Annotated in this window: 893 protein-coding genes, 20 tRNA genes, 1 pseudogene, 3 riboswitches and 1 other annotated feature (2 of these 918 running past the window's edge); of the genes and pseudogenes, 442 read left to right on the top strand and 472 right to left on the bottom strand. The window is 61.2% G+C overall.

Annotation, left to right across the window (positions count from 1 at the left end; genetic code table 11):
* The 9 genes from V8Z65_RS10515 to flgF all read right to left on the bottom strand — a co-directional run.
* Positions 1-39, bottom strand: the 5' portion of a protein-coding gene (locus V8Z65_RS10515) for a curlin (protein WP_338719773.1). 375 nt of this gene lie to the left of the window's left edge; only the first 39 of its 414 coding nucleotides appear in the window; it begins with the start codon at positions 37-39; the stop codon falls past the left edge of the window.
* Positions 40-240: 201 nt separating this feature from the next.
* Positions 241-621: a curli-like amyloid fiber formation chaperone CsgH gene (gene csgH, locus V8Z65_RS10510; RefSeq protein ID WP_338719772.1), complete on the bottom strand. Its 381-nt coding sequence runs from the start codon at positions 619-621 to the stop codon at positions 241-243.
* Positions 622-678: 57 nt separating this feature from the next.
* Positions 679-1,110 (bottom strand): curlin, encoded by a 432-nt coding sequence (locus V8Z65_RS10505; RefSeq protein ID WP_338719771.1) that lies wholly within the window; start codon positions 1,108-1,110, stop codon positions 679-681.
* A gap of 175 nt (positions 1,111-1,285) precedes the next feature.
* Positions 1,286-2,782 (bottom strand): carboxypeptidase M32, encoded by a 1,497-nt coding sequence (locus tag V8Z65_RS10500; protein ID WP_338719769.1) that lies wholly within the window; start codon positions 2,780-2,782, stop codon positions 1,286-1,288.
* Positions 2,783-2,833: 51 nt separating this feature from the next.
* Positions 2,834-3,001 carry a hypothetical protein gene (locus V8Z65_RS10495; RefSeq protein WP_338724099.1) on the bottom strand — a complete coding sequence of 56 codons (168 nt, stop codon included), beginning with the start codon at positions 2,999-3,001 and terminating at the stop codon, positions 2,834-2,836.
* 227 nt (positions 3,002-3,228) lie between these two features.
* Positions 3,229-3,975: a flagellar basal body L-ring protein FlgH gene (flgH, locus tag V8Z65_RS10490; protein ID WP_338719767.1), complete on the bottom strand. Its 747-nt coding sequence runs from the start codon at positions 3,973-3,975 to the stop codon at positions 3,229-3,231.
* Positions 3,976-3,990: 15 nt separating this feature from the next.
* On the bottom strand, positions 3,991-4,938 hold the full coding sequence (gene flgA / locus V8Z65_RS10485) for a flagellar basal body P-ring formation chaperone FlgA (protein ID WP_338719765.1): 948 nt from the start codon (positions 4,936-4,938) through the stop codon (positions 3,991-3,993).
* A gap of 11 nt (positions 4,939-4,949) precedes the next feature.
* Complete coding sequence (gene flgG / locus V8Z65_RS10480; protein WP_338719763.1) at positions 4,950-5,735, bottom strand: flagellar basal-body rod protein FlgG; 786 nt, start codon at positions 5,733-5,735, stop codon at positions 4,950-4,952.
* Between the two features lie 18 nt (positions 5,736-5,753).
* On the bottom strand, positions 5,754-6,491 hold the full coding sequence (gene flgF, locus V8Z65_RS10475; protein WP_338724005.1) for a flagellar basal-body rod protein FlgF: 738 nt from the start codon (positions 6,489-6,491) through the stop codon (positions 5,754-5,756).
* Positions 6,492-6,778: 287 nt separating this feature from the next.
* Between flgF and V8Z65_RS10470 the strand changes: the two genes are divergently transcribed.
* The 5 genes from V8Z65_RS10470 to V8Z65_RS10450 all read left to right on the top strand — a co-directional run bounded on the left by V8Z65_RS10470 (position 6,779) and on the right by V8Z65_RS10450 (position 13,441).
* Positions 6,779-7,279 (top strand): flagellar basal body-associated FliL family protein, encoded by a 501-nt coding sequence (locus V8Z65_RS10470; RefSeq protein WP_338719761.1) that lies wholly within the window; start codon positions 6,779-6,781, stop codon positions 7,277-7,279.
* The gene (fliM, locus tag V8Z65_RS10465; RefSeq protein ID WP_338719759.1) at positions 7,279-8,472 is read left to right on the top strand and encodes a flagellar motor switch protein FliM; all 1,194 of its coding nucleotides are present in this window, start codon (positions 7,279-7,281) and stop codon (positions 8,470-8,472) included. The genes V8Z65_RS10470 and fliM overlap by 1 nt, the downstream gene beginning before the upstream one ends.
* Before the next feature lie 2 nt (positions 8,473-8,474).
* Positions 8,475-8,900, top strand: coding sequence for a DUF6468 domain-containing protein (locus V8Z65_RS10460; protein WP_338719757.1), 426 nt, complete (start codon positions 8,475-8,477; stop codon positions 8,898-8,900).
* A complete protein-coding gene (locus V8Z65_RS10455; RefSeq protein WP_338719755.1) occupies positions 8,897-9,913 on the top strand; it encodes a hypothetical protein in 1,017 nt (338 codons plus the stop codon). The genes V8Z65_RS10460 and V8Z65_RS10455 overlap by 4 nt, the downstream gene beginning before the upstream one ends.
* A 246-nt stretch (positions 9,914-10,159) precedes the next feature.
* Complete coding sequence (locus tag V8Z65_RS10450; RefSeq protein ID WP_338719753.1) at positions 10,160-13,441, top strand: hypothetical protein; 3,282 nt, start codon at positions 10,160-10,162, stop codon at positions 13,439-13,441.
* On the opposite strand, the gene V8Z65_RS10445 is transcribed toward V8Z65_RS10450, so the two are convergent.
* Genes V8Z65_RS10445 through V8Z65_RS10435 form a run of 3 tightly spaced genes read right to left on the bottom strand, consistent with a single transcriptional unit; the run spans position 13,438 to position 15,270 of the window.
* Entirely contained in the window at positions 13,438-13,893 is a 456-nt protein-coding gene (locus V8Z65_RS10445; protein WP_338719751.1) for a hypothetical protein, read from the bottom strand. The genes V8Z65_RS10450 and V8Z65_RS10445 overlap by 4 nt on opposite strands.
* Positions 13,894-13,895: 2 nt before the next feature.
* Entirely contained in the window at positions 13,896-14,624 is a 729-nt protein-coding gene (fliP, locus tag V8Z65_RS10440; RefSeq protein WP_338724004.1) for a flagellar type III secretion system pore protein FliP, read from the bottom strand.
* 28 nt (positions 14,625-14,652) lie between these two features.
* Complete coding sequence (locus tag V8Z65_RS10435) at positions 14,653-15,270, bottom strand: flagellar biosynthetic protein FliO (RefSeq protein ID WP_338719748.1); 618 nt, start codon at positions 15,268-15,270, stop codon at positions 14,653-14,655.
* 229 nt (positions 15,271-15,499) lie between these two features.
* Here V8Z65_RS10435 and flgB point away from each other — a divergent pair, with 229 nt between their 5' ends.
* The 8 genes from flgB to V8Z65_RS10395 all read left to right on the top strand — a co-directional run bounded on the left by flgB (position 15,500) and on the right by V8Z65_RS10395 (position 22,109).
* On the top strand, positions 15,500-15,898 hold the full coding sequence (flgB, locus tag V8Z65_RS10430) for a flagellar basal body rod protein FlgB (protein ID WP_338719746.1): 399 nt from the start codon (positions 15,500-15,502) through the stop codon (positions 15,896-15,898).
* 10 nt (positions 15,899-15,908) lie between these two features.
* Positions 15,909-16,319 (top strand): flagellar basal body rod protein FlgC, encoded by a 411-nt coding sequence (gene flgC, locus V8Z65_RS10425; RefSeq protein WP_338719744.1) that lies wholly within the window; start codon positions 15,909-15,911, stop codon positions 16,317-16,319.
* 21 nt (positions 16,320-16,340) lie between these two features.
* Positions 16,341-16,676, top strand: a complete 336-nt coding sequence (locus V8Z65_RS10420; RefSeq protein ID WP_338719742.1) for a flagellar hook-basal body complex protein FliE — start codon at positions 16,341-16,343, stop codon at positions 16,674-16,676.
* A gap of 169 nt (positions 16,677-16,845) precedes the next feature.
* The gene (gene fliQ, locus V8Z65_RS10415; protein ID WP_338719740.1) at positions 16,846-17,112 is read left to right on the top strand and encodes a flagellar biosynthesis protein FliQ; all 267 of its coding nucleotides are present in this window, start codon (positions 16,846-16,848) and stop codon (positions 17,110-17,112) included.
* A 1-nt stretch (position 17,113) separates the two neighbouring features.
* Positions 17,114-17,881 (top strand): flagellar biosynthetic protein FliR, encoded by a 768-nt coding sequence (fliR, locus tag V8Z65_RS10410; protein WP_338719738.1) that lies wholly within the window; start codon positions 17,114-17,116, stop codon positions 17,879-17,881.
* Positions 17,882-17,884: 3 nt separating this feature from the next.
* Positions 17,885-18,973: a flagellar biosynthesis protein FlhB gene (flhB, locus tag V8Z65_RS10405; RefSeq protein ID WP_338719735.1), complete on the top strand. Its 1,089-nt coding sequence runs from the start codon at positions 17,885-17,887 to the stop codon at positions 18,971-18,973.
* 112 nt (positions 18,974-19,085) lie between these two features.
* Positions 19,086-21,656 (top strand): response regulator, encoded by a 2,571-nt coding sequence (locus V8Z65_RS10400; RefSeq protein ID WP_338719733.1) that lies wholly within the window; start codon positions 19,086-19,088, stop codon positions 21,654-21,656.
* 57 nt (positions 21,657-21,713) lie between these two features.
* Positions 21,714-22,109, top strand: a complete 396-nt coding sequence (locus V8Z65_RS10395) for a DUF2237 domain-containing protein (protein ID WP_338719731.1) — start codon at positions 21,714-21,716, stop codon at positions 22,107-22,109.
* A 22-nt stretch (positions 22,110-22,131) separates the two neighbouring features.
* Here the strand turns inward: V8Z65_RS10395 and V8Z65_RS10390 are convergent, their stop codons facing one another.
* The 4 genes from V8Z65_RS10390 to araD1 all read right to left on the bottom strand — a co-directional run bounded on the left by V8Z65_RS10390 (position 22,132) and on the right by araD1 (position 25,210).
* Complete coding sequence (locus tag V8Z65_RS10390; RefSeq protein ID WP_338719729.1) at positions 22,132-22,623, bottom strand: SRPBCC domain-containing protein; 492 nt, start codon at positions 22,621-22,623, stop codon at positions 22,132-22,134.
* Positions 22,624-22,633: 10 nt separating this feature from the next.
* A complete protein-coding gene (locus V8Z65_RS10385) occupies positions 22,634-22,987 on the bottom strand; it encodes a metalloregulator ArsR/SmtB family transcription factor (RefSeq protein WP_338719727.1) in 354 nt (117 codons plus the stop codon).
* Between the two features lie 59 nt (positions 22,988-23,046).
* Positions 23,047-24,066, bottom strand: coding sequence for an aldo/keto reductase (locus V8Z65_RS10380; protein ID WP_338719725.1), 1,020 nt, complete (start codon positions 24,064-24,066; stop codon positions 23,047-23,049).
* A 148-nt stretch (positions 24,067-24,214) separates the two neighbouring features.
* On the bottom strand, positions 24,215-25,210 hold the full coding sequence (gene araD1 / locus V8Z65_RS10375; protein WP_338719723.1) for an AraD1 family protein: 996 nt from the start codon (positions 25,208-25,210) through the stop codon (positions 24,215-24,217).
* Positions 25,211-25,484: 274 nt separating this feature from the next.
* Between araD1 and recA the strand changes: the two genes are divergently transcribed.
* The 3 genes from recA (at position 25,485) to V8Z65_RS10360 (ending at position 30,079) form a co-directional block, all read left to right on the top strand.
* On the top strand, positions 25,485-26,558 hold the full coding sequence (gene recA, locus V8Z65_RS10370; RefSeq protein ID WP_338719721.1) for a recombinase RecA: 1,074 nt from the start codon (positions 25,485-25,487) through the stop codon (positions 26,556-26,558).
* Between the two features lie 176 nt (positions 26,559-26,734).
* Positions 26,735-29,374, top strand: coding sequence for an alanine--tRNA ligase (alaS, locus tag V8Z65_RS10365; RefSeq protein ID WP_338719719.1), 2,640 nt, complete (start codon positions 26,735-26,737; stop codon positions 29,372-29,374).
* Between the two features lie 123 nt (positions 29,375-29,497).
* Positions 29,498-30,079, top strand: a complete 582-nt coding sequence (locus V8Z65_RS10360) for a hypothetical protein (RefSeq protein WP_338719717.1) — start codon at positions 29,498-29,500, stop codon at positions 30,077-30,079.
* A gap of 5 nt (positions 30,080-30,084) precedes the next feature.
* Here the strand turns inward: V8Z65_RS10360 and V8Z65_RS10355 are convergent, their stop codons facing one another.
* Complete coding sequence (locus V8Z65_RS10355; RefSeq protein WP_338719716.1) at positions 30,085-30,969, bottom strand: DMT family transporter; 885 nt, start codon at positions 30,967-30,969, stop codon at positions 30,085-30,087.
* Positions 30,970-31,329: 360 nt separating this feature from the next.
* On the opposite strand from V8Z65_RS10355, the gene V8Z65_RS10350 reads away from it, so the two are divergent.
* Positions 31,330-33,003 carry a VWA domain-containing protein gene (locus V8Z65_RS10350; protein ID WP_338719714.1) on the top strand — a complete coding sequence of 558 codons (1,674 nt, stop codon included), beginning with the start codon at positions 31,330-31,332 and terminating at the stop codon, positions 33,001-33,003.
* Between the two features lie 86 nt (positions 33,004-33,089).
* Here the strand turns inward: V8Z65_RS10350 and V8Z65_RS10345 are convergent, their stop codons facing one another.
* Positions 33,090-33,509 (bottom strand): helix-turn-helix domain-containing protein, encoded by a 420-nt coding sequence (locus V8Z65_RS10345; protein WP_338719712.1) that lies wholly within the window; start codon positions 33,507-33,509, stop codon positions 33,090-33,092.
* A gap of 86 nt (positions 33,510-33,595) precedes the next feature.
* On the opposite strand from V8Z65_RS10345, the gene V8Z65_RS10340 reads away from it, so the two are divergent.
* Entirely contained in the window at positions 33,596-34,183 is a 588-nt protein-coding gene (locus V8Z65_RS10340) for a dihydrofolate reductase family protein (RefSeq protein ID WP_338719710.1), read from the top strand.
* A gap of 53 nt (positions 34,184-34,236) precedes the next feature.
* On the opposite strand, the gene V8Z65_RS10335 is transcribed toward V8Z65_RS10340, so the two are convergent.
* Positions 34,237-35,451: an NADP-dependent isocitrate dehydrogenase gene (locus V8Z65_RS10335; RefSeq protein WP_338719708.1), complete on the bottom strand. Its 1,215-nt coding sequence runs from the start codon at positions 35,449-35,451 to the stop codon at positions 34,237-34,239.
* A 145-nt stretch (positions 35,452-35,596) separates the two neighbouring features.
* Between V8Z65_RS10335 and V8Z65_RS10330 the strand changes: the two genes are divergently transcribed.
* Both V8Z65_RS10330 and fabF (V8Z65_RS10325) read left to right on the top strand, forming a co-directional pair.
* Positions 35,597-36,013: a MarR family transcriptional regulator gene (locus V8Z65_RS10330; RefSeq protein WP_338719706.1), complete on the top strand. Its 417-nt coding sequence runs from the start codon at positions 35,597-35,599 to the stop codon at positions 36,011-36,013.
* Positions 36,014-36,075: 62 nt separating this feature from the next.
* On the top strand, positions 36,076-37,362 hold the full coding sequence (gene fabF, locus V8Z65_RS10325) for a beta-ketoacyl-ACP synthase II (RefSeq protein WP_338719704.1): 1,287 nt from the start codon (positions 36,076-36,078) through the stop codon (positions 37,360-37,362).
* Here the strand turns inward: fabF (V8Z65_RS10325) and V8Z65_RS10320 are convergent, their stop codons facing one another.
* Together V8Z65_RS10320 and V8Z65_RS10315 are read right to left on the bottom strand one after the other, a co-directional pair.
* On the bottom strand, positions 37,363-37,698 hold the full coding sequence (locus V8Z65_RS10320; protein WP_338719702.1) for a TfoX/Sxy family protein: 336 nt from the start codon (positions 37,696-37,698) through the stop codon (positions 37,363-37,365).
* Entirely contained in the window at positions 37,695-38,171 is a 477-nt protein-coding gene (locus V8Z65_RS10315; RefSeq protein ID WP_338719700.1) for a GFA family protein, read from the bottom strand. The genes V8Z65_RS10320 and V8Z65_RS10315 overlap by 4 nt, the downstream gene beginning before the upstream one ends.
* 52 nt (positions 38,172-38,223) lie before the next feature.
* On the opposite strand from V8Z65_RS10315, the gene V8Z65_RS10310 reads away from it, so the two are divergent.
* The 4 genes from V8Z65_RS10310 (at position 38,224) to V8Z65_RS10295 (ending at position 41,819) form a co-directional block, all read left to right on the top strand.
* Positions 38,224-38,802 (top strand): GNAT family protein, encoded by a 579-nt coding sequence (locus V8Z65_RS10310; protein WP_338719698.1) that lies wholly within the window; start codon positions 38,224-38,226, stop codon positions 38,800-38,802.
* Between the two features lie 114 nt (positions 38,803-38,916).
* Positions 38,917-39,513 carry a GNAT family protein gene (locus V8Z65_RS10305; protein WP_338719696.1) on the top strand — a complete coding sequence of 199 codons (597 nt, stop codon included), beginning with the start codon at positions 38,917-38,919 and terminating at the stop codon, positions 39,511-39,513.
* 89 nt (positions 39,514-39,602) lie between these two features.
* Positions 39,603-40,379 (top strand): RNA methyltransferase, encoded by a 777-nt coding sequence (locus tag V8Z65_RS10300; protein ID WP_338719694.1) that lies wholly within the window; start codon positions 39,603-39,605, stop codon positions 40,377-40,379.
* Between the two features lie 201 nt (positions 40,380-40,580).
* Positions 40,581-41,819 (top strand): MFS transporter, encoded by a 1,239-nt coding sequence (locus V8Z65_RS10295; protein ID WP_338719692.1) that lies wholly within the window; start codon positions 40,581-40,583, stop codon positions 41,817-41,819.
* Here V8Z65_RS10295 and V8Z65_RS10290 read toward each other — a convergent pair whose 3' ends face one another.
* A complete protein-coding gene (locus V8Z65_RS10290; RefSeq protein WP_338719690.1) occupies positions 41,820-42,923 on the bottom strand; it encodes a phospholipase D-like domain-containing protein in 1,104 nt (367 codons plus the stop codon).
* Between the two features lie 237 nt (positions 42,924-43,160).
* Here V8Z65_RS10290 and rpsD point away from each other — a divergent pair, with 237 nt between their 5' ends.
* A complete protein-coding gene (gene rpsD / locus V8Z65_RS10285) occupies positions 43,161-43,778 on the top strand; it encodes a 30S ribosomal protein S4 (RefSeq protein WP_338719688.1) in 618 nt (205 codons plus the stop codon).
* A gap of 226 nt (positions 43,779-44,004) precedes the next feature.
* Positions 44,005-44,430 carry a VOC family protein gene (locus tag V8Z65_RS10280; RefSeq protein WP_338719686.1) on the top strand — a complete coding sequence of 142 codons (426 nt, stop codon included), beginning with the start codon at positions 44,005-44,007 and terminating at the stop codon, positions 44,428-44,430.
* 40 nt (positions 44,431-44,470) lie between these two features.
* On the opposite strand, the gene sbmA is transcribed toward V8Z65_RS10280, so the two are convergent.
* Positions 44,471-45,787: a peptide antibiotic transporter SbmA gene (gene sbmA, locus V8Z65_RS10275; protein ID WP_338719684.1), complete on the bottom strand. Its 1,317-nt coding sequence runs from the start codon at positions 45,785-45,787 to the stop codon at positions 44,471-44,473.
* 167 nt (positions 45,788-45,954) lie between these two features.
* Between sbmA and ttcA the strand changes: the two genes are divergently transcribed.
* From ttcA to V8Z65_RS10245, 6 genes are all read left to right on the top strand, one after another.
* A complete protein-coding gene (gene ttcA, locus V8Z65_RS10270) occupies positions 45,955-46,824 on the top strand; it encodes a tRNA 2-thiocytidine(32) synthetase TtcA (protein ID WP_338719681.1) in 870 nt (289 codons plus the stop codon).
* A gap of 4 nt (positions 46,825-46,828) precedes the next feature.
* The gene (locus V8Z65_RS10265) at positions 46,829-47,641 is read left to right on the top strand and encodes an inositol monophosphatase (protein ID WP_338719679.1); all 813 of its coding nucleotides are present in this window, start codon (positions 46,829-46,831) and stop codon (positions 47,639-47,641) included.
* Positions 47,642-47,744: 103 nt separating this feature from the next.
* Positions 47,745-48,035 (top strand): DUF4287 domain-containing protein, encoded by a 291-nt coding sequence (locus V8Z65_RS10260; RefSeq protein WP_338719677.1) that lies wholly within the window; start codon positions 47,745-47,747, stop codon positions 48,033-48,035.
* A gap of 42 nt (positions 48,036-48,077) precedes the next feature.
* A complete protein-coding gene (locus tag V8Z65_RS10255; protein WP_338719675.1) occupies positions 48,078-48,392 on the top strand; it encodes a metalloregulator ArsR/SmtB family transcription factor in 315 nt (104 codons plus the stop codon).
* Entirely contained in the window at positions 48,389-48,730 is a 342-nt protein-coding gene (locus V8Z65_RS10250; RefSeq protein WP_338719673.1) for an SRPBCC domain-containing protein, read from the top strand. Before V8Z65_RS10255 ends, V8Z65_RS10250 begins: the two co-directional genes overlap by 4 nt.
* Positions 48,731-48,778: 48 nt before the next feature.
* Positions 48,779-49,408: an ATP-dependent Clp protease proteolytic subunit gene (locus V8Z65_RS10245; RefSeq protein WP_338719671.1), complete on the top strand. Its 630-nt coding sequence runs from the start codon at positions 48,779-48,781 to the stop codon at positions 49,406-49,408.
* Positions 49,409-49,700: 292 nt separating this feature from the next.
* On the opposite strand, the gene V8Z65_RS10240 is transcribed toward V8Z65_RS10245, so the two are convergent.
* The 11 genes from V8Z65_RS10240 to purQ form a co-directional block, all read right to left on the bottom strand.
* On the bottom strand, positions 49,701-50,957 hold the full coding sequence (locus tag V8Z65_RS10240; protein WP_338719669.1) for a multidrug effflux MFS transporter: 1,257 nt from the start codon (positions 50,955-50,957) through the stop codon (positions 49,701-49,703).
* Positions 50,958-51,111: 154 nt separating this feature from the next.
* Complete coding sequence (locus tag V8Z65_RS10235) at positions 51,112-52,329, bottom strand: MFS transporter (RefSeq protein ID WP_338719667.1); 1,218 nt, start codon at positions 52,327-52,329, stop codon at positions 51,112-51,114.
* A gap of 388 nt (positions 52,330-52,717) precedes the next feature.
* Positions 52,718-53,053 (bottom strand): Grx4 family monothiol glutaredoxin, encoded by a 336-nt coding sequence (gene grxD / locus V8Z65_RS10230; protein ID WP_338719665.1) that lies wholly within the window; start codon positions 53,051-53,053, stop codon positions 52,718-52,720.
* Positions 53,054-53,146: 93 nt separating this feature from the next.
* Positions 53,147-53,770 carry an HAD family hydrolase gene (locus V8Z65_RS10225; protein WP_338719663.1) on the bottom strand — a complete coding sequence of 208 codons (624 nt, stop codon included), beginning with the start codon at positions 53,768-53,770 and terminating at the stop codon, positions 53,147-53,149.
* On the bottom strand, positions 53,767-54,159 hold the full coding sequence (locus V8Z65_RS10220) for an HIT family protein (protein ID WP_338719661.1): 393 nt from the start codon (positions 54,157-54,159) through the stop codon (positions 53,767-53,769). Before V8Z65_RS10220 ends, V8Z65_RS10225 begins: the two co-directional genes overlap by 4 nt.
* Complete coding sequence (locus V8Z65_RS10215) at positions 54,156-54,476, bottom strand: DUF6665 family protein (protein WP_338719659.1); 321 nt, start codon at positions 54,474-54,476, stop codon at positions 54,156-54,158. Before V8Z65_RS10215 ends, V8Z65_RS10220 begins: the two co-directional genes overlap by 4 nt.
* A 6-nt stretch (positions 54,477-54,482) precedes the next feature.
* Positions 54,483-54,716 carry a BolA family transcriptional regulator gene (locus tag V8Z65_RS10210; protein WP_338719657.1) on the bottom strand — a complete coding sequence of 78 codons (234 nt, stop codon included), beginning with the start codon at positions 54,714-54,716 and terminating at the stop codon, positions 54,483-54,485.
* Between the two features lie 92 nt (positions 54,717-54,808).
* On the bottom strand, positions 54,809-55,405 hold the full coding sequence (locus tag V8Z65_RS10205; RefSeq protein WP_338719655.1) for a hypothetical protein: 597 nt from the start codon (positions 55,403-55,405) through the stop codon (positions 54,809-54,811).
* A gap of 72 nt (positions 55,406-55,477) precedes the next feature.
* Positions 55,478-57,715, bottom strand: a complete 2,238-nt coding sequence (gene purL / locus V8Z65_RS10200) for a phosphoribosylformylglycinamidine synthase subunit PurL (protein WP_338719653.1) — start codon at positions 57,713-57,715, stop codon at positions 55,478-55,480.
* Between the two features lie 23 nt (positions 57,716-57,738).
* Positions 57,739-58,371 (bottom strand): Pr6Pr family membrane protein, encoded by a 633-nt coding sequence (locus V8Z65_RS10195; RefSeq protein WP_338719651.1) that lies wholly within the window; start codon positions 58,369-58,371, stop codon positions 57,739-57,741.
* Positions 58,372-58,519: 148 nt separating this feature from the next.
* A complete protein-coding gene (gene purQ / locus V8Z65_RS10190; protein ID WP_338719649.1) occupies positions 58,520-59,188 on the bottom strand; it encodes a phosphoribosylformylglycinamidine synthase subunit PurQ in 669 nt (222 codons plus the stop codon).
* Positions 59,189-59,395: 207 nt separating this feature from the next.
* On the opposite strand from purQ, the gene V8Z65_RS10185 reads away from it, so the two are divergent.
* Complete coding sequence (locus tag V8Z65_RS10185) at positions 59,396-59,518, top strand: hypothetical protein (RefSeq protein WP_338719646.1); 123 nt, start codon at positions 59,396-59,398, stop codon at positions 59,516-59,518.
* 105 nt (positions 59,519-59,623) lie between these two features.
* Here the strand turns inward: V8Z65_RS10185 and V8Z65_RS10180 are convergent, their stop codons facing one another.
* The 6 genes from V8Z65_RS10180 to purC all read right to left on the bottom strand — a co-directional run bounded on the left by V8Z65_RS10180 (position 59,624) and on the right by purC (position 65,402).
* Entirely contained in the window at positions 59,624-60,697 is a 1,074-nt protein-coding gene (locus V8Z65_RS10180; protein WP_338719644.1) for an acyltransferase family protein, read from the bottom strand.
* A gap of 113 nt (positions 60,698-60,810) precedes the next feature.
* Positions 60,811-62,214 (bottom strand): hypothetical protein, encoded by a 1,404-nt coding sequence (locus V8Z65_RS10175; RefSeq protein WP_338719642.1) that lies wholly within the window; start codon positions 62,212-62,214, stop codon positions 60,811-60,813.
* Positions 62,162-63,646, bottom strand: a complete 1,485-nt coding sequence (locus V8Z65_RS10170; RefSeq protein WP_338719641.1) for an NAD(P)/FAD-dependent oxidoreductase — start codon at positions 63,644-63,646, stop codon at positions 62,162-62,164. The genes V8Z65_RS10175 and V8Z65_RS10170 overlap by 53 nt, the downstream gene beginning before the upstream one ends.
* Positions 63,646-64,113 (bottom strand): GtrA family protein, encoded by a 468-nt coding sequence (locus V8Z65_RS10165; protein ID WP_338719638.1) that lies wholly within the window; start codon positions 64,111-64,113, stop codon positions 63,646-63,648. Before V8Z65_RS10165 ends, V8Z65_RS10170 begins: the two co-directional genes overlap by 1 nt.
* A 266-nt stretch (positions 64,114-64,379) precedes the next feature.
* Positions 64,380-64,622 (bottom strand): phosphoribosylformylglycinamidine synthase subunit PurS, encoded by a 243-nt coding sequence (gene purS, locus V8Z65_RS10160; RefSeq protein WP_338719636.1) that lies wholly within the window; start codon positions 64,620-64,622, stop codon positions 64,380-64,382.
* Positions 64,623-64,637: 15 nt separating this feature from the next.
* Positions 64,638-65,402: a phosphoribosylaminoimidazolesuccinocarboxamide synthase gene (gene purC / locus V8Z65_RS10155; protein ID WP_338719634.1), complete on the bottom strand. Its 765-nt coding sequence runs from the start codon at positions 65,400-65,402 to the stop codon at positions 64,638-64,640.
* Positions 65,403-65,609: 207 nt separating this feature from the next.
* Between purC and V8Z65_RS10150 the strand changes: the two genes are divergently transcribed.
* Positions 65,610-65,933, top strand: a complete 324-nt coding sequence (locus V8Z65_RS10150; RefSeq protein WP_338719632.1) for a DUF1476 domain-containing protein — start codon at positions 65,610-65,612, stop codon at positions 65,931-65,933.
* 295 nt (positions 65,934-66,228) lie between these two features.
* Here V8Z65_RS10150 and V8Z65_RS10145 read toward each other — a convergent pair whose 3' ends face one another.
* From V8Z65_RS10145 to rpe, 5 genes are all read right to left on the bottom strand, one after another.
* Positions 66,229-66,645 carry a GNAT family N-acetyltransferase gene (locus V8Z65_RS10145; RefSeq protein ID WP_338719630.1) on the bottom strand — a complete coding sequence of 139 codons (417 nt, stop codon included), beginning with the start codon at positions 66,643-66,645 and terminating at the stop codon, positions 66,229-66,231.
* Positions 66,645-67,196, bottom strand: coding sequence for an alpha/beta hydrolase (locus tag V8Z65_RS10140; protein ID WP_338719627.1), 552 nt, complete (start codon positions 67,194-67,196; stop codon positions 66,645-66,647). The genes V8Z65_RS10145 and V8Z65_RS10140 overlap by 1 nt, the downstream gene beginning before the upstream one ends.
* Entirely contained in the window at positions 67,193-67,603 is a 411-nt protein-coding gene (locus V8Z65_RS10135; protein WP_338719625.1) for a GNAT family N-acetyltransferase, read from the bottom strand. Before V8Z65_RS10135 ends, V8Z65_RS10140 begins: the two co-directional genes overlap by 4 nt.
* Positions 67,603-68,937, bottom strand: a complete 1,335-nt coding sequence (purB, locus tag V8Z65_RS10130; RefSeq protein ID WP_338719623.1) for an adenylosuccinate lyase — start codon at positions 68,935-68,937, stop codon at positions 67,603-67,605. Before purB ends, V8Z65_RS10135 begins: the two co-directional genes overlap by 1 nt.
* Before the next feature lie 177 nt (positions 68,938-69,114).
* Positions 69,115-69,798: a ribulose-phosphate 3-epimerase gene (rpe, locus tag V8Z65_RS10125; RefSeq protein WP_338719621.1), complete on the bottom strand. Its 684-nt coding sequence runs from the start codon at positions 69,796-69,798 to the stop codon at positions 69,115-69,117.
* 187 nt (positions 69,799-69,985) lie between these two features.
* Here rpe and rpsU point away from each other — a divergent pair, with 187 nt between their 5' ends.
* Positions 69,986-70,228 (top strand): 30S ribosomal protein S21, encoded by a 243-nt coding sequence (gene rpsU / locus V8Z65_RS10120; RefSeq protein ID WP_338719617.1) that lies wholly within the window; start codon positions 69,986-69,988, stop codon positions 70,226-70,228.
* 9 nt (positions 70,229-70,237) lie between these two features.
* On the opposite strand, the gene V8Z65_RS10115 is transcribed toward rpsU, so the two are convergent.
* The 5 genes from V8Z65_RS10115 to V8Z65_RS10095 all read right to left on the bottom strand — a co-directional run bounded on the left by V8Z65_RS10115 (position 70,238) and on the right by V8Z65_RS10095 (position 72,507).
* Positions 70,238-70,489 carry a hypothetical protein gene (locus tag V8Z65_RS10115; RefSeq protein WP_338719615.1) on the bottom strand — a complete coding sequence of 84 codons (252 nt, stop codon included), beginning with the start codon at positions 70,487-70,489 and terminating at the stop codon, positions 70,238-70,240.
* Positions 70,490-70,766: 277 nt separating this feature from the next.
* Positions 70,767-71,021 (bottom strand): hypothetical protein, encoded by a 255-nt coding sequence (locus tag V8Z65_RS10110; protein WP_338719613.1) that lies wholly within the window; start codon positions 71,019-71,021, stop codon positions 70,767-70,769.
* Between the two features lie 64 nt (positions 71,022-71,085).
* Positions 71,086-71,292 (bottom strand): cold-shock protein, encoded by a 207-nt coding sequence (locus V8Z65_RS10105; protein WP_338719612.1) that lies wholly within the window; start codon positions 71,290-71,292, stop codon positions 71,086-71,088.
* A gap of 266 nt (positions 71,293-71,558) precedes the next feature.
* Positions 71,559-71,912 carry a YciI family protein gene (locus V8Z65_RS10100; protein ID WP_338719610.1) on the bottom strand — a complete coding sequence of 118 codons (354 nt, stop codon included), beginning with the start codon at positions 71,910-71,912 and terminating at the stop codon, positions 71,559-71,561.
* A 136-nt stretch (positions 71,913-72,048) separates the two neighbouring features.
* Entirely contained in the window at positions 72,049-72,507 is a 459-nt protein-coding gene (locus V8Z65_RS10095) for a hypothetical protein (protein ID WP_338719608.1), read from the bottom strand.
* Positions 72,508-73,207: 700 nt separating this feature from the next.
* Here V8Z65_RS10095 and V8Z65_RS10090 point away from each other — a divergent pair.
* The 3 genes from V8Z65_RS10090 (at position 73,208) to V8Z65_RS10080 (ending at position 76,090) form a co-directional block, all read left to right on the top strand.
* A complete protein-coding gene (locus V8Z65_RS10090) occupies positions 73,208-73,852 on the top strand; it encodes a dihydrofolate reductase family protein (protein ID WP_338719606.1) in 645 nt (214 codons plus the stop codon).
* Positions 73,853-73,948: 96 nt separating this feature from the next.
* Complete coding sequence (locus V8Z65_RS10085) at positions 73,949-74,689, top strand: cytochrome c biogenesis protein CcdA (RefSeq protein ID WP_338719604.1); 741 nt, start codon at positions 73,949-73,951, stop codon at positions 74,687-74,689.
* 162 nt (positions 74,690-74,851) lie between these two features.
* Positions 74,852-76,090 carry a GNAT family N-acetyltransferase gene (locus V8Z65_RS10080; RefSeq protein WP_338719602.1) on the top strand — a complete coding sequence of 413 codons (1,239 nt, stop codon included), beginning with the start codon at positions 74,852-74,854 and terminating at the stop codon, positions 76,088-76,090.
* On the opposite strand, the gene radC is transcribed toward V8Z65_RS10080, so the two are convergent.
* Together radC and map (V8Z65_RS10070) are read right to left on the bottom strand one after the other, a co-directional pair.
* Positions 76,076-76,804: a DNA repair protein RadC gene (gene radC / locus V8Z65_RS10075; RefSeq protein ID WP_338719600.1), complete on the bottom strand. Its 729-nt coding sequence runs from the start codon at positions 76,802-76,804 to the stop codon at positions 76,076-76,078. The two genes, V8Z65_RS10080 and radC, sit on opposite strands and share 15 nt — an antisense overlap.
* Positions 76,804-77,634: a type I methionyl aminopeptidase gene (map, locus tag V8Z65_RS10070; RefSeq protein WP_338724003.1), complete on the bottom strand. Its 831-nt coding sequence runs from the start codon at positions 77,632-77,634 to the stop codon at positions 76,804-76,806. Before map (V8Z65_RS10070) ends, radC begins: the two co-directional genes overlap by 1 nt.
* 121 nt (positions 77,635-77,755) lie before the next feature.
* On the opposite strand from map (V8Z65_RS10070), the gene V8Z65_RS10065 reads away from it, so the two are divergent.
* Both V8Z65_RS10065 and gpt read left to right on the top strand, forming a co-directional pair.
* Positions 77,756-78,529 (top strand): molybdopterin-binding protein, encoded by a 774-nt coding sequence (locus tag V8Z65_RS10065; RefSeq protein ID WP_338719598.1) that lies wholly within the window; start codon positions 77,756-77,758, stop codon positions 78,527-78,529.
* 74 nt (positions 78,530-78,603) lie between these two features.
* On the top strand, positions 78,604-79,101 hold the full coding sequence (gene gpt / locus V8Z65_RS10060) for a xanthine phosphoribosyltransferase (protein ID WP_338719596.1): 498 nt from the start codon (positions 78,604-78,606) through the stop codon (positions 79,099-79,101).
* Positions 79,102-79,113: 12 nt separating this feature from the next.
* Here gpt and V8Z65_RS10055 read toward each other — a convergent pair whose 3' ends face one another.
* Positions 79,114-79,689, bottom strand: a complete 576-nt coding sequence (locus tag V8Z65_RS10055; protein WP_338719594.1) for a chemotaxis protein CheW — start codon at positions 79,687-79,689, stop codon at positions 79,114-79,116.
* Positions 79,690-79,932: 243 nt separating this feature from the next.
* On the opposite strand from V8Z65_RS10055, the gene V8Z65_RS10050 reads away from it, so the two are divergent.
* On the top strand, positions 79,933-80,313 hold the full coding sequence (locus V8Z65_RS10050) for a RidA family protein (RefSeq protein ID WP_338719592.1): 381 nt from the start codon (positions 79,933-79,935) through the stop codon (positions 80,311-80,313).
* Entirely contained in the window at positions 80,313-80,597 is a 285-nt protein-coding gene (locus tag V8Z65_RS10045) for a hypothetical protein (protein ID WP_338719590.1), read from the top strand. The genes V8Z65_RS10050 and V8Z65_RS10045 overlap by 1 nt, the downstream gene beginning before the upstream one ends.
* A 114-nt stretch (positions 80,598-80,711) precedes the next feature.
* Here the strand turns inward: V8Z65_RS10045 and V8Z65_RS10040 are convergent, their stop codons facing one another.
* A complete protein-coding gene (locus V8Z65_RS10040) occupies positions 80,712-81,371 on the bottom strand; it encodes an RluA family pseudouridine synthase (RefSeq protein WP_338719588.1) in 660 nt (219 codons plus the stop codon).
* 68 nt (positions 81,372-81,439) lie between these two features.
* Between V8Z65_RS10040 and V8Z65_RS10035 the strand changes: the two genes are divergently transcribed.
* Positions 81,440-82,435: a hypothetical protein gene (locus V8Z65_RS10035; RefSeq protein WP_338719586.1), complete on the top strand. Its 996-nt coding sequence runs from the start codon at positions 81,440-81,442 to the stop codon at positions 82,433-82,435.
* A gap of 35 nt (positions 82,436-82,470) precedes the next feature.
* Here V8Z65_RS10035 and V8Z65_RS10030 read toward each other — a convergent pair whose 3' ends face one another.
* On the bottom strand, positions 82,471-82,995 hold the full coding sequence (locus tag V8Z65_RS10030; protein WP_338719585.1) for a dihydrofolate reductase family protein: 525 nt from the start codon (positions 82,993-82,995) through the stop codon (positions 82,471-82,473).
* A 49-nt stretch (positions 82,996-83,044) separates the two neighbouring features.
* Here V8Z65_RS10030 and V8Z65_RS10025 point away from each other — a divergent pair, with 49 nt between their 5' ends.
* The 6 genes from V8Z65_RS10025 to V8Z65_RS10000 all read left to right on the top strand — a co-directional run bounded on the left by V8Z65_RS10025 (position 83,045) and on the right by V8Z65_RS10000 (position 87,762).
* Positions 83,045-83,653 (top strand): methylated-DNA--[protein]-cysteine S-methyltransferase, encoded by a 609-nt coding sequence (locus V8Z65_RS10025; RefSeq protein WP_338719583.1) that lies wholly within the window; start codon positions 83,045-83,047, stop codon positions 83,651-83,653.
* 3 nt (positions 83,654-83,656) lie between these two features.
* The gene (locus V8Z65_RS10020; protein WP_338719581.1) at positions 83,657-84,544 is read left to right on the top strand and encodes a CHAD domain-containing protein; all 888 of its coding nucleotides are present in this window, start codon (positions 83,657-83,659) and stop codon (positions 84,542-84,544) included.
* 3 nt (positions 84,545-84,547) lie between these two features.
* The gene (locus V8Z65_RS10015) at positions 84,548-85,033 is read left to right on the top strand and encodes a CYTH domain-containing protein (RefSeq protein ID WP_338719579.1); all 486 of its coding nucleotides are present in this window, start codon (positions 84,548-84,550) and stop codon (positions 85,031-85,033) included.
* A 36-nt stretch (positions 85,034-85,069) separates the two neighbouring features.
* Entirely contained in the window at positions 85,070-85,843 is a 774-nt protein-coding gene (locus V8Z65_RS10010) for a MerR family transcriptional regulator (RefSeq protein ID WP_338719577.1), read from the top strand.
* Between the two features lie 210 nt (positions 85,844-86,053).
* Positions 86,054-86,899: a DMT family transporter gene (locus V8Z65_RS10005; protein WP_338719575.1), complete on the top strand. Its 846-nt coding sequence runs from the start codon at positions 86,054-86,056 to the stop codon at positions 86,897-86,899.
* Between the two features lie 110 nt (positions 86,900-87,009).
* Positions 87,010-87,762, top strand: coding sequence for an SDR family oxidoreductase (locus V8Z65_RS10000; RefSeq protein WP_338719573.1), 753 nt, complete (start codon positions 87,010-87,012; stop codon positions 87,760-87,762).
* A 33-nt stretch (positions 87,763-87,795) separates the two neighbouring features.
* Here the strand turns inward: V8Z65_RS10000 and V8Z65_RS09995 are convergent, their stop codons facing one another.
* The 3 genes from V8Z65_RS09995 to V8Z65_RS09985 all read right to left on the bottom strand — a co-directional run bounded on the left by V8Z65_RS09995 (position 87,796) and on the right by V8Z65_RS09985 (position 90,224).
* Positions 87,796-88,821, bottom strand: a complete 1,026-nt coding sequence (locus V8Z65_RS09995; protein WP_338719571.1) for a saccharopine dehydrogenase NADP-binding domain-containing protein — start codon at positions 88,819-88,821, stop codon at positions 87,796-87,798.
* Positions 88,822-88,918: 97 nt separating this feature from the next.
* On the bottom strand, positions 88,919-89,482 hold the full coding sequence (locus V8Z65_RS09990) for a gluconokinase (protein WP_338719569.1): 564 nt from the start codon (positions 89,480-89,482) through the stop codon (positions 88,919-88,921).
* Positions 89,451-90,224 (bottom strand): SDR family oxidoreductase, encoded by a 774-nt coding sequence (locus tag V8Z65_RS09985; protein WP_338719567.1) that lies wholly within the window; start codon positions 90,222-90,224, stop codon positions 89,451-89,453. The genes V8Z65_RS09990 and V8Z65_RS09985 overlap by 32 nt, the downstream gene beginning before the upstream one ends.
* A gap of 81 nt (positions 90,225-90,305) precedes the next feature.
* Here V8Z65_RS09985 and V8Z65_RS09980 point away from each other — a divergent pair, with 81 nt between their 5' ends.
* The gene (locus tag V8Z65_RS09980; protein WP_338719565.1) at positions 90,306-90,791 is read left to right on the top strand and encodes an SRPBCC family protein; all 486 of its coding nucleotides are present in this window, start codon (positions 90,306-90,308) and stop codon (positions 90,789-90,791) included.
* A 41-nt stretch (positions 90,792-90,832) separates the two neighbouring features.
* Here V8Z65_RS09980 and V8Z65_RS09975 read toward each other — a convergent pair whose 3' ends face one another.
* On the bottom strand, positions 90,833-91,303 hold the full coding sequence (locus tag V8Z65_RS09975; RefSeq protein ID WP_338719563.1) for a nuclear transport factor 2 family protein: 471 nt from the start codon (positions 91,301-91,303) through the stop codon (positions 90,833-90,835).
* A gap of 337 nt (positions 91,304-91,640) precedes the next feature.
* Between V8Z65_RS09975 and gndA the strand changes: the two genes are divergently transcribed.
* Positions 91,641-93,059 (top strand): NADP-dependent phosphogluconate dehydrogenase, encoded by a 1,419-nt coding sequence (gene gndA / locus V8Z65_RS09970; protein ID WP_338719561.1) that lies wholly within the window; start codon positions 91,641-91,643, stop codon positions 93,057-93,059.
* 72 nt (positions 93,060-93,131) lie between these two features.
* Positions 93,132-94,436: a chloride channel protein gene (locus V8Z65_RS09965; RefSeq protein WP_338719559.1), complete on the top strand. Its 1,305-nt coding sequence runs from the start codon at positions 93,132-93,134 to the stop codon at positions 94,434-94,436.
* Positions 94,437-94,449: 13 nt separating this feature from the next.
* On the opposite strand, the gene V8Z65_RS09960 is transcribed toward V8Z65_RS09965, so the two are convergent.
* From V8Z65_RS09960 to V8Z65_RS09945, 4 genes are all read right to left on the bottom strand, one after another.
* Positions 94,450-94,932, bottom strand: a complete 483-nt coding sequence (locus V8Z65_RS09960; RefSeq protein ID WP_338724002.1) for a GNAT family N-acetyltransferase — start codon at positions 94,930-94,932, stop codon at positions 94,450-94,452.
* Entirely contained in the window at positions 94,910-96,247 is a 1,338-nt protein-coding gene (locus V8Z65_RS09955) for a TCR/Tet family MFS transporter (RefSeq protein WP_338719557.1), read from the bottom strand. The genes V8Z65_RS09960 and V8Z65_RS09955 overlap by 23 nt, the downstream gene beginning before the upstream one ends.
* 87 nt (positions 96,248-96,334) lie before the next feature.
* The gene (locus V8Z65_RS09950; protein WP_338719555.1) at positions 96,335-97,513 is read right to left on the bottom strand and encodes an FAD-dependent monooxygenase; all 1,179 of its coding nucleotides are present in this window, start codon (positions 97,511-97,513) and stop codon (positions 96,335-96,337) included.
* An 8-nt stretch (positions 97,514-97,521) separates the two neighbouring features.
* The gene (locus V8Z65_RS09945) at positions 97,522-97,767 is read right to left on the bottom strand and encodes a zinc-finger domain-containing protein (protein ID WP_338724001.1); all 246 of its coding nucleotides are present in this window, start codon (positions 97,765-97,767) and stop codon (positions 97,522-97,524) included.
* Between the two features lie 130 nt (positions 97,768-97,897).
* Here V8Z65_RS09945 and V8Z65_RS09940 point away from each other — a divergent pair, with 130 nt between their 5' ends.
* The 3 genes from V8Z65_RS09940 to V8Z65_RS09930 all read left to right on the top strand — a co-directional run bounded on the left by V8Z65_RS09940 (position 97,898) and on the right by V8Z65_RS09930 (position 99,911).
* Positions 97,898-98,668, top strand: coding sequence for an alpha/beta hydrolase (locus V8Z65_RS09940; protein ID WP_338719553.1), 771 nt, complete (start codon positions 97,898-97,900; stop codon positions 98,666-98,668).
* An 81-nt stretch (positions 98,669-98,749) separates the two neighbouring features.
* Positions 98,750-99,577, top strand: a complete 828-nt coding sequence (gene cysE / locus V8Z65_RS09935; protein WP_338719551.1) for a serine O-acetyltransferase — start codon at positions 98,750-98,752, stop codon at positions 99,575-99,577.
* Positions 99,578-99,692: 115 nt separating this feature from the next.
* The gene (locus V8Z65_RS09930; protein WP_220303588.1) at positions 99,693-99,911 is read left to right on the top strand and encodes a DUF3126 family protein; all 219 of its coding nucleotides are present in this window, start codon (positions 99,693-99,695) and stop codon (positions 99,909-99,911) included.
* Here the strand turns inward: V8Z65_RS09930 and V8Z65_RS09925 are convergent.
* On the bottom strand, positions 99,908-100,594 hold the full coding sequence (locus V8Z65_RS09925; RefSeq protein WP_338719546.1) for a hypothetical protein: 687 nt from the start codon (positions 100,592-100,594) through the stop codon (positions 99,908-99,910). The two genes, V8Z65_RS09930 and V8Z65_RS09925, sit on opposite strands and share 4 nt — an antisense overlap.
* A 102-nt stretch (positions 100,595-100,696) precedes the next feature.
* Here V8Z65_RS09925 and V8Z65_RS09920 point away from each other — a divergent pair, with 102 nt between their 5' ends.
* Positions 100,697-101,017 (top strand): hypothetical protein, encoded by a 321-nt coding sequence (locus V8Z65_RS09920; protein ID WP_338719544.1) that lies wholly within the window; start codon positions 100,697-100,699, stop codon positions 101,015-101,017.
* Positions 101,018-101,124: 107 nt separating this feature from the next.
* Here the strand turns inward: V8Z65_RS09920 and V8Z65_RS09915 are convergent, their stop codons facing one another.
* The 3 genes from V8Z65_RS09915 to V8Z65_RS09905 all read right to left on the bottom strand — a co-directional run bounded on the left by V8Z65_RS09915 (position 101,125) and on the right by V8Z65_RS09905 (position 103,430).
* Entirely contained in the window at positions 101,125-101,748 is a 624-nt protein-coding gene (locus V8Z65_RS09915) for a transglutaminase-like cysteine peptidase (protein WP_338719543.1), read from the bottom strand.
* 185 nt (positions 101,749-101,933) lie between these two features.
* Positions 101,934-102,566 carry a PilZ domain-containing protein gene (locus V8Z65_RS09910; protein WP_338719541.1) on the bottom strand — a complete coding sequence of 211 codons (633 nt, stop codon included), beginning with the start codon at positions 102,564-102,566 and terminating at the stop codon, positions 101,934-101,936.
* Positions 102,567-102,782: 216 nt separating this feature from the next.
* Entirely contained in the window at positions 102,783-103,430 is a 648-nt protein-coding gene (locus V8Z65_RS09905; RefSeq protein ID WP_338719539.1) for a PAS domain-containing protein, read from the bottom strand.
* Between the two features lie 205 nt (positions 103,431-103,635).
* On the opposite strand from V8Z65_RS09905, the gene V8Z65_RS09900 reads away from it, so the two are divergent.
* Positions 103,636-104,352, top strand: coding sequence for a rhomboid family intramembrane serine protease (locus tag V8Z65_RS09900; protein ID WP_338719537.1), 717 nt, complete (start codon positions 103,636-103,638; stop codon positions 104,350-104,352).
* Here the strand turns inward: V8Z65_RS09900 and hisI are convergent.
* From hisI to folE, 3 genes are all read right to left on the bottom strand, one after another.
* Positions 104,349-104,798: a phosphoribosyl-AMP cyclohydrolase gene (gene hisI, locus V8Z65_RS09895; RefSeq protein ID WP_338719535.1), complete on the bottom strand. Its 450-nt coding sequence runs from the start codon at positions 104,796-104,798 to the stop codon at positions 104,349-104,351. The two genes, V8Z65_RS09900 and hisI, sit on opposite strands and share 4 nt — an antisense overlap.
* A 65-nt stretch (positions 104,799-104,863) precedes the next feature.
* Positions 104,864-105,697 carry a helix-turn-helix domain-containing protein gene (locus V8Z65_RS09890; RefSeq protein ID WP_338719533.1) on the bottom strand — a complete coding sequence of 278 codons (834 nt, stop codon included), beginning with the start codon at positions 105,695-105,697 and terminating at the stop codon, positions 104,864-104,866.
* A 93-nt stretch (positions 105,698-105,790) separates the two neighbouring features.
* Positions 105,791-106,411 carry a GTP cyclohydrolase I FolE gene (gene folE / locus V8Z65_RS09885; RefSeq protein WP_338719531.1) on the bottom strand — a complete coding sequence of 207 codons (621 nt, stop codon included), beginning with the start codon at positions 106,409-106,411 and terminating at the stop codon, positions 105,791-105,793.
* 151 nt (positions 106,412-106,562) lie between these two features.
* On the opposite strand from folE, the gene V8Z65_RS09880 reads away from it, so the two are divergent.
* From V8Z65_RS09880 to V8Z65_RS09840, 9 genes are all read left to right on the top strand, one after another.
* The gene (locus V8Z65_RS09880) at positions 106,563-107,015 is read left to right on the top strand and encodes an iron-sulfur cluster assembly scaffold protein (RefSeq protein ID WP_338719529.1); all 453 of its coding nucleotides are present in this window, start codon (positions 106,563-106,565) and stop codon (positions 107,013-107,015) included.
* Positions 107,016-107,035: 20 nt separating this feature from the next.
* Complete coding sequence (yidD, locus tag V8Z65_RS09875) at positions 107,036-107,353, top strand: membrane protein insertion efficiency factor YidD (RefSeq protein ID WP_338724000.1); 318 nt, start codon at positions 107,036-107,038, stop codon at positions 107,351-107,353.
* Positions 107,334-107,735 (top strand): GFA family protein, encoded by a 402-nt coding sequence (locus V8Z65_RS09870; protein WP_338719527.1) that lies wholly within the window; start codon positions 107,334-107,336, stop codon positions 107,733-107,735. The genes yidD and V8Z65_RS09870 overlap by 20 nt, the downstream gene beginning before the upstream one ends.
* A 97-nt stretch (positions 107,736-107,832) precedes the next feature.
* Positions 107,833-109,824: a threonine--tRNA ligase gene (gene thrS, locus V8Z65_RS09865; RefSeq protein WP_338719525.1), complete on the top strand. Its 1,992-nt coding sequence runs from the start codon at positions 107,833-107,835 to the stop codon at positions 109,822-109,824.
* Entirely contained in the window at positions 109,824-110,048 is a 225-nt protein-coding gene (locus tag V8Z65_RS09860) for a hypothetical protein (RefSeq protein ID WP_338719523.1), read from the top strand. The genes thrS and V8Z65_RS09860 overlap by 1 nt, the downstream gene beginning before the upstream one ends.
* A gap of 50 nt (positions 110,049-110,098) precedes the next feature.
* Positions 110,099-110,530, top strand: coding sequence for an alternative ribosome rescue aminoacyl-tRNA hydrolase ArfB (gene arfB, locus V8Z65_RS09855; protein WP_338719521.1), 432 nt, complete (start codon positions 110,099-110,101; stop codon positions 110,528-110,530).
* 131 nt (positions 110,531-110,661) lie between these two features.
* Complete coding sequence (locus tag V8Z65_RS09850; protein WP_338719519.1) at positions 110,662-112,005, top strand: UDP-glucose/GDP-mannose dehydrogenase family protein; 1,344 nt, start codon at positions 110,662-110,664, stop codon at positions 112,003-112,005.
* Between the two features lie 18 nt (positions 112,006-112,023).
* Positions 112,024-113,028 (top strand): NAD-dependent epimerase/dehydratase family protein, encoded by a 1,005-nt coding sequence (locus V8Z65_RS09845; protein ID WP_338719517.1) that lies wholly within the window; start codon positions 112,024-112,026, stop codon positions 113,026-113,028.
* 3 nt (positions 113,029-113,031) lie between these two features.
* Positions 113,032-114,441, top strand: a complete 1,410-nt coding sequence (locus V8Z65_RS09840) for a phosphomannomutase (protein WP_338719515.1) — start codon at positions 113,032-113,034, stop codon at positions 114,439-114,441.
* Positions 114,442-114,474: 33 nt separating this feature from the next.
* Here the strand turns inward: V8Z65_RS09840 and V8Z65_RS09835 are convergent, their stop codons facing one another.
* On the bottom strand, positions 114,475-116,265 hold the full coding sequence (locus V8Z65_RS09835; RefSeq protein ID WP_338719513.1) for a hypothetical protein: 1,791 nt from the start codon (positions 116,263-116,265) through the stop codon (positions 114,475-114,477).
* A 630-nt stretch (positions 116,266-116,895) separates the two neighbouring features.
* Between V8Z65_RS09835 and gmd the strand changes: the two genes are divergently transcribed.
* The 7 genes from gmd to V8Z65_RS09800 all read left to right on the top strand — a co-directional run bounded on the left by gmd (position 116,896) and on the right by V8Z65_RS09800 (position 125,035).
* Positions 116,896-118,020: a GDP-mannose 4,6-dehydratase gene (gene gmd, locus V8Z65_RS09830; protein WP_338719511.1), complete on the top strand. Its 1,125-nt coding sequence runs from the start codon at positions 116,896-116,898 to the stop codon at positions 118,018-118,020.
* Positions 118,021-118,034: 14 nt separating this feature from the next.
* Positions 118,035-118,979, top strand: a complete 945-nt coding sequence (locus V8Z65_RS09825; RefSeq protein WP_338719510.1) for a GDP-L-fucose synthase — start codon at positions 118,035-118,037, stop codon at positions 118,977-118,979.
* Positions 118,976-119,938 (top strand): NAD(P)-dependent oxidoreductase, encoded by a 963-nt coding sequence (locus V8Z65_RS09820; protein WP_338719509.1) that lies wholly within the window; start codon positions 118,976-118,978, stop codon positions 119,936-119,938. Before V8Z65_RS09825 ends, V8Z65_RS09820 begins: the two co-directional genes overlap by 4 nt.
* Positions 119,935-121,191 carry a glycosyltransferase family 4 protein gene (locus V8Z65_RS09815; protein WP_338719508.1) on the top strand — a complete coding sequence of 419 codons (1,257 nt, stop codon included), beginning with the start codon at positions 119,935-119,937 and terminating at the stop codon, positions 121,189-121,191. Before V8Z65_RS09820 ends, V8Z65_RS09815 begins: the two co-directional genes overlap by 4 nt.
* Before the next feature lie 36 nt (positions 121,192-121,227).
* On the top strand, positions 121,228-122,307 hold the full coding sequence (locus tag V8Z65_RS09810; RefSeq protein ID WP_338719507.1) for a polysaccharide pyruvyl transferase family protein: 1,080 nt from the start codon (positions 121,228-121,230) through the stop codon (positions 122,305-122,307).
* A gap of 61 nt (positions 122,308-122,368) precedes the next feature.
* The gene (locus V8Z65_RS09805) at positions 122,369-123,628 is read left to right on the top strand and encodes a hypothetical protein (protein ID WP_338719506.1); all 1,260 of its coding nucleotides are present in this window, start codon (positions 122,369-122,371) and stop codon (positions 123,626-123,628) included.
* A 129-nt stretch (positions 123,629-123,757) separates the two neighbouring features.
* Positions 123,758-125,035, top strand: a complete 1,278-nt coding sequence (locus V8Z65_RS09800) for a hypothetical protein (RefSeq protein ID WP_338719503.1) — start codon at positions 123,758-123,760, stop codon at positions 125,033-125,035.
* Between the two features lie 28 nt (positions 125,036-125,063).
* Here V8Z65_RS09800 and V8Z65_RS09795 read toward each other — a convergent pair whose 3' ends face one another.
* From V8Z65_RS09795 to V8Z65_RS09785, 3 genes are all read right to left on the bottom strand, one after another.
* Positions 125,064-125,834 carry a hypothetical protein gene (locus V8Z65_RS09795; RefSeq protein WP_338719501.1) on the bottom strand — a complete coding sequence of 257 codons (771 nt, stop codon included), beginning with the start codon at positions 125,832-125,834 and terminating at the stop codon, positions 125,064-125,066.
* The gene (locus V8Z65_RS09790) at positions 125,834-126,094 is read right to left on the bottom strand and encodes a hypothetical protein (RefSeq protein ID WP_338719499.1); all 261 of its coding nucleotides are present in this window, start codon (positions 126,092-126,094) and stop codon (positions 125,834-125,836) included. Before V8Z65_RS09790 ends, V8Z65_RS09795 begins: the two co-directional genes overlap by 1 nt.
* Positions 126,095-126,158: 64 nt before the next feature.
* Complete coding sequence (locus V8Z65_RS09785) at positions 126,159-126,995, bottom strand: hypothetical protein (protein WP_338719497.1); 837 nt, start codon at positions 126,993-126,995, stop codon at positions 126,159-126,161.
* Between the two features lie 153 nt (positions 126,996-127,148).
* On the opposite strand from V8Z65_RS09785, the gene V8Z65_RS09780 reads away from it, so the two are divergent.
* A complete protein-coding gene (locus V8Z65_RS09780; RefSeq protein WP_338719495.1) occupies positions 127,149-127,514 on the top strand; it encodes a hypothetical protein in 366 nt (121 codons plus the stop codon).
* A 68-nt stretch (positions 127,515-127,582) separates the two neighbouring features.
* Here the strand turns inward: V8Z65_RS09780 and V8Z65_RS09775 are convergent, their stop codons facing one another.
* The gene (locus V8Z65_RS09775) at positions 127,583-128,557 is read right to left on the bottom strand and encodes a hypothetical protein (protein WP_338719493.1); all 975 of its coding nucleotides are present in this window, start codon (positions 128,555-128,557) and stop codon (positions 127,583-127,585) included.
* Between the two features lie 189 nt (positions 128,558-128,746).
* Here V8Z65_RS09775 and V8Z65_RS09770 point away from each other — a divergent pair, with 189 nt between their 5' ends.
* The 3 genes from V8Z65_RS09770 (at position 128,747) to V8Z65_RS09760 (ending at position 131,783) form a co-directional block, all read left to right on the top strand.
* The gene (locus V8Z65_RS09770; protein WP_338719491.1) at positions 128,747-129,352 is read left to right on the top strand and encodes a nitroreductase; all 606 of its coding nucleotides are present in this window, start codon (positions 128,747-128,749) and stop codon (positions 129,350-129,352) included.
* Positions 129,353-129,414: 62 nt separating this feature from the next.
* Positions 129,415-130,221: a transglycosylase SLT domain-containing protein gene (locus V8Z65_RS09765; protein ID WP_338719489.1), complete on the top strand. Its 807-nt coding sequence runs from the start codon at positions 129,415-129,417 to the stop codon at positions 130,219-130,221.
* Between the two features lie 356 nt (positions 130,222-130,577).
* Positions 130,578-131,783, top strand: coding sequence for a DUF2336 domain-containing protein (locus V8Z65_RS09760; protein WP_338719487.1), 1,206 nt, complete (start codon positions 130,578-130,580; stop codon positions 131,781-131,783).
* Between the two features lie 14 nt (positions 131,784-131,797).
* Here the strand turns inward: V8Z65_RS09760 and V8Z65_RS09755 are convergent, their stop codons facing one another.
* A complete protein-coding gene (locus V8Z65_RS09755) occupies positions 131,798-132,559 on the bottom strand; it encodes an NAD kinase (RefSeq protein ID WP_338719485.1) in 762 nt (253 codons plus the stop codon).
* A gap of 292 nt (positions 132,560-132,851) precedes the next feature.
* Between V8Z65_RS09755 and V8Z65_RS09750 the strand changes: the two genes are divergently transcribed.
* The 3 genes from V8Z65_RS09750 (at position 132,852) to V8Z65_RS09740 (ending at position 135,258) form a co-directional block, all read left to right on the top strand.
* A complete protein-coding gene (locus V8Z65_RS09750) occupies positions 132,852-133,415 on the top strand; it encodes a transglutaminase-like cysteine peptidase (RefSeq protein WP_338719483.1) in 564 nt (187 codons plus the stop codon).
* 346 nt (positions 133,416-133,761) lie between these two features.
* Positions 133,762-134,109: a hypothetical protein gene (locus V8Z65_RS09745; RefSeq protein ID WP_338719481.1), complete on the top strand. Its 348-nt coding sequence runs from the start codon at positions 133,762-133,764 to the stop codon at positions 134,107-134,109.
* A gap of 378 nt (positions 134,110-134,487) precedes the next feature.
* Positions 134,488-135,258 (top strand): exopolysaccharide biosynthesis polyprenyl glycosylphosphotransferase, encoded by a 771-nt coding sequence (locus V8Z65_RS09740; RefSeq protein WP_338719479.1) that lies wholly within the window; start codon positions 134,488-134,490, stop codon positions 135,256-135,258.
* A gap of 70 nt (positions 135,259-135,328) precedes the next feature.
* On the opposite strand, the gene V8Z65_RS09735 is transcribed toward V8Z65_RS09740, so the two are convergent.
* The 5 genes from V8Z65_RS09735 to V8Z65_RS09715 form a co-directional block, all read right to left on the bottom strand.
* Positions 135,329-136,114: a metallophosphoesterase family protein gene (locus V8Z65_RS09735; protein WP_338719478.1), complete on the bottom strand. Its 786-nt coding sequence runs from the start codon at positions 136,112-136,114 to the stop codon at positions 135,329-135,331.
* On the bottom strand, positions 136,114-137,526 hold the full coding sequence (locus V8Z65_RS09730) for an O-antigen ligase family protein (protein ID WP_338719476.1): 1,413 nt from the start codon (positions 137,524-137,526) through the stop codon (positions 136,114-136,116). Before V8Z65_RS09730 ends, V8Z65_RS09735 begins: the two co-directional genes overlap by 1 nt.
* 10 nt (positions 137,527-137,536) lie before the next feature.
* Complete coding sequence (locus V8Z65_RS09725) at positions 137,537-138,211, bottom strand: hypothetical protein (RefSeq protein WP_338719474.1); 675 nt, start codon at positions 138,209-138,211, stop codon at positions 137,537-137,539.
* Positions 138,212-138,271: 60 nt separating this feature from the next.
* Positions 138,272-140,413, bottom strand: a complete 2,142-nt coding sequence (locus tag V8Z65_RS09720) for a Wzz/FepE/Etk N-terminal domain-containing protein (protein WP_338719472.1) — start codon at positions 140,411-140,413, stop codon at positions 138,272-138,274.
* Between the two features lie 795 nt (positions 140,414-141,208).
* Positions 141,209-141,284 (bottom strand) — tRNA-Thr (locus V8Z65_RS09715).
* Between the two features lie 310 nt (positions 141,285-141,594).
* Between V8Z65_RS09715 and cysD the strand changes: the two genes are divergently transcribed.
* Positions 141,595-142,503: a sulfate adenylyltransferase subunit CysD gene (gene cysD / locus V8Z65_RS09710; protein WP_338719470.1), complete on the top strand. Its 909-nt coding sequence runs from the start codon at positions 141,595-141,597 to the stop codon at positions 142,501-142,503.
* Between the two features lie 3 nt (positions 142,504-142,506).
* Positions 142,507-144,393, top strand: a complete 1,887-nt coding sequence (gene cysN, locus V8Z65_RS09705) for a sulfate adenylyltransferase subunit CysN (protein WP_338719468.1) — start codon at positions 142,507-142,509, stop codon at positions 144,391-144,393.
* Positions 144,394-144,444: 51 nt separating this feature from the next.
* On the opposite strand, the gene V8Z65_RS09700 is transcribed toward cysN, so the two are convergent.
* On the bottom strand, positions 144,445-145,872 hold the full coding sequence (locus tag V8Z65_RS09700; RefSeq protein WP_338719466.1) for a mannose-1-phosphate guanylyltransferase/mannose-6-phosphate isomerase: 1,428 nt from the start codon (positions 145,870-145,872) through the stop codon (positions 144,445-144,447).
* Between the two features lie 194 nt (positions 145,873-146,066).
* Positions 146,067-147,299, bottom strand: coding sequence for an ROK family protein (locus tag V8Z65_RS09695; RefSeq protein WP_338719464.1), 1,233 nt, complete (start codon positions 147,297-147,299; stop codon positions 146,067-146,069).
* A 228-nt stretch (positions 147,300-147,527) separates the two neighbouring features.
* Between V8Z65_RS09695 and xylF the strand changes: the two genes are divergently transcribed.
* The 5 genes from xylF (at position 147,528) to V8Z65_RS09670 (ending at position 152,872) form a co-directional block, all read left to right on the top strand.
* Positions 147,528-148,562 (top strand): D-xylose ABC transporter substrate-binding protein, encoded by a 1,035-nt coding sequence (xylF, locus tag V8Z65_RS09690; protein WP_338719463.1) that lies wholly within the window; start codon positions 147,528-147,530, stop codon positions 148,560-148,562.
* A 206-nt stretch (positions 148,563-148,768) separates the two neighbouring features.
* Positions 148,769-150,088 (top strand): sugar ABC transporter permease, encoded by a 1,320-nt coding sequence (locus tag V8Z65_RS09685; protein WP_338719462.1) that lies wholly within the window; start codon positions 148,769-148,771, stop codon positions 150,086-150,088.
* A gap of 10 nt (positions 150,089-150,098) precedes the next feature.
* Positions 150,099-150,881 (top strand): ATP-binding cassette domain-containing protein, encoded by a 783-nt coding sequence (locus V8Z65_RS09680; RefSeq protein ID WP_338719461.1) that lies wholly within the window; start codon positions 150,099-150,101, stop codon positions 150,879-150,881.
* 51 nt (positions 150,882-150,932) lie between these two features.
* Positions 150,933-151,682, top strand: a complete 750-nt coding sequence (locus V8Z65_RS09675) for a DUF1345 domain-containing protein (protein ID WP_338719459.1) — start codon at positions 150,933-150,935, stop codon at positions 151,680-151,682.
* A gap of 62 nt (positions 151,683-151,744) precedes the next feature.
* Positions 151,745-152,872, top strand: coding sequence for an S-(hydroxymethyl)glutathione dehydrogenase/class III alcohol dehydrogenase (locus V8Z65_RS09670; protein WP_338719457.1), 1,128 nt, complete (start codon positions 151,745-151,747; stop codon positions 152,870-152,872).
* 137 nt (positions 152,873-153,009) lie between these two features.
* Here V8Z65_RS09670 and V8Z65_RS09665 read toward each other — a convergent pair whose 3' ends face one another.
* Positions 153,010-153,363, bottom strand: coding sequence for a cupin domain-containing protein (locus tag V8Z65_RS09665; protein WP_338723999.1), 354 nt, complete (start codon positions 153,361-153,363; stop codon positions 153,010-153,012).
* A 54-nt stretch (positions 153,364-153,417) separates the two neighbouring features.
* Here V8Z65_RS09665 and V8Z65_RS09660 point away from each other — a divergent pair, with 54 nt between their 5' ends.
* The 3 genes from V8Z65_RS09660 to V8Z65_RS09650 all read left to right on the top strand — a co-directional run bounded on the left by V8Z65_RS09660 (position 153,418) and on the right by V8Z65_RS09650 (position 155,372).
* Positions 153,418-153,966: an AAA family ATPase gene (locus V8Z65_RS09660; protein WP_338719455.1), complete on the top strand. Its 549-nt coding sequence runs from the start codon at positions 153,418-153,420 to the stop codon at positions 153,964-153,966.
* Positions 153,959-154,423: a YaiI/YqxD family protein gene (locus tag V8Z65_RS09655; RefSeq protein WP_338719453.1), complete on the top strand. Its 465-nt coding sequence runs from the start codon at positions 153,959-153,961 to the stop codon at positions 154,421-154,423. Before V8Z65_RS09660 ends, V8Z65_RS09655 begins: the two co-directional genes overlap by 8 nt.
* A gap of 79 nt (positions 154,424-154,502) precedes the next feature.
* Positions 154,503-155,372, top strand: coding sequence for a polysaccharide deacetylase family protein (locus tag V8Z65_RS09650; RefSeq protein ID WP_338719452.1), 870 nt, complete (start codon positions 154,503-154,505; stop codon positions 155,370-155,372).
* Between the two features lie 17 nt (positions 155,373-155,389).
* Here V8Z65_RS09650 and V8Z65_RS09645 read toward each other — a convergent pair whose 3' ends face one another.
* The 4 genes from V8Z65_RS09645 to V8Z65_RS09630 all read right to left on the bottom strand — a co-directional run bounded on the left by V8Z65_RS09645 (position 155,390) and on the right by V8Z65_RS09630 (position 158,046).
* Positions 155,390-156,637, bottom strand: coding sequence for an FAD-binding protein (locus V8Z65_RS09645; RefSeq protein ID WP_338719451.1), 1,248 nt, complete (start codon positions 156,635-156,637; stop codon positions 155,390-155,392).
* Positions 156,634-157,026 carry a hypothetical protein gene (locus V8Z65_RS09640; protein ID WP_338719450.1) on the bottom strand — a complete coding sequence of 131 codons (393 nt, stop codon included), beginning with the start codon at positions 157,024-157,026 and terminating at the stop codon, positions 156,634-156,636. The genes V8Z65_RS09645 and V8Z65_RS09640 overlap by 4 nt, the downstream gene beginning before the upstream one ends.
* The gene (gene rlmB / locus V8Z65_RS09635) at positions 157,023-157,778 is read right to left on the bottom strand and encodes a 23S rRNA (guanosine(2251)-2'-O)-methyltransferase RlmB (RefSeq protein WP_338719448.1); all 756 of its coding nucleotides are present in this window, start codon (positions 157,776-157,778) and stop codon (positions 157,023-157,025) included. Before rlmB ends, V8Z65_RS09640 begins: the two co-directional genes overlap by 4 nt.
* A gap of 194 nt (positions 157,779-157,972) precedes the next feature.
* A tRNA-Gly gene (locus V8Z65_RS09630) sits at positions 157,973-158,046 on the bottom strand.
* Positions 158,047-158,249: 203 nt separating this feature from the next.
* Here V8Z65_RS09630 and V8Z65_RS09625 point away from each other — a divergent pair.
* A tRNA-Tyr gene (locus V8Z65_RS09625) sits at positions 158,250-158,334 on the top strand.
* Between the two features lie 147 nt (positions 158,335-158,481).
* Here the strand turns inward: V8Z65_RS09625 and V8Z65_RS09620 are convergent.
* From V8Z65_RS09620 to V8Z65_RS09610, 3 genes are all read right to left on the bottom strand, one after another.
* Entirely contained in the window at positions 158,482-159,480 is a 999-nt protein-coding gene (locus V8Z65_RS09620; protein WP_338719446.1) for a LacI family DNA-binding transcriptional regulator, read from the bottom strand.
* 57 nt (positions 159,481-159,537) lie between these two features.
* Entirely contained in the window at positions 159,538-159,978 is a 441-nt protein-coding gene (locus V8Z65_RS09615; protein ID WP_338719444.1) for a VOC family protein, read from the bottom strand.
* A gap of 116 nt (positions 159,979-160,094) precedes the next feature.
* Positions 160,095-160,907, bottom strand: coding sequence for an aldo/keto reductase (locus tag V8Z65_RS09610; RefSeq protein WP_338719442.1), 813 nt, complete (start codon positions 160,905-160,907; stop codon positions 160,095-160,097).
* Between the two features lie 169 nt (positions 160,908-161,076).
* On the opposite strand from V8Z65_RS09610, the gene V8Z65_RS09605 reads away from it, so the two are divergent.
* The 6 genes from V8Z65_RS09605 to V8Z65_RS09580 all read left to right on the top strand — a co-directional run bounded on the left by V8Z65_RS09605 (position 161,077) and on the right by V8Z65_RS09580 (position 166,635).
* A complete protein-coding gene (locus V8Z65_RS09605; protein WP_338719440.1) occupies positions 161,077-161,958 on the top strand; it encodes a sugar ABC transporter permease in 882 nt (293 codons plus the stop codon).
* Positions 161,958-162,893, top strand: a complete 936-nt coding sequence (locus tag V8Z65_RS09600) for a carbohydrate ABC transporter permease (protein ID WP_338719438.1) — start codon at positions 161,958-161,960, stop codon at positions 162,891-162,893. Before V8Z65_RS09605 ends, V8Z65_RS09600 begins: the two co-directional genes overlap by 1 nt.
* A 5-nt stretch (positions 162,894-162,898) precedes the next feature.
* The gene (locus tag V8Z65_RS09595) at positions 162,899-163,993 is read left to right on the top strand and encodes an ABC transporter ATP-binding protein (RefSeq protein WP_338719436.1); all 1,095 of its coding nucleotides are present in this window, start codon (positions 162,899-162,901) and stop codon (positions 163,991-163,993) included.
* Positions 163,994-164,018: 25 nt separating this feature from the next.
* Complete coding sequence (locus V8Z65_RS09590; RefSeq protein ID WP_338719434.1) at positions 164,019-165,257, top strand: ABC transporter substrate-binding protein; 1,239 nt, start codon at positions 164,019-164,021, stop codon at positions 165,255-165,257.
* Positions 165,258-165,346: 89 nt separating this feature from the next.
* Positions 165,347-165,826, top strand: coding sequence for a VOC family protein (locus V8Z65_RS09585; protein ID WP_338719432.1), 480 nt, complete (start codon positions 165,347-165,349; stop codon positions 165,824-165,826).
* Positions 165,827-165,876: 50 nt separating this feature from the next.
* On the top strand, positions 165,877-166,635 hold the full coding sequence (locus V8Z65_RS09580; protein ID WP_338719430.1) for a sugar phosphate isomerase/epimerase: 759 nt from the start codon (positions 165,877-165,879) through the stop codon (positions 166,633-166,635).
* A gap of 231 nt (positions 166,636-166,866) precedes the next feature.
* Here the strand turns inward: V8Z65_RS09580 and V8Z65_RS09575 are convergent, their stop codons facing one another.
* Genes V8Z65_RS09575 through V8Z65_RS09560 form a run of 4 tightly spaced genes read right to left on the bottom strand, consistent with a single transcriptional unit; the run spans position 166,867 to position 170,498 of the window.
* Positions 166,867-167,796, bottom strand: a complete 930-nt coding sequence (locus tag V8Z65_RS09575; RefSeq protein ID WP_338719428.1) for an aldo/keto reductase — start codon at positions 167,794-167,796, stop codon at positions 166,867-166,869.
* Positions 167,797-167,805: 9 nt separating this feature from the next.
* Positions 167,806-168,717: an NAD(P)-dependent oxidoreductase gene (locus tag V8Z65_RS09570; RefSeq protein WP_338719426.1), complete on the bottom strand. Its 912-nt coding sequence runs from the start codon at positions 168,715-168,717 to the stop codon at positions 167,806-167,808.
* Positions 168,718-168,728: 11 nt separating this feature from the next.
* Positions 168,729-169,505, bottom strand: coding sequence for an SDR family NAD(P)-dependent oxidoreductase (locus V8Z65_RS09565; protein ID WP_338719425.1), 777 nt, complete (start codon positions 169,503-169,505; stop codon positions 168,729-168,731).
* An 18-nt stretch (positions 169,506-169,523) separates the two neighbouring features.
* On the bottom strand, positions 169,524-170,498 hold the full coding sequence (locus tag V8Z65_RS09560; RefSeq protein WP_338719424.1) for an aldo/keto reductase: 975 nt from the start codon (positions 170,496-170,498) through the stop codon (positions 169,524-169,526).
* A gap of 147 nt (positions 170,499-170,645) precedes the next feature.
* Here V8Z65_RS09560 and V8Z65_RS09555 point away from each other — a divergent pair, with 147 nt between their 5' ends.
* The 3 genes from V8Z65_RS09555 to V8Z65_RS09545 all read left to right on the top strand — a co-directional run bounded on the left by V8Z65_RS09555 (position 170,646) and on the right by V8Z65_RS09545 (position 172,945).
* A complete protein-coding gene (locus V8Z65_RS09555; protein ID WP_338719423.1) occupies positions 170,646-171,530 on the top strand; it encodes a LysR family transcriptional regulator in 885 nt (294 codons plus the stop codon).
* A 147-nt stretch (positions 171,531-171,677) separates the two neighbouring features.
* Positions 171,678-172,442, top strand: a complete 765-nt coding sequence (locus tag V8Z65_RS09550) for a FadR/GntR family transcriptional regulator (RefSeq protein WP_338719422.1) — start codon at positions 171,678-171,680, stop codon at positions 172,440-172,442.
* Between the two features lie 98 nt (positions 172,443-172,540).
* Entirely contained in the window at positions 172,541-172,945 is a 405-nt protein-coding gene (locus V8Z65_RS09545; protein WP_338719420.1) for an FCD domain-containing protein, read from the top strand.
* 45 nt (positions 172,946-172,990) lie between these two features.
* Here V8Z65_RS09545 and V8Z65_RS09540 read toward each other — a convergent pair whose 3' ends face one another.
* The 9 genes from V8Z65_RS09540 to V8Z65_RS09500 all read right to left on the bottom strand — a co-directional run bounded on the left by V8Z65_RS09540 (position 172,991) and on the right by V8Z65_RS09500 (position 185,828).
* Positions 172,991-175,087 carry an alpha-amylase family protein gene (locus V8Z65_RS09540; protein WP_338719418.1) on the bottom strand — a complete coding sequence of 699 codons (2,097 nt, stop codon included), beginning with the start codon at positions 175,085-175,087 and terminating at the stop codon, positions 172,991-172,993.
* Between the two features lie 73 nt (positions 175,088-175,160).
* Positions 175,161-176,036, bottom strand: a complete 876-nt coding sequence (locus tag V8Z65_RS09535) for a 2-hydroxy-3-oxopropionate reductase (protein ID WP_338719416.1) — start codon at positions 176,034-176,036, stop codon at positions 175,161-175,163.
* 3 nt (positions 176,037-176,039) lie between these two features.
* Positions 176,040-176,825: a 2-oxo-tetronate isomerase gene (otnI, locus tag V8Z65_RS09530; protein WP_338719414.1), complete on the bottom strand. Its 786-nt coding sequence runs from the start codon at positions 176,823-176,825 to the stop codon at positions 176,040-176,042.
* 12 nt (positions 176,826-176,837) lie between these two features.
* Positions 176,838-178,565, bottom strand: coding sequence for an ABC transporter ATP-binding protein (locus tag V8Z65_RS09525; protein WP_338723998.1), 1,728 nt, complete (start codon positions 178,563-178,565; stop codon positions 176,838-176,840).
* Positions 178,566-178,569: 4 nt separating this feature from the next.
* Entirely contained in the window at positions 178,570-179,745 is a 1,176-nt protein-coding gene (locus tag V8Z65_RS09520) for an ABC transporter permease (RefSeq protein WP_338719411.1), read from the bottom strand.
* Entirely contained in the window at positions 179,745-180,731 is a 987-nt protein-coding gene (locus tag V8Z65_RS09515) for an ABC transporter permease (protein ID WP_338719409.1), read from the bottom strand. The genes V8Z65_RS09520 and V8Z65_RS09515 overlap by 1 nt, the downstream gene beginning before the upstream one ends.
* A 4-nt stretch (positions 180,732-180,735) precedes the next feature.
* Complete coding sequence (locus V8Z65_RS09510) at positions 180,736-182,847, bottom strand: alpha-amylase family protein (RefSeq protein WP_338719407.1); 2,112 nt, start codon at positions 182,845-182,847, stop codon at positions 180,736-180,738.
* Between the two features lie 73 nt (positions 182,848-182,920).
* Entirely contained in the window at positions 182,921-184,846 is a 1,926-nt protein-coding gene (locus V8Z65_RS09505) for an ABC transporter substrate-binding protein (protein WP_338719405.1), read from the bottom strand.
* Between the two features lie 241 nt (positions 184,847-185,087).
* Positions 185,088-185,828 carry an FCD domain-containing protein gene (locus V8Z65_RS09500; RefSeq protein ID WP_338719403.1) on the bottom strand — a complete coding sequence of 247 codons (741 nt, stop codon included), beginning with the start codon at positions 185,826-185,828 and terminating at the stop codon, positions 185,088-185,090.
* Between the two features lie 129 nt (positions 185,829-185,957).
* Between V8Z65_RS09500 and V8Z65_RS09495 the strand changes: the two genes are divergently transcribed.
* Genes V8Z65_RS09495 through dgoD form a run of 4 tightly spaced genes read left to right on the top strand, consistent with a single transcriptional unit; the run spans position 185,958 to position 190,003 of the window.
* Entirely contained in the window at positions 185,958-186,980 is a 1,023-nt protein-coding gene (locus V8Z65_RS09495; protein ID WP_338719401.1) for a DctP family TRAP transporter solute-binding subunit, read from the top strand.
* A 52-nt stretch (positions 186,981-187,032) separates the two neighbouring features.
* Complete coding sequence (locus V8Z65_RS09490; protein WP_338719398.1) at positions 187,033-187,542, top strand: TRAP transporter small permease; 510 nt, start codon at positions 187,033-187,035, stop codon at positions 187,540-187,542.
* On the top strand, positions 187,539-188,813 hold the full coding sequence (locus V8Z65_RS09485) for a TRAP transporter large permease (RefSeq protein WP_338719396.1): 1,275 nt from the start codon (positions 187,539-187,541) through the stop codon (positions 188,811-188,813). The genes V8Z65_RS09490 and V8Z65_RS09485 overlap by 4 nt, the downstream gene beginning before the upstream one ends.
* Before the next feature lie 11 nt (positions 188,814-188,824).
* A complete protein-coding gene (dgoD, locus tag V8Z65_RS09480) occupies positions 188,825-190,003 on the top strand; it encodes a galactonate dehydratase (protein ID WP_338719394.1) in 1,179 nt (392 codons plus the stop codon).
* 55 nt (positions 190,004-190,058) lie between these two features.
* Here dgoD and V8Z65_RS09475 read toward each other — a convergent pair whose 3' ends face one another.
* Positions 190,059-190,814 (bottom strand): FadR/GntR family transcriptional regulator, encoded by a 756-nt coding sequence (locus V8Z65_RS09475; RefSeq protein ID WP_338723997.1) that lies wholly within the window; start codon positions 190,812-190,814, stop codon positions 190,059-190,061.
* 442 nt (positions 190,815-191,256) lie between these two features.
* On the opposite strand from V8Z65_RS09475, the gene chvE reads away from it, so the two are divergent.
* From chvE to mmsB, 3 genes are all read left to right on the top strand, one after another.
* Positions 191,257-192,333, top strand: a complete 1,077-nt coding sequence (chvE, locus tag V8Z65_RS09470; protein WP_338719392.1) for a multiple monosaccharide ABC transporter substrate-binding protein — start codon at positions 191,257-191,259, stop codon at positions 192,331-192,333.
* Positions 192,334-192,486: 153 nt separating this feature from the next.
* The gene (gene mmsA / locus V8Z65_RS09465; RefSeq protein ID WP_338719390.1) at positions 192,487-194,019 is read left to right on the top strand and encodes a multiple monosaccharide ABC transporter ATP-binding protein; all 1,533 of its coding nucleotides are present in this window, start codon (positions 192,487-192,489) and stop codon (positions 194,017-194,019) included.
* Positions 194,016-195,296 carry a multiple monosaccharide ABC transporter permease gene (gene mmsB, locus V8Z65_RS09460; RefSeq protein WP_338719388.1) on the top strand — a complete coding sequence of 427 codons (1,281 nt, stop codon included), beginning with the start codon at positions 194,016-194,018 and terminating at the stop codon, positions 195,294-195,296. The genes mmsA and mmsB overlap by 4 nt, the downstream gene beginning before the upstream one ends.
* 93 nt (positions 195,297-195,389) lie before the next feature.
* Here mmsB and V8Z65_RS09455 read toward each other — a convergent pair whose 3' ends face one another.
* Together V8Z65_RS09455 and V8Z65_RS09450 are read right to left on the bottom strand one after the other, a co-directional pair.
* Positions 195,390-196,139 carry a ribonuclease activity regulator RraA gene (locus tag V8Z65_RS09455; protein ID WP_338719386.1) on the bottom strand — a complete coding sequence of 250 codons (750 nt, stop codon included), beginning with the start codon at positions 196,137-196,139 and terminating at the stop codon, positions 195,390-195,392.
* Between the two features lie 70 nt (positions 196,140-196,209).
* A complete protein-coding gene (locus V8Z65_RS09450) occupies positions 196,210-197,559 on the bottom strand; it encodes a mandelate racemase/muconate lactonizing enzyme family protein (protein ID WP_338723996.1) in 1,350 nt (449 codons plus the stop codon).
* 524 nt (positions 197,560-198,083) lie between these two features.
* Between V8Z65_RS09450 and V8Z65_RS09445 the strand changes: the two genes are divergently transcribed.
* Positions 198,084-198,159, top strand: a tRNA-Trp gene (locus tag V8Z65_RS09445).
* A 299-nt stretch (positions 198,160-198,458) separates the two neighbouring features.
* Here the strand turns inward: V8Z65_RS09445 and V8Z65_RS09440 are convergent.
* The gene (locus V8Z65_RS09440; protein WP_338719384.1) at positions 198,459-198,725 is read right to left on the bottom strand and encodes a hypothetical protein; all 267 of its coding nucleotides are present in this window, start codon (positions 198,723-198,725) and stop codon (positions 198,459-198,461) included.
* A gap of 257 nt (positions 198,726-198,982) precedes the next feature.
* Here V8Z65_RS09440 and secE point away from each other — a divergent pair, with 257 nt between their 5' ends.
* The 8 genes from secE to rpoC all read left to right on the top strand — a co-directional run bounded on the left by secE (position 198,983) and on the right by rpoC (position 211,129).
* Positions 198,983-199,177 (top strand): preprotein translocase subunit SecE, encoded by a 195-nt coding sequence (gene secE / locus V8Z65_RS09435; RefSeq protein WP_338719382.1) that lies wholly within the window; start codon positions 198,983-198,985, stop codon positions 199,175-199,177.
* 42 nt (positions 199,178-199,219) lie between these two features.
* A complete protein-coding gene (nusG, locus tag V8Z65_RS09430) occupies positions 199,220-199,750 on the top strand; it encodes a transcription termination/antitermination protein NusG (RefSeq protein WP_297113154.1) in 531 nt (176 codons plus the stop codon).
* A 118-nt stretch (positions 199,751-199,868) separates the two neighbouring features.
* Positions 199,869-200,297 (top strand): 50S ribosomal protein L11, encoded by a 429-nt coding sequence (gene rplK, locus V8Z65_RS09425; protein WP_338719374.1) that lies wholly within the window; start codon positions 199,869-199,871, stop codon positions 200,295-200,297.
* Between the two features lie 6 nt (positions 200,298-200,303).
* The gene (gene rplA, locus V8Z65_RS09420; protein WP_338719372.1) at positions 200,304-200,996 is read left to right on the top strand and encodes a 50S ribosomal protein L1; all 693 of its coding nucleotides are present in this window, start codon (positions 200,304-200,306) and stop codon (positions 200,994-200,996) included.
* A 359-nt stretch (positions 200,997-201,355) separates the two neighbouring features.
* On the top strand, positions 201,356-201,874 hold the full coding sequence (gene rplJ, locus V8Z65_RS09415; RefSeq protein ID WP_338719370.1) for a 50S ribosomal protein L10: 519 nt from the start codon (positions 201,356-201,358) through the stop codon (positions 201,872-201,874).
* A 57-nt stretch (positions 201,875-201,931) separates the two neighbouring features.
* On the top strand, positions 201,932-202,312 hold the full coding sequence (gene rplL / locus V8Z65_RS09410) for a 50S ribosomal protein L7/L12 (RefSeq protein ID WP_338719368.1): 381 nt from the start codon (positions 201,932-201,934) through the stop codon (positions 202,310-202,312).
* Positions 202,313-202,723: 411 nt separating this feature from the next.
* A complete protein-coding gene (gene rpoB / locus V8Z65_RS09405; protein ID WP_338719366.1) occupies positions 202,724-206,863 on the top strand; it encodes a DNA-directed RNA polymerase subunit beta in 4,140 nt (1,379 codons plus the stop codon).
* Positions 206,864-206,944: 81 nt separating this feature from the next.
* Entirely contained in the window at positions 206,945-211,129 is a 4,185-nt protein-coding gene (gene rpoC / locus V8Z65_RS09400) for a DNA-directed RNA polymerase subunit beta' (RefSeq protein ID WP_338719364.1), read from the top strand.
* Between the two features lie 54 nt (positions 211,130-211,183).
* Here the strand turns inward: rpoC and V8Z65_RS09395 are convergent, their stop codons facing one another.
* Positions 211,184-212,278 (bottom strand): FAD-dependent oxidoreductase, encoded by a 1,095-nt coding sequence (locus V8Z65_RS09395; protein ID WP_338719362.1) that lies wholly within the window; start codon positions 212,276-212,278, stop codon positions 211,184-211,186.
* A 484-nt stretch (positions 212,279-212,762) separates the two neighbouring features.
* On the opposite strand from V8Z65_RS09395, the gene rpsL reads away from it, so the two are divergent.
* The 31 genes from rpsL to rplQ all read left to right on the top strand — a co-directional run bounded on the left by rpsL (position 212,763) and on the right by rplQ (position 231,168).
* Positions 212,763-213,134 carry a 30S ribosomal protein S12 gene (gene rpsL / locus V8Z65_RS09390; protein WP_035080811.1) on the top strand — a complete coding sequence of 124 codons (372 nt, stop codon included), beginning with the start codon at positions 212,763-212,765 and terminating at the stop codon, positions 213,132-213,134.
* 14 nt (positions 213,135-213,148) lie between these two features.
* Positions 213,149-213,619, top strand: coding sequence for a 30S ribosomal protein S7 (gene rpsG / locus V8Z65_RS09385; protein ID WP_338719348.1), 471 nt, complete (start codon positions 213,149-213,151; stop codon positions 213,617-213,619).
* A gap of 12 nt (positions 213,620-213,631) precedes the next feature.
* Entirely contained in the window at positions 213,632-215,722 is a 2,091-nt protein-coding gene (gene fusA, locus V8Z65_RS09380) for an elongation factor G (RefSeq protein ID WP_338719346.1), read from the top strand.
* Between the two features lie 66 nt (positions 215,723-215,788).
* Positions 215,789-216,979 carry an elongation factor Tu gene (tuf, locus tag V8Z65_RS09375; RefSeq protein ID WP_338719344.1) on the top strand — a complete coding sequence of 397 codons (1,191 nt, stop codon included), beginning with the start codon at positions 215,789-215,791 and terminating at the stop codon, positions 216,977-216,979.
* Positions 216,980-217,048: 69 nt separating this feature from the next.
* Complete coding sequence (rpsJ, locus tag V8Z65_RS09370) at positions 217,049-217,357, top strand: 30S ribosomal protein S10 (protein ID WP_035080820.1); 309 nt, start codon at positions 217,049-217,051, stop codon at positions 217,355-217,357.
* A gap of 81 nt (positions 217,358-217,438) precedes the next feature.
* Positions 217,439-218,134, top strand: coding sequence for a 50S ribosomal protein L3 (rplC, locus tag V8Z65_RS09365; protein WP_338719331.1), 696 nt, complete (start codon positions 217,439-217,441; stop codon positions 218,132-218,134).
* On the top strand, positions 218,135-218,755 hold the full coding sequence (gene rplD / locus V8Z65_RS09360; RefSeq protein ID WP_338719329.1) for a 50S ribosomal protein L4: 621 nt from the start codon (positions 218,135-218,137) through the stop codon (positions 218,753-218,755).
* Positions 218,752-219,045, top strand: coding sequence for a 50S ribosomal protein L23 (locus tag V8Z65_RS09355; protein ID WP_338719327.1), 294 nt, complete (start codon positions 218,752-218,754; stop codon positions 219,043-219,045). Before rplD ends, V8Z65_RS09355 begins: the two co-directional genes overlap by 4 nt.
* Positions 219,046-219,063: 18 nt before the next feature.
* Positions 219,064-219,903 (top strand): 50S ribosomal protein L2, encoded by an 840-nt coding sequence (gene rplB, locus V8Z65_RS09350; RefSeq protein ID WP_338719325.1) that lies wholly within the window; start codon positions 219,064-219,066, stop codon positions 219,901-219,903.
* A 3-nt stretch (positions 219,904-219,906) separates the two neighbouring features.
* Complete coding sequence (gene rpsS / locus V8Z65_RS09345; protein WP_338719323.1) at positions 219,907-220,185, top strand: 30S ribosomal protein S19; 279 nt, start codon at positions 219,907-219,909, stop codon at positions 220,183-220,185.
* A gap of 3 nt (positions 220,186-220,188) precedes the next feature.
* Positions 220,189-220,569 carry a 50S ribosomal protein L22 gene (gene rplV / locus V8Z65_RS09340; RefSeq protein WP_067453330.1) on the top strand — a complete coding sequence of 127 codons (381 nt, stop codon included), beginning with the start codon at positions 220,189-220,191 and terminating at the stop codon, positions 220,567-220,569.
* A complete protein-coding gene (gene rpsC, locus V8Z65_RS09335) occupies positions 220,569-221,306 on the top strand; it encodes a 30S ribosomal protein S3 (RefSeq protein ID WP_338719320.1) in 738 nt (245 codons plus the stop codon). The genes rplV and rpsC overlap by 1 nt, the downstream gene beginning before the upstream one ends.
* Positions 221,307-221,321: 15 nt before the next feature.
* A complete protein-coding gene (gene rplP, locus V8Z65_RS09330) occupies positions 221,322-221,735 on the top strand; it encodes a 50S ribosomal protein L16 (RefSeq protein WP_169194895.1) in 414 nt (137 codons plus the stop codon).
* A gap of 11 nt (positions 221,736-221,746) precedes the next feature.
* The gene (gene rpmC / locus V8Z65_RS09325; protein ID WP_104894180.1) at positions 221,747-221,941 is read left to right on the top strand and encodes a 50S ribosomal protein L29; all 195 of its coding nucleotides are present in this window, start codon (positions 221,747-221,749) and stop codon (positions 221,939-221,941) included.
* 12 nt (positions 221,942-221,953) lie between these two features.
* A complete protein-coding gene (rpsQ, locus tag V8Z65_RS09320) occupies positions 221,954-222,187 on the top strand; it encodes a 30S ribosomal protein S17 (protein ID WP_046104451.1) in 234 nt (77 codons plus the stop codon).
* A 64-nt stretch (positions 222,188-222,251) separates the two neighbouring features.
* Entirely contained in the window at positions 222,252-222,620 is a 369-nt protein-coding gene (gene rplN, locus V8Z65_RS09315; protein ID WP_104894182.1) for a 50S ribosomal protein L14, read from the top strand.
* Complete coding sequence (rplX, locus tag V8Z65_RS09310) at positions 222,620-222,931, top strand: 50S ribosomal protein L24 (RefSeq protein ID WP_183312493.1); 312 nt, start codon at positions 222,620-222,622, stop codon at positions 222,929-222,931. The genes rplN and rplX overlap by 1 nt, the downstream gene beginning before the upstream one ends.
* Positions 222,924-223,481: a 50S ribosomal protein L5 gene (gene rplE, locus V8Z65_RS09305; RefSeq protein ID WP_338719305.1), complete on the top strand. Its 558-nt coding sequence runs from the start codon at positions 222,924-222,926 to the stop codon at positions 223,479-223,481. The genes rplX and rplE overlap by 8 nt, the downstream gene beginning before the upstream one ends.
* 31 nt (positions 223,482-223,512) lie before the next feature.
* Entirely contained in the window at positions 223,513-223,818 is a 306-nt protein-coding gene (gene rpsN / locus V8Z65_RS09300) for a 30S ribosomal protein S14 (RefSeq protein ID WP_067453355.1), read from the top strand.
* Between the two features lie 13 nt (positions 223,819-223,831).
* Positions 223,832-224,230 carry a 30S ribosomal protein S8 gene (rpsH, locus tag V8Z65_RS09295; RefSeq protein WP_198875321.1) on the top strand — a complete coding sequence of 133 codons (399 nt, stop codon included), beginning with the start codon at positions 223,832-223,834 and terminating at the stop codon, positions 224,228-224,230.
* A 47-nt stretch (positions 224,231-224,277) separates the two neighbouring features.
* The gene (gene rplF, locus V8Z65_RS09290; protein WP_338719304.1) at positions 224,278-224,811 is read left to right on the top strand and encodes a 50S ribosomal protein L6; all 534 of its coding nucleotides are present in this window, start codon (positions 224,278-224,280) and stop codon (positions 224,809-224,811) included.
* Between the two features lie 12 nt (positions 224,812-224,823).
* Positions 224,824-225,186 carry a 50S ribosomal protein L18 gene (gene rplR / locus V8Z65_RS09285; RefSeq protein WP_338719303.1) on the top strand — a complete coding sequence of 121 codons (363 nt, stop codon included), beginning with the start codon at positions 224,824-224,826 and terminating at the stop codon, positions 225,184-225,186.
* Between the two features lie 20 nt (positions 225,187-225,206).
* On the top strand, positions 225,207-225,740 hold the full coding sequence (rpsE, locus tag V8Z65_RS09280) for a 30S ribosomal protein S5 (protein ID WP_104894188.1): 534 nt from the start codon (positions 225,207-225,209) through the stop codon (positions 225,738-225,740).
* Positions 225,741-225,761: 21 nt separating this feature from the next.
* Positions 225,762-225,950: a 50S ribosomal protein L30 gene (gene rpmD / locus V8Z65_RS09275; RefSeq protein ID WP_067453366.1), complete on the top strand. Its 189-nt coding sequence runs from the start codon at positions 225,762-225,764 to the stop codon at positions 225,948-225,950.
* 15 nt (positions 225,951-225,965) lie between these two features.
* Positions 225,966-226,466 (top strand): 50S ribosomal protein L15, encoded by a 501-nt coding sequence (gene rplO / locus V8Z65_RS09270; RefSeq protein WP_338719297.1) that lies wholly within the window; start codon positions 225,966-225,968, stop codon positions 226,464-226,466.
* Between the two features lie 133 nt (positions 226,467-226,599).
* Positions 226,600-227,937 (top strand): preprotein translocase subunit SecY, encoded by a 1,338-nt coding sequence (gene secY, locus V8Z65_RS09265; protein ID WP_338719295.1) that lies wholly within the window; start codon positions 226,600-226,602, stop codon positions 227,935-227,937.
* A complete protein-coding gene (locus tag V8Z65_RS09260; protein WP_338719293.1) occupies positions 227,934-228,503 on the top strand; it encodes an adenylate kinase in 570 nt (189 codons plus the stop codon). The genes secY and V8Z65_RS09260 overlap by 4 nt, the downstream gene beginning before the upstream one ends.
* Before the next feature lie 174 nt (positions 228,504-228,677).
* A complete protein-coding gene (gene rpsM / locus V8Z65_RS09255) occupies positions 228,678-229,046 on the top strand; it encodes a 30S ribosomal protein S13 (RefSeq protein WP_338719291.1) in 369 nt (122 codons plus the stop codon).
* Positions 229,047-229,200: 154 nt separating this feature from the next.
* On the top strand, positions 229,201-229,593 hold the full coding sequence (gene rpsK / locus V8Z65_RS09250; RefSeq protein ID WP_046104437.1) for a 30S ribosomal protein S11: 393 nt from the start codon (positions 229,201-229,203) through the stop codon (positions 229,591-229,593).
* 100 nt (positions 229,594-229,693) lie between these two features.
* Positions 229,694-230,713, top strand: a complete 1,020-nt coding sequence (locus V8Z65_RS09245; RefSeq protein ID WP_338719286.1) for a DNA-directed RNA polymerase subunit alpha — start codon at positions 229,694-229,696, stop codon at positions 230,711-230,713.
* A gap of 32 nt (positions 230,714-230,745) precedes the next feature.
* A complete protein-coding gene (rplQ, locus tag V8Z65_RS09240; RefSeq protein ID WP_338719284.1) occupies positions 230,746-231,168 on the top strand; it encodes a 50S ribosomal protein L17 in 423 nt (140 codons plus the stop codon).
* A gap of 40 nt (positions 231,169-231,208) precedes the next feature.
* Here rplQ and V8Z65_RS09235 read toward each other — a convergent pair whose 3' ends face one another.
* Both V8Z65_RS09235 and V8Z65_RS09230 read right to left on the bottom strand, forming a co-directional pair.
* On the bottom strand, positions 231,209-231,793 hold the full coding sequence (locus tag V8Z65_RS09235) for an AAA family ATPase (protein ID WP_338719282.1): 585 nt from the start codon (positions 231,791-231,793) through the stop codon (positions 231,209-231,211).
* A gap of 67 nt (positions 231,794-231,860) precedes the next feature.
* On the bottom strand, positions 231,861-233,042 hold the full coding sequence (locus V8Z65_RS09230) for a type III PLP-dependent enzyme (RefSeq protein ID WP_338719280.1): 1,182 nt from the start codon (positions 233,040-233,042) through the stop codon (positions 231,861-231,863).
* Positions 233,043-233,243: 201 nt separating this feature from the next.
* Here V8Z65_RS09230 and V8Z65_RS09225 point away from each other — a divergent pair, with 201 nt between their 5' ends.
* The 6 genes from V8Z65_RS09225 to V8Z65_RS09200 all read left to right on the top strand — a co-directional run bounded on the left by V8Z65_RS09225 (position 233,244) and on the right by V8Z65_RS09200 (position 238,917).
* Entirely contained in the window at positions 233,244-234,713 is a 1,470-nt protein-coding gene (locus V8Z65_RS09225; protein ID WP_338719278.1) for a Do family serine endopeptidase, read from the top strand.
* Between the two features lie 68 nt (positions 234,714-234,781).
* Positions 234,782-236,104 (top strand): replication-associated recombination protein A, encoded by a 1,323-nt coding sequence (locus V8Z65_RS09220; protein ID WP_338719276.1) that lies wholly within the window; start codon positions 234,782-234,784, stop codon positions 236,102-236,104.
* 3 nt (positions 236,105-236,107) lie between these two features.
* Positions 236,108-236,491, top strand: a complete 384-nt coding sequence (gene crcB / locus V8Z65_RS09215) for a fluoride efflux transporter CrcB (protein ID WP_338719273.1) — start codon at positions 236,108-236,110, stop codon at positions 236,489-236,491.
* Entirely contained in the window at positions 236,488-237,477 is a 990-nt protein-coding gene (locus V8Z65_RS09210; protein WP_338719271.1) for an RluA family pseudouridine synthase, read from the top strand. The genes crcB and V8Z65_RS09210 overlap by 4 nt, the downstream gene beginning before the upstream one ends.
* Complete coding sequence (locus V8Z65_RS09205; RefSeq protein ID WP_338719269.1) at positions 237,474-238,139, top strand: HAD-IA family hydrolase; 666 nt, start codon at positions 237,474-237,476, stop codon at positions 238,137-238,139. The genes V8Z65_RS09210 and V8Z65_RS09205 overlap by 4 nt, the downstream gene beginning before the upstream one ends.
* Position 238,140: 1 nt before the next feature.
* On the top strand, positions 238,141-238,917 hold the full coding sequence (locus V8Z65_RS09200; protein ID WP_338719267.1) for an ATP12 family protein: 777 nt from the start codon (positions 238,141-238,143) through the stop codon (positions 238,915-238,917).
* Between the two features lie 58 nt (positions 238,918-238,975).
* Here V8Z65_RS09200 and folK read toward each other — a convergent pair whose 3' ends face one another.
* The 11 genes from folK to V8Z65_RS09145 all read right to left on the bottom strand — a co-directional run bounded on the left by folK (position 238,976) and on the right by V8Z65_RS09145 (position 246,441).
* Positions 238,976-239,410 carry a 2-amino-4-hydroxy-6-hydroxymethyldihydropteridine diphosphokinase gene (folK, locus tag V8Z65_RS09195; protein ID WP_338719265.1) on the bottom strand — a complete coding sequence of 145 codons (435 nt, stop codon included), beginning with the start codon at positions 239,408-239,410 and terminating at the stop codon, positions 238,976-238,978.
* Positions 239,410-239,793: a dihydroneopterin aldolase gene (gene folB, locus V8Z65_RS09190; protein WP_338719263.1), complete on the bottom strand. Its 384-nt coding sequence runs from the start codon at positions 239,791-239,793 to the stop codon at positions 239,410-239,412. The genes folK and folB overlap by 1 nt, the downstream gene beginning before the upstream one ends.
* A gap of 2 nt (positions 239,794-239,795) precedes the next feature.
* Positions 239,796-240,656: a dihydropteroate synthase gene (folP, locus tag V8Z65_RS09185; RefSeq protein WP_338719261.1), complete on the bottom strand. Its 861-nt coding sequence runs from the start codon at positions 240,654-240,656 to the stop codon at positions 239,796-239,798.
* An 83-nt stretch (positions 240,657-240,739) separates the two neighbouring features.
* Entirely contained in the window at positions 240,740-241,546 is an 807-nt protein-coding gene (gene cysW, locus V8Z65_RS09180; protein ID WP_338719259.1) for a sulfate ABC transporter permease subunit CysW, read from the bottom strand.
* Positions 241,546-242,382: a sulfate ABC transporter permease subunit CysT gene (cysT, locus tag V8Z65_RS09175; RefSeq protein WP_338723994.1), complete on the bottom strand. Its 837-nt coding sequence runs from the start codon at positions 242,380-242,382 to the stop codon at positions 241,546-241,548. The genes cysW and cysT overlap by 1 nt, the downstream gene beginning before the upstream one ends.
* A 62-nt stretch (positions 242,383-242,444) precedes the next feature.
* Complete coding sequence (locus V8Z65_RS09170) at positions 242,445-243,443, bottom strand: sulfate ABC transporter substrate-binding protein (protein WP_338719257.1); 999 nt, start codon at positions 243,441-243,443, stop codon at positions 242,445-242,447.
* Between the two features lie 195 nt (positions 243,444-243,638).
* Positions 243,639-243,890 (bottom strand): GlsB/YeaQ/YmgE family stress response membrane protein, encoded by a 252-nt coding sequence (locus tag V8Z65_RS09165; protein ID WP_338723929.1) that lies wholly within the window; start codon positions 243,888-243,890, stop codon positions 243,639-243,641.
* Positions 243,891-244,089: 199 nt separating this feature from the next.
* The gene (locus V8Z65_RS09160; RefSeq protein ID WP_338723928.1) at positions 244,090-244,389 is read right to left on the bottom strand and encodes a hypothetical protein; all 300 of its coding nucleotides are present in this window, start codon (positions 244,387-244,389) and stop codon (positions 244,090-244,092) included.
* 432 nt (positions 244,390-244,821) lie between these two features.
* Entirely contained in the window at positions 244,822-245,109 is a 288-nt protein-coding gene (locus V8Z65_RS09155) for a GIY-YIG nuclease family protein (protein WP_338723927.1), read from the bottom strand.
* Positions 245,110-245,222: 113 nt separating this feature from the next.
* Positions 245,223-245,531 (bottom strand): chorismate mutase, encoded by a 309-nt coding sequence (locus V8Z65_RS09150; RefSeq protein WP_338723993.1) that lies wholly within the window; start codon positions 245,529-245,531, stop codon positions 245,223-245,225.
* A 226-nt stretch (positions 245,532-245,757) separates the two neighbouring features.
* Positions 245,758-246,441, bottom strand: a complete 684-nt coding sequence (locus V8Z65_RS09145; protein ID WP_338723926.1) for an aminoglycoside phosphotransferase family protein — start codon at positions 246,439-246,441, stop codon at positions 245,758-245,760.
* 292 nt (positions 246,442-246,733) lie between these two features.
* On the opposite strand from V8Z65_RS09145, the gene V8Z65_RS09140 reads away from it, so the two are divergent.
* Entirely contained in the window at positions 246,734-247,783 is a 1,050-nt protein-coding gene (locus V8Z65_RS09140; protein ID WP_338723925.1) for a hypothetical protein, read from the top strand.
* A 179-nt stretch (positions 247,784-247,962) separates the two neighbouring features.
* Here the strand turns inward: V8Z65_RS09140 and V8Z65_RS09135 are convergent, their stop codons facing one another.
* Positions 247,963-249,732, bottom strand: a complete 1,770-nt coding sequence (locus V8Z65_RS09135; RefSeq protein WP_338723923.1) for an SLC13 family permease — start codon at positions 249,730-249,732, stop codon at positions 247,963-247,965.
* Positions 249,733-249,867: 135 nt separating this feature from the next.
* Here V8Z65_RS09135 and V8Z65_RS09130 point away from each other — a divergent pair, with 135 nt between their 5' ends.
* Positions 249,868-250,779 (top strand): esterase, encoded by a 912-nt coding sequence (locus V8Z65_RS09130; RefSeq protein WP_338723922.1) that lies wholly within the window; start codon positions 249,868-249,870, stop codon positions 250,777-250,779.
* 172 nt (positions 250,780-250,951) lie between these two features.
* Here the strand turns inward: V8Z65_RS09130 and rimO are convergent, their stop codons facing one another.
* Positions 250,952-252,283 (bottom strand): 30S ribosomal protein S12 methylthiotransferase RimO, encoded by a 1,332-nt coding sequence (rimO, locus tag V8Z65_RS09125; RefSeq protein ID WP_338723921.1) that lies wholly within the window; start codon positions 252,281-252,283, stop codon positions 250,952-250,954.
* Between the two features lie 243 nt (positions 252,284-252,526).
* On the opposite strand from rimO, the gene V8Z65_RS09120 reads away from it, so the two are divergent.
* The gene (locus V8Z65_RS09120) at positions 252,527-252,904 is read left to right on the top strand and encodes a DoxX family protein (RefSeq protein WP_338723920.1); all 378 of its coding nucleotides are present in this window, start codon (positions 252,527-252,529) and stop codon (positions 252,902-252,904) included.
* Between the two features lie 69 nt (positions 252,905-252,973).
* Here the strand turns inward: V8Z65_RS09120 and V8Z65_RS09115 are convergent, their stop codons facing one another.
* Both V8Z65_RS09115 and lipB read right to left on the bottom strand, forming a co-directional pair.
* Positions 252,974-253,504, bottom strand: a complete 531-nt coding sequence (locus V8Z65_RS09115) for a DUF4282 domain-containing protein (protein ID WP_338723919.1) — start codon at positions 253,502-253,504, stop codon at positions 252,974-252,976.
* A 23-nt stretch (positions 253,505-253,527) separates the two neighbouring features.
* Positions 253,528-254,283, bottom strand: a complete 756-nt coding sequence (gene lipB, locus V8Z65_RS09110; RefSeq protein WP_338723918.1) for a lipoyl(octanoyl) transferase LipB — start codon at positions 254,281-254,283, stop codon at positions 253,528-253,530.
* A 74-nt stretch (positions 254,284-254,357) separates the two neighbouring features.
* Between lipB and V8Z65_RS09105 the strand changes: the two genes are divergently transcribed.
* From V8Z65_RS09105 to V8Z65_RS09095, 3 genes are all read left to right on the top strand, one after another.
* Positions 254,358-254,591 (top strand): FliM/FliN family flagellar motor switch protein, encoded by a 234-nt coding sequence (locus V8Z65_RS09105; RefSeq protein WP_338723917.1) that lies wholly within the window; start codon positions 254,358-254,360, stop codon positions 254,589-254,591.
* 143 nt (positions 254,592-254,734) lie between these two features.
* A tRNA-Leu gene (locus V8Z65_RS09100) sits at positions 254,735-254,819 on the top strand.
* A 119-nt stretch (positions 254,820-254,938) separates the two neighbouring features.
* Positions 254,939-255,244: a hypothetical protein gene (locus V8Z65_RS09095; RefSeq protein WP_338723916.1), complete on the top strand. Its 306-nt coding sequence runs from the start codon at positions 254,939-254,941 to the stop codon at positions 255,242-255,244.
* Between the two features lie 54 nt (positions 255,245-255,298).
* On the opposite strand, the gene V8Z65_RS09090 is transcribed toward V8Z65_RS09095, so the two are convergent.
* Entirely contained in the window at positions 255,299-255,601 is a 303-nt protein-coding gene (locus V8Z65_RS09090; RefSeq protein WP_338723915.1) for a hypothetical protein, read from the bottom strand.
* On the bottom strand, positions 255,594-256,130 hold the full coding sequence (locus V8Z65_RS09085) for a hypothetical protein (protein WP_338723914.1): 537 nt from the start codon (positions 256,128-256,130) through the stop codon (positions 255,594-255,596). The genes V8Z65_RS09090 and V8Z65_RS09085 overlap by 8 nt, the downstream gene beginning before the upstream one ends.
* Before the next feature lie 360 nt (positions 256,131-256,490).
* On the opposite strand from V8Z65_RS09085, the gene ugpB reads away from it, so the two are divergent.
* From ugpB to V8Z65_RS09065, 4 genes are all read left to right on the top strand, one after another.
* A complete protein-coding gene (gene ugpB, locus V8Z65_RS09080; protein ID WP_338723913.1) occupies positions 256,491-257,810 on the top strand; it encodes a sn-glycerol-3-phosphate ABC transporter substrate-binding protein UgpB in 1,320 nt (439 codons plus the stop codon).
* A 90-nt stretch (positions 257,811-257,900) separates the two neighbouring features.
* The gene (ugpA, locus tag V8Z65_RS09075) at positions 257,901-258,785 is read left to right on the top strand and encodes a sn-glycerol-3-phosphate ABC transporter permease UgpA (protein WP_338723912.1); all 885 of its coding nucleotides are present in this window, start codon (positions 257,901-257,903) and stop codon (positions 258,783-258,785) included.
* A 12-nt stretch (positions 258,786-258,797) separates the two neighbouring features.
* Positions 258,798-259,640: a sn-glycerol-3-phosphate ABC transporter permease UgpE gene (gene ugpE, locus V8Z65_RS09070; protein WP_338723910.1), complete on the top strand. Its 843-nt coding sequence runs from the start codon at positions 258,798-258,800 to the stop codon at positions 259,638-259,640.
* A 5-nt stretch (positions 259,641-259,645) separates the two neighbouring features.
* Complete coding sequence (locus V8Z65_RS09065) at positions 259,646-260,689, top strand: sn-glycerol-3-phosphate import ATP-binding protein UgpC (protein ID WP_338723909.1); 1,044 nt, start codon at positions 259,646-259,648, stop codon at positions 260,687-260,689.
* A gap of 74 nt (positions 260,690-260,763) precedes the next feature.
* Here the strand turns inward: V8Z65_RS09065 and V8Z65_RS09060 are convergent, their stop codons facing one another.
* Positions 260,764-261,117, bottom strand: coding sequence for a hypothetical protein (locus V8Z65_RS09060; RefSeq protein WP_338723908.1), 354 nt, complete (start codon positions 261,115-261,117; stop codon positions 260,764-260,766).
* Between the two features lie 117 nt (positions 261,118-261,234).
* On the opposite strand from V8Z65_RS09060, the gene mgtE reads away from it, so the two are divergent.
* From mgtE to V8Z65_RS09045, 3 genes are all read left to right on the top strand, one after another.
* On the top strand, positions 261,235-262,650 hold the full coding sequence (gene mgtE / locus V8Z65_RS09055) for a magnesium transporter (RefSeq protein ID WP_338723906.1): 1,416 nt from the start codon (positions 261,235-261,237) through the stop codon (positions 262,648-262,650).
* Positions 262,651-263,002: 352 nt separating this feature from the next.
* A complete protein-coding gene (locus V8Z65_RS09050; protein WP_338723904.1) occupies positions 263,003-263,680 on the top strand; it encodes a glutathione S-transferase family protein in 678 nt (225 codons plus the stop codon).
* Complete coding sequence (locus tag V8Z65_RS09045; protein WP_338723903.1) at positions 263,677-264,102, top strand: DUF1489 domain-containing protein; 426 nt, start codon at positions 263,677-263,679, stop codon at positions 264,100-264,102. The genes V8Z65_RS09050 and V8Z65_RS09045 overlap by 4 nt, the downstream gene beginning before the upstream one ends.
* Before the next feature lie 445 nt (positions 264,103-264,547).
* On the opposite strand, the gene uvrA is transcribed toward V8Z65_RS09045, so the two are convergent.
* The gene (uvrA, locus tag V8Z65_RS09040) at positions 264,548-267,442 is read right to left on the bottom strand and encodes an excinuclease ABC subunit UvrA (protein WP_338723902.1); all 2,895 of its coding nucleotides are present in this window, start codon (positions 267,440-267,442) and stop codon (positions 264,548-264,550) included.
* Positions 267,443-267,634: 192 nt separating this feature from the next.
* Positions 267,635-268,279, bottom strand: a complete 645-nt coding sequence (locus V8Z65_RS09035; RefSeq protein WP_338723901.1) for a LysE family translocator — start codon at positions 268,277-268,279, stop codon at positions 267,635-267,637.
* 279 nt (positions 268,280-268,558) lie between these two features.
* On the opposite strand from V8Z65_RS09035, the gene ssb reads away from it, so the two are divergent.
* Entirely contained in the window at positions 268,559-269,065 is a 507-nt protein-coding gene (gene ssb / locus V8Z65_RS09030) for a single-stranded DNA-binding protein (protein WP_338723900.1), read from the top strand.
* Positions 269,066-269,211: 146 nt separating this feature from the next.
* On the opposite strand, the gene V8Z65_RS09025 is transcribed toward ssb, so the two are convergent.
* The 4 genes from V8Z65_RS09025 to V8Z65_RS09010 all read right to left on the bottom strand — a co-directional run bounded on the left by V8Z65_RS09025 (position 269,212) and on the right by V8Z65_RS09010 (position 274,728).
* Positions 269,212-270,495 (bottom strand): sensor domain-containing diguanylate cyclase, encoded by a 1,284-nt coding sequence (locus tag V8Z65_RS09025; protein ID WP_338723898.1) that lies wholly within the window; start codon positions 270,493-270,495, stop codon positions 269,212-269,214.
* Between the two features lie 107 nt (positions 270,496-270,602).
* A complete protein-coding gene (locus tag V8Z65_RS09020; protein WP_338723896.1) occupies positions 270,603-271,130 on the bottom strand; it encodes a hypothetical protein in 528 nt (175 codons plus the stop codon).
* A 176-nt stretch (positions 271,131-271,306) separates the two neighbouring features.
* Positions 271,307-273,685, bottom strand: coding sequence for an efflux RND transporter permease subunit (locus tag V8Z65_RS09015; RefSeq protein ID WP_338723895.1), 2,379 nt, complete (start codon positions 273,683-273,685; stop codon positions 271,307-271,309).
* A gap of 161 nt (positions 273,686-273,846) precedes the next feature.
* Positions 273,847-274,728, bottom strand: coding sequence for an NAD(P)H-binding protein (locus V8Z65_RS09010; protein WP_338723893.1), 882 nt, complete (start codon positions 274,726-274,728; stop codon positions 273,847-273,849).
* Between the two features lie 157 nt (positions 274,729-274,885).
* Here V8Z65_RS09010 and V8Z65_RS09005 point away from each other — a divergent pair, with 157 nt between their 5' ends.
* The 16 genes from V8Z65_RS09005 to map (V8Z65_RS08930) all read left to right on the top strand — a co-directional run bounded on the left by V8Z65_RS09005 (position 274,886) and on the right by map (V8Z65_RS08930) (position 288,986).
* Positions 274,886-275,293 (top strand): helix-turn-helix domain-containing protein, encoded by a 408-nt coding sequence (locus tag V8Z65_RS09005; RefSeq protein WP_338723892.1) that lies wholly within the window; start codon positions 274,886-274,888, stop codon positions 275,291-275,293.
* A 1-nt stretch (position 275,294) separates the two neighbouring features.
* Positions 275,295-275,654: a bleomycin resistance protein gene (locus tag V8Z65_RS09000; RefSeq protein ID WP_338723891.1), complete on the top strand. Its 360-nt coding sequence runs from the start codon at positions 275,295-275,297 to the stop codon at positions 275,652-275,654.
* 97 nt (positions 275,655-275,751) lie between these two features.
* Positions 275,752-278,559: a DNA gyrase subunit A gene (gyrA, locus tag V8Z65_RS08995; protein WP_338723890.1), complete on the top strand. Its 2,808-nt coding sequence runs from the start codon at positions 275,752-275,754 to the stop codon at positions 278,557-278,559.
* A 76-nt stretch (positions 278,560-278,635) separates the two neighbouring features.
* Positions 278,636-279,253 carry a LysE family translocator gene (locus V8Z65_RS08990; protein ID WP_338723889.1) on the top strand — a complete coding sequence of 206 codons (618 nt, stop codon included), beginning with the start codon at positions 278,636-278,638 and terminating at the stop codon, positions 279,251-279,253.
* On the top strand, positions 279,253-279,723 hold the full coding sequence (locus V8Z65_RS08985; protein WP_338723887.1) for a GNAT family N-acetyltransferase: 471 nt from the start codon (positions 279,253-279,255) through the stop codon (positions 279,721-279,723). The genes V8Z65_RS08990 and V8Z65_RS08985 overlap by 1 nt, the downstream gene beginning before the upstream one ends.
* Positions 279,716-280,960: an MFS transporter gene (locus tag V8Z65_RS08980; protein ID WP_338723886.1), complete on the top strand. Its 1,245-nt coding sequence runs from the start codon at positions 279,716-279,718 to the stop codon at positions 280,958-280,960. Before V8Z65_RS08985 ends, V8Z65_RS08980 begins: the two co-directional genes overlap by 8 nt.
* A gap of 32 nt (positions 280,961-280,992) precedes the next feature.
* Positions 280,993-281,487: a pantetheine-phosphate adenylyltransferase gene (gene coaD / locus V8Z65_RS08975; protein WP_338723885.1), complete on the top strand. Its 495-nt coding sequence runs from the start codon at positions 280,993-280,995 to the stop codon at positions 281,485-281,487.
* Positions 281,484-282,065 carry a peptidylprolyl isomerase gene (locus V8Z65_RS08970; protein ID WP_338723884.1) on the top strand — a complete coding sequence of 194 codons (582 nt, stop codon included), beginning with the start codon at positions 281,484-281,486 and terminating at the stop codon, positions 282,063-282,065. Before coaD ends, V8Z65_RS08970 begins: the two co-directional genes overlap by 4 nt.
* Positions 282,066-282,251: 186 nt before the next feature.
* On the top strand, positions 282,252-282,764 hold the full coding sequence (locus V8Z65_RS08965) for a peptidylprolyl isomerase (RefSeq protein WP_338723882.1): 513 nt from the start codon (positions 282,252-282,254) through the stop codon (positions 282,762-282,764).
* 4 nt (positions 282,765-282,768) lie between these two features.
* Positions 282,769-283,152, top strand: coding sequence for a hypothetical protein (locus V8Z65_RS08960; protein ID WP_338723881.1), 384 nt, complete (start codon positions 282,769-282,771; stop codon positions 283,150-283,152).
* Between the two features lie 49 nt (positions 283,153-283,201).
* On the top strand, positions 283,202-283,567 hold the full coding sequence (locus tag V8Z65_RS08955) for a hypothetical protein (protein ID WP_338723880.1): 366 nt from the start codon (positions 283,202-283,204) through the stop codon (positions 283,565-283,567).
* 64 nt (positions 283,568-283,631) lie between these two features.
* The gene (gene queA, locus V8Z65_RS08950; protein WP_338723879.1) at positions 283,632-284,711 is read left to right on the top strand and encodes a tRNA preQ1(34) S-adenosylmethionine ribosyltransferase-isomerase QueA; all 1,080 of its coding nucleotides are present in this window, start codon (positions 283,632-283,634) and stop codon (positions 284,709-284,711) included.
* Positions 284,708-285,334, top strand: a complete 627-nt coding sequence (locus V8Z65_RS08945) for an exopolysaccharide biosynthesis protein (RefSeq protein WP_338723878.1) — start codon at positions 284,708-284,710, stop codon at positions 285,332-285,334. Before queA ends, V8Z65_RS08945 begins: the two co-directional genes overlap by 4 nt.
* A 100-nt stretch (positions 285,335-285,434) precedes the next feature.
* A complete protein-coding gene (gene tgt, locus V8Z65_RS08940; protein ID WP_338723877.1) occupies positions 285,435-286,562 on the top strand; it encodes a tRNA guanosine(34) transglycosylase Tgt in 1,128 nt (375 codons plus the stop codon).
* 24 nt (positions 286,563-286,586) lie between these two features.
* Positions 286,587-288,227 (top strand): glucose-6-phosphate isomerase, encoded by a 1,641-nt coding sequence (gene pgi, locus V8Z65_RS08935; RefSeq protein WP_338723876.1) that lies wholly within the window; start codon positions 286,587-286,589, stop codon positions 288,225-288,227.
* A 3-nt stretch (positions 288,228-288,230) separates the two neighbouring features.
* Positions 288,231-288,986 carry a type I methionyl aminopeptidase gene (gene map / locus V8Z65_RS08930; protein WP_338723875.1) on the top strand — a complete coding sequence of 252 codons (756 nt, stop codon included), beginning with the start codon at positions 288,231-288,233 and terminating at the stop codon, positions 288,984-288,986.
* Between the two features lie 114 nt (positions 288,987-289,100).
* On the opposite strand, the gene V8Z65_RS08925 is transcribed toward map (V8Z65_RS08930), so the two are convergent.
* The 4 genes from V8Z65_RS08925 to V8Z65_RS08910 form a co-directional block, all read right to left on the bottom strand.
* Positions 289,101-289,628, bottom strand: a complete 528-nt coding sequence (locus V8Z65_RS08925) for a hypothetical protein (RefSeq protein ID WP_338723874.1) — start codon at positions 289,626-289,628, stop codon at positions 289,101-289,103.
* A gap of 56 nt (positions 289,629-289,684) precedes the next feature.
* The gene (locus V8Z65_RS08920) at positions 289,685-289,909 is read right to left on the bottom strand and encodes a hypothetical protein (protein ID WP_338723873.1); all 225 of its coding nucleotides are present in this window, start codon (positions 289,907-289,909) and stop codon (positions 289,685-289,687) included.
* A 30-nt stretch (positions 289,910-289,939) separates the two neighbouring features.
* A tRNA-Lys gene (locus tag V8Z65_RS08915) sits at positions 289,940-290,014 on the bottom strand.
* 130 nt (positions 290,015-290,144) lie between these two features.
* Positions 290,145-290,945 (bottom strand): hypothetical protein, encoded by an 801-nt coding sequence (locus V8Z65_RS08910; protein ID WP_338723872.1) that lies wholly within the window; start codon positions 290,943-290,945, stop codon positions 290,145-290,147.
* Between the two features lie 138 nt (positions 290,946-291,083).
* On the opposite strand from V8Z65_RS08910, the gene glmU reads away from it, so the two are divergent.
* Positions 291,084-292,436 carry a bifunctional UDP-N-acetylglucosamine diphosphorylase/glucosamine-1-phosphate N-acetyltransferase GlmU gene (gene glmU / locus V8Z65_RS08905; protein ID WP_338723871.1) on the top strand — a complete coding sequence of 451 codons (1,353 nt, stop codon included), beginning with the start codon at positions 291,084-291,086 and terminating at the stop codon, positions 292,434-292,436.
* A 1-nt stretch (position 292,437) separates the two neighbouring features.
* Positions 292,438-294,264, top strand: coding sequence for a glutamine--fructose-6-phosphate transaminase (isomerizing) (gene glmS / locus V8Z65_RS08900; RefSeq protein WP_338723870.1), 1,827 nt, complete (start codon positions 292,438-292,440; stop codon positions 294,262-294,264).
* A 5-nt stretch (positions 294,265-294,269) separates the two neighbouring features.
* Here glmS and recG read toward each other — a convergent pair whose 3' ends face one another.
* Positions 294,270-296,378 carry an ATP-dependent DNA helicase RecG gene (gene recG, locus V8Z65_RS08895; RefSeq protein WP_338723869.1) on the bottom strand — a complete coding sequence of 703 codons (2,109 nt, stop codon included), beginning with the start codon at positions 296,376-296,378 and terminating at the stop codon, positions 294,270-294,272.
* Between the two features lie 143 nt (positions 296,379-296,521).
* Between recG and V8Z65_RS08890 the strand changes: the two genes are divergently transcribed.
* From V8Z65_RS08890 to V8Z65_RS08875, 4 genes are all read left to right on the top strand, one after another.
* The gene (locus V8Z65_RS08890; RefSeq protein WP_338723868.1) at positions 296,522-296,680 is read left to right on the top strand and encodes a hypothetical protein; all 159 of its coding nucleotides are present in this window, start codon (positions 296,522-296,524) and stop codon (positions 296,678-296,680) included.
* A gap of 90 nt (positions 296,681-296,770) precedes the next feature.
* Positions 296,771-297,049: a succinate dehydrogenase assembly factor 2 gene (locus V8Z65_RS08885; protein ID WP_338723867.1), complete on the top strand. Its 279-nt coding sequence runs from the start codon at positions 296,771-296,773 to the stop codon at positions 297,047-297,049.
* The gene (mfd, locus tag V8Z65_RS08880; protein WP_338723865.1) at positions 297,046-300,534 is read left to right on the top strand and encodes a transcription-repair coupling factor; all 3,489 of its coding nucleotides are present in this window, start codon (positions 297,046-297,048) and stop codon (positions 300,532-300,534) included. Before V8Z65_RS08885 ends, mfd begins: the two co-directional genes overlap by 4 nt.
* 144 nt (positions 300,535-300,678) lie before the next feature.
* Positions 300,679-301,410, top strand: a complete 732-nt coding sequence (locus tag V8Z65_RS08875) for an invasion associated locus B family protein (protein WP_338723863.1) — start codon at positions 300,679-300,681, stop codon at positions 301,408-301,410.
* Positions 301,411-301,467: 57 nt separating this feature from the next.
* Here the strand turns inward: V8Z65_RS08875 and V8Z65_RS08870 are convergent, their stop codons facing one another.
* Genes V8Z65_RS08870 through V8Z65_RS08860 form a run of 3 tightly spaced genes read right to left on the bottom strand, consistent with a single transcriptional unit; the run spans position 301,468 to position 303,550 of the window.
* Positions 301,468-302,628, bottom strand: a complete 1,161-nt coding sequence (locus tag V8Z65_RS08870) for an FAD-dependent monooxygenase (protein WP_338723862.1) — start codon at positions 302,626-302,628, stop codon at positions 301,468-301,470.
* Positions 302,625-303,098, bottom strand: a complete 474-nt coding sequence (locus V8Z65_RS08865; protein ID WP_338723861.1) for a DUF6691 family protein — start codon at positions 303,096-303,098, stop codon at positions 302,625-302,627. Before V8Z65_RS08865 ends, V8Z65_RS08870 begins: the two co-directional genes overlap by 4 nt.
* Entirely contained in the window at positions 303,098-303,550 is a 453-nt protein-coding gene (locus V8Z65_RS08860) for a YeeE/YedE family protein (protein WP_338723860.1), read from the bottom strand. The genes V8Z65_RS08865 and V8Z65_RS08860 overlap by 1 nt, the downstream gene beginning before the upstream one ends.
* Before the next feature lie 266 nt (positions 303,551-303,816).
* On the opposite strand from V8Z65_RS08860, the gene V8Z65_RS08855 reads away from it, so the two are divergent.
* The 8 genes from V8Z65_RS08855 to V8Z65_RS08820 all read left to right on the top strand — a co-directional run bounded on the left by V8Z65_RS08855 (position 303,817) and on the right by V8Z65_RS08820 (position 309,077).
* Positions 303,817-304,761 (top strand): TerC family protein, encoded by a 945-nt coding sequence (locus V8Z65_RS08855; RefSeq protein WP_338723858.1) that lies wholly within the window; start codon positions 303,817-303,819, stop codon positions 304,759-304,761.
* Positions 304,758-305,729: a quinone oxidoreductase gene (locus V8Z65_RS08850; protein ID WP_338723857.1), complete on the top strand. Its 972-nt coding sequence runs from the start codon at positions 304,758-304,760 to the stop codon at positions 305,727-305,729. Before V8Z65_RS08855 ends, V8Z65_RS08850 begins: the two co-directional genes overlap by 4 nt.
* Before the next feature lie 59 nt (positions 305,730-305,788).
* Positions 305,789-305,878: transfer RNA gene (locus tag V8Z65_RS08845), tRNA-Ser, on the top strand.
* Positions 305,879-305,897: 19 nt separating this feature from the next.
* Entirely contained in the window at positions 305,898-306,134 is a 237-nt protein-coding gene (locus tag V8Z65_RS08840; protein WP_338723855.1) for a hypothetical protein, read from the top strand.
* Between the two features lie 291 nt (positions 306,135-306,425).
* A complete protein-coding gene (locus V8Z65_RS08835; RefSeq protein WP_297112524.1) occupies positions 306,426-306,602 on the top strand; it encodes a hypothetical protein in 177 nt (58 codons plus the stop codon).
* Positions 306,603-306,718: 116 nt separating this feature from the next.
* Positions 306,719-307,405 (top strand): carboxyltransferase domain-containing protein, encoded by a 687-nt coding sequence (locus V8Z65_RS08830; RefSeq protein ID WP_338723854.1) that lies wholly within the window; start codon positions 306,719-306,721, stop codon positions 307,403-307,405.
* Complete coding sequence (locus V8Z65_RS08825; RefSeq protein WP_338723853.1) at positions 307,402-308,310, top strand: biotin-dependent carboxyltransferase family protein; 909 nt, start codon at positions 307,402-307,404, stop codon at positions 308,308-308,310. Before V8Z65_RS08830 ends, V8Z65_RS08825 begins: the two co-directional genes overlap by 4 nt.
* On the top strand, positions 308,307-309,077 hold the full coding sequence (locus tag V8Z65_RS08820; protein ID WP_338723851.1) for a 5-oxoprolinase subunit PxpA: 771 nt from the start codon (positions 308,307-308,309) through the stop codon (positions 309,075-309,077). Before V8Z65_RS08825 ends, V8Z65_RS08820 begins: the two co-directional genes overlap by 4 nt.
* A gap of 214 nt (positions 309,078-309,291) precedes the next feature.
* On the opposite strand, the gene V8Z65_RS08815 is transcribed toward V8Z65_RS08820, so the two are convergent.
* The 5 genes from V8Z65_RS08815 to V8Z65_RS08795 form a co-directional block, all read right to left on the bottom strand.
* Positions 309,292-310,047: an ABC transporter ATP-binding protein gene (locus V8Z65_RS08815; protein WP_338723992.1), complete on the bottom strand. Its 756-nt coding sequence runs from the start codon at positions 310,045-310,047 to the stop codon at positions 309,292-309,294.
* A gap of 14 nt (positions 310,048-310,061) precedes the next feature.
* Positions 310,062-310,826, bottom strand: a complete 765-nt coding sequence (locus V8Z65_RS08810; protein WP_338723850.1) for an ABC transporter ATP-binding protein — start codon at positions 310,824-310,826, stop codon at positions 310,062-310,064.
* Between the two features lie 11 nt (positions 310,827-310,837).
* Positions 310,838-311,977, bottom strand: a complete 1,140-nt coding sequence (locus tag V8Z65_RS08805; protein WP_338723849.1) for a branched-chain amino acid ABC transporter permease — start codon at positions 311,975-311,977, stop codon at positions 310,838-310,840.
* Position 311,978: 1 nt separating this feature from the next.
* A complete protein-coding gene (locus V8Z65_RS08800; protein WP_338723848.1) occupies positions 311,979-313,010 on the bottom strand; it encodes a branched-chain amino acid ABC transporter permease in 1,032 nt (343 codons plus the stop codon).
* 161 nt (positions 313,011-313,171) lie between these two features.
* Positions 313,172-314,530 carry a substrate-binding protein gene (locus V8Z65_RS08795; RefSeq protein ID WP_338723846.1) on the bottom strand — a complete coding sequence of 453 codons (1,359 nt, stop codon included), beginning with the start codon at positions 314,528-314,530 and terminating at the stop codon, positions 313,172-313,174.
* A 191-nt stretch (positions 314,531-314,721) separates the two neighbouring features.
* On the opposite strand from V8Z65_RS08795, the gene V8Z65_RS08790 reads away from it, so the two are divergent.
* Genes V8Z65_RS08790 through V8Z65_RS08775 form a run of 4 tightly spaced genes read left to right on the top strand, consistent with a single transcriptional unit; the run spans position 314,722 to position 319,722 of the window.
* Positions 314,722-316,350: a short-chain fatty acyl-CoA regulator family protein gene (locus V8Z65_RS08790; protein ID WP_338723845.1), complete on the top strand. Its 1,629-nt coding sequence runs from the start codon at positions 314,722-314,724 to the stop codon at positions 316,348-316,350.
* 57 nt (positions 316,351-316,407) lie between these two features.
* Positions 316,408-316,791, top strand: coding sequence for a response regulator (locus V8Z65_RS08785; protein WP_338723844.1), 384 nt, complete (start codon positions 316,408-316,410; stop codon positions 316,789-316,791).
* Entirely contained in the window at positions 316,775-317,008 is a 234-nt protein-coding gene (locus V8Z65_RS08780; RefSeq protein WP_338723843.1) for a hypothetical protein, read from the top strand. The genes V8Z65_RS08785 and V8Z65_RS08780 overlap by 17 nt, the downstream gene beginning before the upstream one ends.
* Positions 317,008-319,722 carry a sensor histidine kinase gene (locus V8Z65_RS08775; RefSeq protein ID WP_338723842.1) on the top strand — a complete coding sequence of 905 codons (2,715 nt, stop codon included), beginning with the start codon at positions 317,008-317,010 and terminating at the stop codon, positions 319,720-319,722. Before V8Z65_RS08780 ends, V8Z65_RS08775 begins: the two co-directional genes overlap by 1 nt.
* Here the strand turns inward: V8Z65_RS08775 and V8Z65_RS08770 are convergent.
* Together V8Z65_RS08770 and V8Z65_RS08765 are read right to left on the bottom strand one after the other, a co-directional pair.
* Positions 319,713-320,528: a potassium channel family protein gene (locus V8Z65_RS08770; RefSeq protein WP_338723841.1), complete on the bottom strand. Its 816-nt coding sequence runs from the start codon at positions 320,526-320,528 to the stop codon at positions 319,713-319,715. The two genes, V8Z65_RS08775 and V8Z65_RS08770, sit on opposite strands and share 10 nt — an antisense overlap.
* A 95-nt stretch (positions 320,529-320,623) precedes the next feature.
* Positions 320,624-321,388, bottom strand: coding sequence for a FecR domain-containing protein (locus tag V8Z65_RS08765; RefSeq protein ID WP_338723840.1), 765 nt, complete (start codon positions 321,386-321,388; stop codon positions 320,624-320,626).
* Positions 321,389-321,596: 208 nt separating this feature from the next.
* Between V8Z65_RS08765 and V8Z65_RS08760 the strand changes: the two genes are divergently transcribed.
* The 4 genes from V8Z65_RS08760 to V8Z65_RS08745 all read left to right on the top strand — a co-directional run bounded on the left by V8Z65_RS08760 (position 321,597) and on the right by V8Z65_RS08745 (position 325,235).
* Entirely contained in the window at positions 321,597-322,340 is a 744-nt protein-coding gene (locus V8Z65_RS08760) for a glycosyltransferase family 2 protein (protein ID WP_338723839.1), read from the top strand.
* A 94-nt stretch (positions 322,341-322,434) separates the two neighbouring features.
* Complete coding sequence (locus tag V8Z65_RS08755; RefSeq protein WP_338723837.1) at positions 322,435-324,390, top strand: flagellar hook-length control protein FliK; 1,956 nt, start codon at positions 322,435-322,437, stop codon at positions 324,388-324,390.
* Positions 324,387-324,659 carry an EscU/YscU/HrcU family type III secretion system export apparatus switch protein gene (locus tag V8Z65_RS08750; protein WP_338723836.1) on the top strand — a complete coding sequence of 91 codons (273 nt, stop codon included), beginning with the start codon at positions 324,387-324,389 and terminating at the stop codon, positions 324,657-324,659. Before V8Z65_RS08755 ends, V8Z65_RS08750 begins: the two co-directional genes overlap by 4 nt.
* Positions 324,660-324,716: 57 nt before the next feature.
* The gene (locus V8Z65_RS08745) at positions 324,717-325,235 is read left to right on the top strand and encodes a DUF2076 domain-containing protein (RefSeq protein ID WP_338723835.1); all 519 of its coding nucleotides are present in this window, start codon (positions 324,717-324,719) and stop codon (positions 325,233-325,235) included.
* 115 nt (positions 325,236-325,350) lie between these two features.
* Here V8Z65_RS08745 and V8Z65_RS08740 read toward each other — a convergent pair.
* A pseudogene (locus V8Z65_RS08740) lies at positions 325,351-325,710 on the bottom strand (cell wall hydrolase); the annotation flags it as partial.
* 278 nt (positions 325,711-325,988) lie between these two features.
* Here V8Z65_RS08740 and V8Z65_RS08735 point away from each other — a divergent pair.
* On the top strand, positions 325,989-326,312 hold the full coding sequence (locus V8Z65_RS08735) for a hypothetical protein (protein ID WP_338723833.1): 324 nt from the start codon (positions 325,989-325,991) through the stop codon (positions 326,310-326,312).
* A gap of 2 nt (positions 326,313-326,314) precedes the next feature.
* Here the strand turns inward: V8Z65_RS08735 and V8Z65_RS08730 are convergent, their stop codons facing one another.
* Positions 326,315-326,908, bottom strand: coding sequence for a 5'-methylthioadenosine/S-adenosylhomocysteine nucleosidase (locus V8Z65_RS08730; protein ID WP_338723831.1), 594 nt, complete (start codon positions 326,906-326,908; stop codon positions 326,315-326,317).
* Positions 326,909-327,032: 124 nt separating this feature from the next.
* Between V8Z65_RS08730 and V8Z65_RS08725 the strand changes: the two genes are divergently transcribed.
* Entirely contained in the window at positions 327,033-327,320 is a 288-nt protein-coding gene (locus tag V8Z65_RS08725) for a hypothetical protein (RefSeq protein WP_338723830.1), read from the top strand.
* 28 nt (positions 327,321-327,348) lie between these two features.
* Here V8Z65_RS08725 and V8Z65_RS08720 read toward each other — a convergent pair whose 3' ends face one another.
* Positions 327,349-327,528 carry a DUF2934 domain-containing protein gene (locus V8Z65_RS08720; protein ID WP_338723829.1) on the bottom strand — a complete coding sequence of 60 codons (180 nt, stop codon included), beginning with the start codon at positions 327,526-327,528 and terminating at the stop codon, positions 327,349-327,351.
* A gap of 148 nt (positions 327,529-327,676) precedes the next feature.
* Here V8Z65_RS08720 and V8Z65_RS08715 point away from each other — a divergent pair, with 148 nt between their 5' ends.
* The 3 genes from V8Z65_RS08715 (at position 327,677) to V8Z65_RS08705 (ending at position 329,955) form a co-directional block, all read left to right on the top strand.
* Complete coding sequence (locus V8Z65_RS08715; RefSeq protein ID WP_338723827.1) at positions 327,677-328,054, top strand: VOC family protein; 378 nt, start codon at positions 327,677-327,679, stop codon at positions 328,052-328,054.
* A gap of 74 nt (positions 328,055-328,128) precedes the next feature.
* Positions 328,129-328,506, top strand: a complete 378-nt coding sequence (locus V8Z65_RS08710; RefSeq protein WP_338723825.1) for a nuclear transport factor 2 family protein — start codon at positions 328,129-328,131, stop codon at positions 328,504-328,506.
* Between the two features lie 99 nt (positions 328,507-328,605).
* Complete coding sequence (locus V8Z65_RS08705) at positions 328,606-329,955, top strand: MFS transporter (protein ID WP_338723824.1); 1,350 nt, start codon at positions 328,606-328,608, stop codon at positions 329,953-329,955.
* A 15-nt stretch (positions 329,956-329,970) separates the two neighbouring features.
* Here the strand turns inward: V8Z65_RS08705 and V8Z65_RS08700 are convergent, their stop codons facing one another.
* Positions 329,971-331,194: an MFS transporter gene (locus V8Z65_RS08700; RefSeq protein ID WP_338723823.1), complete on the bottom strand. Its 1,224-nt coding sequence runs from the start codon at positions 331,192-331,194 to the stop codon at positions 329,971-329,973.
* Between the two features lie 134 nt (positions 331,195-331,328).
* Between V8Z65_RS08700 and V8Z65_RS08695 the strand changes: the two genes are divergently transcribed.
* The 6 genes from V8Z65_RS08695 (at position 331,329) to V8Z65_RS08670 (ending at position 335,115) form a co-directional block, all read left to right on the top strand.
* Positions 331,329-332,045, top strand: coding sequence for a VWA domain-containing protein (locus tag V8Z65_RS08695; protein ID WP_338723822.1), 717 nt, complete (start codon positions 331,329-331,331; stop codon positions 332,043-332,045).
* Entirely contained in the window at positions 332,042-332,749 is a 708-nt protein-coding gene (locus tag V8Z65_RS08690) for a DnaJ domain-containing protein (protein ID WP_338723821.1), read from the top strand. The genes V8Z65_RS08695 and V8Z65_RS08690 overlap by 4 nt, the downstream gene beginning before the upstream one ends.
* Before the next feature lie 171 nt (positions 332,750-332,920).
* A complete protein-coding gene (locus V8Z65_RS08685; protein WP_338723991.1) occupies positions 332,921-333,307 on the top strand; it encodes an NADH:ubiquinone oxidoreductase subunit NDUFA12 in 387 nt (128 codons plus the stop codon).
* Between the two features lie 50 nt (positions 333,308-333,357).
* Positions 333,358-333,735: a DUF2155 domain-containing protein gene (locus V8Z65_RS08680; protein WP_338723820.1), complete on the top strand. Its 378-nt coding sequence runs from the start codon at positions 333,358-333,360 to the stop codon at positions 333,733-333,735.
* 78 nt (positions 333,736-333,813) lie between these two features.
* Positions 333,814-334,599, top strand: a complete 786-nt coding sequence (locus V8Z65_RS08675; RefSeq protein WP_338723819.1) for an SDR family oxidoreductase — start codon at positions 333,814-333,816, stop codon at positions 334,597-334,599.
* A gap of 18 nt (positions 334,600-334,617) precedes the next feature.
* Positions 334,618-335,115, top strand: coding sequence for a GyrI-like domain-containing protein (locus V8Z65_RS08670; RefSeq protein ID WP_338723818.1), 498 nt, complete (start codon positions 334,618-334,620; stop codon positions 335,113-335,115).
* Between the two features lie 3 nt (positions 335,116-335,118).
* Here V8Z65_RS08670 and V8Z65_RS08665 read toward each other — a convergent pair whose 3' ends face one another.
* The 6 genes from V8Z65_RS08665 to V8Z65_RS08640 form a co-directional block, all read right to left on the bottom strand.
* Positions 335,119-335,895 (bottom strand): APH(3') family aminoglycoside O-phosphotransferase, encoded by a 777-nt coding sequence (locus V8Z65_RS08665; RefSeq protein WP_338723817.1) that lies wholly within the window; start codon positions 335,893-335,895, stop codon positions 335,119-335,121.
* Positions 335,892-336,524: a leucyl/phenylalanyl-tRNA--protein transferase gene (gene aat / locus V8Z65_RS08660; protein ID WP_338723816.1), complete on the bottom strand. Its 633-nt coding sequence runs from the start codon at positions 336,522-336,524 to the stop codon at positions 335,892-335,894. The genes V8Z65_RS08665 and aat overlap by 4 nt, the downstream gene beginning before the upstream one ends.
* Positions 336,525-336,563: 39 nt before the next feature.
* Entirely contained in the window at positions 336,564-337,910 is a 1,347-nt protein-coding gene (gene accC, locus V8Z65_RS08655) for an acetyl-CoA carboxylase biotin carboxylase subunit (RefSeq protein WP_338723815.1), read from the bottom strand.
* Positions 337,911-337,920: 10 nt separating this feature from the next.
* On the bottom strand, positions 337,921-338,421 hold the full coding sequence (accB, locus tag V8Z65_RS08650) for an acetyl-CoA carboxylase biotin carboxyl carrier protein (protein ID WP_338723814.1): 501 nt from the start codon (positions 338,419-338,421) through the stop codon (positions 337,921-337,923).
* Positions 338,422-338,454: 33 nt separating this feature from the next.
* Positions 338,455-338,892 carry a type II 3-dehydroquinate dehydratase gene (gene aroQ / locus V8Z65_RS08645; protein ID WP_338723812.1) on the bottom strand — a complete coding sequence of 146 codons (438 nt, stop codon included), beginning with the start codon at positions 338,890-338,892 and terminating at the stop codon, positions 338,455-338,457.
* An 82-nt stretch (positions 338,893-338,974) separates the two neighbouring features.
* A complete protein-coding gene (locus V8Z65_RS08640; RefSeq protein WP_338723810.1) occupies positions 338,975-339,835 on the bottom strand; it encodes a DsbA family protein in 861 nt (286 codons plus the stop codon).
* Positions 339,836-339,985: 150 nt separating this feature from the next.
* Here V8Z65_RS08640 and V8Z65_RS08635 point away from each other — a divergent pair, with 150 nt between their 5' ends.
* Together V8Z65_RS08635 and V8Z65_RS08630 are read left to right on the top strand one after the other, a co-directional pair.
* On the top strand, positions 339,986-341,137 hold the full coding sequence (locus V8Z65_RS08635) for an aminotransferase class I/II-fold pyridoxal phosphate-dependent enzyme (protein WP_338723809.1): 1,152 nt from the start codon (positions 339,986-339,988) through the stop codon (positions 341,135-341,137).
* A 37-nt stretch (positions 341,138-341,174) separates the two neighbouring features.
* Positions 341,175-341,639: a GNAT family N-acetyltransferase gene (locus V8Z65_RS08630; RefSeq protein ID WP_338723808.1), complete on the top strand. Its 465-nt coding sequence runs from the start codon at positions 341,175-341,177 to the stop codon at positions 341,637-341,639.
* Positions 341,640-341,734: 95 nt separating this feature from the next.
* On the opposite strand, the gene V8Z65_RS08625 is transcribed toward V8Z65_RS08630, so the two are convergent.
* Entirely contained in the window at positions 341,735-344,356 is a 2,622-nt protein-coding gene (locus tag V8Z65_RS08625; protein ID WP_338723807.1) for an Rne/Rng family ribonuclease, read from the bottom strand.
* A 669-nt stretch (positions 344,357-345,025) separates the two neighbouring features.
* Between V8Z65_RS08625 and V8Z65_RS08620 the strand changes: the two genes are divergently transcribed.
* The 3 genes from V8Z65_RS08620 (at position 345,026) to V8Z65_RS08610 (ending at position 348,865) form a co-directional block, all read left to right on the top strand.
* On the top strand, positions 345,026-346,147 hold the full coding sequence (locus tag V8Z65_RS08620) for an N-acetylmuramoyl-L-alanine amidase (RefSeq protein ID WP_338723806.1): 1,122 nt from the start codon (positions 345,026-345,028) through the stop codon (positions 346,145-346,147).
* A gap of 70 nt (positions 346,148-346,217) precedes the next feature.
* Complete coding sequence (locus V8Z65_RS08615; RefSeq protein WP_338723805.1) at positions 346,218-348,701, top strand: penicillin-binding protein 1A; 2,484 nt, start codon at positions 346,218-346,220, stop codon at positions 348,699-348,701.
* Between the two features lie 80 nt (positions 348,702-348,781).
* Positions 348,782-348,865, top strand: a tRNA-Leu gene (locus tag V8Z65_RS08610).
* 21 nt (positions 348,866-348,886) lie between these two features.
* Here the strand turns inward: V8Z65_RS08610 and V8Z65_RS08605 are convergent.
* Together V8Z65_RS08605 and V8Z65_RS08600 are read right to left on the bottom strand one after the other, a co-directional pair.
* The gene (locus tag V8Z65_RS08605) at positions 348,887-349,195 is read right to left on the bottom strand and encodes an AzlD domain-containing protein (protein WP_338723803.1); all 309 of its coding nucleotides are present in this window, start codon (positions 349,193-349,195) and stop codon (positions 348,887-348,889) included.
* A complete protein-coding gene (locus V8Z65_RS08600; RefSeq protein ID WP_338723802.1) occupies positions 349,179-349,907 on the bottom strand; it encodes an AzlC family ABC transporter permease in 729 nt (242 codons plus the stop codon). The genes V8Z65_RS08605 and V8Z65_RS08600 overlap by 17 nt, the downstream gene beginning before the upstream one ends.
* A 269-nt stretch (positions 349,908-350,176) precedes the next feature.
* Here V8Z65_RS08600 and V8Z65_RS08595 point away from each other — a divergent pair, with 269 nt between their 5' ends.
* Entirely contained in the window at positions 350,177-351,538 is a 1,362-nt protein-coding gene (locus V8Z65_RS08595) for an MATE family efflux transporter (RefSeq protein WP_338723800.1), read from the top strand.
* Positions 351,539-351,554: 16 nt separating this feature from the next.
* On the opposite strand, the gene V8Z65_RS08590 is transcribed toward V8Z65_RS08595, so the two are convergent.
* A complete protein-coding gene (locus V8Z65_RS08590) occupies positions 351,555-351,827 on the bottom strand; it encodes a hypothetical protein (protein ID WP_338723799.1) in 273 nt (90 codons plus the stop codon).
* 101 nt (positions 351,828-351,928) lie between these two features.
* Positions 351,929-353,494, bottom strand: coding sequence for a D-alanyl-D-alanine carboxypeptidase (locus V8Z65_RS08585; protein ID WP_338723797.1), 1,566 nt, complete (start codon positions 353,492-353,494; stop codon positions 351,929-351,931).
* Positions 353,495-353,833: 339 nt separating this feature from the next.
* Here V8Z65_RS08585 and clpS point away from each other — a divergent pair, with 339 nt between their 5' ends.
* Positions 353,834-354,250 carry an ATP-dependent Clp protease adapter ClpS gene (gene clpS, locus V8Z65_RS08580; protein WP_338723796.1) on the top strand — a complete coding sequence of 139 codons (417 nt, stop codon included), beginning with the start codon at positions 353,834-353,836 and terminating at the stop codon, positions 354,248-354,250.
* 9 nt (positions 354,251-354,259) lie between these two features.
* A complete protein-coding gene (gene clpA / locus V8Z65_RS08575; protein WP_338723795.1) occupies positions 354,260-356,599 on the top strand; it encodes an ATP-dependent Clp protease ATP-binding subunit ClpA in 2,340 nt (779 codons plus the stop codon).
* Positions 356,600-356,677: 78 nt separating this feature from the next.
* Here clpA and V8Z65_RS08570 read toward each other — a convergent pair whose 3' ends face one another.
* Positions 356,678-357,322, bottom strand: a complete 645-nt coding sequence (locus V8Z65_RS08570; protein ID WP_338723793.1) for a pyridoxamine 5'-phosphate oxidase family protein — start codon at positions 357,320-357,322, stop codon at positions 356,678-356,680.
* A 265-nt stretch (positions 357,323-357,587) separates the two neighbouring features.
* Positions 357,588-357,644: a sequence feature (sul1 is cis-regulatory element that is thought to sense ions involved in sulfur or methionine metabolism; They are found in Alphaproteobacteria), on the top strand.
* Between the two features lie 56 nt (positions 357,645-357,700).
* Here V8Z65_RS08570 and V8Z65_RS08565 point away from each other — a divergent pair.
* Entirely contained in the window at positions 357,701-359,182 is a 1,482-nt protein-coding gene (locus V8Z65_RS08565; protein ID WP_338723791.1) for a SulP family inorganic anion transporter, read from the top strand.
* Between the two features lie 32 nt (positions 359,183-359,214).
* Here V8Z65_RS08565 and V8Z65_RS08560 read toward each other — a convergent pair whose 3' ends face one another.
* The 7 genes from V8Z65_RS08560 to V8Z65_RS08530 all read right to left on the bottom strand — a co-directional run bounded on the left by V8Z65_RS08560 (position 359,215) and on the right by V8Z65_RS08530 (position 364,491).
* The gene (locus tag V8Z65_RS08560; RefSeq protein WP_338723790.1) at positions 359,215-359,862 is read right to left on the bottom strand and encodes a YoaK family protein; all 648 of its coding nucleotides are present in this window, start codon (positions 359,860-359,862) and stop codon (positions 359,215-359,217) included.
* A gap of 6 nt (positions 359,863-359,868) precedes the next feature.
* On the bottom strand, positions 359,869-360,288 hold the full coding sequence (locus tag V8Z65_RS08555; RefSeq protein WP_338723990.1) for an HIT family protein: 420 nt from the start codon (positions 360,286-360,288) through the stop codon (positions 359,869-359,871).
* A 136-nt stretch (positions 360,289-360,424) separates the two neighbouring features.
* Entirely contained in the window at positions 360,425-361,603 is a 1,179-nt protein-coding gene (locus tag V8Z65_RS08550; protein ID WP_338723789.1) for a GNAT family N-acetyltransferase, read from the bottom strand.
* Positions 361,604-361,620: 17 nt separating this feature from the next.
* On the bottom strand, positions 361,621-362,415 hold the full coding sequence (locus tag V8Z65_RS08545; protein ID WP_338723788.1) for an endo alpha-1,4 polygalactosaminidase: 795 nt from the start codon (positions 362,413-362,415) through the stop codon (positions 361,621-361,623).
* Positions 362,416-362,421: 6 nt separating this feature from the next.
* Complete coding sequence (locus tag V8Z65_RS08540) at positions 362,422-362,880, bottom strand: RidA family protein (RefSeq protein WP_338723787.1); 459 nt, start codon at positions 362,878-362,880, stop codon at positions 362,422-362,424.
* Positions 362,877-364,205 carry a DNA polymerase IV gene (locus tag V8Z65_RS08535; RefSeq protein ID WP_338723785.1) on the bottom strand — a complete coding sequence of 443 codons (1,329 nt, stop codon included), beginning with the start codon at positions 364,203-364,205 and terminating at the stop codon, positions 362,877-362,879. The genes V8Z65_RS08540 and V8Z65_RS08535 overlap by 4 nt, the downstream gene beginning before the upstream one ends.
* A 7-nt stretch (positions 364,206-364,212) precedes the next feature.
* Positions 364,213-364,491, bottom strand: a complete 279-nt coding sequence (locus V8Z65_RS08530) for a DUF3572 family protein (protein WP_338723784.1) — start codon at positions 364,489-364,491, stop codon at positions 364,213-364,215.
* Between the two features lie 130 nt (positions 364,492-364,621).
* Between V8Z65_RS08530 and V8Z65_RS08525 the strand changes: the two genes are divergently transcribed.
* Both V8Z65_RS08525 and V8Z65_RS08520 read left to right on the top strand, forming a co-directional pair.
* On the top strand, positions 364,622-364,993 hold the full coding sequence (locus V8Z65_RS08525) for a response regulator (protein ID WP_338723783.1): 372 nt from the start codon (positions 364,622-364,624) through the stop codon (positions 364,991-364,993).
* Positions 364,994-365,082: 89 nt separating this feature from the next.
* Positions 365,083-366,450 carry a PleD family two-component system response regulator gene (locus V8Z65_RS08520; RefSeq protein ID WP_338723782.1) on the top strand — a complete coding sequence of 456 codons (1,368 nt, stop codon included), beginning with the start codon at positions 365,083-365,085 and terminating at the stop codon, positions 366,448-366,450.
* Positions 366,451-366,938: 488 nt separating this feature from the next.
* Here V8Z65_RS08520 and rpmG read toward each other — a convergent pair whose 3' ends face one another.
* From rpmG to rnr, 3 genes are all read right to left on the bottom strand, one after another.
* On the bottom strand, positions 366,939-367,106 hold the full coding sequence (rpmG, locus tag V8Z65_RS08515; protein WP_046104197.1) for a 50S ribosomal protein L33: 168 nt from the start codon (positions 367,104-367,106) through the stop codon (positions 366,939-366,941).
* 150 nt (positions 367,107-367,256) lie between these two features.
* Positions 367,257-367,652: a DUF983 domain-containing protein gene (locus V8Z65_RS08510; protein WP_338723780.1), complete on the bottom strand. Its 396-nt coding sequence runs from the start codon at positions 367,650-367,652 to the stop codon at positions 367,257-367,259.
* A 3-nt stretch (positions 367,653-367,655) separates the two neighbouring features.
* Positions 367,656-369,950, bottom strand: coding sequence for a ribonuclease R (gene rnr, locus V8Z65_RS08505; RefSeq protein WP_338723779.1), 2,295 nt, complete (start codon positions 369,948-369,950; stop codon positions 367,656-367,658).
* A 161-nt stretch (positions 369,951-370,111) separates the two neighbouring features.
* Here rnr and plsY point away from each other — a divergent pair, with 161 nt between their 5' ends.
* Positions 370,112-370,720 carry a glycerol-3-phosphate 1-O-acyltransferase PlsY gene (gene plsY, locus V8Z65_RS08500; RefSeq protein ID WP_338723778.1) on the top strand — a complete coding sequence of 203 codons (609 nt, stop codon included), beginning with the start codon at positions 370,112-370,114 and terminating at the stop codon, positions 370,718-370,720.
* 14 nt (positions 370,721-370,734) lie between these two features.
* Positions 370,735-371,850 carry a DNA-processing protein DprA gene (gene dprA, locus V8Z65_RS08495; protein ID WP_338723777.1) on the top strand — a complete coding sequence of 372 codons (1,116 nt, stop codon included), beginning with the start codon at positions 370,735-370,737 and terminating at the stop codon, positions 371,848-371,850.
* Positions 371,851-371,888: 38 nt separating this feature from the next.
* On the opposite strand, the gene murB is transcribed toward dprA, so the two are convergent.
* Both murB and V8Z65_RS08485 read right to left on the bottom strand, forming a co-directional pair.
* Complete coding sequence (murB, locus tag V8Z65_RS08490) at positions 371,889-372,908, bottom strand: UDP-N-acetylmuramate dehydrogenase (RefSeq protein WP_338723776.1); 1,020 nt, start codon at positions 372,906-372,908, stop codon at positions 371,889-371,891.
* Between the two features lie 81 nt (positions 372,909-372,989).
* The gene (locus tag V8Z65_RS08485; protein ID WP_338723775.1) at positions 372,990-374,021 is read right to left on the bottom strand and encodes an aldo/keto reductase; all 1,032 of its coding nucleotides are present in this window, start codon (positions 374,019-374,021) and stop codon (positions 372,990-372,992) included.
* Between the two features lie 322 nt (positions 374,022-374,343).
* Here V8Z65_RS08485 and topA point away from each other — a divergent pair, with 322 nt between their 5' ends.
* Positions 374,344-376,965: a type I DNA topoisomerase gene (gene topA / locus V8Z65_RS08480; RefSeq protein ID WP_338723774.1), complete on the top strand. Its 2,622-nt coding sequence runs from the start codon at positions 374,344-374,346 to the stop codon at positions 376,963-376,965.
* Between the two features lie 35 nt (positions 376,966-377,000).
* Here topA and V8Z65_RS08475 read toward each other — a convergent pair whose 3' ends face one another.
* The 4 genes from V8Z65_RS08475 to ruvX all read right to left on the bottom strand — a co-directional run bounded on the left by V8Z65_RS08475 (position 377,001) and on the right by ruvX (position 380,921).
* A complete protein-coding gene (locus V8Z65_RS08475; protein WP_338723773.1) occupies positions 377,001-378,047 on the bottom strand; it encodes a dipeptidase in 1,047 nt (348 codons plus the stop codon).
* A complete protein-coding gene (pyrC, locus tag V8Z65_RS08470; RefSeq protein WP_338723771.1) occupies positions 378,044-379,342 on the bottom strand; it encodes a dihydroorotase in 1,299 nt (432 codons plus the stop codon). The genes V8Z65_RS08475 and pyrC overlap by 4 nt, the downstream gene beginning before the upstream one ends.
* Positions 379,339-380,307 (bottom strand): aspartate carbamoyltransferase catalytic subunit, encoded by a 969-nt coding sequence (locus V8Z65_RS08465; protein ID WP_338723769.1) that lies wholly within the window; start codon positions 380,305-380,307, stop codon positions 379,339-379,341. Before V8Z65_RS08465 ends, pyrC begins: the two co-directional genes overlap by 4 nt.
* Positions 380,308-380,456: 149 nt before the next feature.
* Positions 380,457-380,921, bottom strand: a complete 465-nt coding sequence (gene ruvX / locus V8Z65_RS08460) for a Holliday junction resolvase RuvX (protein WP_338723768.1) — start codon at positions 380,919-380,921, stop codon at positions 380,457-380,459.
* A gap of 54 nt (positions 380,922-380,975) precedes the next feature.
* Here ruvX and V8Z65_RS08455 point away from each other — a divergent pair, with 54 nt between their 5' ends.
* The 7 genes from V8Z65_RS08455 to V8Z65_RS08425 all read left to right on the top strand — a co-directional run bounded on the left by V8Z65_RS08455 (position 380,976) and on the right by V8Z65_RS08425 (position 385,984).
* Entirely contained in the window at positions 380,976-382,229 is a 1,254-nt protein-coding gene (locus V8Z65_RS08455; RefSeq protein WP_338723767.1) for an FAD-dependent oxidoreductase, read from the top strand.
* Positions 382,226-382,750, top strand: coding sequence for a hypothetical protein (locus V8Z65_RS08450; RefSeq protein WP_338723766.1), 525 nt, complete (start codon positions 382,226-382,228; stop codon positions 382,748-382,750). The genes V8Z65_RS08455 and V8Z65_RS08450 overlap by 4 nt, the downstream gene beginning before the upstream one ends.
* Positions 382,751-382,833: 83 nt before the next feature.
* On the top strand, positions 382,834-383,121 hold the full coding sequence (gene gatC, locus V8Z65_RS08445) for an Asp-tRNA(Asn)/Glu-tRNA(Gln) amidotransferase subunit GatC (protein WP_338723764.1): 288 nt from the start codon (positions 382,834-382,836) through the stop codon (positions 383,119-383,121).
* A complete protein-coding gene (locus V8Z65_RS08440; RefSeq protein WP_338723763.1) occupies positions 383,122-383,604 on the top strand; it encodes a GNAT family N-acetyltransferase in 483 nt (160 codons plus the stop codon).
* Positions 383,601-384,059 carry a hypothetical protein gene (locus V8Z65_RS08435; RefSeq protein WP_338723762.1) on the top strand — a complete coding sequence of 153 codons (459 nt, stop codon included), beginning with the start codon at positions 383,601-383,603 and terminating at the stop codon, positions 384,057-384,059. The genes V8Z65_RS08440 and V8Z65_RS08435 overlap by 4 nt, the downstream gene beginning before the upstream one ends.
* On the top strand, positions 384,052-385,536 hold the full coding sequence (gene gatA / locus V8Z65_RS08430; protein WP_338723761.1) for an Asp-tRNA(Asn)/Glu-tRNA(Gln) amidotransferase subunit GatA: 1,485 nt from the start codon (positions 384,052-384,054) through the stop codon (positions 385,534-385,536). The genes V8Z65_RS08435 and gatA overlap by 8 nt, the downstream gene beginning before the upstream one ends.
* A 130-nt stretch (positions 385,537-385,666) precedes the next feature.
* Positions 385,667-385,984, top strand: a complete 318-nt coding sequence (locus V8Z65_RS08425; protein ID WP_338723760.1) for a hypothetical protein — start codon at positions 385,667-385,669, stop codon at positions 385,982-385,984.
* A 91-nt stretch (positions 385,985-386,075) separates the two neighbouring features.
* On the opposite strand, the gene V8Z65_RS08420 is transcribed toward V8Z65_RS08425, so the two are convergent.
* Positions 386,076-386,333 carry a YjhX family toxin gene (locus V8Z65_RS08420; protein ID WP_338723759.1) on the bottom strand — a complete coding sequence of 86 codons (258 nt, stop codon included), beginning with the start codon at positions 386,331-386,333 and terminating at the stop codon, positions 386,076-386,078.
* A 108-nt stretch (positions 386,334-386,441) separates the two neighbouring features.
* Positions 386,442-386,597 carry a hypothetical protein gene (locus V8Z65_RS08415; RefSeq protein WP_338723758.1) on the bottom strand — a complete coding sequence of 52 codons (156 nt, stop codon included), beginning with the start codon at positions 386,595-386,597 and terminating at the stop codon, positions 386,442-386,444.
* Positions 386,598-386,628: 31 nt separating this feature from the next.
* On the opposite strand from V8Z65_RS08415, the gene V8Z65_RS08410 reads away from it, so the two are divergent.
* Genes V8Z65_RS08410 through gatB form a run of 4 tightly spaced genes read left to right on the top strand, consistent with a single transcriptional unit; the run spans position 386,629 to position 389,426 of the window.
* A complete protein-coding gene (locus V8Z65_RS08410; RefSeq protein ID WP_338723757.1) occupies positions 386,629-386,898 on the top strand; it encodes a chorismate mutase in 270 nt (89 codons plus the stop codon).
* Positions 386,899-386,937: 39 nt separating this feature from the next.
* On the top strand, positions 386,938-387,417 hold the full coding sequence (locus tag V8Z65_RS08405) for a GNAT family N-acetyltransferase (RefSeq protein ID WP_338723756.1): 480 nt from the start codon (positions 386,938-386,940) through the stop codon (positions 387,415-387,417).
* Positions 387,414-387,914, top strand: a complete 501-nt coding sequence (locus V8Z65_RS08400; RefSeq protein WP_338723755.1) for a GNAT family N-acetyltransferase — start codon at positions 387,414-387,416, stop codon at positions 387,912-387,914. The genes V8Z65_RS08405 and V8Z65_RS08400 overlap by 4 nt, the downstream gene beginning before the upstream one ends.
* Positions 387,915-387,926: 12 nt before the next feature.
* Positions 387,927-389,426: an Asp-tRNA(Asn)/Glu-tRNA(Gln) amidotransferase subunit GatB gene (gene gatB, locus V8Z65_RS08395; RefSeq protein WP_338723754.1), complete on the top strand. Its 1,500-nt coding sequence runs from the start codon at positions 387,927-387,929 to the stop codon at positions 389,424-389,426.
* Positions 389,427-389,713: 287 nt separating this feature from the next.
* Here the strand turns inward: gatB and V8Z65_RS08390 are convergent, their stop codons facing one another.
* The gene (locus V8Z65_RS08390; RefSeq protein WP_338723753.1) at positions 389,714-390,604 is read right to left on the bottom strand and encodes a DMT family transporter; all 891 of its coding nucleotides are present in this window, start codon (positions 390,602-390,604) and stop codon (positions 389,714-389,716) included.
* Between the two features lie 137 nt (positions 390,605-390,741).
* On the opposite strand from V8Z65_RS08390, the gene V8Z65_RS08385 reads away from it, so the two are divergent.
* Positions 390,742-391,332: a TetR/AcrR family transcriptional regulator gene (locus V8Z65_RS08385; RefSeq protein ID WP_338723752.1), complete on the top strand. Its 591-nt coding sequence runs from the start codon at positions 390,742-390,744 to the stop codon at positions 391,330-391,332.
* A 138-nt stretch (positions 391,333-391,470) separates the two neighbouring features.
* Positions 391,471-391,971, top strand: a complete 501-nt coding sequence (locus tag V8Z65_RS08380; protein ID WP_338723989.1) for a hypothetical protein — start codon at positions 391,471-391,473, stop codon at positions 391,969-391,971.
* Here the strand turns inward: V8Z65_RS08380 and purN are convergent.
* Positions 391,964-392,563, bottom strand: a complete 600-nt coding sequence (gene purN, locus V8Z65_RS08375) for a phosphoribosylglycinamide formyltransferase (RefSeq protein WP_338723750.1) — start codon at positions 392,561-392,563, stop codon at positions 391,964-391,966. The genes V8Z65_RS08380 and purN overlap by 8 nt on opposite strands.
* Positions 392,560-393,636, bottom strand: coding sequence for a phosphoribosylformylglycinamidine cyclo-ligase (purM, locus tag V8Z65_RS08370; protein WP_338723748.1), 1,077 nt, complete (start codon positions 393,634-393,636; stop codon positions 392,560-392,562). The genes purN and purM overlap by 4 nt, the downstream gene beginning before the upstream one ends.
* A gap of 134 nt (positions 393,637-393,770) precedes the next feature.
* On the opposite strand from purM, the gene V8Z65_RS08365 reads away from it, so the two are divergent.
* From V8Z65_RS08365 to V8Z65_RS08350, 4 genes are read left to right on the top strand one after another with little or no spacing between them, the layout of a single operon-like run.
* Positions 393,771-394,862, top strand: a complete 1,092-nt coding sequence (locus V8Z65_RS08365) for an AI-2E family transporter (protein WP_338723746.1) — start codon at positions 393,771-393,773, stop codon at positions 394,860-394,862.
* A complete protein-coding gene (locus V8Z65_RS08360) occupies positions 394,843-395,577 on the top strand; it encodes a hypothetical protein (RefSeq protein ID WP_338723744.1) in 735 nt (244 codons plus the stop codon). The genes V8Z65_RS08365 and V8Z65_RS08360 overlap by 20 nt, the downstream gene beginning before the upstream one ends.
* A complete protein-coding gene (locus V8Z65_RS08355; RefSeq protein WP_338723742.1) occupies positions 395,570-397,735 on the top strand; it encodes an RNA degradosome polyphosphate kinase in 2,166 nt (721 codons plus the stop codon). The genes V8Z65_RS08360 and V8Z65_RS08355 overlap by 8 nt, the downstream gene beginning before the upstream one ends.
* Positions 397,736-397,737: 2 nt before the next feature.
* A complete protein-coding gene (locus tag V8Z65_RS08350) occupies positions 397,738-399,273 on the top strand; it encodes a Ppx/GppA phosphatase family protein (RefSeq protein ID WP_338723740.1) in 1,536 nt (511 codons plus the stop codon).
* Between the two features lie 6 nt (positions 399,274-399,279).
* Here the strand turns inward: V8Z65_RS08350 and rnd are convergent, their stop codons facing one another.
* Positions 399,280-400,449 carry a ribonuclease D gene (rnd, locus tag V8Z65_RS08345; RefSeq protein WP_338723738.1) on the bottom strand — a complete coding sequence of 390 codons (1,170 nt, stop codon included), beginning with the start codon at positions 400,447-400,449 and terminating at the stop codon, positions 399,280-399,282.
* Positions 400,450-400,734: 285 nt separating this feature from the next.
* Here rnd and aspS point away from each other — a divergent pair, with 285 nt between their 5' ends.
* The 15 genes from aspS (at position 400,735) to V8Z65_RS08270 (ending at position 417,605) form a co-directional block, all read left to right on the top strand.
* Entirely contained in the window at positions 400,735-402,525 is a 1,791-nt protein-coding gene (gene aspS / locus V8Z65_RS08340; protein WP_338723736.1) for an aspartate--tRNA ligase, read from the top strand.
* 153 nt (positions 402,526-402,678) lie between these two features.
* On the top strand, positions 402,679-404,277 hold the full coding sequence (locus V8Z65_RS08335; protein ID WP_338723734.1) for an EAL domain-containing protein: 1,599 nt from the start codon (positions 402,679-402,681) through the stop codon (positions 404,275-404,277).
* A gap of 184 nt (positions 404,278-404,461) precedes the next feature.
* Positions 404,462-406,747, top strand: coding sequence for an NADP-dependent malic enzyme (locus V8Z65_RS08330; RefSeq protein WP_338723732.1), 2,286 nt, complete (start codon positions 404,462-404,464; stop codon positions 406,745-406,747).
* A gap of 87 nt (positions 406,748-406,834) precedes the next feature.
* A complete protein-coding gene (locus tag V8Z65_RS08325) occupies positions 406,835-407,806 on the top strand; it encodes a ribose-phosphate pyrophosphokinase (RefSeq protein ID WP_338723730.1) in 972 nt (323 codons plus the stop codon).
* A 57-nt stretch (positions 407,807-407,863) separates the two neighbouring features.
* Positions 407,864-408,262, top strand: a complete 399-nt coding sequence (locus V8Z65_RS08320) for a septum formation initiator family protein (RefSeq protein WP_338723728.1) — start codon at positions 407,864-407,866, stop codon at positions 408,260-408,262.
* A gap of 115 nt (positions 408,263-408,377) precedes the next feature.
* Complete coding sequence (gene pdhA / locus V8Z65_RS08315; RefSeq protein ID WP_338723726.1) at positions 408,378-409,397, top strand: pyruvate dehydrogenase (acetyl-transferring) E1 component subunit alpha; 1,020 nt, start codon at positions 408,378-408,380, stop codon at positions 409,395-409,397.
* Between the two features lie 8 nt (positions 409,398-409,405).
* Positions 409,406-409,798: a hypothetical protein gene (locus tag V8Z65_RS08310; protein ID WP_338723724.1), complete on the top strand. Its 393-nt coding sequence runs from the start codon at positions 409,406-409,408 to the stop codon at positions 409,796-409,798.
* Position 409,799: 1 nt separating this feature from the next.
* Complete coding sequence (locus V8Z65_RS08305; protein WP_338723722.1) at positions 409,800-411,194, top strand: pyruvate dehydrogenase complex E1 component subunit beta; 1,395 nt, start codon at positions 409,800-409,802, stop codon at positions 411,192-411,194.
* An 11-nt stretch (positions 411,195-411,205) separates the two neighbouring features.
* Positions 411,206-412,549: a pyruvate dehydrogenase complex dihydrolipoamide acetyltransferase gene (locus tag V8Z65_RS08300; RefSeq protein WP_338723721.1), complete on the top strand. Its 1,344-nt coding sequence runs from the start codon at positions 411,206-411,208 to the stop codon at positions 412,547-412,549.
* A 12-nt stretch (positions 412,550-412,561) separates the two neighbouring features.
* Positions 412,562-413,209, top strand: coding sequence for an SGNH/GDSL hydrolase family protein (locus V8Z65_RS08295; protein WP_338723720.1), 648 nt, complete (start codon positions 412,562-412,564; stop codon positions 413,207-413,209).
* Between the two features lie 24 nt (positions 413,210-413,233).
* The gene (lpdA, locus tag V8Z65_RS08290) at positions 413,234-414,673 is read left to right on the top strand and encodes a dihydrolipoyl dehydrogenase (RefSeq protein ID WP_338723718.1); all 1,440 of its coding nucleotides are present in this window, start codon (positions 413,234-413,236) and stop codon (positions 414,671-414,673) included.
* A 57-nt stretch (positions 414,674-414,730) separates the two neighbouring features.
* Positions 414,731-415,771: a Gfo/Idh/MocA family oxidoreductase gene (locus V8Z65_RS08285; protein WP_338723717.1), complete on the top strand. Its 1,041-nt coding sequence runs from the start codon at positions 414,731-414,733 to the stop codon at positions 415,769-415,771.
* A gap of 152 nt (positions 415,772-415,923) precedes the next feature.
* Entirely contained in the window at positions 415,924-416,877 is a 954-nt protein-coding gene (lipA, locus tag V8Z65_RS08280; RefSeq protein ID WP_338723716.1) for a lipoyl synthase, read from the top strand.
* Between the two features lies 1 nt (position 416,878).
* On the top strand, positions 416,879-417,322 hold the full coding sequence (locus V8Z65_RS08275) for a type II toxin-antitoxin system RatA family toxin (protein ID WP_338723715.1): 444 nt from the start codon (positions 416,879-416,881) through the stop codon (positions 417,320-417,322).
* A gap of 1 nt (position 417,323) precedes the next feature.
* On the top strand, positions 417,324-417,605 hold the full coding sequence (locus V8Z65_RS08270; protein ID WP_338723713.1) for an antibiotic biosynthesis monooxygenase: 282 nt from the start codon (positions 417,324-417,326) through the stop codon (positions 417,603-417,605).
* Positions 417,606-417,682: 77 nt separating this feature from the next.
* Here the strand turns inward: V8Z65_RS08270 and V8Z65_RS08265 are convergent, their stop codons facing one another.
* Entirely contained in the window at positions 417,683-418,066 is a 384-nt protein-coding gene (locus V8Z65_RS08265; protein WP_338723711.1) for a hypothetical protein, read from the bottom strand.
* 502 nt (positions 418,067-418,568) lie between these two features.
* Here V8Z65_RS08265 and V8Z65_RS08260 point away from each other — a divergent pair.
* From V8Z65_RS08260 to V8Z65_RS08250, 3 genes are all read left to right on the top strand, one after another.
* Positions 418,569-419,267: a hypothetical protein gene (locus V8Z65_RS08260; RefSeq protein ID WP_338723710.1), complete on the top strand. Its 699-nt coding sequence runs from the start codon at positions 418,569-418,571 to the stop codon at positions 419,265-419,267.
* 51 nt (positions 419,268-419,318) lie between these two features.
* Positions 419,319-419,915, top strand: a complete 597-nt coding sequence (locus V8Z65_RS08255; RefSeq protein WP_338723709.1) for a DUF1629 domain-containing protein — start codon at positions 419,319-419,321, stop codon at positions 419,913-419,915.
* Between the two features lie 121 nt (positions 419,916-420,036).
* Positions 420,037-420,549: a GNAT family N-acetyltransferase gene (locus V8Z65_RS08250; protein WP_338723708.1), complete on the top strand. Its 513-nt coding sequence runs from the start codon at positions 420,037-420,039 to the stop codon at positions 420,547-420,549.
* A 199-nt stretch (positions 420,550-420,748) separates the two neighbouring features.
* Here V8Z65_RS08250 and V8Z65_RS08245 read toward each other — a convergent pair whose 3' ends face one another.
* Positions 420,749-421,255, bottom strand: a complete 507-nt coding sequence (locus V8Z65_RS08245; protein WP_338723706.1) for a CinA family protein — start codon at positions 421,253-421,255, stop codon at positions 420,749-420,751.
* On the bottom strand, positions 421,256-422,446 hold the full coding sequence (locus tag V8Z65_RS08240; protein ID WP_338723705.1) for a bifunctional 2-C-methyl-D-erythritol 4-phosphate cytidylyltransferase/2-C-methyl-D-erythritol 2,4-cyclodiphosphate synthase: 1,191 nt from the start codon (positions 422,444-422,446) through the stop codon (positions 421,256-421,258).
* 198 nt (positions 422,447-422,644) lie between these two features.
* On the opposite strand from V8Z65_RS08240, the gene dusB reads away from it, so the two are divergent.
* The 7 genes from dusB to hflX all read left to right on the top strand — a co-directional run bounded on the left by dusB (position 422,645) and on the right by hflX (position 432,044).
* The gene (gene dusB / locus V8Z65_RS08235; RefSeq protein ID WP_338723704.1) at positions 422,645-423,625 is read left to right on the top strand and encodes a tRNA dihydrouridine synthase DusB; all 981 of its coding nucleotides are present in this window, start codon (positions 422,645-422,647) and stop codon (positions 423,623-423,625) included.
* Positions 423,622-424,761 carry an ATP-binding protein gene (locus V8Z65_RS08230; protein WP_338723703.1) on the top strand — a complete coding sequence of 380 codons (1,140 nt, stop codon included), beginning with the start codon at positions 423,622-423,624 and terminating at the stop codon, positions 424,759-424,761. The genes dusB and V8Z65_RS08230 overlap by 4 nt, the downstream gene beginning before the upstream one ends.
* Positions 424,758-426,209 (top strand): nitrogen regulation protein NR(I), encoded by a 1,452-nt coding sequence (ntrC, locus tag V8Z65_RS08225; RefSeq protein WP_338723701.1) that lies wholly within the window; start codon positions 424,758-424,760, stop codon positions 426,207-426,209. Before V8Z65_RS08230 ends, ntrC begins: the two co-directional genes overlap by 4 nt.
* A 305-nt stretch (positions 426,210-426,514) precedes the next feature.
* Positions 426,515-428,848, top strand: coding sequence for a PAS domain-containing sensor histidine kinase (locus V8Z65_RS08220; RefSeq protein ID WP_338723700.1), 2,334 nt, complete (start codon positions 426,515-426,517; stop codon positions 428,846-428,848).
* A gap of 2 nt (positions 428,849-428,850) precedes the next feature.
* Positions 428,851-430,233, top strand: coding sequence for a sigma-54 dependent transcriptional regulator (locus tag V8Z65_RS08215; RefSeq protein WP_338723699.1), 1,383 nt, complete (start codon positions 428,851-428,853; stop codon positions 430,231-430,233).
* A 183-nt stretch (positions 430,234-430,416) separates the two neighbouring features.
* On the top strand, positions 430,417-430,668 hold the full coding sequence (gene hfq / locus V8Z65_RS08210) for an RNA chaperone Hfq (RefSeq protein ID WP_104894367.1): 252 nt from the start codon (positions 430,417-430,419) through the stop codon (positions 430,666-430,668).
* 8 nt (positions 430,669-430,676) lie between these two features.
* The gene (hflX, locus tag V8Z65_RS08205) at positions 430,677-432,044 is read left to right on the top strand and encodes a GTPase HflX (protein WP_338723698.1); all 1,368 of its coding nucleotides are present in this window, start codon (positions 430,677-430,679) and stop codon (positions 432,042-432,044) included.
* Between the two features lie 100 nt (positions 432,045-432,144).
* Here hflX and mazG read toward each other — a convergent pair whose 3' ends face one another.
* Positions 432,145-432,954: a nucleoside triphosphate pyrophosphohydrolase gene (gene mazG / locus V8Z65_RS08200; protein ID WP_338723697.1), complete on the bottom strand. Its 810-nt coding sequence runs from the start codon at positions 432,952-432,954 to the stop codon at positions 432,145-432,147.
* A gap of 118 nt (positions 432,955-433,072) precedes the next feature.
* Complete coding sequence (locus tag V8Z65_RS08195; RefSeq protein ID WP_338723696.1) at positions 433,073-433,390, bottom strand: antibiotic biosynthesis monooxygenase; 318 nt, start codon at positions 433,388-433,390, stop codon at positions 433,073-433,075.
* A 78-nt stretch (positions 433,391-433,468) separates the two neighbouring features.
* Between V8Z65_RS08195 and V8Z65_RS08190 the strand changes: the two genes are divergently transcribed.
* Positions 433,469-434,206 (top strand): WYL domain-containing protein, encoded by a 738-nt coding sequence (locus V8Z65_RS08190; protein ID WP_338723694.1) that lies wholly within the window; start codon positions 433,469-433,471, stop codon positions 434,204-434,206.
* Positions 434,207-434,764: 558 nt separating this feature from the next.
* Here the strand turns inward: V8Z65_RS08190 and V8Z65_RS08185 are convergent.
* The 6 genes from V8Z65_RS08185 to V8Z65_RS08160 form a co-directional block, all read right to left on the bottom strand.
* Entirely contained in the window at positions 434,765-434,932 is a 168-nt protein-coding gene (locus V8Z65_RS08185) for a hypothetical protein (RefSeq protein ID WP_338723692.1), read from the bottom strand.
* 69 nt (positions 434,933-435,001) lie between these two features.
* Positions 435,002-435,955, bottom strand: a complete 954-nt coding sequence (locus V8Z65_RS08180; protein WP_338723690.1) for a glycoside hydrolase family 26 protein — start codon at positions 435,953-435,955, stop codon at positions 435,002-435,004.
* A 44-nt stretch (positions 435,956-435,999) separates the two neighbouring features.
* Entirely contained in the window at positions 436,000-437,415 is a 1,416-nt protein-coding gene (locus V8Z65_RS08175) for a UDP-glucose/GDP-mannose dehydrogenase family protein (protein ID WP_338723688.1), read from the bottom strand.
* Positions 437,416-437,441: 26 nt separating this feature from the next.
* Positions 437,442-439,298: a glycosyltransferase family 2 protein gene (locus V8Z65_RS08170; protein ID WP_338723686.1), complete on the bottom strand. Its 1,857-nt coding sequence runs from the start codon at positions 439,296-439,298 to the stop codon at positions 437,442-437,444.
* Complete coding sequence (galE, locus tag V8Z65_RS08165) at positions 439,295-440,284, bottom strand: UDP-glucose 4-epimerase GalE (RefSeq protein WP_338723988.1); 990 nt, start codon at positions 440,282-440,284, stop codon at positions 439,295-439,297. The genes V8Z65_RS08170 and galE overlap by 4 nt, the downstream gene beginning before the upstream one ends.
* The gene (locus V8Z65_RS08160; RefSeq protein WP_338723685.1) at positions 440,284-441,267 is read right to left on the bottom strand and encodes a UDP-glucuronic acid decarboxylase family protein; all 984 of its coding nucleotides are present in this window, start codon (positions 441,265-441,267) and stop codon (positions 440,284-440,286) included. The genes galE and V8Z65_RS08160 overlap by 1 nt, the downstream gene beginning before the upstream one ends.
* Before the next feature lie 475 nt (positions 441,268-441,742).
* Between V8Z65_RS08160 and V8Z65_RS08155 the strand changes: the two genes are divergently transcribed.
* A complete protein-coding gene (locus tag V8Z65_RS08155; RefSeq protein WP_338723684.1) occupies positions 441,743-442,783 on the top strand; it encodes an AraC family transcriptional regulator in 1,041 nt (346 codons plus the stop codon).
* 893 nt (positions 442,784-443,676) lie between these two features.
* On the opposite strand, the gene V8Z65_RS08150 is transcribed toward V8Z65_RS08155, so the two are convergent.
* Positions 443,677-444,069, bottom strand: a complete 393-nt coding sequence (locus V8Z65_RS08150) for a helix-turn-helix domain-containing protein (RefSeq protein ID WP_338723682.1) — start codon at positions 444,067-444,069, stop codon at positions 443,677-443,679.
* Positions 444,070-444,140: 71 nt separating this feature from the next.
* Here V8Z65_RS08150 and V8Z65_RS08145 point away from each other — a divergent pair, with 71 nt between their 5' ends.
* On the top strand, positions 444,141-444,776 hold the full coding sequence (locus V8Z65_RS08145) for a cation transporter (RefSeq protein ID WP_338723681.1): 636 nt from the start codon (positions 444,141-444,143) through the stop codon (positions 444,774-444,776).
* Positions 444,777-444,884: 108 nt separating this feature from the next.
* A complete protein-coding gene (locus tag V8Z65_RS08140) occupies positions 444,885-447,254 on the top strand; it encodes a heavy metal translocating P-type ATPase (RefSeq protein WP_338723680.1) in 2,370 nt (789 codons plus the stop codon).
* A 90-nt stretch (positions 447,255-447,344) separates the two neighbouring features.
* Here the strand turns inward: V8Z65_RS08140 and V8Z65_RS08135 are convergent, their stop codons facing one another.
* The 3 genes from V8Z65_RS08135 to V8Z65_RS08125 all read right to left on the bottom strand — a co-directional run bounded on the left by V8Z65_RS08135 (position 447,345) and on the right by V8Z65_RS08125 (position 449,662).
* A complete protein-coding gene (locus V8Z65_RS08135; protein ID WP_338723679.1) occupies positions 447,345-448,790 on the bottom strand; it encodes a multicopper oxidase family protein in 1,446 nt (481 codons plus the stop codon).
* A gap of 53 nt (positions 448,791-448,843) precedes the next feature.
* Complete coding sequence (locus V8Z65_RS08130; protein ID WP_338723678.1) at positions 448,844-449,185, bottom strand: hypothetical protein; 342 nt, start codon at positions 449,183-449,185, stop codon at positions 448,844-448,846.
* Between the two features lie 129 nt (positions 449,186-449,314).
* Positions 449,315-449,662, bottom strand: coding sequence for a hypothetical protein (locus V8Z65_RS08125; RefSeq protein ID WP_338723676.1), 348 nt, complete (start codon positions 449,660-449,662; stop codon positions 449,315-449,317).
* 135 nt (positions 449,663-449,797) lie between these two features.
* Positions 449,798-449,910, top strand: a riboswitch (TPP riboswitch).
* Here V8Z65_RS08125 and V8Z65_RS08120 point away from each other — a divergent pair.
* The 4 genes from V8Z65_RS08120 (at position 449,901) to V8Z65_RS08105 (ending at position 453,062) form a co-directional block, all read left to right on the top strand.
* The gene (locus V8Z65_RS08120; protein ID WP_338723675.1) at positions 449,901-450,509 is read left to right on the top strand and encodes a YkoF family thiamine/hydroxymethylpyrimidine-binding protein; all 609 of its coding nucleotides are present in this window, start codon (positions 449,901-449,903) and stop codon (positions 450,507-450,509) included. (Overlaps the previous riboswitch by 10 nt.)
* A gap of 14 nt (positions 450,510-450,523) precedes the next feature.
* Complete coding sequence (locus V8Z65_RS08115; RefSeq protein WP_338723674.1) at positions 450,524-451,318, top strand: ABC transporter permease; 795 nt, start codon at positions 450,524-450,526, stop codon at positions 451,316-451,318.
* Positions 451,315-452,064, top strand: coding sequence for an ABC transporter ATP-binding protein (locus V8Z65_RS08110; protein ID WP_338723673.1), 750 nt, complete (start codon positions 451,315-451,317; stop codon positions 452,062-452,064). Before V8Z65_RS08115 ends, V8Z65_RS08110 begins: the two co-directional genes overlap by 4 nt.
* 2 nt (positions 452,065-452,066) lie before the next feature.
* Positions 452,067-453,062 carry an ABC transporter substrate-binding protein gene (locus tag V8Z65_RS08105; protein ID WP_338723672.1) on the top strand — a complete coding sequence of 332 codons (996 nt, stop codon included), beginning with the start codon at positions 452,067-452,069 and terminating at the stop codon, positions 453,060-453,062.
* Between the two features lie 61 nt (positions 453,063-453,123).
* Here the strand turns inward: V8Z65_RS08105 and V8Z65_RS08100 are convergent, their stop codons facing one another.
* Together V8Z65_RS08100 and V8Z65_RS08095 are read right to left on the bottom strand one after the other, a co-directional pair.
* Complete coding sequence (locus V8Z65_RS08100; RefSeq protein ID WP_338723670.1) at positions 453,124-454,026, bottom strand: response regulator; 903 nt, start codon at positions 454,024-454,026, stop codon at positions 453,124-453,126.
* Complete coding sequence (locus V8Z65_RS08095; protein WP_338723669.1) at positions 454,023-457,184, bottom strand: ATP-binding protein; 3,162 nt, start codon at positions 457,182-457,184, stop codon at positions 454,023-454,025. The genes V8Z65_RS08100 and V8Z65_RS08095 overlap by 4 nt, the downstream gene beginning before the upstream one ends.
* A 239-nt stretch (positions 457,185-457,423) precedes the next feature.
* Between V8Z65_RS08095 and urtA the strand changes: the two genes are divergently transcribed.
* The 7 genes from urtA to V8Z65_RS08060 all read left to right on the top strand — a co-directional run bounded on the left by urtA (position 457,424) and on the right by V8Z65_RS08060 (position 463,985).
* Positions 457,424-458,689 (top strand): urea ABC transporter substrate-binding protein, encoded by a 1,266-nt coding sequence (gene urtA / locus V8Z65_RS08090; RefSeq protein WP_338723667.1) that lies wholly within the window; start codon positions 457,424-457,426, stop codon positions 458,687-458,689.
* A 79-nt stretch (positions 458,690-458,768) separates the two neighbouring features.
* Positions 458,769-459,695, top strand: coding sequence for an urea ABC transporter permease subunit UrtB (gene urtB, locus V8Z65_RS08085; RefSeq protein WP_338723664.1), 927 nt, complete (start codon positions 458,769-458,771; stop codon positions 459,693-459,695).
* Positions 459,696-459,709: 14 nt separating this feature from the next.
* Positions 459,710-460,852 (top strand): urea ABC transporter permease subunit UrtC, encoded by a 1,143-nt coding sequence (gene urtC / locus V8Z65_RS08080; protein WP_338723663.1) that lies wholly within the window; start codon positions 459,710-459,712, stop codon positions 460,850-460,852.
* Between the two features lie 10 nt (positions 460,853-460,862).
* Positions 460,863-461,624, top strand: a complete 762-nt coding sequence (gene urtD, locus V8Z65_RS08075) for an urea ABC transporter ATP-binding protein UrtD (RefSeq protein WP_338723662.1) — start codon at positions 460,863-460,865, stop codon at positions 461,622-461,624.
* 9 nt (positions 461,625-461,633) lie between these two features.
* Positions 461,634-462,323 carry an urea ABC transporter ATP-binding subunit UrtE gene (gene urtE, locus V8Z65_RS08070; protein WP_338723661.1) on the top strand — a complete coding sequence of 230 codons (690 nt, stop codon included), beginning with the start codon at positions 461,634-461,636 and terminating at the stop codon, positions 462,321-462,323.
* An 87-nt stretch (positions 462,324-462,410) separates the two neighbouring features.
* Positions 462,411-463,640 carry a formamidase gene (fmdA, locus tag V8Z65_RS08065; RefSeq protein ID WP_338723659.1) on the top strand — a complete coding sequence of 410 codons (1,230 nt, stop codon included), beginning with the start codon at positions 462,411-462,413 and terminating at the stop codon, positions 463,638-463,640.
* Positions 463,641-463,649: 9 nt separating this feature from the next.
* The gene (locus V8Z65_RS08060; RefSeq protein WP_338723658.1) at positions 463,650-463,985 is read left to right on the top strand and encodes a zinc ribbon domain-containing protein; all 336 of its coding nucleotides are present in this window, start codon (positions 463,650-463,652) and stop codon (positions 463,983-463,985) included.
* A gap of 52 nt (positions 463,986-464,037) precedes the next feature.
* Here the strand turns inward: V8Z65_RS08060 and V8Z65_RS08055 are convergent, their stop codons facing one another.
* The 7 genes from V8Z65_RS08055 to V8Z65_RS08025 form a co-directional block, all read right to left on the bottom strand.
* Positions 464,038-464,874 carry an MBL fold metallo-hydrolase gene (locus V8Z65_RS08055; protein ID WP_338723657.1) on the bottom strand — a complete coding sequence of 279 codons (837 nt, stop codon included), beginning with the start codon at positions 464,872-464,874 and terminating at the stop codon, positions 464,038-464,040.
* Positions 464,875-464,877: 3 nt separating this feature from the next.
* The gene (locus tag V8Z65_RS08050; protein WP_338723987.1) at positions 464,878-465,657 is read right to left on the bottom strand and encodes a TatD family hydrolase; all 780 of its coding nucleotides are present in this window, start codon (positions 465,655-465,657) and stop codon (positions 464,878-464,880) included.
* A 2-nt stretch (positions 465,658-465,659) separates the two neighbouring features.
* Entirely contained in the window at positions 465,660-467,210 is a 1,551-nt protein-coding gene (metG, locus tag V8Z65_RS08045) for a methionine--tRNA ligase (protein ID WP_338723656.1), read from the bottom strand.
* Positions 467,207-468,232 carry an AAA family ATPase gene (locus V8Z65_RS08040; protein WP_338723655.1) on the bottom strand — a complete coding sequence of 342 codons (1,026 nt, stop codon included), beginning with the start codon at positions 468,230-468,232 and terminating at the stop codon, positions 467,207-467,209. The genes metG and V8Z65_RS08040 overlap by 4 nt, the downstream gene beginning before the upstream one ends.
* A 19-nt stretch (positions 468,233-468,251) precedes the next feature.
* Positions 468,252-468,938 (bottom strand): dTMP kinase, encoded by a 687-nt coding sequence (gene tmk, locus V8Z65_RS08035; protein ID WP_338723654.1) that lies wholly within the window; start codon positions 468,936-468,938, stop codon positions 468,252-468,254.
* A gap of 171 nt (positions 468,939-469,109) precedes the next feature.
* On the bottom strand, positions 469,110-470,252 hold the full coding sequence (locus V8Z65_RS08030; protein ID WP_338723652.1) for a D-alanyl-D-alanine carboxypeptidase family protein: 1,143 nt from the start codon (positions 470,250-470,252) through the stop codon (positions 469,110-469,112).
* Positions 470,253-470,314: 62 nt separating this feature from the next.
* Positions 470,315-471,361, bottom strand: a complete 1,047-nt coding sequence (locus V8Z65_RS08025) for a septal ring lytic transglycosylase RlpA family protein (RefSeq protein ID WP_338723651.1) — start codon at positions 471,359-471,361, stop codon at positions 470,315-470,317.
* Between the two features lie 268 nt (positions 471,362-471,629).
* On the opposite strand from V8Z65_RS08025, the gene metH reads away from it, so the two are divergent.
* The gene (gene metH, locus V8Z65_RS08020) at positions 471,630-475,394 is read left to right on the top strand and encodes a methionine synthase (protein ID WP_338723650.1); all 3,765 of its coding nucleotides are present in this window, start codon (positions 471,630-471,632) and stop codon (positions 475,392-475,394) included.
* A gap of 150 nt (positions 475,395-475,544) precedes the next feature.
* Entirely contained in the window at positions 475,545-475,889 is a 345-nt protein-coding gene (locus tag V8Z65_RS08015; protein WP_338723649.1) for a hypothetical protein, read from the top strand.
* Positions 475,890-475,970: 81 nt separating this feature from the next.
* On the opposite strand, the gene V8Z65_RS08010 is transcribed toward V8Z65_RS08015, so the two are convergent.
* Together V8Z65_RS08010 and folD are read right to left on the bottom strand one after the other, a co-directional pair.
* Positions 475,971-476,519: a DUF1643 domain-containing protein gene (locus V8Z65_RS08010; RefSeq protein ID WP_338723648.1), complete on the bottom strand. Its 549-nt coding sequence runs from the start codon at positions 476,517-476,519 to the stop codon at positions 475,971-475,973.
* Positions 476,516-477,418, bottom strand: coding sequence for a bifunctional methylenetetrahydrofolate dehydrogenase/methenyltetrahydrofolate cyclohydrolase FolD (gene folD / locus V8Z65_RS08005; RefSeq protein ID WP_338723985.1), 903 nt, complete (start codon positions 477,416-477,418; stop codon positions 476,516-476,518). Before folD ends, V8Z65_RS08010 begins: the two co-directional genes overlap by 4 nt.
* A gap of 74 nt (positions 477,419-477,492) precedes the next feature.
* Between folD and V8Z65_RS08000 the strand changes: the two genes are divergently transcribed.
* Both V8Z65_RS08000 and V8Z65_RS07995 read left to right on the top strand, forming a co-directional pair.
* Positions 477,493-478,098 (top strand): DUF1176 domain-containing protein, encoded by a 606-nt coding sequence (locus V8Z65_RS08000; protein ID WP_338723647.1) that lies wholly within the window; start codon positions 477,493-477,495, stop codon positions 478,096-478,098.
* Positions 478,099-478,492: 394 nt separating this feature from the next.
* A complete protein-coding gene (locus V8Z65_RS07995) occupies positions 478,493-479,968 on the top strand; it encodes an AMP nucleosidase (protein ID WP_338723646.1) in 1,476 nt (491 codons plus the stop codon).
* 42 nt (positions 479,969-480,010) lie between these two features.
* On the opposite strand, the gene aqpZ is transcribed toward V8Z65_RS07995, so the two are convergent.
* The 3 genes from aqpZ to V8Z65_RS07980 form a co-directional block, all read right to left on the bottom strand.
* Positions 480,011-480,697: an aquaporin Z gene (gene aqpZ, locus V8Z65_RS07990; RefSeq protein WP_338723645.1), complete on the bottom strand. Its 687-nt coding sequence runs from the start codon at positions 480,695-480,697 to the stop codon at positions 480,011-480,013.
* A 118-nt stretch (positions 480,698-480,815) separates the two neighbouring features.
* On the bottom strand, positions 480,816-482,093 hold the full coding sequence (gene eno / locus V8Z65_RS07985; protein ID WP_338723643.1) for a phosphopyruvate hydratase: 1,278 nt from the start codon (positions 482,091-482,093) through the stop codon (positions 480,816-480,818).
* 100 nt (positions 482,094-482,193) lie between these two features.
* A complete protein-coding gene (locus V8Z65_RS07980) occupies positions 482,194-483,150 on the bottom strand; it encodes an NAD-dependent epimerase/dehydratase family protein (RefSeq protein ID WP_338723642.1) in 957 nt (318 codons plus the stop codon).
* A 90-nt stretch (positions 483,151-483,240) separates the two neighbouring features.
* Between V8Z65_RS07980 and V8Z65_RS07975 the strand changes: the two genes are divergently transcribed.
* Positions 483,241-483,672: a VOC family protein gene (locus V8Z65_RS07975; RefSeq protein WP_338723641.1), complete on the top strand. Its 432-nt coding sequence runs from the start codon at positions 483,241-483,243 to the stop codon at positions 483,670-483,672.
* 148 nt (positions 483,673-483,820) lie between these two features.
* On the opposite strand, the gene V8Z65_RS07970 is transcribed toward V8Z65_RS07975, so the two are convergent.
* The 5 genes from V8Z65_RS07970 to tpiA form a co-directional block, all read right to left on the bottom strand.
* Positions 483,821-483,997, bottom strand: a complete 177-nt coding sequence (locus V8Z65_RS07970; RefSeq protein WP_338723640.1) for a DUF4169 family protein — start codon at positions 483,995-483,997, stop codon at positions 483,821-483,823.
* A gap of 43 nt (positions 483,998-484,040) precedes the next feature.
* Complete coding sequence (locus tag V8Z65_RS07965) at positions 484,041-484,535, bottom strand: GNAT family N-acetyltransferase (RefSeq protein WP_338723639.1); 495 nt, start codon at positions 484,533-484,535, stop codon at positions 484,041-484,043.
* A 27-nt stretch (positions 484,536-484,562) separates the two neighbouring features.
* Positions 484,563-486,191, bottom strand: coding sequence for a CTP synthase (locus V8Z65_RS07960; protein ID WP_338723638.1), 1,629 nt, complete (start codon positions 486,189-486,191; stop codon positions 484,563-484,565).
* Positions 486,192-486,304: 113 nt separating this feature from the next.
* Positions 486,305-486,796 (bottom strand): preprotein translocase subunit SecG, encoded by a 492-nt coding sequence (secG, locus tag V8Z65_RS07955; protein ID WP_338723637.1) that lies wholly within the window; start codon positions 486,794-486,796, stop codon positions 486,305-486,307.
* Between the two features lie 144 nt (positions 486,797-486,940).
* A complete protein-coding gene (gene tpiA / locus V8Z65_RS07950) occupies positions 486,941-487,696 on the bottom strand; it encodes a triose-phosphate isomerase (RefSeq protein WP_338723636.1) in 756 nt (251 codons plus the stop codon).
* Between the two features lie 123 nt (positions 487,697-487,819).
* Here tpiA and V8Z65_RS07945 point away from each other — a divergent pair, with 123 nt between their 5' ends.
* From V8Z65_RS07945 to V8Z65_RS07900, 10 genes are all read left to right on the top strand, one after another.
* Entirely contained in the window at positions 487,820-489,694 is a 1,875-nt protein-coding gene (locus tag V8Z65_RS07945) for a SurA N-terminal domain-containing protein (protein ID WP_338723635.1), read from the top strand.
* Between the two features lie 30 nt (positions 489,695-489,724).
* A complete protein-coding gene (gene trpE, locus V8Z65_RS07940) occupies positions 489,725-491,233 on the top strand; it encodes an anthranilate synthase component I (protein ID WP_338723634.1) in 1,509 nt (502 codons plus the stop codon).
* Between the two features lie 253 nt (positions 491,234-491,486).
* On the top strand, positions 491,487-492,086 hold the full coding sequence (locus tag V8Z65_RS07935) for an aminodeoxychorismate/anthranilate synthase component II (RefSeq protein WP_338723633.1): 600 nt from the start codon (positions 491,487-491,489) through the stop codon (positions 492,084-492,086).
* Entirely contained in the window at positions 492,086-493,105 is a 1,020-nt protein-coding gene (trpD, locus tag V8Z65_RS07930) for an anthranilate phosphoribosyltransferase (RefSeq protein ID WP_338723631.1), read from the top strand. Before V8Z65_RS07935 ends, trpD begins: the two co-directional genes overlap by 1 nt.
* Positions 493,102-493,914: an indole-3-glycerol phosphate synthase TrpC gene (trpC, locus tag V8Z65_RS07925; RefSeq protein WP_338723630.1), complete on the top strand. Its 813-nt coding sequence runs from the start codon at positions 493,102-493,104 to the stop codon at positions 493,912-493,914. Before trpD ends, trpC begins: the two co-directional genes overlap by 4 nt.
* Positions 493,914-494,393, top strand: a complete 480-nt coding sequence (moaC, locus tag V8Z65_RS07920) for a cyclic pyranopterin monophosphate synthase MoaC (RefSeq protein WP_338723628.1) — start codon at positions 493,914-493,916, stop codon at positions 494,391-494,393. Before trpC ends, moaC begins: the two co-directional genes overlap by 1 nt.
* Positions 494,390-495,592 (top strand): gephyrin-like molybdotransferase Glp, encoded by a 1,203-nt coding sequence (glp, locus tag V8Z65_RS07915; RefSeq protein WP_338723626.1) that lies wholly within the window; start codon positions 494,390-494,392, stop codon positions 495,590-495,592. Before moaC ends, glp begins: the two co-directional genes overlap by 4 nt.
* Positions 495,593-495,719: 127 nt before the next feature.
* Entirely contained in the window at positions 495,720-496,436 is a 717-nt protein-coding gene (lexA, locus tag V8Z65_RS07910; RefSeq protein ID WP_338723625.1) for a transcriptional repressor LexA, read from the top strand.
* 1 nt (position 496,437) lies between these two features.
* Positions 496,438-496,824, top strand: a complete 387-nt coding sequence (locus V8Z65_RS07905) for a nuclear transport factor 2 family protein (protein ID WP_338723624.1) — start codon at positions 496,438-496,440, stop codon at positions 496,822-496,824.
* Positions 496,814-497,221, top strand: a complete 408-nt coding sequence (locus V8Z65_RS07900) for an NUDIX domain-containing protein (RefSeq protein WP_338723623.1) — start codon at positions 496,814-496,816, stop codon at positions 497,219-497,221. Before V8Z65_RS07905 ends, V8Z65_RS07900 begins: the two co-directional genes overlap by 11 nt.
* A gap of 137 nt (positions 497,222-497,358) precedes the next feature.
* Here V8Z65_RS07900 and V8Z65_RS07895 read toward each other — a convergent pair whose 3' ends face one another.
* The gene (locus tag V8Z65_RS07895) at positions 497,359-499,167 is read right to left on the bottom strand and encodes an IlvD/Edd family dehydratase (RefSeq protein WP_338723622.1); all 1,809 of its coding nucleotides are present in this window, start codon (positions 499,165-499,167) and stop codon (positions 497,359-497,361) included.
* A 289-nt stretch (positions 499,168-499,456) separates the two neighbouring features.
* Here V8Z65_RS07895 and V8Z65_RS07890 point away from each other — a divergent pair, with 289 nt between their 5' ends.
* The 3 genes from V8Z65_RS07890 to V8Z65_RS07880 are packed head-to-tail and all read left to right on the top strand — an operon-like array spanning position 499,457 to position 501,862.
* The gene (locus V8Z65_RS07890) at positions 499,457-500,368 is read left to right on the top strand and encodes a 2-dehydro-3-deoxygalactonokinase (RefSeq protein WP_338723621.1); all 912 of its coding nucleotides are present in this window, start codon (positions 499,457-499,459) and stop codon (positions 500,366-500,368) included.
* A gap of 10 nt (positions 500,369-500,378) precedes the next feature.
* On the top strand, positions 500,379-500,990 hold the full coding sequence (locus V8Z65_RS07885) for a 2-dehydro-3-deoxy-6-phosphogalactonate aldolase (RefSeq protein WP_338723620.1): 612 nt from the start codon (positions 500,379-500,381) through the stop codon (positions 500,988-500,990).
* Positions 500,987-501,862, top strand: a complete 876-nt coding sequence (locus V8Z65_RS07880) for an SMP-30/gluconolactonase/LRE family protein (protein ID WP_338723619.1) — start codon at positions 500,987-500,989, stop codon at positions 501,860-501,862. The genes V8Z65_RS07885 and V8Z65_RS07880 overlap by 4 nt, the downstream gene beginning before the upstream one ends.
* A 10-nt stretch (positions 501,863-501,872) precedes the next feature.
* Here the strand turns inward: V8Z65_RS07880 and V8Z65_RS07875 are convergent, their stop codons facing one another.
* On the bottom strand, positions 501,873-503,960 hold the full coding sequence (locus tag V8Z65_RS07875; protein ID WP_338723618.1) for a ComEC/Rec2 family competence protein: 2,088 nt from the start codon (positions 503,958-503,960) through the stop codon (positions 501,873-501,875).
* Between the two features lie 130 nt (positions 503,961-504,090).
* Here V8Z65_RS07875 and gltX point away from each other — a divergent pair, with 130 nt between their 5' ends.
* Together gltX and gltA are read left to right on the top strand one after the other, a co-directional pair.
* On the top strand, positions 504,091-505,506 hold the full coding sequence (gene gltX / locus V8Z65_RS07870; RefSeq protein WP_338723617.1) for a glutamate--tRNA ligase: 1,416 nt from the start codon (positions 504,091-504,093) through the stop codon (positions 505,504-505,506).
* Positions 505,507-505,689: 183 nt separating this feature from the next.
* Positions 505,690-506,979 (top strand): citrate synthase, encoded by a 1,290-nt coding sequence (gltA, locus tag V8Z65_RS07865; RefSeq protein WP_338723616.1) that lies wholly within the window; start codon positions 505,690-505,692, stop codon positions 506,977-506,979.
* 13 nt (positions 506,980-506,992) lie between these two features.
* Here the strand turns inward: gltA and V8Z65_RS07860 are convergent, their stop codons facing one another.
* The 18 genes from V8Z65_RS07860 to proS all read right to left on the bottom strand — a co-directional run bounded on the left by V8Z65_RS07860 (position 506,993) and on the right by proS (position 527,495).
* Positions 506,993-508,126, bottom strand: coding sequence for a lipid-A-disaccharide synthase (locus V8Z65_RS07860; protein ID WP_338723615.1), 1,134 nt, complete (start codon positions 508,124-508,126; stop codon positions 506,993-506,995).
* A 36-nt stretch (positions 508,127-508,162) separates the two neighbouring features.
* A complete protein-coding gene (gene lpxA, locus V8Z65_RS07855) occupies positions 508,163-508,969 on the bottom strand; it encodes an acyl-ACP--UDP-N-acetylglucosamine O-acyltransferase (RefSeq protein ID WP_338723614.1) in 807 nt (268 codons plus the stop codon).
* Positions 508,966-509,439: a 3-hydroxyacyl-ACP dehydratase FabZ gene (gene fabZ, locus V8Z65_RS07850; protein WP_338723612.1), complete on the bottom strand. Its 474-nt coding sequence runs from the start codon at positions 509,437-509,439 to the stop codon at positions 508,966-508,968. Before fabZ ends, lpxA begins: the two co-directional genes overlap by 4 nt.
* Positions 509,436-510,464: a UDP-3-O-(3-hydroxymyristoyl)glucosamine N-acyltransferase gene (gene lpxD, locus V8Z65_RS07845; RefSeq protein ID WP_338723610.1), complete on the bottom strand. Its 1,029-nt coding sequence runs from the start codon at positions 510,462-510,464 to the stop codon at positions 509,436-509,438. Before lpxD ends, fabZ begins: the two co-directional genes overlap by 4 nt.
* A gap of 73 nt (positions 510,465-510,537) precedes the next feature.
* Entirely contained in the window at positions 510,538-512,652 is a 2,115-nt protein-coding gene (bamA, locus tag V8Z65_RS07840) for an outer membrane protein assembly factor BamA (protein WP_338723608.1), read from the bottom strand.
* A 183-nt stretch (positions 512,653-512,835) separates the two neighbouring features.
* Complete coding sequence (gene rseP, locus V8Z65_RS07835; RefSeq protein WP_338723606.1) at positions 512,836-513,957, bottom strand: RIP metalloprotease RseP; 1,122 nt, start codon at positions 513,955-513,957, stop codon at positions 512,836-512,838.
* Between the two features lie 21 nt (positions 513,958-513,978).
* Positions 513,979-514,839, bottom strand: coding sequence for a phosphatidate cytidylyltransferase (locus V8Z65_RS07830; protein WP_338723605.1), 861 nt, complete (start codon positions 514,837-514,839; stop codon positions 513,979-513,981).
* Entirely contained in the window at positions 514,836-515,597 is a 762-nt protein-coding gene (locus V8Z65_RS07825; RefSeq protein ID WP_338723604.1) for an isoprenyl transferase, read from the bottom strand. Before V8Z65_RS07825 ends, V8Z65_RS07830 begins: the two co-directional genes overlap by 4 nt.
* 33 nt (positions 515,598-515,630) lie before the next feature.
* Positions 515,631-516,191, bottom strand: coding sequence for a ribosome recycling factor (frr, locus tag V8Z65_RS07820; RefSeq protein ID WP_338723603.1), 561 nt, complete (start codon positions 516,189-516,191; stop codon positions 515,631-515,633).
* Between the two features lie 104 nt (positions 516,192-516,295).
* Positions 516,296-517,015, bottom strand: coding sequence for a UMP kinase (pyrH, locus tag V8Z65_RS07815; protein ID WP_338723601.1), 720 nt, complete (start codon positions 517,013-517,015; stop codon positions 516,296-516,298).
* A gap of 193 nt (positions 517,016-517,208) precedes the next feature.
* Positions 517,209-518,135, bottom strand: coding sequence for a translation elongation factor Ts (gene tsf / locus V8Z65_RS07810; RefSeq protein WP_338723599.1), 927 nt, complete (start codon positions 518,133-518,135; stop codon positions 517,209-517,211).
* A 114-nt stretch (positions 518,136-518,249) separates the two neighbouring features.
* Positions 518,250-519,023, bottom strand: a complete 774-nt coding sequence (gene rpsB, locus V8Z65_RS07805; protein WP_338723597.1) for a 30S ribosomal protein S2 — start codon at positions 519,021-519,023, stop codon at positions 518,250-518,252.
* A gap of 319 nt (positions 519,024-519,342) precedes the next feature.
* Positions 519,343-519,711, bottom strand: a complete 369-nt coding sequence (locus V8Z65_RS07800; RefSeq protein WP_338723596.1) for a VOC family protein — start codon at positions 519,709-519,711, stop codon at positions 519,343-519,345.
* The gene (dnaE, locus tag V8Z65_RS07795) at positions 519,711-523,166 is read right to left on the bottom strand and encodes a DNA polymerase III subunit alpha (protein WP_338723595.1); all 3,456 of its coding nucleotides are present in this window, start codon (positions 523,164-523,166) and stop codon (positions 519,711-519,713) included. Before dnaE ends, V8Z65_RS07800 begins: the two co-directional genes overlap by 1 nt.
* A gap of 268 nt (positions 523,167-523,434) precedes the next feature.
* On the bottom strand, positions 523,435-523,728 hold the full coding sequence (locus V8Z65_RS07790) for a hypothetical protein (RefSeq protein ID WP_338723594.1): 294 nt from the start codon (positions 523,726-523,728) through the stop codon (positions 523,435-523,437).
* 368 nt (positions 523,729-524,096) lie between these two features.
* On the bottom strand, positions 524,097-524,783 hold the full coding sequence (locus V8Z65_RS07785; RefSeq protein WP_338723593.1) for an ABC transporter ATP-binding protein: 687 nt from the start codon (positions 524,781-524,783) through the stop codon (positions 524,097-524,099).
* Positions 524,776-526,131 carry an ABC transporter permease gene (locus V8Z65_RS07780; RefSeq protein WP_338723592.1) on the bottom strand — a complete coding sequence of 452 codons (1,356 nt, stop codon included), beginning with the start codon at positions 526,129-526,131 and terminating at the stop codon, positions 524,776-524,778. The genes V8Z65_RS07785 and V8Z65_RS07780 overlap by 8 nt, the downstream gene beginning before the upstream one ends.
* Before the next feature lie 14 nt (positions 526,132-526,145).
* Entirely contained in the window at positions 526,146-527,495 is a 1,350-nt protein-coding gene (proS, locus tag V8Z65_RS07775) for a proline--tRNA ligase (RefSeq protein WP_338723590.1), read from the bottom strand.
* Between the two features lie 348 nt (positions 527,496-527,843).
* Between proS and V8Z65_RS07770 the strand changes: the two genes are divergently transcribed.
* Entirely contained in the window at positions 527,844-528,158 is a 315-nt protein-coding gene (locus tag V8Z65_RS07770) for an MmcQ/YjbR family DNA-binding protein (RefSeq protein ID WP_338723589.1), read from the top strand.
* Between the two features lie 199 nt (positions 528,159-528,357).
* Here the strand turns inward: V8Z65_RS07770 and V8Z65_RS07765 are convergent, their stop codons facing one another.
* The 24 genes from V8Z65_RS07765 to V8Z65_RS07650 form a co-directional block, all read right to left on the bottom strand.
* Positions 528,358-528,609: a DUF1467 family protein gene (locus V8Z65_RS07765; protein ID WP_338723588.1), complete on the bottom strand. Its 252-nt coding sequence runs from the start codon at positions 528,607-528,609 to the stop codon at positions 528,358-528,360.
* Positions 528,610-528,788: 179 nt separating this feature from the next.
* The gene (locus tag V8Z65_RS07760; protein WP_338723587.1) at positions 528,789-530,462 is read right to left on the bottom strand and encodes a ribonuclease J; all 1,674 of its coding nucleotides are present in this window, start codon (positions 530,460-530,462) and stop codon (positions 528,789-528,791) included.
* A 75-nt stretch (positions 530,463-530,537) separates the two neighbouring features.
* The gene (locus V8Z65_RS07755) at positions 530,538-531,368 is read right to left on the bottom strand and encodes a biotin--[acetyl-CoA-carboxylase] ligase (protein WP_338723585.1); all 831 of its coding nucleotides are present in this window, start codon (positions 531,366-531,368) and stop codon (positions 530,538-530,540) included.
* Positions 531,369-531,469: 101 nt separating this feature from the next.
* Entirely contained in the window at positions 531,470-532,915 is a 1,446-nt protein-coding gene (nuoN, locus tag V8Z65_RS07750; protein ID WP_338723584.1) for an NADH-quinone oxidoreductase subunit NuoN, read from the bottom strand.
* Positions 532,916-532,924: 9 nt separating this feature from the next.
* On the bottom strand, positions 532,925-534,505 hold the full coding sequence (locus V8Z65_RS07745; protein WP_338723583.1) for an NADH-quinone oxidoreductase subunit M: 1,581 nt from the start codon (positions 534,503-534,505) through the stop codon (positions 532,925-532,927).
* Complete coding sequence (nuoL, locus tag V8Z65_RS07740) at positions 534,505-536,547, bottom strand: NADH-quinone oxidoreductase subunit L (RefSeq protein ID WP_338723582.1); 2,043 nt, start codon at positions 536,545-536,547, stop codon at positions 534,505-534,507. Before nuoL ends, V8Z65_RS07745 begins: the two co-directional genes overlap by 1 nt.
* Before the next feature lie 10 nt (positions 536,548-536,557).
* Positions 536,558-536,866 carry an NADH-quinone oxidoreductase subunit NuoK gene (nuoK, locus tag V8Z65_RS07735; protein WP_220307475.1) on the bottom strand — a complete coding sequence of 103 codons (309 nt, stop codon included), beginning with the start codon at positions 536,864-536,866 and terminating at the stop codon, positions 536,558-536,560.
* Positions 536,867-536,881: 15 nt separating this feature from the next.
* The gene (locus tag V8Z65_RS07730) at positions 536,882-537,490 is read right to left on the bottom strand and encodes an NADH-quinone oxidoreductase subunit J (protein WP_338723581.1); all 609 of its coding nucleotides are present in this window, start codon (positions 537,488-537,490) and stop codon (positions 536,882-536,884) included.
* An 11-nt stretch (positions 537,491-537,501) separates the two neighbouring features.
* Positions 537,502-537,990: an NADH-quinone oxidoreductase subunit NuoI gene (nuoI, locus tag V8Z65_RS07725; RefSeq protein ID WP_338723580.1), complete on the bottom strand. Its 489-nt coding sequence runs from the start codon at positions 537,988-537,990 to the stop codon at positions 537,502-537,504.
* On the bottom strand, positions 537,990-539,087 hold the full coding sequence (gene nuoH / locus V8Z65_RS07720) for an NADH-quinone oxidoreductase subunit NuoH (RefSeq protein ID WP_338723578.1): 1,098 nt from the start codon (positions 539,085-539,087) through the stop codon (positions 537,990-537,992). Before nuoH ends, nuoI begins: the two co-directional genes overlap by 1 nt.
* Before the next feature lie 9 nt (positions 539,088-539,096).
* Entirely contained in the window at positions 539,097-541,199 is a 2,103-nt protein-coding gene (gene nuoG, locus V8Z65_RS07715; RefSeq protein WP_338723577.1) for an NADH-quinone oxidoreductase subunit NuoG, read from the bottom strand.
* A 4-nt stretch (positions 541,200-541,203) separates the two neighbouring features.
* A complete protein-coding gene (gene nuoF, locus V8Z65_RS07710) occupies positions 541,204-542,511 on the bottom strand; it encodes an NADH-quinone oxidoreductase subunit NuoF (RefSeq protein WP_338723576.1) in 1,308 nt (435 codons plus the stop codon).
* Positions 542,501-542,716 carry a hypothetical protein gene (locus V8Z65_RS07705; RefSeq protein WP_338723575.1) on the bottom strand — a complete coding sequence of 72 codons (216 nt, stop codon included), beginning with the start codon at positions 542,714-542,716 and terminating at the stop codon, positions 542,501-542,503. Before V8Z65_RS07705 ends, nuoF begins: the two co-directional genes overlap by 11 nt.
* Complete coding sequence (nuoE, locus tag V8Z65_RS07700) at positions 542,717-544,039, bottom strand: NADH-quinone oxidoreductase subunit NuoE (RefSeq protein WP_338723574.1); 1,323 nt, start codon at positions 544,037-544,039, stop codon at positions 542,717-542,719.
* Positions 544,039-545,229, bottom strand: coding sequence for an NADH-quinone oxidoreductase subunit D (locus tag V8Z65_RS07695; RefSeq protein ID WP_338723573.1), 1,191 nt, complete (start codon positions 545,227-545,229; stop codon positions 544,039-544,041). Before V8Z65_RS07695 ends, nuoE begins: the two co-directional genes overlap by 1 nt.
* Entirely contained in the window at positions 545,229-545,858 is a 630-nt protein-coding gene (locus V8Z65_RS07690) for an NADH-quinone oxidoreductase subunit C (protein ID WP_338723571.1), read from the bottom strand. The genes V8Z65_RS07695 and V8Z65_RS07690 overlap by 1 nt, the downstream gene beginning before the upstream one ends.
* A gap of 9 nt (positions 545,859-545,867) precedes the next feature.
* Positions 545,868-546,449 (bottom strand): NADH-quinone oxidoreductase subunit B, encoded by a 582-nt coding sequence (locus tag V8Z65_RS07685; protein WP_297113400.1) that lies wholly within the window; start codon positions 546,447-546,449, stop codon positions 545,868-545,870.
* Positions 546,440-546,805, bottom strand: coding sequence for an NADH-quinone oxidoreductase subunit A (locus tag V8Z65_RS07680; RefSeq protein WP_297113399.1), 366 nt, complete (start codon positions 546,803-546,805; stop codon positions 546,440-546,442). Before V8Z65_RS07680 ends, V8Z65_RS07685 begins: the two co-directional genes overlap by 10 nt.
* A gap of 428 nt (positions 546,806-547,233) precedes the next feature.
* Positions 547,234-547,824, bottom strand: a complete 591-nt coding sequence (locus V8Z65_RS07675) for a hypothetical protein (RefSeq protein WP_338723569.1) — start codon at positions 547,822-547,824, stop codon at positions 547,234-547,236.
* Between the two features lie 324 nt (positions 547,825-548,148).
* Positions 548,149-548,700 carry an outer membrane beta-barrel protein gene (locus tag V8Z65_RS07670; RefSeq protein ID WP_338723568.1) on the bottom strand — a complete coding sequence of 184 codons (552 nt, stop codon included), beginning with the start codon at positions 548,698-548,700 and terminating at the stop codon, positions 548,149-548,151.
* Between the two features lie 225 nt (positions 548,701-548,925).
* On the bottom strand, positions 548,926-549,672 hold the full coding sequence (gene msrA / locus V8Z65_RS07665; protein ID WP_338723567.1) for a peptide-methionine (S)-S-oxide reductase MsrA: 747 nt from the start codon (positions 549,670-549,672) through the stop codon (positions 548,926-548,928).
* A gap of 189 nt (positions 549,673-549,861) precedes the next feature.
* Positions 549,862-550,950 (bottom strand): sn-glycerol-3-phosphate ABC transporter ATP-binding protein UgpC, encoded by a 1,089-nt coding sequence (ugpC, locus tag V8Z65_RS07660; protein WP_338723566.1) that lies wholly within the window; start codon positions 550,948-550,950, stop codon positions 549,862-549,864.
* Positions 550,951-550,983: 33 nt separating this feature from the next.
* The gene (locus V8Z65_RS07655; RefSeq protein ID WP_338723564.1) at positions 550,984-551,628 is read right to left on the bottom strand and encodes a ThuA domain-containing protein; all 645 of its coding nucleotides are present in this window, start codon (positions 551,626-551,628) and stop codon (positions 550,984-550,986) included.
* Positions 551,629-551,630: 2 nt separating this feature from the next.
* Complete coding sequence (locus V8Z65_RS07650; protein WP_338723983.1) at positions 551,631-552,851, bottom strand: ROK family transcriptional regulator; 1,221 nt, start codon at positions 552,849-552,851, stop codon at positions 551,631-551,633.
* A gap of 317 nt (positions 552,852-553,168) precedes the next feature.
* On the opposite strand from V8Z65_RS07650, the gene V8Z65_RS07645 reads away from it, so the two are divergent.
* From V8Z65_RS07645 to V8Z65_RS07630, 4 genes are all read left to right on the top strand, one after another.
* A complete protein-coding gene (locus V8Z65_RS07645; protein WP_338723563.1) occupies positions 553,169-554,425 on the top strand; it encodes an extracellular solute-binding protein in 1,257 nt (418 codons plus the stop codon).
* Between the two features lie 108 nt (positions 554,426-554,533).
* Positions 554,534-555,466 (top strand): sugar ABC transporter permease, encoded by a 933-nt coding sequence (locus V8Z65_RS07640; RefSeq protein WP_338723562.1) that lies wholly within the window; start codon positions 554,534-554,536, stop codon positions 555,464-555,466.
* The gene (locus tag V8Z65_RS07635) at positions 555,466-556,308 is read left to right on the top strand and encodes a carbohydrate ABC transporter permease (RefSeq protein ID WP_338723560.1); all 843 of its coding nucleotides are present in this window, start codon (positions 555,466-555,468) and stop codon (positions 556,306-556,308) included. The genes V8Z65_RS07640 and V8Z65_RS07635 overlap by 1 nt, the downstream gene beginning before the upstream one ends.
* A 96-nt stretch (positions 556,309-556,404) precedes the next feature.
* On the top strand, positions 556,405-557,562 hold the full coding sequence (locus tag V8Z65_RS07630; protein ID WP_338723559.1) for a mandelate racemase/muconate lactonizing enzyme family protein: 1,158 nt from the start codon (positions 556,405-556,407) through the stop codon (positions 557,560-557,562).
* A 32-nt stretch (positions 557,563-557,594) separates the two neighbouring features.
* Here V8Z65_RS07630 and V8Z65_RS07625 read toward each other — a convergent pair whose 3' ends face one another.
* The 7 genes from V8Z65_RS07625 to V8Z65_RS07595 form a co-directional block, all read right to left on the bottom strand.
* Positions 557,595-558,557: an ABC transporter permease gene (locus V8Z65_RS07625; RefSeq protein WP_338723558.1), complete on the bottom strand. Its 963-nt coding sequence runs from the start codon at positions 558,555-558,557 to the stop codon at positions 557,595-557,597.
* Positions 558,558-558,565: 8 nt separating this feature from the next.
* Positions 558,566-559,606 (bottom strand): ABC transporter permease, encoded by a 1,041-nt coding sequence (locus tag V8Z65_RS07620; RefSeq protein WP_338723981.1) that lies wholly within the window; start codon positions 559,604-559,606, stop codon positions 558,566-558,568.
* A 5-nt stretch (positions 559,607-559,611) separates the two neighbouring features.
* Positions 559,612-561,138: a sugar ABC transporter ATP-binding protein gene (locus V8Z65_RS07615; RefSeq protein WP_338723557.1), complete on the bottom strand. Its 1,527-nt coding sequence runs from the start codon at positions 561,136-561,138 to the stop codon at positions 559,612-559,614.
* Positions 561,139-561,207: 69 nt separating this feature from the next.
* On the bottom strand, positions 561,208-562,344 hold the full coding sequence (locus tag V8Z65_RS07610; protein WP_338723556.1) for a sugar ABC transporter substrate-binding protein: 1,137 nt from the start codon (positions 562,342-562,344) through the stop codon (positions 561,208-561,210).
* A gap of 94 nt (positions 562,345-562,438) precedes the next feature.
* Positions 562,439-563,188, bottom strand: a complete 750-nt coding sequence (locus V8Z65_RS07605) for an FCD domain-containing protein (RefSeq protein ID WP_338723555.1) — start codon at positions 563,186-563,188, stop codon at positions 562,439-562,441.
* Positions 563,185-565,134 (bottom strand): ABC transporter permease subunit, encoded by a 1,950-nt coding sequence (locus V8Z65_RS07600; RefSeq protein ID WP_338723554.1) that lies wholly within the window; start codon positions 565,132-565,134, stop codon positions 563,185-563,187. Before V8Z65_RS07600 ends, V8Z65_RS07605 begins: the two co-directional genes overlap by 4 nt.
* A 145-nt stretch (positions 565,135-565,279) precedes the next feature.
* Entirely contained in the window at positions 565,280-566,680 is a 1,401-nt protein-coding gene (locus V8Z65_RS07595; RefSeq protein WP_338723553.1) for an extracellular solute-binding protein, read from the bottom strand.
* Between the two features lie 337 nt (positions 566,681-567,017).
* Between V8Z65_RS07595 and ugpC (V8Z65_RS07590) the strand changes: the two genes are divergently transcribed.
* Complete coding sequence (ugpC, locus tag V8Z65_RS07590) at positions 567,018-568,076, top strand: sn-glycerol-3-phosphate ABC transporter ATP-binding protein UgpC (RefSeq protein WP_338723551.1); 1,059 nt, start codon at positions 567,018-567,020, stop codon at positions 568,074-568,076.
* A gap of 164 nt (positions 568,077-568,240) precedes the next feature.
* A complete protein-coding gene (locus tag V8Z65_RS07585; RefSeq protein WP_338723549.1) occupies positions 568,241-569,047 on the top strand; it encodes a FadR/GntR family transcriptional regulator in 807 nt (268 codons plus the stop codon).
* Positions 569,048-569,378: 331 nt separating this feature from the next.
* Here the strand turns inward: V8Z65_RS07585 and V8Z65_RS07580 are convergent.
* The 5 genes from V8Z65_RS07580 to V8Z65_RS07560 form a co-directional block, all read right to left on the bottom strand.
* A tRNA-Asp gene (locus tag V8Z65_RS07580) sits at positions 569,379-569,455 on the bottom strand.
* 205 nt (positions 569,456-569,660) lie between these two features.
* Positions 569,661-569,736, bottom strand: a tRNA-Val gene (locus V8Z65_RS07575).
* Positions 569,737-569,873: 137 nt separating this feature from the next.
* The gene (locus tag V8Z65_RS07570; protein WP_046104301.1) at positions 569,874-570,146 is read right to left on the bottom strand and encodes an HU family DNA-binding protein; all 273 of its coding nucleotides are present in this window, start codon (positions 570,144-570,146) and stop codon (positions 569,874-569,876) included.
* 201 nt (positions 570,147-570,347) lie between these two features.
* Positions 570,348-571,547, bottom strand: a complete 1,200-nt coding sequence (gene tet / locus V8Z65_RS07565) for a Tet(A)/Tet(B)/Tet(C) family tetracycline efflux MFS transporter (protein ID WP_338723547.1) — start codon at positions 571,545-571,547, stop codon at positions 570,348-570,350.
* A 148-nt stretch (positions 571,548-571,695) separates the two neighbouring features.
* A complete protein-coding gene (locus V8Z65_RS07560) occupies positions 571,696-573,168 on the bottom strand; it encodes an NAD(P)H-hydrate dehydratase (RefSeq protein WP_338723546.1) in 1,473 nt (490 codons plus the stop codon).
* Between the two features lie 302 nt (positions 573,169-573,470).
* Here V8Z65_RS07560 and V8Z65_RS07555 point away from each other — a divergent pair, with 302 nt between their 5' ends.
* Positions 573,471-573,980 carry a PilZ domain-containing protein gene (locus V8Z65_RS07555; protein ID WP_338723545.1) on the top strand — a complete coding sequence of 170 codons (510 nt, stop codon included), beginning with the start codon at positions 573,471-573,473 and terminating at the stop codon, positions 573,978-573,980.
* 99 nt (positions 573,981-574,079) lie between these two features.
* A complete protein-coding gene (locus V8Z65_RS07550) occupies positions 574,080-574,730 on the top strand; it encodes a PilZ domain-containing protein (protein WP_338723543.1) in 651 nt (216 codons plus the stop codon).
* Positions 574,731-574,815: 85 nt separating this feature from the next.
* On the opposite strand, the gene glnA is transcribed toward V8Z65_RS07550, so the two are convergent.
* Together glnA and V8Z65_RS07540 are read right to left on the bottom strand one after the other, a co-directional pair.
* Positions 574,816-576,225: a type I glutamate--ammonia ligase gene (gene glnA, locus V8Z65_RS07545; RefSeq protein WP_338723541.1), complete on the bottom strand. Its 1,410-nt coding sequence runs from the start codon at positions 576,223-576,225 to the stop codon at positions 574,816-574,818.
* A 71-nt stretch (positions 576,226-576,296) separates the two neighbouring features.
* On the bottom strand, positions 576,297-576,635 hold the full coding sequence (locus V8Z65_RS07540; RefSeq protein ID WP_067452386.1) for a P-II family nitrogen regulator: 339 nt from the start codon (positions 576,633-576,635) through the stop codon (positions 576,297-576,299).
* A 316-nt stretch (positions 576,636-576,951) separates the two neighbouring features.
* Here V8Z65_RS07540 and V8Z65_RS07535 point away from each other — a divergent pair.
* Positions 576,952-577,036: transfer RNA gene (locus V8Z65_RS07535), tRNA-Leu, on the top strand.
* A gap of 46 nt (positions 577,037-577,082) precedes the next feature.
* Positions 577,083-578,462: a trigger factor gene (gene tig / locus V8Z65_RS07530; protein ID WP_338723538.1), complete on the top strand. Its 1,380-nt coding sequence runs from the start codon at positions 577,083-577,085 to the stop codon at positions 578,460-578,462.
* Positions 578,463-578,562: 100 nt separating this feature from the next.
* On the opposite strand, the gene V8Z65_RS07525 is transcribed toward tig, so the two are convergent.
* Entirely contained in the window at positions 578,563-580,074 is a 1,512-nt protein-coding gene (locus V8Z65_RS07525; protein ID WP_338723979.1) for an ABC-F family ATP-binding cassette domain-containing protein, read from the bottom strand.
* A 266-nt stretch (positions 580,075-580,340) separates the two neighbouring features.
* Positions 580,341-580,511, bottom strand: a complete 171-nt coding sequence (locus V8Z65_RS07520; RefSeq protein WP_338723537.1) for a hypothetical protein — start codon at positions 580,509-580,511, stop codon at positions 580,341-580,343.
* 301 nt (positions 580,512-580,812) lie between these two features.
* On the opposite strand from V8Z65_RS07520, the gene parE reads away from it, so the two are divergent.
* The 3 genes from parE to V8Z65_RS07505 all read left to right on the top strand — a co-directional run bounded on the left by parE (position 580,813) and on the right by V8Z65_RS07505 (position 585,763).
* Positions 580,813-582,831, top strand: coding sequence for a DNA topoisomerase IV subunit B (gene parE / locus V8Z65_RS07515; RefSeq protein WP_338723536.1), 2,019 nt, complete (start codon positions 580,813-580,815; stop codon positions 582,829-582,831).
* A gap of 329 nt (positions 582,832-583,160) precedes the next feature.
* On the top strand, positions 583,161-584,555 hold the full coding sequence (locus tag V8Z65_RS07510; RefSeq protein ID WP_338723535.1) for a DEAD/DEAH box helicase: 1,395 nt from the start codon (positions 583,161-583,163) through the stop codon (positions 584,553-584,555).
* A 140-nt stretch (positions 584,556-584,695) separates the two neighbouring features.
* On the top strand, positions 584,696-585,763 hold the full coding sequence (locus V8Z65_RS07505; protein WP_338723534.1) for a GGDEF domain-containing protein: 1,068 nt from the start codon (positions 584,696-584,698) through the stop codon (positions 585,761-585,763).
* On the opposite strand, the gene aroA is transcribed toward V8Z65_RS07505, so the two are convergent.
* The 8 genes from aroA to V8Z65_RS07465 all read right to left on the bottom strand — a co-directional run bounded on the left by aroA (position 585,764) and on the right by V8Z65_RS07465 (position 594,169).
* Positions 585,764-587,041 carry a 3-phosphoshikimate 1-carboxyvinyltransferase gene (gene aroA / locus V8Z65_RS07500; protein WP_338723532.1) on the bottom strand — a complete coding sequence of 426 codons (1,278 nt, stop codon included), beginning with the start codon at positions 587,039-587,041 and terminating at the stop codon, positions 585,764-585,766. It lies immediately after the preceding gene.
* 105 nt (positions 587,042-587,146) lie between these two features.
* The gene (locus V8Z65_RS07495) at positions 587,147-587,527 is read right to left on the bottom strand and encodes an iron-sulfur cluster assembly accessory protein (RefSeq protein ID WP_338723531.1); all 381 of its coding nucleotides are present in this window, start codon (positions 587,525-587,527) and stop codon (positions 587,147-587,149) included.
* A 51-nt stretch (positions 587,528-587,578) separates the two neighbouring features.
* The gene (locus V8Z65_RS07490; protein WP_338723978.1) at positions 587,579-587,944 is read right to left on the bottom strand and encodes an SUF system Fe-S cluster assembly protein; all 366 of its coding nucleotides are present in this window, start codon (positions 587,942-587,944) and stop codon (positions 587,579-587,581) included.
* Between the two features lie 41 nt (positions 587,945-587,985).
* A complete protein-coding gene (locus tag V8Z65_RS07485; protein WP_338723530.1) occupies positions 587,986-589,206 on the bottom strand; it encodes a cysteine desulfurase in 1,221 nt (406 codons plus the stop codon).
* A 134-nt stretch (positions 589,207-589,340) separates the two neighbouring features.
* Complete coding sequence (sufD, locus tag V8Z65_RS07480) at positions 589,341-590,552, bottom strand: Fe-S cluster assembly protein SufD (protein WP_338723529.1); 1,212 nt, start codon at positions 590,550-590,552, stop codon at positions 589,341-589,343.
* A gap of 3 nt (positions 590,553-590,555) precedes the next feature.
* The gene (sufC, locus tag V8Z65_RS07475; protein WP_338723528.1) at positions 590,556-591,317 is read right to left on the bottom strand and encodes a Fe-S cluster assembly ATPase SufC; all 762 of its coding nucleotides are present in this window, start codon (positions 591,315-591,317) and stop codon (positions 590,556-590,558) included.
* Between the two features lie 112 nt (positions 591,318-591,429).
* Positions 591,430-592,959: a Fe-S cluster assembly protein SufB gene (gene sufB / locus V8Z65_RS07470; protein WP_338723527.1), complete on the bottom strand. Its 1,530-nt coding sequence runs from the start codon at positions 592,957-592,959 to the stop codon at positions 591,430-591,432.
* A 64-nt stretch (positions 592,960-593,023) separates the two neighbouring features.
* Positions 593,024-594,169, bottom strand: coding sequence for an aminotransferase class V-fold PLP-dependent enzyme (locus tag V8Z65_RS07465; protein WP_338723526.1), 1,146 nt, complete (start codon positions 594,167-594,169; stop codon positions 593,024-593,026).
* Positions 594,170-594,454: 285 nt separating this feature from the next.
* On the opposite strand from V8Z65_RS07465, the gene V8Z65_RS07460 reads away from it, so the two are divergent.
* Entirely contained in the window at positions 594,455-595,117 is a 663-nt protein-coding gene (locus V8Z65_RS07460; RefSeq protein ID WP_338723525.1) for an alpha/beta hydrolase, read from the top strand.
* Between the two features lie 133 nt (positions 595,118-595,250).
* The gene (gene tyrS / locus V8Z65_RS07455; RefSeq protein WP_338723524.1) at positions 595,251-596,489 is read left to right on the top strand and encodes a tyrosine--tRNA ligase; all 1,239 of its coding nucleotides are present in this window, start codon (positions 595,251-595,253) and stop codon (positions 596,487-596,489) included.
* 50 nt (positions 596,490-596,539) lie between these two features.
* Here tyrS and V8Z65_RS07450 read toward each other — a convergent pair whose 3' ends face one another.
* Positions 596,540-599,920, bottom strand: coding sequence for a DUF3971 domain-containing protein (locus V8Z65_RS07450; RefSeq protein WP_338723523.1), 3,381 nt, complete (start codon positions 599,918-599,920; stop codon positions 596,540-596,542).
* Positions 599,921-600,168: 248 nt separating this feature from the next.
* On the opposite strand from V8Z65_RS07450, the gene V8Z65_RS07445 reads away from it, so the two are divergent.
* Both V8Z65_RS07445 and V8Z65_RS07440 read left to right on the top strand, forming a co-directional pair.
* Entirely contained in the window at positions 600,169-600,651 is a 483-nt protein-coding gene (locus tag V8Z65_RS07445; RefSeq protein WP_338723521.1) for a peroxiredoxin, read from the top strand.
* A gap of 75 nt (positions 600,652-600,726) precedes the next feature.
* Positions 600,727-601,857 (top strand): M23 family metallopeptidase, encoded by a 1,131-nt coding sequence (locus tag V8Z65_RS07440; protein ID WP_338723520.1) that lies wholly within the window; start codon positions 600,727-600,729, stop codon positions 601,855-601,857.
* Positions 601,858-601,903: 46 nt separating this feature from the next.
* On the opposite strand, the gene prfB is transcribed toward V8Z65_RS07440, so the two are convergent.
* A protein-coding gene (prfB, locus tag V8Z65_RS07435; protein ID WP_338723519.1) for a peptide chain release factor 2 occupies positions 601,904-603,029 on the bottom strand; the annotation gives its coding sequence in 2 pieces (ribosomal slippage) (positions 601,904-602,959 and positions 602,961-603,029; 1,125 coding nt in all).
* A gap of 50 nt (positions 603,030-603,079) precedes the next feature.
* Positions 603,080-603,601 (bottom strand): peptide deformylase, encoded by a 522-nt coding sequence (locus tag V8Z65_RS07430; protein WP_338723517.1) that lies wholly within the window; start codon positions 603,599-603,601, stop codon positions 603,080-603,082.
* Positions 603,602-603,655: 54 nt separating this feature from the next.
* Between V8Z65_RS07430 and V8Z65_RS07425 the strand changes: the two genes are divergently transcribed.
* Positions 603,656-603,732 (top strand) — tRNA-Arg (locus V8Z65_RS07425).
* Here V8Z65_RS07425 and V8Z65_RS07420 read toward each other — a convergent pair.
* Positions 603,727-604,764, bottom strand: coding sequence for a carbohydrate kinase family protein (locus V8Z65_RS07420; protein ID WP_338723516.1), 1,038 nt, complete (start codon positions 604,762-604,764; stop codon positions 603,727-603,729). The genes V8Z65_RS07425 and V8Z65_RS07420 overlap by 6 nt on opposite strands.
* 300 nt (positions 604,765-605,064) lie before the next feature.
* Between V8Z65_RS07420 and V8Z65_RS07415 the strand changes: the two genes are divergently transcribed.
* Together V8Z65_RS07415 and V8Z65_RS07410 are read left to right on the top strand one after the other, a co-directional pair.
* On the top strand, positions 605,065-605,550 hold the full coding sequence (locus V8Z65_RS07415) for a CAP domain-containing protein (protein ID WP_338723514.1): 486 nt from the start codon (positions 605,065-605,067) through the stop codon (positions 605,548-605,550).
* The gene (locus V8Z65_RS07410) at positions 605,540-605,770 is read left to right on the top strand and encodes a sulfurtransferase TusA family protein (RefSeq protein ID WP_338723513.1); all 231 of its coding nucleotides are present in this window, start codon (positions 605,540-605,542) and stop codon (positions 605,768-605,770) included. Before V8Z65_RS07415 ends, V8Z65_RS07410 begins: the two co-directional genes overlap by 11 nt.
* Before the next feature lie 8 nt (positions 605,771-605,778).
* Here V8Z65_RS07410 and V8Z65_RS07405 read toward each other — a convergent pair whose 3' ends face one another.
* Positions 605,779-606,936, bottom strand: coding sequence for a D-alanyl-D-alanine carboxypeptidase family protein (locus V8Z65_RS07405; RefSeq protein WP_338723512.1), 1,158 nt, complete (start codon positions 606,934-606,936; stop codon positions 605,779-605,781).
* 166 nt (positions 606,937-607,102) lie between these two features.
* Between V8Z65_RS07405 and V8Z65_RS07400 the strand changes: the two genes are divergently transcribed.
* Positions 607,103-607,672 (top strand): DJ-1/PfpI family protein, encoded by a 570-nt coding sequence (locus tag V8Z65_RS07400; RefSeq protein ID WP_338723511.1) that lies wholly within the window; start codon positions 607,103-607,105, stop codon positions 607,670-607,672.
* Here V8Z65_RS07400 and V8Z65_RS07395 read toward each other — a convergent pair whose 3' ends face one another.
* Together V8Z65_RS07395 and V8Z65_RS07390 are read right to left on the bottom strand one after the other, a co-directional pair.
* The gene (locus V8Z65_RS07395; RefSeq protein WP_338723510.1) at positions 607,673-610,129 is read right to left on the bottom strand and encodes a glycoside hydrolase family 3 C-terminal domain-containing protein; all 2,457 of its coding nucleotides are present in this window, start codon (positions 610,127-610,129) and stop codon (positions 607,673-607,675) included.
* Positions 610,130-610,205: 76 nt separating this feature from the next.
* A complete protein-coding gene (locus V8Z65_RS07390) occupies positions 610,206-610,622 on the bottom strand; it encodes a DoxX family protein (protein ID WP_338723509.1) in 417 nt (138 codons plus the stop codon).
* Between the two features lie 96 nt (positions 610,623-610,718).
* On the opposite strand from V8Z65_RS07390, the gene V8Z65_RS07385 reads away from it, so the two are divergent.
* On the top strand, positions 610,719-611,135 hold the full coding sequence (locus V8Z65_RS07385) for a helix-turn-helix domain-containing protein (protein ID WP_338723508.1): 417 nt from the start codon (positions 610,719-610,721) through the stop codon (positions 611,133-611,135).
* 7 nt (positions 611,136-611,142) lie between these two features.
* On the opposite strand, the gene V8Z65_RS07380 is transcribed toward V8Z65_RS07385, so the two are convergent.
* A complete protein-coding gene (locus tag V8Z65_RS07380; protein ID WP_338723506.1) occupies positions 611,143-612,039 on the bottom strand; it encodes a division plane positioning ATPase MipZ in 897 nt (298 codons plus the stop codon).
* 148 nt (positions 612,040-612,187) lie between these two features.
* Here V8Z65_RS07380 and V8Z65_RS07375 point away from each other — a divergent pair, with 148 nt between their 5' ends.
* From V8Z65_RS07375 to V8Z65_RS07360, 4 genes are all read left to right on the top strand, one after another.
* Positions 612,188-612,454, top strand: coding sequence for a hypothetical protein (locus V8Z65_RS07375; RefSeq protein ID WP_338723505.1), 267 nt, complete (start codon positions 612,188-612,190; stop codon positions 612,452-612,454).
* A gap of 201 nt (positions 612,455-612,655) precedes the next feature.
* Positions 612,656-612,805 carry a DUF1127 domain-containing protein gene (locus tag V8Z65_RS07370; RefSeq protein WP_220306774.1) on the top strand — a complete coding sequence of 50 codons (150 nt, stop codon included), beginning with the start codon at positions 612,656-612,658 and terminating at the stop codon, positions 612,803-612,805.
* Positions 612,806-612,945: 140 nt separating this feature from the next.
* Positions 612,946-614,328 (top strand): methylenetetrahydrofolate--tRNA-(uracil(54)-C(5))-methyltransferase (FADH(2)-oxidizing) TrmFO, encoded by a 1,383-nt coding sequence (gene trmFO / locus V8Z65_RS07365; protein WP_338723504.1) that lies wholly within the window; start codon positions 612,946-612,948, stop codon positions 614,326-614,328.
* Complete coding sequence (locus V8Z65_RS07360) at positions 614,325-614,777, top strand: YiiD C-terminal domain-containing protein (protein WP_338723503.1); 453 nt, start codon at positions 614,325-614,327, stop codon at positions 614,775-614,777. The genes trmFO and V8Z65_RS07360 overlap by 4 nt, the downstream gene beginning before the upstream one ends.
* Before the next feature lie 99 nt (positions 614,778-614,876).
* Here V8Z65_RS07360 and V8Z65_RS07355 read toward each other — a convergent pair whose 3' ends face one another.
* The 4 genes from V8Z65_RS07355 to yajC all read right to left on the bottom strand — a co-directional run bounded on the left by V8Z65_RS07355 (position 614,877) and on the right by yajC (position 619,097).
* Positions 614,877-615,722 (bottom strand): phytoene/squalene synthase family protein, encoded by an 846-nt coding sequence (locus V8Z65_RS07355; protein ID WP_338723502.1) that lies wholly within the window; start codon positions 615,720-615,722, stop codon positions 614,877-614,879.
* A complete protein-coding gene (locus V8Z65_RS07350) occupies positions 615,722-616,111 on the bottom strand; it encodes an MTH938/NDUFAF3 family protein (protein WP_338723501.1) in 390 nt (129 codons plus the stop codon). Before V8Z65_RS07350 ends, V8Z65_RS07355 begins: the two co-directional genes overlap by 1 nt.
* A gap of 6 nt (positions 616,112-616,117) precedes the next feature.
* Positions 616,118-618,685 (bottom strand): protein translocase subunit SecD, encoded by a 2,568-nt coding sequence (gene secD / locus V8Z65_RS07345; protein WP_338723500.1) that lies wholly within the window; start codon positions 618,683-618,685, stop codon positions 616,118-616,120.
* Positions 618,686-618,749: 64 nt separating this feature from the next.
* Entirely contained in the window at positions 618,750-619,097 is a 348-nt protein-coding gene (yajC, locus tag V8Z65_RS07340) for a preprotein translocase subunit YajC (protein ID WP_338723499.1), read from the bottom strand.
* 255 nt (positions 619,098-619,352) lie between these two features.
* Here yajC and V8Z65_RS07335 point away from each other — a divergent pair, with 255 nt between their 5' ends.
* A complete protein-coding gene (locus V8Z65_RS07335; protein WP_338723977.1) occupies positions 619,353-620,156 on the top strand; it encodes an ATP-binding protein in 804 nt (267 codons plus the stop codon).
* A gap of 68 nt (positions 620,157-620,224) precedes the next feature.
* Here the strand turns inward: V8Z65_RS07335 and V8Z65_RS07330 are convergent, their stop codons facing one another.
* The 11 genes from V8Z65_RS07330 to V8Z65_RS07280 form a co-directional block, all read right to left on the bottom strand.
* The gene (locus tag V8Z65_RS07330; protein WP_338723498.1) at positions 620,225-621,511 is read right to left on the bottom strand and encodes a M23 family metallopeptidase; all 1,287 of its coding nucleotides are present in this window, start codon (positions 621,509-621,511) and stop codon (positions 620,225-620,227) included.
* Between the two features lie 178 nt (positions 621,512-621,689).
* A complete protein-coding gene (gene surE, locus V8Z65_RS07325) occupies positions 621,690-622,460 on the bottom strand; it encodes a 5'/3'-nucleotidase SurE (protein ID WP_338723497.1) in 771 nt (256 codons plus the stop codon).
* Positions 622,460-623,788: a serine--tRNA ligase gene (gene serS, locus V8Z65_RS07320; RefSeq protein WP_338723496.1), complete on the bottom strand. Its 1,329-nt coding sequence runs from the start codon at positions 623,786-623,788 to the stop codon at positions 622,460-622,462. Before serS ends, surE begins: the two co-directional genes overlap by 1 nt.
* A 115-nt stretch (positions 623,789-623,903) precedes the next feature.
* Positions 623,904-624,737 (bottom strand): twin-arginine translocase subunit TatC, encoded by an 834-nt coding sequence (tatC, locus tag V8Z65_RS07315; RefSeq protein WP_338723495.1) that lies wholly within the window; start codon positions 624,735-624,737, stop codon positions 623,904-623,906.
* The gene (gene tatB, locus V8Z65_RS07310; RefSeq protein ID WP_338723494.1) at positions 624,738-625,487 is read right to left on the bottom strand and encodes a Sec-independent protein translocase protein TatB; all 750 of its coding nucleotides are present in this window, start codon (positions 625,485-625,487) and stop codon (positions 624,738-624,740) included.
* A 63-nt stretch (positions 625,488-625,550) separates the two neighbouring features.
* Complete coding sequence (locus V8Z65_RS07305; RefSeq protein ID WP_338723493.1) at positions 625,551-625,769, bottom strand: twin-arginine translocase TatA/TatE family subunit; 219 nt, start codon at positions 625,767-625,769, stop codon at positions 625,551-625,553.
* 121 nt (positions 625,770-625,890) lie between these two features.
* Positions 625,891-626,553 carry an SMC-Scp complex subunit ScpB gene (gene scpB / locus V8Z65_RS07300; protein WP_338723976.1) on the bottom strand — a complete coding sequence of 221 codons (663 nt, stop codon included), beginning with the start codon at positions 626,551-626,553 and terminating at the stop codon, positions 625,891-625,893.
* A gap of 5 nt (positions 626,554-626,558) precedes the next feature.
* Complete coding sequence (locus V8Z65_RS07295) at positions 626,559-627,344, bottom strand: ScpA family protein (protein ID WP_338723492.1); 786 nt, start codon at positions 627,342-627,344, stop codon at positions 626,559-626,561.
* An 81-nt stretch (positions 627,345-627,425) separates the two neighbouring features.
* Entirely contained in the window at positions 627,426-629,429 is a 2,004-nt protein-coding gene (locus tag V8Z65_RS07290) for an SPOR domain-containing protein (RefSeq protein WP_338723490.1), read from the bottom strand.
* A 97-nt stretch (positions 629,430-629,526) separates the two neighbouring features.
* On the bottom strand, positions 629,527-631,272 hold the full coding sequence (gene argS / locus V8Z65_RS07285; protein ID WP_338723489.1) for an arginine--tRNA ligase: 1,746 nt from the start codon (positions 631,270-631,272) through the stop codon (positions 629,527-629,529).
* A 189-nt stretch (positions 631,273-631,461) separates the two neighbouring features.
* Positions 631,462-632,610, bottom strand: coding sequence for a deoxyguanosinetriphosphate triphosphohydrolase (locus V8Z65_RS07280; protein ID WP_338723488.1), 1,149 nt, complete (start codon positions 632,608-632,610; stop codon positions 631,462-631,464).
* Between the two features lie 87 nt (positions 632,611-632,697).
* Here V8Z65_RS07280 and V8Z65_RS07275 point away from each other — a divergent pair, with 87 nt between their 5' ends.
* From V8Z65_RS07275 to xth, 4 genes are all read left to right on the top strand, one after another.
* A complete protein-coding gene (locus tag V8Z65_RS07275; protein ID WP_338723486.1) occupies positions 632,698-633,051 on the top strand; it encodes an iron-sulfur cluster assembly accessory protein in 354 nt (117 codons plus the stop codon).
* 54 nt (positions 633,052-633,105) lie between these two features.
* Positions 633,106-634,212, top strand: a complete 1,107-nt coding sequence (locus V8Z65_RS07270) for a serine hydrolase domain-containing protein (RefSeq protein ID WP_338723484.1) — start codon at positions 633,106-633,108, stop codon at positions 634,210-634,212.
* A gap of 26 nt (positions 634,213-634,238) precedes the next feature.
* Complete coding sequence (locus V8Z65_RS07265; RefSeq protein WP_338723483.1) at positions 634,239-635,381, top strand: serine hydrolase domain-containing protein; 1,143 nt, start codon at positions 634,239-634,241, stop codon at positions 635,379-635,381.
* A 139-nt stretch (positions 635,382-635,520) separates the two neighbouring features.
* Complete coding sequence (gene xth, locus V8Z65_RS07260) at positions 635,521-636,300, top strand: exodeoxyribonuclease III (protein ID WP_338723975.1); 780 nt, start codon at positions 635,521-635,523, stop codon at positions 636,298-636,300.
* Between the two features lie 28 nt (positions 636,301-636,328).
* Here the strand turns inward: xth and V8Z65_RS07255 are convergent, their stop codons facing one another.
* Complete coding sequence (locus V8Z65_RS07255) at positions 636,329-637,135, bottom strand: tetratricopeptide repeat protein (RefSeq protein ID WP_338723481.1); 807 nt, start codon at positions 637,133-637,135, stop codon at positions 636,329-636,331.
* Positions 637,136-637,764: 629 nt separating this feature from the next.
* On the opposite strand from V8Z65_RS07255, the gene V8Z65_RS07250 reads away from it, so the two are divergent.
* Positions 637,765-639,609 carry an ABC transporter ATP-binding protein gene (locus V8Z65_RS07250; RefSeq protein WP_338723480.1) on the top strand — a complete coding sequence of 615 codons (1,845 nt, stop codon included), beginning with the start codon at positions 637,765-637,767 and terminating at the stop codon, positions 639,607-639,609.
* Between the two features lie 18 nt (positions 639,610-639,627).
* Here the strand turns inward: V8Z65_RS07250 and V8Z65_RS07245 are convergent, their stop codons facing one another.
* The 7 genes from V8Z65_RS07245 to V8Z65_RS07215 form a co-directional block, all read right to left on the bottom strand.
* Positions 639,628-640,629: a CorA family divalent cation transporter gene (locus V8Z65_RS07245; RefSeq protein WP_338723479.1), complete on the bottom strand. Its 1,002-nt coding sequence runs from the start codon at positions 640,627-640,629 to the stop codon at positions 639,628-639,630.
* Between the two features lie 15 nt (positions 640,630-640,644).
* Complete coding sequence (locus V8Z65_RS07240) at positions 640,645-643,398, bottom strand: valine--tRNA ligase (protein ID WP_338723478.1); 2,754 nt, start codon at positions 643,396-643,398, stop codon at positions 640,645-640,647.
* 127 nt (positions 643,399-643,525) lie between these two features.
* Positions 643,526-644,299, bottom strand: coding sequence for a DUF2497 domain-containing protein (locus tag V8Z65_RS07235; RefSeq protein ID WP_338723476.1), 774 nt, complete (start codon positions 644,297-644,299; stop codon positions 643,526-643,528).
* 184 nt (positions 644,300-644,483) lie between these two features.
* On the bottom strand, positions 644,484-645,848 hold the full coding sequence (locus tag V8Z65_RS07230) for a TolC family outer membrane protein (protein WP_338723474.1): 1,365 nt from the start codon (positions 645,846-645,848) through the stop codon (positions 644,484-644,486).
* A gap of 126 nt (positions 645,849-645,974) precedes the next feature.
* Positions 645,975-646,592 carry a protein-L-isoaspartate O-methyltransferase gene (locus V8Z65_RS07225; RefSeq protein ID WP_338723472.1) on the bottom strand — a complete coding sequence of 206 codons (618 nt, stop codon included), beginning with the start codon at positions 646,590-646,592 and terminating at the stop codon, positions 645,975-645,977.
* Positions 646,593-646,712: 120 nt separating this feature from the next.
* Positions 646,713-646,898, bottom strand: a complete 186-nt coding sequence (locus V8Z65_RS07220; RefSeq protein WP_338723470.1) for a hypothetical protein — start codon at positions 646,896-646,898, stop codon at positions 646,713-646,715.
* A 74-nt stretch (positions 646,899-646,972) separates the two neighbouring features.
* Positions 646,973-647,185, bottom strand: a complete 213-nt coding sequence (locus tag V8Z65_RS07215; protein ID WP_338723469.1) for a hypothetical protein — start codon at positions 647,183-647,185, stop codon at positions 646,973-646,975.
* A 153-nt stretch (positions 647,186-647,338) separates the two neighbouring features.
* Between V8Z65_RS07215 and V8Z65_RS07210 the strand changes: the two genes are divergently transcribed.
* The 9 genes from V8Z65_RS07210 to V8Z65_RS07170 all read left to right on the top strand — a co-directional run bounded on the left by V8Z65_RS07210 (position 647,339) and on the right by V8Z65_RS07170 (position 655,047).
* A tRNA-Cys gene (locus V8Z65_RS07210) sits at positions 647,339-647,412 on the top strand.
* Positions 647,413-647,503: 91 nt separating this feature from the next.
* Positions 647,504-648,691, top strand: a complete 1,188-nt coding sequence (locus V8Z65_RS07205) for a benzoate/H(+) symporter BenE family transporter (protein WP_338723468.1) — start codon at positions 647,504-647,506, stop codon at positions 648,689-648,691.
* Complete coding sequence (locus V8Z65_RS07200) at positions 648,688-649,302, top strand: molybdenum cofactor guanylyltransferase (RefSeq protein ID WP_338723467.1); 615 nt, start codon at positions 648,688-648,690, stop codon at positions 649,300-649,302. The genes V8Z65_RS07205 and V8Z65_RS07200 overlap by 4 nt, the downstream gene beginning before the upstream one ends.
* A gap of 95 nt (positions 649,303-649,397) precedes the next feature.
* A tRNA-Asn gene (locus V8Z65_RS07195) sits at positions 649,398-649,473 on the top strand.
* Between the two features lie 171 nt (positions 649,474-649,644).
* The gene (locus V8Z65_RS07190; protein ID WP_338723466.1) at positions 649,645-650,097 is read left to right on the top strand and encodes an SRPBCC domain-containing protein; all 453 of its coding nucleotides are present in this window, start codon (positions 649,645-649,647) and stop codon (positions 650,095-650,097) included.
* 53 nt (positions 650,098-650,150) lie between these two features.
* On the top strand, positions 650,151-651,569 hold the full coding sequence (locus tag V8Z65_RS07185; RefSeq protein WP_338723465.1) for a deoxyribodipyrimidine photo-lyase: 1,419 nt from the start codon (positions 650,151-650,153) through the stop codon (positions 651,567-651,569).
* 158 nt (positions 651,570-651,727) lie between these two features.
* Positions 651,728-652,777 carry a cysteine synthase A gene (locus V8Z65_RS07180; RefSeq protein ID WP_338723464.1) on the top strand — a complete coding sequence of 350 codons (1,050 nt, stop codon included), beginning with the start codon at positions 651,728-651,730 and terminating at the stop codon, positions 652,775-652,777.
* 97 nt (positions 652,778-652,874) lie between these two features.
* Positions 652,875-654,326 carry a cardiolipin synthase gene (gene cls, locus V8Z65_RS07175; RefSeq protein WP_338723463.1) on the top strand — a complete coding sequence of 484 codons (1,452 nt, stop codon included), beginning with the start codon at positions 652,875-652,877 and terminating at the stop codon, positions 654,324-654,326.
* Positions 654,327-654,333: 7 nt separating this feature from the next.
* On the top strand, positions 654,334-655,047 hold the full coding sequence (locus V8Z65_RS07170; protein ID WP_338723462.1) for an alanyl-tRNA editing protein: 714 nt from the start codon (positions 654,334-654,336) through the stop codon (positions 655,045-655,047).
* 113 nt (positions 655,048-655,160) lie between these two features.
* On the opposite strand, the gene V8Z65_RS07165 is transcribed toward V8Z65_RS07170, so the two are convergent.
* From V8Z65_RS07165 to V8Z65_RS07145, 5 genes are all read right to left on the bottom strand, one after another.
* Positions 655,161-656,132, bottom strand: a complete 972-nt coding sequence (locus V8Z65_RS07165; RefSeq protein WP_338723460.1) for an amino acid ABC transporter substrate-binding protein — start codon at positions 656,130-656,132, stop codon at positions 655,161-655,163.
* Positions 656,133-656,285: 153 nt separating this feature from the next.
* Entirely contained in the window at positions 656,286-657,086 is an 801-nt protein-coding gene (locus V8Z65_RS07160; protein WP_338723459.1) for an amino acid ABC transporter ATP-binding protein, read from the bottom strand.
* Positions 657,087-657,091: 5 nt separating this feature from the next.
* Positions 657,092-658,219, bottom strand: a complete 1,128-nt coding sequence (locus tag V8Z65_RS07155) for an amino acid ABC transporter permease (protein WP_338723458.1) — start codon at positions 658,217-658,219, stop codon at positions 657,092-657,094.
* A 9-nt stretch (positions 658,220-658,228) separates the two neighbouring features.
* Positions 658,229-659,767, bottom strand: a complete 1,539-nt coding sequence (locus V8Z65_RS07150; protein WP_338723457.1) for an ABC transporter permease subunit — start codon at positions 659,765-659,767, stop codon at positions 658,229-658,231.
* 107 nt (positions 659,768-659,874) lie between these two features.
* The gene (locus tag V8Z65_RS07145) at positions 659,875-660,891 is read right to left on the bottom strand and encodes an amino acid ABC transporter substrate-binding protein (RefSeq protein WP_338723456.1); all 1,017 of its coding nucleotides are present in this window, start codon (positions 660,889-660,891) and stop codon (positions 659,875-659,877) included.
* A 219-nt stretch (positions 660,892-661,110) separates the two neighbouring features.
* Here V8Z65_RS07145 and metC point away from each other — a divergent pair, with 219 nt between their 5' ends.
* Entirely contained in the window at positions 661,111-662,298 is a 1,188-nt protein-coding gene (gene metC, locus V8Z65_RS07140) for a cystathionine beta-lyase (protein WP_338723455.1), read from the top strand.
* Here the strand turns inward: metC and V8Z65_RS07135 are convergent.
* On the bottom strand, positions 662,280-663,032 hold the full coding sequence (locus tag V8Z65_RS07135) for a phosphatase PAP2 family protein (protein WP_338723454.1): 753 nt from the start codon (positions 663,030-663,032) through the stop codon (positions 662,280-662,282). The two genes, metC and V8Z65_RS07135, sit on opposite strands and share 19 nt — an antisense overlap.
* Positions 663,033-663,134: 102 nt before the next feature.
* On the opposite strand from V8Z65_RS07135, the gene V8Z65_RS07130 reads away from it, so the two are divergent.
* The 4 genes from V8Z65_RS07130 (at position 663,135) to V8Z65_RS07115 (ending at position 665,525) form a co-directional block, all read left to right on the top strand.
* Positions 663,135-663,211, top strand: a tRNA-Pro gene (locus V8Z65_RS07130).
* Positions 663,212-663,300: 89 nt separating this feature from the next.
* Entirely contained in the window at positions 663,301-663,606 is a 306-nt protein-coding gene (locus V8Z65_RS07125) for an ETC complex I subunit (protein WP_338723452.1), read from the top strand.
* A gap of 96 nt (positions 663,607-663,702) precedes the next feature.
* On the top strand, positions 663,703-664,560 hold the full coding sequence (locus tag V8Z65_RS07120; protein WP_338723450.1) for a TraB/GumN family protein: 858 nt from the start codon (positions 663,703-663,705) through the stop codon (positions 664,558-664,560).
* A gap of 104 nt (positions 664,561-664,664) precedes the next feature.
* Complete coding sequence (locus V8Z65_RS07115; protein WP_338723449.1) at positions 664,665-665,525, top strand: TraB/GumN family protein; 861 nt, start codon at positions 664,665-664,667, stop codon at positions 665,523-665,525.
* A gap of 51 nt (positions 665,526-665,576) precedes the next feature.
* Here V8Z65_RS07115 and V8Z65_RS07110 read toward each other — a convergent pair whose 3' ends face one another.
* From V8Z65_RS07110 to V8Z65_RS07075, 8 genes are all read right to left on the bottom strand, one after another.
* Positions 665,577-666,728, bottom strand: coding sequence for a Gfo/Idh/MocA family oxidoreductase (locus tag V8Z65_RS07110; protein WP_338723448.1), 1,152 nt, complete (start codon positions 666,726-666,728; stop codon positions 665,577-665,579).
* A 113-nt stretch (positions 666,729-666,841) separates the two neighbouring features.
* Positions 666,842-667,900, bottom strand: coding sequence for a sugar phosphate isomerase/epimerase (locus V8Z65_RS07105; protein WP_338723447.1), 1,059 nt, complete (start codon positions 667,898-667,900; stop codon positions 666,842-666,844).
* 136 nt (positions 667,901-668,036) lie between these two features.
* Positions 668,037-669,179 (bottom strand): Gfo/Idh/MocA family oxidoreductase, encoded by a 1,143-nt coding sequence (locus tag V8Z65_RS07100; RefSeq protein WP_338723446.1) that lies wholly within the window; start codon positions 669,177-669,179, stop codon positions 668,037-668,039.
* 3 nt (positions 669,180-669,182) lie between these two features.
* Positions 669,183-669,932, bottom strand: coding sequence for a sugar phosphate isomerase/epimerase (locus tag V8Z65_RS07095; RefSeq protein ID WP_338723445.1), 750 nt, complete (start codon positions 669,930-669,932; stop codon positions 669,183-669,185).
* A 175-nt stretch (positions 669,933-670,107) separates the two neighbouring features.
* Complete coding sequence (locus V8Z65_RS07090; protein WP_338723444.1) at positions 670,108-671,193, bottom strand: ABC transporter ATP-binding protein; 1,086 nt, start codon at positions 671,191-671,193, stop codon at positions 670,108-670,110.
* A gap of 6 nt (positions 671,194-671,199) precedes the next feature.
* On the bottom strand, positions 671,200-672,117 hold the full coding sequence (locus tag V8Z65_RS07085; protein ID WP_338723974.1) for a carbohydrate ABC transporter permease: 918 nt from the start codon (positions 672,115-672,117) through the stop codon (positions 671,200-671,202).
* 17 nt (positions 672,118-672,134) lie between these two features.
* Positions 672,135-673,073, bottom strand: coding sequence for a sugar ABC transporter permease (locus V8Z65_RS07080; protein ID WP_338723443.1), 939 nt, complete (start codon positions 673,071-673,073; stop codon positions 672,135-672,137).
* Between the two features lie 98 nt (positions 673,074-673,171).
* A complete protein-coding gene (locus V8Z65_RS07075; RefSeq protein ID WP_338723442.1) occupies positions 673,172-674,413 on the bottom strand; it encodes an ABC transporter substrate-binding protein in 1,242 nt (413 codons plus the stop codon).
* A 225-nt stretch (positions 674,414-674,638) separates the two neighbouring features.
* On the opposite strand from V8Z65_RS07075, the gene V8Z65_RS07070 reads away from it, so the two are divergent.
* Together V8Z65_RS07070 and V8Z65_RS07065 are read left to right on the top strand one after the other, a co-directional pair.
* Complete coding sequence (locus tag V8Z65_RS07070) at positions 674,639-675,676, top strand: LacI family DNA-binding transcriptional regulator (protein WP_338723441.1); 1,038 nt, start codon at positions 674,639-674,641, stop codon at positions 675,674-675,676.
* A 67-nt stretch (positions 675,677-675,743) separates the two neighbouring features.
* Positions 675,744-675,820 (top strand) — tRNA-Arg (locus tag V8Z65_RS07065).
* Positions 675,821-675,892: 72 nt separating this feature from the next.
* Here the strand turns inward: V8Z65_RS07065 and V8Z65_RS07060 are convergent.
* The 9 genes from V8Z65_RS07060 to V8Z65_RS07020 all read right to left on the bottom strand — a co-directional run bounded on the left by V8Z65_RS07060 (position 675,893) and on the right by V8Z65_RS07020 (position 690,491).
* Positions 675,893-676,999 (bottom strand): CehA/McbA family metallohydrolase, encoded by a 1,107-nt coding sequence (locus V8Z65_RS07060; protein ID WP_338723440.1) that lies wholly within the window; start codon positions 676,997-676,999, stop codon positions 675,893-675,895.
* Positions 676,996-680,106: a glycoside hydrolase family 38 C-terminal domain-containing protein gene (locus V8Z65_RS07055; RefSeq protein ID WP_338723438.1), complete on the bottom strand. Its 3,111-nt coding sequence runs from the start codon at positions 680,104-680,106 to the stop codon at positions 676,996-676,998. Before V8Z65_RS07055 ends, V8Z65_RS07060 begins: the two co-directional genes overlap by 4 nt.
* Before the next feature lie 130 nt (positions 680,107-680,236).
* Positions 680,237-682,690, bottom strand: a complete 2,454-nt coding sequence (locus tag V8Z65_RS07050; protein WP_338723437.1) for a hypothetical protein — start codon at positions 682,688-682,690, stop codon at positions 680,237-680,239.
* A gap of 71 nt (positions 682,691-682,761) precedes the next feature.
* On the bottom strand, positions 682,762-683,811 hold the full coding sequence (locus V8Z65_RS07045; RefSeq protein ID WP_338723436.1) for an ABC transporter ATP-binding protein: 1,050 nt from the start codon (positions 683,809-683,811) through the stop codon (positions 682,762-682,764).
* Complete coding sequence (locus V8Z65_RS07040) at positions 683,804-684,823, bottom strand: ABC transporter ATP-binding protein (RefSeq protein WP_338723435.1); 1,020 nt, start codon at positions 684,821-684,823, stop codon at positions 683,804-683,806. Before V8Z65_RS07040 ends, V8Z65_RS07045 begins: the two co-directional genes overlap by 8 nt.
* A 19-nt stretch (positions 684,824-684,842) precedes the next feature.
* Positions 684,843-685,973 (bottom strand): ABC transporter permease, encoded by a 1,131-nt coding sequence (locus V8Z65_RS07035; protein ID WP_338723433.1) that lies wholly within the window; start codon positions 685,971-685,973, stop codon positions 684,843-684,845.
* A 9-nt stretch (positions 685,974-685,982) separates the two neighbouring features.
* Positions 685,983-686,969 (bottom strand): ABC transporter permease, encoded by a 987-nt coding sequence (locus V8Z65_RS07030; RefSeq protein WP_338723432.1) that lies wholly within the window; start codon positions 686,967-686,969, stop codon positions 685,983-685,985.
* A gap of 78 nt (positions 686,970-687,047) precedes the next feature.
* A complete protein-coding gene (locus tag V8Z65_RS07025) occupies positions 687,048-688,994 on the bottom strand; it encodes an ABC transporter substrate-binding protein (protein WP_338723431.1) in 1,947 nt (648 codons plus the stop codon).
* 456 nt (positions 688,995-689,450) lie between these two features.
* A complete protein-coding gene (locus V8Z65_RS07020; RefSeq protein ID WP_338723430.1) occupies positions 689,451-690,491 on the bottom strand; it encodes a LacI family DNA-binding transcriptional regulator in 1,041 nt (346 codons plus the stop codon).
* Positions 690,492-690,765: 274 nt separating this feature from the next.
* Between V8Z65_RS07020 and V8Z65_RS07015 the strand changes: the two genes are divergently transcribed.
* Positions 690,766-691,467 carry an HAD hydrolase-like protein gene (locus V8Z65_RS07015; protein ID WP_338723429.1) on the top strand — a complete coding sequence of 234 codons (702 nt, stop codon included), beginning with the start codon at positions 690,766-690,768 and terminating at the stop codon, positions 691,465-691,467.
* Between the two features lie 6 nt (positions 691,468-691,473).
* On the opposite strand, the gene V8Z65_RS07010 is transcribed toward V8Z65_RS07015, so the two are convergent.
* A complete protein-coding gene (locus tag V8Z65_RS07010) occupies positions 691,474-691,986 on the bottom strand; it encodes a metalloregulator ArsR/SmtB family transcription factor (protein ID WP_338723428.1) in 513 nt (170 codons plus the stop codon).
* Between the two features lie 166 nt (positions 691,987-692,152).
* Here V8Z65_RS07010 and V8Z65_RS07005 point away from each other — a divergent pair, with 166 nt between their 5' ends.
* Positions 692,153-692,839, top strand: coding sequence for a hemolysin III family protein (locus V8Z65_RS07005; RefSeq protein ID WP_338723427.1), 687 nt, complete (start codon positions 692,153-692,155; stop codon positions 692,837-692,839).
* Here V8Z65_RS07005 and V8Z65_RS07000 read toward each other — a convergent pair.
* Positions 692,823-693,299, bottom strand: a complete 477-nt coding sequence (locus V8Z65_RS07000) for a DUF192 domain-containing protein (RefSeq protein ID WP_338723426.1) — start codon at positions 693,297-693,299, stop codon at positions 692,823-692,825. The genes V8Z65_RS07005 and V8Z65_RS07000 overlap by 17 nt on opposite strands.
* Positions 693,300-693,326: 27 nt before the next feature.
* Positions 693,327-693,947, bottom strand: a complete 621-nt coding sequence (locus V8Z65_RS06995; protein ID WP_338723424.1) for a cold-shock protein — start codon at positions 693,945-693,947, stop codon at positions 693,327-693,329.
* 189 nt (positions 693,948-694,136) lie between these two features.
* Between V8Z65_RS06995 and V8Z65_RS06990 the strand changes: the two genes are divergently transcribed.
* The 6 genes from V8Z65_RS06990 (at position 694,137) to V8Z65_RS06965 (ending at position 696,594) form a co-directional block, all read left to right on the top strand.
* Positions 694,137-694,559 (top strand): VOC family protein, encoded by a 423-nt coding sequence (locus V8Z65_RS06990; RefSeq protein WP_338723423.1) that lies wholly within the window; start codon positions 694,137-694,139, stop codon positions 694,557-694,559.
* Between the two features lie 133 nt (positions 694,560-694,692).
* Entirely contained in the window at positions 694,693-695,169 is a 477-nt protein-coding gene (locus V8Z65_RS06985) for a D-Ala-D-Ala carboxypeptidase family metallohydrolase (protein WP_338723421.1), read from the top strand.
* A gap of 94 nt (positions 695,170-695,263) precedes the next feature.
* Positions 695,264-695,338, top strand: a tRNA-Glu gene (locus V8Z65_RS06980).
* A gap of 48 nt (positions 695,339-695,386) precedes the next feature.
* Positions 695,387-695,461: transfer RNA gene (locus V8Z65_RS06975), tRNA-Glu, on the top strand.
* Between the two features lie 277 nt (positions 695,462-695,738).
* On the top strand, positions 695,739-696,104 hold the full coding sequence (locus V8Z65_RS06970) for a helix-turn-helix domain-containing protein (RefSeq protein WP_338723973.1): 366 nt from the start codon (positions 695,739-695,741) through the stop codon (positions 696,102-696,104).
* On the top strand, positions 696,082-696,594 hold the full coding sequence (locus V8Z65_RS06965) for an SRPBCC family protein (protein WP_338723420.1): 513 nt from the start codon (positions 696,082-696,084) through the stop codon (positions 696,592-696,594). The genes V8Z65_RS06970 and V8Z65_RS06965 overlap by 23 nt, the downstream gene beginning before the upstream one ends.
* 105 nt (positions 696,595-696,699) lie before the next feature.
* On the opposite strand, the gene V8Z65_RS06960 is transcribed toward V8Z65_RS06965, so the two are convergent.
* Together V8Z65_RS06960 and dinB are read right to left on the bottom strand one after the other, a co-directional pair.
* On the bottom strand, positions 696,700-697,116 hold the full coding sequence (locus tag V8Z65_RS06960) for a GFA family protein (protein WP_338723418.1): 417 nt from the start codon (positions 697,114-697,116) through the stop codon (positions 696,700-696,702).
* 197 nt (positions 697,117-697,313) lie between these two features.
* The gene (dinB, locus tag V8Z65_RS06955; protein ID WP_338723417.1) at positions 697,314-698,600 is read right to left on the bottom strand and encodes a DNA polymerase IV; all 1,287 of its coding nucleotides are present in this window, start codon (positions 698,598-698,600) and stop codon (positions 697,314-697,316) included.
* Positions 698,601-698,732: 132 nt separating this feature from the next.
* Between dinB and V8Z65_RS06950 the strand changes: the two genes are divergently transcribed.
* A complete protein-coding gene (locus V8Z65_RS06950; protein WP_338723416.1) occupies positions 698,733-699,377 on the top strand; it encodes an alpha/beta family hydrolase in 645 nt (214 codons plus the stop codon).
* 17 nt (positions 699,378-699,394) lie between these two features.
* Here the strand turns inward: V8Z65_RS06950 and V8Z65_RS06945 are convergent, their stop codons facing one another.
* The 10 genes from V8Z65_RS06945 to V8Z65_RS06900 form a co-directional block, all read right to left on the bottom strand.
* A complete protein-coding gene (locus tag V8Z65_RS06945; protein ID WP_338723415.1) occupies positions 699,395-700,207 on the bottom strand; it encodes an ABC transporter ATP-binding protein in 813 nt (270 codons plus the stop codon).
* Positions 700,208-700,222: 15 nt separating this feature from the next.
* Positions 700,223-701,275, bottom strand: a complete 1,053-nt coding sequence (locus tag V8Z65_RS06940) for an iron chelate uptake ABC transporter family permease subunit (protein ID WP_338723414.1) — start codon at positions 701,273-701,275, stop codon at positions 700,223-700,225.
* The gene (locus tag V8Z65_RS06935) at positions 701,272-702,300 is read right to left on the bottom strand and encodes an iron chelate uptake ABC transporter family permease subunit (RefSeq protein ID WP_338723413.1); all 1,029 of its coding nucleotides are present in this window, start codon (positions 702,298-702,300) and stop codon (positions 701,272-701,274) included. Before V8Z65_RS06935 ends, V8Z65_RS06940 begins: the two co-directional genes overlap by 4 nt.
* 9 nt (positions 702,301-702,309) lie before the next feature.
* Positions 702,310-703,254, bottom strand: coding sequence for an ABC transporter substrate-binding protein (locus tag V8Z65_RS06930; protein WP_338723412.1), 945 nt, complete (start codon positions 703,252-703,254; stop codon positions 702,310-702,312).
* Between the two features lie 139 nt (positions 703,255-703,393).
* A complete protein-coding gene (locus V8Z65_RS06925) occupies positions 703,394-704,629 on the bottom strand; it encodes a cyclopropane-fatty-acyl-phospholipid synthase family protein (protein ID WP_338723411.1) in 1,236 nt (411 codons plus the stop codon).
* Positions 704,630-704,856: 227 nt separating this feature from the next.
* Positions 704,857-706,647: a single-stranded-DNA-specific exonuclease RecJ gene (recJ, locus tag V8Z65_RS06920; RefSeq protein WP_338723409.1), complete on the bottom strand. Its 1,791-nt coding sequence runs from the start codon at positions 706,645-706,647 to the stop codon at positions 704,857-704,859.
* A gap of 113 nt (positions 706,648-706,760) precedes the next feature.
* Positions 706,761-707,747 (bottom strand): class II fructose-bisphosphatase, encoded by a 987-nt coding sequence (gene glpX, locus V8Z65_RS06915; RefSeq protein WP_338723407.1) that lies wholly within the window; start codon positions 707,745-707,747, stop codon positions 706,761-706,763.
* Positions 707,748-707,774: 27 nt separating this feature from the next.
* The gene (locus V8Z65_RS06910; RefSeq protein ID WP_338723971.1) at positions 707,775-709,115 is read right to left on the bottom strand and encodes a homoserine dehydrogenase; all 1,341 of its coding nucleotides are present in this window, start codon (positions 709,113-709,115) and stop codon (positions 707,775-707,777) included.
* Positions 709,116-709,374: 259 nt separating this feature from the next.
* The gene (locus tag V8Z65_RS06905) at positions 709,375-710,346 is read right to left on the bottom strand and encodes an ABC transporter substrate-binding protein (RefSeq protein ID WP_338723406.1); all 972 of its coding nucleotides are present in this window, start codon (positions 710,344-710,346) and stop codon (positions 709,375-709,377) included.
* Between the two features lie 70 nt (positions 710,347-710,416).
* Positions 710,417-711,628 (bottom strand): LL-diaminopimelate aminotransferase, encoded by a 1,212-nt coding sequence (locus V8Z65_RS06900; RefSeq protein ID WP_338723405.1) that lies wholly within the window; start codon positions 711,626-711,628, stop codon positions 710,417-710,419.
* Positions 711,629-712,048: 420 nt separating this feature from the next.
* On the opposite strand from V8Z65_RS06900, the gene V8Z65_RS06895 reads away from it, so the two are divergent.
* On the top strand, positions 712,049-713,338 hold the full coding sequence (locus V8Z65_RS06895; RefSeq protein ID WP_338723404.1) for a glycosyltransferase: 1,290 nt from the start codon (positions 712,049-712,051) through the stop codon (positions 713,336-713,338).
* A 62-nt stretch (positions 713,339-713,400) separates the two neighbouring features.
* Positions 713,401-715,398 (top strand): NAD-dependent epimerase/dehydratase family protein, encoded by a 1,998-nt coding sequence (locus tag V8Z65_RS06890; RefSeq protein ID WP_338723402.1) that lies wholly within the window; start codon positions 713,401-713,403, stop codon positions 715,396-715,398.
* 46 nt (positions 715,399-715,444) lie between these two features.
* On the opposite strand, the gene lon is transcribed toward V8Z65_RS06890, so the two are convergent.
* Together lon and V8Z65_RS06880 are read right to left on the bottom strand one after the other, a co-directional pair.
* Positions 715,445-717,871: an endopeptidase La gene (gene lon / locus V8Z65_RS06885; RefSeq protein ID WP_338723401.1), complete on the bottom strand. Its 2,427-nt coding sequence runs from the start codon at positions 717,869-717,871 to the stop codon at positions 715,445-715,447.
* 223 nt (positions 717,872-718,094) lie between these two features.
* Positions 718,095-718,526, bottom strand: a complete 432-nt coding sequence (locus V8Z65_RS06880; protein ID WP_338723400.1) for an Lrp/AsnC family transcriptional regulator — start codon at positions 718,524-718,526, stop codon at positions 718,095-718,097.
* Between the two features lie 123 nt (positions 718,527-718,649).
* Between V8Z65_RS06880 and rocF the strand changes: the two genes are divergently transcribed.
* Positions 718,650-719,618, top strand: coding sequence for an arginase (gene rocF / locus V8Z65_RS06875; protein WP_338723398.1), 969 nt, complete (start codon positions 718,650-718,652; stop codon positions 719,616-719,618).
* A 9-nt stretch (positions 719,619-719,627) separates the two neighbouring features.
* Positions 719,628-720,659: an ornithine cyclodeaminase gene (locus V8Z65_RS06870; RefSeq protein WP_338723396.1), complete on the top strand. Its 1,032-nt coding sequence runs from the start codon at positions 719,628-719,630 to the stop codon at positions 720,657-720,659.
* A 124-nt stretch (positions 720,660-720,783) separates the two neighbouring features.
* Here the strand turns inward: V8Z65_RS06870 and clpX are convergent, their stop codons facing one another.
* From clpX to V8Z65_RS06855, 3 genes are all read right to left on the bottom strand, one after another.
* Positions 720,784-722,061, bottom strand: coding sequence for an ATP-dependent Clp protease ATP-binding subunit ClpX (clpX, locus tag V8Z65_RS06865; protein ID WP_338723395.1), 1,278 nt, complete (start codon positions 722,059-722,061; stop codon positions 720,784-720,786).
* A gap of 174 nt (positions 722,062-722,235) precedes the next feature.
* Positions 722,236-722,865: an ATP-dependent Clp protease proteolytic subunit gene (locus tag V8Z65_RS06860; protein ID WP_338723394.1), complete on the bottom strand. Its 630-nt coding sequence runs from the start codon at positions 722,863-722,865 to the stop codon at positions 722,236-722,238.
* Positions 722,866-723,130: 265 nt separating this feature from the next.
* Complete coding sequence (locus V8Z65_RS06855; protein WP_338723393.1) at positions 723,131-723,358, bottom strand: hypothetical protein; 228 nt, start codon at positions 723,356-723,358, stop codon at positions 723,131-723,133.
* Positions 723,359-723,491: 133 nt separating this feature from the next.
* Here V8Z65_RS06855 and V8Z65_RS06850 point away from each other — a divergent pair, with 133 nt between their 5' ends.
* Positions 723,492-724,748 carry a cytochrome P450 gene (locus V8Z65_RS06850; RefSeq protein WP_338723391.1) on the top strand — a complete coding sequence of 419 codons (1,257 nt, stop codon included), beginning with the start codon at positions 723,492-723,494 and terminating at the stop codon, positions 724,746-724,748.
* 35 nt (positions 724,749-724,783) lie between these two features.
* Here V8Z65_RS06850 and V8Z65_RS06845 read toward each other — a convergent pair whose 3' ends face one another.
* The 7 genes from V8Z65_RS06845 to V8Z65_RS06815 all read right to left on the bottom strand — a co-directional run bounded on the left by V8Z65_RS06845 (position 724,784) and on the right by V8Z65_RS06815 (position 730,007).
* Positions 724,784-725,125 carry a hypothetical protein gene (locus tag V8Z65_RS06845; RefSeq protein WP_338723389.1) on the bottom strand — a complete coding sequence of 114 codons (342 nt, stop codon included), beginning with the start codon at positions 725,123-725,125 and terminating at the stop codon, positions 724,784-724,786.
* A gap of 94 nt (positions 725,126-725,219) precedes the next feature.
* Entirely contained in the window at positions 725,220-726,587 is a 1,368-nt protein-coding gene (locus tag V8Z65_RS06840) for a dicarboxylate/amino acid:cation symporter (RefSeq protein WP_338723387.1), read from the bottom strand.
* A 167-nt stretch (positions 726,588-726,754) separates the two neighbouring features.
* Positions 726,755-727,396, bottom strand: coding sequence for a hypothetical protein (locus V8Z65_RS06835; RefSeq protein WP_338723386.1), 642 nt, complete (start codon positions 727,394-727,396; stop codon positions 726,755-726,757).
* 3 nt (positions 727,397-727,399) lie between these two features.
* Complete coding sequence (locus tag V8Z65_RS06830; protein WP_338723384.1) at positions 727,400-727,801, bottom strand: VOC family protein; 402 nt, start codon at positions 727,799-727,801, stop codon at positions 727,400-727,402.
* Positions 727,802-727,869: 68 nt separating this feature from the next.
* A complete protein-coding gene (gene rpsI / locus V8Z65_RS06825; protein WP_338723383.1) occupies positions 727,870-728,349 on the bottom strand; it encodes a 30S ribosomal protein S9 in 480 nt (159 codons plus the stop codon).
* A gap of 1 nt (position 728,350) precedes the next feature.
* A complete protein-coding gene (gene rplM / locus V8Z65_RS06820) occupies positions 728,351-728,815 on the bottom strand; it encodes a 50S ribosomal protein L13 (protein ID WP_338723382.1) in 465 nt (154 codons plus the stop codon).
* A gap of 139 nt (positions 728,816-728,954) precedes the next feature.
* On the bottom strand, positions 728,955-730,007 hold the full coding sequence (locus tag V8Z65_RS06815; RefSeq protein ID WP_338723969.1) for a COX15/CtaA family protein: 1,053 nt from the start codon (positions 730,005-730,007) through the stop codon (positions 728,955-728,957).
* 79 nt (positions 730,008-730,086) lie between these two features.
* Between V8Z65_RS06815 and V8Z65_RS06810 the strand changes: the two genes are divergently transcribed.
* Positions 730,087-730,317 (top strand): DUF2842 domain-containing protein, encoded by a 231-nt coding sequence (locus tag V8Z65_RS06810; RefSeq protein ID WP_338723380.1) that lies wholly within the window; start codon positions 730,087-730,089, stop codon positions 730,315-730,317.
* Between the two features lie 30 nt (positions 730,318-730,347).
* Here the strand turns inward: V8Z65_RS06810 and V8Z65_RS06805 are convergent, their stop codons facing one another.
* Together V8Z65_RS06805 and V8Z65_RS06800 are read right to left on the bottom strand one after the other, a co-directional pair.
* Entirely contained in the window at positions 730,348-731,388 is a 1,041-nt protein-coding gene (locus V8Z65_RS06805) for a polysaccharide deacetylase family protein (protein ID WP_338723379.1), read from the bottom strand.
* Between the two features lie 17 nt (positions 731,389-731,405).
* The gene (locus V8Z65_RS06800; protein WP_338723377.1) at positions 731,406-733,712 is read right to left on the bottom strand and encodes a GumC family protein; all 2,307 of its coding nucleotides are present in this window, start codon (positions 733,710-733,712) and stop codon (positions 731,406-731,408) included.
* A 172-nt stretch (positions 733,713-733,884) separates the two neighbouring features.
* Between V8Z65_RS06800 and V8Z65_RS06795 the strand changes: the two genes are divergently transcribed.
* The 5 genes from V8Z65_RS06795 (at position 733,885) to V8Z65_RS06775 (ending at position 739,994) form a co-directional block, all read left to right on the top strand.
* Positions 733,885-734,436: a polysaccharide biosynthesis/export family protein gene (locus tag V8Z65_RS06795; protein WP_338723375.1), complete on the top strand. Its 552-nt coding sequence runs from the start codon at positions 733,885-733,887 to the stop codon at positions 734,434-734,436.
* Positions 734,436-735,566 (top strand): glycosyltransferase, encoded by a 1,131-nt coding sequence (locus tag V8Z65_RS06790; protein WP_338723373.1) that lies wholly within the window; start codon positions 734,436-734,438, stop codon positions 735,564-735,566. Before V8Z65_RS06795 ends, V8Z65_RS06790 begins: the two co-directional genes overlap by 1 nt.
* A gap of 99 nt (positions 735,567-735,665) precedes the next feature.
* A complete protein-coding gene (locus tag V8Z65_RS06785) occupies positions 735,666-737,180 on the top strand; it encodes an undecaprenyl-phosphate glucose phosphotransferase (RefSeq protein ID WP_338723371.1) in 1,515 nt (504 codons plus the stop codon).
* Positions 737,181-737,286: 106 nt separating this feature from the next.
* Entirely contained in the window at positions 737,287-738,639 is a 1,353-nt protein-coding gene (locus V8Z65_RS06780; protein ID WP_338723370.1) for a hypothetical protein, read from the top strand.
* Positions 738,636-739,994: an O-antigen ligase family protein gene (locus V8Z65_RS06775; RefSeq protein WP_338723369.1), complete on the top strand. Its 1,359-nt coding sequence runs from the start codon at positions 738,636-738,638 to the stop codon at positions 739,992-739,994. The genes V8Z65_RS06780 and V8Z65_RS06775 overlap by 4 nt, the downstream gene beginning before the upstream one ends.
* On the opposite strand, the gene V8Z65_RS06770 is transcribed toward V8Z65_RS06775, so the two are convergent.
* From V8Z65_RS06770 to V8Z65_RS06745, 6 genes are all read right to left on the bottom strand, one after another.
* Positions 739,958-740,941 carry a phosphotransferase gene (locus tag V8Z65_RS06770; protein ID WP_338723368.1) on the bottom strand — a complete coding sequence of 328 codons (984 nt, stop codon included), beginning with the start codon at positions 740,939-740,941 and terminating at the stop codon, positions 739,958-739,960. The two genes, V8Z65_RS06775 and V8Z65_RS06770, sit on opposite strands and share 37 nt — an antisense overlap.
* Positions 740,942-741,001: 60 nt before the next feature.
* Positions 741,002-741,078 (bottom strand) — tRNA-Pro (locus V8Z65_RS06765).
* A 96-nt stretch (positions 741,079-741,174) separates the two neighbouring features.
* Complete coding sequence (locus tag V8Z65_RS06760; protein ID WP_338723367.1) at positions 741,175-741,534, bottom strand: hypothetical protein; 360 nt, start codon at positions 741,532-741,534, stop codon at positions 741,175-741,177.
* Positions 741,531-742,436: a U32 family peptidase gene (locus tag V8Z65_RS06755; RefSeq protein ID WP_338723365.1), complete on the bottom strand. Its 906-nt coding sequence runs from the start codon at positions 742,434-742,436 to the stop codon at positions 741,531-741,533. Before V8Z65_RS06755 ends, V8Z65_RS06760 begins: the two co-directional genes overlap by 4 nt.
* Before the next feature lie 2 nt (positions 742,437-742,438).
* Positions 742,439-743,416, bottom strand: a complete 978-nt coding sequence (locus V8Z65_RS06750) for a peptidase U32 family protein (RefSeq protein ID WP_338723364.1) — start codon at positions 743,414-743,416, stop codon at positions 742,439-742,441.
* Between the two features lie 2 nt (positions 743,417-743,418).
* Complete coding sequence (locus tag V8Z65_RS06745) at positions 743,419-743,913, bottom strand: SCP2 sterol-binding domain-containing protein (protein WP_338723363.1); 495 nt, start codon at positions 743,911-743,913, stop codon at positions 743,419-743,421.
* Positions 743,914-744,022: 109 nt separating this feature from the next.
* Between V8Z65_RS06745 and V8Z65_RS06740 the strand changes: the two genes are divergently transcribed.
* Together V8Z65_RS06740 and V8Z65_RS06735 are read left to right on the top strand one after the other, a co-directional pair.
* Positions 744,023-745,534 carry a UbiD family decarboxylase gene (locus tag V8Z65_RS06740; protein ID WP_338723968.1) on the top strand — a complete coding sequence of 504 codons (1,512 nt, stop codon included), beginning with the start codon at positions 744,023-744,025 and terminating at the stop codon, positions 745,532-745,534.
* Complete coding sequence (locus tag V8Z65_RS06735; protein ID WP_338723361.1) at positions 745,531-746,112, top strand: UbiX family flavin prenyltransferase; 582 nt, start codon at positions 745,531-745,533, stop codon at positions 746,110-746,112. Before V8Z65_RS06740 ends, V8Z65_RS06735 begins: the two co-directional genes overlap by 4 nt.
* Here the strand turns inward: V8Z65_RS06735 and V8Z65_RS06730 are convergent.
* Together V8Z65_RS06730 and V8Z65_RS06725 are read right to left on the bottom strand one after the other, a co-directional pair.
* Positions 746,109-746,795, bottom strand: a complete 687-nt coding sequence (locus tag V8Z65_RS06730) for an NnrU family protein (protein ID WP_338723360.1) — start codon at positions 746,793-746,795, stop codon at positions 746,109-746,111. The genes V8Z65_RS06735 and V8Z65_RS06730 overlap by 4 nt on opposite strands.
* Entirely contained in the window at positions 746,792-747,244 is a 453-nt protein-coding gene (locus V8Z65_RS06725) for a hemerythrin domain-containing protein (RefSeq protein WP_338723359.1), read from the bottom strand. The genes V8Z65_RS06730 and V8Z65_RS06725 overlap by 4 nt, the downstream gene beginning before the upstream one ends.
* Positions 747,245-747,516: 272 nt before the next feature.
* On the opposite strand from V8Z65_RS06725, the gene V8Z65_RS06720 reads away from it, so the two are divergent.
* Genes V8Z65_RS06720 through V8Z65_RS06705 form a run of 4 tightly spaced genes read left to right on the top strand, consistent with a single transcriptional unit; the run spans position 747,517 to position 749,986 of the window.
* Positions 747,517-747,765, top strand: coding sequence for a DUF2249 domain-containing protein (locus tag V8Z65_RS06720; RefSeq protein WP_338723357.1), 249 nt, complete (start codon positions 747,517-747,519; stop codon positions 747,763-747,765).
* 51 nt (positions 747,766-747,816) lie between these two features.
* On the top strand, positions 747,817-749,169 hold the full coding sequence (locus V8Z65_RS06715; protein WP_338723355.1) for a hypothetical protein: 1,353 nt from the start codon (positions 747,817-747,819) through the stop codon (positions 749,167-749,169).
* Entirely contained in the window at positions 749,166-749,678 is a 513-nt protein-coding gene (locus tag V8Z65_RS06710) for a DUF2249 domain-containing protein (protein WP_338723354.1), read from the top strand. The genes V8Z65_RS06715 and V8Z65_RS06710 overlap by 4 nt, the downstream gene beginning before the upstream one ends.
* Positions 749,678-749,986, top strand: a complete 309-nt coding sequence (locus V8Z65_RS06705; RefSeq protein ID WP_338723353.1) for a metal-sulfur cluster assembly factor — start codon at positions 749,678-749,680, stop codon at positions 749,984-749,986. Before V8Z65_RS06710 ends, V8Z65_RS06705 begins: the two co-directional genes overlap by 1 nt.
* 6 nt (positions 749,987-749,992) lie before the next feature.
* On the opposite strand, the gene V8Z65_RS06700 is transcribed toward V8Z65_RS06705, so the two are convergent.
* The 4 genes from V8Z65_RS06700 to nirK all read right to left on the bottom strand — a co-directional run bounded on the left by V8Z65_RS06700 (position 749,993) and on the right by nirK (position 754,183).
* Entirely contained in the window at positions 749,993-751,204 is a 1,212-nt protein-coding gene (locus V8Z65_RS06700) for an NnrS family protein (protein WP_338723351.1), read from the bottom strand.
* Positions 751,205-751,281: 77 nt separating this feature from the next.
* Positions 751,282-751,986 (bottom strand): Crp/Fnr family transcriptional regulator, encoded by a 705-nt coding sequence (locus tag V8Z65_RS06695; protein WP_338723350.1) that lies wholly within the window; start codon positions 751,984-751,986, stop codon positions 751,282-751,284.
* A gap of 97 nt (positions 751,987-752,083) precedes the next feature.
* Positions 752,084-752,968: an SUMF1/EgtB/PvdO family nonheme iron enzyme gene (locus tag V8Z65_RS06690; protein ID WP_338723348.1), complete on the bottom strand. Its 885-nt coding sequence runs from the start codon at positions 752,966-752,968 to the stop codon at positions 752,084-752,086.
* A gap of 87 nt (positions 752,969-753,055) precedes the next feature.
* Positions 753,056-754,183 (bottom strand): copper-containing nitrite reductase, encoded by a 1,128-nt coding sequence (gene nirK / locus V8Z65_RS06685; protein ID WP_338723347.1) that lies wholly within the window; start codon positions 754,181-754,183, stop codon positions 753,056-753,058.
* A 216-nt stretch (positions 754,184-754,399) separates the two neighbouring features.
* Between nirK and V8Z65_RS06680 the strand changes: the two genes are divergently transcribed.
* Positions 754,400-754,843, top strand: coding sequence for a pseudoazurin (locus V8Z65_RS06680; RefSeq protein WP_338723345.1), 444 nt, complete (start codon positions 754,400-754,402; stop codon positions 754,841-754,843).
* 112 nt (positions 754,844-754,955) lie between these two features.
* On the opposite strand, the gene V8Z65_RS06675 is transcribed toward V8Z65_RS06680, so the two are convergent.
* Genes V8Z65_RS06675 through V8Z65_RS06665 form a run of 3 tightly spaced genes read right to left on the bottom strand, consistent with a single transcriptional unit; the run spans position 754,956 to position 757,538 of the window.
* Entirely contained in the window at positions 754,956-755,612 is a 657-nt protein-coding gene (locus tag V8Z65_RS06675; protein ID WP_338723344.1) for an anaerobic ribonucleoside-triphosphate reductase activating protein, read from the bottom strand.
* Complete coding sequence (gene nrdD, locus V8Z65_RS06670) at positions 755,596-755,790, bottom strand: anaerobic ribonucleoside-triphosphate reductase (RefSeq protein ID WP_338723343.1); 195 nt, start codon at positions 755,788-755,790, stop codon at positions 755,596-755,598. Before nrdD ends, V8Z65_RS06675 begins: the two co-directional genes overlap by 17 nt.
* Positions 755,791-755,810: 20 nt before the next feature.
* Positions 755,811-757,538 (bottom strand): ribonucleoside triphosphate reductase, encoded by a 1,728-nt coding sequence (locus tag V8Z65_RS06665; protein ID WP_338723341.1) that lies wholly within the window; start codon positions 757,536-757,538, stop codon positions 755,811-755,813.
* Positions 757,539-757,957: 419 nt separating this feature from the next.
* Here V8Z65_RS06665 and V8Z65_RS06660 point away from each other — a divergent pair, with 419 nt between their 5' ends.
* The 3 genes from V8Z65_RS06660 to V8Z65_RS06650 all read left to right on the top strand — a co-directional run bounded on the left by V8Z65_RS06660 (position 757,958) and on the right by V8Z65_RS06650 (position 759,781).
* On the top strand, positions 757,958-758,146 hold the full coding sequence (locus tag V8Z65_RS06660) for a DUF3008 family protein (protein ID WP_338723340.1): 189 nt from the start codon (positions 757,958-757,960) through the stop codon (positions 758,144-758,146).
* 166 nt (positions 758,147-758,312) lie between these two features.
* A complete protein-coding gene (locus V8Z65_RS06655; protein ID WP_338723338.1) occupies positions 758,313-759,206 on the top strand; it encodes an SDR family oxidoreductase in 894 nt (297 codons plus the stop codon).
* A gap of 290 nt (positions 759,207-759,496) precedes the next feature.
* Positions 759,497-759,781 (top strand): hypothetical protein, encoded by a 285-nt coding sequence (locus tag V8Z65_RS06650; RefSeq protein WP_338723337.1) that lies wholly within the window; start codon positions 759,497-759,499, stop codon positions 759,779-759,781.
* Positions 759,782-760,051: 270 nt separating this feature from the next.
* On the opposite strand, the gene V8Z65_RS06645 is transcribed toward V8Z65_RS06650, so the two are convergent.
* The 12 genes from V8Z65_RS06645 to V8Z65_RS06590 all read right to left on the bottom strand — a co-directional run bounded on the left by V8Z65_RS06645 (position 760,052) and on the right by V8Z65_RS06590 (position 775,156).
* Positions 760,052-760,891, bottom strand: a complete 840-nt coding sequence (locus V8Z65_RS06645; protein WP_338723336.1) for a metal-binding protein ZinT — start codon at positions 760,889-760,891, stop codon at positions 760,052-760,054.
* 390 nt (positions 760,892-761,281) lie between these two features.
* Positions 761,282-762,373, bottom strand: a complete 1,092-nt coding sequence (locus V8Z65_RS06640; protein WP_338723334.1) for a DUF1513 domain-containing protein — start codon at positions 762,371-762,373, stop codon at positions 761,282-761,284.
* Positions 762,374-762,375: 2 nt separating this feature from the next.
* On the bottom strand, positions 762,376-763,458 hold the full coding sequence (locus V8Z65_RS06635) for an imelysin family protein (protein ID WP_338723333.1): 1,083 nt from the start codon (positions 763,456-763,458) through the stop codon (positions 762,376-762,378).
* On the bottom strand, positions 763,458-764,921 hold the full coding sequence (locus tag V8Z65_RS06630; protein WP_338723967.1) for a di-heme oxidoredictase family protein: 1,464 nt from the start codon (positions 764,919-764,921) through the stop codon (positions 763,458-763,460). The genes V8Z65_RS06635 and V8Z65_RS06630 overlap by 1 nt, the downstream gene beginning before the upstream one ends.
* A 106-nt stretch (positions 764,922-765,027) precedes the next feature.
* Positions 765,028-766,293: an imelysin family protein gene (locus V8Z65_RS06625; protein ID WP_338723332.1), complete on the bottom strand. Its 1,266-nt coding sequence runs from the start codon at positions 766,291-766,293 to the stop codon at positions 765,028-765,030.
* Between the two features lie 185 nt (positions 766,294-766,478).
* Positions 766,479-768,341 (bottom strand): adenine deaminase C-terminal domain-containing protein, encoded by a 1,863-nt coding sequence (locus tag V8Z65_RS06620; protein WP_338723330.1) that lies wholly within the window; start codon positions 768,339-768,341, stop codon positions 766,479-766,481.
* The gene (locus V8Z65_RS06615) at positions 768,338-769,288 is read right to left on the bottom strand and encodes an ABC transporter permease (RefSeq protein WP_338723328.1); all 951 of its coding nucleotides are present in this window, start codon (positions 769,286-769,288) and stop codon (positions 768,338-768,340) included. The genes V8Z65_RS06620 and V8Z65_RS06615 overlap by 4 nt, the downstream gene beginning before the upstream one ends.
* Entirely contained in the window at positions 769,285-770,382 is a 1,098-nt protein-coding gene (locus tag V8Z65_RS06610; RefSeq protein WP_338723327.1) for an ABC transporter permease, read from the bottom strand. The genes V8Z65_RS06615 and V8Z65_RS06610 overlap by 4 nt, the downstream gene beginning before the upstream one ends.
* Complete coding sequence (locus tag V8Z65_RS06605) at positions 770,379-771,923, bottom strand: ABC transporter ATP-binding protein (RefSeq protein WP_338723326.1); 1,545 nt, start codon at positions 771,921-771,923, stop codon at positions 770,379-770,381. The genes V8Z65_RS06610 and V8Z65_RS06605 overlap by 4 nt, the downstream gene beginning before the upstream one ends.
* 66 nt (positions 771,924-771,989) lie before the next feature.
* The gene (locus V8Z65_RS06600; protein ID WP_338723325.1) at positions 771,990-773,039 is read right to left on the bottom strand and encodes a BMP family ABC transporter substrate-binding protein; all 1,050 of its coding nucleotides are present in this window, start codon (positions 773,037-773,039) and stop codon (positions 771,990-771,992) included.
* Positions 773,040-773,069: 30 nt separating this feature from the next.
* Complete coding sequence (locus tag V8Z65_RS06595) at positions 773,070-774,023, bottom strand: nucleoside hydrolase (protein WP_338723324.1); 954 nt, start codon at positions 774,021-774,023, stop codon at positions 773,070-773,072.
* Between the two features lie 2 nt (positions 774,024-774,025).
* Positions 774,026-775,156 carry an amidohydrolase family protein gene (locus V8Z65_RS06590; protein WP_338723322.1) on the bottom strand — a complete coding sequence of 377 codons (1,131 nt, stop codon included), beginning with the start codon at positions 775,154-775,156 and terminating at the stop codon, positions 774,026-774,028.
* Between the two features lie 6 nt (positions 775,157-775,162).
* Here V8Z65_RS06590 and V8Z65_RS06585 point away from each other — a divergent pair, with 6 nt between their 5' ends.
* The 7 genes from V8Z65_RS06585 (at position 775,163) to V8Z65_RS06555 (ending at position 781,422) form a co-directional block, all read left to right on the top strand.
* Positions 775,163-775,384 (top strand): hypothetical protein, encoded by a 222-nt coding sequence (locus V8Z65_RS06585; RefSeq protein ID WP_338723321.1) that lies wholly within the window; start codon positions 775,163-775,165, stop codon positions 775,382-775,384.
* A 120-nt stretch (positions 775,385-775,504) separates the two neighbouring features.
* Complete coding sequence (locus tag V8Z65_RS06580) at positions 775,505-776,461, top strand: hypothetical protein (RefSeq protein ID WP_338723320.1); 957 nt, start codon at positions 775,505-775,507, stop codon at positions 776,459-776,461.
* Positions 776,458-777,195, top strand: coding sequence for a creatininase family protein (locus V8Z65_RS06575; RefSeq protein ID WP_338723319.1), 738 nt, complete (start codon positions 776,458-776,460; stop codon positions 777,193-777,195). The genes V8Z65_RS06580 and V8Z65_RS06575 overlap by 4 nt, the downstream gene beginning before the upstream one ends.
* An 18-nt stretch (positions 777,196-777,213) precedes the next feature.
* Positions 777,214-778,221: a LacI family DNA-binding transcriptional regulator gene (locus tag V8Z65_RS06570; protein WP_338723318.1), complete on the top strand. Its 1,008-nt coding sequence runs from the start codon at positions 777,214-777,216 to the stop codon at positions 778,219-778,221.
* Positions 778,218-778,970, top strand: a complete 753-nt coding sequence (locus V8Z65_RS06565; protein WP_338723317.1) for a glutamine amidotransferase — start codon at positions 778,218-778,220, stop codon at positions 778,968-778,970. Before V8Z65_RS06570 ends, V8Z65_RS06565 begins: the two co-directional genes overlap by 4 nt.
* The gene (locus tag V8Z65_RS06560) at positions 778,970-779,554 is read left to right on the top strand and encodes an AAA family ATPase (RefSeq protein WP_338723316.1); all 585 of its coding nucleotides are present in this window, start codon (positions 778,970-778,972) and stop codon (positions 779,552-779,554) included. The genes V8Z65_RS06565 and V8Z65_RS06560 overlap by 1 nt, the downstream gene beginning before the upstream one ends.
* On the top strand, positions 779,554-781,422 hold the full coding sequence (locus V8Z65_RS06555; protein ID WP_338723315.1) for an adenine deaminase C-terminal domain-containing protein: 1,869 nt from the start codon (positions 779,554-779,556) through the stop codon (positions 781,420-781,422). Before V8Z65_RS06560 ends, V8Z65_RS06555 begins: the two co-directional genes overlap by 1 nt.
* Positions 781,423-781,430: 8 nt before the next feature.
* On the opposite strand, the gene V8Z65_RS06550 is transcribed toward V8Z65_RS06555, so the two are convergent.
* Together V8Z65_RS06550 and V8Z65_RS06545 are read right to left on the bottom strand one after the other, a co-directional pair.
* Complete coding sequence (locus V8Z65_RS06550; RefSeq protein WP_338723313.1) at positions 781,431-783,359, bottom strand: DUF5054 domain-containing protein; 1,929 nt, start codon at positions 783,357-783,359, stop codon at positions 781,431-781,433.
* A gap of 8 nt (positions 783,360-783,367) precedes the next feature.
* Positions 783,368-784,408: a substrate-binding domain-containing protein gene (locus V8Z65_RS06545; RefSeq protein WP_338723311.1), complete on the bottom strand. Its 1,041-nt coding sequence runs from the start codon at positions 784,406-784,408 to the stop codon at positions 783,368-783,370.
* Positions 784,409-784,659: 251 nt separating this feature from the next.
* Between V8Z65_RS06545 and V8Z65_RS06540 the strand changes: the two genes are divergently transcribed.
* The 5 genes from V8Z65_RS06540 (at position 784,660) to V8Z65_RS06520 (ending at position 789,424) form a co-directional block, all read left to right on the top strand.
* Positions 784,660-786,000, top strand: a complete 1,341-nt coding sequence (locus V8Z65_RS06540; RefSeq protein ID WP_338723309.1) for an extracellular solute-binding protein — start codon at positions 784,660-784,662, stop codon at positions 785,998-786,000.
* Between the two features lie 63 nt (positions 786,001-786,063).
* On the top strand, positions 786,064-786,945 hold the full coding sequence (locus tag V8Z65_RS06535; protein WP_338723308.1) for a sugar ABC transporter permease: 882 nt from the start codon (positions 786,064-786,066) through the stop codon (positions 786,943-786,945).
* Between the two features lies 1 nt (position 786,946).
* Positions 786,947-787,792 (top strand): carbohydrate ABC transporter permease, encoded by an 846-nt coding sequence (locus tag V8Z65_RS06530; RefSeq protein WP_338723307.1) that lies wholly within the window; start codon positions 786,947-786,949, stop codon positions 787,790-787,792.
* Between the two features lie 16 nt (positions 787,793-787,808).
* On the top strand, positions 787,809-789,203 hold the full coding sequence (locus V8Z65_RS06525) for a CehA/McbA family metallohydrolase (protein ID WP_338723306.1): 1,395 nt from the start codon (positions 787,809-787,811) through the stop codon (positions 789,201-789,203).
* Between the two features lie 95 nt (positions 789,204-789,298).
* Positions 789,299-789,424: a hypothetical protein gene (locus tag V8Z65_RS06520; RefSeq protein WP_338723305.1), complete on the top strand. Its 126-nt coding sequence runs from the start codon at positions 789,299-789,301 to the stop codon at positions 789,422-789,424.
* Here the strand turns inward: V8Z65_RS06520 and V8Z65_RS06515 are convergent.
* Both V8Z65_RS06515 and V8Z65_RS06510 read right to left on the bottom strand, forming a co-directional pair.
* Positions 789,421-791,520, bottom strand: a complete 2,100-nt coding sequence (locus V8Z65_RS06515; RefSeq protein WP_338723304.1) for an adenylate/guanylate cyclase domain-containing protein — start codon at positions 791,518-791,520, stop codon at positions 789,421-789,423. The genes V8Z65_RS06520 and V8Z65_RS06515 overlap by 4 nt on opposite strands.
* Before the next feature lie 3 nt (positions 791,521-791,523).
* Positions 791,524-792,417 (bottom strand): helix-turn-helix domain-containing protein, encoded by an 894-nt coding sequence (locus tag V8Z65_RS06510; RefSeq protein WP_338723302.1) that lies wholly within the window; start codon positions 792,415-792,417, stop codon positions 791,524-791,526.
* Positions 792,418-792,576: 159 nt separating this feature from the next.
* On the opposite strand from V8Z65_RS06510, the gene V8Z65_RS06505 reads away from it, so the two are divergent.
* Positions 792,577-794,583, top strand: a complete 2,007-nt coding sequence (locus V8Z65_RS06505; protein ID WP_338723301.1) for an aldo/keto reductase — start codon at positions 792,577-792,579, stop codon at positions 794,581-794,583.
* A 70-nt stretch (positions 794,584-794,653) separates the two neighbouring features.
* Here V8Z65_RS06505 and V8Z65_RS06500 read toward each other — a convergent pair whose 3' ends face one another.
* The 9 genes from V8Z65_RS06500 to V8Z65_RS06460 all read right to left on the bottom strand — a co-directional run bounded on the left by V8Z65_RS06500 (position 794,654) and on the right by V8Z65_RS06460 (position 802,453).
* Positions 794,654-796,072 (bottom strand): MFS transporter, encoded by a 1,419-nt coding sequence (locus V8Z65_RS06500; RefSeq protein ID WP_338723300.1) that lies wholly within the window; start codon positions 796,070-796,072, stop codon positions 794,654-794,656.
* 245 nt (positions 796,073-796,317) lie between these two features.
* Positions 796,318-796,752 carry a thioredoxin TrxC gene (gene trxC / locus V8Z65_RS06495; RefSeq protein WP_338723299.1) on the bottom strand — a complete coding sequence of 145 codons (435 nt, stop codon included), beginning with the start codon at positions 796,750-796,752 and terminating at the stop codon, positions 796,318-796,320.
* A 115-nt stretch (positions 796,753-796,867) separates the two neighbouring features.
* Positions 796,868-798,157 carry an FAD-dependent oxidoreductase gene (locus V8Z65_RS06490; RefSeq protein ID WP_338723298.1) on the bottom strand — a complete coding sequence of 430 codons (1,290 nt, stop codon included), beginning with the start codon at positions 798,155-798,157 and terminating at the stop codon, positions 796,868-796,870.
* Between the two features lie 22 nt (positions 798,158-798,179).
* On the bottom strand, positions 798,180-799,949 hold the full coding sequence (gene sulP, locus V8Z65_RS06485; RefSeq protein ID WP_338723297.1) for a sulfate permease: 1,770 nt from the start codon (positions 799,947-799,949) through the stop codon (positions 798,180-798,182).
* Positions 799,950-800,017: 68 nt separating this feature from the next.
* On the bottom strand, positions 800,018-800,344 hold the full coding sequence (locus V8Z65_RS06480; protein ID WP_338723296.1) for a sulfur transferase domain-containing protein: 327 nt from the start codon (positions 800,342-800,344) through the stop codon (positions 800,018-800,020).
* Between the two features lie 107 nt (positions 800,345-800,451).
* Positions 800,452-801,345, bottom strand: coding sequence for an MBL fold metallo-hydrolase (locus V8Z65_RS06475; RefSeq protein ID WP_338723295.1), 894 nt, complete (start codon positions 801,343-801,345; stop codon positions 800,452-800,454).
* Positions 801,346-801,366: 21 nt separating this feature from the next.
* Positions 801,367-801,807: a DUF6691 family protein gene (locus V8Z65_RS06470; protein ID WP_338723294.1), complete on the bottom strand. Its 441-nt coding sequence runs from the start codon at positions 801,805-801,807 to the stop codon at positions 801,367-801,369.
* Positions 801,807-802,235: a YeeE/YedE family protein gene (locus V8Z65_RS06465; RefSeq protein WP_338723292.1), complete on the bottom strand. Its 429-nt coding sequence runs from the start codon at positions 802,233-802,235 to the stop codon at positions 801,807-801,809. Before V8Z65_RS06465 ends, V8Z65_RS06470 begins: the two co-directional genes overlap by 1 nt.
* Positions 802,235-802,453 (bottom strand): DUF2892 domain-containing protein, encoded by a 219-nt coding sequence (locus tag V8Z65_RS06460; RefSeq protein WP_338723291.1) that lies wholly within the window; start codon positions 802,451-802,453, stop codon positions 802,235-802,237. The genes V8Z65_RS06465 and V8Z65_RS06460 overlap by 1 nt, the downstream gene beginning before the upstream one ends.
* A 76-nt stretch (positions 802,454-802,529) precedes the next feature.
* Here V8Z65_RS06460 and V8Z65_RS06455 point away from each other — a divergent pair, with 76 nt between their 5' ends.
* From V8Z65_RS06455 to iolB, 8 genes are all read left to right on the top strand, one after another.
* A complete protein-coding gene (locus V8Z65_RS06455; RefSeq protein ID WP_338723290.1) occupies positions 802,530-802,847 on the top strand; it encodes a metalloregulator ArsR/SmtB family transcription factor in 318 nt (105 codons plus the stop codon).
* Between the two features lie 106 nt (positions 802,848-802,953).
* A riboswitch (FMN riboswitch) is annotated at positions 802,954-803,098 on the top strand.
* A 98-nt stretch (positions 803,099-803,196) separates the two neighbouring features.
* The gene (locus V8Z65_RS06450) at positions 803,197-804,165 is read left to right on the top strand and encodes a DMT family transporter (RefSeq protein WP_338723289.1); all 969 of its coding nucleotides are present in this window, start codon (positions 803,197-803,199) and stop codon (positions 804,163-804,165) included.
* A 113-nt stretch (positions 804,166-804,278) separates the two neighbouring features.
* Positions 804,279-805,109 carry a MurR/RpiR family transcriptional regulator gene (locus tag V8Z65_RS06445; RefSeq protein WP_338723287.1) on the top strand — a complete coding sequence of 277 codons (831 nt, stop codon included), beginning with the start codon at positions 804,279-804,281 and terminating at the stop codon, positions 805,107-805,109.
* 100 nt (positions 805,110-805,209) lie between these two features.
* Positions 805,210-807,129, top strand: a complete 1,920-nt coding sequence (gene iolC, locus V8Z65_RS06440) for a 5-dehydro-2-deoxygluconokinase (protein ID WP_338723286.1) — start codon at positions 805,210-805,212, stop codon at positions 807,127-807,129.
* The gene (gene iolD, locus V8Z65_RS06435; RefSeq protein WP_338723284.1) at positions 807,126-808,973 is read left to right on the top strand and encodes a 3D-(3,5/4)-trihydroxycyclohexane-1,2-dione acylhydrolase (decyclizing); all 1,848 of its coding nucleotides are present in this window, start codon (positions 807,126-807,128) and stop codon (positions 808,971-808,973) included. Before iolC ends, iolD begins: the two co-directional genes overlap by 4 nt.
* Positions 808,974-808,983: 10 nt before the next feature.
* Positions 808,984-809,901, top strand: a complete 918-nt coding sequence (iolE, locus tag V8Z65_RS06430; protein WP_338723282.1) for a myo-inosose-2 dehydratase — start codon at positions 808,984-808,986, stop codon at positions 809,899-809,901.
* A 57-nt stretch (positions 809,902-809,958) separates the two neighbouring features.
* Complete coding sequence (locus V8Z65_RS06425; protein ID WP_338723281.1) at positions 809,959-810,210, top strand: hypothetical protein; 252 nt, start codon at positions 809,959-809,961, stop codon at positions 810,208-810,210.
* Positions 810,155-810,955, top strand: a complete 801-nt coding sequence (gene iolB / locus V8Z65_RS06420; protein WP_338723280.1) for a 5-deoxy-glucuronate isomerase — start codon at positions 810,155-810,157, stop codon at positions 810,953-810,955. The genes V8Z65_RS06425 and iolB overlap by 56 nt, the downstream gene beginning before the upstream one ends.
* Before the next feature lie 123 nt (positions 810,956-811,078).
* Here iolB and iolG read toward each other — a convergent pair whose 3' ends face one another.
* The 7 genes from iolG to V8Z65_RS06385 form a co-directional block, all read right to left on the bottom strand.
* Positions 811,079-812,116, bottom strand: coding sequence for an inositol 2-dehydrogenase (iolG, locus tag V8Z65_RS06415; RefSeq protein WP_338723278.1), 1,038 nt, complete (start codon positions 812,114-812,116; stop codon positions 811,079-811,081).
* A 98-nt stretch (positions 812,117-812,214) separates the two neighbouring features.
* Complete coding sequence (locus V8Z65_RS06410; RefSeq protein WP_338723276.1) at positions 812,215-812,670, bottom strand: MerR family transcriptional regulator; 456 nt, start codon at positions 812,668-812,670, stop codon at positions 812,215-812,217.
* A gap of 104 nt (positions 812,671-812,774) precedes the next feature.
* The gene (locus V8Z65_RS06405; RefSeq protein WP_297108249.1) at positions 812,775-813,086 is read right to left on the bottom strand and encodes an integration host factor subunit alpha; all 312 of its coding nucleotides are present in this window, start codon (positions 813,084-813,086) and stop codon (positions 812,775-812,777) included.
* Between the two features lie 283 nt (positions 813,087-813,369).
* A complete protein-coding gene (locus V8Z65_RS06400; RefSeq protein WP_338723274.1) occupies positions 813,370-814,350 on the bottom strand; it encodes a beta-ketoacyl-ACP synthase III in 981 nt (326 codons plus the stop codon).
* Entirely contained in the window at positions 814,347-815,417 is a 1,071-nt protein-coding gene (gene plsX / locus V8Z65_RS06395; RefSeq protein ID WP_338723273.1) for a phosphate acyltransferase PlsX, read from the bottom strand. The genes V8Z65_RS06400 and plsX overlap by 4 nt, the downstream gene beginning before the upstream one ends.
* An 81-nt stretch (positions 815,418-815,498) precedes the next feature.
* Entirely contained in the window at positions 815,499-816,047 is a 549-nt protein-coding gene (locus V8Z65_RS06390) for a YceD family protein (RefSeq protein WP_338723272.1), read from the bottom strand.
* The gene (locus tag V8Z65_RS06385; protein WP_338723271.1) at positions 816,044-816,601 is read right to left on the bottom strand and encodes a ubiquinol-cytochrome C chaperone family protein; all 558 of its coding nucleotides are present in this window, start codon (positions 816,599-816,601) and stop codon (positions 816,044-816,046) included. The genes V8Z65_RS06390 and V8Z65_RS06385 overlap by 4 nt, the downstream gene beginning before the upstream one ends.
* Before the next feature lie 136 nt (positions 816,602-816,737).
* Here V8Z65_RS06385 and bamE point away from each other — a divergent pair, with 136 nt between their 5' ends.
* Positions 816,738-817,175, top strand: coding sequence for an outer membrane protein assembly factor BamE (gene bamE / locus V8Z65_RS06380; RefSeq protein WP_338723270.1), 438 nt, complete (start codon positions 816,738-816,740; stop codon positions 817,173-817,175).
* Between the two features lie 50 nt (positions 817,176-817,225).
* Here bamE and V8Z65_RS06375 read toward each other — a convergent pair whose 3' ends face one another.
* From V8Z65_RS06375 to V8Z65_RS06335, 9 genes are all read right to left on the bottom strand, one after another.
* Entirely contained in the window at positions 817,226-818,416 is a 1,191-nt protein-coding gene (locus V8Z65_RS06375; RefSeq protein ID WP_338723269.1) for an MFS transporter, read from the bottom strand.
* Between the two features lie 60 nt (positions 818,417-818,476).
* Complete coding sequence (gene nusB, locus V8Z65_RS06370) at positions 818,477-818,962, bottom strand: transcription antitermination factor NusB (protein ID WP_338723268.1); 486 nt, start codon at positions 818,960-818,962, stop codon at positions 818,477-818,479.
* Positions 818,963-819,436: a 6,7-dimethyl-8-ribityllumazine synthase gene (gene ribH, locus V8Z65_RS06365; protein WP_338723265.1), complete on the bottom strand. Its 474-nt coding sequence runs from the start codon at positions 819,434-819,436 to the stop codon at positions 818,963-818,965.
* A gap of 123 nt (positions 819,437-819,559) precedes the next feature.
* Entirely contained in the window at positions 819,560-820,039 is a 480-nt protein-coding gene (nrdR, locus tag V8Z65_RS06360) for a transcriptional regulator NrdR (RefSeq protein WP_338723264.1), read from the bottom strand.
* 21 nt (positions 820,040-820,060) lie between these two features.
* A complete protein-coding gene (gene glyA, locus V8Z65_RS06355) occupies positions 820,061-821,362 on the bottom strand; it encodes a serine hydroxymethyltransferase (RefSeq protein ID WP_338723263.1) in 1,302 nt (433 codons plus the stop codon).
* 131 nt (positions 821,363-821,493) lie between these two features.
* Positions 821,494-821,578: riboswitch (ZMP/ZTP riboswitch) on the bottom strand.
* A gap of 46 nt (positions 821,579-821,624) precedes the next feature.
* Positions 821,625-821,837, bottom strand: a complete 213-nt coding sequence (locus V8Z65_RS06350) for a serine hydroxymethyltransferase (RefSeq protein ID WP_338723262.1) — start codon at positions 821,835-821,837, stop codon at positions 821,625-821,627.
* Between the two features lie 98 nt (positions 821,838-821,935).
* Positions 821,936-823,153, bottom strand: a complete 1,218-nt coding sequence (locus tag V8Z65_RS06345) for a L,D-transpeptidase family protein (RefSeq protein WP_338723260.1) — start codon at positions 823,151-823,153, stop codon at positions 821,936-821,938.
* A gap of 301 nt (positions 823,154-823,454) precedes the next feature.
* The gene (locus tag V8Z65_RS06340; protein WP_104894617.1) at positions 823,455-823,964 is read right to left on the bottom strand and encodes a MarR family transcriptional regulator; all 510 of its coding nucleotides are present in this window, start codon (positions 823,962-823,964) and stop codon (positions 823,455-823,457) included.
* A 209-nt stretch (positions 823,965-824,173) separates the two neighbouring features.
* Positions 824,174-824,581, bottom strand: a complete 408-nt coding sequence (locus V8Z65_RS06335; RefSeq protein WP_338723257.1) for a hypothetical protein — start codon at positions 824,579-824,581, stop codon at positions 824,174-824,176.
* A 130-nt stretch (positions 824,582-824,711) separates the two neighbouring features.
* Here V8Z65_RS06335 and V8Z65_RS06330 point away from each other — a divergent pair, with 130 nt between their 5' ends.
* Complete coding sequence (locus V8Z65_RS06330) at positions 824,712-825,455, top strand: helix-turn-helix domain-containing protein (RefSeq protein WP_338723256.1); 744 nt, start codon at positions 824,712-824,714, stop codon at positions 825,453-825,455.
* Here V8Z65_RS06330 and V8Z65_RS06325 read toward each other — a convergent pair.
* Entirely contained in the window at positions 825,452-825,838 is a 387-nt protein-coding gene (locus tag V8Z65_RS06325) for a hypothetical protein (RefSeq protein ID WP_338723254.1), read from the bottom strand. The genes V8Z65_RS06330 and V8Z65_RS06325 overlap by 4 nt on opposite strands.
* 93 nt (positions 825,839-825,931) lie before the next feature.
* Here V8Z65_RS06325 and hemB point away from each other — a divergent pair, with 93 nt between their 5' ends.
* On the top strand, positions 825,932-826,945 hold the full coding sequence (gene hemB / locus V8Z65_RS06320) for a porphobilinogen synthase (RefSeq protein WP_338723253.1): 1,014 nt from the start codon (positions 825,932-825,934) through the stop codon (positions 826,943-826,945).
* Here the strand turns inward: hemB and V8Z65_RS06315 are convergent.
* On the bottom strand, positions 826,942-827,739 hold the full coding sequence (locus V8Z65_RS06315; protein WP_338723252.1) for a class I SAM-dependent methyltransferase: 798 nt from the start codon (positions 827,737-827,739) through the stop codon (positions 826,942-826,944). The two genes, hemB and V8Z65_RS06315, sit on opposite strands and share 4 nt — an antisense overlap.
* Positions 827,740-827,883: 144 nt before the next feature.
* On the opposite strand from V8Z65_RS06315, the gene V8Z65_RS06310 reads away from it, so the two are divergent.
* The 3 genes from V8Z65_RS06310 (at position 827,884) to V8Z65_RS06300 (ending at position 830,211) form a co-directional block, all read left to right on the top strand.
* Positions 827,884-828,804 (top strand): iron-siderophore ABC transporter substrate-binding protein, encoded by a 921-nt coding sequence (locus V8Z65_RS06310; protein ID WP_338723250.1) that lies wholly within the window; start codon positions 827,884-827,886, stop codon positions 828,802-828,804.
* A gap of 83 nt (positions 828,805-828,887) precedes the next feature.
* On the top strand, positions 828,888-829,418 hold the full coding sequence (locus V8Z65_RS06305; protein ID WP_338723249.1) for an RDD family protein: 531 nt from the start codon (positions 828,888-828,890) through the stop codon (positions 829,416-829,418).
* 61 nt (positions 829,419-829,479) lie between these two features.
* Complete coding sequence (locus tag V8Z65_RS06300) at positions 829,480-830,211, top strand: arginyltransferase (protein ID WP_338723247.1); 732 nt, start codon at positions 829,480-829,482, stop codon at positions 830,209-830,211.
* Positions 830,212-830,215: 4 nt separating this feature from the next.
* On the opposite strand, the gene V8Z65_RS06295 is transcribed toward V8Z65_RS06300, so the two are convergent.
* The 11 genes from V8Z65_RS06295 to rpoZ form a co-directional block, all read right to left on the bottom strand.
* On the bottom strand, positions 830,216-830,524 hold the full coding sequence (locus V8Z65_RS06295) for a Dabb family protein (RefSeq protein ID WP_338723245.1): 309 nt from the start codon (positions 830,522-830,524) through the stop codon (positions 830,216-830,218).
* A 266-nt stretch (positions 830,525-830,790) separates the two neighbouring features.
* Positions 830,791-833,091, bottom strand: coding sequence for a DNA topoisomerase IV subunit A (parC, locus tag V8Z65_RS06290; protein ID WP_338723243.1), 2,301 nt, complete (start codon positions 833,089-833,091; stop codon positions 830,791-830,793).
* A 107-nt stretch (positions 833,092-833,198) separates the two neighbouring features.
* A complete protein-coding gene (gene recO, locus V8Z65_RS06285) occupies positions 833,199-833,903 on the bottom strand; it encodes a DNA repair protein RecO (RefSeq protein ID WP_338723242.1) in 705 nt (234 codons plus the stop codon).
* Position 833,904: 1 nt separating this feature from the next.
* The gene (locus tag V8Z65_RS06280) at positions 833,905-834,288 is read right to left on the bottom strand and encodes a YkvA family protein (RefSeq protein ID WP_338723241.1); all 384 of its coding nucleotides are present in this window, start codon (positions 834,286-834,288) and stop codon (positions 833,905-833,907) included.
* Between the two features lie 3 nt (positions 834,289-834,291).
* Positions 834,292-835,215: a GTPase Era gene (gene era / locus V8Z65_RS06275; protein WP_338723240.1), complete on the bottom strand. Its 924-nt coding sequence runs from the start codon at positions 835,213-835,215 to the stop codon at positions 834,292-834,294.
* Complete coding sequence (gene rnc, locus V8Z65_RS06270) at positions 835,212-835,919, bottom strand: ribonuclease III (RefSeq protein ID WP_338723239.1); 708 nt, start codon at positions 835,917-835,919, stop codon at positions 835,212-835,214. The genes era and rnc overlap by 4 nt, the downstream gene beginning before the upstream one ends.
* Positions 835,916-836,740: a signal peptidase I gene (lepB, locus tag V8Z65_RS06265; RefSeq protein ID WP_338723238.1), complete on the bottom strand. Its 825-nt coding sequence runs from the start codon at positions 836,738-836,740 to the stop codon at positions 835,916-835,918. The genes rnc and lepB overlap by 4 nt, the downstream gene beginning before the upstream one ends.
* An 83-nt stretch (positions 836,741-836,823) precedes the next feature.
* Positions 836,824-837,225 (bottom strand): holo-ACP synthase, encoded by a 402-nt coding sequence (acpS, locus tag V8Z65_RS06260; protein WP_338723237.1) that lies wholly within the window; start codon positions 837,223-837,225, stop codon positions 836,824-836,826.
* Between the two features lie 175 nt (positions 837,226-837,400).
* Positions 837,401-837,991 (bottom strand): orotate phosphoribosyltransferase, encoded by a 591-nt coding sequence (pyrE, locus tag V8Z65_RS06255; protein ID WP_338723236.1) that lies wholly within the window; start codon positions 837,989-837,991, stop codon positions 837,401-837,403.
* A complete protein-coding gene (locus tag V8Z65_RS06250; protein WP_338723235.1) occupies positions 837,984-840,263 on the bottom strand; it encodes a bifunctional (p)ppGpp synthetase/guanosine-3',5'-bis(diphosphate) 3'-pyrophosphohydrolase in 2,280 nt (759 codons plus the stop codon). The genes pyrE and V8Z65_RS06250 overlap by 8 nt, the downstream gene beginning before the upstream one ends.
* 268 nt (positions 840,264-840,531) lie before the next feature.
* The gene (gene rpoZ / locus V8Z65_RS06245) at positions 840,532-840,900 is read right to left on the bottom strand and encodes a DNA-directed RNA polymerase subunit omega (RefSeq protein WP_338723234.1); all 369 of its coding nucleotides are present in this window, start codon (positions 840,898-840,900) and stop codon (positions 840,532-840,534) included.
* Between the two features lie 227 nt (positions 840,901-841,127).
* On the opposite strand from rpoZ, the gene V8Z65_RS06240 reads away from it, so the two are divergent.
* A complete protein-coding gene (locus V8Z65_RS06240; RefSeq protein ID WP_338723233.1) occupies positions 841,128-841,679 on the top strand; it encodes an NYN domain-containing protein in 552 nt (183 codons plus the stop codon).
* Positions 841,680-841,915: 236 nt separating this feature from the next.
* Here the strand turns inward: V8Z65_RS06240 and smpB are convergent, their stop codons facing one another.
* Positions 841,916-842,413, bottom strand: coding sequence for an SsrA-binding protein SmpB (gene smpB, locus V8Z65_RS06235; protein ID WP_338723232.1), 498 nt, complete (start codon positions 842,411-842,413; stop codon positions 841,916-841,918).
* Positions 842,414-842,418: 5 nt separating this feature from the next.
* Positions 842,419-843,294 carry a 4-hydroxy-tetrahydrodipicolinate synthase gene (gene dapA, locus V8Z65_RS06230; RefSeq protein WP_338723231.1) on the bottom strand — a complete coding sequence of 292 codons (876 nt, stop codon included), beginning with the start codon at positions 843,292-843,294 and terminating at the stop codon, positions 842,419-842,421.
* 173 nt (positions 843,295-843,467) lie between these two features.
* Here dapA and V8Z65_RS06225 point away from each other — a divergent pair, with 173 nt between their 5' ends.
* Positions 843,468-844,418: an alpha/beta hydrolase gene (locus V8Z65_RS06225; protein WP_338723230.1), complete on the top strand. Its 951-nt coding sequence runs from the start codon at positions 843,468-843,470 to the stop codon at positions 844,416-844,418.
* A gap of 7 nt (positions 844,419-844,425) precedes the next feature.
* Here the strand turns inward: V8Z65_RS06225 and V8Z65_RS06220 are convergent, their stop codons facing one another.
* The 4 genes from V8Z65_RS06220 to V8Z65_RS06205 all read right to left on the bottom strand — a co-directional run bounded on the left by V8Z65_RS06220 (position 844,426) and on the right by V8Z65_RS06205 (position 849,554).
* Positions 844,426-844,935, bottom strand: a complete 510-nt coding sequence (locus V8Z65_RS06220; RefSeq protein WP_338723229.1) for a hypothetical protein — start codon at positions 844,933-844,935, stop codon at positions 844,426-844,428.
* Positions 844,932-845,054, bottom strand: a complete 123-nt coding sequence (locus tag V8Z65_RS06215) for a hypothetical protein (protein WP_338723228.1) — start codon at positions 845,052-845,054, stop codon at positions 844,932-844,934. The genes V8Z65_RS06220 and V8Z65_RS06215 overlap by 4 nt, the downstream gene beginning before the upstream one ends.
* Positions 845,055-845,064: 10 nt before the next feature.
* Positions 845,065-847,941 (bottom strand): OmpA family protein, encoded by a 2,877-nt coding sequence (locus tag V8Z65_RS06210; RefSeq protein WP_338723227.1) that lies wholly within the window; start codon positions 847,939-847,941, stop codon positions 845,065-845,067.
* Positions 847,942-848,243: 302 nt separating this feature from the next.
* The gene (locus V8Z65_RS06205; RefSeq protein ID WP_338723226.1) at positions 848,244-849,554 is read right to left on the bottom strand and encodes a hypothetical protein; all 1,311 of its coding nucleotides are present in this window, start codon (positions 849,552-849,554) and stop codon (positions 848,244-848,246) included.
* A 391-nt stretch (positions 849,555-849,945) separates the two neighbouring features.
* Between V8Z65_RS06205 and V8Z65_RS06200 the strand changes: the two genes are divergently transcribed.
* Complete coding sequence (locus tag V8Z65_RS06200; protein ID WP_338723225.1) at positions 849,946-850,686, top strand: SDR family oxidoreductase; 741 nt, start codon at positions 849,946-849,948, stop codon at positions 850,684-850,686.
* A gap of 17 nt (positions 850,687-850,703) precedes the next feature.
* Here V8Z65_RS06200 and nagA read toward each other — a convergent pair whose 3' ends face one another.
* The 3 genes from nagA to V8Z65_RS06185 are packed head-to-tail and all read right to left on the bottom strand — an operon-like array spanning position 850,704 to position 853,695.
* A complete protein-coding gene (nagA, locus tag V8Z65_RS06195) occupies positions 850,704-851,888 on the bottom strand; it encodes an N-acetylglucosamine-6-phosphate deacetylase (RefSeq protein WP_338723224.1) in 1,185 nt (394 codons plus the stop codon).
* On the bottom strand, positions 851,885-852,895 hold the full coding sequence (locus tag V8Z65_RS06190; RefSeq protein ID WP_338723965.1) for an SIS domain-containing protein: 1,011 nt from the start codon (positions 852,893-852,895) through the stop codon (positions 851,885-851,887). The genes nagA and V8Z65_RS06190 overlap by 4 nt, the downstream gene beginning before the upstream one ends.
* A gap of 14 nt (positions 852,896-852,909) precedes the next feature.
* Positions 852,910-853,695, bottom strand: a complete 786-nt coding sequence (locus V8Z65_RS06185; RefSeq protein ID WP_338723223.1) for a GntR family transcriptional regulator — start codon at positions 853,693-853,695, stop codon at positions 852,910-852,912.
* A 228-nt stretch (positions 853,696-853,923) separates the two neighbouring features.
* Between V8Z65_RS06185 and V8Z65_RS06180 the strand changes: the two genes are divergently transcribed.
* Both V8Z65_RS06180 and V8Z65_RS06175 read left to right on the top strand, forming a co-directional pair.
* Positions 853,924-854,823 (top strand): N-acetylmuramic acid 6-phosphate etherase, encoded by a 900-nt coding sequence (locus V8Z65_RS06180; RefSeq protein ID WP_338723222.1) that lies wholly within the window; start codon positions 853,924-853,926, stop codon positions 854,821-854,823.
* A gap of 182 nt (positions 854,824-855,005) precedes the next feature.
* Positions 855,006-855,398, top strand: a complete 393-nt coding sequence (locus V8Z65_RS06175) for a GFA family protein (protein ID WP_338723221.1) — start codon at positions 855,006-855,008, stop codon at positions 855,396-855,398.
* A 65-nt stretch (positions 855,399-855,463) separates the two neighbouring features.
* On the opposite strand, the gene V8Z65_RS06170 is transcribed toward V8Z65_RS06175, so the two are convergent.
* Positions 855,464-855,553 (bottom strand) — tRNA-Ser (locus V8Z65_RS06170).
* 217 nt (positions 855,554-855,770) lie between these two features.
* On the opposite strand from V8Z65_RS06170, the gene V8Z65_RS06165 reads away from it, so the two are divergent.
* On the top strand, positions 855,771-856,313 hold the full coding sequence (locus tag V8Z65_RS06165; RefSeq protein ID WP_338723220.1) for a DUF2147 domain-containing protein: 543 nt from the start codon (positions 855,771-855,773) through the stop codon (positions 856,311-856,313).
* Here the strand turns inward: V8Z65_RS06165 and V8Z65_RS06160 are convergent, their stop codons facing one another.
* Positions 856,314-856,754 (bottom strand): glyoxalase superfamily protein, encoded by a 441-nt coding sequence (locus tag V8Z65_RS06160; protein WP_338723219.1) that lies wholly within the window; start codon positions 856,752-856,754, stop codon positions 856,314-856,316.
* A 285-nt stretch (positions 856,755-857,039) separates the two neighbouring features.
* Between V8Z65_RS06160 and V8Z65_RS06155 the strand changes: the two genes are divergently transcribed.
* On the top strand, positions 857,040-857,807 hold the full coding sequence (locus V8Z65_RS06155) for a sulfite exporter TauE/SafE family protein (RefSeq protein ID WP_338723217.1): 768 nt from the start codon (positions 857,040-857,042) through the stop codon (positions 857,805-857,807).
* A 10-nt stretch (positions 857,808-857,817) separates the two neighbouring features.
* Here the strand turns inward: V8Z65_RS06155 and V8Z65_RS06150 are convergent, their stop codons facing one another.
* From V8Z65_RS06150 to V8Z65_RS06140, 3 genes are all read right to left on the bottom strand, one after another.
* The gene (locus V8Z65_RS06150; protein ID WP_338723963.1) at positions 857,818-859,911 is read right to left on the bottom strand and encodes a molybdopterin-dependent oxidoreductase; all 2,094 of its coding nucleotides are present in this window, start codon (positions 859,909-859,911) and stop codon (positions 857,818-857,820) included.
* 89 nt (positions 859,912-860,000) lie between these two features.
* On the bottom strand, positions 860,001-860,618 hold the full coding sequence (locus V8Z65_RS06145) for a hypothetical protein (RefSeq protein WP_338723215.1): 618 nt from the start codon (positions 860,616-860,618) through the stop codon (positions 860,001-860,003).
* 305 nt (positions 860,619-860,923) lie between these two features.
* The gene (locus V8Z65_RS06140; protein WP_338723214.1) at positions 860,924-862,501 is read right to left on the bottom strand and encodes an MDR family MFS transporter; all 1,578 of its coding nucleotides are present in this window, start codon (positions 862,499-862,501) and stop codon (positions 860,924-860,926) included.
* 137 nt (positions 862,502-862,638) lie between these two features.
* Between V8Z65_RS06140 and V8Z65_RS06135 the strand changes: the two genes are divergently transcribed.
* On the top strand, positions 862,639-863,247 hold the full coding sequence (locus V8Z65_RS06135; protein WP_338723213.1) for a MarR family transcriptional regulator: 609 nt from the start codon (positions 862,639-862,641) through the stop codon (positions 863,245-863,247).
* 65 nt (positions 863,248-863,312) lie between these two features.
* On the opposite strand, the gene V8Z65_RS06130 is transcribed toward V8Z65_RS06135, so the two are convergent.
* Complete coding sequence (locus tag V8Z65_RS06130; RefSeq protein WP_338723211.1) at positions 863,313-863,645, bottom strand: DUF718 domain-containing protein; 333 nt, start codon at positions 863,643-863,645, stop codon at positions 863,313-863,315.
* A gap of 202 nt (positions 863,646-863,847) precedes the next feature.
* Here V8Z65_RS06130 and V8Z65_RS06125 point away from each other — a divergent pair, with 202 nt between their 5' ends.
* A complete protein-coding gene (locus V8Z65_RS06125) occupies positions 863,848-865,062 on the top strand; it encodes an MFS transporter (RefSeq protein ID WP_338723210.1) in 1,215 nt (404 codons plus the stop codon).
* Positions 865,063-865,068: 6 nt separating this feature from the next.
* Here the strand turns inward: V8Z65_RS06125 and V8Z65_RS06120 are convergent, their stop codons facing one another.
* The 4 genes from V8Z65_RS06120 to V8Z65_RS06105 form a co-directional block, all read right to left on the bottom strand.
* Positions 865,069-866,976 carry a DEAD/DEAH box helicase gene (locus V8Z65_RS06120; protein WP_338723209.1) on the bottom strand — a complete coding sequence of 636 codons (1,908 nt, stop codon included), beginning with the start codon at positions 866,974-866,976 and terminating at the stop codon, positions 865,069-865,071.
* 194 nt (positions 866,977-867,170) lie between these two features.
* Positions 867,171-867,377 (bottom strand): 4-oxalocrotonate tautomerase family protein, encoded by a 207-nt coding sequence (locus tag V8Z65_RS06115; protein ID WP_338723207.1) that lies wholly within the window; start codon positions 867,375-867,377, stop codon positions 867,171-867,173.
* Entirely contained in the window at positions 867,378-867,800 is a 423-nt protein-coding gene (gene ndk / locus V8Z65_RS06110) for a nucleoside-diphosphate kinase (RefSeq protein WP_338723206.1), read from the bottom strand.
* 89 nt (positions 867,801-867,889) lie between these two features.
* Complete coding sequence (locus tag V8Z65_RS06105) at positions 867,890-868,297, bottom strand: hypothetical protein (protein ID WP_338723204.1); 408 nt, start codon at positions 868,295-868,297, stop codon at positions 867,890-867,892.
* Between the two features lie 96 nt (positions 868,298-868,393).
* Between V8Z65_RS06105 and V8Z65_RS06100 the strand changes: the two genes are divergently transcribed.
* The 4 genes from V8Z65_RS06100 (at position 868,394) to V8Z65_RS06085 (ending at position 872,454) form a co-directional block, all read left to right on the top strand.
* Entirely contained in the window at positions 868,394-870,268 is a 1,875-nt protein-coding gene (locus V8Z65_RS06100) for an ABC-F family ATP-binding cassette domain-containing protein (RefSeq protein WP_338723203.1), read from the top strand.
* On the top strand, positions 870,265-870,687 hold the full coding sequence (locus V8Z65_RS06095; protein ID WP_338723202.1) for a cupin domain-containing protein: 423 nt from the start codon (positions 870,265-870,267) through the stop codon (positions 870,685-870,687). Before V8Z65_RS06100 ends, V8Z65_RS06095 begins: the two co-directional genes overlap by 4 nt.
* 96 nt (positions 870,688-870,783) lie before the next feature.
* Positions 870,784-871,581, top strand: a complete 798-nt coding sequence (locus tag V8Z65_RS06090; protein WP_338723201.1) for a DUF4344 domain-containing metallopeptidase — start codon at positions 870,784-870,786, stop codon at positions 871,579-871,581.
* A gap of 48 nt (positions 871,582-871,629) precedes the next feature.
* The gene (locus tag V8Z65_RS06085; RefSeq protein ID WP_338723199.1) at positions 871,630-872,454 is read left to right on the top strand and encodes a DUF4344 domain-containing metallopeptidase; all 825 of its coding nucleotides are present in this window, start codon (positions 871,630-871,632) and stop codon (positions 872,452-872,454) included.
* 6 nt (positions 872,455-872,460) lie between these two features.
* On the opposite strand, the gene V8Z65_RS06080 is transcribed toward V8Z65_RS06085, so the two are convergent.
* Both V8Z65_RS06080 and V8Z65_RS06075 read right to left on the bottom strand, forming a co-directional pair.
* A complete protein-coding gene (locus V8Z65_RS06080) occupies positions 872,461-873,078 on the bottom strand; it encodes a YitT family protein (protein ID WP_338723197.1) in 618 nt (205 codons plus the stop codon).
* A complete protein-coding gene (locus tag V8Z65_RS06075; protein WP_338723196.1) occupies positions 873,075-873,539 on the bottom strand; it encodes a DNA polymerase III subunit chi in 465 nt (154 codons plus the stop codon). The genes V8Z65_RS06080 and V8Z65_RS06075 overlap by 4 nt, the downstream gene beginning before the upstream one ends.
* 171 nt (positions 873,540-873,710) lie before the next feature.
* On the opposite strand from V8Z65_RS06075, the gene V8Z65_RS06070 reads away from it, so the two are divergent.
* The 5 genes from V8Z65_RS06070 (at position 873,711) to rsmA (ending at position 878,866) form a co-directional block, all read left to right on the top strand.
* On the top strand, positions 873,711-874,778 hold the full coding sequence (locus V8Z65_RS06070) for an LptF/LptG family permease (RefSeq protein ID WP_338723194.1): 1,068 nt from the start codon (positions 873,711-873,713) through the stop codon (positions 874,776-874,778).
* Entirely contained in the window at positions 874,775-875,848 is a 1,074-nt protein-coding gene (locus V8Z65_RS06065) for an LptF/LptG family permease (RefSeq protein ID WP_338723192.1), read from the top strand. The genes V8Z65_RS06070 and V8Z65_RS06065 overlap by 4 nt, the downstream gene beginning before the upstream one ends.
* A 100-nt stretch (positions 875,849-875,948) precedes the next feature.
* On the top strand, positions 875,949-876,839 hold the full coding sequence (locus tag V8Z65_RS06060; protein WP_338723191.1) for a SurA N-terminal domain-containing protein: 891 nt from the start codon (positions 875,949-875,951) through the stop codon (positions 876,837-876,839).
* 86 nt (positions 876,840-876,925) lie between these two features.
* Positions 876,926-877,945, top strand: a complete 1,020-nt coding sequence (gene pdxA / locus V8Z65_RS06055; RefSeq protein ID WP_338723190.1) for a 4-hydroxythreonine-4-phosphate dehydrogenase PdxA — start codon at positions 876,926-876,928, stop codon at positions 877,943-877,945.
* A gap of 78 nt (positions 877,946-878,023) precedes the next feature.
* Positions 878,024-878,866, top strand: coding sequence for a 16S rRNA (adenine(1518)-N(6)/adenine(1519)-N(6))-dimethyltransferase RsmA (gene rsmA, locus V8Z65_RS06050; RefSeq protein WP_338723189.1), 843 nt, complete (start codon positions 878,024-878,026; stop codon positions 878,864-878,866).
* Positions 878,867-878,908: 42 nt separating this feature from the next.
* On the opposite strand, the gene gmk is transcribed toward rsmA, so the two are convergent.
* The 7 genes from gmk to fabD form a co-directional block, all read right to left on the bottom strand.
* Positions 878,909-879,547: a guanylate kinase gene (gene gmk / locus V8Z65_RS06045; RefSeq protein WP_338723187.1), complete on the bottom strand. Its 639-nt coding sequence runs from the start codon at positions 879,545-879,547 to the stop codon at positions 878,909-878,911.
* Positions 879,548-879,559: 12 nt separating this feature from the next.
* The gene (locus tag V8Z65_RS06040) at positions 879,560-880,426 is read right to left on the bottom strand and encodes a YicC/YloC family endoribonuclease (RefSeq protein WP_338723962.1); all 867 of its coding nucleotides are present in this window, start codon (positions 880,424-880,426) and stop codon (positions 879,560-879,562) included.
* A gap of 17 nt (positions 880,427-880,443) precedes the next feature.
* The gene (gene mltG / locus V8Z65_RS06035; protein WP_338723185.1) at positions 880,444-881,565 is read right to left on the bottom strand and encodes an endolytic transglycosylase MltG; all 1,122 of its coding nucleotides are present in this window, start codon (positions 881,563-881,565) and stop codon (positions 880,444-880,446) included.
* Between the two features lie 160 nt (positions 881,566-881,725).
* The gene (gene fabF, locus V8Z65_RS06030; protein ID WP_338723961.1) at positions 881,726-882,988 is read right to left on the bottom strand and encodes a beta-ketoacyl-ACP synthase II; all 1,263 of its coding nucleotides are present in this window, start codon (positions 882,986-882,988) and stop codon (positions 881,726-881,728) included.
* A 28-nt stretch (positions 882,989-883,016) separates the two neighbouring features.
* Positions 883,017-883,253, bottom strand: a complete 237-nt coding sequence (locus V8Z65_RS06025; protein WP_046103861.1) for an acyl carrier protein — start codon at positions 883,251-883,253, stop codon at positions 883,017-883,019.
* A gap of 225 nt (positions 883,254-883,478) precedes the next feature.
* Positions 883,479-884,216: a 3-oxoacyl-[acyl-carrier-protein] reductase gene (gene fabG / locus V8Z65_RS06020; RefSeq protein ID WP_338723181.1), complete on the bottom strand. Its 738-nt coding sequence runs from the start codon at positions 884,214-884,216 to the stop codon at positions 883,479-883,481.
* Positions 884,217-884,273: 57 nt separating this feature from the next.
* Positions 884,274-885,224 (bottom strand): ACP S-malonyltransferase, encoded by a 951-nt coding sequence (gene fabD, locus V8Z65_RS06015; RefSeq protein ID WP_338723180.1) that lies wholly within the window; start codon positions 885,222-885,224, stop codon positions 884,274-884,276.
* A gap of 320 nt (positions 885,225-885,544) precedes the next feature.
* Here fabD and rpsF point away from each other — a divergent pair, with 320 nt between their 5' ends.
* The 11 genes from rpsF (at position 885,545) to V8Z65_RS05960 (ending at position 896,055) form a co-directional block, all read left to right on the top strand.
* Positions 885,545-885,931, top strand: a complete 387-nt coding sequence (gene rpsF, locus V8Z65_RS06010) for a 30S ribosomal protein S6 (protein ID WP_338723178.1) — start codon at positions 885,545-885,547, stop codon at positions 885,929-885,931.
* 24 nt (positions 885,932-885,955) lie between these two features.
* Positions 885,956-886,204, top strand: a complete 249-nt coding sequence (gene rpsR, locus V8Z65_RS06005) for a 30S ribosomal protein S18 (RefSeq protein WP_104894674.1) — start codon at positions 885,956-885,958, stop codon at positions 886,202-886,204.
* A 92-nt stretch (positions 886,205-886,296) separates the two neighbouring features.
* A complete protein-coding gene (rplI, locus tag V8Z65_RS06000; protein WP_338723176.1) occupies positions 886,297-886,863 on the top strand; it encodes a 50S ribosomal protein L9 in 567 nt (188 codons plus the stop codon).
* A gap of 247 nt (positions 886,864-887,110) precedes the next feature.
* Positions 887,111-888,595 carry a replicative DNA helicase gene (locus tag V8Z65_RS05995; protein ID WP_338723174.1) on the top strand — a complete coding sequence of 495 codons (1,485 nt, stop codon included), beginning with the start codon at positions 887,111-887,113 and terminating at the stop codon, positions 888,593-888,595.
* A gap of 2 nt (positions 888,596-888,597) precedes the next feature.
* Positions 888,598-889,725 carry an alanine racemase gene (gene alr, locus V8Z65_RS05990; protein ID WP_338723173.1) on the top strand — a complete coding sequence of 376 codons (1,128 nt, stop codon included), beginning with the start codon at positions 888,598-888,600 and terminating at the stop codon, positions 889,723-889,725.
* Between the two features lie 674 nt (positions 889,726-890,399).
* The gene (locus V8Z65_RS05985) at positions 890,400-890,954 is read left to right on the top strand and encodes a DUF1697 domain-containing protein (RefSeq protein WP_338723172.1); all 555 of its coding nucleotides are present in this window, start codon (positions 890,400-890,402) and stop codon (positions 890,952-890,954) included.
* Positions 890,955-890,956: 2 nt separating this feature from the next.
* Positions 890,957-892,363, top strand: coding sequence for a DNA repair protein RadA (gene radA / locus V8Z65_RS05980; RefSeq protein WP_338723959.1), 1,407 nt, complete (start codon positions 890,957-890,959; stop codon positions 892,361-892,363).
* A 116-nt stretch (positions 892,364-892,479) separates the two neighbouring features.
* Positions 892,480-893,112: a CvpA family protein gene (locus tag V8Z65_RS05975; protein ID WP_338723171.1), complete on the top strand. Its 633-nt coding sequence runs from the start codon at positions 892,480-892,482 to the stop codon at positions 893,110-893,112.
* 109 nt (positions 893,113-893,221) lie between these two features.
* Entirely contained in the window at positions 893,222-894,724 is a 1,503-nt protein-coding gene (gene purF, locus V8Z65_RS05970) for an amidophosphoribosyltransferase (RefSeq protein ID WP_338723169.1), read from the top strand.
* Complete coding sequence (locus V8Z65_RS05965) at positions 894,724-895,458, top strand: SDR family NAD(P)-dependent oxidoreductase (RefSeq protein WP_338723168.1); 735 nt, start codon at positions 894,724-894,726, stop codon at positions 895,456-895,458. The genes purF and V8Z65_RS05965 overlap by 1 nt, the downstream gene beginning before the upstream one ends.
* Before the next feature lie 3 nt (positions 895,459-895,461).
* Complete coding sequence (locus V8Z65_RS05960; protein ID WP_338723167.1) at positions 895,462-896,055, top strand: GNAT family N-acetyltransferase; 594 nt, start codon at positions 895,462-895,464, stop codon at positions 896,053-896,055.
* On the opposite strand, the gene V8Z65_RS05955 is transcribed toward V8Z65_RS05960, so the two are convergent.
* Entirely contained in the window at positions 896,052-897,329 is a 1,278-nt protein-coding gene (locus tag V8Z65_RS05955) for a hemolysin family protein (protein ID WP_338723958.1), read from the bottom strand. The two genes, V8Z65_RS05960 and V8Z65_RS05955, sit on opposite strands and share 4 nt — an antisense overlap.
* A gap of 136 nt (positions 897,330-897,465) precedes the next feature.
* Positions 897,466-898,155, bottom strand: the final stretch of a protein-coding gene (gene der / locus V8Z65_RS05950) for a ribosome biogenesis GTPase Der (protein ID WP_338723166.1). It continues 762 nt past the right edge of the window; the window shows 690 of its 1,452 coding nt (coding positions 763-1,452); its start codon lies beyond the right edge, outside the window; it ends in the stop codon at positions 897,466-897,468.

The following is an 898,155-nucleotide window of genomic DNA, read 5'->3' as shown; positions in this document are numbered from 1 at the left end:
CAGTGTGGCGGCAATGGTCTTGGTGAAGCGAGTAGTCATCTGGTGTCTCCAAGGTCTGGTGTTTGCGGTCCCGTACTGCTGGTCTTTCCAGCGCTTGAGAGGACCCTAGATGCCTGGGCCTGAACCGGTTTGGAGCGGCGCGTTCAGCCAGCGTTCAGCCGGGCCGTCGAGACAAAAAAATCCCCGCCGGAGCGGGGCAGTTGGGAAGGAAGGGGGCTGAAGGGCGCCTTGGTCGGATCGTCAGGTCAGGGTCGCCAGCGGGGCGGAGCAATCGAGCCGCTTGCCGTCGGCTGAGATCGTGAAATCGACATCGATGGCCGAACCGGCATTGACCATAACCTTGCCCAGCGAGACCGGCGCGCCGGGCGCTACCGAAAACTGCCCGCCCTGGTTGATATTGGTCGAGCCGCCATTGCCCTGGCTCTTGAGCGCGAAGCGATATTCGCCGGTCAGGGCGGTGGGGCTTTGCACCACGCCCTCGATGGCCATCATGCCGCGCTCGGTCTGGGTGGTTACGCCGCAGCTGAGGCCACCATCATTGCTGGTGGCGTGGGCGGCCGCGCCGGCCAGGGCGAGTGCGCCGAGGGCCAGGATGCCGATGCGAAAGGTGGAGTGAACCATATTGTCCTCCTGTTAAATGGGGGCGGGCCGGCTTGGGCCGGCCCGCACGGTCATGGATTAGGGGCAGACCTGGGCGAAGGCCGTGACGTTACCCGAACCATGCTGGGAGATATTGGCATCGCAGCCATGGCCAACCTGCAGGCCGACGCTGGTATTGCCGTTGCCGTCCTGGGTCAGGATGGCGGTGTGGTCATCGCCGAACTGGCCGACGCCGCCGACATTGTTCCAGCCGTCCTGGTAGATGTCGCCGTAGTTGTTGTTGCCTTCCTGGCCGATGGCGGAAGTGTTGTTGCCACCGTTCTGGTTGGACACACCGGTATTCCAATTGCCGTTCTGATAAGCGCCGAAGGTGTTGTTCCAACCGGCCTGGCCGCCGCCGACGGCGTTGCCGAAACCGTATTGTTCGATGAACAGGCTATTGGCCATTGCGGGGGCGGCACCGGCGATGACGGTTGCGGCCAGGGTGGTGATGAGAAGCTTGCGGATCATTGGTCGTCTCCTTGGGTTGGGGCTGCGGTCCCTCCGACCGCGTCGTTGATGGAGACTGTTTTAGGGAAGTGATTTGGAACGCCCACTGAAGCGAGGGTTCAGATAGCGTTCATGAACAAGGCGGCGGAAACTGATTCCGCCGCCTGCTTCAGGTTACTGAAATATATGCCTTATTTTACCCACCATAGCGCTTCTTGAGATGCGCCTTGAAGTGATCGGCATTGAGCGGCTCGCCGGTGGCCCGGGTGATCAGCTCGGGCGTTGAATAGCGGGAGGCCTCGGTCCAGACCTTGTCGGCACGCCATTGATTGATGGCGCCGAACTCGCCCTTGCGCATCTGACTTCTCATGTCGGGAATGTCCCGTTCCATGGACGCGGCCAATTGGGCTGCGATCATGGCGCCCAGGGTATAAGAGGGGAAATAGCCAAAGGCCCCGCCAGGCCAGTGTACATCCTGCATGGGGCCGTCCTTGGGATCGTTGATGGTCGAGATGCCCAGATACTCGATCATCTTGGTATCCCAGGCTTCGGGGATCTGGCTGGCCTCCAGCTTACCCGAGACCAGATCCTGCTCCAGCTCGTAGCGCAGGATGACGTGCAGGGGATAGGTCACCTCGTCGGCATCGACGCGGATATAGCCGCGCTCGACAAAATTGACCTCGTTGAGCACATCGGCGATTTCCCAGCCGGGAATGGCCGCATCGCCCAGATGCTGATGCACCAAGGGTAGCATGAACTCCCAGAATTCGGGGCTGCGGGCGAGCTGCATTTCCACGAACAGGCTCTGGCTTTCATGCATGCCCATGCCGCGCGCCTTGCCCAGCGGCCAATGTGACCAGTGCTTGGGCAAGCCCTGCTCGTAAAGCGCGTGACCGGTTTCGTGCAGCACGCCCATGAGCGAGGAGAGGAATTCGTCGGTGCGGTAGCGCGTGGTCATGCGCACATCGGTCGGCACGCCGCCGCAGAAGGGGTGGTGCGAGACCGCGAGCGAGCCATGGGTGAAGTCGAAACCGACGGCGCGCATGGCCGCCAGGCCCAGCTCGCGCTGTTTTTCGATGGGGTAGGGCGCATTGAACGATTTGCGCGGGCGCCGGGCCAGGCGCTGTTCCTGCACCGACAGGGCGGTGGGCACGAAATCCTTGAGGAAGGATTTGAGATCGGCAAAGACCAGATCGATCTCGGCGGTGCGATTGCCCGGATCATATTGGTCCATCAGCGCGTCATAGGGGGCAAGGCCCGTTGCCGCCGAGCGCAGGGCCGCCTCTTCGCGTACCAGAGCGATGACGCCTTCTAGGGCGGGTAGGAACGAATCCCAATCGCCCTTGGCGCGCAGGTCGCGCCAAAGCTGTTCGGAGCGCATGGTGGCGGCGGTGCGGCGCTCGACAAATTCGGTCGGCAGGCAGGTGGCATTGACATAAGCGCGTTCGAACTCGGCTAGCGCCCGCCCCTGGTCTTCGTCCAGATCCTCGTTTTTGGCCGCATCGATCCAGTCCGCAATATGGGGGGCGGTGGCCTGGGCGTGGTACATGCCGGCCAGATTGGCCATGGCCTCGGCTCGCTTGTCTCCGCCGCCAACAGCCATATGGGTAGCTTCGTCGGCGCCAAGGATGGAAAGAGCATGTTCGAGCGACTCGAGCTTGCGGCCGAGTTCATCGAGTTTTTGAAAGGACATGACGGGCTCCAGAAAGGGACCGCCGATGTGTTTCATAGCTCGCCTGAGGGATCAAGGTTTGGTGTCGGTTGGGTCCTTGTCGGAGCGTTTGGCGCCGGCTGCGCCAAGCGCTACGCCGATGGCAATCCCGATGCCGACACCGAGGGCGATATTGTCCAGGGCCACGCCGATTCCAGCGCCAATCGCAATCCCGACCGCGATGCCCGTTGCCAGATTCATCTGCATTCTCCTTCCAGGGCCCAACCCTTGCGGGTGGAAATTGGTTGCCAAAAAGGGGCGAGGCGCAGCCGGGGAAGCTGCGCCTCTTGGGGAAAGGCTTCGCGCCTGGGACAGGGGAAGCCTTGGAAAAGGCCCGGCGCATTCTGCGTCGCGGGCCGTGCCATTCCATTCTGGTCTGGCCGGGGAACGCGGCGGCGCGATGGGGAATGCGCCGCCGGATAGGAAAATTAGAAAGGCAGGATGGCGTCCATGGCCTGCTGGCCGTAGCGGGGCTGCTGCACATCGGTGATCTGACCGCGGCCGCCATAGGAAATCCGGGCCTCGGCGATCTTGGTCGAGGGAATGGTGTTGTTGGCCTGAATGTCCGAGGGGCGGACGATACCGGCCACGATCAAGTCGCGGACCTCGAAATTTACCCGCACTTCCTGACGACCCTCGATCACCAGATTGCCATTGGGCAGAACCTGGGTGACCACGGCGGCAACCGAGGTTTCGAGAGCCTCGCTGCGATTGACCGAGCCGGCGCCCGCATCCTTGATGCCCGAGCTGAAATCGATAGCCGCCTGCGGATCGACGCTGAGCTCGGCCGCGTCAGTGGCGTTGGAGAAGACAGCGCCGAACAGGCCTCCCATGCCGGCGCTATTGGTGGAATTGCGCGTACGCTGGGTATTGTTGTTGATCTTGGCGCTGTCATCGATGGTGACCATGACGGTGAGAATGTCACCGACGCGATGAGCCCGTTCGTCCTTGAAGAAGCCCTTTGCCGAGGTGCGGTAAAGCGAATTGGCCTGGTAAGTGTCGGCGATCGGCTCGGGCATGGGCATGCGCACCGGCTGATAGCCTGCCGTGGTGGTGGGGTCCGCTATTGCGGTGAGGGCCGGCGCCTGGCCGACATTGGCAAGCCGATCCATGGTGTTGCAGGCGCCCAATGCGGCGGTTAGGGTCAGGATGGTGGCGATCTTGGCGATGTTCATTTTCACTATCCTGGATTAGAGGCCGGCAAGGGTGACCGGGGCGGTGGAGACCTCCACGGCGCCCGGGGCAATGGCGGTGGCGCTGATGACGCGCTTGGAGACCATGTTGAGGACCTGGAGCGGGGCGCCTTCGGCGGCGCCGGTAATGGCCTGGCCTTTGACCGTCAGGGTCATCGGGCCCTGGCGATAATAGATGGTGACGAGGTCGTTCTTGGCGATTGCCAGCGGCACGCTGACATCGCTGGCACGCAGCAGCATGCCGTCGCGGCTTTGACGGTTGAGGGCCATGCCGACGAGCTGGTCGAGCGTGGCGACGCCCTGGGCGTCAGCCTGCCGGATCGGCAGGGGTCGCATGACGATATGCTCGGGGCCCAGCACAGTGCCGGCGGGCAGGCCGGCGGCCAGGTGCGGCGCCTCGACGCTGATTTCAATCGAACCGCTCAGGTCCAGCGGCCGATCGGTGCCGGCAAGGGTGAAGCGGGCCGAGAAGGTGCCGTTACCAGGCAGGTAGCGCAGGCCGTCGAGCCGGGCGGGGGCATCGCTGGCCACCACGGTGATGGTTTCGGGCTGGCCCGAAAACTGAATATTGGCGGTCATGCCTTGGCCCAGAATGCCGCGCTGGCGCAAATCCTGGGTGATCAGATCGATGAGCAGGGTCTGATCGACGATGGAGGCGGCACGGGAGACGCGCACCTGGCTCAGGCCATTGATATCGAAACGGGTGAGACCGATGCGGGCCGTGGCCGAGCGAACGGCTGCGAGATCGACACTTCCGGTGGTGCCGGGCAGGGGGGCGCGGAACAGCGGCTGTTCGGCCAGCGCGCCGGCATCGTCGAACATGTCGCCCACCGTAACCACTGGTGCATTCACCAGGATGTCGCCGCGCAGCACCGGTGCGGCAGTCGCAAGGCCGGTGGAGAGCAGCAGGGCCAGGGTCACGGTCATGGCGCGGAACGATTTCATGATCATCCTCCTCAGCTCAGCTGGCTCGTGGCCTGCATCATCTGGTCGGCGCCGGAGATGACACGGGCATTCATTTCATAGGCGCGCTGGGCCGCGATCAGGTCGGCGATTTCGGTCACCGAGTTGACATTGGCCATTTCGAGATAGTTCTGCAGCAGGTCGCCGGTGCCGTCGGCATTGGGCACGCTCACCTGGGCAGGACCGCTGGCGGCGGTCTCGAGGAATAGATTGTCGCCCATGGATTCCAGGCCCGACTTGTTGACGAAGCGGGCGAGCTGCAACTGGCCGATCTGGGTCGGGGCGGCGTCGGTGCCGATATAGGCCTCGACGGTGCCATCGGGAGAGATGGAGACGCCGCGGGCGTTGCCAGGAATGGTGATGCCCGGGTCGACCGGATAGCCGGAGGAATTGACCAGGGTTCCTTCCGGATTGCGTTCAAAAGAACCATCGCGGGTGTAACCGGTGCGACCGTCGGGCAATTGGATCATGAAGAAGCCTTCGCCGCGGATGGCCACGTCCAGTTCGCGCTCGGTCATGTTGACCGAACCCTGGCTCATGATGCGCGGGGTTGAGACGGTGCGTACGCCCGAACCGATCTCGAGCCCGGCGGGCACCATGGTGCCCTGGTCCGAGGTCTGCGATCCGGCGCGGGTGATCTGCTGGTAGAGCAGATCCTGGAACTCTGCGCGCTGGCGCTTGTAGCCAGTGGTGCGCATGTTGGCGATATTGTTGGAAATGACTTCGACATTGCGTTCCTGGGCGCCCATGCCGGTCGATGCGATATAAAGTGCTTTCATGGCGTTTGCTCCTCAGGTTCAGGCGTTGGCATCGCCCAGGCGCTGGATGGCGTTGCGGCGCATGTCATCCTGCTTCTGGGTGAGGGAGGCGATCGATTCATAGGCGCGCTGGACCCGGATCATCTCTGCCATCTCGGTGACGCCCGAGACGTTGGAGCGCTCGATATGGCCCTGCATGACGCGCGTTGTGCTATTGGGGCCCGGGGTGCCGCCAGAAAAGAGATTGGCGCCCTCGCGCACCAGGTCCTGGGCATTGGCGAATTCGACAATGCGCAACTGACCCTTGGTGCCGGCGCTCGACGAGACGGTGCCATCGGCAGCGATGGTGATGCCGATTTCTTCGGGACCGAACTGTATCGGGCCGCCAGCGCCAAGAACCGGGTTTCCGGACTGGTCGACCAGGATACCCTGATTATTGAGTTCGAAGGCGCCAGCCTTGGTCCAGCGCTCGCCCCCGGCGGTCTGTACGGCAAAGAAGCCATTCCCATTGAGGGCGACGTCGAGTTCATTGCCAGTCTGGACGACGGCGCCGCCCTGCAGGTCATGCAGGGTTGCCCAGTCCTGAACATAGGAGAGCGGCTGATCGAGCGAGGGGAAATCATTGTCCCGCGCGGTGGGCATGACATATTCCTCGAACAGGATCTGCTCCGCCTTGAAGCCGGTGGTGTTGAGGTTGGCAATATTGTTGGCCACTACATCCATCTGGCGCTGCAGGGCGATCTGCCGGCTGAGGCTGATGAGTTGCGCGTTCTCGATCATGGTATTCCCCGATTTGGTCCCCGAAACGCCCCGCTTCCCCAAGCGGGCCGTCTCGCCCATTTACTTTGCAGAAACCATGCCAGGGCTACGATTTGAATAAAATCAATGACTTATCTGATTACGTCGGTTCACCCTCGATAGGTCCTGTTGTTGCATTGGGCAAAAGTTACCCGGCAAAAACTGCCGGTTCAGGGTTGTTTGTAACCTTTCGTTAACCAAGTGCGCCTTAGCTGGACGCATTGCCGGAATCGACCGGAATTGCAGGCGATTGACGGGGCCACCTAATGACTGCCGAAGCGGAAGCCGAAAACGAAGCGCCTGCCAAGAAAGGCATTCCCAAGCTTTTCATCATCATTGGCGCGGCTGTCGTGGTCTTGCTGCTGGCCGGTGGCGGGCTGTTCTTCTTCATGTCCTCCGGTACTGGAGAGGCGGATTCCGGCGGTGGCGAGCATGCTGAGGCGGTGGCCGCGGAGGTGCATGACACCTTCATTTTCAACCTGCCTCCCATGATGGTAAATCTCAGCTCGGAAGGCGGGAACAATTCCTTCATGAAGCTGACTGTTGCGCTCGAGGTGGCGGACGAAGAGATGATGGCCGAAATACAGCCTCGCCTGGCCAAGGTCATCGACGCTTTCCAGGTCTATATGCGCGAATTGCGTAAGAGCGACCTCGAGGGTTCGGCGGGCATTTATCGCCTCAAGGAAGAGCTGCTGCGCCGGGTAAACCTGGCCATTTATCCGGCGCATGTGGAGAGCGTGCTCTTCAAGGAAATTCTGGTGCAGTAATGGCTGGACCTTCTGACCAGGACAAACTGAGCGACGACTGGGGGCTCGACGATCTCGGTGATGCCGGTGAGACGCCGGCGGCGCCTGTAGACGAGAGTGATCTGTCCGAAGAGGAGCGCGCTGCGGCCGCGGCCGCCGAATGGGCCGCGATGCTCGAAGGTGGCGATGGCGATGGCGAGGGCGGCGCTGACCGGGTTCTTAATCAGGACGAAATCGACAGCTTGCTCGGTTTCGACGCCAGCGCGGGCAGCAATGTCGAGCTGACCGGTGTGCAGGCGCTGATCAATTCGGCGCTGGTCAGTTATGAACGCCTGCCGATGCTGGAAATCGTCTTCGACCGACTGGTGCGGCTGGCGACGACTTCGTTGCGTAATTTCACCTCGGACAATGTCGAGGTGACGATGGATTCGATTTCCTCGGTCCGGTTCGGCGACTATCTCAATTCCATTCCACTGCCCGCCATTCTTTCGGTCATCAAGGCTGAGGAATGGGAGAATTATGGTCTCCTCACAGTCGATTCCAACCTCATCTATTCGATGATCGACGTGCTCCTGGGCGGTCGGCGCGTCGGCGGCAATATCCGGGTGGAGGGGCGGCCCTATACCACGATCGAGATGGCGCTGGCGCGGCGGATGATCGAGGTCATTCTCGATGATACCCATCGCGCCTTCGAGCCGGTGACGCAGATCAATTTCAAGCTTGAGCGCATGGAAACCAATCCGCGCTTTGCCGCCATTTCGCGGCCGGGCAATGCCGCTATCCTGATCGAACTCAGGATCGAGATGGACGATCGTGGCGGCAAGATCGAGATTCTTTTGCCCTACGCCACCATCGAGCCGATCCGCGAACAGCTCCTGCAGATGTTCATGGGCGAAAAATTCGGCCGCGACCCGATCTGGGAAGGGCATCTGGCGACAGAAATCTATCAGGCCGATGTCGAGATCGAGGCCGTATTGCATGAGCAGCAATTGCCGCTTTCGCGCCTGCTCGATCTCAAGGCCGGCCAAACGCTCATGTTCGAGCGCGGACCGAGCGATCCGGTGCGGCTGCGCTGCGGCGATGTCGAACTAACCGAGGCCATTATGGGTCATATCGGCAATCATGTTTCCGTGCGGGTCACCAGCCCGCTCAACCCGCCCAAGGTCACCATGGAGGCCTTTGAGGCAATCGACGAGACGATGGAAGGACGATGATCTTGGGGCTGCCACTTGGAATTATCGTGGAAGGTGCCGTGGCCGTTCTGATGGCCCTGACCATTGGCTATTGCGTCCTGCTCAATCAGCGCCTCAAGCGCCTGCATCAGGACAAGGACGCCATGCGCCAGATGGTGGCCGACCTTGTCAGCGCCACCAATCTGGCCAATCAGGCGATCAAGGAGCTGAAGTCGACGGCAGTGGAGGCCGATCTCTCGCTCAGCGCGCGGCTGGAAGAAGCCGAACGTTTCGGCGTTGAATTGGCCAATCACGTAACCGCCGGCACCGTGCTGATGGAGCGGATTGCCAAGATCACCAGCGTTGCCCGCCATAGCCAGGCCATCGAGCCGGTGGAGGCCCCCAACAAGGTGCAGACCGCGTTGCAGCAATTGTCCGAGCGGGTTCGTAGCCGCGGGGCCGCTGCGTGACCAATATCCGCCTGCTCCCCGTCGTCATTCTGGCCATTGCCGCGCTATTGGTTCTCAAGACCGTGGGCCTGGTGACCAATGGCGGCTATGTGCTGACCGGTGTGAGCACGGCGCAGGCAGCTGGCGGGGGTGGTGGTGGCCATGGTGGCGCCAGCGCGGAGACAGGCGAGCCGGCGACGCTTCCGGGCGATCCAACCATCGAGGACGGCACGCCGACCTTGACGGACAATGCGCCGACACTGGGTCAGGCTACGTCCGGTGGGCATGGGGCGCCGGCCGGTGATCAGGCCGCCCCGGCAGCCGGACATGGCGAGGCTGCAGGCGATGCCGCGGGGCAGGGCGAAGCGACCGCGGAAGGCGGCGCGCATGACCAGCCCGCGGGCAATGTGATTGCCGAGGAAAACGCCTGCGATCCCCGCCCGGTCGCCGAGGTGGGAGAGGCCGATAGCAGCGAGGGCGAATTGCTGGTCATGCCGGGCGATTGCCCGCCCCTGACCGATGCTCTGCCGCAGGTACTTACGCCGAACGGGACGGCACCGCTTGGCGCGGGCGAAAGCTCGGTGACCGAACAGGCCTTGCTGGAGCGCCTTTCGGCGCGGCGCACGGAACTGGAAAATTACGAGAAGGAATTGGCCATGCGCGCCTCGCTGGTTCAGGCGGCGGAGCAGCGGATCGAGGAACGGCAGCAGACCCTGCAATCGATCGAAGACCAGATCGCGTCCCTGGTCGAACAGCGCAAGCAGATGGAAGAGGGGCAGTTCGCCGGTATCGTGGCCATGTATGAGACCATGAAGCCCAAGGATGCGGCCAATATCTTCAACGCGCTCGATATCGAGGTGCTGCTGCGCGTCGCCAAGATGATGAGCCCGCGCAAGATGGCACCGATCCTGGCCGAAATGGACACGATGCGCGCCCAGGAACTGACCGTGCGCCTGGCCTCGGCCGGCACCGATCCGCTGGACCAGATGTCGCCGCAGGATTTGTCGGCTCTGCCCCAGATCGTGGGACAATAGACAATTGGCCCCTATCCTTTAGGGGCACGTTAAGTACCGCTCGCTAGGTTTGGCGTGACGAAATGGATTTCCGTCCAGAAGGCGGGCCTTTCGGCAGGTTTTAACTCTCGCGTTTCCTGAGGTTTTCGGGCCCTTCGCCCCTCCTTGATAGACGCGACTTGTAGGCGTCGGGCGGGCAGAATGCCGGTGAAGGCCGCAACCAGAAGGCTCTGGCGCGTTATTTCTCGCGTCCTCATGGCAACGGCGATGGCCGGCGCCGTGTTTGTTGTCTCGCCCGTTCTGGCGGTAGAGCAGGGGCAGCTTTTTGCCACCGAGGAAGATGGCTATGGCCGTCTGATCCTGAGCTTTCCGTCGCTCAATGAGCTTCCCGACTACAGTTTCCGCATCGATAATGGCGTGCTCTCGATCGAATTTGCCGAGCCGGTCGAGGTTCTGTTGCCCGATGTGGCGACGACCATGCCCAATTATCTTTCGGTGGCGCGGATCGATCCGGATGGCAGGGGATTGCGCCTAGGCCTCAAAAGCGCGTTCAATTTCAACCGCATTGAGGCCGGCGAGAAGCTTTTTGTCGACCTGATGCCGGCCGACTGGCAGGGCATGCCACCGCCCCTGCCGCAGGACATCATCGACGAACTGGCCGAGCGGGCACGCGTGGCAGCCATCGAGGCGGAACGGGACCGCAAGGCCCGGCTGGCCGCCGAACTCGATCCCAAGGTCAATGTCAGGGTGGGGCGCAATGCGACCTTCCTGCGTCTGCAGTTCGATTGGTCGGTGCCCACCGAAGGTGAGTTCAGCCAGAAAGGGGCACTAGGCGCGGCCACGTTCGAGTGGCCGGTCGATATGGACCTGAGCGGATTGCTGGCCGACCTGCCGGCCGAGATCGTCTCCATGCAGTCGGGCCATTCGGCCGATGGCGCCGCCGCGACCTTCATCTTTGCGGAAGGCGTCGAGCCCCGGTTCTACAGCACGTCGCCGTCCCAATATGTACTCGATATCGACATTGCGGGCGCTGAATTGCCGGCTTTGCTGCCCGCCGACTTGGCGGCCGAGGCCGAGCATCTGGCCGCTGAGGCGGCGAGCGCTGAGCATGCCGAACCCCGGATTGCGGCTCTCGAAACGGCGGCGGCGGAAACGGTTACCCCGTTCGTCAACGTGCTGGGCAACACGGTCCGGGTCGTGTTTCCGTTCGAGCAGGATACGCCGGCTGCCGTCTTCCGGCGCGGCAATACGGTCTGGATGATTTTCGACACGGTCAGCGGCATCGAGTCGCCCGGCGCGTCGATGGATTTCGACGCCGTGGCCAGCGAGTTCGCGGTCATTTCATCGGGCGATACGCAGGTGGTGCGGATGGACCTGGCCCAGGACCGGCTGGCGACGCTTGGGTCGGAAGGCATGGCCTGGGTGCTGTCGCTGGGCGACATGATGCTGAGCCCGACCGAGCCCATGACCCTGTCGCGCCGGCGCGACATCGAGGGATCGTTCGAAATGGTGGCCGATGTGTCGCGCCCCGGCCGCGTGCACGATTTCCGCGATCCATTGGTGGGCGATGTATTACGGGTCGTTACCGCCTTTCCGCCCGCGCGTGGGCTGACGCGGTCGCTCGATTATGTCGACTTCACCGCGCTGCGCAGCGTCCATGGCCTGGTGATCAAGCCCAAATCGGCAAATCTCGAGGTTGCGGTCGAAAGCCGCGATGCCGTTATCTCCTCGACGGGCGGACTCACCGTCTCCGCCTTGGACAGCCTGCGCAATACCGGTTCGGAGGCTCGCGAGGCGGCCCGCGCCGGCTATATTGATCTGGGTTCGCTCGAGGAACGCGATCCGGTCGCCTTCACCCAGAAGCGGGACCAGATGGAGCGTGCCGCGGCGAGCAATGAAGGGCGCGAGCGGGACATTGCGCGGCTGGACTACGCCCAATATCTGGTCGCCAATCGCTTCGCCTACGAGGCCCTGGGCGTGTTGCGTGTGCTTGAAAGCGACCTCAAGGCGCAGGACCTGACCCGCAAGATCCGCACGACCATGGCCATTGCCGACGTACAGGCAGGGCGTCCGCGCGACGCCCTGCAGACGCTCAACGCGGCCTCGCTGGACCAGGATGTGGATTCGCTGTTCTGGCGCACAATCGCGCGCGCCGAGGCCCACGACTATCGCGGCGCCCGTTTCGACGCCATGGAAGCGCGAGACATCGCCGACAGCTATCCTGAATGGGCCCGCAATCGCTTCCGCCTCGCCGCCGCACGCGCGGCCGTAGAGGCCGACGATCCAACCCTGGCGCAGCGCATGCTCGACGATATCGATTTTGCCGGTCTCAGCGTCGAGGATGCTTCGCTCTACCATCTGTTGTCCGGCCGTATCGATGAAACCGAGGGCCGCAACCAGGAGGCGCTCGATACTTATGGCCAGGTGATCGCCTCGGAAATCCGCCCGACGCGGGCCGAGGCCGTCTATCGCACCTTGCGATTGCTCGACAATGAGGGGCGCCTTGACCTGGCCAAGGGCACACAGACCCTTGCGGCTGAAACGCTGCTCTGGCGAGGCGATGCACTTGAGGCGGATATGCAGACGCTCCTGGCCCAGCTCTATTTCCGCAACGGCGATTATCGCGAGGGCTTTGAGACGGTTAAGGCGGCCGTCGCCAATTATCCCGAAAGCCCATCCGTCAATGGCCTGCGCGATCAGGCGCAGTCGATGTTTGCCGATCTATTCCTCAATGGCGTGGCCGATTCGATCGGGCCGGTCGAAGCGTTGGCGATCTATTATGACTTCCGGCACCTGACCCCGCCGGGCGCACGTGGCGACGAAATGATCCGCAATCTGGCGCGGCGACTGGTGCGGGTGGACCTGCTGACCCAGGCGGCCGATCTTTTGCAGTATCAGTTGGACAATCGCCTGCGTGGCGTGGCGCGCACGCAGATCGCCGCCGATCTGGCCGTGATCTATCTCGCCGATCGCAAGCCGCAGGACGCCCTGCGCGTGCTCAATGAAACGCAATTGCCCGGTCTGCCCGATTCGCTGCAGCGCCAGCGGCGCCTGCTTGAAGCGCGCGCCATGATCGATGGCGGTCGCGACCAGCTTGCGCTCGACCTGATCAGCAATATGGATGGCAAGGATGTCGAGTTGATGCGCATCGATGCGCATTGGAAGGCACAACGCTATAGCCAGGCCGGCGAAATGATCGAGACCATCTACAGTGCCGAGCCCAAGGCCCGGCCACTGGATCGTACGGCGCGTATGAGCCTGATCAAGGCCGCGGTGGGCTATGTGCTGGCGGGGGACAGTTTCGGCCTGTCGCGCCTGCGTGCCAAGTTCGGGGAACGCATGGTGGCCTCGCCGGAATGGCCGATGTTCGATTTCGTGACCGGGCCGATCCAGACGACCAGCCTTGAATTCAAGAAGGTTGCCGCAGAGGTCGCCGCGCTCGATAGCCTCACCGCGTTCCTAGCATCCTATCGCGACACCTATGCGGGCGAGGGCGCTCTGACCCCGATCAATGCCGCCAGCCCGGATGGGACGATGGCATCGCTCTAGTTCTGGCGGAGCCGCGCGGACCGATCTTCATGCGGGATGCGGGCGATGAAGGCACGGGCGCGCGACACGGCGTCGAACAGATACTGATCCGGGCCCAGCATTTTCCGTGCATTGAGGGCATGGGCGCCTAGAATAGGAAAGTCCACGGTCTCGATATCGCAGTCCCATCCCGGGCAGTCGGTTGACCAGCATTTGCGGTGATGGGCTAGGAGGCGCTCGCGCCGGCTATAGCCGTGATAGTCGAAAACGACCGTGCCATCGGTCACATACATATGGCCGCCCGGTGCGTCGCCTCGGGGAATGATCCTCTCGGCATAAAACCCGGTCAACGGCTCTTCGGCCAGGTAGACACCGGCCAGGATATGGCAGGCGCCATAGCCGAAGAAGATGCGGTCGGGCAGGGCCCAGCGCCGCACCATGTCTTTCTTGATACCGGGTTTGAGCCGATACACGTCTAGCCCGTGAAACTGCGGACCAGCGAGCCGGCCACCAGATACCAGCCATCGACCAGCACGAAGAAGATCAACTTGAAGGGCAGGGAGATGACCACCGGCGGCAGCATCATCATGCCCATACTCATCAGCACCGAGGCCACGACCATGTCGATGACCACGAAGGGCAGGAAGAGCAGGAAACCGATTTCAAAGGCCCGGCGCAATTCCGAGATCATGAAGGCGGGAATGAGCAATTGCAGCGGAATGGCCTCGGCCTCGTCGGGCGGGGTGGCCTCGGACAGATCGTAGAAGAGTTCGAGGTCGCGGTCACGCACATTGCTGCGCATGAATTCATGAATCGGTGCGACACCGGCGTCGAAGGCTTCGGCGAATTCGATCTGCCCGGCCATGAGCGGCGCTATGCCCTGCTCGTAGCTCTGTTGCAGGGTCGGTTGCATGATGAACAGGGTCAGAAACAGTGCCAGCGACACCATGACCGTGTTTGGCGGCGCCGTTTGTAGGCCGATGGCCGTGCGCAGGAGAGAGAGCACCACCACGATACGGGTGAAGCTGGTGACCATCACCAGGATCGACGGCGCCAGCGAGAGCAGGGTGATCAGCCCGATAAGCTGAATGGCCCGCTCCGTCAGCGTGGTCTCGTCTCCGAAATTGATGGAGAGATCTTGCGCGGAGGCACCGCTGGACCAGAGGGTCAGGAGACCGGCCGCGGTCAGCAGTGGCAGCAGCAGCAACCGCCAGCGCGTCTTGCGCGCCGGATCAGCTCCGATTGGCCTGCTCGCCTTTCTGGTGTTCAAGCGCTTCGCCTTCACTCGCCATCTCGTTTCCGTCCTCTTTAGCTGAGTCGTCGGCAGGCCCGCCTGGTGTGTCCGGGTTTTGCACGGTTAGCGTGGGGTCCTGCACGCTGACGGGACGGAGCAGGCCTGTATGGCGCAAGGAGCGTGGCGGACGCTTGGCGGGTTCGGGCGCCGGCGGCACTTCAGTCTCGGGCGGCGTTTCCGAGGCCGGCGAGATGGCCGGGCCTGATGATTTTTTTGCCGAAAGGGACGGCAGGCCGCGTCGCGCCGGCGGGGCGGGCGCCACCTCGGCGACCGGAATGCCGGTTTCGACGACCACGTCCTGCGGTCCGCCAGTCAGGATCAGATGTTCGACATTGTCACGCCGCACGATGAGCAATTGGCGTTTCTGATCCAGGGCCAGCGTGTCGACGACCGCCAGCCGCCGGTTTCGCCCGCGAACGGCATTGCCCGATACGTTGGAGATCAGCTTCAAAAGCCAGACACCCAGCACGATCAACACCAGGACGATGCCGAGTGCGAGAACCATGGTCAGGACGGCATTGCCGCTGCCGCCGAACAGGCCGGTAATGAATTGCAAGGACCGCGTCTCCAGAGCATTTCAGATTGGTTCACGCACATAGCGCGATTCCGGGTGGGGCAATAGGTGTTGGCCGCGTCAGGCGGCATTTCCTGCCTACCTGGCGCAAGAAATATGCAGAATGCAACCGATATCGGGTGCTTTTAAGGGTACTTAACGCTTGGTTAACCATTCACCCGGCAAGAATTGCCTAATGAAACCGGGTGTGGGAGCTTGGCCCATGGGCCTAATGGACATGCCAGTCTTTTCGGCGCTGACCGACAAGATGCGCTGGCACCAGGCCCGTCAAGGCCTGTTGGCTGAAAACGTCGCCAATGCCGAGACCCCCGGATATCGCGGGCGGGACCTTCAGCAATATGACTTTACCGAGCGGCAGGGAATGATGGCTTCATCCGCCGTTGTCACCACCGTCACCCAGCCCATGCATTTCTCTGCCTCCTCGGGCGAGGGCGCTGCGTTCGATGCGCAGCGCATGGCCAATTTCGAGGTCACGCCGGAAGGCAATGGCATAACCTTGGAAGACGAGATGATGAAGGTCACGACCAATATGATGGATTATCAGGCCGCGACCACGCTCTATCAGAAATCCATGCGCATCCTGCGCGTGGCGCTAGGCAAGAACGTCTAGAGGATAAGCCATGGACTTCAATTCCTCGCTCCGTATCGCCGCCACCGGGCTGCATGCCCAGACGGCCCGCATGCGCGTGATCGCCGAAAACATCGCCAATGCCGATTCTGCGGGCAAGGCGCCAGGCGACGAACCCTATAGGCGCCGCATTCCCACATTTGAAACCAGCTATGACGCCGATGTGGGCGGCCGCGTGGTCGAGATCGGGCGGCTCGCCTATGACATGAGCGCCTTTACCTCGCGCTATGAGCCAGGCCACCCGGCCGCCGATGAAAGCGGCTATGTGCAATATCCCAATGTGAACACGCTGATCGAGACGGTCGACATGCGACAGGCCCAGCGCAGCTATGAGGCCAATCTCAACGTGGTCACCGTGACCCGCCAGATGCTCGGGCGCACGCTCGATATCCTGCGCGGCTGATAATCGAGAAAGGCAAGCGTGATGGCTGTCAACAATACCCCGTTCAACGCGGCGACCGCCGCCTATAACAATGCGAGCCGGCTGATCAATCAGGCCGCCAAGCCCAATGCCGACCTCACCGCCAGCGTGGCTTCGCCGGGCGGCAATTTCGCCGAACTTTTGGCGCAGAACGTGCAGGGCGTGGTGGATCAGGGTAAGGCTACCGACCAGATGGCGCTCGATATGGTCAGCGGTAAGGCCAATGTGGTCGACATGGTGACCGCGCTTTCGGAAACCGAAATGGCCATCGAGAGCATGGTTACGCTGCGCGACAAGGTTATCTCTGCCTATGAGGAAATCATGCGGATGCCGATCTAGCCGGAAGCGCCCGGCACCCATTGGGCTGCCCTCGGGTTCGACCGAAGGCCAGCACGAGCGCAATGGATGTTGATAATGGTCCTCGGGTCCAGACCGAGGACGGCCCGGAGGTGCGGGTGGGGCTCGTGCTCTGCTAGACTACGAGCCGAATCGACGAAGGTTTTGAGCCATGACCGGCGCAGAAGTGCTCGACATTGCCAGCCAGGGCATCTGGACGCTGATTATCGTGTCGATGCCGATGATGCTGGTCGGGCTGCTGGTGGGCGTGGTGATCGCGCTGTTCCAGGCGTTGACGCAAATCCAGGAAATGACACTGGTCTTTGTGCCCAAGATCATCGCCATTTTCGTGACCATGCTGATCACCCTGCCATTTCTGGGCGCCACTATGGCCGGCTTCATGAACCGGGTGGTCGATATGATCATCGTGGGCGGCTGACGTGACGATCAGCCTCGATTGGCTTCCGGCGACGGCCTTTACCTATATCATCCTGTTTGCGCGGATTGCCGCCATGCTCATGCTGATGCCGGCGCTCGGCGAGCAGACCATTCCGGTGCGCTTGCGCCTCAGCTTTGCGCTGGCCTTTACGCTGGTGGTGTTTCCGCTGCTGGGCAGCGTCATTCCCGCCATGCCCGGCGATCTTGCCGGCATGGTCGGTCTGCTGGTTCATGAACTGGCCGTGGGGCTGATCATCGGTGCCATTGTGCGCATTACCGTCATGGCTACGCAGGTGGCGGGCACCATTGTTGCCTTCCAGACCGGTCTGTCCGGCGCGCTGGCTGCCGATCCAACCCAGATGGGCGTGCAAGGGGCGGTGTTTTCCAGCTTTCTGTCGTTTCTCGGTATCACGTTGATCTTTGCCACCGACCTGCATCATATGGCGCTGGCGGCCATCTACGACAGCTATGTGGTGTTCTCACCCACTGACCCGCTGATGTTCGAGGATGCGATGCAATTGGCCATCCGCACCGTCAGCGGGGCCTTTGCCGTGGGCGTGCAGATGTCCGCACCCTTCATCGTTTTCGGCCTGGTGTTCAATCTTGGCGCCGGCATCCTGGCGCGGCTTATGCCGCAATTGCAGGTCTATTTCATCCTCATGCCGGCCAATATTATTGTCGGCCTGCTGCTGTTCGCGATCCTGATTGTGATGATGATGGGCTGGTATATCACCGCCTTTGAAAATCATCTGGCCATGTGGCGGGGGTAGCCCATGTCGGATGAAGCCCCCGATCAAGACTCCAAAACAGAAGATCCCTCCCAGAAAAAGCTCGAGGACGCCCACAAGAAGGGCGATGTCGCCAAGAGCCAGGAGGTAACCACCTGGTTCATGCTGATGGGCTCGGGCATTGTCTTTGCCATGTTATCGCCCTGGATCAGCAGCCAGTTGAGCCAATCGCTGAGCCTGATTTTCATGAATGCGGATCAGTTCGACGTCGAGGGCGCCGGCTTTGCCGATTTCTTCAACGGGCTGGCCCTGGCGGTGATCGGGGTGGTGCTGATCCCGCTTGCTGTGCTGATGGTGTGCGGCATTCTCGCCAATCTGGTGCAGCACCGGCTTGTCTGGTCGGTCGATCCCATCACGCCCAAGCTCTCCAAGATTTCCCCGATCGGCGGGGCCAAGCGTCTGTTCTCGACCGATGCCCTAGTCAATTTTGGCAAGGGGCTGATCAAGATCATGGTCGTTGGTGCCATCGTGGTGGCCGTCTGCTGGCCCGAGAGGGACCGGCTCGATACGATGGTGACGGCCGATCCGATCATGATCCTGATCGACTTCCAGGAAATCGGTATCAAGATTTTCGCGGCCGTTCTGGCCGTCATCACCGCCATTGCCGCCGCCGACTATTTCTACGTCCGCCAGAAGTGGTGGAAGCGGCAGATGATGACCGTCCAGGAGACGCGCGAGGAATATAAGCAGATGGAAGGCGACCCACATGTGAAGGGCCGCATTCGCCAATTGCGTCAGGATCGAGCCCGCAAACGCATGATGGCGGCGGTCCCCGATGCCACTGTGGTCATCACCAACCCGACCCACTTTGCCGTTGCGCTCAAATACGAAAAGGACATGGCCGCGCCCAAATGCGTGGCCAAGGGCGCCGACGCCATCGCCTTGCGCATTCGCGAGCTGGCCAAGGACAATGATGTGCCCATTGTCGAAAATCCGCCATTGGCGCGTGCTCTATTTGCCTCTGTCGATATCGACGAGACCATTCCGGCCGAGCATTTCAAGGCGGTGGCCGAGGTCATCGGCTTCGTGATGCGCCTTAAGAAACCGGGCGGCGGTTGGCGGCCAAGCGCGTGACGCCGCTAGCATGTTGAAAAGCCGGTTCGCCCTCCCACCGGACCGGTCCATTTGCTAGACCTTTCCTGATGTCCCGATTCGGGACGAGACGTATTGCCCGGAGCAGAACCTGATGGCATCGACGCCCATTGGCGAGGACAGCTACCCCGAACCGGTTCTGGATTCGGGTCGTGGTGGTGCGGGATTGTGGCGCGTTGCCCTTCTCGGTCTGGGCCTGGTCGTGGTGGCGGTGATCTTCTCGCTCTTCGGCGAGCGTATTCCGTCCGAACTGGTCATGGGTTTTGTCGGCCTTCTGGCCGTTGCCGGTGTTTTCTTCCTATTCGGGCTGGCGGCGGGCCTCTTCCGCTTTGCCGGCAGCGAGGATCGCCGCACGCTCAGCCATGCCGTGGTCGACAGTCTTCCGTTCGGGGCGCTTATCGCCGATCGCGAGGGCAAGATCACTTACGTCAACCAGCATTATGGCAGCTTTCCCGGGGCCATGACCAATGGTGTGCCGGTGGGCGTGCCGCGGTTGTTTTCCGGCCATGCCGATGCGGGCGAGGCGATTTATCGGGTGTCGAAGGCGGCGCGGGATGGGCGCAGCGCCATCGAGGATATCCGCGTGCCCGGCGGGCTGGGCGGATCGCAGTCCGAGGCGAGCCGAGTGTTCTGGTATCGCGTGTCGGTGCGGCCGCTGCCCGATATCGGGGACAGAAGCAGGCCGCTGGTGGCCTGGTCGGTAGAAGACATTACCCGCGACCGCGAGAATAACGAGACCGCCTTCCGCGACCTGCAGCGCGCTATCGACTATCTCGACCATTCGCCCTCCGGCTTTTTCTCGGCCGATGCGCATGGGCAGATCCAATATCTCAACTCCACGCTGGCCGATTGGCTGGGCTATGACCTGGCTGAGTTCAATGCCGGCCAATTGGCGCTGACCGATATTGTGCGCGGCGATGGGGCATCGCTATTGATGCGGGGCAGGGGCGACGGGGAAATCCGCACCGAGATCATCGATATCGACCTTGTTCGCCGCAATGGCACGGCCCTGCCGGTGCGTCTCTTGCATCGCGCCGCACGCCTGGCCGATGGCGAATTGGGTGAGACGCGCACTCTGGTGCTCGACATGTCGAGCGCGCCGGATACCGAGGAAGAATTACGCGCCGCCGAAGTGCGCTTCTCGCGCTTTTTCAACGATACGCCCTTTGCCATTGCCACGCTGGACGGCGAAGGCCGCATCGTGCGCACCAATGCGCCGTTCGGGCGCATTTTCCACTGGTCGGGCGAGGACAAGAGCCTCGAATTGCAGCCCCTGCGCGATCTCATCGGCGAAGGCAGCAGGGACAAATTGGCCAAGGCACTCAGCGACGCCACCGCGCAGCGCTCGGAGGTCGAACCGGTCGATGCCGCCTTGAGCGTCGAGGGCGATCATGCCGTGCGGCTCTATATCTCGGCCTCCGAGGTCAGCGCCGGTTCGCCGGAGCAGGTCAATGTCTATGCGCTGGACATGACGGACCAGCGCAAGCTCGAGGCCCAATTCGCCCAGAGCCAGAAAATGCAGGCTGTCGGCCAGCTCGCCGGCGGCGTGGCGCACGATTTCAACAATCTGCTGACCGCTATTATCGGCTTCTCGGACCTACTGCTCCTCAAGCACAAGCCGGGCGATCCGTCCTTCAACGAGCTGATGCAGATCAAGCAGAACGCCAATCGCGCTGCCGGCCTAACCCGCCAGCTTCTGGCCTTTTCGCGCCGGCAAACGCTGCGCCCGCAAGTGCTCGAACTGCCGCTGATCGTCGATGATCTGACGGTGCTTTTGAAGCGCATGATCGGGGAGAAAAACAATCTCACGGTCGAGCATGGCCGCAATATCTGGCCGGTCCGCGCCGATGTGGTGCAGCTCGAACAGGTGATCATCAACCTGGTGGTCAATGCGCGCGACGCCATGCCCAATGGCGGCTCGATCACCCTGCGAACGTCCAATGTAACCGAGGCGGAAGCGGCGACCATGAAGTTCGAGGGCATGGTGCCGGCGGACTATGTGCTGATCGATGTCGAGGATACCGGCACCGGGATGAGCCCGGAGGTTCTGGCCAAGATTTTCGAGCCCTTCTTCACCACCAAGGAATTGGGCAAGGGAACGGGCCTCGGCCTCTCCACGGTCTATGGCATCGTCAAGCAGACCGAAGGTTTTATCTACCCGGTCTCGACCGTCGGCGTCGGCACGACCTTCAAGATTTTCCTGCCGCGCTATGTGCCCACCGCCGAGGAGGCCGCTGCCAAGGCGGCTGCGGCGGCCGCGCCGGCGAAAGACCTCACCGGTCACGAGCGTATCCTTCTGGTCGAGGACGAGGAAAGCGTGCGCGCCTTCTCCGCCCGCGCCCTGCGCGCCACTGGCTATGAAGTCTTCGAGGCCGATGGGGGCGAAGAAGCGATCGAAGTGCTCGAGGACCTGGATTATATAGTCGATCTCATCATTTCCGACGTCGTCATGCCGGAAATGGATGGGCCGACCATGCTCAAGGTCATTCGTGACAAGATGCCCAGGCTCAAGATAATCTTCGTGTCCGGCTATGCCGAGGAAAGTGTGCGCCGCGACATCGAGGACGACCAGAGCGTCGATTTCCTGCCCAAGCCCTATTCGCTCGACCAGATCAATTCCAAGGTCAAGGAAGTGCTGCGGCGGATGGACAAGGGCGACAGCTAGGCCCACAACCAAGCGTCACGCGCGGATCCTTAGCCAAAGGTTCGGCACGCTGGGAGCATGATTGTGAATGTCCGTATCGAAGACCCGGTCGAGTTCAATGTGCTGGGCGAGCCATTGCAGCCGTGCTCGCACGATCCGTTGACCGGCTATTTCCGCAATGGCCATTGCTTCGCCGGCCCCGACGGCAGAGCGGTGCATCTGGTCTGCATAGCGGCGACGGACGAGTTCCTGGCCTATTCCCAGAGCGTTGGAAACGATCTCTCGACGCCGCGGCCGGAGTTCAGCTTTCCGGGCCTCGCGGCGGGCAATCGCTGGTGTCTGGTCGCCAATCGCTGGGCGCAGGCACATAATGCCGGTAAGGCACCGCGCGTCTATCTGCGCGCGACGAACCAGCGCGTCCTGGACTTGATTCCGTTCGAATTTCTAAAGGCTTACGCCCTAGACCTGAATTGATGAATCCGCGCCGGGCGCCGGTTCAGCCTTGTTCCTTGGCCAGCAGCCGATCCAGGCTCTTGAAGCTCATTTCCATACCCTCGGCCATGCCGGTCGATGTGGCCATGTCGCGATGGGCGAGGGAGGTATAGGTCAAGGTGTTGACCAGTTTGGTGCCCTGTCCTTCCAGAGAAAAAGCGAGTTCGGCGCGGTAGGCGGGGCCCATGACGCCGCCGTCAAACTCTTCCTGGCTGTCAATGTAGCGGATCGCATCGATCTGATTGATTTCGCCGGAGACGGCCAGAAAGCCCTCGCCACCCGGCCCGTGCCATTCGAAGCGATAGGTGCCGCCGCTACGCGCATCATAGATGCAGACCGGCATGGTCCAGCCATCCGGGCCGGTGAGCCAGCGGCGAATAAGGCTGGGCTGGGTATAGCAGGCATAGACCAGGTGTGGCGGCGCGACGAAGCCCCGCTCGATAACGATCTGTGTATCGCTCGGCGTGGTCACCGAGAGCGGGTCACCAAACTGCATCACTTGCCTCCTAATTCTTACCTGCTGTTGTCTCCAGGCGCTGCAACTCGGCCAGCAGATCGTCGAGCCGGCCAAACTGGGCCTGCCAATATTGGCGGTATTCGATCAGCCAGCCGGTGGCCTCGGCCAGGGGCTGGGCTTCCAGATGCACCGGTCGTCGCTGGGCGTCGCGGCCGCGGGACACCAGCCCCGCCTTTTCCAGCACCTTGAGATGCTTGGAAATGGCCGGCTGGCTCATGGCGAATGGCTCGGCCAGGTCCATAACTGTCACATCGCCTTCCGCGGCCAATCGCGCCAGGATGGCCCGGCGCGTGGGGTCGGACAGGGCATGAAAAGTGGCGTCGAGACGTGCAGTGTCGATCATTCACAACGATCCAGTTACAAAACCATATAGTTATTCATATGGCCGATATTGTTGTCGCGTCAAGCCGTGCCGCCGGGCACCGGCGTTCCGGGTGCCAAAAGGCCCTCCTGGGCAAGGGTCGACCAGAGCGCATCGGGAATGCGGATGGTCCACCAGTCCATGATCCCGTCCAGCTCCGCCGGCGAGCGCGGACCGGGCAGCACATTGCAGACCGCCGGATGGGTCAGCGGGAACTGCAGAGCAGCGGCGGGCAGGGGCACGTTGAAGGATTTGCACACCGCTTCAATAGCGCGTACCCGCTGCACGATTTCGTCGGGCGCCTTGGCATAGTTGAACTTGTCGCCCCCAACCAGAATGCCGGAATTGAAGGGGCCGCCGACCACGACCGAGGCTTTGCGCTCGATGCAGGTGGTCATAAAGGGCGCAAGCGCCGTCTGTTCAAGCAGCGTGTAGCGGCCAGCCAGCAGGAAGACGTCCCAATCGCCAAGGGCGAAGGCGTCCATGCAGACTTCCCATTCATTGACGCCAAGCCCGATGGCTTTGACCGTGCCACCGTCACGCAATTCGCGCAGGGCCTCGTAGCCGCCCGAGGCAAGCTGGTCCCAGAGCGGCTTATTGCCCTCTACGCCGTGGGTGGCCACGCCAATATCGTGGACATAGAGAATGTCCACCTTTTCAAGGCCCAGCCGCTGCAGGCTGTCGGCATGCGAGCGCATGATGCCGTCATAGGAATAGTCATAGACCTGATCGAAAGGCAGCGGATCAATCCAGTTGCCCTTGTCCTGGATGATGGGATCGACCGGTGTGAGGCGGCGCCCCACTTTGGTGGAGATGATCGGGCGCGGATTGGCCTCGCGCACCACATCGCCCACCAGATGTTCCGAACGACCCAGGCCATATTGGGGAGCCGTATCGACATAGTTGATGCCGATTTCGAGCGCATGGTTGACGGTGGCGCGGGCCTGCTCGGCCGGCACGGCTGAAAAAATGCCCGCCAGGCTCGCCCCACCCAGTCCCAAGGTCGTGACCTCCAGCTCGGTCTGGGCGATACGGCGTTTTTCGAAGCTATGCGCACTCATGTCCATCCTCCGTCAGAGCGGGGGCATAACTGACATGTTAGTTGAGGCGAGTAAAGACGGGGCGGCATGTGCGGCCGGCGTCCATGCCCCAAAAAAGAAATCGCCGGGACGAGCCCGGCGATAAAACCCTCGGCAGGATGGGGCGGAACTAGTAGAGCCCGGCAATCACCACCGGCTTTTCCTCTTCCACGCGCACAGGATTGCGCAGCGGCAGGCCGAACTGGCTTTCCTCGATCTCGAAGACATCGTCGGGCTTGGTGGAAATGCCGTCGGCAAAGCTCAGCGTTGCCGTGCCGAACATATGCACATGCACGTCGCCCGGCTGGCAGAACAGGTCATATTTGAAGTGGTGATATTCGAGATTGGCTATGGTGTGGCTCATATTGTCCTCGCCCGAGAGGAAAGGCTTTTCCCACAGAACCTCGCCATTGCGCAGAATGCGCGACATGCCCTCGATATGGCGGGGCAAGTCGCCGATGCGCAGTTCGGGACCGAACGAGCAGGCGCGCAGCTTGGAATGTGCCAGATAGAGATAGTTGATCCGCTCGGTCACATGGTCGGAAAACTCATTGCCCAGGGCAAAGCCGAGGCGACGCGGCCGGCCTTCGGGATCGATGACGTAGATACCGGCGATTTCGGGTTCCTCGCCCGCATCCAGCGCGAAGGAGGGGGAGGGGATGGCGCTGCCTGGATTGACCACGATATGGCCATTGCCCTTATAGAACCATTCCGGCTGCACGCCCTTTTCGCCGGGCGCCGGCTTGCCGTTTTCCAGCCCCATGCGGAACATCTTCATGCTGTCGGTCAATTCGCCAGCCGGCTTCTCGCCATTGGCCTTGTGCATGGCGTCGCGCGTGGCGGCGGAGCCGAGATGGGTCAGGCCCGTGCCTGTCACATGCAGATGGGCCGGATCGGGATGATCGATCGGGGCCAGCAGCCGGCCTTCGTGTGCCAGGGCCTGCCGGTCGATGCTTTCGTCGAGCCCGCGGGTCTCGATGGCGGCGGGCAGGCCGCCCGTGGCCGCAAAGGCGCCCTGAACCAGTTCATAGACGCTGGCGACGCCCTTGACCCGGCGGGTCTCGCCATTATGCGTCACGCCGACGGCGCGATTCCCCTTGTCGTCATAGTACTGGATCAGATGCATGAGTGGTCCCCGGTTTGGCGTTGGCGGCATAAAACTGTTCCGGTGGGCAACTGTCCAGTCAAAAATCATACTTTTCTGCCCGGGCTGACGGTCAAACAGAATCGCTCTATCTGCACGGCGGTGCGGTCCTTTGCTGCTGGATGTTTTGTTCTCATTTTGTCTCTTGACGAAAATGAAACAAAATGAGAACAAATAAAGCACGAATTGAAGACATCTGGCATTGATCACCTCTCGTTGCATGGGCCCCGGGAGCGTGAAATAAGGAGACAGCATTATGGCAGCTTCGCCGCTTCGCGTCGTTGAGGGTGGATCGATGGACAAGGATAAGGCTCTTGCCGCAGCGCTGAGCCAGATCGAGCGGAATTTCGGCAAGGGCTCGATCATGCGCCTGGGTGAGAACTCGGCCATTGAGGTCGAGGCGATCTCGACCGGTTCGCTTGGCCTGGACATCGCGCTCGGCATTGGCGGGCTGCCCAAGGGCCGTATCGTTGAAATTTTCGGGCCGGAAAGCTCGGGCAAAACCACGCTGGCTTTGCACGTCATTGCCGAAGCGCAGCGCAAGGGTGGCATTTGCGCCTTCGTCGATGCCGAGCATGCGTTGGACCCCGTCTATGCGCGCAAGCTTGGCGTCAATGTCGATGATCTGCTGATCTCCCAGCCCGATGCCGGCGAACAGGCCCTGGAGATCACCGATACGCTGGTGCGGTCGGGCGCCATTGACGTTCTGGTGGTCGACTCGGTTGCCGCGCTTACGCCGCGCGCCGAACTGGAAGGTGAAATGGGCGACAGCCTACCCGGCCAGCAGGCGCGCTTGATGAGCCAGGCCATGCGCAAGTTGACCTCGTCCATCTCCAAGTCCAAGTGCCTTGTCATCTTCATCAACCAGATACGCATGAAGATCGGCGTTATGTATGGTTCGCCCGAAACCACGACCGGCGGCAATGCGCTGAAGTTCTATGCCTCGGTGCGTCTCGATATCCGCCGTATCGGCGCGATCAAGGATCGCGAGGAGATCGTCGGCAACCAGACCCGCGTCAAGGTGGTCAAGAACAAGCTGGCGCCGCCGTTCCGTCAGGTCGAATTCGACATCATGTATGGCGAGGGCATATCCAAGACTGGCGAATTGCTCGATCTGGGCGTCAAGTCGGGCATTGTCGAAAAGTCCGGCGCCTGGTTCTCCTGGGACAGCCAGCGGCTGGGGCAGGGGCGTGAGAATTCGCGTCAGTTCCTCAAGGACAATCCCGAAATCGCTGCCACGATCGAACAGGGTGTGCGCGAGAGTTCGGGGTTGCTGGGCGAGGTCCTTCTGGTCGATGGCGGCGACGACAGCGACAGCGGCGAGGATTGATCGGTCCGGACGATCCCATGCATTGCTTTGAGGCACCGGTTATCCGGTGCCTTTTTCTTGCCTTTTAGGCGGGATTGGGGGTGCCACGATGCTGGACAGGGCCAAGTCCTGCGGGATAGAAAGCCTCAAAATTCTTCCAAGGATGCGTTCGCATTCTCGCCCAAGAAAGCCTCTGCATGACCAGCGTAAACGATCTTCGTTCCAGCTTTGTCGGTTACTTTACACGGAACGGCCACGAACCTGTCGCCTCCAGCCCTTTGGTGCCGCGCAACGATCCGACGCTGATGTTCACCAATGCGGGCATGGTGCAGTTCAAGAACGTCTTTACGGGGGTCGAAAAGCGTCCCTATTCAACGGCCTCGACGGCGCAGAAATGCGTACGCGCCGGGGGTAAGCATAACGATCTCGACAATGTCGGTTTCACTGCGCGCCACCACACCTTCTTTGAAATGTTGGGGAATTTCTCCTTCGGCGATTATTTCAAGGATCGCGCCATCGAACTGGCCTGGACCCTGCTCACCAAGGATTGGGCGCTGCCTCGAGACAGGCTCATGGTCACTGTCTACGAGGACGATGACGAGGCCCTCGAGCTTTGGAAAAAGATTGCTGGCCTGTCCGAAGACCGCATTGTGCGTCTCGGGGCCAAGTCCAATTTCTGGCAGATGGGCGACACCGGCCCCTGCGGTCCCTGCTCGGAAATTTTCTACGACCACGGCGATAAGGTCTGGGGCGGCCCTCCGGGTTCGCCCGAGGAAGATGGCGATCGCTGGATCGAGATATGGAACCTGGTGTTCATGCAATATGAGCAGCATGGCGATGGGTCTCGCACTGGCCTGCCGCGTCCCTCGATCGACACCGGCATGGGGCTCGAGCGCATTGCTGCGGTCATGCAGGGCGTGCACGACAATTATGACATCGATCTGTTCAGGGCACTGATCGGGGCTGCGGCCAATGCCACCAATGCCGATATTGACGGTCCGGGCAATCGCAGTCTGCGCGTCATTGCCGACCATTTGCGCTCCATGAGCTTCCTGATTGCCGAGGGCGTTCTGCCCTCCAATGAGGGCCGCGGCTATGTGCTGCGGCGCATCATGCGCCGTGCCATGCGCCATGCGACCCTTTTGGGTGCCAATGAGCCGGTGATCCACAAGTTGGTGCCGACACTGGTGCGTGAAATGGGCCAGGCCTATCCTGAGCTCAGCCGTGGCGAGGCCATGATCGCTGAGACCGTGCGCCTCGAAGAGGGTCGTTTCCTCAAGACGCTGGGCCGTGGCCTGCAGATTCTCGAGGCCGAGACCGCCGATCTGGGCGAGGGAGCCGTGCTCGATGGCGCTACCGCGTTTAAACTCTATGACACCTATGGCTTCCCGCTCGACCTGACCCAAGATGCGTTGCGGTCGCGCAATATTTCGGTCGACCAGGCCGGGTTCGACGCCGCCATGGCCCAGCAGAAGGCCGAGGCGCGCAAGAATTGGGCCGGTTCGGGTGAGGCCGCTACCGATACGGTCTGGTATGGCCTGGCCGACAAGCTCGGCCCCACCGAATTTCTCGGCTATGAGACCGAGGTCGCCGAGGGCGAGGTCAAGGCGCTTCTGATCGAGGGAAGCGAAGTCGACGCGATCGCTGCCGGTCAGGACGGCATTGTGGTGGTCAATCAGACCCCCTTTTATGGCGAAAGCGGTGGCCAGGTCGGCGATAGTGGCGTGATCAAGGGCGAAGGTTTTGCCGCCCAGGTGCTGGATACCGGCAAGCATCACGGCGTCTTCGCCCATAAGGTCAAGGTCACCGAGGGTACGCTCAAGCGCGGGCAGGCCGTCGAATTGATCGTTGATCACGAGCGCCGCTCGGCGATCCGTGCCAATCACTCGGCCACCCATTTGCTACATGAGGCTCTGCGCCTGGTGCTGGGCGATCACGTTGCCCAGAAAGGGTCGCTGGTTTCGGCCGACCGCCTGCGCTTTGACTTTGTGCATACCAAGCCGATGACGCCGCAGGAAATGGCCGAGGTGGAGGATATTGCCAATGCGATCATTCTCCAGAACAGCCCGGTCGAGACGCGCCTGATGGGTGTCGATGAGGCCAAGGAATCGGGCGCTCGGGCGCTGTTCGGCGAAAAATACGGTGATGAAGTGCGCGTGGTGTCCATGGGCGAACCGTCGGGCAATGGCCTTGGTTGGTCGGTGGAACTATGTGGCGGCACCCATGTGCGCCGCACGGGCGATATTGGCCTGGTCTCGGTCGTCTCCGAGGGTGCCGTTGCCGCCGGGGTGCGCCGCATCGAGGCGCTGACGGGCAATGCGGCCCGCCATCGCGGCAATACCAGTACCAATATTGTGGCCTCGGCGGCCGGACTGTTGCGCTCGGGCACGCATGACGTGCTCGACCGCATCGAGGCCCTGCAGAACCAGCTCAAAAACGCGGAGAAGGCCCTGGCCGATGCTCGCCAGAAGCTGGCGCTGGGCGGTGGCGGCGCCGGCGGCGATGCCAGCGAAACCATCAATGGTGTGACCTTTGTCGGCCGTGTCGTCGAGGGCGTGGCCGCCAAGGACATCAAGTCGGTCGTGGATGCGGAAAAGAAACGCGTCGGCTCGGGCGTGGTGGTCATGGTGCTCAAGGGCGAGGACGGCAAGGGTACGGTGGCCATAGGCGTTACCGATGACCTGACCAGCCGCTATGCAGCCGGCACGCTGATCAAGTCGGCTACGGCGGCTTTGGGCGGGCAGGGCGGCGGCGGCCGTCCCGACATGGCCCAGGGCGGTGGGCCGGACGGCTCCAAGGCTGATGACGCCATTGCCGCGATCCGGGCACTGATCTAGTCCGCCCGTCCTAGCAATTTTATCGAAGCCGTTCAGCGTGGCACCATGCTGAACGGCTTTTTTGCATTTTCGCGCCCGCTGCACTGCGCTAGTATCGTTCCGTCGATTGGGAGGTCGACGGACATGAACGGACGATCAACGATCCTGTCCGAATGCGGGGCGGTGGCCTGTTGCCCGCCCGGCGCGCCGTTGAGAAGCCTCGAGCGCTTCGCCCGAGCGACTGGATTTGGCCTGTTCGCGCATTACCGCGATGTGACCGAATTGCGCAAACGGGTGGTCTCCAACCTGTTCTTTCTCGTCCATTTCGCCACTGAGGATGCGGAAAAGACCGATATCCTTCATCGGTTGCGGCATTACCCATCGCCCCGGGTGAAGCTCGCCCCGATCATCCTGATCACGCAGGATTGCGATGCGGACACGTTCCTGCGCTACATCGAAATGGGGTTTGACGACATTCTGTGCCTGCCGGAAAATTCGGAGCTACTGACGGACAGGCTGGTCAGCCAGCTCAAGCACGATATCGTTTATATCGAAACGGCCGATTATTTCGGACCGGACCGGCGGCGCATGGAGGTTATCGGGGGCGGTCATACCGCTCGCGTGTCCAATGCCCATCTGCATTCCAAACTGGTCATTCATCGGAGCGTGACCGACGGGCCGGCCATTGTGCGCCGGTGGGATTACTGGGACACCACCACGCATTAGGCGTTCTACTGCCCGATGCGGAAGAAGAAGATGCGCGGCTTCCAGCGGATGCGGGGACGTTCGCTCAGCACGTTGAGCAGTCCGGCGCCCACGACGATCACCATGCCCACAATGGCGATCCAGTCCGGATATTCCCCGAAGAACACCGCGCCGAACAGAATGGCCCAGATCAATTGGCTATATTGCACCGGGGCGATCAGATTGGCGGGGGTCTGCTTGCTGGCCTGAATGAGCAGCAGTCCGCCCATGCCCCCCAATAGGCCGATGCCGAGCAGGACGCCGAGCTGCGCCGGTGAGGGAACCACAAAACTGGGCGCCATCAGCACGGCATTGACGGCCGCCGAATATAGCACCTGCAGGCCCACAAGGCTCACGCGCCTTTCCTTGGGCGCCACATGGCGCAGCACGGTGGTTGTCACGGCCCCCAGCATGGCGCCGGCCATCATTACGAAATGGCCGGTTTCCAGCGCTTTCAGGCCCGGCCGGATCACCAGGACCACGCCCATGAAGCTGATGAACAGTAATATCCAGCGATGCAGGGCCACATATTCGCGCAGCACCAGCACCGAGAGCAGGGTCACGAACAGGGGCGTGGTGAAGCCGATGGCATAGACTTCGGCAAAGGGAATATGGGTGAAGGCGTACATCACGCAGGCGGTACCGCTAATGGCGGTCAGGCAGCGCAGATGCACCAGCCAAGGGTGGTGCAGCCGATAAATGTCGCGCCAGCGCTCGCCGCGCTTGGTCAGCATGGCCGGTATGATAGAGAATGACGTGGTGAAAAATGCGATTTCGAAGACCGACAGGGTCGGACCTGTGGCCTTGATCAGGGCGTCTGCCATGGAAAATACGGCATAGGCCAGAAAGGCCAGAATGACGCCGACGGGCATCTCACAATATCCGAAGTAAGGAAAGACTCGAGGAAGGATCGCGCCAGCATACGTGCCGCGCGATCCGGCGTCATCAGAATATGGTGCCCTTGGCCATCGGCATGCCAATGCACGGCGCCGACGCTGCCGTTTCTTGCCCGGGCAATGTCGAGAACAGCATAGATCGAGGTTTTACTGTACCCGGGGCCGTCGAGCCGGCATGATCAAGTTCTCCGCCTGTTCTTGCCGCAATACTATTCGCAGGCGGCGAACTTGGTGGGACAAATCTGAACTATCCATTCATGCTGGCTTCATGACCGGCATGGCTTTTTTAGCATGGTCGCCGGTCGTGGCGATATTTCAGTTTGGAGGGCGAATTTCATGCGACTTTTGAGTAGGGCCGTGCTGGGCGCGCTTGCCGCGATCGGGCTGGCATTCCCGGCGATAGCGGCCGAGCGGGCCGTCATCGTTCTGGATGGGTCCGGTTCCATGTGGGCCCAGGTCGATGGCAAGGCGCGCATCACCATTGCGCGCGAGACGCTGTCTTCGGTGTTGGCCGAGCTGCCGGACGATCTGGAGTTGGGCCTGATGACCTATGGTCATCGCGAAAAAGGCAATTGCGCCGATATTGAAATGCTGGTCGAGCCGGCCCCTGGCACGGGCGCGGCCATTGCCGAAGCGGCCGGCGACATCAATCCCAAGGGCATGACACCGCTTAGCGATGCGGTGCGCCTTGCCGCCGAAGAGCTGCGCTATACCGAGGAAAAGGCCACGGTCATTCTGATTACCGATGGGCTTGAAACCTGCGAAGTGGATCCCTGCGCCTTGGGCAGCGACCTTGAATCGCAGGGTATCGATTTTACCACCCATGTGCTCGGTTTCGGCCTTTCGGACGAAGAAGGTCGCCAGGTGGCCTGCCTAGCTGAGAATACCGGCGGCAAATATCTCTCCGCGCAGGATGGCAGCGACCTTGTCGAGGCTTTGACCCGCACCGTTGCAGAGGTGGCGCAGGCCGAACCCGAACCGGCGCCGGAGCCCGAACCGACGCCGCAGCCGGCCATGCTCGATAAGAATTTCACCATCGAAATGGCCCTGGCCGAAGGCGGTGACCTGCTGACCGATCAGAATGACGGTCCGGTCTATTGGGAACTCAACCAGAGTGGCGACACCATCGACTATGGCTATGGTATTCCCACCAAGCAGATCGCGCCGGGCGACTACGATCTGGTCGTGCGCTATGGTCCGGTCGAGCAGACCCAGTCCGTCACCATAGCCGCCGATGCGCTTGCCGCGCCCTATTTCGTGATGAATGCGGGCACCGTGATCGTCAGGGCCTATGCCGCAGAAGGTGAGCCCGTGGCCGATGGGGCAGCGCTCAACATCTATTTCGAAGGCGGGGACAGCTATGGCTATGGCGAGGGCGAATTTGCTGCGCCGGCTGGTGAGGTCACCGTCACGGCCAAGGTGGGGCAGGGCGAAGTGTCCGAGACTTTCACCCTCGCCGCCGGTGAAACGGTGGAAAAGGACCTGGTGGCCGGCGTCGGTCTTGCCGTGATCAATGGCAGCTATATCGAGGGCATGACCATCGAGGATGGTGGCATGGCGGTCAATGTCTTCAAGGCCGCCCAGGCCATTGACGGGTCGCGCGAAGAGGTTGGCTATGGCTATGGCCCGGGCAATGAATATCAACTGACGCCGGGCGATTATGTCGCCGAGGTGCGGATGAATGCAGCCAGCGCCCAGATGCCGTTCACGGTGGTCAGCGGCCAACGGGTCGATGTCGATGTGGTCATCAATGCCGGTGTTGCCGCCATCTCCATGCCCGAAGCGAAGTCCTTCCAGGTCTTCTCGGCCAAGAAGGATATTCAGGGCAATCGCGAAGAGATGGGCTACGGCTACGACACCGAATATCAGACCACGCTTCCCGCCGGCGATTTCGTCGTCGTCACCCGCTATGAGGACGATAGCGAGACGGAAACCGCCTTTACTGTGGTCGCCGGCGAGAGGGTCGAGGTCACAGCCGAAAAGGGCGCAGCTAAGGCCAAGACGAAATAGGTTCGATTCCATTTGTGCGACAGGAAGGTCGGGAGCAATCCCGGCCTTTTTTGTTGCTCCGGAACTACAGGGATCGAGCCGCTGGGTCAGATCCCCAGATGTTCTGCGCGCAAGGCGCTCATCAATTCATCCCAATGGGCCGGCCCACCAGCAAAGATGCCGCGAGCCTTGGCCGCTAGCTCTGCGTCGGCCGGCAATGTTCTCTGTCCCCAATTGCCGAGATGGGCCATGACCGGAACAAGCTGGATGGCGCTTTCGGTGAGACGATAGGTGATCCTTTGCTTGTGCGTCGGGTCCGCCGCGCGGACGAGCAGACCCGCCTCGACCAGCGCCTGCAGGCGATCCCGTAGAATGTTGGTGGCGATCTTCTCGTCGCTTTCGAGGAACTGATTGTAAGTCCGTTTTCCACCAAACATCATGTCGCGCAGGATGAGCAGGCTCCATCGATCGCCGAGAATTTCGAGCGTCAGATTGATGGGGCAGCCGGAACGGTTGTGGTTGCGCATGTCATCCTTCTAGGATTTCCACTTGCGATATGCAAGTGCCTTCGCTATCAACTACTTGTAAAATGCAATTGGTTTTGGAGCGAACGATGCGTAAGTTGGTGGTTTTGATGCAGACCTCCGCCGATGGGTTTGTTGGGGCCGACAGGCCTGTTTCATGGCAATTATGGAATTACGTAGAAAACTGGCCATGGGACGCGGCGCTACGGCGGGAGTTCAACGACACACTGGCGGCAGTCGATACGATATTGCTCAGCCGGTTGATGGTTGAGGACTATGTTGCGCACTGGACGGGTATCGCCGAGCTCTATCCGGCGCTGCCGGACTTTGCCTTCGCCCGGCACATTGTTGAGGCGGAAAAGATCGTGCTTACCGATACGTCGTTTGTACCCCGAGCGGAACGGACCCGGGCGATCAGGGGAGCTCTGCCTGAAACGATGAGGGCGCTCAAGCGAGGGCCTGGTCGGGACATTATCACTTTCGGTGGCGTACGCCTTGTTTCCGAGCTTTTGGCGGAGGGGCTCGTGGACGAGCTGCAGCTCTATGCTAATCCGGCGGCGTTGGGCGGCGGTCAAACGATTTTTTATGACGGAGCGCGTCAGCTCACGCTCCTGGGATCACAGAGCTACGATTGCGGAATTGTCGTCAATCGCTATGCGCCAGGCGAGCTGCTCTAGCAATAAAAAAGCCGGGGCAGGCCCCGGCTTTCGCTTGCAAGGCAAATTCAGGCTCAGGCGGCCATGGCCTTCTGCAGGTTGGCGTCGATGGCATCGAGGAAGCCCATCGTGGTCAGCCAGGGCTGATCGGGACCCACGAGCAGGGCCAGGTCCTTGGTCATCTTGCCTTCTTCGATGGTGTCGACAGTGACCTTTTCCAGCGTCTCGGCAAATTTGGCCAGTTCGGCATTATCGTCGAGCTTGGCGCGGTGGGCGAGACCACGGGTCCAGGCGAAGATCGAGGCGGTGGAATTGGTCGAGGTTTCCTTGCCCTGCTGATGCTGGCGATAGTGACGGGTCACCGTGCCGTGCGCAGCTTCGGCTTCCACGATCTTGCCATCGGGCGTTGCGAGAACCGAAGTCATCAGGCCCAGCGAGCCGAAACCCTGCGCCACGATGTCGGACTGCACGTCGCCGTCATAGTTCTTACAGGCCCAGACATAGCCACCGGACCACTTGAGGGCCGAGGCAACCATGTCGTCGATCAGGCGGTGTTCATACCAGATCTTCTTGGCTTCGAACTTGTCCTTGAACTCGGCGTCGTAGATTTCCTGGAAGATGTCCTTGAAGCGGCCGTCATAGGCCTTGAGAATGGTGTTCTTGGTCGAGAGATAGACCGGCACGCCGCGGGCGAGGCCGTAATTGAAGCTCGAATAGGCGAAGTCGCGGATCGACGCGTCCAGATTGTACATGCCCATGGCAATACCGGCGCTCGGGGCGTCGAACACGTCATGCTCGATCACGGTGCCGTCTTCGCCGACAAACTTCATGGTCAGCTTGCCCTTGCCGGGGAACTTGAAGTCGGTGGCGCGGTATTGGTCGCCAAAGGCGTGGCGGCCAACGATGATTGGCTGGGTCCAGCCCGGCACCAGGCGCGGCACGTTCTTGCAGATGATGGGCTCACGGAAAATCACGCCGCCCAGAATGTTGCGGATGGTGCCATTGGGCGACTTCCACATCTTCTTGAGCTTGAACTCCTCGACGCGGGCTTCATCGGGGGTGATGGTGGCGCATTTGATACCGACGCCGTGCTTCTTGATGGCATTGGCGGCATCGACTGTCACCTGATCATCGGTGGCGTCGCGGTTTTCGACCGACAGGTCATAATATTCAATTGGCAGGTCGAGATAGGGATGGATGAGCTTGTCCTTGATGGCCTGCCAGATGATCCGGGTCATCTCATCGCCGTCGAGGTCCACGACCGGGTTGGCGACTTTGATCTTGCTCATCGAAATACTCCCTTGAGAAAAGCTGATTATGGCACTTTGCCCTGTTCGGCGGTCCGTATAGCACTGCCAGAGAAAAGCGCAAAGACGGGCTCGGCAAGGGGGCTTGCCGTTGACCTGTGCATATACACGGGTGTATCGAAAACGCATGAAAGACGAATTCGATCTTTGCCTGGTGCTCAATACGCGCATGGCGGCGCGGGCCATTACGCGCAAGGCTGATGAGCGGCTGCGTCCCTATGAGGTGACGGCTGCCCAGTTCAATATTCTGGGCAAGTTGCAGGTCAGGCAGAACCGGTCGATTTCCGACATGGCCGACGAGATAGCGATGGATCGCACGACCTTGTCGCGCAATCTCTCGCTGCTCGAACAAAAGCGCCTGGTGTGCGCCACCTACGCCAAGGCAGGCGGCGCCCGGCATTATGAGGTGACCGAGGAAGGCAAGCGTCGTTTCGAGGCCGTCGTGCCGATCTGGCGTCAAACCATTGCCGAGCTTCGCACCCAACTCACCGACCCCGACTATATGACCATCATTTCCGGGCTGCGCGCCATCGCGCGGCTCTAGGCATGCGGCCGGGGCTGCAGGCGGCAATCGCCCATAGCCGTGCATATACACAGGAGAAACAGATGCTGAAACCAGATCCCGCAGATCCCATCGTTGTTACCGGAACGGGCATCGTCGGTCCCTTGGGAGTCGGCGTCGATGCGTTCTGGTCGCGTCTGATTGCGGGCCGCAGCGGTATTGTGCGCAATAACCGGTTCGATACCACCGGCTACGCCGCGCATATCGCCGGTCTGGTGCCTGACAAGGCCGACGATCCGGACGGTTTCGATCCGGCGGACCATATCGATGGCAAGGACATCAAGAAGATGGATCTGTTCATCCAATATGCCATTGCTGCCTGCGCAGAGGCGCTCGACCAGGCGGGCTGGCACCCGCAAACCGATGCCGATCGGGCTGCGACGGCCACCGTTATCGGGTCGGGAGTCGGCGGTTCGCCGGTCATGGCGCGAGCGGTGGAGACCATACATGCGAAGGGCCCAAGACGGCTTTCTCCATTCACCGTCCCCTCGTTCCTGGCCAATCTGGCCGCTGGCTGGCTCTCGATCATCCATCAATTCCGTGGGCCGATCGGAACTCCGGTGACGGCCTGTGCGGCCTCGGCACAAGCGATCGGCGATGGCATGCGGCTGATCCTGACCGGCGAGGCCGAAATTGCCGTGGTCGGTGGCGCCGAAGGGTCAGTCGATCCGATTTCCATCGGCGGCTTTGGCGCCTCGCGCGCCCTCAGCACCTCCTATGCCGATGCCCCGGAGAAGGCCTCGCGGCCCTTTGACAAGGGTCATGATGGATTTGTGCTCTCTGAGGGCGCAGCGGTGCTGGTGATCGAAAAGCTCAGCCATGCTCGCGCGCGCGGTGCCAGACCCCTCGCCGTTCTGGCCGGCTATGGTACCTCGGCCGATGCGTATCACTTGACCGCAGGATCGCCCGATGGGGCCGGGGCGCAGGTGGCCATGCGCAATGCGCTGGCCATGGCCGGGCTGGAGCCTTCGCAGATCGACTATGTCAACGCCCACGCCACATCGACCGAGGTTGGCGACGCGGCGGAAGTCGCCGGTTTGCGGGCCGTCTTTTCTGACCGTGGCAAAGATCTGGCGGTGTCCTCCACCAAGTCGGCGACCGGCCATATGCTGGGTGCTGCCGGCGCGGCGGAAGCGGTCATTGCCATTGCGGCCCTGCGCCACGGTATTGTTCCGCCCACGATCAATCTGGATGATCCGACCGAAGACGCCGACCATTTCGATCTGGTTCCCAACACCGCCAAAGCCAGGGCGATGCGCTATGTTCTGTCCAACTCGTTCGGCTTTGGCGGGGTCAATGCGGCGCTGGTCTTTGGTCAGGCGCCGGCCTGATCATTTCGGTGGCAACGTTTTTACGAAGGCAAAGGCCCGGTCGATCCATTCGCCCAGAGCAAAGTCCTCTTCCAGGGCGTCGCCGCTGACCACCACAAAGCCACCCATGGTGCGGCCGCCCATATCCATGACGCTGGCGCCGGGCTGCCGGAGGGCGCTCTCCATGCCCTCCTTGCCCACCCGCACCAGCAGCGAGCCGTCCTTCATGGGCGCGACCAGCATATTGCCATTGGACATGAAGGCATTGGCGCCGAACATTTTCTGCTCGCGAATGCTGTCGCCAGGCGAGAGCAGGGTGCGAATGCGGTCGGCCAGTTCGTCGGACGCCATGCTCATGCTTGTTTCTCCGGGCGGTAGGTCTGGTAACGGGGTAGTTGCGCGTCGATCAGGTCCCAGTCGGGATGATGGCGCGAGAATATCAATTGGGTGGGCGCATACCAGTCGCTCTCGCCGGCAAACAAGCCGGCCAGGACGATGCGGAAGGCCGGCGCGCGCGAGGATTGGGCGTAAATGGTCGTGCCGCATTCCGGGCAGAAGCGGCGCGTGAAGCTGGCGCCCGACTCGGCGGGGCGGACAAAGCTTTTGGTCGCGCCGGTCACCACGATCGCATCGGCGGGCAAAAGCACGACCGAGGAGTGGCCGCTGCCTGAGACTTTCTGGCAATTGCGGCAGCCGCACTGAAACATCGAGACGACGCGGCCCTGCGCATGCAGGGTCACCGCGCCGCAATCGCAACTGGCTTTCTGGTCGATAAAGGTGGTCGGCTTCATGCCGGCAGGCTGGCACGGGGCGGCGGCGGCGGCAAGCATCACCTTGCCAAGAGCGGTAGCAGGCGCAAAAGTGCGGCGCCCCGGAGAGACAATGGCCCTGCACCCCGATTTCCCTATTGAAACCGAACGTTTGCGTCTGCGCCCGTTCACGCGCGGCGATGTCGAGGCGGTGTTTGCCTATCGCGGCCGGGAGGATGTCGCGCGCTATCTGTTCGATCCGCCGCTCAGCCGCGAGGAATGTGCGCTGGCCATACAACAGCGCACCACCCAGACCGGTTTTCTGGAAGAGGGAGACCGGATCGTTCTGGCGGTGGAAACGCGGGAAGGCCAGGGGCCGATCGGCGAGGTCTCGCTGATCTGGCGCTCTGCCGAGGCGCGGCAGGGTGAATTGGGCTGGATTTTCCATCCCGCCTATCAGGGGCACGGCTATGCCACAGAAGCCACCAATGCCCTGCTCGATCTCGGCTTCGGTCCGGCAGACCTGCACCGCATCTTTGCCCGCTGCGACGCGCGCAACGAGCCCTCCTGGCGGCTGATGGAACGGCTGGGTATGCGCCGGGAAGCTCATTTCCGCGAGCATGCGCGGTTCAAGGGCGAATGGGACGAAGAATTCTACTACGCCATTCTGCGCGACGAATGGCTCTCCCTGCGGCATTCGGGTGAAGTTTGAGCTGCGTCAAACGCTCGTCAAAGCGATGCGATATTGTCCCGAATGTCAGGAACCACGGAGCGTGCCCAGCGTTCCTTGCGAGCGCCTGTCAAACGCTGCGGAGGGTACCGGATCATGTCGTCTTTGCGCTTGCCGATCGAAACCGACCACCTCTACCTCAGACCCTTCGAACGTGGTGATCTCGATGCCGTCAGGCGCTATCACATGCTGCCCTCGGTCCAGCGCTATGTCGAACGGCCGACGCGCTACGACGCCGATATCCCTGCCGCCATCGAAATCATGCGCTCGCAGGTGGAACTGCACCGGCCCGGCGAAACCCTGACGCTGGCTATGGTGCGCAAGGGTGATCATGTGCTGGTCGGGCAGGTGGGCCTCAAATGGTCCGATGCCACGGCGGGGCAGGGCGAATTGCACTTTGTCATTGATCCGGCTGAAAGCGGCAAGGGTTATCTCACCCAGGCGCTAACGGCCATGATCGACCTGGCTTTCGACCATTTCCGCATTCATCGGCTCATGGTGCGCTGCGACGGGCGCAGCCACCATTCGATCAAGCTGATGCAGAAGCTGGGCATGCGGCTCGAAGCTCATTATCGCGAACATGCCCTGTTCCAGGGCGAATGGGACGAGGAAATGCATTTCGCCCTGCTCGATCGCGAATGGCAGGTCAGCGCTAAAGTGCAGGACCTGCCCATACGGGCTCGCGTCGCCTGATTTGCTGAATGGCGGCAATTGGGCTATGTCGCCGCCACATTTCAGCGGATCGATGACAGATGGCCGGCACAGACAGTTCTCAACCCCTCATGCTCGCGCCATGTCCGGCGATCATCCTGTGCGAACCGCAATTGGGCGAGAATATCGGCGCGGCGGCACGGGCCATGGCCAATTTCGGACTGTGGGATATGCGGCTGGTGCGTCCTCGCGACGGCTGGCCGAATGAAAAGGCCGTTGCCGCCGCCTCGCGGGCCGATCACGTACTGGAGCGGGTGCGGGTTTTCGAGACGCTGGAAGAAGCCATGGGCGACCTGACCCTGGTCTATGCAACCACGGCCCGCTCACGCGACATGCAGAAAGAGGTTTTTGGTCCCGAGGAAGCCTCCTCGGCCATGGCCAGCCACATCGACGGCGGGCAGAAGGCCGGGCTGTTATTCGGCCGCGAGCGCTGGGGCCTGCTCAATGAAGAAGTGGCCATGGCCGATGCCATTGTCACCTTGCCGGTCGAGGCCGCCTTTGCCTCGCTCAATATCGCCCAGGCCGTGCTGCTGATGTCCTATGAGTGGCGGCGCACCAGCGAGGCGGGCCGGGCGCTGCCCTTTGGCGACAATCTGGCCGAGGCCGCGCCGCGCCACGAGCTGGTGGGCCTGTTCGAGCATCTCGAAGGCGTGCTGGACCAGACGGGGTTTTTCACCACGCCCGACAAACGGCCCAGCATGGTCAACAATCTGCGCACGGCACTGACCCGCGGCCGGTTCACCAGCCAGGAAATCCGCACCCTGCGCGGCGTCATTTCCTCCATCGACCGCCGCCATGAGCGGCCCAATCCCAATCGGATGAAGAAGGCGACCAAGACCGAGGAGTAGGGCCTTTCCGTTGCTGGGTTACCCCCACTCTTGATCCCTCCCCACAAGGGGGAGGGAGACGATGAACACAATCGGTTCGGCCCTGCACCTCCCTCCCCTTGATGGGGAGGGACTGAGGCTGGGATGAAGCAACGCACGATGGCGCATCTGATCACACTCCCCCTTTGACCGTTCATCGCCAAAATGCGATGAGCAGCTATCATGAGTGCACCCGCCCCCTCCGAGCCGTCCAAGCTCGCCTTCACCTATCTCGGTTTCCGCTTTTTCTGGCTGACCACGCTATTGGTCAGCTTTGCGGTCCAGATCATGTCGGTGTCTATCGCCTGGCAGATCTATGACGTTACCGGCGAGCCATTCCTGCTCGGGCTTGTGGGCCTGTGCCTGTTTCTGCCCGCCTTGCTGCTCATTCTTGTCACGGGCCTCACTGCGGATCGCTTCAACCGGCGCGGCATCATGGCGGTCTGCCTCACGGTCGAACTGGCCTGCGCCATCGGCTTCCTGCTGCTGGTCAATGCGGAAGCGCACGAGGTCTGGCCGATCTTTGTCATCCTGGTGGTGCTCGGTACGGCCCGGGCCTTCTGGGGCCCCGCGGCGCAATCGCTGGCGCCCAATCTGGTGCCGACCGAAGCGCTTTCCAATGCCATCACCGTCAATGCCTCGGCCTGGCAATTCGCCTCGATTACCGGCCCGGCCGTCGGTGGCCTGCTCTATGGCATAGCGCCCAGCTTCGCCTTCGGCACGGGCGCAGCATTGCTGGTTTGCGCAGTGGTGACCGTGCTGCTGATCCCCCGGCCAGCCAAACGTGAGTCGCATCAGGCCACGAGCCTGGAAACCATGTTCGGCGGCTTCCGCTATATCTTTTCCAACAAGGTGGTGCTGGGCGCCATCTCGCTCGATATGTTTGCCGTCCTGATGGGCGGCGCCGTGGCGCTGCTACCGATCTATGCCAAGGATATTCTCAATGCCGGGCCGACCGAGCTGGGGCTGCTGCGCGCCGCGCCGGGCCTGGGGGCCATTGTCATGGCGCTTTATCTGACGCGCTTTCCGGTGCGCGACCATGCCGGCAAGGTGCTGTTCCTGTTTGTGGGCCTGTTCGGCGCCTTCACCGTTCTTTTCGGCTTTTCCACGACGGTCTGGGTGTCCATTCCGGCGCTGGCCCTGGTCGGCGCTGCCGACATGGTCAGCGTCACTATCCGCGAGACCATTATGCAGCTCTGGACGCCTGAAGAGGTGCGCGGCCGGGTCAACGCGGTCAATTCCGTCTTTATCGGGGCGTCGAACGAATTGGGCGAGTTCCGCGCCGGTACAGTGGCGCATCTGATCGGTCCGGTGCCGGCGGTGGTCCTGGGTGGGTTCGGCGCCATGGCTGTGGCCGTCATCTGGAGCCGCATCTTCCCGCAATTGCGCGAGCAGCGGCATATCGACAAGCGCATGGCCTGATCAGCCGAGCCCAGGCACCGGCACGGGCGATCCGTGGACTTCGGCCATGCGGTCGATTTCCTTGCGCGCCGCCATAGCAATGGCCTTTTGGCCGGGTGTGGGATTCTCCAGGTCGCCGAGCACGACAATGTTCTCGTCATTATAGAGATTGGCCGGCTGGGTGTAGTTGAAGCTGCCCAAAATGGTCAGGCTGTCGTCGATCACCATCATCTTGTGGTGCAGCTTGCGGATGCCTTTGCGATTGCCGCCGACAAAGACCATTTCGATGCCGGCGGCGGCCAGGGCCTTGGTCGGCGCATATTTGCTGCCACCCTGGGTGCGGTCGATCAGCCCGCGCAGCCTTATCCGCTCGTGAATGCTGAGCATGGTGTCGTCGATGCCCGATGAGCCGGAAAAGGTGAAAATGGCAAAATCGATGCGTTCGCGGGCTTTGAGCATCTGCTTCATGATTTCCATTTCCGGACCATGATCGGGCGCGAAACACACTTTGACCCGCACGTCGCCCACAAGCAGCTCCTTGGGCCGAATGGTATGTCCGCCCGCTGCTGGCGGGGCCACCGAATAGCGGCCGAACTGGCCGCGTCGTAACTCGGTATATTCGCGCGAGAACTCCTTGGCGACTTCCACATCCTCAACCGTGAGAATGGCATTGAGGTTCTTATGGGTATCGGTGTCGGTGAAGTTGGCCGAGCCGGTCAGCACCGCCTGGCCGTCGCGAATGATGAATTTCTGGTGGAAGATTTCCGGGTTGAAATCGGTCCTGACCCAGGCGCTGGCGCGCAGCAGAGCCATCTGGATCAGCCGGTTTTTCTCCTGGCCGAGCGTGAGGCTGGATGTGAAGGGATTGGCGGCGGGCTTGTCCTCCACCAGATAGTCGGCTTCGGAGATAATGCGGACCCGCACGCCGCGCAGTTGCGCTTCCACGATCGCCTCGGCAATGGGCTGATTGTCGAGTTCCTGTACGGCGATATCGAGCGATTTTTCGGCGCCGGCGATAAAGTCGACTATGACGGCCTCGAGATCGTCGAGCGTGCTATTGGGGCCCGATGGGTCGACGTCGCGTGGGCCGAGGTAGAACTTGATGCTGCCCAGATCCACTGCCATCGTTGCCTCCGATGCCTGTCTGGCGCGCAGTCTAGCAGAGCTTTGGGGCGCGTCGAAGCTTGGGAAAAGTCCCATTGGCTTGACTCGCCTGCTTCTGGCCTCTATGACGCGCCCACCTATTCCGGCCAACCGGCCCATAGGCGCACCCGGGATTCTCTATAGGGAGTCTGTCGGTCCTGGTGAAAGCCAGGGCAGAGGAGGGCGCGATCCATTCAAACGTGATGAAAAGGATACGCGATGTCGAAGCGTCATTCCGTAAAGTACAAGATTGACCGCCGCCTTGGCGAAAACATCTGGGGCCGTCCCAAGTCCCCGCTGAACGCTCGTGCCTATGGCCCGGGCCAGCATGGCCAGCGCCGCAAGGGCAAGCTCTCGGACTATGGTCTGCAGCTGCGCGCCAAGCAGAAGCTCAAGGGCTATTATGGCTCGATCACCGAAAAGGGTTTCCGCCGTCTTTATGACGAAGCCAACCGCCGCAAGGGCGATACTGGTGAAAACCTGATCGGCCTGCTCGAAAGCCGTCTGGACGCCATCGTCTACCGCGCCAAGTTCGTGCCGACCGTGTTCGCTGCCCGCCAGTTCGTGTCCCACGGCCACATCCTGGTCAATGGCAAGCGCGTCAATATTCCGTCCTACCAGGTCAAGATCGGCGACAAGATCGAAATCCGTGAGCGCTCCAAGCAGCTCACCGTGGTTCTCGAAGCCGTTCAGCTCGCCGAGCGCGACGTTCCGGACTATGTGGAAGTCGACCACAACAAGATGGTTGCGACCTATGTCCGCGTCCCGGCCCTGTCGGACGTGCCCTATCCGGTCCAGATGGAACCGAACCTGGTCGTCGAATTCTACTCGCGTTAATCCGCGGGTTCGACACCACCGAATTGGAAGGGCCGCTCCTTGGGAGCGGCCCTTTTTATTGTGCCCGGGGCGGACGAATCCGCTATCCTAATGGCGTCAGAAAAGGAGAGGCTGGTGCGGTTAGCCCGGCCCCCGCGTGAGCGGGTCCTGGCCGTGCCTCTTGGCATTGAGTCCCGTGGCCTTCACCGTCTGCGCTAGATGCGTGGCGAACGAAAGGTACTGGAAAATGCAACAGCAAATGGCCGTCATGACCCTTGGTAGTACTGACCTTGAGCGCGCAAAACGCTTTTACGCCAATGGTTTCGGGTGGAAACTTGCCTTCGAGAATCCGGAGATTGTCTTTTATCAGATGAACGGCTTCGTCCTCGGGTTGTTCCTGCAAAGCGCTTTAGAAACGGATATGGGCCGCCAGGGCCTGGCGGCCGGGCCGGGCGCCTATGCCCTGGCCCATAATGTGCGCGAACAGGCGCAGGTCGAGCCACTAATGCAGCAATTGCTCGACGCCGGTGGCACCCTGATCCGTCCGGCGGATGCGCCGCCGCATGGCGGGTATCGCGGTTATGTCGCCGATCCCGATGGCCATGCCTGGGAAGTCGCCTGGAATCCGGCCTGGCCGATTAGCCCGGAAGGCTATGTTACGCTGGTGACCTGAGCGCAAATGGAAGGGCCGCTTGTTAGAGCGGCCCTTTTGCTCAGATCCCTGCGGGAAGCCCTTCGGCGCCGCCATCGCGATCGCTAGGTAACGGCTCGAACTCTTCATCCGTGCCGACATAACGCGGATCGTCATAATCGACGCCCGAGACCGCGTCGTGCGGAATATTGGCCTCGAAGGTGCGCAGGCGTTTGTAGACCGAGATCAGCGAGATGATCGTCGTCCAGCTATTGGCCAGGAACCGGAAGGAGTCTTCCACCTGTCCAAAGGCATTGCTGACCTGCTGGAACAGGCCAAGCGTCAATGCGCCGGCGGCAATCGAGGGCGACATTGCAATCAGCGGCACGAAATTGGCGCCCTGGAGGTACACATAGCGTGCCACGTTAAAATAGAGGTAGTGCCCGTAAAGCCGGAAATAATTGCGCTGTACACCGAGGAAGAATTCCTTAGTGCTGAGTGGCCGGGCGCGTTGATGGTTATCCTCGCCATAGACCAGCTCCTTGCGGAACGCCGCCTCTACGCGCTGGTTCTGGAATTCGAGGCCCGGTAGCTTGATGCCGACCAGACCCAGCAGCACTGTGCCGGCGATGGCCGACATCAGGGCCACCCAGACAAGGCTGCCATCGACAGGACCGATCAGCGGCAATTCGGTGATGTTCTGCGACAAGTCCCAGAGCAGGGGCAGGAAGACCAGGAGGGTCATGACCGAGCTGACCAGTGCAACGGCCAGGCCCTCCACGATATTGGCAAAGCGCTGGGTATCTTCCTGGATACGCTGGGACGCGCCTTCGACACCGCGCAGCTTGGGCCAGTGACTCATATAGAAAAAGGTCATCGCCCGCCGCCAGCGGAACAGATAATGGGCAATGAAGAAGGCATTGAGCACTAGAACCGCGATGCGCGGCACAAGCACGTAAAGCACGGTGGAGAGTTCGCCGTAGATTTCTTCCAGCGACACGCTGCCCGGATTGGTCAGGGCGCCCTGGAACATATTGTAGAACTCGCCATACCAGGCGTTCATCCAGGCGCCGATCTGCACGTCGAAGAACACCACTTCGACAATGGTGACGGTGCCCACCACTGACCACCAGTACCAGCGGCGATTATTACCGATCCAGTACCAGGGAATGCAGAACAGATATCCGGCCATCAGCACATATTGATAGAGCCAGACCTTGTCGGGGGTCAGGAACACATCGGGGTCGGCCTCGGTGGGCATCTGGCCGAGGACCGGCCCGAGGCTGATCAGGCTCCCTATGGCATCGCCAGCCAGGAACCAGATTGCCATGGTGAGGATGGCCCAGCCTAGGGCGGCGGTAAAGAAGAGCTTTGGATCGGGAAAGAAGGAGCGGAACACCGGGAGACTCCAGGGTGTCAGGAAGATGATGTCATCTAACTGTGGCAAATGGGATTAAACAAGGACGGGAAGTTAAGCTTTGGTAAGGTTTCGCGCCCTTGGCCGGTCTTTCCATTGCGCCCTTGTCGCGTTATCAGCTACGCGACCGTTCAAATGAGAGTTTCGCCATGTCCGCGGTGATGGAAGCCCCCGCCACGCAAGACGAGGACGCCGATACCGGCGCCCATCCGATCTATGCCCATGCGCCGCGCTCGGTAGAGTTCAACAAGCTCAGGAAGCGCCTCATCCGCAACACCCGCGAGGCGCTGGACAAGTTCGCCATGGTGCGGCCGGGCGAGAAATGGCTGATCGCCCTTTCCGGGGGCAAGGACAGCTACGGCCTGCTGGCGCTGCTGCTCGACCTCAAGTGGCGCGGCCTGTTGCCGGTCGAATTGCTCGCCTGCAATCTCGACCAGGGCCAGCCGAACTTTCCCAAACATATCCTGCCCGAATTCCTGACCGGCCTCGGCGTCGAGCATCGCATCGAATATCAGGACACCTATTCTATCGTCACCGACAAGCTGCCGGCTGGCGCGACCTATTGTTCGCTCTGCTCGCGGCTGCGGCGCGGCAATCTCTATCGCATCGCGCGCGAGGAGGGGTGCACGGCGCTGGTGCTTGGCCACCATCGCGACGACAGTCTCGAAACCTTCTTCATGAACCTCTTCCATGGCGGCAAGCTTGCGGCCATGCCGCCAAAGCTGGTCAATGACGAGGGCGATCTCGAAGTGCTGCGCCCGCTGATCTATTGCGCCGAGGAGGATTTGCAGCGCTTCTCCGATGCCATGGCGTTTCCGATCATCCCCTGCGATCTCTGCGGCTCACAGGACGGGCTTCAACGCAATGTCACCAAGGCCATGCTCAATGACATGGAAAAGGCCATGCCCGGCCGCAAGGATGTGATGATCCGCGCCCTGGGCAATATCAATCCCAGCCACATGCTGGATCCGCGCCTGTTCGATTTTTCCGCTCTTTCCATCAAGCCAAAGGACGCCTAGTTCCATGAATATCGATCGCCTCGCCGCCATCCTGAAACAGGCCGCGCAGGAGGAGATCATGCCGCGCTTCCGAAGGCTGGACGCAGGCACTATCCAGACCAAGTCGGGGGCTTTCGACCTGGTGACCGAGGCCGATGTCGGCGCTGAAAAACTGATCGCTGCCGCGATCAACGCGCATCGTCCCGACATTCAGGTCATTGGTGAAGAGGCGGTTGCGGCCAATCCGAAATTGCTCGATTCCGACTTCGAAGATCGAATCGTGATTTTCGTCGATCCCGTTGATGGCACAGCCAATTTTGCCGGCGGCCTGCCGCTCTTTGCGGTCATGGCCTCGGTGGTACAGAATGGTGAGACGGTAGCCGGCGTCATCTACGATCCCTTGGGCGATGACACGGTCATGGCCGAAAAGGGCTGCGGCGCCTTCCATATCTTCCCCGATGGCCGCGCTATTCGCCAGAAATTTGCCGATCCGGTGCCGCTGTCGGAAATGGGCGGCATGGCGTCCACCATGTTCCTGCCGATGGAACAACGCAGCACGGTCATGGGCAATCTGGCCAAGGTCAAGATGCTGGCCAATTACCGCTGCGCCGGCCACGAATATCGCTATGCCGCCGGCGGCAATGTGCATTTCATGATGTATGCCAAGCTCATGCCCTGGGACCATGTGGGCGGTGCGCTGATCATGCGCGAGGCCGGCGCCCATGTCGCCAAGTTCGACGGCTCGCCCTATCGCCCCTCTGATCTTGGTGGCGGCTTGCTGATTGCTTCTGACAAGGACAGCTGGGAAGAATTGCGCCACGAGGTATTTGCGGTCTGAGAGGACATCTCGCTGCGTGACGCCCCTCGTGCCAAGGCGCGACTCGTTTGTCGAAATCGGTTCGGCTCATCCGTCGCTCCGGTATCAGACAGAGGAGAAACAAATGTCGTTCCAGGCCTATCTCGACGCCATCGAAACCAAGACCGGCAAGACGCCACGCCAGATCGTCGATCTGGCCAAGGCAAAGGGGTTCGATGATCCCAAAGTCAAGGCCGGCCAGATATTGGATTGGCTCAAGGCCGATTATGATCTCGGGCGCGGCCATGGGATGGCGCTGGTACATGTCATCAAAAAAGGCCCCGAGATCGACATGAAGCATGTCGGTACCACCGGGGTGCATCGCGACGAGAGCAATATGCTCTGGCTCGACGGCATGGCGAGCAAGCCGCGCTGAGGCTCTTGCCACGACTCATAAGTCTATGCTTATGTGTTGAGCATGAGCGAAACGGAAATCTTCAAAGTCCTGTCCGATCCCACGCGCCGCGCCATTCTCGAACGCCTCTCGGCGGGCGAGGCGACGGCGACCGATTTGCGCGAGGGCTTTGCCATTACCCAGCCGGCCATGAGCCAGCATCTGGCGGTGCTGCGCGGGGCCGGGCTTGTCAGCGAGCGGCGGGAAGGACGCTATGCCCATTATCGCGTCAACGCTGATGGCTTTGCGCCGCTTCATGCCTGGCTGGCTCGTTATCGCGCCTTCTGGCCCAGCCGCATCGACAATCTGAAAGATCTGCTCAAGGAGATGGATCAATGAGCGAGACGGATGAACTGGTCTTTGAAACCACGCTCGATGCCCCGCCCGAAAAGGTCTGGCGGGCGCTCACCATTCCTGAATATCTCGATCGCTGGCTGGACAAGCCGGCCGATGCTCGGGTCGATCAGATCTTTGCCGATGCCCCCAATAGCGTCACCTATCGCTGGCGCGAGCAGGGGGCGCCGGGTGAGCGCGTCGAAGAGAGTTATGTCACCTTCGAGCTCAGCCCGCAGGGTGATGGCGGCACCTGGTTCCGCCTGACACACAGGCCGGCCGCCATCCCGGCGGCCGCCAACAATAATGAGGCCGGGCCGGTGGCGCTGATGCGCGCCGCCTGACCGCCAGAAACTTTCGCCCAGATCACAGGAAACCTCAGGAGGTCGCCCATGCGCGACATGATGCAACTCGTCCCCATGGTCATCGAAAATTCGAGCCGGGGCGAACGCGCCTTCGATATCTATTCGCGTCTCTTGCGCGAGCGGATCATCTTTCTCAATGGCCAGATCGAGGACAATATGGCCTCGCTGATCAGCGCCCAATTGCTATTCCTCGAGGCGGAGAATCCCAAAAAGCCGATCTATCTCTATATCAACTCGCCCGGTGGCGTGGTGACTTCGGCCCTGGCCATGTACGACACCATGCAGTTCATCCGCGCTCCGGTTGGCACGCTGTGCATGGGCATGGCCGCCTCGGCAGCCACACTTGTCCTGGCGGCCGGCGAAGCAGGGCAGCGCGCCGTGCTGCCCAGCGCATCGCTGATGCTGCATCAGCCCTCCGGCGGCTATCAGGGGCAGGTGACCGATATCCTGATCCATGCCGAGGAGAGCCTCAGGCTCAAGCGGCGTACCAACGAGATTTATGCCAAGCATTGCGGCCGGAGCTATGAGGAGGTCGAGGCCGCGCTGGAGCGAGACCGCTATATGTCGCCCGATGAAGCCAAGGCCTGGGGGTTGGTGGACCACATCTATGCCGACCGCTCGCAATTCGAACTGCCCGCGCCGCAGGCGGGGAGTTAGACTCTGTCAATTTCTGACGTAAACGAGCCGCAGGGTCGCCGCTGCCGATCAAATCTGACACGCTCCAGATCGTTGTGTGCTCGGGTTGACGGGGCCCCATCGCCCCTTCGTCCCCTCGCCCCTCAGGGGAGCGGGCTAGGGTGAGGGGTGAAGGCCTTTCGATAAGGCCTACGGTACCTTAACCCCCTCATCCGGCCCCATCGGGCCACCTTCTCCCCTCAGGGGAGAAGGGATGCGGCCTCAAGGCCTGACACGCCGATCGGTGCGCTGCATCACAACGAGCGACCGCGCGCTAATGCGCTTCCATTGCCGGCTCACCCTTGGCCTCGGCATATTGCTCGCCGACGCCGAAAAGCTTGCCTTTTTCGGCAATCAGCATGAACACCAGCGCCATGGCGCCCATGGAGAAATAGCCGGCCGCCACCGGTATGGTGGTGTTGTTGAACAATTGGCCGATATAGCTGCCGATCAATGCCCCACCCACGGTCTGGATGAAGCCGAAGACGGAGGCCGCGGTGCCGGCCACGGCGCCGAGCGGTTCCATGGAGAGCGAATTCATGTTCGAGGCGGACCAGCCGAAGGAGAACATGATGATGCACAACAGCCCGAAGAACAGCCATAGCGGCAGGAAACCGCTCAATGCGAAGGCCAGCCAGATGCCTGAAACCACGGTGAAGGTCAGCATGGCGCCATGCGACAGGCGCCGCATGCCCAGTCGCCGGACCACACGGGAATTGGTGAAGGACGACACCGCCATCAGCCCCGCCATGGCGGCGAAGGCTACCGGGAAAAACACCCCCAGCCCATAGATGTCGACATAGATCTGCTGGGACGAGCTGATGAAGCCGAACAGCGCGCCAAACAGGAATGTGCCGGCCAGGCCGTAGGAAATGGCGACCCGATTGGTGAAGACGATGCGGAACCCTTCGACCACGCCCTTGAGGCTGAGCGGGCGGCGCTTGTCGAGCGGCAGGGTTTCGGGCAGGCGGATAAAGGTCCACAGCCAGAAGATCAGCGCCAATGCGCCCATGAACAGGAAGATGGCTTGCCACGGACCGGTCAGCAGCAGCACCTGGCCGATGCTCGGCGCAATAACCGGAATGGCCATGAATACCATGAAGACCAGCGACATGACTTCGGCCATTTCGCGGCCCGAATACCGGTCGCGGATAACGGCCGTGGTGATGACGCGTACGCTGGCGGCGCCAAGGCCCTGGATGAACCGCAGCACCAACAGCATGAAGAAGCTGGGGGCAAAGGCGGCCACCAAAACGGCGGCCACATAGACGCCGACACCGGCCAGCAGCGGCGCGCGGCGCCCAAAGCGGTCGGTCAGCGGGCCGAAGGCCAGCTGGGCCACGCCCATACCGATCATATAGGCCGAGATCACGAACTGGCGTTCGTTCTCATTGGCCACATTGAGCGCTTCGCCCATATAGGGCAGGGCAGGCAGCATGACGTCGATCGCCAACGCATTGAGTGCCATCAGCGCGGCCATAAGGGCAATGAATTCTGGGCGGGAGAGAACCCGCGTATAATGGTCTGACATGATTGAAACTCGTCGGGGCCGAGGTCCGGCCAAAGGAATTGGCCGGACCATGAACCTGTTGATCTGGTTTGGCAACCCATCAATCGCCAAAAGCCGATGGAGCGCCGGCGCCATTGCCGGCCAGTGCCCTGAGGGCGAGTGGAGCCGGCGTCGTTCAGGCCGTCTTGAGCGAGAAATTGGTCGCGCTGCGCTCATTGATCGGAATGTGGATGGCCGCCGAACCGAGGCCGAGCAGAATGCCCAGATACCACACCAGGTCATAGGCGCCGGTCTGGTCATAGACCACGCCACCGAGCCAGACGCCGACGAAGGAGCCGATCTGGTGGCTGAGGAAGGCTACCCCATAGAGCATGCCCATATAGCGTGGCCCGAAGAACAGGGTCACCAGGCCCGCCGTCAGCGGCACGGTGGACAGCCAGAGTAGGCCCATGCCGGCGGCAAAGGCATAAGCCGTTACCTCGCTGACCGGGATGAGCAGGAAAGCGGCGATCAGCAAGGCGCGCAGGAAATAGATCGTGGCCAGCAGCATCTGTTTGGGCAGACGGCTGCCCAACCAGCCCGAGAGCAGCGAACCGGCAATGTTGAACAGGCCGATCACGGCGATGGTCCAACTGCCCACTTCGGGCGAGAGACCACACTGCACCAGATAGGCAGGCATATGTACGTTGATGAACGCCAGATGGAAGCCGCAGACGAAAAAGCCGATCACCAGCAGGCGATAGGAACCATAGCCCCAGGCCCGCGACAGCGCCTGCATGAACGGCAGGTCGGCTTCGCCGGGTACAGATTCTGCGCGGCCGCGAAGTGCGGCGGAAAGCGGGATGATCAGAAGAAGAATAAGCGCAATCCAGACCAGCGCCATCTGCCAGCCAAAGGCCGAGATGAAGCCCTGGCCGAGCGGGGCAAAAATGAACTGGCCGGCCGACGAAGCGGCCGTCGCAATACCGAAGACAAAGCTGCGCTTTTCCGCCGGCACCACGCGGCCGAACGCGGCCATGACGACGCCGAAAGAGGCGATGGCAATGCCCACGCCGGTGACCACGCCTGCGGTCAGGGTCATGGTCAGCGTATCGGCCGAGAAGGCCATGCCCAGAACGCCCAGCGCATAGACGAGGCCTCCAACGGCCAGCACGCGGCCTGAGCCATATTTGTCCGCCATGCCGCCGGCGAAGGGCTGGGCAATGCCCCAGACCAGGTTCTGCACGGCCATGGCCATGCCCCATTGCTCGCGGCTGAGACCAAGATCTTCGGTTACCGGCAGGGTGAACAGGCCGAACGAGCCGCGCGTGCCAAAGCCGATGGCGGCAATGATGCAACCGGCAATGATGACGAGCGGTAGCGGAACGGCGGGGCGGGCGGCGGTGACGGTCATGGCGAAGTCCCGAAAAAGGTCAGCAAAGCTTACGCTCGTCCCATCATCACGCAAAGCGATAATAGCTGATAGGTGTGATCAGAATTGGTGATGAGTGCCGGCCTGTCACCGACCATTTCAACGATCCCTCAGGTCCGCCCGCAATCGGGCGTGGCGCATCCCCACCCTTGATCCCTCTCCACAAGGGGGAGGGAGACGATGAACATTGAGGCCGCGGTCCTGCGCCTCCTTCCCCTTGATGGGGCGGGAATGAGGGTGGGGTGGTCGGCAAACAAAAGCGCCTAAAGCTGAACTCTTGCGCGACTTGTCAGCAGCAAAGCGCCAAAAAAGCAAAAGGCCCAGTCGCTTAAGACCGGGCCTTGCAAATCTGATTCAGTGCAGCGGCCGCTTAGGCGCTCTGCTTGACCTCGAGGCCGGCCTGCTGGAGATGGCTCTGCAATTCGCCGGACTGGAACATTTCGCGCACGATATCGGCGCCGCCGACGAATTCACCCTTCACATAGAGCTGGGGGATGGTCGGCCAATTGGTGTAGGCCTTGATGCCTTCGCGCAGCTCGTCGCTTTCGAGCACATTGGCGCTGGCATAGTCGACGCCGAGATAGTTCAGAATCTGGACGACCTGGCCGGAAAAGCCACATTGCGGGAAGTCCGGCGAGCCCTTCATGAACAGGAACACGTCGTTATTCTTCACCTTGTCGTCGATAAAGGCGTTGATGTCGGTCATGGGCGGAGCCTTTCAAAAATCCGGGTTCAAGGGCCGGTTGAATTCGCCCTTAAATAGGATAGGAGCGGCGCGCTGTCGAGGGTGGCGGCAATGCTAGAGCCGCTCTTTCACCCAGGGGTGATCGAAGAATTGGCTATTGGTGTCGAACAGCACCGCCTCCCAGCCGGACGATTGGGCCACGTCGATGACCTTTTGCGTATCGTCGAAAAAGAGGGGCGGTTCGTCAAAGCAGCCCATGCGCTCGTCGGCAAAGGCGAAGAAGCCCTTATGGGCCTTGGTCATGCCGATGCGGGCCGAATAGAAAATATCCTCGAAAATTTCGCCGAGGCCGAGCGTCTGCCACAACCATTGGGCTCTCATGTGATCCTGGTTGGTGGCGAGGAAGAGCCTGATGTCGTCGCGCCGCTGTAATTGGCGGATCGCATCGATGAGATCCTTGTTCAGGTGGCCCTCATGGCCGAGCCAGAAATGCGCAAAGGCCATAGGTGATCCCCTATAGCCAAGTCCGGGCAGGCGCTTGTCGAGCGCTTCGATCAGCGGCATGTCGCCGACCAGGACTTTTTTGAGGAAGATGTCGAATATGAACTCGGTCTGGAAGCGTTCCGGATCGACGCCCATTGAGCGCATATGATCATCAAAAGTTTCGCGCAGGTCAGGCCGGGCATGAAATCCGTGCACCAGCACTCCATCAACGTCGAAAACAACAGCACGGGTCATATCGCGTCCTTGAGCAGATGCGCATTGCGGAAGGCGTGGCGAAGTCCCTTGCCGGCCAGCGGCTCGGTGGCAAAACGCGGGATGATGTGGAGATGGGTGTGGAACACATTCTGTCCGCCCACAGCGCCGACATTCCAGCCCAGGGTGAAGCCGTCCGGCTCGTTCGCTACCATCAGGGCCTGCGCCGCGCCAAGGGCATTGGGGAAATCGGCCCATTCATGGGCCGTCATCTCGAAAGGCGTTTCGCTGTGCCGATGCGGAATGACCATCGCCGCTAGTGGCATGGCCGGGTCGGCACTGGGCAGGATGTAAAAATGTTCGGTTTCGCCGATCGCGGCGTCCAGAAGCAGTCCATTGGCCCGGCAAAAACGGCAGCGATCCGCGCTCATCGTCCCTTGGCCGGCATGGCCCCCAAGCCGTTCAGCACTTCGTCCGGTATGCCAAGGTCCCGAATGACCTCATGATGCTTGCGAAAGCCGATCAGCTCGCGCTGCACGAAATAGGCCCAGACGGCCTGACGGGCCTCGGCCAGCCAGTCGCGGTTCGTCTCGCCGTTCTTCAGCCCGGCAATGGCCTTGATTACGCGTCTTTCGGCGGCGCTGAGCGAACTGGCCCGTTCGGCCTGGATTTCGTGTTCGAGCGCTGCGGTGCCGGCCTCGGGCCGCACTATGCGGATCAGGTCGAGCGAGTCGCGAAGGCCCGACACGCGCTTTTATTCCGGAACGTTGGTTTGCAATGCCAGGGCATGTAGGGCGCCGCCCATATCGCCCTGCAGGGCCGCATAGACCAATTGGTGCTGCTGCACGCGGCTCTTGCCGCGGAACTGTTCGGAAATCACCGTGGCGGCATAGTGGTCGCCATCACCCGCAAGGTCGCGGATTTCAACCTGGGCATCGGGCAGGGCAGCCTTGATGCGGCGCTCGATTTCGCTTGCGTCCATGGCCATGTGCACTCTCCCGCTACCGAAAAAACAGGCGCGGCCGGAGCCGGCGCCGATGTCATTGATATGGCATGCACAAAGACCGGCTTCAACCGGTCCTATTGGTTGGGAACAGTCTCTTGTTCGGGAGCGACCTCGGCGCCAATGCAGCATTCGGCATCCGAGCGCGTGGCGAAATTGGCGATGATGAAATCGACAATGGGGCGGATTTGCTCGGCCTGTTCCGAACCATAGAGACAGTCAAGCACATAGCCGCGGCCATTGGCGACCGTTTCGGTATGCACCACGGTCAGCGGCACACCCATGCTCGATTCCGGGCTGGTGCCGTCATAGATCAGCGCTGTGGCGTCCTGATATTGTGTCGTGCCTTTGCTGCCCATGGTGAAGCCGGGCATGATATCGGTCCATGAGGCCGCCACTTCCGCGTCGTCCAGCACCCCCAGGGCAGTATCGGCGGTCCATTCGGTGTTGACCACGGGCACGACGGTCAGGTCGCATTGCAGCGGCGCATCGGGATGATTGATCGTCAGCGGATCGGCGCCGCCGCCGCTCGCCACCATGGGGTCGGGATAGATCAAGGTATAGGGCAGGGTGGGCAGGATGGAGCGCACGACATTGACACTCTGCGCCGCCGCCAGAGACGGGGACAAGACAAGGCTCACGGCGGCCAGGCCCGCAACCAGATTGTGCTTCATCATCTGCTCCTAACAACGCCGTTCCGGAGATAGCAAAGCACTCCAAAGAACGGCGATCATATGGCGGCTCGCCTAAAGGCTCGGCTCGCCTTCCATAAAGCTGGGGAACCAGCTTTCATGCGTGGCCTTGAGCGTGGCAATGGCAATCGGTGCCGCCCCGCCCAATGTCAGTGTCGTACCCCCGGTCGTGCCGATCCAGGGCGCGAAAATGCCCAGAGTCTCGGCCTCTTTCCAGAGCTTGGCAATCTCCTCGCCCTGCGGGTCGAGGTTGAGCGTCACCAGGTAACGGCCCTGGTCCTCGCCAAAGAAGGTCAGGATCGGGTCATGGCCCTCGACATCGGTTACCGTCGCGCCAATCTCACCGGCAATGGCCATTTCGGCCAGCGCCACGCCCAGCCCGCCATCGGACAGGTCGTGACAGGCGGTGACCACACCCGAGCGGATCAGTTTGCGCACGAAGTCGCCGGTCTTGCGCTCGGCCGCCAGGTCAACGTGGGGGGCGTCGCCATCGCGGCGGTCGAAGAGATCGCGCAGATAGACCGACTGGCCCAGATGTGTGCCGCGTTCGGCGGGACCGCCAATGAGCAGGATGGGCTGGTTTTCGGCGACAAAGCCGATGCCGACGCTTTGTTTCCATTCGGGCAGCAGACCCACGCCGCCAATGGTCGGGGTCGGCAGAATGCCGCGGCCATTGGTTTCGTTGTAAAGGCTCACATTGCCTGAGACGATCGGGAAATCCAGCACGCGGCAAGCTTCGCCAATGCCTTCAATGGCCTTGACGAACTGGCCCATGATTTCGGGGCGTTCGGGATTGCCGAAATTGAGGTTGTCGGTTGCCGCCAATGGCTCGGCGCCGGTCGCGGTCAGGTTGCGCCAGCATTCGGCCACGGCCTGCTTGCCGCCTTCATAGGGATTGGCCTCGCAATAGCGCGGATTGACGTCCGAGGAGAAGGCCAAGCCCTTGTTCTCGTGGCCCTCAACGCGGATCACGCCGGCATCGCCGCCGGGGCGCTGCATGGAATTACCCTGGATCAGGGTGTCATATTGCTCATAGACCCAGCGGCGCGACGAGCATTGATGTCCGCCCACCAGTGCCAGCAGCGCCTCGGCCACATCCATTTGCGGCACATCGTCCTTGGCCAAAGCGGCAGGCACTTTGGGTTCGACCCAGGGGCGATCATATTCAGGCGCTTCGTCGCCCAGTTCCTTGATCGGCAGATTGGCGACTTCATCGCCCTGCCAGATGACGCGGAACCGCAAGTCATCGGTGGTGTGGCCGACGGTGGCGAAATCGAGTTCCCACTTCTCGAACACCTTGCGGGCAACCGCTTCCTTGTCGGGATGCAGCACCATGAGCATGCGCTCCTGGCTTTCGCTCAGCATCATTTCATAGGCGGTCATGCGCTCCTCGCGCACCGGCACCTTGTCGAGATCGAGCTCGATGCCAAGGTCGCCCTTGGCCCCCATTTCGACGGCAGAGCAAGTCAGGCCCGCCGCGCCCATATCCTGAATAGCGATGACGGCGCCGGTCTGCATCAGTTCAAGGCAGGCCTCAAGCAGGCGCTTTTCGGTGAAGGGGTCGCCAACCTGAACAGTGGGACGCTTTTCCTCGATATCGTCACCGAATTCGGCCGAGGCCATGGTGGCGCCGCCGACCCCATCGCGACCGGTCTTGGCACCGAGATAGACGACGGGCAGGCCCACGCCCTCGGCCTTGGAATAGAAAATCTTGTCGGTATCGGCCAGGCCTGCGGCAAAGGCATTGACTAGGTTATTGCCGTTGTAGCGTGCGTCGAACTCGACCTCGCCGCCCACTGTCGGCACGCCGAAGCTGTTGCCATAACCGCCAACGCCGGCCACGACGCCCGATACCAGATGCCGAGTCTTTTCATGGTCCGGCGCACCAAAACGCAGCGCATTCATTGCCGCTACCGGCCGCGCGCCCATGGTGAAGACATCGCGCAAAATGCCTCCAACGCCGGTCGCCGCGCCCTGATAAGGCTCGATATAGCTGGGGTGGTTGTGGGACTCCATCTTGAAGACCACGGCCTGCCCGTCGCCGATATCGACCACGCCGGCATTTTCGCCCGGCCCCTGGATCACGCGCGGCCCCTTGGTGGGCAGGGTGCGCAGCCATTTCTTCGAGCTTTTATACGAGCAATGCTCGTTCCACATCGCCGAGAAAATACCCAGTTCGGTATAGGTTGGCTCCCGTCCGATCAGGTCGAGGATCTTCTGGTACTCGTCCGGCTTCAGCCCATGGCTGGCGACGAGGTCGGGGGTGATGGCGATGTCGTTGCGGAGAGTCATCGAGAAGGTCCTGCGGGAGGAGGTCAGGAAGTGGCCAGACGCCGCGCCAGCGCGCGATCAATGCCGATGGTGATGAGATAGAGAATGGAAAGGCCAATGGCCACCATCACGACGTTGATGGCAACCTGCCCATAGCCCAGTTCGAAGGCATTGAGCGTGGGATAGGGATAGGTATTGGTCAACGCGCCGCGCACCATGACATAGGCCAGGTAGATCAGCGGCGGCACCAGCATTCGGGGCAGAGCGGCATAGTCGACGGCGCCGTGCTTCTGCGTCACGCCCCACCAGATGATATAGAGAACGGGCGCTGCGTAATGCAGCAGATAGTCACAGACCAGGAACAGGCCTTCGGGCTGCCAGATCGGGCGCAACAGCACATGGTAGAAAATCATCACCAGCGCCATGACGCCCACCATCATGGCGCGCGTTGTCGGCCGGCGGAACCAGCCCAACCAGCTCCAGCCCGCCAAGCTCGATAGATAAACCAGTACGATCGTCAGATTGGTCAGAATGGTGAAAAAGCTGAAGAACTGAACGAGCGCCGCGGGCAGGCTCATGCCATTGCCCATATAGGCCGGAATCGAGATGGAAAACTGCAGGCCGAGCGCCACGAGCCCGAGAATGAGGCCTGCCAGGGTGAGGGGGGCATTCAGCACGCCTGACACCCCCACCCTTGGTCCCTCCCCACAGGGGGGAGGGAGATGATGAACAGTGAGGCTGCGACCCAGCGCCTCCCTCCCCTTGATGGGGAGGGATTGAGGGTGGGGTGGGGCAACGCCACTGCCGCCTCGCTGAGAAACACCCTTACGCCACCTGCTTGAGGGCGGCGGCGAACAGGGCGCGGCCGTCATCGCCGCCATGGGCGCTTTCGATCAGGTTTTCCGGGTGCGGCATCAGGCCGAGCACGTTTTTCTGCTCGTTGAAAATGCCGGCAATGTCGTGGATCGAGCCGTTGGGATTGGTGCCCTCGGCATATCGGAAGGCCACGCGGCCATCGCCTTCGAGGCGCTTGAGCGTCTCGGCATCGGCGAAATAATTGCCGTCGTGATGGGCCACCGGGCAGCGGATGACCTGGCCCTTGGTGTAACCGCGGGTAAAGTCGGTGTCCGCGTTGACCACTTCGAGCTTGACTTCGCGGCAGACGAATTTGAGCGATGTATTGCGCATCAGGGCGCCGGGCAACAGCCCGGCTTCGATCAGGATCTGGAAGCCGTTGCACACGCCCAGCACCTTGACGCCCCTGGCGGCGCGTTCGCGCAGCTTGTCCATGATGGGCGAGCGGGCAGCAATGGCGCCGCAACGCAGATAATCGCCATAGGAGAAGCCGCCGGGAATGACGATCAGGTCAGCATCGGGAATGTCGGCGTCCTGATGCCAGACTACGGCCGGCTTTTCGCCGCCGATCTTGCTCAGCGCCGCGATCATGTCGCGGTCACGATTGAGGCCCGGAAACACGATGACGGCGGCCTTCATCGGTCGATCCTTCTGCTGTCAGGGGTGCGCGAGGCCCTTGTGGTGAGTCTTGCCCGAAAAGGCAAGAGGCTCTGCGTTTGCGCGGCCCAAATGCAAGGCGAATGTGACGCAAAAGTGGAACTTCGCCGCATATTTGGCGTTGGATCGATAGCAATATCGGGAGGAACCGTGATGCAGACACAAACGCCGTCGCCTGGCACCAAGCCAATGACCATTCGCGGCACGGACGGCAAGCCGCATTTAGCGAGCGATATGAAGCCGCAAACCAGGCCGGTCAAGCTGCCGCGCGTGCGCCCCATCGTGCCGTCGATCTTCAAAGCACCCGACTGAGGCGACAATACAAAGCGACAGAGCGATTTCGGCGTTTTCAGGGAAACGGTGAAATGCTCCAGACGACTAATCGAGAAAATGGGCCGGCGCCGAACCGGCCTTTTCTTATTCCGCCGGCGCCGTGCGCGGCTCGGCCGGGTGCCCGGTACCGGGCAGATGCGCCCAGGCCGGCCGCTCGAACAGGAATTTGCCGAAGCCGATTTTCTGGATGATCCACCACAGGATCAGCGGCGAGCCGATGGCAACGGCCATGGTCAATAGGCTGAGCAGATTTGGCTCCTCCACCCCCAGCGCCAGCAAAATCGTGCGGGCGATGCCCATGGGCAGCACGAAGGCTACGTAGACCACCAGCGATTTTGAACCCATCCAGCGCAGCCAGTCCATGGCGGGCAGGCGCGCCAGGAGTGCGGCGCCCATACAGATAGCGGTGGCACCGGCCAGTGCGAGGATCAGGTGCAGTCCGGGCAGGGCGCCCCAACCCATCACGATATGCACCGGATCGAGCCGGAAGCCGGGCGAGAACACCATTACGGCGTTGATCGCGGCCCAGGCGGCCAGCACAGCCATTGCCGGCATCACATTGGCCGCGCTCCAATCCGCCAGCGCAAACAGGCGCGGCGCGAAGAAGGCCCCGGCATAAAAATAGACGAAATATTCGGCGAACTGATCGACCAGATAGCTGCCCGTGTGAATGCTGGCCATTTGCAGCACGGCCGCCACGGCAAGCACACCCCAGTGCGGCGCTTTGATCTCGCGCAGAAATTTGGCGACGAGGCCGAAGACCGCCAGCATATAGATGAACCAGAGCACACCATAGGGCTCGATAATGGCCAGCGCCAGCCAGGCCGCGGCGCCGCTTGGGTCACGAGCGATCAGCGCTTGCTTGAACAGGATATGGATGAGCGCCCAAAGCGCGTAGAAATAGGCGTAGTGCACCACCCGGCGATCGGCATAGGCCTTCCAGGGGCGCTCGATCACCTGGTTGAGAAAAAGTCCGGACAGCAAGAAGAATTCGGGCATGCGGAAGGGCATGGCGAACGCAATAGTCCAGTGCAGGAAGCCGGTCTGCCCGGTATCTTCCCCCACGCTGGCCGCGCAATACATGGTCACCACGAGAAAAATGGATAGGCCCTTGGCCATGTCCACCCAGTCGAGCCGCGCCTTGCCGCTTGCCATCATTCTCGCCTCCGCTTTACGCGGCGCAAGTTAGCGCAGGACTTATCCGGCCGCGTTAAGATCCACTCTCGCCGGGGCAGAAATGCGCGGCTTGGTAAGCATTGCCCTAAGGCGGGCTATTCAATCCGGAACGCGTAGAAGTGGCCATTATCGACATTTTGCGCATCGGCGAGAAAATGGGCGCTTCGGCCATTCTGATCGAGAAAGCCCAGCACCGGCCGGCAATCGCCGCAGACGAGCCAATAGGGAACGGGCAGGTCGCGCAGCACCGGGTCGATCCTCTCTTCCTGGCGTGTCCGCCATTGCACGGGACCGAGAGCCTGGCCGCCATTGCCGTTGATCAGCCAGACATTATGCTCGGCCGCCATTGTCACCCCGGCCAGGTCTGGCCAGGCCACCAATCGTTTTTCGGGCGAGAAGGCCTCTCCGGCATCTCGGGCAATCACGGCATATAGATCGGGCTGTTGCCAGGCCGGATTGGTCAGCCGGTGGTGAACCGCCACCAGGCCGAAAACGACCTGAGGCGTCATCAACAGGGCAAAAAGCAGGTCCTTGCGCTTTTCAAACCCCGTCAGGGCGAAGGCCATGAAGCACAGCATGGTCATGAAGGCGGCGTGCCAGAGATATTTGCCATAGACGGCGGCCGTCGCTACCGAGAACAGGGCGATGAGCGCCAGCAGCGTTGCCAGGATCAGGGGCGTCCGGCGGAGGGCGAAGACCAACAGGGCCAGTGTCGCCAGGGCGGTTATTGGGGTGCGCAAGGCATCGACCATGCCGATCCAGGCCAGATTGCGCACAATCGCCTCGGCAAGCCCCCCTTCGGCCACGCCAACGCTCTGGTTGCCGAGCCCGGAGATCAAAGCCAGGGCGCCAAAGACCAAGGCCAGCACCGCGGGACCAGCCAGCATGTTGATGCGTGTCCCCTTCTGCCATTGCCAGACGAGCCAAAAGGCAAAAAGAAAGCCGGCAAAGAAGTGGAAACCGCAGGCAAGCGCCAGGAGCCAGGTCCCGGCGGCCGGACGATTGGCGCGGTCCAGCAGCATGGCGCCGGTCATGCAAGCCAGCACAATGCCATAGGGCCTGAAGTGATAGCCCCAGAATTGCAGTAGTGGAAATGAGAACAACATCATCGCCAGCGGCAGGACTTGTCCGCGCAGCAGACGAGCCAGCAAATAGGCATTGGCGATGGCGATGGGCAGCGTCACCCATCGGGCCTGGTTGAAATCGAGCCCCAGCGACAACAAGCGCAACAGCCAGTACCAAAGTGGCGGATGTCCCTCGCCGGGAAGGATCAGGGCGTCCAGCGGCCCGCTGAGCGTGGTGGCCTGCAGCCAGGCCTGCGCTTCATCGAGCCAGGGGCCGTGTCCCAGGGTCAGCACAAATTCGACAATGGCATAGGCGAGCAGCAGTGCCGCCACCACGATGGTCTCAATCCGGCCCGTCGGCCCGCGCCCTATTGCGCCCGGTTCAGGCAACGCGGCGCGGAACGAGCCGTTCTTCGATCCGGTCAGTGCCTGCATGGCCGCCCTCGTGATAGTCCGCGTCCTCGTTGACCGTCCAGACATCATAGGCGCCATAGCCGGCCAAGATGTTGCGGGCGGTCAGCATGCCGGTCATCATGGCATGGTCCTGATTGTTGTATTTGTGCATGCCATTGCGGCCCGCCAGATGCAGGTTGGAGAACCGGCTGTCGAGGCCGTCGGCAATGGTGTCGACATGGATTTTGTAGAAGTCATTATAGACCGGATAGGCCTTGGGCTGGCGCACCACCGACCCGTCGATAATGTCCTCAGCCCGAGCCAGGCCCAACTGGGCGATTTCGGCCTTGGCACGCGCGATCAGATCGGCATCTTCCATGTCCCAGGTGTCGTCACCCGCATTGCAGAAATACTCCATGCCGTAGCAGGCCGTGTTCGGGTCCGGCACCATATCGGGCGACCAGGACTTGAAGTTCTGGATACGCCCCACCTTGACGCTGGGGTCGTGGATATAGATCCAGTTGTCGTCAAAGCTTTCCTTGCCGCGCAGGATCAGCCCGACAATCAGGAAGTCGCGATAGCGCAGGCCGGCTGTAGCTGCCGCAATGGCCGGATCGCTGTCGGCACCCAGCATGCGCACCAGTTCATTGATGGCGGCAGTGGACACGAGATGATCGGCGGTCACCTTGGTTTCGTGTCCGTTTGCATCCGTGACAATGGCGACCCATTGACCGGTCTGTTCGTGCTGGGTGAGGGCGGTGATGGTCGAACCCATCATCACCGTGCCGCCTTGTTCGACGACCCGATCCCGCGCGCGCTCCCACATCTGGCCGGGACCAAGGCGGGGATAGCGGAAAGAATTGATCAGGGTCTTGATGACCTCGTCGCGCGAGCCGGGTGTTTTGCCCGGACCGAAGCTCTGGATAATGGCCTGGTAGAGGTTGAGGCCCTTGATGCGCTGGGCCGCCCAGTCGGCGGAAATCTCGCCGCAATCCATGCCCCAGACCTTTTCGGTATAGGTCTTGAAGAAGATCTCGAACAGCCGACGGCCGAAATTGTTGACTACCCATTGCTCGAAGCTGACGGCATTGGGATAGGGCCGCAGCTTGGCCCAGCCATAGGATAGTACGCAGCGCAGCGCCTCGATCGGACCCAGCTTGGTCAGCGCATCCATGGCGCGCAGCGGATAGTCGAACAGCTTGCCATTGTAATAGATGCGGCTCGAGCGCGGGCGATGCAGCATTTCATCGCCCATGATTTCGGTCCACCAGGCCTCGACCTCGGCGCTTTTGGAAAAGAAACGATGCCCGCCAATGTCGAAGCGGTAGCCCCTGTAGTTCACCGTGCGTGAAATGCCGCCCACATAGGCGGGGTCGCGCTCGACAATGGCGACGCTGCGGCCTGCCTTAGTCAGTTCATAGGCTGTGGTCAGTCCGGCGGGCCCGGCGCCTATCACCAGCGTTTCTACATGCATCAGGACACCGTGGTGGTTCGGGTGAACAGGCGATTGCGCAGCCCTCCGGCAAAGGAAAAATGGCGATGCGCAAGAAAGGAATAGATAGTCACCAGGCCAACGGCGCCGAGATGGGCGATCCGCTCGGCCGGTGCGGGGACCGGCAGGGTGAGCAGCATGGCGAAGGCGGGAAGCGCCAGAATGGCGACCAGGCCATAGGCCAGCACCATGCGCAAAAGGGCGGTCGTCAGCGATATGGTGAGGAAAGTAGCGAACTGTTCATGCGGTTGGCGCCCGTCGGGGCGAAACACAAAGCGGCGCGAGAGCAGGAAATTGACCATCGTGCCCGCCGCCGCGCCCACGGCAATGGCCAGCGCGAGCATGGCTTGGCCATAGCCCAGACCGAACTGCAGGCACAATTGCACCAGTGTCACGTCCACGATCGTGGCCGTTCCAGCGGTCAGCAGATAGCGCGAAAATGAAACCAAGCTGTTCTACTTCGTGTCACAATAGACGTGCCCGAAGCTAGCCGTTTCCGGCTTAACAAATGGTCATCACAGCATAGATGTCAGGTATAAAAGCGGGGCCGATAAAGTCCCGGTCGCAATATTTCAGACCGGCACTGACGCGTAGGCCGCAAAAAGCAGGCCGAGCGAAGAGAAGAACATGACGGTGAGGGCGATCTGGGTCTTGCGCATAGTCATACGATCCTGCGCCGGGAAAAGGCGCGATTTAAAGTTATAGCCGTGAGGCGTTAATGTGAGATTTCGATCGCGTAGTTTTCGATCACGGTGTTGGCGAGAAGCTTTTCACACATCTGTTTGATCTGTGAACGCGCTGCGTCCTCATCGGTTCCCGGCACTTCGAGATCAAAGACCTTTCCCTGCCTGACACCGGCCACACCAGCAAAGCCCAGGCTCGCCAGCGAACCCTCAATGGCCTGGCCTTGGGGGTCGAGAACGCCGTTCTTGAGCGTGACGATAACGCGCGCTTTCATGAGGCGTTCTCCGAATTACTGCACAAGACGCGGACCAGTGGTCAGCGCATTGTCGTTCTCAACCAGAATGCCGAGGCGCTGAGCGACCTCGCGATAATTTTCGACCAGCCCGCCAAGGCCCTCGCGGAAGCGGTCCTTGTCCATCTTGGTGCGGGTCTTGATGTCCCACAGGCGGCAGTTGTCGGGGCTGATCTCGTCAGCCAGGACAATGCGCATCAGGTCGCCTTCATAAAGGCGGCCGCACTCGATCTTGAAGTCGACGAGCTGAATGCCCACGCCCATGAACAGGCCCGTGAGGAAGTCGTTGATGCGGACCGCAAGGCTCATAATGTCGTCGAGCTCGGCCGGGGTCGCCCAGCCGAAGGCGGTGATATGCTCTTCCGATACCATCGGATCGCCCAGGGCGTCGTCCTTGTAGCAGAATTCGATGATCGAGCGGGGCAGGCGCGTCCCGGGCTCGAGGCCCAGACGCTTGGCAAGCGAACCGGCCGCCACATTGCGCACGATCACTTCGAGCGGGATGATCTCGACTTCCTTGATCAACTGCTCGCGCATATTGACGCGACGGATGAAGTGGGTCGGGATGCCCAGATCGTTGAGCTTGGAGAAGATGAATTCGCTGATGCGGTTGTTCAGCACGCCCTTGCCGTCGATCACTTCATGCTTGGCGCCGTTGCCGGCGGTGGCATCGTCCTTGAAGTACTGCACGAGCGTGCCCGGCTCGGGTCCTTCGAACAGGATCTTGGCCTTGCCTTCATAGATTTTGCGTCGACGGTTCATGAACGAATCCGCTGCTTGTGAGAGGATGGGTGGAATGGGCCGCTTCATGCGCCAGAATGGTATCAAAAAGCAAGGGCTTTCGTCGCTTCACCCCGGCGCGGGGCATGGGGTCGCAGGGATGCGAGCGCCGTTGATTTGCTTGGCTGAACCGCCTATGTCCAAGGGCAATAGCCGCTGGGGCGGTAGATAGAGAGAACGGGAGAGACCATGAGCGGGTTCGACGAACGCAAAAAGGGCCAGGAAGCCAAGTTCGCATTTGATGCGGAAAAGAAGTTCAGGGCCGAAGCGCGCCGCAACAAGCTCCTGGGCCTGTGGGCGGCCGAGCTGATGGGTCTCGAGGCCGAGGCCGCCAAGACCTATGCCGCCGAAGTGGTCGCCTCCGATTTCCAGGAAGCGGGCGACGAAGACGTGTTCCGCAAAGTCTCGGGCGACCTCAAGGCCAAGGGCGTTTCGATCACGGAGGCTGTGATTCGTGAAAAGATGCTGAGCCTGATCGCCGTTGCCAGCGAGCAGATTGCCGCCGAGGGGTAAGGCCCGCTCCATCCAAAATCTGCACGGCCCCGTCGGATCACCGGCGGGGCTTTTTGCTGGATTGGACCGTTTGGGCACGTGTGGCAAAGTGGCCTAATGGACACCCCCGAGACGATCAGCGTTGATGTCTATCCCTGGACCGCCCCGACGGCGGAGCAGCGCGCGCAGTTTGACGCTTTGCCGCCTGAGGAAAAGCGGCGTCTGATCCGGCAGACCATCGCTGAGGGTATCGGGTCGAGAGCGATATCGTGCTCATCGGACGCGTGCTGCACGGGCCCCGGGATCAATCGCATCCCTAGCCTCGCCTCACCCACATCGCCATGCCGATCGAGGCCGGCATTACCGGCTCGAAACCGTATTTGGCATAGAGATGTTTGGCGTCGCCATCGGCGATCAGGCTCACATAGGCGCCTTGCGGTGCCTCGGCATTGAGCCGGTCCATGAGCGCCTGCATGATGGCCTTGCCCAGCCCCTTGCCGTGATGGGCCGGTTCGAGCGCTATATCGACGATCTGGAACGCGGTGCCGCCGTCGCCGATCACGCGCCCCATGCCGATAGTTGCGCCGCCCTGGACCACGCTGACGCCGAACCAGCTATTGGGCAGGCCCTTTTCCGCCTGCTCGCGCGTTTTGGGGCTGAGGCCGGCCGCAACGCGCAGACGCAGATAGTCCTCGATGCCGGGGACTTCCGGCACAATTGCATAGCTATCCATCACAGCCGCTGCATCAACCGGGTGAACATCAGCAGCCCTTCGGGCCAGGGCCCGTGTCCTGAATGGACATTGATATGGCCGGCATTGCCCGCCTGGTGAAAATCCGAGCCCCATGCGCCCGCATAGTCTGCCGCCGCCTCAAGCGAGCAATAGGGATCGCTGTCGGAAATCACCAGTAGCGAAGGAAAGGGCAGGGGATCGCGGGGTACCAGGCCAAAGGCACGTGCCTCCTCGGGCACGTCCTTATTGCCCTCGATATCGGGCGGCGACACCAGAAGCGCGCCCTTGACCTTGCCCTCGGGGAAGCGACCGGCAGCCTGCACCAGCGCGATGCAGGCCAGCGAATGGGCCACCAGCACCACTGGCCGCTCGGCCAGTTCCACGGCTTTGACGATGGTATCGGTCCAGTCCTCCGGATCGGGATCGTCCCATTCGGCCTGTTCGACAATGGCGGCGGTCGACATTTTCTCGGCCCAGCGCAATTGCCAATGACCTTCGCCCGAATTGCCCAGGCCCGGCAGGATCAGAATGTCGGCGTCGGCAATTCTCATGTGCGGACCTCGCGATCGAAATAGAAACCCTGCATCTCGCCCATGCCGATTTTCCGATAGTAGTCGACCGCCTCGGGGTAGGCGATCAGAACAATTCCCATACCTGGACCCAGGATTGTGCGGCAGGTGTGCAGTAGGCCGGTGCCGATGCCCTTGCCCTGCTGCCCGGCGGCAACGGCAAGGTCGGCGACATAGCAGACCCATTCACCATCCGAAATGCCGCGCAGCAGGCCCACGATCCGCCCCGCATCGCGCGCCGTTACGATCACGCCCGAGCCGGCCAGCATGCGGCCGATGCGGTCAGGGTTACCCACCGGCCGCCGTTCGGCCATGTAGGTCGAGCCGATAATGGCGATATAGTCCTGGGCGCTGAGCGCCGGCTCTTCAGCATAGACGATGTCGCTCATCAGGCCTCGCCAAATACCCGGGCGAAGATCGTGTCGACATGCTTGAGGTGATAGCCGTCATCGAACATGGCGTCGATTTGTGCATCGCTCAGAGTCACTTCCGGGTCGTCCTTGAGGTTCTGCGCGAACAAGCCCGCGCGATCCCCGCGATGTTCCCAGACCTTCATGGCATTGCGCTGCACAGCGGCATAAGAGTCCTCGCGGCTATAGCCGGCCTGGGTCAGGGCCAGCAGCACGCGCTGCGAATTGTGCAGTCCGCCCAGGAGATCGAGGTTCTTACGCATGTTTTCGGGATAGACCACCAGCTTGTCGATCACCCCCGTCAGCCGCGCCAGCGCGAAGTCGAGCGTCACTGTGGCATCCGGCCCGATCATGCGTTCGACAGAGGAGTGCGAAATATCGCGCTCGTGCCAGAGCGCCACATTTTCCAGCGCTGGGGTCACCATGCCGCGTACGAGACGCGCGAGGCCGGTGAGGTTTTCAGTCAGAACCGGGTTGCGCTTATGGGGCATGGCCGACGAGCCCTTCTGGCCGGGGGAGAAGAACTCCTCGGCTTCGAGCACTTCGGTGCGCTGCAAATGGCGGATTTCCACCGCGAGGCGCTCGATCGACGAGGCGATGACGCCGAGCGTGGCAAAGAACATGGCGTGGCGGTCGCGCGGGATCACCTGCGTTGAGACCGGCTCGATGGAGAGGCCTAGCTTTTCGGCCACATATTCTTCCACCGAGGGATCGATATTGGCGAAGGTGCCGATGGCGCCGGAAATGGCAGCCGTGGCGATCTCGTCCCGCGCCGCGACCAGGCGGGCGCGGTTGCGGGTGAATTCGGCATAGGCCTCGGCCAGCTTCACGCCAAAGGTTGTCGGCTCGGCATGAATACCGTGGCTGCGGCCGATGGTGATGGTATTCTTGTGTTCCATCGCCCGGCGCTTCAGCGCAGCCAGCAGCGCATCGATATCGGTGAGCAGAATGTCAGCAGCATTTTTCAATTGCACCGACAGGGTCGTGTCCAGAATGTCCGAGCTTGTCATGCCCTGGTGGACGAAGCGGGCATCGGGGCCGACGATCTCCGACAGATGCGTCAAAAAGGCGATCACGTCATGCTTGGTGGTGCGTTCGATTTCGTCGATCCGCGCGACATCGAAGCCATAATCGCCGCGCGCGACCTTGCGCGCATTCATCACGTCCCAGATATTGTCGGCGCTCTCCTTGGGCACCACGCCCAGTTCCGCCAGTTTGCTGGTGGCATGCGCCTCGATCTCGAACCAGATGGCAAAGCGGCTTTCGGCCGACCAATTGGCAACCATTTCGGGACGGGAATAGCGCGGAATCATGGGTTTAGCCTTGGTAAGTCAGAGTTTGATTCAGAGTTCGGCAGAGTTACCCCCACCCTCATTCCCTCCCCACAAGGGGGAGGGAGGCGCCAGCACCAGCGCCGGTGTTCATCGTCTCCCTTCCCTCGATGTGGAGGGACTAAGGGTGGGGTGGGGCGACGCGCGCAAAGCCGCGCTCTAAACCACCATCCCCGTTGCCGCATCGCGGATCGCCTTGATCCGCCCGGCATAGGTTTTCGGGTCATTGCCCGCATAAATCGCTGAGCCGGCCACCAGCACATTGGCCCCGGCACGCACGATCTCGCGGGCATTGTCGGCGGTTACGCCGCCATCGACTTCAAGATCGATATCTCGTTCGCCGATCAGCGCTTTGGCCTGCGCGATCTTATTGAGGCTTTCAGGAATAAAACTCTGCCCGCCAAAGCCGGGATTGACGCTCATCACCAGCACCAGGTCACAATCGTCGATCACATGCTGGATGACCGAAACCGGCGTTGCCGGATTAAGCGCCACGCCGGCCTTCTTGCCCAGCGCGCGGATCGCCTGCAGCGAGCGGTGCAGATGCGGTCCGGCTTCGGCATGAACAGTGATGATATCGGCGCCACCCTTGGCAAAGTCCGCCAGATAAGGGTCCGCTGGGGCGATCATCAGGTGCACGTCGAAGACCTTGCCGGTCACCCCGCGCACCGCTTTCATCACCGGCGCGCCGAAGGAGATATTGGGCACGAAATGCCCATCCATCACATCGACGTGGATGTAATCCGCGCCGCCATCGGCAATCGCCTTCACCTCCTCACCCAGCCGCGCGAAGTCGGCCGAGAGAATGGATGGCGCAATGCGCAGCGGACGGGTCACGGTCATGGGCACCTCGATGGGGGAGGGTTCGGCGCTGCTCTAGCGCGCAAGCGGGCTTTGGGCAAGGGCGGGGCGCTGTCCACACCCCGATTTGGGTTTCCGGGCAAATGATGTTACCCACCCCCCGGATTGCCGTTCGGCCATCCTTTCCCCTCCATGCAAACGAGGCTCAAACCCCAAGTTAGGATAGTTTTTGCAAGTTCAAGTCCGCGACAACAATGTCGACCAGGCCCTCAGGGTCCTGAAAAAGCGCCTTCAGCGTGAAGGTGTGTTCCGTGAGATGAAGCTCCGGAAATATTACGAAAAGCCCTCCGAAATGCGGAACCGCAAGTCTGCCGAAGCCGTTCGCCGCAGCCGCAAGCTGGCGCGCAAGCAGGCTATTCGCGAAGGTCTGATTGCCGGCCCCAAGCGCCCGGCACGGGCCGGCGGCCGCTAAATTTCCCTACTACCGGCCGGGCCTGCGGGCCTGGCCGATATCGTGCATTTTCTGATGGAGATGGGCAATCTGGCGTCCGCTATAGCGGCGGCCACCCACGCAGAGCTGGGCGCCGCGGAGGCTCACCGGTGCGGCCTGTTCCATGGCAAAGCGTATGGCCCTGGCGGCGGAGTTGAATTGGCGGGCGCCGGCGGCGCGTGCCGAAGCGGCGGTACTGCCGAGGAAGAGTTTCCCCGGCGCGTTCAAAATATCGATGTTCATTTATTGTCTTTCTGCCGGCCACGGGCCGGGGTTCAGCGCGTCACGCGCTTGAGGGGAAAGTCCGCTGCTTCATAAAGCGCGCGGATTTGGCTGCCCTCATATCGGTTGTCGCCACTTTCGATGGAAACGCCGCGCAGGCTTGCGTCGGACATGTCTTCAATGGCGTAGCGAACGGCCTCGGCGGCCGTCGGAAATCTCAAATAGCGGGCATTGCGCCCACGAAACGAACTAATGCCGGCGTAAAGTTCTGCGGGCAGGGACCAGTCGGGGCCCGGCATCACCGCTTGCTGACGGCGATATTGAAAACGCTGGCTGTGTCGCTGAACACCGTTTTGACAACGGTGCTGGGCGAGAGATCGCCTTCTTCGACAACGCGTTCATTGCTTTCGCCCCAGGATTTGACCCGGTAGAGCACGGGACCTTTGTCATGGGGCAGGCAGGATACCACCTCGCAGGGGCCGGCGGGACGGTTGCTGTGCCGGGGTGCCGAACGCAATTCCAGCATTTGCCCGACTTTATAGCGGTGCGGCATGTGCGCTCCTTTTGGGCGTGTTTTTGCGCGGGGGCGCCGGGCGGCGTCCCCGCGGCAGTCCGGCTTAGGCCAGAACGAGATTGATGGCGGACTCGCGACCGTCGCGGCCCTTTTCAAGGTCGTAGGAGACCTTCTGCCCGTCCGACAGGCTCGACAGGCCGGAGCGTTCAATCGCCGAGACGTGAACGAAGGCGTCCTTGCCGCCATCATCGGGCGAGATGAAGCCGAAGCCTTTGGTTGCGTTATAGAATTTTACGGTGCCGTTGGTCATTTTGGCGCCTTTCAGTTTGGCTCGAAGCGTAGCAAACGAGCAGGTTTCTCCCGTGCACTGTGCAGCAGGAGCCTAAGAACGTTTGCAATTCAGCAGGAAAGCCAAGCGACCGGCAGAGCCGGCAGGCCGAGTTTGCCAACAGGGGCAGAAACGTATGCGCACACCTTCTACCCCAATTGGGGTGAAGTCAAGGCGGGCAGGTATCAGGCCTGCCTCGTGGACCATTCAGACACCGCGCCAGGGCAGCCCGGTGCTCAGATGACGCTTTAGTAATTGGCGCCGCCGGCGATTTCGCGCAGCTCCAGCACCAGTTCGGGTATGCCATTGTCGATATGCATCTGCATGAACTCGCCGGCCAGTTTCTCTGCCGCTGCCATGTCGGGTGCCTCGAACACGGCATAGCCGCCGAGCACTTCCTTGGCCTCGGCATAGGGCCCGTCCGTCACCACGATCTCGCCGGCGCTGTTCATCAGCCGTCGTCCCTCTTCAGCAGGCTTGAGACCGCCCGTCGAAATCAGCGTCCCATCCTTGAGACATTTTTCCATCCACGGCCCCATGGCATCCATCAGGCCCTGCGAAACGTCCTCCGGCTTCAGGTCGGCGGGCGGAATGATGCTCATGAAATAGCGCATAGAAGGGTCCTCATTGCTGTTCGGCCCAGGAGCATGGCCTGGCTGATTATGCAACGAATGACGGTGCCCGATTTCGACATCCGGCGCGAGATTTTTTGGGGGAGGGTGCGGGTCAGGCCCTTGGCTAATAGCTCAATCCAAACTGAATTTCGATTCTGTGATACCCCGCTTTCGGTCCATCATAGTGGTGATAGATCTCCCGGCTCTCGCCGGAAAAAGCGTGCCGGGAGGATTCAATCGCCTTTACCAGCGGCGCATAGCCCTGGCTGAAGAGCGTGCGCATCGGTCCTTGATGAATATGGGCCGCCGCCATTATCGGCTTGAGATGCAAGAGCTCAAAGGCGCCTTCATAGCGGTCAGGCTTGATCACCGGCCGGCAACACCGCCATTCAAAGAGCGTCTTGCCGTCTTTGGGCAGATTATGGGCGACGAACAGCCAGGGCCCGGCAATGGTCATTGCGGCCGCGGCAATCTCTGCGTCAATCTGCGGACATATTTCGGCCGCCGCCGCCTTTACCTGAGCAATTGACAAATGGCGGTGGTGGCTCAGAACCCAAAGGTCTTCAGTTTCAACGATCTTCATTATGCACCTCTGGCCGCCAAGCTAGGGGCCGGTGCGTTCCCGCACAAACCAACCAGCAGAAAATCGCACTCATGCCCGCGAGAAATCGCCGTAGAAAGAGAAAATTATCCTCGTCTCCCCGAGCCATGCCTATCAGAGGGAGGCTGGGTGGGGGTATCCCCTTCACAAAAGCACCTATCCCTCTTATCCCTGCCCCAAAAACCTGCCGTACACTCCCCTCATTCCTCTCGCGACAGGGCGGCCTGCAGCGACCAACTTCGCGCTGTGCGCGAATGGCCGAGGAGGGAAAGCCGGGCATGGGGCAGTCGCGTGCAGCCATGGTCTGGGGTCGGTCGGTGAGAGTTCGAGCCTGCTGCTCGTCGCAAGACAGGCAGCTGAAAGCGGGTGCCTTAGGGCGGCCGCGCCGGACAGCCTCCCAAGTTACCCTCTAACGAGAAACTTCGCAGACGGTTCGCGGGAGCGAAGGCGCGGCTCCAGTGGAGCCGGGCCAGGCAAGAAAGCCTTGAGCGCTATGCGCGAATGGCGGGCGTTCCCGAGGCGGCTTTCGTCTCAGTTTTTAGTTTCAGGGACGGCAGCCGTCTCGGGACTCCGCTCTTTTCCTCACAACCGCGAGGCCGGGCGGACCTTCGGCATGCCTTGTCGAAAAGCCTCCACATGGTTCGTCGTCAGAGCGAGGCAGACACAATCGGGGAGATGCACAATGTCCAGGGTTTGCGTTCAGAGTTTTTCGGTTTCACTGGATGGATTCGGCACGGGCGAGGGCCTGAGCCGGGAGGCGCCCTTCGGGCATGCCGGCGAGCGCCTGCATGAATGGATGTTCGCCACCCAATGGGGCGGCGACATGTTCGGGCGCAGCCGGGGCAGCGCCGGCATCGACGATGCGCTGCTGCGCCTGTTCAGCCCCGGCATCGGTGTCGAAATCATGGGCGCGGGCAAGTTCGGCTATCCGGGCTGGCATGAGGATCCGGATTGGAAGGGCTGGTGGGGCCCCAATCCGCCCTTTCACACCCCGGTCCTCGTGCTTACCCACCATTTGCGACCCTCCATCGAGATGGAGGGGGGCACTACCTTCCATTTTTCCGATGCCGCTCCCGCCCAGGTCGTGGCCGAGGCGCGCAGGCTGGCGGGCGATCAGGATATTCGCCTGGGTGGTGGCGCCAGCATGATCCGCGATTATGTCAGGGCCGGCCTGGTCGATCACATGCATATCGTGGTGGTGCCCATCCTGCTCGGCCGCGGCGTGCGTCTGTGGGACGGGCTGGAGAGGATCGAGCAGGATTACACCATCGAATCGGTGACTGCGCCGAGCGGCGTCACCCATCTCATGTTCGCACGCAAGCAATAGACCCGGGCCATCACGTCCCCGCGATGCGACGAGGCGGCTCATTGCCTTTATGTGTCATGGCGCTAAACAAGGGCGCGACAAACGGAGCGTCGAAACGTGGAATTTTCCCTGCCTCTGGTGATCGGCGCCGGGGTGCTGAGCTTTCTCAGCCCCTGCGTGCTGCCGCTGGTGCCGCCCTATCTCACCTATATGAGCGGGGCGAGCTACGATCAGTTGCGTGCCGAGGCCGTGTCCGGTTCGCCGGGCCAATTGACCGGCCGGGTCGCCTTGACCTCGATCTTCTTCATTCTCGGCTTTTCCGTCGTCTTCATCGCGCTGGGCGCCACCGCCACCGCCTTTGGCCAGCTGTTCCGCCAGCTCCTGCCGGTCCTCACCCCCATTGCGGGCCTCGTCATCATTGCCATGGGCCTGCATTTCCTTGGCATTTTCCGCATCGGCATTCTCGATCGGCAATTGCGCCACAATGGCCCTGGCGTGGCCTCCGGGCCCATGGGCGGCTTCCTTTTGGGTCTCGCCTTTGCCATTGGCTGGACGCCCTGCATCGGCCCGGTGCTCGCGGCTATTCTTTCGGTTGCCGCCAGCCGCGATACCGCATGGGAAGGCGCGTCGCTTCTTGGCCTTTATTCACTGGGCCTGGGTATTCCGTTCTTCCTGGCCGGCATTGCCGTGGGGCCCTTCCTCACTTTCTTCAACGGCTTCAAGAAGCACCTGGGCACGGTAGAGAAGATCATGGGTGGCCTGTTGGTCATTACCGGCCTCCTGTTCCTCACCGGCAATTTCACCCGCATTTCCTATTGGTTCCTCGAGACATTCCCGGTGCTGGCCAATTTTGGCTGAGCGCGGTCTTGGGAAATTTCCGAAGCTTCGCCCGGATTTGTAGTCGCCGATTAACCGTCTTTACGGTTTGGCGCACGCTGCCGTTCTTCCCTATGCGATTTTCAGCCGCAATTTACCCCTCGCGATCAGACTGGCGTCGGTTTTGGGGAGAGTGCAACAATTGTGAGTGCGAATACGCAGCCCATCGCCACGGCGATGGAACCGATTGTCGAGGAACGAAAAAACGTGGCGAGCGTGCCCGAGGCCGCGCGCCGCGACATATCGGTTCGTGTCACCAGTCACATCGAGGATGTCGAGACGATCTGGCGCGGGTTCGAGGCCTTTGGCGTCCAGTCTCCGGGACAGAGCTACGATTTCATCCGGCTTTGGGTCTCCGACCGCAAAATTCCGTGCGACGATCAGCATTATGTCGTGGGGGAGGTCGATGGCGTGCCGGTGGCGCTTTTGCCGCTGCATCGCAAGCGGGTCCATGGCGTGCGCCTCTACACCTGGTTTCCCGGCGCCCATGCCGGCTGCTATGCGCCCCTGGTCGACGTGGAGCGGCTAAGCGCGCTGGGCGAATATGGGCGGGCCGCGCTCTGGCAGGCCATGACCTCGGCCCTGACGGGCGCCGACCTCGTCTATCTGCGGTCCATCCCGGCACATATGGGCGGACAGGCGGACATTTTCGGCCAATTGGGCAGCGCCCTGACAGTCGAAACGCTTTATCGCGCCGAATTTTCCTCGTGGGAGCAATGCGACCGCGAGCAGCGCAGCCGCTCGCGGCGCAAGCACGACCGGCAGCAGGGCGACCGGCTCGCCGCCTTGGGCAATGTGGCGTTCGAGGAGATCAAGGATCCGGCATCGGCAAGAGCGGCGCTCGACATCATGTTTGCCCAGCGGTCCGCCCGTTTCCGGGCTCAGGGCATCCGGGACATTTTCGTCTGCGACAATATCACCAGCTTCTATCGCGCTGCGCTGGAACCGGATTCAGGCGTGGATGTGCGCCTGCATGTCCTGCGGCTCGATGGCCAGGTGGTGGCGGTGCGCTACAATATCGTTTTGGGCGACCGCATGTTCTGCCTCATCTCCTCCATGAGCGAGGATTGCCATATCCAGTCCGGCTCGCCGGGCAAGCAATGCCTGTTGCGGGTCATGCAGACCGTATTCGACCAGGGCATATCGGTCTTCGACATGGGGTCGGGCTATACCGACGAGAAACGCCATTGGTGCAATGTGCAGATTCCCCTGCGCCAGCATTATGTCGCCCTCACGCCTTTTGGTCGCTTGGTGGCAGCGGCGCATGGCGGCTTCCAGCGGTTGCGGGCCTGGGCCAAGTCCAATGAGCGGATCAAATCGGCCTGGCGTTTGGTCAATCAGGTCTGGGAGCGGCTCCCGGGCCGCAAATCAGATCAGCTTTAGCCCGCGAAGCGATGCGTGGCCTGACTTACCCACGATGATGTGGTCATGCAGTACAATGCCCAGCGGCCGAGCAATATCGGCGATTTCATTGGTCATGCGGATATCGGCCGATGAGGGGGAGGGGTCACCCGAGGGATGGTTGTGCACCAGGATCAGCGCTGTGGCCGAAAGCTCGAGCGAGCGCTTGATGACCTCACGGGGATAGACCGGCGTATGGTCCACCGTCCCGGTCTGCTGCACCTCGTCGGCAATCAGCCGGTTTTTCTTGTCGAGGAACAGAATGCGGAATTGCTCAATCGATTCAAAGGCCATCTGGCTGCGGCAATAATCGATCAACTGGCTCCAGGAAGACAGGATAGGCATTTCATGGTCGATACGATCGCGTCCGAAGCGGGCCGCGACCGATTGGATGACCTTGAGGTGGGCGATGGAAGTCGGTCCGAGCCCCCTGATTTTGGCCAACCTGGCCTCGCTGGCGTTGAAGACGCCGGAAAACGAGCCGAATTCGCGCAGCAGCGTCTTGGCCAAGGCCTTGGTGTCCTTGCGCGGAATGACGAGCTGCAGCGCCAGTTCCAGAAGCTCATAATCTTCCAGCGCATCGCCACCTAGTTTGAGAAAGCGCTCGCGCACGCGCTGGCGGTGGCCGGCATGGTCGTCGGCAGCAGCCGGCGCTGGTGGAGAGGCCTCGGCGAAAGCGTCGGGCCGGTCGCTCATCAGGCCGCCCGGCTCGCCAGGGGATTGAAGAGGCCTGCAGGCGAAAGCGTGAAAATCTCGCAGCCGGTTTCAGTAATGCCGATGGAATGCTCGCATTGCGCCGAGAGCGTGCGGTCACGCGTCACCGCGGTCCAGCCATCGGAGAGGATTTTCACATGCGGGCGGCCCAGATTGATCATCGGCTCGATGGTGAAGATCATGCCGGGTTTGAGCGGCACGCCGCTTCCCGGCGTCCCGAAATGCAGGATATTGGGTTCGTCGTGAAAAAGCCGCCCCAGCCCGTGCCCAACAAAGTCGCGGACAACGCTCATGCGCTCGACCTCGGCCACCGCCTGAATGGCCGCGCCGATATCGCCGGTCGTATTGCCGGGTTTGGCCGCGGCAATCCCTGCCTCAAGCCCCGCATAGGTCACTTCGATCAGTCGCTCGGCCTTGCGCGAGATTTCGCCCACTGGATACATCCGGCTCGAATCGCCATGCCAGCCGTCCAGCACCAGCGTCAGATCGACATTGACGATATCGCCCTCGCGCAACGGGCGCTCGTCGGGAATACCGTGGCAGACCACATGGTTGATCGAGGTGCAGACCGAGTGTCGATAGCCCTTGTAGAAGATCGTGGCCGGTACGGCGCCATGGTCTCGCGCGAATTCATAGGCCACGCGGTCTATGGTCGAGGTGGGCACGCCCGCCTCGACGAAAGGCGTCAATTCGTCCAGGGCCCTGGCCGTCAACGCACCGGCGCGACGCATGCCTTCAAAGCCTTCCGCACCATGCAGCGGAATGACGCCGGCGGTTCGGCGGGCCTTGGTGGTTGCGTCAACAAAGGTAATCATCAAATCGGTCTCCTGGACGAGCAAAATAGGAGCTTAAACCGATCATGGGAAGGGTGGTGCACCGTTGACTTGCGGCGGGCATAGAGGCATCCACAACTGCCTCGAGGAAAAAGCACCGATGACCCAGCAAGACATTCGCATCACCGCCGGCATGATCGTTATCGGCGATGAGATACTCTCCGGTCGCACCAAGGATGTGAATATCGGTGCGGTGGCCGATTTCTGCACCGATCTGGGCATCGATCTCACCGAGGTGCGGGTCGTCTCGGACGAGATGGATGCCATTGTCGAGGCGGTCAATGCCCTGCGCGCACGCTACACCTATGTCTTCACCTCCGGCGGCATCGGGCCAACGCATGACGATATTACCGCCGATGCCATCGCTGCCGCTTTCGGGGTGGCGCTGCCGATCAATGCGCAGGCGCGGGCCATGCTGGAAACGCGCTGGAAGCAGACCGGCACCGAGGTCAATGAAGCGCGTCTGCGTATGGCGCGTATCCCGGAAGGAGCGGATCTGATCGTCAATTCGGTGTCCGCAGCGCCGGGCTTCCGCATCGGCAATGTGCATGTCATGGCCGGGGTGCCGGTCATCATGCGCTCCATGCTCGAGGCGCTGGCCCCCACGCTCAAGGGCGGAAAGAAGGTGTCGTCGGTCGCCATCAAGGCGGCGGTGGGCGAGGGCACTTTGGGCGGCCCGCTCGGGGCGTTGCAGGCCGATTATCCGGATGTGAAGATGGGTTCCTATCCGCAAATGGGCAAGGATCGCGTGATGACCGAATTGGTGCTGCGCTCGTCCGACGAAGCGCGGCTGGCCGAGGCGGCCGAAAAGGTTCGCGCCATGGTCGCCGCCGCGCATGAAAAAGCCGGTGTGGCGCCGCCGGATGCAGAATGATTGGCGTTTTCGTCCTGCTTTGCTAAGGACGATCCAAACGAATTTACGGGGCGCCGCCCCGCCAGGAGAGCCGCGTGACCAATCCGAGCCAGAAGTCCTTTCCCGTCACCTGGGATCAGTTTCATCGCGATAGCCGCGCCCTGGCCTGGCGCCTGACCGGCATGGGCACATTCGACGCCGTGGTGGCCATCGCCCGCGGCGGTCTGGTGCCGGCCGCCATTGTGGCTCGCGAGCTCAACATCCGCACTGTCGAGACCGTGGCTGTCAAAAGCTATGACCACCAGAACCAGGGCGGCATCAAGGTCCTCAAGGAAATCAGCCGGCCCGTCCTCGACATTGCCAAGAATGGCGGCAAGATCCTGATTGTCGACGATCTGGTGGATACCGGCGCCACGGCCCGAGTCGTCCGCGATATGCTCCCCGGCGCCCATTTCGCCACCGTCTATGCCAAGCCCAAGGGCCGCGAACTGGTCGACACCTTCATCACCGAAGTCAGCCAGGACACCTGGATTTTCTTCCCTTGGGATCTCGACGTGGCCTATGTCGCGCCGATCTCGGGTGGCACGGACTGAGGCAGGCCGAATCTAGATTTCATCCAGAAAGACAAACTCCGCGTGGCCCTCGGTCGAGGGCGTGTCCGCCGCAGGTTCGGCGGCCGCGCCCGTCAGGTCCACCGCCTGCCGCAGCACCGTTTCCTCATCGAGGATGGCGACCAGATTGTCGCCCTGCCTGGCAATGCCGGCCAGGAATTTTGCGGCTGAGCCTTCGATCTGCGGGACGGGCAATATGTCGTCGCCCTGGACTTCGATGATGTCGGACACGCTGTCGACCAGCAGGCCCATATCGTGCCCCGCGACCTTGAGCACCAGGATCACCTGACCCTCATGCTGGCTGCGCGGCTCGGCGGAGCAGCCGATCCGCAGGGCCAGGTCATGGATGGGCACGACGCGGCCGCGGATATCGATGACGCCGAGTACATCGGGCTTCTGCGCGGGCAGGGGCGTTACCGGGCTCCAATTGCGGATTTCGCGCATGGACATGATGTCAACGCCGAAATTTTGTCCGGCACAGGTGAAGGTAATGAATTGCCGGGCACCGGCGCCGATTGCCATGCCGGGCGGGGTTTCGAACTGATCCAAATCCTGCGGCAGGGCCGACATCGCTACGCCTTACTCGATACATCAGGGGCGGCCAGTGGCCGACGGTGATCATTGTCGGGAAAAGGTTGCCGCAAGCTTAGCGGCTGGTGCAGGCGGCGGGATTGAACCCGCGAGACCATCGCCGAGGGCTTTAAGCGTCTTCTGGCTACCAATTTCACCACGCCCGCTTGGCGCGGCGCCTCGTGTTTGTCACAAGCTCCGGCACAAGACAGTAATATCCAGGCGATTCTTCCCGGGGGCTAAATGATCGAACGCATTGAAACCGGTATTGCACCTTCGTCTGCACCGATCAACGATGCCGTGAGGTCCGGCAAGCATGTCTGGCTGGTCGCTATTGCCGAGGATCCGGTCAGCGGCGAAATTGTCGAGGGTGGTATTGAGGTGCAGGCACGGCGTTGCATCGAGAACCTTGAAATCGCCGCGAAAGCGGCCGGCGGCAGCCTGCGCAACCTCGTGATGGTGCAGATATTTCTCACCGACAGCGCAGACGCCGCGGGGATGAACGCCGTTTATCGTGAATTCTTCACCGAGCAGCCTTATCCCGTCCGTGCCACTGTGGTGGTCAAGGAATTGCTGGCCAAGGGCCTCAAAATCGAAATGACAGCCACGGCGGTATTGGACTGATGTTGCTCAAGCGCGATCTTCTCGAACAGATCAAGGCCGGCCAGGTCGATCTCATTTTCCGCCGCTGGAACCGCCCGACGGTCAAGCCGGGCGGCACGCTCAAGACCAAGATAGGCCTGCTCTCGATCAAATCGATCACCGATATGTCGCCTGATGCCGTCACCGAAGCCGAGGCGCAGCGCGCCGGATTCAAGGACGTGGCCGATTTCCGTCGCTGGCTCGACACCATGAAGCAGGGCGAATTGTTTCAGCGGATCGAGGTGGGGTATCTGGGGGAGGAGTAAAAGGGCCCTTTCGCATCGAACGCGAGAGACGACGCGAGCAGGGGTTCCTTCTCCCCTGAGGGGCGAGGGGCGCAGGGACCGAAATTGTTGCTTTCGTCCGGGTGTCGAGCGCACTCAAAACGGCGTCGGCGCCACATAGGTGGTGAACACCTCTGTGGTGGGGTGGGTGAAGCCCAGTTCGGCGGCGTGAAGCTGCAGGCGGTCAGCTGCCGCAAGCGCCTCGGCGTCGGCATAAAATGCATCGCCCAGAATCACATGGCCGATGGCCTTCATGTGAACGCGCAATTGATGCGTGCGCCCGGTTAGCGGGACCAATCTTACCCGTGTGGCGTTCTCTTCGCGCTCGATGACATGCCATTCGGTCTGCGCGGACCGACCGTGATCATGATCCACCTTCTGGCGTGGCTTGTTGAGCCAGTCCGTGGCCAGGGGCAGGTCGATGAGGCCGCTATCCTCTTCGATGATTCCGGCGACGCGCGCGATATAGCTCTTGGTGGTCTTGCGGTGCTCGAACTGGCTGCCGATGCGGCCATGAGCGCGCTTGTTGAGCGCAAGTACGAGAACGCCGGAAGTGTCCTTGTCGAGCCGGTGGCACATGCCGGCCGTCGGCCATGTCTGGCGGGCGCGATATTCGATGCAGTCCCAGAGGCTCGGGTCTTTACCGGGCACGCTGAGCAGGCCAGATTGCTTGTCCACCACCAAAATGTCGTCATCGACATGGATGACGTTCAGGTAGGGTTCAGTGGGTGGAAAGTAGTCGGTGAGTGTGGGCATGGGACCGGGCATGAGGCCCTGTATCAGAGACCCGCGGTTTTTACCAATTGCTTGGGGGACTATCGAACATGTGGGATTTCTCTGTCAGCCGGGCCATGGGCCTGATGATGCGCACCTGGCCATTTATTGTTTTTCGTATGGTCGTCTATTTCGGCATTGCCGCGGCCTATGTGCTGGTTACCGGCGTGGGCGCGGGGACCGGCTGGGGTGTGGGCGCCTTTGGCGATGCCGATTTTCAGGCGACGTCGTCCATGTGGGGCGGCATAGCCGGTTTCGGGCTAACGGCAGGTATTATCTACTTCCTGCGCGAATACATCCTTTATGTCGTCAAGGCCGGGCATATCGCCGTGCTGGTCGAACTTCTCGATGGCAAGCCTGTTCCCGAGGGCCGTTCACAGATCGAGCATGCCAGTGTGGTGGTGAAAGAGCGCTTCGCCGAAACCAGCGTACTGTTCGGCGTCGATCAATTGGTCAAGGGCGTGCTGCGGGCCGTGACCGGGCTGGCGCAGGGCATTGCATCCATCCTACCCATTCCCGGATTGCAGCAAATGGTCGGCCTTATCCGGGCCTTTCTCAATATTGCGGTGGGATTGGTCGATGAGGTGATCCTGGCCTACGGCATTCGCACCAAGGCCACCAATCCATGGGAATCGGCGCGCACCGCGCTGGTGCTTTATGGGCAGAACTACAGGCCCATGCTCAAGAACGCGGCCTGGCTGACCGTGATCACCTATGGCCTGGCTTTCCTCGTCTTCCTCATCATGCTCGCCCCTGCGGCAGCGCTTGTCTGGCTTCTGCCCGGTGCCTGGTCCGCTGGTGGCTTCATTTTCGCGCTGCTCTTTGCCTGGGCGGTCAAGGTGGCGCTGATCGAGCCCTTCGCCATCGCCTGCATGATGGAGGTCTATTTCAGGACCATTGAGGGCCAGAGCCCCGATCCGGTTTGGGATGAGCGCTTGAGCCAGGCGTCGGGCAAATTCAAGCAGATCAAGGACAAGGCTGCCGCCTGGGTCGGTCGCCGTTTCGGTGGAGCCGCGGAGACGCGGGGTGCAACGCCGATGGCGTGACCGGACAGGCAGCATCGCTGCCTGTCCTGCGGCGCTCAAAAGCGATAATGCAGCCTTACACAGCCTTTGCCTAGCGGCTTTGCCGAGATCAGTTCGGGCGATGCCCGATACCCGGTGGCGGGAAATAGCGGGGACCCGCCACCCAGCAGTTCAGGCATTACATAGATCTCCAACTCATCAAGCGCGCCGCGCTCCAGGAAGGCCATCTGCAATTGGCCGCCGCCGAGCATCCAGACATCGCCATCGTCGAGATCGCGCAGTTCGGCGATGAGCGCGTCTATGTCCGTGCGCGTCTCGAGCGGACCTTTCGGGCTTTCGATTGGGCGCGAAGTCACGATGATGGCGCGCTGGTCTCCATAGGCCCAGGGCGTGTCTTCATTGGCCAGCCAGTCATAGGTGGCGCGTCCCATGACCACGGTGCGGATGGATTTGATGAAATTGCGGTAGTCGTGCTCGCCCAGGTCCATATCGTCATATTTGAACAGCCAGTCGAGACTGCCTTTTTCATCGACGATGAATCCATCAAGACTCGCGGCGATATATCCAAGGATGCGGGCCATCGGTTTCTCCATTTTGTCCGGTGCCGATGTGGGCACTGGCAGGGACAGAATGTGTCAGCAGACCGTTCTCGCCGGCAATCGGGCTCTGGCGCCTGCATCGGCGGACGCCTATGGTCACGGTATGGAAACGGTGACATTCGAGACCGCGCTGGGCGTTTTTGGCCTTGGCTGGACTGGACGGGGCCTGGCGCGCGTCCTGCTGCCCGACACATCGCAAAAGGCCATGCTGGAGCGGCTGGGGCGTGATGGCGCCGTGCCGGGCGAGCCAACGCGGCTGATATCGAGCCTGATGAACCGGATCGAGGATTATGCCGAGGGTCAGGAGATCGGCTTTGACGATGTGCCGCTCGATCTCGGCTCCGTTCCGAGCTTTCACCGCAAGGCCTATGAGCGGCTGGTGCAGGTGCCCTGGGGACAGACAATCACATATGGCGATCTGGCGCGCGAGCTTGGCGATGTTGGCCTGTCGCGTGCTGTGGGCCAGGCCATGGGCGCCAATCCCATTCCGTTGGTCATTCCCTGCCATCGGGTTTTGGCCAGCAATGGCAGGCCGGGCGGTTTTTCTGCACCTGGCGGAACTGTGACCAAAGTGAAGATGCTGGCCCTGGAAGGGGTGAGCGTTGGCGCGCCCGCCGGGCAGATGAGCTTTGGGTTCTAGCAGATGGCCTATGCGTTCAGGCAAAATTCGGGTTTTGCCGACCAGATCCGGGCCATTGCCATTGAGCAAATCGATCGGGCCATCGAGGCGACGGAAGCCAGGGAGAATTTCGACGAAACAGTCCACACCCTGCGCAAATCCTGCAAGAAGCTGCGCGCGCTTGTAAAGCTGGTGCGGCCGGCCTTTGCCGATTACGAGCGGGAGAACGGTGCCTTCCGCGCCATTGCTGATCGCTTTTCGGTGGCGCGCGACGCGGCCGTCATGGTCCAGACCATGGCTCATATCATCGAGCAGTCGGGGGAGCGGCTGAGTGGCGATGGCATCGGCTCATTGACTCTGCTGGACCGATTGCGGCAACGCGCCGCTCATTTACGCGGTCAGATGGGCGAGGATGAATTACTGGGATTGGCGGTGGACGATTTCCGGGCCGCACGGCAGCGCGCGCGGGCCTGGCAGTTCGATGCATCGGGTGCGGATATTGTCGAGCCGGGCCTGGAAAGGGCCTATCGTCGTTTCCGGAAACGACTCGAAAAAGCCCGCAAGTCACCAGATGGCGAAACCATTCATGACTGGCGCAAGGCGGCCAAGGTCTGGTGGTACCTGATGCGCCTGCATGAACGCACGGCGCCTTCGGTCATGGACAATCTGACAACCCAGCTAAATATGCTCGGCGAGGCGCTGGGGGATCACCACAACCTGGCTGTCCTGGCGGGCTGGATCGCATCATCGCGCGGCCCCGGCGATGGGGCGAGCGAGGTTTTGCTCACCGTCATCGCCGACCGGCAAACGGCGCTGGCTGAACAGGCGTTTGGACTGGGCCGGCAATTGGCCGCCGAGCGTCCGGCGACGGCTGCCGGCCGCTTCCGGGCCTATCGGAAATTGTTGGGGTAGGGCATGGCTGAGGAAATCGAGCGCAAGTTTCTGGTGGTGGGCGAAGACTGGCGTGCCAGCGTCACCGGGCGGAAACGGCTGATCCAGGGGTATCTGTCGAGCAATGCCAGGGCCACGGTGCGCATCCGCATTCTGGACGACGCAAGGGCGGTGCTGACCCTTAAAGGGCCCAGCAACGGAATTACCCGCTCCGAGTTCGAATACGAGGTGCCTTTGGCCGATGGACGCGAACTCATGGCATTGGCGCGGCCCAATGTCGTGGAAAAGACCCGCCATCTGGTGCCGCACAACGGGTTGGTTTGGGAGATTGATGTTTTCGAAGGCGCGCATGCGGGGCTGGTCATGGCGGAAATTGAGTTGACGTCGGCCGACCAGGCGATCGTGCTGCCCGATTGGGTTGGCCAGGAAGTCAGTCTGGATGACCGCTACGCCAATGCCAGCCTGGCTCGCACGCCCGGCGTGCCGGCCATTGACCCTCACGTGGCGTGAGAGACTATTTCACCGTCTCGCGGAGGATGCGAGCAGATGAGAAAGACCTACACCGTCAATCAATTGGCTCGGCTGGCCGGGATCTCGGTGCGCACTTTGCACCACTATGATGAGATCGGTTTGCTCAAGCCCGCATTCACCGGTGAGAACCGCTATCGCTACTATGGCGAGGAGGAATTGCTGCGCCTGCAGCAAATCCTGATCCATCGAGAACTGGATATTCCATTGGCCGAGATTGCCGCCGTTCTCGATGCGCCCGATTTCGACAGGCTCGAGACGCTGCAGAGGCAGCGGGACCGGTTGGAAGAACAAGCGAAGCGTTACGCCGGTATGATCCGGACGATCGACCGCACGATCGCCCGTCTCAAAGGAGAAGGCACAATGAAGGACGCTGAACTCTATTCCGGCATCGTCGCGCCGGAAAAGCAGGCCGAATACGAGGCCTGGCTGGTGGATCGGTATGGCAGCGATATGCAAAAGCAAATTGATCGCAGCCGGGAGCAGATGGCCGGCCTGTCGCAGGCAGATCAGACCGCAATGATGGAGGAGCTCAGGATCATTGAGCAGAGCCTGGCGCAGAGCATGGTCGATGGCTTGCCGCCTCAGGCTACAGCACTAGACTCGATGATAGAGCGGCATCGGGCCTGGGTCGGATCGACATGGGGGCGGGATTGTGGGCCCGAGGCCTATGCGGGCCTGGCAGACATTTATGAACACCCCGACTTCCGCAAGCGTTATGAGACCATTGCGCCAGGATTTGCCGACTATCTGATCACGGCCATGAAAGCCTGGGCGCGGCGGCAGAGTTAGCCGCCTCGACGACGAGAGGCCGACGCGGGATGGCTCACCGCCGTATCGCGGCGGTCTTTTTGGAAAAGACAAGGCGGCTACGATAGACGCGATAGCCATGCTTTTTGTGTTGCCGGGTCCCGGTTTAGCGCTATGAATGGCTATATGTCCGTTCACAATCCGCGTCTCGCCTTGGCACTGGCAACGGGGGGCTTGTTATGCCTCATTGCCATGTCGGCCATCATTCACGCCTCGGCGGATCACGCTCATCTTGGCCAATTGATCTTTTGGCGCAGTGCCCTGGCTCTGCCGCCGATCATTGCCTATCTGGCGCTTCGCGGCCAGCTCGGCGTGGCCATTCGCACCCGGCGTCCCGGCAAGCACCTGCTGCGCGGCGTCCTGGGATGCGTCGTCATGGCCCTCAATTTCACCGCGCTCGCCCATTTGTCAGTGGGTGTCGCGACAGCGTTGAGCTATCTCACGCCAATCCTGTCCATGCTGGCAGCCATGGTGCTGCTCAAGGAGCGGATATCGGCGCTAGTGGCTCTGGGGGTGCTGCTGGGATTTGCGGGCGTCCTTATCATGTTGTTTCCGGCGCTGGTTGGCAGCGACATGCGAGATGGCGCCCTGATCGGAATTGCTGCCGGCATCGGCATGGCGGCGACCAATGCCCTGTCCCGTGTGCAGGTGAAGGACCTGACCCGCACCGATCCGCCTGCCAGCATTGCCCTGTCCTTCGGCGTTCTGAGTACGCTATTGGGCGCGGCGACGATGGTATTGGGCTGGATGCCGCTCGACCATCAAACGTTGCTTATGCTGATGGGGGCCGGGCTACTGGGTGGCATCGGGCATGTGGCGATGGTGGAGGCCGTGGCGCGTGCGCCGGTCTCATTGCTGGCCGGTTATGAATATACCGGCATTATCTGGGCCTTTTTCTTCGATGCGGTGCTGCTGGGCATTCACCTCGACGGCTGGAATGTGCTGGGCGCCGGCATCATTGTGCTGGCGGCCCTTTCGGTGGCCATCGGGCAGGGCACGTTCCGCCGCCCGATCACGGGAACGGCCGGGGTCGCATGAACCGGTCTTTTGACATGGGCGAGTACCAGTTTCGTCTCCAAGTTTGATCTGCCTCATGGCGGTCGCGGTTTCTGGGCGATCATATGGGTTGAGCAAGCAAGGAGATCGAAATGACCAAGGATTTTCTAGGTAAGGTCGCGCTGGTCACCGGCGCGGCATCAGGGATTGGCGAAGCGATTGCCGTTCAACTGGCCGATCGCGGTGCGAAGGTGATCGCGGCCGATCTCAACGGTGACGCGGCGGAGAAGGTCGCCGGCGCAATCAAGGCCAAAGGCGCGGAAGCGGCCGCATTAGCGGTGGATGTGGCGAAGGCCGAGCAGGTGGAAATGGCGGTTCGGTTCGCCGTGGATACCTTCGGCAGGCTCGATCTTGGGGTCAATAATGCCGGCATTGGCGGCGCGGCTGCACCCCTGAGCGATTATACACTCGATGATTGGCACAAGGTCATCGACGTCAATCTCAATGCAGTCTTCTATTGTATGAAATATGAGATCGCCGCCATGCTGAAATCGGGCGGTGGCGCCATCGTCAATATGGCGTCCATTCTCGGATCAGTAGCGTTTCCGAATGCGCCCGCCTATGTCACAGCCAAGCATGGCGTTGTCGGCATGACCAAGTCGGCCGCTGTGGATTATGCCAAAAAGGGTATTCGCGTAACCGCCGTGGGTCCCGGCTTCATCGATACTCCGCTCCTGGCCGCATTGCCGGCGGAAACGATGGATTATGTCAAATCACTCCATCCGATCGGCCGTATGGGCACATCCGAGGAGGTCGCGGCGCTGACGCTGTTCCTGCTCTCGGATGCGGCGTCCAATATCACCGGCTCCTACCATCTGGTGGATGGCGGCTACGTGGCGCTGTAACCTGGCCTTCAGGATGACGGCATCGTCGTCGTCCTATGGCACCACGGTGGAACGGAGTGGCGGAGAGGCGAACCGTCCATGTCCCCATTTTTCGAGCTTGGCAAAGATGGTCGCTGGCTCAATGCATTGGTGGATATGTTGCACTCCGTTCTTTATCCGGCCCGCCAGCATTTCCTCGACAGTGGCAACTGCGACGGCGGCGGTTACGGAAGCTTCTCGCTGGCCATAGAAGTGGGCGCTGCGCAAAATGGGCTGCCCGTTCGTCCGGCCCGTGGCGGTGACGGATAGCACGCACTTATCCGTGCCAAATGTCGGCATATGGCTGATCCGCCGCACGATGCCCTCGACGGTCTTATTGCCAGCGAAACGACGACCGGCCCAGAACAGGGCCGCCGTCAGAAATGCTGAATCATAGGTCACGCGCGTGACCGCCTTCGCGCTACCGAGCGTCCGGTTCAGCACGTGCTGATCGGCAAAATCCATGAAGTAGGCCTTGCGCCTGCCAAAACCGGGCCCGAACTCCAGCACTTTGTCGTTTCGAGGGGCCTCTGGATCGAACATTTGCGCCGTGGACCAGGCGATTGCTGCGGCACCGTGCTCATCGCCCGTTCCCATCAATATGCCGATGTCGATGCTGTCGAGCGTTTCGATGTCTGATGCTGCATTGACAGCAAGAAGATTGGTAAGGCCAGGCGCCAGCCCCACCGAAAGAAGCGTGGGGCGCGGCAGGTCGAGTGCTTCGACCTTGCGGAAAAAGGCATCGCCGGCCGTGACGTCGATATAGGCGATGCGCTGGGCGCCAAGATGTTCCACGAAGCCGGTTTCTGACTGATCGATGGCGGCCACCACAAGGTCCACCGATGCCAGCGCGCTCCCCCAGGTTGCTGCATCCTCGATGTCGATCTTGCGTGCCGCTACGCCTAGATCCTTGGCAGCCGACTGTGCCTTGTCCAAGTTTCTCCCGGCAATGATGACGGCCATGTCACCGCGCTGGGCCAATTGGCGGGCAATTTTTCGGCCGACGGTACCATAGCCGCCGACGATCAAGATGGTGCGCATACCGGGCGTCTCCGCTTGAGTGGAAGGACGACAGGTAGCGGTTCCCGCGTGGCGTGCCGATGTTACAGAACGCCGCTCCAACGTGGTAAGGTTGTCATTATTGCCAGCGTTTGAAGCTCTTGAGATGATCCAGCGTGCCGGTAACGGTACGCACGATCTTGTCGACGCTATCGGTCACGGGAACGGTCATGACATTTTCGGTCGCCGCATCGGGGACCTCGAGTGTGGCGAACTGGCTGTCGAGCAGGCTTGTGGGCATATATTCGTGTTTGCGCTTGGCCATGCGCTCGCCGATGACCTCGCGGCTGCCCTCGAGATGAATGAACAGCACCGGCTCCCCGGCTTTCTCAGTTATGAAATCGCGATAGGCGCGCTTGAGAGCGGAGCATGCGCCGACGGCCACATCCTTTTTTCCGGCTGCTTGTCGCAGTGCCAATGCAAATGCTTCCAGCCAGGGCCACCGGTCGGCATCGGTCAAAGGGGTTCCGGCGCGCATTTTTTCAACATTGGCCGCCGGATGATATTGGTCGCCGTCGAGAAAGGGCGCATGCAGGGCGCGGCCCAGCGCCGCCCCGACAGTGGACTTTCCGGACGAACTGACACCCATCACGACAATGATGCGGGCCGGTTCAAACCGTGGCTGTGAAGGCGCCGTCGACATAGAGAATGTGTCCGTTCACGAAACTGGATGCGTCCGAAGCAAGAAAAATGGCAGCTGGACCGAGCTCCTCGGGGTTTCCCCATCGCCCCATGGGGGTGCGCTGTTTGACCCAGCCGTCGAAGCTGGGATCGTCCAGCAGCGACCGGTTCAAGTCGGTCTGGAAATAACCTGGCGCGATGGCGTTGATATGCAATCCCCGGGGCGCCCAGTCCGCGGCCATGCCGCGGGTCAGATTGGCAATGGCGGCCTTGGCGGCGCCATAGGGTGCGATGCTGGCGCGGGCGTGGTCGGTCATGATCGAGCAGATATTGATGATCTTGCCGCGGCCACGAGCCAGCATGTGTTGGGCCACCGCTTTGCTGACCGAAAAAGTGGAAACCACATGGGCGCTGAGTATGGCCTCGAAATTCTCGTGGCTGAAGGTCTCGAGCGAGCCGCGAATCTGCTTGCCCGCATTGTTGACCAATATGTCGATGGGGCCGATTTGGCTCTCGCAATGAGCGATGGCCTCCGACACGCTGTCGGGGCTGGTCACGTCGAAGGCCAGTGCGGACACCTTGGCGCCGCTTGCGGCCAGGTCGGCTGCCGCTTGGCCCAGCGCCACCTCGTCGCGGCCATTGAGCACAAGTTCGGCGCCGGCGCCGGCCAGGGCCTTCGCCATTGCCAGCCCCAGGCCCCGGCTCGATCCGGTCACCAGGGCGCGTCGGCCAGTGAGGTCGAACTGCGCGATTCCGCCGGTCATTCTTGGCTTGCTCCCCCCGCTATGGCACGGTCTCCTAGGGTGTTAGAGGACGCCCCGAGGTGATGCAAGGTGGAGGGGACGATGGCACTGGAATATGACACCACGATTGTTATCGACTTGCCGCGCGATAAGGTCATCGAGCTGTTCGACAATGCGGACAATATGCCCAAATGGCAGAAAGGTCTGCAAAGCTTCGAGCACCTATCGGGCGAACCGGGTCAAGTCGGCGCCAAATCGAAGCTGGTTTATCTCATGGGCAGTAGACGCCTGGAAATGATCGAGACCATTACGCGCCGCGATCTGCCCGATGCCTTTGATGGCACTTATGATGTCGAGGGGGTACACAACGTCGTCGAGAACCGTTTTTCCGAACTGGGCCCGGACCGCACGCTCTGGGAAAGCCACAATGTATTCGAGATGAAGAGCCTGGTGATGAAGGTGATGGCCTTCCTGATGCCGGGCATGTTCAGGAAGCAAAGCCAGAAATATGCGGAGGATTTCAAGGCCTTTGCCGAGCATGGCACTGATGTGCGGGACGCTCTGAGGGCCGGCGGTCAGTCGGCATAAGGCGGGGCTTTACCCCCACCCCATGCGTAAGGGTTGGCGGGCTAGAACATCGTATTGTCATTGGCCGCGGTTTCCGGCACCGCCTGCACCACGTCCCAATGCTCGACAATCTTGCCGTTCTCGTCGACGCGGAACATATCGACGACTGCGAAACCCGGGCCCTCCGGTACCAGATGTACGTGCGAGTGCACCGCCACCAGATCGCCTTCGGCAATTACGCGCTTGAAATCATAGGGGTTGGCGGGGCCGCTGCCGACAAAGCCGCTTAATCCCTGTACCGCCGCCTCAATCCCGCTCGGCACTGTGGGATTGTGCTGGATATAGTCGTCTCCGACATAAGAGGCGAAGGCCTCCGCTACCTTCTTTTGATTGAAGATCGTGTCCAGGAATTCCACCGCGGCGATGCCATTGGGATTTTCGGTCAAGCCGGCGGCTGGTCCTTGTGCCATTGCCGGGGCGAAGGGCAGGGCACCGGCCACAAGCAGGGCGAGAGAAAATTTGAACGGGGACATGGTTTCTCCTTCGGCTGGGAAGGAAAGACGCTTCCTTCCGCCCGGTCTTTCGCATGGCTGAGCCCGGGGCGGAAGGCGGCAGCATTTTCTCAGATGCGCACCTGACGGTAACTGCCGCATTCATGTGGTGCGGCTGGCGAAGCGGGTGACCCGGCTCCTCCCGCGTGGTTCGGTTATGGCCGGGAGCCCCGACGATGGCAAAATCTTCCATACTAGAATGCCGTTCTGGCCAAAAAATACGCTGCCGGCTCTTTCTTCACGAGCCGGATTGTGGTCATTTCCCGCCGCGCGCCATGCGTGGGGTGCATAACAAGACGTTTTCGGAAGGACTGTTCGTATGTCGACAGCAGATATCGGCCTTATCGGCCTGGCGGTTATGGGTTCCAATCTGGCGCTCAACATCGCCGAGAAGGGCTACACTGTTGCCGTTCACAACCGTTCGGCCGGACGCATCGACGAATTTGTGGCTGAGGCCAAGGAACAGGGTCTGGATGGCAATACCATCCCGAAATACGACTTGGCGGAATTCGTGCAGGCCGTGAAGGCGCCGCGCTCGATCATCATCATGGTCAAGGCCGGCCAGCCGGTGGACGACATGATCGAGCAGCTCCTGCCACATCTTTCTCCGGGCGACGCCATCATCGAATGCGGCAATTCGCTGTTTACCGATACGCAGCGCCGCTTCGACTATCTCAAGCCCAAGAATATCGGCTATCTCGGTGTTGGCGTGTCGGGTGGTGAAGAGGGGGCCCGCCATGGTCCCTCCATCATGGTCGGCGGCTCCAAAGAGCAGTGGCACAATGCCGAGGCGGTGCTGACCGCCATTGCCGCCAAGTTCAATGGCGAGAGCTGCTGCGCCTATCTGGGCGAAGGTGGTGCCGGCCATTTCGTCAAGACCATCCACAATGGCATCGAATATGGCGACATGCAGATGATCGCCGAAGTCTATGGCGTGATGCGCGATGGCCTGGGGATGTCGCCCAAGGAATGCGCGGATGTCTTCAAGGAGTGGAACAAGGGTCCGCTCAATTCCTACCTCATCGAGATCACCGGCCATGTCCTGGATGCCGTTGATGAACAGACCGGCAAGCCGCTGGTTGAGTTGATTCTGGACAAAGCCGGCCAGAAGGGCACCGGTGTCTGGTCCGCCATCGCCGCCCAGCAGATGGGCGTGCCAGCCACCGCCATCGAGGGCGCCGTTGCCGCCCGCTCGATCTCCTCGCGCAAGGCCGAGCGCGTCGCAGCCGAAGGCATTTACGGCAAACCGAACCGCGCCAAGACCGATGTCACCCTGGCCGATCTCGAAAAGGCGTTGCTGGCCGGCAAGATCGTTTCCTATGCCCAGGGCTTTGCGGTCATCGCCAAGGCTTCGGAAGAAAATGGCTGGGGGTTGCCGCTGGCCACCATCGCCAAGATCTGGCGCGCCGGCTGTATCATCCGGTCGCGTTTCCTTGATCAGATGTCGTCGGCCTACGAAAAGGGCGGCAATACCAATCTTCTGGTCGTGCCCGATTTCGTTGCGATCATGAAGGACAGCCATCCGAGCCTGAGAAAGGTCGTGGCCGCCGCCGCCATGGGTGAATTCCCCATGATCTGCCTTTCGGCAGCACTGAGCTATTTCGACAGCTATCGCCAGGCCCAGGGCACAGCCAACCTGATCCAGGGCCAGCGCGATTTCTTCGGCGCCCACGGCTTCGAAATTGAAGGTCGCGGCTCCGACCTGCACGGCACCTGGCCTTCGACTTTGGACAAATAGTCCTCATAACCTTTTGCCGTTATCAAGAGCCGGGGCCAGTCTCCGGCTCAATCATTTGATCGAAGGGTCGATATGTCCGAGCGCAGTTTCCGCCAATCCATGCACTTGCGGTGGCATCGGATCTGGTTGCCGCGGCTTCGGCGCAGGGCGCTCTTCCTGGTTGGCGGTGTGGTCGTCGGCATTGCGGCGCTGGTCATGGCCTTCGTGGCCGATTTCGCCATCGACACCTTCGCCCATTGGCAGCGGCAATGGCCCTATATGCCGCTGCTGGTCACGCCGCTTGGCTTTGCGGGCCTGTCCTGGCTCACAAAGCGGTACTTCGATGGGGCACAGGGTAGCGGCATTCCGCAGGTGATTGCCGCGCGACAGCTCAATGACCTCAAACGCAAGGGCGGTTTGGTATCGCCCGTTCTCGCGGTGGCCAAAATGGCGCTGCTGGCTGCCGGCCTGTTTGCAGGGGCGTCTGCCGGGCGCGAAGGGCCGACCGTGCAGGTGGGCGCCAGCATCATGTATTGGCTGGGCCGCTTTGCGCCGCATCGGCAGCCGGGGCTGCTGCTGGCGGGTGGCGCGGCAGGTGTAGCCGCGGCCTTCAATGCGCCATTGGCCGGTGTGGTCTTCGGGATCGAGGAGATGAGTCGCTCGTTCGAATTGCGCACGAGTGGATTGGTGCTGGGAACGGTGATCGTCGCCGGGTTGGTGCCCCTGGCGGTGGTTGGCGACTACACCTATTTCGGCCGCTCCGACATTGCTCTTTCGGTCGTTTCCGAATGGATATGGATCGTTCCCATCACAGCGCTATGTGGGCTGGCTGGTGGCGCTTTCAGCCGCTTGCTGATCGCCTTTACCGACGGATTGCCCGGGCGGGCCGGGCGCTGGATTGCGGCCAATCCGGTTCTGTTCGCGGCAGGATGCGGCCTGGGTGTGGCGCTGTGTGGCGTGCTGACCCAGGGCAGCGTATTTGGCACCAGTGCGGAACACGCCAAGGCCATTATGGCCGGCGAGGGCGCGCCGATTGCCTTCGGGCCACTCAAATTCCTGGCCACGCTGCTGACCTCCGTCAGCGGTATTCCCGGCGGCATTTTCTCGCCGTCATTGGCCGTGGGCGCTGGGATTGCCGAACTGTTTGCCGATATTGCGCCCGTGCCCATCGCGGCGCTGACCATTGTGTGCATGGCGGCCTATCTCGCCGCCGTGCTGCAGGCTCCGATCACCGCCTTCGTGATCGTCACCGAGATGACCGGCAATCACGCTCTCATCTTTCCCGTGATGCTGGGCGCGCTCATTGCCAGTTTCACGTCGAAACTGGTTTGCCGGGAAGGGGTCTATCATGCCCTTGCCAAGCGGCTGTTGGCACGCGGCGAGAAGGCCCCGCAATAGACCGCCGGCGGGTTCAGAGTGCGCGGAACATCACATAGCTGTCCACGTAGCCGTGGACCGGATGAAGGAATGCGCCAGGCAGGGTGCCGACAATTTCGAAGCCATGGCTCTGCCAGAGATGGACGGCTGGCTTGTTGGTCGAGACCACGAAATTGAACTGGATGCCCTTGAAGCCCTGCGTCCGGCAATAATCGATGGAGTGCGCGCATAGTAGGCGGGCGACGCCGCGGCCGCGGGCGGCCGGCGCGGTCATATAGCCGCAATTGGCGATATGGCTCCCGCCACCCTGCTGGTTTGCGCGCACATAACTGGCGCCCAGGATCTCCCCATCGTCCTCGGCAACGAAGTTGACCTTTTCGGGAGAAGCAAAATAGGCACGGGCGGTGGCCTCGTCTCCATCGCGCGGCAGGGAAAATGTTTCGCCCTCGCGCATGATCGGTTCGATTATGGCCCAGATCGAGGGCCAGTCCGCATCAGTTGCCGTTCGGATTATCAAGGTCATCGTCACCTTCCAGCGGTGCCACCCGCACTTGGCCGGGCGGCGGGATTTCGGGGGCGTGGGGATGGTCGGCCACGCTGGGCCGGCGCCCGAGTTCGAACCGCCACGCCGCGATGGCAAAGACAATAAGTGCCATGAACACGCTGGCGCTGGCCGCGACGAATGGCGCACCGGGGAAATATCCGGCCGATCCGGGCTTGGTAGTGAAATAGGAGAAGATCTGCGTGGCGGCCAGGGGCCCAATGATGGTGGCAAGGGAGCTGGCGGCATTGACGGCACCCTGCAGCTCGCCCTGGCTGTTGTCGGGCACCTGGCGGGAGAGAACGCCATTGATGGCCGGCGGCGCGAGGCCGCTGACCGTGCCCACGAGAATGAACAGATAGAGCATATATTCGTCGGCAGACATGGCGACGCCAGCAAAGGCGGCCACGGCGGCCAGAAGCCCGATCATGGCGACCGCCGGTTCGCCAATGCCACGCGAGAGTGGTCCGGCAAGCACGGCCTGGCTTATGGCAAAGCCCAGGCCAAAGGCGCCCAGCGTCCGGCCAATGGTCGAAGAGCTGAACTGGAACATCTCGACGGTGAAATAGCTGAACACCGTCGGCAGCGCCTGGGCCGAAAGCTGGAAGAAAAACAGCACTGCCAGCAGCCACAGGACCGACGGGTATTTTTTCAGGGCGAGCACAGCACCAAGCGGATTGGCGCGGCGAATGTCGAATTTGCGTCGCGAGGACTTGGGAAGGCTTTCGGGCAGGACCAGCAGGCCGAACAGGAAGTTGCCGAAGGCCAGGGCCGCGGCGGCAAAGAAGGGCACGCGCGGGCCGATTTCGCCCAGTTCGCCGCCAATGACCGGCCCGATGATGAAGCCCAGGCCAAAGGCCGCGCCGATCAGGCCGAATCTGTGGGTGCGCTTATGCGGCGGGGTGATGTCGGCCATATAGGCGGTGGCGGTTGCCAGGGCAGCGCCGGCAATACCGGCAATGATCCGGCCAACAAACAGATACCACACGAAGGGGGCGATCGACATCATCAGGTAGTCGAAGGTCAGCCCGAGCAGCGATAGCAGCAGCACCGGGCGCCGCCCGAACCTATCGGAGAGATTGCCCAGGACCGGGGAAAAGACGAATTGCATGAAAGCGTAGGCAAACACGAGATAGCCGCCGATGACCGCCGCTTCAGCGACGCTGCCGCCGGTCAGATCTTCGAGCAGCTCGGGCAGCACCGGAACGATGATTCCCACCCCGATCATGTCGATCAGAATGGTGATCAGAATGCAGGTCAGTGTCAGACGGGAACGGATCGCAGCTTGCATGCGGTGGGTGTTGCCTTCTTGTTTGTTCCACCGGAATGGTGCGACGCAATTGACACGGCACGTACCGTCAAGGCAAGGCCGGGCCGGCTATGACGGGGAAGTGTCCCCCAGGTCATGGGCGTAAATCCAGTCGAGCCGGTTCAGGTGCGCCCGGGGCCCCTGTAGGCGCATAACCGTGTCCCGGGCCAGGCTCAGCGGCCAGGGCATATGGAAGATACGGCCATTTTCAGCCGAAAGCGCGGCAACGCGGCTGGCGCGCGGCTTACGCATTTCGGCATAGCGGGAAAAGGCGGCTTCGGCGGTTTCGGTTCCCGCCAGCAGTGGAGCAAGGGTGGCTGCGTCCTCTATGCCCATGGCTGCGCCCTGGGCCTGGAATGGCACCATGGCGTGGGCGGCGTCGCCGGCAAGGCCGATATTTCCCTGGTGCCAGAGGGGCGTTTCGACCGTGTACATCGGCCAGGGTGTCCATTCATCGCCCTCCGCCGCCAGGATGGCGCCTGCCTTTGGTCCAGGATCGACTGGTTTCGGCTGGGCGCCGTCCTTGGGCATCTGGCCTGGCATGAACAAGGCGAGATTGACCTGGCGCCGGTGCGGCAGGGGGTAGCAGACAAGGTGGAAGCCGCTGCCGAAAAAGACCGACACCCGGTCCGGTGCGATCTCATCGGCGACGGCGTCAAAAGGCACAAGACGGCGCCAGGCGATACGGTTGCGGAATTGGGCGGGCGGGCCATCGAGCGCTGCCAGCCGCGTTTTGGAATGGACGCCATCGGCGCCAATAAAGCCGGCCGCCCTTGCCGTCCGGCTCTGTCCATTGGCCTCATCCACGGCGACGGTGACCCCACGCGCGTGGGAGACCACGTCCCAATCGCGCACACCAAACACGATATCGATATTGGCGAAGCGCCGGCAGGCTTTGTAGAGCACGTCGGCCAAATCGGCTCGGTGCATGACGGCATAGGGTGCGCCGAACCGTTCGCGCATAATGGCGCCCAGCTCCATACTGATCAGCGGACGCCGGCTGCCCTGGGGGTAGACGTCGAGGGCCTCGGGCTCGAGGCTCACCTGGTCGAGCGCGTCGCTTAGGCCAAGCCTATCCAGAATGCGGCGCGCATTCGGGCTGATCTGCAGGCCCGCCCCGAATTCCTGAATAGTGGCACTGCGCTCAAGCAAGACGATCGTGGCGCCGAACTTGGCCAGAGCGAGCGCCATGGTCATGCCGGTAATACCGGCACCCGCAATAATATAGCTACGGCCCGTTGCGGGCATGATGACGCTCAGGCGGCTTCGGTCTTGAAAATGGCCGAGGGGGGATTGGCGTGGCCGTCGCCGAGTTCGGCCTTGTAGATGTAGAGCGTGGAGCAATAGGGGCAGACGATTTCATCGTCCTTGCCCATGTCCAAGAACACATGCGGGTGGTCGAATGGGGGCAGGGCGCCGACGCACTGGAATTCCTTGGAGCCGATCTCGATGCTGCGCAGGCCTTCGGAATTGTGAAAATGCGGGGTCGAGCCGTGTGCCATTGTGGAAACCTGGATGGTGTTTGATTTGGCGCGACCATATCCAAACCCCCATGGCAAGAAAAGGGCAAAGGGGTGCTTGATTTTGCAGTCCGAAGCCGCAAAACCCGGCCTGGCAACAAGAGGATGTTTCATGCCCCATTTCACCACATCGGGACTGTCGCTTGCCTATGAGGTCAGCGGCGAAGGCTTTCCGGTGCTGCTCATTCACGGGTTCGCCTCGAGCGGCAAGGTCAATTGGGTCGATACAGGCTGGGTGGAAACGCTGAACGGCGCCGGCTATCAGACGATCACTCTGGATAATCGTGGGCATGGCCTTTCGGACAAACCGCACGATCCCGAATTCTATTCGCCTGCGCAAATGGCAGAAGATGCTGTTGCGTTGCTCGATCATCTGGGGATCGAGAAGGCCGCGGTCCTCGGCTATTCCATGGGTGCGCGGATCACCGCCTTTATGGCTTTTGCTCATCCCGAGCGGGTTGCGGCGGTGATTTTTGGCGGCATGGGCATGAACCTGATCAATGGGCTGACCGACGGCAATGACATTATTGCCGGATTGCGGGCGCCCGATTTGTCCGATCTCACACATCCCACCGCCCGGCAGTTCCGTATTTTCGCCGACCATACCGGCTCTGATCGGGAGGCGTTGGCGGCCTGCATGGAAACGTCGCGCCAACCCATGGCTCGCGCGGATGTGCGGCGGATCGATGTTCCGTCCCTGGTGGCTGTGGGCGAGGCCGACGAAATGGCGGGCGGCGCTGACGCTCTGGCGGAGCTGTTGCCGCAAGGCGAGGCTGTCGTCATCCCCAAGCGCGACCACATGCGGGCAACGGGCGATAAAGTGTTCAAGGCTGCTGCCTTGGCCTTTTTGGGCAAGCATGCCCCCAATCTGCCGATCTCGTGAACCAATGACCCAGCTTAGGCTTTGATTGACGGAACAATCTGCCTTATATCGTCATTTATCGATGAAGCGGAGACTCGCGCGATGAACGGCATTCCCAAGAAGTCGACCCTGATCCAGACTGTGGACCCGGTTTGGGAAGCCGTGCGTGCCGGGGCGCAGCAGGTGCTCGACAATGAGCCGTTTCTGGCCAATCTGGTTCTCGCCAATGTTCTGAACCACGAAACGCTGGAAGACGCGCTGGCGCATCGCCTGGCGACGCGGCTCGATCATGAAGATGTTTCGGCCGACATGATCCGCCAGGCCTTTGCTGAAACGCTGCGGGACCACCCCGATATCGCCCAGGCGGCGCGGGTCGATCTGGCCGCGACCCTGGAGCGCGACCCGGCCTGCCACCGGGCTATCGAGCCGCTGTTGTATTTCAAGGGCTATCAGGCCATCCAGACCCACCGCTTCGCCCATGCCATGCATCGGGATGGGCGCCGTGACTTTGCGCTGTACCTGCAAAGCCGGTCCAGCCAGGTCTTCCAGGTCGATATCAATCCGGCCGTGCCCATGGGGCGGGGGATCATGCTCGATCACGGCACCGGCCTTGTGATCGGTGAAACGGCGGTGGTGGGCGACAATGTCTCAATCCTGCAGAACGTGACCCTGGGCGGCACCGGCAAGGCCGATCAGGACCGTCATCCCAAGATCGGCAACGGCGTGTTGATTGGGGCGGGCGCCAAGGTGCTCGGCAATATCAAGGTTGGCGATTGCAGCCGGGTCGGCGCCGGTTCGGTCGTGCTCAAGGACGTGCCGTCGCGGACCACTGTGGCAGGCGTGCCAGCCAAGGTGATCGGTGAAGCCGGTTGTGCACAGCCGGCCCTGGTCATGGATCAAATGGTGCTGGTGCACAATAAGGGAAAATAGCCTCGGGCAAGGCGCTCGGGCCGGTTGTTCCCGCTAAATTGCCGTGAGCAGGGGTTGTCAGCGCCCGTCTAGACACTAGATTGCCGGCTCAACGCAATCAGCAGGACGTGTTCCCGTGAACCACCCCGAAATCATCAAGCTGCAGAAGTTTCTGCAGCGCACCTTCAACAATCGCAATATCGACGTCCGTCCGCGGGCCAAGCTGAACGATTCCGTTGAAGTGTTCATTGGCGAGGAGTCCATCGGCCTGATCCATCTCGATGATGAAGATGGCGACAAATCCTACATGTTTTCCATGTCGATCCTGGATATCGACCTGGACGATATCGACTAATCGTCCAATGCGCCGATCTGGCCCAGCCACAGGGCCAGTTCGGTGTCGAACTGCTTCCAGGCCGCAAGGGCCTGAGCGTCGAAGTTTAGAACCGCGGCCAGCCCATTGGGCAGATGAATGGTTCTGATGCATCGGTCCGGCCTGCTTGGATCGGGCGCTGTCGCGCATTTGGCGACAAAGGGTGCGGGCGAGAGCGGATCGTACCATACTGTTTCCCCCGCATATCCATCGGCCGCGAGCAGGGGCTTTCCGACGAGCCCTGGAATGCCGCCCGCCACGTCATCGGCAAACTGGTGCAGGTAGACGGCGTCGAGCAGGGCGCTGCTGGCGCGCGTGCCGGTTTTCGACATCAAGGTCACCTCGACCGGCAGTGGTGGTTGATCCGCTTCCAATGGCAGCGCAAAGGCAAGATCAACCTGGCTGACAAAGCCGGGCTTGATGTGTTCGCCATAGCGAAACCAGTTCTGCGGAATGCGCAATTCGCGGCCGGCCACGGTCTGGAGGATGGGATTTGCGTCTGCCAATTGTGGTGGCGGCCGGCGGTTGGTTCGATTGAGTTCGTCAATGGCATAGGCCAGCCCAACGGCAAGCAGCAGCACCAGAACGGCAATGCCGGCCAGATTATAGGCGAGGTGGCTTTTCCCGCCTGGGGCAGCGTTCGCAGGGGAGTGAGGGGCCGCCATGGTGGAAATTAACCAGAATTCTCGCTTCGGGGTGACAGCCATTAGGGCGAGCAATATGCTTAACAAAAGGTAAATATCTGCAGCATAGGTACGGGGACGGGCATGGCCAGGGAACTTCTGCTTGCGGCATTCATCATCGGGGTGGGGCTGTGTACGGCCGGTGCCGGCACTCATTTGTATCAATGGGTCACCAGGCAACAGGCGATGCTGCGCTGGGACGGGGCGTCCTACCTGGCCTCGCTCGGCAATCTGGTCATGAGCTTTGTTTGCGGCCCGTATATTCTGCTCCAGGTCGGCTGGAGCCATGAAGAAGACGGCACCATCTCGATGCCCTCGGTACTGATTTCGGCACTGGTGGCGTTCGGCTGGGCCTTCATTACGGGCCTGTTGTTCATGAGCGTCTATGTGGCCCTGCGCTACTAGGGCGCGGCAACAGCCGGAAACAGCAAGGCCGGCTGTGCTTTCGCGCAGCCGGCCTTGCTCTTCAGACCCCTATCAGGGATAGGCTTTGGGGCGGGGTCCGGAAACTCTTAATTGTTGGCGGCGACGACCAGAACGCGATCGTCGATCATGTCGACCCACTGGCCGGCATTGGCCTGTGACTGGCGCTTGATGTATTTGTAGGGCGTGTCGCTCCAGAGGCGAATGGTACCGTCCTGGTTGTCGAGCACCAGGTCGCCGCGGTCGGTGCGGGCCAGCAACACAGCGTGGCCGTCGCCATTGCTCTCCTTGACCACTGCAATCATCAGCGTGCTCGGGTGCCAGCCGGAATTGATCAGGTCGCGGCGCTTGGCGAGGGCAAAGTCTTCGCAATCGCCATAGCCATTGGGATAGGTCCAGAACTCGGCGACCTTGTAGAGGTCCTGGTCGGTGACCGGCACGACATTCTGGTTGTAATAGGCGTTGACGGAGACCAGCTGCTGCCAGTTGTGGTCATCCAGGATAGTGGCTGGCACCACGCGGTCATAGGCGCGGCATTCACCGGGATTGGACTTGCAGAATTCAAGGTGCCCCACCGGTATGGACGTCGTGCCCGCATGGGTCTGGATGAAGGCAATATTGGTGAGGTCGAGTGCCGCGCTTGGTGCAGCCGGGGCAATTGCGAACAGAGCAATCAGCAGCCCTGTCAGCAGTCCCTTCTTGTTGAAAGCCATGGTGTAATCTCCCTGATGGAGATCACACTAGGGCCGTCCCATTGCCCCGATCCGAAAAGTGCCACGCAGTTTTTATGCGTGTTTTATCGATGCTTGTAGGGATTTGTTGACCATGTTTGGACGGCGGCGTGCCCGCCCCGACCGGGCATTGGCGCTGTCCGCAATGGAGGCTGGGGGCGCTGGCCCTAGTTCATGCGCAGGTTCTGCTGCACCACGGTGAGCATTTCCTGGGCAGCCACGAATTCGACGGCCACGCCGTTCTGGAAGTGGCGGACGACACGGGCGCGCATGCGGCCCAGCGTAATCGGCGTGCCCATGGCCGGGCGCACATCGAGTTCGACAGCGGCGCCGGAGAGCGAGATATCGATGATCTTGCAATTGTAGCGGCGGCCGTCATCGAGAACGACCGTCGAGTGACGAATATCGGGCACAACGCGTTCGTGGCGCCGGTCTTCGGGAAGGTTCAGGATATCCTTGTTGGCCAGCCATGTCAGTTGGGCCGCCATCTTGTCGCGCTTGCGGGGCGAAGCGGCAATATCCATGACGAAACCACCATCGACCTGGGAGAGGATGGTGCCCTCGATACGGCCCAGATGGTCGAGATAGGCGATGATACGTTCGCCGACAATGCCGGGAACGGGGGCAATGACCACGGCATCGCCGGGCGACATGGCCAGCACCTGGCAGGGGAATTCGCGACGATCGGCGAGCATGTAGCGACCCAGAATCGACACTTTCACGCGCTGAAAACGCCTCTCGCCCGCATTGGTATGCAGGCCGGGGAGGGTCTGTGGAGCAGAAATGTCGTCACTGAGCATGCGTCAACCTGTTCCACGCACTGGGGAAAACCACAGCAACGTTAGCTGTTCTTGGTTAACGCTTGATGAGAATTAGGGGCGATCAGAAAGATCAAAGCCGACCTGATTTATCTGGCATTTGGCGACGATGCCGGACTGATTTGGATTTGGCGAGGAAATGCTTGCAGCCGTCCGGCGCGAGCGGGGAATGCGGGGCGCCCCCGAGCGGCGTGGCCGTTAGTTGCGCCCGCCGTCGATCACCGCCAGATGCGCATAGCGGCGCGCCGTGCGGCCATAGACCGTGGTCGGCATGCCGGATGGGGTCGCAGCGGGGGCGAATTCGGTGTCGTTGACCACATTGGCCAAAACATCCCGGGCGGTCTCTTCGGCTGAAATTTCGTCCGGCCAGATCAGGCGGAGGCCGGTAATGCGCTGCTCGACAATCGGCTGCACGCCAAGCCAATAGGGCTCTTCGAGCGCCGACATGGCGCCCAGAATGCGGGTATGGGTCGAGCCATTGTGCCGCAGCGGCATCAGGATGGTTTCGAAACTCACCTTGGTGTGGAGTGCCGTTGTCCCCTGGAAGGTGACCAGTGCGACCGCATGGTCCTCGGTGACCGCGCGAATAAGCGTGTCCATTGCGTCGCCATCGCGATCGTGCCAGAGCGCGGAGAAGGACCGGCCCTTCAACTCCCGGCAATAGCTGGTGCACAAATGCGAACCGGCCAGGCGGAACGAAAACTTGTCGCTCTCGTCCAGCTCCAGAATGAAGGTGTTGGCCAGAGCCTCACGAATGCGCGTGGGGTCGATATCGCGGCGGTCCGGAGCGCTACGGGAACCCCGAATCGTGTTCCAATATGTATAGAGTGTCTTGGTGCTCGGCATCTGCATCGTTCGGACCCGCATTTGGAGGCGTTGAGGCGTCCTCTTAAGGAGGCCCGCCGCGCTATCCGACAATCGCAAAATGCAGCGCCAAAGGCGCGCTTAAAGAATAGTTAAGGTTAACGTCTGTGGCCAAATGTGGAAAAACTGAAGCAGGCAGGCGGTCTGCTTGTGCCTGGGGACTTCATGGATGAGTGAAAAGGGGCAAATGCCCGTTTCCGGGGGACCTCAGGGGCGCGAACCAGTCTTCCTGCTGCCGGGCGCCGTGACCGCGCTGGTCGGCGTGCTGGTGGCCGTTCATCTGGCGTCAACCTTGATTCTTAATCCTGACGGGCAGTTGGAGTTGCTGCTGTGGTTTGCTTTCCACCCCTACAGGATCGTCCTGGCGGGGGTGGAGCCGGGCATTGCCATTCCGCTGATCTGGACACCCTTCAGCCATGCCTTCCTCCATGCGGGCTGGGATCACCTGCTGATCAATGCGGCCTGGCTGGTCATTTTCGCAACTCCGGTGGCCCGGCGCTATGGGGCCGTGCCGATGCTGGTGCTGTTCCTTATCTCGGCTTTTGCCGGGGCGGCGCTGTTCGCGGCGACGACGCTTTACAGCCAGGTCTATCTGATCGGCGCCTCTGGTGGCGTGGCCGGGCTGACAGGCGCGGCCATTCGCTTCATGTTCCAGCCGGTATTGATCGCCAAGCATCCCGAAACGGGAGAGCGTGTCGTTCTGGGGCGGCGGCTGGCCTCAATGCGCGAGGTGTTTATCCGGCCCCAGTCGCGCTATTTCACGCTCATCTGGCTGGCGCTCAACGCCGCGGTGCCTCTGGTGCCCTTGTTGACCGGCAATTCGCTCTCGATTGCCTGGCAGGCCCATCTGGGCGGCTTTGCCGCCGGGTTCTTCCTGGTGCCGTTTTTCGAGCGGAAGAGCTAGCCGCCATAGACGGTTTTGGGGTCGAACAGGCGGGGCAGGCCGGTGTCCTCCAACCGTGTTTCGCCATTGTCGATGGTGATGCGACGATAAAAGCAGCTTTTGCGGCCGGTATGGCAGGCGGCGCCGCGGCCGGTCTGCCGCACGGTCATGACCAGACAGTCCTGATCGCAATCGGTGCGCATTTCGACCACTTCCTGAAGCTCACCCGAGGTCTCGCCCTTTTTCCAGATGGCCTTGCGCGAGCGGGACCAATAATGGGCGATGCCGGTGTCGAGCGTCAGCTTGAGGGTTTCGGCATTCATATGGGCGACCATGAGGATGTCATTGCTGCCATTCTCGATGGTGACAACGGTGATCAGCCCATGGGCGTCGAAACGCGGGGCGAAGGTCGCGCCTTCTTCCAGCGTTTCGTGGTCCAGCGTTGCAGGGTCGGAAAAGATGGCCATGATGCGCACCTGGGCTCGAATGTGTCCAAAAGGCTCTAGCGCGCATCATGGCGGATTGAAAGGTCTCAGGCCTTGAGGCCGAACCAGACCTCGATATCGCCGCTTCCCGTCCGGGCGTCGAAGCCGGGGCCGTAATATTCAAGGAAGCTGAAATTGGCCTCGCTGGCCTCATGGCCGTTTTCGCTTAGCCATTGCTCGGCGGCACCAATGCTCTGGCGCAGAGTCGAGAGGTCGCCGCCATGGCTGAAACGCGCCCATTTCATCGCCGGCACCGAGACGCGCTCTAGATCGGTCGGGATTTCGGCTCCGGCACGCATCTCGACGGCAACGACGTAGTCGAACCGGTTGTCGGCGATCTCACCGACAAGGCCATAGGCGGCGCCGGCGATGGCTCCGTCTATATTGCCGATATAGGGCTGAAAGCGCTGCCACTGGGCGGGCAGACCGGCCGGATTGTTCATCTGGTGCTGCTCGGCAATGCCGGCAAAGATCATTTCGGGGCGATTTTCAAACCGTGGCGGCTTGATGGAGACGGGGGCTGCAATATCCATTCTAAGAGGCTCCACTAGGGTAATCCCATTGAGACTGCGCTGCTGACGAACCATTTGCGGCGTGATGCCGAACTGATCGCGAAAAGCGCGTGTGAATGCCTCATGCGAGCCGTAGCCGGCTTCCAGAGCGACCGACAGGATGTCGGGCGCGCCTTCGGCCAATCGGCGTGCCGCATCGCTTAGCCGCCGCGCCCGGAGATAGGCGGTGACCGAATAGCCGGTGACCAGGGGAAAGACGCGGGAGAGATAGCTTGGCGACTTGCCGGTGACAGCAGCCAATTCGTCCAGGCCCAGGGGCTCGCGTGAGCGGCTTTCCAGGACCCAGAGCATTTTTGAAACAACTGACATGGCACAGACCCGTTTGAGACGAGTAGTCTATGCCATATCGAGGACGGGCGCATTTGATCGCGCTTGTCCTTGCGGGCAAGCGCCTATATCGACCTAGCGCTGCCCGACCATGGCAAAGAACCGGTCTTGCTCGGCGCGATCCTCGGCAAAGACGCCAGTGAAGCGATGGGTGACGGTCTTGACGTCGTGAGCCTTCACGCCGCGCATGGTCATGCACATATGCTCGGCTTCCAACATCACGGCGGCGCCACGAGGCCCCAGATTTTCGTTGATGGCATCGATGATCTGGGCGGTCATGGTTTCCTGCGTCTGCAGGCGACGGGCATAGACTTCCACCAGTCGCGCCAGCTTGGAGAGCCCGACCACGCCATCATGCGGCAGATAGGCGATATGGGCCTGGCCGAAGAAGGGCACCATGTGGTGTTCGCAATGGGCGTAAAAGGGAATGCCCTTTACCAGCACCAGATCGTCATAGCCGCCCACTTCCTTGAAGGTTTTGGCCAGAACCGTGCCGGCGTTCTGATCGTAGCCCGCGAATAGTTCGCCATAGGCCTTGGTGACGCGCGCCGGGGTTTCCAACAGACCCTCGCGGGTCGGATCATCGCCGGCCCATGCGATGAGCGTGCGCACGGCGGCCTCGGCCTCCTCGCGGCTGGGGCGATTCACGGGGGCGCTGGCGGGCGTGACCGTCAGTGGCTTAACTCGTGCATCCATGGGGTTCGGCTCCTTGCGCTGCGACCGCTTCTCATTACGCGACGAACGACGTGTCAGATTTCGACAGGAGCACAAACTCCTGACACTCGAATGGAGACCTCCTATATAGAAGGGGAACGAGACCGGAACAAGAAACAGAATTGTCGGGATTATGGAGCTAAGCGATCTCTATTCCGAAAAGATACTCGATTTGGCGGGCAATGCCCTGCAGCCCGGGCGGCTGGACCAGCCTGACGCTTCGGCCAGGAAAGTCAGCAGGGTTTGCGGCTCCGTCATCGAGGTCGATCTTGTCGTCAAAGATGGCGTGATCGTGGACTATGGCCACGACATTTCCGCATGCGCGTTGGGGCAAACCTCGGCTGCGGTGGTGGCGCGCGAGGTTGTAGGCACGCCGGTCGCGGAGTTCCTTGCCCTGCGGCAGACCATGCATGACATGCTCAAGGCCGAGGGTGCGCCGCCGGGCGGCAGGTGGGAAGACCTCAAATATCTTGAGCCGGTCAGGGATTATCCGGCGCGACATATGTCGACCCTGCTCGTCTTCGATGCGGTGGCGGCGGCGTTGGAAAAGGTGGAGTCGGCCCAATCGGTTGCGGCTTCGGGTTGATGCATAGAATCACCAATGTGATGTGGCGGGTCATCGACTTCCCGTTCAAGCTGGTTGCCGTATTCCTGATCACGGTCTACCGCTACACCCTCTCGGCCTTTGCCGGGCGGACCTGCCGGCACCTGCCAACCTGCTCGGAGTTTACCAGCGAGGCGATCTGGCGGTTCGGCTTCTGGCCCGGCGGCTGGATGGGTCTGGCCCGTTTCTGGCGCTGCCGGCCCGGCGGAACGCATGGCTACGATCCGGTACCGGGCGTGCTTCCTGAGGCCGGGCGATGGTATTTGCCGTGGCGCTATGGGCGGTGGAGAGGAAAGGGACATGACCATGTTGAGGGGTAGCTGCCTTTGCGGCGCAACGACCTATGACGTGGAAGACGCCTTCGATGCGGCCTTTTACTGCCATTGCTCGCAATGCAGGCGCGCGACCGGTTCGGCCTTCAAACCCATGGCGGCAATAAGGACCGGCAAGCTGCGGCTGACCAAGGGCGAAGACGCATTGCTTATCTACGGCAACCCCCCAGACAATCACGACGTCCATTGCGGTACGTGCGGATCGTTCCTCTATTCGGTGATTGCCGAGAATGGAAATACCCATGTTGCCATGGGAACACTTGTAGACGATCCGGGCGTGCGCCCATCGTTTCACATGTTCGTGGCGTCCAAGGCGCCATGGTATGAGATCGCCGATGATCTGCCGCAATTCGAGGGCTTGCCGGGCTGATCGCCAGGTTGAGGCTGGCATTTGGCGCTTTTCATGCTAAGGCAGCGGCCGCGCGCTTTGTGGAAGGCGCGACAATCTGAATTTATGGAGACCTAAAATGTCGATCAAGGTGACGTTCCCCGATGGTGCTGCTCGCGACTATTCGCGCGGCACTACCGGCACCGAGATCGTTGAAGGGATCTCCAAGAGCCTGGCCAAGAAGACGGTGGCCATGCGCTGGAATGGCGTGTTGTCGGATTTGTCCGACGCGCTGGAGGCCGACGGCAAGATCGAGTTCGTGACGCGCGATAGTGGCTCGCAGGACGTGCTGGAACTGATCCGCCACGATGCCGCGCATGTGCTGGCCGAGGCGGTGCAGGAGCTTTGGCCTGATACGCAGGTCACCATTGGCCCGGTGATCGAGAACGGCTTTTACTACGATTTTTATCGCGAAGCCGGCCCGTTCACCGAGGACGAGCTGCGCGTCATCGAAAAGAAGATGGCCGAGATCATCGAGCGCGGCGCTGCCTTTACCAAGGAAGTCTGGTCGCGCGATCAGGCCAAGAGCTGGTTTGAGACCAAGGGCGAGGCTTTCAAGGTCGAGCTCGTGGACGCAATTCCGGCCGATCAATCGATCAAGATGTATAGCCAAGGCCAGTGGAAGGACCTCTGCCGCGGTCCGCATATGCGCACCGTCAAGGATGTCGGCCAGGCCTTCAAGCTGACCAAGGTGGCAGGTGCCTATTGGAGGGGCGACAGCAATCGCCCGGTGTTGAGCCGCATCTATGGGACGGCTTTCGCCACCAGGGAAGAGCTCGACGCCTATCTCACGATGATGGAAGAGGCGGAAAAACGCGACCATCGCAAGATCGGCCGCGATCTGGACCTGTTCCACCTGCAGGAAGAGGCGCAGGGCTCGGTGTTCTGGCATCCGCGCGGTTTTGTCATCTACAATCAGATGGAAGCCTATATCCGCCGGCGCCTGAACAAGTCGGGCTATCAAGAGGTCAAGACGCCTCAGCTGATGCATGCCAAGTTCTGGGAGCAGTCCGGGCATTGGGGAAAATATCGCGAAAACATGTTCGTGGTGCCTGACGAGATTCCCAATACCGAGGAAGAGGGGCCGGTTGTCTCAGGGGATGTCGACTATCTCGCCCTGAAGCCGATGAACTGTCCGGCGCATGTGCAGATCTTCAACCAAGGCATCAAGTCTTACCGCGATCTGCCTCTGCGCATGGCGGAATTTGGCTGTTGCCATCGTAACGAGGCGCATGGCGCCCTGCATGGGCTGATGCGCGTGCGGCAGATGACGCAGGACGATGCGCATATCTTCTGCCGCGAAGACCAGATCCAGTCCGAGACCGAGCATTTCGTGCATCTGCTCTACTCGGTCTATGGCCATATGGGCTTCGACAATGTCGTCATCAAACTCGCCACGCGGCCGGAAAAGTTCGGTGGCACCATCGAGCGCTGGGACGCGGCCGAGAAAGCACTGGGCGACGCTTTGCGGGCAACCGGCTATGATTTCGAGATCGCCGAAGGCGAGGGGGCCTTTTATGCACCCAAGCTCGAATTCCATTTGAAGGACGCCATTGGCCGGTCCTGGCAGGTGGGCACGCTGCAACTCGACTATGTGCTGCCCGAGCGGCTCGATGCGACCTATGTGGCCGAGGACGGCTCGCGCCAATATGCGGTCATGCTGCACCGGGCCATTCTGGGGTCGCTGGAGCGCTTTATTGGCATCCTGATCGAGAACTATGCCGGCAAGATGCCGATGTGGTTGGCGCCGACCCAGGTTGTCGTGGCCACCATCGTGTCCGAGGCCGACGACTATGCCGAAAAGCTGGTCCGTCAGCTTCGCGACGCCGGTATCCGAGCCGAGATCGACACGCGCAACGAGAAGATCAATTACAAGGTTCGCGAGCATTCGGTGCAGAAGGTGCCGCTGATGTTCGTGGTGGGCAAGCGTGAGGCTGAGGAGGGCACTGTGTCGGTGCGCCGCCTCGGTACCGAGGGGCAGAAGGTCGAGCCGTTTATGGATGCCCTGGTATCCCTGATCGCCGAAGGCACGCCGCCGGACCTCAAGGAAGCCGCTGAAAAGGCCGCCTGATGCCGCAGCGTCCTTCCAACCGCGAGATGAAAGCTCTCTACCATCTGGGCGAAGACAATGTTCTTGGCCCGGATGATTTCAAAGATATCGGCGAAAAGGTCTTTGCCGGCATGCTGAAAAAGAAATGGATCGAAGAGGCGGGCCTGGGAAAGTATCGGACAACCGAGAAGGGCCGCATCATTCACGACGAAGAAGTCTGGTACGCGGGCCGGTCCAAGCGCTGAGGGGCGGCGTTCCTCTGGACGCGCCGCGAGCCCTAAGGAGCAAGTGATCGATGGCCGAGCCAATTCACATCACCCGCGCCTTGACCATTGATCCATCCGAAATCGAGGAGAGCTTTGTGCGCGGCTCGGGCCCGGGCGGACAGAATGTCAACAAGGTCGCCAGCGCCGTGCAATTGCGGTTCAACCTCAGGGAAAATACCAGCCTTCCGGAGGCGATGAAGCGACGGGTGGCGGCCCTGGCCGGGAGCCGGCTTACCAAGGATGGCACTATCGTCATCACCGCCAATGCCCATCGCGATCAGCCGCTCAATCGCGCTGAAGCGTTGGAACGGCTGGTGGCATTGTTGCGCGCGGGCGTTCATCCGCCAAAGCCGCGCATTGCCACCCGCCCGACATTGGCGTCAAAGAAGCGGCGGTTGGAGAAAAAAACCAGCCGCAGCTCGATCAAACGCTTGCGGTCGCGCCCTGCGGATACCGACTAGCCGAATTTGCTGTATTTGCAGGGCCGACTTGTATTTGGTGTCATGGATTTGATTTGTATCCGGTGCTTTGTATCGTGCGCGGACGGAACCCGGCGTAGTTCTCCCGGTCCACAGCAATGGAGGTTTGCCCGGTGAAGATTGCTATGGTTGGCTCGGGTTATGTTGGCCTGGTAACCGGCGTTTGCCTGGCTGATTTCGGGCATGATGTGGTCTGTATCGACAAGGACGCGGGCAAGATCTCTGCACTCGAACAGGGCATGGTGCCGATCTATGAGCCGGGCCTGTCCGAGCTTTTGAATGCCAATGTGACCGCTGGGCGGCTGGGGTTCACCACAGATCTTACAACTGCCGTCGCTGAAGCCGATGTGGTGTTCATTGCCGTGGGCACGCCGAGCCGGCGCGGGGATGGTCACGCTGATCTCAGCTATGTCTATGCCGTGGCGCGCGAAGTGGCCGAGGCGGTATCGGGCTTTACCGTGGTGGTCACCAAGTCCACCGTACCGGTTGGCACGGGCGACGAGGTTGCTCGTATCATCGAGACGGTCAGTCCGGAGGCGGATGTGGCCGTGGTCTCGAACCCGGAATTCCTGCGCGAGGGCGCCGCTATCGATGATTTCAAGCGGCCGGACCGTATCGTGGTCGGTATCGATGACGAACGGGCGCGCGAGGTGATGACCGAGGTCTATCGCCCGCTTTACCTCAATCAGGCGCCATTGCTGTTCACCGATCGCCGGACGTCCGAACTCATCAAATATGCGGCCAATGCCTTCCTCGCCATGAAGATCACCTTCATTAATGAAGTGGCCGATCTCTGCGAGGCCGCGGGCGCCAATGTGCAGGAAGTGGCGCGCGGCATTGGCCTGGACAACCGGATCGGCGCCAAATTCCTGCATGCCGGCCCCGGCTATGGCGGATCGTGTTTCCCCAAGGATACGACCGCGCTCGTCAAGATCGGCCAGGATTTCGGCAGCCCGATGCGGCTGGTGGAAACCACCGTCTCGATCAATGACCAGCGCAAGCGCGCCATGTCGCGCAAGATCATTGCGGCTTGTGGCGGCGATGTGCGCGGCAAAACCATCGGCGTGCTGGGGCTGACCTTCAAGCCCAATACCGACGATATGCGCGAGGCGCCGTCGCTCGACATTATCCGCGGCCTGCAGGACCGGGGCGCGACAGTCGTGGCCTTCGATCCGCAAGGCATGAAAGCGGCCCGCGATCTGGTGGAAAATGTCGCGTTTGCCGAAAACGCTTATGGTGCGGCCGAGGGCGCCGATGCCGTGGTGCTGGTGACCGAGTGGAACGAATTCCGCTCGCTCGATCTCGAACGCCTCAAAACCACAATGAAGGCGCCGGTTTTTGTCGACCTGCGCAACGTCTATCGGCCCCATGAGATGCGCCGGCATGGTTTTGCCTATGTCAGCATTGGCCGGCCCGAGTTTGGTCTGAACGAGCCGGTTTCGGATGCCGCCGAATAGGATGGCAGGGGGCGCAGTGTGAAGGTTCTGGTGACCGGTGCTGCCGGCTTTATCGGGTTCCATCTCAGCCAGCGGCTGCTTGCCGCCGGGCACGAGGTCGTTGGGCTCGATGCGCTCACAAGCTATTACGACCCGGCGCTCAAGCAGGCGCGGCTTGAGCTTCTGAAGGTGCACGAGCGGTTCAGCTTCGGCCGCATTGACCTTGTGGACGCCGGCGCGCTTGAAGCATTTGTGGCCGCCGCGGGCGCCGAAATCGTGTTTCATCTCGCGGCCCAGCCGGGCGTGCGCTACAGCATCGAGAACCCGCAAAGCTATGTTCAGTCCAATGTGGTCGGCACGGCCAATCTGCTTGAGACCTTGCGGCGCCATCCGCCCCGGCACCTGATCTTTGCGTCCACCAGCTCCGTCTATGGTGGCAATCAGACGATGCCCCATGCGGAGACCGATCGCGCCGATTTCCCGCTTTCGCTGTACGCGGCCACCAAGAAATCGGGCGAGGCCCTAGTCCATTCCTACTCGCATTTGTGGTCGATCCCTGCGACCTGTTTGCGGTTCTTTACGGTCTACGGACCCTATGGGCGGCCGGACATGGCTCTCTTCAAATTTGCCCATGCCATTGCAGCGGGCGAAGCTATTGACGTTTATGGCAATGGGCAGATGCGGCGGGACTTTACCTATGTCGAGGACCTGACGGCGGCCATGGAGGCGATCATGACTCGGGCGCCGGTCATGGGACAGCCGGTTGCGGGCGACAGCCTTTCGGCGGTGGCGCCGTTTCGCCTGCTCAATATCGGCGGTGGCCGGCCCGTTGAGTTGATGGATTTCATCGCTTCGCTCGAAAGGGCCATGGGAACCAAGGCAAAACTGAACATGCTGCCCATGCAGCCGGGGGACGTGATTGCCACCCAGGCGGACACGAGCCTGTTGCAGGCATTGGTCGGCGAATTGCCGGACACGTCGCTGGACGAGGGGATCGACAAATTCGTCGCCTGGTTCAAAACCTATTCGCTCAAGGAGACCTGACCGATGGCGCAGGAAAACAGCCTGAAATTTGGTACCAGCGGTCTGCGCGGTCTGGCGGTGGACCTAGAGGGGCAAGCGGCGCGCCAATATTGCGCGGCCTTTCTGCGGCACGCCCAAAAGGTCAATGAAACGCCGATTTCGAGGGTCTTTCTTGGGCGCGATTTCCGCCCGTCCAGCCCGCAAATCACGCATGATTGCGCCGTTGCGATTGCCGCGGCCGGATTGGAGCCCGTCGATTGCGGTGCCTTGCCCACGCCGGCCCTGGCGCTGCATGCGCTTGCCAATGGCGGCGCTGCCATAATGATCACCGGCAGCCATATTCCGGCCGATCGGAATGGTCTTAAATTCTATCTGCCCAGTGGCGAGATCAGCAAAAGTGACGAAGCCGGCGTTGTGGCGGCGCTCGATAGCGCTGACATCGCCGATCGGGATATCATACCGGCCGATGAGGCCGATCTGGCGGCGAGCCGCTATCTCGAGCGTTTCGCCACATTGCTGCCCGCCAATGCACTGGCCGGCAAGCGCATAGGCGTTTTCGAGCATTCTACGGTGGCGCGCGACCTTATCGGGCAGGTGTTGCGCCGGTTCGGCGCCGAGACCATCAGCCTGGGCCGCATCGATGGCTTTGTGCCGGTCGATACCGAGGCCTTTGCCGATACGGTTTTTGCGCCCATTCCGGGCTGGATAAAGCAGCACGGACTGGACGCCGTCGTCTCCGCCGATGGTGACGGCGACCGGCCTTTGCTGGTGGACGAAATGGGCCGGTTCATACGGGGCGATACGCTGGGGCTGCTGGCGGCCCGGCATTTGGGCGCGGACAGTGTCGTAACGCCCGTAACCTCCAATTCCGGCATCGAGCGGACGGGTTATTTTGGACAGGTGGTGCGCACGCGGGTGGGGTCGCCCTATGTGGTTGAGGCCATGGGCGGCGCGACGGGCGCCGTGATCGGCTTCGAGGCCAATGGCGGAACCTTTGTCGGTGGCGGCGTCTCGGCCAATGGTCGGCCTTTGGAACCGTTGGTGACGCGCGACGCCATTCTGCCCATTTTGTGCGGTCTTGGCGAAAGCGTCAGGGTGGGCCGGCCCTTGTCGAAGGTTGTGTCAGATCTGCCATTGCAGCACGCCCTGGCCGACCGGTTGCAGAACATTGCCAGCGAGCGCAGCGCCGCTTTCCTCAGGCGCTTGCGGGAGGATGGCGACTATGCCGCCCAGCTTTTCGGATCGCTGGGCATTTCGCGTCGGGCGGACATAGACGGTCTGCAATTCTGGACCCAGAATGGAGACATGGTGCATTTCCGGGCGTCCGGCAATGCACCCGAATTGCGGTGCTATGTCGAAGCGGCCACACCCGAAATGGCGGGCGAATTGCTCGATTGGGGACTGCGGGCCGCCGCGAGTGCGACGGCAGAATGACCAAGGGCCGCCCTTATGGGGCGGCCCTTTTGATTACTTGGCTTCGGCGCTGATATTGACCTTGGTCAAAAGGGTCGTCGGGTCGTCTTCGGCCGCCATGAAATCCATCATGCCCAGGCCGGGTTCGGTCTTGGCCTCGATGCCGATCATCAGGGTCTTGGCGCTGCCGGCCACAAAGCTATTGATAGCGTCACCCAGTTTGGCCGCATCGGCGGCGCCAGCCATCATGCCGATGACCGTTCCCTGGGCGAGCCCGGCAAAGACGGGGCGCAAGGTTGCCGGATCGGCGCCCTGTTCGGCGGCAACGACGGCGAGAATGATGTCGGACAGGCCGGCATCGGTGACGGTCAGGTCCAGGTTGCGCACGGCAAGATCCATGCTGGCCATCATTGCGGCATGGGGATCGACGGCGAATATGTCTTTGGTGGCATTGGTCACCGTGCCGGCCAGGAGAACGGAGGCCAGGTCGACGCCGGACACGGATACTTCCTCAACGGCGATGGTTTCGCTGGCCTCGTCCCAAGCGGCGGCGATGCGGAACCCGGCGTCGACATTGGTGATGCCAAGGGCCCGGAGTTGGTCGAATGTCTCGTCGCCGCTCTCGGCGGGGATTTCCGCCTGAATATTCGCGGCGGAAACGTCCACTGCCGTGGGAATGCCGTTGAGATAGCTGGCCAGCGTCAGGTCGAAGGCGCCAACCTTGGCCTGAATCCGGGCGCCGGCCGTGTCCGGATCGGGGATATCCATGTCGAGGCCAGATAGCGAGAGCCCATCCATGGCCGGGATCAGTGCGCGCGCATTCTGTTCGAACCAGGCTTCATCCACCACATCGGGTGCGCTTTGCAGCGTCGCGATGGTGCCGCTCAGGTCCATCTGCTTGATGGTCAAATTGTCCAGAATGAAGGAGCCGTCGTCCTCGACGTTGATGGCAAAGCCATCCATAGAAATTGCGGGATAGATGCCCGGGCTCATTCCGCCCATGGTCAGGCCGGCGATGGAGAAGGTCATGGCCCGGTCCTCATCATCGAAGCCATCGCAGGCCATGCCGTTGAACCTTACTTCTGAGGTTTCGAACGCTGTCAGGATGTCGGCATACATTTTAAGGAACTTGCCGACGGTCTCGGGCGATGCGTCATCGCCTTCTTCCTCCATGGCCTGGGCCACCGCTATCATGTCGACCAAGGAGGTCTTGAGCGGCCGCGCCTTGAACTGGGCGCCGGTGACCTCGCCAACGCGGCAGTTGACCTCTTTGCTTTCGATTGTCCCGCCTTGGGAGACCAGGTCGGTATAGATGGTCCGCAGCTCCGTCTGGCCGGCCGTGTCGACCAGGCCGTAAATGCCCAATATGCCGGCAATGTCGAGATTGGCTGCCGACATGGCACCAAAATTGGCCTTGGCGTCGTCCTCGGCCAAAGCAACGCCGGCAAGGCTGATCTTGGCGGCGCGCCCATCGACGACATCCTCGAGCGTCAGGCCGGTAATGGTCAGCTTGGTCTGATTGGACGTGCTGCCCGATTGCGAGGACACGTCGATGACAATTTCCGGCACGGTGATGCTGGTGGCATCCAGATTGGCAAGCGCGTCAGCGTTTTCGACGACCTTGCCGCTAAGGATGTCGGCCAGAACCGCATTGTCGAGATTTGAACCAACCGCATCGATGGTGGGAATGGACACGGCATAATCCATCGCCACATCGACTTGAGCGGTCTGGTCGGTCTTGACCTTTTCCTTGGCCAGGCCAGCCGTCGCGGGCAGGGCGACGCTGATCATACAAGCCGCGGCAAGGGCTCTCGCGCGGCGGCGGGCAATCAAGTTCTTCGACATGGTTCTCTCCCATTCCCTGCTTGGCAGGTGGTAACCCCAAACGAGGCTTTCAAGCTGAAGTTGAACGATCGGCGCAGCAAATGCCAGCGCGAAGAAGGCGTCAAGCGCTGCTCAACAGGTCGCGTTCCAAAGGCGAATTTGCTGGGGTGAACACAGCCGCGTTCCGGCAAAGCTGCCGGCCGCAGTCAATGAACGGCATGCCGGCCGGAGGGACGGTGCCGACTGTCATCTTGAAAACATCGTTCCGGGCCAATGTGGAACCTGACGGGCGTGCGATGTGTGTCGGGACACGCCACCACGATGGAGCGCGGTTCGATTGTCACGTTCGCCGCAATCACACCCGACAATATTGTCCGATGCAAAGTGATGCGTGGCGGAGCGGCGGGTCATTAATCGTTTCAATAGAAACGCATAGCTGCCATGCGATTTCGGGAAACAAAAAAACCTGGATTTCGCCGCATTATAGGGAGTTTCCTGCGCTAACCATTTGCGCAATTTGAAAAAGGGACGGGTTCAGTGGTTCGCGCTTTCGGTATAACTAGATGCAAGTTTTACTTGAGCGCGACTAGGGTGCGCGTCGCCTTAACTGGTGTTGTTCAGGCCTGCGTGGCTGAGGGGTAGGGGTATCGTATGGGTTCGGGCAAAGTCGCTCTTATAACTGGCATTACAGGGCAGGACGGTTCGTATTTGACCGAGCTGCTGCTGGAAAAGGGCTATCAAGTGCATGGGATCAAGCGCCGTGCATCGCTCTTCAACACGCAGCGTATCGACCACCTTTATCAAGACCAGCATGTTCAAGACCCGCGCATGGTCCTGCACTATGGCGATCTGTCCGATACCTCGAACCTGACCCGCCTCATTCGCGACATCGAGCCGGACGAGGTTTATAACCTTGGTGCGCAGTCGCACGTCAAAGTGTCCTTCGAGGCGCCGGAATATACCGCCGATGTCGACGGCATCGGAACGCTGCGGCTGCTGGAGGCGATCCGTTTTCTCGGTCTCGAAAAGAAGACGCGGTTCTATCAGGCGTCCACCTCAGAGCTTTACGGCTTGGTGCAGGAAATTCCGCAGCGCGAGACAACGCCCTTCTATCCGCGTTCGCCCTATGCGGTGGCCAAGCTCTATGCCTATTGGATTGCGGTGAACTACCGCGAATCCTACGGCATGTATGCCTGCAACGGCATCCTCTTTAATCATGAGAGCCCGCGCCGCGGCGAAACCTTTGTGACGCGCAAGATCACCCGCGGTCTGGCCAATATCGCCCTGGGCTTCGAGAACTGCCTTTATATGGGCAATATCGACTCGCTGCGCGATTGGGGGCACGCCAAGGACTATGTCCGCATGCAGTGGATGATGCTGCAGCAGGACGAGCCCGAAGACTTTGTTATTGCTACGGGCAAGCAATATTCGGTGCGCGAGTTCATCACCTGGGCGGCCGCTGACCTCGGGATCACGCTGGAATTCAGTGGTGACGGCATCGATGAGATCGGCACCGTGACCAAGGTTGAGGGCGACCTGGCCCCGAATGTCTCGGTGGGTGATGTCATTGTCCGGATCGATCCGAAATATTTCCGTCCCGCCGAGGTGGACACCCTGCTAGGCGATCCGACAAAGGCCAAGGAAAAGCTTGGCTGGGTGCCAGAAATCACCGCGCGTGAAATGTGCAAGGAAATGGTCGAGGCAGACCATCTTGCCGCCCGCCGCTACGCCATCCTGAAGTCGCATGGGCTCGACCTGCCGGTCAGCGTGGAATAGGCGCGGGGACAGAGATGAACTATCAGTTGGACGGAAAACGCGTCTGGGTTGCGGGCCATCGCGGCATGGTGGGCGGCGCGACCGCAAGGCGTCTCGCATCTGAAGGCTGCGAGGTCATTACCGCGGGCCGCGATGTCGTCGATCTTACGCGCCAGAGCGAGGTCGAGGCTTTCCTCAAGGATGCACGGCTCGATGCCATTGTCATGGCGGCGGCCAAGGTCGGCGGCATTCTGGCCAATGACACCAAGCCGGCAGAGTTTCTCTACGAGAACCTCATGATCGAGGCCAATATCGTGGCCGCCGCTCATGAAAACGACGTCGATCGTTTCCTGTTTCTCGGCTCGTCCTGCATTTATCCCAAATTCGCGCCGCAGCCGATCCCCGAAGACGCCCTGCTGACCGGCCCGCTGGAGGCCACGAACGAGTGGTATGCCATTGCCAAGATCGCCGGCATCAAGCTGGCGCAGGCCTATCGCAAGCAATATGGCCGCGACTACATCTCGGCCATGCCGACCAATCTTTATGGTCCGGGCGATAATTTCGATCTCCAGTCCAGCCATGTCATGCCCGCCATTATTCGCAAGGCGCATCAGGCCAAGCTTAATGGCGACAAGACGATCACCGTCTGGGGCACTGGAACACCCCGCCGCGAATTCCTGCATGCCGAGGATTGTGCCGACGCTCTGGTCTTCCTGCTCAAATCCTATTCCGGCTACGAGCACGTCAATGTCGGTTCGGGCGAGGACGTGACCATTCTCGAGCTGACTCAACTGGTCTGCGAGGTGGTCGGCTTTGAGGGCGAGATTGTGCATGACCTGTCCAAGCCGGACGGCACACCGCGCAAGCTGATGAGCGCCGACCGGCTGCGCGGCATGGGCTGGGCCCCGCGCATCGGCCTGCGCGAGGGCATTGCGCAAACCTATGACTGGTTCCTCGCCAATCAGGAGCGCTGGCAATGACATATACGGCCGTCATCTTCGGCGGATCTGGCTTTTTCGGCACCCATCTTGCCCGGCAGCTTGCCGACGACCCTGAGGTTGCCCGGATCGTGCTTGCCGATATCCGCGAGCCGCGCTTCACCCATGCCAAGGCCGAATTCGTCCATTGCGATGTGCGCGAGCCCATCGAACTCGATGTCGAAGGCGAAGTCGTCATCTACAATTTCTCGGCGGTGCATACCACGCCCGGCCATGAGGATTGGGAATATTACTGGACCAATGTGCGCGGCGCGATCGAGGTCTGCCGGTTTGCCGATCGCGTCGGCACCAAACGCATATTCTTCACCTCCACCATGGGCATTTACGGGCCGCAGGAAGAGCGTGTCGACGAGGATACGCCGCCCGTGCCCGTCACGGCCTATGGTAAGTCCAAGCTATTGGCCGAGAAAATTCACGAGGACTGGCAATCTCGCGACCCGCAGCGGCGGCTGGTGATCATGCGTCCCGCTGTGACCTTCGGGGAGGGCGAGCGCGGCAATTTCGAGCGCCTGGCTGGCCTCTTGCGCAAGGGCCGGTTCGTCTATCCGGTGCGCAAGGACACGATCAAGGCCTGTGCGCCGGTCGAGGAAATGCCGCGCTGCTTTGCCTATATGGCCAGTTTCGACGAGCCGGTGGTTCGCTTCATTTTCGCCTATCCCGAGCGGACCACGACCGAGGATATCAACACCGCCTTCCACGAGGCCGCCGGTTTCGACCTGCCCACCATTGTGGTGCCCGGCTGGCTGATCAACACGGCCGCCTATGGCTTCGAGATCCTGGGCAAGCTGGGGCTGCGTACATCGATCAACCGCGCGCGCGTGCGCAAGCTGGTGCAGTCCACCAATATTTATCCCAAGGAGCTGGTCGAGCGTGGATGGACGTTCAACCTGTCGCTAACCGAGGCGCTGAAGCGCTGGAACCAGACGAATGGATTCAAATGAACGAGACATTCGACCCCAGTTTCAAAATCGTTTTCCATGATTATGGTGGCCATGCCTTTACCGCGCATATCGCCCGGGAAATGGCGCGGCGCGGCGCCCGGACCCACTACATGTCCTTCGGGAGCTTTGCCACGCCCAAGGGCAAGGTCGAGGGCCGCGGCGGCGATCCGGACCAGTTCAGCGCTGAGGAGCTGAGCATTTCAGCGCCCTTCGACAAGGACAATCTGGTACGCCGGCGCCAGCAGCAGATCGAATATGCGCGTGTGGCGGCGGCCAAGGTGCTCGAGCAGCGGCCCGACATCGTGTTCTCGTCCAATTCGCCGCTGGAAGTGCAGCAGCACCTGATGCGCGCCTGCCGGTCCATTGGCGCGAAATTCGTGTTCTGGGTGCAGGACATTCACAGCGAGGCTATCGGCCAGATTCTGGGGCGCAAAAACGCCATGCTGGGCCGGATGGCCGGCGCCTATTATCGGGCGCTGGAGCGCCGCCTGCTCAAGCAGAGCGACGGCATTATCGTCATTTCCGAGGCCTTCCGCGACCTGCTCGGTTCGTGGGGCGTGAACTCCTCGGACATGACCGTGATCGAGAACTGGGCGCCGCTTGAGGATATTCCCGTGCTGCCGCGCGAGAATGACTGGGCGCTTGAGCACATGCGCAAAGACCGGGTCCGCATCGTCTATTCGGGCACCATGGCCCGCAAGCATAATCCCGATATGCTGCTGCATCTGGCGCGTAATCTCGATGTCGATGTGCACCTTTTCTCGCAGGGCGTGAACGCCGATTATGTCAAGCGCAGCGCGGCGGAGCAGGGGCTCGACAATGTCTTCGTCCAGGGCTGGGTGCCGGTGGACGATCTGCCCAGCATGCTGGCCGGTGCCGATATTCTCTATGCGGTGATCGAGAAGGAGGCTGGCGTCTTCTCCGTGCCGTCCAAGGTTCTGTCCTATCTGGCATCGGGCCGGCCGATCCTGGCCTCGATCCCGGCGGACAATCTTTCGAGCCGCAAGATCGCCAATGCCGAGGCCGGTCTCGTGTCCGAGCCTGACGATGTCGAGGCACTGCTGGCCGATGCGCGGACGCTTCTGGCTGATCCCGAGCGACGGCGGCAGATGGGCCTCGACGGCCGACGCTATGCCGAAACCGAATTCGATATCGGCGCCATTGGCGACCGGTTCGTTACCATTATCGAAGAGACCGGGGCGCTGCCGTCGCAGCCTGCCGGGATGCAGAAACAAGCGGCGCTCAGCGCCTGACCTGACTGCGCAACGCAGCCATATCAGAGGGAATCCATGCAAACGTCTTCCGCCCCGCGCGTCGCGCTCGTCTCCGGTTTCTGGGGGCAGAATATCGGCAATGCCTTTTTCAATGTCGGTGGACACTGGATCCTGCGCCAGATTTTCGGCGAGGATAATGTCGCCTTCATCCAGGACCAGCCCGGCTACCGCACCTTCCACAAACAGGAAACCGGCAATCCGCACAACGATGTCGAGCTGCTGCGCTTCCTCGATGTCGACTATATCGTCATGCAGGGCCCCCTCATGACGGTGTCGTTCGAAAAGCTCTGGCGTCCGACGCTGGAGGCGCTGACGGCTCGTGGCACCAGGATCATTCTGCTCGGCGCGGCCTTTTTCAAATATACCGAAGCCGAATTCACCGCCGTCAAGAAATTCCTGGCCGAGTTCAAGCCGGTGGTCATCAGCACGCGTGACAGCCGCTCCTATGAAGTGCTCAAGGGCTGGGAGACCGGTATCCCGCTTTATGACGGCATGGACAGCGCCTTTTTCGTGCCCAAGGCCTATAAGCCCTTCGATTTCGCCGTCGACCGCTATCTGGCACTCAATTTCGACCGTTTCCCCGAGCCCGATATCAAGCTCTCGGCCACCCGCGATGAGACGGCGACCCACGCCTTTGAACATCGCGGCAAGTGGTGGAACCTGCATGTGCCCAAATTGCAGGACTATTTCTCGCATAAGGGCAAGGCCGTGGCCTATTTCGGGCACCTGCTCGACCGGCGCAAATTGCCCACCGAGGTCGATGGCCTCATGGTCCTGCGCCCCGAGCACCGGGTCAATCCGCATATGACCCGCAAGATTTACCAGCATCCCAATGCCGTTGCCTCTGACGAGCCCTGGACCTATTTCAACATTTACGCCAATTCCGAATTCGTCCTGGCCGACCGCGTCCACGCCTGCGTCGCCGCGCTCGCCTATGGCCGCGAGGCCATGCTCTTCACCCCATCGCCCCGCCAGGCCCTCTTCGCCCGCGTCGGCGCCACCGACATCCGCAGCCGTCCGGTCAAGCTGGATATGGATTGGCTGGAAGAAGAGCGGGTGAAGGAGGTGGAGTGGTTGAAGGGGAGGCTGGAATAGTCTTGCGAGCGGACGAAGTTGTCCGCTCGCCTAATGTCTTGGACGTGAACGGGACAGCACAATGGACCTGAGCGGACGACTGCGCCGGCTCTATAAGCTCGGGCTGGTTGCGGGCTCGCGGGGCGGGGCTGCCTTGGCGGAACTTGCCTTTACCATTCTGGTGGCACGGCAACTGGACCTGATGGAGGCCGGCCACTTCTTCGTGGCGCTGACCGTCGTCCTTCTCGCGGCCCAAGCGAGCCGTGCCGGCATCGACTTTGCGGTTACCCGCATTCTGGCGCAGCACCTGGCGCGGTCCGAGCCGCATCGCTGTGCCCCCGATGCCGCTCTCGCCCTGGTCGCGGCGACCATCGTATCCAGCCTAGTTTGTGCGCTGCTCTATCTCGCCGTGGTGTCCGGGCTGGGCCAGGCCCTGCTTGGCGGTGCAGGAGACGTGTTACTCCTGCTCTTGTGGGCATCGGTGCCTGTGGCCATCACCTATGTCACGGCCGAGGCGCTTAAGGGGCTTGATCGCCAGATCCTCTCGCAGGTGGCGACGGGAACCGTGACATATCTCGTGGCTGCCGTACTTGTGTGGATCGCTCAACCAGCCGACGCGGTGGCTTTGGCGGGGCTTTTTGGTATGGCTTCGCTTGGCGGCATGCTGGTGGGACTGGTCCTCCTGGCGCTGGCGCTGCGTCCCTTGGGGCGGCCGCATTGGGGTGAAGTGGCGCTTGAGCAATTATGGTCGTTGCTCCGGCAAGGCCTGGTATTATCGCCGTATAGGCCGCTCACGCTTGCGGCGAATTGGATGCCGATTCTGCTGCTCAACACCCTCTCAGGGGCCGCTGCTGCGGGCGTCTATGCCGTGGCAAACAGATTGGCCGTTGCCATCAGTCTTATAGGAATCGCCGTCGAGGCCATCTATGCCCCGCGATTCGCCCGCGCTGCGGTGACACCCGGTCCGGCTATGCCTTTGGCGCGAGAGGCCTGCCTGTTCGCCGGTGCCGCTACCTTGCCATTTGGCGCCGCTTTGGCGCTGCTCTCTGGGTGGCTGCTTGGCATCCTCAACCCTGACTATGCAGCGCAGGCGGGGCTGGTACTTGTCCTGCTGTGCCTTGCCTATAGCGTCAATGCGTTCCTTGCACCGCTCGGCACCTTTGGCGCGATGATGGGCCGCGCTCGCCTCCTGAACCTGACCGCGCTAGCCGCTTTGGCGATAGCCGCGGTCGGCGGCTATGCTCTAATTCCGGTCTGGGGCGCCGAAGGCTGTGCCCTTGTACTGTTAGTGGTCTTTGCTGTTCGGGGCGCCATGCTTTATCGTTTTCAGCGTGGTTCGTGATTTGTAATGCCACCCGCACGCATGGCGCGGTGGGTTTCGGCCACCATGTTGGCTATACCCGGAGGCCTAGCTTGACTCGAATTGGCTACACGCGCGTTTTTTGCGGTGAGCTAGACCTTGGGGGCGGCATTGTCTGCAGCGAATAAATTGCAAACCGATGCGACCGGCCCTGCTGTCTTGGTGCTTGCTGCCTTGGCAGTCTGGGACATAAACGATGCTTCCGGTCCATATTCGGTGCCAGATGCTACGCTGTTCCTGACGATCGTCTCCGTCATTTTGGGCATTGCGCTATTAAAAGGAAACGAAACTTGGGGTTCTGTTCCGAAGGTTCCGCTTTTTTTGAGTTGTGCCTGCTTGTTGTTTGGGGTCATCATGACCCCATTTCGGCTTGACTTCTATCAACAATACGTCCTGGCCGATGCGGGGACAATGGCACTTTTCGTGCTCTGTCTGTTGGTTTCTTCAAAATACTATGAAAAACTATTCAATATTCGAACGGTATATTGGTTTGCAATTGTCTACAGTCTAATTGCTGTTTTTGCGTATATTTCTGCGGTCGTTAATCTTCGTCCATCTTATTGGTGGCACGGAAGATGGGATCCTCCGTATTTCATGTTGTTTGGCGCTCTGAGCTTGCTACTTAGATATAAGCGCGACACTGGGTTTACGACATTTCTCTACATAGCATTAATTGTGGTAATGAGCGGTTTTGCGCTGTATTCTGGAAATAGAACGCAGTTCGCTCTCGGGGCATTGTTTATGGTGCTGGCTTGGATCAGCGATATAAGAGTTATGTTTTTGGTATTCGTTGGCGTTTTAATATCTCTTCTATTATACGCCCTTGGTTTTTTTGAATTTGATATTATAAGTTCTGTTTTCGAGGATACGCGCTTCGGGCTACTTGATGGCGGTGCCGATGAGTCGCTGCTTGGTAGGTTTAGGGAGGCTAGCGATATATGGTATCACTTCACCACGTTGAATAGTCCAGCGCAGTCGTTCTTCGGAAGAGGATTCGGTGCAACTTGGCAGCAAGTTTCAAGTTTTGCTCGTGAGAACGTCATCGACGGTGGTCGAACCGTGCATTATCTGCATATTGGGTTCGTCAACTTGGGATTTAGATATGGAATTTTTGGTGCTGTATTGTTTTTGTACTGGGCATGGATAGTTGTAGCAAATGCCAAAGTTATGTTTTCGGCGAAATATGCTCTAGAGCATAGATTTTGGTATCTTGGTGGTTTAGGGTTTTCGGTAAATTTCTTCTTTCAAAATTCTTTATACGACCCTCCGGCTGTGATGGCCATGGCGGCATTGCTTGTGATGAATCATAGAATGAGAATTTCGTCTCGAGAAAAGCCCGCAGAATTGTCTCCGACTCACAGTTCGCACCAGTCTATTTCTCCTGCCTGAGAGTACCTGACTTCGTGGTGAGCCATGTTTACGGCGCAGCAAGATAGGCTTCGGTCAGTGCGTGAAGCTCGACAGAGGTAATCAGGTGGCGTCCGAAGTGTGCCATCGCCAGTTGCCTTGCGCTCTGAGTTCCGCCATTGGCACCCAAAATCCAAAAATTGCCGGAGGAAATGGAGGATGACGGGTTGGCGGCCGTTGTCCTTGCAACGCCGTCCTTATCGATCCGGTAGCCCGCGCTGTTCTCGCGGGATAGCAGGGTGTGGCCGATTGCGGTGGTGACGACTGGGGCCACCGAGGGGGCGGCATTGTCGTTCATTCGGCCGGAGATGGCGCCGCCGCTATTGCGGGCGAAGATGCGAGCATTGAGATTGCCGATATCGTTTTTGTCCTCGGACGCGTCGGTGAGGCACCAGACGCCCAGATGGGCGTCGTTGAGTGAGAATTTGCCGCCGGCCGTGGCCGGGTTGAAGCCGGTGTCGAGATAGGCATTGATGCCATTGCCGGTATAGCCGCGATCGACCTCGAAGCTCGGATTGTTGACCGCAGTCAGGTTATAGGCGTCGGCCACCCAATTGAGCCTTGCGGCCTGGGCGTCATGGGCGGCCAGCATGTAAAAGGCGTCGAGGCGGGACCAGACACCGGCCTGTTTGAGGCCGGCGATCAGGGTATTGATGAGGCCTTTGCGCCTTGTGTCGGGCTGGACGCTCATGCGGGCAAAAAGCGCCAGGGCTTCGGGCTCGAAGGCCGGGCGGCCACCCAGCGCCAGGCCCATGCCCAGGGTAGGGGCGGAACGCAGCATCAGCTCAGCCCCACCAGGTTGGTGGCCGTGCTGGCGGTGAGAACGCGGAGCGCCCGGATGGGCAGGACTGTGCCCGCGGAAACCGCCGCGAAGGTGACATCGGCCCCGCTCAGCAGGCGCACCGCGAGATTGCCCGCGCCGCCCACATAAATGGCCCGGGTGACCTCGGAGAGGTCGGCCGCATCGCTCGGGGTGATGGCGAAGCCATGCGTGGCTGGGCCTTCCATGCTGGCGGCATGGGCTTGAAATCGATCTACCATTTTTATCCCCTTTCATGGTCCGGCAAGGCTAGCACCGGCCATGGGGGCGGGGATAAGCGGGATATCAGTCCCGGGTGACCGTCAGGTCGTTCACATGGTAGGAATTTTCGTTCATGGAGAGGGTCCAGGAGGCGCTGTAGGCGGTTGCCGGTTCGAGACCATCGACCACGATATAGAGCCAGCTCTGATCATCCCGCCCCCGCAAGGGGTAGACGCGCACCGGCCCACCCTCGGCAGGCGTGGTGAAATCCAAGCCATAGCGGCCATCGGCGGCCGGTTCATAGTCGAGCGGGCCAAGCAGCCAAGTCTTGGTGCCGGGGTCGTAAACGCCCGTGCGCCGCGGATCCACGGTCGCGGTCACCGCCGGCGGCGCGCCTGAAAGCTGCAGGCCGCTCCAGGTCCATACGGCCCGATCGGCCTCGAGATCGATGGGGCCGAAGGCAATGGCGGCGCCGGAATTGTCATCAATACCGGCAGGTTCGGCTGTCTCGCTCTCCGATTCGGGAGCAGGGGCAGTGGCGGGCTGTGCCACCGCGGTGGATGGGGTCTGGGCATAGAGCGCCCCGGCAATGGCGGCGACGCCTTCGGGCACCAGCGGACCGCGCAGGCAGGTATCGGCGATGCCGGCCTGGGCGCAAAAGGCGTTCAATTCGCGGATAGTATCGATGGTGAACAAGCCATTGGGTGGGCTGGACCGGAAGCCGCGCTCGCGCAATTCGGCCTGGAGGATGTTGATGAACGTGTTCGGATCGTCGGCAAAAATCCCGGACAATATTGCGGCCCGTTCCTCGGGCAGGCTTGCCGCGGCCAGGATGGCTTGCGCGTTTTCGGCCGATGACTGCGCCAATGCCGGCATTGCCGCGCCCAAAAGACTGACTAGAGTGAAAAATCCGATGCGCATGCTTGCCCTCCTTGACGTCTGCGCTCAAGGTCAAGGCAAGCGGCGTCATAGTCAACGGCGCACCGGCCTTGAAATGGGCAGGCGATTGCCGGTTGCCTCGGGGCGCCGCACGGTGGATGTTTGTCCACTACGAGTCGAGGTGGCCTCATGGTGTTGGGTATACGATTTCGCACGCGGTCGCCGCAGCGAGACCAGGAAGGAGACCGCGCGCGCATCCAGAGCGTGCGCGAGGCTCTGCTGGCCGCCAAGGCCTCCGCGGAGGGCGAGCGGCATGGACTGCGGCGTCGTATAGCAGAATGGCAGGACAGGGCTGTCGCCATTATGGACACGTCCGGAGATTATGGCGCGCGGGACGCGGAAGAAGAAAACGAGATAGCAGAAGCCACCAAGGCAGCCGCGAAGGGCGAGGAGCGGCTTGAAGAGATTTCGCGTAATATCGCGGTATTCGATGAGATGCTGGCCAGGCTGGATGAGGCGGAGCGCGCCGCGCCCGGGAATGTCGCCGGCCAAGGTCGTTAGCGGCCGCCGCATGAATGCCTCTCGGAGCATTGGCATCTCGACAGGCTAGCGAGGCTTATGCCTGGGCTTCAATAAATGCTGGTCAATAGTTCGATTTCGCGTGGAGAGCCCGGCTGTACCTGCACTTCGCGGTTATAGACCTGGTCTCCGAGCTTTGCGAGCACAAGATATTCGCCTTCAGACAGGACCGTTGACGGAAAGGCGCCGCGTTCGGAAAACACGGTCGCACCATCGGCGGTTTTGACCGTCCATTCGACATCGGCAATGGCTTCGCCGGCCTCTTCGGACACAAGCTTGAAGGAAATTTCGGCCGCGTGATGATAGAGCGTAGCGTCCGTCAATTGGCCCGGCTCGACCCGCAGATCTGCTCGTACGACCGCGTTGACAGCGCCAAAGCGCGAGACGATGTGATAGGTCCCCGCATTGAGCGTCACGATTTCATTGGGCGGCAGATTGTCGACGACAAGCGCGCGGCTGGCGTCGTCGCCCGCGGTAAAAATGTCGAATTGCAGCAGGGTCGGCGAGATCGGAATGTCCCCTGTCACTGCCGAGTTGAGCCGCAACGCGCCAGCTTCCAGCACGATGCCGAAATTATTGGCGCCAGGCACAACTGTTATGGGCTCGCTGACCTGCGCCTGCCCATAGGCAACATGAACGACGTAATCGCCCGGAGGTAAATCGAGCTGGGCGCTGCCGGCGTCGGCCTTGGCGACAAGCGCCATCTCACCGTCCTCGCCCGGTGCGCCTTCAAATACGCGCCATACGAGCCCCTCGGGGATAGGTGCGCCCTGATCGGTTATACGTGCGGTCAGCACCACCGGCTGGGGCACGCTGGAGACGGCGGCGATGGCGTCAGCGGCGGTGCCGTCTGCCGGTGTGACAGCAGCGGGCTGAGCCGGCTGCGCATCCCGATCCGGCCTCGGTCGTGGGAGAGGCGGGATCTCTATAGTTTCCTGCTGGGCCAGCGCCGTTTGTATGCCCGGCATGGATCCGAGGACTGCAATAAGTCCGATCAGGATTGCCAATAGTCGTGCCGAACGCATGTGGTCTCCAGCTTACGGCGCCGGTCGAAGAACCGACTCGAAGCCATGCCTAGGCCCCGATTGGGGAAAAGCTGTGTCACAATCGGTGCCGATTTTAAACCGCCGCGGTCGCAATCAAACGTTTTTTGCATAGACGCAGCGCTTTTTGCGCCGCTATGGCTAGGCGCCTGCATTTAAGGGAGATTTCCAATGGCCGCCAACCCCGTTCTGCGCGAATACCTGTTGGCACGCCGTTCGGTCGGGCTGGCTTTTTTGCGAGATCCCGGGCCTGACGAATCCGAGCTCGAGGACATTCTGACCATTGCGACAAGGGTCCCCGATCATGGCAAGCTTGCGCCGTGGCGGTTGATCATTTTTGCCGGTGAGGACAGGACGCGTGTCGGGCGGGGGCTGGCCGATATTGCGCTTGCGAACAATCCTGGCCTTGACGCGGAAAGCCTTGAAATCGAGCGCAACCGCCTTCTGCCCGCGCCGCTGACCATCGGGGTAATATCGTCGCCGCAGCCGCATCCGAAGGTGCCCGAATTTGAGCAACTGCTTTCGGCCGGCAATGTTGCGTTCAATCTGGTCCATGCCGCTTATGCCCTGGGCTATGCGGCGAGTTGGGTAACCCGGTGGTTCGCGTTCGACGAGAAGGCGGCAAAATTCCTGGGCGCATTGCCTGGCGAACGCTTTGTGGGTTTTGTCCATATCGGGACGCCGACAATCGTGCCGGAGGACCGGCCGCGCCCGCCGCTCGGATCAGTCGTGAGGCGGTGGAGCGAGGTCGCGCCTCACCATGACGAGAAGGGTTAACAGTGCATTAACGCAGTGTGGTGCTAAGCTGGCCACATTTCTATCGATTCGAAAGCGCTGGTATGGGCGTGCAGTCCGTTTCCATCTCGCAGAGCCTAGCCAGGGTGCTTAATGCGGCCGGCAATCGCAGTGGGGTGGACTTTGGCTATCTACTGCAGACAGCGATGCGGGAGAGCAGCCTTAACCCTGAGGCGCGGGCAAGCACATCTTCGGCCGTTGGACTGTTTCAGTTCCTCGAGGGTACATGGCTGCAGGTGATGAAGGAGCAGGGGCCTCGTTTAGGGTACCAGGACTATGCGGAGGCGATCTCGCGGAGCCCTGATGGCGACTATGTCGTTGCCGATCCGGCTAAACGCTCGGAAATACTCAGCTTGCGCGAAAATCCGGAAATTGCCTCCGATCTGGCCGCCGCCTTTACGCGAGAAAATGGCGAGTATTTGCGGTCTGCCTTTGGTCGTATGCCCAGTGCAGGCGAACTCTATATTGCCCATTTTCTTGGCGCCCAAGGTGCAGAGAAAATGTTCAGGGCGGGCCTGGAAAATCCCGACCAAGTGGCGGCGTCGCTGTTTCCGCGGCAAGCCGCGGCGAACAGGGCCATTTTCTATGATCGCCAGGGCGAGGCGCGGACCATAAGAGAGGTCTATCGAGTGCTTGTGGCCAAGCACGAGGCGTCCGGAAGTTCTCAATTTGCGGTTCAGCAGATGGCTGGTGAGAGTGCTCCGGCGGCGCGCCCAGCCGAGCCGCCACTGCCGTCTCGGTTCTCGACGGAAAACATGTCGTTTACCGGTTTGTTCAAGACCGAGCCGGACGGTGCATTTGAAGCGGAGCAGGCGGGCGCCGCCTTTTTTACGCAGCTCTACAACAAATAGTCGGGCTCAAAGCATTACGATCAAAAGGATTTAGCGGGCATTAAGACTTTGGGCGCTTAGTGGCACAAGTCACAGAAAACGGGACTTTCGGGAGCCAAGAAAATGGCACATGCCGATCACGTTCGGAGCCGGTCCGCGGTGTTGCCGCCACGCGGATGGATCGTAACGGGCCTGGCCGCCCTTTCATGGGGGGTGGTTGTCGTGGCAGGTAGTCTCATCAGTATGGGCTTCAACTTCATCGCCGGCGTCTGATCCTTCTTGTGAACCACATGATCGCGCCGATCGGGCGCGGATTATGGTGAACCGTTCCTTAAATATTGCCGATTAGCTTCGCTCCTAAAGGTGCGGAGTGAGTTATGATCGGCTATGAGGCTTTCGCGGAACTATCGCAGTCGTATGACAGCGACGAACGGGGCCAAGCCGCACATATGGCGGCGCTTGCCTATCTTGACCATGATGGCCCCGCCGACGAGCATGCAGCCCTTTATGCGGCGCTGATTGGGTTTCTGGACGACACGTCGGTCAAGGTTCGCGCGGCTCTGGCCTACGGTTTGCTGCATTCGCCCCGGGCCCCCCGGCCCATAATCCTGTCGTTGCTGCAAGACAGCGCGGTGATATCGAGGGCCGTGCTGCAATATTCGCCGGTTCTCGTGGACGCCGACCTCCTGCCTCTGGCCGCAGGTGGCAATCCAATGGTGCTGACCGCAATTTCCCAACGTGGCGTTGTGAGCGCGAAGCTGGCCTCAGCCCTGCTTGTGCATGGCGATCGTGGCCTGGTGCTGCGTCTGCTGCGGCGGCGAGAGATAGCACTGGCCGATGAGTTGCTGTGCCGGCTGGCGCGGGAATGGGGCGGCGATGCGCAAATGCGTGGCGCCTTGCTGGGGCGAGACGACCTGCCAGGAGCGGCGCGCCTACTGCTTGTCGGGAAGGTCGCTGAGAGCCTTAAGGCGACCAGGATCGTGAAGGGGGCTCTCGGCCAGGACAGGTTGAATAGAGTCGTGCGGAACAGCACGGATTCGGCGCTCGCGGCCATAGGTGACACCGGAGGCGAGGCGGCCAGACTTAATTTTGTGGGGCAATTGGTGGCCCAAGACCTGATCAATACGCGTCTGCTTTTGCATGCGGTGGTGACCGGCCGGGTCATGTTCTTTGCTGCCTGCATCGGGGAATTGGCCGATACCGGCAGCCGGAAGGTCCTTACCCTGCTCGAAAGCGGAAGTCGGGCGGCATTGCTTGCTCTATTTGCCCGTTGCGGTCTCTCCAAAGCGGCCGGTGGCTTGTTGGCGCGAATAGTCATTCAAGCCCGTATGGCGGACCTAGCGGACGACGTGTCGGCGCGGCACTACGTGATCACCGTCTTGACCGAGGAATTGCTCGCCGAGTTCGGAGGCAACATTCCCGATGAATTGCTGGAGTGCTTCAGCTATCTCAATGAGCAGAATATCGCCCTGGCGCGGCAGGCCGCGCGCGGGGTGGTGGCGGCCTTCGCCAAGACCGCCAATGCGAGCTTGAAACTGCCCAGCGCGCCGGACGTGCCGCATTTGCAATTGCCCGCCGCTTAGCGCTCCGGCCGATCCTAGAAACGGAACTGCTCGCTCAAAACCCGTTCTTCCAAACTGGTGCCCGGATCAAAGAGCAGGGTGACGCCATGGGAGCGGTCCTCCCGGACGGTCACTTCGAGTACATTTTGAAATTCGACATTGTCGGCAACGGCGCTGACTGGTCGTTTCTGGGCCTCGTGAGCCACGAATTTGACGACCGCGCGGTTGGACAGGATCGCGCCTCGCCAGCGGCGGGGCCGGAATGGAGATATTGGCGTCAGGGCCAACAATGGCGCTTCAATCGGCAGGATAGGGCCGTGCGCCGACAAATTATAGGCTGTGGAGCCCGCCGGCGTGGACAGAAGCGCGCCGTCGCAGATCAATTCATCCAGCCGCACCTCGCCATCAACCGAGATCTGAAGCTTTGCGGCCTGATAGGTGGAGCGGAAAAGGGAGACCTCGTTGATGGCAAGCGCCGTGCGCCTTTGTCCCGAGGCGTCCAGGACTTCCATCGCGAGCGGGTAGATACGCGTTCGCTGACTTGCCAGAAGGCGCTCGGCCAGCGTGTCCTCGCTAAAAGTGTTCATCAGAAAGCCGACCGAACCGAAATTCATGCCGTAGACCGGCTTATCGCTATCCATGACCTTATGGAGCGTCTGCAACATCAGCCCGTCTCCGCCCAGGGCGACGACGAAGTCCGCCTCCTTGAGGGATACCAGGCCGTAGCGGTCGCGAAGTCGGGCCGCTGCGGCCTCTGCGGCCTGGGTCTCGTTGGTCACGACGCAGATCTTGGTCATGCGGCGGGGTCCTTACGGTCGATAATACTGGGCGGCCTGCCTAGCACGTGCGCCGATCCCCCGCCACCACGGCTTGGTCCAACAGTTCATTGCATGGCATTTGATTCAAGCTCGATGACACTTCTCGTCAAATTGGCCCAGCCAAAGGAAGGGGCCGTTTCGGAGTTGGGCCTAGGACGGACGAGGTGCGGCCGGAACCGCGTCAAATTGAATAAAATTGTATCGATCTTGCTGAGGCAAGCTCAATCTGTCGCGCGCATCTTGAAGCCATCAAACTTCTGGGATGGCGTAAATGAATACCAAGTTTTCTTTCAAGATGGCGGGCTTGGCGCTCGCAATCACCGTCGCCTCGATCGGCGGCGCCGCGGCCTATAGCAAGTACGACGTCGAGAGCTATCGCCCCTCGATGCAGGTGGCCGCGATCACACCCTTGTCGATGCAGTTCTTCTGCGCGAAGAACCGGAATGAATGCCGCGGCGGCGGAAGCGGCCAGGTGACCATGACCCCGGATCTCATGGCCATGCTCAAGCAGGTGAACGTACACGTCAATCGCTCGATCAAGCCCAAGGTCGACAAGGCCGATGTCTGGACGCTCAATCCGTCCGAGGGCGATTGTGAAGACTACGTCCTGAGCAAGCGCAGCATGTTGATGCGCCACGGCGTCTCGGCCGGGTCGCTGCGGATTGCCTATACGCATACCCGCCGCGGCGAACCGCATGCCGTTCTGGTGGTCCGGACGAGCGAGGGCGACTACGTGCTCGATAATCTGACCAATAGCGTCAAGACGGTGCGCGCCTCGGGCTACAACATCCGGTCCATCTCGAATGCCAATCCGATGAACTGGTCCGCGGGCTAGATCGGTCCCGACTGGCACGGAAAACCCCGCCCATTGGGCGGGGTTTTTGCTATCTGGCCGCAGGGTGCCCTGCGGCTCGGCCGTGGCGACCGGTCCCGGACAGGGCATGCGTCACTTGCATAGCTACCTTGCGTAGATCGCTTTTGACATTTTCGGCGTCAAAATTTTGTCCTAAAGTTAGGTAGAAAATGTAGCGATGCTCGCGCCTTGTCGAAAAACTTGGCCATTTTTACCATTAATGTCGGGTGCGTTTGCCAATATGGATAACAAGAGCTAAACGCTTTACTTGACCTTGGCGCCTTGCTGTCGTAGCAGATTGGGCGGCCGCTCTTTAGGAGATAGTGAATTGCGCAAGAATCTCGCCTTTCTAGCTACAGCTGGTGTCATTTCTGCAATGTCCTTCGGCCCTATCCAGGCGATGGCTGCTGCGGTTCCCGGTTTTGAAGATCTTTACAACGCAGTGTTCGTGAGCTGCACGCCTCCGGCGGGTACGCCGGTTGCGTGTGAAGCTGCCATCAACGCGTATTCGGCCGCATTGGTCGCAGCTGGCATTGATCCGGCAGTTGCCCTGCAGTCGTTCACCGAATTGCGGGCGGAGATTGCTGCCGCTGGTGGTGGCGCGGCAATCGATGCGCTGTTCGAAGAATTGCTGCCGGACTCCGGCGCGATTGGAAATCAGGCAAGTCCTGTCTAACTCGAATAAACCGACAGAACGGCATGAACATTTGGGGCGCGGAATTTATCCGCGCCTTTATTTTTTTGCGCACGGCGTTTTCTCTTCCAATACTGCAAGGAAGCAATGCGTAGAACTCATAGCGCCGCGCGGGCGTGGAACGTAGTTTCCTGATAATGGCTGTTTTGCCCCATTGTCTGCGTATTTTCGTCGAAGTTTAGGACATAATGCTAAGTGGCGCGCTCGGCGAAGCGATGGGCGCCCGCGGATTAACTAGTTTTGCAGAGATGGTTTTGATTAGTTGTTGGACGGTCGCAACTTTCTGTTAAGTATATGCGGTAGCGGCAGGAAACGTTATTCACCACCTTGTTTTGAGGGATTGGCGATATGGATGGTCTGGTGCAGTCGAAGTCTGGTGCCGAGTATGTCGAGCTGGATGCGCGCCCAGAGGCGCATTTTGACGTATCAGTTCCAGCGTTCGCCCGTGGCAATGCAAGGGTCACCTGGCATTCCGGCCTAGCCGTCAATTGGGCTCTTTCCAAGAGCGAGGGACGGCCGGCGCGGCGCGCCAGCCTCTTCGTCAAACGTGTCATCGACATTGTGGGGGCGTCGGTAGGCCTGGCCTTGCTCGCGCCGCTGATGATTATCGTTGCCCTGGCCGTCAAGCTGAGCAGCCCCGGCCCGATTTTGTTCCGGCAGTCGCGGGAAGGTCTGGATGGCCGTCCGTTTGAAGCGCTCAAGTTCAGATCGATGCGGGTCGACGATTGCGATGTGTCGGGCATTGCCCAGACGCGCGAAAATGATCCGCGGGTGACACCAGTCGGTCGCTTTATCCGCAAGACCAGCATCGATGAATTGCCGCAATTGTTCAATGTTCTGTTCGGTGACATGTCGCTGGTCGGGCCTCGTCCGCATGTTGCCGGCATGATGGCTGGCGGGCGGCCTTACCGCGATCTCGTTCCCTATTACGGTCAGCGGCTTGCGATGCGGCCGGGCATTACGGGGTGGGCCCAGGCCAATGGTCTGCGCGGTTCCACGCGTGATATGGGCAAAGCGCGCGAACGCATCGATCATGACATTGCCTATATCCAGAACTTTTCCATCTGGCTCGACATGAAGATCATCGCGATGACAATCGCCCGCGAGTTCTTCACCGGCAATGGCGAGTGAGCATCCCTGCTTGGGGGCGTGGGCTGGGCAATGGCGGCCGCCATGGCCGGTGGACGGCGCTGGATCGGGCTCAGTCCGAGTAAAGCAGGGCCGGGGCGGCGTCTGGCGTGATCTTCAGGGCGGTCAGTCGTCCCGTTGCAAAGGCGCCGGTATCGACGCAGATGCGGGCGGGGGTCACGACGGGCTCGGGTCCAGGCGTGTGACCATGAACGATACATGAACCGTCCAATGCCGGCGCCGCAAAAAACTCATCTCGTATCCAGAACAGGTCGTTCGGGCTCTGCCGATGCAGGGGGACGCCGGGGCGCAGTCCGGCATGAACGAAGAGCCATCCCGGGGCGCTCAGCGTCCAGGGACGGTCGCGCAGGAATTCGATATGATCCTGCGGAATATAGGCATCGATCAGCTGGCGCAAATTGGCCTGTTTTCGCGACCCGAATATGTCGAGTGGTAGGCCATAGGACTGAAGCGTTTCGCTGCCGCCGAATTGAAGCCAGTCCGAGCGGGGATTTGGGTTATCGAGGAAGCTGGCCGCCATGATCTCATGATTGCCCATCAGGCATAGGCGATCGAAATCGGCAGGGGGTGGAGCCAAGAGGTGGTCGAGGACACCAGCGGATTCGGGCCCGCGATCCACATAGTCGCCGAGCATGACCAGAAGCTTCCGCCCCTCAACAGATGCAGCGTCGTCGACGATCTTGCGCTCCAGCGCCCGGAGTTCCTTGAGACATCCATGCACATCGCCGATGGCGTAGATGGCCGAGGGCAGAAATTCCAGGTTCAGGTGCCGGCTCGCCACGTCCGGCGCGTCTCCGGTTCCGCCAATACCCAGAATTCTCCGCAAAAGGTCACGCATCAGCCGCGCCCGTTCTTGGTCCGCAGTCTAGTGGTGGTGGCAAGGCCGGTGCAGACGATGGCCACGAACATCAGCGTGTTGGCTGGGATTTCAAGGCTGAAATCGACCGTAGAGTGAATGGCAATCTGGGCGATGGCTCCCAACGCGGCTATTTGCGCGGTCCACGAGCCGGTCCCCTTCACCAGCGACCAAACCAAACGAGCGGCGATATAGGCCACAGTGAGCATAAGAAGCGAGCCGGCAATAAGGCCCAGTTCCGCCCAGAGGGTCAGGTAGGTATTGTGCGCCATGCTCCATACCAGGTCCGGGCTCAGAGGAAGGGCGTGTACGATGGGGAACGCCAGTTCGAACGTTCCGCCGCCAAACCCTGTCCAGGGCCGCAGGGCAATCAGGTTCTGGACCTGCTCGTAAAGCAATTGCCTGTTGTTCAGATCAAAGCGCTGCGCCTCGATGCGCTCTAGGAGGCCGCCGCCAAGCAGCCAGAGCAGCGCCGCAAAAACGGCAAGGGTCAGGGGCGCGAGCAGCAGCAGCAAGCCGATCCGGCGGATCGAAACGAGCGTCACCAGGATGACCACGGTTGATCCGGCCAGGGTGGCGAACAGGCCCATGCGCGACTGGGTTCCGACTATCACGAGAAGCAGGAACACATAGGCTGCGCCGTAGAGAATGACATTGCTGACTATGCCGGTCACCAGCCCATCGTCACGATGACGCTCGGCCTGACGCTTCATCGCCGCGCAGCCATGTGCGAGGGCCGTGATCGCCCCGAATCCCAAAAATGTGGCGAAGGAGTTTCTATTGACGAAGCTGCCGGTAATCGAACCGAAATAGGCCCATTTGGGCAGCCCCAGAATGGTGTCGCCGGTCCGCAACGCGACCAGGCCATAGGCGGCGTAGACCAGAGTGATGGCGATAAGACCGTGCAGAAACAGGGGGCGTCTTTTGTCGCTTACCGCAACCTGCAGCACCAGTACCGCAGTGAGGGCATAAGTCAGCTGCCGGGCCAGCATCAGAACAGTTTGTCCCGGCGCTATGCTGATCTGGGGGGCTGTGAGCGCCGCTCCTTCGGCACTGAGAATAGGAAACGAGCCCAAGGGAAGCAGTTGCGCGACCAGGGCGAGCAGGGTCAGGGCAACCAGGACCGTGGGAACCTTGAGCTGAGAAGGGCCGACGCGCAGTTCAGTGCCTGACCGAAGCTGCCAAGCGAAGAAAACGATCGATGCCGCGCCGGCATAAACGGCCCAGAGCGCCCAGAGGAAGGGGCGGGCGCTGGCGAAGGGCAGGGGTGCGAGCGCCAGCAGCACGAGCAGGGCCCAGAGCGCGAAACCGTTCTGCGGCCGGCCGCCGGTCTGGTCGGCGATGTGGGCGCGCCGGGGAAGGGAAATGGCAAAGCCGGATGCTGGCCTGTTCACGTTCTGGCTCCTAGGTCTGCCGGCGCAATAGCAAAACGAAACGACGCTGGACAGCCTCGGGCTGCTTTTCGATCAGTTCTTGAGCCCGCTGACGGAAGGCCGGGTCGAGAACATAGCGGTGCGCAACGACCGCGCCACGATTGCCGGGCAACAGCAGGACCGCGTCGGCGTCGCCAATGGCCCGTACTGTGGACGAGAACTGGTCATAATGATCCTGAATGAGCTCAAATCTGGGCTCGGCAATCCAACTTTCGGTGGGACCGGTATGGGCGGACCAGATTATACTGCGTTCTGCCTCGGCGACTGAGCCCTGCCGGATTTGCGCCATCGCCAGCACCAGCCAGGCATAGGAGTCCGCGCCCGACGTCTCGACGGCCGCCTGGGCCAAGTCTGTGCAGAACGGCACGATCATCTGCCTTTGGGCTTCGCTGGCAAAACGCAACACCAGCGGGGCGGACGTCTGCATGGCCTTGTCGCAACTATCGAGCAGCAGCCGGCGTCCCTGGGCAGAGAGCGGCAGGGTGACGTCACTGGACAGCAGGTCGATGAATTGCGGCAGGCGAGTGGACCCCGAGCCGAGCGCGGTTGCTTCCGCCTCGGTTCTCAGCGCAAAGGCCCCTAGCGCCAGCGTAACTGTCGATATGGCCAGGAGGGCCCAGAGTAGCAGATTTGGCTTACGGTCCATGTTTTTTCAGTCGGGCCCGGATTCGTTAGGTGCAGATCGCGCTGGCGATAGTTTGAGCGATCAATCGCCGTAGGAATAGTATCCGCCGTATTTCTTATAATATTCGGACCGGGACTGCTCCTGCTGGCTGAGCGTGACCATGAGCGGGGTATCCTCCCCTGCCGCTTTGGCGAGAGCTGCAATGTTCTTTTTCACATCACTTTGCGCGGTGCTGGCCCATTTCACCACATATGCAATCGCGTCTGAATGCCGACAGATATAGAGCCCGTCCACCACAGGGCCGACGGGCGGCGTGTCCAGGACGATATAATCGAAGGAGCGTCGGGCCGCCTTGATCAAGCGCTGGAAGTTGGGATTGGCCAGTAGCTGGTCCGTGGGCACGTTGCTGCGCCGCGAGCCGACGATGATCGATGCGGTGGAGAGCGGGTCGCGCACCAGGATCTTGGGGAATGACTTCATGAAGTCGGCTTCGTCGGACTGGAGCAATTCCTGCAGACCGGTATCGGACTCGACACTGAGATGGCGGTGGACCGACGGTTTGCGCAGGTCGCAATCGATAAGCAGCACCGCTTGTCCGGACATGGCCGCCGACCGGGCAATGGCCAGGGCCAAGGTCGTCTTGCCCTCGTTCGGATTGGTCGATGTCACCATCAAAACCCGGCCGCGCTCCTCTGGAGCGCCTCGGGAGGCGGACCGACCGATATCCTGATCCAGCGCCGCCCTGGCGCGCCGAATTGCCTCGGCGAAGATCGACAGGGGCGCGGTAACCACGAGATCGGCAAGGCTTTTTGACTCGGCCTTGTTTTGCTGACGTGGCACCACGGCCGCGACGGGCCGCTTGAGAACATTGGCAACCTGTTCATCGCTGATGAAGCCGCCGATGAGATTTTCATAGAGGAAGGCCAGAGCCACACCAAGGCCAAGGCCAGCCAGGGCCGCCAGAACCAAAATCAGGCGCGTATTGGGGAAGGACGCATTGTTGGGCGTGAGCGCAGTAGAGGCAATCCGGCTGTCGGCCATCTGCAAATTTGCCTGCGCTTCGAGATCCTGCGCCCTGGACAACAATGTCTGGTATTGCCGGCGGGCCAGTTCCGCATTCTGCTGCAACTGGAATATCTGTGTCAGCGTGTCGGCGGAGAGTTCGGATCCGATAACCTCAGAGCGCAAGGTCTGACGCAGGGTTGCTGCCTGATCCTGAGCCTGCTGAATTTCGTCCTGAAGGTCGGAAACCTCGCTGCTCGCGGTTTCCAGAATGGATTGCTCGATGCGAGAAAGCTCGGCTTGCAGATCCACGTCCGCAGCAGTGCCGGACTGACCGGAAAGATCCTGCTGGATGCGTTCGCGCTGCGCCTCGAGTGCGCTTACGGCGTCGGATTGAAGGTTGGCGACGATGGCATTGATATCATTGTCGGCAATGGCGCTTTGGACTGAGCTTGCCAGGGATGAGGATTGCTGACGAGCATCTTCCAGGGCCGCGATCTGGCTTTGCATGTTTGCAAGATCACTACGGCCGCTATCGCGCGTAATCGCCTCGATATTGTCGGCGATGAACTGATCGTAGGACGTTTCCGAGCTCACGATCGCGCCGCGGGCCTGTTCCAGCCGGCTTTGGATGACCGAGAGCGACGCCATGGCACTGGAAACTTTCGAAGACAACTGGTCCTGGATGTAGACTTCTGCCAGGGCATTGGCCAAACGGGCTGCCTTTTGCGGGTCTTCGGACCGGACCTGAATAGAAATGAGATAGGTCAGTCCGCGCCTTTGCACGGATACGGCATTGCGCAGCTTGCCCAGGGACTGGTTCAAGGCCTCCTCACCGGTCGGCAGATCGGGTATCGGCACGCCGAGGAAGGAGAGCAGGCGAGCGGTCAGGCCGATCGAAACCCCGAATTCCTTATCGGACAGCAATTGCTCGCGCTGAATGACCTTGATCAGGATATTGTCCGAGCGCGCAAGTTCGACTTCGCTGTCGATCCTGGCATTGTCCGCGGCGGCACTTGCGCCGGACATGGCGCTGTCATCCAGAATGTTCTTGGCCGAGGGGTCCACCATCACCAGCGCGGAGGCGGAATAGAGAGGGGTCAGTGTAAATGCGATTGTGGCCGCAGCACCCACGACCAGCACCGTGGTTGCGATGATCAGCGTCAGGCGCCGCCGTAGCAATCCAAGGATACTGCGGATATCGATTTCGCTATCTTCCATAACTGCTTCCGTGTCCCGGCTTTGCTGCTGATCTCGGTGTTGGCTTCTCTTGCTACGGGCCTGGGCGGCGCAGGCAAGAGCAAACCTATATACTTCACAATTTAGGGTGGGCTTGTGCGACCCATTTGCCTATCGCGGGCGCAGGTCCTGCGCCACGCGGAGCGCATGACAAATCCGCCGTCAAAGGGGCCAGAGTTTGGTCGCAAGAGGCGGATCATAATGTTGTTTTGGGTTATGAGCAGTGAGTGCTTCCCATTCGAGGGTGCTATCACGTCCTAATGTGTGACGGGAGAGCTCAGATAATGAAAATCAAGACGTGATAGACCAATGGGACGCCGAGGATGGCGCAGCGACAATGTGCCATGAATCAAATCATGTTTCCATCAATTGTGTAGCTCGATGTAACTACGGTTAAATTGATCGGCCGTCAGGACGGCGACGCGTCAGGGCAGGGTCTGCCGCCTAGAAAAGAAGCAGCCAGATCAGGTATCCGATCAACAGAAAAAGCGCCCATGAACAGGCCGCAAGCAGCACAATCCAGCGCCCTTTGGAACGCTGTCTTTGCTTGGCGCCGACTCTCGCTTTGGCGGGAGCGTGCAACCTGGATTCCATCACGCGGTTACTCCCTGAGGCCAGCTATTGTGGCTCTCTTGAATGGAATAGCGTGCCATCGCCACCAGGCACCCGACAATATGATCATTTGATCTAGTGCTGGCCGCGGCTCATGCGAGAGGCCAGGCGATACCATCGCGCCAATGCGCGTGGCATGGCCCAGGTAGTTCCTCTATGTCGGGCTGGTGCCGGCAGCAGGGTTCGAACCCGCGACCCCCTGATTACAAATCAGGTGCTCTACCAACTGAGCTATACCGGCAATGGGGAGCCGTTTATCATCGAGTGGGCCCGGCACACAACAGGCAATTGCGCATTGCCGGTCTCCGCATTGAGCGGCAGGGGCGAGGAACTTTTTTTCTGCCGATTGTGGCTGACGCGCACCGGCTGATGCGGCGTTTTGGCTGGGCTGGGTGGGCTGTCATACGGCCCGCCGGGTTGGGGCATAAATTTGCCCCAGGGCCCTCTAACCCCCGGTTTTGCAGCCGTTTTTGACTTGATGGCATATGGCAGCGGGGGGTACGAAACGGGCTGAAGCCCAGATGCTTGGGCACCAGTTTCGGGAATGTCTCTTGGACCAGAATCGACTGACGCATTTGCAGGCCCTGGAGGCCGAAAGCATCGAAATCCTGCGGGAAGTGGCTGCCAGTTTTGAGCGGCCGGTCATGATGTATTCGATCGGCAAGGATTCGAGCGTGCTGCTGCATCTGGCGCGCAAGGCGTTCTTTCCGAGCAAAATTCCGTTTCCGCTGCTGCATGTCGATACGACATTCAAGTTCCGCGAGATGATCGCCTTTCGCGACCGGACGGCGGAGGAATATGGCTTCGACCTGATCACCCACACCAATGCCGACGGTGTGCGGGACGGCATCAATCCGTTCGACCACGGTTCGTCGCGCTATACCGATATTATGAAGACAGCCGCGCTGCGGCAGGCTTTGACCGCGGGGCAATATGACGCCGCAATCGGCGGGGCGCGGCGCGATGAAGAGAAGTCGCGTGCCAAGGAGCGGGTGTTCTCGCATCGCAATGCCAGCCATGCCTGGGACCCGAAAAACCAGCGTCCCGAACTGTGGCGCACGTTCAACACGCGGCTGAACCCGGGCGAGAGCATGCGGGTGTTCCCGATCTCGAACTGGACCGAGCTCGACGTGTGGACCTATATCTATTCGGAGCAAATCCCCATTGTGCCGCTCTATTTTGCAAAGCGCAGACCGGTGGTTGAGCGCTCCGGTACCCTGATCATGGTGGATGACGACCGCCTGCCGCTGCAGCCGGGTGAGACGCCGCGCGAGGAAATGGTGCGATTTCGCACTTTGGGCTGTTATCCGCTCACCGGGGCGATCCGCTCCGATGCCGGCGATCTGCCCTCGATCATCATGGAAATGCAGGCCAGCCGGACATCCGAGCGGGAAGGCCGGCTCATCGACAGCGATAGCGTGGGGTCGATGGAGAAGAAGAAGCAGGAAGGGTATTTCTGAGCCATGTCCGCAATTCCTGCTACGGCCGACAACAATCTCGACCTCTGGCTTGCCCAGCAAACGGACAAGTCACTCCTGCGCTTTCTCACCTGCGGTAGCGTGGACGACGGCAAGTCCACGCTGATCGGGCGGTTGCTCTATGACAGCCAGTTGATCCTGGACGATCAGCTGGCGAGCCTCAAAAAGGAAAGCCATAACCGCACGGTTGGTGAGGAGGGGATCGATTTCTCATTGCTCGTAGACGGCCTTGTGGCCGAGCGCGAGCAGGGCATCACCATCGATGTGGCCTATCGGTTCTTCTCCACCGACAAGCGCAAGTTCATCGTCGCCGATACGCCCGGCCACGAACAATATACCCGCAACATGGCCACCGGCGCATCCAATGCCGAGCTGGCGCTGGTGCTTATCGATGCGCGCAAGGGCGTGCTGACGCAGACCAGGCGGCACAGCTTTATCCTGTCATTGATCGGGGTGAAGCATGTGGTGCTTGTGGTCAACAAGATCGACCTGGTCGATTATGACCAGGAGGCCTTCGAGCGCATTGTGGCCGAATATCGGGCCTTTGCCGAACCCCTGGGCTTCAAGACGCTGGCGGCGGTGCCGGTATCGGCGCTCAGAGGCGACAATATTCTGCGCCCGAGCGAGAATACGCCATGGTATGATGGCGAGGCGCTGGTCCCTTATCTCGAGACGATCGAGGTTTCCGAGGATCGTACGGCGCAGCCATTCCGCTTTCCAGTACAGTGGGTTAATCGACCGAACCTGGATTTTCGCGGGTTCTCGGGGACGGTGGCGTCGGGCGCGGTATCGGTTGGCGATGAGGTGCTGATCGCTTCGTCGCGCAAACCGGCTGTCGTCAGCCGTATCGTGACCATGGATGGCGACCTCAGCCGGGCAATTGCGGGGCAGGCGGTGACGCTGGTGCTGGACCGTGAGGTCGATATTTCGCGCGGCGATATGCTGTCACATTCCGGGCAGGCGCCGGACTTTTCCAACCAGGTGCAGGCCAGGCTGGTCTGGATGAACGAGGAACCGGCCTATCCGGGCCGGTCCTATCTGCTCAAGATCGGCACGCAGACGGTGCCGGCAACGATTACCGATCTAAAGTTCCGCACCAATGTGAATACGCTGGAGCAAACTGCGGCCACCAAGATCGACCTCAACGAGGTCGCCACGGTCACTATCGCGACCGACAAGCCGATCGCCTTCGACCCCTACGCGGTCAATGGTCTGACCGGCGGTTTCATTCTGGTGGATCGGCTGTCCAATGCCACATTGGGGGCAGGGACAATCGATTTCGGCCTCAGGCGCGCCCAGAATCTGACTTATCAAAGCTTCGACGTGAACCGCGAGGTTCGCGCACAGATGAAGGGGCAGGTGCCTCGCATCGTCTGGTTCACAGGGCTTTCGGGTTCGGGCAAGTCCTCGGTCGCCAATATTCTCGAGAAGCGTCTGACGGCAGAGGGCCGCCACGCCTATATTCTGGACGGCGACAATGTCCGGCATGGGCTGAACAAGGATCTCGGCTTTACCGAAGCGGCGCGCGTGGAAAACATCCGGCGCGTGGCCGAGGTGGCGAAGCTGATGGCCGATGCCGGCCTGATCGTCCTGGTATCGTTCATCTCGCCGTTCGAAAAAGAGCGGCGGCTGGCCCGCGAAATTGCCGGGGACATCGACTTCACCGAAGTCTATGTCGATACCCCGCTCGACGTTTGCGAAGCGCGCGATCCCAAGGGGCTCTATGCGCGCGCTCGCGCCGGAGAGATCAAGAACTTCACTGGTATCGATTCACCGTTCGAAGTGCCTGAGAATGCCGAACTTGTGCTCCATGGTGCGGATGCCGAGCCGGATGAACTCGCGAACCAATTGCACGATTTCCTCAAGTTTTGAGGTAAGCAACAAGGGCGCCAGACGGCGCCCTTGTTGTTTTCTTCGGCGCGATCAGAGGCGCCCGAATTCGTCTTCTATGCGGATGATGTCATCCTCGCCCAGATAAGAGCCGGTCTGGACCTCGATCAGCTCGAGCTCGATCTTGCCCGGATTGGCGAGGCGATGCACGCATCCCTGGGGGAGGTATATGGACTGGTTCTCCGTGAGCACGCTTATCGAGCCATCAACGGTGACCTCGGCCGTGCCGCGTACGACGACCCAATGCTCGGCGCGATGATGGTGCTTTTGCAGGCTTAGCTTTTTGCCAGGTTTGACGAAGAGGCGTTTGACCTGGAACCGGTCCCCATTGAGCACGGAGGAGTAGCCGCCCCAGGGACGATAGGCCGTGCGATGAACTTCCGTCAGGGCGGCCGTCTGGATATCGGCGCGCATGCGCTTGACCATGTCGCCGACCTTTTGGGCGCCCGACAACCGGCCCACATAGATCGCGTCATTGGTCGCGATGACGGCAACGTCCTCGACGCCGTTCACCGCGACATGGGCATGGTCGGTGATCACCAGGGATCCTGAAACGCTGTCGAGCGTCACAGCCCCCTGGGTCACATTGCCGGAGGTGTCGCGCTGCGCCGACTTCCAAACGGCATCCCAGCTCCCCAGGTCCGACCATGCGAAATCGACGGCCACGACGGCGGCCTTGTCGGTCTTTTCGAAAATGGCATAGTCGACAGAAATGCTTGGAGCGGTCGAAAAGGCCGCTTCATCGAGCCGGATAAAGTCCAGGTCTTCCTTCGCACGAGCAAGGGCGTCGCTGGCGGCCCGCAAAGTATCGGGCGCCAGTTTCTGGCATTCGCCGAGGAAGGTATCAGCTCCGATGATGAACATGCCCGAATTCCAGAAGTACCCGCCTTCAACGAGCATTTCGGTGGCACCCTGCAGGTCCGGTTTTTCGATGAAGCTCTGCACAGGCTGCGCGCCATCGCCGATACGGGCCTCGGACTTGATGTAGCCAAAGCCGGTTTCGGGATGGGTGGGGGTAATGCCAAAAGTGACCAATTGACCGGCTTCCGCTGCATCCCTGGCCTGCGAGACGGATAGCCAATATCCTTCGTCGACGCCGACCTCATGATCGGAGGGCAATATGTGCAGAATGGCATCTTCGCCATAGCGCTGCTGGGCATGCAGAGCAGCCGCTGCAATTGCCAGCGCAGTGTTCCGGGCCATCGGCTCGAGCAGAATGCTGGTCAGCGCGATTTCGGCCTCGGCGGCCTGCTCGGCCACGATGAAGCGATATTCGGCGTTGGTGACAACGATGGGCGGCGCGTAAAGCTTTGGATTGTGGACCCGCTTCAGGGTGTTCTGAAACAGGCTGGTCGGGCCCATGAGCGGCAGAAACTGCTTGGGCCGGGCGGCGCGAGACATAGGCCAGAGCCGCGTTCCCTGACCGCCTGCCAGAATGACGGGAATTATCTTCTTGCTCACTATCGCTGCCCTGATTGTTTATGCGGTTGCGGCCGCATAGTGCTTAATAAAAATGTAACGACAATATCACTATTGCAAAAACATGGCAGCCACATGGATTGGTGGTTAATTGGCGCCAGTGAAGAACAATCTCTTCGCGGCAGCAATCAGGCTGGCTGAGGTGCTGCTATGCGTTTTTTGCTGTTGGCGTTGATTTAGAGACGCTTGCCGGCTTCCAATGCGGCAATTTCGGCTTGATCAAGCGCTGACAGAGTCTTCATTTGCAGACCCCGGAATATGGGCTCTCGTTCGTCGGGATGTGCAAGGATGGTGGGCATGCCATTGATCTTGCAGATCAGCGAGGCTGACAGGGCTGCTTCAATCTCCGGGCGAAAAAGATCAATCGCCCGCGCACCCGGGCCGACGATCAGAATATGGGTGGGGTCGAACATTGCCAGCATGCGGCTCAATCCGTAGCCGATGGCGCGTCCGGCCAGGTTGAAGCCATGGGTGACCGCGCGTTCTCCTGCTTCGGCCCGCTGCACCAGCGTTTCGAACTGCTGGGCCGGGACTGCCGGGGCAGGGGGTGTCGTTTCGGGAACCGAGTAGCTGGTGCGCAAAATGCCGTAATCGGAGGCATAAGCTTCGATACATCCGCGCATGCCGCACCGACACAGGGCGCCATTGGGCACATGATTCATGTGGCCGAACTCGGTGGACCCGTCTTCGCCGCGCCCGGACATCTGCCCATGCAGGCTGAGGCCCATGGCAACGGTAGAACCCACGAAGACGGTTGCAACGCTGGTATCGTGCAATTGCGGGTCCAGCCAGCGCGTGCCCTCGGCCAGAAGGCGGCCGCGCTTGTGGATGGTCACCGGCAGGCCTGACATCCGGGCCAGGTCGCTTGCGAAAGACGTGCCCGCCAGATTGGCAATGGGCGACCATTTCAAGCCGCTTCCGTCCCGATCCAGGATACCTTGCACGCTGATAGCGATCCGCATGAGCGCGCCGGCAGCCTCGGGTGTGCGCTGACGCAGGCTTTCAAGATAGGTGGCGAGAAAATCGGTCGGCGATGTCTCGATAAAGGTTCTCGGCGTTACCCCGGTTTCTATGCGGTCAACCAGCACGCCGGAATAATCGACGAGCGAGGCGCGAAGCCGGTTCACGTCAATTTCAAACAACGCGACATAGGCCGCCCTCCGGCGAAAGCCGACCAGGGTGGCCGGGCGGCCGCGCACCCGTCCATCAGCGCGCTCCGTACCCGTCAATTCTTCAACAACGCGCTGGGATAGCAGGTCCTGCATGATGGCGGTGACGCTGGCGTGGCTCAGGCCGGTGATTCCCGCCAGGGCCGTGCGCGACTGCGGTCCACCCGAGCGCAAGGCGCTCAGGATCAATCCGCGATTTTGCCGCCGGACGCTATCACTATCGCTGACGTGTCGCGTCAAGCGGCCTTCCCCCCAGTCTTGCTCTGCAAAACAGCATCCCCAGCGCCTTAGCGCAAATAGCGGATTTCTTCGAGCCTCGAAATTGACGTTGACACGTCGCAGCATGACATGCGAGGTCTTTTTTCGAGCTATGAAATTAATGCTCAGGGCGCAGGGAGGCGGTGCCCGATTGAGGGCAAGGCGCCAACTTGCTTTGCGGGCAGCACGCTGCCCATAGGGAGGACAGATATGAACAAGTTTGCAGCAGTCCTGCTGGCATCGACCGTGCTTTGCGGCGCGGCAATTGCGCAGGATCAGATCGTGGTGGGCGTTTCCTGGAACAACTTCCAGGAAGAGCGTTGGAAAACCGATGAAGCCGCTATCAAGTCCGTACTCGAAGCGGCGGGCGCTCAGTATATTTCGGCCGACGCCCAGTCGTCTGCGTCCAAGCAGTTGACCGACATTGAAAGCCTGATCAGCCAGGGTGCCGATGCCATCATCGTTCTGGCGCAGGACAGCGAAGCGGTCGGTCCGGCCGTTGCCGCCGCCGTCGCCGAAGGCATTCCGGTGATCGGCTATGACCGCCTGATCGAAAATCCCGATGCCTTCTATCTCACCTTCGACAACAAGGAAGTGGGCCGTCTCCAGGCCGCCGGAGTCGCCGCAGTCCAGCCCGAAGGCAATTATGTCTTCATCAAGGGCAATTCGGCCGACCCCAATGCCGACTTCCTGTTTGAAGGCCAGATGGAAGTGCTTCAGGCCGGCATCGACGCCGGCACGATCAAGAATGTAGGCGAAGCCTATACCGACAACTGGAATCCGGAAGTGGCCCAGGCCAATATGGAACAGTTCCTCACGGCCAATAATAACGAAGTCGACGCTGTGGTCGCCTCCAATGACGGTACGGCTGGTGGCGCCATTGCGGCCCTGACCGCTCAGGGCCTGGCTGGCGCGGTGCCGGTTTCGGGTCAGGACGGCGACCATGCCGCGCTGAACCGTATTGCGCTGGGTACGCAGACCGTTTCGGTCTGGAAGGACGCTCGTGAGCTGGGCAAGAAGGCCGCGGAAGTGGCCCTCGAACTGGCCGGCGGTACTGCCCTTAACGAAGTCACCGGCGTCGTGCCGTTTGCCGGCGGACCGAAGGGCGTGGAAATGAACGCCTTCTTCATCGCTCCTGTCGCCATTACCAAGGACAATCTGGACGTCGTCATCGATGCTGGCTGGGTGTCCAAGGATGTGGTCTGCCAGGGCGTGGCCGCCGGTTCGGTTGCCGCGTGTAACTGATGCAGTCTTGACGTAAACTGGTGACGAGGTGCTGCGGCGCAATGCGCCGCGGCACTTCTTTCACCGGACAGCGCCCCGTCCGCGGGACGCTGTCTGTCAGGCGTTCCGGATAAACGATCATCACCTCGTTTCGGCAATGCCACCATGAAAGATCAGTGATCATCGGGCGCCTGCCGCAGGCGACGGATGATCCCAGGGGGAAATTGATGGCCGAGCAACGCGCCATGTCCAGCACCACACACCCGAGTCAGATGGTGCAAAATCCATTGCAGCGCTTTCTCATGGCCACGGAGATCGATACCCGTCTCCTGGGCATGATCGGTGCGCTTGCCATCATCTGGGTGGGCTTCAACTTCTTTTCCGGTGGTCTGTTTCTGACCCCGCGCAATCTGTGGAACCTGTCGGTCCAGACGGCCTCGGTTGCCGTCATGGTCACGGGCATGGTCCTGGTCATCGTGACCCGCAATATCGACCTCTCGGTCGGCTCCATTCTGGGCGTGGTCGGCATGGTGATGGGCGTCATGCAGACGCAGATCCTGCCGGTGCAGCTTGGCCTGGGCTTAGGTCATCCATTGATCTGGGTCCTGTCGCTGGCCGCGGGCCTGGCTGTCGGTGTCGGTATTGGCGCGCTGCAGGGGACGATCATCGCCTATCTGCGCGTGCCCGCCTTTATCGTTACATTGGGCGGTTATCTGGTGTGGCGTGGCGCCGCCTGGTGGGTGACCGCGGGGCGCACCGTGGCGCCGATGGATTCGACTTTCCAGCTCATGGGAGGCGGCCCGACCGGTTCGATCGGGGCGCTCTGGAGCTGGGTCGTCGCCGTCATCGCCTGTGGCGCGATCATTGTCGGTCTCTATTTTGGCCGGCTGCAGCGGCAGCGCTTCAATTTCCCGCAGCGTCCGGTTTGGGCCGAAGTTTCCCTGGCCGTGCTTGGCTGCGGTGCGACCATTGCCGCGGTCTGGGTTGCCAACGCCTATCCCTGGCCGGTCCGCATCGCCGAAAACTTCGCCGAAGCCAATGGAATTGCTGTGCCCGAGGGTGGCCTGTTCATCTCCCATGGGATCGCCATTCCGGTGCTGATCGCGGTTGGCGTTGGGGTCGTCATGACCTTCCTCGCCACGCGGACGCGGTTCGGGCGCTATGTCTATGCCATGGGAGGCAATCCCGAGGCGGCCGAACTGGCGGGCATCAATACGCGCTGGGTCACCGTCAAAATCTTCATGTTGATGGGCGCGCTCTGTGCCATTGCGGCGGCCATTTCGACGGCGCGCCTCAATGCGGCGACCAATGCGCTGGGCACGCTTGACGAGCTCTATGTCATCGCGGCCGCCGTTATCGGCGGCACATCGCTGGCGGGCGGAGTGGGCACCATTGCCGGCGCGCTGCTGGGCGCGGTGGTCATGCAGTCGCTGCAGTCAGGCATGGTGCTGATGGGCATTGATAGCCCGCTTCAATCCATTGTGGTTGGTGTGGTTCTGGTCTTCGCGGTGTGGCTGGACACGCTCTACCGCCGGAACAAGCATTAGGAGTTGCATTATGCTGGATACCGGCACGCCACTGGTCGAAATGACCGATATCTCGATTTCCTTCGGCGGCATTCGTGCGGTCGACCATGCTTCGATCGATCTGCGCAGCGGGGAGGTCGTGGGGCTGCTCGGCCACAATGGCGCGGGCAAATCGACGCTGATCAAGATCCTCTCGGGCGCCTATAAGCGCGATGCGGGTGAAATCCGCATCAATGGCGAGACCGCGACGATCAACAATCCGCGCGACGCCAAGGCTTATGGCATCGAAACGATCTATCAGCAGCTTGCTGTGGCCGACAATGTCGATGCCGCCGCCAATCTGTTCCTGGGGCGCGAAATGGTGACATCGCTCGGAACGCTGGACGATGCTGCCATGGAGTCCAAGGCACGCGAAGTGATGGGCCGGCTCAACCCAAATTTCCGTCGCTTCAAGGAGCCGGTGAAGGCCCTTTCCGGTGGTCAGCGCCAATCCGTGGCCATTGCCAGGGCTATTCTCTTCAACGCCCGAATTCTCATCATGGATGAGCCGACCGCGGCGCTTGGCCCGCAGGAGACCGCGCAGGTGGGCGAGCTGATCAAACAGCTCAAATCCGAAGGGATCGGCATTTTTCTCATCAGCCACGACATTCACGACGTCTTCGATCTCGCCGATCGGGTCGTGGTGATGAAAAACGGCCAGGTGGTGGGGCAGGCGAAAACCTCCGATGTCACCAAGGACGAAGTGCTGGGCATGATCATCATGGGCAAGGTGCCGCCAGGTGCCGAGCCGGGGCCGGGAGCCATAACGGGCTGAGCGGCGTTGTCGTCATTGCCGGTGGGGAACCGGCGATGACATTTTGCAGCCATGGCAAGAGCACCAGCTAAATCGACCCGCGGCGGCAAGCGCCACCAATCCAGGCGAAAGCAGGCGGCGCCCAACCCGCTCCGGCAGAAGGCGATAGATCGCCTGATGCCGCGTCACGCGCCGTTCTATGTCAGCCTCGCATTGGGGGCGGTGGCGCTGTTGCTGGGTTTCTGGCTTGTGCCGAACATGGCGATCAGCATTGGCAGCAATGTGCTGTTCGTGGTCTTCCTGCTGTCGACCTATCTGAAACTGCCGCACCTGACGGCCGACTACCTGCGAGACCATGCGCAGGAGGAGGACACGCCTACGGGGGGCATATTCCTCATCGTCCTCATCGTGGTCGTAGCCTCCATCGTTTCCCTGTTCCTGGCGCTGAGCGGCGGCCAGGAACCCGATCCCTGGCAGGTGGCGGCCAGCGTCGTGTCTGTCTTGCTGGGCTGGTTCACCGTTCAGACGATGGGCGCGCTGCATTATGCCTATGAATATTACCAGGCGCCCGATACGGGCGAGGACGGCGAGGTGGAGGGTGGCCTGGAATTTCAGGGCGACAGCGATCCCGATGGCGCTGACTTCATGTATTTTTCTTATACTGTGGGTACGTCGGTGGCGACGTCCGACACCAAGACAACCAGCAGCAATATGCGCCGGCTGGTGGTCTATCATCTGGTTTTCTCCCACCTTTACAACACGATCATCCTGGCTTCGGCGGTCAATGTGATGCTCAGTCTTGGCGGTGGAGGCAGCGGCTAGACGGTTGCGGGCGCGCTTTGGCGCGTGCCATCTTCCGGACCGAGATTCCGGAGGATAGAGTCATGAAAACCCGTGCCGCCGTCGCCTTTGCTGCTGGCAAGCCACTTGAAGTCGTGGAGGTCGACCTTGAGGGCCCCAAGGCGGGCGAGGTGCTAATCGAAATCAAGGCTACGGGCATTTGTCACACGGATGACTTCACGCTCAGCGGCGCGGATCCTGAAGGCCTTTTCCCGGCGATCCTGGGCCATGAGGGCGCTGGGGTCGTGGTCGATGTGGGGCCCGGAGTGACGTCAGTGAAAAAGGGCGATCACGTTATTCCGCTTTACACGCCGGAATGCCGCGAGTGTCCGTCCTGTCTCAGCCGCAAAACCAATCTTTGTACCGCCATCCGTGCGACGCAGGGGCAGGGGCTGATGCCGGATGGGACCTCGCGCTTTTCCTTCGAAGGCAAGCCGATCTTCCACTATATGGGCTGCTCAACCTTCTCGAACTATACCGTGCTGCCCGAAATCGCGGTGGCCAAGATCGATCCGGCGGCCGCCTTTGATAAGGTCTGCTATGTCGGTTGCGGGGTGACCACCGGCGTTGGCGCGGTGATCAACACGGCCAAGGTGGAGGAGGGGGCGACAGCGGTTGTCTTCGGCCTGGGCGGTATCGGACTCAATGTCATCCAGGGCCTGCGCCTGGCCGGCGCTGACATGATCATCGGTGTCGACCTCAACAACGCCAAGAAGGAATGGGGCGAGCGCTTCGGCATGACCCATTTCGTCAATCCCACCGAGATCGGTGAGGATATCGTCCCCTATCTCATCAACCTGACCAAGCGGCGTGGGGATCTGATCGGCGGCGCAGACTATACGTTCGACTGCACCGGTAACACCAAGGTTATGCGTCAGGCGCTGGAAGCGAGCCATCGTGGCTGGGGCAAATCCGTCGTCATCGGCGTGGCTGGAGCAGGCCAGGAAATATCCACGCGCCCGTTCCAATTGGTAACCGGTCGCACCTGGATGGGCACGGCCTTTGGTGGCGCGCGCGGCCGGACCGATGTGCCAAAAATTGTCGACTGGTATCTCGATGGCAAGATCGAGATTGATCCGATGATCACGCACACGCTGCGCCTTGAGGATATCAACAAGGGCTTCGAGATGATGCATTCCGGTGATAGCATTCGCAGCGTCGTCGTTTATTGAGCGATCTTTGGCGAAAGGACATTCATATGCTTGGCATCATGATGCAGTCACCCCACCGCCGGAAGCTGGCGGTGGCCTTCGCGCTGGCACTTGTGGCCGGATTGGGCCTGGCGCTTGCGACCGGTGCGATCGGCTGATCATTCCAGCCATCGCGTCTCGAAAGTCCCGGCCTCGTGAATGTCGATCTGCTCGAGCGGGCCGGGGCCGATATTGGCGAATTTATGCGGCGTATTGGCGGGGCAGATTACGATCTGCCCTTCGCTGACCTCGAACTGATGGTCTGCGACCGTAAACAGGGCCCGTCCCTTGCGGATAATAAAGGTTTCCGTGTAGGGATGGCTGTGTAGTCGCGGCCCATCTCCTGGCCGTTCGGCGTGAACGAAGATCACGCTGACATTGGCCCCACACGGCCCGCCCTCCAGTTCCCCCCACCATTCCCCATTCGTGGCAGATGCCGCCGCCCATTCGGCGCGCTCAACAATCGTTCCAATCAAATTTCTCTCCTCGGCGGCGATAGTCGCCGTTCTCCTAAAGGACGAATAATGATGGCAGATTCAGACAGGCTTTTTGTGCTCACCGGCGCACCCGGCGCAGGCAAGACCGCCCTGCTCGATGCCGCCGGGCAATCCGGACTGCGGATTGGACGCGAGGCGGCTCGTGCCGTTATCCAGGTTCAGAAGGCGATCGACGGGCCGGCCCTGCAATGGCGCGATCCGGCGCGCTTCGCCGAATTGATGCTCGATCGCGACATCCAGACCCATGAGGCTTTGCTGGACGGAGCGGGAATGGCCCTGTGTGATCGCGGCATTCCCGACCTTATCGCCTATGGGCGGATCATGAATCTGGCGGAGACGGCCCATTTCGCCAGGGCCGCGACGCTTTTTCGCTATAATCCAGTAGCTTTTTTCGCGCCGCCCTGGCGCGATATCTACCGCGACGATGCCGAGCGCATAGAAGGTTGGGAGCACGCCCAACGCATTTACGCACCCTTGCGCGATGCCTATGAAGAGGCGGGCTATCGTATTTTGGAATTGCCCAAGGTGCCGGTGCCGAAAAGGCTGGATTTCTTGATGGATGCTATCGCCAATGCCTGACCCGGCCATATTCGTCGACGCTGACGCCTGCCCGGTTAAGGAAGAGGCCAAGAAGGTGGCCGAGCGTCTCGGCCTTGTCATTACCTTCGTCAGCAATGGCGGTATCAGGCCATCGCGTGATCCGATGGTGCAGGTTGTCGTCGTCCCGGCCGGGGCCGATGCTGCCGACGACTGGATCGTCGACCATTCCCGGGTGAACGACATTGTGCTGACGGCCGATATCCCTTTAGCCAGCCGGGCGATAGACAAGGGCTGCCATGTATTGGGCTTTACCGGAAAGCCTTTTACCACGGCCTCCATCGGTATGGCGCTGGCAATGCGAGATCTCAAGCAGCACCTGCGCGAGACCGGCGAAATTGCCGGCTACAATGCCAGCTTCCGCCCGGCAGATCGATCCGCCTTCCTCAGTGCGCTCGATACTCTGGGGCGCAAAGCTAAATCTATGGCAGGTAAGTAAATCTTAAGCAATTGCGAGGGGTTTGTTAACCATAAATCGCAAAAGTGGACCCACTTTAAGGTTTCGGGTGGGTTCGGTCTTGCGGTTGTTTCATGCTCTTTTGGCTTCGAGCCTGCTGGCGCTGACCATGGCGGGGTGCGCCAAGCCGATCAGCCAGAATTCGGTGGCAAACAGTCCTGCCGTTATGCGTGACGAGACGGTTACGGGCAGTGTTCTGAAGAGCGCGTCGGCCCGGCTCGACCAGACCATGCCGAACCGCCTTTCTTCTGTTGGCCGCCTGGCCGGTCGCACCCTGGAAGTCGCCACAACGAGTGATATTGTCCTGCGGCCGGGGGAAGTCATCCTGACATTCGACGACGGTCCGCGCGCTGGAAAAACACCGAAAATTCTCAATACTCTGGATCGATATGGCGTGAAGGCCACCTTCCTGATGCTGGGCTCGGCCGCCCAGGCCAATCCGGCGCTGGCACGGGAAGTCGCCGCGCGTGGGCACACGGTGGGTAGTCACACATTCGATCATGCGAACCTGACCAATCTCTCCCGCCAGGCGGCGCTGGATGAAATTGTGCGCGGCGAAGCGGCCGTGGCCGAGGCGCTGGGCGGGGCCGAGAAGTTGTCGCCATTCTTCCGGTTTCCCTATCTGGCCCAGACGGGCTTTTTGCGCACCAGCCTGCTGCATGGCGACATGGTGGTGCTCGACGTGGATATCGACAGTAAGGACTACTATCAGGAGAGCGCGCAGACGGTTGCCAATCGCGCTCTGGGCCGGCTGGAGGGGCGTGGCAGCGGTATCATCCTGTTCCACGATATCCACCAGCGCACAGTCGACCTGCTGCCCGGCTTCCTCGATGAGCTAGAGGCTCGCGGCTATTCGGTGGTTCGACTGGTTCCCAAAGCGCAGGGCGTGTTCGGGCGCAGCATCATTACGGCGGAGGCCGGCGGTCTCTAACCGGGGCTATTGTTCCTTCAGAACAGATGATCGGTAATGAATTGGTTGCGGAACTTGCCGGCCGGATCAAGACGCATCGCCAGGGCGCGGAAATCGGAAAGGCGTGGGAAACGCTGCTCCAGGGCCGATGCGGGCAGGGTGAAGAGCTTGGCCCAATGCGGACGGGGATTGAAGGGGGCGAGGGCCTGTTCCACGGCACGAACGGCGGCTATCGTGGCGTCCCATTCCGGGTGCCAGGTGAAGTGAAACCCGATCGTGTCCTGTTCGTAGGCGGCGCTGAGCCACAGGGTGTCGGCCGCCACAGAGCGAATTTCGGAAATGAACAGCGCCCCAGAGAAGCGATCCTGGGCGGCATGCAGGGCCGCAATGGCGGCAGGTGCGTCGGCGCGCGCGACGAAGAATTCCGATTGCAATTCGGCACCTGCAGACGCGGTATTGCCAATGGCGAAATGGAATAAGCGCTGGTGCCACGGACCGGTAACGCCAAACTGACCGGTGCAGTTGGACCCGTCCATATCGGGAATAGGGTGGCAGGGCGTTGTCGCCGCCGTGGCGCCGAAAACCTCAGCGGCCGGCTCGCCCGCTTCCGCACGCGCCTTGACCCAAATCTGATCGATGGTTTCGCCCTGCCAGCGGGTAAACAGGCTGACGCTATAGGCCCGTGACATGATGGCTTCGAATTTGTCGGTGGCCGTGGCCACAGGCAGGGTCAGATAGACGTTCTGCCGGACCTCGAAGCTGGGCACGATGTCGAGCGTCAATTCGCAGATAACACCCAGCGCCCCCAGACTGACGACAGCGCCATTGAAGTCGGCGTCGCCGCGGCGAAAAGTGACAATGTCGCCATTCGTCGTCACCAGCTTGAGCGCCGACACTGCCGCGGCAAGGTTCTGGTTGGCATCGCCGGAGCCGTGGGTGGCGGTGACGACGGCGCCTGCCACGGTGATATTGGGGAGAGAGGCCACATTGCGCAGCGCGAATCCGGCCGCATGCAGGGCAGGGGCGATGTCGGCATAGGTCGCGCCGCCGTCCACGGTGACGGAGCGGCCTGCCGGATCAATGCTGAGTTGGCGCTCCAGCCGCGACAGCGAGATGAGGGTGCCATCGGTATCGGCAATGCGGTTGAACGAATGTCCTGAGCCCAGCACGCGGACCTTGTCGGCGGACCGCACGACCTGCTGCAATTGTTCGACCGTTTGGGGGTAGTCGACGGCGCGCGGGGCGAATTGGATATTGCCCGCCCAGTTCCTCGGTCCTGCGCTCATGCGTCCTCGTCGTCCTCTACATCGGTCAAATATACGGAAATCTCGATATCGATGCCGTGGGCAGCAATGGCCGCTGCCGCGTGCGCAGGCAGGCGGGCCGACATGGATTCGCCCTCGGAAGGATAGTCGAAGGCTATGTCCAGTACCGCTTTGCTCATGCGGCGGTCGTCCAGCATGGCGGCGATGGTCGCGCCAGAGCGTTCGGCCAGGTCGAGAATGGCGCGCACCGGATTGGCGGTGGGCACATCAATCTGCGCGTAAAAACTGTCTTCGGCGTCTTCGGCTTCATAGCGGACGGAAAGCTGCTTGAGCGCCATATCCAGCTCGGCCTGCGGGATGGTCACGCCGGAAAGGCGCAAGGCCATGGCGAATGGTTCGAACTGGCTCATTTGATGCGACCCGCTGTGGCGGCAAAAAGCGCGATGGCCGCGGCGTTGGAGACGTTGAGCGACTTGATGGGGCCAGGCATGTCGAGCCGGACCATTTCGTCGCAGAGCTCCCGCGTGCGCTGGCGCAGGCCTTTGCCTTCGGCGCCAAGGACAACCGCCAATGGCGCTGTGTCGGTTCTCGGACGGAGCTGGGCGTCGGCCTCTGAATCGAATCCGAGCACCAGCATGCCGCGCTTCTTGAGGGTTTCCAACGTGTCGCCGAGATTTCTGATCTCGATCATGGGTACCAGATCCAGCGCTCCAGAGGCGGCCTTGGCCATGACGCCGGTTTCGCGCGGCGAATGGCGGGCAGTGGTAATCACCGCATCGGCGCCGAAAGCGCAGGCGGTGCGCAGAATAGCCCCGACATTGTGCGGGTCGGTCAATTGATCGAGTACGACGACCAATTGCAGATCGGCAATGTCGTCGAGGCCGAAGCGGCTGACGGGATCGACCTCCAGCGCCATCCCTTGATGCACCGCTTCGCCGCCGAGCAGACGGTCGAGCTCCTTGGGCGTCGTTTCGACAACGGGAACCTTGCCGATCTCGCCGGTTTCCCTGAGCCTATTGAGGGCATTGGGCGTGGCCAGCAGGGTCTTCTTGATGCGGCCCGGATTGTCCAGCGCTGCACGCACCGTGTGCAGGCCATAGAGATAGACCGGACCGGTATCGGGGTCATATTTGGGTTTGGGCGGAAATTTGTTGCGGCTCATGTTGCGAGCGGTACCCGGTTTGCTCAATTTCCGCAAGAAAGCCGCGATTGAAGCCGTGGCCAGCAGGCGGGCACTTGCCGATAGCAGGCTCTGCCGTTCCCGCGTCGTTTTAAATGTCGGTCAAGCTCGCCTGGCCTTTGGCGCATCGACATGACCCATGGCGGGCATTTTGCAGGTAAGGTCTCGGGAAGAGATGGAGCGGGTAGCGGGAATCGAACCCGCGTATTCAGCTTGGAAGGCTGCTGCTCTACCATTGAGCTATACCCGCGCCCTGGGGGCGAAGCCACCGGCCTCGATTAGCGCGAACCGGGGCCGACTGGCAAGGGGCGCCGCGTCACCCTTTCCACAAATCGCTTGCCCAAACAAATTCTTGCGTGAGTTGCGCGCTAGGGTGTTGACACCTTTGCGACAGCCCACCATAAACCGCCCCGACGACACGCGCGCCGTGTTCGTCTCCTACCCGGAAAATGTGGAGGGGTGGGAGAGTGGTTAAATCCATCAGACTGTAAATCTGACGCCTCAGGCTACACTGGTTCGAATCCAGTCCCCTCCACCACCCCCCAAGAGATCGTGCAAGGCTTCGATTGTTTCGGCAATGCGCCAGGGTGTGTCGCGCCGCTGCTGGGCGAGCGGTTTGCTGTCATTAAACAGGCCTTGGGTGCGGGCGATCAGGCAATAGGGAATCGGTCAGCCCACAAATCGCCTAAGGGCGCCGATATGTGCTTTCGCGAACGATCAATTCGGGATCGATGAGGGTGACATTGGGCTCAGGCAATGCGTCCTTGGCCCCGATAAGTTCGATCAGGCGCGCAACCGCAAGGTCGGTGATGAGCTTGATCTCGTAATTGACGCTGGTCAAAGGCGTGGCGGCGTGCTCGGCAAATTCGATATTGTCGAACCCCACAATCGCGACGTCGTCCGGCACGCTCATGCCGTTCTTCTGCGTCCAGCGCAGGGCGCCGATGGCCAGGGAGTCGTTGGCCGCGAAGATGGCGGATGGGCGGTTGCCCAGGCGCATAAGCTTGTCCATGGCCCAGTAGCCGCGAATGACCGAGTGCCCCTGTGGGTCGGCCGAAAGGGACGGGTCAGGTAGGATGCCCGCTTCCTTCAGCGCGGTCATATATCCATCGCGCTTTTCGTGATTGCCCATGGGATTGGAGCTATCGATGATGCCGATCCGGGTGTGACCAATATCGATGAGATGTCGTACAGCACGATAAGCGCCGCGGCGTTCGTCAACCGATACTGCATCCACGCCGGCGTCAGGATCGGCGACGAGCAGCACGACCGGGTAGTTGGCTTGGCGCAATTGGCGGATATGGCCCAGGTCTCTATGGCTGCGCGGATAGATGAGCATGCCATCCACCTGGCGAGACTGAAACATGGCAATGACCCGCTTCTCCTCGTCCAGATCATTGTTGGATGTGGCGAAGAGGGTGGAGTAACCCCGCTCGGCCAAGGCGAGCTCAATGGATTGGGCCGCCTGTGTGAGGGCCGGGTTGGTGATGTCGGTCAAAACAAGCCCGATAGTCTTGGTTTCGCGGCTGACCAATGATTTGGCCACCTGGTTGGGCATGTAGTTGAGATCACGCGCCGCATTGCGGATGCGCAGAGCGGTGTCTTCGGGAATGCGGGGGCTGCCGCGCAAAGCCAGGCTGACCGTGTTCACGGAGAAACCGGTCTTGTCAGCGATATCCTTCAATCGAACAGTCGGCCTGCCCAAGCTGCGTTGCCCCCACTTTCCGTCCAAGTGAATGAATTATGTGCGCTCTTGGTGCAAGCGGCGAATGGCCTGCAACTGCAGGCAGTCGTCGGCCATTTCCATCAATTCGATGCGGTTTCCGTCCGGATCTTCGATCCAGGCCTGGCGGTTGCCGTCCAGCCCGGGTTTGATTTCGGATGTCAGGGCAATGCCTGCGGCCTTGATCCGCTCGGTTGTGCCGTCCAGATCCTCGATGGTGAAGCACATGTGGTTGACGCCATTGGCGTTCCAGCCTGGCGCGCGATCGTTTTCGGCGCCCGGAAATATCTCGAGATATTGGTCGTCCGTGATCCGCAGGTAGACGAGCCAGGTCTCGCCATTGTCGTGCTTGAGACGCAACATTTCCGGGAAGCCGAGGCGGTCACGATAGAAATCCAGCGACCGATCCAGATCGGTAACCTTGATCGCCACATGTCCAACGCCAACAATACCGAGCATAAAATCCTCCTGACCCTTGGGTCATCCTACTGAACAAAGGTCAGGCTCGCTGACCTTGTATGATCGTTAATACGTCGCCTCATGGCAGTTCGGTCATGCGGTGTCAATGCGGCTCCCTAATCCCAATCCGGGCCCCAATCGGGCGCAATGGCCCGCAAGTTGCGGTCCCTGGTCTCGATCTGTGCAATGTCGTCAGGGGAGAGATTCAGCCGCTGGGCAGCGAAATTGGAGCGAATTCTCTCCGGTCTGCCGGAGGTCGGAATGGCGGCATATCCCTTGGCCAGCTCAAACGCCAGGGCAAGCTGTTCGGGAGTGGCGCTATGTCGCTCGGCCATTTCGACCAGTACTGGGTCGCTGCCGAGACGCCCGTGCGCAATGGGCTGGTAACAGGTCACCAGAATGTCGTTCTGGATGCAGTATTGCGCTAATTTCTTGTTTTGAATGAATGGGTTGAGTTCGACCTGGTTGGTTGCAATTCGGCCCTCGCCGGCAATCGAGCGTGCCTCATCAAGCAGGGCAATCGTGAAGTTGGAGACGCCGATGAAGCGGGTCAGTCCGCGATCCTGCGCCTCCAGAAGCGGTTCGAGATACTCGGCCAGCGGCTGAGCGCCATTTGGCGATGGCCAGTGCAGCAAGGTGAGGTCCACCTGGGCGACGGCCAGGTTGGTGAGGCTCGTTTCCAGTGATGGAATCAGCCGGCCCTTGCCGTAATTCTCGGTTGATATCTTGGTTGTGAGGAAGATGTCGGCCCGCGGAAGCCCTGATTGTTTCAGCGCCGTCCCGACTTCCTTTTCCGTATCATAGGTTTGCGCTGTGTCGAGATGGCGATAGCCAGTCTCCAAGGCGCATAGAATGGCCTGGATGCCCTCGGCCTTCCAGCGGCCATAGGTGCCGAATCCGAGACGCGGCATAACATCATGTAACTTCAAATCTATTTCCTCCCGTGATGCGCCGGCCCCGGTTTCATCGCGTTCATCGTGTCCGAGTTTTTGACGATCGCCAGTTGACGGCCCATCGATTATGCCTCTAGGTTAACGATAATACAACGTCCGAATGAGAGCTCTCACATGGGCCGATCGGGTCAATGGGAGGATATTCATGCGCTGGAGCCGCATTGCGCCCCAACTTGCCTTGACGCCTGCACTGGCGGTGACCGCCGTGGCCTTTATCGGGTCGATTGGATGGACGATCTATCTCTCGTTCACACGCAGTCGCCGCCTGCCCGAATACGGCATCGACTGGTCCGAGTGGGGGCGGCAGTATGATCGCCTCTTCCGCGATGCCGGTTGGGAAATCTCGCTCCGCAATTTGATCGTGCTGGGCCTGGGAAGCGCCCTGGCTATCGTCTTTGGCTTCGTCCTTGCGGCCATGATCGACAAGGAAAAGCGCGGAGAAAGCCTGTTCCGTACGGTCTTTCTCTACCCGTTGGCCGTGTCGCTGATCGTGACCGGCGCGGCCTGGCGCTGGATCCTCAACCCGACCCTGGGCGCACAAAGTTTCCTGCGCGGATTGGGCTGGCATGTGGATTTCAACTGGTTGGCACAAGGCGACACAGCCATGTATGCCATCATCCTCGCCTCTGTGTGGCAGAGCGCGGGCTTCTACATGGCGCTGATGCTGGCCGGGCTCAAAGGCATCAATTCCGAGATATGGAGTGCGGCCAAGCTCGACGGTGTGCCGCTCTGGCGGGTCTATCTCGAAATCATCATACCCATGATGAAATTCACCTTCATCACCTGCGCCATCCTGCTCTCGCTCGGCGTCATCAAGGCCTATGACGTGGTCGTGGCCATGACCAATGGCGGGCCGGGACAAAGCACCTGGGTGCCAGCCTATTTCACCATCAACGCTCTCTCGGCCAAGTCCAATCTCGGCTACGCCTCGGCAGCGGCCGTGATGATGCTGGCCATTACCTTCGTCGTCTTCATTCCGCTGGTTGCCCTCACCGTTTGGCAGCAGCGCAAGCGGGAGGCTTCGTGATGAGTCAGGTTTCCATTTCCGAACGTGCCGCAGCGTCGGGGGAGATGCCCGTCGCCCGCTCGCCTTACTTCGTGCGCAAGAAGAAGGGGATCACGCCGCGAACCGTTGCAATCCTGGCCTTTCTCACGATTTGCGCGCTGTTCTTCTGCGTGCCGCTTTATGTGGTGGTGGTCACCTCTTTCAAGACCATGGATCAGATAAGGGAAGGGGCGATCTTCTCACTGCCTCATATCTGGACCCTTGAGGCATGGGATCATGCCTGGAACCGCGCCTGTTCCGGCATCAAATGCGACGGGCTCAAGGTGGGTTTCTGGAACTCCGTCTTCATCCTGTTCCCGTCCCTGATCCTGTCCATATCGCTGGCCATGGTCACCGGTTTCGCGCTGGCATTGTGGAATGTGCGGTGGGCCGGAGCCTTCCTCTTCCTGCTGTTTATCTGCGCCTTCGTGCCTTTCCAGATCATCATGTATCCGCTGATCGTGATGACCACGACGACCAAGATATACGGCACGCTCTGGGCCGTGGCTGTCATCCACGCCGTGCTTGCCATGCCGGTACTGACCCTGATTTTCCGCAACTACTACAAGGACATTCCGACCGAGATCATGTCCGCGGCAATGATGGACTCGGGATCGTTCTGGAGAATCTTCTTCGAGATTATCGTGCCGATGAGCGGCAACATTCTGATCGTCGTGCTGATCCTGCAGATCACCTCGATCTGGAACGACTATCTGATCGGCGTGACCTTTGGCGGGCTGACCGGACAACCCATGACCGTCAACCTGGCCAATCTCATCACCATTTCCACGGGTACGACCAACTATGCCCACAATATGGCTGCTGCCTTGCTCACGGCCATCCCACCCCTCGTCGTCTATTTCCTCGTCGGCAAGCTCTTCGTTCAGGGCGTGACCGCCGGTGCCATCAAGGGTTAGTGCCAATGCCTGCCGTCAGTTTCGAACATATCGTCAAGCGTTATGGCACGGTGACCGTGCTGGACGACCTGAACCTTGCCATCGAGGATGGGGACTTCCTCGTTCTGCTCGGCCCCTCCGGATGCGGCAAAACCACTTTGCTCAACCTATTGGCCGGCCTGCTTGAGATAAGCGATGGACGCATCATGATCGGCGATCGCGATGTAACCGATCTCGATCCCAAGGACCGGGGCCTGGCCATGGTGTTCCAGTCCTATGCGCTCTACCCGACAAAGACAGTCCGCGGAAATCTCAAGTTTGGTCTGGCGGCGAGCAAGCTGCCCAAGGACGAGGTCGAGCGTCGCGTCAGCTGGGTGGCGAAAATGCTGCAGATCGAGCCGTTGCTGGATCGAAAGCCCGCGCAGCTTTCGGGTGGCCAACGCCAACGTGTCGCGATCGGACGCGCCATTATCAAGAAGGTCGACGTCTTCCTGTTCGATGAGCCATTGAGCAATCTCGACGCCAAGTTGCGCACCGAGATGCGCCTTGAGATCAAGAAGCTGCATGACGAGCTGAAGTCCACCGTCGTCTATGTCACCCATGACCAGATCGAAGCCATGACCATGGCCACCAAGATCGCGGTGATGGATGGCGGGGTGATCCAGCAGTTCGGGACGCCTGACGAGGTTTACGAGCATCCGGCAAACCTGTTCGTCGCTGGCTTTATCGGGGCTCCCGCCATGAATATGCGCCAGGCCCGTCTCGAAGCGGGGCAGGGCAGGGTCGACGCCGTCTTCGGCTCGGGCGCGCGGCTGGATGTTTCGGCCTATCCGTTCACCGCGCCGCCGCAGAGCGGACAGAGGGTCGTTGTCGGGATGCGTCCCGAGCACTTCACCGTCGGTGAGGCGAATGGCGGTAGCGCGCAGTTCTCACTGCCGGTGCAATCGGCCGAACGCACCGGCTCGGATGCAACGCTCTACCTGACCTTCGAGAACGAAATGCTGGCCTTGCGTGTGGCTCCCGATCTCGCGGCGAGCCTGACGGCCGGCAGAGCTGTGCCGGTGCAGTTCCAGGCCAGCAAGGTCAATCTTTTCGACGCCCAGACAGGGCGACGGGTTTAGCCAACATCATAAGGGAGGAACCAAGATGTTGAAAACGATCCTGGGCGGCTTTACGGCTGCACTCATGCTCAGCTCCGCGGCCAATGCCACGGACCTGATCATCTATCATAACTGGTCGTCGGGCCCGGAAGTGGCGGCGCTCAATGTCCTCAAGGCGGGACTTGAGGCCAAGGGTCACACCTGGACCGATATCGCCATTCCCCATGACACGGGGTCCAACGTCAACCTGATGAATCTGGTGACTGGTGGTACGCCGCCCAATGTGTTCCTGGAATCGAGCCCCGGCGTCTATCGCGATCTGGCTGGGTTGGGCCTGGCCCGGCCCTTGACCGAATTTTTCACCGAGCAGGGCATTCTGGACCACTATCCGGCATCAGTCGTCAGCTCGATCACCGTTGATGGCGAGATCATGAAGGTCCCGACTGCCATCCATATCGACGGCATGGCGTATTACAACATGGAGGTGGCAGAGGCGGCCGGGGTTGATCCCGCCACCTGGGACTCACTCGATGCCATGTTCGCGGACTTTCAGAAAGTTCGCGATGCCGGATATATCCCGCTCGCCATCGGCGGCCAGCAATGGCAGGTGGGCTATCTGACCCATGCATTGGCGGCTGCGACCGGCGGGCCGGAATTCTACAGTGCGCTCTATGGCGCCGAGCCCGATCCTTCGGTTCTGGATAGCGCCGAAATGCGCGCCCTTCTCGAAACACTGCGGCGTTTTCAGCAGGAGGCCGATGAAGGCTCGGTCAACCGGGAATGGAACGTCACCACCAATATGGTCATCACCGGCCAGGCCCTGATGCAAATCCATGGGGATTGGATGAAGGGCGAATGGACTGCTGCCGGCAAGGTCGCCGGCACCGATTTTGGATGCGTCCAGATCCCCGGTGCCAAGGCTGTTCCGGTCACCGTGGATAGTTGGGGCATTCTGGGTGGTCAGCCCGAAGAGGTAGACGCCGCCGAGCTCGACTTCGCTGCGGTGGTGGCCGATCCGCAGATTCAGGCGGAATTCGCCAGCGCCAAGGGTTCGACCCCGACGCGTCTGGATGCGCCGGCCGAGGTTCTCGATGCCTGTTCGGTTGAAGTACTCCACATCCTCGAAAATGCCGACCACCAGGTCCCCAATCCACACTCCACTGTGGACGCGGACTGGCAGAATTCGATCTGGGACGTCGTCTTCAACTTCTGGAGCGATCCTTCCATGAGCGTGGACGATGCCATCGCCCAGATCCAGGAAAACTACGACATCATCCTGGGCTGACTTCTCCCAACTCCTCCCAGCGACGTCCGGCGACCCGGAGCTTTTGCGCTTCGGGCCGCCGGACACACGCCAACCGAATGGATAAGACAATGGACAAGCGCCTGCTTGATGAAGACGAAGTGATGCAGATCTGTTTCGTCACCCACGACGTGGTCAAATCGGCCCAGTGGTTCTCCGACCTGACCGGCAAACCCATGCCCAAGGAGGGCAAGGCCGCCGAACCCGACGAGGCCAAAGCGATCTATAATGGCAGGCCTGCCGATGTCGGCTGCCGTATCATGATGTTCCAGTTTGGCAATATCGACGTTGAATTTCTTCAGCCCGGTCCGGAAAGAAGCGCCTGGCGCGACTTGCTGGAAGAAAAGGGGCCCGGTTGCCACCACATCGCCTTCCGCACCCGGAACCTGACCAAGCGCGACGCCTATCTTGAATCCAAGGGGCACAAGCTGCTGCAGCGCGGCGAGTTCGACGGCAGCCATGGCCGCTATGCCTACTACGACACGGTCAAGGATCTGGGGGTCATGATCGAACTGCTTGAGTTCGACAAAGACAAAGAAGCGCAGCCCTGAATGCAATGGGCGCCGCGGCCAGCGGCGCCTCTGATCTGGACATCAAGACCATGACCTACCGCAAGGCCTACCAGCTTTACTCCTCGAGAAATTTTCCACCCCTGGCGGACCAGCTCCCCATCCTCAAGAGGATGGGCTACGACGCCGTTGAGCCCTGGCTGCCCGCCTACGAGTCCAATCCCGCGCTGTTCCGCAAGCAACTCGATGATGCAGGCCTGGCCTGTTATGGCTTTCATATGCCGCTTGCCGGTCTCGTCTCCGAACCGCAACGCTTCATCGAGATCGCCCAGACCTTGGGCGCCACCTATCTCATCCCGCCTTACGTGACGCCTGAGGAGCGTCAGCCGACCGTCGCTTATTGGCGCGGCCTCGGCGAGAAACTGGCGCGTGGTGCAGAGGCGGTCGGAAAGCACGGCCTAGAGGTCGCCTGGCACAACCACGATTTCGAATTTGTGCCGCTGGTGGACGGCTCCCGTCCGATCGATCACATTTTCGACGCTGGCGGACCGGCGGTGAAATTCGAGATCGATTGCGGCTGGATCGTGCGCGCTGGGGCCGATCCTGCGGACGAGCTCGGGCGGTTCGCGGACAGGATTGTCATTATCCAGACCAAGGACACCGCGCCGCGGGGCACCAAACAGGACGATGGCTGGACGGCAACCGGCGACGGCATCATCGACTGGGCCGGCCTCGTGCCCCTGTTCCTGCAGACCAAGGCCGATCACATTGTCACCGAGCACGACAATCCCAGCGATTGGCAAGCCTTTGCGCGTCGCTCGATCGAGCACCTCAAGGCCCTGGGGCTCTAGCATGGCGCCGAGCCTAGAGGGGCTTATCGCCACGCCGCAATGGGGGGGCGCTATTCACCGGAGTGGTGGTCATTTCCGCGTGCTGGCGCGCTTCCAGGGCGGGCAGGGGACAATAGACGTCAATTCCTGGGCTCCGGGCAGCAAGCACCTGGCTTACGTTTCATATCCGGTTCGTCGCTGACGACAGGCCAATGGCGGCCGCTATGTGGCGGCCGCCCTCGGGGGCTTGGGTCAGGGGACGATGTGGCCGGCAGCGCGGAACAGGCTGTACCACTCTTCGCGCGTCAGGTTGACGTCGGACCCGGCCGCGCATTCGCGCACGCGCTGCGGCTTGGTGGTGCCGAGAACGACCTGGATATTGGCCGGATGGCGGGTAATCCAAGCCACAGCGATACCAGTCGGCGTCACACCATAAGCCGACGCCAAACGGTCGAGCTCGTCATTGAGTTCGGGGTGACTCTGGCGATCGCCGACGAAAACACCGTCAAAAAAGCCCTTCTGGAACGGTGACCAGGCCTGCAGCATCATGCCGTTGAGACGGGAATAATCTATCAGTCCCATATCGCGCGAAATGGACTGGTCGCTGCCATCCATATTCGCGGCCACGCCCTGTGCGATCAAATTGGCATGGGTGATGCTCAACTGGACCTGGTTGTAGCGCAGCGGCTGTTTGACGACGCTCTTGAGCAGTTCAATCTGGCCCGGCGTGTGATTGGAAACGCCGAACTGGCGAACCTTGCCTGAGGCTTCGAGCGCGTCGAAGGCCTCAGCAACCTCTTCGGGCTCGACCAGGGCATCAGGGCGGTGGAGGAGCAGGACGTCGAGATAGTCGGTCTTTAGGGCTGCCAGGGATTCATCAACAGTTTTGAGGATGTGGTCGCGAGAAAAGTCGAACCAGCCATGCCGAATGCCGACCTTGCTCTGGATGATGATCGCTTCGCGCTCCGCTGCAGAGAGGGGCACGGCTTCGCCGAAGCGTTCCTCGCAGCGATGGCGCTCGCCGCCATAGATGTCGGCGTGGTCAAAGACGGTGATGCCGACTTCGCGGGCGGTATCGAATAGCGTGCGAATTTCGGCATTATCCATCTTGGCAATGCGCATCAGGCCCAGCACGACGCTGGACACTTCGATATCGCTGTTCGGGACTTTGTAGGTTTTCATGAATGGGCCTTACTGCGTTTGCCGCTTGGCGCCGGGGACATATTGGCGCCAGTTATGTTGTTCTTTGAACCCGAGAACCTCCCGGATCTTGCGATTTGAAATAGGCGCCTCGAAAGCACCCATGGGCCGCGTGACAGGGGTATTCGGCGCCCATCTGGCAAGAAATGCCTCGCTGGGTTCGTTCGCCGTGATTTCGTCATTGACGGCATTGAAGACCTGGAAACCAAGACCGTCCCTGGCGACGCACAGGTCGACAATCTGGCCAAGATCGCGCGCGTCGATATAGCTCCAGGCATTGCGCTTGCGGGACGGCGGGTCGGCCAGGAATGTCGGGAAACGGGCATAATCCTGCGGTTCGATCACATTGCCGATACGCAGGGCGTAAATGTCCGCACCCGTGCGCATGGCAAAGGCCCGGCCGGTCTTTTCATTGACCAGCTTGGACAGGCCATAGCTGTCCATGGGATCAATGTCATAGTCCTCTTCCAGCGGGAATTGCTGATAGTCCTTGTCTCCCTCGGCAAAGCACACGCCATAGGTCGTTTCGCTCGAGGCGAAGACGACCTTGCGGATGCCCAGCTTGGTCGCCGCTTCGATGACATTGTAGGTCGAGGTGACGTTGGCCTTGAACGTTTCATTGTCGGGCTGGAGCAGCACACGGGGAATGGCGGCGAAATGCACAATGGCATCGACCGGCGCAGGCCCCTTGCCGGTTTCAAAACCGTCAAAGCCAAAATGCATTGAGAGCGCATTGAACACCTGGCCGCTATCGGTCAGGTCGGTGATCAGCGTGTTGACGCCCTCGATATCGAGCGGCTTCAGATCGAGATTGAGGACGGTGTGGCCTTGCGCCACGAGATAGGCCACGGCGTGGCGGCCTGCCTTGCCGCTACCGCCGGTAAAAACGATGCGTTTGCCCATGTTCATTCTCCTCAAGGCATCAACTGGCCGCCATTGACCTCAATTTCCTGCCCGATGATGTAGGGCGAGAGCATGTTTGAGGCGAGGAACAGATAGGCGCCCACGCAATCCTGGGGCGTGCCATGACGCCCTTGCGGAATGGTGTTGAGCGCGGCCTGCATCTGTTCGGCGGTCGAATAGCGTTCATGGAACGGCGTGGTGATCACGCCCGGTGCCACGGCATTGACGCGGATGCCGAAGGGGATCAGTTCCTTGGCCATGCCGCGCGTGACATTGGCAATGAAGGCCTTTGAAGAACCGTAGATTCCGGCGCCATTGCTGGCCCCGTTCCGTGCGGCGATAGAGGTGGTGTTGATGATGAAACCTCCGCCGGCCGCTTTCAGATGCGGGATGGCAGCGCGGCTGGCCGCCAGGACCGAGCGTGCGTTGAGATCCATGACCGCGTCATAGTGCTCATCAGTCATTTCCGCATAGGGCAATCTGGCGACCATGCCCCCGGCATTGTTGATGAGGCCGTCGAGACGGCCGAAGGCCTCGACAATCTCCTCGACGGCCCGAGCCATGTCCGCTGACTTGGTCGCATCGGCCTTGACCAATACGACCTTGCCTCCCGCGCCTTCAATCTCGGAGGCCAGTTTCTGAGCCGGGTCCACGCTGGAATTATAGTGCAGCCCGACGCTTGCGCCCTGGGCGGCAAAGGCCGTGGCCAGGGCGGCGCCAATTCCGGTCGATGCGCCGGTGATCAGGACGCTCTTGCCCGCAAGGTCTGGAACAACAAGTGAGGTCATGGTGATGTCTCCCTAGGCCTAGAAACCGGTCACAACCATGGGGCGGTACGGCGCTTCGAGCTGGGCGATTTCATCTGCGCTCAAGGTCAATGCCTCGGCCGCAACCGCGTCCTCTAGATGCGAAAGCTTGCTGACGCCGACAATGGGCGCGGTCACACCCGGCTTTTGCAGCACCCAGGCCATGGCGATCTGTGCCATGGACACGCCGCGCGCCCTGGCCACCGCCTCCACGGCTTCGACCACGGCCTGCGCATTGCCTTCCGTCTGCTCGTACATGGTCTTGTTGTAACGATCCGTCGTGGCGCGTTTTGTCTGTGTGCCCCAGGGACGGGTCAGCTTGCCGCCGCCCAGCGGGCTCCACGGCAATAGAGCAATGCCCTGGTCGATGCAGAGAGGGATCATTTCCCGCTCTTCCTCGCGATAGGTCAGGCTGATCTGGTCCTGCATGGACACGAAGGGTGTCCAGCCATTGGAGCGCGCCGCATTTTGGAGCTTGGCGAACTGCCAGGCCCACATGGACGAGGCTCCAATGTAGCGCGCCTTACCGGCCCGCACGACATCATGGAGGGCCTCCATTGTCTCCTCGACCGGTGTGAACGGATCGAAGCGATGGATCTGGTAGAGGTCAACATAATCGGTGCCCAGCCGGCGAAGACTATTATCGATCTCGCCCATGATGGCCTTGCGTGACAGGCCCTGACCGTTGGGGCCCGGCCGCATCCGGCCGAACACCTTGGTCGCCAATACGATTTCTTCGCGCGGGGCCAGTTCCTTGATCAGCGTGCCGGTAATCTCCTCACTGGTGCCCCGGGCATAGACATTGGCGGTGTCAAAGAAATTGATGCCGGCCTCCCAGGCCGCCTGGAACATCGGCCGAGCGTCCTCGAGGCCAAGTACCCAGGGACGTTCCTCTGTGACCTTGCCAAAGGACATACATCCAAAACAGACGCGGCTGACTTCCAACCCGGTACGACCAAGCCTGTTGGTGCGCATAACAATCTCCTCAATGTCATGATGCCGTCGTTGCGCGCTCGTGGGCAGCGCTCGACGAAATGATGCCGTACCTTGGGCAGCTTTCGCTCATCATGCAAATAGATTATAGCGATACGATTATTCGGAAATCGAGATTAATGGCCAATCATGGAATTGCGACAACTGCACCACTTCGTCGCCGCAGCGCGGATGGAACATTTCACGCGCGCGGCCAGGAAGCTCAATGTTGCCCAGTCCGCGCTTTCCGCTTCGATCCGGGCCCTTGAGGACGAGCTGTCGGCGCAGCTCTTCGTTCGAACCACCCGAAAGGTCCGGCTGACCGCCTCTGGACAGGCCTTTTTGTCCAAAGCCGAGAAAGTGCTCTTCTCGGTTGAGGAGGCGCGCGATGCTGTGCGCGCGGTCGAACAGGGGCAAGCGGGGCGGCTGACGATCGGCAGCGTGCAAAGCCTGCCGGCCTTTCTGCAATTACCCACGGTGCTCGCCAAATTCCACGGGCTCTACTCACAGGTCGAGATAAGCCTCGTGCAGGCGAGCGCATTGAACCTGCTCGACAAGTTGGAGCGGGGTGAACTCGACCTCGCTTTTCTTCCCGCATTTGATGCGCGCAGGGGTATCGAGACGAGGCTGGTAGCCTGCGAAGAATTGGTGTTGGTCTGCTCCCGGCAGGCCAACTTCTTTTCGGGTGACGCGGTGGACCTGCAGCAGCTCACGGCGGTGCCATTCGTCGATTTCGAGAATGATCTTGGGACCCGCACCCTCATCGACAGGGCCTTTGCCGATGCTTTGGTGGATCGCCGGGTGATCTTTGAAGTGAGCGATCTTGGGACCCTGCTCAATCTGGTTGAACAGAAGCTGGGTGTCGCGCTGGTGCCGCAATCGGTTGCACGCAGCCGACAGGACACGCTGAAAAGCTATGTGGTTTCCGATGTCGACTTGTGCTGGGAGATCGTCGTGGCCAGCCGGGGACAAATGTCGCGAACGGCCTCAATCGCGCAGTTTCTCGATCTGCTGCCTATGGATGGCCTGGGCTAGCCCTGGCCCCAGCTTGCACTGTTGCACAGGTTTGCGCCGACAGGGCAGTGACACCTCTGTCAAGTCTTACATCTTTTACAACCGATTGCCCGGTCATTGCCGCCGTGATAGGGTGTGTCAGATTTGTGAAACGGAGCAGTCAGGCACATGGCGATCGAGGAGCGCCCGCCCTACGCATATGAGCAAGGTCAAAGCCTTGCGGAAGTTGCACATTCGCAGATGCTTGCGCTGATCGACGATGGCAGCTGGTCGCCACGGTCCCGATTGCCTTCGGAAACGGAACTCGCCCGCCGTTTCGGCATGTCACGGCCTGTGATACGCCAGGCGCTGGCCAAGCTGCGCGATGCGGGTCTGATCCAGTCGCGGCAAGGATCGGGCAGTTTTGTGATCGGTTATCCAGACGCACCGGAACGTGCCCCGGAGACTGTGTCTTTCCCCGCCATTGGCAGCATCGTGGACATTACGTCCTTTGTGGCGTTTCGAGAGGGTATGGAGGGCGAGATTGCAGCCACCGCCGCCCTTAACCGGACGCCGGACGATCTGGCGGCGATCGAGGCCACGCTCGAGCGGGCCGGGCATCATCGATCCATTGCAGAGCGATCGCAGGATGATTTCGCGTTCCATCTGTCGGTGGCCAAGGCCACCGGGAATCCTTTCTACGTAAACAGCCTGACGTCGCTGCGCGAGCAGATGATGATGGGTATGAATCTGAGCTGGAATCTGTCCGCAGGTAGCGCCGACTACCTTTCGGTGGCGCTGGCCCATCATAGAACCATTTTAGGCGCAATCAGGCACCAGGATGCAGATGCCGCCCGCGAGGCGATGCGCGAGCACCTGCGCTGGGCCGGTGCCCGCATGTTGCGGGGCGACAAGAATTCAGAAGCGGCACCCAGGCCGCCAGAGCAGGGTTAGAAGCCCAAGGAGTGTCACGACGCCTGAGGAGGTGGAGCGTCATGATTTTATCAAGTGCGGATTGGCCAAGGCCGGGTCACCATTGTTTTGAATTTCGCTTGGGCATCGAGGGGGAGGCCGCAGCAGCGGCAGCGCGCCATCGTACCACCGACGATCTGATCCAGCTTGCCGATCGCGTCGGGCGCCTGGAATCGCTGGATGTGTCGAAAGACCCCGGTCTCGAGCAGGACTTCGAGTTTCATCTTTGCGTGGCGCAGGCGTCCCACAACAATTTCTATGTGAGTGTGCTCAACGCCATTCGTGACAATATATTCGGGGGCATGTTGCTTGCCCGGACCACATCTGGCCTGCGGACAGCTGAAAAGGTTTCGGCGATCAATGAACAGCACCGGGCGATCTATGACGCCATTGTTGCCGGCGATCCAGACCGGGCTCGCGGCGCCATGCGCTACCACCTGTCTGCCTGCCGCAAGTCCACCCGGCACTGGGATGCGTCGGCCTGATAGAAACAGGGCGCCTCGCTTGCGAGACGCCCCGGGTCTAGGTGGCTAGACTTCGACAATAACGACGTCGCGAGGCGGGACCGTCACGGTGCTGCTCCCACTGGCCGTACCCCAATAAGACCGGCCGAATTGAGCTGATCTGCCATTGACGTTCACTGACACCTCGACGGCTTCGCGGAGGGGGTTCAGGACCCAAAGCACTTTTCTGTCCCCCGCCTCATGCAGACGCGCCTGAAGGCGATTGTCCGAGAGCGTGATGCGCTGCTTGACACCCGTCCAGTCCAGAACCTGGGCAAAATAGGTGCGGCTGGCCGCTTCGCTTTTCTGGAAGTAGCCGATGCCGGGATGGGTGCCGACCAGCAGCGTTCGGCCCGATCCAAAGCTGTGCTCTGCTATGGCGAGACGGCCATCGGCAAAGCGGCCGCGTTCGGTTGCGTCGTCCAGCGTGTAGGACTGGAGGAAGCCACCGCCCCGGATGGTTTTGCCATTGAAGGTAAAGCTGATGCGGTCGCCGAGGTCGGGCATGAACTCGACCTCGTCTTCCTTGACGCCGAAGACGGCGTCCAGACCGTTGTGGGGCTGCACGGTCCCAACCTTGCCGCGATCGCCGAAATAGCCCGGCGTGGCTTCGGATACCAGCACGCCGCCAGTCTTCACCCACTCGGCAATGGCTTGGGCCGTCTGCGTCGTCATCGAGATTGGATAGGGCGCATAGAGGGTCTTGTAGCTGCCGATATCCTCGATATGGACCCAGTCGGCCTGAATGCCATTGTCGAAGAACCCGCGATAGGCGCCCCACATGGCTTCGCGATAGGTATTGGGCATGTGCTTGTGGTTGAGCAAATAGTCCCAGGCCTGCGCCTCAGGGATAACCAGGATGCCGATATCGCCTTGGACGGGCGTGGCCGCGAACAAGTTCTTCTGCGCATCGGCATTGGACCACTTGGCTATGGCGCTGGCCATGTCCGAACGCGGAGTGCGGCTGCCGTCCATGCCATATGAGCCGAAAGCACCGAAGAGCGGGCCGTCGAGCAAAGGCCGGTAGCGCAGGTTCATGACGCCGCTGGCGCCGGCGGCAAAGGACGTCATGGTCAAAAGGCGAAGGTCCTCCGGCTCCATGACGCGGCCGTCTTCCTTGTCATGGCCGAGCACCTGGGGCTGCATCCAGAGTGGACCGCCAGGGCGCTCCGCGTGCCACCATTTCTTGCCGCGCGCTGCGGCCCGGGTCAGGTCGGGGCCGAAGAAATTCTGCCACGGCTTGAAGCCTCGGCGGCTTGGGACCCAGGTCAGTCCGTACAGCTCGACCTTGGAGGCGGCAAGCCAGTCGTCGCTGCCGCCGGCCGCCATGTTCTGGATGCCGCCGCCGATGCCATGCGCCGCGATCAGGCAATCCTGGTCGACGGCCCTGATGGTGTCGATGCGCCACTGCATCTGGTCGTAGAAATTCTCGCGCTTGAAGGCCAGCCAGTCGAGATTTTCGGGATAGGGCGAAACGTCGTGCGGAGGCTCGATGTCGTCCCATTCGGCATAGGAATAGCGATACCAGGCGCGGCTCAGCGTTTCGAGGTCGCCATATTTGGCCTTTAGCCAGTCCCGGAATGCAGCTTTGGTATATTCGGAATAATCGACATCGGGCGAGTAGTTGACCTCGTTCCAGATATCGTAGCCGAGCAGGGCCGGATGTCCCTTGTAGCGCGTGGCAAGGGCAGTGATGAAATTGCCGGCGGCCTCGCGCACTTCGGGGCAGTTCAGCGTTAGCGAGCCTGTACCGCCGCCATTGTGAGCACCGCCCCCGGTCGCGCAGCTCGGATGCATGATGACCGGCAGGTACGATCCGTCGGCACGCATCTGCCGCGCATGCGCAAATTTGCGGTAGGCCCAGTCCGGCGTGGTCTGGCTCATTTCGGCTATGATGGTCTTGATGCCGTTCTTCTCGGCGAGATCGAGCTGCCGGTCGAACTCGTCCCACTCATAATATCCCGGGCGCCGTTCGATTGCCGACCACATGAACCAGTGGCGGAAAACGTTCAGGCCGTCTTCTGAGGCAATGCCATAGTCTCGCTCCCAATCTTCCTTTGGTGGGTTCGACTTGCGGAAATAGACGGCCCCGAAGGGCACTTTGGGCAAGTTATCGAGCGGCATGGTTGTTCCTCCGGACAAGGCAGGGGCGTCAGACGAAGCAGCGCCCGCCAGGAAAAGTTCTGTTTGCGGTGAATTACGAAGAGGCACCGGACAGTGATTCCAACGTGCGGATCAGTCCGGAATGGTCTTTGTCCCCGTCTCCCAGGGCGAGGGCGGCGTTCATCAACTGGGCGGTGGTGGCGGTGTTGGGCAGGGCCAGTTCCAGGCTTTTGGCTGCATCCAGCGCCAGCGCCAGGTCCTTGCGGTGCAGGCGAATGCGGAAGCCGGGTTCGAATGTTCGGTTGTTCATGCGCTCGCCGTGCACTTCGAGGATGCGCGAGGAGGCAAATCCTCCCATCAGCGCCTCCCGCACCTTGATCGGGTCGGCGCCGGCTTTTCTGGCAAAAAGCAGCGCTTCGGCCACGGCCTGAATGGTGAGACCCACGATAATCTGATTGGCGACTTTCGCAGTCTGGCCGTCGCCGACGCCACCCACGCGGTTGATGTTCTTGCCCATGAGCTGGAAGAGGGGCAGGGCGCGTTGGAAATCATCCTCGTGGCCACCAACCATGATGGTCAGGGCCGCGTTTCTAGCGCCCACCTCGCCACCCGAGACAGGAGCGTCGAGATAACGCCCTCCCTTGGCGGCGATGCGCGCGGCAAAATCCTTGGTCGCCACAGGTGAAATCGAGCTCATGTCGATGACGAGAGCCCCGGATTCTATGGCGTCTACGATGCCCTCGGGACCGAACAGGACTGCCTCGACATCGGGCGTATCGGGCAGCATCAGGATGATGGCCTCCGCGCCTTTGACCGCCTCGCGAGCCGAGGCGGCGGCCTTGCCACCTGCATCGACCAGGAATTGCGACACAGGCTTGACGCGGCTGAGCGATAGGTAGTGACCGGCGGCGATGAGATGCCCGGCCATCGGGCGGCCCATGACGCCCAGTCCAATAAAGCCAATTCTCATCGTCTAGCGCTCCTGGATATAGGGTTTCATCCAGCCCAGGCCCGACGTGGTGCCGGCGGCCGGTTTGTATTCGCAGCCGACCCAGCCGGCATACCGAAGCCGGTCCAGGACCCCGAAAATGAATGGATAATTAATCTCGCCGGTGCCGGGCTCATTGCGGCCCGGATTGTCGGCGATCTGCACATGACCGATGCGGTGCTGGAGCCGTTCGAAGGTGGGCACGAGATCCCCCTGCATGATCTGCATGTGGTAGAAATCGTACTGGATCTTGAGGTTGGGCGAGCTCACGCCGGCCATTATCCGTTCGGCATGGTCGGTCGTGGACAGGTGGAAAGCTGGCATGTCGCGCCGGTTGATGGGCTCGATCACCAGATCGATGCCTGCATCGGCCAGGCGGGGGGCGGCATAGTTCAGATTGTCGATGAATACCCGGTCGAGCTCGGTGGGGTCTGATCCGGCCGGTGCGAGCCCGGCCAGGCAATTGACCGTCCTGCAATTGAGCGCGTGGGCATAGGCGATGGTGGTCGCGACGCCACTGCGGAATTCCTCGACGCGGTCGGGCAGGCAACCAATGCCGCGCTCGCCACCGGCCCAGTTTCCGGCGGGCATATTGAAAAGGGCCTGCTTGATCCCCGCAGTCTTAAGCGCCGCGGCGATTTCGGCGGCATCGAATTCATAGGGCGAAACATATTCAACGGCACCGAAGCCATCGCGGGCGGCTTGGCCGATACGACCAAGAAAGGGCAGGTCCTGGTACAGAAATGACAGATTGGCAGCAAATTTTGGCACGAGGCAAACCTCTTAGTCGTTGAAACGCGTGCGGTGGAGCATGCGCTTGTTTCTCGGGTCAGGATTGGGCACGGCTGAAATGAGGCTCTGGGTGTAAGCCTCCCTGGGGGCCGTGCAGATGTCTTCGGCGGGGCCGATTTCCACCAGTCTGCCGCGATGCATGACCCCGACCCGGTCGCAGAAATAGCGCACCACCGAAATGTCGTGAGAGATGAAGATGAAACTCAGATTGAGCCGGCTTTGAATGTCGAGCAGGAGATCGAGAACCTGAGAGCGGATCGACACGTCGAGCGCCGCTGTTGCCTCGTCGGCAATGATAATCCGCGGGTCGAGCGCCAGGGCCCGCGCGATACCGATGCGCTGGCGCTGACCTCCCGAAAAAGCGTGCGGGTAGCGTTCGCGCATGGCCGGGTCGAGACCGACGAGTTCGAGCAATTCGCAGACCCGTTCGTCCACCTGCCTGGCCGTTCGACCTCCGGCGACCACAAGCGGATCGCCGATAATATCGCGCACGGTCATGCGCGGATTGAGGGAGGCAAAGGGGTCCTGAAAGACCAGCCGGACCTGCCGGTGGAATTCGCGCAACTGCGCCTTTGAGAACCTGGTGATCTCCTGCGGACCGCGCTCGTCATTAAAGGTGATCTCGCCCTGGCTCGGTTCGACGATCCGCAGCAGCATCCGCCCCAATGTGGTCTTGCCCGAGCCGCTTTCGCCCACAATGCCGAGATTTTCCCCGGGATGCAGGTCGAAGCTGACATCGTCCACGGCCTTGATGGCGAAGTTGTTGCCGCCAAACCAGGCGGTTGACGCGCCATAGACCTTGGTGAGATTGCGCACGGACAGCAGCGGCTTGCCGTCGCTCGGCGCAGCCGGGCGGTCAGACCGGCGGTTCCGCTCAAGCCTGACCGTCGAATTGAGCAGACGCTGGGTATAGGCGTGCTTGGGATCGTGAAAGATGTCGTCGACGCTGCCGAATTCGACGATCTGGCCGAAATGCATGACGGCGACTTCATCGGCGACTTCGGCCACCACACCCATATCATGCGTGATGAGCAACATGGCCATGCCACGACTAACCTGCAGGCGTTTGATCAGGTCGAGGATTTCGGCCTGGGTTGTGACGTCCAGGGCCGTGGTGGGTTCGTCTGCGATCAGCACTTCGGGATTGGCCGCCAGAGCCATGGCGATCATGGCGCGCTGACGCATGCCGCCGGAAAATTCGAACGTGTAGCGGTCGATCATCTTGTCCGGGTTGGGAATTTCAACCTGGCGCAAAAGCTCGATGGTCTCGGCGCGGGCTTCGGATTTCGACATGTTGCGGTGCAATTGCAGCGCTTCGACGATCTGCGAGCCGATGGTGTGGACCGGCGACAGCGAACTCATCGGTTCCTGGAAGATCAGGCCAATGCGGCCGCCGCGAATGTTGAGCAGTTCCCTGCTGCGCTCGCGGAGCTGGGCAATGTCGATGACGCCGTTCGGACCATCGAGCAGGATCCGCCCATGGCTGATGGCGCCATTGCTATCGACAATGCGCATGAGCGCGCGGGCCGTCACGCTCTTGCCCGATCCACTTTCGCCAACCAGGCAGAGCGTCTTGCCGCGCTTGAGCTGGAAGCTCACCTTGCGGGCGGCGTGCAGCACTTCGGTCCGCAGGCGGAAGTCGAGGCTAAGCTCTTCGACGCTGAGCACCACGTCGTCCCGGTCTTCGGTGGACGAGATCTGGTTTTCCGGTTCGAGCATCAGATCAACCTTCATACGGGTCTGCGGCATCGCGCATGCCGTCTCCGAGGAAGTTGTAGGCGAGCACCGTGACAACCACGGCGCCCGCCGGCCACACCAATTGCCAAGGGGCATTGGCAATGGTGCGGACATTCTGCGCTTCTTGCAGCAACACGCCCCAACTGACGATCGGCGCCTTAAGGCCGACGCCGAGGAAGCTGAGGGCAGTCTCCGCCACGATCATGGTTGGGAGGGCGAGCGTGATGACGGCGAGGATGTGGCTGGTCAGGGAAGGCAGTATGTGGCGGAAGATCACACGCCGCTCGGACGATCCGTCCAGCTTGGCTGCGGTGACAAAGTCCTCGCTGCGCAGGGCGAAGAAGCGTCCGCGCACTTCGCGGGCAAGGCCTGTCCAGCCGAAGAGCGAGACGATGAGCGTTATGACGAAATAGACCGCCAGCGGCGACCAGGTCAGGGGAATGGCGGCGGCCAGACCAAGCCAAAGCGGGATTGTCGGCATGGAGGAGATGACCTCGATGATGCGGGCGATCAAACTGTCCACGGCGCCGCCATAGAAGCCGGCCAGAGACCCCAGCGTCACCCCGAGGCAAAGGCTGATGCATACGCCCAGGAGACCGATCGACATGGAAATGCGCGTTCCATAGATGACGCGGCTGAGCAGATCGCGCCCGAGACGGTCGGTGCCGAGCAGATACATGGTGTCAGTCGTCTTGACGGGGGCGATCAGGTGCAGCCTGGCGGGGATCAGTCCCCACATCTTGTATTCGACGCCCTGCGTAAAGAACCCCACAGGCACGATCACGCTTTCATCGGGAACATAAGTGCGGCGCAACGAGGCGGGATCGACTTCCATCTTGTAGCCGGTCACATGCGGCTGGAAGCTGGTGGAACCGTCTTCATTGGCTACGAAGAAACGCAATTGCTGCGGCGGTGCGTTGGTGAATTGCGGCCTGGACGCGTCGGGAAGGGCAGGGGCCAGGAATTCGGCAAATAGCCCGATCAGCGCCATCAGAATGATGACCCAGCCCGAAACCACGGCCAGCTTGTTGCGCGTGAACTTGTGCCAGATCAGGGTCCACTGGCCTGCGACCGCGACCTTGCTGGAATCGCCGCGAGACTTGAGCGGGGTAACCGCAGGAGCCGTTTCGGGCGGACTGTCGATGAAGGTGTGGACTGTCATCAGGTAAACCGGATTCGAGGATCGAGCAGGGCGAGAAGCAGGTCTGAGACCAGCATGCCGACAAGGGTGAGTACGCCCATGAGCAGGATGAAGCTGCCGGCCAGGTACATGTCCTGGCTGACCAGGGCGCGCAGGAGCAGCGGGCCTGCCGTGGGCAGGTTGAGGACAATGGCGGTGATCGTGACGCCCGAAACCAGTTCGGGCAGCACCCAGCCGATGGCGGATACGAAGGGGTTAAGGGCAATGCGGACGGGATATTTGATGACCGCGCGATGCTCGGGAAGGCCTTTGGCCCTGGCCGTGATCACATAGGGCTTGCGCAATTCATCGCTGAGATTGGCGCGAAGGACGCGGATGAGCGCCGCTGTGCCGGAGGTTCCGATAACAATGATCGGAATCCACAAATGCTGGACCAAATCGACGAACTTGCCCCAGCTCCAGGGCGCATCGACATATTCCTGGCTGAACAGGCCGCCCACGCTTTGCCCAAAATAGCGGTAGCTCAAATACATCAGGGTCAGCGCCAGGATGAAATTGGGCACCGCCAGGCCGATGAAACCCACCAGCGTGAAAAAATAGTCGCCAAAGGTGTGGCGGCGCATGGCCGAATAGATGCCGATGGGCAGGGCGACAGCCCAGACGAAGAGCAGGGAGGCAACGGAAATCGCCAGGGTCGACCCCATACGCTCCCAGATCAGGTCGGCGACCGGCCGGTTCCATTCGAAGGAATAGCCGAAATCGCCACGGAACAGGATGCCCCCAATCCATTTGAGATATTGCATCCAGATCGGATCGTTGAACCCATAGGTCTCGCGCAAAAGCTCGATCTGTCGCGGGTCAATATTGGCGCCGGAATCCTGCATGGACGCAATCAGCGAGGTCACATAGTCGCCCGGCGGCAGCTGAATGATCATGAAGGCGATCAGCGACAGCCCGAACAGCGTGGGGACCATGTAGATGATGCGCCTGAGAATGTAGCGTCCCATCGTTTCAGCTCCAGTCGACCTGGATGGCGTCGAGCGTTGTGAGCGAGATCAGGGTGACGCGAACACGGCCGTCCGCCAGTTTGTAGCTGAGGTTTTCACCGCTCGTCCCCAGGCGAACCTGACTTACGGAGCGGCCCTGTGGGATTTCTATGGAGACGACAACGGGGCCAACCGGAAAGACGTCGCGAATGGGCCCCTTCATCATCATCGGATTGGTCAGGTTGTTGATATAGACGATGGTCGTGTCGGTCCCTTTCCTGACCGCCAGGTCCACGATGCCTTTGACGTCGACCTCGACCTCAGGCTGCTTGCCCAGGGCCCAGCGCACGGAATTGGCAATGAGACGGCCATGGTCACCGGCCAGCACCTGCCAGAATGTGGCGCCGATATTCCAGGGGATATAGACCGTCCGACCGGCTGAGCCTTCATGCTGGCGCGCGATGACGGCGGCGCCCCGAGGGTCTTCGCGCGGGAAAACCTCCTCCATGGGCAGATCGGGGAAGGGGGGAACATAGAGGAAGGGCTGCTCGGTACCGGGCAGGGCATCGACCTGGACCAGATGCGTGCCGCCAATGATGCGCTCCGCGCCCTCAAATCCCTGATTGATGGGATGCATGCCGGACAGGGCGACATAAGTGTTCTTGACCGGACCGTGGGCAGGCCTGGTGACCTTGTAGCCGAGAAGATCTGCCAAAGCAGGGGTCTGGCGCGGTGAATTATCGGCGTGACGGCTCCCGGTTTCGAACCCGACCACCAGAGAACCGCCGCCGGCAACATAGGCTTTGAGCATGTCCGCCTGCGCATCGGAAAGGCAGGTGGAATTGCACAGGATCAGCACCTTGAACTGCCCCAGCCGCTCCGCGCTCATTTGCGCATCGGAGACCATTTCGAAGGGCAGGCCCGCCTCGACCAGGGCGTGATAGAAGCCAAGCTCATGGGCTTCGGCATCCTTGCGGGTCCACATGTCGTGGTGGCGCAGGGTTGTGGTGGGATCGAGAATGGCGATCTCGGCGGTGGGCGCCGTGTCATAGGAGAGTGGCTCGAGCTGCTCATGCAGCAGGAAGCCATTGATGATGGGCTGCACCCAGCGCTGGTCGGGGACGACGCCGTTGAACTTGGTGAACCAGGGCAGCATGCCCTGGACGGTGCCCGAATTGGTCCAGGCCTCGATCTCCGGGCCCAGGGTGACGCTGTCCTTCCAGCGATACACTTCCTCGGGGCCGATGGATGTAATGAGCACGGCGTGGCGGTCGGGGAAGGTGGCGCGCATGCGCTTGCCATTGCGCCCCGACATCCAGACCGGCTCGGTGCCGCGGCGCCCCTGATCGTCGACACAGAGGAAAGGGCAATATTTCTCGATGATCTCCTGGTTGAAATCCATCAGCGATACGCCGCCCATATTGGGAATGAAGCTGGTATGGGGCTTGATGGCCTTCATGACGGCATCCCATTCGACCACGAGCTGGGTCAGCACCTCGCGGCGCCAATCGTTCCAGGCAAGCCATGAGGGGTCATCGACACTGGGCGACTGGGGCAGATCGCGCCCCGATGCCGCGTGAAAACTGGTTTTGCAGGCCTCGCAGTAGCAGATACCATGGCCCTGCCAGCGATTGGCGAAGATGGCGTCGATATCGTAATTGGTCGTGATCTCGCGCAGCACTTCGGGCATGAACTTGAAGTTGTAATCCGAATAGGCGCAGGTAACCCAGACATCGGGGAAGGCCCAGTGGCGGACCGGATTGCCTTCCTTGTCAATCATGACCCATTCGGGGTGGGCGTCGGCGGCATCCTGGTGAATGGCATGGGGATCGACGCGGGCCATGACATGCATGTTGAGCGAGCGTGCGCCGCTGACCAGATGACCGAAAGGGTCGGTGTCGCCCAGGTGCCTGCTGACATAGTGATGTTCAACCTTGCTGGGATAGAAGGCCATGTAGCCGCCAGCGGAGAGGCACGTCGCGTTGGAATGGGTGCGCCTGAAAATGTCGATCCAGAAATCGGGATCGAACCGGATCGGATCGTCCTCAACCAGGGTCAATTGGGTCCAGCGGGTCGCCGATCTGTACCAATCGGGGGTTCTGAGGTCGGACGAGGACTTGGCGTCAATATGCAGCATCGGGCTCACGCGGGTGCGAGTTGGGGAGGCGCCGGCAAGAGAGCCGGCGCCGGAGACGAGGGTGTGACCGGGCCTAGGCCTTGAAATATTGCTCAGGCCGAGTGGGCGCGGGGGTGGGCCAGCCAAACGAGTTCGGCATGGTCTTTTGCACGTTCACCATGTCGTTCTTGACGATGCCGTAGCCATCGGGCGGCAGGCTGACACCAAAGGTCAGGAACATGTCGGCAGCGTTTTCCAGGATCTGGCTCATGACCTCGATCTGCTGGTCTGGATCAGCGGTGGCGAGGAGCTTCTTGTGAAGCGCGATCTGGTCCTGCACTTCGGGCGGCGGCACGTCGGCGGCCGGATTGTCCGGTTCGTTGACCCAAAGCGTCCATCCCGGGCCATAAAGAGAAGCCGAGCGCTGCGTTGGCACGAAATAGCGCGGGTCCATCATGGCGGCGAGGCCCGAATTCGCGCCGAACTGGTGGGCGGTTGCATCGTATTCGCGGCCGCGGCGAACCCTTTCTTCCCATAGCGAGCGGTCCATGGTGCGCATCTGCGCATCAATGCCTATCGCCTGGAACATCGGGATGGCCAATTGGAACATGTCCAGGAAGGTCGTACGCGTCTGGTCGATCTCGAAAATGATCGAGACACGGCGGCCCTCGGCGTCGAGACGATAGCCGTCGCCATCCCGGTCCGGAATGATGGCGTCGAGCATCTCATTGGCCTTGTCCGGATCGTATTGGGTGAATTGCTTGGCCAGGCGCTCGTTGTAGAGCGGATCGCCCTCAAGAATGGAGGCCTGGGCCGGCGCGCCCTGGCCCACGAAGACGGCGTCGATCAGCGCCTGCCTGTCAATGCCGATCGAAAGGGCCTGACGGAACTCCTTGGTGTTGAACAGGGCGTTCTTGGTGGGATCGGTGTGGTTCAGATTGAGCTGGAAAACCATGACATTGGCCGCGGTTTCCTTGAGCGTATAGAACGAGTAGTTCCCGGTTTCCTGGCCGTCGAACAAGGTGGGGCGATTGGCCGGCGTGCAGATGTACTGGTCCATCATGTCGATTTCGCCCTGCAGCGTCTTGAGCAGCAGGACTTCGGGATCGGCGACCATCTGGTAGACGATGCGATCGAAATAGGGGAGCTGGGTCCCCTGCGTGTCGATCTTGAAGTAGAACGGATTGCGCTCGGCGACCGAAACTTCGGTATTTTGGCCAGGCGCTTGCGTGAAGGCCCAGGCATTGAGCGTCGGGCGATTGCCGTTCTGGAAGAACAGATTGGTATCGGCAAAGCCGATCTCGCGCTGGAACAGCGCAATCCAGCTCCCAAGACCCTGCTCCTGGGCCAGCTTGTCGGCGTCCGGATTGTAGCGGATGTGGAACTGCTCCAGGTAATGCTTGGGGCAGCGGACGAGCTGGTCCTGGTCGGCCCAGGCCAGGTTCTGCAGGAAAAAGCCATTAGGCGCCGCGAATATGACCTTGAAGGTGGTTTCGTCGATCACCTCCAGCCTGGCTTTTTCTCCGCCGACTTCCCAGAAGGACTGCGCGCCCAGATTGGTTTCGGCATCGGTGAAATAGGCGTCGTACCAGAACTGGATGTCGGCGGTCGTATAGGGGTGGCCATCGGACCATTTGTGGCCCTTGCGCAGGGTGATCGTATATTCGGTGCCCTCGGCATTGGCCTGGTAGCTTTCGGCTACGTTGGCGATAATGCCGTTCCAGTTCGGGTCGAAACGAACCAATGGCTCATAGCCCTGGTATCGCACCAGCATGGACAGCGAGCCGCCCCCGACCAGGGCGTGGCGCCAATCCCCGCCTTGCTGGCCGGGCCGTTCGAGAGGCGTGATGACCAGCGGGTTTGCCGGAAGCCGATCGGCCACGGGCGGCAGGTCGCCTGCGTCGACCTTGGCCTGCAAGAATGGCGATTCCGGCGTTTCCGCCAGCGCCCAGGCAGGCAGCAGGGCTGTGGTCGCCAGAGCGCCCGTGGCCGCCAAAAAGGTTCGTCTGCTAATTGTCAACGTCCAATCCTCCCTGATTTCTGGAAGGGCGTCGCGCTTGATCGCGCCGCCCGGCCTTACCCGATCCTCCTCCTCCAGGCCGGCGGGTAATGCCAATGTGACGAGCGTCAAACAATTTGTTCAGGTTGTCAATGTTGTAATTTTGGCATCGGGCACGCGAGTGCCCGCGGCCGCCGCGGGCCCTTGCGGATCAGCGGCTTCCGGCATGACATTTTTTGGAGAGCCGGCAGTCAGTGCCGCGTCAGGCGAGTCCTGCCGTACGGCGGTTGAAGTCCAGCATTTGCGCCATTTCGGCCTGGGCAACGGCGGGGTCCCTGCGTTTTATGGCTTCGGCCACTTTGATATGCCCTTCGCGCGTCACCGGTTCGGGACTTTTGGCAAGCACGCCATATTCGTAGGATATCCAAAGCATTGTAAGAATGATGGGGCGCAATTGCCTCATCATCAGATTGCCCGTGGCTTCCAATATGGTGGCGTGAAAGGTGCAGTCGGCATTGAACAGATCCGCGACCGCGCCTGAACCGGGATGGATGGCATAGGCCGCTTCCAGGATAGTCGCCACCTGCGCCTGGGTTGCGCGTACTGCCGCCAAAGCTGCCGCTTGCGGCTCGATAATGCCGCGCAGTTCGGTCGTTTCGGCGAACATGGACTGGAGCCGCGGATGGGTCGGCTCGTGCCAGGCCACCACTTCCGCATCCAAGAGGCTCCATTCCTCGACCGGCCGCACCCGCGTGCCGTAGCGCCGCGCCGTGCGGACCATGCCCTTGCCCGACAAGACCTTGATGGCATCACGCATAGTGGTGCGGCTCACGCCCAGGGACGCGGCGAGTTCAGGCTCGGTGGGCATGATTTCACCGGGACGATAGACGCCATTGGCAATACGCCGCCCCAATTCGTCCACGGCGATTTTGGTGGCTCCCGTCGGGAGCGCCGAGCCGATAGCGGCATGCAGTAGGCCGGGCACTTTTGGTCGCAGCGCCACCTGTGCGTCATCGTTTTCCACTACTCACCTTTACATATGATCTAAAGAACTGCATGATCGCCGCTGATGGTGCTCCGGAAGCCACCGAAATGCCAACTTGGCCACAAGGCCGCTCTAGGGAGGACAACTATGTTTAATACCCGTACTGCAATTGGTGCCCTGATGGGGGTGCTGTCTCTTTCATCGGTTAGTATGGCTGCCGAAATCAAGTTCGGTATCGGCGTCGCCGAAGGCGATTACCCCGAATACAACGCTGTGCTCCGCTTCAAGGAGTATGTCGAGTTCAAGACCAATGGCGAGATCACGGTCCGCCTGTTCCCGGGCAATCAGCTTGGCGGTGAACGCGAAATGCTCGAACAGGTCCAGCAGGGCAGCCTGGAGCTGACCCTGCCTGCTGACGGGGCCATGGCCGGTTTCTATCCGCCCATGCAGGTCTGGTCGGTGCCCTACATCTTTGAAAGTGCGCCAATCGCCTGGGAAGTGATGAATGGTCCGTTCGGCGATGCCATGCGCGAGGACATTCTCGAGCAGACCGGTATGCGCGCTCTGGCCTTCTCGCAGAACGGTTTCCGCTCGTTCACCAATAATGTGCGGCCCATCGTCAATCCCGACGACATGGCCGGTCTCAAAATCCGCACCATGGAAAGCCCCGTCTATATGGAAATGGTCAAGTCGCTGGGCGCGACGGCCGTTCCGATCAGTGGTGCGGAAGTGGTGATGGCCCTGCGCCAGGGCGTGGTCGATGGGCAGGAAAACCCGCCTGCAGTGGTCTATAGCGGTGGTGCCGGCGAAGTGCAGAAATATTACACCCTGAACGAACACACGTTCGGCCTGCATGTCATCATTGCCAACAATGACTGGTTCGAATCGCTCCCCCCGGGCCACCAGCAGATCATCCAGGACGCCGCCAAGCTGGCTGCCTGGACGGAAAACCTGCAGAAGACCGAAGGCGACTGGCTCTATAGCCGCCAGCTGCAGGAAGAGTTGGGCATGGAGATCCACGTCTCCACGCCGGAAGAGAAGGCCGCTTTCCGCGATATCGTCCAGGAACCGGTGCTGCAGTTCATTCGCAGCAATGTCGGCGATGAACTGGTCGACGACCTTCTTGCCGAAGTGGAAACCGTGAAGTCCCGCATTTACGGTTCCGAGTAAGCGACCCCACCCGCCGCGGGCCCATGGCCCGCGGCATTCAAGGAACCTCGCAATGCAGGCATTTGCCAAGCGCGCCGCGCTCTTGCTCGCCCGTGCGACCGAGACCGTGGCGACACTGCTTCTGATCACCGTGACCATACTCAATCTCACACAGGTCGTCGGGCGCTACGCCTTCAGCATCGGCTTTAGCTGGACTGAAGAACTGATGCGTTACCTGATGATCTGGCTGATGATGCTGGGATCGGTGGCCGCCATCTACCGGGTCGAACATATGGGGGTTGAGACCCTCGAGGCCATGGTGGCGCCGCGATATAGCGCCCTGGTGCGCTCGGCGCTGTACTCGGTGGGCGCCATATTCTGCCTGGTGGTGCTGATATATGGCTGGCCGCTCGCGCTGCGCAATGCGGGCCAGGTCGCCCCGGCCTCAGGTATCCCGATGATCTATCCCTATATGGCCTTGCCCGTCGGGGCGGTCCTCCTGCTCATTCAGATCGGCCTGTCCTGGTTCGGTGGCTGGGACGAGCAGCGCAAATCGCCTGTGGCGGACGGAGATGACGTATGATCTGGGTTGCTTTGTCCGGGCTTGTCCTGCTGCTGATCGGCGTTCCGGTCGCATTCTCCCTGGGATTGGCCGGACTGGTCGGCGTGTGGCTCGCCGATATTCCGCTGTCCATCGTGACGACACGTCTGTTCACCGGCGTGGACAGCTTCGTGTTCCTCGCGGTTCCATTCTACATTCTGGCCGCCGAAATCATGAGCCAGGGCGGCATTACCACCAGGCTCATTGCCATCGCTTCGAGTGCCACGCGCAAGATGCGCGGGGGAACGGCCTATGCCAATATCGGCACGTCCGTCCTATTTGCCGGCATTTCCGGCTCGGCCGTGGCCGACGCGGCCGCGTTGGGCAGGGTCTTCATGCAGGAAATGCCCAAGGAAGGCTATTCGCGTCCCTATGCGGCCGCGGTCACCGTCGCCTCCTCAATCATCGGTCCGATTATTCCGCCCTCGGGCTTGGCCATTCTGATTGGCGCCGTGACGGGCGTCTCCATCATCGACCTGTTCCTGGCAGGTGTCGGGCCGGGCATCCTTCTGGGCTTTGCCTGCGCCGCCATCGTGTTTTTCGATGCTGCACGGGGCCATCTGCCTCGGCCGCGTGTTGCCGAAAGCCATGGTCCCCGCTGGCGCATGCTGATCGAGGGGGCTGCCGTTGCGACCCTGCCGCTGATTATTGTCGGCGGCATGGTGCTGGGCGCCTATACGGCGACCGAAGGCGGCGGCATTGCGGTGGCCTATGCGATCTTCCTGTCGGTCGTTGTCTTCAGAAAGATGGACATGGCCGGCCTCTGGCGCGCCTTCATGCGTGCTGCCCGCACCTCGGCAACCATCTATCTGCTGGTTGCCGCGGCCACCATCCTTTCCTATGCGCTCAATCTCCTGGGCATATCCGGCTTTGTGCGCGAGGCGGCGCTGATCTTCCAGGATCAGCCACTGTTCTTCCTGTTTGCGCTGGCCGTGCTGATGCTGATTTTGGGTACGTTTCTCGATATCGGGGCGGCGATCCTGATCTTCATGCCGCTGGTCATGCCCGCGGTCACGTCGCTTGGTATCGATCCGCTGCAGGCCAGCATGGTCGTGATGGTGACCCTGGCCATTGGCCTTGTGACGCCGCCCGTCGGGGTCGTGCTGTTCGTCATCATGCGGGTGGGCAGCATCGGCATGATCCCGCTGTTGCGGGCCCTGGTGCCGTTTCTCATCGCGCAGCTTGTCGCTGTCGTGATCCTGTGCCTTGTTCCAGAAATTTCGACTTGGCTGCCGCAAGTCCTCAATCCCTGAGTGAGACCGAATTGAAGATAACTGCTGTAAAAACGGTGGTCGTGAACGCGATCCATCGCAACTGGATTTTCGTCAAGGTCCTGACAGATCAGCCGGGCTTGTACGGATGGGGCGAAGCCACGCTGGAGTGGAAGACGCGCGCCGTATGCGCCACGATTGAAGACCTCGAACCCTTCGTTATTGGCGAGGACCCCAGACGCGTAGAGCATGTCGTACGCCGCATGACCGGTTTCAGCTTCTGGCCCCTGGGGGCCATCGGCCTGTCCGCCGTTTCCGGGATCGAACAGGCTTTGTGGGACATCAAGGGCAAGGCTCTCGGTGTTCCCGTTCACGAGCTGCTGGGCGGTCGTGTCCGCGACCATGTGGCGGTCTATACCCATCTGCGCCGGGCCAAGATCGGCGCACAGGTATCGACAAGCGATATCAATGCGTTCTGCGATGCCGTGCAGGAAACGGTTGAGATGGGCTACAATGCCGTCAAGCTCGGCTTTATCCCCTATACAGGCTATTCCGCGCCACTTCCCGAGGTTCGACACGTCGAGAAGCTGGCCCGGAGCGTTCGCGAGCGGGTGGGCGACGGCGTCGAAATCATGACCGATTTCCATGGTCGGCCTGACAGCGTAGAGGCCGCACGAGCCTATATTGACGCAATTGCCCCAATCAGGCCGCTGTTCGTCGAAGAAGCCATCCAGCCGGGCAATGCAACGGCGATGGCCGAACTGGCACGGCAGGTTTCCTGTCCATTGGCCACCGGCGAGCGCCTTTTTACCCCGCGCGAATTTGCCGAAATCGCTGAAAAGCGCGCCGTGGCTTTCGTGCAGCCCGACCTGGCCCATTGTGGCGGGTTCACCGGCGGGCGCAAGATCGCGGCCATCGCGGAAGCGGCCAATATCGGCGTTGCGCCGCACAATCCGATGGGGCCGGTGGCCGGCGCCGTCGCGCTGCAATTTGATCTTGCCGCGCCCAATTTCGTCATTCAGGAAGAAGCTGTCGGCCTGGTCCCCTGGTTCCGCGATATCTGCACCCAAACCTATCCCCTGGACATGCAGAACGGGGGCTGGGGCGTACCGGACGCGCCCGGCCTGGGCATCGAGATCGACGAGGCGGCGGCCGCACGCCATCCATTCGCACAAGAAGAAATTCCCGCCCTTGACGCCGTTCTCCCTGACGGGCGGATCGCGAACTGGTGACGTTATCCCCGCTCGTCCGGCGCCGTCGGTGAGCGGGTGATGGCGAGCGCCGTGTTCAGGCGGGCTGATCGGCGACATTGGACAGGGCGTTGCGAATATCGCTCTCGGTATCCTTGAGATGCAGACGCATGGCTTCGCCGGCGGCGCGGGCATTGCCAGCGCGGATGGCTTCAAGAATGCGCTGATGCCATGCGATAGTGTCATGCAGGCTGTGCCCGCGATTGGCATGGCCGCGCCGGCTGATTTGTATGCCGTGCCGCAATTGCGCTGACATGGCCTCGAAAAGATAGCTCAGAATGCGGTTGCCGCTGGCAAGGGCGATCGCTTCGTGAAAGCCGACATCGAAATCGTGGAAGCGCCGGTCGGCTGCCATGTCTCCGGCCATGGCCGCGTCGGCATTGTCCTGCATGCCGCGCAAGGCGCTTTCGATTGCCGCGATGCCGGCGCGATTGGCGCGCTTGGCGGCCAATGTCGCGCTCTGCACCTCGAGCGAGAGGCGCACTTCGATCAGATCGAAAAGGCTCTTGGAATCGTTGTGCAGCATGGATGTCAGGAAGTCCGAAAAGGCAGCGCCGTCGGGCTCGCGCACCACCGCCCGGCGTCCCCTGGCCACGTCCAGCAGGCCGCGCCCGGCAAGCAGCTTCACCGCCTCCCGGATTGTCAGACGGCTTACCGAATAGCGCTCGGCCAGATCGGCTTCGCTGGGCAGGCTGGCGCCCGGCGTCAGCGCGGTCAGGATTTCGTGGGCGAGGTCGTCCGCGACCTCTCCGGCCGCGCTTCCCCGCTCGGCTTTCGGCTCACCTCTGGAAATTGTCTCTCTCCCAACTTGTCAGATATCTTTTGGATTATGTGGCCTCATTTTCGCCCGATTGCAACACCGCGCGGAGGGCAGGGCACAGCATATCGGCTCCATGTATGTACCGCGTTGTCTGCCTTGGATTTTTTTGCGACAGTCGAAAAATAGCTGCCCAAGCGCAATGCGCCGCTTTACACGCCTATCTGATTATTCTAGCTTCCCACGCATGGGCTTGGGAGAGTCCATGGCGGCGCAATGCCGTCCGTGCCGGAGGATTTCATGTAGTTCCAGATGGCGGATGTCCTGTGGGCATTGGCCATTTCCAGACGCGGCGTAAGCCGGCAATCAATGGCGCAGCTTTCGGCTGCGTCGTCGGCGTTGGGATCGGGGCTGCCTGAACTTTCTGAACCCAAAAGACCATAAACAACCAATCTCGAAGTTTTTAGGGAGTCGAGACGTGAAGGTTCTCAAATCAATCGCGACGGTGTTCGCTGCGGGTGCGCTGGCCGCCACCGCTGTTACCGGCGCCTTCGCCCAGGACAAGGGCCAGGTCGGTATCGCCATGCCGACGCAGTCGTCGCTGCGTTGGATCTCGGACGGCAATGAGCTCAAGTCCGCACTGGAAGGCATGGGCTACACCGTCGACCTGCAATATGCGGAAGACGATATCCCCAACCAGCTGGCCCAGATCGAAAACATGGTCACCAAGGGCGTCAAGGCTCTCGTGATCGCTTCGATCGACGGCACCACGCTCAGCGCCGTGCTGCAGCAGGCCGCCGACCAGGGTGTCAAGGTTATCGCCTATGACCGCCTGATCCGCGAAAGCGGCAATGTCGACTACTACACCACCTTCGACAACTTCCAGGTTGGCGTGCTTCAGGCCAACAGCCTGGTGAAGGGTCTCGAAGAGCGCTTCGGCGACCAGAAGCCCTGGAATGTCGAGCTGTTCGGTGGTTCGCCGGACGACAACAACGCCTTCTTCTTCTATGACGGCGCCATGGCTGTGCTGCAGCCGATGATCGACAGCGGCGACATTGTCATCAAGTCGGGCCAGATGGGCATGGAACAGGTTGGTACCCTGCGTTGGGACGGTGCTGTGGCACAGGCTCGCATGGATAACATCCTCTCCGCCAACTACTCGGACGGTAGCCGTGTGCATGGCGTGCTGGCTCCCTATGACGGCCTCAGCCGCGGCATCATCTCCTCGCTCCGTGGCGTTGGCTATGGCTCGGGCGACCTCTCCTGGCCGATCATCACCGGTCAGGATGCTGAAGTCCCGTCCGTGAAGGCGATCATTGCCGGCGAACAGTACTCGACCGTGTTCAAGGACACCCGTGAACTGGCGCAGTACACTGCCCAGCTGATCGACACCGTGCTGTCCGGCCAGGAGCCTGGCGGTCTGGACACCACTACCTATGACAATGGCGTCAAGGTTGTGCCCTCGATCCTGCTGACCCCCTATGAAGTCGACATCACCAATTACGAAGAACGCGTGATCGACTCGGGCTACATCAAGGCCGAAGAGCTGCAGTAAGCGGCGCAATAAGCGAGGGGCCCCGTCTTTGCGGGGTCCCTTTCAAACATGATTCACCGGGTTTTCCGACGAGCGGTTCACGTTCGGAAGGCCGGGTTTTTCGGGCGAGGCCCGGGTGAACCCATTTTCGGTGGTTGAAATGACAGGGTCAGCATGACCAAGACCATTCTGGAGATGCGCGGCATCACCAAGACCTTTCCCGGCGTCAAGGCGCTCTCGGACGTCAATCTGGATGTGCGCGAAGGCGAAATTCACGCCATTTGCGGCGAGAACGGCGCGGGCAAGTCCACCCTGATGAAGGTGCTGAGCGGGGTCTATCCCTCTGGCTCCTATGAAGGTCAGATCATCTATCAGGGCGAAGAACAGCACTTCAAATCGATCAGCGACAGTGAGCATAAGGGCATTGTCATCATCCATCAGGAGCTGGCGCTGGTGCCGCTGCTCTCGATTGCCGAGAATATCTTTCTGGGCAATGAGCAGGCCAGGAACGGCGTCATCGACTGGGATGAAACGCGCGACGGCGCGCGCAAGCTGCTCAAGATGGTGGGTCTGAACGAGGACCCCGATACGCTGATCACCAATATCGGCGTGGGCAAGCAACAGCTTGTCGAGATCGCTAAGGCGCTCTCCAAGCAGGTTCAACTGCTGATCCTGGATGAGCCGACGGCGTCGCTCTCCGAAAAGGACAGCCAGGCGTTGCTCGACCTGCTGCTCGAATTCAAGAAGCAGGGCATTACCTCGATCATTATCAGCCACAAGCTGAACGAGATCTCCCGCATTGCCGACCGCGTGACCGTTATCCGCGACGGGCGGGCCATCGAGACCATGAATACCGAGGATATCACCGAGGACCGGATCATCACCTCGATGGTGGGCCGGGCCCTGAATGACCGCTATCCGGCCCGCACGCCCAAGGTCGGCGAGGTGGTGCTGGAGGTGAAGAACTGGAACGTCTTCCATCCGCAGCATCGTGATCGGCAAATCATCCGCGACGTCAATATCAACCTGCGCAAGGGCGAGGTTGTCGGCATTGCCGGGCTGATGGGATCGGGGCGCACGGAATTTGCCATGAGTGTCTTCGGCAAATCCTATGGTCAGAAGATCTCGGGCGAGGTGTTCGTCAACGGTCAGAAGGTCGATACCTCGACTGTCGACAAATCGATCCGCAACGGCATTGCCTATGCCACAGAGGACCGCAAAACCTATGGTCTGAACCTGATCGACCATATCAAGCACAATACCACCATCGCCAATCTGCTCGGCGTGTCCCGGTGGGGCGTGATTGACGATCTGGCCGAGCTCGACGCCGCCAATGACTATCGCAAGAAGACCAATATCCGCTCCTCGAGCGTCTATCAGGTGGTGGGCAACCTGTCGGGCGGCAATCAGCAGAAGGTGGTGCTGAGCAAATGGCTCTATGCCAATCCGGATGTGCTGATCCTGGACGAGCCGACGCGCGGCATCGATGTCGGCGCCAAATATGAAATCTACACCATCATCAACCAGCTCGCTGCCCAGGGGAAGGCGATCCTGGTGATCTCCTCGGAAATGCCCGAGCTGCTCGGCATTACCGACCGCCTCTATGTTATGAATGAAGGCCGCATCGTGGGTGAAATGCCCACCAGCGAAGCGAGCCAGGAAAAGATCATGCGCTCCATCGTGCGCGCCGAAGGAAAAGCCTCATGACCACCGAAACCGCACCGACCGGAACCTCTGCGGCCCAGCCGGCTCAGGCCCATGAACTGACATTGCTTGGCGCCCTGCGGGCCAATATGCGCGATTACGGCCTGTTGCTCGCGCTGATCCTGATCATGCTGTTCTTTCAGTATTTCACCAATGGCGTGCTGTTCAAACCGGTCAACCTGACCAATATCATCCTGCAGAACAGCTATATCATCGTGATGGCGCTGGGCATGCTGCTGGTGATTGTGGCCGGCCATATCGACCTTTCGGTCGGTTCGGTCTCCGGCTTTATCGGCGCGCTCGCGGCCATGCTGATGGTGGGTTGGGATCTGCCGCCCGAATTGGCGTTCCTGTCCCATCCGATCGTGGCGGGGGCTATCTGCCTGCTTGCGGGCGCCGTCATTGGCGCGGCGCAGGGCTATCTGATCGCTTATTACAAGATCCCGGCGTTTATCGTGACGCTGGCGGGCATGCTGATCTTCAAGGGGCTGTCGCTGGCTATCCTGGCGGGCAAATCGGTGGGGCCGTTCCCGGCCGAGTTCCAGATGCTTTCGGCAGGCTTCATTCCCGATATCGTGGGACCGATCACCATGCCCTGGCTGGCCGAGAACGGGCAGAATGTGGTGCTGCATTCCACCACCATGGTCATTGCGATCCTGGCCATTGTCGGCATGGTCTTCTTTGCCATCCGCGGCCGCGCCCGTCGCATCGCGCGCGGTTATGATGTCGAGCCGTTCAGCCTGTTCGTGATCAAGAACGTTGTGATTGCGGCGCTGGTGCTGTTCTTTGCCTATATGCTGGCGTCCTATCGCGGCCTGCCGAACGTGCTGGTTGTGATGGGCGTGCTGATCGCCTTCTTCGTCTTCATGACCAAGCGCCTGACCTTTGGCCGCCGCATCTATGCGCTGGGTGGCAATCTCAAGGCTGCGGCACTTTCGGGCATCAAGACCGAGCGGACCACATTCTATATCTTTGCCATTATGGGCGCCCTGGCGGCTCTGGCCGGCATGATCTATGCGGCCCGCCTCAATTCGGCGACGCCGAAAGCGGGGCAGGGGCTGGAGCTGGACGTGATCGCGGCCGTGTTCATTGGCGGCGCTTCGGCGCTGGGCGGTGTCGGTCAGGTTGCGGGCGCAGTGATCGGCGCCTTCATCATGGGTGTGATGAATAACGGCATGTCGATCATGGGCGTGAACATCGATTGGCAGCAGATGATCAAGGGCGTGGTCCTGCTCGCCGCCGTGTTCTTCGATCTCTACAACAAGAACCGGTCTGCCTGATCAAAGCGAATACGATACCGCCGGCTGTGCCGGCGGTATCGGCCTGTCTGGCCCTTGGCCAGTTTCCCTTTCCGGCGATCTGTGGTTGGCGACCTATTTGCCGGTTTTCACAGGGTTGAGCTTTCGCCACTCCTCGTATTCGGCCCGGGCATCGTTGTGGAGCGGGTAATAGCGCTGCAGAGGCTCGCCGGCCTGCAATTTTATGCGGGAGAAGTCTTCCCAGTCGTGGCTCCGATTGGCCTCCTCAATGACTTTCGCGGCCAGCGCAGAGGGCACGCAAACGGCCCCGTCGTCGTCGGCAACGATAATATCGCCGGGCATGACGAGGACACCGCCGCAGGCAATCGGCGTGTTGACCGCAAAGGGCATGATATTGGTCTGTGTGTGAAAATTGGGTGTCCATCCCCTGATCCAGACGGGGACGTCCAGCTTGCTCAGGTTGGGGCGGTCGCGCAGGCAGCCGTCTACCACTATGCCGGCACCGCCACGGCCCTTGAAATAGGTCGACATCATATCCCCGAAAATACCCGAGGACATGTCGCCGCGCGCATCCACAACGACAATGTCGCCCGCCTGAACGTGATAGAGCACATGCCGGTGTAGCTGCTTTTCAGGGTCAGCATATTCGGCTTCGTCATATAGATCTTCGCGCTTGGGCATGCACTGCAGGGTCAATGCCGGACCGGCGATGGCCTTGCCGGATTGCTGGGCAACCGGTCCCAGCAAGTGGCAATTGCGAACACCCATATGGGCCAGGGTTGACGAGGCAAGGGCGGCGCCAAGGGCCAGGATGCCGTCGACCAGTTCCTTTGGGGGACGGGTGATGTCGGGTGTGTGGGTCATTCAAATCATCCTACAATGGAATATTGGGAATATTTGCTTGGTGGTCCCGGTTTTGGGGGCTTCGGGCCGGTCAGCTCCAGGTCCGGTCCCAGCTATATTCGTGGTCCCAATGGTCGGTCGGCTGCCAGATGCCGGTGACGCCGTCCTGCAGATGCTGGCTGATGACGGCATCGTCTATGTCATCAATGCCCAGGCCAGGCTTGTCCGGCACGGTGATGAAGCCGTCTTTGACCAGGGGCTTGGGCAGGCCGATGGCGACATCGTCCCACCAGTCGACATCGACCGAGTGATATTCGAGCGCCATGAAGTTTTCGGTGGCGACCGCCATATGCGCCGCGGCCATGCAGGCGACAGGACTTTCAGCCATATGTACGGCCATCGCGATACCCTTATCCTGGGCGGCATCGCCAATCTTCTTGGTTTCGAGAATGCCTCCCGAGGTCAACAGGTCAGGGTGAATGACGGCAATGCCGGAATTCAGGAGTGGCTCGAACCCCTCCTTGAGGTAGATGTCCTCGCCGGTGCAGATCGGCACCGTGGTGGCCTGCTGTAGTTGGCGGTACTGATCGGCATATTGCCAGGGAATGACATCCTCGAGCCAGGCCGGCGCGTATTTCTCGATGCGCCTGGCCAGGCGTATGCCGCTTTGCAGGGAAATATGCCCCACATGGTCGATGGCAAGGGGCACCTCGTAGCCGATGACCTCGCGCACCTGGTAAATATAGTCCTCGAGCAGCTCCAGGCCTTTCTCGGTGAAATTGAGGCCGGTAAAGGGATGGCGGACATTGTGGACATCATAGACTGCATTGCGCGCCCGGCGGTCCTCCAGGGTTTTGCCCGTGCCGCGCTTGGGGTGGATACGATAGCCTTCCAATGAGCCGGCAGGCGCGACCACCGAGCCGGGCGTGTCGACGATCTGCATCAGGCCCAGATCCATCTTGAGGAAGGTGAAGCCGAGATCCATGCGTTCCTTGAGCCGCCTTCCGGTCTCGGTCCCGCTGGGAACCGAGGCGTCGGTATCGCAATACATCCGTACCTTGTCGCGGAACTTGCCGCCCAGCATCTGGTAGATCGGCACGCCATAGGCCTTGCCGGCCAGGTCCCAGAGCGCGATTTCGACGGCCGAAACGCCGCCACCCTGCCGCCCATGGCCGCCAAACTGCTTTATGCGGCGGAACAGCCTGTCGACGTCGCAGGGATTTTCGCCCAGGAGCCGGCTCTTGAGCATCAGGGCATAGGTGGCGCTGGCACCGTCCCGAACCTCACCAAGACCGACCAGACCCTGATTGGTGTAGATCTTCAGGATGGCCGTGGTGAAAGGGGCGCCAACAATTTCGGCTACCCGCATATCCGTGATGCGCAGGTCCGAGGGGCGGGACGCGGTGTTGACGTGGTCGAGGGCGGCGGCGTGCGTGTTCATGATGATGCTCAAAAAACTCAAAATGGAAGGTTGGCCGGCCGTGATGGCCTTGGTCGCTTCGGGGTCGAACAGGTGGATGCGGTCCTGATCGATTTCGATCGGAACGGGCCATTGTGGCGATGCCCCAGACGGCGGGGCGAGTTTGCCGGCGACAGGCTTATCGATGGAGACGCCGTGCGCCCGATCGGGACGGACCGGATTCGATGGCGAACGCATTGCAGCGCGCCAGGATACTCGAGACACTGCGCGGCCTGCAGCATGACAACTGCGCTTCGGTCGTCCATGTCACGCATGGTCTGACGTCGCCCCCCCAACTTCGCCAAGGCGTCTACCGTACTCCATAGTAGCGACGTGATGGAAGCCGGTCCTGGGGATGTGGCCGGCCGGGTGCCGTGGCGGGGCCGGAAGGGGCTATATCGGCCGTTCTGCCGCCGCGGGACGACCTTGCTTGTGAATGGGACGCAGGTCGCTCAAACTGACACTTGCATCCTTGGCGCTTTGCCATTAGACACGGCCTCGCCTGAAGGGGTTTAGCTCAGTTGGTAGAGCATCGGTCTCCAAAACCGAGGGTCGTGGGTTCGAGTCCCCCAGCCCCTGCCAGGCCCAAATATGCGTGACTGTCGAGAGGTCTCCAGTCCGCAATTCCCACCAAAGCGCTATCATGCCGCTTGTGGACCGGACTTTCATCTGGCTGCGAAGAAAAAAAAAAAAGAGCCAGTCCCCGGTAGGGGTCGGGAGTGCATGGGATCCGGGGACTGACGTTGGAGGTCGCAGGAGGCAAGTCCTGCCGCATAAAAACGCGCTGTGACAGCAAAGGTTGCGGGCAGGGGACTTTTTGTGTGCGCGGGTGCGAAGTGCCTTGTCTCGCGGCGGAAAATCCGTTGCCGAACGGTTACGTTTTACTCCGCCGCGACGGGCATTTTCTCGCTGTGGCGGGCCTTGAGCTTGTTGAGCTGGTGGGCAGCATGCGTCAAAAGCGCGGTGCGCACCTGCTCATGGGGAACCTTGCCGCAATCGGCCTTCACCGGCAGGTTGAGGCCATATTCGGTGACATTGCCGTGGAAGCGTTCGCGAATCCGCACGCGCACCGAACCGGTGATGCGGCCGGGAATGGTGGCATGGGGGCCAAAATGCATGAGTTGGCAGGCGAGGACCTCGAACGACATTGCTCCCTCCGCGAGCGTTGCCACATTCCGGGCACAATCTATCCAACGCCAAGCAATGCGGGCGTGCAAGGGGGATTCGTTCGCTTTTTCCACTTATGCTTTACATGTGATCGGAAATGAGGGGTGCTGAGAACAGCGATTCCCTTTGCCAAGCCTGTTGCATTCCGCAAGCAAAGCCTCTAGATAGCCCGCTCTAGCCGTGCGGGATTCCTGCGCGGCCTTTGGTTTTGCACCAAGATATTCGAGTAGAAACGCCCATGGCCCGCACGAACCCAGTCCAGTTTTTCCAGCAGGTTCGCTCGGAAGTCAGCAAGGTCACCTGGCCGGGCCGGAGCGAGATCGTGATTTCCACGATCATGGTTCTGGTACTGGTCATCCTGGCCAGCCTGTTCTTTCTTGCGGCGGACCAGATCATTTCCTGGCTCGTGTCTATGATGCTGTCGATCCGCTAAGTCGGGTCTTACAACAAAAGTTATTGGGAGCGGCGACCCTTTATGGCCAAGCGCTGGTACATCGTTCAGGCGTATTCGAACTTCGAGCGCAAGGTGGCGGAGGATATCCGTCTCAAGGTCGCTCAGAAGAAGCTCGAGCACCTGTTTGAAGACGTGATCGTGCCGACCGAGAAGGTCGTGGAGATCCGTCGCGGCCGCAAGGTCGACACGGAGCGCAAGTTCTTTCCGGGCTATGTGCTGGTGAAGATGGACATGACCGACGAGGCATTCCATCTGATCAAGAACACGCCCAAGGTCACTGGCTTCCTTGGCTCGGACAACAAGCCGATGCCGATCTCGGAGAGCGAGGCCATGTCCATCCTGCAGCAGGTGCAGGAAGGCGTGGATCATCCCAAGCCCTCCGTCAGTTTCGAAGTGGGCGAGAATGTTCGCGTGTCGGACGGTCCGTTTGCCAGCTTCAATGGCGTCGTCGAAGAGGTGGACGAAGAGCGTTCCCGCCTCAAGGTCGAGGTCTCGATTTTCGGTCGCCCCACACCTGTGGAGCTCGAATACGGTCAGGTCGAAAAGGTCTGACCAAAGCTATCCGGCCCAGGCCGGATAAAACCCGTGGAAGGGGATGGCGCTTTAGCCGGCGTCAGGAAACCGAACCACGGCCTTACTCGGTCAATCGTGACCACTGAAAGGAAACAAAATGGCTAAGAAAATTGTGGGCTATATCAAGCTCCAGGTGCCGGCTGGCTCTGCCACCCCGTCGCCCCCGATCGGTCCGGCGCTGGGTCAGCGCGGTCTGAACATCATGGAATTCTGCAAGGCCTTCAATGCGGCTACGCAGGAGCTCGACAAGGGCTCGCCCATTCCGACCATCATCACCGCCTATGCGGACAAGAGCTTCACCTTCGAGATGAAGCAGCCGCCGGTGACCTACTTCATCAAGCAGGCCATGAAGCTCAAGTCCGGCTCCAAGCTTCCGGGCAAGGAAAGCGCCGGCACCATCACGCAGGCTCAGCTGCGCGATATCGCCGAAAAGAAGATGAAGGATCTCAACGCGGACGACGTTGAGGCCGCAATGAGCATGATCGCCGGTTCCGCCCGGTCGATGGGCATCCAGGTCGAGGGCTAAGAACAAATGGCAAAGATCGCAAAGAAGGTTGCCGCCGGCCGTGAAGGCATCGACCGCAACAAGCTCTATTCGCTTGAAGAAGCTGTTAAGCTGGTGAAGTCGAAGGCCTCCGCCAAGTTCGACGAAACCGTTGAGATCGCGATGAACCTGGGTGTTGACCCGCGTCACGCTGACCAGATGGTCCGCGGCGTTGTCAGTCTGCCCAATGGCACCGGTAAGACCGTTCGTGTCGCCGTGTTTGCTCGTGGCGCCAAGGCTGACGAGGCCACCGCTGCTGGTGCTGACATTGTCGGCGCCGAAGAGCTGATGGAAACCATCCAGTCGGGCAAGATCGAGTTCGATCGCTGCATTGCCACGCCGGATATGATGCCGCTGGTCGGTCGTCTGGGTAAGATCCTGGGCCCGCGCAACCTGATGCCGAACCCCAAGGTCGGCACCGTGACCATGGACGTCAAGGGCGCCGTTGGCGCTGCCAAGGGCGGCGCTGTGGAATATCGCGTTGAAAAGGCCGGTATCATCCATGCCGGTATTGGCAAGGTGTCGTTCTCGGAAGAGGCGCTGCTGGCCAATATCAAGGCCTTCACCGATGCCGTGCAGAAGTCCAAGCCTGCTGGCGCCAAGGGCACCTATGTCAAGAAGGTCGCGGTTTCCTCGACCATGGGCCCGGGCGTTCATGTCGAGCCGTCTTCGGCCGTCTGAAGAAAAGACTAGGAGCGCGGGCTTTATTGCCGTATAGCGCTCCTCGCAAAATTCCGGGCAGTTTCGATTGCCCGGTATTTCGGCCGAAGGGTTCGCCCTGACGCTGAAAAAGTCCTGTCCGAGACTGCCGGCCGGCGTTCCGCCGTTAATTCCAGATGGAGCCAGCAATAGACGGGGTGAGACCCAATTCCGGGCCGAACGGCCCATGGGGTTGAGGTTCGAACCTAAGCCAGTTGCCCCCAGCGGGCTCCCGGTTGGCAGGCACTAACCGTTGTTCCCCGGTCCCAAAAGGGCAGGGGGCAGCAATTGGCAATGGCTCCTTGGTGTTCCACCTTGGGGTCAATTTGTGGAGACTAGCATTGGAAAGAGCGGAAAAGCGTGAAGTCGTCGCCTCGCTCCAGGAAGCCCTTGCGGGCGCTGGATCGATCGTCGTCGCGCACAATACCGGCCTGACCGTTGCCGCTTTCACCGATCTGCGCGTGCAGGTCAAGAAGGCTGGCGGCAAGGTCAAGGTCGCCAAGAACCGCCTTGCCAAGCTCGCTCTGAAGGAAACCGATGTCGCGGACATTTCGGGCCTGTTCACCGGCCCGACCGTCATCGCCTATGCGGAAGATCCCGTCGCTGCACCAAAAATCGCAGCGGCCTTCGCCGAGAAGAACCAGAAGTTCGTCATTCTCGGTGGTGCCATGGGTCAGACCGCTCTGGACTCCGATGGGGTCAAGGCGCTGGCAACGATGCCCTCGCTGGACGAACTGCGCGCCAAGCTTGCCGGCCTGGTCAAGCAGCCCGCCCAGAACATCGCTTCCATCCTCGTGCAGCCGGGTGCGGGCATTGCTCGCGTTCTGGCCGCCCACGCGGATCAGGGCGAAGCGGCTTAAGGCCGTTCCAAACTACCTCAACATTCGAACCCGAACCCAAACTGAAAAGAGTATAAAATGGCTGCTGATCTCGCCAAGCTCGTAGACGACCTTTCGGCCCTGACCGTCCTGGAAGCTTCCGAACTTTCGAAGCTCCTGGAAGAAAAGTGGGGCGTTTCTGCCGCTGCTCCGGTTGCTGTTGCTGCCGCTGCCGGTGGTGCTGCTCCGGCTGCTGCCGCTGAAGAAAAGACTGAATTCGACGTGATCCTGGCCGCCTTCGGCGACAACAAGATCAACGTGATCAAGGAAGTTCGTGGCATCACCGGCCTCGGCCTGGGCGAAGCCAAGGCCCTGGTCGAAGGCGCTCCGAAGCCGATCAAGGAAGGCGTGTCGAAGGCTGAAGCCGAAGACATCAAGAAGAAGCTGGAAGATGCCGGCGCGAAGGTCGAACTGAAGTAATTTCAGTTTAAGCCTTGAAATTTGCGAAATGGCGCTTTATGTGCCATTTCGCTTTTCCGTTTCTGACGGAACGATTCGCTTTGGGCCGATTGGATGGGTCCGAGCCCCAATTTGCGGAAATATATGACGAATTTGGATGTCGCGGGCAGATTGAAGCCTCTGTTGACCTCGCCGTGGGCTGTGCCACGTGCGGGGCTTTAGTCGCTGATCACGTGTCTGTGAACCGGCTCATCGGGTCGTGAGCCGGGTTCTTGTGTCATCCACCTTAGACCCGCTGAATTGACTACCAGGCATATATCCCGAGCGCCGACGGCTGATAGTCGGGTCTTTGGATATCTGCCTCCGAGACAAGCAAAAATGGAGCGTCACGCCTTGGCGGCGATGACGCGATAACCAGAAACAGGAGCTTTCATGGCTACCACGTTCAACGGCCGCCGCAAGGTTCGCAAGTCCTTCGGTTCCATCCGCGAAGTCACGGAGCTGCCCAATCTGATCGAAGTCCAGAAGGCTTCCTATGATCAGTTTCTTCAGGTCGCCGAGCCCAAAGGCGGTCGTCCGGAAGAGGGTCTGCAGTCCGTGTTCCGGTCGGTCTTCCCGATCACTGACTTCTCTAATACGGCAAGCCTGGAATTCGTACGCTACGAATTCGAGCAGCCCAAATATGACATCGATGAGTGCCGCGCGCGCGATATGACCTTCGCTGCCCCGCTCAAGGTGACGCTGCGGCTGATCGTGTTTGAAGTGGACGAGGAAACCGGCGCCCGCTCGGTCAAGGACATCAAGGAGCAGGACGTCTATATGGGCGACATGCCCTTCATGACGCCCAATGGCACCTTTGTGGTCAACGGCACCGAGCGCGTCATCGTTTCGCAGATGCACCGCTCGCCCGGCGTGTTCTTTGATCACGACAAGGGCAAGACCCACTCTTCGGGCAAGCTGCTGTTTGCTGGCCGCATCATTCCCTATCGCGGTTCCTGGCTCGATATTGAATTCGACGCCAAGGATATCGTCTATGCGCGTATCGACCGTCGCCGCAAGATTCCGGTCACCTCGCTGCTCAAGGCGCTTGGCATGGATGCCGAGGAAATCCTCGACACCTATTACAACAAGCTCAACTACGAAAAGACCGAGAAGGGCTGGCGCGTTCCTTACGACGCCGAAAAGTGGAAAGGCGCCAAGCCGACCCATGACCTGATCGACGCCAAGACCGGCGACGTCGTGCATGAGGGTGGCAAGAAGCTCTCGGCCCGTCAGGCCAAGAAGCTGGCCGAAAACGGCCTTACGCACCTGCTGGCCGTCGATGAAGACCTCTATGGCATGTATGTCGCCGAAGATCTGGTGAACCTGCAGACCGGTGAGATCTATGCCGAGGCCGGCGACGAGCTCGACGAAAAGCTGCTAACCTCTCTGGTCGACAAGGGCTTTGACGAGCTGCCGATCCTCGACATTGACCACATCACCATCGGTGCTTATCTGCGCAACACGCTGGCGATCGACAAGAATGAGAGCCGCGAAGATGCTCTGTTCGACATCTATCGCGTGATGCGTCCGGGTGAACCCCCGACCGTCGAAACCGCCGAAGCTATGTTCCAGTCGCTGTTCTTTGACAGCGAGCGCTACGATCTGTCGGCTGTTGGCCGCGTCAAGATGAACATGCGCCTCGAACTCGATGCGCCGGACACCATGCGCACCCTGCGCAAGGAAGACATTGTCGAAGTCGTCCGTACTCTGGTCGATCTGCGCGATGGCCGTGGCGAAATCGACGATATCGACAACCTGGGAAACCGCCGCGTCCGTTCGGTCGGCGAACTCATGGAAAACTCATACCGCCTTGGTCTGCTCCGCATGGAGCGTGCCATCAAGGAGCGTATGAGCTCGGTCGAAATCGACACGGTGATGCCGCAGGACCTGATCAACGCCAAGCCGGCTGCCGCTGCTGTGCGTGAATTCTTCGGTTCCAGCCAGCTCAGCCAGTTCATGGACCAGACCAACCCGCTCTCGGAAGTCGCGCACAAGCGTCGTCTCTCCGCGCTTGGGCCTGGCGGTCTCACCCGCGAACGTGCTGGCTTCGAAGTGCGCGACGTGCACCCGACCCACTACGGCCGTATCTGCCCGATTGAGACGCCGGAAGGCCCGAATATCGGTCTGATCAACAACCTGGCCACCTATGCCCGCGTCAACAAGTACGGTTTCATCGAAACCCCGTACCGCAAGATCGTCGATGGCAAGCTGACCGACGAGGTCGTTTACCTCTCTGCCATGGAAGAGGCGAAGCACTACGTCGCTCAGGCGAACGTGCAGTTCACTCCGACCCTGGAGCTGCAGGACGATCTGGTTGTTGCCCGTCATGCTGGTGACAACGGCCTGACGCCCAAGGAAAACGTCGACCTGATGGACGTTTCGCCCAAGCAGATGGTGTCGGTCGCCGCTTCCCTGATCCCGTTCCTTGAAAACGACGACGCCAACCGCGCTCTGATGGGCTCGAACATGCAGAAGCAGGCTGTGCCGCTGCTGCGTGCCGAGGCTCCGTTTGTGGGTACTGGTATGGAGCCCGTCGTGGCCCGTGACTCGGGCGCTGCCATTGCGGCCAAGCGCACCGGTATCGTCGACCAGGTGGATGCCACCCGTATCGTTATTCGCGCAACGGAAGAAACCGATGCGTCGAAGTCGGGCGTCGACATCTACAACCTGATGAAGTTCCAGCGTTCGAACCAGTCGACCTCGATCAACCAGCGTCCGCTGGTCGTCGTTGGTGACCACATCAATGCCGGTGACATTATTGCAGACGGCCCGTCGACCGAACTGGGCGATCTCGCTCTCGGCCGTAACGTGCTCGTCGCCTTCATGCCCTGGAATGGCTACAACTTCGAAGACTCCATTCTGCTGAGCGAGAAGATCGCCATGCAGGACGTCTTCACCTCGATCCATATCGAGGAATATGAAGTCATGGCCCGCGACACCAAGCTTGGTCCGGAAGAAATCACCCGCGATATTCCGAACGTTTCGGAAGAGGCGCTGAAGAACCTCGACGAAGCCGGTATCGTTCATATCGGTGCTGAAGTACAGCCGGGCGACATTCTGGTCGGCAAGATCACCCCCAAGGGTGAATCGCCGATGACCCCGGAAGAAAAGCTCCTCCGCGCCATCTTCGGTGAAAAGGCCTCTGACGTCCGTGACACCTCGCTGCGCGTTCCGCCCGGCGATGCTGGTACTGTTGTTGAAGTGCGGGTGTTCAACCGCCACGGCATCGACAAGGACGAGCGCGCCATGGCCATCGAGCGCGAGGAAATCGAGCGCCTGGCCAAGGACCGCGACGACGAACAGTCCATTCTGGACCGCAACGTCTATGCGCGTCTGAAGGAAATGCTGTTCGGCAAGGCGGCGACTGCTGGTCCGAAGGGCTATGTGGTTGGCACCAAGCTCAATGACTCGATCTTTGAAGGTCAGCCGCGTTCGAAGTGGTGGCAGTTTGCCGTCGAAGACGACAAGGTCATGACCGAGATGGAAGCTCTTCATGCTCAGTATGAAGAGAGCCGTCGTCTGCTCGAGCAGCGCTTCATCGACAAGGTCGACAAGCTCCAGCGTGGTGATGAACTTCCGCCGGGCGTGATGAAGATGGTCAAGGTCTTCATTGCGACCAAGCGCAAGATCCAGCCGGGCGACAAGATGGCCGGCCGTCACGGGAACAAGGGCGTGGTTTCGCGCATCGTTCCGGTGGAAGACATGCCCTATCTCGAAGACGGTACGTCGGTCGACATCGTGCTCAACCCGCTCGGCGTGCCCTCGCGTATGAATGTTGGTCAGATCCTTGAAACCCATCTGGGTTGGGCCTGTGCCGGCATGGGCAAGAAGATCGACGAGATGGTTCGCGCCTACCACGCCAAGGGTGACCTGAAGCCGCTCCGCGCCGAGATCAACACCCTGTTCGCCAATGACGAAACGCTGACTGATCTCGACGATGACAGCCTTGTTCGCCTCGGCGAGCATTTGAGCAAAGGCGTGCCGATTGCGACGCCGGTCTTCGACGGTGCCAAGGAAGCCGACATCGTTGAGATGCTCGAGCGGGCAGGGCTGAAGGCCTCGGGTCAGTCGACCGTGTTCGACGGCCGTACCGGCGAGCAGTTCGACCGTCAGGTGACCGTGGGCTACATCTATATGCTCAAGCTCGACCACCTGGTGGACAACAAGATCCACGCGCGTTCGATTGGGCCGTACTCGCTCGTTACCCAGCAGCCGTTGGGTGGTAAGGCGCAGTTCGGTGGTCAGCGCTTCGGCGAGATGGAAGTGTGGGCTCTCGAAGCGTATGGCGCCGCCTATACGCTGCAGGAAATGCTCACCATCAAGTCGGACGACGTGGCGGGTCGTACAAAGGTCTACGAGGCCATTGTGCGCGGCGACGACACCTTCGAAGCGGGTATTCCGGAAAGCTTCAACGTTCTGGTCAAGGAAATCCGTTCTCTCGGTCTCAATGTCGAACTCGACATGCGCGAAGAGAGCGAACCCGAACAGCCCGATCCGGAGCTCGCACCTCCTCAGGAAGCGGCGGAATAATCCGGCACTTCCAGTTTCCAATCATCGCCCGTTCAGGATCCGTTCATTGACCGGCTCCTGGATGGGTAGAGGAGAGAATTTATGAATCAGCATTCCCACGTCATGGACCCGTTCAACCCGGCCGTCCCCGTGCAGACTTTCGATCAGATGAAGATCTCGATCGCGAGCCCCGAGAAAATCCTTAGCTGGTCCTATGGCGAAATCAAAAAGCCCGAGACCATCAACTATCGTACGTTCAAGCCTGAACGCGATGGTCTGTTCTGCGCTCGTATCTTTGGCCCCGTGAAGGACTATGAATGTCTTTGCGGCAAGTATAAGCGCATGAAATTCAAGGGCGTTATCTGCGAAAAGTGCGGTGTGGAAGTCACCCTGTCGCGCGTTCGCCGTGAGCGCATGGGCCATATCGAACTGGCCGCTCCGGTCGCTCATATCTGGTTCCTGAAGTCCCTGCCGAGCCGTATTGCACTGCTGCTCGACATGACCCTGAAGGATATCGAGCGCATCCTGTATTTCGAGAACTATGTGGTCCTCGATCCTGGTCTTACGCCGTTCACGCAGAACGAGCTGCTGACCGAAGAACAATACTTGGACGCCCAGGACGAATACGGCGCAGATTCTTTCACCGCCAAGATAGGCGCCGAGGCCATCCGCGAAATCCTGCTCGGCCTCGATCTGGAAAAGATCGCCGCTGACCTGCGCGTGGAAATTGCCGAGGCGACGACTGAGCTTAAGCCCAAGAAGCTCGCCAAGCGCTTGAAGATCGTCGAGCAGTTCATCGTGTCGGGCAACAAGCCCGAATGGATGATCATGACGGTCATTCCGGTCATTCCGCCCGAGCTGCGTCCGCTGGTGCCGCTCGATGGCGGCCGCTTTGCGACCTCGGATCTGAACGACCTCTATCGTCGCGTGATCAACCGTAACAACCGCCTGAAGCGCCTGATCGAGCTGCGTGCGCCGGATATCATCATCCGCAACGAAAAGCGCATGCTGCAGGAAGCTGTGGACGCGCTGTTCGACAATGGTCGTCGCGGCCGCACCATCACGGGCGCCAACAAGCGTCCGCTGAAGTCGCTCTCCGATATGCTCAAGGGCAAGCAGGGCCGGTTCCGCCAGAACCTGCTCGGCAAGCGCGTGGACTATTCGGGCCGTTCGGTGATCACCGTGGGTCCGAACCTCAAGCTGCATCAATGCGGTCTTCCCAAGAAGATGGCGCTCGAGCTGTTCAAGCCCTTCATCTATTCGCGCCTTGAAGCCAAGGGTTTCTCGTCGACGGTGAAGCAGGCCAAGAAGCTGGTTGAGAAGGAAAAGCCGGAAGTCTGGGATATCCTGGACGAGGTCATCCGCGAGCATCCGGTGCTGCTCAACCGCGCTCCGACGCTGCACCGCCTCGGCATTCAGGCCTTCGAGCCCATGTTGATCGAAGGCAAGGCCATCCGCCTGCATCCGCTCGTCTGCTCGGCCTTCAACGCCGACTTCGATGGTGACCAGATGGCCGTGCACGTGCCGCTGTCGCTCGAAGCGCAGCTTGAAGCGCGCGTCTTGATGATGTCGACCAACAACATTCTGCACCCAGCCAATGGTCAGCCGATCATCGTGCCGTCGCAGGACATCGTGCTTGGTCTCTATTATCTGTCGCTGATGAACGACAATGAGCCGGGCGAAGGCATGGCCTTCGGTTCCTATGCGGAACTGGAACATGCGCTCGACAACAAGGTCGTCACCCTGCACACCAAGATCAAGGCACGCGTGCCGGCCTGGGATGCAGAGGGCAAGCAGACCACCGAGATCGTGGAAACGACTCCGGGTCGCATGCTGATTGGTCAGATTCTGCCGCTTAACCCAGCTGTGCCGTTCGCTACCGCGAACCAGCTTATGACCAAGAAGATGATCTCCAAGATGATCGATACCGTGTATCGCGGTTGCGGTCAGAAGGAGACGGTCATCTTCTGTGACCGTGTCATGCAGCTCGGTTTCAAGAACGCCTGTGATGCCGGCATTTCGTTCGGTAAGGACGACATGGTTATCCCGGCGTCCAAGTACACGATCGTGGAAGACACACGCAAACAGGTCGAAGAGTTCGAGCAGCAGTACAATGACGGCCTGATCACTCAGGGCGAAAAGTACAACAAGGTTGTCGACGCCTGGGCCAAGTGTGGTGACAAGGTCGCCGAAGAGATGATGGACGCAATCCGTACCGTCCAGATCGACGCGGAAACCAAGCGCCAGAAGCCGATCAACTCAGTCTACATGATGTCGCACTCGGGTGCCCGCGGTTCGCCGGCCCAGATGAAGCAGCTCGCCGGCATGCGCGGCCTTATGGCCAAGCCGGACGGCTCGATCATCGAGACCCCGATCACTGCGAACTTCAAGGAAGGCCTGAACGTGCTGGAGTACTTCAACTCCACGCACGGTGCCCGTAAGGGTCTGGCTGACACTGCCTTGAAGACCGCGAACTCGGGCTACCTGACCCGTCGTCTGGTTGACGTGGCCCAGGACGCGATCATCGTGTCCGAGGACTGCGGCACCGACCGTGGCCTGACCATGGAGTCGATCGTCGATGCCGGCCAGGTTGTGGCGTCGCTGGGTCAGCGCATTCTCGGCCGCACCACGGCCGACGATGTGTTCCACCCGATTTCGGGCGACCTCATCGCTCCCAAGGGTACGCTGCTTGAAGAAAAGCATGTCGATGTGATCGAAGAGGCCCGCATCCAGTCGGTCCGCATTCGTTCGCCGCTGACCTGTGACATGCGTCAGGGTTGCTGCGCAGCCTGCTACGGCCGTGACCTGGCGCGTGGTACTCCGGTCAATATCGGTGAAGCTGTCGGTGTTATCGCCGCCCAGTCCATCGGTGAACCCGGTACCCAGCTGACCATGCGTACCTTCCATATCGGTGGTACGGCGCAGGTGGTGGACTCCTCGTTCCTGGAGGCCGGTGCCGAAGGTAAGATTGAGATCCGCAATCCGAGCCTGGCCACTGTCGAAGGCGGCAAGCAGGTCGTCATGGCCCGTAACGTGGCCCTGGCCATCGTCGATGCCGACGGCAAGGAACGCGCCACCCACAAGGTGACCTACGGCTCCAAGCTGCTGGTCAAGGAAGGCGACAGCGTCCGCCGTGGCCAGCGCCTGGCCGAATGGGATCCGTACACCCGTCCGATCCTGGCCGAAGTCGAAGGCGAGGTTCTGTTCGAGGACCTGGTCGATGGTGCATCGGTTGCTGAAAACACCGATGAGGCCACCGGCTTCACCAAGCGCGTGGTCATCGACTGGCGCGGCAATCAGCGCGGTGAGGGCCTTAAGCCCGCGCTCGCTATTGCCCGTGGCGGCACGGTTGCCAAGGTGGAACGCGGCGGCGATGCCCGCTACCTGCTCTCGGTCGACGCGGTTATCGCGGTCGAGCCGGGTGAGAAGGTTGCCCCGGGTGACGTGCTCGCGCGTATTCCGCTGGAAAGCGCCAAGACCAAGGACATCACCGGCGGTCTGCCGCGTGTGGCCGAGCTGTTCGAAGCCCGTCGTCCGAAGGATCACGCCATCATCGCCGAGATCGATGGTACCATCCGCTTCGGCCGCGACTACAAGAACAAGCGTCGCGTGGTCATCGAGCCGGCAGAAGAGGGTGCCGATCCGGTCGAATACCTGATCCCGAAGGGCAAGCCGTTCCATCTCCAGGAAGGCGACACCATCGAGAAGGGCGAATACATTCTGGACGGCAACCCGGCGCCCCACGACATCCTTGCCATCAAGGGCGTCGAGGAACTGGCACGCTATCTCGTCAACGAGATCCAGGAAGTGTACCGCCTGCAGGGCGTGTTGATTAACGACAAGCACATTGAGGTGATCGTTCGCCAGATGCTGCAGAAGGTCGAGATCGTGGAGCCCGGTGAAAGCGGCCTGCTTAAGGACGAGCAGCTCGACAAGCTGGACTTTGACGAGCTCAACGACGCGCTGATTGCCGAAGGCAAGAAGCCGGCGACCGCTAACCCGGTTCTGCTCGGTATCACCAAGGCATCGCTGCAGACCCGTTCGTTCGTGTCGGCCGCCTCGTTCCAGGAAACCACCCGTGTGCTGACCGAGGCTGCCGTCTCGGGCAAAGCGGACCTGCTCGAAGGTCTCAAGGAAAACGTCATCGTCGGCCGTCTTATCCCGGCCGGTACGGGTGCCGGACAGGCCAAGGCCAAGCAGATCGCTGCCAAGCGCGACGATCTCATTCTGGAAGAACGCCGCCGTCAGGCCGAAACGGTGCAGATCGCTGCACCGGCCGCCGAATAAGGCGACGACATTGCGAGAATTGGGAAGGGGCCTTCGGGCCCCTTTCTTTTTTTGCTAGGGTGTCAGGCCCAGATACCGGGCGAGTTCACTGGCTGCAGCCGCGCCGGCACGGTTGGCGCCGATGGTGGAGGCGGAAGGGCCATAGCCAACGAGATGCACGCGCGGGTCTCTAGCCACCTGGGTGGCGAGGCGTCCGGTCATGACGATCCCGCCGCTTTCCTCCCGGATTTGCAGCGGCGCCAGATGGTCGAGTGAACTGCGGAATCCCGTGCACCACAGGATCACATCGACATCGAGCTCCCGGCCATCGGGCCAGCGAACGCCCGATCTTGTGATTTCCGAAAACATGGGCTGGCGATCGAGCACGCCGCGCTTACGCATGGCTTCGATGGCGGGTGTCACCGGCAAGCCGGTCACCGAGACGACGGCGCGTGGCGGCAGACCGGCGCGAACGCGTTCCTCGACCATGGCGACTGCCATGCGCCCCGCGTCCTCATCGAATGGACCGTCCCGCCAGCGCGGCGGCGTACGGGTGACCCATGTGGTCCGGGCTACCCGAGATATCTGGTCCAGCAATTGAATGGCCGATATTCCACCCCCGACGATCAGCACGTGTTGGCCGGCGAATTCGTCGGCCGTCCGAAAATCCTTAGTGTGCAGGGTTCGTCCGGCGAATAGTGTGGCGCCCGGATATTTGGGAACGTATGGGTTTTCCCATGTACCGGTTGCATTGATGATGCCACGGACGGAAAACAAACCGCGATCGGTTTCGACCCGCAAGCGTTCGCCACGGTCGCAGACCACCTTCGCGGTGGCCGGGCGCAGGACCCTGAGATCATAGTGCTGCTCGTAGGCCGCGAAATAATGCGGCACCGCTACCGATGCCTTGACCATGTCGTCGTCGCCGGCATAGGCGGCGAAACCGAGACCCGGCAGGTCATGTACACGATTGACGGTGCTGAGGGTCAGCGAGGGCCAGCGGTATTGCCAGGCACCACCGGGTTGGGGTGCCTGGTCAATCAGGAGGAAGTCCCTTTCCGGCACCAATCCGCGCTTGCGCAGATGGTAGGCAGCGCTGAGCCCGGCCTGCCCGGCGCCGATGACGAGAATATCGAGCTTGAGGGCGGCGCGCAGGGGCAGGTCGGTCACGAGGGGCTCCGAATTCACCACCTGATCTAGGCGGGTACTATCGAGCGCACAAGGGCAGGGGATAATCCCCTGTTCTGAACCTGCACCTGCCCGGCGAGCGATGCCGAACGGATCGCGGAGGAACCGTCCAGTCACGCTCCAACACCCGACGGGGGCATGCTTGCCTGAAACGCAAGGCTCTCCTTCGGATTTTTCACGAAAGAATCCTTGACGGGGCGAGTCTTCGGCTCTAAACAGCGCCTACCTTAGCGGTCGGTCGTGGTTGCCACACCGGGTCCCTGCCATCTAGTGCGGGTATCCAAGGCAATCAAACACACTGTCGGGTAGTTAGACGAAGCAAATCCTTGTGCGCATGACTGCTGCCGAAAGGCGGGTGGTCCGCTGCAATTGAGGCGCCGCCGAATCCCTTGAAAGGGCTCGGGCGAGCGCCGCTTTGGTTTGCCGAAGCTAACCCTAATAATTTTGGACCAATGGAAAGAGCGCAATGCCCACCATTAATCAGCTGATCCGCAAGCCACGCGCCAGCAAGCCAAAGCGGAACAAAGTTCCGGCCATGGAAGCCAATCCGCAGAAGCGCGGCGTTTGCTCCCGTGTGTATACCACGACCCCGAAGAAGCCGAACTCGGCTCTGCGCAAGGTTGCCAAGGTTCGCCTGACCAACCAGCGCGAAGTGATCTCGTATATCCCGGGCGAGGGTCACAATCTGCAGGAGCACTCCGTTGTGCTCATCCGCGGCGGTCGCGTGCGCGACCTGCCGGGCGTTCGCTACCACGTGCTCCGCGGTGTCCTGGACACGCAGAGCGTGAAGGACCGCAAGCAGCGCCGGTCCAAATATGGCGCGAAGCGTCCGAAGTAAGGAGATATTGAGCGATGTCCCGTCGTCACCGCGCCGAAAAGCGTGAAGTTATTCCTGATCCCAAATTCGGCGATCTGGTCGTTTCCAAGTTCATGAACTCGCTCATGAAGGACGGCAAGAAGTCGGCTGCCGAATCCATCGTCTATGGCGCCTTCGACATCGTCGAAGCCAAGACCAAGCAGGATCCGATCACCGTGTTCCACGGCGCGCTGGACAATATCCGTCCGGCCGTTGAAGTGCGTTCGCGCCGCGTTGGTGGTGCAACCTACCAGGTTCCGGTTGAAGTTCGTGCCGACCGTCAGCAGGCCCTGGCCATTCGCTGGCTGATCGACAGTGCCCGCAAGCGTGGTGAGAACACCATGCGCGAGCGTCTCTCCGGTGAGCTCATGGATGCGATGAACGGTCGCGGCCAGGCCGTCAAGAAGCGCGAAGACACGCACCGTATGGCTGATGCCAACCGTGCATTCTCGCACTACCGCTGGTAGTAGGAGCGCCCAATGGCACGCGAATACCCCATTAATCTCTATCGTAACTTCGGCATCATGGCTCACATCGATGCTGGCAAGACGACCACGACCGAACGTATCCTTTACTACACCGGCAAGTCCCACAAGATCGGCGAAGTCCATGACGGCGCCGCTACCATGGACTGGATGGAGCAGGAGCAGGAACGCGGCATCACCATCACTTCGGCTGCGACCACCACCTTCTGGAAGTCGCGCGAAGGCGTGATGCACCGCTTCAACATCATCGACACCCCCGGCCACGTGGACTTCACCATCGAAGTCGAGCGTTCGTTGCGCGTGCTTGACGGTGCTGTGGCTCTGCTGGACGCCAATGCCGGCGTTGAGCCGCAGACCGAAACCGTCTGGCGTCAGGCCGACAAGTACCACGTTCCGCGTCTGATCTTTGTCAACAAGATGGACAAGATCGGTGCCGACTTCTACCGCTGCGTGGACATGATCGGTACGCGTCTGGGTGCCAAGGGTATTCCCGTGCAGCTCCCGATCGGCGCTGAGAACGACTTCAAGGGCGTTGTCGACCTGATCGAGATGAATGCTCTGGTCTGGCGCAATGAAGAGCTCGGCGCTCAGTGGGATGTGGTCGAAATTCCGGCCGATCTCAAGGAAAAGGCCGAGAAGTTCCGCGAGCAGATGATCGAAGCCGCCGTCGAAATGGACGACGCTGCGATGGAAGCCTATCTCGAAGGCGAAATGCCGAGCAACGACACCATTCGTCGTCTGCTGCGTCAGGGCGTCTGCGACACCAAGTTCTTCCTGATCTTTGCGGGCTCCGCCTTCAAGAACAAGGGCGTTCAGCCGCTGCTGGATGGCGTTATCGACTTCCTGCCGGCCCCGACCGACGTCCCGGCCATCAAGGGTATCGATGCCAAGACCGAAGAGCCGATCGAGCGTCACGCTGACGACAACGAGCCGCTCTCGATGCTGGCCTTCAAGATCGCCAACGACCCGCATATGGGCTCGCTAACTTTCTGCCGCATCTATTCGGGCAAGCTCGAGCAGGGTGCGCAGCTGGAAAACACCGTGAAGGGCAAGCGCGAACGCGTTGGCCGCATGTTCCAGATGCACTCGAACAGCCGCGAACAGATCAGCGAAGCTTTCGCTGGCGACATCGTGGCCATCGTCGGCCTGAAGGATACCACCACTGGTGATACCCTTTGCCCATCGAACTCGCAGGTTATCCTGGAACGCATGATCTTCCCCGATCCGGTTATCGATATTTCGGTTGAGCCGAAGTCGAAGGCCGACCAGGAAAAGATGGGCCTGGCGCTCAACCGCCTGGCTGCTGAAGATCCGACCTTCCGCGTCAAGACCGACGAAGAATCGGGTCAGACGATCATCTCGGGCATGGGCGAGTTGCATCTCGACATTCTCGTGGATCGCATGAAGCGCGAGTTCAAGGTCGAGGCCAATATCGGCCAGCCGCAGGTTGCCTATCGTGAAACCATCACGAAGAAGACCGTCAAGGATTACACCCACAAGAAGCAGTCTGGTGGTTCGGGCCAGTTCGCCCGCATCAAGATTGAAGTCGAGCCGGGTGAAGTCGGCAAGGGTCTTGAATTCGTCAACGCCATCGTTGGTGGCGCAGTGCCGAGGGAATACGTTCCGGGCGTTCAGAAGGGCCTGGAATCGGTCATGGGCGCAGGCCCGCTGATCGGCTTCCCAGTCGTGGACATCAAGGTCACCCTGACCGACGGTGCGTACCACGATGTGGACTCCTCGGTGCTGGCATTCGAAATCGCAGCGCGCGCGGGTTTCCGTGAAGCAATGCGTGAAGCCGGTCCGAAGATTCTCGAACCGATCATGAAGGTTGAAGTTACGACGCCAGATGAGTACATGGGCGACGTCATCGGTGATTTGAATTCCCGTCGCGGGCAGATCCAGGGCACTGAAAGCCGTGGTGTGGTCCAGGTCGTGAATGCATTTGTGCCGCTTGCCAACATGTTTGGTTACGTGAATTCGCTCCGGTCGATGAGCCAGGGCCGTGCCAACTACTCGATGGTGATGGATCACTACGAGCAGGTGCCGCAGGCAGTCGCCGACGAAGTCCAGGCCAAATACGCCTAAAACAGCGCAAGCTACTAAAACTCAACTGAATGTCGGCGATTGCGCTGACGAATTTGGAGAAAAGCGATGGCGAAGGAAAAGTTTTCCCGCACCAAGCCGCACTGCAACATCGGCACCATCGGTCACGTTGACCATGGCAAGACCTCGCTGACCGCAGCGATCACCAAGGTCCTGGCTGAGACTGGCGGCGCAACCTTCCGTGACTATTCGCAGATTGACGCTGCGCCGGAAGAAAAGGCTCGCGGTATCACCATCAACACCGCTCACGTCGAGTACGAGACCACCAACCGTCACTATGCTCACGTCGACTGCCCGGGCCACGCCGACTACGTGAAGAACATGATCACCGGTGCTGCCCAGATGGACGGCGCGATCCTGGTCGTGTCCGCTGCCGACGGCCCGATGCCCCAGACCCGTGAGCACATCCTGCTCGCCCGCCAGGTTGGCGTGCCGGCCCTGGTCGTGTTCCTGAACAAGTGCGACATGGTCGACGATCCGGAACTGCTCGAGCTCGTTGAACTCGAAGTTCGCGAACTCCTGAGCTCGTACGAGTTCCCCGGCGACGATATTCCGATCATCAAGGGCTCGGCTCTTGCTGCTCTGGAAAACTCGGACCAGAAGCTCGGCCACGACGCCGTTCTCGAGCTGATGGCTGCTGTCGACTCCTACATCCCGCAGCCGGAACGTCCGGTTGACCAGCCCTTCCTGATGCCGATCGAAGACGTGTTCTCGATCTCGGGTCGTGGTACCGTGGTGACCGGTCGTGTCGAGCGCGGCATCATCAAGGTTGGTGAAGAAGTCGAAATCGTCGGCATCAAGGCCACCCAGAAGACCACCGTTACCGGTGTTGAAATGTTCCGCAAGCTGCTCGATTCGGGTGAGGCTGGCGACAATATCGGCGCCCTGATCCGCGGTATCGACCGCACCCAGGTGGAACGTGGCCAGGTGCTCTGCAAGCCCGGTTCCGTGACCCCGCATACCGACTTCGTTGCTGAGGCCTATATCCTCACCAAGGAAGAAGGCGGCCGTCACACTCCGTTCTTCGGCAACTACCGTCCGCAGTTCTACTTCCGCACCACCGACGTGACCGGCATCGTGACGCTGCCGGAAGGCACCGAGATGGTGATGCCGGGCGACAACATCAACATGAATGTTCAGCTCATCGTTCCGATCGCCATGGAAGAGAAGCTCCGCTTCGCTATCCGTGAAGGTGGCCGCACCGTCGGCGCCGGCGTCGTCGCGAAGATCCTGAAGTAAGCCTCTTTGAGACATTCGTGGCGCGCGGATGAACGCGCGCCACGAACCTTTTTTGTCAGGATTGTGAAGATGAACGGTCAGAATATCCGCATCCGCCTCAAGGCGTTTGACCACCGCGTGCTCGACACCTCGACCCGCGAGATCGTCAATACCGCCAAGCGTACGGGTGCACAGGTGCGCGGGCCGATCCCGCTGCCGACCCGCATCGACAAGTTCACCGTGAACCGCTCGCCCCATATCGATAAGAAGGCGCGTGAGCAGTTCGAGATCCGGACCCACAAGCGTCTTCTGGACATTGTGGACCCGACTCCCCAGACGGTCGATGCACTGATGAAGCTCGATCTCGCCGCCGGTGTCGACGTCGAAATCAAGCTCTAAAACAAGAGTTTCCGCGCCTGCCGCTAAATGGGTCCTCTGAAAACATGACCCGGCAGAGTGCCAACAAGAAGGTAATAACCGATGCGTTCTGGATTGATCGCACAGAAGCTGGGCATGACCCGCATCTTCACCGAGGACGGTAACCACGTCCCCGTGACGGTGTTGGGCCTGCAGAACTGCCAGGTGGTGGGCCAGCGGACCGTCGAAAAGGATGGCTATGTCGCCCTGCAGTTGGGTGCCGGCCAGGCCAAGCCGAAGAATGTTTCCAAGGCTGAGCGCGGCCAATATGCCGTTGCCAAGGTCGAGCCCAAGCGCCACGTGGCTGAGTTCCGCGTCGACGCCGAGAACCTCATTGAGGTTGGTGCGACCCTGAAGGCAGACCACTTTGCCGAAGGTCAGCTGGTCGATGTGACCGGTACCTCGATCGGTAAGGGTTTTGCTGGCGGTATGAAGCGCTGGAACTTCGGTGGTCTGCGTGCCTCGCACGGTGTGTCTGTGTCGCACCGCTCGATCGGTTCGACCGGTGGCCGTCAGGACCCGGGTAAGACCTTCAAGAATAAGAAGATGCCGGGCCATATGGGCGATCGTCGCATCACCACGCAGAACGTCAAGGTCGTCAAGACCGATGTGGAGCGTGGCCTGATCATGATCCAAGGTTCGGTTCCGGGCTCCAAGGGCGCCTGGATCATGATCAAGGACGCCGTAAAGAAGCCGGCTCCCGCGAACGCAGCCTTCCCTGGCTCGTTCGAGGCCGCAGCTGCGGGAGAAGCGAAGTAAATGGAACTCCAGGTAACTACTCTCGAAGGCAAGTCGGCCGGTAAGGTCGAGGTCGCGGACGCTGTGTTCGGCCTCGAAGTCCGTCCCGATATCCTGCACCGCATGGTTCGCTACCAGCAGCTCAAGGCCATGGCCGGCACGCATGACGTGAAGAACCGGTCGGAAGGCGCGCGCACGGGCAAGAAGTTCGTGAAGCAGAAGGGTTCGGGCGGCGCCCGTCACGGCGATCGCAAGGCTCCCCAGTTCCGTGGTGGTGGCCGTGCATTCGGTCCGACCCCGCGCAGCCACGCGATTGATCTTCCCAAGAAGGTCCGTGCCCTGGCGCTCAAGCACGCTCTGTCGTCCAAGGCCAAGGCCGGTTCGCTGATCGTGATCGACAGTGTCGCTCAGAAGGAAGCCAAGACGGCTGCCCTGCGCACCACTTTCGGCAAGCTGGAATGGGCTAACGCCCTGATCATCGATGGTGCAAATGTCGACCAGAACTTTGCTCTGGCCGCTCGCAACATCCCGAATATCGACGTGCTGCCGATCCAGGGGATCAACGTTGTTTCGATCCTGAAGCGCGACAAGCTCGTCCTGACCAAGGCAGCGCTGGAAGCGCTCGAAGCGAGGTTCGCATGAACAAGCTTGCCGCATACGACATCGTCCGTAACCCCGTCGTGACCGAAAAGTCGACGATGGCTTCGGAAGCAAACCAGGTCGTTTTCGACGTGGCGATCGATGCCAACAAGACCGAAATCAAGGCCGCCGTCGAGCAGCTTTTCTCGGTCAAGGTCAAGGCAGTGAATACCCTGGTCCGCAAGGGCAAGGTGAAGCGCTTCCGTGGCAAGGTTGGCGTTCGCAACGACGTCAAGAAGGCCGTCGTGACCCTGGTCGATGGCCAGTCGATCGATATTTCGACCGGCCTCTAAGGGATAAGAGACAGACAAATGGCTCTAAAGACTTATAACCCCACCTCCGAAGGCCGCCGCACCCTGGTGACGACTGACCGTTCGGAACTGTGGAAGGGCGCTCCGGTCAAGGCTCTGACCGAAGGCCTGAGCAAATCCGGTGGTCGTAACAACCGTGGTCGCATCACTGCGTTCCACCGTGGTGGCGGTCACAAGCGCAGCTATCGCATGGTGGACTTCAAGCGCGTGAAGTTCGACGTGGTCGGGACAGTTGAACGTCTCGAATACGATCCGAACCGCACCGCCTGGATTGCGCTGATCAAGTACGAAGATGGCGAGCTGGCCTATATCGTGGCTCCGCAGCGTCTTGCCGCCGGCGACAAGGTGATCTCCTCGCTCAACGGCGCGGACGTCAAGCCGGGCAATACCATGCCGCTCGAGCGCATGCCGGTGGGTACCATCGTGCACAATATCGAGCTCAAGCCCCGCAAGGGCGGCCAGGTGGCGCGTTCGGCCGGTGCCTATGCCCAGTATGTGGGTCGCGACCAGGGTTGGGCGATCCTTCGCCTTAATTCGGGTGAGCAGCGCCGCGTGCATGGCTCGTGCCTGGCCACTGTCGGTGCCGTCTCGAACCAGGACCATGCCAATACCTCCATGGGTAAGGCTGGTCGCAATCGCTGGCTCGGCCGCAAGCCGGTTAACCGCGGCGTGACCATGAACCCGGTCGACCACCCGCATGGTGGTGGTGAAGGCCGTACCTCGGGTGGCCGTCATCCGGTGACCCCGTGGGGCAAGCCCACCAAGGGCAAGCGTACGCGCAGCAACAAGGCTACCGATCAGTTTATCGTTCGCAGCCGTCACGTGAAGAAGGGCAGGTAAGACATGACCCGTTCGATTTGGAAGGGCCCGTTCGTAGACGGCTACCTGCTCAAGAAGGCCGAGAAGGCCCAGTCCTCTGGCCGCAACGATGTGGTCAAGATCTGGTCCCGTCGCTCGACCATTCTGCCGCAGTTCGTCGGCATCACGTTCGGCGTGCACAATGGCCAGAAGCATGTTCCGGTGCTCGTCACTGAGGAAATGATCGGCCACAAGTTTGGCGAGTTCGCGCCGACCCGTACCTATTACGGTCACGCGGCCGACAAGAAGGCCAAGAGGAAGTAAGAGATGAGCAAGCCTAAGACTGAGCGCGCTCTCAAGGATAACGAGGCAAAGGCTGTGCTGCGCATGCTGCGCATCAGCCCTCAGAAGCTGAACCTCGTCGCGCAGTTGATCCGTGGCAAGAAGGTCGAGCGGGCCCTGGCCGATCTCGAATTCAGCCACAAGCGCATCTCCGGCCAGGTGAAGAAGGTGCTCGAGAGCGCCATCGCCAACGCCGAAAACAACCACGGCCTGGACACCGACGCTCTTGTCGTTGCTGAAGCCTATGTGGGCAATTCGCTGGTGATGAAGCGCTTCACCGCTCGCGGCCGTGGTCGGTCGTCGCGCATCGAGAAGCCGTTCTCGCACCTGACGATTGTTGTCCGGCAAGTTGAGGAGGCCGCATAATGGGCCAGAAAATCAATCCGATTGGCTTCCGCCTCGGCATCAACCGGACCTGGGACAGCCGTTGGTTCGCCAATAAGGGTGAATATGGCGCGCTGCTTCAGGAAGACCTGAAGATCCGCACCATGCTGATGAAGGATCTGAAGGCCGCTGCGGTTTCCAAGATCGTCATCGAGCGCCCGCACCGCAAGTGCCGCGTGTCGATCCACACTGCCCGTCCGGGTATCGTGATCGGCAAGAAGGGCGCTGACATCGACAAGATCCGCGCCAAGGTGAAGAAGTTCACCGACAGCGAAGTGCACATCAACATCGTTGAAGTGCGCAAGCCGGAAACCGATGCGACGCTGGTTGCCCAGGGCATTGCCCAGCAGTTGGAACGCCGTGTGGCATTCCGTCGCGCCATGAAGCGCGCTGTGCAGACCGCAATCCGCATGGGCGCCGGTGGTATCCGCGTCAATGTCGGTGGTCGTCTCGGCGGCGCTGATATCGCCCGTACCGAATGGTACCGCGAAGGTCGCGTGCCGCTGCACACCCTGCGCGCCGATATCGACTACGGTACTGCCGAAGCCGAAACCACTTACGGCATCATCGGTATCAAGGTCTGGATCTTCAAGGGCGAAGTCCTTGAGCACGATCCCTCGGCCCATGAGCGTCGCGCCACCGAAGGCGGCGAAGGTGGTCAGCGTTCCGAGCGCGAACCGCGCCGTGAACGCGGCGACCGCGATCGCGAACGCGCATAAGAAGGTTAGTTCATTATGCTGCAACCGAAGAGAACCAAGTTCCGCAAGGCCCACAAGGGCCGCATTCACGGCGAAGCCAAGGGTGGCACCACCCTGGCTTTCGGCCAATACGCTCTCAAGGCCACCGAGCCGGAACGCGTTACGGCCCGCCAGATCGAAGCTGCCCGTCGTGCCATCACTCGTGAGATGAAGCGTCAGGGCCGCGTCTGGATCCGGATTTTCCCGGATCTGCCGGTTTCCAAGAAGCCTACCGAAGTCCGTATGGGTAAGGGTAAGGGTTCGGTGGAGTACTGGGCCGCGCGGGTAAAACCGGGTCGTATCGTTTTTGAGATTGACGGCGTACCCGAAGACGTTGCAAAGGAGGCCCTTCGCCTCGGAGCAATGAAGTTGCCGATCACCACGCGTATTGTCACGCGTATTGCCGACTAAGGAACACGAGCATGAAAGCCAGTGATGTGCGGGCCAAGACCGCAGACGAACTGAAAGATCAGCTCGTCGACCTGAAGAAAGAACAGTTCAACCTGCGTTTCCAGCGCGCTACCCAGCAGTTGGAAAAGCCGGCCAGGGTTCGGGAAGTCCGCCGCGATATCGCGCGGATCAAGACCGTCCTCGGCCAAAAGAACGCAGCTAAGTAAGGATTCACACCCATGCCAAAGCGCGTTTTGCAGGGGACCGTTGTCTCCGACGCCAATGACAAGACCATCGTGGTTCGTGTCGAGCGCCGTTTCACCCATCCGCTTCTGAAGAAGACCGTGCGTCGTTCCAAGAAGTATCACGCCCACGACGAAAACAACGTGGCGAAGGTCGGTCAGACCGTGTGGATCGAGGAAACCGCGCCGATTTCGAAGAACAAGCGCTGGGCGCTGGTTCCGTCTGCGTAAGAGAAACAATTCAGGTCGGCGCGCCGGGTGACGGTGCAGCCGATAAACTAGAAGGCATCCAGTCATGATCCAGATGCAGTCCAATCTCGACGTCGCGGACAATTCCGGCGCTCGTCGTGTCATGTGCATCAAGGTGCTGGGCGGTTCGCATCGAAAATACGCCTCGGTCGGCGACATTATCGTCGTTTCGGTCAAGGACGCTATTCCGCGCGGCCGCGTCAAAAAGGGCCAGGTGATGAAGGCCGTGGTGGTTCGCACCGCAACCGACATCCGCCGTCCCGACGGCACCGTCATCCGTTTCGACAAGAACGCCGCCGTTCTTCTGAACAATCAGAAGGAGCCGATCGGCACCCGCATCTTCGGACCGGTTCCGCGCGAACTCCGCGCCAAGAACCAGATGAAGATCATTTCGCTTGCCCCAGAGGTGCTGTAATGGCCGCCAAGATCAAGAAGGGCGACAAAGTGGTCGTCCTGGCCGGCAAGGACAAGGGCAAGACCGGTCAGGTCCTGTCCGTCATCCCGTCCGAAACCCGCGCGATCGTCCAGGGTATCAACCTGGTTCGTCGCCACCAGAAGCAGACTGCATCGAACGATGCCGGCATCTTCACCAAGGAAGCGCCGATCCATCTTTCGAACCTGGCGGTCGCCGACAAGGATGGCAAGCCGTCCCGCGTCGGTTTCCAGATCAAGGACGGCGTGAAGACCCGCGTCGCCAAGACCACCGGAGATCAGATCGATGGCTGAGACCGCTTACATTCCGCGTCTCCGGACCGAATATGACAATACGATCAAGGCCGCGCTGCGTGAGCAGTTTGCCTACAAGAACGTCATGGAGCTGCCGCGCCTTGACAAGATCGTGCTGAACATGGGCGTTGGCGAAGCCGTCAACGACACCAAGAAGGTGAAGTCTGCTGCCGACCAGCTCGAGCTGATCGCCGGTCAGAAGCCCGTCATCACGCATGCCCGCAAGTCGATCGCCGGCTTCAAGGTTCGCGAGAACATGCCGCTTGGCGTCAAGGTCACGCTGCGCAAGACGCGCATGTATGAATTCCTGGACCGCCTGGTGAATATCGCCCTGCCGCGCGTCCGCGACTTCCGCGGCCTCAACCCGAACGCCTTTGACGGCCGTGGCAATTATGCCATGGGCATCAAGGAACACATCATCTTCCCCGAGATCAACTACGATCAGATCGATCAGGTTTGGGGCATGGACATCGTGGTTTGCACCACGGCCAAGACCGATGATGAGGCGCGTGCGCTTCTCAAGGCTTTCAACTTCCCGTTCCGCCAGTAAGCGGCATAGGGAAGGGATAAAGGATCAGGACATGGCAAAGACCAGCTCCATCGAAAAGAACAAGAAGCGCGCCGCTCTGGCCAAGCAGTATGCCGACAAGCGCGCTGCGCTCAAGGCGACCGTGAAGAACCAGGACACTCCCATTGAGGAGCGTTTCAAGGCCAGCCTCAAACTGGCCGAACTGCCGCGCAATTCGGCAAAGGTCCGCATTCGCAACCGTTGCGAAGTGTCGGGTCGCCCGCGTGGTTACTATCGCAAGCTCAAGATGAGCCGTATCGCCCTGCGTCAGCTGGGCAACCTGGGTCAGATCCCGGGTCTGGTGAAGTCGAGCTGGTAAGGAGAAACATCAAATGAGCTTTTCCGATCCTATCGGCGATATGCTGACCCGTATCCGCAACGCTCAGGAGCGTCGCAAGAATTCCGTTACGACTCCGGCTTCGACCCTGCGTGGTCGTGTGCTGGACGTTCTCCAGTCCGAGGGGTTCATCCGCGGCTACTCGGAGACGAAGTTCGAGAACGGTGCCGCCGAGTACGAGATTGAACTCAAGTATTCGGACAATGAGGGCGTTATCCGCACGATCGAGCGCGTTTCGCGTCCCGGCCGCCGCGTTTACGCATCTGTCAAGAACATCCCGCAGGTTGCCAATGGCCTGGGTGTGTCGATCCTCTCCACCCCCAAGGGTGTGATGGCCGACCACGAAGCTAAGGCCGCCAATGTGGGTGGCGAGGTACTCTGCCGCGTCTTCTAAGCCACTTGGCTTAGAGGATCGGTAAGACGATTACTCAAGGAAGCATTATGTCACGTACTGGCAAGAAACCGGTGGCCCCGGTGAACGGCGTCACGGTTACGATCAATGGTCGTACCGTCTCGGCCAAGGGCCCGAAGGGCGAACTGAGCCTGCAGCTCATGGATATCGTCAATGTCGAGCAGGGTGATGACGGCGTTGTCGTCACTCCGGCCAATGACACCCGTGAAGCTCGCGCCGCCTGGGGCACCACCCGCGCGCTGATCCAGAACCTTGTTACCGGTGTGAGCGCCGGCTTCGAGAAGAAGCTTGCGATCCAGGGCGTGGGTTACCGCGCTGCCATGCAGGGCAAGGACGTCAAGCTCTCGCTCGGTTTCAGCCACGAAGTGGTTTATGAAGCTCCCCAGGGTATCACCCTTGCCGTTCCGGCCCCCACCGAGATCGTGGTGTCCGGCATCGACAAGCAGCAGGTTGGCCAGGTCGCGGCCGAGATCCGCGGTTGGCGTCCCCCCGAGCCTTATAAGGGCAAAGGCGTGCGTTACGCCGACGAGCAGGTCTTCCGCAAAGAAGGCAAGAAGAAGTAAGGAGCGCCACAGATGGCTATTTCTGCAAAAGGTGCGGAACGCCGCAAGGCCCGTGTCCGCAAGGCGCTCAAGGCTCGTGCCTTTGGTCGTCCCCGTCTCAGCGTTTTCCGCTCGGACAAGAATATTTACGCCCAGATCATCGACGACACCACCGGCCGCACGCTGGCCGCTGCCTCGACCCTGGAAAAGGACGTGCGCGGTTCGTTCAAGAACGGTGGCAATGCCGAAGCGGCCGTGGCCGTTGGCAAGCTGATCGCCGAGCGTGGCGTTAAGGCTGGTGTCGGCGAAGTCGTGTTCGACCGTGGCGCCTATATCTATCATGGCCGTGTTAAGGCCCTTGCAGATGCTGCCCGTGAGGGCGGCCTGCAGTTCTAACAACGGCGAGGAAGAGAATTATGAGCAGAGACGTTCAAGAACGCGAAAGCGAGTTCGTCGATCGCCTGGTCCACATCAACCGTGTGGCCAAGGTTGTGAAGGGCGGCCGTCGCTTCGGTTTTGCGGCGCTCGTCGTTGTCGGCGACCAGAAGGGTCGCGTCGGGTTCGGTCACGGCAAGGCCCGTGAAGTGCCCGAGGCTATCCGCAAGGCAACCGAACAGGCCAAGCGCCAGATGATCCGCGTGCCGCTGCGCGACGCCCGTACGCTTCACCATGATGTCACCGGTCGCCACGGCGCCGGCAAGGTCATCCTGCGTGCAGCCGTTCCGGGTACCGGTATCATCGCCGGTGGTCCGATGCGCGCCGTCTTCGAGACGCTGGGTATCAACGACATCGTTGCCAAGTCGCAGGGTACTGCGAACCCCTACAACATGATCCGCGCCACCTTCGATGCGCTCAAGCGCGTCGACAGCCCCCGTTCGGTGGCTTCGCGTCGCGGTATCAAGGTTTCGGAACTCCAGGCTCGCCGCGGCGAGGCTGCAGTGGAAGCCTGATAGGGCCGGTGGAGAACTATTATGGCAAAAGCTAAGACCATCGTTGTCCAGCAGGTCGGTTCGCCGATCCGCCGTGAAAAGAGCCAGCGCGCGACCCTGATCGGTCTCGGGCTCAACAAGATGAACAAGCAGCGTGAGCTGGTTGATACGCCCGAAGTGCGCGGCATGATCAACAAGATCCCGCATCTCGTCCGCGTTGTCGGCGAGTAAAGGAAGGTCGGATCAATGACTCGTTTGAACGAACTTCGCGATAATCCCGGAGCCAACAAGACCCGCGTCCGTATCGGCCGTGGTATCGGCTCGGGCGTCGGCAAGACCGGTGGTCGCGGTGGCAAGGGCCAGACGGCTCGCGCCGGTGTGGCTATCAACGGCTTTGAAGGCGGCCAGATGCCCCTTCACATGCGTATGCCCAAGCGCGGCTTCAACGCCTGGAACCCGAAGGACTTCAATGAAGTCCGCATCGACCGCATCCAGGCCTATATCGACAGCGGCAAGCTCGACGCCAAGGGTGTTGTGGACGCTGCTGCCCTAATCGCGGCCGGTGTCATTCGTCGCGCCAAGGACGGTGTCCGTCTGATCGGTTCGGAAGGTTTCTCGGCCAAGAAGGTTACCTTCAAGGTCGATTACGCCACCAAGGGCGCTGCTGCCGCCATTGAGGCTGCAGGCGGCAAGCTTGACCTTATCCCGGTCAAGGAGACCTGGAAGAAGGCCCCACGCGCCGAGTAATCCACTCGGCAGGGCGCACCCGGCATGACGCTGGGTGCGCTCTTTTGGTTTGTTGCGTCTGGCCGACACATATCCCATATATGCGTCTCCAGCGCTCCGAGCGCACCTGGCATTCAAGCCGTAGGAGCGGTATATGGCGTCCGCAGCCGAACAGCTGGCACGTAATCTCAGTTTCTCGACCTTTTCCAAGGCGAAAGCCCTTCAGCAGCGCATCTGGTTCACTCTCGGAGCGCTGCTTGTTTATCGTTTGGGCACATTCATTCCTGTTCCGGGAATCGACCCCGACGCGTTCCGCGCGACTTTCGAACAGTCGCAGCAAGGCATTATCGGCATGTTCAACATGTTTGCCGGTGGTGCCGTGGAGCGTATGGCGATCTTCGCGCTGAACCTGATCCCCTACATTACTGCATCTATCGTGGTGCAAGTGATCGCTACAGCGTCCCCCCGTCTTGAGGCCCTCAAGAAGGAAGGGGAGGCCGGGCGCCGCAAGATGAACCAATATACCCGCTATCTGGCCGTGCTGTTCTGCGCGGTTCAGGCCTATGGCATTGCCGTGGGCCTCGAGGGTAGCCAGGGCGTCGTGCTCAATCCGGGCTGGTTCTTCCGCATTTCGACGGTGATCACCCTGGTTGGTGGCACCATGTTCCTGATGTGGCTGGGTGAGCAGATCACCGCGCGCGGCGTCGGTAATGGTATTTCGCTGATCATCTTTGCGGGTATCGTGGCCAATCTGCCCTCGACCGTGGCGCAGACGCTCGAACTGGCCCGCACGGGCGCCATTCCAGCTCTGGCCGGTCTCGGCATGCTGGTTCTGGCCCTGGTGGTGATCGCCGTGATCATCTTCTTCGAGCGCGCCCAGCGCCGGCTGCTGATCCAGTATCCGAAGCGCCAGGTTGGCAACAAGATGTTCCAGGGCGACACGTCGCACCTGCCGCTCAAGCTGAATACGTCGGGTGTTATTCCGGTGATTTTCGGTTCGTCCCTGCTGCTGCTGCCGGCAACTATCGCTTCGTTCGCCGCGCAGGGTAATGCGCCGGCCTGGCTGACGACGGTTACGGCGCTGCTGGGCCGCGGGCAGCCGCTTTATCTGGCGCTATTCGCGTTCTTCATCATCTTCTTTGCCTTCTTTTATACGGCCATCGTGTTCAACCCGAGCGAGACGGCGGACAATCTGAAGCGTTCCGGCGGTTTCATCCCGGGCATCCGTCCGGGCGAACGGACCGCGCAGCATATCGACTATGTGCTGACCCGCATCACCGTTGTCGGCGCCATCTATCTGACGGTCGTGGCGTTGATCCCGGAAGTGCTGTTCAGCCAATTGGCAGTCAGCCAGTTTATCGGCGGTACCTCGCTGCTGATCATGGTGACGGTGACGCTGGACACGATCACGCAGATCCAGAGCCATCTGGTGGCCCAGCAATATGAGGGGCTGCTCAAGAAATCCCGTCTTGGAGGAGGCAAGCGTCGATGAGGTTGATCCTGTTGGGACCCCCGGGGGCGGGGAAGGGCACACAGGCCAAGATATTGGTGGACGCTTACGGCATTCCCCAGCTTTCAACCGGCGATATTCTGCGCGCCGCCATTGCGGCCAAGACACCTCTGGGCCTTGAAGCCAAGGCTATCGTGGACCGCGGCGACCTGGTGTCCGATGCCATCGTCAACGGGATCGTGTCCGAGCGTCTCGATGCCGACGACTGCAAACCCGGCTTCATCCTGGATGGTTTCCCGCGGACCATTGCACAGGCCGAAGCGCTCGATCAGATGCTGGCGGACAAGGGAATCGCTCTCGACGCCGTCATCGAGATCAAGGCCGAGGCCGATGAGCTGGTGAAGCGCGTGATCAACCGCGCCAAGGAGTCGGGCGGTGCCCGAGCCGATGACAATGAGGAAGTGCTGCGCAAGCGCCTCGGGGTCTATTCGGAACAGACCGCGCCGTTGGTGGAATATTATGCCGGCAAGGGCCTCCTGAAGCCAGTCGATGGCATGGCGCCTGTCGATGATGTGACGGCAGCCATCAAGAGCGCGCTCGGCAAGTAAACAATAGGCCGGGAAGGGCAGTTGACTCCGCCCGGTCTTATCCTTAAAGAACCGCACCAGTCTCATGGATCATTGGGCTGGATTCGGTTCTCCCTTAGTTGGGGGTCGAAATCCGGTCCCTTGTTGTTTAAAGGCACCCGCCGCGATGGCGCGTGTGAATGAAGGAGAGCAGACGTGGCTCGTATTGCTGGCGTCAACATTCCGACGAATAAGCGCGTGGTTATCGCGCTGCAGTATATTCACGGGATCGGCGAGAAGTTCGCCAAGGACATTACTGAAACGGTCGGGATTCCCGCCGAGCGCCGCGTCAACGAGCTGACCGACGCTGAAGTCATTCAGATCCGTGAAGCCATCGACCGCGACTATGTCGTGGAAGGTGACCTGCGCCGCAATGTTGCGATGAACATCAAGCGCCTGATGGACCTGGGTAACTATCGTGGCCTGCGCCACCGTCGCGGCCTGCCGGTTCGCGGTCAGCGCACCCATACCAATGCTCGTACTCGCAAGGGTCCGGCTAAGCCGATCGCCGGCAAGAAGAAGTAATTCCTGTCCCGCGATTGCGGGGCGGTTGTTTGAATTGGGAGTAGCGGGTCAAGCCTTTCCGGGGTTCGCAAGAGCTGGCCGGTCAGACTTGGACCGTTTCTTCCGTGGTGGAGCTGCTGGCATTACGGCAGCGCCGATATCCTAGAGGATAGTAATGGCTAAGACTGAAGTCGCGCGCGTCCGTCGCAAGGAGCGCAAGAATATCACTTCGGGCGTCGCTCACGTGAACGCCTCCTTCAACAACACGATGATCACCATCGCCGATATGCAGGGCAACACGATTTCGTGGTCGTCCTCGGGCGTGATGGGTTTCAAGGGCTCGCGCAAGTCGACCCCTTATGCTGCCCAGGTTGCTGCTGAAGACGCCGCCAAGAAGGCGCAGGAACACGGCATGAAGACCCTCGAGGTCGAAGTGCGTGGTCCCGGTTCGGGCCGTGAATCGGCTCTGCGCGCCCTGCAGGCTGCCGGCTTCAACGTCACCTCGATCCGTGACGTCACGTCGATCCCGCACAATGGCTGCCGTCCGCGCAAGCGGCGCCGCGTCTAACAAGACGATTGGAAGCCTCCCGGCCGATTGGATGGGCCGGGAGTTCTATTGTGTTTGCGGCGGAGCGGCCGCGTGGCCGCTAATTTGAAAGGACAATACCGTGACGATCCAGAGGAACTGGCAGGAACTGATCAAGCCGACCAAGCTGGACATTGTTTCGGGCAGCGACAACGCGCGCGTGGCCTCGGTGGTTGCCGAGCCGCTTGAGCGCGGATACGGGCTTACCCTGGGCAATGCCCTTCGTCGCGTGCTGCTGTCGTCGCTTCAGGGCGCAGCAGTGACCGCGATCCAGATTGACGGCATCCTGCATGAATTCTCCTCGCTGCCCGGCGTGCGCGAGGACATCACCGATCTCGTTCTCAACGTCAAGGAAATCGCCCTGAAGATGGGTGGCGAAGGCCCCAAGCGCCTGACCCTCTCCAAGCAGGGCCCGGCTGCCGTCACTGCCGGTGACATCAAGGTTTCCGGTGACATCGAAGTGCTGAACCCCGAGCTGGTGATTTGCCATCTCGACGACGGCGCCGAGATCAATATCGAGTTCACGGTCGACACCGGCAAGGGTTATGTGCCGGCCGACAAGAACCGCCCCGAAGACGCACCGATCGGCTACATCCCGGTCGACTCGCTGTTTTCGCCGGTTCGTCGCGTGAGCTACAAGGTCGATGCGACCCGTGCCGGTGAAAGCCTGGACAAGGACAAGCTGACCCTGTCGGTCGAGACCAATGGCGCGATTTCGCCGGAAGACGCGGTGGCCTATGCTGCCCGTATCCTGCAGGATCAGCTGTCGGTTTTCGTCAATTTCGAAGAGCCCACCAAGGAGAAGGCCCAGGACGCTGTTCCTGAACTCGCCTTCAACCCGGCGCTGCTCAAGAAGGTCGACGAGCTCGAACTGTCGGTCCGCTCGGCCAACTGCCTCAAGAACGACAATATCGTCTATATCGGCGACCTCATCCAGAAGACGGAAGCCGAGATGCTGCGGACCCCGAATTTTGGCCGCAAGTCGCTCAATGAAATCAAGGAAGTCCTGGCACAGATGGGGCTTCATCTCGGAATGGATGTCAACAACTGGCCGCCCGAGAATATCGATGACCTCGCCAAGCGCTACGAAGATCATTACTGATCCGGCGCTGCCCAGACTTTAGGAGATAACCCATGCGCCACGCTTCCCGAGGCCGCAAGTTCAGCCGAACCGCTTCTCACCGCAAGGCCATGTTTGCCAACATGTCTGCAGCGCTGATCAAGCACGAACAGATCGTCACCACGCTGCCCAAGGCGAAGGACCTGCGTCCGATCGTCGAAAAGCTCGTCACCCTTGGCAAGCGCGGCGACCTGCATGCCCGTCGCCAGGCCATTGCCCAGATCGGCGATGAAGCCCAGGTGGCAAAGCTCTTCGCCGTGCTCGGCCCGCGCTACAAGGAACGCCAGGGCGGTTACTTGCGTATCCTCAAGGCCGGCTTCCGCTATGGCGACAATGCCCCGCTGGCCGTGATCGAGTTCGTCGATCGTGACGTCGATGCCAAGGGCCAGGATTCCGGTCCGGTCTTCACGCAGGACGACGAAGCCGAAGCGGCATAAGCGCCACTGCAGCACACTGAATTGAGGCGGTCATGATTTTTCATGGCCGCCTTTCTCGCTTTTGGGCCGGTCGGTGTGCTGGATATGGCCAGGCGAGGTCCCAGGCGGCGTAGAGGTCCCTGACCTGACGCAATGACTGGCAGAACACGTGCGGCAGGCCGGCGGCGGCGACGGTCCGGCGATAGCGGGCACCGTTGTGGCGGGAAGCGACGAAGACCCAGTGGAGCATGGACCATTTGACGCTGTCCTTGTTGCCTTCCAGACTGCCGATGCGGTGATGCTCAAACAGGGTGCGGCGCAGATAGCGTCCCGTACGTTGCCAGTGGCCATCATCCAGCACGATCGCGCCGGTGGCACGCGCCAGGCGTTCATCAAACAAGCCGCTATAATTGCCGTCCATCACCCAGGCATCGCCGAGCATGGCCGCGCGTTGCAGCGCATGGAACTCCTCGCGAGGACGCGGGACCCAATTGGTGTTGGGTTGGTGGTGAAGCTGGTCGAGATGGACCACCGCAATGTCGAGCTTTCGCCCAAGGGCCGCGGCCAAGGTCGGTTTGCCGGCGTTGGAGGGGCCGAGGACGACGATCCGCTGTCCCAGACTATGAAGCGGTAGAACCGGGGTCATTGGTGTCTCCAGAGACGCCGAAACCGCCCCGATTGGTCGGGGCGGTTTCGTGTGGTTTGGAAGCGATTTATTCGGCCGGCGCCATATCCTTGCCGGTATAGATGCTCTCGACCCAGTATTGGTCGCGGCGGTCGAAGCCGTTGAAGGGGGTGAGCGAGGCCTGGGTATAGGCGCCCATCAAGCCGAACTCGATCCAATCGTCTTCGTCGATATCGGCGGGCAGCGTGAACACCTGGGGCAGCACGTCATAGCTGTCGCAGGTGGGGCCCCACAGGGTGAATTCGCTGAACTCGCCATTGTTGTCGTGCAGGCGTGGGCCACGCCAGACGCGCACCGGCGGGGTGAAGTGCATGAACTTGACTTCCATCAGCGCACCATAGGCGCCGTCATTGACATAGACGGCCTGGCCACCGCGCTGATGCTTGACGCGCAGCAGCAGGGAGGTGGACGAGGTGACCAGCGCGCGGCCGGGCTCGATGATGAGCTCGGGCGCCTTGTTGGGGAAGTGTTCGGCAACGGCCTTGGCGATGGTCTCAAAGTAATAGTCCATCGGGGGGGCTTCGCTGGTCGGGTAGGGGGCCGGATAGCCGCCGCCGATATTGAGGCGCTTGAGGTCGATGCCGGCTTCTTCGACAATACGGGCCGCGGCCGCGATATGCCGCTCATAGGCATAGGCATCTTCGCACTGGCTGCCGACGTGGAAACAGAGGCTAGGCGTATAGCCCATTTTCTCGACGGCCGTGACGATTTCGGCGGCGGCCTGCTCCATGACGCCGAACTTAATGCCGAAATCATAGGATTTGAGCGCCTTGCCGGCCTTGAAGCGCGTGGTCACCTCGACGTCGCGGCTGGGCGACACGACCGAGGCGAGCTGGTCAAGCTGCTGGGGGTGGTCGATGGTGAAGCTGCGGACGCCGAACTCGTCATAAGCGCGGGCGATCTCGCGCTTGTTCTTGATCGGGTTGTTGTAATGCATCACCGCACCCGGCGCGTAATCGCGCACCAGTTCCATTTCGGTATTGGAGGCGACGTCGAAGGCCTTGAGTCCCTCGGCATGCAGCTGGGAAATGATGTGCGGCGATGGGTTGCATTTGACCGCATAGGTCAGCAGCCCGTCAAAGCCCTTTTTGAAGACCTTGATCGCCCGGTGGAACTCCTTCTCGGAAAACAGGAAGGAGGGGAAGTCGGGTGCTTCAGCAGCAATCAATGCCGAGGTGTTGGCATGGATGGTCTTCGGCTCGTCAGTCATTGGACAACAGGCCTTTCGGGGCTGGGTGTTTGCGGAAAATTGAGCGCTGCATATAGGGCCGTGTGTCCCCTCGCGCAAATGTTTATTTGCGTGGCCAACCAACAATGTCGAGGCGTCATTTTCGTGACAGATTCTGGGCGTTGTCCTCGTCCTCCCCGCAAGCGGTGATTCAGCTTACAAATAGATTCCGAAGGATTGGCCATGTCGTTGCGCTCGCTAGTGTTTTCGTGCGTTGCCCTGGTGGTTGTCGCGGGGGCAGGCAGCCTGGCCCTTGCCCCATGGAACGGAGCACCACCCGCCGTGGCGCAGGCGCCGCAGGCCGATGCTCCCATAGAGCAACGCGCCATTCCCCAGAGCGATGCAGAAATAAAGCTGAGTTTTGCGCCAATCGTAGAAGCGGTTTCACCGTCCGTGGTCAATGTCTATGCGACGCGGATCGAGCAGCAGACGGTTTCACCCTTCGCTAATGACCCGTTTTTCTCCCGCTTCTTCGGTGACCGGTATTTCCAGAGCCGGCCCCGCGAGTCCCGGTCGCTCGGCTCGGGTGTCATCGTGGACGCTGCCGGCGTTATTCTGACCAATCGGCACGTTATCGAAGGGGCGACTGATGTGCGGATTGCCCTCAGCGATGGGCGGGAGTACGCCGTCGATATTGTGATCGAGGATGAGCAGACTGATCTTGCAGTCTTGCGGGTGCGCGACGGCGGTGACGCCACATTTCCGGCCATCAGCTTTGCCGATAGCGACCACCTGTTGGTTGGTGACCTAGTGCTTGCCATCGGCAATCCGTTTGGCGTTGGACAGACGGTGACGAGCGGCATTGTTTCGGCACTGGCGCGCACGGGCGTGGAAGCGACCGACTATGAGTTTTTTATCCAGACCGACGCGGCCATCAATCCGGGCAATTCCGGTGGGGCGCTTGTCGATATGGCGGGACGGCTGGTGGGTATCAACACGGCCATCTATTCCCAGTCGGGCGGATCGGTGGGGATCGGCTTTGCCATTCCGGCCAATATGGCCCGGCTGGTTGCCGAGGCGGGCGTCAATGGCGGCGAGATCGTGCGCCCCTGGTTTGGTGCCAAGATGCAGCCGGTCAGTTCCGATATTGCAGCGAGCCTGGGCATGATGGCGCCGCATGGTGCGATGATCACCGAGGTCGCGCCGAGTGGTCCTGCTGAGCGGGCCGGTTTCCAGTCCGGCGATGTGATCCTGTCGGTCGACGGCTTCCGCGTCGATGATCCCAGCGCCTTCAACTTCCGGTTGGCAACGCGGACCTTGGGCGAGAGTGCAAAATTGGAGCGGCTGCGCAGTGGAGCGACCGAGACGATTGATTTTCTCGTCGAGGCTGCGCCGCAACCGGCAGATAGCGCTATTGCCAGTATTTCGGCCAATTCGCGCTTTGCCGGCGTGACGGTTCGACAGCTCGATCCGGCGCTCGCCGAGGCAAAGGGAATGCCCTATGACGCCGTCGGCGTGCTGGTGACGGCGGTCCAACCGGGCTCGCCGGCCGAGGCCATGGGGTTGCGTGTCGATGATGTGCTGCTCTCGCTCAATGACACTGAAATCACCGATGCCGCGACGTTCTCGCAAATCGCGTCGCAGCGCGTGCGGACATGGCAGATCATCCTGCAGCGCGAAGGACGCGTAAGCCGGGCGATTGTAAGCGGGTGAGAGGGGGCGCCAAGGTCGGCGGCTCCGCGGGTAGTGCGAACCGGGCGGTGCTCTGTTATTGAAAAGCCATGTCCGACCTGTTCGCCGCCGATTCAACCGAAACCGACAAGGCCCGCCCCCTGGCCGATCAATTGCGCCCGCGCAGCCTCGATGAGGTGATCGGGCAGCAGCATCTGCTGGGCGAGGGAGGAACCTTGCGGCGGATGCTGGCCTCGGGACGGCTGGGTTCCCTGATCTTGTGGGGGCCGCCCGGCACCGGAAAAACTACAGTTGCGCGCCTCCTCGCCGATCAGATCGGCTATCGGTTCGAGCAGATTTCGGCAATTTTCTCCGGAGTCGCGGACCTCAAGAAAGTGTTCGAAAAGGCGCGGTTCGAGCGCCTGTCCGGACACCGCACCTTACTGTTTGTCGACGAAATCCACCGCTTCAACCGGGCCCAGCAGGACAGCTTCCTGCCGGTGATGGAGGATGGCACGGTCGTGCTGGTGGGGGCGACGACCGAAAATCCGTCTTTCGAGCTCAACGCTGCGCTATTGTCGCGCAGTCAGGTCCTACGCTTTGAATCGCTCGGCCTGGACGATCTCGAGAGTCTTTTGCAGCGCGCCGAGAGTCTGTTGGGCTCGGCTCTTCCACTAACGGATGAAGCGCGCGCGACCTTGCTGGGCCTGGCTGATGGCGATGGACGGGCGCTGTTGGGCCTCGTCGAGGAAATTCTGGCTTCGGGGGAAGAGGGGGAAACGCTCGATCCCACCAGCCTGCTCTCGGTGGTGCAGCGTCGGGCGCCGATCTACGACAAGGCGCAGGACGGGCATTACAACCTCATTTCGGCGCTGCACAAGACCATTCGCGGTTCCGATCCCGATGCGGCGCTCTATTATTTCGCGCGCATGCTCGATGCGGGCGAGGACCCGCTGTTCCTGGCCCGGCGGTTGATCCGCATGGCATCGGAAGATATCGGCCTGGCTGATCCGCAGGCGCTCACCCTGGCCGTGGCGGCGCGGGATGCCTACCAGATGCTCGGCTCACCCGAGGGCGAGCTGTCGCTGGCGCAGGTTGTGGTCTATCTGGCGTTGGCACCCAAATCCAATGCCGTCTACACCGCCTATAAGGCGGCCGTTTCAGTCGCCAAGGCGACTGGCTCGCCCATGCCGCCCAAGGTCATTCTCAACGCCCCGACAAAAATGATGAAGGGGCAGGGTTATGGCGAGGGCTATATCTACGATCACGACACGCCGGAGGCCTTTTCAGGGCAGGAATATTTCCCCGAAAAGATTGGGCGGCAGGATTTCTACCATCCGGTCGAACGCGGCTTTGAGCGTGACCTGCGCAAGCGCATGGAGTATTTCGCTCGCCTGCGCACCGCAAAGCGGTCCGCAAGGACAGAGGAATAGGGTATGCAGGCATTCTTGCTCGTCGGGGCGGGGGGCGCGATTGGTGCCATGTCGCGCTACGGATTATCCGTTCTGGTCGGCCGGTTCTGGGTCTCCAGCTTTCCATTGGCCACGCTATTGGTGAACATTGCCGGATCTTGCCTGATGGGCGTGCTGATCGGCGTGCTGGCGCGCACAATGCCGACTATGTCCAATGATATCAGGCTGTTTGCGGCCATTGGTGTTCTGGGCGGGTTCACAACCTTTTCGTCCTTCTCGTTGGACACGATCTTCCTGATTGAGCGCGGCGCGTTGGCGCAAGCGCTGCTCTATGTCTGCTTGTCGGTTGTGGTTTGTCTTGTAGGCCTATATCTCGGGCTCCTGATCAGCAGAGGCAGCATGGCATGAGTGGCGTACAACATCGGGAAGTCAGTGCGGACGATGACGGCATGCGCCTGGACCGCTGGTTCGCGCGGTATTTCCCACAATTGGGCTTCGGACGGCTGCAAAAGCTCATTCGCAATGGCGAAGTGCGTGTCGACAAGGCCAAGGTGCAGACCAGCACGCGCATTGCCGAAGGGCAGGTGGTGCGTATTCCGCCCATCGACGACCCCGATACCGTCCGACCGTTCAAGCCCAATGAGGCAGATGTCCGGTTCCTCAAGGACCTGATCCTTTATGAGGATGACGACCTCTATGTGTTCAACAAGCCGCATGGCCTGGCAGTGCAGGGCGGTAGCGGCACGACGCGGCACATGGATGGCCTGCTGAAAAACCTGCCCAACAAGGCCGGCGAAGCGCCGCGACTGGTGCATCGACTGGACCGTGATACGTCCGGCTGTCTTGTGGTGGCCAAGACGGCGGCGGCGGCCAAGCATTTCGGTTCCGTGTTTCGTTCGCGCTCGGCGCGCAAGATCTACTGGGCAGTGGTTGCCGGCAATCCGGCGCCCCGCCAGGGCGAAATCTCGTGCTTCCTGGCAAAGCAGGCGACAACCGACGGCGAGCAGATGGTGGTGGTGCGCAATGGCACGCCGGGCGCCGTGCATTCCTCAAGCTATTATTCGACAACGGACACGGCCAGCCGCCGCTTTGCCTGGGTCACGCTGAAGCCGGTGACCGGGCGCACGCACCAATTGCGTGTCCATATGGCACAATTGGGCACCCCCATTATCGGTGATCCGCGCTATTTCAACATCGAGAACTGGATGCCGGCGCCCGGATTGGGCGATGGGCTGCATCTGCACGCGCGGCGCATCGTCTTGCCGCTGCGCAATGGCAAGAAGATCGACATCTCCGCGCCCTTGCCGCCGCATATGCGGCAGAGCTTCGAGGCCTTGGGCTTTGATCCGGATCGATATGACGCGCAGAATGCGGACCCGGAGGACAAGACGTGAAACTTGTCATGTTCGACATGGACGGTACGCTGATCGATACGCAGGCGCTGATTGCCGAGCATATGGCGACGACCTTTGCGGAGGCGGGGCTGGATGTGCCTTCGCCTGCCATCGTGCGGCGAATTATTGGTTTGTCCCTGCCGCAAGCCATGCTGCAATTGCTGGGGTCTGACGATCATGATCTCGCGACCCGTTTGGCGGAGCGGTATCGGGCGCATTATCGCGCGTCGCTGGTTGCGGCCGAGGGGCGCGAGGGGCTGTTTCCTGGTGTGCGCGAGGCTCTGGATGCCCTGGCGTCGCGATCGGACATCCTTATGGGCGTAGCGACCGGCAAGGGCCTGCACGGCGTGCATCGGCTGACGCAGATGCATGGAATTGCAAAGCATTTCGTGACGCTGCAAACGCCGGATCACAATCCCTCCAAGCCGCATCCTGGCATGATGCTGCGGGCCATGGCCGAGACCGGGGCCGAAAAGCACCGGACCGTCATCATCGGCGACACCACTTTCGATATGGAAATGGGCAAGGCTGCTGGCACCAAGGCGATCGGAGTAACCTGGGGTTATCACCATGCGGTTGAATTGCGCGAAGCGGGCGCCGACATGCTGATTGATGGCTATGAGGAATTGCCGGACGCTATAGACCGTATTCTGGAGAACTGACATGCGAGACCAGCTCGAAGAGGCACACAGGCACCAGGATGATGGATATGGCCGGGCGCAGCACCTCAACAAGGTCGAACTGCCCAAGCGCTTCTACAAGCTCGTCGATATTGGCCGTAGCGAGGAAGGATTTGCCGTTACGCTCGACGGCCGACCGCTGCGTACACCTGGCAAGAAGGTTCCGGTGATGCTGCCCGTGCTCGATCTGGCCCAGGCCATGGCCGAAGAATGGGCGGCGCAGGACGCCCATATCGATCCGGCGAGTATGCCGATGACCCGGTTGATCAATTCGGCGCTGGAAAGCGGCGAGGAGATGATCCCGGCGTTCCGGGCCGAAATCGGCAAGTTTGCCGGCAATGATCTGTTGCTCTACCGGGCCGACGCGCCCCAGGAACTGGTCGCCGAACAGGAACGCGTCTGGGACGATGCGCTGGTCAAGCTGGCCCGGAAGCTGGATGTCGCATTCCAGCCAACCATTGGCGTCATCCATCAGGCCCAGCCGCCGGCCACGCTGGAAAAGCTCGATGCGGCGCTGGAGGGGCAGGGCTTGCTGAGCCTGACAGCGCTCGTTTCGATTACCGGGCTGACCGGCTCTGGCCTGCTGGCTCATGCGCTTTTGCATGAATTGATGAGCGCCGACGAGGTCTGGTTGGCGGCCCATGTGGATGAGGACCATCAGATCCGGCTCTGGGGCGAGGACGAAGAAGCCAGCGAACGACGTGCCAAGCGGCGGGTCGAGTTCGATATCGCTGTTCGCGTGGTCGACGCGCTGCGCTAGTCTCTTGTTTTGTCGCGTTTCCGAACCGCAAAATCGTTGCCACTTTGCTGGAAGCGCTCTAGGTCTTCCGCGACAATATCCAGTCCGCCACATCCGGGGCTATCTCGCGCAAAGGCGTAAGAACGAAGTCTCGTTCATGGGCGAAGCGATGCGGCAGGGTGAGCTTGGTCGTGTCCATTTCGGCCCGCTCATAGGCGATGAGATCAATGTCGATAAGGCGTGGCCCCCAGACTTCATGACGCACCCGCCCCATGTCGCGCTCGATATCGAGGCAGGCATGCAGCAGGTCGATGGGCAATAGCTCGGTATCGATATGCGCGGCCATGTTGGCGAAGTCGGGTTGGTCGGTCTTGCCCCAGGCCTTGGTGCGAATTACGCTCGACTGGGTCACGACACGAATGTGCGGATGCGCATCGAGGCGCCGGATCGCCTCGGCCAATTGTGCGGCCGGGTCGCCAATATTGGCGCCCAGGGAGAGCCAGGCGTTGGGCATCAGGTGGGCCTTGTCCGATGGAGTTCGATGGCGGCCTCGCCGCGCACCATGGCGATGGGCGCTTCTGGTTTGCGCACGCGGATGATGATCCAGTCGATATCGGAGAAGGCCTCGAAAAGCCCGGTTACGATATTCTGCGCGAGCGCCTCGATAAGCTTGGTTCGCTTGGCCTCAAATGTGGCCTTCACGACGTCATAGATGTCGGCATAGGACACGGTGTGACCGATCTCATCGTTATTGCCCGGCGCCGTGAGGTCTACGCCGCATTGCAGATCGATGAAGAAGCGCTGGCCGAGTCGTTCCTCTTCGCCAAACAGGCCGTGATAGCCGTAGAAGCCCAGATCGTTGAGAACGATGCGGTCGCCGGTGAAAGGTGTTGTCATGGTCAGCTTCTTTCGTCCGGCGGACCATACAGCGTTGCCTCAGCGACGCGAAGGGCATCGCGGTTGGGTGCGACGTCGTGAACACGGAAGATGTGTCCGCCGCGCTCATAGCCCTGGATGGTGGTGGCGATGGTGCCGGCCAGCCGTTCGCCTGGCTTGTTATCCAGCAGCTTGCCGATCATGGATTTTCGCGATGTGCCGACCAATAAGGGCTGGCCTGGGAAAGTGCGCGCCAGATCATCGAGTTGGCGGAGGATGCTGTAGTTCTGATTCAGGGTTTTGGTGAAGCCGAAGCCGGGATCGAGAACGATGTGGGATGGATCTATGCCCGCTTTGGCAGCGATGGAAAGCGTCTGGTTGAAATAAGCGGTCATCGCGGGCAGCGGATCGGTCGGGCCGGCCCATTGCCGGTCCCAGTGCATGGCGATGACTGGCACGCCCATGACCGCAGCTATCTCGGCCATTTCCGGCGCCCCTTGCAGGCCGTTGACGTCGTTGATGATGTCGGCCCCCGCTTCGAGCGCCTGGTGGGCGACCAGAGGCTTCATGGTGTCGATGGAAATGGGCGCGTCGATGCCGGCGTCGCGGATGGCCTCAATGACCGGGATGACGCGGTCGAGCTCCTCCTGGGTGCCGACGGGTTCGGAGCCGGGACGGGTGCTTTCGCCGCCAATATCGATGATGTCGGCGCCTTGAGCCAGCATGAGGCGGGCATGGACCAGTGCCGCTTGGACCGCATTATGCGCGCCGCCATCGGAGAAGCTGTCGGGCGTGACATTCAGAATGCCCATGATCAGCGCGCTTTGGCCGAGGACGAGCGGCGGTCGATGTGCGAGCGGCACTATGTGACGGGTATGGACCATGCAAGCTCCGAAGGGACAGTCAGCGCCTGTCCTGTGTAACCCGCAACCGGTGGCTCGTGGACAATTTTTTGTTGCCCAGAATGTCAGGCGTGTCGGCGCGCCTCCAGAGCCGATTTGAGCACCAGCGTAATGACCGCGATCAGCGTCAAGGTCGAGGCCGCGGCAAAGGCCCCGGTCACATTAAAATCGTTGAAGAGCAGGTTGATCTGGAGAGGCAGGGTATTAGTCTGGCCGCGAATGGCGCCGGAAACGACCGAGACGGCGCCGAATTCGCCCATGACGCGGGCATTGGTGAGCACGGCACCATAGACCATGGCCCAGGAAATATTGGGCAGCGTGACATGCCAGAACATCTGCCAGCCATTGGCGCCCAGTGAGAGGGCGGCCTCTTCATCCTCAGTGCCTTGCTGGCTCATCAGCGGGATGAGTTCGCGGGCGGCGAAGGGGGCGGTCACGAAGAGGCTGACCAGCACGATGGCCAATGGGGTGAACATGACCTGGATGGCGTTGGCTTGCAGGAAAGGTCCCAGCAGGCCCTGGCCACCATAGAGGAAAAGATAGACCACACCAGCGACGATGGGGCTCATCGAAGCGGGCAGCTCAATGATGGAGATCAGCAATTGCCTGCCGCGAAAGCGATAGCGGGTGACCAGCCAGGCCAGTGCCGCACCAACCACGATATTGACGGGCACCACGATCAGGGCGGTCAGGACCGTCAACCAGATGGCGTGGAGCGTATTGGGTTCGACGATATTGGCGAGATAGACATCAAACCCTTCGCGCAGAGCAAAGGAGAAGATCAGCGCCAGCGGCACCAGCAGCACCACCGCGGCCAGCAGGAAGGCCAGGGCGATCAAAGCGATTTCTGCGGGAGAGCGCCTAGTAGCCATTATGCGCTCCTTTCCACGTAGCGGGTCTGCCAGGCCGAAAGGGCATTGGTGGCCACAAGCGTGAGAAACGCAACGGCCAGCAGAACGAAGGCCAGGGCCGCCGCTGCCTCATAATTGTATTCGTCCAGGCGAATGTAGATGAGCAGAGAAACGATCTCGGTGACCCCGGGCAGATTGCCCGCAATGAAGACCACGGCGCCGAATTCGCCCAGTGAGCGGGCGAAAGAGAGCACGCAACCGCCCAGGAAGGCGGGAAAGATGGTTGGCCAGATGATGCGGGTGAAAACCTGCCAGCGATTTGCGCCCAGCGTTTCGGCGGCCGATTCCAGGCTTTCATCGACCTCCTCAAGCACCGGCTGAACGGAGCGAACGACAAACGGGATCGAGGTGAAGGCCATGGCCGCGACGATGCCGGCCTGGGTGTAGTTGATCTTGAGGCCATTGGGCTCGAGAAACTGACCATACCAGCCGGTATCGGCAAAGAGCGTCACCAGAACCAGGCCGGCGACGGCGGTCGGCAGGGCGAAGGGCAGATCCACCAGGGCATCGAGAAGGCGTCGGCCAGGGAACCGGTAGCGGGTGAGGACCCAGGCGAGCAGCATGCCGACGGCGCCATTGAGGATGGTGGCGTAGAAGGCCGAGGAAAAGGTGATCTGATAAGCGGCGACAGCGCGGCGTGAGGAGATGATGCGCCAGAATTCGGGCAGGCCCATGCCGGCAACCTTGAGCAGCATGGCGGCGATGGGCAGGAGAATGATCAGCGTGATGTAAAAGAGCGAGATGCCCATGGTGAGGCCGAAACCCGGCAGCAGGTGCTTGGTGCGTCGACTGACCATGTCCGTCTCCCTAAGGCCGATGACGCGGTCATGCCGCGTCATCGGTGGTTTTTCGCTTGGCCTTATTGGTTCACGAAGACCTGGTCGAGCAGGCCGCCTTCGGCGAAATGTTCTTCGGAGACCTTGGCCCAGCCGCCGAATTCCTCATCGACATTGACCAGGCGCACGTCGGGGAAGCGGTCGGCAAATTCGGCGGCAACGGCTTCGTTGTTGACGCGGTGATTGCGGCCGGCGGCGATGCGCTGACCGTCGTCGGAATAGAGGAAGTCGAGATAGGCCTGAGCCAGATCGCGGCTGCCACGAGCATCAACGACCTTGTCGACAATGGCGACCGGGAATTCGGCCAGGAGGCTCACGGAGGGTACCACGGCCTCATATTTGTCGGCGCCGAGGAGATTGACTGCGCTCAGCACCTCGGCCTCGAAGGTGATCAGCACATCGCCCAGGCCGCGCTCGGCAAAGGCAGTGGTGGCGCCGCGCCCGCCGGTTTCGAACACGGGCACATTGAGGAAAACCTTGGTGAGATATTCGGCAACCTTGTCCTGATCGCCGCCGAATTCCTCATTGGCCCAGGCGCGGGCGGCCAGATAGGTGTAGCGCGCATTGCCCGAGGTCTTGGGGTTGGGGAAGATGACTGAGACATCGTCGCGTGCCAGATCACCCCAATCGGCAATGTTCTTGGGATTGCCGGCCCGGACAAGGAAAGCGGGCAGCGAATAGAAGGGCGAGGCCTTGTTGGGGAATTCGCTCTGCCAGTCATCGGAAACGAAGCCGCCTTCGACGAGCTTTTCAATATCGGTCACCTGATTGAAGGTGACCACATCGGCCGGCAGACCCTCCAGAATGGCACGAGCCTGGGTCGAGGTGCCGGCATGGGACTGGTTGACGGTGACCGTCACGCCATTGGCCGCCTCATAGGCGGGGACGAAGGCGGCATTCTCCTCGTCGAACAGCTCGCGGGCAATGTCATAGGAGGCATTGAGGATGTCGGTGGGCTGGGCCAGGACCGGCGTGGCGGAGAGGGCCAGGGCCGCAGCGGCGGTGAGAAGAAGCTTGTTCATCATGGCGCAAAATCCATCGGTTTGGTCGAGTTGACGATGGTGATGCGATGGAGCAAAGGGCGAGGTAAAGCGCTAAATGCTTGCTTCGGATGAGTAATTTACTGCCGGGCAGGGCGCAGCAAAGACGTTGCGCGGCACTCGCTTTCCGCGCAATTCCTTTCGGGCGGCGCCGGCGGGGCCGGCGCTACCCGAGACTCATTTTGCAACCATGCGGCCGATGGCGATGATGATGCAGGCGCCAATGAAACCGGCAATGAGATAGCCGATCCAGCCCCCGAAAGAGATCCCCAACAATCCGAAGACCAGGCTGGCGACAATGGCGCCAACAATGCCGAGAATGACATTCATCAGAACGCCACCGCCGGTCTTCATGAACATGCTGGCCAGCCACCCGGCAACACCGCCGATGATGATGGCTGCAAGCCAGCCCACGCCGTCAAAGCCCATTTGCTTCCTCCTCACAGTTGAGTCTTTGCAAAAGGAGGGTGGCACAGTGGACGAAAAAGACAAGAAGCGTTCGGTTTGGCCATTCCACCATGCCGCCATTCGCGCATAGCACCTTCTTGACTTGTGCGGCTCCACCGGAGCCGCATACCCGCTTCGCGCATCGTCTGCGACTTTCCGTCAAATCTCCATGCCGGAGCGTTTATGCCCCTCGGGACATCTCGAAGTTCAAAGAGCGTTCCGCGATGCGCGAGGCACGCCGAAGGTTCGCACGACGCTCGGCGCCTGTGATTGCACGGTGAAAAGCGGCTTTCGCCTCGGTTAAATTAAAAAAGAGGCGAAAGCCGCTTCCCACGAACAGGATTTCGGACGCATGCATTGAGCGGCCCCCTTGCGGGTTGCTCATCCCATCCACGACCGGCACAGACTTTTGGCCCGGATGCCGAAACATCCATCGCCGCCTGTCGCCGTTCGCTTCAGTTGAGCGACCGGTGGTCAGCATACACGCCTCCGCCCGATCGACACCGTGCGGCCTGCCTCCTCACCCGGCATCTCGTCAATACCGCGTGTTGTCGGTGAGGACGGGGGGATTATGGGGGAGGCTGGAGGGGGCGGGGATTATTTTTGTGAATAGGCTGTCGTCTCAACGCGTTGAGAGGCCGACACCCCCACCCTGCTCGATTCAACGGACTTAGCTGACGCTAAGTCCTATCTCGCTTCCCTCCCCACAAAGGGGGAGGGAGGCGCAGGGCCGCAACGCTTGTGTTCATCGTCTCCCCCCTTGTGGGGAGGGATCAAGGGTGGGGGTGCCGTCCGTAAATCCAGATGGCCGCTGTCGACCCCATGGCGGACTTTGGTGCTGCTAAGCGCCGCGTTTGAAATCGGTTGTTTCCCACCCACCGCGCGTCACCCTCGGGCTTGACCCGAGGGCACTTCACTTGACGATGTCGTCCCAGAGATCACGCCAATCGGGGTTATCCCGCTCGATCAGTTCCTGCTTCCATCGGCTATACCAACGCTTGAGCGACGTCTCACGCTGAATGGCTATAGTGATATCACCGAACTGCTCGAAATAGACGAGGCGCTTGATGTTAGGGGACTTGGTGTAGCCTGCGACCAGGCCTTCGCGATGTTCGTACACCCGACGAACCAAATCATTGGTGACGCCAATGTAAGTGCGCCCCCGCCGCATATCGGCAAGAATGTAAACATAGCCGCCCATACGGACATCTTGAAGTACAGAGCCCTCGGGTCAAGCCCGAGGGTGACGCCTGGAGGGGGTGGCGACATCGGGGACACTGGCTGGATCGCAGAAACCGACCCCATACCCGCCGTTCAAACTGCTGCGCCTGCGACGGCCCTGTGGTGCTGGATGACCTCTTCGATAATGAAACCGAGAAAGCGCTCCGCGAACACTGGGTCGAGCTGTGCTTCTCCCGCCAGCCGACGCAGTCGTGAAATTTGGAAGTCCTCTCGGGAAACATCCGCCGCGGGTAGCTTGTTGGTGGCTTTGAGTTGGCCAACCTTCTGGGTCAGCTTAAAGCGTTCCGCCAGAATGAAGATCAACGAGGCGTCCAAGTTGTCGATGCTGGATCGCAGAGCTTCGAGCTCTGGCGGGATGTCTGTTGCGTGGGTCAAAGTCAGGCTCCTCGAAGAACATAGTCGAGCGCTATCATGATCGTGGTTGACTGTCTGCATAGGCCGGCCTGGTGCCGAAAGCCGCCAGTTCCCGCCCGAATGAGACATTCACAATGTGGGACATTTGTGAACATAACATGCTGGTGCGCGGTCCGTCCGGAACGCGGCAAGGATTTCAATATCAATCCGTGGGGGAGCGGCAGAAAGCGACCCCGCACCAGACGCCGGACATTCACGCGTGTCCGTTCACGATACGATCCAATGTGTCGTGGTGGCGGACCAACCATCCTGCGCTCCGGCTGCGCCAGATGACGGCTTCCAGAAGCCCGGAGGGGTCCGTGGTTTGGAGGGCGAGGTTGCTTGAGATTTCGTTGGCGGCGTTGAGTACGGCAAAATCCCGGACGATCCCCATAAATCCGATGCGGTCCGCTTTTGGTAATTCGTAGCCGTCGAGCAGCATCCGGACTTGCCGGCCCCGGGCTTCTACGCTGCCCAGCCCCAGTTTTTCGGCCAGATCATCGTCGAATAGCAAAGCGTTGAGCCAACAGGCCTGCGCCAGCTCAATGAGCGGATCAACCGGGCCGGCTTCTTCCCAATCAATCAGGGCAGTGGGCATGCCCCGACGCGCGATGATGTTCCAGGCGCCGGTATCGCAATGGCCGATGGCCGTTGGATTTCCCATTTGCCGCCCGAACCATGGCCGCCATGTCGCGTCCGTGGGCGGGACAAATGTGGCGCTTGCCTGGTGCAACTGCCTGAGGATCGCGCCGATGAGAGGCAGGGCCTCGTCGCGCCAAGGATAGGGATGCGGGCTTTCGCCCTCGACAAAGGTGAGCATTTCCCGGCCGCGATCATCGAAACCATTGCCGATGACGCGTGGCGCATACTCAAAACCCTCGGCTTCAAGATGGCGCAACAGAGCAATGGTCGTTCTCGACCACGGCGCCGATTGCCTGAAGACGACGGAGCCTGACCTGGTCACAGTGGATCGTCCACCAACCAGAGATATTTCGGTATCAGCGTTGTTTAGCTCGGTCATGGGGGCACTATGGGGCAAAAGCAGCGCCACGCAATGGCCATGGTTCACGGCCATTGGGCCTTGCCCGGCCCAGATCGCAGGCATTGGTCCCCGCGGCATGGTCCGCCATTGCGGCGATGCCCATGCTCATGCAGTCTCGCGGCACCTGAATCGTTGGAAGGACGCAAGAGTGTTCCCTTGGCTATCCGATCTTCTGGCGCCGGTTATCGGTGTGATGCGTCTTTTGCGCTCCGACATGCTGTTGATCGCGCTGGGTGCGGGCAGCGCGTTTTTTGCTACGGTTCTGGGTATTCCCCGGATCGTGCGCTATCTGCCACGGGATCGCGGGCGGGCGTTCGCCATCGACGCCGACAAGAGCGTGGGCAAACCCATGGGGGCGGGTATCTTTTTCGCCATGGTTTTTGCGGTGGCGGTGTTTTTGTTCGTTCCCTGGCGCGTGGATATTCTGCTGTTTGTCGGCGTCCTGCTGCTGACCGCCGGTATCGGCCTGCTGGATGACCGGACCGGGGGGCTGTCGCAATATCAATTGGCGCTGTTCGATTTTCTGGCTGCGGGTCTATCGGCATGGCTGCTGGTCGGCGGCGCGGACGCGGTCGATATCTGGCTGCCGCTGGTCCGAGGCTCGTTCAGCCTGCCGTCGCCGCTGGTGGTCATGATTTTTACTGCCACGATCTGGATATCGATCAACGCAACCAATTGCAGCGACGGCGTGGATGGCCTGTCCGGTAGCCTCAGCGTGGTGTCGCTCGTGTTCCTGGGCTTCGTGCTCTATGGCGTGGTGGGGGACCAGGCCACGGCCGATTATCTGCTGATCCCTTATGATCCGGGCACGGGGATATGGGCGAGTATTGCCTTCATCATGGTCGGGTGCCTGGCCGGCTATTTATGGCACAATGCGCCGCCGAGCACGGTGCTGATGGGGGATGCCGGCTCGCGCCCGTTGGGGTTGCTGATCGGCGTGCTGGTTTGCGCCAGCCACAATGTGCTGCTGATCGTGGTGGTGGGCTTCGTCATCCTCGCCAATGGCGGCACGGGCATCATGAAGGTGGCGATGAAGCGCTTTTTCAATGTGCTCGTGTTTGGCCGCGTGCGCTTTCCGCTGCACGATCATTTCCGCAAGGAAATGGGTTGGACAGGCACCCAGGTGCTGATGCGCTTCGTGATTGCCCATCTCATCCTGTCGGCGCTGCTTTATGCCGTGCTGCTCAAGGTGCGATAGGGGCCGGGGACGGGAACGGTCAGAGTGCGCCCTACGAGCATAGCTCTCCGGGCCTTCTGACCTAAAATCGCTCCACCGGAGCGATTTTCACGGTCAGGTTGCGCCACTCGACCATAGGTCTCGTGGCCTTCTTCGCTCAAATCTCTCCACTGGAGAGATTTGTCCGCTTCGCGGAACACTCAGAAGGGCCAGACAATCATCAGGGCGGGGACGCCGACCAGGACGACCAGGATGGAGAGGGGCAGGCCGAGGCGCCAATAGTCGCCGAAGCGGTAGCCGCCGGGGGCCATGACCAGGGTATTGCACTGGTGGCCGATGGGGGTGAGGAAATCGCAGCCGGCGCCGATGGCCACGGCCATGAGGAAGGCTTCGGGCGCATAGCCGAGGCCGGTGGCGAAGGCGGCGGCGATGGGGGCCATGACCAGCACGGTGGCGGCATTGTTAAGGAAAGGCGTGACCGCCATGGCGGCGACCATGATGAGCGCCAGGGCGCCCCAGCCGGGCAGGGTGACGGCGGTGGCCGTGAGCCAGTGGGCGACCAGGTCGGTGCCGCCGGTCAATTGCAGGCTTTCACTGACCGGGATGAGGCAGGCCAGCATGACCAGGATCGGCCCGTCGATCTGAGTGTAGACATCGCGCAGGGGCAGGGCACCGGTGAGGATCATGAGACCGGCCGCGGCGAAAAAGGCCGGCGCCACCGGAACAATGCCCAAGGCTGTGGCCGTCATGGCGATGAGCAGAATGGCCAGGGGTAAGAGGCCATTGCGCACACTGCCCAGGCGCAGGCCGCGCTCCACCAGGGGCAGAATATCCCATTCGCGCAATAGGTCGGGAATCCGCTTCAAATGCCCCTGCAGCAGGATCACGTCGCCATTCTGGAAGCGGATTTCGCCCAGGCGCTTGGTGAAGCGCTGGTCGCGGCGGGAAATGGCGAGCAGATTGAGACCGGTGCGGTCAAACAGGGTCAGTTCCTGAGCGCTGGCGCCAATCAGGCCCGAACTTTCGCCAATGATAGCCTCGATGACGCCGACATTGCCGCTGTCGCGCGAGGCGGCGCCGCGCCGCTCCGCGAAGCTGAGGCCGGTCTGGTTGACCATTTTGTCCAGCGCTTCGGGATCGCCTTCGATAAGCAGGATGTCGCCCGCCCGCAGGGTCGCATCGGGAAGTGGGGTGCGGCGGCGGCCCGAGGCGCTGACAATGCCGGTGACCATGGCGGCGCCATCGGCGGCCGATTGCAGATCGCCCACCGTTTTGCCGATGGCCGAGCTTTCGGGAAGCACATGGGCTTCGGTGGTGTAGTTCTTGATCTCGATGGCCTTGTCCATGCCGCTTTCCTCGCGGCGGCGCTCGGGCAAGAGCCAATAGAACAGGGCGAGAAAGACAATGCCGACCGCAGCCAGGATGGCGCCAACGGGGGTGAAATCGAACATGGTGAAGGCGGTGCCGGTCAATTCCTGACGCACACCGGAGACAATGATATTGGGCGATGTGCCGATCTGGGTCATCAGCCCGCCCAGCAAGGATCCGAAGGCCATGGGCATGAGGAACATGGAGGGCGAGACGCTGGAGCGCCGGGCCATCTGAAAGGCAATCGGCATCATGATGGCCAAGGCGCCGATATTTTTCACGAAGGCGGACAGGATGGTGACGATGGTCACCAATACGATTAGTTGCATGCGCGGACTGGTCATGCGCGGCACATAGCGGCGGATGAGGATTTCCATAATGCCCGAGCGCGCCACCGCGGCGCTGACCACCAAGGCGCTGCCGACAATGATGACGATGTCGTTGGAGAAGCCGACAAAGGCGCGCTCATAGGGGACGACGCCGACCAGCAGGCCGGCCAGCAGGGCGCAAAAGGCGACCAGATCGTAGCGCCAGCGGCCCATAATGAAGGCGACCATCATGCCCGCAATGATCAGAAAAGCGAGCATTTGCGGGAGGGTCATGAGCTGCTCCGGTGTAAGGGTCGGTCATAACGCCCGAGGCGCTATAAAGGTCGCACGCCCGCCCTATATAGACCAAGCGCGGTTGCTGCTGCGAGGGGGGTGTGGGAAAGAATGACCGAAGGGAGGGCCTTGACGATGCAACTTCATACCACTTTGGGGCCGAAAAAACGGAACGAACTGGGCCTGATCCTGCCGCATGAGCATGTGTTCGTGGACCTCAGGACGCCCGACAAACCGGGCTATGCCGAGGCCGATACGGACGATGTGGTGCGGCTGATGGCGCCCGAAATCGAGGCGATCAAGGCACAAGGCGTGACCGCGCTGATCGAATGTTCCACCGGGGGTGTGGGCCTCAGGGTCGATATCGACCTGGCGGTGTCCAAGGCCACCAATTTTCCCATTGTGGTGCCGACGGGCAATTATCGCGAACCCTGGATACCGGACTGGGTGGCGACGGCCAGCGAGGCAGAGCTTGAAAAATGGATGCTCGGCCATCTGACCGAAGGGGTGGACGATACCGGCGTCATTGCGGCCTGGATCAAGGTCAGTGCCGGCGATGACGGGATTACGCCGCTGGAAACGAAAATATTGCGGGCGGCGGCGCGCGCCTCGGCGCAGACCGGCGCGCTGATCGGCTCGCATACGATCAAGGGCCGGGTGGTGCTGGATCAGCTCGACATTATCGAGGCCGAGGGCGGATCTGCTGGACGGTTTTTGTCTATTCACACCCAGGCCGAGCCCGATTTCGGGCTGCATCAGGCGGTGTTCGACCGCGGCGCCTGGCTGGAGATCGACAATATCGGCTGGGTGCCGGATGCTGAGAATGTCGCACTGGTCGTGCAATCGCTGGAGGCGGGGCAGGGCGAGCGGCTGCTGCTGAGCCATGACCGGGGCTGGTACGATCCGGCACAGGCCGGCGGAGGTACACCAAAGCCCTATACGCATCTGGTCGAGAGTTTTCTGCCCGGCCTGCGGCACGCGGGTGTGGACGAAAGCACGATCACGCGCCTGACGCATGACAATCCGTTTGCGGCGTTTGCGCGGTAGAGGGTGTTCCTTCTCCCCTGACGAGAGAAGGTGGCGCGAAGCGCCGGACGAGGGGTTCAACGTTGGGGCTTTGTCAAAAGCCTTCACCCCTCACCCCAGCTTTGCCAACTCGCTGGCGCTCGCGGCGCCGCTACCCTCTCCCCTGAGGGGCGAGGGGGCGCAGGGAGATGGCTTAGGCTTGGGCCTTAGCGGGAACGGCGAAGAGGTCGTATTCGTCGTTGTCGGTGACGGTGACCGAAACGATGTCGCCGATCTTGATGCCATGGGCCTCGTCGACGATGACCTGGCCGTCGATCTCCGGGGCGTCCCATTTGGAGCGGGCAATGACGCGGTTCTGCTCGGGGCGGACGTCGTCGACGATGACGTCGATGGTGCGGCCGACCTTTTTCTGGAGCTGGCCGAAGGAGACGTTCTGCGCCACTTCCATCAATTGGGCGAAGCGCTCTTCCTTGACCTCGTCGGGCACGATGCCATCGAGCTCGTTGGCGGTGGCACCGGTGACGGGTTCATATTTGAAGCAGCCGGCGCGGTCGATTTCGGCCTCCTCGATGAAATCGAGCAGCATTTCGAAATCTTCTTCGGTTTCGCCGGGGAAGCCGACGATGAAATTGGAACGTACAGTCAAATCAGGGACTTGTCGCTTCCAGTCCAGAATTCGATTCAAGGTCTTTTCCTGATGCGCGGGGCGGCGCATGGCCTTCAAGACCTTGGGCGAGGCATGCTGGAAGGGAATGTCGAGATAGGGCAGGACGAGGCCCTCGGCCATCAGTTCCATGACCGGATCGACATGGGGATAGGGGTAGACATAGTGCAGGCGTATCCAGGCGCCCAGTTCACCCAGTTCCTTGGCCAGGTCGTAGAATTTCGCCTTGACCTCGCGGCCGCGATATTTGCTCGTGGCGTATTTTATGTCGAGGCCGTAGGCGCTGGTGTCCTGCGAGATGACCAGCAATTCCTTGACGCCGGAGCGGATGAGGCCTTCGGCTTCGCTCAGGATGCCGGCAGCAGGCCGCGAGGCAAGGTCTCCGCGGATCTGGGGGATGATGCAGAAGGAGCAGCGATTGTTGCAGCCTTCGGAAATCTTCAAATAGGCGTAGTGGCGGGGCGTGAGTTTCAGCCCGCTTTCGGGCACCAGGTCCACGAATTTGTTGGGCACGGGCGGCAGGTGGTCATGCACCGCCGAGACCACGCTTTCATACTGATGCGGGCCAGTGATCGCGAGCACACTCGGATGGGTTTCGCGGATCAGGTCCTCTTCAACGCCCAGGCAGCCAGTGACAATGACCTTGCCGTTTTCATTGAGCGCTTCGCCGATGGCCTCGAGACTTTCCTGCTTGGCGCTGTCGAGAAAGCCGCAGGTATTGACGAGCACCACGTCGGCACCGGCATAGTCGCGCGAGAAGGAATAACCCTGGGCGCGCAGGGTGGTCATGATGCGCTCGCTGTCGACGAGTGCCTTTGGACAGCCGAGGCTGACGAGACCGATTTTGGGCGCCTGAGTCATGCGCGTCACAAGTTCCGATGCTTGATAGGATGGCGCGTCATACAGAACATTGGGCGGTTACGCAATGTGACTGCCCTGCGGCGCAAGCGAATCTGGCTTGAGCAGAACGATGAACACATAGACTTGATTGTTCAGGATGTCGAACAGTGTGTGCGCCATTGGGGCGGTTATCCCAGCGATTTGATTGGGTTAGGCAATTGATCCTTCAACGGCGCCATGAGGCGCAGCACTAAGGATCAATTGATGACCGATCGACTCTCCGCTTACGCGCCGCAGGCCCTCGCTGTGCTGCGCATCGTTGCCGCACTCCTGTTCGTCCTGCACGGAACCCAGAAGCTGCTTGGCTTTCCGGCCGCTGAATTTGCTCCGCCTGTCTTCTCGATCTTCTGGTTCGCCGCAATCATCGAGATTGTGACCGGCGTGCTGATCGGTGTGGGCTTCTTCACCCGCGCCGCCGCATTCATCGCCTCGGGCACCATGGCTGTTGCCTATTGGATGGTGCATGCGCCGGGCAATCTGTTCCCGACCAATAATGGTGGCGATGCGGCTATCCTGTTCTGCTTCCTGTTCCTCTTTCTGGTTTTTGCCGGCCCGGGCCGCTGGGCGGTCAACGAGAAATAACCACTTGTCGCCGGGCTCTGCTCCGGCGCCTAGAAATACAAAGGCCGCTCCAGGGAGCGGCCTTTCGATTCACGTCACCGATTTGGGTGGTGTGCGCTTGGCTGTCCGGCGGGGCTTGTGGGTTTCGCCGGCCTTGGTCGCCGGTTCGCGCGGGGCAGAGGCCGGGTCGGGCGTGGCCTGCGGCACTGGCTCGGTGGCCGGAGTGATATATTCATCGGCTTCTGCGAAATCGCGCTCGTCACCTTCTTCGGCCAGGTCGCGTATCGCGTCGCGCACCTCATCGAGCAGCGAGGCGGAATAGCGCGAGCGCTGCACGCTGTCGCCGGTATTTTCATGGCTCTTGAACCAGACCAACAGAGCCTCGCAGCCGATGCGCAGCCCAACCAGTGCGAGAAGCCCGAAGACGGCGATTTCCAGCAACCCCCAGAGGCCGTCGCCGAAACCGGTGCCGAAGCGGAAGAAGAAATGGCTGATGGCCCAGAGCAGGATGGCCGCCAGGCCCAGCGCATAGAAAATGGGGACGAGCCGGGGGGACAGGATGGAATCCAGCCGGAACAATGTCTGGCGGGTCAGCAGGCGCTTGAGATCGTCCAAAGTCATGGCGGGCTCCTCGAATCCGGTTGCTAGGACGCAAATTGGTCGGCTGATGCCGGGATGGCAAGTCCCGGAACGGTCGTGGTGGGGCCGAAAGTGGCTTCAAAGCGGGCGCGCAGCACCGAATCGACCTCCGCCATGGAGACCAGCAGGCCCAGATCCTCAAAAGAGGTCACCCCCTGATCGGTGATGCCGCAGGGCACAATACCATCATAATGGCTGAGATCGGGTGCGATATTGAGCGAGATGCCGTGGAAGGTGACCCATTTGCGCACGCGCACGCCGATGGCCGCGATCTTGTCTTCGCGGGCAAGACCCTTTTCCGGGCGGGGCACCCAGACGCCGACACGGCCTTCGCGGCGTTCGCCGGTGACATTGTGCGCTGCCAACGTGTCGATGACCCATTGTTCGAGCCCCTGGACGAGACAACGAATATCGCGGCCGCGTTTGGTCAGGTCCAGCATGATATAGGCCACGCGCTGGCCGGGGCCGTGATAGGTGAACTGACCGCCGCGTCCGGCCGGATAGACTGGAAAGCGCGGATTGAGCAAATCTTCAGGCCGGGCCGAGGTGCCAGAGGTGTAAAGCGGGGGATGTTCCAGCAGCCAGACCGCTTCGGGCGCCTGGCCGGCCGCTATGGCGGCGACGCGCTTATCCATCATGGCAAGGGCGGCCTGATAGTCGAGCGGCGCGTCAAACACCTGCCATTCGACGTGCTGCGCATCGTCGCGGTGCAGTTTCGCGCCGATTTGGCACGTTTGGTTTACGTTTGTTAAGACTTCCATAACCAGCTCTGGCCGACCCTGATGCAAACGAATCCGTGGCGCTGAGGCGCCGGACCCGGGACTGCACCTTACATATGAATACCCTGGACAATATTGAAGTCGATATCACGGTCGAGCTGGGCGCAACCACCATGCCGATCCACCATATGCTGCGCATGGGCCGCGGCGCGGTGATCGAGCTGGACGCGACCGAGCATGATCCGCTGCGCATTTATGCCAATAGCACGCTGATCGCCAAGGGCGAGGTCAATGTCGAGGAAGGGCATTTGCGGGTTTTCGTGACCGAGAAGGTGCTGCGCTTCGGCTGAGGCCGGTGCCTTTGGGGCTGGGGCTGGCGCTCTTTACACAGGGACGCGAAAATCTCCGATTATCCGCTTGTGGGAACGCATGAGCTTTGCTACACCCCCACTCGCTTCGGGGCCGCAGGCGCTGAAGCTTCTACCACTACAGTGCGGTCGTGGCGGAATTGGTAGACGCGCAGCGTTGAGGTCGCTGTGCCGCGAGGCGTGGAAGTTCGAGTCTTCTCGACCGCACCAGTCACTTTCGAGGTGACACACAAGAAGCTGCCGCGAGGCGGCTTTTTTGTATTGAAGGCCCGTTTGTCGCTTTCATCGACATGCGTAATTGTGTCCTGACACGAAATCAGGAGACTAATTTGTCAATCTCAGCACACGTGGACGCCGCCAAAGGCGGCGGCTCTTTCAGATTTGATCTTGGCTTCATCTGCTTGTTGCCTTCCATCGCGAGCCAAGTGGGGGCACCCATGCCTGGCGCCGTATTGTTTGCTTCGCTGGTTTTGTCGATGTTCGTAACGGTTCGTCCGAGCTTAGACGTCCTGGTTGCATGGGCGAGTCGCAATGGCGCCGGGCAAACGGCTAGGCTGGTGCTGGTGGGCTATGCCAGCCTGATTGGTACGGCGCTTTTGACTTTGCCCTGGTTGCTTATGGTTGACCTCACCTAAGGCCGGCGCCGGTAGACTGGTTCATCAGGTTTCGGCGGTCCCGGTACCAATTCGTCACTCCACTTTATGCAACCGCACCGGGCTGCCCTTGGCGCGGGCGATGACCTTTTTCGATTCCAGATCGAGATGCACGGCCTTGAGCCACCAGCCGGCCTTGTCGCCGCCGGGAAAGTGGTCCTGAGAGAGGTGGGGCAGGAGCGCTTGCTTGGCCTCGGCCACGGTCAGGCCGGGCGGTTCGCTGGGCAGGATGCTCATCAATGCGTCGTGCATGGCCATGTATTTGGCGCGGTCCACCCGTTCGCTGTGGTCGGGGTGATTGACATTGCCGATGGTGATCTTGGTGTCGGTGTCAGGCATTGATCTTCTCCTCGATTTTGATTTTCGGGGACTTGAACCCCATGGCGATCCACTCTCCGAGCAATCTTGCATAGAAGCCGGCCGTGGGGCCGAAGCCGGCAGGCAGGGTATTGTCGAGGACGGTGCCCTCGGGGACATCGCCGGTCTGGGTGCGAATCTGAAGGGCGGGGCGCTGATCTTCGGGCCACAGGCCGGCAAAGAGGCTGAGCCAGTGGCCGTCTTCGAATTCAAGAAATATGGGCGTGTTGCAGCAGGTGGTGAGAACGCGGCGGGTGGGCGTTTTATCGCGGAGGCGGAATTCGGCCAGGCCGGCGGTGCCATCCGGGAAGCGGACGCGGTCCTTGCGGTAGAGGATGTAGGGGATGCCGCCGCTGGCATTGGCCATGGGATAGGCCGGGGGCAGGGCCGCGAGGCGCTCGGCGGCGTTGCGGCAGGATGAGCAATGACATTCGGTGCTGATGAAAGGCTCGCCAATCAGTTCAACATGAAATTGCCCGCAGGCACAGGCCAGGGTGGTGGTTTTGGACATGGTGGCGGTGTTCCTTTTTTTGCTTTCCTATCCCTCTCACAACGGTGGGGCGCTGTCCGTTTCGACAGGGGGAGGGCAGAAATTTTCTGACGCCGGAGGATGGATAGGCGTTCAAACGAACTTTCTGTCTATCGAAGTGAGCCGTCATCAGCTTGTCATTGAATCTTCAAGTGAACGTCAAGCAAGCTCAATAGAGGGGGCGGGCAGGTCGAGGCCCCTGGGGGCGGGCGAGCTGTGCGCCGGGGCTTTCGGTTTGTTTCGAATGATTTCGAACCCGCCGAGCCGGTGCTCACACACATTACTGGTCTGGCTGGAGCCGGGCGGCATTTGAACGCCGTGCCGGTCCGTTGGGAGACAAGCATGAAATCTCTGAACCGCGTGGGCCTTGCGGCCCTGTCGCTCGCCCTGTCCACTTCGGTGGCCTTTGCTGCCACCGAAGTCACCTGGTGGCACGCCATGGGTGGCGAGCTGGGTGAGAAGCTCGAAGAAATCGTGGCCGGCTACAATGCCAGCCAGTCCGACTATGTCGTGACCCCGGTCTATAAGGGCTCCTATGCCGAGACCATGACCGCTGCCATCGCCGCTTTCCGCGCCGGCGAGCAGCCCGAAATCGTGCAGGTGTTCGAAGTGGGTACCGGCACCATGATGGCTGCCAAGGGCGCCGTCTATCCGGTTTACCAGCTCATGGCCGATATGGGCGCCGATTTCGACCCCAGCGGCTTCCTGCCGACCGTTGTGGGTTATTACACCGATACCGAGGGCAATATGCTCTCGATGCCGTTCAATTCCTCGACGCCGATCATGTATTACAACAAGGACGTGTTCGCCGCTGCCGGCCTCGATCCTGAACAGCCGCCCAAGACCTGGGAAGAGCTGGAAGCCTTCTCGCACAAGATCATGGAATCTGGCGCTGCCGATTGTGGTTTTACCTCGGGCTGGATCTCCTGGGCGCAGCTCGAGAATTTCTCGGCCTGGCACAACCAGCCGATCGGCACGCTCGAGAACGGATTTGGCGGCCTGGACACCGAATTCGTGGTCAATGGCCCGCTGCAGGTCAAGCATTGGGACAATCTCAAGACGTGGCAGGACGAGGGCGTCTTCTCCTATGGCGGCCCGGGTGGCGGTGCGGATGCGCCGGCCAAGTTCTATACCGGCGAATGCGCCATCTATATGAACTCCTCGGCTTCGCGCGCCGGCGTTCTGGCCAATGCCGAGGGCTTTGAAGTCGGCTTCGGCATGCTGCCGCATTATGAAGAGGTCGAGCCGCAGAACTCGATCATTGGTGGCGCGACCCTGTGGGTCCTGCAGGGCGCCGATGAAGCCCAGTATAAGGGCGTGGCGGACTTCTTCTCCTACCTCTCCTCGCCGGAAGTTCAGGCCGACTGGCACCAGTTCTCGGGCTATCTGCCGATCACCCAGGCCGCTTACGAGCTCGGCCAGAGCCGGGGCTATTATGAGGCCAATCCGGGTTCGGACGTGGCCATCAAGCAGATGACGCTCAATGCTCCGACCGAAAACTCCAAGGGTCTGCGTTTCGGCAATTACGTCCAGGTTCGCGACGTGATCGACCAGGAATTCCAGGCTCTTCTTACTGGCGACAAGACCGCCCAGCAGGCGCTGGACGATCTGGTTACACGCGGCAATCAGATGCTGCGCGATTTCCAGGCCGCCAATCAGTAAGGCGCGCTGACACTGCCGGGCGGGGCCAGATGATGCGCCCCGCCCATTCGTCTTTTCGGAGCGGCTGCACCGCTTCCGCGGATCGGGTCGATGGATACCAAACGCACTGTTTTCCCCTCTCAGGGGCTGCCCTACCTGCTGGTGGCGCCGCAATTGATCATCACGATCATCTTTTTTATCTGGCCCGCCGGCCAGGCCGTCAAATCCTCGTTCGAACGTGAAGATCCATTCGGGCTTTCGACCAGCTTTGTGGGCCTGTTGCACTATCTGCGCCTGTTCCAGGAGCCGGACTATCTTGCTTCGGTGGGGCGCACAGCGCTGTTCGCGCTGGCGGTAACGGTCATCTCGATGGGCCTGGCCCTGGTGCTGGCAGTGGCCGTGAACCGGCTGATCCGCGCGGGAACGGCCTATTCGACCATGCTCTTATGGCCATATGCGGTCTCGCCTGTCGTGGCGGGCATTTTGTGGTGGTTCATCTTCAACTCATCCACCGGCATCCTGCCCTATATGCTGGGCTATTTCGGGGTGGACTGGGACCATCAGCTCAACGGCGCGCATGCGATGATCCTGATCGTCATTGCCGCAAGCTGGAAGCAGATTTCCTATAATTTCCTGTTTTTTCTCGCAGGATTGCAGTCAGTTCCTCAATCGTTGAATGAAGCGGCCGCCATTGATGGGGCCGGGCCGTTCAAGCGGTTCTGGACTATCGTGTTTCCGCTTCTGTCGCCGACCACATTCTTCCTGATGATCGTCAATCTCAACTACACCATGTTCGACACGTTCGGGGTGATCGACGCCACCACGGCAGGCGGGCCGAACCAGGCCACCAATACCCTGGTCTACAAGGTCTATACCGACGGCTATCTGGGGCTCAATCTGGGCTCGAGCTCGGCCCAGTCCGTGATCCTCATGCTCTTCGTCATCGTGCTCACCGTGATCCAGTTCCGCTATGTGGAACGCCGGGTCCAATATTAGGAGGGCGGGTCAATGGTCGAAAATCGCCCCTGGCTGACCTTCCTGACGCATTTCGTTCTGATCTGCGGCGTCGTGATCGTGGTGTTCCCGGTTTATATCGCCCTTATCGCCTCGACCCACGGGCCGACCGCGCTTTCATCGGGCATGATGCCGCTGCTACCCGGCGCAGAATTGTGGAACAATGTGGTGCAGGTGCTGACCGAAGAGCGGCGTGGCGTCGCCCCGTTCTGGCTGATGGCCTGGAATTCGCTCTGGATGGCGATCATCATCACAGTGGGCAAGATCGCCATCTCGATCATCTCGGCCTATGCGATCGTCTATTTCCGGTTTCCCGGGCGGGTGCTGGCCTTCTGGCTGATCTTCATCACGTTGATGCTGCCGGTCGAGGTGCGCATTATTCCAACCTTTGCCGTGGTGGCCAATCTGGGGATGCTCAATTCCTATCTGGGCCTGACCATTCCATTGATTGCGTCGGCGACGGCGACATTCCTGTTCCGCCAGTTTTTCATGACTGTTCCCGATGAGCTGATGGAGGCGGCCCGGGTGGATGGGGCCGGGCCGGTGAAGTTCTTCCGCGACATTCTTTTGCCGCTCAGCCGCACTAATATCGCGGCGCTCTGCGTGATCCTCTTCATCTATGGCTGGATGCAATATCTGTGGCCGCTGCTGGTGACCACGGACCCGAAATATTACACATTGATGATGGGCGTGAAGCGCATGGCGGCGGTCGCCGACGCCGATCCGCAATGGAATACCATCATGGCGGCCGTTGTCATGGCCATGCTGCCGCCGGTGCTTATCGTGATTTTCATGCAGCGCCTGTTCGTCAAGGGCCTGGTCGAAACGGAGAAATAGAACAAATGGCTAGCATCGATCTCAAGGGCGTTCGCAAGGTCTATCAGGGCAATGTCACGGCGATCCACGGGCTGGACCTGAGCATTGAGGATGGCGAACTGGTGGTGCTGGTGGGGCCCTCAGGCTGCGGTAAATCCACCTTGCTGCGCATGATTGCCGGGCTCGAAACCATTACCGATGGCACCATCGCCATTGGCGAGGATGTGGTGAACAGCAAGGAGCCGGCCGAGCGCGACATCGCCATGGTGTTCCAGAATTATGCGCTCTACCCACATATGAGCGTGCGGCAGAACCTGGAATATGGCCTCAAGAACCGCGGTACGCCGCGAGCGGAAATCGATCGCCGCGTCAACGAGGCCGCCAAGATACTGGAGATAGAGCCGTTCCTGGAGCGCAAGCCGCGCCAGCTTTCGGGCGGCCAGCGCCAGCGCGTGGCCATGGGCCGGGCCATTGTGCGCCAGCCCAAGGCCTTCCTGTTCGACGAACCGCTCTCCAATCTCGATGCCAAGCTGCGTGGGCAGATGCGGATCGAAATCCGCCGGCTGCAGCGCTCGCTCAAGACCACCAGCGTTTATGTGACCCATGACCAGCTCGAGGCCATGACCCTGGCGGACCGGCTGGTGGTGATGAATGGCGGGCGGATTGAGCAGGTGGGCAAGCCAATCGAGCTCTACGATAAGCCTGCCTCGCTGTTCGTGGCCGGCTTTATCGGCTCGCCGCCGATGAACCTATTGCCGGTCGAGGCGATCAGGGCGGTTGCGGGACAGACCATGCCACACCTGCCCGAAGGCACCGACATTGTGGGCATTCGGCCTGACCAGGTGGTGGTTGGCGCCGGTGAGGGCATCGCCTTGAGTGGCACGGTGGAGCTGATCGAGCCGGTGGGCGGCGAAAGCCATCTCTATGTGCGGGTCGAAGGGATTGAGCAGGCACTGATCCTGGTGCAGCAGGGCCGTGCCAGCCTGGGCGAGTCCGACCGCATCGACTTCGTCCTGCCGTTGGCCGCCTTGCATGGCTTCAACAAGCAGAGCGGGTTGCGCGTGGAATAGGCCTGCCGGCGCCAAGAGTTGCCAGAAAAAGCGCCTTCGGTTCAGGACCGGAGGCGCTTTGCCATCTGCTGGTGCTAGTCCACGTATTTGCGCAGATTGTCCGGCGCGGCATATTCCCAGGCATCGTGCAGTCGCAGGGACAGCTCCTCGTCGTCAATCGCCGCCAGATTCACCAGAACGAGGTTCTGGCCGATCTGCTGATCGGTCTCGAAATAGACATTGGGCGAGATATCCATCAGCAGAACCTTTTGATGCTTGGGGCAGCAGAGCGCCAGCGTGGCACTGTCATGCAGCGTGGCAAAGGCGATATCGGCGACCATAAGCGCGTGGGGTGGCCCTTTCGCCCGAGACACGCCGGGCAGACCGCGGCTTTTGACCAGGCGTAGCAGCCTGGAGAATCCGGCTTCGACGTCCTTGGCATTGGTCATTGGTTTGCGACCTCCGCAATTGATGAAAAAGCGTCCTGGCACTCTGGCGCAGGACTGGGGGATTGGCTACATGCTTGTATTGCCCCTGAAACCCGCCAGAGACGCAAAGGGCTCCCGATGAGCGACGATTTTGATAAGGCGCCCGGCCTCGAGACCGGGGATGACACCAATGTGTTCCGCGACGCGGAAGGCCGGATCAGTCCGCTCTGGCTGGAGCGTCTGCGCGCCTTTCTCGCGGCGCAGCGGGTGGACGATGTCGCCCTGGCCATGGCGCCACTGCACAATTCGGATGTCGGTGACGTGCTCGAACAGCTCGACGCCGATGAGCGCCTGGCGCTGGTGCAGGCGCTGGGCGAGAAGTTCGACTTTTCGGCGCTGACGGAAGTCGACGAGAGCATCCGCATCGAAATCATGGAAGCCCTGCCCAATGCCGAGATTGCGCGCGGCGTGGCAGAGCTGGACAATGACGATGCCGTCTATCTGCTTGAAGACCTGGAAGAAGAAGACCGGGACGAGATTCTTCAGGCGCTTCCGACCTTTGAACGCCTGGCGCTCAAGCGCAGTCTCGATTTTCCCGAGGATTCGGCCGGGCGCCGGATGCAGACCGATTTTATCGCCATTCCGCCTTTCTGGACGGTGGGACAGGTGATCGACTATCTGCGGACCGAAAAGGATCTGCCGGACGAGTTCTATCAGCTTTACGTGGTCGATGCGTCCTACAAGGTGCTCGGCACCCTGCCGCTCGACAAGTTCCTGCGCACCCCACGCGCCACTAAAATCGACAGCATCATGAACACCAATCTGGTGCTGGTGAATGCCGAAGAGGATCAGGAAGAGGCCGCGCGCAGCTTCGAGCGCTATGACCTGGTGGAAGTGGGCGTGGTGGACGAAAGCGAGCGGCTGGTTGGCGTGCTGACCATCGACGATATCGTGGACGTGATTCAGGAAGAGGCGGAAGAGGATATCCGCCTGATGGCCGGTGTGGGTGACGAGGACGTCTCCGATACCACGTTGGACACCGTGCGCAGCCGCGTGCCCTGGCTGGTGGTCAACCTGTTCACCGCGGTGATGGTCAGCTTCGTCATCGGCCTGTTCAATGCCACGATCGAGCAGATGGTGGCGCTGGCGGTGCTAATGCCCATTGTGGCCTCCATGGGCGGCAATGCCGGCGCGCAGACCATGACGGTGACCGTGCGCGCCCTGGCCATGCGCGAGCTCGATGGCGGCCGCTTGCGGCGCCTCATCCGCCGCGAAATGGTGGTGGGCGTCGTCAATGGCGTCATTTTCGCTGTACTCATCGGCATCGTTACGGCGCTGCGTTACGGCAATGTGCAGCTCGGGATCGTCATTGGCCTGGCCATGGTCATCAACATGATTGTCGCCGGAACGTTCGGAATTCTCATCCCGCTGACCCTGGACAAGCTCAAGGCCGACCCGGCCATTGCCTCTGCGGTCTTTGTCACGACGGTCACCGATATCATTGGTTTCTTTGCGTTTTTGGGAATTGCGGGGCTTTGGTTCGGCTTGTTCTGACGCAGAAACGCCATTTTCCACAGGGCCGGAGTGTTGCACTTTGGTCGCTTGCTTCCCACCTGCTGGACGGCTAACGATTCATTACCGGCCGATTTGGCGTCCTGTCTGGCAGCGACGCGGAACTTGAAGAGCCGGTGTGGACGACTGACAAGGAGCGATCTATGCGCAGTCAAACCAAACCGAATGTCTGGCAGACAATGAGCTGGGCTCTGGTATGCCTCCTCTCTGTGGGGCTGGTTTTCTCCGTGGTTGCTAACGTCTAGAAAGACGTTGGAGTTATTCACTGCAGAAGAGTTTAAGGGGAGGGCGCCCGGCCACTGGGCGCCCTTCTTCTTGAAAGCGAGGATGTTGGATGAAGCTCCTGATCGGGAATCGCAATTATTCCACCTGGTCGCTGCGGCCCTGGCTGGTGCTGCGCCATTTCGACATCGCGTTCGAGGACGAGGTTCTGCAGCTTTCCGGGGCCGGCTGGCGCGAGACCCTAGCAGCCCGGTCCCCGACCGGGAAAGTGCCGGTGCTGGTCGACGGCGCGCTGGTTGTGCCCGAGACAATCGCCATTATCGAATATCTGGCGGACAGCTTTCCGGACAAGGCAATCTGGCCGCAGGATCGGGCCGACCGGGCGCTGGCGCGTGCAGCCGCGGCCGAAATGCATGCCGGGTTCAACGCCTTGCGCAATCATGCGCCGATGAACTTGCGTGGTTCCTATCCGGGGCGGGTCGATCTGGATGCCATTCGCCGCGATCTACACCGGATAGAGGTGCTATGGGGCGATTTGCTGGCGCGGTCTGGCGGTCCCTATCTTTTCGGCACATTTTCGGCTGCCGACGCCATGTATGCGCCGCTGGCAACGCGGCTCAGGACCTATGACTTGCCGGTCTCGGATGTCGCCGGCCGCTATGTGGAGGCCATCTACGCCTTGCCGGCTTTCCAGGAATGGCGCGGCCTGGCTCTGCAGGAACCGTGGATTGTCGATGACGACGAGATCGACGTGATCCAGGGGCGTGTCGCGCCGGGGACGCTGGCATGATCCATATGGTCAAGCTCTGCGTTGGCGTTTCCAGCGTGGAGGAGCTGGAAAGCTATCGCGACGAGCGCGCCCACTGGTGGGGCGCCGATTATGGCGAGGACGTGCATGTGCATCGCACCCGCATGATGCCCAAGCGCGGCGCAGAGATGGAAGGGCAGGCCTCGATCTATTGGGTCATGTCGGGCACGATCTGTTGCCGGCAGCCTATCCTGCGGCTGGCGCCCTATACCGACGCCGAGGGCAAGGATTATTGCGATATCATCATGTCGCCCGATATCATCCGCACGGTGCCCTATCCCAAGCGGCCCTTCCAGGGCTGGCGCTATCTGCGGGTTGAGGATGCACCGCCAGATCTCGAGGCCGGGGCGAATGAGAATTCGGCCGAGATTGCGGCGGAGCTGGCACGGATGGGGTTGATTTAGTCAAGCTACGCTCGAAGAATTGTCCGACGCTGGCCAAATCGTTATATTTGGCGTGCAAACACATGGGGACAAAATGCGCAGAATTCTAGCAATTTTCGCGGGGCTCATTGCCAGCTATGTCGTAACGTTCTTTGCAGCATTTGCGGTTTCGTTCTTGGTCACTGCAGCGGGTGGTGAGTATCAAGCCACGGCGGCTATCAGAACAATCTACGAGATTGTGGCCGTTGTCGGCGCGATCTTGGTGGCCCTCTGGGTGGATGGTCGTGGCAAGATCAGGGAGACTGAGCGAGCGCCAGTTGTGAATACGCAACCTCCGGCTGTGGAGAGTACCCGCCCCTCCCCGAGGGGCGTTACTTGAAGATTGGCCTCTTGCCGAACAGGTGAGGTCCCGCGAAGAGCCTTCAGGTTAGTCGAGGGTGACAGTTGCCTTTGTGATGGGCCCTGGCTACTCCGCCGCTTTGGTCACATAATGCGGGCGGCGTTCCATGACTTCCTTCAAATAAACCCCGGTATGCGAGCGTGGATTCTCCGCGACCGTTTCAGGCGTGCCCACGGCTACGATTTCGCCGCCGCCATCGCCGCCTTCGGGGCCGAGATCAATGATCCAGTCGGCGGTCTTGATGACTTCGAGATTGTGCTCGATGACCACGACCGTATTGCCGCCCTCGACCAGTTCGTGCAGCACTTCCAATAGCTTGGCCACGTCATGGAAGTGCAGGCCTGTTGTCGGCTCGTCGAGCATATAGAGGGTGCGGCCGGTGGCGCGCTTGGAAAGCTCCTTGCTGAGCTTTACGCGCTGGGCTTCGCCGCCCGACAGGGTGGTGGCGGGCTGGCCGATCTTGACATAGCCCAGGCCAACACGCTGGAGCGTGGCGAACTTATCGCGGATGGTCGGGACGGCCGAGAAGAACTCGACACCCTCATCGATGGTCATATCGAGAATGTCGGAAATCGACTTGTCCTTGAACTGGACTTCCAGCGTCTCGCGATTATAGCGCTTGCCCTTGCAGACGTCGCAAGTGACGTAGACATCGGGCAGGAAGTGCATCTCGATCTTGAGCACGCCATCGCCCTGGCACTTTTCGCACCGGCCGCCCTTGACGTTGAAGCTGAAGCGACCCGGGCCATAACCGCGGGCCTTGGCCTCCGGCAGGCCGGCAAACCATTCGCGCAGGGGCGTGAAGGCGCCGGTATAGGTGGCCGGATTGGAGCGCGGGGTGCGGCCAATGGGCGACTGGTCGATATCGATGACCTTGTCGAGGAATTCGAGACCGGTCAGGCTCTCATGCGGGGCCGGAACCACGCGCGCGCCATTGAGGCGCCGGGCAATGGCCTGATACATGGTGTCGATCATCAGCGTCGACTTGCCGCCGCCCGAGACGCCGGTGATAGCAACGAACATGCCCAGAGGCACGTCGACCGAGACATTTTTCAGATTGTTGCCAGTGGCGCCCTTGATGGAAAGCGCCTTGCCCTTGCGGCCCTCGCGGCGTTCGGCGGGCAGGGGGATGCCCATACGGCCGGAGAGATATTTGCCGGTCAGGGAGTCCGGGTGATTGAGAATGTCCTGCGGCGTGCCTTCGGCCACGATGCTGCCGCCATGGACGCCGGCGCCAGGGCCGATATCGAGCACATAATCGGCGGTGAGGATGGCGTCCTCGTCATGCTCGACGACGATAACGGTATTGCCCAGATCGCGCAGGCGCCGCAGGGTTTCGAGCAGGCGGGAATTGTCGCGCTGATGCAGGCCGATGGAGGGCTCGTCGAGCACGTAGAGCACGCCGGTCAGGCCCGAACCAATCTGGCTGGCGAGGCGAATACGCTGGCTCTCGCCGCCCGACAATGTGCCCGAATTGCGCGAGAGCGAGAGATATTCGAGGCCCACATCGTTGAGGAATTTCAGGCGTTCGCGGATTTCCTTGAGGATGCGTTCGCCGATCTGGCTCTGGGTCGGGGTCAGCTTGTCCGAGAGGTCAATGAACCATTGCGATGCATTGCGGATCGACATATCGGTGACCTGCCCGACATGCAGGCTGTCGATCTTGACCGCCAAGGCCTCGGGCTTGAGACGATAGCCGCCACAGGCCACGCAGGGCTTGGCGGACATGTATTTCTCGATCTCTTCGCGCATGCCGGCGCTTTCGGTTTCCTTGTAGCGACGCTCAAGGTTGCCGATGACGCCTTCGAATGGCTTGGTGGTCTTGTATTGGCGCAGGCCATCGTCATAGACGAAATTGATCGGGGTCTTGTCGGTGCCATAGAGCACGGCGTGCTGCACGTCGAAGGGCAGTTCGTTCCAAGCGGTGCCGGTGGAGGCGCCATAGTGCTTCACCACGGCCGACAGCGTTTGCTGATAGTAGGGCGCGCTGGTCTTGCTCCAGGGCAGGATGGCGCCGTCGCGCAGGGAGAGCGTGGGATCGGGGACGATCTGATCGGGATCGATCTTTTGTTCGGTGCCCAGGCCATCGCAGACCGGGCAGGCGCCGAAGGGATTGTTGAACGAGAACAGGCGCGGCTCGATCTCGGCAATGGTGAAGCCAGAGACGGGGCAGGCGAATTTTTCCGAGAAGGTGATGCGGCGCGGCTCGCCGCTTTCTTCCCTCTCGTCGGCAAATTCGACCAGGGCAATGCCATCGGCCAGCTTGAGCGCGGTTTCAAAGCTTTCGGCCAAGCGGCCGGAGATTTCCTTCGACACAACAAGGCGATCCACGACGACTTCAATGTCGTGCTTGAACTTCTTATCGAGCGCTGGGGCGTCCTCGATCTCGTGATATTCGCCGTTGATCTTGACGCGCTGGAAGCCCTTGCGCATCAGGTCAGCCAGTTCCTTCTTGAACTCTCCCTTGCGGCCACGGGCGATGGGCGCGAGGAGATAGAGGCGCGTGCCTTCGGGCAGGTCGAGTGTACGGTCGACCATCTGGGAGACGGTCTGGCTCTCGATGGGCAGGCCCGTGGCGGGGGAATAAGGCACGCCGACGCGCGCATAGAGCAGGCGCAGATAGTCGTAAATCTCGGTGACGGTGCCGACCGTGGAGCGCGGATTGCGGCTGGTGGTCTTCTGCTCGATGGAGATGGCGGGTGAAAGGCCCTCGATGTGCTCGACATCGGGCTTCTGCATCATTTCCAGGAACTGGCGCGCATAGGCGGAAAGGCTTTCCACATAGCGGCGCTGACCCTCGGCATAGATGGTGTCGAAGGCCAGGGAGGACTTACCGGAACCACTCAGGCCCGTCATCACGATCAGGCTGTCACGCGGGAGCTTGACATCGATGCCCTTCAAATTGTGCTCGCGAGCGCCGCGCACAATGATTTCACGGTTGAGGCTGGGCTTGTCAGTCATGTTCAATCCAATTGCGTGTCGCGCCGTGGGGGAGGACCGGCGGGCGAAGGCCAGGAGATAGGCAGCACGGCGCGAACAGGCAAGCGATCCGCTCACCAGTCACGCGCTTTTGCGTCAGTTTAGCGTCTTCCGCCAAGCTTGCCAAAGCACCATTGCAGTTTGTGAACATAGATAGAACATTCATGGATTCGGTCAAGCGTTTGCCGTCATGGTCAGGCCATGCCAGGCGGTGAGGGCTGCAACGAGAATGAAAAGGGCACCGGCGCTGCGGCCAATCCAGATCGTGGCGGCGGGATTACCGACCAGGGTGTCGCGGGCGCGGCCGGCGCCGAGGGCGAGCGCGCCATAGATGCCGCCCTGCATCAGGACGGTGATGACACCCAGGGCCAGGGCCTGCGACCAGATCGGGCCATATTCGGGCCGCATGAACTGGGGGAAGACCGCCAGCACGAAGAGATAGGCCTTGGGATTGAGCAGGCAGGTGATGGTGCCCTGACGAAAGGCGACCCAGCCGGAGCGGATGCGGGATTTGGCGACGCCGTCCACGGTGATGGCGCTTTGCACCAGCGTATAGCCGATCCAGGCCATGTAGAGCGCGCCAGCCAGGATCATGACCTGGAAGAGCAGGGTGGGCAATTGCGTCAGGATACCAACGGCCAGGGCGCCGAACAGGGTGTGGACCGCACCGCCCAGCATGATGCCGCTCAAGGCGGACATGGCCAGCCCCTGGCCGCCTGTCAGCGCGTTGGCGAGCACATAGAACATGTCCATGCCGGGCACGACGATGATGCCGAAGACCAGGATGGTATAGAGCCAGAGCGCCTGTGTGTAATCCATGGTTCGGGTCCCTCACTGTGCCAGTGGAATGGAGCAGGACTGCTGACAATGGCTGTCAGCATGCGGAGCGGCTTGACAGGTGCGGTGAAAAATAGAACATAAAGGGAACGAAAACATGGCCGGCCTGTGAAGAACCGTAATTGTCGCGTGTGTGCGGCAAGGAAAGGTCTATGGTGCGGCGACCGGGTTGAGGACTGCGCACCGGGCAGCAGCGGCAACCCATGAGAGAAAGCGTCCCGCGACCGGGCAGACCGGGACTGAATTGGAAGGATAAGCGCCATGGCTGGCAGCGTGAACAAGGTTATTCTGGTGGGCAATCTGGGCAATGATCCGGAAGTGCGGAGCCTGCCGAACGGTGGCAAGGTGGTGAATTTGTCGGTGGCCACCTCCGAGCGCTGGCGCGACCGCAATAGCGGTGAGCAGCGCGAAAAGACCGAATGGCACCGTGTGGTGATCTTCTCGGAAGGTCTGGCCCGGGTGGCCGAGCAATATCTGCGCAAGGGCAGCAAGGTCTATCTTGAGGGCCAGTTGCAGACCCGCAAGTGGCAGGACCAGTCGGGCCAGGACAAGTATTCCACTGAGGTGGTGCTGCAGAACTTTAATTCGTCCATGGTGCTGCTGGATGGTCGAGGCGAGGGCGCCGGGGACAGTGGCGGCTATGGCGGTGACAATGGCGGCTTCCGCGGGGTGCGCGACAATTCGGGCGGCGGCGGTGGTGGCCGTCGGCCCTCGGCCAATGCGCCGGCCTTTGAGCCGGGCGGCATGGATGACGATATTCCGTTCTGATACGGGATCTGTCTTGGGGCGGCCGGGTGCCGCCCCTTTCATTTGGTGCCGGGCGCGGGCCCGGAAGAGCCGCGTACGATCAGCCGGGGATGCAGTTTCACCGTAGCGACTTGAGCCGGCCCGTGAGCGCGATACTGCTCTTCCACTCAGGCCGCGTCGTGCTGGCGCCAGGTGCCACGGCCGGCGGATTTGGCCCGGTAAAGCGCGGCATCCGCATCGCGATAGAGTGCGTCCGCGTCTTGTCCGGTTCGACGGGCCATGCCGACGGAAGCCCCAACCCTCCTGTGCTGTCCGCCAAGACCGACCGGCGTTTCGAACGCCTGGACAATGCCTGCGCAGATCGCTTCTGGATCCTGGCCTGATTGGCGTTCGAGGATGATTGCGAACTCATCCCCGCCAATCCGGGCCACAAGCGCGGCCCGGGGGGCGCAGGCCTGCAGCCGCTGGCCGGCCTCGAGCAGGCAGAGATCGCCCTGGGCATGACCAAGTTCGTCATTGATCGCCTTGAACCGGTCGAGGTCCACCAGGATGAGGGCGTCCGCTCTGTCTGAGCATTGCACTGCGCAGAGCGTAGTAAGCCGGGTCTGAAACAGGGCACGATTGGCGAGGCCGGTGAGCGCGTCGGTCTCGGCCATTCGCCTCGTGTTTTCCGCCAGGAGCTTTTCCTCGGTGATGTCCTGCTTCATGCCGAAGATGCGGGTGGCGCGCCCATTGGCGCCATCCACGGTTGCCGTGATCCGCATCCAGCGCCGCTTGCCGGTGGTGGTGACAATCTCGGCGTCAAAATTGAAATCGCCCAGGGTTTCAATGGCGTGCTTGCGCAGGGCCTGCATGCGGCGGCGTGTTTCAGGGGTATACATCTTGAGGGCCTGGGCCCGGCTGACAACGGAGCCCCGCGGAAGCTCGAAGAGATCGTAGACGCCATCGGACCAGGACAATTGTTCATCGGGCAGGGTGCAACTCCAGATGCCGATGCGGGCGGTGGCGGAGGCGCGTTCGACCAGATAACGCCGGTGCATCTCGGCAGCCCGGCGCCTGTCCATGGCGGCATGGCCGACAAGTTCGGTGAGCTTGGCCAGCAGCAGGTTGGCATGTTCCTGACGTTTGGGCGCGCTGTCCCAAAGGAGCAGCCAGTACCTTTGCGCCGGGTCGATGGACGGTACCGGTACGGCCACAATGAATGGCCCCATGGAATCGCCGGGCAGGGCAATACATCCGCTCGGTCCCAGCAGGTCGGGCGAAAAGGCGGGTGAAGGCCGGGCACCATCCACCTCGAGCCAGTGCATGCCGCTGGTGACGAGGCCGGCGCCGGCCATGCCGGTCAGGGTACGGAGTTGTGCCAGGAACCCCCGCTGCGACGGTGTTGGGTCGGCCGACATTGCCGACCGGGCGTCACTGGGCCAGTTCTCGCTGAGGGGCTGCACGAACATGGGCGAACCCTAGCAGCGCCTCCTTAAAACATTGTTCCGTGGCAGTGGTGTGGGGCGACCGAGCGGCCCGGTTCGCCAGGCGCTCCGGCCGCTCAAAACCAATAGTGTCAGCGCGAGAAGGGGACCTCGGCGCGCAGGCTGTCGCCAGATTCCACATAGACGACTTCGAAGACCACATCGATGCCATTGCCATTGAGATGGATCTGGGCGGAGATGTTGAGATCCTTGCCTTCCTCATCCTGGTCGCGTTCGCGCAGGTTGAAAACGAGGCCGGACCCGCGCTTCTGCCCCACGGCAATGCCGGTAAAGGTGGCGTTGGAGGTCATGGCGGCTTCAAAGCGGCGGCTGGAATCGACATAGGCCATGGTGCCGGCGACGGAGAGATTGGTCCCGGCCAGGGCGCAACGGCCACTATAATTGACCTTGTCCTGATTGCCTTCGCTCAGCGAGAGGCGGCAAACCACGGATTCTTCGCTCGCGCCATAAAGTGTGCCGCGACCACGCCACTCGCCAATATAGGATTTGAGCAAAGCGATATCTGCCGGCGCGGCCTGGGCCGGAACGATCGCGATAGCCGAGGAAAAGAGGAGTCCTGCCAGTGCGGCCGCACGTGTCAGGGTTCCGTAGATGGTCATGGCGCTATGCCTCCAACAGCAAACAAGCCCCCCGGCATGTCCTTGCCGGCCAAGATTACCGATTGTCGGCCGATGGTGAGGCCGGTTCTCGCGAAAGTGATCATGCCACGAGCGGTCCGGCCGGAATCACCGGCACAATGGTAGCTTTTGCGGGTGGTTTGCGGCAAGCGCCTGCATTACGGGCGGCGCTCCGCCCTGATGCGGGTATCGGTATTGCCGACCGGATCGTCGGGCGTGGCGACATGATCGGCTGTTTGAATGCGAATGCTGGTGAGGTTTTCCAGCCAACGCGATGTGGCCACCAGCAGTGAGGGCAACATGAACAGATCGCCCACCAGAGCCAGGGACAGCGAGAGCACGAACAGGGTCCCGAACAGAGCAACCTGGGGCAGCTCGGAGAAGGCGACAATGACCGTGCCGGCACACAGGATGACCGTGGTGGCCACGATGGCGCCGCCGATGCGACGCAGGGTGTGCTGAACTGAGTCCAGATGCCCGCGCTGCTCCTCGCGGCGGCCATGCATATAGTGCGAAAGCATGTGAATAGTGTCGTTGACAGCAATGCCGAAAGCGATGGTCAGGGCCATGACCGTGGTCAGCTGCAGACCCGAACCAGTGGCCCAGAGCCAGGCCTGCGTGCCCAATATGGGAAACATATTGGGCACGGCGGAAATCAGGGCCATGCGCAGGGAGCCAAAGGCAAAGCCGATCAGCACCAGATTGAGAAGCACGCTGGCCGCGAGCGAAATCTGCAGAGAGCGGACGATATCGTCCGTGGCGAAAGTGGTGAGGATGCGGAAGCCGCCAAGCTCGGCTTCGGGAATGCCGGCCTCGACAATTCTGCTTTCGATGCGGGCCACCATGTCCTTGAGGGCCTGGCTTTCAAGAATGGTCGGCATGAATCCGGTCACCAATGCCTGGCTGCCGTCCTCGGTGATGAAGCGCTTGCGCATGAAGGGGCCGACGGCATCGAAGACCTCTTCGCGGGTGAAGCCGCTATCGGTGTAATTGGTCAGGCTGGCGGCGGAGATGACCTTGTTCTCGCCGAGTTCGGATTCGACGATTTCGTGGACCTTCCGGATCGTTTCGAAATCCTCCGGCCCCACATTGGGATTCATCTCCTTGAGCGGCACACGCACATAGAGCGGGGCGACGCCGCCGACACCTTCATCGATACTCTCGGCCGTGGTCAGCGCGGTGGAATCCTTGGCCATGAAATCTTCAAACGAGAAGCGCGGCTGGATGAGGAAGAAGGGCACAATGAGCAGGATAGTGACGAGTACGGCCATGACGCTGACCGGGCGGCCGAATTTCATGGCCAGGCCCAGGGCCGCCGGGACCGGCGCATTCAGCGCGAAATTGGGCGCCTTGGGCAGCTTGAAGCCGAGGCGGATGGCCAGCTTGAGCAGTAGCGGCATGACCGTCATCAGGCAGACGAACATGATGGCGCAGCCTGCGGCGCCGGCCAGCGCGAATTCCTGCACGCCCTGGCCCGGCGACACATAGAGCGAGGCAAAGGCCACAAGCGTGGTCAACGTGGTCAGGGAGGTTGCCGGGCCGACCAATTTCAGCGTGGTATCGACCGCCTTGTTCGGCTCCATGCCGTCACGCCAATAGGCGAGCCAGTTGAAAATGAAAAACATGGATTCGGCAAAGGCCATGACCAGCACCAGCGTGGTGACGATGATGGTGAGGAACGAGAAGGAGCCGAATAGCAGCAAGACCGTGCCGATGGACCACATGACGGCGACAAAGGGCGTTGCGGCAACGATGATTGCGCCCCAGAAGGAGCGCAGCGCGAAAAGCGCGATGAAGGCGCCGAGGCCGAAGCCGTAGACGGTGAACTTGATCTGGTCGTCGACCGCCGCATTGAGCATTTCCGAGGTCCAGACCGGCGGGCCGGTCAGCTCGATATCGAGGCCGGAACCGTCATACCAGGCAAGGGTTTCGCGCAGGCTGGCGATCATCGCCTTGGCGCCGTTCTGCCGCACCAGATCCTGATTGGGGAACATGATGAGCACCACGCCGGTAAGGTCAGGCGTGATCAGGTTGCGCATCATGGGGTCGTTCTGCTGCAAATCCATCAGCGCCATGGCGACTTCGTCGGCATTGAGCATGCCCTCGGGCACGGCGGGCACAGAACCGCCGGTTCCATTGGGTTTGCGCAGGGTGAAGGGCGACATGGTGCCCACGGCGTAGTCGTTGAGTTCGAGGTCGAAGGCGAGGTTGCGGATTTCCTCGAGCACGTCCGGATCGACCAGATTGGGCGAATTGACCAGGACATAGATATCGTTCTCGAAAGTGCCGAAGGTCTTCGAGAGATTGTCATAGGCGTCGTAATAGTGCCCGGAATGGGCATAGACCCGCAGCAGGTCGCCATCGACATTGGCGCGCGGGATCTGCCAGAAGCAGAGAATGGAGAAGATCAGCACGATTACGGCCATAACGCGCGGATAGCGCAGTGTGGCGACGCCGAGATATTCGAAACCGAAGCCAATGGATCGCCTGGACGTCAACCAATCGACCAGACGTGACACGACAGAACCCGAAGACACCAGCACCCGACTCCCCCTTGGGCGGCAATTGGTTCGATTTTGTACGGGTTTGAGTCAAACCCGTCCAGCTATCGGCCAGCCTGGCTGGTGATGTGGTTTATCAGGGGGACGATATTTGTGGTCCGCGGCGTGCCGCGGACCTTGTTTGACAGCGAGGCCTATCAGCCCTGCAGGGCGGCCCGATTGGCGGCCAGGAAGTCGGCAAAGGCCTGCGGTTTGCGGCCCGAATAGCGTTCGACGACATTGGTGACCACGCCATGATGCCCGGTTACAGCATCGCGCTGGAAGGCGAGGAGCGCTTCGGCAAAGCCCTCGGGCAGGCCGGCCGCGACCATGCCGGCCTTGAGGTCGGCAGGGGTGAGCGGGATGACGGCGACTGGCTTGCCGGTGAGCTCGGAGGTGATGGCGGCGCGCTCCAGATTGGTGACGGGAGCGGGGCCGGTGACATCCTCAAGGGTCTTGCCCTGGGCCAAAAGCAAGGCGCCGGCAGCGGCGCGCGCGGCGTCGGCGCGGGTCACATAGCTGGTGCCGCGATCCCCGATCAGGCCGAAGAGCTGTCCCGAGGCAACAGCCTGGGGCAGGTCCGTCAGGTTGTTTTCCGCATACATGTGATTGCGCAGAATGGTGAAATCGAGCCCGGAAGCAGCGATGGCGATTTCGGTCCAGAAATGCTCGGGATTGAGGCCGGCGTCGGCGTCGGGCCGTGCGGCGGGCGCCGAGGTGTAGACGATATGTTTGACGCCGGCGGCTTTTGCGGCGTCCACCGCTGCGGTCTGTTGCGCGACACGGGTGCCGATGCCATCGGTCGAAACGATCAACAGGCGTTCCACGCCGGCGAAAGCGGCGGGCAGGGAGGCGGGGTCGTTGAAATCCACCTTGCGGATATCGACGCCCTTGGCGGCCAGGTCCGACAGCTTGGAGGGGTCACGTGTGCCGGCGATGATCCTGGTGGCGCCGCGCGCCAGCAGTTCCTCGACGGCAAGGCGACCGAGATTGCCGGAGGCGCCGGTCACGAGAAGAGGGGAATTGGCGAAGTCTGTCATTATTATCTCCAGCATAAGGAACCGATCTTTCGATATCCGCCATTGCACTGCACTATAGCGGAGAGTAAGTATCGAAAAGTGAGTGCCTATCTAGTCGTCGCTGGAAACCGAGAAAAGGAGGCACTTTTTCGGGAATAGATTACCTGGAGGTAAGTGCATGCTGGATACGACCGACCAAGCGGCTTTGTTTGTCGAGAAATGGAACGAGGCGACCAGCGTCAGCCAAACTGGCACCTGCCCGGTGCGTAACGTACTCGACAAGATCGGGGACAAGTGGAGCATGCTGATCGTGATGCACCTGGCGGCGGCCCCGAAGCGCTTCAACCAATTGCACCGGGAAATTCCTGACATTTCGCAGAAAATGCTGACGCAGACATTGCGCGACCTGCAACGGGATGGATTGGTGGCCCGGCGGGTATTCGACACCAAGCCGCCCTCGGTGGAGTATCGACTGACAGAATTGGGGCAGTCACTGATCGTGCCCTTCGGTTACCTGATCGAATGGGCCAATGAGAGCATCCCCGATATCGAGAAGGCGCGCGAAAGATTTGACGAGGCGGCCTGACATGCCCGATCAAGCCACTCCCAACCTGCCGGCCCGCGACTTTGATGCGACGGAAGGCTTCTATGCCGCCCTCGGGTTTGAGCGCAGCTATCGGGACCCTAACTGGATGATTTTGCGGCGCGGCTCGCTGATCATCGAGTTTTTCCTTTATGTCGAGCTCGATCCTGCTGTCAGCGCCTTCGGCTGCTGCCTGCGGCTCGACGATGTCGACGACTTCTTCAAGAGGTGCCAGGCGGCCGGGATTCCCGAGCGAAACACCGGCTGGCCGCGGCTCATCAAGCCCAAGGTCCAGCCCTGGGGCGGCCGCGTGGGGTATCTGGTCGATCCGGACTGTTCGCTGTTGCGTCTCATCCAGAATTGAGCGGCGCCGCTCTCCACAGGCCAATGCCCCGAAAATTGGCAATCCGCGCCGGAATCGCCTATCTATCGGGGAACAAGAACCAACGTAGAATCACCCCGTGACAGATACGCCTGATGATGTGAGTGGCGGAGCTTCTTCCTCCGACATCGCCCCGATCTTTATCACCGAGGAAATGCGCAAGAGTTATCTCGATTACGCCATGAGCGTGATCGTGAGCCGCGCGCTGCCCGATGTACGGGACGGGCTCAAGCCGGTGCACCGGCGCATCCTGTTCTCGATGAGCGAGAATGGCTACGAATATAACAAGCCCTTCCGCAAATCGGCCCGCGTGGTCGGCGACGTGATCGGTAAATATCACCCGCATGGCGACAGTGCCGTCTATATGGCGCTGGTGCGCATGGCCCAGGAGTTCTCCATGGGCCAGATGCTGGTGGAAGGCCAGGGCAATTTCGGCTCGGTCGATGGAGATATGCCCGCGGCCATGCGTTACACCGAAGTGCGCATGCAGCGGATCACCAATTCGCTGCTGGACGATCTCGACAAGGATACGGTCGATTTTCGCGAGAACTATGACGGCTCGGAAAAGGAACCGACGGTTCTGCCGGCGCGCTTCCCCAACATGCTGGTCAATGGCGGCGGCGGCATCGCGGTGGGCATGGCCACCAATGTGCCGACCCACAATCTGACCGAGACGATCAATGCGGCGCTGGCGGTGCTCGATAATCCGTTCGCCACGACCGAAGAACTGCTCGAGCACCTGCCGGGCCCCGATTTCCCCACCGGTGGCATCATTCTGGGCCGTGCGGGTATTCGCCAGGCTTATGAGACCGGGCGTGGATCGATCATCGTGCGCGGACGCTCGAGCATCGAGGAGGTGCGCAAGGAACGTGAAGCCATTGTCATCACCGAGATTCCCTATCAGGTGAACAAGGCTTCGCTGGTCGAAAAGATTGCCGAACTGGTGCGCGACAAGCGGGTCGAAGGCGTGGCGGACCTGCGCGACGAATCCAGTCGCGAAGGCATGCGCATCGTGGTCGAGGTCAAGCGCGATGCGCTGCCTGACGTGGTGCTGAACCAGCTCTATCGCTTTACGCAGTTGCAGAGTTCGTTCGGCTGCAATTTCGTGGCGCTCAATGGCGGCAAGCCGGAGCTGATGAATCTCAAGCAGATACTGGACGCTTTTATTGCTTTCCGTGAGGAAGTGGTTACGCGTCGTGCCCGGTTCCTGCTCAACAAGGCGCGCGATCGTGCCCATGTGCTGGTCGGCCTTGCTGTGGCCGTGGCCAATATCGACGAGGTCATTGCGCTGATCCGCACGGCGCCCGATCCGGCGACGGCGCGCGAGCAGTTGATGACCCGGCGCTGGCCTGCCGCCGATGTGGCGCCGCTGATCAAGCTGATCGACGATCCGCGCCACCGGATCAATGAGGATGGCACGTTCAACCTCTCCGAAGAGCAGGCCAGGGCTATCCTCGAGTTGCGCCTGGCCCGCCTGACGGCGCTGGGCCGGGATGAAATCGGCGATGAGCTCAATGGCCTTGGTGCTGAGATCGAGGATTATCTCGACATTCTGCGCAGCCGCGAGCGGGTGCGCGCGATCATTCGGGAAGAACTGGAGGCGATCCGCGAGCAGTTCGGTACGGCCCGCCGCACCGAAATTTCCGATCACGCCGCCGATTTCGACGATGAAGACCTGATCGCGCGCGAAGACATGGTCGTGACCGTCAGCCATGGCGGCTATATCAAGCGCGTGCCGCTTTCGACCTATCGGGCGCAGAACCGCGGCGGCAAGGGCCGCTCGGGCATGGCGACGCGCGACGAGGATTTCGTGGCGCGGCTGTTTGTGGCCAATACACATACGCCGGTGCTGTTCTTCACCAGCCGTGGCATCGCCTATAAGCTCAAGGTGTGGCGTTTGCCGCTGGCGGCCGCCAATGCGCGCGGTAAGGCGCTGATCAATATCCTGCCGCTCGAACAGGGCGAACGGATCACCTCGATCATGCCGCTGCCGGAGGACGAGAGCTCCTGGGGCAATCTGGACATCATGTTTGCCACGACGCGCGGCACAGTGCGGCGCAATTCGCTGGCTGACTTTGTCGAAGTGCGCCAGAACGGCAAGATCGCCATGAAGCTCGACGAGGGTGATGCAATCGTCGGCGTCGAGACCTGCACGGTGAACAATGACGTGCTGATGACCACGGCGCTTGGCCAGGCGATCCGCTTCCGCGTGGATGATGTGCGCCTGTTCAAAGGCCGCGATTCCATGGGCGTACGCGGCATTCAGCTTGCCGAAGGCGATACGGTCATTTCCATGGCCATTATCAACCATTCGGACGCCACTGCCGAAGAGCGCGCTGCCTATCTCAAGATGAGCCGCGCCCTGCGGGGTGAGGACGAGGCGGACGAGGCAGGGTCGGATGAGGGCGACGTGGTGGCCGGTGCGCTGCCGCAGGACCGCTATGCGCTGATGAGCGCGACCGAGCAGTTCATCCTGACCGTCTCTGAAAATGGCTATGGCAAGCGCACTTCGAGTCACGAATACCGGATCACCGGGCGGGGCGGCAAAGGCATCGTGGCTATGGCCGTGAACAAGCGGAACGGCAATCTGGTGGCCAGCTTCCCGGTGGAGGATGAAGACCAGATCATGCTGATCAGCGATGGCGGGCAGACCATTCGCCTGCCGGTGGGCGGCGACAAGCCGATCCGCATCGTTGGCCGCTCCAGCCAGGGGGTTATCGTGTTTGACACGGCCGAGGACGAAAAGGTCGTCTCGGTCGAGCGGATCAGCGAACCGGAGGCCGAAGAGGGCGATTTGCCGCCTGAGGCATCGGCGGGCGGTGCGCCGGATACGCCACCGGAAATGGGGGGCGACCAAGGCACCCCGACCGGGCCGGATGGCGAGTAGTTGAAAGGGGCGCTTCGGCGCCCCTTGTCATTTCCCGATTGTCGTGGCTTGCTCAGTCGTCAAAGGAGTCCTTGCCATGATCGATACCGCAATCGTGTTGCCTTATATATTGGCGTGTCTGCTTTTTTCGCTGGTGCCGGGGCCGTCTGTGTCCGTGGTGGTGGCCAACTCGCTTGCGGGGGGCACCCGTGCGGGTCTGCTGACCATTCTCGGCACGGAGATCAGCATGTTGAGCATGGTATTCATCGTTGCCCTGGGGCTCGATGCGGTGATGACCTTCGTTTCGGGCGCCTTTGAAATCATCAAGCTTGCCGGGGCGGCCTATCTGGTCTGGATCGGCTGGCGCATGTTCACGGCGCGCGGCCACCTGGAGCTGGAGCCGGGGCGCCGCAAGTCGGAACTGCGCTATATCTGGCAGGGTGCGCTGGTCAATTGGTCCAATCCCAAGACCCTGCTGTTTCTGTCGGCCTTCCTGCCGCAATTCGTGAACCTGTCGCGGCCCGCTTTCGGGCAGATCATGGTGCTCGGGCTCATCGTCATGGCGGTGGCAACGCTGACCGACGCGGTCTATGCCCTGGCCGCCGGCCGGGCCCGCCATGTGCTGACCGCAGCGCGGGTCCGGATGGTCAGCCGGATTTCCGGCGTGTTGCTGATGGCGGGGGGCGTCTGGCTGGCGTTGCAAAAGAAGGCCTGATGGAGATCAGGGATCTACGCGACGCCCCGGAATTCTTCGCCCTCGTTGCCGATCGGATATGGAATGCCTGGTGGAGACCGGGTGGCGCGGCGCTCTCTCATGTGGAGGAGGCGCTGCGGGCAGTCGTCTCTGCCGGATTGTTCCCGTTCACATTGGTGGCGAGCGAGCAGGGCAGGTTTGCCGGGACGGTGACGGCCATTGAGCGCGATATTCCGGCGCGACCGGACATCGGACCTTGCATTGCCGCCCTGTGGGTGGAGCCGGAAGCCCGAGGACAAAAGGCGGGCCGCCTGATGACGAAACTGGCGATGGAGCGGTTGCGCCTTGCTGGCTACAGGTCCGCCTATCTGGGCGCTCGCCCCGCTTTGCGATCCTATTATGTGGCCGGTGGATGGACCTTATGCGAAGAGCAGGTCGGGTCCGATGGACTGGACCTGTTTCATATTGGCCTGGAGTGTGCTGGTGACTAAATCCGCGGATGCAGCGGCGGTGGGCCAAAAGACTGAGGCGACCGGATATCGGGCGCTGTTGCGGCTGCCTTTGCCCCGGCGATTGGCGCTGGCGAGCGTGCCGGCCGATTTTTCGGACTGGCTCGACTATGCGGCGGTGATCGCGCTGGTTGTCTTCGCCTGGGACGAGGGGCCGTTCATTATGGCACTGCTGGCCCTGGCCCTGAGCTTGCCCTATGTGCTGGTTGGCCCCTTCGTGGCCGTTATTGTTGATCGGGTGCCGATTCGCAGGGTGCTTGTCATCAGCAATCTGGGACGTGGCCTGGCGACCCTGGCCTTTGCTTTCACCGACCAGACTTTCATGCTGCTCGCCCTGGTATTTGTGCGCGGCAGCATCGATTCCGCCTTTACGCCGGCGCGGCAGGCCGCCATTCAGGCCAGCACGCCGGAGGACCTGCGCGGCTATGCCAATGGCCTGCATCAGGCGATCAACCAGACCTCCAAGATCGCCGGGCCGGCGATAGGGGGCTTGTTGCTGGCTATCTGGCCGCCACAGCTGGTGTTCATGTTCAATGCGTCGCTTTCGCTGCTGGCGACCCTGATCGTATTGACCCTGGCGCTGCCCGCCCGCGCGGCCTCTACAGAAGCCAGGCAGACGTTCTTTGCAGAATCGCTCAAGGGCGTTGCTGAATTCGGGCGCAGCAAACGCCTGCTGGTTGCGCTGATCTTTTCGTCCTGCGCCTATTTCGCGTTCTTCCTATATGACGCGCTGATAGCGCTGTTGGCGGAAGGGTTCGGTTTCGACGCAACGGCTTTCGGTCTTTCCATTGCCGCCTCGGGTCTGGGGGGATTGGTGGGCGCGCTGACGGCCGGCCGAATAGCTGCGGATCGCCCCATCCTGTCCATGTCGCTGGCAGCGGTGGTGTCGGGCGTGGCAACGGCGCTGGTGGCCAGCCTGGCCATGCTGGGCTGGTCCATGCCACTGGCCGTCTTCCTGCTTGTGCTTTGCTTTATGGGTGCGGCGACCGCCTTTATGCTGGTGCCTTACCGCACCATTGTACAACGTGAGGCGCCGCCGGACCGCATCGCACGGGTTTTTGCAGCGGGCGAGGCGGTGATCGTTGGCTCGATGCTCAGTGCGCCGCTTATCGGTAGCGCCATTGCCAGCCATTGGGGCACACCGGCAGCGTTTCTTGCCGGTGGCGTGGTGCTTATTTGCCTGGGGGTGGTCACGCTTGTCTTCATGCGGCGCTCGTGACAAAAGCCAATACAATAGCATGGGAGGCGCGCATGTCCGGACTGGTGGGGTTTTATCCAGGATCGTTCGATCCACTCACCAATGGCCACCTCGATGTCATCGAGCGCGCCTGCAAGCTGGTCGATACGCTGGTGGTGGCCGTGGGCATCAGCGCGACCAAGAAGAACCCGCTTTTCACCCATGAGGACCGGATCGAAATCCTCAAGCAGGTGCTGCCTGCCATCGGGACGCGAACCAATACGGCGTTCAGGATCGTCGATTTTTCGGGGCTGATGGTGCAGGCGGCACGCGACAATGGCGCCAAGCTGATTATTCGCGGCCTGCGCGACACGACCGACTATAATTATGAGATGCAGATGGTGGGCATGAATGCGCAGATGGCGCCGGACCTGCAGACTGTCTTCCTGCCATCCAGCCCGCCGGTGCGGCATATCTCGGCCACATTGGTGCGGCAAATCGCAGAGATGGGCGGTGACATTTCCGCCTTTGTTCCCCAAATCGTTCTCAAGGCTCTTCAGAACAAATGATCAAGCTGTCCCGCCGTATCTTCGCTGCGCTCGCCCTGAGCGCGGTAATCGCCGCGCCCACCTTTGCCCAGGAGGGTAAGCCGCATCTGATCCTGACGCTTGAAGACGGCTTGGTCGATATCGAGCTTCTACCTGAACTGGCTCCCAAGCATGTCGAGCGCGTTATCGCCCTGACCGAGGCGGGCGAATATGACGGGGTGGTGTTTCACCGCGTGATCGATGGCTTCATGGCCCAGACCGGCGATGTCGCCAATGGCGATTCCACCGATCCGTCCTACAATCTGGCCATGGCCGGCACTGGCGGCTCGGAGCTGCCCGACGTCGAAGCCGAGTTCAACTCGGAAAGCTTCCAGCGCGGCGTTGTAGGTGCAGCGCGTTCGCAGAACCCGGATTCGTTCAATTCGCAGTTCTTCATCACCTATGCCGATGCGAGCTTCCTTGATGGCCAATACACCGTGTTCGGCAAGGTTGTCTCGGGCATGGAAGCGGTCGATGCCCTGGAAAAGGGTCCGCAGGAGATGAATGGCGCGGTGGCCAATCCGGACAAGATCGTCTCGGCCAAGATCGAATATAAGTAAGGCGACATTCCGCTGCCCATCGAGGCGGGATCAAGGGTGTGGAGCGCCCGACGAGCATCGCGCCTCGGGGGCCACGCGACACCTTTGCTCCGATGGGGCGAAGCGGGCGCGGTGTGCTTCCAGGCTTGCACCGCGCCGCCAATCGCCTTACATCCCGGCCACATTCTGAACCGAAAGAGACCTCTCATGGCCTATGCAGATCCCGAAAACACGCTCGTCGTTGAAACCACCAAGGGCAAGTTCGTCATTGCCATGAAGCCCGACGTGGCGCCGGGCCATGTCGATCACATCAAGAAGCTGGCGCGCGAAGGCGCTTACGATGGCGTGGTGTTTCACCGTGTGATCGAGGGTTTCATGGCCCAGACGGGCGACGTCAAGTTCGGCAATTCCAATCTGCCCGAATTCAACCCCTCGCGCGCCGGTACCGGCGGTTCGAAATATCCGAACCTGAAGCAGGAATTCAACGCCGAACCGCATAAGCGCGGGACGGCATCGATGGCCCGTGCGCAGGATCCGAACAGCGCCAATTCGCAATTTTTCATCTGCTTTGAAGATGCACCCTTCCTGAACCGCCAATATACTGTGTGGGGCGAGGTCATTGAGGGCATGGAAAATGTCGACCAGATCAAGCGCGGCGAGCCGGTCGTCGATCCGGACAAGATGGTTTCGGTCAAGGTCGCTGCCGATATCGCTGAATAGGCTTTTGCTGGCGGCCTTGGTCGCCAGCCTCTCGGCCGTTCCGGCTTCGGCGACGCAATGGATGTATTGCACCGATGCCGAGGCCAATACCGAGGTCGGACTGCTGCTGGGCACGGCCGGCGGGTTTGGCGGCATTGGCGCCAATATGCGTCACCGAACCCGGCACTGGACCACTGACCTTGCCTATGGGGATGGGGCGATCTTCACCATCGGGCAGGGCTTTGCCGACGACCAGGGCATGAAGGTCGATTTCTACGACGAAATCGTCAATCTGCCGGTTGCGGAGCTCAGGCTGTCCCATGCCGAAGAAGCCGGAGAGCATGTCTTTGCCGGCACGCTCAGGATTATCGGTCTGGGCGTATGGGCGGTCTCGTGTGGTGAAGGCTAAGTCCTGCCTCTTCGTGACCGCGGTCACGCTCCTTGCGGCTCCCGCGGCCATGGCGGTTGACACGGTATCGTGCGCCGACGCAGCGGGCGAGATCGCCTTTACCTACACATTGGGTGAGGCCCTGGTGCAGCCGGTGCTGAGCGTCGAGATGCAGTTGACCGGCGATTATGGTCTCTCCACCCAGCCCGATCACCCCGACCATGACGGCGAATACATCTCGCGTGGCTTTGTCGGAGATGATGTGGAAGGGGCCGATGTGTCCTGGAAGGACGAGAACGGATACGAGCACCTGGCCATGAGTTTTCGCATCGGCCGGGTCTATGAGGCCCGACAGGCGCTGGTGGGTGGCGTGGTCGCCGTTGCCGCCGGCGGGCTATGGACGGTCAAGTGCCGGTCAAGCGAGCTGGGACAGTAGGTCGCGCAACGGCTGTGCGCCGAACCCCGTTTCCGTGACTGCGGACCCATGCTAACGAGCGACCATGCGTGTTTCAGAATTTGACTTCGACCTTCCCGAAAACCTGATTGCCCTGCACCCGGCGGAGCCGCGCGATAGTGCGCGGCTGCTGGTGGTGCGGCCCGGCGAGCCCTTCGGGGACAGGCACATACCCGATCTCAAGACATTGCTGCGGCCTGGGGACGTGCTGGTGGTCAATGATACCAGAGTGCTGCCGGCCGAACTCAAGGGTATCCGCCTGCGCGGCGATCTGCGGGCCAATGTCTCGTTCAACCTGCACAAGCGCGTGGATGCCAAGACCTGGCGGGCCTTTGCCCGGCCGGCCAAGAAGTTGCATCTGCTCGATCGGCTGGAGCTGGGTAACGGCACCGCCGAACCGCTGATTGCCCGCGTTGCGGGAAAGGGCGAGACCGGCGAAGTGACGCTGGAATTCGAGCTGGGCGGGGCGCAGCTTGATGAAGCGATCAAATCGCACGGGGCCATGCCCCTGCCGCCCTATATCGGGGCCAAGCGCGCTTTGGAGGAGCGCGACAAGATCGATTATCAAACGGTCTATGCGGCAGAAGACGGCGCGGTAGCGGCACCGACGGCGGGCCTGCATTTTACCGAGAAGCTGCTTCAGGAACTGTCTGATCTCGGTGTGGATATGGAGCGGGTGACGCTGCATGTAGGTGCGGGCACGTTTCTGCCGATGAAGGCGGACGATACCGACGACCATGTGATGCATTCGGAATGGGGCGAGATCGACCAGGCGACCGTCGAGCGCATCAATGCGCGGCGCCAGGCGGGCGGGCGGGTGATCGCGGTGGGCACGACGAGCTTGAGGCTGCTCGAGACGGCATCACGCGCCACGGGCGAGTTAAGGCCCTTTATCGGGGATACCGATATTTTCATCACGCCCGGTTTCCGGTTCCGGACGGTGGATGTGCTGATGACCAATTTCCACCTGCCCAAATCGACCTTGTTCATGCTGGTGAGCGCCTTTTCGGGGCTCGAGACCATGAAGGCCGCCTATGCCCACGCCATTGCCAATGGCTATCGCTTCTACTCCTACGGGGATTCCTCGCTATTGCATCGGGCGCCACATCCAGAGGATGAGGCGTGACCGAGCACGCCGCGCCGATCACGCGCTATACGCGCCGTATCGCGTCGGCGCTTACGCGGGCGGCAGAACAGGAACAGTCGCATATGACGCTGTCGCGACTGGTCATGGTGCTCGGGCCGCGGGCGCATAGGCTGCTGCTGCTTGTCGTTTCCTTGTTCAACATGATCCCCGGGCCGCCGGGCTATGGCGGCACAATTGCCTGGACGACCTGCGCTATTGCCATTGCCATGCTGATGGGGCGGCCGATCCGATTGCCGGGCATTATCGGGGAGCGCAGATTGCCGCTCGGCACCCTGGTTAAAGGTAGTGAACAGGTGGTGAAGGTGGCCGGCATCCTGGCGCGCTTTTCCAAGCCCCGCATGCGCTGGATGACCAGCGCGGCGGCCAATCTGCCCTATGCCGTGCTGGTCATTTGCGTGAGCGTGGTGATGTCGCTGCCGATCCCGTTCATCAATGCCATACCCAATGTTGGACTCTGCATCATTGCTTTTTCGATGCTGAACCGGGACGGCGTGGGGGTTATTGTGGGGCTGGTCGCCACAGCGATTGGGCTTGGGGTGGCCGTCGCCATCTTTGTTGGCGCCTTCCATCTGGGCATGGCCGCCGTGGGCGCGGTGGCGTGACGGGGCTGCTTTGCGATATGGACGGGGCCGGCTCGTTTTTCACGTTTCCGAACCGCAAAACCGTTACCATTTTTGCTGGAAACGCTTTAGAACCCGCGCCATGAAGCAAGTCACTTTCTCCCTCCTTGCCACTGACGGCATGGCCCGTCGCGGCCGCATCGATACGCCGCGCGGCGAAATCAATACCCCCGCCTTCATGCCGGTGGGGACCGCCGGAACCGTCAAAGCCATGTATCCCGAGCAGGTGCGCGAAACCGGCGCCGATATATTGCTTGGAAATACCTATCACCTGATGCTGAGACCGGGCGCGGAGCGTGTGGCAGCGCTGGGCGGTTTGCACGATTTCATGGATTGGCAGCGGCCGATCCTGACCGACAGCGGCGGGTTTCAGGTCATGTCGCTGGCCAAGCTCAGAAAGCTCACCGAGAAGGGTGTGACCTTCAAGTCGCATATCGACGGGTCGAGCCATGAACTGACGCCGGAGCGGTCCATCGAGATCCAGACGCTATTGGACAGCGACATCATCATGCAGCTCGACGAGTGCATTGCGCTGCCGGCCGAGCGCAAGGAGATGGAGCGGGCGATGGAGCTCTCCATTCGCTGGGCCGACCGTTCCAAGACGGCATTCAACAACCAGCAAAACCGGGCGCTGTTCGGCATTGTGCAGGGCGGCGACGATGCCGAATTGCGTGGCCGCTCAGCGGCTGGTTTGAAGAATATCGGCTTTGACGGCTATGCCGTGGGCGGGCTGGCCGTGGGTGAGCCGCAGGAGGTCATGTTCCGGGTTCTTTCCGAGATTACGCCTGAACTGCCGACCGATCGGCCGCGCTATCTGATGGGCGTCGGCAAGCCGGACGATATTCTGGGCGGGATCGAGCGCGGCATCGACATGTTCGACTGCGTGCATCCCACGCGGGCTGGTCGGCATGGGCATGCCTATACGCGGTTTGGCGTCATCAACCTGAAAAATGCCCGGCATAAGGACGATCACCGTCCTCTGGATGAGCAATCGCCCAACCCCAATTGCCGCCGTTGGAGCCGGGCCTATCTGCACCATCTGGTTCGAACAGAAGAGATTTTGGGCGCCATGGTGCTTTCGCAGATCAACCTGGCCTATTATCAGGAGCTGACCGAGGGCGCGCGCACTGCCATTCAGGCGGGGCGGATGAATGATTTTGCGGCAGAGACACGAGCGGCCTGGGCCGCAGGCGATCTGCCGGTTCTCTAAAAGATTTCTCAGAGGAACAAGACTATGGCCAAGGGCGAACGTGGCGACGTGCTCAATCCGCTGATGAAGCAGCGCAAGCGTCTGAGCGACATCACGATGCGCGAGATGTTCGCGCAAGACCCGAACCGCTTCCAGCGTTTTTCAGCGACTGGCGCCGATATCCTGCTCGACTATTCCAAGAACCGGATCGATGAGGACGCGATGGCGGCCTTGTTCGAGCTGGCGCGCGCGGCTGGTGTCGAAAAGCGCCGTACCCAGATGTGCGAAGGCGAGCATATCAACATCACCGAAGATCGCGCCGTGATGCATATGGCGCTGCGCTATCAAGGCGATCGACCGGTCGAGGTGGATGGCCAGGACGTGATGCCCGATGTGCGGGCGGTGCTCGAGGCCATCGAGGCCTATACCAATGCGGTGCGCAGTGGCGAAATTCGCGGCCATGGTGGCGAGCAGTTCACCGACGTAGTCAATATCGGCATTGGTGGATCGGATCTTGGTCCAGCCATGGTGACGCTGGCGCTGGAACCCTATACCCGCGCTGATCTGCGCGCCCACTACGTCTCCAATGTCGACGGCGCGCATATCCATGACGTGCTGAAGCGCCTCGATCCGAAGAAGACGCTTTTCATCGTCGCCTCGAAGACCTTTACCACCGACGAGACCATGACCAATGCCAATTCGGCGCGGGCATGGATCGCCGAGGCTCTTGGCGAAGAGGCAATACCCAACCATTTTGCGGCGGTGTCGACCAATCTTGAGGCCTGCGCCAAGTTCGGCATTCGCGAAGACCGGATTTTCGGGTTCTGGGACTGGGTGGGCGGCCGCTATTCGGTGTGGTCGGCCATCGGACTGCCCATTGCCATGGCGGTCGGTTACGACAATTTCGCCAAGTTCCTGGCTGGCGCCGACGCCATGGACCGGCATTTCCTCGAAACGCCGCTGGAGCGCAATCTGCCGGTGATCATGGCGCTGATCGGCGTGTGGTATCGCAATGCCTGGGGGTTTTCGACCCATGCCGTGCTGCCCTATGACCAGCGCCTTTCCCGCTTTGCCGCCTATCTCCAGCAGCAGGACATGGAATCGAACGGCAAATCGGTGACGCTCAATGGCAAGAAGGTCGAGTGGCCGACGGGACCGATCGTCTGGGGCGAACCGGGCACTAATGGGCAGCATGCCTTCTATCAGCTGATCCACCAGGGCACAGATGTTATTCCCTGCGATTTTCTGATTGCTGCGCGGCCCCATGAGAGCCTGCCGCCGCATCACGACAAGCTGGTGGCCAATGTGCTGGCGCAATCCGAGGCGCTGATGCTGGGCAAGACCAAGGATGAGGTCGTGGCCGAGCTCAAGGCTCAGGGGCTTGAGAAAGACCAGATCAAGGCGCTGGCTCCGCACAAGGTGTTTCCGGGCAATCGTCCATCCAACACTTTGTTCTACAAGCAATTGACCCCGGAAGTGCTCGGCTCGCTGATTGCGCTCTATGAGCACAAGGTGTTCGTGCAGGGCGTGATCTGGAACGTCAATTCCTACGATCAGTGGGGCGTGGAGCTGGGCAAGCAACTTGCCAAAGCGCTGCTGCCCAAGGTCAAGGGCGAAGAGAGCGGGGAAGGGCATGACGCCTCCACCCAGGGCCTGTTGGGCTATTACCTCGCCAATAAGGCCTGACGCTTGATTATCACGACTGACGAGCAGCTTGAAAAGCTCAAGGATATCGGCCGCATCTGTGCCATGGCCCGAGAGGCCATGGCAGCGGCCATGCGGCCAGGCATGACGACGCTGGAACTGGACGAGATCGGGGCGAAATTTCTGGCGGAGCATGGTGCGGAGTCGGCGCCGATCCTGACCTACGAGTTTCCGGGGGCCACCTGCATTTCGGTCAATGAGGAAATCGCCCATGGCATTCCGGGAGACCGGGTGCTGCGCGATGGCGATCTGGTCAATATCGATGTGTCGGCGGCCAAGAATGGCGTTTTTGCCGATTGTGGGGCTTCCTATATTCTCGGCAAGGGCGATCCGCGGCTGGAAAAACTCTGTCGGGACGGCAAGAAGGCGATGTGGGCCGGCATCAATGCGGTCAAGGCCGGCGCGCCTTTGGCGGATATCGGCATGGCGATTGGCAAGGTGGCCAAGAAGGGTGGCTATACGCTGATCCGAAACCTGGCCAGCCACGGCGTGGGCGACAGCCTGCATGACGAGCCGGGTGAGGTGCCGACCTGGCCGGACCGGTCCGAGCGGCGGAAAATCGGCAATGGGCTGGTGTTCACCATTGAGCCCTTCCTGTCTCTGGGCGGACAGATGGCCGAGCAGATGTATGAAGACGACGAATGGACGCTGACGGCCGAACCATTGGCTCCAACGGTGCAGTACGAGCACACCATTGTGGCCACGCCGCGTGGTGCGGTGGTGGTGACCCTGACGGGGTAGCGCGGGCGCCTAGAGCCATATCCATTTCGATTCAATCGACATGGATATGGCTCTAAGTCCTTGTATCGTCGCGTGATCGAACCGCAAAAGTCTGCAACTTTTGCTGATCACGCTCTAGAGCCAGACCAGAAGGAGCGGGCCGAGCACGATCAGGCCAATACCCACGGCATAGCGCAAATTGCCCAAGCGCCGCAGCGCGGGGACGCTGAGAAGGGTCGACAGGATCAGAAATCCAATCAGGCCGACCAGCGCCGGCAACAGCGGATTGAGATTGAGCGCGGTGCTTTCCGTCAGTTGCAGATAGACCATGTGGCCGCCGGCAAAGCCAAGCAGGGCCATGATGACCACCGTCACCGCCTTGGAGGTGATGAGCAGGGCCATGTCGATGGTGTTGCTGGTGAGCAGGAGGGCGATGCCCGATCCGGTAACATGCACGGCGGCGAGGGTGGCGAAGACACCACTGCCCGTCAGCACCGGGACAAGCTCGGGTGGTGCGTTAAGTGGCAGCGAACCCACCATGGGCAGGTTGGCACCATATTTGGCCAGCAGCAGAATGCCGTAGAGCATGACCAGCGTGCTGCCCGCAAAGACCAGCAAAGTCACTGCCAGGACCTTCAAGAGGTCCGTCGTCTCCTGAGACATGTCTACCCCCAAAACGCGAAATGTTTACCGCCGATAGTACGGCATGGCGCTGATTCTCAAACGGGAATGCGTCGGCCATGGCCGGAGAGGCGGGTTTGCGTCATGCGCGAAGACGGCATGTGCCCACGGTGAATGCGGATGGGCTTGCGGAGCTCTTCGGAGAGCTCGAAGGCGTCGGCCCGGTTGTCGAGCTCGGCATAGGGGTCTGGGTCTATGCAGGTCTGGGGCATGGCCGGAACCGAGGAACAAAGCATGGTGCCCGTCATCAAGGGCGTCGCCACGGCGATATCATGAAACTGGGTCGAGAAAAGTGGTACGCCGGGAGGGGGTCGAACCCTCGACCATTCGATTAAAAGTCGAATGCTCTACCACTGAGCTACCGGCGCCTACATTTGGTGTCGCGCTACCAAGAAGGAGAGACGGTCTTCTCTCGTCCAGGGAACGCTCCGGGGAACGCCGTTCGGCGTCGCGGCGGAACATAGCCGGACTTGTCCGCCTGTCAACCGAATTTGACCCTTAGCGTGACATGTCCAGGGGAGTACCTGAAAATGGCATAGGCATGCAGGCAATGGAAACCCGCTCAAAACGCTCGCACAGGGCCCGGGCTTCGGCCAATTGCTCAATGGGGCCGACAACGATGCGTTTGTTCTCGCCATTGGCCTGGTCGACCACCAGGGGAGAGAGACCGAATAATAGCGGGCCGAGTTTGAGTGTCAGGTCGCTCCAGAGCGCCGGGGTCTGCTCGAAAGGCACGGCGGCGCCAACGGCGATGCCATAGGCGTTCTCATTGGGCATGGCCATGGCGGAGGTTTGCTGGGTCGGCACCAGGGCGGGCAGGGGTTGGTTCACACCCTCGGGGGCGGAGGCCTGGGGCAATGCAGACTGACGCACGGAAACCGAGCCGCCGTCGGCATCGAAGGTCAGAGTTTGATTTTCGCCGATGGATGCGGTGACCGTGGAGCGGTCGACAAGCGGGCCATTGGGCAGGTTCTCGAGAATCTGCGGCACTGTCGTCTCCAGCGCGCCGACGCGACGCGTGATGTCGTTGCCGGAGCGTTCCTGCATGGAGAAACGGCTAACCAGCAGTTCGTTTTCCCGCTTGAGGCGCGTCGTTTCCTGGCGCAAATCGGACACTTGCTGGCGCAGCGTTTCGATCGAGGCGCCGGCCACGCGTGGCTGGTGGAGCCCGCCAATGATACTCTGGGGCACCAGAAGCGCGACATTGGAGCCAAACACCGCCAAGGCAACACTGACCAATGCGACAATGCCCCAAAGCGTCACGTCGGATTGCCGGAATTGTTCGGATGCTTTAGCCAAGCGAGGACCCTCTGGAACGCCCGAATCGCCGGGGATGTCGGGCTAGAGTGGTCCCAATGTTAGCGGTTCGCCAACTCTTGGCTGCCACAAATTTGTGAAAATGCCGGAAGAATTTCCGGTGCGATCTGGGAAAGTGACATGGCCGAACTGCTTTCGATCATTCTGGCGGCAGGCGAGGGGACGCGGATGAAGTCCGCTTTGCCTAAAGTGCTGCATCCAGTCGGAGGTCTGCCGATCATCGGGCATGTGGCGCGCGCGGCGCGGGAGGCGGGCTCGACGCGGGTTGCGCTCGTTACCGGGCCGAGACACGACGGCATCCGCTCGGCGGTCTCGGCGCTGGACGCGGGCGTCGAGCATTTCGAACAGAAAGAAGCGCGCGGCACCGGTCATGCGGCGGCGCAAGCGCGCGCCCTGTTCGAGGTGCATGAGGGGTATATCGCTGTTGTTTATGGCGACCATCCCCTGCTGCGCGGCGCAAATTTCCGGGCGGTACTAGACAGGTTGGATGCCGGGCTCGATGTGGCAATTCTCGGGTTTGAGCCGAAGGACCCAAGCGGGTATGGGCGCTTTATCACTGAAGGCGAGCGCCTCCTGGCCATCAGAGAACACAAGGACGCAAGCGAGGCCGAACGCGCCATCGGCCTTTGCAATGCCTGTATTCTGGCGTTTCGTGCCGAAGTGTTCCGCGATCTGATCGACCGCATCGATACCAATAATGCGCAGGGCGAATACTATCTGACCGATCTCGTCGGGCTCGCCAACTCGGCAGGCAAGAAGGTTGGTTTCGGACTGGCGCCAGAAAACGACGTGATGGGCGTCAATGACCGCAGTCAGTTGGCCCGCGCAGAAGCTATTTTTCAGCAGAACCGGCGCGAAGACGCGATGAAGGCCGGTGTAACCCTGCGCGACCCGCAGAGCGTGTGGTTTTCCTGGGATACCGAGATCGGGCGGGACGTGACGATTTTCCCCAATGTGGTCTTCGGGCCCGGCGTGAAAATAGCAGACAATGTCGAGATCCGCGCATTTTGCGACATTGAAGATGCGGTGATTGGCGAAGGCGCCTCCATTGGGCCGTTCGCGCGCATTCGTGGTGGGGCGGAACTTGGGCCCGAAGTGCATCTGGGCAATTTCGTCGAGGTCAAGAAAAGCAAGATTGGGGCTGGCACCAAGGCAGGGCATCTGAGCTATCTGGGCGATGCCGAAATCGGGGCCAGAACCAATATTGGCGCGGGTACGATTACCTGTAACTACGACGGCGTGAACAAGGACAAGACGATCATCGGCGACAATGTCTTTATCGGCTCCAATGCATCGCTGGTGGCGCCGGTCTCGATCGGGGACGGGGCCTATACGGCTTCGGGCAGCGTGATCACCGAAGATGTGCCAGCCGATGCGCTGGCTCTGGGCCGGGCGCGGCAGGAGAACAAGCCGGGCTATGCACCAAAGCTGAGGGAACGTGCCCTGGCCAAGAAGGCGGCGAAAGGAAAATAACATGTGCGGTATCGTTGGGATTGTCGGCGATGCGCCAGTTGCCGGGCGGTTGGTGGATGCGCTGAAGCGCCTTGAATATCGCGGCTATGACAGCGCAGGCGTGGCGACGCTGGAGGACGGCGCCATCGCTCGCCGTCGCGCCGAAGGCAAGTTGGGCAATCTGGCCAGCAAGCTGGGCATGGAGCCGCTCGATGGGCATATCGGCATCGGCCACACCCGCTGGGCCACGCATGGGGCGCCGACCGAGACCAATGCGCATCCGCATGCGACCGAGCGCGTGGCCATCGTCCACAACGGTATTATCGAGAATTTCCGCGAGCTGTTGGAGGACCTGGCCAAGGACGGCTATCGGCCGCAGACACAAACGGACACGGAATCGGTCGCCCTCTGGGTGACGCGGGAGCTGGACAATGGCGCCGAACCCGAACTGGCGGTGGCCCGGACGCTAAAGAAGCTCAAGGGCGCATTTGCACTGGCCTTCATGTTCAAGGGCGAAACTGGGCTGTTGATTGCGGCGAGGCATGGTGCGCCGCTGGCGGTGGGCTATGGCACGACCGAGATGTATCTGGGGTCTGACGCCATGGCGCTCGCTCCTTTTACGTCGCGCTTGACCTATCTGGAGGATGGCGACTGGGCCGTGATTACGCCGCATGGCGTGACCATTCGGGATGGCAAGGATGTGCTGGTCGAGCGGGAGCAGATGGTATCCCAGGCCTCGGCGCTCTTGGTCGATAAAGGCAATCATCGCCATTTCATGGCCAAGGAAATTTACGAACAGCCCGAGACCATTTCGCACACGCTCAGCCATTACGTGGATATGGGGGCAGAAAAGGTGGCGATCCGTGAGGCTATGCCTTTCGATTTCGCAGATCTGTCGCGCCTGACCATGAGCGCCTGCGGCACAGCCTACTACGCGGGCGCGGTGGCGAAATACTGGTTCGAGCGGTATGCGCGCCTGCCAGTGGATATCGATGTGGCCAGTGAGTTCCGCTACCGCGAGCCGCCCCTGGAAAAGGGTGGGTTATCGCTGTTCATTTCGCAGTCGGGCGAAACGGCGGATACGCTGGCCGCGCTGCGCTATTGCGCCGGGCAAGGGCAGCATGTGGCCAGCCTGGTCAATACGGTGGAATCGACGATTGCGCGGGAATCCGGTGTGGTGTTCCCGATCCTGTGCGGACCGGAAATTGGCGTTGCATCGACCAAGGCGCTGACGGCGCAATTGACGGCACTGGCGAGCCTTGCCATCGCCGCGGGCCGGGCGCGGGGCGTGCTCAGCGCCGAGCAGGAAGTGGAACTGGTGCGGGCGTTGACCGCCTTGCCCTCGGCGGTTTCAGCGGCCCTTGGTGCCGAGAGCCAGATTATGGAGATATCCAAGCGGCTCTCGAAGGCCAAGGACGTGCTCTATCTGGGACGGGGAGCGATGTTCCCGGTGGCCATGGAGGGTGCGCTAAAGCTAAAGGAAATCAGCTATATCCATGCAGAAGGTTATGCAGCAGGTGAGCTGAAGCATGGCCCGATCGCGCTGGTGGACGAGGCCATGCCGGTGATCGTGGTGGCGCCTTCGGACGAGCTGGTCGACAAGACGCTGTCGAATATGCAGGAAGTGGCCGCGCGCGGTGGCAAGATCATTCTGATCACCGATGAGGAGGGCGCGGAGAGCGTTGGCCATGGCGTGGCGGATATAGTCAAGATTCCGCATGTGCATAGCTTCGTCGCGCCGATCCTGGCGACGATCCCGGTGCAATTGCTGGCCTATCATACGGCCGTATTCATGGGCACGGATGTGGACCAGCCGCGTAATCTCGCCAAATCGGTGACGGTGGAGTAGCGGCTTTATCCCGCGCGGATGAGCGGGATCGCCAGGTCCTTGCGGAACAGGTAGAGCAGGGTGCGGACGGCATCGCCTTCGGGTCCGGTGAGGCCGGGATTGCGGGTAAGCAGATCCTTGGCCTCGTCATGCGCGAATTCGAGCAGGTGGCGGTGAACGTCCGGGACGGCGAGGCGGTAGCCGGGCATGCCCGACTGCCTTGTGCCCAGGACGTCACCCTGGCCGCGCAGTTCGAGATCGCGTTCGGCGATCTCGAAACCGTCTTCAGTGGATTTGATGGTGTCCAGACGCGCCTTGGCAGTTTCAGAGAGCGGGTCCTTATAGAGCAGCAAGCAGGCCGAGCGTTGTGAGCCTCGGCCGACGCGGCCACGGAGCTGGTGGAGCTGTGCCAGGCCAAAACGCTCGGCATGCTCGATGATCATGATGGTGGCATTGGGGACGTCGACGCCGACCTCGATGACAGTAGTGGCAACGAGTAGCTTGATTTCGTTGGCCTTGAAGCGCTGCATGACTTCTTGCTTGGCAGCAGCGGACATGCGGCCGTGAACCAAGGCAACCTGGTCGCCATAGGCCTTTTTGAGTTCGTTGAAGCGATCTTCGGCGGAGACGACTTCGAGCGTCTCGCTTTCCTCGACCAGCGGGCAGACCCAATAGGCCTGTGCGCCTTCGGCCAGGCGTGTGTGCAAGCGCGCGACCACGCGGGCATAGTCGTTGATCGACATGACTGCGGTATCGATGGGCTGCCGCCCGCGCGGCTTTTCCTTGAGCACGCTGACCGCCATGTCACCGAAATGGGTGAGGACCAGGGTGCGCGGGATGGGCGTGGCGGTCATGACCAAGAGGTCGGTGTGGCGGCCTTTATCGGAGAGGGCGAGGCGCTGGTGCACGCCGAAGCGGTGCTGCTCGTCAACGACGGTGAGGCCGAGATCGTGAAAGGCAATATCGGACTGGAAGAGGGCATGGGTGCCCACGGCGATGGCGATAGAGCCGTTGGCCAGACCGGACAAGATGGCGCGGCGCTCGGCGGCAGGCATCTTGCCGGTAAGAAGAGCGCAGGTGAGGCCGGCGGCCTGGCAGAGGGGCTGAATGGTTCGGAAATGCTGAGAGGCCAGTAGTTCGGTGGGGGCCATGAGGGCGGATTGCGCACCGCTCTCGGCCATGGCGGCCATGGCCATGAGCGCAACGACCGTCTTGCCCGAGCCAACGTCGCCTTGCAGCAAACGGGACATGCGGTCGGGTGCAGTCAGATCGGTTCGTATTTCCGCCAAGGCCTGTTTTTGCCCGTCCGTCAGGGCGAAGGGCAGGGCGGCGGCGAGGCGCTGTGTGATCTTATTGGTGAACTGGCGGGCAACGCCGCGGGCCGAAACCATGCTGGAGCGAATGAGCTGCAGGGTAATCTGGCCGGCGAGATATTCGTCATAGGCCAGACGCTGGCGGGCCGGGGACCAGAGCTGGGCCTGATCGGGATTTTCCGGGAGGTGAACCGCATGCATGGCGTCGGAAAAGCCGGGCCATTTCCGGGTGCGCACAGTTTCCGGTGCTATCCATTCGGGCAGGTCGGGGACGGCGTCGACCGCCTGGCGAATGAGCTTTGCCAGTGCCTTGGAACTGAGGCCATTGGTTAGCGGGTAGACAGGCTCGACCAGCGGCAGGGTAGCAAATTTATCCGGTTCCACAATGTAGTCGGGATGGGTGATCTGTTTCTCGCCATTGAAAAAACCGATCTGGCCGGAGACGAAGCGCTCTTCGCCAATGGGCAGAGCACGTTCCACCCAACCGCCTTGTGCCCGGAAAAAGACCAGTTGAATCTCGCCGGTCTCGTCATGAGCGAAAACGCGATGCGGGACATGGGGCTTGCCGCGCGGTGGCGGCTGGTGGCGGTCTATGTGCAGGCGTAGCGTGACGATCTGATTGAGATAGGCCTCGGCAATCCCGACCTGACGGCGCCGGTCGACGATGCCCGTGGGCATGTGCATGAGCACATCGAGGACAATTGCCTCCTGCCCGTCCGGCGCTCCGAAATATCGCGTGAGCAGAGCGGCCAGCTTGTCGCCCACACCCTTGATGGCGTGCAGGGAGGCAAAGAGCGGCTGTAAGTTCTGCGGTCGCGACACGATCTAACCTGGCGGACGTTTTGTTGGTGGCGATATCCGGCCCGGCAAATCGTAAAGGACGGAATCGGGGATAGGTACAATTTCCGGTTCGAGATCCAGATCACGTTAAAGCTTAAGGCAGCTTATGCGGTTCTGGAGGGGCTATGGACCGCGTTTACACCTTTTTGTTGTCGATCGGGATGTCGAAACCAGTCCTGGACTGGCTGTTGCGGCGACGTCTCCTGATTCTGGTGCTGCTGGGCGCACTGGCGTGGCTGCCGGTCATTGTGCTGATCCAATTGTTCGCGCATGTGGGCGGATGACGGCTCGGCCCGGTCAAGGGCTGACAAAGGTCATTGTTCCGCGTAAGAGACATGTCCAAATCGGGAACAAATTTCAATCATGGGTGTCGCATGACGGCCGGTGAAGACATTGCTATTCGGCGCAAGCGCCTGCGCTACCGGGCCTGGCATCGCGGCACCAAGGAAATGGACCTGATCCTGGGACCATTTGCGGATGCCAATGTCGAGCGATTCGACACCGGCCAACTCGACCGCCTGGAAGCCCTGATGGACGAGGAAGACCCGCCGCTGCTCAAATGGGTGATGCGGCAGGAAGAGCCCCCGGCACATGTGGACGGCGACTTCCTGAACCTGGTGATTGCCGACCATCAGGCCCGGATCGAGAAATGAACGAGATGAGAGGGGTCGCGCCACAGGTGCGCACCATTTCCAACGTACCTGATGGCATGCAGCCGATGGTGCTGGCTCAATTGGTGGAGCAGCGCCTGAAGGACGCCCCCAAAGACGCGGCCAGCCTGGTTTTCGTGGCGCGCGACGGGCGGCGCATGCTGCGCATGGCCGAGATACTCGGTGCCATCCTGCCCGGCCATACTATACTGACGCTGCCAGCATGGGACTGCCTGCCATATGATCGCGTCTCGCCCAATAATGTGACCATCGCGGCGCGCATGAACGCTTTGGCGGCGCTGACAAGCGGCGGCAGCGGGGCGGTGGTTCTGACCGCGGTCAATGCCCTGATCCAGAAACTGCCGCCGCGCGACCTGGTCGAAACCATGAGTTTTTCGGCTGCGGTGGGCCGGGTGGTGGATAGCGACAAACTGGTCGCCTGGGCGGCGAATAATGGCTATCTGCGCGTGCCGACCGTGCGCGAGAGCGGCGAGTTCGCCGTGCGCGGCGGGTTGATCGATCTGTTCCCGGCCGGGGCGGAGGCGCCGCTGCGCTTCGACTTTTTCGGCAGCCAACTGGAATCGATCCGAACCTTCGATCCGGACAGCCAGCGCACCACGGGGACGCTCAAGCGGATCGATCTGACGCCGATGAGCGAAGTGGTGCTCAATGAAGAGACCATTCGCCGCTTCCGGCAGAATTATACGGCCGCTTTCGGCGGCAATACGGTGGATGACACGCTTTATGCCAGCGTGAGTGGCGGGTCGCGCTATTCGGGCACGGAGCACTGGCTGCCGTTCTTCTACGATCATATGGATCGGTTGGCCGACTATGTGGGCGACGCGCCCTTCGTGTTCGACGACCAGGTGGCCGAGGCTTTTGCGGAGCGGACCGAACAGATTCGGGACTATTATGATGCGCGCGAGGCGGCGCGGCTCGCGCCCACGGTCGCGGGGGCGGGGGCACCCTATAAGCCGATCAAACCCGAACTGCTCTATGACCTGGACGCATCGCCCGCGGACCTCGCGGGCGCATCGGTGGTGCGTCTCTCGCCATTTTTGTCGCCGGGCGCGGCCAGGGGCGATGATGCGGGCGGACATGTCGCGCCGAGCTTTGCGGCCGAGCGCGCCGCGGCAGATGTCAATCTGTTTCAGGCCGTGGTCGACAGGCTACTGGCGGAGCGGCGTGCAGGACGCCGGGCGATCATTGCCTGCTGGAGCGCGGGCACGCGTGACCGCATGGCGCAGGTTCTCAAAGACCATGGACTGACCAATCCGCGACTGGCGGAAAACTGGCGCGATGCAGAAACCACCAGCGCCGCCACAACATCGCTGGTGGTACTGCCGCTCGAAACCGGATTCGAGACCGAGAATCTGCTGGTTCTTACCGAGCAGGATATTCTGGGCGAACGCATTTTGCGTCCGCAGCGGCGCAAGAAGGCGTCCGACGCTCTGACCGAGGCGGCCAGCCTGAGTGCGGGCGACCTGGTTGTGCATGTCGACCATGGTATCGGGCGTTTTCTCGGCCTCAAGGTTATCGAGGCCGGAGGGGCGCCACATGAATGCGTCGAGCTGCAATATGCCGGCGACACCAAGCTTTATCTGCCGGTCGAAAATATCGAGCTTCTTACTCGCTACGGGTCCGACGATGCGTCTGTGACCCTCGACAAACTCGGCGGCGTGGCCTGGCAGGCCAAGAAGGGCAAACTCAAGAAGCGCATCCGCGACATGGCGGAGCAGCTCATCAAGCTGGCGGCGCAGCGCCTGCTCACCAAGGCGGATGTGGTGGACATCAATGCTGGCGCCTATGACGAGTTTGCGGCGCGCTTCCCTTATGAGGAGACCGAAGATCAGCTCAATGCCATAGAAGCGGTGTTCGACGACATCTCTTCGGGCAAGGTCATGGACCGGCTGGTTTGCGGCGATGTGGGCTTCGGCAAGACCGAGGTAGCGTTGCGCGCCGCCTTTGCCGTGGCGCTGAGCGGCAAGCAGGTGGCCGTAGTTGTGCCGACGACACTTCTGGCGCGCCAGCATTTCAAGACCTTCTCGGAACGCTTCAATGGCCTGCCGGTGCGAGTGCGGCACGCGTCGCGCATGGTGCCTGCAGCAGAGCTGAAGGCGACCAAGGAAGGGCTGGCCGACGGGCAGGTCGATATTGTGGTCGGCACCCATGCGCTGCTCAGTAAGTCGATCAAATTCAATGATCTCGGACTGTTGATCATCGACGAGGAACAACATTTCGGGGTGGGCCATAAAGAGCGCTTGAAGGAGCTCAAGGCCAATGTGCATGTGTTGACGCTGACGGCGACACCGATTCCGCGCACGCTGCAACTGGCGTTGACCGGGGTGCGCGACCTCTCGCTGCTTGCGACGCCACCGGTGGACCGCCTGGCGATCCGAACCTTCATTTCACCCTTCGACCCCCTCTCGATCCGCGAGGCGCTGCTGCGCGAGAAGTATCGCGGCGGGCAGAGCTTCTATGTGGTGCCGAGGATCAAGGATCAGCCCGATATTGCCGAATTCCTGCGACAGCAGGTGCCGGAGGTATCGTTTGTGGTGGCCAATGGGCAGATGGCGCCGGGCGAACTCGACGACATCATGAACGCCTTTTACGACAACAAATTCGACGTGCTGCTGGCGACGACAATTGTGGAATCGGGTCTCGATATTCCCAATGCAAATACGCTGATCGTGCATCGGGCCGACCAGTTCGGCCTAGCACAACTCTATCAGATCCGCGGCCGTATCGGGCGCGCAAAGCAGCGCGCCTACGCGCTGTTCACGGTGCCGCCTGACAAGAAATTGACCGACACGGCCGAGCGGCGGCTGGGCGTGTTGCAATCGCTCGAAAGCCTGGGTGCCGGGTTCCAGCTGGCTAGTCACGATCTCGATATTCGCGGGGCCGGCAACCTGTTGGGCGACGAGCAGTCGGGCCATATCCGCGAGGTCGGCTATGAGCTCTATCAGGCCATGCTGGAGGAGGCGGTCGCCAGCCTGAAATCGGGTGAGGAAGAGTACGAAGACCGCAACGAGTGGAGCCCGCAAATCTCGCTGGGCATGCCGGTGATGATTCCGGAACACTATGTGCCGGATCTGCAATTGCGCATGCAGCTTTACCGCAAGCTCGGTGATCTCAACGATGTGCGCGATATCGATGCGGCCGGCGCCGAACTGATCGACCGCTTTGGACCGCTGCCCGAAGAGGTCGAGGCGTTGCTCAAGGTGATCCTGGTCAAATCGCTCTGCCGCCAGGCCAATGTCGAGAAAGTCGATGCCGGTCCCAAGGGCGCGGTGATCAGCTTGCGCAATAATGAATTCCCCAATCCTGCCGGTTTGGTGAAGCTGGTGAGCGATCCGGGCAACCAGGTGCGGATCAAGCCTGATCAGAAACTTGTGTTCGCGCGCAACTGGCCTAGCGCCGAACAACGCCTGAAAGGGGCGGCGGCGATCCTCGCAAAGCTCGCAAAACTGGCCGAAACCGGGGTGTGAGTGGCGCGGCGTCAACGATGCCGCGCATAATGTTTTGGCAAGGGGCATCGGTCATGTTATTGCCCGATTTGCGCCCTTGAAGGGCAGTTCGAATTTCAAGGCGGCTATGACCGCCGGGACCGCCAAGGAAGGCAAGGACATTCTATGACTTTCAGGAAACCCCTCGTCGCCAGTGTTGCGGTGGCCGCGCTGATGCTGTCCCCGATGGCGAGCTTTGCGCAGGAAGCGACGACCGAGCAGCCGGCCGCCGAAGCGCCGGCGCCCGCAGATGGTTCAGCCACCCAGGACGTTGCAGAGGCCGTCGACAGTCTGGCCTCGCAAAACTGGCTCAAGGTTTGCGATCCGCTTCCCGATGGGCAGAAGGCCTGCCTGATGCGTCAGGTAGTGTTGGCCAATGGCCAGTTCCTGGGCTCATTCCTGCTGCGGGACGATCCGGGCCAGGAAAGCCGTCTATTGGCCGTGGCCGCCGTGCCGCTCGGGGTGTTGCTGCCTTTCGGGCTGACCTGGCAGATCGACAATGCCAAGCCGGTGCGCGTGCCCTATATGCTCTGCGATGTGCAGTCGTGTTCCACCCAGCTCGTGATCAACGAGCAGTATGTGAATTCGCTCAAGCGCGGCAATAAGCTGACTTTGACGGCCAAGAACCGGCAGAATCAGGATCTTTCGATCGAGATTAACCTGGCGGGCTTCACTGCCACCTATGACGGCGATGCGGCGCTGACATTCGAACAGTTGCAGCAGCAGGAGTCGGGCCAGAACGCGCTTGAGCAGGTGTTGCAGGACCGTGCCGAGCAGCTCCGTCAGGAGCTTTCGGGCGAGGGCACCGAGACCCCGGCCGCCGAAGACGCCCCGGCGGCAGACGCGCCGGCCCAATAGGGCACTGCAGATCGATCTTTATGAAAAGGGCGCGGGTAACCGCGCCTTTTGTAGTATTCAGCGTCCTTCGCCCATGCCCAGGGCAAAGGCTTGCCGGCGCAAAGGCGGCAGCAATTTGAGAGCCCATAGCCCACCGGCGCGCATAGCCTGGCTGGGCAGCATGTCAGCAAGCAGCGACCGGAAGAGCGCATCGACCATGCTGTTGGTGCGGATAAGGTCTCCTGAGCGCCGATTTGCATAGTCGAGGCTGACGCGCTCAGCCCAGTCGGATTGGCTGCGGTCGGCTTCGTTGACGGCCGATATCAGGTCGGCGACATCGCGCAAGCCCAGATTCAGCCCCTGCGCGCCAATGGGCGGGAAAGCGTGTGCGGCTTCTCCGACAAGGGCAATGCCGTTCTGGCCTGCGACCTCGACGGTCAATGTCGAAAGTGGGAAAACGAAGCTGGGCGAGGCCAGGGTGACGGTGCCGAACAGGTGTTGCGACTGGCTCTGGATCGCCGCCACCAGGGCTTCCGGTCCTTCGCCCTGGACTTGTCGGAGCCGGGAGGCTTCATCGATCCAGACCAGATTAGCTCTGGAGCCGCCCGCTGGAACGAGCGTAAACGGACCGTGAGGGTAGTGGAACTCAATGGAGGTTCCGCCAATCGGCCGCGCCAGTTCGAGGTCGCAAACCAGAGCGGCCTCGGCAAAATCATGTTCGCGCGTTCCGATCCGAGCGGCCGAGCGGATCAGTGATTTCTTTCCATCGGCGCCGACGATGAGGGGCGCGCGCAGCTCCGACGCATCGGCAAGTGTGACGATGCCCATGCCATCGTTGCGACGATAACCGGTAACGGCGGCGTTACGGATATCGAGGCCTGCCTCTGGTACGGCGGATTGAAAACGGGCCAGTAGAGCGGCGTTGCCAAAATTCCAGCCAAAGGCGTCCAGACCGACCTCATTGGCACCAAACAGCGTTTCGGGTGCGCGGATCAGGCGGTGCGTCGCGTCGATGATCCTGATCGCGGTCAGCGCATGGCCGATGTCGGCCGGCTCATCGATCAGCCCGGCATGACGCATGAAATCGACGCTGGGCATCATCAAGGCCGAAGTCCGCCGGTCTGGCGGTGCGGTGGGCGCCAGATGGATCACGGTCAAGTTGCGACGCGCCAAGGCAATGGCGGCGGCGGATCCGGCGAGGCCCCCGCCCACAACGATAATGTCGGCGTCCTGGCTCATGAGGCCGCGTCCGCGAGGCGGCGGCGATGACCGCTGGGCAGGATGAGGCTGCCGGCCAGGGAACCGGCAAACATGGCTATGAGAAAGAGCCAGAGACCGTCAGGCCGGAAGGCGACGAGGGAAATAGCGGGTCCCGGGCAGATGCCCGACATGCCCCAGCCAATGCCGAACAACGCGGCGCCGCCGACGAGCCGTCGATCGATCTTCTTGTATTCTGGCTCGTGGAATTCAACATCGAACAAGGGCGCTGTGCGACCGCGGCTGATGCGCACCGCGACAAACATGACCAGAATTGCCGGGACGATGACAAAAGCGAGACTGGGGTCCCAACCGCCAGTCGGGATAGCGGTGACATCGAGGAAGCGCAGGACCTTGAGAGGATCCACCATCTGAGAGACATAGAGGCCGGCGCCGAAAAGGGCGCCGCTCAGCGCGGCAGTGGCGAGATAGGGCAGGCGGAGAACGGCCATCAGACAATCCCCGTAAAGGTGACGGTGAGAATGGCGACCGAGAAGAAGACAAGGACGGCAACCAGCGATCGCAGCGACAGCCGCGCCAGGCCGCATACGCCATGGCCGGACGTGCAGCCATTGCCGATCTTGGTGCCGAAGCCGGTCAACAGGCCAGCCACGATCAGCCAGACGGGCATGGGGACCGACCAGGCCGCCGGCGACGCTGCGAGTTGCGCCGGTTCAACACCACCGACGCCGATTTGCGGGAAAGCCAATGCCGTCAGGGCCGTCGCGCCTATCAGGGCCGCGAGAAATACGATGCGCCAGACCACGGTCTGCGCTGGTGGCAGCAATTGGCCAAAAATGCCTGAAATGCCGGCTATGCGGCCATTGCCCAGCCAGAGGACGGAGGTGGCCAGGCCGATGAGCAGGCCGCCCAAAGTGGCGGTCAAGGGAGAGAAGTTGTCCATTTTTGGTCTCGCAACTGATTGTGACCAAGCGTAGCACCGGCCGGTATCGCCATACCAGCGGCGGCGCGAAACGGGCATTCGGTTTGATGACGCAGGGGCGGAAAATCCGCATTCCACAGCTTATCGAAAAGGATCGTATCTCCAAAACGTGTCGCGCGCTTTCAGATTCGCCTTTTGCACTCTAGTCTTGTCTTGCCGCTGTGTTCGCGCCGAAAGCCATGCCCCACATTGCCTCGATCCGCTGTATGCGGTGACTGGAGTACGAAATGCTCGACCTTCTTGCCGACCCCAATGTCTGGATCGCCTTTGCCACGCTTACGGTCATGGAAATCGTGCTGGGCATCGACAATATCGTCTTTATCTCGGTGCTTGTTTCGCGCCTGCCGCGCGACCAGGCCGAACTTGCACGCAAGCTGGGCATCGGGCTCGCCCTTGTGTTCCGCATCCTTCTGCTTTTGCTGATCAGCGTAATCGTGCAATTGCAGGATCCGGTATTCGAGGCATTCGGCCATGGCTTCTCGTGGAAGGACATCATCCTGATCGCGGGCGGCGGCTTCCTGATTTACAAGGCGACGCACGAAATGCACGCGGCCATCGAGGAGCCGCATGAGGTCGGGCTAGTTGAGGGTGCCAAGGCGGGTTTGCAGGCCGTTCTGGTGCAGATCGTGTTGATCGACATGGTGTTTTCCATCGATTCGATCATCACGGCTGTGGGCATGGTGCCGGCCGATCAGGTGTCGGTCATGATTGCCGCCGTGCTGGTAGCAGTGGCGGTGATGTTCTTTGCATCGGGCCCGATTGCCAAATTTGTCGCCGATCACCCAACGACAAAAATGCTAGCCTTGGCCTTTCTGTTGCTGATCGGGGTGACGCTGGTGGCCGATGGGCTCGGCTTCCATATCCCCAAGGGCTATATCTATTCGGCCATGGCCTTTTCGGTGCTGGTGGAGGCCATCAACATTTTTGCCAAGCGCCGTAAGGAACGGGCGGGCGGCGGGAAGGCCCATGGCGTGGAGTTCACGCCCTTTACCGGCGATACCGGCTCGGTATCAACGAGCGCGGCGATTGCGGCGATTGGTGGGGCCGCCCCGGTTGCGGTGAAACCGACCCTGGCCGAGGGCCCGCCCAAGCCGCGGACGAAATCCACCAATGCCAGGCGGGCGCAGTCACGACCCAAATCGGCGCCACGCAAGCCAAGGACACCCAAATGACCAAAGTCGTTGCCGTCAATGCCGTCGGCGGACCCGAAGCCTTGTCAATCGAGGATTGGCCTGTCGGAGCGCCGGGGCCCGGGCAGGTCCGCCTGCGCCAGACGGCAATCGGGCTCAACTTCGTGGATACCTATCAACGATCTGGCCTCTATCCGTTGCCGCTGCCATTTGTCGGCGGCAACGAGGCTGCGGGGGAGGTGGTGGCGGTCGGCGAGGGGGTGACCGAGGTAAAGGTCGGCGACCGCGTTTGCTATCAGGGAACGCCGGGCGCCTACGCCCAGGAGCGGCTTGCGCCGGCGGCAAAGCTGGTGCCCATTCCAGATGGCGTGGATGAGCGCGTGGCCGCCGCTATTCTCCTCAAGGGGCTTACTGCATTCTATCTGCTGTTCAAGACCTGGCCGGTGCAGGCCGGGCAAACCATTTTATGGCATGCCGCCGCCGGTGGAACCGGCCTTATCGCAACGCAGTGGGCGCGGGCGCTGGGGGCAATGGTGATCGGCACGGCAGGGGGGCCCGAAAAGGTGCAGAAGGCGCTCGATCATGGTTGCCACCATGTGATCGACTACAAAGTCGAGGATTTTCCGGCGCGGGTGAAGGAGATTACCGGCGGGCGGGGTGTCGACGTGGTCTATGACGGGGTCGGCAAGAGCACCTTTGATGGGTCGCTGGATTGCCTGCGCCCGCGCGGCCTGCTGGCCAGCTTCGGAAATGCGTCCGGCGTTGTCAGCATCCCTGACCTGGGCGTTTTGGCACGCAAGGGCTCGCTTTATGTGACGCGACCGACCGGAACGCACTATTTCATGCAGCGCGAGGACTTGCTGACGGGCGCGGCGGCCTTGTTCGGGGCGGTGCAGGCCGGCGATATCAAGGTGGATATTGGACGGACTTACCCGCTCGTCGAGGTGGCGGATGCCCATCGCGCCTTGGAGGCGCGGGAAACGACAGGCTCAGTCGTGCTCATACCTTAGCAATTGGGGTATTGTGGCCACTGGACAGGGCGCGCCGGCGCCGCTAAACGCACTGGCACGGGCAGGTGGCAGAGCGGTTGATTGCTCCGGTCTTGAAAACCGGCGAAGGTGCAAGCCTTCCGGGGGTTCGAATCCCTCCCTGCCCGCCACTTCATCGGGATCGCTGCAATGAGCCGCAAAGAATTTGACGCATCGCGCATGCGGCGCATGAAACGGGTGGCGGCCCGGCATGGCCTGACCATCCTGACGTCAGAGAAAATCAAGGTGCTGGGGCAACCCGGCGGGCATGCGGTGCGCGACGATGAGAGCTTCAAGATCGTCTATGGTGACGTGCCCAAGCCGTTTTCGGCGACCCTGGACGACATCGAGGCCTATCTCGAAAGGCTCGAGGACGAATCGTCCTGACGGCGCAAACGGGTCCGCGGCCCTTCAACGCGTTGCGAAGAATGGCTTTTCCGCAGTCTGCGACAGATTTGTGAAAGCGGGCGAAGCGTAAGCGAGGCTGACCTTGCGGGCAAGACCGGTTCTGCCGCGGCGCAGGACTTTCCGTTATTTAAGCGGTAACGGAATCGACGCACACTGATAATCGTAGGCTCGTCTGGAGCCAGTCTGGTTCCAGACTATTGTGGTCGCGGGCTTCTGCGGAAACCGTCTTCCTACTTCCGCATCCCGCTCCAGTGTGGAGGCGCGTTCCTCATGTTTACCCTGATCAACGCCGATGCCGACGAAGACGACGCCGAAATCACCGATCCCCAGGAAATTGCGGAGCTGTTTGCGGCCATAGCCGCCGTGGCCATTGAGGCCATTGGTGCCGGTCAAGCCCGCACTCTGTTCGAGGCGGTGGTTGAACAGGAGGGTCGTGACCCCAACTGAGCCATTGATCGCCTGTCCTAACCACAATGGCCCAGCGGCATTTTTGTCGCTGTGGGGCCGATCTGGCAACTGACCGCTTGACGGAATGCGGTTTCATCTGACCGACTGCATTCCCAATGGAAACGACACCAGTAGAGACCCCGCGCGGCAAAGATGGCCAATGGCGCACCGGACCTGAAATCGTGCCGCTTGGCGATCGCGCTTTGCTGGTCCGGTTTGGCAAAAATCTGGATGACGCGGCCAATAGGGCCGCGCTGATCCTTGCGGCCCGTCTGCGAGATGAGCCAATAGCCGGTGTCGTTGAGGTTGTGCCGAGCCTAGTATCGGTGCTGGTCCGATATGATCCCGGCCAAATCACGCCGATGCGATTGTCAGGCGAGTTGAGCCTAAGGTTGAATGGCCCTGGTCCGGTGGGTCAGGCAAGGACACATCGGATTGGAGTGCAATTCGATGGTCCGGACATTGCCGAGGTGGCCTCGGCTTTGGGTTTGCAGGTGGATGCCTTTATCGAGGCCCATAATTGCTCTGACCTGCGGGTGCTGACGACAGGTTTTGCGCCGGGCTTTGTCTATTGCGGTTTTCACGATGGCAGCCTTGTCGTGCCGCGCCGGGCGGAGGTTCGCCAACAGGTGCCGGCCGGAAGCGTCTTGTTTGCCGCGGGGCAGACGGCGATCACCGCGACAGATATCCCCACGGGCTGGCATGTCATCGGCCGGACGGACTTTCGGAATTTCGATCCCGCGCTTGATCCGCCGACACGGTTGCGTGCCGGCGACCACATTGCGTTTGAGGCGCTGCGATGAGCGCGAAATTGCGGATCGAGCGGGCAGGGCCGCTTTGCACAATTCAAGATGGCGGCCGCCAAGGCCTGCTCGCCCAAGGTATCAGTGCGTCGGGCCCAATGGATCGTGGGGCGCATGGTTTTGCCGGGCGTCTGGCTGGTGCCGACGATGGTGCTGGAATCGAGATGACCCGCGCGGGGCTGGACCTGCAGGTGGTCCTGGGCCGATTGACCCTTGGCTGGGCCGGAGGCGCCTTCCGGGTCCAGGTGAATGGCGAGGATCTGTCCTGGCCGGGCAGTGCCGATCTTGCCGAGGGCGACCGGTTGAGCATCACGCCAGGCCCGGCAGGCAATTACGGCTATCTGCGCTTTGACGGGTCCCTGGATTTGCCCAAGGTGCTGGGGAGCCGGTCGACAAATATGCGTGCAAAGCTGGGTGGCCTGGAGGGCCGGGCGCTTGTGGCTGGGGATGTTCTGGCATTTTCAGGACCCGCCGGACGGGCTGGTGCTGCGCAATTGGCACCCCATGAGCCCGGAGCGGGCCCTATTCGCTTTGTCTGGGGCATTCATGCCGAGAATTTTACGCCGGATGTCCGGCTCCGCTTTGACCATAGCGTGTTTCGTGTGACGCCAATGATGGACCGCATGGGCGTGCGGCTGGATGATGAGGCCGGCGTTTTTTCCGGAGCCAGCATTCTCTCGCTTGTCTCCGATCCGATCCTGGCGGGCGATATTCAGATATTGGGCGATGGCACGCCCATCGTGCTGATGCGGGACCACCAGCCAACTGGCGGCTATCCACGGATCGGCACGATTATTTCGGCCGATCTCGACCGCTTTGCCCAAATTCGCCCTGGTGAGGCTGTTGCCTTTACTCCGGTCAGCATAGAGCATGCGCAGCGCTTGTTGCGGAGCGACCAATCATGACGAGTATAGACCTCAATGCCGATCTGGGCGAAGGCATGGGCACTGACGACGACCTGCTGCAAGTCGTTTCGAGTGCATCAATAGCCTGCGGCGGGCATGCCGGCGATGCCGCTACGATCCGCCGCATTCTCAAGATCTGTAAGGCCCGAGGCATAAGAGCGGGCGCCCATCCCGGCTACGCAGACCCCAAACGCTTTGGCCGGTTCCGCGTGGTCATGCCGCTCGATCAATTGCTGGGTCAGATCCGGGGACAGCTATTTCTCGTGCGCCATATTGCCGATGAAGTCGGGGTGGCTCTGTCCTATGTGAAGCTACATGGGGCGCTGGCCAATCAGACGGCCGAAGAGCTGGCCTTTGCCGTGGGTATCTTCGGCAGTATTCAGGCAATGGATCCGGACATGGCGGTGCTGGCGCTGGACAATAGCCAGCAGGTGCGCGCCGCCAAGGCTGTCGGTCTTCCATTGATCCGCGAAGCCTATGCCGACCGGGCCTATACGCCCGATGGGCTGCTGGTTTCGCGCGTGGAAGAAGGGGCTGTCATCCACGATCCTGAGGCGGTTATCGAGCGCTGTCTGAGGCTGGCCAAAACGGGCGAAATCGTCGCTATCGATGGCAGCGTGCTGAAATCGTCAGCCCGGTCCATCTGCCTGCATGGCGACACGCCGGGTGCCGTCGATCTGGCCCGCGAAGTCCGCGCAGCGCTTGAGGGCGAGGGGATTAAGATTGCGCCAGCGACGCCGGAAACCGAGCGATCTGTCGAGCTTTAGCGCGCTATCGTCACGGGTTCGCTTTGGGGTCCCTAGCCAGGGGCATAGCCCGCGGGCATGAAAGGCGCAGCCGGCGCCGGACATCGAGATGTGTGGCCCGTAAAAGGACCCTGGGCTCCATGCGAGGGAGAGGGTGAGATCGGCAACATGCCTTAAATCATGGGCCCAGGGTAGGTCGTGCGGCCCTTAGGCCGGATGCGAGACGCTGGCAGCGCTAGATTGCCAGGTATTCGTGGCGGAGCTCGGTATTATCCAGAACTTCCTTGGCGGTCCCGGCAAAGGCGACTTCGCCGGTATCGAGAATGACGGCGCGATCGGCCAGCTTGAGTGCCGCCACGGCATTTTGCTCGACGATGATGGTGGTAATGCCAAGCGGCTTGATCGAATGGAGGATGCGCTCAATCTCATGGACGATGACGGGTGCAAGCCCCTCATAGGGCTCGTCGAGCAGCAGCAGTTTCAGGTCGCGGGCCAGGGCTCGGGCAATAGCGAGCATTTGCTGTTCGCCGCCCGACAGGGTGACGCCTTCCTGGGTGCGGCGCTCGGCCAGACGCGGGAAGCTTTCGTAAATCTGCTCGAGGCTCCAGCCATTACCGGGTGCGACCTTGGCAAGGGTGATATTTTCCTCCACGGTCAACCCCTGTATGATCCGGCGATCCTCGGGCACGAGCTGGATACCGGACCTGGCGGCCTGGTAACTGCTCATCTGGTGAATGGGCAGGCCGTCAAGCCAGATTTCTCCCTGGCGCATCTGCGGATTGTCGGTGCGGGCAATGGTGCGCAAGGTCGAGGTCTTGCCCGCGCCATTGCGACCGAGCAGGGCGAGAATTTCACCTTTGCGGATATCGAGCGAAACGCCCTGCACGATGTAGCTTTCGCCATAATAGGCGTGCATGTCGCGCACCGAAAAGAAGGGTCGGGTCGTTTCCAGTTCGGCGGCTGCGGTGCCGACGACGCTTTCAGTTTGCATGGCAACAGAACTCATCAGTGAGCTCCTCCGAGATAGGCTTCCTGAACCTTGGGATTGCCGCGGACTTCGTCCGGGGATCCATCGGCGATGATGCGGCCCTGGGCGAGCACGGATATTTTGTCGGCCAGCGAAAACACCACATGCATGTCATGCTCGATGATCACCTTGGTCATGCCACGCTCCTTGATCTTCTTGAGAAGCTCAATGGTGGTGTTGGTGTCGTGGCGGCTCATGCCGGCGGTCGGTTCGTCGAGCAACAGCAGGCGCGGGTGCTGAATCAGACACATGGCCAACTCCATCCGGCGCTTGTCGCCACGGCTGAGGCTGCCGGCATGCATATCGCGCCGATTGAGCATGCCAACATCTTCCAGCATGTGCTCGGCCTCCTGCCGGATGGTGGTCTCGCTGTCGAGCGAGCGGAGCATGTTGAGGGTGAAGGCGCCGTCGCGCTTGGCGAAAGCGGGGATCATCACATTCTGCAGGACCGATAGATCGCCGAAGATCTCCGGGGTCTGGAACACGCGGGCAATGCCGAGCTGGTTGATCTGATAGGGCTTACGGCCCGTCAGGATCGCGCCATCGAACACCACCTGACCGCTGGTTGGCGCCAGCTTGCCAATGATGACATTGAGCAGGGTCGATTTACCTGCGCCGTTGGGGCCGATGATCGCATGTGTCTTGCCTTCTTCGACCGCCAGGTCGATGTCGGCCAGAGCGTGCAATCCACCAAAGCGTTTGTGAACGTCCGCAACGTGAAGGACAATATTTGAATTTGCCATCTCGATCGTCCTTATTCGGCAGGCTGGGGCTGGTGGGATTTGGCGCCGGGCGGGCCGGAGCGGCGGGCTGAGGCGGCGATGCGGCGCACGCCTTCCATGATGCCGCCTGGCAGGAAGATCACGATGATCACAAAGACCAGTCCGAGCGTGAGGTGCCAGCCATCACCCACGAACTTGCTGGTGATCTTGACCACGACGTCGGCGGCGTCCTCGGGCAGGAAGCTCCAGAACTGGGCCAGTATATTATCGTTGAGCGCCGAGAGGATGTTCTCGAAATATTTGATAATCCAGGCGCCGATCACCGGGCCGACCAACGTACCCACGCCGCCCAGAATGGTCATGAGCACGACTTCGCCCGAGGCCGTCCACTGCATGCGCTCAGCGCCCGCAAGAGGATCGGTGACGGCGAGCAGGGCGCCCGCCAAACCCGCATACATACCCGAAATCACGAAAGCCGAGAGGGCATAGGGGCGGGTGTTGAAGCCGGTAAACTGCATGCGCGTCTGGTTCGACTTGATGGATTTGAGCATGGTGCCGAAGGGGGAGCCGGCAATGCGTTGGGCGAAGAAGAACGCAAGGATGAGGAAGCCGGCGCAGAAATAGAAGCCGGCATAACCGCTCAATTGCTGGCCGAGAAGGGTCGGCACGGGCTGACCGACAAAGGTCTGACCCAGGGCGGTGTCGAGCACGCGCGGGTCGTTCAGGGTCAATTGCAGGCCGGTTTCACCATTGGTGATCGGCGTGAGAACCGAATAGGCCAGATTGTAGCTCATCTGGGCAAAGGCCAGCGTCAGGATCGAGAAGTAGATGCCTGAGCGGCGCAGCGAGAGGAAGCCGATGACGAGGGCGAACAGACCCGAGATGACGACCGCGAAGATCATGGCCGGGATGGCGTCCAGGGTCAGCAATTTGAACGACCAGACGGCGGCATAGGAGCCGACGCCGAAAAAGGCAGCGTGACCGAAGCTGAGATAGCCGGTGAGGCCGAACAGAATGTTGAAGCCGACGGCGAAGATGCCGAAGATCATGAAACGTTGCAGCAGGTCCGGATAACCGGCGCCGAAGGGCGCGAGCCAGAGCGGCATGGCGAGCACGACGATGGTGAAGCCGAGGAATAGAAGCAGATCGTTGCGGGACATGAAATTGGTCATGTCAGCTCTCCATGACACCGCGGCGGCCCATCAGACCACGCGGGCGAACCAGTAGAATAACGACGGCGACGAGATAGATGATGATCTGGTCGATGCCGGGGATGATGGCCTTGATCTGGGTCATGGAGGCGAAGGACTGCAGAATGCCCAGGAGGAAGCCGGCAGCGACCGCGCCGGGTAGCGAACCCATGCCGCCCACGACCACCACCACAAAGCTCAAAACCAGGAAATCCATGCCCAGATGGTAATTGGGTGGCAGGAGGGGCGTGTACATGACGCCCGCCATGCCAGCGACGACGGCAGCCATGCCGAACATGATGGTGAAGCGGCGGTCGATATTGATGCCGAGCAGTCCTACAGTCTCGCGGTCGGCCATGCCAGCACGCACGACCATGCCGAAAGTGGTGAACTGCAAGAAGGCAAAGACCGCTCCGATGACGACAGCCGAGAACAGGAAATAGATCAGGCGCCACAGGGGATAGGTGATGACGTTGGCCTGAAAGCCAATCCAGGACCCGATATCGGCGGCGCCGCGCAGATCGGTCGGCATGGGCTGCGGAATGGGATTGGGACCGAATACGGACTTGATGACTTCCTGGGCCACGATGGCCAGGCCAAACGTCACCAAAATCTGCTCGGCATGGGGGCGCTTGTAGAAGTGCTTGATGATGCCGCGCTCGAGCCCAATGCCAATCAAGAGCATGATCGGGATGGTGATCAGAATGGAGACGGGCACGGAATAATTGACCAGAACGGCGCCGAAATCGCCGAACCAAGCCTGGACCAACGGTTCGCGGATCTCCAGAGGCGCGCCCCAGGGGGATGTCTGGGTTGGATCGATCGTGACCGTCTCAAGGGTCAGAAACTGGCGGAACATGACGGCACAGAAGGCGCCAAGCATGAACAGAGCGCCATGCGCAAAGTTCACGACCCCGAGCGTACCGAAGACCAGGGTCAGGCCAAGGGCGATGAGCGCATAGGCAGCGCCCTTATCGAGCCCGTTGAGAAACTGCAGAAAGATGACTTCGAACATTTTGATGCTCCGCTAGAGGCGGTGACCTTCCGGGGCACCGCGCAGTGCCGCCGCCGGATTTCCAAACGGCCCCGATCTGCGGATGTGCAGGCGGGAGCACCCGGCGAACCGGGCGCTAGCTGGTCGGAAGGGGCAAGGACCATGCCTTGCCCCTTGATATGTCAGGCGCAGACTGGGGCGGGCTCTGCCGGGCCGAGCTCGCCGCCGAAGATCGAGGGGTCATAGTTGACCGTCTCGCGATCGACTTCCTGCACGACATTGAGCACGTCGAACTCGCTGGTCGGATTGTCGTTGCCCTGCACCACAAGCACCGACTTCATGCATTGGTGGTCTTCGGCGCGATAGAGAGTGCGACCGTTGCCCATGCCGTCGAATTCGTGGCCTTCCAATGCCTCGATCACCGCGGGCGGATAGAAGGTGCCGGCGCGTTCCACGGCATCGGCATAGAGCAGGGTCTGCACATAGGCCGTGTGCGCGGCCTGCGACGGCGGAGAACCATAGGCGGCGCCGAAAGACTTGGTGAAGGCCACCGAGCCCGGATCCTGGAGGTTCCAGTGCCAGTTGGACGTACCGAAAATGCCTTTGATGTTTTCGCCCGCACCTTTGGCCATGAGTTCAGAGAACAGCGGCACGACGATCTGGAAGTCCTTGCCGTTGGCCTGACGGTCACGCATGCCGAACTGGACCGCCTGGGTCAGCGAGTTCACCATGTCATTGCCGTAGTGGTTGAGGATAAGAACGTCGGCACCAGAGTTCAGAACCGGTGTCAGGAACTGCGAGAAGTCGCCGGCGCCCAGAGGCGTGCGGACGGTCTCTACCGTGTCCCAACCGAGCGCCTCGGTGGTGTTCTTGATCGATTCTTCCTGCGTCCAGCCCCAGGTATAGTCGGCGGTCAGGTGGTAGGCCCGGCGGTCAGTGCCATATTCCGAGCTCAGGATCGGGCCCAAGGCCACACCTGACTGGTAGGCGTTGAAGAAATGACGGAAGCCGTAGCGGCGCTTGTCCTTGCCCGTGGTGTCGTTGGAATGGGTGAGGCCCGCCATGAAAATGACGCCCATTTCCTGGCACAGGCCCTGCACAGCAATGGCTTCGCCCGAGGACGAGCCGCCGGTGACCATGATAGCACCGTCGCGTTCAATCATGCGCGTGGCGCCGGCACGTGCGACGTCCGATTTGGTCTGGCTGTCAGAGGTGACGAAACCGACTTTCTTGCCAAGGATGCCGTTGCCCTTGAGGGCCGAGGGGGTCAGAACATTGAGCAGGCCACCGTCACCCTCACCATTGAGGTGGGCAATGGCCAGTTCGTAAGCCTTTTGCTCGTCGGCGCCCTCTTCGGCATAAGCGCCAGTCAATGGCAGGTTGAGGCCAAGGGTGACCGTGTCGCCGGTTGGATTGTTGCAGAACTCCTGCGCCCAGGCGCCCTTGGTAAAGACCATGGGGGCAACGCCCGAACCAATAATACCGGCCATGCCGGTCTGCAAAACCCTACGGCGGGTCAGCCCGCGCTTTAAAAGTGTCATCGATCTCCTCCTTATGGCGCGGGGCGACCGATACATTGCCGGCCGCTCATCGCACGCCAAGTATTCGACACATTTGAAAATGACGGCAATAGACCATTGTAATTCCTGCGAAAATTTGTAAATTGTTGTTCTGAGCGGACGTCATTGCTGTCAATTTATTGACAGTCTGGCCGGTGCGAGGGAGGAAAACCATGCGTGCGCCAATCGGGTTCCGGATCAGCAACAGACGGAAATCGCTCAAGATTTCCCAAGCGGCCCTGGCGCGCCTGGTGGGTATCTCCCCGAGCTATCTGAACCTGATCGAGAACAATAAGCGCGATGTCGGCGGGGCGCTGTTGCAGCGTGTGGCCCTGCATTTGAATATCGATATCGACGATCTGACAGGTCAAGCGGAACAAAAGCTCCTCCAGGACCTCGAAGAGGCCTATGCGGACCCCATGAACGAGTCGCTGCCTTTTCAACCTGACGAGCGTCGGCAAATGGTGGCGCAATATCCGGCCAGCGCGCAGGCAATGGCGCGTTTGCACCGCGCCTATACCAGCGCGGTCGCAAGCGCCGATGCTTTTGCCGACCGGCTGCGGTCCGATCCGCTGCTTGGCCAGCTGCTGCACCAAGTTCTGTCAGGGGTTACTGCCGTGCGTTCGAGCGCCGAGATTCTCGAGGAGGTCACCGATCTCGATGAGGGCGAAAGGCAACGCTTTCTGGCATCGATCGGCAGGGAAACGCGCAATCTGGGGGCCGTGGCGCGCAATCTTATCGGGCATTTCGAGAATGCTAGCGCTGGCCGGCGAAGCGTTTCGGCGGCGCGTGAAATCGACGATCTACTGATCGAGCGTGCGAACTACTTCCCAGCGCTGGAAGCGGCTGCCGAAGGGCTAAGAGCTGAGGTGGAGCGGGTCGGCGAGTTCGGGCTGCAAAGCCTGACTGACGCCTTGGCGCGCCAGTTCGGCGTGGATATTGCCATAGGCGGCGTGCCGCCAGCAGGCCCGGCCGATTTTCCCGGGCAATACCGCTACTTTGCCGATCTCGGGACGATGTGGCTGCAGGGCGCGACCACGCTTGCGACGCGGCAGTTCCAGCTCGCACGGCTCTATGGAGAGCTTGCCGCTGGCTCGACTATCGAAGAAGAGCTGGATAAGGCCGCACTGGCGACACCAGCGGCGTTGCGGCTGGCACGGCGGGCCCTGGGATCCTATCTGGCCGGAGCGATGGTGTTTCCATATTCCCGCTTCTTGGAACGGGCGGAAGAGGGCGCCTATGACATCGACCAGTTGCGGCAGACCTACTATGCCAGTTACGAGCAGGTCGCACATCGACTGGTGTCGCTGCGCCGGCCGGGAGAAGAGGGGGTGCCGTTCGGCTTTCTGCGTTCCGACCCCGCGGGGCGGCTGACCAAGCATTTTCCGCTGCCCGGGTTGCTCTTGCCCTATTCGGGTCATGCCTGCCCGCTCTGGGCCATTTATGGCGCCTTCCGGACGCCAGATATGCCGTTGCGACAGGTGGTGCGTTTTTCCGACGGTTCGCGCTATCTGTTTGTGGCACGGACGGTGCAGCGTCGAGCAGCGGCCTTCCACGAGCCGCCGGTCATGGCATCGGTCATGTTGGCCTGCAACGCCCTGCATGCAGACAGGACCGTTTACGCGCAAGGGTTGGACTTGGCCGATACGGGGGCCGATGTGGAGGTTGGTCCGACCTGCAGATTGTGCACGCGGTCCAATTGCGCCAGCCGGCAGGAGGAGCCCCTGGCGCCGGCACCGGGAAGGGACAATCTGCGGACCGCATTGGTGCCGGGTGGTTTTGCGCTTGGCGGCAGGGAGTGATTGCGATTTATTACCACCGTCCGCGGAGGGAGAACGCGGCGACGTTTGGGGGGAGCATTGGCAGTCGATATATTGATCGCCGAAGATGAGCCTAGCATTCTGGAATCGCTGGATTTCATCCTGCGCCGTGCGGGCTGGAGCATAGAGTCGGTGACCGATGGCGAAGCGGTTCTGGAACGGGTGCGGCGCGAAAGGCCGCGCATATTGGTTCTAGATGTGATGCTGCCCAAGCGCAGTGGCTTTGACGTGCTCAAGCAATTGCGCTCGGAGGGGCAGACCAAAGATCTGCCGGTGCTGATATTGACCGCCAAGGGACAGCAGCAGGATCGCCGCATTGCCGAAGAACTTGGCGCCGACGGCTTCGTGACCAAGCCCTATTCCAATGCTGAAGTAGTGGGCGCGGTTCGGCGCTTGCTAGGCGACGATGACCACACGGCGTAAGCTTGAAAGCGGCGTGTTCGTCTTCACGGTGTTCAGCACGCTGCTGATTATTCCGCCGCTGGTCTACATCTTCAACCAGCCGCTGCTGTTCTTTGGCCTGCCGCAGATTGTTCTATACCTCTTCGCGGTCTGGGCACTGCTGGTGATCGGCACGGCCCTATTGACGCGACGGCTGCCGCGTGCGGCGGACGAGGACGGGCACGAAGGGGACGAGTGATGCTCTCTGCCGATTTCGTCATCGTCACCGCTATCGTCTATGTGGGGCTGTTGTTCGTCCTGGCCTATTTCGGCGATCGCCATACGCGGGCGAACAAGTCGTCCTTTCTGCGTTCGCCGGCCGTCTATACGCTGTCCATCTCGGTCTATTGCACCAGTTGGACCTTTTATGGCGCGGTCGGCAATGCTGCGCGCGGCGGGCTCGAATTCCTGACCATCTATCTGGGACCAACCATTGTGTTCGTGGGCTGGTGGTTTGTGCTGCGCAAGCTGGTGCGGATCGGCCGCATGCAGGCGATCACCTCCATTGCCGACCTGCTGTCATCGCGCTACGGCAAGTCGAGCCGGTTGGCTGTCTTGGTCACAATGATCGCAGTCATCGGAATTACCCCCTATATCGCGCTGCAGCTCAAGGCCATTACGGCCTCCATCCAGGCCGTCGCCGAATCGGCAGAGGGCGCCAGGGGAAGCCTGGCCGGCGTCGACGATGGCGCGCTGGCTTTTGGCATTGCAGCGGGAATGGCGCTGTTCACCATTCTGTTCGGCACCCGCAATGTCGATGCCAAGGAGCAGCATCATGGCGTGGTGGCCGCGATTGCCTTTGAGGCCGTGGTCAAGCTGGCAGCATTGCTTTCAGTCGGCGTGTTCGTGACCTTCGGGCTGGGTGGGGGCTTCGAGGCGGTCTATCGGGGAGCCGAAGCTGCCGGCATTGCCATTTACGAGGAAGATCCGTTCGGGCCGCGCTGGGTGGCGATGACGGTGCTGTCGGCAGCGGCAATCATCTGCCTGCCACGCCAGTTTCAGATTACCGTCGTCGAAAATGCCAGCGAGGACCATCTGCGCGTCGCGGGCTGGGCGTTCCCGGCCTATCTGCTCCTGATGAGCGTTTTCACGCTGCCAATCGCGCTCTATGGCATGACAGTCATGCCGGTGGGGGCGAACCCGGATATGTTCGTGCTGACGCTTCCGTTATCCGAAGGGCAATCTGCTATTGCCTTGTTTGCTTTTATCGGTGGTTTTTCATCTGCTACTTCAATGATTATCGTGGCCTCGATCGCACTTTCGATCATGGTCTCGAACCATATCATCATGCCGATCATCCTGCGCTCGTCCAATGTCGGGCAGGGCGACGGGCAAGGGGTGCGAAGGCTGCTGCTGCTGAGTCGCAGGGTGTCTATCGGGCTTATTCTGACCTTGGGCTTTCTCTATTTCTCGCTGACGGGCGACGATGCACTGGCACCGATCGGACTTATCTCCTTTGCGGGCGTCGCGCAGTTTCTGCCGGCGGTGCTGGCAGGCCTATATTGGCGGGAGGCCTCTCAGCGCGGGGCGGCGAGCGGCATATTTGTGGGCTTTGTGCTCTGGGCCTGGACCATGTTCCTGCCCAGCTTCGAAACGGTCATTCCCTGGGTGTCCGATGTCATGCGGGAGGGTCCCTGGGGCATTGGCTTCCTCCGGCCCGAGAACCTGTTCGGACTCAACGGGCTCGATCCGCTGGTGCATTCGGTGTTCTGGAGTTTGCTGCTCAACAGCGTGTTTCTCGTTCTGGGATCGCTGCTCTCGAACCAATCGGCGCTGGAGCGCATCCAGTCGGCAGCCTTTGTCGACGTGTTCCGGCGCCGGCCCTTTGCGCATAGGGGTTTCATGCCTGGTTCGGCTACCGCGAACGACCTCTATTTCGTCGCCGAACGCGTATTGGGCGAGCAGCGTGCCGCGGCGCTGTTCGAGACGGCGGCCGAGGAGCGCGGCGTGGAGCCGGCAATGCTGGAGCCGACGCCCGAGTTCATCTCCCGGCTCGAACGTGAGCTGGCCGGGTCCATCGGCTCCGCTTCGGCGCATGTGATGTTGGCCAAAGTGGTCGCCGGGGGCGATGTGTCCCTGGAAGAGATGATGCAGATGGCCGACGAAACGCAGCAGGTCATTGAATATTCCCAGGAGCTGGAGAAAACGTCTGCCGAATTGCGGCTGACGGCGCGCAAGCTGGAAGAGGCAAATGCGCAATTGCGGGAGTTGGACAGCCAGAAGGACGAATTCCTGAGCCAGGTGAGCCATGAGGTGCGGACGCCGATGACCTCGATCCGGTCCTTTTCCGAAATCCTCATGGAACCGGGCGCCCTCAACGATGGTCAAAGGCAGCGATTCATATCGACCATCCACCATGAGAGCCTTCGCCTGACCAGGCTGCTCGATGAAATCCTGGACCTAAGCGCGCTCGAAAGGGGCGAGAGGAGCTGGCAGAATACACCCGTCGATGCGGAGGAGGCGCTAGACCGGGCAATTGCGGTGTGCGACGCACTGCTGCGGCAGAAAGGCATGCGCGTCGAGTTTGGGGAACGGGCCCAAACGACTATGGTGGAAGGGGATAGCGACCGGCTTTGTCAGGTCTTCATCAACCTGATTTCCAATGCGGTGAAATATAACGATGCTGCCGATCCGGTGGTCCGGGTGAGCTCAACGGTGCGTGCCGGCCAATTCGTGGTCGACGTGGCCGACAATGGTCCCGGTATTTCCAAGACCGAACGCAAGCTTATTTTTGAAAAATTCTGGCGAGGGGTCGAGGGTGGTGGCGACCAGGGCGGCGCGGGGCTTGGCCTGGCCATCAGCCGGCAAATCGTTGCCCGCATGAACGGCACGCTGGAACTGGTCCCCGGGCCATTGCCAGGGGCTTGTTTCAGAGTGCGTTTGCCCGTGATCAAGTCGGGCAGTCAGCCCTGACCCTCGTCGGGAATATTGAGAAGATGACCACAGGCCTTGCAATGGACAGCGTCAGGCTCGTGCCGGTGCAGGCCGCATTGGGGGCAGGGGAAGTTCACCTTGGCGGGGCGAAAGATGAGTTGCGCCAGTCGTACGAAGAGTGAAATGCCGATGATCATCACCACAATCGAGACGAGCTTGCCGAAGGTTCCAGGCAGGACGATGTCGCCAAAGCCGGTCGTGGTCATGGTGGTGACGGTGAAATAAAGCGCATCGACATAGCCGGCAATGCCGGAATCGCGGCGGGCAAAGGCGGTGTAGACAAAGCCCGTCACCACGAAGATGAAAACGAGCAGGTTCAGAACCGCTTGTACCGTGTCGCGATATTCCCCCAGGCCGCGCTTTTCAAGCGGGCGCCAGACCATGCTGGATCGGGACAATGTCCAAAGGCGCAATATGCGCAGAAAGCCCAGATTGAACAGCCAAGTCGGGGCCAGCAGCGTGATCAGGATAAAGATGTCGATGATGACGGGCAATTGCCGAAGCCAGCGAAGGGGATGGCTTGAGGCCAGGCCGCGGGCAATAAGGTCGATCGCCAACACCGCCGCGATGGAATAGTCGATCCATAGGAAGGTCTCGGTTTCCCGGAGTAGAGGCGTGGCGATGAAGAAGGCGATGATGGCCAGATCGACCAGCAGGATGATGGTCTGGAAGCGCAAGGCCCTGGGTGACTGGCCGTGATAGAGCAACCGCAATTTGGACCGGATATGACCCAGCCTGGCCCCTTTGGCAGCGTCTTCTGCAGGCTCGTGGTTAGAGGAGGCCATGCTGGCTCACTTTTCGGTCGGCCGATCGGGCACCCAAGAAAGGATGATTTGCCGTCCGTTTCAAGAGCCTGACGGTGTGGCCGGCCTTGCAGAGCTCAACAGATCTTGGGATCGGTGCAGGCCCTGTTCTGGTTCTGGTTTTGACTTTGGGGAACGGGGCCGGATGGTCCATCGCTTAGCGAGCCACCCGCGCCGCCCAAGGGGGGCGCGAGGCAGGCCTGCGCGCCGCCGACGCGGAACGGTGGCAGGAAGCCGGCCTGAATGTTGGGCAGCGGGAAGTTCGCAACAACTTCGTCCCGCCGGACATTACCCCATTTCAGGAGATCGGCGATGCCGCCGCCAGCGATGCCGATGTCGCAACGCGAGACGAGATCGACGCAAATGCTGTCCTCGCAAATCCGCAGCGCGCCCTCGAACAGCATGACGAAGCTGCGTCCACCGCCGACAGTGAGGTCAAATTCGGTGCCGCGCACGGCGATGGAGGCTGTCGGGGTATTTATCGAATATGCCGATTTCGGGCTGTTGCCGGAGATGAACCGGAATGTGCCGGCAAGGGCGTTGACGCCGAATTTGTCGGCCCGGTTGCCATTGAGCAGATAGGTTTCGATCCGCAAGGCGCTGCGCGGACCCACGACAAGACGCGTCTGGTCGTCGAACAGCAATTGCACATTGCCGGACGGCCCCGTCACGACGGTTTCGCCGACCGAGACATCGGCGCCCACGACCAGGACACGCTCGACGTTGCCAGCACGCGAGGCGGCGTCGGGTTTCACACCGACGGCCGTGCCCTCAGCGGCGCCAAGAGCCGCTCCGATCATAGCGAACGATATAATAGTGGCAGAAACAGCAAGTTTGATCATGGCGACATCCATTCAACATTGCCGCTGAACGGAAAATGAACCGCCCAGACATTGTTACAGTCTAGCAGATGGTATGAATTGGCGGAAAGAGCGGACATTTTTACATCGCCTAGACGGAGTGTGCCCCCCGATTGGTTGCCGCAGCCGCTGCGCCGCGCTATGTGCTGCACAAACAAGAACCGGTTTGCAGGCCGGGCAAGGGGACCCCATGAAGTTGGCCTTCGTTATTCCCGCCTATAATGAAGAGGCGCTGATCGGCAAATGTCTTGAATCGGTGCTGGCGGAAATCAAACGATCCGGCGCCGAGGCCGACGTGATCGTTGTCAACAACGCCTCCACCGACAGAACGGGCGAAATCGCGCGCAGTTTTGCCGGCGTAACGGTTGTCGACGAACCCAAAAAGGGCCTGGTCAATGCCCGGGATGCCGGCTTTGCGGCCAGCGAGGGCTATGAACTGGTAGCCAATATCGATAGCGACACGATCGTGCCAGAGGGCTGGCTTGACGTCGTGATGCGTGAGTTCGGCAAAGACAGCAACCTTGTGTGCCTCAGCGGTCCCTACGTCTACTATGACATGGCCGCGCATAACCGCTTTTTGATCAGCCTTTTCTACGGACTGACCTATCTCATTTATTTGCTCAATCGCTTCGTGCTGCGCGTCGGTTCGGTGGTGCAGGGGGGCAATTTCGTCTTCAAGCGCGCGGCCTGGGCAGCAGTGGGCGGATATGACCGCAGTATCGATTTTTTCGGCGAGGACACGGACGTCGCCGTGCGCCTGTCCAAGGTCGGCGGGGTCAAATGGACCTATGCGCTCAAGATGAAGACCTCGGGCCGCCGCCTTGAGAAGGAAGGCGTTTTCCGCACTGCGGGCACTTATACGCTCAACTTCTTCTGGGTGACCTTCAAGGGAAAGCCCGTGACCAAGGACTATACCGACATTCGGCCGCAATAGGCCGGTCACCGGGGGATTGGCCAGTGGCTAGCGCAAAGCGTGCAATGCGCTAAACTTGCCGTAGCCACATAATGTGGCCGGAGTCGGCCGGCCGATGAGTATTTCGTCCCAGCTTCCGCCCATTCCGCTGGCTTTGGCCAGTGCCAGTTTGCGCGCCCTGGCGCAAGCGGCCGGGCAAACTGTGGAAGCCCGTGTGCTGGCGCAGTCGAACAACGGCACCACGCAGGTACAAATCGGCCGGCAAGTGCTGAGCCTCAATCTGCCACAGAGCCAGCCCGTGGGGGCGACCCTGACCCTTTCCGTGCAGCAGGCGGATGGCCAATTGCGCCTGACGCTGGAGGCCGTGCGCCCACCGCCGGGCAATGCGCCGGTTCCCTCATCCGGCGCGACTCAGAACGCTCCGGCAACGCAGATACAGCTTTCGGCCTCGGCGTTGGCCGGGCCGGGTGCTGCGTCCGGTGCGGTTGCCACCGGGACGACTGCGAGCGCCACCGCCGCCCCGGCAGTCGCGCCAGGCCGGGTTGCTCCGACGCAGGCGCCGTTTCAGAGTGCTGTGGCGGCACCCTATGGCGGCGGTGCCACCGGCAAACCGGTTGTGCCGCCCCCGGGAGGGGGCGGACTAGCGCCTCCCGTTGCTACTGCCACGCTGTCAGCCGGTGTGCCCCGGCCGTCGGCGGGACCGCAGGTCATGCCGCCAACGCCGCTGGCCGCCGGCCAACCCCAGGCCACGGCCCCGGTGGCTGTCGCGCCGGCGATTGGTGACGCCGGTGCAACAGTGCCAGCGGCTCTGCAGGCCGGTCCGCCACCACATATTGCACCGGTCCAGCAATCGGCATCGTCCGTCCAGCAAGTCGCAGGCGTAGCGCCACCGTCCCCCACCGGCCAAGCGGCCATGGGCGCGCCGACGTTGCCCCGCGCCGATATTCCCTATGCCGTGGCCGCTCCGCCGGCGACAACTCCCGCGCAGCTTGCGGGCGTCGCAGGATCGGCGAGCACGGCGCTGCCACCTGTGGGGCAGGCGGTGTCGGCCAGCGTGGTTGGACAGCATGCTCCGCCGCCCAACCTGGCGGGAACGGTGGCGCCGCCAGCGGGACAATCGCTTCCGGCTCCAGTGACGACCGCCGCACAGGCGCCAACAACGCCGCAGGCGGCGCTGGCGCAAATGGTGCAACAGGCGTTGCCGCGACAGGACAGCATAGTGGCTTTGACATCGGCCTTGACTGCCGCCGTGGGTAAATTCGTCCTGCCTGAACCGGTGGTCAAGTCAGCGCAGCAGGCGCTGGGCGTACGGCTTCAGGTGGAAGGAACACAATTGACAGGGGCGGCGCTCAAGTCGGCCGTCCAGAGATCGGGGATATTTCAGGAGGCCATGCTGGCGTCCGGGCAGGGGGCGGCGGTGACTGGCGACACGAAATCGGCCTTACTGGACCTGCGCCAAAGCCTTAGTGCGTGGCTAGGCAGCCAGGCGCCCATCGCCCAGGTGGCCGGTGTTGCGCCGCCCCTGCGCGGACAGCAGCCTAGGGTCCGGACCGGCGATGGCGGCTTGCCCGACTTGCCTGAAGATGTGCGCGAGGCCGGCAAAATACTGTTGGAGCGGACCGAAGCGGCATTGTCGCGAATGCGGCTGCACCAGAATGCGTCCTTGCCAGAGCCCCATGCGGCCCGACACGATGCGCAATGGAGCCTTGACCTTCCGATCGTGGTGGCGGGGCAGCAGCATCTGATGCATATGCAGATTCACCGCGATCCGGACGGCGACGGCGAGCGGGAGGAAGATCGCGGATGGCAAATCCGCTTCGCGCTCAACCTATCGGGAGCAGGCGAAATTGGCGCGCAGATTTCCATGCGCGCGCGCTTGACCGGAATCATGCTCTGGGCCGAACAGCCAAACACCGCAGACGCCCTGGCGGCCGGTATCGAAGAGCTCAAGGCCAGTCTCTCCTATATCGGACTGACGCCCGGCGTCATTGTCATTAGGACCGGGGCGCCAGTTGCCCCGTCCAAGCGCACCGCCGAGCAGTCGGGACAGCATCTGGACGCGATGCGATGAGCGTGGACGACCCCGAAGACCGTCCCTTGGCGGTAGCGCTGCATTATGAGGAGGGCTCGCGGGAAGCGCCGCGGGTTGTCGCCAAAGGGCGCGGATTGGTCGCGGAGCAGATCGTTGCCCTGGCGCAGGAGAATGGCGTCGTCATCGAAACAAATCCCGTTCTGGCAGAAGCCCTGAGCGGGGTGGAGCTGGACGAAACCATCCCCATCGAACTCTATGACGCCATGGCGGTGGTGATCGGCTATGTGCTGCGACAGACCCGTCGCTGATCTTGCGTCGCGCCCTTGGGCTCCCCATGTGCCGAACACAGACACAGGGAGAAGGCCATGTTGCGAGACGAAGACGAACGGGCAATCGAAGATCTGTTCGACCGGCTTTTGCGTGTTGAACGCATTAGCGGGCCACGGGATGCCGAGGCGGAGGCGTTAATTCACCAGCGGCTCCGCGAGCATCCGGCTGCCGCATATTATATGGCGCAGACCATTGTCGTGCAGGAAGCCGCCTTGCGCGAGCAACAAGCGCGCATTGAGGCGCTCGAGGCTAGAGGGGGTGGATCCGCAGGCTTTTTGGGCAGTATTTTCGGCGACGATGAGTCAAGGCGTGAGACCCGCGCGGCGCGACCGCGTGGCCCTTGGGATCGCCCGGCCGATGGTGGTTTCCTTGCCGGCGCGGCACAGACAGCGTTGGGTGTTACTGGCGGCTTGCTGTTGGGATCGGCCATTGCGGGGATGTTTGGTGGTTCCGCACAGGCCGCAGAAGCGCCGGAGGCGGACGCGCCAGCGGACGACGTCGGATTTGACGGCGACGACGACTGGGGCGGCTTCGACATAGGCGGCGAGTTCTAGAGCGTTTCCAGCAAAAGTGGCAGCGGTTTTGCGGTTCGGAAACGCGATAAAACAAGAACTTAGAGCAATTTTAGCGTTTCAACGAAACGGTGAAATGCCCTAGCGTCTAGCGAAGGCTGCGCTTTTCGTAGAACTCGTTGCCGCCCGCTTCGAGGACGTAGAACATATTATTGTATGGAAAGCGCAAACCGGCCGTGTGGAAATGTTGCGCATTCTGCACGCCGGGATGGCGTGCGCCGGACAGCACCTGGTCGGCAACCTGGGCGGCCAGAACGGCGCCGCTGTCAGTCATGGGCCGTGTGAGTACGCCCTGCGCGAACTGGTTTTTCTGACCAACCACCCCACAGACAGTCTTGGGATAGCGCGCATCGTAGAGGCGATTCATCACCACTGTGCCGACGGCAAGCATGCCTTCGGCGCTGGAACGGTTGGATTCGAAATACATGGCCCGCATCATGCATTCCTTCTCGCTCAACTGCGCCATGCCGAAGTTCAGGCCCAGAAAGCTGCAGCCGGCCAGGCTGACCGTGGCGAAACAGGCCATTGCCAGTCGTGCCAGAGCGGGGAGCAGAGGGTGCATGCGACTTTCCGGGGCAGGGGTAGAAAAAGAGTGCTTTCCAGAAAATGCGCGCTCAGGCTTAAGGAAGGACTGAGCGATAGGGTTAACCAAGTCCTGCCGCCGCTCAGACCGCAATTCAGCGCCCTTGAACTGCCGCATGGCAGCGCCATCTAGATGAGATGGAAGGGAACCGCATGAGCAAAAGCACTGATCGCCTGAATCGCCTGTTCGACCGCCTGGAGCGCCGTATTCCGGGTTTGGCGGCCGGCTGGCTGGCCCGGCTGCGGCGACCCGGAGCGCGCTGGTTGCGCATTCCCCTCGGCGTGTTGCTGGTGCTGGGCGGTATTTTCAGCTTTCTTCCCGTGCTGGGCATATGGATGCTGCCCCTTGGGCTATTGCTGTTGGCGGTCGACCTGATTTTCCTGCAGGGGCCGGTGAATTCGGCCGTATTGAGGGGTGGCCGCTGGTGGACAAAGTGGCAGCGCTCGCGCCGAGACAAGAAGAATAGCGGAAAATAGGGTCAAATGCGGCGCGCGTGGTGCGCTTCGATCAGGTCCACGGCGGCGGCAAGACGCTCATCGATAATGTGCAGATATTGTGTCCAGTCGGCCATTTTGGTCACCTCGGCCTTGCCGTCGGAGATGCCGCGCAGAGCCAGCAAGGGTACACCAAAGCTCTGGCAGGCGCGCAAAATGGCAAAGGTCTCCATATCCACCATATCTTCGGTCACCGCATCATAGGCAGCCCCGGACACAACATTGGCGCCGGTTGACAAGCTGGCCTGACGGAGCCCGGGAACGGCCGGGGCCAGGGGAAGTGTCGCCGGAAAGTCGCTCAGCGGCGTAACGCCTTTGGGAAAACCCAGGGGCGAGGCGTCCATATCGCGGTAGGATACGGAGCTCGCCTGATAGACACCGCACTGCTCAAGGCGGCGCGAACCTGCCGAACCCAGTGACACCACCAATGTCGGCAGGTCGTGGGCCCGGGCCGCAAGCATGCGCGTGGTGTTGACCGCCGCTTCCACCGGCCCAACGCCGATCATGCCCGGTTGGATACGGGCGCGAAGATGCGGTCCGAATTCGGGCTCGGCGGCCATGAGGTAAAGGATGCTCATGATTGTATATCTAGCATGGCGTTTCGCGTGGCCAAGGCCGTTCTTTGCGGTTTTGTAACTCTGTGGCGGCTATGGTTGTGACTTGGCCGCGCAGGCAGTTCTGCGGCTTGGGATGCAACAGAAGATGCGCTTTGCAGTCGTCGGTGAGCGACGTGAATGGAGTGAGCCGGTCGGGGTCGCTGAAGAGGGGGCCACCATACGTCCAAATGCGGTGGAGGCGGAGGCACGGCGCCGCAAGACACTGCTTCATCTCGACGAATGGCAGATGCGCGAATATGTGACGGGCCGGCCAGTGCCGGAAAACGTCCAACAATTGTGCCGACAGATCGAACTCGCTGCAGAGGCGCTGATCCGCATGCAGACTATCCCGGCCGACTTTGCCGACGATCTGTATTGGCCGCGACAATGGTGAGTGCCGCGGCCATAGCGCCCGGACCTGCTCAGGCGACCTTCTTTGCCTTGGTGGCGCGCGGCGTGCGCTTGCGCGGCGGTTTAATCGACTTGGCCGCTTCACTGGCCAGTTCCGCAACAGCCTTGAACCAATAGGTCTGATCCTGACCTTCCGGGCGGCCGTCGGCCTCCCACATCGCATAAGCGCGGCGCTGGACTTCCTCGTGCATCTGGCACTCCTTGATGGGATGAGCAGTACTGAGCCTGCGCGCCGATGCTTTATGAATGGTAAATGGCCGTTGGTGCGTCGCCGATGGCTGCCATGTCAAATTGAGAGCGGTTCGTTCGTCGTCAGGGCATAGCTCCGGAGGACCACGAATGCCGCTTAACAATCTCGAAGTCGTCACGCTGTTCGTCCATGACATAGCGGTGGCGAAAGCCTTCTATGCCAAGGTCTTTGCAGTCGAGGTCGTCTATTTCGACGATGTCTCGGCGGTGCTTGGCTTGTCGGGTGCGATGATCAATCTGCTTGAAGAGAGCCAAGCGCCCGAGCTCGTCGAGCCGCTGCAGCCGGCGCGGCATGGGGTACGGGCACTGCTCACGATCAAGGTCGCGGATGTGGATGTGGAATGCGCGCGCCTCGCACAGCTCGGGATAGATCTGCTGAATGGGCCGGTGAACAGGCCCTGGGGCCGGCGCACCGCAGCCTTTAGGGATCCGTCCGGCCATGTGTGGGAATTGGCGCAGGACGTATGACGTCCTGGTGCCAGTCATGTCGAAGCGTGGACGCGTTGGCCGTCGTATCCATGCGGATAGAATGGAGCACCCCCATGGACACAGATGAAACGCAAATACGTGAATTGCTAGAAAACTGGGCGCGAGCCGTCAGAGAGGTGGACATGCCGCGAATTCTGGCCAGGCACACAGAGGACATCGTGATGTTCGATGTCCCTGAACCTCTGCAAAGCAATGGTATGGAGGCCTATCGGGCCACATGGGATCTGTTCTTCCAGTATTCCAAGGGTGGACCGAACTCGTTCAACATTCGGGACATGCGCGTAACCGCTGGAGACCGGGTGGCGTTCGTCACGGCCATTCTGACGATCTATGGCAGTGCGCTTCGGCTCAGTGTGGGTCTTCGCAAGGAGGGAGGTCAGTGGATGGTTGCCCATGAGCATCACAGCTACCCCGTGAAAATCGACACGTAGTCTCCTGACGCAGACTGTCCCGGCGCCTTGGTAGGCGTTGAGAGGCCCTCTTACCTGCAGTACAACTGACCAACGGCAACCAGAACTGGACCTCAGACCATGAAGCCGTTTCATCAGATTCTCGCGAATAATCTCGTTGCCAATATCACTAATTTCACGGTGTGGTTTGCCATAACCTTCTGGGTGTTCCTGGAAACACAATCGGTTTTTGCCACCGGCATGATCGCCGGTTTCTATCTGGTTTTCACTGCCGGATTCGGGTTCTGGTTCGGCTCGATCGTCGATCACAACGCCAAAAAGCATGCCATGCTGGCGTCCAGCGTTGCCTCGGCGGTCTTCTATGTTCTTGCCTTGGTGATGCTGCTGGCGGAGCCCGAAGGCGCCTTCCGAAATCCCTATGGCTGGTATCTGTGGGGTTTCGTGCTTCTGGTCATGCTGGGTGTTATTGCCGGCAACATCCGCTCGATCGCTCTGCCCACGCTGGTGACCATCCTTATTCCGGCCGATGCGCGGGACAAGGCCAATGGTCTTGTCGGCATGGTCACCGGTATCGGTTTTTTGACCACTTCGGTAATTTCGGGCTTTCTGGTGGCCTATGCCGGCATGTTTGGCGTGATGGTGCTCGCCCTGATTTCGACGGGCCTAGCCTTCCTGCATCTTAGCCTTGTGCGCATTGATGAAGGCAGGGCTGCAGCCGATCCGAATGTGCCGCCCGAGCCCAAGCGCGTGGACATTGCAGGGACGATCCGGGTAGTGGCCGCCGTGCCAGGCTTGTTTGCGCTGATTTTTTTCGCCTGCTTCAACAATTTTCTGGGCGGCGTTTTCATGGCGCTGCTCGACGCCTATGGCCTGTCGCTGGTGCCGGTCGAGATCTGGGGACTGACATTTGGTGTGCTGTCGACCGCGTTCATCTTGAGCGGTATCATCATTTCCAAGACTGGTCTGGGAAAGAACCCGCTGCGAACGCTGCTGCTCGTCAATGTGATCACCTGGTCGGTGTGCTGCGTTTTTACAATTCAGTCTTCGTTCTGGCTTTTGGCGGCGGGCTGCTTTGTCTGGATGCTGCTGGGTCCATATGCAGAGGCCGCGGAGCACACGACTTTGCAAAAGGTTGTGCCGCTGGAGCGGCAAGGCCGCGTCTTCGGGTTCGCCCAGTCGGTCGAGCAATCGGCGTCGCCACTGACGGCATTTCTCATCGGGCCGCTGACGCAATTCGTCGTGATCCCGTTCATGACGGATGGGGTCGGGGCCGACGCTATTGGCGGCTGGTTCGGAACGGGCCCTGATCGCGGTATGGCGCTGGTCTTTACCGTGGCCGGACTGGTTGGGCTTCTGGTCACGATCCTGGCTTTCAACTCGCGCTATTATCGCGAGCTGTCCGCAGCTTATGCCAAGGGTAGGGATGATGATGAAGAAGGCGGCGGGGCCGAGGTGGTCAGTCCCGCCTGATCGGTAGCCAAGGCGTTACGCGGGGACCGCATCTGTTGGCGTTTCATCCTGGGTTTTGGGAGGAAAAGCCAGGGCCAGCATGGCTGCGGCCAGGCCAATGGCTGCCGAGGCGATATAAAGCCAGTGATAGTCGCCGAAGGTATCGAAAAGATAGCCGCCGCCAACCGGTCCGAAAGCCATGCCGATAGCCGATGTCATGGTGATGCCACCGAGCACCGTGCCCATTACCTTTGGACCGAAATAGTCGCGGGCGAGGACCGAGTAGAGGGGCATGACGCCCCCATAGACCAGGCCAAGCACCACCGCCAGAAGATAGAAGTGGGTCAATTCACTCACATAGATATAGCTGTAGATGCCCGCCGCCTGCAGCAGGAGACCGCCGACGATCACGCGCTTGACGCCGATCCTGTCGGCCAGCATGCCGAAGAAGACCCGGCCGAAAAGCCCAGCGAACCCTTCCACGCTATAGATGCTGGCCGCGGCCAGAGAGGAGGCGCCACAGAGCATGGCGTAGCTCACCGTGTGGAAGATCGGCCCGGAATGGGCCCCGCAGCAGAGGAAGAACACCGCCGCCAGCACGATGAATTGGGGTGTGCGGAAGATTGTTGCGATGGTGCTGGGCGGCGTTTGGGCCGGTGCCACATCGCTGCCGGGCGTAGGAGCATCGGCCAGGACTTCCGGTGCCTTGCGAATGAGGAAGGCGGCTGGAATAATGAGAACGGTGGCGGCAACGGCCGTCATCATCATGGCATCGCGCCAGCCGAAATTTCCGATAAGGACCGTGGCCAATGGGGTCATGGTCATCGGGGCGATGCCCGCGCCGAGCGAAACCAGCGAAACGGCCAAGCTTCGATGCTTATCGAACCAGCCAAGCGTCGTGGCGATCAAGGGCGCAAAAAAGGCGCCGCCGGACGCACCCACCAGGCCGCCATAGGCAATCTGGAAGATCAGCAGGTCCGTTGCGCGGCTGGCGATGAACAGACCAAGACCAAGCATGGCTGCAGCGGTCAGGACAACGGGCCGAGCGCCGATCCGGTCCGTCAGAGTGCCCCAGAAAAAGCCGGCCACGCCCATGACGATGAAGCCCACGGTCATGGCTCCGGAGATGCCGGCACGCGTCCAGCCGGTTTCGTCACCAATGGGTTGCAGATAGACAGGAAGCGCGAACATGGCGCCCATTGCCAAACAGCTGATCACGGCACCTGCGCCGACGATCACCCAGCCATAGTTTCGTTCCATTTGGACAGTCCTCCTTGCAGGAATTCACCTGCACGACGGATGAGGCGCCCGGTTTTCGACGCAGACAAGCGAAATTTATCGGCGCGGTGGCGGCCTGCCTTGCCCGGAGGCATGCGCGGTCACATATTGGTTTTATGAGTGAGAAGAATCCGGCCCGGCACGCAGCCGTGACGCCGAAGGGAGAGGTCAGGAACGAGGTCGCTGCCTTCGTCAAGAAGGTGGGACGGCTGGCGCGGCCCAACGCCGCCGGGGATGGCAGGCTCTTGTTCGGCATGGACGCAACGATGAGTCGGCAGCCGACCTGGGACATGGCCGTGTCGCTGCAGGCGGGCATGTTCGATGCCATACCCAAAGACGCGGCCTTGCAGGTGCAATTGATCTATTTTCGCGGGCTGGGCGAATGCCGGGCCTCAAAATGGGTTCTCGATGCCAAAGCGTTGGCGCGGCTGATGAGCACCATTTCGTGCCAAGGTGGCAATACGCAGATCGGCAGAGTGTTTGCTCACGCGCGGGACGAACATAAGAAGAGGCGCATTCACGCCGCGATCTATGTTGGAGACGCGATCGAGGAGAACGTGGACGAGCTTTGTGCCAAGGCGGGAGAGCTGGGGCTATTGGGCCTGCCGCTTTTTGTGTTTCAGGAAGGGCATGACAGCCGGGTGGAAGCCGCATTCCGTGAATTTGCACGGCTTTCCAAGGGTGCCTATGCGCGTTTCGACAGCTCGGCACCGCAGCAATTGGCGGACCTTCTCAAGGCCGTTGCTGCCTATGCCAGTGGCGGGCAGGCACATCTGAGACTGCAGTCGAGCGGCGCCGCCCGAGCCCTACTCACTCAAATCGAGGGACGATGAGCTGGATTTTTCTTGGCGCTTTTGGACTGCTCGGCCTTCTCTGGCTGGGCTATGCCCTAAGAAATTTGGATCGGCGCATCGTGGTCAGAGGCCTGCGCTGGATCATCGGCGGCGGGGCCGGACTGGCTGCGGCGGCGGCGCTATTGTTCCGACGGATCGATATCGCCATGATCCTGGGGGCCGTGGCCGCTTCGGTGCTCCTACGGGGGCGGCTCGGCCAATTTTCCTTCGATAGCATTGGCGGGGGACCGAGCAATGTCTCCAAGGTTCGCAGCCGCTATCTTGCCATGGAGCTGGATCACGACACCGGCGAATTGGGCGGTCGGGTGCTTGACGGTCAATTTGCCGGTTGGGACCTGATGGATCTGGGTGAGGCCGAAACACGTGCGCTGATAGCGGAAATCGGGCATGACGCGGAAAGCATCAATCTGCTGGAAAGCTGGCTCGATACCAACCGGGCGGGCTGGCGCGATTATTTTGCCGAGCAGGATGCCGGTGGCGGTGACGGATATGCCCCGAATGGCGCGGCGCGGGACCCGGTTGCCGAGGCATATGCGGTTCTCGGGCTCGAACCGGGAGCAAGCGACGAAGACATCAAGGTTGCGCATCGCGAATTGATGAAAGGGGTGCATCCGGACCGGGGCGGCTCGGAATTTCTGGCGGCCAAGATCAATGAGGCGCGCGATCTGCTGTTGGGCCGCTAGGGCCTGTGACGCTGCTAGTGACCGCCGATATTGACCATCCAGAGCTGTTCCGCGCAGGGCGGGCTTATCGCGCTAGACCTCAATTCGGTCTAGGCTCGGCAGGTCACCCATGCTAAACCGACCGGCAAATCGACGCCAAATATGCGGAATCGAAAATTGGCCCAATCCGGTATCAAGCAGTTCCTGTCCGAAATCTTCGCCTGGTGGGGCGGCAACACCTGGGGCACACGCCTCTGGATCCGTCGCTTCGGCGACTATGTCGGCTCGGACGAATTTGGCAATCGCTACTACCAGGACCGGAAGGCCAATAGACGCTATGTGACCTATGCCGGGGGCTTTGCCGATGCGTCCTCCATTCCTCCGGGCTGGCACGGCTGGATGCATCGCCGCTCCGACGTTGTGCCCGCAAATGCCAAATATGAGCCGCGCGCCTGGGAAAAGCCGCATCAGCCGAACCTGACCGGCACTGCGGCGGCCTATCGTCCCGATGGCAGCCTGCTCAGCAAGGGCGAGCGTCCGCGTGTAACCGGCGATTACCAGGCCTGGTCGCCCGAATAAGGGTTCCAGGCTTGCGATCTTTCTTCCAACTCGGTGTGCGGCCGCTTCTCATGGCGGCCGTTTTGGCCTCTGCTCCAGCGGTGCAGGCGCAGCCGGTGGCCAATCCGGTGGCGACTTTTGCCGGACTCGACAAGATAACGGGCCGCATTACCCGTTTCGACGTGTATATCGATGAGACGGTACTTTTCGGGGCGCTCGAAATCACGCCGCGCGCTTGCTACGACCGGCCCAGCAGCGATACGCTGCAGCGCACGTCTGCCTTTATCGAGGTCAATCAGATGAGCCTTGAGGGAACTGCGGAGCGCATCTTCACGGGCTGGATGTTTGCCGACAGCCCGGCGCTCAATGCCGTGGACCACGCCGTCTATGACGTCTGGCTGATCGAGTGCAAGACGTCCACCAATGTGCCGCCGCCTTCCGAAAGATAATTTTCCAGGGCCTGTCTGACCAGCCGATCCTCCCTCGTCGCAAGATTGATAAGTCTTGGGATGACCGGGAGGTAGATAATGCTACTCAAGGACAGGGTCGCCGTGGTCTATGGCGGCAGTGGTGCGGTGGGCGGCGCGGTGGCGCGCGCTTTTGCACGGGAAGGGGCGATCGTGCATGTGGTCGGCCGCCGCCGTGCGCCGTTGGAGGCTGTGGCGGCCGATATCCGAACCGCTGGGGGGATTGCCCATATTGGGCTGGCCGACGCGCTGAACCCTGACGCGCTGGCCAGTCATCTCGATACAGCTATAGCGAAAAGCGGTCCGATCAAGATCGCCTTCAGCGCCATCGACTGGGGCGATGCGCAGGGCCAGAAACTCTCGGACATGAGCTATCAACGTTTCATCATGCCGGTCGAACGCGGGCTTAAGTCCTGGCTCAATATTGGCGGGCTCATGGCTCGGCATATGGGCGACAATGGTGGTGGCGTTATTTTGGGCGTCACGGCAAATGCGGCGCGCGAGGCATATTCCGAAATGGGTGGTTTCGGTATTGCCTGCGCCGCGGTCGAGCATTTTTTGCGCCACCTTGCCGTCGAGAATGGTCCCAAGGGCGTCCGGTGCTGCTGGGTCAGGTCGCCCGGATCGCCTGACGCCCCTGGTGTACGCGAGGCATGGCTTATCCATGCGCGCGAAAAGGGCATCAGTTTTGACGACCTGCATAGAGAATATGCCAAGGACACTCCGCTGCGGCGGATTGCGTCGCTGGGCCAGGTTGCCGATGCGGCGGTTTTGCTGGCGAGCGATTTGGCTTCGAGCATGACCGCCACGCTGGCCAATACCACCGGCGGCGCGCAACTTGACTGACAAGGAGGAGACTGGATCATGATGACATTGCCAAAGACCGAACACCGCTCTGCGCAGAGCTATATTTATGTGCCCTTCACTGTGACGATGCAGCAGATGCAAAGACCGGCCGAAGAAGGGTTCCCGCAGCTTTTTGCCTATCTTGAAAAGCATGGGCTGAATCCAGTGGGCCCAGCCTTTTATAGTTACCGGCGCATCGACATGGAAACGACGCTGGACGTCGAGGCGGGTATTGCAGTCGATACGGCCGGACCGGAGGAGGGTGATGTCAAGGTTGGAACCTTACCCGCTGGCCGTTTTATGGGGGTGAGCTGGCACGGGCACCCCGACGCGTTGATTACTGTCACCGGTATGCTGATCGGATGGTCGCGCCTGACCGGGCAGGACTTCGACATGGAAGCAAGGCCCGACGGCGAGCATTTTGCGTGTCGGCTGGAGCTCTATGAGAGCGATCCGGCGGAGGTGCCGAATATGGATGAGTGGGTGACGACCCTGGCGTTCAAGCTCAGGGACTGATCGTCAGAACATCTCGTCGAGGGTGCAGTAGTAGCGATATTTCGCGTCGTCCCAATCGGCGCCATAGGCGGCGAGGAAGGGGGCAATGTGCTCGCGGCCGATATTGAACGCGATGCTCCGGCATGCCAAAGCCAGGTCCTGCCAGACATCGGCCAGGCCGAGCCGGCCGCAATCAACCATGCCGGAAAAGCGACCGTCCTGGGCCAGGATATTGGGCGTCGAGGCGTCACCATGCGTAACGATCAGTTGACCAGGCGCAGGGCGGTTCGCTCTGAGCCAATCGAGCACCTGCTGACCGGTCCAGCCTTGGCGTTCGGTGTCGAAATCGTCTTCATCGACGAGGTTGGCAGCGAGGCGAGCTTCCGCCTCGGCGATGCGGGCATCGAGGCCGTGATCGAAAGGGCAGGTGGTGGTGTCGAGCGCATGGAGGCGCTTGAGGCCCTGTGCATAGGCGCGGACAAAAGTGTCCGGCTGGTCGAGATAATGCGTCAAGTCGCTGCCAGGCACGGCGCTCATCAATAGCCAAAGACGCTCGTGGTCCTGTTCGGCATCCACCACGCGAGGTGCCTTGAAGCCCATGCTCGAAAGCCAGTTCAGCCGCTCGATCTCGCCGGGTAATTCCGCCAGCGGGTGCCGCGGCTCGGACTTGAGGAAAACCGCATTGCCGTCGCCAAGGGCGATGCGCCAGACCTGTGCGCCGGACTCACCCACCGTGACGGGCGCCCATTCGAGGTCGCGCAGGGGCGAGAAGCTTTCGGGAAGGGAGAAGGGTTTGGTCATCGGTGGTCCCAGGCCTGCCAGTCTCCCTGCTTTTCCAGGGCAAGGCCTAGCCGATCTTCATAATCGGCCCGTGTTATCTCTATGCCCCCGAGCGAGGCAAGGTGATCAGTGAGGAATTGGGTATCGAGGAGTTCATAGCCGCCAGCATTCAAACGCTCCACCAGATGGGCCATGGCCATCTTGGAGGCGTCGGTGCGACGATGAAACATGGATTCGCCGAAAAAAGCCGCGCCGATGGACAGACCATAGAGGCCACCGACAAGCTCTGCCTTATCCCAAATCTCCACCGTGTGGGCGACACCACGGCGAAAGAGCTCGCCATAGACGGCGCGGATGGTGCCATTGATCCAGGTGGTCTGCCGATCACTGCCGGCCGTGGCACATCCTTCGATAATGCCCTCCCAATCGGTATCGACGCGAATGGTCCAGCCCGATTTGCGCATGGCTTTGCGCAAGCTCTTGCTGGCGTGGAAGCTATCGAGGGGCATGATGCCACGCAGGTCCGGGCTGACCCAAAACAGGTCCGTGTCAGCGGCATCCTCGGCCATAGGAAAGATACCGGCGCGATAGGCGCGCACTATCAACTCGGGTGTGATTTCTACGGCGAAGGGATCGGATTGGCGGGCCATGTGTCAAAAAGATAAGGGGCGCCTTCGCGCCCCTCAATACTATACCTTGTTCGCGGCCAGGAATTTTTCCAGCCAGTGGATGTCGTAATTGCCCGCGAGAATGTCCGGCTCCTTGATGAGACGCTGGAACAGAGGCAGGGTGGTTTTGACCCCATCGACCACGAATTCGTCCACAGCGCGGCTGAGGCGCTTCAAACATTCTTCGCGGGTGCGGCCGTAAACGATCAGCTTGCCGATCAGGGAATCGTAATAGGGGGGGATTTTGTAGCCCTGATAGACCGCCGAGTCGACGCGGACGCCCACACCGCCGGCGGGGTGATAGAAGGTGATCGTGCCGGGCGAGGGTGCAAAAGTCTGCGGGTCCTCGGCATTGATGCGCACTTCGATGGCGTGGCCGTAGAACTGCACCTGATCCTGGGTCATCGAGAGCTTCTCGCCCGAGGCGACCTTGATCTGCTCATAGACGATGTCGATGCCGGTGATGCGCTCGGTGACGGGGTGCTCCACCTGCAGGCGGGTGTTCATTTCGATGAAATAGAACTCGCCATTTTCATAGAGGAACTCAATGGTGCCGGCGCCGGAATATTTCAGCTTCCGCATGGCAGCAGCACAGATCTCACCGATCTCGTCCCGTTCCTTGGGCGAAATGGTGGGGCCGCCGGCTTCTTCCCAGACCTTCTGGTGGCGGCGCTGCAAAGAGCAGTCGCGCACCCCTAGGTGCACGGCATTGCCCTGGCCGTCACCAAGTACCTGCACCTCGATATGGCGCGGCTTGCCAAGATATTTTTCCATATAGACCGAGGGATTGCCAAAGGCTGCCTTGGCCTCGGTGCGAGCCGTGGACCAGGCCTCAATCAGGTCCTTTTCGGTCTTGGCTACCTTCATGCCGCGGCCGCCACCGCCGGCGGTGGCCTTGATCAGCACAGGATAGCCGATATCCTTGGCGGTGCGCTTGGCATCGTCCTCGGTTTCCACGGCGCCATCTGAGCCGGGGACAACCGGAATGCCTAGTTCCACAGCCGTCTTCTTGGCCGTTATCTTGTCGCCCATGATCTCGATGTGATGCGCAGAGGGACCGATAAAGGTCACATTGTGCTCAGTCAGAATCTTGGCGAAGCGCGCATTCTCGGACAGGAAGCCATAGCCAGGGTGTACCGCATCGGCGCCAGTGATTTCGCAGGCGGCCATGATGGACGGGATATTGAGGTAGCTGTCCTTGGCGGCATTGGGGCCGATACAGACGCTCTCATCGGCCAGGCGCACATGCATGGCATTGGCGTCGGCCGTGGAATGCACGGCCACCGTCTGGATGCCCATTTCTTTGCAGGCGCGCAGAATACGCAGGGCAATTTCGCCGCGATTGGCGATCAGAACCTTATGGAACATGGTCGTCCCCTTACTCGATGACGACGAGCGGCTCGCCATATTCAACCGGCTGAGCATCGTCCACGAGAATGCGGGTAACGGTGCCCGAGCGATGCGCCGGAATCTGGTTCATAGTCTTCATCGCTTCGATGATGAGAACGGTCTGACCTTCGGAAACCTTGGTGCCGACATCCACGAAGGGCGGCTTGCCAGGTTCTGGCGAGCGATAGGCGGTGCCGACCATGGGGGACGTCAGGGTGCCGGGATTGGACGCAAGGTCTTCGGCAGCTGCTGGCGCTGCCGCAGGAACGGAGCCGGCCGGCGCGCTAGGAGCTGCGGGGGCCGAGGGGGCAGCCTGCGGCGCCATATACTGCATCGGTGCCGGTGCATAGGCTGGCGCCTCGACCGGATAGGAGCGGGTGACGCGGACCCTTAGATCTTCTTGCTCGATCTCGATCTCGGCAAGGTTTTCCTTGTTGAGCAGTTCGGCAATAGCGCGGATCAGATCCTGATCCACCGATGACTTGGTCATTCTGTCGGTCTCCCGGCTTCCCGTTGTGAAGCGTTATTTGAGTTTATCGGCCAAGGCCATGAGGGCCAGTCTATATCCAAGCGAGCCAAAGCCGCAAATGACGCCAAAGGCCACTGTGGACACATAGGAATGGTGCCGAAAGGCCTCGCGCTGATGGATATTGGTCAGATGCACTTCGGCTACCGGCAGGCTCACGGCCCTGAGGGCATCGTGTATGGCAACGGATGTGTGCGAATATGCGGCAGGATTGATCAGGATACCGTCGGCCGTCTTGCGGGCGTCCTGAATCCAGGTGACCAGCTCACCTTCGTGGTTGGACTGCCGGAAATCCAGGCTCAAACCCAGTTCCTCGGCGGTCGATTTGCACAGCGTCTCAATGTCCTTGAGTGTTTCGGCGCCATAGGTCCCCGGCTCGCGTGTGCCGAGCAGGTTGAGGTTCGGGCCGTTGAGGACGAGAACGCGCTTTGTCATGATCCATGCCTTGTGCACCGGCCCTTTCGGCCGGCGCAAGGGCGGTTACACGAAATGCACTGAAAAGGCTAGACGAGACCGCTCAGCTACACCGCGTCTTGCCGCAGGCGCGCATATCGGCAATGCGGGCGCGCAGCTCGTCGGCGCCGATAGCACCAGGAATGATCTCATTGCCGATAATATAGGTGGGGGTGCCGGTAATGCCGAGCGCCTGGGCAATTTCGTAAGAGGCCTGAATAGTTTGGGCGACGCGCGGCTCACCCATCTGCAGTTCCAGTTCGACGGGTGACAGGCCGAGGTCCTGAGCGGCGGCGAGCGCCATCGCCTTGTCGACCTTGCCGCGACTGGTGAAAAGCGCCGAATGAAAATCCCAATAGTTTGCATCACTTTCGCCCACCAGAACAGCGATGCGCGCGGCGTCTATGGATTCGTTGGAGAGGATTGGGAATTCCTTGAGAACTATCTTAAGGTTGGGATCCTCGGCCAGTAGCGCCGCCATGTCCGGAAGAGCTGCACGGCAATAGCCGCAATTGTAGTCGAAGAATTCCACCAGCGTGACGTCGCCGTCTGGATTGCCCAGCACGACCTGGCCCGGCGCATTGAAAATCTGGTCGTGGAACTCGCTCAGGGCCGTTTCCGACCTTACGGCCTCTTCGGCGCGCAGCGTTTCCTCGAGCGCGGTCGAGACGCGCTGAAGCACTTTGGGGTCGTTAAGCAGGAATTGCTCGATCATCGGATTGAGAACGGCCGGGTCGATGGCGGCGGTGTCCATTTTTTGGGGCGCGGCGGCCGCGAGCGCGGACCTTTCCTCATAGACCTGCTCGGCTATGGCCCTTACCGCGGCAATATCGGTTTCCTGCCCTGGCTGACTGAAGAGACTGTAGCCCAGGGCACCGGCGAGAATACCGGCGATAGCGGCCAGAACGATGGCGAGGCGATTCATTGAGGTGCTCCAGGCGAGTCGGTTGGCTGTTGTCTAGCAGACATGGGCGAGCGTAGCACCCACGGCTTGCGGCGGTCTTTCCGCGCGGGTCAATTCTAGTTGAGCGCCAGCGCGGTTCGGGTTACCTCCGAAAGCAAAGACGGAGCGCGCATGACCAATTCTGCCGATGGGCTATTGCCCTTTTTCGCGATGGATATTCTTAAGCGCGCCAAGTCACTTGAGGGGCAAGGACGCGGCATTTGCCGCCTGGAAGTGGGTGAGCCGGGGGCGCCGCCGGCGCCGCGGGTGCTGGAAGCGGTGGCGCAAGCGCTGCCGGAGCCGCAGGGCTATACCAATGCCAAGGGACTCGACAGCCTGAGGCGGGGCCTGGCCTGCCATTATGAACAACAATATGCGGTCGCTATCGATCCGGATCTGATCGTCGCGACGATGGGGTCGTCGGCGGGGTTCATCCTGGCTTTTCACACAGCATTCCGGCCTGGAGCGCGGATCGCGGTAACCCGGCCCGGCTATCCGGCCTATGTAAACACCATTCTGGGCCTCGGCTTCCGGATCGCAGAAATTCCGGTGGGCGCGGCCAATGACTGGCGACTGACTGGCGCCCAGATTGCCGCTGCGCATGCGAAACAGCCCTTTGAGGGGCTGCTATTCGCCAGCCCGGCCAATCCGACCGGCGCGGCGGTGGACCGTGAACAATTGGCCGACATCGTCGCAACTTGCGCCCGGTTGGGGGTGACGTTCATTTCCGACGAGATCTATCACGGGCTGGACTATCGTGGCCCCTCGGTCAGCGCATTGGAGCTGACGCGCGATGCGATAATCATCAACAGCTTCTCGAAATATTACTGCATGACCGGGTGGCGCATCGGCTGGATGGTATTGCCTGAAGACCTGATCCGCCGCGCCGAAATTTTGCAGCAGAACCTGTTCATCTCCGCCCCGACGCTGAGCCAGATTGCGGCGACCGTCGCCTTGAGGGAGCGTGATTATGCCGAGGCACAGAAGGCCGCCTATGCGCGGAACCGCGTCTTGTTGGGGCAGGGGCTGCGTGAACTGGGCTTCGACTTGCCCCATGACAGCGACGGGGCCTTCTACGCCTATGCCGGCATAGGCAAATTCTCCAATGATGCCATGGATTTTTGCCTGACCATGCTGGACCGCGCCGGCGTGGCCGCCACGCCGGGCGTGGACTTCGACCGAACCGACGGAAACGGCTATGTGCGGTTCAGCTACGCTGGGACGCAGCGGACGGTCGAGGAAGCGCTTGAGCGGATGCGCGGTTTCCTAGAGGCGGGAGGATAGATTGGTCTCTATTCCGACCCTTCATACGGAACGATTGGTGCTGCGTGCGCCGGCCCTCTCCGACTGGCCCGGCTATGCCGCGCTGATGCGGTCCAAGCGGGCCGTGTTCATGGGCGGGCCTTATGGCGAGCGCGAGGCCTGGGGCATGTTCACCAGCGATTTGGCCATGTGGGAGCTATTCGGCCATGGCGCGCTGATGATCGATCTGATTGATAGTCGTGTCTGCGTGGGACAGGTCGGGATCAATCATGGTCCGCTATTCCCCGAAAAGGAGCTTGGCTGGCTGCTCTATGAAGGGTTTGAGGGCCATGGCTATGCCAGCGAAGCGGGCGCGGCGTTGAAGGCATGGGCCTTTGAGGACCTGGGACTTGAAACGCTGGTGAGCTATTTCCATCCGAGAAATAGCAAGTCCATGGCCGTTTCGGCTCGGCTTGGCGGCGTCAGGGACGACATGGCGGCCAAGCAGGACCCCGAGGATGTGGTTTTCCGCTATCCGCGATAGCCGACCCAGAAACAGTAAGGGCGGTCGAAAGACCGCCCTTCTTCATTCTTCGGAGCCAAACCGGCTTCAGGCCTCTGTCTGCTACCGGACGCGCTCTAGCCAAGACCGAGGCGGCGCTGCCACCAGCCGACCTTCTTTTTCTTTTCCGGCTCTGCCTCACCTTCGGTCGGTTCGGCTGTCTCTTCGGCCGGAGCGGCACTGGAGGTGACAACCACGCCCTCGGGCGGCAGGTCCTTTTTCACGCGCTTGGCACGTGTCGGCTTCTTTTCTTCGGCAGGAGCATCCTCGACCGCTGGGACCGATGCCGGCACCGCTTCCTGGACGGCCGTTTCTGCTGCTGCCTCGGCGGGCCCTGCCTTTTTACGTGCACGCGGCTTGCGCTTGGGCTTTTCGGCGGCCGGGGGCTCTTCCGCGACCGCCTCTACCGGCGCAGCTTCCGCGGGTGCCGATTCTTCGGTTTCCGTAACCTTCTTGCGACGGGTCCGCTTGGGCTTCTCGACCGTCTTTTCGTCGGCCGCAGGCGCTTCTTCGGTGTTCAGCTCGACATGCTCGACAACCGCATCTTCCGGTGCGGAGACTGCTGCCTCGGGCGTTTCGGCATCAACGGTGTCTTCGCCGTTCTGATCACGACGATTGCGGCGGCCCCCACGACGGCCCCGACGGCGCCGACGGCGGGTTTCGCCATCGCTATCGCCCTCGACCGCCTGGCGGGCGTCGGCGTCGCTGCCGCCTTCGCTTTCATCGCCGTCGGCATCGCCTTCTTCGTCGCCGTCCTGGCCGGCACCGGTCTCAGCCGCCTGCTGGCTTGGCTGGTCTCCGTTGCGACCTCCACGGCGGCGGCGACGCCGGCGCCGGCGGCTGGAACCTTCGCCATCGCTGGCGTCGGCGGCGCGGGACTCGGTCTCTTCAGCTTCCTCGACTTCATCCTCTTCAGCCGCGTCTTCAATCACAGCGCTATCGACACGCACATGGGCGGCCGTACGCTGATCGGCATAGGAGGAGACACGGGCCTCGCCCTTTTCGATGGCAAACTGGTGCCCCGTCATCTTGCCGTCGGCGGTGATGGTGATGGAGAGATTGTTACGCATTTCAAGCTGCGAGAGGGTTTCGCGCTTGTAGTTGAGGATATAGAGCGCCACTTCGACCGGCACGCGGACATTGATCGACTGGCCCTGCTTGCGCAGTACGTGATCTTCGATATGGCGCATGATCATCAGCGCCAGGCTTTCCGTGGAGCGTACCAGACCCGTGCCCTCGCAGACCGGGCATTTGTGGGTGGAACTCTCAACGACGCCAAAGCGGATACGCTGGCGGCTCATTTCCATCAGGCCGAAATGGCTGATGCGGCCAACCTGGATGCGGGCGCGATCGTCCTTGAGGCAATCCTTGAGCTTGCGTTCAACGGCCCGATTGGACCGGTTTTCCATCATGTCGATGAAGTCGATGACGATCAGGCCGGCCAGATCGCGCAGGCGGAGCTGGCGGGCGACTTCCTCGGCCGCTTCCAGATTGGTCTGGAGGGCGGTGTCCTCGATATTGTGCTCCTTGGTGGAGCGGCCCGAATTCACGTCGATGGAGACGAGCGCTTCGGTCGGGTTGATGACGATATAGCCGCCAGAGGGCAGGGTGACCGTGGGCGAGAACATCTGGTCGAGCTGGTTCTCGACGCCGAACTTGGAAAAGAGCGGCTGCTCCTCCCCATAGGGTTTCACGTTCTTGGCGTGGGACGGCATGATCATCTTCATGAAGTCCTTGGCCTCGCGATAGGCATTGTCGCCGGCCACGAGGACTTCGTCGATGTCCTTGTTGTAAAGGTCGCGGATGGTCCGCTTGATCAGCGAGCCTTCCTCGTAAACGAGGCAAGGTGCCTGGCTTTCCAGCGTCAGTGTGCGGACGCTTTCCCACAGGCGCATCAGATATTCGAAGTCACGCTTGACCTCGGCCTTGGTGCGCGAGGCACCGGCCGTGCGCAGGATGACGCCCATGCCCTGGGGCACTTCCAGGTCGGCAGTGATTTCCTTCAAACGCTTGCGATCGGCAGCATTGGTGATCTTGCGCGAAATGCCGCCGCCGCGGGCGGTGTTGGGCATCAGCACCGAATAGCGACCGGCCAGGGACAGGTAGGTGGTCAGCGCAGCGCCCTTGTTGCCGCGCTCTTCCTTGACGACCTGCACCAGCATGACCTGGCGGCGCTTGATAACTTCCTGGATTTTATACTGATGACGGCGCTGCTGGCTGGAACGGCGGCGTTCGGGCACTTCTTCGAGCGCATCGCCGCCGCCGATGGATTCCACCGGCTCGCTATTGGCAGGCGCCTGCTCGATATGGCTTTCGTCGCCGGGTTCCTGCGGATCGGCCTCGGCCTCGGTTTCGGCTACGCCTTCGGGCACCGAGACGGTCTCGTCGGCCTCGTCGTGGTGATCGTCCTCGTGTTCTTCGTCGCGCAGCAGGGCTTCGCGGTCGGCCACGGGGATCTGATAATAGTCGGGATGGATTTCGGAGAAGGCAAGGAAGCCGTGGCGATTGCCGCCATATTCGACAAAGGCCGCCTGCAAGCTTGGCTCAACCCGCGTGACTTTCGCGAGGTAGATATTGCCCCGCAATTGGCGGCGGGTCGCCGATTCGAAGTCGAACTCCTCGAGCCGGTTACCGGCGGTAACGACAATCCGTGTTTCTTCCGGGTGGATGGCATCCACCAGCATTCTTTTGGTCGCCATAATGAACTCCGCGCACCCGCGCGCCGACAAGGGGATGCCGGGAGGCCGGCTTCCTGTTCGTGGCGCATTGCGGGGCGAATAGGTTTGATATTGGATGGCGCGAACCTCTCACGTTCAGCGCCGAAGACTGTGTGGTCAGGGCCGGCAAACAGGGCGAAGCAAAGCGGCAATCGTTCGTATCGATCGCGTCGCGCTTTGTTCGCCAGCGGGCCATATGACCTCTTCCTATTGGGCGACAGGCCGAAAGCCTGTTGCCGTCCGGCCCGGTTCGGGCCGAAATTCGTTGATGCAGGGCGCTGAAACCGCAACTTCCGTTTCAGGTCATAGGGGGCAAGTGGTTGCCCCGAAAACGACCGTGAAACACACGCGCCTACATATTAAGCGTGTAGAAAAGTTGCGCCGCAATGGCAACAGGAAAGTCAAATCCGTCTGAAGCGCGCAGTTTTGACCGCCGCATTCTTGGCCGCCCGCGCAAAACATCGCATAAGGCGGATTACGCCGAAGAATCGCCGCATCCCGGCGTCAGGCATTCGCTCGGAATCTGGGAGCAAGGTCACCGTTTTGACCAGACAATCACTGATAGGCCTCGTCTTTTGCCTGATGACTCTTATGGGCCTGTCACAGGCGGCGTCTGCGCAGAGCACGGCCGGTTTGCCACCTTTGCCAAATGTGATCGACGCACGCGTAACAATTGCGCCCGAGCGCGCGCGTCTTGTGGTCGATCTGGCGGACCGGACGGAATTCTCGTTCGTTTCGCTCGACGATCCGCAGCGGCTGGCCGTGGATGTGCGCGCCGGGACGTTCTCGGTGCCGGAGCCGGAAGGCGAGCCGGGCGAAGAGGGGCTTGTGTCGCGCTATGTCATTGAGCAGGCTGCTGCCGACAGGGTGCGGACCACGCTGACATTGGCCGGTCCGGCGCAGGTGCAGCAGGCCTATGTGCTGGATGCTTTTGAGGACCAGCCAGCGCGTCTGGTCGTCGACATTATTCCGGCAACGGCAGAGGAGTTTGCGGCCAATGTCGAACGCGACCGTGCCGCGTCGGAGGCTATTTCACCTGCTGTCTCCACACCTGCCGGGGGCTCGGAACTGCCAATTGCGAGCCGGCCGCTGGTGGTGATCGACCCGGGGCATGGCGGCATTGACAGCGGCGCTGAGACGACAAATGGCGTCAAGGAAAAGGACATTGTGCTGGCATTCGCGCTTGCCCTGCAGAACCTGCTGGTCGAGTCAGGACGTTTCGACGTTGCCTTGACGCGGGAGGACGATTCCTATCTGCGGCTAGAGGAGAGAGTCGATCTGGCGCGCACCAACAAGGCGGATCTGTTCATTTCCATCCACGCGGATAGTTTCCAGCAGCCCGAAATCCGCGGGGCCAGCGTCTATACCCGCGATGAAAACGCCACCGATGTGCTCGACAAGGTTCTGGCGGACAATGAGAATGCCACCGATGTCATTGCCGGCTTTGCCATGCCACAGACAATGGCGCCCGAAGTGGTGGACATTCTGCTCGACCTGATGCGGCGCGAAATGCGGGTGCAGTCCTTCATGGCGGCCGAGGCCATCGTGCACCAGCTCGAGCCGAGCGTGGCGCTCAGACGCTTTCCAGTGCGGCAAGCGGACTTTTTTGTGCTCCAGGCCCCCGACGTGCCATCGGTGCTGGTGGAACTCGGTTTTCTGTCCAATGCCAGCGACATTGCCAATCTGATGCAGTCCGATTGGCGCGACCGCACGGCGGAGGCCATTGCGCGGGGCATCTCGACCTATTTCGACAGTCTTGAGGAAGAGCCGTGACAGCAAGACAGGTCCGACTCTGTTATAGATGCGAGCTGATCGCCCCGCAGGCGCGAGGTATATGAGCTAGATGTTTCGACTGCTTGGCTGGCTTTTCGGTTTTGGCATGTTTCTCGGCCTCGGCGGGGTCGCGGCGGCGGCTGTCTACCTGGCAGCAGTGAGCGCGCAATTGCCGGACTATACGGTTTTACAGGACTATCAGCCGCCGGTAACAACCCGGGTCCATGCGGCCGACGGTACCTTGCTGGCCGAATATGCGCGCGAGCGGCGGCTGTTCCAGCCGGTCGAGACGGTGCCGCCGCTGGTGATCCAGGCTTTTCTTTCGGCTGAGGACAAGGACTTTTTCAGCCATAACGGTATTGCCGTGGACGGCGTGATCCGCGCATTGCGCGACAATGTGCTGGCGCGCATGGACGGCAATAGCGCCATTCAGGGCGGCGGGTCGTCGATTACCCAGCAGGTCGCCAAGAATTTCCTGCTCACATCGGAGCAGACCTGGGACCGCAAGATTCAGGAAGCCATTCTGGCGCTTCGGATCGAGTCGACCTTCACCAAGAACAAGATCCTGGAGCTCTACCTCAACGAGATATTTCTGGGCCTGAACTCCTATGGCGTGGCGGCGGCGGCGCTCAACTATTTCGATAAGGCGCTCTATCAGCTGACCCTGCCCGAGGCGGCCTATATTGCGGCGCTGCCCAAGGGGCCGAATAATTACCATCCGTTCCGCCGCACCGAGGCGGCCATCGAACGCCGGAACTGGGTGATCGACCGCATGGTCGAGAATGGCTACGTGTCCCATGGGGAGGCGGAGACGGCCAAGCAGGAACCGCTCAACGTCATTCCACGCGCCGCCGGAAGCCAGCTTTATTCGGCCGAATATTTCACTGAGGAAGTACGGCGCGAGCTCGCCAAGCTTTATGGCGAAGACCAGCTTTATGGGGGTGGCCTTTCGGTTCGGACCACGCTTGAGCCGCGCCTGCAGGAATATGCCAGGCGGGCGCTGATGGACGGGCTGATCGAATTCGATCGCCGGCGCGGCTTCCGCGGGCCGGTCGCCAGCGTCGAGCTCGGGGACGATTGGGGCGTGGCGGTTTCCGCCATAAATCCACTGAGCGATGTGCCTGAATGGCAGTTGGCGGTCGTGCTGGATGTGGGGAACAACCAGGCGCGCATCGGCTTGCGGCCCGACGACGATGTGGATGGTGCGGTGGCAACGGACCGGGTCGAAGGGACGTTGTCGGGCCCGGAGATCAAATGGGTTTCGCAGCCGGTCCAGAACATTCTCAAGGTGGGCGATGTCGTCTATGTCTCGCCGGTGTCGGGCAAGGACGGGGTCTATACGCTGGAGCAGGTTCCCGAGATCGAAGGGGCTCTGGTGGCCATGGACCCGCGTACGGGGCGGGTATTGGCCATGGTCGGCGGATTTTCCTTTGCCGAAAGCGAGTTCAATCGCGCGACCCAGGCGTTGCGGCAGCCGGGCTCGTCCTTCAAGCCGATCGTCTATGCTGCGGCGTTGGACAATGGTTATACGCCGGCCTCGGTGGTGCTGGACGCGCCGGTGGAAGTGCGCATGTCGGATGGCTCGGTCTGGCGGCCGGAAAACTATTCGCAGGAGTTTTATGGACCTCAGACCTTGCGGCGGGGCATCGAGCGCAGCCGTAACGTGATGACGGTGCGCCTGGCGCGCGATATCGGCATGCCGCTGATCGCCGACTACGCGCAGCTTTTCGGCATTTACGACAATATGCAGCCGGTGCTGGCCATGGCGCTTGGAGCCGGCGAAACCACGGCCATGCGCATGACGGCGGCCTATGCCACCATTGCCAATGGCGGCCGCAAAATTGTGCCGACACTGATCGATCGTATCCAGGACCGGTATGGGGCAACCGTATATCGGCATGACCAGCGTGTGTGCGACGGGTGCGTGGCCAAGGATTGGCACGGGCAGGGGGAGCCACGCATCATCGACAATCGCCAGCAGGTGCTGGACCCGATGACCGCCTACCAGATCACCTCGATGATGGAGGGCGTGGTGCAACGCGGCACCGCGACCGCGGCAAGGGCACTCAACCGCCCGGTTGCCGGCAAGACGGGCACCACCAACGATTACAAGGATGCCTGGTTTGTCGGATTTACGCCGGAACTGGCCGTCGGCATCTATGTGGGCTATGACCAGCCGCGCTCGATGGGGTCCGCATCGACCGGCGGCGGCATGGCCGTTCCGATCTTCACCAATTTCATGGCCAAGGCGCTGCAGGGAAAGCCAGCGACGCCCTTCAATGTGCCGGCGGGGATGACCACGGCCTGGATCAATCCGAGCACCGGCGTGAAGGCTTTTGACGGCGAGGCCGCGATTGCCGAGGCCTTTAAGCCGGGGACCGGGCCGAACCTGATGACCTCGGTCATTGGTCTGGATGTGCAGGCCTTCGATGCCATTCAGCGTGAGCAGATGATGCAGCAGCAATATGGCGGCATGTTCACGACCACGCGGCCAAGCGGCGGCGGGCGATTCCTCGATCCAAGCCTGGAAACCCCGCGCAGTCTGTCTGACTGATCGGTATTTTGTGCACACAGGCAAATGGCCGCTTAGAATTGTTGCACTGGCGCTGCTTGTAAGCTAGGAACCCAGCCCGTGCCCCTCTGGCGGAATGGTAGACGCAGAGGACTCAAAATCCTCCGCTGCAAAGCGTGCGAGTTCGAGTCTCGCGGGGGGCACCACTTCTCGAACATTTGGATCGGTCAGGCGCCAAGCCAGAGGCGCATGAGATAGACCGTCAGCACGCCTGTCGCCATGGCCGCAAAGAGATTGCGGGTGCCGATGAAGACTGCGCCGGTGGCGAGCGCCGCGGTGGCTTCGGCCAGGCTGCCGGTGACCAGCGCCGGTGCCACCAAGGCGGCCAGAACGGCGCCGGGGATATGGCGCAACCAGGCTGCCGCAAAGCCGTCCCGCGGAAGGCGATCGGCCAGCAGAAGTCCGCCGGCCTTTATGGCGATTGTGACCAAGGCCATGCCGAGAATGGCGAAGACGGCCTCAGGACTGGTGAGCATGTTTTCGCGCCTCCATCACAGCGCCGGTGAGGCTGCCAGCAAGGCCGCCTGCCAGGATGTGCCAGCTTCCCTCGACCGAATTTGACGTGGCGATGGCGACAAGCGCGGCCACCAGCCATGGCAGCAGGTCGCCGCGACCGCGCCACATGCCGAGCAGCAGTGCAAGAAATGTTGCCGTGAAGGCGAAATCCAGGCCCCATTGAGCAGGATCATCGATGGCAGAGCCAAGGCCATAGCCGGTCACATTGGTGGTCATCCAGCTGATCCAGGCAAGGCAGCCGCCGCCCATGAGGAAGGCAACGCTGCCGCCGCCTCGCGCCATGGCCGCCACGGTCATAGCCCAATTCTCGTCGGTAACCAGATACATGCTGAGCGCGCCATGCCCCAGGCTGCCCTGCGGGTAGAGCGGGCGCAAGGTGGCGGTCAGCAAGAGATAGCGCAGGTTCACGATCAGCGCGGCCAGCACCAAGGGGCCGACGGGCAGGGCGGAAGGAGTTGATGTCCATAGATCGAGCGCTACGAATTGCGCGGAGCCGGCAAAGACAAGCCCACTCATCATGACCACTTCCAGCAGGCTCAGCCCTGCCGTGCGGGCCAGCATGCCCCAAACCATGCCATAGGCGGCGACGGAAATGGCCACAGGAATGCAGGCACGGGCGCCGGCCAGGAATTGCTGGGCGATGGAATCGGCAGGGGCAAGGACCTGGGACATGATGTCCTCCTAGCATAGGGCGCAGGGCGTTCTCGATGCAAAATGGTCATAGCGCCGATCAACGGCGCGAATGGGCCGACCTATCGACATTGACGCGTTGGAGCCTGCGGCGTATGTCCCTGATGTCATTGCCAGCCTCCTGCGCCCGTCCAGCCGGCACCGTCCATTGGTGTGAATAGGTCCCCCCGGCTTCTGAGATTTTTGCTCAGTCCTTGCCGGTTTCGGGGTCCAGGCCATGACCGGTACCTTTCTATGAGCTGGAGTTTTTTATGAACCCGACGTCATCCCGCCCTCTCTGGCAGCGATTCAGCCTGTTTCTCATTCCGCTGATGGCCTCCAATATCCTGCAGGCGCTGTCCGGCACCATCAACTCGATCTATGTCGGTCAGTTGATCGGTGTGGAAGCACTTGCGGCGACGGCAACGTTCTTCCCCATCATGTTCTTCCTGATGAGTTTCATCATCGGCCTCTCGGCCGGTTCGACCATTCTCATCGGTCAGGCCTGGGGTGCGCGAAACATCGAAAAGGTCCGGCAGGTCACCGGCACCACTCTGGCCGCAGCAATCGCGCTCGGCCTGGTGGTTGCTGTTGGTGGCGGCCTATTTGCCGAGCAGATCATGACGGTGCTCGGTGCGCCTGAAAACATCCTGCACCTGGCTGTTGGCTATGCGCGCATCGTCCTTATTGGCATGCCGGGCTTTTTCCTGTTCCTCGTTGTCACGTCGGTACTGCGCGGGGTTGGCGATACGATCACGCCGCTCTTTGCGCTCATCCTGTCGATGATGGTCAGCCTGGTTGTCACCCCGGCCCTTATCGAGGGTTGGTTCGGCCTGCCGCAACTCGGGGTCAACGCCGCTGCGGTCGCCATGATCGCCGGCTTCGCCACGGTGCTGGTGTTTCTGCTCGTCTACCTGCGCGTGCGCGATATGCCCATGTCGCCCGACGCGACGATGCTGAGCGCCATGCTGCGACCCGACTTCAAATTGCTGGGCCTGATCCTCAAGCTCGGCATTCCCGCGGGGCTGCAAATGGTTGTCTCGTCCATTGCCGGTATTGTCGTGGTTGGACTGGTCAACCGGTTCGGCTCGGATGCGACGGCAGCCTATGGCGCGCTGGGGCAGGTGATGAGCTATGTGCAGTTCCCAGCCATGTCGATCGGCATTGCCGCCTCGATCTTCGCGGCCCAAGCTATCGGCGCGCGGCAGACCGGGCAATTGGATGGTATCGCGCGTACGGCACTGGGCATGAATCTGCTCATTACCGGCGGATTGATCATCCTGGCCTATCTCTTCAGCCAGCATGTGGTTGCGCTGTTCATCACCGATCCGGCCGTAGTGGATCTAACCGAAACGCTGTTGCATGTGGTGCTGTGGAGCATCCTGTGCTTCGGCTGGAGCGTGGTGTTTTCGGGGATCATGCGCGCCAGCGGCACGGTCTATGCTCCCATGGCGCTGTCGCTGGCCTGTATCCTGCTCATCGAGCTTCCTGGCGCGATCTGGCTGAGCCAGACCGACCTTGGCCTGATGGGTATATGGGTCGCCTATGCCGCCAGCTTCACCATGATGCTGGTATTGCAGGCTTGCTGGTACCAGTTTGTCTGGAAGCGCAAGGAAATCGTGGCGCTCGTCTAGAGCGCCACTCTCCCGATCAGTCCTGTCCGAGGTCGAGGCGCAAAGCGCGTTGGCCGTCGGGCGCGAAGACATCGATTTCAACGCGAGCGGGTTCGTGTGCCATACGCCGGGTGCGGGCGGAAAGGGCCATTACCACGCCGAGCAGGTCGCCGACCGAGCGCTTCTGGCGGGGCAGCATGCGGCCAGTCATGCCGGCAAGTGCCTTGTTGCGCACATCCATATCGGGTGAGGCGAGGGGTGAACGGCCGATGAAATTGGCCAGTTCAACAAGAGCTGTACGTTCACTCATTGGGCTACTCCATACACAAGCACCAATTTGCTTCCCCGTGGCCCCGCTTGGGAGGCCGATCATCCGGCCGACGGTTTTTCCGCCGTGCCAGTTCGTTTCCGTCAGCCCTGCAACGCCAGGCAGGCCAGGTTCTGGTCCTTGAGGCGGTTGCACATATTGGCTGCCGCATCGCGATCGCCGAAGCCGACGAAGCGGGCGCGATAGAAAATCTGGCCGTTCTTTTCGAACCGCTCGACATAGGAGCGGAAGTCGCCAAGCGAGCCGACCTTGCCGGCGGCATCGGCCAGCATGGCACGGGCGCTGTCTTCGGACGGGCCTGCCCCGATCTGGACAATCCAGCCGCTGATGGGAGCTGCGTCGGCAACCGCGCCCGAATGCATCAGGTCGACCGGTTGTCCGGCACCGCCGGAGACCTCACCGGGCGGCAGCAGGGGCGTGGAGGCCGGTGTCTGGCCAAGCGCTGCCGGCGGCGCACCCAGATTATAGGTTTCGCTCAACCAAGCGCCGATGACATCCTGGCTGGGATAGGCGGGCGTAGATTGCGTTGGGGCTGCCAGTACGTTTGCTGCCTGCACGGCTGGCGACAGGCCAAGGTCGGTCGGCATTGGCGTGGGCATGGCTACCGGCACTGCCGAGGCGACGGCAACCTGCGGGCTCTGCTGCGGCTGGGCACCATTGCCCGACACCAGGGCGGCCAGGCGGAAATCGGGCATGGGCGTGGGCATTGCGAAAGTGGGCTTGCGCGGCTGGGCAAGGGCGAACTGGGTATTGCCCTGACGGCCCGGCACGGGAACCATAGCCGTCTGCAAGTAGTCGCCGCGGCGGCCCTTGGAGAGATAGTTCGAGACCAGTTGGCGCACTTTTTCGTCGCGGGAAGCGGCCGAATTGAAGCCGAAGGCGACCACAACGATGTGGCGGTTGTCCTTGCGGGCTGCGGTCAGAAGGTTGGAGCCGGCGGCGTTGATATAGCCGGTCTTGATGCCGTCGACGGCGCCCATATAGCCCAGAACGCGGTTGTGGTTGCCATAGGTCTTGCCGTTGTAGCGGAAGGCCGTCGTCTGGAAATATTCGTAATATTGGGGGAAATGCTGGTAGATGGCGATGCCCAGGATAGCCTGATCGCGCACAGTGGTGACCTGGCCACCGTCGGGCAGACCTGAGGCATTGCGATAAGTGGTGTTGGACATGCCCATGGCGCGGGCCGTGGCCGTCATGCGCTCGGCGAATTTGGTTTCGGTGCCGGAGATGTGTTCGGCAATGACGCGGGCCATGTCATTGGCCGATAAGGTGACCAGCGACTTGATCGCGTCTTCAACCGAGATGGTCGCGCCCGCGCGCAGGCCCAGCTTGGTGGGCACGGCCGAGGCCGCGTGGCGCGACACCGTCATCTTGGTGGAGAGGCTGAGATTGCCCGCCTGCAGCTCCTGGAACAGGACGTAAAGCGTCATCACCTTGGCAACGGATGCCGGATATCGCTTTGAATCCGCCTGATCCTCGTAGAGAACCTTGCCGGATTTGGCGTCGACCACGATGCCTGCATATTTGCGCAGATTTTCGATGGCATGGACGGGCGCCGCGGCCGACAGGCTGAAGGCGAGGGTCACAAGAACGGCGGCTACAGCACGCAGAAAAGCGGTGCGCCAAGGGGTCTTTGCCAGGGAAATCACCCGGTACTCCAATTACTCAATCGGGCAATTCCGCCCGTACGCTACTCGTTTGACGCAGGCTGGTCCCGGGCGTCCCCAAACCCCGAAAATTCAGCCTTTCTTGAGATTAGGTCGCCGCCGTTACGAATCCGTAAAATGCAATCATTTTCTGCAGCGGACAGGCAAACGGGCAACAGAGTGCTGCTGCCCGGCGGCGCGCGCAGTCATTTCGCTCCGGGAAACGCACATTCTGCGCCGCTCACATTTTCGGGATGGAAGGGCCCTTAACACCGGCGCGATTTTGCCTACATAATGGTACCAACCAACTGCTTCGTTTCCTCTGGCAACAGAGCGACTGACATGATCATGACCCCCATCGCAACCAAGACAATCTTGCCACCCTTCGGCCGGCCCGAGACGTCGCTGCGCGTTACCGCCGGGCCGAAAGAGGATGGCGGCGGCCCAGGCGGAAACGACGCTGATTTTGAAACCGGGACGGTGACCAAGACGCGTCCCAAAACCAAGAGGCCGAACCTTTACCGGGTTCTGCTGCTCAACGACGACTACACGCCGATGGAATTCGTCGTTCTGGTGCTTCAGGACGTCTTCAACAAGTCACGCGAAGACGCCATGCGCATCATGCTGCACGTCCACCAAAAGGGGGTCGGTGAGTGCGGCGTATATCCATACGAGGTTGCTGAGACGAAGGTGACCCGCGTGATGGATACGGCACGCAAGAACCAGCATCCGCTGCAATGCGTGATGGAAAAACAGTAGGAACATCATATGCCCTCATTTTCGCGCGGACTCGAAAAGGCCCTGCACCAGGCGATGAACCTGGCCCGTGAGCGCAACCATGAGTTCGCCACGCTCGAACATCTGCTTCTGGCCCTGACGGACGACCGGGATACCTTGGCCGTGCTCACAGGCTGCGATGTCGATGTCGACGCGCTCAAGAGCGACCTCGAAGATTTCATCAATGAAGAACTGGACAGCCTCGTTGTTCAGAATGGCCAGGATGCGCGCCCGACTGCCGCGTTCCAGCGCGTGATCCAGCGCGCGGTCATCCATGTCCAGTCATCCGGTCGCGAAGAGGTTACGGGTGCCAATGTGCTCGTGGCCATCTTTGCCGAACGGGAGAGCCACGCCGCTTATTTCCTCGAGCAGCAGGATATGAGCCGGCTCGACGCCGTCAATTTCATCTCCCATGGCATCACCAAGTCCGGTCCGAGCGAGGAGCGCAGGGTACATGGCGCGGAAGAGGGCGAGGGGCATGCCGAAGGCGGCTCGGAGGCCAAGAAGAGCTCGGCCCTGGCTGATTTCTGCGTCAACCTCAACGAAAAGGCCCGGCAAGGCAAGATCGACCCGCTGATCGGCCGTGATGCCGAATTGCGACGCACCATTCAGGTGCTGTGCCGCCGTTCCAAGAACAACCCGCTCTATGTCGGCGACGCCGGCGTGGGCAAGACGGCCATTGCCGAGGGCCTGGCGCGCAAGATCATCGAGGGCGATGTTCCTGAAGTGCTCAAGGAAGCGGTTATTTATGCGCTCGATATGGGGGCGCTCCTGGCCGGCACGCGCTATCGCGGTGATTTTGAAGAGCGGCTCAAGGCGGTGATGAAGGAACTCGAGAAGATGCCCAATGCGGTGCTCTTCATCGACGAAATTCACACCATGATCGGCGCCGGTGCCACCTCGGGCGGTGCGCTCGATGCCTCGAACCTGCTCAAGCCTGCCTTGGCGAGCGGGGCGATCCGTTGCATCGGTTCGACCACGTATAAGGAATATCGGCAGTTCTTCGAGAAGGATCGGGCCCTGGTCCGTCGTTTCCAGAAGATCGACGTCAATGAGCCGACGGTTCCGGACGCTATCGAGATCGTCAAAGGTCTCCGGCCCTATTTCGAAGAGTTCCACAAGATCAAATATACCGACGAGGCCCTCAAGGCCGCCGTGGAGCTGAGCGCGCGCTATATCACCGACCGGAAATTGCCCGACAAGGCGATCGACGTGATTGACGAGACCGGCGCCAGCCAGATGCTGCTAACCGAGGATAAGCGCAAGAAGACGATCGACGTCGAGGATATCGAAGCGACGGTGGCCTCGATTGCGCGTATTCCGCCCAAATCGGTGTCGAAGTCCGATGCGGAATTGCTGTCGGGGCTCGAACAGAGCCTCAAGACGGTAGTGTTTGGGCAGGATTCTGCCATCACGGCTTTGTCCTCGGCCATCAAGCTGGCCCGTGCGGGCCTGCGCGAACCGGAAAAGCCCATTGGCTCCTACCTCTTCACCGGTCCGACTGGTGTCGGCAAGACCGAGGTGGCCAAGCAGCTCGCCGATACGCTGGGCGTAGAATTGCTACGCTTCGACATGTCCGAATATATGGAGCGGCATACGATCAGCCGGCTGATCGGTGCGCCTCCGGGCTATGTCGGGTTCGACCAGGGCGGGTTGCTCACCGATGGCGTCGACCAGCATCCGCATTGCGTGGTGCTGCTGGACGAAATCGAGAAGGCTCATCCGGACCTCTACAACGTGCTGTTGCAGGTGATGGACCATGGCAAGCTGACCGATCACAATGGCAAGGCGGTGGATTTCCGCAATGTCATCCTGATCATGACGTCCAATGTCGGCGCGGCGGAACTGGCCCGTTCGCCCATCGGCTTTGGCCGCAAGCGCGAGCAGGGGGACGACGAAGATGCGATCAACCGTACCTTCAGCCCCGAATTCCGTAACCGGCTCGATGCGATCATCTCGTTCGCGCCGCTGCCGCGCGAAGTGGTGCGCCGGGTGGTCGAGAAGTTCGTGCTGCAGCTCGAAGGCCAGCTGGCCGAGCGCGGCGTCACGATCAATCTCACGCCGGAAGCCGCCGACTGGCTGGCCGAACATGGCTATGACGAGCGCATGGGCGCCCGCCCGTTGGGTCGCGTGATCCAGGAGCACGTCAAGAAGCCGCTGGCCGATCAGGTGCTGTTCGGCGAACTGGTTAATGGCGGCTCGGTCACCGTCGCCGTGGTCGGCGAGGGGGCAGAGGCAAAGCTGGAGCTGGTGGCGGTGCCGCCGCGTCCCGCCAAGCCCAAGGCCCTGCCCAAGCCGAAAAAGCCGAAGGCTACGGCGGACAAGAGCTGAGGTTTTCTCAGGTTGAGATAGTAGAAGGCCGGGAGCGATCCCGGCCTTTTTGTTTCGAGGTGAAACCTGTCCCCGTCTTCAATACATCGTCCGCTTGTAGGCCTCTTCCAAGGCCTCATCGAGCTTGCGCATTTCGGTTTCGTTTGGAGCGCCCGTGGTCTCATCAAGGATCATCTTGACGAGCGACGGCATCTCTCGCCGATCCTGATGCTGGGTAGAATCCCACAAGTGGGAGCGTCGCAGTGCCTTGGCGCAATGGAAGAATACCTCGTCAATCTCCACGACTATGGCCAGGGCAGGGGTCCGGTCGTTCACACGCATTTCGGCCAGCAGGACGGGGTCGGTCACTAAAGTGGCCCGGCCATTGATCCGCAGGGTGTCGTCGAAGCCGGGAACAAGAAAGAGCAGGCCTACGCACGGATTGGCAATGATGTTGCTCAGGCTGTCCAGCCGGTTGTTGCCGGGCCGGTCGGGTATGGCGATTGTATGGCTATCAACGATGGTAACGAAGCCTGGAGGGTCGCCGCGCGGACTGACGTCGGCGCGACCGTCTCGATCCTGGGTGCCGAGGCATAGAAAAGGCGATCGCTTGATGAACGCCCTGGCGTGACGACCGAGCGTGTTCTGGCACTTCTGAAGGGCCAGGTCGTGTGTAGGCGCGAAGAGCGCCCGCAGTGCTGCTTCGCTTCGGATCGTATGCCTGTCTTCAAATGCCTGCGCCATAATTTCCTCCCTCGCCAGCGGTCGCGGCGTGTCAACTGGCTGTTAGCGCGATTGTTATTCTGCCAAATGCCAATGTGATGTACGTACCTCAATTTTATTCTGGCATGGCCGCAATCAGCGCGCAAGAGACGTGGATTGGCGCGGCGGGCGCCCCTGATATGTGCGAGCTGGGCAGAGTTGGAACCTACCGAATCGATGGCGCATAGCGCGGATGCGCCCCCGGCGCTTGCTCAATGCCGAACGGTCTGGCAAAAGGGCCGCATTCGTCGGACTCGGTTTCTCCTCCGAGTGGCTTCTCCGGGCGCCTATCCCCCGGTCACAAGTATCATCGCGCATTTGAGGGGCGTTCCCAACGCGCCTGCGCCCTGGGTCTTGTTCATGTTCAATTTTGAAAACTACCGCGCCGAATGGGTGCGGAATGTGCGGGGAGACTTGCTCTCCGGTCTCGTCGTCGCCCTGGCCCTCGTGCCCGAGGCCATTGCCTTTTCCATAATTGCCGGGGTCGATCCCAAGGTGGGCCTTTATGCTTCGGTGGTGATTGCGATCGTTATTTCTATCTTCGGCGGCCGGCCGGCGATGATTTCGGCCGCCACCGCGGCAACGGCCGTGCTGATGGGGTCGCTGGTGCGCGAGCATGGGCTGGACTACCTGCTGGCCGCAACGATCCTGGCCGGCCTGCTGCAGATCGGCGCGGGATATCTCAAGCTGCACACGGTCATGCGTTTCGTGTCCAGGTCGGTGATGACGGGCTTCGTCAATGCCCTGGCGATCCTCATCTTCATGGCGCAGCTGCCTGAGTTGATCGGCGTGCCGATGATGACCTATCCGATGATCGCCCTCGCCTTGGCGATCATTTATCTATTTCCGCGTCTGACGACCATTATTCCTTCGCCGCTGGTAGCGATCATCGTGGTGGGACTGATTGTCTTCTTCGGCGGCCTGGATGTGCATCTGGTGGGCGATATGGGCGAGCTTCCCACGACCTTGCCCTTTTTCCTGATCCCCAGCGTGCCGCTAACACTGGATATGGTTTGGATCATCCTGCCCTATTCGGTTGGCGTCGCGGCGGTGGGACTGCTGGAATCGCTGATGACGGCGCAGATCATTGACGAGTTCACCGATACGGGCAGCGACAAGCGCCAGGAAAGCATAGGCCAGGGTATTGCCAATATCGCTTCGGGGTTTTTTGGTGGCATGGCGGGCTGTGCCATGATCGGGCAATCGGGGATCAATGTGCGCTCTGGTGGACGCGGACGGCTATCTACCTTCCTCGCTGGTGCCTATCTGTTGGTGCTGCTGGTGGTGCTGGGCGATCTCTTGCGCAACATTCCGATGCCGGCGCTGGTGGCGATCATGATCATGGTCTCGATCGGCACGTTTGACTGGCAGTCGATCCGTAATTTGCGCGAGCATCCGCGTTCGTCGTCACTGGTCATGCTCTCCACAGTGGCCTTTGTGGTTTATACGCACAATCTGGCTATCGGCGTGTTGGTCGGCGTGCTGCTCTCGGGTGTGTTCTTTGCCTGGAAAATTTCGCAGATCTTCGAGGTCCGCAGCGAGTTGAGCGAGGACGGCGAAACGCGCGTCTATCACGTGCAGGGGCAGTTGTTCTTCGCCTCGGCGGAGCAGTTCATGTCCGCCTTCGACTTCGACGAGAAAGTCGCGCGGGTGGTGATCGATCTTACCCACGCTCATATCTGGGATATTTCCAGCGTGGCCAGTATCGACAAGGCCGTGATCAAGTTCCGCTCACTGGGCGCTGAGGTCACGCTTTCGGGCATGAACAAGGCCAGCGCGACCATCGTCGATAATCTTGGCGTGCACCATAAGGCCAATGGGGACCTGCTGGTCGGCCATTAAGAATGTGGGGCCCGGCTCGGTGCCGGGCCTAATCACACTGCGGATTTGCGGGCTGCCAGAAGGTGGCCGCCGGCAAAGGAGGCGTAGATGGCGATGGGCACAATCAGCGTCCCGATGCCGAGCCAGCGGTAAAGCAGAGCGCCAATCGCGGCGCCGCCGAAGAGGCCAAACCAGATGGCCAAATGCTGCAACCATCGCAGTTTAGGCGCAGCCCCCCTTACAGCCAAGGCCAGGTCCTGCCCGGCCGTATAGAGCGTTCCGGTGACAAAAGTGGCGCCCAGCCGGACGGCGCCGCGCATCGGTAGAATGGCGTTCTGGGCGCCGGCGCTGGCAGCCAGAACCAGCATTGCCTGCGTGGCAGGGAATCCGGAAAGCGAGAGGATCAGGGTGAGGGCGACACCGGTCATTACCGCGGCGCTGACTGCAGTCGCCCCCCAGCGCGCGCTGGAGAAAGCGGCTAATGAACCCAGCACACCGCCAATGAAGAATAAGCCGATGAGCGACGCAGTCAGCAAAACTGTCGGCCAGGCGGCGTCAACGAGGGCTGCGCCACCCTGAGTGGTGTTGCCGCTCATGAAGGAGGTGAAATAGCCGCCCAGTTCGATGAAGCCTACAACATCGATCAGGCCGGCAGACGCCGTCAGCACCATACCGAGCACGAGATGGCGAGCAGGGGTCATGGCAACCTAGAGCTTTGCCGCAATATTTTTGGCGAGTGCGGCCAGCTCGGCATCGTCGGCCTTGCCGCCACCATGAGCACCCAGCGCGATGCCCTCATAGACCGGTATGATGTGGAAATGGAGGTGGAACACCGTCTGGCCGGCAGGCGCTTCATTGAACTGGGCTATGCGCAAGCCATCGGCCTTGGTGACCGCCTCGACGGCGCGAGCCACGCGCTGGACCAATGGCATGACGGCGGACAGCGTCGCCGGATCGGCATCGAGCAGATTGCGTGAGGGAGCCTTGGGCAGAACCAGCGTATGACCTTTGGACTGTGGGAAAATGTCCATCATCACCAGCGCAGTATCATCCTCGTAGACCTTGTGACAGGGCAGCTCGCCGGCGAGGATTTTGGCGAAGATGTTGGAGGGGTCATAGGTCATTATGGGCTTCCCGAGGGACTCTGGTTTCTGCGGATTTGGCAAGCGAAGCGACCTCGGGTCAAGCCCGGCCTTGGCCGCGCGGGTGGAATATGCACTTCCCCGGCTGCCGCACAGCGTATTTTGCCAGCACGCGGCGGCGTTATCGCGTCTGGCGTTCGCCCCTGCGGAACGGCGTGAAGTGTTCCAGCAGTTCCTGCTGTTGTTCGATGGCGGGACGCTCGTCTTCGAGATAGTCCGCGACCGCGCGGCGCAGGCCGGGATGGGCTATCCAATGGGCCGAATGGGTAAGAACCGGCTCATATCCACGCGCCAGCTTGTGTTCGCCTTGCGCGCCGGCTTCGACCACAGCCAGCTTGTTGGCGATGGCATAATCGATGGCCTGATAATAGCAGACCTCGAAATGCAGGAAGGGCACGTCGCGGGTGGCACCCCAATTGCGACCATATAGGGCGTCCTTGCCACGGAAATTGATGGCGCCGGCAATGGGTTCGTCGCCATCATAGGCCAACATCAGCACCACGCGATCCGCCATATATTGGCCGAGCAACGAGAAAAACGCGCGATTGAGATAGGGGCGACCCCATTTGCGGGCCCCGGTATCCTCGTAGAAGGCGAAGAAGGCGTCCCAGTGATGCTCCTTGATGTCGCTGCCAGAAAGCCAGTGGACTTTCAGGCCGTCAGCCAGGGCGTCGCGGCGCTCACGGCGAATGGTCTTGCGTTTGCGCGAGGCCAGGGTGTCGAGAAATTGCTCGAAACTATCATAGCCGCGATTGTGCCAGTGAAACTGGGTGTCGGTGCGGCGCAGCCAATCCAGCGATCCGGCCAGCTCGGATTCAGCTTCCGGCAGAAATGTCAGGTGAACGGAGGACGCATCGTGGCGTGCTGCGAGCTGCTGCGCGGTGGAGAGCAGCGCCGCCCGCGTTTCCAAACTGCCGGAGGGCACCAGGAGTTTGGGTGCGGTCGCCGGGGTGAACGGCACCGAACCCTGCAATTTGGGGTAATAGTGTCCGCCGGCGCGTTCCAGTGCATTGGCCCAACCATGGTCGAAGACATATTCGCCCATGGAGTGGGACTTCAGGAAGAGCGGCAGCAGGCCGACAGGTTCGTCCGTGTCGTTGGCCAGGAGAATGTGCTGCGCCTGCCAGCCGGTCTTGCCGGTGGCGCAGCCGGACTCTTCGAGAGCCAGGAAGAAGGCATGATCGAGAAACGGGTTATCCGGCACGCCATCTGTCGAGGGGACGAGTGCGTTCCACACCGCGGTCGGGATCGAGGCCGTGGTGGGGTGGATCGTGGCGGCGAAGCTTGTCTGTTCAGGCAAAGGCAGGACCGGTTGAGTCAGCAGGCCTGATAAACATAGGCGGTGTCGGCCGGCGTTGTAAGGTTCCTGTCGCGCAAGATAACGGAGATGTTCTCGCCATAGCTTGCGCAGACACGGTCGAAATTGCCGCGGTCAGTGTCGGTATATTCGATGTCGAGCACGTAATCTCCAAAACTCTCGATATAGGCGCCGCACTCGTCCCAGACCTGGCAGGATTCGGTGATGGCGAAATCGAATCCGGCTTGGGGGCCTCGCTCTGCGAGGTCGAGACTGTTCTTTTGTGCCACTGCCAGTCCCAGGACATGGGCATGGGCAATGAACGCCCGAGCGAAGGCGAGGTTATCGTCGATGGAAAGTAAGCCGCCGGAACGGGAATAGGTGTCGAGATTGTCTGGCTCGATGGCATCGAAGCCGTTTTTGGCACAATCGTCGATCCAATTTGAAACGATGGCCAGTAGTCCGGCGCGATTTTCGGCTGTGCTGGTGTCGAGCAGATATTCGCCCGGCCAGTTCGGATCTTCCACGGGAATGTCGTCGCGTCTGAGAACCAGTTGCGGATGGTTGGCGAGCCACCAAGTGACATCCTGCGGCTGGGTCTGGAAGGCGTTGATGTAGCAGATATTGTAGAGGCCCGGTGCGGCGGGCGCCTGCCGGTCGCGGCTGACGATCTGCGTGCCCGCCGGTGGCGCATAGGCCCCGCCGAGTTGAGAATCATAGCGTGCACCGGCAGGTGGCAAAGTATAGCCGGCCGCGATGGCCGGCTGTATCAGTACGAGCGCGAGCCAGGGCGACGCCAGGGCGCTTCGCCGCATGAGGCGTTAAACCTCGACAACCGCTTCGATCTCCACAGCCGCACCCAAGGGCAGGGCGGCAACGCCGAAAGCGGCCCGGGCATGCTTGCCCTTATCGCCAAGGACGCCCACCAGCAGATTGGAAGCTCCGTTGGCGACGAGGTGCTGTTCGAAGAAGTCAGGAGTCGAGGCAACCAGAACCGTGAGCTTGACGATCTTCTTGACCTCATGCAGCGGCACGCCCGCCATATGAACGATCTGGGCCAGAATGTTGACGGCGCATAGTTCGGCGGCATTGCCTCCCTGCACCACATTCATCGTGTCGCCAAGCAGCCCTTGCACGACGCCGCTCTCGTTGCTGGAGAGTTGGCCGGAAACATAAAGGAGATTGCCGCTGCGGTTGACGGGCACATAGCTGGCCACGGGCGCCTTGGGGGCGGGAAGCTCATAGCCATATTCGCGGAGCTTTTCGATCGGGTCGGTCATCTGGTCTTGCCTTCGAGGTCGTCTGCTTCTTCTTCGGATGCCGGGCCCGAGCTTGTCTCGGGCCGGTTGGTATAGAGCTTGCCGCGCATGACGGCCGTGCGCCCGAAACGGGTACGGACCTTGTCCATGGCGCGTTCAGCAGCGGCCTTGCGGGCCACCTGCGGCTCAAGCAGGTCCACCGGGTCGGGGCCGCCGGCGCTTTCGAGCCCGGAGACGCCAATGCCGATGAGGCGAAACGGCGTGCCGTCGATCTCTCGCGCCAGCAGATGCATGCCCGTTTCATAGAGCACATTGGCAAGCTGTGTCGGCATCATCAGGTGTCGGGCGCGCGTGCGCAACTTAAATCCGGCGGTCTTGAGCTTGATTGTGACCGTATCTCCCACCAGGCCCTTGGCCTTGAGCCGTTCGGACAGGCGCTCGGAGCATTTCAGAAGTTCGGTGGAGAGCTCATCGGCCGAGGCCAGATCGCGCGAGAAGGTCGTTTCGGAGGAGACGGTTTTCATCTCGCCATCGCTGGACACGCGGCGGGCATCCTGCCCCTGCGCAAGCCGGGCGAGGCGCGCGCCCGATTCGCCGTAGAGCCGCATGAGACGGTTCGGGTCTTCCTGCTGCAGTTGTCCGATTGTGTGATAGCCGTCCTTTTTGAGCGTTTCGCAGAAGACCTTGCCGACACCAAAGATCAGGTTGATGGGCTTGGGCGCGAGGAATTCCCGCGTTTCGGCTGCACCGATGACCGCAAAGCCGCGGGGCTTGTCCAGGTCGGACGCGACCTTGGCGAGGAATTTATTGTGCGACAGGCCAACTGAAATGGTGACGCCGATTTCTTGCTCAATGGTGTGGGCAAAGCGCGCCAGGCTCAGGGCAGGCGGGGCCTTGTGCACCCGCTCAGTGCCAGTCATGTCGAGAAAGGCTTCATCGATGGAGATGGGTTCGACCAGCGGCGTCAGGGCCTCCATATAGGTCCGGATCTGGCGGCTGACCTCGACATATTTGGCCATGTCGGGCTTGATGATGACCGCGTCTGGACAAAGTTCGCGGGCTTTGAACATGGGCATGGCCGAGCGCACGCCGGACTGCCTGGCTATGTAACAGCAGGTCGAGACGACACCACGTTGGCCACCGCCGATGATCAGCGGCTTGTCGCGGAGAGAGGGGTCGTCCCGCTTCTCGACCGAGGCGTAGAAGGCGTCGCAATCGACATGGGCGACGGAGAGTGCAAAGAGTTCATCGTGACTTCTGAGGCGCGGTGAGCCGCAGGACGGGCACCGGCGGGGCGCGGCAATGGCCGCGCCCGAATTCAGGCAATCCCTGCAGAGCCAGGCCATCGCGGTGCTATTCCACTTTGTTCAGGCGATGCCAGATGCGCATGAATTGCTCCGGCGTCGTGCCGGAATTAGCGCATAGGGCGAGCAGAATCGTTTCATTTGCTGCAAAATAGTCGATGAGACCGTGCTGGAGGCGCTGTGTGCCAACGGCGGACCGCAAGGCGTCGGGAGTAAGGCCGGCAAATTGCATGAAGGCCAGGAGCTCTTCCGGATTCTCCGCGAGAAAGCCCAGACAGGCATCGGCGAGGGCGGGCAATTCAGGCGCGGAGCGGTCGGAAACGGGCACGTGGTGGTCTCGTTTGGTGAATTGTTAGAGTTTGAATGCTAGCCCAGAATCCGAGTGAAAGCGAAGCCCGGCCATGCGGCAGGACAGAGTTTTCCGGCCCGGGCGCCAACCGGCGCCCAAGCGAGGTAGAATGCCCAAGACTGTCATGATCGTGGAAGATAACGAGCTCAACATGAAGCTCTTCAACGATCTTCTGGAATCACGTGGTTACGCCGTGATCCAGACGCGCAACGGCATGGAAGCGCTGGACCTGGCGCGTGCGCATATGCCCGACCTGATCCTTATGGATATCCAATTGCCGGAAGTCTCGGGCCTGGTGGTGACCAAATGGCTCAAGGACGATGACCAATTGGCACATATCCCAGTCATTGCCGTGACCGCCTTTGCCATGAAGGGCGATGAGGAGCGGATTCTGCAGGGCGGCTGCGAGGGTTATATTTCCAAACCCATTTCGGTGTCTCACTTTCTGGAAACCATTGCCCACTACATTGGACCGGCCTGAGCGGCGGTTCACCAGGGCTGCGGATCGGGTAGGGGCTCGACGCCGGCGGGAAACCGTCCGGTGGGCCGATGGATTCCGGGGTAGTAGCAGTGACGGCGCGCGTTCTGATCGTTGACGACATTCCAACAAATGTTCGCCTGCTCGAGGCGCGCCTGTCGGCGGAATATTATGAGGTGCTGACGGCCAGCTCCGGTGCGCAGGCCCTGGCCATTTGCGAAAGCGAGGACATCGATATCGTCCTGCTCGACGTGATGATGCCGGAAATGGACGGGTTCGAGGTGTGCCGGCGCCTCAAGGCCAATCCCAAGACGCATCATTTGCCGGTGTTGATGATCACAGCGCTCGACCAGACATCGGATCGTGTGCAAGGGCTGGAAGCGGGCGCCGACGACTTTCTGTCCAAGCCGGTGGACGATACCCAGCTTATGGCCCGGGTCAAAAGTCTTGTGCGGCTCAAGTCTCTTACCGATGAACTGCGCGCCCGGGCACTGACCGGGCAGCAAATTGCCATCGAAGATGCGCTTCGGGCGATGGACAGCATTTCGGCCAGCGGTGGTTCGGTCCTGATTATCGATACGGATCGGCGGCATGCCGAGCGCATCCAGGGCTATCTGGCCGACCACCGCGTCGACATTCTGACCGAGCCCGCCGACGCTGTCTTTCAGGTGGCGGGCGCCGGTTATGAACTGGCGTTGATCAGCATGAGCCTGGACGATTTCGATCCATTGCGTGTCAGCTCCCAAATTCGCACCGTGGAGCATTCCCGAAATCTGCCGATCATCCTGATGGCGGACGCGGCCGACAAGCCGCGTGTCGTGCGGGCGCTTGATCTGGGCATCAATGACTATATCAGCCGGCCGGTGGAGCGCAACGAGTTGCAGGCGCGGGTGCGGACGCAGATCCGGCGCCATCGTTACGCGATGGAATTGCGCGAGAGCGTCAACAATACCATGGCCCTGGCGGTGACCGATGAGCTGACAGGGCTCTACAATCGGCGCTATTTCGACAGGCATCTCAATGTGATGTTGGGGAAGGCGCAGGAGCAGGAGCGCGATATGGCGCTGATGATCCTGGATATCGATCATTTCAAGGCCGTGAACGACAATCACGGTCATGACGTAGGCGACGCTGTGCTGCGGGAGTTTGCGGCGCGCCTCAAGCGCAATATTCGCGGCGTGGACCTGGCTTGCCGTTTTGGTGGCGAGGAGTTTGTGGTGCTGATGCCCGATACCGATACTGGGCAGGCCGAGGCTGTGGCCGAACGGGTGCGGCAGGCCATGGCAGAGAAACAGTTCGAAGTGGGACCGGCGCGGCCGCTATCGGTTACTGTTTCGGTCGGCGTGGCCCTTAATGAAAGCCGGGTCGATACGCCGGAAAGCCTGATCAAGCGTGCAGATGTGGCGCTCTACAGGGCCAAGCGTGGTGGCCGCAATCGGGTGATTTTCGACGCGGCGTGATGCCTTTTGCTGTCGCGGCGTTTTCGGCGAAAAGCCGGTGCCCACGTTTCCGCACACCGCCTAATCGCTAAAATCCGGGCTATTAGGGTTATTTGTTATAATTAACAAATGGTTGCCAGGGTGGCGGTGCTAGATTCGCTTGGCGTTTTTGCAGGTAGGGACTAGGTTCCTCCTTAGGCGGCCTTGGGAAATATCCCAAGCCCCATTGGCTCCCTACGGCCCATCTCAGGTCCGCCGCAACTCCTGAGTTCCGTAGGGCGGTTGGTCCGGACGCGGACAGAGTGGCCTCTTCGACATGCCGCTCCGGACCAGCCACTCTTTCTCCGCGAGAAACAAGTTTGCCTCATTCACCTCCAGACGCGGTGATCCCATCGCTTATGCGGGGCATGGCTTTCCATGAAGGAACGGGCGCAAGAGCGGCTTGCGACGCAAAACAAAACCCCCGCAAGCAGTTGCGGGGGTTTGTTCAATTCGCAGGTGAAGCCAGATTACTTGATCTTGGCTTCCTTGAATTCAACATGCTTGCGCACGACCGGGTCGTACTTCTTGAACGCCAGCTTTTCGGTCTGAGTGCGGGCATTCTTCTTGGTCACGTAGAAAAAGCCGGTGTCGGCCGTCGAGACGAGCTTGATCTTGATGGTGGCGGCCTTGGCCATTTGGTACGTCCTTCACAAAGCGAAAGGCGCTGCAGCGGGGCAGCGCCGGAATTTGCGCGCAACCTACGGATTTGCGCCCAGATGTCAAGTCGATAACAACAGAACTCCAGCGGCCCAGGGGTCTCGGTTCGGTATGTTATCTGTTTGCGTTCAATCACGCTGTCCCGTGCCGAAGCCGTACATGCGATTGGCCCATTGCAGTCCGACAATGGCACCCTTGATCGAGGGCAGCAGGGCCAGCGGCAGCACGATGGCCAGAGGCACCATGGTCACCACATAGGTGAGGGGCTGGACGTGATAGGTCATGTCCAGGTGCAGCATCAGGAAGATGATGATGTGACCGACGATGGTGATGGCTATGTAGGGAGGGAAGTCGTCAGCCCGATGGTGGCTGAGTTCCTCACCGCAGGCCTCACAATGATCCACCGTCTTCAAATAGGCGCGGAACATCTTGCCCTGGCCGCAGTGCGGGCAACGGCAGAGCGTGCCTCGCCACATGGCTTGGCCCACATTGCGTTCATCAAGAGTCCGGGTTTGATCGGTCATCACTTATCTCTTTCTCCGGCCCGAACCTTTTGAAGTCCGGGGGCCGAAGCTCCTAGATGGGCCCTTTCGGAGGCGCTTGCCAGATGGCGGATTGCCGCGCTTGCCTTCTGACAGGAGCCCGAACCGCAAGGCGCCCGCGACCGGGGCCGCCTCGAGCAGACGTACTTCCACCCGGTCGCCAAGGGTAAAGGTTTCGCCAGTACGTTCGCCAATCATGGCCTGCCGTTCTTCGACGAAGCGATAATAGTCCTGCCCCAGCGTCGAGGCCGGGATAAAGCCATCGGCACCGGTTTCGAGCAGACGAATGAATAGACCGGAGCGGGTTATGCCCGATACCCGGCCCATGAAGCGCGCGCCAATGCGCTCGGCCAGGAACTGAGCAAGGAGGCGGTCGGAGGTTTCTCGTTCGGCGAGCATGGCGCGACGCTCGGTCGCTGAAATGTGCTGGGCAATGCCGGGAAGCTTTGCGGCTTCAGAATCGCTCAGGCCATCGTCGCCAAGGCCCAGCGCCCGAACCAATGCCCGATGCACGATGAGGTCGGCATAGCGGCGGATGGGGGAGGTGAAATGGGCGTAGCGGTCGAGATTGAGACCGAAATGGCCGTAATTTTCGGCTGCATATTCAGCCTGCGCCTGGGAGCGCAGCACCATTTCGCTGACCTGCTCGATGTTATTGGCCTTGCGGGCCTGCGCCAGAATGCCGTTGAAATCGGAGGCGCGGACGCTGTCGGATTTCTTGACGGCAATATCGAGCGAACCAAGGAAATCGCGCAGAGCCTGGAGTTTTTCCGAACTCGGCTCGTCATGGACGCGGTAGAGCAGTTCGCTGCGTTTTTGTTCGAGCGTTTCGGCCGCTGCGACATTGGCGGCAATCATCATTTCCTCGATGAGGCGATGGGCTTCGAGGCGTTCGGGCACATGGATGTCGCGCACCATGCCCTTTTCGTCGAGTAGGATCTTGCGCTCCGGCAGGTCGAGATCCAGGGGACCACGCTGGTCGCGCGCCTTGGTCATGGCCTCATAGGCGTCCCAGAGCGGCCGCAGGATCGCGTCGAGCAGGGGCCCGGTCTGGTCGTCCGGATTGCCGTCAATGGCGGCCTGGGCCTGCTGGTAGGACAATTTGGCCGCCGAGCGCATAAGGATGCGGTGGAAGCTGTGGCTCTTCTTGCGGCCGTCGGCCCCAAGCACCATGCGTACGGCGAGAGCCGCGCGCGGCACGCCTTCTTTCAATGAGCACAATTCGTTGGAAATGCGCTCGGGCAGCATGGGGACGACGCGGTCGGGGAAATAGACCGAATTGCCACGCAAATAGGCTTCGCGGTCGAGTGCCGTGCCGGGACGCACATAGGCGGCAACGTCGGCAATAGCGACGGTGACAATGTAGCCACCCTGGTTTTTTTCGTCGTCATCGGGCGCGGCATGGACCGCGTCGTCATGGTCCTTGGCGTCGGCTGGGTCAATGGTGATCAGCGGCAGGTCACGCCAGTCCTCGCGGCCCTTGAGCGTTGCTTCCTTAGCCTCTTCGGCCTCGCGGATAACGCTTTGCGGGAAGACATGCGGGATTTCGAGATTGTGGATAGCAATCAGCGAGACGGCGCCTTCCGAATTTGGATTGCCGACCACCTTGGTGACGCGGGCCCGGGGGATCATCAGGCGACCCGAAAACTTCACCTCAACCTCGACCAGGTCGCCGTCACCGGCACCGCCGAGATCACCCATGGCGATGCGCATTTCCTTCTGCTTGCGATCGACCGGGATGAGGCGGGCACCCTCTTCGTCCATGCGAACGATGCCGATATGGGCGCGACGTGGCTTGTCGAGCACTTTCATCGGCTTGGCGGTGTAGTCGGGCACGGCGTCCTCGCCGGCATCGATACGGGCCAGGATGCGGTCACCCGGGGCTGGAACGACGCGGGAGCGGCTGTCGACCAGAACGCGAACGCGGGGCATCTCGCCTTCTTCCGGATTCCATTGGGCCGGGAAAGCGTGGAGGTCTTCCGGGTCGGCGTCGCCGGGAATATCGAGCACGGTCACATGGGGCAGGGCGGCTGTGCGGCGGAGCGCCTTGCGGGTGCGCGTGATGACGCCTTCGCCCTCGAGCTCGGCCAGCATGGCCTTGAAGGGCCGCCGGAGATCGCCGCGAATGCCGAAGACCTTGGCCAGATCGCGCTTGCCCTTGATGTTGTCTTCCTGCGCCAGCGCCTCGAGCAATTGTTCGCGCGAGGGCAGGCGTTCCGCCACAGGCAGGCGCGGGCGCTTGGGGCCGGATGTGTTTTTTGGTTTTGGGGATTTGGCCATGAATTGGGTGTTCTTGAAAACTGCCCTCTATGTAGGGGATCGGCGGGGCTTTGCCAAACGCGCGTCGACATGTGGCAGTGCGCAATTGGGTTCACCCCCTTGTGATATTGGCTGCCAAGAGGCTAGACCTTGGCGGAACGCTACGAGGAGGGGGTAGTTTCATGCCCGCCGAAATACTGTCGCTGATCCTGGCCCTGGTGCTTGGTTATCTCTCGGGATCCGTTCCTTTTGGCCTGATCCTGACCAGGGCGGCCGGGATGGGCGATATTCGCGCCATCGGGTCGGGCAATATCGGGGCAACAAATGTCCTGCGGACCGGCAACAGGCAAATTGCTGCGGCCACATTGGTACTCGACGCGCTCAAGGCGGTCGCGCCCATTCTGGTCGCACGCTATTTCTGGGGCGAGGACGCGGCGCGGGTCGCAGCTTTGGGCGCTTTTCTAGGTCATTGTTTTCCGGCCTGGCTCGGTTTCAAGGGCGGCAAGGGCGTGGCCGTGATGATCGGGTCGCTGCTGGCATTGTCCTGGCCCGCGGGCCTGATTTTCTGCGCCGTTTGGCTGTTGATCGCCTTTACACGCAAGGTTTCGTCGCTGGCGGCGCTGACCGCCGCGGCGACTGCCCCCATCTTCGCCTATGTCTTTACTGGAGAACGCCTCGCCTTGGTGGTTTGCGGCTTGGCGCTGTTGCTGTTTTTCCAGCATCGGGAAAATATCGGCCGGCTGCTTAAAGGAACCGAGCCGACCATTGGCAGCGACAAGAAGGTAGGCTGATGCAGGCGGGGCGGGTGACCAGAGAACTGACGCCCGCCCAACGCATCGCCTGGCTGCGGCTGATCCGAACGGACAATGTCGGGCCGGTCACATTCCGGCAATTGTTGAACAGGTTCGGATCGGCCGAAGCGGCGCTCGAGGCCCTGCCAGCGCTTGGTCTCAAGGCCGGTCGCCCCATGCAACCGATAAGCCAGGCGCGCGCCGAGGACGAGGTTGCCGGATTGGTCCGCTATGGCGCCCGGCTGGTGGCGCAGGGCGAGCCGGACTATCCGGCGCATCTGCACCATATTTCAGGTGCCCCGCCGCTTATAACGATGGCCGGCGGTGAGCGGCTGGACTGGCAGCGCACGGTAGGCATTGTGGGCGCGCGCAATGCGTCGAGCGCTGGGATCAAGATGACGCATATGCTGGCCGCCGATTTGGGCGCGGCGGGCTATAGCATTGTTTCAGGGCTGGCGCGGGGTATCGACACCGCAGCGCATCGCGCGAGCCTCAAAACGGGAACGATTGCAGTCCTGGCTGGCGGGTTCGACCGTATTTATCCCGATGAAAACATTCCGTTGGCCCATGACATTCTCGACAATGGCGGAGCGCTGCTGACGGAAATGCCGCTCGGATGGGAGCCGCGTGCGCGCGATTTTCCGAGACGAAACCGGCTGGTATCCGGTTTGTCGTTGGGTATCGTGGTCGTGGAGGCGGCCAAAAGATCCGGCTCTTTGATTACGGCGCGGCTGGCCCTCGAACAGAACCGGGATGTGTTCGCGGTGCCCGGATCGCCGCTCGATCCGCGCGCCGAAGGTGGCAATTTGCTGATTCAACAAGGTGCGCGACTGGTGACCGGTGCCGCCGACATCATAGAGGTTGTCAGCAGCTCAGATCCCGCACGACATGCACTATTCGATCCGGAATGGCAGCCGGAAGACGCCGATATTGCAATGAGCGAGCCGGCGGCTGACGACAAGACACGTCTGCTTGACGCTCTCAGCGCGACACCGGTGGAGGTCGATGCGCTGATTGCCCAGACCGGTATCGTGCCGCATGCCATGCAGATATTGCTGCTCGAGCTCGATATCGGCGGGCAAATCGAGTGGTCCAGCGGCCAGTTGGTGGCACTCCGATATAGCGGCTAGGACGCGCCCGACGAGAACGGCGCATGTTGTCGCTATCGTCAGAGAAAGATCGGTTCTTCGTGCAGTGCGATGCCGAAACGGTTCAAGACCGTGTCTTTGACGTGGTCGGCCAGGGCCGCCACATCGGCCTGTTCCGCGCCGCCATGATTGACCACGACCAGGGCGTGCCGTTCGGAAATGCCGACAGGTCCCATGCGGAATCCCTTGAGCCCGGATTGTTCAATCAGCCAGCCGGCAGATAGTTTCGTCCGGTCATTGGCCTGCGGGTAGTTGGGCGCAGCGGGGAACTCGGCCAGTATGGGTGCCGCCGCCTCATGCGGGACGATCGGGTTCTGGAAGAATGAGCCGGCATTGGGCGTCAGGCGCCAGTCTGGCAGCTTGCTGGTGCGCAGCGCTATGACCCGATCCATGACCGTGCGGGGCGACAAATCGGCGGCATCGGCAAGCTCGGAGAGGCCCGCAAAGCCCAGATTGGGCTGCCAGGCTTTGGGCAGGGCCAGCCGAACCGTCAGGACGACGTAGCGGTCCGGCTGCTGCTTGAAGACACTATCGCGATAGGCAAAGGCGCAGGCGGTGCGGTCAAAGGTGACGATGCTGCCGGATTGACGGTCAAAGGCCGTCAGCGTGTGGAATACATCGGCGAGTTCGGCGCCATAGGCGCCGATATTCTGTACCGGGGCGGCGCCCACCGTACCGGGAATAAGAGCAAGGTTCTCAATGCCGCCTGAGCCCTGTTCGATTGTCCAGACAACAAGATCATGCCAGGTTTCGCCCGAAGCGACTTCAATCAATGTGTGATCGGCCGTCTCGCCGGCGATCTTTCTGCCGAAGGTCGCGAGCAATGCCGTGATACCGTCAAAATTCGGCGCCAGCACCACATTGCTGCCGCCGCCGAGAATGCGGACTGGCAGACCTTGCGCCGTAGCGTGTTCGAACAACTCGGGCAGCAAATCGGGACCATCGACCAGCAAGCCGAAGCGAGACCGGGCACGCAATGCCAGGGTGTTGCGGGCGGACAGGTCGAAATCGGGAATCAGTCGGTCGGCAAGATTGGTCATTTGCCCCATAAACACCATTGTTGCCGCCGGCAGAGCAAGAGCGAATGCTGCCCAGACTGTGCAGGGCAGCATTCGGGTTGGTCAGCGGCCGCCTTCCATCTTGCGGTTGCGCTGGTTTATGCCGCCGGTCCCATAGGGGTAGTCGGGCATGTCGGACTTGCTGACGCTGTCGAGTTGGGCGCGTTCGTCATCGGTGAGGACGAGATCGGCCGCGCCGAGGTTATCCTTGAGCTGATCGCACGTCCGGACACCAAGGATGACCGAGGTGACAGCGGGCTTCGCTGCCAGCCAGGCCAAGGCGACCTGGGCCATGCTGGCATTGCGTGCCTTGGCGATGTCCTCGACGGCGCCGATAATGTCCCAAGTGCGCTGTTGCGCATTGCGCGCCTCATAGGCTTCCATCCCGCGCTTGGGATTTTCGCCGAGACGGCTCACACCGGTGGGCATTTGATCGCGCTTGTATTTTCCGGAGAGCCAGCCGCCACCAAGAGGAGACCAGGGCAGCAAGCCCATATTGGCGTCCTGACAAGCAGGCACGATCTCGTGCTCGATATCGCGCACCAGCAGATTATATTGCGGCTGCATGGTCACCGGCGCGGCCAAGCCGTTGGACTTTGCCAGCCAGACCGCCTTGGTGATCTGCCAGCCCAGATAGTTGGAAAAACCATAATAGGCGATTTTGCCGGAGCGGATCGCGTCGTCGAGGAAACGCAATGTTTCTTCCAGAGGCGTCAGGGCGTCCCAGGCATGCATCTGATAAAGATCGATCTGCTCCACGCCCAGCCGCTTGAGCGAATTGTCGAGTGCAATGCCGAGATGCTTGCGCGAGAGGCCCAGATCATTCGGCCCCTGTCCCATGGGAAACCGGCCCTTGGTGGCGATGACCAGTTTTTCGGCCATGCCAGGATGAGCCTTGAGCCAGCGGCCGATGATCTCCTCGGAGATGCCGGTCGAATAAACATCGGCCGTGTCGACAAAGTTGCCGCCGGCGGCCACGTAGTCGTCCAGCATGGCATGCGAAGTCGCCTCATCGGACTCCGCGCCAAACGTCATCGTGCCAAGGCAAAGGTTTGTAACAATAGTCCCGGAATTGCCGAGCTTGCGATAATCCATCGTAAAAGCCTCCTCTTTGCTCCCGAAGCAGAGTGAGGGCACGCCTCTTCATGCAGGCGGTCCAGTCTTAATGTATCGAATTGGGAGCACGGGCGCAGAATGCGCCACCACCACTTTCACATGTATGGAAGTGGCCGCGCAAGCCCTTGCTCGGCCCTTGCGGCGCAGCCAGGGAATACCGCACGCGTGATGTGCAGCAGAGGCCAGCGGCGCGCGGCCGGCCTTTGCGGGAAACGGTCGCCGAGCACCTCCCCGTTGACACCGGCATGCGGCTTCACCATGTTGCGCGCTCTTTGAGTTGATTGTTGCGGAACGGAAATCCATGAAGGTCGTCGTCGTTGAAAGTCCGGCTAAAGCCAAGACAATCAACAAATATTTGGGCAAGGACTATGAGGTCCTGGCCAGCTTCGGCCATGTCCGTGACCTGCCGGCAAAGGATGGTTCGGTCCGTCCGGATGAAGATTTCGCCATGTCCTGGGAAGTGGATACGGCAGCAAAAAAACGCATTGCGGACATTGCTTCAGCGCTGAAGGGGGCCGATGGGCTGATCCTGGCCACCGACCCGGATCGCGAAGGCGAAGCCATTTCCTGGCACATATTGGATGTGCTGCGCGCCAAGAAGGCGCTCAGAAAAGACACATCGGTTCAGCGCGTGGTGTTTAATGCCATCACCAAGGATGCGGTGACCGCAGCCATGGCCAAGCCGCGCGACATCGATATGCCGCTGGTGGACGCCTATCTGGCTCGGCGCGCGCTCGACTATCTGGTGGGCTTCACGCTGTCACCGATCCTCTGGCGCAAACTTCCCGGTTCGCGCTCGGCGGGTCGGGTGCAGTCGGTGGCGCTGCGGCTGGTTTCAGACCGCGAGCGCGAGATCGAGAAATTCAAGCCTGATGAATATTGGTCCGTCGAGGCGCAGCTTGCCCAGAACGGCAAGAACTTCCTGGCGCGGTTATTCGCCGTGGACGGCAAGAAGACCGATAAGCTCGACATCAAGACCGGCGAGGACGCCGCGGCGCTCAGGAAGCTCATCGAGGGCGGCCAGTTCAATGTCGCCAATGTCGAAAAGAAGCCGACCAAACGCAATCCTTACGCCCCCTTCACGACGTCCAGCTTGCAGCAGGATGCATCGTCGCGGCTGGGCCTGTCGCCGTCGCGCACCATGCAGATCGCCCAGCGTCTCTACGAGGATGGGTTGATCACCTATATGCGTACGGATGCCGTGCAAATGGCGCCTGAGGGCATCGCTATGGCCCGCTCCGTGATCGGCAAATATTTCGGCGGGGAGTATCTGCCGGAGAAGGCGCGCATCTACCAGACCAAGGCCAAGAATGCGCAAGAAGCGCACGAGGCCATTCGCCCCACCGATATGTTCAAGCGGCCGGAAAGCCTCAATCTCGACGCTGACCAGGCCAAGCTTTACGGGTTGATCTGGAAGCGGACGCTGGCCAGCCAGATGGCCTCCGCCGCGATCGATCGCACGACAGTGGATATCGCCGTCAATGTGCCGGGTCGCGCGGTAACGCTGCGGGCAACCGGTTCTGTGGTCACCTTTCCGGGCTTCCTGACGCTTTACGGGATCGAGGCGAAATCGGACAATGATGCCGATGACGATACGGACGATCGCGAATTGCCGCCGCTGGCAGTTGGGGACAAACCTGACCTGAAGAAGGTCGAGATCGAGCAGCATTTTACGCAGCCCCCGGCGCGCTATACCGAGGCGAGCCTGATCAAGAAGATGGAAGAGCTGGGTATCGGCCGGCCATCGACTTATGCGGCGACTTTGGCGACGCTGAAGGACCGCGACTACGTCAAGCTTGAGGGCAGGGCGCTGCACCCTGAAGACCGTGGACGGATCGTTACCTCTTTCCTCGAGAGTTTTTTCGCGCGCTATGTCGAGTATGGCTTCACCGCGCATCTGGAAGAGCAGCTCGACCACGTGTCCGCCGGCGATCTGGACTATAAGGTGCTGCTGCGCGACTTCTGGAAGGATTTCACCGCCGCGACCGAGGAAATCAAAGACCTGCGCGTCTCGGAAGTGCTCGATGCACTCAACGACATGCTGTCCGACCACATCTTCCCGGCCCGCGAGGACGGCTCGGACCCGCGCAAATGCCCGACCTGCGGAACCGGTACATTGTCGCTGAAACTGGGCAAGTTCGGCGCCTTTATCGGTTGCTCGAACTATCCCGAGTGTAAGCATACGATGCAGCTTTCCGATGCGGCGACGGGCCAGTCATCTGAGACGGCGGCAGGTGACGGTGTGCTGGGTACGGATCCGGCCAGCGGCGAAGAGGTCTTCCTAAAATCGGGCCGTTTTGGTCCTTATGTTCAACTCGGTGAAGGCAAGGATCCAAAGCGCAGTTCGCTACCCAAAGGATGGGACGCGGCCTCGCTGACTTTGGAAAAGGCGTTGCAATTGCTGTCTCTGCCGCGCGAGGTGGGACTTCATCCCGAAACCGGTCTGCCGATCTCGGCTGGTCTGGGACGCTATGGGCCATTCCTCTTGCATGACGGTAAATATGCCAATCTGCCGGATGTCGAAGAGGTCTTCACCGTTGGCCTCAACCGGGCCGTTGATCTGATCGCGCAGAAAGCAGCCAATGGCGGACGTGGCGGCCGTGGCGCCGCCGTGGCGGCAATCCAGACCTTCGAGCATGATGGCGGGCCGATTACGGTCCGCTCGGGCCGTTATGGACCCTATGTCAACCAGGGCAAGATCAATGCGACGCTGCCCAAGGACCTCAAGCCCGAGGACGTGACGCTGGAACAGGCCATTGCCCTGATTGCTGCACGGGCGGAGGCGACAAGCGGCAAGAAGAAATCACCCACCAAAAAGCCCGCTGCCAAGAAGGCCGCCGTCAAAAAACCGGCGGCGAAGAAGGCTGCGCCCAAGAAAGCCGCGACCAAGAAATCAGACAGCTCGGAAGACGTGCCGTTCTGAAGCGCGGCCGAGGTCGGATCGCGGCGGGCGAGGCCTTAGCCGATTGTTCGCGCGATCACGCTTAGCCAGTTGCCCAGCGCGATCTTGCGGACCAGTGGCTCACCATAGCCTTTGTCCAGCAGCGCCTGGAGCAGTTTGGGAACGCCGGTGACGTCGCCGATATCCTTCGGCACCATGGCGCCGTCGAAATCGGAGCCGAGTGCTACGCCGTCCTCGCCCAGGGCTTCGACGAGCGCATCGACATGGCGGACCATGACTTCGATGGGTGTATCGGCGTCGAACTTTCCATCGGGCCGTAGAAAGCCGGTGGCATAGTTGAGGCCGACCACACCGCCGCTCTCGCGGATGGCGGCAAGCTGCCAGTCCGTGAGGTTTCGGGTGCAGGGGCAAATCGCGTGCACATTGGAATGAGTGGCCACCAGCGGCTTTGTTGAAATGGCCGCGACATCGCGGAAGCCGGCGGCGTTGAGATGGCTGAGGTCGATCATGACGCCACGCTGGTCGCAGATGCGAACCAGCGCCTTGCCCGCGGCGGTCAGGCCGGGGCCGGTATCGGGGTCGGCATTGAACCGGAAGGGGACACCGGTGCCGAAGGCGTTAGCGCGGCTCCAGGTGACGCCTATAGAGCGCAAGCCGGCGGCGTAGAGAATTTCGAAGGCCTGGAAGTCCGTGTCGATCGCTTCCGCACCTTCGATATGAAAGATGGCGGCCAGCTTGCCCTGTGCGATGGCGCCATCAATGTCGGCGGCCGAGCGGCAGACCTTGAGCACCCCATCGCGTTCGAGCTGCAGCAGCAACGCCGCCATCGCATTTGTCGATTTTTGCGCATTGGCAATGTCGAGAAGCGGTGGCAGATCACCTTTGGTGAAGTCGGGCGCAGCCACATTTGCCACGCTCGCCTTGACCGGGGGCGGGAACATGGCGAAAAAGCCGCCCGCCATGCCGGATTTCCGCGCGCGCGGATAGTCGATGTGGCCTTCGCCATTTTTGCCGTTGATGAACATGTCGCGCTTATCGGGCCGCGCATCTTCAGTCAGGCGCAGAAGGGTATCGTTGTGACCATCAAAGAAGGGAATGGTCACGCTTCGTCCTCATGTTGAAAAACGGTGCGGCCGCCAATTATGGTGCGCATTACCTTGCCCTGCATGCGGGCGCCTTCGAAGCTGGTATTGCGCGAGCGTGAGCGGAAGCTTTTCTCGGTGACCTGCCAGGGATAATCGGGATCGACCAGAATCAAGTCGGCGGGCGCGCGCCTGACAATGCGGCCGCTATCGAGACCCAAGATGTCGGCGGGACGGCTGGTCATTGCCCGCAGGATGGTCATCAGGGGCAGATCGCCCGAATGGACCAGCCGCAGGGCTGCAGCCAGCATGGTTTCGAGGCCAATGGCGCCGTGGGAGGCCTCGGCGAAAGGCTGGCGCTTCACCTCGGAATCCTGGGGGTCGTGATCGGAATGAATGGCGTCGATGGCGCCTGACCGCAGGCCCTCGATCATCGCCTGGCGGTCATCTTCCCCGCGCAGCGGCGGGTTGAGCTTGAAATAGGTGCGGTAGCGCCCGATGTCGTTTTCGTTGAGACAGAGGTTGTTGATGGAAAGGCCGGCCGTAACTCTTGGGTTACGGGATTTCGCGGTCTCGACTAATGTGACCGAACCGGCCGTCGAAATTTGGGCGGCGTGATAGCGCGCGCCGGTCAGGCCTGCCAATTGCAGATCCCGTGCCAGGGGGATCGTTTCGGCTTCGCGCGGAATGCCTTTCAGGCCCAGCACGGTTGCAAAAAGACCCTCGTTCATCACGCCATCGCCGATCAGCCCGGCATCGGCGACGTGATGGACGAAGGGCATGTCGAAATTGGCGGCATAGCCCATGGCCGACCGCAACAGAGCCGAAGATTGGATCGACTGCGCACCGTCGGTCAGGCACACCGCTCCGGCGTCCTTGAGCAGGCCGAATTCGGTAATCTCCTTGCCTGCAAGCCCCTTGGTGATGGCTGCGGCAGGCAGGATGCGCGCGGGCGATTGCGCTTCGGCGCGACGGATGAGGAAGTCTACAAGCGCGCCATCGTCCACGGTCGGGGTGGTATCGGGCATCATTATGAAGCTGGTGACGCCGCCTGCCACGGCCGCGGCGCCCGCCGATGCCAGGGTTTCGCGATATTCCTTGCCGGGTTCGCCGACAAAGACCCGCATATCGATAAGGCCGGGGGCCAATACGAGGCCCTGCGCGTCGATGACCTCGGCGCCGTCGGGTACGCCCGCCGGGCCACCAATGGCAAGGTCGCTGATACGACCATCTTCGACCAGCACCGCGCCAAGCTGATCGGTCCCGGAGGCTGGGTCCACGATGTGGGCATTGTCAACGATGAGGGGGCGGTTCATGGGTCGTTCCTCGGTGGAAGCAGGGCGTCGAGTACGGCCATGCGCACGGCCACGCCCATTTCCACCTGATCGGTGATGACCGAGCGGTCACTATCGGCGATGGCGGGGTCGATCTCGACACCGCGATTCATGGGGCCGGGATGCATGACGATGGCGTCAGGCTTTGCGTGGCCGAGCTTTTCTTCATCGAGCCCGTAGAAGCGGTAATATTCACGGACCGATGGGATCATTTTGCCATTGGCGCGCTCGTGCTGCAGGCGCAGCATCATCACTACGTCCACATCTTTGAGGCCCTCCGCCATGTCGGTAAAGACCTCGGTGGCGAGGTGTTCGATGCCTGCCGGGAGCAGTGTGCGTGGTGCGATAACACGGGTGCGCACGTTCAGGGCCCCGAGCAGCAGCAGGTTGGAACGGGCCACGCGCGAATTGGCAATGTCGCCGCAGATGGCCACCGTCAGGCCCGCAAGCGTACCCTTGTGGTTACGGATGGTGAGTGCATCGAGCAAGGCCTGGGTGGGGTGTTCATGGGCGCCGTCGCCCGCATTGACCACCGAGCAGCCGACCTTCTGGCTAAGCAGTTCCACCGCACCAGCGGCCGAGTGGCGGACAACCAGCACGTCGGGCCGCATGGCGTTGAGCGTGGCAGCTGTATCGATCAAGGTTTCGCCCTTGGAGACCGAGCTGGTCTTGACCGACATATTGACGACCAATGCCCCCAAACGCTTGCCGGCAATCTCGAACGAGGATTGCGTGCGTGTTGACGGTTCGAAGAAGAGATTGATCTGGGTTTTGCCGGCCAATGTGGGCAGCGATTTGCGCTCCTGCCGGGAAATTTCGATCATCCGTTCGGCGCGATCGAGAAGATCGACGATTTCGTGCTGCTTGAGATCAGCAATGGAAATCAGATGGCGCTGCTGGAATGGAGGAAAGTCGCCTGAAGAGCGGGCGGGGCTGTGCTGCGGCATGTCGCATCCCTTGCGATTTGCTGCGGTCTAGCCGAGGGGGCTGGGTGGGGCAAGCCCAGCCGCGCCAATTCGTAAAATTATCTCCTTGGCGGCCGTCAGAATGCAGTGGAACAGCCGGGCCCGGACAGCGATGCAATCGCGTTCGGACCCTAGCGTGCCCGCAAGCGGTCGAGTGCGCCTTGGAGGATGTAGCTGGCCGCCAGCTTGTCGACCACTTCGGCCCGCCGATCGCGCCTGAGATCGGCTTCGATCATCATGCGCGTCACTGCCGAGGTGGAGAGGCGTTCGTCCCAGAAGGCTATCGGCAAATTGATCTTTGGCGCCAGGTTGCGGGCGAAGGCGCGGGTCGATTGCACCCGGGGGCCTTCCGTGCCGTCCATGTTGAGCGGAAGGCCGAGGATGATCGCCACCGCCTGGTTTTCGGCGATCAGCGCGATAATCCGCTCGGCATCCTGAGTGAATTTCGTGCGCTTGATGGTTTCTAGCGGCGTGGCCGAATAGCGCATGCCATCCGATATGGCGACACCAATGGTCTTGGTGCCGAGGTCGAGACCAAGAATCTTGCCCGCGGCCGGGATGGCGGCGAGCGGATCGTTGGCGGCGTCTATTGTCATGGGCTGACCCCGGGGTGTAGCTCTTGCCCGTCTCAATACGGGCGGGAGTCGCCAATGTCGAGCGATGAGCCTTTGCCGCATGTGGCGATCATCGGCGCCGGACCTGCCGGCGCGCTGACGGCCTGGCTTCTGGCGCGGATGAATATCCGCGTCACCCTGATTGAGCGGCATCGCGATTTTTCGCGCGAGTTCCGGGGCGAGGGAATGACGCCCGGAGGCATGCAGGCCATTCTTGAAGCCGGTCTGTGGGACGCCTTTGACGCCCTTCCATCCCAGCCGATACGGTCAATGCAGATGTTCTCGCGCGGAAAGCGTTTCCTAAACATCGAGCTCGACCGCATCCTGCCGCCCGATATGCAGTTCGTCCGGTTGATGCCGCAGCCCAGGCTGCTGGAAATGCTGACTAGCAAATGTGCCCAATTCAGCGGCTTTTCCCTGCTGCGCGGCACGGTGGTGCGCGACTTCATCGTCGAAGACAGCCGCGTCGTCGGGCTTGCCCTGGGCGGCGAGGGCGGTGAGCGCCAATTGCGTTGCGACTATGTCATCGCGGCAGATGGACGCTATTCGGTAGCGCGCAAGCGTCTGGGACTGGAGCTGCAGGGCGAGCGGCAGGAGTTTGACGTCGTCTGGTGCCGGGTGCCGCGCTCGGCACCGGTGAAGGCGACGGAGGCCTATGGCTTTCTGCTGGACGACTATTTTGGGCTGGCCTTTCCTGCCGAAGGTGACCATGTGCAGATCGGTCGGATCATTTCGAAGGGCAGCTACCGGGATTTTCGAGGCAGTGAGCTGAGCGCCTGGAAGGATGAATTGGCCAGCGTGCTGCCGCCGCCGCTGGCGGCCGTATTTGCCGCCGGACGCGAGCGGGCCAGCGAACCCGTTCTTCTCGACGTGATCTGCGGTATGTTACCGAAATGGTCAGTGCCAGGGCTGGTGCTGATGGGCGATGCCGCGCACCCTATGTCGCCAGTGGGGGCGCAGGGCATCAATGTCGCGTTGCGCGACGCAATCATTCTGGCCAACCATATCGGTCCGACGCTTCTCGCGGCGACCGATCCTGAGCGTCTCGACGTAGCGGCACGGCGTTTCGAGGCGGAGCGGCGCCCGGAGGTGGAAAAGATACAAGCGATGCAGAACCGGGGACCAAAACGTCTCAAAGGCATCCAGGCAGTGGCGCCCCTTCTCGGTCTGCTGCCGATGGGTGTACTGGGTTGGTTGGGTCGAACAGTGCTCAATCGACCATCGACCCGGCGCTTCATCGAAGGCGCGTCGAGGATAAGCCTGACCTTCAAGCCGGAGCGTGACGCGTGAAACTGACCTGGTTTGGTGGCTCCACATTTCGTATCCAGATCGGCGGGCAAGTGCTGGTGGTCGATCCCGAGGCCGCACCGGGTGGTATTGACCGCAGCGAACTGGTGAGCGGGGCCGATCAGGTCCTCGCGATGCGCAAGGGCGGCAAGCCGGCCGATCTCCAAACCTGGCGACCACGCCCGGCCCAGAGGCTGTTGGATATCGGTGACGCGCTGCGGCCAGTGCAAGTCTGGTCGCTTGGCGAGTGCGGTCTCCTCGTCGATGGCGACGACGATCGGCCGCTGCTCCTGGCCGTTGGAGTCCTCCCGGAACCCGGACGATGGGCTGACAAGGCAGTTGTGGTGCTGGCCGGCAGTGACCTGGCCGACCGCGCCGAGCGGCTCCTCGACGCCGTCGCGCCGGCCCTTGTGGCCCTGGCCGGTCGTGAGGCGGAAATCGACGCGGCCTTGGACAGGGTGCGCGATCGGCTCGACGGAACCGGGCTCATTGCGCTCGAGCCGGCTCTGGCCGTGGAAGCCTGATCCGACACATAAGGCATTTTCATTGTCATTTGCTGCGCCGCATTGCTAATAACGCGGCAACACGCCGTATCTTGGAGTTTCCCATGTCTGTCGATGCCGCCACCGTTAAGCGCATCGGGCGCCTTGCCCGCATTCGTATCGAGGAGGAGGAAGTCGCTGGCTACCAGAGCGAACTCAACGCGATTCTGGGCTTTGTCGAGCAATTGGGTGAAGTCGATGTCGAAGGCGTCGCGGCCATGACCTCTGTCACGCCGATGACGCTGCGGCGCCGGGACGACGTCATCTCCGATGGCAATTATGCCGAGAAGATCGTGGGCAATGCGCCGCTGACCGAAGACCATTTCTTTATGGTGCCCAAGGTGGTGGAGTAAATGACGGTTACGATCGCCATTGAGACGCCCTTGCAGGATGATGTGCGGGCTCTGGTGACCCACCTCAACGATCATTTGCTGCCGCTCTCGCCGCTGGAGTTCCAGTTCAAAATGACGGTCGAGCAGATGGCGGATAGCGATACGACACTATTTGTTGCACGCGACGAAAGTGGCAAAGCGGTCGGCATGGGCGCACTCAAGATGCATGGGCCGGAACTGGGTGAAGTCAAACGCATGTTCACCCTGCCTGAGGTGCGCGGGCGGCGCGTCGGCCGCCAATTGCTGGAGCGGATTGTCGAGCTGGCGCGTGAACGTGGCCTGCCGGTCATTATGCTGGAAACCGGAACCGGTGATGGCATGGCCGAGGCGCATCGGCTCTATGCCCGTTACGGGTTCACCCCGAGAGGACCGTTCCTCGACTATCCGGACAGCGAATGGTCGGCCTTTTTCGAGTTGCGGCTCGATGCGGAGAAAGCCGCGTGAAAGGCGCTGTCGTGCCATTGCTGCTTGCCCTGACTGTGTCGAGTGCGGCGCAGGAGGACCTGCGCATTGCGCGCGACAAGCTCTACGTGTCCGAATCCGAGGCCTGCCAGGCGTTGGAAGATAAGGGCGTGGATGCATGGATGGACCACGATTTCCTCAGCCTCGACTTCGACGACGGCATTCAATCGATGGAGTTCCGCTGCAGCTTCTTTGACGTGAAGACGCGCGAGGGCAGCACGCATCTGTTCATCGACGCGGTTTGCGAGCTGCCTGGCGAGATCTATCCCGACACGTTCGCGGTGGCGCCTTATAACGAAACCCAAATCCAGGTTGTGTCGGCCTTCGATGCAACCATGGCCGCAAACGGCCAATATGAAATGGGCAGCGAGGTTGCGACGCCCGGTGCGACGCTCTACACACGCTGCGATAATTTGAGTGAGATACCCGTTGACTGATCTGACCAAGCTAAGCCTGGCCGATGCTCGTAAGGGCCTGGAAAACAAGAGCTTTACTGCGCTTGAGCTGACCGACGCCTATATTGGTGCCATTGAGAAGGCCAATCCCAGTCTCAATGCCTATGTCGCCACGACGCCGGAACAGGCGCGCGATATGGCCAAGGCAAGCGATGAAAAGCTCAGCAAGGGGCAGGGCGGTACGCTCGAAGGTATTCCGCTGGGCATCAAGGACCTGTTTGCGACCAAAGGTGTGCATACCCAGGCCGCCAGTCACATTCTCGATGGATTCAAGCCCGAATATGAATCGACCGTCACCGCCAATCTCTGGCGCGACGGCGCGGTCATGCTGGGCAAGCTCAATATGGACGAATTCGCTATGGGCTCGTCCAACGAGACATCCTATTATGGCCCGGTGATCAGCCCGTTCCGCGCCGAAGGCAGCAATGCCAATCTGGTCCCCGGGGGATCTTCGGGTGGCTCGGCGGCGGCGGTTGCCGCGTGGCTCTGCGCCGGTGCGACAGCAACCGATACGGGTGGCTCCATCCGTCAGCCCGCCGCATTCACCGGTACTGTGGGGATCAAGCCGACCTATGGGCGTTGCTCGCGTTGGGGCACAGTGGCTTTCGCTTCCTCGCTCGACCAGGCTGGTCCGATTGCCCGCACCGTGGAAGATGCGGCACTTATGATGACGTCGATGTCGGGCTTCGACCCCAAGGATTCCACCAGCGTCGATATTCCGGTGCCGGATTTTGCCGCCGCCGTGGAGCGCGGGGTCAAGGGGCTGACCATTGGCGTTCCCAAGGAATACCGCATGGAGGGCATGCCGGCCGAGATCGAGAAGCTCTGGGCCGAGGGGCTGGAATGGCTCAAGGCCGAGGGCGCAACGGTCAAGGATATTTCCCTGCCACACACCAAATATGCCCTGCCGGCCTATTACATCGTGGCGCCGGCCGAAGCCTCGTCCAACCTGGCGCGCTATGATGGCGTGAAATACGGTCTGCGCGTCAGCGGCAAGGACATCACGGACATGTACGAACTGACCCGCGCCGCCGGCTTTGGCCGGGAGGTCAAGCGCCGTATCATGATCGGCACCTATGTGCTGTCTGCCGGCTATTTCGACGCCTATTATGTCAAGGCGCAGAAGGTCCGCACCCTGATCAAGAAGGATTTCGAGGACGCCTTCAATGCAGGGGTCGATGCCATCCTGACCCCGGCGACACCTTCTGCCGCCTTTGGTGTCGGCGATGAGGCTTTGGCTAGCGATCCGGTCGCCATGTATCTCAACGACGTCTTCACCGTTACGGTGAACATGGCCGGCCTTCCAGGCATTGCCGTGCCGGCCGGCAAGGACGGGCAGGGATTGCCGCTTGGCCTGCAGTTGATCGGCAAGCCATTCGACGAAGAGACGCTGTTTGCGGCCGCTCGTGTCATCGAAAAGAGCGCGGGCGGCGACTTCGCACCCAAGCAGTGGTGGTGAGTCCTAACGTGTTACGCAACGGCTAGCGCTTGATTGCGCCGCCGTTCCGCACTATTTGCCGCCCATGCACAGATTGAAACTGGTGGAGACGCGCCCGATTGCTGCGTCCGGGCCAACAGGAAACCAGCCGATGGCCGTAGACATCTTTACTTCGCTCGATTGGTCCGAGCCTCCCAGGGACATGAGCAAGCCGCTGCAGGCGCTCTGGTGGCTCAAGAAGGGTGAGCTGCGCGTCGGTCCCGAATGGGAAAAGGCGCACAACATTGTCCAGTCCATGGAAGGCGTCCAGGCGTTCGATTGGGTGCATGCGCTGATGCACTGGATCGAAGCCGATATGGGCAATGCCGATTATTGGTATCGCCGCGCCGGCAAGCGCCGCGCCACCGCAAGTGTGTCTCAGGAATGGGAGCATATTGCTGCGGCGCTGAGCGAAGTGACGAAGCACTGATTGGTCTCGGCTTTTGATGACGCAACGATCGCCGGGCAGGTGCCCGGCGATTTTTTGGTAGCGGCGTGGCCTGATCCCGACGGCAGAGGCTTCAGCGATTGTCCACCTGGCTTCTGACCAGTTCGAGCCCTCGCCTGGTGATGCGATAGGGCTGGCCGCCCTGCGACTTGATCGCTTTTTTGGTCTTGAGCTTATTAAAGATGAGCGGTGTGAGGCCGCTCATTAGCCAGCCATCGCGGCTGTAGAATTCAAAATCAACGATCTTGCCGCGTTCGTCCTTGATGGCGGCGATACGGCCGCCCTGTGCCAGTGCGTGCAGTACCCGCTGTTCGTTTCGGGAAATGTCCATTGAAAGTGCCTGTGGGCGCGGGCGATAGCCCGCAAAGAAGCGGTGCCGGCCGCTGGCATCGCGCAGGGGCCGGTCGGTTCACTCTACCCGTCTCGACGAGACGGGGTCTCAGGCAATCTCAAACTGGCTAGACATGGTTTGAATGTAGGCGTCGATCTGACCGGCCGCCAGTTCGTTCGCCATGGGCGGGTTGAAATCGTCTGCGTGGCGGTGCAAACCAGCAACAGTATCGACTTCCTGAGGGCCGGACGTGAGCGCTGTCAAACTGCCTAGCGAATGTGAAACCAAAGAGGATGTGCGTGCGGAGATTGATCGTATCGATCAGGCTTTGCTCGGACTTTTCGCGGAGCGGCACAGCTATGTGACGCGCATGGCCGAAATCAAGACCGACCCTCACGAGGCATTCGATCCGGCCCGGATCGAGGCTATCGTCGCCAAGGTGCGCGGCCTCAGTTTGGACCTTGATCTGGATGAGGATCAGGCAGAACTTATCTGGCGGACCCTGATCAATTGGAACATCAATTACGAGAAGGGCATAATCGCGGCGCGCAAGCGCGCTAAATAGGAGGCGGAGATGCCAGGCATTCAGATACGCAAAGCGGAAATGACGGATGCGCCTCGCCTGGCAGATATCGCCTTTCGTGCCTGGAAAGATGGCATCTATCCCATATTGACCGACAAGCCGGGCCTGCAGGACGCCGAGCGCCGGCGGCTGTCGCATGCCGTGGGCCAGGGTTGGCGCGACACCATCGTGGCCGAGCTCGATGAGATCGTCGTGGGCTGGTGCTCGCGCGTCCCGGGCCGCAGCTATATTCCCTATCTTTTCGTCATGCCCGAAATGCAGGGTCACGGTGTCGGGGCCATGTTGCTTGATCGCATGGAGTTGATGCTGGAGCTCCAGGGAGCTGAACGCGTGCACCTGGAAACGCCCGCCGACCACGTCCGGGCAGTGCGCTTCTACGAGCGGCAAGGCTATCGGATCCTGGCGCTGAAACCGGATGGGCGCGAAGGACATTCGCCTTTTATGAGTGTCCATCTCGAAAAGCGGCTGCACCCCTATGACGGGGACATTGAGGACGAGTGAGGCAACCACGGCTTCTGATTGGGCCGGCCGGGTCGGCCTGTGCCGAAATACTCGGGAATGTTGGCTTTGCTTCCTGGACGCATAGCGCCTTCGGGAAGGATGATGCGGGCCGTACAGATCGGGATAAACTGCGCGATGAGTTCGTGAATTTCTGTCGCGACAAGCCGGAGACAATGATCGTTGCCAGCGCAGACGGCAAAATTCTGGGCTGGGGTGCCCGCGAGGATATGGACAATATCATCTCCGATCTCTGGGTTGCGCCGTCTGCGCAGGGACAAGGGGTCGGTGCGGCCTTGCTTGAAGCGCTGGAAGAGGCTATCGCCAAGCAGGCTTTTGGCTTTGCTGAGCTCGAAACCTATACCGGCAATGCCGGGGCGGTGCGCTTCTATGAACGTCATGGGTATGAACCCGTCTGGCGTGGCATGAAGTTCTCTGCCAGCCTGAACTATGAACTGGACAAGGTCCGCTTCCGTAAAGCCTTGCGGGAAGCGGTATAGGACTGCCCGAACATGACTATCGTTGATACCCGTACCCCCGACAAGAAGCGCCTGATTTCCGGTTCGACCGGGGATTGGGAGGTGATCATCGGCATGGAGGTGCATGCCCAGGTCACCAGCGAGAGCAAGCTATTCTCGGGCTCGTCGACGGCTTTCGGCAATCCGCCCAATGCCAATGTCAGTTTTGTGGATGCGGCGATGCCCGGCATGTTGCCGGTCATCAATGAGGAATGCGTGCGTCAGGCTGTGCGCACCGGGCTTGGGCTCAAGGCGCAGATCAACAAGCGCTCGGTTTTTGACCGGAAGAACTACTTCTATCCGGACCTGCCGCAGGGCTATCAGATTTCGCAGTTCAAGGATCCGATTGTTGGTGAGGGCAAAGTGCTGCTCGATGTCGATGGCGAGCAGATCGAGATCGGAATCGAGCGGCTGCACCTGGAACAGGATGCAGGCAAGTCCATCCATGATCAGCACCCCAATATGAGCTTTGTGGATCTCAACCGATCCGGCGTGGCGTTGATGGAAATCGTCTCCAAGCCCGACCTGCGCTCATCGGAAGAGGCGAAAGCCTATCTTTCCAAGCTGCGGACCATTCTGCGCTATCTGGGCACCTGCGACGGCAATATGGAACAGGGTTCCATGCGCGCCGACGTCAACGTCTCGGTGCGCCGTCCCGGCGGAGAGTTCGGCACGCGCTGCGAGATCAAGAACGTCAATTCCATCCGCTTTGCAGGCCAGGCCATCGAATATGAGGCCCGTCGCCAGATCGACATTCTGGAAGATGGCGGCGAGATCGATCAGGAAACCCGCCTGTTCGACCCCAAGAACGGGGAAACGCGCTCGATGCGTTCGAAGGAAGAGGCGCACGACTATCGTTACTTCCCCGATCCGGACCTGCTGCCGCTCGAGTTCGATGACGCCTTTATTGCTGATCTGGCACAGCATCTGCCGGAGCTTCCTGATGAAAAGCAGGCACGGTTCATCGCTGAATATGGCGTGACCGCCTATGACGCCATGGTGCTCACGCTCGATCGCGAAACGGCCGACTATTATGAATCCTGCGTGAAATTTGGTGACACCAAGCGTGACGGCAAAGCCGTGGCCAATATTCTCAATGGCGACGTGGCGGCCTTTGCGAATAGCCAGGGGCTCGCGGTGTGGGAAACCCATCTGCAGCCGGCGCAGATTGCCGGTTTGGTCGATCTGATTACCAGTGGCACGATTTCATCCAAGGGTGGCAAGGACGTCCTGCAGATCCTCATCGCCGAGGAACCTGAGGGCGATCCGGCGGACATTGTGGAGCGCCGCGGCCTGAAACAGGTCACCGACCTTGGCGCGATCGAAAAGATCGTCGATGAGATCATTGCGGCCAACCCAGAGCAGGTCGAGAAGGTGAAGGCCAAACCGACCATGATCGGCTGGTTTGTCGGCCAGGCGATGAAGGCGTCCGGCGGCAAGGCCAATCCGCAGGCGCTTAATGAGCTGATGAAGCAAAAGCTCGGGATCGAGTAGACGCAACCGCACAAATGACCATCTCGCCCGGCTTCGGCATCTGCTGTGGCCGGGTTTTTGTTGCCGCTACACTTCCGAAGGGGGCGTGGGCGTTGGGTCTTCTATCGGCTGCTCCGGTGGGGGGACTTCGCTCGGCCCGGGCGGCACCGGGTCGACCGGTTGGGGCTGGGGTGGCTCGGGTTGGGGCACAATTTCGGGAATTGGCCGTGGATCGATATCGGGTCTGGGCTCTGGCATGTCGGCGCCTCCTGCCCGACAAACGCTGGCCGGGCAGGTGAGTTCCCGCCCTATGCCGGAACGCGGCGCCAGACCTGTCGAATGCGGCCGTCAATGAACAAAAGGCCGAAAAAGATGACCAGCATGCCCAGGAGCTGAATGGGCAGGATGGTCTCGCCCAGCACAGTGACGCCAATAATCAATGCCGAAATCGGGGCGATGAAGGTGGTGGTCGCGAAGTTGGTGGCACCAACACGCGGCAGGATGCGGTACATGATCTGGAAGGTGAACGCCGTCGAGAGCAGGCCAATGGCCAGGGCGGCTCCCCAAGTGGTCGGCTGTGTCATGTGCGGCACGCCTTCGGCCAGGAAGGCCACGGGGGTGGCTACAATGGCTGCGCCGGTCAGGGCGATCGAAGCGAATGCCGTTGGTTCGATGTGCTTGTAGCTGCGGGTAATATTGAGCGAGAGCCCGTAGCAAAGGGTCGCGCCAAGGCAGGCGGCGACGGCCCAGAGGTGGGAATCACCACCTTCGGACAGAGCTGGCGAGACCAGGATGGCCGCCCCGACAAAGCCGATGGCGACGCCGGTGAATTTCATCCGCGTGGCCTTCTCGCCACCAATCCAGAAGTGAGAAATGACCGCCGTGACCATGGGTGTCAGCGCATTGATAATGGCCGCAATGCCACTGGCCAGATGGGCTTGGGCGAGGGGGAACAGGGCGAAGGGTATGGCATAGGCGATGACGCCAAGCGCGCCAAGCTGCAGCCAGAGTGCGGGATCGCGCGGAACGGGCTTGCGCAATGCAATCAATACGGCCCAGCAGCCCAAGGCGCCGATGCCAACACGCAAAGTGGTTACCCAGAGCGGGCCGAGTTCACGGATGAGCAGGGCGTTAAAGACAAAGGAACACCCCCAGATGGCGCCCAGAAGGATGATCCAGAACCAATCGCGCAGACTCATGTCATTTCCCCTCATTCAGGCAGCGGGCACGCTACGCCTCATGAGAACAAAGGTCGAACCGATTTTGACGATAGGCGCCATCAATTGTTGTGATGGCTTGGTTGACTTGCATCCTACTAGTAGGTAGATACACGCTAATGAATACGCTATCGAATACCGCTCAGGAAATTTTGTTGCACGCCAAGCCCCTGATTTTGGCCGGGGGCTATCATGGCTTTAGCTATGCGGACATTTCTGACCTGGTGGGCATACGCAAAGCCAGCATTCATCACCACTTTCCCACCAAAGCAGAGCTGGTTCGGGTTCTGGTGAACCAGTACCGGCAGGATGCAGCCGCGGGCTTGGCGCAGTTGGACCGGACAATTGCCGATCCCGGGGCCAGGCTCAGGGCCTATGTCGCCTATTGGCAGACCTGTATCAGCTCCGGTACCGAACCTTTTTGTGTCTGTGCTTTATTGGCAAGTCAGATGCCCGCCATTCCCGACATTGTCGCAATAGAGGTGCGTGCGCATTTTCGTACGCTGTCCGTATGGTTGGCCACAGTACTTGCCGAAGGGGAGGCGAGCGGGCGGTTCCGGCTTGCCGGGGAACCCAAGGCGGAAGCCGAACTATTCGTAGCCACCGTCCATGGTGCGATGATGTCCGCCAGGGCGCATGCCGACGGGGACCTCTTCGAAAAGATCATTGGTCCTTTAGTCGAGCGCATGACACTTAAAGGCCCTTCATAGAGGATAGCTGTATCTCGAAGCAAAGCGGCGCCGATGCGTCGCTGTACTGGCGGCGGGTGACGCACACCGTTCGTGCCTACCAACTAGTAGATATAAACCAATGCACTGGCCATGCCGGTGGTTCAAAGAGGATTGAATATGTTCGGTATTTCTCCAATTGGCTGGCTGCACACGCTTGGCAGCCTTCCGGCCCTCGTAGTGGCCATTTATATGCTGGCGCGGCACGGCCGCATCGTCCCGCGATCGGCGCCCGGGACTATCTATCTGCTTTCGATGGTGCTTGGGGGCGTCACCGCGTTTCTGGTCGCCAAACAGCCGGTGAGTTACGCCATTGGCGGACTGACGCTGATCGTGATTTTCGTCGGATATGTGGTTGACCGGCTCACATTTCTCGGCGGGCTGCGGCGCTATATCGAGACCACGAGCCTCAGTTTCAGCGTTTTACTGCTTCTGTTGCCGACGGTGACAGAAACACTTACCCGGGTGCCGGACGGAGCGCCATTTGCGCCGAGCCCGGCGTCGCCGATAGTGCTGGGCAGCCATGGCGCCTTGTTGCTGGCATTCGTCCTTGGGCTGACAGCCCAGATCTTTGCGCTGCGTCGTCAGTCCCGCAGGGCCGCCGTGATCGCTCCTAGATAGAGCGATCCAGCGCCACTTCGCCGCGCGCCAGCATCGCCAGTGCCTGCGGGTAGGCGATATGCTCTTCGACAAGGATACGTTCAGCCAGGGTGTCGGCCGTATCGCCAGGGAGGATCGGCACCCGACGCTGCAGGATCGTGGGCCCGGCGTCGAGTTCAGGCGTCACCCAATGGACGGTGCAACCGCTTTCGCTATCCCCGGCATCAAGCGCCTGCTGCTGCGGGTGCAATCCTTTGTGCCTGGGCAATAGGGACGGGTGGATATTCAGCATCCGCCCGGTCCAGCGCTCGGCAAAGGCATTGCTGAAAATGCGCATATAGCCGGCTAGGCACACAAAGTCCGCATTCCAGGTTTGAAGAATACGTTCGACCTCGGCATCGAACAGCTCGCGGGAGGCAAAATTCTTGTGCGACAGGCTCGCCACCGCGATCCCCCGCGCGCGGGCAAAGTCCAGTCCGGGTGCCGCATCCTTGTTGGAAAAAACGCCTACAATTTCCGCGGGATAGTCGGAAGCCTTGGCGGCCTCTATCAAGGCAGCCATGTTGGAGCCGCGCCCGGAAATCAGAATGGCAACGCGCTTCTTTGTCGTCACAGCGCGAGCTTGCCCCCGAAAGTCACAGGCTCACCGCTTCGCGGTGTCAGCGCGCCGACAATAGCGGCGACCTCGCCGGAAGCGGTCAGGCTTTCGACCAGTTGCTCGGCGTCGCCGGGCGTGACGGCGATCAGCATGCCGACGCCGCAATTGAAGGTGCGCAGCATTTCGCGCTCGTTCATGCCGCCGGTCCTTGCGAGCCAGCCGAATACGGGCGGAACGGAGACGGCGCCGAGATTGATGTCGGCGGCCAACTCGTCCGGCAAGACCCGCGGAATATTGTCGATGAAGCCGCCGCCGGTGATATGTGCCAGCGCCTTGACGCCCAGGCCAGCTTTCAGAGCTGCCAAAATGGGCTTCACATAGATGCGGGTTGGCTCGAGCAGGGCCTCGGCAAGTGTCTTACCGTCGGCAAATGGGGCGGGGGCATCCCAGGCCAAACCGGACATTTCGACGATCTTGCGAACCAGCGAATAGCCGTTGGAGTGAACGCCGGACGAGGCGATGGCCACCAGGACATCGCCCGCCGCAATGTCCCTGCGAGGCAGCAAAGCATCACGTTCGGCGGCGCCCACGGCGAAACCGGCCAAGTCATAATCATTGCCATGGTACATGCCGGGCATTTCTGCGGTTTCGCCGCCGATCAGGGCGCATCCAGCCAGCCGGCAGCCATGGGCTATGCCTTCGACGATAGCCTTGCCCTGATCTACATCGAGCTTTCCGGTGGCCAAATAATCGAGGAAGAACAATGGCTCGGCGCCCTGGACGATGAGGTCGTTGACGCACATGGCCACCAGATCCTGGCCGATCGTGTCATGCTTGCCGGTATCGATGGCGATCTTGAGCTTTGTGCCAACACCGTCATTGGCGGCTACCAGCACTGGATCGACAAAGCCGGCGGCTTTGAGATCGAACAATCCCCCGAAGCCGCCGATCTCTCCATCGGCGCCGGGGCGCCGGGTCGAGCGGACGGCCGGCTTGATGGCTTCTACCAGGGCGTTGCCCGCGTCGATGTCGACGCCGGCCTGCTTGTACGAAAGGCCGTTTGATGGCAGGTTTTGTGCGTCGGACATGTGCCTTCTTGCCATGCTGGGGATTGCGGGCGCAAATGGCTGCGCGCGAACCGGGTTGGTTGAATTTTTCGGTGCTGGTCGTTACACGGCCTGATAGCTTTTCGATTATCTAGACGCAAGGGCTGCCCGGCTTCATGGCACTCAGAAATCAAGTGTTCATCTGGATTGGGTTGTTGCTGGCTCTGATCCTGACCCTTTGGGTGTTCAGGGGCATCCTGTTGCCGTTTGTCGTGGGCGCCGCGTTGGCCTATCTGCTCAATCCGCTGGTCAACCAGTTGCAGAAATGGCGATTCACTCGCGTCTGGGCCACCGTCGTCGTGTTGTTCAGCGTGCTGACCCTGGTACTCAGCCTGTTCTTCATGTTTGTGCCGCTGATCGGTCAGCAGATCATTGGCCTGATACAGCGCCTGCCAGGCTATGTTGGCGATCTGCAGGAGCTGGCCGCGGCATGGGCGCCGGAGATTAATGCTTGGCTGGGGCCGGACCGGGCCCTGCAAGTGCAGAACAGCATCAATGATCTGACGCGGCAAGCGCTTGGTTTCATTGCCACATTGCCCGCGGAGCTGGTTAATATCGGGCTGACCGGTGCGGCGGTCGTGGGTTTTACCGTCCTGGCACCAGTCGTGGCCTTTTATCTGTTGCTGGACTGGGAGGGCATGGTTCGCGGCATAGACGAATTGCTGCCCAAGGAGCACAAGCGCGAGGTCAAGGGCGTCTTGCGCGAGATCGACAAGTCCATGGCCGGGGTCATCCGAGGGCAGGGCAGCGTGCTGCTGCTTGATGCCGCTTTCTATGCGACGGCACTAAGTGTGATCGGGCTGAACTATGGGTTGGCGGTCGGGCTTATTGCCGGACTGTTCAGCTTTGTGCCCTTTGTCGGATTTGCTCTTGGCCTGGGTCTGTCGATCGGTATCGCGCTCGTCCAGTATGCGCCGAACTGGTGGATGATCGCGCTGGTGGCGAGCGTTTATCTGTTCTGGCAGTTCATCGAAGGCAATATCCTTTATCCAAAGCTTGTGGGATCATCGATCAATATCAATCCGGTCTGGATGATGTTTGCCCTCCTGGCTCTAGGCGCGGTCTTCGGCTTTGTCGGATTGTTGCTGGCTGTGCCTATGGCCGCCATAGCGTCGGTACTGGTGCGTTATGGCGTCCGCAAATACAAGGAAAGCACGCTCTACCTTGGTCCGAGGCGGCATGCGCCCAATGACGATGCCGCATCCTGAAGGCGGCCCGCGGCAATTGCCGCTCGATCTTGGCCATCAGACCTCGCACGCTGAAGACGATTTTCTGGTCGGCGCCGGCAATGCGCTTGCGCATGCACGTATCCTGGCCTGGCCACACTGGCCCGATGGTGTCACCTTGCTCATCGGAGCGGCCGCATCCGGCAAATCCCATCTGGCACGCATATTCATCGAGCGTAGCCAGGCTCTATCCGTGACGCCCACAACGATCGCAGAAATCGCCTCCGGATCCGGTCGCCAGGCATTGCTGATCGAGGATGTGGACCGGCAGGACTATGACGAACACCATCTGTTCCACCTGCTTAATCAGGCCATGCGGGGCGATCGGACGATGCTGCTGACCGCGCGGGAGGAGGTTGCGCGCTGGCCTCTGCGGACCGATGATGTGCGTTCTCGCGTGCGGAGGGCTCCGGTCTTCCGCCTCGAGGTCAGCGACGACATCGAGTTGTCACAGATGTTCGTGAAATTGTTCGGCGATCGGCAGGTCAAGGTGGATCCCAAGGTGGTCGGCTATATTGTACCCCGTATGGAGCGCAGCGCCGAAGAAGCCGCGATCCTGGTCGATCTGATGGACAGGCTGGCCCTTGCGAAAGGATCGGCCATTACGCGCGCTATAGCGTCGGAAGCCCTGGCAATGCGTCAACAGGCGCATGGGCTGCACCGGCAACAGGATTGGGACGGCGAAACAGATGAATGAGATGAGCGAACTGGCGGAAGCTGAGGGGACAGTGCCAGATGTCGAGGCGCTGCGGACCAGCCCGGCCCGTTTTGTCAATCGTGAGGTTAGCTGGCTTCAGTTCAATATGCGCGTCTTGGAAGAGGCGGGGAACGAAGCCCATCCCTTGCTCGAGCGGCTTCGCTTCGTGTCCATCTCGGCTAATAATCTCGATGAATTTTACATGGTGCGCGTTGCCGGTCTGAAGGGTCAGATCAGGGCGGGGATGACCAAGCAGAGCGCCGACGGGCTGTCGCCGGCTGAACAGCTGGAAGAAATTGCGACGCTGACTCAGCATCTGCAGCTCGAGCAGCAGGATCATTGGAAGGAATTGCGCGAGGAACTCTTTGCGCAAAACGTGGTGATCCACGAAGCCGACGACCTGACCGGCGACCAGGTGGCCTATCTGCAGAAGCTCTTCCGCGAAGAGATCTTTCCGGTCCTGACCCCTATCGCCGTGGACCCGGCCCACCCGTTTCCGTTCATCCCCAATCTCGGCCTGGCCCTGGCCTTTGAGCTCAAGCGCCCCAATTCCGATCAGCCATTGACGGCCCTCGTGCGTATTCCGGGCAATCTGGACCGGTTCATCACCTTGCCCAGCGGCCTGGTCTCGGAAGGGCGCTCTGAGGTGGTGACCATCGACACGCTGGTCAAACTCTTCTTCCACAAGATGTTTCCTGGGCATGAAGTGGTCGGCTCGGGGGCTTTCCGTATCGTGCGGGACAGCGAGATCGAAATTGACGACGAAGCGGCCGACCTGGTGGTCGAGTTTGAAAGCGCGCTGCGTCAGCGACGGCGGGGACAGGTGATCCGGCTGGAGATCGAGCGCTCCATGCCGCGGGCGCTGAAACGCCAGATCGGCGAGCAGCTTGGGGTAAAGGAGGCCGATGTCTTTGAAGTGCATGGTTTCCTTGGCCTGGCCGATGCCCGCAAGATTTGTGATGTCGACCGGCCGGACCTGAAATTCACGCCTTATCTGGCGCGTTTCCCCGAGCGCATCCGCGACTATAATGGCGACAGCTTCGCGGCCATCCGTGCCAAGGACATTCTTGTTCACCACCCCTTTGAGAGTTTTGACGTGGTGGCCCAGTTCCTGATGCAGGCGGCGCGCGATCCGGATGTGGTCGCCATCAAACAGACGCTATACCGCACCTCGTCTGACAGCCCGATCGTCAAGGCGCTGGTGATGGCAGCTGAAGCGGGCAAGTCGGTCACGTGCCTGGTGGAACTCAAGGCGCGGTTCGACGAAGAAGCCAATATCCGGTGGGCGCGCGACCTTGAACGAGCAGGCGCGCAGGTGGTGTTCGGCTTTGTCGAGCTAAAAACCCATGCCAAGCTCAGCCAGGTAGTCCGACGCGAAAAGGGCAAGCTGGTGAGCTACTGCCATATCGGCACGGGCAATTATCACCCGATCACTGCCAAGATTTATACGGACCTGAGCTACTTCACCATCGATCCAGCGATCACGCGGGATGTGGCGCGCGTGTTCAATTTCATTACCGGATATGCCCGCCCTACCGAGCTTGAAACCATTGCCGTTTCGCCAGTCAATCTTCGGCAGACGCTGGTGGACAATATTGCCCGCGAGATCGATTTTGCGCGCAATGGCCAGCCAGCCGGCATCCTGCTCAAGATGAATTCGCTCGTGGATCCGCAGGTTATCGATGCGCTATACGACGCCAGCCAGGCTGGCGTGAAGGTCGACCTCATTGTTCGCGGCATTTGCTGCTTGCGGCCGGGCATTCCGGGCTTCTCGGACAATATCCGGGTGAAGTCGGTAGTGGGACGCTTCCTCGAACATAGCCGCATCTATTGTTTCGGAAATGGCGAGACCATGCCGTCACCACGCGCAAAGGTCTATATATCGTCCGCCGATATCATGGGCCGAAATCTGGACGGGCGCGTCGAAACGCTCGTTCCGATCCTCAATGAAACGGTGCACAAACAGATTTTGGACCGGATTATGGTTGCCTATCTCAAGGACAACCAGCAGAGCTGGGAAGTGCTTCCCGATGGCAGCTCGCATCGTATAAGAGTGGGTGAGGGCGAAGAGCCCTTCAACGCCCATGATTATTTCATGACCAATCCCTCCCTGTCCGGCCGTGGCAGCGCGGGCGAGGCGGAGAGCGACGAGGATTGAAATTGACTCAGTTCTGGGGCGTCGACGCCGATCCCACTGCGCAGGGCCGCATCAAGGGTGCTCGGCCGGTCGCGGTTCTCGACATCGGCTCCAACTCAGTGCGCCTGGTGGTCTATGAGCGCCACGCGCGCGCCCTGACGCCGCTCTACAATGAAAAGTCGGCTTGCGCGCTCGGGCGCGGCATCGCCCAGAGCGGCCGCCTGGCCGACGCCAATATGGCAAAGGCTCTGGAGGCCATGAAGCGTTTTGCGTTGGTGGCGCGCATGATGCGGGTCGGCAAAATCTATGTCCTGGCCACCTCGGCGGTCCGCGATGCGACGAACCGGGAGCAGTTTGTCGGCGCTGTGGAAGAGATCATGGAGGCCCCGGTCCGGGTGTTGAGTGGCCAGGAGGAGGCCCATTACGCGGCGTTGGGCGTCGTCGCAGGCATTCCAGGATTTGCGGGTGTCGTTGGCGATCTTGGCGGCGGTAGTCTCGAATTGTCCGATATCGCGAATGGTTTGGACACGAACGGCGAGAGTTTTGAGCTGGGCGTTATTCGCTTGCAAGACGACGCCGACGGGTCTCCCAAAAAAGCCGCGGCGCTGGTTCGTGCAAGGCTGGAAGAGTCAATTCTCAGGGACGCGCTGCCGGGATCACGTTTTGCCGCCATCGGTGGCACCTGGCGTTCGCTCGCCAAGCTGCATCAGGCCAGGCGGGACTATCCGCTGCATATGGTTCAGGACTATGTGGTGCCGGCCGACGAAATGATTGCGTTTTGCCAGGAGATCGTCTCGGCCGATGCGCTCAAAGGTTATCCGGGGGCCGGTAATGTGAGCAATTCACGCCGGGAACTGGTGCCGTTCGGGGCGGCGGTGCTGGGGGAAATTCTCGGAGCCGGGCGATTTGCAAGCGTCGTCTTCTCGGCGCTTGGCGTGCGTGAGGGCTATCTTTATGGCATGCTGGACGAGCGCGAACGCAATATCGACCCCCTTATTCAAGGGGCCGAGGAATTATCGGTGCTGCGCTCGCGGTCGCCGGCACACGCCAATGATCTCGTCGAGTTTACGGCCCAGTATTTTGCCGCTGTCGGGATAGTGGAAACGGAGGCCGAGGCGCGCCTTCGCACTGTGGCCTGTCTTCTCGCCGATATCGGATGGCGGTCGCACCCGGACTATCGGGGGCCACAGAGTGTCGATTCGGTGGCCTATGGTTCGTTGACCGGCGTTGACCATCCGGGGCGGTCATTTCTGGCACAGACGCTTGCGGTGCGCTATGACGGCCTCAAGTCCAAGTCCGCTCAGGTTCTGGCGCCTCTGGGTTCAGACGAGATGACGGCGCGAGCGCGCCTGGTCGGCTCCATGATGCGCGTCGCCTATCCAATGACCGCGGCCATGCCGGGAATCCTGCCCCGAACCCGCTTCAGACTTGATGGCGATACGCTGGTCCTTATCCTGCCCGCAGATTTCGCCTTTCTCGATGGCGACCATCTGCGCAATCGCCTCCGGCAATTTGCCGAGGGTGCGGGGCACCCGGATTGGCGCGTGGATGTGAGTTAGGCCGCTTTACTCGGCTGCTTCGGTCTGATTCACCGAAAATTCGATGATACCCTTGCGAGTCGCCACCAAACCGATGCGCCCGTGTTTGATGGCCAGGGCTTTTTCGCCAAACAGCTTACGGCGCCATCCCTTGAGCGCCGGCACGTCGGCCTCGTCATCGAGAACCAGGGCATCGATCTCGTCCGACGTGGCAATTATTCGAGCGGCGACGCCATGCTGTTCGGCGACCGCCTTGAGCAGAACCCGAACCAAGTCGCCGATTGCGCCCTTGGGCGAGGGGCCGCGATAGCGCTCGGGCAGGGCGGGCAAGGCCGATTTCGGCAATGCGTCGACGTCTTTGAGCAACGCGATGATTTCCGCGGCAGCGTTGCTGCGCCCGAAACCCCGTGGCACGGCCCGCAATTTTTCGAAAGCATCGGGCGTCAGCGGCCGTTGCGTCGCCAGTTCACCTAGAACATCGTCCTTGAGGATGCGGCTGCGCGGCTGGTCGGTATCTTGAGCCTTTTGCTCGCGCCATTGGGCAAGCACCTTGATGGCTGCCAGGTCGCGCGGCCGGTTGAACTTCGCCTTCAGCCGGTGCCAAGCCTGTTCGGGCTTGACGACATAGGTGTCGATGCTGCGCAGGGTCGCCATTTCGTCTTCAACCCAGTCCCAGCGGCGGGTGGCCTCAACTTGCTTGCGCAGTTCGCGATAGATGTCGCGCAGCCAGGTGACGTCGGCAATGGCATAGTTGCGCTGCTTGTCGGTCAATGGGCGAGCCGACCAGTCGGTAAAGCGCGAGGACTTGTCGAGTTCGATCTTGCAGATGGCACGGACGAGACTGTCATAGGATGCACTGTCGCCGAAACCGCAGACGCTGGCGGCAACCTGCGTATCGAAGATGTTGTGCGGGACCGCTCCAGTGAGCTTGACGAATATTTCCACGTCCTGACGCGCTGCGTGGAAGACCTTGGTGACATTGGGGTTTGCGAGTAGTGCGAAGAACGGCGCCAGCTTGATGTCGGGCGCCAGCGGATCGATCAGCACCGCCTCGTCGTCCGTGGCAACCTGGATCAGGCAGAGGCGCGGCCAATAGGTGGTTTCACGCAGAAATTCAGTATCGACCGTCACAAATTCGAACTGGGAAGCGCGCTCGCAGAATTCCGCCAGCGCTTCTGTGGAAACTATGAGGTCCATACGTACTACCGTCTCAAAATCGTCACTATTCTTCCTAGCAGGTGCGCGGCCATAGCTCCACCGTGGATTTTCCTTGCGGTAAAGGGCGCGACCTCGATAAGTCCTGCTGCTTGACAAGCGGGGCCTGCCATGCGCTTTTCCCGCTCGCGAGGGCGTGCGATCCGAGGAATCGGGGCGTGCGCACTCCTTTGTTGTTTCCGCATCGGATTCGTCTGAAAGCCGCTTCGCACTTTTCGGTCCGATGCTTCAGATTCCGGCCTATCTCCAGCATTTTTGAGACCTGACATGACCCTTCATCGCTATCGTTCCCACACCTGTGGCGCTCTCTCGGCGGGCGATGCCGGCAATAATGTGCGCCTGAGCGGCTGGGTCCATCGCGTCCGCGATCATGGTGGGCTGCTCTTTATCGACCTGAGGGACCATTACGGGATTACCCAATGCGTCATCGATCCGGATTCAGCCGCTTTTGCGACGGCTGAAACCGTTCGATCCGAATGGGTGCTACGCATTGACGGCGAGGTGAAGCTGCGCGATCCGGCGGCCGTGAACCCCAATATCCCCACAGGCACGATCGAAGTGTTTATTCGCGAGATCGAGGTTTTGTCGGTCGCCAAGGAACTGCCGTTGCCCGTTTTCGGGGAGGCCGAATATCCCGAGGACATCCGCCTGCGCTATCGCTTCCTTGACCTTCGCCGCGAGAAGCTGCACGCCAATATCGTCAAGCGCACCAAGATCATTTCCGCCATGCGTTCGGGAATGGGCGAGGCGGGCTTCACCGAGTTCTCCACCCCGATCCTGACGGCGTCCTCGCCCGAAGGTGCGCGGGACTTTCTGGTTCCGAGCCGCATCCATCCGGGCAAGTTCTTTGCCCTGCCGCAGGCACCGCAGCAATATAAGCAGCTTCTGATGGTGGCGGGTTTTGACCGCTATTTCCAGGTAGCGCCCTGCTTCCGCGATGAGGATCCGCGCGCCGACCGGTTGCCGGGCGAATTCTACCAGCTCGATCTGGAGATGAGTTTTGTCACCCAGGAGGATATCTGGAACACCGTCGAGCCGGTCATAACCGATGTGTTCGAGGCGTTCGCCGATGGCAAGCCCGTAACCAAGGGTTGGCCGCGTATTCCTTATGCCGAGGCCATCCGCAAATATGGTTCGGACAAGCCCGACCTGCGCAATCCCATCGAAATCGAGGCCGTGACCGAGCACTTCGCCGGGTCTGGTTTCAAAGTCTTCGCCAACCAGATCGAGGCCGACCCCAAGGTCGAAGTCTGGGCCATCCCGGCCAAGAACAAGGCCGGTGCCGAACCGATTGGCCGCGCCTTCTGTGACCGCATGAATGCCTGGGCGCAGGGCGAGGGCCAGCCTGGGCTGGGATACATCTTTTTTAAGGAAGGGCAGGGGTCCGGGCCAATCGCCAAGAATATCGGCGAGGAGCGGACGGCCGCCATCAAGGCCCAGCTCGGGCTGGAGGACGGCGATGCGGTGTTCTTCGTGGCCGGCCGGCCTGAGAAGTTCTTCAAGTTCGCCGGTGAAGCCCGCACCAAGGTCGGGACCGATCTTGGCGTTGTCGATACCGAGCGGTTCGCCCTGTGCTGGATCGTGGATTTTCCGTTCTATGAATGGGATGAGGAAGAAAAGCGCGTCGATTTTGCGCATAACCCTTTCTCCATGCCGCAAGGTGGACTTGACGCTTTGAATTCGGCCGACCCGTTGTCGCTGACCGCCTATCAATATGATGCGGTCTGCAATGGCTTCGAGATTGCTTCCGGTTCGATCCGTAACCAGGAGCCGGAGACCATGATCAAGGCGTTCGAACTGACCGGAAAGTCTCGCCAGGAAGTGGAAGAGCAGTTCGGTGGTCTCTACCGGGCCTTCCAATATGGCGCGCCGCCGCATGGGGGCGCCGCTTTCGGTATCGATCGCATCGTCATGCTGCTGTGCGGCGCTCAGAACCTGCGCGAAATTACCGCGTTCCCGATGAACCAGCAGGCCGAAGACCTGCTCATGGGGGCGCCGAGCCAGGCCAGCGCCAAACAGTTGCGCGAGCTGAGCATTCGTCTCAACGTACAAAGCTGAGACGACCAAGTCTTGGGAACAAATTCGGGGGTGGCCTGGCGGCCACCCCTTTTGTTTGTGCGTATGGTTAGCGCGAATTAACCGGCATTAATGATCCGTTAAATCCTTGCTTGCTACGCAAGTAGGCAAGTTTTACCCAGTCTGGATTCGCAGGTGAAATCCAAGTTTTCTCATGTCCTGATGCTTTTGGGCGCCGTGCTGGCGTTTGTGCCCATCATTGCAGTGGACTACCTGCTGGACGCTTATGTTCAATATCGAGAGAAAGCTGCGGCGCAACAATATGTTGAGACCGTAAGCTCGCATATTAATGCAAGCGCTATGGATGCCGTGTCGGCTCTTCGCAAGGTTATCGCGGCCAGCCCGTCGCTGTGCACGCCGACCTTCGTGACCAATGCGCAGGAGGCCATTGAGAAGGGACTCAATCTCAAGCAATTCGTCGTCGAGAATCTCGATGGGGTGCAATATTGCGACGCCTATGGGCGGGTCGTGACCTATTCACCATTATCCCAGCCATTGCCGGTGCCGGGCCTGACCGAGACCATGGCTGTGGTCAAGCTGGGCGACATGGACATGCCGGCGCTGAAAATCACCCAAACGTTCGGGGAGACGCGGCGGATATCGACGTTCATGCCGCTGCTGGGCCAATCGGAGAGTGCTCTTTCGGACACGCTTCGAAGCGGCGCCATGATGCGGGTGACGCTGACCAATGGCCTTTCCATTGTGACGCTGGGCGATCCTTCGAGCTTTGACAGACGTCAGTCGAGCACCGACTACATCAGCGCCCAGGGCTATGCCGGCCAGTTTCCGATCAAGGTCGAATATGCTGTTCCGTTTGCGATGGTTCGCGCCGGCTATGCCGATCTCGATGTCGTTTTCACCACGATTGCTTGTATCGTCAGTGCGATTTTCCTCTTGCTGAACCTGAGCTATGTGCGGCGCTCCAGGGTGCCGGCCTTCGACCTTGAACGGGCCATCGAGCGCAACGAGATCAAGCCCTATTATCAACCGGTCATCAATCTGCGCACCGGCGAACTGGTCGGTTGCGAGGTGCTGTGCAGATGGGAAAAGCGTAATGGACGGGTCATTCCGCCCGGCGCCTTTATCGACTATGCCGAGGTAACGGGCCTGGCTATTCCCATGACGGTTTCCCTGATGCAGCAGGTGCGCAACGATCTGGGTGAGCTGTCCAAGACCCTGCCGGACATGAAGATTTCGATCAATCTGTTCGAGGGGCACTTCCGGGACGTAGGTATCGTGGAGGACGTACAGGCGATCTTCGGGCAGTCACCCATCAATTTCCGGCAATTGGTATTTGAAATTACCGAACGCCGGCCACTGACCAATTCCATGGCGACCACCAGCGTTATCTCGGGTCTGCATGCCTTGGGTGCACGACTGGCGATGGACGATGCGGGGACGGGGCACTCCAACCTTGCCTATCTGGCGACATTGGGCGTCGACGTGATCAAGATCGACCGCATTTTCGTGGACATGATCAAACCCGGCACGACCCAGGTTCCGGTGCTCGATGGGCTGATTGCCATGGCCAAGGATCTCGACTGCGAAATCGTGGCCGAAGGGGTCGAGACCGAGGAGCAGGCGCTCTATCTGCGGTCTCGCGGTGTCTTGCATGCGCAGGGCTACATATTTGCGCCAGCGCTAAAGGTCGGTGCTTTCAAGGAGCTGGCTCTGGCCCTGCATACGGCCGCGAATCCGCAGCCGCGCCTCGAAGTGGTGGCCTCGGCAGCCTGAGACGGGCGGCCGAATTGGGGCGCGATTGTCTGATCCCTGTCGTCTGGCTGTCATCGGAAACGATGCCAGATTGGGTTGCGCCGCAATTTTGCCGCGGACTCGACGCCTTGGGCCTTTGTGGCCTTTTCAATCCTCACGATTGATGGCACCAACGCGCCCGATTAGCCTGCCGGGGAGAGAGAACGTGTCGACCGATATCAATGAACAGCGCAAAGCCCTGCGAGATGCGGCGCTGCACTTCCATGAATTTCCCAAGCCCGGCAAGCTTGAGATTCAGCCGCTGAAGCCTTTGGGCAACCAGCGCGACCTGGCCTTGGCCTATTCGCCCGGCGTGGCGGCGCCATGCGAGGAGATCGCCGAAACGCCCGAAGCGGTTGCCCGATACACCTCGCGGCAGAATCTGGTGGCCGTTATTTCCAACGGCACCGCGGTGCTCGGTCTGGGCAATATCGGGGCCCTGGCATCCAAGCCGGTGATGGAAGGCAAGGCCGTCCTGTTTAAAAAGTTCGCCGGCATCGATGTGTTTGATCTCGAAATCGACGAGATCAATCCGCAAAAATTCATCGACGCCGTGGCGCCGCTCTGGCCCACCTTTGGCGGCATCAATCTCGAAGATATTCGCGCGCCGGACTGTTTCGAGATCGAAGAGACGCTTCGCGAGCGCATGCCGATCCCGGTGTTCCACGATGACCAGCATGGCACGGCGATCATCGTCGGCGCAGCGGTGCTCAACGGGCTTGAACTGGCCGGCAAGAAAATCGAGGACGCCAAAATCTGCACGTCAGGGGCGGGGGCTGCGGCCATTGCCTGCCTCAACGTGCTGGTGGCCCTGGGCGCGAAATACGAGAACATCTGGGTTGCCGACAAGGATGGTCTGGTTACCCACAAGCGCAATGACGTCAATGACAAGTGGCGCGGCCAGTTCCGCCGTACCAGCGAGGCCACGACCCTGGCCGAGGTCATCGATGGCGCTGACGTGTTCCTGGGCCTGTCGGCCGCCGGCGCATTGAAGCCCGAAATGTTGGCCAAGATGGCGCCCAAGCCGCTGATCCTGGCCTTGGCAAATCCCAATCCGGAAATCATGCCGGAATTGGCCAAGGAAACGCGACCGGATGCCATGGTGTGTACTGGCCGCTCGGACTATCCCAACCAGGTCAACAACGTCCTCTGCTTCCCCTTCATTTTCCGCGGCGCGCTCGACGTGCACGCCACCACGATCAATGAGGAGATGAAACTTGCGGCGGTGCGCGCCATCGCCAAATTGGCCCGGGAGCCTGGTCTCGAAGTGTCGCCTTCGGGGGCGCCCGCAGTCTATGGACCCGAGCACATCATTCCGAATCCGTTCGATCAGCGGCTTATGCTGCGTATCGCGCCGGCCGTGGCGCGGGCAGCGATGGAATCGGGTGTGGCGAAGAAGCCTATCGAGAACTGGGACGCCTATCTCGACAGCCTCAACCGCTTCGTCTTCCGTTCAGGCCTCGTCATGAAACCGATCATCGACCGGGCGCAGGGGCAGGGCAAGCGCATTGCCTTTGCCGACGGCGAAGACGAACGCGTCCTGCGCGCCGCTCAGGTCTTGCTTGAGGAAGGCATTGCCCGCCCCATCCTCATCGGCCGCCCGAGCGTTCTGGAGGCGCGCATCGAGCGCTTCGGTCTTTCCATTCGGCCGGGCCGGGATTTTGAGGTCATCAATCCCGAAGACGATCCGCGCTATCGCGACTATGTGAGCCTGTTCCACTCGCTGGTCGGCCGGACCGGGGTAACGCCGGACACGGCACGCACCATTGTGCGCACCAATACAACGGTGATTGGCGCCCTGGCGCTGAAGCGCGGCGAGGCTGACGCCATGCTCTGCGGATTGCAGGGCCGGTTCATCAAGCATGTCCGGGACATCAAATCGATCCTGGGCATGCAGGCGGGGGTCACCGAAGCCTCGGCGCTCTCCATGCTGATCATGCCGCGGGGCGCCTTCTTCTTGACCGACACTTATGTCAATCAAAATCCAAGTGCGGACGAGATCGTTTCGATCACCTTGCAGGCACGCGACCACCTCAAGCGCTTTAATATCGAAGCGAAAGCCGCGCTGCTGAGCTATTCCAATTTCGGCTCTCGAGACGGGGATAGCGCTTACAAGATGCGCGAGGCCTATGCCAAGCTCAAGGCCATCGCTCCGGACTTGATTGTCGAGGGCGAAATGCAGGGCGATCTCGCCCTCAATGAAGGCCTGCGGGAGCGCTACATCCCGGACACTGTGCTCAAGGGTGAAGCCAATTTGCTGGTCTTCCCCGATCTGGATGCGGCAAACCTGTCCATGACCCTGCTCAAGGAAATGAACAATGGATTGGCGGTCGGGCCGATCCTGATGGGTACGCAGGCCCCGGCCCATATTCTGGCGCCGTCGGTGACCAGCCGTGGCATCGTCAATATGGCGGCGATTGCGGCCAATGAAGCATTGGGGAGTGCGCCTTAAGCGGGAGACAGGCCGGGAAGCCGTTGCTTCCCGCGCCTATGCAGTGGTAAGAGCGGGCGACCCGCAGCCAGCAGCCGAGGATTTGTCATGAACCAGATCGCTGTGTTCAGTGGTGGTGCGCATCCGGGGCTGGCAAGCGAGATTTGTGCGGAACTCGGCGTCCCGCTTCTGCCAACGCAGGTCAAGCGCTTCTCCAATGACTGTATCGAAGTGCAGTTGCAGGCCAATTGCCGCGAGCAGGATGTCTTCCTGGTGCAGACTTTGAGCACTCCCGTGCAGGACCACCTGACGGAATTGCTGCTGATGCTGGATGCGGCACGGGGCGCTTCGGCGGCGCGGATCACAGCGGTCATTCCGCATTACGCCTATGCCCGTTCCGACAAGAAGGACGCGCCTCGCATTTCCATCGGCGGCCGCTTGGTGGCCGATCTGCTCAAGACCGCGGGCGCCGATCGCGTGCTGACGATGACGCTGCATTCGCCGCAGGTGCATGGTTTCTTCAGCGTGCCGGTGGATCACCTGCACGCGCTAGGCGAGTTGACCCGCCACTTCCAGCGCCACGATCTATCCAACAGCGTGGTGGTCTCGCCGGACCTGGGCAATGCCAAAACCGCTGCGGCTTTCGCGCGGGCACTTGGACGGCCCGTCGCAGCGGGGGCCAAGGAGCGGATATCGGATACGCAGGTCCGGATATCGGCGATCATTGGCGATGTGCGGGACCGGGATGTCATTGTTCTGGACGATGAAATCGCCAGCGGTGGGTCGATTCTTGAACTGCTCAAGCATCTGCGCAGCAGTGGTGCGCGATCCGTGCGGATTGCCTGCACGCACGGTATTTTCGCGGGGAGCGCCGTTGCGCGGCTGGCGGCAGAACCGGACGTTATCGAGATTGTCTGCACCAATACCTTGCCCAATGCGCTCGCCCAACCTCACGAGAAGCTGACAATATTGTCGGTGGCGCCAGCCCTGGCCGAGGCGATGCGACGCATCAACAATGGCAAGTCTGTCAGCGCGCTTTTTGCAGACGGCACCTATCCGCAGCGCGAGGCGGCAGAATAGGAAACCGGGCATTAATCCCTTGTCAGGCATGGTCAGGCATCTGCAACCGGTTTGCCCATGCCCACCCGTCTCAAACGTCCTGCATTTTGGCGTCCCCTGGCCCTGACCGTGACATTGCTCGGTTTTCAGGGCTATCTCGGATATTCGGCCATTTCCGGCCAATTTGGCATTGAGAACCGGGACGAAATCATCAAGGATATTGAAGTTCTGCAGGACCGCAGCGCAGCTCTGCAGGCGGAAATTGAAGCCTATCGGCACCGGGTCTCGCTGATGAACCCGAAATATCTAGATCCCGATATCATCACCGAGCGCGCGCGAGCGCTTTTGAATATGGCGAATGCGGACGACATTCTCGTCATGGTCAATCCGGAGACTGGTAAACCAGTTTCTGGTCAATTTGTAGAATTAATCGATGATCAGTTAATCTCGATTATTCAAGCAGATTCAACGCTCTAAGCTCTAATCTATGCTCATGTCCGGGCAATGTTATTGCTCGATGGCTTGCAGTATGATGCGTGAAGTGGCCTGATCGGCCAAAGCGGCAAATTCCCCGACCCAAGCGGAGTGTAGAATGGCGCGCAAGGCGACGGCCACCAAGGCCAAGACGCAGCCCAATGTCCCCCAGTTCACCCAGGAGCAGGATCTCGACGCCTTTCGCGAGATGCTGCTGATCCGCCGGTTCGAAGAAAAGGCCGGTCAGATGTATGGCATGGGCCTGATCGGCGGCTTCTGCCACCTCTATATCGGTCAGGAAGCGGTGGTCACCGGTATCACCATGGCCTCGGAGAAGGGCAAGGACGCCCAGATCACGGGCTATCGTGACCACGGCCACATGCTGGTCATGGGACTCGATCCCAAGGGCGTGATGGCCGAATTGACCGGGCGCCAGGGTGGCTTGTCGAAAGGCAAGGGCGGCTCGATGCACATGTTCTCCAACGAGCATCGCTTCTATGGCGGCAACGGCATTGTGGGTGCACAAGCCTCATTGGGCACGGGCCTGGCCTTTGCCAGCAAGTATTCGGGCGACGGTTCCGTTTCGATCACCTATTTCGGTGACGGCGCCGCCAACCAGGGCCAGGTCTATGAGAGCTTCAATATGGCCAAGCTCTGGAACCTGCCGGTGGTCTACGTCATCGAGAACAACAAATACGCCATGGGCACCTCGGTTGAGCGCGCTGCCGCGACTACCGACTTCTCGCAGCGCGGTCTCTCGTTCAACATTCCGGGCGAACAGGTCGACGGCATGGATGTGCGCATGGTCTATGACGCGGCCAAGCGCGCCATAGAGCACGCTCGCTCCGGCAAGGGCCCCTATATCCTGGAAATGTTGACCTACCGCTATCGCGGTCATTCCATGTCCGATCCGGCGAAATACCGCACCAAGGACGAAGTCACCAAATATCGGCAGGAACGTGATCCGATTGAGCAGGTGCGCGCGCGCCTTCTGGAGGGCGGCTCTATGTCCGAGGAAGAGCTCAAGAAGATCGAGACCGAAATTCGCGCTATCGTCACCGAAGCGGCCGATTTTGCGACCAATGATCCCGAGCCGGACGCCTCCGAGCTCTGGACCGACATCACCATCGAGGCCTGAGAGCGTCGATGACCATCGTGCTTGGCGTCATTTTGCTGTTTGCGGTTCTGTCGGCCGCTACCGCCGCGGCGCAGGCCGCCGCGATCAGCAAGCTGTCGCCGGCAGAGGCCTGGCGAGGCTGGTTGTTCGGCTGGTGGCGCTTCGCCGAGATCGAGCGGCGCGCGGGGCTGGCTGGAGAAGCGCAGGCCGGCATCTATAAGCGTGCCGTGATCGCGGCGATCGCCTTTGCTGTGCTTGGGCTGATTCTGAGCGGCTGGATGGTCAATCAACGTGTCGGCGGAACGGCCGACCTGGCCTTAAGGAAATTGACTGGCTGGCGGATCGATGCCGCCGCCTTGAACCCCCATTCTTCTGTCCGCCCGTTGGCCTCCATGCCCGGCGCGATCCTTGTGGAGAGCTGATATGCCCCAAATCCTCATGCCCGCTTTGTCGCCGACCATGGAAGAAGGCAAGCTTGCCAAATGGGTGGTAAAGGTCGGTGACCAGGTCAAATCCGGCGATGTGCTGGCCGAAATCGAAACTGACAAGGCCACGATGGAAGTGGAGTCAGTGGATGAGGGCACTGTCACCGAAATCCTCATCGAGGAAGGCACTGACGGCGTGAAGGTCAATACCCCGATCGCCGTGGTGTTGGCTGAAGGCGAAAGCGCCGGGGAAGCCAAGGCGTCGGTTGCCGAAACGGCTCCAGAGCCCGCGGAGGCACCTGTGGCTGCGGCCGAAAAGGCTGCAGAATCGGCGCCCGCCGCCGCTGCGGCCACTGCCGCACCGAAATTCGAACCGCAAGCCGATCCTGATCTGCCCGAAGGCGTCGAAATGGTCGAAATGACCGTGCGCCAGGCACTCAACGAGGCGATGGCGGAGGAATTGCGCCGCGACAAGGACGTCTTCGTCATGGGCGAGGAAGTCGCCGAATACCAGGGCGCCTATAAGATCACCCAGGGGCTGCTGCAGGAATTCGGCAAGGACCGTATCATCGATACGCCAATCACCGAGCACGGCTTTGCCGGCCTTGCCGTTGGCGCGGCTTTTGCGGGCTTGAAGCCCATTGTCGAGTTCATGACCTGGAATTTCGCTATGCAGGCGATTGACCAGATCATCAATTCGGCCGCCAAGCAGCTCTATATGTCCGGCGGCCAGGTCACGGCACCCATGGTGTTCCGTGGCCCCAATGGCGCAGCCGCCCGCGTTGGCGCACAGCACAGCCAGGACTATTCGGCCTGGTACAGCCATGTTCCCGGGCTCACCGTCATCGCGCCCTACAGCGCCGCGGACGCAAAGGGGCTGCTCAAGGCGGCCATCCGTTCACCCAATCCGGTTGTGTTCCTTGAGAACGAAATCCTCTACGGCTCGACCGGCCTGGTTCCGCAGGTGGACGATTTCGTGCTGCCCATCGGCAAGGCCCGCATTGCCCGCAAGGGCGCTGACGTGACGATTGTCTCGTTCTCGATGGGTATGCGCTATGCCACTCAGGCGACGGAAAAGCTGGTGGCCGCCGGCGTCGATGTAGAATTGATCGACCTGCGGACCCTGCGTCCGATGGACAGCGACACTGTCATCGAGTCGGTCAAGAAGACTGGGCGCCTGGTGACCGTGGAAGAGGGTTGGCCCCAGAGCGGTATCGGTGCCGAACTCTCTGCTCGCGTGATGGAAGGCGCCTTCGACTATCTCGACGCGCCGGTCATGCGCGTTACCGGCAAGGACGTCCCCATGCCCTATGCCGCCAACCTCGAAAAGCTGGCGCTGCCCAACGTTGATGAAGTGATCGCGGCCGTGAATGCCGTGACCTATCGTTCGTAAGGAGATCCCGGATGCCAATCGATATCACCATGCCGGCGCTCTCTCCGACGATGGAAGAGGGCAAGCTCGCCAAGTGGCACGTCAAGGAAGGCGACAGTGTTTCTTCCGGCGATGTAATTGCCGAAATCGAGACCGATAAGGCGACGATGGAAGTCGAGGCAGTCGACGAAGGCAAGATCGGCAAGATCCTTGTCGAAGAGGGCACTGACAATGTGAAGGTCAATGCCGTCATTGCCGTGCTGTTGCAGGAAGGCGAGGACGCATCGGCCATTGGTTCGGCGGCACCAGCGCCTAAGGCAGAGGCGCCGAAAGCTGAAACGCCCAAGGCGGAAGTGGCGCCCGCCGCCGCCCCGGCTCCGGCCGCCAAGGCAGAGACGCCCAAGCCCACTCCAGCACCGGCCAAATCTGAAGGCGGGCGCGTATTCGCCTCACCTTTGGCCAAGCGTCTCGCCAAGGAAGCCGGTATCGATGTCGCCGCCATTTCCGGCACTGGCCCCAAGGGCCGCGTGATCAAGGCCGACGTCGAAGCCGCCAAGTCGGGCAAGGTCCCGCTCAAGGCCGCCGCATCGGCTCCGGCTGGTGCCGCTTCAGCTGGCGCGGCGATGGCCGGTGGCCTCAGCAAGGCCCAGGTTCTGGCCATGTACGAGGAAGGCAGCTACGAGCTGGTGCCGGCCGATGGGATGCGCAAGACCATTGCGGCGCGCCTGACCGAGAGCAAACAGACCGTGCCGCATTTCTACCTGACGGTGGACTGCAAGATCGATGCGCTGCTCGCTGCTCGTGAGCAGATCAATGCATCGGCGCCCAAGTCCAAGGACGGCAAGCCCGAATACAAGCTTTCGGTCAACGACTTTGTCATGAAGGCCTGGGCCATCGCGCTGCAGCGCGTGCCGGCCGCCAACGCGACCTGGGCCGGGGACTCGATCCTCTATCACAAGCGCTCCGACGTTGCTGTCGCGGTCGCCATTCCGGGTGGGCTCTTCACGCCCGTAGTCAAGAGCTGCGACACCAAGAGCCTGCGCGAGATTTCCGAGGCCGTGAAGGACCTCGCGACCCGTGCCCGCAACAAGAAACTGATGCCGCACGAATATCAGGGCGGTGCGTCGGCCGTGTCGAACCTGGGCATGTTTGGGATCAAGGATTTCGCAGCGGTCATCAACCCGCCGCATGGCACGATCCTGGCGGTCGGCGTTGGCGAGGAACGCGTCTATCCCGACAAGGGCGAGATCAAGATTGGCCAGTTCATGACCTGCACGCTCTCTTGCGACCATCGCTCCGTCGATGGCGCGCTCGGTGCCGAAGTGCTGGGCGTATTCAAGGGCCTGATCGAAAACCCGGTGATGATGCTGGCTTAAGGACCCAAGGCGATGAAAACCATTCTCGCCTATGGCGACAGCCTGACCTATGGCGCGGATCCTGGTGGCGGACCGCGGCATGGTTTTGAGCACCGCTGGCCGACGACATTGGAAAAAGGTCTGAGTGGCAAGGCGCGGGTGATTGCCGAGGGTCTGGGCGGCCGGGCCACGGCCTATGACGACTGGACGGCGGCCGCGGACCGGAACGGCGCGCGCATCCTGCCGACCATCCTTGATAGCCACAAGCCGCTCGACCTCGTCATCTTCATGCTGGGCACCAATGATCTGAAGCCCTTTGTGGCCGGTACGGCTGCCTTCGCGGCTCGTGGCGCCCGGCGGCTCATAGAAATGACTCGGGGACACTTCGCTGCTATCGGCGAAGCCGCGCCTCAAATCATTCTCGTATCGCCGCCCCATATAGTGCCGACCACCAACGAGGCTATGCTGAGCAATTTTGGCGGTCTCGATCACCTGCTGCGCGAGTCGCAGGAGTTTGCCCGCCACTATCGGCGCCATGCCGAAGAGACCGGCGTGCACTTCTTCGACGCCGCGACGGTCGCCAAGGCCGATCCGCGCGACGGCGTGCATCTCGACCCGGCCAATACGGCCGCTATCGGCGAGGGTCTCGTGCCGCTCGTCAAACAAATCCTGGGTCTTTGAGCCCAAACTATCCTGGAGGCCCTCATGGCTGACCAATACGATCTTCTCGTCATCGGCGCCGGTCCCGGCGGTTATGTCGCCGCTATCCGCGGCGCCCAGCTAGGTATGAAGGTGGCCATTGTCGAGCGCGAGCACATGGCCGGTATCTGCTCGAACTGGGGCTGTATCCCCACCAAGGCGTTGCTGCGCTCAGCCGAGATTTACGGCCATATGGGCCACGCTAAGGACTACGGCCTTACCGCCGAAAAGTTCGGTTTCGACCTGGACGGCATAGTCAAGCGTTCGCGCGCCATTGCGGCGCAGATGAACAATGGCGTGCAGTTCCTGATGAAGAAGAACAAGATCGACACGATCTGGGGTGAGGCCACGATCACCAAGCCCGGTGAGGTCAAGGTCGCGCCGACCAAGAAAGCCATCGTCCAGCCGCAGGGTCCGGTGCCCAAGAATGCGCTGGGCGAGGGAACCTACAAGGCCAAGAATATCATCATCGCCACCGGCGCGCGTCCGCGCGTACTGCCGGGTATCGAGCCGGATGGCGAGAAGATCTGGACCTATTTCGAGGCGCTGAAACCGGCCGAAATGCCCAAGAGCCTGGTCGTCATGGGTTCAGGCGCCATTGGCATCGAATTTGCGTCCTTCTATCGCTCGCTGGGCGCTGAGGTGACCGTCATCGAGCTCTTGCCGCAGATCCTGCCGGTGGAAGATGCCGAGATTTCCGGCCTGGCGCGCAAGCGGCTGGAAAAGCGCGGCATCAAGTTCCTCACCGAAGCCAAGGTCGCCAAGGTCGAAAAGGCCAAGGACGGCGTGATCGCCCATGTGGAGACCAAGGACGGCAAGACCCAGCAAATTGCTGGCGACAAGCTGATCTCGGCCGTCGGCGTGCAGTGCAATCTCGAAGGCCTGGGGCTTGAGGCTGTCGGCGTGAAGACCGAGCGTGGCGCTATTGTGATCGACGCCTATGGCAAGACCAATGTGGATGGCATCTGGGCTATCGGCGATGTTGCCGGTCCGCCGATGCTGGCGCATAAGGCCGAGCATGAGGCGGTCATCACGGTCGAAAAGATTGCCGGCATGAAGGTGCATGGCCTGGACAAGACCAAGGTGCCGGGTTGCACCTATTGCGAGCCGCAGGTGGCCAGCGTTGGGTTGACCGAGGCCAAGGCCAAGGAAGCCGGACGCGAAATCAAGGTCGGCCGCTTCCCCTTTGTCGGCAATGGCAAGGCGATTGCGCTGGGCGAACCGGACGGCCTGGTCAAGACCATCTTCGATGCCAAGACCGGCGAATTGCTCGGTGCGCATATGGTCGGGGCGGAGGTAACCGAGCTGATCCAGGGTTTTGTGGTGGCGATGAACCTCGAAACCACCGAGGAAGAGCTGATCCACACCATTTTCCCGCATCCCACGCTGAGTGAGACGATGAAGGAAAGCGTGCTCGACGCTTACGGGCGTTCGCTGAACATCTGACCGATCGGCGCGGTGCCTGGCACCGGCTTGGAACGTACAACCAAAGGAGTTATCCACATGGTCAAGGCAATCCAGATCGGGCTGGGGCACTGGGGTTTCAGCTGGTCCAAGGATGTTATCCCCAATGTTCCCACTGTCGAGATGGTGGGCTATGTGGATACTAATCCCGAAGCCACACGGCGCGTGCAGGCCGAGCTGGGGATCGACCCGGCACTCTGTTTTGCCAGCCTTGAGGATGCCGCTCACCACACCGATGCGACGCTGGCGCTGTGCACGCTGCGGACAGAGGCGCATTATCCGGTGGTCAAGCGTTGCCTTGAGCTGGGCTATAATGTGCTGGTCGAAAAACCCTTTGCCACAACAATCGCCCAGGCCAAGGAACTGGTGGCGCTGGCCAAGGCGCAGGGCAAGGTGCTGATGGTCAGCCAGAACTATCGGCACCAGCCGGCGCCGATAGCGGCGGCCGACCTGATTGCTGCGGGCAAGTTCGGCGCGCTCAATATGGTCTCGATCGATTTCCGCCGCCATGGGCCCAGCCAGGGCTATCGCTATTGGGACATGCCGGACCCATTGCTGGCCGACATGTCGATCCACCACTTCGACCTCATGCGTTTCGTGCTGGGCGATGAGCCGGTGCGGCTCTCCTGCCGCACCTGGAACCCGCCGGGCAGCCCGTTCCATTTCGATCCGAGCGGTGTGGCCACGATCGAGTTTTCGAAGGGCACAGTTGTCTCCTATCGCGCGAGCTGGATGAATTCAGGGCCGGTGACGCCCTGGGCCGGCGAATGGGTGATGGATGGGGCCGAGGGGCAGATTGCCTGGTCGTCCCGTGATCATTTCCGCGACAAGGCGGGGCCGGATGTGCTGACCCTGCGGCCGCTCGACGGTAGCCTTGAAAAGGTCAAGCTCAGCCCGGTCAAATTCGCGGACCGACAGGGCACGCTCAATGCCATCGCCAATCTTCTGGAAACTGGTGTGGTGCCGCGCGGCTTCAGTTCGGGCGCGGACAATCTGGGCTCGCTGGCGCTGGTCCAGGCGACGATCCTCTCGGCGTCTCGCAGCGGCGACTGGGTCGATATGGCGGAAGTCATGGGATAGGCAGCCATGCATGGCTGCCAATCACCCGGATGGCGGGGTTGAACCGGCCAACGGGGGAAGCGATATAGGGGCAACTTATTTGTGGACGTGTTTCCGGACGGCGAACCGATCCCCACTTCGCCTGGAAACACTGGTCCCCAGTCAGGACTGACATGGTCACGCTCATCGACAATTCGGCGGTAAAGCCGCGCCACCCGGAAAAGGCCAATCGGCCCGACAGCATCGTGCTGCGCAAGCCCGACTGGATCCGCGTCAAAGCGCCGGGTTCGCCGGTCTATAAGGAAACTCAGCAGATCGTGCGCGAGAACAATCTCGTCACCGTCTGTGAAGAGGCCGGTTGCCCCAATATCGGGGAGTGCTGGAGCAAGAAGCACGCCACCATGATGATCATGGGCGAAATCTGCACCCGCGCCTGCGCCTTCTGCAATGTGCGCACGGGTCTGCCGACTGCGCTCGATCCCAATGAGCCGGAAAACGTCGCCATTGCCGTCGAAAAACTCGGTCTCGAACATGTCGTCATCACCTCGGTGGACCGCGATGATCTCGCCGATGGCGGGGCCCAGCACTTTGCCGACGTGATCCTGGCCATTCGCGCCCGCAATCCCAAGACCACGATTGAAATCCTGACGCCGGATTTCCTGCGCAAGGACGGGGCCCTCGAAATCGTGGTGGCGGCCAAGCCGGATGTGTTCAACCACAATCTGGAGACGGTGCCCTCGAAATATCTCAAGGTGCGGCCGGGCGCCCGCTATTTCCACTCGATCCGGCTGCTGCAGCGGGTCAAGGAACTCGATCCTACCATTTTCACCAAGTCCGGCATCATGGTCGGCCTGGGTGAAGAGCGGAACGAAGTGCTCCAGCTCATGGACGATCTGCGTTCGGCCGAGGTGGATTTCCTGACCATCGGCCAGTATCTGCAGCCGACCAAAAAGCATTATCCGCTGCAGCGCTTCGTGACGCCGGAAGAATTCAAGTCTTTTGCCACGGTCGCGACCTCGAAGGGCTTCCTGCTGGTCTCGTCCAGCCCACTGACGCGATCGTCTCACCATGCCGGCGAGGATTTTGCGCGATTGAAGGCCAACCGGATGGCCAAGCTCGGTCACTGATATGAAACGCTTCTTCGAACGACACGTGCCGCACCTGCCGGAGCGGATGTTCGACATTGTCTCGGATCTTGAGGACTATCCGCGCTTCATTCCCAATTGCCAGGCGATGGCGGTGCGCAAGGAGGCCGCGGTAGGTTCGCAGGACGTGCGGCTGGCCAAGATGACGATTTCGTTCGGGCCGATCACACAGTCCTATACCAGCCGCGTCACACTCGATCCCACGGCACGCACGATCCGGGCAAAGGCCGTGGACGGTCCCTTTGCCTATCTCGACTCGGTCTGGAGCTTCGAGCCCGAAGGGCAGGGGACGCGAGTACGCTTCGAGATCGACTTCAAGATTTCCAACCCGCTGGTTGCTGCGGTGGCCGAGCCGGCTTTTGCAGCCAAGCAGGAGGAAATCATGCGCGCCTTTTGCGATGAGGCCGACCGGCGGTTCGGGGATTAGGATGGCCGGCCAGGTTCGCCTTTCCGGGACGCTGATTTGCGCATCGCAGGACGAGTGCGAGATCGTTCGACGCCATCTGGCCGAACATGTCCGCCTGACGCGCGAGGAACCGGGCTGCCTCTCCTTCGAGGTCACGCAGACCGAAGATCCGTTAATCTGGCGGGTCGAGGAGCTGTTTGCCGACCAGGCCGCGTTTGACGCGCATCAGGTCCGCACGAAGGCGTCGGAATGGGCGAACAAGACAATGTTCATTCGCCGGGATTACGCGATCAGCAGCAGCTAAGGCTCTGGCTCCGCATTCCGCCATTCGCGCACAGCGCTTAGCCCTGTGGGACACTTCGCCATTCGAGCCTTGTTCGCTCAAATCTCTCCACCGGAGAGATTTGCCCACCGGACGCTCCAAGCTCTCATGGCCTTCTCGCCTCCAGTCGCGCCACCGGCGCGCCTGGCCCTGCGGGACATCTCGAAGTTCAAAGAGCGTTCCGCGATGCTGTGCGCATGCCGAAAGATCGCACGACGCCCGGCGCCTGCGGTTGCACGGTGAAAAGCGGCTTTCGCCTCGGTTAAATTAAAGAAGAGGCGAAAGCCGCTTCCCACGAACAGGATTTCGGACGCATGCATCGAGCGGCCCCCTTGCGGGTTGCTCATCCCATCCACGAGCGGCGCAGGTTTTTGGCCCGGACGCCGAAACATCCATCGCCGCCTGTCGCCGTTCGCTTCAGTTGAGCGACCGGTGGTCAGCATACACGCCTCCGCCCGATCGACACCGTGCGGCCTGCCTCCTCACCCGGCACTTCGTCGGTACCGCGTGTTGTCGGTGAGGACGAGGGGATTATGGGGGACGATGCAGGGGGCGGGGATTACTTTGTGAATTGCCTGTCGTCTCAAAGCGTTGAGAGGCCGACACCCCCACCCTGCTCGATTCAACGGACTTAGCTGAAGCTAAGTCCTATCTCGCTTCCCTCCCCACAAGGGGGAGGGAAGATAAGGGGGCAGGATCCGACCCCATCCCGGTCGTTCGTGTCGGCGGTCATTGCTCTTGAAACCGGACCTTACGGGTAGCCGTCGTCATCGGCGATACCTGTCGCAGAAATCAAACGCAGAACTGTCGTTCTAATCGGGATTTCTGCGATTCCTCGGTCTGCTTTGCGTCGCCCTGGGCAGTTCAGGTTTCGCCTGCGATGTTTACCGTTCTGCGAGGTTGTTCCCGTAGTCTCCGCGCCGTATTTGTTTGAGGTCTTGCGGCATGACGGATTCAGTGTGGGTCAGCAGCGTGATGAGAAATCATCATCTTTGGAACAGGCAGGGAATTCGGGAAAAATACTATGGTGAGGATTGGGCGCCTCCAACATTTCAGCTTGGTGCTCCATCGAAGCAAGAACTGGACGCTCATCTCCGTCACACTAGAGGCGAAACGCTTCAACGTACCGATTTCCCCGAGGCCATGTATGTTTTCGCGCAGGGCAACTGGAAACGGGTTGGTGACTTGTTTTGTGCCGGTTCGTTCTTCGCGGTCAAGGGAAGGCTTGCCGAGGTCCTGAAGAATTTCGATCTAGGCGAGGGCGGTCTAGTCGAGTTTCCGGTCTACGAAGCCGACAAGACGACCCGGCTGCCTGGTCCGTTCTATCTGCTGAACTTCGGTGCCATAAAGGACAGTTTCGTGCCTGAAGAAAGCCAGAGCAGGGTGGGGGAGAAAATGATGGGACTGATCTCACGCCGCGAAATGGAGCGCGATGGAAAGGAATTGTGGGCCGCTTACGACCTGGCGGACGGTGACATAGCGGTAACACGGGCAGCTCTTGAAGGAGCGGATCTGTGGTTCGATCGTAGGCTCGATAACCAGATTTTCATGAGCGGGCGGCTGCATGACGCAATTCTGGCGGCGAAGGTCAGAACAAAATTCGACTTCACCCGAGCGCGGATCATTGATGCTGGCAGATCGTAGCATCGCAAGTCGTTCAGGATTTTCGTGACAGGATGGCGAGCGAGGGCATCGATGGTTTATTTTCTCAGTGCGAAGAACGAAGAAGTATACAGCTACACGTATCGCGCCCTTGATGGCGACGTTAACAGGATACAGGTGGTCGATCTCACCCGAGACGGTGGTGTTCGCGTGCGGCCGGGCTATTCCTATTGCGGGCGCCCGTTTGAACGAGAACATGTTCCCACGAGAATTGCGCTCTCAGGTCCAAAGCGCCCGATCCTCGATGTCTACGATCCGTATGGCTTGCAGGTGAGTGCCAGTTTCAGGGAGGTTGTCGAAAGGTTCGAACCGGGCGTTCACCAGTTTTTCCCGATCGAACTCGTCTGGCCGGACGGTAGTCATGCCGCTGACAGGTTCTGGTTTGTTCCTTGCGCCCGGCTCGACACCGTCGATCGGGCGAAGACGACCTTCGAGTTTCGCAATATCTGGTTCTTGGATGGCAGCAAGAAGGAACTGGTCTTCAACAGGTCGCAGATCGGCGGCCACCACATCTGGATCGACAAGTTCATCGTCATGCCGAACCCCGCCATCAGCGAAGCCTTGAAAGCGGCGTTGGACGAGGCCGGGGTTACCGGCGCGCACTATCAGCATTTTCCCGAAACGGATTGAACTTGACGAGACAAGCCATGAGCGCATTTCTGGAAAAATGGTTCGGCCGCCGGGAAGAGCAGCAACCGACCCCGTTGTTGCCGTTCGCTTGTTTGGGTGACTTGCCCGAAAGCTGACGCGCATGCATTTTCTGGTTGAGGAGAATTGCATGCAAGAGAGTCAAAACGTGTCGGTCGTGAGGGCGATAACCAGCGACAAGGCAGTGATAGCCAACCTGATTCAACTCTATCTATACGACATGACGGCAGACCTTCCATTCCCGGTTGGTCGTGATGGGCGATTTGAGTACGACTTCTTCGAGCGCTTTTGGCAGCACCCCTACTTGATCTTTAGTAATTCGGAACTGGCGGGCTTTGCTTTTGTGGTCGATGGCAGCCCGATCTCCAATGCTCCCAATCGTCACTTCATGGCAGAGTTCTTCGTGCTAAAGGCGTATCGCGGTAAGGGGGTGGGGTCGGAGGCTTTTCGGCAAATTCTTGAGCATCATCCCGGCTTGTGGCAGCTTGGAGTAATCGAGAAGAATGGCGGCGCGAGTGCGTTTTGGAGCAAAGTCGTAGCGCCATGTTCGCCCAATTCGTACCCCCACCACTTCGACGGCGAAGACTGGCTTGTCTACGAGTTTGAAGTGGCTTGATTGCCGCTTTCAATGATCTTCCTGCGGGCAATGCCCGCGCCGGGCCGCTTCTATCGATAATCGCGTAGAAGCCGACTGTCCTCTTTCCACCCCATACGTGCCATGGAAGCGCAAAGCCCTGAGCTCAAGGCTGATGGGATTTGATGCAACTCCGCTGAAAAGCTGCACAACGAAAATCCCGCCGCCAAACCTACCCCCGCTACGGCGTCGGCGGGTCACTCGTCAGCACCTGCAGAACCAGATCGAGGGCTGCCTCGACCGTGGCTTTGCGGATGGCGTCGCGGCCAAGGTCGCCGAAGCGGTGTTCGATGACGACGGTGGCGAGCTCCGAGGAGACGGCGACATAGACCAGGCCCACGGGCTTTTTGTCGGTGCCGCCATCGGGGCCGGCAATGCCGGTGGCGGCGACGGCATAGTCGACGCGGGCCGTGTTGCGAGCGCCATCGGCCATGGCGCGGGCGACCTGGTTGCTGACGGCGCCATAATCGCCGATGAGGCGCGGCTGCACCTGAATCATGCGGGACTTGGCCGAATTGGCATAGGTCACGTAGCCGCCATAGATGGCTGCTGAGGCACCGGGAATGTCGGTGAGGGCCGAGGCGATCAGCCCGCCCGTGCAGCTTTCCGCCGTGACCAGGGTCTGGTTGCGCTCGGTCAGGAGCTCGATGATCTGCTTACCAACAGAAGGTTTTGCCTTGGCCGCCATTTAGTCGATCCTCGGAAGTTCCACACTCGCACTGGCCATAGACACGATTCCTTCCTCCCGCCCGATGAAGCCGAGCTTTTCATTGGTTGTCGCCTTGACCGCCACGCGGGCCGCCGAAATGCCGAGAGTTTCGGCGATGGCCGCGCACATGGCGGGAACATGCGCAGCAATCCTCGGCGCTTCGGCGACAATTGTCACGTCCAGATTGACGATACGGCCGCCGCGTTGTTTTACCAATTCGCCAGCATGGCGCAAAAACACGCCGGAGGCGGCGCCTTTCCACTGCATGTCGCTAGGCGGGAAATGGGTGCCGATATCGCCTTCCCCAATGGCGCCCAGAATGGCGTCGGTGAGGGCATGGAGGGCCACATCGGCATCGGAATGGCCCTGCAGCTTTGCCTTATGCGGGATTTTCACGCCGCAGAGCCAGACGGCGTCGCCCGGCGCGAAGGGATGCACGTCATAGCCGGTGCCGATGCGGGTTTCGGTGCCGTGATTGGCCATGAGGATACGCTCCGCGCGGGAAAAGTCTTCGGGATGGGTGATCTTGATATTGTCGCGCTCGCCTTCGACCATGGCGACGCTGAGGCCGGCCCATTCGGCGATCTCCGCGTCGTCGGTAAAGTCCCGGCGGATGGTTTCGGCCCGCATATGGGCTGAAAAGATCTGGCCGAAGCGAAAGCCCTGCGGGGTCTGGGCGGCAAAAAGCTGGCGACGGTCCTCGGTGGCGGCGACCAGGCCATCGCCAAGCGAGCGCTTGATGGTGTCGGTGACGGGCAGGGTGGGCAGGGCGCCCTCATGCTGGGCCAATGCGGCGATGACCGTGTGGATCAGCGCGGGCGAGACGAAGGGGCGGGCCGCGTCCTGGATGAGGACGAGAGCGGGGCGCAAGGGCGCCAGGGCCTTGAGACCGGCCAGGACCGAGCCTTGCCGGCTCTGGGCGCCAGAGACAGGCGGGAGCAGCCGGGCGTCTGCCAGGGCGAGGCCGTCATAAAGCTGGGCGTGATCGGGATGAATGACGGTGACGACATGAGAAATGGCGTCGACGGCGAGAAAGGCCCTAATGGTGCGTGAGAGAACCGGTTCGCCGCCGACCGGACGATATTGCTTGGGGACGCGATCGCCATTGGTCCCGGCGCGTTCGCCCTTGCCGGCTGCGACAATGATGACGGCTATGGATTTTGGACGCATGGGGATATAGGGCACAGCAATAAGGACAACGCAGTTCCCGATCTAGCCGCCGCACCGTCATGCGGCAAGAGCAGGGCTGGTTTCCGCGGCTGCGACAGCGGGAAGCGGTTGCGCGGTGGACGAATTTGATTATTGTGCGGGCACCATTGCCAAATTGAACAATTCTGGGGCAATTCTTTGAACGACACTGCCTGCGCATTGAGCATCGGAGGGTATGCTATCCGCAATCGCGCCTTTCTGGCGCCGATGGCGGGGATTACCGACCGGCCTTTTCGCGAGATTGCGGCGCGCTTTGGTGCGGGCCTGGTGGTGTCGGAGATGGTGGCCAGTTCGGCGTTGACTACCGGCCATGAAGGCATGGTGCGCAAGCTGACGCGGGCGGGCGAGCTGCCGCATGTGGTGCAATTGGCGGGCTGCGAGGCGCAGTGGATGGCCGAGGGCGCGCGCATTGCCGAGGGGGCAGGGGCCGACATTATCGACATCAATTTCGGCTGCCCTGCCAAGCGGGTGACCAATGGCTATGCCGGATCGGCCCTGATGCGGGTGCCGGACCAGGCGCTGGGCATTGTCGAGGCGGTGGCCGGGGCGACGACGCGGCCAGTGACGGTGAAAATGCGGCTGGGTTGGGACGATGACAGCCTCAACGCGCCGCAGATCGCGCGGCTGGCGGTCAGCGCGGGTGCGCAGATGATTACCGTGCATGGCCGGACGCGGCAGCAATTCTATAAGGGCAGCGCCCGCTGGGCATTGGTGCGCAGCGTGGTGGAAGCCGTGGATGTGCCGGTGGTGGTCAATGGTGACATTGTCGACCTGACCTCGGCAAAGCAGGCGCTCTCTGAATCGGGGGCGGCGGCGGTGATGCTGGGGCGCGGGGCGCAGGGGCAGCCCTGGCGCGTGGGGCAGATCGGGGCTGGGCTTGCCGGCGCGAGCGTCCAGGCGGCGCCCGAGGGTCCTGAATTGGCCGCGCTGGTGCAGCAGCACTATGAAGACATGCTTGTCGACTATGGCACCGCGGTGGGGCTGCGGGCGGCGCGCAAACATCTGGGCTGGTATGTGGACGCGGCCGACCTGGCGCTGGACAAGCCGACGCGGACACGGCTGTTGGACAATGAGGATACCGGAGCGGTGCTGTCCCTGATTGGCCAGCTATTTTCTGGTGAGTGGAAGGCGGCAGCATGAGCGGCGCTGTGGTGATGGATCTCGATTCGGTTCCGGCACGGGCGGTGCTGCAGGCCTTGCCGCAGCCCATCCTGGTGCTGGACGAGGCGCGGCGCATCCAGTTCGTGAATTATGCGGCCGAGGCCTTTTTCGGGGCCTCACTGAGCGTTTTGACGCGCCAGTCGCTGGACGACCTGATCGCCTTCGGTTCGCCGATTATCTCACTGGTGGAGACCGTGGTGCAGCGGCGCGCGCCGATGACGGAATATCGTGTGCGCGTGGGGTCGTCGCGCTTTGGCGATGAGCGAATTGCCGACGTTTTTGCCAGCCCGATCTCGGACACCGATGGCCGGGTGGCGGTGTTGATCCAGGAGCGGACCATGGCCGACAAGATCGACCGGCAAATGGTATCGCGCGGCGCGGCACGCTCGGTGACGGGTCTGGCCTCGATGCTGGCGCATGAGATCAAGAACCCGCTTTCCGGCATTCGTGGCGCGGCGCAATTGCTCGAGCAATCCGTGCCCAGCGACGAGGTGCCGCTGGCCCGGCTGATCCGCGAGGAAACCGACCGTATTGTGGGGCTGATCGACCGCGTGGAAGTGTTCGGGGACGAGCGGCCGATGGAGCGCGAGCCGATCAATATCCACATCGTGCTCGACCGGGTGAAGCTGTTGGCGCGCAATGGGGTCGCGCGGGGCATTACCTTCTACGAGGAATACGACCCGTCGTTGCCGCCGGTCTTCGGCAATCGCGACCAGCTTATTCAAATCTTCCTGAACTTGATCAAGAACGCTTCAGAAGCGCTTGAAAGAACACAGAAACCTGAGATCAGAATTACAACCGCCTTCCGGCCCGGCATTCGCATCAGCGTGGCCGGCGTGGCCGAGCGCATCTCGCTGCCGCTGGAAATCGTGATCGAGGACAATGGGCCGGGCGTGCCACCCGATATCCTGCCATTCCTGTTCGATCCCTTTGTGACGACCAAAACCAATGGCTCGGGGCTGGGGCTGGCGCTGGTTGCCAAGATCGTGGGTGATCATGGCGGCGTGATCGATTGCGACAGCCGCCCGGGCCGTACGCGTTTCCGCATTCTGCTGCCGGTGGCCAGCGGTGCCTTTCAAACTCCTGCCGACGTCGAAGAGGGTTCGCCCGCATGAGCCATGTCGTTCTGCTTGCCGATGATGATGCGGCCATCCGAATGGTGTTGAACCAGGCCCTGACCCGGGCCGGATATGAGGTGCGGCCGACGGGCAATATCTCGACCATGTGGAACTGGGTGAGCCGCGGAGAAGGGGACATCCTGATCACCGATGTGGCCATGCCCGACGGCAATGCCTTCGAGGTCATGCCCAAGATCAAGAAGCTTCGGCCGGAGCTGCCCATGATCGTGATGAGCGCTCAGAATACGTTCATGACCGCTATCCGGGCCTCGGAAGTGGGTGCCTACGAATACCTTCCCAAGCCGTTCGACATAACCGAAGTGCTCTCGGTGGTGGCGCGGGCCCTGGCGGATGCGAAAAAGCCGACCGTGGCCGATCGCAAGGCCGAGGAGCCGGGCGAAGCCATGCCGCTGGTCGGCCGCTCCACGGCCATGCAGGACATTTACCGGGCGTTGGCGCGGCTGATGCAGACCGATCTGACGGTGATGATCACTGGCGAGAGCGGCACCGGCAAGGAATTGGTGGCGCGGGCGCTACATGATTTCGGCAAGCGGCGCAACGGACCGTTCGTGGCCATCAATATGGCGGCCATTCCGCGCGACCTGATTGAGGCGGAATTGTTCGGGCACGAAAAAGGCGCCTTTACCGGGGCCAATGCGCGTTCGTCAGGCCGGTTCGAGCAGGCCGAGGGCGGCACGCTGTTTCTCGACGAAATCGGCGATATGCCGATGGATGCACAGACCCGGTTGCTCCGCGTGCTGCAGGAGGGTGAATACACCATGGTCGGTGGTCGCAATGCCATCAAGACCAATGTGCGGATCGTGGCGGCGACGCACCGGGATCTGAGCCAGATGATCCGGCAGGGCCTGTTCCGCGAAGACCTCTATTATCGCCTCAATGTGGTGCCCATCCGGCTGCCGCCCCTGCGCGAACGCATCGACGATATTACCGACCTGGTGCAGCATTTCCTGCGGCTGGCACAGCGCGAGGGCGAGCCCTCCAAGACCATTTCGCCCGAAGCCATCAGGCTGATGCAGAACTACAATTGGCCAGGCAATATCCGCGAACTGGAAAATCTGGTGCGCCGGCTGTCCGCACTCTATGCCGACGAACAGATTTCGGCCGAAATCGTTCAGAACGAGCTCAATATTGTCGACCGGCCGGCGGTCAACGGCGCTTCCGGCCCTGTGGACATTTCGATGGCCGTCGAAACACATGTGGGTCAATTGCTGCGTGAATATGAGCCCAATCTGCCCCCGGCGGGCATGTATCAGCGCGTGATCGACAAGGTCGAGGCGCCGCTGATCGCCATGGCGCTCAATGCCTGTGGCGGCAACCAGATCAAGGCAGCCGACCTATTGGGGCTTAACCGCAATACGCTGCGCAAGAAGATCCGGACGCATAGCATCGAGATCGTCAAGCATAGCAGCCGGCGCGGCGGTTAGGGGGGCGAGGGCCTGCCCGCTGCCTTTCGAGCATAGCTCTCAAGGCCTTCTCACCTCTGGTCACGCCACTGGCGTGCCCAGCCCTTTGGGACGGATCGCAGTCTCATGGTCTCCATCGCGGAAAACGGTCCACCGGACCGTTTTCTCATCGCGATGAAGTGTCACATTTTGGCAACAATTGTCTTGAAGGGTCGCCGGAATTGGGTCAGGCTTCGCCTTCCCAGGGGTTTTGTACCTACATGAGGGGTCACGAGCGGACCTGGTGGGCGCAGGGCCAGGTCGAAGCGAAGGAAATTGGGCAGTTTATGGCCGATCTGGTCTCAGCCAGCGAAGAGCAATCGAACCTGCCCCGTGACGAATCGTCGAAAGGGCGGCGGCCCTTTCTCGGTATTCAGCAGAACTATTCTCTGCGGGTATTGGGTTTCGTCGTCGTATTTGCATCGGTGCTGATGTCCTCGGCATCATTCCTTATTCTCTCGGGCATTACCAATATCGAGCCTTCCGCCACTGTGTGGACCATCATTTGGGTGGTCACGGGCCTATTGGTGCTGCTCGTTATCGCCCTGGTGGTGACTGAGGCGGTTCTGCTGTTTCAGGCACGCTTGCGCGGCGTGCCGGGGGCAGGGCTGCAGGTGCGCATGGTGGCCATGTTTGCCTTCGTGGCGGCGGTGCCGGCGGCCCTGGTGGCGGTCGTGGCGACCATTTCGCTCAACCAGGGCCTGGACCAATGGTTTTCCGAGCGCACGCGCGCCATGGTGGAGAGCTCACGCCTGGTTGCCCGCTCCTATATGCTCGAGCACGCCCAGGTATTGCGCGACGACATTATCTGGGTGGCCACGGAGCTTGAACAGGCCCGGGAAACCTATGAAACGGAACCGGCGCGTTTCGAGCGCATCCTGACCGCCCTGGCGGTCACGCGCTCGCTGCCCTTCACGGCATTGATTAACCGGGAAGGCGAGACGCTGATGCGGGCGCAGATCAATGTGGCGGGGGCCTATCCGGCGCTGCCGGCTGGTGTGACCGACGGCGTTGTCGAAGGCATTCCGACCCCAATCGCGCCCGGATCGACCCAGTTCGTGGGTTCCGTGATCAAGCTGCGCGGCTATGACGACATTTTCCTGTTCGTCGCGCGTCCGGTAGATGCGGAAGTGCTTGAATATATGCGGCTAACCGACGAAAATATCACAGAATATCGTCAGTACGCCTCGAACCGACTTGTGTTCCAGATCACCTTCACGATCATGTATGTCGGCCTAGCCGTGGTGCTGCTGCTGGCCGCGCTCTGGGTGGGTATCGCGCTGGCCAACCGCTTTGTCGACCCTATCCGGAACCTGATGATCGCGTCACGCCGGGTGAGTTCGGGCGATCTGGACGTGCAGGTGCCGGTGCAGGAGGGCAGGGGTGACCTGAGGGACCTCAGCAATGGCTTTAACCGCATGACCCAGCAGCTCAAATCGCAACGGCTGGACCTGCTCAAGGCCAATGAGGTCAACGAGAAGCGCCGCCAGTTCACCGAGGCGGTGGTGGAAGGCGTGTCGGCGGGCATTATCGGGCTCGATCCCTATGGGGCGGTGACGCTGGTCAATGCGCGGGCCTGCGAAATGCTGGGCCGCACGGAAATCGAGCTGATGGGCGAGTCGATGGACACGATCATGCCCGAGCTGGCCGCGACGCTGGACAAGGCGCGCTCGGCCCGCCGAGGACAGGTGCGCGACCAGATTCAGCTCGGCAATGAAACAGACCGGCGCATTTACCAGGTGCAGCTTACGCGCGAGGGTTCGATTACCGAATCCAAGGGCTATGTGCTGACCTTCGACGATATTACCGACCTGGAATCGGCCCAGCGGACCAGTGCCTGGGCCGATGTCGCGCGGCGCATTGCCCATGAAATCAAAAATCCTCTGACCCCTATCCAGCTTTCGGCCGAACGCCTGCGCAGGCGCTATGGCAACAAGCTGGAAGACGACCGCGACGTGTTCGACAAATGTATCAATACCATTGTCCGGCAGGTCGGGGATATCGGCCGCATGGTCGATGAATTCTCGGCCTTTGCCCGGATGCCTGAATCGGCGCCGGAAACGGCCGATCTCAGTGACGTTATCCGCCAGGCCGTGTTCCTCGAAAGCGTCCGCCTGCCCGAGGTCAATATCGTCACGCTGCTGCCCGACGACAGCATTACCGCCTGGTTCGACACGCGGCTGGTGTCCCAGTCGCTGACCAATCTGATCAAGAATGCCGTCGAGGCCTTCGAGGGCATATCGCTTGCCGCCGATTGGCAGCCCACCATAATTGTGGAGGCCCATGTGGAGGGCAATCATGCCCGCATATCGGTGTCGGACAATGGCAAGGGCTGGCCGGCGGAAAATAGACAAAGGCTGCTCGAGCCCTATATGACCACCAGGGAGAAGGGCACCGGCCTTGGTCTTGCCATTGTGGCCCGGATTATCGAGCAGCATGGCGGCATCGTCGAGCTGATCGACGCGGAGCCCGATCCGCAGGGTCGGGTGGGCGCATGCGTCACCTTCACCCTTCCTTTGCATTCACCTGCAAAGAGCACCACAGAGACAGGAACCGCGGCGGCGGACGACAATCCTGCCCAACAGGAGGAGCCGCATTTGCCTGCGGTTGTTCATAAGTAAAAATGGCTTTGGACATTCTGATCATCGACGACGAGGACGATATCCGCGACCTGATCGCAGGTATCCTTGAGGATGAGGGCTATGAGGCGCGCCAGGCGCATGACGCCGATAGCGGGCTCAACGAAATCGCGCGGCGCCGGCCAAGCCTGGTGTTTCTCGACATCTGGATGCAGGGATCGCGGCTGGACGGGCTGCAATTGCTCGATGTGTTCCAGAGCCAGCATCCCGAAATGCCGGTCGTCATGATTTCCGGTCACGGCAATGTGGAAACCGCCGTCTCGGCTATCCGGCGCGGCGCTTATGACTATATCGAAAAGCCGTTCAAGATCGACAGGCTGCTGCATGTGACGCAGCGGGCCATGGAGGCCACGCGGCTGCGCAGCGAAGTGGCTGAACTCAAGGAGCGGTCGGCGAGCAAAAGCGTGGACATGGTGGGCACCTCGCCGGCATTGCAGCAGGTGCGCGGGATCATCGAGAAATCGGCGCCGACCAATTCGCGCATTTTCATTTCCGGCCCCAGCGGCGCCGGCAAGGGCTTGGTCGCCCGGCAGATTCACCAGCGCAGCCCGCGCGCCAATGCGCCCTTTGTCGAGATCAATGCATCGCTCTATGCGCCCGAAGAAGTGCCGGTGGTGCTGTTCGGGCGCGAGGCACGCGACAAATCGGGTCTGCTCAAGGTCGAGGTGGGGGCGCTCGAACGAGCTCACGGCGGCACGCTATACCTTTCCGAGGTGACCACCTTGCCCCAGCAGGTGCAGACGACCTTGCTGCGAACCCTGGTGGAAAACCGGTTTCAGCGCGTGGGTGGTACGCAGGCCGTGCCGATCGATGTCCGCATCATTTCCTCGAGCTCGCAGAATGTGGCGGCGCAGGTGGAGGGTGGGGAATTCCGCTCGGATCTGTTCCATCGCCTCTCCATCGTGCCGCTGCCGTTGACGCCGCTCAAGGAGCGGCGCGAGGATGTGCCGCCGCTGGTGACGGTCTTCATCGAGCAGGTGTGCAAGATGCATAGCCTGCAGCGGCTGGTGATCGGCGAGGATGCCATGGCGGTGTTGCAGGCGCAGGACTGGCCGGGCAATGCCCGCCAATTGCGCAATTCCATCGAGCGGCTGCTGATCCTGATGAAGGACCAGCAGCCCGAGGGTGGTGTCATCACCGCGTCCATGCTGCCGTCGGACATTGGCGAAGTGCTGCCCACGGTTGGCGATGCCGATGCGTCCGCACATCTGATGAGCCTGCCGCTGCGCGATGCGCGCGAGGTATTTGAGCGGCAATATCTATTGGCCCAGATTGAGCGGTTTGGCGGCAATATCTCGAAAACGGCGGAGTTCGTCGGGATGGAACGCAGCGCGCTCCATCGCAAGATCAAATCGCTGGGGCTTTGAAAATACGATGAAAATAGCCCCAGCCATGCGGTTGGGGCGGGTAGGCAGTCCGGCGCAACTATGCCATAGTGGTTTACATATTATAATTCGGGCCTCGCGGATTGGGCGGCAGTTCATTGAGGACCGGACGCAAGTTCTTGCGGAAACAACAGCGACAATAAAGCCGCGGCAAAGAGGCCAAAAATGGCTAGCGAAAAGCAGCAAAACCTGCAGGATTCCTTTCTCAATCACGTTCGCAAGCAGAAGGTGCCGGTCACCATTTTTCTGGTGAATGGGGTCAAGCTGCAGGGCGTGATCACCTGGTTCGATAATTTCTGCCTGTTGCTGCGGCGTGACGCGCAGTCGCAACTGGTCTATAAGCACGCCATTTCAACCATCATGCCCGGCGCGCCGATCCAGTTGTTCGATCCCGAGCAGAGCACCGATCACGACTGACCGCTTATATGCACGAATTTGACGACGAGGGGGACGCCCGGTCGGGCGGCCCCAAGCCCTATATCGACCGGCGGGCGCAGCCGACGCGGACGGGGCTTGTCTGTCCCGATGTGCGCGGGAAATCCAGCTATCACGACATCGGCGCACGCCAGGCCGAGTTCGAGGGACTGGCCCGCGCCATTGCGCTCGAGATCGCGTTTTCCGATGTGGTCAAGGTGCGCGAGATCCGGCCGGCCACCTATATCGGGGCCGGCCATGTTGCGGCGCTGGCCGAGAAGGTAAAGGCCGAGCATATCGAGCTCCTGCTGGTCGATGCGGCGCTTACACCCATTCAACAGCGCAATCTCGAACGGGAAACCGGCAGCAAGGTCCTCGACCGCACGGCGCTGATCCTCGAAATTTTCGGGGAGCGGGCGGCGACGCGCGAAGGCGTGTTGCAGGTGGAGCTGGCGCATCTCAATTACCAGAAAGGGCGCCTGGTGCGCTCATGGACCCACCTCGAGCGCCAACGCGGCAGCGGGGGCACCGGCTTTATGGGCGGTCCGGGCGAAACCCAGATCGAAAGCGATCGCCGCCAGATCACCGAGCGCATCGTGCTGCTGGAAAATCGGCTGGACAAGGTCAAGAAGACCCGCGAGCAGCAGCGCCGGCAGCGCACCAAGGCGCTAATCCCGGTTGTGGCGCTGGTCGGCTATACCAATGCGGGAAAGTCGAGCCTGTTCAATGTGTTGACCGGGGCAGGGGTGTTTGCGGAGAATCTGCTTTTCGCCACGCTGGACACGACGGTGCGCAAGATCGCGCTGCCACATGGGCGCGAGGTGATGTTGAGCGACACGGTGGGCTTTGTTGCCGACCTGCCGCATGATCTGGTGGCGGCTTTCCGGGCGACGCTGGAAGAGGTGGTGGACGCCGATATCATTCTTCACGTACGCGACATTGCCAATCCTGACCATGCGGCACAGGCCCAGGATGTGCTGACCGTGCTCGAAGAATTGGGCGTTTCCTCGGAGACCACGCCGATCATCGAGATCTGGAACAAGATCGATCTGCTTGACGAGCCCGAATTGACCCTGGCCGGGGTTGCGCCGGCCGGCAAGGTGGTGGCCACAATGCCGGTCTCGGCGCATAAGGGGCAGGGGCTCGATGCTCTCAAATTGAAGATCGAGCAATTGCTGGGCGAACAGGGCCGCACCTATCACGTGCATGTGCCCTATAGCGCCGGCGGCGATATCGGCTGGCTGCATACCAATGCCGAGGTAATCTCGCGGGACGATTCAGGCGAGAGTGGCTCGGACCTGGTCGTGCGGGTCGATCCGCGGCACCGCGCGGCATTTCTCGAGCGCTTCAATGGCCGGATCGCGGTGTCCGACCTCTAGAACAGTTTTCCTGTTTCGTCGAAACGCTGAAACTGTTCTAGGCCCTTGTTTTGTCGCCTTTCCGAGCCGCAAAACCGCTGCCACTTTTGCTGGATACGCTCTAGGCCTTGTCCTGCGCCCGGATTTCGTTCCAATAGCCATCCAGCCGATCCAGCCCGGCGGAGGCGGCATCGATCCCGTCCTCACGGCAGCGCGCTTCGACATAGTGAAAGCGCCGGGTGAATTTGGAATTGGCGTCGCGTAGAGCGGCTTCGGGATCGACGCCGGCCTTGCGTGCCAGATTGGCCACGGCGAAAAGCAGGTCGCCGATCTCCTCGCGCAGGGCTGTCTCGTCGCCAGAGGCTTCGGCCTCGGCTACTTCGGCCAGTTCTTCCTCGATCTTGGCGCGCACAGCGGGCAGGTCGGGCCAGTCAAAACCCACTTTGGCCGCGCGCTTGGTCAGCTTTTCGGCGCGCGCGAGAGCAGGCAAGACCTGGGGTACGTCATCGAGAATTGAGGGAGCGGCGTCGCCCTTGCGCTCGGCCTTGGCGGCGCGTTCGCCCACCTTGATCGCCTCCCAGCGGTCTTGTGCGTCCACTGCGCCGTCGGCGACCACGTCGCCAAAGACATGCGGATGGCGGCGGATCAGCTTTTCGGTAATGGCGTGAACGACATCGCCAATGTCGAAATGGCCGGCCTCCTTGGCCATCTGGGCGTGATAAATCGGCTGCAGCAGCAGATCGCCCAGTTCCTCGCGCAGATCGCCGAAATCCTCCCGCTCAATGGCGTCGGCAACCTCGTAGGCTTCTTCGATCGTGTAATGGCGGATGGACCGGAAATCCTGCACCAGATCCCAGGGGCAGCCGCCGTTCGGGTCGCGCAATGCGGCCATGATCTCGATCAGGCGGGAAATGTCGCGGGATGGTTGCATGACAGATGTCCTCGGATTCGTCGGGGGCACCATATCAAAAGGGAAGCAGAGATGGGACGGGTTGGTCCCGTTTTGATGGGATGATCGGGGCGCCGCGGCGGGCGCCCCGTTCTCCGGGCTATTCGTAAGCGGCCAATGAGCTGAAAAACTCGATGCCACCGGTCCCGTCGCTATCGCCCATATCCATCATAGAGAAATATTGCGCGCAGGCGGGCGACTGTCCTGTTCTGGCCATGACCGCGTGGGCATCGGCCTCGCTGCGCCAATGGACGATATCGAGATAGGTGCCGTCAGATTTTCTGACCAATTCGCGCCGCACAAAGCCCGGCTGCCCGGTCAGGAAATCCTCCTGGAAGGCCGCCGACGCCGCCAACAGGTCCTGTTCGGACTTTCCCGCTGCCAGCTTGATCGGCGCCAGTTCCACAATCGTATCCATCATTGTCTCCATTGGATTGCTGATGGTGTCGATCTAGACGTATATGAGCCGTCTTATAGCGCATTTGTTCGTTCGATCATGCCCAGCACTTCCGACGCCGCCCGCCTGCGCAGACTGGATCTGCTGTCCAGCCGGCTCAAGGCCGATGAGCCGATGGCCATTGGCGCGCTGGCGGCCGAGTTCGGGGTGAGCCGCCGCACCCTAACGCGCGACATTGCCTTGCTGCGGGAGCGGGGATTGCCGGTGGACGCCGACAGGGGGCGCGGCGGCGGTGTCCGGGTGACCTCGACCTGGGGCGTGGGGCGCCTCACTCTGGATTATCGCGAGGCGGTGGACCTGCTGGTCAGTCTTGCGGTCGCCGAGCAGACTCGGTCACCCATATTAATGGCCAATCTCGCGCCAATCCGCCGCAAATTGATGGCCTCATTCTCCGCCGCCAACCGCGGTCGGATCAACCAGCTCAAGGCGCGGCTGCTGATCGGTGGGCAGGCATCAGCGGCGGTGATGTCGAATTATAGAGCGCCCAGAACGCGTGTGGTCGAGGCGCTGCATGAGGCCTTTTTGACGATGAGGGTCGCGCAGATCACCTATAGCGATGGGGCAGGCAGCAAGACCGAAAGACACATCGAGCCGCAATATCTGCTGCTCAATTATCCGGTCTGGTATGTCCTGGCATATGATCCCGGACGCCAGGCCGTCCGCACATTCCGCTGCGACAGGCTGCTCGCCGTCCAACCACTCGACGATCATTTCAAACTGCGGGCGGTCGACGACTTCCGGATTGGCCTGGAAGGCGCCGATATCATCGTGCCTTGAACTGCTACGCTGCGTGTGGGCTGAGGCCTTGGTGAAGCAGAAAGCAGTCTGTTCGCAGGGCTAAGCTGACGACTACTCCTTAAGGTGACAGCGACCGGTTCAGGCCGGTAGCGGCCGACCGGCGAAGCGCCGGGCAAAGGTAAAAATTATGGGGCGGTTGTCCTCGTCCAGGGGCCTTCAACAGATTGGGTCTCATCCGGCGTTGCGTTCGCTTCGCGTTGCGAACCCTGGGGACAACCGACACATTCTGGGAAAATGCCGCTCTTCGGGGCTTCTTACATGGCCAATTAACCATTATGGAGTATCGATTCCGCATGGCTAATTGAAGGGTACGGGCTCAATGGAACATGCAATTCGGGGTCGCACGACCGTTTCCAAGCACATACTAGCTATAGCGGGCGCCGCATTCTTGCTCGTCCCGATGGCCGGATGCACCCAATTGGACGCCGGCAAGGCGCCGGTGCTGTCACGCAGTGCCGTCACTAAACCTGCCGATACCAAACCTGTCGAGAAGCCCGCCATAAAGCTTGCGAGCAACGAGTATGTCGGTAATGCACCCTATGTCTGCTCGCCGAGCGGCTTCGGAAGAACGTCCACATGTTTCGCGCGCTCTGCTCGGCGATAAAGCGGCAGGCCGAGCAACGCTGAATCCCGGACTTTTCCGGGAATAGTCAGCATGCGCCGGGCTTTGTAGACCGGATGCCCAACGGCCTTGGCTATCGTCAAGACATATTGCGGTCCGGCGCACGAGCGTGACGACATGGTCGCCACGCCACCACATTGCCGCTTTGCGCATCAGTTCGCTGATTCCTGGACAACCCGCCAGTCGGGAAGCCCAAAATCGTCCGGCCACGGATAGACCTCGCGATCATTGAAATACACAACGGCTGTAAGGCCCGGGAACTCGGCGTGACGCCTTGTTACTGACTCCGCCCATTGGCGGACATAGGTTTGGTCACCCTCGTAGCCAAGCTCGGCGACCACGATCGGTTTCCCATAGTCCTTGACTAGGGTGTAGCCGGGCATCAGGCGCTCGGCGAACGTCTGGTCGCCGCCGGCTTTGGCTTGGTCATAGGGCTGGAAGCCGAAGACCGACAGGCCGATGACATCTACAAAATCGTCGCCCGGATAGTAGTCTTGAAGGTCTTCATTGCCCTTTGGGGACCACATGAACATGGCGTTGTTCAGATGCTGGCGGCACCCGGATACGAAGCGTCGATAAGCCTCGATGTATTCTGGTCCGGACCATTGCGCCCAACTGAACTGATTGTCCTCTTCGTCCATTTCCTGTGCGAAACGGACGGTAACAGGGCTCTTGAGCCTGGCTATCTCCGAACAAACCACTGCGACATTGGTGTCGTAGCTGCCATTTGCGATGCCGAGATAGAGTTCTTGCGAGGATACGCGCCAGTCGCGGTCCCAGGACCATGGCTCCACGCTGATGAGGAGTGAGCGGCCACGGGCCAACGCGTAGTCATCGGCCAACGCGAGCGTGGAAAGATCAACGTCCTCCCAGGGGAGAAAGAGATGCTCGATCGTTGAATTGGGATCGTCTCCAAAGTCCCCATGAGGATCATAGGCCCCGAAGGTGATCGCAGGCGGAGCCATGTTCGGTCGTTTGTCGGATGTGGCGCCGGCCGTGGCCGAGTTCGAATCAGGGATGCCGCGGGGGGTATTGGCCGCGAGCACCGCTCCCGACGCCAATGCGATCGCAGTCACGATGACTGCAGTTTTCGATTTCCTGTTCATCTTGTTTCTCCATTTGACTCTCTACGTTGTTGTTGACGGTTTGCTCAATGCTCGTATCCCCCCATGAAAACGCGCCGGCCATTGGGCGCAACTGCGCTGTGCAGGTGGTTCTTTGTGTCCAGAAGGTCCGGTGCCGGTTCAACAGGACGTGTTGTGGGGCGACCGACGGTGCAAACGTGGAAACCCGCGGCCTCGGCTCGGCCTTCCTGGAACGCACCACGCAGATCGACCAGATGCGGTGAGCGCGTCATCCGACGCAGGCGGACAAGGTCAAGGCGCCGGATGCTGTCCCACCCCGTAACGATGACAACGGCATCGGCGTCGCGCGCGCACTCATAGGGGTCTTCAAAAAACGCGACGTTCTCCAGTATCCGTGCGGCATTATCCATGCCGACCGGGTCATGCGCGCGTATAGCGGCACCGAAGCGCTGCAACGTCTCGATCAACGGCACCGAGGGCGCTTCGCGCATATCGTCGGTGTCAGGTTTGAAGGTTAGGCCAAAGACCGCGATGGTAAGCCCGTCGACATCGCCTCCGACGGCGTCCATCACCTTGAGCGCCATCTTGCGTTTGCGCGCTTCGTTGACGCCCACGGTTTGCTCGACGATGCGCAGGGCCACCCCGTGATCTTGTGCGGTCCTCAGAAGCGCCAGGGTATCCTTTGGAAAGCAGGAGCCACCGTAACCCGGGCCGGCATTGAGGAAGCTGGCTCCAATACGCTGGTCGAGCCCCATGCCCAAGGCAAGTTCGCCGACGTCGGAGCCCACTTGCTCACAAAGATCGGCCAGCTCGTTGATGAAGGTGATCTTGGTCGCGAGAAAAGCATTTGCGGCATATTTGATGAGCTCGGACGTGCGCCGCTGTGTTACCACGATAGGCGAATTGGTCTTCGCCAGCGGTCCGCTGTAGATTTCTGTCAGAACTTCGCGGGCGCGCTCGTCAGCAACGCCGATCACGACCCGGTCGGGTGCAAGGAAGTCGCGGATGGCCACTCCTTCCCTGAGAAATTCGGGATTGGAGGCCACAGAGAAGGTGCCGTGGGCTCGCTCGGTGGCGATGATCTTCTCAACAGCGTCACCCGTCCCGACGGGGACGGTGGACTTGACGACGACCACGGCATTTTCCGCAAGAAGCGGCGCAATTTCTCTGGCTGCCATATAGACGAAGGAAAGATCAGCATCCCCGTGACCGGGCCGCGGAGGCGTGCCCACCGCAATGAACACGGCGGTGGCGTCCTTCAAGGCTGCGGCGGTGTCACTGGTAAAAGACAGCCGGCCGGCAACGACGTTGCGCTCCAGAATCTCGTCCAGCCCCGGCTCATAGATGGGCAGCTTGCCCTGCTGCAGGCCTGAGATTTTCTCTGCATTCTTGTCGACGCAGACGACCTCGTTGCCCCATTGGGCAAAACAGGAGCCACTGACAAGACCGACATATCCAGTTCCGATAACTGCTATTTTCATGGGTTCCTGCGCAAAGCGCCCTTTCCTTATTTCAGTTCGTTGTGCTGCGGCGGATTGGTTACCCGCCAGCTTGGGCTGAAGATGGTTGTGACCAGCCCGGGGCTGCCCATACCGGCGCCGGCGACCGAATAGCGTTGTTCGAACAGACGGAAATTGCCCGCACCCCAGGCGAGCCCCTCAAGCCCTCGTTGCCCGCGTTCGGCCGTGGCAACGCCCGGCAGTACAAAGAGCGCCAGGACGGCGGCCGCCATTGCGGGTCGATAGAACCGGCTCCACATCCGGATCGCATTCTCGTGGGCGTGCTGGGCGATTATGACCAGCAGGAGGATCGCGTAGAGCGACGCATTCACGATGGCAAAAAGATAGAAGCCACTTGTTTCACCTGCATCGGGTACAGCCAGAACGGGCAATATCGAGACCAGCGAGAGCACGCCGTAAGGAGCCAGCACGCGCAGGGGCAGGGCACCCACTTCGGAGGTTCCCTTGGGCGTGACGCGGAAATCCACAAAAGAGCCTGTGAGCCAATCACGAACGGCGGCCGCGCATCCCGCAAGTGCCCATGGCCAGCGGGCCAAAAGGAAGAGAGCTGCCTCCCAGCTCAGCACCTTGGCGTCGAACGGACGGAAGGTGCCGCCGGCGCGCCAGCGGTAGGCCAAAACTATCAGGATGATAGACAAGGGTGCGGAATGGGCGAAGAAAACGGGATAGGCAACGGCGACAAAGTTCTCGCCGCGCAGGAGAGCGACGATCGGCATCGCGAACATCAGCGCACCAAAAAGCGCGAACATTGGATACCAGAGCTGCGAAAACAGGAACTGAAACTTCAGACGCAACGGCAGCTTGCCGATCAACGAAGGTGAATACTGCAGGAGAATCGTGACCAGGCTGCGCGACCATTGGAATTCCTGGGTCACAAGGTCGGCAAAGGTGCGCGGTCCGTCGCCATGGGCAATCGCGTCCAGGGCGTGCACGCCGCGCCAACCATGGGCGTTCATCATCAAGGTCGTGGAATGGTCTTCAGCAAGCTCGGGACCGAGGCCGCCGATCTGTTCCAGCGCCTTGGTACGCACGGCATAATGTGAGCCGATGCACAATGGTGCGAGCCCGCCATTATGGCCGGCCTGAAGCGAGCCATGCATGCTCGCTTCGGCGTAGAGCCTGCCGCGTGCGGACCAGCTTTCCTGGGCATTGCGGTCGCATATGCTGGGCGCAGAGACATAGCCTATGGCGGGATCGGCAAACGGCCGCAATATCTCAAAGAGATAGCCGGGCTCGGGGACATGGTCGGCGTCGAGCTGCGCAACGAAGTCGTAGCGCCCATAGCCGTAGTGGTCGTAAAAGAAGGCGAGATTGCCCTCTTTGCAGCGCGTGCGCCGGGGCCAGGTCGTGCGATGGTAGTCGGCGCGGCCCTTACGAGTGCTGACGAACACGCCATGCATGCGGCACCAGGCGAGCGTCTCGGAGGAAGGATCTTCGTCTGCCAGCCATGTGTCGTGGGGAATATCCTGGGCAAGCATCGCCAGCAGCGTCTCTGCCACAACGGGGAACGGCTCGGCCGGAGCCTTGGTCACCACCATGGCGATACGACTGCCTGCCGGGAGCCGCAACGGGCCGTTCGGTTTCCGGCCGCGGTAAAAAATCAGCAAAAAATACGCCGGTAGAAGTGTTACCCAGCCCAGCGTCGCGGTGACCAGGATTGAGCCGACCGCGCTGACGTGATGTTCGGGCTGTAGCCACCACGACCAGAAATAGACAAGGGCCGCAAACCATATCGCGCTGCCGACCACATACTCGATCTTCTGGTGCTTGGTGAAAACGGATACCAGCAGCGGTTCGCCGCCTGGCTGGGCCGATCCGGTGGCTTTTTTGGGAGCGATGTTCATGGTGACTGCACCTCCAACCCAAAAAACGGAGCGGCGGTGCGCAAGATCGTCGCGAGGTCGGAATGTTCGGCGGCAAAGCCAATTGTCGCCCGTGCCAGACTCGGGTCGGCGTAGAGCGTGGGCGGATCACCTGCACGCCTCGGATGCATGCGGACCGGAACCTCGATGCCGGTCATGGAATGGATTGCGGTAAGAATTTCGCGAATGGAGGTGCCGCGGCCGGTGCCGACATTGACCACAAGGTCGCGCCCTCCCGCCGACAGATATTTGTAGGCAAGGACATGGGCCTGTGCCAGGTCCGCGACATGGATATAGTCGCGAACGCATGTCCCGTCTGCGGTTTCGTAGTCGTCGCCAAAGACCTCAAGGAACGGAATAATACCGGCCGTGGCCATCAGCGCGCGCGGGACCAGGTGCGTTTCGGGGGAATGCCATTCCCCGATTTCGCCGTCGGGATCGGCACCGCACGCGTTGAAATAGCGCAGAGCTACATATCGCAGACCATAGGCAGCCGCGTAGTCGCGCAGCATATGCTCGGCGATCAGCTTCGTGCGCCCATAGGGATTGATCGGGCTCTGCGGTGTGTCTTCGCTGATTGGAAGATGCGCCGGCACCCCGTAGGTCGCACAGCTTGAAGAGAAGATAATGTTGCTGAGCCGGCTCTGGAGGCAGGCGTCGAGCAGCGAGAGCGTTCCTACCAGGTTGTTCCGGTAGTATTTGGCCGGATCTTCCACGGATTCGCCGACATAGGCGGAGGCGGCGAAATGAATGACGGCTGTGGGCCTGTAGCGCGCGATTGTGCGGGCGAGCAGGGGGGTGTCCAGGATGTCGCCCTGGACGAACGGACCCCAGCGCACCGATGAGCGGTTGCCGGTCGAGAGGTTGTCGAAGACAACGGGCTCGATGCCGCTGGCGCTCAGCAGCTTTGCGGTATGGCTTCCAATGAAGCCGGCTCCGCCGGTGATGAGAATCCGTTCGGGTGACATCATGCCACCTCAGCGAATTCGAGCTCTGGGTTTGCCAGCAGGCGTTCGAAATGGCGGATGGTTTTTTTGAGGCCGGCCAGTAGCGTCGTGCGCGGCTGCCAATCGAGCTCTCGCATGGCGAACGATATGTTCGGGCGGCGCTGCCGGGGATCATCGACCGGCAGCGGACGATAGACCATCCTCGAAGTTGAACCGGTCAGCTCAATCACGTGTCTGGCCAATGCGCCAATGGTGAATTCGCATGGATTGCCAAGGTTGACGGGCCCGGTAAAAGTCTCCGGCGACGCCATGAGGCGCAGGAAGCCGTCAATCAGGTCGTCCACGAAGCAGAAGGACCGGGTCTGGCTTCCGTCGCCATAGACGGTGATATCGTCCCCCTTCAGCGCCTGAACGATGAAGTTGGAAACAACGCGGCCGTCATCGGGCCCCATGCGTGGTCCATAGGTATTGAAGATGCGCGCGATCTTTATCGCTACGCCATGGCTCTGGTGGTAATCGAAGAACAGTGTCTCGGCGCACCGTTTGCCCTCGTCATAACAGGCCCGCGGACCGAACGAGTTAACGTTGCCCCAGTAACTTTCGACCTGGGGATGCACGTAAGGATCGCCATAGACCTCGGAGGTGGAGGCCTGGAAAATGCGCGCACCACGGCGCCGCGCGAGTTCGAGAAGGTTCAGCGAACCCAGGACACTGGTTAGCGTCGTGTGCACCGGGTCCGCCTGGTAGTGTGGCGGCGATGCAGGGCAGGCGAGGTTGAATATCTGATCGACGTCCAGGTCGATGGGCGTGATGATATCGTGCTCAATGAAATCGAAGCCTTTGGCGTTTTCCAAATGCTGGATGTTCCGGCGCAGACCAGTGGAGAAATTGTCTAGGCAGGTCACACGATGGCCAGAGCGCAGAAGCGCCTCACACAAATGTGACCCAAGAAAACCCGCCCCTCCAGTAACAAGTATTTTTTTTGATACTTCTTTTTTTTGCATAATTCGACACCTCCCTATAACAATACAAATCCACCAGACCGCGCCGAAACGTTGTCATAAATAGAACAGTCATGAATGGTGGCGAGTTTAAATCGTTATTTATATTTGATGGCCGTGGAATGGTTTATTGTTAAATTTCCATTGAGACCGTTTGTTCAAAATATGTTACCAATCCTAGCCTGTCATTACCGGAGAATCCGCGAACTTGCCGCGGCGTACATTTTTTTCGTATTTGTGAGCAGGGCCAGACGTTTCGTCTGGATGCCATCTGCCGCGGAACCAGGCGCATCGCCGGCCCGTTTTTAGGTACGGGTATCCAGCACCTGTGGGAGCCAAGGGCGAGGCGAGGTAACAGATGAATGGCGGGCGGGACCATCGAGCCCCCGAGGCGAAAGCCGGCGAGGCCGTATCTTCTGCGGTAAAGCCGAGGTTGGAGCGGCGGCGTTGGCCGCGGGAAGAGCATCCGGATGGGGAGGTGCCCGACACGCACGGGCCTCCAATTCTGAAGCCACTTGAGTTTTCCACGCGGGGCGTGCCGAAAGAGCAGCAGTTCAGCGCGTGGCAATCCTATATGGCGTCGGTCGCCGAGTACCGGTTGCCTGACGATCGGGCGTGCGCGGACGGTTTTGCTGCCGAACACATTGCATGGAATTTGGGCGGTGCACTTATTGTTCAGCACCGCGTCGCAGCGCATAGCTACTGGCGGTCGGCAGCACGGCTGCGCGCCAGTCCGATCGACCATTGGCGCATCGGCATCTTGCGGAGCGGACGGAGCTGGACGGAGGTGGATGGCCACGTTGCTGAGAGCCAGCCCGGCAAGGTGGAGGTCCGTACGCTTGGACACCCGTTCCGGGGTCGCATTACCGATGCGGAAGCTGTTTTCGTTTATCTTCCTCGCGATCTGTTTGGCGACTCGGCAACAGTTCTTGATGATGCCAACAATACGGTGCTGTCAGGCAATCTAGCCCATTTGCTGATCGACTATGTGAGCAGCGTGGAAACCTCCTTGCGCAGCCTTGTGGCGGAAGATATCTCCGGAATTGTCAGCACCCTTCGCGATATGGTGGTCGCAAGCCTTTCCTCGGTCGAGCTTAGGCATGCGGAGTATCACGGCGTGGGTCTGATGGAGCGGGCGCGCCGCTACATAAGACAGAACCTGGACTCGCCCGACTTGACGCCTGAGAGCCTGTGCCAGGAGCTCGCCACGTCCCGCACGCGGCTTTACCAGCTGTTCGAGCCCAGTGGCGGCGTCCTGCACCACATAAGAAGGAGACGGCTGCTGGCGGCCCACGCGGCGCTCTGCGATCCGGCCAACAAGAAGCGCATCTTGGACATTGCGGAGACCGCAGGCTTCGATTCTCCGGCCCATTTCAGCCGCGCATTCAAGCTGGAGTTCGGCTACAGCCCCCGCGAAGCACGTGAGCAGGCCGCAGCCGAACATGCCGCGTATCGCGGCATGAACGTATCGGACACCATGACTGACTTTGGGGACTGGCTCGCCGCTCTCGGGCGTTGAGAGCTCTTTTAGGTCTGCCGCACTGGTCGCGTGCGAAACGGTCTGGGGTCGCGCTCACGGCAATTGATGTCAAAGGCCGGTGACAAGCTCCATCGATTCCACCAGCGTTTATGTCGACCATCTGCAGGCTTACTGGAAATCCGGCCGCGCTGGCGCGGTCGGCCACAAGGTGGGGTAGGGGTCGTTTGCTGCCTGTCGGCCCCTGGATGCATAGGAACACAAGCGGGCAATGGATCCCCACCATCCATCTGGCGACGCCGAGCCCCTCGCACTGCATCTGTCGCTACCTCACACATGGCGCGCCAGATGAGGCGCGGACGACATTGGGTCTGAAAAGGGGCGGAGTGCCTGGTTCTTCGCCGCAGTTGGCCTATCGATTGCGTCTTGACGTTGTTCTCAATGCGTTCTGACCTGCCAGAAAATTCCGCTCGTATGACTCCTTGATCGTGGGTCACCGAGCTATTGCCGAAACACTACATGACGTCGAGCATCAAAGACCCCGGGCGGGTGCTGCGAACATGCTAGCGCGCGCCGAGGGCGTGAAGCGCTCCTCGAGGCTGCATGGCCTGCCAGAACAAGACCCGTCGCCAAATGCCGGCCGAACACCAAGGCGAACGCGACAGGGGACGAACATATGTGGGACCAGACCCAGCAATCCGTTTTTCGCATAATATATATTATGGAACTTTTATATGTCTGGAATTGCCGGATTGCGTGGCATTTTTCCTATGCTACGCCACAAACCGGGTGTCGACATATTTTGTTGGAAACAGGATGCAGGTGATGGCTTCCGTCACATCGACCCTCCGCCTTGCGCATTGGTGCATTGAACGTTCGACGCTCGCCCTAGGAACGGATCGGCGGTTGTACGGCGGTAAGCGCGCCTTTCGTCGTTATGGGCTGAGTGCCTCGATGACGCGGCATTCACCGACGACACCGTGAGTGCAACTTTCGAGCATGCGCTCCAACTCGGCTTGCAGCGATCTTAGCGCTTCGATCCTCTGGCGCACTTCGACAAGCCGTTCAGTTGCGATGGCGTCGACGGCGGCACAGGAGCGATCCGGCCGGTCCTGAAGGTCAAGAAGCTGGCGGACTGCCTCGATGTCGAAGCCCAGCTCGCGGGCGTGGCGGATGAAGCCAAGGCGACGGATGTCCTCTTCGCCAAAAATCCGGCGATTGCTGCCGGTTCGATCGGCGATGCGGAGAAGTCCGATCTCTTCGTAATAGCGAATGGTGGGCACTTTTAGGCCGGTCCGCAGCGCCGCCTTGCCGATCGGAATGCCCATCGACCTGTCCTCTTGATCCTCTAGTGACTAGAGAATGTAGGCTTGTGACTGGAACAAGACAAGGAGATCCCATGAGCGCGCATTGCTGCGGACACCAGGGCGAACCGGAAAGGCCAGGCGTCAGCAGGGGATACCGCCCTGCCCTATGGCTGGTTCTAGCGATCAATGCTGCGATGTTCCTGGTCGAGATCGGTGCTGGTTTTCTGTCCGGGTCGGCCTCGCTGCAGGCGGACTCGCTCGATTTTCTCGGCGATGCCGCCAATTACGGCATCAGCCTTTTCGTGGTCGGGTTGAGTTTGCAGGCCCGTGCCTATGCGGCCCTGGCCAAGGCGGCGAGCATGCTAATCTTCGGGGTCTGGGTGCTTGGCGTGGCCGCCTGGCATCTGTGGACCGGCACGGTGCCCGAGGCTTATACGATGGGCGTTGTCGGCGCTGCGGCATTGGCGGCCAACGCCGCGTCATTCTGGGTCCTGTGGCGGTTTCGGCAGGGTGACAGCAATATGCGTTCGGCCTGGATTTGCACGCGCAACGACGTTTTGGGCAATATCGCCGTTCTGCTTGCCGCTCTCGGCGTGTTCGGGACGGGAACGGGCTGGCCCGACATTATCGTGGCTGGCATCATGGCAGTATTGGCCATTCAGGGTGCCGCCGCGGTGCTGCCCCAGGCGAAGCGCGAATTGCGGCAGGGGCGTTCTGTGGCCACCTGATGGCAAGGACTGCCGGGACACCGCTCGTCTCATCGTGGGCGCGGAAGAAAGCGGGTTGACCTTGCCACCGTGGGAAGGTGCACAATAGATCGGTCAAAGAGGTGCACCATGTCGGCCGATCACACCCACCACCAAGCGCACACGCAGGATCATTCGTCGCATCAGCATCACTCCAAGCGGTCGCCAAATATGGCCAAAGATCCGGTTTGCGGCATGGACGTGGACCCGTCGACGGCCAAATTTCAGACTAGCCATGCAGGGCTAACCTACTATTTCTGCTCGCAGAACTGCCACGACAAGTTTGTGGCAAATCCGGAGCAATATGGCGCGCCGCCTGAGACCCCGGCCAGGCCGGCACCCGCCGGAACGATCTGGACGTGTCCCATGCATCCGCAAATCCGGCGGTCCGAGCCTGGCTCCTGCCCCATTTGCGGCATGGCACTGGAACCGGAAATGCCCAGCACCGACGATGCGCCTAGTCCAGAATTGCGCGATATGACCCGGCGCTTCTGGATCGGCACCGCCCTTGCCGTGCCGGTCTTTGTCCTGGAGATGGCCGCGCATCTGGTCGACCTGCATAGTGTGCTGTCTGCCCAGGCGCTGAACTGGATCCAGTTGGTCCTGGCTACGCCGGTCGTCCTCTGGGCCGGATGGCCATTCTTTGAACGCGGTGCTGCGTCTGTGGTCAACCGCAGCCTGAACATGTTCACGCTGATTGCCATGGGCATTGGCGTTGCTTGGCTCTATTCGATGCTGGCGACGCTTGTACCAGGCATTTTCCCACCCTCCATGCGCGGCATGGGCGGCGCGGTGCCGGTCTATTTCGAAGCGGCAGCGGTCATTACCGCACTGGCGCTTCTGGGACAGGTTCTTGAACTTCGGGCCCGCGAACAGACATCGGGGGCAATGAAGGCCCTGCTCGGTCTCGCGCCCAAGACGGCCAGGCGCATCCGGCCCGATGGCTCCGACGAGGAAGTGGACATCGAGGCAGTAGTGGTCGGCGACCATTTGCGCGTCCGGCCAGGCGAAAAGGTGCCAGTGGATGGCACGGTGCTGGAAGGGCGCAGCGCGGTCGATGAATCCATGGTCACCGGAGAATCCATGCCGGTCACCAAGACCGAAGGTGCGCGGCTGATCGGCGGCACGATCAATCGCTCGGGGGGCCTCGTCATGCAGGCCACCGAAATCGGGCGTGACACCATGTTGTCGCGCATTGTGCAATTGGTGGCGGCTGCGCAACGCTCGCGGGCGCCGATCCAACGGCTGGCCGACCAGGTTTCGGGCTGGTTCGTGCCGCTGGTGATCATTATTGCCCTGGCAGCCTTTGTGGTCTGGATGATCTGGGGTCCCGAACCGCGCCTGGCGCATGCCCTGGTGGCGGCGGTTTCAGTTCTCATCATCGCTTGCCCCTGTGCCCTGGGCCTGGCCACGCCGATGTCCATCATGGTGGGCGTGGGCAAAGGCGCCCAACTGGGTCTCCTGATCAAGAATGCTGAAGCTCTCGAGCGGCTGGAAAAGATCGACACCATCGTAGTCGACAAGACGGGCACGCTGACGGAGGGGCAACCAAGCCTTACCCAGATATTGCCCGCCGACGGCATGGACGAGGCTCAGCTTCTGGCGCTGGCAGCCAGCCTGGAACGGGCCAGCGAGCATCCTCTGGGCATGGCCATCGTTGCCGCGGCGGAGGAGCGCAAGCTCCGGCTTTCCGCGCCGAGTGACGTGGATTCGCCGGTCGGCAAGGGTTTGACCGGCACGGTCGATGGTCGGCGGGTTCTGATCGGCAGCGCCAAATATCTTGAGGCCGAGGGCGTGGCACTGGACCTCTGGAGATCCCGCGCCGACGATGTGCGTGCCCAGGGCGCGACGGTGGTTCTGGTCGCTGTCGACGGCAAAGTCGCGGGCGCCCTGGGGATAGCCGACCCGATCCGGGCCACCACGGCTGAGGCCTTGGCAGATCTGCGGAGCCAGGGGATCGGCGTGGTGATGATGACGGGCGATAATGCCGTGACCGCCAAAGCCGTCGGTGCAAAATTGGGGATCGACGAGGTCGAGGCCGACGTGCTGCCCGAGCGCAAAAGCGCGGTGGTCGAGCATCTGCGTGCGCAGGGCAAGGTGGTGGCGATGGCGGGCGACGGCGTCAATGACGCGCCGGCCCTGGCCGCGGCCGATGTCGGCATTGCCATGGGCACCGGAACGGACGTGGCTATGGAAAGCGCCGGTGTGACCCTGCTCAATGGCGATCTGATCGGCATTGCCCGGGCGCGACGCCTATCGCGGGTCACCATGCAGAATATCCGCCAGAACCTGTTCCTGGCTTTTGTCTACAATGCGGCCGGAGTCCCGATCGCGGCAGGCGTGCTCTACCCGTTCTTCGGACTGACCCTCTCGCCAGCCATTGCGGCGGCGGCCATGGCCCTGTCGTCTGTGAGCGTGATCGGCAATTCGCTGCGGTTGCGATCCGCGCGGATCAATTAGGCGCGGCCTGAGCGCAGGTCGCAAAAGGGGGCTGGTTCCGCCCTGCCCGATCTTCCGGGCGGACGGAACCGGCGCTATTAAGGCTGGGCGTCAGCCGTAGACAAGCTCGGTCATCATGCCCGTGGCCATGTGATAGAGATTGTGGCAGTGGAACAACCAGCGCCCCGGATTGTCGGCATCGAAGCTGACGCCGACCGTCGCCATGGGGGGCACCAGGACGGTGTCGCGCATGGCACCGTTCAAGGACCGGCCATTGAGTGAAGTCACCTGGAAATGGTGGCCATGCAGATGCATGGGATGGGCCATCATCGAATGGTTCATGATCTCGAGCGTTACGCGTTCGCCCTCGACCACGCTCAGCGGCCGGCGGTTCGGCCAGGGCGCATTGTCGAGGTTCCAGGCGTAGGGCGCCATTGCCCCCATGATCATGGTCTGGATCGTGCGGTCGGCTGGCATGGCCGTCAGGGGATGACGAGCGACCAGCTTTTCTTCCAGGGACAGATCGATCGGAACCTCGGTCTGCTCCGCGATCCGTGAGATTTTGGGGATCTCGGCGCCATTGACCGCGATGATAATGCCGGTGCGGTCGGCCAGGCCCTCGACCTGGGCCAGGACGGGTACCACGGACCGGCCCTTCATGTCGATCAGGAGGTCGAGCCGCTGGGCGGGCGTCATCGGAAAACGATTGCCGCTGATCGGTTCCGCGTCATTGCCGTCAACGGCTAGGACGGTGGCTTCGGCATCGCCCAGATTGATCCAGAAGGCGCTCGAGGTCGCCCCATTGATCAGCCGCAGCCGAACCCTGCCATTAGTCTCGGTCCGGATGATCTGCGGATCGTCCAGCGTGCGATCATTGGCCAGGAAGGCATCATAGACGACGTCGTTGAGGTCCATGGACATCATCCCGTGATCCATGCTGCCCATCATCATGCCACCGCCCATGGACATTTCGCCGCCGGACATGTTGGCCATGTCGTGGCCACCGACCTGCCCGCCGGTCAGTTCTGCAAGGATGTCATCGGGGCGGCGGAACGAGAAATCGTGCAGGAGGACCGTTTCATCCTGCATATCGGCCGCCTCGTCCTCCGCGGTATAGACGACCAGCGGGGCGGCGAGCATCGATTGTTCCTGAAGCCCGTGATGCGAGTGCATCCAATGCGTCCCGGTTCGCGCGGGAAAGTCGAAGCCCCGGATTTCGCCGTCGGCTAACGGCGAGACATAGCCGGTGTCGGAGACACCATCCTGGGCCGGATCAGGGACCTGCCCATGCCAGTGGATAATGGTTTGGGCGCCGATCCGGTTTTCCAGATCGACCAGAAAGCGTTCGCCGGCCGGCAGGAACAGGCCCTGCCCCCCGTTGCCGGCGCGGATGCCGAAAACATTGGCTGGCCTGCCCAGCACGTCGATGACACGACGCTCGGCAATCAAAGTGCGGGCTGGTGGCTGTTGTGCCAGGGCAAAGCGCGGCAGGGCGATGCTGCCGGCCAAGGCGAGAGAGGCGCCGAGAAAGGCGCGACGAGAGAGCTGCGTGCTCATGGAAATACTCCAAATCTGAAAATCGGGACCCGGCCCAAGGGCCGTCAAAAGGTTCAGATTTGGATAGGTGGCCGGAACAGAGGCGGCCGCCAGGACGGCGACCAATAGCGCAGCGCAAACGGCTCAACTGCGTTGGTTTCAGCCTGATGCAACAGGACCGGCAAAAGCGGCGGCAGGCCTGTGCAGGAGGGACAAACCTGCCGCTGACAATCATCGAGATTGGCTGCATGCGCATGGTCTGACATCTGCATGCGGTGACCATGATGGTCACAGTGCCGGACGGTGACGGCCTCGGTATGGTGCCCGGGCGATTGCGTCGTCGCGGCAAAGACCATCGAGGCGTTCAGCGTTAGCGCCATCAATACGGTCAGCACTATTCGCACCATCGCGTTCATGCCCACTCAGCAGCCAGATACGCCTTATCCATGCGACCTTGCCACATGGTAGGGTCAAGACCCTACACGCGATTGCGACCGAACGAGCGCATGACGACATATCGGGCGATAGCGTCGAACCCGGCGAGACTAGCGCGCGAACGGGTTCAGCGGCGTCTTATTGGTTCGGGCGCATGCGGCGGCCACAGGCGTGCGCCGCTTGAAATCGGGGTGGCTGCGCAAAGCGGTCAGAATTCGGCTTTTCTGCGAATCGAAGGTGGCCTTGCACATCACCATTTGCGTTAGCTGGCCGCTCAGCGAGAAATAGTAAGGCTCCGATTGCCGGTCGCCGTCTGCGAAGTAGATCGCTATGGCGGTGTCCACTTTCAGATCCTGACCCGTATATTCGATGGTCTGCGCAGCATTGGCCGAAACTGGAAAAGTGGCGGCCGCGAGTGCGACGAGAAGTGCGGTGGCTAATCCGGTCAGCTTGGTCATTCGGTGCCTGCCTGCATGTTGCGATGAACGGTCTTCGTGCGCCCATATTGGCGGAACGGCCCCGCTGGCAGCTATTGGGATTTTTCCGAGAGCCGAGGAGGGTTGCGAAAGCTCATCGATGTCGTCTATGGTCCGCGCCATCCACAGGGGTGCTCCGTACGGTCGGGGCTGAGATGGGGGCGGCAAGCCTTCGGACCCTAAAGCTGATCTGGGTAATACCAGCGGAGCGAGGCGGTTCATGTTTTCTGGCGCGCAAATTTCCCTTTATCCCATGACCGGCGATTTCGTCGCTGTCATCATGAGCGCATTGAAGGCGCTCGATCCCTATCGGGATCGTCTGCGCATCGAGACTGACGATATATCCACATTGCTGGTCGGTCCGCCCGAACTGCTGTTTCCGGCGCTGCGCGACGTTTTTACAGCCGCCGCCCGGACCGGTGTGCACAGCGTTCTCTCGGCTGCCATCTCGCGCGGGTGCCCGGGCGAGCCCGACGATGCCATTTGCCAGTCGCAGCACTTGGCGGGGCCGATGTTGCCACTGGCCGAGCGGCAGGAAAGCGCCCTGGCTGCGGTCTCCAGCGCGCCGGAGACAGATGTCTTCTCGGTGGCGCAGTTCTCGCTCTATGTCATGGGCCAAGACCGGCACATGGACGAGATTTACGGCTGCATCGACTTTCTCAAGGCCTCGGGCACATTCGAGGCGTCAAAGCATTTCGCAACCAAGCTCAGCGGCGATACCGGCGCCCTTTTTGCCACTCTGGAGCAGGCATTCTGCCGCTTCGGGCCGCCTGAAGGGCATGTTACCATCGATCTGACCGTATCGGCCAATAGCCCAAGCGCGCGCTAGGCCGGAGCGTCGTCATGTCGATACGTTCAGCCTGGTCGGGCGTTGCCCGCCTGTTTGCCCATGCCTGGCCGGCGGTTCTGTCCGTCTCGGCCCTCTTTCTCGCCTGGGAATTATATGTCCGGCAGTCGGGCATCTCTCCTACGGCCCTGTCGGCGCCGTCGCGCGTGCTCGTTCAGGGTTACCAGCAGCGCGAGGCACTGGCCCTCCACACGCTGGCGACGCTGCAAGCCACCCTGTTCGGCTTTTCCTGTTCGCTCGGCGCCGCCTTCCTGTTCTCGCTGCTGCTGGACTTCTTTCGTCCACTGCAGCGGGCCGTGTTCCCAGTCCTGGTCATCACCCAGACCCTGCCGCTGGTGGCGATCGCGCCCCTTGTGGTGCTCTGGTTCGGCTTCGGTCTGATGCCCAAGATCGTGCTGGTCGCGCTGGTGACGTTTTTTCCCATGCTGGTCGCCCTGGTGCAGGGCTATGACTCGACCGATCGCGATATAGAGTCGCTTCTTGCTTCCATGGGCGCGTCGCGCTGGCGCATCTTCATGGCTGCTCGTTTGCCGTCCGCCCTGCCCTATTTCTTCGCCGGGCTCAGGATATCGATCACCTATGCCGTGGTCGGGGCGATCTTCGCCGAATATGCAGGCGCCGTCCGGGGCCTGGGCATCTATATCCTCAACGCCAAGAACAATTTCCGGCCGGACCTGGTCCTGGCCGCGGTCTTTGTCAGCGCAGCGCTCACCCTTTGCCTTTTCGGTACAACAGTCCTGCTGCAACGACTGGCCATGCCCTGGGCGCGATTGGGGGCGCGCGAGCGATGAGCGTGCCGCGACTGGAACTCAGATCCGTCTCGAAGAGCTTCGATCAACTCGCCGTGCTGGCCGACATCAGCCTTTCGGTTCACCCAGGCGAATTCGTGTCCATCCTGGGGCCGTCAGGGGCCGGCAAATCCACCATATTGCAGCTATTGACCGGCGCGCTTCGACATGATGGCGGCGATATTCTATGTGCCGGCGCCCCGCTCGAAGCGAATAGCCATCGCTTTGCCTTCATGCCGCAACGTGATGCGCTGATGCCCTGGCGTCGCATCATCGACAACGCCACGCTCGGTCTTGAAGTGCAGGGCATGAGCCGGGCGGCGGCCCGCGAAAGGGCCCTGCCCCTGTTTGCTGAGTTCGGCCTGTCGGGCTTCGAGCGGCATTATCCGTCCCAGCTCTCGGGCGGGATGCGCCAGCGTGTGGCTTTGCTGCGCACGGTGGCCCAGCAAAGGTCCATGTTGCTGCTCGATGAACCATTCGGCGCCCTGGACGCGCTAACGAGGACCAGGATGCAACGCTGGCTTGCAAGCATGCGCGTGCATCACGACTGGACCGTGCTGCTGATCACCCACGATGTGCGCGAGGCGGTTTTCCTGTCCGACCGGGTCTATGTGCTCTCGCCACGCCCGGCCAGAATATCGCGCCATTACGATATCCCGCTGCCTCATCCACGTCCCGCCGCGGGCGACAAGGCTCTCTCCGCGATAGAGGCCGAAATCCTGCAAACCCTGCTCACACTAGAGGAATGATCATGTCGCATTTTCGCGCTTCCCTGATATTTATGGCCGCCTTGAGCGCCAGCCCGGTCCTGGCCGAGCCGGTAAGCGTGGCGCTCGACTGGACGCCCAACACCAATCACATCGGCCTATTCGTCGCTCAGGCGAAAGGGTTTTACCAGGAGGCCGGCATCGAGCTCGAAATCCTGCCCTATACGGACACCTCCGCAGCCACGCTGGTTGCCAACCACGTGGCCGATTTCGGCATTCTGGGCTCTATCGGCCTGTTCACCCAACGCACAGCCGGCGCTGATCTGGTCGCGACCTATGCGCTGGTGCAAACCGAGACCGGGCGGCTGGTGTTCAAGGCCGATCGAGACGACATTCAGACACCCCGAGATCTGGACGGAAAAATCTATGCCGGCTTCGGCAGCGGCTGGGAGACGGCGCTGATCGGCACCATTATCAGGCAGGATGGCGGGGACGGCACGTTCGAAACCGTGACCCTTGGCACATCGGCCTATGAGGCACTGGCCAATGGCGCCGTCGATTTCACCCTCGAAGTCTATACCTGGGAAGGTATAAAGGCAGAGCGCGATGGTCCGGCGCAGCGCGCCTTCCGCTACGCCGATTATGGCGTTCCCGACCAGCACACCAACTTTCTTGGTACCACCGATGCCTATCTTGCCGAGCACGCCGACACGGCCGGCGCCTTCATTTCGGCCAGCCGGCGCGGCTATGCCTATGCCGTCGAACATCCGGACGAAGCCACTGACATTCTGGTCGCGGCCAATGCGGATACCCTGCTCGACCGCGACTTTGTGCGGGCCTCACTCCAGGCGCTGATCGATGGTCACTATCTTCGCGCCGAGGACGGCACGATCGGCGTCATCGACCCGGAAAAGATGGACGCGATGGGCAATTTTCTTTTCGGCGCCGGGCTGCTCAAGGACGGAAATGGCGTGGTCGTGGCGGAAAAGCCCGACTTCTCGGGTTACTTTACCAACCGCCTGTTAGGCGTTGAGCCATAAAGAGAACCGTCCGCTGGTGGCTCCACCATTGGTGGGGCCGTTTGCTGACGTTAGCGAGCCATCAGTCCCACAACACCCGCACCGACATCGTGGCCGCGGCTGTGCGGTTTTCGATGCCTAGCTTCTCAAATATCTGTTCGAGATGCTTATTGATGGTGCGGGGAGAGAGCTGAAGGATCGCGGCAATTTCCTTGTTGGACTTGCCATGCGTAAGCCACAGCAGCACCTCCGCCTCGCGCAGGCTGATGCCGAACGCCGCCGCAAGGCGCTGCTCGCCGGTGCCAGCGGCGCAGTCGATGATGCGGAGAAGGATCGTCCCGTCGGCGCGGCGCTCCATGATGCGGAACTCGACCTCGCGGTCAAACCGGCGGTAGAGCCGGACATTGCCGTCGGCGCCAGTATCATCGGCCACCCACTGCTTGAGCTCCCAGGGCAATGTGGAGCCCTCCTCCGGCCTGAGCCCGATACGGGACAAAAGGTCCTGCGCCTGCGGCGTGGCCCAGACGATGCCCGCCTGCGGATGCACGGCGACAATCCGGCGGCCGATGGAATCGAGCGCATCCCGCGCCGATCGGGTCTTGCGCGAATTGCTCAGATGCACCCGCATGCGCGCAAAGAGCTCGGTGAGCACGATCGGCTTGGAGACGAAATCCACCCCGCCGCATGCCAGCGCCCGCACGACATGGTCACTGTCATTGCGGCCCGTCATGAAGATGACCGGCAGATCGGTCAGCCCCATCTCGCTCTTGAGCACCTGGCAGGTCTCGAACCCGTCCATGCCCGGCATCATGGCATCGAGCAGGACAATGTCCGGCGGCGTCTGCGCGATCATCGACAGGGCTGTCTGGCCGCTGGAGGCATGGCTGGTCGCCATGCCTTCGAGGTCCAGCGCATCCGTCAGCATGGTCAGCGTGTCGGGCTGGTCATCGACGATGAGAACTTTGGCCGGTTCGCTCGACATCATGACAGTGCGGTCTCCTGGGCTGACGAATCCATGGGCGCGTCATCCTCGATCCAGAGCAGGCCGAGCGCGGAGCCGATCTGTTGGACGAGGTCGTCTACCTTGAACGGCTTGATTAGGTAGCCATCGTAGAGCGCCCCATAATCGGGTCGGAGCCGTTCGCTTCCGGCATCGGCCGAGATCATGATGATGGGCAGCCTGTCGCCTCTCACCTTCTGGGCCACCTGCCAACCATTGCGCCGTGGCATAGCGACATCGAGGATAAGCAGGCTTGGCCGCTGGCGGCGGATCGACTGCAGGCATTCGACCCCGTCCTTGACCGTCGCCACGTCGAAACCGAGCCCGCCCAGGAGATCGGAGAGCAATTCACGCTGCGCCGGGTCGTCATCGGCGACCAGGATAGACTGGCGGGGGCCGTAATAACCGGTGATCCGCACCGTGGAGTGCTTGGGTTCGTCGGGCATCCAGGTCGAAGAGAGCAGGATGCGCACGGTGAATTGGGTCCCCTGCCCGGGCGTGCTGGCCACGGTCAACTCGCCGCCCATGATCTCGACCAGAAGCTTGGTGATGGTCAGCCCCAGTCCCGTGCCAGGTTGCGGCTCTGCGCCGGCAGGCCTGGTGCCGCGCTGGAACGGCAGGAAGATGCGGTCCAGCTCGTCGGGCGGAATGCCCGAACCGGTATCGATCACCTCGAATGAGGCGATCTGGTTGCGATAGCTCAGGCGCAGCGTAACGGTGCCGGAATCGGTGAATTTGATGGCATTGGAGATGAGATTGATCAGGATCTGGCGCAGGCGCTTTTCGTCGGTGAAGACATATTCCGGCAGCGGCGTTGCCTGGTCGAAGACGAAGTCGATCCCTTTCTCCCGCGCCTGCAGCGAGAACATTTCGACCAGTTGATTGATATTGGCCGCCAGCGCCGTCTTGTCGCGATAGAGGTGGAGCTTGCCCGCTTCGATCTTGGAAATGTCGAGCAAGCCCTCGATGAGACCGGACAGATGCTCGCCTGAGCGCAGGATTGTGCGTGCCGCCCGGCCGACCATCGGGTGTTCGGCGCGCTGGCGCTCGAGCAATTGCGCATAGCCCAGAATGGAATTGAGCGGCGAGCGCAATTCGTGGCTGAGGCCGGTCACGTAGCGGGACTTGGCCAGATTGGCGGATTCCGCCGCCTCCTTGGCCGCCTGCAGCTTGCGGTCGGTTTCCTGGTGCGCCTCGATTTCCTCGATCAGCAGTGCGGTATGCCGCCGCGCCTCCTCCTCGGCAAATTCGCGGCTTTCGTGGTTGAGCACGAAGAGCCAAACGATAATGCCCGCGATGATGAAAAAGACAACGAAGATCTTGCCCAGCGTGGCATCGATAGCCGCGCGCGCCGAATGCCCATCCAGCGTCGCCTGATAGTTGAAGACCATCAAAATAGCCGCCATCAAACCGCCGACGATCAGCATGAGCCCGAGATAATGCCCCAGCCGCGTGTTGAGCGCCGTGGCAATCGACTCCGGCAGCATTTTGGTGACGACGCCGGAGAGCTGGTCGCCGAGGCGGGCATCGGTCTTGCAGCGATCGCCACATCTCGCATCGAGCGAGCAGCAGAGCGAACAGATCGGCCCGCCATAGACCGGACAGCCGGCCATGTCCTCGGGCTCGAAACTGTGCTCGCAAACACGACAGCGAATGGCCTCGCCATGGCTATGGGGAAGTTCGGAGCTGCGGGCGATATAGTAGCGGCCGCGCGTCGCAATGGCGATGAGCGGCACGCAGACCAGTGCCGTCACCAGTGCCACATAGGAATAAAGCGCCTCCGCGATCTCCCCGAAAATCCCGAGATAGGACAATAGCGAAAGGGCCACTGCGATGAGCATGGCGCCAAAGCCGACCGGGTTGATGTCGTATAGATGGGCTCGCTTGAACTCGATATGGCGCGGCGACAGGCCGAGCGGTTTGCAGATGATGAGGTCGGAGACGATAGCCGCCAGCCAGGCAATGGCCAGGATGGCATAGAGTCCCAGGATTTGCTCGAGCGCCTTATAGATGCCGAACTCCATCAGGATGAGGCCGATCAGCACGTTGAACACCACCCAGACAACCCGTCCGGGATGGCTGTGGGTCAGACGGGAAAAGAAGTTCGACCAGGCAATCGAGCCGGCATAGGTATTGGTTACATTGATCTTGAGCTGACAGACGACCACGAAAATGCCTGTGGCGGCCAGGGCGAGTTCGGGGCTTTGCAGCATTTGTCCGAAGACGACCAGATACATCTGCGTTGGCTCGGAAGCGCTGGAGAAGTCGACGCCGTGGCGGAAGGCGTAATAGGCGAGGAACGAGCCGGCCATGACCTTGAGACCGCCAATGACGATCCAGCCCGGGCCCGCGCCGATCAGAGCCAGCCACCAGGCAAAACGGCTCTTGTGGCCGGTGCGGGGCAGAAAGCGCAGATAGTCCACCTGCTCACCGATCTGGGCGACCAGCGAGAACATGACGGCCGAGGCCGCGCCGAACAGGCCCAGGCTGAAACCGCCGTCCACGGCGCCCATGACGCCGGTATAGCCGGTCCATTCCCGCACGGCCGGCATGCTCTGGGCCCCGATGAAGACGAATGGAATGATCTGCAAGACCAGCCAGAAGGGTTGCGTCCAGGTCTGGAAGCGGTTGATCAGGGTGATGCCATAGGTCACCAGGGGAATGACCATGAGGGCACTGACCAGATATCCGATGGGCAGGGGCAGTCCGAAGCATAGCTCCAGCGCAGTCGCCATGATCGCCGCTTCGATGGCAAAGAAGATGAAGGTGAAGCTGGCATAGACGAGCGATGTGATGGTCGAACCGATATAGCCAAAGCCGGCCCCGCGGGTCAGCAGGTCGATATCCACGCCATATTTGGCCGCGTTGTAGACGATGGGAACGCCCATCAGGAAGATGATGATGCAGGTCGAGAGCACGGCCCAGGCCGTGGCCGAAAAGCCGTAGCTCAGGGTTAGCGCGCCACCGATGGCCTCCAGCGCCAGGAAGGAGGCGGCACCAATCGCGGTATTGGCGATACGCGCCGGAGACCAGCGCCGAACCTTATGCGCGGTGAAGCGAAGCGCGAAATCCTCAAGTGTCTGGTTAGCCACCCATTTGTTATAGGTGCGCCTGACACGCGTAACCTTCGCCTCTGCCCTCATCACCCGTCCCGGTTCGCCCTATACGCTCCCATGCCCTATTGCCAGCCGCTTTGCGGCGCAGTCGGACACGGCATGGGACTGATCGTCCCCGCCATATGACGGACAATATGTGGGAAAAATCCCGATATGAATACGTCAAATGCCCCGTTGAGAGGCACGACGCAAAAATGCCCAATCCTTGATCAGTTGCAGGCGCGTTCCTCCCGCCTCAGCCAGGCAATCAAGGACAGGGCAAAACAATGACTGACTTTTCGGGCGACGGCCCCTTCAAAATCAACCGCCGCAAGCTGCTCGCGGCCATGGCAACCATTCCGGCACTGGGCATGCTCGGCGGCGGCCGCGTCTTCGCTCAGGACACCTCCACCGCTGCCGTCAATACGACGGGTCTTGCCGTCACCGATACCGAAGTCACCGTCGGTATCCTCCATTCGGTCACCGGCACCATGGCTATTTCCGAGACCGGCTCGGTGCAGGCCGAAATCCTGGCCATCGAGCAGATCAACGCCGCCGGCGGCGTGCTCGGTCGCCAGATCAAATATATCCAGGAAGATGGCGCTTCCGATTGGCCGACCTTCGCGGAAAAGGCCAAGAAGCTGCTGGTGCAGGACAAGGTCGCCTCTGTGATGGGCTGCTGGACCTCGGCTTCGCGCAAAGCCGTCCTGCCGGTCTTCGAGCAGTATAATGGCATGCTCTACTACCCGACTTTCTATGAAGGCCTCGAGGAGAGCCCCAACGTCATCTATACCGGCCAGGAAGCAACCCAGCAGATTCTCGCCGGTATCGATTGGGTGGTCGACACCAAGGGTGCCAAGAGCTTCTACCTGCTCGGTTCGGACTACATCTGGCCCCGGACGTCAAACAAGATCGCCCGCAAGCATATCGAGATGAAGGGGCTCAAGGTCGTCGGCGAGGAATATTACCCGCTCGAACATACCCAGTTCAATTCGGTCATCAACAAGATCAAGCTGACCAAGCCCGACGTGATCTACGCCATCGTGGTGGGCGGCTCCAATGTGGCCTTTTACAAGCAGCTCAAGGCCGCCGGCATCGACCTCACCGAGGAATCCCCGCTCCTGCTCACCATCTCGGTGACGGAGGACGAAATCCTGGGCATCGGCGGCGAGAATATCGTGGGCGCCTATGCGGCCATGAAATATTTCCAGTCGATCGAGAACGACAACAACAAGGCCTTTGTCGAGGCGTTCAAGGCGCGCTGGGGCGATGGCATCGTTATCGGCGACGTGACCCAGGCTGCCTATCTCGGGCCGTGGCTGTGGAAGGCCGCCGTCGAAAAGGCCGGCAGTTTCGACATCAACAAGGTGCGCGAGGCTTCGCCCGGTATCGAGCTCGGCACTGCGCCCGAAGGCTATGTCAAAATCCACGAGAACCATCATCTGTGGAGCAAGCTGCGTATCGGCCACGCCCGCGCCGATGGTCAATATGACGTGGTCTATGAGACCGCCGACCTGATGGAGCCAGATCCGTTCCCGGAAGGTTACCAATAAGCCTCGCCTCTCCTGACGCAGAACTGGCGGCTCCCGCTGCGGAGCCGCCGCCTTTCCCATCCCTCGATGCGAGGCTCCTATGATCGGCGACTATACATATGATCAGTTCTTTTCGATCCTGGCGATGCAGGGCTTCGCCGGGCTGATCCTGTTTTCCGTCTTTGTGCTCATGGCCCTCGGCCTGGCCATCATTTTCGGCCAGATGGGCGTCATCAACATGGCCCATGGCGAATTCATGATCCTGGGGGCCTATGTCACCTGGGGCGTCAGTCTGTTCGTCACCAATTTCGCCCCGGCGCTCTTTCCCATTTATTTCTTCATCGCCATGGCTTTGGCCTTTTGCGCCAGTTTCACGCTGGGGGTGATCGTTGAATGGGCAATGATCCGGCACCTTTACCGGCGGCCGCTCGACACGCTCCTGGCCACCTGGGGCCTCAGCCTCATTCTGCAGCAAACCTATCGCTCGGTGTTCGGCGCCCGCGAAGTGGGTGTCACCCTGCCCGACTGGATGATGGGCTCGCTGCCGCTGACCGATATCATCGAAGTGCCGATCAATGGTCTCTTCGTTATGGCTCTGACCACGCTCATTGCCATCGCCGTGGCGGCGCTCATGTACAGGTCGCGCTGGGGCAAGCAGGTGCGCGCCGTGACGCAGAACCGTGTCATGGCCGGCGCGGTGGGCATCAATACCAAGATGGTCGACCGCATGACCTTCGGCCTGGGCTGCGGCATTGCCGGCGTCGCCGGGTCCGCCTTCACCATGATCGGCTCGACCGGTCCCACGGCCGGTCAGCTCTATATCGTCGATACCTTCCTGGTCGTTGTCTTTGGCGGCGCGGGCAGCCTCATCGGTACCATCGCATCGGCCTTCACCATCAGCCAGGCGCAATCGACCATGGAATTCTTCATGTCCGGTTCGATGGCCAAGGTTCTCACCCTGCTCACCGTCGTCGGCATCCTGATGCTGCGCCCGCAGGGTCTGTTCACCCTCAAGATCCGCCGCTGAAAGGAGCCGGTTTCATGTCTGCAGCGACCCCTGCCACATCACGGACATTGCTCGACAAGGACGCCGTCGCCTTCATCATTCTGGCGATACTCATCCTGGCCATCTTTCCGCTGGCGCTCGACATCTTCCGCCTCAACCTGGCCGGCAAATATCTCACCTATGCCTTTGTTGCCGTGGGGCTCGTGCTCTGCTGGGGCTTTGGCGGCATTCTGAGCCTGGGCCAGGGCATCTTCTTTGGCCTGGGCGGCTACTGCATGGCAATGTTCCTGAAGCTCGAGGCCTCATCGCCGGAAAACACGGCTATCCAGTCCACGCCCGGCATTCCCGACTTCATGGACTGGAACCAGGTAACTGAGTTGCCTTGGTGGTGGATGCCGTTCAAGTCCTTCCCGCTGGCCATGCTCCTAATCCTCGTTGTGCCCACGGTCTTCGCCTACATTATCGGCGCGGCCATGTTCAAACGCCGGGTGGGCGGGGTGTATTTCGCCATCATCACTCAGGCGGTTGCCGCCATCCTCACCATCCTAATCGTTGGGCAGCAGGGTTATACAGGCGGCATCAACGGCATGACCGATCTGCGGACCCTGCTCGGCTGGGACATCCGCACCGACAGCGCCAAGCTGATCCTTTATTTCGTCAATGCCGTCCTGCTTCTCGGGGTCATCCTCCTCGCCCTCTTCGTCAAGCGCTCCAAATTTGGTCGCCTGCTGATCGCCATGCGCGACAAGGAAGATCGCGTCCGCTTCTCCGGCTATGACGTCGCCAATTTCAAGATCTTCGTCTTCTGCCTGGCCGCGGCTTTCTCGGCCATCGGCGGCGCCATGTTCGCGTTGCAGGTGGGGTTCATGTCGCCCTCGTTCGTGGGCATCGTGCCCTCGATCGAAATGGTCATCTTCTGCGCTGTGGGCGGACGGCTCTCGATCTTCGGCGCAGTCTATGGCGCGCTGCTGGTCAACTACGCCAAGACCAGCTTCTCCGAGAGCTTCCCGGAACTTTGGCTCTTCGCCATGGGCGGACTGTTCATCCTCGTGGTCATGGCCTTCCCCAATGGTCTTGCCGGGATCTGGAAGAGCCATATCGAGCCGCTGCTGCCGCGCCTGACAAAGCGCCTGCGCCCTGCCCCTACGCCGGCACCCACCGAAGCTGCTGCCGAATAGGAAAACCGAGATGACTTTCGATACCAGAACGGAACCCAAGGAATTCCTGCTTGCCGTGGAAGGGCTCACCGTCTCCTTCGATGGGTTCAAGGCGGTCAACGACCTCTCCTTCTATGTCGACGAGAACGAAATTCGCGTGATCATCGGCCCCAATGGTGCCGGCAAGACCACGGTGCTCGATCTCATTTGCGGCCGCACCAAGGCCACGTCAGGCTCGATCCGCTTCCGCGGCAAGGACCTGACCACGATGAAGGAACACCAGATTGTTCATGCCGGGGTGGGCCGGAAGTTCCAGAACCCGTCCATCTACGAGGACCTCACGGTCTTTGAAAATCTCGAACTGTCCTATCCACGCGGCAAGAATGTCTGGGGGGCTCTGGCGTTCCGGCGCGACCGCGCGGTGATCGAGCGCATCGAGGAGATCGCCGAGATGATTTTCCTCAAGGATCATCTCGAGACCGAGGCCGCCATTCTCAGCCACGGCCAGAAGCAATGGCTCGAAATCGGCATGCTGCTGATCCAGAAGCCGGACCTGTTGATGCTGGACGAGCCGGTTGCCGGCATGAGCGTGGGCGAGCGCGTCAAGACCGCCGAACTGCTCAACACCATCATCAAGCAGCACTCGGTGATCGTCATCGAGCACGACATGAAGTTCGTCGAAGACATCGCCCACCGGGTCACCGTGCTGCACCAGGGCAAGGTGCTGTCAGAGGGCACGATGGACCATGTCCAGCACGACCCGAAGGTCGTCGAAGTCTATCTCGGGCACTAGGAGGCAACCATGCTCGCAATCGACAATCTACGCGTCTCCTACGGCCAGAGCGAAGTCATCCATGGCGTGTCGCTGGATGTGGCACCCGGCGAAATCGTCGCCATTATGGGCCGCAACGGCATGGGCAAGACCACGCTGATGAAATCGCTCATGGGTATCGTACCATCGAGAAGCGGCACTATCTTTGTGGATGGCAAGGCGGTGGAGCATGCCGAGAGTTACAGGCGTGTCGAGTCCGGCCTGTCCTATGTGCCGCAGGGGCGCATGATCTTTTCCACCATGACGGTGAAGGAGAATATCGAGACCGGCCTGACCATTACCGGCGAGAGCCAGGTGCCGGGCGATCTCTACGAACTCTTTCCGGTGCTGCTGGAAATGAAGGGCCGTCGCGGGGGCAATCTCTCCGGCGGCCAGCAGCAGCAGCTCGCCATCGCCCGGGCGCTGGCCTCGCGGCCCAAAGTGCTGCTGCTCGATGAGCCCACGGAGGGCATCCAGCCCTCGATCATCAAGGACATGGCCCGGACGTTGCGGCGCATTCGCGACGAGAAGGGCCTGTCCATCGTCGTCTCCGAACAGGTGCTGAGCTTCGCCCTCGATATTGCTGATCGCGTGCTGGTTATCGAGAACGGCGAGTTCGTCCACGAAAGCCCTCGCGCCGGCATCGACGAGGTGAAGGTCTCGTCCTTTCTCTCCGTCTAGCTCTTCTTTTTGTCACGCTTCCGAACCGCAAACCGGGACCACTTTTGCTGGAAGCGCCCTGTTTCCAACGCCAACGAGGATACGCAAATGACCGAAACCCTCATCAAGGTCGATCTCAACGAAAGCCCCTATACCAACGAAAAGATTCACAATCGCTGGCACCCCGATATCCCCATGGCCTGTTGGGTCGAGCCAGGAGACGATTTCAAGATCGAGACCTATGACTGGACCGGCGGCCAGATCAAAAATGACGACGACGCTGCCGATGTCCGCGATGTCGATCTCAAGCAGGTGCATTTCCTGTCCGGTCCGATTGGCGTCAAGGGCGCTGAGCCGGGCGACCTCCTGGTCGTCGATATTCTCGATATCGGGGCTTTCGAAAACTCGCTCTGGGGCTTCAACGGTTTTTTCTCGGTCAATAATGGCGGCGGGTTCCTCGATAAACATTTCCCTTCCGCGCAGAAATCCATCTGGGATTTCAAGGGTATGTTCACCCAGTCCCGCCACGTGCCGGGTGTCAAATATGCCGGGCTCATCCATCCCGGACTGATCGGGTGCCTGCCCGACCACAAGATGCTCGACATGTGGAACACGCGCGAAAAGAAACTGTTCGACACCGAGCCCGAACGCGTGCCGGCGCTCGCCACCCTGCCGGACACAAATGCGGCCCATATGGGTGCGCTCAAGGGCGATGATTTCGAAAAGGCCGCCGCCACTGGTGCCCGCACGGTGCCGCCGCGCGAACATGGCGGCAATTGCGACATCAAGGATCTTTCGCGCGGCTCAAAGGTCTATTTCCCCGTCTATGTCGACGGCGCCGGCCTTTCCATGGGCGACCTGCACTTCAGCCAGGGCGACGGCGAAATCACCTTTTGCGGCGCCATCGAAATGGCCGGCTGGCTCCATATCAAAGTCAGCCTGATCAAGGGTGGCATGGCCAAATACGGGATCAAGAACCCGATCTTCCGGCCCTCGCCGATTGCGCCGAAATATGACGACTACCTGATCTTCGAGGGCATCTCAGTCGACGAGAGCGGCACGCAGCACTATCTGGACGTCACCACCGCCTATCGGCAGGCCTGTCTCAACGCCATCGAATATCTGAAGAAATTCGGCTATTCCGGCGCTCAGGCCTATTCCATTCTCGGCACCGCGCCGGTGCAGGGCCATGTCTCAGGCGTTGTCGACATCCCCAATGCCTGCGCCACGCTCTGGCTGCCCACCGACATTTTCGAGTTCGACATCATGCCCGGCTCGGACGGACCCAAAAAGCACCTCGATGGATCCATCGATATGCCCATCGCGCTCGACCTCTAGGAGACGGCCGTGGCGATCTACGATTATCAATGCACCAGTTGCGGACCGTTTTCCCAGGTCCGGCCGATGTCGCAATCGGCAGAGCCCTGCGCCTGCCCTGCTTGTGGAGAGCCCGCTGCGCGGGCTTTCCTGTCGGTCCCCTTCATCGCCGGCATGGATGCCGCTCGCCGCTCTGCCTTTGCCACCAACGAAAAGGCACGTCACGAACCAAGACGCGGCGGCTCGGCCCATGGCCCCGGCTGCTCATGCTGCAGTGGAGGCGGCAAGAAAGGCCGCTCCACGCTCGTGCGACCGGACGGGTCCAAAAGCTTCCCGTCTGCTCGACCCTGGATGATCAGTCACTAACCGGTGTGTCGTCGCGCATCGCCAACGCGACCGCAATGTGGCGCAAAAAACGTCAGCGGTTGAGAATGCGTCCGGTGACAGCATCGATCTGCATGCCATCGAAGGCCGGCGTCACATTGTCAGGCGTCTCGGCCTCGGTGGTCCGATAGTCGAGATCGATATGCATATTGGTGAGCACGGCCTGGCGCGGCGCGAAATGCTCGATCAGCTCCAGCGTCTCGGGCAGGCTCAAATGGCTCGGATGCGGTGTAGGACGCAAGGCATCCACGATCCATATGTCCAGGTTGGACAAGGCCGCGGATGCGCCGCGCGGCACGGCCGAGAGATCGCAGCAATAAGCCAGATCGCAGACGCGATAGCCGAATGCATCAATATCGCCATGGGTCAGCGTGAACGCTGTGATCTTAAGCGTGCCGCCGGGCCCGTCGACCTCGACCGTGTCGCCATCGGCAATTTCGTGCGCGTTGAGGATTGGCGGATAGGCGCTACCGGGCGGTGTCGCAAAGCAATAGCCAAAGGCCTCGCGCAGCCGCGCCCCGCACGCGCTGGAAAAATACACATCGACCCGACGGCGATTGTGGAGCGCCAGGACCCGCAGATCGTCAATGCCGTGGCTGTGGTCGGCATGCTCGTGCGTATAGAACACCGCATCCAGGCGATCGACGCCGGCGCCAAGCAATTGCTCGCGCAAGTCCGCGCCGGTATCGATCAGAACCCTGGTGGGCTCCGATACGCCGTCGGTCCAGCCCTCGATCAACAGGGAACAGCGACGGCGCCGGTTGCGTGGTTCATGCGGATCGCAATCGCCCCAGACATTGCCGATGCGTGGGACGCCGCCCGAGGATCCGCAGCCCAAAATGGTCGCAATGATCCGGTCAGGCGTCGCCATGAACTATCTCACGCCAGTTTTGGAGAACAGGCGCCCGAAATTGGCAGTCGATTCCGCTCCGACTTGTTCGAGCGAAATGCCGCGGACCTCGGCCAGTTTTTCTGCCGTATGCCGAACGAAGCTGGGTTCGTTGGACTGACCACGATGCGGGATCGGCGCCAGATAGGGCGCGTCGGTTTCAACCAGATAACGGTCGGCCGGAACGATCTTGGCGACGTCGCGGATTTCCTCGGCATTCTTGAAGGTGATGATCCCGGAAAAGGAGACATATCCATCCAGAGCCAGCGCTCTTTGCGCCAGATCCATGCCAGCGGTGAAGCAATGCAGGACGAAGGGGAAGGTCCCCTGCCCGGCTTCTTCTTCTAGGATAGCGGCCATGTCCTCATCGGCCTTGCGGCTGTGGATAACCAGTGGAAGACCGGTGATGCGCGCGGCCGCGATGTGGCGGCGAAGCCCGGTGGCCTGCGCGTCGCGTGGCGCATTGTCGTAGAAGTAGTCCAGGCCCGCCTCGCCGATGGCAACGCAGCGCGGATGGGCACTTAGCCGGACAAGGTCATCTGTTTGAACATGCAGTTCTTCATGCGCATTGTGCGGATGGGTGCCGACAGAGCACCAGACGTTCGCAAAACGTTCCGCCAGCCCAGCATAGGTGGAAAAGTTTTCCACCCTTGTGGAAATCGTCACCATGCCAGTGACGCCGGCCGCCGCCGCGCGCGCCATCACACCGTCCAGATCGGCGGACAAGGCTTCGAAATCGAGATGGCAATGGCTGTCGATCAGCATGGTCACTCGGCCGGTTTTTCGAGACGCGCAAAGACGCCCTGTGGCGCAGGAAGGTCGGAGCCGGCGACGAGCGCATTGGGTATCGATGCCGCGGCGAGCGTCCGCTGATCGGCAGGTACAACCAGTTGATCAAGCAATCGTGCCGCAGAGGCCGGCACAAAGGCCTGCATGGGAATGGCCAGACGACGCACCGTGTCGGCGGTGACATAGAGCACTGTCGCCATGCGGACCGGATCGGTCTTTTTTAGCGCCCAGGGTTCTTGCCCGGCGAAATAGTTATTGGCCGCGCTCAGGGCCGCGATGATAGCGCCGGTCGCCTCGTGCACAAGCTGCTGGTCCATGGCCTGCTGCGCGTCGGCCAGGGCTTCGGCAACCTCGGCGATAAGGGTCTCGTCTGCCTCGGTCAATGTGCCCAGCTCGGGCACCTTGCCCTCGCAGTTCTTGTTGATCATCGAGAGCGAGCGCTGCGCCAGATTGCCCAGATTGTTGGCCAGATCGGCATTGACGCGATTGACCAGCTTTTCGTGGCTATAGTCGCCGTCGCTGCCGAAGGACACTTCGCGCAGGAAGAAATAGCGCACCGCATCGGCGCCGAAGGTTTCAACGAGCGCAAAGGGGTCGATGACATTGCCCAGCGACTTGCTCATCTTCTGTCCATCGACGGTCAGGAAACCATGTGCAAAGACGCGGTGCTGCACCGGCAGGCCGGCGCTCATCAAGAAAGCCGGCCAATAGACGGTATGGAAGCGGATGATGTCCTTGCCGATCACATGCAGATCGGCAGGCCAGAATTTCTTGAACAGTTCGCTCTGCTCGTCGGGATAGCCGAGACCGGTAATGTAATTGGTGAGCGCGTCCACCCAGACATACATGACATGGCCCGGCGCGTTGGGCACCGGAATGCCCCAATCAAAAGTGGTGCGGGAAATGGACAGATCCTGCAGGCCGCTTTTGACGAAGGAGATGATCTCGTTGCGCCGCTCCTTGGGCGCGATGAAATCGGGATTGGCCTCGTAGAGGTCGAGCAATTTCTGCTGATAGGCCGAGAGACGGAAGAAATAGGTCGGCTCCTCGACCCATTCGACTTCCGCACCGGACGGCGCGAAGCGCTTGCCGTCCTTTTCGGTCAGCTCGTCCGCGTCGAAATAGGCTTCGTCGCGCACCGAATACCAGCCCTTATAGGTGGACTGGAAAATATCGCCATTGTGGCTGGCTTCCATCTTCTTCCAGATGGCCTGCGAGGCCTCGTAGTGACGCGGTTCAGTGGTGCGGATGAAATCGTCGTTGGAAAGGTTCAGCGCGCCGGCCAGACGCTTGAACTCACCGGCATTGCGGTCGGCCAGCTCGCGAACGGGAATGCCTTCCTTGGCCGCCGTCTGCACCATTTTGATGCCGTGCTCGTCCGTTCCGGTGAGGAAATAGACGTCCCGGCCCTCCAGCCGTTTCCAGCGGGCGATGGCGTCGGTCGCGATCATTTCATAGGCGTGGCCGATATGGGGCGCGCCATTGGGGTAGGAAATCGCGGTGGTGACGTAGAAAGGCTTGGCGGTCATGCTGGCTCGGCGGGATTGGCGATGAGGACGCAATGCTTCCGGATGGCGTCGAAAATGACCGTCAGCGTCTGCTTCATATCGAGGTTGACGCTATCGGCTTCGCCCAGAAGTGCGCCTGCCTTCTCCCATAGCTCGGTGGCGGAGGCAAGACGCGAACGCCCGCCAGGCTGCATGGCCGCTTCCCGCATTTCATTGGCCAGCCAATCGTTGAGAATTTCCCGCGCGAAGGACATGTCCGGCCCTTGTGGGTCGGCCCCGAGCGCATCGGCCAGCATGATCTGGGCAGCAACGGGTGCACGCTGGGGCGCCCGCAGCCAGGTCAGCAGCGCACCCACGGGTGAATTTTCGGCCAGGGCCAGGGTTTCAAAAGCCCGGCGCGGCCGGCCGCCAGCGAGCTGGATGGCACGGTCCAGCACCTCGGCCTCAAGCTCGGGGTGACTGGCAACGATCACATCGCGCACCAGATTGTCCGCCAGGCCACGCAGAGCCAGATTGTGGCAGCGCGAACGAATGGTGGGCAGCAATTGGCCGGGCCGATGTGAGACCAGCAGGAAGGTGGTGTCCGCCGGCGGCTCCTCGAGCGTTTTGAGCAGCGCATTGGCCGCGGAGGGATTGCATTCGTCAATGCTGTCGAGAATGGCGATGCGATGCCCCGTCCTGCCCCGCGTGTGCTGCAGAGTTTCGCGCAATTCGCGGATGTCCTCGACGCGAATGACCGAATAATAGCCCTTGGAATCCTTGAGGCGCCGGCGCAGCACGGCAAGATTGGGATGGGAAAGGGCGGCGACCTGTTCCCGAACCCGATGGGCCTCTTCGTCCCCGGTCGCCGTCAGAATGGCGGCGGCCAGTTCGAAGGCCAGGGTGGCCTTCCCAATCCCCTGCGGGCCCTGCAGCATAATGGCGCCGGGTAAGCGGTGCTCGGCCAATTGCGTCAGCACGGCGGCGCGGGCGGCGTCATGGCCGATAGCGGCCTGCCGCTGTTCAGGGAGCGGTAGGTCTGGCAGGGCGGCGGGATCAGTCACACGATCTGTCCTTTGGGTATCACGCGACCGGCCTGCCCTGCAGTTCAGGGAAGCGGGCGCTAACGACCGCCCAGATGGCCTCTTCGAGCTTTTCCTCGTCCTGCTCGGCCGAAATAACCACGCAGCGATCCGTGTTCCTGGCGGCGATATCGAGAAAATTCTGCCGCAGCCGCTGGTGCCACTCCAGCTCTTCCTTTTCGAAACGGTCGCCCGTCAGTTGCAGGCCGTCTTCCACGGCCCGCTGCTCCACCCGCCGGAAAGCCGCGGCAGGGTCCATGTCGAGAACAATGGTCAGGTCCGGCGTGTGGCCGTCTAGTGCCAGATTTTCCAGGGCGTCGATCAGTTTATCATCCACCCCGCCCGTCAGCCCCTGATAGGCGCGGGTGGAATCGCAAAACCGGTCGGAGATGACCCAGATCCCCTTTTCGAGATTGGGCGCTATGAGCTGGTTGACGTGATCGAGTCGCGCGGCGGCGAATAGCACTGCCTCGGAACCGGCCCCCCAAGCTTCGGACCGTCCCTGCAGAATAAAGGACCGTATAGCCTCGGCCTTGGGTGTGCCGCCGGGCTCCCGGGTGCGCACGGCCTCGATGGCATGCTCGGCGAGATTGTTGAGGAGACGTCGCACCTGGGTCGATTTGCCGACACCTTCCCCGCCTTCAAAGGTGATGAAGCGGGCTGGCCGTCGATTAGGCGCTTCGAGCATGGGCAGGCTGATTCCTTGGGTCTGGTTCCTTTTAAGGCACCTGAGCCGATGGGAAAAGGTGGCGGCGGTCACAAGGTCGATCAGGCGCGCGCATCACCTTTCGGGCGCGCAGATCCGGCGACGACCCTAAAACTGGTCCACCGGACCGCTTCTGCCGCTACGCGGCGCGGGTCAAAGCCAACCGAGGGCCAGTTGTTTCAGAGCGTCGGTGGCGCGGCGCAGCAGGTCGCCCTGGCCTACGGTTTCGGCGGCATAGAGGGGAGCAGCCTGTACCAGTTGGTCGTTACAATAGACCCGCAGTTCGGCGATTTTCTCGCCCGCCTGCACCGGGGGTAGGATCGGGGCATCGTAGTTGACCGTGGCGCTGAGGCATTGGCGGGAACCGCGCGGCAGGTAGAGGGCAATCTCGCCCTGCCCCACCAGGCCGACATTGGGGCTGGCGCCGCCATAAACGTCGGCATAGGCGACGATCTGGCCGTCCGCATAGGGCGTGAAGCGCTCAAAGGCGCGCGCGCCCCAGGTCAGCAGCTTGCGCGCCTCTTCGGTCCTTTCGCGCATGGAAGAAAGGCCGTGTACAACGGCAATGAGACGACGCTCACCCTGCGCGGTCGAGGTCACCGACCCGTAACCGGCCGCTTCCGTATGCCCCGTTTTGAGGCCGTCGACACCGATGCCCATTTCCACCAGCGAATTGCGATTGGCCTGGTTGATGCCGTTCCACTCCATCGAGGGTTCGGAGAAATAGTGATAATATTCGGGGAATTCGCGGATGAGATAGCGCGCCAATTCGGCCAGGTCGCGGGCGGTTGAATACATGTCCGGATCGGGCAGGCCGGTGGGATTGGTAAAGTGCGAGCCGGTGAGGCCAATTTCGGCGGCCAGCTCGTTCATCATCAGGGCAAAGGTCCCTTCGGACCCGGCAAGGCCCTCGGCCAGAATGATGGCGGCGTCATTGCCCGACTGGATGATGACCGAGCGAACCAGGTCTTCGACGCGAATTTTGGAATTGAGCTCGGCAAACATGGTCGAACCGCCAGAGGCCGCACCGCCGGTGCGCCAGGCATGTTCGGAGACGAAAAATTCGTCATCGAGACTGACGCGCCCAGCCCGTATTTCGTGGAAGACCACGGCCAGCGTCATCAGTTTGGCCATGGAGGCCGGCTCGAGAGCGGCATCGGCCTGCTTCTGGAAGATCACCGTGCCGGATTCATAATCCATAAGCACGGAATATTGTGCCTTAGTGTCGAACTCAGCCTGCGCCAGAACTGACCCGGCCAGGGCCAGAAAGGCGACAATGGCGATCAGCACTCTCACAACGCACTCCCTTGTCTTTGCGACTTCCGCGCCGAACTGCTCCCGGCGCAATATAGACGCAATTAATAGAGAATTGCGTCAGTCAGGCCAAGCTCTTGTGCAAGATTAAGGGCATCCTGGGCGGTGGCGCCGGGCTTCAATCGTGTCATTGTCAGCCTGGTGGCCGCCCGACCGCCGACCGATACCGGTTCTTCGGTGACGGCGCCGAGAACGGCAAATTCCTGGGCCAGCGCCGCAGCGTTCTGCGGATCGGCGAAGATGCCGAGAGCCAGGCGGATATCGCGGTGATCGGCGTCGACCGCGTTGGCCCAGTCGGCAAGCGCGGCATTGCCGCTGGCCATAGCATTGGCGGCTTCATGGGCGGAACCAATAGCGGCATCCATCTGCTGCGGCGACGTGTCGGCGTAGGAAAACAGGCCGTTGATGAAATTGGTGGTCATGCCGACAAGGCTGCGGCTGCTTTGTCCGCCGGAGCTGGCAACGCGGATGGGGCCGCTATCGTAATCGGCGGGGCCGTTATAGCTGGCTACAAGCATGCGGGTATCGTCGCCATTGAGCGGCGCCTGCCCCACATATTCGACATGGACGCTGGTCGAGCCCTTGTTGACATAGCCCAGCATGGCAGCGGCGCGGTAGCTGAGATCGATGATACGGCCGGAAACGTATGGCCCGCGATCGTTGACCCGGACGATGAGCGAGCGGCCATTCTCGGTGTTGGTCACACGCACATAGGACGGCAGTGGCAATGTCGGATGGGCCGCGGTGATGGCATTGGCTGAAAAGATTTCGCCATTGGCCGTGCGGCGGCCATGGAAGTCGGCGCCATACCAGGAGGCGGAGCCGGACGCGGCATAGCTCGGATCGTGCTGCGGCACATAGGTCTTGCCACGTACAGTATAGGGCTTGCCGACCTGATAGCGGCCACCACCGCGCGGCGGATTGGGATCGTTGGAGACGCGCGGCGAAACGGCAACGCCGTATTCGCCGGAAGTGAAGGCAGCGCGCTTGACGCTCGGGCCAAAACCACCGGTGGCGCAGGCGGCCAGCGACGGGGCGATCAGGGCGGCCAGGGCCATGGCTCGAACAGCGTTACGCCAGGTGGTCGTCACGATACGCAATACTCTATCAAATCAGCACTTTTCGGATCGAATGATAGCGCCCCGAACGACTTTCTCACAGAAAGGAACAATTTTACGGTTTAGGGATCGTTAAGCGCGTTCCCACGCCAACGGGGGCAAAGACGGGTTCGCCGGGCCCGCGCAAGATGGTATGCCCGGCAATGGATTCCGGCATCAGCGCTTGACTGATATAAAGATATCTTTATGTCATGACGCAGCGCCCGATCATGCCGCAACGTGCAAGAAAGAGAGGATGGCCATGAGCCCCTCCCCCGCCCCTACCGTCGATAGTCTCGCAATTCCCGATTGGAACGAGGTGCGCTCGGCGCTGGCCGACGCGATGGCTGAGCGTATCCTGATCCTGGACGGCGCCATGGGCACCATGATTCAGCGCCTTGGGCTGACCGAGGAGAACTTCCAGGGCGAGCGGTTCAAGGGCTGGAGCCATCCGCTCAAGGGAAACAATGACCTCCTGGTCATCACCGAGCCCAAGATGATCGAGGATATCCACTACGCCTATTATATGGCCGGTGCCGATATCGTCGAGACCAACACCTTTTCGGCCACCTCAGTGGCGCAGGCGGACTATGCCTGCGAAGAGGCGGTTTACGACATAAACTATCAGGGCGTCGTTTGCGCGCGCCGCGCAGCCATCCGCGCCGAGCAGACCGATGGCCGGCGCCGTTTCGTAGCCGGCGCGCTGGGGCCGACCAACAAGACCTCGTCCATGTCGACCGACGTCAACAGTCCCGGGCATCGCGCCATCACCTTCGACCAACTGGTCGAGGCTTACGGCGAGGCCATTCGCGGGCTCGTCGATGCCGGCGCGGACCTGCTGCTGTTCGAGACGATCACCGACACGCTCAACACAAAGGCCGGCATTTTTGCCGCCCAGCGCCTGTTCGAAGAGCGCGGTATCGATGTGCCGATCATGATTTCAGGCACCATTACCGATCTCAGCGGCCGCACCTTGTCGGGTCAGACGCCGACAGCTTTCTGGTATTCCGTGCGCCACGCCCATCCAGTCACCATCGGGCTCAATTGCGCGCTTGGGGCAGACCTGATGCGCGACCACATTTCCGAACTCTCGGCGGTCGCAGACACCTTCATCTGTGCCTATCCCAATGCCGGTCTGCCCAATGAAATGGGGGCCTATGACCAGACGCCGGAGCAAATGGCCGGACAATTGCAGGCCTTTGCCAGCGATGGGCTGCTCAATATCGTGGGCGGTTGCTGCGGTTCGACGCCGGACCATATTCAGGCCGTGGCCGAGATGGCGGCGCAATATCAGCCGCGCAAAGTGCCCGAAGCCAATCGGCTGTTGCGTCTTGCAGGTCTGGAACCGTTTACGCTGACCAAGGACATTCCCTTCGTCAATATCGGCGAGCGGACCAATGTCACCGGCTCAGCCCGCTTCCGGAAGCTCATCACGGCGGGCGACTATACAGCAGCTCTGGATGTGGCGCGTGATCAGGTCGGCAATGGTGCGCAGGTCATCGACATCAATATGGATGAGGGCCTGATCGACTCCAAGCAGGTGATGGTCGACTTCCTCAACCTGCTGGCCGCCGAACCCGACATTGCCAAAGTACCGCTGATGATCGACTCCTCGAAATGGGAGGTGATCGAGGCGGGTCTGAAATGTGTGCAGGGCAAGGCGCTGGTCAATTCGATCTCGCTCAAGGAGGGCGAAGAGGCCTTCATTCGCCAGGCAAAGCTGGTGAAAGCCTATGGTGCCGCAGTTGTGGTGATGGCTTTCGATGAAACCGGGCAGGCCGATACCAAGGCCCGCAAAGTGGAAATCTGCGCGCGCGCCTATAAAATCCTGACCGAAGTGGTAGGTCTGCCGCCCGAAGACATCATTTTCGATCCCAATGTGTTCGCCGTCGCCACCGGCATCGAAGAGCACAATAATTACGGCGTCGACTTCATCGAGGCGACCAAGGAAATCACTGACAGCCTGCCGCATGTGCATATTTCGGGCGGCATCTCGAATCTCAGCTTCTCGTTCCGCGGCAATGAGCCGGTGCGCGAGGCCATGCACGCCGTGTTCCTCTACTATGCCATCCAGAACGGCATGGACATGGGCATCGTCAATGCCGGGCAATTGGCGGTCTATGAGACCATCGACAAGGAATTGCGCGATGCCTGCGAGGACGTGATCCTCAACCGGCGATCGGACTCGACCGACCGCATGCTGGAACTGGCCGAGCGGTTCAAGGGTCAAGGCGGCGGGGCCGGCAAGGCCAAGGACATGAGCTGGCGCGAATTGCCGGTGGGCGAGCGCATTACCCATGCTTTGGTCAATGGCGTCACCGAATTCATCGAGGCCGATACGGAGGAAGCCCGACAGACATATGACCGGCCGCTGCATGTGATCGAAGGCCCGCTAATGGCAGGGATGAATGTGGTGGGCGACCTGTTTGGGTCGGGCAAGATGTTCCTGCCGCAGGTGGTCAAGTCCGCCCGCGTGATGAAGCAGGCCGTGGCCTATCTCCTGCCCTTCATGGAGGCGGAAAAGGAAGCCAATGGCACTACGGAGCGCAAAAGCGCGGGCAAGGTGCTCATGGCGACCGTGAAGGGCGATGTGCACGATATCGGCAAGAATATCGTCGGCGTCGTCCTGGCCTGCAATAATTACGAGATCATCGATCTCGGCGTCATGGTGCCGACCCAGAAGATTCTGGAAACGGCGCGCGCCGAGAATGTTGATATTATCGGTCTTTCGGGCCTCATCACGCCCTCGCTCGACGAAATGGTGCATGTGGCCGCCGAAATGGAGCGGGAAGGCTTTGATATCCCGCTGCTCATTGGCGGGGCCACCACCAGCCGCGTCCATACGGCGGTGAAAATCCATCCCCGCTATGCACGCGGCCAGGCCGTGCATGTCAATGATGCCAGCCGCGCCGTGGGCGTGGTGTCGAACCTGCTCTCTGATGAGACCAAGGTCACTTTCATCGAGCAGGTCCGGGCAGAATATGCCAAGGCGGCTGCCGCCCATGAGCGGGCCGAGGCCGAAAAGCGCCGCTTGCCGCTCGAAAGCGCGCGCCAGAACGCCTTCAAGCCGAACTGGGCAGGTTACACGCCGCCTGCGCCGACTTTCCTTGGCACCAGGACTTTCGAAGATTTCGACCTGGCGGAACTGGCCCGCTATATCGACTGGACGCCATTCTTCCAGACCTGGGAGCTCAAGGGCCGCTATCCGGCTATTCTCGAAGATGAGAAGCAGGGTGAGGCCGCGCGGGCGCTTTGGGCTGACGCCCAGAAAATGCTCAAGCAGATCATTGAGGAAAAGTGGTTCAGGCCCAAGGCCGTGCTCGGTTTCTGGCCGGCCAATGCGGTTGGTGACGACGTTCGGCTTTACACCGACGAGACCCGTCAGAAAGACCTCGCGACCTTCTTCACCCTGCGCCAGCAGCTTTCCAAGCGCGATGGCAAACCGAATATGGCGCTGAGCGATTTCGTGGCGCCGGCCGAAAGCGGCAAGCCCGACTATCTCGGTGGTTTCGTGGTGACGGCAGGCATCGAAGAGGTCGCCATTGCCGAGCGCTTCGAGCGGGCCAATGACGATTATTCGTCCATTCTGGTCAAGGCGCTGGCCGACCGGTTTGCCGAGGCCATGGCCGAATATATGCACGAAAAGGTGCGCAAGCAGTTTTGGGGCTATGCGCCCGACGAAATGCTCGCGCCCGACGAACTGGTTGGCGAGCCCTATCAGGGTATCCGCCCGGCACCGGGCTATCCTGCCCAACCGGACCACACTGAAAAAACCACGCTGTTCAAGCTGCTCGATGCAGAAAATGCAGCCGGCGTCACGCTCACCGAGAGCTACGCCATGTGGCCCGGCTCCTCAGTGTCCGGTCTCTATTTCAGCCATCCGGACGCCTATTATTTCGGGGTGGCCAAAGTCGAGCGCGACCAGGTGATCGACTATGCGCAGCGCAAGGGCATGGATGTCGAAGAAGTCGAGCGTTGGTTGGCGCCGATTTTGAACTATATGCCAGGCAGGGTGGCGGCAGAATAAGTTTTCCTCTCCCCATTGGGGAGAGGTGGCTCGGCGAAGCCGGGTCGGTGAGGGGAGGACCAGCGCAGCGCCGTTGGATGTTTAGGCCTCCCCCTCATCCGGCGCTGCGCGCCACCTTCTCCCCGATGGGGAGAAGAATAGAGGTGAACAATGATCCGTCTTGATCCCATCCCAGTGACCCTGATGACCGAGCCGGGCCAGTTCGCGTCGCTTGATGCGGATACCGCCCTGGTTCGCCTGCCGGCCAATTCAGGACATGGGCACGCAGACGGCGACGTTTGTGTGGCCTGTTCTGGTCAAACCGATGTGCGAGCCCTGCTCTACAATCTGCTTGAAGAGCACAGACGCAATATGCGGCCGGCGTTTTCGCGGGTTGTCGTGGATGCCAGTGCGGTGGCAGACAAGGGTCAGGTCGTGGCGGCGTTGAGCGGAAGACTCCCAGCACAGGCGCTGCGGGATCATACGGTGGCGCGAATGTTTTATCTGGCTGGGTAGCGCACGTCCCCGAGCAACAAAATCGGCGCCGTCCTCGCGTCTAGCCCGAGGGCGGAGCGGTGAGCTGGGCTGAACCACCGCCTAGGCAGGAAACCGCACAAGCGGCGTGTCGGCCCTGAGATAGAGCGGATGCTTGGGTGAGCCATCGGCATTGGTGCCGAAGCACCAGAGTTCGACGCCGTCGCCGATCAGTGCATGCACGATTTCGCGGCCGGCCGGCGCCAGGGCCTTATTAAGCTTGCCATGGCAGATCACCACGCGCGCGGCGCCGCGCGCGGCTTCGCGGATGACCGGCAGATTGGCCGGCGACACGGCCTCGACGCCGGGCTGGACCAGCATTTTGGGATCGGTGGCCCGATAGTCGCCGACATTGCATTTGACCATGCCGGAAAAGCCTTCGCGACGGGCGAAATTCCATTCGCGGGCGCAGGTGGGATCATCCACGGTCGCGTCGGCGGTGGACGGGTTCATGCCGATAAAAACGATATAGCGATCCGGGAACGTGTCGCCCAGCCAGCGCCGCATGCGTTGCCTGTAGCGGCTGTCGGTGCTCATCACCACATCGCCGCGCACGCCTTCGCCCAGACGCAGGCGGACCTTGCCGCCCGGATCGTGTGCCAGCTCGTTCATGCCGTGAGATCGCTCGGCGGGGTCAGCCCGTTCATCAACGAGGCCGTGGTGATGGTATTGGCCAGAAGGCAGGCAATGGTCATGGGACCAACACCGCCCGGTACCGGGGTTATAGCCGCGGCAACTTCGGATGCCGCAACCGTGTCGACATCGCCCACAAGACGGGTCTTGCCTTCACCCTTCTCCGGCGCCGGCACACGATTTATGCCCACATCAATGACGGTTGCGCCGGGCTTGATCCAGTCGCCCTTGATCATTTGCGGACGACCGACCGCCGCCACCACGATATCGGCCTGACGCACGATGCCGGCCAGGTCCTTGGTGCGGGAATGGGCGACGGTGACGGTGCAATTGTCACGCAAAAGCAATTGCATCATGGGTTTGCCGACCAGGTTGGAGCGGCCAATGATCACGGCATGCTTGCCTTCAAGCGAACCCAACTCGTCGCGCAACAGCAGCAGGCAACCGAGCGGTGTGCAGGAGACGGGCCCTGGCAGACCGATCTGCACCTTGCCGACATTGGCGGGGGTGAAACAATCGACATCCTTGGCCGGGTCGATGGCTTCGATGACCTTATTGGGATCGATATGTTTGGGAACGGGCATCTGCACGAGAATGCCGTGAACGGCCGGATCGGTATTGAGCCGATGCACGAGCGCGAGTAGATCCGCCTCGGGCGTATCGGCAGGCAGTTCGTGCTTGAATGAGTTCATCCCCACTTCGGCGGTCTGCTTGGCCTTGGAGGAGACATAGACCTGGCTGGCCGGATCCTCGCCGACGATGACCACCGCGAGGCCCGGCGTAATGCCGTGCTCCGCCTTGAGGCGCGCGACATGGCCGGCAATGCGGCCCCGCAGATCTTCGGCAAAGCGTTTTCCATCGATAATTTTTGCGGTCATATCGGCCTCGATCTGCTTTAGTGAGCGCGGCGGGCGGTGGGCCCGCGTGGTGGGTTCGACATAAGGGATGAGGAATGATCCGTCCATTGCTTTGGCTCGTGCTTCTGCCCGTCCTGGTCGTTCCGGCCATGGCGGAGGACCTATCGCTCGAGAAGCAGGCAAGAAAGCTGCACCAATTGGCTGGCGGCGAGGCCTGTGACGGCAGCGGCTTTGTGCCGGAAGAGGCCTATCAGAGCTGGACGTTCAGCTATACGCCAAGCTGGAGCACCGGAGACGAAAGCGACCGGGAAGAGGTAACGTTGGTGCGCCTGTTCTGCTTCGCCGGGGCCTATAACGAGTCGCATGCCTATTATCTCAAGCGGGAATATGAGGGTTTGCGGCCCATCGGATTTGCCGAGCCGTTTTTCGATGTGCGCTACGAGAACGACGATTTCGAAGGCAAGGTGGAATCCATCTCGATAGAAGGCATGACGTCTCGCATGCTGCTGGTGAATTCCTATTTCGATCCGGATACGTTGAGCATCGACTCCTTCTCCAAGTGGCGCGGCATCGGCGACGCCAGCTCATCCGGCACCTGGATATTTCGCGACGGCGGCTTCGTCCTGAAGCAGTTTGCTGTCGATGCCAGCTATGACGGCGAGATGAATCCCGAGATGCTGGTCGAGTATCCAGTCGAATAGAGCGAGTGTGGCTCCGCTCCCTGCATGTTGCACAAACTGGCCGAAACTCAGCAAGAAAGCCGCGCGACGTCCGGCCGGCAAAGTGAAGGCCGCCGCGGCATTTCTGCCGGGCGGCCTCTGGGGATGCGGTCCGCCGCGCTGTTGAGGGCTTGGGGGACAAGCGGCAAACCACTTCCCGCTCATCGGTTGCATGGGTCGTTTGCTGTGCCGATGAACTGACCTTAAGATGGTGGGAAATTGCGGCGAGAAAAGAGCCGGTCACCGAAGTGTGAAAGATGTGACCGGCGCAGCGCCTTCGTTGAGAAGCCGTCATGCGCGGCCTATATTGGCGAACATTGAAGCGACGATTCCAGCATCTGCTGTCCGATCCGCGGACGGCACCAAGGGACAGAACATGACGACACTCAGCCCGCCGCGCCTTGCAACGCAATCGTTCACCGATCCGGAAGCGGCCTGGGCGCATATCGCGCATATCTATCATCGCAATTGCGATTTCATCCGGGGACATCTGGACGCGCTGACCCAGGGCACTGTGCCCTCCGGTCGCGTCCGTGCCTGCTATCCGCAGGTCGAGGTGCGCTCCACCAGCTATTCCAAGCACGAGAGCACCCTGCCCTATGGCTATCTGCATACGCCTGGTATTTACCGCACCACGGTGACCGCGCCGGACCTGTTCAAGGGTTATCTGCAGGAGCAGTTCGCGGTCATTCTCAAAAATCATGGCGGCGTGATCGAGGTGGGCGAGTCCGATACGCCCATTCCGCTGCATTTCGCGCTGGGACCACATGACCATCTCGATGGCAAGGCGATCAATGCCATGGATGTGCCGCTGCGCGACCTGTTCGACGCGCCGGACCTGGGCAATACCGACGACGAGATTGCCAATGGCACCTATGTGCCGCCGCGTGGCGGGCCCTATCCGCTTTCGGCTTTTACCGCGCCGCGCGTCGATTATTCGCTGTTCCGGCTGGCCCATTACACCGGCACCGATGCCGAGCATTTCCAGAACTTCGTGATCTTCACGAACTATCAGTTCTATATCGATGAGTTCTGCCGGCTGGCGAAGGGCTGGATGGCCGAAAAGCATCCGCATTATCAGCGCTTTATCGAGCCGGGCAATGTCGCGACCGACAATATGCTGACCGGCGGCGGGGTCACCGGCAATCCGCCGCCGCGCACGCCGCAAATGCCGGCCTATCACCTGGTGGGCGACCGGGGCCGTGGCATTACCATGATCAATATCGGCGTGGGACCTTCCAACGCCAAGACGATTACCGATCATATCGCGGTGCTTAGGCCGCATGCCTGGATCATGCTGGGCCATTGTGCGGGCCTCAGGAACAGCCAGGAACTGGGCGACTACGTGCTCGCCCATGCCTATGTGCGCGAGGACCATGTGCTCGATGCCGACCTGCCGCTCTCCGTGCCCATTCCGGCGCTCGCCGAGGTGCAAGTGGCGCTTGAGCAGGCGGTGGAAGAGATCACCCAGACCGAGGGACTGGAAACCAAGAAGATCATGCGCACCGGCACGGTCGCCACCTTCGACAACCGCAATTGGGAGCTTCGTGACCAAGTGGAGATCACGCGGCGCCTCAGCCAGTCGCGTGCTGTCGCACTGGATATGGAGAGCGCGACCATTGCTGCCAATGGTTTCCGCTTCCGCGTGCCCTATGGGACGTTGCTATGCGTCTCAGACAAACCCCTGCATGGTGAGCTGAAGCTGCCGGGCATGGCGTCGGACTTCTATCGCACCCAGGTCAATCGGCACCTGCAGATCGGGCTTCGGGCGATGGAAATCCTGCGGGATCAGCCGGCGGAACGGCTGCATTCGCGCAAGCTCAGGAGCTTTGCCGAGACGGCGTTCCAGTAGAGGCCGGATCCCGGCATTGAGCCGGAATCCGAAGCGAACCGATCAGTCCCGCTCGAGCAGAGCCTTCCAGATGAGCGCCCCCAGAGCCGCGCCGGCCAATGGCGCGACAATGAAGAGCCACACCTGGCCCAAGGCCCCGTTCTGGGCAAAAATGGCGGCCGCAATCGAGCGCGCTGGATTGACCGAGGTATTGCTGACCGGGATCGAGATCAGGTGGATCAGCGTCAGGCCCAAGCCGATGGCGATTGGCGCGAAGCCGACCGGTGCATTGCCATGGGTGGAGCCCAGAATGATCATCAGGAAAAAGCCGGTCAGCACCACCTCGGCAAGCAGCACCGAAACGAGGCTGTAGCCGTGCGGCGAGAGCGTATCATAGCCGTTGGATGCGAAGCCACCCGCCTCAAAGCCCGGCATGCCCGAGGCGATGACGAACAGAACCGCCGCGCCAAGCGCACCGCCAATGAGCTGGGCGACCCAATAGGGCAGCAGGTCCTTGTATTCAACACGACCCGCAATGGCCAAACCCAGTGTAACGGCCGGGTTGAAATGCCCGCCCGAGATATGCCCCACGGCATAGGCCATGGTCAGCACCGTCAGGCCGAAGGCCAGGGCGACGCCCAGATAGCCAATGCCCAGATCGGGAATACCAGCCGCCAGCACGGCTGAGCCGCAGCCGCCAAAGACCAGCCAGAAAGTACCAAAAGCTTCGGCAGATAGACGCTTCATCATGCCCAAAGTCCCCCAAATGTTGATTCGGCACGATCAGCCTATGCCTAATATTTGGGCGCAGAAATAGAAAAAGGCCGGGCACTTGGCCCGGCCGGTCTCGTGGAACTGTCGTTGCTGACTAGCGGCCCTTGACCACCGAATAGCCGGCATATTTGGCCGAGGAGCCAAGCTGCTCTTCGATGCGGATCAGCTGGTTGTACTTGGCCAGGCGGTCCGAGCGGCTGAGCGAGCCGGTCTTGATCTGACCGCAGTTCAGGGCCACGGCGAGATCGGCAATCGTGGAATCCTCAGTTTCGCCCGAGCGGTGCGACATGACCGAGGTGTAGCCGGCGCGATGCGCGGTATCGACGGCGTTGAGGGTCTCGGAGAGCGAACCGATCTGGTTGACTTTGACCAGGATGGAATTGGCCACGCCCATCTTTATGCCCGAGACGAGGCGCTGGGTATTGGTGACGAAAAGATCGTCGCCGACGAGCTGCACCTTGGAGCCAATGGCGTCGGTCAGGGCCTTCCAGCCATCCCAATCGTCTTCGGCCATGCCGTCTTCGATGGTGATGATCGGGTAGCGGGTCACGAGGTCTTCGAGGAACTTGACGTTCTCGTCCGAGGAGAGCGACTTGCCCTCGCCCACCATCTCGTATTTGCCGTTCTTGTAATATTCGGTCGAGGCGCAATCGAGGCCGAGGAACACGTCCTCGCCCGGCTTGTAACCGGCCTTTTCGATCGAGCGCATGATGAAGCCCAGCGCGTCGTCAGCGCTTTTGAGGTTCGGCGCAAAGCCGCCTTCGTCACCCACCGCGGTGTTGTGGCCCTCGGCCGACAGGCCCTTCTTGAGGGTATGGAAGATTTCGGCACCGATACGAACGGCGTCGGCAATCGACTTGGCGCCGGCCGGCAGGATCATGAATTCCTGCATGTCGATGGGATTGTCGGCATGCTCGCCGCCATTGATGATGTTCATCATCGGCACGGGCAGGATATGGGCGTTCGGGCCGCCGATATAGCGGTAGAAGGGCAGTTCGCTCGATTCGGCGGCAGCCTTGGCCACCGCCAGCGACACGCCGAGAATGGCATTGGCGCCGAGACGACCCTTATTGGCGGTGCCATCGAGATCGATCATGGCCTGGTCGACGGCCAGTTGATCGAGAGCATCCATGCCCTGGATTTCATCGGCGATGACGGTGTTGACGTTCTCGACGGCCTGGGTCACGCCCTTGCCCATATAGAGAGCGCCACCGTCCCGCAGCTCAACTGCCTCGTGTGCGCCGGTCGACGCGCCCGAGGGCACCGCCGCGCGGCCGAAGCTGCCATCGTCCAGCACCACATCGACTTCGACGGTCGGATTGCCGCGGCTATCGAAAATCTGGCGGCCATTGACGTGGATGATTGAAGACATGCGAGCCCTTCCCGGAAAGCTTTTGGGTGTGAGTGCCTGTCTAGACGGGCCTTGTGACAGTGAAAAGAGGGGACGCGCAAAAATCGCGCATGAGGCGGCGCTAAATGGCGAGTTTGCCGTTGGCGATGAGCCAGGAGACCGATTCCTGCACCGCCGCCAGTGACGAGTAGCGCGGCGCGTAGCCAAGGAGCCGCTTGCCCTTTTCGATGCTGGTATTGGGACTGCGGGCAATATGCTCCCAGGTGGCCGCGGCGTTTTCCGGTGCTTGCATGGCCCGCCATTCCTCCCAGGAATGGAAACTGAGCGCTGGCTCCTTGCCAAACCAGCGATACATGGCCTCCGCATAGCCGCGCAAAGTCACAGCGCCAGGCGAAACGGCATGGAAGGCTTCGCCGACCGCTACGCTCCAATTGGCCATGGCCTGCATGAGCAGCACGGCAATGTCGTCGGCATGGATGTGATGGACTGTTTCCATGCCAAAATTGGGCAGGGCGAGCGTTTCGCCGCGCGCAATGGTCAGGAACGCGGCATCGTCGAAATGCCCAGCCGGATTGAGCGGCGACCAGCCCTGCCCCACAATGTGGCCAGGATGCAGGATGGTCACCGGAAAGCCATCGCGCCGCGCGAGCCCGAGCAGATAGTCTTCGATGGCCGCTTTCTGAATGCCGTATTCGCCGAATGGGCGCTTGGTCACATCTTCAGGCGTCGGCACGATCTCGGAAAAACCGTGCGTCCAGATTGTCCCGATATGCAGGAAATGCCGCACTTTGCCCTTTAGCGCTTCGGCCAATTGCTGCGCGCTATCCAGGGTGAAGCAGATATTGTCGATGACGATGTCACCCTTGAGGGCCGCAATGGCTGTACCGAACGAGCCGTTTGCTTCTTCGGCGTCGCGGTCAATCGTTACGCGTTCCACCCGATCCCAGGCGCTGTGAGCGAGATAGGGCTGGGAACTGCCCCGGGTTACCGCCACCACGTCATGGCCAGACTGGATCAGGCGCGGCACGAGATAAGTCCCGATATGGCCTGTGGCTCCGATTACGACTATGCGCGCCATATTTGACCCTCCCGGTCTGGCCTGAACGTCGCACTTGTCCTAACATGTCAGTGCGAACTGTCCAGTTCGCATATTCCGGAGGAGAGAATAGTGTCCCAACCCCTCGTCAGGCAGGTGGCGCATACCTGCATTTTTGCCCGCGATCTCGACGCTGTGGAAACTTTCTACCGCGAGGTGCTGGGCGTGCCGCCCAAATTCATCTTCATGCGCGGAGACGACAAGATCGGCTTCTATCTCGATTTCGGCGGCCGGACCTTCATTGAAGTGTTCAAAAAGGGCGAGTCCCGTTTTGCCGAGACCGACCAGATCAATCACATCTGCCTCGAGACCGAGGACCTTGATGGTCTTATCACCCATGTGCGTGATCAGGGTGTAGACATCACCGACAAGAAGCTGGGTGTCGACGGCACCTGGCAGGCCTGGATGGCGGACCCCAGCGGGGTGAAGCTCGAGATTTTCCAATATACCGATAACAGCATGCAGTTCGGGCCGGATGGCAAGGTCTGCCAGGTGAATTGGTAGGCTAGCCATCGCCACAGATACATGGCGTCCTCGGACTTGATCCGAGGGCCTGCCGCAACAAACAGATAGCCGACGAAGGCCCTCGGGTCATGCCCGAGGGCGGCCCGGTGATGTTCCTGATATCGCGAGCAAAGAGAGAAGGTGTCACCTACTCGTCCCGCCTATGCCCCTCGATATGCTTTTCGGCACGGGCCTTTTCGCCTGCATCCTTGAGCTTTTCAGCCTTGGTACGCCCGAACTTGATGCGGTTGGCCTCGGCTGCCGCTTCCTTTTCGGTGCGGGCCTTGGCCTTGCGTGCTTTGGAGAGGGAGAGAATTTCGGCCATTATCGTCAGTGCCTGTGCTTGGCTTGCTGTGTTCCCGATCGGCCTAACCAGCTTGGCGATGAAACCGTGTGTAGGTTTCGAACCTTTCGACGCTTTTAAAGCCGAGGCGCAACAGTAGCGCCGCGCTCCGCTCATTGCCATGGCTTACGCCTGCAAAAACGTCTGTGGCGCGCATCTCATCAAAGGCGAACCGTAGCAACCGTCCGACCGCGAACGTCGCCAGACCTCGCCCGATCACAGCTTCGGACAGCCAATAGCCGATGCTATATTTAGCTGGTTGGACGCCAACCAGATCGGCGCGACCGATGAGGACGTCTTCAAGGAGCACCCCAAAGCGCCAATGCCGCTCTGGCGACAGCGCAAACTCTTCCGACAAAGCATCTGTTTGCGCAACGACCAGTTCGGCAAAGTCACCGTGGGCCGTCAGATGCGAGCGATTCTTCTGTACCAGTTCGTAGACGGCAAAAGCATCGTCAGGGGTCAGGCGCCTCAGCAGCAGGCCCGGCCTGTTGGTGGAGAGGATCAGCGGACCAGTCATCGAATGCTCGCTCTGACCCTCATCGCATCAAACCAACCGGCTCTGCTCCATGGCAGCCGAAATAAAGCTCGTGAACAGCGGGTGCGGCTCGAACGGCTTCGACTTCAATTCGGGGTGGAACTGCACGCCAATGAACCAGGGGTGGTCGGTGCGTTCGACGATTTCGGGCAGCGTGCCATCGGGCGAAACACCGGAGAACAAGAGGCCATTGGCTTCCAGGCGCTTGCGGTAATCCATATTCACCTCATAGCGGTGGCGATGGCGCTCGGAAATGCGGGTTGAGCCGTAGATGTCAGCAACGCGGGAGCCGCGTGTAAGCTGGGCCGGATAGGCGCCAAGGCGCAAGGTGCCGCCCAGATCGCCTTCGGCGGAACGGGCTTCCTTTTCGTTGCCCTTCACCCATTCGGTCATCATGCCGACAATGGGTTCCTTGGTGGGGCCGAATTCAGTCGATGAGGCATTCTTGATGCCGGCGGTGTTCCGCGCGGCCTCGATACAGGCCATTTGCATGCCAAAGCAGATGCCGAAATAGGGCACGTCCTTGACGCGGGCAAAACGTGCCGCCTCGATCTTGCCGGCCGAACCGCGCTCGCCAAAGCCACCGGGCACCAGAATGCCGTGGACGTGCTCAAGATAAGGCGCAGGGTCGTCGCGCTCGAAGACTTCCGAGTCGATCCATTGCAGGTTGACTTTGACCTTATTGGCAATGCCGCCATGGGTCAGCGCCTCGCTGAGCGACTTATAGGCGTCCTTGAGGCCGGTATATTTGCCCACAATAGCGATATTCACTTCGCCTTCGGGGTTGTGATAGCGGCGCGAGACCTCCTCCCAGGCCGACATATCGGGCTCGGGTGCGTCGGTGATATTGAAAGCTGCGAGAATTTCGCGGTCGAGGCCCTCATTGTGATAGGCCACCGGCACGTCATAGATCGAGCCGACATCGAGGCCCTGAATGACGGCGGTTTCGCGCACATTGCAGAAGAGGCTGAGCTTTTTCTTCTCGCCCTCGGGAATGGGGCGATCGCAGCGCACCAGCAAGACGTCCGGCGCAATACCGATCGAGCGCAGTTCCTTAACCGAGTGCTGGGTCGGCTTGGTCTTCAATTCGCCGGCCGAGGGAATATAGGGCATCAGGGTCAGATGCAGATAGGCCGCGTGGTTGCGCGGCAATTCATTGCCGAGCTGCCGGATGGCCTCGAAAAATGGCAGGCCTTCAATATCGCCGACCGTGCCGCCGATCTCGACCAGCACGAAATCGTAGTCCTCATTGCCTTCGAGCACGAATGCCTTGATCGCATCCGTCACATGCGGGATCACCTGCACCGTGGCGCCGAGGAATTCGCCCTTGCGTTCTTTGGCCAGGAGGTCGGAATAGATTCGCCCCGAGGTGACATTGTCGCGCTTGTTGGCGGACCGGCCGGTGAAGCGCTCATAGTGACCCAGATCGAGGTCAGTCTCGGCACCGTCATCGGTGACGAAAACCTCGCCATGCTGGGTCGGCGACATCGTGCCGGGATCGACATTGAGATAGGGGTCGAGCTTGCGCAGGCGGACCTTATAGCCGCGTGCCTGCAATACGGCGCCAAGCGCCGCCGAAGCCAGACCTTTGCCAAGGGAGGAAACCACGCCTCCGGTGATGAATACGTACCGAGCCATGGGCGATCACCATAAGCACATCAAACTTGATTCGCAGAGCGGAATTCCGCTCTACACAAAAAGAAAGAAGGGGATGTCGCCATCCCCTTTTTTCACGGACGCCTTGCGGCGGATCAGTTGCCCGCAGGCACTGCGGGCGTTTCGTTCTGCGGCGTGGCCGGTTCGGTTTCCGTCGTCTGGGGAACCGGGAGGTCACTCTGGGACGCGTCGGACGGCGCCGAAGTGTCGGTCGAGGTGGCCGGGGCGTCAGTCGTATCCGCCGGCAATGGCAAGTCGGACGTGTCGTCGCCCTGCAGGGCATTCAGCGCGTCCAGAACCGTACTGGGCTGCTCGCCATCAACGCCCGATGCCGCATTGTCCAGAATGCTGGACGTGCCACGATCAAGCTCGTTGAGAATGGTCAGGCCGATTGCCGAGGCAAAAAACAGCGCTGCCAGGATTGCCGTGGTTCGCGTCAGCAGATTGGCCGAGCCCCGCGCCGTCATCATGCCGCCGCCACCGCCCCCACCGATGCCAAGCGCGCCCCCTTCGGAGCGCTGGATCAGGATGACGACAATCAGCGCCAGCACGATCAGCAAATAGGCGACGAGCAGTACGTTGGCCATGAATCTCTTGTCTTTACGTCAGTCCGGACGTGCCAATATGGCCCGCCCGGGTTGGAAAGGATGCGGGGTCATACACCCCCCGAACGCCAAATGCCAGCCGCTTGCAGCGCTTTTTCGCCGCAAGCGGATTGCCGCCCGGTTGCTCTATACGGCGGAGATAATCGTATAGAAGTCCTTTGCCAAGAGGCTTGCGCCACCGACGAGCCCGCCATTGACATTGCCGACGCCCAGAATTTCGCGGGCGTTCTGCGGCTTGAGCGAACCGCCATAAAGAATACGGATGCTTTCGCCCTTGCTGAGGCCGAAGCGATCCACCAGCCGGGCGCGGATGGCATTATGCATTTCTTCTATCTCATCCAGGGTCGGCGTCCGCCCGGTGCCGATGGCCCAGACCGGCTCATAGGCCACCACGACTTCGTGCTGTTCGGCCGCGTCGGGGATGGAGGCAGCCAATTGGGCGGAAACCACTGATTCTGCTTCGGCCGCGTCGCGCTGCGCCTCGGTCTCCCCGACACAAATAATGGGTTTGAGCCCCGAGCCGATGGCCGCCTCGGCCTTGGCCCGTACCACCTCATTGGTTTCGCCATGATTTGACCGGCGCTCGGAATGACCGACAATCACATATTGCGCGCCGGCATCGGCCAGCATGCTGGCGGAAATATCGCCGGTATGGGCGCCGTGGGATTCCTGGTGGCAATCCTGCCCACCGGCAATGATGCCGCTGGACGCCCCTTGGGCGGCCACTGCAGCCAGCAGCGTTGCGGGTGGGCATACCACCACAAGGGCGCGCGGCGCCTCTCCGGTGGTCAGGAGACGGGCAAGCTCGCTCAGCTCATCCAGAGAATGGGTGAGCCCATTCATCTTCCAGTTTCCGGCGATCAGCGGTGAAATGGTCGACAATCTTGCTACTCCTGCCTCTTGCGCCGGAGAGGGCTTTGCCCTAACCCCGGCTGTCGTATTTGTCTTACTAGTCCCACCCCGGCCTTAGGGTAAAGGGTTGGACCCGAAACTGGAACGCTTCAAATGCTCGATGGTTTGCGTGATTTTGCAAAATCCTGGCCGGGAAAAATTCTCGGGGCGTTCCTGCTTGTCGGTGTCGCCGGCTTCGGCATCAATAATGTAATTGTCGATCTGGGCAGCAATACCGTGGCCCGTGTCGGTAATGAGGAAATCAATTCCCGCGAATTCCTGCGCGCCTATCAGGCCCAGGCCGGCCGCATCGCCCAGCAGATGGGTTCGATGCCGACTGCCAGCCAGGCCGAAGCCATGGGCATTCCCACGGCCGTCCTCCTTGGCCTGTCCGAAGGGGCGGCGCTGGACACGCTTTCGGAACAATTTGGTCTTGGCGTGTCCGAGGCCAAATTGGCCGAGTTGCTGCGCGAAGATCCTTCCTTCCATGGCACTTTGGGCACTTTTGAGCCGGCACTGTTCTCGCAGGTGCTGCAGAGCGCGGGCTGGACCGAGGCCGAATATTTCGAGGCCCGCAGCGATGAAGCCCGCCGCGACCAGCTCACAACGGCGCTGTTCGCCGATACCGACATGCCCGAAGTGGCCCGCAAGCTGATCAGCGACTATGCCACGGCCACCCGAACCATCGACTATATCGTTCTGAGTGATACCAGCGTCGAAACGCCAGCCGCGCCCACCGCGGAGGAGCTTGCGGCCTATCTTTCTGAGCATCAGTCCGAGTTCCGGACCGTCGAGACGCGCAAGGTCAAGCTGCTCGATCTCTCGCTGCCCTCGCTCGCCGCGACCAAGGAGATCGCCGAGGACGCCATTGTGGCCGAATATGAGGCCACCAGGGCCTCGCTGACGACGCCGGAGCGTCGGACAGTCGAACAGGTCTCGCTGAACACGTCTGAATTGCAGGCCCAGTTCGAGGCCGGCCTTGCCGCCGGCACCGATTTCGGTACCCTGATCGCCGATGCCGGGCTGACGCCGTCGAGCCTGGGTACACTCACCCAGGCCGAGATCACCGATGCCCGGCTGGCCGAGGCAGCCTTCGCCCTGCCCGAGGACGGCTATGCCATTATCGAGGGCATTGGCGGCCAGCGCGCCGTGCATGTGGTGGAGATCGAGGCGGCGCGCGAACCGACGCTGGAAGAAGCGCGCGATGACATTGTCCAGCGCCTCGCCCAGGCCGAGGCGCGCACCGAAATCAACGATGTGCTGGACCAGATCGAAGAGCTGCGAGCGGCGTTCCAGCCCATCGAGCAGATTGCCGAGCGCTTTGGCCTGCCGGTCTATGAAGCAGACGTCACCGCTGGCGGAGCGCAGCTTTCGGTCCTGCCGAATTTGGCGGCGGAAGATTATTCCCGCGTGGCGCAGGCGATTTTTGCAGCGGAACAGGACCGGCTCATCCCCGCCATTCCGCTTTCGGGCAATGCTCATCTCTGGTTCGATCTCGAGGAGGTCGTGCCGGCGCGTGACCAGACGCTGGACGAAGTCCGCGCCGAGGTCGAGACAGCCATTACCCAGGAGCGGGTGAACGATGCGCTGATTGCCAAGGGCGAAGAGATCGTTGCGCGGCTTGAAGCCGGCGAGGCCCTGGCCGATATCGGTTTTGAGCTCAACGCCTTCCCGCAGCTCAGTGCGCCCTTTACCCGCTTCGGCTCGGAGGACGGATTGATCGACAGCACTGTCGCCGCCGCCGCCTTTGCCGGCGGACAGGATCATGCCGGTGCCGTCGTCAATGAAAGCGGCGAACAGGTGGTGTTTCAGGTTGTCGACGATGCCGCGCCGAGCACCCCGCTCGAGTCGGTGGCCCTGGAAAGCCTTAATGCGGAAAGCCGTGCGGGCCTGACCTCGGAATTTGTTGCGGCCGTCCGCGACGATGCCGGCCTCAGGATCAACCAGCAGGCCCTCAACCAGCTTCTCGTACAAAATTACGGCCAGTAACGGCACAACCCCGCAACGGAACCAGACCAAATGGGCGACGACTATTCCAAGACCTTTGCCGCGCAATACGATGCCGGAAAGTCTGGGCTCGTCTGGCGTCGCATCGTGGCGGATCTGGAAACACCGGTCGGGACCTATCTCAAGCTGGCGGCCGGCCGCACTCATTCCTTCCTGCTCGAAAGCGTGCAGGATGGCACCACGCGGGGCCGCTATTCCATGATCGGCCTCCTGCCCGACCTCATCCTCAAGGTCGAGGACGGCAAGGCGTCCATCAACCGTTTGGCCCAAACTGCGCCCGATGCCTTCGAGCCCATGGACGACATGCCGCTCGACGCCTTGCGCAAGCTCGTGGCGGAAAGCCAGATCGACATGCCGGCCGGCTTGCCGCCGCAGTCGGCCGGCATTTACGGCTATCTCGGCTATGAGATGGTCCGCTATATGGAAGTGCTGCCCAACGCCAATCCGGACGATCTCAAGACGCCCGAAGCGGTGTTGATGCGCCCATCCCTGCTGGCCATTTTTGACACCGTCAAGGACGAGCTCTACCTCACCGCGCCGATCTATGTGCGTGAGGGGGTTACGGCCGCGCAAGCCCTGGCGGCGGCGGAAGACCGGATCAACGACGCCATTGCCCGTCTCACACGGGCGACGCCCGCCACGGACGCCCTGCCCGATCTCGAGTCCATCGCGGTTACCAGCAATACCTCGAAAGAGGAATATGGGCAGATGGTCGCGCGGGCCAAGGACTACATCACTGCCGGCGATATCTTCCAGGTCGTCCTCAGCCAGCGCTTTTCGGCCGATTTTACTCTGCCGCCGACGGCGCTCTACCGGGCGCTCAGACGCACCAATCCCAGCCCCTATATGTATTTCTTTGATTTCGGCAGCTTTGCCTTTGCCGGATCGAGCCCGGAAATCCTGGTACGGGTGCAAAATGGCGAAGTCACAATTCGTCCCATTGCCGGCACCCGCAAGCGTGGCGCCACTCCGGCCCGCGACAAGGAGCTGGCGGACGAACTGCTCTCTGACCCCAAGGAATTGGCCGAGCATCTGATGCTGCTCGATCTCGGGCGCAATGATGTGGGCCGGGTCGCCAGGATCGGTACCGTCAAGGTGACCGACAAGTTCTTCCTCGAATATTATTCCCACGTCATGCACATCGTCTCCAACGTCGTTGGCGAGCTCGACCCGCAATATGACTTTGTCGATGCGCTTTCGGCCGGCTTCCCCGCCGGCACGGTGTCGGGCGCACCCAAAGTGCGGGCCATGGAAATCATCGATGAGCTCGAAAAGTCGCGCCGCGGCATCTATGGCGGCTGCGTCGGCTATTTCGGCGCCGACGGCACGATGGATACCTGCATCGTCCTGCGCACCGGCATCGTCAAGGACGGCAAGCTTTATGTGCAGTCAGGCGCCGGCATCGTGGCTGACAGCCAGCCCGAACTCGAGCAGCTCGAATGCGAGAACAAGGCCCGCGCCCTTTTCAGCGCTGCCGAGGAAGCGCTACGCTATGCCGGTGAAGCGGGAGTGGGACAGTGAACGCGGCCGCGCCCTCGTGGTTCGAGGCTTTGCTGCCAAAGCACCTCACCATGAGGTCTATAAGGATTCGTGGGAGGACCTCATGGTGAGGTGCGAACGCAGTGAGCCTCGAACCACGAGGTCCGGCGCTCATAGTGCTCCAACAGGTTCAGATGTGGCTGCGGCCCGATGGCGAGGCTGGTTCTGAAACAGGGATTACCGCTTTCGCGGGAATGACCTGGTCGGTTAGAAACAGCCCATTGAGGACAAAGACATGACCAAGACCCTCGTCATCGATAATTACGACAGCTTTACCTACAACCTCGTCCATTTCCTCGGCGAACTGGGCGCAGATATCACCGTCAGGCGTAACGACAAGATTACGCTTGAGGAGATCGCCGCCATGGCGCCGGAGGCTATTGTGTTGTCGCCCGGCCCCTGCACGCCCAGCGAAGCCGGTATCTGCCTGGCGGTTGTCGACCGCTTCAAAGCCTCAATTCCCATGCTGGGTGTGTGCCTCGGCCACCAGGCCATGGGCCAGGCCCTCGGGGGCGAGGTCGTGCGGGCGCCGAACCTGGTCCACGGCAAGACCAGCAAGATCAATCATACCGGCAAGGGCCTGTTCCGCGGCCTCAATTCGGGGTTCGAGGCGACGCGCTATCACTCGCTACTCGTCAAGGCCGACACTTTGCCCGATGAGCTGGAAGTGACCGCCACCACTGACGATGGCCTGATCATGGGCATGCAGCACCGGACCCTGCCGCTGCATGGCGTCCAGTTTCACCCCGAAAGCATTGCGTCGGAAAACGGCCACGCCCTATTGCAGAACTTTCTCAACATTGCCCGCGACTTCAACGGAAAGAAGGCTGCGTGATGGATATCAAGCAAGCTCTCAACAAGATTGCGGAGCGCAAGGACCTGACCGGCGAAGAGATGCGTAGTGTCATGCGCATCATCATGGGGGGCGAAGCCACGCCGGCCCAGATCGGCGCCTTCCTGATGGGCATGCGCATCAAGGGCGAGACGGTCGGCGAGATAGCTGCGGCCGTGTCGATCTTGCGCGAAACCATGGTGCCTGTCGTCGCGCCGGACGATGCCATCGACATTGTCGGCACCGGCGGCGATGGCGGCGGCAGCCTCAATATTTCGACGAGCACGGCATTGGTGGTGGCGGCCGCGGGCGTGCCAGTGGCCAAGCACGGCAACAAGGCACTCTCGTCGCGCTCCGGCGCATCGCAGGTCTTGGAGGCGCTCGGCGTCAAGCTCGACCTGACCCCCGAGCAGATCAGCAAGACGATTGCCGAAGCCGGAATCGGTTTCATGTTCGCGCCCAATCACCATCCGGCCATGCGCCATGTCGGCCCGGCCCGCGCCGAAATGGGTGTGCGCACGCTGTTTAACCTTTTGGGTCCGCAGTCCAATCCTGCCGGTGTGCGGCGCTACCTGCTGGGCGTCTATGCGCAGGAATGGGTCGAACCTGTCGCCTCCGCACTCCTCGCCAATCGCGCCATCAAGGCCTGGGTGGTTCACTCCAGCGAAGGTTTGGACGAGCTTTCCACATCGGGGCCCAATTTCGTGGCGCAGATTGCGGGCGGGGACCTGCGCAGCTTTGAACTGCATCCCGAACAGGTCGGGTTGAAGCAGACCGATCCGAAGGACCTGCTGGGGGGTGAGCCAAGCGAAAATGCGGCGGCGATGATGGCCCTCTTCGATGGCGCTCCGGGCGCTTATCGCGATACGGTCCTGCTCAACGCCGGTGCCGCGCTGCTGGTTGCCGACAAGGTGGAAACCATTGAGGATGGTATTGCCCTGGCCCGGCAAACCATTGATAGCGGCAAGGCCAGGGAAACCCTGGCGCGCCTTGTCGCGGTATCGAACGGACAAGCCCAATGAGCGACATTCTCAAGCAGATAGAAGCCTATAAGCGCGAGGAAATCGCGGCCGCCAAGAGCATGCGCCCCTGGGCGGAGGTGGTTGCCGAAGCGCATGACCAGCCCGCGCCGCGGGGTTTCCTCAAGGCCATCAAGGCCAAGCGTGCCCAGGGCGACTACGCCCTGATCGCGGAGGTGAAGAAGGCCAGCCCCTCAAAGGGACTGATCCGGGCCGACTTCAATCCGGCCGAAATTGCCCGCGCCTATGAGCTGGCGGGCGCGGCCTGTCTCTCGGTGCTCACCGATCGTCCGAGTTTTCAGGGCTCACCGAGCTATCTGATCGAGGCGAGAGCCGCGACACGCCTGCCGGTCCTGCGCAAGGACTTCCTGTTCGAAACCTATCAGGTGGCCGAGGCTCGCTCCTGGGGCGCCGACTGCATTCTGGTCATCCTGGCTGCCGTGGGCGATGACGTGGCGCGCTACCTGCTCGATGCCGCCGAGGAGTGGGGCATGGACGCGCTGGTGGAAGTGCATGACCAGCTTGAACTCGACCGTGCATTGGCGCTGGGAGCGAAATTCATCGGTGTCAACAATCGCAACCTGCGCACCTTCGAAACCACGCTGGAAACCACGGTCAATCTGGCCGCCGGCGTGCCGTCTGATGTGCTGCTGGTCAGCGAAAGCGGCATTGTTACCCATGAGCATGTCAAAATGCTCGATGAGCGTTGCAATGTCGGCACATTCCTTGTGGGCGAGAGCTTGATGCGCCAGGACGATGTCGTCGCGGCCACCCGAGCGCTCCTCATGGGCGCGCCGGAAACGGTGCGCTGATGAGCAAGGGGCTCACCCATCTCAACGAAAAGGGCGAGGCCCATATTGTTGATATTGGTGACAAGGCGGTTACGCGACGCCGCGCCGTGGCGCAGGCCATATTGAGCGGCGAGGCCGGGACCATTGCCGCCATTCTTGGTGGTGGCCTCAAAAAAGGCGACGCGCTGGCCGTGGCCCGCATTGCCGGCATCATGGCCGCCAAGAAAACTGCCGAATTGATCCCGCTTTGCCATCCGATCCCGCTGACCAAGGTCAGCGTCGATATCGAGGCCGACAGCGAGACCAGCATCCGCATTCGGGCGGCCGCCGAGACGACCGGCCAGACCGGGGTAGAGATGGAGGCGTTGACCGCCGCTTCGACTGCCGCCCTAACGCTCTATGACATGGCCAAGGCCATCGACCGGGCCATGGTCATCTCCGATCTCTGCCTTGTCGAAAAATCCGGCGGCAAGTCCGGCGACTTTGTGCGGACGCCATGAGCCTCTTGCCGGTCGACGAGGCCTTGAAGGCCATTCTGGCGCGAGTGCCTGCCCCCGCCGGTGAAATCGTCACATTGAGCGCGGCCGCTGGGCGGGTCCTTTACGCCCCCGTCATTGCCGATCACGACCAGCCCCCTTTCGACGCCAGCGCCATGGACGGCTATGCCATGAGGGCAGCGGACGTTGCGGAGGATATTTGGCTCGACGTCATCGGTACGTCACAGGCCGGCGCCGGTTTTCCGGGATCGGTCGGCCACAGACAGGCTGTCCGCATTTTCACCGGTGCGCCGGTTCCGCCGGGCGCGGATACGGTCATCATGCAGGAAGAAGCCGTCCGGGAAGGCGAAAAGGTCCGGTTCACGGCCCCTGCCCGGCTTGGTCACAGCATTCGTCCGAAGGGTAACGATTTTGCGACGGGTCAGGTGCTGATTGGCCCAGGAACATGCCTGACGCCGATGCAGATCGCTGTCGCTGCGGCGGCCAACAAAGCTGAACTCGTGGCGGCCAGGCGGCCGCGCATCGCGCTGATGGCGACTGGCGACGAACTGGTCTTGCCCGGCAACCCGCTCGGCCCGGACCAGATCGTGGCCTCCAACAGTTTTGGCCTCACCGCCATGCTGGCGCCCTATGCCAGCACCATCCGCGATCATGGCATCATTCCGGACGACGCAGCGTCTTTGCGCGAACGGCTGTCGAAAGCCTTTGCGGAAGAGCCCGATGTCCTGATTACGACGGGTGGCGCTTCGGTGGGCGAGCATGATCTCGTCCAGGATGTGCTCAAGGAGCTGGGCGTTACCCTCGACTTCTGGCGCATCAATATGCGGCCGGGCAAGCCGCTGATGTTCGGTACGAGCGGCAAAACTCTGGTCTTCGGCCTGCCCGGCAATCCGGTTTCGGCCATGGTGACCGCCCTTGTCTTCATAAAGCCTGCCCTGCGCGCCTGGCTTGGCGCACCGGCCCCCCTGACCTGGCATTTGCCGTTGGCCGCCGCCACACCCCCGAATACGGCCCGCCGCCACTTCATGCGCGCCCGGCTGCTGCAGAGAGAGTACGGTCCCATGGCGGAACCCATCAGCCAGACCGATAGTGGACACACATCGTCTCTTGCGGCCGCGGACCTCCTGATCGTGCAGCCCGAGCTGGATCCCGGGCGACCGGCCGGCGCCCTGGTCGAGGCCCTCCCCATCGACGCCTTCTGATTCCTGTCAGTTTGTTCAGAACCCCTTCATTAACGGGGTCCTGGCCTCCGGCCGGAGCTATTGCAGAACATAAATGGAACATGTATGGTCGTTCCGTCTATGTTCCGATTCTGGGGTTGTGGGGCCAATGCTGACACGCAAACAACACGAGCTGCTGATGTTCATCCACGAAAGGATGAAGGAGAGCGGCATTCCCCCGAGCTTTGACGAGATGAAGGATGCCCTTGATCTCGCATCGAAATCTGGCATCCACCGGCTGATCACGGCGCTTGAAGAGCGCGGCTTCATCCGCCGCCTGCCCAACCGGGCCCGGGCGCTGGAAGTGGTCAAGCTCCCAGATTCCATGAACCCGTCGCTGGGTGGGCGCAAGGCACGCTTCGAGCCCTCCGTTATAGAGGGCAATCTGGGCAAGGTCGCCTCGCCGCCCCGAAATAACCCTGGTGGATCAGACGATTACGCCCGTCCAGTATCCATTCCGGTCATGGGCCGCATCGCGGCCGGTACACCCATCGAGGCCATTCAGACCCACTCCCATACGATCGCTGTGCCACCCGAGATGCTGGGCGCCGGCGAGCACTATGCCCTTGAAGTGCGTGGTGATTCCATGATCGAGGCCGGCATTTTCGATGGCGATACCGTGCTCATCAAGAAGCAGGAACATGCGTCAACCGGCGAGATCATTGTCGCATTGGTCGATGACGAAGAAGCGACCCTAAAGCGCCTACGCCGCAAGGGCGATACGGTGGCGCTGGAAGCCGCCAATCCGGCCTATGAAACCCGCATTTTCCCGCCGGACCGGGTCAAGGTGCAGGGCCGGCTTGTGGGCCTGATGCGGAAGTATTGAGATGGGTTTCACCTCGCCACAGGCCGCAATGGCCTTCTATGGCGAGGTGATCAACGAGCATCGCTTCGATGCCCTGCTGCCGATGCTGTCGAAGGACGTCGTGTTCTGGTTCAGTTCAGGGTCGCATTGCGGTGTTGATGCGGCGCGTCGGGCCTTTGAGAAGACCTGGCGGCGCATTGCCGATGAATTCTACTGGATTGAAGACCTTAGCTGGCTCTGCCAGGGCGATGGCTCGGCGGCCTGTCTATATCGGTTCGGCTGGCGCGGCCTTGTTGACGGGAAGCTGACGCAGGGCGGCGGACGAGGCACGAGCGTTTTGCGGCTGGAGCCTGATGGCTGGAAGGTCGTGCATGAGCATCTGAGCGCCGAGCCCGTCGATGCTGGTTGAAAAGGTTTGCCCCTATGTGCTGAGAGGGCCGAGGGACAGTCTCGAGATATTGGCTTTCAAACACCCGCTGGCTGGCTGTCAGCTCGTCAAGGGGACGCTTGAGCCAGGCGAGCGCGTAGTAGACGGCGCGCTTCGGGAACTGGCTGAAGAGGCCGGTTTGGTTGGCACCGTTGGAAGCGGCGTGAGTTGGTCGAGCCTGAATATTGCGGATGGGCAGCTCTGGCATTTCGTGCCGGTCGATGTGCCGCCCCAGCCCGATCACTTCGCGTTTTTCTGCGCCGACGACGGCGGACATCGCTTCGCTTTTCGCTGGTGGCCGCTGAGGGATGGTCCTGGTCCGGATTGGCACGAGATCTATAGGCGCGCGCTCAATGAGATCCGTGCCCGCCAGCCATGAGAAAAGGTCCGCCAAGGCGGCGGACCTTTGGTAGTTTCGTGCGGGGCACCTATAGCATTTTACATTCAGATTGACGCCCCGCTATCGCCCCTCCCCTCAAGGCGACGGGCCCGATAGTTCGCTCGCGGTGAATTAACCTAGTGATTGTCGCGCGGCACGCCCTCAGTCTGGGCAATACGCTGGTATTTCTCGGCCGGTTTGAGGATGGCGCCATCGCCCAACTGGCCCACGAGCCCGCGCTGGATTTCCTGCCAGGGCGTCTGGTGCCTGGGGAATTTGTAGCCGCCATCGGCCTCGAGCGCAGCGCGGCGGCTCGCGATTTCCTCATTGGAGATCAGGATATTCGCTTCGCCCTTGTTGAGATCGATGCGCACCCGGTCGCCCGTCTTGAGAATAGCGAGATTGCCTCCGGCGGCGGCTTCGGGGGACGCGTTGAGAATCGAGGGCGAGCCCGATGTGCCGGACTGACGACCGTCGCCAATGCAAGCGAGCGAGGAAACACCCTTCTTGATGAGATAAGCAGGCGGACGCATGTTCACCACTTCCGCTGCGCCCGGATAGCCTACAGGCCCAGCGCCACGCATGAACAGCAGCGTGTGCTCGTCGATGTCGAGCGCCGGGTCATCAATGCGATGGTGGTAGTCCTCGGGGCCGTCAAAGACCACCGCCTTACCCTCGAACATATTGGGATGCGCCGGATCGGACAGATATCGTTCCTTGAATTCGGGGCTGATAACGCTGGTCTTCATGATCGCATTGTCGAACAGGTTGCCGCGCAGCACCAGGAACCCGGCCTCGGCTTTGAGCGGGTCGTTGAAGTGCCGGATGACCTTGTCGTCCTCGATGACGGTGGTTCGGCAGTTTTCGCCAATGGTCTTGCCGTTTACCGTCGGCGCGTTCTCGTGGATCAGGCCCTGCGTCATCAGCTCGTTGACGACGGCCGGCACACCACCGGCGTGGTAGTAGTCTTCGCCTAGATATTCGCCGGCCGGCTGCAAATTGACCAGCAACGGGACCTTATGGCCATGTTGCTGCCATTCGTCGATCTTGAGATCGACACCAATGTGCTTGGCGATGGCGTTGATATGGATCGGCGCATTGGTCGAGCCGCCAATTGCCGAATTGACGACGATGGCGTTGAGGAAATTCTCCTTGGTCAGGATGTCCGAGGGCTTGAGATCCTCATGCACCATTTCCACGGCGCGCTTGCCGGTACGATAGGCCATTTCCTGGCGGTCGCGGTAGGGCGCGGGAATGGCCGCTGAGCCCGGCAATTGCATGCCCAGGGCCTCGGCCAGCGAATTCATCGTCGAAGCTGTGCCCATGGTGTTGCAATAGCCCGTGGACGGTGCCGAGGACGCAACGAGCTCAATGAATTTGGGATAGTCGATTTCCCCGGCCGCCAGCATCTGCCTAGCCTTCCAGACAATGGTGCCCGAACCGGTGCGCTCGCCCTTGTGCCAGCCGTTAAGCATGGGACCAACGGAAAGCGCGATAGCCGGAATATTGACCGTGGCGGCACCCATCAGCATGGCGGGGGTAGTCTTGTCGCAGCCAATGGTCAGCACCACGCCGTCGAGCGGATAGCCATAAAGCACCTCGACAAGTCCGAGATAGGCCAAGTTGCGATCAAGACCGGCAGTGGGCCGCTTGCCCGTTTCCTGGATCGGATGCACCGGAAATTCAATGGCGATGCCGCCGGCCTCGCGAATGCCTTCGCGCACCCGCTCGGCCAGCACCATATGGTGGCGATTGCAAGGGCTGAGATCGGAACCGGTCTGAGCGATGCCAATGATCGGCTTACCAGACTGCAGTTCCTCGCGCGACACACCATAATTCATATAGCGCTCAAGATAGAGCGCGGTCATGTCGGGATTGTCGGGATTGTCAAACCACGCGCGCGAACGGAGCTTGCGGCCGCCGGTGGCGCCATTGTCTGCAGTCATCTTGCCTGTTCCTTGCTAGTCCGCCGGGACGCGGATGTGAGGGCCTTGGTGAGATCGTTCTATCACGCGAATGCGCGCTGTGAATGGGGTCGACGCAAAAAATCATACAAATCGGCCAGGACTTGTCCTAGAAGGTCGAAATCCGGCCGCCAGACGTGCTGATGCCAAGCGCGTGACAATGGTGCATATGGTTCGCTATTGAGCTGCGCCGGGTAGAAACAAACTGGCCAGAACCGGCCGGTCGCTTTAGGGTCGCGCCGCGTTGTTCGGGGCCAGGGGGATGGAGAGTATGGCAATAGCATGGGTTGGGGTGGATTGGGGCACATCCAATCTGCGTGCCTGGGGCCTCGGACCGAATGGCACTGTCGAGGCCTCGGCCAGCTCCGAGAAGGGTATGGGGAAGCTGACGCGCGAACAGTTTCCCTGGGCTCTGACAGAAGTGCTTGGGCAGTTGCCGCTGCCTGATGCACCCCTTGAGGTTGTCATTTGCGGCATGGCGGGTGCCCGGCAAGGTTGGCTGGAGGCGCCCTATCTTGAAACGCCGACCGATCTCGGCGCTCTTGGAGCAGGTGCGGTGCACCCCGCCATGCCCGATGGAAATATTCGCGTTTCGATACTGCCGGGCGTTTGCCAGACGCAAGGCGGCGAGAACGTCATGCGCGGGGAAGAAACCCAATTGCTTGGACTGGCGAGCCTGTCTTCCGCCTATTCGGGATTGGTCTGCATGCCAGGCACCCATTCCAAGTGGGCCCGGCTTGAGGGCACGCGCATCGTGAGTTTTTCTACCGCGATGACCGGCGAAATGTTCGAACTGCTCAAGAGCCATTCGGTGCTGCGGCATTCAATGAATGGACCGCTGGATGGCCCCGCCCAGGATGAGGGCTTTGTCGAAGGCGCGCGAGATGGTCTAGACAATCCCGCAGGCCTTTTGGGTCAGTTGTTCAAGATTCGCGCGGCATCGCTGCTTTCGGGAAAGACGCCCGACTGGTGCGCGGGCTACCTTTCCGGCCTGCTTATCGGTACCGAAATTGCCGCGAACCGTAACCAGATCGGCGCCGATCCGGTACCGCTCATCGGCTCGGGTGCCCTTTGTGCGCTCTATATGCGCGTGTTGAACATGGCCGGCGCTTCCGGCCGTCTCGTCGATTCCACTGAAGTTGTGCTGGCAGGCCTCAAGGCCGCCCGCGCTTCGATTTCCTGAGGATTTGTTCGTGTCTCATCGTCATATCATTGCCATTCTGCGCGGTATCACGCCGGACGAGGCCGTACCTGTCTGCACCGCGCTGGTGGAGGCGGGTATCACCCTGATTGAGGTGCCGCTCAATTCGCCGAACGCCGTCGATAGCATCAGCCGGGCCGCCAAGGCGTTGGACGATCGCGCCGAGATCGGCGCCGGTACCGTACTGACGCCAGAGGATGTGCGGGCCGTTGCGGGGGCTGGTGGCACATTTATTGTTTCGCCCGACACCAATGTGGCGGTGATTGCCGAGACCGTGGGACTGGGGCTTAAGTCCTATCCCGGCGTGTTTTCCCCGACCGACGCTTTTGCCGCCATCCGCGCCGGCGCGACCGGTTTGAAATTCTTCCCCGCAGAGGTTCTTGGCGCCAAGGGCATCAAGGCGATGAAAGCTGTCTTGCCGCCCGATTTACCGCTCTACGCCGTGGGCGGGGCAAATCCGGACAATTTCTCGGACTTCTTTGCCGTGGGCTGTGCGGGCTTTGGCCTGGGCACCTATATCTTCAAACCCGGGATGGGTGTTGACGCCGTCAGCGAACGTGCGCGGGTGGCTGTCGCGGCCTATGACAAGGGGATGGCACAATGACCGATACGGCAAAGCTATTGATCGATAGCCAATGCGCCTTAGGTGAAGGCCCCTTCTGGCACGCGGCGCGCCAGCAATTGTTCTGGTTCGACATCAACAATCGCGTTCTGTTCGCCGCCAGCGCCGATGGCGTGGTTGAGAATCAGTGGCATTTCGACGAGATCGTCGCAGCGGCGGCCATCGTCGATGAGACCACATTGGTTCTGGCCAGTGAAACCGGCTTGAAGCGTTTCGATCTCGAGAGTGGCGAGATCGTCCACCTGGTGGATATCGAGCATGACATTCCGGCCAACCGCACCAATGACAGCCGTGTTCATCCTTCGGGCGCCTTCTGGATCGGGACGATGGTCAAGGACGAAGGTCCCAAGCAAGGCGCGGTCTATCATTATCGCGCGGGAAAGCTGACGCGCATTCTCGCCGATGTGGCGATACCCAACGCGACCTGTTTTTCGCCTGACGGACGGACAGCCTATTGGACCGATACGCCGGACAAGAAAATCCTCAAATGCACGACCGATCCTGATACCGGCATGCCCATTGGTGAATGGGAGCTGTTTGCCGATGTTTCAGGCCATCGCGGCTATCCCGACGGCGCTGTGGTCGATAGCCAGGGCTATCTTTGGAATGCGCGTTGGGGAGGCTCCTGCGTGATCCGCTACGCGCCAGACGGATCCATTGACCGTATCGTCGAGGTGCCGGTGAGCCAGGTCACCTGCCCTGCTTTCGGCGGCAAGGACCTCAAGCGCCTCTTCCTGACCACCGCAAACAAGACGATGTCTGCCGAACAGCTCGCGGCCGAAAAAGTTGCCGGAGGCGTCTTCTACATCGATGTGGATGTGGCGGGGCAACCAGAATATCCAATTGTGCTGTAGCGGCGGGGGTCTATGGCCGCCGCGCCAGACGCCATGGCCGCGCCAGTGAGGAAATGGCCGGGCGAATGTCGAACTGCCCTGCCCCCTCGTCCCAGGTCAGCCAGTGTACGCCACCGTCTGCAAGCTGCCGCGGGCCGATGACAGCGCCAGCCGCGAAGCAATATTGCGGCGGGTATATGCGGGCAATCAGCAGATCATGCCGGCCGCAATCCTCTGCAAAGGCCGAAGCATTGCGCACAATGGCGACGCTAAAGCGTTCTTCGGCAACGACACAGCCCAGGCTGTCGCATCGGGCCAAAGGGTGCTGGGCGGCTATCGCGGTTTGAAAATGGTCGCTCCAGACGTCGACCGCGAAGCTGCCGAGCCGCCCGGCCACCAAGGCCATACCATCCCCATCGCGCATGGCGATGGCCTGGGTGCTGTCGGCGATGAGGATATCCGGCCGCTGCTCCAGGCCGAGCGACAGAACGACGGGAAGCGCCAAAACAGGACCAAGCAAGCGCCACCGGCCGTCGAGAAACGCGAACCAGGCCAAGGCCACGAGACCAGCAATAAGCGTCCATTGCGCAAGCAAGGGGTTACCGGTCCAGCCCAAACTCCAGCCCGCGACCAGTTCGGCGATATCAACCATACGGTCTATGCCCCAACCCATGGCTTGCAGGCATGGCGCTTCCAGGCCCAAGGGCATGGCCAGCACGGACAGCACCCCGAATGGCATGATGACCAGGCTGACAAAGGGCAAGGCGAGCACATTGCCCAGAACACCCAGCGGCGCGGTCTGCTGAAAATGATAGGCCGAGAACAAAAGAGTGGCCAGGCCGGCGATCAGGCTGGTCCAGGCTGTAGCGAGTATGACGCCACCAATGCGGGCCAGCCGGCCTGATCGAGCAGGCGGATGCGGGCGCGGCATTTCGTAGATGCCAATCAGTCCGACGACGGCGGCGAAAGAGAGCTGGAAACTGGGCCGGAAGACGCTGGCCGGGTCGATCAGGATGATCACGATCGCTGCGATCGCGACATTGCGCATGGTCAGCGCCTGTCGTCCGGCCAAGACGGCGCCGAATATCAGCACCAGCATGAGCGTCGACCGGAATGCTGGGACATTGTCGAGACCGCCGGCCAGGAGGAGGTATAGAAATGCCGCGACGATGCCGACCAGTGCTGCAATCTGCTTAACTGGCCAGGCCACCAAAGCCGGGACCGAGGCCAGGGCAAGCCGCAAGAGCCAGAATATGCCGCCGGCAACAATCGAGAGGTGCAGGCCAGAGATCGAATAGATATGCGCCAGACCCGAGGCGGCCATGATCTCGCGGGTCCCATTAGCGATATCGGCCTGATCGCCCACTACCATGGCCTTGCCGATGGCGGCGGTTTGGCCATTCAGCGTGGCATCTACGCGGTCGCCGATGTGATCACGCAGCCCCTGCACGAGCCGATCAAGGCTGAGCGTCTCATCTGCGGCGATGATCTCAACGCGGCCGGTGGTCGCGCCAAAGGCGCCCACACCGGCGAAGTAGGAGTGAAATTGGCTATCATGCGCGCCAGGCAGAATTGGTCCCGGCACCGGAGCCAGGCGCAGGGGCGCGCGCAAGCGGTCGCCAGGCATAAGGCGAAGGTCCGCGGCCACCACAATGCGGGCACGACGGATGGGGACCGGCTTTGCGTCCTCCACGGGGACCAGCTTTGACGCGATGACCCGAGTAACGCCTGGATTGGAGGACAGGATTTCGTCAACCTGCGCCTCATAGATGCCATAGGCCGGATAGAGCAGCATGGGTGTGCCCAAGACCAGACCGTGCAGAGGCAGTAGGCAAAATCCCAGCCAGAACGCCAGCAATTGAGTAGCAGACCTGAAGACGGGCAAGGCCCGCCTGGCGAGAGCCAGGCCCAGCACGGCAACACAGGCCGCAGTCCCCATAACCAGCAGATAGGGATGCGGCTCGCTGGGGAGGGCGGCGTAGGAGATCAGCCCAAAGATCATTGAAAACGGCAGAAGGACAAAGAGCCGACGATACTCGATGGCACGATGCATCGCGTCGACAAGTCCAGCAATCACCGCTGGTCGGTCGACCGCCCATTGCCCATCGCGCCGGGGCATGCGCCGCCATCCGGCCAGTCCGGACGCGTCCCCAAACGGTCTTTGCCCTGCCCCCATGCGCCCCCGCCCTTGCGCTCAAGCCCGCCTATGCTACACACGGCCCGCAATTCCTCAAATCCTTCCGGTTACAATGTCCCAGGTCGTCACCCGTTTTGCCCCCTCTCCCACCGGCTATCTGCACATTGGCGGTGCGCGCACGGCCCTGTTCAGCTGGGCCTATGCGCAGAACAAGGGCGGCAAAATGCTGCTGCGCATCGAAGATACCGACCGCGAGCGGTCTACCGAGGCAGCGGTCACCGCGCTGATCGACGGGCTAAAATGGCTTGGTCTCGACTGGGAGGGTGAACCGATCAGCCAGTTTGCGCGTGCGGCTCGCCACGCCGAGGTTGCCCACGAACTGGTGAAAATGGGGCACGCCTATTATTGCTATTGCTCGCCGCAGGAGTTGGAACAAATGCGGGAGGAAGCGCGCGCTGCCGGCAAGCCGCCCCGCTATAACGGGTATTGGCGTGACCGCGACCCCTCCGAGGCGCCAGCCGACATCAAGCCGGTTATCCGGATCAAAGCGCCGCTGACGGGTGAGATCGTGGTGCGCGACCACGTCCAGGGCGAGGTCGTGTTCAAGACCGAGAATCTGGACGATTTCATTATCCTGCGCTCCGATGGAACACCGACCTATATGCATGCAGTGGTGGTGGACGACCACGATATGGGCGTGACCCACATCATTCGCGGCGACGACCACCTGACCAATGCGGCGCGGCAGATCATCATCTACAATGCCATGGGCTGGGATGTGCCGGAGATGGCGCATATTCCGCTTATTCATGGGCCGGACGGCGCGAAGCTCTCCAAGCGTCATGGTGCGCTGGGCGTCGAGGCCTACCGGCAGATGGGTTACCTGCCTGCGGCCTTGCGCAATTATCTGGCACGCTTGGGCTGGAGCCACGGCGACGACGAAATCTTCTCCACCGAACAGATGGTCGAATGGTTCAGCCTGGAGGCTCTCAACAAAGGTGCCGCGCGCTTCGACTTCGTCAAGCTCGAGAATATCAACGGCCACTATATCCGCGAGGCTGATCCCTCCTACCTCTATGACGTGATGGTCGAAACCGCGCAGGAAGTGGGCCGGGAAGACGACGCCAAGGGCCTTTTGGCCAACCACAATATCGTCCTGGCCGCCCTGCCCGAATTGCAGCCGCGGGCAAAGACCGTGCTTGAGCTGATCGACCTGGCACAGTTCATCTATGCGCTGCGCCCGATTCAGCCGGATGACAAGGCGGCCGCTTTGTTGACGGAGGACGCGCGTCTGGCGCTCAGGGGTGTTGCCGATACGTTAGGGGGTCTTGCCGATTGGTCAGTGCCGGCCATCGATGCGGCCATGCGCGCGCTGGCCGAGGAGAAGGGTCTTAAACTAGGCAAATTGGCACAACCTTTGCGTGCAGCACTCACCGGACGCACCGTTTCTCCGGGGATTTTCGAGGTAATGGTGCTAATCGGAAGAGAAGAGAGCCTTGCCAGGATTGGTGATCAGGTCGGACGTTGAAGGCCTCGCTTGGCTCGTTCGCAAGACTGTCAGATGGATAAGCCATGCTCACCTATCAGTTGCTTGCTGTAGGCAAGACCTGATACCTCTCGTCGGGAAAATCGGCGCTTCCAAGGCGTCGGCCCCGGACCCGTGTTTCCTATCCTTTCCTGCGGGTGGAAGGGGCGAAGCGAGGAGAGCTCAATGACCGAAAAAGTCGCCAAACTCGTCATCGGAGACCAGACCCACGAATTCCCCATATTGAGTGGTTCGGTGGGACCGGATGTGATGGATATCCGTTCGCTCTATGCCAAGACGGGCCTGTTCACCTACGATCCGGGCTTTACCTCAACGGCTGCCTGCGACAGCGCCATCACCTATATTGACGGCGACAAAGGTGAATTGCTCTACCGCGGCTATCCGATTGAACAACTGGCGGAAAAGTCGAGCTATCTGGAAGTCTGCTACCTGCTGCTCTATGGCGAATTGCCGACGCAGACCCAGTTCAAGGAATTCGAGCAACTGGTGACGCGGCACACCATGGTGCATGAGCAGATGCACTATTTCTTCCGCGGGTTCCGTCGCGACGCGCATCCTATGGCCGTCATGACCGGCGTGGTCGGCGCCATGGCCGCCTTCTACCATGACTCGACCGATATCAACGACCCGCAGCAGCGCGAGATCGCCTCGATACGCATGATCGCCAAAATGCCGACCATCGCGGCCATGGCATATAAATACTCGGTGGGGCAGCCTTTCGTCTATCCGCGCAACGACCTCGATTACGCGGCGAACTTCCTGCATATGTGCTTCTCGGTCCCGGCCGAGGAATACAAGGTCAATCCCAAGATCGCCCGCGCCATGGATCTGATCTTCACGCTTCATGCAGACCACGAGCAGAACGCGTCGACCTCGACGGTGCGCCTATCGGGATCGTCCGACGCCAACCCCTTTGCCTGTATCGCCGCTGGTGTGGCCTGCCTATGGGGACCGGCGCATGGTGGCGCCAATGAGGCATGCCTCAACATGCTGCGCGAGATCGGCACCGTCGATCGCATCCCCGAATTCATCGCGCGTGCCAAGGATAAGAACGACCCGTTCCGCCTGATGGGCTTTGGTCACCGCGTCTACAAGAACTTCGACCCGCGCGCCAAGGTCATGCAGCAGACGGCCAAGGAAGTGCTGGAGATCCTAGGCGTCCATAATAACCCAACGCTGCAGGTTGCTCAGGAACTTGAGCGCATTGCGCTGGAAGACCAGTACTTCATCGATCGCAAGCTCTACCCAAATGTGGACTTCTATTCGGGCGTAATCCTGGATGCGATCGGCTTCCCGACCTCGATGTTCACCGTGTTGTTTGCGGTGGCCCGTACCGTGGGCTGGATCAGCCAGTGGAAAGAAATGATCGGCGACCCGCAGAAGAAGATTGGCCGTCCGCGTCAGCTCTACAATGGCGCCGTCGCCCGCGACTATTCGCCGATCAGCGAGCGTTGAGGCAGTTTTCCGGTCAAGCGCCGGACTTCCAAATATGCAGGACCCGATCAGCCGGGTCCTGACGAGGATGAGGGGCCAGGCCCGCTTCCATAGTGCTGTAAAGCTCGTCAAAGGCCGCCATCTGGTCCTGACGGGCTTTTTTGTTGGCGACGAGATTGAGAGCTGCAGCGCTGGCTCGGCCCGCATCCAGTGGCGCCTCGACCATTTCGGGCACCACCGGCCGATCCAGAACGATATTCGGTAGGGACACTGGAGGCCGGCCGAGCTTGGCGAATATACGCGCCTGATGGCCGTCCAACGCATAGACAACCAACATTGGCACCCGGGCAAGCGCCAATTCCAGGGTCACCGTGCCGGATACGCAGATCGCGGCCATGGCATCGGCATAAAGCGCTTTCCGGGCGGGTCTGTTCTCTTCGATGCGCACGGGCACTGGCCAATCGGCGGTTTCCTGCACCAGCCGATCACACAGCCTGGGCAGCGTGGGAATAACCAGTTCAGTCACCTCGCTGCGGGCCGCTAGCGCTTTGGCAATGGACGCCAGGACCGGCAGATGACGGCGCAATTCCCCGTTCCTGCTCCCCGGCAGCAACAAGACGGCTCCCCGATCAGGCGCGGTGCGGGCGGTCAGCGCTTCGCTGAGGGCCGGATGACCGACATAATAGGTCGGCGGTCCGCCCAATCGCTCCATAACGGCAGGTTCGAACGGCAGCACGGCCAGAACCGCATCGAATAGCGGCTTTAAACGGCCGGCGCGTTCTGGATTGCGGGCCCAGACGGAGGGCGCCACATAAAGGATCAGCCGGCCGGCATAACCCCGTTTGCGCAGGCGGGCGGCCAGCAAGCGCGAAAAATCCTGGGCGTCGACCAGTACGACAATATGGGGATTGGCCGCCAGAATGGCGCGCGCCGTCTGCTCAAGCCTTAAAAGCAGCCGCGGCAGGTTCAGCAAAACGTCTGTGACGCCCATGACCGCCAGATCGGACATGGGAAAGAGCGAATTGAGCCCCTGCCCCGCCAGTTCATCGCCACCCACGCCGGACAGATCCAGCGCCACCTTACCGCGCAGGCGCGCCACCAGATCGGCCGCTATGCGATCCCCGGACGGTTCTCCAGCAAGCACGAAAAGGCGGAGCGTCTCGCTCATGGCTGTTCCAAAAATCGGGCGGCTGCTTGCCCTGTTCTAGACCTCGTGGCCGTTGCGCGGCAGCAGGATAGGCCGGTCCTGGGCATCGGCTATGAAGCGAACAACGTCCTGGACCAGAGCGTCATCGCGGAAGATTTCCGCTGCGTCTTCAACGCGTTCGCGCAGTGTCCCTTCGCTTGCAAAAATCTGTCGATAGGCGGCGCGCAGGCGGTGAATGGCTTCGCGCTCAAAGCCCCGGCGCTTCAGGCCAATCAGGTTGAGTCCGGTCAAGCTCGCGCGGTTGCCGACGGCCATGCCATAAGGAATGACGTCGCCATCTACCATGGATTGAGCACCAATGAAGGCATGCGCGCCAATACGCGTGAACTGATGAACAACACAAGTGCCGCCAAATCGGACGAAGTCGCCGATATGACAGTGCCCGGCAATACCAACATAATTGGTGATCACCACATTATTGCCCACGACGACATCGTGCGCGACATGGGCGCTGGCCATGATCAGGCAATTGTCGCCGATCCTGGTCAGCATGCCGCCGCCCTCGGTGCCCGGGTTGATCGTGACCGATTCCCGGATCGTACAATTCGCACCGATCTCGAGGCGCGAATTCTCGCCGTGAAACTTGAGATCCTGCGGTTCATGACCGATTGAGGCGAATGGAAATATGCGGCTTCCCGGCCCGATGGACGTGTTGCCCTCAACGACAGCGTGGGAGACCAGCTCCACATTGTCGCCAAGCACAACATTGCTGCCAACGATGCTGTAAGGGCCGATTTTGACCCCGTCGCCCAGCTTCGCCCCATCAGCAACAATTGCCGTGGGGTGAACAACCGGGGCTGTCACGCTTCGGCCCCGACGATCATCGCGGTGATTTCGGCCTCGGCTATGATCGTGCCATTGACCTTGGCCTTGGCCTCGTACCGCCCGACATTGCGGCGGCGGTGCATCTTGGAAATGTGGAATTCGATGGTATCGCCAGGTCCCGCGGGCTTGCGGAAGCGGGCATTGTCCACGCCCAGCATCAGCACGATGTTTTTCCGGCCGCCGGTGGAATCGTGCTTGATCACAATCGCGCCGGCCGTCTGGGCCATGCCTTCGATGATCAGCACACCGGGGAAAATCGGATTGTTCGGAAAGTGGCCCAGAAAGATGGGCTCATTGAACGTAACGTTCTTGATGCCAACTGCGGATTCGTCGCCGTTGATATCGATGATTTTGTCTATCATCAGGAAGGGATACCGATGCGGCAATGCCTCGAGTATCTCGGCAATGTTCATGGCATTGAGTTCGGTGACGGCGGCGGTTTCATTCATCCCCGCTTCTCCCCCTTCGACAGTTTCCGCACAACGGCGAGTTCACGCCAAAATTCTCTTATATCCTGCGCCGGAGCGCCAGCAAGCTTGGAACCGGCCGGCCAGTCCTTGGTCACGGCTGCGCGACCATGAATGACAGAGCCGGCACCAATGCTGAGGTGCCCCGACGTGCCCACGCCGCCACCCATCAGCACGCCATCGCCAAGGATGGTCGAACCGGACAATCCGCTCATGGCGGCGATCAGGCAATTGCGCCCGATCCGGCAGTTATGGCCGATTTGGACCAGATTATCGATCTTGGTGCCCTCGCCCAGAACCGTGTCGCCAAGGGCGCCACGATCGACGGTGCTATTGGCACCGATTTCGACATGATCCTGGATAATGACGCGCCCCAATTGCGGAATCTTGCGATTGGACTGTCCAAAATCGAGCCAACCGAAACCCTCGGTGCCGATGCGCACGCCCGAATGCAGGACAACCTCGTTGCCAAGATGCGCACAATCAATGGTGCAATTGGCGGCTATCACGCAATTCCGGCCAATGGTGACGCCCGCTCCAATAACCGTGTTGGCACCGATCACCGTGCCGCGGCCGATCTCGACACCGGCGCCGACGACCACATTGGTGCCCAGCGTCACGTCGCGCTCAAAGACAGGGGCACCCAAATCCTCACGCCCCGCAGCGATTATCGATCGTGTGCTGGATGGATAAAGCGCATCAAGAATGTCGGCAAAGACATTGTGTGGCTTGTCTACTACCAGAGCGACGCACCCATCGGGAACCTCATCCCGCAATGCCGGAGAAACGAGAACCGCGCCGGCCGAGGTGCCCCGCAACTGCTCGGCGTAGCCGGCCTGCGCTGCAAGAGCCAGGTCGCCCGGCCCGGCCAATTCCAGCTCGGCAACACCGGAAATGACAAGCGCCGAATTGGCGAGGCTCTCCGCCAGGCCGGACTGACCGATCTGGGCCAGCAAAGCACCCAAAGTCAGCGGACCGGCAAAGCGATGAAAACGGGTGTCGACCATGATGCCACTTAAACAAATGAAGCCGCGGCGCTACCGCCCCGCGGCTCCAAACTCGATTTCGAAAACGACCGGTCTAAAGCAGGGTCGAAATAGTGAACTGGAACAGCTGCGTGCGATCGTCGGTCGACTTGTTCAACACGTGAGCGAAGTCGCCACGCAGCGGGCCGAATGGCGAGTCCCAAATCAGCGAAGCGCCAACCGAGGTCCGCCAGGGCTGATCATTGCTGGTTGCCACAGCACCGCCACCGCCAAGGATGTTGCTGCTGTCGCCGATCCACGCCGCATCGGCCCAGACCGCGCCGCTCAGACCATAATTCTCCGGCAGGCCAGGAATTGGGAACTCGATCTCGCCCGAAATGCCGGCAAACATCGTCGTGCCGACATATTCGCCGCTGGCCAGCCGCGGACCAAAGCCCCTGCTCGCGAAACCACGGATCAACTGCGAGCCCGGTGTGAATGCTTCCACCGAATGGACCGAACCGCCATTGACGCTGTTCACAATGCCCGCCTGGCCACGAACGCTGGCGACGACGCCACTATCGGGAATGAGGGGCACGAAGTAGCGAGCGCGCGCCTCGCTGCGCAGCAGATTGTGATCCCAGCCGATATATTGCTGGGTGAAGGTGGCATAGAGACCTTCGGTCGGGTTCTTGACGTCGTCGACACCGTTCCAGGTCAGGGTGTAGCCAACAAAAGCCTTGTTGAACTCCTGACCATTCGCCACAAGCGCAGAGTCATCCGGATTATCATCCTTGATAACCTTGTGTTCAAGGCCGCCAAAGAACTGAGCATTGAGGGCGCTGGTCAGCGGCACGCCGACGCGAAGCTGCCCGCCCGTAACCTGGCTGCCGTAGAAGCTGGTCGAGGTTTCGTCGTTGATGCGATGATATGCATCGACACCCGCGGACACCTTGAGGCCCATGAAGCGCGGCTCGGTGAACGAGAAATCGAACGTGCGGCCCGATGTCGAGGCCCCGATGGCGGCGCGCAGATATTGGCCGCGACCAAGGAAGTTACGTTCGGTCAGCGACAGTTCGCCCAGGATGCCGTCGGAGGTCGAATAGCCCGCCGTGGCACCATATTCACCCGTCGAGCTTTCCACCACATTGATGTTGAGCACGACCTTGTCCGGCGAGGAACCAGGTGCAGTCGAAATATCGATCTTGGAGAAATATCCAAGTGCATCGATCCTATCGCGGCCACGAATAACCATGGAACGGTTGAACGGGTCGCCTTCGGCGAAATCCAGCTCGCGCCGGATAACAAAGTCGCGCGTCTTGATATTGCCGGTGATGTTGATGCGCTCGACATAAATGCGAGCGCCCTCATCGACGAGATAAGTCACATTAAAGGTGTTGCTGGCCGTATCGCGATCCAGACGCGCGCGCACGTCAGCAAAGGAATAGCCCTGCGTGGTGGCCTCATAGGCCATGTCTTCGATGGATTTCTGCAGGTCGAACATCGAATAGCGTGCACCCTTGCCGGTACGCACGGTGCTGCGCAGCACGTCGGTGTTCAGACCGTCGATGCTGGTCTCGATGCCAACGTTGCCAAATTCATATTTCTGACCTTCATTGACGGTCACGTTGACGAAATAGGCGTTGCGGGCCGCGTCATACTCAGCGACCGAGTTGACCTGCGCATCGGGGAAACCCCGATTGGCGTAATAAAGGCGGATACGCTCCCGGTCGACCGCCATCTTCTGCTCATCATAAGTGTCGTCCCGGAGCAGCCAGCTCAGGATCCCGGACTCCTTGGTGAGCATGGCACCCTTGAGGTTGCCGGCACCGATGGAATTGTTGCCAGTGAAGTTGATCGCTGCAATGCCAGCGCGCTCGCCTTCATTGATTTCAAAGATGACGCGCACGCGCCCATCTGCGGTCTGCTCGGTCCGGGCCGTCACCGAAACGGAGTTGAATCCGTCGCGATCATAGGCCTGCCGGATGCTCTCGATATCGGCATTGAGCCTTTGCTGACTGAAAATGCCGGTGGTCGAAATATCGACCATGGTCAGGAGCTGACTGTCGGGAAAGCGACGATTGCCTTCGAACAGCACCGAAGCGACCAATTGCTCCTGTGCGTGAGCAGCCACAACGCCAAGGACAGGCACGCCGGCAGCCATGGGGGCAGCCCCCATAATGGCGATCGCCGAAACCGCGCCACGCATCAACTTGGTGGGGTGAATCATATTGTTATTGCCTTCTGCGACCCGCTTGGAGAATCGCCATGCACAGCGCTCCCCCAAGCTAACTCCATTGAAGTGTTTTACTGTTTTTTTAACCAGGAACAAGGCGTGAGTGTTCACGCGGTTAGCAATTCATTGGCGACCTTGTATTCATGCAACACCTTGCGAACCAAGGTTAACAAGGCCTTAGCGCAGAATACCGAAATGGTCGAACACGGTGTCGTTGAACAGCGTAAACACCATGAGCGCAAGTACAAGAGCAAATCCAAAGCGAAATCCAATCTCCTGAACCCGCATGCTCAGCGGGCGGCCGCGAAGGGCCTCGATGAGATAGTAAAACAGGTGTCCTCCGTCGAGCATCGGCACGGGCAGGAGGTTGAAGATGCCGATATTGAGCGATAGCAGCGCCATCAGGTTGACAAGCGGAACAAAGCCCAAAGTCGCCACTTCTCCTGACACTTTGGCGACCTTTACGGGCCCTCCCAATTGCTCCACGTCGCCCCTGCCGACAAAGAAATCACCCAGAAATGCAGCCGTGCGCTGCACGATGAACCTGATCTCTTCAAAGGTCATGCCGACGGCTTCGACCGGACCGGGGCGGTAAAGTGTCACATCGGCCTCACCGACATCACGAGAGACCCCGATGCGGCCAATGCGCTGATCGTTCCCGAATCGATCTTTGACTTCAACGGCTTCGGGAACCAGGGTCAGGGTGCGTTCGGCACCCGCGCGCAGGAGGTCGACCACGACAGGTCGCTCGGGGCTGGTGGCGACGTAACGCTGGAAATCCTCGAAGCCGCGAACCGCATAGCCGTCGACGGCCACGATTTCGTCGCCGGGCAGAAATCCGGCCGCTTCGGCAACGGACCCGGCCATGACGTCGCCAATGACCGGTGGGATCGAATAACGGCCATAACCGAGCAGCAGGGCGTAAAGAATGAGGAAGGTCAGCAGGACATTGGCCGCCGGGCCGGCCACCACTATGGCTATGCGCTGCCAAACGTTCTTGTTGGCAAACAGGCGCGGCGCCAGAGCGGGATCGACATTTGCCGCGGCCTCGGGATCGGGGGCGCTGGCAGCATTCATGTCACCGACAAAACGAACATAACCGCCCAGCGGAATCATCGAGATTCGCCAGCGGGTGCCCTGCTTGTCATTCCAGCCGAAGATCTCCCGGCCAAAACCTATGGAAAAGGTATGGATCGCGACGCCATTCCAGCGCGCTACCAGATAGTGGCCCATTTCGTGCACGAAGACGATGAAGGCAATGATCCATATGGCATTGAGCCACAAAAAGGCTTCAGGCATGGGACCTCGTTTCGCCTTTGACTACCAATTGAGCAGGCCTTCTGCCACCGAACCAAATCCCGCGTGAAGGCCGCCAACAATTGCCACGAGAAACACGCCAAATGTGAGGCTGTCCAGCCGGTCCATAAGCCCGCCATGACCGGGGATAATGTCGCCGCTGTCCTTGATGCGGAAAAATCGCTTGATGGCGCTTTCGGCCAAATCGCCCGCCTGCCCCAATATGCTGATGGTCGCAGACAGCACGACACCAATCCAGATCGGGGAGTCTGTCAGCCAAATCCAGACCAGAAGTCCGGCTCCGGTACCCAGGGCCAGCCCTCCCAAGGCGCCCGACCAGGTCTTGGATGGCGAAATATCCGGCGCCAGCTTTTCTCCGCCAATCTGGCGGCCGGCAAAGAAGGCCGCAGAATCGGTCATCCACACCACCGTGCCGAGATAGACGCCGGCCCAGACGCCGGCAATATCGGTGCCTCGCATGCCCAGAACCGAGACGATCAATGCTCCGAAAAGAATGAGGCCGGCAATCCGCCAGACCATGTGCTCTCGCTCCATGGTGACCGCGAGAAGGATGGCCAATACGGTCGCCAGGAGCGGCCCCCAAATCCCGGCGAGCGGGAAAAGCAGCCCTGAGCTCCCGACCAGGACAATCAGAGTGATACCTCCTGGTGTCAGGGGGGCTCGCGTGACCATGGTTTCCCATTCGCGATAGGCCAGGGCATAGACCGCGCCGACCACTGCCCCGAACAGGTAGCCGCCGAAATAGAGGGTGGTCGCAGTCAGCGCTATCAGCACGGCAGCCGAAGCGAGCCTGGGGCCTATATCGGCCCATGACCGGCGCGTTTTTGCCGGCGGCTCTACACCAGGATCGCCCTGCTCGCTCAACGCGCCGTCGTCCCTATGCCGCCAAAGCGCCGGTCGCGCTGGGAATAGGTTTCGAGCACGCGCAGGAAACTGGTTTCGTCAAAATCGGGCCAGTGCTCGTCCACAAACACAAATTCGGAATAGGCCGCCTGCCAGAGCAGGAAATTGGAGAGCCGCTGCTCGCCGCTGGTACGGATAATGACATCGGGATCGGGCAATCCGGCGGTGTAGAGGGCGTCGCCAAGACGCCGCTCATCTATGTCGTCGGGATGCAGGCGCCCCGCTGCCACCTCGCGCGCCAAATGCCGGGTGGCAGCCACAATCTCGGCCTTGCTGCCATAGTTGAACGCCACAACCAGAGTCAGGCCAGTATTGGCCCGCGTCTTGGCTTCGACATCGTCGATCAGCTTGACCAGAGATGGTTCAAGCCCATCGCGCGAGCCGATAATGCGGACGCGCACATTATTGCGGATCAACCGCTGTAAATCTGAAGCAACAAAGCGCCGCAACAGATTGAAAATAAATGACACTTCATCCGTGGGGCGCGACCAGTTTTCCGATGAAAAACTGAAGACGGTCAGATAGGACACGCCATAATTTATGCAGTGTTCCACCAGGCCGCGAAGGGATTTCACCCCTTCCACATGCCCTTCAGTGCGCCGCTTGCCGCGCAGCTTGGCCCAGCGGCCATTGCCGTCCATGATCACGCCAATGTGGCGCGGGATTTTGAGGCCCGCTCCCGGTTCCACACTCATGCTGGCGGCCGGTTCCCCTGCCATCGACGCCCTCCCGGCGCAAGATCAGGCGGTCACTCAGACCTGCATGATCTCCTGTTCCTTGCTTGCGACGATGGTATCGATCTCGGCCACGGCTTCGTCGGTTGCCTTCTGAACGAGATCCGACTGCTTCTTGGCATCGTCCTGGCTCATGTCGCCGTCCTTCTCCGCCTTTTTCAAGGCGTCCATCCCGTCGCGCCGAATATGCCGAACAGCGACGCGCGCCTGCTCGGCATAGTTGTGTGCAACCTTCGCCAATTCCTTGCGGCGCTGCTCATTGAGCTCGGGCAGCGGCACGCGAATGATCTGGCCTTCGCTCATGGGGTTGAGGCCCAGGCCGCTGTCACGAATGGCCTTTTCAACGGCGCTCGCATTGGAGCGGTCCCACACCTGAACGGACAACATGCGGGGTTCCGGAACGGTAACAGTGGCGACCTGATTGAGCGGCATACGCGAGCCATAGACATCCACGGTCACCGGCTCGAGCAGGCTGGCACTGGCGCGCCCGGTCCTCAGGCCGCCCAACTCGTCCTTGAGCGACGCGACGGATTTCTGCATGCGCGTCTTGAGGTCGTTGAGATCGTAACTTGCGGCCATCGCCGTTTCCTTCCAGTCCATTGCCGGTTCAGGTCTTGTGCCCAATATCCGGCGTTTATCCGGTTCACTGGCCCTGCGGGCCGTCGGCATTTTCTGCCAGGCGCCTAGAGCGGGTTGCCCACGCGCGTGGATTGCCCCCTGCCCTCCAATACACCAGCAAGGCCTGCCTTGTCGTCCAATGCATATACGATTATCGGCATCGCATTGTCGCGGGCAAGGGCGAATGCGGCAGTGTCCATGACCTTGAGATTGCGACTAATGACTTCGTCATAGCCGATCTGGCTGTATCGGGTTGCCGCCGGGTCCTTCATCGGGTCTGCCGAATAAACTCCGTCAACTTTGGTGCCCTTGAGTACCATGTCGCATTCGAGTTCGATGGCGCGCAGCGTGGCGGCGGTATCGGTCGTGAAGAATGGATTGCCGGTGCCACCGCCCAGAACGACAACAAAGCCTTCCTCGAGCGCCAGTTTCGCATCGCGCGCCGTAAATGTATCGGCAACTGAAGGCATCGTGGCGGCGCTGAACGGTTTTGACTTAACCCCTTGGCGGGAAATGGCGTTGCTCAGCGCCAGGGCGTTGATCATGGTGCCCAGCATGCCCATCAGGTCGGCCGTCACCCGGTCGGTGCCGTCGGCCGCGCCGGCCATGCCGCGGAAGATGTTTCCGCCGCCGACGACAATGGCAACCTGCACGCCGCCCCGCGCGACATCGGCGATCTGCCCGGCAATTCTTTGCAAATAGGGCGGCTCGATGCCGAAAGAATTGTCTCCCGCCAGCGCTTCACCCGAAACCTTGAGCAAGATGCGCTTATGTGCGGATGACATCGGAGGGACCCCTTGATCTGAACAATTCGGGCCACCGAATCCGGCGGACCGGGCAGACCCTATGGCAAAACACCCGGCAATAGAAGCCGTGGTTCTGCAGGACATGATTGAGAATTTGTGAGGCTCGATCCAGAATCCGAACGATCTGAAGAGCAGGGAGCGGCCGCAAACGGCCGCTCCCAAAATATTCGACTTACTTCACGCCAGCGGTCGCGGCGACTTCAGCGGCAAAATCGCTCTCCGCCTTTTCGATGCCTTCGCCCAGGGCAAAGCGCACGAAGCGGGTCAGCTTGATCGGAGCGCCGGCATCCTTTTCGGCGTTCTTGATCGCGTCGCCGACCTTGGTTTCGCCGTCGATGACGAAGACCTGGCTAAGCAGCGTGACTTCCTCGAAATATTTGCGCATGCGGCCTTCGACCATCTTCTCGGCGATGTCGGCGGGCTTGCCGCTTTCCTTGACCTGCTCGAGAATGATGGCACGCTCGCGCGCAACCACTTCCTGGTCCAGCTCATCAGGCGAAATGGCCTGGGGCTGAGCAGCGGCGATGTGCATGGCGAGCTGCTTGCCCAAAGCGGACAGAGCGGCCTTGTCACCACTCGATTCAAGCGCGACCAGAATGCCGATCTTACCCATGCCGGGCTTGACCGCATTGTGGACATAGCTTTCCACGACACCGTCGGTGACCGAAACGGTCTGGGTGCGGCGCAGGTTCATGTTCTCGCCGATCTTGGCGATGGCTTCGGTCAACTCGGCGGAAACCGAATGGCCGGTGCCGGGGAACGGCATTTCGCCGAGCTTGACGACATCGCCATCGGCATCGAGGGCCAGCTTGGAGACGGCTTCGACAATGTTCTGGAACTGCTCGTTGCGGGCAACGAAGTCGGTTTCGGAATTGACTTCGACAGCGGCAGCCTTGGTGCCGGCGGTAACGACACCGACCAGGCCTTCAGCGGCGACGCGGTCCGCCTTCTTGGCGGCCTTGGCCAGGCCACGGGTGCGCAGCCAATCCACGGCGGCGTCCATATCGCCATTGGTTTCGGCCAGGGCCTTCTTGCAGTCCATCATCCCGACGCCGGTCGAGTCGCGGAGCTGCTTGACCATTGCAGCAGTGATTTCCATGGGTTCACCTCTTGGCGGCCCCTCGCGGGGCGGCTTCTTGAGTAGGGATCAATCTATAACGCCCGGAATCGGGCGGGGCGTGCCTTTGCGAAGAAAGGCACGCCTGCACGAAGATTAGTTGACGGTCTGTTCGCCTTCGGACGGCAGGTCCTCGGCCGGAGCTTCGGTGGCCGAACCGAGGTCGGCGCCAAGGGCGCTCGAGGAGCGGCCGATGCCGTCGATGGCGGCGCGCGAGATCAGCGAGACATAGAGCTCAAGGGCGCGGCTGGCGTCGTCATTGCCAGGAATGGCGTAGTCGACGATGTCCGGATCGCAATTGGTGTCGACGATGGCGACGACCGGGATGCCCAGACGACGGGCTTCCTTGATCGCGTTCTCTTCCTTGTTGGTGTCGATCACGAACAGCAGGTTGGGGAGGTTCCCCATGTCCTTGATGCCGCCCAAGTCGCGCTCAAGACGCTCCTGCTCGCGGGACATCATCAGGCGTTCCTTCTTGGTGCGCAGGGCCAGGTCGGCCTCGCTCATCGACTCCAGCTCGCGCAGGCGGGCGATGGAGTTGGAGATGGTCTGCCAGTTGGTCAGCGTGCCGCCGAGCCAGCGGGAGTTGACGTAGTACTGGGCCGACTGCTTGGCGGCATCAGCCACCAGCGGGGCCGCCTGGCGCTTGGTGCCCACGAAAAGCACGCGGCCGCCATCGGCCACAGTGTCGGACACGAGCTGCAGAGCGCGGCTGAGGGCCGGCACGGTCTGGCTGAGGTCGAGAATGTGGATGTCGTTGCGAACGCCGAAGATATAGCGTTCCATCTTCGGGTTCCAGCGGTGCTTCTGGTGACCGAAGTGCACGCCTGCTTCGAGAAGCTGACGCATAGAGAATTCTGGCAGTGCCATGATGGGCTGCTCCTTTACCGGTTGATGCCTCCACGAAGCCTTGCAGCGAAATTCGCCACCGGATGGATTTCCAGGACAGGAAAGCCTGCTTCGTGTGTGAAATCACGTCCGGCCCATGCCGAACGCGTGCGTGCTATAGGCGAACAAATCGCAATAGGCAAGCCACATGCCAATGGGGCGGCATATTCACGACAATTTCAAGCAACCTCCGGCTTTGCGATGGTATTATTCCAATCATAGACCCGCGCATGAACGCGGGGACAAGGGTGAGAGCCCCTGAGCGAGGGAGGATGGGCCAAGGCTCGCCTCCCCCGCGCTTCTACTGATAGACCGCCTCCAATTTATGGCCGTCCGGATCCCGCACAAACGCGGCATAGTAGGTTCGTCCGTAGTGTGGCCGCAGCCCTGGTGCTCCCTCATCCACACCTCCGAACAGCAAGGCGGCGGAATGGAAGCGATCGACTGCGGTCTCGTCGGGTGCATCGAAAGCCAGATGAAATCCCGGGCCCGGCGCAATCGGAGCCACAACCTCAAACAGATTCAGTTTTTCTCCACCATCTGGTCTACCGTAGCCAAGACCCTTTTCGCCTGTCCAGAGCCGAGCATAACCAAGTGCAGCCAAGGTAGAATCGTAAAACACCGCTGCTCGCTGAATGTCTCCGACGCCAAAGGAAATGTGACCCAACATTAGGCGAACCTGACATCCGTCACGCCGTCGAGTGCCTTGATGCCGCCGGCGACTTCGGCCGTGACGTTATATTTGCCGGGCAGCTCGATCTCATATTCACGAGCGCCGCCATCGCGGATCACCACGAAATTGACAGTGCCGTTGCCGCCGCGCTTGAGCTGGGCGCTGGTGGCGCCAAGGGCCTTGGGATCGGCGAGGAAAACCGTCAGCTGGCGATCAATCCGCTCGGCCATGCCCTCAATAGGCTCGGCCGACATAAGGCGGACGCTGATGCCTTCGGCACGTTCATCGGCGCCGACCTGCAGGATCACGGAATTGCCGGGCTGCAAAATGGCGCCGAATTCATTGATCTGCTCGGAAAAGGCAATGCATTCAAAGGTGCCGCTCTGGTCCGACAAGGTCAGGATCATCATAGGCGTGCCTTTTCGCGTACGCCTATCGTTACGCGACGAAATGGTGCCGGCAAGGCGCCCTGCCCCGGCGCCATCTTTCACCGCCCGCTCGAAATCGCTCCAGCGTTGGACACGGAGCTTTTCGAAGAGATCGGCATAGGCATCGAGCGGATGGGCGGAGAGATGAAAGCCGATGGCCGACAATTCGCGATCGGCGCGTTCGGTTGAGTTCCAGACAGCTACGCCGGTGGGCAGGCGGAAGGGTTCTTCCTCAACGCTATCGAACATGGAAACCTGGCCGCTGGAACGATCGGCGGTCAGGGACTGGGCCGTACCAATGACGGTTTCGACCGCCGCGAAGGCCACTTCGCGGCGCGGTACGAGCGCGTCAAACGCCCCGGCATTGACCAGGGTTTCAAGCGTGCGCTTGTTGAGGACGCGCGGATCGACCCGGCGGGCAAAATCGCCAAGGTCCTTGAAGGGGGTGTCACCACGAACCTCGACAATATGCTCGGCCATAGCGCGACCGACGCCTTTTACGGCCGACAGGCCATAATGAACGCGATCGTCCTTCACCGAAAAGACGACTTCGGACTGATTGACGCAAGGCGGCACGACCTCAATGCCCTTCTTGCCGGCCTCGCGCCGGAAATCGGACAGCTTGTCGGTCTGGGCCATATCGAGCGTCATGGACGCCGCATAGAATTCGTGCGGGAAATGTTCCTTGAGGTACGCAGTCTGGTAGCTGACCCAGGCATAGGCAGCGGCGTGGCTCTTGTTGAAGCCATAATTGGCGAACTTGGCCAGAAGGTCGAAAATTTCGTCGGCCAGCGCTTCCTTGACCCCATTGGGGCCGGCACCCTCGCGGAAACGGATGCGCTGATTGTCCATCTCCGCCTTGATCTTCTTGCCCATGGCGCGGCGCAGCATATCGGCTTCGCCCAGCGAATAGCCGGAAAGGAGCTGGGCGATCTGCATCACCTGCTCCTGATAGACGATGATGCCATAGGTCTCGTCGAGCACCTCGGACAGAGCCGGGTGCGGATAGACAACGTCTTCAGTGCCGTGCTTGCGGTTGATGAAACTGGGGATATTGTCCATCGGGCCGGGCCGATAGAGCGCGTTCATAGCGATGAGGTCTTCAATGCGGTCGGGCTTGAGATCCATCAAAGCCCGGCGCATGCCCGCACTTTCAAACTGGAAGATGCCGTAGGTATCACCGCGGGCATAGAGCTTGTAAGTGGCTGCGTCATCAATGGGAATGGCGTCGATATCAAGCTCGACCCCGCGCTGCTTCACCATATCCACGGCGTAACGGATGGTGGTCAGCGTCTTGAGGCCCAGAAAGTCGAATTTGACCAGCCCGGCCGGTTCCACCCATTTGAGGTTATATTGCGTGACCGGCATGTCCGAGCGCGGATCGCGATAGAGCGGCAACAATTCCTGAAGCGGCCGGTCGCCAATGACGATACCGGCAGCATGGGTCGAGGCGTGGCGGAACAGGCCTTCGAGCGCCTTGGCGATCTCCACCAATTGCCCGACCGTCTCGTCCTCCTCGGCCATCTGCTTGAATTGCGGCACCTCGTTCATGGTGCGCTCGATAGACCATGGATCGGCGGGGTTGGCCGGGACGAGCTTGCAGATACGGTCGACCTGACCATAGGGCATTTGCAGCACACGACCGACATCGCGTAGCACGGCGCGCGCCTGGAGCGTTCCGAAGGTGATGATCTGGGCGACCTGGCTGGAGCCGTATTTGTCCTGCACATAGTCGATGACTTCCTCGCGCCGGTCCTGGCAGAAGTCGATATCGAAGTCGGGCATCGAAACGCGTTCGGGATTGAGGAAGCGTTCGAACAGCAGATTGTAGCGCAGCGGATCGAGGTCGGTGATGGTGGTGGCATAGGCCACAAGCGAGCCCGCACCCGAACCGCGCCCCGGCCCCACCGGAATATTGTGGGCCTTGGCCCATTGGATGAAGTCGGCCACGATGAGAAAATAGCCGGGGAATTTCATCTTTTCGATGATGCCGAGCTCGAAATCGAGCCGCTCGCGATATTCCTTTTCTTCCTTGCCCGGCGCCAGGCCGACAATTTCAAGGCGCTTGTCGAGGCCATCGACGGCAATCTTGCGCAGGGCGGCGGCCTCGGCGGCGACCACTTCGTCTTCGGTGGCGTGGGAGCCGGCGGCAAATTTGGGCAGGATGGGCCCGCGGGTGCGCGGGCGGAAGGCCACGCGCTTGGCGATCTCGATGGTGGAGTCGAGCGCCTCGGGCAGGTCGGAGAAAAGCTCGACCATCTCCGCGCGGGACTTGAAGTAATACTGGTCGTTGAGCTTGCGCCGCTCGGTCTGGGCGAGCACGGAGCCACCAGCAATGGCCAGCAGCGCGTCATGTGCCTCATATTCCTTGACGGTCTTGAAGAAGGGTTCGTTGGTGGCCACCAGCGGGATGCCCTTGCGATAGGCATAATCGACCAGCCTCGGCTCGACCGTCGTCTCCATGGGCCGCCCATGGCGCTGCAATTCGATATAGAAGCGGTCGCCGAACAGATCGGCCAGGCGGTCGAGGCGCCTGGCGGCATTGGCATCCTGGCCATTGGCAAAGGCCATGTCGATGGCGCCCTCGGGACCGCCGGAGAGGCAGATGAGCCCAGAGAGGCTCTCGCGCGTCATCCAGTCGAGGCGGGCGCGGGCCAGACCGTCCTCGCCTTCGAGATAGGCGCGGGAAACAAGCCGCGAGAGATTGGAAAAGCCCTCTTCGGACTGTGCCATCAGGACAATGCTGGATTTTCCGGTCCAGGCGGTATGCCCCCGTTCGCTGACCCGTTCCTCGGTGGCGGCGAAATCGACCGCCAGCTCGACGCCGATCAGGGGCTGAATGCCCTTCTTGGTCGCCTTTTCGGAGAATTCGAGGGCGCCGAAGAGATTGTTGGTGTCGGCTATGCCCAGGGCCGGCTGCGCGTCCTCCGCAGCGAGCTTGAGAATGGTCTCAAGCTGCAAGGCGCCTTCGAGCAGTGAGAAGGCGGAATGAACGTGAAGGTGAATGAAGCCAGGGCCGCGCATATGCATCTCCTGAATCAACCTTGTGGCACGGACCTTGCGGGGTCAAACCACCGTTGCACCAATCCACAGCCGATCACGCGATATGGGTGATGATATCCATCCAGGTGAGCGATCCGATGGTGAAGGCGCCCAGGGTAACAAAAGCGGCGAGGTCTTTGACAAAATCGAGCATCTTGGTCTCCCGTGTTTCTGTATTGTTCTTATACGTTCGGTTTTTGTTCTCGTCCAGACGGGAACAACGGTGAAACCGGGGACAAGGATTAATTGGTTAGGAATTCGTTAGGAGAGGTTGGCGGGCGTTAAGAATCGGGGCGTGCGCGATCGACACCCCGTCCGATGGGACGCTGTGTTCGGCACGGTGAAAAGCGGCTTTCGCCTCGGTTAAATTAAAGAAGAGGCGAAAGCCGCTTCCCACGAACAGGATTTCGGACGCATGCATCGAGCGGCCCCCTTGCGGGTTGCTCATCCCATCCACGAGCGGCGCAGACTTTTGGCCCGGACGCCGAAACATCCATCGCCGCTTGTCGCCGTTCGCTTCAGTTGAGCGACCGGTGGTCAGCATACACGCCTCCGCCCGATCGACACCGTGCGGCCTGCCTCCTCACCCGGCACTTCGTCGGTACCGCGTGTTGTCGGTGAGGACGAGCAGATTATGGGGGAGGATGGAGGGGGCGAGGATAAGAGGGATAAGTGCAGACCCCAATCGCGGGAATGTCGCGCTCGGGCGTGACCCGAGGGCGTTTCACTTTGGGTTCATCGTCAGCCCACGACGCGTGCAAGTCCAAGACCCTCGGGTCTGGCCCTAGGGTGACGGCCTGTGGGTTGGAGGGAGGACGTCCTAACGGATAGCCTCACTTAGCTCTGCTACTGCCTACCGGCCTAACGTCGCCATCTCCACAGCTTGTGGGGCGGAAGACGTCGGGTTCGCTACTAAAGCGTGTGTGGCACCACCAGCCCGCCCTTGAGCGTGACGATGCGGTCAGCGCGGCGGGCGAGGTCGTGATTGTGGGTGGCGATGAGGGCGGCGGCGCCCTCGTTCTTGATCAGGCCCTTGAGCGCCTCGAAGACGAGATCGCTGGTTTCCGGATCAAGATTGCCGGTGGGTTCGTCGGCGAGGATAACACGGGGGTGGTTGGCGGCGGCGCGGGCGATGGCGATGCGTTGCTGTTCGCCGCCGGACAATTCAGCCGGGCGATGGGCTGCACGGGGTGCCACGCCGAGCAGGTCCAGCAGTTCCATGGCCCTGGCCTGAGCCTTGTTCTGGTCTTGGCCGGCGATGAGTTGCGGCATGACCACATTTTCGAGCGCGGTGAACTCGGGCAGAAGGTGATGGAACTGGTAGACATAGCCGACTGTGGAGCGCCGCAGCTGGGTACGCGCGCGATCGCCAAGCTGGCTGGTCGGCTGACCAATGATTTCGATCTCTCCGCTTTGCGGCGATTCAAGCAGACCACAGAGGTGCAGCAGGGTGGATTTGCCGGCGCCTGAAGGTGCGACCAGAGCAACCAGTTCACCGCTCTCTACCGTGAGGTCCGCGGCCTCAAGCACGCGGACCAGGGTATCGCCCTGACCATAGTGCCGGTGGACGCCCGACAGCTTGAGATGCGGCTTACTCATAGCGCAGAGCCTCGACCGGATCATATTGCGCGGCGCGCCAGGCGGGATAAAGCGTGGCCAGGAAGCTTAGGCCCAGGGCCATGCAAACCACCACAGTGACCTCGGTGGGGTCGGTGCGGCTGGGGAGCGAGGAGAGGAAAAAGACCTCGGGCGGAAACAGGGTGACGCCGAGCAGATTGGAGATCGAGGCGCGCAGGGCCTCGGCATTGGCGGCGACGACCAGACCCAGAACGGTGCCGACAACGGTGCCGATAAAGCCAATGGCGGTGCCGGTGATGGAGAAAATGCGCATGATCGACCCGCGCGTCGCGCCCATGGTCCGCAAAACCGCAATGTCGGCGCCCTTGTCCTTCACCAGCATGATGAGGCTGGAGATGATGTTGAAGGCGGCGACCAGGATGATCATGGAGAGGATGGTGAACATCACCACGCGCTCCACCTGCAGGGCGGAGAAGAAGGTTTCGTTGCGCTGCTGCCAATCGGTCAGGATCAGCGGACGCACGCCGGGCGCCGATTGCAGGCGCTGGCGCATGAGGTTCACCTCGTCGGGATCGTCGATGAAAATCTCCACAGCCGTGGCGCGGGGCACGCGCTCATAGGCAGCGTCGATCTCCTCGTCACTGGCGAGCGGATCGAGTGGCCCCATGCCGGGCTTGAGCACTTCATCGACCATGCGGAAATAATCCTGCGCGGGTTCGAGCGGCATATACATGTAGAAGCTGTCGAACTCGACCATGCCCAGATTGTAGATGACATTGACCGGATAGGACCGGATCTGCGGGGTCGAGCCGAAAGGCGTCATGGCGCCATCGGGATTGATGATCTGGACCTGATCACCAATGCCGACGCCCAATTGCTGGGCCAGACGATAGCCGATGGCGACCCCCTTGCTGTCATCCCACTGGTCGAAGCCGCCCTGCTCGGCCGAATTGTAGAGCAGGTCGAGCTTTTTGAGGTTTTCCTCATTCATGCCGCGCACGGAAACACCGGTGGACGAACCGCGGCCGGAAGCCAGCACCTGACCCTCGACGAAATAGACCGCGAAGCTGACGCCATCGACCTGTTCGAGGGCAGCGACGGTTTCCTTATAGTCGGTGAACTGGCTTTCGATCGGATGAGCGGTGAAATGGCCGTTGAGCCCGAGGATCTTGTCGAGCAATTCGCCGCGAAAGCCGTTCATGACCGACATGACGACGATCAGGGTCGCCACGCCAATGGCCACGCCCACCATGGTGAGGCTGGCGATGACCGAAATGAAGGCTTCCTTGCGGCGGGCACGCAGATAGCGCCCCGCAATCAGCCATTCAAAACGGGCGAAGGGCCGGGTGGCCCGGCCTCTCCGCGGCATTGGCGTGCTATCGGTCAAATGTCGGTCATCCGCTGCGGTTCGATCAGGCCTTTGAGGCGTGCAACGGCCTCGGTGAGCGGCAGCGTTTCGCGCTCGCCGGTCTTGCGATGCTTGATCTCAACTTCGCCCGATTTAAGGCCGCGGGGCCCGAGGATCAGCTGATAGGGAATGCCCACGAGATCGGCGGTCGCGAATTTGGAGCCGGCGGGCTGGTCGCGATCGTCATAGAGCAGGTCGATGCCGGCGGCGGTGAGCTCGTTGTAGAGCTTGTCGCAGGCGGCATCAGTATCTGCATCGCCGGCCTTGAGATTGATCAGAACGGCCTCAAAGGGCGCGACAGAAACGGGCCAGATAATGCCGTTGTCGTCGTGGCTGGCTTCGATAATGGCGGGCACCACGCGGGTCGGGCCAATGCCGTAGGACCCCATATGGACCGTGATTTCCTTGCCGTCGGGGCCGGTGACGCTGGCCTTCATGGGATCGGAATATTTGGTGCCGAAATAGAAAATGTGCCCGACCTCGATCCCGCGCGCCATCAGCTGCTTGTCGGCAGGCACTTCGGCCCGGAAGGTGGCTTCGTCGGTCATTTCGTCGGTGGCGGCGAACAGCGAGGTCCAATCCCTAAAGATCGGATCGAGATCACCGCGGAAATCGGTATCGGCGGGCGGAATAGGCTTATCGAGCAGGTCCTTGTCGAGGAAGACACCGCTCTCGCCGGTGTCGGCCAGCACGTGGAACTCGTAGGACAGGTCGCCGCCGATGGGGCCGGTATCTGCGCGCATAGGAATGCCGACCAGACCCATGCGCCGGAAAGTGCGCAGATAGGCCACGAACATGCGCTGGAATGCCTTGACCGCCCCGGCTTCGTCGAGATCGAAGCTATAGGCGTCCTTCATCAGGAATTCGCGCGAGCGCATGGTACCGAAGCGGGGGCGCACCTCGTCGCGGAACTTCCACTGGATGTGGTAAAGGTTGAGCGGCAGGTCCTTGTAGGACTTCACATAGGTGCGGAAGATGTCGGTGATCATCTCCTCATTGGTGGGACCATAAAGGAATTCGCGCTCGTGCCGGTCCTCGATGCGCAGCATTTCCTTGCCATAGGCCTCATAGCGGCCCGACTCGCGCCAGAGATCGGCGGACTGAATGGTGGGCATAAGAAGCTGGATCGCGCCGGAGCGATTCTGCTCCTCCTCGATGATCTTCTGCACCTTCATCAGGACCTTGTAGCCCATGGGCAGCCAGGAATAGAGACCGGAGGCCTGCTGGCGGATCATGCCGGCACGCAGCATGAGCCGATGCGAGACGATTTCGGCTTCCTTGGGCACGTCACGCAGCACCGGCAGGAAATAGCGGGAAAGGCGCATGGGAACTCCGAAAGCTATTTTGGGAGCATGTTCTGGTCGGAAAACCGGCGACCACTTTTCCGAAACACGCTCAGGTCGACTCGCAGGATTTGTTGATGCCCACTCAAATCGCAACCGTCCATTCGATGCAAGCATGCAAGCTATGCAGAATCTACTTGGCAGAGCGATTTTCTGTTGTTAGGGTCCGCCCCAATAAAACAAAGGCGGCCCAAACCGCCGGACGTCGACAACGTCAAGGGAGGAGCGTTGGCAGCCGCTTTGTAGCGCGCCTAAGACCAACGTATTGTCGAACAAACTCATTCAAGCAGGGCCTAGCGCCCTGCTTTTTTGTTTGAGGAACAAGTTGATATGACCGATTCTGTGACATTTACACGAATTGCGCTGTCCCTACCCGGTGCGCTGTCAGCGCCGCATTTCGACCGCACGGCATTCAAGGTGAAGCGGACATTTGCAACGCTGGCGGCCGATGCCCAGAGCGCCAATATCAAATTCACGCCGGATGAGCAGGAATTGAAGTGCATGGTCGCCCCACAGATCTTTCAGGCGATCGACAATGGCTGGGGACGACAGGGCTGGACGACCATGGTGCTGAGCTCGGCGACCGAAGCCGATATCGAGGCGGCGCTGAAGCTGGCCCATGCCCATGCTGTGGCCAAGAAATAGCACCGGAGCCGATGCGTTGCGCCAATCCCTGCGACCGCGGATACAGACAAGGATGTACCCAGCGATACCTATGGTCGTGGAGACATCCCCCTCACCGACCTCCGCTTCGCTCCGGCCACCTCTCCCCGAGGGGGAGAGGAATAGGCGGCGCGTAGCGCCGGATGAGAGATGCATTCCCACTCGCGAGGTGCTTGGACCCTCAGCGGTTCCAGTAAGCCTGGAGGGTTTCGTTGCTGATGCCCCAGAGCAGGAGGGCGGTGAAGACCGCAGCTAAAGCCGTTGTGATCAGGCCCTTGGCGATCAGGCGCGGCTGGACCGGCGCGCCCGGATCGGAGCCCGCGACGATTTCGGCACCTTTTTCATGGTGGCTGTGGCTACCGATGGGCAGGACGGCCACAAAGGTGAGCCACCAGACCACGAAATAGACGGCAATGAGGGAACCGATTTGCATGCGCGTTACCTAACGCGGAAATAAGGCCAGAGGGAAGCGACGCGGTGTCGCGGTGGGGATTTTACATTCGACCCGCTGTCACCCCCACCCTGGCTGCGCTAAGGACGCCTGGCGTCCAGCTTCGCTACCCTCCCCACCAGGGGGAGGGGATGAGGGTGGGGTGACAGTGGCGTGGGGTCCTAAACCCGATGCACGAAAACCGAGACGTTGGGTTTGCGGCCCCAGAAGGCGTTGACCTCGTTGCGGATGGCCTTGAAGAGCGCCGAATTGAGCACTTCGGTATCGCTGCGGCGCTTGGCCGGCATGGATTTGATGACGCCGGCGATGGTGTCCTCGATCAGATCGGTAACGGACTCGTCCTCGGTTTCGGGCAGACCTTCGACCACCAGATCGGGTCCGGAGACGACCTGGCCGCCACCATTGACGCAGAGGCTGACAACAACCATGCCGCCAAAAGACAAGCGCCGCCGGCCCTTTACACCGCTTTCCTCGGGCGTGCAGAGCACAAGGCCATCGAGATAGAGCTCGCCGGTGCGCACTTCGGCGGGAAAGGCCATGGGCTCGGGGAAGAGCCGGACCATATCGCCATTGCGCGCCTCGCAGACATTGGGAATGCCCTCGTCCCGCCCCAGCCGGGCATGGGCGAGCAGATGCATGGCTTCGCCATGCACCGGCACCAGCACTTCGGGCTTAACCCAGGAATAGAGCTTTTTGAGCTCGCCACGGCGCGGATGGCCGGTGACGTGGACGAGCGCGTCATTGGCCGTGATCAGTTCGACGCCCTTGTCGATGAGCTGGTTCTGGATGTCGATGACTTCCCGCTCATTGCCCGGAATGGCCCATGAGGAAAAGATCATGCGGTCGCCGGCATTGAGATCGATGACCGGATGATCGCCGCGGGCGATGCGAGCAATGGCGGCGCGGGCCTCGCCCTGGCTGCCGGTACAGATCAGCACACATTTGTCGCGCGGGATGGATTTATAGGCATCCTGGTCGTGAAGCGTGGGCAGGCCTTCGAGCATGCCCAGCTCGCGGGCAATGCCCATGATGCGGTGCAGCGACCGGCCGGACAGCACCACCTCTCGGCCGGCCTTATGGGCGGCGCGCACAATGGAGACCACGCGACCGACATTGGAGGCAAAGGTGGTGACGGCCACGCGGTGCGGCGCATCGGCAATCAGCTTGGCAAGATTGTCGCCAATCTCCTGTTCGCTCGGGCTTTCGCCATCCTTCATGGCATTGGTCGAGTCGCAGATCAGTGCGAGCGGGGTCGATTGATCCTCGCCGATCTGCTGGAGGCGCGCGAAATTGGTGGGCGCGCTGACGACGGGGGTCGGGTCGAGCTTCCAGTCGCCGGTATGCAAGGCACGGCCGATCGGGGTGGTGATCAGGATGGCATTGGACTCCGGAATGGAGTGGGCCACATTGATCGGCTCGATGGTGAAGGGCCCGACCTCGAACGGTTTGCCGGGCTGCATGATGGTGACATCGACATTTTCGACAATGCCGTCCCCTGCCCGCTTGGCCGCCAGCATGGCGGCGGTGAAGGGCGTTGCATAGACGGGCTTGTCGAAAACCGGCCAGAGATCGAGCACGGCGCCATAATGGTCTTCGTGGCTATGAGTGAGGATCAATGCCAGGACATCATCGGCATTTTCTTCGAGAAATTCGGGATTGGCCATGATGAGCTCGATGCCCGGCAATTCCGGGCCGCCGAAGCTGACGCCGCAATCGACCACGATCCATTTGCGGCGATGGGCCGGACCGAAGCCATAGGCGCCCATATTCATGCCGATCTCGCCAACGCCGCCAAGCGGCACAAAAACGAGTTCATCCCTTTGGTTCTTAGCCATGGGTATTTTATTCCTTTGTCTGGTCGGACGCCGGACGATCTGATGGTCGCCGGTCGCCCGTCCTTGATGTTGTGGTCAGCTTCGGGCGCTGGCCGTTGCCCCAAAATGCACATCGCCCGCCGTGATCGGGTGCCGCGTGCCCTCGTCATCGCGGATAATCAACCGACCGGCGGAGTCGATGGTTTCAAAAATGCCACGGCGCACCACACCGTCCTGACTGATTGCGACCGGCGCGCCAATGCCTGCGGCCGAACCGCGCCAACGCTCAAGTATGGCGCTCACGCCATTGCCGTCGTTCCAGATGCTGAAGGCCTCGACCCAGGCATCGGACAGGGCCTCGAACACATCTTCGGCGCTACGGTCGATGCCCAGAGCACGCAAAGAGGTTGCCGGATAAGGCACACCCTCTGGCGCGGCAACGACATTGACGCCAATGCCCACGATGATGGCGGTGCGGCCATCCGGCGTCTTGCTGGCCTCAAGCAGAATGCCCGCCAGCTTTGCACCATCGGCCAATACGTCGTTCGGCCATTTGAGCGCAATGCGGGAGCAACCATCGGCACCATCGGCCCCATCAATGCCGATGCGCACCATGCCCCCGGGCAGGATCGCCGAGAGACCCCCATTGAGCGCCACGCCGGCAACAAAGCCCAAGGTCGCTATGGTGTCCGGCCCCGCATCCGGCACGATCAGCAGGCTGGCGGCCAGATTGCCGATGGGGCTGTGCCATGCCCTGCCCCGCCGGCCGCGGCCTGCAGTCTGCTGCAAGGACGCAAACCAGACCCCACCTGGATCGCCCGCAGCCGCGGCGGCAAGCGCCTCGCTATTGGTCGAGCCGATGGTATCAAAGCCAACCAGCCGATAACCGGCATCGCGCGCTTTGCCACCAAGCCGAAAATCGGACACCTAGACCACCTCGTGCCCTGACGGGCATGTCTTGTGTGACCCAGGTTCCGCTTGGAGCATCGGCTGACCGAAAACCGGCAACCGCTTTTCGGGCCGATGCACTAGAAAAGGCTTCCGGCGGCGACATGCGCCCAGTTGGCGAGCGGATTGCCGACAGTGAAATAGAAGGTGACGATGAGAAAGCCGAAGACGGCCATGACGATGTTGAGTTCACCGGGCACCGCAGCAAACTCTGCCTTGGGCTCATCGAAATACATCACCTTGACCACCCGCAGATAGTAGAAGGCGCTGACGGCCGAGGCCAGCATGCCGATGACCGAAAGGACATAGAGATTGGCCTCGATGGCAGCCAGGAAGACCTGCCATTTGGCGAAGAAGCCGGCCAGCGGCGGCAGACCGATCAGCGAGAACATGACAATGGCCATGATGGCTGCCACGAAGGGCCGTGCCTTGGATGCACCGGCCAGGTCATCGATGGTCTCGACATAGCCCTTATCAGTGCGCAGCGAGAGAATGCAGGCGAAGAGCGCAACGGTCATGCCGACATAGATGGCCATATAGATGGCGACGCCTTCCACTCCAACCTGGGTACCGGAGGACAGGCCCACAAGGGCAAAACCGACGTGGCCGATGGAGGAATAGGCAACCAGGCGCTTGATCGATTGCTGGCCAATGGCGGCAAAGGCAGCCAGAACCATCGAGGCAATCGAGAGGAAGATGACGATCTGCTGCCAATCGCTGGTGATGGGGGCAAAAGTATCCATGACCAGACGGATCATCAGCGTCATCGCCGCAACCTTGGGGGCCATGGCGAAGAAGGCCGTCACGGGCGTCGGGGCACCTTCATAAACGTCGGGCGTCCACATGTGGAAGGGCACGGCGGAAATCTTGAAGGCGACGCCGGCCAGGAGGAAGACCACGCCGAAAATCAAGCCAACCGAACGGCCTTCATTGGCGATGGCGACAACGATCTCGCCCAGATTGGTGTGGCCGGTAAAGCCATAGATCAGCGAAGCGCCATAGAGCAGCAGACCCGAGGAGAGCGCGCCGAGGACGAAATATTTCAAACCCGCTTCGGATGCGCGCGTGTCATCGCGCTTGATGGCAGCCATGACATAGAGCGACAGGGACTGCAGCTCGAGGCCGACATAGAGGCTCATCAGGTCATTGGCGGAAACCATGACCATCATGCCCAGAGTGGCGAGCAGCGCGAGGACCGAATATTCGTATTTATGGACGCCGTTTTCCTCGGCATTGGACATGCCAAGGATCATCGCCAGGCCCGCGCCGCCAATGACCAGGACCTTCATGAAGCGGCCAAAACTGTCGGCGATGAAGAGGCCATTGAAGATCACGCCGTCCACCGGCTGCAGCATGACGATGAGGCCGGTGGCCACGAGCAGGCCAATGGAGAGCCAGGCGACCAGCGCCGAGCGCTCCTTGTTGACGACCACGCCGACCAAGAGCAGCACGAGCACGCCCAGGGCCATCAGCACTTCGGGATAAGCGGGAGCCAGGCTCGCGAAATCGATAACGTCAGAGTTCACGTCAGTCTCCTAATGCGCAGCGGGCTCGGCCGCATGTTCGGCCGGCTGGGTCGCGCCTTCGGCAGGCGCGACATAGTCAAGGGGGGCACGCTCATCGGCCAGATCCACGGCCGGGTTGCGGCCAATGCTTTGCGAATACTGGGCGACCAGATTGTCAACGGCAGCGGCCGTGGTGTCGAGGATCGGGGCTGGATAGAAGCCGAAGACCACAGTCAGCACGATCAGCGGGTAGAGAACCAGCTTTTCGCGCAGGTTGAGATCGAGGATCGACTTGAGGCTATCCTTGGTCAGTGCACCAAAGATCACCCGGCGATAGAGCCAAAGGGCATAACCGGCCGAGAAGATGACACCGAAGGCGGCGCCGAAAGCCACCCAGGTATTGACCTGGAAGACACCGATCATGGTGAGGAACTCACCCACAAAGCCCGAGGTACCAGGCAGGCCGACATTGGCCATGGTGAAAACCATGAAGGCGAAGGCATATTGGGGCATGCGCTCGACCAGACCGCCATAGGCAGAGATCTCGCGGGTGTGCATGCGATCATAGATGACGCCGACACAGAGGAAGAGCGCACCGGACACGATGCCGTGCGAAATCATCTGGAACATGGCGCCCTGGATGCCAAGGGCATTGCCGGCGAAGATACCCATGGTCACGAAACCCATATGGGCAACGGACGAATAGGCAATCAGCTTCTTGATATCGGTCTGCACCAGGGCGACCAGCGAGGTCAGGATGATGGCGGCAACCGAGAGCAGGAAGATGAAATTGGCAAATTGCGCCGAGGCCTCGGGGAACATGGGCAGAGAAAAGCGCAGGAAGCCGTAGCCGCCGAGCTTCAGAAGGATCGCCGCCAGGATAACCGAACCGGCCGTGGGGGCCTGCACGTGGGCTTCGGGCAGCCAGCGGTGGAAGGGCCACATGGGCATTTTGACCGCAAGCGAGGCGAAGAAGGCCAGCCACAGCCAGGTCTGCATGCCGACCGGGAAATCGTGGCCGAGCAGGCGGATGATGTCCGTGGTGCCGGCATCCCAATACATGGCCATCATGGCCAGGAGCATGAGGACCGAACCGACAAAGGTATAGAAGAAGAACTTGTAGCTGGCCTGAATACGGGCAGAGCCGCCCCAGATGCCGATGATGAGGAACATCGGCAGCAGGGTGCCTTCAAAGAAGACATAGAACATAGCCAGGTCAAGCGTGGTGAAGACGCCGATCATCAGCGTTTCGAGCACCAGGAACACGATCATGTATTCCTTGACACGCTGGTCGACATCCCAGCTCGCCAGCACGGCGGCCGGCATGAGTAGAGCTGTCAGCACCACAAAGAGCACCGAAATGCCATCGACGCCGACGCGATAGCCGATCGAGTCGCCAATCCAGGGCATGTTGACCACGAACTGGAAGCCGGCGCTGGACGCATCGAAACTCTGCCAGAGGGCCAGCGAGAGCACAAAGACGACCAGGGTCGTGACCAAGGCGAGCCAGCGGATCGCATTGAGTGCGGTTTTTGGCGTGAACAGCAGAATCGCCGCGCCGACAACCGGCAGCCAGGTCAGGAGCGTGAGGATGGAATTCTCGAAGGTCATCAGATCAGTCCCCCGGCCGTAATGGCCCAGGTCAACAGCGCCGCGACGCCGATCAGCATTGCGAAGGCATAGTGGTAGAGATAGCCGGACTGGAGCTTGACGACCCAGCTCGTGACGTTCTGGACGCGACGGCCAAGGCCTTCGGCAATCTTGCCGTCGACCAGCCAGTCATCAAAGCCCTTCCAGATGGCGTTGCCGATCCAAAGCGCGGGCTTGACGAAGATCGTGTCGTAAAGCTCGTCGAAGTACCACTTGTTGAGCAGGAACTTGTAGAGCCCGGGATTGGCGGCGGCCAGTTTGCCCGGAACATCGGGACGTCGGATATACATGTACCAGGCCGTCACGAAACCGATGATCATGGCGATGCTGGCGCTCCACTTGACCCAGAGCGGCACGTGGTGCGCGCCTTCGATCAACTCGTGGTCGACAAAGAGCGATCCGGCAAAGAAGTGTTCAATATGCTCCACGTCGTGGAAGAACATGCCGTAGAACACCACGCCGGCCAGCACCGCGCCGACAGCCAGCACATAAAGCGGCACCAGCATGACATTGGGCGATTCATGGGCGTTGTCATAGGCCGAGCCATGATGGTCGTGACCGTCGTGGGCGTGATCGTCGTGACCATGCGCTGCCTCACGCGGCGTGCCGTGGAAGGTCAGGTGCACCAGGCGCCAGGAATAGAAGCTGGTGAACAGGGCAGCCACGACCAAGAGCCAGAAGGCGAAGGAGCCCACATTGCCACCGAAGGCGTAGGCGCTTTCGATGATGGCATCCTTGGAGAAGAAGCCGGCGAAACCGAAATTGGTGCCCGGAATACCGACGCCAGTCAGGGCCAGCGTACCGATCATCATCATCGCATAGGTGATGGGGATCTTCTTCCTGAGGCCACCCATGTTCCGCATATCCTGCTCGTGATGCATGGCATGGATGACCGAGCCGGCGCCGAGGAACAGCAGAGCCTTGAAGAAGGCGTGGGTGAACAGGTGGAAGATGCCGGCCGAATAGGCCCCTACCCCCAGAGCCACGAACATGTAGCCCAGCTGCGAACAGGTCGAATAAGCGATGACGCGCTTGATGTCGTTCTGCACCAGACCAACCGTCGCCGCGAAGAAGGCGGTGATGGCGCCGATGACAATGACGACAGTCAATGCGAAGGGCGAGGTTTCGAACAACGGCGAGAGACGCGCCACCATGAACACACCGGCCGTCACCATGGTGGCGGCATGGATGAGCGCCGAAACCGGGGTCGGGCCTTCCATAGCGTCCGGCAGCCAGGTGTGCAGCAGGAACTGGGCCGATTTACCCATGGCGCCCATGAAGAGCAGCAGGCAGACCACCGTCATGGCATCGAGCTGCCAGGAGAGGAACTGGATAGTCGGCAGGCCGGTGGTGGCGAATTCATCGGCAGCTTGGAAGGCACCGTCGAAATCGATGTGACCAAGCACGAGGAAGGCGCCAAAAATGCCGAGCGCAAAGCCGAAGTCGCCGACGCGGTTGACCACAAATGCCTTCATGGCCGCCGCATTGGCCGACGGCTTGGTGTACCAGAAACCGATCAGCAGATAGGAGGCCAGACCCACACCTTCCCAGCCGAAGAACATCTGCAGGAAGTTGTCGGCCGTCACCAGCATGAGCATGGCGAAGGTGAAGAGCGAGAGATAGGCAAAGAAGCGCGACCGGTGCGGATCATCGTGCATATAGCCGATGGAATAAAGGTGAACGAGGGCCGACACCGTATTGACCACGACCAGCATGATGGCCGTCAGCGTATCGACGCGCAGGGTCCAACGCAGATCCATGTCGCCGACCTGGATCCAACGCATCACCTCAACCTTGACCACGGCCGCATGTCCGTCACCCACGGCACCGGCAAGGCCGTCACCAAAGGCAACCGGAATAAACACGTACCAGCTCAGCACCGCCGCGATGAGCAGCAGACCGGTGGTGATGAATTCGGATGGCCGGTGGCCGATCTGGCGGCCCAGCAGGCCCGCAATCAACGCCCCGATAAGGGGCAGGAAAACAATCGCCTGAATGATCATAGCGGTGCTCTTAGCCCTTCATCATATTGACGTCTTCAACCGCGATGGAGCCACGGTTGCGGTAGAAAATAACGAGGATGGCCAGACCGATAGCGGCCTCGGCGGCGGCCACGGTGAGGATCATCAGCGCAAAGACCTGACCCTGCAGGTCATTAAGATGTGCGCTGAAGGCCACGAAGTTGAGATTCACCGCGAGCAGGATCAGTTCCACCGACATCAGGATGACGATGATGTTCTTGCGGTTGATGAAGATGCCGAACACGCCGAGCGTGAACAGGATTGCTGCTACGGTCAGGTAATGACCGAGCCCGATTTCCAGACCCATAGTAACCCCCTATAGCCCCTGACCGCTTTTGACCTTGACGTTCCGCACCGTTTCGCTGGGCTTGCGCCCCAACTGGGATGCCGTGCTTTGCCGCTTGATGCCTGTCCGGTGGCGCAGCGTGAGCACGATGGCGCCAATCATGGCAACCAGCAGCACGGCGGCGGCTCCCTGGAACAGGAAGACATAGCGCGTGTAAAGCACCTGGCCGAGCGCCCGCGTATTATCGACGGTCGCATCGATGGGCAGGCCGCCAGCCCCAACCACGTCAGGCGCTATAACGAAACTGCCGGCAACCAGCAAAAGCTCGAGAAACAGAATGCCACCGACAACCATGCCGATGGGCGCATAGGCCAGAAGACCGGATTTGAGTTCGGCAAAGTCCACATCGAGCATCATCACGACGAAGAGGAACAGCACTGCCACGGCACCGACATAGACCACGATGAGCAGCAGGGCCAGGAACTCGGCTCCGGCCAGCATGAACAGGCCTGCCGCATTGACGAAGGCCAGGATCAGGAACAGCACCGCATGCACGGGATTGCGTGCGGAAATGACCATGAAGGCCGACGCCACGGTGATGGCGGCAAAGACGTAGAAGAAGAACAGCGGAAGGGTCATGCTCTTCCCTCTCAGCGATAAGGCGCGTCGGCAGCCAGATTGGCAGCGATTTCACGCTCCCACCGGTCGCCATTGCTGAGGAGCTTCTCTTTCGAGAAATAGAGTTCCTCACGCGTTTCAGTTGCGAATTCGAAGTTCGGACCTTCGACGATGGCATCGACCGGGCAGGCTTCCTGGCAGAAACCGCAATAGATGCATTTCACCATATCGATGTCGTAGCGCACGGTGCGACGGGTGCCGTCATTCTGGCGCGGACCGGCTTCGATGGTGATGGCCTGGGCCGGGCAAATGGCCTCGCACAGCTTGCAGGCAATGCAGCGTTCTTCACCATTGGGATAGCGGCGCAGCGCGTGCTCGCCGCGGAAACGCGGCGAGACCGGGCCTTTTTCGAAGGGATAGTTGATAGTCGGCTTGGGCCCGAAAAAGTAGCGCATGGCCAGGAAGAAGGCCGATACGAATTCGGTCAGCAGCAGCTTGTTGACGAGTTGTCCGGCGCGCATCAGGCAATACCCCCGTGCCAGCCCCAGCCGGTGAGCTGGAGAACGAAAGCGACGATCACGACCATGAGCAGCGAGAGCGGCAGGAACAGTTTCCAGCCGATCCGCATGAGCTGATCGTAGCGATAGCGGGGCACGATGGCCTTTGCCATGGCGAACATGAAGAAAACGAGCGTTACCTTGATAAAGAACCAGATCAGCCCGGGAATCCAGGTGAAGGGGGGCAGATCGATAGGCGCGGCCCAGCCACCCAGGAACAGGATGGTGGTCATGGCGCACATGAGCAGGATGGCGATATATTCGCCCAGCATGAACAGCAGGTAGGGTGTGGCCGAATATTCGGTCATGAAGCCTGCCACCAGTTCGGATTCACCTTCCACCATGTCGAAAGGCGGACGGTTGGTTTCGGCCAGGGCCGAAATGTAGAACACCACGAACATGGGGAAGAGTGGCAGCCAGAACCAGTTGAGGAATGACAGCCACGGCACGCCTAAGGCACGGGCCAGGCCCATTTCGGACTGGGCGACGACGATGTCATTGAGGTTCAACGACCCGACGCAAAGCAGCACGGTGATGATGACGAGGCCGATGGAGACTTCGTAGGAAACCATCTGCGCGGCGGAGCGCAACGCGCCGAGGAAGGGGTATTTCGAATTGGAAGCCCAGCCGCCAATGATGACGCCATAGACACCAAGCGAGGAAATGCCGAGCAGGTAGAGAATGCCAATGTTGATATTGGCCATGGCCCAGCCATTGTCCACCGGCACGACCGCCCAACCGGCAAGCGCCAGCGTCGCCGTGATCAGGGGAGCGGCCAGGAACAGCACTTTGTCAGCGCCGGCCGGAATCACCGCTTCCTTGAAAACGAATTTGAGGAGGTCGGCGAAGGATTGCAGCAGACCAAAGGGGCCGACCACGTTTGGACCGCGGCGCATCTGCACGGCAGCCCAGACCTTGCGGTCGCCCAGCAGGATGAAGGCGGTGAAGATCAACAGGCCCACGAGCAGCGCCAAGGCCTTGTAGACAAAACCTATCTGCGTACCCCAGCCAAAGACGGGAATACCCAGAAGGTAATCGAGGGCAGCGAGTATAAAGTCCATTGTGCTCCCCTACTCCGCCGCCTGCTTGAGGCCCGCGGCCATCTGCGCGCATTCGGCCATGGTGGCCGAGGCGCGAGCGATCGGATTGCTGAGATAGAAATCGGTCACCAGCGACGCATAAGGCGCCGACTTGGTCTTGATGGCGGCCTTGGCGAGCTTTTTGACATCGGCCACCGAAGCGGGGGCAATCTCGTCAATGCGGGCCAGATGTGGGATTTCCGCATAGAGGGCGGCGCGCAACTGGGCCAGCGAGTTATATGGCAGAGCCTGACCGATGGCGCCCGACAGTGCACGGATGATGGCCCAGTCTTCCTTGGCATCGCCCGGCGGGAACACGGCGCGGGTGGTGACCTGAACGCGACCCTCGGTGTTCACATAGGTGCCCGACTTTTCCGTATAGGTGGCGCCGGGCAGGATGACGTCGGCGCGATGCGCGCCCTTGTCGCCGTGGCTGCCGATATAGACCACGAAGGCCTTGCCCATGGCCGACATGTCATATTCGTCGGCACCCAGCAGGAAGAGCACGTCGAGCTCACCCTTGCCGGCGAGGGCAATCTGATCGGCCGAGCAGACGCCACCGTCATGCGGCACGAAGCCGATATCGAGACCGCCGACGCGGCTAGCCGCGTTGTGCAGCAGCGCAAAGCCGTTCCAGCCTTCTTCGACATTGGCGCCGGTGGCCAGCTTGGCGGCAAGCGCGATGGTGTCGCGGCCGGCCTGCTTGCCGAGATCGGCATGCGAGACGGCCCCTTCGCCCACGATGATCAGCGGGTGCTTGGCGTTCTTCAGGGTTTCGGCAAAGGCGCCCTTGCCGGCAGCAAGATCGGCCAGCGTTTCGAAGCCGGAGCCGAGATATTCGTAAGAATAGGTCAGGTCCGCCTGCTCGCCGATGACGGCGATGGGCAGGTTGGTGGCGCGCCAGGTCTTGCGGATGCGCGCATTTATCAGCGCGGCTTCCTTGCGCGGGTCGGCGCCGATGATGAGGATGGCATCGGCCTGCTCGATCCCGGCAATGGTCGGGTTGAACAGATAGGCCGAGCGCGGCATGGAGGGATCGATGCCAGACATGGCCGGGCGGACGTCCGTCATGCCCGAGCCGATCGAGGTGAGCAGACCCTTGAGGGCGTACATTTCCTCGACGGCGGCGAGATCACCAGCAATAGCGCCGACCTTGTTGCCGGCCTTCTTGACCTTGGCGGCGACGGCGGCAAGCGCCTCGTCCCAGGTGGCGGCTTGGAGCTTGCCGGACTTGCGCACATAGGGGCGGTCCAGCCGCTGGCTCTTGAGGCCATCCCAGATGAAGCGGGTCTTGTCCGAAATCCACTCTTCGTTGATCGCTTCATTGACGCGCGGCAGGACGCGCATGACTTCGCGGCCACGGCTATCGACGCGGATAGCCGAACCGACCGCATCCATGACGTCCACGGTTTCGGTCTTGGTCAACTCCCACGGACGGGCGTGGAATTCGTAGGGCTTGGAGGTCAAGGCACCGACCGGGCAGAGGTCGATGACATTGCCCTGCAACTCGCTGGTCAGCGCGCGTTCAAGGTACGGGGTGATCTCGGCGTCTTCGCCACGGCCCAGAAGGCCGAGCTCGGAAATGCCGGCCACTTCGGTGGTGAAACGGACGCAACGCGTGCAGTGAATGCAGCGGTTCATCGAGGTCTTGATGAGCGGGCCCATATATTTGTCTTCGACGGCGCGCTTGTTTTCCGCAAAGCGCGAGCCGGAAACGCCATAGGCCATGGCCTGGTCCTGCAGGTCACATTCACCGCCCTGATCGCAGATCGGGCAATCGAGCGGGTGGTTGATCAGCAGGAATTCCATCACGCCTTCACGGGCCTTCTTGACCATGGGCGTGTTGGTGAACATTTCGGGCGGCTCGCCATTAGGGCCGGGACGCAGATCCCTGACCGACATGGCACAGGAAGCCTGGGGCTTCGGGGGACCACCCTTCACTTCGACAAGGCACATGCGGCAATTGCCGGCGACCGACAGGCGCTCGTGGTAGCAGAAGCGCGGAATTTCGGCGCCTGCGGCCTCGGCAGCCTGCATCAGGGTGTAATGATCGGGGACTTCGATGAGCTGCCCGTCGACTTTGATATTGGCCATCGGCTTACTCCGCCGCGATGGACGGAACGGCGCCGTCGCTGGTGGATGAATAGGTATACTGTTCGATCCGCGCCTCGATGGTGGGGCGGAAATTGCGGATCAGGCCCTGGATCGGCCAGGCTGCAGCGTCGCCGAGGGCGCAGATGGTGTGCCCTTCGATCTGCTTGGTCACTTCGAACAGCATGTCGATCTCGCGTTTCTGGGCGCGACCCTGCACCATGCGTTCCATGACGCGCATCATCCAGCCGGTGCCTTCGCGGCATGGCGTGCACTGGCCGCAGCTTTCATGCTTGAAGAAGGCCGAGATGCGCCAGATGGCTTTGATGATATCGGTGGACTTGTCCATGACAATCATTCCGCCGGTGCCGAAGCTCGACTTCTTCTCGCGCATGCCGTCGAAGTCCATGACGGCGTCCATCATGTCCTCCCCGCGTACGACCGGGCAGGATGCGCCGCCAGGAATAACAGCAAGCAGATTGTCCCAGCCGCCGCGAATGCCGCCGCAATGCTTTTCGATGATGTCCTTGAAGCTTTCGCCCAGGGCTTCCTCGAAGGTGGCCGGCTTGTTCACGTGGCCCGAGACCATGAACAGCTTGGTGCCGACATTGTTCGGCCGGCCGATGGACGAGAACCAGGCCCCCGAGCGGCGCAGGATTTCGGGCACGACAGCGATGGATTCGACATTGTTGACAGTGGTCGGGTTGCCATAGACGCCCATGCCGGCCGGAAATGGCGGCTTGAGACGCGGCTGGCCCTTCTTGCCTTCAAGCGATTCCATCAGCGCGGTTTCTTCGCCGCAGATATAGGCGCCGGCGCCGTGATGGACGATGATGTCCAGGTCCCAGCCATGGACATTGTCCTTGCCGATCAGCTTGGCGTCATAGGCTTCCTGGACGGCTTCCTCGAGGCGCTGGCGTTCACGGATGAACTCGCCGCGCACATAGATGAAGGCCAGGTGCGCATCCATGGCGCGGCAAGCCAGAAGGCAGCCCTCGATCAGGTGATGCGGATCGTGGCGCAGGATCTCGCGGTCCTTGCAGGTGCCCGGCTCGGATTCGTCGGCATTGACCAGGAGATAATGCGGACGGCCATCGGACTGCTTGGGCATGAACGACCATTTCAGGCCGGTCGGGAAGCCTGCGCCGCCGCGGCCGCGCAGGCCCGACGACTTGACTTCATTGGTGATCCAGTCGCGTCCGGAATCGATGAATTCCTTGGTCCCAACCCAGGAGCCACGCTCGCGCGCGCCTTCGAGCCGCCAGTCGTGGTGGCCGTAGAGATTGGTGAAAATGCGATCCTTGTCAGCGAGCATGATCGGCTTTCCGCTTCAACAAAAAGATAAACCAGGCCGCAATTCCGATTGCGGCCCCCGCTACCGAAGCCAACATGCTCGGCAGCGAAAATCCGAAAACCATCTCTGCACCGGTAACGACAAAGGTACCCAAGACCGCATAGACCACGCCAACGACGAAGTCCTTGAGGGTCAGAGCCGCAATGTCGATGCCTCCGATGGTCATTTAGCGCGGGTCCTTCCCGAACACCTTGCGGTATTCCTCGACGCCACCCTTGGCCAGAGCCTTGGCCTGCTTGAGCCAGTCGTCGCGCTCGATACGACCCTTGAAGTTCAGAACCTCGTCAACGCGGGCGATGTCGGCCTTCTTGAACTTGGCGATCTGGTCGTAGCGAGTGATCCCCAGGGCATTGAGCTTGCGCTCGATCACCGGACCGACGCCCGAAATAAGCTTAAGATCGTCCACCGGACCGTCGGGCCGCTCAAAGAGCGGGGTCAGCTCGCCACCCTTTTCGACGGTCGGCACAACCTCGTCGGGGTTGGCAGCAGGCGCCTTGTCGGCGGGCCTGGTTTTCTTGGCGCCTGCCGAGGCACCGCCGATGCCCGGCTCAGACGCCTTGGCCTTGCCGACGGCTTTGCCGCCGTCGATAGCTTCGGCCTTGGATTCAGCGCCGGTTGCGCCTTCGCGCATGGCATTGTTCGGCGAACCATCCGCCTTGGCCGCGGCGGCGGCAGATTTGCGCTCGGTCTCGGCCTTGGCCTGGCTGACCTTGGCCTTTTTGGGCGTTCCCTTGACGGCCGGAGCATTCTCTTCGGCGACATCCTTGGGCTTGGCAGCAGTGTCCGGCTGCGCCTTGACGGCCGGTGCCGGCGCGGCAGCGGGAGCCGCCTCTGCTTCAGGCGCCGGCGGCGGCACGAACTTTTCGCGCTTGGCGGTAGGCTGTTCCAATAGCGTGGTACGGCCGCCGATGGCTGCCGACGTCATGCGATCGATCTGCGGGCCCGGCGAGATCGTTTCGCCCTTGCCGGCGGCGAAGGCATCGACGATCTCTTCAAAGCGCCCGGGCGTCAGATCTTCGTAGGTATCGTGATAGATCATGACCATGGGCGCGTTCACGCAGGCACCCAGGCACTCGACCTCTTCCCAGCTCATGGTGCCATCGGCATTGAGATGGTGCGGCTCGGGATGGATCTTGTGCTTGCAGACCTCGATCAGCTCCCCGGCACCGCGCAGCATGCAGGGCGTGGTCCCGCAGACCTGGATATGGGCGTTCTTGCCAACGGGGGCGAGCTGGAACTGGGTATAGAAGGTCGCCACTTCGAGAACGCGGATATAGGGCATATCCAGCATTTCGGCGACTTTCTCGATCGTCGCACGGGTAACCCAGCCATCCTGATCCTGCGCACGCATGAGCAGCGGGATGACGGCAGACTGCTGACGGCCAGCCGGGTAAAGCGCAATGCGCTTTTCGGCCCAGGCCTGGTTTTCAGCGTTGAACGCAAAACTCGCCGGCTGCACCGACTCGTCTGCAAGGCGTCGCGTAGACATCAGCGATCCACCTCTCCGAACACAATATCAATCGACCCGAGGATCGCGGTCACGTCCGCCAGCATGTGCTTGCGGCAGAGATAATCCATGGCGCTCAAATGGGCGAAGCCCGGCGCGCGGATATGGCAACGATAGGGCTTGTTGGTGCCGTCGGACACCAGGTACACGCCGAACTCGCCCTTGGGCGCTTCGACCGCGGCGTAGATCTCGCCGGCCGGCACCTTGTAGCCTTCGGTATAGAGCTTGAAGTGGTGGATGAGCGCCTCCATGGACTGCTTCATCTCGCCGCGCTTGGGCGGCACCACCTTGCCGTCGGTCGAGGCCACGGGGCCCTTTCCGTCCGGCGCATTCAGCTTGGCCACACATTGGCGCATGATCTCGTTGGCCTGGCGCATTTCCTCCATGCGGACCAGGTAACGATCATAGCAGTCGCCATTGGAGCCGACCGGAATGTCGAATTCCATTTCGGCATAGGCGTCGTAAGGCTGGGCCTTGCGCAGATCCCATGCGGCACCGGAAGCGCGCACCATGACGCCAGAGAAACCGCGGCCCCAGGCTTCTTCGAGCGGCACAACCCCGATATCGACGTTACGCTGCTTAAAGATGCGGTTGGCGGTGAGAAGAGTGTCGATGTCCTTGAGCGCCTTGGGGAATTCCTCGCAGAACACACCAATGTCGTCGATCAGCGCCTGCGGCAGGTCCTGATGGACACCACCGGGGCGGAAATAGGCCGCGTGCATACGGGCGCCGGAAGCGCGCTCGTAAAAGACCATGAGCTTTTCGCGCTGCTCAAACCCCCAGAGCGGTGGCGTCAGCGCGCCAATGTCCATGGCCTGCGTAGTCACGTTCATGAGATGCGCCAGCAGGCGACCGATTTCTGCATAGAGCACGCGGATCAGCTGTCCACGGCGCGGCACTTCGATGTCCAGCATGCGCTCGACGGCCAGAGCAAAGGCGTGCTCCTGGTTCATCGGCGCCACATAGTCGAGGCGGTCGAAATAGGGCACGGCCTGTAGATAGGTCTTGTGCTCGATGAGCTTTTCAGTGCCGCGATGCAGCAGGCCCACATGCGGGTCAACGCGCTCAACGAGCTCGCCATCGAGCTCGAGAATCATGCGCAGCACACCGTGGGCCGAGGGATGGACAGGGCCAAAATTGAGCGTGAAGTTTCTTACATCAACTTCGGACATCAGTTCTTCGCCTTCTCGTCGCCGGGCAGCACATAATCCGTGCCTTCCCAGGGCGACAGGTAATCGAACGTGCGGAATTCCTGGGCCAGGGTCACAGGCTCATAGACCACGCGCTTACGTTCTTCGTCGTAGCGAACTTCAACAAAGCCGGTCAGCGGGAAGTCCTTGCGCAGCGGGTGACCGTCAAAGCCGTAATCGGTGAGAATGCGGCGCAGGTCCGGATGGCCCGAGAACAGCACGCCATAAAGATCGTAGGTTTCGCGCTCGAACCAGTTGGCACCCGGAAAAACGTCGCAAATGGACGGAACGGGGGTGACATCGTCGGCTTCGAGCTTGATGCGGATACGCTGGTTCAGATGTGGGCTGAGGAAGTGATAGACCACGTCAAAGCGGAATTCGCGAGACGGATAGTCGGCACCGCAGACGTCCACGAAGCTGATGAACCGGCATTTCGGATCGTCGCGCAGGAAGGTCGCCACAGAAACGATCGAATCGCGGACCACGGTTACGGTCAGGTCGCCAAAGGCCACCTCAAAACCCAGGACTGCATCGCCCAGGGACGCCGCGACATGCTCGCCAAGCGTTACGAGCGGGTCGATTGCAATCGGCTCGACAACAGTTTCGTCCATGCCCCTGCCCTATCGTTCAATCGTGCCGTCGCGGCGAATCTTCTTTTGCAGCAACAGGATGCCATAAAGAAGCGCCTCGGCCGTCGGCGGGCAGCCCGGGACGTAGACGTCCACCGGCAGAACCCGATCGCAACCGCGCACGACGGAATAGGAATAGTGGTAATAGCCGCCGCCATTGGCGCAGCTACCCATCGAAATGACATAGCGCGGCTCGGGCATCTGGTCGTAGACCTTGCGCAAGGCGGGCGCCATCTTGTTGGTCAAGGTACCGGCCACGATCAGCACGTCGGATTGACGCGGCGAAGCGCGCGGCGCCGTGCCGAAACGCTCGATGTCATAGCGCGGCATGGACATCTGCATCATTTCCACAGCGCAGCAGGCGAGACCCGTCTGCATCCACATCAGCGAGCCGGTACGTGCCCAGGTGATGAGCTGCGACACAGTGGTCACGAGAAAGCCCTTATCGGCCAACTCGTTGTTCACGCCTGCGAAAAACGGATCGTCAGCGCCAACAGGCTTGCCGGTTGCCGGATCGATAGCGCCCGTGGGACGCGGGGTAACCAGTGTCGAACTGGACGGGCTCAATCCCATTCCAGAGCTCCCTTACGCCATTCATAAATAAAGCCGATGGTCAGCACGCCCAGGAAAATCATCATGGACCAGAAGCCGAACCAACCCACATCCCTGAACGCCACAGCCCAGGGGAAGAGGAAGGCCACTTCCAGATCGAAAATGATGAAGAGAATCGCCACCAGGTAGAAGCGGACATCCACCTTCATGCGAGCATCGCTGAAGGCATCAAAGCCGGCCTCGAAGGCGGAGACCTTTTCAGGATCGGGGCGCTTCACCGCCACCAGGAAGGGCGCCACCAGAAGCGCCCCGCCAATCAGGGCGGACAGCGCAATAAAGATGACGATGGGCAGGTAATTGCTGAGCAATTCAGTCATGCGGCAGCCTAAAGTTCAAACCGGCCAGAGCAGCCGAGAAGCACACGGGCCACGAAGCAATTGGGGCAAGCGGGCCGATGCGCCGGTGATGGGCAACGGCTTAGACCTTCCCCCCAAACGTTTCAAGGGAAAGAAAATATGATAAGAATAATCATATAACGTGCGCGCAATGTCGAGTGCACTCATGCTTGGCCGGGGCGTCCAGAGCAACAGATTTGCGAAAAAATGGGGCAGGTTGGCATGATCGCTACATTTCGCAGCAGGTGACCACCCACAAAAACGGTACTCGCCGCGGCAAGTAGCTACTGAGCCATCGGCCGATTCCGACCGCTGAAAACCAAAACGGCGGACCGAAATGAATCGGTCCGCCGAGATGGGTTGCAAGATTGCTGGCCCAGGGGCGAATGCCGCCCCAGGACGCTACAAACTTAGAAGTGGTAGAAGACGCCGACGGTGGCCTTAGCCGACTCGAAGAACGAATCCGGAGCAGTGTTGGAGAAGTCGCCCTGACCGACGATTTCACCGCGAACGGTGACGACGTCGTTGACAGCGAATTCAACACCACCACCGAGCTGATAGACACCGACCGAACCAGCGGCAGTGTTGTTGAAACCAACGCCACCCAGAGCATAGATCAGGGCGTTGTCGGTGACGATGGCACCAGCGCGGAGGTTCGCGAAGAACTCACCCGAGTTGGTGACGGCAGCGCCGGTGTTCCACATGTAGTCGGCGGTGACTTCAACACCGAGCAGGACCGGGTCCATCGGGATGAAGTTCACGCCAACGGCAGCACCGACGACACCATAGGTGGTGCTGGCAGTGACATTGCCATCAGCATAGCTGTTAGCGCCGGTGAACTGACCGCCGAGACGGGCACCCACATAGAGGCCTTCCCAGTCGAAACCAGCCGGGGCGTAGATCGGCTCCGGGGTGGTCGGGATGATGAGGTCAGCAGCCTGAGCGCCACCAACCATGAGAGCCGCGGCGGAAACGCCAATGGCCAAAGAACGTACAAACATGTCTTGCACTCCCATAGAGTTAACCGTAGTCGACCGATAGATGCCTGAGGCGCGCGCGGCTGACAAGAGAGTGCGCACCCAAATTTGGAAGCGCGGATAAGATTTGATGACCATTTCCGGGCAGGTGTTGCATGAACACACCGGAATTGGTTCAATTTGATACAATTGCCACGAATTGGCCACCGCCCTGCCGGTGAGCCACCGCAATTGTGGCAGGCCAAACCCCGCTTGACACTTAGCTGACACAATTTCGCCGGAAACGCAATCGGCCCCGTGTCGCAAGACACGGGGCCGAGGTATGCTGAGTCGCGCTGGAGGCGGCTGCTAGAAATGGTAGCTGGCGCCGACGGTGAATTGATTCTTGTCGTTGCCGCCCTGGATCGGGAAGCCGTGCAGATATTGGGCACGCACGGATACGTTGTCAGTCACGGCCAGTTCGACGCCGCCGCCAAGCAGCGCATCTTCCTCGTTAGGCACGCCAAGATCGATGCCGTAGCCACCAGCGGCATAGACCGCCACATTGTCAGAGACCACCAGGCCGGCCCGGCCAAGGATCTGGCCATAGGACGTTTCCCCGACCGTGCCGTTATCGGCAAGGCCGGTCACAGCCACCTCGGCACCAAGAAGATAGAAATCGAATTGGGCATTCACGCCGGCCTGCACACCCAAGCCATATTGGGTGTCGCTGACCGAGCCGTTCTGGGCGGCACCATGGATGCCGGCATAGAAGCCATTCCAATCGAAGCCGGCATCATTGGCTATGGGCAACTCGGCCTGGGTCGAGGTCGGCACGGTGATGAGATCTGCGGCCATGGCCGCACTCGCGGGAAGCGCTGTTGCCAGACCCGCAAGGGCGAAAGTTTTTGCGATACGCATGGCTGTCATCCTTACTCTGGATCATTCGATAAAGCCGAAACGTCACCTTTACGGCGGCGGTTCCGAGGTGATTTTCCTAGCGGCGTGGCACAACCTGCCTCTCAATCGCAGCTTGTACCGCGCCGTCAGAATCCCTGTTTCTCAGGCCTTTTCGGCCAGAACCGGACGATCCAAGGGCCAGAATGGGGCGATCGACAGCTGTGACCGCCACGCAACACCTGGCGCCTAGCCGTCCGGCAACATGCCAACCAGCACCGGGTCGGCGCGGAACTTGTCGGGGAAAATCTCCTCCAGAGCCGCAATCTTGGGCAGGTCGTGGATCACGATATAGGGCCAGCTCGGGTTCAGCGTCAGGAAGTCCTGATGATATTGCTCGGCCGGATAAAAGGCCTCGAAGGGCTCAAGCGTGGTGACAATGGGGCCTTCAAACAGGTTCGCCGCGTCCAACTGATCAATATAGGCCTGCGCCACTCGCGCCTGGTCCTGGTTGAGCGTGAAGATCGTGGACCGGTATTGCGTGCCGTGGTCTGGGCCCTGGTAGTTCAACTGAGTCGGATTGTGAGCGACCGAGAAATAGACATGCATCAGTTCGCCGAAGCTGACGACGCTAGGGTCATAAGTGATCTCGACCGTTTCTGCGTGGCCGGTATTGCCGCGCGAGGTCAGATCGTAAGTGGCGGTTTCCGCCGCGCCGCCGGAATAACCGGAAACGGCATTAACGACGCCTTTTACGCGTTGGAACACCCCCTGCACGCCCCAGAAGCAACCACCGGCGAATACGGCCACGGCGGCGTCGCCGCTTTCATCCAGATCCAGATTGGGCGCGGGAATAATGACCGGGGCCTCCTGCCCCACCGCCACTTGCGGCGCAAGGGGCGTGGCCAGGGCCGACAAGGCCAGCAGGCCTGCAAGGATGTTGCGGCGCGACAAGCGGCGAAAGGCGGTAGGCTCTGTCGATTGGCTATTGGGCATTCGAACACCTCATGCTGAATATCTGTCAGCACATACGGCGATCATGCACCTGAAGTTACGCCAGATCACGCGGCTCACAACTATATGAATGCGAACGGGCGGCGAATAGCCAAGGTTTGTGTGGAGCATCGACCGCGGCAAGAGCCGAGGGGACTTGCCGCGGTTCGCCATGATCGCGCCGGGTGCGGACTAAATCCGCAGCCCCTCCTCGTCGAAAGCGAGCAATGATCCGGGCTCCATGCCCACGGACAAAAGCGCACCGTCGGCAATGCGCGAATGCCCTTTTTGCTGAATCGTCACCTTGGTTTGATCATCGTTGCCGACGGCATAAACGAAGGAGACGCCGCCAAGCTGCTCGACGACCTGGGCCTTGGCGGTCAAGGTCGGCCCACCGGCCGCGGCATCGGCAAAGTGTTCGGGACGGATGCCCACACTGATCCGCTGGCCGACCTGGCCGCCCGAGCCGCGACGGTGAACGACCAGGTCTGGCGCGTCAAAGGCGTCGAGCGAGACCTTCATCTCCGTCCCATTGATTGCCATAACCGTGCCGTCCAGAAAGTTCATCCGCGGGGAGCCGATGAAGCCGGCGACGAACTTGTTGTCGGGATTGTCGTAGAGTTCGATGGGGCTGCCCTGCTGCTCGACGCGGCCGGCCCGCAACACCACAATACGGTCGGCCAGCGTCATGGCCTCCACCTGGTCATGGGTCACATAGACCATGGTGGCCCCAAGCTGCTGGTGCAGCTTGGCGATCTCGATGCGCATCTGCACCCGCAATTCGGCGTCGAGATTGCTGAGCGGCTCATCAAACAGGAACGCCTTGGGCTGGCGGACAATGGCCCGGCCAATAGCGACACGCTGTCGCTGCCCCCCTGAAAGCTGGCGCGGCTTGCGCTCGAGCAGGTCTGTCAGTTCCAGGATGCGAGCCGCTTCCATGGCGCGCTCGGCGACCTGCTCCCTCGGCATCCCGCCCATACGCAGGCCGAAGCCCAGATTTTGCTCGACCGTCATGTGCGGATATAGCGCGTAGGACTGGAACACCATGGCCACGCCCCGCTCGGACGGGTCAAAATCGGTAACATCCTCGCCACCGATCAGCACCTGTCCCGAAGACGGTTCTTCCAGCCCCGAAATGGTGCGCAGCAGCGTGGACTTGCCGCAGCCAGACGGTCCCACAAAGACCACGAACTCGCCATTGGCGATGTCTAGATCGATATCGTGAATGACCTTGACGGAACCAAAGCTCTTATTGATCCCGCGTAATTGCAAATCTGCCATCGTCTCCTCCTTGCCGATGGTTGACATGACGGTTCAGCGCGCTGCCCAGAGCGCCCCGCGTTCGAACAGGGTCCGCATCTGCGGCACCTGGAATTCGTCGACGACGTGGCCCAATGTGGAGTGGAAAACCCTGCCTTTGCCAAAGCGGCGCTTCCAGACCACGGGCATAACCACGCCACCGATCTCTTCGAAAAATTCACCGCTGAATGTGGTGGTCGCCAGCACTTCGATGCTGGGGTCGAAATGCATGTAATATTGCTCGGAATGATATGGGAAATCACCCAGGCCTTGCATGATCGGATCGTCGGGCCGCGTCACATTGACGGTGAAGTCGATAATATTGCCCGGGTGAGCGACCCACTGCCCGCCGACCATGAACTGATAGTCCGGCTCGTTACGGAAACTGTCTGACATCAGGCCGTGAAAGCCAGCCAGGCCGGTGCCGTTGCGGACTGCAGCCAGGAGATTGGTCAATTCCTCGCGTTCGATGCGCGACATGGTGATGGCCGGCACGATGAGATCGTAGCGACCCAGATGCTCATCGGCGAAGGCCTCGGTGGTCGGCTCGATATCCACGGCGAAATCATGGGATTCAAGCATGGACCCCACCAGACGGGCACTTTGCTCAGGCGTGTGTCCATCCCAGCCTCCCCAGACGATCAGGGCTGATTTTGTCACAATTATTCCTCCTGGTAGGTCGCGGCCCATGGGGCGCTATAGATGTCTCGAAGCATCAACGCGGCCGCTCCGCGGGCCCAGAGCTGATCGTCCAGTGTGTGGAAGACCAACTGCGTCGATGCAAAATGCGTGCGGAAACTATTGGCGGCGGCGGCGGCGCGAACGGCCGGCTCGACCAATTCGCAATAGCCGGCGGGCCCGAGGGCCATGATTATCTTTTCGGGATTGATCAGGTTGATGATGTGGGAGATGCCAATGCCGAGCTTTGCGCCTTGCTGATCGATCATGGCCCTGGCCCCGGCATTGCCCGCCCGGCACGCCTCGGCGAGGGCCGCCTTGATATTGGTTTTCGCCAAGGGGGACTCCACGAATGCCGAACCTATCGCCTTGGCGGCCTGGCGCCGCAGGACCGCCTCCCCCACATGGGCGTTCAGGCAATCGATCTGGCCGCATTCGCACACCATACCCTCACCGCCCACCTTAAGGTGGCCAAATGTGGGCCCCAGCGCACTGGCCCCGCGATGGATATCGGTTTCCATCCAAAGACCAACGCTGGCGGTTTGATCGAGCGTGATGACGGCGAAATTCTTGCTGCGCTGGGCATGCCCGAACCAACTTTCCGACAGCGCCAGAAGATTGGCAGGTTTTTCGAGCTTGACCGGCCAGCCGGTGCGCTCCTGCAGGAGGGAGCCGATAGGCACCTCGCGCTCGCCAAAAACGGAACTTGAATAGCTTCTGCCCGAGCGTGGATCGACAAGTCCCGGAACGCCGATGCCGATGCCCTTTATGCGGCTACGGTCTATGCCGGAGCGCGTGATGCAATCATCAAGCGCGTCCTCGATGAGGTCGACAATGACCTCGACCGGCTGGCGTGCAAGACGAATGGGCAATTGCAGCGAACCGACCTGCTCGCCGCGGAAATCGACCAACGTGACCGTTGTCATCGACTCGGAAATTTGTATGCCGATGACGTAGGCGGCCTCGGCCACCAGCCCCAACAATACGCGAGGGCGGCCGCGCTGCGTATCGCCATTGGGCTGGGTATGCGTCGCCCGGATAAGCCCCTGCTCGATCAGCGCGCTGGTGATGGCAGAAACCGTCGTGCCGCTGAGCAGCGTCTGCTCCGAGATTTCCACGCGCGAAATCTGGCCATTGCGCCGGATGGCCTCCAGCACATGATGCTTGTTGATTTCGCGCATAAGCAGCGGATCTGCGATTTTCACAGCCAAGCGGTAGTCTCCAGAAAACTATCGGCAAATCGGATTTAGTTTGCAGTCTATATCAAATTGTCTCGCGGTTGATGCAATCCCTTTCCACCCGTCACCCAGAAAAACCGGCGCAAACACGTGAATTCAATAGGTTATCTATGATTGGCAACATTTTTCCACTCCGGGGTGCGGCTTGATGTACGTCCCTCTTGCAGCTTTAATAAGGGATGCGTAAAAAGTAGCAAGCGCCGAGTTCAGTGGGGACTGACTTGCCGCGGTGGCCCGGGAGGGAGTCGAAACCGGCTTCGATGGCCACATCAGGAGGAAAAATCATGAAGCATATTGCGCTTGCCGCAATGCTCGGACTGGCGGCAATTGCCCCGGCCCAGGCACAAACCGTTGTTCGGCACCTGCACATCACGTCCATTCCTGCCGAAGTGGAATTGATGAACAGCATCGCCGCCGATTTCATGGCGCAAAATCCCGACATCGTGGTCGAGCTGCCTTTTCTTGAAAACGAGGCGTTCAAGGCCAAGCTGACGACGCTGCTGCAGTCGGCGGACGCGCCGGACGTGTTCCACTCATGGGGTGGCGGTGTGTTCTATGAACAGGCGGCAGCCGGGGTGCTTCGCCCGATCGAAGACGTGTTGTCCGATGAGGCCAAGGCCAATGTCGGCACTGCCGGCATTTCTGCGTTCACCGCACCCGACGGCCATCTTTATGGTGTGGCCCGCGACGTGAGCGAAGTCGTGCTCTGGTACAACAAGACCCTGTTCGAGCAGGCCGGCGTGGACCCGGCCAGCATGGAAACCTGGGACGGGTTCCTCGCGGGCGTGCAGGCCTTCAAGGATGCCGGAATCACCCCCATCGCCATCGGCGCCAAAGACAAGTGGCCAGCCCACTTCTGGTGGTCCAAGCTGGTTGTGCGGCTGGCCGGCCAGGAAGGCTTTGCCGCCGCCGCGCGCGGCGAAGGCGACGGCTTTGCCGGCGAGGACTTCGTCAAGGCCGGCGAATATTTCCTTGAGCTGGCTGCTCTCGACCCCTGGCAGGAAGGCTTCCTGGCCGCCAATTATGGCGATGCCTCGGGCCTGTTCGGCGATGGCAATGCGGCAATGCACCTGATGGGCGACTGGGATTACGGCGCCATGAAGGACAATTCTGCCGACAAGAACGGCATCCCGGACGAGGAACTGGGCATCCTGCCCTTCCCGACCATTGAAGGGGGCAAGGGCGATCCGACCGACACGCTGGGCGGCCTTGGTGGCGTGCTGTTCTCCAGGAATGCCTCGGACGCGGCCGTGAAATGGATCGAGTTCTTCAACAACACCGAGAACCAGGCCAAATACGCCGCCGATGCCTACTACATCCCGATTGCCAAAGGTGCGGCTGACGTCATGACCAACCCGTTCAAGGTGCAGATCGGCCAGAACATCAGCAATGCCCATTGGCACGCCCTGTTCTTCGATCAGGCCCTGGGCCCGAATGTGGGCGGCGTAGTCAATGACATTTCGGCCGAGCTGGCTGCCAATGCCATGAGCGCGGAGGAAGCGGCAGAACTGATCAAGGAAGCGGTGGACGACGAACTCTAGTCGTCACTCAAGTCCGGCGGGCGACCTGTTCGCCCGCCAATCTTTATTCACCTTCCAGGCCCTTGTGCGCTTAGTGCAACTGCGGCTTGTCAGGCGAGGAATCCATTCATGACGAGTGTCGCTACCGGAACAGATCTGGGTGAACGGGCTACCCTTCATCGCAGGCGCTACACCGATCGCAAAAGCATTATTGCGCTGCTGCTGTTCCTGCCGCCATCGCTGATCCTGTTCACGGCATTCGTCGTGCTGCCGATGATCGACGCAGCCACGTTCTCGTTTTTCGACTGGAACGGCTATGGTCCGATCACCGACTTTGTCGGCTTTGAAAACTATGCCGACGTCATCACGCATCGCAATTTCGGCACAGCGGTCCGAAACAGCCTGATCGTCGTGGCCGTGTCGCTGCTCATACAATTGCCGCTCGCCATGTGGTGCGCCATCGCGCTGGCCGAGCGTGGCGCGCATATCAACCTGATCCGCGTCCTGTTCTTCCTGCCCTATATGCTGGCCGAAGTCGCCGCGGGACTGATCTGGAAGTTCGTCTATGACGGCAATTACGGCCTGCTGCCGGCGATCGGCGGGGCCATTGGCGTCGATATGCCCTTCGTGCTGGGCGACAAGCTCTGGGTGATCCCCGCCATCATGCTGGTCATTACCTGGAAGTATTTCGGCTTCCACATGATGATCTTCATAGCGGGCCTGCAATCGATCCCGAACGAGGTGATCGAGGCCGCCCGGCTCGACGGCGTCAAGAAATGGCAGATCGTGCGCCACATCAAAATCCCGATGATCCGCTCGGCCATCGTCATCTCGGTGTTCTTCGCCATTACCGGGGCGCTGCAGCTATTCGACCTGATCATCCCCTTGTCCAATGGCGGACCATCGCACTCCAGCCACACCATCGTGACCTTCCTCTACCAGTTCGGCATTCTGCGCATGAAGCTGGGCTTTGGCGGCGCGGTCAGCGTGTTGCTGTTCATCGCCTGCGTGATCGTCGCGCTGGCCTATCGTCGCATCCTGTTCAAAGTGGAGCAGAACTGATGGCCGTCACTTCAAAAAAACGCCGTCCGGTCATCTCGCCCGTTCAGTGGATCAGCTTGATGGTCGTGGTCGCTTTCGTGATTGTGCCGTTCTACACGACGGCCCTTGGCGGCTTTAAGGAAATCGGGGAATTGCGCGTCAATCCGTTCGGGCTGCCGGCGAGCTGGGACACCGTCCGCTTCGCCGAAATCCTCGGCGGACCGCGCTATTTCTCGTCGCTGGGCAATTCCCTGCTCATTGCCGGGGGCACTGTCGTTCTTTCGACGCTCGTTGCCTCCATGACGGCCTTCGCCCTGGCCCATATCAAGTTTTTCGGCAGCCGGTTCATCCTGGGCTATCTGATGCTTGGCCTGCTGTTCCCTGCCGCCACCGGCATCCTGCCGCTCTTCATCAAGATGCGGGACCTGGGCATGCTCGACAGCCATTGGGGCATTATCATCGTGCAAGTGGCGTTCAGCGTGTCCTTTTCGGTGCTACTGTTCCACAATTTCTTCAAGGAGCTACCAAAGGAGCTGATTGACGCCGCGCGCATGGACAATTGCGGCTATATCCGCATCTACTGGTACATCACGCTGCCGCTGTGCCTGCCGATCATCGCGACTGTGGGCGTATTCAACTTCGTAGGGAGCTGGAACAGCTTCCTGTTGCCGCTGATCGTGCTCAACTCCGAGGCCAAATATACGTGGCCGCTCGGCATCATGCAGTTCCAGGGGCAATATGGTTCGGACTGGCCGCGTATTCTGGCTTTTCTGACACTGTCCATCCTGCCGGCAATCGCCTTTTTCCTGCTGGCACAGCGCTATGTGATCTCCGGGCTGACCGGTGGCGCTGTCAAAGGCTAAGAGGCCAATGCCGACGGGGCCGCTGCCGCGATGCCATTGTCGATGGCATCGTGCGCGGACGAATGACAAGACAATGCCAGTTCCGGGAGGATCCTTGTGAAAATCACGTCCGTCAAAACAGCGGCGACACGCGGCCATTGCATGCATTTGTGGGTTCGCATCGAGACGGATTCGGGCATTACGGGCCTGGGCGAATGCGTCCATGGCGGGCATCAGGCCATTGCCATTATCCAGCAGGAGTTGGCCGCCAAACTGATCGGCCGGGATCCTTTCGCCATCGACGCCATATTTGAGGATATCCGCCGCAGCCTGGTATTCGAAGGTGGTTTTGCCGGCGCTCTGATTACCGCGCTGACGGGTATCGAGATTGCGCTCTGGGATCTCAAGGGCAAGGCGCTCAAAGTGCCAATCTACGAGCTGCTTGGCGGCAAGTTTCGCGACGACATTCGCGTCTATTGCGACTGCGAAGTGTCTCCCGGCATGAATATGGGCGAAGTTCAGGCGGTGGTGGACGAAGTGCTGGAGGCCGGCTTCAGCGCGCTCAAGGTCGACCTGGACATCCGCGCCTATGGGCATACGGGCAGCGAGACCGGCTGGTACGAAAAGGACAAGTTCAACATGACGCCCAACCGCTGGGAGCATGACCGCATGGTCGAGCTGGCCAGCATGGTTGTGGAAGCGGCGGGGCCGTCGGTCGATGTGGCGGCGGACCTGCATACGCGGCTCGACAAGCACAGCGCCATCCGGCTGGCGCGCGACCTCGAACCGCTCAAGCTGATGTGGCTCGAAGAGCCTGTACCGCCTGAAAATATCGACGTGATGGCGGAAATCACCCGCAGCACGTCAACGCCCATCTGCGCCGGCGAAAATCTCTATCTGCGTCATGGCTTCCGCAAGCTGCTCGAGCAGCAGGCCGTCGACATCATCATGCCCGACATTCCCAAATGCGGCGGGCTTTCCGAATGCCGCAAGATTGCCGAGCTGGCCGATCTCTATTCGGTCCCGTTTGCGCCGCATAATGTTTCCTCGCCGATCGGCACCATGGCGTCCGCCCATGTCTGCGCCACGGTGCCTAATTTCCTGGTGCTGGAATATCACTGGTTCCACCGCGACTATTGGTCGACCATTACCGATGGCGGCGAGATCATCGAGAATGGCAAGATCAAGATCAGCGACCGGCCGGGTATCGGGCTCGAGCTCAATGAAGAGGTGGCGAAGGCGCACCAATATCCCGGGACGACCTGGTTCGAATGATCGCCTAGGGGTGGCACTGAACGGCCGGGCCCTTATCCGCCGAGATTGCGGCTACCCCGGCCATAGACCAGAAGCATGCCGATGATGACGCTGCCATAGATGACCTGACGGCCCGCTTCGGGCATCTGCATGATCGACAGCACGGAATTGAGAAGCACGATGAGGGTAACGCCGACCAGCGTGCCCACATAGCGCCCCTGCCCGCCCAGAATGCGGGTGCCGCCGATGACCACGGCCGCGAGTGCCGGCAACAGATAGGCATTGCCCATGCCCTGATAGGCCTTGGTTGAATAACCAGCCAGGAGAATGCCGGCGATGGCGGCGCAGACCCCCGAGGCCACAAAGGCGCCCACGATGACCCAACGCGTCCTGATGCCCGAAAGATAAGCGGCAGCCTCGCGGTTACCGGTGGCGTAGACGGATCGTCCGAACGCGGTCCGCGACAGCAGCAGCACGATGACAAGGGAGACGGCTGTCCAGACAAAGATGGCCACGGGGATGCCAAACAGTTTGTCGGCCGCAAGCATTCGCATCAGCGGCGTCGCCCGGTCCTGCGGCGCGAAGCCCCCGGTATGCCAGACCATGAGGCCGCGCATGACCGAGTCCACGCCCAGCGTAAAAATCATAGACGGGATGCGGAGATAGGCGACGCCGAGGCCATTGACCAGGCCCACGGCGACGCCGACGGCAATGCCAGTGGGGAGGGCCAGGTCGCCGCCGACCGCGGTGGCCATCATGGCGGCGGCGGTGAGGGTCCAGGGGATGGAAAGATCGATGTGCCCCAATAGGATAACCATCATCATGCCAGCCGCGACGATGCCGAGGAATGAGCCTGCCTGCAATTGCTGGAGCAGGTAATTGGGCGAGAACAATGGCGCCGTGCCCTGGGTCGCCAGGGTGTAGACGGTGCCCAGGATAAGGATAATGAACACGAATCCGGCCGAGATGAACACGGGTTTGTCTTCGGGCCGAAGACGCGAGAGGGCGATCTGCATGACGTCTCCTAACGAAAGAGCTCGAGGCGGTTCTTGATGCGCAGCACGCGGAATGCCCCCAGGCTGACAGCGGCGAGCAGCACCACACCCTCGACCAGGGGCTGCAGCAATGGATCAATCGAGAGGATGCGGAAATAGAAGGACATGACGCGAAGAATAAGCGCGCCGATGATCGAACCGATTGCACCCCCTATGCCGCCCAGGAGCGAGGTGCCGCCCAGGACGACGGCGGCGATGGAATTGAGCGTATAGGCCCCAGCCTGGGTGAGATCGGCGTTGCCCGAAGCGGTCTGGATGGCCAGATAGAGACCTCCGCAGGCGGCGAAGAAGCCGGCCAGGGTGAAGGCAGCAATCTTGGCGCGGTCGATGGGCAGTCCGGACATATAGGCCGCCCCCTCGGCCGAGCCGATGGCGTAAATGGTCCGGCCGATGACGGTGCGCCGAAATGGCAACCAGACGCAGACGCCAAGCACGACGATGATGAGGAGCGGCACGGGTATCCAGGACACCGGCGCAAACCAGGCCGCGTCGGGGTCGAAGAACCCGTAGGTGTCGACAAAATCCCATAGGGAATTGGTTAGCGCCCAGTTGAGGTCACCATCGATGTCGCCGCCGGGCTTGGGACGAATAAACAGAGCCAGACCCATGGCAATGGCCCCGGTGGCCAAGGTCGCTATGATCGGCTGTAGTCGCCCATAGACGACGATCAGGCCATTGCAGAAGCCAAAGGCAGTGCCCGCCAGCAATGTCACCAGGATGCCGAAGACGATCTGGAGCGGCGAGCCATTGACCAGAGCGGAAGCGATACATGCCGCAAGCGTCATGACGGCGCCCACCGACAGATCGAGACCTCCGAGCAGAACGGGAACGGTCTGCGCCATTGCGACAAAGACAATGGCCACCGATTCATTGGCGTTCTGAATAAGCACTGCCGTGGAAAAGCCGCGCGGGTGCAGGATGTTATAGATCAGGTAGAGGACGGACAGCATCAACACCGCGCCATAAAAGCCACGGTTCTGCCGGACGCTGGTGCCGAGGGCCGACATCATGGCGTTCACGACACGGCCTCCAGGGTGGGCGTGCCGATATTGAGCGAAGCGCCAATAATGGCTTCCTCGTTGATATCCTGGCCGGTCAGCTCGGCGACAATGGCCCCGTCATACATAATCGCCACCCTGTCGCAGCAGCCGATCAACTCGGCATAATCGGTTGAATAGAAGAGGATTGCCCTGCCCTCGTCTGCCAGTTCGCGCATGAGACGGTAGATTTCCTGCTTGGTGCCGACATCGATACCGCGGGTCGGATCGTTGAGGAGAATAACCTCGGGATCGGTCATCAGCCATTTGGCGATGACCACTTTCTGCTGATTGCCGCCCGAAAGCGTCGCCACTGCATCCTGCGGTGAGCCGATCTTGATCTGCAATTTGGCAATGGCGGCATCGACCGCCCGCGTCTCCAGGGCCGGATCGATGAAGGGTCCGCGCGAAACCTGGGCATAGGAGGCGGCCAGGAGGTTATCGGCAATCGACATGGGCAACATCAGCCCTTCGGTCTTGCGATCCTCGGGCACGAGACAGATGCGGCGTGGCGCGCGTTTGGCGGTGGCCGGCGAGGATGGCGCGCCTGACTGCCCCCCTACCCCGACTTTGCCCTCGACCCCGCGCAACACACCAAAAAGGGCAAGCATGAGCTCTTTTTGCCCCTGTCCATCGAGGCCTCCGAGGCCGACGATTTCGCCCTTGCCCACCGAAAGGGTCGTGCCCTTGAGACGCCTTTCCCAGGACAGGTCCTCGATCCGGAGGTGGGCGGGACGCGGCTCAGACGGGGGCTTGGGCGGAAATTGCCCATCGACCTCCCTGCCGATCATCAGCCGGACGATCTCGCGATCGGATTTGGCACCCTTGGCGAAGGTTTCCACGTGACGCCCATTGCGGAAGACCGAAAGGGTGTCGCAGAGGCGTTCCACCTCGTTCATGCGATGGGAGATGAACAGGCTGGCCACGTTCTCCTCGCGCAACTCGGCGAGCAGCGCATAGACAGTCTCAACATCCTTGCGCGTCAGGGCCGATGTCGCCTCGTCCAGAATGAGCAGCTTGGGCGATTTGCCCAGGGCCTTGGCGATTTCAACCATTTGCCGTCTGGACAACGAGAGGTCGCGCACCAGCGCATTGGGATCGACATCTTCACATTTGATGCGGGCCAAGATGGCCTCGGCAAAACGGCGCTGGGCGCGGGCGTCGATCATGCCCATGCGGCGCGGCGGCGCGGCCAGGCTGATATTGTCGGCAACGGTCAGGTCGGGAACCAGCGAGAGTTCCTGAAAGATGCAGATCACCCCGGCCGCATTGGCTTCCGCGGGCTTTGAAAAATTCACTGCCCGGCCCTCGATATGCATGGTGCCGCTATCGGGCTTGAGCACGCCGGCAATGGTCTTGATCAGGGTCGATTTGCCCGCACCATTCTCTCCCAGAACGGCGTGAATTGAGCCTCGTTCGCAGGCAAAGTCGACATTTTCCAGCGCACGGGTGCCGGCGAAATATTTCGTGATCCCGGACAACTGCACAAAGGGTTGGTTCGACATAGAGGGATGGCACTCCGCTGGCGGACATAGTACGGGGCAGCGCCGCACCGGGCGCCGCCCCTTTGGCGATTACTTCACGTCGGCTTCGGACTGCGCCATGATCGCAGGGCCGGAAATGTTCACGCCGCAAGGCGGGAATTCGTTGACGGTGAAGAAGTTGTCCGGAAGGTCGGACCAGTAATTGACCCCATCCTCGAGCTGATCGTAGGTCGCGACCGGCAGGGGTACCGAGATCAATTGCGGCATGATATTGCCTTCGAGCGCCGACACGGCAGCCTTCATGGCAATGGCTACCAGGCCCGGCGACTGGCCAATGGAAATGCCCTTCAACCCCTCGTCAGCATGCTCGGCAACCAGCTTGCGGAAGCCATTTTCGGATTCGCCCGCAATCGGCACCATGGGGTGACTGGCATCGATGAGCGCCTGCACGACCCCGGTGGTGCCGCCCTGCGCGGCGACAGCATCGAACTGGCCATGAACGGCAATAGCGTCGGCGGTGACTTTCTGGGCCGTACCGTCATCCCAATTGCCCACGACCTCCACGATCTCCCAGTCGCCACCGCTGGCCGCGAAGGTTTCGTGGATGGCCGCCGAACGGTCCCGGTCCACTGAATTGCCGGCCAGGCCGCGCACTTCGAGGATCTTGCCGCCCGTCTTGCCCTCGGCCGCGAGCTGATCGATCAGGAACTGGGCCCATTGCTGACCCATGGAGGTCTGGTCCTCGTTCACCTGCATGACCGCGTCTGTGTCGAGCACATTGTCAAATGGCACGAGCACGACGTCTTCGCGATCAGCCAGACGAATGACCCGGTCGAAGCCATCTGGCGATACGGCAATGGTGACAATGGCGTCAAAGCCCTGGTTGATGAAATCCTCGATCGCGCCGAGCTGGGCGGGGGCGTCAGTGCCGGTCGAGACCACCTTGAACTCGGCGATCTTGTCTTTGATCGCCGGGTCCTCGGCGAAGGCCTTGGCCGTCTTGATCATCTGGATGCGCCAGGTATTGCCGACGAAACCATTGACGATGGCGATCCGGTACGGGCCCTCCTGGGCGGGCCATTGCATGAATTTGGTGTCCTCGCTCCAAGGCGCAAAACAGGTCGGGTCAGCGCCCGGCCCCGACACCACTTCGGGGCCCGCGATAGAAAGGCTGGTCGATGCAAGCATGCTCGCCGCGACCAGTGATGCAATACTCATGGTCTTCATAGTCGTCCTCCCTCAATCAAGCGTCTTCATGACGCCGTGTTCGGGCGGCCCGATCCCATGCGAACCTGGCGGCCCGTACTCGTATCGGGGGGCCTTACAAGGCTCCCTGTTCGGCCTTCGTCTCCTCTTCGAAGGCCCAAAGTCCCAGTTCCAGATGCGAAACCAGCGCATATTGGTAGTGAATGCGGTCCCGCATCTCGAGCGCGTCCACAATGGCGGCATGCTGCTCGACTGTGTCCTCGTTGAAGTCGCGCAACTGCTTGGCCCGTTCCATGATGCGAATGATCACCGGCTTCATGATGCGGTAGACATCGCGGACGGCGCGATTGTTGAGGATGGAAACAAGCCGCAGGTGGAAACTGAAATCCTGTTCCGAGGCGTCCGAGATGGTCTGGGCGCGGCGCAAGCGCTCGTTGATCTCGCGCAAATCGACAATGCTCTGCCCGTTGACGTTGTCGAACAGCGTATCGACGGTACCGACCTCGATGAGTTTCCTGAACCCCTGAATGTCGTTGAAGGTGCGGCGCGAAATATCGAGCGTATTGAAGGAGAACAGATCGAGCGCGCGCTCCATCCGGTCGTCAATTATTGTGGCACCGACCTTGGGGCGCACCGAGACAATGCCATAGGCCTTGAGGATGCGCATCGCCTCTCGAACCGTGTTGCGGCCAGCATCGAAGCGTTCGCAAAGCTCCTTTTCGGTCGGCAGGCTGTCCCCCACCTGCAGGCCGCCATCGGAAATCAGCCCTCTGATATTGCTCACCATGGCGTCGACGGCCGATGGGGCAGGATTTTCCCTTGTCGCCAGGTCGACCGCCGCCCCAGTCAGCCGCTTGGCGCTCATCCCTTGACGGCTCCCACGGTAAGCCCTTCGGCGAGGAAGCGCTGCGCATAGACATAGAGCACAGCCACGGGCACGGCCGTCAGCAGAGACGCTGCCATGAGCTTGCCCCAGGGCAGAATGTCGCCCACCACCAGCGATTGCAGGCCAATCGGCAGGGTGCGCAGCGACTCGGAGGTGATGAACACGAAGGCGAAGAGAAATTCGTTCCAGGCGTTGGTGAAAGCAAACAGCGTTACCGAGAGGATGGCCGGCGCTGCCAGAGGCAGGGTGATGCGCCAGAAGATATAGAGCCGGCTGGCGCCATCGATGAGCGCGGCTTCCTCCAACTCCACCGGAATGGAGCGGAAATAGCCCATCAACACCCAGGTGGCGAAGGGCAAGAGGAATGTCGGATAGGTGACGATGAGCGCCGTGTGGGTGTTGATAATGCCCATGGAGTTCAGCGTCTGGTAGAGCGGGATGAACAGCAGAGTGCCCGGCAGCAGATAGGTGATCAGCAGCAGGGTCGTCAGCACGCCCGCGCCGCGGAACCGAAGCCTGGTCAGGGCGTAGGCGGCCAGCGCGGCCAGCGACACCGAGATGATTGTGGCTGCCGCCGAAACGAAAGCCGAGTTCAATAGCCAGGTCAGGAATGGCGTGTCCTGCACCAGCGAACGGTATTGTTCCAACGTCGCCGGCTGGGGCCAGAAAATGGATTCGCGCTGGCTGATCTGCTCAGTGGTTTTGAGCGAGGTGGTTACGATCCAGTAGAATGGAAAAGCTACAAAGATCAGCACTGGCAGAAGCAGGAGCACGCGCAGCCAAGGGCCGAGTTCGCGACGGACGGCAGTGCTGGTCAAGGGGCGCGTGGCTGGCCTTCCAGTGGCGCGGCGCAATTGGCCGACCAGCGCACCGAAACCGGTGAAGGCGAGATTGATGGGCCAGAAGACGATATCGAGCAGCACATTGACGCCCTTGCCGCCAAGCGCCACCAGCCGATCGGCCAAGCCCGGCCGAGCGTCGAACCCGCCATCGCGCTTGTCGTCATGCCGCATGAAGCGCGCCAATAGCCAGATGAGAATGGCCATGAGAGGTGCGACGGAGAAGGCAATGGCAATGCCCGGGCCGTATTGCAGAGACCCGATGGCCTTTTCATAGGCCAGAATGGAATAAAGCTTGGTCGCCCCGCTCGGGCCGCCGCCTGTCATCAGGAAAGGCAGGCCAAACTGATTGAAGGTCGAGATGAACGACAAGAGCATGGTCACCACGATGACGTAGCGCAGGCTGGGCAGTGTGACATGGCGGAAGCGCTCGACCGCGTTCGCCCCATCCACCTGTGCCGCCTCAATCTGTTCACGATCTACCGCTTTCAAGCCCGCCAGCAGCAGCAGCACATAAAAGGGGATGCCCTTCCAAACATTGACCGAGATGATGGAGCCCATGGCCATGTTGGGATCGGAAAGCCATCCCAGCGGGCGGTCAATAATGCCGACCCCCTGCAGGATGGGGTTCAGGCCACCGAACATGGGATCGTAGATGCTCTTCCAGGCGAGCGCGGTGACGATTTCGGGCACGATCCAGGGCAGCAGCATGATGCCGCTGAGCAGGCTGCGGAATGGCAGGCGGCTATTGAGAATAAGGGCAACGGACATGCCGATGACGAATTTGTAGAGCAGCGACCAGAATGTGAAGACGATCGTGTTCTGCATGGAGAGCAGGAAATCGCTATTGGTCCAGAGGCGCTGATAGTTGCGCAGGCCGACGCTGTTCGTTTCACCGGTCAGATAGTTGAACGAGGTGGTGCTGATGAAGATGGCGTTGACAAAAGGCCAGAAGATCAACAGCGCCATGATCAGCACCATTGGCAGCACGAAGAGCTGACCCACTTTCCAGTCGGGTCCGAACAGCCTCTCAAAGTAGTTCTTGCGCGACGGTCGCTGCTTCGTCGCTCCAACGGCCAACGTCATCCGGTCTTCCATGCCCGCACTCCATCCCGGGCGCAGTAACGGCCCGGCCGACAATAGATAGAAGCTGCCCGGCCAAGGCCGGCGCGGGCAGCACGTATTGAATGGCAAAGGGCGGGATCGCTTTCGCGTCCCGCCCCCAGGCCAATTACATGATGCCGCCTTCTTCGAAGAGCTGGACGATCTTGTTGTGTGCGTCGGTAACCGCTTCCTGGGACGTCATACGCCCGGCAATCACATTGCCCATGGACTGCTCCAAGATGCCCTGGGCGCGGATGGCGTCGATCTGTGCCGCAGGCTGAGCGGGCCAGGATGGGCCAATAAACGGATCGGGCACGCTGACCTGGTCCTTGATGATCGCATAGTTCGGATCGGCCGCGATCAGGTCGGGGGTCCAGAGCTTTTCATAGGCCGGCATGAACAGGCCACCGGCAACCGAGGACATCGGGGTGAAGTTTGCCGGGTCAAGCAGGTCGAGGGCCAGCTTCTTGGCAAGCTCGACGTTCGGCGCGCCTTTGAAGATGGTCAGCCAGCCGCCTACGGCACCACCATCGCGGCTATCGCCGTCATTGGCGTTAGGCTGGCGGAGCAGAACCGTGTTCGGGAAGACCGGGTTGTTGTCCCGCTTGGCCGCGGCATAGACCGAGAACGCGTTGTGCGTGTAGCCGACGCTGCCGGCGAGATAGGCCTCGTTATTGGAGATATCGCCCCAACTCTCGACGCCCGGCGGCAGCATGGCGGCATATTTGCCGTTGCGGTCATACGTCTCGCGAACGAATTCATAGGCGGCCACTGTTTCAGGAGAGTCGAACTCGACCTTGGTGCCGCTGGCGTCGGTGAAGTGACCACCAAAGGCGTTCAGGATGCCGGAGGCTACGCCCCAGCCGTCGCCGGACTGGTTGACCGTCAGGCCCCAGCCCCAGAAACCATTGTCAGGGTCGGAGATGGCAAGGGCGGCCTCGCGGCGCTGTTCCCAGGTGTCGAGAGTTTGCGGATCGATGCCCTTTTCAGCCAGCTTGTCGCCCCTGAAGAAGGTGCCGGTGGTGTTAGCTATGAACGGAATGGCGACCCAGCGACCATCGATCTTGCCGGACTCTTCGGCGTTTATGCCCTGCATGACATTGCCGTAGCGGCTGATGGCCTCCTCGACGACATCATTGACGTCTTCGAGCAGCCCCAGCAAATGCATCTGCGGGACAGAAACATTGCTCGTATAGGCCAGATCGGGCGGATTGCCGGCGCGTACCGCCGCGGACATCTTGCCCAGGAAATCGCCAAAGGCTTCGGGGTTGGTGGTGGAAATATCGAGCTCCACACCATTGTCCGCAGCGAAACCGGCCACGGCATCGCGGAACAGGTTCTGAGCGGCCTCGAAATATTCGGTACGATGAATGACCGTGAGCTTGCCGGCACTGCCCGTGGGCAGATCCAGCTCGGCGGGCGCATCCTGAGCGAAGGCGGGAAGTCCCCGGCTCCCCGCCCATAGGCCTAGACCGGCGGCACCGCCGCCCCGCAATACGTCACGCCGAGTAAACTTGCTTGATGACATGGTTCCAATCTCCTCCAAAGCGGAACATGTGACCGGCATCAGCACGCCAGAGCGCTGCTGCAGAGCATGCCTATTGCTTGTCCGGTCCCTCCCAACGGGGCCTATTCCCTCTCCCCGTATTCACCGCAATGCCCTCTTTTGTCCCAACATTGACGGTCAATAGTCGAATGATTAGGCAGACCAATCCCATTCGTCAATATATTGTCGGACAAAATGCTTGTTTCAGCTCAATGTGTCGATTACAAAAAGCTGGGCACCGGGCCGCCGGTGCATGATGGAGAGAGGGCGCAGCCGACCGGAGAAAGCCGGTGCGCATCAGCAATGTGAGGGGGATCGGATGGGCGCAGTCACTATCCGCGATGTGAGAAAGAACTACGGCAATCTCGAGGTGCTGCACGGCATATCCATTGACATTGCCGATGGCGAATTCGTGATTCTGGTTGGCCCGTCGGGCTGCGGAAAATCGACCTTGCTGCGCATGATCGCCGGCCTCGAGGACATTACGGCCGGTGAAATCGAGATCGGCGGACAAGTTGTGAATGACCTGGCGCCAAAGGACCGTGACATCGCCATGGTGTTTCAGTCCTATGCTCTCTATCCCCACATGACAGTTGAAGAGAATATGGGCTTTTCGCTCAAGCTGGCCCGCTTCCCCAAGGACGAGATACGCGCGCGTGTGGCTAATGCCGCCAGCGTGCTCGGGCTGGAAGCCTATCTTGAACGCTATCCCCGGCACTTGTCGGGCGGGCAAAGACAGCGCGTCGCCATGGGTCGGGCGATCGTGCGCAATCCGCAGGTCTTCCTGTTTGACGAGCCGCTGTCCAACCTCGATGCCAAGCTGCGCGTGCAGATGCGCAGCGAAATAAAGATGAACCATCGCCGCCTGGGCACGACGACGGTCTATGTGACCCACGATCAGATCGAGGCCATGACGATGGCCGACAGGATCGTGGTCATGCGGTCGGGACATGTGGAGCAGATCGGCAGCCCGCTGGATCTCTATGACACGCCCAATAACCTGTTCGTAGCCGAGTTCATCGGATCGCCTGCCATGAATATTCTGGACGGCACGATCAAAGGGGAAACGTTCGCAATGCCGGACGGCACCGCTATTCCACTGGGTTCGGACGTGCCGCATGCGCCGCAGGGCCCGATAAAGCTTGGCATTCGGCCGGAGCACCTGCGGCTGGATGCAGGCGGGCTGCAGGCCGAGGTGCTTGTGGTTGAACCGACAGGATCGGAAACGCAGGTTGCGCTGCGCCTGGGCGAACAGGAACTTGTCGGCGTCTTTCGGGAACGCATTCCGATGAGCCCGGGCGATATGATCGGGATCAGCATTTCCAGCGATCAAGCGCACCTGTTTGACGCAGAATCCGGGCGACGCCTAACCCGCTAGAAGATCTTGGGGGACCCTGGCCGGTCAATCGATGCACAGGGCGCTTGGCTGCCATCGGTAGCGCGGCGTTGTCATGTCGCGCTTTTTTTCGCAACACTGAACAGATATGGGGATACCTGAGAACCGCCCTGCCCTTGCGGCACCAGATCTGATCGATACTTTTTATGGCCTTTAGCGACCTTACCGCAGACGAATTCGCTCGACCCGACCACAATCCCGCTGTTGAAAGGCTGATCTCTCCCCAATCGAGCAGCAAGGCCGACGCGAAGGTCCTGCAGCAACTGGGTCGCGAGATCGTCACCGGCACTTATCCCGCCGATGAGCGGATGCCTGACGAAGCCAGCATGCTGGCCAGATATGACGTGAGCCGGACCGCCCTGCGGGAAGCGTATGCGCAATTAACGGCCAAGGGGATGATCGTGGCCAAGCCAAAGGTCGGCACAACGGTAACGCTGCCGATCTACTGGAACATGCTCGATCCCGATGTGCTGCTTTGGCATCTGGATGCCAAGCCGCTCAGTGATATCGCCATGACGCTGCACCCTCTGCGCCGCATGGTCGAGCCTGGCGCGGCAGCGCTGGCCGCTCAGATGCGCACAGAAAGCGAGCTGGAGCGCCTGGACTATGCCTATGAGCAGATGAAAAGCGCCGGCCGCGATCGCGAAGCGCTGATTGCAGCCGATCTGCGCTTCCATCTGGAGATTCTGAGCGCGACGCACAATCCGTTTATCGGAGCGTTCAACACTTTGCTGAGTACGGTGATGCAGCGCACGCTCACACTCGGCTGGGACGGGGTGGAGGCAGCCACGCTGAAGCCGGCAAGGCTGCTGCAACATCAGGACGTGCTGGAGGCCATCCGGCAGCGTAATCCGGACATGGCGAAAATGCGCATGGAGATCCTGGTGGACGATTCGCTCCAGGACATCATGCTCGGCCTGGAGCAGGTCCCTGGCCACGCCACGAGGCGCTGACACATGACGGCGGTGGCCGGAATGGGCGATGATACGCCCCGGCCCCCAGCAGGACATCTGGAGCATAAGCAGTAGCCATAGGTGCCGCGCATCAGGACGCGGCGCTCACCCGCCCGGCAACGCGCGTGAGGCGGCGTGCTGAGGTATGCTGGCGGCTTGGTTGGCAGTGTTCCCCATTGTGCGGGCCTGAGGGGCCAAGCGTGGCGCAGGCGACAAGACCGACAGATGCATCGCCGAACACGCGCTGCACAAGCGCGCTTGGGCGGTGAGGATCAACCGCTTAAAACCACAGGAACATTGGAGGAAGCGATGCGCAAACCCTGGAAAAGGGTGGCGCGAGAGACGGGGCTCGAACCCGCGACCTCCGGCGTGACAGGCCGGCGCTCTAACCAACTGAGCTACTCCCGCAGCGCTTGCGAACAAGTCGTTCGCGCAACGTGGCGTCCATGTACTGGGCGCCCATGGGGAAGTCAAGCACCCTGCCCGTATTCTGTCGCAGAATTTCTACAAACGCGGCCCGCGGCTGTGGAAAACCTTGTACCTTCAATGAGAAGGCGCGGAAAATTAGAGTGCTTTTTGAAGTGGGCGGCCGCCGCGCCGTGGCGGCGGATAATGGTGGGCGATGACGGGCTCGAACCGCCGACATCTTCGGTGTAAACGAAGCGCTCTACCAACTGAGCTAATCGCCCTCAGGGCCGTTCGGGCCATGGGATCGGCGCCCTGATTAGGGTGCCCGCTCCTGCCCGTCAACTGACTTTTGCAGAAATGGAAACGGCCCCGACGAATACCGCACGGGGCCGATCGCCAAATCAGGCAAGGCGCGGTCTTAGTTGATCGCGTCCTTGAGGCCTTTGCCGGGCTTGAACTTGGCCTGGTTCGAAGCCGGAATCTGAATCTCGGCACCGGTTGCAGGGTTGCGGCCGGTCGAAGCCTTGCGCTGGGAGACGGCAAAAGTGCCGAAGCCAACCAGACGAACTTCGTCGCCACCCTTGAGAGCGGCAGTAATGGCTTCGAACACTGCGTCAACCGCTTCGGCGGCCTGTGCTTTGGTGATCGTAGCCTTGTCGGCAACGACGCCAACCAGATCGTTTTTGTTCATAGCGTTTCCTCACAGTGAATGCCCGCCGTCTCTGGCGAACGAAAACGCCGACAACCTTTTGTGATTCTGCGTGGAACGCAAGGAAATCCGGGGGTTTTCGGCTGCCCGACGGTGCAAAACTGTTAATGGACTGGAAAAAATGCCCCTGCAAGCCCGTATTGGCGCAAAAGCCCAGTTATCCGGGGGTTGTCCCCGCTTTGCCTATATTGATGGGGCCAGTGTGGTTGCTGGAGGGCGGCGGATGCCGGCCATGAGCGGCAAGGCGAGCAAATAGATGCCTATCGCCACCAGCCAGATCGCACCCGGCCAACTCGGCCGGAGCCCATGATAGATAAAGCTGAAGAAGATCGGCCCGAACACTGATGCCAGACTGACCAGGCTGGCCAGCACGCCCTGCAATTGTCCCTGCCGATCCGAATCGACCTGCCTGGTGGTCAGCGATTGCAGCGCGGGCATGCCAATGCCCCCCATGGCAAAAATCGGGGCCATGGCAAATAGAATCCAGCCCTGGCTCGCAAAGACCAGCGTGAGCATGGCGCCGGTCTCGAAGGCCATGCCGACCAGCAGCGCCCAGCGCTCGCCGAGGCGCTTGACGGCGGGCCCGGTCAGGAAGGCCTGGGCGAGGGCATGAAACACACCGAAGGCGCCAAGCGAGAGGCCAATGGTCATACCGTTCCAGGCGAACACATCTTCGCTGAAGATCGCCCAGGTCGTGCCATAGACCGTGCCAACCAGATTCATGATGAAATAGATGGCCATGAGCGGAATGAGCGCCTTGAAGGTCAGCGCCCAGGCCAAGGGTTTAAAGGGATTGAGCGTATCCCAGGTGAAACGGGTGCCCTTCTGGCCGGGCCGGGATTCGGGCAGGACGAACAGCGCCAATGCGAAATTGATTGCATTAAGCGCCGCGGCGGCCAGGAAGGGCGAGCGCAGCCAGATATCGCCAAGCAGACCGCCAATGACCGGGCCGATGATAAAGCCGATCCCGAACATGGCGTGGAACAGGCCAAAGCGACGGGCCCGCTCCTGCTCGCTGGAAATGTCGGTGATATAGGCCGTGGCCACGGCCATATTGGCACTGGTGACGCCGGCAATGGCGCGGCCAATGACGAGCAGCCACAGCTCGGGCGCAACGGCCATGATCAGGTAGTCGATGGCCGCCCCGGCCAGGGAAACCAGAAGAACGGGACGGCGCCCAAAGCGGTCGCTCAAAACGCCCAGAATCGGGGAGAAGAGGAATTGGCATGCCGAATAGAGCGCCAGCATGACACCGAGAATGGTGGCAATGTCGGTTGTGTGCCCAACCTCGCGCAGCAGCGCGGGCAATATCGGGAAGATCAGACCGATACCGACGGCATCGAGCATGACCGCTGCCAGAATGACGACCAGCGCCCTGTTCATGAATGTGCTCCGAATAGTCCGCCGCGTCGGGCCAACCCAGCCGTGCCGGCACCCGCCAGGCCGCTGATTTAGTGACGCGACAGATAGTTAGCAAGGCCAGGATCAATGATTGGCCTTTGGCCGTGTCATTGTGCGTCAGGAGCGTGGTCTATTGGAGGCGTTTGAGCACCGGCGGCAGTTGAGGAGGCAGATCTTCGCTCAACATGCCAGGGCCGCCAAAATCGGCTGCCGCCTGGGCATGGAGCCAGACCCCCGCACAGGCCGCCTCGAAGCCGGCCATGCCCTGGGCAAGAAGGCCGGCCACAATCCCCGCCAATACGTCGCCCGCGCCAGCCGTTCCCAGCCAGTAAGGAGCATTGTCGTTGATGGCGGCGCGCCGATCCGGCGCTGCGATCACCGTGTCCCTGCCCTTGAGGATGATGGCGGCGCCGGAGCGCTCGGCGGCCAGCCGCGTACGCTCCAGCTTATCGCCTGCGGCCTGAGGGAACAGGCGTGAGAATTCGCCTTCGTGCGGGGTCATAACGACCGGGGCCTGCCGCCCGGCTATGGCGGCGAAAAGCTCGTCGGGGTCCCCCGCGAAGCTGGTCAATGCATCAGCGTCCAGAACAATGGCCGCGCCGGAGGCGAGAGCCGTCAGCACATGAGCCCGGGTGGCATCGCCGATGCCGGCTGCCGGACCGATGACGTAGGCATTATGCCGGCTATCGGCCAGAATCTCAGCCGTATCGACCGCGGTGGACACCGGCCGCAGCATGATGGCGGTGACGTGGGCCGCATGGATCTTGAGGGCCTCCTCGTCGCCGCAAAGCGTAACCAGACCAGCACCAATCCTGAAGGCACCCGAGGCGGCCAGCCTTGCGGCACCGGTCTGGAGGGCGCTTCCTGACATGACAACGACGTGGCCACGGTCGAATTTGTGGCCATGCCTGTTTGGCCTGGGCAAGGACCAGAGACCAGGGGCATTGTGCCAGAGGCGGGGCTGGATTGTTTGCAATACCGTAAGGGGAATACCGATATCGCCGACCATGAGCGTGCCGCAGAGGTCGCGCCCGGGCAGAAGCAGATGGCCCGGCTTGCGCCGGAAGAAGGTTACAGTCGAATGCGCCTTTATCGCTACGCCGCGTGCCGCGCCGGTGCCGCCATCGACGCCACTGGGGATATCGACGCTCACCACCGGCAGGCCGGACCCGTTGACGGCCTCGATGGCCTCGCCAAGCGCCCCGGCCACGTCGCGGTCCAGGCCTGCCCCGAGAATGGCATCGATCACCAGCGCCGTTCCCGCCAGCACCGGCAGGCCGGACTCGCAGGGACCATCCCAGCGCGCGGCCATGGCGGCGGCGTCACCGCGCAGGGATTTTAAAGATGTCGAGAGCCAGAGCCGCACCGGCCAACCATTGGCCTGCAACAGACGCGCGATAACGAAGCCGTCTCCGCCATTGTTGCCCGGCCCGCACAGGACCAATACGGGGCACGGCGCATAGGTGGCCAAAATGGCGTCCACGACCACCCTGCCCGCCCGCTCCATCAACTCGGAGGACGGCACGCCATCCTGGACAGCCAAGGCATCGGCCTGGTCCATCTCGCGGGGTGTCAGCAATGCATGGGCGGACTGATCGGTCATCAAAATCGACTCAAACCTGGTTTGCGGGGCGTTCCAAGCTTCGGATTAGGAACAAATTTACAGTGCTCGGGTCAACTATTCGCCCATTGGGAAAACTCCTTAAGGAGCGCACCCTCGATCGAGCTGGACGTGACACTTGGGAAGGGGGCCCCATGTCATTGATCGCTGCATTTGATGACGCGAGTCAAAGCGTATCCGCCAGGCTGCATGATGTGCGTTTCATCGGCGCGCTGGGCGGCCGGTATGCCTTGCCCGAACGACGAGCGTCGGAAAATTCCCGGTTACCGGTTTATGCCTGCCGATTGTGTTCAATTTCCACCCGCATGATGGTTACGGTCGGCCCCATGGTGGGCCGGGAAGGCGAAAGGGTCTCGGCGCATTTCAACGAGTTCGGCATGCTGCGCGGCCGGATCACGCGCCGGCTTTCGTCCGGATTCGTAACGGAGCTCGATATGGATGGCGCCGAGCGCGAAAAGCTCGCCGCGAAGATCGACTGGCAGAAAAAATACGTACATGCGCAAGTGCCCGACAAGCGCGCGCATAGGCGGTTCCTGCCGCGCGATCCGCGCAGCACGATTGTATTGGCGGATGGTCGGAGCATAGCCTGCTTCATTATCGATTTGTCCCGCTCCGGAGCCGCCGTCTCTGCCCATTATTGGCCCGATCTGGGCACGCCAATGGCTCTGGGCCGCGTCGTCGGCCGCGTCGTGCGGCATCTGGAGGTCGGGTTTGCACTGCAGTTCATCCAGCTGCAAAATGTCGACGAACTGGAAGCCTTGACCAGGCCGGCGCCCGAGCCGGAAAAAGCGTAAACCAAGCTTTACCGATTTCGTTAAAATGCGCACGAGCCGTGCAAGACGGCGTTGACAGGGCTGGGGCATGCTCTTGGGACAACCAGAGGGAGATCGGCAGTGCCCGAAGTTCTGGAACGTCCGACGATTGCCCTGCACGGTATCGCCACCGTTGCCGGCCGCTATGTTATCGGTGCTCAGCAGACCCATCCCGGCGTCAATTTATTCGCCTGCAGGCTGCGCATGATCGGGAGTGACACGCTGCGCGCCACGGCGCCAGTCATTCCTCAAAGGGGTGAACTGGTGACGGCCAGCTTCAATTCCTTCGGTGCCCTGACCGGCAGGGTGTCCCGCCAGTTCGACGATGGTTTTGAACTGAGCCTGGAACAGAGCGAGGACGAGCGGGAGCGGTTGAACGCCCGCATAACCAGCTTCAGCGAAAAGCTCTGGACCACGGAAACGGACCGGCGCGTGGCGCAGCGCGTCATGCCGAGCAATCCGCGTACGGTCATCGCGCGGCCCGATAATTGGTCGCAGCCCTGCCTGATCGTCGATTATTCGATTTCCGGCGCCGCCGTGTCAGCGGCCTTTCAGCCTGAAGTGGGCGAAATCGTCACAGTGGGCCGGGTCACCGGCGAGGTCGTGCGGCTCTTCGATTTCGGCTTTGCCGTGCGCTTCTTCGAGCCGCAGGATGCCGAACACCTGGAAGGCCTCCTGGAGGCCCCGGATGAATGGCGGGACGTGATGCGCCGGACATTCCAGGCCGTCTAGACCGTCCACATTCGCCACATCACGGAACGCACCAAAAAGAAAAGGGGCCCGCAAGGCCCCTTTCCTACTGTCGCACTCGATCGCCTTAGGCGGAGTAGTACATTTCGTATTCGACCGGATGCGGGGTGTGCTCCATCTTGATCACTTCCTGCATCTTGAGGTCGATATAGCTGTCGATGAAGTCGTCATCCATGACGCCCCCGACCTTGAGGAAGTCGCGGTCGGCCGACAGGCTTTCCAGAGCTTCACGCAGCGAACCGGAAACGGTCGGGATTTCCTTGAGCTCTTCCTTGGGCAACTCGTAGAGGTCCTTGTCCATCGGGTCGCCCGGGTGGATCTTGTTCTTGATGCCGTCGAGGCCGGCCATCAGCAGCGCAGTGAAGGCCAGGTAGGGGTTGGCCATCGGATCGGGGAAACGCACTTCCACGCGCTTGGACTTGGGCGACTGGCCGAAGGGGATACGGCAGGAGGCCGAACGGTTGCGGGCCGAATAGGCCAGCAGCACGGGGGCCTCGAAGCCCGGCACCAGACGCTTGTAGGAGTTGGTGGTCGGGTTGGTGAAGGCGTTGACGGCCTTGGCATGCTTGATCACGCCGCCGATGTAGTAGAGGCACTCCATGGAGAGGCCTGCATATTGGTCACCCGCGAAGAGCGGCTTGCCGTCCTTCCAGATCGACTGGTGGCAGTGCATGCCCGAACCGTTATCGCCATAGACGGGCTTGGGCATGAAGGTTGCGGTCTTGCCATAGGCATTGGCAACCTGCTGCACGGCATACTTGTAAAGCAGGACGTCGTCGGCCGACTGGATCATCGGCTTGAACTTCATGCCGAGCTCGTGCTGGGCCGAGGCCACTTCGTGGTGGTGCTTTTCGATGATGACGCCCATCGAGCCCATGGCCTCGAGCATTTCGCCGCGCATGTCCTGGGCGCTATCGAGCGGCGGAACCGGGAAATAGCCCTTCTTCAGGCCGATATGGTGGCCGTTATTGCCGCCTTCATATTCGGCATTACTGTTGACCGGCAGTTCCGAATGATCGACCGAGAAACCCACATTGTAGGTCGAGGTCGAGTACTTCACATCGTCGAAGATGAAGAATTCGGGCTCGGGGCCGAACACGACCGAGTCGCCAATACCCGAGGATTTGACCAGGGCTTCGGCCTTCTTGGCGATGCCGCGCGGATCGCGGTTATAGGGCTGGTAGGTCGAGGGCTCGAGAATGTCGCAGTTGATCGCCAGAGTCGGGGCGGCGAAGAACGGGTCCATATAGGCCGAGCTCGGATCGGGCATGAGCACCATGTCGCTTTCGTTGATGGCCTTCCAGCCAGCAATCGAAGAACCGTCGAACATCACGCCTTCTTCGAACATGTCAGCGTCAACCACCGACGCGTCCATGGTGACGTGCTGCAGCTTACCGCGCAGGTCGGTGAAGCGCACATCGAGGTATTTGATGTTCTCGTCCTTGATACGCTGAACAATATCGCTTCCGGTGGTCATTAGGTCTTCCCCTGTCAAATGCGGAATGCTTGTTGCTGTTGGTGGCGCGATGCGACTGGAAGGGAGAGCCCTTACAGCGCGTCGTCGCCGAATTCGCCAGTACGAATACGAATGGCTTGCTCGATGGAGTAGACGAAGATCTTGCCGTCGCCGATGCGACCGGTTTGCGCGGCGACGCGGATCGCCTCGATGGCCTTTTCGGCCAAGTCATCGGGACAAACGACTTCGACTTTCACCTTGGGCAGGAAATCCACCACATATTCAGCGCCGCGATAGAGCTCGGTATGGCCCTTCTGGCGCCCGAAACCCTTGGCCTCGGTCACGGTGATGCCCTGCAGGCCAACTTCCTGCAGCGCTTCTTTGACTTCGTCGAGCTTGAACGGCTTTACGATAGCCTCGATTTTTTTCACTCTTGCCTCCACAGGCCGATTTCGGCGTTACCGCCACATGCGTATGCACGGGTTGTGCCAGCACAGAACAGGGTCGAAAACGCTCTGTATTCCAGTCTCTTAGCGCGAAGGCCGCTTTCGGTTGGACAAAGCAGCAATCGGGACGATGATTAAATGTTGTGCATCGCGGCTATTCTCTAATCAATCGAATAGCAGGGCAAATGCACGAGTGCCGCACAAATGGGCGGCCTGTTGATCAAGCCGCGCGCCAATCATGCTTTGACTGGCTTTCACTCTTCATATAGATGCAACGCCAACCCGGCCGACGGGGACCCTTGCGGGTGTGGCGGAACTGGTAGACGCACTGGATTTAGGTTCCAGCGCCGCAAGGCGTGGAGGTTCGAGTCCTCTCACCCGCACCATATGGCCCTCGGCCAATAAGATTAATCAATACGGGATCAGACCCCAATGCAGGTAACCGAAACCCTCAACGAAGGCCTGAAGCGCAAGCTGAGCGTCACCATCCCGGCAGCGGATCTCAATTCGCGCCTGGACGCCAAGCTCGAAGAGCTCAAGGGCCAGGCCAATATCAAGGGCTTCCGTCCCGGCAAGGTGCCGACCGCGCACCTGAAGAAGGTTTATGGCCGCTCGGCCATGTCCGAAGTCATGACCGACGCGATCAACGCGACCGTGTCCGACACGCTGGACAAGCGCGAAGAACGCGCCGCCGCTCAACCCAAGGTGGACCTGCCGGACGACCAGGGCGTCATCAATGACGTGCTCGATGGTAAGGCCGACCTGGCTTTCGAAGTCGAATATGAAGTGCTGCCGCCCGTTACCCTGATGGATATCAAGGGTGTCAAGCTCAACAAGCCGGTGGTCGAGGTTACCGACGAGGAAGTCGAAACCGAAGTGAAGCGCGTTTTCGCGCAGAACCGCGGCTATACCGACAAGGGCGACGATGCCGTCGTCGCCGAGGGCGACCGTCTCGGCCTGAGCTTTGTGGGCAAGATCGGCGGCAAGGAATTCGAGGGCGGCTCATCCGACCACGCGCACCTGACCGTCGGTTCTGGCGAATTCATCCCCGGCTTCGAAGAGCAGCTGGTTGGCATGAAGAAGGGCCAGACCGGCGAAGTGAAGGTGACCTTCCCCAAGGATTACCAGAACGAAGAACTGGCCGGTAAGAAGGCCACTTTCGAGGTCACGATCCTGCATGTCGACGGCCCCAATGACGGCGAGCTGGACGATGATTTCGCCAAGCGCCTGGGCCTTGAAGACGTTGCCGCCCTGCGCAAGGCGGTTCGCGATCAGATGGAGAACGCTCTGACCTCCATGGGCCGTCAGCACATGAAGCGTCAGGTTCTCGATGCCCTGGACGAAGGCCACAAGTTCGAGGTTCCAGCGCAGCTGGTCGAGGCCGAGTTCAACACGATCTGGCAACGCGTCGTGCATGAGATTGAGCATCATGGCCGGTCCTTCGAAGACGAAGGCACGACCGAGGAAGAAGCCAAGGAACAGTATCGCCGCATTGCCGAGCGCCGCGTGCGCCTGGGCCTGGTGGTTGCCGAGATCGGCAATACCAATGATGTGCAGGTGAGCGACGAGGAGCATCAGCAGGCGCTGATCACCGAAGTCCGCCGCTTCCCCGGCCAGGAACAGCAGGTTTACGACTATTACCGGAAGAACCCGCAGGCCCTCGCCAGCCTCCGCGCCCCCATTTTCGAGAACAAGGTCGTTGACCACATCATCGAATTGGGCAAGGTCACCGACAAAAAGATGACCCGCGACGAATTGGCCAAGCTGATCCAGGCCGACGAGGACGAGGTCCCCGAGGAGCACCACCACTAAGGTGTTCCAACGCTGAATTGAAAAGGCCGCCTTTGGGCGGCCTTTTTGTCTATATAGCTGCACCGAGCGGCAAAGATCGGCACCGTCCCTCCAGACCTGCCTATCCTGCCATATCCGCAAGGAACTGATCGGGCCCGTCGACTTCAACCAGCTTTCTCCGCTCGATCAGCAGGAACCGCGTGCCAACGGCCTTGAGGAAGGCGCGGTCGTGGGTGACAAGGATGGTTGTGGCCCCCTGCTCCCGAATATCGGCCTCAAGCTGTTCCTGCCCCGGAATATCCAAATGATTGGTGGGCTCATCGAGGAGATAGAAGTTCGGCTTTTCAAGACGAAGGGCAAGTAAGGCCAAGCGAGCGCGCTGCCCCAGGGACATGGTCCGGATCGGCTTGGTTTGCCTGTCGGGCGGGAAACCCGCGCCAGCCAGCAAAGCGATCGTCCGCCTGTCTCCTTCATCGAAGCGATGCAAAAGGTAATCCAACGGTGACGGGTCTAGCGGTAGCCAGGCCAGTGCCTGATCGAGATAGCCAGGCATGAGTTGCGGGCTGATGCGCAGCCCGTCGGGCACTGCTCCACCCAAAGCCTCCGTGACAATCCGCATGCATTGCGATTTTCCGGTGCCGTTCCGGCCCAGAAGGACGATGCGATCCCCCTGGAAGATGTGCAGCTTTTCGACCGTGAAGAGTGGCCGGCCGTCCGGCGTGGCGACGGGAACATCCTGGAAGGCCATCATCACCCGGGCGTCGGCGCCGCTATTGCCGAGCTTAACCAGTCCGGTCCGGTCCCGGTGGATCTCCTGAACCTGGGTTTCGATCTTTTCGGCACGGTCGCGCAATTGCTTGGACTTCACGGTCAGCAGGTCGCTGCCCGAATTGATGCCGATATTGGTGAGCTTGGCCGCTTGCTTGCGCAATTGCGCGGCCTGTTTCAGGTCACGCCCTCGCTGCGCCTCGACCGCGGCATCGATCTGATCGAGTTCGGCGCGCGCGGCCGAATAGGGCAAAGGCAGATAGACCTGCTCGCTGGGCCGCAAAAACAGTGTGCGATTGGTCGTGGCGTCGAGGAAAGCGCGATCATGGCTGGCAATGACCAGCGGAATATTGCGCGCGGCGTAACCAAGCCATTCCTCGAGCATAAGGATCCGTCCGAGATCGAGATGGTTGGTCGGTTCGTCCAGAAAGAGCGCGTCGGGCTGGGTGACCCAGGCCCGAGCGATCAGCGCCATGCGCTGCCAGCCACCGCTCAGAGCGTTCAACGGCCTGTCGCGGTATTCGGGGGGAACGGAAAGCTCGTCGAAAACGACATCGACGCGCCAGCTCTCGCTTACAAGAGTGTCCGGATCGAGGGCCGCAGCCACAAATTCGGCGGCCGTTTGACCCAGGGCCGGTTTGGGCACGTCCTGGGGCATATAGCCGATGGTGAGGCCACGCGAGCGGGTGATTTCGCCCTCACTGAGTTCGGCCTCTCCGGCCAGGGCGCGCAGCAAGGTGGTCTTGCCCCTGCCATTGGGCGCGACGAGCCCGATGCGGTCACCATCGGCGATGGTCAGATTCAGATTGGAAAAGAGGATTTCGCCCGCGCGGTGGCCGGCATTGCGGAGATTGACATGGCCCATGATGTTCACTCACTGGTGCAGCGCCCAATGGGGCGCCAATTGCCTTGGGGAGAGCGCCCTGGCGAAAACCAGGCCGCCTGTGCGGGCAAACCAGAGGATGGGAACGAGTGCGCGTCCGGACCAGCCTGGTCAGCCCTGCAGCGTCTGCCGCAGGGCGTAAACGGGGCCACGCGTGCGATGCGTCTGGAACATAGTCATCTGCAGCCTCCCCGGTTTGAGTGAACGAGAACACACCTAACCGCGTTGCAAAAGCAACGCAAGCCAGGTCAGGCAAAATAGAAAAGCAGGCTCGCGCCGATTACGGCGCCGAGGCGCGAAACACGGAAACTGGCCAGCCGGTACGCAATACTTTCAAATCCGGCTACCGGCCAATATCCGAGCGACGCAGAACCGACCTTGACCGATTGATACGCAATACCCGGCTGTTCGGTTCGCATACGGCAACTCCAGACAAAAAACCGTATGTCCATCGGTTTATCAGCGCGCGCTTAAGAAAGTGCTTTCAAGAAGGAAACGAGCGGTAAACTTGCCGGCCTATCTTGGGACGAAACTGTCTCAATCTGGCCGGGCGGGGCGGATCGTCTGAAGCGTCGCAAGGTTCATCTCCCGTTCCGCTTGACGGAGGGACAAACCGCCTTGGCTGTGGGAATTGGCGGGACGGCCAGACCCTCGGAAATGCCTGCTATATGCTAGAAGATGGACCTGCCCGATTCGGGCACGAACCTTTATGGAAAGTGCATGACGCCAGATCTCTTCGGAAGCGCCGCTCCCAATCCGGAACCACGCAAGGAAACGACACCGGCCAAGCCCGCCGTCCGTTCCGGCGCGGAGCCGCCTGCGGAATATGGCGCCTCCGATATCGAGATCCTCGAAGGCCTCGAGCCTGTCCGGCGGCGCCCGGGCATGTATATCGGCGGCACCGACATCAACGCCTATCATCACCTGTTTGCCGAGGTGATCGACAATTCGATGGACGAGGCCATTGCCGGCCACGCCACCCGGATCGAGGTGCATCTGGGCGCGGATGGATACATCACGGTTACCGATAATGGCCGCGGCATTCCTGTCGAAAAGCACCCGAAATTCCCAAACCGCTCGACGCTCGAGATCGTGCATACGGTGCTCCATGCCGGCGGCAAGTTTGACAGCAAGGCCTATGAAACCTCGGGCGGCCTGCATGGCGTGGGCGTTTCGGTGGTGAACGCACTCTCTGACGACATGACCGTCGAGGTGGCGCGCGACCAGCAGCTCTATCGCATCCACTTCTCGCGTGGCCTGGTGGTGGAAGACGTGGTCAATGTGGGGCGGGTGCAGAACCGCCGTGGCACGATGACCCGATTCCATCCCGATCCGCAGATTTTCGGTCCAACCGCGCATTTCTCGGCGGGCCGCATTTTCCGCATGACGCGCGCCAAGGCCTATTTGTTCGGCGGTGTGGAACTGCGCTGGAGCTGTGACGAAAGCCTTGCCGGCGAAGATGTCCCGGCCAAGGCGGTGTTCCATTATCCCGATGGGCTCAAGGATTATATGAGCGCCCGTATCGAGGGCGAGACGCGGATCACCGATGATATCTTCGCCGGTCGCAGCGGCAAGCCGGGCAGTCACGGTTCGGTGGAATGGGCCATTGCCTGGACCATTGGCGATGGCGGGGTGCAGTCCTACTGCAACACCGTGCCGACGCCCGATGGCGGCACCCATGAAGCAGGCCTGCGCATGGCGCTGCTGCGTGGGCTCAAGAACTATGCCGAGCTCACCAAGAACAAGGGTGCGGCGAACCTGACGGCCGAGGACGTGCTGACAAGCTGCGCGGCCATGCTGTCGGTTTTCGTGCGGGAACCTGAATTCGTTGGGCAAACCAAGGACAAGCTGGCCTCGGGCGAGGCGACGCGTATTGTGGATGCTGCTCTTCGCGATGCGTTTGACCATTGGCTGGCCGCCTCGCCGCAGCAGGCCGGTAAACTGCTCGACTGGGCCATTGAGCGGGCCGAGGAGAGGCTGCGCCGCCGCAAGGAAAAGGAAATCGACCGGGCCAGTGCCACGCGAAAACTGCGCCTGCCCGGTAAATTGGCCGATTGCACCCAGAATGCGGCCCAGGGGGCGGAATTATTCATTGTCGAGGGTGACTCGGCGGGCGGGTCGGCCAAGCAGGCGCGCAACCGCGCCAATCAGGCCGTGTTGCCGCTGCGCGGCAAAATCCTCAATGTGGCGGGCGCCAGCCGCGACAAGCTGGCCGCCAACCAGTTGATTGCCGATCTGGTGCAGGCGTTGGGCTGCGGCACGCGCGATCGCTATACAGAGGACGACCTGCGTTACGACAAGATCATCATCATGACCGATGCTGACGTTGATGGTGCTCATATCGCGTCGCTGCTGATTACGTTCTTCTTCCAGGAAATGCCGCGGCTGATCGAAAACGGACATCTTTATCTAGCCCTGCCCCCGCTTTATCGCATCAGCCAAGGCGGCAAGACGCTTTATGCGCGCGACGACGCACACCGGGCCGAGCTTATGGCGAGCGAATTTACCGGCAAGGGCAAGATCGATACGACGCGCTTCAAAGGCCTGGGCGAAATGCCCTTTGCGCATTTGCGGGAAACCACCATGTCGCCCAAGACGCGGACGCTTCTGCAGGTCAAAATACTCGATGACCGGGACGCGACGCGGCATACAGTGGACCGTCTCATGGGCTCCAAGCCTGAGGCCCGTTTCGAGTTCATCCAGGAGAATGCCGCCTTCGTGACGGACCTGGACGTCTGAGCCGCCTTAACCGCGTTGCCAATCGCATGTCCAAGACCGTTGACAGTCAAGGGGTTTGCGCTATGGTCCGCGCCGCTGAGCAATTCCTTGGGGCCGCCTTACAGGACCCCTACCGGTGTTCCCTCAGCGAGACATTGACCCCGGCCTGAAAGACTTGCCGCTGCAATGTCATTCTGCGGATGCGTAACAGTACCTCATAATCCATCCGCTCTCATGCAAGGGACGCGCGCCCAAAAGGCAGAACTTGCGCTATTCCAATGACCGGCGCACCGGACCGAACCCTTCGGCCCGGCCAGGCATCGGGCAGACCGTTGAGTGGAACGACCGACTTGACCGACGACTTTTCCGGACTGGGCCTATCGAGCAAGGTTACTGATGCTGTGGCTGCGGCCGGCTACAGCAAGCCAACCGAAATTCAGGCGCAGGCCATTCCGCACCTTCTGGAAAAGAAGGACCTGATCGGTATTGCGCAGACCGGCACGGGCAAGACCGCGTCCTTCGTGCTGCCGATGCTGACGCTGCTGGAAAAAGGCCGGGCGCGCGCGCGGATGCCGCGCACGCTCATTCTCGAGCCGACGCGCGAACTGGCTGCGCAGGTTGCCGACAATTTCGAGAAATATGGCAAGAACCACCGCCTCTCGATGGCTCTGATCATCGGTGGCGTATCGTTCGAGGACCAGAACAAGAAGCTCGACCGCGGCGTGGACGTGCTGATCGCAACGCCTGGGCGTTTGCTGGATCAGTTCGACCGCGGCAAGATCCTGCTTACGGGTGTGGAAATCCTCGTTATCGACGAAGCCGATCGCATGCTCGACATGGGCTTTATCGACGACATTGAGAAAATCTGTTCGCGGCTGCCGCCACGGCGCCAGACCATGTTGTTCTCTGCCACGATGGACGCGCAGATCGAGCGCCTCACCAAGCGGTTCCTGAAGGACCCGGTGCATGTGCAGGTGTCGCGGACGTCATCGACGGCGGACACTATTGACCAGAAGCTGGTCAAAGTGCCCTCCAAGCCCGACGAGAAGCGCGCGGCCTTGCGCGCCCGCATCGATGCATCCGAGGGGCTGACCAACGCGATCATCTTCTGCAATCGCAAGCGGGACGTGGCAACACTGGCCCGTTCCCTGCAGCGCCATGGCTATTCCGCGGGGGCGCTGCATGGCGACATGGACCAGAAGAGCCGTATGGAAACGCTGGATGCCTTCAAGACCAACAAGCTGACTTTGCTTGTGGCCAGCGACGTCGCGGCGCGCGGTCTCGATATTCCGGCGGTCAGCCATGTGTTCAATTTCGACGTGCCGGTACATGCCGAGGACTATGTGCACCGTATCGGCCGTACGGGCCGGGCCGGTCGCTCCGGTGTCGCCTATACCTTTGTCGGGCCTGCCGACGGCAAGCATCTCGATGCCATTCTCAAGCTGATCCAAAAATCCATCGACTATCTGGAGACCGATAAGCCGGCGGCAACACGCCACGGGGACGAGGCGTCGGAGACGTCGGGCGACAAGCCAAGCCGTGGCCGGCGCGGCAGAGCCAAGCCAAAGGCGGAAACGACAGACGACGCGCAGACCGTTGAAACAACACCTAAAGCTGCCGCCAAGAAAAGCCAGCGAAAGCGCAGCGCTGCGCCGGCAGAAGACCCCAGGCCAGCGGATACGCCTTTTGGCGATGCGGGCCCTGTTCCGGCGTTTTTGCTGCGTCCGGCCAGGATTTCGCAATAGATTGTGCAATATCTGGCTAATTCTCGGCCGATATTGTCTGTAAGAGCTTGTTTCGATCAGTGTTCGGGCTGTATCTACTGCCCGCGACTCAATTAATGTGACTGTAAGCGGTCAGGGCGCAACGATGCGCGGGGTGGGCAGTGTCGGACCAAGAATTTACGCGTGCCTTGGGTTATGCCAACGCCGCGTTTGACCTTTTAAAACGCAGTGGTATTCCGCCCTACCCGCAGTTCTACGAGCTGCTCTATACCTATGCGACCGGCGTCAACCCTTCGCTAAACAATCGCATTAATGCCATTTTCCGCAGCGGCACCGTGCCCTCGTCGCAGTTAGCGGAAACCCTTTATAACGAGTTTCTCAAGTCCGACGTCAACGACCGCATGTCGAGTATGTCGGAGCGCATGCATGCACGCATCGAGGCGGTGCATGAGGCCATCGACAGCGCGATGACCACGGCGAACGCCTATTCTGGCTCACTGCAGTCGGCGAGCGGGGACCTGCAGCGCGACCTTTCGTCGAACGATATGCAGGCGCTGGCGACCCGGTTACTGGCCGAGACGCGCCGCATGCAGGACACCAACCGGCAGCTCGAGACCAAATTAGAGGCGTCCCGGGAGGATATCGCGGCGCTGCAGCGTGACCTGGACGATATGCGACGCGAGTCCATGCTGGACCCGCTCACCAAAATCGCCAATCGGAAGAGCTTTGACGAGGGTTTGGCCGACGCCATCAAGGACGCCACCCGGACTGGCGATGCGCTTTCCCTGATTCTGGTGGATATCGACCATTTCAAGACCTTCAATGACACCTACGGTCACCAGACCGGCGACCAGGTGCTGCGCCTCGTAGCGATGACGCTGAAATCCAATATCAAGGGCAAGGATCTGGCAGCCCGCTATGGCGGCGAGGAGTTCGTTGCCGTCCTGCCGTCCACGGACCTGGACGGCGCCGTCATCGTGGCGGAGAACGTCCGTAAGGCTATCCAGGCGAAAGAACTGCTCAAGCGCTCGACCAACGAGAAGCTGGGCCGCATCACTGCATCCTTCGGGGTGGCCGAATTCACGCCCCGGGACAATGCCGCCTCCCTGATCGAGCGCGCTGACCAGTGCCTTTATGCCGCCAAGCATGCGGGCCGGAACAAGGTCGTCAGCGAGACCGATTTGATCGAAATCGATGAGGCGCCAAGCAATGGCGCCTCGGCCGCCTGATCAGGCCGTCGGCGTCAATTCGACACCCAGGCCGGCAAGCATGTCCCAGTATTCAGGATAAGTCTTGCCGGTGCAGGCCGGATCGAGAATGGTCACGCCCCCCATTTTGAGGCCAGCGAGCGCGAAGCTCATGGCGATGCGATGATCGTGATAAGTTTCGATGCGACTGGTGGCGTTACGCTGCGCCGATTGCATGAGGGAAGGATCGGCGTTGACGATGAGATCGTCACCCTCCTCCCGCGCCAGATTGGGGCGCAGGCGATTGAGCTCATTGGCAACGGCGCGAATGCGATCGGTTTCCTTGACGCGCAGATTGGCAATGCCGACGAAACGAACGGGATGATTGTTGAACGCGGCGACCACCGCCATGGTGGGCACCGCATCCTGCATCTGGGAGCCGTCGATAACGGCCGGCATATTGGGAAATTGTGCGAGAACGGCCTTGGCGGCCGCGTCCGGCTGGGTGAAGGCATCGGCCGACACGCCCAGGTCAATCCTGCCGCCGGTCAGCGCCTCAATGCCCCACAAATAGGTGGCTGCCGAGGCATCGGGCTCGACATGAAAGTCTGCTGCCTTGTAGCCGGTGGGCTGAACCAGCCATGAGCCGTCGTCCCGGGCCTCAACCACCGCGCCGAAGGCGCGCATGGCGGCAAGGGTCAGATCGACATAGCCGCGGGCGCCGATATCTTTACCGGTCAGTGCGATCTCGATAGGGCCTTCGCCAAGCGGGGCGGCCATGAGCAATGCCGACACGTATTGGCTGGACAGAGAGGCGTCGATCTCGACGCGGCCCTGGCCGAATGAGCCCGTGCCATGAATGGTCACCGGCGGGCAGCCGCTGGGACTTCGCGCATCGATTCCAAGCGTATTGAGGGCCTCCACCAGTGGCAGAATCGGACGCAGGCGCATGTCCTCATCGCCGTCGACAACAACCGTGCCCACAATGGTGGCAACCGCGGCGGTGAGGAAGCGCGTGGCAGTGCCGGCATTGCCCAGGAAAAGCGGGCCCGCAGGCGCCTGGAGACGTCCCGGGCTGGTGATCAGGAAAGTGGTGGCATCCGGCTCGTCCACCGTCACGCCCATTTCGCGCAGAGCGCGCGCCATAAGGGCGGTGTCTTTGCTCTTGAGTGCTCCCGTCAACCGGCTCGTTCCCTCCGCCAGAGCAGCCAGAAGCAGAGCGCGGTTGGTTATCGACTTGCTGCCGGGCGGTGAGACGCGTCCAGAGAGCGGGTGATCAGGGGGAGTGATGGTCAGAGCAGGCGGAAGGGCGTTTTGCATGATGCCGGATCAATGCACCAGCAGCGCGCATAGTGCAACTGACCATGTGGAGGTCGCGCGCAGACCGCTGCCAGAGAACCCTACGGCCAGCCCGTTCGAGCGGCTTCAGGCCCCTGCCCTGGCCTCTGCGAGTGCCTTGAGATCGGCGGGCGCCAGAGTGACGCTTTCGCCGCAACCGCAGGCCCCGGTCTGGTTGGGATTGTTGAAGGTGAAGCTGGAGCCCATCTTTCCCGCTTCGAAATCCATAACCGTTCCGAGCAGGTACATGGTCGCCTTTGGGTCGACCCAGACATCGACGCCCTTGTCCTGCACGTGGTCATCGCCGGCAATTGGGGCTTCGACGTAGTCCATGGTGTAGGACACGCCAGCGCAGCCGGCGTTCTTTATGCCGACGCGCAAGCCAATGACCGGCTTGTCAGAATCCTCGATGATTTCGGTGATCCGCTCGGCGGCGGCATCGGTCAGCGACATGATCTGAAAGGGCATAGTCCAAACTTTCATCGGCGTTTCACGATATATAGGACGAAACGCGCGGCCTTACCACCAGTTCAACGCAACTTGAGCTTCCTCGCTCATGCGGGAGGCGTCCCATGGCGGATCGAAGACCATGTTGACGGTCACGTCCTGAATGCCTTCCACGCCGCGCGCGGCGTTCTCGACCCAGCCGGGCATTTCGCCCGCCACCGGGCAACCGGGCGCGGTCAAGGTCATATCGATGGTCAGGTTCCGATTGTCATCGAGATCCACGCGATAGATCAGCCCAAGTTCGTAGATGTCGACCGGAATTTCCGGGTCATAAACGGTCTTGAGCGCGCCGATCAGATCGGTGGTGATGCGCTCCACCTCGGCTTCGGGCAGATCGGTCGGCATATTGGGCGCGATGCGGATGTCGGCCTCGGGCATCTCTGTTCCGGTCTTGGATTCTTCAGTCATATTGGCCTTCCTCAGGCGAAAAATTTCCGAGCGCGTTCAATGCCGTCCACCAGCGTGTCTACGTCATCCTTGCCGTTATATAGGGCGAAGGAAGCGCGACATGTAGAGGTCGTGCCGAAACGGGCCAGAAGCGGTTGGGCGCAATGCGTTCCGGCGCGGACGGCAATACCATAGCGATCAAGGATGGTCGCCACGTCATGGGCGTGGGTGCCGGCAATCTCGAAGGAGAAAATGCCACCCTTGCCCGGCGCCGTGCCAATCAGGCGGAGCGAATTGACGCGCGAGAGACGCTCCAGCGCATAATCGGCGACCGCGCGCTCATGAGTCATAATGGCGTCGCGGCCGATGGCCTGCATGTAATCGAGCGCCGCACCCAGCCCCATGGCCTGGACAATGGGTGGTGTGCCCGCCTCAAAACGATGCGGCGGTTCGTTATAGCTCACACCATCGAGGGTGACGGTATCGATCATCTCGCCGCCGCCCTGATAGGGCTGCATTTCGGCGAGCAGATCATATTTGCCGTAAAGAACGCCGATGCCGGTGGGGCCATAAAGCTTGTGCCCGGTCATCACATAGAAGTCGGCGTCCAGGTCCTGCACGTCGACGCTGGTGTGAACGGCACCCTGCGAGCCATCGACAAGCACCGGAATGCCGCGGGCATGGGCAATTTCGATGATGCGCTTGATCGGGTTCACCGTGCCCAAGACGTTGGACATATGGGTAACCGCCACAATACGGGTGCGATCGGTCAGCGCGGCCTCGAAGGCATCCATATCGAGCGAACCGTCATCATCGACATCGACCCATTTTATGACCGCACCCTTGCGTTCGCGATGGAAATGCCAGGGCACAATATTGGAATGATGCTCCATGATGGTGGTGACGATCTCGTCGCCCTCAGCGATGCGAGGACCAACGAACGAGGACGCGACCAGATTGATGGCCTCGGTGGCCGAGCGGGTGAAGATGATCTCTTCAACCCGGCTGGCATTGAGAAAACGGCGGACGCTTTCGCGGCCGGCCTCATAGCCTTCGGTCGCGCGATTGGCCAGAGTGTGCAATCCACGATGCACGTTGGCATATTCGTGCCGGAAGGCATGGTCCATACGGTCCAGCACCTGAACCGGTTTCTGCGCCGAGGCACCGGAGTCGAGATAGACCAGGCGGTGGCCATGGATCTGTTCGCCGAGTATCGGGAAGTCAGCGCGGATATTTTCGAGATCGAAGGTCATGTTCGCTTCCGTGGCGGGACACCCCCACCCTTGGTCCCTCCCCACAAGGGGGAGGGAGACGATGTGGCACCTTCAGCGTCACACATTCATCGTTTGACCCAGCTTCCGCCTCGCGGACACCTGGGCGGCGGGATTTACTTGCCCGCCATCAGCCAGCTATCGACGATGGTCTGCAGCGCTTCGTTCAGCTCTTCGTCCTCGATCGGATCAAAAAGCTCGGCAATGAAGCCGCGCACCAGCATGGTTTCGGCCTCGGCTTTGGGAATGCCACGGCTCATCAGGTAGAACAGGCTGTCTTCGTCGATCATGCCGCAGGTCGAGCCGTGGCCGCAGACGACGTCATCGGCATAGATTTCGAGTTCGGGCTTGGAGAGGATTTCTGCCTCGTCCGAGAGCATCAGACCCTGATGCATGAACTTTGCGTCGGTCTTCTGCGCGTCGCGGGCGACGACAAGCTTGCCCTGAACCACGGCCTTGGCACGGCCGCGCACGATGGACTTGAACAGCGGCTGCGAGGAGGTGTGCGGTACCGCGTGCTGGGTTTCCATGGTGATATCGGCGTGCTGGCCATCGGACACCAGGTTGAGCCCGGTCAGGTCGGCATGGGATTCGGCGCCGGCCATGCGTGGGAACACATGGGTGCGGGCAAGGCCTGCACCGGCGTGAACCACCAGAGTGCGGAGCTTAGCGCCATCGGCGAGCTGATACTCATTGGTCGCGAAGTGCGACACGGCCCGCGCGCTGAGATCGAGCGTGATGTGAGTCACCACGGCGTTCTTGCCGAGCGAGAGATAGGTCGCGTGATTGCCGACATGGGCCGCGTCAGAACCCGAGAAGGTCTCGACAATGGTGGTGCTGGCGCCATCGGCCACGAAAATCTTCAAGGCATCGGCAACATGGGCGGCCTCGCCCTCGATGCGGCGCTCAATCTGGATGACCGGGTCGACGCTGTTTTCCAGCGTCAGCGTCAACGCCTCCTTGGCCAGGGCGCCATTGATGTGAACGAGAATGTCATCGCGGGTGGTCAGAACGCCACCTTCGGCCTTGCCGACAATGACACCGGCCGGAGCCGTCGCGGCGTTCTGGACGACGCCATTGGCGATCATCAGATTGTAGGCACCAGGAATGCGCAACGCAGGGGCACTGGCTTCATTGGCCGGGGTGGCCGCTGGCGGAATGGCCCGCAGCAGGGTCTTGAGATCGGTGTAGTGGTAGCTCTCGACGCGGCGGGTCGGCAGGCCAACCACGGTGACGCGTTCTGCGGTAGCATCGGCGCCGGCGGCCTTGAGCTGGGCGATCAGAGCTTCCTCGGCGGGGCCGAGGCGAACGGGAAAGTTTGCGCGCATGGTTCAGGCAGCCTCTCCGCCGTAGCTGGCATAGCCCTGGGCCTCGAGCTTGAGCGCGAGGTCCTTGTCGCCGCTTTCGACGATCTTGCCGTCAGAGAAGACATGCACCACGTCCGGAACGATGTGGTTGAGCAGGCGCTGGTAGTGGGTGATGACCAGCATGGAGCGCTGGCCGTCGCGCAGGGCGTTAACGCCCTTGGACACGACCTGGAGTGCATCGATATCGAGGCCGGAATCGGTCTCGTCGAGCACGGCCAGAGAGGGCTTGAGCAGCGCCATCTGCATAATCTCGGCGCGCTTCTTCTCACCGCCGGAGAAACCAACATTGAGCGGGCGCTTGAGCATATCGTTGTCAATGTTGAGCTGGGCGCCGGCTTCCTTGACGGCACGCATGAAGTCGGGCGTCGTCAGCTCGGCTTCGCCGCGGGCCTTGCGCTGGGCGTTGAGCGCGGCCTTCAGGAAAGTCATGGTGGCAACGCCCGGGATTTCGATCGGGTATTGGAAAGCCAGGAACAGGCCGGCAGCGGCGCGTTCATCGGGCTCCATCTCCAGGATGTTTTCGCCGTTGAGCAGGATCTCGCCCTCGGTGACCTCATAATCTTCCTTGCCGGCGAGCACGTAGCTCAGCGTCGACTTGCCCGAGCCATTACGGCCCATGATGGCATGGACCTCGCCGGGAGGGATAATCAGGTTCACGCCCTTGAGGATTTCGCGTTCCTCGATGCGAGCATGCAGATTGCGGATTTCAAGAACGGGAGTGGTCATTTGTTTCTCCGTGGCGCCAATCAGTCGCCGATTGTCATAAGGCCCCCTCACCCGCCCTTTGGGCGACCTCTCCCCCGAAGGGAGAGGTGGGAGCGAGTTGCTGTTTCGAGGACTAGCCGACCGAACCTTCGAGGCTGATCGAGATCAGCTTCTGGGTTTCGACCATGAATTCCATCGGCAGGTGCTGCAGCACGTCGCGGACGAAGCCATTGACGATCAGCGCCACGGCTTCTTCTTCGGAAAGGCCGCGCTGCATGCAGTAGAACATCTGGTCGTCGGAAATCTTGGACGTGGTCGCTTCGTGCTCGAAGACGGCAGTACCATTGCGGCTCTCGATATAGGGAACCGTGTGGGCGCCGCATTTGTCGCCGATCAGCAGCGAGTCGCACTGGGTGAAGTTGCGGGCATTCTTGGCCTTGGCATGGGCCGAGACCTGGCCGCGATAGGTGTTGTCCGAGAAGCCTGCAGCAATGCCCTTGGAAATGATGCGGCTGGACGTGTTCTTGCCCAGATGCAGCATCTTGGTGCCGCTATCGACCTGCTGATAGCCATTGGAAATGGCGATGGAATAGAACTCGCCGCGCGAACCGTCGCCGCGCAGAATGCAGCTGGGATATTTCCAGGTGATGGCCGAACCGGTTTCGACCTGGGTCCAGGAGATGTGCGAGTTCACACCACGGCAGTCGCCCCGCTTCGTAACGAAATTGTAGATGCCGCCCTTGCCTTCCTTGTCGCCCGGATACCAGTTCTGGACGGTGGAATATTTGATCTCGGCATTGTCGAGGGCGACCAGCTCCACCACGGCAGCGTGCAACTGGTGCTCGTCGCGCATCGGCGCGGTGCAGCCCTCCAGGTAGGAGACGTAGCTGTCGTCATCGGCGATGATCAGCGTGCGCTCAAACTGGCCGGTCTTCTTCTCATTGATGCGGAAGTAGGTCGACAGCTCCATGGGGCAGCGGACGCCCTTGGGGATATAGACGAATGACCCGTCGGTGAAGACGGCGCAATTGAGCGTGGCATAGTAGTTGTCGGACACCGGGACGACCGAACCCAGATACTGCTTGACCAGTTCAGGGTGCTCGCGGATCGCGTCGGAAATCGAGCAGAAGATGATGCCCTGCTTGGCCAGTTCCTCGCGGAATGTGGTGACCACGGACACCGAGTCAAAGACAGCGTCGACCGCGACATTGCCAGAGAACGGCGTGCCGGTCGGTTCGCCTGCGCCCTCGACGCCGGCGAGAATGGCCTGCTCCTTGAGGGGAATGCCGAGCTTCTCATAAGTCTTGAGCAGTTCGGGGTCGACTTCGTCGAGGCTCTTGGGGCCCTTGAAGCTCTTTGGCGCCGCGTAATAGCTGATCGCCTGGAAGTCGATCTTGGGATAGTGGACCTTGGCCCAATTGGGTTCGTCCATAGTCTGCCAACGGCGGAAAGCCTCAAGACGCCATTCCAGCATCCATTCGGGCTCGTCCTTCTTGGCCGAGATAAAGCGGATCGTATCCTCGGTGAGGCCCGCGGGAGCGACGTCGGATTCGATGTCGGTTTCAAAGCCGTATTTGTACTTATCGACGTCGAGCGCCAGAACCTGCTCGACCGTTTCCCGGTCGATTTCTTCCTTAAGAGTCGGAATATCGTAATCCGCCATGCGGCTTCTCCTTCAATGCCCATCGGCGGTTCAAGGCCGCCGCGAACGAATACCAGCGCGACTGTCAGGCCGCTTTTCCGCCCCGCTTCTGGCGGGACAGAAGTGTTTCAAATCCGACGAGAAACGCGTCCGCGTCCGCCATGGTCGAGTTCCACCCGAAGCTGATGCGCAGCGCGCAATTGGCCAGGTCCTTGGACACGCCCATTGCAGCCAATACATGGCTGGCCCCGACCTTGCCCGAAGAACAGGCCGAGCCTGAAGACACGGACAACCCCATAAGGTCGAGCGCCATCATGGCCGTCGCATTGTTCAGGCCGGGCACAGCAAAATTGGTAACATTGCCGACACGCGTTGCCGTCTGCCCAAAAATGGTGACATCGGGCGCTAGCCGATAAAGCCCGGCCTCAACATATTCAGTCAGCGCGGCCATGGCCTGGCGGTCATAGGTGCAGGCCTCAGCGGCCGCGCCAAAGGCGGCAATGAGCGCAGCTGCCTCGGTGCCGCCGCGCCGCCCCTGTTCCTGACCGCCGCCGGGAATAAGCCGCACCGTATCAGCGTGCGACTTCACCAATAGGCCCCCAATGCCGGTCGGGGCGCCAATCTTGTGACCACTTACAGCCATCATATCGGGTGCCGAGGCGGCGAAATCCAGAGCCAGCTTGCCGAAAGCCTGCACCGCATCGACGAATAAAGCATGGCGCGTTGGCCCTACCATGGCGTTGATCCGCTCGATCGGCTGGACTACGCCCGTTTCATTATTCACCCAGTGGACCGCCACGAGCAGGGTCACGCCCTCATCGTCGGCCCTGCGCAAAAGCGCGGCGAGTTGATCGAGGTCAATATTGCCCGCCGCATCGAGCGGTATTGTCCAAACTGGCAGGCCCGTGGCCTCGACCGCCTTGAGCAAGGCGGCATGTTCCCCCGTACTCGGGGCCACGGCGTCTGCGGAGAAGACCTTGGCGCCCCCCACAACCGCTTGGGTAATGGCTTCGGTGGCCGAACCGGTGAAAACCACCTGCTTGGGCTCGGCGCCAGCCAGCTTGGCCACCTGTCCGCGAGCGGATTCCACCAGATTGCGCAGCGCGCGACCATGGGCGTGGATCGAGGAGGGATTACCCGTCAATTCCAGGGCGGCAAGCAAGGCGGATCGTGCCTCGGAACGAAGCGGGGCCGATGCATTGTGATCGAGATATATGGCCGCTCTCGTCATTCCGCTTCCCGGACGCATGCTCGTCCATCATAGCTTCCATGCCCGTTGCGGGACGCTCCAGCGCCTCCGCATCCAAACACTTCTTGAAATTTTACGCCCAACTTCTTTACAAGGGGCGCTCCAACGGGCCGCAGAACGGCCCAAAACCGAGTTTCGAATTATTCTAAACTGGTGTTTCGGACCCATGTTTTAGGGAGCGCCCGGCGCTTAGTCAAGCCGTGCGCTGCCACAGTTGCGGGCGCGAAGGACCAAAAAGGACAGAGCCAGAAAAGGCCGAACAAACTTATGCCAGAAGTGATCTTCAACGGCCCGGAAGGGCGTCTGGAAGGCCGGTACCAGCCGGGCAAAGAACCCAATGCTCCGGTCGCGATCGTGTTGCATCCGCACCCGCAGTTCGGCGGGACGATGAACAATCAGATCGTCTATAATCTCTTCTATATGTTCGCCGAACGCGGCTTTTCTGTTCTGCGCTTCAATTCCAGGGGTGTTGGGCGCTCGCAGGGCGTATTCGACCATGGCATTGGCGAATTGTCCGATGCCGCCGCAGCGCTGGACTGGCTGCAGATCATCAATCGTGAATCGCGCGGTTGCTGGATTGCCGGCTTTTCCTTTGGTGCATGGATCGGCATGCAATTGTTGATGCGCCGGCCGGAAGTCGAAGGCTTCATTTCGGTGTCGCCGCCGGAAAATCTCTATGACTTCTCGTTCCTGGCCCCCTGCCCCTCCTCGGGCCTGATCATCCATGGCGACAAGGATCGCGTGGCGCCACCCTCCTCGGTGCAGAAGCTGGTGGACAAGCTCAAGACCCAGAAGGGTATCACCATCGAGCAGCAGATCGTGGAAGGGGCCAACCACTTCTACGAAGGCAAAGTCGACGAACTGACGGCGCGCTGCGCCGAGTATCTCGACCGTCGCCGTCAAGAGATCGCGGACGGCGGCGGGCGCTGACTAAGGGCGCAATATTGCGACTTGTTGGAAGGGACCTCATCCTGAGCCTGTCGAAGGGCGAGGTCCCCAGTGCACCGACCTCGTGGTTCGACAGGTTCACCATGAGGTCTCACGAGACTTCAGCGGTTCCAAAATGACCAAGTTCAAATCCGACTTCCTGCGCATCCTTGCAGAGCGCGGTTTTATTCACCAGACCTCCGACGACGCGGCACTGGACAATCTCTTCGCCACAGAGACCGTGACGGCCTATATCGGCTTTGACCCGACGGCCGCCTCCTTGCATGTGGGCAGCCTCATTCAGATCATGATGCTGTATTGGCTGGAAAAGACCGGTCACCGCGCCGTTGCCCTGATGGGCGGCGGCACCGGCATGGTGGGTGATCCGTCCTTCAAGGACGAGGCCCGCAAGCTGATGACGCCGGAGATGATCCAGGCCAATATCGACAGCATCAAGCAGGTCTTTGCCAATTACCTCGACTTCAGCGAGGGCAAGTCGCTGATGGTCAACAATGCCGAGTGGCTGATGCCGCTCAATTATCTCGAGTTCCTGCGCGATGTGGGCCAGCATTTCTCGGTGAACCGCATGCTGAGCTTTGACTCGGTCAAGCAGCGGCTTGATCGCGAGCAGTCGCTCTCGTTCCTCGAATTCAACTACATGATCCTGCAGGCCTATGACTTCGTCGAGCTCAACAAGCGCTATGGCGTACGGCTGCAAATGGGCGGTTCGGATCAGTGGGGCAATATCGTCAATGGCATTGATCTGGGGCATCGTCTGGGGACGCCGCAGCTTTATGCGCTGACCTCGCCGCTGCTGACCACGGCTTCGGGCGCCAAGATGGGCAAATCGCTCAATGGTGCCATCTGGCTCAATGCCGACCTGCTGTCGGCCTATGACTTCTGGCAATATTGGCGCAATACCGAAGATGCGGACGTCGAGCGGTTCCTCAAGCTCTATACCACGCTGCCGCTCGATGAGATTACGCGGGTTGTCGCCGGTGACATCAACGAGGCCAAAAAGCGACTGGCGACAGAAGTCACGGCCATGCTGCGCGGCCGCGAGGCCGCCGAGGGTGCGGCCGAAACGGCGCGGGCGACGTTTGAAACCGGCAAGCTCGACTTGTCCTTGCCGACCGCCGAAATCACCCATGCCGAACTCAATGCCGGCATCGGTGTGCTCAATGCGCTGGTCAAGGCCGGCCTGGCCTCATCGAACGGTGAGGCCCGCCGGCATGTCGCTTCGGGCGCGGTACGCGTCAATGATGCCGTCATCGATGATGACAAGCTGTCCCTGGCGGAGAACGCGTTGTTGCCCGAGGGGGTCATCAAGCTTTCCATCGGCAAGAAGCGGCATGCGCTGATCAAGCCGGTTTAAGCCAGACCGGGTACCGTTCAAAGGGCGTCGCAGCAGTGCGGCGCCTTTTGCTATTGCGTGGCCGGTGGCAGCTCGCGGGCGCGGAACTCGAACATTTCGCGGAAAATACCCGGTGCCAGGATCGAGAGCGGATTGACCAGGAATTGCGGATCGGCAAGCGGGCCGCGTACGGCAAAGGTAACGCCGACCAATCCCTCGCCATCACGCCCGCCCAGCAATGGCCCCAGAATGGGCAATTGCTGGAAAATATTGTTGAGCCCGAACAGCGGCACATAGGTGCCGGTCAGGTCGTATTGACGGCGGTCGGTATAGATGAACCCCCGCAAGGTGCCACCAACCGTGTCCCCGGCGAGAACCGCGTCAGTCACTTCAACCCGGTCGCTCTTGCGGATGAAATCCACCTGCCCGGCTCGGAAATCGAGCCGATTGCTTGCGGCGATGGCCGCGCGGGAATCGGAATGATTGCCGAGAATCTGCACAACATTATTCTCATCGACGATGGCGAAGTTGCGCATGACCAATTGGCCAACTTCTTGATCCAGTTGGCGGTTGGTCGTCATTACCAGACTGCCGGACCCGCCGGCCAGCTGCGAATAGATCCCGAGCAGACGCAACACTGTGCCGGCGTCGTTGAAGGCCATCGACAAGGTTCGGCCATTCGGCGCCGGATTGGTGGTGATAGAGACGGCATTGCCCTCGTCGAACTGTGCGGTGAGATTGACGCGCCTGAGATTGGCGCCACGCAGGGACATGTCGAGGTCAAGATTGAAGGCGGTAGTGGCGTAGTAGCCGATCGCACGGTCCAATTGGACATCGAGCACTATGGTCTGGTCGAACTGGGTCGACTGCACGCCCCCACTGCCCTGGCCAAGGCTGAAGAAGCGGCTGAGCACCGGCTTGAGGTCAAGCTGGCTGCCGCGAATCCGGACGGAGAAACCACCATCCACCGGCGTCAGGTCCACGGTCGAACTGTCGCCCTGGCTAAGCGCGAAATTGGTGAAATTGGCGGCAACGAGCCCTTCGGTGGCGTGATAATCGAGGCGGCCGCTGAGGCGTACCGTGCCGAAGCTCAAGGCAATATCCTCAAGATGGGTGACTGCACCATCGGGGCGGACGGTTGCTGTCAACAGGCCAGGTTCTCCCACAGCTTTAGATATTCCCAGATCGCGGATGTTGAGGCTGGCGGCCTCGAGATCGACGGACATTTGCAGGGCGCCATCGGCCAGAGGCTGGGCGACAAAGCGAACCTGGCCACCCAGAAATTCGGAGGCGTCGAAGCCAAATTCGGCCAGTTCCGCCACGGCAATGGTGGAGCCGAGACGGATAACCGGCGCGGTTTGCGGCGTTCCCTCGACGGACAGTTCGGCTTGCATGCCATCGATCTCGGCCGTGCCGCCGAGCTGATAATTGTCCTGGGACGCCGAGAAGGAGAGCTGTCCGTCGGAGATGATGCGCCCCTCAATGGGCTGGCTGCTGGCGAAATCGGCAACCGTGCCGTTGACGACATAATCCAGCTTCATATCCCGGCCGACCTCTTCATCGCCCAGGGCAATGGTCGCGACCAGGCCAAGGTCAACCGAGCCAGTGAGGCTTGCGAGGTCGATGGGGAGTTCGAGGTTACTGAGCACTTCGGGCTGCTGTTGCTCCACCAGCGCCAATACCGCCGGAATGGGTGCATTGAGGTCACCAGAAATTTCAATAATGCTTTCGCCCGGCACGGAATTGTCCATGACCAGAGCCGGGTTGGCGACGGTGATCTTGCCGGCGTCGGTATCCAGCGAGCCGCCGCCGCCGGCAATGGTCAGATTCACATCATCGACGCGCAGCCGGGTATCGCCGGAAATGGTGATCGGCGACATTTGGGGGGTCGGCCTGATGGCGACATTTTCTCCGACAATGTCAATTAGCATGCTGTCCGGCGGGATGGGCACGGCATCGTCGCCGATTGCCAGCGAGCCGACCGGGAAATTGAACCGCAAGCGAGCGTTCTTTACGCGGCCTTCCGTGACATTGGCGACGAACCAGTCGCGGCTTTCGCCGGACATGACATAGGGCCAGAGGCGCTTGAAGTCGTCCGCCGTGACCCCTTCGCCGGCAATGGTCATGTCGAGTCCCATGCCCGATTGCAGCATGTCGATGCGGCCTGCCGTTTCAACGGTAGCACCGGCCTTGCTGGCCGTTAGCCGATCTATTCCCAAAGCCCCATAGAGGGGCGCCGACCAGCCGGAAAACTCCACCAGGTCGAAAGGCGTTTCGGGAGCGAGCATGTCGTTGGGATGAATGAACACGTCTCGCGCCGTCAGCGACATGCCGATGGTCGGGCCATAGGCGCGGTCCAGGCCCAGAGCGAAGACGCCGGACACGCGCGCGGTCGACTGCCCGATTTGCAGCGCGCCTTCCGCCAACCGGAACTGACCATCGTCAGGTTGCCAGGTGATGTCGAGAATCGAGCTGGCGACGGGGAAGTAGTCGTTGGCCAGCCGCAGGTCCAATCCGGTGAGATCGAGCTTGAAGGCCCCGCCAATCAGCTTGCCCTCATCGGGTGTGAAGGTCACATCAATAGATAGCGCGCCAGCACCGCGCATGGCCGCCATGCTCTCTCCATCGTCGATGAAAGGGAGGAAAGCGGAAAAGTCCAAATTGGTGATATCGGCCTGCAGGCGCCGCACGCCATCGGGATCAACGGAACGCTCGACACTGCCTATGACGGTCTGCCCGCCGATGCAGGCGCTGAATTCTCCCGTCACCTGCTGTTCGCCGGGCACGGGGCCAATGGTGAGAGACACGTCTTCGAACTGCCGAAAAAGCCCATAGATGGGATCGGCCATATCGATCCGGGCGTCGCGCACAACGAGCCGGGAGAACCGTCCCTGCGCAGTCTGTTCGACCAGATCGGCAATGGCCAATTCACTGGCCTCAAGATTGTAGATCAGCCAATCGTTGTCCGAACGCAGCGGCGGAGGCGCACCGGCATCGAAGGAAATGCCCTCCGAGGAGATGGTTACGGCGGGAAATGTATCGGCGCCCTCAAGAACCCGAACGGTCGGCGGCCCGCCCTCAGGGTTCTCTTCGATTTCGAGGGCACCGGCGCGCGGACCATAAAGATCCTGCACGATCTGCACATGCGGGCCAACAATGGTGATTGTTGTGCCAGGCTGTCCGAACACCGCACGCGCCGGAGAAAATCCGACTTCGAGCGCATCCATCTTGATGCGGGCGCCTGATTTCCTGTCGGAGAATTCCACAGGCGCGAACTGAATGACCGGCCAGACGCCGCCCTCGAGCGCAAGAGCCATATCCCCCATTTGCAGATCGGCAGTTTCGGGCACGAAATTCTGCACAAAGCTGCGAATGGCCTGGCCGGTAAACGGGATGCGAATAGGTGTGATCAGCATGATCACATAGAGAACCAGAAGAATCAGGCAGGGCACGCCCAAAACCCAGACTGCTATTCGGCGCGCACGTCTGAAACCGGATGGACGAACCGGCTGGTCGATGGGTGGTGTCGGAGACAGGTCTGGTTCTGTTGCTTCGCTCACTGCCACCACGTCAAAGATGGGCCGTTCTGATTGTTACAGCCGCAAACAGAATCATCCGCCGCAGGCGGTGCATTGATGGATGATACCGGCTGGAATGTGGCGCTGACACCCTCTATTCAAAGGGCAGCACAGGATGGACCATGACACATCTCAAAATCGGTGATCCGATCCCTTCCTTTTCTCTTGCCTGCGACAGCGGGGAAATCATCACGGCGGACATGCTGCGCGGACGACCCGCGGTTGTGTTTTTCTATCCGCAGGACGATTCGGGCGGCTGCGTCGACGAGAATGTCGAATTTTCCGCATTGTCGGAGGCGTTTGCCGAGCGCGGGGCGCGGCTGATCGGCGTCTCTCCCGACGACATAGCCAGCCACGGGAAGTTTCGCGCCAAATATGATCTGAAGCCGTTGCTCGGCGCCGACCCGGAGCGCCATACGATCGAGGCCTTCGGCCTGTGGCAGCTCAAAAAGCTTTACGGGCGCGAGTTCATGGGGCTGGTGCGCACCAGTTTCGTCATCGACAAGGACGGCAAAATTGCCCGGATCATCCGAGCGACGCGGATAAAAGGACATGCTGCCAAAATGCTCGCAGCGCTCGACGAGGTACTGGCCGCGGCCCAATAACGCCCGCTTTCGCCTTTCTTAACCAAACCAGGCCATAGTTTCCTAACCATGTTTGGTGCGTTGGGAGTTGTGGCGTTGCGTCAGTCCGCCAATTTGGGAGCCGGTAGTGACAGGCCTGCAAGGCGCGGCATCCACCCCGCTCTTTTCTATGCCATGTTCGCCCTGTTGCTGGGCGGCAATGCACTGCAGGGCACGGCGCTTCTAATGGCACCGGACATTGCTCGGCTCCTGAGCGGCCAGAACGAAATGATCGTCACGGCCTATGAAGATCGCCTGGCGCAGATGCGCGTCGAGATCGACCGCCTGCATTCGCGCAATTACGCTCAGGCCGGCGACATCAATCTGCAATTGCAGGAACTTTCTGCGCAGCAGGAAGTGCTGCTGGAGCAGCATCAACTGGTCAAGGCGCTGGTGACCAAAGCGGACCAGCTGGGTCTGGCCGCCGTCGGCGATTTTGATGGCCAAGCGCCTGACCTGGTAACTACAGCCTCGGGCAATCCCGATATGGCAGCCACATCTGCCTCAGTGGCGCAAATGATGGACGAGACACAACAGGCCATGAGCGGCATTGCCAGCGCCGCCACAGAGCGCACCGCCGGCATCGTGGATGAATTATCCAAGCTTGGTATTGATGTGGACCTGCCCGAACCCGGCCTAGATGGGGTCGGCGGCCCCTTACTTGCGGTGGAAGCGGGCGCGGCGGCGGCCTCCCCAATGATCAACGACGCCAACGCGGTCATGGAAGCTTTGCTTCAATACAAGGCGGCGCGCGACAGCCTGCAGCTGGCGCCAGTGCATATGCCAATTACCGGCAATTTTCGCCAAAGCTCAGGCTATGGCAATCGCAAGGACCCTTTTACCGGCGGACGCGCATTTCACTCGGGCCTCGACTTTGCCGCTCCCACTGGCACCTCGGTGCTGAGCGCTGCAGATGGTATGGTGACCTTTGTCGGCGAGCGGTCCGGCTATGGCAAGGTCGTGGAAGTCACCCATGGCAATGGGCTTATCACGCGTTACGCTCATCTGAGCGGTTATCTGTCTCACAACGGACAGCAGGTGCAGACGGGCACCCCTATTGCCAAAGTCGGCTCCACAGGCCGCTCAACCGGCCCTCACCTGCATTTCGAGGTGCATCGGGGCGACCGAACGCTCGACCCCAAACCGTTCCTCGATACGGGCAAGCGTATTCTGGCATTGCTGAACTAGGCGATGAGGGCCCGAACATCGTTCGGGACCCTCCCGACTTTTCCGCCTAGTCTTCGGCAGCAACATCGGTGGCAACACCGACGCGCTGGGCCAGCGCGGCCTCCATGAAGTCATCGAGATCACCGTCCAGAACGACCGAAGGCTGGCCGCTTTCGACGCCCGTCCGCAGATCCTTGACCATCTGGTAAGGTTGCAGCACATAAGAGCGAATCTGGTGCCCCCAGCCAATCTCGGTCTTGCTCGCCGCCTGAGCATTCGCCGCTTCTTCGCGCTTTTGCAGCTCCATTTCATAGAGCCTAGCCTTGAGCATGTTCATAGCCGTGGCGCGGTTCTTGTGCTGGCTGCGTTCCTGCTGGCAGGCCACGATAATACCGGTGGGCACATGGGTGATGCGGATGGCCGAGTCGGTGGTGTTGACGTGCTGACCACCGGCGCCGGAGGCCCGATAGGTATCGATCTTGAGATCGGCTTCGCGGATTTCAATGTCGATATTGTCGTCAACCACCGGATAGACCCAGACGCTCGAAAAACTCGTATGACGGCGAGCGGCCGAATCGTAGGGACTAATACGGACCAGGCGGTGCACACCGCTTTCAGTCTTCATCCAGCCATAGGCATTGTGGCCCTTGACCAGAATGGTCGCGGACTTGATGCCGGCCTCTTCACCATCGTGCATTTCGATGGTTTCGACCTTCATCTTCCGGGCTTCGGCCCAGCGCGTATACATGCGCAAGAGCATGCTCGCCCAGTCCTGGCTCTCGGTGCCGCCGGCGCCCGAGTGGATTTCGACATAGCAATCATTGCCGTCGACTTCGCCGGACAGCAACGTTTCGATCTGGGTGCGTCGCGCCGTTTGTCTGAGTTCGATCAGGGCATTTTCCGCGTCGCGCACGATCTCCTCGTCGCCCTCGCCCTCACCCAGTTCGATGAGTTCGGAATTATCCCTGATGCCGGCCTCAAGCTCACGCACCGTCTTCACGGCAACGTCGAGCTCGTCGCGCTCGCGCATGGTGACGCGGGCCTTTTCAGGATCGTTCCAGAAATCGGGAGATTCGGTTTGCGCGTTTAGCGCGTCGAGACGGAGTTGAGCTGTATCCCAGTCAAAGATGCCTCCTCAGCAGGGTCAGAACCTGCTCGATTTCGGCGACGGTCTTTTCGATTTCCGTGCGCATTGGTCTTCCTTTTCGTGTGCGTGTCCGTGTAGCGAAACACCACCAGCGGATCAACCCATGCGACGGTTCAGTTTGGCAAAGCGCTTGATCGCGCTGTCCCGCTTGAGGCGCGATGCGCGGGAGAGGAAGAAGATACCATTGACCTGATCGATCTCATGTTGTGCCACGCGGGCGGCAAAGCCGTTCAGAGCGAGCTCCCGGGCGACCCCATTTTCATCGTCAAAGGCGATGCGAGCGCCGTCTGGCCTGACGATATCAACCTCTATTCCCGGCATGGAAACCGACCCCTCCCTGCGCGGCACCAGGTCGCCCCAGGTTCCGGCAATGCTCGGATTGTAAAGGATGTGATAGTCCCGGCCGGCCGCGTCGCCCAGGCTGACAACGACTACAGGAGCGACGAGACCAATATGGACAGCGGCCAGGCCATAGGCGTTGGCCTTAACGGCCACCGCCAGAAGATCGCGGCCAATAGCGCGCAGATTGGCATCCACTGGTCGGCGCGTCGCGATGGCCTGGAACCGATCATCCGGAAAAATGATAAAGGGCTTCGCCTCTGCTGCGACATCAGTCATTCCCTGAGCCCATCTTGCAAGTCCAGCCACCGGCTGGTACGTCGGTCATCGGCTGGTCCCGTAGCTCAGCAGGATAGAGCACAGGATTCCTAATCCTGGGGTCACGCGTTCGAATCGCGTCGGGATCACCAGCTTTTCTCCAGTTTGTGAGCCGCGATCTCGCGCCGAACGGCGTCGGTCAGAACCAGTGGACCGGCCATGGACACCTTATGCCGTGCAAGCGAAAAGCCCAGAGCGGCGGCCTCCAGGGGTTGCGCCGCGTCCCGACAATAGGACCAGAGAAAAGCACCGCAAAAAGTGTCGCCCGCCCCTGTCGCGTCGGTAACGCGGAAGTCGGCCGGGACCGGGCTGGACGGCAATTTCCGTTTGAATGGCTCACCTGCTGAATGCAGGGTCACGCCGTCATGGGTTCGCGCCACGATGAGCCAACCGGGCCGCATTGCAGTTCCGATCAAGGCGGGTTCCGCGCCGCCGCGCAACAGCGTCAGTTCTTCACTGTTGAGGTGGAGGATGTCGGTCTGTGCGAGCAGTTGCCGCAGGCCAATGCCGCCGGGGCCAACCCAACCCATACCGGGATCAAGCGAAACGATGAGCTGCGGGTTGCGCTCGCGGGCGCGCTCCAACAATCGCGCGATCAGTGCCGGCGCTTCGGGATCGAGATAGGAGGTGACGTGAATGATGTCGCATCGTGCAATTGATGCCGCCAGACCGGCCATATCGCGGCGCAACCAATCCGCCACGGCACTATTGGCGCCGCTGGCGGTGAGAAGGGTCCGGCCTTGCGCCTCAACCATTGCGAGACATGCGGCCGGGGCGATCGGGCTGACCATGACGCCTGAAGTGTCGACGGCCCAACTATCCAGAGCGTCGCGATGCGGCACCGCCTCGCCGAGGGTGCCGGCGATACCGAAAAAAGCAAGATCGAGCGCCTGGTCGTCGTTCAGCAAGGCGGTGATACGGGCCGCGTTAAACGCCGACCCGCCGAGATATTCCGACGCGCCGAGGGCCAACAGGTACTCAGCGCCGCGCCGCGCGACCACGTTGGAAACCGCGGTTTCAAGCAGCGGCGGCGCCGTGATGCCAAGCGCCTGCAGAATGGGCGCGCATGGCATTTGCGCGACCAGGTCGCGGTTCATCGCTCCGAGAAAACCCAGTCTTGTCATGAGGCGCTGGTAGCGTCTCGCGTTCAAGCAGGCAAGTTGGATCGGTCGTCCGCGCATTGCGGAGGCGCATAAACCGGGTGGAGATTGTTGTGTTGACTGAGGCCGGGCGCTGCCGGCCCTCACAATGCTGCCCATTTTGCACGTTTGTTAGCCGGCCATGCCCGGCGGTTTGGCTATCGGCTCCAACGTGCCACGATCGCGCCGAGCCGAACGGGTTGCTCGTGGCCCATGCCGTTAACGCGGGCGAAGGCGTTGACTGTTAAGGCTGAAGCGCCCGGAACACGTCCCGGAAGGAAACTCATGTCGAATACTATCAGGATGCTGACCCTTGGCGCAGCGACCGTCGGAACAGCCGTTGTGCTGGCCGCCTGTTCCTCTTTCGGTGGCGGAGCGGCCACGCCCGCCGCCTTGGCACCGGCCCTTTCCGCGCGCATGGATCAGCCCAATGCGCGGCTGGATTCCCAACAGGCCATCGGCCTAATCAATGCCTATCGCGCGACCCGCAACATGCCGGCGCTGATGGCCGATTCCGGTCTGAACGCAACGGCACAGGCGCTGGCCGGCCAATATGCGCAGACTGGCACCGCGCCGTCCAAGCCGCAGGCGCTGGCGCAGATGAAATTGAGCGCTGGTTATGCCACCTTCGCCGAAACATTCTCGGGCTGGCGCAACAATGCCTCCGATGCTGTGGGTCTGGCGGCCCCCGCCAGCAAGGCCGGCGTGGCCGTGGTCTACAATCCGTCGTCGAGCTATGGCGTTTACTGGGTGCTCGTCCTTGGCAATTGACGACGACATCATCGATGCCAGGGGGCTAAAATGCCCCCTGCCCGTCCTTAAACTCGAGAAGCGGTTGGCGGGTACTGGTCCTGTCCGGCGCGTCATCGTGCTCGCGACCGATCCGATGGCGAAAATCGACATCCCGCTCTATTGTCGCCAGAAAGGCTACGCCTGCCTCGAAGTAAACAGCGACGGACACCTCAAATTCGTGGTTACGTCACCGGAATAGCGGTGGCGCTATAGGTCGGCGGGACGCGGACGCGGCAGATCGATGGCGATCCCCGTTCCGGTCAGGCTTGGGCGCAATGCATCGTCCAGAGCCGCGCTTTCGACCGGCGCGGTACCGGTAAACATCGGCATGTGTGCCGGCCGCGGGCGCGGCAAGGCAATACCGGTCCTGATGCGTCCGAGGTCAACGGCGGTATATTCGCTCACCGCGATCTCATCGGTCAGATAGGTCGGCTGATCCTCAAGCCCCATGGGAAAGGCCGCTTCCTGCGCGGCGACATAGGCCTTGGCGTCCTTGCCGCAAATCAGGGGCCGCATGTCGACTGGCGTCGTGCCGACGGCATTGGCGAGAGAAAGAACCGACTGCCCTGTCGGTTGCAGGCGTCCACTGAGCGCGTTGACGAAAAGCTCGGCGGCCCGCTCGTTGCGCTCGCGACCGGATGATCCGCCCAAGACGACCGCCAGAAGCTGCCGGCCATTGCGGTCCACCGTTGCGACAATGTTAAGACCAGAGGCGCAGACATAGCCGGTCTTCATTCCCGTCGTGCCGGCAAAGCCTTCAAGCAAAGCATTGTTCGATTCCAGGCGCGCCTTGCCCATGTTGACCACGCCGGTCCGGAACATGGGCAGATATTGGGGAAAGCTCTGTTCGATATAAAGGGCGATGACGGCCAGGTCGCGCGCGCTGGACACCTGTCGAGGGTCATGTAGGCCGTGGGGATTGACGAAGTGAGTTGCCGTCAGGCCCATGCGTCCCGCCGTCTCATTCATCATGGCGACGAAATTGGCTTCGTTGCCGCCGATGGTCTCTGCAATGGCGACGGCAATGTCGTTGGCGGACTTTACGACCAGCAGATAGAGCGCGTCCTTCAGCGATACCGTGCTGTCGACCTTGAGGCCGGATTTGCTGGGCGCCTGGTTGAACGCGTTGCGGGAGATGGTGATCGGCGTGTCCAGCGTCACGGTGCCCTTGGCCACCTCCTCAAATGCAACATAGGCGGTCATCAGCTTGGTCAGGGAGGCCGGGTGCCATGGCTGGCCCGCATCCTGCGCATAGAGAACCTGAAGCGTCGCGCGATCCACCAGCAGCATCGGATTTGCCCAGGCCTGGCCGAAGCCGGCAAAAGACAAGACCAGAGCGAGCAGCAATCGACGAACAAGCAGCAAGATGAAACGACTCCGGGGAACGAGAGGCAAAAGCGCGCCTCTCATATCAGCCGATCCGGCCAATCTCAAGAAAGCCCCGGCACGCTGACGGCCATGTGAAGGTGCTGACACCGCCTGTCACGCGCGCATTCCACGGTGACCAAAGAAAGAACTGTGGAGACATGCGATGAAGACGCTTCTGACAATTTTGACGCCCGGCTTTGCCGATTGGGAAACGGCCCTGCTCAATGCCGGCGCCCGGCAATATTATCACCTCGAGACCAGATTTGCGACATCAGGCGGCGAGCCAGTGACCTCCGCGGGCGGGCTCAGGGTCATGCCGCATCTGGCCATCGAAGAGATAGATGTCGATGATATAGACGCCATTCTGGTCAATGGCGGGACGACATGGTCCCAGCCGGACGCGCCGGACATTTCCGAACTCCTGAGGGCCGCCCGCGAAAAAGGGCGCGTGATCGGTGGTATCTGCGACGGGGTACTAGCGCTGGCGCGCGCCGGCTTGCTCGATGATGTCCGCCATACGGCTAATGGGCCGGAGACATTGCCCGATACCGGTTATGCGGGCGGCGCATTCTATGTCGGCTCACCGCGAGCGGTGCTGGACCGCGGTATTATCACCGCGCCCGGCACGGCCCCGATCAGCTTTATGGGTGGCGTGCTGGACGCGCTAGGGCTACGGACCGGCGATCTGGACTTCTATCTCGGTCTTTATGCCGCCGAGCATCATGCCGCCTGATCAGACGGGCAGCATGAGCGTGGTTGAGCGTGTCAGATCGGCACGCAGCGGCAGATCGAGCGATGACTGACCGATCAGAAGCGCGAATGCGCCGGCCTCGACGAGCCAATGGCCGGCCGCCTCGCGATACCAGGCGAAAGCCCGAGCATCGAGCGACAGGTTGACGGTGTTTGACTGGCCGGGCGCCAGGGCCACCTTGCTGAATGCCTTCAATTCCTTGGCGGGGCGGGGTTCTGTCGACTTCTCGTCGCGCACATAGAGCTGCACAACCGTCGAGCCCGGACGGACGCCCGTATTGGTCACCGTGAACGACACGCTCACGGTACCATCGGCTTCGAAGCGCGTGTCGTCTACAGTGAGCCCGGATAGGGCAAAACTGGTGTAGCTCAGGCCATATCCAAAGGGATAGAGCGGGGTCATACCGATGCGATCGTAATGCCGGTAGCCGACAAATATGCCTTCCTCGTACCGTACCTTGCCTTCAAGGCCCGGATAGATTTCCCTGTCCTGGCTATGGGCGGGATTGTCGGCCCAGCGTACCGGAAAGGTCTGCGGCAGCCGTCCGCCCGGGTCGGCGGCACCGGTCAGCACATCCGCTATCGCATTGCCGGCCTCCTGGCCCGGATACCAGGCCTGAAGCACGGCCGCGACATCGGCGACCCACGGCATCTCGACAGGCCCACCAGTCTGCAACACCACAACGGTGCGTGGATTGGCGGCGGCCACGGCCTTGACCAATTCATTCTGGCGGCCCGGCAGAACGATGCCCTGCAAGTCGCTTCCTTCAGTGTCCCACTCGCCATTGCGGCCGACGAAAACAATAGCGGTTTCCGCGTCGCGGGCGGCCTGGACGGCCGCTTCGATCGCCTCGTCACCCAGTGGCAGACCAATGCCTGCCGCAAAGGCAGCCAGGCCGAGCGTGGCAAAATCCTTGGTCGCGAATTCGATGACAATGTCATGCGCGCGGCCGGCCTCAAGCACCACCGTGCCGACGACCTCGTCGCAGCCTTCCTCGAAGAAAGTCCGGCCCTTGGTCCAGTTCGTCCAGGCGTCGGCTACCAGCCGGCCGTCGACGAACACTTTGGCGAAACCGGCCGCGTAAACGCCAACGCGATGCTCACCGGATTGTTCGGGCGTGAAGGTGCCCGAGATGCGCGCAGAGAAATGCAGTGGATCGACCTTGCCCTCGGCGACAGCACCGATCCAGAAGGCCTGGGCGTCGTCCATCGTGCCGGTATGGACCGGCTGCCCGGACAGACTGTGATTGTCGAAATATTGGACGCTGAAGGTGCCCCGCAATACCGGCTCAAAGCGATGATTGGTACACCCAGCGACGTAGGAAAGCCGATCCGCGCCAAGTGCGGCGCTTAAGCCTTCCCATGGCGAAATGCGGTAATGCGCGTTGAGCTGAGCAGAGCCGCCGCCCATGATCTGTGCCATCTTGGCGTTCGGACCGATGACCGCGACCTTGCCGGCTCCGGACAGCGGCAGCACGCCGTTGTTTGCGAGCAGAACCGTGCCCTCGGCGCCGGCACGACGGATCAGCGCGCGGTGTTCGGGCCGGTTCTCGGCGTGCTCCTGAAAGGGGCGGTGATCATCCAGTGAACCAACCCGCCCCATAAGGCGAAGCATTGCCCCCACGCGCTTGTCGAGCACATCCGTGGCGACCTCGCCGGCCCTTACCGCATCGACGAGCTTCTGGCCGCGATCGCGCGTGGGGCCGGGCATTTCCAAGTCCAGGCCGGCATTGACCGTTGGTGCGGTGGAATGGCTGCCGAACCAGTCGGACATGACGATGCCGTCATAGCCCCATTCCTGGCGCAGCACCGTCGAGAGCAGCCAATTATGCTCGGATGTATAGGTGCCATTGAGCCGATTGTAGGAGCTCATCACGCCCCATGTGCTAGCCTTCTTTACCGCCCATTCGAAGGGGACCAGATAGATCTCGCGCAGCGCCCGCTCGCTGATTTCGCTGGACATGGTCGTCCGCTCGATCTCGCTTTCATTGCCGACGAAATGCTTGATGGTGGCGCCGACCCCCTGCCCTTGCAGGCCATTGATGTACCCGACGGCCAGTTCCGCCGAGAGGATCGGATCTTCGGAATAGCACTCAAAGTTCCGCCCGTTCGTAACCGAGCGATGTATATTCACCGTCGGGGCCAGCAGCATATGGGCATTCTTGGATTTGACTTCGTCCGCCAGGGCCGCGCCGATCTGCTCGGCCAGCTCGACATTCCAGGTGGCGCCAATTGCAATGCCGACGGGGAAACTCGCGGACTTCACGCCGCCAATGAGTGAACCACCACCGCGCGCGCCATTCGGACCATCGGTCACTCTCAACTTGCCGATTCCCAGCCTTTCAATGGCTGGGACCGACCAGAAGTCTTCGCCTGACAGAAGCGCAACCTTCTCTTCCAGCGTCAACGCGCTCAATAATTGGTCGATACGGTTGCTCACGGGTGCTTCCTCCGGCTTGGTTCGCCGGAGGAAGACAATGCCTGCGCCGGTCTGTCAATCGTTGCAATCTCGGAATTTACGCCCCTCGGGGTGCAATTGGAGATTTTGCAGAGCGGCCCCAAACCACCAGCACAGACAGGGCCAATAGGATCAGATTGAAAGGCAGCATGAACAGCTCGCCCCTCATGGTGTGCAGGCCAATGGCAAGCACCTGGATCAAAGAAAAGCCCACTGCGGCAAGGGGTGTCAGGCGCGGCGCAATACGGGTCGCCGCCGGCAAGACAATGCCAATGGCGCCCAGAACCTCCATCGTGCCGACAAAGCGCGTCAAAAACTCGGGATAATCGCCAGCATAGCTCATTCCCGACGCAACCAGAGCATCAATGGGCTGGGTCAATTTCATGAGACCCGCCATGGCGTAAAACAGGGCCAAAACACCCTGCACGACCCACAATCCAATGTTCCAGCCCCGGTTCCCACTCGCTGTTGTCATGGCTCCCCCTCCTCCTGTGATGGTCTGCCGCACTAGTCACAACTAGTAACTGTGTTTATATTTGTGCCTGAGTTCCCCATGCAAGGAGGCACATAAATGTCACTGACTGATACATCGCAGCACGCCAATTGTTCGGCCATGTCCGATGTGCTCAACCGCATCGGCGACAAATGGAGCGTGATGGTGGTGGGGATGCTTGGGCGCAATGGTACGCTGCGTTTCAACGAATTGAAGCGATTGATCAATGGCGTGTCACAACGCATGCTCACGCTGACTCTGCGCAATCTGGAGCGTGATGGCCTGGTGACCCGCACCATCTACCCTGAAGTTCCGCCGCGCGTGGAATATAGTCTGACCGAACTGGGCAAGACGTTACAGGTGCCGATCAGCGCCCTTTGGGATTGGTCAGCAGAAAATCATGACGCGATTGTCGAGGCGCGCGCCGTTTACGATGCGCGTGAACATGCCGTTGCCGCCGACAATCCGAGAAAGGCCGCCTACGCACAGGGATGACGCGCGGTCAGGACTCGCTATGCGCCATGTGGCTGAAGCGGTTCACGTCGCTTGAGCGCTGCGAGAGGACTTCCCGCCGGGCCTCGGCGCGCCGACTCGATGGCAGATTGAGCGCATTGGCCAGAGCACGGTACTCCTGACGCGCACTCATGTGGGACATGGACGGCACCCCGCCCAGAAGGTCGTCGTCGAGCGGATCGAAAACCGTCATTCCGGTGGCGAACAGCGATCGAAAAATAACCCGCTCCGCAATGCCATCGGCAACACGACAGCCGAGGCGCGTCGCGATGCGCTCCAGCATGGTTTGGACCTGACGCATGTTGCGCGATGACAGCATGGAAATGCGATTGCGCACCAATACCCAATCGATATTCCGACCGTCGATCGACAGCCGCTCCGAGCGCGCACGCTGCACCAGGCGCGCATAATGGCTCAATTCGCGCGGTTCGCCAGTTACCGGATCGACCTGGGCCATGACGCTGAGGTCGATCAGGCTGTCATTGACCGGGGTCACCAGGGTGTCGGCGAGAGAATGGGCCAATCGCGCCAGATTGGTGTCGAATCCGGGGGTGTCAATGACGATGAAATCGGCCGAGGACTCCACCTCGCCTATGGCCTGTCGGAACAGGTCGAACTCGATGCGATGGTTCTCGCGGGCCGAGTCGCCTCGCGCAAGCGGGAGGTGATAATGGGTCGTATGCGGCAGGCTCAGGCCCTTCGCCCGGGCCCAGTCCCGGCGGTTGCGTACGTAGTGAGTCAGGGTCTGCTGGCGGCTGTCGACGTCGATCGAGGCAACCTTGTGCCCTTGATAGAGCAGATAAATGGCCAGGTGGAAGGCCGTGGTCGATTTACCCGACCCGCCCTTTTCGTTGCCAACAACAATGACATGCGCGCTTTGCCGCACTGCCGACTCCCCTAATCAGTTGCCGAAGTGTGTTGATTTGGGACGGTTCGCACAAGGGAAATCATGGTGGACGAAACATTAATAGGGGCACCCCGGGATCCCGAAATGATCCAGAACGGACTATCCAGACGCCGAAAGCGTCAAATCGATGAACTTTCCATGCGCCAGACGCATGCTCGCCGTGTCCGATATGGCCTACCGCGCCGCGGCGAACACAGGCATCGTCCCTTCGCACCACTATAGCCGCAAAGGGATATTGCCCATGTTTGTGCGAGCCGTCTGGCGCCTCAAGCGCCTTGTCGACATCAAGCAGACGTTGCGGGAAATGGACGTTCCCTCGACGCGAGATGCCGACTTGTTGGGGATTTCCGGGCCGGACTTCTCCAAAATGACGCGGTCACTCTTCGACCGCTGACCCCCTATCGGCCCTGAGGCAGAAATATGTGGCCGCCGGAGCGCCATCCGGCGGCCATTGCTTTGACAAACACATGAATGGCTACTGAACAGGCACTGCCTACGCCTTGCGCAAAATGCATAGCTAGTTTGACCAATCTCTATCTGCTCACTGGGGATAGGTGGGCCTATATGAGTACCTGTCAACAACAGGAGACTTCCGATGGACATCCGCAAGACTTTCAAGAAGTGGGCCGCCTACCAGCAGACCGTTCGTGAGCTTGCCGCTCTCGACAACCGCCAGCTCAACGATCTGGGCATTTCGCGCACCGACATCAGCCGCGTTGCTCGTGATCATGCCGACGCTCTGTAAAATAGACGGCACAAACCGACCAATCCGAACGCTCGCCTCTCACTGAGACGCGAGCGTTTTGATTCCCGGGCCGGCGGCGTTGCCAAACGGCGCGAAAACGCCGATTGCTCCGCGGCGGCGAGCTTGATATCTGGCTCGCTATGTCAAACGAACCCATTCATATTATCGGCGGGGGCCTGGCAGGCTCGGAAGCCGCATGGCAGGCCGCTGAGGCCGGCGCCAAAGTCATTCTGCATGAGATGCGCGGTGTCAGGGAAACCGACGCCCACCAGACGGAAGACCTCGCAGAGCTTGTCTGCTCAAACAGTTTCCGCTCAGACGACTATGAGCAGAACGCGGTCGGCCTCCTGCATGAAGAGATGCGACGCTGCAATTCGCTCATCATGCGCGCCGCCGACCAGCATAAATTGCCCGCGGGTGGCGCCTTGGCCGTAGATCGCCACGGCTTTTCCGCCGCCGTGACGGTCGCCATCGCCAACCATGCCAATATTACAGTCGTGCGCGAAGAGATTGCGGATTGGCCCCCGGGCGACTGGCAACATGTGATCATTGCCACGGGCCCGCTGACCTCCCCCGCCCTGGCGGAAGCAGTGCTTGAAAAGACCGGCGAAGACTCCCTGGCCTTTTTCGACGCGATCGCCCCGATTGTCCACTATGACAGCATCAATCACGACATTGCCTGGAAGCAGTCGCGCTACGACAAGGCCGGCCCCGGAGGGACCGGGGCGGACTATCTCAACCTGCCCATGGACAAGGACCAGTACTTCGCCTTTGTCGAAGCGCTGAAAACCGCTCCGCTGCATGAGTTTAAGGACTGGGAAAAGGTCCCCTATTTCGATGGCTGCCTGCCCATCGAGGTTATGGCGGAACGCGGGCCTGAAACGCTGCGCCATGGCCCCATGAAGCCAGTGGGTCTGACCAATCCACGCAATCCCACCGTCAAGCCCTATGCCATTGTCCAGTTGAGGCAGGACAACGCGCTGGGCACGTTGTGGAACATGGTCGGGTTCCAGACCAAGATGCGCTACGGGATTCAAGCAGAGATTTTTCGCATGATTCCGGGGCTTGAAAACGCACAGTTCGCCCGGCTTGGTGGGCTGCATCGCAACACCTTCATCAATTCACCCAAGGTTCTGGCGCCGGATCTTAAACTCAAGGTTGATCAGCGCATCCGCTTTGCCGGCCAGGTCACCGGTGTCGAAGGCTATGTGGAGAGCGCCGCTGTCGGGCTCATCACCGGGCGCATGACGGCCGCGGAGTCCCTCGGCGGATCCTTGCCGATCCCACCGGCCACCACTGCCCTGGGGGCGCTGATCGGCCATATTACGGGCGGGCATATCGAGGCGGAAAGCTATAGCGGCGCGCGCAGTTTTCAGCCGATGAATGTCAATTTCGGACTGTTCCCGGAGGTCACCATCACCAAGCCAGAGGGCGTAAAGCGCTGGCGCGGGCCTGAGAAGACCATCGCCAAGCGTCGCGCCATCACGTCGCGAGCGTTGGACGACCTCAAGGCCTGGGCATGACTCCGGCGGCATTGACCGATTATCTGCACCGGCACATGCCTCTATCGCGGGCGATGGCAGTGACGACTATAGAGTCCAGTGCCGAGATGGTTGTGCTTGAGGCACCGCTCGCGCCGAACATCAATGTCCATGGCACGATGTTTGGCGGGAGCGTTGCCACGCTTGGGTTGCTTGCAGCGTGGTCGGTGCTGCATTTGGGGATGGAGGCCGCAGGACTGACAGGCCAGTTGGTCATTCACCGAACCAGCACGGACTATCTCAGACCAATCGAGGGTATTGCGCGGGCCGTCGCCAAGCCGAATAACGTGGATTGGGGCAAGCTTGGTCTTGTTCTGGCGCGACGTGGCAAAGCGCGGTTGAGCGCCACCGCCGATATTGCAGTTGAGGATGCCGTCGCCGCCCGGCTGGACGGCATATTCGTCGCCATTGCCGAACGCTCGGGCCACTAGGCACTTTTTGTTGTGATTGAATCGAAGCGAGCGCCCTGGCTCATTGCTCAGCCGCGCTTCCGAACTCGGCCAGTGGTGCCCACGCGTCCCGGAGGCGCTCTAGCGGTTCCGCCACGCCCACCAGGTCAGCCTGGCGATCTTGCGCCAGTCGGCGTCATCAGCCGGCGCAGCAAATACGCTGCGCTCGTGCCTCCGCCAGGCAGCCAGTTGCGCCTCGAGCACCGTAATAGCGGCAAAGGCGGGCCGCACGCTTACCGGTAGCGCCGCGATGGCCGAACCGGCCTTGTCGAGATGACCGGCCGCCAATTCTGCGATCTGACTGAGGGCGGCATGGAGACCTTCGCTGTCCTGCCCGGCAAAGATCTCCTCTTCGCGCACGCCGTTGGCCTCAAGTATCGTCCGGGGCAACATGATACGCCCCTGCGACGAGATGAAGCCAAAGGCGCGCAGATGCCCTATCATCGCCTGGGATACACCCAGATGGCCGGCAGCATCACCCGGCTCCACCGGGCTACCATTGTTGATGATCATGGCCGCAAGCTGGAAGAGGGTCGAGGCGGTTTCGCCGGCATAACCCTCGAACGTCTCCAGATCGGGCATCGGGTCGTCATAGAGATCGAAGCGCCGCGCACCAATCAGACGCAACAAAGTGCCGGATGGAAGATTGTAGTCCTGCATGGTTTGCAGCAGCGCGGCGGCAAGAGGATTTTGGCGAACAGCACCATGCCCCTCCCCGATCAGGGCATCATTCCACCATTGCAAGCGAATTTCCCCCGGTTGCGGGCCAGAGACACGCTCGCGGATGGCAGCGATGTCGGCGTTGAACGCATAGAGCGCAGTGACGCCCGGCCGTGCTTCGGCGGGCAGAACCAATGTCGCCAGATATCGGTCGCGATCCAGCCTGCGGAGCGTCTCGGCAGCCAGGGCAAAGCTGTCGGCCGCCATCAGCGCGCGTTCTCTACGGCAATCAGCGCGGCGGCTACTGCCCGCTCCTCGGCAAGCAGGACATTGTAAGTGCGCACCGCGCCACCGGTCTGCGTCGCCTCGATAATGACCGAGCGATCTCGAAATGCCTGCCGAATGGCCGGATCGATGGCGACGATGTCGCCGCCAAGGCCGATCAACAAAACGTCCAGCTTGTCGGCCTGGGCCAGGACCGGCTCCAGGCTTTCCAGCGTCAGTTGCGCGGTCGAGTCGATCGGCCACCCCGACATGCCATTGGGCAGGCACAGAAGCGAGCCCTTGTGCGACATTTCAGCAAAGCGGAAACCGCCATTGCCATAGGCGTCGATACCAACCTGGCGCGGGAAATGTGCTGTTTCCACTGCACTCATGGCCCATCAGCCCGCCGCGCTGTCCGACGGCTCGCGATCATCGCCCAGTTCTTTGCCTTCTTCGACCTGATCGGCTCGCGACGTTAGGCCCAGATAGATCAGGATTGGCGCGGCAATGAAGATCGAGGAATAAGTGCCGACCAGCACGCCCCAAGCCATGGAGATGGTGAAGCTGCGGATCACTTCGCCACCGAAGATCACGAGAGCCATCAGCGCCAGGAAGGTGGTGGTGGCGGTCAGAATGGTTCGCGGTAAGGTGGAGTTGATGGCGATATCGATGATTTCGCTCAGCCCCATCTTCTTGTATTTCATGCGATATTCGCGGATGCGGTCATAGATCACCACCGTATCGTTCAGCGAATAGCCAACAATGGTCAGAATGGCGGCGATGCTGGACGCATTGAATTCCAGGCCGGCGAAAGCAAAGAGGCCTATCGTGAGGATGACGTCGTGGGCGGTGGATATGATGGCGCCCACGGCAAATTGCCACTCGAACCGGAACCAGAGATAGACGAGGATACCCAGGAGCGCCACGCCGAGGCCAATAGCGCCGGTCAGAGCCAATTCGCTCGACACGGTCGGCCCCACCGTTTCGGTGCCGCGCATTGTGTAGTCGAGCGCCTCTACGGCCGTCCTTACCTCTTCAACCGCTGCCTGCTGCGCCGAAGCGCCGCCATCTTGCGTCTGGACGCGGACAAGCAAACTGTCTGCTTCGCCAAAACCCTGTACTTGCACATCCCCTAGGCCGAGTTGCGACAGCGCTTCACGGATTTCGCCGGAATCGGCGGTGCCGGAATTGGCCTGAATTTCCATGGACGAGCCGCCCCGGAAATCGATGCCGAGGTTCAGGCCATGGATGCCAAACCAGCCGAGCGAAAGAACGGACGCGAGTATCGACAGGGCCAGCACATATTTGCGCGCCGCCATGAAGGGAATTTTGGTTCCGTCGGGGATGATCCGCAGAAACTGGATTTTCAGCGTCTTGGGGCGAACCCATTTGTACCAGCGGCCGACGATGAACAAGGTCACCAGATAGGCCGTGAACAATGTGGTCAGAATACCAATGGCCAGGGTTACGGCGAAACCCTGCACTGGCCCCGAACCGAGATAGAACAGGACGACCGCCGCGATCAGCGTGGTGATATTGGCGTCGAGAATGGTTGCCATGGCACGCTGGAAACCGGATTCAATAGCCGCAATCTTGCTGCGCCCTGCCGCCAGTTCCTCGCGAATGCGCTCGTAAATCAGCACGTTGGCGTCCACTGCCATGCCGATGGTGAGCACGATACCGGCAATGCCGGGCAGCGTGAGGGTTGCTCCCAACATGGAGAGCACGCCCAGGATCAAGACCACATTGATGATCACGGCCAGGTCGGCAAAGAGGCCAAAAAGGCCATAAGCCAGCACCATGAAGGCAACCACGGCGATGGCGCCGATAATACCGGCCGTTATGCCGGCGCGAATGGAATCGGCGCCGAGACCTGCGCTGACAGAACGCTCTTCAACGATGTCGAGGCTTGCCGGCAGGGCGCCGCCGCGCAACAGCACGGCCAGGTCATTGGCCGATGCGGTGGTGAAGCTGCCGCTGATCTGGCCTGAGCCACCAGTAATAGGCTGTTGGATGACAGGGGCGGTGATCACTTCATTGTCGAGAACGATCGCGAAGCGCTGGCCGACATTGGCCGAGGTGATTTCACCAAAGGTGATGGCGCCACGCGTGTCGAACTTGAAGCTGACCACGGGGATGCCGCGCTGCTGATCGTAGGCCGGCTGTGCGTCCACCAGGGATTCGCCGCCCAGGGCAATATCCTCATAGAGCAGCTCGCGCGACCCGTCCTGGCTGGGCAGAATCATGGTGCCGGGCGGCAGACCCTGTGCTTCGGCCTGATCGGCGGTCATACCGGGATAGACCATGTGGAACGTCAGGCGCGCCGTTTGCGAAATGATGTTTTTGAGGCGCGTGGAATCGCCAAAGCCAGGCACCTGCACGAGCAGCCTGTTGCTGCCCTGGCGCTGAATGCTCGGCTCGGTGGTGCCGAGCTCATCGATACGATTGCGCACCACCTCGATGGACTGCGCCACCAGGCTCGACATGCGCTGCTCGATACCTTCGGGCGTCAGCGTGATAGTGATATGCGTGGTGTCGGCGGCAGCGATGGCAATTTCATTGGTGCCGCCGACGCCGGAAAATACCTGACCGCCGACGGTGTTCTGCAGCCCTTCGAGGGCTGTCAGGGCGGTGGCCTGCTGGCTAGGATCCATCAGTTCGATGGTAATCGACTTGGCGGCTGGGTCGGTCGTGATGATATTGCCAATGCCGTTGTCATTGGCGAGGATGCTACGGGCATCGCGACGCAGATCGGCCAGGCGCTCCGTGACAATGCTTTCTTCGTTCACCTGCAATAGCAGGTGCGATCCGCCCTGCAGGTCGAGCCCCAGAACCACCGTTTCGCGCGGCAGCCAATCGGGCAGCGCGTCACGCGCCGCCTGCGGCAACATGCTGGGCAGTGCAAAGAGCACGCCAAACACGATTACGGCGAACATGATGGTGGTACGGATGGGCGAAAACTGCATGGAAGAACGTCCTGAAAGCAAAAAACCGGAGCCCTGGGGCTCCGGCGAGCAAGCTTGTTAGGCCTTAGGCGGGCTTGTTGTCGTTGACCGGCTCAGATTTGGAGCGCACATCGGCCACCATGCCGCGCACGACCTTGACCTTGACGCCTTGGGAAACCTCGACTTCCAGGTCCTCGCCATCAACCGCCTTGGTCACCTTGCCGACAATGCCGCCGGTGGTCACGATGGTGTCGCCGCGGCGGATGGCCGAGAGCATGGCCTGCTGGGCCTTCATGCGCTTCTGCTGGGGACGGAAGATCAGGAGCCAGAAGATCAGCACGAGCAGTGCGATCGGCATGAGCTGGATGAAGATGTCAGCCATGCCTCCGGGGGCCCCAACCGCTTCCTGGGCATAGGCGGGCGTTACAAACATCAAGCGAACTCCTTATCGATTCTTTTTTGCGTTTTGAGGAAGGGACGGCCCCGACCTGCCAAACAGGTGGACGCTATCGGGCTTGCCTGCACTTGCGCCCCGGCCAAAATCGCGCGGACTATACATTTGGGGTTTGCTTAATGCAAAGCCAATAAGGATGCGCAGATTGCCGCGCCAAAGCTGAGGGACCAGCCGGTGGAAACCAAAGACTATCTTGCCAGGATTGCCCAGGCGCTCGAGACCATAGCGCAGGCGATGAACGATACCCCCGGCCCTGGCATTTTCACACTGGCGGAGGCCGATGCCTATCACTGGACTGGCGCGAGTGGGCAATTAATGCCTGTGCAGAAGGTCAGCCGCGTCCCCCTCGCCATGCTCAAGGGTATCGATCAGGTCCGCGATATTCTTCTGGCCAATACCGAACAGTTTGCCCGCGGTCACGGCGCCAACAACGCCCTGCTTTGGGGTGCAAGGGGCATGGGCAAAAGCTCGCTGGTCAAGGCCATCCATGCCGACATCCAAGGCCGCAGCGGGTTCGACCACCTTGTTCTTGTAGAGATAGCCCGCGAAGATCTGGAAACCCTGCCGCTGCTGATGCGGGCGATTTCGGGCCAACCAGCGCGCTTCATCGTCTTTTGTGACGACCTCAGCTTCGATAGCGGCGAGACCAGCTACAAATCGCTCAAGACCATTCTTGATGGTGGGCTGGAGGGGCGACCGGATAACGTCCTGTTTTATGCTACGTCCAACCGGCGGCACCTGATGCCCAGAGACATGATCGAGAATGAGCGCTCTACCGCCATCAACCCGAGCGAGGCGGTGGAAGAAAAGGTGTCGCTTTCGGATCGATTCGGGCTTTGGCTGGGCTTTCACAATTCCGACCAGGACAACTACCTGGCCATGGTTTCGGGATATGCCGAATATTACGGTCTATCGATCAGCGCAGAGGCGCTGAGGGCCCGGGCCATCGAGTGGGCTGCCACACGCGGGTCGCGATCCGGACGCGTGGCCATCCAACTGGTGCGGACATTGGCAGGCGAAGAAGGCAAGCCTATCTAGGCGGGCGCAAAGAAAAAGGGCCGGTGCACCACGCCCGGCCCTTTTCCTTTGAGGAGGTCAGTTCAAGATCAACTGGCCAGCAGTGGCACCGGATCGACGGGCGTAGCCCCTTTGCGCAGCTCGAAATGCAGCTGCGGCCTGGAGACAGATCCGGTTTGACCGACAGCACCGATCGAGTCGCCGCGATTGACCACGGCACCTTTGGCAACGCTCATCGAGGCGAGGTGCGCATAGGCGGAGACATAGCCGTTGGGGTGACGGATGAGCACGAGATTGCCGTAGCCTTCAACGCCCGAGCCGACATAGATCACGGTGCCGTTCTCGGCCGCCTTGACCGTCGAACCTTCGGGCACATCGATATTGATGCCGGTGCCGCGCGAGGCGGCAAAGTCGGTGATGACACGGCCTGAAACCGGCCAGCGAAACTTGTCGCCGGACGAAACCGGCTCGGCGGCAGGCGCCGGCGTGGTGGGCACAGACGCGACCTGGGTGACCTTGGCGCCGGCAGAGGTGGCAGCCGGAGTGGATGCAGGGGCCGGCGCGGGCGTCGATGCCTGCTGCAACACATTGCCACCAGACAGATTGCTCGGACGCGCTGCCGGCAGGGTTGGCGCGGTAGTCTGCGGGCTTGCGCTGGCTACCTGAACCGGCGCTGCATTGACCAGATCGGAGCGGCCGGGGATGATAATCTTCTGGCCGACCACGATTTTGTCGGGTGAACTCAGGCCGTTTGCATGCACGATGGCTTGGGTGGTCACATCGTATTTGCGGGCGATGGTGTAGAGCGATTCACCGCCGACAATAGTGTGCGTGTACGCGTTGCCGTTAGCGGCGGCCTGGACGGGAACGCTGGAATTGACCGGTAAGGCGGCGCTTGACGACGGAGTGCCCATGGCAACGGCGGCGGGCGCGGCCGGCAGCGGGGCAAGGTTTTGCTGAGCAGGCATGGCTTGCATATTTCCCATAGGTGACGACGAACTCAATGCTGGTAGAGCCTGGGTTTGCACCGTCGAAGCCGAAGCGCCGATTGGCGAGGTCACACCGGAGGGCTGCATGAAGCCGTTATTGACCGGTGCCGGCGGCAGTGTATTGCCGCCTGTCCAGGATGCGCCGACATTGGCCGGCGGCAGATATTCCATGCTGGCAACCTGCACCGGCTGGGGTGCACCAAGGGTTGGCGGCATAGGCTGATTGAGGGTTGTGGGGGTCGACTGCGCGACCGAGCCTGTGACGGTGTCGTCGCTGAAACTGCGACTCCCCAGGCTCGAACAGCCGGACAATCCAACGGCGGCGATCATTACACCGGCAACGGCGACCGCACTTCTATGGGTCCGCGGAAAAACGCGAATACTCATCGGCTTACTCGTACGCAGGTACTCAACAACTGAGCTTGACGCTACGCCGGTAAGGTAAAGACGAGTTTAAGGCCGATGCGATTTGAGCGAATTCGTGACGGCCCGATTCAGAGTCGGGTAAGGTTAAGAACCGGGTCCTGGCCTGCCTTGATGAACGAAAAGCAACGGCGGGCCTGAATCAGCCCTTGAGAGCGATGTTGCCGAGGCGTTCAAGCGCGCCCTGATGGGTCTGCTGCAGGGCAAAAGGGGTTACCGTAATGGCGTTGCCGCGGCGCAGAACTTCGAAGTCGGCGGCGGGGTCGAGCGGCAGGGGTGTCTCGGGAATGGCCATGAAAAAGCGACCGTCATTATCGCTGGGATAATAGCGTATGGGCGAGCGCGAAAAACGCTGATGGGCCACCGCCGTCAGACCGACGACCTCGTCGGTGGCGCAGAAGGGAAAATTGACATTGTAGAAGACGTCGTCGCCATTGTGGGCGGCCATGATGGCCTCGACGACTTCGGCGCCGAAACGGCTAGCATTGGCCCAGTCGGGCCTACGGGACACTTCATAGTCCATGGACTGGCTCATGGCGATGCCGATGGCGCCCTGCAACACGCCCTCGCGGGCGCCGGCCGCAGTGCCGGAACAGTTGACGATGTCGCCCAGGTTCTGCCCGGCATTGACGCCCGACAACACCAGATCGGCCGGCTTGTCACCCAGAATATGGGTCATGGCCGCCACAACACAATCAGCCGGGGAACCGCCGGTGACCGCATAGCGCCGAGCGCCGAGCGTCTCGAAGGACAGTTCCCGCCCGAAGCTGAAGCGGTGCCCTGCCCCGGATTGATTGCCATCCGGGGCCACGATCCACACATCGTCCGAGATCGCGCGGGCAATTTCGGCCATGACGGCGATGCCAGGCGCATCCACGCCATCGTCATTGGTGATGAGGATGCGCAGGCTCATTACTTGCCGCCGATGGAGGTCAAGCCGCCCATATAGGGCTGCAGGGCCTCGGGAATGAGCACCGAACCATCTTCCTGCTGGTAGTTTTCCAAGACGGCGATGAGGCAGCGGCCGACAGCGGTGCCGGAACCATTGAGGGTGTGCACATAGCGCGGGGCCTGCTTTTCGCCAGAGGGGCGATAGCGCGCTTCCATGCGGCGGGCCTGGAAATCGCCGCAGACAGAGACCGAGGAAATTTCGCGATAGGTATCCTGCCCCGGCAGCCAGACTTCAAGGTCATAGGTCTTGCGGGCACCAAAGCCCATATCGCCGGTACAGAGGGTCATGACGCGATAGTGCAGGCCGAGGCGCTGCAGGACGGTTTCGGCACAGGCGAGCATGCGCTCATGCTCGTTGATCGATTCTTCGGGCGTGGTGATGGAAACCAGCTCGACCTTATCAAATTGGTGCTGGCGCAGCATGCCGCGCGTATCGCGGCCGGCGGAACCAGCTTCGGAGCGGAAGCAGGGCGTGAGGGCGGTGAAGCGCAGCGGCAGGTCTTCTTCAGCGAGGATCGTCTCGCGGACGAAATTGGTCATCGGCACTTCGGCGGTGGGGATCAGCGCCAGGCGGCTCTCACCATGCGGAGTGAAGAACAGGTCTTCCTCGAATTTCGGCAGTTGACCGGTGCCGTAAAGCGCGTCGTCGCGCACAAGGACCGGTGGCTGGACTTCGAGATAGCCGTGTTCGGTCGTGTGCAGATCGAGCATGAACTGGCCAAGGGCGCGTTCGAGCCGAGCGATCTGGCCCTTGAGGACGACGAAGCGGCTGCCCGAGAGCTTGGCGGCGATTTCGAAATCCATGTCCTTTTCGGCAACGCCGATTTCGAAATGCTCCTTGGGCGCGAAGGCAAAGCTCGGCTTGGCGGGACGCACCTTGGCAGCGGTCTCGGCGGTACCATTGGCGCCGAAATACTCGACATTGTCGGCTTCGTCATCGCCCACGGGGACATCGTCGAGCGCCATATTGGGGATGGCCGAAAGGGCGTCGCGCAGTTCCTTTTCAACGGCGCGCTCTTCGGCCTCGCCGGCGGGAATGGTTTCCTTGAGCGCAGCGACTTCGGCCATGAGCTCCTGCGCCCGGGCCTCGTCCTTCTGGGCCTTGGCCTGGCCGATCTGCTTGGAGAGCGCGTTGCGCTTTTCCTGGGCTTCATTGAGCCGGACGATGATGGCGCGGCGCCGTTCGTCTATCGCGATGAGATCGGAGGAGCGCACGGACACGTTCTTGCGCTGGCCCATGGCCGCGTCGAAAGCATCAGGGTTATCTCTGATCCACTTGATATCGAACATTGCTGGTTACGGGCCCTGCCCGCCTCTTGCTTGCTGCAGGCCCTGGATGAGTGGCCCGGAGCACGCCTGCAAGCGCCACGGGCACAGATGAGTGCGCCCGGGTGCCCGCGCGCAGCTATTCGGAGGATGAGCCGGACAGCTCTTCATCCTGCTTGGCAATCGCCGCCTCGCGCCGTTTCTGCACGTAGCGTACCGAGAGGATAGCGAGTTCGTAGAGAGCATACATCGGCAAGGCAAGACCGATCTGCGAGATCGGGTCAGGCGGCGATACGAGCGCTGCCACAATCAGAATGCCGACAATGGCGTAGCGCCGCCCCTTCTTGAGCATGTCGTAATTCACCAAGTCGATCTGGGCGAGCAAGGTCAGGACGACCGGAAGCTGGAAGCAGATGCCGAAGGCCAGAATCAGCGTGGTGGCCAGGCCCAGATATTCCGAGACACGGGCAAGCAGCTTGATCTCGGAGGTCTGCATGCCGGCAAAGAAATGCAGGGCCATGGGCAGAACAGCGAAATAGACCATCATGGCGCCGAGCAGGAAGAAGATCGGCGTGGCCACCAGATAGGGGATCAGCGCCTTGCGCTCATGCTTGTAGAGACCGGGGGCGACGAAACCGTAGATCTGGGTCGCCACATAGGGAAAGCCAAGGAAAATGGCGCCGAACAGAGCCAGGTTGAGCTGGGTGAAGAAGAATTCCTGCGGCGCGGTATAGATCAGCTCCATATCACCCGGATTGGGATAGATGGACCGATAGGGGTTGAGCAGAACGTCAAAAATCTGTCCCGCAAAGATGAAGCACACAACCATGAGCACGACCACCGCGATGGCCGCGCGGATGAGGCGCTTGCGCAATTCGACGAGATGTTCAAGCAGTGGTGCTTCGCTGCCGGCGAGCTCGTCTTCGACGTGCGGCTTGCTCTTGTCTTCTATCTTGGTCGGGGTGTCGGCCATTTATTCGGTCTTTCCGGCCGTTTCGGCAGCCTTCTTGCGCGGGGCGCGGGGCTTTGCCGGCTTGGCGGCAGCCGATGCAGTCTCCGGCTTGCTTGCGGGCGCCTTTTTCGTCGCTTTGACGGCGGACTTGCCGGCCGTGGCCTTGGATGCAGCAGCGCGCGCAGCCCGCGGCTTGGCAGGCTTGGCCGTCTCACCCGCGGGGGCGGCATTGTCGGCCTGCGCTTTCGGCTTGCGCGCGGCGGGCTTTGGCGCGGCAGCTTTGGCGGGAACGGATTTTGCCGTGGCGCTCTTCGCAGACGCCGTTGCACCCTTGCTGGCGCGGGCCGCCTTTACCGGTTCGGCCTTTTTGGCGGTAAAGCCATAATCGGCCGCCATTTCGTCATTGGACTTTTTGGCGGGCGCCATGCCGGCCTGCTGCTGAATGGCCTCGACGACGCTTTCCTCGGCAGGATTGGTCGGCTTGAGGGCACCCGAGGGGCTTTCCTTGCCATCCTTGCCGATGCTGTTGAATTCCTTGCGGATTTCGTCAGCCGTCTGCTTGAGCGGCGAGGTGATCGAGGTCCGCAGGTTGCGCACCTCATCGAGCCCGGTGGTCTTGTTGATTTCGCGCTGGAACTCTCGCCCCATGCGCTGGATCTGCCCAATAACCTTGCCAACCCGTCCCATGACCACGGGCAGGTCCTTGGGGCCGATGAAGATCAGCGCAACGACGCCAATCACCAGCATCTCTGTCCAGCCTAGGCCGAGCATTTATTCAGTCTCCGGACGGCGGACGAACCGCACGCATTGGGTGGGAACAAGCTATGCGGGCGCTCAGGCGTCCTTGCTCTTGTCCACTTCCTTGGCATCGACAGTGCTGGCCGTATCGGCCTGCAGGCGTTCAGCCGGCTTGTCGTCGTCCTTCATGCCCTTCTGGAAGGCTTTGATACCCTGGGCGACTTCACCCATCATGCCGGAAATTTTCCCACGGCCGAACAGCAGGATAACGACAACGGCAACAACGAGAATGCCCCAAATAGACGGCGCGTGCATAATGGTCTCCCTAGAACTCCAGATACGCGTTACACGCGATAGATAGACCGAGAAATAGGTTCAAATGCACCTGAACACAAGAACGTGTTCCTTTTCGCACCCTGCAAATGGCAATTTGCGATCAAGTTTCCTCGTCTTCGGGCTCCGGATCGCCCAGATCGAACGGATCGAGGGGGTCTTCGTCGTCCCTGAGGGCATTGTCGAGCGGCAAGGGAATTTGCATATCGGCGGGCAAGCGGCCTGAAAGCAGCCCTGCCCCTTTGAGCTCATCCAGACCCGGCAGATCGGACAGGCTTTCGAGGCCGAAATGATCGAGGAAAGCGTCGGTGGTGCCATAGGTGACAGGACGGCCCGGCGTGCGGCGGCGCCCCCGCATGCGCACCCAGCCTGCCTCCATAAGCAGGTCCAGCGTGCCCTTGCCGGTGGCGACGCCACGCACTTCTTCGATCTCGGCGCGGGTGGCCGGCTGGTGATAGGCAATGATGGACAGGGTTTCGAGCGCTGCCCGGGATAGCGGACGGGTTTCCTGCTCTTCGCGCCGCAGGAGAAAGCCCAAATCCTCGGCGGTGCGGAAGGCCCAGCCCTCGCCCCGGCGCACCAGATTAACGCCGCGGTCGGCATAAAGCGCCTGCAAACGGTTCAGCAGGCCGGCTATGTCGACACCTTCGCCCAGATAGGAGGCCATTTCGTCGGGACGCAAAGGCCGGTCCGAGGCGAAGAGCAAGGCCTCAAGGATGCGCAAATGGCGGCGCAGTACCTCGCCAGACTGCTCTGTCGGGTCCATGTGGTTCACTTGGCATCACTCCGGCGGCGCATGAACAAGGGCCCGAATGTTTCAGTCTGCCGAATGTCGATCTGGCCCTGGCGCACCAATTCCAGACTGGAGGCAAAGGTGGAAGCGCGCACGGTGGCGCGTTCGCTGGGCGTTGCGAGATAGTCGACGAGATAGGCATCAAGCGACACCCATTCCTGGCTATCGCCGATGAGGCGCTGCAGGATGTCGCGCGCATCCTGCAAGGACCAGACGGTTCTCAGGCGCGGGGCATAGTCGGTGACAATGCCGCGTTCGCGCTGGCTGGAATAGGCCTTAAGCAGATCGTAGAGGCTGGCTTCCCAAATGGAGCGCCGGGCGATCTCGATGGGCTCGGGAGCGCCGCGCGCAAAAATCTGATCGTTCAGCCGTGGACGGCTCATCAGGCGGCCAGCGGCGGTTCGCATGGCTTCCAGGCGCTTGAGGCGGAATTGCAGCATGGCGGCGAGCATCTCGCCGCTCGGCTCTTCGTCGCCGGGCGCCTGCGGCACCATCAGCCGGCTTTTGAGATAGGCCAGCCAGGCCGCCATGACCAGATAGTCGGCAGCAACCTCGATGCGGCGTTCGCGGACCTTGTCGATGAAGAGCAGATATTGTTCGGCCAGGGCCAGAACGGAAATGCGGGACAGATCGACCTTTTGACGGCGCGCAAGATCGAGCAGCAGATCCAGCGGGCCTTCATAGCCGCCGACATCGACATGCAAAACGTCCTCGGCGGCAGGCGCCGCCGGGGAATCGAACCAATTGGCTTCTGCCTCAGTCATGGGTGTCCGTCAGGTGGCCGTCTTTCGCCATCCTTGTCCGCTGGTGACGGAGGCGTCAAGCAAGGGCCATCCCGCCTGCAGCTAGAGCAAGAGGCAGTCGCCGCCGGCCGCTTTCACATTGGTGCAGATATTGGCCGCGCTTTCGCGCGACGCGGCCGGCACCAGCACCCGGTAATAGATGCCGCGTTCGCCCAAGTCGACGCGCTGGATCTCCAGATTGGCACCACCGAAAAGCACGCCATAGCGGGTGGCGATGGCCTGCGCAGACTGGCGGGCGGCCTCTTCGCTGCGCTGGGAGGCCAATTGCACATAGCTCGAGGCCCCGCCGCTGGATGTGGCGGCGGCCTGTTGCGGGGCGGCAGCCTGCGGCTGGGCCGTTGCCGTGGCCGGGGTGGCCGGGGTCGACACAGCATTTGCAGCGGCGATGGCTGCAGAGGCGAGCGCGGCGAAATTGTCGGGCCGATCCATAGGCACCCTGACCGTGCGACCGGGCAAGGCGGCGCCAGTGGCATCGACAACGGGCACGTCGGCGCCTGGCTCAACGATCGATGCAGCCGGTGTCGGGGTGGCCGCCGGCTCGGGGACTGCCGCAGGCGTCGCGGTCTCTGCGCGGGCGCTGGCAACCAGCTCTGGCGTGGAGAAATCGGCACCCGGCACATCGGGCACATTGGGCCGGTCGACCGGCAGAATAGCCGAACCGGCCAGGCTGTCGTCGCCGCTGACAATGGTGCCGTCGGGCAGCACGGTCACAGTGCGCACCTTGCGGTTCACCAGGCCATCCTGATTGGGGTCGACATTGTCGCCGCCGCTGGTGGCCAGGACGCCCGAGCTCGTGGGCGCGGTATTGGCGGCCACAACGGCCTCAGTATCGGCCTGATCGCGCGAGACCAATTGTTCCTCGCCGCCGGTTTCCGCACCGGAAATCTCATTGAAGACCACCGACTGGGCGGTTTCGGCGGAGTTATCGGCCTCGGGCACTTCCTTGGTCGGTGTGGTATCGGCCACCAGAAGCGGCGCCGGCCCGGTGGTGGTACCGCCCTGCCCCAGCACCCAGTAGAGGCCCGCACCGGCGACGGCCAGCAGCCCGACGGCCACCAATGGCCCGACAACAGCCCGGTTGAGGCGGAGCGCGGCACGCGGTGGGCGGGCCAGGGCTTCGGTATCGGTTTCGATGGCGTCGGCGCCGGCTTCGCCATTGCCATTGACCCATTCGACATGAGCGCCGGTGGCAGCAGCAGCGGCCAGAATGGCCTCGTCCACTGAATTCATCTCGCCCTTGGCCGCGGGGCTCACGGGCGCCGGAGCCGGAATTTCGGCTTGGATCGGCTTGTCCGTAGGAGCCCGGGCGGGCGTTTGGGTCGCGATTGTCGGGGTCGCCAGACTGCGCAGGGCCGGACTGGCGGGCGCGCTATCGGCGATGTTCGCGCGAACCGCGGGCCCGACGAGGCGCTCGATCTCATCCAGAGGATCTAAGGGCTCGGCATTGGACGCGGCGGGCGCCGGTGCGGGCGTCTCGCGGGGGGCGGCGGATTGGCTCTGGACGGGCGCTGGCGCGCCTCCGCCGAGACCGAAGATCGGCGGGGTGCCGAAATTGTCCTGGTCGGTCGGGTTCTCAACAGCTGCCGGTTCGGCTGTTTCCGGCTGCTCGACACTGGCGGGACCGGGCAAGTCGGAGGCCAATTCGGCGGCAATCAGATCGGCGAGGCTGTCGTGGTCGAGCGATACCGACTGTTGGGTTTCGGGCTCGTCCTGTGCCTTGTCCATCATGGGCGCCGGGGCGCTGGCAGGCTGGGCCTCGGACGGCTCGGAAGCGCCGGTCAGGCCGAAATCAAAGGAAAACGGCTCGGGTTCCTTAGGCGCGGAGGCAGGCGCGTCGCCCGGGATGCGGACGGGCGCGGGCTCTGCCGGCCGCTCGCTGCGGGCTGCCCCATCAAAACGCGGCGCCGGGTTAGGTTCGGCATCGCCCGGAATACGGACTGGCGTGGTCTGCACCTTGCTATCCGGCTTGTCGCTGCGGGCCTCGTCGGCCATCAGGCGTGCCAGTTCAGCAATAAGATCGTCCGGTGCTTCAGTCTGTGCGGCCATCGAATGCGGTTTCGCTGACGTCATCTCGCAGCGCCCCTAGAGTGCGGATTGTCCTGTCAAGGATTTTGCCGCGTATTTTCACACCAATGCGCCCGAATTATGAAAGCTCCTCAGGCGCGGAGACCCCCAAAATCCCAAGGCCGTTGCGAATTACCTGGCGAACGGCGTCGACGAGTGCGAGTCGAGCTAGGGTCAACTTCGGGTCCGAAGGGTTAACAAATCGTAACTGCGGCTCATCCTTGCCCTTTGCCCAGAAGCCATGCAAGGCCGCTGAGAGCTCATGCACATAGAATGCGATACGATGCGGCTCGTGCGCGATTGTCGCCGCGGCCACCGTGCGCGGCCAGGCCCCGAGCAGGCGAATGAGTTCGATATCGGCGGCGCTGCCGAGCAGTTCCAACTCGGCCCCGGCCAGGGCGGCGGCCGAGACATCGAGATCGGGCATGTCGCGCCTGGCGGTACGGAAAATGGAACAGGCGCGGGCATGGGCATATTGCACGTAGAATACGGGATTATCGCGCGTTTGCTCCTTGACCAGGGCAAAGTCGAAATCCATGGCGGCATCGTTCCGCCGGAACAAAAGCATGAAGCGCGTCGCGTCCGGCCCCACTTCCTCGACCACGTCGGAGAGCAGGACCAGGTCGCCGGAGCGCTTGGACATCTTGAACGGCTCGCCGTTCTTGAGCAGCCGCACAAGCTGGCAAATGCGCACGTCGATATCGGCTTCACCATTCGAGACGGCCTTCACGGCCGCCTGCAGGCGCTTGACATAGCCGGAATGGTCGGCGCCGAGCACATTGACCATGTGCTTGAAGCCACGCAGATATTTGTTGCGGTGATAGGCAATGTCGGCTGCGAAATAGGTGTAGGAGCCATCCGACTTGATCAGGGCGCGATCAGTGTCGTCGCCATAGTCGGTGGCGCGGAACAGGGTCTGCTCGCGATCTTCCCAATCTTCTGGCGTCTTGCCCTTGGGCGGATCGAGCCGGCCTTCATAGACCATGCCTTCCTCGCGCAGCCAATCGAGCGTCAACTGGATGTCACCACCCTGCCCATGCAGGGTGCGTTCGGAGAAGAAGACGTCGTGATGGATATTGAGCTGGGCGAGGTCGGCCTTGACCAGTTCCATCATGGCGGCAAGGGCCGCCTCGCGGGCGATCAGCACCGCTTCCTGCACGGGCTTATCGAGCAGCGAGGCGCCATATTCGGCCGCCAGCGCCTTACCCACAGGGATGAGATAGTCGCCGGGATAGAAGCCGGACGGAATCTCGATGGTTTCGCCCAAGGCCTCGCGATAACGCAGGAGAGCCGACTCGCCGAGAATTATGGTCTGACCGCCGGTATCGTTGATGTAATATTCGCGCGTCACGTCATAACCGGACCAGGCCATGAGCGAGGCCAGCGCGTCGCCAAAGACGGCGCCGCGGGTGTGGCCGACATGCATGGGGCCGGTGGGGTTGGCGGAGACATATTCGACATTGACCCGTTCGCCCTTGCCCAGATTGGACCGACCGAAGTTCTCGCCCTGAGCGCCCACGGCTTTCAGAACCTGATGCCAGATGCTATCGGCGAGCCGGAAGTTGATGAAGCCGGGACCGGCCACTTCGACCGAGGTTACATCGGGTGCCGATTTGAAGCGTTCCACCAGACCGGACGCTACCTCGCGCGGATTCTTGCCCAAGGGCTTGGCCACAACCATGGCGGCATTGGTGCTGAGGTCTCCATGGGCAGGATCGCGCGGGGGCTCCACCACCACGCGTGCAAGCAGCTCGGCGTCGAGCTCAGGATAGTCGGCACGCAGGGCCTCGATGACCCGGGTGGTGAAGAGGGCGAAAATGTCCATGTCGAGCCTAACTCACTTCATATGCGGTGTCGGTTCCAGGCAAATCGCCTCTCCTCCACCGTGTCGTCCTCTGGCTTAACCCGGGGACCTGCGGCAACGCGTACTGTGTTGATAGTGGCCCTCGGGTCAAGCCCGAGGGCGGAGCAGTGAGTTTGGGCGCTGTCAGCCCTTGTCACACGGCGGTTGGCGTTAACGGAAATCGGGTCGAGCGTCAAACAAGCGCTGGTGCTCGTCCAGGGCATAGGGGTCGGTCATGCCGGCGATGAAGTCGGCGACGATGCGGGCGCGCGCCGCCCCCGAGACCGCCCTGCCCGCCTCACCCCAGCGCCCTGGCATATCGGCATCGGCCATATAGGCCGCGAAGAGCCGGTCCACCACCGCTTCGCTTTCGCGCACCGGCACCATGACATCTTCATGGCGATAGACCCGGGAAAAGAGAAAGGATTTGAGCCCCTTTTCATTCGCCGCCATTTCCGGCGAGAAGGAAACCAGGGTCCGCCCGATCTGCCGCGCATCCTCGGGCGAGGAGATGGCCGCCGTGGCTATATTGCCGGCGCTGGTGGCGATGACATTTTCGACGGCGCGGGTGATCATGCGGCGCTGGACCTCGTGGGTCTGGCGCTTGGGGGCAATATCGGGGTAGCGCGCCAGAACTTCCTCGACGATGGGGCCGGCCATGGGCACGCCGGCGAAATCCTGCAGGGTGACCAGATTGGCCCGCAAGGCGTCGTCGATGTCGTGGGCATTGTAGGCAATGTCGTCGGCAATGGCGGCGACCTGAGCTTCAAGGCTCGCATAGGTGTCGACCCGCAGATCGGCGGGTGCGGGAATTTCGGCCAGATCGACCAGATGCGGCAAGGGTCCATTATGCTTGAGGATGCCCTCGAGCGTTTCCCAGGTCAGGTTGAGCCCGTCGTGCTCAGCATAGCGGTTTTCGAGGCGGGTGACGACGCGGAGCGCCTGTATATTATGATCGAAGCCGCCATAGGGCTCCATGGCTCGGTCCAAAGCGCGCTCGCCGGCGTGACCGAAGGGGGTATGTCCCAGATCGTGGCTGAGGGCGATGGCCTCGGCCAAATCTTCGTCCAGCCGCAGGGCCCGGGCGATGGAGCGGGCGATCTGGCTGACCTCCAATGTGTGGGTCAGGCGGTTGCGGAAATGCCGACCTTCATGCGCCAGAAAAACCTGGGTCTTGTGCTGCAGGCGCCGAAACGCGGTGGAATGGATGATGCGGTCGCGGTCGCGCTGGAATTCGGAGCGCGTCGGGCTGGCGCCAGTGCCATAAAGCCGCCCGAGCGATTGGGAGGACTTGCTGGCGTAGGAGGCGGTGTCTCTCATCTGGTCTCTTCCAGGCCTTTGCAATGACGCGCTGAACGCCTATCTTAGGTTGAGCGTTATGACATTACGACTGACCCGGGATTTCCCATGACCGACGCCGCACTTGCCGATGCCCCTGCCGTAACCCTTTCGGACCGCGCCGCCAAGCGTGTCTCGCGCATCCTTTCCAAGGAGGCGCCCGGCACGGTGCTGCGGATTTCAGTGGCGGGCGGTGGCTGTTCGGGTTTCCAGTACGAATACAATCTGGTGCAGGAAAGCCCCAATGCCGACGATCTGGTGCTGCAAAAAGGCGACGCCACAGTGCTGATCGATTCGCTGAGCCTTGAATTCATGGGCGGCTCGGAAATCGACTTTGTCGATGACCTGATCGGCCAGTCGTTCCAGATCAAAAACCCCAATGCCGTGGCGTCCTGCGGCTGCGGAACCAGTTTCGCGGTTTAGCTTTATCTCCCCTCCGCGCGACGCTAGGGTCCTGGCGCCCTTGGAGGAATCAGCATGAAGAGCCGTATCGAAGCCGTGATGGACGCGGCCGTCGAGAAGCAGTCGATTGTCGGCGCAGAACTGGTCGTGGCCCACCATGGCGACATCGTGTGTCGCCGGACGGCGGGCTGGCTCGACCGCGAGGCGGGCGTGTCGATGATCGAGAACGCTATTTATCGGCTCGCATCGGTGACCAAGCCCGTGGTGGCGGCGACAGCCCTTGCCATGTCCGACAAGGGCCTGATCGGCCTTGATGACCGCGTGGCGGACCACCTGCCCTGGTTCACGCCGACATCGCCCGACGGCTCCCAGGCGGAAATCACAATCCACCATTTGCTGACCCACACGGCGGGCCTGGCTTACAGCTATCCGCAGGACCCGATGATCACCACCGGGCTTGGCGCGTCGGATATGAGCCTTGAGGAGAATTTTTCGCGCGTGGCCAAGCTGCCGCTGGAGTTCGTGCCGGGAACGGGCTGGCTCTATTCGGTCGCGATCGACGTTCTGGGCGCGGTGCTGGAGAAAGTGCATGGCGGCAGCGTGGGCGACGCGGTGCGCGAGCACATTGCCGGGCCGCTCGGCCTGAACGAGACCGGCTTTTTCGTAGCCGACAAAGCCCGGCTGGCCAAACCCTATGCCGATGGCATGCCGGCCATGCCGATGGGCGACCCACAAATGGTGGCCGATGAAAGCGGCGAGGGCCCGACGTTCTCACCTTCCCGCATTTTCAATCCAAAGGCCTTCCAGTCTGGCGGCGCGGGCATGGCCGGGACGCCGGGCGATATCCTGCGCTTCCTGGAAGCCATGCGGAATGGCGGCGGCGGAGCGGTCCGGCCCGAAACGGTGGCGCGCGCTTTTTCCAACCAGATTGGAAATCTCAAGCGAGATGATGCGGGGCAGCGCTTTGGTTATCTGGGCGCGGTGGTTGACGATCCAGTGGCCGCAGGCTCGCCCTCGGCCGCCGGAACGGTCAATTGGGGCGGCGTCTATGGTCATTCCTGGCTGATCGACCCGGTCAACGGACTGACCGTGGTGTCGATGACAAATACGGCGCTGGAGGGATGCACCGGGCAGTATCCCAAGGATCTGATCCGAGCCGTTTATGCCGATTATGTCGACTGATTTTAGTGTTCTTGGGGGGAAACGCCGTGACCGGGACAGTCAACCACGTACTTGATGAGGCGGTGGCGAGCGGCAAGCTGGTTGGGGCCGTGGTGATGGCGGCCAAGGATGGCGAGGTGATCTATCGCCGCGCCGCGGGGCTTTCGGACCGCGAGGCCGGAACGCCCATGACCGAGGACACGATTTTCCGCGCCGCGTCGCTGACCAAGCCGCTGGTGGCCTCAACACTGCTGGCGATGGAGGATGCGGGGCTGGTGCAGACCGACGATCCGGTGACGCGCTACCTACCCTATTTCAGGCCCAAACTGGCCGATGGCAGCGAGCCGGTGATCACGCTCAAGCATTTGCTGACGCATACGGCGGGGCTGCTCTACGACTATACCGCCAAGGACCCTCGGGTGACGGGCGGGCTGGTGAATGCCGATATTCACCTGGACGAATTGCTGCCGCTGCTGGCGGCGCAGGAGCTGTCATACGCACCGGGCACGTCCTGGTTCTATTCCATGGCCATCGATGTGATCGGCGGCATTGTGGCCAAGGTGCATGGCGGACGGCTGCGCGAGGCGGTGGCGCATTATGTGACCGGACCGCTGGCGATGAAGGATACCGATTTCGTCGTTCGGGACCGCAGGCGACTGGCCGTGCCCTATGGCGATGGCGAGGACATGCCTGTTCGCATGGGCGAGCCGCATTCGGTCAAAAATCCATGGGGCGGGGTCACGACATTTTCGCCTGAGCGGATTTTCAATGAGAAGGCGTTCGAATGTGGCGGCGGGGGCATGGCAACAACCGCACCCGACTTCATGCGGTTCCTCAACGCCATTCTCGGCGGCGGCGGCCCTATTCTGAAGCCAGAGACGGCGAAAAAGGCCATGCGAGACCAGATGGGTTATGAGCGCGAGCCGGGCCAAGCCTTCAGTTTCCTCGGGAGCTATACGGTCGATCCGCAGCGGGCCGACCTCTACTGGCCGGCCGGGACGAATAATTGGGGTGGAATTTACGGGCATATCTGGTCGATGGACCCGGTGAACCGGATTTGCATGGTTTCGCTGAGCAATACCGCGTTCTATGGTGGGGAGCTCGCTTTCCCGCGCGCCTTGCGGAAGGCCGTTTACGCCGAATTTGCCTTGAGCAATTCCGATTTTAGTGGACACAAAATCGGGCTCTAGTCTTTGTTTTGTCGCGCTTCCGAACCGCAAAAGTCTGCAACTTTTCCTGGAAGCGCTCTAAGTCTTTGTTTCGCCGCGCTTCCGAACCGGAAAGTCTATCAACTTTTCCTGGAAGCGCTCTAAGGAGGACGCGATGACGCTGCGCATTGCCACCTGGAACATCAATGGCATCAAGGCCCGACTGGAGCTGGTGCTGCGCTGGCTCGAGGAAGAAAAGCCCGACATTGTGGGCCTGCAGGAAATCAAGACAATCGATGAAGGCTTCCCGCGCGCCGAGATCGAGGCGCTCGGCTATAATGTGGAAACGCATGGCCAGAAGAGCTGGAACGGGGTGGCGCTGCTCTCCAAGCGTCCGTTCGACGAGGTGCATCGTGGTTTGCCGGGCGACGAAAGCGATGAGCAGGCGCGGCTGATCGAGGGCGTGTTCTCGGTCGATGGCGGGATCGTGCGGGTGTGCAATATCTATCTGCCCAATGGTAACCCGGTGGATACGGATAAATTTCCCTATAAGCTCAATTGGATGGATCGGCTCAACGCCTTTGTGGAGGAGCGGCTGGCTCTTGAAGAGCCGTTCATCCTGATGGGGGATTTCAACCTGATCCCGGCGCCGATCGATGCGCATGATCCCCAGGCCTGGTGGGGCGATGCGCTCTACCGGCCGGAAAGCCTCGAGAAATTCCGGATCCTCAAAAATATGGGCATGACCGATGCGCTGCGCGCGATCACGGCTGAAGAGGCGTATACGTTCTGGGATTTTCAGGCAGGCGCCTGGCGGCGCAATGCCGGCATTCGTATCGACCACCTGATGCTGTCGCCGCAGGCAGCGGACCGGCTCGATGACGTGGTGGTGCACAAGGACGTGCGCGGCTGGGACAAGCCCAGCGATCACGTGCCCGTGGAAGGCGCCTTCAGCTTTTAGCGGACAGGGCGTCCGCCGAAGCGACGGGCTAGAACTCGGCGCTGACGACGACGCCGGAACTGGCCATTTCGACCGCAGCGGCGCGGGTTTCCGGCGTTGCCACGGACATGGCGCGACTGAGCAGATCGTCGGCGGCCGCAAGGTCGGACGTGCCAAGGCAGGTGGTGTGGGCAAATTGCAGCCACATCAGGCCTTCGGCGGGCCGCGGGGGATAGCTGTCCATGCCATTGAACAACAGGTTCCCGAGCTGGGCCTGGGCCAGGCAATGGCCTTTATGGGCCGCAGACTGCAGCCAGCGGGCCGAGAGCATGGGGCTGATGCCCAGGCCATCTTCCTGCTGGTAGAGCAGACCGATGCGATATTGGGCTTCGGCATCACCGAAATAGGTCGCGGCATGCATCAGCATGCGGTGATATTCGGCCGGGTTTTGCGAAACACCGGCTTCGGGCACGCCAAGGCGGAAATATTCGCCGAGCTTGACGAAGGAGCTGGCGACAATGTCGGCCTCCAGGCCGCGCGGCGCGGTGTCGGCGTGTTGATTGGCGATCTGGGCAAAGTAGCCGAAGGCCTTGACCGGGTCCTTGTCCACGCCCTCGCCATTTTCATACATGGTGCCCAATTGCCAGAGCGCCAGCGGCCGGCCGGCAGCGGCGTCGCTTTCAAGGGCGGACAAGTAGGTATCGTTCGAGACGAACGCACCGGTGCCGTCGAGGGTCCGGGCGAAATCCAGGGCGGCGTCAGCGGCCGTCTGGGCGTGTGCGGGCGCCGTGAGGCCGAAGGCCAGCAAAGCTCCGAACGCGGCGCAAGCCAGGGACTTGTCCCAAATGGTGCGCATAACACTCCTTTCGCCCACGGGGCCATGGGCGCAACCAGTTGACGATCCCCGTTGGACCGGGACCGCCGCTGCGGGCGCCCGACGGGCCGCACCGCATCTGTTCATTGATGATATTGCCCGGATGACGCGACCGGGCAAAGCAAAGTCTGAACAGTTCGTAAACGCGCTTTGTGACAGCATTCAGCCCAACCCATCACAACGATGTGCCTGGCAAGCGCGACGGGGGTGCCATGCACCTTGCCGAGGACCTGTCGTCGTAGCCAATAGGGCGTTCATAGCCACCGTTTCTGGCGCATTCTGGCGCCTGTTCGATCAAGCCGGGGGATGGGAAGACCAGCGCGTCTGAATACGCCATTCCGGACTATCTGCACCCGCCCCGCATGTCATGCATCCTGCTTTAGGGTTAGATTGTGGCGGGAAACATCGCCAAATCGTTGATGTGAGATTTCCGTACTATGAATCGATTCCATTGTTGCGAAATCGTCACAGAGACAGCTTTGTGCCTCCAGCGCATTGCGTCCGGCACAGAGGGCGCACATAGTCGCAAGGCAACCCGATCCGGGAGAGAATGATGAAAACGATCCTGTCCAGCAAGAACACCATTGGTCTGAAACAGGACATCATCATTCATGTCTCTCAAATCCACTTCGGGGGCAGCGCGCACCGCAAAACGTCCTAGCGCCCTTTCCCGTCTTTTCCGGCCTCGCACCGAGGCCTCGTCTGCATCCGTCAAACGGCGTGCCCGTTGGCGGCGCTTCATCTCTTATTATCGTCCACACCTGCCCCTATTGGCGGCGGTGCTGGCATCGGCCGTGTTGGTTTCGGTCACCGCCATAGCCTTGCCGGTGCTGGCCAATCTCATCATCGCCCGGTTGCCGGAGCTTGCCGGAACGCCGGACGCCTCGTGGCAATTGCTGGGGCTGGGTGGCTTTCTGCTTGCCGTCTTCGCCGTACAGGCCCTGGCGACCTATTTCGTCGACTATCGTGGCCACGTGATGGGCGCACGGATCGAGGCGCAGGTGCGCAGCGAATTGTTCGCGCATTGCCAGAAGCTGTCCTTCAGCTTCTATGACCGGCAACGCACCGGGCAATTGATGAGCCGCATAACCAATGACTCGCTATGGCTGGGCGAACTGTTCCACCATGGGCCTGAAGATATAGCAATCAGCCTGCTCAAATTCACCGGGGCCATGGCGGTGCTCATCTGGATCGATCCGATCATCGCCCTTGCCGTGGCGGGTTTGCTTCCGTTTGCAATTGGTTACGCATTGTATTTCAACGATCGGATGAACGTGGCCCTGCGCATATCCAAAGAGCGCATTGCGGGGGTCAATGAACGCGTGGAGGACGCCCTTGGGGGCATTCGCGTGGTTCAGTCCTTTGCCAATGAGGCCGATGAACTGGATCGGTTCGAGGCGGAAAATGACCGTTTCCTGCGCTCGCGCTCCGATGGTTACCGCAGCGAAGCGCTGCTCTGGAGCGGCATGGAGACCTTTGCGCAACTGGTCACGATTGCGGTCATCGTGCTGGGCGCCATCCGCATGCTTGCAGGTGAGATGGACGCGGCGGGACTGCTGACGCTGTTGCTCTGCGTCGGTGTATTGCTCGATCCGCTCAAGCGTTTCGACAATTTCATCCGCCTCTGGCAAGAGGGCTATACGGGCTTTGTCCGGGCCATGGAGCTGCTCGAGGAGCATCCCGATATTGCCGACAGGCCGTCGGCCGAGAATGTGACGACCATTGCAGGCGCGATAGGGTTCCACAATGTCGGCTTTCGCTATGAGGCGGATGGGCCGCGCGTGTTGGATGGCGTTTCCTTCTCGGTCCGTCCGGGCGAGTTCGTTGCCCTGGTTGGACCGTCCGGCGTGGGCAAAAGCACGCTGTGCAGCCTGGTGCCGCGCTTCTACGACGTGGATTCAGGCACCGTAACGCTGGATGGCCGCGATGTGCGCGACCTGACGCTGTCGTCACTGCGACGCGCCATCGGGGTTGTGCAACAGGACGTCTATCTGTTCAGCGGCACGGTGGCTGAAAACCTCCGCTATGGCCGGGCGGAGGCGTCGATGGACGATATCGTGGCGGCCGCCAAGGCGGCCAATGCGCATGACTTCATTCTGTCCCTGCCCCAAGGCTATCACACCGATATCGGGCAGCGCGGGGTGAAGCTTTCGGGCGGGCAGAAGCAGCGATTGACCATAGCCAGGGCGTTTCTCAAGAACCCGCCGGTGCTGATCTTCGACGAAGCGACCAGCGCGCTCGACAATGAGAGCGAAAGGGCCATCCAGCAATCATTGATATCGCTGGTGAAGGGCCGCACGACATTGGTCATTGCCCACCGCCTCTCAACCGTGCGCCACGCCGACCGCATTCTGGTGCTGACGCGTGACGGCATCGTCGAAGAAGGCACGCATGACGTGCTGATGGCCAAGGGCGGCGTCTATGCCGACCTGCACAGCCTGCAGGGACGCGTATAGGATGGCACAGCGCAGGCGCTAAAGCAGATGGCGCCTGCGCATCCACCAGACGATACCGGCAACGATGGCAACCAGGCCGGCACAGACCAGCCAGAAGGCGCCGGTGCTATCGGCAAAGGGAATCCCGGCGACATTCATGCCCAAAAGGCCTGTAATGAGCGTGAGCGGAGAAAAGACGACGGTTACCGCGGCCAGGAGCAGCATGGTGTGATTCATCTGCTCGGAGCGTTCGTCGATGATCTCTTCATGCACGAGCACGGCCCGCTCGGAGAGCGATTGAAGCTCGTCGCCGATACGGGCGGTCCGCATCGACGCCTCGCGCAGCCGCAGGCGGTCCCGCTCCGAGAGAAACGGCAGTTCGGCCATTTCCAGGGCGCTCAGGGCATCGCGCTGCGGCCAGACCAGGCGGCGAATATTGATCAGATTACGCCGCAGGCTCTCCAGGCGATCCTGGGCACGCTCGGTGCGATGGGTGATGAGCGTCTCTTCAATCTCGTCGAGCCGGTCACCAAGCACTTCTATCAAAGGTTCAAGGCGGTCTGTTACCTTGAGTGCCAGACGCGCAATCAAGTCGGCCGGTGAAACCGGTGCGTGGCGGGACAGTTCCGTACTGCCGATGCCAAGCAGATCCACGATATTGATTTCGGAGGCAATGACGACCCGGTCGCTTTCGAGCCACAGGGTCATGATCTGGCGGCCGATGTCTTCGGGGGCCGCGCCGGGGCGCACGACGCGAAACATCATCAATGCCTGATGATCGAAAATGGTACAGCGCGCCCGCGAGCTTGGCGCGGTAATCAGGCCGGCATTGAACTCGCCCAGCTCATTGCGCAGCCAGACCTTGTAGTCCGGCGTGCGGGCATTGCCGGCCACCACCTTAAAGCCACCGGACGGCACAGATGAAACCGCGTCGCCGCCATTTTCCAAAGACACCCCGCCGAGGCCATCGAAGACCAGAACGGCGCCCGCACCCGACATATTTCCTGGATTTGCTGCCTCGGAACCGGATGCCGCCGCCATTGACCTTCGTCCTGCCTAGCTGAGACGCTTGAGGGCGTCCTGGATTTTGGTCCGCCGCTCGAATGCCGTCTCGCGGCGCGACTTCTGCTCTTCGATTACCTCTTCAGGCGCCTTGGACACAAACTGTTCATTGCCCAGCTTCTTGTCGATCTGGGCGATTTCGCCGTCCAGCTTCCCGATCTCTTTTTCCAGCCGGGCCTTTTCGACGGCAATGTCGATCACCCCCGCCAACGGCAGGGCGAAGGTGGCGTCGCCGACGACGAATTGAGCGGATTCACCGGGCACTTCATTCTGCGGCGAAATCTCCTCGAGACGCGCGAGGCGGGAAATCAACGAGGTGCCGGCGACGAGACGGCGCAGGGTCTGCTCCCCTGCCCCGGTCACGACCAATTGCAGCCTGGCGCCCGCAGGCACGTTCATTTCGGCACGGACCGAACGGACATTGGAAATGACATCGATCAGCCAGGCGAGTTCGGCGTCAGCGTCGGCGTCTTCCAGACCCGACAGGTCCGGCCACTCGGTGGTGATCAGCATGCTTTGGCGGGCCGGGCCGAACTTGCCGGTTTCTTCCCAAAGCTCCTCGGTGACGAAGGGCATGATGGGATGCAGCATGATCAGGATCTGATCGAGCGCCCAGGCGGCGGTGGCGCGCGTCTCGGCCTTGGCCGCCTCGTCTTCGCCCATAAAGACCGGCTTGGCGAATTCCACATACCAGTCGCAGAAGGTGCCCCAGACGAAATCATAGGCGCTGTTGGCAGCTTCGTTGAACTTATAGTCCTCGATGCCGGCGCGCGCGGACTGAAGGGCGCGGGCGGTGGCGCCGACGATCCAGCGATTGAGCGGTAGCGTGTTGACCTTGGGGTCATAACCCTCGACGCGGCGGCATTCGTTCATCTCGAGGAAGCGCGCGGCGTTCCAGAGCTTGGTGACGAAGTTGCGATAGCCCTCGACACGCGAAATGGCGAGCTTGAGATCGCGCCCCTGGGCGGCCATGGCCGCGAGGGTGAAGCGGGTGGCGTCGGCGCCATATTCGTCGACGAGCTTGAGAGGATCGATGACGTTGCCCTTGGTCTTGCTCATCTTCTGGCCCTTCTCGTCGCGGACCAGGGCATGCATGTAGACCGTGTGGAATGGCTCCTTATCGAGGAATTCGAGCCCCATCATCATCATGCGGGCCACCCAGAAGAAGATGATGTCGAAGCCGGTGACCAGCACATCGGTGGGGTAGTAGCGCTTGAGCTCGGGCGTTTCGTCCGGCCAGCCCAGGGTCGAGAAGGGCCAGAGGGCCGAGGAGAACCAAGTGTCGAGCACGTCCGGATCGCGGGTCAGTTCCACCGGCTCGCCATAATGCTCGTCGGCGAGGGCCTGAGCCTCTGCTTCATCATAGGCGACAAATGCCTCATTGTCCGGACCGTACCAGGCCGGGATCTGGTGTCCCCACCAGAGCTGCCGCGAAATGCACCAGGGCTTGATGTTTTCGAGCCAGGCGAAATAGGTGTTCTCGTATTGCTGAGGCACAAACTTGGTGCGGCCTTCGCGTACCGAGGCGAGCGCTGGCTGCGCCAGCACATCGGCCTTGACCCACCACTGGTCGGTCAGGAAGGGCTCGATGACGACGAGCTTGGACTTTTCGTCATGCGGAACCATGATCTTCTTGTCTTCGATATGGCTGAGGCCGCGCGTCGGGTTTTCTTCGGCCATGACGGCAAGATCGGCAACGATGGCCTTGCGCGCCTCGAAGCGATCCATGCCACGATATTTCGCGGGGATGAAATCGGCATCGATGATGGCGCCGCGCGTGGTGAAGACATTGATCGGCTCGACGCCAGCGCGAGTGCCGACTTCGAAATCGTTGAAGTCATGCGCCGGAGTGATCTTAACGGCACCGGTGCCCAGGGCCGGGTCGGCATAGTCGTCGGCGACAACGGGTATGCGGCGGCCGACCAGCGGCAATTCGATGAACTTGCCGACAAGGCTGGCATAGCGCTCGTCATCGGGGTGCACGGCGACGGCAACGTCGCCCAGCATGGTCTCGGGGCGCGTGGTGGCAACGACGACATAGTCGCGGGTTTCATGGCCCGTGACATTGCCCTCCTCGTCCACAATCGGGAACTGATAGGTTACGCCATCAGCCAGAGGATAGCGCAGGTGCCACATGTGGCCCTTGATCTCGATATTTTCGACTTCCAGATCGGAGATCGCGGTTTCGAGGCCCGGATGCCAGTTGACCAGCCGCTTGGCGCGGTAGATCAGGCCGCGCTTGTGTAGCTCGACAAAGACTTTGGTGACAGCGCGGACCATCTGGTCATCGGGCTGGCCGCGATCACCCATGGTGAACTTCTCGCGGCTGAAATCGGCCGAAGCGCCGAGACGCTTCAACTGGTTCATGATGGTGCCGCCGCTTTCGGCCTTCCACTCCCAGACCCGGTCGATAAAGGCCTCACGACCCATGGAGCGGCGGTCGAGCTGCTTTTCGGCGAGCTGACGCTCGACAATCATCTGGGTGGCGATGCCAGCATGATCGGTGCCGGGCTGCCAGAGCACGTCCTTTTTCAGCATGCGGTTAAACCGCACCAGAATGTCCTGAATGGTATTGTTCAGCGCGTGACCGATGTGGAGCGAGCCGGTGACATTGGGCGGCGGGATGACGATGGTGAAGGTTTCCGCGCCAGGCTTGGCCCCTGCCCCTGCGGCAAAGGCCTTAGCGTCGAGCCAGGCATCGTAGATGCGGCCTTCGACGGCGGCGGGTTCATAGGTCTTTTCAAGCATCGGTCACTCGCGAACAGCAGCGACCCGCCAGGCAAGACCTAGGCGGGTCGAAATAGGTTGGCAGACTTCAAGCAAATGCGGGGTGCGGGGTCAACAGGCCTTGAAACGGCTGATGCCCATGAGAGCCCTACTCGCCGCGGGAAACGCGGGCGATTTCCTTTTCCACCATACGCTCGACAACCGATGGCAGATTTTCATCCAGCCATTCCTTGAGCATGGGGCGCAACATGTCGCGCATCATCGCTTCGATGGTGAGGCCGGGATTGCCGATGCCGAGAGCGGTGAGCTTGCCAATGGAGCCGCGTACGGCGGCACGCGTGGCCGGTTCCAGCAATTGGTCCGCCATGTCAGCGGTCAAGGTCGGGTCGGGGAGCGATTCGGCCTGTGCGACAGGCTCTTCCACGACCGGTTCGGGCTCAGGTGCAAAGACCGGTTCAATCTCGGGTTCCGGCTCGGGCGCGGGGGCCGGCCTCGGGGTGGCCCTGGCGGCAGGGGCCGGCTGCTCCTGCGGCCGCTCGCGCGCCGGAGCAGGGTCGAAACTGGGCAAATCGTCGTCGGCGTCGAAGGTTACGTCCTCGGCCTCGACAAGGCTCGGCGCTTCGGTTTCCGCGCCTTCGGTATCGGCGAGAATGGAATCGAAGCTGAAGCCTTCGGAGTCACTGCCTTCCTCGACGATCTGTTCGGGAGACAGCGCCAAGGGTTCGACGTCGTCGAGCATATCGCTGAGATCGCGATCATCCTGCTCGCCTAGTGGACGCGCGGGGGCCGCTTCCATGGGCGGGGGCGCAGACTGAACGGACGGGCGGCGAGGTGCACCGGCGGCGTCATCGTCGGCGATAATCTGTCGAATGGACGACAGGATTTCGTCCATGGACGGTTCTTTAGGTGCCGGCTTGTTCATCAGTGCCTCTTACTCATGCGCCCGACTGGGAAGACGCCCGCGGCCGCCCACCCTGATTCGTAACCAGCAGCTTAAACATATGCGCCCGTCTTAGGAATCGCCCCAAGGCAGGAAGTGAATGTCTTCCACGAAAAGTTGTGGCCGGGACTGGCCCGGCCACAATATCTGGAACACTCACATGAGCCTATTCAACGACGGTGCGCAATTCCTGCCACACATCCTCGACGGCCCGCGTATAGGGTATAGCGGTTTTGATCTGGACCGGCAGGCCAAGATCGCGGGCCGTGAGGCGACCCATGGCGCTCAACAGCGAGAATGTTGCAATGGTCTTGCCATTGGAGGCGTTGATCAGCGCCTCGCGCGCGCTGGTCAGATCGGCCTGGGCATTGAGCACGTCCAAGGTGGTCGCGGTGCCCAGGTCCCGTTCCTGAATGACGCCGTCGAGCACGGTATTGCTCGATGTCACCGCGGCCTGGGCGGCGCTGATCTGCGCGTCGGCGCTCTGAATACCGGTCCAGGCCGAAATCACGGCCTCGCGGATCTGGTCGTAGGCGCCCATGGCGTCCACTTCCGACTTGATCTGATTGAGATTGGCCTGGCGCACACCCGAGCCGATGGCACCGCCGGCGTAGATGGGAATGGTGACCTGGAAGCCCAGCGAGGCGCTGATACCGTCCCGCACACCACCGGATGGGCCCGTCCAGCTGGTTCCGACCTGTCCGGTGACGCTGGCGGTCGGACCGAAAGCGGCCTCGGCGGCATCGCTGCCGGCCTGAGCGGCGCGAATGCTGGCCTTGGCCAGCAGAATGGCCGGATGGCCGATTTCGGCCTCGGCAATGGCCGCGTCAATCGAGCGCGGCACCAGATTGGCATAGCCATGGCTGGTCGACAGGCCCTGCGGACGCTGCCCCACCAGGCGCTGGAAGGTCGCCTCGCTGGTCTGCAGCGTGCTGACGGCCGCCTGATAGGCCGCCTGCCCCTGCGCCAACCGCGCCTGGGCCTGGGCGACGTCGATCTTGGTGCCTTCGCCAACATCCAGCCGGTCCTGCGCCGACTGCAATTGGGCCTGGAAGAAGCTGATATTTTCCTGACGCAGGGACAATAGGTCCCGGCCGCTCAATACAGCCATATAGGCCTGGACGACCTGGAGCAGCACGTTCTGCTCGGTATTGCGGATCTGGTGTTCGGCAACCTCGGCGGCGGCCCTTGCGGCCTCGACGCGCGCGGCGGTGCGGTTGTTGTCGTAAATGGTCTGATTGTAGGACAGGCCGGTGGTCAGCGAACTGCTGCTGGTCCAGTTTCCGCCGATCAGATTGGCGTTTTGGCTGCCACTGAGGGAGGCGCCAATGGTGGGAAGCATGCCCGATTTTGCCTGCACGATGCCTTCGGCCGATGCTTTGGCGCTGATCAGTGCCGATTGCAGGTCCGGCGCGTGATCATAGGCGGCCGTCAAAGCCTGGGAGATCGATTGCGCATACGCGCTGCCCAGCGAGGAGCACGTCAGCAACAGGGCGTAGGCACCCGCCCGCAAAAAACCACGACTAATCATCAATCTGCCTCCAGACCCCAACACCCTTACGCCCGGCAAATGGGGTGTACAACCGACTCAGGCAATGCCGAACAAAATTTAACCGCATCTTCATGCGCAGGCGTGGCCCGATGGCAACATATGCGCTCAAAACACGAACTCTTCCCCCGCGCCCCGCTCGATCAGCGCGGGCAATGTGGCGTTGAAATGCGACCGTGACACGACGCCCCCGGCCGTATGGGTCCAGATTGTCGCCACGCCGGTGCGGCCTGCCCCGATAACGGCAACCAAGCGCCCGCCTGGCGCCAGGCGGTCGAGTAAGACCGGGGGCGGCTCGCGCAAGGCAGTCTCGACAACAATTGCATCAAACGGCCCAGCCAAAACAGCCTCTTCATCACCGGTGGCAACACTGACATTGGACAGATTCGCCCTGTCCAGATTGTGCCTGGCAATGCTTGCCAGCTCCTTATCCTGCTCATAGGCGATGACAGTATGGGCCAAATGGGCCAAAACGGCGGATGAGTAACCGGTGCCACAGCCGAGGTCGAGAACGCGGTCGGCGGGCTGGATGGCGGCCAGTTGCGCGATACGCGCAAATTCGACGGGTGCGGGCATATATCGTCCACCGCCCAGGGCATGCGGCGCATCGCTATAAGCAAGGGCCTGGCGGCCCTGAGGAACAAATATCTCGCGCGGCACGGTCAGCAGGGCCGACAGGAGCCGCGGCTCCACCACCGAGCTGACGGCGATCTGGTTATCAACCATTGCCCTTCGTGCCGACGTGTAATCGATCATGGCCACCTGGACATCACCCCGCTTCATATGCTGGACGTGAATATGCCCGGATGGCCTTGATGACAAGTCCGCTTGTGTCTCCGCGACAATTTAACCTTTTGTCGGGGACCGTTTATCCGGTTTCGGATGGGTTTTGTCCGGTGTGGAGGGATGGACGGGCTGATCCTGCTCAGTGCCGTCGGGTCGATGGCCCAGATCGTCGATATTGTCGTCCTGCTGTTCACCTCTGCCGGTCTCCAGAGGGGCTATATGCGCCTTGTCCTGCCGTTTCGCCATTTCAGTTCTCCTCGCTGGCGTCAGGAGATCAACTGTGGGGCGCGGCGAGTGTTCCATCACGGCGCAGGGCCAGATCAGCCGCGCCGCCCCGAAGGGCTCGGGCGCTTGAACTGATCCATAAGGGCGAGCAGGACCACCATATGCAGCCGTTCCGGCGTGGTGGGCGGCTTGAGGCATTTGACCCGGGAGGAAACCGTATAGCGCGCGCCATCGCGCTCGCCGGTCGCGGTATAGACCAGGTGTTTGCTCGCTTCGTCATAATAGGATGACGTGACCTTGAACTGCATCGATCGCCTGCCTGTCTACGGCCCAGCAAGAGTTTCATGCATATCCGATTGCCGAAGGCGGACGCTTCGACGATCCCGCGCGCCAGAAAATTCACAGCACACCACGCAACCTATTGCATAAGCGATTGGCGTCCAATAGGTACAGCGCCCAGAGGCCGCGTGGCGGAGTGGTTACGCAGCGGATTGCAAATCCGTGTACTCCGGTTCGATTCCGGACGCGGCCTCCAGTCACCAAAGCAATATGATCCTAGTGCGCCCCGGGTAGCGCCAGACGTCGCGAGCCGGTAGCTTCCGCCGGAAGCCACCTCGGGAATCGCCATGACCGTCAGCACGTCAACTGTCGCCCGCACAGATCTCGCCCAACCGGTATTGGCCGGTTTGCTCGCTTCTATTGTGGGCTATGCGAGTACGTTCACGCTTATTCTGGCCGCGCTGACGGCGGCGGGTGCCTCCCCGCAACAGGCCGGGTCCGGCCTGTTTTCGATCTGCATCGCCATCGGCATTCTCAATATTGTGGTCGCCTGGCGGGTGCGGGTGCCGGTGAGCTTTGCATGGAGCACGCCTGGCGCGGCATTTTTGCTGACCGTAGGGGAGCCTCCTGGCGGGTTTTCGGCGGTCGTGGGGGCCTTTCTCGTCTGCGCGGTTCTTGTAATCCTGACCGGGCTCATCAAGCCGCTGGCCCGGGCCATCGCTGCGATTCCAGCGGCAATTGCCAATGCCATGCTGGCCGGCATGCTGCTGACGCTGTGCCTGGCGCCACTCAATGCGGTGGGCGAAATGCCCTGGCACGCCTTGCCCATCATTCTGATCTGGGGGCTCGGACTGCGTTTCGCGCGGCGCTATGCAGTGCCGCTGGCGGTGGCGGCCACAGGCATTATTTTGGCGACGACAACGCAGCTATCCGACGACACATTCGTCAATGCCTGGCCGGCGCTGGTGCCCGTCATGCCCAGCTTCACCGTCGATTCGATCGTTCGCATCGCCCTACCCCTTTATGTGGTGACCATGGCATCGCAGAACCTGCCCGGTATCGCGGTGATGCGAGCCAATGGCTATCAGCTGCAACCGGCGCCCCTATTTGCCCTGACCGGACTGGCCAGCGCGGCGAGTGCGTTTTTCGGCGGGATCACCAGCAATCTGGCCGCGATTACCGCCGCAATTTGCGCAGGGCCGGAAGCCCATCCCGATCCGGATAGCCGCTGGCCGGCGCCGATGACGGCAGGCTTTGTCTATATTGTACTTGGACTGGCCGCCGGGCTCGCTGCGGCATTCATCGCCGCAGCGCCTCCGCTTCTCATCCAGGCCGTTGCCGGGCTGGCGCTGTTTTCCAGCCTTGCCTCGTCGCTCGCCGGAGCTCTCGCGGCCGAAGACATGCGCCTGCCGGCTATATTGACCTTCGTCACCACCGCATCCGGTCTTACGATTGGTGGCGTGGGGGCGCCGTTCTGGGGCCTGGTTGGAGGTATCGCGCTCTTCCTGCTGCTGCGCCGGGAAAAGGCCCATTGACACCTCACTTCCTCATTCTGGCCGGTGGCGAAGGAAACCGGCTGGGGGGCGTCCGCAAGGCCGCTCTTCGCCTTGACGGTGTGACACTACTGGAGCGAGTCGCCGCGCGGCTGCGCGTGGACAAAGAGACGGTTCTGGTGTCGACCGGGCCTTCTCCGGCCTATCCGATCTCTTTTGGCATCGCCCTGCCCGATCTGGATAACCGGCTTGGCGGCCCGCTGGCTGGTATCGTCGCCGCCGTCCACCATTTGCGCGCCCGGGCCGAAGCGGACGCGCGGCTGGTGACGGTTGCTGTCGACACGCCATTTCTACCCGAGGACTATATCTCCAGGCTGCTGGCCGAACTGGATAGTGGCGTTCCGGCCGCCTATGCCGCCTGGGATGGCAATGCCTATCCCACCAATGCCGCGTGGCGCCTCGATGCGTTGCAGGACCTGCCGGAGCAAGTCGCCAATGGTGTCGCGCCAAACAGTCCCAAGACCCTGCTGGCGCAATTGGGCGGTGTCGCTGTCGATTGGAGCGGCACGCAGGCCTCGGACCCCTTCACCAATCTCAACACATTGGCAGACCTGGTTGACCTGGCGCGGCGCGCCAGGGTGTCATCGAACTGAAAACTTATTCACATGCGGTGAGATTTGGGGCTTGGCAAACCGGATCGGTTTGGGTACACGGACCTCGCCTTCGCCAAGAGGGCGCACGAAAGTGTTCCGCGATAGCTCAGTTGGTAGAGCAAGCGACTGTTAATCGCTGGGTCGTAGGTTCGAGTCCTACTCGCGGAGCCATTTCCCCTTCATACCAAGTCCTGCACGGTGAAGCGCCCTTATTGCGGTGATGGCGCAGCGTGTCAGTTCGGCATGAATGGCGCCAACCAGCTCTTCGCCTTTGTGCCCATCACTGGTATTTTTGCGGATCACTCGACCAGGCCGGACCACGCCCCCCGAAAGGAATTCCTCATGAGCAATGGCATGGACGCCGATAGCGAAAGCCAGATCACGCTGACCCGAACCATTGCTGCGCATGTGTCCGATGTGTTCGCCGCCTGGACCGATCCTGCACTGATCGAGCAGTGGGAAGCGGACGAAGCCGAATTCGACGCCTTTGAAGGTGGTCAATATCGCTTTGTGACCTTTGCTGAAGAGGAAGGCGAAGAAGACCATGAAGTCTCTGGCGAGGTTCTGACCTTTGTCGAGGATGAACGGCTGGTCTTGTCCTGGATTCACAAGGATGAAGACGAGGACGGCGAGTTGATCTTTGTCCTGGACGTTACCTTCAAAGCCATCGCTGACGACAGCACCAGCATCACCCTGACCGAACGCGGCCTGCCCCACGCCGATGCACAGACCCGCATCTTTTCGATGGAAGCGTGGAGCGCCGCGCTCGAAGAACTTGCCGAATTGATGGAGTGAACTGAACCGCCTGCATGGCCCGCACGTAATGCGGCCGTGCAAGGAGGCATTCGGTGACCACAGCTCTGGTTTGGCTGCGCAACGACCTGCGCCTGTCCGACAATCCCGCCCTTGAGGCCGCGTGCCGCGCTGGGGCGCGCGTGGAGGCGCTTTATATTCACGAGACCGACGACGGATTGCGCCCATTGGGCGGCGCGGCACGGTGGTGGTTGCATCGTAGCCTGAGCGAGCTGGCGCAGGCACTGGCCGAGATCGGCGTTGCGCTACAGATCCGGACCGGAGCGGCGCAGGCCGTTGTCGAAGACGTTGCGCGCAAGACAGGTGCCCAGACGCTGCATTGGAATCGGCGCTATGGACCGGCCGAGCGCGCGGTCGACGCGGAGATCAAGGCATCCCTGCGCGAGCGGGGACTTGCCGTGACCTCCTATCCGGGAAATGTGCTTATCGAGCCCTGGGACATCGAAACCGGGCAAGGCCAGCCCTATTCCGTCTTCACGCCCTTTTGGAAGTCATTGAGGGAACGTGACATTACGCGCGCGATCCCTGGCCCCGGCTCGGCGAGGCAAAAAAACAAATTGGGCGATGTCGACACTGCGTATTGGCAGCCGGACTGGGCCGGCAAGCTTGCGAAACACTGGACTGTCGGAGAAGCGGCAGCCCAAAGCAGACTTGATACGTTTCTGGCGGAGCAGGTCGGCGCATATCCGGACGGACGTGATCGTCCGGCGCTGGATGTGACGTCCCGCCTGTCGCCGCATTTGCGGTTCGGCGAGATCAGTGCGCGGCAAATCTGGCATGCAGCCAGGGCCTTCGCCCATGTGCACCCTGACAAGGCAGCGGCCGTGGACAAGTTTCTTTCCGAACTGGCCTGGCGCGATTTCAGCTACCACCAGCTTTACCACCGGCAGGACATTGCCAATGTGCCGATGCAATCTAAATTTGCGGACTGGCAATGGCGGCATGCTCCAGCGCAGTTGCGGGATTGGCAAAAGGGCCTGACGGGAATCCCGATTGTCGATGCCGGCATGCATGAACTTTGGGAAACGGGCTATATGCACAATCGGGTGCGCATGCTCGTGGCGTCATTGCTCAGCAAAAACCTGCTCATCGACTGGCGTGAGGGCGAACGCTGGTTCTGGGATTGCCTGGTGGATGCCGACCCGGCCAATAACCCGGCAAGCTGGCAATGGGTGGCTGGCAGCGGCCTTGACGCGGCGCCCTATTTCCGCATCTTCAATCCCGTAACACAGAGCGAACGGTTTGATCCGTCCGGCGCTTATATCCGGCGCTGGGTTCCGGAGCTGGCCTCGCTGGAAGATCAATTTATCCATGACCCGTCGCGCGCGCCAATGGAGGCGCTGCACAGGGCAGGCGTAGAGATCGGCAAGACCTATCCCCGGACCATCGTGGATTTGAAGGCGAGCCGCCAACGTGCGCTCGAAGCCTTTGGTGCCCTCTCCGCCAGGAGTTGATATTGCGCAAATCTATGCTCTGGGGACGCTATGGTTCGACCGCCCGCTTGCGCGGCGGCCTATCAGCGGGAAAAGCGCTGCTGAAACATGCGCTCGGCGCTTGCCGCACCATGATCGTCACCTTACGATAAGTGTCTGTTCTTCCGAGAAAATAGACCATGGCCAAGCACGAAGACCTCATTTCCGCCATCGGCAATACGCCGCTGATCCGCCTCAACCGCGTCTCCACGCTGACCGGATGCGATATTTGGGGCAAGGCGGAATTTCTCAATCCCGGCCAGTCGGTCAAGGATCGTGCAGCGCTGTTCATCATCCACGATGCCGTCAAATCCGGGCGCCTCAAGCCGGGTGGCACCATTGTCGAGGGGACGGCCGGCAATACGGGGATCGGGCTGACCCTGGTGGCCAATTCGCTTGGCTTCAAATCGGTGATCGTCATCCCCGAGACGCAGAGCCAGGAAAAGAAGGACGCCTTGCGCCTTTATGGCGCCGAACTGATCGAAGTCCCGGCCAAGCCCTATCGCAACCCGAACAATTACATCAAGGTTTCCGGGCGCCTGGCCGAGAAACTCAACGCTGAATTGCCCAATGGCGCGATATGGGCCAATCAGTTCGACAATGTCTCGAACCGTCGCGCCCATGTAGAAACGACCGGCCCGGAAATCTGGCAGCAGACCAACGGGCGGATTGATGGGTTCATCTGCGCCGTTGGCTCAGGTGGCACGCTTGCGGGTGTTGCCGAAGCCCTGCGCGCCCGCAATTCGGACATCAAGATTGGCCTGGCGGACCCCGAAGGCGCTGCGCTTTATGAATATTACGCCCATGGCGAATTGAAATCGTCTGGCGATTCGATCACCGAGGGCATCGGCCAGGGCCGCATCACCGCCAATCTCGAGGGGCTCAAGGTGGATATGCCCTATCGTATTTCTGATGCGGAGGCCCTGCCCTATATCTATGACCTGCTGGAGCATGAGGGGCTGTGCCTGGGCGGCTCGAGCGCCATCAATATAGCGGGCGCGGTGCGCATGGCGCGCGATCTGGGACCGGGCAAGACCATTGTGACGGTGCTGTGCGATTACGGCAATCGCTATGCCAGCAAGATCTTTAACCCCACCTTCCTGCGCGGCAAGGACCTGCCAGTGCCGCCCTGGATGGAAGACCGCACGCCGATCGATATTTCGAGCGTGATGGAGGCTGACCCCGCCTGAACCGGATAGGTCGGCACCGCGCGTTGCGTTCCCGGAAGCCATTGTGATGGGCGCCGCTGCTGATAGAGTGCCGCCTCAACATGGCGAAAGGCCCATCGTGTTCGGGATAGACGATATTATCCGCGCCGTGGTGGCGGATCTGCATCTGGTGGCGCTGGTCATGGGCGCCATCTACCTCCTGGCCATCGTCTGCGCCGTGCGCGAGATCCTCAATTCGCGCACCTCGCAAGGCTCGATTGCCTGGGTACTCTCCTTGATATTGCTGCCCATACCGACTGTGCTGCTCTACCTTATCTTCGGGTGGAAGCTGTTCGACGACTATGCGACCGACCGCATGCAGAACGGTCGCGCAAACAGACCCCTGCGTGCCCGGGACCTGTCCCTTATCGACGGGGAAACCGATGCCAAATGGCCGGTACAGGTGCATGTCTCGGAATTGCCTTTCCTCAAGGGCAATGAGGTCGAAATACTCATCGACGGCCATGCCACGTTCGACTCGATCTTTGCCGGGATAGAGGCCGCCCAGGACTATTTGCTGGTTCAGTTCTATATTGTGCGGGACGACCGGCTGGGCCAGGAACTAGCTGAGCGCCTTATTGCCAAGGCCAAGGCGGGTGTCGCGGTCTATCTGCTCTATGACGATATCGGCAGCACGGGCATGCCCAAGCGCTATCGGCGCGAACTGCGCGACGCCGGCATAAAGGTTTCAAGCTTCAACAGGCGCCACAAATTCCTGCGCCTGTTCGGCCCGACCCGCATCAATTACCGCAACCACCGCAAGATCGTGGTGGCCGACGGCAAACACGCCTGGATCGGCGGGCACAATGTGGGGGTGGAATATCTGGGTGAAAACCCCAAGCTTGGGCACTGGCGCGATACGCATGTGAAGGTCTCCGGGCCGGCGGCTCTTGGATGCGCGCTATTGTTTCGCGAGGATTGGGAGTGGGCAACCGGTGAACGGCTGCCGGGCAGGCCACCGGCGGAACTGGCAAGTTTTGGCGACAAGTCGGTTCTGGTGATGGGGAGCGGACCGGCAGACAAGCTCGAGGAATGCGCCATTGCCTTTACCGACCTGATTGGCCGCGCCCGCAAGCGGCTGTGGATCGTCAGCCCCTATTTCGTGCCCGACACCGATATCCGCACGGCGCTGTTTGCGGCGCGTTTGCGGGGTGTGGATGTGCGGTTGATGCTTCCCGACAACCCCGATCACGCCCTGGTCTGGCTGGCCAGCATGGCGCATGCGGATAATCTGGTGCAGCACGACATCGCCGTTTATCGCTATACCGACGGTTTCCTGCACCAGAAGGTGGTGCTGATGGATGACGAGATGGCCACGATCGGCAGCGCCAATTTCGACAACCGTTCTTTCGCCATCAATTTCGAGATCACTCTGTGGTTTACCGATGGCGAAACCATAAAGGCGGTGGAGGCCATGCTGGAAGAGGACTTCAAATCCTGCCGCCAAGTCGGGCTCTCAGAGGTGGAAAGCCGCCCCTGGGCGCTCTATCTGGCAACCCAGGCCGCCAAGCTTCTTTCTCCTGTTCTTTGAGACAATAATGACCGAATTCCTGTTCCGCCAAGACGCCTATCTGCAATCGGCCGAGGCCGTCGTCATCGATATCACCCCCGAAGGTGGCATCGTGCTTGACCGCACCGTCTTCTACGCGACCTCTGGCGGGCAGCCGGGCGATGTTGGCCGGTTGATGCGGGCCGACGGTTCGACACTCGCCGTGGCCACGGCGATCCATCCAGACGGAGACAAGTCGCGGATCGTGCATGTGCCCGCCGACACCAACCTTCAGCTCGAGCCGGGAGAAACCGTGCGAGCCGAGATCGACTGGGACCGCCGCCATCGCCTGATGCGCATGCATACCGCATTACACCTGCTATCGGTGGTATTCCCCTTTCCGGTGACCGGCGGATCGATCGGGGAGGACAAAGGGCGGCTCGATTTCGACATGCCGGAAGCGCCCGACGATCTCCCGATCCTTGAAGCGCAAATCAATGCCATGATCGATGCCGACCACGCGGTTACGGATGAATGGATCACCGACGCCGAGATGGAAGCCAAGCTGGACCTGATCAAGACGATGAAGGTGAAGCCCCCTATGGGCCAAGGCAGAGTCCGGCTGGTGCGCATTGGCGAGGTCGACCTGCAGCCTTGCGGCGGCACCCATGTCGCAGGCACCGCCGAAATCGGCCGCGTGGCTTTGGGCAAGATAGAAAAGAAGGGCAAGCAGAACCGGCGCGTAAACCTGCTTTTCGCCTAGCGCCATTCTGCCGTTTCGCTGAAACGCTGAAATGGCCCCAAGTGTCCGACTGCCGCGCTTGTGAGCCGCAAAGCTGTCACCAGCTTTGCTGGAAACACACAGGGTCTACTTGGTCAGCGGATGGGTGGCGCGTAGAGCAGGCCACCATTGCCCCAGAGCGCATTCTGGCCGCGCAGCATGGCAGCACCGGTTTGCGGCCCGAAATGACGGTCATAAAGCTCGGAATAGTTGCCGACGGCGCGAATGGCATCGGCCATGAAAGTGGGACGCAGGCCCAGCGAACTGCCGAAATCTCCTTCCACCCCGAGCACGCGCCTTACGGCGGGCGTCCGAGCCGCGGACAAGGAATCGATGTTGAGGCTGGTGACGCCAACCTCTTCGGCCTCGATCAGCGCGAATATGGTCCAGCGGACGATTTTGAGCCATTGCTCGTCGGCATCGCGCACAACCGGACCCAGAACCTCTTTGGAAATACGCTCCGGCAGGATGCGGTGCAGCGCTGGCTCGGGCAATTCGCGCCGTATTGCCTGCAATTGGCGGCCGGCCGCCGAAATGGCCTGGCATAGGCCACTACGATAGGCGGTGGCCAGGTCCGCTATCTCTTCATAGGCCACAATGCGATAGCTGGCCTGATTGGCGAAAAAGAATTCGTCGAGTGCCTCGGCCTCGCCGGCGTTGTCGACGACGCAGATGCTGACGTCGTCCAGTTCATAGGCCGAAACCACACCCATGGAATTGGGAACCAGGAAGGCCTGTCCGTCGAAAAAGGCCGGCGCAATATAGCGCGCGCCGTAGCGGGTATCGCGCCCCATGGTCCAGGCGCCGTTGCGCATCAGTACATCGACCGCGCCGGTTTCGAGCGGCGCGAAGCGCGCTTCGCCCCGATAGGAACGGAACTCGATCAGATCCGGATTGCCGAAAACCGCTGCCGCTAGTGCGCGACATAGATCAACATCGAAGCCAGACCAGCGACCATCGATGTCCTGCTGGGAAAAGCCCGCAAGTGCATTGCTGGACCCGCAGATAAGAAAGCCGCGTTCGCGCACGGCCTCCAAAGTCTGCGCGCGCGCCGGCAAGGCCGACATTGCTGCTGCCAGAATGGCCAAAAACAGCAATGACTTGCAGAGCTTTATCACCCGACACGGCCTTCCACTTCCCACCGATCATATTGGACGACATACAAAAGGGGTCAAGCCGAAGCCCGGCGTGACCCCCAGTTTTTGGCCTATATCGGGAACCTAATGCAGGATCTGGCTCAGGAAGAGCTGTGTGCGCTCATGCTGCGGATTGGAGAAGAACGCCTCGGGTTCGTTCTCTTCGATGATCTGACCCTGATCCATGAAGATGACGCGATTGGCGACCTGGCGGGCAAAACCCATTTCGTGGGTCACGCAGATCATGGTCATGCCTTCTTCCGCAAGGCTGATCATTACCTCGAGCACTTCCTTGACCATTTCGGGGTCAAGCGCAGATGTCGGCTCATCAAACAGCATGATCTTGGGCTGCATACAGAGCGAGCGGGCAATGGCCACACGCTGCTGCTGGCCGCCCGAGAGCTGACCGGGATATTTGTTGGCCTGTTCGGGAATCTTGACGCGCTCCAGATAGTGCATGGCCATCGCCTCGGCTTCGGCCTTGGGCACACCGCGCACCCAGATGGGCGCCAGTGTCAGGTTCTGGAGAATGGTCAGATGTGGAAACAGATTGAAGTGCTGGAACACCATGCCAACCTCGCGGCGCACCTCGTCGATGCGCTTGAGGTCGGCTGTCAGCTCCGTCCCGTTGACGATGATCTGACCTTCCTGATGCTCTTCAAGTCGGTTGATGCAGCGGATAAGCGTCGATTTACCGGAGCCCGAGGGGCCGGCGATAACGATGCGTTCGCCCTTCATGACCCGGAGATTGATGTCGCGCAGGACGTGGAAATCGCCATACCATTTGTGCATGTCGATGACCTCGATGGCGACCTCGGTATCCGAGACCTTCATCTGGCTGGTATTGATCGCCCGCTCCTCGGCGGTTTGGGTAACTTCAGACATGTTGGCTACCTTTTATGTCCGGTATGGAGACGATGCTCCATGAAGATGGAGTATCGGGACATGCCGAAACAGAACACCCAGAAAACCATTGCGGCGAAGATATAGCCGGTGGTTGCCGTATTGGCCGACTGCCACTCGAGAGCGGAGTCGTTCTTGGTCTTGACCGCTTCGAGCAGGTCTTTCATGCCGACAATGTAAACAAGGGAAGTATCCTTGAAGAGCGCGATAGAGCTATTCACGATACCCGGTATGACGTGCTTGAGAGCCTGCGGCAGGATGATGAAATACATCTGCTTCCAGTAGCTTAGCCCCAATGACGCCGCCGCTTCATATTGCCCGCGCGGGATGGCCTGGAGGCCGCCGCGCACCACTTCGGCCATATAGGCGGAGGTGAACAGGGTCACACCGACAAGTGCCCGCAGGAATTTGTCGACTGTCGTGCCTTGCGGCATGAAGAGCGGCAGCATGATCGATGCCATGAACAGCACGGTGATCAGCGGCACGGCACGCACCAGCTCGATGAATGCCACGCAGACCGTCTTGATAATCGGCATCTGCGATTGGCGGCCCAATGCCAAGACGATCCCGAGCGGGAAAGACAAGGTGATGCCGATCACCGAAAGAATGAGGGTAACCAGAAGGCCGCCCCATTTTTCGGTGTGGATCACTTTGAGGCCAAATACGCCACCGGCCAGCAGAAAATAGCTGACAATGGGGTAGGCGACGAGCAGCAGAATGGCATTGAGCCGCTTGTAAGGCGCCTGCGGGATCAACAGTGGGATGAACAGCAGCGCCCCTAGAGCGAAGACGATATTGGCGCGCCATTGTTCGGGGATGTCATAGAACCCGTAAATGAAGAACTCCATTTCCGAAGAAATGTAAGCCCAACATGCTCCTGCACTGGGATCGCGGCACTGTTCGACCGTTCCACCCGGAAACACAGCGTGTCCCAGGAAGAAATTGAACAGCGGGGGTACGACCCACAGCAGGAATACAACGCCCAGTGCCGTCAGAAGCGTATCGAGCGGCGTTGCAAAGAGGTTCGTTCGCATCCAGGCGACCGCACCGGTGGTCCGTTGTGGTGCCGGACGGCTGTCGATCATATCGGATCGGACGAAGCTGATATCACTCATGGCGCGCTCCTACCGTTCCACCAGCCGCACGCGGCCATTGTACCAGTTCATGATCGCCGAGGTCAGAAGCGACAGCGTCAGGTAGACCGCCATGGTCATCGCGATACACTCAATGGCTCGCCCTGTCTGATTCAAGGCCGTGCCCGAGAACACATTGACCAGTTCGGGATAGCCGATAGCGGCGCCCAGCGAAGAGTTCTTCGTCAGGTTCAAATACTGGCTGGTGAGCGGCGGAACGATTACCCGCATGGCCTGTGGAACAATAACCAGACGCAGCCGGTCACCTTCCTTAAGGCCAAGGGACTGAGCAGCCTCAGTCTGGCCCCTGTTCACGGCCAGAATGCCGGCACGAACCGTCTCGGCAATGAACGAGGCGGTGTAGAGGGTCAGGCCAAAAAGCAGAGCCACGAATTCGGGCGGCAATTGCAGGCCACCCTTGAAGTTGAAGCGTTCCAGCACCGGCACTTCAAAGGTCAGACTGGCGCCGGTCACCCAGTAGAGCAGCGCCGGAACACCGACGACGATCAGAACCAGGAGGGCCAGCGGGAAACGCGCTTCGCTCGGTGGACGTTCCAAGGCACCGATATAGGAATTGTACGCGATCAGCATGGCGATTGCCGCACTGGCAAGGCTTGCGAGCAGCCCTGGAGCCCAGGGGAACATGGCGCCCACAAGCGCGTCGATGACAAAAAAGGCTATGACGAAGACAAGCACGCCGCGTGCAATCGGGGCGAAGCGGGTAACCGAGGCCACCGCGACCGCGAGGGCAACAATCCCGGCGAGAAGGGGCGCCCCCATCACCGGGAAGAGAACTCCAAGCACCAGATAGAGCGCACCGAAGGCCAGAAGGAAGGTGACGCAGGCATCTGCGGCCTTGCCCAGGAGTACGAGCGGTGATGGATAGTGCCCAGTCAACGTGCGCGTCCGGGTGGCCCAAACACCGATAGCGACTGCCGCCACCAACGACAGAACCAAGGCAACGGCAACCCAGGTGAATTCCTGATCCGGTGTGGGCTTGGGCACCATGATGCCGCGCTGGTTGATGAAGGAATCGAAGGGAAGCTGGATGGATTCGCGCACCGCTGGCATCGCCTTGAGGACCGCGAAGTACCAAAAGAAAAGCTGCAGCAGGAGCGGGATGTTGCGGATGATCTCAACATAGACCGCGGCCAGGCGCGAAACGATGAAGTTGGAGCTCAGCCGCGCGATGCCGATGGTGAAACCAAGCATCGTGGCGAAAATAATGCCGGCCACTGCAACCAGCAGGGTGTTGAGTATGCCTACCAGGAACGCTTCCCAATAATAGGAGGCGCGCGACCATGGAAGGAGCGAGAAACTGATGTCGAAACCGGCGGTCCGCCAGAGAAAGTCGAAACCAGTGGTCTTATTTTGCGCTGCGAGGTTGGCGGCTGTGTTTCCGATAATCCAGAAAATAAAGCCTACCAGGAGGGCAGCAACAACGATCTGATAGATGATCCCGCGGATCACCGGATCGTTGAAAAAGCTTGCCCTTGGGGCAGTTCTCTGCCCCGCTTCGAGTGTCGTCATGTGTGGCTGTCCCTTAGCCGCCATTGCCTGCCGCGCGCGCCAGGGGCGCGCCGGCAAGGCCAAAGAATCCGGCGCTCCACTGGGAGCGCCGGACCGACTGGATCAGCTTAGCGGATCGGCGGGGCGTATTGGATGCCGCCGTCGGTCCACAGGGCGTTCAGACCGCGTTCCAGACCGATCGGGGTGTCCGGACCGACATGCTTTTCATAGGACTCGGCGTAGTTGCCGACCAGCTTGACGATCTGATAGGCCCAATCGTTGTCGATCCCCAACGGAGTGCCGAACTCGCCTTCAACGCCCAGAAGGCGCTTGATGGCCGGATTGTCCGAACCGAGCATTTCATCGACATTGGCCGAGCTGACGCCAAGCTCTTCCGCTTCGAGCAGTGCGAAATAGGTCCAGCGGGCAATGTTGAACCACTGGGTATCACCAGCGCGAACCACCGGGCCAAGGGGTTCCTTGGAGATGATTTCGGGCAGAATGACATGCTCGGACGGATCGGCGAACTTGGAGCGTTCAGCGGCCAGAGCCGAGGAGTCAGTGGTGTAGACGTCGCAGCGGCCATCCTCATAGGCCTTCACCACTTCGTCCTGATCGACGAACACGACGGTGTTGAACTCCATGCCATTGGCGGCAAAGTAGTCAGCAGCGTTGAGCTCGGTGGTGGTGCCGGACTCGATGCAGATGGCGGCGCCGCTCAGATCCAGAGCAGAGGTAATGCCGTCGGCCTTACGCACCATAAAGCCCTGACCGTCATAGAACATGGTGCCGACAAAGCTGATGCCGAGCTGGGTATCGCGGCTCATTGTCCAAGTGGTGGTACGCGACAGAACGTCGATTTCACCGGCAGACAGCGCGGTGAAGCGCTCCTGGCTGGTCAGCGAAGTGTAGCGGACAGCGTCGGCATCCTTGAAGATTGCCGCAGCCATGGCACGGCAGAAGTCGACTTCAAGGCCGGTCCAGACATTGTTGGAATCGGGCGCGGAGAAACCCGGAACACCACCGGTAACACCGCATTGGATGTAGCCCTTGGCCTTCACGTCATCGAGGATGGCCGCATTAGCAGCCGTCGCGCCGAGGCCCAAGGAGGCCGCGATTGCGATCGATACGAGCGCTTTTTGCATTTGTATTTTTGCCTTTTGTTTCCTGACCCTGTGTTTCGGAACCGACCATTGTTCCCGCGGCCCCGAGAGCACCACCGCTTTGAGCGCGGTTTGGATGCTGCTAAGCATGCAACCTTCAATTGTCCCTAACGTCAAGGGCAGAAGGCGCGTTGAGGCAGCGAGTCTGTCTCTTTTTTAGCCAGACGCATTACGTGAACCGTTTTTGAGCAATACCGAATCATGTCCGACAGATCGCCCACTTCGCCCCGCACACACTCGATCGAAACCGCTCTCACCCACACTGGACGAAATCCCGACAATCAGTTCGGCTTCGTGAACACGCCGGTTTATCGCGGCTCAACTGTCCTGTTCAAAACCTTGTCCGATCTGGAGGCGCAGTCGCAGCCTTACCTCTATGGCCGCGCCGGCAACCCGACCACGGAATCAGTGGAAGCGGTGGTGAGCGAATTGGAAGGCGCTTATCGGACCAGATTGGTGCCATCCGGGCTGGCCGCCATAACCATTGCTCTAATGTCTTGCGTCCAGGCGGGCGACGACGTGCTTATCACGGACAGCGCCTATGAACCGGGCCGCAAGTTCGCCGACGGATTCCTCGAACGTATGGGGGTCAGCGTCCGCTTCTACGATCCGCGTATCGGCGCGGGACTATCCGACCTGATGCAGCCCAATACCCGGGCTGTTCTGGCGGAAAGTCCGGGATCGCTGACATTCGAGATCCAGGATATTCCGGCCCTGGCGGCCGCCGCTCATGCCGGAGGCGCCAGGCTCATTGTCGACAATAGCTGGGCCAGTCCGCTTTATCATCGCCCCATCGCGCTGGGCGCCGACATTGTGGTGCATGCGGCGACCAAGATGTTCGTCGGGCACTCCGATGCCTTTGCCGGCACGATCTCGACGACCGAAGAGGCATGGGAGGACGTCGAACGCATTCGCGCCCTACTTGGCTTTTTCACCTCGGGAGACGAGGCGTTCCAGGTCGCGCGCGGTCTGCGCACGCTGGCCCTCCGCATGAAGGAGCACCAGCACCGCGCGCTCGATGTCGCAAGCTGGCTCGAGACGCAGGACGAGGTGGAGAAAGTGCTGCATCCCGCCCTGCCCTCACATCCCGATCATGCACTGTGGCAGCGTGACTTTTCCGGGGCGGGCAGTCTGTTTTCCTTTATCCTTAAGCCAGCACCCAGGGCCGCGGTGGCGGCCTTTGTCGATCACATGCAGGTTTTCAGCATGGGCTATTCATGGGGCGGCTATGAGAGCCTATGCCTGCCGGTAACGATCACCAAGGCACGCACAGCAGTTCCCTGGAGCGAGCCGGGCAACCTGTTCCGCGTCCATGTCGGGTTTGAAGGCATTGAGGACCTGAAGGCCGATCTCGCCGATGCCCTGGACCGCTATCGGCGCGCGCGCTGAGTACGGCGGCGCCAGGCGCGGCGCAGATTGGGCGTGCCCCGGAACCGCACCGAGCCATCGGCCTGGTTGGCGAAAAGCCAACGCCGCCCGGCATAGACATTGCGGACCGCATAGGCGCCGATAAGCCCGATGGCAAAGCCCGCCAACACGTCGGTGGGATAATGCATGCCGATGACGATCCGCGACACGCCTGTTGCCAGACTGACGACGAGAATCAAGCTGAAGAAGCGCGGCGCCATGAAGCCGATGACAAAGGCCACCGCCATGGCGGTCGTTGCGTGCCCGGACGGGAAGCTCTGAAAGGTCCAGTCGTTGAGAAATTGCTGGAAAGAGAACGCGCCGCTCTCGTCGAACTGACTCGGGCGGCCGCGGCCGAAGAAGCGCTTGAGCAGGTTGGTCAACAGGCCTGGAGCGCCAACGCCCACAAAAATGAAGCTGGAGACGAGTGCGATTTCCCAACTGACGCGCTTATAAAAGCCGGGCCGGAGCAGCCTGACGGTGATGATGGACACAACAAAAACGATGAGCGAGGGCAACAGCACCCAGTCTGACAGACCGAAATCGGTGATGAAGGCGAAGGGCTGGCGCCAAATATCGGGCCAGCTTTGGGCCGATTGGGAGACCCAGGCATCAACAAATAGGAGCAGGAACAGCCCAAGCAGCAGCCAGGCGAGCTGGTTTGGCCAGTTTTTCCGATCGAGGCCGAAAGGCCAGCGTTTGGTCAGGTCGAACATAGCCTTGTTTGATATCCCCGTGCCGAAGCGTCAATGCCCGATGTTATCGAATGGATAGGCTTGCCCTATATCAGGGAACACGCTAACTGGAGGTTGCGATGTCGGAGTGTAGCTCAGCCTGGTAGAGCACCGGTTTTGGGAACCGGGGGTCCAAAGTTCGAATCTTTGTACTCCGACCATTCGCATCGATATTCCTGGCGCATCGGATTGCCCGAGAACCGCGTTGCACTTTTCGGTCCGATGCTGTGCATCGTGTTGAGGACTTTGCATGACTGCCCGTATCTACCGCCCCGCCCGTAATGCCATGCAATCCGGCAAGGGCAAAACCAAGCAATGGGTGCTGGTGCATGAATCGACCACACCGCGCAGCATCGACCCTTTGATGGGCTATACGAGCAGCTCCGACATGAATCAGCAGGTGCGCCTGTCGTTCGAGACGCTCGAGGCCGCCGAAGCTTACGCACAGCGCAATGGCATCCCCTATTCGGTGCAGCCCGTGCACGAGCCGACGCCCAAGCGCGTGAGCTACCCGGACAATTTCCGCTCGGACCGCAAGACGCCCTGGACGCATTGAACCCGCACTTCACGGTTTGATTCGTGCTCGCGCCGCAAGAGATTGCGGCGCTTTGTTTTTTGGCGATAAGGTGACACGACCAAATGGAAACAATTGATGCTGCTTCGTGCCACCCTTACCTTTGTCTTCCTAGTCCTTGCAATCTTGCCGTCGGCGGCCGCGCCGGCCCTCTGGAAAGTCAGCGACGAAGACAGTTCCGTCTGGATATTTGGGTCCGTTTACCGACTTCCGGATTACATTGAGTGGCGCACTGGGACACTGGATAAGACTTTGTCCAAGGCAGACCTCGTCTATTTTGAGGTGACTTACACCAACGCCGACCCAGCGACGTTGCTACCGCTGGTCATGAGGATGAGTTTCAATCAAGACAACACCCTACTGAGTGATCATGTTGACCCCGGCACCATGCAGCGCGTGCGCGACGCTGCCGCCAAATTCTCGCTTGACATGGCCTACCTCCTCACGATGCAGCGGACATTGGCGGCCTCCACAATTGCTTCCGCTGCTGACGCCGCCGCCGGATACCACCAGGAAACCGGGGTACAAGCGGTATTGGAAGTCTCAATTCCAGGCGAACGCCTGGGCTATCTGGAAACTCCTGAGAGCCAGGCCGACATGTCGACCACTATCACGGATGACGAACAGGCCGCCATGCTGGAGGGCGCATTGGTCTATGCCGAAGTCCCGCGCGCCGATCTCGATGACCTCGTGCTGGCCTGGGCCAATGGTGACCCAGAGGGACTTGGGTTGCTGCATGCTGGCAAGCTGGGTGCTGGATATTCCGGTGACGGTATTTGGCTGAGACGCAAGCGCACCTGGACGGATCAGATTCAGGACATGCTCGCAGCAGATCAACAGAGTCTGATGGTTATCGACATCGAGAACTTGGTCGGCGATACCAGCCTGATCCGATTGATCGAGGCCCGCGGTTTTACGGTATCGAGACTTCAGTAGCTCGTATTTGGGCGGTGTAATGGGACGCAGCTCCAGGCGAGATGTTTGATGCAGATCGCTGCCGCTGATCCAGGACTTCCCTTGCCCAGATAACTGGAGAGCGCATGCGCAGAACAGCAAGTATCCTTTTCACCATTCTGGCCCTGGTCACCCCTTCGAGTGCTGCGCCCGCCATCTGGAAGGTCAGCGACGCCGATAGCGCTATCTGGCTGTTTGGCTCGGTGCACATGCTTCGCGCCGATACCGACTGGCGAACGGGAACGCTCGACAAGATTCTGTCGAAAGCAGACCGCATCTATTTTGAAGCAGACGTCAGCGCGGCCGCTCAGGCCGAACTGATGCCGCTGTCGATGGAATTGGGGTTCAATCGAGATGGCATTCTCTTGAGCGAACAGATCGGTCCGGCGCTAACCGACCGCGTGCGCGCGGCGGCGCAAGACTACGGGATACCAATGCCGGCCCTCTTGACCATGAAGCCGTGGATGGCGGCAACCACGCTGGCCTCTGGCCCGCTCATGCAATCAGGATTTGAAGCAGGTCTAGGCGTGGAAATGGTGCTCACTGCCGAACTGCCGGACGACCGGAAGGGATTTCTGGAATCGGGCGCGGAACAATTGGGTTTTCTCTCCGGCGGAACGCTAGACGAGCAGATCACGATGCTTGAGGCGACTCTCGACAGCTTGCATCTGGCGCAATCGGACATAGAGGCAATGGTAGAGGCCTGGTTGGAAGGAAAGCCGGAAGACCTGGGACTGGCCTTCGACGAGCAGATGGAAGGGTTCGATGACGCCACGGTCGCGCGCATCATCGACACGAGAAACCGCAATTGGGTCCAAAAGATCGCGGCCATGCTGGATGGTAACGAACGGGCCCTATTGGTTGTCGGCGCCGCCCACCTGGCGGGTGAGGTCAGTGTGGTCAGGCTGCTCGAAGAGCGCGGATTTTCCAGCGAGCGGATTCAATAGAAAAGGCCGGTGGCAGACGCCACCGGCCTCTATTCCATTTTTGGTAGTTCGTCACACGTCAGAAAAGCGCGTCCACTTGCTGTCGTTCTGGCTCGACTTCACCGACGCGGTGATGAACTGCATGCCTTCGATGCCGTCGGCCATGGTAGGCAGTAGCTCTTCATAGTCAGCGCCCTCACCGCGGATGACCGCTGCAAACTGGCTATAGAGGGTGGCAAAGGCCTCAAGATAGCCTTCGGGATGGCCGGCGGGAATGCGAACATTCATCGAGGCGGCAGGCGGCACGGAAATCGATCCGCCACGGGTGATGAGCTGCCGCGGTTTGCCGAATTCGGTGAACCACATGTAATTGGGGTTCTCCTGGCTCCATTCGAGCCCACCCTTGTCGCCATAGACGCGCAATTGCAGACCGTTTTCCTTGCCAACGGCAACCTGGCTGGCCCAAAGCATGCCCTTGGCGCCGCCTTCAAAACGCAGCATGACATGCACATTGTCATCGAGCTGACGGCCGGGAACGAAAGCTGTCAGGTCTGCCGACACGGAATCGGTCTTAAGCCCAGTGACAAAGCGCAGCAGATTGTAAGCGTGCGTGCCGATGTCGCCGATGGCGCCGCCAGCGCCGGAGCGGGCGGGATCGGTCCGCCAAGCGGCCTGCTTGTTGCCTTCGTCGGCCGCTTCGGTCAGCCAATCCTGGGCGTATTCGGCCTGGACGACGCGGAGCTTGCCCAAAGCCCCAGAAGCGACAAGCTCGCGCGCCTGCCGGATCAGCGGATAGCCGGTATAATTGTGCGTGAGCAGGAACTTTGCGCCATTGGTCGGCTTGATGTCGAGCAATTTGCGGGCATCGTCGAGCGTGGACGTGATCGGCTTGTCGCAGATCACGTGGAAACCGGCTTCCAGGAACGCCTTGGTGGGCCCGAAATGCATGTGGTTGGGCGTCACGATCGAAACAGCCTGGATGCCATCGGGGCGGGCGGCCTCGGCTTTGGCCATTTCCTCATAGGAGGTGTAGACGCGGTCCTCGGCGAGACCGAGATTCTTGCCCGATTCCCTGGCGACCTCCGGGCGCGACGAAAGCGCACCGGCCACCAGTTGAAAATCGCCATCGAGGCGTGATGCGATGCGGTGCACATAGCCGATGAAGGCACCAGTGCCGCCGCCGACCATGCCCAGACGAATTGGTTTTGCGCCGTTTTCGGCCATTTCGTGTTCCTCTTCCCGTTCTTCCATCCTGCGTCATTGCCCGGCTTGACCGGGCAATCCGAGGGCCACCCGGTCAAGCCGGGCCGTGACGATGGATATAAATTTGCCGGACCTTACGAAAGGCCCAGCATCTTGCGGTTGGCCGCCTTGTCGGTGCCGCCGCTGGCGAAATCGTCAAAGGCCTTTTCGGTCACGCGAATGATGTAGCTCTGGATGAGCTCCGCGCCTTCGCGCGCACCATCTTCGGGATGCTTGAGAGCGCATTCCCACTCCAGCACAGCCCAGCCCTTGAAATCATTTGCGGCCATCTTGGCAAAAATCGCGGGGAAATCGACCTGACCGTCACCGATGGAACGGAAGCGTCCTGCCCGGTTCACCCAGGACTGGAAGCCGCCATAAACGCCCTGACGACCGGTCGGATTGAACTCGGCATCCTTAACGTGGAAGGCCTTGATGCGGTCTTTGTAGATATCGATGTAGTCCAGGTAGTCGAGCTGCTGCAGCACGAAATGGCTGGGATCATAGAGAAGATTGGCGCGCGGATGGTTCTTCACGCGGTCCAGGAACATCTCGTAGGAGACGCCATCGTGCAGGTCCTCGCCGGGATGGATTTCGTAGCAGACATCGACGCCTGCTTCATCGAAGGCATTGAGGATGGGGGTCCAGCGACGCGCCAGCTCGTCAAAGGCCTCTTCGACCAGACCTGCGGGGCGCTGCGGCCAAGGGTAGAGATAGGGCCAAGCCAGAGCACCGGAGAAGGTCGCGTGGGCATTGAGGCTAAGGTTTTGTGATGCCTTGGCGGCGTTGAGCATGGTCTGGACGGCCCATTCCTGGCGCGCCTTGGGATTGCCGTGCACGGAAGCCGGTGCAAAACCGTCAAAGGCCGTGTCATAAGCGGGATGAACGGCCACGAGCTGACCCTGCAGATGGGTCGACAGCTCGGTGATTTCGAGGCCGTGGCTGTTCACCACGCCCTTGATCTCATCCGCGTAAGTCTTGGAATTGGCAGCTTTTTCCAGATCGATGAAGCTTGATACCCAAGTTGGGATCTGCACGCCTTTATAGCCCAGGCCTGCGGCCCATTTGCAGATGTTGTCCAGCGTGTCGAAGGGCGCCTTGTCACCGGCGAACTGGGCGAGAAAAATCGCGGGGCCTTTGATGGTGGTGGCCATGAATGTCTCCTCTTATCGCCCCGCAAAACCGCCTCCCGGGGCATTTTGATAATGCAGGGCGACGATTGCTCGCCGCCCTGACATGTTAGGCTGCAGTCTTCACCGGCATAAGTCGCCTGTCAATGACGTACGTTCGTCATGCCTTGAGCAGAGCCTTGGCTTCCTCGATGCCGAGCGCCAGCGGCCGCTCGCAGGTCGTGGTCAGCGTCAGCACCTGTCCCGTCTCGCCGGCCTTGAGCAGGCCGGTCATGACCTCAACGACATGCAGCGCCACGTCGAGCCCGCAGCGCGCATTCTGGCCGCTTTCGATGGACTGCATCATGTCGGCAAGACCGGCGCAACGATAGTTGGCCCGGGGATTGTCCTTGTCGAGATCCTGGTTCGGCTTGCCGAAAGGATGCGCCCAGGGTTCGACCGGCGTCCGAATGCCTTCGATGCCGGTGGTAACGAGGTCGCCGCCGAAGAAGTTCGGATCGGGCACGAAGATCGAACCATCGGTGCCGTAGAGCTCGATATTGTGATGGCCGTGGGCCGCCACGTCCCAGCTCGCGCCGATGGTGACGATTGCCCCGGAATGGAATTCGAGCACACCGTGGATGGTGGTCGGAGTACCGACCTTGATGGTGGTGCCCTTATACGGACCCTCGGCGGAAACAATGCGCTCGGTGCGAGCCATATTGGTGAAGGCCGAAAGACGCTTCACAGGCCCAAGCAGGTGCACCAGGTCGGTGATGTAATAGGGGCCGAGATCGAGGATCGGGCCGCCGCCGGGCTGGAAGAAGAAGTCCGGATTGGGATGCCAATGCTCCATGCCGCGGCTCATGACGTGGGTGGTGCCACTCATGATCTTGCCGAGCTTGCCGCTATCGATGATTTCGCGAGCCTGCTGGTGTGCGCCGCCCAGGAAAGTGTCGGGCGCCGAACCGACCTTGAGGCCCCGCTCGTCGGCGGCCTTCTTGAGGGCAAGGCCCTCGTCAACGGTCAGAACGAAAGGCTTCTCCGAATAGGAATGCTTGCCGGCCGAGACGATATCCATCGACACAGAATAGTGGGTCGAGGGAATGGTCAGGTTGACGATGACGTCCAGCTCGGAATTCTTGAGCAGTTCGTCGGGCGTCTGGGCGGCAACGCCGAATTCCTCGGCGCGCAGCTTGGCCGCTTCAGGGCGAATATCGGCCACGGCACGGACGTCGAGCCCTTTGAACAGGGGCGCGAGACGCAGATAGGCGGCAGAAATATTGCCGGCACCCATGATGCCGACGCCATAGGTCTTTGCCATGGCTTAGACTCCGTAGCTCTTGAGTGCGGCCGCGGCGTTGCGCGCAAAGCGAATGGCGTCGCTCGGCTTGTCATGCTCGGCGACGAAGTAGCGCGCCTTGGTATTGGCCTTGATCTCTTTGATATAATTCGGCCAATCCAGGGTACCGGTCCCAACGTCGGCCCAACCATCTTCGTCGGTCTTTTCGCCGGCAGGAGCGATATCCTTGACGTGAACTGCGGTGATACGGCTGCCCAGCTTTTCCATCCAGAAGATCGGATCTTCATTGGCGCGAACGACCCAGGCCAAGTCCATTTCCCACTGGGTGTCGGGCGAAGCATCCAGGATCAGCTCGATCGGGGTCTTGCCGCTGGCGTCTTTGCCGAATTCCCAATGGTGATTGTGATAGCCAAAGCCCTTGCCGGCGGCCTTGAAGGCTGCGGCGATGCGGGCGAGGCCCGCAGCGAATTCCTGCCAGTTGCCACCGCCGGTGCGGAAGGCCTCGGAGGGTGGTGCCGGACAATAGACAGTCTGGATGCCGACAGCCTCGACAATCTTGAGGGCCGCGTCAGTGTCCTCGAGCTGGCCATAGCCCATATGAGCGGTCGGCATGGTGAGGCCGGCATTCTTGAGGCTCTGCGCCAAAGCGGCAGGATCGGCAAACTGGCCGCCCCACCCTTCCACCTGGGTATAGCCCAGGCCGGCCAGGGTCTTGAGCGTGTCATCGAGCGACGCTTCGTTGCGCGCGCTATAAAGCTGATATGAAAAGTCCATGATTGGCCTCGTCAGGGAAAAGGAACACGGTGTCGCGTCGGACCGGGAGATAGTCTGGCCAAGGGCTGGCGTCGCCGCGCCCGGACAGATCGACTGCCGCAAAAGTAATGTGAGCGCCGGAGAGCCGGCGGAGCGGCGCCCCGTGGGGCACCACCCAAATTTCTGCCGCGTCGAACTAGAGGCGGTTTTCGCTGCCGGCGTCGAACAACGAGCCGCGGGCGATGTCAAAGCCGATGGTAATCTTGTCGCCATCCTTGATGTCGATATCGCTGCTGCAACGGAAGGTAACCGGCACGCCGGCGACCTTGGTCCAGGCCAGGGTCTCGGACCCCATGGGCTCGACGATTTCGATTTCCACATCGGCCTTGTAGGGCATGTCGCTAGCCGCTTCGCCGACGAAGACATGCTCCGGACGAACCCCGAGCACGACCTTGGACGCACCGGCAGGTGCCCCCGAGACATATTCGTAGGCGCCGACCGGAATTGTCGTGCCGTCACTGGCCGTGAAGGTCGCACCATTCAGCGTGCCTTCGATGAAGTTCATCGAGGGCGAGCCAATAAAGCCGGCCACATAGAGATTGGTGGGCTTATTGTAGATGGTGTGCGGATCGGCGAGCTGCTGAATGACACCATTTTTCATGATGGCGATACGGTCGGCCAGCGTCAGAGCCTCGATCTGATCGTGGGTCACGTAGATCATGGTGTTCTTGAGGCGCTGGTGCAGACGCTTGATCTCGACGCGCAGGTCGGAACGCAGCTTGGCATCGAGGTTGGACAGCGGCTCATCGAAGAGGAACACGTCCACGTCGCGCACCAGGGCACGGCCGATGGCGACGCGCTGGCGCTGACCACCCGAGAGATTGGCCGGCTTGCGCTGGAGCAGCGGTTCGATCTGCAGGATTTCGGCAGCGCGCTTGACGCGCTGCTCGATTTCCGCCTTGGGCATGCCGGCGACGCGCAGACCGAAGCTGAGGTTCTTTTCGACCGACATCTGCGGGTAAAGCGCATAGGACTGGAACACCATGCCGATGCCACGGTCCTTGGGCTGTTCCCAGGTGACATTCTTGCCATTGATGAATATCTGACCGTCGGAGACGTCGAGCAGCCCGGCAATGCAGTTGAGCAGCGTGGACTTGCCGCAACCCGAGGGCCCGAGCAAGACAATGAACTCGCCCTGCGCAATATCGAGATTGAGGTGTTCGAGAACCTTGACGTTGCCGAAGTTGAGCGAGAGGTCTTTGATGGAAACACTTGTTTGCATCGGATTTTATCCCTTCACGGCGCCGGCGGCGACGCCGCGTACAAACAGCTTGCCGGACACAAAATAGATGATCAGCGGCACGAGCCCGGTCAGCACGGTTGCGGCCATGTTGACGTTGTATTCGGGCGTACCCTGAGCCGAGTTGACGATGTTGTTGAGCTGCACGGTCATGGGCAGGTTCTGCGTACCGGCAAAGACCACCCCGAACAAGAAGTCGTTCCAGATACCGGTGACCTGCAGGATCAGCGCCACGACGAAGATCGGCAGCGACATGGGCAGCATGATCTCAAAGAAAATGCGCCAGAACCCAGCCCCATCGACACGGGCTGCCTTGAACAGTTCCACCGGCAGCGAGGCGAAGTAATTCCGGAAGAGCAAGGTCAGGATCGGCATGCCGAAGATGGTATGGACGACGATGACGGCCTGCAGCGTACCGAAAATGCCCAGTTCACGCGTGATCATCACCAGAGGATACAGGAAGACCTGATAGGGGATGAAGGAGCCGAAAATCAGGATGGCGAAGAAGATTTCCGAGCCCTTGAATCGCCAGTTCACCAGCGCATAGCCGTTTACGGCGGCGATGAAGATCGAGACGATGGTTGAGGGAATGGTGATCTTCACCGAGTTCCAGAAGCCAGGCGACAGCCCCTCGCAGGTCAGGCCCGTGCAGGCGGAGGTCCAGGCCTTCACCCAGGCATCGAAATTGATCTGGCCAGGAAAGGCGAAGATGTTACCGAAGCGGATTTCCGGCATCGTCTTGAAGGACGTCACCAGCATCACATAGAGCGGGAACAGGAAGTAGAGGCTGAAAAAGACCAGCGTGGTATAGAGCATGATCTTCTTGGGCGTGAAGAACGGCCTGGGCCTGGGCCCGCGCGGTTCGACACCAGCGATTGGAGTTGTGGTCGGCGCGGAGCCGGACATTGTAGCGGTCTGGCTCATCAGCGGCGCCCTCTTCCACCGAATTCAAGATAGGCCCAAGGGACCATGATGATCAGCACGGTCAGCAACATCATGGTTGCCGCGGCCAGGCCCTGGCCGATATTGCCGCCCGAGAACATGTAGTTATAGACGTATTTGGCCGGCACTTCCGAGGAGATACCAGGGCCGCCATTGGTCAAGGCGACGACCAGATCGTAGAGACGGACAATGCCCGAGCCGATCAGCACGACGGCGGTAACCAGCACGCCGCGCATCATGGGCAGCACGACCGAAATGTAAGTGCGCCAGGTGGGAATGCCGTCGACACGCGCGGCCTTCCAGATTTCTTCATCGACGCCGCGCAACCCGGCCAGCATGAGCACCATGCAGAACCCTACGCCCTGCCAGAGCCCCGCTATCAACAGTGCGAACAGCACCATGCGCGGATTGGCGATCCAGTCGAAAGTGAAACCTTCCCAGCCCAGATTACGCATCGTGCCCTGAAGGCCCAGCGTGGGGTTCATGATCCACTGCCAGACCAGGCCGGTCACAATGAATGACAGCGCAAAAGGATAAAGCATGATGGTGCGGAAGGCGCTTTCAAAGCGGATCTTCTGATCCATCAACACCGCCAGCAGAAAGCCAAGGCCCAGGGTGAAGACCAGAGAGAACACACCATAGGTGATCAGGTTGGTCACCGAAACGTTCCAGCGCGAGGTCGCGAACAGGCGCTCGTACTGATCGAAACCAACAAATTTGCCCGTAGGCAAAAGCCTGGAATTGGTGAACGAAAAATAGATGGTCCAGATGGTGCAACCGATAAACACGATCAACACCGTCGCCATCATGGGGATAGCCGCTATCTTGCCGGATAGGTTGTGCAGGAAAATTCTATTGAGGAGGCCAGGCCGAGCAGCTCGCCCCGTCCCTTCCCCGGTGTGAACGGCTGTGTCCGCCATTACATCTCTCTCCATAAGGAAGTGGCCGACCTTGTCGATCAAGGTCGACCACCGCGTCTCAAGGACGGGGCCGGAGCCCCGTCCCATCTCGGTGACGATTAGTCAGCAGACTCGATGATCGAGGCATAGCGCTCGATATAGTCGTCAACGGTGATGCTGTCGTCGTCAAGGAACTCGGTGTTGAGATCCTGGAGCTGCTGCTGGGTATCGCTGGAGAGCGCGAAGTCGCCCGAGGGCAGCAGGCCGTTCTCGAGCATGCCGATAGCTTTCTGCATGCAGGGGTTGGCGGCGGACAGATCGATATCGGTGCGGATGGGCATGGAGCCCTTGACCAGGTTGAAGTTCAACTGGCCTTCCGGCGAGATCAGGATCTTGGCCAGGTCGGCCTGGGCCTGGATCACTGCCGGGTCCGTGCCTTCGGGCAGAACGGGGAAGTAGAACGAGTCACCACCGCCGGTCAGCTGATCGCCAAGGCCGAGCGCGGGCAGACATTCGTAGTCTTCGCCCGCAACGCCACCAGCAACCTGCAGGTCGCCGGCGAGCCAGTCGCCGTGGATATTGCCAGCAACTTCGCCAGCCAGGATCTGATTACCCACGTCGCCGAAGGACGGAACCATCATCTCAGGCGAGATCACCGAACGAAGATTGTCCAGAGCTTCTGCGACCTTGCGGAATTCCGGACCACGAACGGCGTCGGCGCTCTTGTCGCGGTTGATGGCGAGGACGAGATCCGAACCACCCAGACCGGACATCAGCACGCCCGGAACGCCCGAGAAGGGCCAGCCGGTGGCGAGACCGAAGGGCAGGATGCCAGCTTCTTGGAGAGCCGGCCAAGAGGCCACATACTCGTCCCAGTTGGTCGGCACGGGCTGACCGATCTCTTCATAGGCCTTGGTGGAAAGCCACAGCCAGTCCCACGAGTGGATGTTGATCGGCAGGCAGTAGATGCCGCCCTCATACATGCAGGGCTCGAGCAGGGTCTTGTCGACGTAGAAGTCGAGACCGCCCATTTCTTCGACGATCGGGGTCAGATCGCGCATCAGGCCAGCCTGGATAAGCTCTTCAGCGTCACGGCCGGTATTCATCTGCGTGGCGCCCATCGGATCACCGCCGATGATACGGCTGATGATAACAGGGTTCGCACCGGTGCCCGAACCAGCCAGGGCGCTATCGACCCAGTTGTTGCCGGTCTTCTCTTCGAAAAGCTTGGCAAACTCGGCAATAGCCGCGGCTTCACCAGCCGAAGTCCACCAGTGGGTCACTTCGAGATCCACGGCGTAAGCGGACGTGGAGCCAAGGAAAGCGGTTGCCATTGCGGCAACCACTGCAAACTTCTTCATAGGTTGTCCTCCCAACGAACACGAGGAGCTAAGCGCTCCAGCGATGCACCAATCGCATGGCTGCCTTTCTAATCGAGCAACCCACAATTGTGTGTAATCGATTGCAACAGCCCACTGAAACAGGTTGTGCAATCGATTTCAAGAGTTTCATACAAGCCTTGCGCCGATGTCAAGTTCGATTTAGACCGTTTGCATTACTGACAGCGGGAGGGGGCGCTGCCAGAGGTGACAGAGACAAGAAAAACGCCGACAATTCAGGATGTTGCGCGTTTTGCGAATGTATCAACAGCGACGGTGAGCCGTGCCCTGTCGAGCCCTGACAGGGTCAGCGAGAGTACCCGTGCGCGTGTTTCCGAGGCCGTTCGTGTAACCGGTTACACTTTGAACCAGGCGGCCCGGTCGCTGCGGCAGCGCTCGGCCATGACGATACTGGTTGCCCTGCCCGATATCCGCAATTCCTTCTTCTCTTCGATCCTGGACGCCATCGAGAGGGAGGCGACCAATCGCGGCTATGGCGTGCTGGTCGCCAATCTGTTTCTGGCCCGGTCGCCCGCCCAGAGGCTGCAGGACTACATGCTCTCCAATCGTGCAGATGGGCTGCTATTGCTGGACGGGTCGCTGGAGCCGGCGACGCTGCAGGCCCTGGTGCGGGCGCCGAACTCGGTGCCAATGGTTGTGGCCTGCGAAGAGATCCCCAATTCTGGTTTCCACACGGTCATAACCGACAATATGGTAGCGGCCGAACGAGCCACGCAGCACTTGATCGACCTAGGTCATCGGCGGATCGCCCATCTGCTGGGTCCTGAACGCAATACCGTGGCCCGCGACCGCCTTGCCGGATATACAACCGCACTCAGTCGCGCCGGCATTACCCTGCGGCAGGAATGGCTATTTCGCGGCAATTTCCAGATGGAAAGCGGGCTGGCCGCGGCGGCCCATTTCATGTCTTTGACCGAGCGGCCCACTGCCGTTTTCGCCGCCAATGACGAATCGGCCATTGGTTTTCTCTCAGGCCTGCACCAGCATGGAATCAAGTGTCCGCGGGATATTTCGATCGTCGGTTTCGACGATCTGGGCGTGGCGGCGCACTACGCGCCGCCGTTGACCACCATGCGCCAGCCCCGCGAGCTCCTAGGACGCATGTCCGCCGAAATGCTGATCGACATTCTCGAAGGCACCGACCACCAACGCGGACCAATGCGCGTGGTGCTTAATTCGGAGCTGGTGGTACGCGAAAGCACAGCGCATCTAGCCATGCGGTAGGCCATCTGGCAGCTTTCGCATCAAGGCTATGGCCTTGGGAGAAAAATGCGTTAAACAGACGCCGTTCGGTCCCGTAGCTCAGCTGGATAGAGCAGCAGCCTTCTAAGCTGTTGGTCGCAGGTTCGAATCCTGCCGGGATCGCCACCCTTCCCATTCGTCTAGCGGCGCTGGACGCATTTGTGGCTGCCTCGAGCGCGGTCGCGTCACCACGAGCTGCTAGAAGGCGGGATCGTAGTTGAAATAGAGCGGGTTGGAGAGTGCGATCATATTCTGGCTCTGGGCCATGGAATTGGGCACTTCCGGATAAGGTGCCTGCGGTCCTTCGATCTCCACCCGATAGTAGCTGCGCTCGCCCAATCCAGGCGTGTCGGTAAACTGCACCGAGCGCGTTCCGGCGTCGGTGATGAAGCTACCGAACTCGCCGCGATTCTTGATGACTCGCACTGCATAATTGGCGCCGGGAATACCGCCGCCAACAAGCCGCACCTCGAACGTCACAGGGCGGCCGGTGGGCAGCGCATTGTCGCCCATCATCATATCCATCAGCCCGTCTCCATCGAGATCAGCATAGAGCTCAACCCGTGGGTTATACGGGTTGGAGCTGACCGAGGCGCGCCCCTGTTCGAGGGCTTCGAGGATGGCAGGCTTGCTGCGTTCGCGCGCAAAAATCCAGGTTGTCGGTGTACCCACATAATTGGCTGTGGCCTCCACGGTCTGCGGCACGATCTGGTCTGGCCGGTCGGGCACACCGTGGTGGGCATCACTGCCGCCACGGGCGCCGAGCATACGGCCCGAGAGCAGCATGTCGTCCCAGATGCGGACGCCGGGCACGTTTTTGGGCCAGACGCAGCCATTCCAGATTTCGACCGAGTCCGCCAAGTCGAAGGAATAGCCATAGTGGTTTTTGGTGCTGGGGTGATTGGCCGAGAAATGCACGGCCAAATCCTGCTTGAGCCGAAGCAGGTTCCAGTCTCTATCATCCCGCGCGTCAAAAACACGCTGATGGTCGTAAGGCTCGGACGAGAGGATATTGATATGGCCGCGCGGCGCCGTCAGCTCCGCCCCATAGAACAGCAAAATGTTGTCCGAGCGGAATTCGGGATCAGCCCATGTGTGCTGCGCAACCGCGCCCATGACATGGACGTCGTGGTCGGTGATGGCGAGGTAATCGAAGTCCATCCGCTCGGCAAAGCCAATGATCTTGCTCAAGGGATTGTTGCTCGAATCGGTGCTGTGGCGCGAATGCAGGTGCCAATCGCCCTTGAGCCAGACACCTTCCCGCGCCGCCAATGGCGGCAATGCTGCCGGAATGCCTGGTATCATGACGCAGCTCCGATATGCAGTTTAAGGGTGAGAATCTGGAAGGGGGACAGCGACAGGCTCGCCTTTCCGCCTTCAATGGGCAGGTTTTGTGGGGAGCGCTCGAGCAGGTTGACGATCTCGACCCGGTTCGTGCCGGGTGGCAGGCGCAGCTCGGCCGTGGTGTGGCGGCCATGCGTCTCCCAGACGCGGGCGATCAAGGCGTCGCCACTTTCGCTCTGTTTGACCGCCTCCAGGGTCACGCCCTGCCCCTCCAATTGCAGCAGTGAACCATGTTCGACCGGCGGCGCGCCCTGCCCCGCGATGAGACGAAGCGGCAGATTGAAGGCCTCGGCGCGGGCGGGAATATCGCTGGCGAACAGACCGTGATGCACCGTGATGGCGTAGCGGAAATTGTGCTCGCCCTGGTCGGCCTCGGGCCATGGATAGACCGGCGATTTCAACAGGGTCAGCCGCACGGTGCAGCCGCGGACGTCGTAGCCATATTTGCAGTCGTTGAAGAAAGCGACGCCAAAATCGGGTTCGGACACGTCGACCCAGCGGTGCATGACGGTTTCGAAACGCGCCTGGTCCCAAGAGGTATTGGTGTGGCTGGGCCGGCGCACATGGCCGAACTGGATCTCGGCCGTGCTCTCCTGCGCCAAGACATTGAGCGGAAATGCAGCTTTCACCAGCGTGTCGTGTTCATGCCAGTCGATGTGGCAATCGATATCGAGCCGATCGCTATCGGCCTCGAGCGCGATGACCTGCACTATGCGGGACTGCTCATAGGCCCATTCAAATCGCAGCGCTGCGCGGTGCGGACCGGTTTCGACCACTTCGGCGCTGACCAGCTGATCGATCTCCCAGACCTGGTCCTCGAAGCTCTTGTCGATATCCCACGCGTCATACTCGACCGGCATGTCGCGATAGGCCTGCAAACGGTTTGCCGGACGGCCAGCGGCAATGGCCTCGCGGCCAAGCCGCTTGTCGAACAGCGATACCAGCCGGCCCTGCGCATCAAAACGGGCCCGGATAAGCGCGTTTTCAAGGCCGCGATCGGTAACAATGAGCGAACCCGTGTCTGACATTGCCGCGGCCGGCACCATCTGGACATTGGTGATGGCCGTTGCCGGCAGATCGGGCGCGATTATCGCCTGGCGCTGGCGCCCGTCAGCGCGGTGAACGGTTTGGCTGGTTTGGGTCTGACCAGCAATGGTGAGGCTTTGCGGACCGTCGGCATCGAATTCCAGTAAGCCGCCACGCGGACGCCCGAGAGCGTTGAGCAGACCGAAACCGCCCTTGGCGGCGAGCTGTCCGGTCAGGTCAGCCCGCAGCGCCTCGGCCGACTCAAAGAAGCGCGCATAGTCGCGGTCACTGTCGTCGAAAACGCCGCCAATGGAGGTGCCAGGTAGAATATCGTGGAACTGGTTGAGCAGCACGATGCGCCACAGGTCATGCAATTCGGCCGCCGGATAGTCTCGCCCCAGATATTGCCGGGCCAGCACGGCCAGCATTTCGAGCTCACGCAAAGTCTGTTCGGCAAGGCGATTGTTACGCTTGTTCTTGGCAACCGAGGTCAGGGTGCCGCGGTGATATTCGAGGTAAAGTTCGCCGACCCAGGTGGGATAATCGTCTGGCCGGTCGGCCATGCGCGCCAGCAGCCGGTCGAAATAGGGCCGCATGTGCTCGTGCCGGACGGCGGGGCAGCCGGGAATGCCCTTTTCCATGCGGCGAATATTTTCAAGCATTGCCCTGGTAGGTCCGCCACCGCCATCGCCGTGGCCATAGACCATGAAGAGTTCCTTGTTGAGCGCCTGCTGGGCATGGCGTTTCCAGGTTCCCATCACGAAGGTGGGCTTAATATTGGCGTTGTAGGTCGTGCCAAAACCGGTAGAGGTATAGGGCTGAGTGGTCATGAAATAGGCGGCCACTGTGCTGCCATCGATCCCTTGCCAGTGGAAGGTTTCGTTGGGCATGCGATTGGTATCGTTCCAGCTCAGCTTGTGCGTGACGAAGACGTCGACGTCAGCCAGTTTCATCATTTGCGGCAGGGCAGCGGAATAGCCAAAAGTATCGGGCAACCAGAAGACCTTGGGCGTTACCCCGAATGTCTGCTCGTGATAGGCGACGCCATGCAGAATGTGCCGGGCGAAGGACTCGCCGCTGGTGATATTCGCATCCGGTTCAAGCCAGAGCGCGCCCTCGATTTCAAAGCTGCCGTCCTCAACCCGAGCCCGCAGCCGCTCGAACACCTCAGGATAGTCCTGCGCCAGGTAGTCGAGCAGTACGCCCTGATTATACATGAAGCGGTAGTCGGGATATTGCTCCATCAGCGCCAATGCGGTCGACATGGAGCGCGCCATTTTCTGGCGGGTCTCGCGGACACGCCAGAGCCAGGCCACATCGATATGTGTGTGTCCGGTGACGGTAATGACCGGCTTTTCCTCGAAATCCTGTGCGGCATAGATCTGTTCGGCGATGGCTTCGGCCTGCCTGAGGGAGGCAGCGAAGCGATCCGGATTGCCGGGGCGGAAATCGATGACGGCCAGCGCCTCGTCGACCCGATTTAGGATGAAATGACGGCGCGCATCGTCGTCTGCGAGCAGGCGGGCAACGTCGAGCGGCACGGAGAGGTCGTAGAAGACCTTTTCAACCAGCGGGTCGTGCAGCATCAACGTCATCGACATGCCGTATTGGCGGCGATCCTCAATCGTACCGGCCTCAAGCAGAATATCGTAGGTGTCGCCTGCCCCGGCAGCGGAGCTCAGCAAGAGTTCCTGGTGGTTGCCGTCTACCCCCTGAGCGATCTTGCCATTGACCCGCACAAGGCATTGCGGGTCGGAGCGGCCGCGCGTATTGCCGAATTGTGCATTGACCTTGAGGAAGACCGGCTTGCCCGCCGCTGCCTGGGGAATTGAGGCACGGGTCGCGAACCAGAAATAGCTCTCGGGCTCACCCCAGACCAGGCTCGGCTCCACTGCCTCCCAATTGCGCGGGTCCTGCGCGACGATTTCCGCCCTTTGCTCGGGCAGTCCACGCCGGAAACGCAAGGGCAGGGTCGCGTCGAGCGGCGTGAATATGTGCTGCTGTAGCCGCGAAAGGAGATGATCGAGCTTCTTGATACGCATGTCGGTTGGTTCCGCCTCTCGAGTATTTCGGTGCTTTGCGGAAATACTCTAACTCGTTGTTTTGTCGCGTTTTCGATCCTCGATTCAAAGCCCAAGGAGCAAAACCGTTGCCACCTTTTCTGCAAACGCTCTAGCCGGCAATGATGGTGACCACCGGCGAGACACCTGCCGACGGCTCCGCTTGCGGGACGTCGCCGACCATAAGCCCTTTGTGCCAGTCAAGGCTGAGCTGTGATGGCCCGGCCCCCTCGAAGACCAGCGCATCGCCGCCACTGAAATACAATCGGGACTGCGCCAGTCCGGCGGCGAAATCGGACAGGGGCGCTCCCCGCGCGACAATGACAGCCCAACCTTGCTGAGCGCCATGGCATCGGTATTCGACGCCAGCCGCCGGCCCCTGCTCTACCGCCTCAAGCGGCCCGGTCGCCTTGTAGGCCACCAGCCCGTCCCCGGCTTCAAGGATAAGCGTGTCACCAGAAAGATGGTGTGTCAGGCCCGCATGGGCCGCATAGATATGGGTGAAACCAAGGCGAGCGTCCGGTCCCAGCCGGTATTGCAGCAGTGCGACGTTTTCGTGCTGCCCGACGCGTGGAAGCTTGCCGTTGCCAGCCCAATAGGACGGGCGCTGCTGGCCCCAGGGATCGTCTTCGCCGGGATGATTGATCCAGGAGCGCGCCATGGGGTGGCTGGCAAAGCGCAGGTCCAGCACATGTTGCTGGTGGCCATAGCCGCCGGCCTTGGTGAGACTGTTGGTAGACAGCTGGACGGCTCGGGTCTTGTACAGGCTCAGGCTGGCGGCGGGACCATATCCCTGATGGTAGCGAGCGGTCAGGGCCTGCCCTGAGGGCGGCTCGACATAGGCCGCCAATCCCCTCGGCGGCTCGTAACTGCCCGCTGCGAAGAGCGGCAGCGATGCGACCCCGGTATTGAGCCAACCGCGACCAAAGGCGACTGCGGCAAAGGGCGCCAGCTCGGTCAACGGTCCTGCCCGCAACTCCTTGTCATAGGCCCGCCCCATGGAGCCGGCGGGCACGCCTTCGAGCGTATGCAAGGCAACCATGGTGAAGATGCGGTCACAGATGGCGCGGGCCCTGGCGGCCAGATCGGTCGGGGCCAACTCGGCCAGGGTCAAAAGACCGATGAAATCCACCGGATAATAGGCCGCCGAATTCCATTCGGCCAAGCCGTCCTCTTCCACCGCGTCGAACCAGAGCGCCAGCCTTTGGCTGGCAAGAGCGGCCTGCTCGCTTCCCTTGCGTCCCGACGCGGAAAAGACCGCGTCGGGAAAGCTCTGCCCGGCCAGCAATTGGGCAACGTGAAAACAAAGCGCGTGATTTTCGCTCCAGAACCACATGGCATCATTGCCCGGTTCGTCCACCCAATAGCGGAAATTGAGGAAAGCCTGGCGGATGCGGTCGGCCAGGTCGCTCGGCAGTGCGTCGCGATAGCGTATCCAGACCCAAAGCAGTGGCACGGCGACAAAATCGGCACAATCGCGCCGCTCATTCATGGTCAGCAGCGTGTCCTCAATGACCAGGGCCACCCTAGGGTCACTGTGACGCCCGGTTTCCAAGAGCGCGATCGCCAAGCCCATGCGATTTTCGCCATGGGCAGCGGCATGCTCCAGCGCTAGCCGCTTGCGCGCCGCCAGGTCGTCGCCCAAATGCCGCGGAACCAGATCGTGCAGAATAGCGCAGCCGATGTCGCGCTCGACCGTGCTGCCGCCAGCGGAAAAGGTCAGACGCAGATCGTGATAGCCTTGCGGCAATTGGTGGCCTGGGCACAGTTCGAGTTCGGTCGCGCCGGCGGGCAATTCGTACTCGGCATCGAGCAATATCGCCTTGGTATGCGATGTCGATGAGACCACCACCCTGACTTGCACCGGTATGGCGACGGGTGTGTCAAAAAGCAATGTCAGCGTCTCATCGCCAGTCACCACGTCGCCGCGCGTGCGGGCCTGCGTGGACAGTCCACGCAGTGCTTCGACCTGATCGCCCAGGCTAGCACCGGAGAGGTAGACATCGAGCGCAACGTCATCGAGCAGCGCCAGCTCGAAAAACCAGTTGGTGTCACGCTCGGCCATGTCCTCGGTCAGAACGATGATTTCGCTGCCGGACGCCTTGATGGGCAGGTGTACGACGCTGCGCTGATCGGCATTGCGGGTGAAGGGTTCGAAACGCCCGGCCAATTGACCGTCGACCCAGATATGCACACCACCACGCGTCCAAAGATCGAAGGAACAATAACGGTCCACGGGGCTGGTGACGCGGGCGCGGCACCACCGCGCAAGCCGGGTCGGGCGATGGCGGAACTGGCTGAACTCCACACGCCGGTTATTGCCCGGGAGGTAAAGCTGCTCGACGGCCCAGTCCGTGCGCAAAGTGACCGTGCGACTGGCGACATCTTTCCAGGTTGCGACGCGGCAGGGCAAGTCGCCGACATCAACGAAACCGTTGACATATTTATAGTTCTGCGGGTCGCTTGCGGGAGCAGGTTCGCCAGGGAAATAGGTCGCCTCGACGGCTGAAAGCTCCCAGGCGGTGAGGCTGTCGCCACGGGCAAGGGTTAGCAAAGGGCTGGGCATGAAACAGGCCTTGTGAAGACTTCAAACGGCGCGGGCGGCCGGGGTGCCGCCGTCGCCGAGGGAGATAACGTTCAAGCGGTGACGCCGGCCAAAGACAATTCCTCGGCGAAATGGCAGCGCACCTGCCGGCCATCGGCCACCCGCCGAAGGTCCGGCACGTCGGTGCCGCAAATGGGCTGGGCATAGGGACAGCGGGGATGAAAGCTGCATCCTTTGGGCGGATTGGCCGCATTGGCGATCTCGCCCTTGAGCGGCACGTGCTTGCGCGCCCGATTGCCCCGCGGGTCCGGCTGGGGCACAGCGGCCATCAGTGCCTCGGTGTAGGGATGCAGCGGTTTGGCGAAGAGCTGATCGGTGGGCGCAGTCTCCATCAATCGGCCCAGATACATGACGCCCACGCGATCGGATATGTGCTCTACCATGCCCAAGTCGTGGGTGATGAAAAGATAGGTCAGGCCGAACTTTTCCTGCAGATCCTGCATCAGGTTGATGTTCTGCGCCGCCACGGAAACGTCCAGGGCCGACACGGCCTCGTCGGCGGCGATAAAGCTCGGGTTGAGCGCCAGGGCCCGCGCGATGCCGATGCGCTGCCGCTGACCGCCCGAAAAGGCATGGGGGTAGCGATTGACATATTCGGGCCTGAGCCCCACGACCTGCAGGAGCTCGGCAACGCGGTCACGAATTTCGGCCTGAGTGCCAGCGCCGTGAATAAGCATGGGCTCTCCGACCAGCTCGAGCAGCGTCATGCGCGGATTGAGCGACGAATAGGGATCCTGAAAGATCATCTGCATTTCGCGGCGCATGGACCGCATCTGCCGATCAGTCAGCCCGGACAGATCGACCACCGAGCCGTCGGACTGACGAAACAGGATCTGCCCTTCGGTCAATGGATAGGCGCGCAGCATCAACCGCGCGACTGTCGATTTGCCCGAACCCGATTCACCCACCAGGCCGAATGTCTCGCCCTTGCGGATATCAAGCGACACATCGTCGATGGCCTTGATGTCACCGACCTTGCGGCGCAGCCAGCCGGCATGAATGGGAAAATACTTCTTGAGATTGCGTACTGAAATCAGCACGTCGTCCGGCATGGCGTCGGCGTGAATGGTGGCCTCAGGCATGAACGGGCTCCTTGGCGAACTGGTCCGCAATGTGGCAACGGGACATCTGGCCGTTGAAGCGCTTCTCCGGCGGCTCCTGCACATCGCATAGCCCAGCTATGGCGTGGCTGCACCGGGGATTGAATTCGCAGCCGGGCGGCACGCTGAACGGATCGGGCACCATGCCCGGAATGGTGGGCAACCGCCGCCCCTGATCGACGCCAAGGCGCGGGATGGAGCGCAGCAGTGCCTGGGTATAGGGGTGCTTCGGCGCATAGAAAATGTCATCGACACTGGCCGTTTCGACGATATGGCCCAGATACATGACCGATACGCGATCGGCGATGTCCGCCACGACCCCGAAATTATGGGTGATGAAGATGATCGCCATGCCAAGCTCGGACTGCAATTGCTTGAGCAGGTCCAGGATCTGCGCCTCGGTGGTCACATCCAGGGCGGTGGTGGGCTCGTCGGCGATCAACAGGCTCGGGTCGCACGAAATGGCCAGTGCAATCATTGCGCGCTGCCGCATGCCGCCAGAGAGCTGATGTGGATAGGCATCGACCAATTCGGCGGGGCGCGGCAATTGCACCTTGGCGAGCAGATCAATGGCCCGCTCCCGCGCGGCGGCGCGGCTCAGCCCCTTATGCAATTGCACGGTCCGCATGATCTGCGTACCAATCGTGTGGACCGGAGAGAGAGCCGTCATCGGCTCCTGAAAGATCATGCCGATGTGATTGCCACGCACCTGCCGGATAGCCCGGCTATTGCGCGATAGGCTGGAGAGCTCGAATTCCTCGCCGCTGCGCGGACGGAAGCGGATATGACCGCCCGCATCGATGGCGCGCTTTGGCAAGAGCCGCATGATCGAGCGGGCTGTGATTGATTTGCCCGATCCGCTCTCGCCCACAATGCCGAGCACCTCGCCCTTGTTGACATGGTAGGACACGCCATTGACGGCCTTAACCAGGCCTTCGCGCATGGGGAAGTGTACCTGCACATTGTCCAGTTCGAGCAGGCGCTCGGGGGGCATGGGGGAATGGTTCATATTACTATTGCCCATAAGGGTCGGCGGCGTCGCGGAGACCATCGCCAAGGAAGTTGAATGCGAGCACGGTGAGCACCACCGCAATGCCAGGCGAAAGGAGCCATGGTGCCAGCGAAATCGAGCGCAGGTTTTGCGCGTCCTGCAGCAGCACGCCCCAGCTCACCACGGGTGGGCGCAGGCCCAGACCCAGAAAGCTCAGCGCGGTCTCGCCCAGGATCATTTCCGGCACCGCCAGGGTCAGCGCCGCGATGATGTAGGAAGTCATCGAGGGCAGCATGTGTTTGGTGATGATGCGGTATTCCGAAGCGCCCGCCAGTCTGGCGGCCAGCACATAGTCTTCATTGCGCAATGCCAGAAACTGGCCGCGGACGACGCGGGCCAGATAGGTCCAGCCGATAAGCGCAAGGATGAAGGTGATCAGCACATAGACCACGATCGGATCCCACACGATCGGTAGCGCGGCAGCCAGGCCCATCCACAATGGAATGGTGGGTATGGAGCGGATCAGCTCCATCAGACGCTGAATGGACCCGTCGATCCAGCCACCGAAATAGCCAGAGACGGATCCCAGCGTCAGACCCAGGACGAAGGCGAAAGCCACGCCGACGAGGCCGGCCGACAGGGAGACGCGGGCTCCGTGGATGAGCCTTGAAAACACGTCACGACCCAGATCGTCGGTACCGAGCAAGTTGATCTGGTCCCGGCGTCCGCCCTCGACGTCGAACAGATGGATATCGGTCTCAAACAGCCCGAAAAAGCTGTAGCTGTCCCCCGCGGTGAACAAGCGGATCGGCAGGATATTTTCGGTGTCGGGCTGATAGGTGACGCGGGTGGTCTCCGGGTCGCGGGTGCGCTCCAACGCGTAGACGAATGGCCCGACGAACCGCCCTTCATGAAACAGGTGGATGGCCGTGGGTGGCGCCGAAGTCCGCAGACGCTCGATCTTGAACGGATCATAGGGGGCGACAAATTCGGCAAACAGGGCGGACAGACCCAGGAGCACCAGGAACCAGAGCGAAATCACCGCCAGGGTATGTTTGGTGAAACGTCGCCATATCAATTGCCAGGGCTTGGCGCTGTAGAGCTCCTCCTTCCTGGTATTGACCGGTTCTGCCGCTAACGCTTGCTCTGTCATGACTATGCCTCACGCATAACGGATGCGCGGGTCGAACCACGCCAGGAGTATGTCGGAAATCAGCGTGCCAATCACGGTGAAGGCGCTGAGGATGAGAATGAAGCTGCCGGCCAGATACATGTCCTGCATCTTGAGCGCCTGGAGCAGCAATGGCCCAGTGGTGGGCAGGTTGAGCACGATGGCCGTGATCACGTCACCCGAGAACAAGGCCGGCAGGGCCCAACCGACTGTAGAGATGAAGGGGTTGAGGGCCACACGCACCGGATAGCGCCAGACAACCTGGCGCTCGGAAAGGCCCTGCGCATAAGCGGTTTCCACATAGGGCTTGCCGAGCTCGTCCAGCATATTGGCACGCATCACGCGGATCAGGCCGGCGGCTCCACTTGTCCCCAGCACCACCAGCGGGATCCATAGATGCTGCAAGAGATCGACGAACTTGCCCCAGGACCAAGGAGCATTCTGATAGTCGGTCGAGAATAGGCCGCCCACATCGAGCTGGAGGTAGACGAAGCTGATCCACATCAGGATCAGGGCAAGCAAAAAGTCCGGTGTGCCTTTACCCAGAAAGCCGAACACGGTGAACACGTAGTCGAGCACCGAATATTGCCGCGTGGCCGAATAGACGCCGACGGGTATGGCGATGATCCAGGTAATGATGAGGCTGGCGGTGGACAGGGCCAGTGTGATGGCCAGACGATCCCAGATCAGCGTCGAGACAGGCGCATTCCAGTCGAGCGAATAGCCGAAGTCGCCCTTGAAGATGATGGCTGTGATCCAGCGCCAGTATTGGATCAGAATGGGATCATTGAGCCCCAGGCGCTCGCGCATCGCCTCTTGCTGCACCGCCGAAAGGTAGTCGCCAGACTTTGCCAATTGCGCGGCATAGGCGGTGACATAGTCGCCAGGTGGTAGCTGGATGATGACGAACGAGATAAACGAAATGAAAATCAGCATCGGGATCGATAGAAGCGAACGCCGAAGAATAAAGGCAATCATGCCCGGCCTCCTAAGTCACCGGTCCCAATAGGCAGGTGCCAACCGCGGCGGGAGAGGACCGCGGCCGGCATGGTTGTCTTAGTCCTGGTCGAGCCAGTACTGCTGGGTGCGGGAGAGACCAACTTCGCGGAAGATATCGTCCATGACCAGGTCGGCCTGCACATTGTGCATCCGGTTGGACACGACATTCACCCTGACACCGGCGCCGTGCACGCCGATGACGTAGCCTCCCTCAACAAAGGTCCGGATCAACTCGTTCATCGACTTGTCGGCTTCCTCGACGCTCGGAGCGCTGGAGGCCTTGTCCCACAGGTCATAGATCTTGCGGAAATCGCTGTCGGCGGGCGGCTCGATGCCGCTGGCGCCATCGGTGCTGTACCAGACATAGCTCTGGTTGGCGTAGCTCTCTGACCCCATCATGACGCGCGGATCGGCGGGCACATAGGTCAACCGGTCGAACACGAGATATTGCATGTCGAAATCATTGTTCGCGCGGTTCGTGTCGAACTGGGTGCGATCGATGACGCGCGGCAGGATTTCGATGCCGATTTCCGAATAGCTCTCGGCAATCAGCTCGAGCTGCTTGGACAACGCCATGTCGCCGCCTTCGACGACGATGGTGAAGCGCTTGCCATCGGGACGCAGGCGGAAGCCTTCGCTATCGCGCTCGGCAAGACCGGCCTCGTCGAGCAGTTCGTTGGCCAGGTCTGGATCATACTCGGTCCAGTGGGTCGCTAGGTCTTCCTGGTAATAGGGCGAACCGGCGACCGGCGCGGCCTGGACAGGCTTGGCGAGACCGGACTGGGTCAGCTCAATGATCAGTTCACGGTCGATACCCACCGATAGCGCCTGGCGAACGCGCTCGTCGGCATAGAGCGCATTGAGCGCTTCGTCGGTGGTGTTCATGTTGGGGATCAGCGACCAGACGCCCGAACCGAGCCAAGGCACCAGGTGGAAGTTCCCGCGCTCCTCGTTCTCCTTGTAGAAATCGTAGGGCTCGCTCATGCCGCGGTCCTGGGCGTCGATCTGCCCCTGGGCCACCATCAGCGCCAGGCTCTGCGGGTCCTGGTAGAGCCGGTGGTTGATGCGATCGATATAGGGAAGCTGGTTTCCTTCCTGGTCGACGGCCCAGTAGTAGGGATTTCGCACCATGGTGACGTTCTCTGCCGGGGCCGGCGTCTCGATCTTCCAGGCGGTGAGCACCGGCAGGTCGGGATTGGCCCACCACGCCGTCGCAGCACCCTTGGAACCCCAAAGATCGGTCCAGCTCGCCACGCCAAATTCAGCGGCCGCGGCGGCCAGCTCTTCTTCGCTGGCATATTTGTCGTTGAACTGGCTGAGATAGTGCTTGGGGAAGACGAAGCTGGGACGGTCCAGGCTCGGCTCGCCCGTCGAATCCTTAGCCAGAATCTGTAGGAAATACACGTAAGGCTGGGCGAACTTGACCGTGAAGGTGCGCTCGTCGGCAATCTCGAGCTCCATCGGCACGCCGCCGGGGGAGAAGGTCGGATCGATGGTGGCCACGATCTTGGGATTGAGGAAGATATCCTCGTACCAGAAGCGGACATCCTCGGTGGTGACGGGATGACCATCCGACCATTTCAGCCCCTCGAGCAAGGTGAAGGTGAATTCGGTCGAGTCCTCGTTGACGGAATAGCTTTCGATATAGCCCGGCGTCAACTGCGCGGTGCCGTCCGGACCGGCGGCCCATTTGAGCACACGCTCTTCCATCAACTTGGTCGGGCCCCAACGGTCGCCCGGGCCGCTATAGGCGCGGCGCCAGGTGCCGCCATATTCACCCACACTCAAGGCATCGACCACGGTGGGGTTGGTGGGCAGTCGCTCCTCGACAGGCGGCAGTGTGCCGGCCTCCACCATCTCGGTCAGCATCGGGGCCTCCTGGAAGGCCCAGGCGGACACTGTTAGGGCCGCGGTTGATAGTGCCGCGAGCGAAATCGTCGCGAACCAGTTCTTGGCATTCATGGACTTCTCCTCATCACCTACGCGCAGCACCGTCAGGGCCATCAACGCGCGTCTATTCGTTGTGGGGATGCCTTAGATCATGCAAAAATTTTTGCACTAAAACCTCCCTCCCTCTCCTGCCTCTGCGCGGGCGCCTGCACATAACGCGCTAAATCAGGCGGCTCTCGCTGTAGCGGGATGCATAGTTGCGCCTGTTGTCGGTCGGCGCAATACGAAAAGAATTTCATTGCTGCGCTTTGCGACCATTCCCGGCTGGACAACGCGGAAGTCACCATTCGAGAAATCCAAGGAACTCAAGAAGATAGCCGTTCGGATGGTGGACCGATCGCTCCTTCAGACCACCACGAAAAAATTCTCCAAATAGTTACTTAGAGGGCGGAACGGGCCCTGCTTCGGCACCGAATCCGACCGGATCGGCCGGCCAAAAGCAGAAATGAAACGTCGGACGCTCCTCTGCAACGGAGCGAATTGGAACCTAGGGAAGATGGCTTGGCATGACTACTCGGCAAGGGCGCGCACACTGCCGCGAATGGTCAGACGGCAGCCGAGCTCAAGCCGGTTTGCCGGCCATTCGGCGTTGGCGGCGACTATGCGCTGTTCCAGCAAATTGAGCGCAGACAGCCCAATATAGTCGAGAGGGACGGTCACCGTCGTCAGGGTGGGCGCGGTGAACTCGCCCATTGCGACGCCGTCGAACCCCACCACGGAAACGTCGCGCGGCAGAACATAGCCGGCGTCCTTAAGCGCAGATATGACGCCCAGGGCCAGATTGTCGGCGGCGCAGAATATGGCCGTGACACCACCCAGACCTTCATGCTTGGCGATCCAGCGCCGGATCGCCGCGGCGCCCATATCGGGAAAATATCCCTCGGCATGGTGCACATAGGCCGTTTCCAGAGACAGATCGTTCGCCCGGAATGCGTCGAGGAAGCCATCCCGACGACGACGCACGGTGCTTCGCCCTTCCCAGGTCAGATGCATGATGGCGCGGTGCCCCTGCGCGATCAGCCAATTGGTGGCGTAGCGCGCGGCAAAACGGTTGCCGGGCGTGACGCTGTCAATCTGCATCTCATGATCTTCGCCGTTCATCAGGACGGCCGGGATGCCCGAACGGGCGATCTCCTTTAGCAGTTCGGGACGATCATCGTTGAGCAGCAATATTCCCTCGACCTCGGCTTGCCGGGCCTGTTCGACCAGCTTTGAAACGCTGAAACTGGGCGTGTCCACCTCGATGGGCAGCACACGGATCGAGCGACGCTCGCATTCGCGCATGAGACGGCTCAATATCGTCCAGGAGAAGAGATTGTGCTGGTTGTTCGGAAGCGTATCGCTCGGAACCGCCAGCATTATGCTGCGCAATACCGCGATGCTGGCCTTTTCGCGCCGCCGGGCGAGATATCCGAGTTCTCTGGCTGCATCCAAGACCCGTTCGCGGACCTCCAGAGAGATTGGCGCCGTTCCATTGAGCACGTGAGACACGGTTGATGCCGCCACTTCGGCGCGAGCGGCGATATCCTTGATCCCGACCCTACGGCTCATGCGCTGTCCCTCTTACCGATGATGAATTGCATGTACTCTATGTGTCCTGGTCCCGCTTTCCGCAACAATAGTCGTAATCTGTGAACGCAGAGCAGCGGGCTCCAATAGACTGAACGACCCTCTGCCCGGCAACGACCGCTGTGCTTCGCTGGCAGCATTGCGCCAGAGCACACAACAATCACGAAAAGGGTTGTTCGGCCACGCGAATTGGGCCACCTTGGTCGCCCACTAGGGGGCAAATCCACTGGCCGAAGACGCGAACCGACCCACCATCGTGCTATTTGATCTCGATGGGACATTGGTGCACCACGTCAATCCGCGCGTGCTGCAAATGCTCGAGTTCCTGGACGATTGCTCGCACCGGGGCGGTCGGCTGGTGGCGCGGTTTCGGCTGGCGCGCCGGCATATGACAAGCCCTCATCGCGCCCCCAAGCTCCTGATTCATCGCGCTATCCACAGGGTGCGTCGGAAGAGCGTTGAACAAATGCTCGAACCTTGTGAGACCATGCGGGCGGTGCTCGAGAAATTGCGCGCCGAGGGCGTTGCCCTGGGTGTGGTCAGCAATGGCCTTGGCCGAGGCTATGGCCATGATGCGCTAAAGGCTTTTGACCTGCGCAAGTATTTCAGCGCGGCGGTCTTTCGGGAGGACGTTGCACGCGGCAAGCCCTGGCCCGATTCGATCGTCGCAGCCCTTAAGGGGCTCGGCCGCGAGCTGCGTAGCAATGATGTGATCTGGTATATCGGCGATCAGCGCAAGGATATTGGCGCGGCCCTGGCGGCGTCCCATGTCATTGGTCACACTATTCGGCCTTTCGCCCTTGGCGCACGTGCGGCGCTCGGGGCGATAGAGGCCCGCCTGTCACCTGCGCAGATCATGTGGACGCCCGCGGATTTCGAGCGCAGCGTGGAGCAAGCGTTCGACATCGAGCCGCTCGAAAAGCCACTGGCCGCGTCCCTGCCCGCCCAATTCATCTGAGCTGAGCTAGAAATCGAAGCCCATCTGGCTGACAGGCGTGTCTTTGGCGGCGCGCGGAGTACGGTCGGGCTTTGGCGCGAAGAGTGGCTGGTCGTCTTGCGACGCGGTCTTTCCGCCCGCCTCGGGCGGCGTGGGCCGCCGGACCTTTTTCGGCGCCGACGGTTTGATGACGATCATATCGGTGGGAGCCGTCGCGGCCCGGACTGGCGCTTCCTTTTCGGCGGCAGGCGCCTCCTCCGTGTCGGACGCCGCGACGCCGTTGAGCCACTTTATCGCGCCGGAAAGCTTCGTGATTTTCAATGTATAGAGATTTTCGCGACCCTTCTTGACCTCGACCACAAGGCCGGCCGTCTTGAGGACGCGCAGGTGACGCGAAATCGCCGGGCGGCTGATCGAAAATGCGTCGGCAAGCTGATGCACGGGGATAGGGCCGGCCAGCAAAATTTCCACGATGCGGCAGCGTGTGGCATCTGCCAACGCTGAATAGATTGCGATGGGGGGCTTGGCGCGTTTCGTCATGAACCCGTTAGAGTAACGGCAGCGTTACACGTCAAGCCGGGTTCGGGCCGGTTAGGAATTGTTCACCAGGATTCTTCGTTACCAGTTCACATTGGCGACAGGTGCCCACGGAAGGCAACACATTGGTCACATCCGCGCCACACGATAGGGGCAAGGAGGATGGATGATGAGAGACATTGCCAGCACCAGAGCCAAGTTCGGCGCGCGTTTGCGCCGGGCCTATTCCACAGCCGAACTCGTCGTCGATGCCGTGGTCCACATCCTGGGCCTGGTCGGTGCGGTCGCTGCCGGTTCCATATTGCTGGCGCTTGCCCTCATGCAGACAGCGCCGGAAGCGTTTCCGGCCCTGTTGGTCTATGTCGCGACGCTTGTTGTGGTGCTGGGCGTGTCACTGGCTTTCAATCTCTGGCCCAATACCCCGGTCAAAAACTATCTCGCACGGTTTGACCAAGCGGCGATCTTTCTCTTCATCGCGGGCTCCTACACCCCTTTTCTGGCTGCTTTGGGCGGAACGCCGGCCGGGGTGGTGATGATGAGCCTTGTCTGGGGTGCTTCGCTGGTCGGTGTTGCGCTGAAGCTGATTGTGCCGGAGCGGTTCGGACGGGTTGCCATTGCGCTTTACCTGGCGATTGGCTGGAGTGGCGTGCTGGTCTTTCAGGCACTGGGACAGGCCCTACCCGCTTCCACGCTTTGGCTGCTGCTGGCCGGCGGCGTAACCTATTCTGCCGGCATCATTTTCCATCTATGGGAAAAGCTGAAATTTCAGAACGCGCTATGGCACGTTTTTGTAGTCGCAGGCGCGAGCCTTCACCTGTGGGCGGTGATCGACTGCATGGTTATTGCGCGGCTGTGATCCGCGCATGCTGCACAGTATCGCCGGCTTTGATGCCCAGTTCGACTGACCGGCCACCAGGAATTTCGAGCACGAATTGAACCGGCCCATCGGACGGGATGGAAGTCGTGTCATGCGGCCGGGCATTGACGTGGATATTGGATATCTCGCCATCGGCCTGAATGAACAGCATATCGAGTGGGATATAGGTGTTGCGCATCCAGAACGAGACCGGACGCTCTTCCTTGAAGTCGAACAACATACCCGCATCGTCTGCCAGTTCCTGGCGATACATGAGCCCTTGCGCACGGGCCTGAGGGGTGTCGACCACCTCGACAGTGAAGGCGTGCTCGCCACTGTCCGAATGCACCACCAAACGCGCCTCGTCACTGCATGCGGCAAGAGGCAAACTAACCAGCACAATCGCCGCCGACGCGGCAAGGCTGCGCAGCGGTTGCAAGACCCTGGCGATCGGCGACATTGCTTCATTCATCTGCAGCGCGGGCGGTTAGTGCGAGGACGGAGCGTCGCCCCAGCCATCTGGCCGAATTTCGGCAACCATGAGGCCCTTGGGGCCCTGGCCATAACGCACCAGCACAAACTGCCCAGGGCGCAGTTCGGTGATACCGAAGCGGCGTAAGGTTTCCATATGCACGAAGACGTCGGGCGTTCCCTCGCCCGCGGACAGAAAGCCAAAACCGCGAATGCGATTGAACCATTTCACCTCCAGCCGCACCATGCCGGAGGTTGCCTCGACCACGACATGAGTGCGCGGCGCAGGCATTTGCGATGGATGGCGGGCGGTCGACTCGTCCATGGAGACCACGCGGAAAGCCTGCAGGCCGCCAGGGCGGTTGAGCGCCTCGACGACGATGCGGGCACCCTCATAGGCCGTCTGATAGCCGTCACGGCGCAGGCATGTCACATGGAGCAGGACATCGGCCATGCCGTTGTCAGGAACAATAAAGCCGAAGCCCTTGCCGGCGTCGAACCATTTTATCGTGCCGGCAATTTCAATCGTGTCGCTGGCGAGCTGATGGTCACCCTGCACGTCGTCGTGGCGCGTTACCGCGCCCGACTGCGTCAGGTCGGTGGCCTTGTTACCCTCGCCGCCGCTTTTGGCCCCCATGTCCCAAACGCCTTCTCACTCGCCCGCACAATGCGGGTACTCCTCACTAGACATGGGACAGCATGGCCGATTCAGGCGCAAAAGTTAAGAAGGTCTTGCGATTTTGTTGACAGCTTACCTTACCCATTGTTGCGACGTCGCGGCGAGCTTGATAGCTCTGGGCCACCAATCAGGTCAGAGGAGAAAGCCTTGAAATATCTGCACACAATGGTGCGTGTCACCGATATCGAGGAGAGCCTCCGTTTCTACTGCCAGGGCCTTGGCCTGGAGGAGGTTCGCCGGACGGAAAACGAAAAGGGCCGGTTCACGCTGATTTTCCTTCGTGCACCGGGCGACGAGGGCGGAGAGGTCGAGCTGACTTATAATTGGGATCCCGACCCGCAGCCCTATTCTGGCGGTCGCAATTTTGGCCACCTCGCTTATCGGGTGCAGGACATCTACGCCCTTTGCCAGCATCTGTCGGATATGGGCGTGACCATCAATCGCCCGCCGCGCGATGGCCATATGGCCTTTGTGCGCTCGCCCGACGGCATATCCGTGGAGCTGATCCAGGATGGGCACCTTGAACCCAAGGAGCCATGGGCCTCGATGGCCAATACCGGCACGTGGTAGCAATCTGCCAGACTTAAGGTTTCGCTAACTGTGCCGCTTAGCCAGCAGTTAGCGAAACCGCTCTAATTTTAGCGATCGAACCCCAATGCCCATTGCTTGTTGCCAATGTGCGACACGCCACGGGAAGGTCGCTATGTCACGTCTTCTTCGTTCCTTTGCCATTCTCCTCGTTTCCGCACTGGCGCTTGCCGGCTGCCTGCCCATGGCCATGTTCGCCAGCGGCAGCGGCCCGGGATATTCGGGCCTGAAGCAGGATTGGGGCACCTATGTCAGCTCGAGCAATGTCAATGCACTGTGCATCTCGCCGAAACTGCGCTTTGTAATATGGGAATTCGAAGGCCGGTTCGGCAAGAAGGTGGTGATGAACTCGGGCTATCGCAACGCTTTCCACAATGCCTCTGTGGGTGGGGCGGATAATTCCTATCACACCAAGTGCATGGCAGCGGATTTCTACATTCCCGGGGTTTCCAAACAGGACCTCATCGCCTTTGCGATGACCGTGGACGGCGTTGGCGGCCTGGGCTGCTATCCCGGGCGCAGCTTTATCCATGTCGACGTCCGCGACCGGCCCCGCGGCTATCGCCGGCCCGTCACCTTCTCGGGCTGTTGATAAGTCGGGGGCGACGAAAAAAAGCGCATGGGATCAATGCAAACAGGGTTGCACAATCAAAAGCACCCCATTATACGACGCCCATCGCGCTGATGCGCCCTTCGTCTATCGGTTAGGACGGCACCCTTTCACGGTGCAGAGAGGGGTTCGATTCCCCTAGGGCGTACCACCTTCCCCCTGCTTTTTGAGCATGCGGCGAAGTCGAAGCGATAACCGTGCGCCCATCGTCTAGCGGTCAGGACGACGCCCTCTCACGGCGTAAACAGGGGTTCGATTCCCCTTGGGCGTACCAATTTCCCCCCTTCATTTTGAATGCTGTCCGGTGCGCGCCGTCTCGATCCGCATGACGCAGTGCGTTTATGGCTTCACGGCGCAACGCTTCCGGCGATAAGGATTTTTAGTCCGGACCGAGCTGCTGCCATTGCCTTCCATGTTCGGATCGCGGATTGGCAGGGGACCCGCACCAAGGCCCCGCGGCGCATGCCCTCACCTGAATGGCTATTCGCGATTTGCGCAGACGACCTCAAACCGCTCTTGCATGTCCTGGGCGAACCATTACACTGAACTATATGGTTCAGTATTCTCAAACTCGTTTCGATATTTCATTTGCCGCGCTGTCGGATGTCACGCGGCGCGGCGTGCTGGAGCAGCTTGCCCGTTCGGACGCTTCGATAGGCGACCTTGCCGACCGATTCCACATGACCCTTACGGGCATGAAGAAGCATGTCGACGTTCTGGTGCGGGCAGGACTAGTGACCACCGAGAAGGTGGGACGCGTGCGAAAGTGCAGGCTTGGGCAAAGCCGGCTGGAGGAAGAGATGGCCTGGATCGAGCGCTATCGTCAGCTTTGGGATGCGCGCTTCGACGCGCTTGACCTGGTTATTGACGACTTGAAACAGAGGGAACAAGCCGATGGACGACATGAAAGCGAATAGACCAAGCCCGGCAAAAGAACGCACAAATGTGGAGAGGCGATCCGAGCGGGAACTGATCATCACCCGAACTTTCGATGGCCCCGCGCGTCTGGTCTTCGAGGCCTGGACAACGCCGGAACTGCTGATGCGCTGGTGGACACCGAAGTCCTTCGGCATCACATTCATCTCCTGCGAGGCGGATGTGCGCACCGGGGGCACATATCGCTTCGTGTTCGGCCACCCCGACTTCGACCAGCCCATGGCCTTTTTCGGCCGATATATCGAGGTGACGCCGCCCACCCGTCTCGTCTGGACGAATGAAGAGAACGATGAGGGCTCGGTGACCACCGCCACTTTTGCGGACAAAGACGGCAAGACCCTTCTGGTTCTTTCCGACCTTTATCCGTCCAAGGACGCGCTCGACGCCGCGATCGCATCGGGCAGCACGGGCGCCTATCCCGAACAGTTCGAAGAGCTGGATACGGTATTGTCAGCCTTGCTCGCGGAGTAAGAAGGCGGCAATTTGGGGCCGTTCCGCTGCCGGTGGCCAATCCCGCAGAACAGGCGCTGCAGGACGAATGGCGTTCGGGTGTGGCCCTCACGGCCTTCCTGGTCTCTATTGCCCGTAAGCGGTTCCATCTGCGGCGATACCGGGGAGTGGCGGCAACCAGGGCAGAACCGATCGGTACCAGAATTGACGTTTTGGTGCCAATTCGCGCCTCTGAGTCAGGACGCCCACGCGAAGGCCGAGGCTTCTTGACCCGGCAGGCTCGTCGGAAGTCGCATAGATTGGAGAACCGCATTCGGCGCAAAATGCCTGTTGCCGCTTCCTGCCACTCTCGGCGGTCTTCACGTAAATTTTCGGCACCCCGGTTTTGAGATGAAATTGGCTCTCCGGACACGGCACCATAACCCGGAAAGCGGTACCGGAAAGCTGCTGGCAATCGGTGCAATGACAAATGCGAACCCGTTCGGGGTCGATGTCCGCTTCGAATGTGATTGCGCCACAATGGCACGATCCGTCCACTTTCATCCTGGCCTCCTGCATGCGTAGTGAGCAATTTCAGCACGTCGGGCTGTTTTGCCGCAAACTTTTATCTCGCCCACTGACTGGCCATGACGGCGTTGGGGTGCCCGTCTTCGCAGTTCGAGCGTGGCTCTCATGGCCTTCTTGACTTGAAGGGCTCCACTGGAGCCCTTCAAGTCAATGCCAAGTGTCTTCGAAGCGCCTCAAACCTCTCCGCTGGAGAGGTTTGCCCGATGGGACGGCGCCAAGCTTTTCTCGGCCAGTTCGCGGAAGGCGTCGGGCACGGATTTCGGTCGTTCGAGTTGGGTAATGGCGTAGCCGATGGCCTGGCGGCCGAAACGCGCGCGCGCCCTGTCCATGGCCTGGTCGGCGGAGAAGCGAGCCGCGCCCCGGCGAGTGCCGGGTCGATGTCGTTCATCATCAAGGTCCAGGGGCAATTCGAGCTGGAGATGAGGCTGTGCGCCGATATGTGAAACGGAGATGGCGAGAAGAGTAATAACCTTTTCTTGTGCGTGCTCACCAAGCGCCACACGTACCAACTCCTCGGCAATTTCGGCGACGATGAGAGTGGCAGAAACCGGCGCGTCAAGGGTATGCGAGCGGGTGATGGCACGCATATCGGCAAAGCGGATGCGCACGGTAATCGTGCGGCCAGCCAGTCCCTTGGCGCGCAAGCGCGCGGTGATGCGGTCGGCCAGGTAACGCAGGGTCGGCTTATAGGTGGCCTCCGTGGCCGGCCTGCGGCCGAGTGCGGACTGGGCGCCGACAGAACGGGCGCTTTGGCGGGTTTCGACAGCGCGGGTGTCGCGGTCCCAGGCCAGATCGGACAACTTTTCGCCCAGGGCCTCGCCCAGCAGACCGCGCAGAGACTTGCCAGGCGTACTGGCCAATTGGCCGATTGTCGCAATGCCCTCCTGCTTGAGCCGCGCCTCGGTGACCGGCCCAACACCCCACATAAGGCCCACGGGCAGATCGTGCAGGAATTCGAGTTCGGTACCAGGGCGGACCACGACAAGCCCGTCGGGCTTCGCCACCTGGGAGGCGACCTTTGCCAAGTGTTTGGTACGTGCTACGCCGACCGAAATAGGCAAGCCCAATTCGTCGCGCACACGCCGGCGGATGGTCGCGGCAATCTCCTCGGGCGGGCCAAAAAGATGGGTGCAGCCAGCGACATCGGCAAAGGCCTCGTCAATGGAGATGCGTTCCACCAGCGGGGTAAAATCGCGCATGACGGCAATCGCGGCGTCACCCAGTCGCTGATATTGGTCAAAGTGGCCGGGGGTGAAGATGAGGTGCGGGCACAGTTCACGCGCGCGGCGCCCGGACATGCCGCCACGCACGCCGAAAGCCTTAGCCTGGTAAGACGCGGCGAGCACGACCCCGCCCCCAACGGCCATAGCCTTGCCGCGCAAATCCGGATTCAGCAATTGCTCGACCGAGGCATAGAAGGAGTCGAGATCGGCATGAAGAATGGTCGCCGCGGCAGCCATGGCGTCACCTATGCGATATGTGTTCTTATTTTGTTCTGTCGCGACCGCTATTGTCAATGGCTGGATCGGAATGGCACACCAGACCGGGCGATGGATGGACGACCGCAGGGACCGGCCGAGGGCTGAGAGGACATGGCAATAGAATTTCTCTTTGACGGCCCGGAAGAGGCGGCGGCAACCTTGCTGTTGGCGCATGGCGCCGGAGCGCCCATGGACTCTGCATCGATGACTGCCGCCGCCAAGGCTCTGGCCGAGCAGGGCCTCCGGATCGCACGGTTCGAATTCGGCTATATGGCCGCTCGGCGGAGCGGTGACGGACGCAAGCCGCCGCCCAAGGCCGAGAAATTGATGCCGGAATATCGAGCCGCTGTATATGAACTCGGGCGGACGAATGGCCCATTGATCATCGGCGGTAAGTCGATGGGCGGCCGGGTGGCGAGCATGATAGCCGACGAGCTCTTTGCGGCGGGACGTATTGCGGGCCTAGCATGCCTTGGTTATCCGTTTCATCCGCTCGGCAAGCCGGAGCAATTACGGACAGCGCATCTGGAGGGCCTGCGAACCCCTGCCCTGCTCATTCAAGGCGCGCGGGACGAGTTCGGCACCAGGGACGAGGTTGCGCACTATGAGCTGTCGTCGCAGATCGGACTTATCTGGCTGGAGGATGGCGACCATGACCTCAAACCACGCAAGACCATTTCCGGCTATTCTGCGGCGGACCATTTGCGAACCATGGCAAGTGAAGTGGCGCGGTGGATCGATAGATTGTCGAGCTAGCGACCCTGCAGACACGTTCAGGCCGCCGCCTTTTCGACATGGTGCCGGCCAATAGGCACGATCATCGGCGTGTTGGAGACCGGATCGAGCATAATATGCGAGGTCATGCCGAAAACGTCTTTCACGACGGCCTGGGTGACCACGTCTATAGGCCGGCCCGCCGCGACGATTTTGCCCGCCTTCATGGCCACAAGGTGGTCGGCATAGCGGCAGGCAAGGTTCAAATCATGCAGCACCACGACCACGGTACGGCCGCGATGCCTGACGAGGTCGGTCAGCAGGTCAAGCACTTCCACCTGGTGATTGATGTCGAGAAAAGTCGTGGGTTCGTCGAGCAGAAGCAGATCGGTTTGCTGCGCCAAAGCCATGGCAATCCAGACGCGCTGGCGCTGACCACCGGAGAGCTCGTCAACAGGGCGATCGGCCAGTTCGGCAGTGTCGGTGGCGACCAGCGCCTCGGCAACAGCCGCGTCGTCTTCAGGCGTCCAACGACGAAACCAGCCCTGGTGTGGATAGCGGCCACGGCCCACCAGATCTGTCACGGAAATGGCGTCTGGAGCGACGGGGCTTTGCGGCAGGACACCGAGCACGGTTGCAACATCGCGTGTCGGCAATTGATGGATGGGCTTGCCATCGAGATAGACAGCGCCACGCGTCGGTATCAGCAGGCGGGCCAGACCTCGTAGCAACGTGGACTTGCCGCAAGCGTTGGCGCCGACGATGGCTGTGAGCTTGCCAGGCGGCAGGGTCAGATCGAGGCTCGAGACTATCTGGCGTTCGCCATAGGCAAGATCGAGGCCGGCGGCGAGAAGCTGGTGATTTGCAGACATGGTCAGATCCCGAAATCAGTTGACGCGGCCGGACCGGCCTGAGGCCATCAACAGCCATAGCAGGAAGAGAGCGCCACAGGCGCCCGTGACGACACCGACGGGCAATTGCACCGATGGCAAAAGATGTTGGGCCAGTAAATCCGAGAGCAGCATGACCAGGGCGCCCATCAGCGCCGCTTGCGGAAAGCCGCGCCCTGCCCCTTTGAGCAGGCCGCGCGCCAACGGGCCCGAAACGAAGGCGACAAATCCGACCGGTCCGACAGCGGCGGTAGCGAATGCGGCAAAACCCACGGCCACCAGCATCAGGCCAAGGCGGGTCCATTCGACCGGCGCGCCGAGGGCGCGCGCAGTATCTTCGCCCAGTTCCATCGCGTCGAGGACGCGCACCAGCCCGATCAATAGTGGCACCAAGACCAGCATGGCGCCAGCCAAGACAATAGAGTCGCCGGGGCGCGCAGCATTGAGGCTGCCCACGAGCCAGGCCATGGCCTGTTGCACCTCGTTAAGACGAGCGCGGGTGAACAGATAGGAAATGGTGGCGGCGAGCATGGCCGCCATGCCGATGCCGATCAGGACAACACGGAAGGCGGTAACGCCATTGCGCCAGGCGAGGAGATAAATGGCCAGGGCCGTGAGAACCGCACCGCCAAAGGCGCCGAAGGACACGGCCACGCCCGACCAGCCCAGAGTGATGATACAGAAGACGGCGGCGGCGCTGGCACCATGGGCGATGCCGATAATATCGGGACTGGCCAAGGGGTTACGCAGAAGTGTTTGGAAAATGATTCCGGCGAGGGCGAAGGCGCCGCCGGACAGGATAGCCAGAATGGCCCGCGGCAGGCGGACCTGCAGAACGATGAAATCGACGCCGCGATCGGCGAGGCCAGTGAATGGCGAAAGCAGCGACTGAACGATGCCTGAAGGCGGCACCGGAAAATCGCCAAGGTAAAGGGCCAGCACGAAGGCTGCCAGCAGCGCAGCCACCAGGCCCAGCGAGACGACGGTGCGGCGTGTAGCTTCCGACTGGCGGACCGCAACAATGCGCGAGACGTCGGGAAGCACGCTCATAGCGCGGCCAGTTTGCGGCGCCGGACCAGCGCGATGAAGAACGGCGCGCCCAGAAAAGCGGTCACGATGCCCACCTGCACTTCGCCGGGCGGAGCGATGACACGGCCCAGCACGTCGGCACCGAGCAGCAGGATGGGCGCCAGCAGCATGGAATAGGGCAAAATCCAGCGATAAGCGGGGCCGGTAATGGCGCGAGCCATATGCGGCACGGTAAGTCCCACAAAGGCAATGGGGCCTGCGGCCGCGGTGCTGGCGCCGGCGAGGATGACGGCGGCAAGCCCAGCCAGACCGCGCGAAAGGCCAATGCGCTGGCCGAGGGCCTGGGCAATGTCGTCACCCATGGAGAGACCGTCCAGCAAGCGCGCTGTTGCCAGGGCCAATACGGCGCCGACAAAAAGAAAAGGTGCCACCTGCAGGGCAATGTCCAAGGTGCGCCCAGACAGCGAGCCAACCTGCCAGAAACGGACTTCGTCGAGCGTGCGCGGGCTGGTGAGTAGCACGGCGTTGATGATGGACTGGAGAACGGCGGTGATGGCGGCACCAGCCAAGGCGAGCTTGATTGGTGTTGCGCCTTCGCGGCCCAATGCGGCCACAGAATACACAACCAACATGGCGACCCCCGCCCCGGCGAACGCAAGCCAAACATAGGTCGAGAGATGGCTCATGCCCAAAAGGGCAACGCCCAAGACAACGGCCAGAGAGGCGCCTGCGTGGATGCCAAGAATGGATGGATCGGCCAAGGGATTGCGGGTTGCGCCCTGCAACACTCCACCGGCCAGACCGAGCGCGGCGCCGACCATGAGACCCACAATGGTCCGCGGGAGACGCAGGTCCCAGATGATGCGGTGCTCGGCCGCGTTGGGATCGAAAGCGATGAGCGCCACCCAGACATTTTCGAGAGGAATGGCGCGAGCGCCTATAGTCAGCGAGAGCAGAGCAATGACTGACAAAATCAGGCCAAGCAGCAGCAGCCCAAATGTCAGCCGGGCCGCCTTAGTCGCGCGATTGCCTACTGTCGCCGCCATTCCTAATAATCAGGGAGCCAAATCAGGGGCGGCCGCGTTGATCGCTGCGGTCAGTTCAGTGAGCGCGTCGGCATAGGCGGCGTAGTTACGTAGCCAGAAGGCGGGCCAGTCGGTGACCTGACCGGCTCCGGCAGCCTTCATCAGCGTCCAGGTCGGCTGGGCCAGCGCCGTTTCCATGGTCGTAGCGGAGCGGTTGTCCACCATGATCAGGTCAGGTTGATATTTGTCGGCGTGCTCCCAGGACAGCGTTTCCCAATAGCCGCGGTCATCCGCAACTTCCGGATCGATCAGATCGAGGCCCCAATTGGCAAAATCCATCAGTTCGGACGCGCCCTCGGTGGCAGCCACGTAGAGTGCATCTTCTCCGGCCCAGACTGCCAGGGCGGTCAGACCAGGCTTGGCGGCTAGAGCTGACTTGAAGTCGCCCAGAGCAGTTTCAAAGCCCGCCTTTTCGGTAGCGATTTCCGGGGCGGATAAATCAGCGCCCAAGCTTTGCGCCAGGGCCTCGTAGTCTTGGATGAGGGTGAGAATGGAGGCGCCCTGTTCCGGGCCAGTGATTGGCGCCAGCGGGCCGAGCGCCGTAACGACATCGTCGCCGCCCGACCAGGTCGTTTCGAGGGGCCAGAATTCGGCGACAATCAGGTCGGGCTCGAGCGCCGCCGCCTTTTCAATGTCCACTTCGCCCCATGCCTGCCCGACGATCTCGATGCCGGTGAGATCGAGCCCCTGCAAAGCCTTGGCTTCAGTGACGGCGCTATCGGCATAAATGCCGACCGGCCTGATGCCGAGCGGAATAAGGCCGGCCGCCGCGTCCTGGCTCGCGATGATGCGGACCGGTTGCTCGTCCAGGGTCACGGTCTGCCCATCGCCACCCGTATAGGTCCAGCTCTGCGCCGCGACCGGAAGCACCGAGGCAGAAAGCAAGGCAAGAACAAGAGCGGGAACACGAAACATGATTCTGACCATCAGGTTTTAGCAATGGCCGTTCCCTAACCCTGCTAAGATGAGCGGTCAAGTCATGTTTATGGCTGTCGGCGAGGATTTGGAGCGCCCTAGCCTGGATGCACCGCGCCCGCCGGCCGCTTCGCTCCGGCTAGGCGGGACGCCGATACTGATAGATGCCGACATCGATTGAACCTTCGGCAAATCCGGCCTCGCAATAGGAAAGGTAATAGACCCATTTGCGCTTGAAGTAATCGTCGTAGCCAAGCGGCGCGATCATGGGCCAGCGTTCCAGGAAGCGCTCACGCCACAGGCGCAGCGTGCGGGCATAGGACTGACCAAATGTCTCGACCTGTTCCAGGACCAGCCCATAGCGCTCGCCAAATTCCTTCATGACTGTTTTGGTCAGCAGCATGCCGCCGGGGAAGATGTAGCGCTGGATAAAATCGGGGCCCGAGCGGTAGCCGTCGAAATCTTCCTCGCGGATGGTGATGGCCTGGATGGCCGCGGTGCCGCCGGGCTTGAGCCGGTCATGCAAGGTCTGGAAATAACTAGGCCAATTATCCTCGCCCACGGCCTCGATCATCTCGATGGAGCCGATATGGTCGAACTGGCCCTGCGTGTGGCGATAGTCTTCGAAGACAAGGGTGGCATATTGGTCGAGCCCCTGCCGTGACAATCGCTCCAGGCCGAATTTGAGCTGTTCGGCGGATAGTGTGATGCCGCGCAGATTGGCCTTGTAGTCGCGCGCAACGGTTTCCGCGAAGCCGCCCCAGCCGCAGCCGATCTCGAGCACTGAGGAGCCTTCGGTAATGCCGGCCATGTCGGCAACTCGCCGGTATTTGGCGAGTTGGGCCTCCTCCAGGCTCTGGTCACCCGAGGTAAAGACCGCCGAGGAATAGGTCATGGAGGGGTCTAGCCACTGACCGTAGAAGTCATTGCCGAGGTCATAGTGCTCGGCAATGTTCTTCTTGGCCCCCTCAAGCGTGTTGCGGCGCGAAATGTGGTAATGCAGATCGCCCGCGGCACGGCGGAAGAAGCCCTTGCCGGCAGCATCGAACATGTCGCGGTTTTGCAGGAAGAAGCGGAACAGGGCCGTCAGGTCGTCCGATTCGATATCGCCGTTCATGTAGGCGGCAGCAAAACCCACCGTGCCGCGCTGCATGGCCTCGGAAATAACATTGAGATTATTGAGGCGTAGCGTGGCGTGCTCGCCTGAATTGCCCTGCCCCACCGTGCGGGTGCGCCCATTGGGAAAGATCACGGTCAGCGAGCCGTGCATCGGCTTGCCGATAAGCGAAACGCCAACTTGTTCCACCAGCCAGGAAGTCAGGTGCGTCCACAGAGAAGTGCCGGTCTGCGATTGATCGACGGCTGCTTTTGTCATTTGCCGCTTGGTCCAACTATCTAAACAAAAGGCGGCGCAGCACGGGCCCGTCGCCAGGCATTGGCGTTAGATCGGTTCGGTCGGGGAGGCGTCGCCGCCCACAGGACACCGGAATATAGTTTAGCTGTCACAATCGGATATGCAAGCCGCCAATCGTGTTTCGACGATGCGCCTGCCGCTGATCGCGACCTGTTCCATCTGCGATATGGGATTGCGTCTCTGCCCGTTCAATGCGGCGGGCGGGCGATGTCGATCAACCGAAACTGCGGCTGCTCACGGCCCTGATAGTGGTCTATCGACAGCCCCCCGGCACAATGCAAAGGCTGATCGTTGTCACGCATCAGTACATCGCCCAGCGGCGTACCCGCGGCGCGGAAGGCGATCGCTTTGAGACGCGCGCCATCGCCGGAGGTCAGCGAGAAACTGATGTGACCGCCCTTGCCCACAATCTGCGGAAAACGGACCCGATGGGCCGGAAAAGCAAAAACCGGCGTGGGATTGCCGGCGCCAAAAGGTCCGGCCCGCTCAAGATTATGGAGCAATTCGACGGTAGCGCCACGCGCTGTAAGGGCGGCGTCAATCTTGAGTGCCGACGCTGCGCGGGCCGCTGCAACGCCCGGGCCCAGCGCTTCGGCCAGGAAGGCACGGAACGGGCCAATATCGCCGTCGCGCAGCGAGACGCCAGCGGCCATGGCGTGACCGCCGCCTTTGGGAATGAGCCCCGATTCGACCGCCTTGATAACTGCGCTGCCCAGATCGACGCCAGGAACCGAGCGGCCCGAACCGGTGCCGGTGCCATCGGGATTTAAAGCGATGGCGAAACTGGGGCGATCAAAACGCTCGCGCAGTCGTGCCGCGATCAACCCCACGACGCCCGGATGCCAATCCGCCGAAGCCATGACGAGAACCGGAGGGCCGTCGCCGCTGCCGATTTCGGCCTCGGCGGCGGCGGCGGCCTGCTCCACCGCCTCGACCTCTATGCGCTGCCGCTCGCTATTGAGCTCGTCGAGCTGGGCCGCAATGACCATGGCCTGGTGCTCGTCATCCAGTGCCAATAGGCGCGTGCCGAGCGCCGCATCACCAATGCGTCCGCCAGCATTGATCCTGGGACCAATGAGAAAACCCAAGTGATAGGGGTTGAGCGGGCCGCTGGCGCGGGCGGCCAAGGCGAGCGCGGCAAGACCAGGCCGCTCGCCGCGGCGTGCGACCTCCAGGCCACGGGTAACGAAGGCTCTGTTCAGCCCAATTAGAGGAACGACATCACACACTGTCGCCAGCGCCACCAGGTCGAGCAGCTTGAGCAAATCGGGCAGACTTGTATCGCCACGGTTTCGCAAGGCGCGATTGACGGCCACCAGCACCATGAAGGTCACACCGGCCGCGCAGAGATAGCCGAGGCCGGATATGTCGTCCGGGCGATTGGGATTGACCAGCGCAGTCGCTGGCGGCAGGCCGTGATCGGAAAGATGGTGATCGATGACCAGGACATCGACACCACGATCCCGGGCATGAGCAATGGGTCCATCGCTGGTCGTGCCGCAGTCAAGCGTGACGATGAGGGTGGCACCGGCATCGATAAGCTTGTCCATGGCGGCGACATTGGGGCCGTAACCTTCAAAGATGCGGTCAGGAATATGCACCTGCGGGTCGAGGCCGAAATGCCGAAGATAGCGGGCCATGAGAGCGCAGGAACAGGCTCCGTCGACGTCGTAATCGCCAAACAGGCCGACCGATTCATTGTCGGCGATAGCCCTTGCCAGGCGCTCAGCCAGATCGTCCATGGCGGTCATGGTCGAGGGATCCGGCATCAATGTACGAATTGTGGGTTCGAGATATGTCTCGGCCTCGTCGAGCCCGACACCGCGTCCGGCCATTATGCGCGCCAGAATGTCGGGAATGCCGGTGCGCTGACCAATGGCCGTAGCGTTGCGCGCAGCCGCGCTGTCCAGCCGATCCACCCAGGCACGGCCGGTGACCGATTGGGTGATGTCGAGGAATGGGCGCGGTGTTTCGGGCATGAGCGAGCGTTAGGGGATTTTAGGCAGGGTGGGAAGGGGATGTGGCGGGAAAGGCGTCATCTATCCTTGATCGGCCTTTTTCACCGCCGCCAAAAGGATATCCCCTCGGCCTGTCACCGCGCGTGCCGCGCCTTGATCCAGCGCGTGGTCTGGCTCCAGGAGCGCATGACGACTGTACTGGTTTCAACCCAACCGCGGCGCAGCCGAACGCCTTCAGCCAGGGAGCCATCGGTAACGCCTGTCGCGGAGAAAAGGACATCGCCCGCGGCCAGTTCGGTGACATCATAGATGCGGTTGGGGTCGGCAATGCCCATTTCACTGGCGTGCAGGCGCTTGTCCGGTGTGTCGAGGATGAGCTTGCCCTGCATATGGCCGCCGATGCATCTGAGGGCCGCTGCGGCGAGAACGCCTTCAGGCGCGCCGCCAGAACCAAGATATATATCAATGCCTGTGTCGATGGTGTTGACGGCGTGGATGACCCCGGCAATGTCGCCGTCGCTCAGTAGCTTGACCGAAACGCCAGCAGTGCGCAGTTCCTCGAGCAGACCGCCGTGACGGGGGCGATCCAGCACGATAGCCGTGATTTCGGAGATCGGCACGCCCTTGGCCCTGGCCAGCGACTTGACGTTCTCGGTTGCCGACCATTCGATATTGATCGTTTCGGGCGGATAGTCGGCACCGATGGCGATCTTGTGCATATAGACATTGCGGGCCACGTTGAGCAGTCCACCACGTTCGGCCATGGCCAGAACCACCAAGGAATCAGGCTGATTCTTGGCGCAAAGGGTGACGCCTTCGAGCGGATCGACGGCAATATCGACCTCGGGCCCCTGCCCCTCCCCGACCGACTGGCCGACATAAAGATCGTCGCACTCGAACTGTTCGCCCTCGCCGATGACGATGCGGCCGGAAATGGCAACCTGATCCAGCTCCGCCTTCATCGCGGCGACGGCAGCTTCATCAGCGGCCTTCTCATCGCCCTTACCGCGCCATTCGGCCGCCGCGATAGCGGCGCGTTCAGTGACGCGCACCATTTCAAGCGTGAGGGTGCGGTGCAGATTGGCGGGGTGTTTGCTGTCTTCGACCTTGCTGAGCTTCATAATCCCCCCTGAAGCCCGTCAGTCCGATCAGAGCTTCTCTATGCGTATCAATTGTGGTTCGCCGACTATGAACCCGTCATCGGCGATCTGTGCAAGCGCTTCGCGCACCGATGCCTCTAAAGTCTGTTGGGTAATCAGCACCACCGTACGGGCCGGCGACCCATCCGGCGCGATAGCCTTGGCACCGAGATCGGACCGCTGAATGACAGAATCTATGGAAATAGACTTTTCCCCCATGCGCATGGCGATGGCAGCCAGGGCGCCCGGTACGTCCTTGGCATTGAGGCGAATATAGAAGCCACCCTCATGTGCGCGGTGCGGCGCTTCGCGATAGGGCAAAAGCTCGTCGCTCGGAACGCCCAAGGGTGGCACGCGGGTGCCGCGGGCAATATCGAGAATATCGGAGAGGACCGAAGAGGCCGTGGGCGGGCCACCGGCGCCCGGACCCGCAAGGAGCAGTTCATGGACATGGTCGGTTTCGAGCGCGACCGCGTTCATAACCCCGTCGACGCCGGCAATGGCGCTGCCCTTGGGCACGAAGGTGGGATGGACGCGCTGCTCGATGCCCCCATTGGTGCGCTCGGCAATGCCCAGAAGCTTGACCTTGTAGCCGAGCTCGGCGGCCACCTGAATATCGTGCTGGGTGATATTGGAGATGCCTTCGACCCGCATCTTATCGGGGGCGATCTCATAGCCGAAACAGAGGGTGGAGAGGATGGACAGCTTGTGGGCCGTGTCGAAACCCTCCACATCGAAAGTCGGGTCGGCCTCGGCATAGCCGAGCGCCTGGGCATCCTTGAGGCAGTCGGCAAAGGAGATACCCTCATTGCCCATGCGGGTAAGGATGTAGTTGCAGGTGCCATTCATGATGCCGAACACCTTGGCGATCCGGGCCGATCCGAGGCCTTCGCGCAAGGTCTTGATGACCGGTATACCGCCGGCGACGGCCGCCTCGAAGCCAAGTTGCGCACCCGATTCCTCGGCGAGGCGCGCAAGGGTGACGCCATGCTTGGCGAGCAGAGCTTTGTTGGCAGTAACGACCGGTCGACCGATCTCCAGGGCAGCCTTGACCGCCGCGAAGGCCGGCCCATCCTCGCCACCGATCAATTCCACGAACAGATCGATGCCATCCCATTTGGCCAGTGCCACCGGGTCGTCAAACCATTCCAGGCCGGAAATATCGATGCCACGGTCCCGCGAGCGAGAGCGGGCGGCAACAGCGACGACCTCGAGCTGGCGGCCCAGTTTACGCGTTAGCTCCGCGCCATCCTTTTGCAGGATGCGGACCAGCGTCGCGCCGACATTACCCAGTCCGGCCACCCCGACGCGCAGCGGCGCCTGACGGTCCGTATCGCCCAGTTCGGCCATGGCCTTGAGGATGCGGGTACGGGTTTCGCTGCGTGGCTCGCGGCCATCGCGGAGATCGAAAACGAACAGCGGATCGCCGGCTACGATGCGGCCGAAACGGGTTGGCGTCCAACCTCTTGCGGAGATGAAAGACTCGACGGCTTGGCGGAAAGACTGAATATCGCTCATGGTGGGCGACATGTGCATAGGAAATTGCCTAGCCGTCAATAGGAGTTCTTACGGGAAATGGGCCGATCGCAGGACCGGCCCGATGATCCGCCTATTCTGTCTGACCGGCCCTTACCGCTTCGGCGATCAGCTTGATGTATTGCGGATAGCCCCATTTCAGTGACAGGGCGCTGGGCGGGGAGATAGCATTGATGAATTCGGCACCGATAATGTGGGCTACGGCTCCCTCCTGCACCTGCGGGTGTAGAGCAATGACCGGATTGCTGAAGAATTCAGCGTCGGCTTCCGGGCTCTCGAAGTAAGAGATCAAGGCGTCGGCGGTGAGCTCTTCGAAGCTCTCGAAACTGAGGGAATAGAAGAAGCTTTCACCTTGGGACAGCTTGGCAACACTGGGGGCGGACACCATGCCCGCGTCAACGAGGAACTTCACCCGGCTATCGAGATCGGCATAAACAGCCACTTCGCCGTTGTATTGGGCAATCGTGGCAAAGCTGGCGCCAGCGACTTCGGGGTATTTTGCCGTTTCGTCAACGATGAATTGTTCCAGTTCGGCCACCAGAGCTTCGGCTTCAGTCTTCTTGCCCATGGCTTCGCCGGTGATGGTTATGGTCTGTTGCCAGGGCGTGCTCCACGCCGTTTCCGGGAAAGCAACCACCGGCGCGATGCCGCTGAGAAGTCCGTATTCCTCAGCCGTGAGACCGGAATAGACAGCGATGATGAGATCAGGCTGCAGGGCCGCAATGGCCTCTACGGGGGCGTCAAATCCGTCGGGCAAGATAGTCGGAAAGTCGGCGCCAAGCTCAGAGACGGCTTGCTTGGTCCAGGTCAGCGCGCCGTTCTCATCACCACCATAGCTGAAATGGGGAATGCCGACTGGAACCTCGCCCAGCGCGATCACGGCGTCCTGTGCGGCCCAGCCCCACGTGACAATGCGTTGCGGCTTGGCGGGAATGATGGTCTCGCCGTAGGCGTGAGCAATGGTGACTGGAAAGGACTGCGCGTAGGCGGCACCAGCCAGGCCGAGGCCTATGGCCAGCGATAGAAACAAGGAGCGGAAAGACATCGATCACCCTTTGATTGGAGGTGGTCCTCCATACAAAAGGTGATCACAATTGTCATGTATTATTAGTCAGCTATGCCTTAAGCGGAACGACATTGCCCTGCCCGGCCTTGGAGCCGAGCAGCTTCTTGACGTTGCGGGCGGCCTGGCGGATGCGCTGTTCATTCTCGACAAAGGCGAGGCGAATATATTGATCGCCATACTCGCCGAAGCCAACGCCCGGGGCCACGGCAACGCCGGTTTCCTGGACCAGAAGCTTGGCGAATTCGAGCGAGCCGAGATGGGCAAACTGATCCGGAATTGGTGCCCAGGCGAACATAGTGGCGCGCGGCACGGGAATGTTCCAGCCGGAACGACCAAAGCTTTCCACCATGACGTCGCGGCGATGCTTATAGATCTTGCGCACTTCATCGACGACTTCATCCGAACCATTCAAGGCGGCAACGGCGGCGACCTGGATGGGCGTGAAGGCCCCGTAGTCGAGATAGGATTTCACACGCGCCAAAGCTGCAATGAGGCGTTCATTGCCGACGGCAAAGCCAACGCGCCAGCCCGGCATGGAATAGGTCTTGGACATGGACGTGAACTCGACCGCTATGTCCATGGCGCCGGGCACCTGCAGCACCGATGGCGGCGGCGTATCGTCAAAATAGATCTCGGAATAGGCGAGATCGGACAGGATGAAGATGTCGTTGGCCTTACAATATTTGACGACCTCGGTGTAAAAATCGAGATCGGCAGTGTAAGCGGTGGGGTTGGCCGGATAGTTCAGAACCAGCGCAATCGGCTTGGGGATCGAGTGACGCACCGCGCGGTCCAACGAACGCATAAAGTCTTCATTCGGATCGGCGGGCATAGAGCGCACGACGCCGCCCGACATGATGAAGCCGAAGGAATGGATAGGATAGGTCGGGTTGGGCACCAGCACCACGTCGCCCGGCGCCGTGATGGCCTGCGCCATATTGGCGAAACCTTCCTTGGAGCCGAGCGTGGCCACAACTTGCGTGTCGGGATTGAGTTTCACGCCAAAGCGGCGGCCATAATAGCTGGCCTGGGCCTTGCGCAGGCCAGGAATGCCCTTTGACGTCGAATAGCGGTGCGTGCGCGGATCGAGCACGGTCTCCTTGAGCTTGTTGACGATATGCTCAGGGGTCGGCAAATCGGGATTGCCCATGCCCAGGTCGATAATGTCTACGCCCTCGGCGCGTGCCTTGGCCTTGATCGGATTGATGTGTTCAAACACGTAAGGGGGAAGGCGGCGGATGCGATGGAAGACTTCGCTCATGTGATCCTCGGTTGGCCCTGCGGGCCTGAAACTGGCCGCGACGCGCAAAACGCCACGCCTCACTCATCTTGAGGCAGATTATCGCGGAATTATGGTTTTATACGGGTTAAGCGGTCCTACTGGACCGGGGACAAATCTATTCGGCTCTTCCCGGCCGCCCTGGGCCATATGGGAAGAGCTATCGGGCGTTCGCCGCGGCCGCGCAATTGGCCGCCACCGGATTGCCGGCGAGCCAAGCTCCAAACCATGCAATAGTGAACGGCGACGCCATGTCTCTTGCCCTTCAGAAATGACTTCTGATACCACCCGACGTGGTTAGCGTCTTATTATGGCCTCCGACACGTCTTGTAAATGCCAGCGGGCCTTTACATCTAACGACTGTGTCGGCCGTAGCGCGGCCAAGGCTGTTCGGGTAGGTGGATGGGAAAACGCGTCGCAATCGCAACAATCGGCACTTCGGGTGATGTTCGCCCCTATCTGGCGCTGGCCAAGGCGCTGAAGGATGACGGCCATGATGTCGTTCTGGGTACGAATGCCGATTTTGAGGAATTGGTGACGTCGCACGGCGTCGAATTCCACAGCCTGGGCACCAAGATTCAGGATTGGTTGCAAGAATCCCGATTCGACAACGCCATCAGCCAAATGAAACTGCACCACTTCCCTGCCCTGTTGCGGGAAGGCCAGGCACTGGTTGAACGCGCCGCGCGCAACGCCTGGGCGATGTCCCAAGGCGCTGACGCCATTGTGGTCAACATCAATACCAGTTTCGGCATCGACATTGCCGAAGCTCTGGACATCCCTGTCATCATGACGGCGATGCAGCCGCTCAACCCGACCCGCGAATTTCCGATCTGCGCCTATGAGGTCCCCGATCTGGGCCCGACCTTCAACAAGCTCAGCTATATCTCGATGAATCTGCAGCAGGCCTATTACGACATGCCGCGCGACCGGGTGCGCAAGCAGTTGATGGGGCTGGGGCCACGTAAGCGCGGCGGGCTGTTCAAGGACAGCAATGGCAACAATATCCCCACGCTCTACAATTTTTCGGCCACTGTTTCCCCGCGGCCGCGTGACTGGCCGCAAACGGCGGTGGTAACGGGGTTTTGGTTTCTGGACGACATCAGCGGCTGGACGCCATCCCCCGAACTACAGGCTTTTCTCGATGCCGGGCCGCCACCTGTCTATATCGGGTTCGGCTCGATGCCTTTCGGTGCCGAACGCAATACCCAATTGCTGCGCTCGGCGTTGGAGCAATGGGGTGGACGAGCCATCGTGGCGCGGGGCTGGGGGGGCATTAACCCCGCCGACCTGCCCAATACGGTATTTGCCGTTGCCGAGGCGCCGCATGACAAGCTGTTTCCGCTGGTTTCGGCCGTCGTGCACCATGGCGGTGCCGGCACAACCGCCGCGGGCCTCCGGGCGGGCAAACCGACTTTCACCGTGCCCCAGGCCTACGACCAGCGCTATTGGGGGCGCCGGGTCCGAGCGCTTGGATGTGGACCGGCGCCGGTGCGGCTGCGTGCCATAACCCCCGAAATCCTGGCCAAAGCCCTGTTCGAGCTGACCAATAACAAGGCGATGGCCGCCAATGCCAAGACCATCGGCAAGATCCTTTCGGAGGAGAAAGGGCTTGAAACGGCGGTGCGGTTCATTGAAACCACGATCGAAGCGGCCGAGGCCGGCGCGCGACGCTATCCGGTAACGGGGTGAACCGGCGCGAACACATCGACATGACGTCGGTGTCAGGGCCTGTGCCCTCGGCCGCAAAATCGATGCGAATTTGTGTTGTGGGTGCGGGTGGCGGCATCGGCCGGCAATTGGCTGCCCGTTTTTCCGAGCGGCACCATGTCTCGGCGGTGTTCCGTACCCTACCCCCGGGCAGCACTGCAGATGTTGAGCCGATCCGGTTCGATGATGCGCCGGGGCTGGAAGGAGCCGTAGGGTCCGCTGACGTGATTGTTCACGCCGCGCTCAACACCAAGGCGCGCGGCAAGGCGTTCATAGAGGCTAACCAGGCTACCACAGAGCGCCTATTGGCACTGATAGAGCCGGGACGCTGTAAGCTGTTCGTCTATTTCAGTTCGCAGGTTGTCTATGCGGCGCTCGACCCTCTGAAACACCCAGTGCAGGCGGAAGATGCCGCGCTATCGGATAGCCGGCGGCTGGACAATTACACCCGGCTCAAGCTGCGGGAGGAAGCGCGGGTCATCGAGGCCTGCAAGGCCAAAGGTGTCGGCTATCTGATCGTTCGACCTACCGTGGTTATGGGGCCGGGCATGCAGTGGTCGAGCGGCATTGTCGGCGCTATGCGCCTGGCGCCAATTGGGCTCAGAAACCGGACCATTAATCTGGTTCATGTGGAGGACCTGGCGCATCAGCTCCTGAGCCTGGTCGAGGGCGGCGTGGCCAATGAAGTGGTCAATCTTGGGGACCTCGATGTGCCGTCCGACACCTACTTCCGCCATGCCGCCGGACTTGCCAACCGCCCCGTACTCCTGGCACCGGATTGGCTAGCTGGCGCGGTAGGCCGCTTCATTCCATCGACCCTTTGGTTTCTCTCCCACGATGTACGCGTGTCTACCGAAAAGGTCCGAGCGCTTTGCGGATCATCGAGTGGCCGGGCGCTGGAGGATTTCTTCGAGCCGCCCGCCCGCATTGTGGATGCGCGAAGCCTCGACGTCATCCAGGACACCGTGCGAAGCGGCAAGCCCTACCATGCTATCGGGCGGGGCTATTTTCTCTGGTTCAACGATCGCAAACAGATCGACCAATTGGTGATGGAACACTATGCGGGCATCGTGGCGCTGGATGGCAATGCGCTGACGGTCAAGGCTGGAACGACGTTGCGCACCATTCTCGATTACCTGGTGCCCCGCTCGCTGACATTGGCGACGCTACCCGAATTCGTGGACATTTCTGCGGGGGCCTGCTTCTTTGCCGAAGTTCATGGCAGCAGCGCCGAGCATATATCCATCTACGATCTCATCACCTCGATCCGCTATGTCGATGAGACTGGGGAGGAAAAGCTCTCCTTGCGCGACGAAGCCAGTTGGGACCGGTTGCGCGGCAATGGCGGCATCGTGGTGACCGAAGTGACGTTCCGCTGCCGGCCGAACCGGCTGCTGGCAAACAGCATTGAATGGCAGAAGGAAAGCCGGCTCGAAGATTACGTGGCCGGGGAATATCGAGCCAATTACAGCACTACCGTACATTGGTATCCGCGCAGCCATGAATTGATGGTCTACAATGTCAATCCGGTCGATGGACCCGAGCCCGGAGACCGGCGCCCCTTCCCGCCTATGCGCGGGTCGCCACACTGGATTCAGAAATTGCTGCTCAACCTGCGCATGCGCGGGCGTCAACGCGTCGTCGGCTCATCGGAACGGGTTCTGGCGCCCTGGAGCGGGGTTCCCGCCAAGAAATTGCTTGGCAAGTTCTTCCGCGATACGCGGCGACGGGTGCGCAATATGGAGGTGTGCGTGCCCGATACGCATGCGGCCGATTTTATTGCCAAGCTCCGGCGCCACCTACCAGAAATGAAATTGATGCCGGGACAGGGTATTGGTGTGCGCTTCACCCGCGATCCCGGGACCGATCGAGGGTTTGTCTGGGTGGAGATGACCTCGCGCGATGCCTCGCAAATGCATGCAATGGTGGAGATGGCGCGAGCAAGCTGTGGCGAGCAGTTCTGGCTACATCGCGGCAAATATGTCCCGACCGACATTGGTGTCGAGCATCTTTATATCCCGCGGCACATAGGGCCAGAATGAAAATGGCGGCCCTCAGGCCGCCACTTCCGTTCCATATTTGCCGAGGTCAGTGGGTTACACTGGCCCCTGCGTCATCTGTCGGATCGACCTTTGCCGGGACGGCAGGTTCGGCGTCGAAGTCCCATTCGATCGGCTCGGGCTTGCGCACCAGGGCGCGCTCGATGACCTGATCCATACGGCTGACAGGAACAATCTCCATGCCTTCCTTAACGATGTCCGGGATCTCCTGAAGATCGCGGACATTCTCTTCCGGGATCAGCACCGTCTTGATGCCGCCACGCAGCGCCGCCAGGAGCTTTTCCTTGAGGCCACCGATGGGCAGCACCCTGCCCCGCAGCGTGATCTCGCCAGTCATAGCGACATCGTTGCGGACAGGAATGCCCGTCATCACCGAGACGATCGCGGTTGCCAAGCCAATGCCGGCCGAGGGACCATCCTTGGGAGTGGCACCCTCGGGCAGGTGGACGTGAATGTCACGCGTATCGAACATGGGCGGCTTGATGCCGAAGTCGATGCAGCGGGACTTCACATAGGCCTGAGCGGCGGTCAGAGATTCCTTCATCACTTCCTTGATGTTGCCGGTAACCGACATGCGGCCCTTGCCCGGCGTCATCACGCCTTCGATGGTCAGCATTTCGCCACCCACGGAGGTCCAGGCCAAACCGGTCACGAGACCGACCTGAGCCTCGGCTTCGATCTCGCCGTGCTTGAAGATCATCGGTCCGAGATATTCAGCGAGTTTCTCGTCGGTGATCTCGATCGACTTGACCTTGGTGCGGACGATGTCGGTGACCGCCTTGCGCATCAATTTGGAGATTTCACGCTTGAGATTGCGGACGCCGGCCTCGCGGGTATAGCCACGAATGACCTTCATCAGCATCTCGTCGGAAAGCACGAATTCGCCATGCGCGACGCCGTTTTCCTTCGCGGCTTCGGGCATCAGGTGCTGCTTGGCGATCGCGTGCTTCTCCTCTTCGGTGTAACCGGAGAGGCGAATGATCTCCATGCGGTCCATCAGAGGGCCGGGAATATTGAGCGTGTTCGAGGTGGTCACGAACATCACGTCGGACAGGTCGAAATCCACCTCCAGATAGTGGTCATTGAATGTGTTGTTCTGCTCCGGATCGAGTACTTCGAGCAGCGCTGACGACGGATCCCCACGGAAATCCTGGCCCATCTTGTCGATCTCGTCGAGCAGGAAAAGCGGGTTGTTCTTGCCCACTTTCTTGAGCGACTGGATGATCTTGCCGGGCATGGAGCCGATATAGGTGCGGCGGTGACCACGGATCTCGGCCTCGTCGCGCACGCCGCCGAGCGCCATGCGCACGAATTCGCGACCGGTGGCCTTGGCAATCGACTTGCCGAGCGAAGTCTTGCCGACACCCGGCGGGCCGACGAGGCAGAGGATCGGACCCTTGAGCGTGCCGGTACGGGCCTGCACGGCCAGATATTCGAGGATGCGCTCCTTGACCTTTTCGAGGCCATAGTGATCGGCGTCCAGAACCTTTTCGGCCAGAGCCAGGTCGCGCTTGACCTTGGACTTCTTGCCCCAGGGCAAGCCCAAAAGCGTATCAAGATAGTTACGAACAACCGTGGCTTCAGCCGACATCGGGCTCATGCCCTTGAGCTTCTTGATCTCGCCATCAGCCTTGGCACGGGCTTCCTTGGAGAGCTTGGTCTTGGCGACACGCTCTTCGAGTTCGGTAATCTCGTTAGCGCCGTCTTCGCCGTCGCCCAGCTCGCGCTGGATCGCCTTCATCTGCTCGTTAAGGTAGTATTCGCGCTGGGTCTTTTCCATCTGGCGCTTGACGCGGGAGCGGATGCGCTTTTCCACCTGCAACACGCCAATCTCGCCTTCCATCAGGCCGATGACCTTCTGAAGACGCTCAATAACCGAAACGGTCTCGAGCAGATCCTCCTTTTCAGGGATCTTGATGACGAGATGGCTGGCAATAGTGTCGGCCAGTTTACTGGCGAGTTCGATCTGCCCAACGGCAGCGACAACCTCGGCGGAAATCTTCTTGTTGAGCTTGACGTAGTTTTCGAACTCGGACTGCGCCGAACGAGCCAGCGCCTCGACTTCGGTCGCGTCTTCCTCAGGTTCGGGGAGAACCGAGGCCTCGGCCTCGAAATATTCCTCGGTCTGGAGGTAATTGTCGATAGTGGCGCGGTGGAGGCCTTCCACGAGCACCTTGACCGTCCCGTCCGGGAGCTTGAGGAGCTGCAGAACGGTGGCAATGGTTCCGGTGGGATAGATTTGGTCAGGCGCCGGATCATCGTCCTGCGCGTTCTTCTGCGTCACGACAAGGATGTGCTTGTCGTCGCGCATCACTTCTTCAAGCGCCTTGACCGATTTCTCGCGCCCAACGAAGAGCGGCACGATCATGCCGGGGAAGACGACGATGTCGCGCAGCGGGAGGACCGGGTAAACCCGATCCCGGCTTGTTTCGCCGGTGGAGGTAACTTCCGACATCACATTTCCTTTCCGGGGCGCGCCGGAGGGAGGAAGTGGTAGCGCGCCCGTATTGCGACTGCCCAATCTCTAGAGGCTGGGCGATTCAGGTTAATAAATAGGGTGGAGTGCCCTGCCCGCAAGTCATGCTTTGCGGTTTTGTGAATGTTAGGCCCGCTACGCACAGGAGATATGTGCCAAAGCCGGAAACACGGCTGTGCCTTGCTCTCGCAACGAGTGTGGCTCACGCCCCGCCCTTCCGCGCCTTGAGCAGAATGGATGTGTCGGTGGCACCGATGCCATCGATCTGGCGGATCGTGCGCAGAAGGTCATCGAAGGCGGCAACGTCGGGCGCTTCAAGCTCGGCGACGTAGTCCCAACGGCCATTGGTGGTGTGAAGCTGGCGCAGTTCGGGAATGCCCATGAGACGCTTGAGCACAGCGTCTTCGCGCTTGGTTTCGACCTCAATCATGGTGATCGCGCGCACGCCGTGGCTCTGGGCCGCGGCGGTGACCACGGTGAAGCCGGTAATCGCGCCGCCATCCACTAGCCGATCCAGCCGCGCCTTGGCCGTGGCGCGGGAGATGTCCAAATGCGCCGCCAGGGTCGCGATTGGCAAGCGCGCATTGCTGCGCAGCAAGGCAATCAGGCGGTGATCCAGATCATCAAGTATCATAATGCGCAACCTGACTTATCATTCTGAATAGACTAGTAGCCAATTTTAGCACAATTCCGTCTGTTCGTCACCGCGCCAGGCGCGCAGACTGGCAGCACGTTTCTATAGGGAGGATCCGCCTGCATGGACCAGAACGCGCTCAGAATCGACCTGATCGGTATTCCTACCGATGCCGGTGCGTCATGTCGTGGTTGTGGCATGGGGCCGGAAGCCCTGCGGATCGCCGGCATCGGCGAGGCCGTCGCCGCGCTTGGCCATGTGGTGACCGATCTGGGTGACCTGCCGCGGCCGCAGCGGAGCGCATCCATGCCATGGCGCCTGTCGGAGGCGCGCGAGGCAGAAGTCCTCGCCATGGCCAAGGCCGGCAGCGAAGCGGCCTATGCCAGTCTTGCAGAGGGCCATCTGCCGGTCTTTCTGGGTGGGGATCATTCGATCGCCATGGGCACATTGAGCGGAGTGGCCCGCTATGGCGCCGCGCAAGGCAAACCTGTGCACGTGTTATGGGTCGACGCGCATGGCGATTTCAACACACCGGGAACTTCCGAAACCGGCAATATTCATGGCATGCCCCTTGCCCATGCCTGTGGTGAGCCCGATTTCGGGCCGCAATATGAAGGTGGCTGGCGGGGCCATATCGATCCGAACAATGTGACGATCTTTGCGGCGCGGGACATCGACCGGCCGGAGCGTGAATTGCTGGAGCGGCGTGGCGTCAACGTGATCGACATGCGCCAGATCGACGAAAGCGGCACTGTGGCGCTGATGCGCGAGGTGCTGGAGCGCGTTGAGGCTGCCGGGGGACATCTGCACGTGAGCCTAGATGTCGATGCGGTCGATCCATCCGTGGCGCCGGGCGCTGGAACGCCGGTGGCCGGTGGTCTTACCTTCCGCGAGGCGCATCTGGCCATGGAAATGATCCATGACAGCGGGCTTCTGAGCTCGCTGGACGTGGTCGAGCTCAACCCGATGTTGGACCAGGCGGGGATGAGTGCACGGTTGCTGGTGGACCTGGTGGCAAGCCTGTTTGGCCGGCAGATCATGCCGCGACGGGTCCTGAGGGAGCCCCTGGCCTCCCAGATGAACAATGGATAGGAGGGGAAAATGACCCAGTTCATCGGCGTCAAGGAACTCGGCCAATTGGTGGGTACAATGGGGCCGCGCCGCTTCCTCAAGCGGCTGGTGGAGTATCTGGCAGAGGATTTCTCCCGCTGGGAAAAGTTCGACAAGGTGCCCCGCGTCGCCAGTCACTCCGCTATCGGGGTGATTGAATTGATGCCGACCAGTGACGGATCGCTCTACAGCTTCAAATATGTCAACGGGCACCCATCCAATCCGAAGCAGGGCAAATTGACCGTTACGGCCTTCGGCGTGCTCTCCGACGTCTTGACGGGCTATCCGCAGCTGATCAGCGAGATGACGCTGCTCACAGCGCTACGGACGGCGGCGACCTCGGCCTATGCCGCAAAATTGCTGGCGCGGCCAGAGAGCCGCGTCATGGCGCTGATCGGGACAGGCGCACAATCTGAATTCCAGACCCTGGCCTTCCTGGAACTGCTGGGCATTCGCGAGGTCGTGGTGTTTGACCCCGATCCGGCGGCAGTCGAGAAATACAGGCGCAATACGGCCGCGTTTCGCCTGACAGTGCGCACGGCCAGGTCAGCAGCAGATGCGGTGGCCGGCGCGGACATCGTTACCGTTTGTACGGCGGTAAAAGGGCGCCAGGCGATCATCTCCCGGAATATGCTCAAGCCAGGTGTCCATATCAACGCCATTGGCGGGGACTGCCCGGGCAAGACTGAGCTGAATAGCGATGTACTGGAAAATGCGGAGGTTTTTGTCGAGTTCACGCCACAAACGCGGATCGAAGGCGAAATTCAGCAGATGGGCCCCGATTTTGCGGTGACAGAATTGTGGGAAGTCGAGACCGGGCGCAAGGCCGGCCGGACGGGCGCGAAGGCGATTACCGTCTTCGACTCAGTAGGTTTCGCTGTCGAAGACTTTTCGGCGCTGCGGCTGGTGCATGACCTGATGGAGGGCCGTGGTAAGTGGCTAGACCTAGTGCCAGAGCTCGACAATCCCAAGGATCTCTATGGACCGCTGCTGGGCGGAGCCGCGATGGGCGCGGTAGCGTGACGCAAACGACCTCGCGGTTCGAGGCGCTTCGCGCACCTCACCATGAAGTCTCCTGAGGTTGCCATTCGCGAAACGAAAGCGCCGGGCGCAAGGCCCGGCGTTTTCGCATTCAATGGACGTTGGATCAGGCCGTTGCCGGCGCCTCATCCTTCTTGCGCTCGGAATAGATGTAGAGTGGACGCACGTCCTTGCCCTTGACCACATCCTCGCTGATGACGACTTCCTCGACGCCTTCAAGCGAGGGGAGGTCATACATGGTGTCGAGCAGAATGCCTTCCATGATCGAACGGAGGCCGCGGGCACCGGTCTTACGCTCAATGGCCTTCTCAGCGATGGCCTTAAGGGCATCTTCGTGGAAAGTCAGCTCGATCTCTTCCATCTGGAACAGGCGCTGATACTGACGAACCAAGGCGTTCTTGGGCTGGGTGAGGATTTCGATGAGCGCAGGCACATCAAGATCTTCCAGTGTCGCGAGAACCGGCAGACGGCCAATGAATTCGGGGATCAGGCCGAAGCGAACCAGATCTTCGGGTTCCACCTCTGCAAGCAGTTCACCGACGCGACGGTCGTTCGGATCCTTGACCGTGGCAGCAAAGCCGATACCCGAACCCTCACCACGCGCCGAAATGATCTTTTCAAGACCAGCAAACGCGCCGCCGCAGATGAACAGGATATTGGTCGTGTCGACCTGCAGGAATTCCTGCTGCGGATGCTTACGGCCGCCCTGCGGAGGCACGGAGGCGACGGTACCTTCCATGATCTTGAGCAGGGCCTGCTGCACGCCTTCACCAGAGACGTCGCGGGTGATCGACGGATTGTCCGACTTGCGGGAAATCTTGTCGACCTCGTCGATATAGACGATGCCACGCTGGGCCTTTTCGACATTGTAGTCGGCAGCCTGCAGGAGCTTGAGAATGATGTTTTCCACGTCCTCGCCGACATAGCCGGCTTCGGTCAGCGTAGTGGCATCGGCCATGGTGAAGGGCACATCGAGGATACGCGCCATGGTCTGCGCCAGCAGGGTCTTGCCCGAGCCGGTGGGTCCAATCAGCATGATGTTGGACTTGGACAGTTCGACATCCTGATTCTTGGCCGCGTGGTGCAGGCGCTTGTAGTGGTTGTGGACAGCCACGGAGAGCACGCGCTTGGCGCGACCCTGGCCGATGACGTAATCGTCCAGCACCTTGCAGATTTCTGCAGGGGTGGGCACGCCCTCGGAGGACTTAACCATGGAGGTCTTGTTCTCTTCGCGGATGATGTCCATGCACAGTTCGACGCATTCATCGCAGATGAACACGGTCGGACCGGCGATCAGCTTGCGTACTTCGTGCTGCGACTTGCCGCAGAACGAGCAGTAAAGCGTGTTCTTGGAGGTTTCGCCGTTCGTCGTCTCTTTGGACATCCAGTCACTCCCGGGAGCTGACCGCCCCCAAAATCAAGCGTTAACAGGCAGGCTAACGCTCAAGGCATAAAGAAAGTCTAAGCCGAAACGACCTTAAAGGCCGTTCCGGCTCGGTGCAATTGCGCTTGGATCACAGTCCACGGCGCATCAGCATTGTGCTTAACGCGCATCAAGTCAGGCGGAGGCCTCAGGCGCCGCGCGTTTTTCCATCACGGTATCGATCAGACCGAAGGCTTTGGCTTCTTCGGGCGAGAGGAAGCGGTCACGCTCGAGGGCATTCTCGATCTCCTCGTAAGACCGGCCCGTGTGCTTTTCATAGATCTGATTAAGACGGCGCTTCAAACCCTCGACTTCCTTGGCATGAATCAGGATATCGGTGACCTGGCCCTGGAAGCCACCGGAGGGCTGGTGAACCATGACGCGCGAATTGGGCAGGCTCGAACGCATGCCCGCTTCACCGGCTGCAAGCAGCAGCGAACCCATGGACGCGGCCTGGCCCATGACCATGGTGGCGACTGCCGGGCGGATGAACTGCATGGTGTCGTAGATGGAAAGGCCAGCCGTCACCACGCCGCCAGGCGAGTTGATGTACATGGCGATTTCCTTCTTCGGATTCTCTGATTCGAGGAAGAGAAGCTGAGCGACGATGAGTGAGGCCATGTTGTCCTCGACCACGCCGGTCACGAAAATGATGCGCTCGCGCAAGAGGCGCGAATAGATGTCGAAGGCGCGTTCGCCGCGGTTCGACTGCTCGACCACCATTGGAACGAGCGTGTTCATGTAAAGATCGTGCGGATCCCGCATATATTTTGCCCCTTGGCCATGTTTCCGGGTCGCGGACCGGATGACAGGCTTGGTTGGTTGGACAGACCGCTATTCCGAACGCGCACTCGGAGGAACAGGCCGGCCTGCCGGAAATCGAATCGGCGCGACTGGCCGATTGCAGGCGATGCCGCCTTAACGGGCGGTAAAGGCACAGATAGGCGGCAATGAGGCAGGCTTCAATAGTCCTGCCTGTTCTCGACCAATTCTTGTGATCTCAAGGTGAATGCCACCAACTTATCTCAAATCAGCTAAAGCCGACGGCCACGCCCTTTTTGCGGAAATAGGCCTGCATAAGCTTGCGGCCCTGCCGATTGGGCTGAGCCAGCTTGGCGGTTTCGAATGTAGCTTCCTTGAGACCTTCGCGCGCCATAGCGGATTTGAGGGCGGCGATATGGGTATCGATGTCCTCGTTGTCATTGCGGATCGAGGCATATATGGCCTCGATGGCCTCGGAATAGCTGATGTCGCCCAACGGAGTTGCTCCTCGAATTCGTTGTCCCCTTCCCTAGCGATTTTTTCGGGCAGAGCAAGACGGAGGTCATAGGCAGGCCGGGCAAGACGATCTAGATTTGACCAATCGATCAAAAGCGTCAGCCCCAGAGACCATGGCCGCCATTCTTCAAGTCAAGCCGATCACCGATGTTCCTGACCATTTGCGTGCCAGCGCGCAGCCGCAGGACCCGAACTTCTACCAGAACCCCTACCCTTTTTACGCCCAACAGCATGCCGGCCACCCGGCCTTCTTCTGGGAGGAGTATGGGCATTGGTGCTTTGCCGACTTCAAATCGGTCAGTGCGCTCCTCCGCGACAAACGGCTCGGGCGCGATATTCTGCATGTGGCAAGCCGGGAAGAAATCGGCCTGCCCGAGCCCAAGCCGCATGTGGCCGACTTCGACCTGACCGAGAAATACTCGCTGCTGAACTTGGAGGCGCCCGCCCATACGCGGCTGAGAACGCTGGTAAACCGCGCCTTCGTGTCGCGGCAAGTGGAGCAATTGCGGCCGCGCATCCGGCAACTTGCCAATGAGATGATCGACCGGTTCGAGGGTGAACCGAGCGTGGACCTGATCAAGGCATTTGCAGCGCCGATCCCTGCCATTGTCATCGCCGAGATGATCGGCCTACCCGCGGAGATGGCGCCGCAATTGCTCAACTGGTCCAACCGCATGGTGACCATGTACATGTACAATGTCACGCGCGAGACTGAGCTGGACGCCAACCAGGCGGCGGCCGATTTCATGGCCTATCTGCGCGAGGTGGTCGCGGAGCGGCGCAAGGCGCCGCGAGAGGATCTGCTCACCCATATGCTGACCACCGATCGCGACGGCGATGTGCTGAGCGATGACGAAGTCATGTCGACCGCCATATTGTTGCTCAATGCCGGGCATGAGGCGACGGTGCACACCACCGGCAATGGGGTCAAATCGATCCTTGGAAGCGGCCTCGACCCACAGGGCCTGTTTGCCACGCCCGAACAGGCCGAAAAGACCGTGGAGGAGTGCCTGCGCTTCGATGCGCCGCTGCATCTGTTCACCCGCTATGCGCTGATGGACATGGAATTTGAAGGCATTCCACTGCGCAAAGGCGATGTCGTCGGGCTGATGCTGGGCGCGGCGAACCGCGATCCGGCGCGCTTTGCCCATGCCGACCGCTTCGATCCATTCCGCTCTGACGGCGCCAATGTCAGCTTTGGCGCCGGCATTCACTTCTGCATCGGCGCGCCGCTGGCACGGATCGAGTTGCAGGAGGCGATGGGGGTTCTATTCCAGCGCCTGCCCAAGCTGAGGATCGTGGAGCCGCCACGCTATGGCAATGTCTATCATTTCCACGGGCTGGAGAAGCTGATGGTGGGATGGCGGTAATCTGCCCTGCCAAGGGTGGACTACACCTGCGCTAGCTAGCGCAGCCAACCATTGCGTTTGGCGATCCGCCGTGCGATCCCGCAGGTTTCCCGCGTAACGTGCGGTGCCTGAATATCTGCCCACTGCAGGGCCGCTTGCTGGAGAGTCGTCATGTTCACGCCGCCAACGCTTGCGATCATGGCATAGTGCTCGTCGATCTTTGCCTGATCGTAGTCGAGACCGCACAGCCGCCGTCCATTGACGATGAGGCCGAGACCATGCGACCAGGCCTGCAAGTCGGTCCAACCCTCGGGCTTCAGCGGCGAGAGTTGGGCGAAAGCCGTACCCGCCCCGAGAACCGTCATCGCCAGAATAAGTATCCCTTTGCGAAAATACATCAACACATCCTCCAATATCTCGACGATACGGTCTCACGGACAAAAATAAAGGGAGGCAGATGCCTCCCTTTATTATTTTGGACGATATCCAGACCTATTCGGCTGGGACGACCTCAACGTCGAGGTCTTCAATGGCCTTGCCGTTGTCGTAAACGGCCTGGTTGAGGATGCCCTGGCGCTTGGCGACAATGGTCGGGACCAAGGCCTGGCCAGCGACGTTGACCGCAGTGCGACCCATATCAAGGATCGGATCGATCGCCAGCAAGAGGCCGACGCCTTCGAGCGGCAGGCCGAGGGTTGACAGGGTCAGCGTCAGCATAACGGTGGCGCCGGTAAGGCCGGCGGTGGCCGCGGAGCCGATCACCGAGACGAAGATGATCAGGAAATAGTGCTGCAGCTCGAGCGGCACCCCGAAGAACTGCGCCACGAAGATCGCTGAGATCGCTGGATAGATGGCTGCGCAACCGTCCATCTTGGTGGTGGCGCCCAGCGGCACGGCAAAGGCCGCATATTCGCGCGGTACGCCCAGGTTCTTCTCCGTGACACGTTCGGTCACCGGCAGAGTACCGATGGACGAGCGGGAGACGAAAGCGAGCTGGATGGCCGGCCAGGCGCTCTGGAAATAGCGGATGGGGTTGAGGCCATGGGCCTGCAACAGCACCGGATAGACGACAAAAAGCACAAGGAAGAGACCGATATAGATGGCAGCAGCGTACCAACCCAGTTGTGCAAGCGCATCCCAGCCATAGACAGCGACGGCATTACCCAAAAGGCCGATGGTGCCGATGGGCGTGAGGCGGATGACCCACCAGAGGACCTTGTGAATGACCTTGAGGAAGGACCGGTTGAAGGCGAGGAAGGGGTCGGCAGCCGGGCCGACGCGCAGGGCGGCCACGCCCACCACAATGGAAATGATGAGGATTTGCAACACGTTGAAGCTGAGGCTGGTGCTCGCCCCACTGTCGCCGACGCGGGTATTTGCCTGCAGGCCGATGAAGTTCGAGGGGATCAGACCCTTGAGGAAATCGAGCCAGGACCCCGTTGATGAAGGCGCGCGCGCTGCGGCTTCGGTCACCGCTGTGTTGAGACCGGGCTGGATGATCAGGCCCAGCGCGATACCAATGGCAACGGCGATCAGCGCGGTGATGGCGAACCAGAGAAGGGTTTGCCAAACCAGCTTTGCCGCGTTCTGCAATTCGCGCAGATTGGCGATGGACGCCACGATGGCGGTGAAGACCAGCACCGGCACCAAGGCCCGCAGCAGCGACACGAAGGACGAACCGACCGTGGACAGGGTTTGGGTCAGCCAATTGGCGCCGCCCGCCGCGTCGGGGCCCATGGAGCGGGCAATGAAGCCAAGCACAAGGCCGATGACCATGGCGGCCAGAACCTGAAAGCCGAAATTGAGATATAGCGGCTTTGGCGCGCGTGGTGCGGCACCGGCCGAAACAGAAGTGGGCATTGGAAAAGCCTTTCAGTAACGTGCGACTCGATGCTCATTTGACAAGCACCGCGCCTTATATTTGCGCAGAGCCTATACGTGAGTCCGCATAAAAACAGCGCATATCGTTGCTTTTACGCTGGCCGAGAAAGATTTTTCTGCCACCGACCAGACGGCGAATGGGATGTTTATCGTCTTTTGCCGATGATCTGGCTGATCAAGCCGGCGATGACCGGCGGCATGAACAAGGCCAAAGCCATACCGATCACCAGCAGCCCAGGGCCGGGGTCGATCCAGGCGAGCCACGCCAAACCGGCCGCTGCCACGCCGCAGGCCAGGCCTGCCGAACGGTGCACGATCATCCAGGCACGATCTGACGGAATGGGCCAAGGCATGCGGAGCCCTGCATAGGAGTGGCGCTCAGCCTCGAAGATCACTGCCGCCAGGACGAGCAGCACGGTTGCCAGAACGAAGGCGGTGATGCGGAACATGTCGAAGTCCGAACCAATGCCGTTGAGCAGCAGGCCGAGCTGGCAAGAGGCCGCCACGGCGAGGAGCAAGGTCAATGCCGGATCAAGGATATGCCTGGTCTTGGCGAGGTGGTTTTGGGTGAGCGCCCGGCCAAGCAGAAAGAAGGCAGCCATCAGGGCGAATTGTACCAGGGGCGCGACAGACAGCGCCACTTCGCGCGGCCAGAGCCAGTCGGCCGCGCTACCCTGCCAATGAGCAGGAAAGGCGTAACCAGCCGGGATATGGAGAAGCGCGACCCCGGCTATGGCCAGAGTGACGCCGAACAGCAGAAGATGAAAACGGGAGACGAGGCTGGGCATGGCCTATGCCAGCAATGCGGGGCGATGCACCAGATGGAGCTTGTTGCCATCCGGATCGCGCAGATAGGCGCCATAATAGTCCGGCGCGTAGTGAGGCCGTAGCCCGGGGGCACCTTCGCCCGCCCCGCCCCCTTCAAGCCCGGCAGCATATGCCCGATCGACGGCTTCGCGCGAAGGCGCGATAAAGGCGATCATGGCACCATTGCCCGGCGTTGCCGGCTGCCCGTCAAAAGGCGAATAGACGTAGAAGCGCGGATAGGCTTTGGCGCCTACCCAGCACAGAGCAAGGGGACCACCATCGGGCTCGACCTGGCGACGACGCAGGCCGAGCGGTTGCAGAACGGCATCGTAGAATGCGCCAGCGCGGTCCAGGTCGTTGCTGCCGATGGTAACGTGACTGAGCATCTTGGCCTCTCCAAAGCAAAAGGGCCGGTTTCCCGGCCCCTCGCAATATCGAAATGTCGTCCGACGCCTTAGCGCTTGGAGAACTGGAAGGAGCGGCGGGCCTTGGCCTTGCCGTACTTCTTACGCTCGACAACACGGCTGTCGCGGGTCAGGAAGCCACCCTTCTTCAGAACCGGGCGCAGGGCGGGTTCGAAGTAGGTGAGCGCCTTGGAGATGCCGTGACGAACAGCACCAGCCTGGCCGGAAAGGCCGCCACCGGCAACGGTGACGTTCACGTCATACTGGTCGAGGCGCTCGGAAGCGACGATCGGCTGCTTGACGATGAGCTGGAGAACCGGACGGGCGAAGTACTTGGCGAATTCGCGGCCGTTGACGGTCAGAGTGCCCTTGCCCGGCTTGATCCAAACGCGAGCGACGGCGTTCTTGCGCTTGCCGGTGGCATAGGCGCGGCCGAGGCTGTCGAGCTTCTGGACGTGGACCGGAGCGGTGTTGACCGGAGCGGCAGCAGACGTGCCGAGGTCTTCGAGGGAGTTGATGGTTTCAGCCATATTACTTCACCCGGACGTTCTTGGAGTTCATCGCAGCGACGTCGAGCTTGGTCGGGTTCTGCGCTTCGTGGGGATGCTCAGTACCGGCGTAAACGCGCAGGTTCTTGAGCTGGGCGCGGGTCAGCGGACCACCCGGCATCATGCGGCGAACGGCGTTTTCAAGGACGCGGTTGGGGAAGCGGCCTTCGAGCAGCTCACGCGCGGTGCGGTCCTTGATGCCGCCGGGGAAACCGGTGTGCCAGTAGAAGCGGTGCTGGTCGAGCTTGCGACCGGTCAGCTTCACCTTGTCGGCGTTGATGACGATGATGTTGTCGCCCATGTCCATATGGGGGGTGAAGGTCGGCTTGTGCTTGCCGCGCAGACGCGAGGCGATGATCGAAGCCAGGCGACCCACGACCAGCCCTTCGGCGTCGATCAGGACCCACTGCTTCTCGATCTCGCTCGGTTTTGCCGAGTACGTGCTCATAAGCGAATTCCCTAAGATTCAAGCAGCCGGCCCACGGGGGACCGGCCAGTTCGAGCGGCTCTCTATGAGAGATTCACCAGCCCGTCAACACCCAATAATTTCATGCGCAAAATCAAATACTTATGAATGCGGTATTATTTTACCGCACCCGCCGCATATCCGCGATATAGCCCGCTGCAAGACCAGCCAGCATAAAGGCGAGCGCTTGGTGGCCGACTGCCAGCCCTATGGGAACGGCCATGAGCAGGGTGGCTATGCCCAAGCAGACCTGCAGCAGCACGATGGCGCCGATGCGCGGCAACCAGCCATGCACGCCGCCAAAGCCGCCATCCTTATAACGGCGCCAGATCAACCAGGCGATATAGGCGATGATGAGATAGGCAATGCCGCGATGGACGAACTGCACTGTCAGCGCGTTTTCGAACAAGTTGCGCCAGGCCGGGTCCATGGCGAATAGCCCATTGGGCACAATGGCACCATCCATAAGTGGCCAGGTCTGATAGCCCATGCCCGCATCAAGGCCCGCGACAAAGGCTCCTGCCCCAATCTGCAGGACGACGGCAAGCAGCAGGATGACGCCGGTGGTCATGTGAAAGCCCGTCACCCGTCCCAGAACACGGCCAGGAGACAAGGACCGGGCAACATAGACCAGGGCAATGAATAGCAGGCTGGCTGCGGTCAGATGCGCCGCCAGGCGATATTGCGAGACCGATGTCAGTTCCGTCAGCCCGGACGAGACCATCCACCAACCCAAAGCGCCCTGGAAGCCGCCGAGGACGAACAGACCGAACAATGGCCAGGCCAGATCGCGCGACAAACGCTTTTGAAACAGGAAGACCACGAAGGGCACAATGAACAGGACGCCCAGGAAACGAGCGATCAGCCGGTGAAACCATTCCCAGAAGAAGATGAACTTGAAATCGTCCAGGCTCATCCAGGAATTGAGAACCGAGTATTGCGGAATCTGCTTATAGGCCTCGAACTCGGCCTCCCAATCAGCCTGGTTCAATGGAGGAATGACACCGGAAATGGGCTTCCATGAGGTGATGGACAGGCCTGACTCGGTCAGGCGCGTGATGCCGCCAACAACCACAATGAGCAGGACAAAGGCCGCGAGCCCATAGAGCCAGATGCGAACGGGCCGCAAATGGTCACTGGCATAGCTGACTTGGCCCGGTGCGGCATCTTGCATGGCGTTCACGGCGCGATTTCCGGTTTCGACGAAAGTGCGGGAGTGGTAATCCCCTCGTCACCACCTCGCAACAGCCCAGATGCCGCACATGACCCAGCGCAGCCGCAAATTGATAGGCGCCTTCCTTCTGGTTGGCTCAATCGTCCTGTGGTCGATGCTGGCGACCTGGGTCTATCTGCTGCTGCCCGAAGGACTGCCAGGCCTGGTGCTGATCGTGTTCTTCATCGCCGCCGGCATGGGCTGGGTGCTTCCGGCCATGCCGTTGATCAAATGGATGGCCAAACCGGACGCCTCCCAGATCAAACGGTAGCAAGGTCGCTACGCGAATCTAATCAGTAGGTTAGCCGGTTAATTTGCCAAGTTGGGTGAAGAGACCGCCACTGGCGAAAACATCGACATAGCGGCGCTGCTGGAAGTAGCCGTTGAGCGAAACGCGGGGCAATTCGGTCGGTTTTTGCAGGTGGTGCGGGTAGAGGCCGCCCGGACGGGTGGTAACCGCCGTGCGGAAGCCGAGCTCTTTTGCCAGCGCGAATTCGCGGGTGCCGCAGGACAGTGGTCCGCCCAGCGGATAAGAAAAATGCGTCGGCCGGATGCCAAACTGGGCTTCAATCACATCCACCGATCGAGCCATTTCGTTGCGCGCCTGCTCGATCGGCAGTTTGGCCAATTCGTAGTGATGCACGGTATGCGCGCCGATGGTACAGAGCGGGTCACCGGCAAACAGACGCAATTCCTGCCAGGTCATGATCAGGTCGCGGCATTGCCGATCAAGATCATAGCCATAGGCCGCGGTGAACTCGGCAAGAAGGGCCAGACGATCCGGCTCGGGCAGTTGGCGCATGCGCCAGTAAAGCCTATCGAAAGCCTCGCGTTTCTGCGCCAGGGTGCGGGTTTCGACATATTCAGTTTCGTCCGCTTCGGTAAAGGCCACCGCGTCCTGACGGGCTATGATGTCCTCAATGGCCTGCCACCAAAGTTGTCCGACCCCGTCAATGAAGGCCGTGGGCACGTAAAGCGTGAAGGGCGCCTGATGCGCTTGCAGGATCGGCAGCGCATAGCGCAGGTTGTCGCGGTAGGCATCGTCAAAGGTCAGGACGACGAATGGACGCCCCCGCTTTGGGGCCGCCAGACGCCCCAACGCCTCATCGAGACTGACAATGTCGATGCCCAATTCGACCAGACGTTCCAGGCAATATTCGAGAAAATCCGGTTGTATCTGCAGAATTGCATTGGGCGAGAAGTCGGCAGGCTCTTCAGGCAGGACGCGGTGGAGCGTGAAGATCACGCCGCGTGAACGCGACAAGAGCCGGAACAGGTGAGGCATGCCGGTGAGCCAGAGCAGCTCGAAGCTGGCGCGAATGGCGGCATATTTGAGCGACATCTGGCGTCTCTCGGCCGTCAGGCCGCAACCGGCTCGGCGAGCGCGGTGATCTCGACACGTGCCAAGCCGGCATTCTCCAGCCGCTGCCGCGCCAGTTCAGCACGATCCAGCTTGGTCTCATCATCGGCCACCAGCACCACGCGGCCGCCGAGTTCGACAAACAGGTCCAGCGAAGAGGTGCCTGCGACCTGCCCCGTCAAGACGATGACGACCTCGTAGATGTCGCCCAACGCTTCAACCAGCGTGGCTGGACGGCTAGACTGGCGGTCAATCTCGATGCCCTTGCCCCAGGTGACTTCGGCAAAGCCGTTATCGGCCGATTTCTGCACGACATTGCCGAAGCTGGCGCTGCCCTGGCTAAGATCGGTGACACCCGGCTCATGGGTCTGCCGGCCGGTGCCCGCGTCGATCAGGGCGACGCTGAGCCCCTTTGAGATCGCATCGCCAATCAGGTCTTCAGCCAGCACGCGGCTCGATTGGCCACCCTGGTGGTCAGCAAGCAGCAGCAGATGTGTGCGCCCCAGTGCCAGGTCGGAGATAAGATCGGTATAACGGAGCACCCGGGCCGGCTTGGCCGTAGCACTGTCCTGATCGGTGGACGACATCACTTCCGGGACTACGGAGGACTTTGCGGCAATTTCATCCCTAGCCCGGCGGCTGGCAGCGGAGATTCCCGCCATTTGCTCGCGAATGAAGGTGCGAACCGCGTCCGAGGCGGGATCAGCATCCGGTGTTGGTTTCGCGCCCGGTTTCGTTTGCACGGCGGCGGAGGGGCGCATGTCGGAAAGGTCTCCGGCGAGCTCGTCGAGAGGCGACAGGTCGTGGCCGGCCGTTGAGGCAAGAACCTCCTCTTCGCCCTCAGCTTCCCAGCGCTGGTCGGGCTCCAGTTCCTCGACGTCGAAAGGGGCTTCCTCAAGCACGTCGCCCCCCAGACTCTCCCGTGTCACAGGGGCCAGGGCACGGCCCGACATCAGTTCCCCGAAGGCCGCGGCGCCGACCTGTACGACGACGGACAGTACGCCAACGGCGATCATGATCAATGTCGTCTTTGGCGAGGCGGCCGTTACCGACGGCGCCGCCTCGGACACGACACGAACGTCCGGCAAAGCGGAGTTGGCATCGACACGCGAGGAGGCTTCATTAAAGCGCAGGAGATAGGCCTCCAGCAGGTCACGCTGCGCCTTGGCTTCCCGCTCCAGGCTATCCAGGGTGACGGTTTCGCGGGTGGCCAGCGAGGCACTGGACTTGGCCCGCGCCAATTCGGCCTGCAGCGAGGCTTCCAGATCGGCCTCGATTTTGGCCTCCGCCTCGAGCGCGGCCGCCACACGGCCTCCTTCGATGCGGATCTGGTTGTTGAGCTCGGCGATCTGCGCGTTGAGCGCACGTATCGAGGGATGGTTCGAGAGCAAGGTCGCGGAGCGCTGCGCCTGTTCGCCCTGCAGGCGCGCCTTTTCCTCGCTCAGCCGCTGAATAACGACGGAATCCTGAACGTTGGCCACGCCCTCGATGGGCTGACCACGTTCGATCAGCCCGCGGATCAGCGTAGCGCGGGACATGGCTGCGCTCTTGCGCTCCTGCGCAGCGGTGATCTGACCGGAAATATTGGAGAGTTCCTGATCGAGCAGGCTGGTATTGTTCTGGCCGGTGAACAGATCGTTCTCGACCCGGAAATTGGCGACCGCCGACTCCGCATCCTGCACGGCCACGCGCAGCCGGTCGATTTCCTCGCGCAGCCAGCCGGTGGCGTCGGCAGTATCGGATATGGACAATTGCGCCCGCCGCGCCACATGGGCCGAGGCGACCGCATTGGCTATGCGCGCCGAGAGCTCCGGATCTGTGGTGCTGACCGTCACCGAGATAATCCGGGAGTCGCGCTCCTGGGCGACGTTGAGGCGCTCGTAGAGGGCCGTCAGCACCGTTTCGTCAATGCTGTTGGGCGTAGCAGCGCGGCGGCCAGCGATCTGCATGATCATGGCAAGCGGCGAAAAACCGGAGGCGGAACCGTTGAACTCGGGCACGGAGCGCAAATCCAGCTCATCGATCACGCCGAGCAGCGTGTCTCGCGACTTCAGCAGTTCAATCTGGCTTGAGACGACGCCAACCTCGTTCCCCGAGATCGAGGGCGCCTGCTCGTTTGAGGCGCGCACATAGGGGCTCGAACGCGGCTCTACCAGGATGGCCGAAGAGGATTCGTACATTCGCGGCTGAAACATCAGAACAACGAAAGCGGCCACGAGCAATCCGAGCGTTATGAGCAGGATGCGCGGAAGGCGCCGAATAATGGCCGAGAACAGTGCAGCCACATCAATCCGCGTGTCATCCATTGGTGATTGTTCGTAGGTCATAACGGGCCCTCAATAACGTCCTAGAGCTAAGCCATGCATGGTCAACATTGGGTTAACCCGTCCCGCATGGTGCAACAGCGCGCACCGGCCATAAGCGAAATCTTAACCATGAACCGCCAGACTTCGGACAATTCGAGGATTTGGGATTCTTATGCGCTGGCTATCACTTATCGCCGTCGTCGCGACGCTTGTACTGTCTGGCTGCGCAACGACGCGCCCCTCGAGCTATCTTGTCGACACCAAGGGGCCATATCTGCTTGATACGGGCGATATCGTACGGGTAACTGTTTATGGCGATGCCGAGTTGAGCAAAACCTATAAAGTCGATGACAAGGGGGCGATTGCGTTCCCGCTGGTCGGGCCGGTGCAAGTGCGCGGCAGCACGACCGAGAATGCCGCACAGCGCCTGGCGCGCGCGCTCGCCAATGGCTATATGCGCAATCCCGACGTCGCGGTGGAAATCGACCAGTATCGCCCGTTCTTTATACAGGGCGAAATCAAGTCGTCCGGCCAGTTCGCCTATGTTTACGGCATGACTGTGCGCGCCGCGATCAGCACTGCCGGCGGCTATACCGAAACGGCCGACCGCAACCGGGCTGTAGTCTATCGGCGCCAGGGCAACGAAATGGTCAAGGGCTCGGTGGAACTGGACTTCCCGATCTTCCCGGGCGACACGATCGTGGTGCAGGAGCGCTGGTTTTAGTGTCCAATGAGGGCGGCTTCCGCATCCTGCAGGTTCTGAGGGCGCCCGTCGGTGGACTGTTCCGACACGTCGCCGATCTGACACGCTTTCTGGCCGCCAACGGACATGACATTGGCCTGGTGATCGACAGCGTCGCCAATGACGCCCAAACAGAATCGCTTCTGGATGCGCTTGCGCCGCATGCCGCGCTGGGCATTCACCGCCTGCCAATGCCGCGTCTGTTTGGAAGGGGCGATCTGTCGACGCCTTTTGCGGTCGCCTCGATAGCGCGGAAGCTACGCGTCGACATCGTTCACGGCCATGGGGCGAAGGGCGGTTTTTACGCCCGGTTGGGGGCCTATGGCCCCAAGCAGTTCAAGGTATTCTATACGCCGCATGGTGGCGTTCTGCATTTTTCCAAGGACAAGCCGTCGGGGCGCCTCTTCCACCGGCTGGAGCGGCTGCTGATGCGGCAGACCGAGGCGATCATCTTCGAAAGCGCCTATGCCGAAAGGACCTATTCGGCGCTGATCGGCAGGCCAACCTGCCACAGCATCGTGATTCACAACGGGATACGGCCCGAGGAGTTCGAGCCGGTGCAGCAAGAGCCGGACGCCGCGGATTTTGTCTTCGTTGGCGAGTTGCGGGGCCTAAAGGGGATATTGCCCCTGGTCGAGGCGCTGGCCATGACCAAGCGCCCGAATGGACAGCCAGCAACCTTGGTGATGGCCGGTGACGGCCCGGATCGCGGCGCGCTGGAGGAACGCATTGCTCAGCTTGGACTGGGCGAACGGGTGCGGCTCGTAGGCTCCAAGCCCGCGCGCATGGTTTTCGCCTGGGGCCACTGCGCCGTTGTGCCGTCGCTGGCGGAGTCCCTACCCTATGTCGTGCTGGAGGCCGCTGCAGCCCAATTGCCGGTCATCTCGACCACTGTGGGGGGAATACCGGAAATTTTCGGGCCGACGGCTGAACACCTGATCGAACCAGGCAACGCGAACGTGCTGGCCGAAGCAATGACGCGCGTATTGGCCGACAAAGCCGCAGCACAAGCCGAAATGCGCCAGCGGCTGGATCACATCGCGGCCGGCTTTTCGGTGGACCGCATGGCCGGCGAAATCGAGCAGCTATACCGCCGGGCAACCTCGCGGTAACCCTTAAGGAATTCCGCTTCACTGCGCCTTGTGGCTTCACCGAGTATAAAGGTCTGCCGACTAACGATACTGCGCAAAACCATAGCACCGGTAAGCCCCATGTATCGCGTCGACCCCCAAAAGGCCATCGAGGACCATGCATCGCGCCAGGAAAATCCTGGCCAGGCGCGCCTATCAGACGCTGCCGAGCGGATTATCGCGGCGCCGGTCGACCGGACGCTTTCCGGCGCCGTGGTGGTGGGTGTTGCCCAGGTGACCGAAGCGGTGCTGCTGGTACTGCTGGGCTATGGCATCCACCTGGCCCTGATTGCGCCCCGCCAGGACGGCTTCTACATTCCGGTGATCATGGCGAGCGTGTTGATCGCCAATATTGCGCTCAATGCCGTCCGTTCCCATCGCATAGTGACCTATCGCACATTGATGCCGCAGGCCGGACGGGTGCTCAGCGCCTGGACTGGCGTGATGTTGCTGCTGGTCGTCGGTTTCTTTGTTCTCAAAGCGGGTGATGAGCCTGCCAAGGCCTGGCTGCTCGCCTGGTTCCTGTCCGGCGCGGTCATGCTGATCGTCTTCCGCCTGGCGCTGCGCAGCCTGGTCTTGCGCTGGACTGCGCAAGGCCGGCTGAAAAGGCGCACCGTCATTGTCGGTGGCGGCGAAGACGCGGCATTGCTGATCGCACAAATCGAGGCTGGTGCCGATAAGGACATCAACTTGCTCGGCTTGTTTGACGACCGCGTGGGCAAACGCTCTCCCGATACGGTATCGGGCTACCAGAAACTGGGTAAAGTCTCCGATCTGATCGAGTTTGCGCGGCGCACGCCGGTGGACCTGGTGCTCGTTTCGATGCCGCTTTCGGCAGAGAAAAGGGTGCTGGACATGCTCACCCAACTCTGGGTTCTGCCCGTCGATATCCGCCTTTCCGCCCATATGAGCAAACTGCGCTTCACCGAAAAGGCCTATTCCTATGTCGGAGACCTGCCGGTTCTGGACATTGCCGACAGGCCCATTTCGGACTGGAACCTGATCTTCAAATGGGCCTTCGACAAGGTTGTGGCCTTGACGGCGCTGATCCTGCTTTCGCCGGTCATGCTGGCTACGGCCATTGCCATCAAGCTGGAAAGCAAGGGGCCCGTGTTCTTTGTGCAGAACCGGCATGGCTTCAACAATGAACTCATTCGCATTTACAAGTTCCGCTCGATGCGCACGGACATGCTCGATGCCACGGCTTCAAAGCTGGTGACCAAGGACGATCCGCGTGTGACCAGGGTAGGCAAGTTCATTCGCCGCACCTCGATCGACGAACTCCCGCAATTGCTCAATGTGCTCAAAGGCGAGTTGTCCATCGTCGGGCCCCGTCCGCATGCATTGCAGGCAAAGGCGGAAAACCAGCTCTATTACGAGGCGGTGGAAGGCTATTTCGCGCGCCATCGCGTCAAGCCCGGCATGACCGGCTGGGCGCAGATCAATGGCTGGCGTGGAGAGACCGATACGGTCGACAAGATCATGCAGCGCGTCAATCACGACCTTCACTATATCGAGCACTGGTCGATCCTGTTCGATCTCTACATCGTCGTCATGACGCCGTTCCGCCTGTTCACCTCTGAAAACGCCTACTGACCGGATGCATTATTCGATCGCGTCGCGCTTGGCAGGACTGACGATGCTTTGGGCCTTTGCGGGCCCGACGGCATTCGCGCCGGCATATGCTATCGACGAGATTTGTATGGACTGCATCAGCGTGCGCGTCGGGCCGCCGCAGGTGGTGCGAGGCCCCTTCCCCGATGAGCTCGACGCCACCTTTGCCGCAATAAGACTGCCCGACGGGCGCTTTCGCGGATTTACTGCCAATGGCGCGACCTATGCGGTGGATGGCGACAGCATCTCCGACATGGGCGGCCCTCGGCGCGCCGTTCTGCAGCCCGGTGCGCCCGGCAGCATCAATGATTGTGGTCGCTGGCTGACGTCCACAGCGCGTGCCGCCGACACGCTTATCGGCTTTGTGCATCAGGAGCGTGCCTGCGACTACAATGTGGGCCGTACGGATAAATCCATGGCGATAGCGACGTCGCGCGACGATGGCCTGACCTGGACGGATCTGGGGACGATCATCAGCGGCATGGACTCGCCGCAGCCGGACCGGATCACCGGCGAGGGAGACTGTTCTCTGGTCGACGGACATGACGGTTTTTTCTACGCCTATTGCCTCAGAAACTCCGACTGGCAGACCATTGTCGCACGAGCTCCAGCGCGTGCGCCGACCGATTGGCGCAAATATTACGACGGCGCATGGCGCGAACCCGGTTTAGGTGGCGCAGCCACCGATATCGGATTTGTGGGCACCGGTGCGGCCTATCTTGAGGATGAGGGATGGGTCGCGGCAGTGGCTACCGACCCCTGGTTCGGCGGCCTGCGCCTCTCCCTGTCGCGGGACAAGATCGCCTTTACCGATCTCGATGAGCCCTTGGTGCCCATTGACGATGCGAATTGGGACCGCCCCGCGCCAACCGACCTCTCCGTTTATGCTTCGCTGCTGAACCCTGAAACTGGCGGCAACACTATCGGCGGTCGATTTGTGCTGAGCTACATCTTTGTTCCGGCCGGCAAGGGATTCGAGAGCCGCTATCTTGTGCACAGGGATGTGACACTCAACGCGCATGCAGAACCGCGTCCGGTTCAGGCAGGCGTGGCTCTCGTCCGGTGGCAGGACCCGATGACCAAGCGCTTCGTGTCCACCACGGGAGCGCTCACGGGCGAACGCGCCGATTATCGAATGGACACTATCGTGGCCTATGCGCTCACGCGCGCGCCCCACAATTCGGCCAGCGTCAAACTGGTTGAGTGTGAGGCCCCCCTGCCCGCTCTCGATCAGGCGGTGGCTGAAGATGGCAGGTGTGGGGAACAGGCAATGGTGCAGGGCCGAACCGCGGGTTGGCTATTTGCCAGCGAGGAAGCCGGATCGGTGCCGGTCTACCGCTGCCGCGCCAATACCGATCAGGCGTCTTTCATTTCGGGCGCATCGGATTGCGAAGGCTTGGGCGTGATCGACCGGCTTCTGGGATATGGACTGGCACGATGAGCTTGGACAGTTACGTTGCCGACCGGAATGCAGTCCCGCAGGTGAGCCTTGCTGGTCTGCGGTTTGCAATCCTATCGACCCGCAATTTCGTGTTCCTAGTCGCCATCCTGGCCATGAACTTCACGCTGTTCCGTCCCTCGCCAGTGGATCTGCTGTTCGTTCTGGCCTTCCTGATCACCCTCGTGCATATCGCGTTGCAGGACAGGATCGAGGTTTCGCGGCGCGCCCTGCTGCTCTCGCTTCTGGCTGCTTCCTGGCTGGGCTCGAGCGTGATCGCCTCACTGCCGCATATCGCCGACGGTGCCGTAGTATTCGAGCTTATCTCCAAGACGTTCGCCATCGCCATCGCGATTATCGGCGCTTTCGTCTCGATGACCTGGAACCGCCGGCATTTCGAGACCTTCATGAAGGTCTATATCGTTTCGTCCCTGATCGCCACGATGCTGGGCACGATTGGCTTTCTCACGCAGCATCCCCTGCTGACCTGGGACGGCCGGGCCAAAGGCCTGATCGATGACCCTAATATGTACGGAACTTTTCTGATCCCGGCAGCGGTCTTCTGCGTCTACTACCTGCCGCGCACCCGGTACAAACTGGTGGTCACGGCCGCGCTGGGTATCGTCATGCTCGGCATTCTGCTGTCGTTTTCGCGCATCGCCGTGGTTGGCGCGATGGTTTGCCTTTTCGCCTATATGGCCTTTCAGAACCGCAAGAATCCGCGCCGCCTGGTGCTGATCGCCGGTGGCCTGGTGGCGATCGCCTTGGTGTTGCTCGGGATTGCCAGCGTCACGTCTGCCGAGTTCACCGCCAAACTGTTGGATCGCCTGACCTTGGCCAAGTCCTATGACTTGGGCGAAGAGGGCCGCTATCACCGTTATCTCCTGGTGATCCCGATGATTTTGCAGAACCCGTTCGGCATTGGCGTCCTGCAACTGGAAAAGATATTTCCAGAGCCGATCCACAATGTCTGGCTCAGCTCGTTCGTCAACTATGGCTGGACCGGTGGCATAGCCTGGATATCCCTGGTGGCCGGCAGCGTCTTTGTGACCATTCGCAACTATCGGCGCACGCGGAACGAGATCACCTTGGCACTGCTCTTTTCGCTCATTGGCGTCATATTGGGGGCAACCCTGCACGAGGGCGAACACTGGCGGCAGATGTGGTTGATGTTCGGCCTGATCTGGGGCTTTACCAGCTCACGACCCGGGCTGACCGAACCGCCGCCGTCTCCGCGGGCCATCAGAGGACATGCTCGGCCAGCCCACATGCGGCGACGGGCTACGGCCTCACAACGCCCCGTGACCGCGCGGCGGAAACCTCAACCAATTCCAGGCCAGATCGGGCCCGCAAGGTAACGGTCGGCCAGATCAGCCGTGCCTTGCGCAAAGCCTTGGACATGAGTTTGTGCAAGGCTGGTTTCAGCATGCGAACCAATCCAGGCCAGGAGCGCCATGCGCCGCAGCATGACCATGGAATCAAGCATTTCGGCGTCCCGGTCGGAAAAGGGCCGAATGGTCCGGTAGGCATCGAGCCACGCCGCTTTGAGCGCCGGCACTGCCTTATGCGTTTCGTGAAAGGAAATCGCGGCTGCAAAGTCGTAGCCGAACCAGCATAGGCCGCAATCATCAAAATCGATGAGTGAGACCTGGTCGCCGGCCACCAGCAGATTGCCCAGGCGCATATCGGCATGAATCAGCCCATAGCGGTCCGGACCGGTTCCATAATCGGCAAGACGCTGGCGCAGGCGGTCCTGCATGCGGTCCAAGACGTCGCGCACAGCATCTGTAACGCCGGGCGCAACACGCCAATCGCCCCAGAGGCCGTCGGCATCAAGTATGGCTCGGGCAGTCCAGGCCTGGCGCTCAAATCCTGCCGGCCTCTCCCAGCCCATGACATGTTTGTGCAATGCTGCCGCATAAGCACCGAGGACCGAGAACAGGTCGACCAGATTGCTTTCCGGCGAAGGCTCATGCCCGGGAATGAAATGGAAGAGGACGGCGTGATGGACGTGGCCCGCCGACGTCGTGAAGCGCTGCAGCAGCTTGCCATCGCGGCCGACAATGGGCTCGGGGATGGCCAGTTCTGTCTGCCGGTGCAGGGCCTCGAGCCAGGCCAGCTCACTTTCGATATTGGCCATGCTCTGATAGTCCGGCCGGTGTACGCGCAGGCAATAGGCCTCGCCATGTGGCGCGGAGAACAGGAATGTATGGTTTTCAGAGTGATTGATCAGCTGGGGAACTGCGCCGGCAAGCTCGTCCCAAAGCGGGATGGCATTTTCCAGGTCGCTCTCTCGTAGCGGCATGGTCGGCTCCGGCATTTGGACTGGACCGCCATTGGCCCCAACTGGCGGATCGAAAGTAAATGGTCGGAGCGGCCGGATTTGAACCGACGACCCTTTGTCCCCCAGACAAATGCGCTACCAGGCTGCGCTACGCCCCGACTGCGCGGACAGATAGAGATTCCGGGCGTTTAGTGCAACCCTGTTTTTGAGGTGGATGTGAACAAACCGGAAGCGGCCCATTCCAACAAGCGCGCTCAGGACAGCGGCCCACCTATTCGACGAAGGTCTGCCGCGCCGCGCAGGGCATGTTCGGAGATGTCCTCAAAAAGGTACGCAAATTCGACGAGCACCCCCCGGTCAGTTTCCACCCAACTGATATCGTCCAGCTCGGCCAGCAACTCAACCAAGCCGGCAATGGCGGCCCGGCGATGCCGCGATGACAGAAGATGGCGGCGAATCTCGCGTTGCCGCTCCATTTCGGTGAACCGCCCCAAGGCGTCGTTCACTCGCTGCCGGCAGTCGCAATCAAGAGCGACCGTGCCAATGATCGAGCGGATGCGTTCCACCAACGCGTCCGGCTCGGCGATGCTTCGAACAGGATCGGAATTGTTCATGCGGCTATCCATTCCATGCCGGCGAGGCCATGCAGGAAGCCGTTTGAATAGGGCGCGTCCGGATAGACGGTGTTGAGCATGGCGATACCCTCTTCCGGGGTTACATGTCCGTCGCGCACAGCGGCATATATCTCCGCCACGGCCACCATGTCGCAATGCTGCGGCGAAAGGCGCAGATGCGTCACCCCGAGCCTGGCCAGGGCGGATAGATCGTTGAGAAGAACCTGGCAGTGTCGCGACATGGTTTGTACGCCATTGACCGTGAGAAATGGCTGGCCGTCAAGCGTATCGACGTCGAGACCGTCGGGGTCTTCGCCGCACACGAACTGACAATTATCCTTGGTATGGCCTTTGGCCCTGGCATGAGCGCAGCGCGCGGATATCGCCAATGGCAGGCGTCCAAAAGCGATGATTTCGTATTCGATTTCTGGTGCGCCGGCGATTATCGAGGCGATCGAGGTCGCAGAGAGCTCCGGACCGAAGCAGATTCGGGTGGCCCCGCGCTTGGCCAGCAATCGCGCGGTGGCCCCGTTATAGACATTCACGAACGGGCCAACGAGGTGCGGTTTACCTGCAAGCGCACGAAGCGCCGACAGGTCGTTGGCTTCGGCCAATCCGGCCTCGGTGGCAAGGCGCCGCGTCTGGACCGCTTCGCGCTCGAGCGTGACCAGAGAGAGTGACGCCACGGCCACCGCCTTGCCGGCCTGGGTCAGCCGTTCGACCACCTGGGGCAGGAAGGGCCGGGTGAAATGGTCTCGCTTTGAACAGACCACTTCACCCAGCGTCACCGCATCGACATGCCCCGATTCAGCGATGCGGTAATAGAAATCGCGCCATTTCTCGCCGGACCACAGATAGGGGACCGGACCGATGGTAATCTTGAGGGCGGATGGTTCGGGCATAGTCAGCGCCATTTCTTCTCGTATGCCCCGGCGGTTGTGCGCTGGCCCTCGCTCAGCCGACGCAGTTGCGCCAATTTCTCTGCGCGCGCTTCCCTGGGGGCCTCCAAAGCCGCGCGGAGGCTCGACACGACCTGAGCGACATAGGCCTTGCCGCGCTGGCGGCCTTCGATCTTGAGGGCGGTGACGCCAGCCGAGCGCAAGGCGTCGAGATGCTCCATGACATCGAGGCTTACAGGGTCCTCGAAAGCGTAGCCGTCGTCGGCGGCGATATGGAACCGCCCCTTGCACAATGTTGGGTAACCTGCCGGCTCGTCGCTGCCGAAACGGTTGATCGTGAACCCTCCCAGTTCCGAGACCATTTCCGGACCATCGTCGCGATAGTGGACATGGCTGGCGGGGGAGCAGACGCCCTGCACATTGGGCGATTGCCCCGTAACATAGGAGGATAGAGAACAGCGGCCTTCGGCCATGACGCAAAGTCCGCCGAAGGCAAAGACTTCAAGTTCGCAATCGACCTGCCGGGCCAGATTGGCAATTTCCGGCACGGTCAACACGCGCGGCAGAACAAGGCGCTTGGCCCCGAAGCTTTCCACAAGAAGACTGATCGCGTCGACATTGGAGGCAGAAGCCTGCACCGAAACATGCAGGCGTTGGTTCGAATGGACGCTGGATACGTAGTCCATCAGCGCCATGTCGGCGAGAATGACGGCATCGGCGCCTGCCGCCACGGCATCGTCGGCGGCACGATACCAAGTGTCCTCATGGCCGGCCCGCATGAACGTGTTGAGCGCCACATAGGTCTGCACGCCCCGCGCGTGGCCATATGCAACGGCCTGGCGCAATTCGTCGCGGGTGAAGTTGAGACCGGGGAAGTTGCGCGCATTGGTTTCGTCGCGAAACCCGCAGTAAACTGCGTCAGCACCCGCCTCGACGGCTTCGCGATAGGCGGCCGGGGTTCCGGCCGGGCAAATGAGTTCCATGTCTATGCCAGGCCTTTGAGCGCGCGGTGACGAATATGTTCGGCAAGTTGTCGAAACGGCCCGGCCAGAGGGCCGGCCATGGCGGCTAGGTCGCTGGGCAGATCGAAGCTGCAATCGTCGAGGGCATTGCGCAGGGCCAGCATCGCCTCCATGTCGCCGGTGACCGAAAGACTGCGCGAAAAGAACACGGCATCGCCATCGATCCGACCCTCAAGAAGTGCCAGCAGCGTCAGTATGGGGCCTGAGATCGTGGCATCGGCACGCGGCGCAGAGGCCTTGCGGACGGTATGTATAAACCCGTTGGCCGGGTGCACGAGGAAGACAAGATCGAGATCGGTGGGCACGAAGCAGAAGCGCTTGCCGGCTTCCTTTCCGAGGCGGTCGAACAGGTCAGGGTGCTGCTGCAACGCCCGGCGGAACGCCTGGTTGACGACGCGCTGCACCAAGGCAACGGGCAGTTTGTCCAAGACCAGGGATAATGGGCGCGGCAGCAGCATCTGGCGGCTCCTGTTAGGTGGGACGCGAGGGCAGTCTTATCGGGTCGCCATTGGCTGCACATTGATGCAGCGCAAGGAACATCAGATCTGGCTCTGGCAAGGCTTGACCATGATTCACCCCTTGCTACCCGCCCCCCGTCATCCCATCGCTCAGTCACTGGCCCTATTTGTGCAGCAGCTCGAGAAGCGAGGGCTACTGCATCGGGTCAATGAACCAATCTCGATGAGACATGACATCACGGAGGTGCACCGGCGCGTGCTCGCAGCCAATGGACCTGCCTTGCTGATCGAAAGGCCCATAGGAGGTGACGGAAGACCCTCGACCATACCGGTCCTGGTCAATCTCTTCGGCAGCACGGAGCGTATCGCGCTGGGCATGGGGCTGGATGTGCAAGAGCTCGAACCGTTAGGCGAAGGGCTAGCGCAATTGCGTTCGCCGAGGCCGCCGCGCGACCTGCGCTCGGCCTGGGCGCAGCGGGATATGCTGCGCGCGGCGCTGAACCTTCGCATGAAGACGATCGCCAAGCCCGGATGTCAGGACATTATCTGGCGCGGCAATCAGATTGATCTCAACCGCCTGCCGGTCCAGACCTGCTGGCCGGGCGAGCCGGCTCCGCTCATCACCTGGCCGCTGGTCATCACGCGCTCGCCCATCGATCCGACCGACATCAATGTCGGCGTCTATCGGATGCAGGTGTTGGGCCGGGACCGCGCCATATTGCGCTGGTTGCCCACCAGAGGTGGAGCCCGCCACCATAGATTGTGGCGTGAGCGGGGAGAGGACATGCCTGTTGCCGTGGCTATCGGTGCGGACCCAGCGACGCTGCTGGCCGCAATCATGCCCCTGCCGGACGGCCTGAATGAATTGGGTTTTGCCGGCGTTCTGCGCCGCCACCAGAGCCGCGTAGCCTGTGGCGTAAGCGTTGCGATGCCAGTGCCGGCGGAGGCGGAAATCGTGCTGGAGGGCACTGTCAGCGCCACCGAGACCGCAGCTGAAGGCCCCTATGGCGACCATACCGGCTACTACAATTCTGTCGAACCATTTCCGGTGATGACGCTCAAAGCGGTCACGATGCGTCGCCAGCCGATCTACCTTTCCACCTATACCGGCCGGCCGCCGGACGAGCCATCGCGCCTGGGCGAGGCCATGACGCCGCTCTTCGTGCCCTTGGTGCGGCAACAATTCCCGGAAATCGGTGATTTGTGGTTGCCACCCGAGGCCTGTTCCTATCGCACCATGGTGGTGTCCATCGACAAGCGCTATCCGGGTCAGGCGCGGCGGGTGATGATGGGGCTATGGTCCATGCTGCCGCAATTCTCCATGACCAAGCTGATCATCGCAGTCGATCCGGACATCAATGTGCGCGACTGGCCCGATGTCATGTGGGCGGTGGCAACACGTTTCGACGCCATGCGCGACCTGATCGCCATCCCCGACACACCAATCGACTATCTTGACTTCGCCTCACCCCAACCAGGGCTGGGCGGCAAGCTCGGTCTGGATGCGACAAACAAGATCGGAGCTGAAACCACCCGCGAATGGGGAAGAACATTGTCTATGTCCGATGAGGTCCGCGCGCGCGTCGACGCCATGTGGTCTGAACTGGGCATCCCGCAATGACTGGCAATGCTCGCGTAGTGCTGGCCCTGACAGGCGCGTCGGGCGCGGCCATCGGCATTCGTATCGCCGAACGCCTCGCCACCAGGAATGATGTGTCAACGCAACTGATCGTCTCCGATGCGGCCCGACGCACGCTTACCCATGAGGTAGGCCCCGATGCCTGGGATCGACTGGCCGGTCACGTAGAGGTGGTACATCAGGCAGACGATATCGGCGCCACGCTTGCCAGTGGATCGTTTCGGACGGCGGGGATGATCGTGGCGCCATGTTCGATGCGAACCCTGGCGGCGATTGCCACCGGCCTGTCCGATAATCTGATAGCGCGGGCCGCAGATGTGCATCTCAAGGAAAGGCGACGTCTGGTACTTCTGACGCGGGAGACGCCGCTGCATTTGGGTCATCTACGCAACATGGTTGCCGTGACCGAAATGGGGGCAGTCGTCATGCCGCCTGTGCCCGCCTTCTATCACCTGCCGCAAAGCGTCGCCGACCTTGTCGACCATCTTGCGGCCCGGGCCATCGACATGATCGACCTGCCCGGAGAGGCCGAAGCAAGCGCCTGGAATGGCGATGCCTAGGACGATGCCAATGCCAATGGGTCGGCGCTGAACAGGCTGGCATGACCGCCGGCAAGCAGCCAGATCGTGACCACAGCGCTCACCATCAGGCCGATGACCATTGGTCGATCAAGGCTCAATGCCGCGCGTCCTCTGATAATAGCGGCAAAGGGAAGGACGGAGCTGCTTTTGGTCTCGGCACTCCATGAAGCGCCGAGGCGACGACGGTTACGGCGTTCCGTCATGACCATTCCGATGACGGCAAAAATACCCAATGCGCCAAAGAGCATAACGCTTCTTAGATCGCCATTGACCACGAGATGCCCGAAAGCCCACAGAACGAAGCCCCAAAGCACCGGATGGCGGGTGACGGCAACAATTGCACCCGCCTTTTCTTCTCCACGCCTGAAGCTGATCGAAAGCGGATTGGGACTGATGAGCCCGGCCACGAGCAAGAAGAGCGCGACCGGCACCGATGCGATCGCGACCCATGCCTGCCATGCCGCAGGAGCCCAGAGCTCGAGATAATCAAGGGCGAAGGCGGCCTGAAAGACCCAGGCCAGGGCGGCAATGGATATGAGGGAGTAAGTAGCGAGGTAGAGCCTGCGTCCAAGGATCGCCACCAGCCTTTGCCGGATACCGGGAATGGCCGGGATGGAATGCAGGGCAAGAAAGACGGCGAAAGCCAGAATAAACGTGATCAATGGACGACCCGATCCGTTGGCGCGATGTCCTCCAGCAGATCGAGCAGATCCTGCTCGGCATATACGTGGCGACGAACGCTCTCGAAGAAGCTGCGAAGCATGTAGCCGATCGCATCGGGCGATAAAATACTCCTGCCCCAGATCAGATCACGCAGCGCCTCCTCGATTTCCATGGCGGCCTGGTGATCGAAATCGTGTTCCTGCCTCAGCCTCTCGGCCACCCGCTGCAATCCGGCGCGTCCTGACGCCAATAGGCGCGGCATCAAGACCCGGCCTTCTCGGGCGTGGGTTGTCACAAGCTGCTCGGCGACGGTACGGGCCAGCATCTGGCATTGCGCGATTGGAACATTGTCTGGCAGTCCATCGGCAACTTCCTCGAGGCTGACGCAGATATCGAGCAAACGGGAATAACAGTCCATCAGCTCGGTTATGTCGGTATCGTGCATCATCGCTATGCCTCCGGTGCGCCGAGGCCTCTATTTTGGCGTTCCATTGCCCGCCCGGCTTTGCTGTGGATCAAGGTAGGTGCTCTTGCCGTCACAGCCCCAAACAGGGTGCGGGGTGTGAACCAGATAGTTGGCCTCGCTCAATATCCGGTACCGGCACCGGCAATTTGCGTTGCGACAAAGTGAGTTCGTTCCGGCGTAGCTAAGCTGCGAACCGTCCGGGCGCCTGGCCGCCGCCCGGACACGATCTGTTATTGGCGGCCAGGACAGGACAGATGGCAGAAGAGAACGAACTCGCCTTCATCGACGTGCGCACTATCCAGCCGCGGGAGCGGCATCCGAAAATCTTTGCCATGGCCAATGCGCTGGCGGTCGGAGACAGTTTCGTGATCATCAACGACCACGACCCGCGACCGCTGCATTACCAGTTGCAGGCCGAATATCCCGGACAATTCTCCTGGACTTATCTCGAGAGCGGTCCGGAGGTCTGGCGGGTGCAACTGGGCCGCGCTGTCGCCGCCTGACTTTGCAGCAAGGCGCCGGTCCCAGTCGGCGCCTTCACCTGGAGCCTCACCATGCAAATGGCCACGATATCGCGCTGGACGCTCGCCTTTTTCGGCTGCGCGCTGGTCGCCTTGTTGCTGGCGCTGCTCCTGCTCACGTCGGGATACGGCTATCCCAATGCCGCAGTCGCGGCGCCCGAAACGCTCATCGTGGTTCACCTGATCATGATTGGCTGGTTGAGCCTTTTGATGCTCGGGGCGCTGCTGCAATTCCTGCCCGTATTGGTGGGTCGGGAACTGGCCCTGCCCCGTCTGGCGCCCATGATGCTCGCTGCAATCGTCTCGGGACTCGCGCTTTTGCTGGCCGGATTTGGCGGCCTTTCGGGATGGTCGGGGGCAAATGCGGACCTCATGCCCCTGGGTGGCAGCATCATTCTTGCCGGCTTCGTTCTGGGCGCCATCAGCCTGTTTGCCACCCTGTTAAGCGCCAAATCGTTGCCGCTGCCGGCGGGCTTTGTCGCCGTGGCGCTGATGAGCGCCCTGGTGGCGGTGCTGATGGGCGACACCTTGGCCGCAGCGCTCGCAGGGCTGGTCGGGGGCGACTTTTCGATCGCCCTTGTCACGCATGGGGTTTCCCTGCATGCCGGGTTCGGCCTTGGGGGCTGGTTGACCCTGGCGGCCGTGGGCGTGAGCTACCGGCTGCTTGCGATGTTCATGATTGCGCCCGAGCGAAAGGGCCTTTGGCCGCAAATCGCTTTTGGAGCGGCCGTATTGGCCCTGGCCATGCTGTGCGGCGTGCTGGGCGTGCTGCTGGTGTCGAGTACCTCGTGGGCCCTTGGCCTTGGCGTAGCGGGAGCAGCGGCATTGGCGGCCCTGGCCGCCTATTTGGCGGACATCACTGCCCTTTATCGAAGTCGCCGCCGGCGGGCGCTGGAATTGCATATGGTGGCGGCAATCGGGGCATTTGCCATGCTGGGACTGGGTGCTGCATTGCTTTTCTGGGCGGTGATAGGCAATAGCGAGGCCGGTGCCGCCGCAGCGGTCTATCTGCTCGGTCTGGGGTGGCTCAGCGGTCTGGGCCTTGCCATGCTCTACAAGATCATTGCCTTCCTGACCTGGCTCGAATGTTTCGCGCCCCTGATGGGGCGCACGCCCACACCGAGGGTTCAAGACCTGGTGCGCGAGAACCATGCGCGGCATTGGTTCGCGCTCTATTTCGCAGCCACGCTTTTGGGAGGCGCGGCTATCCTGCTTAGCGCGCCAGCGTTGCTGCAGGGCGCGGCGGCCCTGCAATTGGCCGCGGTCCTTTTGCTTGCCCATCAACTCATCCGCGCCCGCCGGCTGGCCGACCTGCCAGAGCCCTGGCGCAACCATCCCAGGCCGCGCCTGCTTATGCCGACGCCAAGGCAAAGGAGCTTTCCATGATTGAACCTTATGAACTCGACGTGCGCCCCCTGCTGCGCAATGGTGGCGAACCTTTTGCAGCCATTATGGGCGCCGTGAACAATCTGGTGCCGGGCCAGGGGCTGAAACTTTATGCCACATTCAGACCAGAGCCGTTGTTCCGCGTCATGGAGGTCAAGGGTTTCAGCTATGAGGCCACGCCGATCGAAAATGGCGAATGGCAGGTGCTGTTCACCCCGCAGGAGACGGACAATTCACTGGCTTCCCGAGCGCGCGACAATGATCCGGACAACTGGCCCGACCCGGCGTATTTCCTCGATTGCACCGACATGGACCCGCCCGAGCCGATGGTTCAGATACTCGCGCAGCTCGAGGTCATGCCCGAGGGACAGGTATTGTTCGCGCTTCTTGAGCGTGAACCGGTATTCCTCTTTCCCGAACTGCAGGCCCGCGGACATCTCTGGGTCGGCGATTTCGACGCCGATGGCGCGGCCTATCGACTGATGGTTCGCGCCGGCAAGGCCGATTGATGCAGGCCTCGCGTATGGAGCTGGAGGCCGATATTCGCGCGGCCCTTCGCCAGGTGATCGATCCGGAACTCGGGCACAACATCGTCGACCTCGGCATGGTCTATGATGTGGATGTCGGTGAGGATGGCGCCGTCCGGCTGTTGATAACGACGACAGCGCGCTTTTGCCCCGCATCGGCATTCCTGCAGGAGGCCGCCGCGGCGGCAGCCAGCGCGGTGCCGGGCGTTGGGCCGGTCAGCGTGGACCTGACCTATGACCCGCCATGGACCCCGGACAAGATGGCGCCGGAGCTGGCGGTTCGGTTTTAGCATCGGTCAGTCAGGCCGCGTCTTGCGCCTTGCCAGCAAGACCGGAGCATATTCCACGAGGTAGAGCGCGAAGGCGATCATCCAGCATAGGCCGCTCGCCGAGATCAGGGTCATGTAGTGGTCAGACCAAAGCGTCGCTACGGGGCGCAACAGGGCCCCGGCGATCAGGAAGCCATCGCTGGTGACCGTCAGCGGAGATGCCGTTAGTGGCAGGCCTGTGTGACCACGAGTGGCGCGGGTCATAATGGCGAGGGTCATGAGGCCGATGGCGCCAATGGTGAAGACGTGAAGCGCGGAGGCCGGGCCCAGCAACCCCAAAGGCACCAGGGCCACACAGGTAAATCCGACCGGAAGCGCCGCATAGGCGATATGGAGCACCAGAACCAGTCGTTCCCTGCCCGTTTGCCAGCCCTGCCATCGCGTGAGCCTTATTGCATGCAACAGCGCCGCCAACAGGCAGGCCACGCCCGTCTCCCAGCGGTCGGGCCAGACGATCCAGACCGAGAGCGCTGCCAACGCCCCCAGCAAGGCTGTCGTATCAAACGGGCCGTAGGGTGCGGGAAGACTGGTCGCGTGCCGCTTCGCCAACCAATTGCGAGTGAAGCTGGGGACGATACGGCCACCAATAATGCCGATCAGCATGATATAGGCGGAGACGGCCAGCCGACTGGCCAGTCCCGTGCCGGCATCGATCAGGACCAGCGCGTGGAAGCCGCCATTTGCACAGGCGAGAGCGAGAACACCGGCCAGGACTTTGAGGTCACGCCACTTCCTTCCCGCAGCCACCTCGCGCAGGCAGATGGCAAAGAGCAGCGGCAGGAAGGCGCTATCAAGTGCGATGGCCCAGCCAACACCGATGGCGGACGGTGCGATGAGCGCCAACCGCCCCGCAAGCCAAACCAGGAAGAGCGCGGCAAGAGACGCGCCCGAAACCGGCAGTCGACCTGTCCAATTGGGAATAGCGGTGAGCAGAAACCCCGCCAATGCAGCGGAGCTGTAGCCGAACAGCATCTCATGGGCGTGCCAGGCCGGTCCGCCATAACCGGCGCCGATAGGCAGGCCGAGTGCCAGCGCCCCAACCCAGAGCCCCATCGCCAGCACTGCCCATAGGCCGGCGCCGAGGAAGAAAGGCCGGAAACCATAGGCCAGGATGACGGGCCCCGTGTGAGCAATGCCACGAGGCACCGGCTTGCGCTTTATGGAATCGGTATAGGCCATGATTGTCTCCGAGCAGGCTGCCTACCCCGCCTAGCCCGTGACACCGATCCGCTCCTTGCTTTGCCGCAAGCAAGAGCTCAGTTGCGCACCGAGGCCCCCTCGGCCAGCGCCTCAAGACGCTCCTTGTCGCGAATCAGCAGTTTCTGTCGCCCGCCCTTGACGATGCCCTGGCTCTCCCAGGCGCTGAACAAACGTGACACTGTGTGCAAAGTGGTGCCCGTCATCTCGGCCACATCCTGACGAGACAGCGGAAAATCGATGCGGACGCCGTCCGCTTCGTTTCGTCCGGCCTGAGCCATCAGCCGCAGCACTGCATGGGCCACCCGGCGCTCCACCTCTTCGGTGGACATCTCGCGAATGCGAGTATGGGCCTCCTGCAGGCGCTGGCCGATCGTGCGCATGGCATTGACGGCAAGGCGCGGGTTCTGCTCGACAAAGCTGCCCCAGGCCTCGTTGGGCCAGCACATCACCACGCTTTCTGCAGCGGCAACCGGTGTGCCGGGGTAATCGTCGCGCTGCAAGGCCTGGGCGAAACCAAAGAGATCGCCGGGATGAACGACACGAACGATGATCTGCTGCCCTTCCGGTGTCACCTGGGTGACTTTCAAGCGGCCATGCAGCAGCAGGTAGAACTGGTTTGCCTTCTGGCCCTGCTCAAACACGGCTTCACCGGCCGGCACGCGGCGCATGGTCGCGCGCGACAGGATACGATCGAGATCGGGATCGGCCATATCGGCAAACAGAGGGAGGCTTCGCACCAGGCTGCGGTCGATATCGGCCAATGCAAAATCCCCCGACTCTTGACCTATCCTCGATACATCAAAAGTCACCGGGATGATACCTGCGCCGCGGTCGCAGCCGCCTCGGAACAAGCGGTGCTCAGCGGCCTATCCAGCCGAACCAGCCGCCGGGCCCGGCACCGCGCCGAACGAGGCGGAACCCCAGATTGTCAGGCGGAACCCCAACCGAACAGCCGCCACTCTTGGGATCTCGAATGAAAAAGCTCGTCGCGCCGCGATGCTTGCCCTCGAGCACGCGGATCGTGCAAGCGGGCTGCTCGCTGACGATGCTGCCGGCCTCATCGACATGTACGCGGCGATGGCAAGTCTCTGTCCATTCCCATACATTGCCCGACATATCCACGATGCCGTTGCTGTTGGCGCCGAAGCTGCCCAATGGGCGAGGATCTGGATCGGCCGAGCGATTGCGGGCAGCTTCAGCGCGATAATTCGCAATCCACCGCAAAGCCGGATTGGTCGGGTCGTCCATTAGGCCCAGGGCATCGTCCTCGAAGCGCTCGGCTGCGGCATAGGCCCATTCGGCATCAGTCGGAAGGGCCCATATTTCTCCGGTCGCGCCGCTCAGCCAGGCTGCATAGTCGAGCGCATCCTGATAGTTCACTCCGGTTACGGGCGTGCCATCGAGGCCGGCATTGAAGGCCGGCGGACAGGCCTGGTCAGCGACGCAGCGCGCATAGTCCTCGACGCTGACCTGGTATTGCATGATGGTAATCGGATGCTCGAACGCGATCGTCGTGATGGGAGCATCCATAGGGACGTTGTCCTGCAGATAGTGCCCCTCGACACGGTAAGTGAGTTGTCCGGGAGGCAGAGTGACCGTGACAGGGCGCGCAATGTCGCTGGGGCGAAACAGAGCCGGCAACGGCACGAGTTGAACCGCCAGGGCGGCAAATGCCAATACCAGCAGGGCCGCCGGCAAGATGAGTGGTGCCAGGTCCTTGGGCCGGGCAGTAAGAACGGTCATCTCCGCCTCCAGGACGGTGCCGGCGCCAAGGGATGGCGGGCGGCTAGGGATGCGCGGAGCGGCTCATGCCACTCCGCGTTGCATGCCTCAGAGCGGGCTGGGCGCCAAGACGCTGGTCATCAGGTCGTCGTTCCACTGACCCTCGACCACAAAATGTCCTGCAGCGCCGAACTCGAAAGCCTCGATCAGGTTGTGGTTCACATAGGCGTAGACGCCCGGCTGCCGGAACGTGTAGACCGCCGCGCCGGCCGTCCCGCCAGGGATGAACCAGGTCTCCTGGTCAAGGTCGGGTGGCGTGTGGAATTTGCCAGTCGGCCAGACGAAGTCGCCGTGACCGCCGATCAGATGTGGCCGCGTATCGCGGTTGGCCTGCGAGTGGAGGATCAGGACGGTCTCGCCGACCTTGGCCTTGAGTGCGTTGTCGCCAGTGAGGCCCCCCACCTTGCCATTGAAGACGATGTGGCTGGGGATGAGCGTCCGCATGGCCTGAACAGCGTCGTCATAGCCGTCGCCGATGCTCTCGTAGGTCCGGTAATTTCCGTCGGCGTCCTTGGGGACATAGAAATCCTGTTCGCCGACATAGTAGACGCGGTCATAAGTGATCGAATTGCCCTTGTGATCCTTGAGACCCTCGCGCGGCAGAACCATGATGGCGCCATTCATGCCCGAGGTCACATGCCAGGGCACCATGCCTTCGGGCGCGCAGTGATAGACGAAAACGCCGGCCTTGACAGCCTTGAAGCGCAGGATCGCCTTTTCGCCGGGATTGACATTGGTCATGGCCGCCCCGCCCAGGGCGCCGGTGGCCGCGTGGAAATCGATGTTGTGCGGCATAAGGTTGGTGTCGGGATTGATCAGGGTCAATTCAACATAGTCCCCTTCGTGCACCACCATCAGCGGGCCGGGAACCGAGCCATTGAATGTCATGGCCCAGAGTTCCACGCCGTCTTCGACCGCATGGCGCTTCTCCTCAATCGTCATGGTGAACTCGACGATCTTCGGCGCGCCTGTGGCGACCTGGTCATGCGCATGAACGAAAGGTGGCGCGACCAGATCGACCTTAACCCTCTCCAGCGCGTTGATGTCCATGGCCGGAACTGCTTCGGCCAATTCTTGTGCCGTCGTTGCGACCATGGTCGTCAACTGGGCCGTTGCACCAATAGCCGCCGCACCCACAAGTAAAGCGCGACGCGAAAGCATGGTGTTATTTGTCATTTTATTCTCCATGGTCGAAACAACAGGTTTTTGTTCCTTCGGCAATGGGTTTACGCCCGCACCGACAAGCGTTCGTTGATCGAGAGCAAATAAGAATTGGGATTTTTTGTCGCGCATAGAGGCGACAATATTTGACCCGGATCAAAGATCATTCGAGCTGCACCGCCTAGAACGCCGCCAACGGGTCAGCCGACCCATTTGCCAAGGAGATTCCCGATGCGTGCAGTCGCTACCGCCTTTATGACCCTGGTTGCCCTTGGTGGGCTGGCCACCACCGCCTTTGCGGCGAATTTCGAGATTCACATGCTCAACAAGGGCGAGGCCGGTACGATGGTCTTTGAACCCAATTTCCTGGCCATACAGCCTGGCGATACGGTGACCTTCATCCCCACCGACAAGAGCCATAATGTCGAGACTATCAAGGACATGCTTCCCGAAGGGGCTGAGACCTTCAAAGGCAAGGTCAATGAAGCGCTCGAGGTGACCTTCGATGTGCCGGGCCTCTATGGTTTCAAGTGCACGCCGCACTTCGCCATGGGCATGGTCGGTGCCATCGCCGTCGGCGATGAGTTACCGAACCTGGACGCCGCCAAGGCCGTCAAGGTGCCGAACAAGGCCCAGGAGCGCCTCAATGCTGCCTATGCGGGGCTCGGCATCTAGGAGGGACACCCGGCCTTACCGGCCGCACTGAGACCTGCAAAAAAGCCCTTCCACTCCTGAGTGGAAGGGCTTTCTTGCGCCTGGTGTTCGAGATTGATGCCCAGGCCAAAGGCTAAGCAGAACCGTGTTGATGAAGGGCCCGGCTTCGGATGAGCGCATCATCGGAGCAACCATCGGCTCGGAATTTTTGAAGACGGTGACCTTTGCCGCCAATGGCCTGAACTTCGGCTGCCAGGACGTCCAGATCGTCATCGCTCAGAAGATCGGGATGCACGGTGGTGCGCAGGTCATAGTCGACCCCGCTATCGAGCAAGAGACGCAAACTGCGTAACGCTTTGTCGCCGCTATTCCGGGCATTGGTGATCCGATCATAGCCGGCCTTGGGCGCCTTGATATCAAACCCGACCCAATCGACCAGCGGCAGGAGTTGCGCCATCCGCCCCGGATAGGGACCGCCGGTGTGCAGGCCTATACGAAAACCCATTGCCCGGACCTGCCTTATGGCATCTTCCAGGCCCTGTTGCAGGGTCGGTTCGCCTCCCGAAAAGACAACGCCGTCGAGCAAGCCTCGCCGCGCGGCGAGAAAGCCCAGCACCGACGCCCATTCAATCTGCTCGTCGCCCGTTGCGGGGATGAGGTGGGGATTGTGGCAATAGCGGCAAGCCCAGGGGCAGCCCTGGCAAAAGATGGTGGCGACAAGCTGGCCCGGCCAGTCGCAGGACGACAGCCGGGCCACTCCGCCAATACGGATATCAGTCAAGCTTGGCACTCGCTTCACGGAAGTAGCGACGCTCGCGGAATTCGCCCTTCTTGCCGCGATTGAACGACGAGACGGGGCGATGATAGCCCATGACGCGGGTCCAGATTTCGCAGGGTTGCCGCTCGCTATCGAGCAGCAGCGGCTCTTGGGGCTGGTTGGCAACGAGATCGGTCGGGTGAATGCTCATGACAGGTTCCTTTCGTGAGCTCAGTTGACGGGGATGGCGCGTTTCTTGGCGATACGCTCCTCATCGCATTTCGGGCAAAACTGGTGTTCGCCTGACAGGTAGCCATGCGTCGGACATATGGAGAATGTGGGCGTGATGGTGATGTAAGGCAGGCGGAAGTTCTCCAGCGACCGCCGCACCAGCTTGCGGCAGGCGTCGCCGCTCGAAAGCGCCTCTGTCATGTAGAGATGCAGCACCGTTCCACCGGTATATTTGCACTGCAGCTCGTCCTGCATGGTCAGCGCTTCAAACGGATCGTCGGTGTAGCCAACCGGGAGCTGGGAGGAATTGGTGTAGTAAGGGTTTTCGTCCGTTCCCGCCTGCAGGATGCCGGGAAAGCGCTTGCGATCCTCCTTGGCAAAACGGTAGGTCGTGCCCTCCGCAGGCGTCGCCTCGAGATTGTAGAGGTGCCCGGTTTCTTCCTGAAATTGGGTGATGCGCGCCCTTACGTGATCGAGCAAGCGAAGGGCAAGGGCCCTGCCCTCGGCGGTCGTGATGTCCTCGCTATCGCGCGTGAAGTTGCGGATCATCTCATTGAGGCCGTTGATGCCAATGGTCGAGAAATGGTTGCGCAGGCTGCCCAGATAGCGCCTCGTATAGGGATAGAGCCCGCCGTCCATGTGCCCTTGGATGACCCGGCGCTTGATCTCGAGGCTGTCGCGCGCCATGTCCATGAGTGTGTTGAGCCGGGCGATCAATCCCGCTTCATCGCCAGCGTAGACATGGCCCAGCCGGCCGCAATTGATCGTGACAACGCCGAGCGAACCCGTCTGCTCGGCACTACCGAACAACCCATTGCCACGCTTGAGCAATTCGGTGAGGTCGAGCTGCAAGCGGCAGCACATCGAGCGCACCATATGCGGTTCGAGATCGGAATTGACGAAGTTCTGAAAATAGGGAAGTCCGTATTTGGCCGTCATGGCGAAAAGCCTGTCGGCATTAGGACTGTCCCAGATGAAATCAGGCGTGATGTTATAGGTGGGGATGGGGAAGGTGAAGACCCTGCCCATTGCATCACCAGCGGTCATCACCTCGATATAGGCTTGGTTGATCATGTCCATTTCAGCCTGGAGGTCGCCATAGGTGAATGCCATGACCTCTCCTCCTATCACTGGCGCCTGTTCTCGAAGGTCGCGTGGGCAGGTCCAGTCGAAGGTCAGATTGGTGAAGGGCGCCTGCGTGCCCCAGCGCGCGGGCACATTCAGGTTGTAGACCAGTTCCTGGATGGCCTGACGGACCTGGGCATATTCGAGCCCGTCCTTGCGGATGAACGGGGCCATGTAGGTATCGAAGGAACTGAACGCCTGGGCACCGGCCCATTCGTTCTGCAGTGTGCCGAGGAAATTGACGATCTGGCCGACGGCGCTTGAGAGATGTTTGGGCGGGCCGGCTTCGATCTTGCCAGGTATGCCATTGAGACCCTCTTCCAGCAGCATGCGCAGCGACCAGCCGGCGCAATAGCCCGAGAGCATGTCCAGGTCATGGATATGGATGTCGGCGTCCCGGTGGGCCTGGCCAATGGCTTCGGGATAGACGTGCGAGAGCCAGTAATTGGCGACAACCTTGCCAGCAGTGTTGAGGATCAGGCCGCCCAGGGAATAGCCCTGATTGGCATTGGCGTTCACCCGCCAATCGGACTGATCGAGATATTCGTCAATGCTTGCGCGGATGTCGATATGGGGACGGGCGGTGGCGAGAGCGGCGGGCATTGGCGGTTCCGTGAGTTCCTGATAACCACCAGATCGTGTGCCCGGCATTATGATAACGTCAATATGTGGTGTATCGTGGTTACCGGGCATTCTGTTTCGTGTTTGCTCGAGCGCAAACAAATACGGCTTGCTGGCCAACCTTTGTCGGGACGCAATCCCCGGTCCGCGTCGGGAGCGCCACTGGCACCTGCCCCAGGGCAAGAAAATGAGGGCCAGGCCCCCACCAGGCCGTTGGCCTGATTCCGCATCGTCCGGCGTGGCCTGCTGAGCAATACGGCGCCGAGCCCTGTAGGGGAGGATTTCTGATCCTTACGGCGCCTGGCGCGTTTGTCCTTGGCCTGCTGCGCAAGCCCCACGTCCGCCAGGATGTGCAGAACGCGGCGGCAGGCGAAGACATTTCAGTGAAAAGGAGTATTGCCATGCCAGCAAAATCGAAGTCGCAGCAGATGGCGGCCGGGGCAGCCCTGTCGGCCAAACGCGGCGAAACCAAGGTTAGTGAACTGCAAGGAGCATCGCGCTCGATGTACGATTCCATGAGCGAGCAGGAGCTCGAGGACATGGCCTCGACCAGCCGAAAGGGCAAACCCGACCACAAATCGGACGACTGACCAGCCAGCGGACATTTCGCTAGCAAGGGCCTTGCTTGGCAGGGCCCTTTATTATGTTCAGGCGGTGGCGCCCTGCCCCGCCCCGAGGTGTGTCCCATGCCCTCGATCAATCCGGGGAACCCCGACACCGCCAGCGCATTGGTGCTGCAAGTACCCGGAGGACAGAATGACAGATCGATTTACGCTACAGGATCCTCGCCACCAATATCCGGCCCCGCCCTTTCCCCCTCAGCCGCAACGGCCCCCTGGCTTGGCGGGCAAGATGGAACCGCCGCCAGACCACGGCGAGCAGAGCTATGCCGGCTTCGGACGGCTCACCGAGCGCAAGGCGCTGATCACCGGCGGCGATTCCGGCATCGGTCGGGCAGTCGCCATAGCCTATGCCCGCGAAGGTGCGGATGTGGCGATCAACTTTCTGCCGTCCGAGCAGGAAGACGCGCAAGATGTGATCAGCCTGATCGAGGCGGCCGGGACAAGGGGCTTTGCGCTACCCGGCGACGTGTCCGAGGAAGCGTTTTGCCGTGAACTCATTGCCTCGGCCGTCCAAAAGCTGGGCGGACTGGACATTCTGGTCATCAATGCTGGCCGGCAACAGACGCGGCCCTCCGTCGACCAAGTCAGTTCGGACGACTTCGACAAGACGATGAAGACAAACCTATATGCGCTGCACTGGCTGGCGCAGGCCGCGGTGCCACACCTGCCGCCCGGAGCCTCGGTCATCACCACCGCGTCCATTCAGGCCTATGAGCCTTCTTCGCACCTGCTCGATTATGCTACAACCAAGGCCGGCATTGTTGCCTATACCAAGGCGCTCTCCGAGCAACTGATCAAGAAAGGTATCCGTGTGAACGCCGTGGCGCCGGGCCCATTCTGGACACCGTTGCAACCCAGTGGCGGGCAGCCGCGGGACAAGGTCGAGACATTTGGTCAGCAAAGCGCTTTCGGGCGTCCCGGACAGCCGGTCGAACTGGCGCCAGTCTATGTGCTGCTCGCATCGCAGGAAGGCAGCTATATAACCGGCGAAGTCTTCGGCGTGACCGGCGGCAAGGGCATTGCCTAGGCGGACATGCGATGAGCCCGGGGCGGAATGGCGAACAATTGCGTTCTGACGTCGCGCCTCTGACAGGAAATCTGCCCCCCGGTTCTAGAGCGGAAGGTCCCAGAACCAGGCGGTCTGCGACTGCCGATAGCATAATCATAATATCGTGCCTGGAGAAGAGGATGCCTCCAAATCGCGCTTATCGGTCGGTTATATTTGTCGGGTTTCCCTTGTTTTAGTGCCAGTGGGAGTACCCTAACCTCGCTATGCGGGCCTGCGCCGCCCGTCGTGCAAGTGCACCCTGACAATGGATGTTCCTGTTCGAAAAGGAGCCGCATTATGATGACGCGGCTGCGCCAAAGAGATCCAATATGCATGCCCATCCTGGATATGCCGACTTTGACCAAGCGAACGTGGTCCACACCGTAGAAGTTCGCGTCGGCGAGCGGGTACGACGCGCCTGCTACTATGTCGAGGGCGGCATTGTCATCGCTTCGACTGGTAGCAAAATTTATCGCTGTCCGATCGGGACGGTCCCCGTAAGCGAGACCGTCCGGGCCATGCTCACTGAAATCGCGATGGCAGATCTGGACTAAGACCAGGATACAAGCAGACGATCCCGAGGAAGCGGCAAGGTACACGCTCGGGGCGAAGGCTCATCGGGCGAGGTCGACGAAAAGCCCAGCCTGCCCCACCAATGCAGCCGGGTGGCCGGCGGCAATGCAGCAGGTAATGCAAATTGCCCTATCAGGCCGCTGCCCAATTTGGGAATGGGTCTGGTAGGCTCATCCCTTGGGGCCGAGATGCACAAAAAACGTCGGAATGGGTTTGGCACCCGGACCAAGGGCCGGGCGCCAAGGCCCTGATCAGTGTGCGAGCATTTCCGCGACGATCTCGTCGGCGCTGAGATCGGACGGATAGTAGGTCGGCCAGTTGCTCAGCTCTTCGAGCAGGGCCGCGCGATCATCCCCCCAGTAGAGGTGATAGTGATCGGCGGTGCTGGGCGCGATGCGGTGGTCGCTGAACTGGATAAACCCGGGCGCAGTCTCATCTCCCTGGGTCTTGGCGAAGATGAAGCGGACGCCGCGATTGCCCTTTTCATAGGTCAGGACCTCATAGCCATCATAGGCGTAGTCCGCCACAAGCGGCTCACCGGCGGCGTAGAAGCTGACCGTATCGCCCTCGATGGTGATCCGTTCCACGTCGGTCTGATAGCCGACATTGTAATAGGCGGTGTATTCCTCAGCCGTCATGGTGCCGGCTTCGGCCTTGTGCGCCATGACCGGGGCCAGTGTGCCATCCTGCAGTAGCGGATAGACCGACTGCCAGTCGCCTTCCCAATCGGACAAGGGACGATCCGCGATCTGGCTGTCCTCGAAATAACCTTTGTAGATCTGGTCGTCGTGATCGTGGGCATGGGCATGCTCATCATGATCATGCACCTCGTGATCGTGGCTGCCTTCTTTGCTCTCGTCGACGAGGCCAGCGCTGTTCGCCGCGATGAGGTTGAGTGGCCTGTCCTCAATGGCGATTTCACCTTTTTCGGCGACGCTCCGGGTGTCGATCGCATGCGAGCTCGAGGTCAGCGGCTCAGTATGGCCGGACACGAACGGCCGCCACGCGATGACGTCCTCCTTGGCCAGCGGTGCGCCAGTCAGGCCGGCAAACAGGGCCAGCGCGGAGAGGCCCATCGTCAGGTTCTTCATTGCTTGTTCTCCAGTTGGAATTTTACGGCGGGACGCGGCGAAGGTCGTCCGCCGGCACAGCCGGTAACGGACGTTCAGAACCGACTGTCAACACGTCATGTTATTACATTACATTTTGCAATAGGCAAGACTGGAACCGACATGCTTCCCCAGGCGACACACGGCCCAGGCAGCGGCGGACAGCAGGTGCCTTCTGGCCTTCGGCACGTCCGGTTTCGTGGCCGGCGGCTGTGTGGTCACCAACACTTTGCGGATGGGACCTCGCACTTCGGCTGGCAGGCTTGGGGCACACGACGAGGCAGCGCGCTCTGCGCGATGGTGTGTATAGGCGTTTGGGAAGGCGCTAATGCCGTACCATGGCGCGACCGGATGGGATGGCAGGCCCTGCGGTCAGCCGAATCCGAGCATGTGATTGTCGAAAAGAAAATCGAATTGCTGTCGGGACCGTTCGGCACCGGCTATGCCGATCATTTCGCCAGTTCCGCTGGTGGCCACAAACCCCGCCCGATCGGCGGCAAGCCCGCAACCGCTGCGCAGCGCCTCAACCAATATGGGGCGCTGGCGCTCAGTGTCGATGGCGACCAGCCGGTCGCCCTGGGGGGAAGAAATCGCGATTGTGTGCCCGTCAGCGGACGCGGCAACCGAACCGACATAATTGCGCAGGTCGATCAGAGTGTCGGCGGGTAGTTCCATCAGCCTGATCTCCCCTTCCATGGTCGCAAAACCAACCAGTTGAGGGGTGTCACCCGGTGCGCCCTTATATTGGCACCCAAACCAAACGCGTCCGCGCGCATCGATATCCATGTGCCGGATGGACAATTGATGTAGGCCTGCATCAAGTCGCAGTTGCCCCACGAGATGGCCGTCGCGCCGGTCGATGAAGACAACCGACGGATCCATGGTCTCAAGGTTCAGCTCGGCCCGGCCATAGTCGGGATGGGTTTCGATGCCGCCATTGGCCACCACGAACGTGACGCCATCGGGCATAAGCAACATTTCATGCGGACCTGTGCCATAGGTGGAGAATTCGCCAACCCGCCGGTAATCGTCTGTGGCGTCATAGATGCCGATGACGCCCTGCGCGGCCTCGAAATCGCTTTCGGTGGCGTAGAGGAGGCGACCGTCGGGCGAGAATGCACCGTGACCGAAAAAGTGCCGGCCTTCCGCACTAGTCAGCGTCTTGGGAGCCTCCCGACCCTCCGGATCAAAGACGACCGCAAAGGTGCCCGGCTGGCGGGCAAAGACAACACCGCGCCCAGCCTCGCGACTGAAAGTGATGTCGTGACCGCGGTCGGGCAGATCGATAATCGAGACAATGTCCCCGCGCTCCCCCAACAGCACAGCGCCATATTGGCCGCTTTCCCTGCGGACCGCGCTGGCAAAAACCAGCTCATTTCGGTCAAGTGCCAGAAGCTGGCGCGGCGCGAGGCCAGCGAGAAAACCGGCTCCGGCCGATTTGAGGAAGGCGCGCCGATGCCACATGATCAATCCCCGTCGAGTGAGGAAAAGCCGACGCTGAGCCCCAGGGCAGCCGACAATTGCTCGCCAACGACCGATTGGAGCGCACCGGTCACGAGAACCAGATAGTCCAGCGCCGCGGCCTGCTCCTGATTGTCCAGCGCCTCGGCCAGGGGCAATGTTACGCCGTCGAGCGCCCGCAACGCGTTGCGAAACTCGAAATCGACCGAACTGACGAGCCATTTATCCTTCTCATCCACCGCCCGGGTCAGGCCGGTTGGCACGGCAAGCGCGTGCATGGCTTCAATATTGGCGCGCACAAAAACCAGGGTCAGTCCCGAACGCCAAAACACCGCAAGCTTGGGCGACGCGGCCTTTTCAGGACCTGCCAGGAACGGCTTAAGATGGCGGTCGCGCAGCGTTTCAGCGCCATGGGCGACAAGTCCTACCACCTCCTCCATGGCTTCCACTGTCGTGCGATAGTCGGCATAGTCCGGATGGGGCGATGTGAGGTGATCGGCTACGCCGCCCGTTGCGTTCCAATCGGTCACCAACTCGCCCGCGATCTGGGCTATATTGGCGGCGATGGTGCGGCCATAGGCACAACGAAACGCTCCAGCAGGGTCCGTCAGGCCGTCTGAGCCCGTTCCGTAGAGAACGAATTCAAGCGCCCCCAAACCCTGTACGGCTACGCTCTTGTCCTGCAGGGCCGTCAATTGGGTCGCAGATGCATCCTCTTCGGCGAGAATGGCCTGAACCTGACGCAGGCCGATGCTGCGCCGATCCGGCCAGAACAGCAGGCGATCGGCGCGGTTCTCTTCCAGCAGCGGACCCAAGCGCAGGAAATCTATTCCGCCATAGGCTGCGACCACGGTCTCAAAAATCCGCCGTGAGCTTGCCAGGGCATCCGGCGCCGGCGCGGCGCAAAGGGTCTCCAGAGTATCGACCATTTCCTCGCTGGTGGCCTGGAAGCGCTGCATGCCGGGTCTGATCACATCGGTCACCGCTGCTTGCAGCACGGCCTCGACCGCTTCGGGCCTGGGCAATGTCCGAGCAGCGGCCGGGGCAGCCATGCCGAGCAGCGCCACGAAAATGAGCAAGCTGCGCATCAAAGGGACTCCAGAAACACAATAAGGTCTTGTCGTGTCTGCGCATTCATTCCGGCAAACGCGTCCCGTGCCGCCTGCGCCTCGCCGCCATGCCAGAGGATGGCTTCGGCCAGATTGCGCGCCCGCCCATCATGCAGGAAGAAGGTGTGGCCGGAAACCGCCTCGGTCAGGCCAATCCCCCATAGCGGCGGCGTGCGCCATTCGAAGCCGTCGGCCTGACCTTCGGGTCGGTGATCTGCCAGCCCCTCCCCCATGTCGTGCAGCAGGAAATCGGAATAGGGCCAGATCAGTTGGAAGCGATGCGCCGGGTTTTCCGCATCGCGACTGGTGACGAATTTGGGTATGTGGCAACTTGCGCAACCGGCCTGGTAGAAAGCGGCCTTGCCGGCGAGAACCCGAGGATCGCCCACATTGCGCCGTTCGGGCACACCAAGCGTCTGTGCGTAGAAGGTCACAAGATCCAGCACAGGCGATGGCGCTTCGGTCGGCCCGAGCCTGGATTGCTCGCCGGTCGGGAGCGCCAGGCAATCGGACTGCGCATCGGTGCAATCGCCATAGGGTTTGTCGACCAAGGGCGTGGATATGCCGATATCGCCGGCAAAGGCAGCAGCGGATTGGCTGCGAATGGTCGCCATGCCCGCCTTCCAGCCGAAGCGTCCAAGAGCGAGCGTGTTCGTCTCCGGCGCTATCGTCCAGTTTGGCCGGCCCGAAATGCCGTCGCCGTCCGCATCATCGGGATCGGCATTGGCCAATATGTCCTCGGGCGGGATTTCTTCGACCAGCCCCAATCCGATCATTGGATTGGCCATGCGCGGCGAGAGCATGACATCGTCAGCCAGCGGGCCATAGGCCAGGTCGGCTACGGAATAGGTCGGCGACCGGAGAACGACCTGGTTCCCGTCGCCGAGTGTTACCGGCAGATCGACATAGTCGATCACCATGCGCCCCTCGGCCGGTAGACCCGGCACGGCGAAATCCTGCAATTGGGTGCCATAGACAGGATCGCCAACCACGCCGGCCCGTACACCGTCCACTGTGGGACGAGGATCGTTTTCCCCTGGTGGTACGGATAGGCGCAGGAACATAGAGACATTTTCTGCCTGCCCCTCAAAGGGCGGGTGACCGCGCCCGTCCTTAATGTGGCAACTTTGGCAGCCGCGCGCGTTGAAGAGTGGCCCAAGACCGTCGGATGCCTGGGTGGAACTGGGCGAACTCACCCAAATCTTGCGGAACAGAGCATTGCCCAGCTTGAACTTTTCCTCCTGTTCAAAGCTGAGATTGTCCAGGAAGTGGCTGAACGAGTCCTGGTTGACCGAGAAACGAGTCGTGCCCTTCCCGGCGGGATTGGTTTCGAAGTTCTCGGGTTTCGAAAAATCCGTCGTGAGCGCGGTGACAGATCGAACGCGCGCAAGATCGTCGCCGTTCACATCGGTGCGCGTGCCCAAATCTTCCGCAAACACCATGCCCCCCGAAAGAAGGGCGATCAGCGCAAAGGTGAAACGAAACTGCATAGAACATCAAACCCCAACCGACCCGGGCCGTGGCCCGGGTCGCCAGAACACAGGGCGCCTACTCGAAGACGGCGTCCGGATTGGAAAGCGAGTCGCTGTCCTCAATCGTCACATTGTCCAGTTCGAGCAGGGCCACGGCGCGTTCGATACCACGGGTCTGCGCAATGAGACCATCAATGGCCGCCTGCACCACTGCATTGCCTTCGCTATTGCCTTCACCGATTTGCTGGTCATAAGCCTCTATCGCCTCGGCACGGTCGGCCATCACCTGCATCTTGGTCAGCGTATCCTCAAGCAGGCCCTTGATTTCCGCGTCCAGCGCCTGATCCCGCTCAGCAATCACATCTGACATCGAGGGGCCTTCGACGACCGAGCCGTCGATGCGGACATAGCGGCCCAGATAGACGTTCTGGATGCCGCGCGCGTCCTGCAGATGCGAGACGTGTGTATTGTCGGAGAAGCAATCGTGCTCTTCCTCGGGATCGTGCAGCAGCAGGCCGAGCTTCATTCGCTCGCCCGCCAGTTCACCAAAGCTCAGAGAACCCATCCCGGTCAGAATTGCGGAAAGACCCAATTCCGGCAAAGCCTCGCGTGCCGCGCCGCCCTCCTCCCAATTGGCAACCATCTCCTCGATATCGCTGACAAGAAGGGTTGATGCGGCCTTGAGATAGGCCGCCCGGCGGTCTGCATTGTCGGCAGTCGAATAGTCAATGAAGGCTCGCTCGCCCGCGCCAGGATCGGTTCCGTTCAGGTCCTGCCCCCAGAGCAGGAACTCGATAGCGTGATAGCCGGTCGCCACGTTGGACTCGACGCCGGCCGCTTCCTGCAACTGCTCCTGCAACAAGTCCGGCGTGATTTCGCTGGCGTCCACTTCAACGCCGTCGATGCTGATCTTAGGATTGGCAATGACATTGGCGACATAAAGAGCGTTGCTGTCGCTTTCCGTGCCATAGCTGGCTGCGACATAGTCGATCAGGCCCTCATCCAGCGGCCAGGCATTCACGCGGCCCTCCCATTCATCGACGATAGGGTTGCCGAAGCGAAAAGCTTCGGTCTGCTGATAAGGCAGGCGCGCTGCCTTCCAGGCGGCGCGAGCGGCCTCAAGTGTTTCCTTGCTGGGATTTGCGATCAGGGCATCGATTGCCGCATCGAGCAGTTTTGCCGTTTGCAGTGAGTCCTCATAACCAGCCAGGGCAATATCAGCATAGGTGCTAAGCACTTCCGCGTCGCTGGGTGTGGCAGCAAACGCGGCAACCGGAGCCACAGAAAGCGAGAGCGCAAGTGCCAGGCCGCGAAACGAGCGCGCGCCGAATGAAAAGGTCATTGAAATCCTCCAGTTCACATTGATTAAGGTGACTACTTTACTCACCTTAAAAAATCAACCGAGGCAACGGAGCAATTTTGGGGGACAATCTCGATCAGAGTCGGATCGCCCCCGTCCCGTCCGCAGGAAAACTTGGAGCGCATGGTTATCAGGCCTGCCAAGGGCTCGCTTGCGAACCCTGGAGCCTACCAGACGATCCTGTGCGTCTCGCCGGTTTGTACATTCACAAAACCCTCCGGGCAAAGCGCGGAAGGGGCGACAAGCACCCAACGCCAAGGCGCACATGTGAGCGTGGCAAAGATCAGGAATTCAGGAAAGCCGGGTTTCCATCGATTCATGGCCGCGGGTGCGTAGACCCAGTCCACCTCAGCCGCGCGGGAGAGAAAGGCCTGCATGTCCTCATCGAAGGCGTCGGCGGGGCGCGCGGTCATGAGCCCGGCAATTTCGAGCCGCACTTCGGCGACCACCTCGCCTCGATGCACCAGTACCCAGCCTCCATCGATTTCGGCAAGGCGGTTGACCGCCTTGGCCATGGCCGCATCGGACGAGCCAATGCACCAGATGTTGTGGCTGTCGTGGGCGACCGAACAGCACAGCGCGGTCTCGGGGTCGGAGGGACCGACACCGATCCAGAACATGGATGCCACCGCGCCATCGCCGCGATAGCGATCAATCATGGACCACTTGGTTATGAGCCTTTCCGGAGCGCGCTGAACTTCGCCGTCAATGACTGGCAATTGCTCGACCAGGAAATCCTCGTTCCAATGGAAGGGTCGCAGAATGGCGGCCTGCATGGTCTCACGGCCGGGGTCGGCCTTGATCGCGAAGTCGACGGCCGTCAATTCGCGACCGATATTAATGGTGCCACTGGCCCAATCGGGCCAGTTGATGCGCATATCCGGTCCGATATAGCTCTTGTTCTCGGACACCAATTGGCCATCGGCATAAACATGAGCGATATCGACCGCTTCGACATCGCGCAGCAGCACGATATCGGCGTAGCGGCCTGGCGTGATCGAACCGACCCATTGATCGATGCGCATATGGCGCGCAGGGTTGATGGTGGCACATTGGATGGCGATTTCGGGCGCAAGACCATAATGAATGGCATGGCGGACATTGTGATCGGCTGCGCCATCCTTGAGTGTGTCGGTGGCGCTGCGGTCGTCGGTGGTAAAGGCGATATTCGACCAATCCTTCAGCCCCCTCTCGATCAGACCGGGAATGATGGCGTCGTAGGAGAATGGCCGCAGTTCGGTGAACAGGCCACGCATGAGCCGATCCCATGCCTCATCCAGCGCCCAGACCTCGTGGTCTGAAGAAAGGCCTGCTGCCGCAAACGCAGAAATATCGTGCGGGTCGGTGAGGCCCGAACCATGGCCTTCCACAACACCGCGCATTTCGAAGGTGGCCCCGATCATCCCCCACATACGGGCATAGCCGGGGTTTGACGGGTCCCAGACCGAGGGCCAGTCCATGACTTCATCGAGGCTGGTGACGGAGAGGGCTTCAGCGAGAAACTGCTTTTGCTCGCCGTAACCATAGTAGCCACCCGATTGTTCCCATGCGCTGGGCGGCACGGCCGAGCCGGGCTGAATAAAGATCTTGAGCGGAGAACCGGCGCGCCGCGCCTTTTCCCAGAATTCAATGTTCTTGGGGCCGTTCACATTGGCGAATTCGTGGCTGGCCTCGCAGGTCCAGGTATTGCCCCGCGGCAAGACCAGTTCCGCCTCGAATTCGGGCGTCAGATGGGTGGATTCAATGTGTTTGTGGACTTCACCAAAGCCTGGGACGGCCGAGAGGTCCGGGTAAGAAACGCGCTTTTTGACATCGCCGCGATAGGAGCCGATGGGGCCGATATAGGCGATGCGCCGACCCGCAATGACAATCTCCTGCCCTTCCAGCCACTCATTGGCATGCACGGCCAGGAGGCGACCAACCTCGATGGCGAGATCGGCCGGCCTTTTGCCCAAGGAAACCAGCAGCAGGTGCTGGCGGATTTTGACCTCATCGGCTGATGAGAGGACCAGGTCGTCGGGCAGGCTCATATCTTGCTCAGCGTACGCAGTTGCCGGGCCCGCTGTGCACGGTAGCTGAACAGAACCAGCGCCAGGACCGTAACCACGAACGGAATGGTCTGGATGATCTCGCCCGGTATCCAGTTGAAGAGATTGGGCATGACGATTGCCAGCGCTTCGAAGATGCCGAACAACAGCGCCGCCAACATTGCGCCGACCGGGTGGCGAGCACCTAGCAGTACGGCGCCCAGGGCGATAAAGCCGCGGCCAGCCGTCATGTCCCTGGTAAAGCCGATATAGTTGAACATTGCGAGCTGGGCTCCGCCCAGGCCGGCAAGTGCGCCGGATGCAACCAATCCCCAGGCGCGGACCGTGTTGACCGGCACGCCGGCCGCCTCGGGCGCAGCCGGATATTCGCCGACGCCACGCAGCCAAAGGCCATAGGGCGTGCGATAGAGGAAATACCAGACCCCGAAGACCATCAGCAAAGCCAGCCAGGAGAGCAGCGAATGGCCCGACAGCAGGCTTTTGAGCAGCGGGCCGATGCCCGGAATGGCTGATAGGAAGGACAGATCGACGGCCGGGATAGCCTTGGAGGGAAGATTGATTGAAGTACCTTTGTCTCCACCCGTCGCCTGAGACAGGGCAAAAACGGTACCACCGGTTGCAAGGATATTAACCGCGAAGCCGACCAGGATGATGTCGGCTTTAAAGCGCAAATGGAACAGGGCCATCAGCGCGCCGAGCATGGCGCCGGCACAAACGCCGGACAGCACGGCCACATACCAGGGCGCATAGACGGAGACGATCACGGCGGTCAGGCAGGCGATCAGCATCATACCTTCAAGCGCAACATTGAGCGCGCCGGACAGGTCGGAAATCAGCCCGCCCAGAGTGGCGAAAAGCAAGGGTGTCGTGGTGCGGATCACGGTCACAAAGAACGTCGCCGACAAGACCGTCATCAGAAGTTCCATCATGGCGTGGCCTCCGACGCGGTGACGGGCGCAGGCCGGCGTCCCATCAGGCGGGTAAAAAGGGTCTTACCCGGCAGGGTGAAGGAGGAGGCGACCAGCAGAATGATAATGGCCTGAACCACCGAGATCATTTCTGTCGGCACGTCCGTGCGGATGCCCATGAGCTGGGCGCCTTGGCGCAGATATCCGTAGGCCAAAGCCACGAATGGCACGGCCAGAGGACGGGACCGGGCGACAATGGCGATCAGGATGCCTTCAAAGGCGAGATTGCCGTCAAAGTTTTGCGCCAGATTGCCGAAGGCCCTGCCCTGCACGAAAACGGAGCCGAGCAGACCGCCGATCGCCCCTGCCACGGTCATGGCTGACACCATGATAAATTTGGCGCGAATACCGGCATATTCAGCGAATTTCGGGTTATGTCCGACCAATCGCAGCTTGAGGCCCCAATTGGTGCGGTAGAGCAGGAACCAGACTGCGAAAGTCGCAACGACCGCAATAACAATACCAAGGTCGAAGCGGGTGCCGGGCAGAATGGCCGGGAAGATCGCTGTGTCGGGAAATTTTGCCGTCATCAACTGGCCCGTTCCCGGCGGGGCAAGGTGGGCGCGGATCAGATAATTTACCACCAGAATGGCGATGTAATTGAGCATAAGCGAGGAAACGATCTCGCTCGCCCCGAAACGGGCCTTGGCATAGCCGGGAATGAGGCCGTAGACGGAACCCGCGATCATGCCAGCCAACATGCCCAGTGGAATGGCCAGCGGCGTCGCGCCCATGGGCGACATGGCGACCAGGGCAGCGAAAAGGCCGCCCATGTAGACCTGCCCCTGAACGCCCATGGAAAATTGGCGGGCCTGAAAGACGAGGCTGAAAGCCAGACCCGTCAAGATCAGCTTGGCGACATCGTCGATCCACAGACCCATGGTGCGGTTGGACGAGAGGGGCGCGGTCAAAAGCGTCGTAAACGCCTTTGCCGGATCGCTCGAAGTGGCAAAAATAACGACGAGCGCAATGATCAGCGCGATCGCCAGGGCCGTGCCGGCACGCCCCAGTTCACGCAGGAAGACGTCGCGCCGGTGGGAGGAAAGAGAACTCATTGGAGGGCCGCCCGCATGGTTTCGGGTTCCTGGGTATCGAGGCCAAGCATGTAGGTGCCCAGCGTTTCAGGTGTGAGGTCGTCACTATTGTGGAACGCAGCGACGATCTTACCGCGATAGAAGATGACAAGGCGGTCGCTGAGCGCCAGCAATTCGGACAGGTCCGCGGAACTGAGAAGGATGGCAGCACCACCGTCGCGCGCCTGAGTCAGGGATTTCCAGATAAATTGGGTGGCACCCAGATCGACACCGCGCGTCGGCTGATTGACCAACAGCAATTTGGGCTGTTCGGCCAGTTCGCGAGCCACCACGACCTTCTGCATGTTGCCGCCCGAGAGCGTGCCAGCGGCAAAGCCCGGCCCGCCGGCGCGAATAGAAAAGCGCTCGATAAGCGATTGCGCATTGGCCTTGATAGCCTTGAGGTCGAGCAGGCCATTTCGCACGAAGCGTTTATCGGTGAGGCGTGTGGCGACCATGTTTTCGGCGATGGTCGAACCGGGCGCCAGGCCCCGCGCCAGGCGATCCTCCGGAATGCTGGCCAGGCCCAACTCGCGGCGTTGCAGCACGCTCAACGGCTTAAGGCTGGTGCCTTCAAGATAAACCGCGCCATCGGCGATATCGCGGAGCCCCGCGACGGCCTCGAGCAATTCGGCCTGGCCGTTGCCCTCGACGCCAACCAGGCCGAGAATTTCGCCAGAGCGGACCTTGAGGTTAAGGTCCTCAGCGATGGTACCGCCGGTGTCATTGGCGATACGCAATGCCTTGATTTCGCAGACAACTTCGCCGCTTGTCCGGGCCCGATCGACGCGCAGTGCTATCTCGCGGCCAACCATCATGGTGGCGAGGCTGTCCTCGGTCACCTCACTGGTCTTGACTGAACCAACCGTTTTGCCGCCGCGCATGATTGTGATGCGATCCGAAATTTCCAGCACTTCGGGAAGTTTGTGCGCGATAAAAATGACGGTGCGGCCCTGCGCCACCAGCGCGCGGATCGCAATGAACAACTCTTCCACTTCCTGCGGCGCGAGGACCGCCGTGGGTTCATCCAGGATGAGGATGCGCGCGTCCCGGTAAAGCGCCTTGAGAATCTCCACCCGCTGCTGCTGGCCGACAGGGAGTTGGCCGACGGGCGGGAGGGGATCGACGGTCAGGCGGAATTTTTCCGAGAGCGCGCGCACCTCTTCGATCGCCTTGGCGCGGTCGAACTTGACGCCGCGGCGCGGTTCGGAACCGAGCACGACGTTTTCGTAGACGGAAAAGGATGGCACCAGCGAGAAATGCTGAAATACCATGCCGATGCCGTGATTGATGGCGTCCCTGGGATTGGCAAAGGCAATTGGTTGGCCCTCGAGGCGCAACTCGCCGGTATCGGGTTGCTCAATGCCGAAGAGGATTTTCATCAATGTCGATTTTCCGGCGCCATTTTCGCCGACCACGGCGTGGACCTCGCCGGGCGCAACGCTGAGGTCGACCCCGTCATTGGCGACGGTTCCGCCTGGATAGGTCTTGCCGATCGATATGGCTTCAAGCAAAGGCGCCATCGATTATCCTCTTGAGAAGCAAAGCTGGCCCCGCTGGCGGAACACCCACCAGCGGGGCCGGTCGGCTTATTGCATGCCGGTGTCGACCGCGATCTCGCCCGAGATGATCTTGGCCTCCTCGGCGTCGACCTCGGCGCGAACGTCCTCGGGCACGGCAGCTTCGTAATAGCTGTTCTTGGCGATGCCCACGGCGCCATCGGCCAGGCCGAGGATCAGATTGGTGCCATAGGGAGCGGTGCCATCAATGGTCTGGGCCAATGCGGTATAGAGCGACTCCCCGACCTTCTTTTCAACGGACGTAAAGATCACTTCGGCCTGGGCCGGATCGGTCGGTGCGAAGATTTCGGCCTGATCGCTGTCAACGCCAACAGCCAGCTTGCCCTCATCACGGGCCGCCTGTAGCGCGCCGATGCCAGTACCGCCAGCAATGGGGAAGACGATGTCAACGCCCTGCGCAAACTGGGCCAGTGCCAGTTCCTTGCCCTTGGCAGGGTCGGTAAAGGACCCCGCGACAGCGCGCGTCACCTCGACGTCAGGATTGGCGGCCTTGGCACCCTGTTCGAAACCGAGAGCGAATTCGACCACAGTGGTGCCTTCGACGCCGAGAATTTCACCCAGTTTGCCGGTTTCGCTGATCTTGGCTGCGGCGTAGCCAGCCAGATAACCCGCTGTGGAGACGCGGTAATTGATTGCCAGGATATTGGGGAAGGCGCCACCAGAAAAATCCGGGGCGTCATCGAACAGGATGAATTTGGTGTCCGGATATTCAGGCGAAAGCGCCTGCATGAAGCCGTTCATTTCCCAGGTGCCGGCGATGACCACATCGAAGCCCTGATCAACCGCATCTGCCAGCGCGGGCTCCCAGCGGCCACGATCGAGACCGGCCTCAATGATGGTCACGTCGACCGGCAATTCGGCTTCGGCCTTGTCCAGTCCGGCCGCGGCGCTGTCGAAGAAGCTCTTGTCACCCAGGTTACCGTGGACGACCAAAGCCACGGTCAATGGATTTTCGGCGGTGTATTCCTGCGCGATGACAGCACTTGCCGACACCGAGGCAAGAAGCCCGGCGGCGGCGAGGCCGGCAAAGGCGCGGCGGGTAAACTTGGTCTTGGACATTGACGGAGCTCCTGTTGGCTTTGTCGTTTGTTAAGGTGCGGGCCGGTAGGCGATTGAGGCGCGATAGAGCGCGACCAGACGCTCGATTTTAGCCTCTTCGATCAGCGTCACCATCGGCGTACCAAGGCGGCCTGAGGGATCGATGACAGTCATGCCGCGCGTGATACCCGGGGCGAGCGCGACGTCGACCGAGGCGCGTGTGGACTTTGTGACGATGTCCGGTTCGATTACCGCCGCCGCAGCGAGTGGATCGACGAAGCGGAAATGGTCGCCACCGCCATAGCCGGCAATAGTCTGCCGGGCATGCGCAGCCAGGGTCTGGGAAAATTGCTTCTCGATGGATTCGGAGATGTCTGCGAAAAGTGCATCGACATCGGCGCCAGTCATATTGTGGGTTACACAAGGCTCCCAGGGCGCGACAAGGATATCGATGGGCGCCTGAAAGACGATGGCCGCGGCTTCGGGATCGGCATAGATGTTGAATTCGGCCGCCGGGGTGGTGTTGCCGCGCCCATAGACAGTGCCGCCCATAATGGAGAGTTGGCCAATTCCCGCGGCAATGCCAGGCCGCAGTCGCAGTGCCAGGGCCAGGTTGGTCAATGGTCCGATCATCAGGATATCGACCTTGTCCCCTGCATCAATTGCAGCCTGAAAGGTCTCGATCAGCAAGCCGACCGCGTCCGCACTGGCGGGTTCCGGGATACTATCAGGCCTGGGCGCGCCGCCCAGCCCGTCTTCTCCGTGAATGTATTTAGCGTCAATCACCGGCTGTATCAGGGGCCGATCAGCGCCCATATGCACGGGCACGTCGGGTTTGCCGGCGACGGTGAGTACGGTGAGCAGGTTTCGGGTGGCCGCTTGCAGGCCGACATTGCCGAAAACGCTGGTGATTGCGTCCGGCGTGCGCCCGGCGGCGATGAGCATGAGCAGGGCCTGCGCGTCGTCCACGCCGCCGTCGCTATCGAGGAGGAGCTTGCGCACCATGGTCAGGCAACCTCGCGCGCTGATTCAACCCGCGCCCAGAAGTCTTTGTAAGTCATGGAATAGTCATTTCTGATTTCGGAGAAGGGACGACGGGTCAACTGCCGGTCTGCGACGAGGTGTTCACCAGCCACCCAGACGTGTTCGACGTCCCGACCGCTGCCGGAATAGACCAGCAGGGTCTCGATGTCGGGTGTTTCGGAATATCCTGGACCCCCGAGATGAACGGCGATTATGTCGGCGGCCTTACCCGGTTCGAGCGAGCCGATCTCGTGATCGAGGCCGAGCGCGCGAGCGCCATCAATGGTGGCCATGCGTATCAGGTCGCGACTGGAGATGGGCTGGGCGACACCCTCGCGATGTGAAGCCACCAGGCCCGCGACCCGCATTTCGGCAATCATGTCATAGGCGTTGTTGGCGGCAACATTGTCGGTGCCAAGGGCCACCACCACGCCGGCATTGCGCAGCGCCACGGCCGGGCACATGCCCTCGCGGCCCGAGCGCAGGCCGGCCGTGGCGCAATAGGCCACCGACGCCGCAGGGGCAGCGGCGAAGATGGCGATGTCTTGTTCGGACAGGTCAAGACAATGGGCCGCGTGAACGCGACCAGCAAAGAAGCCATCCCGATCCAGGGCCTGGGTCGCGGTAAGGCCATAGCGGGCCATGGTCTCTTCATTGTCCTCGGGACCGGCGGCCATATGCAGATGCATGCCGCAACCATATTTGACGGCCAGTTCGACTTCAGCCCGGATCAGGTCCTCGGAATTGTCGACATAGGGGGCATGCGGGCCAAACCAGGGAATGATGCGGCCATCGGCCGAGCGTTGACGCTCGATGAAGGCCGAGGCGCTTTTGAGCTCCTGTTCGCCGCGCTCTTTGTCGCCGAGCTGCACAATACCATAGGCGATAACGGCTCGCAGACCCGCCTGCCCCACCGCTTCGGCGATTTCGTCGGCGAAGAAATACTGATCGCAGAAGGTCGTCGTGCCCGAAAGCGCCATTTCGGCGCAGGACAGGGCCACGGACGGACCGATATCGCTGGCGATCAGCGACAGTTCGGGCTCGCGGATGGAGTTGTACCAGCCTTCCATGGTGAGCAGGCTTTGCCCCTCGGAGCGACCACGAAACAGAATCATGGCCGAATGCGTGTGGGCATTGACAAGGCCAGGCATAACGAGCCGACCCGGCAGACGAAAAACCTCGCCAAATCCGTCGTCCGGCGGGCAGTCCTGCATTGGGCCGAGACCTGTGATCCGCTGATCGGAAATGGCAACCCAGCCAGGCGCATAGACGGTGTTTTGAGCATCTACCGTCAGAACGGTGGCGTCGCGGAGCAGAACAGAACCCATTTGACCTATCGCTAGTAAAGCGCTTTACAATTCGATCTAACGCCAGTTTTATGAGGCTTGTCAAATGCTATCCCGAACAAGATGCCTTTCAAGCGAGCGTTATGAACAAGTGCCTAGATTTTCAGCGAGCATAGGATGAGCAGCAACCCCTTTTCTGCTGACCCTGCCATTCCCGAACGGCTTGCCGCGCTGGGCGAGCATGCCAGGCAGTCGGTGCAGGCTGCCATTCAGGACTACCTGCAAAAGGCGCACTTCGACGCGGCGGAGAACGATGGCGGCGTCCTTCCAAATGCCCTTGCGGAAGAGCTGATCGTTCGCTTTGGGCTGAGCTCGATACGAGAGCTGATGCTTTTGCTGCTCGATGTTGCACAGCAATATGCCGCTCCCGCGATCTCCGATTTCCATGTCGGTGCAGTCGGGCTGGAAGCAGAGACGGGCAATCTGATTCTGGGCGGCAATGTGGAATTTCCCGGAACCCATTTGGGCTACACGCTGCATGGCGAGGGCTTTGTGTTCACGCGGGCGATGAGCCGGGGCACCAATATCTCGGTCATTGCCATTGGCGAGGCCCATCCCTGCGCCCATTGCCGGCAATGTCTTGCCGAATATGCCGCCAGCGATGGGTTGGAACTGATCGACCCGCTCGGCCACACACTGACCATGGCACAGCTTTATCCCTGGCCGTTCGATCCGGCCTATTTGGGCGAGCGTGGTGCGGTGCCGGGGCGTGCATTATGGCCCAATCTGACGCCTGCCGGCGATCAGGATAAGGTCCCTGCCCCGCTTTTGCGCGCTGGTGCACTCAGTCACTCGCCCTATAGCAAATGTCCCGCCGCCGTGGTGCTAACGATGCGAGACGGCGCCCAATATGCAGGCTTTGCGATAGAAAGCGTGGCGTTCAATCCAACGATCCAACCGCTGCAGATGGCAATGGTCAATCTGTTGGCGCATGGGCAATCGGCCCATGACATTGTTTCGGTCGATCTGGGCACCGTGTCCGGAGGCGATGTGGACTATTCGCGCTCGACCCAAGAACTGCTGGGCGCAATCGCGCCATCCGCCGCGCTACGGATATATGGGTGGTCGATATGAGCGCGGTCGATCTCGCCCGTGCATCCTGGCCGGATGTGGCCGCGAAGGTGCGCGAAGGCACTTTGGCGGTTCTTGCCATTGGCGCCTGCGAGCAACATGGCGCGCATCTGCCACTAACCACGGATACGGACATGTCCCAAGGCGTGGCGCGGCGGATTGCACAGGCGATCGAGGCCCTGCTGTTGCCTCCCATCGCCTATGGCGACGCCTGGACTGCGCGCAGCTTTCCCGGAACGATTTCGATCTCGCCGCGCACGCTGCAGGCACTGATCGAAGACATCGGACACGAGGTCCTGCGCATGGGGGTCAAGGGGCTGGTTCTGGTCAACGGCCATTTCGGCAATCGCGAGCCGATGCTGCTTGCCGCCCGCACCCTCACCGAGGCCGGCCTGCCGGTTTGCCATCTCGACTATCCGGGGCTTGAAAGACTGGCCGGCGAGGTCTGCGACAGCAAGCCGGCGGCGCCGCATTTCTACCATGCTGACGAGGTGGAAACCGCGATCATGTTGTCGGTGGCGCCCGAAGGCGTCGACATGACGCGCGCGGAGGCATCCTATCCGTCTTTTCCACCCACTTTCGGGTCCGAGCCAATGCAATTGGGCGATTTCAACCCATCAGGTGTCTTTGGCGACCCCCGCCCCGCGACGGCAGAAAAGGGCGAAAAACTGGTGGCCGGAATCGTGCGCGAAAGCCTGGACGTCCTTGGCGCCTGGCGCGTTCGGCACGGGATCTAGGGGGCTGGGATGGCGACATTGAGCGAAGTTGCTGCCGAGGCCGGGGTCTCGCCCACGGCGGTTTCGCGCTATCTCAACAATCGGATCGAGCTGCCGCAGGCGACGCGGGACCGAATCGACGCGGCCATAGCCAAGCTCGACTACCGCCCCAATGTGCTGGCGCGCCGGCTTTCAAAGGGGAAGGCAGAGGCAATCAGCCTGGTGACGCCTGATATTGCCAACCCGTTCTTTGCCGAGCTGGCAGCCGCCGTGGAACTTGAGGCGCATGAGCACGGCTATGCGGTTTATATCTCTTCAACAAGCAGCGGCGCCGGAAACGAAGCGGATGCCATACGCCGCATGAGCGACGGCCATGTGGATGGGCTCATCATCATGACCAATCGTGTGGACGATGGGACGCTGGCTGGCCTGCTCGAGGGCCGGGACAATGTGGTGGTGCTCGACGAAGACATTGCGGGCGTGAGCGTGCCGCGCATTTTTGTCGAGAATGTCGAGGGGGCCTATCAGGCGACCCGTCATCTGCTGGCGGCGGGACACAAGGATATTGCCCTGATTGGTGGCCCCAACCGGCTGATGAGCGTGACCGAGCGGCTAGCAGGATTTGCCCGGGCCATGGAGGAAGCGGGCATCGCTGTGCCGCCGGGCCGCGTCATGCTGGGCGACTATACCAGCCAATTCGGCGAGACCGCGGCCAATGTGCTGCTCGACGCCGCGGATCGCCCCAGCGCGATCCTGGCTTGTTCGGACTATATCGCCATTGGCGTGATGAAGGCGGTACGCGCGCTAGGACTAACGATACCCCGAGATCTCAGCCTGGTCGGCTTTGACGACATGGCATTTGCAGAACTCGTCGATCCGCCGCTGACCACGGTGCACCAGCCGGTCGAGGACATGGGTCGCCTGGCCGTGCGGCACCTGCTTGCGCTGCTGGACAGCACACAAATTCCACCCGCCGAGACCCGATTGCCGGTCCGGCTTATTCCCCGTCACTCCGTGGCGGTCCCTTTCATCAAGGCCACAAAATGATCAAGAGAATTCTCATTGCCGGCGAGTCCTGGACCGTCCATTCGATCCACCAAAAGGGTTTCGACAGTTTCACGACCACTGAATATGCCGAAGGCGTGCGCTGGCTGCGCGACGCGCTGGAAAAGGGCGGATGGCAGGTGACTTACCAACCCGCTCATGTCGCGGCGCGGGATTTTCCATTCACGGCCGAGGCGCTGGCCGAATTTGACTGCGTGGTGCTGTCCGATATCGGCGCGAACACATTGCTGCTGCACCCCGACACATTCAGTAAATCCAAGGTGCTGCCCAATCGGCTTGCCGCAATCCGGGACTATGTCGGCAATGGAGGCGGATTGGTGATGGTGGGCGGCTATCTGACCTTCCAGGGCATCGACGCCAAGGGGCAATATGCCGGCTCGGCCGTGGAGGAGGCCCTGCCCGTGTCGCTGCTGCAGACCGATGACCGCGTGGAGACGCCGCAGGGCGTGACGCCCAGCGTGACCGCAGCCGGCCATCCAATGGTCGCGGGGCTTGAAGGACCTTGGCCAGACCTGCTTGGCTATAATCGGCTTGCAGTGAAGCCCGGTGGCGAACTGGTCGCAGCCGCGGGGGGTGATCCATTGCTGGTTGCCGGCCAGTTCGGCAAAGGCCGCAGTGTTGCCTTTGCCTCCGATTGCGGCCCACACTGGGCGCCGCCGCCTTTTGTGGAATGGGCCGGCTATAATCGGCTCTGGACACAAATCGCCGATTGGGCAGCGGGGCATATCTGATGAGCATTTCGGTTCAGCAACCCGCCGATCCGTGGCAGCGCACGACCACCGAGCATGGCTTGCCCGCCGACGAGGTGATCTCCGCCTTGCAGAAATCCATCCGCAGGGCAATGACCGACAATGCCCTACTTCTGGGTTGGGAGATGTATCTGACCAGCCCGGAGATGGAGGAGAAGCTGTGGTCGCGGCTATGCGTGATCGCGGTGGAAGATATCGGGCTCGGCCGCGCCGATGCACCGGTGCTGGTGGAAACGCTCTACCAGCAGCACAAGCGCCATGACCGCCCGTCGGGTGACCGCTTTCTATTTGCTGCGCATGCCATTCGCGTGCTGTGCGCCTCGGATAAGGACCGCACCAGCGACGACATGGTCAATTGGGCCATGCGCGGGACCCAGCTTGGCGAACTGCGCCCTGAAATACCCGATGTCGCGCGGGACATGCACACGCTGTCGGGCCAGCGGCAGGGACGCGATTATCGCTATTTCATGGAAGAGGCGAGCAAGGTCGTGCCGGAAATTCCGGACAAGGACCAGCGCTACCGCGACTGGATCATGGCGGCCCTGGATGCAGGAAAGCTTAGCTGATGGTCGGTCTTCCAGACGATCTCATCATCAATGCGCGCGATGAAGTCGCCATCCGCAGACATTTGGCACTGGTGGCGCTGGGCAAGGCCGCTGCAGACCGGGTAGTCAGGATCGGCCGGCTGCTCGATGTCTATGGCCGAAACTGGCATGAGGATCAGGAGATCGTCATTTCTGGCCGTCGGATTGCCTGGGTAGGGCCGAGCGGGGCATGGCGGGGCGAGGCAGCCGAACGGATCGACCGGTCGTCGCTGGCTGCCGTGCCCGGTTTTGGCGAGGTACACAAGCATATCGAATCGAGCCACCTGACCCCGGAATGGGAAGCGGCGCTGGTGCTGCCGCATGGCTGCACCTGGACCTGCGAGGCCAGCCATGAATTTTCCAATGTGGATGGGCCGCGCAATCTCGAATTCTGGATGACCGCCCGCAAGGCCGGTTCGCCCGCCAAGATATTTCCCCTGCCCGGCTCGGCCGTGCCGCCGACCGCCTATGAATGGGGCGGCGGCCATTATGGTTTTGACGAACAGAACGGTTTTTTGCGCGACCATATGACCGTGCCTGGCCTTGACGAAGTCATGGACTGGCCGGCGGTGTGGAACCCTCGAAACCCCTCCCATGATCGGCTCTGGGGCATGATCGAGGCCACGTTTGCGCAGCGGGGCGTCGTCGAGGGCCATGCCGCCGGCATGCGGGCTATCGACGATATCAGCGCTTTCGCCGCTGCCGGCATGGCATCGGACCATGAGGCCTGGACGGCGGACGAGGTCGCAGACAAGTTGCGGCGGGGGCTGTTCATGGAGCTGCGGCCCCATTCGCTCAAGGAGATGCTCGAAGGGCTTATCGCCGCCGGGCAGCAGGACTGGTCGAATTTCGCGCTCTGTACCGATGATCGCAGCGCGTCCGACACGCTCAAGCTGGGCGCGACCGACCATAATGTCCGGCTGGCGATGGAGGCCGGGTTGCCGCTGGAAGTGGCCGTGCAAATGGTCACCATCAATCCGGCACGACACATGCGGCTGACGCCGTGGGTCGGTGCCATTGCGCCGGGCCGCTATGCCGATCTGGTATTGCTCGATGAAGTCGAAAAGCTCTCTATTGCCGAGGTCTGGGCCGATGGTGGGCAGGTCTCCGAGGGCCAGAGCTATATTGCGCCCGTGCCCGAGATCGCCTGGCCGCACTGGGCGACCCACACGGTCAATATCCAGCGACAATTGCGCGCCGAGGATTTCGCTATCCCCGCGCCTGCGGGGGCCCAGGACACCGCCAATGCAGCGCTGCTGCGGCCGTTTCACTGGCACGACGAATTCATCACCACGACATTGCCGGTCAAAAACGGGCTGGTGCAGCGCGACGCGGACCGCAACATCACGAAGTTTGCGATTGTCGACCGGTTTTCCGGTGAGGGTAAGACTGCGAAAATGTTCTGGCTGGGCACGGGCCCCAGAACGCCGGACACGGCCCTGGCCTGCTCGATGGGGCATGACAAGCACAATATCTGGGTCGTCGGATCGTCCGACGAGGCCATGGCGCTGGCGGTCAATACGCTCACCGACATGCAGGGCGGCTGGGCGCTGGTCAGCGGCGGCGCCGTTTTGGCGCGCGTGCATTATGAGGTCGGGGGATTAATGACCTGCCGGCCGGCGGCCGAGCTGGATGCGGAAATGGCGGCGCTCTATGCGGCGGGAGCCAACATCGAATGGATGTATGAACCCACATTCTCGCCACGCTGGTGGCCCGGATTTCCCGAACGCCTGGCCTTTGCCACGCTGACCTGTGCGCCATGGCGCTGGGTGCTGGTGGCGCCCTCGCCGCTCGCGCCTGAAGGGTTCGTCAATGTGGCGACGGGGGAGACGCATAAGGTTGTGTGGTAGAGCCGGAATCAGGCGGCGGCGCTCAGCCTCAGGACAAACCGGAAGGCGATGGTGCCCTCCCACCACATGGGGAAATTGGTGCCCCATTTATTGTTGTAGAGATTGAAGCGGGCGCCGGACGACCAATCCGGCATGTCGGGCTGGAAGGGCATGAAAGGCGCGGCGGCCGGCCCGATCAGCGCGCAGTCGAGAGGCTCGACGCGTAATGAAGCGGTTGCGCATTCAAGCGTAAGCGCTTCAATTGCCTGGAGTTGTCCGCCGGCGCGGCGGACCTGGTTGGCGCTGTCGTGCCAGAGGCCCAGCTTTTTCAGCCGCGTCGCGACGAGAGCCTGTGGGCACAGATGCAGGAAACCGGCCTCGGGCATGCGGTTGGCTGGCTTGTCGCGCAGGATCAGGGTCAGTTCGGCCGTGTCGCCCGCGCCCTTGAGACTATACTCGCAGCGTGGCGGGGCGCCGAGTTCGCTCGTGGCAGGGTTCGGCATGGCGAGAATGGCGCGATTGGCATCGGCGATGCCAAGGAGACGAGGGGCGAAGGTCGTGCTGCGCGCGGTCCCGGCCCGGGCGAGGCCGGGCTTGTCGTGATCCAGAACGGCCCATTCGGCGCGGTGCAGGAGATAGCTGTCGAGATGCTTTTGCAGTTCGGCACTATCGTAGCTTTCGTGGCGGTAGCCGATCAGCGAATTGTTTTGGCCGGTGGCGGAGCGGCCGTGTGGGCCGGTCAGGTTCAGCAGATCGCCGGTCGCAGGATCGAGGTCCGCGGACCAGCCGTTATCTTGCAGCCGGGTGCCCTGGATTGGTGCGGCCGCGGCGGGGACGGCGAACGCATTGAGGTCCCGGGCCGCCAGGTTGCGGTCTGCCGGCGACAGATTGGCCAGGGCATCGTCGAGATAGGCGCGCTGCTCGGCCCAGGATTGCTCGGTATAGGCAAAGCGATAGTCCGCGCGGCGGGCGGCCTCGAAATCGGGGCGATCCCAGGCTGTCTCGTCGCGCAGATAGGTCTTGATATCGACGCCCCAAGTGTGTTCGGCAACCATGGCGAGGCCCCGGCCAAAAGCGCGGCGCTTCTCGTCAATGGTGTCGAACCCGTCATAGAGCCGCTGCAGGGCACGCAACCGGGCGAGTTTGTGGGGATCGCTGCCCGCACCGTGGATCCAGCTATCGCCAATTTCCTGCGTGACGACGGGCAGCTTGTCCCGGCGTGCCCACATTTCGCCGCCGAAGGCATCCAGAGTCGAGGCGGCGATTGTCGCGCCGGGATGTTCGCGGCCTAGATGCCGAATGGCCTCGACCGTCTGGCCGACACTTTGCGGCCCGATATTGTCGTTGGTGTGCGCAAAGCTCAGGCCAATATCGTCCCCTGCGGGAAAATCGGTGGCGCCATAGGAGCCCTGATACATGACCACCACTTCCTCGCCGCCTGGCGCCTGCCAGCGAAAGATCGGCGGCACATCGGGCACGGGGCTGGCGGTGTTAACGCCCAAGTGAAGAAACCGGATTCCGGCCCCTGCCAGCAAGGGCACCATGCCCAATGTATGGCCGGGAACGTCGGTCATCTTGGCGGCGATGGTCTTGCGGCCAAAGCGCTGGTCCAGCTCTTGCGCATAGCTCAGCCCGGCCCGGAAGGTGGCTGGCGACATCAATTCGGTATGGGTGGTGAAAGGCAATGCGTGCCAGGTAATCAGACCGCGTTCGATGGCCTGTTCGAGACGACGAACCTGTTCGGCTCCCTGCGAATTGAGATGATCCCAGATCAGCCAGGCGCCCGTGGTCCAGATGAATTGCGGCTTCCGGGGATGTTCGGCAAAGAAATGCTCGCCGGTCGCAATAGCCTGCGGAATGAACTGGTGATGATATTGTTGCCTGACCTTGGCCGCCAGATCGGTGAAGCCGATGTCGAGATGCGTCTTGAAGACCAGGTGGATATGTTGACCTGCCATAGTTGTGGTCAGCCTACGGTGCCGCGCACAACCAGGCGGGTGGTCAGGGTTTCTTCAAGGCTCGGGGCATCGGGCTCATTGAGGCGGCGCAGGATCAGCCGCACCAGAGCGCGCACCCGCGCCTCGAGATCGAATTTGACCGTGGTGAGATTGTAGCTTTTCCAATGGGCCTGGGCGATGTCGTCAAAGCCGACGACGCTGACATCCTCGGGTACGCGCAGGCCCAGTTCATGGCGAAGCGCGTCCAGCGCGCCGAATGCGCTGACGTCATTGGCGGCGAAGATGGCCTCAGCTCCGCCAAAAACCTTGAACAGATCAATCGTTGACTGGAACGCCTCCTCATAGCCGAAATCGCCGACCATGCGGATCGGAGGCTCAAGGCCGCGCTCGGCCATTATGGTGCATAGCATGCTCTCTCGAGCGGTGTTGGCGCGGGATTTGGTCTTGCCGGAAAGATAGGCAATTCGCTTCACGCCATAGCCCTGCAAAAGCGCAATCGCCTGCTCGATGCCGTCTCGCTGCAGAATATTGAGCCGGTCAAATACCGGCCCCGGCTCCGCCAGCGGTGTTTCGCCCGGATGCGGATAGTCGATATAGATCGGAACCGCGCGATCGAGAAACCGCGTCAATGTCTGGGGTTTGACGTTTTCGACAAAGGCGATGACCGAGTCCGGATTATAACCACGCATATAGGCGAGCAATTGTTCGTCCATGGAATAGTCGGTCCGGGTCTTGAACAGCAGGGTTGCGAAGCCCTCGTCCTGCAGTGCCGTGGTTAGCCGGTCGATTTCCTGGCTTTCCCAATAGCTGCAGACATCGGGCACGATTACGCCGATCAGATGCGACCGCCCGCTGACCAGGGTGCGGGCCGCCCTGTCGGGGAAATAGTTCAGCTCGCGGGCGATCTTGAGGATCAGTTCGCGCTTGTCGGCTCGTAGGGAAGCCCCAGGATTGAACGCGCGCGAGACGGCAACACGCGAAACATTGGCGCGTTCGGCGACCATTTCAGCGGTGGCACGAACGAGTCGTGGTTCTGGTGCGTCCGACATGTGCCTCCCCTTCTCCGATTGACAGCGTGTTCAAAATTACTGTCTATTCCCTGCTGGCTGTATCATCGGTTAACAAACAAAAATAGTCAGCATCGATGACATTCCGCCGCTTTGGCGACGTTAAGATGACAAAACAGATACGGCCAAAAAGACGATTTGGATGCACACGCTTTCATTTAGCTGTCATCTGACCCGCATATGGAGGGCGGGTCGCCGCGGGCCAAGAGCTCGCTTTTACGGGAGAGGAACCCATGAAGAAGACACTTCTGACCGCCAATCTGTCGGTTCTGGCCGCCGCTCTGATGGCCAGCAGCGCCCTCGCGGCTGATCTGCGCATCCTGACGGCCGTCACCGGCGGCAAGGACGCGGCCGAGCACGAACAATTCGTCGCCGAGCTGGAAAAGCATCTCGGGCTCGATATCGAGATGGTCAAGCCCGCCTCGGACTATAACAATGTGATGTTCACCTCGCTGGCCAGCGGCGAGCGCTATGACCTGATCTATGGCGATTCCAGCATGTTGCCGGGCCTGATCGATCAGGGTGCGATCACCGACATGACCGATATGGTCGCTGCCTCTGCAGTGCTGTCGGATGAAACTGCGATCCCGGCCGCCGAATGGGCTTTGTTCGATATCGATGGCCGCAAATGGGCCGTGCCGAACAAGTTCGAAGGCGGCACCCTGCCGACCATCCGGCAGGACTGGTTGGAGGAAGCGGGCATGGAAACGCCGGTGACCCTGGACGACTGGACCGCCTTCTTCAAATGGGCGCATGAGAACAAGGACGGCGCCTACGGTCTTTCGACCTCCAAGCTCTATGACATCCAGGGTTTCATGTCGGCCGCCGGCATCAAAGCCGGCTATGTTATGGAAGATGGCAAGCGCACCATTCCCTACGCCACCGAAGGCGCCGCAGAGGTCTATGACTGGTTCGCCATGCTGTCCGAAGAAGGTCTTCTCGACCCTAATTTCGTGACCAATGGCTCAGGTGAATTCCGTAACCTGTTCATGACCGATCGCGTGGCCGCCGTGACCTATTGGGATGCCTGGGTCGGTCTGTTCAACAATATCATGGCCACCGACCATCCCGGCAGCAGCTTTGAAGCCAAGGGCGTCGCGGGCGTTCCGGGTCCGGATGGCGACATCATCCTGCGCCGCGGCAATGCCTCGCTCTGGATGATGCCGGCCAATGCCGAGCATCCGGAAAATGCCATGAAATTCCTCGAATTCTGGCATTCCGAACCCGGCTACATCATGGGTACGCTAGGTATTGAAGGCGTGGATTACAACAAGACCGCCGACGGTGGCTACGAGCTGACCGAACAGGGCCAGGCTCACGGTATGGACCACGGCGCGCCGCGCGTCGCCTCCACGACCTGGGAACACCCCTTCCCGGCCCTGCCAGGTGTCGACGCCGCCCAGGACATCATTATGGAGCACGCTTCGGTCGAGTATCTGCCGGCCGAATGGAGCGAGGCTCAGCCCATCGTTGAAAAGCATGCCTTCCAGGCCATGCTGGGTGAAGTGACCGGTGCCGAAGCGGTTGCCGCCATGCATGCCGAGTTGCTGGCCGCGGGCCTGATCGACGAATAAGCACAGAAGGCGGGCCACAGGTGCTGCCGGTGGCCCGCAGCTTTCTCCCTGGAGAGACCCGCCATGTTCGACCGCATCCGCCGACACTGGATGTTGTATCTGCTGATCGCGCCGATCCTGGCCTATTTCTGCGCCTTTCTGTTCTATCCCATGGCGCAGGGTATCTATCTCTCGACACAAAAGGCCGGTCTGTTGGGTCCCGTCGGTTTCATCGGCTGGGACAATTATGCCAAGGTTTTCGCCACGCCCGCGGTGTGGCAGGCAATCTGGAATACGCTGATCATTGCCGCCGGCATCACGATTGTGGGCACGCTGCTGCCCATCCTTCCCGCCATCGCGCTGTTGCAGATCACACCGGACTGGCTCAAGCGCGGTTTCCAGACCGCGATTTATACGCCCTACCTGTTGAGCTGGGTCATCATTGTCGGCATCTGGCTCAATACGCTCTCGCCGGTGGGCCTGGTCAATTCGGTACTGCAAGGCCTGGGCTTGATCGACAGTCCGATCAACTTCTTTGCCGACCCCTTCTGGGCACGGCCCATGGTGATCGGGCTGACGGTGTGGAAGGATGTGGGCTTTCACGCGCTCATCTATCTGGCCGCCCTGCTGTCACTTAGCCCGGACATTCTCGAGGCCGCCGATATCGATGGCGCCAATGACTACAAGAAAATCCGCGATATTTTGCTGCCGCACCTGATGCCGATGATCAAGGTGGTGTTCCTGATCACCCTATTGGGTTCGCTCAGAACCTTCGACTCGGCCTTCCTGATGCTCAATGGCCGCACCGCTGACCAGATCAGGACCTTGGCGATCTTCACCTATGAGCGCGGCATCCTCAATTTCGATCTTGGCCTGGCGAGTGCTGCGGGCGTGGTGCTGCTCGTCGTTTCGCTAATGATTTCGGGCGTCGCCCAGATCGTGACACGGCAGGAGCGGGATAACTAAGATGCTGCGCTCTCGCTCGATCCGCTTCCTGTCCTATCTGATCCTGCTGCTTCTGGCCGGGACCATGATCATTCCGCTCTGGACGGTTGTCGCCACAGCCTTTTCGACCAAGTTCGGTTCGCTGCAACCGGGCATCAATCTCTGGCCCAATCCGATTTCCTTCGAAGGGTTCGATACGCTGTTCCGGCGGCTCAACTTCGTGCTGCCCTTCGCCAATACGCTTTATGTCACCGTCGTTGGCACGGCAGCACATGTGCTGCTTTCGGCACTGGGCGGCTATGTGCTGATCCAGGAAGACTTGCCCGGCCGCAAGATCATTGCTGGAGTGATCCTGCTGACCCTGACCATTCCGACCCAAGTGATCCTGGTGCCGCTCTTTGTAGTGTTCAAGCAATTCATGCTGCTCAACACCCTGCTATCGTTGATCGTTTCGGAACTGGTGTCCGCCTTCTCGATCCTGTTGATGAAAACCTATTTCGAGCAGGTGCCCAAATCCATGATCGAGAGCGCGCGCATTGATGGCGCGGGGCATTTCAAGCTGCTCAAGGATTTTTACCTGCCGCTGGCCCTGCCCGGCGTGCTGACCGTGGCGGCCTTCCAGATCGTGCACAAATACAATCTCTTCATCGAGCCGTTGCTGTTCATCAATGACCCGCAAAAGATCACGCTGCAGATTGCCTTGCAGTCCGTGATCCAGGGCGAGAGTTCGACGTCAACAAATGACTATATCGCGCCCAATGTGACCATGGCGGCCATCGTCATGGCGCTGGTGCCGCTGTTGGTCTTCTACCCCTTCATGCAGAAATACCTCATCCGCGGCCTGACGGTTGGCGGGGTGAAGGAATAATCCCTTGGACAATCCCATGCAGGTCACCGCCCGCGTCACCCGCGCCGACCAAGCGCGCAATCCCTATTTCTACATTCCCTTCGAGGTGCCCGAGGGCACGACCCGGATCGATGTGACGCTGGACTATGCCAAGGCTGCGGATTGCGTCATCGACCTGGGTGCCTTCGATCCGCGCGATAGGGGCTATCCAACGGCGGAAGGGTTTCGCGGCTGGAGTGGCGGCGCACGCAGCAGCTATTTCATTGCCACGGATGATGCGACGCCGGGTTATGTCCACGGAGACATTCCAGCCGGCACGTGGAACGTCATTCTGGGACTTTATCAGGTACCGGAGGCGGGCGCCGAGGTGACAGTGAGCATCGCGCTCGATGCCGCGCCGCGCCCTGTGGCGCCGCAACCGCCCCGGACTTTTCCGATGCGCAAGGGCGCCGGCTGGTACAAGGGCGATCTGCACTGCCACACCTTTCATTCGGACGCTAAGGGATCGCCTGAAACACTGCATGCGGCGGCCCGACAGGCGGGGCTCGATTTCCTCGCCATCACCGACCACAACACGATAACGCAGCGGCGCTATTTCCATCCGCGGTCTTCGCCGGACCTCGTCTTCGTGCGCGGCATGGAGGTCACGACCGCGGTGGGACACGCCAATGTATTCGGGGTGGATGAGTGGATCGACTTCCGCATGACCAAGCCGTCCGATGCGCATGTGCTGGCGCGGCTCGTGCATGACAAGGGCGGCCTGCTTTCCATCAATCACGACAAGCCGGTCATTCCCTGGGACTATGAAATGCCCGCCGCCGATTGCCAGGAGGTCTGGCAGTCCACCTGGCTGGACCATAACTGGATTTCGCTGGGGCGCTATCAGCAAAGGCTGGCCGAAGGCATGCGCCTTTCGGCCATTGGGGGCTCGGATTACCACCAACCCGCCGATCTGAAGCCAGAAGGTCCGCTGGTACTGGCGCGGCCGACAACAGTGCTGTGGTTGCCCGAACTGAGCGAGGACGCCGTGCTTGCCGCGATGAAATCCGGTTACGGATATGTTACGGAAGGTCCGGACGGGCCGCATCTGGAGATCAGCAGCGAGGCGGCCGTTATGGGTGATGAGGTCTCGCATCTGCGGTCATTGGAGATATATGTGTGTGGCGCGGAGGGGGACGATCTCGTTCTGGTCGACGCGACCGGCCCCATCGCTACCTTGCCGATCACAGGGACGGATTGGAGGACCTCTTTCGAGTTGCCTTCCGTAAAAGGGTTCGTGCGCGCCGAGATCATTGCGAAGGCGAGCCGACAAAATCTCATCGACGATTTGTTGGCGTCGGTGCCGGGCAAGGCCGTCATGGCGGCAGAGCCGGACCTTGCCGAACAACCGATCCGCCGCGCCTTGAGCAATCCGATCTATATTCGCCACTAACGGCGTTCCGATCCCGGGGCTCGACGCCCGCACAGAATGCAATACACTTCGCCTGGGAGAAACCGGCATAACGCCGGAACCAGGAGGAGCGCCTTATGGATCATGAAGAAGATACTGGTCTTGATTTCATTGAGGGATTTTCATTGCTTGCTGGCGCGATCTGGGTCATTGGCGCCATATTGATCGCCGCCATGGTGCTGCTCGGCCAGGGCCGGGTTTAGGTGCGGACGCGCGGGTCAGCCACGAAATCCTCGCGCCGCAGCAAGCAGGCGTCATAAAAGGCGCCGAGACGCGCATCGATGTCGAGCGCCGCGCGCCGGCAGGCGTCGAGCGCGGCGGAATGGTCCTGGCCCGACGCCAGCGCCGCCAGCAATCGCGCATGTGCCGATGCCAGCGCGGCAAAAGCGGGATTTGCGCGCAGGCCGGCATTGCCCACCAGAACATGGATGGGCTCACGCCCGCTCATGCCTTTGAGCTCTACGGAACCCGCAGGCAGGAAGGCCATGTCCGACGCCGCGGAGGCCGTTTCCTCGGTGACCAGAATATCATAACCGACCATGCGGCAGACGCCTTCGATACGGCTGGCGACATTGACGGTGTCGCCGACGCAGGAATAGTCAAACCGACGCTCGAAACCCATATTGCCAACCAGTGCGGGACCGGTGGCAATGCCGATGCCAATGGTGATGGGTTCGTTACCGGTCGCATTTAGCCGCTCCAGCGCCTCTCGCATAGACAGGGCCGCCAGGCAGGCCCGCTCGGCGTGGCGGTCGACATCGACAGGGGCATTCCAGAAAGCCATGACGGCGTCGCCCATGAATTTGTCGATGGTTCCCTGCTGCTCGACAATGGCGGCACCCAAGGCGGCAAACAAGCGGTTGAGAATGGAAACCAGGCCGGCGGGCGTGGTGCGTTCCGCCAGCGCCGAGAAGTTACGCACATCGGAAAACATGACGGTCAAATCGCGCAGGTCGCCGCCAAGCTTGAGCAGGCGGGCGTCGGTTTCAATGCGGCTGAGCAGCGACGGCTCGACATAATGGGCAAAAGCGCGGCGGATGCGGCGGCGATCGGCGTCGGTGACGGCGAAACGGAAAAAGGCCATTGCCGCATAAAGCAGGAGTGCACCGAGCAGGGCGAAGCTCGGGTCGATAAGCAGTCGAGGTTGAACAAAGGCCCACCAACTGGACGCCAGCAGCAGGGCGCCGACCACCAGCGATATCAGCAGGCCGATTACGGGGCCCGTAAAGACGACGGCGAGAACGATCAGCAGCCCCGCCAGGGCAAAGACCACTATTTCCAGCCCGCCGACCCAATCGGCGCGATCCAGGAAAACGCCAGTCAGCATCTGCTCGAGTGCCTGGGCATGGATGGAAACGCCGGGTATGGCGACGCCCAAGGCGCTGGCGCGAATATCAAGAAGGCCGCTGGCCGATGCCCCGACCAGCACGATATGGCCGGCAATCTGTGGCGCCAGGTTCTGGTAAGCGTCACTTAGCAAGTCGCGGGCCGGCACATAGATCTCCGGTGGCAGATGCCGATAGTAGAGCCAGATATCGCCACTTGGGCCGGTAGGCACCGCAATGTCGCCGATGCGCAATTGCTCGACCGTCCCCGCGCCGGCACTGTCGCCAATGACCACGAGCGTGGAGACACCAAGGGCCACGCGCAGCGCCTCGGCGGATAGGGCCGGCAACACGGAGGCGCCATTGCGCCAAAGCATGGGGAGACGGCGCGCCACCCCTGCCCCGTCGCGATCCAGACTGGCAACACCCAGACCTTGGGCGGCCTCGGCCAGCACGGCAATAGGCTCCGCGGCGCCCCCCAGCTGCGGCAGAGCGCCAAGCGGTTCTTCGCCAGTCATCGCGAGCCCCGATTTGGGTGCCAGAGCAGTTTCTTCCGCGCGACTGCTCTGGGCCAGGCTCAGCACCGACGGGCCGGAGGACAGCGCGGCGGCGAAGAGGGCGTCGTAGTCGTCGCCGCTCCAGGCAGACCTGGACGGAGACAGGCGGTCGGGTTCGCTGAAAAGCAGATCGAAGACCACTGCGGCCGCGCCCAGTTCGGTAAGGCGGTTGGCAATGTCGGCCATGGTGGAACGCGGCCAGGGCCACTGGCCGTGATCGGCGAGCGACGCCTCGTCGATATCGATGATCCTTATCGGCAGACCGGCCGGTGCCTCGCGCGGTCGCAATTGCTGAAACAGGTCGAATGTGGTCTCGCGCGCCACCTGAAGAGGGTAAGGATCGGCGGCCCTAAGCAGGGTCAGCCCCGCGACGGCCGCCAGACCGAACAGCAGAGCAAGCCACTCGCGCCTGCCCATGCGCTAGTTGTACCGGCTTTCGGCCACGAGAGGGCGACTGCGCACCTCGCGCCGGAAATCGCTGGGGGACATGCCGGAAATCTTGCGGAATGACTTGTTGAAGGCGCTCAATGAGCCAAAGCCGCTATCCATGGCCACCGCCAGCACGCTGGCTTCGTCGCGCATCAGCAGCGCCTGGGCATAGGACAGGCGCATGAGGTTGACATAGTCGTTCAGGGTCATGCCGGTGCTTTTCCTGAACACGGTCATGGCATATTTGGGGTGGACATCGGCCGCCACGGCAATATCGACCGAGTCGATTTCCTCGCGGAACTTGTCGGCAATGAAATCGCAAATGCGCACCACGATCGGCGAGGTGTGCTGGTCCAGCCCACCGCTATCGGCGACCGGCCTGGCATCGGGCAGCAATTTGTAGGGCGAAAAGCGCAAGCGTTCGATCCGCAGCAGCAATTCGTCGACCGCCACACTGGCCTTGATCGGATCGCCGGACCGGGCATAGCTGACCCAGCGCTCGAAATTGACGGGGTCGGCAGCGTCCGTGGCGCTGGAAACCAGGGTCGCTCCCTGCATCAGCCGTGCCTGAACGTCGGCGGGCAGGCGCAGGCGAAAGAAGTGTACCAGCGGCAGGTGACCGCCGGCATAGACCAGATCGTCGGACGCATCATCGAGCCGGTGCGGCTGACCGCCCCAGAATAGAGCGAAGTCCCCCGCCTCAAAGCGCACTTCATGGCTGGCCATGCGATAGTGCGCCCAGCCGCGCACGACATAGTTGACCTCGACCTGAGCGTGCCAATGGGCCGACCGCATCAGGCGCGGGGTGGTGTGGAACATCTGCAAGGCCGTGGGCAAGTGCTCAACGCCGTTGGCCCGGGGCTCGTAAAAGAGGCGAGAATCCATCTTACTTTCCGCCCGATCCGCATACCCGAAATCGGGGTCAGTCACTTGCGGGCGCGCTAACTTAGAAATCACATGGCGCAAGAGCAATTGAAAAGCTTGTCTTTGGACAAGCTGTTCGCGCCGGCCGGACAACGCTCCGGCATAGATCGAGGAAATGATATGACCGATACCAAGATCCGCTGGGGCATTATCGGCCCGGGCAGCATTGCCAAGGCTTTCCGCGGCGGCCTGAATGACAGTCAGCACGGAGTGCTGGCTGCGATTGCCACACGCAATCCAGACCGGCCGGGCCTGAAGGAAACCTTCCCCGAAGCGCGGATCGTGCACGGCTACGAGGCCCTGCTGGCGGACAAGGATGTCGACGCGGTCTATATCGCGGTGCCGCATACGGGCCACGCGGAATGGGCGATCAAGGCCGCCGAGGCCGGAAAACATGTATTGGTGGAAAAGCCATTTGCCCTATCGGCCCATGAGGCCGACGCCGTGTTTCATGCGCATCGCAAGGCCGGGACGTTTGCCGGCGAGGCCTTCATGTATCGGGTGCATCCGCAGGCGGCAAAACTGATCGAACTGATCCAGTCCGGCGTCATCGGCGATGTCCGGATGATCCAGTCGAGCTTCGGCTTCTCGATGGGCAAGTTCCAGCCCGAACACCGGCTGTTTGCCTCGGCGCTGGCCGGCGGCGGCATCATGGATGTGGGATGCTACCCGGTTTCGATGGCACGGTTGATCGCCGGCGCGGCGATGGGCAAGCCCTTTGCCGATCCTGTCAAAGTCTCAGGGGCCGCCACGCTCAATGCCGAGGGCACGGACGATTGGGCCGCGGCCATGCTGAGCTTTGAGAATGGCACTGTCGCACAGGTCAGCTGCGCGGTGATGGCTAATCTCGACAATGTTCTGCGCATTCATGGGTCCGAGGGCCGGATCGAGGTGCCGGAATTCTGGTTCGCCAACGGTAATCGCGATCAGGGGCTTGGCCGGATCGATGTCATCAAGGGCGGCAAGACCGAAACCATCAGCGTTCGCGCGCAGCCGCACCTTTATTCTTATGAGGCCGAGGCGGCTTCACTGGCTATTCTGGCCGGCAAGCAGGAATTCGATGCACCGGGTATGAGCTGGGCCGATACGCTGGGCAATCTGCGGGTGCTCGACAAATGGCGCGCAGACGCCGGTATCGAATTTTCGGTCGAAAAATCGGTCAACCGCGTGCATACGCTGGACAATCGCAAGCTGGGCGCCAATGCAGGGATCATTCCCAAGCGCAACATTCCGGGTCTCTCCAAGCAGGCGTCGGCCGTCGCTCTGGGCTTTGAAGATTTCAAGACCTTCTCCTCCGGTGCCATCCTGCTCGACGCCTTCTGGGAAAAAGGCGGAAATATCTTCGATACCGCCTTCATCTATGGCGGCGGCTATACCGAAAAGCTCTGGGGCGAGTGGCAGAAGCGGAGCGGCGTGCGCGAAGAGGCCGTGGTGATCGGCAAGGGCGCCCATTCGCCGCTGGTTTATCCTGACGTCATCGCCAAGCAACTCACCCAGTCGCTCGATCGGCTGCAGACCGATTATGTCGATATCTACTTCATGCACCGCGATAATCTCGATGTTCCGGTGGGCGAATTCGTCGACGCGATGGATGCGGAGGTGCAGGCCGGGCGCATTCGTGGTCCCTATGGCGGCTCGAACTGGACCAAGGAGCGCATGGACGAAGCGATTGCCTATGCCAGTGCCAATGGCAAGACGGCGCCGCAGGCCTTGTCGAACAATTTCGCTTTGGCTGAAATGCTGGACCCGATCTGGGCGGGATGCGTAACCGCATCGACACCAGACTTCAAGCAATGGCTGATTGACCGGCAGGTGACCAATTTCTCGTGGTCGAGCCAGGCGCGCGGGTTCTTTACCGAGCTTGCCGGACGGGACAAACGCGACAATGAGGAACTGGTTCGTTGCTGGTACAATGACCAGAACTTTGGTCGGCGCGACCGGGCCATTGAACTGGGCAGGCAGTTGGGTCACTCGCCGATCCACATTGCGCTGGCCTATGTGCTGGCCCAACCCTTTCCAAGCGTGCCATTGATCGGACCGCGCCGGATCATTGAACTAGAAGACAGTCTTAAGGCCTTTGAGATCAAGCTGACACCAGAGCAGGTTGTCTGGCTGGAACAGGGCTAACCGAACAAAAGGCCCCGGAGCGATCCGGGGCCTTTTCTATTGGAGCGAATAGCGGTCTGAACGCCCTCGTTCACTCGCTGGCGAATTCGGCGATTGGCGTCTGCTTGGCCAATTGCACCATGCGCAGCGCCGCCAGCCAGGCCAGCACCGCAAAGCCCACCGCCATGAGAAAGAGCGGCACGATGGCGGCGAGGATTTCTCCCTGACCACTGGCCTGGGCATAGCCGGCGGCATTGGCGGCGACGCCCGCCAAGGCTGCGCCAAGAGCATTGCCGGCGGACTGGGTTGTCGGCAGCAGAGCCGAGGTCCGATCGCGCTCGGCATCGGTGCTGGCTTCCATGATGGTGAGCATGATGTAGCCATTGGAAATGCCAAAGCCCATGCCGATAGCCAATTGGCCGACGATCAGAAGCGGTAGCTGCGTGGTTTCCAGTGCAATCAGAACCCCAAGCATGCCCAGAGCGAGCAGGATGGGGCCGGTGCGGATGAGGACGCGCCGGGTGGCGCGCTTGCGCACATTGGCGACCGTTACCGACGAACTGCTCCAGCCAATGGCCATGACGGCGCCAATGGCTGCGGAAAGCGTGGGGCCATAGCCCCAGAGCTGCTGGAGCAACAGGACCAGATAAACCGCGCTGGCTGCGCCCGCGATGGGCATGAGCAGGAAGAGCCAAAGGCCCGACCCAACGGCCGTCTTGAGAGAGAAGGCATCGGGCGGCATCAGCCGCTCATCGCTGCGGCGATCAAGCCAGACGGCAATGGCCAGGACGATCAGTGCCGCCACGAGCAGCAGGGCCGCAGGGGTGGGCGGCACAATGGCGGCCAGCGCCACCAGCATGGTGCCCGTACCAATCACGGCCAGCCGCAGACCCGGAAATCCGGATTTGTCGAGCGCCTTCTGGCCCTGCGGCACGACCAGGATCACCATGGTGGCGAAGATCAGGACCAAGGGCACATTGATAAGGAAGGCGGCGCGCCAGGAAATCAATTCGGTCAAGGCCCCTGCCCCGGCCGGTCCGCCAAAGGCGGCAACAGCCCACACGACAGCCTGCATGCCGAAGACCTTGGGCACCAGCCGGCTGGGGAAAAGCTCTGGAATCAGGGCAAAGCAGAGCGCCGCGACGACACCCTCCCCGAAACCCTGAATAGCCCGCCCGACCAGGACCTGCTGCATGGAGGCGGCACTGGCGGCGATCAGTGTGCCGACCAGAAACACGGCCGCAAGGCCAATCAAGGCCCAACGCGAACCGAGGCGACGCTTGACCAGCGCCGCCGCCGCCCCACCGACGATGGCAAAAACCAGATAGAGCGTGGTGGCCCAGGATATTACCTCTAAGCCGCCCAATTCCTGAACAGCCGAGGGCAATGCAGTGGCCGACAAAAATGCATTAAATGCAAAAAGAGAAACGCCCAACGCCAGAATGGTGGTCACCGCCAGGTAGCGGGGACTAAAAATTTCGGCCCAACGGCCGTCAACGGTATCAGACATGACGCCAACCCAATTAAACAAGACATTCCTTGTTTAATTGCTGCATGCACATTTGCAAGGCATTTTTTGGCGGGGCGCACTCCTGGAGCGCTTCCCGTTCAGGCCGATCCTGTTCTATCGCCCTCCCCTCAAGGGGAGGGCCGGTGATGAGGCTGAACGTGAAACGCGCTAGAACACTTCCTGTTCTGATTGCATCAGAACGGGAGCTCCAACGCCATGTCTTGTCGCGCTTTTGCTGAAAACGTCTAGTGCCCAGCCAATTGCGAACGGGCCCAGGCCAGAATGTCCTTGCTGGACATAGCTCCGGACACACGCCCTAGCTCCTGACCGTTGTGAAACAGCAGCATTGTGGGAATGCCTCGGATGCCGGCACGCGCGGAAAAGTCCTGGTTTGCATCTGAGTTCAATTTGACAAAGCGCAGGGCGGGCTGGGCTTCTTGTGCCGCCGCTTCAAATTGCGGACCCATGACGCGGCAAGGGCCGCACCACGGGGCCCAGACATCGACGATAACGGGGATAGAGGATCGCTGTATCTGGCGATCCAGGTTCTGGCCGCTGACATCAGGTGGCGACGCCTCGAACAGGGACGCGCCGCATTTGCCGCAACGAGCACCGAGGGGATCGCGATCCTCCGGGAGACGGTTGATCGAGCCACAATGAGCGCAGACAATATTGGTCATTTGCCTTGTCCTTATGGCAGGCCGGGTGGAAACGGACTCACCCGACCTGCTCTAACCCTTTATTTTATCACGTGTTTGAACCGGAAAACCGCTACGCACTTCTCCTGCACACGCTCTAACCCTGTTCGTGCTGAACGGCCTTGAGTTTATCGATGCCCAGCATTTGCAGGGCCAGCTTTTCATAGAATGGCTCGGACTGCCCGGACCGCACTTTGTGCAGGAAGTATTTCTCAAAACCGACCTTGGCTGCGTGGACCCAAAGGCCGGAGCTGGACCAATTGACATTGCGCGGCGGAATTTGTGGCTGGGCGATGAATGCTACACCCCCGTCGCCGAAATCGGCGAGGCAAACGGCGTTCCAGCTCGGCACGGCTGTTGCGTCCTTGCCGGCGATCAGCGCGGCGATGTTCTGCGTACTAGCCGTGACCATGGATTCGATCATGAAGCCGGTCTTGGGGACACCGACGGGCACGGGCGTCTTGCCAACCGGCGGGATGGCGACACAAACGCCGATGGAGAAGATGTCGGGGAAAGCCGGGTTGCGCTGATGCTTGTCGGCCAGAATGAAACCCCGCGGATTGGTCAGCCCTTCGATGTCCCGGACCGCAGCAACGCCGCGGAAGGCGGGCAGCATCATGGCGTAGGTGAAGGCAAGCTCGTGCCCGCCCTTGACGCTACCGTCGTCGGCAATCTCGCTGACAAAGGCGGTTCCATCCTGAAACTTGTCGACCCGGGCATTGGTGATGAAGCGAATGTGCCGCTGCCGCATCTCGCTTTCCAGCAGGCCCTTGGTGTCGCCGACACCGTCGAGGCCAAGATGGCCGATATAGGGTTCGGAGGTCACGAATGTCATCGGCACGCGGTCGCGAACCTTGGCGTCCCGCAGGGCCTTGTCGAGAATGAAGGCGAATTCATAGGCCGGGCCAAAGCAGGACGCGCCCTGGACTGCGCCAATGATCACGGGACCCGGATTGGCCACCAGGCGATCGAATGCCTCCCTGGCGCCCAGGGCGTGGTCGATGTGGCAAACCGATTGCGTCAACCCGCCCGGCCCAAAGCCGGGAATTTCGTCAAAGGCCAGTTCGGGGCCGGTGGCGATGACCAGATAATCGTAATCCAGGGATTGCCCATCCATCAACTGGATCCGCTTGTCCTTCGGGTGAAGCCGTTCCGCGCCTTGCGGGTAGAAGTTGATATGGTGCTTGGCGAATACCGGTTCGAGATCGACCTCGATGGCATTGCGGTCGCGCCAGCCGACTGCAACCCAGGGATTGGAGGGCACAAAGCTGAACCGCGTGCCCTTGTTGACCACTGAGATGCGGTGCTCGCGGCCAAGTGCCTCGCGCAGCTCGTAGGCCATGATCGTGCCCCCGAGACCGGCCCCCAAAACGACGATGTGTGCCATCTGTTCCTCCTAAGATGACTGATTATTGCGCGGCGCGAACCGACACATCTTGATCTGCATCACATGGCGCTCGCGTTTGCGTCCTTTCGGCAAGGATCGCCTGCATGGCCTGATGCTGGCTGAGATGAACGCGGCCAGCCAGATGCTCGAGGAATTCGGTGCCCACCAGACGGTCCATGACCGGGCCCTTGACCTCGGAGAGATGCAGGCGGACGCCCATATCATCGAGGTGATGGCGGATCGCCTCCAAGCTCTCGAGGGCCGACATATCGATGGCATTGACCGCCGAGCACATGAGAACCACGTCGCTCAGGCCCGGATTTTGGGCCACACGATCGGTCACCAGATCTTCAAGATAGCGGGCATTGGCGAAATAGAGGCTTTCATCGATGCGAATGGAGAGCACGCCGGGCGTGGTCTGGACCTGATGGCGCTTGATATTGCGGAAGTGCTCGGTACCGGGCACCTGCCCCACAATGGCCGCGTGCGGTCGCGAGGAGCGATAAAGGAAGATCAGGATCGAAGCGCCGACGCCCAGGGCGATGCCGGTTTCCACCCCGAAGATCAGCGTGCCCAACAGGGTGAGCGCGACGGCGATGAAATCGGCCCTGGAATAAGTCCATGCCCGCTTGAGAATGGCGAAATCTACCAAGGTCAGGACGGCAACCACGATGGTGGCGGCCAATGTCGCCTTGGGCAGGACGGCCAGGAACGGGGTGAGCAGAAGCGTAGCCAGGGCAATACCGATGGCAGTGAAGGCCCCGGCCGCCGGGGTTGCAGCGCCCGCATCGAAATTGACCACCGAACGCGCGAAGCCGCCGGTAACCGGATAGCCGCCGCCAATGGCCGCCGCGATATTGGAAGCGCCCAGGCCGATCAATTCCTGATCGGGCGAGATGCGCTCGCGGCGTTTGGCGGCCAGGGTCTGCGCCACCGAGATCGACTCGACAAAGCCGACAATGGAGATGATGAGGGCGGGAACGGCGAGGGCCTGGATGGTGTCGAGATTAAAGCTGGGCAGCGACAGCATGGGCAGGCCCTGAGGCACATCGCCCACCAGCGCGACACCCTTGCCCTTAAGGTCGAACAGGGCCGACCAGGCCATGGTGAGAAAGACGACCAGCACGGGACCGGCGCGGACCACAATGGTGGCAACGCCCTTGGAAATGCCGAAACGGGCCAGCCAGTTCTTGAGGTCGTAGCGAATCCATAGCAGCAGGCCCAGCGAAACCAGACCAACGGCAAGTGTATAGACGTTGAGCTGACCGATATGCGCCCAGATCGAGCCCAGCAATTCGGGCATGGCATGTCCCTCGGTCTTGATGCCGAGGATGCCGCCCAACTGGCTGGTGGCGATGATCAGGCCCGAGGCCGTGATGAATCCGGAAATGACCGGATGGGACAGGAAATTGGCGACAAAGCCGAGCCGGAACAGACCCATGCCCAACAGCATCAGGCCGGACAGGGCCGCCAAAAGGACGGCAGCGCTGGCGTAATCGGCACTGCCCTGGGCGGCGACGCGCCCGACGGCGGCGGCCGTCATCAGAGACACAACCGCCACCGGCCCCACGGCCAGGGCGCTCGACGTGCCGAAAATGGCATAGGCCACCAGCGGCAGGACCGAAGCATACAGACCCACTTCCGGCGGCAGGCCGGCCAAAAGGGCATAGGCCAGGGATTGCGGGATGAGCATGATGGTGACGATGAGCGCGGCGATCAGATCGCTGGTCAGCGTTTGCCGGTTATAGCGCCGGCCCCAATCGAGAATGGGCAGGTAGGTCTTGAGCTTCATTGGTCTTCTTGTCTGGGGCAGCGGGTGTCCCCGCCGCCCGGGAGCGGCAGGGACATTGGAGGATCGGATCAGCGGCTCAGCGTGGCGTGCAGGCTGCCGGCGCGGGCGCCGGAGCGGCAGTAGCCGAGCATGGGCTTGGGCATTTTCGACCAGGCATCGTGGAAGCGGATGATCTGGCCTTCGCCCAGACCGCCGGAAACCGGGATATGCACGATCTGGATGCCTTCGGCCTCGGCGGCGCGGGCCACAGCATCGAAGCTGGGCTGGCCGAACTCTTCATTGTCGGGGCGGGCACAGACAATGGACTTGAAGCCGGCCTCGGAGACCGCCTTGACCTGATCTGGAGTGATCTGGCCGGTGACGGCGAAATTGTCGTCGATCTTGCGAACGTTCATGGTGTTGGTCCTGGGTTTGAAGAATGAAAACATGAGGGTTTCCTTTTTGAAGGTCGCCTCGCCCCGCAGGGCAGCGGAGGGAGGCTCCGGCCTGTCGGAACGGGCGACTACAGGCCGTTGACTGGAACCTTGAGATAGGTCTTGCCGTCCTTGTCCTTGGGTGGCAGCTGGCCGGCGCGCATATTGACCTGCAGGGACGGAATAATGAGCTTGGGCATGGCGAGCGTGGCGTCGCGTGCCTCGCGCATCTTGACGAAGGTGTCCTCGTCAGTGCCGCGACCCACATGAATGTTGTGGTCGATCTCATCGCCAACCGTGGTTTCCCACTGGATGTCGCGACCATTCGGGCCGTAGTCGTGGCACATGAACAGGCGCGTTTTGCGCGGCAGAGACAGCACGCGCTGGATGGAACGGTAGAGCGTGCGCGCGTCGCCGCCGGGGAAGTCGGCGCGGGCCGAGCCACCATCGGGCATGAACAGCGTGTCGCCCACAAAGGCGGCATCGCCCACCACATGGGTCATGCAGGCCGGGGTGTGGCCGGGCGTGTGCATGACATGGACGGTCAGCCCGCCGATCTGGTAGCTGTCGCCATCCTTGAACAGGCGATCGAACTGGCTGCCATCGCGCTGGAATTCGGTGCCTTCGTTGAAGACCTTGCCGAAGGTGTCCTGGACGATGGTGATGTTCTCGCCAATGCCCAGCTTGCCACCCAGCTTGCCCTGGATATAGGGCGCAGCCGAGAGGTGATCGGCATGGACATGGGTCTCGATCAGCCATTCGAGCTTGAGATTGTGCTTCTCGATGAAGGCGATGATCTCGTCGGCGCCATCATAAGTGATGCGACCGGCGGCGTAGTCTATGTCCATGACCGAGTCGATCACAGCGCAGGAGGCCGAATTGGGGTCTTTCACCACATAGGAAATGGTGTTGGTCGGCGCATCGAAGAATGCGGTGACTTCGGGCTTGGCCGAAAGGTCGGGGGTAAAGGGCAGAGTGGCCATGATGATATCCTTCTCGAAAGATCAGGCTGTCTGGGTGGCGCGCGTTTGCAGCGCGAGGCGGACGGTCCGCGCTGCGCCGATACCGGCCAGCATGGAACCAACAAAGATCCAGGCGGAGAGTTCACCCAGGCCCAGGGCCGGGATGGCTCCGCCGGGGCAGAAACCGGAAATGCCCCAGCCAATGCCGAATATCGCTGAACCGGCGAGAAGCGGGGTATCGAGCTTGCGGTTGGTGGGCAGATGGAAACGGGTGTCGAGCAGCGGCTTATCGCGGCGCAGCACGAAGCGGTAGCCGATGGCGGCGACAACGAGTGCCGCGATCATCACCAGACCGAGGGATGGATCCCAGGTACCGGCAAAATCGAAGAAATTGAGCACCTTGGCTGGATTGGCCATGCCCGAAAACGCAATGCCGGTACCAAAGACGAGGCCGACAATGCCGGCGATAAGAGTGCGCTGCATTACAAGCCCCCGATAATGTGGCGAATGACGAAAACGGTGATGGCAGTAGTGAGCATGAAGGTGGCCGTGGCCGCGATGGAGCGCGGCGACAGGCGGGCCATGCCGCAGACGCCGTGGCCGGAGGTGCAGCCGGAGCCGAAATAGACGCCGACCCCGACGATCAGCCCACCAATCATGAGCCAGGGCGTCGGCACCGGGCTTTCATAGGCGATGGCGTGATCGGACGTGGCCATGATCAGCGTGGGGGCCGTTATGGCGCCGGCCAGGAAGGCGGCACGCCAGGCCCAGTCGCTTGCAGCGGGCGGCAGAAGTCCGGTGATAATGCCGGTCATGCCGGCGATGCGGCCATGAAAAGCCATGAGCAGAACGGCCGAAAGGCCAATAAGGGCGCCGCCGAAAAGCGACAGCGCCGGGGTAAATTCAGTCATCAACGCGATACCTTGCGGGTCGAGAGGCCAAAAAGGGTGTAGAGAGGACAGAACCGCACGATGGCGGTGACGATCAGAATGAGCCCGACGATCAGCGCGCCCCAAAAGGCCGCCGCATTGGTGAAAAGCGGGATATTGGGGATGAGGGGGACGAGAATGAGCGCAAGGCCGAGAACAATTCGGACGATGCGATCGATGGAACCGACATTTGTGTGCACGGCAGACTCCCTGAAAACTGGCTGTTCAAGCGCGTCCATATCTGATACGTATATTCGTATATAAGAACTTTCTAATATGATCAAGATGGAAATCGACAAGCTCGAAGCCAATGCGGAAGAAGCCACGCGGCTGCTCGATGCGATGAGCAATGCCAAGCGGTTGCTGATCCTGTGCAATCTGCTGGACAGCGAATTGACGGTCACGGACCTGGTCGAGCGGGTGCAGCTGGGGCAGTCGCCGCTGTCGCAACATCTGGCCAAATTGCGTGCGCTGGGCTTTGTGAAGGCCAGGCGGGACGGGCAGCAAATGTATTATTCGCTGGCATCGGAGGCGGTGCGGCAGGTGCTCGAAACGCTTTATGGCATCTATTGCCTGCCGGACGGGGGCCAATAGGCGAACAGATTTTTTGTGTCGTTCGCGAAAGACGCACAGTTACACCTTTGTGCTTACTTGCGCCACGAAGCGCCCTGGCCTAAATGTCGGATTGCAGGTTCGCCTGCATTGTTCTCAGGGCGGGGTGAAATTCCCCACCGGCGGTAAAGGCAGACATGCCAAGCCCGCGAGCGCTCCCGACGATCGGGAGGTCAGCAGATCCGGTGTAATTCCGGAGCCGACGGTCATAGTCCGGATGAAAGAGAACGGGACCAAGCGCCTTTGCCGGCGCGCGCTGCCTATGGCTGCGCGATATTCGGCATGTCGTCTCCCGTAACCCTGAGGAAACTGGTTACGGAAAGGACGACAGATGAGCCAGATTTCCTCTTCTTCCCATAGCGCCGCCACATCGGGCGCGCTGTTCATGCTGGTGGCGAGCCTCGCCTTTGCCGGCACCAATACGCTGCAATCGGTGCTGCCGACGCCGATCGAATATGGCGGATTCGGCATGAGTTCGACGGGCATGGCATTCTGGCAATATCTGATTGCCTCCATTCTGGCCCTGCCCCTTATCCGCAGGATCGGGCTTTCCAAGCTCAAGACGCGCCATCCGCTGGCCCACGAAATCCGCGCCTTCGTGTCGGCGTTGGGCGTGCATGTGTTCGTCTATGGCTTTGCCGCGGGCGTGCCGATCTGGCAAATGGTGACGCTGCTGGCGACCGGCCCGCTTTTCATTATCCTGGGCACGACGCTGTTCCTGGGCGAACGCGCATCCAGCGCACGGATCGTGGCCGCGCTTGTCGGCTTTGCCGGCGCCATTATCGTTTCGGGCGTCGGGGTGGAAGGCCTGAGCTGGCAGACAGCGGTGCCGATCATTGCCGCTGCCTTATGGGCGACGACCGACATTCTGACCAAATATCTGGCGCGCGAAGAAACGCCCGAAACCCTGACCATTTCCCTATTGGTGCTGATGACACCGAACCATCTGGCGATCCTGCTGGCGGTGACGGCGCTGAGCGGCGTTCTTCCCGCGGGCGTTGCCACGGGCTTTCCGTTCAGCCTGCCTGAAGGCAATGCGCTGTGGCTGCTGTTGCTGCTTGGCGCTTTGACCGCAGCGGCCCAATATCTGCTGGCCTTCGCCTATAAGGTTGCCGACGCGGCCTATCTGCAGCCCTTCGGCGACCTCAAGGTGCCGCTGAGCGGGCTCGTTGGGTGGATCGCGCTGGGCCAGGTGCCTTCGGCGTGGTTCTGGCCGGGCGCCGCGCTGATCGTTGGCGCTTCGATCTTCATCTATTGGGTTGAGAACCGCAGGGCCCCGGCGAGTTTGCAGGCGGCATAGCGCTGCCAAACTCCGGTGGTCGAGGGGGCAGGATGCATCGCATCCTGCCCCTTTTTCTTGCGGGCGCCATCGATTTGTTCCAGATATGGAACACACATTCCACGGGGGCATGCATGACCGGCCAGGTTCCACCACGCGATTTTGTCAGCTTGCGCGCCGCCATTGTCGAAGGGCGCGACACGCTGCCAAAGCGGTTGATGCAGGTGGCCAGCTATGCACTGGAACGGCCGGATGAAATCGCCTTCGGCACGACCGCAAGCATCGCCCAGGCAGCGCAGGTGCAGCCCTCTACACTGGTTCGTTTCGCCCAGCATTTCGGATTTGACGGGTTTTCCGGGCTGCAGCAGCTCTTTCAGGAGCGGCTCAAGGGACGCAATAGCAGCTATGAGGACCGCTTGCGTGACCTGGAGGCGGCGGGAACGGCCCAGGCCGACGGGATTTCGATCCTCAATGGCTTCGTTACCGCGGGTCACAAGAGCCTTGAAAGCCTGACCAGCTCAATCGATCCGGCTGCTTTCGAGCAGGCCGTCTCCCTGTTGGCCAGTGCAGACACGATTTATCTGCTTGCGCGCCGGCGCAGTTTTCCCATCGTCACCTATATGTCCTATGCCTTCGGAAAGCTCAAAGTGCCCTGCCGGCTGGTCAGTACAGCCGCTGGCAATGACGACGATCTGCTCGCCTTTGCCAAGCCATCGGATGCGGCCCTGGCGGTCAGCTTCTCACCCTATGCTGCCGAAACCGCCGAGCAGGCCAGGATGATGAGTGAAATGGGTGTGCCGGTCGTCAGCCTCACCGATTCGGCGCTTTCGCCGCTCGCCGCCCGCTCCAGGGTCTGGTTTGAACTGGTTGAAGCGGATCATGCCGGCTTTCGCTCGCTATCGGCCAGCATGGCCTTTGCCATGGCCCTGACGGTCAGCGTGGCGGAAAAACGCCGCATGGGGTGATGACGCGCCGCCGCATTCCATTCGCAGAATGAATATTCTATCTTGAGAATTTCTGGAACCTGTGTTTCATTGCCGGTCGTTCCATCGTGGAGTTACCGCCTTGCCCGTTGCCGCCGCCAGCACCACCGATGCCCCACTTGATGTCATTACCATTGGCCGCGCCTCGGTAGACCTTTATGGGCAACAAATCGGAACCCGGCTGGAGGACGTTGCCAGCTTTGCCAAATCGGTTGGCGGCTGTCCGACAAATATCGCCGTGGGCACGGCGCGGCTGGGCCTGAAATCGGCATTGATCACCCGGGTCGGGGACGAGCAGATGGGCCGTTTCATTCGCGAGCAACTGGCCCGGGAAGGGGTGGAAACAGCGGGGATCGTCACGGACCCGGAGCGGTTGACGGCGCTCGTCCTGCTCTCGGTGGAAAACGACAAATCCTTCCCGCTGATCTTTTATCGCGACAATTGTGCCGATGCGGCGCTCGACGAAGGCGATATCGACGAAGATTTCATCCGCTCGGCGCGCGCGGTGCTGGTGACCGGCACGCATTTCGCCAGGCCGGAGAGCAATAAGGCGCAACGCAAGGCCATGCGCATTGCCCGCGAGGCCGGCGCCAAGGTGGTTTTTGACATCGATTACCGCCCTAACCTCTGGGGGCTGGCCGGCCACGACGCCGGTGACAGCCGCTATATCGCTTCGGACGTTGTGTCTGAAAAGTTGCGCAGCGTGTTGCCGGAATGCGACCTCATCGTGGGCACGGAAGAGGAAGTGCTCATTGCTGCCGGCACCGAAGACATCAGTTCCGCGCTCAAGACGATCCGGTCTCTGTCTCCCGCCGTGATTGTCCTGAAGCGCGGGCCCATGGGCTGCATCGTCTATGACGGCGCCATACCGGACGATCTGGAAGACGGTATTGTGGGACAAGGCTTTCCGATCGAAGTTTATAATGTCCTGGGCGCGGGCGATGCTTTCATGAGCGGTTTCCTGCGCGGATGGTTGCGCGGTGAAAGCCACCAGACCAGCGCCACCTGGGCCAATGCCTGTGGTGCCTTTGCCGTGTCGCGCCTGCTCTGTGCGCCGGAAATTCCGACATGGGACGAGCTGCAATTCTTCCTCGAAAAGGGCAGCCCGGAACGGGCGCTACGCAAGGATGCGACGATCAACCATGTGCATTGGACGACCACGCGCCGACGCGCAATAACCAAGCTGATGGCGCTGGCCATCGACCATCGCGCACAGCTTGAGGATATGGCCGAAGGCGATGCCGCCAAATTGGCGCGGCTGCCCGACTTCAAGGTATTGGCCGTGCAGGCGGCAAAGCAGATTGCCAGTGGCCGGGACGGCTTCGGCATGCTGCTGGACGACAAATATGGCCGGGACGCGCTTTTCGCCGCCAGCGCGATCAAGGATTTCTGGGTCGCAAAACCCATTGAACTGCCCGGCTCGCGCCCGTTGCAATTCGAGTTCAGCCAGGATCTGGGATCGCGACTGATCGACTGGCCGGTAGATCACTGCATCAAGGTGCTATGTTTCTTCCATCCGGACGACCCTGCGGACTTGCGGCGTGAGCAGATTGCCAAGCTGCGGGCGGCTTTCGACGCGGCGCGCAAGATCGGGCGGGAATTGCTGGTGGAAATCATTGCCGGCAAGCACGGCACACTGGGCGAGGACACGGTGGCGAGCGCGCTGAGCGAGGTTTACGATGCCGGCATAAAGCCGGACTGGTGGAAGCTGGAGGCGCAACCGAGCGCGGCGGCCTGGGCGGAAATCGACAGCGTCATCGAGGACCGCGACCCCTATTGCCGCGGAGTCGTTCTACTGGGGCTGGATGCCCCGCAGGCCGAGCTGGAGGCGGGATTTGCCATCGCAAAATCGTCTCGAACGGTGAAGGGCTTTGCCGTGGGACGCACGATATTTGCCGATGCGGCCCGCGATTGGCTGGACAACAAGATGAGCGACGAAGAAGCGGTTGCCGATATGGCAAAGCGCTTCGGGGCGCTGGTGGAGATTTGGGAGAGGCCATGAGCCAGAATACCATTCGCCTGACTATGGCGCAGGCAGTCGCGCGGTTTTTGAGCGCGCAGAAAACGGTCATCAATGGCGAGACCGTGCCGATCTTCGGCGGGGTCTGGGCCATTTTCGGGCATGGCAATGTCGCCGGCGTCGGTGAAGCGCTGCATGCCGTCAAGGACGAGCTGCCGACCTTTCGCGGCCAGAACGAGCAAAGTATGGCGCATGCCGCCATCGCCTATGCCAAGGCCAATTTCCGCCGCCGCTTCATGGCGTGTACCTCGTCCATCGGACCGGGCGCGCTTAATATGGTGACAGCCGCAGCGCTGGCCCATGTGAACCGCATTCCAGTACTGCTGCTGCCCGGCGATGTCTTTGCCAACCGGCTGCCCGACCCTGTGCTGCAGCAGGTGGAGGATTTCGGCGATGGCACGATTTCGGCCAATGACTGCTTCAAGCCGGTCAGCCGCTATTTCGACCGGATCACCCGGCCAGAACAGATCATTCCGGCGCTGCGCCGGGCCATGCAGGTGCTGACCGACCCGGCCGAATGCGGACCGGTAACGCTGTCGCTTTGCCAGGATGTGCAGGCGGAAGCCTATGACTATCCGGAGAGCTTCTTTGCCGAAAAGGTGTGGGTACCGCGCCGGATCATGCCTGATGCTGACGAATTTGCGACTGCGGCGGCGGCACTGAAACTGGCGAAAAAGCCGGTGATCATTGCCGGCGGTGGTGTGCTCTATTCGGAGGCGAGCGAAAGCCTTGCTGCCTTTGCCGAGGACCATGGCATTCCGGTGATGGAGACGCAGGCGGGGAAAAGTTCCCTGCCTCACGACCATAAGCTCAATATGGGTTCGGTTGGCGTAACCGGCACGTCAGCCTCCAATGCTCTTGCCGAAGAGGCCGATGTGGTGCTGGCGGTGGGCACCCGGCTGCAGGATTTCACCACCGGGTCCTGGGCGCTGTTCAAGAATGAGGACCTCAAAATCGTTGGCCTCAATGTGCAGGTTTTCGATGCCATGAAGCATGAAGGCCTGCCGCTAGTGGCCGATGCCCGGGTTGGCCTGGAGGCACTCGATGCAGCGCTGACCGGTTGGCAGGTTGATTCCGCCTGGACCGACAAGGCCTTGAATGGCAAGACAGAATGGCTCAAGGCGGCCGATGCGGCGCGCGCCGCATCCAATGCCGAATTGCCGTCTGACGCGCAGGTTATCGGTGCGGTGCAGCGCGGGCGCGGCAAGGCGACGCTGGTTTGCGCGGCAGGCGGGCTGCCAGGCGAGTTGCATAAGCTTTGGCGCGCCGACGCCCCGGGCAGCTATCATCTCGAGTATGGTTTTTCGACCATGGGTTACGAGATTGCGGCGGGGCTGGGCGTGGCGCTGGCGCGGCCGGATAGCGACACCGTGGTCATGGTGGGCGATGGCTCCTATCTGATGATGAACTCTGAGATCGTCAGTGCGGTCATGCTGGGTATCCGGCTCACCATCGTTGTGCTCGACAATTCCGGCTATGGCTGCATCAACCGGCTGCAAATGGCCACGGGTGGCGCCAATTTCAACAATCTCTTCCGCGATACGCGGCATGAGACAATGCCCAATGTGGACTTTGCTGCGCATGCCGCCGCCATGGGCGCCAAGGCGGGCAAGGTGTCGTCGCTGGCCGAGCTGGAGGCCGCGCTGGTTCAAAGCGAGGGCGCTGGCGGCGTGCATGTTTTCGTCATCGACACCGACCCGCTGATCACCACCGATGAGGGTGGCCATTGGTGGGATGTTGCGGTGCCGGAAGTCAGCGAGCGTCCGCAGGTCAATGCGGCGCGTGAGGCCTATGTAAAAGCGCTCAAGGCACAACGGGCCGGGTAGGAGACAATCGATGAAAGCCAAACTCGGCATGTCGCCCATCGCCTGGTGGAACGACGATCTGGTGGAATTGAGCGATGATGTGTCGCTCGAAGAATGCCTGCGGCAGTCCCGTTCGGCCGGGTTCACCGGTATGGAAAAGGGCCGGCGTTTTCCGGACGATCCGGAGGTCATGCTGCCCATTCTCAGGGCCGCCGACGTCACGCTGTGTGGCGGATGGTTCTCGGGCACGCTAGTGGACGAGGATATCGCTGCCAATAAGGACCGCATCGCGCCCATGATCGAACTGTTCAAGGCGGTCAATGCGCCTTGCATCGTCTATGGCGAGGTGGGCCGCTCGATCCAGGGCAAGCGGGATATTCCACTGGCGCGGAAGCCCAAGCTCTCGGACGACGAGATGAAGGCCTATGCGCGCAAGGTGACCGCGTTTGGCGAATGGTGCGCCGAGCAGGGCATGCCGCTGAGCTATCACCATCATATGGCGGCGGTGGTCGAGACCGAGCCGGAGCTGGATGCCTTTATGGTGGCCTCGGGTCCGGGCATTCCGCTATTGCTCGATGCCGGGCACCTGGCCTTTGCCGGCGGCGATGTGTTGCGCGCCATCGACAAGCATCATGCGCGGATCAACCATGTGCATGTCAAGGATATCCGCCGCGCCGTGGTCGATGGACTGGATCGGCAGAAACAGAGTTTTCTCGATGCGGTGGCGCTGGGCGCCTTCACGGTGCCGGGCGATGGATCGCTCGATTTCGGGGCCATCGTGCAGCGGCTGGCCGATCACGGCTATGAGGGCTGGTTCGTGGTCGAGGCCGAGCAGGACCCTGTCGCCAATCCGCCGCTCAAAATGGCCCAGGTTGGGCACAAGGAGCTGATGCGGGTGATGAGGGCCGCCGGCTATGAGGTCGAAACCGAGGGTTTTCCGAAAAACTGAGTCTTTTGAAGCGGCTGTGGTAAAGCCTTGCCGAACTGAATCAGTAGGGAGGCGGCCATGGCGCTGAAAGAAAACGACCTCAAATGGTTCCGCCCCATGTGGCGGCGCGTGGCGGTGGCGGTGTTCCTCGCCCTGTGGCTGGGCTGGGAACTGTTCTACACCAGAGACTCGTTCTGGGCGCTGCTGGTGGGCGCGGCCCTGGCCTATGTGGCCTGGAATTTCTTCTATAAATTTCCCAAGGAGGACATGGAAAATGAGCAAGTCCCCCCTTCTCGTCCGGCCGACGAGCAAGACCGGCAAGATCCATGATGTGACGCCGGAAACGGCGGGTTGGAGCCATGTCGGTTTCGGGCTGCACAAACTGGCGCCCGGGGAGGCCTATGGCGAGCCGACAGGCGAGAGGGAAGTGTGCCTGGTGCTGGTGAGCGGCAAGGGTCGCTTTGCCGTCGACGGCGAGGATTTCGGCGAATTGGGCGAACGCATGAGCCCGTTCGAAGGGGCGCCCTGGGCGCTTTATGTGCCGGCAGGCCGGCATTGGGCTGTGGATGCAACCACGGAGATGGAGCTGGCGGTGTGTTCGGCGCCGGGCGGTGGCGATCATCATGCCAAGGTCATTGCGCCCGGCACGCATCCGCGCATTACCAGAGGAACCGGCGCCAATGTGCGGCATGTCTACAATATCATGCCCGAGGATGATGGCGCGGCCAATGCCTTGCTAGTGGTGGAGGTGATCACCCCGCAGGGCAATACCTCGTCCTACCCGCCGCATAAGCATGACCAGGACAATCTTCCGCATGAAAGCCAGTTGGAAGAGACCTATTATCACCGGATGAACCCGCCGCAGGGCTTTGCCTTCCAGCGCGTCTATACCGATGACCGGAGCCTGGATGAGGCCATGGCGGTGGAAGATGGCGACGTGACGCTGGTGCCGCGCGGTTATCACCCGGTGGCAACGACCGCCGGATATGATCTCTATTATCTCAACGTCATGGCCGGGCCGAAGCGGGTGTGGAAGTTCCACAATGCGGCAGAGCATGAGTGGATGCTGGGGTAGTCCAGCGCGCCAAGGGGCGCTTTTCCGCCCTCGGACTTGATCCGAGGGCCAGCAGAGGCAATTGCGTGGGTTGCGAATGGCCCTCGGGTCGAGCCCGAGGGCGGCGCTGCGTATCGCCGGCGATCAGCGTCCCTGGAAGACGGATCTATCGGCCAGCGGGCCGGTGATCTCGCTGACCTTGACGGCCCTGCCCTCCTCGACCGATTTCAGCGCTGCTTCGGCCAAAGCCAGGGCGATCAGCCCATCGGCGCCGCTTGGCGTGGCTGGCGTCTTGGACTCGACGAAATCAATGAAGCTACTGATTTCGCGGGCATAGGCTTCGGTGTAGCGGGTCATGAAAAAATCATGCAGTGGCGGGCGGGTATAACCGGTCGCGTTGGCAATCTCGATGGAGACCGGGCGCTGGTTCTCCGCGGAAACCGCGCCTTTGGAGCCATGCACTTCGATGCGCTGATCATAGCCATAGGCGGCGCGGCGCGAATTGGAGATGGTGGCGTGTTTTCCCGTGGCGGTGGCGAGCATGACCGAGGCGCTGTCAAAGTCACCGGCGTCGCCAATGGCCTTGTCGACCAGCACGGAAGCCTGGGCCGAGACGGTCTCGATTTCCTCGCCGAGCAGGAAACGCGCCATGTCGAAATCATGGATAGTCATGTCGCGGAAAATGCCGCCAGAGCGTTTGACATAGTCCGCCGGCGGAGCGCCGGGATCGCGGGAGGTGATGGTGACCATCTCCACATCGCCGATCTGGCCCTCGTCGATGGCAGCCCGGACCGCCTGAAAGTGCGGGTCGAAGCGGCGGTTGAAGCCGACCATCAAGGTCGCGCCAGCCTCATCGACCACTCGCAGGCAGGACTTCACGCGCTCAACGTCCAGATCAATGGGCTTTTCGCAAAAGATGGCCTTGCCCGCGCGGGCGAAGCGCTCGATCAGGTCGGCATGGGTGTCGGTGGGCGTGCAGATGATGACCGCATCGATATCGGAGGCCGCCTCAATGGCTTCGATGTCGCGTACCTCCGCCGCATATTGATCCGCCAGCGCCTTGGCGGCATCGGCCATGGCATCGGCCACGGCCACCAGTTTCGCCTTGGGATTGGCCGACACAGCCTTAGCATGCACCTTGCCAATACGACCCGCGCCAAGAAGGCCAAAGCGTACACTCATCATGAATTCTCCACCCGAATGGCAGCCAAACCGGCCTCGCTAATTTCGGAATGTTTAGTCTCTTTTTCGAGAGAGTGAAACAGAAATTCCGCGGACTTTCAGTGCTCGCGCGCACGCTCCAGCAGGCGCTTGCATTCGAGCAGTTCGCGCAGAACTTCAGAGAGCTTGTCTCGCGCTTCCTGGTCCAGCGCGGAACTGGCCAGCATCTGCGCCTCTTCGAGCTCCGCCTCATCCCCGGCTGCCTCGGCCTGCTCAATCATGGGCAGGATTTCATCGAGCCCCTTGCCTTCGCCAACGGCGATGACATAGCGCGACCCCTGATCCTTGAGGATTTTCTGAACGCCCTTGATGGTGAAGCCCTGATCGTAAAGCAGGTGGCGAATGCCACGCAGCAGCATGACGTCTTCGGGGCGGTAATAGCGCCGGCCGCCGCCGCGCTTGAGGGGCTTGATGGTGGAAAAGCGGGTTTCCCAGAATCGCAGAACGTGCTGAGGAAGATCGAGCTCTTCTGCAGCTTCAGAGATGGTACGGAACGCGTCTGGCGACTTGTCCAAACCGCGATTCTCCCTGTCCAGGGCAAGGCGCCTGTTGCAGTTTCACCCCTACGCAGCCGAAAAACCAAGGCCATTCGGCCATGGAATCCAAATGCGTAAAAGCCTTACTTTCCAGCGCCGACCATAGACTTGTTGATCTTGGACTTCAACACATTGGAGGGTTTGAACACAAGAACCTGCCGGGGCAGGATAGGCACTTCCTCACCGGTCTTGGGATTGCGGCCAATCCGCTCGTTTTTCGAGCGCACCTGGAACGATCCGAACGAGGAGAGCTTGACATTGGCGCCGGTCACGAGCGCGTCGGAGATCAGTTCCAATACGCGTTCGACCAATTCCGCCGATTCTGTCCTTGAGAGCCCGACCGAGCCGTAGACCGCCTCGGCAAGGTCTGCTCGCGTAACCGTCTTCTGCGTCATTCAAGCCCCCATTTTGCAGTGGGTCCGGTCTCCCGTCCACTGGCATGCCAAATGTCATTGCCAGAAGCCACCGACCCGCGCATCCGGCCAAGTCAATGGCAGGGATTTCTTCCCCTGAACGACGCCGCCGCACGATTCTGTGGTGTGGGCTTCAGCGTCGGGTTCCTCCAACCCAAGAAGAACACTAACGCCTTGAAACGCTTGAGGTCAATGCGCTTCCCACCGGTCGCAAGCGATCGGGTTGGGCGGCTTTGCGCGCCGGAAGCGGTTTTGCCGCAATTCCTTACCAGCGAATGAGAGAGGCGCCCCAGGTAAAGCCGCCGCCCATGGCTTCGAGCATGACCAGATCGCCGGGCTGGATACGGCCATCCGCAACAGCCACGCTCAGCGCCAGCGGCACCGAGGCCGCCGAGGTATTGGCGTGAATATCGACGGTGGTGATCACCTTTTCGGGCGGCAGGCCCAGCTTAGCCCCTGCCCCGTCGATGATGCGCTTATTGGCCTGATGCGGGACGAACCAGTCGAGATCGCCCACGGTGTAGCCGGCCTGTTCGAGCGAGGCATAGACCACGTCGGTTATCTTGCCCACGGCATGGCGAAACACCTCGGGGCCCTGCATATGCACAAAGCCGGTGGTGCCGGTGGTCGAGGGACCGCCATCGACATAGAGCTTGTCCCAATGCCGCCCGTCCGAGCGCAGGGCAGAGGTAAGCACGCCGCGCTCCGGCTCGCCCGGTGCGATATCGACCCGCTCCATGACCACGGCGCCGGCGCCATCGCCAAACAGGACGCAGGTGCTGCGATCGGTCCAGTCGAGCAGGCGCGAAAAGGTTTCGGCGCCGATAACCAGAACGCGGTGGGCCATGCCGTTCTTGATATAGCTGTCGGCCGTGGCCACGGCATAGACGAAGCCTGAGCAGACCGCCTGGATGTCAAAGGCAAAACCGTGATGCATCCCCAGCTTCATCTGCACCAGCGTGGCGGCGCTGGGAAAAGTATAATCGGGCGTGGTGGTGGCGACGATGATAAGGTCTATGTCCTCGACGGCGAGGCCGGCATGATCGAGTGCCGCGCGAGCCGCAGCCGTGGCCAGGTCGGAGGTATATTCCCCCTCGGCCGCAATGTGCCGCTCCTTGATACCAACGCGCTGCTGTATCCACTCGTCGGATGTATCGACGGTCCTGGCCAATTCTTCATTGGTAACGACCTTGGCCGGCAGATAGCTGCCGACCCCACGAATGACGGAACGGATTGTGCTGGTCACGCCGATTTGGCCTCAGTGTCGATTGGCAGTTCGGAGGCTGCCTTGTGGATTGGAAAACGCTGCATGGTGTCACCCACCTTATCCATCAAACGGCTACGAGCCATTTCATAGGACAGTCCGAGGGCACTTTTGTAACCGATCTCGTCGGTGCCGCCATGGGATTTGATGACGATGCCATTAAGGCCCATGAACACGCCGCCATTGACGGTACGCGGGTCCATTTTGCGCCTCAGGGCATTAAGGGCCGAAGATGCCAGGAGGGCACCGATCCGGCTCATCCAGGTGGCCTTGAGCGACTGGCGCAGATAAGTGGCCACCTGCCGGGCCGTGCCTTCTGCCGTTTTGAGCGCGATATTGCCCACAAAGCCCTCGGTAACGACCACATCGACAGTTCCCTTGCCGATATCGTCGCCTTCGACAAAGCCATGATAGCTGAAACCGGCGCCGCTGGCCTCGGTGAGGATGCGGCCGGCCTCCTTGATCGATTCGAGGCCCTTGACCTCTTCGGTCCCCACATTGAGCAGGCCGACAGTGGGTGAGTCCGCGTCGAACAAGGCCCGCGCCAGCGCCGAGCCAAGAATAGCATAGTCCACCAATTGCCGGGCATCGGCGCCAATGGTGGCGCCCATGTCGAGCACGATGATGTCGGACCGCAGGGTCGGCCAGATGGCGGCGATGCCGGGACGGGAGATGCCTTCCATGGGCCGGAGGCAGAAGGTGGCCATAGCCATCAGCGCGCCGGTATTGCCACCCGAGATGGCAACATCGGCTTCCTTGTCCTTGACCGCCTGGATCGCCATCCACATGGACGAGGTGCCCTTGCCCTTGCGCAGGGCCTGGCTGGGCTTTTCGTCCATGGCGATGACAGTCTCGCAATGTCGAACCGTCGACACAGGCTTGAGTCCGGGGAATTCTTCGAGCAAGGGCTCGATCTGGTCCTTCAGGCCATGGAAAATGAAGCGCGTATTCTTGCGTTCCTTCAGGGCCAGGTGGGCCCCATGAATGACGGCACGCGGGGCGTGATCACCACCCATGGCATCCACGGAAATAGTAATAGAATCGGTCATTTCAGCCCGTTTTTCGGCCCACTAGAGGGGCAAACAAACATATCCCATCAACGGGTCGGCGCAAGCCCTAGGGGCTCGCCCCTACTTCTTGTCCCCATTCTCACCCTTGAGACGGGCGAGTTTGGCAAAGGGGCTTTCTTTCTCGCTTGCGGTGGAAACGCCCAGAGATTGAAGCGACTCACCGGGAAGGCGCGGATAGGGGTCGAGCGCCAGCGCCAGGGTTTCGAGCAGGAGTGCGCTCAGATCCACTTCGGGACCATCGATGTGATCGGGAAAATCGTCACTTTCAAGGTCAATGAAAATTTCGGCACCCGCGGCAGGCGCCTGTTTCTCGCGCGGCGCGGGCAGAAATACCCGATCGATGGGCTCGGAAATGACTTCGGCAACCGGCTCGAAGCTGATGACCGAGGCCTGGGTTACGGTCGCATCAAGGTGCCCAAAAGCGCGCAGGCCGCCACGGAGCGGCGACACGGTCAGATCGGCCGTGAACCGTTCGACCGAGAGGATATGCATGGCCTCGGCAATCGCCTGGCGGGCAGCTTCGTCGGCTTGTACAGCAATCGAGCGACCGCTGGCCGGCAATTTGTCGATGCGGACGACAGCATCGAAAATGGGCTCGGGCCGGCTCATGCCGCGGCCTCGAAGTGAACCGAGCCGGCGGTGATGGTTTGGATCGGCTGTGCAGCCAGTTCCGCATCGCGGGCAATGACATAGTCGGCAAGGGCGCGCAGTTGCGGCGCCTTCTCGCTCTCGAAGACATTGCGCGCCAGGACCGCGGCCAGAGCCTCGGCGTCGTTCCGATCCATGGCCTCGTTCATGGCGGCGAGCAGGCCAAAGAAGATATTGCCCATTTTCTGGATTTTCTTGGGCACCCCCAGATCGGATACGCCCATTTCGCGCAGCGATCGATCCATATCCTTGAAAAACAGATCGAACAGCGCCTGGCTGAATTCCTTCGAGCCTTCCGGACCATTGCGCAAGCGGCGAAACAGCAGCGCCATATGCAGGCTGATCATGTCGAAACGACCGGTCACAGTGTCCGGTACGCCCCATTGTGCATAGAAGACCGGCTGCCGGGATTGCGCCACAATGGAATTATAGACGGCGTAAACCGGCTCTGTGTCAGTCTTCTTGCGAAACAACGACATGATCATGGGATTGCGCTCAGCGTCGGTATCGGTCAAACACGGGATAGATCGGGGTGCCGGATCAATGCCAGCTTGCCAGACGGCCAAGTTGACAGCTACACATTCCGGCGGCCAATGGGCACGCGCCCAAGTGTCACGCCTATAGTCGACAGCCATTGGGAAAGTCAAATTCATGCTCCTGCGAATTGCGAAAGCCTCCGTTGCCGCGGCCGTTCTGGCCGTTGCGCTCGCCGGCTGCACCAGCAGCACATCGCTGGTCTCCAAGCGGACCCAGGGCTACGAAATTCCGGATTCGGCGCTGCAGCAGATTCGTCCCGGCCAGAGCCAGCAATTGGTGACGCTGGTGCTCGGTTCGCCGCAATCGACCAATACATTTGGTGACCGTACTGCCTGGTACTATGTCGAAACCAAGGTCAGCCAGACCTCGTTCGGCCTGACAATGGTGGAGGAGCGCACCGTTCTTGCGATCTATTTCGACCGCAACAAGAAGGTTATCGAGAGGGCCGTATATGCCCTGGAAGACGGCAAGGCGGTCAATATCGAAACGCGGCGCACCCCCTCGTTCGGCGAGGATGCGACCTTTATCGACGCCATCCTGTCCTCGTTCTGAGGCCGGCCATATTCCTTGCAAAGGGCTCCGGTTTTCCGGGGCCTTTTTCTTTATGCGCGGGCCTGGCGCATCGCTCCGAAACCGAGCAGCAGGATGGTCAGGGTCGCGACCGGGATCGCCAGGATGTTGATGGCCTGCCAGCCGAGCAATTGCAGCAGCAGACCCGAGCTCAGCGAGGCAATGGCGCTGGCGCCGAACACCACCTGCTCATTGACGGCCTGCACGCGCCCGGCTTCCTGCGGGCGGTAGCTGGTGGCCAGCATGGCGGTGGAGCCGATAAAGCCGAAATTCCAGCCCAGGCCGAGCAGGATCAGCGTGGCGGTGAAATGGGCGACGGTGATGCCGTTGAGCGCTATCACGGCGCAGGCGATAATCAGAAGCAGGCCGATAGCGGTGACCAGATTGGCGCCAATGCGCTTGATAATGGCGCCGGTGACAAAGCTTGGGGCGAACATGGCGACCACATGCCACTGGATGGCTCCCGCCGCCTCGTTCGGCGAATGACCGCACAGATGCACCATGGCCAGCGGCGCGGCAACCATGATGAGGGTCATCAGCGCGTAGCTTAGGGCGGCGCCGAGCATGGGCAGGATAATTTCGGGCTGGCGCAGAAGCACCGATAGCGGGCGGCCTTTATCGCCGGCCGGTCCGGGCGCATGGGTTGGCGCCAGCCGGGTTGCGGACAGGACCAGCACGGAGGTGAGCGAGAGCACGGCGATCACCAGGAAACTGGCGGCATATTCGGCGCCCTCGATCCAGGTTCGGGTGAGCGCGCTGAGCTGCGGGCCGAAAAAGCCGGCCGCCACGCCACCGAACATGACCCAGGAAATGGCCTGGCTCTTGAGATCGGGGGCGACGCTATCGGCGGCGGCAAAGCGCACCTGCTGCATGAAGGCACCCGACACACCAACCAGGAAAAGCCCTGCTGCAAAGAGATAAAAGTTTCCCATAATCACGGCCGCTGTTGCCAGCAAAGAGGCGGGAATGCCGATAGATGCGCCCAACATCAGGCCGCGGGTGCGCCCAAGGCGATAGATGGTTAGCGTGGCCGAGGAAGTCGCCAGCGCCAGACCGACGATCATGGCCGTGACCGGCAGGGTGGCGGCGGCGGGATCGGGCGCCAGGTTGACAGCGGCCAGGGCCGCCACAGACATGATGATGGACGAGTTCGACCCGCCCAGCGCCTGCACGACGGAAAGCAGTCCGATATTGCGGATCGATTGGCGGCGGCTGTCTGTCATCGGGATTGTCCTGAAAAGAGCGCCGCGAAGGTGCGCCCCCCGAACAATCGCGTCAATGGATCAGTTCATCTCTGCGCCGGCGGAGCGGGCGATAGAGTCGAGCGCCGCATTGACCAGGCCGGAGGCGTCGTCCTCGTAAAAGGCGCGGGCGACATCGACATATTCGGAGATGACCACGCGGGGTGGAATATCCTTGCGGCGCAGCAATTCGAAGGCGGCGGCGCGCAGGATGGCGCGCAAGGTTGCGTCGACGCGCTCAATCGGCCAGCCCTCGGCCAGCGCCTTATCGACCGAAGGGTCGATTTCGAGCTGGTGTTTGGCCACGCCGGTGACGATCTGGCGGAAAAAGTCGGCATCGGCGGGCAGATATTGATCCCCCTCAACCTCGCGGCCCAGGCGGAACGCGCCGAACTGGGCCAGCGTATCCTCGAGCGTCGCCCGGCCGATATCCATCTGATAGAGCGCCTGGACGGCGGCAAGACGGGCGGCGCCGCGCTGATTGGCTGGGCGCGAGGCGCCGGGATCACGTTTGGGGTGGTCGGTCATCTAGCTGTTCAGTTTCGCTTTCACGTCGGACAAGGCCAGTGCAGCTCGTGCTGCATCCCCGCCCCGGTCCTGATCATTCACATGGGCCCGGATCCAGGCCTGTGCCTCGTTTTCCACCGTCAGGATGCCAATGCCAAGTGGCAAAGCATCAACAACGGCCAGTTCTGCCAGCGCCCTGATACTCTCATTGGCGACCGACACATAATGATTGGTCTGGCCACGGATGACGCAGCCAAGCGCCACATAGCCGTCAAAGCGTCCGGTTTCAATCGCCATTGCCATGGCGACGGGCACTTCCATGGCGCTGGGGACGGCGATCACCTCATGGGTGGCACCGGCCTTGTCCAGCGCCGCCACCGCACCGCGCTTCATCTCCTCGGCTATTTCTGGATAGGCCCTGCCCTCGACGATGAGGAAATGAAGGCCCCTGCCCGCCTCTGGCGGGAGCGGAAACCGCACACCATAGGAATCCATGATCGACCTCCCTCGGCTGGCGTCTTTCCAATGACGCCAGCCCATAATAGCGCAATCACGGCCAGCGGGGCAGTCGCGGCTTATCGGGGGATGAACGAAACCTTCCGCCAGGCCCGGCTCCGCTCAGTCGTCGTCCTCTGGCAGTGCGGTGTCGTTCTCGGCCAGGTCCGCGAGGAATGACCGGAAGTCGTTCGCGGCCGAGAAGTTCTTGTAAACGCTAGCAAATCGAACAAAGGCCACGTCATCGAGGCCCTTGAGACCTTCCATGACATATTCGCCGATCTGGTCGGAGGTGACCTCAACATCGCCCAGGCTTTCGAGCTGGCGGACGATGCCCGAGATCATGCGCTCGACCTTTTCGGGTTCGACCGAGCGCTTGCGCAGGGCGGTATTGACCGAGCGGGCGAGCTTTTCGCGGTCGAACGGCACTTTGCGGCCCGTCTTTTTCACGACGGTGAGATCGCGAAGCTGGACCCGTTCGAAGGTGGTGAAGCGACCGCCACAGCCGTTGCAGACGCGACGGCGCCGAATAGCGCCCGAATCCTCGGTCGGGCGGCTATCCTTCACCTGGGTATCGTCATTGCCACAATAGGGGCAGCGCATTGTGAACGTTGACCTTCGCTTTTAGCTGTAAATGGGGAAACGATCGGTGAGTGCTTTCACCTTGTCGCGCACAGCGGCTTCCACCGCCGCGTTGCCATCGTCCTCATTGGCCTGCCGCAGCCCATCGAGAACTTCCACGATCAGCGCGCCGATCTCCTGGAATTCCGCCACGCCGAAACCACGCGTGGTGCCGGCAGGAGTGCCCAAACGAATGCCGGACGTGACAAACGGCTTTTCCGGATCGAAGGGAATGCCGTTCTTGTTGGTGGTGATATAGGCGCGACCCAGAGCCGCCTCGGCGCGTTTGCCCGTGGCGTTTTTGGGCCGCAGGTCGACCAGCATCAAATGGTTGTCGGTGCCACCGGATACCACATCAAGGCCCTGGGCCTTGAGGGTTTCGGCCAGCGCCCGGGCATTGTCGACAACCTGCCGTGCATAAGCCTTGAATTCGGGCTGCAATGCCTCCTTCAGGGCCACTGCCTTGGCGGCAATGACGTGCATGAGCGGACCACCCTGCAGCCCCGGGAAAACGGCCGAATTCACCTTTTTGGCGATGTCCTCGTCATTGCTGAGAATGAGGCCGCCGCGGGGACCGCGCAGGGATTTATGGGTCGTTGTGGTAACGACATGAGCGTGCGGGACCGGCGAAGGATGCACGCCGCCGGCAACCAGCCCGGCAATGTGGGCCATATCGACCATGAGATAGGCGCCAACGCTATCGGCGATCTCGCGGAAGCGCTTCCAGTCCCAGATGCGGGAATAGGCGGTGCCGCCGGCGAGGATCAGCTTGGGCTTGTGTTCATGCGCCTTACGCTCAACGTCGTCCATATCGAGCAGGTGATCGTCCTGGCGGACACCATAGGAGACCACATTGAACCACTTGCCCGACATGTTGACCGGCGAACCGTGGGTGAGGTGACCACCCGAATTCAGGTCGAGCCCCATAAAGGTATCGCCGGGCTGCAGCAGGGCGAGAAAAACCGCCTGGTTCATCTGCGAACCGGAATTGGGCTGCACATTGGCGAAGTTGGCGCCAAAGAGCTGCTTGGCCCGTTCGATAGCGAGATTCTCGGCGATATCGACATATTGGCAGCCGCCGTAATAGCGCTTGCCCGGATATCCTTCCGCATATTTGTTGGTCATGATCGAGCCCTGCGCCTCGAGTACGGCACGCGAGACGATGTTTTCGGAGGCGATCAGCTCGATCTCGTGCTGCTGACGACCGAGTTCGAGGCCGATGGCTTCGGCGATCTCGGCATCGGTCTCGGCCAGGGTGTTCGAGAAGAACTTCGGAAAGATCGAGGAAGATTGGGCGGCGCTCATCGGGCGGTTACCTCGTTGACGGTCGAATGGGTCGGCGTGGACAGGGCTTTATCACGGGGCAAATCGCGATTCCAAGGCCGGCAATCATGTGTGATGTGTCTTAAAGAGTGCATGGGGCTCCCCTTGTTGCAGATGGGTGCCCAGGCGAGCGGCTCTTACAAAGGTTCGCGTTCCCCGATGGTTCCCCATCTCTTCTCGCCAGTCGCGCGAACGGCCCTTTTATGCCGCAGCAGCAAATGAAGGGAAAGAGAAATGTGCGCGATCAGGCAAATTTGCCGGGCGACGGCGCAGGGGCAGACGTCCCCTGCTCCAGCTTGCGCTTGAGCTTGGCCATGGCAACGCGCTGCATTTGCAGCTTTGTGGCATTGAGCGGGGTGATAACAACGACTTCGGTGCCGGTCGCCTCGTCAATGGCGGCCACGCGCATCTGCTGTCCCATCTGAACAAATTCGAACAGAACATCGCGGTCGGTCATGGCTCGCTCCTCCGCCGACAATATAGCGCAACCGAGGAAAATGAAAACGGGCTCCTACCCTGGCAGGAGCCCGCCTCTCGCCGTTCTCGCCGAGCCGATCAGCTGAAGCTGACCTTACCTTCTTCGTCGAAATTATAGACGTCGTCGCGGAAGCTGACGGTGCCCTGGCGATTGGCCCAGGCGGTAATATAGGTGGTGTGGATCGGCATCTGCGTGCTCAGGCTGACATCCTTGCGTTCGAGCGAAGCGAATGTCTGGTCGACACGCGTCTGATCCCAGTCGCCATTGTCGCGCAAGAGCCAGGCCACGAGCTGATTGACGCCTTCGACACGCACGCAACCGGAAGAGTGGAAACGCGCATTCTCGCCGAACAATGCCTTGGATGGCGTGTCGTGCAGATAGACATCGAAGGGATTGTAGAAATTGATCTTGCAATGGCCCATCGAATTTTCGGCGCCAGGCTCCTGGCGATACATGTAGTTCACCTGGGCATCGGTGATGTTGGACCAGTCGATGGTCGCCGGATCGATAGTGTTGCCGCTGCCGTCGTAGATGAAGATGTTCTGCTTGGCCAGGTATTGCGGGTCTTCCAGCATGTATTTGGTGAGGTCCTGCCGAACCAGCGACTTGGGCACATGCCAATAGGGATTGAAATTGACCTGGTGAATCTTGCTCGCGAGGATCGGCGTGGCGCGTTCCACGCGGCCGACCACGGCGGTGTGACGCTGCTCGACCATGCCGCCGCCGACAGCTTCGATGGTGGCGGCGGGGATGTTCACCACCACATAGCGGTCGGTCAATTGGGGCGCCATGTTCTGGACGCGGGTATAGTTGAGATAGAGCTGCTGCAAACGGGTCGATGCCGGCACGTTGAGCGCATACCAGGTCGCCTCGTCGATCCAGCCATTGACGATCAGGCCGTGGCGGGCCTGGAAGACGCGCACGGCGCGGTCAGTATCGGCGTCGAAAATGTCGCTGGCATATTCCACCAAGGGCATATCGCCGGAGGAAATCAGGCGCCGTTTGAGCTGGACAACGGCCGGATCGGACTTGCCAAGATTGAGCTTGAAGGCGCGTTGCGGCACTTCTTCCCAGCCGCCGGCGGCAACGAAGGGCTCGTATTGCGAGATCGCCAATTGCAGATTGTGCAGCGTGTCATAGGACAGGATCGGCTCATTGGTGGCGATCGTGGCTGCGGCAGCGGCCGTATTGCTGTTGGGGTCGGCCTCACTGATGATGCGGCTACGCGACATCATGTCGAACAGAGAGTCCTGAGCCCAGGCAGGCATGGCCGCCGAAGCGCCTGCTACCGCCATGGACCGAATAAAGTTACGTCGCGTCAGCCGCATTCATCCACCATAGAATTCGCCCGCCATTTGCATGGGCGATAGCACTGCCTCGGTGCGGTTCACAATCTGTGTAAACGGCTTGTGAACCAGCGCACCAAGATAGCCATGCCAGCAAATGGTTTCCAACCAGGTAATCCGAGCTGCCTTTGCTTTGCGGCACAAATAAGAAACGCCGGCCTTGCGACCGGCGTCTTCTCAGCAGTTGTGGCATGGAGGCAACACACGCCACCAGCTGCCGCCCTTTAGCCTGTCCTGTAGGACAGTACGATCAGAGCTTATAGAGAATCTGGTCGACCCAGAAGCGTTCCAGACGGGCTAGCGCCTTATTGAGGCCATCGAATTCCTCATCGCCCAGGCCACCGACCTTGTCGATGGATTTGAGGTGACGGTCATAGAGCTCGTCGATCACCTCGGCCACTTCCTCGCCCTTGGGGGTCAGCTTGATGCGGACAGAGCGGCGGTCGGTGCGCGAGCGCTCCTGGAAGATATAACCGGTCTCGACCAGCTTCTTGAGATTATAGGAGACGTTGGAGCCCAGATAGTAGCCGCGGGAGCGCAGCTCGCCAGCGGTCAGCTCGGCGTCGCCGATATTGAACATGAGAAGCGCCTGAACCGGATTGATATCGTCCCAGCCCATGCGATCGAACTCGTCCTTGATCAGGTCAAGGAGACGGCGGTGGAGACGCTCCACGCGGGAGACGGCTTCCAGGTAAAGGGGTTTAAGACCTTCACTACGTTCCGGGTTAAGCGCCTCGGCCGCGTTCGACTTGATTGCCATTTGTGCCTCACTGTCTAATCACGTGCGATTTTTCGCATCTCATGAGGCCAAACTACGGCCACCCGACTAAGATCACCCTAAGCGACACGCTTAAAACTATCTTACTGGAATGCAATGAGAATTTGGCTTAATGGCGCCTTACCACGGGTGATAAACTTGTAACCATTCTCAAGTGTTAAGGGCGGGCAGCGCCCGCCCCGAGCCTGGCATCAACTGGTTATCGCCCGAGCACCAACGAGCTTTACCACTCCGACAGCGGCGACCATCAATGCCTGCCCCACCAACAGGGTCAGACCCAAGGTTGTCAATTGGCTGACCTGGCTCAGGACAAGCGCCAGTGAGGCAAGTACCCAGATCGCGTCTCCGGCAATATTGACGCGCACCATTCCGATGGCGGGAATGACCTGCCGGGCGATGATGAGATTGAACAGCGCCCAAGGCAGAAGGAAAAGGCCCACGCCGACAAGGAATGCTGCCGGCACCGTCCAGCCGGCAAGGTCCGTCAGGGGGCCAGCGGCAACAATCAGGGCGAGGCCAAAGGCAAAAGAACCAAAGGCGTCGATCCAGTAAATCGATCGCGGATCGAGGTGAGAGGGTTTGTGTGCGAGCGTAGCCATAGAGTATCTCCTGGTCTTGGCAGCGATGGGCGCAGCATGACTGCCATGGTCATGATCTCAATTCCCTCCCAGGTAATGGAAATCCTTCCCCTGATGAGGCAGGGTGACCGCTCGACCGTGGAGGCGCAGATTGTTCGACAGGAGCCTGAAAGAATGGCGCAACAGGCGCGGGATGAGCCAGATGGCGCTGGCACTGGCTGCGGACGTCTCGCCGCGTCATCTCAGCTTTTTGGAAGCGGCGAGGGCCCGACCCAGCGCCATTATGGTCATGCGCCTGGCTGAGGCATTGGACCTCTCGCTGCGCGACCGCAACAGCCTGCTCGTGGCAGCGGGATTTGCGCCCCAGTACAGCGACAGCGATTGGCTCAGCCCACAAATGGCCGAAATCCGGCAGGCAGCGGCGCTTCTCATTGCCGCGCATGCGCCCAATCCGGCGCTGGTGCTCGACGCCGCCTTTGGCATTGTCGACGCCAATGAGGCGGCTTTCGCCCTGATCGGCGGCAGGCCATCGCCCGGGGTTTCACTGAACCTAGTAGACCTGGTGTTCAGGCCTGGGCCGGTGCGCGATGCCATTGTCAATTGGGAGGAGGTCGCGGCTTATCTGTTGCACCGGCTGCAGGATGCCGCCCGGCGGCGCGGCCCGGACTCGGCGGCAGCCAGGACATTGGCTCAGGCGCGGCGCTGGCCGGGCGGGGCGCAGTTAGGTGCAGCCATCGGGCGCGACAGACATGGTGTCATCCTGCCGCTCGAATTCCAAATTGACAGGATGGTGACGCGGTGGTTCACGACCGTCACCAGCTTTGGCGGTCCTCAGGACGCTCTTGCCGAGGAGATTACCATCGAGCAATTCCACCCCATTGCCGGTCCGGATTAGTCCGCCTGGGCGCGGATGAATCGAAGGCTGAGCGCGAAAATGGCGGTGATGGCTGCGAGCAGGATCAGGCGCACCACGAAACCGAACATACCCATGCGGACGTCTGGGCTTCCCGTCAGGTATAGCCCGAGTTCGAGCAAGGTGACGCCGACCAGCAGGACCGCGCCCCAACTGGCCTTGATCCAAAGGCCCACCGCGGCAAACAGCTTGGTGAGGCAGAAGACCGCCAGATAGATGAAAGCCGAAAAGCCCATGACGGCTATCGGGCTTTGCGACCCCAGATTGATGCCGAGCAGGCGCGCGGCATCGCTCAGCCCCAGCATGAGTGCCAGAATGGCGACGATGCGGATATAGAGCGAGAGATTTGGGGCCTGGAACAGCATGCCGGTTTGATACTCCGCCAAGGCCCCTGCGACAAGCCGCAGCTTGGACGGCGTCGTGGCGGCTGATAACTAGGTCGAGACAAGGAGATCCTCATGACCCAGACCTGGCCCCGGCACGACATGTCCTTTCTGGCAGGGCGGCGGCTGCGCCGATCGCGGCGGGCCGGCTGGAGCCGGGCCATGGTGCGCGAAACCGAGCTTTTGCCGCGCGATCTGATCTGGCCGCTCTTTGTTATCGCGGGGCAGAACGAGAAAACGCAGATCAAGACTATGCCCGGGGTCGAGCGCCTTTCTGTCGATCTGATGGTGGAGGCCGCGCGCGCGGCTCGGGATGCGGGCATTCCGGCACTGGCGATCTTTCCCAATACGCCGGACCATCTGCGCAGCGAAGACGCGACCGAAGCCTATAATCCGGACAATCTGATGTGCCGGGCGCTGAGCGCCATCAAGGCGGCGGTGCCCGAAATCGGGCTGATTGCCGATGTCGCGCTGGACGAATATTCCAGCGATGGCCAGGATGGGCTGGTTCGGGATGGCGAAATCCTCAATGACGAGACGGTTGACGTCATGGTGCGTTCGGCCTTGGTCCAAGCCCGCGCCGGGGCCGATATCATCGCCCCCTCCGACATGATGGACGGGCGCGTTGCCGCCATTCGCGCGGCGCTGGATGGCGAAGGGTTCGAGCACGTCCAAATCATGTCCTATGCGGCCAAATATGCGTCGTGCTTTTATGGCCCCTTCCGCGAGGCGGTCGGTTCGGGCAGTCGTCTCAAGGGTGACAAGCGCACCTATCAGATGGACTATGCCAACTCGGACGAAGCGCTGCGCGAGATCGAGCAGGACATTGCCGAAGGCGCCGACAGCGTGATGATCAAGCCGGGCCTGCCCTATCTCGACATTGTGCGTCGGGCCGCGGATGCGTTCAATGCGCCGATCTATGCCTATCAGGTGAGTGGCGAATATGCGATGATCGAGATGGCGGGGGCCGCCGGTGCGATCGACCGTGACGCGGCGGTGCTGGAAAGCCTCTGGGCCTTCAAGCGCGCCGGGGCCAACGGCGTGCTGACCTATTTTGCGCTCGAGATGGCCCGCAAGCTGGCCGGCTAGGCACTTTTCCGACTGACCAGGACGCCGAGTTGTTTGGTGACATCGATGCCGCCGTCACCGGCCGCAAAGGCATCCTCAATGGCCTGACGAAAAGCCTGCTGCTGGTCGGGCGGCGCCGTATCCCCCGGTGGGTATGTGGTCAGGGCGAGAAAGACAGTCTCCGGATCGGTGACCCGCATGGTGGCTGGATGGACCTCCAGCATCACATTGCCGAAGGCGGCACGCATGAGCTGCTGGGCACGATCCAACCCAAAGGCGTCGGCAGAGGGGTCGTGAGGGGCGCTACCGAAAACGGCGGTGAGCGCATAGAGCTCGCGCATATTGTCTATGCCATTGGTGGTGACCACCAAGGTGCCGCCTGGTTTGAGTACGCGACGGATTTCGGCCAGAGCCTTTTCCTGATCGGCCACGTGGTAGAGCATATGCATGGCGATAACGGCGTCGAAGCTATTGTCGGCGAAGGGCAGTTCGGCAACGTCGCCGGTCTGTGCTGCGAGCCCGGCAAATGCCAATCCCCTGCAACGCTCCATCGCCTCTTGCACCATGCCGGGGGACTGGTCGAACAGGGTCAAGGTGATCCCGGCGGGGAGGACCTGCATGGCCTCGGGCCAGAACCAGGCAGGCCCGCATCCGACATCCAGAACCGACCCGCCCTGCTCCGGCATGGGGACATGCCGGGCAACCCAGGTGAACCACGGCACTTCCGCATGACCGAATCCATGGAGCTTGGCCCGCGCCGCCAGCCTGGTGCTATTGGAATATTGTTGGTTCATGCCCTGGGTGATTGCCGACATCGAAAAACCCTACGCTGGTGACAGTTTAGCGGCATGACATGGTGTGGTCACGCATTCTATGCCGATGGCGCCGGGCGGCTTGACTTCACCGTCGCGATGCCCTCCATTTAAAGCTGACTGCAATTGTCATCATAATGGATAATCATGCCTGATCGTCATTTATTTGCCGCCGCCCTTCTGGCCGCTACGCTCTTTGCCATTCCCGCAGCGGAGGCGCGGGATGTGACCCATATCATGGGCACTACGCGCGTTTCCGAGCACCCGGTGCGGGTCGTCGCCCTGACCAATGAGGCGACCGAGGACCTGCTGGCCATGGGGATCGTCCCCGTCGGCGCGGTGCGGTCGGCCAATGCCCATCCCTGGTTCGGCCATGTTGCCGAGGCATTGGCAGACACGGTGGTTGTGGGGGAGGAGTTGGCTCCAGAGCTGGAAGCCATTGTGGCGCTGGGCCCGGACCTGATCCTAGGCAATAAGAAGCGGCATGAGGCCATCTACGATCAGCTTTCCGCCATAGCGCCAACCGTCTTCGTCGAGAATGTCACGGGACAATGGAAGGACAATATCCTTGTCTATGCCGAAGCGGCGGGGACCAGCGAAGCGGCACAGGCCGTGCTGGCCGAGTACCGGGAGCGGGTGACGGCGATCCAGTCCGCGCTTGGCGACCGACTGGATGAAAAGGTCGGCCTGGTCCGTTTCATCGCGGGACAGAACTATGCCTACAACAATGACAGTTTTTCCGGCTCGATCCTGCGGGACCTGGGATTTGGCCGGCCGGCGCCACAGGACAAACCGGGATTGGCCGAAAAGATCACCATGGAACGCATCGCGGAACTGGACGGCGACCGACTGCTCTATTTCACCTATGAGACCGGCGACGGCCTGGCGCTGAAAGAAACCGAGACCTGGATGGCCTCGCCCCTGTGGCAGGCGATGGATGTCACCAAGGCCGGGCATGTCCATGGGGTTTCCGACACAGTCTGGGCGACCGCCGGCGGCGTTATGGCCGCGCATCTGGCGCTGGACGATATCGAAGACATTTACGGGCTCGCGTCCACGCCAGACTAGAGGCGTTGCCGCGCCAATCGGGCCATGGCGCTTTCTGCGCCAAGGCTCTTGCATTGCGCATGCGGCATGACAATCTGTGCTGCATGACACAGGACTTTGCCGCCCGACCGCAACTGCCCGACCCTGCCACTGCCCCGGAATTGTTCGATGGGCTGCTGACGCGCCGCGTCATGGCCTATCTGGTCGATCTGGTGATCATGTCCTGCATCGTGCTGGCACTGGGCCTGATCGGAACGCTTTTGGGCTTTTTCACCTTTGGGCTGGCCTGGGTGTCGCTGATCTTCGTGGTTCCCGCTGCTATCGTTCTCTACTATGCAGCCACGCTGGGTTCGCCGCGCCGTGCCACTGTCGGCATGCAGATGATGGATATCGTGCTCACGCCGACACGCGGCCAGCCGCTCGATGGGTGGATGGCGACCCTGCATGCATTGGTATTCTGGATCACGATCTGGATCTGCTGGCCCGTCACGCTGCTCTTTGCCCTGTTCACCCCGCGCCGGCAGATGATCCATGATTTCATCATGGGCACGCTCATGGTACGCCGCTCGCCCATGATGCGGCATTGGCGGCGCATGCGCATGTCCGAACAGGACGCCTATTCGGGTGGCGAGTGAGGCGTTGCGGCAGGGGCAGATTTCCTGCTAATCTCTCCCAATATGCAGCGATAGGTCTGTGATGACCGACCAGACGCCGGAAACAACCCAGCTCTTTCTGACAGCCGCTATGCCCTGCCCCTATCTTCCCGGGAAGATGGAGCGCAAGCTGTTCACCCATCTCAGCGGCCGGCGGGCGGCCATGCTGCACCATCTGCTGAGCGATAACGGGTTCCGGCGCAGCCAGAACCTGATCTACCGGCCGGCCTGCGAGGGCTGCAATTCGTGCCAGTCGGTGCGGATCGTGGCGCAGGAATTTGTGCCCAATAAGCGCTTCCGCCGTGTCACCAAGGCTAATGCCGATATCGGCGTTTCAGTGCAGCCGACGGTCGCAACCATCGAGCAATATGAATTGTTCAAGCGCTACCTGGACGCTCGCCATGCCGGTGGCGGCATGACGCAGATGAGCTACCAGGACTATGAATATATGGTCGAGGATACACCGGTGCAGTCGGTGCTGGTGGAATACCGCTTGCGCGACCTGACCGACCAGCCGCTGATCGCCGTGGCCCTGACCGATGTGATGCCCGACGGGCTCTCCATGGTCTATTCCTTCTACGATCCGGACCTGGCCCATCGCAGCCTGGGCACCTTTCTTATTCTCGACCATATCGAGCAGGTTCGCTCTGCCGAACTGAAATATGTCTATCTGGGCTACTGGGTGAAGGATTCGCCGAAAATGGCCTATAAGGGCGATTATCGGCCTCTTGAAGTGCAGCGCGGCTCGCTGGGTTGGACCCCGCTCGAAGCCTAGCGCGCTAAACCGCGATATCGAACACAACCAAGCCTTCGCGCCCACCCTCAAGTGCAGACACCAAACGCCCACCGGCAGCCTTATGGGCCGGGTGATCGAGATAGGCGTCCCGTGCGGCCTCATCAGCAAAGTCGATGGTGAAAGCCTCGGTATAGCCCTGATGCAACCCCTCCGGCGAGACATTGGCGCCGTAGCTCATGCCCTGAAAGCCGGGGATGAGTTCACGCAGAGATTCAAGTTCGGCGTAGATCGAGGCCTTATCAGCGGCGGTTATTTCGGGGCGGAAGCGGAGGAGGACGATGTGGCGGATCATCTTTCACGTGTCTCCAGAATCGGTTGGCTAATTTTCATGACCTGTTGCGTGAGGCGCGGTGACGGGTGCCACATGATCGACCGACAGCATTCAGCACTACCACCGTGCCTCCCTGCGAGCAGCCATTCGAGCATAGCTCTCATGGCCTTCTCGCCTCAAACCTCTCCACCGGAGAGGTTTGCCCTACGGGGCGGCTCGAAGCTCTCCGGGCGTCCCTCGCTCCAATCTCTCCACTGGAGAGATTGGTTGCCTTTGGCAAACGCTCGTCACCCCCTGAACTTATTGTTCCGCGGGAAGCCGGTCGGGGGCTGGCGGCCGGCGCTGGCACGGTCGCCGAGCCAGTCGACCAGTTCCTCGGTGGGCTTGGAATAGGTGCGGCCGGAGCTGTCGGTCCAGGTCAGGCCATCGGCGGCGTAGAAGGTCTTGATGTCGGAAATGCCGCCATCCTTATAGCGCTGCAGGCGCACGCCCTTGCCGCGCGCCATGGCGGCGAGCTGGCTCAAAGGGAAGACAAGCAGCTTGCGGTTCTGGCCGATCACGGCTACGCGGTCGCCGTCACATGGAACGATCAGACGGGCTTCGTCCGGCAGGGACACATTGAGGATCTGCTTGCCCTTGCGGGTATTGGCGATCAGATCGTCCTCATTGACGACAAAGCCATAGCCTGCGGACGAGGCAGCAATACGCTTCTTGCCCGGCGAATAAACGAAGAGATCGACAATATCCTGGCCCTCTTCGATATCGACCATGATGCGCACCGGCTCGCCCTGGCCGCGGCCGCCGGGGAGCTTGTCGGCGCCCAGCGTATAGACCTTGCCGCCAGTGGTGAGCATCAGGATCTTGTCGGTTGTCTCGCAGTTGAAAGCGAGCTTCAGGCGATCACCGGTCTTGAAGCTTTTCTCGTCGGCCGGGGCATTGTGGCCCTTGGGTGCGCGAATCCAGCCCTTTTCCGACAGAATGACCGTGATCGGTTCACGCTCGATCATGGCTTCGGAGATTTCGGCCGCATCAGCGGCGGGAGCCGAGCCGAAAATGGTGCGGCGGGCGCCCAGCGCGTGCGGGGTGGTGCCGTCGGCATCGAAGAGAGGATAGGCCTTTTTGAGCGCCTCGACCTGTTTGGCGATTTCGCCCCATTGGCGCTTGTCGGACGCCATGAGCGCTTCGAGCCTGCCCTTTTCCTCTGTGAGATTCTTGTGTTCCTGGCGAAGCTCGATTTCTTCAAGCTTGCGCAAGGACCGCAGGCGCATATTGAGGATAGCCTCGGCCTGATTATCGGTGAGGTTGAAGGCCGCGATCAGGCTCGCTTTGGCATCGTCCTCCTCGCGGATGATGCGGATCACCTCATCGAGATTGAGATAGGCAATGATATAGCCCTCGAGCACTTCGAGGCGATTGGCGATCTGCTCAAGCCGATGCTCGGAGCGGCGCACCAGGACGACCTTGCGGTGATCGAGCCAGGCGCGCAATGCGTCAGCAAGACTCATCACCCGCGGCGTGGTGCCGTGGTCGAGCACGTTCAGATTAAGGCTGAACCGCACTTCGAGCTCGGTGAGCTTGAAGAGCTGTTCCATGAGGATGACCGCATCGACCGTGCCGGCGCGCGGTTCGAGCACAAGACGGATATCGTCGGCGCTCTCGTCGCGGACGTCCTTCAAGAGCGGCAGCTTCTTGGCCAACAGCAGCTCGGCGATCTTTTCGACCAGCCGCGATTTCTGCACGCCATAAGGGATCTGGGTGACGACAATCTGATAGACGCCCCTGCCCTTTTCTTCCTTCTCCCAGATGGCGCGATGGCGAAAGGCGCCGCGACCGGTCTCGTAGGACTGGACGATGGACGAGCGGCTTTCGACCATCTGCCCGCCGGTGGGGAAGTCGGGGCCACGGATCAAATCGTCCATGCTCGGCGGCGCGAACGGGTCGGGGTGAATCAGGTCTTCGGTCGTGGCGGCCGGATTGTAGATCAGCTTGAGCGCGGCATTGCAGAGCTCGACTACATTGTGCGGCGGCACCGAGGTTGCCATGCCCACGGCAATGCCGGTGGAGCCATTGGCGAGCAGGTTGGGGAAGTTGGACGGGAGCACGACTGGCTCTTCGTCCTCGCCGTCGTAGGTCGGCTTGAAGTCGATGGCATTTTCCGCAATGCCTTCAAGCAGGCGCGTGGCCACATCGGTCATGCGGCTTTCGGTGTAGCGCATGGCCGCCGGACTATCGCCATCGATATTGCCGAAATTGCCCTGGCCATCGACCAGCGGGTAGCGCAGGGCGAAATCCTGCGCCAGGCGAACCAGCGCGTCATAAATCGACTGGTCGCCATGGGGGTGGAACTTACCGATCACGTCGCCGACGATGCGCGCGGACTTCTTGTAGCCCTGATTGGGATCGAGGCGCAGCAGGCGCATGGCGTGGATAATGCGGCGATGCACGGGTTTCAGGCCATCGCGCGCGTCCGGCAGCGCACGCTGGGTGATGGTCGACAGAGCGTAGGACAAGTACCGTTCTTCAAGCGCCTGCTTGAGATCCACGATGCGTTGATCGTCTGGCGGCGGGAGGGTATCGGCGTCGGACATGCTTTGCTCAGTTCAGGAGAACGAATCAGGAGCAGAGTATAGCGACGGGATCACTTTGGCACTCAAGGCAGGCCGGTTTTGCCCAGCTCTTCTGGGTTTTTGCCCCTCTATACCCGCGTCAGCATCTCGATAAGCGCTTCGCGCGTTGGCGGCGGGTCAAGCTGACGTGGCCGCCAGATATGCAGGTCCAGAAAGTGCCCCGTAAGACGAAAGGCGTTGCCGATATCGTCGGGTGAAGCATTGCCGCGCGCTGCCAGAAAGCTGGGGAGCGGCAAGAGCCGGTCCTTGTAGGGCTCGGCGGCGGCGCGGGAGACGGCGCGGCCGGATTTGGGCGAAACATGGGTCAGGTCCTCGGTGGCGCCGGTGGCCGCGCAGGTGTCGAGATCGAGCCCGAAACCCAGTTCGTCGAGCAGGGTCAGCTCAAATCGCGCCAATGCCGCACCGTCCGGATCATGATCGATCAGGCTGAGGGCCATGCCGAGCAGGCGATCATGCGGGTCACGCTCGGGCAGCAGATGGAGATGTTCGCAGACGAGTTGAGAGAGGTAGAGACGTTTGCGGTCGGCGATAAGGCTGGCAGCGCGGGCCTGCAGCAACTCGACGATGAAGGTGCCCAGATGGTCTTCCAGCCGCGCGCGCCAGGTGAGCTGGACGGTGTTGCCGGGCTGGAGGGTAGCGGAAAGCTTTGGCGAACGGCCTCCGCGGATCAGCCCCGAATAGCGTCCACGGCCGGCGACCATGGCTTCGGCAATGACACTGGTCTCGCCGTGGCGGCGCACACCTATGAGCAGGGCTTCACCGGTCCATTCCATTTCAGAGGAACCTCATCAGCCATGCGCTGAGTACCAGGGCCAATACAAGCCAGATAAAGATGATCGCGATGAGCCCAGCGCGGCTGACTGGCCTTTCCGTCATTTCAGCGGCCTCAGCCCGAAATTCGGCAATCAGCGATGCTGGCACCAGGCGTATGACGGCCAGGATACCGAGCGGCACGATCAGCAGGTCATCCAGATAACCCAGAACGGGTATGAAATCGGGGATCAGGTCGATAGGCGACAAGGCGTAGGCGGCTACGCCTATTGCGAGAACTCGCGCCGCCCATGGCGTTCTGGGATCGCGGGCGGCAAGCCAGATGGCCAGGACGTCGCGCTTCACGTTTCGCGCCCAGACCTTTACGGCCTCAAGACGGCGCGGCACAGGTCACCCCTTGCCGTGCGGAAATTCCAGACCCATTTCGCGATAGCGTTCGGGGTCTTCCGCCCATTTTTCACGGACTTTGACGAACAGGAACAAATGGATGGGGACCTCATACATGGCCATCAGTTCCTTGCGGGCCTCTGCGCCAATGGCCTTGATGGTCTGGCCGCCGGCACCGAGGACGATCTTCTTGTGACTCTCGCGGCTGACATAGACGACCTGATCGATCTTGTAGGAGCCGTCCTTCTGAATCTTGAAGCTCTCGGTTTCGACCGTGGAATTATAGGGGATTTCGTCGTGCACGCGCAGGAAGAGCTTTTCGCGGGTCACCTCGGCGGCCGTTATGGCCATGGTGAGATCGGTCAGGTGGTCTTCGGGGAAGTGCCAGGGGCCAGGCGGAATGTGCTTGATGCACCAGTCGATGAAGTCCTGGACGCCGTGGCCCTTGAGCGCGGAGAGCATGAAGGTGGCTTCAAAGCGCAGGCGGTCGTTGAGCGTCTGGCTGAGGGCCAGCAGGCTCTCGTGCTTGACCGTGTCGATCTTGTTCAGGATCAGCACCTTGGGCTGACGGATGTTTTCGAGGCCTTCGAGCAGCGTTTCAATCTCGGGCGTTACGCCGCGATCGGCGTCGAGGATGAAGGCGACAATGTCGCTGTCCCCTGCCCCGCCCCAGGCGTTTTCCACCATGGCGCGTTCGAGCCGCTTCTTGGGTGCGAAGATGCCGGGGGTATCGACGAAAACCAATTGCGCCTGATCCAGCGTCAGCACGCCGCGCACCTGGCTGCGGGTGGTCTGCGCCTTGTGGGTCACGATGGACACCTTGGTGCCGACCAGCGAGTTGAGCAGGGTCGACTTGCCGGCATTGGGCGCGCCCACCAGGGCAATGAAGCCGCAGGAGGTGTCAGCGAGTTCGGTTGGCGTATTCATTGCTTGTGTTTCCAGACATTCTGGCGGACCAGAAATAGTTCAGCGGCGCGGTGCTCGGCAATCTTCTTGGAGGGGCCGACGGCCTCGAGGCGGTCAAAACCGGCCAGTTCGACCCCGATGGTGAATTCGGGCGCGTGGTCGGGACCGGTACGCTCGACCAGCACATAGGAGGGCGGCTCCAACCCGCGGGCCTGGGCCCATTCCTGCAGCGTCGTCTTGGCATCGGCGCGATTGGCCTGGCCATCGGCGAGGAACTCTTCGAAGAGGCGCTCGACAAAGGCCCGGGCAGGTTCGAGCCCGCCATCGAGATAGATGGCGCCAATGATGGCTTCGGTGATGTCGCCAAGAATGGCGTCCTTGCCGGCGCCACCGGAGCGCGCCTCGCTCTCGCCCAGGATAATCTCCTTGCCCAGATCGAGCTGGCGGGCGATTTCGGCGCAGGTTTCCTTGCGCACCAGGGTATTGAGCGAGCGGCTGAGCTCCCCCTCATTGGATTTAGGAAAGCGGCGATAGAGCATGTCGGCAACGACAAGACCGAGCACGCGGTCGCCCAGAAATTCCAGCCGCTGATAAGACTTTTCGATGCGCTTGCCGGGCGAAATGGCGCTCGAATGGGTCAGCGCCCTATCCAGCAAATCAGGATCGGCAAAGCGATACCCTAGCCGAACCTGGAGCTTTTCGTGGGTCCTGTCACGCCGGCTCACTGGCTGGCCGTAGTGTCATAGGGCGTATCGCCATAGACCGAACGGAACATGCGATCCCAGCGGACATTGGCCGGCCACTGCCAGAGCTGCCAGGGCGGAATATTGTCCTTGATCGAGAAGAAGCGCGCCTCGGCCTTGGCAATCAGATTGGTAGCCGGGACATAGCCGACCTGGCTGAGCACGCGACTATCGGCGGACCGATCGCGATTGTCGCCCATCATGAAGTAGTGCCCGGCCGGCACGACATATTCGGGCGTGTTGTCGAGCGAGAGATTGTCGCCGATCTCCTGGATCAGGTGCGTGGTGCCTTCGGGGAAGGTCTCGCGATAGACCGTCACCTCGCGAGTATCGCCATTGCTGTCGGTATCCATGCGCTTGCCGACTTCCTCGCGCTCTATCATCTGGTCATTGATGTAGAGGCGACCATCTTTCATCTGGATACGGTCGCCGGGCAGGCCGACGACGCGCTTGATATATTCAGAGGTCTGCGGCACCGGCCGGAACACGGCGATATCGCCGCGATTGGGCTCCCGGCCCAAAATGCGGTTCGAGATGGGCAGCTCGAAGTCAAGCAAGGCAAAATCACCGTAGCGGCCCAGCGAGAAGGAATGCTTGCCATAGCCCCAGACGAATTTATTGGCGACGAAATAGTCCCCGATCATCAGCGTTTGCTGCATGGACGCTGTGGGAATTGAGAAGGGCTGGAAGAGGAAAAAGCGCAGGAAGATGGCAATCAACAGCGCTTCAACAATGACCACGAAGGTTTCCATCCACTCATTGGCGGCGGATTTCTTGGCGGGTTTGTCGGCAGGCTGTGTCATGGCTTTTCCCGAGAATGCGGTGCCGAAGGGTTAGGCGTTTGGCCGCCCGGGGTCAACTTGCTTGATTGTCCCACTTTGAGGGATCAGCGGATCGGCAGGGCTTCAATGATGACGAAGGCCTGCGCGAGACCGGCATCGTCGGTTATGGTGAGGTGGATATGGGGCTCGTGTCCCTCGGGCACAAGGCGGGCCAAGGCTCTGGCCGCGCCATTGGTCAGACGCATTGTGGGTTTGCCCGAAGGCAGGTTCACGACACCCATGTCGCGCCAGTAGACGCCGCGCGACAGGCCGGTGCCCAGCGCCTTGGAACAGGCCTCCTTGGCGGCAAAGCGCTTTGCATAGGATGCGGCCCGCTGTGCCCGGCGGTCGGACTTTTTCTGTTCGATCTCGGTAAAGCAGCGATTGGTGAACCGCTCGCCATGGCGCTCGAGCGTCTGCGCGACACGGTGGATCTGGATCAGGTCAGAGCCCAGGCCAACGATCATGCCATTAGCCTTTTCATAGCCACCAGCCGGCCCCCTCTCCCCTCTGGGGAGAGGGTTGGGGTGAGGGGTTCGGAGGTAGTGGCGGCGTATGTGCCTGCACGGAACGCTGAACCCCTCACCCGCCGCTGCGCGACGACCTCTCCCCTCTGAGGAGAGGTGAAGGTAGGACCCATTATCATTTCACGCCCTGAATGCCGCGACTGCCCGGCTTGATCGCGGGGATGGCAGCCAGTTCCGGCGGGAGCTGATCGGCGGGATAGGCGGGTACCTTGTATTGAATGAGGCTGACCAGCGGCACGCCGACATCCGCTTCCCCGCCGGAGCGATCGATGAGGCAGGCCGCGGCGACCACATTGGCGCCGAGCTTTTTCAGCGCGGTGACGCATTCGCGGATGGACAGGCCGGTCGAAACGATATCCTCGACCACGACAACCTTGTCGTCAGGCGAAATCTCGAAGCCGCGACGCAATTCGAACTGGCCGTCGACGCGCTCGGTATAAAGGGCGGGAAGCCCGAGCTGGCGCGCCGTTTCATAGCCCGGAATGATGCCGCCTATGGCCGGCGAGACGACCTTGGTGACGCCCGGCACTTCGGCCCGGATGCGGTCGGCCAGGGCTTTGCAGAGCTTTTCGGTCTGGCTGGCATATTGAAATACCTTGGCCTTCTGCAGGAAGACCGGCGAACGCAACCCCGAGGACAGAATGAAGTGTCCCTCCAGCATGGCGCCGCACTCGCGGAAAATCTGCAATACTTCGTCCTTATCCATCGCGCGGGCTCCTATCCACATTGCCGTCCCATTCGAGGGTGGAAATCATTCCCGCCTCGCGAAGCCCCGCCCGCTGAACGGCGCTGAGGCCGGGGCTACGCTTGAGCGTTGCCAGAACATCGGTCAGTTGCGCAAGATCGCGCACCTCGATTTCAAAGATCATCTGGTGAAAGTCGGGCGAAATCATCCGCATGACCAGATTGTTGATATTAGCCTCGCAGGCGGCGATGGCCGAGGAAATCTGCGCCAGCGAACCGGGCTTGTTGACCGATTCCATGGAGATGACGGTGGAATAGAGTTTTTCCTCGTTCCGGTTGAGGTTCCAGCGCACATCGACCCAGGCCAGATCGCTGTCATGCTTGGCGATCAACGCATCGGAATGAATGGGATAGATCATCAAGGGGCTATCCGGCTCCAGGATGCCGACCAGACGGTCGCCCGGAACGATGCCCTCGCCCGAAATCGTCACCGGCGTATGAAAATCGAGCTGCGCCAGCGCCGTTTTGGCGCGCGAGCCGGGCCGCTGCCCACCGGGCACGCGGAAGCGGAACTGGTCGGTGGCGCGCAGGGCAAACCAGCCGTCGGCCGTATCGGCGACAGGCAGGTCCAGCTTGCGGCGGCGCTTGCGAATGCCCTTGATCTGGGCAAGAGCGGCCGCCAAAGGTTCGGAACCGACCTTGCCCTCGCCCACCGCAACCAGCAGATCACGCTTGTTGCTGTGGTCGAGCGCCTCAGCCAAGGCGGTGCCCTCGCTCTCATCAAGCATGACGCCTTCGCGTTCGAGCATCATGCTCAGCACATGCTCGCCCAGAGCATAGGCGCGCTGTGCGGCAGCCTGGCGAACGGCACGGCGGATAGCGGCACGGGCCTTGCCGGTGGCCGCGATACCGATCCAATTGCTGGGCGGGCGGTGATTCTGGTCGCGCAAAATTTCCACCTCGTCGCCCGAATGCAGCTGGGTAACAAGCGGCAGGATGAGGCCGTTGATCTTGGCGCCAACGCAGGTGTCACCGATATCGGTGTGCAGCGCATAAGCGAAATCGATAGGCGTTGCGCCACGCGGCAGGGCGATAAGACGTCCGCGCGGGGTGAAGCAGAAAACCTGGTCCTGGAAGAGCTCGAGCTTGGTATATTCGAGGAAGTCTTCGGTCGAGATGCCCGACGTCAAATGGCTGATGGTTTGCCGCAGCGAACCATAGGCATGCGACTCCATTTCGATACGGCCCAGATTGGCCGAGGCACCATCCTTATAGAGCGCATGCGCGGCGATGCCGAATTCGGCGATCCGGTCCATGTCCTCGGTGCGGATCTGCAGTTCGACGCGCTGCCGGCTGGGCCCCACAATGGTGGTGTGGATCGACTGGTAATCGTTGTGCTTGGGGACCGAGATATAGTCCTTGAAGCGGCCCGGCACGACTTTCCAGGTCGTGTGGATCAGCCCCACCGTGCGATAGCATTCCTCGGTCGAGCCGACGATGACCCGGAAGCCGATCATGTCGGAAAGCTGTTCGAGCGCGATCGATTTGCGTTCGATCTTGGAGAAGATCGAATAGGGCGACTTGACCCGTGCCTTGACGCGGGCGGCAATGCCGGCCTCGCTCAGGCGCTCGGTCAATTCGGCAGTGATGGTGTCGATGGTCTCGCGATTATCGGCCTGCATCTGTTCGAGCCGTGCCGTAATCGCCGAATAGTGATCGGGCTGGAGAATGCGGAAGCTGAGATCTTCGAGCTCGTTGCGCATGTCCTGCATACCCATGCGTCCGGCCAGCGGGGCATAGATATCCATGGTTTCCTGCGCGATGCGCCTTTGCTTATCGGGCGCCATAAATTGCAGGGTGCGCATATTGTGCAGCCGGTCGGCCAGCTTGACCAGCAGCACACGCACATCCTGGCTGATGGCCAGGAGAAGCTTGCGCAGATTTTCGGCCTGGGCCTCTTCGCGGCTGACCAGATTGAGCCGTTCGATTTTGGTCAGGCCGTCGACAATGGTGCCGATTTCGCCGCCGAACATCTGATCGATCTCGGCGCGGGTAGCATCGGTATCCTCGATGGTGTCGTGCAGCAGGCCCACCGCAATCGAGGCATCGTCGAGCTTCAATTCTGTCAGAATGGCCGCCACTTCGAGCGGGTGATTAAAATAGGGGTCGCCCGAGGCACGCTTCTGCGAGCCATGCTTTTGCATGGCGTAGACATAGGCCTTATTCAACAATTGCTCGTCGGCGTTCGGGTTATAAGCCTGAACCCGCTCGACAAGCTCGTACTGACGCATCATGGAATTAGCCGCCCGCTCGCCCTGACGAGCTTAGCGCCTGTGACAGAAATGAAAAGAGCGCCCGGCACATACCGGACGCTCCTGATATATTGAGATCGACGTACGCCGCAAGACCGGTGCATGCCATTCGAGCTGCCACTCAAGCTAGCTTTCGTGGCCTTCTCGCCTAAAATCGTCCCACCGGGACGATTTTGCCCATGGCACGTCTCGAAGTCTCTTGGCCTAGTCCGCTCAAATCGCTCCGCCGGAGCGATTTGCAGGACGCGGCCTAGTCGTCGCGGCGTTCCGGCGGAGCCAGGCTCTCGATACCGCGCAGCAGCTCTTCTTCGCTGATGGTGTCGAAATTGATCGCGTCGTCGTCGCCGGCGCTTTCGATCATCGGTGCAGCGCTGGTTTCGGGCTCGTCGACCTCGACATATTTCTGCAGCGAATGGATCAGATCCTCGTGCAGGTCTTCGGGCGAAATGGTGGCGTCGCCGATTTCGCGCAGGGCAACGACAGGATTCTTGTCATTGTCGCGCGGAACCGTGATCTGGGCGCCGGAGGAAATCATGCGCGCGCGATGGGCGGCCATGAGGACGAGATCGAATCTGTTTTCGACCTTTTCAATGCAGTCTTCAACGGTGACGCGTGCCACAGACGTCTCCACACTTTGGGGGAATGAAGGGCCGCAATACACGATGGTGCGGCTCATGACAAGGCTTGATGGGCCCTACCGGAGCCAAAAGCGGCTGCTTTACGCAGGCGTTCAAATGTGCGAATACCGAACTTAAGATTTTAAAGGTCTCGGCGGAATTTATTTAAGTGACCGTCTTTGACGGCTTTGCAAGCGCGGCAGTCCCCTGCCCCTAGGGAGTGTTCATCATGGCTATTGATCCCCGCGAGAAAATCGCGCTGTTCATCGACGGCGCCAATCTCTATGCCACCTCCAAGGCAATCGGCATCGATATCGATTATCGCAAACTTTTGACCGAATTTAACGCCAGGGCCTATCTGCTGCGGGCCAATTACTACACGGCATTGGTCGAGGATCAGGAGTATTCCTCGATCCGGCCGCTGATCGACTGGCTCGACTATAATGGCTATACGGTCGTGACCAAGCCGGCCAAGGAATTCACCGACTCCATGGGCCGCCGCAAGGTGAAGGGCAATATGGATATCGAGCTGACCGTGGATGCGCTCGAGCAGGCCCCTTATTACGACCACCTGGTGCTGTTTTCCGGCGATGGCGATTTCACAGCGCTGGTGGCGGCGCTGCAGCGCAAGGGCAAGCGGGTGACGGTGGTTTCGACGCTGACCACGCAGACCCCCATGATTTCCGATGACCTGCGGCGCCAGGCCGACTTCTTCATGGATGTCGCGGAACTCGCCAAAACGGTCGGACGGCCGCAGGTGCAGAAGCCGGTCGAGGCCTAGCGCAATGGACCGGCCAAAAATGCCGTTCAGTCCTCGGGCCTGCGTATGGGGCAACCGGATGAACCCACCCCACCCAGCTCTGCTACGGACCTGCCGGTCCTAGCGACGCTATCCTCTCCCTCAAGCGGAGGGAGAGCATTGGGGTATGACCGCCATTCGAGCGTAGCTCTCGTGGCCTTCTTGACTTGCCCGGCTCCACTGGAGCCTGGCATTCGCTTCGCGAACCGTCGGCGAAGTCAACCGCGCCCGCCTTCTTTCATGATGCGGGCCTTGTCGCGGTTCCAGTCGCGTTCGCGGCTGGTGGCGCGCTTGTCGTAATTCTTCTTGCCCTTGCCGACGCCGATCAGCAGCTTGGCCTTGCCCTGATCGTTGAAATAGAGCTTGAGCGGCACGATGGTGTTGCCAGCGCGGGCCACTTCCTGGTCGAGCTTGGCGAGCTGCTTTTTGGAGACGAGGAGTTTGCGCGGGCGCTTTTCCTCGTGATTGAAGCGATTGGCCTGCAGATATTCGGGGATATGCGCGTTGATCAGCCAGAGTTCACCGCGCTCGGGCGAGGCATAGGACTCCGCGATCTGCGCCTTGCCCAGGCGCAGCGACTTGACCTCGGTGCCGGTCAGGACGATGCCGGCCTCGATGGTGTCACCGATCTCGTAATCAAAGCGCGCGCGACGGTTTTCAGCCACCTGTCCGTGGCTGATCCATCCATTCTTGCTCTTGTCGTTCTTGGCTGCCATTGAACCTAGATAAGACCTGCGTGACGCATTGCAAAGTCCATGGCGTCCTGGGTCGGCTTGCTGATGGGGGTCAGGGGCAGGCGCATTTCATTGGCACAGAGATTGAGCCGGTTGGCGACATATTTCGCCGGGGCCGGATTCGGCTCCATGAACAGGTCCTTATGCAGGAAGGCGAGCTTGTCATTGATCTCGCGCGCACCGGCAAAATCGCCGGCGAGGGAAAGCTCCTGCATCTGCGCGCACAGGCCCGGCGCCACGTTCGAGGTCACCGAAATGCAGCCATGGCCGCCATGGGCATTGAAGCCGAGCGCCGTGCTGTCATCGCCCGAGAGCAGGATGAACTCCTTGCCCAGCTTGATGCGCTGCATGGTGGCGCGCTCCATGCTGCCCGTCGCATCCTTGACGCCAATGATATTGGTATGGGCTTCGCGCAGGCGGGCGATGGTGTCCACGGTCAAATCGACGACTGTACGGCCGGGCACGGAATAGAGAATGACCGGAATGTCGATGGCGCTGGCGACCGCGGAGAAGTGCTGAAACAGCCCTTCCTGATTGGGCTTGTTGTAATAGGGCACGACCGAAAGCACGGCATTCGCGCCAGTCTTTTCTGCGAACTTGGCGAGCGACACCGCCTCTGCGGTCGAGTTCGACCCGGCCCCGGCCACGACAGGCACGCGGCCATTGGCCACCTCGACGCAGATCTCGACGACGCGGCGGTGCTCTTCATGGCTGACCGTGGGGCTTTCGCCCGTGGTACCAACCGGCACCAGGCCATGCGTGCCCTCGGCAAGCTGCCATTCGACAAAGCTGGCGAAGGCTTTCTCATCCACGACCCCATCGCGCATGGGGGTGATGAGTGCCGTAATCGAACCTCGCAGCATTTTGTCGGTATTCCTCAATTGGGTGCCGGGCCTTCCGCCGGCACAGATTTTGTTGGCTCATTGGCCTAGCGTCGATGAGCGCCAAGCGCGGCGCACCATACTTTCAACAGCGTCTGGCCACAAGGCGCGTGAAACGCCTTGTTTGATGGCCGCCCAGGCCAGTAAATGGGGGGATGACGCCGCTTTTCAGCCGCCAACGCACGATCCCGGATGCGCACCCCGCCTTTGCCGGGCTGCCGGTGACCCGTATTTGCCTCAGCGATGCGCGAACGCGAGCGGCCGTGCATCTGCGCGGGGACTTCAGGGCAGGTCGCCTGCCGCTGGTCTGCCTGGCCGGTTATCACCGCAACATGAGTGATTTCGCGGCTTTTGCTGCCCATTTTCAACGGCTTGGTTCAGGTGACTGGCCCCTTGTTTTGCTCGACCTGCCCGGGCGCGGCCGCGCCGACGACCGTCCGCGCAAATCGCCCTATAGCACACTGACCGATGCGGATGACGTCGCGGACATTCTTATGGCGCTTGGCATTGGTCGGGCCATTCTGCTCGGCCAGGGCCATGGCGGACAGGTGATCATGGCGCTGGCGACGCGCCATCCGCTCGTGGTGGGCGGCACGATATTGCTCGATTCCGGCCCGGTTACGGATTCGCGCGGTATTGTGCGGCTGCGCAATAATCTAGCGCATGTCGAGGCCCTGCGCGGCGCCAGGACCGTAACCAATGGGTTCCGGCGCATGATGAGTGGCGACTATCCCGGCCATTCCGATGTCGAGCTGGACGCATTGGCGCTGCATAGCCATTGGTTCGACAAGCGCGGGCGGGCCCGGCCCCTGTTCGATCCACGCTTGATCGAGCAGATCAAGGATATCAGTTTTGACGACATTCTGGTGGCGCAATGGCCACTTTACGAGGCGCTCGGCTGCGCACCGCTAATGCTGCTGCGGACGCAATTGACCGACCAATTGCGACGCGAAACCTTCGATGAAATGGTGCGCCGCCGCCCCGATGCCACTACGCTGACCATAGCGGGCCAAGGCTCGCCGGCGCTGTTCGACCAGCAGGCCGAAATCGAGGCGGTTGCCGCGTTCGTCTTCGAGACCGGCCAGGTCGGCCGCCACGCAGCCTGACCCGGCTTTAGGCTATCGCCGTCGCCAGGAGCACGGCCTGCTCGACCCATTGCTCTCGCCGAATCCGGCCCTTGAGGGCAATGCGGCCTTCGAGCCAATCGATATGGGCCGGCGTCCAGGCAGCGATCTGGTCATAGTGATAGATGCCCAGATCATGCAGCGCCGATTCAGTTTTTTGCCCTATCCCTTTGATGGCACGCAGATTATCGGCCCGGCCGCGACGCGGCGCCGGCAGGTCGGGCGGGCGAATCTGCGCGGGGGCAGCGGCAGGCGTGAGCTCGGCCTGTGCTCGCTCGACGGCGCTGGCCAAACGGCGCGCGGCCGATCGATTTGCGGGTGGCCGCTGCAGTGGCGCTTCCGTGGCCTGCGGAGCCGCGGGCGCCGGCACAATAGCCAGGCGCGGACGGGCCGCGTAGCGCCGAACGGCGCCATGGGCGGCATAGCCCAGCATGCAGCCACCAAGATAGGCCACCAAGACCAGAAGCGCGATTTCGATAGCATGCTGGACCGGGATCATTGCCGATCCTCACTGCTCAGGCTCAGCCAACCCGTGACCAGCCCGATGGTCGCCGCGACGGCCATGAAGGGCCAGTAATAGCTGACCAGAAACAGCAATGTCGGCCAAAATGACGTCATGGCTGCCGGCCTAAACCGCCCCTTGTGCATTCCGTATCGATACGACAATGCGCCGGTTCTGCCGCTTGCCGTCGGTCGTGGCATTATCGGCCACCGGCCGGGTCTCCCCATAACCAATGGCGTAGAGCCGTTCCGGGGCGATTCCGCGCTCGATCAGCGCATTGACCACGGCTTCGGCCCGCGCCACAGACAGGGCCAGGTTGCGCTGGTCATCGCCGTCGCTATCGGTATGTCCCTCAACATTGATCGGCACACCTGGGCAAAGCGCGAGCGCCTCGGCAAAGGCGTCGAGCTCGCTGGAGGCGCCGGCCGAGATAATCGCCGCGCCCGACTGGAACAGAATGGCATTATGGGCCGAGAGCTCGGCGAGACTGGCTTCGCACAAACCCGAATTCGACGCAGCGGAAACCGGGGATGCGTCCGCCGGCTGGGCTTCTTCGGCAGGCGCCTCGCTGCCGGACAAGGCCATATCGGCCTGTCGCGCCTCTGGTTCAGGGGCGACCTGTTCCGATGCCGTCGATGAGGACAAGGCCAGCGACCAGCGCGGCAGGGCCGTGCCGAGGACCGTCTCGGCCTCAGCCTGCGAGGCAACATTAACGCCCCTGCCCCTGGCCATCCAGGACGTCCCGTCGAACGTCACCTCGCCCTCGGAAATCAGGGCCAGGACATCGAGCGCCTGCAGGACATCCTGCGCGAAAGTGTCGGGCGCGTTCGGGCGAATGAGGGTATTGTCGGTCACCGCGCCGCCGCCGCGCACGGCAAGAAAGCGCTGCAGCGATTCGGCAGGCACCGCCCCGGCGAACACGACAGCTCCCTCAGCCGACTTGGTCGCCGACCAGGTATAGGGTTCGCTATCGGTCGAGGCGGGCGCGGTCACGCCGGCGACGTCATCGAGCGCCAATATGCTGGCAATGGCCAGGCTGTTATCGCGGGCCTCCGCCGTTTCGGCGGTTCCGGTCAGCGTCCATTGGCGACCATCGAAGGCCACCCTGCCCTGTTCAAGGATCAACAAGGCGTCGACAGCGGCGCGCGCTTCAACCGCGAAATTGTCCGGCGCGCCAAGGGCAAGCTGGCTGGTATCGGTGCTGCGCGCGCCAACATGGACCTTAAAATAGTGCTGTAGCGACGCAGCCGGAACGTTGCCGGCGAATAGAAAACTGCGGTCGGGCAGGCGCTCGGCGGACCAGGTGAAGGGATCGGCAAGGACGGGTTGCGGTGGCAATGCCGCCAGAGCCAGTGTCCAGCCTGACCGCGCCAGGCCGCGCACGGCGAATTCGGCCTCGATCGAGCCCTGATCGATTGCCGATGCCGGCTCGCCTTCAACCGTCCAGCCTGCGCCGTCGAAATGCACCGCGCCCTGACGCAGCCACGGCAGGAAACGCAATGCCTGCTCCGCGGCAGCGACAAAATCGGGCGCCGCACCGGAGGCATAGCTGACCTTCGAGCGCGCCGATGCGCCGGCCAAAGCCAGCAATCGCGTTTCAACGTCCGGGCCTGGCAGCATGCCGCCAAGCGTTATAGCGCCATTGGCGTCCCGCTGGGCGGTGAAGGTATAATTGGCCGCCGGGGGTGCCTGGAAGGCCAGCTCGCCCAGCACCAATCCCTGCGGCAGTCCGCTATTGAGCAGCGTCTGGATCGCGCGATAATGGGTCGGCGACTGCGCAAAGCCGGACAGGGACACGGCATTGCCAGCCAATGCGAAGCGACCTTCGGACAAATGGGAGAGCAGTTCGAGCCCGAAATCGACGGCGCGATGATATTGCTCCGGCGCTCCGGCACCGAATTTCAGAAAGGAGACATCGGCGCCATCCAATTGCGCGAAAGCGGCCCGGGTCTTCTCGTCCGGAACATAGCCATCAAAGACCAGCACATCGCCCGGCTGGCGATTGATGCTGACCCAATAATCCGAAATGCGCGGCGGCTGCAGGTCGACAATCGAATTGGGGCCGGACAGGGCCTCGGTCACGGCTTGGGCAATTTCGATGCTGGCCGGCACGCCGGAAATGTGGCTCACGCCATCGACAATGCTCGCTTCGCCTCGCTCAAGCAGCGCCAATTGCTCAACCAAGAGCTTGGCCTGCTCGGCGAAGCCGGCCGGCGCACCCGAGGCCAGCGAGACGCCCGTGGCAATCGGCACGCCGGCCACATCGGCAAGCCGCAGCCGTTCGACAACCCGCTCCTCCGGCACATAGCCGGAAATGGCAATCCGCTCGCCGTCATATTCGGCGCGCCAAGTGTAGGGTTGGACCCGCACCGGCGCGAGATCAATGTCTCCGCTATTGATGGCGGGAGGAAGCGTGGCCAGCGCCATGCGCAAATGGCCCAAAGCCCGTTCGGAATTGGCGCGGCCGACAGCACTGAGCGTCAGTCCGGACAGTTCAAAGACGCCGGATTCGATGAAACGGGCTTGAGACAGGGCGAATTCGACACCCTCGCGCCATTGGCCCTCATCGGGCTGGCCGGACCGTATCTGCAGGTCCACGGCAGCCAAGCCGGGCGCCGCCATCAAGACCTGCCGCAATTCCTCATTTGGAACGCTTCCAAAAAGACTTACCTGTCCATTCTCAACCGCCACATTAACTCTATATGGTGCGGCCAAGGGCGCGATGGTTACAGTTTGATCGATCGCGGCTATGCCGGGCAGAGCGGCGAGACGCGCGAGGACGAAATCACGCTCGCTATCGGAGGATGTGGTGCCGGTCACGGCAAGCTGACGGCCGGAAACGGACAGATGTGCCCAATCGACCCCTGCGGCGTGAAGCGCGGCCCTGCCCTCGGATGCCAGACTATCCACCATGCCCGGCGTGGTGAGTGCCAGGGCTGCAAATGTGCCGCCCAAGACTGTCACAACACCCGGCGCCACCCACTTGAGGAGGTCCCTGATCATCCCGAATCCATTGGAAAACCACAATTTTTAAGAGGTTAGATGATTTGCAGGCGGGGACAAAGAGAAAATGAGGCCCGAAGCGAGGCAAGGGGGCGGACTGGCGAATAGCATTCTCTCGGATGCGGGATGCACGGATGAATCCCCCTCACCGACTCGGCTTCGCCGAGCCACCTCTCCCCGAGGGGGAGAGGAATTGGGTCGCCGCAACGCCACCGGAGCGAATTTGCCTGCGGCACGGCTCGAAGCAAAAAAGAAAGGCCCGGCAGAGCCGGGCCTTTCCGAATTCAGACGTAATCCAAGGATTACTTGAATTCCTTGGCAGCCTTGAAGGTGACCTTGTAGGCACCGTTCTGGTGAGCTTCGCCCTTGATCGAGGAGGTGAAACCACCACCCGGAGCCCAAGCGAGTTCGGCAGCGCCGTAGAAGTCCGAGGTCGAGTTGGTGATATCACCATAGACGCCGACTTCGCCGGTCAGCTTGATCGACTCGGAGACAGCAGCAACGAGCTGAGCAGCGACCTGGTAGCCGTCACGGCCGCCAGCGTTGTTCGAGTCGAAGTACTTGGCGCCGAGGTTGATCGACACGCCTTCGGTCACGGTGGCGCCGATGGAGCCGCCGAAGCCCCAGTCGGTGTTCAGGCCGGTCTGACCCAGAGCTTCACCCGACAGAGCGATGGTGAACATGTCGAAGGTGCCCTGACCGGACAGCAGAGCGTGCCAGGCAGTGGTCGCACCAACGGTCTGCGCAGCAAAGGCGCCGCGGATCTTGAAGGCATCGAAGGTGCCGGTCATGCCAGCATGAACCGACCAGGCTTCAACGTTACCGTCGAGGATACCACCGGCAAGACCGGTGATGTGGGCAGTGATGCCTTCACCAGCGTATTCGAGAACACCGACGGCGGTGCCGGCCCAAGCGGGCAGGGTGTCGTCGAGGTTTTCGAGACCGGCCTTGATGGTGACGCCATCAGCAACAGCCGAGACGACCTGGATCACGTGACCACCGGTGTCGAGGTTGCCGTTGAGGATATCCCACTTCACGCCCTTGTCGGCCCAATCGGAACCGGCAAGACCGAGCCAGTTGAACGGCTCGTCGTCGCCAAAGTTGGCAATCGAGCCCTTCTTACCAGCCATCAGAGTGGTGGTGTCGCCGACCGAGACATAGGCTTCGTCGAAGGTCAGGGCCTTGGCATCGTCAGTTGCCATCAGGGTTTCGTTCTGGACGCGGGTTTCCTGAATTTCCTTAAGCTTCAGGGTCACCGAGGCCGGACCGAAGTCGGACGAAGCAGTGCCGACAAACTTCAGCCAAGCTTCCATCTGCGATTCCCAATCGAGCTCCGACGGCGAAACGCCATCGTTGTCCATGGTGTCGCGGTTGCTGGCGCCGCCGAGGATACCGGCATAGACATAAGCGCCGCGGTAGTCGCCCCAGTTGAATTCGTACTTCACGCCGCCAGTGATCTGCAGGCAATTGTCAGCCGACGAGATGGTCAGGCCGGAGATGCCGAGCGAGTCACAGACGTCGAGCGAGGTGAGAACACCCAGATCGGCAGCGAAGCCAGCGGTCGAGAGACCAGCGGCAGCAACAGAACCGAGGATAAGGCTCTTGAGTTTCATTAATTGACCTCCAAAGTCAGTCATTCTTGTGCCGGTTACCCAGCGGTTTGTCGAAACGCGACCACACAATTCGTGGTGCTGTGTGTTGCCGTCGCGTTGCGACCGACAAACGATCCCATGCATGGATTCGCAAAACTCACTCTACGCATGCAAAAAGCTGACGCAATCGCGGCAAGCCGCTTTTGAGGCTGACACAATGTGGTTGCACAGCAGTTGTTGCAGATTCAGCACACAGTCAGAAACGGACTGTTAAGCGCGCTTAAGAATGCGTTAAAAATGCAGGCTTTCGGGGGCTTTGGGCCGGCCGTGCCGGCTATTCCAGGTTTTTGATAGAGAAATGAGGCACGCCGCCCCATCTGTGGCGGCGGTGTGAACGGGCGAGGAGATCGGCATGACGGATAAGAAGGTGGCTCTGGTGACTGGTGGTACGGCGGGAATCGGGCTGGGTGTGGCGAAAGGCCTTATGCGGGCGGGCTGGCAGGTCGTTATCTGTGGGCGGCGCGAGGCGCTGGTACGCCAGCTTTCTGCCGAGATGGGGTTTGCGGGCCATGTTTGCGATGTGGCCGATCCCTCCTCGGTCGAGGAGATGTTTGCCCATATTGCAGACCATCAGGGCCGTATCGACCTGGTGTTCAACAATGCCGGCCGTTTCGCACCTGCCGCCAATTTCGGCGATCTCGATATAGAGACCTGGCGCGAGATGATCGATACCAATCTCAATGGCGCCTTCTATGTGGCGCGGGCGGCATTCCGGATGATGCGGGGCCAGACCCCGCAGGGCGGGCGCATTATCAACAATGGGTCCATCTCGGCCCATGTGCCGCGACCGCAGGCCGCGTCCTATACGACGAGCAAGCACGCCATCACCGGACTCACCAAATCCATCTCGCTCGATGGCCGCGCCTTCAACATCGCCTGCGGCCAGATCGATATCGGCAATGCCGCCACGGACATGACCAGCAATATGGGTAGCGGATCATTGCAGGCAGATGGCTCGATGCGGCCCGAGCCGACATTCGACGTGGCCCATGTGGTGGATGCGGTCTGCTATATGGCCGGGCTGCCGCTCTCGGCGAATGTGCAGTGCATGACGGTGATGGCGACGACCATGCCCTATATCGGGCGGGGCTAGAACCTACGGTCGCGCGCCTAGGCGCGTGACGTTGGTTCTAGTTCCCTACACCAGACCTGCTCCCCGGCGATCCAGGTCGAGCGTACCTGTCGCGCATCCGAGAGGTGCACGAAGCTTGCTTCGGCGGCCGGGCGCAGATGGCCCAGTCGCTCGTCGGCGCCAATTGCGCGCGCTGGATAAAGAGAGGCCATGCGGAAGGCTTCGTCGGGCTCAAGGCCAATCGTGTCGATCATGTAATTGACCGCATCGATCATATCGAGATCGGCGCCGGCCAGCGTGCCATCGGCGAGCCGCAGTGCGCCGCCCGCGCGGGTGATGGTGCGGCCATTGAGTTCAATAGTCCTTAGATCGGTACCGGTCTGAGACATGGCGTCGGTCACGAGGAAAATGTGCCCCGGCCCCCGCTTGGCCCGCAGGGCGGCACCCATGGAGGCGGCGTGGACGTGAATACCGTCGGCGATGAGGCCCGCATGGACTTCCGGGCGATCGAGCACCGCGCCGACCAGGCCGGGCTCGCGATTACCAAGCTGGCTCATGGCATTGAACAGGTGCGTCGCCATGCTGGCGCCGGCATCGAAGGCGGCCATGGCCTGATCATAGCTGGCATCGGAATGGCCGATGCTGACCACGGCGCCGGCCGAGACCAGCCGGGCGATCTGCTCGGGCGGCACGGTTTCGGCAGCCACAGTGCAAAGCAGGTTCGGCAGGGCTTGGGCGGCCTGGCATAAACGATCAAGGTCGGTACCGTCCATTGGGCGGATAAGAGCAGGATCGTGCGTCCCTTTTCGCGCCAGCGCCAGGTGCGGCCCTTCCAGATGCAGACCGATAAAACCGGGCACTCGCTCAGCCTCCGCCGCCAGGCCCGCCGCAATGGCTTTCTCGTTGATTTCGGCCGTGTCAGTGATCAGCGTGGGCAGCAGGGCCGTGGTGCCGAACTGGGCATGCGCCGCACAGATCGTGCGGATGGCATCGACATTGGGGGCGTTGTTGAAGAGCACGCCCCCGCCGCCATTGACCTGCAGGTCGATGAAGCCGGGAACCAGCATGCCGCCGCCAAGTTCGACGCGCTCGGCATGGGCCGGGATTTCGGCGCTGGCCACAATGCTGGTGACATAGCCGAATTCGACCAATAGCGCGGCGCCATCGTGCCAGGCCTCGCCGTCGAAGACCCTGGCGCCACAAAAGGCCTTGAGGTCGCTCATATCGTCTCCGTAACCTTACGCAGCATTGGCGGCTCGTCGGGGTTGAGGCCGCGATGACGGGCCAACGCTTCGACAAAGCCATAGAAAGAGACGATCAACGCCAGGGGATCGGTAATCGGGTGGCCGGTGGTCGCGAATGGCAGGCGCGCGGCCGCACCAGGGCGGTCGCTGGTCACAAAGGCGCGCGCCCCCTGCCCCGCCAGCTTATGGGCCATATCGGCGACGGATGCCTCGGCGGCGTCGCGTGCGGCCAGGCCCAGCACGGGATAGCCCGGCGTTACGATGGAGACCGGGCCATGCATCACCTCGGCGGCGCTATAGGATTCGCCCTGAATACCGCAGGTCTCCTTGAATTTCAGCGCCGCTTCATTGGCGATGGCAAAACCGGGGCCGCGGCCGAGCACATAAAGGGCGGAATGGCCATCGAGTGCACCGATCATCTCCGACCAGTCGCATTTGACCGCCTCGGCAAGGCTTTCGGGCAGCGCTGCAACAGCCCTTTGCAGTTCGCTCTCGCCGCTCCAGCGCGCCAGAAGCGCCAGGCCCGCAACAACCGAGGCGACGAAGGTTTTGGTTGCTGCCACGCTTTTTTCCAGCCCGGCATGGAGGTCAATGGTGACGTCGCTGGCGCCGGCGAGCGGAGAATCAGGCGTGTTGGTGATGGCGATTGTGGTCGCACCGCTGCGACGGGCCGATTGGGCCATGCCAACAATGTCGGGGCTCTTGCCCGACTGGGAAATGGCAATGGCGGCGGCCTTGCCCAGCTTCAGGTCGCGACCATAAATCGAGGCGATGGAGGGGCCGACCGAGGCCACGGGCAGGCCCAATGTCAGCTCAATGGCATATTTGAGATAGGAAGAGGCGTGGTCGGACGAGCCGCGGGCCACGGTGACCACCACCGCGGGGTCCGTGGCGCGCAGTCTTGCAGCGGCATCGTCCAGGCTGGCAGCCGAAGCATCGAGGAAACCGGCCACAACCTGCGGGATCTGATCGACTTCCTGTCGCATATATGTCTGGGCGGTCACGACCTGCTTGCTCCATTGCCGGGATCGCCAAGCCGAAGCTCGGCGACAAAATCATAGGTATCGCCCCGATAGATGGAGCGGGTGAATTCGACGACACGGCCCGTGCCGAGATAGGAAATGCGCTCAATATTGAGGCCGGCCGAACCGACCGGCACCTGCAGGAGGTGAGCATCATCCTCCGAAATATTGGCCGCGCGAATGCGCTGGATGGCGCGGACCGGGCGCATGCCGGTCTTCTCAAGGTGCTTGTAAAGCGAATCCCTAATGGTCAGGGGCTCGGGCAATACCGCCATGGACAGGCTGGCGCGCTCGATAGCCAGCGGCATATCGCCCGTGAGGCGAAGGCGCGAGATGCGTGCCACCCGCTCGCCTGAGCCGAGGCCAAGGACAATAGTCTCTTCCGGCGATGGCGCATAAAGGCCCCGCTCCAGCCATTCGGCCCGCACAGCCATGCCGCGCCGCGCCATATCCTCGGTGAAAGAGGTCAATTGCGAAAGGGATTGTTCGACCCGCTGGGTTTCGGGCGCGACGAAAGTGCCCGAGCCGTGGCGCTGCACCAGAACCCCTTCATGCACGAGCTGCTGCACGGCCTTGCGTACGGTCACCCGGGACACGTCGGCGCGTTGCGCCAGGTCCCGTTCGGATGGCAGCGCATCGCCGGGGTTGATCAGCCCGCGCTTTATGGCATCCTCTATCCAGCGCTTGAGCTGGAGATAGAGCGGGCCACCAATCGGCAGAACGACCGGACCGTCGCCAAACAATGAGCCGGACTGTTCAGTCAATTGACCTCCTTGGCCGGTTGTTCGGGAAACCGGCGCGCTTGTTGCCGCCGGGGCGACCGACCTCATAATACCAATAAAATACCATTCACCAAGACCAATCTGCCGGACGGGCGACAAAATGTCCATGTTGCTGTGGATATTGCGCTTTTGTACTCATGGCTTTATCCCTTGCACGCATAGATACGGTAAGTGGTATGTTTTTGGCATTATAGCCAGCAGGAGCAGCGAATGACCGAGAGGCAGACGGAAGCGCGGCACGCCAAAGCCTTCGGCCTGGATCTGCTGCCCGACACCGAGATTTTGATACTGCTGGCTGCCGGCCAGGCCGAGGCAGCCCAATGCACGGCCTCGGCCGTGCGCGAGATTGCGCTGGGCGCCGAACGCATGGCCAGGGCCCTTAGGAGCGGCGGGCGGCTGATTTACGCGGCGGCGGGCAGTTCGGGCCTGATGGCGCTGGCCGATGCCCTTGAGCTGCCGGGAACCTATGGTATTGCGCGCGACCGTATCGTGGTGCTGCTGGCGGGCGGCATGGATGCCTTGCGCGACATGCGTGGTGGACCGGAGGATGATGCGGACGAGGCAAGAATGGCCGTCGAGGCGCTGTCGCTGGATGCAAATGATTGCCTGATTGCGGTAACGGCCAGTGGACAAACGCCTTACCCGCTCGCGGCGGTCGGTGCGGCCCGTCAGGCCGGAGCCCATACGATCGGCATCGCCAATAATGCCGGCGCGCCGCTATTCGACATGGTGGATGTGGCCATCTGCCTGCCCACCCCCGCAGAAGTTATTGCCGGCTCGACCCGGATGGGCGCCGGCACGGCGCAGAAAATTGCCCTCAATATGCTGTCCACCTTGATGGCCGTTCGCCTCGGGCATGTGCATGACGGGTTCATGGTCAATGTGATCGCGGATAATGACAAGCTGCGCGACCGCGCCTGCGGCATCGTCGCGGCCGTGGCCGGCGTCGACGAGGCGAAAGCCCGGCAAGCACTGACCGCCAGTGCCGGTGCGGTGAAGCCCGCGATCCTCATGGCACGCGGCATTGCCAGCCTGGCCGAGGCGGAAGGCCTGTTGCTGAAACATGAGGGGCATTTGCGCCCAATCCTTGCCGAGCTGCCAGATCGGTAATCGCGGCGGCGTCGGCGCCGCATTTGCGATGCCCGCTTGGCGAGACGGCAAGGGAGCGGGCTGATGGCATCGACCGACCGAAGACGGGCAAGGGAGCACGATCCTACCTCCTGGCCGTTCGATGCCGACCGCGCTAGACAGGACCGATTGCTCCAGATGCTGGAAATCGGAAGGTGTGAATCATGCCGGATGTCGTCGGAGGATGCCTTTGTGGCCAGGTGCGATTTCGGGCGATTGGCGAGCCCTATCGTGTCGGATTATGTCATTGCCTCGATTGCCGAAAGCACCATGGCGCGCTTTTTCACGCCTCAGCGATCTACCCGGAGACTTCAGTGTCCGTGACCGGGCAAAGCCATGCCTATGAGGGACGACATTTTTGCCCCCGATGCGGTTCTTCGGTCTTTTCACGCAGCGGCGACGAAATCGAGATCAATCTGGGTGCCCTTGATGACCCCAATCAGTTCCGTCCGACCTACGAGCTCTGGACGATCCGTCGCGAGGCCTGGCTACCGCCATTCCCTGGTGTGATGCCCTATCCCCGGGATCGCGAGGGACCGGGTCGAACCGAGCCATGATGTGGTGAGGGCGGTCTTTGTACCGACTCGTCCTTCAGGACGCCAAGCAGTGGTCGGGAAGAAGATGGCGGAGAGGAAGGGATTCGAACCCTCGAGACAGTTGCCCATCTGCACCCTTAGCAGGGGTGTGCCTTCGACCACTCGGCCACCTCTCCGGCGCGGTCGGGTCTAGCGGGCCAACTGTAGGATGGCAAGTGGTTTTTGTCCGGGCGGCGGCAAGGCCTTGCCGGCTGTGGATGGACGGGCAAGCGGCGCGCCGCAATTTGGTTGGTTTGCTCGGGCATTCATGGCTTAAATCGCGGGCGAGGCGATGATATCTCCGAGTCGCGCCGCGTAGCGGCCTCAGGGCAAAGGCAGGTTTGGATGACTGGCATGAGCGGATTTCGGCGCTGGCTGGCCCTTATGGCGGTGGCTATGGCCCTGGCGCTGGGCGGCAACGTTTCGGTCCGGGCGCAGGCGCCGATCGAGGGGGTCTGGCGCACAGCGCTCAAGTCGGAGGTCACCATAACGGCCTGTCCGGACGGCTTTTGCGGCCATCTCTCGCATATCGTCGTGCCCGAGGGCATGTTGAGCGGGGCAGAGGCGGAAGCGGCTGCCGCCATGGATCCAGCGGAGTTCTTCGACTATCGCAACAAGGACCCCAATCTGCGCGACCGGCCCATGCTGGGCCTGCAGATCCTGACCCTTTGGCAAGGCCGTGAGCCCTATCTCTACGATGGGGAAATCTACAATCCCGAGGACGGCAATAGCTATTCGGGCTACGTCGAAATGGTCGGCCCGGACACGGCGCGGCTCAATGGCTGCGTGTTGTTCAATGTGGTTTGCCGCGGCGAGGAATGGACGCGCGTTCCGCTCGAAGAGCTGGAAGCGCGGGCCCAGGCCGAGGCGGTGGAAGCCGTCGCCCCGGCGCAATAGTCATTCCTTCATCAGCCGCATCTGCGGTTGGCCATTGCCGCGCAAGGCCGGCGATATGCCCCGGATATCCACGGTCGAGACCACACGCTGGCGGAAGGCGGCAAACATGAAGTCGGGCGTGACATTGACCGGCTCATCGAACTGGATGGTCACGGTATAAGCCTGCATATTGTGGGCAAGCTGCACCCCGATCAACACGCCTTTGAAGGGCTGCTCGAGATAAAAGCCTTTTACGCGCATGCCGACCTGGAAGGGCACATTGACCCGGTCGGGCAAGGCGGCGCGCGCCGTGTTCCAATCGCGATAGCCATGGGCGCGCGCGACCTCTTCCAGGGCCGCGCCATGGGTCAGCGGCCGGCCGGCGCGGGCGCGCTCTTCGCGCAGGGACTTCGCCTCGGACTTCAGGGTCTGGGCGGAGGGGGTGTCGAGAGAAAAAGACATGGTTCGGGTCTCTCCAAATTGGAGGCGTCTCGTCCATGGGAGCCCGCATTGCCATGATGCGCCTTGGGAGAAAACAACCGAAGGGATCATTTGCCTAAAACTGGCTTCACCATGGATCTGCCGATCCGCGGGCGGCTGGTGCCAGCAACCGTGGCGGTAAATGCGCTCGGGCTGGCGGGAAGTCAAGAGGGACCGATCAAAAGGGGTGATGGGCCGATCAGACAATTGCGTTAGGCGGATGGCCGGCAAGGCGCTAGGAACGGCGGACGCACGATGGGGGGAATGATGACCGAGCTGCTGCTATTTTTAGCCGGCCTTGTGGGCGGGGCGCTCAATTCGCTTGCCGGCGGCGGCTCGTTCATCGTCTTTCCCGCCCTGCTGTTTTCCGGTGTGCCGCCGGTCCTGGCCAATGCCTCCAATACCTATGCCGCCCTACCCGGCTATGTCAGCGGCGCCCTGGGCTATTGGTCCTCGGTGGCAGGTTATCGGGACCGCCTGGTCATCTATGGCATTGTCGCGGCGCTGTTCGGCTATGTCGGGGCAGAACTGCTGCTGGTGGTGTCGGACGAACAATTTTCGCTGGTGGTGCCATGGCTGATGGCATTCGCCGTGGCGCTATTCGTGTTCGGCAATCGCATCAATGCGGCACTGCGCGCCCGCAGCGGCGAGCGGCGGGGCCTCAGGGTGCTCGGCATGGTGCTGATCCTCTCCCTGCTGGCCGCCGTCTGCGTCTATGGCGGGTTCTTCAATGCGGGCCTGGGCATTTTGCTGCTGGCCTTCCTCGCCATGGCTGGCATGACCGATATCCACGCCATGAACGGGCTGAAGCTCTATATTTCGTCCATCGTGGCGGTAGTGGCAGTGGCGCGGTTCGCGCTCAATGGCACGATCGACTGGTATCACGGCTCCATCGCGCTGGTGGGCGTGACCATTGGCGGCTATGCGGCGGCGCGGCTGGCCAAATTCATCCCGACCCTGTGGATCCGCTGGGGTGTGATTGTCTATGGCATTGGGATGACGGGCTATTTTTTCTGGACGGCCTATTGGGCCTGACCCGTAACCCCTAGTCCGCCGGCCTGACCCAGACCGCGGCGTCGTGGAACGGCGCGCCGCCAAAGGGCGGAGCCGGCTCAGCGCTGGTCAGCATATTGATGCCCTGCTCGCCCCGATGCGCCTTGTTGCGATGCAGGCCCTCCGCGATCAGCACGCCGGTGCGCAAGCCATCGAACAGGCGCGCGGTCAATTGCACCGAACCGCGGTGATTGCCCACCGTGACGGCAGCACCATCGGCTATGCCTAGCCGGGCAGCATCGTCGGGGTGGATGAAAACGCTCGGCTCACCCTCGCGCTTGAGGCTGCCGGGGGTCTGGTTGAAGGACGAATTGAGGAAAGCCCGGGCGGGGCTGGTGGCCAGCTTGAACGGGTGTTCAGTACTGGTGGCCTCGGTAATGGCCCAATGATCGGCAAAGCGCGGCATGATGGCCGGGTCGCAGACCCAGCGATAGCCCTTGGCGGCAGAGACGGCCTGCCAGTCCGGCGCGAAGCGGAAACGGCCGTCGGGCCAGGCAAAGCCCTTGGCGAAACGCGCTTCCTCGTCGGGGCGCTCCCTATCGACAAAGCCGGTTCGTTCAACCTCTTCGAGCGATGGATAGTTGGACCGCGCAAAGGTGTCAGCCACCATATCGCGGGCGCTGGTGCGGAAAATCGGATCGTCGCTGCCCAGCCGCAGGGCGATGGAGTTGATGACCTCGTGATTGGAGCGGGCCTCGCCCGGTGCGTCGACCACAGCGGGGCCGTAGAGCACCCGGGTATGGCCGCCGCGGGTGTAATAGTCGTTGTGTTCTAAAAACATGGTGGCGGGCAGGACAATATCGGCCAGTTCGGCCGTTTCGGTCATGAACTGCTCATGGACCACCAGGAACAAGTCCTCGCGCCGTAAGCCTTCGTGCACCAGCTTCTGATCGGGCGCGATAGAGGCGGGATTGGTGTTCTGGACGATCATGGCGTGCACTGGCCCGCCGCCCTGCAGGGCCTTTTCGTCGCCTGTGAGAATGGGACCGATCTCGGACATGTCGAGCAGGCGCGGATTGCCCTTTTGCAAATGGCTGCCCTTGAGCCGCGACTTGTCGAGTGCCCAGGTGCCTGAATTGGAATGGAAGGCGCCGCCCCCCCGGTGCTGCCAGGCACCGGTCATGGCCGGAATGGAAAGGGCCGCATGCATGGCCGTCGAGCCATTGCGTTGGCGCGAAAAGCCGAAGCCAAGGCGGAAGAATGTTCTGGGCGTCTTGCCGACGAGATGGGCAAAGGCCTCGATTTCCGCTACAGACAGGCCGGTGATTTCGGCCGCCCATTGCGGCGTGCGCGAGGCGAGGTGGGCTTCGAACTCCGGCGAGAAATCGGTGAACCGGGCTATATAGTCCCGGTCGGCCAGACCGTCGCGCAGCAGCACATGCATGGTGGCCACGGCCAGGGCGCCATCGGTGCCGGGGCGCAGGACCAGGCCCATATCGGCCTGATCCATGGTGGCATTGCGATAGATGTCGATGACCACGACCTTGGCGCCGCGCGTCTTGCGGGCCTTCATGGCATGGGTCATCACATTGACCTGGGTATGCACCGCATTGGTGCCCCAGATGACAACGCAATCGCTTTCGGCCATCTGTTCGGGATTGACCCCGCCCAGAAGCCCGGTGCCAGCGATATAGCCTGGCCAGGCAAGGCCGGTGCAGATCGTGTCATATTGGTGCGAATAGCCGCGGACGGCGCGCAACCGCTCAATACCGTCGCGTTGCACATGGCCCATGGTGCCGGCATAGAAATAAGGCCAGATTGCCTCAGGGCCATGCCTTTGCTCAATCTCGAGGAAGCGCGCGGCAATTTCGTCCAGCGCCTCGTCCCAGGAGATGGGTTGCCACTGCCCTGCCCCCTTCGGGCCAATGCGGCGCATGGGATGAGTCAGGCGGTCGGGATGATGGATGCGCTCGGCATAGCGCGCGACCTTTTCGCAGATCACGCCGGCCGTATAGGGATCGTCCTTGGCGCCGCGTACCCGGCCCACCGTGCCGTCGACCAGAATATCGACATCGAGCGCGCAGACCGAAGGACAGTCGTGCGGGCAGACGGAGCGGATGGTGCGCTGGGCAATCGGGGCGTTCATGGTCGGCACGATACGCCCCACCCCTGCCCTGCGACAATCGCTTTGTGGTGATGGGAGAGATCAGGACAGGTGATAAGGCCTGAGCGAGGCTAGGCAGCGAAGGCCTTCGTCGCCGTTTCGCTATTGCGGCGGGCGCGTGTGGCGGCGTGCTTGGCCAATTGGGCGGCGCCGCCATGGAACTGCGAAAAGGTGATGCGACCGGAAGAGCCGGTAATGGTGACGCCGCGCCAGTTTGGCCGAACGGCCCGGACCTCGCCCCATTCCAGCCTGGTCACGCGGCCCAAGGCGCTACGATGGGTGACTTGACGATGATCCCAGCGCGTCTGGGTGAAGAGCCCCGCCATGCCTATGCCAAGCGAACCACCGGCCAACAGGATCACCGCCAGATAAGTCGCGATCAATTGGGCGGTGTCGGCCACGTGGCCCATGATGATCACCGCGAAGAGCAACACAGCCGCCAAAGCCGCTGCGCCATAGCAGGCGAAATATTCAACGATGGACGGCCGCAATTCGGCCCAGCCCCCTTCAACGACAATTGCCTCCTCGGGCTGCAGCAGCCGCAATGCCAGAAAGGCTGCGTAACCGAAGGCCACCACGCCCGCCGTGCGCGACAGCGGCAGATGCTCGGTCATGGGAATGTGCTTAAGGACGATGAGAAGGGTAATCGTGATGAGCGGCAAAGCCACTTCCTGCCAACGCAAAGGCACGCTTTCAGTCTCCATATGGCGGGGCCGGCGACGCAAACTCGGCAGTTGTCCTCAGCAAAAGGTACGCAAACGCGGTGATTTGACCATTCACAATTTCGCCATAGATGGGGCGGCATGGCCCCAATCGGCTCACGCGATGAGTCAACGGGTTGAAAAAACGAATCCGGTCGTTGCCAGCCAGAGTCACGACATCTCCCTAAGCCATTGAACTGCAAGCATTTCAGACCGGATACCAATCAAGACCGCCCCGGGCACTCGCCGGAGCGGTCAAAAATGCGTGGGATCACAACCGTGGTAGAAATGTCTCAACCCCGGACACTGGCTGGCGCGCCAGCCAATGCGGCGCTGGTCTGTTTCTCGGCGTCGGTTTCGGCTTCCGGTTCTTTGCGCAGGGTGGTTGCCAGGGGCAATTCTTCGAGCAGGAAGGTCAGGCAGAAGGCCAGGATGGCCACACCGGCGGCAGTGAAGAATACGGGATGAAGCGCGGAGGCAAATGCCTCAAGCATCTGGTTGCGCAAGGGTTCGGGCATGCTCGCCACGGCCTGGGCGCTGAAGCCTGCCGACCCTGCCCCCTCGGGCATGACGGCGCTCAACCGCTCGGCCAGGCCGCTCGAAAAAATGGCACCGAAAATGGAAACGCCAATGGACCCGCCGATCTGGCGGAACAGTGTGTTGCCAGCAGTGGCCGCCCCGACCACCGCGCGCGGCACGGCGTTTTGCGTGGCGGTAATGCTGACGCTGTTGACCGGCCCGATGCCCGCGCCAACCAGGAACATATAAATGGCGATCTGCCAGGCTGGGGTGTCGAGCTGCATGGTGGCGAGCAAGAGACAGCCTGCCGTCAGGACCAGGGTCGAGAGCTGCGGCAATAGCTTATAGCGACCCGTGCGGGTCATCAGGAAACCGGACAGCATCGACGTGCCGATCATGCCCACCATCATGGGCACGAGCTGCAATGCCGAATCCATGGGCGACACACCCTTGGCCAATTGCAGATACATGGGCAGGAAGGTGATCGAGCCGAACATGGCCATGCCCACCAAAAAGCCGATACCGCTGGTCAGGGCAAAGGTATTGATGCGGAAAAGGCTCAGCGGCAGCACGGGCTCGGCGGCCCGCGCCTCGGTCCAGACAAAGGCCGAGAGCATGGCGAGGGCGAAGACGACCAGGCCGGCGATCTGCGGCGAGAGCCATGGCCAAGTATTGCCGCCCAGCGATGTGGCCAGCACGAAAGCGGTAAGGCCGCCGGAAAGCAGCACGAAGCCTGGATAGTCGATGGCGTGCTTGACGCGGATGCCGCGTGGCTTGAGCGCGACCGCGATGACGGCCAGCGCGAGCAGGCCCAGCGGCAGGTTGATCAGAAAGATCCACTGCCAGGAAATGTGCTCGACAATGAAGCCGCCGAGCAGTGGGCCGACCACCGTCGCCACGCCAAAGACAGCGCCGAACAGGCCCTGCACCCTGCCCCGCTGGCGCGGTGGAATAATATCGGCAACTACCGTCATGGCGACCACCATGAGACCGCCGCCACCCAGCCCCTGAATGGCGCGCGCGGCGATGAGGTAGGTCATGTTCGTGGCCATGGCAGAGAGCACGGCACCTACAAGGAAAATGACGATGGCGACCTGAAGCACGATCTTGCGGCCATAGAGATCGCCGAGCTTGCCATAGATCGGCGCCACCACAGTGGAGCTGAGCAGATAGGCAATCACGACCCAGGTGAGATGGTCGAGCCCGCCAAGCTGCCCGACAATGACCGGCAGGGCCGCCGAGACAATGGTTTGGCCCAGGGAGGCCAATAGGAGGGTGACGGCGACCGCGCCGATGACAAGGGCAACGGATGGATTGTCCGGCTCTGCGGCCGGTTGAATGGGGGTGGACATTGGGGCATTCCTTGCGAGCACGGCCGGTGCAACCGCCAGGCCTTGCGAAAATATATCTGACGGCATACATGTGCCCACAGCAATTACATGTCAATAGCATGTAATTGCTGATCGCATGCAAAACTACGGTGTCTGCCATGCCCTTGAGCAACAAAGCTGAGATCAGTGCCCTGCTGGCCAATGCCGGGATCGACGCGGCAACGGCGGAAGCCGTGCTGGATATTGATGGGGTGATGCAGAAATGGCGGCGGCGCGCCATGAAGCGCGAACTCGGGCACCGGGCGCTGCTTGATCTTGGGATCGCTCTGGAACTGCCGCAATATGACGTTCTGGCGGTCATCGAGGGTCCGGGGCCCGATAGTGCCGAAAGCCATGAAGTCATGGTGTCGACAGTGGCGGAACGGCTCAATATCGACCCGTCGCGCGCCAGCCGCCTGGTCAGCGAACTGGTCGAGAAGGGCTATGCGCACCGGGCTGTCAGCCAGGCCGATGCCCGGCGGACCATTATCGAGTTGACTGTGCTGGGTCAGAGCGTCGTCGAGGCCGTGCGGGCCTATAAGTTCATGATCATGGGCGAGTTTCTCTCCGAATGGAACGCGGCGGAGCTGGCCGCTTTCGTGCCCATGCTCAAGCGCTTCGGAAACTGGATGGACGGCATCGGCCCGGCGACCGAAAAGCACGCCGCAGAGATTGCAGCGCTTGCCCAAAACATCGAGAACGCTACCAAGCCCGGCAATCCTGGCTAGAAAGAAAAGAGCACGACCAGCGCGTGCTCTTTATCACGGCTGCCGATCAGCCGGGCTTATCGAAGCTAGTGCACGACAGTCCGGACATCATATTCGGCTGTGGCTTCTCCGGACACAGGATCGGTAACGCCGAGATCGCCGCCCAGGTCTTCGAGCATGGCGCGCAGGCCATCCAGTGACCGGATCATGGCCGGTCTGGCCTTGACGATACTGTCGAAGTCGTCCCACTCGCCGAGCACGCAATAGTCGCGGTCGCCGGTCTTGACGAGACTGAACCGGTGCATGCCGGCCGCTTTGAATTCATCGCCCGCCGATTTGAGCATGGCATCGTGATGGGCAATGAACGCATCTTCGAAACCGGGCTTCACCCGCATACGCACAATATTATAGGCCGTCATCATGGCCTCCCATTCTGGCCGCACAGGCCGCCCATGCGGTCTGGCGCGGACCCATGATTTTACCGCTGCGGCGGGGCCAATCACAGCAGCAGTGCTGACGCAATGGCAACGAGCAATCGTGGTGATAGGCGCTATGAAAACGTTTTATTAGACAGATCGGGACCGCGGCGTTAGCTCTGCCGCCTCCTGGAGGGGGACAAACATGACCCGGATGCGCCTGCCCGTGACGGCCCTTTTGGGCGCTAATATGTTCTTTTCAGGGGTCACCTATGCCGCCACCATGCCCTATGCCTCGCTGGTGGGCGTGGACACGCTGGGCATGTCGCCGGGCTGGTTTGCCACAGTGATGAGCACGGGCGCCATTTGCGGCACATTCGTGTCGCTGGGCCTGGGCTATCTCTCCGACAAGCTTCCAGACCGACGCATTCTGGTGCTAATCACCGCCCTTGCCGGCATCCTTGCGCATGGCCTGATTTACCTCATCCCCTCGCAGGCAAGCTTTGCCATTGCCATGGGTCTGATCATGCCGCTGGCAGGGGCCTGCTATGGGCAGAGCTTTGGCTATGTTCGGGTGTACTATGTGAAGCACCGCCCGGACAGGGTGGACTTCATGGTCACATCGCTGCGCACCGTCTTCACGCTGGCCTGGATCGTCGTACCGCCCCTGGCCGGTTGGATCGCGGCCGAATACAGCATTTTCGATGTCTATCTGGCGTCCTCGCTGAGCTATGCGGCGATGGCCGGCATTTTCGCCTTGCTGCTTGTCGAGCCCAGGGCGGCAGTGCAAATGCCACCGCCGGTGCGCGCCAAGGGGGCCTCGCTGCTCTCGGCCTTCGAGCTGCAACCCGGCATTCTGGCAGGATTGGCGGGCCTCATCGTGATGGTGGGGGCGATGCGGCTGCTGACCCTGAGCGTCTCGCTGTTCATTGTCAGCGACCTGGGTGGCACGGTCGCCGATGTCGGCTTTTATGCCGGTATCACCGCCGCGGTCGAAGCGCCCTGCATGCTGCTGCTTGCCTGGCTCACGACGAAGCTGAGCAAGGAAACCATATTGGCGGCGGCTGGCCTGGTGATGGCGCTATTCATCGGCCTCACCAGCGCCCTCAACAGTATGTCGGCGCTTTACTGGCTGCTGCTGCTCAACGGGCTGGGAACGGCCGCGCTGATGAGCGTCAACATCCCCTATATCCAGGATGCGATTAAGGGGCGGATCGGTCTCTCCACCTCGCTGATGGATATTGTCGCCATTGCCGCCAATATTCTGGGTGCGGCGGGCTTCGGCATATTGGCGGCAGGCGGAAATTACCGCTTCGCGCTGGTCTGTGCGGCCGGTCTGTCCGTGTTGGGAGCAATTGTCATGGCCGCTGGCAATCTTGCGCGGCTGGGTCGGCTGCGGCCGCAGGCCGCAACCGGCTGACCGGGTTCACTCGCTCCGCTTTTTCTTGTGGTCCTTGGGCTTTGCGGCCTTCTTTTTGGCAGGCCGCTCAACACCCTCGGCAGTGGGCTTGGCCCATTTGGGTTTGCCCTTGTCCTTGGGTGCGAAGGGCTTGGGGGGCCGCGCAGGTTTGGGTTCGCGCGGCGGCCTTGGGATCTCCATGAAGGCCTCGAGATCATCGGACTTCGGCTTGCCATAGCGTTCCTTTCGGTCCGCCTTTTCGGGGCGTGGCTTCATCGGATCGTATTTTTCAGGCGGGCCTGGCGGGCGGCGCTTACCCTGCGGCCGCTCCGAGCGTTCGCTCGGGCCCTCGACAGCGCCGATATGTACGCCCTTTTCTCCGGTGCCGTTCTTGCCCACAGAGCGCAAGAAGCTGTCGACCTTGTCGGCGGCGACCTCGAAAATCGTCTCGGTATCGAAAATACGGATCGAGCCGATATCGCCCTTGGTGACACCGCCCGCCTTGCAGATCATGGGCAGCAGCCAGCGCGGTTCGGCCCGCTGCTTGCGGCCCAGATTGACCTTGAACCAGCTTCCGCCGGCAAAGCGCTCGCGGCTGCGCGGCGCGCGCGGCTCATCCGGTGCCGCCGCGACCACGTCCTCAGGCACCGGCCGGGCGGCCATTTGCAGCCGGAGATAGGCGGCGGCGATGGCCTCGGCGCTATGGCGCTCGAGAAGCTGAGCGACCAGCGGCGCCTCTTCCTCATTGGCGGGGACCGTCAGGGTGGCAGCTGACAGAATATGGTCCTGATAGCGCGCATCGATATCGGCGGCGCTGGGCGGAGCGGTCATTTCCGCCTCGATCTTGGCGGTCCGCAGGATGGAGAGCGCGACCCTTTTCCGATGGCTGGGCGAGATAACAACACAGGTGCCCTTGCGCCCGGCGCGGCCGGTGCGGCCCGAGCGATGCAGCAGCGTCTCGGCATTCATGGGCAGCTCGGCATGAATGACGAGATCGAGATTGGGCAGATCGATGCCGCGTGCCGCAACGTCTGTCGCCACGCAGATGCGGGCGCGCCCGTCGCGCATGGCCTGAAGCGCATTGGTGCGCTCGGACTGGGTCAATTCGCCCGAGAGGGTCACAACGTCGAAGCCGCGATTGTGCAGCCGCGCCGAAAGGTGCTTCACTGCCTCGCGGGTGGAGGCGAAGACAATGGTATTGGTGCTTTCATACCAGAGCAGCGTGTTGATGACGGCGTTTTCGCGCTGGTCGGCGGGGACAACCATGAGTTTGTAGTCGATATCGGCATGCTGCTCTCCCGAGGAGGTGGCCGTAATGCGCAGCGCATCGTTCTGGAAGGTCTTGGCCAAGTCGGCTATCTGGCGCGGAACAGTCGCTGAAAAAAGCAGCGTGCGGCGATCTTCCGGTGCCGCGGCCAGGATGAACTCAAGATCCTCGCGGAAACCAAGATCGAGCATTTCGTCGGCCTCGTCGAGCACCACGGCGCGTAGGGCGGACATATCCAGCGCGCCGCGCGTGATGTGGTCGCGCAGGCGCCCGGGCGTGCCCACGACGATATGGGCGCCGCGCTCCAGCGCGCGGCGCTCGGTGCGCTGATCCATGCCGCCGACACCAGCGGCGGTCTGGGCGTGCATATCGGCATAGAGCCAGTCGAGCTCGCGGCGGACCTGCATGGCCAGTTCGCGGGTGGGGGCGATGACCAAAGCCAGCGGGGCACCTGGTGCGGGCAGGATGAGATCGTCCCCCAGGAGCGTCGGGGCTATGGCCATACCGAAGGCGACAGTCTTGCCAGAGCCGGTCTGGGCGGAAACCAGCAGGTCGCGGCCATCGGTCTGCGGCTCGATAACGGCGGCCTGTACCGGCGTGAGGCTGTCGTAGCCCTTGGCCTCAAGGGCGCGGGCAATAGGGGCAATGATGGTTTCAGGCAGGGACAATGCAGTTCTTTCGGAGCGGATCACCATGCGTGCCGTGCCCCGACTCTGCGGGATGCTCCGACCGATTATTGGTGTCTATCAATGGGGTTCCGCCCTAATGGCGGAGTGACCCGGGATGTGTTCGATGCCTTATAGCACGAACAAGCAAAAAGGCCGCCCGGCGGGCGGCCTGGATTTTTGTGGTGCTGGTCGCGTCAGTCCTTGGGCTGCTTGCGCAACTGGGCGATGGGCTTGCCCTTGAAACCCCAGTTTTCGAGCGGCACTTCGTCGATAACGACGAAAGTGGTCTCTGGTGACTTGTTGAGCACGCGGACCATCGTATCCGTAATCTCGGCGATCACCTGAGCCTTTTGCTCGGCGGTGACATCATCGTCGAGAATGCGAACGTTGACGTAGGGCATTTAGCCAACGAGCTCGTCGTCGGAGAAGAAGAACTTGATTTCCTGGGCAGCGGTCTCGGGAGCGTCGGAGCCGTGGACCGAATTTTCGCCAACCGAGAGAGCAAATTCCTTGCGGATGGTGCCTTCATCGGCATTGGCCGGGTTGGTAGCGCCCATGATCTCGCGGTTCTTGAGGATCGCGTTTTCTCCTTCAAGTACCTGCACGACAACCGGCGAGGCAATCATCTGCTCGACCAGTTCACCGAAGAAGGGGCGTTCCTTATGGACCGCGTAGAAGCCTTCGGCCTGTTCGCGGGTCATGTGGATCTTCTTCATGGCGATGGGGCGCAGACCGTTCTCTTCGAACTTGGCGACGATCTTGCCGATCAGGTTACGGCGGACGGCATCGGGCTTGATGATGGAGAAGGTGCGTTCGAGCGCCATGGCGGTTTGTTCCTGCTTGATGCGTTTGGAAAGGTGGCGCCTTTTAGCGGCTGAGTGTGTAAGGCGCAAGACGGCAACTTGCCGTCGTTTCAGCCCCTTGCCTCAAGGCAGTCCCCCTGCCCTTCGCTCGCCTCGATTACACCATGGGCCACGTCATTATTCTCAGGATCAAGAGCCGTCACATCGAGGTCGATGACAGGTTCGTGGACTTCGATCACCTGCTCCGTCGTGACCGGCACGATCTGCATGGTGCAGATTTCGGCGGTGCTGGTCGTGGGAAAGTGCACGGCCACGATAGTGCCACGCGGCTCGGCCATCCCGGCCTTCTCGACGGCCCAGCAGGCGCTACCGTCAAATGTCGCCCTGAGCAGGATGCGCTCGGCATCGATCCGACAGGCGTAAAGCTCGGTGAAGCTGGCCACTTCCTGGGCTAGCGCGGCGCCACCGCACAGGGCCGCAGTCAACGCCAGGGGAATAGAAGCCATGGTCTTGCGCATTAGACATCTCCTAAGGGGCGCTGTATTGGCACAGCAAGAATTGTAACCGACTTTATGGACCGCCGATCCTGCCTATCGGATCGGCGAGATTATGGCATGCTGACCATCAATAATCTCACCTATCGCATTCAGGGTCGCCCGCTCTTCGAAGAGGCATCGCTGGTGCTGCCCGATGGCGCCAAGGCCGGCTTTGTGGGAAAGAACGGCACCGGCAAGACGACGCTGTTTCACCTGATCCAGGGCCATATCGGCGCCGATAGCGGCTCCACCGAGGTCAACAAGAAGGCCCGGATCGGCGCCGTGGCGCAGGAGGCGCCGGCGGGCGAGGAAACCGTGCTCGAGGTGGTGCTGGCTGCCGACAAGGAGCGTTCGGCCCTGCTTGCGGAAGCCGAAACGGCGACCGATCCGCATCGGATCGGCGAAATCCATATGCGGCTGGCCGATATCGACGCGCATTCCGCCGAGGCGCGCGCCTCCTCGATCCTCAAGGGTCTCGGCTTCGAGCAGGATCGGCAGAACGCGCCGACGCGCGAGCTGTCCGGCGGCTGGCGCATGCGCGTGGCGCTGGCGGCAGTGCTGTTTTCTCAGCCCGACCTGCTGCTGCTCGACGAGCCGACCAACTATCTCGATCTCGAAGGTACTCTGTGGCTGGAGAAATATCTCGCCACCTATCCCTATACCGTGTTCCTGATCAGCCACGATCGCGACCTCTTGAACAAGGCGGTCAACTCTATCGTGCATCTCGAGCATCGGAAGCTCACCTACTACAAGGGCAATTACGACACGTTTGAAGAGACGCGCCGGATGCAGATGGAGCTCAACAACAAGCAGCGTGAAAAGACGCTGGAGCAGATCGCACATCTGCAAAAGTTCGTGGATCGCTTCAAGGCCAAGGCCACCAAGGCAAAGCAGGCCCAGGCGCGCGTCAAGATGATCGAGAAACTGCGACCGCCCGAGGCGATGTTTGACGAGCATGCGGCCCCGTTCCAGTTCCAGCAGCCCAAGGCGGACCTGCCCACCCCGATGATCACCCTGGACAAGGTCTCAACCGGCTATGGCGACAAGGTCATTTTGCGCAATGTCACACAGCGCATCGACCCGGATGCTCGCATCGCCCTGATCGGTGTGAACGGTAACGGCAAGTCGACCTTTGCCAAGCTGCTGGCCGGCGATATTCCGGTGATGGACGGCCAGCTCAAGATCAACAAGAAGCTCGAGATTGCCCATTTCGCGCAGCACCAGATGGACAAGCTCAAGCCCGAGCAGACCCCGCTGGAACATGTTGCAGAGCTGATGCCGCTCGACAATGAGGCAAAACGCCGGAGCCGCCTGGCCCAGATGGGCCTGACCACATCGCGCATGGACACTAAGGCCAAGAACCTTTCCGGTGGCGAGCGGGCACGTCTTCTAATGGGGCTCATCACCTTTTCGGGGCCGTCGATGATGATCCTGGACGAACCGACCAACCATCTCGACATCGATAGCCGCGATGCGCTGGTCTATGCACTCAACGACTACCGGGGGGCAGTGCTGATCATTTCGCACGACCGGCACCTGATCGAGGCGACCTGCGACACGCTCTGGATCGCCGAAAATGGCACTATTCGCGAGCTGGACGAGGATCTCGACAGCTACCAGCGCAACATCACCGCCAACAAGGAAGGCAAATCCGGCGGCGGCAATGCCAATGGGGGCGATCGCAAGCAGTCGCGGCAGGAGGCCGCGGCCCGTCGCGCCGAGCTGGCCCCGCTCAAGAAGAAGATTGCCGATGCCGAAACCAAGATGAAGCGGCTGCGGGCCGAAATCGACAAGGTCGATGCCCATCTGGCCGACCCCAAGATTTACGATGGATCGCCGGACCGGCTGATCGCGCTGGGTCGGGACAAGTCCCGGTTCACCACCGACCTTGAAGCGGTGGAGGAAAGCTGGCTGGAATTGAGCGCCAAACTGGAGGAGGCCGAGCGGGCATGAGAGCCGATGAGATCATCGCCGCGCTGGGCCTGCAACCCCATCCCGAAGGCGGGTGGTACGTCCAGACTTTTGAAGACGAACCGGGACCGGATGGGCGGGCCCGCTCCACCGCGATCTATTTCCTGCTCAGGGCTGGCGAAATCTCGCATTGGCACCGTGTCGATGCGGTGGAGACCTGGCTTTGGCATGCTGGCGCCCCGCTGGAACTGACCATGGCCGGACACGAGGCGATGACGACAATCACGCTGGGCGCGGATGTCCTGAGCGGTCACCGGCCGCAGGGGATTGTACCGGCCCATGCGTGGCAATCGGCCCGCAGCCTGGGTGACTGGACATTGATGAGCTGTACGGTCGCGCCCGGTTTCCGCTTTGAGGGGTTTGAACTGGCGCCGCCCGACTGGTTGCCGCCGACGGCATGACGGGGCGTTTACCAGGCTTCACCAAACGCGACTGAAAGCGTTGACGGGAGCGCCGCGCTCCTCTTCACTTACCCCATTGCTCGAGTGAGGTCCGCCATGTTCCGTCTTATCGTCGTGCTCATTGCCCTGGCCATGGCTTTGCCGGCCAGTGCGCAGGACCTTTCCGGGCTTTCCAAGCAGGACCGAGCCGAAACGCTGCGCTTTGCAGTCAATAACAGCCTTTTCACCCTCTATCACGAGGTCGCGCACCTCTTGATCGATAAGCTCGCCCTGCCCGTATTGGGCAAGGAAGAGGATGCAGCGGACAATATCGCGACCTGGGTGCTGCTCAAGAAGAATACGCCCGAGGCCAATCAGGCGCTGGAAGATGCGGCCGATGGCTGGGTGCTGACCGGCGCGCGCTATGGCGACTATTTCGATGGCGATGATTATGCCTCCGGCTACAGCCCGGATCGCCATCGCGCCCTGCAGATCATCTGCCTGATGGTGGGCGCCGACCGGACCGCCTTCCGCACCATAGCCAATTCCTACGACATCCCTTCCGAGCGCCAGCACACCTGCCTGTTCGATTATGAACTGATCAACCGCAGCCTGGACGCGCTGCTTGTCGAGGGCAAGGCAGGCACGCGGGTGAACGTCACCTATCATGACGGTGGCACGCGCCTGCGGCTGGCCGAGCGGGCCTTCCGCGGCAGCGGCATATTCGATGAGGTCGCCGAGGAATTGCGCCGTGGCTATCGCCTGGACGGCCAGGTCCGTTTCACGGCCCGGCGCTGCGGTGAGTCCAATGCCTTCTATGACCCCGCGACAACCGAAATCATCTTCTGCTATGAGTTGATGCAGGATTTCATGCAGCTTCATCTCGACCAGCGGGCAGAACGCAGTCGCGATTGAGGCCGGACGTCCGGGGGATTGGCGGCGCGCTGCCTATGGGGGCATTTTATGAACAGATGTGCAGCGGCTCTGGCCGCGATTTTTACTTGCCTGACTTTGGGCGCGATCGGCGCTCAGGCACAGGACGAGGACAACCAGGTTCTGGCCGATGCCATGGCGTTTGCGCTGCATGACGCAGCCTTCACCATGTATCACGAAATCGGCCATCTGCTGGTGGGTGAACTGGGTCTGCCGGTCCTGGGCAAGGAGGAAGACGCCGTCGACGCATTGGCGACGATCTGGCTGCTCGAATTCGACGAAAGCGATGACAGCTATGACGCGCTGATCGACGCGGCGGATGGCTGGTATTTCAATGCCGTCAATTCCACCGGCTCGGGTGTGGACGACTTTTCCTATTATGACGAGCATAGCCTCGACATTCAGCGGGCCTATGCCATGGTCTGCATGATGGTGGGCAAGGATCCCGAGGCCTTCGGGGAAACCGCCGATATTTACGAACTCGATACGGACCAGCAGGAAGCCTGCGGCTATACCTATGAGCAGGCCCTCACCTCGTGGATGACCCTGCTCGATCCGCATTTGACCGAGGACGACAGTGTCGCCAGCATCGAAGTCGTCTATGACGAGGCCGGGGACTATGAGGATTACGCCCGGGCACTCAAGGACTACCGGATCATGGAATATGCGGCCGAAACCGTAGCGGCCAGTTTTCTCCTGCCGGGACCGGTAACGTTCCGGGCCACCCAATGCGGCGAGCCCAATGCCTTTTATGATCCCAGCGCCAGCGAAGTCATCTATTGCTACGAAATGGCCGAGCACATGTTCTACATGTATCTCTATGACATCGTGGGCTGGGGCGACACGGCCAATTAAAGGCCTTTAGCTGAAACCCACATAGCGCCCTGGGCGATGATTCAGGGCGATGATCATGTTCAGCACCAGTGCCCCGAGGATCGAATAAAGGACCCGGTCGAAGGGCAGGACGAAAAAGGCGATGACTAGGATGACAGCATCGACGCCGAGCTGGAAATAGCCGGCGCGGATGCCGAAATTGTCCTGCAGGAACAGCGCCAGAATATTGATGCCGCCGACGCTGGCCTTGTGCCGGAACAGCGACAGGATGCCCAGCCCCATCAACCCGCCGCCGACCAGCGCGGCAAAGAGCGGATCGATGCGCTCGATACCGATCCAGCCCGGGATCTGCGAGGAGAAATAGGAGACCATGGCCACGCTGGCGATGGTCTTGAGCGTAAAAGGCAGCCCCATGCGGAACCAGGCCAACGCATAGAATGGCAGGTTGATACCAAAGAACAGCCAGCCAAAGGGAATGCCGGTGATATATTGCAGCAGCAGGGCGACACCTGCGCTGCTGCCCGTGGTCAATTGCACTTGCGCGTAAAAGGCGATGCCCAGCGACACCAGCATGGTGCCGATAAGCATGGCGAAAATATCCTCATGCAGCTTGTGCTTGCTGGGCGTGGAAAGGTCGGGGGTCATGTTGCCTGCGTCGCCTGACCCTTCTTGACCCAGCGGCCGCTCGCTTCCTGCTGCCAATAGGTCACGTCATTGTCGCCGCGCAGGGCCACCCAGGCGTCGCGGGCCGTCTGGACGGCGTCGGGATCGTGGCCGGAAAACATATAGACTAGCCGCTCATAGCCCTCCCCCGATTGGGGCACGGCGCCATCGGCAAAGAAACGCACCGCTGCCGCATTGGGATTGTCCGCCTCGGTGGTGATGAGAATGGGCTGCATCGCCTCGGCATCGTCGCCGGCAAGGCCATGGGGCAGGAAACTGTCGTCGCGATAGGTCCAGAGATGGGCATCGAGCGCCTCGGCACGCTCGCGCGAGCCCACTTCCACCACGGCGCGCCACCCCCGCTCCAGCGTTTTTTCGAGCAGCAGGGGTATGACCGCTTCGAGCGGACGGGCTTCAAGGTGATAGAAAAGGACTTCGGCCATGCTTCCAGCTTATCCGCCGCGGGTTTGCGGCGCCAGTTCAGCGCACGCCGCTCTGGCATGTTTGCACCGCATCTGTGACGTGATGGGAGATTGTGTGAAGTTGAGAAGTGCCGCAAGGTGCAGCGCGATTCATCCCACGCAAATCAGCGACGGACGCCGTTTTTTAGCCGCATGAGACGATTGACCTCCTATTTGACGCGCCTGTTCGCGAGCGATGCGCTGATCCTGTTCGGGATCGTGTGCTTCCTGCTCTGGCTGGTCAATTGCCTGCGCTCATTCGACGTCGTCTCGGTCAAGGGCCAGGGATTCGGCACATTGGCGCTGCAGGCGCTTTATACGATGCCGCCGCTGGCCCTGTCCTTTTTCTATATCTGCGTCGGCATCGGGGTCGTCCGGGCGTTGACGGCGCTGCAGACCAGTCATGAACTGCACATCATTCACACCAGCCGCGGCGTAAGCGGGCTCTGGCGCGCCGCCATTGTCACCTGCGCGGGCGCCGTCGCCATGGTCTTGATCCTGGCCCATATGATCGAACCGCTGGCCAACCGCCAGCTCAATCGCCTCTCGGCCGAGGTCGCCGCGGACCTCGTCAGTTCGACCCTCAAGCCCAACCGCTTCACCCAGGTCACGCCAGGCGTCATCCTGCTGATCGGCGGACGTGCCGATGGCGGGGTGATCACCGAATTCTTCGCCGATGACCGCCGCGATCCGGAAACGCGCCGAACCTATATCGCCGCCTCAGCCCGAGTGGTCAGCGTGGGTGAAGACTATGTGCTGGAGCTGCGCGATGGCGCACTGCAATATACAGAGGCCGATGGGCGATATTCGGAAATCCGCTTCTCCCGCTACGATGTCAGCGTGGAAAGCCTGGCCCAACAGGTGGCACAGATCGACGTCTTGTCCGAAACCGACAGTTTTGCGCTTATCACCCGCGCCCTCGATACGGGCTGGGAGCCGGGACTTGTCAAGCGGCTGCTCGACCGGTCGGCGGAGGGGCTGCGCGTATTGGGCCTGGTGCTGCTGGTGGTTGCGGTTGCCGGGTTTCCTAGCGGCAATCGCATGCGGTTCCGACTGCCATTGGAGGCCTTGGTCATGCTCGTCGCCTTTGGCGAGCGCGGCATCAGCGCCTATAGCCCTCTGGGCACCGGCACCGGCGCCTTTGCGCTGATCATTGCCGGCGCCGCTATCCTCGCCGTGCGCTTGTGGCCGCGGCGTCCCCTTGCGGCGGTGACGCCATGATCAGCCATATCGACCGGGTCGTGCTGGCTCGCCTGGCCAGCCGGATCGCTGCGACCGTATTCATCTTTTACGGGCTGATCGCGCTGGTGGAATCGCTCGACACCTGGCGCTTCAACTATGTTGCCGAGCAGCGCGGTGTGCATATGGCCGTGGTCATGGTGGCGATGAGCGCGGTGCGCTGGACGATCAAGACCCTCCCCGTCACGGTGCTTATGGGCACCATATTGGGCCTGGCCGATCTCAAGATCAGGCATGAACTGACGGTGATCAAGGCTAGCGGGCTTTCGATCTGGCGGGTGCTGCGCGCGCCGGTGATCGTCCTCTTCGCGGCCAGTCTGGTCATTGCATTGGGCGCGGAAACCGCCAGTACCATGATCAATCGGGAGCTGGCGCCCACCCCGCCGGGCCAGGCGGCGCAATTGACCCCGCCGGGCGAAATATGGCTCGAGCAGAGCGGGGATGGTGTGCATTACGTGCTCATGGGCCGCGGCATGTCGCAGGGCGGCTCGCAATTGGTCGACGTGACCCTCTTCCATCTCGGCCCGAGCGAAACGCCGCGCATCGAGGCTCCTGAGGCCATTCTTGATGCGGGCTATTGGAATTTCCCCGAGGCCGAAGTGCGCACGGCCGATGGGCCGGCTCGCATAATGTTCAACCTGAAGGTGCCCACGCGCTCGACTGCAGCGGAAATCAGCCTCAAATTGGCCTCGACCGAGGACATGACCTTTTTCGAGCTGGCGCGGCTATTGCAGCGTGGGGTGGCCGACCCATCGATCCGCGCGGCGACGGCCATGCGGCTGATCAAGCTTCTGGCGCTGCCCCTGGTTCTCACCGGCTCTCTTCTGATCGGTTTTGCCTTTACCGCCGGCTATAGCCGCAACACCCAGTTCGGGCCCGCCGTGCTCTATGGCATCGTGCTGGGTTTCATCGTTTTCATCATCACCGAAATGGCGGATCGGGGTGGCAGCACCGGCGTGTTGGACCCGTTCTTTGCCGCAATCGGCCCGGCCCTTGTCGCCATCGTCATCGGTGTGACAGTGTTGCTGCGGAAGGAAGACGGCTGGATTTGAGCGGCACCCGCCGTTCCGATTTTGGCCTCAATCATCGCCCAATTGACAAGACTGGCTCTGACGCCCCATTGAAGGCGTCACAAGACAAGCGGACCTGACCATGACCTTTGCTGAATTTCGGCGCGCTTTGAGCGCGATATTCATCGGACTTGCCCTGACTATGAGCGTGGCGCCTGCCGCCTGGGCCGCGACTGTGGCGACCGTCAATGGTGAACCGATCAGCGACGTGCAGGTCGACCAAAGGCTGCGGCTCTTCCGCATGGAGGGCAATAATACCGGCCGCAATGGCGCCATGCAGCAGTTGATCACCGAGGCGATCCAGCTCCAGGAAGCCAAACGGCTGGGTATCAGCGTGTCCAATGCACAGGTCGACGAGGCCTTTCTGCAGATCGCCCGCAATCTCAATGTCAGCCGCGATCGCCTGCAGGCCATGCTGCAGCAGGGCGGTGTCAGCTCGCAGACCTTGCAGGACCGGTTGCGCGCCGCCATTGCCTGGAATGCAGTCAAGGAAACGGCCGTCAGCCCGCAGGTGCAGATTTCCGAGCTTGAGCTGGACCAGCAGGCCGCTCAGCAGATCGCCGATTTCCAGAAATTCGACTACATTCTCAAGGAAGTGATCTTTGTGGGCGGGGGCGGCCGTTCCGGCCAGGCCAACCGCTACCGGTCGAGCTTTGCCGGCTGTGATTCCGCGGTCGAACTCTCCCTGGCCTATACGGATGTGGCCGTGGTCGATATCGGCCGCCGGCACGCCACCCAGATGCCCGATGCCATTGCCAGGGAACTGGCCGGCCTCAATGTCGGCGGCATCAGCAAGCCGAGGGCGACCGAAGCGGGTCTGTCCATGCTGGCCATCTGCCAGAAGGTGCAGGCCGAGGACCTGACCTTCGTCAAGGGTGGCCTGCGCGAGGATGCAGGTGGCGATGCCATGGCCAAGGAAGCGGAGGCCTATCTTGAGCGCCTGCGCAGCCAGGCCAAGATTTTCTACCAGTAAGGCCGGCGGCGCCCGCCGCAGACATTCGGCCCGTCAAGGGCCAGGAGCGGCCGCAAGACGCGGCCGTTCTGCCTTTGGGGGACAAGATGCCAGCACCATTGGCCGTGACCATGGGTGAGCCAGCCGGGATCGGGCCCGACCTGATCCTGGGCCTTTACGCCCGGCGGGACGAGCGGCAATTGCCCGCCTTCGTGGTGTTCGGCCATGTGGGCTTTCTCAGGGCCCGGGCGCAGCGTCTGGGGATCGATATCGCCATCGAGCCGGTGGATGTGGATGCCGCCGCGTCCGTTTTCCCGCGTGCGCTGCCGGTGGTGCATATCGAGGGGGGTGTCGCCGACCTGCCGGGCATTGCCGATGAACACGCCGCGCCGGTTGTGATCGCGGCGATCGAGCGGGCTACGCATGCGACCCTGACCGGGCATTGCCGCGCGGTCGTGACCGCCCCGATCCATAAAGGCACGCTTTACCATGCCGGCTTCCAGCATCCCGGCCATACCGAATTCCTGGCTGATCTCTGCGCCATTGACGGCAAGCCCAAGCTGCCGGTGATGATGCTGGCCCATGGCGATCTTCGCACCGTGCCGCTAACCATCCATGTCCCCATCAAAGACGTGCCGGGGCTGATCAGCCGCAAGCTGATCCTCGAGACATTGCGCGTGATGGCGCATGATCTGCGGCAGCGCTTCCATATCGCCGCACCGCGCATCGCCGTGGCCGGGCTCAATCCGCATGCAGGGGAAGGCGGCGCCATCGGCCGGGAGGATGTTGAGATCATCGGGCCGGCCATTGCCGATGCACAGGCCGAGGGGATCGATGCCATAGGCCCCCTGCCCGGCGACACATTGTTCTATCCACCGCATTGGCGCCACTATGATGCGATCCTGGCCATGTATCACGATCAGGCCCTGATCCCGATCAAGACCGTAGCGTTTGATATGGGGGTCAATGTCACGCTCGGCCTGCCTATCGTGCGCACCTCGCCCGATCACGGCACGGCTTTCGACATTGCCGGAACCGGCGAGGCGTCCCCTTCCAGTTTTGCCGCGGCCATTGCCATGGCTCATTCCATGACGGCCCCAGCACTCCGTCCCGTTTCGAGCAAGTGACGACATGATCCCGTGCCCTGTTTTGTCGCGTTTCCGAAACGCAAAACCGTTACCACTTTTGCTGGAAACGCTCCGACCATGAGCCAGATCGACAAGCTTCCGCCCCTGCGCGAGGTCATCAACGCCCACGGGCTGCGCGCCAAAAAAGAGCTGGGCCAGAACTTCCTGCTCGATCTCAATCTGACCGCTCGCATTGCCCGGGTTGGCGGGTCGCTGGAAGGCGTGCGGGTCATTGAGGTTGGCCCCGGGCCGGGTGGGCTCACGCGGGCTCTGTTGGCGGAAGGCGCACGGGAGGTCATCGCCATCGAGCGCGATGCCCGCGCCCTGCCCGCCTTGGCCGAGATTTCCGATGCCTATCCCGGCCGCCTCACCGTGATCAGCGGCGACGCCATGGAGATGGACTATCGCCTATTGGCCGATGGACCGACCCGGATCGTCGCCAACCTGCCCTACAATATAGGCACCCAGCTGCTCACCGGCTGGCTCACCATGGAGCCTTGGCCACCCTTTTTCGAAAGCCTGACGCTGATGTTTCAGCGCGAGGTGGCCGAGCGCATCGTCGCCAGGCCCGGAGACAATCATTACGGCCGCCTTGGCGTCCTCGCCGGGTGGCGGACCGATGCGCGCATTGCCTTCAATGTCGGGAAACAGGCCTTCGTGCCGCCGCCTAGCGTCACTTCGGCGGTGGTGCATATCGTGCCCAAGCCGGTGGAAGAGGGTTTGCCGGTCAAACTGGTCGAGCAGGTCACTAAGGCCGCCTTCGGACAGCGCCGCAAGATGGTGCGACAGTCGCTGAAATCGCTCGGCGTGCCGGTCGAGGCGCTGCTGGCAGCAGCCGACCTCAAGGGCGACGAACGCGCCGAAACTCTTCCCGTCGAGGCGTTCCTCGCCATGGCGCGCGCCCTGCCGGGACTGCGATAGGCTGCCGACTGCTGAGCCTTCACAAACCGATTCAAATGGCTATCAAAGAGAATCGATCTGGCTCTGCAAGTCTTTGACGAAGCTTGATAAATTGACCTGACGCTCGCGTTTCAGGCGGGCCGCCGCGAGGATGGCGCGGACGCGGGCGACCGATTCCTCCAGATCGCGATTGACGATGACATAGTCATACTCGCTGAAATGATCCATTTCGATGCGGGCATTGCGGAGGCGCTTTTCAATGGTGCCGACACTGTCCTGGGCGCGGCGCTCGAGGCGCGCCCGCAATTCCTTGATAGAGGGGGGCAGGATGAACACCGTCACCATGTCGGCGCGGGCGCGCTCATAGAGCTGCAGGGTGCCCTGATAGTCGATATCGAACAGGATATCGTTACCGGCGGCCAATTGTTCTTCCACCTGGGCGCGTGGCGTGCCGTAGTAATTTCCATGCACTTCGGCGCTCTCCAGGAGTTCGCCGTCGCGCTGCATCTTCTGATAGGTCGCCACGTCGATGAAGTAATAGTGCTTGCCATGCACTTCATCGGTGCGGCGGGCGCGCGTGGTGACTGAGACCGAGAGCCTGATATTGGGATCGGCGCCAAACAGCGAGCGCGAGATCGAGGACTTTCCGGCGCCGGATGGGGAGGCGATCACCAGCATGACGCCGCGACGCTGAAATTCCATTTTGATCCCACTCTATTCGAGGTTTTGAACCTGTTCGCGTAGTTGATCGATCGCCGCCTTGAGGTCAAGGCCGATGGCCGTCAGCGCCACAGCGTTCGCCTTTGAACAGAGCGTATTGGCCTCGCGATTGAATTCCTGTGCCAGAAAATCGAGTCGACGTCCGACCGGGCCGCCCTCCCCGATCAATTTGCGCGCGGCCGCGATATGGGCGCGCAGCCGGTCCAGCTCTTCCTGAATGTCGGCTTTGGTGGCGAGCAGCAGCGCTTCCTGGGCAAGCCGCTCTGGCGGCAGGCTGGTATCGTCGCGCAGCAGAGCGAGCTGATCGCGCAGCCGAGCCTCGATATAGGCCCGGTCACGCGCGGGGTGGCGTTCGGCCCGCTCCACCAGATCGGCAATGGTGTCGAGCTGGGCCAGCAGCACGGCGGCAATCGCTGCACCCTCCTGGCGGCGGGCCGCTTGCAGCCGGGCAATGGCCTCGCGCGTGCAATCCAATACCAGCTCCGCCTGCTGGTCCTCGTCGACACCCTCTGCCCCGTCATCGGTTTCAAGCACGCCGGGTAGAGCCAGAATGCCTTCGGGACGCGGCAGATCGGTCGTTATCTGTTTGCGGAGCTGCTCCATGGCCGCCAGCACGGCCGCCAAAGCCTCGGGGTTGAGGCGCACGGCACCGGTAGCCGCACCGCCACCCGCCGCGACGGCGAGGTTCAGGGCCCCGCGGCTGAGCGACTTGGTAAGCAATTGGCGCAGCGGCACGTCGAGCGCATCCAGGCCCGGCGGCAGGCGCAGCCTTATATCGAGCCCACGGCTATTGACCGATTTCAGCTCGACCTGCACCTGCATATCGCCACTTTGCCGCTCGGCGCGGGCAAAGCCGGTCATGCTGGAAAGCGCGGCGCTCACTGCGCGGTTTCGCCTTGTGTGGCCGCACCGGCCTCTTCGGCCTCCAGCGCCTGACGCGCGGCCTCCGCTTCGGCCTCCGCCTGAGCGGCGGCCTCGGCTGCTATTTCGCGATAGCGCGCCACATTCTGCTGGTGTTCGGCATAGGTCTCGGCAAAGACGTGACCCTCGCGCGGCGTGGCGCCCTTGGCGACGAAATAGAGGTAATCGTGACCATCGGGATGTGCGACCGCTCGCAAGGCCTCGATGCCCGGATTGGCAATGGGCGTGGGGGGAAGGCCGTCAATCTGATAGGTGTTATAGGGCGTCTTCTCCTCGATTTCCGAGCGGCGAATGCCCCGGTCCAGCGTCGATTGGCCAAGGGTGATGCCATAGATGATGGTCGGATCCGATTGCAGGCGCATGCCCTCACGGATGCGATTGACGAAAACCGCGGCGATCTGCGGGCGCTCGGTGGCGATGCCCGTTTCCTTCTCGACAATTGACGCCAGGATCAGCATTTCGGCGGGGGATTCGAGCGGCAGGTCGGCCTGCCGTCCCTCCCAGACCTCGGCCAGCGCCTGGGTCATGGCCAATTGCATGTCGTCCAGCACCGATTGGCGGGTGTCGCCAGGGGTGTAGTCATAGCTGCCGGGCAGGATCGAGCCTTCGGACGGAAGCTGGTCGATCGAGCCGGTCAGCCTGTCATCGGCATTGATGCGCTGAATGGCCTGCCACACGGTCCAGCCTTCGGGAATGGTCACCGCATAGCGCAGTGGATTGCCCTGGGTCAGTTCCTTGAGGATTTCGGACATGGAGGCGCCGGCGGGGATGTTGAAATCGCCGGCCTTGACGACGGCGCTTTCCTCCACCCGGCTGCCGAACTGGCTGAAGATCACCGAATTGGTGATGAAACCCTGCTCCTCAAGCCGGTTCGCAGTGGTCGAGAGCGTATTGCCCGACTCCACGCGGAAGACGCGGTCCCCGCGCGTCGGCCCATCGCCATAATATTGCGAGGCCACGAAGAACAGGCCACCACCCACGACGACCAGGCCGATGACCAGCAGGGTCAGCAGACCGTTGAGAACGTCGATCATGCCATTGCCCGAGCGGCGGCGGCGCCGGTTCCTGCGGTCGTTCATCTTCCCTGTCACTCGCGAATAGCAGCCTTGTACGGCCTGGTTGTCATTGTTTTTGCGCCAGATTGTGGCGGGGCGCCGGCATTGTTCGCATGCCCGCGCTCAAAGACAAGGGGCACACCGCAGGTGAATGCGATGTGCCCCTTACAATTGGTGGAAAAGTTTAGCTGACCTTGCGCATCACCAGTGTGGCATTGGTACCGCCAAAGCCGAAGCTGTTGGACAGCGCCACATTGACGTTCTTCTTGAGCGCCTTGTGCGGCACGAGATTCATCTCGGTCTCAACCGAAGGATTGTCCAGGTTCAGCGTCGGCGGCACGATGCTGTCGCGCATGGCGAGCAGGCAGAAGATCGCCTCCACCGAGCCGGCAGCGCCTAGCAGGTGGCCAACGGCCGACTTGGTCGAGCTCATCACTGCGCCCTTGGCCGCATCACCCAGCACGCGGGTCACTGCGCCCAGTTCGATCTCGTCACCAAGCGGCGTCGAGGTGCCATGGGCGTTGATATAGTCGATCTCGGCGGGTGAAATGCCGGCGCGCTTGACTGCTGCGCTCATGGCGCGGAAGCCACCATCGCCATCGGGCGAAGGCGCAGTGATGTGATAGGCATCGCCCGAAAGGCCATAGCCGATCACCTCGCCATAAATCTTGGCGCCACGGGCCTTGGCCCGCTCGTAATCCTCGAGCACGACAATGCCCGCGCCTTCGCCCATGACGAAGCCATCGCGGTCCTTGTCATAGGGACGCGACGCGGCGGTGGGATTGTCATTAAAGCCGGTCGAGAGCGCACGCGCGGCCGAGAAACCGGCCAGCGACAGGCGATTGACGCAGCTTTCCGTGCCACCGGCCACCATCACGTCGGCATCGCCCAAGGCGATGAGACGGGCAGCGTCGCCAATGGCGTGCGCGCCGGTCGAACAGGCTGTGACCACCGAGTGGTTCGGACCCTTGAGACCAAAGCGGATCGAGACCTGGCCGGAGGCCAGGTTGATGAGCCGGCCCGGAATGAAGAAGGGGCTGATGCGGCGCGGCCCCTTTTCATGCAGGGTCACGGACGCATCATAGATGCCGCCAACGCCGCCAATACCCGAGCCGATCAGAACGCCGGTGCGCTCCTGCTCTTCCTGGGTCTTGGGCTCGACACCCGCGTCCTGGATGGCCTGAGTGGCCGCAGCCATGGCATAGACGATGAAAGGATCAACCTTGCGCTGTTCCTTGACCTCCATCCATTCGTCGGGGTTGTACTTGCCGTCGGCATAGTCCCCAAGCGGAATGCGGTGGGCGATCTGGCAGGCAATATCGTCGATTTCAAAATCGTCGATACGCTTGGCGCCACTCTTGCCGGCAAGAATATTGGACCAGGTTGCTTCCACGCCGCAGCCAAGCGGCGTGACAAGACCCAGTCCGGTGACGACGACTCGGCGCAATTCCATGGTCAGCGGCCCGGTCCCCAGCTTAGCTGGTGGCCTTGGTCAGAAAAGCGACCGCGTCACCGAAGGTCTGGATCGACTCGGCAGCGTCGTCAGGAATCTCGACCGAGAATTCTTCCTCGAATGCCATCACCAGTTCGACCTGATCCAGGGAGTCAGCACCCAGATCGTCGATGAAGCTGGCCTTTTCGGTGACCTTCTCGGCATCCACATTGAGGTGTTCCACAACGATCTTGCGGACCCGATCAGCGACATCGCTCATATTTGACTTCCCTTTTTAGAAATCGACGTTTCGTTTCGCTTCTTATTGGCGCAAAGCCAAATCATCAAGCGCCCAATTGGTTTGCACCGGGGCAATGTAAGCGGCCTTCCAGGCGCCCGCAAGGCGGACTGGCAGAAGGGACCGGGGCGCGAGGTATCATGTTTTATCCGCCATAGCCAGCCGCAATCGCCAAGGTTTCCAAGGCTTTTGCCCGGGAAATGCGTGTCAGAGCATTGCCATGCCGCCGTTCACATTAAGCGTGTGCCCGGTGATATAGGCGGCCGCCTCGCTGGCCAGGAACACGCAGCAGCCGGCTACTTCCTGCGCCGTGCCGAGCCGGCCGGCCGGCACCGTGGACAGGATCGACTCACGCTGCTTGTCGTTGAGTTCGTCCGTCATGGCCGAGGCGATGAAACCCGGGGCGATGGAATTGACGGTGATATTGCGGCTGGCCACTTCATAGGCCAGCGCCTTGTTCATGCCGATCAGGCCCGCCTTGGAGGCGGCATAATTGCCCTGCCCCGGATTGCCCATGACGCCGACCACCGAGGAAATACCGATAATGCGGCCCCAGCGCGCCTTCATCATGCCGCGCAGCACGGCGCGGTTGAGGTGGAAAGCGGCGGTCAGGTTCACCGCAATCACTTCATTCCACTCGTCATCCTTCATGCGCATGAAAAGGTTGTCGCGGGTGAGGCCGGCATTGTTGACCAGAATGTCGACGCCGCCCATGGCCGCCTCGGCGCTGGGCACGAGCGCGTCGACTTCTTCGAGCTTGGAGAGGTTGGCCGGCAGGATCGGGCAATCCTTGCCGATTTCCTTGGCCGTTTCTTCCAGCGCACCGACCCGCGTGCCCGACAGGGCCACCGTAGCGCCCGCCGCGGCCAGCGCCTTGGCGATCTCGCGACCAATGCCGCCGCTGGCGCCGGTCACGAGAGCGCGTTTTCCAGAAAGATCAAACATTTAGGTCTCCTCCGGGGAGAAAGCGATTCAAGCGCTTCAGATTTTGATTCAGGTGTCTCAGGCGCCCAATTGGGCGACAAAGGCGTCGATATCGGCCGGCGAGCTGATCGCCTGGGCCGAGGCATCGGGCGCAATGCGCTTGGCAAGGCCCGTCAGCACCTTGCCCGAGCCGAGTTCGACCAGATTGGCCACGCCGCCGGCAGTGGTGAGCCAGGTGACGCTTTCGGTCCAACGCACGACCCCGGTCACCTGCTCGATCAGGCGCTGGCGGATGTCGGCGGGGACAGAAATGGGGGCGGCCAGCACATTGGCCACGAGCGGTACGACGGGGGCCTTCATCTCCACTTCGGCGAGCGCGGCCTGCATGGCATCGGCTGCCGGCTGCATCATGGAGCAGTGGAACGGTGCGCTCACCGGCAGCAGCAGCGCGCGCTTGGCGCCCTTGCCCTTGGCGATTTCCACAGCGCGCTCAATTGCGGCCGTGGCGCCGGAGACGACAACCTGCCCGGGCGCATTGTCATTGGCCACATCGCAGACCTCGCCCTGCGCCGCCTCGGCCGCGACGGCCTTTGCCGTATCGAGATCGAGCCCCAGAAGCGCGGCCATGGCGCCATGCCCCACCGGCACGGCCTTCTGCATGGCCTGGCCGCGGGTGCGCAGCAACCGGGCAGCATCGGCCAGGCTAAAGGTGCCAGCGGCGCAAAGCGCGGAATATTCGCCCAGCGAATGGCCGGCGACATATTTGGCGTGATCCTTGAGCGAAACGCCCTTGGCCTCGAGCACGCGAATAACTGCCATGCTGACGGCCATCAGCGCGGGCTGAGCATTTTCCGTCAAGCGCAGAATGTCCTCTGGCCCCTCGAACATGGTGGCCGAAAGCCGCTCGCCCAGCGCTTCGTCAACCTCATGGAACACGGCGCGCGCCTCAGGAAAGGCAGCTGCAAGATCCTTGCCCATGCCGACGGCCTGGCTGCCCTGCCCGGGAAAAGTGAAAGCGGAAATGGACATGATCGATCCCTTTTCGAGCCAATGTGACAAGCCGCGAACGGGCTGTCCAGTTGCCCGGCGCTTTGCAGGGAGTGTGCGGCAGAGTCAAGGCGAACCCGTCCCGGCGCTTGCCTTCTTCCCCTGTTTCCCTTATAGCCGCGCCAGCAATTCGTTTGGCCGGGGGCTGAACGGAGGGTTTTTCCTTTTGGAAAGATAGGGTTCTTCGGACCCGGCCTCCCGTGTTCCCGCTCTTTGCAAGACTGCTTTGACGCCTTTCCGGCTTCGAAGGGGCTCCGCGCCAGGCAAATGCTGAGTAGCAAACTCGAAAGGAAGGCGCATCAATGGCCCTTTACGAACACATCTACCTGGCTCGCCAGGACGTTTCCCAGCAGCAGGTCGAAGAGCTCACCGCTCAGTTGACCGAAGTGCTCGGCCAGGGTGGCGGCAAGGTCACCAAGAATGAATATTGGGGTCTCAAGGGCCTCTCCTACCGCATCCGCAAGAACCGCAAGGCTCATTACACCCTGCTCAACATCGAAGCGCCGGCCACCGCCGTTGCCGAGATGGAACGCCAGATGCGCATCAATGAAGACATTCTGCGCTTCATGACCGTGCGCGTCGACGAGCTGGAAGAAGGCCCGTCCGCGATGATGCAGAAGCGCGACCGTGACGACCGCGAAGGCGGCCGCGGCGGTTTCTCCGCTGAACGCCGTCCGCGCCGCTTCTAAGACAAGGAACGAGAAAAAATGGCTATTAAAGACCTTACCACTTCCCAGGCTCGCCGTCCGTTCCAGCGTCGTCGCAAGACCTGCCCGTTCTCCGGCGAGAATGCGCCCAAGATCGACTACAAGGACGTGCGCCTGCTTTCGCGCTACGTGTCCGAGCGCGGCAAGATCGTGCCGAGCCGCATCACCGCCGTTTCGGCCAAGAAGCAGCGTGAACTGGCCCGTGCCATCAAGCGCGCCCGTTTCATCGGCCTGATGCCCTACGCCGTCCAGTAAGGCCCTGCCCTACCGGATTTGTTGGAGCCAGCGAATGGTTCGCGGCTCCTAACCGCTCCTTTTGAGAGCGGGACAGCCAAAGGAAAAAAGACATGAAAGTCATTCTGCTCGAACGCGTGGGCCGCACCGGCACCATCGGCGACGAAGTCAACGTCAAGGACGGCTTTGCCCGTAACTTCCTCCTGCCCCAGGGCAAGGCCCTGCGCGCCACGGAAGCCAACCGCAAGAAGTTCGAAAACGAACGCGCCCATATCGAACAGCGCAATGAAGAACGCCGCAATGCCGCTGCCGGCATTGCCGAGGGCCTCAATGGCCACGCCGTCATCATGATCCGCCAGGCCGGCGAAACCGGCCAGCTTTATGGTTCGGTCGCTGCTCGCGACATCGTCGACGCCCTGGCCAAGAACGGCTTCACCGTTCAGCGCAACCAGGTCGACCTTGCCGATCCGATCAAGACCGTTGGCGTGCACACCGTTGCGCTCTCGCTGCACCCCGAAGTGGCTGTCGAGATCACCGTCAATGTTGCCCGTTCGGAAGACGAAGCCGAGCGTCAGGCCGCGGGTGAGGACGTCACCGTCCACACCTTCGAGGCTGACCAAGACGGCGATTTCGCTGCCGGCCAGCAGGACGCGGCTTCGGACGACCGTTTCGAAGAATAGTCGCCGATCACAATCGGTTCTGAAAGGCCGGGCCCAGCGCCCGGCCTTTTGCTTTTGGGCGATAATTGCGCCAGACTTAGTCTGGCGCGACGGTGAGTCCATCCGCGCAACCGGCGCGCGGCGGAATCCCCGTTGTCCACAGAGTTCACAGGGGCCGTTAGGGAAACTTCAACCCTGCCGCCGCTAGCCCAAGACTCACACCAGAATTGCGTGGTTAAGAAAGGTTAACCCTCCCGCAGGAACCGTCATGGCCGAGATCGCACGCCTTCACCCCGCCGAAGACAAAGCCTTTCGCGTCGCGCCGCATAATGTGGATGTGGAGCAGGCGCTGCTGGGCGCCATCCTGATCAATAATGACGCCTTTTATCGCGTTGCCGATTTCCTGCTGCCCGAGCATTTCTACGAACCCATCCATCGCGAGATTTACGAGCTCGCCGGCAAGATCATCCGGGCCGGCAAGGCGGCGGAACCGGCCACGCTCAAGACTCACCTGCCCGACCAGCTCCTGCCAGACGTGACCATGATGCAATATCTGTCGCGCCTGGCTGCCGAGGCGACGACGGTGCTCAATGCAGCGGACTATGGCCAGGCCATCTACGACCTCGCCATTCGTCGCAACCTGATCATGGTCGGCGAGGAGATGGTCTCGGTCGCCTATGAAGGCGACGTCGAGATGACGCCGGTCAAGCAGATCGAAAAGGTTGAGGGCGAACTGTTTCAGCTCGCCGAAAAAGGCCGCTATGATGGCGGATTCCAAGCCTTTGGCGCCGCACTCAACGCCTCGATCCAGATGGCCGGCGAGGCCTTTCAGCGTGACGGCGGTCTTTCGGGTATTGCCACGGACCTGCACGATCTCGACCGGCAGATGGGTGGCTTGCAGCGAAGCGACTTGATCATCCTTGCCGGCCGTCCCGCCATGGGCAAGACCTCGCTCGTCACCAATATCGCCTATAATGTCGCCAAGGCTTGGCGGGGCGATGTAACGCCTGACGGCCATTCCAAAACGGTCAATGGCGGCGTTGTCGGCTTTTTCAGCCTGGAAATGAGTTCGGAACAGCTCGCCACCCGTATTCTGGCCGAGCAGGCGGAAATCTCGTCCTCCGACATCCGCCGCGGCCGCATTCACGACAATCAATTCGCCAAGCTGGTCGATGTTTCCAACATCATGAGCAAGGTGCCGCTTTATATCGACGATACCGGCGGCATTTCGGTGGCCCAGCTCGCCGCCCGCGCCCGGCGGCTCAAGCGGCAAAAGGGCCTGGACCTGCTCATCGTCGACTATTTGCAGCTCCTGTCCGGTTCATCCAAGGCGTCGAGCCAGAACCGCGTGCAGGAATTGACCGAGATCACCACCACCCTCAAGGCGCTCGCCAAGGAGCTCGAAGTCCCCATCATCGCCCTCTCCCAGCTCTCGCGCCAGGTGGAAGCGCGCGACGACAAGCATCCGCAATTGGCGGACCTGCGCGAATCGGGGTCTATCGAGCAGGATGCGGACGTGGTTCTGTTCGTCTATCGTGAAGAATACTATCTCAAGAACAAGGAACCCAAAGAGGGCACGCCGGAGCATCTGACCTGGCAGGGGGAAATGGAAAAGGTGCATGGCAAGGCGGAAGTGATCATCGCCAAGCAGCGCCACGGCCCCACCGGCACCGTGCAGTTGAGCTTTGAGGCGCAATTTACCCGCTTTGGTAACCTTGCTCGGGCAGACTACCTGCCCGAACGCATGGAATAGGCATGGCGCTGACATCTGGCCTTGGCGGCCAATTGAGTATCGATCTGGGGGCATTGGCCCGAAACTGGCGCGCCCTGGACAAGGTGAGCGCCGGTGCGTTGACCGCTGCGGTGGTCAAGGCGGACGCCTATGGCGTGGGCATAGACAAGGCCTCCAAGGCGCTGCATGCCGCCGGCGCGCGCTTCTTTTTCGTGGCCACGCCCGATGAAGGCATGGCCGTGCGCGCGGCGGTGCCGGATGCGCATATCTTCATTCTTTACGGGCTCTATCCGGGCGCGGCCAATCTCTACATCCGGCAGAACCTGATGCCGGTGCTGTCCTCCATGACCATGCTGGACGAATGGCTCAGCAAATGCGTGGAGCGCAACGAGGCTTATCCCGCGGCCTTCCATTTCGATACCGGCATCAACCGCCTGGGCTTCCGACTCAATGAGGCGAGCCTGGTACGCGAGCGGATCGAAAAGCTCGGCTATGCCCCGCAAATGGTCATGAGCCATCTGGCCTGCGCCGACACGCCGAACCATGAAAAGAACCGCACGCAATTGGCCCTGTTCGGCTCGGTCATGGCGCAGTTTCCGGGCATTCCGGCCTCGCTTGCCAATTCGGCGGGCCTGATGACCGGCCGCGATTACCATTTCCAGATGGTGCGCCCTGGCATAGCCCTTTATGGCGGACGCGCTGTCAGCGGACGCAAAAACCCGATGCAGCCGGTCGTAACCCTTCACGTTCCCATCTTGCAGGTGGCGGAGGGACGCACGGGTGAGACGGTGGGCTATGGCGCCACCTATACGCTCAACCGCAATTCCAAGCTCGCCATATTGGGCTATGGCTATGCCGATGGCTTCCTGCGCTCGCTGTCCGGCACCAATCCCCGACCGGGCGGCAAGGTATTCATCCGCGGCAAGCTGTGTCCGGTCATCGGCCGGATTTCCATGGACCTGACCGTGGTCGACATCACCGAGCTGGCCGACAACCTGCCCACGCCCGGCGAAGGCGCCGAAGTGCTGGGCGCCAATGTCGGCGTCGACGATCAGGCGGACGCGGCGGGCACCATCGGCTATGAAATCCTCACCAGCCTCAAGGGGCGCTATTCCCGCAATTATGTGGGCGACGGGCATTTGCCGGAGTAGATCCGGACCGTAGGCAATATCTCCCCGGTGGGGATGTTTCGGGCGACTTCGCAAACGGCTCGCGCGTCGAGGACCTGGCTCCGGTGGAGACGCGTCAAGCAAGTGGGCCATGAGCGTTATGCGCGAATGGCTGGCCGGGTGGGGGTATCCAAGCACCTGTCCCTCTTATCCCCGCCCTCAAAATCTGCCCCATAATCCCCCCATTCCTCTCGCGACGGGGCGGCCTGCAGCGACCAGAGGCGGGAGGGAAAGCCGGGCATGGGGCAGTCGCGTGCAGCCATGGTCTGGGGGGCGGTCGGTGAGAGTTCGAGCCTGCTGTCGTTCTTCAGATCGGCAGCTGAAGGCGGGTGCCTTAGGGCGGCCGCGCCGGACAGCCTTCCAAGTTACCCTCTAACGAGAAACTTCGCAGACGGTTCGCACAGCGAAGGCGCGGCTCCAGTGGAGCCGGGCCAGGCAAGAAGGCCTTGAGCGCTATGCGCGAATGGCAAGCGTTCCCGAGACGGCTTTCGTCTCAGTTTTTTAGTTTCAGGGACGGCAGCCGTCTCGGGACTCCGCTCTTATCTGATAACCGCGAGGCCCGGCGGCACTTCAGCGCGCCATTTGTTCCCACTTCGTTCTTGCTCGAACATGGCCATGGCTGCTAGTATTCCGCACGTTCAACACACGGATTCGCCTTGGCCAATTCTCCGATCCTCTTCGCCATCCTGCTCCGCGCCATTGGTCCGGTGACGCACAAGCTGATGAGCATGGCGCAGTGGCGCGAGGCGTCCGAGATCGCCGGGTTCATCGCGCCGGAAACGCTGGTGAACACGGGCAATATGATTGCCGGATTCGAGGGATCGGCGGCGGCAGCGCGCGGGGCCATGGAGCCGGTACTGCGCAGCTTCGGGCTGGGCGAGAATGTCGCCGCTATCGTCCGAACGCCTGCGCAGATGAAAAAGCTGCTTGCGGCCGATCCAATTGCCGATGCGGCGCAAAACCGGCCGGCCCAGACTGGCGTCTATTTCTTCGCTGCCACGCAGCCGGACTTCACCTGGATCCGGGACCACGATGGGCCCGAGATCATCCATGTCGTGGCAAACCATCTGGTCGTGGACTTTTCACAGGACGTGGCCAAGTCCGGCAAGCTGATCCGAAAAATCGACAAGCTGTGTGGGCTCAACACCGCCCGGAACTGGAACACGACACGCAAGCTGGCCGAGCGCCTAATCGCGCGGGAGAAAGAGTGAGCGTGGCCAAGAACCGATCCCAATTCATCTGCCAGTCCTGTGGTGCCGTCTCTTCCCGCTGGCAGGGCCGCTGCGATGCCTGCGGCGAATGGAACACCATTGTCGAGGAATTGGTGGATTCGGGCGTCGGCGCTGGCCCCAAATCGGCCAAGGCCAGCGGGCGCCCGGCCAATCTGGTGCCGCTTTCGGGCGAAACGGAAAGCGCGGCCCGCGTGGTCACCGGCTTTGCCGAGCTCGACCGGGTTACGGGTGGCGGCTTTGTCAAAGGCTCGGCCCTGCTGGTCGGCGGCGATCCGGGGATCGGCAAATCCACGCTGCTGTTGCAATCGGCAGCGGCCCTGGCCAAGCAGGGCAAGCGCGTCATCTATGTCTCGGGCGAAGAAGCGGTCGCGCAAGTGCGCCTGCGTGCGCAGCGTCTCGGCCTGGGCGAGGCCGGCGTATTGCTGGCGGCAGAAACCAATGTCGAGATCATCCTTGCCACGCTGGAAAGCGGACCGCCGCCGGATCTGGTCATCATCGACTCGATCCAGACCTTGTGGACCGACCGCGTGGATAGCGCGCCGGGAACCGTCACCCAGGTGCGCACCTCCGCCCAGGCACTGACCCGGCTTGCCAAGAAGAGCGGTGCTGCGGTCGTTCTTGTCGGCCATGTTACCAAGGACGGGCAGATTGCCGGGCCGCGCGTTGTCGAGCATATGGTCGACGCGGTGCTCTATTTTGAGGGCGATAGCAGCCACACCTTCCGCATCCTGCGCGGGGTCAAGAACCGTTATGGCGCGACCGATGAAATCGGCGTCTTTGCCATGACCGAGCGGGGCCTCGAACAGGTGGCCAATCCCTCTGCCCTCTTTCTCGACCAGCGCGACAAGGATGCGGCCGGTTCGGCGGTCTTTGCCGGGATGGAGGGCACGCGGCCGATCCTTATTGAAATTCAGGCGCTGGTCGCCCCCTCCCCGCTCGGCACGCCGCGCCGGGCCGTGGTGGGCTGGGATTCCTCGCGCCTTTCCATGGTTCTGGCGGTGCTCGAAACCCGCTGCGGCGTGCGCATTGGCGCCAATGACATTTATCTCAATGTGGCGGGGGGCCTCAAAATCAACGAGCCGGCGGCCGATCTGGCGGTTGCCGCTGCGCTGATCTCATCGCTGACCGGTGCGGCCCTCCCCGCAGATGCCGTCTATTTCGGCGAAGTCTCACTCGCCGGCGGCGTGCGGCCGGTGGTGCATGGGGCGCTGCGCCTGCGCGAGGCGGAGAAGCTCGGGTTCGGATCGGTCGTCACCGGCAAGCTGGGCAAGGCCGACCGGAATGGCAATCTCGAGGTCACCGAATATGCGCAATTGAGCGACATGGTCAGCCGCATCGCGGCGCGCGGCAAGCGCCCCATGCCCGAGCCGGAGCCCGAGGGGTGGTAAACAAGTGGTTTCGGGGGAGATTGAACGGCACTGTCGCCGCTAGGCTTGGCAGGGCGCGCCAAAGCCGCTAAAGGTCCAGCCAAAGCCGGGGCGGCAAGCAAACAGGGCAAATACATATGCTGACTGCGTTCGATGTTGGTGTGGGTGTGCTGGTGCTGATTTCAGCAATCCTGGCGACCGCGCGCGGATTGACCCGAGAAGTGCTGTCCCTGGCGACCTGGGCGGGCTCGGCTGCTATTGCCGTCTATATGTGGCAGTACCACCCCGATATTGCCCGACAATATATTGCCGAACCGGTCGTTGCCGACATTGCCACGGTTGTGGTGACTTTCATTGTCGCGCTGATCGTGCTGCATCTGCTGACCATGCGCATTGCCGATTTCGTGGTCGATAGCCGCATCGGGCCGATCGACCGCTCGCTGGGTTTCGTGTTTGGCGTGCTGCGCGGCATTCTGATTGCCATTGTCGTCACCATTTTCGGCGTCTGGCTGCTGGGCACCAATCTGCCCGACTGGGCAGCCAATTCCCAGACGCTGCCCTATCTCGACAATATGGGCAAAACGCTGATTTCCATGCTGCCGGAAGAACTTGAGCAGCAGGTGACCGATATTCTTCAGGGTGGCGGCGCCAACCTGACTGAAGACCCGCAGGCCCCGGCCGCGCCGCTGGAAGGCGGCACGCCGGACCCAAGTGTCGATGGAACGGTCGATCCGACCGATCCGGTCGTCGACCCGGCACCCGAGGCCTGACACCAAGTGATTTCGGCGGGCAGCAGCGCACCCGCCGCAATCCTGCCGACCAATCATGTCATTGGTGGCCGGCAGGCAAATGCGCTATTTGCGAGCAGGCCCAATTCGCATGGAGACCCCGGTGACCCATTGGAACGATGACGATTTCGATCTCAATGGAGACACGCTGCACGAGGAGTGCGGCGTGTTTGGCATTTTGGGGCATGATGATGCCTCGACCCTGACGGCGCTGGGGCTGCATGCCCTGCAGCATCGCGGGCAGGAAGCGGCGGGCATTGTCAGTTTTGACGGCCGCCAGTTCCACCAGGAAAAGCATATGGGTCTGGTGGGCGACCACTATACCGACCCGGCCGTCCTCGCCAAACTGCCCGGCAATATCGCTATCGGCCACACCCGCTATTCCACCACAGGCGAAGTGGCATTGCGCAATGTGCAGCCACTCTTTGCCGAATTGGAAGTGGGCGGCATCGCTATCGCTCATAACGGCAATTTCACCAATGGCCTGACCCTCCGGCGCCAGATCATCGCGACCGGCGCCATCTGCCAGTCGACGTCAGACAGCGAAGTGGTGCTGCACCTGATCGCCAGGTCCCGGCATACATCCAGCACCGACCGTTTCATCGACGCGATCCGGCAGATGGAAGGCGGTTATGCCATGCTGGCCATGACCCGCACCAAGCTGATCGCGGCGCGCGACCCGGTCGGCATTCGGCCGTTGGTCATGGGCGATCTCGATGGCAAGCCGATCTTCTGTTCGGAAACCTGCGCCCTGGATATTGTCGGCGCCAAGTATGTGCGCGACGTGGAAAATGGTGAAGTCATCATCTGCGAAATCCAGCCCGATGGCTCGATCAGCATTGATGCGCGCAAGCCGGCCCATCAGGTCGCCGAGCGCCCTTGCCTGTTCGAGTATGTCTATTTCGCCCGCCCCGACAGCATGGTCTCGGGCCGCAGCGTCTATACGGCGCGCAAGAATATGGGCATCAATCTGGCCAAGGAGGCGCCGGTCGCGGCCGATGTCGTCGTGCCTGTACCCGATGGCGGCACGCCGGCGGCCATCGGCTATGCGCAGCAGAGCGGCATTCCGTTCGAGCTCGGCATTATCCGCAACCATTATGTGGGCCGCACCTTTATCGAACCGACCCAGCAGATTCGCGCCTTTGGCGTGCGCCTCAAGCATTCGGCCAATCGTGCCGAAATCGAGGGCAAGCGGGTCATCCTGGTCGACGATTCCATCGTGCGCGGTACCACCTCGGTCAAGATCATCCAGATGATCCGCGATGCCGGGGCCACCGAGGTCCACATCCGCGTCGCCAGCCCGATGATTTTCCATTCGGACTATTACGGCATCGACACGCCCGATCCGGACAAATTGCTGGCCAATCAATATGCCGATCTCGACGCCATGTGCCGCTATATCGGCGCCGATTCACTGGCCTTCCTGTCCATTGACGGTCTTTACGAGGCTGTGGGCGGCAAGAAGCGCGATCCCAAGGCGCCGCAATTTACCGACCACTATTTCACCGGCGACTATCCGACGCAGTTGACCGATCTGCATGGCCGCCCCATGAGCGATCCCAAGCAGATTTCGCTGCTCAAGGAAGCGGGTTGATGACTGACAATAGCGAACTGGCCGGTAAGGTCGTCCTGATTACCGGCGCGTCGCGCGGCATCGGCTATGCGGCGGGGATCGAAGCGGCGCAACGCGGCGCGCATGTGATTGCCGTGGCCCGCACGGTGGGCGGCCTTGAAGAACTCGATGACGCCATTCAGGCGTTGGGCGGCTCGACCACGCTCGTGCCCCTGGATTTGCGCGACGGCGATGCTGTCGACCGGCTCGGCGCGGCTATTTTCGAGCGCTGGGGGCATCTTGATGGTCTGGTGGCCAATGCTGGTCAGCTTGGCGTCCTGAGCCCGGTGGCGCATATCAAGCCGGACGATTTCGACAAGGTATTGGCGGTCAATGTGACGGCGAATTACCGGCTGTTGCGGTCGCTCGATGTGCTGTTGCGCCAGTCCGAGGCGGGGCGCGCGGTCTTCGTCTCGTCGGGAGCCGCCCGTTCGGCTAGGCCGTTCTGGGGACTCTATGCGGCCAGCAAGGCGGCGCTCGACGCGCTGGTGAAGTCCTATGCCGGGGAAGTCGCCAGCACCCGGGTGCGCGCCAATGTATTCTACCCCGGCGTGGTGCGCACTGCCATGCGCGCCAAGGCCATGCCGGGCGAAGACCCCAATACGTTGCCCACACCTGCCGAAGTAGCGCCAAAGCTGATCGACATGCTGAGCCCGTCGCTGAACGAAAATGGTCGCCTATTCGATGTCGGAACCGGCGCCTTCGAAGACATCTGAGCCATGGTGACCTTACGTCCTTACCGCCCTGACGATCTCGATGCGCTCTATGCCATCTGCCTCAGGACGGGTGATGCGAGCAAGGATGCCACCCCGCTGCATTCCGACCCGCAACTGATCGGGCATATTTATTCGGCACCCTATGGGGTGCTGGAGCCCGGCAATGTCTTTGTGGCCGAGGATGCCGATGGCGTAGCCGGCTATATTGTAGGCACCTACGACACGGAGCGGTTCAATGCGCGGCTGGAAGCGGAATGGTTTCCGGCGCTGCGGGCGCGTTATGCCCATGCGGAGGGCATGACACCCGCCGATCGGCAGCGCATTGCCGCCATCATGCGGCCAGACCGGTCACCCACCGACATCGTGGCGCGCTATCCCGCCCATATCCATATGAACCTGCTCGAACACCTGCGCGGGCAGCGCGTTGGCACACAATTGCTGCAGCGCTGGATCGCGCAGGCCCGCAATGAAGGGGTCCGCGGCATTCATCTGGGGGCCAGCGCCACCAATGCAGGCGGCATTGCCTTCTGGACCCGCAGCGGCTTCATGCCGCTCCGCAAGGACCCAGGCGCGGTCTGGTTCGGGATGGACCTTTAGCCCGCGACCTGCGGCGCAATGGGCGTCACCAGTACCTTGTCGATGCGGTGACCGTCCAGGTCGAGCACCTCGAAGCGCCAGCCGTCCTGCTCGAAGCTTTCGCCCACTTTGGGCATGTGGTTGAGCTGGGCCAACACGAAACCGGCCAGCGTTTCATAGCGGGCATCCCTGGGCACCGGCACATTGAAGCGTTCGGCGAAGTCATCGACCGGCATCCAACCAGCAATAAGCCAGGACCCATCCTGACGCTGGGTCAGCGCCGGTTCGTCGCCGGGCTCTTCGTTATAGATGCCGGTAATGACTTCGAGCATGTCGCCATAGGTGATGATGCCCTCGAAATGACCGTATTCGTCCACGACCAGCGCCATTTGCGCGCGTTCCTTGCGCATGGCTTCGACCACGTCCAGGGCGTCGGCATGCTCCATCACCACAGGCACCGGCTTGACCAGGGCGCGCAGATCGGGCTGCCGGCCCGCCGCCAGCGCCGGCAGGAGGTCCGACTGCGCCAGCACGCCGATAATTGAATCGGCGTCCCCTTCCTGCACCAGCACCTTGGTATGCGAGGTCTCGAGGATAATCTTGAGATTCTCCTCATAGCTGTCCTCGAGATCGATCAACACGACATCGAGTCGCGGCGTCATGATTCCGCGCGCCGAACGGTCGGCGAGGCGCATGACGCCGGAAATCATGGAATGCTCTTCGTGTTCCAGCACGCCGGCGGTTGTCGCGTCGGCGATGATCGAGCGGACTTCTTCCTCGGTAACGGGATTGTCCGATTGCCCGCCCTGCCCCAGCAGGTGCAGCACCAGCTTGCCGGTCACGTCAAGCAGCCAGACAATTGGCGAACCGACGAGGGCCAATATGGCCATGGGCTGTGCGACACGCGCCGCCACGGCCTCCGGGTTGCGTAGGGCGATCTGTTTGGGCACCAATTCACCCAGAATCAGCGAGGCATAGGTGATCAGCACCACGACCACGCCGACGCCGGCAATATCGGCGGCATTGTCAGGCAGGCCAATGTCCTTAAGCCAGGCGGTCAGGCGCAGGCCAAGCGTCGCCCCGGAAAAAGCGCCCGAGAGAATGCCAACAAGGGTGATGCCGATCTGCACCGAGGACAGAAACTTGCCCGGTTCCTCGGCGAGGCGCATGGCGGTGGCCGCGCCCTTATTGCCCTGGTCGGCCAATACCTTGAGGCGCGCCGGGCGGGACGAGACGACGGCCAGTTCCGACATGGCCAGAGCGCCGTTCACCAGGATCAAAACGACAACGATGATAATTTCTGTAAGCAATATGAAGCAATATTGGCACGCCGCGACCAATGGCGGGGTGTTACGACGCGCGCACTATAGGGCAAGCACAGGCCAGGTAAACAGCTGGCGGCGCCAGAGGCCTCCACCAGGCTCAGCTCAGCTATTTCTTATCGACATAGGGATTCTTGCCGCCTCGCAGCCAGAGGCGGATCGGCGTGCCCTTCATGTCGAAAGCCTCGCGCAATCCATTGACCAGATAGCGCTGATAGGATGCCGGCACCGCGTCGGGGCGCGAAGCGAAAATGATGAAGCTGGGCGGCCGGGTCTTGGCCTGGGTCATATAGCGCAGCTTGAGGCGGCGACCCGAGACGGCCGGGGGCGGATGCCCCTCCACCATGCCCGCCAGCCAGCGGTTGAGGCGCGAGGTCGAGACATGGGCATTCCAACTGCGCTCGATCTCGAAAATGGCGTCCATGAGCTTGTCGATATTGCGTCCGGTCAGGCCCGACAGGGTCACCAGCGGCACGCCGCGAAGCTGCGGCAGGAGGCGCTCGCAGGCCTCGCGCAATTCGGAAAGGGTCCGGTTCTTGTCTTCGATCAGGTCCCATTTATTGAGCGCGATGACCATGGCGCGGCCCTCGCGTTCCACCAGATCGGCCAGAGCGAGATCCTGCTTTTCGAACGGAATGGTGGCATCGAGCATGAGCACCACCACTTCGGCATATTGGATGGACCTGAGGCTGTCGCCCACGGCCAGCTTTTCCAGCTTGCCGGTCACGCGTGACCGGCGGCGGATACCGGCAGTATCGACCAGGTTGATCGTGCGGCCTTCCCACTCCCAGGGCACCAG

The sequence above is a fragment of the Devosia sp. XK-2 genome, assembly GCF_037113415.1.
Classification (GTDB): domain Bacteria; phylum Pseudomonadota; class Alphaproteobacteria; order Rhizobiales; family Devosiaceae; genus Devosia.
This window is presented reverse-complemented; position numbering and strand designations above follow the sequence as displayed.

What these genes read in the sequence shown, in the direction of transcription:
- V8Z65_RS08590 (WP_338723799.1), bottom strand. Translation starts at nt 351,827, where the DNA reads ATGAGTGAACGTACAGCTCTTGTTGAACTGGCCAATTTCATCGGCCGT.
- V8Z65_RS09210 (WP_338719271.1), top strand. Translation starts at nt 236,488, where the DNA reads ATGAGTGGCGTACAACATCGGGAAGTCAGTGCGGACGATGACGGCATG.
- V8Z65_RS08275 (WP_338723715.1), top strand. Translation starts at nt 416,879, where the DNA reads ATGAAACGCTTCTTCGAACGACACGTGCCGCACCTGCCGGAGCGGATG.
- fabG (WP_338723181.1), bottom strand. Translation starts at nt 884,216, where the DNA reads ATGTTTGATCTTTCTGGAAAACGCGCTCTCGTGACCGGCGCCAGCGGC.
- V8Z65_RS10025 (WP_338719583.1), top strand. Translation starts at nt 83,045, where the DNA reads ATGTGTCAGCAGACCGTTCTCGCCGGCAATCGGGCTCTGGCGCCTGCA.
- parE (WP_338723536.1), top strand. Translation starts at nt 580,813, where the DNA reads ATGACGCCAGATCTCTTCGGAAGCGCCGCTCCCAATCCGGAACCACGC.
- V8Z65_RS09495 (WP_338719401.1), top strand. Translation starts at nt 185,958, where the DNA reads ATGTTTAATACCCGTACTGCAATTGGTGCCCTGATGGGGGTGCTGTCT.
- V8Z65_RS09775 (WP_338719493.1), bottom strand. Translation starts at nt 128,557, where the DNA reads ATGCGTTCGGCACGACTATTGGCAATCCTGATCGGACTTATTGCAGTC.
- V8Z65_RS08985 (WP_338723887.1), top strand. Translation starts at nt 279,253, where the DNA reads ATGGAGATCAGGGATCTACGCGACGCCCCGGAATTCTTCGCCCTCGTT.
- V8Z65_RS08565 (WP_338723791.1), top strand. Translation starts at nt 357,701, where the DNA reads ATGTTCAATTTTGAAAACTACCGCGCCGAATGGGTGCGGAATGTGCGG.
- V8Z65_RS07235 (WP_338723476.1), bottom strand. Translation starts at nt 644,299, where the DNA reads ATGAACAAGCCGGCACCTAAAGAACCGTCCATGGACGAAATCCTGTCG.
- V8Z65_RS08715 (WP_338723827.1), top strand. Translation starts at nt 327,677, where the DNA reads ATGCCGCTTAACAATCTCGAAGTCGTCACGCTGTTCGTCCATGACATA.
- V8Z65_RS09165 (WP_338723929.1), bottom strand. Translation starts at nt 243,890, where the DNA reads ATGGGCTTTGACGGCGTGGGCTGGCTTGCAGCCATCATCATCGGCGGT.
- V8Z65_RS10145 (WP_338719630.1), bottom strand. Translation starts at nt 66,645, where the DNA reads ATGGATAGCTATGCAATTGTGCCGGAAGTCCCCGGCATCGAGGACTAT.
- V8Z65_RS07645 (WP_338723563.1), top strand. Translation starts at nt 553,169, where the DNA reads ATGAAGCATATTGCGCTTGCCGCAATGCTCGGACTGGCGGCAATTGCC.
- V8Z65_RS06305 (WP_338723249.1), top strand. Translation starts at nt 828,888, where the DNA reads ATGACACAGGACTTTGCCGCCCGACCGCAACTGCCCGACCCTGCCACT.
- V8Z65_RS09220 (WP_338719276.1), top strand. Translation starts at nt 234,782, where the DNA reads ATGTCCGACCTGTTCGCCGCCGATTCAACCGAAACCGACAAGGCCCGC.
- V8Z65_RS06635 (WP_338723333.1), bottom strand. Translation starts at nt 763,458, where the DNA reads ATGCGCAGCTTGCTCATTTTCGTGGCGCTGCTCGGCATGGCTGCCCCG.
- V8Z65_RS06180 (WP_338723222.1), top strand. Translation starts at nt 853,924, where the DNA reads ATGACCGAGAGGCAGACGGAAGCGCGGCACGCCAAAGCCTTCGGCCTG.
- V8Z65_RS09155 (WP_338723927.1), bottom strand. Translation starts at nt 245,109, where the DNA reads ATGGGCGGCTATGTTTACATTCTTGCCGATATGCGGCGGGGGCGCACT.
- V8Z65_RS10420 (WP_338719742.1), top strand. Translation starts at nt 16,341, where the DNA reads ATGGCTGTCAACAATACCCCGTTCAACGCGGCGACCGCCGCCTATAAC.
- V8Z65_RS07110 (WP_338723448.1), bottom strand. Translation starts at nt 666,728, where the DNA reads ATGGCCGAAAACGGCGCAAAACCAATTCGTCTGGGCATGGTCGGCGGC.
- V8Z65_RS06745 (WP_338723363.1), bottom strand. Translation starts at nt 743,913, where the DNA reads ATGCTGCTGCCGCGCCCATTATCCCTGGTCTTGGACAAACTGCCCGTT.
- yajC (WP_338723499.1), bottom strand. Translation starts at nt 619,097, where the DNA reads ATGTTTGTAACGCCCGCCTATGCCCAGGAAGCGGTTGGGGCCCCCGGA.
- V8Z65_RS10320 (WP_338719702.1), bottom strand. Translation starts at nt 37,698, where the DNA reads ATGAGCATGGCGTCCGACGAACTGGCCGACCGCATTCGCACCCTGCTC.
- rpe (WP_338719621.1), bottom strand. Translation starts at nt 69,798, where the DNA reads ATGACCGTGACCCGTCCGCTGCGCATTGCGCCATCCATTCTCTCGGCC.
- V8Z65_RS07600 (WP_338723554.1), bottom strand. Translation starts at nt 565,134, where the DNA reads ATGACGTTGGCCGTTGGAGCGACGAAGCAGCGACCGTCGCGCAAGAAC.
- rnd (WP_338723738.1), bottom strand. Translation starts at nt 400,449, where the DNA reads ATGGACCTCATAGTTTCCACAGAAGCGCTGGCGGAATTCTGCGAGCGC.
- ugpC (WP_338723551.1), top strand. Translation starts at nt 567,018, where the DNA reads ATGGGCGCAGTCACTATCCGCGATGTGAGAAAGAACTACGGCAATCTC.
- gndA (WP_338719561.1), top strand. Translation starts at nt 91,641, where the DNA reads ATGTCGACAGCAGATATCGGCCTTATCGGCCTGGCGGTTATGGGTTCC.
- V8Z65_RS09225 (WP_338719278.1), top strand. Translation starts at nt 233,244, where the DNA reads ATGTCGTTGCGCTCGCTAGTGTTTTCGTGCGTTGCCCTGGTGGTTGTC.
- V8Z65_RS09980 (WP_338719565.1), top strand. Translation starts at nt 90,306, where the DNA reads ATGGCACTGGAATATGACACCACGATTGTTATCGACTTGCCGCGCGAT.
- V8Z65_RS07100 (WP_338723446.1), bottom strand. Translation starts at nt 669,179, where the DNA reads ATGGCAAAGACCTATGGCGTCGGCATCATGGGTGCCGGCAATATTTCT.
- pdxA (WP_338723190.1), top strand. Translation starts at nt 876,926, where the DNA reads ATGCCAGCACCATTGGCCGTGACCATGGGTGAGCCAGCCGGGATCGGG.
- V8Z65_RS10050 (WP_338719592.1), top strand. Translation starts at nt 79,933, where the DNA reads ATGATCGAACGCATTGAAACCGGTATTGCACCTTCGTCTGCACCGATC.
- V8Z65_RS09555 (WP_338719423.1), top strand. Translation starts at nt 170,646, where the DNA reads ATGGAATTGCGACAACTGCACCACTTCGTCGCCGCAGCGCGGATGGAA.
- rplL (WP_338719368.1), top strand. Translation starts at nt 201,932, where the DNA reads ATGGCTGCTGATCTCGCCAAGCTCGTAGACGACCTTTCGGCCCTGACC.
- V8Z65_RS09200 (WP_338719267.1), top strand. Translation starts at nt 238,141, where the DNA reads ATGCGAGACCAGCTCGAAGAGGCACACAGGCACCAGGATGATGGATAT.
- V8Z65_RS06070 (WP_338723194.1), top strand. Translation starts at nt 873,711, where the DNA reads ATGAGACGATTGACCTCCTATTTGACGCGCCTGTTCGCGAGCGATGCG.
- V8Z65_RS09230 (WP_338719280.1), bottom strand. Translation starts at nt 233,042, where the DNA reads ATGACTGACGAGCCGAAGACCATCCATGCCAACACCTCGGCATTGATT.
- tig (WP_338723538.1), top strand. Translation starts at nt 577,083, where the DNA reads ATGCAGGTAACCGAAACCCTCAACGAAGGCCTGAAGCGCAAGCTGAGC.
- serS (WP_338723496.1), bottom strand. Translation starts at nt 623,788, where the DNA reads ATGTTCGATATCAAGTGGATCAGAGATAACCCTGATGCTTTCGACGCG.
- V8Z65_RS08890 (WP_338723868.1), top strand. Translation starts at nt 296,522, where the DNA reads ATGGACCGCGTTTACACCTTTTTGTTGTCGATCGGGATGTCGAAACCA.
- V8Z65_RS10035 (WP_338719586.1), top strand. Translation starts at nt 81,440, where the DNA reads ATGTGGGATTTCTCTGTCAGCCGGGCCATGGGCCTGATGATGCGCACC.
- V8Z65_RS07770 (WP_338723589.1), top strand. Translation starts at nt 527,844, where the DNA reads ATGACCGATTCTGTGACATTTACACGAATTGCGCTGTCCCTACCCGGT.
- V8Z65_RS08140 (WP_338723680.1), top strand. Translation starts at nt 444,885, where the DNA reads ATGTCGGCCGATCACACCCACCACCAAGCGCACACGCAGGATCATTCG.
- V8Z65_RS10020 (WP_338719581.1), top strand. Translation starts at nt 83,657, where the DNA reads ATGGCCTATGCGTTCAGGCAAAATTCGGGTTTTGCCGACCAGATCCGG.
- rplC (WP_338719331.1), top strand. Translation starts at nt 217,439, where the DNA reads ATGCGTTCTGGATTGATCGCACAGAAGCTGGGCATGACCCGCATCTTC.
- V8Z65_RS06325 (WP_338723254.1), bottom strand. Translation starts at nt 825,838, where the DNA reads ATGCTGTTCCAGGCCCCAAATCTCTCGCTCTATATCCGCATCGTCGCC.
- V8Z65_RS07585 (WP_338723549.1), top strand. Translation starts at nt 568,241, where the DNA reads ATGGCCTTTAGCGACCTTACCGCAGACGAATTCGCTCGACCCGACCAC.
- trpD (WP_338723631.1), top strand. Translation starts at nt 492,086, where the DNA reads ATGGATATCAAGCAAGCTCTCAACAAGATTGCGGAGCGCAAGGACCTG.
- V8Z65_RS09985 (WP_338719567.1), bottom strand. Translation starts at nt 90,224, where the DNA reads ATGACCGGCGGAATCGCGCAGTTCGACCTCACTGGCCGACGCGCCCTG.
- dinB (WP_338723417.1), bottom strand. Translation starts at nt 698,600, where the DNA reads ATGGCTGCCGCGGCGACCATTCTTCATGCCGATCTCGACTCCTTCTAT.
- V8Z65_RS06785 (WP_338723371.1), top strand. Translation starts at nt 735,666, where the DNA reads ATGTATCGCGTCGACCCCCAAAAGGCCATCGAGGACCATGCATCGCGC.
- V8Z65_RS05975 (WP_338723171.1), top strand. Translation starts at nt 892,480, where the DNA reads ATGCTGACTGCGTTCGATGTTGGTGTGGGTGTGCTGGTGCTGATTTCA.
- V8Z65_RS07520 (WP_338723537.1), bottom strand. Translation starts at nt 580,511, where the DNA reads ATGCGAACCGAACAGCCGGGTATTGCGTATCAATCGGTCAAGGTCGGT.
- V8Z65_RS07190 (WP_338723466.1), top strand. Translation starts at nt 649,645, where the DNA reads ATGAGCAATGGCATGGACGCCGATAGCGAAAGCCAGATCACGCTGACC.
- V8Z65_RS08795 (WP_338723846.1), bottom strand. Translation starts at nt 314,530, where the DNA reads ATGACACTTTTAAAGCGCGGGCTGACCCGCCGTAGGGTTTTGCAGACC.
- xylF (WP_338719463.1), top strand. Translation starts at nt 147,528, where the DNA reads ATGAACAAGTTTGCAGCAGTCCTGCTGGCATCGACCGTGCTTTGCGGC.
- V8Z65_RS08855 (WP_338723858.1), top strand. Translation starts at nt 303,817, where the DNA reads ATGCTCGACCTTCTTGCCGACCCCAATGTCTGGATCGCCTTTGCCACG.
- V8Z65_RS07275 (WP_338723486.1), top strand. Translation starts at nt 632,698, where the DNA reads ATGACCGACGCCGCACTTGCCGATGCCCCTGCCGTAACCCTTTCGGAC.
- V8Z65_RS06580 (WP_338723320.1), top strand. Translation starts at nt 775,505, where the DNA reads ATGAGCAGCAACCCCTTTTCTGCTGACCCTGCCATTCCCGAACGGCTT.
- V8Z65_RS10250 (WP_338719673.1), top strand. Translation starts at nt 48,389, where the DNA reads ATGAGCGAGACGGATGAACTGGTCTTTGAAACCACGCTCGATGCCCCG.
- V8Z65_RS08540 (WP_338723787.1), bottom strand. Translation starts at nt 362,880, where the DNA reads ATGACCGACCCGATCGAAAAGCTCCGCGAATATGGCTATGAGCTTCCC.
- recO (WP_338723242.1), bottom strand. Translation starts at nt 833,903, where the DNA reads ATGGAATGGACCGGTGAAGCCCTGCTCATAGGTGTGCGCCGCCACGGC.
- V8Z65_RS07305 (WP_338723493.1), bottom strand. Translation starts at nt 625,769, where the DNA reads ATGCACGCGCCGTCTATTTGGGGCATTCTCGTTGTTGCCGTTGTCGTT.
- V8Z65_RS08765 (WP_338723840.1), bottom strand. Translation starts at nt 321,388, where the DNA reads ATGATCAAACTTGCTGTTTCTGCCACTATTATATCGTTCGCTATGATC.
- V8Z65_RS08195 (WP_338723696.1), bottom strand. Translation starts at nt 433,390, where the DNA reads ATGGATACGATTGTGGAACTGGCGCCGATCAAGCTGGCAGCGGGAAAG.
- V8Z65_RS07155 (WP_338723458.1), bottom strand. Translation starts at nt 658,219, where the DNA reads ATGAGTGATATCAGCTTCGTCCGATCCGATATGATCGACAGCCGTCCG.
- V8Z65_RS08965 (WP_338723882.1), top strand. Translation starts at nt 282,252, where the DNA reads ATGGCCTATGCAGATCCCGAAAACACGCTCGTCGTTGAAACCACCAAG.
- V8Z65_RS07995 (WP_338723646.1), top strand. Translation starts at nt 478,493, where the DNA reads ATGACGACACTCAGCCCGCCGCGCCTTGCAACGCAATCGTTCACCGAT.
- rpsD (WP_338719688.1), top strand. Translation starts at nt 43,161, where the DNA reads ATGTCGAAGCGTCATTCCGTAAAGTACAAGATTGACCGCCGCCTTGGC.
- V8Z65_RS06125 (WP_338723210.1), top strand. Translation starts at nt 863,848, where the DNA reads ATGACCCGGATGCGCCTGCCCGTGACGGCCCTTTTGGGCGCTAATATG.
- V8Z65_RS07225 (WP_338723472.1), bottom strand. Translation starts at nt 646,592, where the DNA reads ATGGTTGATAACCAGATCGCCGTCAGCTCGGTGGTGGAGCCGCGGCTC.
- V8Z65_RS07025 (WP_338723431.1), bottom strand. Translation starts at nt 688,994, where the DNA reads ATGGCCCTGACGGTGCTGCGCGTAGGTGATGAGGAGAAGTCCATGAAT.
- V8Z65_RS10345 (WP_338719712.1), bottom strand. Translation starts at nt 33,509, where the DNA reads ATGCGCAACCACAACCGTTCCGGCTGCCCCATCAATCTGACGCTCGAA.
- V8Z65_RS07240 (WP_338723478.1), bottom strand. Translation starts at nt 643,398, where the DNA reads ATGCTTGAAAAGACCTATGAACCCGCCGCCGTCGAAGGCCGCATCTAC.
- V8Z65_RS06805 (WP_338723379.1), bottom strand. Translation starts at nt 731,388, where the DNA reads ATGTCGCTCAAATATGCCGCCATTCGCGCCAGCTTCGAGCTGCTCTGG.
- V8Z65_RS09235 (WP_338719282.1), bottom strand. Translation starts at nt 231,793, where the DNA reads ATGACCCCGGTTCTACCGCTTCATAGTCTGGGACAGCGGATCGTCGTC.
- V8Z65_RS09045 (WP_338723903.1), top strand. Translation starts at nt 263,677, where the DNA reads ATGATCCATATGGTCAAGCTCTGCGTTGGCGTTTCCAGCGTGGAGGAG.
- V8Z65_RS08130 (WP_338723678.1), bottom strand. Translation starts at nt 449,185, where the DNA reads ATGAACGCGATGGTGCGAATAGTGCTGACCGTATTGATGGCGCTAACG.
- V8Z65_RS06945 (WP_338723415.1), bottom strand. Translation starts at nt 700,207, where the DNA reads ATGTCTGCAAATCACCAGCTTCTCGCCGCCGGCCTCGATCTTGCCTAT.
- purQ (WP_338719649.1), bottom strand. Translation starts at nt 59,188, where the DNA reads ATGAAGGCCGCCGTCATCGTGTTTCCGGGCCTCAATCGTGACCGCGAC.
- V8Z65_RS07000 (WP_338723426.1), bottom strand. Translation starts at nt 693,299, where the DNA reads ATGTCGCCGATCGCCAGGGTCTTGCAACCGCTGCGCAGCCTTGCCGCG.
- V8Z65_RS06090 (WP_338723201.1), top strand. Translation starts at nt 870,784, where the DNA reads ATGTTCCGTCTTATCGTCGTGCTCATTGCCCTGGCCATGGCTTTGCCG.
- V8Z65_RS10290 (WP_338719690.1), bottom strand. Translation starts at nt 42,923, where the DNA reads ATGGCAGTGGATCTGGGCAGCATCAAGTTCTACCTCGGCCCACGCGAC.
- V8Z65_RS06115 (WP_338723207.1), bottom strand. Translation starts at nt 867,377, where the DNA reads ATGCCCTACGTCAACGTTCGCATTCTCGACGATGATGTCACCGCCGAG.
- V8Z65_RS06105 (WP_338723204.1), bottom strand. Translation starts at nt 868,297, where the DNA reads ATGCGCAAGACCATGGCTTCTATTCCCCTGGCGTTGACTGCGGCCCTG.
- V8Z65_RS06455 (WP_338723290.1), top strand. Translation starts at nt 802,530, where the DNA reads ATGATCAAGATGGAAATCGACAAGCTCGAAGCCAATGCGGAAGAAGCC.
- V8Z65_RS07290 (WP_338723490.1), bottom strand. Translation starts at nt 629,429, where the DNA reads ATGGCCGCACAGACTGAAGCACCGGACGATCTTATTGCTGAACTGGCA.
- V8Z65_RS07060 (WP_338723440.1), bottom strand. Translation starts at nt 676,999, where the DNA reads ATGATACCAGGCATTCCGGCAGCATTGCCGCCATTGGCGGCGCGGGAA.
- V8Z65_RS07605 (WP_338723555.1), bottom strand. Translation starts at nt 563,188, where the DNA reads ATGAGCGCCAAGCGGCTGACTGGGGCGGCGGTCGACCTGGCGACAAGG.
- V8Z65_RS08170 (WP_338723686.1), bottom strand. Translation starts at nt 439,298, where the DNA reads ATGAACATCGCTCCCAAAAAAGCCACCGGATCGGCCCAGCCAGGCGGC.
- V8Z65_RS08825 (WP_338723853.1), top strand. Translation starts at nt 307,402, where the DNA reads ATGAGCGCGAAATTGCGGATCGAGCGGGCAGGGCCGCTTTGCACAATT.
- V8Z65_RS07360 (WP_338723503.1), top strand. Translation starts at nt 614,325, where the DNA reads ATGACTCCGGCGGCATTGACCGATTATCTGCACCGGCACATGCCTCTA.
- V8Z65_RS06540 (WP_338723309.1), top strand. Translation starts at nt 784,660, where the DNA reads ATGAAGAAGACACTTCTGACCGCCAATCTGTCGGTTCTGGCCGCCGCT.
- V8Z65_RS06140 (WP_338723214.1), bottom strand. Translation starts at nt 862,501, where the DNA reads ATGTCCACCCCCATTCAACCGGCCGCAGAGCCGGACAATCCATCCGTT.
- V8Z65_RS09115 (WP_338723919.1), bottom strand. Translation starts at nt 253,504, where the DNA reads ATGACTTTGGACGATCTCAAGCGCCTGCTGACCCGCCAGACATTGTTC.
- purS (WP_338719636.1), bottom strand. Translation starts at nt 64,622, where the DNA reads ATGAAAGCGCGCGTTATCGTCACGCTCAAGAACGGCGTTCTCGACCCC.
- V8Z65_RS07075 (WP_338723442.1), bottom strand. Translation starts at nt 674,413, where the DNA reads ATGAAGAAGTTTGCAGTGGTTGCCGCAATGGCAACCGCTTTCCTTGGC.
- V8Z65_RS06905 (WP_338723406.1), bottom strand. Translation starts at nt 710,346, where the DNA reads ATGTCTTTCCGCTCCTTGTTTCTATCGCTGGCCATAGGCCTCGGCCTG.
- hemB (WP_338723253.1), top strand. Translation starts at nt 825,932, where the DNA reads ATGACCCAGACCTGGCCCCGGCACGACATGTCCTTTCTGGCAGGGCGG.
- V8Z65_RS08990 (WP_338723889.1), top strand. Translation starts at nt 278,636, where the DNA reads ATGATCGATACCGCAATCGTGTTGCCTTATATATTGGCGTGTCTGCTT.
- metH (WP_338723650.1), top strand. Translation starts at nt 471,630, where the DNA reads ATGAGCCCCTCCCCCGCCCCTACCGTCGATAGTCTCGCAATTCCCGAT.
- V8Z65_RS09570 (WP_338719426.1), bottom strand. Translation starts at nt 168,717, where the DNA reads ATGGGCAAACGCATCGTTTTTACCGGCGGTAGCGGCAAGGCAGGCCGC.
- ttcA (WP_338719681.1), top strand. Translation starts at nt 45,955, where the DNA reads ATGTCCGCGGTGATGGAAGCCCCCGCCACGCAAGACGAGGACGCCGAT.
- V8Z65_RS09840 (WP_338719515.1), top strand. Translation starts at nt 113,032, where the DNA reads ATGGCGCAGGAAAACAGCCTGAAATTTGGTACCAGCGGTCTGCGCGGT.
- V8Z65_RS09950 (WP_338719555.1), bottom strand. Translation starts at nt 97,513, where the DNA reads ATGCCCGCAACGGGCCGTAGCTATATTATTGCGGGTGCCGGTATTACC.
- scpB (WP_338723976.1), bottom strand. Translation starts at nt 626,553, where the DNA reads ATGGACCCGACAGAGCAGTCTGGCGAGGTACTGCGCCGCCATTTGCGC.
- V8Z65_RS07295 (WP_338723492.1), bottom strand. Translation starts at nt 627,344, where the DNA reads ATGACTGAGGCAGAAGCCAATTGGTTCGATTCCCCGGCGGCGCCTGCC.
- V8Z65_RS06065 (WP_338723192.1), top strand. Translation starts at nt 874,775, where the DNA reads ATGATCAGCCATATCGACCGGGTCGTGCTGGCTCGCCTGGCCAGCCGG.
- pgi (WP_338723876.1), top strand. Translation starts at nt 286,587, where the DNA reads ATGGCCAAGGGCGAACGTGGCGACGTGCTCAATCCGCTGATGAAGCAG.
- V8Z65_RS06665 (WP_338723341.1), bottom strand. Translation starts at nt 757,538, where the DNA reads ATGCCCGCCGCTCTCGCCACCGCCCGTCCCCATATCGACATCCGCGCA.
- V8Z65_RS06755 (WP_338723365.1), bottom strand. Translation starts at nt 742,436, where the DNA reads ATGCCCGAACCATCCGCCCTCAAGATTACCATCGGTCCGGTCCCCTAT.
- V8Z65_RS10265 (WP_338719679.1), top strand. Translation starts at nt 46,829, where the DNA reads ATGAATATCGATCGCCTCGCCGCCATCCTGAAACAGGCCGCGCAGGAG.
- V8Z65_RS06615 (WP_338723328.1), bottom strand. Translation starts at nt 769,288, where the DNA reads ATGATGGAACTTCTGATGACGGTCTTGTCGGCGACGTTCTTTGTGACC.
- V8Z65_RS06130 (WP_338723211.1), bottom strand. Translation starts at nt 863,645, where the DNA reads ATGACGGCCTATAATATTGTGCGTATGCGGGTGAAGCCCGGTTTCGAA.
- V8Z65_RS07385 (WP_338723508.1), top strand. Translation starts at nt 610,719, where the DNA reads ATGTCACTGACTGATACATCGCAGCACGCCAATTGTTCGGCCATGTCC.
- V8Z65_RS06205 (WP_338723226.1), bottom strand. Translation starts at nt 849,554, where the DNA reads ATGAAACTCAAGAGCCTTATCCTCGGTTCTGTTGCTGCCGCTGGTCTC.
- V8Z65_RS07415 (WP_338723514.1), top strand. Translation starts at nt 605,065, where the DNA reads ATGTCGAATACTATCAGGATGCTGACCCTTGGCGCAGCGACCGTCGGA.
- V8Z65_RS07220 (WP_338723470.1), bottom strand. Translation starts at nt 646,898, where the DNA reads ATGGCGAAACGGCAGGACAAGGCGCATATAGCCCCTCTGGAGACCGGC.
- flgA (WP_338719765.1), bottom strand. Translation starts at nt 4,938, where the DNA reads ATGAAATCGTTCCGCGCCATGACCGTGACCCTGGCCCTGCTGCTCTCC.
- rplF (WP_338719304.1), top strand. Translation starts at nt 224,278, where the DNA reads ATGTCACGTACTGGCAAGAAACCGGTGGCCCCGGTGAACGGCGTCACG.
- V8Z65_RS10500 (WP_338719769.1), bottom strand. Translation starts at nt 2,782, where the DNA reads ATGTCCTTTCAAAAACTCGATGAACTCGGCCGCAAGCTCGAGTCGCTC.
- V8Z65_RS09160 (WP_338723928.1), bottom strand. Translation starts at nt 244,389, where the DNA reads ATGCTGACCACCGGTCGCTCAACTGAAGCGAACGGCGACAGGCGGCGA.
- V8Z65_RS10055 (WP_338719594.1), bottom strand. Translation starts at nt 79,689, where the DNA reads ATGTCGGCCCTGCCGCAGGATTTGGATCAGTTCGAAACCCCGCCCGGC.
- V8Z65_RS06405 (WP_297108249.1), bottom strand. Translation starts at nt 813,086, where the DNA reads ATGACGCAGAAGACGGTTACGCGAGCAGACCTTGCCGAGGCGGTCTAC.
- V8Z65_RS08790 (WP_338723845.1), top strand. Translation starts at nt 314,722, where the DNA reads ATGCGTGCGCCAATCGGGTTCCGGATCAGCAACAGACGGAAATCGCTC.
- V8Z65_RS06095 (WP_338723202.1), top strand. Translation starts at nt 870,265, where the DNA reads ATGAGAGCCGATGAGATCATCGCCGCGCTGGGCCTGCAACCCCATCCC.
- V8Z65_RS06150 (WP_338723963.1), bottom strand. Translation starts at nt 859,911, where the DNA reads ATGAACGCCCCGATTGCCCAGCGCACCATCCGCTCCGTCTGCCCGCAC.
- rplE (WP_338719305.1), top strand. Translation starts at nt 222,924, where the DNA reads ATGGCTGAGACCGCTTACATTCCGCGTCTCCGGACCGAATATGACAAT.
- V8Z65_RS06505 (WP_338723301.1), top strand. Translation starts at nt 792,577, where the DNA reads ATGACCGATACCAAGATCCGCTGGGGCATTATCGGCCCGGGCAGCATT.
- V8Z65_RS09790 (WP_338719499.1), bottom strand. Translation starts at nt 126,094, where the DNA reads ATGGTAGATCGATTTCAAGCCCATGCCGCCAGCATGGAAGGCCCAGCC.
- urtA (WP_338723667.1), top strand. Translation starts at nt 457,424, where the DNA reads ATGACTGACTTTTCGGGCGACGGCCCCTTCAAAATCAACCGCCGCAAG.
- V8Z65_RS10205 (WP_338719655.1), bottom strand. Translation starts at nt 55,405, where the DNA reads ATGAAGCACAATCTGGTTGCGGGCCTGGCCGCCGTGAGCCTTGTCTTG.
- csgH (WP_338719772.1), bottom strand. Translation starts at nt 621, where the DNA reads ATGGTTCACTCCACCTTTCGCATCGGCATCCTGGCCCTCGGCGCACTC.
- V8Z65_RS09565 (WP_338719425.1), bottom strand. Translation starts at nt 169,505, where the DNA reads ATGACCTCACTTGTTGTTCCAGACCTTGCGGGCAAGAGCGTCCTGATC.
- V8Z65_RS07245 (WP_338723479.1), bottom strand. Translation starts at nt 640,629, where the DNA reads ATGGCGGCGGCATCCGGTTCCGAGGCAGCAAATCCAGGAAATATGTCG.
- V8Z65_RS09680 (WP_338719461.1), top strand. Translation starts at nt 150,099, where the DNA reads ATGCTGGATACCGGCACGCCACTGGTCGAAATGACCGATATCTCGATT.
- rpsE (WP_104894188.1), top strand. Translation starts at nt 225,207, where the DNA reads ATGAGCAGAGACGTTCAAGAACGCGAAAGCGAGTTCGTCGATCGCCTG.
- recA (WP_338719721.1), top strand. Translation starts at nt 25,485, where the DNA reads ATGGCAGCTTCGCCGCTTCGCGTCGTTGAGGGTGGATCGATGGACAAG.
- V8Z65_RS09590 (WP_338719434.1), top strand. Translation starts at nt 164,019, where the DNA reads ATGTTGAAAACGATCCTGGGCGGCTTTACGGCTGCACTCATGCTCAGC.
- V8Z65_RS10450 (WP_338719753.1), top strand. Translation starts at nt 10,160, where the DNA reads ATGGCCGGCGCCGTGTTTGTTGTCTCGCCCGTTCTGGCGGTAGAGCAG.
- V8Z65_RS07570 (WP_046104301.1), bottom strand. Translation starts at nt 570,146, where the DNA reads ATGAACAAAAACGATCTGGTTGGCGTCGTTGCCGACAAGGCTACGATC.
- V8Z65_RS09455 (WP_338719386.1), bottom strand. Translation starts at nt 196,139, where the DNA reads ATGACCCACACACCCGACATCACCCGTCCCCCAAAGGAACTGGTCGAC.
- rplP (WP_169194895.1), top strand. Translation starts at nt 221,322, where the DNA reads ATGCTGCAACCGAAGAGAACCAAGTTCCGCAAGGCCCACAAGGGCCGC.
- V8Z65_RS07230 (WP_338723474.1), bottom strand. Translation starts at nt 645,848, where the DNA reads ATGATTAGTCGTGGTTTTTTGCGGGCGGGTGCCTACGCCCTGTTGCTG.
- V8Z65_RS06470 (WP_338723294.1), bottom strand. Translation starts at nt 801,807, where the DNA reads ATGCAGCGCACTCTTATCGCCGGCATTGTCGGCCTCGTCTTTGGTACC.
- sufB (WP_338723527.1), bottom strand. Translation starts at nt 592,959, where the DNA reads ATGGCGGATTACGATATTCCGACTCTTAAGGAAGAAATCGACCGGGAA.
- V8Z65_RS07005 (WP_338723427.1), top strand. Translation starts at nt 692,153, where the DNA reads ATGAGAGACATTGCCAGCACCAGAGCCAAGTTCGGCGCGCGTTTGCGC.
- V8Z65_RS09660 (WP_338719455.1), top strand. Translation starts at nt 153,418, where the DNA reads ATGGCAGATTCAGACAGGCTTTTTGTGCTCACCGGCGCACCCGGCGCA.
- V8Z65_RS08875 (WP_338723863.1), top strand. Translation starts at nt 300,679, where the DNA reads ATGACTTTCAGGAAACCCCTCGTCGCCAGTGTTGCGGTGGCCGCGCTG.
- V8Z65_RS06575 (WP_338723319.1), top strand. Translation starts at nt 776,458, where the DNA reads ATGAGCGCGGTCGATCTCGCCCGTGCATCCTGGCCGGATGTGGCCGCG.
- glmS (WP_338723870.1), top strand. Translation starts at nt 292,438, where the DNA reads ATGTGCGGTATCGTTGGGATTGTCGGCGATGCGCCAGTTGCCGGGCGG.
- fusA (WP_338719346.1), top strand. Translation starts at nt 213,632, where the DNA reads ATGGCACGCGAATACCCCATTAATCTCTATCGTAACTTCGGCATCATG.
- V8Z65_RS07355 (WP_338723502.1), bottom strand. Translation starts at nt 615,722, where the DNA reads ATGGCGGCCGACAGCTTTGCCCTGGCTGCCGAGACGCTCCGCAGGCTG.
- V8Z65_RS07465 (WP_338723526.1), bottom strand. Translation starts at nt 594,169, where the DNA reads ATGACGAGAGCGGCCATATATCTCGATCACAATGCATCGGCCCCGCTT.
- gatC (WP_338723764.1), top strand. Translation starts at nt 382,834, where the DNA reads ATGTCTGTCGATGCCGCCACCGTTAAGCGCATCGGGCGCCTTGCCCGC.
- rpmG (WP_046104197.1), bottom strand. Translation starts at nt 367,106, where the DNA reads ATGGCCAAGGCCGCCACCATCAAGATCAAGCTCGTCTCGACGGCCGAC.
- V8Z65_RS06710 (WP_338723354.1), top strand. Translation starts at nt 749,166, where the DNA reads ATGATTGAACCTTATGAACTCGACGTGCGCCCCCTGCTGCGCAATGGT.
- V8Z65_RS07860 (WP_338723615.1), bottom strand. Translation starts at nt 508,126, where the DNA reads ATGAGCGAGACGCTCCGCCTTTTCGTGCTTGCTGGAGAACCGTCCGGG.
- V8Z65_RS06795 (WP_338723375.1), top strand. Translation starts at nt 733,885, where the DNA reads ATGCGCTGGCTATCACTTATCGCCGTCGTCGCGACGCTTGTACTGTCT.
- V8Z65_RS07040 (WP_338723435.1), bottom strand. Translation starts at nt 684,823, where the DNA reads ATGCCCCCCGAGCGCCTGCTCGAACTGGACAATGTGCAGGTACACTTC.
- pdhA (WP_338723726.1), top strand. Translation starts at nt 408,378, where the DNA reads ATGGCGCGCAAGGCGACGGCCACCAAGGCCAAGACGCAGCCCAATGTC.
- V8Z65_RS10000 (WP_338719573.1), top strand. Translation starts at nt 87,010, where the DNA reads ATGACCAAGGATTTTCTAGGTAAGGTCGCGCTGGTCACCGGCGCGGCA.
- V8Z65_RS07165 (WP_338723460.1), bottom strand. Translation starts at nt 656,132, where the DNA reads ATGTCGGCCTTGCCGGCGCGCGCGCAGACTTTGGAGGCCGTGCGCGAA.
- V8Z65_RS08105 (WP_338723672.1), top strand. Translation starts at nt 452,067, where the DNA reads ATGTCGCATTTTCGCGCTTCCCTGATATTTATGGCCGCCTTGAGCGCC.
- V8Z65_RS09645 (WP_338719451.1), bottom strand. Translation starts at nt 156,637, where the DNA reads ATGAGCGCAGGACCGAGGAACTGGGCGGGCAATATCCAATTCGCCCCG.
- V8Z65_RS07350 (WP_338723501.1), bottom strand. Translation starts at nt 616,111, where the DNA reads ATGAGTGCAGTGGAAACAGCACATTTCCCGCGCCAGGTTGGTATCGAC.
- V8Z65_RS06660 (WP_338723340.1), top strand. Translation starts at nt 757,958, where the DNA reads ATGCCAGCAAAATCGAAGTCGCAGCAGATGGCGGCCGGGGCAGCCCTG.
- V8Z65_RS06815 (WP_338723969.1), bottom strand. Translation starts at nt 730,007, where the DNA reads ATGCAAGATGCCGCACCGGGCCAAGTCAGCTATGCCAGTGACCATTTG.
- V8Z65_RS09975 (WP_338719563.1), bottom strand. Translation starts at nt 91,303, where the DNA reads ATGTCCCCGTTCAAATTTTCTCTCGCCCTGCTTGTGGCCGGTGCCCTG.
- V8Z65_RS06780 (WP_338723370.1), top strand. Translation starts at nt 737,287, where the DNA reads ATGGACTGCATCAGCGTGCGCGTCGGGCCGCCGCAGGTGGTGCGAGGC.
- rplB (WP_338719325.1), top strand. Translation starts at nt 219,064, where the DNA reads ATGGCTCTAAAGACTTATAACCCCACCTCCGAAGGCCGCCGCACCCTG.
- V8Z65_RS06870 (WP_338723396.1), top strand. Translation starts at nt 719,628, where the DNA reads ATGACCCAGTTCATCGGCGTCAAGGAACTCGGCCAATTGGTGGGTACA.
- V8Z65_RS08815 (WP_338723992.1), bottom strand. Translation starts at nt 310,047, where the DNA reads ATGCAAACTGAAAGCGTCGTCGGCACCGCAGCCGCCGAACTGGAAACG.
- V8Z65_RS08545 (WP_338723788.1), bottom strand. Translation starts at nt 362,415, where the DNA reads ATGCGGCGAAGCGCCCTGGCGTCGCCCTGGCTCGCGCTCGTACTGATA.
- V8Z65_RS09890 (WP_338719533.1), bottom strand. Translation starts at nt 105,697, where the DNA reads ATGTCAGTTGTTTCAAAAATGCTCTGGGTCCTGGAAAGCCGCTCACGC.
- V8Z65_RS08700 (WP_338723823.1), bottom strand. Translation starts at nt 331,194, where the DNA reads ATGGAACGAAACTATGGCTGGGTGATCGTCGGCGCAGGTGCCGTGATC.
- nuoE (WP_338723574.1), bottom strand. Translation starts at nt 544,039, where the DNA reads ATGTCTACGCGACGCCTTGCAGACGAGTCGGTGCAGCCGGCGAGTTTT.
- nuoG (WP_338723577.1), bottom strand. Translation starts at nt 541,199, where the DNA reads ATGGCCAATATCAAAGTCGACGGGCAGCTCATCGAAGTCCCCGATCAT.
- V8Z65_RS07420 (WP_338723516.1), bottom strand. Translation starts at nt 604,764, where the DNA reads ATGACAAGACTGGGTTTTCTCGGAGCGATGAACCGCGACCTGGTCGCG.
- V8Z65_RS08240 (WP_338723705.1), bottom strand. Translation starts at nt 422,446, where the DNA reads ATGCGTCCAAAATCCATAGCCGTCATCATTGTCGCAGCCGGCAAGGGC.
- V8Z65_RS06390 (WP_338723272.1), bottom strand. Translation starts at nt 816,047, where the DNA reads ATGAGCCGGCCCGAGCCCATTTTCGATGCTGTCGTCCGCATCGACAAA.
- V8Z65_RS08390 (WP_338723753.1), bottom strand. Translation starts at nt 390,604, where the DNA reads ATGAGTCTGCGCGATTGGTTCTGGATCATCCTTCTGGGCGCCATCTGG.
- trxC (WP_338723299.1), bottom strand. Translation starts at nt 796,752, where the DNA reads ATGACCAATATTGTCTGCGCTCATTGTGGCTCGATCAACCGTCTCCCG.
- V8Z65_RS09640 (WP_338719450.1), bottom strand. Translation starts at nt 157,026, where the DNA reads ATGAGCCAGTTCGAACCATTCGCCATGGCCTTGCGCCTTTCCGGCGTG.
- flgC (WP_338719744.1), top strand. Translation starts at nt 15,909, where the DNA reads ATGGACTTCAATTCCTCGCTCCGTATCGCCGCCACCGGGCTGCATGCC.
- pyrH (WP_338723601.1), bottom strand. Translation starts at nt 517,015, where the DNA reads ATGTCATCCGCACATAAGCGCATCTTGCTCAAGGTTTCGGGTGAAGCG.
- V8Z65_RS07020 (WP_338723430.1), bottom strand. Translation starts at nt 690,491, where the DNA reads ATGAGCCGTAGGGTCGGGATCAAGGATATCGCCGCTCGCGCCGAAGTG.
- V8Z65_RS07875 (WP_338723618.1), bottom strand. Translation starts at nt 503,960, where the DNA reads ATGCCCCGGCGCGATGGGCAATGGGCGGTCGACCGACCAGCGGTGATT.
- V8Z65_RS10310 (WP_338719698.1), top strand. Translation starts at nt 38,224, where the DNA reads ATGGCCCTGCACCCCGATTTCCCTATTGAAACCGAACGTTTGCGTCTG.
- V8Z65_RS10100 (WP_338719610.1), bottom strand. Translation starts at nt 71,912, where the DNA reads ATGAGCATCATTCCGCCCGCCGACCTGAAGCCGGAGGACGTTTCGCAG.
- V8Z65_RS06830 (WP_338723384.1), bottom strand. Translation starts at nt 727,801, where the DNA reads ATGCTCAGTCACGTTACCATCGGCAGCAACGACCTGGACCGCGCTGGC.
- V8Z65_RS07560 (WP_338723546.1), bottom strand. Translation starts at nt 573,168, where the DNA reads ATGACCGATCAGTCCGCCCATGCATTGCTGACACCCCGCGAGATGGAC.
- glpX (WP_338723407.1), bottom strand. Translation starts at nt 707,747, where the DNA reads ATGAAGCTCAGCAAGGTCGAAGACAGCAAACACCCCGCCAATCTGCAC.
- V8Z65_RS10295 (WP_338719692.1), top strand. Translation starts at nt 40,581, where the DNA reads ATGAGTGCACCCGCCCCCTCCGAGCCGTCCAAGCTCGCCTTCACCTAT.
- V8Z65_RS06735 (WP_338723361.1), top strand. Translation starts at nt 745,531, where the DNA reads ATGACTGGCAATGCTCGCGTAGTGCTGGCCCTGACAGGCGCGTCGGGC.
- V8Z65_RS08455 (WP_338723767.1), top strand. Translation starts at nt 380,976, where the DNA reads ATGTCGAGCGATGAGCCTTTGCCGCATGTGGCGATCATCGGCGCCGGA.
- purF (WP_338723169.1), top strand. Translation starts at nt 893,222, where the DNA reads ATGGAGACCCCGGTGACCCATTGGAACGATGACGATTTCGATCTCAAT.
- V8Z65_RS09655 (WP_338719453.1), top strand. Translation starts at nt 153,959, where the DNA reads ATGCCTGACCCGGCCATATTCGTCGACGCTGACGCCTGCCCGGTTAAG.
- nuoL (WP_338723582.1), bottom strand. Translation starts at nt 536,547, where the DNA reads ATGATCATTCAGGCGATTGTTTTCCTGCCCCTTATCGGGGCGTTGATT.
- V8Z65_RS06480 (WP_338723296.1), bottom strand. Translation starts at nt 800,344, where the DNA reads ATGAACGTTCGCAAGATCGACGACAATTTCGCCGTCACCGGCCAGATC.
- V8Z65_RS06500 (WP_338723300.1), bottom strand. Translation starts at nt 796,072, where the DNA reads ATGTCTGATACCGTTGACGGCCGTTGGGCCGAAATTTTTAGTCCCCGC.
- V8Z65_RS06895 (WP_338723404.1), top strand. Translation starts at nt 712,049, where the DNA reads ATGGGAAAACGCGTCGCAATCGCAACAATCGGCACTTCGGGTGATGTT.
- V8Z65_RS08385 (WP_338723752.1), top strand. Translation starts at nt 390,742, where the DNA reads ATGAATACGCTATCGAATACCGCTCAGGAAATTTTGTTGCACGCCAAG.
- V8Z65_RS09550 (WP_338719422.1), top strand. Translation starts at nt 171,678, where the DNA reads ATGGCGATCGAGGAGCGCCCGCCCTACGCATATGAGCAAGGTCAAAGC.
- V8Z65_RS09120 (WP_338723920.1), top strand. Translation starts at nt 252,527, where the DNA reads ATGACCGATCGACTCTCCGCTTACGCGCCGCAGGCCCTCGCTGTGCTG.
- V8Z65_RS07205 (WP_338723468.1), top strand. Translation starts at nt 647,504, where the DNA reads ATGACCGTCAGCACGTCAACTGTCGCCCGCACAGATCTCGCCCAACCG.
- V8Z65_RS10225 (WP_338719663.1), bottom strand. Translation starts at nt 53,770, where the DNA reads ATGACCCGTGCTGTTGTTTTCGACGTTGATGGAGTGCTGGTGCACGGA.
- V8Z65_RS07035 (WP_338723433.1), bottom strand. Translation starts at nt 685,973, where the DNA reads ATGACAGAGCAAGCGTTAGCGGCAGAACCGGTCAATACCAGGAAGGAG.
- tet (WP_338723547.1), bottom strand. Translation starts at nt 571,547, where the DNA reads ATGAACAGGGCGCTGGTCGTCATTCTGGCAGCGGTCATGCTCGATGCC.
- V8Z65_RS10395 (WP_338719731.1), top strand. Translation starts at nt 21,714, where the DNA reads ATGATTGTGAATGTCCGTATCGAAGACCCGGTCGAGTTCAATGTGCTG.
- V8Z65_RS07615 (WP_338723557.1), bottom strand. Translation starts at nt 561,138, where the DNA reads ATGTCGAACCAACCCTTTGTGCAGTTGTCCGGGATCACGAAATATTTC.
- V8Z65_RS07525 (WP_338723979.1), bottom strand. Translation starts at nt 580,074, where the DNA reads ATGGGCCATGTCAATCTCCGCAATGCCGGCCACCGCGCGGGCGAAATC.
- V8Z65_RS10090 (WP_338719606.1), top strand. Translation starts at nt 73,208, where the DNA reads ATGTCCAGGGTTTGCGTTCAGAGTTTTTCGGTTTCACTGGATGGATTC.
- V8Z65_RS06850 (WP_338723391.1), top strand. Translation starts at nt 723,492, where the DNA reads ATGGCCGCCATTCTTCAAGTCAAGCCGATCACCGATGTTCCTGACCAT.
- V8Z65_RS09835 (WP_338719513.1), bottom strand. Translation starts at nt 116,265, where the DNA reads ATGTCGAAGAACTTGATTGCCCGCCGCCGCGCGAGAGCCCTTGCCGCG.
- V8Z65_RS09135 (WP_338723923.1), bottom strand. Translation starts at nt 249,732, where the DNA reads ATGACCCTCCCGCAAATGCTCGCTTTTCTGATCATTGCGGGCATGATG.
- ndk (WP_338723206.1), bottom strand. Translation starts at nt 867,800, where the DNA reads ATGGCGCTCGAACGCACCTTCTCCATCATCAAGCCCGATGCCGTCCGC.
- V8Z65_RS08535 (WP_338723785.1), bottom strand. Translation starts at nt 364,205, where the DNA reads ATGGCCTGGCTCTGCAGGGATTGCCTGAATTCGGGCGCGGCCATTGCC.
- V8Z65_RS09990 (WP_338719569.1), bottom strand. Translation starts at nt 89,482, where the DNA reads ATGTCGACGGCGCCTTCACAGCCACGGTTTGAACCGGCCCGCATCATT.
- V8Z65_RS10210 (WP_338719657.1), bottom strand. Translation starts at nt 54,716, where the DNA reads ATGGCCATGGACGCAAGCGAAATCGAGCGCCGCATCAAGGCTGCCCTG.
- V8Z65_RS06375 (WP_338723269.1), bottom strand. Translation starts at nt 818,416, where the DNA reads ATGACAGACAGCCGCCGCCAATCGATCCGCAATATCGGACTGCTTTCC.
- V8Z65_RS10385 (WP_338719727.1), bottom strand. Translation starts at nt 22,987, where the DNA reads ATGATCGACACTGCACGTCTCGACGCCACTTTTCATGCCCTGTCCGAC.
- V8Z65_RS06175 (WP_338723221.1), top strand. Translation starts at nt 855,006, where the DNA reads ATGCCGGATGTCGTCGGAGGATGCCTTTGTGGCCAGGTGCGATTTCGG.
- rpsF (WP_338723178.1), top strand. Translation starts at nt 885,545, where the DNA reads ATGGCCCTTTACGAACACATCTACCTGGCTCGCCAGGACGTTTCCCAG.
- V8Z65_RS07970 (WP_338723640.1), bottom strand. Translation starts at nt 483,997, where the DNA reads ATGGCCGAAATTCTCTCCCTCTCCAAAGCACGCAAGGCCAAGGCCCGC.
- V8Z65_RS08145 (WP_338723681.1), top strand. Translation starts at nt 444,141, where the DNA reads ATGAGCGCGCATTGCTGCGGACACCAGGGCGAACCGGAAAGGCCAGGC.
- fliQ (WP_338719740.1), top strand. Translation starts at nt 16,846, where the DNA reads ATGACCGGCGCAGAAGTGCTCGACATTGCCAGCCAGGGCATCTGGACG.
- pyrC (WP_338723771.1), bottom strand. Translation starts at nt 379,342, where the DNA reads ATGAACCGCCCCCTCATCGTTGACAATGCCCACATCGTGGACCCAGCC.
- V8Z65_RS10040 (WP_338719588.1), bottom strand. Translation starts at nt 81,371, where the DNA reads ATGCCCACACTCACCGACTACTTTCCACCCACTGAACCCTACCTGAAC.
- V8Z65_RS06680 (WP_338723345.1), top strand. Translation starts at nt 754,400, where the DNA reads ATGCGTGCAGTCGCTACCGCCTTTATGACCCTGGTTGCCCTTGGTGGG.
- V8Z65_RS06835 (WP_338723386.1), bottom strand. Translation starts at nt 727,396, where the DNA reads ATGCCCAGCCTCGTCTCCCGTTTTCATCTTCTGCTGTTCGGCGTCACT.
- aroQ (WP_338723812.1), bottom strand. Translation starts at nt 338,892, where the DNA reads ATGACAAAGCGCGTTCTCGTCCTCAACGGCCCGAACCTCAACCTGCTC.
- V8Z65_RS06620 (WP_338723330.1), bottom strand. Translation starts at nt 768,341, where the DNA reads ATGAGCCTGCCCGACGACCTGGTCCTCTCATCAGCCGATGAGGTCAAA.
- V8Z65_RS06040 (WP_338723962.1), bottom strand. Translation starts at nt 880,426, where the DNA reads ATGACCGGCTTTGCCCGCGCCGAGCGGCAAAGTGGCGATATGCAGGTG.
- V8Z65_RS08830 (WP_338723854.1), top strand. Translation starts at nt 306,719, where the DNA reads ATGGAAACGACACCAGTAGAGACCCCGCGCGGCAAAGATGGCCAATGG.
- V8Z65_RS07080 (WP_338723443.1), bottom strand. Translation starts at nt 673,073, where the DNA reads ATGGCGGACACAGCCGTTCACACCGGGGAAGGGACGGGGCGAGCTGCT.
- rplM (WP_338723382.1), bottom strand. Translation starts at nt 728,815, where the DNA reads ATGAGCACGTACTCGGCAAAACCGAGCGAGATCGAGAAGCAGTGGGTC.
- V8Z65_RS06810 (WP_338723380.1), top strand. Translation starts at nt 730,087, where the DNA reads ATGCCGCACATGACCCAGCGCAGCCGCAAATTGATAGGCGCCTTCCTT.
- V8Z65_RS07135 (WP_338723454.1), bottom strand. Translation starts at nt 663,032, where the DNA reads ATGTTCGACCTGACCAAACGCTGGCCTTTCGGCCTCGATCGGAAAAAC.
- mmsB (WP_338719388.1), top strand. Translation starts at nt 194,016, where the DNA reads ATGACCACCGAAACCGCACCGACCGGAACCTCTGCGGCCCAGCCGGCT.
- urtD (WP_338723662.1), top strand. Translation starts at nt 460,863, where the DNA reads ATGACTTTCGATACCAGAACGGAACCCAAGGAATTCCTGCTTGCCGTG.
- V8Z65_RS06770 (WP_338723368.1), bottom strand. Translation starts at nt 740,941, where the DNA reads ATGCCGCTACGAGAGAGCGACCTGGAAAATGCCATCCCGCTTTGGGAC.
- V8Z65_RS07765 (WP_338723588.1), bottom strand. Translation starts at nt 528,609, where the DNA reads ATGCAAATCGGTTCCCTCATTGCCGTCTATTTCGTGGTCTGGTGGCTC.
- V8Z65_RS06085 (WP_338723199.1), top strand. Translation starts at nt 871,630, where the DNA reads ATGAACAGATGTGCAGCGGCTCTGGCCGCGATTTTTACTTGCCTGACT.
- V8Z65_RS09510 (WP_338719407.1), bottom strand. Translation starts at nt 182,847, where the DNA reads ATGCTGCATATTGACGCCAAGTCCTCGTCCGACCTCAGAACCCCCGAT.
- V8Z65_RS07150 (WP_338723457.1), bottom strand. Translation starts at nt 659,767, where the DNA reads ATGACGACACTCGAAGCGGGGCAGAGAACTGCCCCAAGGGCAAGCTTT.
- V8Z65_RS06510 (WP_338723302.1), bottom strand. Translation starts at nt 792,417, where the DNA reads ATGGATTCTCGCCTCTTTTACGAGCCCCGGGCCAACGGCGTTGAGCAC.
- rplN (WP_104894182.1), top strand. Translation starts at nt 222,252, where the DNA reads ATGATCCAGATGCAGTCCAATCTCGACGTCGCGGACAATTCCGGCGCT.
- V8Z65_RS07330 (WP_338723498.1), bottom strand. Translation starts at nt 621,511, where the DNA reads ATGAGTATTCGCGTTTTTCCGCGGACCCATAGAAGTGCGGTCGCCGTT.
- V8Z65_RS07705 (WP_338723575.1), bottom strand. Translation starts at nt 542,716, where the DNA reads ATGACCATCGGAGGCATCGACATTGCGGCTCTGACCCTCAAGGACTTC.
- secG (WP_338723637.1), bottom strand. Translation starts at nt 486,796, where the DNA reads ATGGCCAACGTACTGCTCGTCGCCTATTTGCTGATCGTGCTGGCGCTG.
- V8Z65_RS08465 (WP_338723769.1), bottom strand. Translation starts at nt 380,307, where the DNA reads ATGCCGCAGCACAGCCCCGCCCGCTCTTCAGGCGACTTTCCTCCATTC.
- lipB (WP_338723918.1), bottom strand. Translation starts at nt 254,283, where the DNA reads ATGGAAGTCTTAACAAACGTAAACCAAACGTGCCAAATCGGCGCGAAA.
- V8Z65_RS10010 (WP_338719577.1), top strand. Translation starts at nt 85,070, where the DNA reads ATGAGAAAGACCTACACCGTCAATCAATTGGCTCGGCTGGCCGGGATC.
- nirK (WP_338723347.1), bottom strand. Translation starts at nt 754,183, where the DNA reads ATGACAAATAACACCATGCTTTCGCGTCGCGCTTTACTTGTGGGTGCG.
- V8Z65_RS09750 (WP_338719483.1), top strand. Translation starts at nt 132,852, where the DNA reads ATGAATACCAAGTTTTCTTTCAAGATGGCGGGCTTGGCGCTCGCAATC.
- accB (WP_338723814.1), bottom strand. Translation starts at nt 338,421, where the DNA reads ATGACCAAGTCATCGGTGGATCAGGATCTGATCCGCGCTATTGCCGAA.
- arfB (WP_338719521.1), top strand. Translation starts at nt 110,099, where the DNA reads ATGGCCGAGCCAATTCACATCACCCGCGCCTTGACCATTGATCCATCC.
- V8Z65_RS06965 (WP_338723420.1), top strand. Translation starts at nt 696,082, where the DNA reads ATGGACGACATGAAAGCGAATAGACCAAGCCCGGCAAAAGAACGCACA.
- flgG (WP_338719763.1), bottom strand. Translation starts at nt 5,735, where the DNA reads ATGAAAGCACTTTATATCGCATCGACCGGCATGGGCGCCCAGGAACGC.
- folB (WP_338719263.1), bottom strand. Translation starts at nt 239,793, where the DNA reads ATGACAACACCTTTCACCGGCGACCGCATCGTTCTCAACGATCTGGGC.
- V8Z65_RS08245 (WP_338723706.1), bottom strand. Translation starts at nt 421,255, where the DNA reads ATGGCGGCCAAGGCAAAACCTTCTGTTGGTAAGCAGATCATCGAGCTC.
- V8Z65_RS09725 (WP_338719474.1), bottom strand. Translation starts at nt 138,211, where the DNA reads ATGGACCGTAAGCCAAATCTGCTACTCTGGGCCCTCCTGGCCATATCG.
- V8Z65_RS07675 (WP_338723569.1), bottom strand. Translation starts at nt 547,824, where the DNA reads ATGTTTGTACGTTCTTTGGCCATTGGCGTTTCCGCCGCGGCTCTCATG.
- V8Z65_RS10135 (WP_338719625.1), bottom strand. Translation starts at nt 67,603, where the DNA reads ATGAGCGACATCGTCTATGCTGAAGAGCCGGCGCTCAGCGCCCAGGAC.
- V8Z65_RS06190 (WP_338723965.1), bottom strand. Translation starts at nt 852,895, where the DNA reads ATGCGACAGGAAGTCGATCAGATCCCGCAGGTTGTGGCCGGTTTCCTC.
- V8Z65_RS09770 (WP_338719491.1), top strand. Translation starts at nt 128,747, where the DNA reads ATGGCCGCCAACCCCGTTCTGCGCGAATACCTGTTGGCACGCCGTTCG.
- V8Z65_RS08625 (WP_338723807.1), bottom strand. Translation starts at nt 344,356, where the DNA reads ATGGCGACCAAAAGAATGCTGGTGGATGCCATCCACCCGGAAGAAACA.
- V8Z65_RS10015 (WP_338719579.1), top strand. Translation starts at nt 84,548, where the DNA reads ATGGCTGAGGAAATCGAGCGCAAGTTTCTGGTGGTGGGCGAAGACTGG.
- V8Z65_RS06645 (WP_338723336.1), bottom strand. Translation starts at nt 760,891, where the DNA reads ATGAAGAACCTGACGATGGGCCTCTCCGCGCTGGCCCTGTTTGCCGGC.
- V8Z65_RS06515 (WP_338723304.1), bottom strand. Translation starts at nt 791,520, where the DNA reads ATGGGCAGGCGCGAGTGGCTTGCTCTGCTGTTCGGTCTGGCGGCCGTC.
- V8Z65_RS08870 (WP_338723862.1), bottom strand. Translation starts at nt 302,628, where the DNA reads ATGAGCCAGGACGCCGACATTATCGTTGTGGGCGGGGGCCTCGCCGGA.
- V8Z65_RS08750 (WP_338723836.1), top strand. Translation starts at nt 324,387, where the DNA reads ATGAGCGTGGACGACCCCGAAGACCGTCCCTTGGCGGTAGCGCTGCAT.
- V8Z65_RS07390 (WP_338723509.1), bottom strand. Translation starts at nt 610,622, where the DNA reads ATGACAACAGCGAGTGGGAACCGGGGCTGGAACATTGGATTGTGGGTC.
- V8Z65_RS10175 (WP_338719642.1), bottom strand. Translation starts at nt 62,214, where the DNA reads ATGCAGGCACTGACCGGATCGAAGAACGGCTCGTTCCGCGCCGCGTTG.
- hfq (WP_104894367.1), top strand. Translation starts at nt 430,417, where the DNA reads ATGGCTAGCGAAAAGCAGCAAAACCTGCAGGATTCCTTTCTCAATCAC.
- V8Z65_RS10150 (WP_338719632.1), top strand. Translation starts at nt 65,610, where the DNA reads ATGAGCGGGTTCGACGAACGCAAAAAGGGCCAGGAAGCCAAGTTCGCA.
- tsf (WP_338723599.1), bottom strand. Translation starts at nt 518,135, where the DNA reads ATGGAAATCACTGCTGCAATGGTCAAGCAGCTCCGCGACTCGACCGGC.
- tatC (WP_338723495.1), bottom strand. Translation starts at nt 624,737, where the DNA reads ATGGCCGACACCCCGACCAAGATAGAAGACAAGAGCAAGCCGCACGTC.
- aspS (WP_338723736.1), top strand. Translation starts at nt 400,735, where the DNA reads ATGACCCTTCATCGCTATCGTTCCCACACCTGTGGCGCTCTCTCGGCG.
- tatB (WP_338723494.1), bottom strand. Translation starts at nt 625,487, where the DNA reads ATGCTCGGCCTAGGCTGGACAGAGATGCTGGTGATTGGCGTCGTTGCG.
- murB (WP_338723776.1), bottom strand. Translation starts at nt 372,908, where the DNA reads ATGACCAATCTTGCCGACCGACTGATTCCCGATTTCGACCTGTCCGCC.
- ugpB (WP_338723913.1), top strand. Translation starts at nt 256,491, where the DNA reads ATGAAATCTCTGAACCGCGTGGGCCTTGCGGCCCTGTCGCTCGCCCTG.
- V8Z65_RS08780 (WP_338723843.1), top strand. Translation starts at nt 316,775, where the DNA reads ATGACCACACGGCGTAAGCTTGAAAGCGGCGTGTTCGTCTTCACGGTG.
- V8Z65_RS07160 (WP_338723459.1), bottom strand. Translation starts at nt 657,086, where the DNA reads ATGTCTGAAGTTACCCAAACCGCCGAGGAGCGGGCGATCAATACCAGC.
- V8Z65_RS09535 (WP_338719416.1), bottom strand. Translation starts at nt 176,036, where the DNA reads ATGAGAATTGGCTTTATTGGACTGGGCGTCATGGGCCGCCCGATGGCC.
- flgB (WP_338719746.1), top strand. Translation starts at nt 15,500, where the DNA reads ATGGACATGCCAGTCTTTTCGGCGCTGACCGACAAGATGCGCTGGCAC.
- flgH (WP_338719767.1), bottom strand. Translation starts at nt 3,975, where the DNA reads ATGAACATCGCCAAGATCGCCACCATCCTGACCCTAACCGCCGCATTG.
- flhB (WP_338719735.1), top strand. Translation starts at nt 17,885, where the DNA reads ATGTCGGATGAAGCCCCCGATCAAGACTCCAAAACAGAAGATCCCTCC.
- V8Z65_RS09945 (WP_338724001.1), bottom strand. Translation starts at nt 97,767, where the DNA reads ATGGCACACGGCTCGACCCCGCATTTTCACAATTCCGAAGGCCTGCGC.
- ssb (WP_338723900.1), top strand. Translation starts at nt 268,559, where the DNA reads ATGGCTGGCAGCGTGAACAAGGTTATTCTGGTGGGCAATCTGGGCAAT.
- V8Z65_RS09755 (WP_338719485.1), bottom strand. Translation starts at nt 132,559, where the DNA reads ATGACCAAGATCTGCGTCGTGACCAACGAGACCCAGGCCGCAGAGGCC.
- V8Z65_RS06760 (WP_338723367.1), bottom strand. Translation starts at nt 741,534, where the DNA reads ATGAACAATTCCGATCCTGTTCGAAGCATCGCCGAGCCGGACGCGTTG.
- V8Z65_RS10495 (WP_338724099.1), bottom strand. Translation starts at nt 3,001, where the DNA reads ATGAATCTGGCAACGGGCATCGCGGTCGGGATTGCGATTGGCGCTGGA.
- nuoI (WP_338723580.1), bottom strand. Translation starts at nt 537,990, where the DNA reads ATGCGCGCCGGACAACTCGTCAACAAGCTGCTGCTGACCGAATTCGTA.
- V8Z65_RS06345 (WP_338723260.1), bottom strand. Translation starts at nt 823,153, where the DNA reads ATGGCGGTAGCAGGCGCTTCGGCGGCCATGCCTGCCTGGGCTCAGGAC.
- V8Z65_RS06555 (WP_338723315.1), top strand. Translation starts at nt 779,554, where the DNA reads ATGGTCGGTCTTCCAGACGATCTCATCATCAATGCGCGCGATGAAGTC.
- V8Z65_RS08100 (WP_338723670.1), bottom strand. Translation starts at nt 454,026, where the DNA reads ATGATGTCGAGCGAACCGGCCAAAGTTCTCATCGTCGATGACCAGCCC.
- V8Z65_RS09685 (WP_338719462.1), top strand. Translation starts at nt 148,769, where the DNA reads ATGGCCGAGCAACGCGCCATGTCCAGCACCACACACCCGAGTCAGATG.
- V8Z65_RS07370 (WP_220306774.1), top strand. Translation starts at nt 612,656, where the DNA reads ATGGACATCCGCAAGACTTTCAAGAAGTGGGCCGCCTACCAGCAGACC.
- ugpE (WP_338723910.1), top strand. Translation starts at nt 258,798, where the DNA reads ATGGTCGAAAATCGCCCCTGGCTGACCTTCCTGACGCATTTCGTTCTG.
- V8Z65_RS10300 (WP_338719694.1), top strand. Translation starts at nt 39,603, where the DNA reads ATGCTCGCGCCATGTCCGGCGATCATCCTGTGCGAACCGCAATTGGGC.
- mfd (WP_338723865.1), top strand. Translation starts at nt 297,046, where the DNA reads ATGAACGAGATGAGAGGGGTCGCGCCACAGGTGCGCACCATTTCCAAC.
- V8Z65_RS07375 (WP_338723505.1), top strand. Translation starts at nt 612,188, where the DNA reads ATGAACTTTCCATGCGCCAGACGCATGCTCGCCGTGTCCGATATGGCC.
- V8Z65_RS10330 (WP_338719706.1), top strand. Translation starts at nt 35,597, where the DNA reads ATGAAAGACGAATTCGATCTTTGCCTGGTGCTCAATACGCGCATGGCG.
- V8Z65_RS08640 (WP_338723810.1), bottom strand. Translation starts at nt 339,835, where the DNA reads ATGAATCGCCTCGCCATCGTTCTGGCCGCTATCGCCGGTATTCTCGCC.
- glmU (WP_338723871.1), top strand. Translation starts at nt 291,084, where the DNA reads ATGGCCGAACTGCTTTCGATCATTCTGGCGGCAGGCGAGGGGACGCGG.
- V8Z65_RS10245 (WP_338719671.1), top strand. Translation starts at nt 48,779, where the DNA reads ATGCGCGACATGATGCAACTCGTCCCCATGGTCATCGAAAATTCGAGC.
- mmsA (WP_338719390.1), top strand. Translation starts at nt 192,487, where the DNA reads ATGACCAAGACCATTCTGGAGATGCGCGGCATCACCAAGACCTTTCCC.
- V8Z65_RS09670 (WP_338719457.1), top strand. Translation starts at nt 151,745, where the DNA reads ATGAAAACCCGTGCCGCCGTCGCCTTTGCTGCTGGCAAGCCACTTGAA.
- V8Z65_RS07680 (WP_297113399.1), bottom strand. Translation starts at nt 546,805, where the DNA reads ATGACTGAATTGCTCAGCAATTACCTGCCCATCGTCATCTTTATTGCG.
- V8Z65_RS10105 (WP_338719612.1), bottom strand. Translation starts at nt 71,292, where the DNA reads ATGACCAACGGCACCGTAAAATTCTATAACGCAACCAAAGGCTTCGGC.
- crcB (WP_338719273.1), top strand. Translation starts at nt 236,108, where the DNA reads ATGCAGGCATTCTTGCTCGTCGGGGCGGGGGGCGCGATTGGTGCCATG.
- V8Z65_RS09575 (WP_338719428.1), bottom strand. Translation starts at nt 167,796, where the DNA reads ATGAAAACCTACAAAGTCCCGAACAGCGATATCGAAGTGTCCAGCGTC.
- aroA (WP_338723532.1), bottom strand. Translation starts at nt 587,041, where the DNA reads ATGCAAAACGCCCTTCCGCCTGCTCTGACCATCACTCCCCCTGATCAC.
- iolB (WP_338723280.1), top strand. Translation starts at nt 810,155, where the DNA reads ATGAGCAAGTCCCCCCTTCTCGTCCGGCCGACGAGCAAGACCGGCAAG.
- rplO (WP_338719297.1), top strand. Translation starts at nt 225,966, where the DNA reads ATGACTCGTTTGAACGAACTTCGCGATAATCCCGGAGCCAACAAGACC.
- V8Z65_RS09810 (WP_338719507.1), top strand. Translation starts at nt 121,228, where the DNA reads ATGCAAACGTCTTCCGCCCCGCGCGTCGCGCTCGTCTCCGGTTTCTGG.
- rpsS (WP_338719323.1), top strand. Translation starts at nt 219,907, where the DNA reads ATGACCCGTTCGATTTGGAAGGGCCCGTTCGTAGACGGCTACCTGCTC.
- V8Z65_RS08055 (WP_338723657.1), bottom strand. Translation starts at nt 464,874, where the DNA reads ATGGCGACGCCTGACCGGATCATTGCGACCATTTTGGGCTGCGGATCC.
- V8Z65_RS09005 (WP_338723892.1), top strand. Translation starts at nt 274,886, where the DNA reads ATGCTGGATACGACCGACCAAGCGGCTTTGTTTGTCGAGAAATGGAAC.
- folP (WP_338719261.1), bottom strand. Translation starts at nt 240,656, where the DNA reads ATGGTCCATACCCGTCACATAGTGCCGCTCGCACATCGACCGCCGCTC.
- V8Z65_RS09085 (WP_338723914.1), bottom strand. Translation starts at nt 256,130, where the DNA reads ATGTCCAAAACCACCACCCTGGCCTGTGCCTGCGGGCAATTTCATGTT.
- V8Z65_RS08010 (WP_338723648.1), bottom strand. Translation starts at nt 476,519, where the DNA reads ATGAACGAGCTGGCACACGATCCGGGCGGCAAGGTCCGCCTGCGTCTG.
- V8Z65_RS07965 (WP_338723639.1), bottom strand. Translation starts at nt 484,535, where the DNA reads ATGACTGGTCCGCTGATCCTCTCCACCAACAGGCCGGGCCTGCTGCTG.
- clpS (WP_338723796.1), top strand. Translation starts at nt 353,834, where the DNA reads ATGATCATGACCCCCATCGCAACCAAGACAATCTTGCCACCCTTCGGC.
- V8Z65_RS10280 (WP_338719686.1), top strand. Translation starts at nt 44,005, where the DNA reads ATGCAACAGCAAATGGCCGTCATGACCCTTGGTAGTACTGACCTTGAG.
- bamA (WP_338723608.1), bottom strand. Translation starts at nt 512,652, where the DNA reads ATGATTCACCCCACCAAGTTGATGCGTGGCGCGGTTTCGGCGATCGCC.
- V8Z65_RS06595 (WP_338723324.1), bottom strand. Translation starts at nt 774,023, where the DNA reads ATGGTGCGCAAGCTCCTCCTCGATAGCGACGGCGGCGTGGACGACGCG.
- V8Z65_RS09900 (WP_338719537.1), top strand. Translation starts at nt 103,636, where the DNA reads ATGCCCGTTTCCGGGGGACCTCAGGGGCGCGAACCAGTCTTCCTGCTG.
- V8Z65_RS07485 (WP_338723530.1), bottom strand. Translation starts at nt 589,206, where the DNA reads ATGACCTTCGATCTCGAAAATATCCGCGCTGACTTCCCGATACTCGGC.
- clpA (WP_338723795.1), top strand. Translation starts at nt 354,260, where the DNA reads ATGCCCTCATTTTCGCGCGGACTCGAAAAGGCCCTGCACCAGGCGATG.
- mazG (WP_338723697.1), bottom strand. Translation starts at nt 432,954, where the DNA reads ATGCAACCATCCCGCGACATTTCCCGCCTGATCGAGATCATGGCCGCA.
- V8Z65_RS06890 (WP_338723402.1), top strand. Translation starts at nt 713,401, where the DNA reads ATGCGAATTTGTGTTGTGGGTGCGGGTGGCGGCATCGGCCGGCAATTG.
- V8Z65_RS07125 (WP_338723452.1), top strand. Translation starts at nt 663,301, where the DNA reads ATGACTGCCCGTATCTACCGCCCCGCCCGTAATGCCATGCAATCCGGC.
- V8Z65_RS06910 (WP_338723971.1), bottom strand. Translation starts at nt 709,115, where the DNA reads ATGGCCGAACTGGGCGATACGGACCGTCAGGCGCCGCTGCGCGTCGGG.
- V8Z65_RS09795 (WP_338719501.1), bottom strand. Translation starts at nt 125,834, where the DNA reads ATGCTGCGTTCCGCCCCTACCCTGGGCATGGGCCTGGCGCTGGGTGGC.
- V8Z65_RS06135 (WP_338723213.1), top strand. Translation starts at nt 862,639, where the DNA reads ATGCCCTTGAGCAACAAAGCTGAGATCAGTGCCCTGCTGGCCAATGCC.
- V8Z65_RS06940 (WP_338723414.1), bottom strand. Translation starts at nt 701,275, where the DNA reads ATGAGCGTGCTTCCCGACGTCTCGCGCATTGTTGCGGTCCGCCAGTCG.
- tmk (WP_338723654.1), bottom strand. Translation starts at nt 468,938, where the DNA reads ATGCTCGAAGCGCCTAATCGACGGCCAGCCCGCTTCATCACCTTTGAA.
- V8Z65_RS08420 (WP_338723759.1), bottom strand. Translation starts at nt 386,333, where the DNA reads ATGGACATTTCCCGAAACGAACAGCGGGTACTGCACGCACTGGCACAG.
- V8Z65_RS08770 (WP_338723841.1), bottom strand. Translation starts at nt 320,528, where the DNA reads ATGGCCTCCTCTAACCACGAGCCTGCAGAAGACGCTGCCAAAGGGGCC.
- yidD (WP_338724000.1), top strand. Translation starts at nt 107,036, where the DNA reads ATGTGGCGGGTCATCGACTTCCCGTTCAAGCTGGTTGCCGTATTCCTG.
- V8Z65_RS07085 (WP_338723974.1), bottom strand. Translation starts at nt 672,117, where the DNA reads ATGTCCGGCTCCGCGCCGACCACAACTCCAATCGCTGGTGTCGAACCG.
- V8Z65_RS07270 (WP_338723484.1), top strand. Translation starts at nt 633,106, where the DNA reads ATGAAGAGCCGTATCGAAGCCGTGATGGACGCGGCCGTCGAGAAGCAG.
- V8Z65_RS08710 (WP_338723825.1), top strand. Translation starts at nt 328,129, where the DNA reads ATGGACACAGATGAAACGCAAATACGTGAATTGCTAGAAAACTGGGCG.
- cysN (WP_338719468.1), top strand. Translation starts at nt 142,507, where the DNA reads ATGTCCGCAATTCCTGCTACGGCCGACAACAATCTCGACCTCTGGCTT.
- secE (WP_338719382.1), top strand. Translation starts at nt 198,983, where the DNA reads ATGGCCCGCACGAACCCAGTCCAGTTTTTCCAGCAGGTTCGCTCGGAA.
- V8Z65_RS08600 (WP_338723802.1), bottom strand. Translation starts at nt 349,907, where the DNA reads ATGTCCCAGGTCCTTGCCCCTGCCGATTCCATCGCCCAGCAATTCCTG.
- V8Z65_RS06840 (WP_338723387.1), bottom strand. Translation starts at nt 726,587, where the DNA reads ATGCCCACTTCTGTTTCGGCCGGTGCCGCACCACGCGCGCCAAAGCCG.
- V8Z65_RS07490 (WP_338723978.1), bottom strand. Translation starts at nt 587,944, where the DNA reads ATGCCCGAGGCCGACATCCGCATCGCGCCCAATATGCCGACCGATCTG.
- rseP (WP_338723606.1), bottom strand. Translation starts at nt 513,957, where the DNA reads ATGCCTGAAGCCTTTTTGTGGCTCAATGCCATATGGATCATTGCCTTC.
- purL (WP_338719653.1), bottom strand. Translation starts at nt 57,715, where the DNA reads ATGACTCTCCGCAACGACATCGCCATCACCCCCGACCTCGTCGCCAGC.
- V8Z65_RS08120 (WP_338723675.1), top strand. Translation starts at nt 449,901, where the DNA reads ATGTTTTCTGGCGCGCAAATTTCCCTTTATCCCATGACCGGCGATTTC.
- V8Z65_RS09010 (WP_338723893.1), bottom strand. Translation starts at nt 274,728, where the DNA reads ATGACAGACTTCGCCAATTCCCCTCTTCTCGTGACCGGCGCCTCCGGC.
- V8Z65_RS08955 (WP_338723880.1), top strand. Translation starts at nt 283,202, where the DNA reads ATGGCGGTTGACACGGTATCGTGCGCCGACGCAGCGGGCGAGATCGCC.
- V8Z65_RS07780 (WP_338723592.1), bottom strand. Translation starts at nt 526,131, where the DNA reads ATGCCGCGGAGAGGCCGGGCCACCCGGCCCTTCGCCCGTTTTGAATGG.
- V8Z65_RS07115 (WP_338723449.1), top strand. Translation starts at nt 664,665, where the DNA reads ATGCGCAGAACAGCAAGTATCCTTTTCACCATTCTGGCCCTGGTCACC.
- V8Z65_RS06240 (WP_338723233.1), top strand. Translation starts at nt 841,128, where the DNA reads ATGGCTATTGATCCCCGCGAGAAAATCGCGCTGTTCATCGACGGCGCC.
- V8Z65_RS08525 (WP_338723783.1), top strand. Translation starts at nt 364,622, where the DNA reads ATGCCCAAGACTGTCATGATCGTGGAAGATAACGAGCTCAACATGAAG.
- V8Z65_RS07215 (WP_338723469.1), bottom strand. Translation starts at nt 647,185, where the DNA reads ATGCAGTTCAAGGTCACGTCATCCTATTATGACGAAGCGAGCAAACAC.
- V8Z65_RS08125 (WP_338723676.1), bottom strand. Translation starts at nt 449,662, where the DNA reads ATGACCAAGCTGACCGGATTAGCCACCGCACTTCTCGTCGCACTCGCG.
- V8Z65_RS07905 (WP_338723624.1), top strand. Translation starts at nt 496,438, where the DNA reads ATGGGTTTCACCTCGCCACAGGCCGCAATGGCCTTCTATGGCGAGGTG.
- V8Z65_RS08670 (WP_338723818.1), top strand. Translation starts at nt 334,618, where the DNA reads ATGATGACATTGCCAAAGACCGAACACCGCTCTGCGCAGAGCTATATT.
- cysE (WP_338719551.1), top strand. Translation starts at nt 98,750, where the DNA reads ATGAACGGCATTCCCAAGAAGTCGACCCTGATCCAGACTGTGGACCCG.
- V8Z65_RS10400 (WP_338719733.1), top strand. Translation starts at nt 19,086, where the DNA reads ATGGCATCGACGCCCATTGGCGAGGACAGCTACCCCGAACCGGTTCTG.
- V8Z65_RS06845 (WP_338723389.1), bottom strand. Translation starts at nt 725,125, where the DNA reads ATGTATTTTCGCAAAGGGATACTTATTCTGGCGATGACGGTTCTCGGG.
- V8Z65_RS08510 (WP_338723780.1), bottom strand. Translation starts at nt 367,652, where the DNA reads ATGACCGATCAAACCCGGACTCTTGATGAACGCAATGTGGGCCAAGCC.
- V8Z65_RS06525 (WP_338723306.1), top strand. Translation starts at nt 787,809, where the DNA reads ATGCAGGTCACCGCCCGCGTCACCCGCGCCGACCAAGCGCGCAATCCC.
- V8Z65_RS10115 (WP_338719615.1), bottom strand. Translation starts at nt 70,489, where the DNA reads ATGAACATCGATATTTTGAACGCGCCGGGGAAACTCTTCCTCGGCAGT.
- V8Z65_RS09050 (WP_338723904.1), top strand. Translation starts at nt 263,003, where the DNA reads ATGAAGCTCCTGATCGGGAATCGCAATTATTCCACCTGGTCGCTGCGG.
- rpmD (WP_067453366.1), top strand. Translation starts at nt 225,762, where the DNA reads ATGGCAAAAGCTAAGACCATCGTTGTCCAGCAGGTCGGTTCGCCGATC.
- V8Z65_RS09860 (WP_338719523.1), top strand. Translation starts at nt 109,824, where the DNA reads ATGCCGCAGCGTCCTTCCAACCGCGAGATGAAAGCTCTCTACCATCTG.
- folD (WP_338723985.1), bottom strand. Translation starts at nt 477,418, where the DNA reads ATGACCGCAAAAATTATCGATGGAAAACGCTTTGCCGAAGATCTGCGG.
- V8Z65_RS09525 (WP_338723998.1), bottom strand. Translation starts at nt 178,565, where the DNA reads ATGCTCGAACCGGAAAACCAGATCTCGTCCACCGAAGACCGGGACGAC.
- urtB (WP_338723664.1), top strand. Translation starts at nt 458,769, where the DNA reads ATGATCGGCGACTATACATATGATCAGTTCTTTTCGATCCTGGCGATG.
- V8Z65_RS06465 (WP_338723292.1), bottom strand. Translation starts at nt 802,235, where the DNA reads ATGACTGAATTTACCCCGGCGCTGTCGCTTTTCGGCGGCGCCCTTATT.
- V8Z65_RS09560 (WP_338719424.1), bottom strand. Translation starts at nt 170,498, where the DNA reads ATGCGCACCAACAGGCTTGGTCGTACCGGGTTGGAAGTCAGCCGCGTC.
- V8Z65_RS06705 (WP_338723353.1), top strand. Translation starts at nt 749,678, where the DNA reads ATGCAGGCCTCGCGTATGGAGCTGGAGGCCGATATTCGCGCGGCCCTT.
- V8Z65_RS07670 (WP_338723568.1), bottom strand. Translation starts at nt 548,700, where the DNA reads ATGCGTATCGCAAAAACTTTCGCCCTTGCGGGTCTGGCAACAGCGCTT.
- V8Z65_RS08675 (WP_338723819.1), top strand. Translation starts at nt 333,814, where the DNA reads ATGCTACTCAAGGACAGGGTCGCCGTGGTCTATGGCGGCAGTGGTGCG.
- V8Z65_RS06750 (WP_338723364.1), bottom strand. Translation starts at nt 743,416, where the DNA reads ATGGAACTCATTTGCCCGGCCGGAACCCCGGCCGCCTATCGCGAAGCC.
- parC (WP_338723243.1), bottom strand. Translation starts at nt 833,091, where the DNA reads ATGTCCGACGCCGATACCCTCCCGCCGCCAGACGATCAACGCATCGTG.
- V8Z65_RS08380 (WP_338723989.1), top strand. Translation starts at nt 391,471, where the DNA reads ATGTTCGGTATTTCTCCAATTGGCTGGCTGCACACGCTTGGCAGCCTT.
- V8Z65_RS08725 (WP_338723830.1), top strand. Translation starts at nt 327,033, where the DNA reads ATGCGCTTTGCAGTCGTCGGTGAGCGACGTGAATGGAGTGAGCCGGTC.
- V8Z65_RS09805 (WP_338719506.1), top strand. Translation starts at nt 122,369, where the DNA reads ATGGACCTGAGCGGACGACTGCGCCGGCTCTATAAGCTCGGGCTGGTT.
- V8Z65_RS06775 (WP_338723369.1), top strand. Translation starts at nt 738,636, where the DNA reads ATGAGCTTGGACAGTTACGTTGCCGACCGGAATGCAGTCCCGCAGGTG.
- V8Z65_RS08805 (WP_338723849.1), bottom strand. Translation starts at nt 311,977, where the DNA reads ATGACCAATTTCATGTCCCGCAACGATCTGCTTCTATTCCTCGGCTTC.
- V8Z65_RS09720 (WP_338719472.1), bottom strand. Translation starts at nt 140,413, where the DNA reads ATGGAAGATAGCGAAATCGATATCCGCAGTATCCTTGGATTGCTACGG.
- V8Z65_RS07690 (WP_338723571.1), bottom strand. Translation starts at nt 545,858, where the DNA reads ATGGACGAAACTGTTGTCGAGCCGATTGCAATCGACCCGCTCGTAACG.
- tyrS (WP_338723524.1), top strand. Translation starts at nt 595,251, where the DNA reads ATGACCAAGTTCAAATCCGACTTCCTGCGCATCCTTGCAGAGCGCGGT.
- V8Z65_RS09785 (WP_338719497.1), bottom strand. Translation starts at nt 126,995, where the DNA reads ATGCGCATCGGATTTTTCACTCTAGTCAGTCTTTTGGGCGCGGCAATG.
- V8Z65_RS09065 (WP_338723909.1), top strand. Translation starts at nt 259,646, where the DNA reads ATGGCTAGCATCGATCTCAAGGGCGTTCGCAAGGTCTATCAGGGCAAT.
- V8Z65_RS08730 (WP_338723831.1), bottom strand. Translation starts at nt 326,908, where the DNA reads ATGAGCATCCTTTACCTCATGGCCGCCGAGCCCGAATTCGGACCGCAT.
- V8Z65_RS08665 (WP_338723817.1), bottom strand. Translation starts at nt 335,895, where the DNA reads ATGACCAAACCCTTCTCCCTTCCCGAAAGCTTCTCGCCCCTGCGCGAC.
- V8Z65_RS08705 (WP_338723824.1), top strand. Translation starts at nt 328,606, where the DNA reads ATGAAGCCGTTTCATCAGATTCTCGCGAATAATCTCGTTGCCAATATC.
- V8Z65_RS06520 (WP_338723305.1), top strand. Translation starts at nt 789,299, where the DNA reads ATGGATCATGAAGAAGATACTGGTCTTGATTTCATTGAGGGATTTTCA.
- lipA (WP_338723716.1), top strand. Translation starts at nt 415,924, where the DNA reads ATGGTCACGCTCATCGACAATTCGGCGGTAAAGCCGCGCCACCCGGAA.
- V8Z65_RS09490 (WP_338719398.1), top strand. Translation starts at nt 187,033, where the DNA reads ATGCAGGCATTTGCCAAGCGCGCCGCGCTCTTGCTCGCCCGTGCGACC.
- V8Z65_RS09170 (WP_338719257.1), bottom strand. Translation starts at nt 243,443, where the DNA reads ATGAACAAGCTTCTTCTCACCGCCGCTGCGGCCCTGGCCCTCTCCGCC.
- mgtE (WP_338723906.1), top strand. Translation starts at nt 261,235, where the DNA reads ATGAGCGACGATTTTGATAAGGCGCCCGGCCTCGAGACCGGGGATGAC.
- V8Z65_RS08115 (WP_338723674.1), top strand. Translation starts at nt 450,524, where the DNA reads ATGTCGATACGTTCAGCCTGGTCGGGCGTTGCCCGCCTGTTTGCCCAT.
- V8Z65_RS09920 (WP_338719544.1), top strand. Translation starts at nt 100,697, where the DNA reads ATGGCCAGGGAACTTCTGCTTGCGGCATTCATCATCGGGGTGGGGCTG.
- sufD (WP_338723529.1), bottom strand. Translation starts at nt 590,552, where the DNA reads ATGCGCGCAAACTTTCCCGTTCGCCTCGGCCCCGCCGAGGAAGCTCTG.
- V8Z65_RS08135 (WP_338723679.1), bottom strand. Translation starts at nt 448,790, where the DNA reads ATGAGCACGCAGCTCTCTCGTCGCGCCTTTCTCGGCGCCTCTCTCGCC.
- rpsC (WP_338719320.1), top strand. Translation starts at nt 220,569, where the DNA reads ATGGGCCAGAAAATCAATCCGATTGGCTTCCGCCTCGGCATCAACCGG.
- V8Z65_RS08485 (WP_338723775.1), bottom strand. Translation starts at nt 374,021, where the DNA reads ATGGATTATCGCAAGCTCGGCAATTCCGGGACTATTGTTACAAACCTT.
- V8Z65_RS06165 (WP_338723220.1), top strand. Translation starts at nt 855,771, where the DNA reads ATGAGCGGATTTCGGCGCTGGCTGGCCCTTATGGCGGTGGCTATGGCC.
- trpC (WP_338723630.1), top strand. Translation starts at nt 493,102, where the DNA reads ATGAGCGACATTCTCAAGCAGATAGAAGCCTATAAGCGCGAGGAAATC.
- V8Z65_RS08605 (WP_338723803.1), bottom strand. Translation starts at nt 349,195, where the DNA reads ATGCTCACCAGTCCTGAGGCCGTCTTCGCCATTCTCGGCATGGCCTTG.
- V8Z65_RS06075 (WP_338723196.1), bottom strand. Translation starts at nt 873,539, where the DNA reads ATGGCCGAAGTCCTTTTCTATCACCTTGAAGCCCGTCCGCTCGAAGCG.
- V8Z65_RS10505 (WP_338719771.1), bottom strand. Translation starts at nt 1,110, where the DNA reads ATGATCCGCAAGCTTCTCATCACCACCCTGGCCGCAACCGTCATCGCC.
- rplK (WP_338719374.1), top strand. Translation starts at nt 199,869, where the DNA reads ATGGCTAAGAAAATTGTGGGCTATATCAAGCTCCAGGTGCCGGCTGGC.
- V8Z65_RS08860 (WP_338723860.1), bottom strand. Translation starts at nt 303,550, where the DNA reads ATGGACAACTTCTCTCCCTTGACCGCCACTTTGGGCGGCCTGCTCATC.
- V8Z65_RS09595 (WP_338719436.1), top strand. Translation starts at nt 162,899, where the DNA reads ATGCCTGCCGTCAGTTTCGAACATATCGTCAAGCGTTATGGCACGGTG.
- V8Z65_RS09355 (WP_338719327.1), top strand. Translation starts at nt 218,752, where the DNA reads ATGAACAAGCTTGCCGCATACGACATCGTCCGTAACCCCGTCGTGACC.
- V8Z65_RS06060 (WP_338723191.1), top strand. Translation starts at nt 875,949, where the DNA reads ATGACCTTTGCTGAATTTCGGCGCGCTTTGAGCGCGATATTCATCGGA.
- V8Z65_RS07335 (WP_338723977.1), top strand. Translation starts at nt 619,353, where the DNA reads ATGAACGATACCCCCGGCCCTGGCATTTTCACACTGGCGGAGGCCGAT.
- rplD (WP_338719329.1), top strand. Translation starts at nt 218,135, where the DNA reads ATGGAACTCCAGGTAACTACTCTCGAAGGCAAGTCGGCCGGTAAGGTC.
- V8Z65_RS10315 (WP_338719700.1), bottom strand. Translation starts at nt 38,171, where the DNA reads ATGCTTGCCGCCGCCGCCGCCCCGTGCCAGCCTGCCGGCATGAAGCCG.
- fmdA (WP_338723659.1), top strand. Translation starts at nt 462,411, where the DNA reads ATGACCGAAACCCTCATCAAGGTCGATCTCAACGAAAGCCCCTATACC.
- V8Z65_RS07620 (WP_338723981.1), bottom strand. Translation starts at nt 559,606, where the DNA reads ATGATGTCGGCCCTCGGCACCAGCGTCCGGCAGAACCGTGGCTTTTAT.
- V8Z65_RS10095 (WP_338719608.1), bottom strand. Translation starts at nt 72,507, where the DNA reads ATGAAGATCGTTGAAACTGAAGACCTTTGGGTTCTGAGCCACCACCGC.
- V8Z65_RS08255 (WP_338723709.1), top strand. Translation starts at nt 419,319, where the DNA reads ATGGTTTATTTTCTCAGTGCGAAGAACGAAGAAGTATACAGCTACACG.
- coaD (WP_338723885.1), top strand. Translation starts at nt 280,993, where the DNA reads ATGTCCGGACTGGTGGGGTTTTATCCAGGATCGTTCGATCCACTCACC.
- V8Z65_RS07400 (WP_338723511.1), top strand. Translation starts at nt 607,103, where the DNA reads ATGAAGACGCTTCTGACAATTTTGACGCCCGGCTTTGCCGATTGGGAA.
- iolD (WP_338723284.1), top strand. Translation starts at nt 807,126, where the DNA reads ATGAGCCAGAATACCATTCGCCTGACTATGGCGCAGGCAGTCGCGCGG.
- V8Z65_RS06650 (WP_338723337.1), top strand. Translation starts at nt 759,497, where the DNA reads ATGTTCCTGTTCGAAAAGGAGCCGCATTATGATGACGCGGCTGCGCCA.
- V8Z65_RS07760 (WP_338723587.1), bottom strand. Translation starts at nt 530,462, where the DNA reads ATGGCTAAGAACCAAAGGGATGAACTCGTTTTTGTGCCGCTTGGCGGC.
- V8Z65_RS07430 (WP_338723517.1), bottom strand. Translation starts at nt 603,601, where the DNA reads ATGACTGATGTCGCAGCAGAGGCGAAGCCCTTTATCATTTTTCCGGAT.
- V8Z65_RS06995 (WP_338723424.1), bottom strand. Translation starts at nt 693,947, where the DNA reads ATGGGGGCCAAAAGCGGCGGCGAGGGTAACAAGGCCACCGACCTGACG.
- ribH (WP_338723265.1), bottom strand. Translation starts at nt 819,436, where the DNA reads ATGGATTCCTATGGTGTGCGGTTTCCGCTCCCGCCAGAGGCGGGCAGG.
- V8Z65_RS08720 (WP_338723829.1), bottom strand. Translation starts at nt 327,528, where the DNA reads ATGCACGAGGAAGTCCAGCGCCGCGCTTATGCGATGTGGGAGGCCGAC.
- purC (WP_338719634.1), bottom strand. Translation starts at nt 65,402, where the DNA reads ATGAACCGTCGACGCAAAATCTATGAAGGCAAGGCCAAGATCCTGTTC.
- V8Z65_RS06880 (WP_338723400.1), bottom strand. Translation starts at nt 718,526, where the DNA reads ATGATACTTGATGATCTGGATCACCGCCTGATTGCCTTGCTGCGCAGC.
- V8Z65_RS07095 (WP_338723445.1), bottom strand. Translation starts at nt 669,932, where the DNA reads ATGGACTTTTCATATCAGCTTTATAGCGCGCGCAACGAAGCGTCGCTC.
- V8Z65_RS08095 (WP_338723669.1), bottom strand. Translation starts at nt 457,184, where the DNA reads ATGAGGGCAGAGGCGAAGGTTACGCGTGTCAGGCGCACCTATAACAAA.
- urtE (WP_338723661.1), top strand. Translation starts at nt 461,634, where the DNA reads ATGCTCGCAATCGACAATCTACGCGTCTCCTACGGCCAGAGCGAAGTC.
- trpE (WP_338723634.1), top strand. Translation starts at nt 489,725, where the DNA reads ATGGGCGACGACTATTCCAAGACCTTTGCCGCGCAATACGATGCCGGA.
- pyrE (WP_338723236.1), bottom strand. Translation starts at nt 837,991, where the DNA reads ATGGATAAGGACGAAGTATTGCAGATTTTCCGCGAGTGCGGCGCCATG.
- recJ (WP_338723409.1), bottom strand. Translation starts at nt 706,647, where the DNA reads ATGCCCGAAACACCGCGCCCATTCCTCGACATCACCCAATCGGTCACC.
- gltA (WP_338723616.1), top strand. Translation starts at nt 505,690, where the DNA reads ATGACCGAAAAAGTCGCCAAACTCGTCATCGGAGACCAGACCCACGAA.
- V8Z65_RS10065 (WP_338719598.1), top strand. Translation starts at nt 77,756, where the DNA reads ATGACCCAGCAAGACATTCGCATCACCGCCGGCATGATCGTTATCGGC.
- V8Z65_RS07900 (WP_338723623.1), top strand. Translation starts at nt 496,814, where the DNA reads ATGCTGGTTGAAAAGGTTTGCCCCTATGTGCTGAGAGGGCCGAGGGAC.
- fliM (WP_338719759.1), top strand. Translation starts at nt 7,279, where the DNA reads ATGGCTGGACCTTCTGACCAGGACAAACTGAGCGACGACTGGGGGCTC.
- gmk (WP_338723187.1), bottom strand. Translation starts at nt 879,547, where the DNA reads ATGGAATTTCAGCGTCGCGGCGTCATGCTGGTGATCGCCTCCCCATCC.
- V8Z65_RS09605 (WP_338719440.1), top strand. Translation starts at nt 161,077, where the DNA reads ATGCGCTGGAGCCGCATTGCGCCCCAACTTGCCTTGACGCCTGCACTG.
- V8Z65_RS06215 (WP_338723228.1), bottom strand. Translation starts at nt 845,054, where the DNA reads ATGACGTCATTTTGGCCGACATTGCTGTTTCTGGTCAGCTATTACTGG.
- V8Z65_RS08360 (WP_338723744.1), top strand. Translation starts at nt 394,843, where the DNA reads ATGACGATGCCGCATCCTGAAGGCGGCCCGCGGCAATTGCCGCTCGAT.
- V8Z65_RS06425 (WP_338723281.1), top strand. Translation starts at nt 809,959, where the DNA reads ATGGCGCTGAAAGAAAACGACCTCAAATGGTTCCGCCCCATGTGGCGG.
- V8Z65_RS06610 (WP_338723327.1), bottom strand. Translation starts at nt 770,382, where the DNA reads ATGAGTTCTCTTTCCTCCCACCGGCGCGACGTCTTCCTGCGTGAACTG.
- V8Z65_RS06690 (WP_338723348.1), bottom strand. Translation starts at nt 752,968, where the DNA reads ATGACCGTTCTTACTGCCCGGCCCAAGGACCTGGCACCACTCATCTTG.
- V8Z65_RS06445 (WP_338723287.1), top strand. Translation starts at nt 804,279, where the DNA reads ATGACCGGCCAGGTTCCACCACGCGATTTTGTCAGCTTGCGCGCCGCC.
- V8Z65_RS09820 (WP_338719509.1), top strand. Translation starts at nt 118,976, where the DNA reads ATGACATATACGGCCGTCATCTTCGGCGGATCTGGCTTTTTCGGCACC.
- rsmA (WP_338723189.1), top strand. Translation starts at nt 878,024, where the DNA reads ATGAGCCAGATCGACAAGCTTCCGCCCCTGCGCGAGGTCATCAACGCC.
- argS (WP_338723489.1), bottom strand. Translation starts at nt 631,272, where the DNA reads ATGGACATTTTCGCCCTCTTCACCACCCGGGTCATCGAGGCCCTGCGT.
- V8Z65_RS08680 (WP_338723820.1), top strand. Translation starts at nt 333,358, where the DNA reads ATGGCGGCCGTTTTGGCCTCTGCTCCAGCGGTGCAGGCGCAGCCGGTG.
- plsY (WP_338723778.1), top strand. Translation starts at nt 370,112, where the DNA reads ATGCCCGCCGAAATACTGTCGCTGATCCTGGCCCTGGTGCTTGGTTAT.
- V8Z65_RS07120 (WP_338723450.1), top strand. Translation starts at nt 663,703, where the DNA reads ATGCTGCTTCGTGCCACCCTTACCTTTGTCTTCCTAGTCCTTGCAATC.
- V8Z65_RS06800 (WP_338723377.1), bottom strand. Translation starts at nt 733,712, where the DNA reads ATGGATGACACGCGGATTGATGTGGCTGCACTGTTCTCGGCCATTATT.
- V8Z65_RS06340 (WP_104894617.1), bottom strand. Translation starts at nt 823,964, where the DNA reads ATGGCAATCAAGTCGAACGCGGCCGAGGCGCTTAACCCGGAACGTAGT.
- V8Z65_RS08735 (WP_338723833.1), top strand. Translation starts at nt 325,989, where the DNA reads ATGAGCAAAAGCACTGATCGCCTGAATCGCCTGTTCGACCGCCTGGAG.
- V8Z65_RS06585 (WP_338723321.1), top strand. Translation starts at nt 775,163, where the DNA reads ATGCGTGTGGGCATTGACAAGGCCAGGCATAACGAGCCGACCCGGCAG.
- ruvX (WP_338723768.1), bottom strand. Translation starts at nt 380,921, where the DNA reads ATGACAATAGACGCCGCCAACGATCCGCTCGCCGCCATCCCGGCCGCG.
- V8Z65_RS07495 (WP_338723531.1), bottom strand. Translation starts at nt 587,527, where the DNA reads ATGCCCTTTCAGATCATGTCGCTGACCGATGCCGCCGCCGAGCGGATC.
- ugpA (WP_338723912.1), top strand. Translation starts at nt 257,901, where the DNA reads ATGGATACCAAACGCACTGTTTTCCCCTCTCAGGGGCTGCCCTACCTG.
- V8Z65_RS09440 (WP_338719384.1), bottom strand. Translation starts at nt 198,725, where the DNA reads ATGTCGTTCGAGGTCCTCGCCTGCCAACTCATGCATTTTGGCCCCCAT.
- trmFO (WP_338723504.1), top strand. Translation starts at nt 612,946, where the DNA reads ATGTCAAACGAACCCATTCATATTATCGGCGGGGGCCTGGCAGGCTCG.
- V8Z65_RS09925 (WP_338719546.1), bottom strand. Translation starts at nt 100,594, where the DNA reads ATGGCGGCCCCTCACTCCCCTGCGAACGCTGCCCCAGGCGGGAAAAGC.
- V8Z65_RS07790 (WP_338723594.1), bottom strand. Translation starts at nt 523,728, where the DNA reads ATGCTGACCACCGGTCGCTCAACTGAAGCGAACGGCGACAAGCGGCGA.
- rpsK (WP_046104437.1), top strand. Translation starts at nt 229,201, where the DNA reads ATGGCTAAGACTGAAGTCGCGCGCGTCCGTCGCAAGGAGCGCAAGAAT.
- V8Z65_RS10390 (WP_338719729.1), bottom strand. Translation starts at nt 22,623, where the DNA reads ATGCAGTTTGGTGACCCGCTCTCGGTGACCACGCCGAGCGATACACAG.
- nagA (WP_338723224.1), bottom strand. Translation starts at nt 851,888, where the DNA reads ATGAGCGACCTCAAGGCCTTTTGTGGCGCCAGGGTCTTCGACGGCGAG.
- V8Z65_RS08865 (WP_338723861.1), bottom strand. Translation starts at nt 303,098, where the DNA reads ATGGCCGTTCTCCGCCTGCCCTATCTCGCCACTGCCGCGCTGAGCGGC.
- V8Z65_RS06225 (WP_338723230.1), top strand. Translation starts at nt 843,468, where the DNA reads ATGACGCCGCTTTTCAGCCGCCAACGCACGATCCCGGATGCGCACCCC.
- hisI (WP_338719535.1), bottom strand. Translation starts at nt 104,798, where the DNA reads ATGGCCATCTTTTCCGACCCTGCAACGCTGGACCACGAAACGCTGGAA.
- V8Z65_RS06350 (WP_338723262.1), bottom strand. Translation starts at nt 821,837, where the DNA reads ATGACCGACCGCGATGTTCTGTTCGAATTTGTTCAGATGGGACAGCAG.
- V8Z65_RS07625 (WP_338723558.1), bottom strand. Translation starts at nt 558,557, where the DNA reads ATGCAGATCGCCCTCTCGCGTCTTCGGCCCGAAGACAAACCCGTGTTC.
- glnA (WP_338723541.1), bottom strand. Translation starts at nt 576,225, where the DNA reads ATGACCACCGGAAGCGATATTGTTCAGCGTATCAAGGACGAGAACATC.
- glyA (WP_338723263.1), bottom strand. Translation starts at nt 821,362, where the DNA reads ATGAGCGCCGCCCAATCTTCCTCGATCTTTCCGAAGTTCTTCTCGAAC.
- V8Z65_RS08760 (WP_338723839.1), top strand. Translation starts at nt 321,597, where the DNA reads ATGAAGTTGGCCTTCGTTATTCCCGCCTATAATGAAGAGGCGCTGATC.
- fabD (WP_338723180.1), bottom strand. Translation starts at nt 885,224, where the DNA reads ATGTCCATTTCCGCTTTCACTTTTCCCGGGCAGGGCAGCCAGGCCGTC.
- V8Z65_RS08755 (WP_338723837.1), top strand. Translation starts at nt 322,435, where the DNA reads ATGAGTATTTCGTCCCAGCTTCCGCCCATTCCGCTGGCTTTGGCCAGT.
- V8Z65_RS08355 (WP_338723742.1), top strand. Translation starts at nt 395,570, where the DNA reads ATGAATGAGATGAGCGAACTGGCGGAAGCTGAGGGGACAGTGCCAGAT.
- V8Z65_RS08970 (WP_338723884.1), top strand. Translation starts at nt 281,484, where the DNA reads ATGATCAAGCTGTCCCGCCGTATCTTCGCTGCGCTCGCCCTGAGCGCG.
- tuf (WP_338719344.1), top strand. Translation starts at nt 215,789, where the DNA reads ATGGCGAAGGAAAAGTTTTCCCGCACCAAGCCGCACTGCAACATCGGC.
- V8Z65_RS09735 (WP_338719478.1), bottom strand. Translation starts at nt 136,114, where the DNA reads ATGCGTGACCTTTTGCGGAGAATTCTGGGTATTGGCGGAACCGGAGAC.
- V8Z65_RS06860 (WP_338723394.1), bottom strand. Translation starts at nt 722,865, where the DNA reads ATGCGGGATCCGCACGATCTTTACATGAACACGCTCGTTCCAATGGTG.
- rpmC (WP_104894180.1), top strand. Translation starts at nt 221,747, where the DNA reads ATGAAAGCCAGTGATGTGCGGGCCAAGACCGCAGACGAACTGAAAGAT.
- purM (WP_338723748.1), bottom strand. Translation starts at nt 393,636, where the DNA reads ATGTCCGACGCACAAAACCTGCCATCAAACGGCCTTTCGTACAAGCAG.
- nrdR (WP_338723264.1), bottom strand. Translation starts at nt 820,039, where the DNA reads ATGCGCTGCCCCTATTGTGGCAATGACGATACCCAGGTGAAGGATAGC.
- hflX (WP_338723698.1), top strand. Translation starts at nt 430,677, where the DNA reads ATGCACGAATTTGACGACGAGGGGGACGCCCGGTCGGGCGGCCCCAAG.
- V8Z65_RS08050 (WP_338723987.1), bottom strand. Translation starts at nt 465,657, where the DNA reads ATGCTGATCGACAGCCATTGCCATCTCGATTTCGAAGCCTTGTCCGCC.
- V8Z65_RS06210 (WP_338723227.1), bottom strand. Translation starts at nt 847,941, where the DNA reads ATGATCAGGGACCTCCTCAAGTGGGTGGCGCCGGGTGTTGTGACAGTC.
- V8Z65_RS08325 (WP_338723730.1), top strand. Translation starts at nt 406,835, where the DNA reads ATGAACCAGATCGCTGTGTTCAGTGGTGGTGCGCATCCGGGGCTGGCA.
- V8Z65_RS07090 (WP_338723444.1), bottom strand. Translation starts at nt 671,193, where the DNA reads ATGCAAACAAGTGTTTCCATCAAAGACCTCTCGCTCAACTTCGGCAAC.
- V8Z65_RS08300 (WP_338723721.1), top strand. Translation starts at nt 411,206, where the DNA reads ATGCCAATCGATATCACCATGCCGGCGCTCTCTCCGACGATGGAAGAG.
- plsX (WP_338723273.1), bottom strand. Translation starts at nt 815,417, where the DNA reads ATGACCGATTCTATTACTATTTCCGTGGATGCCATGGGTGGTGATCAC.
- V8Z65_RS07895 (WP_338723622.1), bottom strand. Translation starts at nt 499,167, where the DNA reads ATGACTGCAGACAATGGCGCCACCGGCGGCCGCAAGCTCCGTTCGCGC.
- moaC (WP_338723628.1), top strand. Translation starts at nt 493,914, where the DNA reads ATGAGCAAGGGGCTCACCCATCTCAACGAAAAGGGCGAGGCCCATATT.
- lon (WP_338723401.1), bottom strand. Translation starts at nt 717,871, where the DNA reads ATGTCGGAAGTTACCTCCACCGGCGAAACAAGCCGGGATCGGGTTTAC.
- V8Z65_RS06550 (WP_338723313.1), bottom strand. Translation starts at nt 783,359, where the DNA reads ATGGCAGGTCAACATATCCACCTGGTCTTCAAGACGCATCTCGACATC.
- V8Z65_RS08405 (WP_338723756.1), top strand. Translation starts at nt 386,938, where the DNA reads ATGACGGATGCGCCTCGCCTGGCAGATATCGCCTTTCGTGCCTGGAAA.
- proS (WP_338723590.1), bottom strand. Translation starts at nt 527,495, where the DNA reads ATGCGCCTTTCCCGCTATTTCCTGCCGGTGCTGCGTGACGTGCCCAAG.
- uvrA (WP_338723902.1), bottom strand. Translation starts at nt 267,442, where the DNA reads ATGACTGACAAGCCCAGCCTCAACCGTGAAATCATTGTGCGCGGCGCT.
- grxD (WP_338719665.1), bottom strand. Translation starts at nt 53,053, where the DNA reads ATGACCGACATCAACGCCTTTATCGACGACAAGGTGAAGAATAACGAC.
- bamE (WP_338723270.1), top strand. Translation starts at nt 816,738, where the DNA reads ATGCTCCTGCGAATTGCGAAAGCCTCCGTTGCCGCGGCCGTTCTGGCC.
- acpS (WP_338723237.1), bottom strand. Translation starts at nt 837,225, where the DNA reads ATGATCGTTGGCCTGGGCTCTGACCTGATCCAGATCCACCGTGTCGCG.
- rpsJ (WP_035080820.1), top strand. Translation starts at nt 217,049, where the DNA reads ATGAACGGTCAGAATATCCGCATCCGCCTCAAGGCGTTTGACCACCGC.
- V8Z65_RS09615 (WP_338719444.1), bottom strand. Translation starts at nt 159,978, where the DNA reads ATGCTCGGTATTGTTGGCGTTGGACATGTGGCGATCAAGGTTACCGAT.
- V8Z65_RS08015 (WP_338723649.1), top strand. Translation starts at nt 475,545, where the DNA reads ATGATCCGTCTTGATCCCATCCCAGTGACCCTGATGACCGAGCCGGGC.
- V8Z65_RS10360 (WP_338719717.1), top strand. Translation starts at nt 29,498, where the DNA reads ATGAACGGACGATCAACGATCCTGTCCGAATGCGGGGCGGTGGCCTGT.
- V8Z65_RS09485 (WP_338719396.1), top strand. Translation starts at nt 187,539, where the DNA reads ATGATCTGGGTTGCTTTGTCCGGGCTTGTCCTGCTGCTGATCGGCGTT.
- V8Z65_RS09815 (WP_338719508.1), top strand. Translation starts at nt 119,935, where the DNA reads ATGAACGAGACATTCGACCCCAGTTTCAAAATCGTTTTCCATGATTAT.
- nuoF (WP_338723576.1), bottom strand. Translation starts at nt 542,511, where the DNA reads ATGCTCGCTGACAAGGATCGCATTTTCACCAATCTCTACGGCCACCAC.
- V8Z65_RS09260 (WP_338719293.1), top strand. Translation starts at nt 227,934, where the DNA reads ATGAGGTTGATCCTGTTGGGACCCCCGGGGGCGGGGAAGGGCACACAG.
- V8Z65_RS05965 (WP_338723168.1), top strand. Translation starts at nt 894,724, where the DNA reads ATGACTGACAATAGCGAACTGGCCGGTAAGGTCGTCCTGATTACCGGC.
- V8Z65_RS07960 (WP_338723638.1), bottom strand. Translation starts at nt 486,191, where the DNA reads ATGGCTCGGTACGTATTCATCACCGGAGGCGTGGTTTCCTCCCTTGGC.
- V8Z65_RS06200 (WP_338723225.1), top strand. Translation starts at nt 849,946, where the DNA reads ATGACGGATAAGAAGGTGGCTCTGGTGACTGGTGGTACGGCGGGAATC.
- gmd (WP_338719511.1), top strand. Translation starts at nt 116,896, where the DNA reads ATGGGTTCGGGCAAAGTCGCTCTTATAACTGGCATTACAGGGCAGGAC.
- V8Z65_RS07445 (WP_338723521.1), top strand. Translation starts at nt 600,169, where the DNA reads ATGACACATCTCAAAATCGGTGATCCGATCCCTTCCTTTTCTCTTGCC.
- V8Z65_RS09905 (WP_338719539.1), bottom strand. Translation starts at nt 103,430, where the DNA reads ATGCCGAGCACCAAGACACTCTATACATATTGGAACACGATTCGGGGT.
- V8Z65_RS08695 (WP_338723822.1), top strand. Translation starts at nt 331,329, where the DNA reads ATGAGTGAGAAGAATCCGGCCCGGCACGCAGCCGTGACGCCGAAGGGA.
- V8Z65_RS08440 (WP_338723763.1), top strand. Translation starts at nt 383,122, where the DNA reads ATGACGGTTACGATCGCCATTGAGACGCCCTTGCAGGATGATGTGCGG.
- V8Z65_RS08000 (WP_338723647.1), top strand. Translation starts at nt 477,493, where the DNA reads ATGATCCGTCCATTGCTTTGGCTCGTGCTTCTGCCCGTCCTGGTCGTT.
- V8Z65_RS10185 (WP_338719646.1), top strand. Translation starts at nt 59,396, where the DNA reads ATGACCATTCGCGGCACGGACGGCAAGCCGCATTTAGCGAGCGATATG.
- V8Z65_RS06220 (WP_338723229.1), bottom strand. Translation starts at nt 844,935, where the DNA reads ATGATCCCGGTCCAGCATGCTATCGAAATCGCGCTTCTGGTCTTGGTG.
- rimO (WP_338723921.1), bottom strand. Translation starts at nt 252,283, where the DNA reads ATGACTCAGGCGCCCAAAATCGGTCTCGTCAGCCTCGGCTGTCCAAAG.
- era (WP_338723240.1), bottom strand. Translation starts at nt 835,215, where the DNA reads ATGAATACGCCAACCGAACTCGCTGACACCTCCTGCGGCTTCATTGCC.
- V8Z65_RS07730 (WP_338723581.1), bottom strand. Translation starts at nt 537,490, where the DNA reads ATGACCCTTCCGCTGTTCTTCTTCTACGTCTTTGCCGCCATCACCGTG.
- gatB (WP_338723754.1), top strand. Translation starts at nt 387,927, where the DNA reads ATGACTATCGTTGATACCCGTACCCCCGACAAGAAGCGCCTGATTTCC.
- V8Z65_RS07695 (WP_338723573.1), bottom strand. Translation starts at nt 545,229, where the DNA reads ATGTCCGAAGTTGATGTAAGAAACTTCACGCTCAATTTTGGCCCTGTC.
- V8Z65_RS10255 (WP_338719675.1), top strand. Translation starts at nt 48,078, where the DNA reads ATGAGCGAAACGGAAATCTTCAAAGTCCTGTCCGATCCCACGCGCCGC.
- rplR (WP_338719303.1), top strand. Translation starts at nt 224,824, where the DNA reads ATGGCTATTTCTGCAAAAGGTGCGGAACGCCGCAAGGCCCGTGTCCGC.
- msrA (WP_338723567.1), bottom strand. Translation starts at nt 549,672, where the DNA reads ATGCCCAATAGCCAATCGACAGAGCCTACCGCCTTTCGCCGCTTGTCG.
- nusG (WP_297113154.1), top strand. Translation starts at nt 199,220, where the DNA reads ATGGCCAAGCGCTGGTACATCGTTCAGGCGTATTCGAACTTCGAGCGC.
- V8Z65_RS06080 (WP_338723197.1), bottom strand. Translation starts at nt 873,078, where the DNA reads ATGACCCCCGACCTTTCCACGCCCAGCAAGCACAAGCTGCATGAGGAT.
- fabF (WP_338719704.1), top strand. Translation starts at nt 36,076, where the DNA reads ATGCTGAAACCAGATCCCGCAGATCCCATCGTTGTTACCGGAACGGGC.
- V8Z65_RS07170 (WP_338723462.1), top strand. Translation starts at nt 654,334, where the DNA reads ATGACCGAATTCCTGTTCCGCCAAGACGCCTATCTGCAATCGGCCGAG.
- V8Z65_RS06295 (WP_338723245.1), bottom strand. Translation starts at nt 830,524, where the DNA reads ATGATCCGCCACATCGTCCTCCTCCGCTTCCGCCCCGAAATAACCGCC.
- V8Z65_RS10045 (WP_338719590.1), top strand. Translation starts at nt 80,313, where the DNA reads ATGTTGCTCAAGCGCGATCTTCTCGAACAGATCAAGGCCGGCCAGGTC.
- V8Z65_RS10030 (WP_338719585.1), bottom strand. Translation starts at nt 82,995, where the DNA reads ATGGCCCGCATCCTTGGATATATCGCCGCGAGTCTTGATGGATTCATC.
- V8Z65_RS10170 (WP_338719641.1), bottom strand. Translation starts at nt 63,646, where the DNA reads ATGCATGTAGAAACGCTGGTGATAGGCGCCGGGCCCGCCGGACTGACC.
- V8Z65_RS06310 (WP_338723250.1), top strand. Translation starts at nt 827,884, where the DNA reads ATGCCTGATCGTCATTTATTTGCCGCCGCCCTTCTGGCCGCTACGCTC.
- V8Z65_RS09760 (WP_338719487.1), top strand. Translation starts at nt 130,578, where the DNA reads ATGATCGGCTATGAGGCTTTCGCGGAACTATCGCAGTCGTATGACAGC.
- V8Z65_RS08295 (WP_338723720.1), top strand. Translation starts at nt 412,562, where the DNA reads ATGAAAACCATTCTCGCCTATGGCGACAGCCTGACCTATGGCGCGGAT.
- V8Z65_RS08110 (WP_338723673.1), top strand. Translation starts at nt 451,315, where the DNA reads ATGAGCGTGCCGCGACTGGAACTCAGATCCGTCTCGAAGAGCTTCGAT.
- cysT (WP_338723994.1), bottom strand. Translation starts at nt 242,382, where the DNA reads ATGGTCAGTCGACGCACCAAGCACCTGCTGCCGGGTTTCGGCCTCACC.
- metC (WP_338723455.1), top strand. Translation starts at nt 661,111, where the DNA reads ATGTCCGACAGATCGCCCACTTCGCCCCGCACACACTCGATCGAAACC.
- lexA (WP_338723625.1), top strand. Translation starts at nt 495,720, where the DNA reads ATGCTGACACGCAAACAACACGAGCTGCTGATGTTCATCCACGAAAGG.
- V8Z65_RS06725 (WP_338723359.1), bottom strand. Translation starts at nt 747,244, where the DNA reads ATGATGCACGATACCGACATAACCGAGCTGATGGACTGTTATTCCCGT.
- V8Z65_RS08885 (WP_338723867.1), top strand. Translation starts at nt 296,771, where the DNA reads ATGACGGCCGGTGAAGACATTGCTATTCGGCGCAAGCGCCTGCGCTAC.
- V8Z65_RS07685 (WP_297113400.1), bottom strand. Translation starts at nt 546,449, where the DNA reads ATGGGATTGAGCCCGTCCAGTTCGACACTGGTTACCCCGCGTCCCACG.
- V8Z65_RS10340 (WP_338719710.1), top strand. Translation starts at nt 33,596, where the DNA reads ATGCGTAAGTTGGTGGTTTTGATGCAGACCTCCGCCGATGGGTTTGTT.
- V8Z65_RS09090 (WP_338723915.1), bottom strand. Translation starts at nt 255,601, where the DNA reads ATGCCTGACACCGACACCAAGATCACCATCGGCAATGTCAATCACCCC.
- V8Z65_RS07050 (WP_338723437.1), bottom strand. Translation starts at nt 682,690, where the DNA reads ATGCCCAGCCCTTTGCTAACCCTTGCCCGTGGCGACAGCCTCACCGCC.
- V8Z65_RS07010 (WP_338723428.1), bottom strand. Translation starts at nt 691,986, where the DNA reads ATGACGAAACGCGCCAAGCCCCCCATCGCAATCTATTCAGCGTTGGCA.
- V8Z65_RS07105 (WP_338723447.1), bottom strand. Translation starts at nt 667,900, where the DNA reads ATGGCCACCACCATCAAAGGCCCCGCGATTTTTCTCGCCCAGTTCGCC.
- V8Z65_RS08595 (WP_338723800.1), top strand. Translation starts at nt 350,177, where the DNA reads ATGAACCCGACGTCATCCCGCCCTCTCTGGCAGCGATTCAGCCTGTTT.
- V8Z65_RS10005 (WP_338719575.1), top strand. Translation starts at nt 86,054, where the DNA reads ATGTCGGCCATCATTCACGCCTCGGCGGATCACGCTCATCTTGGCCAA.
- V8Z65_RS10240 (WP_338719669.1), bottom strand. Translation starts at nt 50,957, where the DNA reads ATGTCAGACCATTATACGCGGGTTCTCTCCCGCCCAGAATTCATTGCC.
- lpdA (WP_338723718.1), top strand. Translation starts at nt 413,234, where the DNA reads ATGGCTGACCAATACGATCTTCTCGTCATCGGCGCCGGTCCCGGCGGT.
- V8Z65_RS06450 (WP_338723289.1), top strand. Translation starts at nt 803,197, where the DNA reads ATGAGCCAGATTTCCTCTTCTTCCCATAGCGCCGCCACATCGGGCGCG.
- rocF (WP_338723398.1), top strand. Translation starts at nt 718,650, where the DNA reads ATGGACCAGAACGCGCTCAGAATCGACCTGATCGGTATTCCTACCGAT.
- rplA (WP_338719372.1), top strand. Translation starts at nt 200,304, where the DNA reads ATGGCAAAGATCGCAAAGAAGGTTGCCGCCGGCCGTGAAGGCATCGAC.
- V8Z65_RS06250 (WP_338723235.1), bottom strand. Translation starts at nt 840,263, where the DNA reads ATGATGCGTCAGTACGAGCTTGTCGAGCGGGTTCAGGCTTATAACCCG.
- thrS (WP_338719525.1), top strand. Translation starts at nt 107,833, where the DNA reads ATGTCGATCAAGGTGACGTTCCCCGATGGTGCTGCTCGCGACTATTCG.
- V8Z65_RS08840 (WP_338723855.1), top strand. Translation starts at nt 305,898, where the DNA reads ATGAGCCGCAAAGAATTTGACGCATCGCGCATGCGGCGCATGAAACGG.
- rplV (WP_067453330.1), top strand. Translation starts at nt 220,189, where the DNA reads ATGAGCAAGCCTAAGACTGAGCGCGCTCTCAAGGATAACGAGGCAAAG.
- gltX (WP_338723617.1), top strand. Translation starts at nt 504,091, where the DNA reads ATGTCCCAGGTCGTCACCCGTTTTGCCCCCTCTCCCACCGGCTATCTG.
- V8Z65_RS08260 (WP_338723710.1), top strand. Translation starts at nt 418,569, where the DNA reads ATGACGGATTCAGTGTGGGTCAGCAGCGTGATGAGAAATCATCATCTT.
- radC (WP_338719600.1), bottom strand. Translation starts at nt 76,804, where the DNA reads ATGAGCGACCGGCCCGACGCTTTCGCCGAGGCCTCTCCACCAGCGCCG.
- V8Z65_RS06565 (WP_338723317.1), top strand. Translation starts at nt 778,218, where the DNA reads ATGATCAAGAGAATTCTCATTGCCGGCGAGTCCTGGACCGTCCATTCG.
- folE (WP_338719531.1), bottom strand. Translation starts at nt 106,411, where the DNA reads ATGGATGCACGAGTTAAGCCACTGACGGTCACGCCCGCCAGCGCCCCC.
- V8Z65_RS07055 (WP_338723438.1), bottom strand. Translation starts at nt 680,106, where the DNA reads ATGCGTATCAAGAAGCTCGATCATCTCCTTTCGCGGCTACAGCAGCAC.
- V8Z65_RS07945 (WP_338723635.1), top strand. Translation starts at nt 487,820, where the DNA reads ATGCTCGATGGTTTGCGTGATTTTGCAAAATCCTGGCCGGGAAAAATT.
- V8Z65_RS07595 (WP_338723553.1), bottom strand. Translation starts at nt 566,680, where the DNA reads ATGTCATCAAGCAAGTTTACTCGGCGTGACGTATTGCGGGGCGGCGGT.
- iolG (WP_338723278.1), bottom strand. Translation starts at nt 812,116, where the DNA reads ATGAGTGTACGCTTTGGCCTTCTTGGCGCGGGTCGTATTGGCAAGGTG.
- V8Z65_RS08180 (WP_338723690.1), bottom strand. Translation starts at nt 435,955, where the DNA reads ATGAACAGGAAATCGAAAACTGCAGTCATCGTGACTGCGATCGCATTG.
- V8Z65_RS07935 (WP_338723633.1), top strand. Translation starts at nt 491,487, where the DNA reads ATGACCAAGACCCTCGTCATCGATAATTACGACAGCTTTACCTACAAC.
- V8Z65_RS08285 (WP_338723717.1), top strand. Translation starts at nt 414,731, where the DNA reads ATGGTCAAGGCAATCCAGATCGGGCTGGGGCACTGGGGTTTCAGCTGG.
- eno (WP_338723643.1), bottom strand. Translation starts at nt 482,093, where the DNA reads ATGTCTTCAATCATCCACGTCAATGGCCGCCAGATTTTCGATAGCCGC.
- V8Z65_RS10110 (WP_338719613.1), bottom strand. Translation starts at nt 71,021, where the DNA reads ATGCCGCACCGCTATAAAGTCGGGCAAATGCTGGAATTGCGTTCGGCA.
- V8Z65_RS07610 (WP_338723556.1), bottom strand. Translation starts at nt 562,344, where the DNA reads ATGAAGACCATGAGTATTGCATCACTGGTCGCGGCGAGCATGCTTGCA.
- V8Z65_RS06560 (WP_338723316.1), top strand. Translation starts at nt 778,970, where the DNA reads ATGAGCATTTCGGTTCAGCAACCCGCCGATCCGTGGCAGCGCACGACC.
- V8Z65_RS06655 (WP_338723338.1), top strand. Translation starts at nt 758,313, where the DNA reads ATGACAGATCGATTTACGCTACAGGATCCTCGCCACCAATATCCGGCC.
- V8Z65_RS07255 (WP_338723481.1), bottom strand. Translation starts at nt 637,135, where the DNA reads ATGCGCACCATTTGGGACAAGTCCCTGGCTTGCGCCGCGTTCGGAGCT.
- V8Z65_RS08175 (WP_338723688.1), bottom strand. Translation starts at nt 437,415, where the DNA reads ATGAAAATAGCAGTTATCGGAACTGGATATGTCGGTCTTGTCAGTGGC.
- V8Z65_RS10220 (WP_338719661.1), bottom strand. Translation starts at nt 54,159, where the DNA reads ATGAGCGCGGATCGCTGCCGTTTTTGCCGGGCCAATGGACTGCTTCTG.
- V8Z65_RS08425 (WP_338723760.1), top strand. Translation starts at nt 385,667, where the DNA reads ATGGCCGTAGACATCTTTACTTCGCTCGATTGGTCCGAGCCTCCCAGG.
- V8Z65_RS08270 (WP_338723713.1), top strand. Translation starts at nt 417,324, where the DNA reads ATGGCCGGCCAGGTTCGCCTTTCCGGGACGCTGATTTGCGCATCGCAG.
- V8Z65_RS09600 (WP_338719438.1), top strand. Translation starts at nt 161,958, where the DNA reads ATGAGTCAGGTTTCCATTTCCGAACGTGCCGCAGCGTCGGGGGAGATG.
- V8Z65_RS08305 (WP_338723722.1), top strand. Translation starts at nt 409,800, where the DNA reads ATGCCCCAAATCCTCATGCCCGCTTTGTCGCCGACCATGGAAGAAGGC.
- V8Z65_RS07145 (WP_338723456.1), bottom strand. Translation starts at nt 660,891, where the DNA reads ATGCAAAAAGCGCTCGTATCGATCGCAATCGCGGCCTCCTTGGGCCTC.
- V8Z65_RS07250 (WP_338723480.1), top strand. Translation starts at nt 637,765, where the DNA reads ATGTCTCTCAAATCCACTTCGGGGGCAGCGCGCACCGCAAAACGTCCT.
- V8Z65_RS10355 (WP_338719716.1), bottom strand. Translation starts at nt 30,969, where the DNA reads ATGCCCGTCGGCGTCATTCTGGCCTTTCTGGCCTATGCCGTATTTTCC.
- V8Z65_RS06720 (WP_338723357.1), top strand. Translation starts at nt 747,517, where the DNA reads ATGGCAGAAGAGAACGAACTCGCCTTCATCGACGTGCGCACTATCCAG.
- V8Z65_RS08320 (WP_338723728.1), top strand. Translation starts at nt 407,864, where the DNA reads ATGCCCACCCGTCTCAAACGTCCTGCATTTTGGCGTCCCCTGGCCCTG.
- V8Z65_RS06315 (WP_338723252.1), bottom strand. Translation starts at nt 827,739, where the DNA reads ATGTCGGCAATCACCCAGGGCATGAACCAACAATATTCCAATAGCACC.
- V8Z65_RS06545 (WP_338723311.1), bottom strand. Translation starts at nt 784,408, where the DNA reads ATGTCGGACGCACCAGAACCACGACTCGTTCGTGCCACCGCTGAAATG.
- V8Z65_RS10180 (WP_338719644.1), bottom strand. Translation starts at nt 60,697, where the DNA reads ATGATGGCAAGCGGCAAGGCGCGGCTCGACTGGGTGGACATGGCCAAG.
- aat (WP_338723816.1), bottom strand. Translation starts at nt 336,524, where the DNA reads ATGGCCCGCCAATCCGATCCCTTCGCCGTAGAAATCACACCCGAGTTG.
- fabZ (WP_338723612.1), bottom strand. Translation starts at nt 509,439, where the DNA reads ATGAATGAAACCGCCGCCGTCACCGAACTCAATGCCATGAACATTGCC.
- V8Z65_RS06530 (WP_338723307.1), top strand. Translation starts at nt 786,947, where the DNA reads ATGCTGCGCTCTCGCTCGATCCGCTTCCTGTCCTATCTGATCCTGCTG.
- V8Z65_RS09955 (WP_338719557.1), bottom strand. Translation starts at nt 96,247, where the DNA reads ATGCAAGCTGCGATCCGTTCCCGTCTGACACTGACCTGCATTCTGATC.
- alaS (WP_338719719.1), top strand. Translation starts at nt 26,735, where the DNA reads ATGACCAGCGTAAACGATCTTCGTTCCAGCTTTGTCGGTTACTTTACA.
- V8Z65_RS09880 (WP_338719529.1), top strand. Translation starts at nt 106,563, where the DNA reads ATGGAGCTAAGCGATCTCTATTCCGAAAAGATACTCGATTTGGCGGGC.
- V8Z65_RS06640 (WP_338723334.1), bottom strand. Translation starts at nt 762,373, where the DNA reads ATGTGGCATCGGCGCGCCTTCCTCAAATCGGCCGGAGCCGGTTTTCTC.
- V8Z65_RS09000 (WP_338723891.1), top strand. Translation starts at nt 275,295, where the DNA reads ATGCCCGATCAAGCCACTCCCAACCTGCCGGCCCGCGACTTTGATGCG.
- V8Z65_RS06900 (WP_338723405.1), bottom strand. Translation starts at nt 711,628, where the DNA reads ATGAGCGAAGTCTTCCATCGCATCCGCCGCCTTCCCCCTTACGTGTTT.
- V8Z65_RS07030 (WP_338723432.1), bottom strand. Translation starts at nt 686,969, where the DNA reads ATGATTGCCTTTATTCTTCGGCGTTCGCTTCTATCGATCCCGATGCTG.
- V8Z65_RS06960 (WP_338723418.1), bottom strand. Translation starts at nt 697,116, where the DNA reads ATGAAAGTGGACGGATCGTGCCATTGTGGCGCAATCACATTCGAAGCG.
- V8Z65_RS09910 (WP_338719541.1), bottom strand. Translation starts at nt 102,566, where the DNA reads ATGCTCAGTGACGACATTTCTGCTCCACAGACCCTCCCCGGCCTGCAT.
- V8Z65_RS09520 (WP_338719411.1), bottom strand. Translation starts at nt 179,745, where the DNA reads ATGACAGTCCACACCTTCATCGACAGTCCGCCCGAAACGGCTCCTGCG.
- araD1 (WP_338719723.1), bottom strand. Translation starts at nt 25,210, where the DNA reads ATGCATCTGATCCAGTACTATGACGACAAGGGGAATCGCGCCGTCGGC.
- dnaE (WP_338723595.1), bottom strand. Translation starts at nt 523,166, where the DNA reads ATGCGCGGCCCTGGCTTCATTCACCTTCACGTTCATTCCGCCTTCTCA.
- V8Z65_RS07890 (WP_338723621.1), top strand. Translation starts at nt 499,457, where the DNA reads ATGGCAATAGCATGGGTTGGGGTGGATTGGGGCACATCCAATCTGCGT.
- V8Z65_RS06970 (WP_338723973.1), top strand. Translation starts at nt 695,739, where the DNA reads ATGGTTCAGTATTCTCAAACTCGTTTCGATATTTCATTTGCCGCGCTG.
- V8Z65_RS09020 (WP_338723896.1), bottom strand. Translation starts at nt 271,130, where the DNA reads ATGACCATCTACGGAACCCTGACACGTGCGGCCGCACTGGCAGGACTC.
- V8Z65_RS06600 (WP_338723325.1), bottom strand. Translation starts at nt 773,039, where the DNA reads ATGTCCAAGACCAAGTTTACCCGCCGCGCCTTTGCCGGCCTCGCCGCC.
- iolE (WP_338723282.1), top strand. Translation starts at nt 808,984, where the DNA reads ATGAAAGCCAAACTCGGCATGTCGCCCATCGCCTGGTGGAACGACGAT.
- smpB (WP_338723232.1), bottom strand. Translation starts at nt 842,413, where the DNA reads ATGGCAGCCAAGAACGACAAGAGCAAGAATGGATGGATCAGCCACGGA.
- V8Z65_RS08925 (WP_338723874.1), bottom strand. Translation starts at nt 289,628, where the DNA reads ATGTCTCAGGAGACGACGGACCTCTTGAAGGTCCTGGCAGTGACTTTG.
- V8Z65_RS08800 (WP_338723848.1), bottom strand. Translation starts at nt 313,010, where the DNA reads ATGTTCGAAGTCATCTTTCTGCAGTTTCTCAACGGGCTCGATAAGGGC.
- V8Z65_RS08835 (WP_297112524.1), top strand. Translation starts at nt 306,426, where the DNA reads ATGTTTACCCTGATCAACGCCGATGCCGACGAAGACGACGCCGAAATC.
- V8Z65_RS08570 (WP_338723793.1), bottom strand. Translation starts at nt 357,322, where the DNA reads ATGGCGCAGGCATTTGAAGACAGGCATACGATCCGAAGCGAAGCAGCA.
- V8Z65_RS09580 (WP_338719430.1), top strand. Translation starts at nt 165,877, where the DNA reads ATGACCTACCGCAAGGCCTACCAGCTTTACTCCTCGAGAAATTTTCCA.
- V8Z65_RS08850 (WP_338723857.1), top strand. Translation starts at nt 304,758, where the DNA reads ATGACCAAAGTCGTTGCCGTCAATGCCGTCGGCGGACCCGAAGCCTTG.
- V8Z65_RS09675 (WP_338719459.1), top strand. Translation starts at nt 150,933, where the DNA reads ATGGCAAGAGCACCAGCTAAATCGACCCGCGGCGGCAAGCGCCACCAA.
- V8Z65_RS06300 (WP_338723247.1), top strand. Translation starts at nt 829,480, where the DNA reads ATGACCGACCAGACGCCGGAAACAACCCAGCTCTTTCTGACAGCCGCT.
- V8Z65_RS10235 (WP_338719667.1), bottom strand. Translation starts at nt 52,329, where the DNA reads ATGACCGTCACCGCCGCCCGCCCCGCCGTTCCGCTACCGCTCGTCATC.
- nusB (WP_338723268.1), bottom strand. Translation starts at nt 818,962, where the DNA reads ATGACCGACCACCCCAAACGTGATCCCGGCGCCTCGCGCCCAGCCAAT.
- V8Z65_RS06490 (WP_338723298.1), bottom strand. Translation starts at nt 798,157, where the DNA reads ATGGCACACATCGTCGTTTTGGGGGCCGGTCTCGGGGGCACGATCATG.
- rlmB (WP_338719448.1), bottom strand. Translation starts at nt 157,778, where the DNA reads ATGAGCCGCAACAAATTTCCGCCCAAACCCAAATATGACCCCGATACC.
- V8Z65_RS07785 (WP_338723593.1), bottom strand. Translation starts at nt 524,783, where the DNA reads ATGAGTAAGCCGCATCTCAAGCTGTCGGGCGTCCACCGGCACTATGGT.
- dapA (WP_338723231.1), bottom strand. Translation starts at nt 843,294, where the DNA reads ATGCTGCGAGGTTCGATTACGGCACTCATCACCCCCATGCGCGATGGG.
- V8Z65_RS08150 (WP_338723682.1), bottom strand. Translation starts at nt 444,069, where the DNA reads ATGGGCATTCCGATCGGCAAGGCGGCGCTGCGGACCGGCCTAAAAGTG.
- clpX (WP_338723395.1), bottom strand. Translation starts at nt 722,061, where the DNA reads ATGTCCAAAGAGACGACGAACGGCGAAACCTCCAAGAACACGCTTTAC.
- V8Z65_RS07640 (WP_338723562.1), top strand. Translation starts at nt 554,534, where the DNA reads ATGACGAGTGTCGCTACCGGAACAGATCTGGGTGAACGGGCTACCCTT.
- V8Z65_RS08690 (WP_338723821.1), top strand. Translation starts at nt 332,042, where the DNA reads ATGAGCTGGATTTTTCTTGGCGCTTTTGGACTGCTCGGCCTTCTCTGG.
- V8Z65_RS09450 (WP_338723996.1), bottom strand. Translation starts at nt 197,559, where the DNA reads ATGAACACGCACGCCGCCGCCCTCGACCACGTCAACACCGCGTCCCGC.
- V8Z65_RS09765 (WP_338719489.1), top strand. Translation starts at nt 129,415, where the DNA reads ATGGGCGTGCAGTCCGTTTCCATCTCGCAGAGCCTAGCCAGGGTGCTT.
- V8Z65_RS09130 (WP_338723922.1), top strand. Translation starts at nt 249,868, where the DNA reads ATGCAACTTCATACCACTTTGGGGCCGAAAAAACGGAACGAACTGGGC.
- V8Z65_RS08190 (WP_338723694.1), top strand. Translation starts at nt 433,469, where the DNA reads ATGCCCAGCACTTCCGACGCCGCCCGCCTGCGCAGACTGGATCTGCTG.
- aqpZ (WP_338723645.1), bottom strand. Translation starts at nt 480,697, where the DNA reads ATGATGAAGCGTCTATCTGCCGAAGCTTTTGGTACTTTCTGGCTGGTC.
- V8Z65_RS05960 (WP_338723167.1), top strand. Translation starts at nt 895,462, where the DNA reads ATGGTGACCTTACGTCCTTACCGCCCTGACGATCTCGATGCGCTCTAT.
- V8Z65_RS09540 (WP_338719418.1), bottom strand. Translation starts at nt 175,087, where the DNA reads ATGCCGCTCGATAACTTGCCCAAAGTGCCCTTCGGGGCCGTCTATTTC.
- V8Z65_RS08250 (WP_338723708.1), top strand. Translation starts at nt 420,037, where the DNA reads ATGCATTTTCTGGTTGAGGAGAATTGCATGCAAGAGAGTCAAAACGTG.
- rpsI (WP_338723383.1), bottom strand. Translation starts at nt 728,349, where the DNA reads ATGGCTGAAACCATCAACTCCCTCGAAGACCTCGGCACGTCTGCTGCC.
- rnr (WP_338723779.1), bottom strand. Translation starts at nt 369,950, where the DNA reads ATGGCCAAATCCCCAAAACCAAAAAACACATCCGGCCCCAAGCGCCCG.
- rpsN (WP_067453355.1), top strand. Translation starts at nt 223,513, where the DNA reads ATGGCAAAGACCAGCTCCATCGAAAAGAACAAGAAGCGCGCCGCTCTG.
- V8Z65_RS07180 (WP_338723464.1), top strand. Translation starts at nt 651,728, where the DNA reads ATGGCCAAGCACGAAGACCTCATTTCCGCCATCGGCAATACGCCGCTG.
- folK (WP_338719265.1), bottom strand. Translation starts at nt 239,410, where the DNA reads ATGCCCAACGCCTGGCTCTCCCTGGGCGCCAATATTGGCGACCCGGCC.
- V8Z65_RS06160 (WP_338723219.1), bottom strand. Translation starts at nt 856,754, where the DNA reads ATGTCTTTTTCTCTCGACACCCCCTCCGCCCAGACCCTGAAGTCCGAG.
- V8Z65_RS09915 (WP_338719543.1), bottom strand. Translation starts at nt 101,748, where the DNA reads ATGGCTTTCAACAAGAAGGGACTGCTGACAGGGCTGCTGATTGCTCTG.
- V8Z65_RS07635 (WP_338723560.1), top strand. Translation starts at nt 555,466, where the DNA reads ATGGCCGTCACTTCAAAAAAACGCCGTCCGGTCATCTCGCCCGTTCAG.
- purB (WP_338719623.1), bottom strand. Translation starts at nt 68,937, where the DNA reads ATGATTCCGCGCTATTCCCGTCCCGAAATGGTTGCCAATTGGTCGGCC.
- rpoB (WP_338719366.1), top strand. Translation starts at nt 202,724, where the DNA reads ATGGCTACCACGTTCAACGGCCGCCGCAAGGTTCGCAAGTCCTTCGGT.
- V8Z65_RS07280 (WP_338723488.1), bottom strand. Translation starts at nt 632,610, where the DNA reads ATGAGAGACACCGCCTCCTACGCCAGCAAGTCCTCCCAATCGCTCGGG.
- secY (WP_338719295.1), top strand. Translation starts at nt 226,600, where the DNA reads ATGGCGTCCGCAGCCGAACAGCTGGCACGTAATCTCAGTTTCTCGACC.
- V8Z65_RS09870 (WP_338719527.1), top strand. Translation starts at nt 107,334, where the DNA reads ATGACCATGTTGAGGGGTAGCTGCCTTTGCGGCGCAACGACCTATGAC.
- urtC (WP_338723663.1), top strand. Translation starts at nt 459,710, where the DNA reads ATGTCTGCAGCGACCCCTGCCACATCACGGACATTGCTCGACAAGGAC.
- V8Z65_RS08310 (WP_338723724.1), top strand. Translation starts at nt 409,406, where the DNA reads ATGACCATCGTGCTTGGCGTCATTTTGCTGTTTGCGGTTCTGTCGGCC.
- V8Z65_RS07745 (WP_338723583.1), bottom strand. Translation starts at nt 534,505, where the DNA reads ATGACCTTCGAGAATTCCATCCTCACGCTCCTGACCTGGCTGCCGGTT.
- V8Z65_RS08810 (WP_338723850.1), bottom strand. Translation starts at nt 310,826, where the DNA reads ATGGCAAATTCAAATATTGTCCTTCACGTTGCGGACGTTCACAAACGC.
- tgt (WP_338723877.1), top strand. Translation starts at nt 285,435, where the DNA reads ATGAAGCAAGTCACTTTCTCCCTCCTTGCCACTGACGGCATGGCCCGT.
- V8Z65_RS06535 (WP_338723308.1), top strand. Translation starts at nt 786,064, where the DNA reads ATGTTCGACCGCATCCGCCGACACTGGATGTTGTATCTGCTGATCGCG.
- nrdD (WP_338723343.1), bottom strand. Translation starts at nt 755,790, where the DNA reads ATGAGCATTCACCCGACCGATCTCGTTGCCAACCAGCCCCAAGAGCCG.
- V8Z65_RS08265 (WP_338723711.1), bottom strand. Translation starts at nt 418,066, where the DNA reads ATGCTGACCACCGGTCGCTCAACTGAAGCGAACGGCGACAGGCGGCGA.
- sufC (WP_338723528.1), bottom strand. Translation starts at nt 591,317, where the DNA reads ATGACCACTCCCGTTCTTGAAATCCGCAATCTGCATGCTCGCATCGAG.
- sulP (WP_338723297.1), bottom strand. Translation starts at nt 799,949, where the DNA reads ATGAAGCTCAAGACCTACCTGCCCATTCTCGATTGGGGCCGGCGCTAT.
- rpsL (WP_035080811.1), top strand. Translation starts at nt 212,763, where the DNA reads ATGCCCACCATTAATCAGCTGATCCGCAAGCCACGCGCCAGCAAGCCA.
- V8Z65_RS06935 (WP_338723413.1), bottom strand. Translation starts at nt 702,300, where the DNA reads ATGGCGGCGACAGTAGGCAATCGCGCGACTAAGGCGGCCCGGCTGACA.
- galE (WP_338723988.1), bottom strand. Translation starts at nt 440,284, where the DNA reads ATGTCACCCGAACGGATTCTCATCACCGGCGGAGCCGGCTTCATTGGA.
- V8Z65_RS09965 (WP_338719559.1), top strand. Translation starts at nt 93,132, where the DNA reads ATGTCCGAGCGCAGTTTCCGCCAATCCATGCACTTGCGGTGGCATCGG.
- frr (WP_338723603.1), bottom strand. Translation starts at nt 516,191, where the DNA reads ATGGCCGCAAGTTACGATCTCAACGACCTCAAGACGCGCATGCAGAAA.
- accC (WP_338723815.1), bottom strand. Translation starts at nt 337,910, where the DNA reads ATGTTCCATAAGGTTCTGATCGCCAATCGCGGCGAAATTGCCCTGCGT.
- V8Z65_RS09940 (WP_338719553.1), top strand. Translation starts at nt 97,898, where the DNA reads ATGCCCCATTTCACCACATCGGGACTGTCGCTTGCCTATGAGGTCAGC.
- V8Z65_RS07980 (WP_338723642.1), bottom strand. Translation starts at nt 483,150, where the DNA reads ATGGCGCGCATAGTCGTAATCGGAGCCACAGGCCATATCGGGACTTAT.
- rplI (WP_338723176.1), top strand. Translation starts at nt 886,297, where the DNA reads ATGAAAGTCATTCTGCTCGAACGCGTGGGCCGCACCGGCACCATCGGC.
- rpsH (WP_198875321.1), top strand. Translation starts at nt 223,832, where the DNA reads ATGAGCTTTTCCGATCCTATCGGCGATATGCTGACCCGTATCCGCAAC.
- V8Z65_RS09515 (WP_338719409.1), bottom strand. Translation starts at nt 180,731, where the DNA reads ATGGGACGCTACATTCTCAGGCGCATCATCTACATGGTCCCCACGCTG.
- V8Z65_RS06335 (WP_338723257.1), bottom strand. Translation starts at nt 824,581, where the DNA reads ATGGCTACGCTCGCACACAAACCCTCTCACCTCGATCCGCGATCGATT.
- V8Z65_RS08230 (WP_338723703.1), top strand. Translation starts at nt 423,622, where the DNA reads ATGAGCGGCGCTGTGGTGATGGATCTCGATTCGGTTCCGGCACGGGCG.
- V8Z65_RS08775 (WP_338723842.1), top strand. Translation starts at nt 317,008, where the DNA reads ATGCTCTCTGCCGATTTCGTCATCGTCACCGCTATCGTCTATGTGGGG.
- V8Z65_RS10140 (WP_338719627.1), bottom strand. Translation starts at nt 67,196, where the DNA reads ATGAGAATTGCCGACGCCGACATTCTGATCCTGCCGGGCCTGGGCAAT.
- rpoC (WP_338719364.1), top strand. Translation starts at nt 206,945, where the DNA reads ATGAATCAGCATTCCCACGTCATGGACCCGTTCAACCCGGCCGTCCCC.
- V8Z65_RS06630 (WP_338723967.1), bottom strand. Translation starts at nt 764,921, where the DNA reads ATGGTGTTTGCGGAAGATTTGGGCACGCGCACCGATGTGAACGGCGAC.
- V8Z65_RS08635 (WP_338723809.1), top strand. Translation starts at nt 339,986, where the DNA reads ATGACCAATTCTGCCGATGGGCTATTGCCCTTTTTCGCGATGGATATT.
- V8Z65_RS06590 (WP_338723322.1), bottom strand. Translation starts at nt 775,156, where the DNA reads ATGATTCTGTTTCGTGGTCGCTCCGAGGGGCAAAGCCTGCTCACCATG.
- V8Z65_RS08160 (WP_338723685.1), bottom strand. Translation starts at nt 441,267, where the DNA reads ATGCAAAAAAAAGAAGTATCAAAAAAAATACTTGTTACTGGAGGGGCG.
- V8Z65_RS06625 (WP_338723332.1), bottom strand. Translation starts at nt 766,293, where the DNA reads ATGACCTTTTCATTCGGCGCGCGCTCGTTTCGCGGCCTGGCACTTGCG.
- V8Z65_RS10470 (WP_338719761.1), top strand. Translation starts at nt 6,779, where the DNA reads ATGACTGCCGAAGCGGAAGCCGAAAACGAAGCGCCTGCCAAGAAAGGC.
- V8Z65_RS10350 (WP_338719714.1), top strand. Translation starts at nt 31,330, where the DNA reads ATGCGACTTTTGAGTAGGGCCGTGCTGGGCGCGCTTGCCGCGATCGGG.
- V8Z65_RS07825 (WP_338723604.1), bottom strand. Translation starts at nt 515,597, where the DNA reads ATGGCAGGGGAACCGGCCGCCAGCATGAGTGTGGAACCGGGAGCGGGC.
- V8Z65_RS06475 (WP_338723295.1), bottom strand. Translation starts at nt 801,345, where the DNA reads ATGGCCACTCTGCCCTTTACCCCCGACCTTTCGGCCAAGCCCGAAGTC.
- V8Z65_RS08220 (WP_338723700.1), top strand. Translation starts at nt 426,515, where the DNA reads ATGGCCGATCTGGTCTCAGCCAGCGAAGAGCAATCGAACCTGCCCCGT.
- V8Z65_RS08560 (WP_338723790.1), bottom strand. Translation starts at nt 359,862, where the DNA reads ATGACCCCTGCTCGCCATCTCGTGCTCGGTATGGTGCTGACGGCGTCT.
- V8Z65_RS10260 (WP_338719677.1), top strand. Translation starts at nt 47,745, where the DNA reads ATGTCGTTCCAGGCCTATCTCGACGCCATCGAAACCAAGACCGGCAAG.
- V8Z65_RS09035 (WP_338723901.1), bottom strand. Translation starts at nt 268,279, where the DNA reads ATGGATTACACACAGGCGCTCTGGCTCTATACCATCCTGGTCTTCGGC.
- V8Z65_RS05995 (WP_338723174.1), top strand. Translation starts at nt 887,111, where the DNA reads ATGGCCGAGATCGCACGCCTTCACCCCGCCGAAGACAAAGCCTTTCGC.
- ntrC (WP_338723701.1), top strand. Translation starts at nt 424,758, where the DNA reads ATGAGCCATGTCGTTCTGCTTGCCGATGATGATGCGGCCATCCGAATG.
- lpxD (WP_338723610.1), bottom strand. Translation starts at nt 510,464, where the DNA reads ATGGTCGACACCCGTTTTCATCGCTTTGCCGGTCCGCTGACTTTGGGT.
- rpsQ (WP_046104451.1), top strand. Translation starts at nt 221,954, where the DNA reads ATGCCAAAGCGCGTTTTGCAGGGGACCGTTGTCTCCGACGCCAATGAC.
- V8Z65_RS08615 (WP_338723805.1), top strand. Translation starts at nt 346,218, where the DNA reads ATGTTTCGACTGCTTGGCTGGCTTTTCGGTTTTGGCATGTTTCTCGGC.
- V8Z65_RS08215 (WP_338723699.1), top strand. Translation starts at nt 428,851, where the DNA reads ATGGCTTTGGACATTCTGATCATCGACGACGAGGACGATATCCGCGAC.
- V8Z65_RS07045 (WP_338723436.1), bottom strand. Translation starts at nt 683,811, where the DNA reads ATGCCTGAGGCCACCATTCACGCCGACGCCATGCCGGACGACGTGCTG.
- lepB (WP_338723238.1), bottom strand. Translation starts at nt 836,740, where the DNA reads ATGACACAGCCTGCCGACAAACCCGCCAAGAAATCCGCCGCCAATGAG.
- V8Z65_RS06155 (WP_338723217.1), top strand. Translation starts at nt 857,040, where the DNA reads ATGACCGAGCTGCTGCTATTTTTAGCCGGCCTTGTGGGCGGGGCGCTC.
- V8Z65_RS06025 (WP_046103861.1), bottom strand. Translation starts at nt 883,253, where the DNA reads ATGAGCGATGTCGCTGATCGGGTCCGCAAGATCGTTGTGGAACACCTC.
- V8Z65_RS07800 (WP_338723596.1), bottom strand. Translation starts at nt 519,711, where the DNA reads ATGTTGGGTCACATTTCCTTTGGCGTCGGAGACATTCAGCGAGCAGCG.
- rpsG (WP_338719348.1), top strand. Translation starts at nt 213,149, where the DNA reads ATGTCCCGTCGTCACCGCGCCGAAAAGCGTGAAGTTATTCCTGATCCC.
- V8Z65_RS06740 (WP_338723968.1), top strand. Translation starts at nt 744,023, where the DNA reads ATGATTCACCCCTTGCTACCCGCCCCCCGTCATCCCATCGCTCAGTCA.
- cysW (WP_338719259.1), bottom strand. Translation starts at nt 241,546, where the DNA reads ATGGCTACTAGGCGCTCTCCCGCAGAAATCGCTTTGATCGCCCTGGCC.
- V8Z65_RS06700 (WP_338723351.1), bottom strand. Translation starts at nt 751,204, where the DNA reads ATGGCCTATACCGATTCCATAAAGCGCAAGCCGGTGCCTCGTGGCATT.
- queA (WP_338723879.1), top strand. Translation starts at nt 283,632, where the DNA reads ATGCGTGTTTCAGAATTTGACTTCGACCTTCCCGAAAACCTGATTGCC.
- V8Z65_RS10335 (WP_338719708.1), bottom strand. Translation starts at nt 35,451, where the DNA reads ATGAGCAAGATCAAAGTCGCCAACCCGGTCGTGGACCTCGACGGCGAT.
- rplQ (WP_338719284.1), top strand. Translation starts at nt 230,746, where the DNA reads ATGCGCCACGCTTCCCGAGGCCGCAAGTTCAGCCGAACCGCTTCTCAC.
- V8Z65_RS06950 (WP_338723416.1), top strand. Translation starts at nt 698,733, where the DNA reads ATGGCAATAGAATTTCTCTTTGACGGCCCGGAAGAGGCGGCGGCAACC.
- surE (WP_338723497.1), bottom strand. Translation starts at nt 622,460, where the DNA reads ATGAGCCTGCGCATCCTCATCACCAATGACGATGGCGTGGATGCGCCT.
- V8Z65_RS08365 (WP_338723746.1), top strand. Translation starts at nt 393,771, where the DNA reads ATGGCACTCAGAAATCAAGTGTTCATCTGGATTGGGTTGTTGCTGGCT.
- V8Z65_RS06100 (WP_338723203.1), top strand. Translation starts at nt 868,394, where the DNA reads ATGCTGACCATCAATAATCTCACCTATCGCATTCAGGGTCGCCCGCTC.
- V8Z65_RS10380 (WP_338719725.1), bottom strand. Translation starts at nt 24,066, where the DNA reads ATGAGTGCGCATAGCTTCGAAAAACGCCGTATCGCCCAGACCGAGCTG.
- V8Z65_RS09995 (WP_338719571.1), bottom strand. Translation starts at nt 88,821, where the DNA reads ATGCGCACCATCTTGATCGTCGGCGGCTATGGTACCGTCGGCCGAAAA.
- V8Z65_RS06930 (WP_338723412.1), bottom strand. Translation starts at nt 703,254, where the DNA reads ATGTTTCGTGTTCCCGCTCTTGTTCTTGCCTTGCTTTCTGCCTCGGTG.
- V8Z65_RS07460 (WP_338723525.1), top strand. Translation starts at nt 594,455, where the DNA reads ATGCCAGAAGTGATCTTCAACGGCCCGGAAGGGCGTCTGGAAGGCCGG.
- V8Z65_RS07880 (WP_338723619.1), top strand. Translation starts at nt 500,987, where the DNA reads ATGACCGATACGGCAAAGCTATTGATCGATAGCCAATGCGCCTTAGGT.
- topA (WP_338723774.1), top strand. Translation starts at nt 374,344, where the DNA reads ATGAAGGTCGTCGTCGTTGAAAGTCCGGCTAAAGCCAAGACAATCAAC.
- V8Z65_RS08820 (WP_338723851.1), top strand. Translation starts at nt 308,307, where the DNA reads ATGACGAGTATAGACCTCAATGCCGATCTGGGCGAAGGCATGGGCACT.
- V8Z65_RS06605 (WP_338723326.1), bottom strand. Translation starts at nt 771,923, where the DNA reads ATGGCGCCTTTGCTTGAAGCCATATCGATCGGCAAGACCTATCCAGGC.
- V8Z65_RS08745 (WP_338723835.1), top strand. Translation starts at nt 324,717, where the DNA reads ATGTTGCGAGACGAAGACGAACGGGCAATCGAAGATCTGTTCGACCGG.
- V8Z65_RS06925 (WP_338723411.1), bottom strand. Translation starts at nt 704,629, where the DNA reads ATGACAAAAGCAGCCGTCGATCAATCGCAGACCGGCACTTCTCTGTGG.
- glp (WP_338723626.1), top strand. Translation starts at nt 494,390, where the DNA reads ATGAGCCTCTTGCCGGTCGACGAGGCCTTGAAGGCCATTCTGGCGCGA.
- rplX (WP_183312493.1), top strand. Translation starts at nt 222,620, where the DNA reads ATGGCCGCCAAGATCAAGAAGGGCGACAAAGTGGTCGTCCTGGCCGGC.
- V8Z65_RS09105 (WP_338723917.1), top strand. Translation starts at nt 254,358, where the DNA reads ATGAATACCCTGGACAATATTGAAGTCGATATCACGGTCGAGCTGGGC.
- V8Z65_RS06715 (WP_338723355.1), top strand. Translation starts at nt 747,817, where the DNA reads ATGCAAATGGCCACGATATCGCGCTGGACGCTCGCCTTTTTCGGCTGC.
- V8Z65_RS09025 (WP_338723898.1), bottom strand. Translation starts at nt 270,495, where the DNA reads ATGTTCGTGCAGCCCCTCAGCGAGAACTGGCCCAGTGACGCCCGGTCG.
- V8Z65_RS06985 (WP_338723421.1), top strand. Translation starts at nt 694,693, where the DNA reads ATGTCACGTCTTCTTCGTTCCTTTGCCATTCTCCTCGTTTCCGCACTG.
- secD (WP_338723500.1), bottom strand. Translation starts at nt 618,685, where the DNA reads ATGCAGTTTTCGCCCATCCGTACCACCATCATGTTCGCCGTAATCGTG.
- alr (WP_338723173.1), top strand. Translation starts at nt 888,598, where the DNA reads ATGGCGCTGACATCTGGCCTTGGCGGCCAATTGAGTATCGATCTGGGG.
- rpsB (WP_338723597.1), bottom strand. Translation starts at nt 519,023, where the DNA reads ATGGCACTGCCAGAATTCTCTATGCGTCAGCTTCTCGAAGCAGGCGTG.
- ugpC (WP_338723566.1), bottom strand. Translation starts at nt 550,950, where the DNA reads ATGGCAGATTTGCAATTACGCGGGATCAATAAGAGCTTTGGTTCCGTC.
- V8Z65_RS09825 (WP_338719510.1), top strand. Translation starts at nt 118,035, where the DNA reads ATGAACTATCAGTTGGACGGAAAACGCGTCTGGGTTGCGGGCCATCGC.
- metG (WP_338723656.1), bottom strand. Translation starts at nt 467,210, where the DNA reads ATGACCGCCAAGCCTTTCTACGTCACCACCGCGATTTCCTACCCCAAT.
- nuoH (WP_338723578.1), bottom strand. Translation starts at nt 539,087, where the DNA reads ATGGACTTTATACTCGCTGCCCTCGATTACCTTCTGGGTATTCCCGTC.
- V8Z65_RS09585 (WP_338719432.1), top strand. Translation starts at nt 165,347, where the DNA reads ATGGACAAGCGCCTGCTTGATGAAGACGAAGTGATGCAGATCTGTTTC.
- V8Z65_RS09060 (WP_338723908.1), bottom strand. Translation starts at nt 261,117, where the DNA reads ATGACCAATGCCAAGGACGTCGAAGCCGGATTCTCCAGGCTGCTACGC.
- V8Z65_RS10305 (WP_338719696.1), top strand. Translation starts at nt 38,917, where the DNA reads ATGTCGTCTTTGCGCTTGCCGATCGAAACCGACCACCTCTACCTCAGA.
- mltG (WP_338723185.1), bottom strand. Translation starts at nt 881,565, where the DNA reads ATGAACGACCGCAGGAACCGGCGCCGCCGCCGCTCGGGCAATGGCATG.